This window comes from Lactobacillus sp. Sy-1, assembly GCF_019303535.1.
Taxonomy (GTDB): Bacteria; Bacillota; Bacilli; order Lactobacillales; family Lactobacillaceae; genus Nicoliella.
Genome location: NZ_JACCIU010000001.1, coordinates 519,045 through 1,441,790, shown reverse-complemented (window position 1 = coordinate 1,441,790; position 922,746 = coordinate 519,045). Strand labels below are relative to the sequence as shown.

The following is a 922,746-nucleotide window of genomic DNA, read 5'->3' as shown; positions in this document are numbered from 1 at the left end:
TGATTAACAACGCCCGTGCGAACATTACCGTTGATTCGTATGAAACTAGTGTTGTCCACAGTGCAACGGTCATTTCAAGTAGTACCACTAGTTTAAATACGACCACCACTAGTGAAGCGAAGGGGAGCTTAGATTCCATTTATGTAACGGTAAGTAGTAATGCTACTGATAACCAAACCACCTTTAGTCAGGCAAGCGCCCAAGCTAGTCAGGCAATCAGTAATTCTGCCACCCGGATCAGTAGCTATAACTCTAATCAAATGTCAATTGCAGCTAGTGCTTCCAGTGTAAATAGCACGGCAAGTACTGATGCTAGTCAACAAAGTGTGAATGCTTCAACAGCCTTGAGTACTGCTAACTCAGCTTCAATAGTTGCAAGTACTGCTGAATCCAATGCTAGCGTTGCCGCATCTACAGCTGCTTCTTATCTTAGTTCGGCTAACTCGCCATCGATCACTAGTGACGCAGCAATTTCACTAAAGAACAGTGCTAGTTCTTTGATTGCATCTGCGCAAGGTGACCAATCAACGGCTGCGAGTGCCGCTTCTGTCGCTACCAGTGCATTTAGTAGTGCGAGTGCGGCTTCAATTGCGGTTGACACCGATAACCAAACAATTGCGCAAGCAAAAACATCTCTCAACAGCGCAAGCGTTGCAATTAGTAACGCCATCGTTGCAAATAGCTATGCTAATGCTGCTTCGAATACAGCATCTACTGCTAATGCTAACGTGGTTCAGGCTCAATCTGCTGCGAGTGCCATCCATTCGAAATCCGCAACTGCAAGTATTGAATCTAACGCTATCAATAACGCGTCTGCTGCAGTGCAAAGTCAATCCGCATCGGTTTCAAATGCGGTATCGGTAATTGCCACTTTAAATTCCGATAATAGTAGTTACGCTTCAGTTTCGACTGCGTTTAGTGTAACTAGCAGTGCAAATGCCGCTTATATTAACGATGTAAGTACCGCTAATTCAGTAGTTAGCCTAGCTAGTTCAATTGCTAACCAGATTGCAAAACTTTCTGCCGCTACTGATACTAACGTTACCAGCGCAGAGTCGTACAATAGTAGCGTTCAGTCTGACGCAATTGTGGCATCTTCTGCTGCCGCGGTAAATGGTGATTCTAATGCTGCCTCTAGTGCAAGTAGTGCTGCCGTTGAACCAGCTAGTGGGGTTAGTGCTCAAACCAATAGCGCCAGTTCAAATGCAGCGGTTGTGCAATCGTTAATGAATCAGTTAGCAGCTGCTCAATCAGCCGCTCAGGCTGAAATTAGTGATGCTAGTAATCAAGCCAGCAGCGCTAGCTCTGCAGCTAGTTTTGCTACTAGCTACGTTAGCTCAGTGGTTTCTGCAGCTAGTTCTACTGCTAATTCTGCCAACTCAGCTGCATCATCAAGCACATCCAGTGCTGATTCAGATGCAAGCGGAGCCAGCGAAAACGCAAGTGATACTAGTGATGCCCAAGTATCAGCATCATCTTCTGCTAGTTTAGCTGCTAGTCGGGCTAATAATGCGGTTGATACTAACAGCCATGCCCAGACCATTTCCGCCGGAAGTAATTCCGAAATTGCTAGTGCTAAGGCTAGTGCATTTTCATACGCTTCGGATGCCGTCTCAAAAGCAACTGAAGCTAGCTCTGCAGCAAGTAATGCGAACAACTTTGTAAGCAGTGCCAATAGTAACGCTACTGCTGCAAGTTCTTACGCCGCCCAAGCTGCAGCGGAAGCATCCCTAGCCACCTCCTACTTAAATAATACCAGCAGTGCGGTTGCCGATAAGAGTGATGGCCCAACTGCGCAAACCAATGCTAGTTTAGCATCCGCTGCTGCAGTATCCGCCGCTTCATTTGTAGCTCAGGCTAGCGCTCACTCGAGTGCGGCAGCTGAGAATCTAAAGTCAGCAAACAGTCTATCCTCATTAGCCAGCTCTGATGCACAAATCACCAGTGCTGATGCTGATGGAGCGACAATTGCTTCTGCTCATGCTGCCATTACTTCAGATTCGATTGCCATTAGCCAGGCGAGTGCTTCTGCCGCAAACAATTCACAGGCTGCAAGTAACGCTACCGGCACGGTTGATTCGGTTGTCGCTGCATCTAATAACGAATTTGTATCAAATCAATCGGCAGTAATTAGTTCTGCTAATTCAGTAATTGCATCGATTACCGCCTCAATTAACGCAGATCAAAGTTCAATTGCCTCCGCTAAGGCGGTAACAAGTAGTGCAACTAACAGTAGTTCTGCCGATGCATCACGGGCAAGTAGCGCTCAGAGTCAAACTGTTAGCTTAAATCCTGATGTTGCTAGCATGGCTATTCAGATTGCTAGCGCCGCTTCTGTTGCAGCTAGTGCTGCTAGTGCAGCAATTTCATACAACGATAGCAACGCCAGCTCACGGGCTAGTGTAGCCGCTACTAGTGCAACCAGCGATGCTAATTCAGCCAGTGCCGCAGCTACTGTGGCTAGTGCAGATGTTCCAGTGAATACTGCATCTAGTTCATCTGTCACTAAGGACACTAATAATACCAGCGCGATTGCTAGTGAAACTGCTGAGACCGCTAAGAATGATCCAAATAGCTCATTGCTTAGCAGCGCCGCTTCAGATGCTAGTTCGGCAGCAGCCTACAACCAAACATTGTCGGATGAGGTAACTACTGCTTCCACCGTTGCTTCCAATGCTGCTACGTCGCTTAACTCCGCTAGTCAATTGATGAGCAGCTATGCGAGTCTTGCCGCTAGTGAAAGTGCGGCTGCAGCATCAGCTTCCGCTGCTCAAAATGTTTCAGCAGCGGTTAGTGCAGCATCAGCTGCTGAATCGTACGCCCGTTCCGCAAGTAGCGAAGCGTCATTAGTTTCATCTGCATCGATTACTGCTAGTTCAGCATCCGCAGCAATTTCATCGCTATCGAATGAAATTAAATCGGCTAGTTCAATTGCTGCTGCTGCAAGTAGTGCTGCTTCATCTGCGGTTGTTTCTTCAGCATCCACAATCATTGCGTCAATTATTATTAACATGAACAGTTATCATGCTGATCAGGCAAGCGATGCGGTTGCTAAAGCTGACAGTGCTGCAGTCGATGCAATGCACTCAGCAATGGCTGTTCCTGGATCCATTGCATCGTCAGCTAATGCAGATACGGGTTCAATTGCTAGTCAGTATGCAAGGAATGATACAATTGCCAATTCACTTGCCAGCTTGGCAGCCGTAACTAGTTCGGATAACAGCAGCGCAGCTTCTGCTTTATCTGATGCTGGGACGCAAAGTTCCGTGGCATCCAGTGCCTACTCAGTCGCAGCTAGTGCGGTGATTACAACCCAAAGTAATTCAGCCGAAATTGAAACTGCAAAGGCTAAATTCTCATCTGCATCTTCAGCAATCGATAGTGCCTTGAAGGTTCCTGGAGCACCAAGTGTTGCTCAGTATCTTTCTGAAGCTATTGCTGCGTCATCAGCAGCATCCGCCGCTGTTGTTAATGCAGCCCAAAATAGTAATGCCGCTTTGGTTGCCACTTCCAGTGCCAACAGTGCCAGTCAAAAAGCTGTTAGTGAATCATCAGTTGCTAACGCTATGGCTACCGATGCCGTTGTTAACAACGATCGCGCCCATACGGTAGTTCACTCATACGATGCTAGCGTTGCCCAAAGTGCTGCTAATAGTAATGCGACCGTAACCAGCTCGAACACGACTGCGACGAACGATGATAATGCTAGCGTTGTTACAACAGCTAGTTCCGCAGCAGTGACGTCAGCATCGAATAGTGATACGAATAGTGCTGCTAATAAACAGGCTAATAGCTATGTCAATACTAGAATTAGTAGTTATAACGCTAACCAAATTTCGGCCGCAAGTGTTGCACTTTCAGCTGCTACTTCAGCAACAACGGTGATGAATGCTGCTAGTGCAGATGCCTCAGCTGCCCAAAGTGCCGCCAATAGTGCGTCATCTGCAGTACTGATCCAATCATCAATCGCTATTTCCGCATCTGCAAAGGCTAGTGCTGACCTGAGTCAGGCTGATCAATCTAATGATATTGCCGCAACTGCTTCATTGCGAAGTGATGCTAGTTCGATGGCTGTCATTGCTCAATCCGCTAGTTCCGCAATTGTTCCACAATCTTCAATCGCTGCTAGTGCTGCTGCTAAGGCATCTTCAGCTAAGAACACCGCTGCATCAGCAGCCGGGGTCATTGCTAGTGCCGCCATGACGATTAGTAGCGCGAGCGTTGCCATTAGGACTGCTGCAATTGCCAATAGTGATGCTGATTCAGCTGCTAGTGTGGCGAAGGAAACTAGTGCTAATGCTAATTCTGCTGAATTGGCTAGTGCTAGTGCCAGTGCAACCTCAGTCGTTGCTGGTACAGTTACTGGTCAAATCAAACGGTCCTCAGCTGCTATTAGTAGTCAGAATTCAGAAATTAGTGCTGCTAATTCGTTGGTCAATAGCCTTAGTGGGTTCAACAGCGTTTACATTAGTGGACAGATGAGTTCAATGAGTAGTGCAAAAGCTGCATTTGATACGGCTAGTTCAATCGCTAGTTCAGCCGTATCCGCAGCAAGCACAATTGAAAGTCAGCTTGCATCCCTTGCTACTGTCGCCAGTCAAAACGCATCGAATGCGGCTGTCAACGGTAGTGCTGCCAACGCAGCTTACAGTTCTGCATCTAGTTATGCATCAACGGCAGGGGATGCCAGTGATGCTGCTAACGAATTAAAGGCGGCCCAATCAGCATCAAATGCCGCTGTAAGTGAGAATGCAGCTGCCCAATCAGCATCGAATGCAATTGCAGCCCTTAAGGCGCAACTGGATAGCTTGAATGACTCAACCACTAGTGCATCACAAACCGCCAGTGCGAATGTAGTCGCAGCTTCCACAGCTGCTAGTCATGCAGCTAGTATCGTTGCTTCCGTGATTGCCAGTGCCGAAGCAGTTGCTAATTCCGCTAGTTCCGTAACGTCAGGTGCTGAAAAGATTGCTGCGCCAGCCGCTAGTGCTAACGCTTCGATTGCGACTGCCGCTCAAAGGAATGCGGTATCATACGCTAACGTTACATCTGCGAAGGCTTTAGAAGCGGGTTCAGCTAATGACCATGCCCAAACGATTCACACTAGTAACTCAGAAATTGATAGTGCTAAAGCTAGGGCGGCTTTAGATGCTGCCGACGCAGTTGCTAAGTCATCCGATGTAATCATAGCTGCTAGTGAAGCAACTAGCATCATAAATAACGCCGTTAGTGATGCTGCCGCTGCTAATTCTTTCTCTAATAATGCGTCTGCTGACGCATCCACTGCTAACTCTGCATCTAGTGCTGCGAGTTCGTACGCTGCAATTAGTAATGCTCCAGCAGCAGTTTCTGCAGCCCAAGCGGCTGCTTCAGCTGCCGCGGGTGCCAGTGCTGCTGCATCGAATGCGGCTGTTCATTCGAACGCCGTTCAATCTGAAAATGCTTTGGCATCCTCAGCTGAGAGCCGTGCTAAGAGCGACGCAGATATTGCTAGTGCTGATGCTAATGATGCTCAGGTTCAATATGATCGGGCGAAGGTCATTTCTGATTCGATTGCAATCAGTCAAGCTAGTTCGGCTACTAATGACGCCGCTAGTTCTGCTGATTCTGCAACTTCGGCTGCTAATTCAGCAAATTCGGCATCTACCAATAGTGTCGTTTCTAGTTACGCTAGTTTTGCTAGTTCAGCTAACAGTGCGGTTAATTCGTATTCTGCAATAATTAGCTCTGCCAATAGCGCCATCAGTAGTGCAAAGGTCGTTGTTTCAAGCGCATCGTCAGCTAGGGTTGCGGATAACGCTCAATCTGCAACCAATCGCTTAACTAGTACGGTTGCTAGTGCAGAAACCGCTGCTTCAATCGCTGCTTCTGAAGGCAGTATCGCAGCTAGTCAGGCCATCTCATACAACGATAGTCAGGCCAGCGTGCGGGCTAGTTCCGCTTCTGCAAACGTACACAGTGGTTCTGCAATCGTTAGTTCTCAAGCCAGCGAAGCTAGTACCGCGGTTAATACCAACTCGGCAACGATTAGTTCTGCTAACTCAGAAATTAATAATACCGATAAGGTTGCTAGTGAAACGGCTTCAACCGCTCGCAACGATTCAGGCGATCCAGCCATTTCCAAGGCTGCTACTGATGCCAGTTCTGCAGCTGCTTACAACCACTCCCTTGCCAGTGACATGAGCAGCACGGCACAGGTTGCCAAGGGTGCATCAAGCGTTCTTAGTTCCGCAACCCAAGCAATGAGTAGTTACGCACAACTAGTTTCTAGCGCTAGTGCTGCTGCTTCAAGTGCCTCAGCCGCTAATAACGTTTCTGGAGCAGTTAGCGCTGCATCAGTTGCCGAATCGATTGCCAGTGAGGCAAGTAGTACCGCTGCAGTGGCTTCGTCCGCTGCCGTAGTTGCTAGTGCTGCTTCTGCCACAATTTCGTCATTAGCTAAATTAGTTAAATCCGCTAGTTCAGTTGCTGATAGTGCAAGTAGTCAGGCTTCAAGTGCATCAACTGCGGATTCACAATCAGCCTCCGCCAGTGCGAGTGCATCAGCCTCAGCTAGTGCATCCGCTAGTGCGAGCGCCTCGGCTTCAGCTTCGGCAAGTGCATCCGCTTCAACTAGTGCCTCAGCGTCGATTTCTCATAGTGCCTCGGCTTCAGCGAGTGCCAGTGCTTCTGCCTCCGCCAGTGCGAGTGCTTCTAATTCAGCCAGCGCTTCAGAATCCGCTGTCCAATCATCGGCTGCGGATAGTGCCTCGGCAAGTTCTGCGGCGCCTTCTGCTTCTGCTAGCTTCTCTTCAGCAGTTATCTCGTCTGCTGTTTCTAATAGCCATAGTAGTCATAGCAGTCATGCTAGTCACTCTTCGTCATCATCAGCTACGTCTCACCAGAATGGGAAGCATAGTACCGGATATGATACTGATAATCACACCGGAAAAGATGGTCAAAAGACTGATAATGGCAAGCACAATCATACCGGAGGGAATCCTTCTAAGAAACGTCCTCAGCGGCGTGGCTACTCCACGATTAATAACCGGCAAAACTACATCAAGCAACACCGTGCTGATGTAAGGGGAACCCGCAATAATAACAGTATTAAGGGCAAGCTACCACAGACTGGTGAAAATCAATCTGATGAGTACAACCTACTAGGATTAGTTACGTTAGGATTATCTGGAATGTTCCTATCCGCATACAAGCGTAAGAAACGGAGGTAGTTAACTCCGAATCACAATTAAAAGGATGACCATTTACAAGTTGGTCATCCTTTTAATTTGGCCTGATATTAATCGTAAATCAATAGCAGCCCTAGGATCAATGTTGACCCTGGGGCTGCTATTTTGATTGTTATTAAGTTAATTGATTTGATGGATTAATATGTGATTAAGACTATGTGAAGGTGAAGCTATGATATGGGATGGTGCTTGAAGCTATGTGGTGAAACTATGTCGTGAATTTATGTGATGAACCTGATTGAGCGAAGCGCTAATTAATCATTAGCTAGGGCAGAAACGCCTCGTCTAACCCGCACAAGATGCCATACAACTCCGATAACGGCACCGACTAGTGCTGGAACCACCCAGTCCATTCCAACGTTGGCAAATGGTAACACACTGTGTTGGAACTTTGCAACCGCAAGGGCAAACCCACTTTGACTAACGACTGGTGGGAATGCAGCTAACATATCGAATATGGCGGGAACAACGGTGAACAATACGACCATTCCGTAAACAACGGGGTCGCGCTTGAAGAGTGGTGAAGTAACGGAAAGTAAGATTAGGACCATTGAGAATGGGTATAGGAACATTAACATTGGAGTGGACCAAAGGATGATTTGATCTAACCCTAAGTTAGCGGTTAAGAACGATACTAAACAGATAAATGTTAACCAAGTATGGTAACTAAACTTTGGAAAATGCTTGTGGAAATCTTGAGCAAACGCTGCGACTAGTCCAACGGCAGTGGTTAAACAAGTTAGGGTGATTAATGCTGCTAATGCGGCTTGACCAGCACTCCCAAAGTAGTGGTGCATGATTTGGGCGAACGTTCCACCACCATCGGGGCCGAGCTTGTAGTCGTTAAGACTAGTTGCTCCTAACCAGATGAGGACTACGTAGATGAGTCCTTCAACGGCAACGGATAACACCCCAGCATTAGCAGTGACCTTGGCATTGCTACCAGGCTTGGTCTTACCCAGTTGCCGAACGGCTTGAACAACGGTAACCCCAAACGCTAATCCGGCGAGGGCGTCCATCGTGTTGTAACCTTCCAAGAACCCGTTTAAAAATCCGTTTTGCTTGTAGGGCGTGGTAACTGCTTGTAATCCGGCATTTCCCATCGGCGTTAAGAAGGCCACAAAGAAGATTGCAAATAACATTAACAAGAAGAGTGGATTTAAAACCTTCCCAACCTTATCCATGATTGATGATTCGCGGTATGAAATGAAGAACGCAAGGCCAAAGAATGCGGCGGAGAATACTAGTAGCCCCACTGTTTCGTACTTAGCTGGGAGAAATGGTGCAACCCCAACTGTGAATGGAACGGATGCAGTTCTGGGGGTTCCAAAGAGCGGCCCGATGGTAGCATGGATCAAAACCATGAAGGTAACCGCAAAAGCGGGACCAAGGGGACGGCCAATGTCGTAAACCCCCTCTGAGCGAGTAATGCTGATTGCTAAAACTGATAGTAATGGTAGCACAACCCCGGTACATAAGAACCCGAGGGTGGCAACCACCCAATTAGCTCCTGACATCTGGCCCAAATGAATTGGGAAAATCAGGTTTCCGGCTCCAAAGAAAAGTGCGAACAGTAGCGAACTGACGGTTAAGTATTGTTTCCGCGTTAGCGGATTCGGATTTAAATCTGTTTCTTGCATATTTACATTCCTCCAAAAGTGTTTTAACGTAAGCAATTAATAATTTACTAATCTGAATCTGACTAATGTCACTTTCCAATTGAACCACCCCCTTAAATTACAATAAAAAAACACCCCTATTCAAAAGAATAAGGGTGCTCACACACGGTACCACCTTAATTACAAGCCGCCTTAAAAAGACGGACTTGTCGCTAACTACGTACTAACATACGCTAACGCTGTAATGGGCGTACCCAATGTAGATTACTAAATCTTCGTCACATTGCTCGAAAGTGATTTTTCATCGTGAATATGAATGCTCCCTTTCACCTAACGGAGCTCGCTGCTTTCGCCATCACGATTACTTTTCTTTCTCAAAGCATCTCGTTTATTTGTAATTATCTTAGCTGGAATCAAATTAAAAGTCAATCCTTTTTTGAGAAAAAATTAAAAATTAGATTAAAAAAGGCTGAGGATAAATCCTCAACCTTACCAACTTATCTAATAAAACTGGTCATAATGCCACCAATTAACACCATTGCAACTCCACTGACGGTGTATAAAAGTGATTTACCAGTCTTATGTTCATGTAAAATGACCAGTCCCCCAAATGTTGAAACCACAACACACATTTGAGAAAGGGTAAACCCGGTGGAAACCCCATTAAGGGTAATTGAAATTAAGTATCCCGCAGTCCCAATTCCAGAATTAAACCCGGTAAGAACGTTCCTGAAGGTTTCTTTTTTAAATAGTGGCTTTTGATCCCGGTAGTCTTTGATTAATAGTGAGAAGATGATTGCGCCCGCAAACATCCCTAATGATTGGGGCGGGAAGGTGGTCCAACCATCAGCTCCGGTGATTTTAGGGAAGGTGGAACAAGCGGTGTAACCAATTCCAGAACCAACGATTAACTCGATGAGGCTCTTAGTGAACTCCCGCTTGCTAATCGAATTGCCACCAGTTTCACCGTTACCAGTTCTGGTGGTTAATACGACTCCAATGACCACTAGAATAACGGCTGAAAAACCAATTCCCTTGGCAACGCTGCTTTCCCAACTGCCAAAAAACAATACCCCAATGATGTTGACTCCGACTAATTGAAGGCCGGTAACGATTGGGGTGGTGGTGGAAACCCCTAACTTACGAAATGCATTGTACTGGGTTAGTTGGCCCAACGACCAACAGGCTCCACCGATGAAACACCAAAAGAAGTCTTCAAAAGTAACATTTGGCTTTTTAACTAGCCAGATTAAGATTCCAACGATTAAGGCACCGTAAGTTGTCCCCAATAATTGTTGGATTGGCTTGCCACCCATAAAGTGAACCCACAGGGGGGTAATTCCCCATAATAATGCGGGAATTAATCCAATTAGAATATCCAAAATATTTCCTTCTATCTATAAAAAATTAGTTGCGCCGTTTATTATACTCCAACATTGCCTGGCCGGTAACTGATTTTCTGGATTTAATCGAATCAATTGGGCGGCCTGAATATAGGATTTCCCCGCCATAGCGACCAGCCTTTGGTCCCACGTCAATTAACCAGTCTGCAGAACTGATGACTTCGATGTTGTGTTCAACAATGATAAGGGTATTATTAGCTGCGACTAATTCCTTAAATAGCTTAATGATGGTGCCTACGTTAAACATGTGGAGTCCAGCGGTTGGTTCATCTAGGAGGTAGATTTGGCCGGTCTGGTTTAATTGTAGGGCGAGCTTCAACCGTTGAAGCTCCCCACCCGACAAGGTATCCAGGGATTGGCCGAGGGAAAGGTAGTCTAACCCGACCCGTTGCATATTGATCAGTGGTTTTTCAATCTTTGGGGTGGCCTTAAAGAATGGAATTGCTTTTGCAATTGAAAGGTTTAGGACCTGACTAATGTCTAAGTCTTGATACTTATATTGCAGGGCTTCGTCATTGTAACGCTTACCACCACAGGCCTCACAGGTCTGGATGACCGGATCCATGAAGGCCATGTTGGTAATTACAACGCCCTTTCCCTTACAAACGGGGCACTTCCCCTTTCCGTTATAGCTAAAGAGGGTCCTCGAAACGTGGTTCGCGTCCCCAAATAATTTCCGAATTTCATTTAAAATATCCAGGTAGGTAGCAGGGGTGGCCCGAATGTTAGCCCCAACCGCATCTTGAGATAAATCGATGTATGGTTCGGTTAACTTGTCTTTGACCGCCTGCATCAAAGAACTTTTACCAGAACCAGCAACTCCTGAAATAACGGTTTCAACGCCCAGTGGAATTTTGACGCTAACGTCCTTAAGGTTATGGATTGAAACGTGGTTCAAATCAAGGGTCTTTTGGAATTCTCGCGGATGTTCGTTAAACTGTAACTTAGCCCGGAGGCATTTACCGGTCAGGGTATCTGACTTTAGAAGTTCATCGAACGAACCGTCAAAAGTGATGTGACCACCATCTGCCCCAGCCTTTGGACCAATTTCAACCACATATTGAGCAATCGGAATTAACTCAGGATTGTGTTCAACGATCAGGACTGTATTGCCATTATCCCGTAGCTTGGTAAGGGCCCGTTTGATCAATTGAATATCCTTTGGATGTAAACCAACACTGGGTTCATCTAAAATGTAGACCATGTCCACTAGGGAGCTATTCATGAACTTAGCAATTTTGATTCGTTGCGTTTCACCACCCGATAGGGTCTCGGTATTTCGGTCTAACGTTAAGTAGCCGAGCCCGAGGTCAATTAACGATGAAATTTTAGTTGCTAGTTCCCGAATGATTCCTTGAACTAACGGAGTTTGAATTGACTTTAAGAATTCCAAACCGTGAATTAAATCCATCTGTAAGACATCGGCGATGTTTTTATCGTTAATCTTACACTCCAAAACTGGCTTTCTCAGTTTAGTTCCATGACAAACTGGACATGCGTGGTGGTCGACCACTTCTTGGATGGCCTTTTGGTGGTGCTTACCCTCAGCACTGTTAATGATTGAACGCTTGATTCTAGGAATCAATCCCTCATAGAGAATGCTGTTGCGCCAAATCTTGGGGGCGTCCTTGAGCTTTTGTTGGGGCGCGTACAATAATAAGTCTAACTCTTTCTTTGAGTAATCTTTGATTGGTTTATCATTATCAAATAACCCGGTGTGCGCATAGCGGTTCCATCGCCACGTGTGGGGACCAAAGCTAACAAAGGTAATTGCTCCTTCGTTCAGCGACTTATCGTAGTCCAAAATTTTATCGGGGTTAATGTCGTCTACGTACCCCAAGCCCTGACAGTTGGGACACATTCCTTGGGGGAGGTTAAACGAAAAGGTATCCGAATACCCAACCCATGGTTTGCCGGCTCTGGAAAAGAGCAGCCGCATTAACGAGTAGATTCCCGTGTATGTAGCAAGCGTGGAGCGGGGATTCTTCCCAATCTTTTTTTGTTGAATGACAATCGCAACGGGAAGATTATCAATTCGATCAACGTGGGGTTGACCATATTTAGGCAGGTACTGCTGGGTAAAACTAGGGAACGTTTCGTTCAACTCCCGTCTGGAGTTAGCGGCGATCGTATCGAACACTAGTGATGATTTTCCAGCTCCTGATAGTCCGGTAAAAACGGTAATGGCGTGCTTATGAATCTTTAAACTAATGTCCTTAAGGTTATTCTGATGGGCATTATGAACAATGATGTATTGACTTTCAGCCATGATGGATCCTCCTAATTTAATTGATGGTTTAATCTTATAATTAATCATGGGTTCGGGGCAAAGATAATGAACTAAAAGCTAATTCAGCGTAAAATAGGTTATCCAAGGGGGAAAACGAGATGGAAACTGATATTCGACAAGACGTCCGCAATAAGATTCAATCTGGGAACTTTGACTGCGCTAAGGAGCTCACGCTTTCGATGTTTAGCGGTAAGCATAAAATGTACATCCTATGGGAACTACGGAATGGAGATGAGATTCACTTTAACCAATTCACCCGAATCATTCCCAACGTGAGTCGCAAGGTTTTAACCAATCAATTAAACGAGTTAATTCAAGATAGCATCATCGAAAAACGTGACTATAGTGAGGGCAAGGTGAAACGGGCGAGTTATAAACTCACTGCAATCGGGGCTAGTTTAATTCCAATTCTAACCATGATGTATGATTGGGGCGAAAAAAGAATTGACCAACTAAGGATTGACCCGGTTTATCAAACCAAGAATTTTCACCCAGACGTCTAGGTGGTTACCTAAAAGTAACTAATTGTTAGTAAGTAATTCATCTGATATTCTAATGTTAAATCAAAATTAATGGAGGAATTAATCAAATGAAATTACAACTAGCAATTGACTTAGAAGACGTGGATGGCGCAATTGAATTAATCAAAAAGACTAAGGATAGTGTCGACGTATTTGAATACGGGACCCCGTTAGTGATTAACTTTGGTCTTGAAGGCCTCAAGAAGATTCGTGCAACCTTCCCAGATATCACATTACTAGCTGATGTTAAGATCATGGATGTGGCATCTTATGAAGTGAGCCAAGCCTTTAAGTACGGTGCTGATATTACCACCATTTTAGCCGCTGCTGAAGACCAATCCATCAAGGATGCCGTTGAAGAAGCCCACAAGGATGGCAAGGAATTACTTGTTGATATGATTGGAATTCAAGACGTTGCTAAGCGGGCCCGTGAAATCGATGCCATGGGCGCTGATTACATTGCTACCCATACTGGTTATGATTTACAAGCATTGGGTCAAACCCCATTCGAAACGTTCCGGACGATTAAGGAAAACGTTAAGAACACAAAGACTGCTGTTGCTGGTGGAATTAAGATTGATACTGCTGAACAAATTATTGCAGAAAAGCCAGACCTATTAATCGTTGGTGGTGGGATTGCTACCGTTGATGATCCAACCCAGGCCGCTCGTGAAATCAAGGCCATGATTGAAAAGGGTGCGTAAAATTGGCAACTAGTTCATGGCAAACGGTAGTGGGCGAATTATCATCCGCTGACGTGTCCGTTAGTCCAGCTGCCCTAGCGTTAGTTCATTCCGCAAACCGGGTTTTCGTAGCCGGAGCAGGTCGCTCTGGGCTGGCGATTCAAGCGTTTGCAATGCGGCTTGGTCAACTGGGCAAGCCGGTCACCGTTGTGGGTGAGACCACGGCGCCCGCATTTACCGCTGCTGATTTATTGATTGTCGCATCGGGATCCGCTAGTACGCCCTCGATTGTGGCACTGGTCGAAAAGGCAACCAAACTGGGTGGACAGGGTTGGCTACTAACCGCCACTGCTGATAGCGATTTAGCCCGACTAGTGAATCACACGACCCTGCTACCAGGGAAGGGAAAGTTCACGAACCGGACCAACACGGTTCAGCCGATGGGATCGCTATTTGAACAGGCGGTGTGGCTGTTTGGGGATGCCTTTACCCTAGCTTACATGCACCAATATCAAATTACTGAATCTGAAATGCAAAAAAACCATGCTAATTTAGAATAACTACTGAATCCGTTGATTGTGAAATTGACGGATTTTATTATTAAAGGGTTAAGGATAAGCATATTTAAGCACCTCACAATCATTCCTTGTTATAATATATTTATAAGTAAAGGAATGATTATTAATGTACAAAGAAAAGGTAATTGAAAAAGTAGAAGAAGATTTTATGGACAAGCTCTACAACCAACAAAAGCCAAACACTGATAGTAGAATCGCCGTGACCCTGGCAAATGAAGAGTTTATTAATTTAGCAAAGGGAATTCATGCTGAATACGAAGATGATATTAGTCGTGAGGACTACGTTGCAGAGCTCGTTAAATTAGACTGTAACCATCCTAAGGGAATTTTTAACTTCGCAATTAACGTCGAAGAATACGGATATGTAGTGCCGGACTTTAAACAAAGTGCTGATAACACCAATTTGATGTTAACGCAATTTGGGGAAGCCCGTTACGGAACCCTTAAATTTGATAAGGGTGAATAATTAAAGCTAGCTTGATCTTAAATGGTCATTGGTTAGGACAAGGGCCGCATTCGCGGTCCTTTTTTATTACAACGATAGGGGGACTAGTGATGAAATCAATCGATTGGAATGGGGTTCAGATTCCAGCAATTGGGATGGGAACCTGGCACATGGGTAGTGATCAAAAGACCTACGCCCAGCAAAAGGCCACTCTTCAATATGGAATTGAACATGGAGCAACGGTGATTGATACTGCTGAACAATATGGTGAGGGAGATTCAGAACGCTTAGTGGGGGATGCGATTAGTGATTTTGACCGAAATCAATTATTCGTGATTTCTAAGTTTTATCCGTTTCACGCCGAACGTCAGCAGATGGAAAAAGCACTTGATAACAGTTTGCAACGCTTAGGGACTGATTATCTGGATCTTTATTTATACCATTGGCCGGGCAGGACTCCACTTGCTGAAGTGGTTGCGAACATGGAAGCAATGCAGCAAAGTGGCAAAATTAAGCACTGGGGCGTTTCAAACTTTGACCTCAGTGATATGCAATCGCTCTGGTCAGTCCCAGAGGGACAGAATGTGGCTGCTAACGAAGACTTGTACAACATTGGTTCGCGGGGGATTGATTATGACTTATTACCATGGCAACGGGATCACCAGATTCCGTTGATTGCTTATGCTCCAGTCGATGAAGCTGATAGTCGGGGACTCGACATCACTAAGCAACGGGCCTTGGTTGAAGTTGCTAATCGGCATTCTGCAACGCCCTTTCAAATTATGCTAGCGTGGTCAATTCGTGATGGCCAAACGATTGCGATTCCCCAAACCAGCAGCGAACAACACATGCAGGAAAATATTGATGCTGCTAAAATTGGGTTGACTAATGATGATTTGCAGTTGCTTGATTCAGCATTTCCCAAGCCCACTAGCAAACAATCACTTGATATCATTTAGGGGGAATTAAATGTTTAATATTGACCATGTGGATCACTTTGTTTTGACGGTTCAAGATATTGAAAAGAGTTGTCAATTTTACCATGAAGTTCTGGGAATGGAAGTGGTTGAATTTGCAAACGGTAATCGAAGGGCACTACGGTTCGGGTCAATGAAGATTAACCTTCATCAGACTGACCATGAGTTTGAACCAAAGGCGGCCGTTCCGACACCGGGGTCGGGCGACTTCTGTTTGATTACCAAAACAGCAATCAAGGATGTTATTGCGACTTTGAAGCAAAAACAAATTCCAATTATTGAAGGCCCAGAAACCAAGCATGGCGCCATGGGACCGATTGAATCAATCTATTTAAGGGATCCGGATAATAACTTAGTTGAAATTGCAAATTACAAACAATAATAAATTAAAATAACAGTCCTTACTTTTGTGAGGACTGTTGTTTTTTTTGAATGATTTATTTTGACGAATCAATTTTACATATAAAACATATATTTTTTACAATAAAAAGATTTACTTTTTTATTTTTATTGATTATACTTTAGCCAAACTAAAAAAGGATGTGACTGTCAATGTTAGTTAATAAGAATAAATATCGGAAGACTCAAGCGAAAAAAGTTTTACATAAGGTAAAGAAGCAGTGGATGATTATGGGCACGACTGCGTTAGCATTCTTAGCGGCCGGGGCAGCACCAGAGGTATTGGATAACCACAGCGTTAGCTTTGGGGTGGTGGCGAAGGCGGATACGGCTTCGCCAGCAACTAATGCGCCAGCAGCTACTACCTCAAGTAGTACCCCAACATCTGTCTCTACTAATGATGCTGGAAAGTTGCCAGCAACTAATAACGTTTCAGTTACTACTTCTGTTCCAACGGTGGCAACTAGCGTTACATCAAGCGTGAGTGTTAGTTCAGCTGAAGTTTCTACGACTACTACCACTGTAACTTCAAATGGAACCAAAACCACTAGTACCAGTACTACCACTACCACTTATGATTCTAAGGGGAGTAGCACCTCAACAACTAGTTCCAGTTCTAGTGCTACCTCTGATCCTTCATCAGATTCCAAATCAGTATCAACCACTAATTTAAGTTCTTACGATGCAACTGTATCTTTTGGTGAAACCGGCTCAGCTGGATCCAGTGCTAGTTACACCTATCATGCGGTGGCAAGCGCACCTTCATCAACTTATTCATATTCAGTTCCTACTTCTAATGGAGGAAGTTCCAATTCAAGCTTTAACTACGCGGTTGCTGTAACCTACGCAAACGATAGTAATGGTAATTCACCATTAACGTCTTCAGCAGCTAGCGAAGTGACAAGCTTGGTTTACTACTATAATGATTCAGTTAATAACCAAGTGACTTCATATAGTGTTCCAAGTGGCTCTGTAAGTAGCTTTGTGCTCTTTGCTAACGGCTTTTCAGTTGCTGCTTCTGATGGTAAATCTAGTGCAGCATCTGCATTACTATTTAGCTTACCATCTGACTTTCAAAGTTATAACTTTAAGAAGGGCGATGTGCTAAGGGTATCGTATGAACTTCCAAGTACAAGTTCAGCATTTAACGCTAGTTACTTAAACTCTGTAGATGATGCTACTACTCAATCATCCGTTAACTCATATTCAGTATCCACATCAGTAGCCCCATATTCAGCTACTGCATTTAGTGTTCCAGTTCAAGTTAGTTTTGCAACGACAAGTGGTAGCTCAGTTAGTGGTGCTACTAATGGTTACTTAACTGGTTCTAACTTCTACCCTGGAAACTCATTCGTACTTAGCCCTAGTTCGTTTGCTGGATATACCTATAGCGGTGCCAGTGCAGTCAGCGGAAACGTTGCAACTTCGGCCGGACAATTATTTGGAACATTGCCAGATAGTAGTTCAAAGAATAATACGGGTGTTAGTGGTCTTGTTCTTTATTACAAATCGGACACACCAACTAATGCTGGAACTAGCACTAGCACCAGCACTAGTACTTCAAATGAAACCTATGCTGCATCTACCTATGTAACTACGCCAGCTTCATCTACAACTACTACCTATGTAGTGGTTAGTTCCTCTGTATCAAATAGTGCAACCGCATCAAGTAGTGCATCCGCATCTTCGACGGCTTCTTCCGCAGCAAGTAGTGCATCTGCATCAAGCACTGCTGAAAGTAGTTCTAGCGCATCAGTAGTTTCTAGCTCTGATAGTAGTAGTGACTCATCGGCTGCTTCAGATGACAATGATACCGATACTGATAATGACACTGACAGCAGTGCAGACAGTAGTGCCGATGATGACACTAGTGATACTGATACTAATGATACCGATACTAATGATACCGGAGACACCACTGATACTGATGACAATGGAACTGGAAGTACTGCTACTACAAAGTCTGAAAGTAGCGATAAAGCAGGGGTTGCTACAACCACTCAAAAGAGTCAAAAAGCTTCATTTAAAAATGATGAATCTAAATTACCACAAACTGGTGAAAATAATTTCGCTAAGGGGGCCGCACTAGTTGGCCTAGCAGCAATCGCAGTTTCTGGATTACTATTTGGCCTTTATAAACGGCAAAAGTAAACTAATCTAAAGTTAATAAAAGTGGCCTTCTGATTTAATTCGGAAGGCCATTTTTATTTGGACTCATTATCTAAATATATGATTTGTTAATCCAATAAATGTTAATTTATGAAACTTTGGTGGCACATATCGATCGTTAATTTGATTAGATTGCGGTTCATAAAGTTTTACTTTTTTTTAAAAATAATTACAATTAATTGTGTAAAGGACGTGATATAAAATGATGGTTAATAAGTTCAAATATCGGAAAACAAAAGAAAGAAAAGTGTTACATAAGGTCAAAAAACAGTGGGTGGTTTTAGGTACTGCTGCACTAACGTTCTTAGCTGCTGAGACGGCACCGCAAGTGCTAGCAAACCACAGCTTAGTGGGGACTGAAGTGGTAGCAAAGGCCGCCACGAATGAACCCGAAAGTGCGACACCTTCTGTTTCAGACACTAATGCTATGCAAAACACTGCTAACTCTGGGACAGCTAGTGCTGCTAATGATTCTTCAACTACTACGGATTCAAAGTCGACAACTTCTAGTACTAATAGTTCAAGTGATACAACTTCTGCAAGTGCTAGTAATGATTCAAATACTTCAGGCGCGAATTCCAATGCTTCGGGATCAGATTCAAAGACTGATGCTGCCTCAAGTGGTGATAACTCCACCACGTCAAGTAGCGCTAATTCAACTGATTCCAGTTCAACCACTAGTGCGAACGATAGCAAGAGTGGGGATGAATCTACAACGAGTTCTACTTCCACGAATGCAAATGCTGACACCCAAAGTAGTGCGGCCACTCAGTTAGGCGCAACTGAGGATGGATTAGATTATCGGATGGGGCTAGATAGTACTCCAAACTCGAATGAAGCGACGAATGTGTCGTTGGTTGATAGTGCTCCTGCTGTTCTTTTTGGTGGTTCTACTTCTACTTCTACTTCTACTAGCGTAAATGATGATGATGGCTATACGAAATATAATGCTTCCTTTGTTTCGACAAACCAATATAAAAGTAGTGCTTATAACGCATATTTGACGATTAAAACTCAAACTATTAATTCAAATGGTTCAAGTTACTCATTTACAAATGCAATTGCATTCTCTAATAATAGTAGTTCATATTTTGAAGGTGACGTTTTAAGTAATATTTCTAACCTAACAATCAACTATGATGCAAATAACGGTAATAAAAATAGTCTCTCTATTTCTAATGATCAGTTAAGTAATTATGTTAGTTATATTAGTTCTACTTCTGATAGTAGTTTACAGTATCCAGTTAATAGTTCTAGTCTTTTTACAAGCAATGTATCAGCGATTCTCTTTAATTTACCTAGTGAATATTTAGATAATTTGGCAGTCGGGGGAACTTTATCTTTATCATTTGATGTTAATAATAAAGCACTTAATCCAAAATATATATCATCTTCAAACGAATCCGGTATGAGTTCACTTTTGATTAAAACTAGTTATAATACATTAAATGCTCCAATAAAGTTTAACTATCAGTATAATGGTGGTTCATTAACTAATAATCTTCCTACCTCTCAGTATCTAACTGGGGATAATATTTATCCAGGGAATACTTTTTCCGTTGCTGTACCATCTGTTGCTGGATATAAATTTGCTAGTGCTTCAGCTAATAATAATAACTTTGATAATATTAGTACTTCGACGACAGATTCTGGATCTTCTTATATTAACGGAACCTTTAATGCTTCATATAATGATTCTGGTGCTTACTATGCTCAGGGGGTAACGCTTACTTATGACCTTGATTCTTCTGTAACCGACACGTTTACCTACTACGATGCAGATAACAACAACTCGCAAGTATCTTCTGCCACCGTCAGTGGTTCTCCAGCATCTTCCTACAGCGTCGCAGTCCCTGCTGGTTATGAATTCGCAGATAGTAAATTCTCTAACTTCTCGTTTGGGACTTCAAACGCTAGTTACAATGTTTACCTTAAGCACCAAATCTTGCCATACTCTGATGGGACAAGTGGGGTTGATAGTGCCACTGAATCACAAACTTACACCAGAACGGTCAACTTTGTTGATGAAAAGGGTAGTACCGTAAGTGCGGCCTCATCATCAGCAGTGAACTTCACCAGAACGGCAACTTCATATGATGCGGTAACCCATAGCGTAACTAGCTATGGTAATTGGACTCCAGACAGTGCCAATTTCTCAGCAGCGCCAACTTCAATTGAGGGGTATACTTTGTCATCTGCAGATACATCCAGTGCTGATGCAACCACTGTCACTCCTGATGCTAACGGAAGTTCAACTTCTGTCTCAGTGACATTACACTACGTTAAGAATGCCACTCCTGCAGCCAGTAGCGTAACTGATACATTTACCTACTACGATGCCTCAACTGGCTCACAAGTGGGTTCAGCCTACTCAACTTCAGGTGAACCAAATAGCAATGTTGACACCAGTACCGTTAAATTAAACGTACCAAGCGGCTATGAATATGACTCAAGCAACGCTTCCAATGCATATCTAAATACATCGTTAGCATTTGGTAGCAGTGATAACAGTGGCTACAAGGTATACGTCACTGCTGAAGCTAAATCGACTACTGATACCTTCGTTTACGTTGATTCAGCAACTAAGGCAACCGTTGGATCATTTACTGCAACCGGAACCCAGGGAAGCTCGCTGGCTTCATCCGCAGTATCCGCTGCCGTGCCAGCTGGCTATGAACTAACCAGTGGGGCACTATCCAGTTCATACACATTGGGATCATCTAATGCAACCTACACTGTTTACGTTACCAAGCCAAGTGCTGCCCCTTCATCATCAACTAGCAGTTCCTCGTCATCAACCAGCAGTTCCTCAACTTCAACTGCTACGAGTAGTGTAGCCACTCCTACTTACGTAGTCAGCTATGTGCCTAGTTCGACAACGGTATTGGTTAGTTTGGTGAGTGCTAGCTCAGTTGCTAGTTCCAGTGCCTCAGTTGTAACTAGCTCTGCTTCTTCATCTTCATCAGTGGTTTCATCTTCTACTGCTCCATCATCATCTGCTTCCCGGAGCGTGGTTGCTAGTTACGCTCCTGTGACGATTCTCGTAACCAGTGATGATTCAGACAAGGGAACTACAACTAGTTCCAAGTCCAATAAGAAGACTACCACCAGCAAAAAGAAACCAGGTGGTACCACTTCAATTAAGGGTGCAAGGGATAAGTTTGCTAAGGAACAAGCTAAGAAGAAAAAGGCTAAACAGGAAGTTCAAGAAAAGAAGACTGCCAAGAAATACAGTGGCTATAAGGATGCTAATAAGCATGGTAAGCACGTTCAGGGTGCTAAAGCTAAATTTGGTCACCACTTCAAGGCTGTAAACAAATCTAAGCATTACCGTGTTAATGCTAGATACAATAAGGCTAAGTTACCACAAACTAGTGAAAATAGCGTTGCAAAACAAGCTTCATTAGTTGGGTTAACTGCACTTGCATTTTCTGGATTACTATTCGGATTATACAAGCGTCAAAAATAATTAACTAATTTAAAAGCACATCCATTCAATATTAATTTACTGAATGGGTGTTTTTTTGTGCCTTTTGGTGTCATTTGTTTTACAAATATTATAAAATCATATATAACAAAGTATGAAAGGATTGTGAATTAATTATGGCTAATAAAATGAGATATCGTAAAGTAAATGAAAAGAAAATATTACATAAAGTAAAGAAACAATGGGTTGTAATGGGAACTGCCGCTTTAGCATTACTAGCAGCTGGAGTTGCTCCAGAAGCTGCTCATGCTGATTCTAACAATTCTAGTTCTAATGGAGTCACAACTAATAGTGATAGCAACGCTACGATTGAGTCCACGAATCCGTCAAATGATGAGACTCCTCAATCAACGACTGCAAGTAGTGATGCAAGTGTACAATCTACTGCATCCAGTAGTGACACGCAAAGTGGTAGCGATTCCGCACAATCTACTGCCTCAAGTAGTGATACGCAAAGCAGTAGCGTTTCTGCTCAATCTGTTAGTGCTGATAGCGATACGCAAAGCAGTAATGACACCCAATCATTAACCACTGACAGTAGTGATACTCAAGCCAGTGATGATGATGGACTTTCCTACAAATTAGGGGCTGTTGAAACTACTGCTAGTGCTAGTTCTAGACCAACTGCTTCTACGGCAAGTAATATTTCACTAGTTGCAAGTAAACCCGCTAGCGCTAATACCTTGAGTGCGGTTCCATATATGTCAACTGATAGCAGTAATAACGTTAAGATTGGTTTCTCAGTTAGTGGTGATAATTCAGCTACTTACCATGCAACCGTTCAAACTTTTAATGACGGTCGTTTTAACGTTCCCACTGTAATTGAATATGCCTTAAGCAATGGGGTTGCACCAATTACAGGCATTAAAAACTTAGTTCAATACCGTGAAGTAGATGGATCGATTACGTCTTCTGCCGTAGATTCCGCTAGCTATGCCACCTTTGTTGCTAGTGCTTCATCAACTTCAAGTACCCCAGCATTGTTAGCAAGTAATGGTTCAGCAGTTACATCATTTGCAATTTTAACACTAAAGAATGGACCTTTATCAACCAGTAACAACGCTTACTATGGTGGCGACGATTTATGGTGGTCATTTGATCTAGTTACTAATTCAGCATTTAATGGGACTTCAACTCCCGGATACTTGGTTGCTGCTGGAACGACTTCATTGGTTCCAACTCAAATTAACTATCTTGACAATAATGGTAGTTCAGTCGCCAGTGCCCAGTACGTTACTGGTGATAATATTTATTCTGGAAACTCATATTCAGTTGCGATTGCAGCGCCTAGTGGATACACCCCTTACAGTGCTAGCAACAATGTTGGTGGTTCTGTTTCGATCTCAGGAGACACCACAAATAACACGTCACTTTCATTTTTAGCTACTGGTAGCAGCGTTCCAACAATCAATGTTTATTATAGTGCAAATCCTACCTCATCCAGTAGCTCTAGTAATAGTTCAGCAAGTTCTACTAACAGTTCTACTTCAACAAGCACTAGTACTTCTAGTAGTTCTACCAGCAGTTCTACTTCAACAAGTACCAGTACTTCCAGTAGCTCTACCAGTAGCACTTCGTCCTCATCCACAAGTTCGTCATCCAGTAGCTCATCCACGAGTTCTGCTACGACTTCTAGTTCGAGCTCATCAGCTAGTTCTAGTGCCAGCTCGTCATCTGCCAGCACTAATTCTTATGCTGTTTACACTTACAACTCATCCAGTTTACCAAGTGGTTTAAATGCTTCTGATTTGACCCGGGTATTCTACAAGTCATTTAGCTTGTACAATAACTCTGGTCAGGTTCTTAAGCAGGTTTCAGTCCCAGTTACTTACTATCGTTCCGCCGTTTATGAAAATGGATCGTTCAAGGGGTATGCACTCGACCGGAGTACTACCGCTACTGATAACACTCCAGTTGATTCAACGGGGAGTAACGATGCTGAATGGTTCACTAATGCTACTTCAGTTACGCAAAGTGACTTAATTAACAGATTTGGGAGTAATTATCAATTTGATATTCTAAGTAATTGGCAAGCAATTGTTAATGATTTAACTAATAACACAAATTCACTATTTGCTTACAAATCGGTAACTTATGCTAATGATAGTGCTTCAAGCAGCAGTGCCACATCAGCTAGCTCCTCAGCAACTTCTAGTGCCACTAGTTCATCAAGTACTACCAGCAGCTCCACTAGTTCATCAGATGCTTCAAGTACCACTAGTGATGCAACCGCTGCTACTAGTTCATCCGATGCAACTAGCACTTCAGATGACGCTAGTTCAGATAGTGCCACTGATACTACTAGTACGAGTGATGATGACACCACCGGTTCATCATCTGCCGATGATAGTACTACCACTAGTGATGATGATGCATCTGATTCTACCAATTCTAATGGCTCCACAAAGGTATTAGGAGCTAATAGTAAGCTTAAGAATGGTGATAGCTCTGATGACTCAGGTACTAATTCAAGCTCCACTAGTTCCAAGACTAGCTCAACAGATGGTACAGGAACCAGTGCTACCTCTAAGAATGGTAGTAGCAAAGACGCCAGTGCTTCTAAATCTAACAAGAAGAGTAAGTTACCACAAACCGGTGAAAATAATGACGTTCAAGCAGAAATTTTACTTGGGATGATCATGCTTTCATTCGCTGGAATCTTTGGTGGCCTTTACAGACGGAAAAGAAACTAATTAACATTCATTTTTAAAGGGTCGGCTCGATTTAATTCGGGGCGGCTTTTTATTTTGAGAACATTCTAGTTGCGATTTAACAGAAGCTATAATATACTTATTTTAAAGTTGAATAGCATATTCTTCGGGGCAGGGTGAAATTCCCGACCGACGGTGATAGGCAGTGAATGTCTAAAGTCCGTGACCTAGTTAGGGTTCCTAGCTAGTTGACTCAGTGCAAATCTGAGACCGACAGTGATAGTCTGGATGGGAGAAGAATTTAATCGGACACAATGAGTGGATGCTTTTTGTGTCATTAAAATTGGATTTAAAGGCCCTGTAGAATACTTTCTACAGGGCTTTTTTTGGGTCTAAAGGGGGAATAAAGAGCTTGAACGATGAACAAATAATGCGCTTAGCGATTACAGAAGCCGAAAAGGGCCGTTACCACACCTATCGCAATCCGTTGGTGGGGGCTGTAATCGTTAACGATAATCAAATCATAGCGACTGGCTATCACAGACGTTATGGTGATAAGCATGCTGAACGAATGGCAATTGATAACTGTAAAACCCCCGAAAAACTAAAAAATTCAACTTTATACGTCACTCTTGAACCGTGTGCGCACTTTGGTAAACAGCCACCGTGTGTAAATGCAGTGATTGAAAGTGGCATTCAAAAAGTGGTCGTGGGTCAGTTCGATCCGAACCCACTTGTGCATGGAAAGGGAATTCAAATTCTTAAGGACCATGGGATTGAAGTGGTCGGACCTGTCTTGGAATCAGCAAGCCGGGCGTTAAATGAACACTACAATTTCTTTTATCAACACCACCGGCCGTTCGTTACATTAAAGCAGGCAATTAGCATGAACGGCCAGATCACCGCTGCTCCTGACCAACGGACAGCGGTGACCGCAAACGAAGTGAATCAATTAGTTCATCACGAACGAATGGATTACCAAGCAATTTTAGTGGGAGCGCAGACCGTGATGGTTGATGACCCATTATTGTTACCAAGTGGTGAGGTTGATTTCCCACCCACCAGAATCATTCTAGATCGTGGTGGACGATTAAAAAATTATTTAGAGAATCAAATTTTTAAAACGGCCGGGCCAGTAGTGATTTTTTCAGATCAGCTGGCTGACGTTACGCTACCTGAACACGTGCAGGTGGTTAAACCAGCCGATTTTGAAATTAAAACAATTACTAAGACAATTGGTGAATTAGGCATCCAATCGATCTACGTTGAAGGGGGCCAACACGTTAACTCTCAGTTTTTAAATGCTGGTGAATACGATGAAATGATTACCTACGTTGCGCCGAAGTTATTTCCAAAAGCGGGATTACCAATGGTGCATTTAGATCATTCCGTTGCCCTCCGGTTTAAAAGCGTTGAGCAGGTAGGACCTGATTTACGAATTGTTAGCGAGCAGGTGAAATAATGTTTACTGGATTAATTCATGGAACTGGGACGGTACAAAGGTTTAACCGAACTGGCGATAGCGTTAAATTAACGATTAGAGTTAATGATTCACAAATATTAGATGGGTACCGAATTGGCGACAGCCTGGCGGTGGATGGCATTTGTCTAACCGCAACCAATGTGGTAGCAGACCAGTTTGACTTAGATGTAATGCCCGCAACCTTTAATAAAACAACGATGAATAATTGGCGAATCGGGAAAGTCGTCAATTTAGAACGGGCGTTGCTAGTGAGCGAACGCTTTGAGGGCCACATTGTATCTGGGCATGTCGATGGAGTGGGGCGCCTCTTAAAAAGAATGCCGCTGGGAAATGCAATTCTTTACCAATTTACGTTTCCAGCTGAATTAGCATACGGAATCGTTGCACAGGGTTCGATTGCTATTAACGGCATTAGCCTGACGATTCAAAAGTGCACTCCGGCCACTTTTACGGTATCACTAATTCCACATACGGCTGATAATACCAATCTTGCAACGGTGTTAAATGGTGAATTTGTAAATCTGGAAACTGATATTTTAAGTAAGTATGTTAACCGAATCATGGGATAGAAGGGTTGGTTGTAATAATGACAAATGTAAAACAAGCAATTGAGGACCTCAAGAACGGTAAGTTAATTGTGCTGATTGATGATGATGACCGTGAGGCTGAGGGGGATTTGGTCGGACTGGCTAAAGATGCCACTCCTGAAAACATCAACTTCGTGATTAAAAACGCACGGGGATTGATTTGTGTGCCAGTTACTGGTGATAAGGCTGACCGTTTAAACTTTAAACCAATGGCTGCTGATGGCAGTGAAGATGCTTTTGGCACCGCCTTCTTAACCGGGGTTGACCATAAACAAACCACGACCGGCATTTCTGCCTATGATCGAAGCATTACAATCCAAGCAATTGGTAGTGACACCGCCCAGCCGAATGATTTTTACAAGCCCGGACACGTTTTTCCGCTTCGGGCCCGGCAAAACGGTTTAGCGGAACGACAGGGCCATACTGAAGCATCGATTGAGTTAGCGCAACTAGCAGGAACCGACGCTGCATACATCTGTGAAATTGTTGATGATGATGGACACATGGCTAGAAAACACCGGTTGTTCCAGAAGGCAACTGAATGGGGGTTAACCGCAATTACGATTGCTGACTTAATTAGCTACCTGCACCAAGACGTAGTTGAACCAACCGTGACGGTTAATTTACCCAATCAGTATGGCGATTTTAAGCTAAGCCTATTCAATAAGTATGATGGCAAGGACCACCTCGCATTAACTTACGGTGATTTAAGTCAACCTAGCGATAAGGTTCCGTTGATCCGGGTTCATTCTGAATGTTTAACTGGAGATGTCTTGGGTTCACACCGGTGTGATTGTGGGGAACAGTTAGATCAAGCGATGAAGGAAATTGCTGACTACGGTTACGGTGCGGTGATTTATCTGCGGCAGGAAGGGCGTGGAATTGGGTTAGCCAATAAGTTAATGGCTTACCAATTACAAGAAGCCGGCCTGGATACGGTGGATGCGAACCTCGAACTTGGATTTGAGGCGGACGAACGGAATTACGACGTTGCGGCAAAAATCTTAAAATTCTTTGGATGGGACCAAGTTAAGTTATTAACCAATAATCCAGAAAAGGACTCCCAATTGGAAGCCGACGGGATTCAAATTGTGGAACGACTCCCGCTAATCGTTAACGTCTATCCAGAAAATAAAAACTACTTAAAAACAAAGCGGGAACGCTTTAACCACGCACTATAAAGGAGATTAAACAATGAATATTCATGAAGGACAATTTGAAGGTAAAAACAAGAAGGTCGCAATTGTAATCGCTCGGTTTAATGACGCGATTACTTCGAATCTATTGGGTGGGGCCCGCGATAACCTATTACGACATGGCGTTGCCGACCAAGATATTTATGTTTACTGGGTTCCAGGAGCATTTGAAATTCCATTTGCAACCAAAAAGGTGGTCAGCTTAGGTCAATACGACGGAATAATTACGCTCGGGGCGGTTATTAGGGGGGCAACCAGCCACTACGAATTGGTAAGCGGTGAAGTGGCCAAGGGCGTTGCTCAAATTGAGTTAAACTCACCAATTCCAGTGATGTTTGGAGTCTTAACCACTGAAAACATTGAACAAGCAGTTGAAAGATCTGGAACTAAGGCTGGGAATAAGGGGTACGATGCAGCTCAAGGATTGTTAGAAATGATTTCATTGAATGAAAATAGTTTTAAGGCCTAAAAATATTTCCAATTGGGGTTATTTAGTATCAATTCATTTCACTTTTGGATTATAATAAAATTAAAATTTAATTTAAGAAGTGATTAATTATCAAATTTTATTCGTATCAATACTTAACCCAAAATTCACACCTATTGGATTACTTATTCATTGGAGTTGGATTATTAATTAGTGCCATTATTATTATAATTGGAATTAAATATTCTAAGGATCGCACTAACCTTAAATTTCGCAACATTTTAATTGTGATGTTTGCCTTTGCGGCAGCCGTGATCTGCCTAGAGATTGGTAAACTACAAAATCAGGCATCTACACAAAGTGATGCAACCCAAATTGCACGAATCATGCAAAAAATTAGTAAGGAAAAAGATGTTCCGCTCTCTGAGATTTATTCTAGTTCGCCAACGATTAGTAAGCAGCTAGTCTTAAAGGTGCATGATAAGTACTACGAAGTGGATATTAATTCAACTACGGACGTTTATTCAACGAAGAAGGTACATCCATTTGCGAATAAAATTGAGTATGTCCAGCGGGGCGGATTGAACCTCAGCATTAGCGGAAGCCAGTATATTAATATTGCTGGAAAGCTTCTGATTGGTTTCTTAATGTTGGTATTTCAAATTAACCTGTCTGGAAAGGGCAATCTGGACCCTTCAAATGCTGTCGATGAACTCCAAAACTATGTATTAGGGGGAATTGTCGGTGGGACCGTCTTTAACCTCAGTATTTCAATTCTAGAGTTCATCGTTATTGTGCTGATTTGGACGATGATTATCTTTAGCAGTAAGGTTTTGATTAATTCGAGTGATTTCTTCAAGAACCTGATGAACGGAAGTCCGAAGGTCTTGATCAACAAGGGCCGGATTGACGTTGCGACCGCATTGCGGAGTGGCGTTTCAGCTAGTGATTTGGTATTTAAGCTCAATAATTCCGGGGTTACTGACCTCCAGCAGGTTAGTAAGGTCACCTTGGAACAAAACGGTGAGTTAAACATTAATAACTACCATGATACGACCACTAATCTACCAGTGATCACTGATGGGAACGTTAATGACGATGTCTTGGAACACATCAATAAGAGTCAGGAATGGTTAATGAACCTGTTAAAGCAACAACATCATGACATTAAAGATGTTTACCTAGGGCAAATTTTAAATGGCGATTTAGTGCTAACTTTGTATCCGAAGCAAAGCGCTACGTTGACTCAGTTCCTGCCAAATGAAATTATTCATTTGAAGGATGTGCTAACGGGGCATAAACAATAATTTGAAATGATGGTTATCCACATGTGGATAACCATCATTTTTAGTTATTACCAAAAAAATACATTCATTTTACTTTATTTATAAGTAAGAATGATAATCTTTTAGTGTGATAAACTTTTCTACTAAAAGAAGGAAGCGTGGATAAATTGCCATATAAAATAATTCAAATTAGCGATTCGCACCTCCATAATAGCAATGGTGTGAAGGAAATGCTCCAACAATTTAGTCCGAATGATAAATTACAGTTAGTATTTGATGATATTTATAAGCACCGCCTAGACTATAATGCATCACTGATTGTCATAACAGGTGATTTAATTCATGAAGGAAATAAACTAGATTACAAGCGTTTACGGAAGTATTTAAATAAGCAACGGGATCGGATTGGGGTGCCCATCTTTGTTACATTAGGAAATCATGACCGCACGGATGCATTTTTTACTGGCTATTTGAATGAACCGGCCCAAAACCATTATTACTATAAAGTGGGCTTGGCAGATTACGATATCTACTGCTTAGATACAACGTTTAAGGATTTACCACAGGGCTACTTAGACCGGCAGCAATTGGACTGGGTGAAAAAAGAACTCGCTGCTTCTGACAAACCGGCATTGATGTTTATGCACCATCCATCTGCGGGGGTGGTGTTGGACAACATGAACTTTAGTATCCTGCAAAATAGTGAGGAGCTCTATGATGTAATTCGCGGTCACCGAATTTTAGGGATATTTAGCGGACACGTTCATTTTCCAGCTTCATTCGTTAGGGATGGCGTTTTAAACGTAGTTTGCGATTCTACGGCTTACCACATTGACTGTCGAAATGACCATGATCATCTATACAAGGATTCTACTAGTTATAACATTATTAATATCGATCATGATAATGTAGGGGTTAGCAGCGTGTCATTAGTTAGTGATAATCGTTTTTCTGATAATGTGAATGGGCACATGAAGATTGCCAATACCAACTTTGTAGATCGGAAAATGTTTTCGAAGGCTTAAAAAAAGGATTCCATCGCGGAATCCCTTTTTAGTTATGATTCAATTTCTGTTTGTTGCTTTAGCTTTTGGTTCCATACATACCAACCAAAGAATGAGTTCACGTTGCAGGCAATAAATAGCATAATCATGATGGGGTTGAAACTAACCGTCCATAAAATAATCTCAAGGGTGTTACCGATAATCCAAAGGATGAACTGGCTACTACTGAACCGGCAAATTAACAGGATTTGGGCGATGACTTGAACAACCGTGCTGAGGGCATCAATCCATGGATGCGGATCCAAAGTCGGCGTGATTAGAGGGACCCGTTGTAAAAACATTGCTAGGATGACCCAACTAATTAGTACCGCAATCGTTAGTAACACCCAGCCCCGAGCCGAAAGTTCCTTGACTTGGACTTCGTTTTTATCACCAATCGGATGTTCAATATTTCGTTTATTCCAGGAATAAATGCCAATGAACTGGGAGATAAAGAAGTATGTATAGAGATAGACTTCACCATACAAGTGAGCGTTGAATGAAACGTAAACGTAGGTGATGTTGTTTAACATTCCCCAAAAGAAGTTCGTCATGTTCCCGTCTGAATCCAACACCACGCTCATGATGTTGGTGACCCCCGAAAATAAACTGACGATTCCAATGATGGTGAGGTCTGGGGCAATTGAAATCCGGTGATTATTGAAAATCAAAAACCATGAACAAACTTGCAGGATGAGCAGCACTACTAATTCAATTAACAGTGGTTTACGCATGTTTTTAATTGCCGAAACTAACTGATTTGGATGACTAGCTAACTGCCAACCAGACTTAAAAATATCCCATTTAGAACTTGTTACCATTACCAACACTTCCAATTTATGATGAATTTTTATGAATTTAAATAAGTGTATTCCTGATGTGGTAGGGTTGTCAATGAAATAATATACAGTATAAATGAACGGAAAGTCTGAATTGGAAGCAAAAACTGCTAATTAATTGTGAAAACAATGATTCAGATTAGTTAATATTACCATTGTATGGTCTGAATAATCCCCGGTAGTCCTGCTTACCAGTCGTTTTATTTTCATATGACCATATTGAAATTTGCTTGCTATTATGAACTTTGATTAAAACAGTTTCACCATCATCATGATTAAGAGTACTGTGTAATTCGTAGGATAGGCTCTTCTTATTATTATGGCTCTCTCCACCAGCGGTAACTTTGTAATAACCATGACCTATTGATTGATAGTGTGGGTAAATTGAAGCATCAACACCAGCATTTCCACCATTACCAACAAATTTTTTACTCTTGGTGTAGATAGCAGTAACAGGGTTAAAACCAGCTGTTTTGGACAACGGAGTGAATACTCGCGTGTAGTAATATTTGTTGGTCCGATACTTGGCAGGGGCCTTTATAAAGTCACTCCGCCAGGACGTAGATTTGCTAATTACCGGTGGAACACCAGTCTTCCAAGTTGCAGCATTAGCCTTAGTGGTGGTTAATAACGATAGGGTGCTAGCCATTAATAATAGAGTAGCAATTGATAAAGTAAGGTTTCTGAATTTCATATTGATTCCTCCTGAAATAATTTAAATACATTTTAAATGTAGAATCTGATTATGAAAATGTCAACCACCATTTGTTAAACAATGATAAAATAAATATATTAATAATTTTACATATAATGATAAGCATATATTCAAACTAAGGATTAGCTTGGCTACCGATTATACTTTATGTGGAGGAGATTAAATGAGTGACTATCCAATTATTAAACGGGTTAGGTATAATAAAAATGGACTATCCGAATTAAATCAGGAACTTATTAATGATCCAGACGCTTACCGGGTTATTTTTAGGTTTCCTACGGTCTACATCATTATTGACAAGGTAAATTCTGGCTACCATGCGTACGTTGGAGAAACTAATGATATTGATAGAAGAACGAACCAGCATTTGGTTGAACAACGGGATGATTTTATTGAACTGAATCAGGATAATACTAATTTACTTGTAATTGGTCATAATCATTTTAATAAGTCGCTAACTTTAGATATTGAAAATAGAATGATGATGTATTTACTGAGTTCGAATCAAATTAAACGCCTAAATAACCGAAGAACTAATGATCAAGATGAGTACTATACATCTAATGAATTAAATCCAATTTTTTCCAAAATTTGGCGTCAGCTTCACCGTATGGATGGGGATATCTTTCCAGCTGAAGAAACGATTAAACTATCAGCCCTATTTAAATCCTCTCCATTTCATAAACTAAAGCCTGGACAATATTTAGCGGCTACTCGGATTGAAAAGCAAATCAATGATAGATTGACTCAATTCAATGATAAGCAAGATTCCGGGACCCTCATTTTAGTTGAAGGGGCTGCAGGAACTGGAAAGACTGTTTTATTAAGTCAAATTTTTAATAACTTAAATAAAACCCAACAAGAAAGTAACCATGATCATCCTAAGGCGTACCTGTTAGTAAATCACAAGGAACAGCAGCATGTTTATCGTCGAATTGCCGAGAAATTAGGGTTAAACAAATTAGATCCTGATATTGCTAATAATCCGTCTAATTTTATTAATAAACATCCGTTAGGAAGCCCTAAGGTAGATGTGGTATTAGTAGATGAGGCCCACTTATTGTGGACGCAAAGCATTCAAGCGTACCGGGGAAATAACCAATTAAATGAACTATTGCAGCGTGCAAAGGTAGTGGTTGCGGTTTTTGATCCACACCAAATTTTGACCACCACTGGTTACGTTAGTAACGAAACCATTCAAAAAATAGAGACAAAAGCTCTTGCTAATAACAATTTAATCAAGTTAAGTAGTCAAATTAGGATGCAGGCATCAAACGATACCATCAAATGGATTGATGATTTAATTTTTAACCGAGAAGTGAACCCAATCCCCGAAGATAGTAGCTATGACTTAGAAATTGCTGCTGATGCTAAAAGCGTATATAGAGCAATTAAAAGCCATAATTCTAAGGATGAAAATGAGAACAATGGCTTGTCTAGAATGATTGCAACTTTTGATTGGGACTATAAACAAAAGAAAAAACCAGATGGGAGTAACTGGCTAGTCAGAGCTGGAAATCTATCACTACCCTGGAATTTACAATTATCTAAGAAACGGAGGGTGTCTAAACTACCATGGGTTGAACAACCACAGACGATTGATGAAATTGGTTCTACATTTACGATTCAAGGATTTGATCTTAACTATGCCGGATTGATTATTGGGCCCTCCGTTAAATACCGCAATGGTAAAATTATTTTTGATTCAAAGAGTAGTAAGAATTCTAAAGCAACAAATCGACGTTCAATTAACGGTAAAAAAGTCGATGTATCTGAAGAGCTGTTACAAAACGAATTAAACGTTTTGATGAAACGTGGGGTTCATGGTCTTTACATCTATGCGGTGGATGAAGAATTAAGGGCAGCGTTATTAAGGGCATCTGCTGGTAAGCATATTTTGAAATAATTATTTTAGGTGAATGAAATGAGGAGAAATTTTGTAGCAAAAGAATTTAAGATAAAAAAGGGTGATGGGAAGCTAATTCCCTACCATGATAAAATTACTAATCGCGATGAGCTTAAATTGGTTACTGGGGATATTATCTATGTTTATCATGGGAATAAAAACATTTATGTTGGCCAAACTAAACACTTTAAGGCTCGGCATGCTGAACATTTAAAGGAACCTAATCATAGGTATGTTGATGGTAAATACCTAGAGGTAATGATTGATTTTGGGAAACTTATTAATCAGCAGTCACTAGATGATATTGAAAAGCAATTAATTACTTATGTTACATCCGACTATGATGGGGCCAATATGATAATTGATAATAACACTAGTGGAAACACTTCAGAATCATATTCAGGCAAGGACGACGTGTTTTTTAACATTGTAAAGCCGTTTTGGCAAATTCTATACGAACGAGGATATGTTCGACATCAGTCATTAACTGATGTACAGAAATCCATCTTATTTAAGTATTCACCATTTAACTCTTTGCCCAAAGATAAAGTTAGTATCATTAATAGGATTGCTAATGATCCTGGAAATTACTTAATTCAAGGGCTTGCTGGTACTGGAAAGACAGTTATTTTAACTAACTTAGCTGCTTTAATTAATAAAAAATTTCCCGATTCCAAAATTGGGATTGTCGTTAAAAGTAATTGGATAGATACTGGACAAAAAATATTTAAATCGTATAACGTGAATAACATTGAAGTATTAAGTGCCTTGACATTGATTCGTTCTCAGCGGCATTATGATTTTATAATTGTTGATGAATCCCATCGTTTGCGAAGGTATTATTCTAAGGGACAACACATGACGATGGATATTTTTAAGGATGCTAATGGGAACTATGATAAAGATACGAATGAATTAAAATTATTAGGTGAATTAACTAATAATTTAATTTTGATGTATGATCCTTCCCAACAAATTAGGCCAAATGATATTCCCAAGTTAGATTATGATAAGTACACTAGAACCCATCATTTTAAAAAGATTACTCTTAAAACAGAATATCGAATTAATGTTTCTAATCAATCTTGTAATCAATATACTAGTGAAGACTTTATGAATGGAATTTTAACATTTTTACAAATTGATAGTTTACCCTTTAATAAGGGGATTTTTACTGAATATTTAAAGGGTGATCAACCTAATTATGATTGTTACTTTGGAGTGGTTAACTCCATTTCTGAATTGTTCGAATATTTAGATTACAATGAAAACTATGAACCGGGGACTCAAAATAGAGTGATGGCAGGTTACACTAGAAAATGGATTAGTAAGAAGGATAAGACTCAATATGACTGGGTTGAATCTGACAATTCAAAATGGCGTTGGAATTCAGGAAATAAGAATTGGCTAAACAAGAAAAACTCTAGAAATGAAATAGGTTCGATTCATGCTGTTCAGGGAATTGATTTAAACTATGCTGGAGTGATTATTTCTAATGATATTACTGTTACTAATAATGGGAAGATCATTGCTTTAAAAGATAATTATTTGGATACTAATGGAAAATTCAAGAAGGATGATTTTGATGAAACTGGTTTTAATAGTTTTATCAAGAATATTTATTATGTACTATTAACGAGGGGAATTAACGGAGTTAGAATTTATTTTGAAGATGAAAAATTAAGAGATTATTTTGAGCGATTCATGGGGATTAAGTAATTTACACACAAAAGGGTTAACTCCAAAATTAGTTGGAATTAACCCTTTTTAATATCTCTACTGCAACTTCAATCCCATCGTCAAAATCAACGACCGCGCGCCCAGAAGTTCATTAATTCCATACAGAAGTGAATTTAAATAGTTTTCTGACTTCAAGTTCAACGTCTCAAACGTTTCGTTAAAATAAAAGCGGTCATCTAACGCTAAGGGGAGCGATTCCTTAAAGGCCTGCATGTCGAAAAAGGTGTTTTTATACTCCCGCAATGATTTTAGAAATTGAACCGTAGTGGGAGCATCATCGTGAACCGCAATTTCTGAAATGATAAAGTTGCTTCCGTGGAAGTAAATGGCGATTTCAGTATTCGTGACGTTATCCTTGCGAACATCATTAAAATACGGGAACATCCGTTGCGAGAATTTAAAAATGGTGGCGTCAATCTTTGTATATTCATCAACTTGAAGATTAAACATGCCACATCCATCGTATGTGTATCCAATGATGGTGTCTTCTTGAAGGCGGTTATTAATAAAGCTTAATTGTTCTGGTTTTAAAAACAATTGGCATCATTTCCTTCCATTTAATTTTATAGTACCGATGCCATTAGTGCGATTCGCAAACTTAAAATGGCGTTGATGCCATCAACCAGGCTGGCGTTATCCACCAGTGACTTTTGGGTGATTAGGTTACCGTTATCATCGACAGAATAGCTATGATTAACAATTGGTTCAATTGCATTACACATCGTTTTAAATTCTTCCACACTAACCGTCCGATTGAGCATCTTGCAGATGGTTTCGTATGTACTATCAAATTGGTAATAATCGGAGCTAGCATCTAGCACGATTACATGGCTTTTATCCATCTGAATCAAGAATACAGCCGTATGTGCATAATGATCCTTTTGAGAATTGAACGGGAATGTCTTTTGCTCCATTTCAACCAAGTAGGCTGGCAGTGATGTGTTTTTATATTCGTAGGTGGTTTCAGAACAAAATAGGTACTCATAACCAGGGACGAGGTGTTTCTTAAGCTCACTGAGGGCGTTTGAAATACTTTCATCATTTAAATCCATTTTAGCGATTACCCCCTTGTTAAAAAATAGTAAAAAACAGCTTTATTATATTAATTGGTGGCAGTTGTGTCAATTAATGTATTCGGGATGCAATATAAAAAACCCAGAAAGGAGGGCGATTCCTTTCTGGGGCTTGATTATTTTTTAGTTCCCTAAATGGTTTACAGCATAGGTAGCTTCACTTTCCGTAAACTTTTCACCATAGCTAGACATTAATTGATCTTTGATTGCTTCTTTAGACATCTTCATATCTTTTTGGTATGATTGCGCCTTGGCAAGTGCGTTTTGATTCCAATTAGCATTTATGTTTTCAATTGCGTAATTGGCAGCCTTTGCACTAAACTTTTCACCGTATTTTGAAGTGAGTTGGTCGTATAGACCGGCTTTGGATAGGTGCATATCCTCTGAATAATCTTCGGCCCGGTCTAAAGCATTCTGGTATTCAACTGGAACACTACTCTTGGTACTACTGCTGTTGGAAGCAGAATTGCCATCGTCATTAACGGCATCTGAATCATCATCCGATTCATCGTCTAAATCATCAGTAACGTCGTCATCACTATCATCGCTTGAATCAACATCCGCATCTGATACCGAATCCTCGTCAGAACGATCTTCATCGGTGCTGTCATCATCATCATCGTGATCCACCTGGGAACTAGCTGCTTCTTGAGAACTGCTAGCTTCATTATCCCGATCGCGACCACCAACAATTGCGCCAATGCTGAACATTGAGATTGAGACTACTACCAGCCATAACCACCATGCCTGGTACCATTTTTTTCTTTTCATTATTTTCCTCCAAAATATGATTAACAATACTATTAATCATACTATACTTTAAGTTCAAAAGTAAATAGGGGAATGATATCATAAATGGGCCTATCAATATTAAATGCTACTATTAATATAATTTAATGATTTGAAGCAAACTAAAAGGATGCAAAGGGGGAACGATGCATCCTGCTAGTGGGTTGTAGATAAAGTAAAGGGTGATTTTAATTTATAAATGAGTGTGATTTCTATGAATTTAAATTATTGTCCTGAATTAATCTAAATTTGACTTCGCTGAATCATTTATTAGCAGATGGAACATATCTAATCATTAATCTCCACCATTATTGGCATTGGCCTGATGGAATGATTGACTAGCAAACTCACCAACTGTAGCAACTGAAGCAGTGACGACCATTGAGGATAGTAACTTACTTAGTTGTTTCCAAAAAGATTCACTATGATGATTTTCTTTCATAATAAAACCTCCAATTCGTTCAGTACCAAAAGCAACATATAATTAAAATCTAATTATAAAATGATTATAACACAGTCTTGTAATTTTAATGTAAATTAAACGTTTTCTTTTTGTAAAAATATTTGACTCTGAGTTAACTCCAACCAATATAATATTAAAAAGATAACAGAGAGGTGGTTATTTGAATTTAACAATTACGCAGTTAAGTAATCGGTTGAACGTACCGATGGATACAATTAGATACTATGAGCGAATCGGGATTTTAACCAATGTCCCCCGTAGCGCAAATGGCAATCGTTACTATGATGATCGTTTGCAGGATCGAATTGAGATGATTTTATGTCTACGGAATGCTGGAATTAGCATTAAATCGTTAAAGCGATACATTGAGTTATTCCAAAACGGGAGTGACACTTTGGAACAGCGAGAACAGTTACTGAAGGATCAACGCCAAACGTTATTGAAAAAGCAGCGTGATATCAATGAATCGCTTCGTGAAATTAACAAAACGATTAGACTCTATCAAAGTGGTTTTATCAGGGAAAATGAAGCGGATTTAAGCGACAGAAAGAAGAGGAAATTATTAATGAATACAATCGACGCAATTTTACAACGGAAATCAATCCGTAAATTTAATGACCGACCAGTTTCAGATGATGATCTTAAGCGCATTATTGATGTAGCTAAGCATGCACCATCTTGGATCAATGCCCAATCAGTACGGGTAACGGTTGTTAGAGGAGCGCGCCTTGAAGAAATTAGAAAGCAACATGCAGAATTGAATAATGACGAAAATGTTCACACAAGTTCGGTAATTAGTTATGACGGAATGGATAAGTGGGATGAACGCTCCCAGAAGAACATGATGGGCTGGGTAGCAAATGCTCAAAAACAGTTGGGTGAGAGCTGGATGAAGACGGCTGGTCAGCAGTCAAACCGTTTATTTGACGCTCAAGCAATTGTCTACCTCTCACTACCAGTGAACTACTCAGAGTGGTCATTGATTGACATGGGGTTATTGGCCCAAAGCATTATGTTAGCCGCTTTTGACCTCGGCATTGATTCAATTCCAGCGTTTGAATTTATTAAGTATCCAGCTCAACTAGCTAAGCATTTGGAACTGCCTGAAGGGGAGTTACCAATCTTTGCGGTTGGATTGGGATATCGAGATGCTGAGTTTGAATTAAATCAATTAAGTGCTGATCGAATGAAGTCAGAAGACACTTTTAGGTTACTATAAAATAAAAAATTGCCCCTGGAATTAATTTCCGGGGGCAATTTTTATTATTTATGATGGTGTGTAGCTGCATCGCTGTATTTATAATTTTTGGTGCCGCTATTATCATTTTAAAATATTTTGGATATTATTTTAGGTAGTTTTTAATGTCTAAGAACGTCTTTGGAACGTACTTACGATAGTTCACTAATGATGAACTCCCCTTTAGGCCAAAATATTTATCAAAAAATTTATGATGGCTTACATAGTAGCTAATTGGCTTAACTTCGTGATTTTTAAAGTACCGAACTAGTAGTTTTTGTTCGCCAGGGGCCCGCTTCTTAACTCGCTGGTAAGTTTTAGCTGTGTATGGCGGATTACCATAGTCACGATTTGAAAGGGCCTCTAGAATGACAGTTGGAACTGCAATGGTTGGGTAGTACTTACCTGGATTCTTTGTTTCCCGTGGATCAGCAACCCCACCAAGATTAACCCTAAGTGAATCAGGAATAAATTTCACTAGTTTCCGATTAGCAGAAATGTATCGGTAGTTACGGGTGGAAAATGGGCTTTCATTACGGACCTTAAAACGGTATTTTCCATTGTTAACGATAACCTTATTAACTATGAATGTATCACCATATGGAGCAGGGTAAATTGGTAATCCATTTATTTTTTTAGATTCACCAATGATAGCATTTTTTCTAACCATCAAGAAGTGGTATCCCTTTGGAACCTTAGTATAGTAATCACTTGAATTTTTAGCATCAAAGTAGTTTGGATTTTTAGCATTTTTAATAACATTAGAAAAATCAGTGTAACCACCGTCAATATATGTAGCTAGGATGCTATTGTCTGCACGTGCTTCATGGTTAGTAAAATGATAGCTAACAAAAATCGTAAAAACAACTAAGAATATCCAATTATAATTTTTCACAAAATCACTCCAAACGAATTTAGTTTGTGGGAATAATTTTTATTTAAACCATTTCTTTTGACTTTGATCGAATACAAAGTAGAAGGTCTTACTAGTTGGCTTCCAATGATACTTACCAGTAACCACGTACCCGCCACCGGTACTCATGACCCAGTCACTCACTGATAAATGGGTGCCCTTTTTAATCTTGCCAGCCTTGGTGAAGTGATTATCAGCTTCATCCTTACCCACCCGTACTTTATAGACACTTACGGTTTTAGTAGTTTTCACCTGGTGGTTAGCTGTACTAGCGTAACCATAGCCAGTGGCTGCTCTTGCAACGCTCGGATATGTAAGACTACCAAATAACAATGCAGCAATAATTACTGCGCTAGTCCTTATTTTCATATTATTCACCTCCCTTAAAAATTATAACATGTTATCAAAAAAAAGTGTTGAATCCCAAATAATTATGGCATTCAACACTTTTAATTAGACCTTCACAACGATCTTACCAACGTTTTTCTTATCTAGCATGAACTGTTGGGCCGCTTTAGCATCCTGTAAATCGAACACTTCACTTACTACTGGCTTAATTTTTCCAGCAGTAAAGAGGGGGCTGGTTTTATCAATGAAGTCGGCAATTAACTTTTCCTTATACTCGGTAGAACGGGGAGCAAGCAGTGTGCCTGTAATGCTGACCCGCTTGATCATGATGTAACGGAGGTTAACGTGGTCGACGATACTACCACTTAAGTCACCAATTAAAACGATGTGACCATCGGTAGCCACTGCATTGAGGTTACCTTGGAAATAATCCGCACCGATAAAGTCGAGGATTAAGTCTACTCCTTTGTGATCGGTAATTTGATCCACTTCAGTTTCAAAATCCTCATTTTCATAATCAATTGCGTAGTCCGCACCGTTTTGCTTGCAGACCGCGGTTTTAGCCTTACTAGAAGTCGTGATCACGGTGGCATTCTTTAACGCCTTAGCCAGTTGGATGGCTGCGGTTCCCACTCCACTAGCCCCGGCATGAATCAACACCGTTTGGTGATCTTGTAAGTTCCCAATCCAAAAGAGGGTTTGATAAGCAGTGATGTAGCTTTCAGGGAGGCTAGCACCTTGCGAATAACTAAAGTCGTCAGGCAGTGGAATTACCCGGCCGGCCGGAACAGAAACGAATTCGGCGTAACCACCTTCGTCAACCAGTGCAGCTACCCGTTGACCAACTTTGAGATTGGAGTTAGATTCAATCACTTCACCAGCAACCTCTAGTCCAAAAATGGTGTCATCAGCTTTGCGTTTCCCATTTGCCCATGCCAAATCAACGTGGTTTACGCCGGTGGCATGGACCTTAATCAACACGTTGCCCTCTGGAACGGCTGGATTTGGAACATCAACGATTGGATTAGCTTGTTTTAAACTGTGAATAGTAACTGCTTTCATGGTGTTAACTCCTTTACTAAATAATATTTTACTTTTAAAATACATTAGCTTTTTGCAGGGGGATTGTCAAATCATTAGTATAAAAAAAGCTAGTTAAAAATATCCATGTTTTTAATTTTAGTGAGCGTGGTGATAAATTGTTCTGCTTCGGATTTCGATAGTTCTGCCATAATTGCACTAATTTTAGCTTGGATTTGTTTTCGTAATTTTATTTGAACCTTTGCAATTTCAAGGCCGCTCGGGGTCAGTTCCAGGATAATATCCTTGGTGTTTTGTGGCGTAGAGTAGCGCTTGATGACTGCACGTTCGTTTAATTTTTTAATTGCGCGTGAAATCGTTGGCTGTGAAAGATGCAGGAGTTCTGGCAACTGTTTGGCATAGATGCGATGCGACTTGTTAACTGCCGCAATGACGTTCATATCCCGCGTGGTAAGGCTATTGATGTGTTCCGCAATTGCTGGATTAGGAGCGTGTTGTTTCAGCCATTGCTTTTCGTTGTCGTCCTTTGAATCCTGAGTAATTAGTTGGCCGATAATTTTCATTACCTGTTCTGAGTTATTCATAAGTAATCCTTTCTTTTTATTCATGTGAATAAAAACTTGCTTTTTGATAATCTAATGATATACTGAAAATATATTCATGTGAATATAAAACTAATAACGAAATCAATTTAATTATTAGAAGCATGCAACTATAAGCATAATTTAGCATTTAAAATGACTATTTAATTCAAATTAGTGGAGGAATTAATATGACTAAAATCAACGTTATTCTGGGGAGTTCCCGAAATGTATCCCTGGGAAAGAATTTATTGAACTATTTAAAGGCCCATCAAGGTGAATATGAACAAGCAACCGGCGCCCAATTTAACTTTCTAGAAGTGGGGAGCTACGATTTACCATTTTTCTATGAAGATTTTGCACCGCTAAATAACCCTGATCGCCATTTAAAGCCAAATGAACAAAAGTGGTTGGATGATATGAATGCCGCTGATGGATATGTTTTCTTAACGCCTGAATATAACCATTCGTTTCCAGCGGTATTGAAGAATGCGGTTGACTACATTGCTGGTGAAGTTAATGGCAAGCCAGCCGTAATTGTTTCTTATTCTAGTAACGGTCGTGGAGGCCAGTTCGGGGGCCTTGAATTAGGACCGGTATTAACGCGACTGGGGGTATTTATATTGCCACCCCAAGTGTTAATTGGTAGCGTGCAAGATAACTTTGCAGCAGACGGGGCCGTTCTGCCAGACGCACCATCGGGAGCATACTATGGAAAGAAACTCTTGCAAACTGCTAAACGAATTGTCTTTTACACTAATTTATTCAAAGACCACCCGTTTGATGCAAATAAATAATGAGACTAAAAAGTGATCCGTAATTAACCAATTACGGATCACTTTTTGATTAGAATAGTTTTATAATTACGACTCCACAAAACATGACCACAATCCCAGCATATTGAATTATCGTGATGTGCTTCTTAGTTGCTCCCATGATTCCAAAACGGTCAAAAACGACCCCACCGAATAGGTTACCCAGAAGGGTTAAGATGACGGCAGTGCCAGCACCAATGACGGGACTGAGGTAGGCGTTGGACATTACGTAGATGGCTCCTAGGGCGCCACCAATCCAGATCCACCAGGGATGACCACTTCCGAAGGCATTTTTAACTTTAAAGTAACCGTGGTCGGTAATTCCAGCGATAATGAATAAGATTACAGTACCAACCAAAAATGAAATTAAGGCGGCATGACCAGACGACCCCAAGATTACGCCTAAATGACCGTTAATTGGGGTTTGAGAAGCTTGAAACATTCCCGCTAGCAACCCAACAAGTTGCCAAATATGCTTTCCCCGTTGGGATTCTGTTTGTTCGTGTTTCTTGATTACAATCATAAAGATGCCGGCGAGGAGAACGATGATCCCCAATAGCCGCATTAGGGTAAATGGTTGAACCGGGGCTTTAAATAACCCAAAGTTATCAATGATCATCCCCATCAAGATCTGACCTAAAATGGGCATCACAACGGTTTGTACCGCCCCTAGATATGGGAAAATCACGATGTTAGCGGTCAATCCAATGACTCCTAAAGCACCACCCAACCAAATCCACGCTGGTTGGGTGGTAAATACGTTAGGTGCAATTAAGATTGAATTTCCTTGGACCAGGTTAGCAATTAATAAGGCGACGGTTCCGATCGTGAACGACACCATGGACGCTAGAAATGGTGATCCCTGCATGGTGTTTTTGAGCTTAGTATTAATGGAAGTTTGGACCGGCAGAACCAGTCCCGCAATGATTCCAATTAAAAATGGCAATTGTAAAATCTCCTTAATATTATGAACTAACTATTATCTTACCCCATTTCCTTTAAACTTACTTAACATTAGGGACGTTATTTTTGAATTATAATCCCCCGTGCTTTAATATAATTATGAATTAAATCTAAAAGTTAAAAATATAAAAACGAGAGGATTTGGTGTTATGCGTTTAAACGAAGTTTATATTGATCGAGTTAAGGGGCGGGAAGTATTTGATTCCCGTGGAAATCCAACGGTTGAAGCAGACGTGATTTTAACTGATGGAACGGTAGGAAGAGCTGAAGTTCCATCCGGAGCTTCTACTGGTGAAAACGAAGCAATTGAACTACGTGATGGTGGAAAACGGTTATTAGGAAAGGGTGTCACTAAGGCCGTTGCCCACGTTAATAATGAAATCAATAACGCATTGCATGGCGTGAGTCCATTTGACCAACGTCAAGTTGACCAAATCATGATTGAATTAGATGGGACGCCTAATAAAGCGAAGTTAGGGGCCAATGCAATTCTAGGAGTGTCAATGGCGACCGCACGGGCTGCTGCTGAATACTTCAACGAACCATTATTCCGCTACCTGGGTGGAGTTGACATTGAGTTACCACAATCATTTCATAATGTAATTAACGGTGGTGAACATGCTGATAATGATATCGATGCTCAAGAATTCATGATTACTCCACTTAAGAAGAGTTCTTTCCGTGATGGAATCAATAAGATTGCTGATGTTTACCATATCTTAAAGAAAGTTTTGGAAAGCGAAGGCTTTGAAACTGGGGTTGGTGATGAAGGTGGTTTTGCACCTAACATGAAGCATACCGAAGAAGCTGTTGAAGCGCTATATAAGGCAATTAAGGAAGCTGGATACGTACCAGGCGAAGACATTGGAATTGCAATGGACTTTGCAGCATCATACTTCTACGATAAGGACAGCGGTAACTACAACTTTGAAGGCAAGACGTATACCCCTGAACAATTTATTGATTACGTAAGCGACTTGATTGATAAGTACCCCGCAATTATGTCGGTGGAAGACCCAATGGATGAAAATTCATGGGATGATTTCGTAACCGCTACGAAACGTTTGGGAGACCGGGTTCAAATCGTTGATGACGACTTAATCGTTACGAACCCTAAATTCATTCGGAAAGCCATTAAGATGGGTGCTGGAAATACGTTCTTAATTAAGTTGAACCAAATCGGAACGGTTTCAGAAACCCTTGAAGCAGTTCGGCTCGCCCGAAAGAACGGTTTTAGAACCATGATTAGCCACCGCTCCGGTGAAACTGGTGATACGTTTGTTGCTGATTTTGCAGTTGCTGTTGATGGTGGGGAATTAAAGGCTGGTGCAATGGCGCGTTCAGAACGGGTTGAAAAGTACAACGACATTTTGAGAATTGAAGAAGAAATGCATAACTTAACACCAGTTGCTCACTATCCAAATAACGTTGATTTAGATTAATCATTAAATCGTTTTAAAACCTCAGAATGATGATTCTGGGGTTTTTTATTGTGTTTTAAGGCTGAACCCACTAAAATAGTAGAACAACACTTTTTTAGGGAGGGGTTGAAATGGATAATCAGTCGGGACTAGCGTTGTCTGATAAAGAATCTAACTTACAAATTCTTAAGGCAATTGCTAGTAATGGATTAGGAGCGTTTAGCTTCGGGATTTTTGAATACGGGATTAGTTTTATGTTGTTACACGCAACTAAATCACCGCTCAGTTTTGGAATGGGACTGATCGTAGCACCGTTAATGAGTTTACTATTCTTCATCCCAATCGGTAATTTCGTTGATACGCACAATCACAAGCGAATTATCTTTTGGGGTTTTTTACTACGGTTGATTGGGTTTGCGTTACTAGCCATTGCATTACCGCATTTTCACGGAATTGGGTTGTTGATTCCGGTCGGAATCTTCATTGCGGTCGATTCACTATTGGTAAACATTCGCAATACTGCCTACATGGCGTCAATTAAGCAGTTGGTTAATACCAGCCAGGTTGCCAAGTTGACTTCGTTGAATACGGCTTGCTCTTCAGCATCGCGAATCTTGTCGCCCATTTTCGGGGTAATTCTATATTCATTGATTAGTGTGGAAGGCCTGATTGTTGTTGAAATGGTGGCAACAATGATTGCACTAGCGATTATGATGTCGTTACAGTTCTACGATAACGAACCGATTGAAAAAACAGCGCAAAATGCTTCACAGCTAGAGCAGTTTAAAGAAACCATTCACTATATGAAGAAGCGGCCGTTCATTCGGGACACGATTATCGCTGAAATCGTGGTGAACTTCTTCTTTACCGCAATCGTTACCGGGAGTCCGTTTATCATCGTAAATGAACTGCACATGAGTAACCAAACGGTCGCGTTCGTTGAAACCGGCTATTCGATTGGTTATTTATTGGGGAGCCTAGTGACCAGCTTATTGAAGCGGCAACGCCACTTTGCTGCCAAGGTATTGGTGTCAATGGTTACCGTCGGCTTTGCGTTATTTGGGTTGGGGGTCTTATTTGCATCCCACCCCAGTTCATTGATGGTTTGTATCTTTGGACTCTTGTTAGCGTTGCTAATGGACTTTGCATTTGCTATTTTTGACTTGGCAATTGAAATTCGATTGCAAAGTACCGTTCACACCAGAATTTTAGGGCGGGTGAGTTCCACCCTCTATACTGCTAGTTTTGCGATTATGCCGGTGGGGACGTTAGTTTATACGTTCCTGTTTGACGTTTTTAAAAACGGGAGTTACGTCATGGTCGTTAGTGGAGTTTTAATGATCATTTATGCCTGTGTTAGTATCCCAATGTTTGTGCGTGATATTAAAAGAGACGATCAATTTCTCACCAAACGCGCCAAATAATGATATTATATAGGTATTATTTAATAGGAGTGAAAAGCTGTGAAAAAATTAGTTATGCCATTTTTAATGTGTCTAAGACGCGAAAAATTCAAGCCCGACGAAGTGTTTACCGGAACTGATGACTTAGAAGGTCTCACAATTGAACTTGCTGGGGTGAATAAGACGAACGAAGAACTGATTAAGGATCCTGCTGATGATGACGAATTAAGATTTGAAATCACTGCTGGTGACGATGAAGTTAGTTCGACCGTTTTCTACATGAGTCAGGTGTTTGAAACTAAGATTAACTTTGAATGGGCCGATAAGAAATTTGAAATTAGCTTTAAATAATAAAAACGGGTGTCCATCGGACAGCCGTTTTTATTATTTATACGGAGGAATGAAATGAAACTAAAAAAGATCACTAACTCGGCACGGTCAGCTTATTTGGCGGACCTGCACCGGTTCGATGGTTTAAATCTCACACCATCCACCCGGGTTGCGGACCTATTATCAGCAATTTTTTATCAAGGGTTAGCTAGCTTTTACGTTGGGAGAACCTACACCCATGATGACGTAGTCAACCAATCATTTACTGCTGATCGGGAATTGTTCGGGGTTGCTACAAACACTGCAATTACCCCAATTGCGAATCAGTTTGTGAACCATTATGATATCTACTTAACTAATTCCGTGAATGATAATTTTGTGATTGCGGGTGGGAAAAGAAACTATTTTATTGTGCGGGCTAAGTAATTAGAGCACTTTAAAAATCTGCGCAATATTTTCCGTAAGGAGTTCCTCGTAATCGGGCTTGTAAAATTGGGGATTGGTATTCTGCATTAGTGCAACGTGGTTACCATCATCGTGAGTAACCGGATAAATAGCGGCCATCATGGTAAGCAGTGAATATTTAATGCGTTCAATTTCACTGTGCTTCATGGTGGTGGTTACCAATTTAATTTGTGTTTCGATGATATTCATAAAGCGAAAAATTTGTTGCTTGAATGCTAAAAATGGTTCCTCACGAATGTTATCTTCGATGATGGAAAAGTTGATGGCCAAAAGCTTCATCATTAAATCCCGCTTTAAGATGTTACTTACTAATGCGGTTTGTAATTCAGCCAGTGTGGTGGGCTTTAGGGCCGCTAATTCATCATTGAACGCTGAAAATTCTATTTCCAAGATGTTAGAAAGAATTTCTTCTGGAAATTGATAATACTTATAAATTGAGGGTCTGGATAGTTTAGTAAGCTTTGCGATATTCGAAAAGGTTACTGATTTGAAGGACTCTTTTTCAATGATTTGTTTAGCCGAATTCATAATATTTAACTGGCGGCTATTAACTTGGGCTGCTGATCTGGCACGTTGAAATGAAATAGTAAAAACCTCGCTTTTTAGCTGACAATATGTTTATTAATAATTGACAACTTGTCAGTTAATGATATAATTTAGCTTGTGATTAAGGATGGTGATTAATATTAATCGAAAGTTGAAGTTATCAAACATAATTATTTATCTGATTGGATTAAATATCCTAGCGATTGGAACGGTCCTGTTTAAATCCGGACGACTAGGGGTGAGTGCCTTAGTATCAGTTCCGCAGATTATATCGTTACTCCTGCCAATTACTTTAGGGCAGGCAACCACTTATTTTTTTATTATTCTCATTATAATCGAATTACTACTAATTCGAAAAATAAAGTTACAAATTCTTTTACAACTAGTTCTGGCATTTATTTTCGGAAGTTTAGTTGATTTTTACGGAATTACATTGGGAATGGAGCGGCTGTTGCCAGTTAATTTTACCCTAAAAGCACTGGTGACGTTGGCGGCAATTGTATGCACGTCGGTGGGGATTTTTATGATGGTTAAAATGGATCTAATCTTAATTCCACCTGATGGACTGGTGCACGTTATTAGTGGACTGTCTAAACGTCAATTTGGGATGATTAAATTTTGCTTTGACCTATCAACGATTGTAATTTCACTGGTGTTAAGCTTTGTGTTCTTTGATCACATTGAAGCAATTGGCATCGGCACGGTTGCGGCGGTCCTACTAGTGGGGCAGTTGATTAACGTTTGGGAAAGATTAGTTCGAAGGGTGAACTTAAATTTCCGTTCTTAATTGGATGTGTTAATATAAATGCTAAGAATGGATTCAATCTTTGATTTAATTGACTAACTATTCTAAAATAATTAACCAGTTCATTTAGTAATCTTATTAACTGAACTGATTAAGGGAGTTGATTTAAATGAAAATCAAACGGATGGTTGTTGCTGCGCTATCATCAGCATTGATACTGGGCGGATTTGGCGTTACAGCTTTAACGGTGCCTACTAGTACTACTGCTAATGCAGCCAGTACCAAAAAGTACGTTAAGACATTCCCAAAAACAATGAGATCATCTTGGTACACTTATAGTAAGAAGACTGGTTATACCCAAATCAAGATTACTAGTAATAAATTGACGGTGACTAAGAATGGGAAGCAAAAAGCTAATCTGACCTTAAACGAATATCAGGCCCACAATGCTAAGAACATCACTAAGGCCCAAGAAAATTGGCTTTATGCATGGAATAGCGCCGGCTGGCTAGAAACTTATGGCTGGGGTCAAGAATACGGAGCCGGGAGTTACTTCCAGGTGAAGCAGGTTAAGAAGAATAACCAGTTAACAGTGCGCTCCACTCAAGAAAACGTTAATAGTGGAGAATACTACCAAACTAAGCAATTAGCTAAGCAAAATCAAACTAAAAACTCGAGTGGTTCTAAAATCAATCTTTTGACGTAGCTACAAAAGCATGGACGAATTATTTTCAGTCCATGCTTTTACTTACCATTTATAGGAGAGCGAATTATTATGAATACAGTCACATTTCGAGATGTGAAAACCAATGATTTAAATGCATTAATGGAAATTGAACGTGCGGGATTCAGTCCGGCAGAAGCCTCTACGGTTGAAGCAATGCAGAGTCGTATCGCAAACGTTCCGGATACGTTTATTGTGGCTCAACGGGCTGATCAAATTGTCGGCTTCGTAGTTGGGGCAGCTTATAATCAACGCTACTTAAACGATTCACTATATGAGAAGTCGATTCCTAATCAACCGGACGACCAGTATCAAACCATCTTGAGCATTGCAGTGGCACCTAGTGAACGTGGCAACGGAATTGCTAGTGAGCTGTTGAATCAAATTCAGTTGGTTGCTGAACGTGCCGGGCGCAAAGCAATTACTTTGACCTGTTTGGAACGGTTAATTCCGTTTTACGAACGGAACGGGTACGTGAATGAGGGAGAGTCTAGTTCATCACACGCTAATGAAGTTTGGTACAACATGGTCAAGACAATTTAATCATTCCGAAATGGGTAGGTACAATTCCGTTTCCCTTGCAAAATTATAATCGAAATCAATTAATATTTGATGCGCAGATTGCTTCCACGCCAGTTCATTAACGGGGTGGATTTTTTTAACGGATTCAACGTATTTTTTAACGGGACTCTCAATGATTTTTCTGATGATTCTCATCGAGTTCATATCTGCTTCATCGAGCATGAAATTGTTGATGGAGTAATTCTGACCCAATTCCGCCATTAATTCAATCTCGCCCTGAGTGCCAAAGAACTTTGAACGGTAGCTCTTTTTATATTCTTCATCGGTTAGGACCACCACGTAAGAATTAGTCGACTCATTATCTTTATGGTAATAATTTGGAATTAAGTAGATATTATCGTAAGTCTCAAAACGCTTCTCTTTGGTGCGAATCGTTGTTTTTAGGGTTGCTAGATATTCACCAGCTTTATATTCGTCACAGCGTTTCTTTTCCGCTGGAATTTGGCTAACGTTAAATCGAATGTCATCTGGTGAATACATTAAAAACCGATTTAGATCCACTTCTAAAAACATGCAAAGGGCACTTAAATCTTGAAAGCTAACAGCAGCGTTAATGTCACAGCTCAATAGCTTATTAATGGTGGAATTGGGTAAGCCAGTTCCTTCTGTGACATCCTTAGTTGATAGGTGCTGTGCTTTCATTAATTGTTTTAATCGATTTGATATCAAAATAATCCCCCACTTGATTTATTAACTTAATTTTACTCCAAATTGTTGGCCATTCAATTTGGAATAATAACTTAGAAATTAAAAATCCCGCTGGCATCAAATTCCAGTGGGATTTTTAAATATATACTAATTCTGTTTATCCAATCGTTGCGCGCTTCGTTTCTGGTCCAAAGAGGCCCACTACTAGGGCAGCAATTAAAGCGATTGCTGCAATTACGGTGAAGAGGGTCGTTTGACCAAATGACGTCATCAACCAAAGTACGATGTAGGGCGAGAGGGTTGTTAATAACTTGGCAACTCCATTTGCGTAACCAGTTCCCCTGAACCTAAAGCTAGTGGGGAATAATTCTGGGGCGTAAACTGAAATCGTACTAGCCATTGATAGATACATAATCATGGTTAGAATGAAACCATTAATTAAGATTCCAGCGTTGGTGCTTTGGAAAGCATAGCAGATGCCGGCAATGGCGGTAAGGATAAATCCAGGAACGATTGTCCGCTTGCGGCCGATTTTATCAACCAATAGCATTCCAATCATTGCGCCTAGTGGAGCCCCGGTCATCATGAGGGTTGCGAACCACATGGAGTGAACGATGTTTAAGCCCTTTCCTAAGAGCAGGGTTGGGACCCATGAAGTAAACATGTATTGGCAAAGTAAGGTTGCTGAAACGGCAATGATGGCAATGAATAGTCCCCGACTACGGCTTGCTTTGGCAGAATCATCAGTTTTAATTGCTTGGTGATCATAGTAGCCATTTTGTTCTAGTTTTTGAATGATGGCCTTTGCTTCTGCTTCTCGATTATGTATCATTAACCATCTTGGTGATTCTGGGAGGTGTCTACGTAAGAATGACAACAGGATTGCAAATGTCCCTAATGCGATGAACATTGAGCGCCAACCGAAGTTAGTGATTAAAATGGTGGAGAGGAGGAAGCCAAATGGAGCGCCTAGGTTCGCAAATACGGATGCGGACCCACTCCAACGGCCACGGTTCTTAACCGGTGCGAATTCACTGATCATGGCAAAACCAGTAACAACTTCTGCGCCCAATCCAATTGCGGAGATGAAGCGCATTGCAATTAGAAAGTAAATGTTGGGTGAGAATGCGGCAAGGAAGGTTGCTGCCCCAAACAATAGCAGGTTCCATTGAAATGTTTTGCGCCGACCAAGGTAGTCACCTAGGTATCCGGAAATAATTGATCCGATAAATAAGCCTAAAAATCCGGATGAGAGGAAGAGCGAACCCTGTGAAATGGTCGCAAACTTGTTAGCAACAATGGTTGAGTTGATATTACTCGCCATGTAAACATCAGAGCTATCTAATAGTAGCCCGGCACCAACGAGCATGAAAACTTTGAAGAACAGTGGTGATTCCTTAGCGGTGTTCATTCGTTGGTTTAAGGTTAATTCTTTGCTACTCATCATAATAAATCATCCTTTCGTGGTTACAATCCAATTTCGTTAATCATTGCCGCCATTGGTTGAGCGGAGTATCGTTTCTCGAGGTCATTAAGGGAATCCAGCCCCACTAGTTGATTGAAGTCGTTGAACGTTACCATGTGCTGCTTAGTTTTATCGGTCCGCCCAAGGTCGTGGAGCTCCTTTAAAACGGCTTTGTCCGCGTATGCATTTGCGTAGGTAAGGGCAGTGGGATGGACAACGAAGCTGTAGCCCATGGCTTCTAGCTCTTCAATTGGTAGCATCGGGGTAGCACCATCCTCAATCATGTTGGCCATTAACGGGGTATCGGGAAATTCAGCGGCAATGGTTGCTAATTCCGCCTTACTTTGGGGCGCTTCAATGAATACCATGTCGGCTCCCGAATGTTGATAAAGTTTGCTGCGGTCAATTGCGTTCTGTAATCCGTTCATTTGGCGTGCATCCGTTCGAGACATAATTAGGAAGTCGTCATGGCGACGGGCAGCGGAAGCCATTTTAATTTTGGCAGCTAATTCGGCTGCGGGGACCACGCTCTTGCCGGCCATGTGTCCACAACGCTTCGGCCAGACTTGGTCTTCCAAGAAGATCCCGGCAGCACCAGCGGCTTCATAGCAGCGGACCGTTCGAGCAACGTTTTCAATGTCGCCGTATCCGGTATCGCCATCAACGAAGACGGGGATGTTAACCGCATCGATGATTTCCTTGAGCTTTTGGAGCATTTGACCGAAGTCTAAGATGCCCCGGTCTGGCAAGCCCAGGGTGCTAGCTGACGTTGCATAACCAGCAACAAAGACGGCTTTGAAACCAGTCTGTTCAGCAATCTTAGCTGCCAGAGCATCGGGGGCGACTGCCATGCTCAATATTTTGGAATCGTAAATTAAATGTTTGAATGCTGCTCGTTTTTCACTGTAGTCACGCATGTTGATCACTCCTTGTCGATTAGTCTAAGATGGATTGGTTTTGATAATCAAAGTGGTGGAATTTGATTCCTTCATATGTCGGGAAGTCGGCACTTTGATCAATTAATATGTCGTGAATTCCTAATGCTTGCGCTAGTTGAATTCGTTGTTTTGCTTCGGTGGTGCGATATTCGGCTAAGCAGTCAAGTTTGAGCCAAATGGCAGAATATTTGGAACTATGTGAGTCGAGAGCGGCTTTTAATTTACCGGCTAGCTCGGGAAGGGTTTCATGAATTTGTTTGTTGGTGGAGCTATGTGATGGATGTTTTTGGTCGTTGATTAAAATTATGTCGGCACCGTGGTTTTCCATTGCTTTAACTGAATAGAAGGTATTAAGTGGATTGCCAAATCCAGCTTGCCCATCGATGATGAATGGTTTATCCGTTAAAATTCTTAGATAGTCGAAGTATCTGAGCATTTCGGAAAGGGATAGTAACCCCTCGTTATGTTCACCCAGTAATTGATATGATAGGGCGCTTCCCGATAATAAGAAGGCTTCGCTATCTTCGTTGTTTAAGACTTCGGGTGCTGATAAAACTGACTTTGCCTTTGCAATTGCTAACACTGATTTTGATTTCATAATCACCACGTCCTTTAGAATTAATAATTTTTAGCAAACAAAAAATCCGTACAGGCTATTAAGTAGCTGTACGGATTATAAATTCCCTTAAAACGATCGATTTTCAGAATTTATCCACACAGCTCTTATTACATGACCTGTGCGGATTTTGATTTTGACTATGCTAAAATAGTCCTCATCTTCGGCTTGCTCAGATCATGATCGTTAACGACTGACACGACGACTTGAACTGAGACGACGACTGAAGCTGCGGAGGCATTCATTTTTGAAATTGATTTATGAATTTGATTTAACATAGTAAAAACCTCTTTTCTGATTTGTTGAAATTGATTATATTCCAGTTAGAAAATAATTGCAATATAATTATAAATAAATAATAAAAATATTTTTTGAAAATAATTGACTTAGGGTGGTGGCTGGTTGAAAATAAGCTTATGAATTAATAATTTACATAGATTGGAATGGTTTAGATGTTAGTATCAACTACTGAAAATATTGGCAAGAAGTACGAAGTAATTGGTGAAGTCTTTGGTATGACAACGCAATCGCGGAACATCGGAAGTAACATGGCCGCTGGCGTTAAGAATTTATTTGGTGGTGAAATTAAGGGATACACTAAGATGTTAGAAGATGCTCGGGACGAATCGGTTCAACGATTGAAGGATAATGCTGAAAAGATGGGTGCGGATGCAGTCGTAGTGATGCGGTTTGATTCTGGATCGATTGGAAATGATATGCAGACGGTGGCGGCGTATGGGACGGCGGTTAAGTTTGTGGAATAGCGATTTATTAATTTGATTATTTTCAGCTATTTAATTTGGATTGTGATTGCTAATTTAAGTGTAGCTATTTATGCGCTAAAAGTCCTTTCGTCTTTTTGATAAGGGACTTTTTTGTTTAAGGAGTTAACTCGAAAACATGTCCAAGTAACTAATTAACACTTTGGATTGATTAAGGGTCTTGAATTATTTTTTTACTTTGAACGCGATTTTATTTTGAGGGTAGTTTCTTATTCATTGGAGGATAGAAATGGGAATGACTGGTAAAAGACGTGGTTTAATTAGTACCTGGCAATTATTGTTAACTACTATGGCTGTAACGATATTGATTTTATTTACTGGTTACACAAAAGCGGAATCAAGTCCTAACCTAGTTAGGGGCGTTTTAATTGATGTCTCAAGAATGCAACTTACACCCAAAACGGTAGAAGCAAATCTAAATGAAATTAAGCATCAGGGAGGTAATCTAGTAATTCTGCATTTAAGTGATAATCAAAAAATTATGGTTGAAAATCATTTTTTAGGTTTAAAGGCAGACGACAAACGATGGTCATTACAACAATTGAAGCAGGTAATTAGCTTTGGGAAACGTCAGGGCGTGCAAGTGGTGCCAGAAATTGATTTACCAGGGCATAGTCAAGAGTGGATTAAATTAATAAAGCGGCACACAACGGTTTCGCAACAAAAGAAATTACTTTACGATGATACACAGTTTAATATCAATAATTCGGAAACGGTTGAATACTTAATGCGTTTAACGGATGAATATTTGAAGTTAACCCCCAAAAGAAACTATTTTAGTTTTGGTGGAGATGAATATGCAATTGGTAATAGTGAATATAATCAAATGCAGGCGGTTAATTTTGATAATCAGTTGAATCAGTTTGTAAAACAAAATGGATTGAAATTAATGCTTTATAACGATTCATTTAACAGTAGTTTATTGAGTCACTATGATAAAGATATTACAATTAATTATTGGTCATATTATGATCCGTGGTCGCCCACGCAACGCCAGTTAGAAGATAAAAATAATCATGCCACCATGCCACAGTTAACTAATAATGATTTTAATGTTATAAATATGAATGGCGAAAGTAATTATGTTAGTGGTAGTAAGAAGGGGATGAATAATTTTTCATTGAATTATTTTAGGAACCGCTTAAATTCTTGGTCGGTTCAAACATGGAATCCCACTCTTGATCAAAATGATAATAGTAAGAACTTGATTGGTTCCACAATGGCATTTTGGGGTAATCCTAATTTATCGATGAATGTCAGTAACGCTCAATTTTTGCAGCGAGCTGAATTGTTTGAAAAGGTGTTTTTGCATAAATTGAGGGAATCTAACCATTGAGATAGGTTAGATAGAAAACCGTAACTATTTGGTTGGAGCTATCGTTGCGTAATTATGAAGCACTTAAAATATTGTTAAGAGGTTTGAATCAGTTGGTAACGGTATTAATATGGTGAATTTGGTTGAGTTCATTTGCATGAATCCATTTAGATAGGAAAAGGAGTTAGTTGCTCACTATTAAGTGAACAGCTAACTCCTTTTTAATTGTAATTATCTTTGTTTAATTAGATTTTGAATCTTTTGGGTAATCTTGATCAATTGGGCGTTAATCTTTTTTGATTGTTGCTTACCCTTGGCCTTCTTAAGTTGTTGTTTTAACTTATTAAGTTGACCTTGGAACTTTTTAATTTGACTGTTAATAGCATTCTGTTTCGACTTTGCTTGTTGCTTAGCTTTTGTCTGCTGCTTAGCTTTAGATTTGTTAACATCTTTAATTATCTGTTTACGATTTCCAGAACTATGGGTATCAACGCTAGCTTTGCTATTAACTTGACTTGTACTTGAATGTTGGGTTGCAGAATTAGATGGCTGCGGAGTTAATGAATGATTATCTGATTGGGCTTCGTTATTTGATGGAGCTGGATTGGTAACGTTTGTTTGATTTTGGTTATTTGTAGAATCATTAGGATTTGGTTGGTTTGTAGTATTCATGAAGTTGTTATTTAGTTGATATTGGTTGTTCATGAAATTATCAGGATTGGAGTGATTTTGTAACGAAGTAGCTGGATTGCTGTGAGAAGTCCATTCGTTACTAGTATTTTGGTAAACATAAGATGCAGGGGCTGAGGAACTTTGATAGTCGAAATCATCATACTCTGAATATGAACTAACAGCGGATCTAGGTTGGTAATTGAATTCGGAATGGTTTGTAGATGAGTTATTCTCTACACTACTACTTTGACTATTGACTTTAGACTCACTTTGTAATTTATTTTTGATTTGATCGAGTTGGTTAGTGATTTCTACCTCTTCAGCTTTTCTACCATCTGAATAGACCTCGACAGCACTATGAGGAATAAAGCTGTATATACCACCACGTTCTAGATAAAATCTATTAGCATCAATCCCACCCGCTTCATTTAGATTTTGGATCGTTTGTGAATCTCTGTTATAAAGATTTTCTAAAATTTTTAATTTGAAAAGAGCAGTATAAGCTGCGGAGTATTTCTCACTATCACTAGCGCCTGGATTATTAGCTCTTTCGGCAGCGCTTTGCGCCTCTTCATTAAACTTCATTGCATCAGATAAATCTCCACTTAGCATATAAGGGAAATCACTAAGGCCGTGAATTTTACTATTATAGCTATCGGCAGCACTAGCCGCACTATTAGCAACATTACCATAGCCATTATTATTAATATCAATCGTGTTTGCTGATGAAATGACGGGATGTTCAAAAGACCACGCTGTAGTTGTGTAAATTGAAGAGATTGCAATTATGGCAAACGTAATTTTTTTGCTTTTCTTAAAGAATTGTTTTCTAATTGGATTCATATAAGGATACCACCTAATAATTATTTTTTGATATTTTAAACAGATAGTACTATTATATCAAATTATACTTGTAGTTTTTATTATAAAATTGAATCAAAAGATGTAATTGAACCATAAATTAACTTTTGTAATGATATTTTTACATTAAAAAGCCTTAAATCCAGGTGTTTATAATCCTTATTTGCAAAGTTAATAATTTTAAAAATTACATTGATGTTACAAAAGTATAATTTTTAAATAAGAACAATCAGCAAAAAAACAAACTTTTTTGATGCTAAAATTAATATTTATTAGTTTTAAATTGAAAAATAGTGAATAAAAAGCATTAATTAAGTAATGTTATTCATTTTTTGCATTGAAACAAGTTATTACCATTAATTTTTATACCTTTTGAATATTTGATGATAAATTTACAAGCCAATGATAATATTGTTTTTGGCTATGAAAAGTGATTTAAATTTGATTCGATACTCATATCTAAAAATAAATTATTTTAGGAGTGTCAATGACATGTTCAAACATAAAGTTTTAACTTTGGTCTCAGGACTTTCTATCGCTATGACTCTTGCAGGTTGTTCCAGTAGTAGTTCTCAAGGAGGTAAAACTTCTAATAATGAACAAACAATTATTTCGGAATGCATCTAATTTAGATTTAGGGTTTCTACACATTCCGCTTCCAGAGTACAAACTTGCGGCTCAAAAATATTATTTCTGGAGTCAATGATGAAGCAGTATGCTCGTCTGAAATAAACTCTGGCTTTTTATATAGTGTCTTAAGAAAGGGAAACGTTAAGGCACTATTTACTGGTCATGATCATGATAATAACTTTACTGCTCAATATAATGGGGTTTACCTGGATTATGGTAATGTAACCGGGTATAACTGTTACGGATCGCTTGATCGTGGAGTTAGAGTGATTGAATTAAGTGAGCATGATTTTCAGACTAGAATATTGAAGTTTGATGATTAAATTGATTCTAGTAAAATAAAGCCCTCATTCTTTGAACTTTACGTTCGTTGAATGAGGGTTTTGTGGTTAAAGACTTAGTAGTGAACAAATTGGACGTTATCAGTTTTTAATTCTAAAACAGACCTTTCCTATACCTCTGATTCTTGGTAATCTGATCACTAATTGGTTGCCAAATTTGGACCTGGTACTTATTATTTTGGGAACTCATTATTCGCTGAGCCCGTTTGGCGTAACCCACCATTGAGTATTTTTCGCCATACCGCCTGTGGGTGAGGTACATTTTAGTGGCAATCCTTTTTTGTGGAATGTTATGGGATAGGATTTGCCGATCCTTATTGATGCGGGTCTTAACTAGCAGCTGCTTAAATTCCGAATTTTCACAATCCACAATTGCGTTTTTAAACCAGACCTTGTGAAAGTGAACGTTCCAATCGAAACTTTTTTGGTTTTCGAACTTGAACCGATCGACTTGTGATTTGCGGATGTGGCGCAACATTTTCTTACTTTTATAGTGGAACTTATAAATTGATTTAGGACGCATTCTAACAACTTTGCCGTTGAATAAGAAACCCAGGTAGTCAAACCATGCGGGGTGGAACTGGTGATCGAACTTGCGGTTAATCCCGTCAACTGAACGGTAGCTAAACACCTTAGTTTTATGCGTTTCAATCGTCAACTTGGTCGCGGTGCTACAAACTGTCTTAACGGTAGTGATAAAATCATCTAGTGCGGCTTCTGTTTGATGGGCGGCCTTAGGAATAACGATCACGAAGTCATCGGAGTAGCGGCGGTAGATTCCGCCAGCTGCGGCAACTAGTTGGTTAATCTTGGCATCTAATTCAACCATGTAGATGTTTGCGAGGACGGCGCTGATGGCGGTACCTTGGGGGATGCCTAGTTGGTTTGGACCGTACAATTTTACCTGTCCAGAATGCAGCAAGGTGCCTAGCTCCTGGTGACTTTTGGTGTAGTAATCACTTTTGTTACGCTCAGGAAAAACTACCTTCATAGCGGGTTCTAGCTCGGTTTTTTTGACATACCGGTACTTGGTCAATGATTTAAAAATTGCCGCCCAATCGGCTGGTAATTTCGTGACGTTTAGAACCTTACAAAGGTTCTTGCGTAAAATTGAATGCCTAATGTTGTCGAAAAAATGCTTGAAGTCGCCCTTGATGATCCAACAGTCATCCAGGTTCACGATTGCATCAAAAATTTCCTTGGCGGCGGTGATGTTAGACCCCTTAAGTCGTTTCCGGTAGGCGGTTGGAACTTTGAAGAGGTGGTTTCGGTCAAGATAATCTTCGTAGCTGTCGTTTAACGTAGCTGAATAGTGCGAATAAACTAACTCATCGTGGTGAGCAACCAATGAAATCGGGCGCTTTTTATAATCAACGTAAGAACGGTGATTCCGCTGGGCCCGATGGTAAATCTTGCTTTCTTGATAACGTAAAATGAACGGGTGAAATCGGTACTTAACTACTTTATCCGCATCTAGTACAACGGATTCGTAAAACTGGTTAGCGGTTTTGTCACTTAAAATCCGATCAAAATGCTTATACCACTTTTGACCGATGTTTGGCTTCGACTTTGTTTTATCCATATTATTCACCCCTAGAAAATAAAAAAAGGCCCACAAAATGCAGGCCCATCGGAAATCATCTGTCAACATACGACGGATAGAATCGCAAAAAGTAGCTGACAGTGTCTAATGCTATGGCACAATTATTAATCAAAATAATTCCAGCCCGTGGAGCTCCGATAATCAATTTCGCTATCCGGGTACGAAAGCTTTTCGCACCTTCTAAATTTAATATCATTAAGATCGACATAATGACTTACTAAAATTAAAGTAGTTCAACGCTTCATTCCCGAAGGAAAACTAGTACCGCTGGAAGTACTATTGCATTAAGTATATCTAATATACAGAGAATCGAGTTTGAAATCAAGAAACTGCCATCAGCAAAAAATGATAGCAAAATGGCCATCTGATGTTCATCTGACGGGTTGCAGTTCCATTTTCCATAATTTAATTTTTAACAGCATTTTGAATTTCATTTATTTTACATAGTACGAATTCTCTTATTTCCAAAGTGCTTTAGAATATGATTTCTAAACATTACGTATGTTCTGACATAAGTAGATTCACGAACAGTATTAATGTAAGCCTGATACCATTGTTTATATACTTTTTCAAATGTGATGTTATTATCGCTATCAGATTCTCCACTAGATATTTTAGCTGTTAACCTAGAAACTCCTAATGAGGCTTCCTTTTTTGTTTTGAAACCTCTTCTGGTTGTTTGCTTTTGCTTACCAGTTTGTTGATCGATTCCTGTATATATTTGAAACTTATATCTTTTCCCCCACTTTTAGCGAAGTATGAAGTGATACATGCCATAATTATTTCCTCCTTGATATCCACTGGATTTGGTATGTAAGAAGGATAATAAATTTATTTTTCGGCTTTATTGTTTCGTAATAAATTAGGGAGAGTGAAAAGTCGTTTTGTACGTCTATGAATGGTTTTCTAACTTGTACAATTGTTTTTTAGCTTGCTTCAATGCGCGCTCAGCCTTAGCTAGCTTTTTACCGCCATCTTTTTTAGCTTTTTTGACGTTTTTTTGAGTATTCTTAACCTTCTGCTTAGCTTGCTTGACTTTACTTCGTTGAGCCTTTTTATCCTTGGTTTTGTTATTACTATTATCACTATTAGCATTGTTTGAAGAACTATTACTTGCTGAAGTGCTAGGAGCCGTTGATGGGGTATCGTTAGTATCAACGTTTTCATTTAGGTAGTTCTTTAAAATAATATTCAATTCATTTACAAATTTATTACGGTCCTCAGACTGTGAGTCAGGCGTTCCAGTTCCAAATCCAACTTGTGAATATGAACTAGCATCCATGTTCAAAACATCGGTCTTTAAATCTTTGATCGAATAGGTGTTTGGACTTTGGACATACTTACTATAAAAGTCGTTTACTCCATTAGCATCGGCACCGAAAGCAATAAAGGATACTGTGATTGGCTGCATCGTGCTAGCGTATTCCGGCTTAGGGATAAATGTAAATTGATAGAGGGTGTCTAAGAAATCTTTATCATTGGCTTCGCTAGCCTCGGTGTAGTTGTCATTATTAACTGGCTCACTGGGGCTAGAACTATCATAGACCTTTAAAACATAGGGTGCGGTACTACGAATGGCATAACGGACTAAAGTCCCGTTGCCACCAATCACATCTTGGTAGTAGTTTGAACCTTCATCCGTTAGTTCAGGACTACCGTCTTGGCCGTTATAAAACGTAACGTATTTAGCATCGTTATCAGAAATTGGTGCAACTAACATTGAGCGATTAGGAACGCCAGCGTGTGCAACGTAGCTAAAAGTAAAATTAGAGTTAACCGTGTGAACAATTGCACTGCTCCCCACTACTAAAGTAGAAAGGGTTGCTAAATAAATAATTGATTTTTTCATATGTAATCACCTGCTGTTTATTTTGTTGGCAAAACTTGATTGTAAATACAAAATATATATTTAATATTTAAGATAATTTTAACAAATTTTTATTGATTTAGCACTTATGTTAACTTGACGAAAGAACAAGCGAGGATTTTTAAGTAAATCAACACTTTAAGAGCTTCAGTGGGGGCATGCCCATTGGTGGAAGATCCAACGATAGATAAAATCGCTGGTGAACAAGGTTGCTAAAAACATGTCCCGCAGTGCAAAACGTTAGCATTTTTTATTTATTCATGTGTAAATATATTAATACTTAATGAGAACGCCATGGATACTTTCGATGAACTAATCGATCAAATCGATAATAGTAATATTAATAACCAACGTGACAGAGGAGGATCATGATTGTTGTACTTTTTTACTGACATAAAATGAATTACTGCAATTACATTTAATTCCATAAAAATGGTAAAATAAAAACACAAGCAGTAATTAACCAATTGTGTCCTTATTCTTAACTACCTATTAGTGAATTAAAAAATTTAGGATTAATCCGCTTATGACAGTGCACACTATTGTTAACACTACTTTAGTCAAAATGTTTAATAAAATGATTTCATAATATGATAGTTTTTACTAAAAATGATGCGAACGCCAAGATTACAATTTACATTCTTCATATTTTTGATGATTACTGATATATCAATGTTTTAATATGATGGATAAATTACTATTATTATAATCTATGCTCAAAATTTAAAGGGTAGTGATTGGACTCCTCTTTAATTAGTCAAAATGAAAAGGCTACTCAATTAAGAGTAACCCTACATCCCACTACACCCACGATATTATTTTAAATTGCTTACTATTTTTGAATACGGTTTTGACTACGGTTGGCTACGGAAATGACTACGTTTTAATATTTGATTTTATTTATATATACCTATCAAAGTAAAGAAAAGGCCCGCTACATCAACGATTTAACCATTGAATAATAGCAGGCACTTTCGTAGCAATGGAGTCGGCGGGAGTCGAACCCGCGTCCGAGCATATTGCCACCCGAATATCTACGTTCATAGGGATACTATTTGCGCATTCACTAGCCAAAACGCCGTATTCCAGGGCATGCATGGCTAGCTAACCTGATTAGTCTCTTCTAGTCACTTCAGGTGTGAGCAACTAGCGTAAGTCCACTTAATTTAGGACCCGGCACTAACCCATGGACGAGGCTAGACGGATCACGCTGAGCATACTGTTTAGGCAGCTACGGCGTAGTTGTTTGTATTATTGTTTGCAGTTATAATAGAAAACTGAGCGTTTTTAACGTGGTCGATGCCACGGAGCGCAATTCAGGCTCAACCTATACCCGTCGAATCCATAACGACCCCGATATAGTACTAATATATATTAGCATAATTGAAACCAATGTCAAAATGATAAGCTTTTATTAGTAAGCCACAAATTTCACCATTTGAGTGGTGATTTAAGATATAATAGAAATATTAAGCATCTAATTTTTAATGGGGTGAAATAAGTGAAATCGACTACGATTGCCAGCGAGGAGACCCGCTCATTTTACGTTAAGTTAAAGCGGTCACCAATGGCAGACTGGTTCGTTCCCGAGTTAGAACACCAAGTTAAAATCCGTAAAATTAAAATTCCACGTCAGGTCGCTAAGGGTGAATTTAAAATTTCTAGGTTCGGTTATTTCAATAAGCACGCTTGGTACTTCTTTAATGATGATCCAGTTACCGGCTGGTTGCCGCTTAAGAGTGTCCGGAATAACTACCGCCGTCTGGCAGTTAGTGCCGTTAAGCAGCCTGCTGACGACGCCCAAAGTAGTTACGCGACGACAGCGTTAATGCTATTGCGGTATGCCGGTAGTGATGTCACCATTGCTACGCTAAGTTCATTATTTAATAATTCACAAATGGAAATCCCATTGCCTGCAGATTTCTTTACAATTATTGTTCAACAGGCGGGCTCCTTTAAAAACCTATCGAATAAAAAGTTACGTCGATTGCGGAAGCACTTGCGCCGTGAACGACCAATTATGATGTGGGTGGGGGGCCTTCATGGGAGCCTTGGGACTTCGATCTTATTGACGGGTTTTAATAAGAAGTTATTTTTCTATATTGATCCCCAAACTGGAACTGTTAATACGATTGCTAAAAAACAACTGTTAAAACGTTGGAAAGCAGCTAACTTTCTTGCAATTAGCTATTAAAAAAACGAGCTCTTAGAGCCCGTTTTTTTTAGTACTTACCGATTGCAATTGTGACGGTACTCAAGCGACTAGGATTATCCTTAGTCGTTAGTCCGTTTAAATTATTTTTCTTGGCAATTCTAGTCAATCCATTAATTGCGAAAGTGGCTTTATCGCCGACTTTAAAGCCATTGAATGTTTTAGTGCCACTGGTTACTGAAGCGTAGGTCAATTTCGTCTTAAGGTCCTTGATTACGTAAGTGGCACTTCCCTGGAACTTCTTACCGACCTTCACCACTTCGCCCTTGATGGAGTATTTTTTATGAAAATACTTGGTGTTATTAGGTTTTAATTGCTTTAATTTTTTAGTTGAAATGCTTTCGTTAATTGGTTTATATTCAGCAGTATTAATTTGTGAATACTTTGGCTGATTAGTTGCTGATTTATTGGTTGTAGACGAGCTACATGCGGATAACAAGAGGGCTAGTGAACTAACACTGAGCAGTAATATTTTTTTCATTATTAAAAACTCCCATATATAAGGTTACAATATCTGTTTTTCAGAATATTGTTTTTACTAGGGAATGTCAATTCTAATAATTATGATTTAATAAAATCACAATAAAAGGCCGTTCCATAATAATGGAACGACCTCTATCATCTGATATCGCCCGCACGGGGATCGAACCCGTAGCTCCGCCTTGAGAGGGCGACGTCTTAAACCAGTTTGACCAGCGGGCAAAAACTAGAACAACAATCAGTATAGTTTAAAAACTAGCTGTTTGTCAATTCTGATGGTTAATTTATATTTTTGTTTGACAGATTTTTTTAAAAACGTTATCATAATTAGGTAATTATTTTTGGGTATTCGCCAAATGGTAAGGCAGAGGACTCTGAATCCTTAATTTACTGGTTCGAGCCCAGTATACCCAATCAATAGATAAGCCGCTGTATTTAAAAATGCAGTGGCTTATTTTTTGGCTTTTAGTTGGTCTTTTTGATTGACCCTGAGTTCACTCCAACTGCTATACTAAATGTTGAGTGTGTTTATTAAACGTCAATTTACTTTGTTTTCATAAGAAAAAGCACTATAATTATTAGATTATTGTTTTGACATGAATTATTAGAAAGTGGTGATTAAATGATAAAACTTGCAAAGCGATTTTTAAATAAGTGGGCCGCCTTAGGGGCGGTTTTATTTATGGTAATTCAAGTAATTGCCTTCCTATACGTACCTACTTTGACCGCTGGCATTATCAACCAGGGGATTGCTAAGCATGATATGCACTACATCATTGTTCAAGGGACATTGATGTTTTTCCTTTCCATTTTATCGGTTATTGCTGCGGGTGGGAACATCTACTTTGCAGCGACCCAGTCGCAGTTAATGGGAAAGAAAATTCGTTCGGCAATTTATCGAAAGGTAATTTACTTCTCCGAACAAGATATTGATAAATTTGGCGATTCTTCATTAATTACGCGGGCAACTAACGATGTTGTCCAGATTCAAAACGTAATGGTTAATATGCTGCGGATGATGATTATGTCACCGATCATGTTGGTAACAGCGATTGTGCTAGCGTTTACAATGAGTCCAAAGTTAACAACGATCTTTTTAATTTCATTAATTGTTTTAGTGGTTATTATTTATTTTATTATGCGCCGCGCCATTCCGTTATTTAAGAGTATTCAGACTAAGACTGATGATTTAAATCTGACTTTTCGGGAGGGATTGACCGGAGTTCGGGTAATTCGGGCGTTTAACCGGGATCAATACGAACAAAAACGATTCGACCATTATAACCGTAATTACATGAACACTGGGCTCAAGGTTTACCGCCTCACCGCGATGTTATTTCCATCACTGACCGTAATTCTTAACTTTACAAACATTGCAATTGTTTGGTTTGGAAGTCAGTTAATTGCTGGCCAAACCTTCGCAGTCGGGAACTTAGTCGCATTTATGAGCTATTCTACGCAAATTTTGATTAGTTTTACCATGCTTTCATTTATCTTTGTATTTCTACCACGTGCTTCAGCCTCTGCTGCTAGAATTAACGAAGTGCTAGAAAGCGAGGACACAATTAATGATCCTGCCAAACCAGTACAACCCAATGAAAGTGCCCAGGCTACCTTAGCATTTGACGACGTTAGCTACCGTTACGAACATGCTGAAGAATGTGCGCTTTCAAACGTTTCATTCCAAGTTCACTCGGGACAAACGCTGGCGATTATTGGCGGAACTGGATCTGGGAAGTCGACACTGGTTAACCTCATTCCACGTTTAATCGAACCTGAAAAGGGTGTGGTTAAGATTGATGGATTAGCGGTTAATCAAATGAGTCAACGGGAACTACACAAATTAGTTTCCATTACCCAACAAAAAGCGGTCCTCTTCCAAGGAACGGTTAGAAGCAACATGCAGTTTGGAAACGAACACGCTAGTGACGATGAAATTTGGCGAGCGTTGGAAATTGCCCAAGCCGCTGATTTCATCAGGGCTGAATCCGGTTTGGATACCAAGGTTGAACAAAATGGCGAGAACTTCTCTGGGGGCCAAAAGCAACGGTTAGCGATTGCTAGAACAATCGTTAAGGATGCTCAGATTTACGTCTTTGACGATTCGTTTTCTGCTCTTGATTTTAAAACCGATGCTAAGTTACGAGCTGATTTACAGGCTGATGATAAAATTAGTAAGGCGATTTCAGTAATTGTTGCGCAACGGGTTTCCACAATTGCCAATGCTGATCAAATTATCGTATTAGATGATGGAAAAGTGGTTGGTCAAGGAAACCATAAAGAATTATTGGCAACCAACCCGACATACCAATCCATCGTTAGTTCCCAAATTAAATCAGGGGGTGAATTAAATGCCAAAGAATAATTTCAAGAAGGGCCAACGAGCTGACAATTTTTGGCAATCGACCTTTCGACTGGTGCGTTATTTAAAGCCATGGCGAATTAGCCTGATTAGTGTTTTTATAATGGTCTTCTTTTCAGTTGCACTTGATATCGTGACCCCTAAGATGTTAGGGGAGGCGACAACAATTGTTTTTGAAGGGGTCTCAAAGGGAATTAAGAATTCAAGCGGCCTTTACGCAATTGACTTTAGTGCCGTCGTTAGGATCTTAATTTTTACCGGAAGTTTGTTTTTGATTTCTGGTGGATTAAACATTGGGGTTCAACGCATTATGGCGACCCTTTCTCAAAAAGTGGTTTATAGACTCAGAAAAGATTTAAAAGCTAAGATGGAACGCCTTCCGGTATCGTTTTACGACCAACATTCAAAGGGAGACATCATGTCCAGAGCGGTAAACGATATGGATAATATTTCTACCATGCTCCAGTCCAACCTTAGTCAGTTAATCAATAGTATTGTGTTATTCCTAGGGGTAATCGTGATGATGCTGACGATTAGTTGGCAACTAACCTTAGGGGCATTTGTGACAGTCCCACTTAGCTTGTTAGCGGTTGGCTTTTTAGCGCCCCGCTCCCAACGCTACTTCACTGCTCAACAGAAACACTTAGGGCAGGTTAATGGACAGGTTGAAGAAAACTTTGCTGGTCATAATGTTGTAAAGACTTTTAATCGCGAACAAGACGTAATTGAGGACTTCGAAAAACAAAATGAAGCCTACTATAATTCTGCTTGGAAGGCCCAGTTCATTTCTAGTTTTATGTTTCCAATGATGAACTTCATTAAGAACTTGGACTACGTTTTCGTTGCAATTATTGGGGCCGTTCAGGTGATTTCCGGGAGCGTTACAATTGGGAATGTGCAAGCATTTCTTCAATATACTGATATGTTCTCCCAGCCAATTACTTCCCTAGCTAATATTACGAACACGATTCAATCAACAATTGCATCTGCAGAACGGATTTTTGAAGTGCTAGATGAACCTGAGATGAAGCCTTCCGATACCAGTAATCAAAACCGGGTTGAAAATGGTGACAAAATTCAATTTTCAAACGTTGATTTTAGATATGATCCTAAGATTCCGCTGATTGATGGTTTTAACCTTGATGTTCCAAAGGGGTCGAGTGTTGCCATTGTTGGTCCAACTGGTGCTGGGAAGACGACCATCATTAACCTACTAGAACGGTTTTACGATGTGGACGGGGGTTCAGTTCGCCTAGACGGACTAGACACTCAGCATATGACGCGGCCTGAACTTCGTTCGCACATTGCAATGGTGCTTCAAGATACTTGGTTATTTACAGGAACCATCTTTGACAACATTAAATACGGGAATGCGAATGCTTCCGATGCCGATGTTTATAAGGCATCCAAAGAAGCGCATGCCGATGAGTTTATTCGCAAACTCCCTGATGGATATGACACAATTCTAAACGAAAGTGCTTCCAATATTTCACAAGGCCAACGGCAATTGCTAACAATTGCCCGAGCTTTCATTGCAAATCCGGAAATTTTAATTTTGGATGAGGCTACCAGTTCGGTTGATACGCGGACCGAAATGTTGATTCAACACGCAATGGATAGCTTGATTAAGGGGCGGACTAGTTTTGTGGTGGCCCACCGGCTTTCAACGATTCAAAATTCGGATAAAATCGTGGTTATGAACCAGGGACACATTATTGAAACTGGGAATCATAATCAACTATTGGCTAAAAATGGTTTCTATGCCGATCTTTATAACGCTCAATTTGCTGGTAACGACTTAAAAGCTCAATAATTTATTAAAAAAGAACGACTTATGGTCGTTCTTTTTTATTTATTTTGGCAAAATCGTTATAATAATAGAAAAGGGATGGTGGATTACATAATGAAATATCAATTGCCTGCAGGAGCTAAAGTTAAATTATTAGCACTCCGTGTAAACGATCTTGATTCAATGATTGATTTTTACACTCAAATCGTTGGGATGACGTCTGTAAAGCGGACCGAAAATATATCATACTTAGGGACTAATGACCATGAAGTTTCCTTAACCCTGCGAAAAGTGAACCAGCCGGTGAAAGAAACTGGCACTGCAAATGTAAACCGCTTTGCATTCAAATTTCCTTCTAGTAGAACTCTAAAGCAATTATTGTTGCATGTTAAAAACCTTGGAGTTAAATTATCTGAAATTCAATATAATCATAATTTTGAGTGGATTGAACTTGTCGACCCCGAAGAGAATCACATTGTGTTATATGCTGAAATTAACGGGGTAACCTTAGTGGATGATCATTCAATTCAATGGCACCACGAAGAAGGTGATGTAATTACCGTTAACCGATTCCTTCGGGATGAGGAGGTCCGGTTGAAGCGGATCCCAAAAGATGCCAAACTATCCTGGATTGAAGTGGGGGTAAGTGACATTAATAAATCACTGGCGTTTTACCACGACACGATTGGGCTGGATATTTTACCAACTGACCGTAAAGATACTAAGACACTGGTGTTACCCGAAGATCACTCGCAACAAGTCGTTTTGACCGAGGAGTCAGAGGATAATGACCATGATTACGAAGGATTGGGGGTTGATTACATTAGTTTCAAAATGATTCGGGACCGGGATGTAGATGACTTGTACGGTCAAATTGACCCTAATGACGATGGCGTGCACTACGACCAAATTGACCACCTCCTGTTTGTTACTGACCCGAACCAAATTAACCTAACGTTTTCAGTTTGGTAGAAGGTGGCTCGCTGATGTTTAATAATTCGATTCAACTAATTAACCAACTAGTTGATGAGCATGTGGTCCCTGGGGCAGCCGCTGCTTTTTGTGTCGGAACTCGGTGGACAAATTACGTTGTTGGTGACCGCCAGTGGCTTCCAAAACCAGTGCCGCTTACCAGTGGATTAACCTATGATGTCGCTTCATTGACTAAGGTGGTTGTGACCCTGCCAATAATCTTACAACTATTTGAGGTGGGCCGGATTAACCTAACTGATTCAATCGTAAAATACCTTCCTGAATGCAATTATCCGGAGGTAACGGTGACTAATTTACTTACTCATACCTCTGGGATCGAGGGCTACATTCCTAATCGTAACCAGCTTAATCACGATCAACTCAAGGATGCCTTGTTGCATCAATTGCATGTGGGGCCGAATTTAAACCGGCGGATGGTGTATGCGGATGTTAACTTCATATTATTGGGCTGGATTGCGCAACGAATTTTGGGGGCGCCAATTCAAACCCTTGCTTTTGAGCGGGTATTTCAACCGCTTCAGATGAACCATGCGACCTTTACGCCGCGGCCAGAAGATTGTGTTGCAACGGAGCAGCTTGCCAATGGTGAGATCTTGCAAGGTCAAGTTGACGACCCTAAGGCCCAGGTTTTGGGCCGTGAGTGTGGCTCGGCCGGCCTATTTGCAACCATGGATGATTTAATCAAATTTACTGATGAGATGCTCCATCCCAACGACCGGATTTTACAACCAGCCACGATTGCTAACCTTTTTCACGATCACACAATTAATGGGCACTTGGGTCGTTCTTATGGATGGGCGTTTGATCACCTCAAAGATGATTATCTTTGGCAGACGGGATATACTGGAACTGCGATTGTGTTAGATCGCGCTGCTGATCGGGCAATGATTTTACTAACGAATCGGATTCATCCAAAGGCGCCGAACGAAACTTTTATTCCGCGACGCAATCAAATCATTGCATCGTTTTTAAAGGATGCCTAAAATTAAAATAACTTAATGCAGGCGATTTTCCATTGACTGATGATGGGAAACCGCCTTTAAATATGCAGTTGATTTGCAAAAAGGACCGTTACCAATATTAATTGGCAACGGTCCTTATAGTAACTTTAGTATGATTCAGGAACTTCGATTGCAGCCTGTTTGCTGAAATCTTGGTCTGGATATTTATTGTGTAATGCGGTCAGAAGCATCCGCTTTGCTAGTTGGCCGTTTCTAGCAAGAATTGGGCCGTGGAAGTAGGTGCAATAGACGTTTTTGTAAATAGCACCTTCTGATTGATCCTTACCATTGTTACCATATCCCTTAATGATCGTGCCAAGTGGTTTTTCGCCTTCACCCAGGTAGGTAACCCCCTGGTGATTTTCAAATCCCTTGTAGGTATCGCCAGTGTCACCATTCTTGATCGAAATGTTCCCGATAAATCGGTTATCGTGTTGTTGTTCGGTATGGTGATTCAACGCTCCAATTCCAGGCATCTTATCACCATTGGCATCGATATAGTATTTCCCTAGCATTTGGAAGCCACCGCAGATGGCTACCATTGGTTTGCCTTCCTCAATGTACTTAATTAATTCGGGCTTTTTCTTCTGGAGGTCCTTAGAAACGATGGATTGTTCGAAATCCTGACCACCACCGAAAACGGCAAGGTCGTAATCATCAGCCTTAAAATCAGTATCGAGACTAACAACGGTGGAATCCACTTGAACCCCCATTTGTTTGCCATAATACTTAAGTGCTAAAATATTGCCGTAGTCACCATAGGTATTCATTAAATCACCATAGAGGTGGGCAATTCGTAATTCATAATTTGCCATTATTCAATCCCCTTTTTAATGTATCCCTTGTTTGCAAAATCATTTCTAATTTGAATCATTGCAGTGTAGGTTGCTAAAATATAAACCTTTTTAGTTGGAAGCTTTGGGATTTCATCGACGATTTTTTCCAAACTGGGTTGGACTTCATGGATTGAATCTGGTACGCCAGCAATTTTAAGCCGGAACGTGATGTCCTTGTAGCGTTCTCCACCGGTGATGAATTTTTTAATATTCATCTTAGGAAGGCGCTCAAAGTCACCATCCCAGATCCAACTAGTATCAATTCCGTCAGCGTAATTAGCGTTTAATAACCCGATAAATGAGAAGGGATGCTGATCGGTTGAAATCATATCGATCACTTGGTTCAATCCAACTGGATTTTTAACCAGGATGAGGGTAACGTCCTTATCGCCAACCTTGATGATTTCCTGGCGACCAAAAATGTGTTCATTACTATGGAATGCTTCTGCAACTTGAGTTGGATTAACTCCCATGATGCGACCGACAGAATAAGCTGCTAGGGCGTTATAGATGTTATAGACCCCACCAATGTCGATTTGAAAGGGATTTCCATCAATGTCAAACTTAGAAGATGTTGGCAGTAATTCAGTCACCCTAGTAAGGGCAAAGTCCAGGTGGGGACGGTGGTATCCACAATTAGGACAGAAGTAATCACCCAAGTTACTGTAGGTAATCGAGTGGTAGTGAAGAATACTCTCACACTTTGGGCATAGGATGCCGTCGGTATTTGGCTTAGCTTTAATGTCATTATTAACTAGTTCGGGGTGGTCGTTAAAGCCGTAGAACAAGCGCTTGTTCTTTAGGTCGTCAGAGTGAAAAATGGGGGCATCGCCGTTGGCAACAATCGTTGCATTGGGGGCGAGCTTAGCTCCGTCTAAAATCTTTTTGTACGTCGTATAAATCTCTCCGTAACGATCCATTTGATCGCGAAAGATATTGGTAAAGACCATTATCTTGGGTTTGATGTACTTAGTGACTTTAATGACATTGGCCTCGTCCACTTCTAAGACCGCAATTGGCTTTTCATTACTGTGCTTGGGAGCCTTTAAAAAGGTGGTCACAATTCCCTGTTCCATATTGGATCCGGAGGGATTGGTTAGTACGTTTTGGTACTTTTGTTTGAGGACCTGGACGGTTAGGGCGGTGGTCAACGTTTTTCCGTTGGTTCCCGTAATGATGATTACGTCATAGTCTTGGCCCATTGATTTTAGGACTTCCGGGTCGATTTTAGTGGTAAGCTTTCCTGGTAGTGAGCTCCCACCCTTTAAAAAGGTGTGTAAGAACCAATACGATGACTTACCAACTAAGGTAGCAATTTCACTTCTTAATGACATTTACGCCACTCCTCCAATTGAGTTTATCAAATGATAATTCTAACATATTTTAAAACTAAACCAATTAAAAACGAATTAATTTTACAGAAAATCAAAAATACATAGCTATCGAAATTCAACTATAAATCAGCTATAATAGGATAGTACTTTATTTACGAGAGAGGGATTTTTAAGATGGCCCAGCTTTATTTCCGCTATGGGGCAATGAATAGTGGTAAGACGATTGAAATTATTAAGGTGGCCCATAATTATGAAGAAGAGGGTAAGTCCGTCATAATTATGACGAGTGGTTTAGATACTCGTGATGGCTTTGGAATGGTCGCATCCCGGATTGGGTTGAAACGCAAAGCAACCCCAATCATGAATGACACGAACGTTTTTGAATACGTCAAGACGACCAATCCGAACGCTAACTGTGTATTAGTGGATGAAGCCCAGTTTTTACAACGGCACCACGTTTTAGAACTGGCCAAAATTGTTGATGAGTTAAATATTCCAGTAATGGCATTTGGCCTTAAGAACGACTTCCAAAATCACCTATTTGAAGGTTCCGAAGCATTGTTGATTTTTGCGGATAAGATTGAGGAAATGAAGACGGTTTGTTGGTTCTGTGATCGTAAGGCAACGATGCCACTGCGGTTTCAGGATCACAATCCAGTTTATGAAGGTGAACAAATTCAAGTTGGTGGAAACGAATCATACTATCCGGTTTGCCGGAAACACTACTTTAATCCACCGTTAGATAGAATATAGAAAGTGAGGCTGAACGCCAATGAGTAGCGATTTTGATAAAATTTTTGATAGACTTCAAGCCGCCGTTGACCGTTACGACGAGCTAAACGAATTAATTAGTGATCCGGAAGTAATTGCTGACACTCCCCGATTCATGAAGCTCTCTAAAGAAGAGGGGAGCCTGCGTGATTTAGTGGCTGCGTACAATAAGTACAAGCAGATTACCGACGCAATTGAAGAAGATAAGGCCATGCTCGAAGACAAGCTAGATGATGAAATGGCTGCAATGGTTAAAGATGAATTAAGTGATTTAACTCAGCAGGACGAAGCGATTGAAGAGAAAATCAAGATTATGTTGCTTCCGAAGGATCCTAATGATGATAAGAATATCATTATGGAAATTCATGGAGCAGCCGGTGGGGATGAAGGAAGCCTCTTTGCCGCTGATCTATTTAGCATGTACTCCAAGTATGCTGAAAAACAGGGTTGGAAAATCGAAGTGATTGATAAGAACGATACCGAAGTGGGTGGTTTTAAGGAAATTACCCTTATGATTACCGGAAACAAGGTTTATTCTAAGCTGAAGTATGAAAATGGGGCGCATCGGGTGCAAAGAATCCCAACGACTGAATCAGCAGGCCGGATCCATACCTCTACCGCTACGGTTGGGGTAATGCCAGAAGCTGAAGACGTTGATATTGATATTGATCCAAAGGACATTCGGGTGGATGTTTACCGTTCTTCTGGAGCTGGTGGTCAACACATTAATAAAACTTCCTCAGCCGTTCGGATGACCCACTTACCTACTGGAATCGTGGTAACAATGCAAGATCAACGTTCACAACAACAAAACCGGGCCAAAGCGATGCAAATCCTTCGGGCACGGGTTTATGATTACTACCAACAAAAAGAAACCGCTGCATACGACGAACAACGTAAGAATGCGGTGGGAACTGGTGATCGTTCAGAACGAATTCGGACTTACAACTACCCACAAAATCGGGTGACCGACCATCGAATCGGTTTGACCCTTAATAAATTGGATCGCATCATGAATGGTGACTTAGAAGAAATTATCGACGCGTTGATTATTTCAGACCAAGCCCATAAATTGGAGCAATTAAGCAATGGCTAATCCAATTACTTTTTTTGAAGCCCAAAAACGGGCTTCTTTGTGTATTAAGGACCATGGAATGGATCCGACCGTGGCTCACTACCTGTTGATTCACCGGTTAAACTGGTCTGACACAGACCTATTACTTCATTACCGTGATTTAATGACCACCCCCCAATTAGCACAGTATCGTTCGGATATTGAATGCTACCTAGATGGTCAGCCACCCCAATACATTATCGGGACGGCTGAATTTTACGGTCACGTTTTAAAGGTTTCCCCGGATGTATTAATCCCGCGTCCAGAAACCGAAGAATTGGTGGACTGGATCTTAGAAACCCACCCTGATGATTTGCAGACGGTTTTAGACCTGGGGACTGGGAGTGGGGCGATTGCAATTGCCCTTCAATCCGAACGCCCTAAGTGGGACATAACTGGTTCGGATGTTTCGGCGGCGGCATTAAATATTGCTCGTGAAAACATTAATGTTCGTAATTTACCAACCAAATTGGTGTTGAGCGACTTATTTTCTTCAATTTTTCATAAAAAATACGATTTAATTGTCAGTAACCCTCCATATATTTCGGAAAATGAGGTAAAATATATGGATGAGAGCGTTATTAATTTCGAACCACACTTAGCACTATTTGCTGAGGATAACGGTCTTGCGCTTTATCAAGGAATTGCTGATCATTTTAGATCCGTCGCCAAGCCGCATGGTGAAATCTTTTTGGAAATTGGTTTTCATCAGGAGTCCGCAGTTGTTGATATTTTTCAACGGGCGGTCCCCGATGCCAAAATCGAGACCCGTAAGGATTTTAATGGAAATCAAAGGATGGTTAGAATCAAATATTGAGGAGGGATTCGAGTTTGGAAACTCACATTTATCAGCCAAGTGAAGTTCAATTGGCTGCTGAAGATATTAAGCGCGGTGACCTGGTGGCATTCCCAACCGAAACCGTTTATGGATTGGGTGCGGATGCTACCAACGAAACCGCCGTTAAAAAAGTTTATGCGGCAAAGGGGCGGCCTAGTGATAATCCGCTGATTGTCCATGTATCTGGAATTGAAGCCGTTGAAAAATACGCCCAACCACTTTCAGATACTGCCAAGCAGTTGATTAATACGTTTTGGCCCGGTCCTTTAACAATAATCTTTAAATTAAAGCCAGGCAGTCTTTCTAAGGCGGTTACTGGTGGGCTAGATACTGCAGCATTTCGGAATCCGAAAAATCAAGTTACGATCGATTTGATCAAGGCTGCTGGGGTTCCACTGGTTGGCCCGTCTGCGAATACTTCTGGCAAGCCTAGTCCGACTGTTGCTGAGCATGTTTATCATGATTTAAAGGGAAAGATTGCCGGGGTGATTGATGATGGCCCAACTGACATTGGGGTTGAATCAACCGTATTAGATATGTCCACTGACGTTCCCGCAATTCTACGCCCAGGCGGGGTAACTGCCGATCAACTGCGGGCGGTTCTGGGCACCGTTAATGATGAAAAACACAGCGTTTCTGGCAGTGAAGCTCCCAAAGCCCCCGGAATGAAGTACAAGCACTATGCGCCCAATGCACAGGTCTACATCGTTGACCATGATTCAGATTGGCAACAAGCCAGCCACTGGGCAGCCGAACAACCCACTAAGGTGGGCGTGATGACTACCGATTCAGTGCTGAACAGTGCGAATTGGCCCGCAAACGTTGAATTGTTTAGCCTGGGGGCAGATGTTAAATCAGCTAGTCACTTGTTATTTAAGGGCTTGCGGCATTTTGACGATGAACCCGACGTCAAATCAATTTTAACAGAAGGCTTTCGAACGGATGGATTAGGTGAAGCATACATGAACCGGTTGAATAAATCAGCTGGTCAGATGCATTTTGAGATTAAAAAATAACTGGTTGTTGACAGCGTCGTTTTAGAATATCAAAACATGAGGGGTTTATAAATAATGATTAAATATGATTATCGCGAAGCAGATCCAGAATTATGGGCAGCAATTGACAATGAACGAGACCGGCAACAAGATAACATCGAATTGATTGCCTCTGAAAATATTACTTCAGACGCCGTAATGGCTGCACAAGGAAGTGTCCTTACTAATAAGTATGCTGAAGGACTTCCTGGCAAGCGTTACTATGGTGGTTGTGAATTTATTGATGTTGTTGAACAATTAGCGATTGACCGTGCTAAGAAGTTGTTCGGGGCTGAATTTGCTAACGTTCAACCACATTCAGGATCACAAGCTAACCAAGCTGCTTACGCTGCGTTCTTAAAGCCTGGTGACCGGATTCTAGGAATGGACCTAAATGCTGGTGGTCACTTGAGCCACGGTGCTAAATTTAACTTCTCTGGAAAGATTTATGATACCTTTACCTACGGACTGGATCCAAATAGTGAAGAATTAGATTATGATGCAATCATGGAAGCTGCTAAGGAAGTTCAACCTAAGATGATTGTTGCAGGAGCTTCTGCTTACAGCCGAATCATTGATTGGAAGAAGTTTAGAGAAATTGCTGATGCCGTTGGTGCATATTTAATGGTTGATATGGCTCATATTGCCGGATTAGTTGCTACTGGTTTACACCCAAGTCCAGTTGGCATTGCTGATGTTGTAACTACTACTACCCATAAGACCCTTCGTGGCCCTCGTGGGGGACTTATTTTATCCCAAGAAAAATACGCTAAGAAAATTAACTCTGCTGTGTTTCCAGGTACCCAAGGGGGTCCACTAGAACACGTGATTGCTGCCAAGGCAGAAACATTCAGAGAAGATTTACAACCAGAATACAAGACTTATTGTGAACAAATTATCAAGAATGCTAAGGCAATGGCTAAGGTATTTAATGATTCTGAAAACGTAAGCGTTGTTTCTGGTGGAACTGACAATCACTTATTAAACCTAGACCTCAGTAAGACTGATATCTCTGGTCGTGAACTTCAAGAAATGTTAGAATCAGTTATGATTACTACTAATAAAGAAATGCTTCCAAATGATAAGCGCAAGCCAACAGAAACCAGTGGAATCAGAATCGGAACTCCTGCAATCACTACCCGTGGATTTAAGGAAGCCGATGCTACCCGTGTTGCTGAATTAATTATGGATGTAATTAATGGCCATAACGACGATGAAGTAATGAAAGAAGTTCGTGCTGGAGTTCAAGGATTGACTGACGCTCACCCAATCGAATGGTAAGCTAAAGGAGATTTATAATGGGTAAACTTGAAGTGATGAATCATCCATTGATTCAACATAAATTAACGATTATTAGGGATAAACACTGCGGAACCCGTGAATTTCGTGAAGTTACTAACGAAATTGCACGACTCCTGGCTTTTGAAGCATCTCGTGACTTACCGGTTGAAGATGTTGAAATTGAAACCCCAATGGGGAAGACAACTTCAAAACAATTGGCCGGTAAAAAGTTAGCCGTGGTTCCAATTTTAAGGGCTGGACTCGGCATGGTCGATGGAATGCTTGATTTAATTCCAGCAGCTAAGGTTGGCCACATTGGAATGTTTCGGGATGAAGAAACTTTTGAACCACATGAATACTTTGTGAAATTACCATCAGATATTGATCAACGCCAGATTTTTATGGTTGATCCAATGCTTGCTACTGGTGGTTCTGCAATCATGGCAATTGATGCGATTAAAAAGCGAGGTGCAAACCCTAAAAATATTAAATTTATTTGTTTAGTGGCTGCCCCAGAAGGGGTGAAATCACTTCAGGATGCCCATCCAGATGTTGATATTATTGCAGCGGCGCTTGATGATCATTTAGATGATGGGTATATTTTCCCAGGTCTAGGTGATGCCGGAGACCGCTTATTTGGCACGAAATAGTTAAAATGTCGTCTATTATTTAGGCGGCATTTTTATTTATAAGTTTTCATAGGTGATTGTAAAGTAAATTAACTAAAAATGGTAAATTGCTTTGAAATATATGTTAAACAGTGGTAAGATTTTGAATGTATTTATTAAGATAAATACAAATTCACTTTTGAATAAATAATCTTAATCAATTTATTACATTCAAAGTGTAATAGGTGTATCATGGTTGGATAGGTTACATGAAAAGAGGTGAAATTCTTGAATGATAAAATTTCAACTTTCTTCCTTGGTGGATTAACATTTAATATCGGTAATATGGTAGCTGCGACTGTAGCTGCAGCCATCGTGTTAGTGATTGTAGTTTGGTTGTCACGCAATTTGCAAGTTCGACCCACAAGTAAGAAACAAGCGGTATTAGAGTCAATTATTGACTTTTCCAATACAACTACTCGTGGATCAATGAGTGATAGTGACGCTGCTAGCTTTAAACTATATGGATTTGTTTTATTTGTCTTAATTTTTGTATCAAATCAGCTAGGTTTAATGCTTCAAGTAGATGTTAATGGTGTTACTTACGTTAAGAGTCCGACTGCGGACCCAATGTTTACGATGACATTAGCATTATTCACAATTGCGCTATCTCACTACGCAGGTGTTAAGAAGCTCGGGTTTGGGGGCTATTTTAAGAATACGTACCTAGAACCATTTGTATTCTGGTTCCCGCTCGCATTATTTGAAGAATTTTCGAATTTCCTAACCTTAGGACTTCGTTTATTCGGGGTTATTTATGCCGGTGAAATTCTGTTGAAACTTGTCGGAGGTTTGGCATTTTCAAATGGAATTGTCACCATTATCGGATTAGCTCCAATTGAGTTAATCTGGCAGGCTTTCTCGATTTTCTTAGGTGCGATCCAAGCCTATGTGTTTGTAACCTTAACTTCAGTATATATTAATGGAAAAATATCTGCTGAATAACATTTAAAAACTGTCTATAAATTAAGGAGGACTATTGTTATGGGATTAATCGGAGCTGGTATTGCTTTAGCAGGTGCTGCCATTGGTGGTGGTATCGGTGATGGTATCGTTGCTTCTAAGTTACTAGAAGGAATGGTTCGTCAACCAGAAATGCAAGGTAAGTTATTTACTAACATGTTTATTGGTGTTGGTTTAGTTGAAGCTATGCCTATCTTAGCTGTCGTTGTTGGTTTCATTCTTATGAACAAGTAATTAAATTTAAAATTACAAATATTACATTGACGTAAGGAGGTGTCAATAGATGCTTTCACAGTTGGTATTCGGAGCTGAATTAGCTTACGGAACAATGCTTTATTACTTAGTCTTATTCCTAGTTTTGGTACTCTTGATTAAGGTTTTCGCTTGGAAACCAATCAACAAAATGTTGAATGAAAGAACTCAACAAATTGTCAGTGATATTGATTCTGCTAAGCAGAAACATCAAGAAGCTGATAGTTTAGCTAAACAACGTCAAGATGAACTTAATAAGTCGCATGATGAAGCAAGTACAATCATTACTAATGCTAAGCAAGCTGGTCAAAAGCAACAAGAACAAATTGTCTCTGACGCTCAAAGTGATGCGCAAACCATTAAGGACAATGCTCATAAGAGTATTGAACAAGAACGTCAAGATGTATTAGCAAATACCAAAAATGATGTGGCAAACTTATCTATTGAAATCGCTTCTAAGATCATTCAAAAAGAATTAAAGGCAAACGACCAGAAGGCGCTAATTGATTCTTACATCGAAGGGTTGGGGAAGCAAAATGAGTCTAGATAAAGTTACATTTTCAAAACGTTACGCGAAAGCGTTATTTGATTTACTAAAAGCTGATAAAGAATTAGATTCTGGTTACGAAGACCTAGAATCAATTAAGGCCATCTTTGAAGATAACCCTAGTTTTGCTCCAGTGTTGAGCAACGTTACCTTCCCTGAATCTGACAAGGCTAAATTAGTAAAGTCAATGATCGACAATGCTAGTTCAAAATACATCCAAAACTTGGTAAGGGTATTATCAGGTAGTGATAACATGGACAAGATGGTTCCCACCATCGATGCCTTTGAAGACATTTATGATGAATATAACCACATTGTTAAGGCTGATTTAATCAGCGCTGTTTCACTCGATAATGATCAACAAGCTAAGCTAAAGGATGCCTTTGCTAAGCGCATTGGTGCTAAGAAGGTTGTTTTGAGTAGTAAGGTTGATCCAAGTATTATTGGTGGTTTAATTATTAAATCAGCAGATGTTACTTTTGATGGGAGCGTTAAGTCTAAACTTAACCGCATCAAGCAACTCCTATTAAAGTAAACGATATCTAAATCGAAGAGGTGAAAACTTTTATGAGCATTAAGGCTGAGGAAATTAGTGCTTTAATCAAGCAACAATTAGCCGGATATAAGGACGAGCTCTCAGTTGAAGAAACTGGAACTGTTACCTACGTTGGTGATGGGATTGCTCGTGCTCACGGTCTAAATAATGCACTATCTGGTGAATTACTAGAATTCTCAGATGGCGTTTACGGAATGGTTCAAAACCTCGAAAGCAATGATGTTGGTATCGTTGTTTTAGGAGATTTCGACGGTATTCGTGAAGGCGATACTGTAAAACGAACTGGCCGGATCATGGAAGTTCCAGTTGGGCAAGGAATGGTTGGACGGGTTGTTAACGCCCTAGGTCAACCAATTGATGGTAAGGGTGACATCAAAAATGATGGTACTTTACCAATCGAACGAAAAGCTCCTGGAATCATGGACCGTCAAAGTGTTGATGAACCATTACAAACAGGGATTAAAGCCATTGATGCATTAGTTCCAATTGGTCGTGGTCAACGTGAGTTAATTATCGGTGACCGTAAAACTGGGAAGACTTCAATCGCCATCGATTCAATCTTGAACCAAAAGGATCAAGACATGATTTGTATTTACGTTGCGATTGGTCAAAAGGATTCCACTGTGCGGAGTCAGGTAAACACACTTGAAAAGTTTGGGGCAATGGACTACACGATCGTTGTTTCAGCTGGTCCATCCGAACCAGCACCATTACTTTACATCGCACCTTACGCTGGGACTGCAATGGGTGAATACTTCATGAACAAGGGTAAGCATGTTTTGATTATCTACGATGATCTTACTAAGCAAGCCAATGCATATCGTGAATTATCATTGATTCTACGTCGGCCTCCTGGTCGTGAAGCTTATCCTGGTGATATCTTCTACACCCACTCCCGTTTGCTAGAACGTTGTGCTAAGTTAAATGATAAGTTAGGCGGCGGTTCAATTACCGGTCTTCCAATCGTTGAAACTCAAGCAGGGGATGTTTCTGCATATATCCCAACTAACGTTATTTCCATTACTGATGGTCAAATCTTCTTAAATTCCGATTCATTCTACTCCGGAATTCGTCCAGCCATTGATGCCGGAACTTCAGTTTCCCGTGTTGGTGGGGATGCCCAAATTAAGGCAATGAAGAAGGTTGGTGGGACCCTTCGTTTGGATCTTGCTTCATATCGTGAATTGGAATCATTTGCACAATTTGGTTCTGATCTTGATTCAGCAACACAAGCCAAATTGAATCGTGGTGCTAGAACCGTTGAAGTTCTTAAGCAACCACTTCATGATCCAATGCCAGTTGAACAACAAGTGCTGGTTCTCTTCTGTTTAACTCGTGGATTCTTAGATAAGATTCAATTAGACGATATCCAACGCTATCAAGAAGAAGTAATTGACTTCTTCAAGTCTAACCATCAAGATATCTTGGACAGTATTGTTAAGACTGGTAATTTACCAGATGAAGATAAGTTTAGCAGTGCTGTTAAAGAATTTGCTTCAAATTTCCAACCAAGTCAATCTCAAGAAGACGAAAAACAAACTAATTAGCTTGAAGGGATGGTGAAACAATGTCTTTGAATGATGTTAAACATCGCATTCAATCAACCAAGAAAACACATCAAATTACCACTGCGATGGAAATGGTGCAAACTGCAAAGTTAACCCAAATCCAAAAGCACTCGGTTAATTATGACGAATACGTCTCCCGTGTTAAGGCGGTTGTATTGCATTTAGCTAAGACTCATTTATTAGATAACTTTAATTCCTCAAGCAAGTCTAACTCTAAGGGTAAGACTGCCTATTTAGTTATTACGTCTGATCGTGGAATGGTTGGAAGTTATAACAGTAATGTTATTCGCGGTGCGAATGAATTTATTCAAGAGCATACACCAAATACCGATGATTACTTATTATTAGCAGTTGGTGGAAACGGTGCTGATTTTTATAAAAAGCGTGGTGCAAACGTTGCTTATGAATACCGCGGCGTTTCTGATATTCCTACTTTTAGGGAAGTAAAAGAAATTGTTGATACTGTTACATCGATGTATAATGATGGTGTCTTTAGCGAACTTTACGTTTGTTATAGTCATTTTGTTAACCGAATGACTTCAAACTTTCGGGCTGAAAAAATGTTGCCATTAGATGACGAAACAATTAATACTGGGAAGAGTGGAGATGTGAAAGCATCTGAAATTGGTCCCACTTATGACGTTGAACCAGATGAAGGTTCCGTATTGCGGGTAGTGATTCCTCAATACACTGAAGGATTAATCTTTGGAGCAATTCTAGATGCTAAGACTTCAGAGCATGCTTCTAGTTCAACTGCCATGAGCGCTGCATCTGATAATGCAGAAGATTTAATTGGTAAGTTACAACTACAATATAATAGAGCTCGTCAGGCTGCAATTACCACTGAAATTACTGAAATTACAGGTGGTCAAGAAGCCTTGAAGCATTAATATGGGAGGAATTAACGAATAATGAGTACTGGAAAAATTATCCAAGTAATCGGACCAGTTATTGACGTTGAATTCCCTGCGGATGTTAAATTACCTGATATCAATACTGCTCTTAAAGTTAAGAGGGGTAAGGATACCAAAGATTTAGTTACCGAAGTTATGTTGGAATTAGGAAATGGAGTTGTTCGGACCATTGCCATGGACGGAACTGATGGTTTACGTCGTGGAATGGATGTCGAAGATACTGAAGCTCCAATTTCAGTTCCAGTTGGTGACGACACCTTAGGTCGGGTCTTTAACGTTCTCGGTGATACAATCGATAACGGCCCTGAATTCGGTCCAGACGCTGAACGTTGGCCAATTCATAGAGACGCACCAGCATACGACGAACTAAGTACTTCTACTGAAGTGCTTGAAACCGGAATTAAGGTTATTGACTTATTAGCACCATACATTCGTGGTGGTAAAGTTGGACTTTTCGGTGGTGCCGGTGTTGGTAAGACTGTTTTAATTCAAGAATTAATCCATAATATTGCTCAAGGACACAACGGAATTTCTGTTTTCACCGGTGTTGGTGAACGGACTCGTGAAGGTAACGATATGTACTTCGAAATGAAGGGTTCCGGTGTTCTTAAGCAAACTGCCATGGTGTATGGACAAATGAACGAGCCACCTGGTGCCCGGATGCGGGTTGCCTTGACTGGTTTAACAATTGCCGAATACTTCCGTGATGCTAAGGGTTCTGACGTGCTATTGTTTATCGATAACATCTTCAGATTTACCCAAGCCGGAATGGAAGTTTCAGCCTTGTTAGGACGAATTCCATCAGCCGTTGGTTACCAACCAACGTTAGCTACTGAAATGGGTCAATTACAAGAACGGATCACATCAACTAAGAAGGGTGCTATTACATCCATCCAAGCTGTTTATGTTCCTGCCGATGATTATACCGACCCTGCTCCAGCAACTACTTTCGCTCACTTGGATGCTACTACTAACTTGACTCGTTCCTTAACTCAACAAGGGATTTACCCAGCCGTGGATCCATTGGCTTCTACTTCATCTGCCCTTGACCCTGCAATTATTGGTCAAAAGCATTATGAAGTTGCCAATGAAGTTCAACAAGTACTTCAAAGATACCGTGAACTACAAGACATTATCTCTATTTTAGGGATGGATGAATTGTCAGATGAAGAAAAGACGATTGTTAATCGTGCTCGTCGAATTCAATTCTTCTTATCACAAAGCTTTAGTGTTGCTGAACAATTTACTGGTCTTCCTGGTAAGTATGTTCCTGTCGAAAAGACTGTTGACAGTTTCAAAGCGATCTTAGATGGTAAGTACGATGACGTTCCAGAAGACGCATTTAGAAACTGTGGTCCAATCGAAGACGTTGAAGAAAACGCTAAAAAGCTAAAGGCAAACGCTAATAACTAAGGAGGGTTCTAATTGGCTGATAACTCAGTATTAACCATTAGTATCGTTACTCCTGATGGAATGGTCTACCAAAATGACCAAGCTTACCTAGTAATTGTTAAAACCAAAACTGGTGAACTTGGGATTATGCACGACCATCTTCCTGTTATTGCTTCTCTCGAAGTAGATGAAGCACGAGTTAAATACGATAATGGTAAAGAAGATGAAATTGCCGTTAACGGTGGTTTCGTTGAATTCTCCAATAACGTTTTAACCATTATTGCCGACAGTGCTGAAAAGCAAGGCGATATTGATGTCGAACGTGCTGAACGGGCACGTGATCGGGCTCAACAAAGACTCCAAGAAGCACAAAGTAAGCATGATAACAAGACGATCACTCGTGATCAAATTGCTTTACAACGTGCGATTAACCGGATTCACGTTGCTCGTCATTAATAATTTCAATCAAAGGGATTGTAAAAGTGAAAACTTTTGCGGTCCCTTTTTTTGCTATGTTACAATTAACAAATATAGCGGATATTTATATTAAAATGTGATATAGTAAAGAAATAGGGAAGGTATGGTTATGATACATTCGAATTGGATTGTTTCAATAATGACGATTGTTAGTCATTTATTTTTCATTTCAATCGCTTTTTGGTGGATTCAAGATATCCACATTGAGCGTTATATTAGGATGCATGAATCGCAAGCGAAAGTAATGATTGTGATGTTATCAGTTGTGTTTGGTTTCATTTGCAGTTCATTCTTTATTGACGTTGTTAATGCGATTTTAGGCCTTACTACCTTCACTAAATCACTCTAGGAGGTTTATTGTTTTGGATAAGATTGTTGTGCAGGGTGGCAATCGCTTAGTAGGTGAAGTACATATTGAGGGTGCCAAAAACGCTGTATTACCCTTATTAGCTGCTTCAATCCTAGCAAGTTCAGATAAAGTAACCCTAGATAACGTTCCGTTGTTATCAGATGTATATACGATGAACGAAGTCCTTCGTTTTTTAAACATTAAAATTAAATTCAATAAAAATAAAAACCAAATTATTTTAGATGCTTCAAAGGATATTTCTTCAGAGGCACCTTTTGAATACGTATCAAAAATGAGAGCTTCAATCGTCGTAATGGGTCCACTTCTGGCTCGGCTAGGACATGCTAAGATTGCTTTGCCTGGTGGTTGTGCAATTGGCTCACGCCCCATTGACTTGCATTTAAAAGGATTTGAAAAATTAGGGGCTAAGATCGAACAGCATGATGGATACGTGGAAGCCTTTGCAGAGGATGGGTTAGTCGGCAGCGACGTTTACCTTGACTTTCCAAGTGTGGGGGCGACCCAAAACATCATGATGGCAGCGACTTTAGCTCAAGGTAAAACCACGATTAGAAACGTTGCGCGGGAACCAGAAATTGTTGACCTCGCAATGTTGTTAAACTTGATGGGTGCCAAGGTAAGCGGTGCCGGAACTGAAACCATTAAAATTGAAGGGGTTTCCGCGCTTCATGGTGCTGAACACACTGTGGTTCAAGATCGAATTGAAGCTGGGACCTTTATGGTAGCAGCAGCTGCTACCCATGGGGATGTATTAGTTCGGGACGCGATTGCTGAACATAATAAGCCATTGATTGCTAAAATGCGTGAAATGGGAGTTCAAGTAATTGAAAAGGATAATGGAATTGAAGTAATTGGTCCTGAATCCTTGAAACCAACTGACGTAAAAACAATGCCATATCCTGGTTTTCCAACTGACATGCAACCTCAAATGACCATTTTACAATTGTTAGCTAACGGAACTAGTACGATGACTGAAACGGTATTTGAAAACCGGTTTATGCATCTAGAAGAATTACGTCGGATGAATGCCCACTTTACCATTAGTGGACGGACCGTTGTAATGCAAGGGCCTACTGATTTCAACGGTGCTGAAGTTTCTGCAACTGACTTAAGAGCGGGAGCGGCACTGGTTATTGCTGGATTAGTTGCTAAGGGGATTACGACGGTTGGGCACCTACAGTACCTAGACCGTGGTTACTATGATTTCCATAAAAAGCTAGCGCGGTTGGGTGCTAAAATCAATCGGATCAATGTTAGTGAAGATGGTAAAATTATTTTAAAGCACAGTGTTAATAAATCTAAATAGTTTAAAATTGTAAAGGAGTTCTTTAGAACTCCTTTTTGTGTATGTTAAGTAATATAAATTATGCTATAATTAATTAGTTGTATTAAAAGTTTTTTTCAGGAGGAAGTTGCGAGATGGCAAAAGACATCGGCATTGATTTAGGGACTGCCAACGTTTTAATTTATGTGGTTGGTAAGGGCATTGTGTTAAATGAACCTGCAGTAGTTGCTGTGGATGTAAAAACAGAAAAAGTATTATCAGTTGGAAGTGAAGCTTACCGAATGGTTGGTCGGACGCCTAGTAATATCCGTGCCATCCGGCCTCTACGGGACGGAGTTATCTCTGACTTTGATGTTACTGAAAAAATGCTTTCTTACTTTATTAATAAATTAAATGTAAAGGGCGTTATGTCCAAACCAAAAATTATGATTTGTGCACCGACTAACATCACTAATATCGAAAGAAAGGCAATTATCCAAGCTGCCGAAAAATCTGGCGGTGGGAAGGTATACCTTGAAGAAGAACCAAAGGTAGCTGCAATTGGTGCGGGACTCGATATTTTCCAACCCCGTGGAAACATGGTAATTGATATGGGGGGTGGAACCAGTGATATTGCTGTTCTTTCACTTGGCGATATTGTTGCTAGTAATTCAATTCGGGTTGCTGGAGACAAGATGAATAACATGATTGTTAGCTACATTAAGGATAAGCATGGCCTAATTATCGGGGATCATACTTCAGAACGGATTAAAATTGAAATTGGAACCGCCGTTAAGGATGATAAGGATAGCATTCGAACAAAGGAAGTGCGGGGGCGCGATGCTTTAAGTGGAATGCCACGTTCGATTACCGTTGATAGTAACGAAATTTGTGATGCTCTTTCTGATGCTGTTGACACCATCGTTAGTGGAGCTAAGGATGTATTGGAAGTAATTCCACCAGAATTAGCTTCGGATATTGTCGACCGGGGAGTTATGTTAACCGGTGGGGGAGCGCTACTTCGCAAAATTGATCAACGGATTTCAGATGCACTAACCGTCCCAGTTTTAATCTCTGAAAAACCACTTGATAATGTTGCTAAGGGTGCTGGAGCCCTGCTTGAACATATCGATAAGACTGAAAGCAAATAATAATATTTGAGGGTAGGTGGTTACTTGCGTTGGCTATTAATTAAATTAGTGCGGGGATATCAAAAGGGAATCTCGCCGTTATTCCCGCCCAGTTGTCGCTATTCACCAACCTGCTCTGCATATACAATTACTGCAATCGGAAAACATGGTGCATTGAAGGGAATCTTAATGGGAATTGCCAGAATTATTAGGTGTAATCCACTTATTAAGGGTGGCTATGACCCGGTTCCAGACCATTTTACAATTTTTAGGAATAAACGGGCCCGGGATGAATACCGGCATTCAATGAATCTAAAGTAGTCGCTCACGTGATCCGACTGCTTTTCTTTTTAGGAGGAAATAATGAGTAAAAAGAAACAAAACGTTGACGTTAGTTTAGATGAAAAAAAGAACGCTAAGGGAAACCTAGTTCAGACTTTGAAAGTTGGCACCGATGTAATTGGTGAAATTACAACAACTGATGATGGCATTATTGCTGATTACCGTCATAAGAAGACCGTCAATGTTAAATCGGTTGATGAAGGAATCGAAATGTTGATTAGTGAGTATCATTTACATCATTAATCAGGAACTCTAAGATATATCCGAGGAGGCTTGATTTCATTGGATCGTACTAATGATGAAAATAGCAAAAATGATAAAGATAATCGAATTGATTGGGGAATTATTTTCAGCGTAATGCTTTTGGCCGTGATTGGGATTGCTTCCATCTACGTTGCCGTCTCACACGATACGAATACCACCAGCGTGGTTAGTAAATTAGTGCCCCAAATCTTATGGTATGCGATTGGTGCGGTAGCAGTGGTCGTTATCATGCAATTTGATTCTGAGCAACTTTGGAAGCTAGCACCACTAGCGTATTGGTTCGGGATTGCGCTGCTGATATTAGTCCTATTCTTCTATAGTCGAGCGTACGCGGCTCAAACGGGAGCTAAGAACTGGTTTGCGATTGGTCCGTTTACATTCCAACCCTCTGAAGTGATGAAGCCAGCTTATATTTTGATGCTGGCTAAGGTTACCGTGGAGCATAATGATAAGTACACCCATACCCCACGAAATGACATGATTTTACTGTGGCACATGGTGCTATGGACGTTGCCAATCGTGATTTTAATGAAACTCCAAAATGACTTCGGGACCATTTTGGTGTTCGTTGCCATTTTCGTAGGATTCATGGTGGTTTCTGAAATGACTTGGAAACTATTGGGACCATTATTTGGTGTCGGTGCGTTAGTCGGGATTTTTACCTTATGGTTAGTTACATCAACGCCCGGGCGAAATATTTTGACCCATTTAGGGTTTCAACTCTATCAATTTCAACGAATCGATAGCTGGTTAAATCCATCTGCTGATACCACTAATCAAGGTTATCAACTCTGGCAAAGTATCAAGGCAGTTGGTTCTGGTGGAATCACTGGGACCGGATTCAACGTTTCAAAGGTCTACGTTCCAGTTCGGGAATCTGATATGATTTTTTCAGTGATTGGTGAAAACTTTGGTTTCTTAGGAGGGTGTATTTTAATTTTTATTTACTTCCTCTTAATCTATCAAATGATTCGCGTTACCTTTGACACCCGCAACGTCTTTTACGCCTACATTTCGACCGGGGTTATCATGATGATTTTATTCCATGTGTTTGAAAATATTGGGATGAGCATTGGGTTGTTACCATTGACTGGGATTCCATTGCCATTTATCAGTCAAGGGGGTTCCTCTTTGATTGGTAACATGATGGGAATTGGATTGATTATGTCGATGCAATACCATAACCGTAGTTACATGTTCAGTCGGCGGCCAAAGAACTTCTCTTAATTAATTTGACATTAGAAAAATTAGTTTGTATACTATATATCATGATTTAAAGATGAGTAAATGATTAATAAGTTATCAGAAAGCTTTCGGTTGATGTGAGGAAGTAGCTACGGTCATTGAAGATGGTCTTTAAGAAAAATATTTGCTAGTGAGTCTTTGATTAGCTAGTAATGGGTAACGACCATTATATCGTTAAGTAAATTTACTTATTAAGGTTACTGTTGTGAGACAGTAGCAAATAAAAGGTGGTACCACGAAACTCTTCGTCCTTTCTTTAGGATGAAGAGTTTTTTAGTTTAGGAGGGAATTAATTTGATTAAGTTTAAAGATGTTTCAAAAGTCTTCCAACTTAAGGGCAGCCAACTCAAAGCTGTTAACGACGTTAATTTAACGATTGACGATGGCGACATTTTTGGGATTATTGGTTACTCTGGAGCTGGAAAGAGTACGTTAGTAAGAATGCTAAATGGGTTGGAAACACCAACCACTGGTTCCGTTGAAGTTCACGGGCATGATATTGCCAAATTAAGTGGACGCGAATTACGTGACCAACAAAAGCAAATTGGGATGATCTTTCAGCATTTTAATTTATTATGGTCCCGTTCGATCATTGATAATGTGATGTTACCATTAGAACTAGCACACGTTGATAAGGCCAGCCGGGTCGCAAAAGCTAAGAAGTTAATTGAGTTAGTTGGGCTAAAGGGCCGGGAAAACGACTACCCATCCGAACTCTCTGGTGGGCAGAAGCAACGGGTCGGCATTGCACGAGCGCTAGCCAACGACCCCAAGCTATTGATTTCCGATGAAGCAACTAGTGCGTTGGATCCCCAAACGACCGATGAAATTTTAGAGTTACTGCTTAAAATTAATCGTGAATTAGGGATTACGATTGTTTTAATCACCCATGAAATGCACGCAATCAGAAAGGTTGCCAAGAACGTTGCCGTAATGCAAGATGGTCAAGTGGTTGAACAGGGGTCGGTTTCCGAAATCTTTAACCACCCCCAACAAGCGATTACGAAACGCTTCGTTAGTGAAAATGACACTCCTGATAGTAACGATACAATGATGGCGCTAGATGAACTAGTGGAACGGTATCCAAATGGTTCGATCATCAAACTAACGTTCAGTGGGGAACGCTCACAATCACCAGTGGTTTCACAGGTTGCTAAGCAACGGCCAAACCTTGAAATCAACATCATTGAGGGTTCGTTACACCCTACTCAAACTGGTACGATTGGGGTATTGGTAATCCAATTGCTGGGGGATGCAGACGAACAAAAGAAGGCTTTACAAGACTTTAAAACATTAAAAGTAGAAACGGAGGTAATCAGCCGTGGATAATCAAGGGTTAAGTTCTTATTTTCAGTTTAAAAATGTTAATTGGCCTAATATGTGGTCAGCAACTTGGGAAACGATTTGGATGACGCTAGTTGCAATGATTCTAGTGGCAGTAATCGGAATTGCCCTGGGGTTAATCTTATTCGAAACGCGGAATAAAAATGGCTTTTGGTATCGGTTATTGAACCTAGTGGTTTCAGTCCTAGTTAACATCTTTAGATCGATTCCATACATTATTTTAATTGTGTTATTACTACCAATTACCAAGAATATCGTTGGGACCATCATTGGACCAACCGCAGCCATTCCATCATTAGTAATTTCCGCCGCTCCATTCTATGCGCGGATGGTTGAATCTAACTTCCATGAAATTGATAACGGGGTGATTGAAGCCGTTAAGTCAATGGGTGCAACAAATTGGGAAATCATTTGGAAGGTGTTAATTCCAGAAAGTACGCCTGCATTGATTGCTGGAGCAACGGTAACCACCATTTCATTGATTTCATACACTGCAATGGCTGGAGCAATTGGTGCCGGTGGGTTAGGGAATCTTGCTTATCTCGATGGATTCCAATCCAATAACAACAGTATCACGTTAGTCGCAACCGTGATTATCCTAATCTTTGTGTTCATTGTGCAATACATTGGTGATGCATTTGTTAAGGGTACTGATAAACGGGGACTATAATTAAGGAGGTTTAAAAATGAAAAAAATTGGTTTCTTTCTCTCCTTAATTGTCGCATTCGTTGCACTACTAGTGATTGGTCCTGGTGAGGCTCACTCCAAGAACTCGCTTACGATTGGGGCTTCTAATGTTCCCCATGCTCAAATTCTAAACCACATTAAACCGGAACTGGAAAAAGAGGGCATTCATTTGAATATTCGGGTGTTCCAAGACTACGTGTTGCCTAATAAAGCCCTGGCTTCGGGTGAATTAGATGCTAACTACTTCCAGACGATTCCGTTCTTAAATCAGTGGAATAAGCAGAATAACGGCCACTTAGTTGACGTGGGGGCCGTTCACTTGGAACCAATGGGGATTTATTCCAAGAAGGTCAAACGCCTCCAAGATTTGAAGGATAACGCCACCATCTTGGTCAGCAACAATGCTCCGGATTACGGGAGAATCTTGCAACTTTTCCAACAAGCTGGATTAATTAAGATTAAGAAGGGCGTTAGCATCGAACAGGCTAATTTCTCTGACATTGTAAGTAACCCTAAGCACTTGAAGTTTAAGACTGGTTATGAACCGAAATTACTGCCAGAAATTTATGAAAACGGTGAAGGAGATGCAGTTGCCATTAACGCCAACTACGCGGTCCAAAGTGGCTTGAATCCGAAGAAGCAAGCGATTGCTTTGCAAAAGAGTGATCCGCATTCACCATACAATAATATTGTAGCGGTTAGAAAAGAAGATCGGAATAATCCACAAATTAAGAAGTTAATGAAGATTCTAGAATCCAAACCAGTTCAAAAATGGATTTATGATCATTACAAGGGTGGGGTGGTTCCCGCTCACAAATATTAATGACTAAAAGAGATTGGAAAATATTTTCCAGTCTCTTTTTTAATTGACTTTTTTTAACATCATATGTATAGTTAGTTACATAAGTAATTAACTGAATGATGAATGAGATATTTGAAGGATGTGAGCATTAATGCAGTTTGACTTTGATAGTGCGGAGCCGATTTATCTACAGGTTGCCAGCCAGATCGAAGATGCAATCTTTACGGGAGCGTTTCCCGAGAATGAACAGATTCCATCGACGACTGAAATATCAAAACAGTTTCACATTAATCCAGCGACGGTATTAAAGGGGATGAACATATTGGTTAGTGAAGGATTATTAGAAAAGCGGCGTGGAATGGGGACGTTCGTTACCATTGACGGGCAAAAAAAGGTAGTCGAAAAGCGGCGTTCTAAATTCTATGACGATTTTATCTTAGACCTAATTAACGAGGCCGATAAGTTAAAGCTAAATCAAGCTGATGTTTTGAAATTAATTCAACGGGGGTATCAGAATGACCACAATTAAAATTGAGCATTTAAATAAGCATTTTCACAAGCAAAGCGGATTGAATGATATTAACTTAACGTTTGAATCGAATCAAATTTACGGATTATTGGGGCGCAACGGAGCCGGGAAGAGCACCCTTTTGAACATCATTACCGACCGAATCTTTGCCAATTCGGGGCAAGTAAAACTGGATGGCGCCGTGATGCACGATAACGGTGATGCATTGTCCAAGGTCTTTATGATGAGCCAGGATAATTTGTATCAGGAGTCAACGAAGGTCCAAAACATCATCAAGACGACTGCCGCGGTTTACGATGGCTTTGACCAACATTTAGCTAATGAGTTAATCCAAAAGTTCGATGTGAACGTTAAAACCAAGTTCGGGAAACTATCGACCGGGTACCATTCAATCGTGAAGTTGATCATTGCACTTTGTGTGCCTGCAGAAGTGGTCATCTTTGATGAGCCCACTTTAGGCCTTGATGCTAACCACCGTGAGTTATTTTATTCTGAATTGATTCAATCCTATAGTGATAATCCACGGACGTTCATTATCTCGACGCATTTGATCGATGAGGTTGCCAACATCGTTAGTGACGTTGCCATTATTGACCATGGGGCAGTTATCGTCAGTGGGGACAACGAATCGGTCTTAAAGAACGCCCACACGATTACGGGACCGGAAAGGGAACTGGATCAATACTGTGCCGGATTGAACGTGATTGGCAGTAAGCATTTGGGGAATTTAAAGACGAACTACGTTTACGGACCACTCAATGATGATCAACGGATTCCAGACACAGTTTCGGTCGAAAGCCTGGATTTGCAAACGCTGTTCATCTACTTAACCAAACGGAAGGGGGAGTTAGAAAATGATGAATAATCGAATGAAAGATTTACTCGTGGTAAGCATCAAGTACTATCTAAAGGTTTTTGGATTCATGGCCTTGTTATTTATCGCTTTTTTAGCTGTCCTTTTAATCTTTGGTAATTTATTTGACGGTGGTGATACCCCTTCAATCCGCTCGATGCTAACTGGGTTTAATTTTCCGCTCCTCTTTTCAGCAGTATTGATTTTTAGTCAATTTGATCAAGGGTTCCTGCTGAAGCTCCAAAATGGTTTTGCTAGGGGCCAGATTTTTAAGAATGATTTCTGGATGATTACATTAGTTACGGTTTTCGTTACCGTTTTAAACCGCATTTTGCACCTGAGCTGGCTGGGTTCTAATCCTACTTACAATGGCTTTTTTACGAATCCACTGGTGAACTTCTTCGCCCTGTTTATCATATCGTTTTTAGGGAACTACTTATTATTCATTGTAGCCGAATCTTTAGGGGCGTTTTTGAATCTATTTTCGAAGAAGATCCGGAATTGGATAGCAATATTAATTGTAGCTGGCTTTTTGTTCGTTAGTATCTCTTTATTCAGTGGAGCGGCGTTTGGAGTGGGAATGTTGGTCTCGAATCACGTTATTGATATTCAGATGGTTGAAACCATCTTGAACTTAACGATGAGCGTATTATTTGGGTTTAACGAACACGGTGCCTGGAATCCACTTAACATGATTGTGACGATGCTGGTGGGAAGCGGTTTGTTGACTTGGTTGGCTCGGTTTATTATCATGCGGGTCCAGATTCACAGAATTTAGGGTGCTAGCAAGGGGGGATTAATAATGGATAGTCGATTAAAGGCTAGTCTTAAAATCGATTTAAAGACGAATTTAAAAATTATAGGTTACGTTATCTTAGTGCTGGTATCGTTAAATTTAATTATCCCAGGGGGATTTAGTTTAGCTATTGGTCATGGCTTGGGCTGGTCCAAAGAAGATTTTGCTTCAATTCCTGGTTCAATTTCAATAGCGATAGTAGTTTTTACTTGGTTGAACTTTGATTTTTCATTTAAAAGTAAAATGCAAAACGGCTTTTCTAGAACCCAACTATTTAAGAATGATGTGCTATTGATTGCGCTGTTATCAGTTGTGATTGCATTTCTAAACCGGGTCTTTAAGTTTAGCTTAGTTGGCAACTCCAATAGCACGTATGACGGCTTCTTTTCAATTGGTTTTTTGAACGTCCTGGCCATTTTCGTTATTAGCATTCTGGGGAATTACTTTTTTATTTCAATCGGTGAGTTTCTAGGGGCGTTCTTTAGCCTCTTTTCGAAGCGAATCAGAAAGTGGATAATGGTAGTATTCTTTGTTGGCTGGGTGTTTGGGAGCTTTTCATTGTTTACAATTACTGCAATTGGGATTGGAACGTTCGCTGATAAGTTTGGAGTTGATACTAATACGGTAGTTACAACGATTTTTAATGTATTATTCGGCTACCATATACATGGACCATATAATCCCATTAATTTCGTTATTACTTTGTTGGTATTAGATGGCATGTTAACTTTAGTCAATCGATTTATTATCCATCATCTACAACTCCACCGGAACTAAAATTATTCTGAAACGCAACTATTTTAGCAATTAATATGCTATAATGAAGTTTCTGAGAATTATAGATAGGACGGTAAAAAAATGACAAAGAAAATGCACGTTGCACTCCTTTTCGGGGGTAACTCTTCAGAACACGATGTTTCGAAGCGTTCAGCTCATAACATCTATGATGCAATGGACAAGGATAAGTACGAAGTAAGCCTATTCTTGATGACTAAGGAAGGTTACATCCTTAGTGATACTGACTCGCACCGGGTTTTTGCTGGTGAAGATGAAGATGCAGTAGTTGCATCCGTAATGCCACACGTCGATGAATCAGACCCGTTAGCTAACGTTGCGAACCTAGGTAAGATTAAGGATGTTGACGTTTTCTTCCCAGTGATCCATGGGAACTTAGGGGAAGATGGTACCATTCAAGGGCTCTTTAGACTATTGCAAAAGCCTTGGGTCGGCAGTGGAATTTTGGAATCCGCAATGGCTTATGATAAGGACATCACTAAAAAGATGCTAAACCTTTACGGCGTTCAAAATACCAAGTATGTTTTGTTGACTCCTGATAACGCTCAGGATTATTCATACGAAAAGCTTGCCCAAGAATTAGGTGCTAAGCTCTTCTTAAAGCCTGCTAATCAAGGTTCGTCAGTTGGAATTCACGAAGTTAATAATGCTGAAGAATACAAGGCTAGTTTAGCGGACGCATTTAGATACGACTACAAGGTCTTAGCTGAAGAAGCAATTGAAGGCCCAGAAGAACTAGAAATTTCCATCTTAGGAAATGAAAAGCCAATTGCATCTAAATTAGGAGCCATTCGGGTTCCTGAGAACGACGAGTTCTATACTTATGAAAACAAATTCGTGGATGCGAGTGAAGTTAAGTTTGATATTCCAGTCCAGGTTTCTGAAAAGTTGGCAAACCGGATTACTGAAATGGCATTAACAGCTTATAAAGCCCTTGGCTTAAAGGGAATGGCTCGGATTGATTTCTTAGTTTCTAAGGATGAAGAACCTTACTTGGGTGAAGTAAATACATTACCAGGGTTTACTAACATTAGTTTATATCCTCAACTATGGGATGCTTCTGGAATTTCTTATACCGAATTAATTGATCGTTTAATTGAACTAGCATTTGCTGAATACGATCGGCGGAAGAAGCTTCACCATGACTTTACGCCCCTTGGCAAAGAAAAATTATCCAAATAATCATAAAAACATCCATTCTTTGGATGTTTTTTTATTTATTATCGTATTTACTATTAACTAGTTATTTAGAAGGGAGAATTAGAATGGTTTATCGCTGTGAATGGGCTCAAAAGGATCCCCGATTAATGAGTTATCATGACCATGAATGGGGCGTTCCTGAACATGATAACCAGAAGTTATTTGAATTAATGTCGTTGGAAGAATTTCAGGCGGGACTGAGTTGGTTAACGGTATTGAAAAAGCGGGATGCGCTTCGGAGGGCGTTTGCTAACTTTGATGTTTCAATTGTGAGTAACTACGGAGAACAACAATTTGAGCAATTGATTCATGATGCATCGATCATTAGAAATCGCGCTAAGGTTCAAGCTACGATTGATAATGCCACCGGATTAGTTGGATTGGCGGAGCAAGGGATTACTTTAGATGGGTTACTTTGGTCCAATACTAACCAGCAACCGTTAAATCATTTTCGGAAATCAGGTGAGGACCTAGATGTTAGTAAATTTGTGATGCCGTATGTGAATAAGTTTAAGCACTTGGGCTTTAAACGACTTGGACCGACGACGATGTATTCATTTTTACAGGCAGCGGGGGTAGTAAATGACCACGAGTTAAAGTGTTTTCGATACAATGAAATTATTAATTTTGATTAAATAATATTGTTAACTTTTATGTAAATACATTATAATAAGATTATTATATAACAAGGGAGAAATTAATGGGAGTATTTATCAATAATGGTGATAACCATTGTTCAATTAGGATTATTGGTAGTCGGATTAAGAAGCAACGCAAACATTTCAAAATTTCCCAGAAACAATTAGCTGTCGGGGTTTGCACCCAGGGGTTAATCAGTCAGATTGAAAATAGTAATATTACTACTAATATTGACGTTATTTATAAAATTTGTGATCGCTTAAATTTAAATATTAATGATATTATAGTTAACGGAATTGCTAATAAAACGTTAGATCAAATTGAGGATTCCATTTTCAACCGGCAGTTCCAACAAGCCCAGCAATTGATTATTAAGGTGAAACCCAATAATCTTGATACTCGCGAATTAAAGGGCCGTTACTATTGTTACCTAGGAGTATTGTCCCTAAAATTAAAATTTGATTATCAAAGTGCAATCGAGGCGTTTAAAGAGGTCCTAATTAAGTATAGTGGCTTGGATAAGCAAAACATCTATACGACGTGGGCCCATATCGGAATTGCGAAGGCCCACTTAATGCTTAAGGACCGCAACCAGGCTGATCAGTTCAATGAATTGGCGATTGCATACCTAAAATTACACCAATTTAGCCCCAAGAATGATTTTAGATTATTAGTTAATATCTATTTAGAATCAATTGCTTTGCACCAGGAGCTATTAAAATATGATGAGGCAATGATTCTTAACAAAACTGCCTGTCGATTTTTACGTTCTGTTGATTCAATGTACCAACTAGCAACGCTCAACCTAATGATGGCTAGGAGTTTAATTGCTTCCAACTCCCATCAACAAGCCGTGAGCTACCTAGATCGTGCCCATCACTTAGGTGAGTTTTATAATGATTACCAGATTGTTGAACAAGTTAGTAAATTAAGAAATCTAGTTCAATAAAAATAACCTCCGCTACTAATGGCTAGTAGGGAGGTTATTTCTTTATTCCTTCGGTTGTTTAACCGGTTGATTGTTAGTATCAGTTCTTACAATTAATACGTCACAACTAGCAGCCTTACTGACGTAATCAGAAACGGAGCCCATCATTAAACGTTCAAATGCGTTTAATCCCGTGGCCCCCATCATAATTAAATCGGTATGGTAACGCTGAGGGGTTTCCTTAGCAATCACAAACTTAGGCGCCCCATATTCAATTGAATAATCGATGTTTTTAATACCGGCATCATTAGCTTGACTTAGGTAGTCATCCAAAGTCTTTTTAACGTTATCGGTAGCTTCTTCAATCATGGAACTATCGAAACTAGAGATGTTTTGAAATGATCTGGTATCGATTACGTGTACCATATGGATGCTAGCGTTAGTATCCTTAGCAACCGCAACCGCTTTATCAAAGGCTAACTTTGCCTCCTTTGAACCATCAACAGGGACCAAGATATTCTTATAGTTATTTTGCATAATGCCCACCTCCATCTTTATTTTAAAGGGCGAGTCGCTAAATTCAAACTAAAACGGTCCCTATTTTTTACCAAAGTACTGGGCCATTGCAATTTGAAACCCAATTACTAGGAAACATGCGATAATTAGCATCCAAAAGAGGAGCTGCTCGTTATTTAAAAATAATGGAATCAAAAAGAGCAACCCACAAATAATAAAAATAATTCCGAAGACCTTCATTAATAAACTCAATGCGGGAATGCTTTCGGGATGGAAAACCAGGAATGATTTTTTTTGGTGGGTAAAAACAAAGACACCAATTCCAAACATAATTACAGCAAAGATAATCGTTAATACATTGACTAGCATTATGAAACTCCATTTCTATTTTTGATTGCCACGTTGGGCACCTTGAATTTTTTGATATTGATTAGCAAATGCGGTTTCGTACTTTCCGTTGGTCTTGGGATGGTAGTAGTTAGCATTTTTAATTTTATCTGGTAGGTATTGTTGTTTGACCCAATCATTTGGGAAATCATGGGGGTATTGATAATTAATTCCATGGCCTAATTTTTTAGCACCCTGATAGTGAGCATCTTTTAAATAAGCAGGAATCTCGCCAAAGTTACCACGTTTAACGTCACTAATGGCGGCATCAATTGCTGAAATTCCCGAATTTGATTTGGGTGAGATGCAAAGTTCGATGATGATATCAGCCAGTGGAATGCGGCCCTCTGGGAACCCCAACTTATCTACCGCTTGAACCGCAGTAACGGTACGCGCACATAATGACGGATTAGCTAACCCAATGTCTTCATACGCAATCACCATTAATCTTCGCGTTAATGAGTTAACGTCCCCAGCTTCGATCAATCTAGCAGCATAGTGCAATGCAGCGTTAGCATCAGATCCACGAATTGATTTTTGAAATGCTGAAATAACGTCATAGTGAGCATCACCATTTTTATCAGCACCAAGGAGTTTTTTTTGCAAACATTCCTCAACATCATTTAAACGAATGTGAATGGTTCCGGTATCATCTGGATCGGTAGAATTAGCTGCTAATTCCAGTGCATTGAGGGCGCTTCTGAGGTCGCCGTTAGTGCCGGTAGTCAGTAAGTTAAGTGCGGTTTGATCTAACTGAATGGAGAGCTTACCCAACCCGTTTTCAGAGTCGGTTAACGCCCGATCAATTGCCCCCTTGATATCATCTGGACTGAGGGGGTGGACTTGAAAAATCGCCGTCCGACTTCTGATGGCTGGATTAATATTGATATAAGGGTTTTCAGTGGTTGCACCGATTAAAATAATGCGGCCACTTTCCAGCAGGGGGAGAAGGAAATCCTGCTTAGTTTTATCTAACCGGTGAATTTCATCCAATAGTAAAACTACGGTACCACTCATTTTCGCCTCTTCAGCAACAACTTGGAGGTCCTTTTTTGAATCGGTGGCAGCATTTAACTTTCTAAATGCATACTTTGTAGAACCTGCAATCGCACTGGCAATGCTGGTTTTACCGGTTCCAGGCGGGCCGTATAGGATCATCGAAGAGAGGGTCTTAGCTTTTACCATTCGATTGATAATTTTCCCTGGGCCCACCAAGTCCTGTTGCCCAACAACGTCTTGAATTTTTTGAGGGCGCATTCGATATGCTAATGGTTGTTGCAAATAATTACCTCCTACTTAAATAGGTTTTTAACTTTATCCCAAAATGAAGTTGGTTGATTGGGCTTAGAATTATTATCGCTCCCGTTGGATTGAAAGAGATTAGCGTATTTTTGCCGAAGGTCAATTGGGTTTTGATTAATGGCTGAATCGGCAGCGTAAATGACTCCATAACTATCTGGTTTGTTGAAGTAAAATGAGTCGGTTCTAATCGTGAATTTAACATTATTTTGCGAAGCAATTCGCATGAACGGGCCAATCGCATCCTGGCCGGCTTGACCGTTAACCAATAATTGATAGTTAGGGTGGGCTTTGATTTCACTTTCAAATGCTGCTTGGGCTTGGCTAGTACCCAGGTCTTGAATTGTAATGGCGAGCGAAACCCGTTCTCTAAAGGTGCCAAGGTATTTTCTTTGTTCATCAGGGTTTAACTTAGGGGTACCCACTGATGATTGTTCCAATCGATTATTTACTGAGTTATCATTATCTGACATTTTAAATTCCTCATTTCTTTGGGTTGATGTTTAAATTGTATAACAAAAAAAGTGTTTCGCGAAAGCGAAACACTTTTGGAATCGAAATCCATATTATAGCTTGTTGTAGTATTCAACGATAAGTGATGGATCGATATCAGCATTCAGTTCATCACGTTGTGGTAAACGGTTTAATGAACCTTCAAGCTTATCTGCATCAAAGGTAACGTATGCTGGACGACCAACAACGGCTTCAACGGCATCCTTGATGATTTGTAAGTCTTTTGACTTTTCACGAACGGCAACCACTTGGTTAGGTTCTACTTCGTATGATGGAATATCAACGCGTTTGCCATCAACAGTAATGTGACCGTGGTTAACTAATTGACGTGCTTGACGACGAGTAGTTGCTAAACCTAAACGGTAAACAACGTTATCTAAACGACGTTCTAGCAATACCAAGAAGTTATCCCCATGCTTACCTTCACGTAACTTACCAGCACGCACAAATAAGTTTGAGAATTGACGTTCAGTCATACCGTACATGTAACGAAGCTTTTGCTTTTCACGTAATTGAGTACCATATTCTGAAAGTTTTTGACGACGACCTTGACCATGATCACCAGGTGCGTAAGGACGACGAGCTAATTCTTTACCAGTACCTGATAAAGATACACCAAGACGGCGAGAAATTCTCCAACTTGGACCTGTATATCTTGACATAATAAAATTCCTCCAATTGTTTTTTGGAGTAAAATAATCCGTATATACACTTAGTATTCGTGCATATTGCTTTGCAATGTTCACCTCAGCAGCCGGAGGGTTACTTATTAAACCAATGTGGCAACAATATGTTGACGAGCTTACCGTGTACTGCTGCATTATTTTACACAATTACCTATTCTATCTGGATTTTACTACTTTGTCAAATGGGGAACTAAAGTTGCTACGAACTGCTTGAGTTCTTCCTCGTCTGCTGATGAGAAACGGTTTTCAACGGGAGCATCGATGTCTAATACCCCAATTTGCTTACCATCTGCTAGCGTTATCGGGAGTACGATTTCAGACTTACTATCAGCATCACATGCGATGTGGCCCGGGAACTTATGGACGTCGGCAATTCTGAGAACCTGATTGTTTTGAAATGCGGTCCCACAAACTCCGTTACCATTAGGAATATGGACACAGGCAACCTTTCCTTGAAAGGGGCCTAGTATCAATTCGTCTGCTTTCTCAACGTAGCGATAAAAGCCAGCCCAGTTAATATCTGGGAGGGATTGAAACAGTAGGGCGGAAGCGTTAGCCATGTTAGCAACCGCATCAGTTTCATTTTCCAGCAGGGCGGCTAGTTGTTGTACCAGGATTGATTTTGAATTGTTCAATATTAATTCCTCCAAACTAAGATTAAAAAAATATCATATGTTATAATTTTAAATGGTTAGTGATTTTTATCCAAATATTAGCTATAATAAAATGAATAGTATCAATTTACGATCGATTAAAATTAAGATGTTTATTTATGTTTAAAAAGGTGTGGGAGCGTTTATGGGAAATTCAGCTGTAGGAATATTAGTTACAATTGTGGTGTTAGTGTTAGTCTTTTACCTAGCAATTGTAGCCTATCAACATTACATATTAAAACAAATGAAAGTGCTACAGGCTAAGTTAGAACAAATTCAAGCCATTCCAATTCAATCTGAATTAGATGAAGCAAATAAGATGAACTTATCTGGGGAAACCCTTGAGCAATTGAAGGGCTACCAAGAGGGCTACAAGGAAATTTTAGGGGAAGACTTTGTTGAGATTACTAACAACCTTAACAACGCCATTAAAATCAGTAAAACACTTAACTTTTTACGGACTAACCAGATTTACCATTCAATTAATAAGCTCCTTGGTGATGTTACTCAGCGGATTCAAATGATTCAAGCCGGGCTTGCTCAGATTAAGGATTTAAATAAGCAGCACAAGTCTATAATCCAGGATTTAACTGAAAAGTTTAAGCAAATGCATTCGACTTTGTTAACCAAAAACTATGTTTACGGTCCAACCACTGATAATTTAGAATTACGGCTAACTAAAACTGAGGAAAAATTTGATCAGTTCAAAAATCTGACTGAATCCGGTGATCATGAGGCAGCTGAAAAAATATTGCCAGAATTAATGGGTCAGACAGATCAAATGCAGGCCCTTTTAGATGATATTCCTAAGTTGTATAAGAACTTAATTAAGGAATATCCAGAACAGGTCGAAGAAATCAAAAATGGCCATCAAGAAATGCTGGCGGCAGGTTATCATTTTCCGGAAGACAATATTAATGGGGCAATCGAATTTGTTAATCGACAAATCGAAAAGAACTTTGATAACTTACGGCGCTTAGAAATTTCCCAAACTAGAAGTGGTAATCACCAAATTGATAAGATGATTGATCAACTATACGATGCAATGGAATTAGAAATTACTTCCAAGAAGCGGGTTCAAAAACAAATTGATGTTATTTCTGCCTTCATTTCACATTCACAAAAGCAAAACATTGCATTGATGAGTGAGCTAAAACAACTAGATAAAAATTATGACTTAGATCATCAAGAAATTGAAACGACCCGTGAGTTAGCGGAGCAAATTAAAACGATCGATATTACCCACCAAAATGACCTTCAGTCCATCGCTGATGGCCTTCCTATCTACTCCAAGATTTCCGAACACATTAGCGATGCTAAGAAGGCGCTTAGCCAAATTGAAGCTCAGCAACGTGAAATCAACGCCTCCGTTTCCAATTTGAATGAAGAAGAGGAGGCTGCTGTTAGTGCCATTCAAAAATTCGAGTTGCAAATGCATACGATGAAGCGACGCATTGAGAACCTTAATTTACCAGGAATTCCTGATGATTATGGGGATGCCTACTCACTAGTTAACTCCGAAATTCAGCGACTCTCACAGGCGATGAATCAGACCCGGATTAGCATGGATGACATTAACGAACAGATCACGGTAATCAAATCAGATGTTGATAACCTCCTTGAACGGACTAACACCATGCTAGATAGTGCGGTCCTTTCGGAACAAATGATGCAGTATGCTAATCGTTATCGAAACAACCATGCTGACATCTTGGATGCCAGCAATCGCGCTCACTATCTGTTTGATCGGGAATACCAATACGAAGAGAGTTTGAATGTAATTGTGGATGCGTTAAACAAGATTGACCCAGCCATTTACGAACGAATTCAAACTGCATATTATCGCCGTCAAAAATAGCTAACTAAAAGTAACCATTTGTGTTAATCTAATAACATAAATGGTTTTTTTCTGTTATAATATAAAGTTAGAATTTTAAATGGCCGGACTAATAATTTAAAAGAGGGTTTACTATGATTTATTTTGATAACAGTGCGACTACTAAGGTCGACCCAGCGGTTTTAGATACTTACAACCAGGTAAGTGAACGGATTTGGGGCAATCCTTCTAGTCTGCATCGCTTTGGTGAAGAAGCGTTCAACTTATTGAACCAATCCAGAAAACAAATTGCTGATTTACTAGGGGTTCAACCAAATGAAATCTTTTTTACCAGTGGTGGAACCGAAGGTGATAACTGGGTTTTAAAGGGAACTGCAATTGAAAAACGGAAGTTTGGTAAGCACATCATTACGACTGCCGTTGAGCATCCCGCAATTCATGAGACCTGCGAACAACTTAAAAAGCTGGGCTACGATGTTACCTACTTACCAGTAGATAAAGAAGGTCGGATTTCCATTGAAGATCTAAAGAACGCCATTCGTAAGGACACTATTTTGGTTTCGATTATGGCGGTTAATAACGAAATTGGAACAATTCAACCAATTAAAGAAGCGGCGGAAGTTTTGAAGGATTATCCGAATGTGCACTACCACATCGATGCGGTTCAAGGAATCGGGAAGGGCATTGGCGAACTAATTATGAACGACCGGGTGGACTTCATTACATTCTCAGGGCATAAGTTCCATGCCCCCCGTGGAATCGGCTTTATCTACAAGCGGGCTGGCAAGAAGATTGCGCCACTAATGACTGGTGGGGGCCAAGAGCACAATTTGAGAAGTGGGACTGAAAACCTCCCGGCAATTGCAGCGATGGCAAAGGCAGTTCGAATCCTGTTGACTAACGAACAGGCTAAGGCCCAAAAGCAAGCTGATATCAAATCCACGATTTACAACCACATCAAGGATTTTGATAAGGTAACCATCTTTTCTAAGAACCAAGCTAACTTTGCACCGCACATCCTTTGTTTTTCAATTCTAGGGGTGCGTGGTGAAACCATCGTGCATGCGTTTGAAGATCACGATATTTACATCTCCACCACGAGTGCTTGCTCTTCTAAGGACCACGTTCCATCTGCTACGTTGACCGCAATGCAAGAACCAACCGAGCTATGTACCAGTGCGGTCCGGGTATCTTTAGATGCTAATAATACGATTGAAGAGGCCGAAGAATTTAACCGGGTCTTCGATCAACTATACCAAAAATTCAGTAAATTAAGTTAAGGAGGCAATAATGCAATATAGTGAAATTATGGTCAGATACGGTGAACTATCCACTAAGGGTAAGAACCGGAAAGACTTCATCAAACAACTAGGCAAAAACATTCGCCACGTGTTACACGATTTCCATGACATTCACGTTAATCCCCAACAAGACCGGCTACACGTTGACCTGCATGGTGAAGACTATGACAAGGTCATTGAGCGGCTCGCAGGGGTGTTTGGAATTGAAACCCTTTCACCAGCAATTAAGTTAGACAAAGACATTGATAACGCTAAGCAAGTAGCACTTCAAATGGTTAAGGATCAATACCAACCTGGCATGACGTTTAAAATTAATACAATTAGACAGGATAAGCAGTATCCATTAGACACCTATGATATTAACGATAAGTTGGGTGGCTACATCATCGATAACGTTGATGGAATCAAGGCGCAGATGAAGCATCCAGACATTGAAATCCGGGTCGAAATTCGGATGAATGGAATCTTTTTATCGAGTGAAACGATTAAGGGAGCCGGCGGACTACCAGTTGGAACTGGTGGCCGGGCAACAATGATGCTTTCTGGTGGAATCGATTCCCCAGTTGCAACCTACCTTGCAATGAAGCGGGGGGTAAAGGTGGATATGATTCATTTCTTTAGTCCACCATACACTAGCCCCCAAGCCCTCGCTAAGGCCAAGGAATTAACTGCTCAGGTGGCTAAGTTTGGTGGGAACATTCAATTTATTGAAGTGCCGTTTACCGAAGTCCAAGAAACGGTGAAGGAAAAGGTTCCGGAAGGCTACCTAATGACGATTCAACGGCGGATGATGTTGCGCATTGCGTCTGCAATTACCCGTAATCGTCACTGTAAGGGGGTCTTTACCGGTGAATCACTGGGCCAAGTTGCTTCACAGACATTGGAAAGTATGATGGCAATTAACGATGTTACTAACTTACCAGTGTTGCGGCCGTTGGTATCAATGGATAAGACCGAAATTATTCGAATTGCTGAAAAGATTGGGACCTACGACCTTTCAATCATGCCATTCGAAGACTGTTGTACGATTTTTACGCCCCCTTCTCCTAAGACCAAGCCAGACTTGGAAAAAACGCGGCACTATGAAACCTATATTGATGTTGATGCATTGACCAAGAAAGCCATTGACGGAATTAAGGTTACCGATATTAAACCGGGCGAAGAATTCCTAAATCAAAATCAGGATGTATTTTCAGAATTATTATAAAATTAGTTGACGATTAACCGTCGATTGATTTATGATAGTTAACAAGAAATAAATACTGTGAACAAGAGAGTAATCATAGCTGGTGTTCAGAAAGAAATCCATTTTGTTGAGAGGATTTTCGTCGGTTATGATGAAGGTACCTTGGGAGTAGGTCGACTGAATTGAGTAGGTCGGCCCGGCTGACCCCGTTAATCCGTCGCATGAGAGAAATCGATTTTTCGGTTTAATTTAGGTGGTACCGCGAGCACTTCGTCCTATATGGCGAGGTGCTCTTTTTGTTTACAAATGAATTTAAGTTGAGGTGTTTTTATGACTAAGGATATTAAAATGCCACCCAAGTACGACCATGCTGCAGTTGAAGATGGTCGTTACCAGGAATGGCTTGATGAAGGTGTTTTCAAGCCAAGTGGCGATCAAAAAGCAAAACCATATTCAATTGTTATTCCACCGCCAAATGTTACTGGAAAGTTGCATTTAGGCCACGCTTGGGATACAACGTTACAAGATATTTTAATTCGGCAAAAGCGCATGTTAGGTTATGACACCCTCTGGTTACCAGGGATGGACCATGCCGGAATTGCAACTCAAGCGAAAGTGGAAGCTAAGTTGAACAAGGAAGGGATTACCCGTTATGACCTTGGTCGCGAAAAGTTTGTGGAAAAAGTTTGGGAATGGAAGGACGATTACGCCGCTACGATTAAGAAGCAATGGGGTAAGTTAGGCCTCTCCCTCGATTACAGTCGTGAACGATTCACGTTAGATGATGGGCTCTCCGCTGCGGTGCGGAAGGTATTCGTGACCCTTTACAAGAAGGGCTTAATTTATCGTGGTGAATACATCATTAACTGGGATCCAAAGGCGCGGACTGCATTATCCGATATTGAAGTTATCCATAAGGATGACAAGGGTGCGTTCTACCACGTTAAATACCCATTTACGGATGGCACTAAGTTTAACGGGAAGGATTACATCGAAATTGCAACCACCCGTCCGGAAACCATGTTCGGTGACGTTGCGGTTGCCGTTAACCCTACCGATGAACGTTATAAGGACATTGTTGGCAAGAAGATTCGGGTGCCATTAGTTGACCGTGAAATTCCGATTATTGCGGATGCTTACGTTGATAAGGAATTTGGAACGGGGATGGTTAAGATTACACCAGCTCATGATCCAAATGACTTTAACGTTGGAAACCGGCATGACTTGAAGCGGATTAACACCATGAATGAAGATGCTACGATGAACGAAAATGCCGGTAAGTACAAGGGCATGGATCGTTTCGAAGCACGGAAGGCCATGACCGACGACTTGGAAGCCGGTGGCTACATGCTAAAGGTGGATCCGATTGTTCATGCGGTTGGGCATTCCGAAAGAACCGGGGTTCAAGTTGAATCGCGGCTTTCGACCCAATGGTTCGTTAAGATGAAGCCCCTTGCTGAGAAAGCATTGGCTAACCAAAAAACTGATGACCGGGTGAACTTCGTTCCAGAACGGTTCGAACACACCTTCGAACAATGGATGGATAACATCCATGACTGGGTTATTTCCCGTCAATTATGGTGGGGCCACCGAATTCCAGCTTGGTACAACAAGCAAACTGGTGAAACTTACGTTGGGGAAGAGGCCCCCAAAGATATTGAAAATTGGGAACAAGATAAGGACGTCTTGGATACCTGGTTCTCATCTGCTCTTTGGCCATTTTCAACCATGGGTTGGCCAAACACAGATGATCCAGACTTTAAGCGTTACTTCCCAACCAATACGTTAGTTACTGGTTACGATATCATCTTCTTCTGGGTTTCCCGGATGATTTTCCAAAGTCTTGAATTTACTGGTCGGCGACCATTCAAGGATGTTTTACTCCACGGTTTGATTCGTGATGAACAGGGCCGGAAAATGAGTAAGTCACTTGGTAATGGGATTGACCCAATGGACGTTATCGACAAGTACGGTGCCGATGCATTACGGTGGTTCCTATCCAATGGTTCCACCGCCGGTCAAGACGTGCGGTTTAGTTACGCTAAGATTGAATCCGCTTGGAACTTCATTAACAAGATTTGGAACGCTAGTCGTTACGTTATTATGAATCTAGGGGCCATGGAAAAACCTGAGCTACCTGATCCTGCTAAGTGGAATTTAGCTGACCGGTGGATCTTAAGCAAGTTGAACACCCTAGTTAACCAAGTTACTGATCAATTTGATAAGTACAACTTTGGTGAAGCTGGCCGGGCGCTTTACAATTTCATTTGGGATGATTTCTGTGACTGGTACATTGAAATGAGTAAGGAGACCCTTACTGGCGATGATGAAGAGGCTAAACACAATACTAGAAACGTCTTAGCATACGTGCTTGACCAAACCCTTCGTTTATTGCAACCAATCATGCCATTCGTTACCGAAAACATTTGGCAAACAATGCCTCACCAAGGGAAGTCACTAGTGGTTGCTGATTATCCAGTTGACCATCCCGAGTTTAATGATTCAAAGTCTGAAAATGATATGGACAGTTTAATTGATCTAATCAAGGCGGTTAGAAATATTCGTTCCGAGGCAAACGCAAAGATGTCCAGTGCGGTTGATATCTTAATTAAGACTGACAACCAAAACCTTAAGGATATTTTTGAGGGGAACCAAGGATACATTCAACGGTTCTGTCATCCAAAGACGCTTGAAGTCGGTAGTAATGTTCAAGTACCTAAGTTAGCAATGACTAGTGTGATGACCGATGCTGAAGTAAGTATTCCATTGGCTGAATTAGTTGACTTAGATGAAGAAATTAAGCGGTTGGATAAGGAAATTGAACAGTTCAATTTCGAAGTTCAACGGGCCGAAAAGAAACTATCTAACGACCGATTCGTTCAAAATGCGCCGGATGCAGTTGTAAATGCAGAACGCGAAAAATTAAACGATAATAAGGCTAAGTTAGCGGCTACGAAGCAACGTCAAGCTGACTTAAAGGCTCAATAATAATCATGATTTATCAATTTAGTCCCGGGCAGATAATGTTACGGGGCTTTTTTGTAGGGAGGCAGCGATGAGAGATTATCAAGAAGCACTAGCGTACATTCACGGCCGGGTTAAGTCACACAAGGACGCAACGATGCAACGAATGCAGCTATTAATGACTAAGTTAGGGCATCCGGAACGGCAAATTAATGCAATTCATGTGGCGGGAACCAATGGGAAGGGCTCGGTGGTAGCGTTTTTGAGAAACATGCTCCAAGCGGCTGGATTAACGGTTGGAACGTTTACCTCGCCGTTTTTAGTGCGCTTCAACGAGCGAATTAGCGTGAACGGCATTCCAATTAGCGATGCCGAAATCGTCCGGTTAGTGAACCTGGTAGCCCCCATTGTTGCAGAAATTGATGCGGCGATGCCAAACGAGGGCCCAACTGAGTTTGAAGTTTTGACTGCGATGATGTTTGCATACTTTGCCGAAGGACATGCGGATGTCGTAATTGTTGAAGTGGGGATTGGTGGCGATAATGATTCAACGAACGTTGTGATTCCACAACTATCGGTAATTACGACGATTGGTTATGACCACATGCAGTTTTTGGGCAATACCCTGGAGTCAATTGCCGGCCATAAGGCTGGAATTATTAAACCGAATACTCCGGTCGTAATTGGACGGATTGAAGACGGGCCCAGGGCGGTAATTGAACAGCGGGCTGAGCAGGAATCAGCCCCATTAAGTGCATTAACGATTGATTTTAACGTCCAGGCAAAGCCCATTGCTGGTTGGCACGAGCAATTTCAATTTAGTGATGTTGACGGTCAAATTAAGGATGTTAAGCTCAACATGATGGGTGACTTTCAAATTGACAATGCAGCGGTAGCGATTGAAGCTTTTAAACAATTTATGGATCAACGGAGGATCCCGTTTGACAATGCAGTCATTAAGCAGGGCCTCTTGAGTACCCAGTGGGCAGGACGGTTTGAAAAGTTAAATGATCAACCCCTGGTGATTATTGATGGGGCTCATAACATGCCAGCAATAAAAGAAATTGAAAAAAATATTAAAAATTATTTTTCAGATCGTGAAATTTATATTATACTTGCTATATTAGCAGATAAACAATACTTGCCAATGATTGAAGTGCTGGCACAACTGAATAACGTTCACTTAATTTTAACTGAGTTTAAGGGACCGATTAAACGAGCTGCAGCTGATTTATCAGCTACTGCTAACTCCGTTGCTTCCGCAAACCAGATTGAATTTATTGATAATTGGAAGGAAGCAATTGTTAGCGTCTCTAATCAAATGACGCAAGACGATGTCCTTTTAATTACCGGTTCACTGTACTTTATTTCGGATGTGCGAGCCTTGTTTATGGATTAATGTAGAATTCTTTAACTAAAGATTAAGTTATTTTAAAATCCTTTCATTATTGGGTTTAATTTAGTTAAAATTATTATTGAGTGATTTAATTCAAGGTTAAAAAAATATGATATACTAACAATGATAAATTCATATTATTTAAGTATGAATACGAAGGGATGAACGTTGTGTTTGGATTTGGAACAAAAAACATTGGGATTGATTTAGGGACAGCTAATACCATTGTGTATGTTGAAGGAAAGGGAATCGTTTTAAGAGAACCTTCCGTTGTCGCTAAAAACACCAAAACTGGGGCAATTGTTGCCGTTGGTGAAGAAGCCCGGAACATGATTGGTAGAACGCCTGCAAGTATCAGAGCAATTCGGCCAATGAAGGATGGGGTAATCGCTGATTATGACACTACGGTTGCCATGTTAAAATATTACATTGCAAAGACTTTAGGCCACTCAAGTGGAAAGCCATACGTTATGGTTTGTGTTCCTAGTGGAATTACTGAAGTTGAAAAGCGTGCGGTTATCGATGCTACTCGGGTTGCTGGGGCTCGTGACGCCTACGTAATTGAAGAACCATTTGCTGCCGCAATTGGTGCTGGGTTACCAATCATGGACCCAACTGGTAGCATGGTAGTTGATATTGGTGGTGGGACTACCGATGTTGCTACAATTTCACTTGGTGGGATTGTTTCAAGCCGTTCAGTGCGGGTTGCTGGTGATAAGTTAAACGAAGCAATTGCTACTTACGTTCGTAAGAAGCACAACTTATTGATTGGTGAAAGAACTGCCGAACGCCTTAAATGGGAAATCGGTTCGGCATCGTTAGAAGATGCTAAGAATATTGAAGGGACTACCGTTCGTGGTCGTTACCTACTAACCGGATTACCAAAGGCCGTTGAAATTTCAGCTGAAGATATTTCAACAGCAATTCATGAGCCGATCTTAGAAATTATCGGAACTGTTAAGGAAACGCTTGAAGAGACTTCTCCAGAAATTGCTGCCGACGTTATCGATCATGGGATCGTATTAACTGGTGGTGGAGCATTACTTAAAAATCTTGCTGAAGTTATTTCAGATGAAACTCAGGTTCCAGTATCAATTGCTAAAGACCCGCTTGATTGTGTTGCAATCGGAACTGGTGAATCACTAAAGAGTATTGACGTAATGAAGAAAAAATAAAAAACAATCACTGCGGGATGGCTGAAGCTTCCCGCTTTTGTTTTTATAAACTAAAGTTTATGGAGGGGCAACTATGCACAAATTTTTCTCCAATCGAAAATTGGTAATTGTCATGGTGTGCGTTGTGATTAGTATTGGACTAATGACGTTCTCAGTTGCGGTGCGGAATCGAAAAGCCACTCCGCCATTAATTCAGCAATTTGGAAATGATGTTGCAGGATTCACTAATACCATTGTTTCAACTCCCGTTAACCTCATTAGTAATGGATTTGGTTCGCTTGGTAGCCTATTGAATACCTACCAGCAAAATCAAATTTTGAGTAAGCGGGTTAGCCAAATCACTTCGACCCAGGTTCGGGATGAAGCATTACAACGAGAAAATGCGAAATTGAAGAGTCAGTTAAAATTAAATGATACTTTGACTAGCTACAAGGCAATTAACGCCGCTGTAATTACTAGGACACCGTCATCATGGCAAAATCAAATTATTATTAACCGTGGTGAAAATGCTGGAGTTAAAAAGAACATGCCAGTGTTAGTTGATACTGGACTGGCTGGTCGGGTTTCTGAGGTTAATAAGACCAACAGTAAAGTAGAATTAATTACTAATAATAATGCCGCTACGAACCGGTTTGCCGTTCAAGTTAATGCCACTAATGGAAAGGTCATTAACGGAATTATTTCTGGATACAATAAAACCACGGGACTAGTTGAAATGGGTAATATTACTGCTAAGGCCAAGATTAAGGTGGGCCAAAAAGCTTACACGAGTGGGTTAGGTGGAATTACACCAAAGGGCCTCTATATTGGGAAGGTTGCTAAGGTTTCTACTGATGACTATGGCCTATCATATAAGATTTACATCAGTCCAGCGGCTGACTTAAATGATATCGAAGCAGTGACCGTAGCTAGTCGTGCTCAGTAGGGGGTTGTAAAATGCTAAGGAATTCACCATTGAGGTTCGTATTTCCAATTGGATTGTACATTGCCTTTTGCCTGGATGGGTCAGTTAGTCAAATCTTTAGTAAGCAGTTATTCGGGAGCCAGTCGTTTGTCCCATGTATCACCTTGATGTGGTTGGTATTTGGATTGCTATTTGAAAATGAAATTAACCTCCATATTGGATTATGGGCAGCGCTAATTGGTTTTATAATGGACATGTTTTACTTTGGGACCCTTGGAGTATATCTATTCATCCTGCCGCTCACGGTTTATGTCTGCCGGTTTTTATACCGCTACCTTTCCGCGACGTTCATTTCAGGATTTTTAATGTACTTCATTGGGTTGACCATTTCGATGTCCTTTTCGTTTCTAGCAAATCGATTCGTTGACTTGGCTAACATTACCGCAACTAATTTTTTGGTGTCCGTATTGGGACCAACACTGGCACTTAATCTGGTTCTATTTATCATTACTTATTACCCGGTTTCGCTACTTTTTAACCGTTATCGGGAAAAGTCATAGGGAGGAATTGATTTGAAAGCAGTCAGTTTAAAGGGAACCAAAAACGGGTATGAGCTAGTATTAGATGAAGCCGCTTCATTTACCGATTCGATCGCTGAATTAACCGATTTGCTAGCTAAATTAGATCATGATTATCCAACTAAGCGGATGCACTTAGATATTATAACTGGAAATCGATTATTGAACGATGCGCAAAGGGATGAAATTCATCGGCTATTTGCTAATTACAAGCACCTTTTGATTAACGGAATTAGTAGTAACGTAATTACGATTGCCGAAGCAAAACGCATTCGGGAATCCGAAAACGTGCATGTTATTTACCAGACCATTAGAAATGGTCAGGAATTTACGGTCACCGGGGATGTGTTATTTTTGGGAACCATCCATGAAGGTGGTAAATTAGTTACCAGCGGGAATATCTACGTATTAGGAAGCGTTCACGGAGTCATTCAAGCTGGCGCTCCTAATTCTGAGGATAAGTTTATCGTTGGGGACTTACATACCGCACAGCAAATTAGAATTGGGGAACAGTTTGATATTGTTGCTGATAAGCAAATTAAAGGTTCTTTTCAAAATGTTGCATATGTAAATAATTTGCACATATTAGATTATGGTAAAATAGGTGAGTTAAAACAAATTAACCCTAAATTTTACAATCGAATTGGAGGAGTTCAGTAATGGGGAGAGCAATCGTTGTTACTTCTGGTAAGGGTGGAGTCGGTAAGACAACCACTACAGCTAACCTAGGGGTTTCATTAGCCTTAATGGGCAAAAAAGTTTGTCTAATGGATCTGGATATTGGCTTAAGAAACTTGGATGTTATTTTGGGGTTAGATAACCGGATTATTTATGATATTGTTGATGTTGCTAGCGGCGAGGCGAAACTCCGCCAAGCGTTAGTAAAAGATAAGCGTTTTGATAGCTTATACGTATTACCTGCTGCTCAAACGACTAATAAGGACTCCCTAACACCGGAACAGGTTAAGACCATTGTTGATGAGCTACAACAAGAATTTGATTACGTCTTCATCGATTGTCCAGCTGGGATTGAACAGGGATTCTTAAACGCAATTGCTGGAGCTGATGGAGCAATTGTGGTTACGACCCCTGAAATTTCAGCGGTTCGTGATGCCGACCGGGTAATTGGACTATTAGAACAACACCCACTTGATGACCAACCTAAGTTAGTCATTAACCGAATTCGAAAGAACATGATGGATAATGGTGACACCATGGATATCGATGAGATTACCCAACACCTAGGAATTGAATTATTAGGAATTGTCGTTGACGATGATGCGGTGATTAGAACTTCTAACCATGGTGAACCAATCGTGATGGACCCTGATAATCAAGCTTCACAGGGGTACCGGAACATCGCTAGAAGAATTAATGGTGAAACGGTTCCATTGATGCAAATTGATGATACTAAGGAATCCAAACAATCTTTTTGGAGTAAATTAGGGAATCTCTTTTCAAAAAAAGATTAAAATATCTTGACGGAAATTAAAAAATGCATTAAGATTATATTAATTAAATTAAAGACTTTGATCAGGAATTGATTCAAACCATTGCTACAGAAAGCTTACGATGATGGAATGTAGGTGCATTGATTGGATTATTCACGCCTGTGAGTCGTTGTTTCTGAAAATTAGTAGGAAATTACCGTTTTAACGCGTTATTGTTGTAGTTTAGTAAATAAACTCATTGAGTTTCATTGTGCGAGCAATGAAAGAATCTGAGGTGGCACCGCGATTGAATCGTCCTCTTAAGTCATTGACTTAAGGGGATTTTTTATTTGCTAGACTCACTAAGGTAGCTTGCTTGAGCAAGCTATAAATTGAGGTGGAACCACGTTGATACGTCCTCTTAGATTAATTTCTAAGGGGACGTTTTTATTTTAGAAGGGAGCTAGTCAAATGCTTAATTATATTTTTGAGATTTTACCATCATTACTATCCGGGGTTACTACAACCCTCCAAATTTTCTTTTTGACCTTGATATTCTCAATTCCGCTGGGAATTATTGCAGGGGTGGGGTTGATTTCGAAATTCAAACCGCTTAAGGCGGTCCTAGAGTTTTACGTTTGGATCATGCGAGGGAGTCCGCTCCTACTCCAATTAATCTTTGTGTTTTACGGACTACCAATGATGCCCGGGATTCAAATCGTTTTTCCCCGGTTTGATGCAGCACTGTTTGCATTCATCTTGAACTACACCGCATACTTTGCTGAAATCTTTAGAGGGGGGTTACAATCGATTCCAAACGGTCAATACGAAAGTGCCCGAGTCCTTCGGTTATCTTATTGGCAAACGTTTAGAAAAATTATTGTTCCACAAGTGGTTAAAATTGTGATTCCTTCAATCGGAAACGAAGTGATTAACCTAGTTAAGGATTCATCATTAGTTTACGTAATTGGAATTGGAGACCTACTTAGAGCCGGAAACGTTGCCTCAGCCAGAGATGTAACGCTATTGCCGCTGGTATTAGTTGCAATTATTTACTTAGCATTAACCGCAATTTTGACCTTCATCTTGAGACGGGTTGAAAAACACTTCAGTTACTGGAAATAATTCTAAAGGGGGAATCACAATGCTTGAATTAAAAAATATTACTAAGAAATACGGGAACCGGACGATTATTAATGACTTAACCGCAAACATTAAGGATAACGAAATCATGTGTATTGTTGGACCATCAGGGGCCGGGAAAACCACCTTACTCCGTTGTATCAGCGGATTGGAAAAAATTGATGGAGGGCAATTTATCCTGGACGGAAAGCAATTCGATCCCACCACCAGTGAAAATAACGTGGTCGGAGTGGTGTTCCAAGACTTCCAACTTTTCCCTAACCTAACCGTGATGCAAAACATCACCTTAGCTCCAGAATTAGTATTGAAGCAAGATAAGCAAACTGCTCAACGAAAGGCCCAAGAACTAATCAATCAGTTGAATTTAGATGGGAAGGAATCCCTATATCCCTACCAACTATCCGGTGGACAAAAGCAACGGGTTGCAATCGTCCGAGCGCTAGCAATGAATCCTAAAATTATTTGTTATGATGAACCAACTTCAGCTTTGGACCCAAACTTACGGGATGAAGTGGCTAGAATCATTATTGACCTTAAAAAAACTAAGGTCACCCAAATCGTGATTACTCATGACATGGACTTTGCTAAAAAGGTTGCTGATAACATGCTGCAAGTTCAACCGATTAAGTAGGGAGGACTAATATGAAAAAACTTTATAAATGGCTGGCAATGGCCCTAATATTAGTGACGGGACTGAGTTTGAGTGGCTGTCAGTCAGTTACTCAACGGGCTAACACCGAAAACACTTGGAATAAGATTAAGCAGAAAAAAGAAATTGTAATTGGGTTGGACGATAGTTTTGTCCCGTTTGGATTTGAAACGAAGGCGGGTAAAATTACTGGTTATGATATTGACTTAGCCCGGGCCGTCTTTAAACAATACGGAATTAAGGTTAGTTTTCAGCCCATTGATTGGTCGATGAACGTGACTGAATTAAGAAACGGAACGATTGACTTGATTTGGAACGGGTTAACAGTGACATCTGAACGGGCTAAAAACATTGCCTTTTCAACCCCATACTTATATAATGACCAAGAACTAGTAACTTTAAAGAGTTCTAAAATTAAGTCATTTAACGACATGCAGGGCAAGGAACTGGGAACCCAAACTGGTTCTGCCGAAATCATTAGTTTGGAACAGCAACCCAAACTACTCAAGGATAAAATTAAGAATAAACAGCCCATCCTTTATGATTCATTTACGGATGCATTTATTGACCTGAATGCTAAGCGGGTAAGTGGTTTATTGATCGATAGTACCTATGCGAACTACTACATCAGCCACGAGGCAAAGCCTGGCAAGTACAATACTTACGTAGGGGCGTTTCCAAAATCAAAGCTTGCCGTTGGGGTTAGAAAGGGCGATACGACCCTTAAGAATAAGATTAATGAAAGTTTGATTCGGATGGCTAAGAGTGGCCAGTTAAAGCAGATTACTAAAAAGTGGTTCGGAAACCAATATGATTCACCATTAATTGATAAATATGATAAATAAGCGGGCAGCGGCTCGCTTTTTTGTTTGATATTTTAGGTGCCATAACTTAAGATTAACATTATGAGTTTTTAAAAGGAGCGAAATGATTTGAGATTAATGAACGGTGTTAATTTAAACGTGATTCCAACCACTAAGTTCAAGAACACTTCAATCACGGTTGACTTTATTGAGCCAGTTAACCATGATCGATTTGCTGACCTGTCGATTGTGGCTGAAATGATGGAAAGTAGTAACCAAAAATACCCCCAACAGTCCTTACTGGCAAAGCAACTTTCCCGTCTTTACGGGGCTGGATTTGGGACTGATGTATTGCGCTATGGTCAGTTACACATTTTAAGATTGGTAATTAGCTTTCCAAATGAGCAGTACTTGCCTACTAATGAGTCAACTTTCAAAATGGCGATTGACTTCTTAAGGGCGGTCATCTTTCAACCGTTGGCCGAAGCTGGTGCGTTTAATGCGATGACGTTTGAATTGCAAAAACAAAATACAATTAACTACGTGAAGTCGATTCCAGATGATAAGCAGTTTTACTCTGTGCTTCAGCTGCGTAAGTTGTACTACCATGATGATCCTAACTACTCTGGATTAGTTTACGGGACTCTTGACCAGTTACAAGCGGTCACGCCCCAAAGTGCTTATCAAGCATATCAGGAAATGTTAAACCATTCCCAAATTCAAATTTCAGTCCTAGGAAACGTTAATGAAGCCACTGTCAAGGATGAAATTAATCAAATTGGTTTTACCTCGCGAGCAGAACATGAATACCCGGTTAAGGTTCCGGTTAAAGTGGAATCAGAAGTTGCCAGAAGGGTTGAACACCAGGACTTAAACCAAAGTAAGCTGGATTTGGCATATTCACTACCCATCTTTTACGATAGCGACCAACGGTTTGCGGCCCTTTTATTTAATGCGATTTTTGGAGGGACGCCCCAATCCAAGTTATTTCGGAACGTGCGTGAAAAAAACAGCTTAGCATACTATGCGGATAGTGTTTTTTCTTCGATTACCGGAATGTTGATGGTTCAAACCGGGATTAGTTCAGAAGACCATGCGAAGGTGGTCCAGATTGTTAACGATCAACTTACCGCCATTCAAAACGGTGACTTTGATGCGGACACGATTGAAAATATTAAGGCGGACATTGTTAATAGTAAGCTAGCGGGATTAGACAGCCAACGGCAACTATTGAATGAACAACTAGTTAACAACCTCTTAAACCAACACTTTACGACTGATGAATGGTGTGCAAAGGTAAAGGCAGTTTCCAAGCAGGCGATTGTCGACGTCGCAAAGCAAGTGCGCTTAAGAGCAATTTATTTCTTAGATGGGCGGGATGAAGATGACAGTGAATAAGAAACAGTACCCGATTTATGGTGATAGTGTTGTTTCTAAGCAACTAGCCAACGGTCTGCGGGTAATGGTGGTGGCCAAGCCTGAATACTACAAAACTTACGCGACGCTTTCGGTTGAATACGGCTCAATCGATAATCAATTTATTGACCCTGAGACGAATCAATTGGTTACGCTGCCCGCTGGAATAGCCCATTTCTTAGAGCATAAAATGTTTGATAAGAACGGCTACGATGCGTTTGACCTCTTCACTAAGTACGGTAGTAACGCCAATGCATACACTAGTTTTACTAATACGAACTACTTATTTTCCACCACGAACCACGTGAACGAGAACTTAAAGATTCTATTGGACTTTGTGCAAGAACCCTACTTTACGCCTGAAAAAGTGGAGAAGGAAAAGGGCATTATCGGCCAAGAAATTCAAATGTACGATGATGATCCTGACTCACGACTGTACTTTCAAACTATCCGTAATTTATACCCCCACTTCCCGCTAAATAAGGACATTGCTGGCTCAGTGGATTCGATTCAAAAGATTACGGCTGCTGATTTGAATTTAGCTTACCGCGTCTTCTACCAACCTGCTAACATGGTGTTAAAGGTGGTTGGAAATGTTAATCCAGATGAGGTGTTTAGCTTTGTTGAGGAGAACCAAAACCAAAAGCAATTTGCGACTCCGGTAAAAATCGAACGTCGTTTTCCATCCCAGCGTCCGTATGATTTTGAACGGGACCACCACGAGACAATGAATTTAGCACGCCCTAAAGCAGCCGTTGCAATCAAGGGTATTCAACCCCTAGCTAGTGGCGTTGCCGAAACCAAGCAGGAAATGGCAATGTTATTACTCCTTGCACTGCTATTCTCTGAAAATTCACAGGTGTATTCTGAACTCTATGATTCCGGGGTATTGGATGACTCGTTTACCTTTGAATTAGATTGTGAACGGGAATATTATTTTGCGATGCTATTGGGAGATACCGATGAACCGCAACGATTTATTGATAGCTTAATTAGTGTAATGCGCACCGCTGTTGATAAAATTGATGGGTTAACCGCTGATTTTGAACTAATTAAAAAGGAAAAAATTGGGCAACGCGTGTCGATGATGAATTCACTAGAAGCAATTGCAACGCGGCTAGGGGACAAAGAAAACCACTTCACGAACCTATACGATGAAGTGGCAATTATTGATCAAATGCAGCTAAGTGATCTGAAGGCAGCTGCGGTTCAATTGTTTGATTTAAAGGCAGTTACGACTAATATTTTTGATTAAGAAATCATTCAATCCATAATCTAATGTTATCTAGGAACTATTGTTATGATATACTTATTAATGTAAAAATTTTAAAATAATTGAGGTAATTTTGATGAGCGAAGATAAAAAGAATACAGCATCAATTGGAAAGACCTTACACGATGCCCGTGTGGAAAAGGGATTAACAATTGATGATCTTCAAAATAATACTAAAATTCAAAAACGTTACTTAATTGCAATCGATGATGATAAGTTTGATGAACTACCAGGTGAATTTTACGTCCGTGCATTCGTCAAGCAATACGCCGATGCGGTTGGGTTAGACGGAACTGAATTACTTAAGCAATTTGATGCATCATTACCAGAAACTCAAAATCCAGAATATGTGGATAAGGTAAGTGAAGATAAAATTGCATCACGGACTGCCCAACGCAAAGTTGACGACCGAAACATGACGATCAGACGCTACATTCCAGTAACGATTATTTCTGTTGCTGCAGTGTTGGTCGTTCTAGTGATTTGGTTTGCAGCTGCCAAGAGTTCAAAGAATTCTCAGCAAACCAACATCAGTAGTAGTAGTTCGATTTCAGTATCTGGTTCTTCCAGTTCTAGTAGTGATTCCAGTAGTAGTGCCAAGAAGGAATCTAAGAAGAAGACCAAGAAAACCACTACGAATACGACTAAGATTGCCTCTGAAAGTACGTCTACTGATGGTGGCACTTACAAGGTAACTACCAAGACGGCGGCTAGTTCAATTAAAATTTCAACATCTGCTAAGGCATGGGTAAGCATTAATGCTAACAGTAGCAATGTTTATCAAGCTTCTCAAGATGCTAATACTAACCACACCGTTAAGTTACCAAGTAACACTACTTCTGCAACCCTTAACTTAGGGAATGCAACTGCTACTAAGTTGTACATTAATGGCAAAGCAGTTAAGTTAACTAGTAATTCACAAGTTCAAAACATTACATTTAACTTTAGTAAATAAGATGATGAAAAGCGGGGTGTTTTTGCCCGGCTTTTTATTTGGAGGTTTTTAGATGAATTTACCTAATAAATTAACAGTGTTACGAATCTTTTTAATTCCAGTTTTCATTTTAATTCTAGTGCTTCCGATTAGCTGGGGAACCGTTAGCATTCTGGGCAGTCAGGTCCCTATCAATAGTATGCTTGGGGCAATTATATTTGCGGCCGCTTCCATTACCGATTTCTTGGATGGGCAGATTGCTCGACGGGGGCACCTAGTTACGAACTTTGGTAAGTTTGCCGATCCGCTAGCTGATAAGATGCTCGTGATGACCGCCTTCATTATTCTTGTTTCATATGGAAAGGTTCCGGCATGGGTAGCTGCAATCATTGTTTGTCGGGAGCTAGCCGTCACTGGACTGCGGTTAATCGTAGTGGAAAATGATGGGAAAGTGATTGCAGCAGCGTGGCCCGGTAAAATTAAGACGGCTTCTCAGATGTTCTCAATCATCTTTTTATTCATGAATAACTTTATTTTTAGTTTAATTAACGTTCCAATTGGCGAAATTTTACTATACATCTGTTTGTTCTTTACGGTTTACTCTGGAGCCGAGTACTTTATTAAAAGTGGCTCTGTTTTTAAAGATTCGATTTAAAAACGCATTGTTTACGTATTTAAATATTGAAGGTGATAAAAATGGCGAATGAATTCCAAACCCAAATAGTTAAAAAAATGATTAAAGCACGATTATCAATTACGGCGGCCGAAAGTTTAACTGCTGGAATGTTTCAAAGCACCCTTGGTGATGTTGCTGGGGTTTCTGCAATTTTCCCCGGCGGATTTGTTACCTATGCAGACGAAGTTAAACACCAATTAGTGGGGGTTTCTGATGATACAATTGCTCAGTTTGGGGTTGTGTCTGAACAAACTGCATTGGAAATGGCAAGTGGCGCTAGTCAGGTTTTAAACACCAAGGTTGCCGTTTCGTTCACTGGGGTTGCTGGTCCTGATCCACTAGAGGGCCATCCGGCTGGCACTGTATGGATTGGATTATCATTTGTGGGCCACCACTCAATTGCCAGGGTTTATCACTTTCAAGGTGATCGAGATGCAGTCAGAAGACAGGCGGTAGCAAAGGGATTTGAAATGATTGCTGATTGCTTAGTAGAATAAAAAACGAACTTTTGTTTGCATTTTTGATAATTGATTAGTATAGTATAGAAAGATGATTTTTTGGAAACGACAAGGAGGAAAATGAATGGCTGACGAACGAAAAGCGGCACTTGACGGTGCGCTAAAGCGAATTGTTAAAGAGTTCGGAAAGGGCTCCATTATGAGAATGGGCGACCGTGGTGACACGCGGATCTCTACCGTTCCTTCTGGGTCATTAGTTTTAGACAATGCTCTTGGGGTGGGTGGCTACCCACGGGGAAGAATTGTTGAAATCTATGGACCAGAAAGTTCAGGGAAAACTACGATTGCCTTACAAGCCGTTGCAGAAGTTCAAAAGCAAGGTGGGACTGCTGCTTATATTGATGCTGAAAATGCATTGGACCCTGAATATGCGACTAATTTAGGGGTTAATATCGATGACCTATTACTATCACAGCCAGATACTGGTGAACAGGGGCTCCAAATTGCGGATGCGCTAGTTTCTAGTGGTGCGATTGACATTGTAGTTATTGACTCTGTAGCTGCATTGGTTCCGCGGGCTGAAATTGAAGGTGAAATGGGTGATACCCACGTTGGGCTTCAAGCCCGGTTAATGTCACAGGCCCTTAGAAAGCTTTCCGGAACCATTAATAAGACTAAGACCATTGCCCTATTCATTAATCAGATTCGTGAAAAAGTGGGGGTAATGTTTGGAAATCCAGAAACCACTCCTGGTGGCCGAGCTCTTAAGTTTTACTCTACGATCCGACTTGAGATTCGTCGTGGCGAACAGATCAAGGATGGAACTGATATTATCGGAAGTCGTGCTAAGATTAAGGTTGCTAAAAATAAGGTTGCTCCTCCGTTCAAGCGTTGTGAAGTTGACATCATGTACGGGAAGGGAGTTTCCCAAGATGGTGAATTAATTGATATGGCTGCTGATAAGGATATCATCAATAAGGCTGGTTCTTGGTACTCATACGGTGCCGATCGAATTGGTCAGGGGCGTGAAAATGCTAAGCAATACCTAGTTGAACATCCAGATGTGAAGGCCGAAATTTACAATAAGGTCCGTTCTGCCTACAATATGGGGGGCGCTAGTGAAGAAGCAACTGCAGATTCTGCAGCTGATGATGGTAACGATGCTCCTTCAGCATCCACTAGTGATTCCAAATCAAAAACTGATAAGTAAATATGGAGCAAATTGAGGCGACTTGATTTGCTTTTTATTTTGAAACGGTTATAAGTTAGTTGACACTGAGCACTGTAAAATTTAAAATGGATAAGTGTGATAGTAATTTAATAACATCTAAAATACTGATTAATTAATCATTGTTTGATGATGCGGAGGTGTTATAGTGCCATTTATTTATTTAATCCTCGTCGCAATCATCGCTATTATCGTTGGTTTTTTTGTTGGAAAAGCAGTTCACCAAAGTGCAACTGAAAAGCGGCTTAATGCTGCCCACCAAAATGTCGATGACATTTTATCTGAAGCAAAGCGTCAGGCTGAGACCAATAAAAAGGAATCAATCCTGGAAGCACGTGAAGAGAGTAATGATTATCGATCCAAGATTGAAAAAGAATTGAAGGACCGCCGTTCTGAAATTCAAAAGCAAGAGGATCGATTATTACAACGTGAGGATTCACTAGACCGAAAGGAATCTTCATTAGAAAAGCGTGACAATTGGTTTAGTAAGAAAGAGGCTAAGCTAAGTGCAGATGAAAAACAAATTGCCAAACGACAAAAAGAAGCAGAATCACTCGTTGAGAAACGTCAACTTGAGGTCGAACGGGTTTCATCTCTGTCACAAGATGAAGCACGCGACTTAATTATTAAGGAGACTAATGATCAATTAGCTGACGAGCGAGCTAAGATGATTAAATCTAGTTATGATCAGGCGCATCGTGATGCCAATGAAAATGCTAAGAATTTAATCGTTCAAGCAATTCAACAAAGTGCTGCTGATACGGTTTCTGAAACGACCGTATCAGTTGTTAACTTACCAAATGATGACATGAAGGGACGGATTATCGGTCGTGAAGGTCGGAATATTAGGACTTTTGAGACGTTAACTGGAATTGATTTAGTGATTGATGATACTCCAGAAGCCGTTATTCTAAGTGGTTTTGACCCCATTCGGCGGGAAGTTGCCAAAATTGCCTTAGAAAAGTTGATTAAGGACGGACGAATTCACCCCGCTCGAATTGAAGAGATGGTGGAAAAGAGTCGTCGTGAACTAGATCAACACATCCAAGAAATTGGTGAAAATGTGATCTTTGACTTGGGAATTCATTCAATGAATCATGAATTAATTAAGTTAATTGGTAAATTAAAGTATAAAATGTACTTTGGACAAAATGCTTTAAGTCGGTCAATTGAGGTAGCTAAACTCACTGGAGTGTTAGCTGCTGAATTGGGTGAGGATGTTACGTTAGCAAAACGCGCAGGATTATTACACGAAATTGGACTTGCTGTTGATCACGAAGCAGATGGTTCGCACATTAAAATCGGTGCCGACCTTGCTAAGAAGTATCACGAAAGCCCAGTGGTTATTGATTCAATCTTGGCCAATGATGGGGCAACTGCTACTCAACCACGTTACGTGATCTCAGAGTTAGTTGCCGTTGCCGAGAAGATTTCAATTTCTAGACCAGGAGCAAAGAGTAAGTCGCTAGAAAGCTTTGTTCACCGGCTAGATAGTTTAGAAAAAATTAGTAATAGTTTTAAAGAAGTTAAACAGAGCTACGCCATTCAAGCAGGACGTGAAATTCGGGTGATTGTTAATCCTGAACGAGTTTCAGATACCCAAGCGGTGGTGTTAGCTCGCAATATTAAACGTAAGATTGAATCTGACATGGAATATCCAGGTCACATTAAAGTTACAATCATTCGTGAAGTTCGATCAGTTGAATATGCGAAGTAAAAAAGACCCAGTGGTGGTCTTTTTTATTTTCTTTCTTCCGTGGTAAAATTAAATAAACTGCTTTCAGAAAAAGAATCGAGGACCCGAATTAGATGAGATTACTATTTATTGGGGACACCGTTGGTAATATTGGTGTTGCCATGTTACAAGAATACCTCCCCCAGTTAAAACGGGATTTGAAACCACAGGTAACCGTTGTTAACGGCGAAAATGCCACTTCTGTCGGTCGAGGGATTAGCCAGAAGGTTTATAAGCAAATTATGAATGCGGGGGCCGATGTGATTACCCTTGGAAACCATGCTTGGAATAATGCTGAAATTTTGGACTTTATTGATGACACGAATAAGTTAGTTCGTCCCGCCAATTATCCTGGACCGGATGTTCCAGGTCGGGGGTATACGGTGATTAATGTAAACGGTAAACAGATGGCAATCATTAATCTGCAGGGGTTAGTTTTAATGGATAACTTGAACAACCCATTTGATACGATTGATGGTTTATTGAAGACGCTTCAATCTGAAGTTGACTACTCATTTGTTGATTTTCATGCAGAGACCACAAGTGAAAAAATGGCAATTGCCAGGTACCTGGATGGCCGGATTTCAGCGTTAGTTGGGACCCATACCCACGTTCAAACCAGTGATTACCGGATTTTACCCGGTGGAACGGCGTTCATGACCGATGCTGGAATGACTGGCCCGTACGATAGCGTCCTGGGGATGCAGACCGATTTAATCTTAAAACGGTTTATTACCCAACGGCCAGTTCACTTTAAGGTGGCAGAAACTGGAGCGGGGATTCTTTCGGGTTGTGTAATTGACATTAGCGATCGAACCGGATTAGCCACTAAAATTCGCCCAATTTTAATTAACCCTGACCATCCGTATGTAAATTAAGAATCACATAATGAAAGGAACTTTTGAATGGGAAACGTAACTAAATTAACGCCAATGATGCAACAATATCAAGCGGTTAAGGATAAGTATCCGGATGCTTTCTTGATGTATCGCCTTGGTGATTTTTATGAATTATTCAATGAAGATGCGGTAAAGGGCTCCCAAATCCTTGAATTGACGTTAACTAGTCGGAACCGGAACTCTAAGGATCCGATTCCAATGTGTGGAGTTCCCCACCGGGCAATTCAGAACTACGTTGATATTCTAGTTGACCGGGGTTATAAGGTCGCCATTTGTGAGCAATTGGAGGACCCTAAGCTTGCCAAGGGCATGGTGAAGCGGGCAGTGACTCAATTAATTACGCCCGGAACCAGAACTGAATCGGGAGTCGCCAACGCCAAGAATAATAACTACTTAACGGCCCTCTCGTATGATGCTAAGAACAATCAATACGGGTTTGCATACGCCGAACTATCTACCGGAGAATTAAAAAGTAGCCAACTCCGGGATCAAGATGCGATTGTGAACGAGGTCTTGAGCCTACAGACTAAGGAAATCGTCGTCGATGAAATGGCGGGCGCTGATTTAATTCAAACGTTTGAAAAGCTGGGGATTCTAGTTTCCCACCAGGACCAAACTAAGCAGATGGCTGAAACTAGTTACCTGACCCAAGATTTGCCAACTGAAATCCAAAAGCATAGTGTTGCAATTTTATTAACTTACATTACCGAAACGCAAAAACGGGACCTAGCACATTTGCAACGGGCAGTGGCCTACGAACCATCCTACTTTTTAAAGTTGGATCATAATTCACAGTATAACCTGGAACTCTCCCAAAACATCCGGACCAAAAAGAAGTCTGGAACGCTTTTATGGTTGTTAGATAACACTAAAACAGCAATGGGGGGGCGGAAGTTAAAGCGGTGGCTCGCACGTCCGTTAATTAAAGCAGCTGCGATTGAAAAGCGCCAAAATGCGGTCCAAGAACTATTAGATAACTATTTTGAACGAAGCCAGCTGCAAGAAGCATTGGTAAAGGTCTATGATTTAGAACGCCTGGCCGGCAGGGTTGCGTTCGGAAACGTTAACGGCCGGGATTTAATTCAACTAAAAACATCGTTGGAACAAATCCCTCAAATTAAAAATAGCCTGGAATCCTTAAACCCGAAGGTCTTAGGGCCACTCTATAAAAAGTTGGAACCAGTGGATGACGTTGCCCAGCTAATTGATGCGGCCATCATTTCCGATCCCCCAATCTCAGTTACTGACGGTGGGGTGATTAAGGCTGGTTACAGTGATCAATTAGATCAATACCGCGATGCAATGCAGAACGGAAAGCAGTGGTTAGCCGAATTAGAGGCTCGTGAACGCAAGGCGACTGGCATTAATAACCTAAAGATTGGCTATAACCATGTCTTTGGTTATTACATTGAAGTTACCAAGGTCAACTTAAGTAAACTACCGCGCGAGCGTTACGAACGTAAACAAACGTTGACCAATGCGGAACGCTTTTCCACCCCTGAACTAAAGGAAAAAGAAGCGCTCATCTTGGAAGCCCAGGAGAAGTCCAAGCGGTTAGAATATGATTTATTTACCGAAGTGCGTGAACAGGTTAAAAAATCAATTCAGCGCCTTCAAAAGTTAGCGGATGCGATTGCGACTTTAGATGTGTTACAAAGCTTTGCGAGCGTCAGTGAGGAATACCGGCTGGTTCGGCCCCAGTTAAACGATAACCATGATTTAGAGATTATCGATGGCCGCCATCCAGTGGTTGAAAAGGTACTGGGCCGGCAGTCGTACGTGCCCAATGATGTAAAAATGGATCCTAAGACCAACGTTCTTTTGATCACCGGTCCGAACATGTCTGGAAAAAGTACCTACATGCGACAATTAGCGTTGACCGTTGTAATGGCCCAAATGGGATGCTTTGTGCCCGCTAAGTCGGCGCAGATGCCAATTTTTGATCAAATTTTTACCAGAATTGGGGCGGCCGATGACTTAATCAGTGGCGAAAGCACCTTCATGGTGGAAATGAAGGAATCTAACCAGGCGCTTCAAGGAGCTACTCCGAATAGCTTGATTCTATTTGATGAACTGGGGCGGGGAACGGCCACCTATGATGGAATGGCGCTAGCCCAATCCATCATCGAATACGTTCATAATCACATTCACGCAAAGACGTTATTCTCAACTCATTACCACGAACTAACCGCGTTAGACCACGAATTGAGTCACCTCAAAAACGTTCACGTGGGTGCTAGCGAACAAAATGGGGAGCTAGTCTTTTTGCATAAGGTGGAACCAGGGGCGGCTGATAAGTCATATGGGATTCACGTTGCTAAAATTGCGGGACTGCCAACCCCACTATTAAAGCGGGCTGATGTGATTTTAAAGCACCTGGAAGCAGATGCGAAACCCGCAGCTGGGATTACCGAACAACCAGCAACGCTAAATGCTGAGCCAGCCAGTGCTGAAGTTAGTGCTGAACCTGATCAACAGTTGGCACTCTTTGCGGAACCCGTTGAATCGCACCCGCACCCAAAGCAATCTACTGGCGAACAACGGGTCCTCAAAGATCTAACCAAACTGGATTTAATGGGGATGACCCCAATGGACATCATGAATCGGGTTTATCAATGGAAACAGGATTTAAATAAGTAATTTAAGAAGGGAAGGTTCGTCATGGGAGCAATTCATAAGCTATCACCAATTCTCTCCAACCAAATTGCGGCTGGAGAAGTGGTGGAACGACCTGCATCGGTGGTAAAAGAATTAGTTGAAAATGCGATTGATGCTGAAAGCAACCAGGTGGATATTAACATTACTGATGCTGGATTCACTAAAATTCAAGTGATCGATGACGGGAATGGGATTGCTCCGGCGGATCTGCCACTGGCGTTTACACGCCATGCAACTAGTAAAATCAAGGACCGCCGGGACCTCTTTAACGTTCATTCGTTGGGGTTTCGCGGTGAAGCGCTGCCCAGTATTGCTTCGGTGTCAGACGTCGTGGTCAAGAGTTCCAATGGCACCCAGGGTGCTGAGTACCATGTTCATGGCGGGAAGGTAGTTGGTAGTCAACCGGCTGAACTCCGGCGGGGGACAACGGTGACCGTTACCAACCTCTTTTTTAACACCCCAGCACGGTTAAAGTACATGAAGACCCCCGCAACCGAGCTAGCTAAGATTACGGAGATGGTTAACCGGATTGCATTGGGCCATCCTGAGATTTCCTTTTCGGTGGTTCATAACGACCGGGAACTGATTCGAACCGCCGGCCGCAATAATCAACTGCAGGTAATTGGTGGCATCTACGGAGCCCCTAAGGCCCGTAAAATGGTTCACTTTGCACACCACGATTTGGATTTTAAAATTGATGGTTACTTCAGTTTGCCCGAATTAACCCGGGCAAATCGGAATTACGTGGTCGTAATTTTAAACGGGCGGTTTGTTAAGAACTACGAAATTGTGAAGGCCTTAGTAGCTGGTTATGGCTCTAAATTAATGGTGGGGCGCTATCCAATTGCGGTGCTCAACATTCAAGTTGATCCAACGTTAGTGGATGTGAACGTTCATCCAACCAAACAAACGGTCCGGATTAGCAAGGAAGCGGAGCTTTGTAATTTAATTACAACCACGGTTGCTAACCAGTTCCGGAAGCAAAATCTAATTCCCAACGTCTTGGACCGCGAACACGCCGTCAAGCCCAAGTACCAAAGTGACCAACTAGCCTTTGAACTGAACCAAAACTCAACCCACTACCATGCGAATGTGCAGCAGTCCGGGACTACGGATAAGCAACCGCTTGCTGCGAATCCAACGCAAGCAGTTAGGACGAGCCAGCCCGTTGCCCAACCGACGCCACCTAAGGTAGTGGTGGTGAAAACTAAGGGGGATTTAAATGGTCCGGCCGTAACCCAGTTTGTTGATTATTACCAAACTGAAGCGGTGGTTCCGCCATTTGATTCGATTAGTGCGCCGGAAGAAACGGCAATTGAACCGGCTGAATCGGTTGCCCAACCAACGCAGGCGCAGCCTACCTTCCCAGATTTAACTTACATTGGGCAGTTACATGGCAGCTACCTACTTGCTGAGGCTGACGATGGAATGTATATCGTTGACCAGCACGCTGCCCAGGAGCGAATTAACTACGAACGGTTTCGGGAATCGATTGGCGAGGTGGCAAAGGACCAACAGGATTTACTAGTGCCAATTGTGTTGGAATATTCAACCGCAGAATCACTGGTGCTGACCGAACGATTACCCCTCTTGCAAGGGATTGGGATCTTTTTAGAACCCTTCGGTAAAAATAGTTTTATCATTCGCAAGCACCCGACCTGGTTTGCCGCTGGGCAGGAAGAATCGACGATTCGAGAAATCGTCGACCGGGTCTTAAAGGATGGCAAAATTACGGTCGCTCAATTCCGGGCGAAGACCGCCATTATGATGAGTTGCAAACGGGCGATTAAAGCCAACCACCATTTAGATCGTAAGCAGGCCGTCGAACTGTTGGCCCATTTAAAGCAAGTTGAGGATCCGTTTAACTGTCCACACGGCCGCCCCGTATTGGTGCACTTTACCAACTATGATTTACAGAAAATGTTTAAGCGAATTCAAGATCCGCATCAGAGTCAAACCAAGCGGGATTAAGGAAGGTAAATAAAATGTATGAATATTTTGAGGGTTACGTAACTGCAGTTACCCCCAGTTACATCGTATTGGAGGTTAACGGGATTGGCTACCTTCTGTTTACAGCTGATCCGTATAGCTACCAGGTGGATGCCAACCAAAAAATCCGGGTTTATATCCATCAGGTGATTGCCGATTCATTTCAATCACTATACGCATTTCATGCCTTAAAGGATAAGGCATTATTTGAAAAGTTAATCAATGTTTCCGGAATTGGGCCAAAGAGTGCAAATGCAATTATGGCGGGAAACCAGAACCAGGGGTTACTTAAGGCTATTAATGAAGAAAACATTACCTTTTTGACTAAGTTTCCGGGCGTAGGGAAGAAGACGGCCAAACAAATTGTCTTAGATTTGAAGGGGAAAATTGACGACCTATTTGAAGGTGAACTATTGGTTCCAGAACCTAGTGTTGCCGATGACGGAGACGCTGCGAAGGAACTAAGGGATGCATTAGATGCATTGAACGCATTGGGGTATTCAGCCCGTGACGTTAAAAAAGTGGAGAAGCAGTTACTTGCGATTGATGCTCCAATGGATACCAATCAATATTTAAGTGAGGGATTGAAGCTACTCACTCAGTATTAGAAGAAGGGAGGAATTGGGATGGCTGACGATCATCGAATTGTTTCTGGCTCAGCTGAGGATAACGATGAAACGGTGGTTGAAAAATCACTACGGCCGCAGAAGCTAAGCCAATACATTGGGCAAGACCAACTTAAACATGAGCTTTCGATTTACATTCAAGCCGCGCGGCAACGCGCAGAATCGCTAGACCACGTCTTACTGTACGGCCCCCCTGGATTAGGGAAAACGACCCTGGCAATGATTATCGCTAGGGAAATGGGGGTTAACATTAAAACCACCAGTGGGCCTGCGATTGAAAAGCCTGGTGACCTGGTGGCGCTGTTAAATGAGCTCCGTCCGGGCGACGTTTTGTTCATTGATGAAATTCACCGCTTACCAAAGGTGGTTGAAGAAATGCTATATTCAGCAATGGAAGATTTTTATATCGATATTGTTGTCGGACAGGGACCAACCGCCCATCCGGTGCATTTCCCACTCCCACCGTTTACGCTGATTGGGGCAACTACGCGGGCCGGAAACTTAGCCGCCCCACTGCGTGATCGTTTTGGAATCGTAGAGCACATGAACTACTATCAAGTGGCTGATTTACAGGAAATTGTAAAGCGGACGGCTGATATTTTTCACACCACGATTCAGGAGCAGGCAGCCCATGAAATTGCCCGTCGGTCGCGGGGGACGCCCCGAATTGCCAACCGCATTTTAAAACGGGTGCGGGACTTCGCCCAGGTTTCTGGTCGGTCCGCAATTGAACTACCGATTGTGGCGCATGCATTAGAGTTGCTCAAGGTCGATGACATGGGCCTTGATGAAACCGATAAAAAGTTATTAACTACCATGATTGAAATTTATAACGGGGGCCCGGTTGGCTTAAACACGATTGCGGCCAACATTGGGGAGGAATCTGAAACGATTGAATCAATGTATGAACCCTACCTGTTGCAAATCGGCTTTTTAAAGCGAACGGCCCGCGGGAGAACCGTTACTAATAAGGCGTATGAGCATTTTAATTTAAAATCAGTAGACTAATTGATTAGTTTTTGTTAAAGTAGTATATAAATAAGGGGTGTAATAATTATGCAATACCAAACATTAATTTTCGTTGTGCTAATTATCGTTGTGATGTACTTCACCATGATTAGACCACAAAAGAAGCGTCAACAAGAACATCAAAAAACCATTAACAACCTTTCAAAGGGCGACCACGTGGTTACAATCGGTCGGCTTCACGGGGTCGTTGATACTATCGATAAGTCAAATAATACCGTGACCTTAGACTGTGACGGGATTTACCTTGAATTTGATTTAAACGCCATTGCTAGTGTTAAGGCCGCTACTACTGCAGCTGCAAGCACGAGTGAAGATAATGACGATGCTAAATCAGCTACATCTGATTCAGCAGATGCTAAGCCAGCTGATGAAGAAGCAACTAAATAAAAATTTAAATCGACCTTTAGAAAGCCTGAAGTTACTCAGGCTTTTTTTAATGTTATAATTTAGACACCAAACAAAAAAAGGATGGCATCATGAATATTCAAGAAGAAATCGTTAAAACAATTAAACAATTTGATACAATTATTATCCACCGACACCAACACCCTGATCCAGACGCCATTGGTTCGCAAATGGGCCTTGCGAACATCATTAAGGAATCATTCCCGGCAAAGCACGTTTATTGCGTTGGAAAGCAATACGCCGGCTTTAACTGGCTTGGGACGGTTGATGAAATTGCCGACGACGTTTACAAAGACGCATTGGTAATGGTATTGGATACCGCTAATCAACCCCGGGTGGATGATGCCCGTTATACCACCGGTAAGAAGATGATCAAAATTGACCACCATCCTAATGACGATCAATTTGGGGATCTAATGTGGGTAAAACCAGAAGCTTCTAGTACTAGTGAATTAATTTATGACCTATACGCCAATAGTGATGATCTTAAAATCAATGCTGAAGCCGGACGCCTACTGTACGCCGGAATCGTTGGCGATACAGGGCGCTTCAAGTACCCATCTACTTCCGCACACACATTTGCGGTTGCTGCTGGTTTGGCGCAGTTGGACTTCTCGACTAGTGACGTTAATCAAATTGAAGATGAAATCGACCTACCATTAGCACGGCTATCGGCCTACGTTTACCAAAACCTACAAATTTTAGAAACCGGGGCAGGATATATCGTATTGACGAACCAAATTTTGAAGGACCTCGACCTAGGGGATGAAAGTACCTCAGCGGTGGTTCCATTGCCTGGCAAACTTAAGGAAATCAAGGACTGGGCTATCTTCGTTCAACAAAAGGACGAAAGTTATCGGGTCCGGCTTCGTTCAAAGGGGCCCGTAATCAACGAAATTGCAAAGCAATTCGGTGGTGGTGGCCATCCACTAGCTAGTGGTGCGGTTGCTAAGGATGATGCTGAAATCAAGCAGGTAGTTGCAGCGATTAGTGATGCTGCAAAGAATTATAAAGGAGTAATCGCCTAATGAGGACCACTTTTAAACAGTTTAACTTAAAGCCATTCATTAATGACGCCTTGGCGGAACTTAAATTTGTTGAACCCACTCCGGTTCAAGCAAAGTTAATTCCAGTTATTCGGAAGGGAAAAGACGTGATTGGCCAATCCGCCACCGGGAGTGGAAAGACCCATGCGTTCTTGCTACCCATTTTTGATCAAATTGATCCCGCTAACCAAGCGGTTCAGGCAGTTATTACTACTCCCAGTCGGGAACTAGCCTACCAAATTTACGAGAATGCCAAACAGCTAGCCAGTCATAGTGACCAGATCATTCACATCGCTAACTACGTGGGGGGGACCGACAAGCAACGCCAAATTGAAAAGTTGGCCAATGAACAACCCCAAATTGTAATTGGGACGCCAGGACGAATCTTAGACCTCGTTCAAACCCAGGCGCTGGACCTCCACACTGCGAACCGGTTAGTTGTCGACGAAGCTGATATGACGCTTGACCTTGGTTTCTTAGGCGAAGTGGATAAGATTGCCGCTAGCTTTGGTGAAGATCTGCAAATGATGGTCTTTTCAGCTACGATTCCCCAAAAATTAGAACCATTTTTGAAGAAGTACATGAACCAGCCAGTTTCAGAAGAAATCCCGGTTGAATCAGTAATTAGCCCAACGGTCAAGAACCTTTTGATTTCTACCAAGGGGCAGGACAAAAATGATTTGATTTACCAACTCCTAACGATTGGAGAACCCTACCTGGTGTTAATTTTTGCTAATACTCGGTCCCGGGTAAAGGAAATTCATGACTACCTACTCGGTCAGGGGCTCAAAGTTGGAATGATTCAAGGGGGAATGAAACCGCGGGAACGGAAGCGAATCATGAAGCAGGTTCAACGACTTGAATTCCAGTTCGTGGTGGCGACGGATTTAGCTGCCCGGGGAATTGATATTGACGGAGTATCTGACGTGATTAACGATGATATTCCAGAGGACCTCGATTACTTTATCCATCGGGTTGGCCGGACCGGGCGCAATGGAATGTCCGGAACGGCGATCACACTCTACCAGCCGGGGGAAGAAGACCGGGTGGCCGAATTAGAAAAAATGGGCATCAAGTTTTTACCAAAGGCCATCAAGAATCATGAAGTTGTTGATTCATATGACCGAAACCGGCGGAAGACCCACCGCAATAAGGCTAAAAAGCTAGAACCAACTATGATTGGAATGGTTAAAAAGAATAAGCGGAAAGTCAAGCCTGGTTATAAACGGCGGATCAAGAACGCCATCAAACGCAATGATGAAATGAACCGGAAAATCGAGCAACGAAATGAAGCCCGTCAACAACGGAAGCAAAAGAAGCAAAGTTCCCAACGTTACCGGTGATTTTTAGGCATAAAGATTGGCTCAAGAATAAAAATATTGTATAATGAGAATGATTAAAAATTAAAATTAACAACTTGGAACATACGAGTGCTAAATGGCAAGCAGAGATGGGTTGGTCAGTGCAAAGCCCACAAGTTTATCGCTCGTGCTATCCAGATTAAAGTTACGCTGCTCAGCGTTATTGAGAATTAAAGAGGTAAACGAAAACATCGTTGCAAGTAAAGTGGTACCGCGTTAAAAGCGTCTTTACTAGCAACGGTGTTTTTGTGCTTTTGGAGGGATTTATTGAGATGAAAAAATTAAGTAGTAGTGAAATTCGCCAAATGTATTTGGATTTCTTTGCAGAACGTGGTCACACGATCATGCCAAGTGCATCGTTGATTCCAGTGGACGATCTATCATTGCTTTGGATTAATTCCGGGGTTGCAACCATGAAGAAGTACTTTGAAGGCCGTGTGGTTCCTAAGAACCGTAGAATGACTAGCTCCCAAAAGAGTATTCGGACGAACGATATTGAAAACGTTGGGAAGACTGCTCGGCACCAAACGTTATTTGAAATGCTAGGGAACTTCTCCGTTGGGGATTACTTTAAAAAGGAAGCCATTCACTGGGCCTTTGAACTGTTAACTTCAGAGAAGTACTTCGGCTGGGATAAGGATAAGTTATACATGACCATTTATCCTGAAGACGAAGACGCGCGCAACTTCTGGATTGAAGCCGGGGTGGATCCAAGCCACCTAATCGACATGGAAGATAACTTCTGGGATGTTGGTCAGGGGCCTTCAGGTCCAGATTCAGAAATCTTCTACGACCGTGGCGAAAAGTTTAACGACTTAGCACCCGACGATCCAGAAAACTATCCTGGTGGGGAAAACGAACGTTACCTCGAAGTCTGGAACATCGTGTTCTCCCAGTTCAACCATAAACCAGATGATACCTACGAACCACTTCCAAGAAAGAACATTGATACGGGGATGGGACTCGAACGGGTCGTTTCAATTTTCCAAGACGCCCCAACTAACTTTGAAACCGATCTCTTCCTACCAATTATCCATAAGACCCAAGAACTAAGTGATGGTCGGAAGTATGGCAAAGTAGAAGCCGATGATGTTTCATTCAAGATCATTGCCGATCATGCCCGGGCCATTACGTTTGCAATTAACGATGGGGCCATTCCATCCAACGTTGGTCGTGGTTACGTGATCAGACGTTTGATTCGGCGGGCCATCGTTGCTGGTCGGGACCTAGGAATTCAAGAAAACTTCCTCTACAAGTTGGTACCAGTGGTGGGTGAGATCATGAAGTCCCACTACCCAGACGTATTGAAGAATGCAGACTACATTGAAAAGGTGGTTAAATCAGAAGAAAACCGTTTTAACGACACCCTTTCAGATGGATTGGACCTCTTGAACGACTTGATGGATAAGGTTCGGGCATCCAACGAAAAACAAATGAGTGGGGCCGATGCATTTAAGCTCTACGATACCTATGGTTTTCCATTCGAATTAACGCAAGAATACCTGACTGATGCTGGGATGAGCGTTGATGCAGAAGGTTTCAAAAATGAAATGCAAAAGCAAAAGGACCGGGCTAGAAACGCCAGAGACGATGGCAATGCAATGGCCATTCAACGGGATCTCTTGGTTGATATCAAGACCCCAAGTAAGTACGTTGGATACACCCAATTAACGGTGGATAAGGCAAAACTAGAAGACATCGTCTTTGATGAAAAGCTAGTGGACTCTGTTAAGGCTGGCAAGGCAGAATTGATCTTTGATCAAACACCATTCTACGCTGAAATGGGGGGCCAAGTTGCTGACCAAGGGGTTATTGAAGACCAAGCTGGTAACTTAGTGGCTAAAGTAATTGACGTACAACATGCCCCTAATAACCAAAACCTTCATACCGTTGAACTAGTGGAGCCAATGAAGAAGGGCGAATTATACAAATTAGTAGTGGACCGTAGTTTCCACAGTAAGGTTGAAAAGAACCATACCGCAACCCACTTGTTGGATCAATCGCTTCGGAACATTTTGGGTGGCCACACCCAACAAGCTGGTTCACTAGTGGAACCCACTTATTTACGGTTTGACTTTAACCACTTCGGCTCCGTAACTGACGACGACCTTAAGAAGGTGGAACAATTAGTGAACGACCAAATCTTTGCAGCCCTACCAGTGACAACGATTGAAACCGATCCAAAGACTGGTAAGGAAATGGGTGCGGTAGCCGTATTTAGTTCTAAGTACGGTAAGAAGGTCAGAGTGGTTAGCGCTGGGGACTTCTCAGTTGAATTTTGTGGTGGTGACCACGTTAAGAACACCAGTGAAATCGGCCTCTTCAAGATTGTTTCTGAATCAGGAGTTGGGGCTGGAGTGCGGAGAATTGAAGCCGTTACTTCTAAGGAAGCCTTCGAATTCTTAAACGACCGGGAAGCACTATTGAAGCAGGTTGCTGATGAACTCAAGACGAAGCAAATTAAGGACGTGCCAAATAAGGTAACGCAAATGCAATCAGAAGTAAAAGCCCTTCAACAAAAGCAAGAATCATTAGAAGCTAAGATTGCTGGTCAACAAGCTAACGACGTGTTTGAAAACGTTCAGGATGCTAATGGGGTCAAGATCATTACCGGAATTATTAAGGATTCTGGAATGAACCAACTCCGTCAATTAGCAGATACTTGGCGGACCAAGGGGCTTTCTGACGTGTTAGTGCTGGGAACTAACAGTAAGGATAAGGCCAACTTAATTGCTGCTGTCAGTGATGAAAAGGTTAAGGCCGGCTTTAAGGCTGGTGATTTGATCAAGGCCATTGCTGGAAATATTAACGGTGGTGGTGGTGGTCGCCCTAACATGGCTCAAGCTGGTGGAACGAATCCCGCTGGTTTGAACGATGCAATGAGTGCGGCTGTTGATTTTGTTAAATCTCAAAAATAGTTAAAGCAAATTGTCCTAACGGGTGAAAATAATTCAACCGTTAGGGCTTTTTTTAGATTATGATATAATAAGACAACTGACGATAAATGAACGGATTTATTAATAATCTGGACCAATTTGAGATTCTGATGTTTTTTTAGTAGAATGAAACTAATCGGAATAATAGTGAGGTGTTGTAAATGGCTTCTTTAGATAAAACGATGTACTTCGATTTTAATAAAGCACCGAAGGATGTACATGATACACTTTTAATTGTTTATAAAACCCTGGAAGAAAAGGGGTATAATCCTTATAATCAAATCGTAGGATACTTAATTTCTGGGGATCCGGCTTATATCCCCCGTTTTAACGATGCTCGTAATTTGATTCGACGCCATGAACGCGACGAAATTATTGAGGAACTAGTACGATTCTACCTTGATAAAAATAAGAAGGATGAGGACGCAAAATAATGAGGTTAATGGGCTTAGACGTTGGGACTAAAACCGTGGGGATTGCAGTAAGTGATCCCCTCGGGTGGACGGCTCAAGGCGTCGAAATTATACCGATTGATGAAGAACAAAAGGAATTTGGTTGGGACCGCCTCAAACAACTAGTTGACCAATATGAAGTGACTGGGTTTGTGGTCGGCCTGCCCAAGAACATGAATAATACTTCAGGCCCCCGGGTGGAAGCTTGCCGCAAGTACGCCTGGATGGCTAATCAACACTTTGGCATTCCATTTGACTTTCAAGATGAACGACTAACGACCGTAGAAGCCGAGCGAATGTTAGTTGAAGAAGCTGACACTTCCAGAAAAAAACGTAAACAAGTAATCGATAAAGTCGCTGCAGAGTTGATTTTGCAGGGCTACTTAGACCGGAAGGGTAAATTAACCCAACAATAAAAGGAGCAATTATAATGACTGAAACGACTAGTGAAGATGGCAAACAACAAATTACCTTGGTTGATGACCAAGGCAACGAAGAATTATACACAATTTTATTTACCTTCGAATCTGAAGATATGGGAAAATCATACATTTTGGTGTACCCCGCTGGTAAGGAAGACGACGATGAAGTGGATATCGAAGCCTACGCCCTTCCTAAGGGTGAGGATCCTAGTGATCCCCAGGGTGGCAGCTTAATGCCGATTGAATCTGAAAAGGAATGGGACATTGTAGAATCCGTTCTAAACACATTCTTAGATAACGATTCTGATGAATAGCACCACTGACTTCCAGCTGTCCGTTGGAAGTTTTTTTGTGAAATACTAACTGCGCTAATATTTCGTGCTAAAATAATAGATGGAATATTTGGAGGGAATTTGTTAATGAGTGAAACTAAAAAGCGCTTTAAGGCTAAAATCGGTAACCGAACGTACACGTTCGTTGGGAAAAGTTCAATGGAACACATGCATGCGGTTACCGACTTAATGAATAAGCAATTAAGTCAGTTAAACCAACTATCAGCAAGCATTAGTTATGAAGATGCAATGGTGTTATTGGCGTTTAACGCCATTTCTGATCAACTGAAACTCCAGGGCCAGTTGGATCAAATTGAAGCCAATCAAAAAGACGAGTAGCTGACCATGTTAACGATTATAATATTAATATTTCTATTTTTAAGTGCGCTAATTGGCTACCGTAGGGGCTTAATTGCCAGTTTGGTGACCATTGGGGGCTATTTGGTTTCCTTTTGGGTGGCCTGGCGGTTTGCCGCTTACCCTCGGCAATGGTTATTGAATCTCTTTAGCACTGCTGACCGGTCGCTAATTAATGGGGTTGCCTTTTTTGGGACGTTTTTAGTTTGTTACCTAGTGGTAATCAGGGTAGGCCGGATTTTAAAAACGATGGTTCAACTACCAATTTTGAAACAGCTCAACAGTTTATTAGGAGCGGTAGCTGGTTTTTTAATGTGCTATGGAATTATTTTAGTGGCATTGAACATCATGATGGTTGCGAATGATTCGTGGTTTACAACCCAGTATGTTAATTCGGGGCTAGCGCAAATAATTGTGAACCAAACACCGCTTATTACCCACGACGCAGTTAACCAATGGTTAAATTCTAATTAAGGGGGATTAGATTATGAATTCAAAGGTACTTCATACCCTTGAGTATAATAAAATTAAGGAAGCAATTTATGGATTTTTATCAACTAGTACTGGTCGCAGTGAACTAAGAAAGTTGAACCCCAGCAACGATCGTAAATTAATTCAAGTGGCACTGTTAGAAACGGATGATGGTGCCCATATTTTACGGCTCCAAAAGGCGATGCCACTAGTAACGTTAAGTGATATTCGTCCATATATGAAGCGATTGACGATTAACGCTAGTTTGAACGGGACTGAACTGGCCCAAATTATGCAGGTTTTGACCACCGTTAACCAGTTGATCACCTTTTTTGATAACTTACAGGCAAATAAGGTGGAACTGCACCGGCTCTACGATTTAATACAAACCTTTGCATTGGTGCCAGAAATTACCCAACGACTCCAAAGTGCGTTAAACCCAGATGGGCGGCTATTAGACACGGCTTCTGAAGAATTATACGGATTAAGAAAACGAATTGGGCGTACCGAAACGACAATTAGAAATCGGATGGGCAAGTATCTCCGTGGTAATCAGGCTAAGTTCCTTAGTGAGGCCATCATTACAATTCGTGATGAACGCTATGTAATTCCAGTTAAGGCTGAAGCTAAGAACAAGTTCGGGGGAATCGTTCACGACCAGAGTGCCTCTGGACAGACTCTCTACATTGAACCGGCAGCCGTAGTGGACTTAAATAACCAGCTGCGCCGCGACCAACTCGCTGCCCGGCACGAAGAAGTTAAAATTTTAGCCGAGCTATCCGCAATGGTGGCACCGTACCAGGATGAAATCATTGCTAATGCCCGCATCATTGGCCATTTAGATCTAATTAATGCCAAGGCGCGCTACGCTAAGCAAATTAAGGGGACCCTGCCCAAGCTATCCGCTGCCAACGTGGTGCATTTAAAGCAGGCTCGCCATCCGTTGATCGATCCAAAAAAGGTGGTCGGCAATACGATTACGCTGGGCGATCAATACCGGGCGATTGTGGTTACCGGACCTAATACTGGTGGGAAAACGATTACGATCAAAACGGTGGGGCTTCTTCAGTTGATGGCTCAATCTGGGTTATTCATTCCAGTAATGGAAGGAAGCCAGGTCGCTGTTTTTGACGATGTTTTTGCGGACATTGGGGATGCGCAATCGATTGAAAACAACCTGAGTACCTTTTCATCCCATATGGATAACATCATTAAAATTTTAAAACACATTACTAAGAACAGCTTGGTCTTACTTGATGAAGTCGGGGCCGGGACCGATCCGAAGGAAGGGGCCGCCTTAGCAATTGCCATTCTAGATAAAATTGGGGCGGTTAATAGCGAGGTGATTGCTACGACCCACTACCCTGAACTGAAGGCCTATGCCTACAATCGTCCTCAGACAATTAATGCTTCCATGGAGTTTGACATTAACACCTTAAAACCCACTTACCACCTATTGATTGGGGTGCCTGGGCAAAGTAACGGGTTAAACATTGCGGAACGCCTGGGCTTAGAACCCAGTGTGATTCAAGAGGCCCGTTCATTTACCGACACCAGTAGTCAAGAAATCAATAACATGATTAAGCAGTTAGCAGACCAAACGAAGCGGGCCCGTGAAGATGCTGATTATTTGAAGGAACAACTGGATGCGGCAACCGACTTACATTCTGAATTAAGTAGTAAGTTTAACCAGTATCAAAAGCAGCGCGAACGCCTTAATCAATCCGCAAAGGAACGCGCAAATGAAATTGTTGCTAAGGCTAAACGCCAGGCTGATAAAATCATTGCTGATCTCCATGAAAAGCAAAAGCATCTTTCTGAACAGGCGGTTAAGGAAAACGAATTAATGGATGCAAAGGGGCAGTTGAATGCGCTGCACAATGATTTAAACCTTACTAACAACCGGGTTTTGAAGCGTGAAAAAGCAAAGCATGACTTTCATAAGGGTGACGACGTAATGGTGAAGTCTTACGGACAACCAGGAGTGTTGGTCGATAAAAAGGGTAACCATAGTTGGGAAGTTCAAATGGGAATTCTGAAAATGAAGATTGACGAAAGCGACCTCGAAAAGATGAACCAGCCGAAAAAAGAACCAAAGCGGCAGTACAATTCAGTACGGCGAACCAACTCTTCTGGGATGTCTTCAACCCTTGACCTTAGGGGGCACCGATATGATGAAGCCATGCATGAAGTTGATCGATACATCGATGCTGCATTGTTAGCTGGCTACCCTTCGGTTACCATTATCCATGGGAAGGGGACCGGTGCGTTACGGAAGGGGGTTACTAACTACCTCAAAAATAACCGTCGGATTAAGTCATTCGGCTACTCTCCAGCTAATGCTGGTGGTGATGGTTCAACGGTTGTTAAATTTAAATAGTGTACAAAGCTTTTTGATTGCATTTCTGTTGAAGCATGGTAAACTAATTAAAACTAGGTCATTATAGGAGGTATTTAAATGGTTACTGAAACTACTGATAAGACATTTGAAAATGATACTGCTAAAGGTGTTACTTTGACTGACTTCTGGGCAACATGGTGTGGTCCATGCCGGATGCAATCACCAGTTGTTGACCAACTTTCAGAAGAAATGGGCGACAAGGTGACATTTAACAAGATGGATGTTGACCAAAATCAAGAAACACCCCAAAAATTTGGAATTATGAGTATTCCAACCCTATTGGTTAAGAAGGATGGTAAGGTTGTTGATAGTATTGTGGGTTACCACAGTAAAGAACAACTTGCTAAGATTCTTGATCAATACGTTGACTAATTAAATGTTAACTCAAAATAAAAAAATCATGGCCGCGGCCATGATTTTTTTATTTTGAATTTTTCGATTTTTTAGCTTTTTGATTCCGCTTCGCTTTCTTTTCTACTGGAGCTTCCGTTTCAGCTTCAGCTTCTCCAGAAGCTGGTTGCTCTGGAGCTTCTTCTTCCTCAGTGATTTGATCTGAGATGACTGAGAACGGCTTAACGGTTTCAAATTCATCTGTGGGGTTCTTAGGATCAATATGAACGGATACTAGGACTTGTCCCTTCTTGAGCTTTTTTTTATCTAATTCAGCTTCGGTCACTAGTCCACGTTGTTGTTCGATCGATTGAGCAAGCAACCCGGCTTCGAACATGAAATCAGCATCTGGATTAGCTTCGAATCGTGCATCAACAATGGGTCCGTCAACTGTAATTTCAACGGTTGATTCGGTTTCTTTATTAATCGTAATGTTCCCCAGTCCGCTTTGTTCAAAGAAAATTGTTAATTCGGATTGGTTGGCAGTTGCGTATTTACGAGCCATCCGTTTTCCAGCCCAGTAAAGAATGCTGTGAATATCAGCACCCAATAGGTCGGTAATAACGTCTTCACGAAGGAAGGCTGCTGGCCAGTTATTTTTTATTTTCGGATTGGTAATGAATTTTTGATATAATTCTTTAGTCATATCCGTTCTCAACCTCAATTCTTTTTCGTTTGTCAAAATCCATTATACACTCACTAAAACGATTTTTGCGAACCTTTTAAACTATCTTATATCTTGAAGGTTGGTGGAAAATGTTAGATAATATAGTTTCAGAATATTCGAAAGAGGGATCAACAATGAATTCACAACCGATTGGATTCATGGATTCTGGAGTTGGTGGCTTAACGGTTGCCAAAGAGGTTATTACCAAGCTGCCGAACGAGTCAATTGTTTATTTCGGTGACGAAGCCAGATTACCATACGGCGAAAAAAGCCAAGCACAAATTCAAACATTTGCAACTCAAATTGCACACTTTTTAATCCAAAAGCAAATTAAGCTATTGGTGGTAGCCTGTAATACGGCGACTGCACAGGCCCTCCCATTATTAGAACGGGAGTTGCCGATTCCAGTGATTGGCGTAATTGATCCCGGAAGCCAATTAGCGATTCAAACCACTAAAAACAACCGGATTGGCGTAATTGCAACTAATGGGACCGTTAATAGTCACGCGTACGACCGGGAACTGAAGCGTTTAGATCGTGATGCAGCCGTCTTTAGTTTGGGATGCCCGCGGTTTATTCCGATGGTGGAGGATGGAAAGTATCACAGTCGCTCCGATCAAGAAGTGGTTAGTGCTGACGTCCAACCGGTATTTGGACATGGAATTGATACGTTGATTTTAGGCTGTACCCACTACCCGATTATGCGCTCGCTAATTCAACGGGCGGTTGGCGACCATATCCAATTAGTCGATCCGGGAGCGGCAGTTTGTGAGCAGGTAGTTACCACCCTGAAGCAAACGAACCTAATTGCACCTGCGGAGCACCATGCTACCTACCAGTTTTTTACGACCGGGAACGCTGATAAGTTCATCCAGATTGCTGAGGACTGGCTACAAAGAAAGATTACTGCGACGCACGTTGATGTAACAGAATTGGAGAATAAATAATATGACGGACTTAATTATCGCAACTAACAACCCGAATAAGGCACGTGAATTTAAGGAAATGCTTGCTCCGCACGGGTTTGAAATTAAAACCCTGGCTGACTTTCCAGCGATTGGTGAAATTGATGAAAACGGAACCACATTTGAACAAAACGCTACGATTAAGGCGCAAACGGTTGCTAATATTACTGGCAAACCCGTTTTAGCTGATGATTCTGGGCTTCAAGTGGCGGTGCTTAACAACCAGCCGGGCGTTTACTCTGCACGGTATGCGGGTGATCACGATGATGAGGCTAATAACCGTAAGCTATTGGCTAATTTGGTTGGCAAACAGGACCGTTCAGCCATCTTTAGAACCTGCCTAGTTCTTATTAAGCCCAGTGGAGCAAAGCTAGTTGTAAACGGCGATATTCATGGTGAAATCTTGGATGCACCGCGTGGGACGAGTGGCTTTGGCTACGACCCGTTATTCTATGTTCCTGAAATGAAGATGACGATGGGTGAAATGAGCGATGATCAAAAAAATTCAATTAGTCACCGCGGGCGAGCAACCCGTCAATTAGTTTCACAAATTGATGAGTGGTGGCAAAATAACCAATAAAAAAAGTCGAACTGAGGTTCGACTTTTTTGGTTTCGTTTATTGATTAGTTAAGCACTAATGGGCTCTTTGGTAGTTGAATGCCAGCGTCTGAAATGGCATCTAGGTATAATCCTAGGAATTGGTGTTGAATGTAGAGTTGTTGACCATTCTTAGTTTCAATATTCACTTGAATGGCAACGTTACCATCAGGCGTATTGGTTGCGCCCCATACGTCTGGTGCGGCAATAATATCAGGGTACTTCTTAACGTTTTCGTCGTTAATGCGGTTAATAATATCAATTGTCTTTTCAACGGGGGTGTTTCCATCAATTCTAATTTGAATGATTGCTCTGGTTTCACTCCGGTTCCGGTTAGTGATGGCGGCAATTTGCCGGTTTGGAATGTAGTTAACATACCCAGTAAAACTGGTTAATTCGGTTGTCCGTAGTGCGACTCCAGTAACGGTCCCTTCGATACTACCACCATTTGTTAACGTAAGGGTGACGTATTCACCAACGTCAATTTGCTTTTCAAATAGGATTAAAAATCCGGTCACGATATCGGTAACCAGGCCTTGAGCCCCAATCCCGATTGCCACACTGAAGATACTAGCACTGGCTAGTAACGTCCCAATTGGAACCCCAACCTCTGATAGTACTGAGTAAACCCAGAAGAATACTAATCCGTATTGAAATGAGTTTTTGGCAACCACGTGTAAAGTCGTGATTCGCTTGCTCGAATTCTTGGTGTTATTACTTTTACCATATTGCTTAAAGCCCTTGTTGATAAAAAATTTACCCACTCGACTAATGATAATAAAGAAGATTGAGATGACAACAACCGAAAAGATGGTATTAGTTAGATTATTTAATATCTTATCCCACTTAAATGTTGCTAGGTATTTTTGAATAAACGAGCTATTCTTTGTAATCACAGATTCTGCGACAATCATTAATAATTCCCCCTTAATAGAATAACCGTATTTTAACACAAATTCTTAATGATAATTACTAATTAACTTTAATTGTCAAACATTGGTTAAAATGATATTCTTAATTATAGGTTTAATAATTATTTGGGAGGGGGAAATTTATATGACTGCAGGTATTATTGCTGCCCTAGCTTTTCTATTATTAGTAATTTTTATTGGGGTCTTTTTGTTAAAGTTGGTTTCTACTTTAAACGAGGTTAACCAAAGCCTTAAATCAATTACTAATGATATTGACGTTCTTTCTAGTCAGACTGAAAAGGTATTGGCAAGTTCTAACTCAATGCTTAAAGATTTGAATGATAAGGTTAATACGATTGATCCAGTATTCCAAGCAGCAGCAGACTTGGGAGTTAGTGTTTCAGAATTAAACGACTCCACTAAAAACCTTACTAGTCGGGTAAAAAACGGCGGTAAAATGGGTATCGGTGCAAAAGTATTGAGTTTTGTTGGCAAGTCCGCTTTTGGAAATAAGAAGAAAAAAAGTAAAAAATAATCAATTTTAGAGGTGTTTATTATGAGTAAAAAAGCAGGATTCGGATTTGGTTTATTTTTAGGATTAACTGGTGCAGCCGCTTATTTTGCATTTAAGCGCTTAGACCCAGCCAAGCAAAAGGAATTAGTTACTAAGGCAAACAATGCCGCTCACGATTTAAAGGATCGTGCTGTTGATTACGCATTTTACGCTAATGATGCTCTTTCAGATGCCAGAGAATCATTAGGCAAGAAAACCAGTGAAGTTACTGATAATGCTAAGCAAGCCTTTAATTCTGCAACTGATAAGATTAACGATCGATTTAATGAAGCAACTGATGATGATAACGATGAAAGCAACACGACTCAATTTCACACGGCTGCTGATCGACTTAGAGACGAGTTGCATAATACATCAGAAGATGCTCAAGACGACATCGTTGTTAATGCTGATGATGTGTTTAAAAATGATAAAAAGGTTGAAACCTTTTATCCAAATGGAACATCCAAATAGTGTTACTATACTTAACCTTTTTGAAAGCATCCCAGTTGAAGTGGGGTGCTTTTTTACGTATATAAATTGCTTGCAGTAGTGATATTTGTTATATTAAAATATATTAACTTATATGTAAGCGCTATTATAAAGTAAAGGAAGGCTATTTCATGGAAAAACAAACGGTTACCATATATGATGTTGCTCGCGAAGCGCATGTTTCAATGGCAACGGTCTCCAGGGTGGTAAATGGAAATAGTAACGTACGCAAGAACACGCGCGATAAGGTGTTGAGCGTAATTAAAAAATTAAATTACCATCCGAATGCGGTAGCAAGGGGTTTGGCTAGTAAGAGGACAACTACGGTCGGGGTAATTATCCCTGATGTTACCAATGTCTATTTTTCTGAATTAGCTCGTGGAATTGATGACATTGCAGCAATGTATAAATATAACATTATTCTGGCTAGTTCTGATGGAAATAAGGATCGGGAACGCCAGGTCTTTAACACCTTAATGACGAAGCAGGTGGATGGGATTGTTTTTATGGGTCGCGATGTTACTGTCGAACTTAGAAAAGCATTTAATAATGCTTCGATTCCGGTGGTGCTAGCAGGAACAATCAGTAAGGATCAAACCGAAGCAAGTGTCAATATCGACTATCAATCTGCGGTTGTGGAGGCCATTGACTTGCTTGCAAAGGCTGGTTGTGACCAAATTGGGTTAGTATGTGGCTCCCTTAAATATTCGATTAACCGTGATTACCGATTGGTTGGGTACCAAAAGGGGTTAGCTCAAAATAATTTATCCTTTGATGACCAACGAATCTTTGAAACTGATGAAAGTTACCAGTCTGGATATGATCTAGCTGTTAAATTGGTTGATAAGGGAGTTCAAGCTGTTTTTGTCAGTGATGATGAGCTGGCAGCTGGAATTTTAAATGGATTGACCGATGCTGCGGTTCAGGTGCCTGCTGATTTTCAAATTATTACCGGCAACGACACGAAGTTTACAAGGGTCGTTCGTCCTCAATTATCGTCAATTACCCAGCCGCTCTATGACATTGGAGCCGTGGCAATGCGACTATTGACGAAGTTAATGGACCACGATGATGTAAACCGCAAGAACGTGGTGCTTGCCCATCGGATTACGAATCGGAACTCAACTAAGTAAGCAAACGAGCTAACTTGATACTTCTAAAATAAGATTGGATTGATAAACCATGAAAACAAATGAAGCACTACTGATTATTGATTATACCAATGACTTTGTTGCTGATAACGGAGCGTTGACCTGTGGGGCGCCTGCCCAGGCTCTATCTGATTCGATTGCTAGTTTAGCAACTACGATGCATGAACAAGGATCCTGGATTTACTTCCCAACGGATGTTCATAAGCCGAATGACCCTTACCACCCAGAAGCCAAGTTATACCCACCCCATAACGTTCGTGGAACGTGGGGCAGTGAATTATTCGGGAGCGTTAACGATTGGTACCAACAAAACCAATCGGCTGAAAGGGTTCTTCGATTTGATAAGACCCGCTATAGTTCGTTTGCGGGGACAGATTTAGACCTGCGGTTACGGGAACGCCGTGTTGATACCCTGCACTTAACCGGGGTATGTACCGATATTTGTGTTCTCCATACGGCCGTTGATGCTTACAATAAGTGTTATAATTTAGTTGTTCACCGTGATTGTGTTGCTACTTTATCAAAGGCAGCGCAGGATTGGGCTTTAAATCACTTTCAAAATTGTTTGGGAGCAAAAGTAGTTGATTAGGTTCACTACCTTGATTAGCTTTTTAGATATTGATATAATTATAATTGTTTAATTTTAGGACTATAAGAGAGGAGTGCTTAATTTATGTCAGGACATTCAAAATGGCATAACATCCAGGGACGTAAAGGTGCTCAAGATGCTAAGCGTGGAAAGATTTTCCAAAAAATATCACGTAACTTATACCAAGCTGCTAAAGCTGGTGGGGTTGATCCAGACGGTAACCCTCAATTACGATTAGAAATGGACAAGGCTAAGGCTGCTAATATGCCAAAGGCTAACGTTCAACGTGCTTTGGACAAGGCTTCCGGTGTTGGTGGAGCTAAGTTCGAAGAAATTACTTACGAAGGTTATGGACCTGGTGGAACTGCTGTAATGGTTTCCGCCTTGACTGATAACAAGAACCGGACTGCTTCTGCAATTCGGTCTGCATTTACTCACCATGGTGGTTCATTGGGTGCTTCTGGTTCTGTTTCATACCTATTCGATCGGAAGGGTTACATTGTCATTCTTCGCGATGGTTTAGATGTGGATGAAGATACGATGCTAATGGACGCCTTAGATGCTGGTGCTGATGATATGAAGGCTAGTGACGACCGCTTTGAAGTTTTCACTGACCCATCAAGCATGCAAGCAGTTAGGGATGCGCTTCAAGATAAGTACGATTTGGACACCGCTGAAGTAAAGATGATTCCAAATACGACGACTGAAGTTCCAGAAGCTAAGTTATCTCAATACACTGGCTTAATCGATGAACTCTCTGAAAACGATGACGTTCAAGATGTTTACGAAGCCGCTGAATTACCAGATAACGTTGAATAATTAATTTAAATCGAATTTCCAAAGGTTCAATCAACTAATTAGTTGGTTGGACCTTTTTTATTTTGAAAAAAATAATTGAACGCCCTTACGTAATTATTGATTAAGGAGGGTGATAGATTGGATATTCAAACCTTAATGAATGATATTTTAACGGAAGCTTACGATACCCGTTCTGCTGATGTTTATATCATTCCTAAGCATACACACTACGTGGTGGAAAGACATCATCACAATCAAATGATTGCGATTAAGTCGCTTTCTAAATCAATTGGCTTGAAAGTGATTAATTACTTTAAATATAACGGGAACATGTTAATTAGCGAACACCGTAGACCCCAGGTAGGAGCGATGGAATGGACCCAATCCGAACGGCAATGTTACTTACGATTCTCAACAGTTGGGGACTTTAAGGGGCGCGAAGCATTGGTAATCAGGCTGATTTATCCGCTTTCTAACCACACCACACGGTTTTTTAAGCCGGCTCAATACGAGGCCCTAAAGGCCCGGGCTAACCAGCGCGGTTTGATTGTTTTTGCCGGTCCCACTGGTTCCGGGAAAACCACTACGATTTACCATCTAGCTCGTGAATATAGTGAAGAGCAAATGGTCATGACGATTGAAGATCCGGTTGAAGTTTATGAACCAAGCTTTTTGCAGTTGCAGGTAAATCAAGAGGCATTGATGAGCTACCAAGACCTTTTGAAGGTGGGGTTGCGAAACCGGCCGGATATTTTTATCATTGGTGAAATTCGGGACTGCGACACCGCCCAAGCAGCGGTTCAGGCAGCCTTGAGTGGGCACTTAGTTTTAACGACGTTGCACGCTAAGACACCGCTAGGGGTGGTGGAGCGGCTTACTAACTTGGGGGTCAAGAAGGATTATTTAGTTCAAGCGCTGAATGTGATTGCTTACCAGCGGTTATTGAGGGATAAAAATGGAAATATTCAGGCCCTGTTAAATTCGGTAACGGCAACCGATATTTTTGACCAACGGATTGATGCTGAACAGTCAATTCAAGCCTGGCAATCTGATCTGAATCAATTAGTGGCTGAAAATCAAATCAGTGCCACGGAAAGAACGCGGGTGTGGTATGGCTAAGTCAATTTCAATTTCAAAGCAGCTCCGCTTCTTAGAATCGTTGAATTCCTTGTTACAAAATGGTTTTTCAATTGGGGAATCGATGCAACTAATTAACGATTTAGATACCCAAACGGTGTTTACGGAGCAGATTTTAAAGCAGCTACAAAATGGTGAAACATTTGCAGATGCGGTTCAGGAGGTATTTTCGACTGACATTATTAATCAAATTCAAATTGCGGAACAACATGGTCAACTAGTCGAAACCATGCGCGGAATTCAAGGGTTCATTAACGAACGAAATAAACAGCAGGGCAAGCTTCGAGCGCTATTAGTCTATCCTTTTTTCCTAATCGGGTTATTAATGGTCATCCTAGTTGGAATCAAGCTATTTGTTACCCCTCAGTTAAGTATGATTGGCGATCAAGCTCCTGCAAGTAATTCGTTTAATTGGGGCTGGTTTTTATTGCCGCCCCTTATGCTAGTAGTCGCAGCGCTTGGTTGGTGGCTAAAACAACAGCCTCGCATCAAAAAAGCGGAGCTATTTGCACGGGTTCCATTAATTGGACCGATTATTAGGGCCTACTATGCCTACTTTTTTGCAAGCAACGTGTCGTTACTGTTAGCAAGTGGTTTAGAAGCCAGATCGATTGCGGAGTTAATGAAACGATTTCCACCAAATTCAATCTTTTATGAAGTGGGATTAGAGTTGCAAGAAACAATTGAGGCGGGGGTGCCAGTTAGCCAAATTATCAAACAACATGCTTTTTTGCCGGATGAAGCTGCACTATTCTTCGATCACGGTGATCGGATTCAAGTATTGGCAAAGAAGTTAACCGCATACGCCAAGCTATCTTTCGATCGAATGTGGACCCAGTCGCAACGGCTGATTTCAATTGTCCAACCAATTATCTTTGTTTTAATTGGGGGCTTGATTGTGATCACCTATTTAAATATGTTGTTACCAATGTACGATACGTTAAGTGAGGTTTATAACTAATGAAAATTAAATTTAAAGGCCACCGAAGTGCGTTTACCCTAATTGAAATGACAATTGTTTTATTCATCATCTCATTGTTGATTTTAATCGTCATTCCCAATTTAACCAACCAACGCAATAACGCTAAAACCATTCACGGCACTGCAATGGAGTCGGTGATTCAAACCCAAATTGATAGCTACTTGAACGAAAATACTGATGATAATAACGTTACGTACGGGCTACTCGTCAATAAGGGATACCTCAGTGAGAAGCAAGCTCGGCAAGCACAGAAAAATGGCATTAGAATCGTTAATAATAATGCCGAAAAGTAGGAGTGCATTTACGGTCTTAGAATCGTTGATCGTATTAGTGATTGCAGGATTGGTGCTAGCGATGGGGGTGTTTGCAGTTCGGAGTTACAACGTGGGGCGGGTCCAGGAACGGTACTTTTGGCAATCGTTTCAAAAACATTGGCAGTTTTCAGAACGGTTTGCGGTTGAAAATAATTCGGAGGTAACGGTCACGTTTTTTACCCGGTCGGTCCAATTTATTTACCATGATCACGATTATCAAGCAGCTCAAATTAACTACCCCAAGGGATTACTAGCCGTTCAAAATAAATCCACAGTACGAATTAGAAAAGCTGGCCACGTTAGTCCCAAAACGGTTTATTTCAAGTCTGATAACTACCAAAAAACGATTAAACAAACGTTTCAGTTGGGATGGGGGGTATATAGAATTAAATATGAAGAATAGAAGGGGCTTTATGTTAGCTGATTCATTACTGGCTTTAATGATTATTAGTGGTGGGATTGGGCTTTACAGTTCGGTATTGCGGACGTTTAATACCCAATTAGCTGTAAGTCGGGTCAGAATGGAGCAGAGTCGGGAGAAATATGAGCAAATTATTTTGGAAAAGGCACGCACTGAGGACCGGGTTCACAATCGTTGAGGGCGTGATCACACTGATGGTTGCGGCAATCGTTATCTCGCTTTGTGGACTCGTTATTAAAATGGCCCTAGCCCAACGGCAGTCAGAAAATAACCTCACGGCATTTCATCTATACTTGCGCATGGTGGAATCTAAGGAATACCAGTTCCAATTCGTGGATATCGATGATGACCACCTGGTACTCAAGGCCAATGGGAAACGATACCTCATTTCCCTAGCGAAAAATAGCATTAAAATGACCACTAACCACGGGGGGTACGTTCCACTGATGGATGGCGTGCAGAATGTCAAGTGGCGCTACCATAAGGAAATTTTAACCACTACTATTGAAATGCAAAATGGGGCAGTCTTTAGTGCACAATCAAGATTAAAAACGGGGTGATTAATCATGAGACCAGCTTCAATGACTTTAATTGCAATGGTTTGTTTACTGCTACTAACAACCATCCTTCACTTTCAAACGACATCGATCGCTTCTGAAATTAGAACGAATAATTCGATTGCTCGCGACTATCGTGAACGGGGAAGCGATGATTTAGCGCTCCGAAAATAAATTAATGGTTATCAATCTTGAATTTATTGATAATTTTCTGGTAATATTGATATTGGTTATTGTCTAATCAATTCACCAGGGGAGGTTGAGAATACTGGCAAAAAAGGATACAGAGACTCTTTTTAAGGTATTGGATCAATCGACTGAATTATTGCAAACGGCATTGAACTTATCTTATCTAGATGCATTTATTGAAAATGGGAATAACATGTTAGATAATAATGACGTGCATGTTGAAAATGGTCAGCCGGACGCAGCACTTGCCCAGCAGTTAAAGGACTTGTATGCGCAGGTTGATTATCACAATATGGCAGCCGAAGATATTCGGAAGGCGATTCAAATGATTCTGATTAAGGCAATTACGAAGGATCAAATTCAGGCTAATCACCAGTTAACTCCTGATACAATTGCCTTTATCATTGGTTATTTACTCACCAGGATCTTTAAATCCCAGTCTAAGATTACAATTTTAGACTTAGCAGTCGGTAGTGGGAATTTATTAATGGCGGTAATGCACCAGCTAGCTACCGAATTACATGCCGAAGTGCAGGGAGTCGGCATTGATAATGATGATTCCCTACTTTCAATTGCCGGGATAAGTGCCGAAATGCAAAAATTACCAGTAGAATTAGTCCACCAGGATTCCATCAATAATATTTTGGTTAATAACGTTGATTTAGTGCTTGCTGATTTACCAGTTGGCTACTATCCAATTGATGAGAACGTTACCAGCTATGAAACCCACGCTGAAAGTGGGCATTCATTTGCGCATCATCTCTTAATTGAACAGGGGATGAACCACGTTAAACCAGGTGGCTTTGGTGTTTTCTTGGTTCCTAGTAATTTATTTCAAACTGAAGAGTCAAAAACGCTATTGAAGTGGATGCAAGATCATGCATACCTCCAGGGAATGCTTAATTTGCCACGGGAGTTATTTTCAAACCCAAATGCCCAAAAGGCAATCATGATCCTGCAACGGCATGGAAATGGGGTCAAGCAAGTTAATAAAATCATGATTGGTGAATTTCCTTCTTTCAAGGATCAAGCTGCATTTCAAAAGTTCATTGCAGAGATTGTTGATTGGGAACAAAAGGATTTATTAGCTAATTCATAATAATATTTTTAAGGAGAATAATTATGGGAAAATCAATTGCAATTAACGCTGGTAGTTCAACTTTAAAGTACAAATTGTTCGAAATGCCATCAGAAACATTAATTTCTAGTGGGGATATCGCAAGAATTGGGATGCCTGATTCTACTGTATCCATTAAGTACGGTGATGGTAAGAAGTACAAGGATACACTAGACGTTAAGAACCACGAAGAAGCAATTAAGTTAGTTCTAGACAAGTTATTAAGCCTTGATATCATTGCTGATTACAATGAAATTACTGGTGTTGGCCACCGGGTCGTTGCTGGTGGGGAAGAATTTAAGGACTCCGTAGTAATTGACGATGATGTTCTACAAAAACTAGAAAGTTTATCAGAATTAGCACCACTTCACGAACCAGCTAATATCTTAGGAATTAAAGCGTTCAAGAAGATTTTACCAGACGTTATTAGCGTTGCCGTATTTGATACTTCATTCCATACTTCAATTCCTGAAAAGAACTATACTTATGGAATTCCTTATGAATATTATGAAAAGTACGGTGCTCGTAAGTATGGAGCACACGGAACTAGTTACCGTTACGTAACCCAACGGGCTGCTGATATGCTTGGTAAGCCTGCTGAAGACCTTAAGTTAATCATTATGCACATCGGGGCCGGGGCTTCAATGTGTGCGGTTAAGGGTGGTAAGTCTTTTGATACTTCAATGGGCTTCACACCACTAACTGGAGTTATGATGGCTACTCGTTCTGGTGATGTTGACCCTTCCGTTCTTTCATACGTAATGGAAAAGGAAGGAATCGATAAGCTTAGTGACATGATTACCATCTTGAACAACAAGTCCGGACTACTTGGGGTTTCTGGAGTTTCCGCAGACATGCGTGAAATTGAAGGGGTGCAGGCTAAGAACCACCGGGCATACCTTTCAAGAGAAATGTACAAGAATCGGATCATTCGCTACATTGGTCAATACATTGCTGAAATGAACGGTGTTGATGCAATCGTATTTACCGCTGGGGTTGGTGAAAACGATATTATGATTAGACAAGAAGTTACTGACGAATTAGGTTACTTTGGAATCGCAGTTGATCCAAAGAAGAATGATATTCGTGGTGAAGAACGTGATATTAGTACGGACGATGCAAAGGTAAAGACTCTGTTGATTCCTACTAATGAAGAATTAATGATTGTTCGTGATGTTGAAAGATTAAAGGATCATAAATAATGACTTGAGGACCGCGCTTTGGCAGCGGCCCTTTTTATTTCAACTAAAAATGAATTATTTTCATTTAATAATTTATAAGGTGAATAATTGTTGATATAACAATTATTAGACGGCCATGATGATTCTAACCGAATTTTAAATTAGCTGACGTCCCTAGTAGGATATGTGTATACTAATTGATATTAAAAGGGGTGTATAAAATGGGACAAAACGATGAACAGATGTCCAAAGAACTTAAAGAACGACACGTACAGTTAATTGCGCTGGGGGGGACGATTGGAACCGGTTTATTTTTAGGAGCTGGACAATCGATTCACTTTGCTGGACCATCAATCTTACTGGCATACATAGTTGCGGGGATTGCTTGTTTCTTCTTAATGCGTTCTCTCGGGGAACTATTGATGTCCAACCCAGATAGTACTTCTTACATTGACTTTATTGCTAAGTACCTGGGTCCCAAATGGGGGTTTATTGCTGGATGGACATACTGGATTTCATGGATTGCAATTGCGATGGCGGAAGTAACGGCCGCTGGTTTATACATGAAATTTTGGTTCCCGGCAATGCCACAATGGCTTCCAGCACTGGTAATTTTGATTATTCTATTCTTCTTGAATTCAATTACCGTTTCTGCATTTGGTGAAACTGAGTTTTGGTTCGCAATCATTAAAGTGGTTGCCATCATTGCATTGATTTTAGTCGGGGTGGTATTATTACTGACCCATTATAAAACATCGGTCGGAACAGTTAGCATCAGTAATTTGACCCACGGTAAGTTTTTTGCCAACGGGGCGTCTGGATTCTTCCTTTCGTTCCAAATGGTAATCTTTAGTTTTGTGGGGATTGAAATGATTGGGATGACTGCTTCAGAAACTAAGGATCCTGAAAAAGTAATTCCAAAGAGCATTAACTCCGTGCCAACTAGAATTTTACTATTCTACATCGGTTCACTATTGGCTTTAATGGTGATCTATCCATGGAATGACATTAGTCAAAATTCAAGTCCGTTCGTTCAAGTGTTCGAAAATATCGGAATTACTTCCGCAGCGGCAATTATTAACTTTGTGGTGTTAACCGCAGCTGCCTCGGCATGTAATAGTGCTATCTTTACAACCGGGAGAATGCTATACTCGTTAACTGGAAATGAATCCAACACGTTTAGCAAGAAGGTTCACCGTCTTTCAAAGAACAAAGTGCCTAGTAACGCAATTTTAGTGTCCACTTTGATTATTGCCATTGCGGTGGTCTTAAACATTGTGATTCCAGAAGGGGTCTTCACCTTTATCTCTAGTGTTGCAACGACCTGCTTTATCTTTATCTGGGGTGCAATTGTGGTTACCCACATTAAATACAGAAAGATTGTTAAGGATGCCAATAAAGAGGATCAATTAAAATTCAAGACGCCACTATTCCCAGCTTCAGATTACTTTGTGTTAGCCTTTTTAGGAATGGTTGCAATCGTATTACTATTTAAATTTGATACGTTGATCGCCTTGGTTGGTTCGATTATTTGGTTAATCGTTATTTACTTGGTTTATCAATTCGGTGGTAAACGGGTTAGAGCGAAGCAAACGGATTAACGGTTAAAAACTACTTTCCAATTGGAAGGTAGTTTTTTTGTAGCTTCTTTTTGAAAAAACTAAAAATGATGTAATATAATAATTAATATGAAGGTGATTGAAGATGAATTATTTTACAGCTGATACCCACTTTTTCCATCAGGATATCTTAGGAATGGATAATTTTGCACCACGCCCGTTCAAAAGCATTGATGAAATGAACCAGACCATCATTGAGAACTGGAATGCCAGGGTGCAACCAACCGATGTGGTTTATCACCTTGGTGACATCGCACTGTACTTTATTAAGCCAGCTAAGGAAGCGTATCGCCAAATTTTGGCAATTTTAAATCAATTAAATGGCAATTTGATTCTAATCAAGGGGAACCATGATAGTCGGGAATTTTTTAAGTACTTAGCCAAGCATAACTTCATGGTTAATGGGAAGCCTAAGTTTCAATTCCAAGACGTTGGGGCTTTGATTAAGTTTAATCATCGGCAGTATTACTTGACTCACTATCCGATGATGTTGGGAATTGTCCACCAGATTATTAATTTACACGGTCATATTCACCATTATTCAGTTCCCATTAAGGAAAATATTAACGTTGGAATTGATAGTCCTGAATTGGATTACCTGGATGATAAATTACCATTTGGAACGCCGTTATCCGAAGAAGAAATTGAAACAATAATCGACCGAAAAGCAATTGACCTTGCTAAACGGGGTTAGAAGGGATGGTTCTTGTGACAGAAAAATTAGCAATTTTACACACTAATGATATGCACTCGCACTTAGAAAATTGGCCCAAGATTAGACGCTACATTAATAATCAACGGGCAAAATTAGAAGCAGATGGGTATCAAGTATTAGTTTTCGATATCGGAGACGCTCTTGATCGGGCCCATCCATTAACAGAGGCTACGGACGGTCAGGCAAACGTTAAGATTATGAACGAGGTCCACTATGATGCGGCTACGATTGGAAATAACGAAGGCCTCACAAATACGCACTCGCAAATGGACCACCTATATGACCACGCTAATTTTGATGTTATTTTAGGTAATCTTAAAGATTTAAAGACCGGTGAGCAGCCCCATTGGGCCAAACCAGTTAAACGAATAGTGACTAACCAGGGGACACGGATAATGATAATGGGTTTCACGGCTCCATACATATTGACGTATCCACTAGTAGGATGGAATCCAATTGATGACCAAGTGGCGATTCCAGAAATGTTAAAGCAACATACGGGAGAATATGATGTATTGTTCATGCTTTCCCACCTGGGAATCGGAAGTGACCGCGCCAACGCCGCTAAGTACCCAGAATTCGACGTTATTTTTGGTTCTCATACTCACCACTTGTTAGCAAACGGAGAGTTGGATAATGAAACGCTATTGACGGGGTGTCAAAAATGGGGGCACTACGTTGGAACCGTTAAGATGGAACTTGATGACGAGCACCATGTTATTAGCAAGCAGGCTTCGGTGGTAAAGACTGCTGATCTACCAGCGTTAGCTAGTGATCAAGCTGAAATTGATGGCTATGAACAGGAGGGCGAACAGCTACTCGCTAGTCGTAAGGTCGCCAAAATTGATCATTCAATGAAAAAGGATTGGATCAATGGCGGTGAGCTAAGCCAAATTGGGCTTGCTGCAATGAAGCAAAAGGCAAATACCAAGGCAGCAATGATCAATGCGGGACTGTTCATCACGGACTTGCCGGCAGGAGTGGTTGATAAAAACCAAATTCACCAGCTATTACCCCATTCGATGCACGTAATGAAAACGACTTTGAATGGTTATAACTTGTGGCGATTGGTTAGGGAAATTGAAAAAAACAAACGCTTCTTGAGTCGCTTCCCGCAAAAAGGAATGGGTTTTCGAGGTGAAATATTTGGTAAAATAGAATTATCTGGAATTGAATACGATCCTAAAAATGATTTAGTGAAATTTGATGGTCAGGTCATTAGCAATGAAAAACGATATGAAATCGCATTGTTAGATCATTACTTGTTCGTGCCATTCTTCCCAACTGTATCTATTGCTGGGGATAATTATATGTACTATGATCAACCGCTACGAGATGTTTTTAGTGATTATTTGTCAGTTCAATTTCCACTAACTAGTAAATAGAACGGGGGATGAATTTTGGATCGAAATCAAATTGAAGATTTATTTGATGAACAAAAGGGAAATAGAAAGCCACTAGCCCAGATTAATCAGACTGGTGAAACGGACCTTTCGATTAATGGCTACCAGTATCAGTTAGTTGCTAACGAAGGGGATGCATTCGACCTGGAAGTACTCCGGGTTACCTATAATACTTTTTTTAGTAAATATGATTATATTCTGGGTGATGTTGGATATGGTCAATTAAGGCTAACCGGGTTTTATACTGATGAGCGAAACGTAAATCCAGCCAGTAAAATCAGCGCAGTTAGTGATTTCCTAGTTGAGTACTGTAACTTTGGGGCCCCTTATTTTATTCTCCATAACTTGGAAGCTAAAAAAGTGAAACCAGCTAGAAAACGACAAAATTTGAATAATAAACCCAATTCAAGCGGCCGGAATCGCAACCGCAGGAGCAATGCCAAGCATTCGTTCATTGAGGAAAAGATAACCAAACGGAAACCACCGATTGAAAAACGAAAGTCTACAATCGTTTCCGAATCTGGAGAAAAGGGCCGACGACATTTTAAAATTAGGCAACGCCAAAAATAAAGGGGAATTTAATTTATGAAACGCTACCAGGGATACTTTATTGATTTAGATGGAACCATTTATGCCGGAAAAAAACGAATTCCAGCGGCAAAAAGATTTATAGAACGGCTTCAAAAAGCGGAGATTCCATTTCTATTTGTTACCAACAATACGACTAAGTTACCTAAGGACGTGGTTGCAAACCTTGCTGATAATCATGACATTCACGTTCAAGAATCCAATGTTTATACTGCCGGATTAGCGACTGCTGATTTCATGAATGGGGATGCTGATGAGGACCACCGGAAGGCATATGTAATTGGGGAAGCCGGTTTAGTGGATGCATTGGAAGCCCGTGGATTTGAAATTACTGCTGATAATCCCGATTATGTTGTCGTGGGGCTAGATACCGCTGTTACCTATGAGAAATTCTGTGTTGCAACGCTTGCAATTCAGCACGGGGCTAAGTTCATCGGGACGAATCCAGATACTAACATTCCAAATGAACGGGGGATGTTACCGGGAGCCGGTTCGCTTGTGGATTTAGTTCGTTATGCAACGCAAACCAATCCGGTCTTAATTGGGAAACCAAAGGCGATCATTTTAGAAAACGCGCTTCGGATTATTGGACTCCAAAAGGATCAAGTGATCATGGTTGGTGATAATTATATGACGGATATTTCTGCTGGAATTAATTTTGGCATTGATACTCTATTGGTATACACTGGAGTATCCACCAAGCAACAAATTGCTACTAAAACTGTAAAACCAACATGGGAAATTGACTCGCTAGATGAATGGCAATTAGGAAATGATTAGCAGTTGGCGGGACTATCTGGTTACGTTGTTGTTCGAATTATTCTTTTTGACCCTATCTATTTTTGTGGTCATTAATTTAACTCCACTGTATTGGCTTGACATTCATTTCATGCAATTAACTCATGCAACTGGGTTGCCTGCTAATTTCATCATTAGTGATTATTTACGAGTGGTTAATTACATTCAAAACCCGTTTGATTCTGGATTACACTTTAATCATTTTAAGGCGTCATCAGAAGGAATGCAGCATTTTCAAGATGTAAAAAAATTAATCCTATTGAATAACGGGGTTATGATAATTACCGGTTTGATTAGCGTCCGTAAAATGATCAGCCTAGTTAGATTCAATCAGATTTGGCGCATCATGGTTCCAATTAGAGTAATTTTGGTGTTGATGGCAGCTGTGATAACACTAGTGTTAGTTAACTTTGACCGGGCATTTATTTTCTTTCACGAAGTTGTGTTTAGAAATAAGGATTGGGTCTTTAATCCTGAACACGATCCAATTATCAATGCCCTCCCGTTGCCATTTTTTATCCAGTCGTTTATGATTGTGGCCATTTTAATATTAATTTTAAATGGGATTGGATACTTTTTGGGCAAGTTGAGTTTAAATAACAGCAAATAAAAAAATCGCCAATTGGCGATTTTTTATTTACTGAACTTTTCCTTAGCAACCCCGATGATTGCTGGGAGCAATGAAACAGCGATGATTCCAAGGATTACCGCTGAAAAGTGTTCTTGAATAAATGGAATGTTACCGAAGAAATAACCAGCTCCACAACAGATGAGAACCCATGCAAAACAGGCTGGAACGTTATGGGTAACGAATTGTTTATACTTCATTTTACCAGTTGCGGCAACGAACGGAATTAACGTTCTAATGATGGGCATAAAGCGTGCTAGAAAAATTGCTGCTGCGCCATGTTTTTCAAAGAAGTGATGGGTTTTATCAATATGCTCGGGCTTGATGATTTTTTGAACCCATCGATTATCCAATAGGCGGGTTCCCACCTTTTTCCCCAGCAGGAAATTAATGGAGTCCCCAGCAATTGATGCCAATAAGAAAAGGCCAATGAACACCCAAATATTTAACGAGTAGCTAGCGTTAGCCGACAGTGCTGCTGCCGCAAATAACAATGAGTCACCCGGTAAGAACGGCAGGACTACCGCTCCAGTTTCAATTAGGATCACTGCAAATAAGATTAAGTAAGTCCAGTTTCCAAAGTTATTAACGATATTGATAATGTGTTTATCAATATTTAATGTAAAATCAATTAAATTTCCCACAACGGTCGCTCCTCATAAATTCATCTTAAAATTAACAAAGTATATTCTAGCAGAAATAGAATTAACTCCCGTTGTTTTTAATGTCAATTTATAAAAAAATAAAGGATAGGATTTGATTTTATTTATTAAACCATGGATAATGTTTATTGTTTGGCTGATCAATTTGCTTAAATCAATAGGAGGATTAGTATGACTGAATACCCACAATTACACACCGATAGTGAAAACGGACCATATGCAACGATTGAGACTAATCAGGGCGATATTAAGATTCAACTCTTTCCTAAAGAAGCTCCTAATACGGTTAAAAATTTTGTAGAGTTAGCCCGCGCTAATTACTATGATCATTGTAGTTTTCACCGGGTTATTAATGACTTTATGGTCCAAACTGGTGATCCGACTGGGACTGGAAATGGTGGCGAGAGTATTTGGCATCGTCCATTTGAAGATGAGTTTTCTGATCAGCTTTATAATATTCGGGGGGCTGTCTCGATGGCAAATGCTGGCCCTAATACTAATGGTAGTCAGTTCTTTATTGTTCAAAACAAAGAACCGAATGCCGAAATCATTAGTCAATTGCGAGATGCTAATTTTCCAGATGAGATTATTGAAGCCTACCAAAAGAATGGTGGGACTCCTTGGCTTGATTTTAGACATACTGTTTTTGGTCAGGTAGTTAGTGGGATGGACGTTGTTGATCGAATTGCGCAGACTGAAGTTGATGATGTTGACAAACCACTCAATGAAATTTTAATCAATCGAATTAAAATTTCTGAATAAAAGGGTTGACGTTGTTTATTAATCCTGGTAAAATATTTTTTGTTGTCGTCGCAGCGGATTTCAAATATTTATTTCTTTAAAAAAGTTATTGACATTCTCTGCTTGCTTATGATAATATTAAATAGTTAATTTCAAGCTTTGGCTTGTGATTAATTGGTAGATCTTTGAAAACTGAACAAAATTATGACAAAAATGTGTAAGGAACTTCATACTTGATATGAAGTACAAAAATCTTATGCGAAGTCAATTCGCTTAAAAGTAACAATATTTAAAGAAGAGCTAACGTTGAGCTTTTCATCTTAAGATGAGAGTTTGATCCTGGCTCAGGACGAACGTTGGCGGCGTGCCTAATACATGCAAGTCGAACGAACTTCCGTTAATGATAGTTGATGCTTGCATTAACTTGACTTAACATCGAAGTGAGTGGCGAACTGGTGAGTAACACGTAGGTAACTTGCCCTAAAGCGGGGGATAACATTTGGAAACAAGTGCTAATACCGCATAACAACAAAAACCGCATGGTTTTTGTTTGAAAGATGCGTTTGCATCACTTTAGGATGGACCTGCGGCGTATTAGCTTGTTGGTGGGGTAATGGCCTACCAAGGCAATGATACGTAGCCGACCTGAGAGGGTAATCGGCCACAATGGGACTGAGACACGGCCCATACTCCTACGGGAGGCAGCAGTAGGGAATCTTCCACAATGGACGAAAGTCTGATGGAGCAACGCCGCGTGAGTGAAGAAGGGTTTCGGCTCGTAAAACTCTGTTGTTAAAGAAGAACGGGTGTGATAGGAAATGATTACATCGTGACGGTATTTAACCAGAAAGTCACGGCTAACTACGTGCCAGCAGCCGCGGTAATACGTAGGTGGCAAACGTTGTCCGGATTTATTGGGCGTAAAGCGAGCGCAGGCGGTTTTTTAAGTCTGATGTGAAAGCCTTCGGCTTAACCGGAGAAGTGCATCGGAAACTGAGAAACTTGAGTGCAGAAGAGGACAGTGGAACTCCATGTGTAGCGGTGAAATGCGTAGATATATGGAAGAACACCAGTGGCGAAGGCGGCTGTCTGGTCTGTAACTGACGCTGAGGCTCGAAAGCATGGGTAGCAAACAGGATTAGATACCCTGGTAGTCCATGCCGTAAACGATGAATGCTAGGTGTTAGAGGGTTTCCGCCCTTTAGTGCCGCAGCTAACGCATTAAGCATTCCGCCTGGGGAGTACGACCGCAAGGTTGAAACTCAAAGGAATTGACGGGGACCCGCACAAGTGGTGGAGCATGTGGTTTAATTCGATGCTACGCGAAGAACCTTACCAGGCCTTGACATCTCCTGCAAAGCTAAGAGATTAGCCGTTCCCTTCGGGGACAGGATGACAGGTGGTGCATGGTTGTCGTCAGCTCGTGTCGTGAGATGTTGGGTTAAGTCCCGCAACGAGCGCAACCCCTATTATTAGTTGCCAGCATTCAGTTGGGCACTCTAGTGAGACTGCCGGTGACAAACCGGAGGAAGGTGGGGACGACGTCAAATCATCATGCCCCTTATGGCCTGGGCTACACACGTGCTACAATGGACGGTACAACGAGTCGCAAAACCGCGAGGTTAAGCTAATCTCTTAAAGCCGTTCTCAGTTCGGATTGCAGGCTGCAACTCGCCTGCATGAAGTTGGAATCACTAGTAATCGTGGATCAGCATGCCACGGTGAATACGTTCCCGGGTCTTGTACACACCGCCCGTCACACCATGAGAGTTAGTAATACCCAAAGTCGGTGTAGTAACCTCTTTTGAGGAGCAAACCGCCTAAGGTAGGACTGATGATTAGGGTGAAGTCGTAACAAGGTAGCCGTAGGAGAACCTGCGGCTGGATCACCTCCTTTCTAAGGAATAATTCGGAACCTTATGCAGTCATAGTTTTGTTTAGTTTTGAGAGGTCTACTCTCAAACTTGGTTCTTTGAAAACTAGATAATATTTTAATTTTTCCAAATTATTGAATTGTATTAAATACAATTTCAACCGAGAACACCGCGTTATTTTGAGTTTTTTATATTAGTTTATTCGTATTTACTCAATTAACCAAATACCACTTCGTGGTAATAGGTTAAGTTATTAAGGGCGCATGGTGGATGCCTTGGTACTAGGAGCCGATGAAGGACGGGACTAACGCCGATATGCTTCGGGGAGCTGTACGTAAGCTTTGATCCGGAGATTTCCGAATGGGGAAACCCAATAAACTTTATCGTTTATTATTCAATGACGAATTCATACTCATTGAAAGGCAGACGTGGGGAACTGAAACATCTAAGTACCCACAGGAAGAGAAAGAAAATTCGATTCCCTCAGTAGCGGCGAGCGAACGGGGAACAGCCCAAACCATTGAGTTTACTCAGTGGGGTTGTAGGACTGAACATTTGAGTTACCAAAGAATTAGATAGTCGAAAGATCTGGGAAGTTCTGCGACACAAGGTGATAGCCCTGTAGACGAAATCTAATTCCCTCAGTTCAGGATCCTGAGTACGGCAATACACGTGAAACATTGCCGGAATCCGGGAGGACCATCTCCCAAGGCTAAATACTCCCTAGTGACCGATAGTGAACCAGTACCGTGAGGGAAAGGTGAAAAGCACCCCGGAAGGGGAGTGAAATAGTTCCTGAAACCATGTGCCTACAAGCAGTTAGAGCCCGTTAATGGGTGATAGCGTGCCTCTTGCAGAATGAACCGGCGAGTTATGATAACATGCAAGGTTAAGATGAGAAGTCGGAGCCGTAGCGAAAGCGAGTCTGAATAGGGCGTTTGAGTATGTTGTGATAGACCCGAAACCAGGTGATCTACCCATGTCCAGGCTGAAAGTGTGGTAAAACACACCGGAGGGCCGAACCCGTGTACGTTGAAAAGTGCTGGGATGAGGTGTGGGTAGCGGTGAAATTCCAAACGAACTTGGAGATAGCTGGTTCTCTCCGAAATAGCTTTAGGGTTAGCCTTGGAGTCGAGAATCATGGAGGTAGAGCACTGTTTGGGTGAGGGGCCCGTCTTGGGTTACTAAATTCAGATAAACTCCGAATGCCATTGATTTATATCCAGGAGTCAGACGATGAGTGATAAGATCCACCGTCGAAAGGGGAACAGCCCAGACCACCAATTAAGGTCCCTAAATATATGCTGAGTGGAAAAGGATGTGGAGTTGCATAGACAACTAGGATGTTGGCTCAGAAGCAGCCACCATTTAAAGAGTGCGTAATAGCTCACTAGTCGAGTGATCCTGCGCCGAAAATTTACCGGGGCTAAGCATATTACCGAGATTGTGGACGTAACTTTGTTACGTGATAGGAGAGCGTTCTAAGGGCGATGAAGTCAGACCGTAAGGACTGGTGGAGCGCTTAGAAGTGAGAATGCCGGTATGAGTAGCGAAAGATCAGTGAGAATCTGATCCACCGAATGACTAAGGTTTCCTGGGGAAGGCTCGTCCTCCCAGGGTTAGTCGGGACCTAAGCCGAGGCCGAGAGGCGTAGGCGATGGATAACAGGTTGAGATTCCTGTACTAGTTAACTATGTTTGAACGATGGAAGGACGTAGGAGGCTAAACGTAGCATCCTGTTGGATATGGATGTTCAAGCACTAAGTCAGGTATTGAGTCAAATGCTTAATACCGGGTTGACAAGGTGTGATGAGGACCGAAATTTAGTAGGGAAGTCGTTGATGTCACACTACCGAGAAAAGTTTCTAGTTAGTAGTTAACTACCCGTACCGCAAACCGACACAGGTAGTCGAGGAGAGAATCCTAAGGTGAGCGAGTGAACTCTCGTTAAGGAACTCGGCAAAATGACCCCGTAACTTCGGGAGAAGGGGTGCTGCACTATGTGCAGCCGCAGTGAAAAAGCTCAGGCGACTGTTTATCAAAAACACAGGTTTCTGCAAAATCGTAAGATGAAGTATAGGGGCTGACGCCTGCCCGGTGCTGGAAGGTTAAGTGGATGAGTTAGCTTCGGCGAAGCCCAGAAACGAAGCCCCAGTAAACGGCGGCCGTAACTATAACGGTCCTAAGGTAGCGAAATTCCTTGTCGGGTAAGTTCCGACCCGCACGAAAGGCGTAACGATCTGAGCACTGTCTCAACGAGAGACTCGGTGAAATTGAGATACCTGTGAAGAAGCAGGTTACCCGCGACAGGACGGAAAGACCCCATGGAGCTTTACTGTAACTTGATATTGGGTGTTTGTATAGCTTGTACAGGATAGGTAGGAGCCATAGAAGTCGGAACGCTAGTTTCGATGGAGGCAATGGTGGGATACTACCCTCGCTGTATGAACACTCTAACCCGCACCACTGATCGTGGTGGGAGACAGTGTCTGGTTGGCAGTTTGACTGGGGCGGTCGCCTCCTAAACAGTAACGGAGGCGCCCAAAGGTTCCCTCAGAATGGTTGGAAATCATTCGACGAGTGTAAAGGCAGAAGGGAGCTTGACTGCGAGACATACAGGTCGAGCAGGGACGAAAGTCGGGCTTAGTGATCCGGTGGTACCGTATGGAAGGGCCATCGCTCAACGGATAAAAGCTACCCTGGGGATAACAGGCTTATCTCCCCCAAGAGTTCACATCGACGGGGAGGTTTGGCACCTCGATGTCGGCTCATCGCATCCTGGGGCTGTAGTTGGTCCCAAGGGTTGGGCTGTTCGCCCATTAAAGCGGTACGCGAGCTGGGTTCAGAACGTCGTGAGACAGTTCGGTCCCTATCCGTCGCGGGCGTAGGAAATTTGAGAGGAGCTGCTCTTAGTACGAGAGGACCGGAGTGGACATACCGCTGGTGTACCAGTTGTGCCGCCAGGCGCATCGCTGGGTAGCTATGTATGGATGAGATAAACGCTGAAAGCATCTAAGTGTGAAACCCACCTCGAGATGAGATTTCCCATTCCTTTATGGAAGTAAGACCCCTGAAAGATGATCAGGTAGATAGGCTGGAAGTGGAAGTGCAGTGATGCATGGAGCGGACCAGTACTAATTGGTCGAGGACTTAACCAAGTAAGGTAGTTCTCACGGAAGAATAAAATATTATCTAGTTTTGAGAGAACGAAGTTCTCGCAGTTAAATAGTGTGGTGATGATGGCCAAAAGGATACACCTGTTCCCATGTCGAACACAGTAGTTAAGCTTTTGAACGCCGAAAGTAGTTGGGGGATCGCCCCCTGCAAGGATAGGACGTTGCCACGCAAATTATTCCGGCATAGCTCAGTTGGTAGAGCACCTGACTGTTAATCAGGTTGTCGACGGTTCGAGCCCGCCTGCCGGAGTTTTGGAGAGTTGTCCGAGAGGCCGAAGGAGCATCATTGGAAATGATGTAAACGGGTTAAAGCCTGTTTCGAGGGTTCGAATCCCTCACTCTCCATATTATTTTATGACCCGTTGGTCAAGTGGTTAAGACACTGCCCTTTCACGGCAGTAACATGGGTTCGAATCCCGTACGGGTCATTAGTAATAAAATTACTAATGATGTAAATTGCAAAAAATGGTCCGTTGGTCCAGTTGGTTATGACGCCGCCCTGTCACGGCGGAGATCACGAGTTCGAGTCTCGTACGGACCGTTTTTGATAAATTCAAAAAATTTAATATTCACCCTAGCAATTTTTTGGCTCGGTAGCTCAGTTGGTAGAGCAACGGATTGAAGCTCCGTGTGTCGGCAGTTCGATTCTGTCCCGCGCCATTTACGGAGGGGTAGCGAAGTCTGGCTAAACGCGGCGGACTGTAAATCCGCTCCTTCGGGTTCGGTGGTTCGAATCCACTCCCCTCCATAATTTAGGGATATAGTTCAAAGGCAGAATACCGGTCTCCAAAACCGTTGATGTGGGTTCGATTCCTACTATCCCTGTTGTAATGCTATGGCGGTATTGGTGAAGTGGTTAACACATCGGTTTGTGGATCCGACACGCGTGGGTTCGATTCCCACATACCGCCCTTTAAATCAGACCAATGCGTTTGATTAGTTGGCTTATCCCATGTTAATAAGTTTTATTAGTTGATTTGAAATGGCGGTATAGCCAAGTGGTAAGGCAGAGGTCTGCAAAACCTTTATCACCGGTTCAAATCCGGTTACCGCCTTTTTTATTTTTTGCCGGAGTGGCGGAATTGGCAGACGCGCTGGACTCAAAATCCAGTGACCGTTTAGGTCGTGTGGGTTCGAACCCCACCTCCGGTATCGATAAAAGGACATCGTTTTAATGATGTCCTTTTTTTGCGCATTAAAATTGCCTTGCACTATTTACGGGTGCCGAATCTTTTAATTAGACTATTTTTGTGATACTCTATTATAGTTATGAGTCTATTCCCGATAGGATTCACGTTGTGTGAAGCTGCCTTGTAACCAAAATATTTAGGGGGAATTATTTTATTATGAGAGAAAAACATTTATTTACTTCAGAATCAGTTTCTGAAGGCCATCCAGATAAGATTGCTGATCAGATTAGTGATGCAATTTTGGATGCATTATTAGCCAAGGATCCTAATGCCCGGGTCGCATGTGAAACGTCAGTTACGACTGGGTTAGTCCTTGTCTTTGGGGAAATTTCAACTACCGCATACGTTAATATCCAAAAGGTAGTTAGGGATACAATTAGAAGGATTGGATACACTAATAGTGCGTTAGGGTTTGATGCTGATACTTGTGCGGTGATGGTTGCAATTGATGAACAATCATCAGATATTGCACAGGGGGTTGATGATGCCCTTGAAAGTCGTGAAGGCTCAGACGACGATATCTTAAACAAAATTGGTGCTGGTGACCAGGGAATTATGTTTGGTTATGCCATTGATGAAACTCCTGAGTTAATGCCACTCCCAATTTCACTTAGTCATAAATTAATGCGTAAAATTGCTGAACTTAGAAAAGATGGCACGATTCCATTTCTAAGACCAGATGCTAAGGCTGAAGTTACGGTTGAATATGATGATGATAATAAGCCATTCAGAGTGGATACGGTTGTTATTAGTACCCAACACAGTCCGGAAGCTAGCTTAGATCAAATCAGAGAAGACGTCATTAACCAAGTCATCAAACAGGTAATTCCTAGTGAACTACTTGATGACAAGACTAAGTACTTCATTAACCCAACTGGCCGGTTTGTAATTGGTGGTCCACAGGGAGACGCCGGTTTAACTGGAAGAAAAATTATCGTTGATACTTATGGAGGTGCTGCCCATCATGGTGGAGGGGCATTCTCAGGTAAGGATGCGACTAAGGTTGACCGTTCAGCAAGTTATGCTGCGCGCTACATTGCCAAAAACATCGTTGCTGCTGGATTAGCACGTAAGTTAGAGATTCAATTGGCATATGCAATTGGAGTTGCTGAGCCAGTATCCATTTCAATTGATACTTATGATACTAGTGATGTTTCGGAAGAAGATTTAACTGCGGCAGTGCGCAAGATTTTTGATTTAAGACCTGCTGGAATCATTAAAATGCTTGATTTACAGCGCCCAATCTACGAACCAACTGCTGCTTATGGTCACTTTGGTCGGACTGATGTGGACCTTCCATGGGAACACACCGATAAAGTTGCTGAATTAAAAGCATTATTCAATAAATAGTAATATAAAGACCACCTATTAATTAGGTTGGTTTTTTATTATTCAAGATGGGTGAAGATATGAACAACGTGAAAAAAAGTGAGACAAATACTTTAATCGTAACAATTGCATTATTTGTCGGAACGTTTTTGAGTGCAATTGAGGGAACAATCGTTGCAACTGCAATGCCGACGATTGTTGGAGAACTGCATGGAGTTTCTTTGATGAACTGGGTCTTCTCAATCTATCTACTAACTAGTTCGGTTGCCACTCCGATTTATGGGAAACTATCCGATCAAATTGGTCGCAAGCGGGTTTTAATTGCTGGATTAGTGGTATTTATCATTGGATCGCTATTGTCTGGATTAGCTAATAGCATGCAAACGTTAATTATCTGGCGGGCGATTCAAGGAATTGGCGCAGGGGTGATTCTACCGGTTTCATACGCTGTAATTGCTGACATTTATCCGTTTGCAAAACGTTCTAAAATTATTGGCTTGAACGGTGCTGGTTGGGGGATTTCGGCGGTAATTGCCCCACTTTTGGGTGGATTCATTGTTGATACGTTTAACTGGCGCTGGATTTTTATGCTAAACATTCCACTGGGCATTATTATCATCATTTTAATCACCGCCTATTTGCAAGATGACCCTGTTGAACGAAAACGGGTTGCTAGTATTGACTACCTGGGGACCGCTTATCTGGCGATAATCTTACTATCCATCATGTTAATGATTCAATTAATTGGTGATCGCAACGTTAATTTAGGTCGATTATCATCGCTGTTCGTGGTGTTATTCGTTAGTTTTATCTTGTTCATTAGAAGGGAGCATTCCTGTGTAGAACCGATTATTCCAATGGGAATGTTCAGACACCGTTCCTTTGTTGCCCAAAACATCGTGACCTTTTTTATTAGCGGGTTTGTGATGTGTATTGAAGTTTACGTTCCTAACTGGATTCAAGGTTTAATGGGTCTGCGGGCATCACTAGCGGGCCTGGCAATCACGCCCAGTTCGATTCTTTGGATTGTTGGAGCAGTGATCTCGGGGTGGTTAATTACCCGTTTGCATTCTAGAGACGTTACTACAATTGGAATTATTTTGGTGTTGATTGGTTCAATCAGCCTGGTCTTAGCTCCCCAAACAATGTCGTTTAACCTCTTCATTCTGGTTACCTCGGTTTGCGGATTGGGATTTGGGGTTGCGACTACAAACCCAACGGTTGTAATTCAAAATAAGGTTTCTGATGAAAACGTTGGGGCTGCGACTTCGTTTAACGTATTGTGTCGGACCATAGGGCAAACGTTGTTCATTACAATTTTTGGAATCTTTATGAGTACTTCGCTGCGGGTTGGAACCCTCCAGGTTTCTGGGACCTCCGTTAAAATGATTAATAAGTTAATGGATCCTGACACAGCGGCAACTTTGCCGGCAAAGTTAGTTCCAAATTTAAAAACGATTCTTTATAATTCACTTCACGATGTTTTCATAGTGGGAGTGGTGATTGTTACCCTCGCGCTAATTATTAACATCGTTTCACGTAAAAAAGGTGCCTGATGATTACATATCATCGCACCTTTTTTGAATTGCAATTAAAATGGGGGGCTCGTTTACTTGATTTACGAACTGGTATTTTAACACTGTGAATTGCCTTTGGTTTAGATGTTCAACAAAATTAAGGACGGCGTTTTTTTCCTGGCGACCGCCTGGATGTCCATAATAGAGAACTACGGTAACAATCCCATTTTGACTTAGCCTAGTTAAGCAGGCCTTGAGTGCCGGAATGGTGGTAGTTGCGGTCGTAATTTGGGCATGATTTCCGCCGGGAAGGTAGCCTAAGTTAAAGGTAGCGGCTTGAATTTTTTGGTCAACGGGAAGGAGTTGATCAATTCGTTCGTGGCCGTAATTATATAGTTGTACTGGTTTTAAAAGCCCTGCGTTTGTCAACTTGGTAGTCGTGTTGTCGATGGCTATTTTTTGAATGTCAAAGCCGTAAACATGACCTGATTCACCAACTAATTGCGCTAAAAATTCGGTATCATGACCATTGCCGACGGTAGCGTCAATGACTACATCACCAGGTTGAACCACTGTTTTTAGCAGGGTGTGACTATACGATAAAGCGGGTTTTATTTTCATTATCTTAGCTTCCTTTTCCAAAAAAATACTAGTGTACTTGCTTTTACGGGTTAACTTTGCTATTATAACATTAAATTAAATAATAAAAATTAGACGAACTATTAGCTGCTTTAATTTTTTCAGAGACTAAATGGGTAGTGTGAATTTAGATAATTAACCAGTGAACTCATCGTTATTCTTTTTAATTGAAATCGATTATTAATTAGTAGATTAAAACGTTTTCCGCGTTAAGGACTAAAGTGCTTTGCTTTTGAAGTAAAGAATTTAGGTGGTACCGCGGAATAATCGTCCTATAGAATTTTTTTCTATGGGACTTTTTTGTTATTTAGATAAAGGGAGGAAATTTAAATGCCTTACGATCACACAGATATTGAAAAGAAGTGGCAACGTTATTGGGATAAACACAATACATTTGCGACTGGTAATGATAAAGATAAAGAAAAATACTATGTTTTAGATATGTTCCCTTATCCATCAGGGAAGGGCCTCCACGTTGGCCATCCAGAAGGATACACAGCGACTGATATCATGGCGCGGTTCCAGCGAATGAATGGGAAGAACGTTTTACATCCAATGGGCTGGGATGCGTTCGGACTACCAGCTGAACAATACGCTTTGAAGACTGGTCATCATCCTGGTAAGTTTACCGAAGAAAATATCGCAACGTTCAAAAAACAAATTAAGTCGCTTGGTTTTTCATACGACTGGGACCGTGAAGTTAACACCACTGATCCTAAGTACTACAAGTGGACCCAGTGGATTTTCGAACAACTCTACAAGAAGGGCCTCGCCTACGAAGATAAAATTGAAGTTAACTGGGCTCCTGATTTAATGGGTGGGACCGTGGTTGCTAACGAAGAAGTAATTAACGGAAAGACTGAACGGGGCGGGTTCCCGGTTTACCGGGTTCCAATGCGCCAATGGGTATTAAAAATCACCGCCTATGCCGATCGGCTAATTGATGACCTCGATGACTTAGACTGGCCTGAAAGCATTAAAGAACAACAACGCAATTGGATTGGTCGTTCTGTAGGGGCGAGTGTTGACTTTAAGGTGAAGGGGCACGAAGGGAAGTCAGTCGAAGTATTTACGACCCGCCCAGATACGTTATTTGGAGCTACTTACATGGTGTTAGCACCAGAACACGAATTAGTAGATCAAATTACCACCCCCGAACAAAAGGATGCTGTTGAAGCATACCGGAAGGAAGTGGCCACTAAGTCCGACCTCGAAAGAACCGACTTGAACAAGAATAAGAGTGGGGTCTTTACGGGGGCTTACGGAATTGATCCAATTAATGGTGTGGAAGTTCCAATTTGGATTGGTGATTACGTTCTTTCATCATACGGAACTGGTGCCATCATGGCGGTTCCTGCTCACGATGATCGGGATTACGAATTTGCTAAGAAGTTTGATTTACCAATTAAGCCCGTCATCGAAGGTGGCAATACCACCAAGGAAGCTTACACTGGTGATGGTAAGCACATCAACTCCGGCTTCTTAGATGGCATGGACAAACAAACGGCCATCAAAGCTGCCATCGACTGGTTAACTGAACACAAGGCCGGCCATAAGAAGGTTAACTACCGGCTTCGTGATTGGATCTTCTCCCGGCAAAGATACTGGGGTGAACCAATTCCAGTGATCCACTGGGAAGATGGCGAAACCACTCTGGTTCCAGAAGATGAATTGCCACTTAAGTTACCAAATGTTGATGACTTGAAGCCATCTGGAACTGGCGAAAGTCCATTAGCTAACGTTTCTGACTGGGTCAACGTCGTTGATAAAAACGGTCGGAAGGGGAAGCGTGAGACCAACACAATGCCACAGTGGGCCGGAAGTTCATGGTACTATATTCGCTATATCGATCCGCATAATGACAAGCAAATTGCGGACCCTGAAAAGTTGAAATACTGGCTCCCAGTTGACCTCTACGTTGGGGGAGCAGAACATGCCGTATTGCACTTACTCTATGCACGGTTCTGGCACAAGGTATTGTACGACCTCGGGGTAGTGCCTACAAAGGAACCATTCCAAAAGCTAGTTAACCAGGGAATGATTTTGGGAACTAACCACGAAAAGATGTCTAAGTCTAAGGGGAACGTTATTAATCCAGATGACATCGTCAATGAATACGGTGCTGATACGCTTCGACTATACGAAATGTTTATGGGGCCATTGACTGAAGCGAAGCCATGGAGTACTGAAGGAATTCAAGGTTCGTACCGTTGGCTTAAGCGGGTTTGGCGCTTATTCATGGATGATAACAACCACCTTCGGGACCGGGTTACCACGATTGATGACGGAAAGCTTGATAAAATTTATAACCAAACCGTAAAAATCGTTACCAACGATATCAAACGGATGCGCTTTAACGTTGCCATCTCCCAAATGATGGTCTTCGTTAACGAAGCCTACAAGGCTGACAGTTTACCATTCAAGTATGTGGAAGGCTTCATTAAGTTACTTTCCCCAATCGCTCCTCACATTGCGGAAGAACTATGGAGCAAGTGTGGTCACGATGAATCCATCGCATACGAACCATGGCCAACTTATGATGAAAGTAAGTTAGCAGAATCAACGGTACAAATCGTGGTTCAGGTCAATGGAAAAGTCCGGGCGCACATTAAAGCCGCTAAGGATGCTGACAAGGATACGGTTGAAAAACAAGCATTAGCCGATGAAAAAGTGAAGGAGTTTACCGATGGTAAAACGATTCGCAAGGTAATCGTAGTGCCAGGTAAAATCGTTAACATCGTTGCCAATTAATTTACATTTAAAAGGGTGTCGCATGGTGATTATGAATAATCAACCACCGTTGCGGCGCTTTTTTTAGTTAAGCTTTTGCTATGAATTGATGAATATGTATTGATATCAATTAATATTTTGATTAAAATTAATAGGTTATGTAATTTTATCCAAGAAATCGGGAAGAAAGTAGGCGTTTAAATGCAAGAGAGTCGACGCGAAGCTGAAGTCGAGCTAGCTGCTGATGGAAAAGAATCCAGAGATACGATGTTAAAGGGGTCTGCCTGGATGACAGGGGGGAGTATCCTCTCCCGAATTTTAGGAGCGGTTTACATCATTCCGTGGCGAATTTGGTTTGCAGGATTCTTCTTCCAAGCGAATGCACTATATGTTCAGGGATATAATGTTTATTCCATCCTATTAATTGCCGCAATTGCCGGAATTCCATCGGCCGTTGCTAAACAAGTAGCCCATTATAATACCTTGAACGAGTACGGCGTGGGCTTTAAGCTGTATAAACGGGGGCTGTTGTTGTCAATCAGCACTGGAATCTTAGTCGCTTTGATCCTCTACTTTTCAGCTCCGTTCCTGGATAACGGAGATGGCAATGTAATCCCGGTAATGCGGGCGCTTTCCTGGGCCATTTTAATTATCCCCACAATGAGTTTGACCCGCGGGTTCTTCCAGGGGTATCAGGACATGGCACCATCTGCCATCTCCCAGTTTGTAGAGCAGTTAGTGCGAGTAGCCTATATGCTAATTACCGCGCTATTGATTATGCATCTAAAGGTAATCAAGGGGGATTGGATTACCGCGGTTTCACAGTCCACGTTCGCAGCGTTCATGGGGTCCGCAGCAGGCTTATTAGTCCTTGGCTACTATTACTTTAAACGCCGTAATTACTATCGGGACCTGGTTGCCAAGAGTGATAATCGCCTTCAAGTTAACACCATGCAACTATACAAGGAAATTATTCAACAGGCGGTGCCGTTTATTATTTTAGGGGCTGGCATCCTAATCTTCCAATTAATTGACCAGTTTACGTTCTTCGACCTAATGCGGGTCTTCCGAGGCTATCCAGAAGTGGTTTTGCAACAACTATTTGCAATCTACGCCGGAAACGCTAACAAACTGGTAATGATTACCATCTCCCTTGCCTCCGCATTAGCCATTACGGTGGTGCCACTACTATCCAAGGCATACACGAATAACGATAAAGAAGGCATTCGTCGTGAAATCATTAGTGGGTTGATTCTATTTGAATTCATCATGATTCCATCAGCCTTGGGAATGGCTGCAATTGCGGGGCCATTGAACCGGCTCTTTAATGGGACCGGTTACGGCCACCTATCAGCAAACGTGTTGTCATTTTACTCGGTCGTTTCTATCGTTTTGGGGCTGTTCACGGTTATTTCTGCCATGATGCAGGGGATTTATCAAAATAAACTAGCTGTTAAGTACTTTATTATTGGGACGATTGTTAAGATTATTTTACAGGTGCCGGCGGTTGCGCTATTTGGAACCTTTGGACCGTTGGTATCCACTGCAATTGGGTTTGTGGTTACGAACTTTTTAATTCTCCATTCCTTGACGCGCCAATTTCACATTAGTTATCGACTGGTGGTTAAACGAACCAATCAAATTCTACTCTTTTCGATTTTAACGTACGCGACCGCCTTAGGATCCGTCTTCTTATTTAACTGGATTTTGGGGCACTTCATGGACATTAGTGCCACGGTCCCTAGCGGAATTGTGACGTTCATTGCCATGTTTGTCGGCGGATTCGTCTATCTGTATTCAGTGCTTAAGACCCGCCTTGCCGATCAAATTGTTGGCAGCCGAATCAGCCGTTTGAGAACAGTGCTGCACATTAAATAAATTGTTACCATAATAAAAACCGAACCATTAGGTATGCAACCTAGGGTTCGGTTTTTTTAAGCTTCGTTTTGTTTCATGAACTGCGGAATGTGGTGAATAATTTGATGTGGTAAGACCACGTATTGATTTTGGGCTAGTTGGTCTGCAATCGCGCTGTGGGCGTAAACGGCAGCAACAACGGCGTGGTCTTTGTTTTTAAACTGAGCCACGAAACCGCCCACCATTCCAGCAAGCGTGTCACCCATCCCGCCGGTAGCTTGGGCTGGCGTACCGACCGTATTTTCGTAAACCTCATTTGCAGTGTAAACCTGGGTTCGATGTGATTTTAAGACGACCGTTGCGTTCAACCGGTCTCTGACGGCTTGGTTCTTAACAACGTCCTTTTGAGCAGCTAAATCAATTCCAGAAAGGCGCTGCCATTCCACTTGGTGGGGCGTAAAGATAATGTTTGCGGCTGGTAATTTTAAATGGTGGGTTGCCACCATGGTGATTGCGGAACCGTCAATCACCAGGAATTGGTTTGGCGTTACGTTGGCAAAGACATCCTTTAAGATGGCAAGCGCATCGGCATCGGTGCCTAATCCACACCCAATCACCACCACGTCTGCACCAGCGATGCTGTTCTTTAGCACGGCCTGGTCGTGGTAGTCGGCCACCATTGCCTCTGGGAGTTGGGCATGAATACTATTCCGGTTGACGGGGTCGGTAAGCGTGGTTACTAACCCGGCTCCAGAATAGACGGCGGCCATCGTGGCCATGATAATTGCACCACCAAAACTGGCGTTGCCCCCGACTAGGGTAATATGTCCATAAGTCCCCTTAAAACTATCGTCAGGCCTGATTCGAATCGTTTCTCTTACAATCGCTTGGTCAATTTTTTTCATCGTTTCCACCTCTTCATTTCATTATATCATTCTAAAAACGCATCTTTAAACATGTTAACTTTTTTAAGTTATGCTAAAATGAAAATAGTTACATAAATTAAGGAGGGTGCTTTTTATGACTGTTGATTGGAAACAAAAAGCAAAAGCATATCAAGAAGATTATTTGAAAGACTTACGGGCGTTAGTCTCGATTGATAGCGAACGTGATGACGCGCACGCTACCGATGAATTCCCACTCGGCCCCGGGCCAGCGGCTGCTTTAGCCAAGTATTTGGAAATTGGGAAGCGGGATGGTTTCAAGACTAAGAACTACGATAACCTTGCTGGATACATTGAATACGGTGATGGTGATCAAACCCTAGGGGTAATTGTCCATGCCGATGTAATGCCCGCTGGTGAAGGTTGGAATACCGACCCGTTTGAGCTCACGATTAAGGATAACGTTGCTTATGGTCGGGGCACTTCTGATGACAAGGGACCTGGACTAGCTGCATACTACGGGTTAAGAATGCTCAAGGATGCTGGCATCAAACCCAAGTTCAAGATTCGTTTCTTAATTGGAACCGATGAAGAAAGCAACTGGACGGGAATTAAGCACTATCTTGATTTAGAACCAGCTCCTGATTTTGGCTTTTCACCAGATGCTGAATTTCCGGTCATCAACGGTGAAAAGGGGAATACCACCTTTGTTACCACCTTTACGGGGGAACAAAACGGTGAAGAAGATACTGAATTCACGCTCCGCAGCTTCAAGGCGGGGTTACGTGATAACATGGTTCCACGGGATGCCTTTGCAGTCTTAGAATCAGATGACAACGAACGGGTGTCCGATGATTTTACCAAGTTCTTGGATACCTATCCCGTTAGTGGGGACTCTCAAGTGACCGATGGGGGCCTTCAAATTCACGTAATTGGAAAGTCCGCCCATGGAATGGAACCAGACGATGGAATCAATGCGGGAACCTACTTAGCATTGTTTTTAAGCCAATATCGCTTTACTGGTGACGCTAAGCATTTCATCTCATTTATCGTTGACAAGTTACACGATGATTCTAGAGGCCACCACCTCGGAATTAACCTAACTGACGATGTAATGGGCGATTTAACCATGAATATTGGAATTATGCGCTATGATATCAAGGATGGTGGTTTAGTAAACACTAACTTTAGATATCCGAAGGGCATGGGTCCTGCCGACATCATGAAGGGCCTTACCGCTGGTGCAACCGGTGGGCAGGTCAGCCAAGAAGACGACATGGGTCCCCACTACGTAGACGCTAGTGACCCGGTTGTTCAAAAGTTAATCGCTGTTTACAAGGACTTAAGCGGTGAAACCGAAGCGAAGCCCCACGTTGTTGGTGGAGGTTCATTTGCCCGTTTAATGGAACGTGGCGTGGCGTTCGGGGCACTATTCCCATGGACGAAGAATACCATGCACCAAGCGAACGAATTTCAACCAATTGACGACTTAATGCTCGCAATGGCAATTTACGGAAAGGCGTTAGCAACCCTAAACGAATAATCAATTGAAAACGAAACCCCCGTTGGCATTCAGCCAAGCGGGGGTTTTACTATACGTTGTATTTGTTAACGGCTTCATCAATTTGTGCTAAAACAATTGGCAAGTTTTGATGGGCTGATAAGTCGTATTTTTGTAAGTCTAACTTAATCTTAGGACTATCATCGTAATCAGCGAACCACTGCTGATAGGCTTGCCACAGCCGGTAATAGTAGTCCTTTAATGCGGGATCGTTATCAAACTGTTCATAATCACGGCCCCGCTTTTTAATTCGCTTTAAAATGGTTTCGAAGTCTGCGTACACGTAAACCATTAGGTCGGGATGGGAGCGGGGAATTGAGTTTAAGTCACTGCGCATGTTGTTAAATAGTTCCGTGTAGATAGCCAGTTCGGTATCCGAGATGTTCCCATCGATGTTATTTTGCCTAGTGAATAGGTTATCTTCATAAATGGAGCGGTCCAACACGTTGTGATTACTCTTTAGCGCTCGCTTGATCATCTTGAAGCGTTTGTTTAAGAAGAAAATCTGGAGTAAAAAGCCGTAGCGTTTCGGATCACTGTAGTAGAGTGGTAAAACGGGATTATCCCCCACCGGTTCGTAGTAGGGGCGGCTGTTAAAATGCTTAGCAATTTTGCCAGTGAGGGTCGTTTTACCAACGCCAATCATTCCTGATGTAATTATCACGGGATAAACTTCCTTTATTTATATTTAAGGGGATAAAACAGATGGCACTTAACCAAATAATTAGTTAAATGCCATTGGAATTGGAGCTTATTTTTTAGTGCTTTGACTTGCGGATGATGGGTCAGCTGCTTCAGCAGTTGCTGATTCTGCATTTGAATTAGCAGGAGCATCCGGAGTGGTTTGCCCATCTTGAATCAATCCCTTAATATCAGTAAGTAATTGATCAGTGGTACTAATTTTAGAACTAGTGTCACGATTAGTAACCCGATTAACGAACTTAACGATCAAGAAGACCACAAAGGCGATAATCAAGAAGTTAATTACGGAATTAAGGAATTCACCCAATTTAAATTGGGCACTCCCCACCTTAAATACAATTCCGGATAAATCGATTTTACCCAAGAAAATCCCAATTAATGGGTTGATCAAATTAGTAGTAAGGGATTTAACGATTGCTGTAAAAGCAGAACCAATAATTACACCGACTGCTAAATCAATGACATTCCCACGGGAAATAAAAGCTTTAAAATCTTTAAGCATAGTGACTCTCCTTTGTTTAGTAAGGATATTTAATATATAATGTACTTATATTTTACACTTTAACGGATGCTTTGCCAATCTTATAATAAAAATTAGAAATGGTGGTTGTGTGAGTAAAAAAGACTATATTTGGCTAACCGGGTTTATTTTGGCAGTGGTAATCACCACCTTTGTAATCACGATGAACCTAAATATCAGTGAAACGCAAATAATTACGGTTTGGATTATCGTCTGTGTGGCCTTACAAATTACACTGACGTCGGTAATTATTTTTAAAACAAAACAAAAAATCAAGCGTCAACAAGCTGAAGAGCGGAAGGAATGATCAACATTAAAAAGGAGCGTTCAAAAATATTCAAATCAATCGTTAAGGTTGGGGTTGGTATCACGATTGCCGCTACCATGGTGACGGTGACTACGGACCAGATTGTAAACGCCGCCAGTACTAAAAAAACCGTCACGGCGGTTAAGGCAACTAAGGCTCAAACCGTTAACTTAATTCTAAAACCACGAGCCACTAGTCAATTGAGTAACTACATCGAACAGACCGTAACTCCCGGAAATGCTAATTACCGTAAGTACCTGACTCCCAAGCAATTTGCGGCTAAGTATGGGCAAACAAATGGGACTGTCAGCACGATTTCTAAGTACTTCAAGAAGTATAAAATTAAAACCAGTGCTTATTCCGGAAACGTGGTTTTAAAGTTGACTGGGCAAACCAAGAACATTGAAAAGGCGTTTAACGTTAAGTTAAATAACGTTAAGGTGACTGGTGATAGTTACCAAAAAGCAAACCGCACCCCCAAACTGCCACAGCGCATTAATTCAAAGGTTCTGGGCATTTTTGGCCTGAACAATAATACCTATACTAATCCTGGTAAATCGCTTTCAGCAAGGCTCTCCAAAGAACAAAGCGACATTAATACTTATCAAGGGGCTCCTCAGAAGTTCATGGATACTTATAATGCGGGGGCCTTATATAAGGATAACCACGTTGGAACTGGTCAGACAATCGGCATTATTTCGTTTGCAAAGTTTAAACCTAGTGATGCCACTAAGTTCTGGAAGTCAGAAGGGATTCCAGCAAAGGCGAACCGCATTAAGACCTATCAGATTGGTAGCAGTTCTTATAGTGGAGAAGACGAGACCGCAATGGACGTTGAACAAGCTGGCGCAGTTGCACCAAAGGCTAACATCAACGTATACGTAAGTAATCCATCCGCATCTGGAATGATCAACTCCCTTTCGACGGCGGTTGCCCAAAATAAGGTCAGCACCCTTTCAATTAGTTGGGGGCAAAGTGAAAACCAAGTTAAGAATCAAATTAAAAAGGGCATGTTACCTGCTAACTATAATCAAATTGTTAACCTCTTGTTCCAGCAAGCCGCTGCTCAGGGAATTAGTATCTTTGCTTCTACCGGTGATAACGGAGCCTACGATGGGATGGGGGAAAATCGCTACCCCCAATTAACCGTGGACACGCCTGCTAATTCACCATACGTTACTGCGGTGGGGGGCACGACCCTTCCTAGAAACTACACGATCAACGGAAAGAGTTACTCCGTTACTACTGAACGGGCCTGGAGTAGTGATTTCTTATATCCGAAGTTTGATAACCAGCCTTCACTAAGTCCCTCCAAAAACCCAGTTGGCTGGGTCAATAGTTACTTTGCCGGCAGCGGTGGGGGCTTTAGTACCTTGAATGCTGTCCCTAGCTATCAGGCTGGCTTTAGTGGGGTCGGGACCTTTCGGGCTAGCAAGATCTGGGAATATGGTGGCGGCTATTTAAACCGGCTCAACAATGCTCAAACCGTTACTGGAACTGCTACCGGGCGCAACCTTCCGGATGTATCTGCGAATGCAGATCCCAACACGGGGTATAGTTCATATCACAATGGAAAGTGGTACGTAACTGGTGGGACCAGTGTGGTTGCCCCCCAAATTGCGGGGATGGCCGCGGTAATTAATAGTGCGCAGGGCAAACGAATGGGCTTTTGGAACCCGCAGATTTATAGGTTTGCAAAGGCGAGCGATTCGCCATTTACCCCCTTAAATAGCGCTACTAATAATAATAATCTCTATTATACTGGCCAACCAGGAAAGCTTTATAACCAAGCAACTGGGTTGGGAACGATTAACTTTGGAAAATTGAATACTGCTTTTAGTGATCAAAAATAAAGAATCACGCCTTTGATGGTGTGATTCTTTATTTTTTTACATTTATTTTACAATAAGCCGAACTTTAAAAGAATGTTTAATTATTATCGTTCGTGTTTTTGTTGACGAAATTAAGCTTAGTTGTTATTATAAAGATACCAAATTAGTAAAGGAGACTTTTCGATGGAAGTTGCACTCGTAATGGGATCAATCTCAGATTGGCCAGTAGTAAAGCAAACTGCTGAAATGCTTGATAGACTAGGGGTTAGCTATGATAAGCATGTTATTTCAGCCCACCGGATGCCAGAACAATTACAGGAGTTTGGTTCCAAGTCAAAAAGCGAACATTACCAGTTGATTATTGCTGCTGCTGGTGGGGCAGCCCACTTACCAGGAATGATGGCTGCTAATACCACGCTGCCAGTGATTGGGATTCCAGTTCAAACAAAGGCCTTGAACGGGGTTGATTCACTATTGTCAATGGTCCAGATGCCTTCGGGCGTGCCAGTCGCAACGGTTGCAATTGGGAATGCCGGAGCTAAGAACGCTGCTATTTTGGCAGCACAAATTATTGCATTACAAAATCCGGATGTAAATCAAAAGTTAGTTCAATTTAGAACCGAACAAACTGAGGAGGCTATCAAGAGTAATGACCAACTCGATTAAGACGATCTTACCACCAGCAACAATTGGGATTTTAGGTGGTGGGCAATTAGGCCAGATGATGGTCCTATCCGCTAAGGCAATGGGTTATAAGGTTGGTATTTTAGACCCGACTAAGGGAGCGCCTGCCGCTCAAGTTGCTGATTTTCAAGTCGTTGCTGATTACGATGATCAAGCAGCGCTCGAAGAGTTAGCTCGCAAGTCCGACGTATTGACTTACGAATTTGAGAACGTTGACCAAAAGGCCCTGGCAAAGGTCACCGGCCTAGTCGACGTTCCCCAGGCCATTGATGAATTAACAATTACGAGTCATCGGCTCCACGAAAAGAACTTCTTAAAGTCAAATCAAATCCCCGTAACTGATTTTGCTGCAGTAAACACCGCTGCAGACTTAAAGCAGGCGGTAGCAGAAATCGGTTTTCCGGGCATTCTTAAAACCTGTGAGGGTGGTTATGACGGCCATGATCAAATTGACATTAATGACGAATCAGACGTTGCCAAAGCCGCTGGTCAATTGAACGATCGGGAATGGATTTTTGAAAAGAAACAACCATTTGTGATGGAAGTCTCGATCATGGTGACTAGAGATGTTAATGGTAAGAACATTCCGTTTCCGTTGAGCGAAAACATTCATAAACACCACATTTTACACACTAGCATCGTTCCCGCCCGCGTTGACGATGCCGTTCACAACCAAGCGAGTGAAATTGCCACTAAGATTGCTGATCGTTTAGGGTTAGTCGGGGTATTAGGAATTGAATTCTTCCTAATGGCAGACGGCCAGTTACTGGTAAATGAACTAGCACCGCGGCCCCATAATTCAGGCCACTATTCAATCGAAGCATGTAATATTTCACAGTTTGAAGCCCACATCAGAAGTATTTGCGGCCTCGCAATTCCAACGATTGAACAGGACCATAAGGCAGTCATGGTTAACCTGCTCGGCGATGATTTGACCACGGCCCGTCAAGCCCTCCCCAATACGCCAGAGTGGCACTTCCATGACTATGGCAAGGCTGAAATTAGACCCGGCCGGAAGATGGGCCACATCACCGTGATTGGTGATTCATTCGAAACGTTATTAAAACAAGTTGATCAATTTAAATAAGGAGTTCATTCAAATGGCATTAGTTGCTTCAGGGAAAACCAAAGAATTGTACACGACAGATGATCCAAACGTATTACGGGTTCACTACACTAACCACACCACTGCTGGTGACGGTGAACGAAACGAATTAATTGAAGACAAGGGGTCCGTTAACAACCAAATTTCCAGTTTGATTTTTGGCTACTTAAACCAACAGGGCGTTGCGACCCATTTTGTTAAGCAATTAGACGCTACCGACCAATTGAATAAGCGTGTCCACATGATTCCGCTAGAAGTTGTAATTAGAAACCGTGCTTCTGGTCACTTCCAAAAGCGGTTTGGCACTAAGTACCTCCAAGAATTAAAGAAGCCGGTGGTTGAATACTTCTTTAAGAGTGACGAATTACACGACCCCCTCGTTAACGATTCCGATGCAGAAGCTTTGGATATCGCAACTGAAGACCAACTAGTGACCATGCGAACGACCGCTTTAAAGGTTAACCAATTAATGCAACAACTATTCCAGTCAATGAACATTATCCTAGTGGACTTTAAGGTTGAATTCGGGATTACCGATGACGGTCAGATCATCTTAGCCGATGAAATTTCACCAGATTCCTGCCGGCTATTAGATGCTGACACTAAGCAATCGCTAGACAAGGATGTCTTCAGAAAACAAACCGGTGATATGATGACTGGTTACCGCGCAATTCTCTCAAAACTACAAGCAGCTTTAAAATAGGAAGGACCTCAAATATGTATTTAGCTAAGATTTACGTTACCCACAAACCATCAATTCTAGATCCCCAAGGGGAAGCGGTTAAAAACGCTTTGCACCGGTTGAACTACACTTCAATTGATTCGATTTCACAAGGCAAGTTCTTCGAAGTCAAGCTTAATGCTGATAGTAAGGATGCAGCGGTTAAGACGGTTGAATCAATTTGTAAGGACCTATTAGTTAACCAAAACATGGAAACCTACCGTTATGAAGTAGAGGAAGGATAGATACCAATGAAATTCGCTGTAATTAGTTTTCCTGGTTCCAACTGTGATTGGGATATGTATTACGCAATTAACGACGCCCTCGGTGAAGAGGCTGACATGGTTAGTTCTGAATCAACTGACTTGGATCAATACGACGGCGTATTGATTCCTGGGGGGTTCTCCTATGGTGACTACTTAAGAAGCGGGGCGATTGCTCGTTTTGCGCCAGTCATGAAGGCGGTTAAAAAGCTTGCTGATGCTGGGAAGCCCGTCTTAGGAGTTTGTAACGGCTTTCAAATCTTAGTCGAAGCGGGACTATTACCCGGTTCACTTCAAAACAACACTAGTATGGAATTCATTTCAGATTGGGCGCCCCTAAAGGTGGTTAATAATCGTACCATGTTTACCAACGGGTATTCCAAGGACCAAGTCATTAAGGTGCCAATCGCCCACGGTGAAGGAAACTACTACTGTGACGATGCTACCCTTCAAGAACTGAAGGATAATGATCAAATCGTCTTTACCTACGAAGAAAACCCTAACGGGAGTTGCGATAACATCGCCGGCATCACGAACCGAGCTGGAAACGTCTTAGGAATGATGCCCCATCCAGAACGGGCGGTCGAATCCATCCTGGGTGGGACCGACGGATTAACACTATTCAAATCAATCTTAAATCAAGTTAGGAGCTAATAGCATTGCAAAAACAAGTGGAACTTTCCCCAGAACAAATTAGAGATCAAAAGGTTTACCGGGACTGGGGATTAACCGATGGCGAATACGATTTAATTTCAGAAAAGCTTTTAAAACGGCTCCCTAACTTTACTGAAACTGGTTTGTACTCCGGAATGTGGAGTGAACACTGTTCTTACAAGAATTCTAAGCCGATTTTACGGAAGTTCTGGACCAAGGGCTCACGGGTAATTCAAGGGCCTGGTGAAGGGGCCGGGGTATTGGACATCAACGATGGGCAAGCCGTCGTGTTCAAGGCCGAAAGCCACAATCACCCTAGTTTTGTTGAACCATACGAAGGAGCTGCTACCGGAGTCGGGGGAATCATTAGGGATATCTTCTCAATGGGGGCCAAGCCAATTGCTTCGCTTGATAGCCTCCGCTTTGGCGAATTAAGTAACCCTAAGAACCGCTTCTTATTGGACAAGGTCGTTGCCGGAATCGCAGGGTACGGGAACTGTATCGGAATTCCAACCGTTGGTGGTGAAATCGGGTTTGATAAGTGTTACGATGGGAACCCACTTGTGAACGTAATGTGTGTCGGAATCATGGATCAAGCCGATATTGAAGCGGGGCGGGCCCATGGAACCGGGAACTCCATCATCTACGTTGGTGCTAAGACCGGCCGGGATGGAATTAACGGGGCAACCTTTGCTTCCAGTCAATTCAGTAAGGAAGAAGAATCCGATCGGTCCGCTGTTCAAGTTGGGGATCCGTTCATGGAAAAACTATTGGTGGATGCTTGTTTAGAAATCACCCACAAGCACAGCGACATCCTAGTCGGAATTCAGGACATGGGGGCTGCCGGGCTGGTTTCCTCGTCTGCTGAAATGGCAGCGAAGGCTAACAGCGGGGTTGATTTGAACCTAGACTTAGTTCCCCAAAGAGAACCGGGAATGACCCCATACGAAATTATGCTTTCCGAATCCCAAGAAAGAATGCTGCTCTGTGTTAAAAAGGGCCATGAACAAACCGTCTTGGACGTGTTTGAACGCTACGGACTAGATGCCGTGGTAATCGGCAGCGTTAATGATGACGGCCAATACCGGCTTTCCCAACACGGTGAACTAGTCTGTGATATTCCAACCAAGACGTTGGTGGATGACGTGCCAGAATACACCCACCCGCTTGTAGAACCAGCCCGTTTGAAGCAACCCGCTCCCCACTTCACCCCTGAATTTGACGATTTGGGCACAATGGTCAAGCAAATGTTAGGCCAAGCAACGATTGCATCTAAGCAGTCAGTTTACCAACAATACGATAGTCGGGTTCAAGCGAACACCGTTCTAGCACCCGGAAGCGATTCCGCTGTGGTGCGGATTCGGGGCACTAAGAAGGCGCTTGCGATGACGACCGACTGTAATTCCCGTTACATCTACTTGGATCCATTCCAGGGGGGGCAAATTGCGGTTGCCGAAGCTGCCCGGAATATCGTTGCTAGTGGAGCCCTCCCAATTGGCATTACCGATTGTTTGAACTTCGGGAACCCTGATGATCCAGAAAGCTACTTCGAAATGAGCAAGTCTGCCGAAGGAATTGCTAAGGCCTGTGAACAATTCGACGCGCCCGTTATTGGTGGAAACGTTTCACTTTATAACGAAACCGATAATGCCGCCATTTACCCCACGCCATTGATCGGAATGGTGGGGTTAATCGAATCTAACGATCAAATCACGAAGGCGAGTGCTAAGGCTGCTGATGAATTGGTGTACGTGGTTGGGAAAACCTTTGACGACTACAGCGGTTCCGAAATTCAAAAGATGTTGGCTGATCAGATTAGTGGTCGGATTGAACACTTTGATTTAGCAACCGAAGCAAAGAACCAAAAACTAGTCCACACGGCAATCGTTGATAAGTTAGTTGATAGTGTGCACGACATTAGTGAAGGGGGCTTAATCGTCACCCTATTAGAAACCCTGTTCGAAAACGAATTAGGCTTCACCGGTAAGACCGCTTTGACCCGTGAACAATTATTTTCCGAGACCCAATCCCGGTTCGTAATCACGGTCCCAAAGCAAAACCAAGCAGCATTTGAAAAATTAGCGGGCGATCAGGCCACGTTAATTGGAACCACCACTGCTGATCACGAATTACATTTAGAACTAAGTAACGATAATTTAAACCTTGATGTGAATGAAATGAATCAAATTTGGAAAGAGGGACTCTCATGGCTAATGAAGTCAAAAGCTTAAATGATGAATGTGGTGTCTTTGGAATCTGGGGTACGCCCGACGCAACGCGTTTGACCTACGATGGATTGCATGCATTACAACACCGGGGACAAGAAGGTGCTGGGATTGCATCGAACGACCATAACCAACTCCATCGATACCGTGGTTTAGGTTTATTAGCCCAAGTGTTTGAAGACCCACAAACGTTGGAAATCTTAAACGGGAACTCCGCAATTGGTCACATTCGGTACGCCACCGCAGGGAGCCACAGTATTAATAATATTCAGCCATTCATGTTTGAAAACACCAGTACCCACTTCGCCATTTCCCATAACGGAAACTTAACGAATGCGGATACGCTAAAGAAGGAACTAAAAGCAAAGGGCGTTCAATTCCAATCCGATTCCGATAGTGAACTCTTTGGGGACTTGATCGAAGTTAGTGAAATGGATAGCTTCACCGATAAGATTAAGGACGCTGCGAACCGCATGCACGGGGGCTTTGCCTACGTCTTAATGTCGACCGATGCAATGTATGCCATCAGTGATCCGAACGGGTTACGCCCACTAGTAATGGGGAAGCGTGCCGACGGCAGTGTCGTGATCTGTAGTGAAACCTGTGCCTTAGACCAAGTTAAGGCGGAGTTCATTCGCGACTTGGAACCAGGCGAATTGATCAAAGTCGACAAGAATGGGATTAAGATTGACCACTACACTACCGATACCGAGCTCACCGTTTGTTCAATGGAATACATCTACTTTGCCCGTCCTGACTCAGTAATTCACGGGGTCAGCGTACATGAAGCTAGAAAGAAGATGGGGGCGCAAGTAGCCCGTGAACATCCGGTTAAGGCCGACGTTGTGATTGGGGTGCCCAACTCCTCACTATCCGCTGCAATTGGGTATGCCAACGAAAGCGGGATTCCTTATGATATGGGAATGATCAAGAACCAATACGTTGCGAGAACCTTCATCGAACCCACCCAAAAGAAGCGCGAACGCGGCGTGTCAATGAAGTTATCAGTTGTTAAGTCCGTCATCGAAGGTAAGGACATCATCTTGGTTGATGATTCGATCGTGCGGGGAACCACCAGTCGCTACATCGTTCAACTCCTCCGGGATGCTGGGGCCAAATCAATTCACGTTCGGATTGCTTCACCAGACTTGAAGTTCCCATGTTTCTATGGAATTGACATTCAAAAACCAAGCGAATTGATTGGAGCCAACTATAGTGTTGATGGGATTCGCGACCAAATCGGGGCCGACTCCCTTGGCTACCTCAGCGTTGATGGTTTAATTGATTCAATCGGTCTAAAGTGTGATAACCAATACCATGGTTTATGTACGGCTTACTTTGACGGGAAGTACCCAACCCCACTTTATGATTACGAAGCAATGTACGAACGTGAAGCAAAACGTTTACACCTATATGAAGGGATGAATTAGATGGCTGACCAATATAAGAAAGCAGGCGTTGACATTGAAAGTGGCGCGCAGGCGGTTAACCAAATTAAGTCAATCGTTAAGGCGACTCAAGATGCCAATGTGATTGGTGGAATTGGGGGCTTCGGCGCTGAATATAGCTTAAAGGATAGCTTTGCCAAGTTCAAAAACCCGGTTTTAATTTCCGGGACCGACGGGGTTGGGACCAAGTTGCTCCTTGCGATTCAGGCCAACCTCCACAATACGATTGGGATTGATTTAGTGGCCATGTGTGCTAACGATATCCTAGCGCAGGGGGCCGAACCACTTTTCTTCTTAGACTACGTCGGGGTGGGCAAACTAGACCCCAGTCAAATGAAGGAAATCGTTTCCGGAATTGCTGACGGTTGTCAGCAGGCCGGCTTATCACTAATCGGTGGGGAAATGGCTGAAATGCCCGGCATCTACACCAATGGCGACTACGATTTAAGTGGTTTTGCCGTTGGAATTGGTGATAAGGATGAACTCCTTGGTGCTGCTAACGTTCAAGCGGGTGACGTGTTGATTGGCCTCGCTTCCAGTGGGGTTCATTCAAACGGATTCTCACTCGTTAGAAAGATCATCAAGGATGCCGACTTAGACGTTCATCAGACCTACCCCGGTTTTGACGAACCGCTGATCAACGCGTTGTTAGCCCCCACCAAGCTTTATTACCATGCGGTCAACCCGTCGATTCAAGCAGACTTGATTCACTCGATTGCCCACATTACTGGTGGTGGAATTGCCGATAACCTGTCCCGGAGTATTCCGGAACACTTAACGGCTCAGATCGACCGTAGTAGTTGGGAAGTGCCAACGCTCTTTAAGGCGCTCCAAAAGTGGGGCCACCTGGACACTAACGACATGGATCAAGTCTTTAACCAGGGAATTGGCATGGTCCTAGTTGTCCCTAAGGAAAACGTTGCCGCGGTGGAAGCCAACCTAACGGCGCAAAAACAAGCATACTATCAAATTGGTAAGGTGGTGAAGCGCAATGCAGCAGCAGTCGAACTCAGCTAATGATCCGCGCTTATCCGTAGCGATTTTCGCTTCTGGCAACGGAACTAACTTCGAGGCCATTGCCACTGCGGACCTCCCAATTGACATTAAATTACTAGTCTGTGACCACCATGACGCCTATGTTTTAAAGCGGGCGGCTAAGTTTGGGGTCCCAGCATTGGTGATTGAAGCCAAGAAGGGCATTTCCAAGCAACACCGGGAACAAACCATCCTCCGCCACTTACGAGCTGAGGGCGTGGAAGCCATCTTCTTAGCTGGCTACATGCGCATCATTGGTCCAACGCTACTGGACGCCTTTGCCAAACGAATCATTAACATCCATCCGGCATTGCTCCCTAACTTTCCGGGGCTACACGGCATTGAGGATGCTTACGCAGCCAACGTTAAAGAAACCGGGGTTACGATTCACTACATCGATTCCGGAGTTGACACTGGACAGATCATTGCCCAGCAAAGCGTTCCCCGGTATCCAGATGATAGCGTCACAGATTTAGCAACTAGAATTCATGATGTTGAGCATCAATTATATCCAAATACGATTCTTGATCTAATAAAAAAAGGAGTTCTCTAAATTGAAAAAGTTAGCATTGTTAAGCGTTTCTGATAAAACTGGAATTGTTGATTTCGCCAAGCAACTCGAAGAACGGGACTACGAGGTAGTTTCCACTGGTGGAACCTTGAAGGCCCTTTTGGATGGTGGAGTTGACGCCATCTCAGTTGAAAAAATTACTAATTTTGATGAAATGCTTGACGGTCGGGTAAAGACCTTACACCCCCGCATTCATGCCGGAATTTTAGCTCGTCGTGACAACGAGACCCATATGAAACAAATCGCAGCTCAGGGCATCGACCCAATTGACCTTGTTTGTGTGAACCTCTACCCATTCAAGGAAACGATTGAAAAGCCAGATGTAACTGACGAAGAAGCAATCGAAAACATCGATATTGGTGGCCCATCAATGTTAAGAGCCGCTGCTAAGAACAGCCAAGACGTCATCGTGATTACCGACGTTAATGACTATTCAGAATTCATCAAGCGTTACGACGCTAACGAATTAGATGCCGCTTACCACCGGCACTTAGCTGCCAAGGTGTTCAGACACACCGCTGCTTACGATGCCCTAATTGCACAATACTTAACCAAGGAAGAATTCCCAGAAAAGCTAACTTTAACCTACGAAAAGGTTCAAGACATGCGTTATGGTGAAAACAGTCACCAAAAGGCTGCTTATTACAGTGAACCCATTCCAGAAAAGTACTCACTTGCTAACGCTAAGCAACTGCACGGAAAGGAATTATCATACAATAACGTTCGGGATGCGGATGCCGCCCTTAGAATTATTGCTGAATTCCCAGACCAACCAGCTGTCGTAGCCCTAAAGCACATGAACCCTTGTGGAATCGGGACTGCCGATGACCTATTAACGGCTTGGAACCTTGCTTATGAATCCGATCCGATTTCAATCTTTGGGGGAATCATTGCATTGAACCGTGAAGTTGATTTAGCAACTGCCGAAAAGATGCACGCAATTTTCTTGGAAATCGTTATTGCCCCATCGTTTACCGATGAAGCCTACGATGTATTAGCTAAGAAGAAGAACATCCGGCTATTAACGTTACCATTTGGCCCAATCGACAAAACTGGTAAGGATGAAGTTAGCGTACTCGGTGGAATGCTCGTTCAAGACCGGGACTTACTCCACGAAGCAAGTGCGAACTTTAAGGTGGTTTCTAAGGTGCAACCAACTGCTGAACAACTAAAGGCCCTTGCATTCGGGCAAAACGCTGTTAAGCACGTTAAGAGTAACGCCATCGTGGTTACCACCGCTAACCAAACCCTAGGGGTCGGGGCTGGCCAACCAAATCGGATCGATTCCACTAAGATTGCGGTTGAAAAGGCTGAATCTAAGCCGAACTTTGCTAACGCAGTTTTAGCTTCCGATGCGTTCTTCCCAATGGACGATTGTGTTGAATTTGCTGCTAAGCATGGCATTAAGGCCATTGTTGAACCAGGTGGTAGTATTAAGGATCAGGATTCAATTGCTAAGGCGGACGAATTAGGCATCGCGTTAGTATTCAGTGGCGCTCGTCACTTTAAGCACTAATATAACTGGGAGAGATTAGGATGGAAAATTGGCTTTTGGTCGGTTCTGGTGGCCGTGAATATTCAATTGCAAAGAAGTTAGTTGAAAATGGTGATCGTAACGTTTACGTTGCACCAGGGAACCCAATGATGGATCAAATTCAAAACGTGGGAACCGTCGACATTGATGAAATGGATTTTCAAGGACTCGTTGAATTTGCAAAACAAAATCACATTGATTGGACAATTGTGGGCCCTGAAGCCCCGTTATCGATGGGGATTGTGGATGCGTTTCGAAAACAGGGCTTGAACATCTTTGGCCCAACGAAGGTTGCCGCTCAACTAGAAAGTTCCAAGGCGTACGCAAAGCAAATCATGCAAAAGCGTGGCGTTGCGACCGCAGCGTACCAAGAATTTCAATCGGCTTCAGAAGCGATTGAATCCGTGAAAGCAGGCTCGTTTCCAGTCGTGATCAAAGCGAACGGCTTAGCCGCTGGAAAGGGGGTTATCATTGCCCCCGATGAAACCACCGCGGTTGATTCCATTAATAAACTCTTTACCGATAAGCCCGATTCCGAAGTTCTGATCGAAGAATTTATGGCCGGACAAGAATTTTCGTTCATCGTAATGGCCAACGGGACCAACGTGGTGCCAATGCAAATTGCTCAGGACCACAAGCGCCTGTTGAACGACGATCAGGGACCGAACACCGGTGGAATGGGGGCTTACAGTCCCGTCCCTCAATTTAGCCAGGCGGTAGTTGACGGGGCAATGCACGATGTGATCATGCCCGTCCTAGCAGAAATGAAGGCCCAGGGGCATCCGTTCACCGGGTTTCTATACGCCGGGTTGATTCAAACCAAGACCGGCACCAAGGTCGTTGAATTCAACGTTCGGATGGGCGACCCCGAAACACAGGTCATCCTCCCCCAATTAGAAGATGACTTTGGGACCGTCATTGAACAACTGATGGCTGGTCAAACGGTTACGCCGAAGTGGCAACACGGCAAGTACTACCTCGGGGCCGTCATCGCTGCTGCTGGCTATCCCGGAGCCCATCCAGACCATCTCCCCCTGCCTAAGTTTACTGACGACCAGATCAGCGTTAGTTATGCCGGGGTTCAGGAAGTGGATAATCAACTGGTTAGCCACGGTGGCCGGGTGTTGATGGTAATTGCCAGTGACGCTGATTTAAAGCAGGCCCAAACGAAAGTGAATAGTGCGCTAGCTCGGTTTGTTAATTCTAATGACTATGAATACCGAACTGATATTGGAAGTAAGGCGTTTAAATAGCGACTGAAATGGAGCTGGATTCAAATCTAGCTCTATTTTTGTTGTCTTTTCACTTCCTTTTTGGCATGATAGACTGTATACAAACAAAATGGAGTGGGTAAAAAATGGAAACAATTCGGTTAAATAACATGCAGTTTCATTCCCATATTGGGGTCCTCCCGGAAGAACGGGTCGTGGGCCAAGACATTCAAATTGATGTGGAAATGAAGACGAACTTTAAGCAGCTGGTGACTTCTGATGATGTGAAGGACACCTTAAACTACGGGTTGGTCTTCGATGAAGTGGCCGAGGTGGTAGCGAATAGTCGCGATGAACTAATTGAAACCCTGGGGGCCAAGATTATCGCAACGATTAAGCGCCACCATGGCGAACAATTGGACCGGTTGATCGTTAGAATTAGAAAGTTAGGCCTGCCAATTGACGGGATCCTAGCTAACGTTGAAATTGAATTGGAAGGATAGAAAATTGACAGTTGCATATTTAAGTTTAGGGAGTAACCTGGGGGATAAGTTAAGCGAATTACAACAGGCGGTTACGTTATTGAATGCTGATGAGAACGTTACCGTTACCAAGGTCTCCGATGTATACCAGACCTCACCGGTCGGTGGCGTCAAGCAGGATGATTTTTATAACATTGCGGTGCAGGTGACCACCAACTTAGCGGCGGAATCGCTGCTGAATTTAATTCACGTGATCGAACAAAAGCTCCACCGGGTCAGAAAGATTCACTGGGGTCCCCGGACGCTAGACATTGACATTATTTTATTTGGGACCGCTCACATCCAAAGCGCTTCATTGACCGTCCCCCATCCAGAAATGAATAATCGGAAGTTCGTTTTACAACCATTAATGCAGATTTACGATAATGACGCTAGTGCTTTGCAGGCGGCGTTTGCTAAAATTGATGGGCAGGAAATTGAAAGTATCGGGAGTTTGATTAAAATATGAACGAAGAAAACCAAAAAATAATTGAATCAGCAGTGCGCGCCATTTTGAAAGCGGTTGGTGACGACCCCGCTCGCGAGGGGTTAGTTGAAACGCCAAAGCGGGTGGCAAAGATGTACGCCGAAGTTTTTTCATCACTCAATCAAGAATTTACGAATTACAAGGTCTTTAATTCCGACGTTGAGGATAACGGGACGGTGATTGTCCGCGACATTCCGTTTTATTCGATGTGTGAACACCACCTGTTGCCATTTTTCGGCAAGGTAACCGTTGCCTACGTTCCAAACGACGGGAAAATCATCGGCCTAAGTAAGATTCCCCGGTTGGTCGATTTTGTTGCGAGCCGGCCAAGCGTCCAGGAAAACATCACCCACCAAATCGGTGTGCAATTGGATGCCATTTTGCACCCCAAGGGCGTGGCCGTGATTGCCGATGCTAGACACATGTGTATGGAAATGCGCGGGGTGAAAAAACAAGCCGGCAGCACCCGGACGACCTACTACCGCGGCGTCTTCAAGGATTCCACGACCAAACGTGAACTCCTTGATGAAATCAGGTTAAGTTAATTGGCTTCGGACAAGCACCAATTCCAAGCCGGTTTAAATCACATCAATCAAACCATGAAGTACGACGGCCTCGGCCGGATTCAACTGTTAAACCAAATCGTTACCCGGCTGGTTGCTGGCCACCCCCGCCAAACCGTGATTCGCGTCTGTGGGACCAATGGCAAGGGGTCGACCAGTACCATGATCAGTAACGTTTTAAATGCAGCCGGGCGCTCAGTCGGGATCTTCACCAGCCCGTATTTGATCGATCCCTTAGAACAGATTCAAATTAACGGGGACGTGATTACCGAACAGCAGTTCCTAGCGGCCGAACAAGCAGTGCAAGCAACTGTGAAAGCATTAGGCTATGGCTTTCAAACTGACATTTCAGAGTTTGAAAGCTGGTTTTTAATCGCGGTGCAGGCCTTCCTCACCGCTCAGACCTCCGTGATGGTTCTGGAATGTGGAATGGGGGGGCAACTAGACGCCACGAACGCCATTGACCACTCCGATTTCAGCATTTTCACCCTGATTGGGCTGGACCACTTTAAATTCCTGGGCGATACGTTAGCCCAAATTGCAACGACCAAGGGAAAGATGATTCGTGACCACGAACAAGTCATTAGTTACTTTCACCAACGTCCCGAAGTCGCCACGATTCTCAAAACAATCGCCGCTGCGCACCATGCACCACTCACCGTCGCAGACCAAGTTACCATCCAAGCCGTTCGTTTTGACGCTGCCACGCTTCAGACCACCTTTAGCGCGACCACGGGTGATGCAACAATCCCGTTGACCCTGCATCTCAGCGGGGCGTTTCAACTGGCCAACGTTAAGACTGTCATCACGTGGTGGCAGGTTTATAATGCGCAGCATCCGGCCGCCCCCATCCCACTTACAGCCCTGCAGGCGGGAATTGCCAAGACCCAAATCGGGGGCCGCTTTAGTCGGCTGGCGAATGGCTGGATCGTTGACGGTGCCCATAACCGTGACGCCATTAACGCCTTTGTAAAGACCGTGAACCAATACTTTGGCGCTGCGCCAAAACTCATCATGGTCGGTTTTTTAGCCGATAAGGAGGTGCGGCGGTGCGTACACGAACTCCAAGGGATTCAAAACGCTACCTTTCTGACCGTTACGCCTGATAACCATGACCGGCGGCTCCCGGCTGATGCGTTGTTCCAAATTTTTGAATCTGAATCCGCGGTCCAAAACGGGACCAACCGGGTGATCAACGCCCAAACCTTTGCGCAGGCCGCGCAACTGTTTCACCAGGCAAATCCGAATGACCAGCTATTGGTAGTGGGTTCCTTTTACACCGTGAAGGGGATTATCGAACTACTTAATCGAAAGGACGCTGAACATGACAATTAAAGAAGTTCCAATGCACAACCAAAATGATTTGATCAACATTGAGATTGAAAATGGCGCTACCGATGAAAGGCTCAGCAATCTATTGGCAGCGCTTCACGTGAACACTTGGCAGACCGATTCACTGCACGCCATCATCAGCAAGGTGCAGTTACACCAATTAATCGAACTTGCCACCGAACATCACTTTCCAGCGGTGCTAGTGAATGATTTGACCGCCATTTACCGCCGTCATCAGATTATGCTGCGGGGGGCGCACTTTGAACTCGACTTAACGATTGATCCGGCCGTGATGGCAATCTTGAACACGAGTCCGGATTCCTTTTTTGATGGGGATGCAACCCTAAACGATCAAAAGATCCTTCAAAAAGTGGAGTCGTTTATGGCTAACAACACTAAAATCATCGACTTAGGGGGCCAATCCACTCGCCCCGGGTACCAAGAAATTACCCCCGAAGTGGAAATTGAACGGACCGTTCCGTACATTCAAATGATCAAACGCGAATTTCCGGATGCCATCATCTCCGTTGATTCATACAAACCGAAAGTGATCGAGGCCGTTTTAGATGCCGGCGCCGACATCATTAACGACGTCAACGGCTTTGAAGATAATCCTGCGAAGCTGGACCTAGTTGCTAAATACCATCCTGCACTCATTGCGATGTACAACAACCGGATCAGTAAGTGGGGGCCCACTGAGCTTGCGGCGTTCTTTGCTGACCGGAAGAAGACGTTTGAAGCCCGCGGGATTCACGCTGATAACTGGGTAATCGATCCCGGAGTGGGCTTCCTAGCGCAGGATAGTACCGTTACCGACATTGATTTAATCAAAACGATTCGGCAGTTAAGTGAGATGAACATCCCAACCCTAATCGCAATTTCCCGGAAGAGCATGTTCAAAAAGTTATTCGGCATCGACGCCGCTAAGAACGTCTGGTCAACTCTGGTGGCCGAATTAATGATGGTCCACATGGGCGGCCAAATCATTCGGGTGCACGATTACGCGGAAACCAACCTAATGTTGCAAATGAGAAAGCAACTCGAGTTTCCCCGGGCGACGAACTAACGATGGATGCTAGTGCAGTGAAGGAGTTGCTGGATAACCTCCACCAATCCCACTTTAAAATTGATGAAGCGGCGTACCAAAAGGCCCTGGCATTCATTGACCAGCATCCGGACCGCATGTTCGATAGAAAGAACATGCACGGCCACTTCAGCGCTAGTGCGTACGCCTTTCAAAACGGCAGGCTCTGGTTCATTCAGCACCCGTACTTACACACGATTCTGCTGCCAGCCGGGCACGTGGAACCGGGGGAGCAGCCACTAATGACTGCCCAACGCGAATTTAGGGAGGAAACCGGCTTTGCGACCCACCCGGTGGCTGATGCGCTACACGGCCTGCGCGACTTGAACATTATCAATATTCCAGCCAATCCCATTAAAAATGAGGGGGCCCACTTTCACGTTGACCTGCGCTATGCGTTAACGATTAGTCCTCAGCAACGAAGTGAAGCGGAGCTGCCGAGTTTTTTGATTGACCGCAGCAACGCCCCCGGAGAATTTCATAAGTACTTTGACCAATAAAAAAAGAGGAAGACGACTGTCTTCCTCTTTTTCAGATGCCCCAAGCAGGATTCGAACCTGTACTTGATAAATCAAACAGCGACCTGAACGCTGCGCGTCTGCCAATTCCGCCATTGGGGCAAATCAATCTCTATTTTACTATAGATTGCCACTAAAAGAAAGCGGCTCGATTAAATTTAGTGCTAAAATATGGGGGCGCATTCCGCACTTAATTGAAGGTGAAAATATTAAAACTATTTTTCAACTTTTGTTAAGAAATAGCAACGTTAGTAGTCTATAAAAAATTTTTTTGATACAATTAGTATTTGAAGATTATTTAAAATTTACTGTAAAAATACTTTAAGAATTGATAATAACAAAGGGGAAAATTAATATGTGTGGATTCACTGGTTATGTAAATCAAAAAGACGTCCCTAGTAATACGATCGTTAATATGGCTAATCGGATTAGACACCGGGGCCCAGACGATGAGCAATACTTCCAAGACGATAATATTTCAATGGGCTTTAGAAGATTATCCTTCCTTGATTTAGCGCACGGGGGCCAACCCATGTTTAGTGAAGATAATACGAAGGTCCTCACGTTTAATGGTGAAATTTATAACTACGAATCAATCAGAGAAGAACTAAAGCAATTGGGGTACAAGTTCTACACCGACGTTGACTCCGAAGTCTTGATCCGGGGATACGAAGCCTGGGGTCCAGACCTACTTAAAAAACTCCGGGGAATGTACGCCTTTGTCATCTACGATAGTAAAAAACAAGAAATCTTTGGGGTGCGGGACCACTTCGGAATCAAGCCACTTTACTACTACGATGATGGGGATGCCTTCATGTGGGGCTCAGAAATCAAGGCGTTCTTAGACAACCCTAAGTTCAACAAACAACTTAATATTGACATGCTACCAATTCACCTGAGCTTTGAATTTATCCCATCCCGCGATACGATGTTCAAGAACGTCTACAAGGTCTTGCCAGGTCAATACTTCATTCATAAAATCGGTGGCGACACTGAATTACACCGCTACTTCCGATTTAACTACGACCACGTTGATGAAAACCAAACCATTGATGGCGATGCTAAGCAAATCAGCAAGATCGTTAAGGAATCCGTTGAAAAGCACATGATTTCAGACGTTCCAGTCGGTAGTTTTCTTTCTAGTGGGGTTGACTCCAGCTACGTCTTGAATGAAGCTGCTAAATTAAAGCCAATTCAATCCTTCTCACTGGGGTTCAAGAACTCCAAATACAGTGAACTATCCTGGTCCACTGAATTTGCCAAGGAAATTGGCCAAAAGAATACGCCGGTTTACATTAACGGGGATGACTACTTCGACTTCCTGCCAACGATGATGTACTACATGGATGAACCACTTTCCAACCCATCCGCCGTTCAACTCTACTACCTTTCCAAGCGGACCCGGCAAGACGTTAAGGCGGCGCTATCTGGGGAAGGGGCCGATGAATTCTTTGGTGGTTACAATACCTACCTGGAAGCCTTCCCATTTGAACGGTACCAAAAGTGGGTGCCAAAGCCAGTTCGGAAGGGCTTGGCAGCGGTTGCTGAAAAAATGCCGCGTTTCCACGGCCGGCGCTTCTTAATTCGGGGGGCGCAACCATTGAGTGAACGGTACTACCGGGTCAATTACGTCTTTAACTTTGATGATCGAAACAAGGTTTTAAAGGATTCTTCAATCAATAAGGATTCCGGCCAATTCACTAAGCACATCTTTGACGATGTGAGCGGCAAGGATGAAATGACCCAAATGCAATACTTCGATATCAACACCTGGTTACCATTTGATATCTTGCATAAGGCCGACCGGATGAGTATGTGTAACTCACTCGAAGTTAGAACCCCATTAGTTGATAAGAAGGTTGCTGACTTTGCTGCAACAATGCCAATTAAGACCCGGATTCACAAGGGTGAAACCAAGGTTTCACTTCGGCGGGCGGCAATGGCGGCCCTGCCTGAAAAGGTTGCAAATAAGGAAAAATTAGGCTTTCCATCCCCAATTGCTTCTTGGATGAACATGCCTAAGTTCCACCAACGGATTGAAGAGGCCTTTACTTCAGACGTTGCCCAACGCTTCTTTAACGTCGACGAACTCCAACGGATTGTGCATGAACACGCTAGTGGAAAATCAAACATGCAAAAGATTTTCACGATCTATACCTTCATTCTTTGGTACCAAGTATTCTTCCCAGAAAACACCTCTGCCAAGACCGTCGAATTAGTTCATAAGACAAAATAATTTTGTTTTAGGAAGGATGAATCGCGATGGCTTTAAAAATCGAAGCAATTATCACCCTGCTAAAGGAACATGACTTATTGAAGAAGGTCAGTGGGGCCACGACTGCCGTTTCATTTACCAATATCGAATACGATTCACGGCAGGTGCAGGATTCCGGCCTGTTCTGCTGTAAGGGGAATTTCAAACCAGAATACCTAACGAAAGCCGCCCAAAACGGCGCTAGCGGGTACCTGGCAGAACGGGAGTTTACGGATTCCGCCTTGCTGGGCATCATTGTTACCGACGTCCAAAAGGCAATGGCGCTTCTAGGCGCAGCGTTTTATGGCTACCCCCAAAATGATTTGTTCATCATTGCCTACACCGGAACGAAGGGTAAGACGACCTCTGCTTACTTTACCCACGCCACATTGGCTGATTCGACTAGCCACCGAACAGCGTTATTTTCGACGATTGATACGGTGGTGGGCCCCGATCCAGAGCAACGGTTCAAGTCCCACTTAACCACGCCGGAGTCCTTGGACGTATTTAAAAACATGCGGGCGGCCGTTGATAACGGAATGACCCATCTGGTGATGGAAGTGTCATCCCAGGCGTACAAGAAGAACCGGGTCTACGGACTCCACTTTGACGTCGGCATCTTTTTGAACATCTCACCGGATCACATCGGTGCTAATGAACACCCCACCTTTGCGGACTACCTCCATTGCAAGGAGCAGTTGTTGGTCAATTCAACGGTTTGCATCATTAACGCCGAGACCGACCATTTAACCGATGTTTACCAGACCGCCAAGGCGACCTCGCAACCAGAGGCAATCTATCTATTTGCGCGTCAGGGGGCTCAATTAGCACGACCATTGACCGTTGATTTTAGCTACGTCAGCACGGCTGATACACTAGAACACAACGCCATTCGTCTAACGGCTGAAACTGCCCGGGCTAACGACCTTGCAGTTGCTGGGGATTACCAGTTATCCATTGCTGGTGACTACAATGAGTCCAATGCGACGGCTTCAATCATTGCGGCGGGCTTAGCCGGTGCCACTGCGGACCAAATCGCTAGGGGCCTGAGGACCGTTTTAATTCCCGGACGAATGGAAAGCTACCGTAGTGCCCACCATGGAACCATCTACGTTGATTACGCCCATAACTATGCTAGTATGCACGCGCTATTAGGCTTCTTGAAACGGGAGAATCCAGCTGGCCGGGTGATCGTAGTGGTCGGTAGTCCCGGCAATAAGGGTGAAGACCGCCGCGAGGGGTTCGGCAAGGCGCTGAGCGAAAGTGCGGACGCAGCCTTTTTAACCACTGACGACCCCGCATTTGAAGACCCTGAGACAATTGCTAGGGAAATTGATTCATATGTTGATCATGACCGCGTGCAGATTCATTTTGAAATGGACCGCAAGCAAGCGATTGTCCGGGCAATCGAATCTGCTGGACCAGCTGATATGGTCGTCGTGGCCGGCAAGGGGCGTGACCCCTACCAAAAGGTTAACGGAGTGGATGTTCCCTACGAAACCGACTCAGTGGTCGTTAAAAATATCTTGAAGGGATTCAAAAATAATGAGTAAGACAGCGTTTACCCCCATTTTATTGGGGAGTGATTTTAATTGTTATGGAATGGCGCGTTCACTTTACGAAAAGTATGGGCAACCAGTTAAGGCCTATGCCGAAGTGCAGTTAGCACCGACCCGCTTCACCAAGATCGTTGACCTGGAGTTGATTCCAGGCTTTAGCGAGGATCCGGAGTGGATTCAAGCGATGCGGAAACTAAAGCAAAAGTACGCTAGCCACCATGAACCAGTGATTTTGATTGGTTGTGGGGATGGGTATGCGGAGTTAATTTCCAAGCACAAATCTGAATTAGAGGACGTCTTCGTGTGTCCATACGTTGACTACAGTCTTATTCGTCAATTAAACAGCAAGGAAAACTTCTATCAGACCTGTGATCAATACAACTTACCATATCCAAAGACCCAAATTATCAGTCGGGAGATGTACGAATCCGGCGAACCGCTCACCCAACCATTTGGCTATCCGGTGGCGTTAAAACCGACCAACAGTGTAGAATGGTTAGATGTGCACTTTGAAGGCCGTAAGAAGGCGTTTGTGATCAAGTCAGCCGCAGAGTTTAAGGACATCGTTGGTAAAATCTACGATAATGGCTATCATTCGGATCTAATCTTACAGGACTTTATCCCGGGTGATGACAGCAACATGCGGGTGTTGAACGCCTACGTTGATAAGCACCACCACGTTAAGATGATGTGCCTCGGCCATCCGCTCTTGGAAGATTGTGCCCCGTCTGCAATCGGCAATTACGTGGCGATTTTACCAGAGTATAACCAGACCATTTACGATCAAATTCAAACCTTTTTGGAGGAGATTAAATTTACTGGTTACGCCAATTTTGATATGAAGTATGACGTTCGTGACGGTTCGTTCAAGCTCTTTGAAATCAACCTAAGGCAGGGCCGGAGTAGTTTCTTTGTAACCCTAAACGGTTATAATCTTGCTGATTGGGTGGTCCAAGACTACGCCTTCGATGTGCTTAAGGACCGCACCACCGTCTATGCGAACCAAGACACTAGCAAGTACTACCTCTGGTTAGGGGTCAGCGTCAGTGTGTTCAAGCAATACGCTAAGGACAATGCCGATAAGCAAACCGCTTTAAAATTAATTGACCGCCACCAGTATGGGACGACCTTCTGGTATGCTAAGGACCGCAATTTAAAGCGCTGGGCATTGATGAAGTGGATGTTCCATAATTATAGTAAGAACTTTGCGAAATACTTTGTAATGAATAAGGAGTAGGTTCATATGAAGAACTTTTTCTCAATCATTGGGGGAATGGGCACCACGGCAACCGAAAGTTATATCCACCTCTTGAATCAACGGACGCCGGCGCATCGCGACCAGGACTACTTAAACTATCTGCTGGTCAACCATGCTACCGTCCCGGATCGGACTGATTACATTTTGGACCACCAAAAGCCTAGTCCGCTTCCGGATTTAATTGAGGATATTCAACAACAGTCACAGCTTCACCCGGACTTCTTTACCTTACCTTGTAATACCGCCCATTACTTTTATGATCAACTCCAATCCCAAACTAACGTCCCAATCCTGCACATGCCCCGCGAAGCGGTTGCGTCAATTAAGCACCGTTATCCCACTGCTAAGCGGGTGGGGTTAATTGCTACTAACGGGACGCTTCACGATGGGGTGTACGACCATGAAATTGAGGCGGCCGGTTTTGAAGTTGTCAAGCCAACGTCTGCAATCAAGAATGAGACGATGAATCTAATTTATCACGACATTAAAGAACGGGACGTGGTGGATGAAGCTCGTTATCACCACATCTTGGATCAAATGGTTACTGAATTAAAAAGTGACGTAGTGATTCTGGGATGTACGGAGCTATCGGTGGCTGAAGAACGGGCCGGCAACCATGCTTATCCAATCGTTGATGCCCAGTCGGTATTGGTTGATCGAACGATTGAAATGGCAGAAACGTTAAAAAGAAATCGAAATAATAATTAAAAATGATACGTGTGTATGAATTCAAATATTATGCATACGTATTTTTGAAACGATGGTTAATTAATCGAAAAATAATTGGGTAAAATGGTTATAATACACTTAGTAAAGGTTTATAATAGTTTTTAGAATATATAGACGTAGGTTGTTTTAAAAGTCTGGATAAAAATGGCTTTTAAAACAACCATTTACATATTGTTAAGGAGGAAAACAGAATGTTTTATAACAAGTATCGGTTTAATAAAGTTAAAGACAAGAAGGTACTTAGAAAGGTAAAGAAACAATGGGTTGTGGTTTCTTTATCAATGCTTGCTGTTATCGGTGGTGGTTCTGCACTGGGCCAAAAGACCGTTCATGCGGATACCGACAGTGACGCTAATTATACTTCTGATGGCTCAAATGCTGATCAAAACGAATATAATAACAATAGTTCGACTAGCACTTCCAGTAGCGAAGTTCCAACCGTTAATGGTAATAACGCTAGCTCAAATATTCCCACTGTAAATGCATCGAGTAGCAGTAGCGATTCCACCACTGCTAGTGCCAGTGCTGATAGCTCTGCAAGTGACTCCACTGCCAAGAGTGCTAGTAGTACCACTGAAAGTGGCAATAACACTAGTTCTTCTAAGACAAGTACGACCACTGAAAAGAGCAGTAGTGCTAGTGACACTACCAGTAGCGCCTCCGATGGGACTGCTGCAAGTTCCACTGACCAGTCCAGTGGTGACAGCAGTAGTAGCGATAGCAGTACCACTAGTAGTGCTAGTGGGGAATCGACTAACGTTAGTTTAGCAACCGTTAGTGATAATAATTCCACTGATGCTTCCGTAGCTAGTGAGTCGCATGACGCTGGCCTCGATGCGGACGCTTCTTTAGTTGCGAGTCTTGCAGCGACGGTGGATGTTAATTCATCAAACAGTAGCGAAAGCTATGTAGCGGCTTCAAATGCAAGTGCCAATGACTCTGCTGACGTCCGATCCAGCGATAGCTCCAGTAGCGTTGAGCAATCAGGCGTTAACTTTGCGAGTGCGGTCAACGCCGCTGCTAATAACTCGGGGGTTGTTAGTGAATCTAGTAATTCCAGTGACTCGTCAACTGGTAGCTCCGTAGCAAATGGGTCTAATGCGATTGACGTTAGTAATCTATCAGATTCAGATGCAGCCAACGTTGAATTATTGTATCGGGACGCAGATGACGGGGTTGGAAGTACCGTTACCAATTTAAGTGATGCGATTGCAAGTGTTAACTCTGCGATTGCATCTGCAAAGTCAGTTGCGAATGATTTCACCACTGGAAGTAATGAAATCGTTGCAATTTCGAGTGCGGCAAACGTAGCTAATATTCTCTCTACTCGGTATGCTGACTCGACAACTAACTCCAGTAGTCAAGCTGCGAGCCAAGGAGCGGTCTCTGCCTACTCTGCTTATAATAGTTTAGCGTCTTACGTTACAACGATGACTTTGCAAAGTGTTTTCGCTCAAAATGCTTTGGTAACGCTTAATTCGTTATCAGCTGCATTATCATCGGCTTCGAGTGCTTCGGCTGCAGGGAGTACCTTAAATCAAATTGAAATGACTAGTTTGTATGGAGCTGTGACATCTCAATATAGCAATGCAAATAGCTACTACGCTACTAATAGCAATGCCCTATCCAGCATCAATGCTGGTTCATTAACCGTTAGTGGCTATGTTAGCCAGGTTTCAAGTGCAACCAGCACCACAGCCTCGCAAGCTTCTGCCAATGCCAATAATGCCGGGAATGCAAGTGGGTTCATTAACGTCACGACAGCAACCCAGTTTGATGCAGCAATGCTCAATAGTAAAATTACGCATATTAACGTGGATGGGAACTTTGGCTTGTGGAGTAAGTACTACGCCAATAATGACTCAGTTACTAATAGCCATAACGGAACGTTCACGGTGAACGGTTTACGAATGGACGGAACGACTTCCACGATTGATTTTGCCGGAGCTTCTTATAATGTTACTACTGCCTCCACTGTGATTATGCAAAATTTAACGGCATATGGGACTGATTATTATGGACCAATTACTGCTCGTTACACTTCAGGGCAGAGTTTGTACTATGACAATGTTACCTATACGGGAAGTCAATTAGCCTATGCCACTACTACCAATCTATATTTGGGTAACCCGAATAATATTGCTGATACGACGGCAACCAAAAACGGTGGCTCAATTAACGTTAATGATAATCCAATTAAGAGTACCGTTATTATTAACGGAGGACAAAACTACGATGCGTTTGCGGTCGCAAGTCAATATGGGATGACACCACCTTCTTCAAAGGGGCTTGGAGTCTTAACCAATGGAATTGCCCAAGCAGAAGGATACCCAATGGGTGGCAATTCTGTTAATGGTGGTTCCAACCAACAAAACTTCCAAGTTGCTTCCGTTGAATTCTTACCTGGGGTGACTTTTAGTGGTTCTACCTATAATGGGAATGTTTTGGAAATTACCGCTGGTGGGAGTGCCACCATTGATCATGGAGCGAACGTTACCTTAATTCCTAGAGGCTGGGGTGCAGAAGATCCCGTTGCCAATGCTGCGAATGCTGGGATCTACTTAATGGGTTCTGGGAACGTGAACGTAAACGCTGGTGCTGTTTTGAACGTTAATCCAACTGTTAATCCATATACTAATTATGGTAATGGTAAAAATATTTTACCAGTTGCAATTTATTCAGCTAATGGTGGAAACATTAACGTTGTTAATGGGGCTCAGTTAAATGTTAATGCTGATGGGAGTAATGCAGCAAGTGGCAGTGCTACCAATGCTGGTGGTCAAAACTCATCTGGATTAATTTATTTAAATGGATCTTCTAGCATTAACGTTTCTAACCAAGGGCAACTGAATATTACCGGGACGAACCTAGGAGGCGTTTCTACTGCTGGAATTTTAATTTCTGGGAGTAGTACCATGAATTTATCTAGTAAATCTATTTTTACTGAAAAGGTCGACGGATCTGGAGCAATTACATTAATTAATGCCCAAGGAAGCGTTCTCATTAATGATCCACAATCAATTAAGTTAGATGCTAGAAGCAATTCCAATAGTGGAACTGTGATGATGACCAGTGGGGTTACCATTCAAGGACAGGCGGTTTCATTTACTGACTCTAATGGTGCTAAATTTGGTCCATATAGTGGAATCCAGCTTACTGAATCTAATAGTACTAGTGGCGTTAAAATTGTTTATATAGATCCAACTACAGGACAAACATCTACTAGTCCAACTGGGTATGTTTTAAATGGGACTTCGTTTAATCAAGACTTAAATAGTACGGCTTCTACTTTAAATAGCTACATCCAAATGAATCACGTTAATGATGTCCAGTTGGGTGGAATTAATTATGATACTAGTACTGGAACAATTTCTGGATGGGCTACGCCGGGTTCTTATATCAAGATTCCGTACTTTCAGGATCAGTCTGCTTATAATAATGGCGCTGCTCTTTACCTTGGGTCTAATTTTGAAAAATCCGATGATCCTTCCGATGATTCTGCTAATTATGTCACTAAGGCAGATGCAAATGGGAACTGGAGCTACACAATCCCAAGTACTCAGTTAAATAAGGCAAATACGGCTTACAATAATTACTTCTTACAAGTAACTGCGCACTTGAACACTGTTAAGACTACTAAGGAAGCTACTGTCAATGTAATGGCATATAGTGACGGTAAGTCAAATAAAACTGCTAATAGCAATGAAACCACTGGCCAAGGGCTCTATAATGACTACACCGCTGGGGCAAACTACATTAGTGGTTACAACCAAGGTCAAAATGATATTAACTTTAATAGTGCAATCTATAACAATGGGATTGACTATCAGTTAGGGTATCAAAATGGGTATGCTTCGAAGCCAGATACGCTTGCTAAGCAATATTACACGATTGCTAGTAGTGCGGTTTCAGCTAACCAGAGTCTCTTTGTTCCGGCAGGAAGTAACGAAGCATCACTAGCAACTAGCGCATCTTCATACGCTAGTTCTGCTTACTCAGTTGCATCAGCCGGGTTAAGTTATGCTAATAGTGCTTCTGGTACCTATTCAGACTATCAATTTATTGCTAGATATTCATCGCTACAATCGATTCAAGCTAGTAAAATTGCATCTGCGCAAGCTGTAATCGCTTCTAACTATTCTAGTACGGTATCCTTATTGTCGCTTGCTGCTAGTGCCTATGCCGATGGTAATCTTCAGTTTTATGGAGCCACTAGTGCGCAAAGTATTGCTTCCGGGTATTTAAGTAACGCGCAAGCCAATATTACAAAGGCCAAATCACTCGCATCTAACTCTGCAACTGTAATTAATGCTGGTGCTTACGTTACACTGGCTTCCTCATATGCGAATGATTTGTTGAGCGTTGCTGGATCAACTACTAATGACTCCTCCATAACATCATCTGCGTTGTCTGCGGCTAGTTTTGGTTATAGTCAATTATCACTAGCAGTTAGTGCTGCCAGTGTCGCTGCATATGTTGCTAGTTCTAATTCGGTGGTAATTAACCAACTGGTTAGTGAAGCTAGTAGTGGAATTGCTGCTGGTAATGCAGCTGCTGGTAAAGCAGCTAATGCATCTACCTTCGCATCAGCTGCCTCGGTAGCTGCTGCAAGTGATAAAGCAGCAGCCAGTGGTCAGGCAGCTAGTGCCGGGACTTCAACTAGTAATGCTAATAATGCATACAATAGTGCCTCGACAACTGCATCCTCCGCACTTAGCACGGCTGCTAGTGCCGCCAGCGTTGCTAGTCAAAATGCGAATGCATCTAACACTACTACCATTAATAGCATTATTAGTGGAATTAACTCGGCAGCAGCAGCTGTCAGCTCAGCCACCGCTACTGCTGCTTCTGCTTCGACTGCTGCATCTTCACAGGCGATTGCTGCATCTTCTGCCGCTAGCTCAGTTAGTAGCGCTGCCATTGCGGTATCTACGAACGCATCAATTGCAACATCAGCAGCTTCTGTCGCCGAATCGATTTATAAGTCTGATCCTACTAACGCAAGTGCCGCTTCAGCCTTAAGTAGTGCAAATACTTATGCATCTAGTGCTGCCGCTGCCAGTTCAGCAATTAGTCTTGCCAAGGACAGTGCTGATGCTGCCTCTGCTTCGGCAGATAGTGCTGCAAAGCAAGCCGCTTCTGCTGCCGCTGCTGCTTCCGACGCTGCCGCTGCTTTGGATAGTTTAGCTGGTAATTTAAGTGCTTTCGCTTATGATCCAACTGCCGATAAATCTAACGCTAGTGTTTTAATGAGTTTGGCTTCTATTGCAGGAAGTAGTTATGCTAGTTTTGCTAGTCTAGTGCCGAATGTCTCTTCTGCTGCTTCAGCTAAAGATTCCACTGCCCAAGTTGCACTTAGCAGTGCTAGTGCGGTTAAAAGTTCGGCTAATAATTTAGTAGGTTCATTATCAAGTGCATCTAGTTTTGCTAGTTCTAATAATAATGCGGTGATTACATCCTATGTTAACCAAGGAGTATCAGCCGAAAGTAGCTTAGCATCATATGCTGCTGAAGCTGATTCCCTTAGTGTGGCAATTTCAGAGCAAAATTCAGTTGCCATCCTAGCTAACAGTAGTATGGCATCGTTAAATTCTGTTAATCCTAGCCCGTTGAGTAATGCAAGTTCTGCATATAGCAATGGTAGTTCCGCATATAGTGCAGCTAATGGTGGTAACAGTGTCGCTGCCAGTGCTTTCCTAACTACTGGATCTGGCCAATTATATCCAGCTCAAGCTGGTGCCACCGATGCTAGTAAGGCGTATGCTACGTTATCAAATGCTGCCAGTTCACTTGCAGATCTCACTAGTTCGTTAAATGACTTAAAGAATAGTATGGCTGCTCAAGAGTTGATTATCTCTAATGCTGCTGCCAGTGCTGCTTCTGTTGCTACAGATGTTGTTAACATGTCTAAAGCCGTTACCTCTGCTCAAAGTTATGCTAGCAATGCGACTTCTTCGCAAGCTAATAGTGCATTTAGCTATAGCAGTCAAGCTAATAGTGCTTCGGCTTCAGCTAGTGCTGCTGCTGGTGTGGCTTCTAATGACGTTCAATCGATTAGTGCCCAAAGCAGTGCAGTTAGTTCCATGGCCAGCTTGTATCCAGTAAGCTCAGCGAATAATAGTAATATATCTAGTGTTGCTTCGGTCGTTGCTAGTGCTGCGACGACAATCGCGAGTGCTTCAGCTACTGCGACATCTGCAAGTACCGATGCTAGTGGTGCTTCTGCTGATGCTAATAATGCTAGTGCTTCGGCAAGCAATGCTTATTCAATTGCGGCTAGTTACGCTAGTGCAGCCGCCAGTGCTGCTAGTGCAGCCGTTGCAAATGCTGCTTCAGCAAGCAGTGCCTATTCTAATGGTGATAGTAATGGGGCTTCCCAATTTAGTGCCCAAGTTGTTGCTAACTCTAATAATGCACAAGCTGCATATAATTCAGCTTCATCTGCCAACAGTGTTGCGCAAAGTTATGCTGCTTCAGCAACCAGTGCTTCAACTAGGGCATCAATCGCTTCGTCGATTGCTAACTCAGCTGCTAGTGCTGCCAATGTTGCTTATATTGCAGCATCAAATGCTGTTAATGGTGCCAATTCTGGGACTTCAAGTTCTGCTAGTGCTGGTAGCTCCGCAATCATTAATGGTTCAGCTCAGGCAGCTGCCATTACTAGCGGTGCTAATGCTCAATATAGTGCCGCAATTGCGGCTTCAACTGCAGCTAGCTCCGCTTCTGTAGTTGTAAGTGGTTATTCTGCAGCTGGTATCAGTAGTGCTAACATAGTAAGCAGTTACGCTAATGATTCCGTAAATTCTGGAAACCCAGTCATTAGTTCTGCGGTGAGTGCCATTAACTCGATGAATACCCAGTTATCCGCACTTAGTTCAAATGCAACAATTCAATCAAGGGCAGCAAGTACAGCGGCCTCAAATGCCGTGAGAGCATCTAGTGGCCTGAGAGTTTATAATGATCAAATTGCTTCTTCTGCCACTGCCGCTTCTTCATACTATAGTTTAGCTCAGTCTGCCGCCGCTGCGGGTGATAATGCAGCGGTGAATAGCTATAACGCTGACATTGTAAGTGTTGCTGCTGATGCAGTTAACTATGTACCGGTTACAACTGGTTTTGCTGCTGCGATTTCAAAGGCTAATTCTGAAGCACAGTCAGCAGCGGCACAAGCAATTTCAGATGCTAATACAGCTGCTAGTCTAAATGCATCGATCACAGCTGCAACGAATAGTGCCGCTTCCGCTAGTGCTGCTGACAGTGATGCCAGTGCCGCCGGGAGCTACTCCAGTGCAGCTGGCAGCTACTCTAGTAATGCAAGTAGTTCTAGTTCGATGGCTAGCTCCGCATCGAGTGTAGCATCGAGTGCCGCTTCAACTGCAACAAATTCTGCTAATAGTGCTGCTAATAGTGCTTCTGATGCTAGTGTGATTGCTTCATCAATGGCGAGTGCTGCCGCTGCTCAATCTGGCAATTCAGCACTGAGCTCGTATGCCTCTCAGGCAGCTTCGCAGGCGAATGCTGCTAGTACCGCTGCTTCGCAGGCATCTACAGCTGCTAGTCGTGCTAATAAGGATAGTTCTACGGCTTCTTCACAAAGTGCGATTGCTTCAAGTGCTTCCGCTGGGGCAAGCTCTGCGTCAGCCGTTGCTTCAGCTGCTGCGTCAGCTGCCGCATCTGCTGCAAATAATGGTGACAGCGCCACGGCTAGTTCCGCACGGAGCGCTGCTAGTTCTGCTGCTGTCGTTGCAAGTAATCAAGCAAGCATTGCTAGTGCTGCAGCTGCAGCCGCATCAAATGCTGCTACTGATGCTAGCAACGCTGCTAATGATGCATCTAGTGCATCATCTGCTGCTAGTTCCGCCGATAGTGCTGCCCAAAGTATTGCTAGCGCTGCATCCGGAAATAGTTCTGCTGCAAGTAATGGCTCTTCATCTGCAAATGCAATTAACAGTTCTGCATCAATCGCAAATGCTTCAATTGCTAATGATGGACACATCATCAGTGGCTACACTAGTGATGCTAATAGTTTTGCTTCTGCAGCTAGATCTGCTGCGATTGCCACTAGTGGGTTAAACAGTTCGGTTGGGAGCGTTGCAAATCAAATTGCGATCTTGAATACTGCTAACTCTGGAAACACAGTTATTTCTACTGCTAATTCAGTTGCCGTTTCTGCCGCCAGTGTTGCATCTTCTGCCTATAATGATGCAACGATACAATCATCAATTGCTAATTCCGCTGCTGCCGATGCCAGTGCGGCTTCTAATCAAGCAAATCGGGACGTTACCGCTGCTTCTTCTAACTATGTGAAGGTTTCCAATGCGGTTGCTTCCGCTAATAGTGCGTATGCCGTTGGGAACGTTAGTCTAGGGGACTCGTATGCAATGAACGCTTCGAATGCTTCTGCTGCAATTTCCGATCAAGCCACTGACATTAGTTATCAATCATCAGTCGCATCATCAGCCAGAATCGCTGCTTCGAATGCGGCTAGTCAAGCAATTATTGATCAAGGGAATGCGAAACAAGCATTGTCAGCAATTTCTAACGCCTATCAGTCTGCTGCTGCTGCTAATTCGACTGCATCTTCAGCATCGACGAATTCTTCTACTAACTCTAGTACTACCAATAGTGCTAGTTCCGTAGCTAACAGTGTAAATGGCGCTGATAGCACGAATGCTAGCCTTGCTAGTTCATATGCTAGCATTGCAGTTTCATACGCTAGCCAAGCTAGTAGTAACTTTGCCAGTGTTTCTGCTGCAAATAGTACGATTGCAAGTATTTTCTCTTCCAATAGTACTAATTCTGTACTATCTGGTTATGCATCAGCTGCTAATTCCGCTCAAATTGCCATCAGCGGATATAATAGTGATGCAAGTCTTCAATCTAGTATTGCCCTTAGTGCTGCTAGTGCGGCATCTTCACTCCATGGCTCAGATGCAAGCTTATTAGCATCCGTTAACAGTTATTCGGTAGCGGTTAGTTCATATGATGCTAGTGCCAATGCCGCATACTTGGCCGGCAATGTCTCTGCCGGGGATACGGCAGCCAGTTCTGCTAAAAGTGCTGTAAATAGCGCTAGTTCAATTGCTCAAACGATGCTTAATAATTCAACTGCAATTCAAAAATTAACTAATTCAGCCAGTGATGCTGCATCAAGAGCAGCTTCGGATGCAAGTGGCATTGCGACTCAAATTGGTTCATTTAATAGTGCTTCCTCCGCGTTCTCTAGCGCTAGTGCTGCGATGAGCGGGGGTGCTAGTTCAGCTAACTCGGCTTCGACTGCAATTTCAAGCATGGCTTCTTTAATTAATAGTACAATTGATAGTACCGCTTCTGCATATGTAAATAAGGTTAGAAATTATCAGTCGATTGTAAGTAGCGTTGCTAGTTCAATTTCAAGCGCTTACCCAACCGAAAGTAGTCAAACTTCATACGTTAATTCCTACTATGCTAAGGATCCTAATAACTCAACGTTTAGTTCTGCTAATTCAATTGCTAATAGTGGTTTTTCTGACGTAACTGGTGCAAAGAAAGATATGGTTACCCAGGGAGTTGTTGTCGATAGTTTAGCAGCTAACGTTGAATCCCTCCAAGATCAATTATTGCAATTAAGTAGTGCTATTAGTGGTTATGCATCTGGAATTGCTCAATATTCAACTGCGGCTAGTCAAGCCTATTCAGCTGGCGATATCTCAGCAGCTAATGGATACATTGCTTCTGTTAATTCTCTAGTTACTGCTGCTAGTACAACGACAAATAGTTTGCAAATTGCTACGTATACAATGCCTAGATTAACTAGCTTTGCATACGTACCGGTAGAATCTGCTTATGCTAATTCCACCATTGCTTCAACTGGTTCATCTGCAATTAGTGCCGCATATGGAATGGTATCTGAAACGGCATCGTCTGCTACGAATGGTGGGAATAGCTCTGCAAACTCAGCTCAAAACTCTGCAAACTCAGCCAGCAGTGCTGCTAGCACGGCTGCCAGTGGTGCGAATGCTGATGCATCCAAAGCTTCTCAATACAATCAAGCTGCTTCATCTGCTGATTCAGTCGTTACTAGTTACTCTAATAACGCGACTCAACAGGGGACCATCATGAGTTCGATTGTTAGCCAGTTTAGTGGTTCCAGTAACGCTGCGTTAAGTGCCGCCAGTTCTGCATACAATGTCGCCAGTTCTGCATTAGGAAGTGTTAAGACTAGTGCTGATTCTTATGCTGCTACCGCTAGTTCGCAATACATTGTTGCTAGCAACGCTGCCAGTTTAACTAATAGCGCTAGCGTTGCTGCTAGTGTGAATGCTAGTTTAGCCAATCAAGCTGCTTCACAGGCAATTGCAGCTAACAGTGCTCAAAACTACACGCAGGCAGCTTCCTTGAATGCAAATGCATCTAGCTATGCATCTACGGCTGCCGCTGCTGCTGCCGCTGCGCAAACAAATAGCCAAGCTACTGCTACCGCAACCCAAGCCGCTTCCACTGCTGCTTCACAAGCAGAAGCTGCGCAAAGCACTGCATCTGGATATAATAATTCAATCAGTGCCGCAATCTCTAACGCCCAAGCTGCTAACTCGGCTGCCAGTGATGCTAGTGCTGCATCTAGTTATGCTAGTGCCGCATCTAGTTACAATAGTAATGCGCAAAGTGATAGTGCTGCGGTTCAAAAGGATGCTAGTGCGGCAAGTAACAACGCTACTTCAGCATCTAATAATGCTGCGAGTGCCAGTGCTGCTGCTAGCACGGCTGCTGATAGTGCTACTGCTGCCCAATCGACCGCCAATGCTAACAAGAGCAACTCTGCAATTCAATCGTTAGCATCCAGTGCGTCTGCTGCTGCCTCAACTGCTGCATCTGCCGCTTCCGTTGCTAGCTCTGCCAATAGTAAGGCTGCTTCTGATTCATCCAATGCGATTGTCCAAAGCAATAGTGCTACTTCAGCTGCCACTGCTGCCTCAACGGCTAATAGCATTGCATCTAGTGCTGCTAGTGCTGCCTCCACGGCTGCGCAATCCGGAAACAGTTCTGCTGCAAGTACTGCTCGCTCAATCGCTAGTTCTGCCGCTAATGATGCATCTAACGCTGCCAGTGCTGCTGCCGCTGCTAAGTCGGCTGCGGATTCATACGCTAATGATGCCAGTTCTGCTAATAGTACGGCATCAAGTGCTAATAGTACTGCCAGTTCCGCATCTAGCATTGCGTCCAGTGCTAATAGTACCGCTAGTTCCAACGCTTCTGCCGGAAGTGGCGCATCTAGTGCCACTTCTGGAACTTCTAGTGAAGCAAGTAATATGAATTCTGCCACTAGCCTTAGCACCAGTACCGCGAAATCATACGCTAACTCAGCATCGTTCTACGCTTCTCAAGCTAGTTCCGCTGCTGTTGCCACGAGTAACTTCAATACGCAAGTAACAAGCAATGCGACCGCTGCCAATAGCTTGGCTTCTGCTAACGGTCAGAACCAAATTATCCAAGCTCAAGTTAAGTTAGTTAATTCCGCTTCAGTTGCTGCATCAAATGCGCTTGTTGACGCTAATAATCAATCTGCTGCTGCCAATAGTGCCTACGTAAATGCATCCAGTGCTGCTGCCAGTGCGATTGCTGCCTCGACTGCTGCGAGTGTGGCCGTAAGTAACGTTAATAGCTTAGTCAGTGTTGCTAATAGCTACTACACTGCTGGTGATGTTACTAACGGGTCTATCTTTGCTTCGCAGGCATCTGCCACTGCTTCTGGCATGGCTGCATTATCGACAGCTGCTTCAAATGCCGTTACTGCTGCATCTAGTGCAACTTCAATTGCCTCCATAGCTGCTTCGTTAGCAATCTCTGATCAAGCCGTTGCTTCATCGGCTGCGAGTGTTGTCGCTAGTGCCACTAGCGCTGCTAGTTCAGCTGCTAGTCAAGCATCTGGTGCGAACTCGAATGGTAGTAACAATAGTAGTACCGCCACTTCTGCTAATTCAGTTGCCGGAAGTGTTGCTTCTGCAGACGGAACCAACGCTAGTTTGGCGAACTCATATGCATCCAATGCATCATCATCCGCTAGTTTAGCTTCTTCCAATGCAGATAGTGTTACTACGGTTAATAACAGTATTGCTTCCTTAGTGAGTGCCAATGCATCCAATGCTTCGCTTGCTAGTTACGCTGTTTCAGCTAGTTCCGCCAGTGTTGCAATTGCATCCCTCAATACCGATGCACAATCGCAAAAGAGTGCCGCATCCAGTGCCGCCAGTGTTGCCAACTCAATTCACAGTGCTTCTGACGGTTCCTTGAGTGCTGTAATTTCCTCGGCTTCCGTTGCCGTTTCCAATAACGTAGCTTCGGCTAACTCTGCTTACCTCGCTGGTAGTACCAACGATGGAGATCGATTTGCTGCTACTGCAAGTACGGCTGCCTCAACCGCCAGTGCTGCCGCTCAATCAATGCTCAACAACTCCAGTGCTATTCTTAGTTACACTAATCTTGCAAGTACTGCGGCTTCAAAGGCGGCCCAAGATGTGCAACAAATGGGCGTTCAGATCAATGCCTTCAATAGTGCTGCTAGTGCAGCTAGTACCGCAAACTCAGCTGCTAAGAGTGGGGGGAGTGCCGGCTCGAGTGCAAGTAGTCAGGCTTCCTCTGCTGCATCTGCTACTAGTATTGCTGGATCAACTGCTTCTGCAAACGATGGCGTAATTAATTCTGCTTACAGTGTCACTAGCTCCGTCGTTGGTACCATGTCCACGAATGTTTCGACTGCCAACTCAATTGCAACCTCAATCAGCACTTATCTTAACAATGATCCAAGTGATTCTACCTTTAAGAGTGCTGCCTCAGTAGCATCCAGTGCCGTCACTGCTATCAATGGCTTTAATGCCGATGCATCGTTGCAAAATAGTATTGCTGCTAGTGCATCATCTGCCGGGAGCTCACAAGTGGCCTTGATTGCTTCTGCTAGTTCAACTGTTAGTGGGGCCGTAAGTAATGCTAATAGTTACTATGTTCAAGCAACCAGTGCATTTAACGGTGGCGATACGATTAACGGGTCGATATATACTAGTCTAGCTGTTAGTGCCGCTAATGCTGCATCTGCTACTGCTAGCCTTGCAACCAGTGCTGCTACTAATACTGGGAGTCTCGCTTCAACGGCATCTATTGCTGCTGATAATGCTAGAAAGGACTTAGCAAGTGCGTCTGACGTTATGCTTTCAATGACTTCAGCTGCATCTGGCGCCTCTTCCGCTGCTTCCAATGCTGGTTCAGGCACAACTTCCGCTACTTCTAGTGCAAGTAGTGAAGCTGCATCTGCAAGCAGTGCTGCAAGTAGTGCTGCATCTGGTGCTAATGCTGATGCCAAGACCGCATCGAGTGCTAATGCAGTGGCTTCATCTGCTGATTCAGTTGTTACTAGTTACTCTAATAATGCAAATGGCATGAGCTCTGCCATGAGTGCAATTGTGAATAACGCTACTAACGCAAGCAATGCTGCAATTAGTGCTGCCAGTTCAGCCTTTAGTAGTGCTAGTTCTGGACTAACCAGTGCGAAGTCAGCTGCTGATAGTTACTCTGCAACTGCTAGTTCTGCTTACAGTGTAGTTAGTTCTGCCGCTTCCGTTGCTAATAGTGCCAATACAATGGCAAGCATTAATGCAAGTATTGCCAGTGCCAATGCTAGTGCTGCTGCCGCTGCTACTAAGGCTGGAAATTATTCGCAAGCTAATTCATTGAACTCCAATGCTTCTGCAGCAGCTTCTGCAGCTTCCCAAAATGCTGCTGATGCGATTACGGCTAGTTCTACTGCTGCTTCAGTAACTCCTGCTGCGGTCAGTGCCGGGAACTCAGCTAGTGCCGAAGCTTCTGTAGCTGCTGGATTGAATAGTGCTGCATCTGCTGCATATCAAAGTGCCGAAAATGCTAGTTCTGCCGTAAGTTATGCCAGTCAAGCATCTAGTTATGCGAGCCAAGCATCTAGTTACAATGACAATGCGCAAAGCGATAGTGCCGCAGTTCAAAAGGATGCTAGTGCTGCAAGTAATAATGCTTCTGCAGCATCTAATAATGCGGGTAGTGCGGCTAATAATGCTGCTAGTGCTTCTGCTCAAGCTTCATCTGCCAACTCCGTTGCGAGTGCCAACCCAAGCAACTCTGCAGTTCAATCGTTAGCATCGAGTGCTACCGCTGCTGCATCGACGGCTTCCTCTGCCGCTGTAGTTGCTAGTTCTGCCAATAAGCAGGCTGCTTCTGACTCATCGAATGCAATCGTCCAAAGCTCGATCGCTAGTGCTGCAGCTGCTGCTGGATCAGCTGCTAATTCAACTGCTACTTCTGCTAAGGCAGCTGCGTCTGCTGCTGCCCAAAGCGGTGATAGTAGTACTGCATCGACGCAAGCCTCTATTGCTAGTTCTGCTGCTAACGATGCATCTAAAGCAGCTTCTAATGCTGCTGCTGCTAAGTCATCTGCTGATTCATACGCAAGCGATGCCAGTGCTCAAAATAGCATTGCATCGAGTGCAAGTAATGATGCAAGTTCTGCCAATAGTGTTGCATCTAGTGCTAATAGTGCCGCTAATTCCAATGCTGCTGCCGGAAGTGGCGCATCCAGTGCTACTTCAGGAACATCTAGTGAAGCAAGTAGTTACAACTCAGCGATTGGAATTAGTACTAGCACCGCTAAGTCATATGCGGGCGATGCATCTACTTATGCTTCTCAAGCTAGTTCTGCTGCCGTTGCCACGAGTAACTTCAATACGCAAGTTACTAGCAATGCAACTGTTGCAAATAGCATTGCTTCTGCTAACCCTAAGAACACGATTGTTTCACAACAAGTTTCAATAGTTAACTCAGTAGCGTCTGTTGCATCTAGTGCACTTGCTGACGCGAATAAACAATCTTCTGCAGCTAATAGTGCTTATGCCAATGCATCCAGTTCTGCTGCTAGTGCGATTGCCGCTTCTACAGCTGCCAGTGTCGCTACTAGTAACGTTAATAGCTTAGTAAGTGTTGCTAACAGCTATTACAAGGCTGGAGATGTGACTAATGGTTCTATCTTTGCTGCTCAAGCATCTGCAACTGCTTCTGGAATGGCTACATTATCGACAGCTGCTTCAAATGCTGTTATCGCTGCATCCAATGCAACTATCATCGCATCAGAGGCTGCTAGTGCCGCTATTTCTGATCAAGTTGTTGCTTCATCCGCTGCCAGCGTGGCCTCTAGTGCTACTAATGCCGCTAGTTCAGCTGCTAGTCAAGCAGCTGGTGCCAACTCGAATGGTAGTAGCGAAAATAGTACTGCCAGCTCTGCTAATTCAGTTGCTGGAAGTGTCTACAATGGTGAAGCTGGTAACGTTAGTTTGGCAAACTCATATGCTACGAATGCATCATCATCCGCTAGCCTAGCTTCATCGAATGCTGATAGTGTTAGCGTTGTTAATAGTAGTATTGCTAATTTAGCTAACAGTAATCCAGCTAATCAGGTAATCTTGGCTGCTTCTAAGGCTGCTGATTCTGCTAATTCCATGATTGCATCACTTAATACCGATGCACAATCACAAAAGAGTACGGCATCCAGTGCTGCTAGTGTTGCTAATGCTATTCATGGATCTAATTCTGCACTTAGCGTTGCCATTGCTAGTGCTTCTACTGCCGTTTCTGACAACGTTGCTTCCGCTAATTCAGCTTACCTTGCTGGCAGTACCAGTGCTGGGGATAACTTTGCATCCGCTGCAAGTACCGCTGCCTCAACTGCTAGTGCCAATGCTCAAACAATGCTTAATAATTCAAGCGCGATTGCATCGTTAACTTCAGTTGCAAGTACTGCTGCATCTAACGCTGCTAATGATGTGCAACAAATGGGCGTTCAGATTAGCAACTTCAATAGTGCCGCTAGTGCCGCTAATAGTGCTGCTAATGCTGCAACAAGTGGTAATGCTGCCGGAAGTGGGGCTTCATCTGAAGCTAGTTCCGCATCTGCTTCGACTTCAACTGCCTCAGCAACTGCCAGTGCCAATAGTGCTGCTACTAGTTCCGCTTATAGTATCGCCAGTTCCGCCGCTAGCGTAGTTAGTGGGAATGTTCAATCAGCAAATGTCATTGCTAATTCAATCAATTCCTACTTCAACAGTAACTCTAGTGATGCGATCTTTAGTAGCGCTGCTTCATATGCCTCCAGCGCTGTAACTGCAATTAGTAGCTACAATTCGGACGCTGCTACCCAAAGAAGCATTGCTGGGAGTGCATCAACTGCCGTTACTTCACAAATTGCTGTGATTACGAATGCCAGTTCAGCAATCTCAAGCGCTATTTCAGCAATTAGTAGTGCTAACACGCAAGCTAGTGTTGCTTACATGACTGGGAAGAATGCAGATGGCTCTAACTACACCTCAATCGCCGTATCCGCTGCCGCAGTTGCTAGTCAACAAGCTGCCAGCGCCGCTAGCGCTGCCGCTGTAACGACTAGCTTAACAACAGTTGCCCAAAGTGCAGCTAGTCAAGCCGTTAATGATGAAAGTGCTGCCTCAGGCGTAATGCTTTCACTAGTTGCTGCTAAGGCTGGTGCTGATTCAGAAGCTACTGCGATCGCTTCTGCAGGGACTTCTGGAGATAATTCTAAGGCTGGGAGTGCTGCCAACAGTGCTGCTTCTGATGCATCATCTGCTAAGGCATCTGCTAGTGCTACTGGTTCAGATGCATCTTCTGCAAGTAAGGCTGCCTCAGCTGCCAACTCAACCGCTTCTGCTAACCCAAGCAATGCCGTAATGAGTTCTGCTGCTTCAGCTGCTACGTCTGCTGCCTCAGCTGCCAGCTCAGCCGCTAGCGATGCAAGTAATCAAGCATCCACTGCCGCTAGCGCTGCAAATGCTGCTTCTAGTGATGCAAGTAATGCCAGTGCTGCTAATAGTGCTGCTTCAGCTGCTAACAGTGCCGCAAGTAGTGCCGCTTCCGCCGCAAATTCGGCTGCCTCAAAGGGTGATAGTAGTGCCGCATCGACGCAAGCATCCATTGCCAGTTCTGCTGCCAGTGCTGCTAAGAGTGCCAGTGATGCTGCATCCAGTGCTGCTAGTGCCGCTAGTTCCCACGCTGCAATTGCTAGTTCTGCTTCCAGCCAGGCAGCCAACGACAGTGCTGCTGCTTCTGCTGCTAACTCAACAGCCACTAGTGCATCTAACGCCATTAGTTCTGCTGCTAATGAAGGAAGTAGTGGTGCAAATTCGGCTAATGCTGCAAGTAGCATGGCCTCATCTGCTAGTTCTGCCGCAGCTAGTTACGCTAGTGGAGCTGATACGAACGCCTCCGCTGCTAAGGTGGCCAGTGCAACTGCCTCATCAGCTGATAGTGTGGTTACTAGTTACTCCAACAATGCTGGTCAACAATCATCAGCAATGAGTAATTACGTTTCCAACAATCCAAGTAATGCTGCCATTTCTGCTGCTAACTCTGCATATCAAAGTGCTAGTTCCGCCCTTGCCAGTGATAAGGCCGCTACGAGCGGGTACTCCAGTACCGCTAGTTCAGCTTATATTGCTGCTAGTACGGCTGCCTCAACTGCTGATAGTGAAGCTAACAATGCAAAGAATAACGCTAGTTTAGCAAGTACTAATGCTAGTCAAGCTATTTCCGCCAACACGGCCGGCAATTACTCGCAAGCTAGCGCTTATAATTCCGCTGCTGCTAGCTTTGCATCCGCTGCATCTACGAATGCTGATAATGCTAAGACTGCGAGTCAAAATGCTTCAACTGCCACTTCAGCTGGTCAGAATGCTGCTAATTCAGCCGCTGCAATTGCTAGTGCTGCCGCAGCTCAAAACAGTGCCGTTAACTCCGCCATTGTTGCTGCTTCGACTGCCAGTGCTGCTGCTAGTGACGCGAGCGCTGCTAAGAGCTATGCGAGTCAAGCATCTGAATACAACAGTAGCGCCCAAAGTGATAGTCAGGCGGTTAACAGTGCATCTGCAAGTGCAAATTCTGCTGCAAATTCCGCTGCAACGGCTTCTACAGCTGCTTCCTCCAACGCATCCCTTGCTAGTTCCGCAAGTATTGCCGCATCCATTATCGCTTCACTACACCCAAGTAATGCTGCGATTAAGTCCGATGCATCAGTGGCTAGCGCTGCCAACAGTACTGCGCAGAGTGCTAACTCGGTAGCTAGTTCGGCCGCATCTAAGGCTGCCAGTGATAGTTCTTACATTGCCGGGCAATCATCAACTGCTAGTTCCGCTGCTAGCCAAGCTTCAAGTGCTAACGACGATGCTAGTTCAGCTGCCTCAGCTGCCGCTAGTTACGCGAGTGCCGGTAACGATAGTTCTGCGTCTGCTGCTAAGGTAATTGCTAGTTCCGCTGCAACGGTGGCTTCAAGCGCTGCTGCTGCCGCTTCCACTGCTAGATCGAATGCTGAATCGGCCGCTAGTGATGCCTCAGCTGCCAATAGTACTGCCCAGAGTGCCAGTTCAGTAGCTAGTTCGGCTGCTAGCCAGGCTACAAGTGCTAATAATGACGCTAGCAACAATGCCAGTGCTGCTAGCGCTGCTACTGGTAATAACAGCGGGACTAACGCAACTGCTTCTATTTACGCTAGTGCTACCGAAAGTTACGCTGCCTCCGCTGATGCAAATGCTAAATCTGCTGCATCATATGCATCTACTGCTAGCCTAGCGTCATCAGTTGCTGGGAGTGATAGTGCAGCTATCGCTAGTGCTTCAGGAGCAATTAACAGTATTGCTGCTAACAATAGTGGCAATAGTTATATTGCTTCTCAAGTTGCAACTGCAACTTCTGCTTCGAGCGTTGCAAATGCTGCATCAATTGATGCGGCTAGTCAATCTAGTATTGCTAGTTCCGCTGCTGCTGTAGCATCGGCTGCCGCTAGTCAAGCTAACTTAGATTCTTACAACGCTAGTTTAACTTCAAACAATGTTAAGAGCCTGATTGATTCCGCTAATAGTGCATATACCAACGGTGACATTAGTGCCGGAAGCAACTTTGCTAGCCAGGCTTCCCAAGCAGCTGCTGGGATGAGTGCCCAGGCAAATGATGCAGCAACGCAATCATCGATTGCGGCTTCTGCTACTACAATTGCATCCACTGCTGCTTCTAAGGCCCAAGTTGATTCATCGAATGCGAATGCTGCTTCTTCCGCTGCTGCTAATGCGCTATCAAATGCCACCCAGGCCAGTGCTGCTGCTAACGATGCTCAATCAGCATCTAGTTATGCGAGTCAAGCATCTAGTTATTCCGGGAATGCTTCTGCTGACAGTAGTGCCGTATCATCAGATTCTGCAGTTGCTTCTGCTGCAAGTTCAAATGCATCCAGTGCATCCAGTGCTGCTGCTAGCCATGCAAATGATGCCAGCAACGCTGCTAGTTCTGCGGCTTCGACTGCCAATGCTAACCCAAGTAACGCTACGGTTAAGTCATTAGCTTCATCAGCGAGTGCCGCTGCGAGTGCCGCTGCGAGTGAGGCTTCAGCTGCCAATTCCGCATCCAGTGCTGCCAATTCCGCATCATCAGTTGCTAGTGCGCAAAATTCAGCTGCAAACTCCGCATCAACAGCTGCTTCCAAAGCTTCATCAATTGCTTCCAGTGCTGCCTCCGCTGCTTCCAGTGCTGCTAATGCTGGAAATAGTAGTGCTGCTTCAGCTGCTAAGTCAATTGCCAGTTCTGCTGCGAGTGACGCATCCAATGCTGCGATTGCTGCTGCTTCAGCTAAGTCCGCTGCTGATTCTGCTGCGAGTGCTGCGAACTCCGCTAATAGTGCAGCTCAAAGTGCAAATAGTGCTGCAAACTCCGATGCCAGTGCTGCGCAAAGTGATAACAACGCTGCCAGCTCTGCCGCTACCGCTGGAAACAATGGATCAGCCAGTGCGAGTGCTGCTAGTTCTGAAGCTTCAAGTGCCAGTGCTGCCATCAATTCGTACGCGAGTGCTGCTTCTGCCGATGCTTCAGCTGCTGGTAGTTACGCTAGTGTTGCTTCTTCAGCTGCCAGCGTGGTAACAAGTGATTCCAATACCGCTAACCAACAAAGTGCTGTGATGAGCGGGTACGTCTCAGGGAACCCAAGCAATGCTGCCATTAGTTCGGCTTCTGCTGCGATGAGTGTTGCTAGTTCTGCGCTAGGTAGTGTTAAGTCCGATGCTGATAGCCAAAAGGCGAAGGCATCCAGTGCCGCTAGTGTTGCTAGTGCTGCTGCTAGCGTAGCTAACAGCATTAGTGCTGTTGCTAGTTCCAATGCCAACATGGCAAGCGTTTACGCTAGCCAAGCTATTTCTGCTAATAATGCTGGTGATTACTCTGGCGCATCTGCATTGAATTCCAGCGCTGCCACTGCTGCTAACTCTGCAAGTGCATTGGTTGCTAGTGCTTCATCTGCATCTGCTACTGCCGCAAGTGCGAAGAATGATGCAGCCAATGCTGCGTCTGCTGCTCAAACTGATGAATCTTCTGCTAATAGCTACGTTGCAACAATCAGTAGTGCCGTTAGTGCCGCTTCGACTGCCAGTGCTGCTGCTAGCTATGCAAGTAATGCTTCCAACTCATCTAAGGAAGCCAGTGCTGCTACTAGTGGGGCTGTAATTAGTAACAGTTCCGCTAGTTCATACGCCAGTGCTGCTAATAGTAATAATAGCGTTGCAAGTAAAGCGGCTTCGGATGCTCAAGCTAGCTCATCTGCTGCCAATGATGCTGCTAATTCAGCAGCAACTCAAAAGGCATTGCACCCAAGTAACGCTACGATTAGCTCAGCTGCCTCTACTGCTGCCAGTGCTGCTAGTGTTGCTAAATCTGCCGCTTCCGACGCTAATAGTAATAGTATTATTGCCTCGAATGCTGCCTCAGCTGCTGGTAGTTATAGTGGTCAAGCATCCACTGCAACCTCTACTGCTAAATCAGCAAGTAGTGATGCAGCTAGTTATTCAGCGGCTGCCTCGAATGCTGCCCAAAGTGGTGACAGTACTGCCGCTTCTTCCTATGCTTCACTAGCTTCCAACGCTGCCAATTCTGCTGATAGTGCTAGCAATGCCGCTGCTTCAGCTGCCGCTGCTGCTAGTTCACAGGCCTCAACTGCCAGCGCTGCTGCTAGTCAAGCTATGACAGATAGCACCAATGCAAGTATTGCCAATTCAACGGCTGCCAGTGCTAATACAGACGCTGCTAATGCTGCTAATGCTGCTAGTGCAGGTGCTTCCGGAGCAGCGAATGCTTCAAGCACGGCTTCCGCTGTTTCTAGTGCGGTAAGTAGTTATGCCAGTGGGGCTAATAGCGATGCTTCTGCTGCATCTAGTTACGCTAGTCAAGCTGATTCAGCTGCTTCCGCAACTAATAGCATCAGTAGTAGCGCAAATAGCGATGCTGCTAACGCTGCCTCCGCTGCTAGCGCTAATTCAGGGAACCCTGTAATTAGTTCTGCTGCATCGATTGCTTCTAGTGCCGCTACGATTGCATCGAATGCTAAATCAGATGCTGATAAGCAATCCAGTATTGCTGATAGTGCCGCTAGTGCTGCGAGTGCTGCTGCATCCAAGGCTAATGAGGACTCTAAGGCTGCCAGTTCTGCTGCAAGTACGGTCAATAGCCTTAGCTCCGCTGCTAGTTCTGCCTTTGCTGGTGGGGATACTTCTGCCGGAAGTATCTACATTAGTCAAGCTTCAGCCGCTGCAAGTGGCATGAGCAGTCTACAAAGTGATGCAAGTAACCAGGCCTCAATTGCTAGTTCTGCTAAGAATGTTGCCAGCTCCGCTGCTGCTGCAGCAATTAGTGATCAAAGCGTTGCTTCATCCGCTGCTTCAGTTGCCAGTTCTGCTAATTCAACTGCTACTTCTGCTGCCGCAAGTAATGCTAATAACAACGGTAATTCTGCTTCAAATGCATTTAGTAGTACCACTAGTTACGCTAGTGCCGTTGCTAATGACCTCGCTAATACCAGTGCGAATGCCTCGATTGCTGCTTCTGCATCCGTTGCCGTTGCAAGTGATTCAGCACAAGCATTGAATTCGGCTAGCTTGGTTCAATCAATTGTTGCTGCTAATCCTAGCAATGCAGCCATTAGTGGTGCTGCTCAGGTAATTAGCGCAGCGGAACCAAAACTAACCAGCCTTAATGCGGATGCTTCAGTTCAAAAGAACTTGGCATATTCAGCAACTGCTCAAGTTAGTTCTGCTGCCGTTGTCATCAATAGTGCTAACGCGGCTGCGAAGGAAAATAACCGGGTTGCAAACATTTATGCTTCATTAGCTGCGAGTGCAATTAGTGCTCATGACTATGGAAACGCAGGCAACTACAACACATCTGCCTCTGAAAATGCAGCAAACGCATCCACGATGGCATCAATTGCTGCATCCGCATTTGCGGTTGCTGAAGCTAACTCAAAGGTAGCTACCTCTGCGGCTAGTTCAGCAATAGCTGATGAATCTGCTGCAAATTCAGTATTAGCTGACGTTAACTCCGCAACTAGTTCTGCGGTTCAAGCTAGCTTAGCTGCTAGTGATGCTGTTCGGGCATCAAATGCTGCTAACAGCGGACAAAACGACGTTAACAATATCATTGCTGATTCTAAGGTCACTAGCTCGGTTAGTGCCCAAGTTCAAAGCAATAGTGCGGTTGCTTCACAACAAGCAAGTAGTGCTACTAGTGCTGCGCAAGCCGCAACGTTTACTGCAAATGTTGCTAATTCAGCAGCGGCTTCATATCCTAAGGACCAAGTCGTTAGCTCCGCTGCTGTTGTGATTGCTTCTGCTGCTTCACTTGCTAACAGGTTAGCTTCCCAGGCTAATTCAGCTGCTGTGATTGCTAGTTCTGCATCCGTTCAAGCGCAAAGTGCTAGTCAAACTGCAAATTCAGCATTGAGTGCCGCTAATAGTGCTAACGCTTCTGCCCAAAGTGCTCAATCAGTTGCAAGCTCGGCTGCTCAAGGTGGAAATAGTGTTATCGCTAGTTCTGCTCGTTCAGCTGCTGAATCAGCTTCTGCTACGATTGCAATTTACAGAAGTCAGGCTGATGCTGCTGCTAGCGTTGCTAATTCATTATCAACGGCTGGATCTTCTGCCGCATCGTATGCAATCTCCGCTAATAGCTTAGCTCAGTCAGCTAATTCAATTGTTAGTGCAAAGAGCTCAGAAATTACTAAGGAAATTGCTGCTGCTAATACGGGAATCAACAATGCCGATCAACTCACTAGTGCCGCTTCTGCCAACGCTAGTGCCGGAAGTGTTACCGCGGGATCCGTTAGCGTTGCTAATGATCAAACAAATAGTTACGCAAGTGTTGCCAGTTCCGTTTCAGTGGTTGTTTCATCAGTTGCTAACTCAATTAGTTCAGATGCCTCCGTTGCTAACAGTTTGAATAGCCAGTTTGCAACGAACCCAGTGCTTAGTTCCCAAACTAAGTTGATTAGTTCGGCAAACATCACGATGGCATCGCTTAATAGTGACGCTAAGACTCAATCAAGCATTGCGAACGCAGCTAAGTCAGTTGCTAACTCGGCTAGTGTAATTGCTAGCTCAGCAAGCGTTGACTTACAAAAGTCGGCTGAATTTGCTAGCTCCACTGCATCACAAGCTAAGTCCTACTACACGGTTGGAAACGTTAGTGCCGGGGACATTTACAATAGCCTTGCTAGTTCAGCAGTGAGTGCTGAATCAGTTAAGAATTCATTGATTAGCTTGGCTAACTCTGTAATTAGTGTGAAGAATAGCGTTGCTAGTGTTGCTGCCTCGGCTGCGCTTTCTGATAGCGCCTCTGCAAATCAATTAAGTGTTCAGGCTTCATCAGCATTTGTTTCTGCAAAGGAAGCTTACGCTGCTGCTTCAAACGCTAGTGTTGCTGCTAGTGACTCCACTGCCACTAGTTCAGCAAACGTTTCAACCAGTAGTGCTGCTAGCGTAACTAGTTACGCTACTAGCGTGAACTCACTAATTAACTCCCAAGCAGTGAGTGTAACGCCACTAATTAACTCAAACACTAGTGCAGTTATTGGTGGTGCGAACCAAATTGCTGCAATTGCAAGTGCTTATCCAAATGATACTAGCCTAGCTTCACTTGCTTCATTAGCAAGCAGTGCAGCTTCACTATCGATCATCACGACCAACTTTGCTAACTCTGCATCAGCTACGATTAGCTCTGCTAACAGTGTTACGCTTTCTGCTAATAGTGTTGCGCAAAGCGCTAGTTCTGCTGCTAGCAGCGATAATGCAGCTGCATCAAACGCTGCATCTGCCGCTAGTTCCGCTGCTTTGCTTGGGGATAACAGCGTTGCTAGTTCATCCCGTTCAGTTGCCGACCTTGCTTCCAGTAATGCAGTCGTTCAAAACAGCATTGCTAAGAGTGCTGAGTCAGCTGCAATAATCGCTAATTCGATTGCCGTTTCACTTGCTGGAACGATCAGTATGAATAATCAATTGGTAGCTAGCTCCAGTATCTTAGTATCATCTGCTGCTAGCGCGGCGCTTAGTGAGAGTGCTCTTAACAGCTCTGCTAGTTCCGCTAGCTCAGCTAGTTCAAGTGCCAGCGCTAGCGCCAGTGCTAGTGCCAGCGCATCAAACTCAGCTGCTTCATCAAGCGCGGCGAATAGTTTAGATGCAAACTACTACAGTCTGGGACTATCTGATGCCATTGCTAAGGTTGCTAAGAATGCGTCATACAATAGTCAAGCCACTTACCAAGGAGCTTATGATGGTTACGTTGCTGGTTCTAACAATGCATCATCAGTTGTTGCTTCTGGTGAGACATCGACTTACGCTAGTGACTTTGCCCGGGCTTATGCTGTTGGTCACTCAGTATATACTAGTGAATATGCGGTTGGTAAAGCTAAGGCGAAGACCGATACAATTGCCACTGCATCGCTTCGAAACCAGGCAAAGGGGTATGTTGATGGTTATGTAGCTGAATTCAACTCCAAGTTAGCTAAACATGCATCCTATGTTTACAACAAGAAGAAGATTTACTTCTACAAGAACGCAACGTTCGCTGTTAACGAACGGATTGCTAAGGCCAACAAGATGGCCGGTTCTAACATCGATAAGTTCAAGATTAGTAAGATTGCAGTTTCCTCAAGTGGACTCGTTCGTTACTATATCAAGAACGTCATCTCTGGATACAAGGGGGCTTACATTACTGCCAACCACGGTTACGTAGTAAGTGCTTACTATCAAGAGTCAGACTTAAAGAATACTGGTAGTACCACCGTTAAGGTTCTTAACCCTAAGGGTGCCATTGTCCATGGTGAAAAAGGATTTACGACCAGAAAGAAGTTCTATAAGACTGGTTCTAAGATTAAGGTTAAGAGAGTAGTTAACTACAAAGGAATTACCCGTTTCTACGTTGGTAAGGGTAAATACATTACCAGTAACAAGAAACTCGTTAAATTCTTATAATATTTAATCATGAACTAAATAAAGAGAAGGCTCAAATGAGCCTTCTCTTTATTTTTTTACATATTTAATTTAGTGCAATGAGTTGTGCAATAATTGCGGCGGTAATAATGATTATCATAATGACAGAATCTAATCGTTTAAAACTCTGGCTTTCTAGCTTTTGATATCCCCGTTCAATTGCTGCAATTGATGCAATGCAGAGGATATCACTAATGATGACCGTAACTGCGTCGTGGTGAAAAATTCGAATACTAATTACGAACTGACTACTGATAATTAAGAAGTAAAAAAGACGTGACCAGATTAAAGATTGAATGATGCGCTTGGCATAATCACGGGTAAATCCAGTGACTAACGAAATAATTAACAGGCCCCAGAGAATAAAATTAAATGTGACCCACATTGGAGTCCACCTCCTTTTAGAATAAGTGGTTACGCTTATTTTAGCATATCTGAAGTAAGCAGGATTAGCTATGGCGTGCAAAAAAATGCCAAAGGTGGTATATTAAAATTGTTTTAATAACTGAAAATTTATTTGAGGTGATAATTATGAGTAGAAAAATTGGGGTTATTGGCAGCGGGCACGTTGGATCAACAGTTGCCCATTACATAGTTTCAGCTGGCTTTGCTGATGAATTGGTCATGATTGATACTAATGAAGCTAAGGTTGTCTCAGACGCCGTTGACTTACGAGATGCGATGCCGAATTTACCATTTCACACTAACATTACGGTAAATGATTATTCAGCATTGAAGGACGCTGATGTTGTTATTTCAGCCATGGGGAATATTCATTTACAAAGTAGTGAAACTTCCGATCGCTTTGCTGAGCTTCCATTTACCAGTGCCCAGGTTAAGTCCATTTCAGCCAAGATTAAGGAATCTGGGTTTAACGGGGTGTTAGTTGACATTAGTAATCCGTGTGATGTAATCACATCTTTCTATCAACAATATACTGGACTCCCAAAGAATCAGGTCATTGGGACCGGGACGCTTTTGGATTCAGCTAGAATGCTGCGTGAAGTCAGTGAACAGCTCCATGTGGATCCGACTTCCGTTCATGGGTATAACCTGGGTGAACACGGTAATTCTCAATTTACAGCATGGTCGACTGTAACGGTATTTGATAAACCAATTACCGAGTTAGCTGCTACTAGCGGTTTGGATCTGGATGCATTGGATGATGGAGCACGTAAGGGTGGCTTTAACGTCTTTAAGGGGAAACAATACACTAACTATGGGGTTGCTACGGCAGCGGTTCGATTAGCGAACGTGGTTCTATCTAATTCCTTAACGGTGTTACCAGTTTCTAACTACCAAGCGGATTTAGACGTTTATCTGTCCTACCCAGCGATTGTTGGCCGCAAGGGGATTGTAAAGCGGGTTGCGCTGGACTTAACACCAGAAGAACAAGCTAAGTTACAAAAATCGGCTGATTTTATCAAGGCGAATGTAAAAAAATATAGCTAAAAATTGCAAGTCATTCTCGTTTAGGGGATGACTTTTTTTGAATGCTATGCTATAATATTTTAAGTAATGCGGGTATAGTTTAGTGGTAAAATATGAGCTTCCCAAGCTTAGGTCGCGGGTCCGATTCCCGTTACCCGCTTTATCGAATGATTCGATAAACCAGTTGATGATAAAAGAGTAGTAGGTCCTTTAGAATGGGAGTAGCGATTCCGGGGCGGTGAAAGCCGGAACTTTCGGGGACTGAAGGCGTGCTTTTTAGACGATTAAATTGTAAATATAAAGCGGATAATCATATCAATTAGAGTGGTACCGCGGATCATAAAACCATCCGTCTCTTGCAAATCTTATTTGCAAGGGACTTTTTTAATTTATATGGAGGAATACACATGGATAAGTACAAACAACAAGTGGCGACGCTCATTAGCGCTGCATTAGATGCCGATGCTGGATTAGACCAAGCGGCGGTATTCCAAAAAATTGAACGCCCTAAGGATTCTAAAATGGGGGACCTAGCTTTTCCTACCTTTACGTTGGCGAAGGCCCTCCATAAGGCTCCCCAGATGATTGCCCAGGACCTGGTTGCTAAAATTGATGACACTGGATTTGAAAAAGTGGTTGCGATGGGTCCATACGTTAACTTCTTTTTAAGTAAGCCTGAATTTAGTAAGGCCGTTTTAAAAACTGTATTAAGTGAAAAGGCGGACTACGGTCAAAACCAAGATGGGAAGAATGGGAACGTCCCAATTGATATGTCATCCCCTAACATCGCAAAACCCATTTCAATGGGCCACCTCCGGTCAACCGTAATTGGGAATGCGGTTGCTAACATCCTTGCTAAAAATGGCTACCACCCAATTAAGGATAACCACTTGGGTGACTGGGGAACCCAATTTGGAAAGTTGATTACGGCCTACCTTAAGTGGGGGAATGAAGAAGACGTTAAGCGCGATCCGATTAACTATCTGGTAAAATACTACGTTAAATTCCATAAGGAAGACGTTGAACATCCAGAATTAGATGATGAAGCACGGGAATGGTTCAGTAAGCTCGAACACGGCGATAAGCAAGCCACTGACCTATGGAAGTGGTTCCGTTCTGTTTCACTATCAGCATTTAACCAAATCTATGATAAGCTGGGCATCAAGTTCGATACCTACAATGGGGAAGCTTTTTATAACGATAAGATGCCCGAAGTAATCCAAATGTTAAAGGATAAGCATCTGTTAAAGGAATCCCAAGGGGCCCAAATTGTGGACTTAAGTAAGTACAACTTAAACCCTGCATTAATCTTAAAGAGTGATGGGGCTTCGTTATACATTACTAGAGATATTACGACAGCGATTTACCGGGACCGCGAATACCATCCCGCAATGAACCTCTATGTCGTGGGCTCAGAGCAGACTTACTACTTCAAGCAATTGAAGGCGGTCCTAGAAGAAATGGGGGTTCCTTCTGCTAAGGACCTCCATCACATTCCATTCGGGTTGATTACCGTAAATGGAAAGAAGCTCTCCACTCGTTCCGGGCGGATCATCTTGTTGGATGAGGTGTTGAACGATTCAATCGCTCTTGCTAAGAAGCAAATTGAAGAAAAGAATCCAGACCTTGCGAACAAGCAACAAGTAGCCCAAGAAGTCGGGGTGGGGGCGATTATTTTCGGTGATTTAAAGAATGATAAGATGGATAGCATCGACTTTGTCTTGGAAGACCAATTGAAGTTTGAAGGCGAAACTGGTCCATACGTGCAATACTCACGGGTACGGGCTGAAAGTATCCTTAGACGGGTTCCAGACTTTAATCCTGATGCTAGCAGCCGGGATCTAAACGATCCTGAATCATGGGAAATTATTAAATTACTAAATGACTTCCCAATGATTGTGAAGGATGCCTGTGCTGAATTTGAACCATCCGTGATTGCGAAATACGCCCTTCGGTTAGCAAAGGCCTTCAATAAGTACTATGCTCACACCAGAATTCTTGATGACCAGGATCAACTAGACGCTCGGTTGTCATTGGTTAAGAGTGTTTCAATCGTGTTGAAAGAATCATTAAGATTACTAGGGGTTAAATCACCTGATGAAATGTAATTAATACCACTAAATCTGGCGTTTCCAGCAAATGGAATCGGCAGATTTTTTGACTTTAAAGGTTAAAATTACGGTCAAAATCATACCGGATATCTGAATTATGGTACAATTATACTTAATATTTGAAGGGGGCGAAATGCCTTTAATGAAACAGCAACCAGCTCGCCAATCAGGATTAGCTTCTGCTTGGCATAAATTTAGAACAGTGCAAAAGCGGATTTGGCAGCGTTACCATATTAATCGATGGATCATTATGGTGGTAATGGGGATTGTGTTTACCATGAGTACCTATTTGACGTTCGTGGCTAAGACCATGGACGTTCAAAATTTAAACTCATCCCTGAAACGCTCGACCGTGATTTACGACGTCAGTAATAAGAAAGCAGGGGAGCTTTACTCCCAGAAGGGAACGTACGTTGGGATGAAGGATATTTCCCAAAACGTTCCGGACGCCATTTTATCGACTGAAGATCGTAATTTTTACAACGAACATGGTTTTTCTTTTAAGGGCTTCGGCCGGGCCGGACTCCTCTGGTTAAAGAATAAGATTTTACACCGGGATTACATTAGCGGTGGGGGAAGTACGATTACCCAACAACTAGTTAAGAACGCCTATCTTTCGCAGGAACAGACCTTTTCTAGAAAGCTCAAGGAACTATTCATTTCGATTCAAGTGGAAAATGTTTACTCTAAAAATGAAATTCTCACCATGTACATGAACAACGCCTACTTTGGTAATGGGGTGTATGGGGTTAGTGATGCTTCCGAGCGGTACTTTGGAACGTCGGTTAAAAACCTGCCGGTCCAAGATGCCGCCGTGTTGGCCGGGATGTTGACCAACCCAAGTGGCTATAATCCGGTTGACCATCCTCGCCTCGCACTCGAACGCCGGAATACCGTTTTAGACCTAATGGTGGCTAATGGTAAAATTACAAAGGCGCAGGCGGCTAAGTACAAAGCTCAGCCGATTGAAGTTCGGGATAATTATAGTTACAAGGATAGTTATCGGTATCCGTACTATTTTGATGCCGTTATTGACGAAGCGATTAACCGCTACGGACTATCAGAAGCTGACATCATGAATCGGGGCTATAAGATTTACACTAATTTAGACCAAAGTCAACAACAGACAATGCAAAGTAACTTCAATGATCCGAACATGTTCCCCCAAAATGCTGCGGACGGGACTAAGGTCCAAGCCGCATCGATCTCTGTTAACCCGCAAACTGGTGGGGTGAATGCAGTGGTTGGGGGCCGTGGTAAGCACGTCTTTCGGGGGTATAACCGGGCAACGCAGATGAAACGCCAGCCTGGTTCGACCATGAAGCCACTAGCGGTGTACACTCCAGCAATTGAAAGTGGCTATAATTTCGATTCTGAATTGGTGAATGAAAAGAAGTCCTATGGGAAGAATAAGTACACCCCCCAAAACTATAATGATCAATACACCGGGAAGGTCCCGATGTATGAGGCTTTAGCTCAGAGTATGAATGCGCCTGCGGTCTGGCTATTAAACAAGATTGGGGTGCAGAGTGGGTATAGCTCGGTCAAGAAGTTTGGAATTCCAATTACAAATAGTGATAAGAACCTCTCATTAGCACTGGGGGGCCTCTCCACCGGGGTCTCACCACAGCAAATGGCCGGGGCCTATACCGCATTTGCAAACAATGGAGTTGCCAATAAGCCGTATTACATCAGAAAAATTGTTGACGCCTCTGGGAACGTAATCATCGATAATACAGACCAGCAAAAGGGAACCCGGGTCATGTCAGCGGCCACCGCAAAGACAATGACCAGTATGATGCTAGGGGTATTTGACAACGGAACCGGGGTCGACGCTAAACCGTACGGCTACCAGGTGGCAGGAAAGACGGGAAGTACTGAGGCTGATTCCACCACGGATGCAGATGCAACCCGTGATAAATGGATCATCGGCTACACACCAAATGTTGTGGTAGCAACCTGGGAAGGATTCGATGACACCAATAGCAATCACCATTTGGAAAACCTCAGTGGGACCGGAATTGGACCGTTATTCAAGAGTGAAATGACGTCGATTATTCCAACCACGAAGCAGACCCAGTTTGATACGAAGGATGCCCAATCAATTATTGACGAACGAAATAGTGCCAATAATAGTGGCAGCAGTAGTAGTTCCAATCTTTGGAATAACGTTAAAGATAGTGGTAATAGTATTGGGAAGAATATCGAAAATGGTTTTGACGCCGTTAAGAAACAGACTAGCAAGTGGTTCAACGATGCTAAGAGTTTCTTAGGTGGGAATTAATTTTAAATCCAAATTAAAAACACCGCTCCGAATTGTTAATCGGGGTGGTGTTTTTGATTGCAAAATAAAAAGCCGCATAATGCGACTTTTTAGATGATAATTATTTACTTGAAGTGGAGCTTTCAGTGGTGATGTAACTAGCAAGAATATCCTTCAATTGGTTATCCTTGATGTCAACGTCACCCTTCCGTAATACCTTAGCAACGATGTTGTGTAAAGTAGTACTATCTGACATTTCTGAAGTAACGATTTGGTCCTTCAATTCACTAGTGTGATCCTTGTAGTTACCCTTGGCTGGATGGTTAACCATTTGAATAATTTGGTAACCGTATTGGGTCTTAACAGGGGTCATAGTGTAGTCACCCTTCTTTTCAAGCTTGTAGGCAGCCTTCTTGAATGCTGAATCAACAGAGGATGAAGTATTATCGAAGGCTGGCAAACGACCACCCTTGTTCTTAGTAGAAGTATCAGTAGAGTACTTCTTAGCTAAACTAGAGAAGCTCTTGCCGCTCTTTAATTGACTGATAACAGTTTCAGCAGTCGCCTTCTTGGAAACTAAGATTGCATTAACCGTAATCTTAGGTTGGTAACTCTTGAATTGCTTCTTCAAAGCTGCATCAGAGAAGTTAGTGTTTTCCCGAACGGCTTGTTCAAGAAGTAAATTATCTCTAATTTGACTCTTGAAGGTGGAATTAGTCAAACCTTGTTGTTGGAGAACGGCACTAAATTGTGATCCGTATTGGGATTTGTATTGGTTAAATAGCTTGTTCACTTGTGAATCCTTAACCTTACTTCCGTAGTTCTTTTCTAAGACCTTGTTTAAAATCATTTGTTGAAGGATTTGTTTACCATTAGAGGTTTCCTTCATACTACTGTAGTATTGACTTTGAGTAATCTTACCACCGTTAGTAGTTGCAACTGCGGAACTACCACAGGCTGCTAAGGTTAAACTCAAAAATACTCCGGCTACTCCGACTAGCCATTTTTTCATAAAAAAAACACATCCATTCGTACAAATTTAATAAGTATATATTTAACATGTTCCAATATAACATAATTCAGATTATATCGGCAGGGGTTAAATTGACCTTAACTAAAAATTAAATGAACAGACTACTTCATTTTACTGATGGTTGCATTGATTTTATCCAGGTGGGGTTGGATTTCGAACGTGTATTCACTAATGCGTGTTTGAACATCGCGAATTGTTTTTTGGCTAGTGGTCAACTCGGTCTTGAGCTTATTAAGGGCGTCTTTGACCCGAGCCTGGTCCCGATTAAACTTTTGAAATTGGTCAGCCTTGATCATGACAAAATTACGGGTCCGGTTAAAAAATTGGGTCGGGGTTTCCCGATTGGCAGCCAGGTAAACCGCGAGGGCCCCAGCTGAAATACCAGCGAATTTTAGTAATTCCTTCATTGACTATTCCTCCATTTGTTCTTTGATTGCGTGGGCGATGGTTGCATATTTAGTGTCGTCGTACTTACCTGAATTATCAGTGAATTGCATGCTAAACCCGTCTTGATTAGTATACCGTGGAATTAAATGGAAATGGGAATGAAATACTGATTGGTATGCTAACTCACCATTGTTGTTTACGATGTTCATCCCCTTGATATCAGGACTGAACTTCCGAATGGCCCGGGCAATCTTTGGAATTCGCGCAAAGACCTGACTGGCAAACTCAGCGTCGTATTCGTAGATGTTGGGAACGTGTTTTTTGGGAATCACTAGCGTGTGACCAGGAGTAGCCTGTGAAATATCCAAGAAGGCCTTAATAACGTCGTCTTCATAAACAGTGTAGCTGGGGATGTCCCCGTTGATAATCTTACAAAAGATACAATCAGTCATAGTAATTACCTACCTTATTATTTATTAAGTTAATTATACACTATCCAAAAATGCTTTTGAAAACGAAATGGATATCTGCGCATTATGCTATAATATAAGTAAATTAAAGATAGAGGAGGAATTGAATTGTCCTTAGATGTTAAGAACGTAGTGGGGGGCTATTCGCAAGTTCCCGTTTTAAAGGATATTTCATTTGACGTCCATGATGGTGAGTTAGTGGGGCTAATTGGGCTCAATGGGGCTGGGAAGTCGACCACCATTAACCACATCATTGGATTATTGACCCCATTTTCCGGTTCGATTGAAATCAACGGGTTTCAAATTGCCACTAATAATAAAGAGTATAAAAAACAAATTGCATACATTCCTGAAATTCCGGTGTTATATACCGAATTGACCCTACGGGAACACATTGAGATGACGATTATGGCTTATGGCCTCGACCACGAACAAGCATGGACAAAGGCCCACGCGCTCCTTAAAACATTCCGATTAGATAATAAACTGGAATGGTTCCCGGTTGATTTTTCAAAGGGAATGAAACAAAAGGTAATGATTGTCTGTGCCTTTATGACCAACGCCCAGTTGTTTGTGATTGATGAACCATTCTTGGGGTTAGATCCACTGGCGGTTAACGACCTCTTGGATCTCATCAACGACCGGAAGAAGCAGGGCGCTAGTATTTTAATGTCGACCCACGTGTTAGACACTGCCGAGCGGTTCTGTGACCGGTTCGTGCTGATTAACGACGGGAAAATTAAAATTGAAGGGGACCTAGCTGAAATTAAGGGCGCATTCCCAAATGCAGGGGATTCCTTAAATAATATCTACCTTGCGCTGGCCAAGGGTGAAGCCCAATGAAAGACCTCTTTAAACAACGAATGACCCGGCACCTGGCTGAGATGACCAAGTACTTAAAGTATGTATTCAACGACTTCTTCGTGATTGCGTTGCTTTTCTTGATTGGGGGCTTAGGGTTGTCATATTCGAACCTGCTAAAGCAGCTTCATCAGGGGCTCTGGTGGCCAGGAATCGTTATTTTTGCGGTAACTTTGATTGCCCAGGGCTTTAGTCACCTAGCGACCCTAATTGAACCGGCCGACCGGGTCTTTTTAATTCCTCGAGAAGCTGAAATGGTCGATTATTTAAAATCAGCCCGTCGGTATAGCGTTTGGATGGCCCTGATTCCCCAAATCGTGATTTGGTTTGTCTTGCTGCCATTCATGCGGGTGACGATGAACTGGAATGTAATCGATTTACTAGGGGTTTTATTAGCAATGATTTTCTTGAAGGGGGCTGGCATTGATACCGCCTTGAACCAAGCCTATGACCACCGCTCAACGAATCGGGTTAAGTGGTTAGTGAATGTGGTGGCACTAGCGACCGCAATCATAGCGCCATCGCTGGGCATGATGATCAGTGCGGTGTACCTGGTTCGGCAGTCAATCCAAAAACGCCACTTTGCAAATAAGTCGCTTGATTGGCGCTACCTAATCGAAATCGAAGACGCTCGGATGCTTGCGGTCTACAAGTTCTTTAATTTGTTTACCGACGTGCCAAATATTCAAGCGACCAACAAGCGGCGGCGCTACTTGGACTTCCTAGTTAACCGGATTAAGTCGACCCCCCAAAACGTGTACCTATCCCTATACGGTCGCTCAATCGTGCGAAACGGTGAGTATAGTGGACTACACTTACGGCTAACGTTAATTGGGGCCATCTTGTTAGTGGGGGTCGGGGGCACCTACCTACCGATTTTAATCGGGTTATTATTTATCTACTTGATTGGGTTTCAACTGATTCCGTTTTACTTCCACTTCTCGGGCAATGTGTTTACCCATATTTATCCAGTGGACCAACAACTACAAATTGCTAGCTTTAGACGGGTCATTTCAGTGATGTTGACCATTTCAGCCGTCATTTTCGCAATTACGGCCTTAATTGGTAGCCGTTCGATTATGGTTGGGGGCCTCAGCCTCTTATTGAACCTAATCGAAAGTTGGCTGCTTACGAACCGTTTTATTACCACTAAGATCAAACAGAAATTAAATTAAAAGGAGTTTCACATGCGAGTAAGACATAAATCATGGGCCAAGCCCTATATCGAATCAAAGCCAGAGTTAATTGTGACCGACGCTGAAAAATGGGTCGGCAAATGGGGCCAACGGTTTCCAAAGCACCAACCACTTCATTTAGAAATCGGAATTGGCAAGGGCCAATTCATCATTGAAATGGCAAAACGCCATCCTGAAATTAATTACATTGGGATTGAATTGCAGGAATCAGTAATTGCCGTTGCCCTTCGTAAGTTAGTGGAAACCGAACTCTCTAACGTTCAATTGGTAGAAACGGATGGGGCGTTAGTAAACACGTTGTTTAAGCCCGGTGAGATCGATAAAATGTACCTGAACTTCTCAGATCCATGGCCTAAGAAGCGCCATGCCAAGCGCCGGCTGACTTCTGATACCTTCCTAGCTAGTTATCGCGAGGTACTAAAAGACGGTCACCAGCTTGAATTCAAGACTGATAACCGTGGATTGTTTGAATATTCATTGATTTCATTTAACCAGTTTGGGACGAACTTCGAGTATGTTTCACTAGACCTGCATAACAGTCCTGAACAGGCTGAAAATGTAGAAACTGAATACGAAGCTAAGTTTAGCCAAAACGGCCCCATCTATAAAATCGTCATCAACTTTAAAATTGAATAGCCGGGGTGGTACCCGTTTTCGCGAGGTCAATGATTCTACCCCAGCGATTAGCGGTGAACTGATATTCAATAATGGTGTTGTCTGCAAGAATATTGACACCGCCTAGGTAGTAGTCTTCCGCTAGGAGTTGATATTCGGGTCTTAACCAGGTCCCATAAACCGTTTGGTTAGCAAATTGCTGTTTGATTTGTTGGTAGATGCGTGCCTCCGCTTTGACGTGGAAGCGTCTGCATCCCACGATTGCAATTGCGCCAGCGACTACTCCACCACAGAGGACAAGTTTCGTTTTAAATTGCAAAATTTCACCTGATTTCATTTGAATTTAACGCTATACTATTATTATAATCAAAAATAACCGTTTTGGTGATAATTTACGTTATAATTATTGGCATGCATTTATTTTAAGGAGGAAGATTAACCAATGGAACAACTACAACCGACGAATTTAGCCGACCTAAAGCAAAAAATTGCGAATGGTAAGTACATGCTTTTTTTCTCTGCTGACTGGTGCCCAGACTGTACTGTAATTAAGCCAGCTCTGCCAGAAATTGTTGCGAACCATCCTGAATACACTTTCTTAGCTGTTGATCGGGATGATAACATTGACTTAGCCGCAGAATTAAACATTTTCGGGATTCCTAGTTTCGTGGCCTTTGAAAATGGCGAAGAAATTGGCCGTTACGTTGATAAGGAACGAAAGACCCAGGCACAAGTTGAAAACTTTATTGATTCATTAAACTAATATTTAGAAGGAATGATACAAAATTGATAGCAAGTTATAATCCATCCCAATTGGGTGATGTCTTAATCCTAGTATTGAATCCAGACGTTGAGGATCAAGTTGTGGAATCAAAGGGCGCCGTTGTGAAAATTGCGGCTGCTGATGGCCACCTACTAGGGTTTAACTTCTTTAACGCTAGTCAAATCCTCCCCGCTTTAAAGGGGCAAAACGGCCAGGTGACTTTAGATGCGGATGCCGTTGCAAAATTAAATGCCGTTCTTAAGGATAATGGGTTCGCCGATCAACTAACGGTCGATGAAACCCCTAAATTTGTGGTCGGGTACGTTAAGTCAGTTGAAGACCATCCTAAATCTGATCACTTAAAGATTACCAAGACCGAAGTTCAAGATGGTAAGACCCTTCAAATCGTGAGTGGTTCTCCTAATATGCAGGCTGACATCAAAGTGGTGGTTGCTGAAGTGGGGACCATGATGCCAAGCGGCCTAATTATTTGGCCCGGTGAATTAAAGGGCGTGGAAAGTGATGGGATGATCTGTTCCGGACGGGAACTAAAGATTCCAAACGCTCCGCAAAAGCCCGGGGCCTTAATCCTACCTAATGACTACCAAGTTGGGACTAAGTTTGATTTTGCCAAGGCGCAAAACCTATTTTCATAAGGAGTCGGTCACTCCTTATTTTTACATATACTAATAATTAATGTTAATTAAGGGTGAATAAAATGAACCACTATGATGGACCGGCGTTCTATAGACGCTTTTTACAAAAACCAAAATCAGCGGATAATAGCCAGGATAGCTATTCCAATAATAAAATGACCAGTAGTGGCCAGGTAGATTCTGTTAACGGCGTTCAAACTAACCGGGGGAATTTTAGGACTAATGGGGAACCACTAATCCCTGAACGGGAAAATAAGATTGCCGAAATGACCAAGGCGTTCACCCCCAAGGGTAATTATGCCCGTCGGATTACCGGGGATGAATACCTGCATGAATCGAAGCTTGGCCGCTACTACTTAAAATTAATCACAGAACTGGATAAACCTGATTCAGACTGCATCCTATTTGACGATGGCATCGATACCCGGGCCAGTTCAGATGTGATCCAATTCGGCTCCGTTGATGAGGCTAGCGAAAGTGCAGCTGCAAACGATGCGGACGACCTGACAACACCTAGCTACGTTGACGAACGGGTACGTAATTTCGAGTCGGCAGTTACCAGTCACTACGCTAAACCAACAAGCGATGAGACTTACTATCAGCAATTAAAGACCGCGCAGACGAATCAATCCGCTGAACAACCACCAGTGGAACCATCACCTGAGCAGCCTGAAGAGCCCCCAGTTACACCGCAACCACAATCAAAAGAAACCGCGCCTAGCTCAGAAACTGTAATTCCTGAATCGACTGCCGCTGTGCCGATTGAATCTGAACTGGTTAAACCAGTGTCATCAACGGCTGATGATTTAGATGTTGATGAAGATAGTGCAACTAATTCGAAGGGCTCTGAATCACAAACAGAAGTTACTGAATCACCCACTTCTCAAGAACCTGCTACCAAGCCAAAACGGGGATTGGGGCATTCACTATCTTCAATCTTAAATAACGAACATGATGCGCAAAAGGACGTGGAATTCTTTAAGGACGAACTATCGCTGGCAAAGCAATCGGATGCGGATAATGATTCTGGGGCTGCTGATGACGCTCCGGCAACACCAATTGCTAATTCAGATGATGTTGAGTCCCTTCCTGATGGTGATGATGCTGATTCAAATGCTGCTTCTGAAGTAATTGACACCCCATCAGGGACCGCCGATGCTGAAGCGGACCATGATGATGAGCACGAGCCGCTAAGAAGTGGGACCGAATACGAAAAGGGATACCAATTCCCCCGGTTTAGCATGTTAAACGAACCGCAACGCCAAGACGATGACGATTTAGATGACTGGATCATCAAACAATCCGAGATTTTAGACCGGACCCTCCATGCGTTTCACGTTAATGCGGAAGTGGTGGACTGGACGAACGGGCCAACCGTTACCCAGTTCCAAGTGAAGTTAGCCTTAGGGGTAAAGGTCAGCAAGATCACTAATTTAAATGATGATTTAAAGCTGGCGTTAGCTGCGAAGGATATTCGAATCGAAGCCCCAATTCCTGGTCGGACCACGGTCGGGGTTGAAATCCCGAATCCAAAGCCCCGGCCGGTAATGCTCTCTGAAGTCCTGGATGCACCAGCATTTCAGGATGCTAAGTCACCGCTAACGATTGCGCTAGGGGTCGATTTAACCGGTAAACCCCAGGTTACTGATATTACCAAGATGCCCCACGGCTTGATTGCGGGAGCCACTGGATCTGGAAAGAGTGTGTTCATCAATAGTTTATTAATTTCACTATTATACAAGGCGACTCCTGCCCAGTTACGATTACTATTGATTGATCCGAAGGCGGTTGAATTAGCGCCTTATAATAATATTCCCCATCTGCTAGCACCGGTAATTTCGGAACCGAACGAAGCTTCGGCTGCTTTAAAGTGGGCGGTCAAGGAAATGGATGAACGGTATGAAAAACTGGCTGCTGCGGGGGCCCGGAATATTGAACAGTTCAATCAAAAGGCTGTTGAAAGCGACCAACCGCAAATGCAAATTCCATATATCGTGATTATTATTGATGAGTTAGCTGACTTGATGATGGTGGCCTCGACCGAAGTCCAGGACTACATTGTTCGAATCACCCAAAAGGCGCGGGCAGCCGGGATTCACCTCATCGTTGCAACCCAACGACCAAGTGTTGATATTGTTACGGGAACGATTAAAAATAACATTCCGACTAGAATTGCGTTCATGGTTTCTAGCCAGGTTGATTCTAGAACGATTATCGATACTGCTGGGGCAGAACGACTACTGGGCCGTGGAGACATGCTCTACCTTGGCAATGGGAAGAGCCAGCCGCTGCGGATTCAAGGGACGTTCGTTACCAATGAAGAAATCGAACGAATCACGGCCGCGGTAAGGACCCAGGGGACGCCTCAGTATGCGTTCAATCCAAAGTCATTACTCAAAAAAGTCAATATGGTACAACAACAAGATGAACTGATGCCAGAAGTCCTCGCTTATATTGCGAAGGAAAAAACGGTTTCAACTTCTAAGTTGCAACGGGTCTTTTCAATTGGGTATAATCGAGCGGCTAGCTTGATCGATGATTTAGAACAGCAAAATTACATTTCTGGTCAGCATGGCTCCAAGCCACGTGAGGTATACCTTACCGAAGACGATTATAAAAAGTTAAATCTTTAAAAAGTTAGCTCACTAGTATACTAGTTTTTGATATTATTAGGGAGCATAATAGGGGGAAGAAAAAATGGATAAGAACACAATTTATCATTTTGTTGGAATTAAGGGAACGGGGATGAGTGCAATGGCATTGATTCTCCACGACCAGGGCTACAAAGTTCAGGGATCAGACATTGACCAATACACGTTTACCCAGCTGGGGTTGGAACAAGCAGGAATTAAGATTTTGCCGTTTAGCCCCGATAACATTCATGCAGGCTTGACGATTGTTGCTGGAAACGCATTTAACGATGACCATCCAGAAATTGCAAAGGCCCGTGAAATGGGGTTAAAAATCTATCGTTACCATGAATTACTCGGTAAGATGATTGAAGGCTACACCAGTATTGGAATTGCTGGTGCCCACGGGAAGACTAGTACGACCGGACTATTAGCCCACGTCCTAAGCGGGATTTCTGCTACCGATTACTTGATTGGGGATGGAACTGGTAAGGGGGTTCCGGACGCACGCTTCTTTGTTTACGAAGCCGATGAATACCGCCGCCATTTCTTAGCTACTAGTCCAGACTACGCAATTATGACCAACATCGATTTTGACCACCCTGATTATTACACTGGCATTGACGACGTTTTTGACGCCTTTCAAACCTTTGCTAATCAAGTGAAAAAGGGGATCTTCATCTGGGGGGACGACCAAAATCTAAAGAAATTAACCGCAAATGTCCCAATTTATTCGTACGGAACCAGTGAAGATGATGACTTCAGAGCTGTGGACATCAAGCGGACTACTGAAGGCTCTAAATTTGACGTTGTCCATAACGGTAAGAATCTGGGTAGCTTCAAGATTCCATTATTTGGTGAACATAATATCTTGAATTCACTTGCGGTAATTGCAGTTTCCTACTTTGAAGACGTTAATTTAGATGAAATTAGAGCCGAATTACTCACTTTCAAGGGGGTTAAGCGGAGGTTCGCCCAACGGAAAGTGGCTGACATGATTATTATTGATGACTATGCGCACCATCCTTCCGAAATTAATGCCACTTTGGATGCCGCGCGCCAGGAATATCCGAATAAAGAAATCGTTGCGGTGTTCCAGCCCCACACGTTCAGTCGGACGATTGCATACCTTGATGACTTTGCCAAGAGTTTGAGCAAGGCGGATCGGGTGTACGTCACTAAAATCTACGGTTCCCCCCGTGAGAAATCAGGAAATATTTCTAGTCAAGACCTAGTTGATAAGATCACGAAGGACGGGGGCTTGATTGAAGCTGAGAATGTCTCCCCACTTTTGAAGTATCAAGATGCGGTTATTATCTTTATGGGGGCCGGCGATATTCAAAAGTACGAAAAGATTTATGAAAACCTACTAAATGATTTACGGCCAAACGTAAATTAAAGGTTAAAATGATTTAGCATTCCTGATTTATTTGGTATAATTGTATAAATAGATAAATATGTTTTGAAAGAAAAGAGGGATTTTCTTGAATAATTTTGATCAACCAACAGAAAGAAGAAGCGTAAATAATGCCGTTGGCGTTAATTCCTTCTTCGCGCGGGTTTATGGTTGGATGGGCGCCTCCATTTTAATTTCAGCATTGGTAGCATTCTTTGTAATCCAAAATGGAATTTCAATGTCAGGTGGTTCAGCCATTGTATTAATGATTGTATGGGCAGTGATTCCATTCTTTGTTCAAGGCGCTGCAATGCGTTCAGCTGGTTTAGGACTAGCGTTGTTGTTCGTCTACTCGGCGTTGACCGGCTTCGTGTTCTCCAATATTTTAATGGTTTACACGAACACTTCCATCGTGGCAGCGTTTGTATCAAGCGCTAGCCTCTTCGTTACAATGAGTGTTTATGGATTCTTAACGAAGAAGAGTTTAGCTAAGATGGGAACGATTTTAACCGCTGCATTGATTGCGATTATCATCGCTTCATTAATTAACATCTTCTTACACGTTGGGATGTTATCATTAATCATTTCCATTGTTTCAGTGGTCATCTTTACTGGATTGACTGCTTATGACACTCAGATGCTAAAGCAATTCTATAACCAAAATGGTGATAGCAGTTCTGCTACTGGAATCGCCATTGGTGGAGCTTTAATGCTTTACCTTAATTTCATTAACTTGTTCTTGAGTTTATTACAAATTTTTGGAGCAGGAAACAACCGGAACTAATCTGGGACTGGTTACTAAAGAGACTTTCGATAATTTAAATTATCGGCGGTCTCTTTTTTAAATTCATCCAAATTGTTATATAATATTAACTGGAATATTACGAAATAAAAAGAACTAAGGAGATTACCCATGGCTGATAAGAGATTACTGTTAATTGATGGGAATAGCATCGCGTTCAAAGCATTTTACGCCCTCTATCAATCTGTCGATCGATTTACAAATCAAGATGGACTGCATACCAGTGCCATTTACGGGTTTAACACCATGTTGGATAACATGTTATCCGTGGTAAAACCAACGGCGGCGTTAGCTGCTTTTGATGCGGGGAAAACCACTTTCCGAACCAAAATGTTCAAGGATTATAAGAGTGGGCGGAAGCAAACCCCAATGGAACTGCGGGAACAGTTTCCCTATATTAAGCAGTTATTAGCTGCCCGGGGGATTGAAAGCTACGAACTGGCTAATTACGAAGCAGATGATATTATCGGAACGCTAGCTAAGCAGGCCGAAGCTGCTGGTTATGAAGTTACGATTGTAACTGGAGACCGCGATTTGACCCAGTTATGTTCAGATAAAACGACCGTTAGCATTTCAAAGACCGGGGTAAGTCAAACTGATCACTACACGGCTGATTACGTTAAGCAAACCATGGGGATTACCCCAGCTCAAATCGTTGATGTGAAGGGTCTGCAGGGGGATACTTCTGATAACTATCCTGGGGTTAATAAGGTCGGCCCGAAGACCGCTGATAAATTGATTAAGCAGTACGGAACAATTGAGAACCTCTATGACCATATTGATGAAATTACCGCTAAGAAGCTTAAAGAACACCTAGTTGAGGACCACGAGCAGGCGTTATTATCAAAGCGGCTCGCTACGATTGACCGGGATGCACCAATTCAGATCAAGGTGGCTGACTTATCATATCAGGGCGATCAAATTGAAACGTTAACCGCCTTTTATCAAAAAATGGGTTTTCGTAAATTTTTGAGTCAGATGGGTAGTGCCGCTGCTGAACAGGCCCCTACAATTAAGTTCACGACATTAACTGAGTCTAATTTAGATTCACTTGCTAAGTTAGGCCAAGCAATTACATTCTATTTGGCAATGGATGGCGATAACTATCATGAAGCTCCATTTGTGGGGTTTGTAATTGGAGAACCTGATAATTGGTTCGCTTCCAGAGATGTTAATTTATTAAAGCATCCAAAGCTAAAGGCGTTATTGGACGATGAAGACCACCAAATCAATGTGTTTGATGCCAAGCGTGCCTACGTGGGCTTACACCGCTTAGGAATCCAGTTGAACCACGTTGATTTTGATATGTTATTGGTTTCATACCTACTGAACACCAATGATAATAGCAACGATTTAAGTAAGGTTGCTAGTAAGCATGGCTATTACAACGTCCAAAGTGATGAGGCGGTTTACGGTAAGGGTGCCAAGCGGGCGATTCCAGAGGATGACGAAGTGCTATTTAACCACCTGACCGCCAAGGCTTTCGCAATTGCTAAGCTCAAGGAGCCCATGTTCAAGGACCTGACGGAGCATGATCAAACGAAGCTCTACCAGCAAATCGAATTACCAGTGGCGTTTGTGTTGGCCCGCATGGAAATTGCTGGAATTACCGTTAATCAAGATCAATTGACCGAGATGGGGAGCAAATTATCAGAACGCATTGCCGAAGTGGAACAGGCGATTTACACTGCGGCGGGAGTTGAGTTTAACATTGGCTCTCCTAAGCAATTGGGGCAGGTACTGTTTGAAAAATTGAACCTGCCAGTAATTAAAAAAACGAAGACCGGCTATTCAACCTCGGTCGATGTTTTAGAAAAATTAGCGCCACAAGCGCCAATCGTTGATAACATTTTAAAGTACCGCCAACTATCAAAAATTTCATCAACATACGTTGACGGATTGCTAAAGGTGATATATCCTTCTGATAATAAGGTGCATACTCGCTACCTCCAGACGTTGACTCAAACGGGTCGATTATCATCAGTTGATCCCAATCTCCAAAACATTCCAATCCGAACTGATGAGGGGCGCCAAATCAGACGGGCGTTTGTGCCTAGTCATCCGGGATGGCAGATTTTCGCTTCAGACTATTCCCAAATTGAGTTGCGGGTGTTAGCGTCAATTAGTGGCGATACTAACATGCAGGATGAATTTTTGCATAACGATGATATTCATGCTTCCACGGCTCGCCGAATTTTCGGTCTGGAATCTAATGATGAAGTTACTCCAGAACTACGCCGGCAAGCAAAGGCGGTTAATTTTGGAATCGTTTATGGAATCAGTGACTTTGGGTTAGCTAAAAACACGGGGATTACCCGTAAATCCGCACAGCAATTTATTGATAAGTACTTTGCTGAATACCCGAAGGTTCACCAATACATGCAGGATTCAGTTAAACAGGCCCATGAAAAGGGCTATGTTGAGACGTTAACTAACCGCCGGCGTTATTTGCCAGACATTAATTCGCGCAATTTCCACTTGCGTTCATTTGCTGAAAGAACGGCAATGAACTCGCCAATTCAAGGCAGCGCTGCTGATATTATTAAAATTGCCATGATTAACATGGAAAAAGCAATTGCTGGAATGGAAGCTAAAATGCTACTACAAATTCATGATGAATTGGTATTTGAAGCACCTGAATCAGAAATTCCAGTGCTGCAAAAGTTAGTTCCTAAAATCATGGATTCAGCTGTTAAATTACACGTACCACTAAAAGTGGCCAGTCACTACGGAGCCACTTGGTACGATGCCAAGTAAACGAAAAGGGGTTTAAACAATGCCAGAATTACCAGAAGTAGAAACGGTCCGAAAGGGCTTGACTGAGCTTGTTCAGGGGGCCACCATTAACCGGGTCGACGTGATTTATCCTAAGATGATCAACGTTACTCCTGATGAATTTATTAAATGCCTTAAGGGCAGTACCATTGACCGGATCGACCGGCGGGGCAAATACCTATTATTTAGATTGAACAATGGCTATACCGTAGTTTCGCACTTGCGAATGGAAGGAAAGTATGACGTTGAAAAAGAGGGCGTGGCACCTGGAAAACATACCCATATCATCATGCATTTGAATGATGGTCGCGAACTTCGGTATAATGATAGTAGAAAGTTCGGTCGGATGTACTTAATTAAAAACGGGGCGGAAAACACCCTCTCTGGGCTGGGCACGATTGGACCAGAACCCACCGAATCTGATCTAACCTTTGATTACATGAAAAAAATCATGAACAAGAGTCGCGGGAAGATCAAACCATTCCTATTGAATCAGGATCACATATCTGGACTAGGGAATATTTATACCGATGAGGTACTTTGGATGAGTAAAATTCATCCCGAACAACAAACGAATTTAATTTCAGATGCTCAAATTAAAGAACTCCGTAAAAATATCATTCATGAAATTGCGCTGGCCATTAAGGGTCACGGAACGACTGTTCATTCATATTCCAATGCGTTTGGTGAAGCTGGTCAGTTCCAAAGCCAATTGCATGTTTATGGGAAGAAGGGGCAACCTTGCGAACGCTGTGGGACCCCCATTGAAAAAATTAAAGTTGCACAACGGGGAACTAGTTTTTGCCCGAACTGCCAAAGGATAGTGACTGCTAATGACTAAAATAATTGGATTGACTGGAAGCGTTGGAACCGGTAAATCAACCGCTAGTAAGCAATTTAATGCCTCTGGGTTTCCGGTGGTGGATGCCGATGCAATCGCACACGAACAACAACAACGGGGAACCGAATGCTACTATGATATTGTCGACTTATTTGGAATGGACGTAGTAGGCCCCACTTCAATTGACCGTAAGAAACTAGCTGAAATTGTATTTTCAGATAAATCAAAGTTACGTCAATTAAACCGGACGATGGATCTCTACATTCGAAGAGAAGTTTTGAGACAGTTAAAGGATTACATTGCTCAATCACCAGATTTTGTGATATTAGATGCACCGTTACTGTTTGAATTGGGATATGAAGCATACGTCGATGTATCTGCGATGGTGGTTTGTGAACCCGAAATTCAAATTGACCGGATCAAAAAGCGGAATCAAATTGACACCGCAGCGGCCGTTAATTTAATTGGTCAACAGTGGAGTCAATCGATGAAGCGTGACTTAGCGGATGCAGTCATTGATAACTCGGGCTCAATCATGCAAACTAGTAAACAAGTGTTAGAATTACTGGAAAGTTTACTGTAAACAAACGACGAGGTGATCAAAATGAAGTGTCCCCATTGTCATAAGAATAGCACCCGGGTGGTAGATTCCAGACCCACTAACGATGGGACTGTAATTAGAAGGCGTCGTGAGTGTGAAAACTGTGGTTATCGTTACACCACCTTTGAACGGGTAGAATCAGCACCATTATTGGTAATTAAACACAACGGTAATCGTGAAGAATTCAGTCGCGACAAAATGTTACGGGGAATTATTCGCTCTGCTGAAAAGCGCCCAGTCTCGATGGACGCAATGACTAAAATTGTTGATGACGTCGAAGCAAAGGTGCGTTCAATGGGTGAAACCGAGGTCTCTAGTCAATTAATTGGGGAGTATGTGATGAAGGATCTTTCGGACGTTGACGAAATTGCATACATTCGTTTTGCCAGCGTTTACAGGCAGTTTAAGGACATGACGGTTTTTTATAACGAAATGAAGGAAGTCATGAACCGCGACCGAAGCAAAGAAACTGAGGATAATGGTAAAAAATGAGCGAACAATTAGCACAAAATGACCCTAAAGTTGGCTTTATTGTGGTGAAAAATGAACGGCTATCAGACTTAGCAAGCGAATCAATTGATTTGTTGTACCAACCCATCATTGGGAGTGCTGCAACAGCTTTGGTTCGCTTGCTTTGGCGCTACAGTGATGAACGACGAATTGATCATGAGCAGCGTTCGCACTACGATTTATTTGCTTTTCTACAGATTGATTTTCGTAGATTCAAGGAGCTACGCATTAAGTTAGAAGGCGCCGGATTGCTACGCACTTTGGTTCAAAGGACCGATTCACAACCGGTAATGATTTATCAACTAGTGCCACCGCTTTCGAACCGCCAGTTTTTTAACGACGACCTATTAAGCCTTGCTCTGTTGGAAAACGTCGGTGAAAAAATGTACCAACAATTAGCCCACCGGCTATTAATTAAGCCGTTTGAAATGACTAACACCGAAGAAATTACCCAAGACTTCTTAGACTCATTTCAAATCGATGCGGACCAAATTACTGATCAACCCAATTCAATTGGCCAACTTAAACATGAATACCACCTTCAACAACAGTCACTGCCATCAAAAGCGACCACGTCTGAACCAATTGTCGATGGCCGCGAATTTAACTTTCAATTGGTGTTGGACTGTTTGGCTAAGTCATATGTAAACATTGACCAGGTCAAAAAAGCCTATCAATTAATTATGAATGAACACCGTTTGTACGGGATTGATGAGGTGTCGCTTGCTAACCTGATCATCCGGGCAACCAACGTTCGGAATAACGTTTTTGACCCCCAAAAATTAAAAATTCTGGTAAATCGGATGTATCAGCCAGCTCCAAAGTTAAATCCGCAACCATCTCAACAAGTTCAGCAACCTGAATCTGCTGCTGATAAAGAATTTAGTGCTGAGGAACGATCTTTGATTAAGGGAGCCAATTACTACCCGCCAATTACGTTTTTAAACAAGTTAAAGCACCGTAACCATGGGTTTCCCGTTAATTCCGAAAATCAGTTAATTCAAGAGATGTTGGAGCGCAATATTATGTCGACTGGGGCTTTGAATATGTTGGTATACCACGTTTTAGTTGACCAGGGCAAGCCCCAAATCCCCAAGTCATTATTTAACTACGTTGCTAATGACTGGGTTCAAAACTACCACGTGCAATCTGCTAGTGATGCGATGCGGGCGATTAAGGCCTATAACCAAAAAAATGAGCAGGCACCAGCTCGTTCAGGTGGTGGTTACCGAAGTCAAAAGCCGATCCAACAATTTGAGCCGGATTGGATGAAGAAGGATTACCAGGAGAATAGTGATGAAATTTCAGAAGAAGAACGGCGCAAGACTGAGGAAATGATTAAAAACTTTAATAAGAAAAAATAACTGGGAGGGGTAATTATCAAGCACTTAGATGAAGAAATTAAAAATGTTGTGAATTCTAAAACAGGCATTCGTTCAAACTATAATCAATTAATGCGTGCTGCTTTTAACGACCCCGACGTTCAAAATTTTATTCAACAACACCATATTAGTAACGATGCAATTCGGCATTCTGCATCCCGAATTTATGAATTCGTGCAACAAAAAAAGAAGCGCACCGCTGGAAACGGGAGCTTAATTCCAGGTTATCAACCCGAGTTGGTCTTTAATGGCCATTTGATCGACGTTAGTTACTCACCAACTCCTGAAACGATTGAAAAGCAACGTAGCCAAGCAATTAAAAACCGAATTAAGTCGATTGCGATGCCTAAACAAGCGAGAAACGCTAATTTTGTCGACTTTAAGCTTGGAGGAAAGGCCTCTCGTGATACGATTATTAAGGCGGCGATGAAATTCGTTGATGACTACGTGAACCATCCCAATCAATTTGTGCAGGGGATGTATTTAAGCGGTTCGTTCGGGGTCGGCAAGACGTTTACCCTCGGCGCAATCGCTAATGAACTAGCTGAAAAAAATGTTTCCACCACAATGGTGCACTTCCCAAGCTTTGCCGTCGAGATGAAGAACTCGATCGAAGACCATACGAATGCGACTAAGATTGACTCGATTAAAAAAGCCCAGATTCTGATGCTAGATGACATTGGTGCTGACGTGATTTCTGATTGGATTCGGGATGAGGTGCTAGGCGTCATTCTTGAATATCGGATGCAAAATGAGTTACCAACGTTCTTTAGCTCGAATTTTTCAATGGACCAACTAGAAGAACAGCACCTGCCATATGATAAGAAAAACCGGAAGGATACGGTGCGGGCAAGTCGAATTATGCAACGAGTCCGCTTTTTAGCTAAGGAGTATCAGATGACGGGTGAAAATTTACGGTTGCAATAACTTAGGGCTTTTACTTGACATTAACTCTAAATAATAGTTTAATGATAATTGAAAATCATTACTAGATTAAATGGCATTGAAGACATGATTAGCGATTACGAATTTATAAGGGAAGAGGGGCATTTGCTGGAAGTCCTTCTAATTCGTCCGTTGGTTACCACTTCATTTGACTGCCCAGTGGAAATACTGGGTCGTTTGGTTAACGTTAGATACCAAATTAAGGGTTCATAGACTGATTACTATGGATATTTGGGTGGAACCGCGCTTATGTTACGACGTCCCATGGATACTATTTTTTAGTATCCATGGGACGTTTTTTAGTCTAGTAATGATAATTAATATTAAAGGGGATCACAATTATGGCTCAACTTTCATTTGAATTTCCAGACGGTAGCGTAAAAGAATTCGACGCTGGCGTTACTACTGAAGATATCGCAAAGTCAATTTCAATCAGCCTCGCTAAGAAATCAGTTGCTGGTAAGGTTGACGGTCAAACCTTTGGATTAACTACCCCCCTTGAAAAGGGTGGTAAGATTGAAATTATTACTAAGGACGATGCAGAAGGCCTTACTGTTTTACGCCGGACGGCTGCACAATTATTAAAGGCAGTCCTAGCAGACTCCTTCGTAGACATTCGGTTCGGAGAAAGTACTTCTGATGAAGATGGTTTCTTTGTTGATACTGACAAGCAAGACCGTCAAGTTAGTGCTGATGAATTAGATGGATTAGCTGACAAGATTGCTGAATTAGTAAAGCAAAACGTGAAGTTAGAACGGAAGGTCCTTTCCGTAGCCGACGCTTTAAAGCAAGTTGATGGCGACCCATACCAAGCTGTATTGGTACGTAAGTTAGCTAAGGATGACCAAGTGGTCTTCTACCAAATTGGCGACTACCTAAGCTTAGGCGAAGGCGTTGTTCTTCCAGAAGCAAAGGCTTTGAAGTTCTTCAAGCTCCTTTCAGTAGCTGGGGCATACTGGGAAGGAAAGTCATCCAACCCAATGCTACAAAGAATTTACGCTACGGCTTTCTTCAAGAAGGATGATTTAGAAGCCGACTTAAAGCAACGTCAAGAAGCTAAGGAACGTGACCATCGGGTGATCGGAAACCAATTGGACCTCTTCTTTGTTGATCCTAAAGTTGGGGCTGGACTTGCTTACTGGATGCCAAATGGTGCTACGGTTCGTCGGGTCATCGAACGCTACATTGTGGATAAGGAAGTTAACAACGGCTACGAACACGTGGTTACGCCAGTATTGATGAACCTAGACGTTTACAAGACCTCTGGTCACTGGGCTCACTACCGTGAAGACATGTTCCCACCAATGGACATGGGTGATGGTGAAGAACTTGAATTACGGCCAATGAACTGTCCTAGTCATATTCAAATTTACAACCACCATATTCGTTCATACCGTGACCTTCCAATGCGAATCGCTGAACTTGGGATGATGCACCGGTTTGAAAAATCAGGAGCCCTTAGCGGTTTACAACGGGTTCGTGAAATGACGTTAAACGATGGGCACACATTCGTTGCGCCAGACCAAATTCAAGAAGAATTCAAGAAGATCTTGCACTTGATGATGGACGTTTATAATGACTTTGATATCAAGGAATACCACTTTAGATTAAGTTACCGGGATCCTAAGAATACTGAAAAGTACTTCGCAAACGATGAAATGTGGAACAAGTCTCAATCAATGCTTAAGGGTGCCATGGATGAACTTGGTTTGGACTACGTTGAAGCTGAAGGGGAAGCGGCTTTCTACGGTCCTAAGTTGGACGTGCAAACTTACACGGCCCTTGGCAATGAAGAAACCCTTTCTACGATTCAATTGGACTTCATGTTACCAGAACGGTTTGACCTTCACTATGTTGGTGAAGACGGTAAGGAACACAGACCAGTTATGATTCACCGTGGAATCGTTTCTACGATGGAAAGATTCGTTGCCTACTTGATCGAACAATACAAGGGTGCCTTCCCAACTTGGTTAGCTCCTAAGCAAGTTAAGATCATCCCAGTTAGTGAAGAAAAGCATGGTGACTACGCTCGTAAGGTAAACGAAAAGCTTCGTAAGGAAGGGATTCGTTCTGAAGTTGACGAACGGGCTGAAAAGATGGGTTACTTGATTCGGGATGCCCAAACGCATAAGATTCCATACACGATCGTGGTTGGAGACGAAGAAGTTAAGAACGAAAACGTTTCAGTACGGCGTTATGGCCACGAAGAAAGCGATACTGAATCATTTGATGATTTTGAATCACAAATTAAGAACGATATTAACAACTACTCCCGTGAAGACTAATTCGTCCTTGACGGATTCGATTCTTCCTGGTATAGTATTATGTAGATAAAAAGCAGAAGCATCCCGCTTCTCGCCTTAGTGACCAGAGTCGCTGGGCAAATGTACGGTAAAAAATCTGATTTTATTTCGGATTAAAAAGCGGGTGCCTTCGTGCGTCCGCTTTTTCTGCTTTTTGAAAATATTTGGAGGTGGATTACCATAGCAAATGATATGATGGTCAATGAAGGAATTCGTTCTCGCGATGTCCGTTTAATTGACGCTCAAGGCGAACAACTTGGTGTTAAAACTAAGGCTGAAGCATTAAAGTTGGCAGAAGATGCTAATTTAGATCTTGTTTTAGTTGCCCCAAAGGCAAAGCCACCAGTTGCGAAGATTTTAGATTACGGAAAATACCGTTTCGAACAACAAAAGAAGGCTCGTAAGTCTCGCCAAAGTCAAAAGACAATTAGCGTTAAGGAAATTCGTTTGAGTCCCACCATCGATACCAATGACTTTAACACTAAGTTAAAGCGGGTACAGACATTCTTAAGTAAGGGTGCCAAAGTACGGGTTTCGATTCGTTTCAAGGGGCGTGCAATCACCCATAAAGAAATCGGTCGGGACGTCTTAAATAAGATGGCCGACGCAACTAAGGATGTTGCGGTCGTTACCCAAAGAGCTAAAATGGAAGGGCGGAGCATGTTCTTAATGCTTGCCCCAAACGATACTGAAAAGAAATAATTATTAAAATTATAATTATTATTATTTTTGAAGGAGGATATTCACAATGCCTAAGATCAAAACTAACCGCGCCGTAGCAAAGCGTTTCAAGAAAACTGCTAAGGGTGGTTTAAAGAGTGCTCATGCTTTTACTAGTCACCGTTTCCATGGTAAGACTAAGAAGCAACGTCGTCACTTGCGCGGTACTCATGTAATTTCAGCTTCAAACACTAAGAAGTACCTTAAGTTATTAAAATAATTTAATCTAAGAACCATTATTTAGGAGGAATTCAATATGCCACGAGTTAAAGGTGGAACCGTTACACACGCACGCCGTAAGCGCATGCTAAAAGCAGCTAAGGGATACCGCGGTGCTAAGAGCCGTTTATTCAAGACTGCTAAAGACCAAGTTATGAAGTCACGTACTTATGCTTTCCGTGACCGTCGTAACAACAAAATCAACTTCAGAAAGCTTTGGATCGCTCGGATCAATGCTGCTGCAAGAATCAATGGTTTAAGTTACAGCAAGCTTATGCACGGTTTGAAGTTAGCTAATATTGAAGTTAACCGTAAAATGTTAGCTGATTTAGCTGTTAACGATGCTGATGCATTTAAGGCATTCGCAGAAGCTGCTAAAAAAGCTTTAGCATAACAGAAATGAAGACTTTCACCAGACATTTTAATTGGTGAAAGTTTTTTTCTTAATATCACTTCTAGGTTGCCAGTCGGCCTAGTTACATAATCTTTAAATATGGGGAGCAATTATGATTGAAAAATTTAAACCAACTTGGATGATTTCAGCAATTTACGATTTGAAGCCCGTCCAGCTCAATGCAATGGGAATCAAGGCGGTGTTTACCGATTTAGATAATACTTTGATTCCCTGGAATAATCCAGATGGGACTCCCCAATTACGAACTTGGCTAGCAACACTAGCGGAGTTCAATATCAAACTGGTCGTCATTTCAAATAATAAACATTCGCGGGTAAAGCGTGCGGTCAGTAATTTAGATCTCGATTTTATTTCTAGGGCGATGAAGCCGCTCCCGGCGGGAATTAACCGGGCGTTACGGAAATACCAGTTAAATCGTGACCAAGTCATTATGGTTGGTGATCAATTGATGACCGACGTATGGGCATCGAATAATGCCGGGGTACGCAGTGTATTAGTCAAACCGATTCTTAATAGCGATGCTTGGATTACAAGTGTTAATCGGCGGATTGAAGGACGGGTAATGAAGCGACTCCAAAAAAGCTACCCGAACCTTACATGGCAGGAGGATATTAAATAATGGAAGATGAAGAATTACGGTGTGTTGGATGTGGAGCGCAGATTCAAACTACTGATCCGGATGGATTGGGCTACGTTCCCGCCTCGGCACTTAAAAATGCAATTGATAACGATGAAGATGTATACTGTAAGCGGTGCTTTAGACTCCGTCATTATAATGAAATTTCACCAGTAAGCCTCACCGACGACGACTTTCGGATGTTGTTAAGTCAAATTCAAGATACCGATGCATTGATCGTATATGTTGTTGATATTTTTGACTTTAATGGGAGCTTAATTCCTGGACTCCACCGGTTCGTTGGTGATAATCCAATTCTAATGGTCGGAAATAAATCTGATTTATTACCTAGCTCGTTCAAGCGCAGCAAGTTAACCGATTGGATCAGACAACAAGCGAACAAAAACGGGATTCGGCCAATTGACGTTGAACTAGTGTCCGCCAAGACCAATGACTCTGTCGACCACCTATTAGAAGTGATTGATAAGAAGCGCAAGGGGCGTGACGTTTACGTGGTGGGAGTGACCAACGTTGGGAAGTCGACACTGATTAACCAAATCATTCGCCAGAGTACCGGAATTAAGGAACTCATTACGACGTCTCGCTTCCCTGGGACGACCTTAGATAAGATTGAAATTCCATTGGCGGATGGCAAGCAAATTATTGATACACCAGGAATTATTCACGCTCAACAAATGGCGCACTACCTGAACGGTCGCGACTTGAAAATTGTTGCTCCGCAAAAGAAAATCAAGCCCCGTTCATACCAGTTGAACCCAGAACAAACGCTATTTTTCGGTGGCGTAGCTCGCTTTGATTACGTCTCAGGAGCGAAGAAGTATGGGTTTACGGCCTACGTTGAAAATAACCTGTTTGTTCACCGAACTAAGTTGACCAATGCGGATGCGTTTTATGAAAAGCACCTGGGGGACTTACTAACGCCGCCTAGTGGCGCTGACTTAAAGACCTTCCCTGAGCTAGTCAGGCATGAATTTAAAACAACTGAAAAAAGTGATTTAGTAATTGAAGGGTTAGGTTGGATTACCGTGCCAGCTGGTGTGGTTGTCGCTGGTTGGGCCCCTAAGCAAGTGGCCGTATTGATTCGGCGCTCGATGATATAGGAGGATATATATGAACTTACGTGGGAAACAAAAACGTTTTTTAAGAGCGCAGGCAAACCGGATGCGCCCGTTATTTTCGATTGGCAAGGAAGGGCTTAGTGACCAGTGGTTGACCCAGGTCAATGCTGCTTTGAACAATCGGGAATTAATGAAGGTGAACATCCTCCAAAATTCCGCCGTGGAACCAGAAGATGTTCGTGAATTTGTTGAAAATAATAGTGAGATTCAAGTCGTTCAAACGATTGGGCGGACGGTTTTACTGTTTAAAATCGCTGATCAAGCTAAGAATCGGCACATCTCTGAGGATGTTAAACAAATTTAGGTGAATTAATTATGAACAAAGTCGAATATCAAGCGAATGTTAAAACCCTGACCCAAATCATTGGGCATCGAGACAAGGGGCGCAATATTGGAATCTTAGGTGGAACCTTCAATCCGGTGCATACCGGTCATTTAATCATTGCTGATCAGGTCAGAAGTCAATTAGGCCTAGACCAAGTCTTATTAATGCCAGATTCAATTCCACCGCACGTTGATCCGAAGCACGCAATTGATGCTGGCCACCGGGTCAACATGCTTCGGCTAGCTACTGAAGACAATCCCAAGCTCGGAATTGAACTAGCCGAAGTCCTCCGGGGCGGGAAGAGTTTTAGTTACGATACGATTAAGGAACTAACCAGTCGCTTCCCCAATAATAATTACTACTTTATTGTGGGTGGTGACATGGTCGAATACTTGCCGAAGTGGTATCGAATTAACGACCTCCTTAAGATGGTGCAATTTGTGGGGGTCAAGCGTAGTGGCTATCCAATCACTTCTAAGTACCCAATCGTGTGGGTGGACGTTCCAATGATGGATGTTTCATCGACTTTAATCAGAAGGAAGCTGCACCAGGGTCAGTCAATTCGCTACCTGGTCCCGTCTGCAGTGGCGAATTATATAAAGGAGAACCAACTCTATGAGTGATGTAATTTTAGACTATCATGAACACATTGTTTCATACGACCGTGCTGAATTAGTAAAGCGGCTTGACGCTGCGTTACGGCCTAAACGGTTTGCCCACGTTCAACGGGTGGAACAAATGGCAATCAAGCTGGCGCGTTTGAACGGCGTCGATGAAGAAAAGGCTAGTATTGCAGGACTAGTGCATGACTATGCTAAACAACGTCCCGATGAAGACTTCATTAAAACGATTCAAGATTATAAATTAGATCCTGAACTTTTGAACTATGGGAACGCCGTTTGGCACGGTTATGTTGGTTGGATCTTAATTAAAAATGAACTCGGAATTCAAGACTTTGATATCCTAGATGCGGTTAAGTACCATACGATTGGGGCTCCGTACATGAGTAAGTTAGCGCAGGTAGTCTACATGGCAGATTATATTGAAGTCGGCCGTGACTTTCCAGGGGTAGATAAGGCCCGTGAAATCACCTTTGCGAATCTCGCAGAAGGGGTGGCTTATCAGACCTTCCACACCCTTGATTTCTTAATTAACCGGCATGCAGCGGTATTCCCTAAGACCATTGATACCTTTAACGCCTGGGTTCCGACCTCTGAATTGTATAGAAAGGATAGATAATTAAATATGGATAGTAAAGAAAAAGTAGAAGTAGTGGTAAAAGCTGCTGATGACAAGCGGGCTCACGATATCGTGGCGCTTAACGTAGAACAAATTAGTTTAATGGCTGATTACTTTGTAATTATGGATGCTTCATCATCCAGACAGGTAAAGGCCATTGCCGAAGCCGTTGTTGATGAATCAGAAAAGGCGGGCATTAACATCAAGCAAGTGGAAGGGAAGAATGAATCTAACTGGATCTTGATTGACCTTGGTGACGTAATCGTTCACGTATTCCAAAAGGAACAACGGGAATTCTATGACATTGAAAAGTTATGGTCCGATGCTGCTGAATTAGACATCAGCAACTGGGTTGTGGAATAATGATTTACAGTGAATTCGCCGCCCTCTATGACGAATTATTCGATCCTGAAATGTATGCAAAGTGGGTGCAATTTGTCCGTCAAAATGCCCAACCGGGTTCGCTATTGGACCTTGCCTGTGGGAACGGACGCCTAGCGATTGAGCTTGCCCAGCACGGTTTCCAACCGGCTGGCCTAGACCTCTCAGCAGACATGTTAGCGATTGCCAGTCAAAAAGCTGTCGAACATGCCGTTGACTTACCGCTCTTTAACGGGGATATGATCGACTTAGTCGGGCTCCCCGTTTATCAAACGGTGACTTGCTTTGATGATTCAATCTGCTATTTAGCCGATGAAAATGCATTAGGACAATTATTTGAACAGGTTGCGAACCACTTGGCTGTGGATGGCACGTTCCTATTCGACGTTATCACCCCGTATCAGACCGATGAAGTCTACCCGGGGTATATGTATAACTATCACGATGAAGATCGGGCGTTCATGTGGCGTTCGTATGAGGGGGATGCTCCGCATTCAGTTGAACATGATCTCTCGTTTTTCAACTATAATCCAGCTAAGGACGCCTACGATGAAATTTCTGAATTACATCGGGAGCGGACCTATCCACTGGATACCTACCTAAGTCAATTGCAGGCAGCCGGCTTCACTAACGTGGAGGTAAGTGCCGACTTTGGGACTCAAGCTCCCAAAGCCGATACGACCAGGTGGTTCTTTATCGCTAAAAGGGGGTAACACCATGCTATCAGCCGTTGGCATCATTGCTGAATACAATCCCTTCCATAACGGTCATCAATACCAGCTAAAAGTTGCAAAGCAGCGCTCGAATGCTGACGTTGTGGTGGCGGTAATGAGCGGGAATTGGGTCCAACGGGGAGCGCCCGCGATCGTTGATAAATGGCAACGGACTGAAATGGCGTTAGCTGGGGGAGTTGACCTAGTAGTTGAACTGCCGGTCTTTAGTGCTGTGCAACCGGCTGACCGTTTCGCGATGGGCGCCGTTGCAATTATTAATCAGCTCAGGTGTCAATCGTTGGCGTTCGGGTGTGAGCATCCCGAATGGGATTTTGCCAAACTAGCAGTGGGACAACTCACTAGTGATAACGAACACTTCCGTGATTACCACCGTCCGTATCCGGATTTGATACAAGCGGCGCTGAAAAATCAACTGGGGGTTTCAATCGACCAACCCAATGATATTTTAGCCTGGAACTATGCTCGGGCTCGCCACGCAATTAACGGCTCATTTAGCCTAATTCCGATTCAACGGATTGGTAGCCAGCACCATGATCACTTTGCAACGAACGCATTTGCCAGTGCCAGCTCAATTAGAGCGGCTTTGTTTGCTCAACATTGGGCACAAGTTCGCGAAATGCTGCCGCCCACTTCATATCAATTGCTCCAGAATCCAATGGAGTGGTTAGATTGGGACTGCTTTTGGCCCCAGCTGCGGTACCAGTTAATTACTACTCCGCTAACAGTTTTGCGGGAACGATATCAAATGACCGAGGGAATTGAGCATCGCCTAAAGGCAGCCGCAATTAAAGCGAATAGTTTTGATCAATTCATCAATATTGTCAAAACGAAACGGTATACTTTTGCCCGAATTCAGCGGTTGTTAGTAGTTACGCTCCTTCAATTTAATTCGAATGTGATGGTGGATCATTCACCATATATTCGGATTTTAGGGTTTAATAATGTGGGGCGTCAGTATTTAAAACAGGTCAAAAAGCAAATTCAGTGGCCAATCATTTCAAAGATTGACCAATCAATGCTAAAATCACAGTTGCAAGCGGAATTTAATGCGGGAATGTTGATTCAGATGCAAACCGGTCATTTTGAAGATTTATATCGGCACCCAATCATTAAAAAGTAACGCTATCAAGGAAATTACCTTGACATTAAAATTGCGAATATGTATAATTAATCACGTTGCATTAGGAGGAACTGTTATGAAATGGTATTTGAGTGATTTAAAAGATTACAAAGCTGTACCACTTTCTGAAAAAAACCACCTCGATTTAAAGGCTGACCTTTTATCCAGGTATTCTGATCAGATCATTGATGTTCAGCCAGTTGATGTTGAATCACATGTATTTTATGATCAAGGAAACGCAATTGTAAATGCACAGGTGAAGGGCGAGATTACGGTTCCGTCTTCTCGTTCCCTAACGCCCGTTAAGTTGCCCTTAGATTTCAGCATTAATGAAGTCTACGTTCCAGATGAAGCTGCTTTAAAGCGCTTCGAAAATGATGAAAGCAATTCCGGTGAAATTGGCCTCGTTGCTGATGAAGACGGTGCGATTGATTTCGATAAGGCCGTTGCTGATAATATCATTTTACAAATTCCAATGCACATTCTGTCTGATAAAGAAGCCAAGCTCAATATCATGCCCGAGGGGAATGATTGGCAGGTTATTTCTGAAGATGATTTTAATAATCCAAAGACAGATGATAAACCAGTTGATCCACGTCTTACTAAGTTAAAGGACTTCTTTGACCAAAATCAGTAAGACTTAAAAATTTCACTAGTGGATATTTTAAAAAAGAAGGAGGGGTTTATATTGGCTGTACCAGCAAGAAAAACTTCTAAAGCTAAGAAGCGTATGCGTCGGGGTCACATTAAGTTGAATGTCCCTGGTTTAACTCCATGTCCAAACTGTGGTGAACTACGTAAGTCACACTTTGTTTGCCCAAGTTGTGGATACTACGATGGTAAAGATGTTATTAGTAACACTAATAACTAATTATCAGATTAAAAAAGCTTTCAGAACACCATGGGTTCTGAAAGCTTTTTATTTTGGAGTAATTAGATTAGACTAGGCTTAAAAATATCTAATCTATGTTAAAATGGAATTATATGAAAAATGAAGGTGGATAAATTATGACCAAGGTATTAATTGTCGAAGATGAAAAGAGTCTTTCACGCTTCGTTGAACTAGAACTAAAACACGAAGGCTATGAAGTCACCGTTGCCGGAAACGGCCGGGATGGACTAGAAGAAGCCGTTAATGACGACTTCGATGTGATTTTACTGGATTTAATGCTTCCCAAGTTAAATGGAATGGAAGTTGCCCGGCGCTTACGGGAAAAGAAGGACACCCCGATTATTATGATGACCGCTCGGGATTCAGTAATCGATCGGGTTTCTGGATTTGACCACGGGGCTGATGACTACATCGTAAAACCATTCGCAATTGAAGAATTACTTGCGCGGATTCGGGCCCTCCTGCGGAGAATTAAGATTGAAGGCCACCAAAAAGCGCAAGCGCAAAAAGTGGTTCATTTTAAAGACTTGACGATTGAAAAGGAAAGTCGCATTGTTCGGCGGGGCGACGAAGTGATCGACCTCACTAAGCGAGAATACGAACTACTATTGACCCTAATGGAGAACGTTAACGTTGTATTGGCCAGAGACGTTCTCTTAAACAAAGTCTGGGGATACGATTCCGATGCTGAAACCAACGTTGTGGATGTTTACATCCGATACCTCAGAAATAAAATTGATCGCGAGGGTGAAAAGAGTTACATCCAGACTGTTCGGGGAACTGGATACGTGATGCGTTCATGATTCACAGACAAGATAAGCAACAATCACAAAACGGGTCCCCTGATGAAGTTAGTAACGGTAAGCGGTGGATTTCACTTAAGTGGAAGTGGTCGTTCGGGACGTCGGTAGTTGTTTTTCTAGTTGTATCAGTTTTTTCATTCTTAATCTATAATCGATTTTCGGACGTGCTGTTAAATCAGGAACGTGCGCACGTGCGGACGACCCTAAACGGCGTTACCAATCGGTTAAATTCATTGGATCATTTTAACCAATCCAACGTCTACAATGTGTTATCACCACGATTAAAACCTAGTGATTTAAATGATCAATCCTCTCCCGATACGGTGTTTAACGACCTATCACGTAATAATACATCGGTAATTGTTTCAGGTAAAAATAGGCAGCCACTATTTATGTTAGGTAGCTTTGGGGTCAGTGATGAACTTGGTAAACCAATTGTCAATAAACAGGTTTACGATGATTATTTTAACCACTCGTTAGTATTAGTTGGTGATTCACCAGTCTATGCTAAGGGAACCCGTCAAGTGGTTGGGACCGTTAGGATCGTTGACCAGTTAAATGATTATCACGCAACCATTAATAAGTTGGTGGCCATCCTAATCTTACTTTTGATCATTTCAACGGTGGTCTCGACCTTACTAGCCTATGCGCTTGCAGCCTACCTCCTACGTCCAATTAACAAAATTCGCCGTACGATTAACGTTGTAAATGAGTCTCCAAAGACTAATAAACGGGTTCCTAAATTAAACCAAAACGATGAGTTAACTGACCTCGGAACCCTCTTCAATGATATGTTAGACACCATGCAACGCTACATCAAACAGCAGCAGCGCTTTGTTGAAGACGTTTCACACGAATTGAGGACTCCGGTAGCGGTAATTCAAGGGCACATGGACCTGTTGAAACGGTGGGGGAAGGACGATCCTGAGGTACTCGAAGAATCGATTAATTCCTCGATCAGTGAAATTAACCGAATGAAGAGCCTAATTAATGAAATGCTAGACCTTTCTCGAGTTGAGCAGGCAAGTCTAAACTATCGCGATCGGATTACTAATGTTGAAGAAGTGGTTGAACAGCAGTTTAATGACTTTAAAATGCTGCATCCGGACTTTCACTTTACGTTTGATAACGATGTTCGCAAGCCAGTTTACGCTCAGATTTACCAGAATCACTTAGACCAAATTTTAGTGATTTTGATGGATAACGCAGTTAAGTACTCCACTGATCGTAAAATCATTCATGTCTCCTTATCCCGGAACATGCGCAGTGTTGAGCTATCTGTGCAGGACTTTGGGGAAGGAATCAGTCAGGAAAACGTGCGAAACGTGTTCGATCGGTTTTACCGGGTTGATAAGTCCCGTAGCCGTGACCAAGGCGGCAACGGACTGGGCCTTTCAATTGCCAAGCGGCTGGTGGAAGCTTATCACGGAAATATTGCAGTGGAAAGCTCGGTTGGTTCTGGCTCAATCTTTAGTGTTTCGCTCCCAATTTTAAGTAAGGACCAGCGCTTGAAATTAGAAGCAAAGGAAAAACAACTTGAACCATCTGACTTAGATAAATAAAAAGCGAACCGATAAATTAAATATCGATTCGCTTTTTATTTTGAGTTATTTTCGATTTTGTTTTCCGGCATTGCGATTACGGTTCTTTTTCGTTACTGTTGATTCTTTAACATCAGCAGCTGGTTTAGGACTGGCACTTGCGATACTAGTTAAATCAACCTTCTTAGGTGGATTTTTCTTAGCGGCTTCTGCGACTTCTTTTCGAATCTTAGGCCGATAGAGATTAATGATGAACGTTTGGATACATGCAAAAATCCCCCCGATAAAGAAGTAAATGCCCAGTCCAGCGGGAGCCTGGAATGCAATTAGCAGAATGAAGATTGGACTGATGAACAGCATCATCTGCATCTGCTTTTGCTGTTCCTTGGGCAACCCATTTCTGGAAAGCAGGGCTTGAATTACATACGCCACGAACGATAGAATTGCGAGGGCAATATTCTTATCGCCTAACTTAATTCCAAAGAAAATCGTTTTGGATAGCTCAGGGGAGAACCGGATTGCCTCGTATAGGGCGGCAAAGACGGGGAGTTGGATTAACATTGGTAAACACCCAATTCCACCGGTCATGCTAACACCATTTTCCCGGTAGAGTGACATCATGGCCTGACTAGCGGCCACCTGTTCCTCTTGGGTTTTGGCATTCTTTTGATGCTTTTTAATTTCATCCATCTGGGGTTTCAACAGGCTCATTTTTTCCTGTTGGGTGGTGGACTTACGCATCTGGTTGACCATCAATGGAAGGAGGACTAATCGAACCAAGACGGTCAATACGATTAGGGCCCACCCATATCCGCCAACGAACTTAGCGATGAAGTTCAGAATGCTTTCACCGGTCTTACCAAAGAGATCGTAATACCACCCGTATGGCTTTCCGTTTTTATCGGTCTGCACACAACCACTTAACAATAAAACTAGTGAGCCAGTCATTGCTAGCGCACCGAGTCGTTTTAACTTTTTCATTTAAATCTAAAATCCTTCCTAATCCTTTAAATTCATTTGCTTAAAACATCGTAAATTAATCCCCACCGATTTGCAAATTAAATCGTGGTGAATTGGTGAAAAGCCTCGTGCTTAACGAAACGCAGGCTAAGGTCGGTCACTTCGGCGGCACTGCTTGGCGCCTTGCGAATTTGATCTACGAATTTATCTAATTGGTGGTGTTCACCCTGGGCTAAGACCCTAACGGTCCCATCGGGTAGGTTTTCGACACTCCCATTAATGCCTAAGTGCTCTGCGACTTGCTTAGTGGCCCATCTGAAGCCGACTCCCTGGACGGTTCCAGAAACGATTAGTTCTAAAGTTGGTTTCATTTAATTACCTCTTACTTAAAAATTAGTTAACAATAAAAGTATATCACAATAAGTATGTTAGAATATTAATTACGGATTATATAGGAGCAAAAATCATGGAAAAAATTACATCGAACCAAAATCGCCAGGTCAAAGCCTGGACCAAATTAAAAACGAAACACGGCCGTGAAAAGGCAGGCCAGTTCATATTAGAGGGCTGGCACTTAGTATCCGAGGCCATTCACTACGACCAACCGATTATGACAATCATTACCACCCAGGAGCGCTTAGATTCGGATGGGGATGCATTCGTTGACCAGTACGAATGCGTTTTGGTCAGTGATGAGGTTGCCAAGCACATTGGTGACACCAAGACGCCCCAGGGCATCTTTGCGATCGTTGAAATTACTGATCCTAAGCAGACCGCCGCTAACTATGCTCGCGGTGGTTGGTTACTATTGGATCAGATTCAAGACCCTGGAAACATCGGGACGATGGTTAGAACGGCTGATGCAATGGGGCTAAGTGGGGTTGTTTTTGGGCGGGGAACTGCTAGTCAGTACTCGCCGAAGGTTTCCCGGGCAATGCAGGGCAGTCAGTTTCACATCCAGATTGCTGAAGCCGACCTAGTAGGCTGGGTCAATGAATACCACGAACAAGGATTCCCAGTTTATGGGACTGAGTTGAACCCAGCTGCGGTTTCATTGGATCAGGTTGCTCCTCAATCCGATTTTGCATTAATTATGGGCAACGAGGGCAATGGGATGCAAGCAACGCTACTTGCGATGACCGATGCTAACCTCTTCATTCCAATGAAGGGAAATGCCGAATCCTTGAACGTAGCAATTGCCGCTAGCATTGTGATGTTTCACCTACAAAAATAGGAGGGGTTTTTCGTGGATGCATCTAACTGGAAACAAGATTCAGAGTACGTCGCGATTGTTTCGGATCTACTAGAACAACCGCTAGTTAAGAAGATGGCGACGATCGTCCAACACCACCACTCCACGCGCCTTAACCATTCGATTTACGTATCTTACGTTAGCTATTGGATCGCAAAGAAACTTCACTTGAATTATCGTTCTATTGCTCGAGCGGGCCTATTACATGATTTTTTCTTTTATGACTGGCGGGTAACCAAGTTCAACTTGGGCTCCCATGCCTTTATTCATCCGCGAGTGGCGTTAAAGAATGCGGAAAAAATCACAGAACTATCGCCAATGGAACGCGACATTATCCTAAAGCATATGTGGGGATTCACATTGGCACGGCCAAAGTATCGGGAGAGCGTGATTGTTTCGTTAGTGGACGATTATGCTGCAATTCATGAGTTTTTATTACCTTTTCGACAAAAGATAAAGCAAATGTTTGAAAAAATCTGAAATATCGATAGAATGAATATTATATTAACTTACTTTATGACAGGGGAGGGATATCCAATGGACGTACTAAAAGACGAGCAATGTGCTCCTGATTTTCATCTATGTCCTAAGTTTGAAAAAACATTTTCAATTTTAGGTAAGAAGTGGAACGGGTTGATTATCGAAACACTACTGAATGAGGGGCCCCTCAGATTTAAGAATCTTTCGAAGGCGGTTAACCACTGTAGTGATCGGGTCCTAGTCGAGCGACTTAAGGAATTAGAAGCCGAGGGCATCATTATTAGAAATACATTTCCAGACTCATCATTAATTCAGTATGAATTAACTACCAAGGGTGCTGAATTAGCACCAATCATGAATTCAGTTCATACTTGGGCTGATAAGTGGTTTGCTTAAGAATAAGCTTGATTAATTGAGCTTAATAGGTTAATATCAAATTAGATATGTTACGATGAAAAAGTAGTAGGTTAACCGCCATGCAGAGAGGTTACAAATGCTGAGAGTAATCAATAGGTTGGCCGAATTCATTTTCTGAACAGGTATTGGGCGTTTTAAATAACAAAAAATATCCGGCGGTCACCGTTATTGACTTTGAGAGTAGTTGGACTTGGGTGTCCAGCTAAAGTAGGGTGGTACCGCGCAGCTTCGTCCCTTTTTAGGGATGGAGCTTTTTTTGTGGACTGAAGGAGGAAAACGATGAGTTTAAAAGATGAATTAAGTCGAATTCATGACGATGGCCTAAAAGCCATTCAGAATGCAACCGACATCAAAACAATTAGAGAAAATATTAAAGTAAAGTTATTAGGTAAAAAGGGGCCAATTACCAAGGCTCTGCGGGGAATCAAGGATCTTTCAGTTGACGAACGGCCTAAGGTCGGCAGTTACGCAAATAAGATCAGAGATGACATTCAAACGGCATTGGATGCTAAAATCAGTGAATTGGAAGCTAAAAAGTTAAACAAACAACTAGCGGCTGAAAAAATTGACGTTACCCTACCAGGAACGCCGGTTGCTAAGGGTCACCCTCACGTTATCCAATCCATTATTGATGAAATTACCGACCTCTTCTTAGGAATGGGTTACGAGGTATTGAGCGGTCCAGAAGTTGAAGAGGACAAGTACAACTTCGAAATGATGAACCTACCTAAGAACCATCCCGCTCGTGATATGCAAGACACTTTCTATATTACCGATGAAATCTTAATGCGGACTCAGACCTCACCAATGCAGGCCCGAACGTTAGAAAAGCACGACTTTAGCCAAGGCCCCCTTAAGATGATTTCACCGGGGGTCGTATACAGACGGGATACTGATGATCAGACCCACTCACATCAATTCCACCAAGTAGAAGGAATGGTGGTGGCCGAAAACATCACCATGAGTGATCTAAAGGGAACCTTGGAGCTATTGACCCACGAACTATTCGGCCAAAAGTTCAACGTTCGGCTTCGGCCAAGTTACTTCCCATTCACCGAACCATCGGTTGAAGCTGACATTACCTGTTTTAACTGTATGGGCAAGGGTTGTAACGTATGTAAAGGGAGCGGCTGGATCGAAGTCTTAGGGGCTGGAATGATTCACCCGAACGTATTGAGAAATGCCGGCGTTGACCCTGAAAAATACACTGGATTTGCATTCGGATTAGGACCAGATCGATTAGCAATGCTTAAGTATGGAGTAACTGATATTCGGGACTTCTACTTGAACGACGTTCGGTTCCTATCTCAATTTAACTAAGGAGGGTTCAATAATGCTTGTTTCTTATAAATGGCTAAAGGAATACTTGGACTTAAGTGTCCCAGTAGACCAGTTAGCAGAAAAAATCGAAAGAACTGCCGTTGAAGTGGACGGAGTTGTGAGACCAGATGCTGGACTCAAAAAAATCGTGGTTGGTAAAATCCTTTCAATGGAAAACCATCCTGATTCAGATCATTTGCATGTTTGCCAAGTTGACATTGGTGAAGATGAACCGGCTCAAATCGTCTGTGGGGCGCCTAACGTTGCGGTGGGCAAGAAGGTGATCGTTGCTGAACACGGGGCCCGAATTGCCAACAATGAAAAAATCAAGCGCAGCAAGATGCGTGGCGTTGTGTCCAATGGGATGCTCTGTGGACTCGATGAAATTGGAATCGACAAGAATGTGGTTCCAAAGGAATGGTCAAATGGCATCTACTTCCTCCCGGATGATGCTAAGGTGGGTGATGATGTTTACTCATACATTGGGATGGACGATGAATTGATCGACCTAGACGTTACCCCTAACCGTGGGGACATGCTCAGCATGTATGGGACGGCCCACGAATTGGCGGCCATTTATGACCTGCCATTAAATCTAGACCATCCGGACTTAACTGAAAACGGTACTAAGCGAACCAGTGAACTCATTAACGCTACCGTTGATGATCAAATCGCACCTAACTTTAACGTGCGGGTGTTAACAAACGTTAAGGTGCAAAGCAGCCCTCTTTGGTTACAAATTCGGCTTTGGAATGCTGGTATCAAGCCTATCAATAACGTGGTGGATGCCACTAATTACATCATGTTGAAGTACGGCCAACCAATGCATGCATACGACTACGATAAGCTATCCGGCCATCAACTCGTGGTAAGACAGGCTAAGGCCGGTGAACAACTAAAGACGTTGAACGAAAACGACAATGAATTAGTTGCTGATGATATTGTGGTTGCTGATGCTGATAAGCCGGTTGCATTAGCCGGGGTAATGGGCGGTTTTGACAGCCAGGTGACGAATGATACGACGACCATCGTATTGGAAAGTGCTACCTTTGACTCTGTCAAGGTAAGAAAGACCGCTCAACGCCACTTAATTCACACTGACGCCTCTCAACGGTTTGAACGGGGCGTTGACCATGCTAGTGTTCGTGAAGCGTTGGACGCAGCCGCTGAAATCATTGCAAAGGATGGCAATGCAGAAGTCCAATCCGAGATTGTGACTGCTAGTGACGATCATCTGGAACCAACAGTGGTAAGGACTTCTGCTTCACGGATCAACCAAGTTTTAGGAACCAGTCTCACTACTGATGAAATTAGTTCTATTTTCGAACGCCTCGGCTTTAAGGTAGCTGAATTTAACGGCGACTATACGGTTACGGTTCCGGTTAGACGTTGGGATATTCATATTCCAGCCGATCTCTTCGAAGAAGTGGCACGGATTTATGGATATGATAACATCCCAAGTACGCTTCCATTGAGTCGGACCACCGTTGGGCGGTTAACTGAAAAGCAATCCTTGATCAGAAAGACGCGCGCCGTTTTAGAAGGGGCCGGGCTAACCCATGCGATCTCTTATTCACTGACGTCAGCTGACAAGGCAGCATCGTTTATGATGCGCGATAGCGTAGCAACCGAACTTAGTTTCCCAATGAGTAGCGACCACACCACTTTAAGAATGAACCTATTGAGCGGGTTATTAACCGACGTTGCTTACAACCAAGCACGAAGTGTGAATAACGTTGCGTTGTACGAACAGGGCCGGGTTTTCTACAAGGATGCTGATGATCAAGTTCGGCCAACTGAAGTGGAACACGTTGCTGGAACCATTACCGGTTCACTAACTGCTGATGCGTGGGATCACCGGGCAACCGAACCTGATTTCTACCAGGTGAAGGGAATTGCCGACCTCCTATTAGCAGAGTTGAACGTGGCTGGGGATGTTGAATATCAAGCTACCGATCAATATCCTGACATGCATCCGGGCCGGACTGCTAACGTTTACGTTCACGGCCACTTAGTTGGTTTCGTGGGGCAAATCCACCCGAACATAGCTAAGCAATACAAAATCAAGCCAACATACGGGTTTGAATTTGACCTTCAAAAACTAATTGACATGCCAAAACAAGATCAACAAGCTAAGGTGATCTCGAAGTATCCTTCAGTCAGTCGAGACATTGCAATGCTAGTTGATAAGACCGTTACGAACCACCAAATTGTTGAAGTAATTAAGAAGCGTGGTGGAGCGTTCTTAACCAATGTGCACCTTTTTGATATTTTCGAAGGAAAGGGCATTCCAGCGGGGAAAAAATCAGTTGCTTATTCACTCACCTATCAAAACAAGCATGATACAATGGTGGATGATGACGTTAATAAAGCTTTTGAAAAGGTTACCAAGGCATTACAAGATGAATTTAACGTTACCATTCGCTAATAAGAATCGACAGGTGCTAAAGACTGGGGGGCGAGGCAATTGAGTGATCATCATTCTGGTTCCAAACAGGACACTCAAGCTTCTGCAAAGTTTGGCAAAAAGATTATCCTTTGGATCATCTCGATTTTAATCATTTTGTTTATCTTTATTTTATTTTTGGGGCACAACTACATTAAGACATCTTTAAAACCGTTGAACCCCAAGGACCACCAAACCACTGAGGTGAACATCCCAATGGGAGCGTCCGATAAAAAGATTGGTTCGATTTTACAAGACCAGGGAATTGTGAAGAGTGGAATTGTCTTTAACTACTATGTTAAGGCCCATAACATCAATAATTTCCGCTCTGGTTACTACGAATTTTCACCATCAATGAGTTTGAATAAGATTGCGAAACTCCTTAAACAGGGTGGAGCAGCTGAATCAATTCGGGCCCTACGGGGAAAGGTCGTGATCAGGGAGGGTGATAATATCTCAACAATTGCAGATACCGTTGCCCAACGGACTAACTACACGCGCAATGAATTCTTAAGTTTAATGAATGATAAAGACTTCGTTAAAACCCTTGCTAAACGTTATCCGCAGTTGTTAAAATCGGAAACAAAGAGCAAGTCTGTTCGCTACCAACTGGAGGGGTATTTATACCCGGCCACTTACAGTGCGAATGGGACCAAGAATTTAAAGCAGTTAGTTGAACAGATGGTGGATAAGACCAACGATGAATTAAAGCCATACTATAAGCAAATTAAAAAGAAAAATCTTACCGTCCAAGAGCTATTAACAATCGCATCATTGATTGAGGGCGAAAATGTTAATACCAAAAACGGTGCAATTATTGCAGGAGTTTTATATAATAAACTCAACGCTGGATTACCACTTAATTCTGCAGTTGCGGTTGCGTACGCATCTAATGACTACGTGCATAAGTTAACTAAAAAGGACTATCAGGTAAAATCAGCTTATAATCTTTCGACCAATTTAGGATTTGGTCCGGGGCCGGTTAATAACCCTAGTTTAGAATTTATCCTAGCGGCTTTAAACCCAAAGGAACAATCGAAGGGTTATTTGTACTACCTAAATGACATGAGTAACAAGCGTGTTTTTTATTCACAAAATAAGATTAGTTCGCTAAAGAGCATTACTAAAGACACCACGAAGCAAGATGACTAGGGGAGATTTATAATTATGACAGAAAAAAGAAAACGGCCGGTTGTAATTGGGGTAACTGGTGGTTCCGGAAGTGGTAAGACGACGGTTAGTCGGGCAATTTTTAACCACTTACTTGGTAATTCACTAATGATTCTCCAACAGGATGCTTACTACAAGGATCAATCGCATAAGACGATGGCTCAACGGGAATTGACCAATTACGACCACCCATTAGCTTTTGATACTGACCTTTTGATTGAACAAATCAATCAACTATTGGATTATAAGCCAATTGAAAAGCCAGTCTATGATTACACCCACCTAACGCGTAGTTCCGAGACGGTGCACCAAGATCCAATGGATGTAATTATTCTAGAGGGAATCCTGGTCTTAGATGATAAGCGGCTGCGCGACCTAATGGACATCAAGGTGTTCGTGGATACTGATGATGATATCAGACTAATCAGAAGAATTCGGCGTGATACTCAAGAGCGGGGGAGAACCGTTGACGAAGTAATTCAACAATACCTCGATACAGTTCGGCCAATGTACCACGAATTCATTGAACCCACGAAGCGGAATGCAGACATTATCATTCCAGAAGGTGGAAAGAATGAAGTCGCAATTGACCTCCTGACCACTAAGATTAAATCAATTTTAATTCAACACGGTGATCACCGGGTTGAAAATAACATTGATACATCAATTTAAAATTTGAAAGGATGATTTAAATGCCAGCAGATGAAAAATTTCCAATGACTGCCGAAGGAAAAGTCAACCTAGAAAAGGAATTAGACAACCTTCGCTTAAATGAACGGCCTAAGATTATTGAAAGAATTAAGATTGCCCGAAGCTACGGGGACCTTTCTGAAAACTCTGAATATGAATCCGCTAAGAATGAACAAAGTATGCTAGAGGGTCGAATTTCAACCATTGAGCACATGCTACAGTATGCTGAAGTGGTTGATAACGCTGCTACCGATTCCGACTTAGTCAACGTTGGAAAGAAGGTTACCTTCGAAGAACAACCCGATGGTGAACCAGAAACTTATCAAATCGTGGGGGCTGCTGAAGCAGATCCAATGGAAGGTAAGATTTCAAACGACTCACCAATCGCCAAGGGCCTCCTTGGCAACAAGGTCAACGACGTGGTGACCATTAAGATTCCAGCTGGTGACATGATCGTTAAGATCACCAAGGTTGAATAATTAATTAAACTCAAAAATCCGCACCCAGTTAATGTTGCTGAGTGCGGATTTTTTAGTTGGTAATGAATGTGAATTAATTTTGTTTTCGTTTGCGGTTGAGTCCGTAAAGAAAGCCAATTAAGCCAATGGAACCACCGGTAATAATCAATCCGGGGGTTAGCAGTGGTGGCCAGTAATAGAGTTCAAAATCATATCGACCGGGTTTTAAATTAGCCCCGATAAACATGTTCGACCACTTCTTAATTGGATGGGATTTGCCGTTGATCATTAGATGCCATCCCTTTGAATATGGAATCGTGGTCGTTAGGGCTTGGGATTGCTTATTAATGGTAATCGAACCCTTAAACGAATTGCTACTGTGGCTCTTAATGGTGGCAGCTTGTTTTTGCAACTGCTTCACGTGCGTCTCAAAGTCATGGTTATTAAACTGATAGAGGGTGAAATTTTGCAACAGGAGGCTAGACTTAGTTAATTCAACGTTAATTGTAATTGGTTTGCCCTTATCCTTGGAGGCTACGTTAACCACCACTGTATTCCGATAGGTGGGGTACTGATTCAGTAGCAGGCCGTTGCGGTAAAGCTTGACGTTTTGACTGTCCTGGGAACTACCAAGGTTGATCGAATTACCTAGCGTGAGGTAGTAAGAATCATTGGTCTTAGGGGTAAACGTCAACATCATATTGGCCGGCTTGAGCAGGTTCTTCTTCTGTAGGAACGCACCGGTCAAATTTGATTGCCGTGGAACGTTTTTAAAGGTTGAGCTATCAAAGTTGATTGCGGTGAATAAGCGGTTGTTACTGTTACGTCCAATTAGATCGTTAAAGATATTGGATTGGTAACGGGTCGGATCATTTGCCAAATTCTTGTTAAAGACCTGGTTACTACTGCTAAAGATGACCGGCAGAGTGAATGGATTTTGGTAGGTCTGGACGTGATTGCGTTCGCCTAGCAACGAGTAACGGTTCAAGTCCGGTTTAGTAGTTAGCGGTTCTAAGTACTGACTTGAATCGGGGTTATTTGCGTTTAACCAGTACTTCATATCTAAGAACGAGTCGGTCAACATGGTTCCGTTCGAATATTCGGTGAAGCCATCCCCATCTGGTTGGCCAATGTTTTCCATGAATTGAGGCGTAGCGGTTTCAAAGGTCGATGAGAAGTGATCACCACCGTTATAACTGGCTTGAAACGGATCATCCTTAGTCCGATAGAACGTCTTCCCAATGCGATAAAATGATGAATCGGCAGCTTTAATTCGGTCGACGGGTTGCTTCAAATTGGTGGTGTAGTCAACGTAGTTAGGGTTGGTAACGTATGAGATGTTATTTAACGAACTAAATACGTTATATCCCATTTCACCGCAGGTTAGGATTAAGATGGCCACCGTAAAGTAGCTATTGTGCCGGACCCAGAATAAGAGGAGGATGGCTGCAATCATCAGAATAATACCGATTGAAACGTTCTCGACGGTCAAGAAGTTAGTGAATCGTTTGAAGTTCAGCGTTACGGATAGGATTCCGGCCGCAATGATTGCAATTACGACCGCCTTGGCCCATTCATGAAGGAAATCGAACTGGTTTAAGGCCTGGCAACCAACCCAAATTAACCAGAAACAAAAGATGAATGAAAACCGGTATGGATACCAAATTGGAAATTGCATTGCATGCCAGAAGAGATCCAGTGGTTTTAACATCATTGAAACCACTAAAAAGGCGGTTAGTAAAAACGCCGCAATGCGTTGACGAATTGGAAACTTACCAATGAAGAAAAATGCAATAAAGCAGATAATGGCAAGGCTACCGACGAACACGTTCGGGGTCCCATTTGGCATTTGATCGAAGTTAAAGGCCCCATTAAAAAACTTGGCAAGCATTTTGAACGGGGCGTATTCAAATTGCCACTTAACCTTGGTCACTGTGTAGGTTGCCTTACTAACCAATAGTGCAGCAAAGGTGGGTAATAAGATAAAGGCTGCTAGCCCCCCAGCAACAATCGAGCTTAGGGCGTAGCGAATCCCAGTCGTTAAAAACCACTTTGGTGATTGCCACCTAGTGACTACGTAATAAGCAAAGTAACCAACTGAAAAAATGCAAATCATGTAGGCCATATAGTAGTTAATCATCAGCATTGCTGCTAAACTAAACAAGTATGTCTGCCAGCGTTGGTCATCAACTAAGCGTTCGATTCCCAATACGATTAACGGCAGCATTATCATTGCATCCAACCAGATTAAGTTCAATTGGTTAGCGATGATCCAGCCATTTAAGGCATACACCGTTGCCCAGACTGGAATGAGGGCTTTTGGCGTCCGGGATCGCTTGGTAAGCAGGTAGCCCATGCTCAGCCCTGCCAATCCGTACTTGAGGAGGGTTACAACTAGGATACCACTAGCAAGGCTTTTCAGTGGGAAGCAGAGTAGAATTAAATTAATCGGACTGGTAAGGTAGTAAGCCCATAGTCCGACCATTTCACCACCGAGGGCCTTGGAAAAGGAGTATAGGATACTACTGGGGTCGCTAGTCAATGCATGTTTAAAATAAGCAAAAAAGTCGACGTATTGTTGACCCATGTCCACCGTTAGAATGCTTTGGCTACCGAACGGTGCCATGTTGCGATAAGCGAAGTAACATGCCATAATAATAAATGGAATTAAAAAACTGAGCCATAGGAACCAGTTTAATTTAAAAAAACGTTTCATTAATTTTCGCACCTCAAATATAAAATAAGTTAAAAAAGCAATAATTTTATTGTACATTCATTCAGAAGTAAATAAAATATCATTATAGGAATAATTATGAAATGTGTAAGGGGATTTAATTATTTTGGATAATTTTTTTAAGCGCCTTTTTAGCCGCCAGAAAAACAATGGCGGATCTAAGATTTCATTTCGATTGAATTTTATATTCGTAATCGTGGGAATCTTATTTGCAGCGTTAATTGCTAAGTTAGCTTACTTACAAGTGATTGACGGAAATCAATATAAGGCTGAAGTGAATCGCTCTGATACGACGATTAAGACTGATAACGTTCAACGGGGAATGATTTATGATTCGACCGGGAAGTTATTGGTCGGCAATAGCACGCACCGAGCGATTACATACACCAAGGGAATTAACGTGTTACCAGCTAAGATGTATGAAATTGCAAATGAACTGAGTCAATACATCACGGTTCCGACGGACACCTTGACCAAACGGCAAATGGCTAATTACTACATTGCTAGTCCTACCAATGCTGAAAACATCAAGAAGAAGTTAAATGGGAACTACACGAGCGATAATTTGACCGAAAAAGAGGTTGATTATGTTCTCAAAAACGTTGACTTAAATAATGGGATGAAGAATCCGGCCACCATCTATACTAAGATGAACGGGGCTTATCAACTTTCCACAACCTACATTAAGACCACAAACGTAAGTAATCGAGAAGTGGCCCAAGTCGGTGAACATCTTTCAGAGATGCCGGGGATTCAAATTGGGACGAGTTGGTCACGGGAATACCCACAGGGGAATGCAATCCAAAGTATCATTGGGACCGTTTCTTCAGAAAAAATTGGGCTCCCTAGCGACCGCTTGAACGAGCTACTAGCACAAGGGTACTCCCGAAATGATAGTGTGGGCCAAAGTTACTTGGAACAACTTTACGAACCAACCCTAAAGGGAACTAAGGCGCAGACTCAAGTGGAAGTAACTCGCGGAACCAGTGTTGCTAAGGAAATTAAGAAGTACGGTGGGCAAAAGGGTGATAACCTCCAGTTGACAATTAACGATAAGTTCCAAAATAAACTCCAAAGCTTAGTGCGGGACTCAGTCAGCGGGAGCGTCGGTGATTCTACCGGAGCATATGCAGTGGTTATGAATCCCCATACGGGTGCGATTATCGGGATGGCTGGAGTGAACCGGAATCCAAAGACCGGAAAGGTTACTTCCAATGAATTAGGGGCCATTAATAATTCGATCGTTATGGGGTCCGTTGTTAAGGGTGCCACTGTTTCCGGGGCCTTAATGGATGGGGTCATCACCCCAACCAATAACGTCCTAACTGAAAAACCAATCATTACCGGAGGAACCAAAAAGACTTCCTGGTTCAATAAGAATGGGGAAGCCAATATGAACATCGATGCCTCGACTGCCCTTGAAGTTTCATCTAACTCCTACATGATGCAATTGGCAATGAAGGAAGGGAAGTTTAAGTACGTCGAAGGGGGTCCGTTGACCATGAATCCAGACGTCTTCAACATTATGCGTGGGTACTTTAACCAATTTGGATTAGGGGTTAAGACCGGTGTTGACATTCCTGGGGAATCAGCTGGGATTCAAGGGCTTGGTGGCTATGCTAATATCGGACATGCCTTGGACCTTTCCTTCGGGAACTACGATGCCTACACCACCCTGCAAGTGGCTCAATACATTTCAACGATTGCTAATGGTGGGTATCGGCTTCAACCACACATCGTGCAATCAATTCGGGGCACAACTGCTAACGGTAAGTTGGGACGGGTTAAATATTCATTTGAACCAAACGTGTTGAATGAAATTAATATGACCCAAGCCCAAAAGAAAGTCGTTACCGACGGTTTCTATGACGTGGTTCACGGAACGAACCAGTACAAAACCGGGATTAACTTGAATACGATTAAGCCATCGGTTTCAGCAAAGACGGGGACTGCACAAACTTACTATGGTGGAAAGCATGGGACCGAAACGGTTACGCTTAGTTTAGGTTCATACGCTCCATCATCAGATCCGCAGGTGGTAGTGGCATTAGCAATTCCAAACTTGCCAACTGATGCTGAAGATAACAACACCAACTTGGCAAAGGAAATCTATGCTGCCTACTGGAAGTACGTTCAATCGACTTCAACGCTTAGTAATTCGAATTAGCTGTTAAGTAATTTTCCTTAACATTCTTTCTTAAATTACTAGCAAAGTTGCTCAAAAAATGATAGAATGGTTTAGTCAATAGCTATTAAGCTCAATTAAAAAACTAATTAATGTTTGGGGGGATAATAATGCGCGTACACATTACCTTAGAATGTACTGAATGTCACGAACGTAACTACTTATCTAGCAAGAACCGTCGGAACAACCCCGATCGTCTAGAACTAAAGAAGTATTGTCCACGTGACCGTAAAGTTACTTTACACCGTGAAACAAAATAAGGCTTGGGGGTTTAACCCAAACCTTTTTTATTATCTAGGATAATTATAATGAATAAAAAAGCACTTAGAAATCAAATTATTGATGCTTTAAAACAAACACAGCATGTGGATCATAATTTATATCAGCAGTTATTTGCACATCCTGATTGGCAGTCAGCTAAGACGGTGGCAGTGACTTTAAGTTCAGCCATTGAGTTGGATACTAATCCCATCATTCGCCAGGCATTAAGTGAGGGAAAGCGCATTGTGATTCCACGAACGCTGCCCGGCTTTCAGATGGAATTCGTTACCTATGATGACCAAACGCAGTTGTTTAAGACGCGGTTTGGCATCATGGAACCAGCAAATGGAAGCGGGCTTGCAAAGGCCTTAATTGACCTAATAATCGTGCCTGGGCTAGCGTTTGCTAGTCAGACCCATGATCGATTGGGATTTGGTGGTGGTTTTTACGACCGCTACCTAGCTGACTATCAGGGCGCTACGGTTAGCTTAGCATTGCCCGCACAGCTTTTTGATCAGCCGAATTGGGACGTTGACCGTTATGATATAAAGGTACAAACAATCATTAGCTAATGGGGTGCATTTTTGAAAAATAAAGTGGTTCAGATTGATTCGAAGCCTTTCGTGACCTATACCTTATTGACCATCATGGTCGTGGTGTTTGTCATCATGAGTTTATTCGGCGGGACGTCTGACGTTGCTAATCTGGTTCGCTTTGGTGCCAAATACAATCCATTGATTGTTGACGGCCAAATTTGGCGGCTAGTGACACCGTTATTCATCCACTTGAGTATTACCCATATTCTATTTAACGGAATTACGTTATACTATATGGGGACTCAATTAGAAGCCCTGTTCGGACATCTCCGGTTTGGATTAATTTTCTTTATCTCAGGAATTGTTGGCAATTTAGCTAGTTTTGCGTTTAATGATGGGCTTTCAGCCGGTGCCAGTACCGCAATCTTCGGATTATTCGGCGCATTTTTGATGATTGGTGAGGTCTTTTGGGAAAATCCCTACGTAAAGCAGATGACGAAGACATTTGTGTTCTTCATCCTCTTGAACTTAGGGTTTGACCTCTTCTCAACCAATATCGACATTGCAGGGCACATCGGTGGCTTAGTAGGTGGGTTCCTATCCGCCTATTTTGTTGGGTTACCAAGAAAGCGCTTTATTTCATTACCTAAGCAGATCTTGGCTACAATTACACTAGTGATCATCGCACTGGCCTTATTCTATATCGGACATGTTGGAAAGTACTAAATTATTTAGTGCATTTTACTTTAGGATGTGGGACAATGAAAACGTTGTATGATGTTCAACAATTACTAAAAAAATTTGGAATTTACGTTTATGTTGGGAAACGACTGTGGGACATTGAAGTAATGGCCTTAGAACTCGACCATCTCCATGACGCTCACGTTGTTTCTGACAAAGCTTTTATAAGTGCAAAGTTAGTTCTTAATCATGAGCATAAGATTGAAGAACGAAAAGAAGCAAAGAAACACGATTTAGGAGGAATTTAGTAATGGCAGCAAATAAATTAATTGGAATTGATTTAGGTGGGACGACTACCAAGATGGCTTTTTTGACCACTGATGGTCAAATTTTAGACAAATGGCAGATTGATACTGATATTAGCGAAAACGGTAGTCATATCGTTCCTAATATCATCAAATCAATCAATGAAACCATGGATAACGCTAACCACGTTAAAAGTGATTTCATTGGAATTGGGATGGGTACACCAGGAACTGTTAACCGTGAAAAGGGAACTGTTACTGGTGCATACAATCTTAATTGGACCACTCCTCAACCAATTAAAGAACAAATTGAAAAAGGTATTGGACTACCATTCGTTGCTGATAACGATGCCAATGCCGCTTCACTAGGTGAATCATGGCGTGGTGCCGGGAGTAAGGAAAGCGATGTTGTGTTCGTTACCCTTGGAACCGGTGTCGGTGGTGGAGTAATCGTTGATGGTGAATTAGTTCACGGAATTAACGGAGCCGCTGGTGAAATTGGTCACATTACCGTTGTTCAAAACGGATACCTATGTACTTGTGGAAAGCGGGGGTGTCTAGAACAATACGCATCCGCTACTGGAATCGTTCACGTTGCTAAGGACTTAGCAGCGACCTTTACTGGGACTTCCCGTCTAAAGGAACTAGAAGATGCTCGTGAAGAAATTACTTCTAAGATTATTTTCTACCTAGCTGATAATGGTGACATTTTAGCTAATCAAGTGGTTGATCGGGTATGTTCATACTTAGGATTAGCACTCGGAAACATTGGAAACATCTTTAACCCTGGTAGCATCGTAATTGGTGGGGGAGTTTCTAATGCCGGAAACACATTGTTACAACCTACCACTAGATACTTCCAAGAAAACGCATTTAAGCCTGTTCGTGACTCCACTCGGATCCGGTTGGCCCAATTAGGAAACGATGCTGGGGTAATGGGGGCTGCTGAATTAGCTGAAAAGGCGTTTGGAAGCAATAAATAATTTCTATCATGAGGGGACTTGTTAAACCTTGTCGTTTTTAATTACAGTTGTTGTTATTTTAATCGTTTGGGGAGCATGGTTTCTTATCAACCGCTACCGGCTCAAGCAGGTTGCAAATGTAATTGATGAAAGCCAATTTACCCAGTTAAAACGGCGGGCGCAGATTATTGACCTGCGTGAAAAACGTGATTTTGACGCGGGGCATATTTTAGGGGCCCGTAACGTTCCATACTCGACCATTCGCCAGTTATACGGCGATATTAGAGCTGATTTACCAGTGATTTTATATGATCAGGGCCAATCGATCAGTACCAGAGCCGCGCTCTTTTTGCATAAGAAGGGATACCGGAAACTCTATGTATTGAAGAACGGTTATCGAAATTGGAATGGGAAAACTAAAAAAAGAGATGCTTAATTTTAGTTAAGCATCTCTTTTTTAGTGGGTTTTAAATTAGCCTTGGTGAGCAGAACGGCTCTTTCTTAATGAACGCTTTCTGTTTTCTTCATACTTAGCTTCTTGATCCTCGATTGGATCGACAACTGCTTTTTTGAATGAAAAGAGTACGCCTGCAGCGCAACCAACAGTTGCAAATACACCGGCTAAAAATCCTTTACCGAAATTATGCATAGTAGTGCCTCCCTTTCATAATGATTTCACTTATTATTATGCTTTATTTATGGTAAATTATCCAGTAAGAACGATAATCTTTTTGTAAATTCAATTAAAGGATGCTGTTAAATATGAAAACGAAAATTTTTGCGCACCGTGGAGATAAGCGAGATGCTCCCGAGAACACCTTAATTGCGTTTCAAAAAGCCCTCGAATTGGGGGTGGATGGAATTGAGACCGACGTCCATTTAACTAAGGATCGTCAACTAGTCATTATCCATGATGAAAGCGTTGAAAGAACGACGGGACATGTTGGGTTGGTTAATGATCTTACGTTAGCGGAGTTAAAACAATTAAATGCTAACCTGACCCATCCAGAATTAGGGATTCAATCAATCCCAACCCTCTTAGAATTAGTGGAGTGCTTAAATCAGGGTGGGTTTACCGGCGACCTAAACTTAGAAATTAAGACTGATCACATTCACTACCAGGGAATTGAAGAAATGGTGGTTAAATTTTTCGAAAGCCACGCCCACGGGTTTCGTTTGATTTATTCCAGTTTTAATTTAGCCACTACTGAGCGAATGATTGAGCTAGCACCGCAAGTTGAAACGGCTGGGCTAATGATTTATCATTATGGGGCAATGCGCCGGTTGTTTAATCAGCGTCAAATCAGAACATTTCATCCCGAAGTGCGAATTTTAATGGCGCACCCGCTGTTTAGCTTTCATCGTTATTTTAGACCATGGACGGTCAATCAAAAATTTGAAATCGCGTTTTGTCTGCGCCGGCACTACCGGGGATTGATTACCGATCACCCGCAGCTAGCGTTGCAAATGCGCGATAGAATCCAAGGAGCAGATAGTTAATTGCAAAAAGTATTAGGAATTGTCGGGCCAACTGCGGTTGGAAAGACGACATTATCAATTCAATTAGCCCACCAGTTCAATGGTGAGATTATTTCAGGGGATTCAATGCAGGTGTATCGCCACCTAGACATTGGAACCGCTAAGGTGACGCCGACTGAGATGGATGGCATCGTCCACCATCTGATTAATATCAAAGATGTTACTGAGCGCTACTCGGCGGCTGATTTTGTGGCCGATGCACGCCAATTGATTAATGAAATTACCAATCGGGGCCGCCTGCCCATTATTGCTGGTGGAACTGGTTTTTATCTCCAAGCCCTTTTGGATAATTTAGTATTAGGTGGCGACTCTGATGCAGATCAGTCGATTCGAGCTGAATTGCACGCCCACGCTGAAAATGTAGGGAACGAGGCCATCTGGACGGAATTAAAGCAAATTGATCCGCAGGCTGCAGCGCAGATTCCGGTGAATAACGTTCGCCGGGTAATTCGGGCTTTGGAAGTGTACCAGAAGACGGGCCATCGCTTTTCAGATCAGCCCCAACTAATGGCTGGGCAGTACGATACCTTGTTAATTGGGTTAAATGCCGATCGGAAGTTAGTTTATGACCGCATTAACCAACGAGTTGATTTAATGTTCCAAGCAGGACTATTGGATGAAGCCCGTTGGCTTTTAGAGCAGGGGGGTCCAACGGTAGCAGCCGGAAAGGGAATTGGTTATCGGGAACTCTATCCGTACTTATCAGGGGCAATAGATTTACCAACGGCAACCGCCAAAATCAAACAGGACTCTAGACACTATGCTAAACGCCAGTTAACGTGGTTTCGCAATAAAATGAATGTTAGATGGTTTAACGTAATTGAGCATCCAGAAGCTAGAAAACAAATTCAACAAACCGTTTCCGCCTGGTTGACAAAATAAATTTTAAAACTTATGTTATAAAAAGTAACATAAACGCTTGACGAATTTAAAATACATGATATGATATTAGATGTTGGAGGGTTACATTATGAGTGAAAAAGAACTACGTCGTTCATTATCGGTATTACCAATCGGGACCGTGATGAAATTAACTGACTTGACTGCTAGACAAATTCGATACTATGAAGAACAAGGGTTGGTGCTCCCGAAGCGCAATGAGGGCAATCGCCGGATGTATTCATTAAATGATATCGACCGGATCTTAGAGATCAAGGACTTCTTAGGGGAAGGGTTAAACATTGCGGCAATCCAAGCGGTATTTGCTAAGCGTGAGGCGAAAAGAAAGCAGGAGCAGGAATCGCTGGCTAAGTCGATTTCAGATGACGAAGCCCGCGAGCTGCTCCATAAGGAATTTCTAAACCTCGGTGGACTAGCTGATAATAATAACCCCTTTAACAATCCGATGTAAAAATTTGATTTCCAACGTGAGGAGCGGTTTATTTATGGCAACTAAGCATGATTACACAAAAGACGACATCAAACAAATGGTTAAGGAAGATAATGTTAATTTCTTACGATTAATGTTTACTGACCTATTTGGAACTGTTAAGAACGTAGAATTACCAATTAGTCAGTTAGATGAACTATTGGATAATAAGATTATGTTTGATGGTTCTTCAATCGAAGGGTTTGTTCGGATTGAAGAAAGTGATATGTATCTATTCCCAGATCTTTCCACTTGGATGACATTCCCATGGAGTGAAGAACACGGTAAGATTGCTGGTGTGATTTGTTCCGTTAGAAAGCCTAATGGTGAATACTTTGAAGGTGATCCTAGAAACAACCTTATTCGGGTCTTAGAAGACATGAATAAGGCCGGCTTCTCGTCCTTCAACATTGGGCCAGAACCAGAATTCTTCTTATTCAAGATGGATGAAAATGGCAATCCTACTACTAAGCTTAATGACTCCGGTAGTTACTTTGACCGTGCCCCAATGGACCAAGGAGAAGATTGCCGTCGTGAAATTGTTCTTACATTGGAAAAGATGGGCTTTGATGTAGAAGCTGCCCATCACGAAGTTGCCCCAGGTCAACACGAAATTGACTTTAAATACGCAAATGCGCTAGAAACTGCTGATAACATTCAAAACTTTAAGATTGTGGTTAAGACGATTGCTAAGAAACATGGTCTATACGCAACCTTTATGCCAAAGCCACTTAGTGGAATTAACGGTTCAGGAATGCATATGAACATGTCACTTTTCCATGATAAAGGAAACGCATTCTTCGATAAGGATGATAAGTTAGAATTATCAGAAGATGCTTACCATTTCTTAGGCGGATTGTTAAAGCATGCTAAGGCAATCACCGCAATTGGTGATCCTACTGTTAACTCATACAAGCGACTAGTTCCTGGTTACGAAGCTCCGGTATACATTGCATGGTCAGCATCAAATCGTTCACCACTAGTTCGAATTCCCGCTTCTCGTGGTTTATCAACCCGTTTGGAACTTCGGAGTGGTGATCCTACTGCTAACCCTTACATGTTTATCGCAGTCTTACTTGAAGCTGGTCTTGACGGATTAAAGAACAAGATCAAGCCAATGGCTGAAACTAGTCGGAACATCTACAAGATGGACTCTGAAGAACGAAACGAAAATGATATTGAAAGTCTTCCAGAAACGCTAAAGGATGCTTTGAATGAATTAGCTAAGGATGACGTTATTAAAAATGCCCTTGGTGAACGTTTAATTAAGGGATTCACAACTGCTAAGCATCTTGAATACGATGCTTACAAGATTCAAGTTTCAGAATGGGAACGTAAGCAATACATGGAACATTATTAAGATTTAATTACAATTATAAATAAGTAAACCGCCCCGGTAGAATTAGCGTGCTGATTCTTTGGGACGGTTTCTTTTTGAGTTTCCAAAATAATTTACATGTTTAATAACATACGTTATTATTATATGTACGGTTGTTTTAATTCAAAAAGGATAATATGGAAGTTGATAAAATGAATAGTTTAGCAAGTTTAATTAGTAGCACTGCTAGTCAAGCTAGTGAACTCAATAACTCGATTAGTTCTAATGCGCAAATGGTCTTCCATAGCAATGAACAAATCGATCGAATTATTGGCGAAATCAGTAGTTTTACGAGTGATTTTCCAGAAAATAATGAATTAAAATCTAAATATTTGATTGCTAGCTCTATTTATGATGAAACCAATTTGATTAGTAGTCAAGTTACTGATAAAAATTCGCTTGCTGCTGATGGGCTGTTGCAGACTAAAATGGTCGGAAGAGCAGCGAATATTATTCAATCGAAGACTGATGAGAGCAATCTATCTGCTAATTCCTATCGCGCCTTAGCTAGTAGCTATGAAGCTGAATTAAACATGGATGTTGCTAGAGTATACGATAGTCTGGCTAATTCGGCCTTTAATGATGCCGGGCAAGTGACTTATAATGATTCTTTGACTAATTTATTATCGGTTGCCGAGGGAATTAATAGTGACCTGGATGGATTTAATTCAGCAATTGTTAGTGAATCTGCTTCAGCGAATTCACTGCTAGCCGAACTAAACTCAATCCATGAAGATGTAACTACACTCGCAACTAAGCTATCCAGTGATCGCAAGGTTAAAATTGCTGCTATAAATACTAGTACTCATGCTAGTGAATTTATTAATTCGATAAACCAGACTGCTGCTAAAATTAATTCTGAATCCAAAACAGCGAGTTTAATTATCAGTGGAATGCGGGATCATATCAGAATAAATAAATCCCAGTTGGGGATAATTAAGGCTACACTAGACCAAATTCAAGTTATAAATGATCAAATTCATCGGTTTGCGTTTATTTCTAATGATGACTTGTCGGCTGATATTTCAAAACAAGTGCGTTCACATTCAGTGCAAGCGCATTCGGTATATGCTGATATTGTATCGTTAAGCAGTACTAATGATGATCTGGGTCAATCTGCTTATTCACTTAGTAGCGATAATTACAACGTTAGTCAAGTTACTTCATTAGCAGTTGATAATGCGGATGCATTTGGTTCTGAAATCACAGTAGCCTTCTCAAGTGCTGATTATGCTGGAATTAATTCAATGGCCCAGCGGTTTGCTCGTGCTGCTAGTATTAGTGATAGTGGAGCTAGTAAAATCGGTAGTAACGTTGATCGAATTAGGTCACTTAGTACAGATTTTGACGTGAATGATGAAGATATCAGTGATGGTAGTGACTATATTAGTTCTGTTAAGGCAGCGGTGGTTGAACTGGGCAGTCAATTAGCATCTGCTAACGCTGCCGATAACCTAGTGCAATTGTCTGATTTAGTAGCCAGAGTTGCTGGTTCGAATCAGAAGTTACCGCATACCAGCGGACAGATTCCGTTTGAACAACGCTATCATGATGAAAATGACAACTATGATAGCGATTATCAGACAGGCTCGTTACAGGCGCGTGATGATCAAAACGTAGATAGCAATCTTGAAAACCACTCAGACGGGTTCATTAAGGGGTACATTAAGGTATTTAACAATAAAATTATTACGCATCCTAACCATGCTTATTCTCGAAAGACGATTTATCAATATGGACAAATGAATCGTAAAAGTAATCGTTCTAGAATTACTTTTTTTGACGTTCGATTGAAGAAACTAGGATTGTATCGTGATCATGTTTTGTATTATTATACAAGAAAACTAAATTTTAATTCGCTTAATAGTTTTAAATGGACTGAGATTACTTATAAAAATTCATTTACTGTTGGTTACTAAATAATTAAATATAGGAGATTACCAATTTAAATTAATGGGGATCTCCTTTTTATTTTTCAATTTTATTTTATTTGATAAAACAATTGTTTAATATAAATAATGCTAATGTTTTTTCAGCCATTACTGTACAATGAAAATTAAATTGGTGGTATACTTAGTCTATAAATGTATCTAATTAGATAGTAATTTAGTTACTCGAGGAAAACGGTACATACTAATGTTAAATAATCGTTTGATTATTTGTAAATTAGTCGTGATAAAAAGCTAAGATTAATTTTAAAATGTTAGATGATTTTTTGAATTAAGGGGGACTTTAATTTGCTCTACAATAAATTTCAGTACAATAAAGTAAATGATAAAAAAGTACTTAAAAAAGTAAAGAAACAATGGGTTGTAGTTTCTTTATCAATGTTAGCAGTCCTTGGGGGTGGATCATTCCTAACTCAAAAGACGGTTCATGCGGATGTAGATGGTGACGCTAACTACACTTCCAACGGATCCAATGCTGACCAAGATGAATATAATAATAGTAGTTCTACTGATGCAAATAGTGGGGCTTCTTCTAGCAGCGTTGATTCTACCAATAGTAGTGACAAAACTAGTGATAGTCTTGCTAGTTCTGCTACCAGTAGTGACGATGCATCAAGTACTAGTTTGACGAGTGGATCTTCTAACGGTAGTTCTGTTAGCGATTCCAGTACTAGTAGTTCAAGTGCATCTGGTAATAACACCAGCACATCCAAGACCAGTAGCGAAAGTAGCGTGGGCAGTTCATCTGCTGATGCTTCTTCTGCATCGAATGGTTCACTTTCCAGTGATACTAGCAGTAGTGAAAGCGCTAATTTAACTGTTTCAGACGCTAATTTAAATACCGCTAGTTTAGCTAGTGCTTCTGTGAACGCTTCTTTAAGTGTGGATGCATCCCTTAGTTCCAATGCTTCGCTCACTTCCGGAGTAGACAGTAGTGCATCGGCTAACGATAGTTCTGCTAATGCAGCGCAGTCAAGTGACTCCACTAGTTCTGAATCCAGTACTGGATCAAGTAGTGCTCAGCAGTCAGGAGTTAATTTTGCAAGCGCAGTCAGCGTCAGTGCCACTAGTTTTTCGTACAATAGTTTGGCTAATTTAGATTTGCAAACAATTTTTAATACTTCGGATGGTAGCAATGCGATTGATTCTAATAAGTTATCATCATCAGATGCTGAGAACGTTGAGTTGTTATATCGGGATGCTAATTTAGGCGCAGTTGATAATAGCAGTTCTCAAGCAGCGGTTAATAGCTACATTGCAAAGCTAAATAGTTTGAATGCTTCCTTTGCTGCCATTTCAAATGCAGTGGTTAGTGCTACATCTAATGTTGCATCGGCTTCTAATCTGGCTAGTTCAGCTAATATTCTATCAATTCGTTATGCTGATAATACCAGTAACACCACTAGTTCATTGGCTAGTTCAGCTGCTCTTGCCACCCAAAGTGCGTATTCATTAGCAAAGAGTTATTCGACGGATTTATTGGTCCAAAGTATCTATGCTTCGATTGCTGCTACAAACGTATCATCACTTTCAGCAACACTATCATCAGCTTCGGTTGCATTGAGCAACGGGCAAAGTGTTGCCTACTTAGACACCACACTATCAAATGTTGATTCACAGGTGGTCTCAGTTAATGGTTACCTATCTAGTGCTAACACGACTTCTTCTGGGATTTATAGTGACTACAGAATGGCTAGTGCTAACTATAGTTTAACTAGCTCATATACATCATTGACCGCTTCGCAAGCTTCAGCCAATGCAAGTAATCCAGGAACTGCAAGTGGATTTATTAATGTTACTACGGCTAGTCAATTTGATGCGGCAATGAGTAACACTAACATTTCACATATTAATGTCGATGCTAACTTTAATTTATGGTCGATGTATAGTGGATATAGTGATGGGACTGCTTATGGTCACCCACAAACCTTTACTGTGAACGGACTACGGATGGATGGAACCACATCCACGGTTGATTTTGCAGGAAAGTCATATAATGTTTCGGGTAGTTCTGGGCAAAATGTAATTGTTCAAAACATCACAATGTTTGGACAGGATTTTTATGGTCCAATTACTGCTAGAGGAACTGGTCAAAACCTCTATTACGATAATATTACCTATACCGGGAGCCAGTTAGCTTATGCAACAAACACCAATGTTTATTTAGGGAACCCAAACGTAACTCCTGATACGCTTAACTCAGGTTTTGACCCCACTTCTACTGGGACCGCTAGTTCGGTAATCATTAATGCTGGGCAAAATTATTCTCCTTCTGCTGTGGCTAAGCAATATGGAACGGATCAAAACTCTCCTACTACTACAATGATTACCAATACATCTAGTGTTGCCCAAGCTCAAGGAACTGCGATTAATTATGGTAAAGCTAATGGTGGTTCTGATCAGCAGATCTTCCAAGTTAACAGTATTGAATTTCTATCGGGGGTTAACTTCTATGGATCAACTTATAATGGGAATGCCCTTGATCTTGGTGGAACTGCAACTTTTGACCATAATTCCAATACGACCTTGGTTCCCCAAGGATACTATCCTGAAGCTGGGGTTGGTAGTTATGAATCCCAAGGGATTATTATTAGAGGGAATGGATCAGTTAACTTAAATGCCGGGTCTGTCCTTAATATTAATCCAGCGATTAATCAGAATAATCTTAGTGGTGGCCTTGGTAGTGGATATATGGGAGCTGCAATTTACAGTACCGGGAGTGGTAATGTAAATATTAAAGATGGTGCCACTCTAAGTGTTAATGCTACAGGAAGTGGAAATAGCACTGGTTGGAGATCAGGTGCTGATTTAATTTATTTAAGTAGTGGTGCTAATATCAATGTCTCTAATCAAGGACAACTTAAAATTAACACTAATAACATTGGTAATTTAGGTGGACAGTCAATGAATGCAATTGAAATTGCTGGTTCTGGTGGACTAAATCTAACCGGAACTTCGATTTTTAAGGCTGCTGCTGACGGAAGCGCACCTGTTAATTTAATTAAATCTAGTGGTAATCTTAACATTAATGATCCCCAGCAAATTATTTTAGATTTGACTAATAACACTAACACGAATAGTAACCTCTTTACTGGTGGAATTACGGTTAGTGGGACTTCTACCACTGCTAAGGATAATCAAGGTGGGGTATATGGACCATACGGTAATATTACGGTTAAAAGAAGTGGGACTGGGACTGGAGCTAACACTGTCGTTTATAGTGTTACTTCTCCATTAACTAATGCGGTTGCTAATCCTAGTAATGCAGCTAATAAGGGAACTTATCTCGAATTAGACCACGTTCAAGATGTTCAAATCGCTGGAGTTCAATATAATTCAACGACCGGTGCAATTTCTGGATATGCAACTCCTGGTGCATATATTAAGTTGCAATACTACACCTCTGATCCTGGAACGAGTGATTTTGCAAATGAAAACTATGCAGGGTTGAATAATGGCCCATCTGATGATCCAAGTGATTCAGGTGATGTTAATTACATTACAAAGGCAGATTCTAATGGGAACTGGAGTGCTGTGGTTCCATCTTCTCAATTAAGTGATGTTAATACTGCTATGGCGGCATACAAGTTTAATGCGATTGCCCATTTAAATACGGTTAAGCAGATTAAAGAAGCAAGTATAAACGTTCAAGCATATCTGGATGGTGAAAATGGTAACACCTCAAGCTCCCAAGCTGGTTCAACTAGTTATCAACAAGGAAATGATTATGAAACTGGTTATAACCAAGGGAAACTAGATATTTATAAAAATGCTGGGATTAATGCTAAGTCTAAGGATTATGCACTTGGTTATAATAATGGTTTCTTGAATAAGCCAGATGTCCTAGCTAATTCATATTACAGTGCCGCAAGTTCCGCTGCTTCTAGTAACGTCTCAGCATTTGCTTCAGGGAGCACATTAGTAACATCTGCTTCTTCAGCGCTTTCTTCTGTCAATGCGCAAAGTTCAGCGATTGCTAGTGAAAATAGTTATGCTTCATCTGCTGCAGCAGATCCCAAATATAGCTCATACGCCTTCATTGGGTATATTGCATCCGATCAAAATTCAAGAGCGGTTTTAATTAGTGCTGAATTATCAGCAGCTGCGAGTTTGAGTACTGCAATTGGTTCCTATATGACGATTGCTTCTTCTGCAACGTCAGGTTTAAATAGTAGCTTTTATGGGGGGCCAAGTAGCTCTGCTTCAGCTTCCGCTTATGCTTATTCCGTTTTAAGTAATGTAAATTACAATATGTCCGTTGCCACTTCGTATGCGGCCAATTCATCAAATGCCGTTCAAGCTGGGGCATACATTGAAATTGCTGCATCTGGAGCAAGTCAATTAAGTGGGATTGCAAGTGGGGCCACGTTAAACTCATCCATTGCTTCTTCTGCAATTAGTGTCGCTAGGTCCTTGGTGGCATCAGCTTCAGTTGCGCTGAGTACTGCTAGTGCGGCATCGGCTGCAATGTCATCCACTCAAGATGTTATGAGTAATATGATTTCAATTGCTGATGCTGGAGTTAGTGCCACAAACTCAGTTGCAGCAATGGCTAGTGCTGCCAGTCTGTATGCTTCTTCCGCAAGTGTTAGTGCGCAGAGTACTTTATCCGATGCTGGGACTCAAAATGTTAGCGCTAGTACCGCTAATTCTGGGGCTAAAAGTGCTGCTTCAGCTGCAATGTCATATGCTAGTGTAGCTAATAGCACGGCAGCTAGTGCATCTACTAAGGCAAGTGAATTTAGTGATGCTGATTTATCTGGATCAATTACGAGTGTTGTAGCTATCATTAATAGTGCATCTACCAACGCCAGCACCGCTGGTAGTGCAGCGTATTCAGCAGCAACAGTGGCAAGTAGTGCTTATATAGCAGCAAGTATAGCTACTGATTCATTATCTAGTGCAGCGGCAACTACTTCTGCAAAAGCTTCTGAAGCGATTTCATATGCTAGCGCAGCAGCAAGTTACTATAATAGTAACCCTTATGATTCATCAGCTTCAGCTAATTTAAGTAGTGCAATTAGTGCTGCTAATGCTGCCCAATCACAGCGTGCATCAATTTCCGTTGCGTCCGCAAGTGTTGCGTCACAACGGAGTTCAGCTGTTTCACTTGCATCAGCCGCTACTGACGCTGAAAAAAGTGCTGAAGACGCTGCTAATGTGCTTTCCAACGCTATCAATAGTTTGAATGATTTAACAGCTTATAATTCTAGCTCAGATATGAGCATTGCTAATTCAATCAAGGCGGCGGCATCAAGTCAGGGATCAATCTTTAATTCTGCTTCAAGCGCTACTCCAATAACTTACAATAGTGCTCAATCTGACTTTGCGAATGTTTCTAGTCAGGTTAGTTCTGCTAGCGTGGCTAACTCCACTGCTAATAGTAATTCTGGGGTTCTTTCTAGTGCAGTGTCAAGTACACCTAATAATTCATTTATTAGCTCTTACAGTGCAATTGGTTCTAGTGCTTATTCATTATTATCGAACTATTTCTCCAGTGCAGATTCGATTAGTTATGCAGCCTCTGGTGCAATTGCTGACGCTTCGAATGCAATTTCTAATGCTAAAAGTATTTATTCTACAGCTTCAAACGGAGCTTATTACGCCAGCTTAGCATATAGTTCAGCAGCTTCTGCTTACTCATTAGCTAGTGTAGGAAATCGGATTTCAGCGGAAGCAAACCTTAGTTCAGCTAGTTTTGCATTAAATTCTGCAATTACTGCTGCTACTCAAGCTTCTAATAACTACCTTACGATTACTAGTGCTAATAGTGCACTAGCTGGTCAATATGGTGATTTACAAACTCTTCAAACCCAAATTGATTCTGAAAATGCAATCCTTTCATCAGCTGCTTCAGCAGCATCTTCAGTAGCTAGTGATGTTGCAAAAATTTCAAATGAAGTTCAGTCTGCAAGTAGTTCTGCACAGAGCGCATCTTCAATAGCATCAAGTGCGGTTAGTGCTTCAAGTATTGCCAACCAAAACTCGACTGGGGCTTCTAGTGCATCTTCCATAACTAGTAGTTATACATCGAAAATTGCATCTTCATCGAGTGCGATTGCTTCGATGTCAGCTGCTTATTCTGCTGTGTCCTCATTTACTTCTTTATCATCAATTGCAAAATCTGAATATGGAATTGCAACTTCGGCATCTAGTGATGCAACCATTGCTTTAAGTAGTGCAAGCGTTGCCAGCTACAATGCAAGCTCTGCAAGTTCTGCAGCAAGTTCATTTGCTAGTGCAGCTTCTGCAGCAGCAGCATCTGCATCTAGTGCCTCTGCAGCTGCTAGTTCAGCATATACCGCTGGAAATCAAGATGATGTTAATACTTATAGTAGTGCTGTTGCTAGCTATTCTAATGCGGCTGACTCGTATCTGCAAAGTGCTATTCAACAAAGTAATAGTGCTAATGATTTTGCTTCATCTGCAGTTAGTGCATATTCTAGAGCTAATAGTGATGCTAGTGTAGCTAGTTCTGCTTATTCAGTAGTCAATTCAGCATATTCACAAGCGATTGTTGATAGTCAAAATGCATCTTCAACTGCGAATAATAGTACTGCTAGTTCCCAAAACAATTCAATTGCAGTTGCTTCTGCGAATGCTTCTGATATTAATAATGGGATTATTAATCAAAATAATTCTATTATTAACTACTATAGTGTGGCTAGTTCAGCTTCTACTGCGGTATCTAATTACTCAAATGCTGGGGTTAGTTCAGCTGCATTAGCTAGTAGTTATGCAAGCAATTCAAATAATAGCAGTAATTCAGTAATTAATTCTGCTTCTACTGCAATTAATTCTCTAAATTCACAATTAGCTTCGCTTAGTACAGATGCTTCTAATCAAGTTACTTTAGCAAGCCAAGCGGTAGCAACTGCTTCTGGATATGTTTCTGGAGCATCATCTAGAGTTGCTATGATTTCTAATTATGCTTCTTATGCTAGTTCATACTACGCACTAGCCCAAAGTGCAGCTTCAGTTGGTAATATTCCACAGGTAACTAGCTATAATTCTTTGGTGGCATCAATTGCTTCTGCCACAGCTAATTTCTTAGATCCATTAAGAAATTCTAATACCGCTATTAACAGGGTTGCTTCATCTGCGTCTGGATATGCATCTGCCGCAATTAATGATCAGAATTCCGCTTCTGTAATTGCTGGTTCCATTACGTCTGAACTTAACATTATTAGTGCGGCCAGTGCTGCCATTAGTGATGCAATCTTAGCATCATCTTATGCTAACAACGCATCTAGTTATTCAAATAATGCTCATTCTGCTAGTAGTTTAGCTAATAGTGTTTCTAGCGCTACTAGTGGATACTATAATGCTGCTTCCAGTACTGCTGTATCTGCTAACAATAGTGCAGCCGATGCTTCTGCAATTGCTAATTCGTTGAATAATTCTGCAATGGCTCAACCTAATAATTCAACATTGGTATCTTATGCAAATGTTGCAAGTAGTGCTGCTTCTGTTGCAAGTAGTGCCGCATCTGTTGCTAATTCAGCTCGGAATAAGGCCTATCAAGATAGTTCAATTGCGAACTCACAAAGTGGGGTGGCACTTAATGCATCATCAAATGCAAGTAGTGCTACTTCTGTTGCTACCTCTGCAGCCTCTGTTGCATCTAGCGTTGCAAGTAGTGGCGATAGTGCGACTGCAAGTTCTGCACGGAGTGTTGCTAGTGTTGCTGCTTCTGAGGCATCCAACTTTGCAAGTATTGCTAGTTTTGCCTTTTCAATTGCATCCAATGCTGCTAATGATGCAAGCTCTGCCAATAGTGTTGCATCCAATGCTTCTGGAACTGCCAGTTCAGCTGATAGTACAGCACAAAGCGCTAGTTCTGCCGCTAATGGTAACAGTAGTGCTGCAAGTAATGGGCAAAATTCAGCTAATTCAACTAACAGCTCTGCTTCCACTGAAAATAATTCTATTTCCAATACCGCTACAAGTGTCACTAATAATGCAAATGATGCTGCTAATTTTGCGGCTTCAGCTAGTTCAGCTGCGGTTGCTACTAGCGGATTGAATCAATCTGTAATGAGCATTTCGAATGCAGTTGCATCATTAGCAAATTCTAATTCAAGTAATGCCATTATTAGTGCTGCTAGTTCAACTGCTACCTCTGCATCCAGTGTTGCATCTTCGGCATCCTCAGATGCAGTTATCCAGTCCTCGACTGCTAACAGTGCTGCAGTAGTTGCTTCAGCAGCAGCTGCACAAGCAAGTCGTGATGCTTCAGCCGCTTCCTCTAATTATGTCAAGGTTTCAAATGCGGTTGCTTCTGCCAACAGTGCATATCAGGCAGGAAACGTTAGTTTAGGGAATTCATATGCTACAACAGCATCTAATACGTCATTAGCGATGTCCGACCAAGCAAATGATGTTGTTGCTCAATCATCAATTGCTAGTTCTGCGAGAACTGTTGCATCCAATGCTGCTAAGCAGGCAATCGCTGACCAAAGTAATGCTAATCAAGCATTATCAGCAGTCTCCGCAGCACTTATTTCTGCACAGGCTGCTAGTGATGCTACTGCTGCTTCTAGTTATGCTAGCCAAGCATCTAGTTATAATGGCAATGCGCAAAGTGATAGTGCTGCAGTTCAAAAGGATGCTAGTGCAGCAAGTAACAACGCTACTTCAGCATCTAATAATGCCGCAAGCGCTAGTGCTACTGCTAGCACAGCTGCTGCCAGTGCTGCCGCTGCACAATCAACCGCTAATGCTAATAAGAGCAATTCTGCAGTTCAATCATTAGCATCTAGTGCCGCTACTGCAGCATCGATGGCTTCTTCTGCTGCTTCCGTTGCTAGTTCTGCCAATCAGCAGGCGGCTTCTGATTCATCGAATGCCATTGTGCAAAGCAACAGTGCTACCTCAGCAGCTGCTGCTGGATCAACAGCTAATAGCATTGCATCTAGTGCTGCTAGCGCTGCCTCCACGGCTGCGCAATCCGGAAACAGCTCTGCTGCAAGTACTGCTCGCTCAATCGCTAGTTCTGCCGCTAATGATGCCTCTAACGCTGCCAGTGCTGCCGCCGCTGCTAAGTCGGCTGCGGATTCATACGCTAATGATGCCAGTTCTGCTAACAGTACGGCATCCAGTGCTAATAGTGCCGCTAGTTCTGCATCTAGCATTGCATCCAGTGCTAATAGTGCCGCTAGTTCAAATGCTTCTGCTGGAAGTGGTGCATCTAGTGCCACTTCTGGAACCTCTAGTGAAGCAAGTAGTTATAACTCTGCAACGAGCCTTAGTACCAGTACCGCGAAATCATACGCAAACTCAGCATCGTTCTACGCTTCTCAAGCTAGTTCCGCTGCTGTTGCCACAAGTAACTTTAATACGCAAGTAACTAGCAATGCGACCGCTGCCAAAAGCTTGGCTTCTGCTAATGGGCAGAACCAAATCGTGCAAGCTCAAGCTAAGTTAGTGAACGCTGCTTCTGTTGCCGCATCCAATGCGCTGGTTGATGCTAATAATCAATCAGCTGCCGCTAATAGTGCCTACGTAAATGCATCTAGTGCTGCCGCCAGTGCGATTGCTGCTTCAACAGCTGCGAGTGTGGCTACCAGTAACGTTAATAGTTTGGTAAGTGTTGCTAATAGCTACTACACTATTGGTGATGTTAATAATGGATCAATCTTTGCTTCGCAGGCATCTGCAACTGCTTCTGGGATGGCCGCATTATCTACGGCCGCTTCGAATGCCGTGATTGCTGCCTCCAGTGCAACTATCATTGCATCCAGTGCTGCTAGTGCTGCTATTTCTGATCAAGCCGTAGCTTCTTCAGCTGCGAGTGTTGCTGCTAGTGCTATTAGTGCTGCTAATTCAGCTGCTAACCAAGCATCTGGTGCAAATTCGAATGGTAGTAACAATAATAGTACCGCTAGTAATGCTAATTCAGTTGCTGGGAGTGTGGTTTCTGCAAACGGGACGAATGCTAGTTTAGCAAATTCTTATGCTTCGAATGCATCTTCATCAGCCAGTTTAGCTGCTTCTAACAATAGTAGTGTTGCAACGGTCAATGGAAGTATCGCAGCCCTAGTAAGTGCGAACACTTCAAATGCTTCGCTTGCTAGCTATGCTGTTTCTGCCAGTTCAGCTAGTTCTGCAATTGCATCGCTTAATACCGATGCGCAATTACAAAAGAGTGCCGCATCCAGTGCCGCTAGTGTTGCCAACTCAATTCACAGTGCTTCTGACGGTTCCTTGAGTACTGTAATTTCTTCGGCTTCCATTGCCGTTTCCAATAACGTTGCTTCGGCTAACTCTGCTTACCTTGCTGGTAGTACCAGCGATGGGGATAACTTTGCTTCCGCTGCCAGTACTGCTGCATCGACTGCAAGTGCGACTGCCCAATTAATGCTCAATAATTCCAGTGCCATCCTTAGTTACACTAATCTTGCAAGTACCGCAGCTTCAAAGGCGGCTCAAGATGTGCAACAAATGGGCGTTCAGATCAATGCCTTCAATAGTGCTGCTAGTGCTGCTAGTTCCACAAACTCCGCTGCACAAAGTGGGGGGAGTGCCGGATCGAGTGCAAGTAGTCAGGCTTCCTCTGCTTCATCTGCTACTAGTATCGCTGCATCAACCGCAACTACTAATGACAGTATTATCAACTCTGCTTACAGCGTCACAAGTTCAGTATCCGGAGCAATGACAACCAATGCTGCTTCTGCTAGTTCTATTGCTAATTCCATTAACAGTTACTTTAATAATGACCCAACTAATTCAACATTTAAGAGCGCTGCATCAGTTGCTTCTAGTGCCATTACTGCTGTTAATAGTTTTAGTGCTGATGCTTCATTACAAAATAGCATTGCATCTGCTGCTTCTGCTGCAGGGACTTCACAAGTAGTATTAATTACCTCTGCGAGCGCAACTGTTAATGGAGCTGTAGCTAGTGCTAATAGTTACTACAGTGAAGCTATTAATGCATATAATACTGGTGATACCATTGGTGGATCCATCTATACCAGTAATGCAGTTAGTTATGCTAATACTGCTAGTTCCGTTGCTGTGATTGCTACTAGTGCTGCAAGTAACGTTGCTAGCTGGGCTTCAACAGCTTCCATTGCTGCGTCGAATGCTAAGAACGATTTAGCTAGTGCATCCAATGTCCTTGTTTCAATGAACTCAGCTGCATCTGGGGCTTCATCGGCTGCATCGAATGCTGGTTCAGGGACTGCCTCAGCTGCATCTAGTGCAAGTAGTACGGCTTCATCCGCAAGTAGTACTGCCAGCAGTGCTGCTAGTGGTGCCAATGCTAATGCCAAGGTTGCATCGAGTGCTAATTCAGTGGCTTCATCCGCTGATGCTGCTGTTACTAGCTATTCTAACAATGCGAGTGGCATGAGCTCTGCCATGAGTGCATTCGTAAGCAATAACGCTAGTAATTCTGCAATCAGTACTGCTAACTCGGTTTATAACAGTGCCAGCGCTGGTTTAACCAGTGCCAAGACTGCTACTGATAGCTACTCTGCAACTGCTAGTTCTGCTTACAGTGTAGTTAGTTCTGCCGCTTCCGTTGCTAATAGTGAAAACACATTGGCAAGTTTTAACGCCAGTGTTGCTAGTTCGAACGCTAGTGCTGCTGCTAGTGCTACTTCAGCTGGTAACTTTGCACAAGCAACTGCTTTGAATTCCACTGCATCATCAGCTGCATCACTTGCTGTACAAAACGCTTCTAATGCAGTTAACGCTAGCTCTGTTGCTGCTTCAGTAACTGCATCTGCAGTCAGTGCCGGTAATTCCGCAAGTTCAGAAGCCGTTGTTGCTTCTGGATTAGCGAGTGCTGCGAACTCTGCATACCAGAGTGCTGCAAATGCCAGTGCCGCTGCTAGTTATGCTAGTCAAGCTAGTGGTTATTCAAGCGTTGCTTCCTCCGCTGATAGTGGGGCTAACACTAGTAGCTCTGCTGCGGGTTCATCATCATCACAAGCTGCTTCGGCTGCTACTTCAGCAAGTAATGATGCTAGTTCCGCTGGGCAATCAGCTGCTTCGGCATCTACTGCTGCTGCGAGTGCTGCTGCGACCGCTTCTGCTAACCCAAGCAATGCAGTGATCAGTTCCGCTGCATCCACTGCTAAGTCGGCTGCCAGTGCTGCTAGTTCCGCTGCCAATGACGCTAGTTCACAAGCATCGACTGCCTCGAGTGCGGCCTCTGCTGCTGCTAATGATAGTAAGAACGCTAGTTCTGCTACCAGTAATGCTAATAGTGCGAGTGTGATTGCCTCAAGTGCTTCTGCCGCAGCTTCTGCTGCTGCTCAAAGTGGGGATAGTTCCGCGGCTTCGACGCAAGCTTCAATCGCCTCGAGTGCGGCCAGTGCTGCGCAAAGTGCGAGTGCAATCGCCTCGAGTGCGGCCAGTGCTGCGAGCTCCCATGCATCAATCGCTAGCTCCGCTGCTAACCAGGCTTCTGCAGACAGTAGTAATGCTGCTTCGGCTAGTGCTGTTGCATCCAGTGCTAATAGTGCTGCCAATTCAGCAGCAGCTGGTTCTGCAGCTGGATCCAGTAGTGCTTCTAACACGAACAGTTCTGCATCTAGTTATGCTAGTGCAACCTCAATTATGGCTAGTCAAACTAACACGAATGCACAGTCTGCTAGCTCATATGCGTCAATCGCTAGTTCTGCGGCTTCATTAACTAGTAATTACAATAGTCAAGCAGTTGCCCAAGCTGCCTCGACGGCCGCAATTGCTTCGGCTAATCCAACCAACACGCTAGTTTCTAGTGCAAATTCGGTGGCCACTTCAGCTGCTGCAGTGGTTGCTTCTGCAAACGTAGTTGCTGCTAGTGCAAATACAGTTGCCTCAAGTGCTGCCAGTGCTGCGAGTGCTGCTGCCGCTAAGGCAGCAAGTGACAATATTGCCGTCAGCAATGGGGTAATTACCGTTAACTCGCTTACTAGTCAAGCCGTTTCTGAATATAACACTGGGAATGCTACTGCTGGAGCTGTTTATAACGCTCAGGCATCAAGTGCCGCTGCTAATTTAGCTGCTTACCAAAGCGATGCGGCAGTGCAATCTGGAATTGCATCCACTGCAGTTATTACTGCCAGTTCAGCTGCTTCAGTTGCAGTTGCTGCTGAAAAGGATGCTTCATCTGCCTATGTAGTATTATCAGGGGCCTCAACGGCCGCTAGTTCGGCTGCTAGTCAAGCTTCTGGGGCCAACTCTAATGGGAGTGCGAATAATAGTAAGGCTAGTTCAGCTAATTCAGTTGCCGGGAGCGTCGTGGCTGGGAACAATGCGAATATTAGCTTAGCTAACTCCTATGCTAGTTTAGCTTCTAGCTATGCTTCAATTGCTGATTCTGATGCTACAAGCATCAATACGATCAATACGAGTGTTGCTAGTTTGGCGCAAAGCAATTCTAACAACCCAATCATTACTGGCGCTGCCAGTGCTGCTAGTTCGGCTAACAATGCAATTAGCGCTCTCAACTCTGATGCACAAGATCAAAAGTCCATCGCCTCGAGTGCTGCTTCAGTTGCAAATAGTATCCATGGATCAGATGGAGTTCTTAGTTCCGCAATTTCAAGTGCGTCCGTTGCGGTTGCAACGAACGTTGCCTCTGCGAACTCTGCATACCTAGCAGGAAGTACTACTGCTGGGGATAGTTACGCTGCTACTGCTAGTACTGCGGCTTCAACTGCCAGTGCTAATGCTCAGGTAATGATCAATAACTCTAGTGCAATCCTTAGCTACACTAACATTGCTAGTACCGCTGCATCTAAGGCTGCTAATGATGTTAGTCAGATTGGGGTTCAAATCAGCAACTTTAGTAGTGCAGTAAGTACCGCTAATAGTGCTGCTGCTGCTGCAACTAGCGGGAATAATGCCGGAAGCGGCGCTTCATCGACTGCTAGTTCCGCATCTGGGGCCACCTCTACGGCGGCAAATACTGCTACTGCTAATAGTGCTGCTGCTAGTTCGGCTTACAGTATTGCCAGTTCCGCTGCTTCGGTAGTGAGTGGAAACGCTATTAATGCTAGTGCAATTGCTAACTCAATCAATGCTTACTTGAATAATGATCCAAGTAATTCTACGTTCAAGAGTGCTGATAATTATGCCTCTAATGCCGTCATTGCAATCAATAGTTACAATTCCGATGCCGCTAGCCAAAGAAGCATTGCCGGAAGTGCATCCGCTGCGGTTACTTCACAAATTGGGGTAATTACGAATGCGAGTGCAACGATCTCCAGTGCAATCGTTGCAATTAGCAATGCGAACACTCAAGCCAGCTTTGCTTATAAGACTGGGAGTATGGCCAGTGCCGCTGTTTACGTTAGTGCAGCTGTTGCTGCTGCTTCAACCGCTAGTCTACAGGCCTCAATTGCGCAAAGTGCTGCTTCAGATACCAATACTTTGACTTCAATTGCACAAAGTGCTGCTAGTCAAGCGGTAAATGACATGAATTCTGCTTCTAACGTCATGCTTTCATTGAACTCAGCAAGTGCAGACGCTAGTTCAGCTGCATCGAATGCCGGTTCAGGAGCCTCATCAGCTGCATCTAGTGCAAGTAGTATGGCTTCATCCGCAAGTAGTACTGCCAGCAGTGCTGCTAGTGGTGCCAATGCTAATGCCAAGGTTGCATCGAGTGCTAATTCAGTGGCTTCATCCGCTGATGCTGCCGTTACTAGCTACTCTAACAATGCGAGTGGCATGAACTCTACCATGAGTGCATTCGTAAGCAATAACGCTAGTAATTCTGCAATCAGTACTGCTAACTCGGTTTATAACAGTGCCAGCGCTGGTTTAACCAGTGCCAAGACTGCTACTGATAGCTACTCTGCAACTGCTAGTTCTGCTTACAGTGTAGTTAGTTCTGCCGCTTCCGTTGCTAATAGTGAAAACACATTGGCAAGTTTCAACGCCAGTGTTGCTAACTCGAATGCGAGTGCTGCTACTAGCGCTAATTTAGCTGGTAACTACTCACAGGCGAGTGCTTTGAACTCCACTGCAGCAGCATATGCTTCTGCAGCTTCTCAGAATGCTAATAATGCAGTTAACGCTAGCTCTGTTGCTGCTTCAGTAACGGCATCTGCAGTCAGTGCCGGTAATTCCGCAAGTTCAGAAGCCGTTGTTGCTTCTGGATTAGCGAGTGCTGCGAACTCTGCATACCAGAGTGCTGCAAATGCCAGTGCCGCTGCTAGTTATGCTAGTCAAGCTAGTGGTTATTCAAGTGTTGCTTCCTCCGCTGATAGTGGGGCTAATACTAGTAGCTCTGCTGCGGGTTCATCATCATCACAAGCTGCTTCGGCTGCTACTTCAGCAAGTAATGATGCCAGTTCCGCTGGGCAATCTGCTGCTTCGGCATCTACTGCTGCTGCGAGTGCTGCTGCGACCGCTTCTGCTAACCCAAGCAATGCAGTGATCAGTTCCGCTGCATCCACTGCTAAGTCGGCTGCCAGTGCTGCTAGTTCCGCTGCCAATGACGCTAGTTCACAAGCATCGACTGCCTCAAGTGCAGCCTCTGATGCTGCTAATGATAGTAAGAACGCTAGTTCTGCTACCAGTAATGCTAATAGTGCGAGTGTGATTGCCTCAAGTGCTTCTGCCGCAGCTTCTACTGCTGCTCAAAGTGGGGATAGTTCCGCGGCTTCGACGCAAGCTTCAATCGCCTCGAGTGCGGCCAGTGCTGCGCAAAGTGCGAGTGCAATCGCCTCGAGTGCTGCCAGTGCTGCGAGTTCCCATGCATCAATCGCTAGCTCCGCTGCTAACCAGGCTTCTGCAGACAGTAGTAATGCTGCTTCGGCTAGTGCTGTTGCATCCAGTGCTAATAGTGCTGCCAATTCAGCAGCAGCTGGTTCTGCAGCTGGATCCAGTAGTGCTTCTAACACGAACAGTTCTGCATCTAGTTATGCTAGTGCAACCTCAATTATGGCTAGTCAAACTAACACGAATGCACAGTCTGCTAGCTCATATGCGTCAATCGCTAGTTCTGCGGCTTCATTAACTAGTAATTACAATAGTCAAGCAGTTGCCCAAGCTGCCTCGACGGCCGCAATTGCTTCGGCTAATCCAACTAACACGCTAGTTTCTAGTGCAAATTCGGTGGCCACTTCAGCTGCTGCAGTGGTTGCTTCTGCAAATGTAGTTGCTGCTAGTGCAAATACAGTTGCCTCAAGTGCTGCCAGTGCTGCGAGTGCTGCTGCCGCTAAGGCAGCGAGTGACAATGTTGCCGTCAGCAATGGGGTAATTACCGTTAACTCGCTTACTAGTCAAGCCGTTTCTGAATATAACACTGGGAATGCTACTGCTGGAGCTGTTTATAACGCTCAGGCATCAAGTGCCGCTGCTAATTTAGCTGCTTACCAAAGCGATGCGGCAGTGCAATCTGGAATTGCATCCACTGCAGTTATTACTGCCAGTTCAGCTGCTTCAGTTGCAGTTGCTGCTGAAAAGGATGCTTCATCTGCCTATGTAGTATTATCAGGGGCCTCAACGGCCGCTAGTTCGGCTGCTAGTCAAGCATCTGGAGCCAACTCTAATGGGAGTGCGAATAATAGTAAGGCTAGTTCAGCTAATTCAGTTGCCGGAAGTGTCGTGGCTGGGAACAATGCGAATATTAGTTCAGCTAACTCCTATGCTAGTTTAGCTTCTAGCTATGCTTCAATTGCTGATTCTGATGCTACAAGCATCAATACGATCAATACGAGTGTTGCTAGTTTAGCGCAAAGCAATTCTAACAATCCAATCATTACTGGTGCTGCCAGTGTTGCTAGTTCGGCTAACAATGCAATTAGCGCTCTCAACTCTGATGCACAAGATCAAAAGTCCATCGCCTCAAGTGCTGCTTCAGTTGCGAATAGTATCCATGGTTCAGATGGATCCCTTAGCTCTGCAATTTCAAGTGCGTCCGTTGCGGTTGCAACGAACGTTGCCTCTGCGAACTCTGCATACCTAGCAGGAAGTACTACTGCTGGGGATAGTTACGCTGCTACTGCTAGTACTGCAGCTTCAACTGCCAGTGCTAATGCTCAGGTAATGATCAATAACTCTAGTGCAATCCTTAGCTACACTAACATTGCTAGTACCGCTGCATCTAAGGCTGCTAATGATGTTAGTCAGATTGGGGTTCAAATCAGCAACTTTAGTAGTGCAGTAAGTACCGCTAATAGTGCTGCTGCTGCTGCAACTAGCGGGAATAATGCCGGAAGCGGCGCTTCATCGACTGCTAGTTCCGCATCTGGAGCCACCTCTACGGCGGCAAATACTGCTACTGCTAATAGTGCTGCTGCTAGTTCGGCTTACAGTATTGCCAGTTCCGCTGCTTCGGTAGTGAGTGGAAACGCTATTAATGCCAGTGCAATTGCTAACTCAATCAATGCTTACTTGAATAATGATCCAAGCAATTCTACGTTCAAGAGTGCTGCTAATTATGCCTCTAGCGCCGTTACTGCAATCAATAGTTACAGTTCCGATGCCGCTAACCAAAGAAGCATTGCCGGAAGTGCATCCGCTGCGGTTACTTCACAAATTGGAGTAATTACGAATGCGAGTGCAACGATCTCCAGTGCAATCGTTGCAATTAGCAATGCGAACACTCAAGCCAGCTTTGCTTATAAGACTGGAAGTATGGCCAGTGCCGCTGTTTACGTTAGTGTAGCTGTTGCTGCTGCTTCAACCGCTAGTCTACAGGCCTCAATTGCGCAAAGTGCTGCTTCGGATACCAATACTTTGACTTCAATTGCACAAAGTGCTGCCAGTCAAGCGGTAAATGACATGAATTCTGCTTCTAACGTCATGCTGTCATTAAACTCAGCAAGTGCAGACGCTAGCTCAGCTGCATCGAATGCCGGTTCAGGAGCCTCATCAGCTGCATCTAGTGCAAGTAGTATGGCTTCATCCGCAAGTAGTACTGCCAGCAGTGCTGCTAGTGGTGCCAATGCTAATGCCAAGGTTGCATCGAGTGCTAATTCAGTGGCTTCATCCGCTGATGCTGCTGTTACTAGCTATTCTAACAATGCGAGTGGCATGAGCTCTGCCATGAGTGCATTCGTAAGCAATAACGCTAGTAATTCTGCAATCAGTACTGCTAACTCGGTTTATAACAGTGCCAGCGCTGGTTTAACCAGTGCCAAGACTGCTACTGATAGCTACTCTGCAACTGCTAGTTCTGCTTACAGTGTAGTTAGTTCTGCCGCTTCCGTTGCTAATAGTGAAAACACATTGGCAAGTTTCAACGCCAGTGTTGCTAATTCGAATGCGAGTGCTGCTACTAGCGCTAATTTAGCTGGTAACTACTCACAGGCGAGTGCTTTGAACTCCACTGCAGCAGCATATGCTTCTGCAGCTTCTCAGAATGCTAATAATGCAGTTAACGCTAGCTCTGTTGCTGCTTCAGTAACTGCATCTGCAGTTAGTGCCGGTAATTCCGCAAGTTCAGAAGCCGTTGTTGCTTCTGGATTAGCGAGTGCTGCGAACTCTGCATACCAGAGTGCTGCAAATGCCAGTGCCGCTGCTAGTTATGCTAGTCAAGCTAGTGGTTATTCAAGTGTTGCTTCCTCCGCTGATAGTGGGGCTAATACTAGTAGCTCTGCTGCGGGTTCATCATCATCACAAGCTGCTTCGGCTGCTACTTCAGCAAGTAATGATGCCAGTTCCGCTGGGCAATCAGCTGCTTCGGCATCTACTGCTGCTGCGAGTGCTGCTGCGACCGCTTCTGCTAACCCAAGCAATGCAGTGATCAGTTCCGCTGCATCCACTGCTAAGTCGGCTGCCAGTGCTGCTAGTTCTGCTGCCAATGACGCTAGTTCACAAGCATCGACTGCCTCGAGTGCGGCCTCTGATGCTGCTAATGATAGTAAGAACGCTAGTTCTGCTACCAGTAATGCTAATAGTGCGAGTGTGATTGCCTCAAGTGCTTCTGCCGCAGCTTCTGCTGCTGCTCAAAGTGGGGATAGTTCCACGGCTTCGATGCAAGCTTCAATCGCCTCGAGTGCTGCCAGTGCTGCGCAAAGTGCGAGTGCAATCGCCTCGAGTGCTGCCAGTGCTGCGAGCTCCCATGCATCAATCGCTAGCTCCGCTGCTAACCAGGCTTCTGCAGACAGTAGTAATGCTGCTTCGGCTAGTGCTGTTGCATCCAGTGCTAATAGTGCTGCCAATTCAGCAGCAGCTGGTTCTGCAGCTGGATCCAGTAGTGCTTCTAACACGAACAGTTCTGCATCTAGTTATGCTAGTGCAACCTCAATTATGGCTAGTCAAACTAACACGAATGCACAGTCTGCTAGCTCATATGCTTCAATCGCTAGTTCTGCGGCTTCATTAACTAGTAATTACAATAGTCAAGCAGTTGCCCAAGCTGCCTCGACGGCCGCAATTGCTTCGGCTAATCCAACTAACACGCTAGTTTCTAGTGCAAATTCGGTGGCCACTTCAGCTGCTGCAGTGGTTGCTTCTGCAAACGTAGTTGCTGCTAGTGCAAATACAGTTGCCTCAAGTGCTGCCAGTGCTGCGAGTGCTGCTGCCGCTAAGGCAGCGAGTGACAATGTTGCCGTCAGCAATGGGGTAATTACCGTTAACTCGCTTACTAGTCAAGCCGTTTCTGAATATAACACTGGGAATGCTACTGCTGGAGCTGTTTATAACGCTCAGGCATCAAGTGCCGCTGCTAATTTAGCTGCTTACCAAAGCGATGCGGCAGTGCAATCTGGAATTGCATCCACTGCAGTTATTACTGCCAGTTCAGCTGCTTCAGTTGCAGTTGCTGCTGAAAAGGATGCTTCATCTGCCTATGTAGTATTATCAGGGGCCTCAACGGCCGCTAGTTCGGCTGCTAGTCAAGCATCTGGAGCCAACTCTAATGGGAGTGCGAATAATAGTAAGGCTAGTTCAGCTAATTCAGTTGCCGGAAGTGTCGTGGCTGGGAACAATGCGAATATTAGCTCAGCTAACTCCTATGCTAGTTTAGCTTCTAGCTATGCTTCAATTGCTGATTCTGATGCTACAAGCATCAATACGATCAATACGAGTGTTGCTAGTTTGGCGCAAAGCAATTCTAACAACCCAATCATTACTGGTGCTGCGAGTGCTGCTAGTTCGGCTAACAATGCAATTAGCGCTCTCAACTCTGATGCACAAGATCAAAAGTCCATCGCCTCGAGTGCTGCTTCAGTTGCAAATAGTATCCATGGATCAGATGGATCCCTTAGCTCTGCAATTTCAAGTGCGTCCGTTGCGGTTGCAACGAACGTTGCCTCTGCGAACTCTGCGTACCTAGCAGGAAGTACCACTGCTGGGGATAGTTACGCTGCTACTGCTAGTACTGCGGCTTCAACTGCCAGTGCTAATGCTCAGGTAATGATCAATAACTCTAGTGCAATCCTTAGCTACACTAACATTGCTAGTACCGCTGCATCTAAGGCTGCTAATGATGTTAGTCAGATTGGGGTTCAAATCAGCAACTTTAGTAGTGCAGTAAGTACCGCTAATAGTGCTGCTGCTGCTGCAACTAGTGGGAATAATGCCGGAAGCGGCGCTTCATCGACTGCTAGTTCCGCATCTGGGGCCACCTCTACGGCGGCAAATACTGCTACTGCTAATAGTGCTGCTGCTAGTTCGGCTTACAGTATTGCCAGTTCCGCTGCTTCGGTAGTGAGTGGAAACGCTATTAATGCCAGTGCAATTGCTAACTCAATCAATGCTTACTTGAATAATGATCCAAGTAATTCTACGTTCAAGAGTGCTGCTAATTATGCCTCTAATGCCGTTATTGCAATCAATAGCTACAATTCCGATGCCGCTAGCCAAAGAAGCATTGCCGGAAGTGCATCCGCTGCGGTTACTTCACAAATTGGAGTAATTACGAATGCGAGTGCAACGATCTCTAGTGCAATCGTTGCAATTAGCAATGCGAACACTCAAGCCAGCTTTGCTTATAAGACTGGAAGCATGGCCAGTGCCGCTGTTTACGTTAGTACAGCTGTTGCTGCTGCTTCAACCGCTAGTCTACAAGCTTCAATTGCGCAAAGTGCTGCTTCGGATACCAATACTTTGACTTCAATTGCACAAAGTGCTGCCAGTCAAGCGATAAATGACATGAATTCTGCTTCTAACGTCATGCTCTCATTGAACTCAGCAAGTGCAGACGCTAGCTCAGCTGCATCGAATGCCAACGCTGGAACTTCAAGTGCTACGTCAAGTGCCACTAGTGCAGCCAGTGCAGCTAGTGCAGCTGCTTCCTATGCTGCGAGTGGGGCGAATGCCAATGCTAATCGGGCATCTAATGCTAATTCTATGGCAGCCTCTGCCGACGCAGTCGTTACTAGCTACTCTAACAATGCGAACTCCCAGAGTTCAGTAATGAACAATTACGTTAGTGCTAATCCAAGTAATGCTGCAATTAGCGTTGCTAACTCTGCATTAAGTTCTGCAAGCACTGGTTTATCAAGTGCTAAGGCCGCTACTGATGGATTCTCTTCAACTGCTAGTTCTGCTTATAGCGTTGCTAGTGTTGCAGCTTCAACTGCAAATACTGAATCCATCAATGCAAGCACCAATGCTAGTCTTGCTAATTCGAATGCTGTTCAAGCTGCTTCTGCAGCTAACGCTGGAAACTTCTCACAAGCGAGTGCATTTAATTCTACTGCTGCTAGTTATGTATCGTTAGCTAGTCAAAACGCAACTAATGCTCAAAACGCAAGTTCAACTGCGAAGAATGCTGCTAACTCCGCTATTGCTGCTGCTAATTCCGCTGTTTCTGAAGAATCAGTTGCCTCAGGGCTCAATAGTTCCGTTAACTCTGCCATTGCTGCTGCATCAGTTGCAAATGCCGCTGTTAGTTATGCATCCAATGCATCGAACGCTGCAAGTGCTGCTTCTAGTTACAACGGTAACGCTCAAAGTGACAGCGCAGCTGTTACTTCTGATGCTTCGACTGCTAATAGCGCTAATTCAGCTGCTTCAATCACTGCTAATAGTGCGGCTGCTTCCGCATCTGCTGCTGCTAGCCAGGCTGCATCTGCTAACTCGACTGCATCTGCTAACCCAAGTAACGCAGCAATTAAGTCATTGGCTTCTAGTGCTACTAGTGCTGCTGCTGCTGCTTCAACTGCTGCTTCAACTGCTGCTTCAGCAAGCAGTAGGGCTAGTGCAGACGCATCAAATGCTGCCAATCAGAATTCAATTGCAGGTTCCGCTGCTATTCAGGGATCAATTGCTAATAATAACGCCACTAGTGCAGCAGCAGCAGCATCTAGCGCTGCTCAAAATGGTGATAGTTCAACTGCTAGTTCTGCCGCTTCGGTTGCTAGTTCTGCTGCAATTGTGGCATCGAACGCTGCGAGTGCCGCTGCTGCCGCTAAGTCATCTGCAGACTCATATGCTAATGATGCTATTTCTGCTAACAGCATTGCATCAAGTGCAAGTAACAATGCAAGTGCCGCTAACAGTATTGCATCAAGTGCAAATAGTGCTGCTAACTCGACTGCGAGTGCCGCTACTTCCGCTGCTGGAAACAATTCTGGAACTTCTTCGTCTGCAAGTAGCTATAACACGGTTGTTGGGACTAATACCTCTAATGCTGTAGCTGCTGCTGGTCAAGCATCAGTTTACGCATCGCAAGCCAGTTCTGCTGCTGTTGCTACTGGTGGTTACAATAGTGGGGCCCAGAGTAATGCTGCTGCTGCTAAGGTTCTTGATGCTGCTAATAGTAAGAATAGCGTAGTAGCAAGTCAAACTGTCATTGTGGAATCTGCCGCTTCAGTTACCGCAAGTGCATTATCAGACGCAAATAACCAATCAAGCGTTGCTAATAGTGCATACGCAGTTGCTTCTAGTGCTGTGGTAAGTGCAACTAGTATTTCTGCAGCTGCTAGTTCCGCTGTTACCATGGTTAACAGCTTAATTGCTGTTGCTAATAGTGCCTATGCTAATGGTGATGCAATTACCGGTTCGATTTACGCTGCTCAGGCATCTGCCGCATTACCTGGCCTTAGTTCACAAGCAAGTATGGCTTCTAATGCTGCTTCTGTTGCTTCCGTTGCAACTCAAAAGGCTTCAATTGCAGCTTCCCAAGCAATTGTCGATCAATCAATTGCTAGTTCTGCATACAATGCAGGATCAGTTGCAATGAATACTGCTAATTCAGCTGCCAGTGCCGCTAATAACGCTGCTAATAGTGGAAATAGTAATAATAGTACTGCTAGTTCTGCAGCAAGTGTTGCTGGAAGTGTTAATGGTGCTGACAGTAATAATGTTAGTGCTGCTAATTCATATGCAGTAAATGCTTCATCTTCAGCTAGTTTAGCTTCATCAGATGCCACAAGTATCAACGCTATTAATAGTGGGGTTGCTAGTCTTGCTTCAGCAAACTCTGCTAATGCATCCGTTGCCAGTGCCGCATTGGCCGCTAGTTTAGCTAACAGCACCATTGCTTCACTAAATAGTGATGCACAAAATCAAAAGAGCATTGCTGCTAGTGCAGCTAGCGTTGCAACTTCAATTCACAGCAATGGTGATAGTTCAGTAACTGCTGTTATTAGTAGTGCTTCGATTGCTGTCTCTAACAATGTTTCACTTGCTAATTCAGCATACCTAGCAGGGAATACTAGTACTGGTGATAGCTACGCAGCTACTGCTAGTACCGCCGCTTCGACAGCAAGTGTTAATGCGCAGGTAATGTTAAGCAATTCTACTACTATTCTTTCATTAACAAATGTTGCTAGTGCTGCTGCTGCTAGTGCAGCTCAGGATGTCCAAAACATCGGGATTCAAATCAATAGCTTTAATAGTGCTTCAGCAGCTGCTGCCAGTGCTGCTGCTGCTAATCAAGGGGGAAGTAGTGCTGCTAGTTCGGCATCCAGTGCCTACAGTTCTGCTGCTTCTCAAATTAACAATAACTTTAATACCGCTGGTGTGAATGTAACTTCAGCTAACGCTTACAATTCAGTTGCATCCAGTGCTGCTAGTGTTGTAAGTGGGGTTAATAGTTCTGCAAATGCTGTTAACGGAACCGTTAACAGCTACTTGAATAATGATCCAACCAATTCAGCATTCAAGAGTTATGCTTCGACTGCTAATAGCATTACTGCAACCATCAATGGTCTCAATAGTGATGCTCAGACGCAAAAGAGTACGGCTGCTACTGCTGATTCAGCCGTTAATTCTTATTACGTATTGATCAGCAACGCATCTGTTGCTGTTTCTAATGCATCCGTTGCTGCTAGCGTTGCAAATAGTCAAGCAGTTTCAGCTTACAATGCCGGGAATACTTCCGCAGGAAGTAGCGCAATGGTTAGTGCAGCATCATACGCTAATTTTGCCAGTTCAACAGCGGTATCAACCAGTAACTATGCTTCCTTATCAACAAGTTTGACTGCCGTTGCAAGTACAGCTGCTAGTCAGGCTGTTCAAGATGAAAAGTCTGCTAATGCAGCCTTTGGTTCACTGAATAGTGTTGCTTCAGCTGCTAGTTCAACCGCTGCTAACGAAGGCAGTGGCGCTGCTTCATCAGCAAATAGTGCTAGTTCTGCTGCTAGCATAGCTAGTTCCAATGCAGTTTCATATGCAAGCGGTGCAAATGCAAATGCCAGTGCTGCTAAGTCAGCTAGTTCGGTTGCATCATCTGCAGATAGCGTGGTAGCTAGTTACTCCAACAATGCTACTCAACAATCATCTGCAATGAGTAACTACGTTTCGAACAACCCTAGCAATGCTGCCATTAGTTCTGCTAACTCAGCATATCAAAGTGCTAGTTCTGCACTTGCCAGTGATAAGGCTGCTACAAGTGGTTACGCCAGTGTAGCTAGTTCCGCATATATTGCTGCAAGTACTGCTGCTAGTGCTGCTAATAGTGAAGCAAACAATGCGAAATCAAATGCTAGTCTTGCTAGCGTAAATGCTAGCCAAGCAATTTCTGCAAATAATGCCGGAAACTATTCTCAAGCTAGTGCCTTTAACTCATCTGCAGCTAGTTTTGCTTCCGCTGCTGCTACCAATGCTTCGAACGCTTCTAATGATAGCGTTTCTGCTCAATCAGCAACGATTGCTGGACAATCAGCAGCTACTTCCGCCAGTGCGATTGCTAGTGCTGCTGCAGCTCAAAATAGTGCAGTTAATTCAGCGGTTTCTGCTGCATCAACTGCAAGTACTGCAGCATCAAATGCTTCCGCCGCATCGAACGCTGCTAACTCAGCATCTAGCTACAATAGTAATGCCCAAAGCGATAGCGCAGCCGTAACTTCTGATAATTCAACTGCTAATAGCGCTAATTCCGCTGCTTCAAGCACCGCTAATAGTGCCGCTGCTTCTGCCTCCGCTGCTGCTAGTCAAGCTGCCTCTGCTAACTCAACGGCCTCTGCTAACCCAAGTAACGCAGCCATTAAGTCATTGGCTTCTAGTGCCACCAGCGCCGCTGCCGCTGCAAGTACGGCCGCTTCAACCGCTGCTTCAGCAAGCAGCAAGGCGAGTGCTGATGCTTCTAATACGGCTTCTCAAAACTCAATTGCTAGTTCCGCTGCTGCTGCTGGATCAAAGGCTAACTCCATCGCAGCCAGTGCTGCGAGTGTCGCTTCCAACGCCGCTCAAAGTGGTGACAACAGTACGGCCAGCTCAGCTCGGTCAACTGCTGAATCAGCTGCTAGTGATGCATCTAACGCAGCCAGTGCTGCCGCTGCTGCTAAGTCAGCTGCAGACTCATATGCTAGTGATGCCACTTCCGCTAACAGTACCGCTGCTGCTGCAAGCAACAATGCCAGTGCTGCCAACAGTACCGCATCTAGTGCCAATAGTGCGGCTAACTCAACGGCAAGTGCAGCCAGTGCTGCTGCTAATAACAACGCTGGGACTTCTAGCATGGCTAGTTCCTATGCTGTAGCAACGAGTGTAAGCACCAGTAATGCAATTTCCAATGCGAACCAAGCATCCGTTTATGCATCACAAGCTAGTTCCGCTGCCGTTGTAACTAGTGGTTACAATAGTGGGGCCCAAAATAACGCTGCCGCTGCTCAAAAGCTTGCTTCTGCTAATAGCACCAATAGCGTAGTTGCTAGTGCCACTGCCGTTGCCAGTTCTGCTGCTTCTGTTACCGCAAGTGCCTTGTCCGATGCTAACGTTCAATCCAGCGTTGCTAACAGTGCCTATGCCGTTGCTTCCGCTGCTGCTAGTCAGGCTAAGTTGGACTCTAACAACGCCAGCTTAACCGCCGCTAGTGTTAACAGTTTAGTTGCTTCCGCTAACACGGCTTACACGAATGGTGATGCCGTAACTGGAAGTACGCTTGCTGCCCAAGCGTCTAGTGCCGCCGTTGGTATGAGTGCCCAAGCTAACGATGCTTCTAAGCAAGCATCAATCGCAGCTTCCGCTACTACGATTGGATCAATTGCAGCTTCTAAGGCCATTGCTGATCAGGCTGTTGCTAGTGCTGCATCTGTAAGTGCAGCAACTGCTGAAGCAGCTGCTCAATCAGCTGCTAACCAAGCCTCAAATGCTGCTAGTGGTGGAAGTGCTAATAATAGCACTGCTTCCTCAGCGAATTCAGTAGCTATCAACGTTAATAGTGCAAATAGTACTAACGCTAGTTTAGCTAACTCCTATGCTTCAAATGCATCTTCATCGGCCAAATTAGCATCTTCGAATGCTACTAGCATCAATGCAGTTAACGATAGTATTGCTAGTCTTGCAAAGAACAACTCCTTGAACCAATCAATCGCTAGCGCTGCTACTGCTGCAAGTACTGCTAACTCCATGATTAATTCTTATGCTAACGATGCTAGTTCCCAAGCATCAATCGCTGCGAGTGCCGCATCTGCTGCAAACAGCATTCATGCTTCCGATGGTTCACTTACCACTGCAATCTCGAGTGCATCTAATGTAGTAACCACTACGGTTTCTGCTGCGAACTCAGCTTACCTTGCTGGAAATACCAGTGCCGGTGATATCTACTCATCCACTGCTAGTTCCGCTGCCTCAGTTGCAAGTGTTAACGCACAGGTAATGATTAGTAATTCAAGTGCAATTCTTAGTTACACGAACATTGCCAGTCTTGCTGCGGCTAGTGCTTCTAATGACGTTACTCAAATTGGGGTCCAAATTAGTAACTTTAATAGTGCTGCCAGTGCTGCTAATAGTGCTAATTCAGCCGCTAATAGTGGAAACAATGCTGGAAGTGGGGCTTCATCCACCGCTAGTTCTGCATCCGCTACAAATTCTACGGCTGCTTCAATCGCCAATGCGAATAGTGCTGCTGCTAGTTCCGCTTACAGTATTGCCAGTTCTGCTGCTTCAGTAGTGAGTGGAAATTCTATCAATGCAAGTGCAATTGCTAGTTCAATTAATGCTTACCTTAGCAATGATCCAAGTGATTCCACGTTCAAGAGTGCCGCTAGTTATGCATCCAGTGCCGTTACTGCAATCAACGGTTATAATTCTGATGCCGCTAACCAAAGAAGCATTGCCGGAAGTGCTTCCGCTGCAGTTACTTCACAAATTGGGGTAATTACGAATGCGAGTGCAACTATCTCTAGCGCAATCGTTGCAATCAGTAATGCAAATACTCAAGCCAGTTTTGCTTATGCAACTGGAAATACTACGGGGGGCTCAAGCTACACTGCGACTGCCGTTACTGCGGCATCCGTTGCGAGTCAACAAGCTTCAATTGCAACCAATGCTGCAATTGAAACCGCTACTTTAACATCGGTTGCCCAAAGTGCTGCTAGTCAAGCAGTAAACGATATGCAATCTGCTTCTAACGTAATGCTTTCATTGAACTCCGCAAACGCAGCTGCTAGTTCTGCTGCATCTAATGCCAACTCCGGCACTTCAAGTGCTATGTCAAGTGCCACTAGTGCTGCCAATTCCGCAAGTACAGCTGCGTCTTACGCTGCAAGTGGAGCTAATGCCAACGCTACGAGTGCATCTGTTGCTAACTCCGTTACTGCTTCTGCTGATGTAGTTGTTACTAGTTACTCTAACAATGCAAACACGCAAAGCTCAGTAATGAGTAGTTACGTTAGTGCAAATCCAAGCAATTCAGCAATCAGTGCTGCTAGTTCGGCATTGAGTTCAGCAAGTAATGGATTATCCAGTGCTAAGGCTGCTACAGATGGATTCTCTTCAACCGCTAGTTCTGCTTATAGTGTTGCTAGTTCTGCCGCTGTAGTTGCAAATAGTGCCAACTCAAATGCGGTTATCAATACTAGTCTTGCTAATTCAAATGCTGCTCAAGCTGCTTCAGCTGCTAGTGCTGGAAACTATTCACAAGCAGGGGCATTTAACTCTGCCGCTGCTAGCTATGCTTCATTAGCTAGTCAAAATGCAAGTACCGCTCAAAATGCAAGTGCTGCTGCATCAAATGCTAATACAACGGCTCAAACAGCCGCTAGCTCAGCTGTTTCCGAAGAAGCAGTTGCTTCAGGGCTTAACAATACTGTTAACTCTGCCGTTGCTGCTGCATCAGTTGCGAATACTGCTGCATCGAATGCTTCCGCCGCATCGAACGCTGCTAACTCAGCATCTAGCTACAATAGTAATGCCCAAAGCGATAGCGCAGCCGTAACTTCTGATAATTCAACTGCTAATAGCGCTAATTCCGCTGCTTCAAGCACCGCTAATAGTGCCGCTGCTTCTGCCTCCGCTGCTGCTAGTCAAGCTGCCTCTGCTAACTCAACGGCCTCTGCTAACCCAAGTAACGCAGCCATTAAGTCATTGGCTTCTAGTGCCACCAGCGCTGCTGCCGCTGCAAGTACGGCCGCTTCAACCGCCGCTTCAGCAAGCAGTAAGGCGAGTGCTGATGCTTCCAATACGGCTTCTCAAAACTCAATTGCTAGTTCCGCTGCTGCTGCTGGATCAAAGGCTAACTCCATCGCAGCCAGTGCTGCGAGTGTCGCTTCCAACGCCGCTCAAAATGGTGACAATAGTACGGCCAGCTCCGCTCGGTCAACTGCTGAATCAGCTGCTAGTGATGCATCTAACGCAGCCAGTGCTGCCGCTGCCGCTAAGTCAGCTGCAGACTCATATGCTAGTGATGCCACTTCCGCTAACAGTACCGCTGCTGCTGCAAGCAACAATGCCAGTGCTGCCAACAGTACCGCATCTAGTGCCAATAGTGCGGCTAACTCAACGGCAAGTGCAGCCAGTGCTGCTGCTAATAACAACGCTGGGACTTCTAGCGTGGCTAGTTCCTATGCTGTAGCAACGAGTGTAAGCACCAGTAATGCAATTTCCAATGCGAACCAAGCATCCGTTTATGCATCACAAGCTAGTTCCGCTGCCGTTGTAACTAGTGGTTACAATAGTGGGGCCCAAAATAACGCTGCTGCTGCTCAAAAGATTGCTTCTGCTAATAGCACCAATAGCGTAGTTGCTAGTGCCACTGCCGTTGCCAGTTCTGCTGCTTCGGTTACCGCAAGTGCCTTGTCCGATGCTAACATTCAATCCAGCGTTGCCAACAGTGCCTATGCGGTTGCTTCCGCTGCTGCTAGTCAGGCTAAGTTGGACTCTAACAACGCCAGCTTAACCGCCGCTAGTGTTAACAGTTTAGTTGCTTCCGCTAACACGGCTTACACGAATGGTGATGCCGTAACTGGAAGTACGCTTGCTGCCCAAGCGTCTAGTGCCGCCGTTGGTATGAGTGCCCAAGCTAACGATGCTTCTAAGCAAGCATCAATCGCAGCTTCCGCTACTACGATTGGATCAATTGCAGCTTCTAAGGCCATTGCTGATCAAGCTGCCGCTAGAGCCGCTTCAGTAAGTGCTTCGAATGCTGTAAGTAATGCTCAATCAGCTGCTACCCAAGCTTCGAATGCTGCTAATGGAGGAAGTACCAACAACAGCATCGCTTCTTCAGCTAACTCAGTTGCCGGCAGTGTGTTTGCTGGTGATAGCGCCAATGCTAGTTTAGCTAATTCCTATGCTTCAAATGCATCTTCATCAGCAAGCTTGGCTTCTTCCAATGCCACTAGTATCAATGCAGCTAACAACAGTATTGCAAGTCTTGCATCCGCAAACTCAGCCAATGCAGCAATTGCTAGTGCTGCTACTGCTGCAAGTACTGCTAACACTTTAATTTCTTCCTACTCTGCAGACGCAAGTAGTCAAGCATCCATCGCAGCTAGTGCTGCCGCTGCCGCAAATAGCGTTCACGGTTCTGATGGTTCATTAAGTAATGCCATTGTTAGTGCATCTAACACGGTTGCTCAATATGTTTCATCTGCTAACTCCGCTTACTTGGCTGGGAACTCATCAGCAGGAAGCTTTAACGCTAGTGTTGCTAGTTCTGCTGCCAGTGATGCATCGACTGCTGCTCAAACGTTAGTGGCTAACTCCAGTGCAATTCTTAGTTACACGAACATTGCTAGTCTTGCTGCTTCTAAGGCCGCAAGTGATGTTGCACAAATTGGCGTTCAAATTGGATCGTTTAATAGTGCCTCTGCTGCTGCATCCAGTGCTTCTACAGCCAATAATAATGGGAATAGTGCTGCTAGTTCTGCTTCTGCTGCTTATAGTTCTGCAGCTAGTGCAATTAATGCCAACTTTAATACTGCTGGGGCTAACGTTTCATCTGCTAATTCCTACAATTCAATCGCAGCTAGTGCCGCCGGAGTCGTTAGTGGCGTTAATAGCTCCGCAACTGCTGTTAATAGCACGATTAATAGCTACTTGGCTAATGATCCTGCTAACTCAGCATTTAAGACCTATGCCTCTGCTGCTAACAGCTTAACTGCCGTTGTTAATAATATTAATAGCGATGCCCAATCTCAAAAGAGTATGGCATCCAGTGCTACTTCTGCTGTCAACTCATACTACGCATTGATCAGCAATGCTAGTGTCACTGTTTCTAATGCTACCCTTGCTGTAAGTATCGCAAATAGTTTGGCTGTTTCTGCTTACAATGCTGGGAATGTTTCTGCCGGAAGCAGTGCAATGGTTAGTGCTGAATCATATGCTAGTTTTGCTAGCTCAACTGCTGTTAATACCAGCAACTATGCATCATTGACTACTAGTCTAACTGCTGTTGCAAGTACCGCTGCTAGTCAAGCCGTTTCCGATGAAAGTGCTGCTAACGTTGCCTTTAGTTCATTGAACAGCATTGCATCTGCTACTAGTTCTACTGCTTCTAACGAGGGCAGTGGCGCTACATCATCAGCAAATAGTGCTAGTTCTGCCGCATCTTCAGCAAGCAATGCCGCTTCAAACGCTGCAAGTGGTGCTAATGAAAATGCAAGTGCTGCTAAGTCAGCTAGTGTAGTTGCATCATCTGCAGATAGTGTAGTAGCAAGTTACTCTAACAATGCTACTCAACAATCATCTGCAATGAGTAACTACGTTTCGAACAACCCTAGCAATGCTGCCATTAGTTCTGCTAACTCAGCATATCAAAGTGCTAGTTCTGCACTTACCAGTGATAAGGCCGCTACGAGTGGTTACTCCAGTGTTGCTAGTTCCGCATATATCGCTGCAAGTACGGCTGCTTCAGTTGCAAATAATGAAAACTCAAAGGCTTCCACGAATGCTAGCCTTGCAAGTACGGCTGCTAGTCAAGCAATTTCTGCTAATAGTGCTGGAAATTACTCACAAGCCAGCGTTTATAATTCAACTGCCGCTAGCTTTGCTTCCGCTGCCGCTACGAATGCTACGAATGCTAACAACGCTAGTGCCACTGCTCAAAGTGCGACGGATGCTGGTAAGTCAGCTGCTAGTTCTGCTAGTGCGATTGCTAGTGCTGCGGCTGCTCAAAATGATGCAGTTAATTCAGCAATTGCTTCCGCAAGCATTGCCAGTGCTGCTGCTAATGATGCTAAATCGGCTTCAAACTCTGCTAGTCAAGCAGGTAGTTACTCCGGAAACGCATCCAGTGCCAGTGCCGCAGTTAAGTCTGATACTTCAACTGCTACTTCCGCTGCTTCCGCTGCATCTAACACTGCTAGCTCCGCTGCAAGCACTGCGAGTGCAGCTACTTCCGCTGCCTCAGCAGCTGCTTCTACTGCTTCAGCCAACGCAAGTAACTCAACCGTTCAATCTTATGCGTCATCAGCCAACAAGGCCGCTTCGACTGCTGCCAGTGATGCTTCCAATGCTAGTTCCGCGGCTTCAATTGCTAGCTCTGCTGCTTCAGTTGCTAGTGTTCAAAGTAGCGCTGCAAATTCAGCATCCAATGCAGCATCAACTGCTGCTTCGATTGCATCTAGTGCTGCCAGTGATGCCTCAGCAGCTGCTAACTCTGGAAACAGTAGTGCAGCATCAACTGCCAAATCCATTGCTAGTTCTGCTGCTTCAGATGCATCAAATGCTGCCTCAGCAGCTGCGTCAGCTAAATCCGCTGCAGATTCTGCCGCCAGTGCTGCTACTTCTGCTAATAATGCTGCATCCAGTGCAAGTAACGCAGCAGCTAGTGCTGCCAGTGATGCTTCAAACGCTAATAGCAATGCTAGTTCTGCAGCTAGTGCTGGAAATAACGGAAGTGCTAGTGCCAGTTCTGCTAGTGCAGAAGCAGCAAATGCAAGTGCTACGACTAGTAGCTTTGCGAGTGCTGCCAATGCAGATGCATCCGCAGCAGGTAGCTATGCCAGCGTTGCATCTTCTGCTGATAGCGTGGTTAATAAAGATGCCGCCAGTGCTGCTGTACAAAGTGCAACGATGAGCGGTTACGTAGCCGGTAATTCTGGGAATGCTGCAATTAGTAGTGCCGCGATTGTAATGAACTCAGCTAGTGCGGCGCTTAACAGCGTTAAGAGTGATGCTGATAGTCAAAATGCAAAGGCGTCCACTGCTGCTAGCGTAGCCAGTGCGGCTGCAAACTCAGCTAACAATGCTAGTGTAATAGCTAGTTCGAATGCCAACATGGCTAGTGTCTACGCTAGTCAGGCTATTTCTGCTAATAATGCTGGTAATTACTCACAAGCTTCCGTGTTAAACGTTAGTGCTGCGAGTGCTGCTGATGCGGCGAATGCACAAATTTCATTTGCACAAAGTGCCGCCAATGCCGCTGCTAGTGCCAAGAACGATGCATCTAGTGCCGCTAGCGCTGCAGTCAATGATCAAAACGCTGCAGCTGGTTATCTCAACACGATTAACAGTGCTGTAAATGCTGCTAGCGTAGCCAGTGCTGCTACAAGTACCGCTAGTTCTGCTTCAAATGCTGCTAATAAGACATCCATGGCATCCAGTGCTGCCAGTGTTAACTCAAGTGCAGCTAGTTCCGCTGCATCAATGGCTAGCTCGTCTACATCGACCGCTAGTTCTGCTGCCAATAGCGCTTCTAGTAACTCTGCCGCTGCAAGTAAGGCTGCGAGTGCTGCTAATTCCGCTGCGGGGGCTAACCCAAGCAATGCGGTAATCAGTTCTGCTGCTTCAACTGCAAACTCTGCTTCTGCTGCTGCTAGTTCCGCTACTTCGGATGCTAGTTCCGCTGCATCTACGGCATCGAGTGCTGCATCAATTGCATCGAGCGCATCGAATGATGCATCATCAGCTTCTAACGATGCAAGTAATGCCGCTTCAATTGCTAGTTCTGCATCTGCCGCTGCTAGTTCTGCTGCCAATAATGGTGATAGTTCCGCTGCATCTAGTGCTGCATCAATTGCATCTAGTGCATCGAGTGCGGCATCGAGTGCCAGCGCTGCTGCAAGTAAGGCCGCTTCAATTGCTAGTTCTGCTGCATCAACTGCTAGTTCTGCTGCTGATCGGACTGGTTCTGATAATAGTATTGCTTCCTCAGCGAACTCAGTTGCAAGCAGTGCCAATAGTGCCGCTAGTGATGCTGTTAAGAGTTCTAACGCTGGTTCAGGAAGTGCTTCTACCGCAAACAGTACTGCTTCAAGTTACGCTAGTGCTACTTCAGTAATTGCTGGACAAACGAGTGTTAACGTTTCACTTGCTGGATCATACTCCAAGAATGCTAGTTCAGCTGCAGTTGTAACCAGTGGTTACAATAGTCAAGCAGTTGCCCAAGCTGCCTCAGTTGCTAGTTTAGCTTCTGCTAATCCAAACAATGCGGTTGTATCGAGTGCTAACGTGGTTGCTAGTTCTGCTGCCTCAGTGGTTGCTTCTGCTAACAACGTTGCACAAACCCAAGCTAGCGTGGCTTCTGTTGCTGCTAGCGTTGCGAGTGCCGCATCAATGCAAGTTAGTTCCGATAATAGGGCTGCTAGTTCTGGAGTGGTAGTCGTAAATAACTTTGCAAGTCAAGCTGTTTCAGAATTTACTGCTGGAAACTTCTCGGCCGGAAGCATCTTGAATTCCCAAGCTGCTAGTGCTGCTGCTAGTTTATCTGCTTACCAAAGTGATGCTACTGTTCAATCCAGTGTTGCTAGTTCAGCGGTAGTTGCAGCTAGTGTCGCAGCTTCAATTGCTGAAGCTGCTGAACAAACTGCTTCATCTGCAAACGTAGTAATTGCCAGTGCTGGTCAAACTGCTAGTTCAGCTGCTAGTGAAGCTGGTAGTGCTGCAGGAACTGCTACTAACAATAGCAATGCTGTTTCATCGGCTGGTTCGGTTGCCAATAGCGCTGCTAGTGGAGCTAACGTCAATGCTAAGCTAGCTAGTTCGTATGCTTCTGAAGCCGTTTCGTATGCTAATACGGCAAATAGTAATGCGACATCCGTTAACTCTGCCAATGCTAGTGTTCAAAGTTTAGCTAGTGCTAACTCACTGAACAGCACGATTGCTAGTTACGCATCAGCTGCTAGTTCTGCTAACTCTGCAGCTCAATCGTATGCTAGTGATGCTGACATTCAATCCAGCACTGCCGTTAGTGCTGCCAGTGCTGCAAGTAGTGTAAGTACTGATAACGTTGGACTTCTAAACATGCTTTCTGGATATTCAGCTCAAGTATCTAATTATGATTCATTTGCAAACGTTGCTTACTTGAATGGTAATAATGCTGCAGCATCGTTATTTGCTGGTTCCGCTGCAAATGCGGTTACCTACGCTAGTTCGATTGCTCAACAAGTGCTTACAAACTCCACGGCTGTTCAAAGCTACACTAACATTGCTAGTGCTGCTGCTGCTCAAGCTTCCAATGACGTAAGAAATATTAACGTTCAATCCGCAATCGTTAATAGTGCCGAAAGTGGTGCCAACAGTACCGCTAATGGTGCTTCTAGTGGAACTAGTGCTGCTAGCTTAGCATCTAGCACCGTTAGTTCAGCTGCTAGTGCAGTAACCGTTGATTACAATACTGCAACTGCTAATCAATCTGCTGCATCTTCATACGCTGCTATTGCTAGTTCTGCTGCCAGTGTGGTAAGTTCTAATGCGGTTCTAGATAGTCAAGCTAATAGCGTTATCAATAGTTACTACAATAACGATCCACGGAATAGTGCTTTCCAATCAGCCGTTAGTGTTGCAACTAGTGCAATGAACGTTATTAATAGTGCTAATTCAGATGCTAAATCCCAAAGTGGAATTGCAGCTAGTGCCTACAGTGCGGTTAGTGCAAACGTAAACATTGTTAGTTCTGCAAGTAACACGGTTGCAAATGCACAATCATTTGCGAATACCTTCTACAGTCAAGCTGTTTCAGCTTATGCTGCCGGAAACAACGTTCTTGGTTCACAAATGACGGTTCAAGCCCAATCTGCTGCTAGTGCCGCAAGTAATGCGGTGGTGGTTGCCAATAGCGCTACGGCTGCTACTGATAGTTTGACTAAGGTGGCCCAAAGTGCCGCTAGTCAAGCCGCTTCAGATGAAAGTAAAGCTAATGATGCTGGACTTTCATTAGCCTCAGCCCAATCTGCTGCTTCCGCTGCCGCTGCTTCAGCAGCCCAAAATGGGACTAATAGTGCTAGTGCGGCTAGTTCAGAAGCTGCAAGTGCTAGTGCCGCAACTTCTAGTTTTGCTAGTGCCGCAAATGCTAATGCTTCAGCTGCAGTTAACTATGCTAGTCAAGCATCATCAGCTGACAGTGCAGTTGCTAGTGACTCTGCAAAGGCAGATGGTCAAAGTGCTACGATGAGCTCATATGTTTCAGCTAACCCAAGTAACGCTGCAATTAGTTCTGCCGCAGCAGTTGTAAGTAGTGCTAGTTCCGCAATTAATAGTGTTAAGGCTGATGCTGATAAGCAAAATAGCGTAGCTTCCAGCGCTGCTAGCGTTGCTAAATCCGCTGCTAGTGATGCAAATAACGCAAGTGTTACTGCTAGTTCAGCAGCTGCAATGGCCAGTGTTTACGCTAGTCAAGCAGCTTCCGCTAATAGTGCTGGTAACTACACGCAGGCTTCAGCATTAAACGTTAGTGCTGCCAGTGCTGCAGATAGTGCTAGTGCTCAAGTTGCAATTGCATCTAGTGCAGCTTCGATCACTGCTTCTGCTGCCAGCGTAGCCAGTTCTGCTGCCTCAGCCGCAATTAATGATCGCTCTGCTGCTAATAGTTATGAAAATACGATTACTAGTGCCGTTGATGCTGCTAAGCAAGCTAATTCAGCTGCCTCGAGTGCCGCATCGGCTTCTTCTAATAATAGTGCTGCCTCTGCTGCTAGTTCTGCTGCATCATCAGCTACTAGTGCAACATCATCAGCTGCTTCAACTGCAAATAGTGCTGCAAGTGATACTAGTTCTAACAACAGTGATACTTCATCTGCCACTAGTCAGGCCAACAATGCTGCCAGTGCTGCTGCTAGTCAAGCCGCTGCACAACCAGGTAACAGTACGATGAGCTCCGCTGCTTCAATTGCATCGAGTGCCGCATCAACTGCTAACTCAGCTTCCAATGATGCTTCAAGTGCTAACTCAACTGCGTCGAGTGCTGCTAGTGCTGCAAATAGCAACAATTCAACTGCTAGTTCAGCATCGACTGCTGCCTCCACTGCTAGTTCAATTGCATCGAGTGCCGCCAGTGCTGCTAATTCTGCCGCTCAAAATGGTGATAGTTCTGCCGCATCAAATGCTGCATCTATTGCATCGAGTGCTGCTAGCGCTGCTAATAGTGCAAGCAGTGTTGCAAGTAGCGCTGCCAGTGCTGCGAGTTCAAATGCCTCCACTGCTAGTTCCGCTGCTTCTAAGGCTGCTAGTGATAGCAGTACTGCAAGTAGTGCTAATTCAGTTGCATCATCTGCTAATTCAGTTGCATCAAGTGCTTCCAATGCTGCTAAGTCAGGGAGTCAAAGTGGGGTTTCTGCTGCTAGCACCGCAAGTAGCTACGCTAATGACATTAATAGCGCTGCTAATAAAGCAGACAATGATGCTGCATCAGCATCAAGTTACGCTAGTCAAGCTGTTTCCGCTGCTTCTGCAACGAACAACTTTAACGGCAATGCTCAAAGTGATGCATCTGCAGCCAGTGCCGCTGCTTCTGCTAACCCAACGAATAGTTTCATTGCTTCACAGGCTTCAATTGCCAATAGTGCAGCCAGCACGACTGCCGCTAAGCAATCTGATGCTGACTATCAATCTAGTGTTGCAACCAGTGCCGCTAGTGCTGCTAGCGTCGCTGCCTCGGTTGCTAACTCGGCTTCAGCTAATGCGAGTGCAGCGGTTGTAAACGTTAATAGTCTTAACTCTGCTGCTAGCTCTGCTTATGCGAAGGGTGATACTTCTGCCGGAAGTGTCTACAATAGTCAAGCAGCTTCCACTGCTAACAGTATGGCTAGTTTACAAAGTGCTGCTTCATCTGCAGCTGCTACCGCAAGTTCGGCTAAGAGTGTTGCTAGTGTTGCTGCTTCCAAGGCCATCTCTGATCAAAGTGCAGCTGCTTCAGCCGCCGCCATTGCTAGTTCAGCAAATGATGCTGCAACATCGAATGCCGAAAGTAACACGGCCAACAACAGTAGCGCTGCAGCTAGTGCCTTTAGTAACACCACTAGTTACGCTAGTGAAACTAATGGTGATTTGAATACCACTAGTACAAATGCTTCAATTGCTGCCTCTGCTTCAGTTGCTGTTGCTAGCGATTCTGCTAAGGGCCAAAATTCAGCAAGCTTGGTTAACTCAATTGCCGCTACCAATTCAGGGAACGCTACCGTTAGTGCTGCCGTTCAGGTAGTTAACTCTGGGGTTGCTCAATTGACTAGCTTGAATAATGATGCTGGAATGCAAAAGAGTTTGGCATACTCAGCTACTGCTAAGGTTAGCTCTGCAGCGATTGTCGTTAATAGTGTGAACGCAGTTGCTAGTGAAAACTCACGAATTGCTGGAATTTACGCTTCGCTAGCTGCGAGCGCAACCAGTGCCCATGATTATGCCAATGCTAGTCAATACAACTCGTTCGCATCTGCAAATGCTTCGAATGCGGTTACTATGGAAAGCGTTGCTGCATCAGCTTATAACGATGCTTCAGCAAGCTCATCCGTTGCAGCCAGTGCTGCTAGTGCCGCACTAACCGATGAGTCAGCTGCTAACTCAGTATCTACGATCATCAGTGATGCAACGAATAGCGCTGTTCAAGCAAGTCTCGCAGATAGTGATGCTGCGCGGGCATCCGTTGCTAATAGTAATGCTCAAAATGACATTGCTAAGATTATTGTTGATTCACAAGTTACTAGTTCAGTTAACGTTCAAACTGCTGGTAATAGCTTAGTTGCTTCTCAACAAGCTGCTAGTGCTGTATCCGCTGCTCAAGGGGCAACTTCGAACGCAAATGCTGCTGCATCAGTTGCTTCTGCATATCCACGGGATCAATTTGTTCAATCCAATGCTCAGCTTGCTGCATCAGTTGCTACGGTTGCAACTAACGCTGCCAACGCAGCTTCATCAGCCGCATTGGTTGCTAGTTCTGCTTATGTTGAGGCTAAGAGCGCCAGTCAAACTGCTAACTCAGCATTAAGCGCTGCAACTAGTGCGAACGCCTCTGCCGAAAGTGCTAATAGTGCTGCTAGTTCTTATGCTCAACTAGGAAACAGTGCAAGTACTAGTTCGGCTCGCTCACTCGCTGAATCAGCTGCCAACACGATTTCACTCTACAGAAGTCAAGCTGATTCTGCATCTGATGCTGCTGCTTCATTAGCTTCGATTGGATCATCTGCACAATCAGTTGCCACTTCAGGTAACAGCGTTGCCCAAAGTGCTAGCGCAATTGCCAGTTCAGCTAATTCAGTTGTTAACTCCGAAGTAGCTGCTGCAAATGTCGGAATTAGCGTTGCTAACTCCACTACCAACGAAACTAATTCAATTGCTAGTGTTGCCGGGGAAGTTAGCGGTTCTGCCAGTGCTGATGATAGCCAAGCAATTAGCTATGCGAAGGCTGCTAGTTCTGCTGCTACGGTTACGAATACAGATAGTCAATCAATTGCTTCAAGTGCTATTGCCATTGCAAGTATGAATAGCAAGTACCCATCTAATGGAGTGCTTAATTCACAGAATTCAATTGTTGCTTCTGCTGCTAAGGCTGCAACAGCATTGAATAGTGATGCTACAGTTCAAAACAGTATTGCTAATAGTGCCAGAGTGATTGCTGAATCGGCTAGCTCATTGGTAAATACGACTAACATTATCGTTCAAGCTTCTGCTGCATTTGCTAGTTCTGCTGCACAACAAGCTAACTCCTACTTTGTTGAAGGAAACGTTAGCGCTGGAAACACCTACAATAGTTTGGCAGCATCTGCAACTAGCGCTGCGAAGTCAAACAGTGTAACCTTACAATCAGCCAACGCACTGGTTAGTGTTAACACATCAATCGCTGGTTCCGCTGCTTCGACTGCAATTGCTGAACAGGGATCTGCTAGTTCACTAAATGCACAAGCTTCGAGTGCATACGGACTTGCTTCTAACGCATATCTAGCTGCTTCCAACGCGGTGGTTGCTAGTGCGGACTCAGTTTCAACTAGTTCTGCTAACTCAGGAGCTAACAGTGCTGCTGCAATTGCAAGTTCTGCGGCAAGTAATAATGCGCAAGTAAGTATCCATGCAAATAGTGTTGTCTATCAAGTGGCTTCGAATGCTAGTGCGACTGCTTCCATCGCCACTGCAATTGCTTCAATTGCTAGCAATAATTCTGGTGATGCCTCCATTGCATCATTAGCAACGCTTGCTAATAGCGCTGCAGTTGCTGCAAGTGTTAACGCAACATTTGTAAGTTCTGCTGCAATCACAATTGGTTCAGCAAACAGTGTTGCTAGTTCAGCAAATAGTGTTGCAAATGCTGCTAAGGTAGTTGCTAACAATGACAATACCCTTGCATCCAGTGCTGCTTCTGCTGCTAAATCCGCAGCTTCCGTTGGTGACAATGGCATTGCCAGTTACTCACGTTCCGTTGCAGATTCTGCGGCTAGCCAAGCAAACGTTCAAAACAGCATTGCTCAAAGTGCGGCCTCAGTTGCTTCAGTTGCAAATTCAATTGCAGCATCGCTTGAACCACAGATTCTTGCTAATAGTCAAAGTGCTGCTAATGCTAATAGCATTGCTTCATCTGCTATGAGTGCTGCTCAAGTACAAAGTACAGCTAATAGCGCTGCTAAGAGTGCTTCAGCTGCTAGTTCAGAAAATGCTAGCGTTTCCAGTGCAATTCAAAGTGCTGAATCCAGTGCTCTAAGTAGTGCCAGTGCTAGTGCCACTTCGGCTGCTAGTCTAGCTGAGAACTACTTTGAAATTGGGGTAAGAGATGCTGAAAGTGGTAAGGCTAAAGATACTTCGTATGCTAGCCAAGTAACTTATCAAGGTGCATACGATGGATATGTTGCTGGATCCAATAACGCATCCTCACTAACTCCATCTGGAGCAAGTTCATCCTATGCTAGTGACTTTGCAAGGGCATATACAATCGGGCATGCTGTATACACGAGTCAATATGCAATTGGAAAAGCTCAAGCTAACTCCGATACGATTGCTGCTGCTTCACTTAGTGGTGAAACTACCGGATACAAGGACGGATACATTGCTGGCTTTAATGCTAAGTTAACTAAGCATGCTAGCTATGTTTACAACAAGAAGAAGATCTACTTCTACAAGAATCCAACCTTCTCGGTCAAAGAACGGGTTGCTAAGTCTTCGAAGATGTCTGGAACAAACATTGATAAGTTTAGAATTAGCAAGATTGCAATTTCTTCAAGTGGATTAGTTCGTTACTATGTTAAGGATGTCTCATCCAATGGAAAGGGCACCTACATTACTGCTAACCACAACTATGTTGTAAGTGCTTACTATCAACAATCAGACTTGAAGGGTAGAAATACCGTTAAGGTTATCAATCCTAAGGGTGCATTGATCCATGGTGAAAAACAATTTACAACTAGAAACAAGTTCTACAAGACCGGCTCTAAGGTCAAGATTCAAAAGGTTGTTAAATACAAGGGAATTACCAGATTCTATATTGGAAATGGTAAGTACCTAACCAGTAACAAGAAATTCGTTAAGTTTATCTAATTACTGATTAAAAATTTTAAAAAGAGTTGTCGATTTAATCGGCAACTCTTTTTTATTTGTGATTGTCTTATGCTGGATTCAATGCTATAATACAAACAACATATGAATATTGATATCCTTTAAGAGTGGACCAGAGAGTCGCCAAGGTTTGAGATAGTATGGGGTGTGGACCGTTTACACTGAATACATACTGTAAGACCAAACCAAAGGGCTTTCTGATTAAATGAATCAGGAGGCTCTTTTATTATGATTGATATCAAATTCGTTTAATTTGTCAATAATGTCCCCAGTGAGGGTAGTTGATGTTGGAAATTCTAAAAACAAGACTACCCAAATGTTACTGGATAGTCTTGTTTTTTAAGGAGGAAGCACATTGATGCAATTAGCGAGTGACCACGATTTCTTAAATATTAACGATTTATCAGAACCTGAGATTAACGATTTAATTGAACTAGGGGAGCAATTCAAACATGCTCAAAAGACGGTTCACCTTAGTCGTCCGGTGTATGCTGCGAACCTATTCTTTGAGAACAGCACCCGAACGCATAGCTCGTTTCAAATGGCTGAAAAGAAGCTAGGAATTGAGTTGATTGGAATTGACCCGGCCACTAGTTCGGTTAAGAAGGGTGAATCACTGGGGGATACGATCAAGACCCTCCAAGCAATTGGAATCGATATTGCGGTAATTCGCCATGCTCAAACCGGTTGGTATCAACAGTTAACGAAGGATCCTAACATCTCGTTGTCACTAGTTAATGCAGGGGATGGGAGTGGCCAACACCCATCGCAAACGCTGCTTGATCTAATGACGATTCACGACGAATTTGGGTCATTTGCGGGTTTGCACATTGGAATCATTGGTGACTTAGCGCATTCACGAGTGGCTCGATCCGATGCGGAATTATTGCATCGCATGGGCGTAAACGTTTCGTTTAGCGGCCCCCGAGAATGGTATCCAGCTGATTTTGACCAATTTGGAACTTACTATCCCGACGTTGATCAAATGCTGCCTAACTTAGACGTTGTGATGTTGTTACGGGTTCAATTAGAACGATTAACCGAAAATGCGGTCGCTTCGTTTACACCAAGTGATTATTACCACACCTACGGGCTTTCTGAAGAACGCGCATCATTAATGAAACCAAACGCCATCATCATGCATCCAGCTCCCGTTAACCGTGGAGTAGAAATTGCCTCATCACTGGTTGAAGCTCCCCAATCACGAATCTTTACCCAGATGCATAATGGGGTGTTTGCTCGAATGGCAATTCTAGCAACCATCTTAGACCAACGCGGACTACTGGAGGACTAAAAATGACAACCTTAATTAAAAACGCACGTTTGAACGACCAAACTATTTCCATATTAATCAAGGATGGCAAAATTACCGCCATTGATTCTTCAATCAATACGGATGCAGAGAATGTTTTTGACGCCCATAATCATCAAGTCATTCCTGGATTAGTGGATGTTCACGTTCACTTTCGTGATCCGGGTTTGACCTATAAGGAAACCATCGAAACAGGGAGTAAGGCTTCCGCACACGGTGGTTTTACAACCGTTTTTGCAATGCCCAATGTAAAGCCAGTGGTTGACAATCCAACTGACTTTGCCAAGATGGTTGCCAAAAATCAAGCAGATGGCGTAATCAAGATTAAACAATACGCTGCCATTTCTGGAGATTTAACTGCGAATCAAGTAACCGATATTAAGGATATGGCTGACCTTGGCGCCATCGGGTTTACTAACGACGGTCACGGAGTGCAAACTGCCGATACGATGTATCAGGCAATGAAACTAGCTAAATCTGTGAACCGGCCAATTGTTGCCCACGTTGAAGATGATAGCCTAATTCATGGTGGGGTTATGAATGCTGGACTTGCTGCCGACCGATTAGGACTTCCTGGAATGAGTAGCTTAAGTGAATCAGCCCAGCTAGCTCGTGACTTAGTATTGGCAAACGCCACTGGCGTTCATTATCACGTAGCACATATTTCAACCAAGGAATCAGTTGAACTACTCCGGATTGCGAAAGCACGGGGGATGAATGTGACTGCTGAAGTATCACCACATCACTTACTATTGGATGACTCAATGATTACGATGGATAATCCAATGATGAAGATGAATCCACCATTGCGGAGTCCGGAAGACCGAGCGGCTTTAATTAGTGGGTTATTGGATGGCACCATTGACATGGTTGCTACTGACCATGCGCCCCATAGTGTTGAAGAAAAACAGGGTTCCATGCGGTCAGCATCTTTTGGAATTGTCGGGATTGAAACGGCGTTCAGTTTGATTTACACTCATTTTGTGAAGAGTGGGCTGGTTGATTTACAAACGGCGCTTGACTGGATGGTTACCAATCCGATTAAGGCGTTTGGCCTCCATGATGCTGGCCAACTACGGGTTGGTGATGCTGCTGACTTAGTAATTATGGACTTAGACCACGAGTTTAACATTGATGCCGCTGACTTTTTATCCAAGGGCAAGAATTCACCATTTATTGGTGATCAGGTTTACGGTAAGACAATTGCAACGTTCGTTTCCGGGAAACAAGTTTATTAATCACATTCGAGGGGGATTACAATGAAGCGTTACTTAGTATTGAAAAATGGATCTGTTTATTCTGGAGAAGGGTTTGGATCAACTAAAGATGTCTTTACCGAAGTCGTATTTAGTACTGGAATGACGGGTTATCAAGAAACGATTACCGATCCTAGTTATTACGGGCAATCAATGGTGTTTACATACCCATTGATTGGAAATTACGGGATTAATAGTGATGATTTTGAAAGTTTTAAACCGGCCGTGGATGCAATTATTATTCACGAGTTGGCGCGTCGGCCCAGTAATTTCCGCTCAGTGATGAGTTTAGCAGAATACGCTGAACAAGAAGATCTTCCTGGTTTGACCGGGGTTGATACTAGAAAGCTAGCTAAGGAAATCAGAAATGAAGGGTCAATGCCCGCTGTGATCGTTAGTGAACTAAATCAAGCTAAGATCGATAAGATGTTTGAACGTGATTACCAATCAGAATTGATTGCTAAGGCAAAGCAAGTGGCAACTAAGAACATCTACCAAGCACCTAGTGATGGGGTGCGGATCGCTCTTCTGGACTTTGGACTAAAGGAATCAATTGTGAAGGCCTTAACCAAGCGCAACGCCAACGTAATTGTTTTCCCAGGGAACACGCCTGCTAAGGAAATTATGGAATCCCACCCAGCCGGCATTTTACTTTCCAACGGACCAGGTGACCCCACCCAATACCCATACGCATTGGAAACAATTCGCGAATTGCAGGAACACTACCCATTGATGGGGATTTGTTTAGGACACCAACTCTTTGCCCTTGCCAATGGTGCACAGACTTATAAGATGAAGTTTGGGCATCGGGGCTTTAACCATGCGGTTAGCGACATTGATTGCACCCGGCGGAACTTTACTTCCCAAAACCACGGGTATGCCGTTGATCGAGATTCCCTAAAGGATACCGACCTCGTAATCACCCATGAAGAAATCAACGACGGGACCGTTGAAGGGGTTAAATTAAAGGGTCACAAAGCATTTTCCGTTCAATTCCATCCAGACGCTTGTCCTGGACCACATGATTCCGAATACATGTTTGACAAATTTATTAACCTAATTAACGAAAATAATGGAGGTCAAAACTAATGCCAAAGAGAACCGATATTCACAAGATTTTAGTAATTGGATCAGGACCCATCGTGATTGGGCAAGCCGCTGAATTTGATTACTCTGGTTCGCAAGCCTGCTTGTCATTACGAGAAGAGGGTTATGAAGTGATTTTGATCAACTCGAACCCTGCAACCATCATGACCGATAAGGAAATTGCTGATAAGGTGTTCATCGAACCAATTACGTTAGAATTCGTTTCTAAGATTATTCGGCAAGAACTTCCAGACGCCATTTTACCTACCCTTGGGGGCCAGACCGGTTTAAACATGGCTAAGCAATTAGCTGATTCAGGAATTCTAAAGGAATTAGATATCGAACTACTGGGAACTAAGCTTCATGCGATCGAAGAAGCTGAAGATCGAGAACTGTTCAAGGATTTAATGGAACGTCTTGACGAACCAGTTCCTGAATCCAGAATTGCCACTACGTTAAAAGAGGCGCAAGATTTTGTGGCTGAAGTTGGCTATCCAGTTGTAATCCGACCGGCATATACGTTAGGGGGAACTGGTGGTGGATTCGCATACAATGACGACCAACTCCATGAAATTACCACTAACGGACTGGAACTATCACCGGTGACCCAGGTATTGGTGGAACGTTCAATCGCTGGTTACAAGGAAATTGAATTTGAAGTGATGCGGGATGCTTCAGATAACGCGTTGATCGTAGCTTCAATGGAAAACGTGGACCCAGTTGGAATTCATACCGGGGATTCAATTGTGGTATCACCAACCCAAACCCTTTCTGACCGTGATTATCAAATGATGCGGGATGTGGCATTAAAGATTATCCGAGCCCTAAAGATTGAGGGTGGCGTGAACATCCAAATGGCGTTAGACCCAAACAGTTTCAAATACTACATCATTGAAGTAAACCCCCGGGTATCACGTTCATCCGCTCTTGCATCTAAGGCTACTGGGTACCCAATTGCTAAGATGGCCGCTAAAATTGCGGTTGGTTTACACCTCGATGAAATTACGAACCCAATTACTGGAACCACGCTTGCTGAATTCGAACCCGCTTTGGATTACGTGGTTACTAAGATTCCAAGATGGCCCTTTGATAAGTTTCCCGCTGCGAGTCGGCAGCTTGGAACTCAAATGAAGGCCACGGGTGAGGTAATGGCAATTGGGAGGAACTTTGAAGAATCCATCTTAAAAGCGGTTCGTTCACTTGAAATTGACGATAAGTACGTCTTTGATAGTCGGCTTGCTGAAGTTGATACCCAAGCCCTATTGGATCAACTAGTGCCAGCTCAAGATGACCGGCTATTTGTAATTTGTGAACTATTGAGAAGACACGTTCCATTGGAAAAAATTCATGAAATCACCAAGATCAATGAATTCTACTTGGATAAATTCTTACACATTATCGAAATTGAAGAACAACTCAAAAAAGACCAAAGTAACGAAGCGCTCCGGTTGGCCAAGCAAAATGGTTTTACCGATGACGAAATTGGTCTGCTCTGGTCTAAGACTGGTGATCAAATTCGTGAAACTAGAAAGCAAAATGACATCTTACCAGTCTACAAGATGGTTGATACCGTCGCTGGTGAATTTGAATCCAAGACCCCATATTACTACGGTACCTACGAAGAATCCGATGAATCTGTGGTTACTGATAGACCATCAATCCTAGTAATTGGTTCTGGACCAATCAGAATTGGGCAGGGGGTTGAATTTGACTACGCAACCGTTCATAGTGTTAGAGCAATTCAAAAGGCCGGCTACGAAGCAATTATCATGAATTCTAATCCAGAAACGGTTTCAACCGATTTCTCCATCTCTGATAAGCTTTACTTTGAACCATTGACCCTTGAGGACGTTTTAAACGTAATTGACCACGAAAAACCACTGGGGGTCGTTGTCCAATTTGGTGGGCAAACTGCAATCAACCTTGCAGAACCACTTCATGAACGGGGAATCAAAATCCTTGGGACTACGGTTGAAGACATTAACCGTGGTGAAGATCGGGAACTATTTGGGGAAGTAATTGACCGACTTCAGTTACCACAACCAAAGGGAGCTACCGCCACGACTGTTGATGGCGCCGTTAAGGTTGCGAATGAAATTGGATACCCAATTTTAATTCGGCCATCATACGTTTTAGGTGGTCGGGCAATGGAAATCATTACCTCAGACGACGCTCTCCGTGAATATATGAACCGGGCGGTCAAGGTTTCAAATGAACATCCAGTATTGATTGATTCTTACCTCGTGGGTTCAGAAGCAGAAGTAGATGTAATTGCTGACGGGACTAACGTTGTTATTCCAGGAATTTTGGAACACATTGAACGGGCTGGAATCCATTCTGGAGACTCAATGGGGGTTTACCCACCACAAAACATGCTCCCAAGTATCAAGGAACAAATTATTGAAGACTCCATTAAGCTAGCCAAGGACTTAAAGACGGTGGGGTTAATGAACATTCAATTTGTAATTCATGATAATAAAGCCTACGTGATTGAAGTGAATCCCCGGGCATCTAGAACGGTTCCATTCCTCTCCAAGGTGACCCACATTTCAATGGCCCAAGTGGCAACCCAAGTGATGTTAGGAAAGACACTACCAGAATTAGGGTTAAAGGAAGGGCTAGTACCAGAACCAAAGACCGTCCATGTTAAGGCACCGGTATTTAGTTTTAGTAAGCTGCCAGCCGTTAATAGTACTTTAGGTCCTGAAATGAAGTCGACCGGTGAAGTAATGGGTTCAGACGTTACCTATCCTAAGGCGCTTTACAAGGCGTTCGTTGCTTCTGGGGTTAAGGTCCCTGATCACGGAAACGTTCTCTTTACGGTTGCCGATGCTGACAAACAAGAATCATTAGACTTGGCACTTCGTTTCAAAGCTCTTGGGTTCCAAATTCAAGGCACCGAACAAACTGCGAAGTTCTTTGAAAAGCACGGCCTGACTGCTAATAAGATCGATAAGTTAGAAGAATCAGAAAACAATGCGATTACGGAATTACAAGAAGACCAACTCCAAGTCGTAGTCAATACGGTTGATAATACTAAGCGGGCTGCGAATGATGAAAGTCAAATTAGAGCGACTGCAATTGAAAATGAAGTCCCACTATTCACTGCTCTGGATACGGTCGCTGTCTTCTTGGACGTATTAGAAGCGCGTTCATTTGAAATTAAGCCATTATAATTAGGAGGAAGCAATGAGTAAGCTGGATTTAACTGGTCAGATCAATGGACTGACTTTCAACCAATTATTTTTAAACGCATCTGGTGTTCACTGCCAAAGTACTGAGGAGTTAGACGACCTCTTAAACGATCCGTATATGGGAGGAATTGTAACGAAGAGTGCAACTTTAGCAAAACGGGATGGCAATCCTGCACCGCGCTACTACGAGTTACAAAATGGCTCAATCAATTCAATGGGCCTACCGAACTACGGATTTGATTACTACATTAAGTACGTTTTAAGTGACCATGCAAAGCCAACGATTTTATCAGTAGCTGGCCTTTCAGCTGCCGATGATGTTAAATTGCTCCACCAAATTCAAGACTCAGATTATGATGGATTAACAGAGCTGAATTTGTCATGTCCAAACGTAATTGGTAAGCCCCAAATGGCTTACGATGTTGATGGAACCAGGGCCCTCTTAGATGAAATTTTCGCGTTTTATAAGAAACCACTAGGGGTTAAGTTACCACCATACTTTGATTTAGTTCATTTTGATCAAATTGCGGCGGTCTTGAATAAATACCCATTGACCCACGTTAATACCATTAATTCGGTTGGAAACGGCCTTTGGGTCGACGTTGCTAGTGAATCAGTGGTAATTAAACCGAAGGGTGGTTTTGGTGGCCTAGGCGGGAAAATGGTTCTACCAACCGCACTCGCAAACGTGCGGGCACTTCGGCAACGCTTAAACGCTTCAATTAAGATTATTGGAACCGGTGGGGTACAAACCGGAGCGGATGTCTTTGCTCACATTCTGTGTGGGGCTGAGTTAGTATCAGTTGGGACCCAGTTGCAATCAGAAGGGCTAGGGGTTTATAAACGCTTAACCACTGAATTAGAACGAATCATGACTGATAAGGGTTACCAATCACTTTCTGATTTTCGGGGAAACCTTAAAACAATTTAAAATAAAATTATTTATCCCAAAATTTAAATTATGATATTATAGAATGTAGTTAACTATGTCTAGTTGACTGCATTTTTGTTTACGACACATAGATGTAGTTTTAAAACATGAAATAGAGCGAGGGTAAACAATGAATAATGACAGAGACAATCGGGCTACCGAACTAAGTGTTAGTTTAAACGCTAAGATTGATCACCTAAATGCACTACGAGATGCGTTGAACCATGGTGACGATTTAGCGATTTACAAGTTAATTAATGCAAAGCACTTCAATGAAATTATGCAACCAGCAGAACCAGTTGATGATAAGTACGATGTATCACTACTAGTAAAAGATTTACAATCTGAATTAAGCCACTACTTAAGTGAAGGATTGATTAACTACTTGGGCCAAAATTATCCATTTTTCTACTATAATGAGTATCAATTTGGTCATTTTCGGATTTTCTTTGGGAACTGGTGGGATCATAAGCTATTTGGCGAATTAGACGTATTAAACGTTAAATTTGAATTTAACGAGGTCGAACTAGATAAATTAGGGCGTTCCTTTGAATTAGAGGCTGAAAATAAGACCTTCTATTCTGATGAAATTATGTCAATTACCGACAAGAGTCAGGAAATTCAATCCTTGATTGATGAAAAAGATGAACGGGATGCAATGAAGGCTGACTTGAAGGTTGCGATTCGTGAAAACGAATCCGGAATCACGATGCCATGGGATGCTGCAAGGGTGAAGGCCGAACACACCCAGTTGACCAACCAATATAAGCACTTAGTTGCAGAAGATGAGGCGGCTTCTGAAGGGGCTAAGCAAATTAAGCAAAATGAAGCTAGAATCTTGGAGCTAAATAAGGAAGACACAATTATTAGCTACGAAAAGCAAAGCATTCGTGATTGCTTCCAGAACTTTAATAACTTCATGGATACCCAATCAGGGCTTTATGCTGATTATATGCAAAGTTTAGGAGGCGATAATCATGAAGGATAGCGATCGAAAAATGGGAATTGCGCTTTTTGAATATAACCGGAATCTAAAAGCGGGATTGGACCGGGGAACTAAATATTCTGAACTGTTAGATAAGATGACCTATACTAATGATTTAGAAGAATTATTCAACTCAATTCAAGAATTAATTCATTTTCAAATGGACACTGAATTCGTGCAGTTTCCAATTAGATACTCAACGGCTGATTTATACTTAGTCTTTATGGCCCGCTTATTAGAAGAACATAATATTTCATCAATGATTCAAATGCAAATGAATGGAACAGCGGGGAATGTGGTTCAACACTTGACCCAATTAGAAGCAGCTGATTCATTTAAGTTCGTTGTTGATCGAAATCGAATTGCCTATACTGACGTAAATCGGGGTGAACACATTTTTTACCTTGATTTTGATGCTAAACAAGCTGGTTTCGATAGCAATGCGCTATTGAATCTATTTGTGGTGGATTTAAACCCAACGGTGGGTCCGACCCCAATTATCATTGCAGTTAACACGCTAATTGCGTTTACTAAGTTCATGGGAACTGATTATGGATACGAGGTTGATTACAGCATTTTGGATACGACTAATGCTAGTTTTCATGCCTTTAGAAACCGAAACTTGCCTTCTCGCTTTATTGATGAACTCTTTATTAAGGCTTCTGAAAATAAGTATCCACTAATGTCATACCAACTATCTGGGGCCCAGTTAAACCTTGACGGGGTTCAACTAAATATTTTCAACAACCAGGATGAAGCTAACCCTAATTGGGGGCTTCAAGTTGTCGATAGTGGGGAGAACGTTTCATGGTTCCAACTACTATTAAGATACGACTTTTTGAAGGATTGGTATCTAACCAACCTCGCAGATTTGGAAATTGATGCTGATTAATTAAGAAGGGAGAATGTGTACTTGGACTTTCAAGTAATGCTGGTTAATGCGGTGAATTATTACCGTCAATTTGAACAACAAAACCAGTTACAGTACCTACCAGAAACCCGGTTTAAAAACGCGTTTGTTGAATTGGACGTTTCATTTGCTGAACTAGCGAAAATGATTGGATGGTATATTCCTAAGGCAGATCGAAAATCATTTAGCTCAGTAGAATTACTCGCCCAGTACGCACGGGTGTTACGGTCCTTTTTACTGGTTGCAAACCTGAGAAATTGGAACCGGAACGTGTTAGTTGATGCAGATGAATTAGATAAGTTGAGCCGGCAATTTACTAAAACGGACTTTAGTAAACTATACCTAGCGACTAAAAACATGTTATTTGCAGCCTACTTCAAGCATAGCCAAACTGACTTTAACCATGCCTGGAAACTATTTTTGAAATTAGGGTTAGCTGATTTGCACTTTAGCGCTGATGATATCAATGCTGAATTCAATCGCCAGATTAATTTAAACCCGATTGATCCGAAATAATTTTAGATATGGATTGACACATTTAAATTCATCTCGTATAATCATTAATGTTGTTTGAATGTCGCAGTAGCCCAGTTGGATAGAGCAACGGTCTTCTAAACCGTAGGTCGAGAGTTCGAGTCTCTCCTGCGACACTAAAGATAGCATTAAAAAACATTAACCTTTTTGGGTTAATGTTTTTTTGTTGCTTGACTTAGGTTCTTTAAGTGGGTTATACTAATCACTGTTGTATTTGTGGACTTCCACAGCTACAACCGCACGATTTAAGTATTAAGTTCGCTTAATGTGACGCTTAATTTCGGCGAGTCTAAGCAAATTATTTAAGGAGGTGCACATAGATGTACGCAATTATTATTACAGGTGGTAAGCAATACAAGGTTGCTGAAGGTGAATCAATCTTCGTTGAAAAGTTAAACGCTAACGAAGGTGACAAGGTTACCTTTGACAAGGTTGTATTTGTTGGTGGTGACTCAGCTAAGGTTGGGGCTCCACTAGTTGATGGTGCTTCAGTTTCAGGAACTGTTGAAAAGCAAGGTCGTGAAAAGAAGATTACTATCTTCAGATACAAGCCAAAGAAGGGTTCCCAATCCAAGAAGGGTCATAGACAACCTTATACTAAGGTTAAGATTGACTCCATTAAGGCTTAATTAAGGGAGCTATTAATGATACAAGCAATGATTCATTATCATGGTGATTTGATTACCGCCTTTGAATTAACAGGTCATGCTGATTCGGGTGAATATGGTCAAGATATTGTTTGTTCAGCGGTTTCCGCTTTGTCGATTACAACGACGAATGCGTTGCAGACTGTTGCTGGAGTTATCCCGGATGTCCAAAGCGACTCCGTGAATGGCGGTTTATTGATCGTCAAGCTCCCAGCCATTAATAATCATGAACAGTCATTGAAGGCTCAGACGTTGCTTGCAGCGTTTGAATTGGGGATGGCTGACATTGCGAAAATTTATTCGCAATACGTTAATTTAAAAATAAATCAATAAATTCCATCCGTGGAGGTGTAATCAAATGTTAGAAATGAACTTACAATTCTTCTCTCACCATAAAGGGGGAGGTTCAACTGCTAATGGTCGTGACTCAGCTGGTCGTCGTCTAGGAACTAAGATTCCTGATGGTGGTTTAGCTACCAAGGGCGCAATCATCTACCGTCAACGTGGTACTCACATCTACCCAGGTGTAAACGTTAAGCGTGGTGGCGATGACACTTTATTTGCTCTTGCTGACGGGATCGTTAAGTTTGAACGTTTAGGCCGTAACCGTCGTCAAGTTTCAGTATACCCAGTATCTGAAGCTGTCGCTAAATAATACGGACAAAAGATACCTAAGGAGCCTTATGGGCTCCTTTTTATTTTGTTATTGGGACTTAGTAATCAAACTAAGACTAAGTATGTTATAATATTTAAGATAATCAAGATAGGGATATCATTGTTTTTTACTATAGGAGGAATAACAATGGCTACAATTTCGACTGCACAATTTAAGAACGGTTTAACAATTGAGGTGGATAACGCAATTTGGAAAATCATCAGTTTCCAACACGTTAAGCCTGGTAAAGGAGGCGCTTTTGTTCGTTCAAAATTAAAGAACTTAAGAACTGGTGCCGTTCAAGATAAGACTTTCCGGGCTGGTGCTAAGATGGAACAAGCACCAATTACCACTAGAAAGATGCAATACCTTTACGGAGACCCAACCGGTTGCGTATTTATGGATATGGACACTTACGAACAAATTACCATTCCAGAAAACCAAATTGAACAAGAAATGAATTACCTTCAAGAAAATATGGAAGTTAACGTTGTTCAATACGGAAGCGAAACTCTCGGAGTTGAACTACCAAATACGGTTGTTTTAGAAGTTGCTGATACTGAACCAAGTATTAAGGGAAACACTGCTTCTGGTGGTTCCAAGCCTGCTACGATGACAACTGGATTAGTTGTTCAAGTTCCATTTTTCGTGAACTCAGGAGACAAGTTAACAATTAACACCACTGATGGGACTTATATCTCCAGAGCTTAATTACAATATCAATACCGGCATTTAATGAAAGGGTGATATTTATGGCAGAGAGTAATACTTTATTAAAGGGCAACAAGCAAAGTGCGGGTTCGATTCATATTGCCCCACGGGTACTGGAAATCATTGCCAGCATTGCCGCTGTTAAGGTCCCTGGAGTTGAACGGATGCAAGGTTCATTTGCCACCGGGGTAAACGAACTATTCGGTCACAAGGATTTTGGAAAGGGGATTAAACTTTCCTTTAATGATCAGGACCAAGTTAGCGTTGATATCTATGTCTATGTTGACTACGGAGTTTCAGTTCCCAAGGTAGCGTTAGAAATCCAAGATAAGGTCAAACAACAACTCTTGTTTATGACCGAATTGGATGTTTTAGATGTAAACGTTCATATTGAAGGGATTGTTCATGCTCATTCTGAAAGCAAAATTGATCCTGATGATTTATTTGCGGATAACGATAACAGTAAGGGTGAGTAAAAGTGAGTTTAAATCGACATCAAATTAGAGAGCTTGCTTTTCAGACTTTGTTTGCAATCAATGCAAATCAAGAAACTGACAAGGAAAGTTTTTTCCATGCAATCGTTAAGGATGACGAGGCTGAATATCCTGAATTTCTCCGTCAGTTAGTTGATGGAGTTATTGAACACCAATCAGAATTAGATTCACAAATTAGTGAATACCTAGGTCAGAAGTGGTCGATTGGTAGAATTGCAAAGGTGGATTTAATCGTCCTACGCATTGCATTCTACGAACATGATTACGTTGACGATATTCCTGATAAAGTAGCTGTTAATGAAGCAATCGAATTAACCAAAAAGTATAGTGATGATCGCTCTCGTCGCTTTGTTAGTGGCGTGCTTTCACACATTGTTGAGGGTTAACGATATTACTAAATTAATAATAATTTAATTTTGTTATAAAGGATTCGTACTGGGTACGAATCCTTTTTTAAAATAATCATTGGTATGCTAAAATAAAAAGAGATTGTAAAATTTAAATTGTTCATAAAAAACAAGGGGTTGAATTGAAGCATGGCACAAATTATTGATGGAAGAGCGTTGGCAAAAAAGACTAATGATGAAACTAAACAAATGGTGACCGAATTACATAGTTTAGGGATTAAACCATGTTTAGCGGTAATTTTAGTTGGGGATGACCAGGCCAGTGCTCGGTACGTACGAAACAAGCATAAGAAGGCCGAACAATTAGGAATTGAATCCATTGTGAACCACCTTCCGGCTGAAACAACGCAAACTGAACTCCTAAAGGTGGTTAATCAATATAACGAAGACCCCACAGTTGATGGGATTTTGGTTCAATCACCACTTCCTAAGCACATTGATGAACAACTAATTACTAGAACGATTAAACCTGAGAAAGACGTTGATGGTTTCCACCCCGTTAATGTCGGAAACTTGTTTTTAAATGAACCCAAACACTACCCCGTTGCATGTACTCCTAAGGGGGTCATGGCCATGTTTGAAGAATACCAAATTGACCTGACCGGTAAAAAGGCAGTTGTAATTGGAAGAAGTTCAATTGTGGGGCGGCCAATGGCAGCACTATTGATTAACGCTAATGCTACTGTAACCGTATTGAATCACTACTCAGAAGATTCCAAAAGCTTCATTAAGCAAGCAGACATTGTGATTGCTGCAACTGGGAAGTTACACATGGTATCTGGGGACGACTTAAAGGTGGGGGCCACTGTGATTGATGTGGGCCAAAACTTAAACGAAGCCGGTAAGTTAGTTGGGGATGTTGACTATGATTCCGCTGAAAAAGTAGCTGGCTACATCACCCCAGTTCCCGGTGGGGTTGGTCCAATGACGATTGCAATTTTAATGCGGCAAACCGTTGAATTAGCAACTTGGAGTGCTAAGGATGACCACTAATCCTGAATATCTGTCAGTTTCTGCGTTTACTGGCTACATTAAGCGCAAATTTGACGTTGATCCATACCTAGAGCACGTTTATATTACCGGTGAAATCTCTAATTTTCGCCGGCGCCCGAAGCATCAATACTTTTCACTCAAGGATGATAAAACCAAGATTAATGTTATGATGTGGAAATCAGATTTTGATAAGGTTCCTTTTGAATTAGAAGAGGGCATGAAGGTCAATGCATCTGGACGGATTTCAGTGTACGAAGTTGGTGGGAATTACCAGCTCTACATTAAAAGAATTGAGCCAGATGGGATTGGTGCGCTTTATCAGGCGTTTGAGCAACTAAAAAAACGCTTAGCGAGTGAGGGCTTGTTTGACCCGGCCCATAAGCAACCAATTCCTAATTATCCAAAACGAATTGCGGTTGTAACATCCGAAAGCGGAGCCGTGATTAAGGATATTATCACGACCGTTAGAAGGCGCTATCCCATTGCCCAAATTGTCCTATTTCCAGCCGTTGTACAGGGAGATAAAGCAGCTGATGATATTGTTACCCAGATTGAACGGGTTAATGCGTTGGGGAATTACGATACGTTAATTATTGGTCGTGGGGGTGGCTCCATCGAAGATTTGTGGCCATTTAACGAAGAACGGGTGGCGCGGGCTATTTATAATAGCCAAATTCCAATCATTTCTTCAGTGGGACATGAGACCGATACGACCATTGCCGACTACGTTGCTGATATGCGGGCTGCGACTCCGACTGCAGCGGCCGAGGAAGCAGTGCCAAAGCTTTCCCAGGTATTGATTAATTTAAATCAGCTCCATGATCGCACCCTGGTGGCGTTTCGCAACCTCTTATTTAATTACCAACAACGCCTTGCGAATGTGCAAGCGTCCTATGTCTTTAAACAACCAGAGAGACTATATGAGGCTTACGTTCAACACCTTGATAATCTTAATCAACGCTTGAACGCCGCCTTTAAGGGCCTATTAAATGACGAGCAAAACATCCTGCAAAAATTAAATTATGACCTTCGGGCGCAAAGCCCAATGGGGCTAATTCAAAACCAAGGCAACCAGTTAAAATGGTTGGATGAACGGTTGCGCAGTGCCATTATCAATCAATTGAATGATAAGCAAAACCACTTTAAACGCGTTGTGAACGCTTTGGACCACCTCAGCCCACTGCAGATTATGGGTCGTGGTTATTCATACGTTTCCAAGGATGACCACGTGATTAAAACCGCAAGTGAACTACGGGTTGATGATCAAATTACCCTCGGGTTTATCGACGGAAACGCGAAGGCCCAAATTAAGCAGATTGAAGTTAAGGAGCGAAAAAATAATGACTGATCAACCATCATTTGAGCAAAATATGCAAAAACTAGAACAAATTGTTCAACAACTAGAACAGGGGAACGTCCCACTGGAACAGGCTTTAAAACAGTTCCAAGCTGGCGTCCAACTCAGCAGCGAACTACAAGCAACCTTAAACAATGCAGAAAACAAGTTAACTAAGGTTATGAATGCCAATAACCAAGAAGAACCATTTGACCGCGACCAGGGGAATTAAAAATGGGGATTGATAATCAATTAGCAACGTTTGAAAATCAGTTTAAGCCGTTGATTAACACCCTTTTGGTTGAACAGCTTCCAAATGACGTTGACCAACCAGAGTTGGCTGATTCAATGCTGTATTCAGTTGCTGCGGGTGGCAAACGGCTGCGACCATTACTGACGATTGCGGTGATTCAAACGCTAAGTGGTCAGGTTGCACCATCACAGATGAAAGCCGCCTGTGCAGTTGAACTATTGCATACGTATTCGTTAATTCATGACGACTTACCCGCAATGGATAATGATGACTTAAGGCGGGGCAAACCCACCAACCACGTTAAATTTGGTGCTGGAATGGCCACTTTAGCTGGGGATGGACTATTGACGCTTGCGTTTCAATGGTTGGTTGACAATTCACTGCCAGCTCAAACCAAGGTCAATTTAGTAACCGCATTAAGCCGCCTGGCTGGACCGGCTGGAATGGTAGCTGGCCAAGCAGATGATATTAACTTTGAAAACCATCAGTTGGGGTTAGCAGAGTTAAAGCGTCTGCACCGTCACAAGACGGGGGACTTAATTTTATACGCGGTGACTGCCGGGATGCTTATTACCGACAACCTTGCGTATAAAGCTGAATTAACCCAGTTTGCGGATGCATTCGGCCTCGCATTTCAAATTTACGATGATATCTTGGATGTTACCAGTAGTGCTGAACACCTTGGCAAGCCGGTCCATCAAGATGCAGTCAAAAACACCTATCCGAATTTAATGGGTCTAGACCGCTCCTATCAGGAACTGGAAACCACGATTCAGAATGGTCAGGCGGCCCTGGCCCGGATGCAAGATGAAAACCAAGTTGATGTTAGCTTATTATCGGCCTTCTTTTCATATTTTCAATTTTAATGGAGCATAGAAATAAATGGAAAAACAGAGAGTAGATATTTTACTAGTTGCGCAGGGACTATTTGATTCCCGCGAAAAAGCAAAACGGGCCATTATGGCTGGCGAAGTTCTAGGTAAAAATGAAGAACGCTTGGATAAGCCGGGGGAACGGATCCCGGTTGATACTAAGTTACATTTAAAGGGCAAGGCATTACCCTACGTTAGCCGGGGGGGCTTGAAGTTAGAAAAGGCCCTGCGGGTGTTTAAAATTGACGTTAGTGGCCTTAAGGTGTTAGATATTGGTTCGTCGACCGGTGGATTTACGGACGTGATGCTACAATCCGGCGCAAGCCAAAGCTATGCGCTGGATGTGGGGAGCAACCAACTAGTTTGGAAATTGCGCAACGACCCACGGGTAATCGTAATGGAACACACCAACTTCCGTTATAGTAAGCTAGCTGATTTTGCCGCTGGCCAACCAGAATTCGCATCGATTGATGTATCATTCATTTCGCTTCACCTAATCTTGCCCCCACTAAAGCAAATTATTAAGCTGAATGGAGAAGTGGTTGCCCTAGTGAAACCTCAGTTTGAAGCGGGCCGGGAAAACGTTGGCAAACATGGAATTGTCCGTGACCATCAAGTGCACGTTGACGTTTTAAATGACATTGTGCAGTTTTCAGTTGCAAGTGGCTATTCGGTATTAGGACTAGACTTTTCACCAATTAAGGGTGGCGAAGGGAATATTGAATTTTTGATTCACTTACGCTCGGTCACTGAACCAACGATTTCACCAGATGTTTCTGTCGATCAAGTTCTAAAAAATGCGGATGAAGCACTAAATATTAAAAAATAACGGTAAAGGGGGGTTCTTAGATGAAAAAAAGAGATCGACAACACATGATCAAACAGTTAATTAGTAAGGAAGCAATTCGAAATCAAGCTGAGTTTGTAAAGATGCTTGATGAAGTCGGGGTTAAGGTAACCCAGGCAACGGTCTCTCGAGACATTAAGGAAATGCGGTTAGTAAAAGTACCCTCCCGTTCTGGTGGCTACAAGTATAGCCTTCCGCAAGAAAAAAAGATTAACATCGAAAAGAAACTGCAACAAGCAGTTGCGGATTCTTTAATTTCAATTGCGGTTCAGGATAAAAACGTTTTGATTAAGGTTTCACCAGGAAGTGGGGCCGTGATTAGTTCGTTGGTCGAAAAAATGAACTACGATGAAATTTTTGGAACGCTGTGTGATGACAACACAATTTTAATTATTTGCGTATCTGACCAGGCAGCCATTCAATTAAAAGACAAAATGAATCAACTAGTGGTAAAATGAAAAGACTTAGTGACAAGTCTTTTTTTAGTATAGGGGGATTTCTCCATTGCTACAGGAATTAAACATTAAAAATTTAGCGATTATTGACCACATTGAGGTCAATTTTGAAAATCATATGACCGTCTTAACTGGTGAAACCGGGGCCGGGAAATCAATTGTGATGGATGCCATTGGATTACTGGCTGGTGGTCGGGGCTCTAAGTCCTTAATCAGAACCGGAGCGGATAAGTTAGTTTTGCAGGGGCAGTTCGTTTTTCCTGCCGGAGGGCTGACCTATCGCTTATTAGATGAAATTGGCGTCGACCATGAGGACGGGAGTGTGATTTTACAACGTGAAATCACCCAGAATGGGCGGAACCTTTGTCGAATCAACGGCATGTTAGTAAATACAAACACCTTAAAACGGGTGGGCCAAACAATCGTTGATATCGAAGGTCAACACGACCATCAAGAGTTACTGCGCCCAGAACGCCACCTTCATTTGTTAGATGAATTCATTGGGAGCCCCATCAAGCAGGTCTTGGAACATTATCAAGAACGCTACCGGCGCTTCAAAAAGTTAAAACGCCTGGTTGAAGATAAAAATAGTAATCAACAACAATGGGCCCAGCATATCGACATGCTTCAGTTTCAAGTTAATGAAATTGCAGCTGCAAATTTACAGTTAACCGAAGAGGATGAATTGGTCCGGGAACGGGACCAGTTATTAAACCACCAAAAAATTAGCGATGCGTTAAAGGGGAGTTTTATTCACATCAATGGTGACGATACCTTGAGTCCAATCGACATGATTGGTGATGCAATGAACTCGATGCAATCAATTGAACAGTATGATGAAAGTTACCACGCAATCAGTGCAGATATTCAAAATGCATACTACGCACTTCAAGATGCTTCTAATCAAATTTCACACCAATCAGATTTACAGGAATTTGACGAAAACCGGTTAGCTGAAATTGAGGAACGCCTGGATTTAATTTACCAACTAAAGCGCAAGTACGGAGATTCAATTGAAAAAATCTTTCAGTACTACGATCAAATTAGTCGGGAATTAAAACAAACGGAAGCGGACCAAAGTGATAGTAACGACTTGGATAATCAATTGGCTACCGTTGAAAATGAACTAAAGCAGCTGGGCGAACAACTTAGTCGAATTCGGCATCAAGCTGCGATTAAACTGGAAAAGGCAATTCACCAGCAATTAGCAGATCTTTACATGGCGCAGACCCGTTTTGAGGTTAATTTCAAACCGTTGCCGGCGCATCACTACACTAGCAATGGGATTGAAACGGTTGAGTTTTACATTCAAACCAACCCCGGAGAAGGATTTCACGAGCTAGCCAAGATTGCTTCTGGGGGGGAACTTTCCCGGATCATGTTAGCGCTTAAAACCATTTTTGTTAGTTCCCAGGGCATTACCTCCATTATTTTTGATGAAGTGGATACTGGAGTCAGTGGACGGGTGGCTCAGGCAATGGCTGAAAAAATCAGTGCAATTGCTGAAACCGAACAGGTTTTGTGCATCACCCACTTGCCCCAGGTAGCCGCAATTGGTGATCACCATTATTTTATTGGTAAGCAGGTGGTTAAGGACCGAACGAAGACCACGATTAAAAAACTAGACCATGATCAACAGGTAACCGAATTATCCAGAATGCTAGCCGGGAAGAAGGTCACAAAATTGACCCTGGAACACGCTAGTGAAATGTTGAAGATGGCTTCCGAAAAGAAACACGGTTAATCGAAATTAATGGGTTGATAAATTACTTAAAAAAAGTGATAATATAAGTAATAGCTTATTTTGAGGGGACATTTAAAAATGGTTAAAAGAGGAATGTTGATTGTTTTATCAGGGCCTTCTGGTGTTGGTAAGGGAACTGTTAGAAAGGCACTTTTTAATGAACCTGACGTTGATTTTCAGTACTCAATTTCAATGACGACTAGAAAACCACGTGAAGGGGAACAAAATGGGGTGGATTATTTCTTCGTATCGAAGGAAGAATTCGAAGAAAAAATCAAGAATGGTGAGATGTTGGAATATGCTAAGTACGTTGATAACTACTATGGCACACCACTAGAATACGTTAATAAAACCCTCGAATCAGGAAGAGATGTTTTTCTTGAAATCGAAGTGAACGGTGCGATGCAGGTGCGTGCTAATTCACCTGAAGGGGTGTTTGTCTTCTTGACGCCACCTGATTTGCTAGAATTAAAGAACCGCTTAATTGGTCGTGGCACTGATGAAATGGACGTGATTAATAAGCGAATTCACACTGCCGTGAGCGAAATTAAGATGATGCGCAACTACGATTACGCCGTTTTAAACGACGAGGTAGCAAACGCCGTTGCAAGCATCAAAAACATCGTTAGAAGTGAACGACTTAAGGTAACCCGGGTAATGCCCGATTACCTTTCAATGTTAGGAGATGAAAATTAATGTTACTATACCCATCTGTTGATAAATTATTGACCCAAGTTAATTCTCGTTACTCATTAATCATGTTGGCAAGTAAGCGTGCGCACGAATTAGATGCCGGTGCTAAGCCACTATTGTCAGAATACAAGTCCCAAAAATCAATCGGAAAGGCGTTCGAAGAAATTGCTGCGGGCGTTGTTCAAATTGACCGTTAGACTGATTGTTTTACTCTAAAAACCCTTTGTGAAATTCACAAGGGCTTTTTTAATATTTGGAGGTCAAAATGATTAAAAATTTAAACGTAGCACTATACGTAACAGGGAGCATCGCAGCTTACAAGAGCTTAGTGATGACTAGGTTATTGGTTAAAGCTGGGGCTAATGTACGGGTCTTGATGACGGATGGAGCGTTAGAATTCATTCAACCGCTTAGTTTTCAGGCCTTATCCAAGCATTCGGTGATAACCAACCATTCGGCTGGGATGGATGCTGATCAAATTACTCACATCGAAGTTGCGCAGTGGACCGATTTAGCCGTAGTAATGCCTGCCGATGCCAATACGATTGCTAAGCTTGCGAACGGAATTGCTGACGATGTGATCAGCACCACGCTCCTCGCTACTGATTCCCAAAAGCTGGTTGTTCCGGCAATGAATGACCACATGTTAGCGAACCCAGCAACACAACGCAACTTAGCTACGATCAAACAGGACGGGATTGCAATTATCGCCCCCACCATTGGCTTTTTAGCCGAAGGTTACGCTGCGCCGGGTCGGATGGTGGAACCAGAGTTAGTAATGGAGCGGATTCAAACATTAGTTAAATTAAAGCAGACGCCACCAACCCATAGTCTTCGCGGCCGCCGGGTCCTAGTGACAGCAGGGGCCACCCGACAGCCGATTGATCCGGTCAGGTTCATTACCAACGCCTCTTCCGGAAAGATGGGGGTCTCAGTTGCAAAGGCAGCTGCAGACTTAGGCGCTGAAGTTACCTTAATTTGTGCGGACGTCCGGGTTTCAATTCCAGCCGGCATCAAGGTGGTCAACGTGGTAACTAGTTCGGAATTACAAGCGGCTGTGCTACAATTAATGAAGACAAATGACGTATTAATAATGACTGCTGCCGTTGCTGATTTTCAATCCGTACGGGTGCAACCCCAAAAAATTAAAAAAGCCGCTCAGTCTGATACCTTTACCCTCCATTTTAGGGAAGCTGATGATATTTTAAAGGCGGTGGCTAAGATTAAACGTTCGGACCAATATACGGTAGGCTTTGCTGCTGAGACTAACGATTTGCGTGAAAACGCTCTGAAAAAATTACGGTCGAAGGGACTAGATTTACTGGTCGCCAACGATGTTTCGAACCCGCAAATTGGGTTCAGTAGTGACGACAACCAGGTAACCTTCTTGCGGACCGACCATGCGCCGATTCAAACAAAGGTGTTGCCTAAGCCGGCAATTGCGGAACAATTGGTGGACTTGGTTGCTCAGGATTTAAACCAAAAATAAGAAGGGATTCGATTGACCGTGAAATTTGCACAAGTATTAGTTGACGTGCCAACAATGCAGACAAATAAGCCCTATACTTATAAGATTCCGGATGCACTGGCGAACGACTTACGGCTTGGCATTCGGGTCATTGTTCCGTTTGGGCGCGGCAAACGCAAGGTCCAGGGGTTTATCGTTGGCTTTACCGACCACGTTGAATACGCTGGAAAAATGAAGGCGATTGATTCCATTATTGATTTAACACCGGTGGTTAACGATGAGTTATTGAGCCTTTCCAAATGGCTGGCCCAAACGACCTTCGCCTTTCGAATTAGTTGTGTTCTTACCATGTTGCCTAGCGTAATGCGCGCAAAGTCGACTAAGATTTTGAAAACCAATGGACAGCCACTCCCCGATGCGTTAGTCGATTTATTTGGTGACCATTCCGAATTAGAGTATGATGAAGCCCGCTTCAATTCAGACCAGTTGGCAGCAATCATTAAGGCGGTGCAAAATGGCGAACTAGTGGTCGACTACGTGGTTAAAAATCAAGCGCGTGTAAAGCAGGTTTTAAAAATTAGCGCTACCCAATCACCGAACGAATTGCAAACCGTTCTTGCGGGGGTGCCCAAAAACGCTGTGGCGCAGCAAAAACTATTAAATTGGTTAATTGAAAACCCCACTGCCGAAGTGGCTCAGCCGAACTTGGTAAACCAACTTGGCATTCCAATTGCAACCGTTAATACGGCGGCCCAGCGGGGATGGTTAAAAAAGCAAAAGGTTGCGGTACTACGCGATCCTTCCAAACAACCGGTTGCAAGGAACTATCCGCTAGCACTTAATGGTGATCAACAAACGGCGGTTGATCAAATTGCCACTTCGATTACTAATTCTAATGACGACGTGTACCTACTGGAAGGGGTTACTGGCTCCGGGAAAACGGAAGTGTACCTCCAGGCAATTCAAAAGGCGCTGGTGGCTGGCAAAACGGCCTTAATGTTGGTGCCAGAAATTGCGTTGACCCCCCAAATGGTTAACCGGGTAAAGGGCCGTTTCGGTAACTTGGTAGCAATGCTACACAGTGGCCTTTCAATTGGCGAAAAGTATGATGAATGGCGGCGGATTAATTCCGGGCAGGCCCAGGTTGTGGTGGGGGCTCGTTCTGCGGTGTTTGCCCCGTTGGAAAATATCGGGGTCATTATCATGGACGAAGAACATGATAGTAGTTATAAACAAGAAGATACCCCTAGGTATAGTACCCGTGAAGTTGCTAAATGGCGGGGGAAATATAATCATTGTCCAGTTGTGTTGGGGAGTGCCACTCCTTCGTTAGAGTCGCGGGCGCGGGCTGGCAAGGGCGTTTATAAGCTTTTGATGATGCCCCATCGAATCAATAATCAATCCCTGCCAGCAGTTAAGGTTGTCGATATGCGCAACGTGATCGTAAACGACGGGCAAACTGATTTTTCTAAACCGTTGTTAGATGCAATTCAAGACCGTTTAAACAAGCACGAGCAGACTGTTTTGATGTTGAATCGGCGCGGATATTCTTCGTTCCTGATGTGTCGGGAGTGCGGATTCGTATTAAAATGCCCGAACTGCGACATTTCACTGACCATGCACTTGAAGGGGCGCAAGATGCAGTGTCACTACTGTGGCTTTGAACAACCAATCCCAAATGAGTGCCCCAATTGTCATGGACACCAGCTTCGCTCGTTTGGCACTGGAACTGAGAAGGTGGAACAGGCGCTCAACCGCTTGTTACCATCTGCCAGGGTGATCAGAATGGATGTTGATACCACTAAACGAAAGGGTGCCCACGAAAAGCTGTTAGCCCGTTTCGGCAGTGGCCAAGCGGATATCCTGCTCGGCACCCAAATGATTGCCAAGGGCCTGGACTTTCCGAACGTTACTTTGGTGGGGGTATTAAATGCCGATACCTCGTTAGAACTCCCTGATTTTCGGGCGAATGAGAAGACGTTTCAGTTATTGACTCAGGTTAGCGGGCGGGCTGGCCGTGCTGAAAAGAAGGGGGAGGTCTATATCCAAACTTATAATCCTGATAATAAGGCGATTCAATTTGCGAAGGACCAAGATTACGAGGCCTTTTACCGTTGGGAAATGCGGATGCGACACTTGGCTAATTATCCGCCATACTTCTTTACGGTCAGGGTAACCGCTAGTGCAAACTACGAAAATCAATCCGCCAGCGTGATTTATGAAGTGGACCGGTTCTTAAGGCAACACTTGACCAACCGGAATATTATCTTGGGGCCAACCCCCGCAGCGATTTCGAAAATTAACAATAAGTATTACTATCAATTAATTATTAAGTATAAGCACGAACCAAACCTACAATCGGCGTTAGAATCAATCTTGGATCAATATCAAGCTGCCACTCGGCACGGCGTTTACATTTCCATTGATTCGGAACCGGTTAGTTTTATGTAAGGAGTTGTTTTGAATGACATCAATCGTATTTATGGGTACCCCAGCGTTTAGCGTTCCCATTTTAAAGGGGTTAGTGGAAAATGATTACGACGTAAAGGCCGTCGTTACGCAACCAGATCGACCAGTGGGACGCAAGCGAATCTTGACCGCCTCACCAGTGAAAGAGGCGGCAGTTGAGTTATCGATTCCGGTCTTTCAACCAGAAAAGATTAGTGGCAGTCCTGAAATGGCCGAAGTCGTTTCATTAAAGCCAGACTTTATTGTCACCGCCGCATTTGGGCAGTTTCTTCCGGACGCGCTCCTTGCTGCTGCTAAGGTGGCTGCGATCAACGTGCATGGCTCATTACTTCCTAAGTACCGGGGTGGAGCACCGGTTCAATACTCGATTATGAACGGGGACGCCGAAACCGGCATTTCCATTATCTACATGGTTAAACAAATGGATGCCGGGGATGTGATTGAGCAATCAGCCCTTCCAATCGGCCCCACCGATGACACCGCCTCCATGTTTGAAAAGTTAAGCTTATTAGGCCGGCAAATGCTATTAGCCGTGTTGCCTAAGCTGATTGCTGGGACCGCTACTAGAACCCCTCAGGATCCTGATAAGGTGGTATTTTCCCCTACGATTAAGCGGGATGAAGAACGCCTTGACTTTACACAGTCTGCCCGCTTAGTGGATGCTAAGGTCCGGGCGTTACGGCCAGATCCAACCGCTTTTACAACCCTGAAGGGCAAGCGGACCAAGGTTTGGCAGACAACCCCGCTTACCGATGCCACTGATGCGGCACCGGGCGTGGTTGTTGAAAAGACTAAAAAACGGTTGGTGGTTGCTGCTGGAGACGGCACCACCATTCAATTAGATGTAATTCAACCAGCCGGCAAGCCCAAGCAAAAAATTAACGATTATTTGAATGGAGCGGGCCAAAGTATTCAAGTTGGGGAGCAGATTATAACCAATGACTAAGACAGACAATCCACGACAACTAGCTGTGAGCACCCTTACTAAGATCGAACAGGGGGCCTACTCTAGTTTACAATTGAACCAAATCATTCAAAACAGTAACATTGAGGAACGCGACGTGAATCTGTTGACCAACATTGTTTACGGCGTGCTCCAACATAAATTGACCCTGGAATATCAAATCGCACCGTTCATTAAAAATCCTAAGAAGGTGCAACCATGGGTATTGGTGCTGTTAAAGACGGCCCTATACCAAATGGAATACTTAGACCGGATTCCAACCCGGGCGATTTTTAACGAATCGATTAACATTGCAAAAGTCATGGGTCACGACGGAATTCGCAAGATGGTAACTGGGGTATTGCATCAAATTGACCGGAGTGGCCTGCCGTCAATCGATAAAATTAAGGACCCTTTAGAAAGAATGCAAGTTCAATTTAGCGTTCCATCATGGATCATTAAACAATTAGTGGACCAGGTGGGAACCACTAAAACGACCCACATTTTAGCATCGCTTAACCAACCGGCGAAGCAATCGGTCCGCATTAATACTGCTGAGGTTAGCAGAGACCAACTTGTTAGCCAGCTAAATCAAGCGGGCTTTACGGTTCATGATAGTCAATTAGCTACCGATGGACTCATCCTAACCGAGCGCTCCGCCAATTCTGCAGCTGAGTTTAAAAATGGCGAGTTAACAATCCAAGATGAAAGTGCGATGCTTCCGGTTGAAACAATGCCCATTCAGCCGCACCAATTAATTTTGGATGCTTGTTCTGCCCCAGGGGGTAAGACCACCCAAATCGCGGAAAAACTAGCTCAATTGGGGAGCGGACAGGTAATTGCCCTTGATTTGCATGAAAGCCGTTTAAAACAAGTGGTTAAAAACGCAAAACGGATGCACTTGAATGATTACGTTCAAACTAAGGCGCTAGATGCTAGAAAGTTAGCGACAGTCTACGCAGATGCGACCTTTGATCAGGTTTTAGTTGATGCTCCATGTTCAGGATTAGGCCTAATGCGGCGTAAGCCTGAAATCAGGTATGAAAAATCAATTCAAGATATTCAACACTTAGCCCAGATTCAGTTGGCGATTTTAGATTCGATTGCTCCCAAGATTAAGACTGGCGGACAGCTGACCTACAGTACTTGTACGATCATTGACCAGGAGAATCACGACGTGTTAGTTCAATTTTTAACGGCCCATCCAGAATTTAAGATGCAACCAATTGAACTGGGGAGTGTGGGTTCCAAAGCAGGTGAGGTTCGAATTTACCCCGATGATTTTGATTCAGATGGATTCTTTGTTGCTAATTTAGTAAAAACAGGTGATTAAATTAATGAATTTAAAAATCGCATACGAAACTGCCATTGGCAAAGTCCGGGCTAAAAATGAAGATGATGCCTCCTTTTTTTACGACCAAAATAATAATGCCTTGGCGATTGTTGCTGACGGAATTGGCGGGAACCGAGCCGGTGAAGTTGCTTCTAAAATGGCGGTCGAAGGGATTGGCAAGCGTTTTGAAAATGAACGAATCCAATCTGTGAAGCAGGCTTATAATTGGATTGCACAACAAATTAGTTTTGAAAACCATGAAATCCTATCAATTTCAATTAAAAACCAGCAGCTAAAGGGCATGGGGACCACCTTCGTTGGCTTTTTGAACATCGGTAACCAATATCTCATCTGTAACATTGGTGATAGCAGGGGGTATCTCTTGCGTAATAATCAACTAACTCAGTTGACTGAGGATCATTCATACGTAAATGAATTGATTAAGGCTGGTAAAATTAGTAAACAAGATGCCGCTAACTATCCCTATAAAAACGTAATCGTAAGGAGCCTAGGGATTTCTAGCAACGCGGAACCCGCCATTTCCGATGGCTCGATTAATCCTGCTGATCAGTTCCTACTTTGTAGCGATGGATTGACCGACTTAGTTTCTGAATCTGTAATTCAATTAATTATGCAATCGAGTCGGTCCACCCAGGAAAAATGTCAGCAGTTAGTTACATTGGCGAATCAAAACGGTGGCTCTGATAATATTACGGTCCTAATCATTGAAGCGCAGTTTGATCAAGGAGTTGATAATCATGAATAAGGGGCAATTACTGAATGCTCGTTATCGAGTTATCGGCCAAATTGGGCAAGGTGGAATGTCAGATGTTTACCTGGCAAGAGATCTTAAGACGGATCGCTTAGTAGCGATTAAATTTTTGCGGGTCGACTTTCGTGATAATCCACATACCAAGAGTCAATTCAAGCGTGAAGCCATGGCAATCAGTCGTTTAAATAGTGCGAATATTGTTAAAGTGTATGGATTTGAAGAGGCTGATGGAGTTCAATATTCAATCATGGAGTACGTTAAGGGAACGAACCTAAAGAACTACATTAAGATGCATGCCCCCATTTCTGTACCGAACGTAATTAAAATTATGAACCAGATTTTAGATGCAGTTTCCGTTGCGCACCAAAATAACATCGTTCACCGTGATTTAAAGCCTGAAAATGTTTTGATTGATGCTAACCAAAACGTTAAGATTACCGACTTTGGAATTGCCATTTTTTCATCTGAAAAAACGATGACGCAGACAAACTCAATTATTGGTTCGATTCACTACTTATCACCAGAACAGGTTCGTGGTGAAGTTGCCACGAAGCGCTCCGATATTTATTCGCTCGGGATCATTATGTACGAACTCCTAACGGGCCGGGTTCCATTTGACGGGGAAAATCCGGTTTCAATTGCATTAAAGCACTCTAGAGAACCACTCCCCCCATTAAATAATGATCAGATCAAAATTCCGGTAGCAATTGAAAACGTGGTTTTACAGGCGACTGCTAAGAACCCCAACGACCGATTCAATTCGATTCATGAAATGAAATTTGCCCTGGATGAAGCGCCCAAGTTAAAGAACGTGAAGCATTTTGTTAGTAGCCATTCATTGGATGCCGAAGATGAAACCAAAATTATGGACTTTAATGAGCTGAATGCGCTAGACAATACCGCTAGTGGTGAACAGCTACCAAGGATCAAAAAACACTCTGGTTGGGTGTTTTGGACGACTTGGATTAGCGTAGTATTCGGGGTTTTAATGGTTTTTTTACTCATTATTCACTTCTGCTTTGTTCAAGTCCCGTCCTTGAATGGGTTATCCAAGAACCAGGCAATTAAAGAGCTGCAAAAAAGTGGGTTAAAGGTTGATCATATCAAATATCAATATGCTGATAACGTTCCAATTAACCACGCCTTTGTGACCAATCCACCGACCAAAAGCTGGTTGTTGCGCAATAAGGCAGTTACGTTAGTCCTTAGCAATGGGGTCAGTAAAATTGATTTGAGCAACTACATCGGTCAAGATTATGATATTACCGCCAAAGAACTGGGCAATCAGGGTTTTACCGTTCAACGAGAATTTGCTAGTTCTGATACCTTTAGTAGTGGTAAAATTTTAAAACAAAATTTCGTTCCTGGGAATTCTTACAGTCCACGGGATAAAACGATTAAGTTTGTCGTATCTGACGGAATTAAAGAGTTCACGATGCGGCGCTTGATTGGCCTCAGTAAGGAAGAAGCGGCTAGTTACGTTGAAATGATGGGGCTTAACCCGACCTTTGATTACCAGTATAATGATGACTACCCAGCGGGGATGGTGTTCAATCAAAACCCTGATTCTGGATTGACCGTTTTTAACGGCGATAACGTCATTATTTCAGTCTCCAAGGGAGAAAAGACTAATAGTAACCAAAATGGTCCGCACACATTGAATGTAAATGTTAACTTACCGTACCAATCAAACGATAATAAATCCAACGTTATTGATATTTACGTAAAGGATAAGAATAATTCAATTGACCATCTTTACCGTAGAATTACAATTTATCAAGATACCAAGTTTATCATTCCATTCAAGTTAGACGGGAAGACGGCGGGTGAATATAAAATTGTCCGGGATGGGAAAACAATTAGTAACGTTAAAAACATTAACTAGTCATCTTTATAGTATAATAAATAAAAAAGGGGTGTTCAGTTGGCTAAGGGAAGAATTTATCAGTCATTAAGTGGTTTTTTTGATGTTCATTCAGACGGTAAGACATACCGGACGAGGGCACGGGGGAACTTTAGAAAACATGGTATTAAACCCGTCGTAGGCGACATTGTTGAATTTGAAAATGATTATATTTTAAGCGTTGATGAACGAAAAAATTCATTGGTGAGACCACCACTGGCAAATATCGACCAGGCAGTCGTGGTCACAGCTTCAACTGCGGCTGAATTTAGCATAAACCTTTTGAACCGGCAGTTAGTAGCGTTAGGCATTAGTCATATTAAGCCGATTATTTACTTTACTAAGGTCGATTTAATCGATGCAGAACGCTTTACTAAAATTAAGCAACTAGCGGCTGACTATCAACAAATTGGTTACACCGTGATTTATCCTACTGGTCAGGATGATAACGACTCCGTTACGGAGTTAAAGCGTCATTTTGCGGACGTAGTGACCGTTTTTATGGGGCAGACCGGGGCTGGAAAATCAACGCTTTTGAATAAAATCCTCCCTAGTTTGAATTTAGCGACTGGTGAAATTTCCCAGGCCTTAAACCGGGGTCGGCATACCACTAGAATGGTAACGCTGATTCCGATTGCCGGCGGATTAGTAGCTGATACCCCCGGGTTTTCTTCCTACGATACGTTTGATATCGATTACCGGGAAGTAAAAGATTATTTTCCAGAGTTTGTTCGAAACGCTCCCGATTGCAAGTTCAGAGGGTGTTTACATGTGAATGAACCTGGTTGTAAAATTAAAGCAATGGTGGCCGATGGTGAAATTTTAAAGAGCCGCTATGAGGATTACCTCCAGCTCTTTACCATGATCAAGAATCGCAAGCCAGTTTATAATAAAAAGAAATGAGGAAATTCAAATGATTAAAGTAGCTCCATCAATTTTAAGTGCTGATTACGTTAACCTTCAACGCGACATCGAAAAGGTTGAAAAAGGGGGGGCGGAATACCTACACATCGATATTATGGATGGCATGTTCGTTCCCGCTATTTCATACGGCCCAAACTGGGTAAAAGCAATCAGACCCATCTCAAAGATGATTTTAGACGTTCACATGATGGTTGAAAACCCAGAACGGTACATTGATACCTTTGCTGATGCTGGGGCCGACTTAATCGGGGTGCATGTTGAATCCACGCCCCACATTCACCGGGCCCTACAAATGATTAAGAACCGGGACGTAAAGGCTGAAGTGGTAATTAATCCTGGCACCCCAGTCGAAGCCATTAAACCAGTGCTATATATGGTGGACCAAGTACTAGTAATGACTGTGAACCCTGGTTTTGGGGGCCAAAAGTTCATTCCAGAAACGGTAAAGAAAATTAAGCAACTTAATGAAATCAAGCAACAAGCAGGCTATGACTTCGATATCGAAATCGATGGTGGGGTCAATGACCAGACCGTTAAGGGCGCTTATGAAGCGGGCGCAACGGTTGCCGTTGCTGGTTCGTATGTATTTGGTGCTAAGGATCCTGCAAGCAAGGTGCAAGCAATTAAGGATGCGACTAAGTAATGGTTAAACACCTGAATCTAATGAGTGGGGGTCCGGTTGATAATTGGCCGGATACCATTAAAAAACATCAGGTGGCAGGTGATTGGATTGGAATCGACCGGGGAACACTGCGGTTGATTGATTTAGGAATCGACCCCATTTATGCGATTGGTGATTTTGATTCAATGGCTCCTGATGAATTAGCGGTTGTTAAACAGCATGTCGCAAACATCCACCAGTCAAATCCTGAAAAGGATGATACTGATACCCAGTTGGGCTTGAAAATCGCTTTGCAACGCTACGCGGCGCAAACGATTGATATTTATGGGGTGACTGGGGGGCGGATTGACCACTTCTTGGCAAACTTTTTGATGGTTTTGGAGATGCGCTTTCGGATGTTTGCCCCCCGCATTCGATTGATTGATAATCAAAACACGATTAGCTACTTTCTGCCTGGTAAGCACCAGCTTCAAAAGGAAGCTGATAAGAAGTACTTAGCGTTTGTTCCGCTCAATCAAATGACCTTAACGTTATTTGATGAACGCTACCGGTTAGATCAATACCCAATTCAAAATCCAGTTTCACTTGCTAGTAATGAATTTATTGGCGATACTGGCAGTTTTGAATTTGATCAGGGCGTTATCGCCGTTATTCAAAGTAAGGACAAATAAAAAAAGACCAGTGAGAACTGGTCTTTTTTTATTAAAAAGTGATTATACACGAGTAACCTTACCTGATTTTAAGGTCCGGGCACTAACCCACACTTTTTTGGGTTTGCCATCAACTAAAATCCGAACTTTTTGCAAGTTTGGCTTCCAGCTACGACGTGAAGAATTTAAGGCGTGAGAACGCTTGTTACCGAAATGGGTTCTCTTACCGCTGATAAAGTCTTTAGCCATGATAATGCCTCCTTACTTTTATTTTTATACATTGCTTTTAATACACTACAATAATTTAGCATATTATCGCTATTATTGCAATACTTTTCTTTCAAGTATATTTACTTGACAGCTTTGAATCTCAAATTCAACTTCAACTCTTTTGATTAGTTGGTTCTTGTGGTAGTATTAATAGTTGATTATAGTGTATTTCGAATCTTTTAAGGAGGCTATTGCATTGGCCGTTAAAATTAAGACAAAGTACGGAATTGTAGACATTAGTAGCGACGTTATTTCTTCTGTTGTCGGAAGTGCAACCACCGATAATTATGGAGTGGTTGGAATGGCTAGTAAAAAACAACTCCGTGATAATATGAACAGTATTTTAAGAAACGATAACTACTCTAAGGGAGTCGTCGTTAAACAGGAAAAAAATGGAATTGCGATTGAAGTTAACATCATCGTTAGCTACGGAACTAAAATTTCTGAAGTGTGTCGAAACGTTCAATCCAAGGTAAAGTATAATTTAGAAACCATGCTTGGCATTACCGCCAACGCCGTAAATGTTGTAGTCCAAGGGGTTCAGGTTTTAAACGATTAAATCTAAACTGACCGCTTGTCTAGGGGGCAAACAATTGAGAGTAACAGAAATTGACAGTAATCAATTTAGAAGAATGATTAAAGCGGCATCAGTAACGCTAAAAAATAATGCTGATTTTATTAATTCGTTAAACGTATTCCCAGTTCCAGATGGGGACACCGGAACGAATATGAACCTATCGTTGGCTAGCGGTGCTAAGTACGTTGCCAATTCCACTAGTGAGTCAGTTGGCACCCTTGCAGAAGCATTTGCAAAGGGGCTTTTAATGGGTGCGCGTGGTAATTCAGGCGTGATCTTATCCCAAATTTTCCGGGGGTTTGCTAAATCCGTTAGTCAAAAGCCCCAATTGGACGCTAGTGATTTGAATGCGGCATTAGTAGAGGCGACTAAGACGGCCTATAGTTCGGTTATGAAGCCCACTGAGGGGACCATCTTAACGGTCATCCACGGGGCTGCTGAAAAGAGTCGGCAAAGCTATTCCAAAATGGACGTTGCCGAATTAATGGACGCTGTGAGCGCAGCTGCTGATGTAGCGTTAAAGAAGACAACGGACCTGCTACCGGTATTAAAACAAGTTGGCGTAGTTGATTCAGGTGGTCAGGGACTAGCGTTTGTCTTTAAGGCCTTTGCAGACTCATTAAACGGCCGCGAAGTTAAGGTTGAAAAAAACGAACCTGATAGTGAAGAAATGGACGAAATGATTGATGCTAAGCATCATAAGAGCGTTCAGGGTGAAATTGATCCAGCAGATATCAAGTATGGCTATTGTACTCAAATCATGGTCAGAATTGGGCATGGTAAAGAAGTTGAACGCCAATTTGATTACCAGCCATTTTACGATTACCTTGCTAAGCTGGGGGATTCACTCTTAGTCATTAACGATGATGAAATCGTGAAGGTCCACGTTCACACCGAACACCCTGGAAAGGTATTAGCCTGGGGTCAACAGTTTGGTGATTTAGCGACCGTTAAGGTTGATAACATGCGTCTCCAACAAGAAGATATCATTAATAATGATGCCGATGACGAACCAACCAAAGAAGAGGTCGACCGGCCTAACGATACGGCAGTCATTGCAGTTACCAGTGGTGATGGAATCGGAACGCTTTTTAATAGCCTGGGGGTTACTGATTTGATCAGTGGGGGGCAAACAATGAACCCTAGTACCCAGGATATTTTGGATGCAATTAATAATTCACACGCCAGTCGGGCGGTAATTCTACCTAATAACAGCAACATCTTTTTAGCTGCGGAACAAGCTGCTAAGGTTGCTTCCATTCCAACTGTGATCGTCCACACCAAGACGGTTCCACAGGGAATGACGGCCATGCTGGAATACGATCCATCAGCTGATTTAGCGGACTTAAAATCAGCAATGGAATCGAACCTCGAATTCGTTAAGAGTGGCGAAGTCACCCAGGCCGTTCGGGATACCGAATTAGATAACGTTCACATTAAAAAGAATCAATACATGGGAATTGTTGATGGTAAGATTACGGTTACCAGTTCAAACATGATTGATGCTGCTACCCAGATGGTAAAGGCAATGCTAGATGAAGATAGTGAAGCAATTACCATTATTTATGGTCAGGGTGCTAACGAACGGGAATCCCAAAAATTAAAGGATAACATCATGAAAATTGATGAAGACTTAGAAGTCGAAATTCATGAGGGGGACCAACCGGTCTATCCATTCCTAGTGTCTGTTGAATAAGCATGGTTAATCGGATTTGATTCCGATTTTTTTGTTCGGAGGTGATTTGTGATCAGCACTTTAAACGATTCAGTTGCAACGCTAAATGGGATTGGGCCCAAGAAACAATTAGTATTGAACAGCTTAGGAATTAAAACGATTGCTGATTTATTAAATTACTTTCCGTTTCGTTACGATAATTTTAAGGCCCAATCATTAGCAGATCTGCCGGCACAAGCTCAGGTTACGCTAAGGGGGGTAGTATTGGATTCCCCGAATCTATTTCGCTATGGTTATAAAAAAACCCGCTTAACATTTACGATGCGAGTCGAAAATGCAGCGGTTCGGGTAACCTTTTTTAACCAACCATGGCTAAAAAAACAAATTACCCCGAACCAACCGCTGGTCGTCTACGGACGCTTTGATCACCAGCAATTATCGATGGCTGGGATGCGGATTATCAGTAATACGACCAACAAAATGGACCCGATTTACTCCGTAAATAAGCAGATTCGTCAGGCAACGCTTCGCAAGTTGATTCAAGAAACTTACGAGCAATACCATGATCAAATCGCAGAAATCATTCCTGAATCGCTGCGGAAACGCTACCGGTTGGAGTCGCATCAGCAGGTAGTCCACGACATGCACTTTCCAAAAACGCTGGCTGATTCGAAGCGGGCGCTGCGGACCGCTAAATTTGAGGAATTTTTTATTTTTCAAATGCGGATGCAGCTACTGCGAATTCGTGATCATCAGTTTGCGGGGGTGCAAATTAATTACGACCATGCTGCCGTTGCCGCCTTCATTGCTGGGTTGCCATTTCAACTAACGAATGCCCAACAACGCGTTGTGAATGAAATTTTAGCGAACTTGGGTGATGATTCCCAGATGAACCGGCTCTTACAGGGAGATGTCGGCAGTGGGAAAACGATCGTTGCTGCAATTGCAATTTATGCTACGATTACTTCTGGTTACCAAGCAGCACTGATGGTTCCAACCGAAATTTTAGCTGAACAGCACGCCAATGGATTGGCTAAGATATTCGCAGACGTTCCCGTATCCATCGCATTGCTAACTGGTGATACTAAACCAGCGGTTCGAAAAGAAATCTTGCCACGGATTGAAAGTGGCGAACTTAACCTATTGATTGGCACGCACGCCTTAATTCAAGATGAGGTGGCCTTTCATAATTTAGGGTTAGCAATCATTGATGAGCAACACCGCTTTGGGGTCAATCAACGCGGGGCGCTGCGGAAAAAGGGTGATTCACCAAACGTCTTGACCATGACGGCGACCCCAATTCCCCGGACGATGACGTTAACCGCTTACGGTGAAATGGATGTTTCGGTAATTAATGAATTACCAGCGGGGCGCAAACCAGTCGTTACCCGCTGGATTCAAGAAAACCAATTATCGAACGTGCTACCATTTATTTTGCAACGGTTAACCCAACGGGATCAAATGTATGTGATTGCCCCGTTGATTGAAGATTCTGACCAATCTGAGATGCAAAGTGCTGAGGCGACCTTCGAAATGTTTAAACGTTCGTTTCCCGGCTTTCAAGTCGGGTTATTACATGGGCGGATGAAGGATGCCGAAAAAAATGCCATTATGACGGCGTTTAAGAACCAGGAAATTCAAATTTTGGTCTCAACGACCGTTATTGAAGTTGGGGTGGACGTCCCCAATGCCTCTTTAATGATGATCTTCAATGCGGACCACTTTGGGTTAGCGCAACTGCATCAGTTACGTGGCCGGGTCGGCCGGGGGCAAAAGCAGTCATACTGTATTTTAGTGGCTAATCCCAAAACCGAAGTGGGTAAGAAGCGGATGAACGTAATGGTTGAGACCAACGATGGATTTGTGGTGGCCCAAAAGGATTTGGAACTACGGGGAGCCGGCGACGTAATGGGCCGGCAACAATCAGGACAGATTCAATTTAAGATTGGCGACCCGGTTGCAGACCTTGTGATGCTTTCCTATGCCCAACAGGAAGCCAGGGGCATCATTAATGACCCGCATTGGACTGAAAAAACTGAAAATTTACCACTAGTTAAATATTTAAATGATGAATCACTAAATGATTCACTAGATTAGGAGCGATACGAAATGAAAATTGCAGTTGATGCAATGGGTGGCGATTACGCCCCCACCGAAGTTGTTAAAGGAGTCGAAATGGCACGGGACCTTCACCCCGACATGGAGTTTTTACTATTTGGCCCCAAAGACCAAGTCGAACCATTGGTTGCCAATACTGAACGCATCACCTTAGTGCATACCGAACAGGTAATTGAAATGGGTGAAGAACCAGTTAAGGCAATTAAAGCCAAAAAGGATTCTAGTATGGTAAAGGCTGCCGAAGCCGTTCATAATGGCGAAGCTGACGCATTTTTATCTGGTGGGAATACCGGAGCCCTACTGGCTGCGGGACTCTTTATTGTGGGTCGAATCAAGGGAATCGAACGCCCAGCGCTTACGACCACCCTGCCAATGGTGGAAGGCCCAAATGATAAGTTCGTAATGTTGGATGTGGGCGCCAATGCTGATTCCAGAGCCTTTCACCTCTACCAATATGCCTTTATGGGCGCCTACTATGCTGATGCCGTATTGGGCATTCAAAAACCCCGGGTCGGCCTATTAAATAACGGGACTGAAGCTGATAAGGGTGATAAACTCCACAAGGCAGTTCATGAACTATTGGCCGCTAACCATGATTTAAACTTCATCGGTAACGTTGAATCTCGAGAATTGTTAAATGGTGCCGCAGACGTTGTGGTTACCGATGGATTCACTGGAAATGCTGCGTTAAAGAGTACTGAAGGAACAGCACTAACCATGCTAAACTTAATTAAAAGGAGTATAATTAATGGTGGTTTAAAGGATAAACTAGGTGCTTACCTGCTTAAGGATACCTTTAATGACATTAATACCAAGTTAGATTACTCTAAGTATGGTGGTGCAGTGTTGATCGGGGTCAAGGCTCCCGTAGTTAAAATGCATGGTAGCAGTAAGGCCACGACCGTTAGAAACACACTGGGACAAATTCACACGATGGTTAAGTCTAATACGGTCGGGAAAATCGTTGATTACTTTAACACCCATGCTGATGCAATGAAGGCCATTAAGCAGGAAGCCAAGAATAATTAATTAGTAGGAGTAAATAATGACAAAAGATGAAGTTTTTAATAGGGTAGCTGATATGATTTCTGATCAATTTGAAGTTGATCGAAGTAAGATTACTGGCGATTTAAACTTTAAAAGTGATTTAGATGCTGATTCAATCGATTTTGTTGAATTCGTGTTAAACCTAGAAAGCGAATTTGGAGCAACGATTGATGATGAAGATGCTGAAAAATTAAATACGGTGAACGAAGCCGTGGATTACATCGTTAGTCATTCTTAAAAATAAAACATACATTAATGAAGGGGCGATTACATTTTGTAATCGCTTTTATTGAAATTAGGGGTGGAATAAAAATGGATGCAGCTTTTGATAAAGAATTAGCGGATAACTTTGGAATTAAATTTCATAATGAATCGCTACTGGACGAGGCGTTTACCCAGGCATCATACGTCAATGAACATCCAGGCCATAAGTTAAAGTTTTACGAACGGATTGAGTTTCTTGGGGATGCTGTTTATGAATTAGTGGTTTCAGAATATATTTTTAAACGGTATCCCGATTTACCTCAAGGCCAACTAACCCGGTTGCGAGCAGCAATGGTTAATGAACAAAGTTTCAGTAGCTTTGCGCGGGAATGCCACTTTGATAAGTACATTCGCTTGGGACACGGTGAGGAAAAGGCCAACGCCAGAAATCGGGATTCATTGCTTTGTGATATTTTTGAGTCGTTTATTGGAGCCGTTTATTTAGACCAGGGAATGAAACCGGTTGTCCGCTTTTGCGAAAAGGTAATTTTTCCAAAGCTCGATGCGGGATGGTTTGATGAGTTCTTTGACCATAAGACCGAACTACAAGAACGGGCTCAAGTAAATGGACCGGTGGCAATTGAATACCACCTGCTTGATGAAAATGGGCCCGAAAATCACCGCCGCTTTAAGGTGGCGGTCACAATTGATGGGCAGGAATACGGAATCGGCAGTGGCCATTCCAAAAAGAATGCGGAACAGGGGGCTGCTAAGCAAGCCCTGAAACATTTTGATTAATCTTGACAGAATTGGGGAATTAATTTGAAACTAAAATCAATGCAGCTAGTTGGTTTTAAATCATTTGCTGAAAAGACGACCATTGACTTTCAAAATGGGTTAACCGCCATTGTGGGACCGAATGGAAGTGGGAAAAGTAATGTAATTGAAGCAATTCGATGGGTGTTGGGGGAACAATCTGCTAAGCATCTGCGAAGTACAAAGATGGCTGATGTTATTTTTTCTGGTTCCAAAAACCGCCGGGCGTTAAATCGAGCGGAAGTCATCCTTACGTTTGATAATTCTGACCACTATTTAAAACCGGACTACACTGAAATCACTGTGACCCGAAAATTATTTCGAAACGGGGACAGCTACTACTACTTGAATCAACGGGAATGTCGTTTAAAAGACATTAACGACCTCTTGATGGATAGTGGAATTGGCCAGGGGTCGTTTTCGATTATTTCACAGGGAAACGTTGAAGCCATTTTTAATAGCAAACCACAAGATCGGCGGAACATCGTGGAGACGACTGCTGGGATTTATAAGTACCGGCAGCGCAAGCAGGTTGCTGACCATCGCCTATCTGAAACGAACGACAACTTGACCCGGGTGAACGACATCATAGCAGAGCTCAAAACGCAGGTGGTGACCCTGCGTGCTCAAAGTCAAGCGGCCGAACGGTTTCAGGAGTTAAACACCCAATTGAAGGATTGGCACCAAGCCAAGTTAACCGTCGATGCAAAGCGGCTCTTAGCTAGCTATACTGACGCTGAAAAGCAACTGGCTACCCAACAGGCGCAAGAAACCGATTTGACAGCTCAAATTGAGCAAATGCGGACTCAAAAACAGGATTTGCAACGCCAGATCGATCAGTTGAACCACCAACAAGACCAGGCTCAAGCCAAGTTACTCAAGCGGACCAATCAAATTGAACAGTATAGAAGCCAACTCAAATTGGATGACCAGCAGTCTAGTTTTAAGGCGGAACAATTATCCCGGGCTAAGGCGGATTTAGCGACCCTAGTTAACAAATATTCAGTGATTGAAGATCAGATTGGGACGGTTGAGCATTCCGTAGCCGAGCAACAACATATCATTGACCAGTTGAATGCCACCGTTGATTCGAATCCGCTTCCCGCCATTGAATCCAAAGTGACGAATCATAATCAAACGTTAACGGAGTTACGAAACCAATATTTAGACCTTTTACAACGGTCCAGTAGCTTGAAGAACCAAATTAACTTCGCTAGTAAGGATAACGCCCAATTTAGTCAACAGGAGCGTATCATTCACGACCGTCTCGCCGCCCATAAGCAGGCGGTGGCGGAGTTAGAAACTAAGCAGGCAGCGCTAACGACTAAGTTAACTGCTGCTCAAGCGCACCTTAAGGCTGATCATGAAAGGGTTACCCAGGCAGCTGCACAACGAAAGCAATTACGACTTGAACTCGAAAAAGAGCAGGGACAGTGGTACACCGAACTTAAAACCAAGCAGCAATTAACCGCACGTCTAAACGGGCTGGTTGAGTTTCAAAATCAACACGGCGGCTATTTTCAAGGCAGTCGGAATTTATTGAACCACCGGGACCAATTAACCGGCATCATCGGGGCAGTCGGTGAGTTCATCGAAGTGAATCGCGACTACATTAAGTCCATTGAGACAGCATTAGGGAACCGAATTCAACAAATCATGGTAACCGATAACGCTGCTGCGCGAGCGGCCGTTCAATTAATGACCCAACGCAAATTAGGCCGGGTGACCCTGTTACCGTTGAACAGCTTAACCAAACACCACCTTTCCCAAACGGTGGTGAATTCAATTCAAAGCCACCCCGGATATGTTGCGGTCGCCAGTCAGTTAGTAACGGTGGCGGATCAATATCAAGTGGTGATTGAGCACCTACTGGGCAACGTTGTTATTGCTAAGGATCTTCGCTCAGCAACGCAAATTGGCACTATTTTGAACCACCGCTATCGGATCGTGACCCTTGATGGGCAGGTCGTGAATGCTGGGGGTTCAATTACAGGTGGGGCAACCCAGAAACAATTTGATGGGATGCTGGTCCAACGTGAAAAGCAGGCGGAATTAAAGCAATCCGTCGATCAAGCTGCGCAGCGGGTTGCTGATTTAGAGACCCAGGTCAAAAATAAGCAGGCGCAATTACGCACCTTAGAACAGCAAAATGCTGAGCACGACCAATCACAACTAGCTTTAAAGCAGTCCGTTCAAATGTTAACTAGTCAGTTGGAACAGGTTCAATCAGAGATTGAACAAAAGCAACGGGAGGCTGCCACCCAGCGGATTAACCTGCAAAACCTCAGTGCTAATTTTGCGCAGTCTTCGGCGACTGATTTAGAGGCCGAATTGGATCAAATTAACGGGCAAATCGAACACAATCAAGCCCAGGTGAAACAAACTAATCAGCAACTAGCTGAACTAGATGCCAAGCGGCAACGGGCCACTGCTGACCACCAGGCCAGTCGGGAAAAATTAATTTTAGCCCAGGCCGAATTGGACCATCTGAACCAACGAATTGCTGATTTGAATCAGACCCTGGCGGAAAATCAAGCGGCCCAAATTGAAATTAACCAAACGATTAGTGGTTTAAACCAGCAAAGTACTGGAAAATTGACCAATGCGGATTTAAACCATAAAGTTAACTTGCTGCAACAGGCAGTGGTTGACTTGAAAGCCCAGATTACCACCAGGAAAACCACCCTGCAAAACTTGCATCAAACGGTTACCCCCCTCGATACAAAAATTGATCAAGCCCAAGATACGCTCTTGAACCATCGGACGACGATTGAACGCATAGAGCAGGGGCTACAATCCATTACCCAGCAGCTGCAGTCAATTAAGCTGGATGCTAGCCAAAAGTACGGACTTAGTTTTCAAGCCGTGGTGGATAATGACGTTGATGCTGATTTAGCAACGATTGAAGGGCACCTCACGGACTTAAAGAAGCAGGTTCAAGGATTGGGGCCGGTTAGCATTGATTCGATCACCCAGTTTGCGGAGGTGAACGATCGCTACCAATTTTTAAAGCAGCAAGCCGATGACTTAATTCAGTCGAAACAACAGTTAGAAGCGACTATGAATAAGATGGATGCCACCGTCAAGGACCGCTTTAAGAAGACGTTCGACCAATTGCAGCGGGCTTTTAAGGCCACCTTTAAGGAAATCTTTGGGGGTGGAGATGCAAAACTAAAATTAACGGATCCCCACCACCTGTTAACCACCGGGATTGAAATCATGGCTCAACCACCGGGCAAACGGTTCCGCAGTATGACCCTCCTTTCTGGGGGGGAACGCTCATTAACGGCAATTGCACTGCTATTTGCGGTGTTAAAGCTGCAACCAGTGCCGTTTGTAATTTTGGACGAAGCGGAATCAGCATTGGATCCAGCTAACGTTGACCGCTTTGCCCGCTATATTCAAAAACTAAAGGCGCAGACCCAATTCATTGTGATTACGCACCGCAAAGAAACGATGGTCTATGCTGATAACCTCTACGGAGTTACAATGCAAGACTCCGGAATTTCAAAGGTGTTAGCGGTGGACCTAAAGAAAGCGCAAACGACGAAAGGATGATTTTAAATGGGATTATTTGATATTTTTAAACGGCGTAGCAAAAAGAAGGAACAAGCAGCTGCTCAATCCGCTGAGCAAACTGAACAGCAATCTACGAACGCAGAATCATCTGAAACAGCGGCTGAAACGAGGAGTGGGATTCAATCGGCTTCCAGCCAAAGTAGTGAATCCGTTAATTCAGATTCAGCCACAGTGGGAAGTGAATCCAGTTCACAATCAACTGATGCAAGTGCTGAATCGGCAGAAGCAACGGAAAGCAGCAGTAACGCTAGTTCCGAATCCGCCTCATCAGTAGAAGCATCCAGTAAAGCAAGTGCTGAATCAGCAGAAGCAACTGAATCCAGTAGTAATACCAGTTCTGAATCCGCCTCATCAGTAGAAGCATCCAGTAAAGCGAGTGCTGAATCAGACGAAGCAACGTCAACTAGCAGTAACGCTAGCTCCGAATCCGCCTCATCGGCAGAAGCATCCAGTGAAGCGAGCGCTGAATCAGACGAAGCAACGGCAACCAGCAGCAACGCCAGCTCCGAATCCGCCTCCTCAGCAGAAGCGTCTAGTGAAGCGAGCGCTGAATCCGATTCCGCAAGTGCTAATTCAGCCACCGAAGACCAACCAGCAGTTCCTGAAGAAGCTGCTGAGGAAAGCGAAAAGTACGAACACGGGTTGGCAAAGTCCCGCTCATCATTCGGACAACGGCTCAATAAGTTGTTTGCCAACTTTAGATCGGTTGACGAAGATTTCTTTGACGACCTAGAGGATACGTTAATTGAATCAGACGTTGGATTCGACATGGCAGTTAACTTGACCGACCAGCTGCGTGATGAAGTAAAGCTTAGAAACGTTAAGTCTAGAAGTGAAGTTCAAAACGTGGTGGTGCAAAAATTAATCGAGTTATACGACGAAAATGGGAACGGTGAAAAGAACACGATTAACTTTGCAAAGGAAGGGCCGACCGTAATCCTCTTTGTGGGGGTTAACGGGGTCGGCAAAACGACAACCATTGGTAAAATGGCCAAGCTCTATCACGACCAGGGAAAGAAGGTCTTGCTGGCAGCTGCCGATACATTTAGAGCCGGGGCCATCCAACAACTGGACGTCTGGGCTAAACGAGACGAAGTCGACATCGTTAAAAAACCGGAAAAAAGTGATCCAGCATCAGTTGTATTCGATGCCGTTCAAAGGGCTAAGAAGGGTCAATATGACGTGTTATTCGTTGATACCGCTGGCCGACTACAAAATAAGGTTAATTTAATGAACGAGCTTTCCAAGATGAAGAAGATTTTGACCCGTGAAATTCCAATGGCGCCCCACGAAGTGATGTTGGTATTGGATGCAACGACCGGCCAAAATGCATTGAACCAAGCTAAGCTGTTTAAACAGGTTACCGATGTAACGGGAATTACGTTGACTAAGCTAGATGGGACCGCTAAGGGTGGAATCGTTCTTGCAATCAGAAACGAACTTCACACCCCGGTTAAGTACGTTGGATTGGGTGAAAAAGTCGGCGATCTACAACCATTCAACGCTAGTGACTTTGTCTATGGATTGTTCAACGGTTTGTTAAAATAATTGACGAAACTCCTTTAAATTATGTATTCTATAGGATAAAGGGTTGCAATGAGACGGAGGAATGACCTTGGAATTAGCAAAGAATTACCGGATCAATTCACTATTGTCGTTTTATCGGCCCCTGTTGACCAAAAAGCAGAATAGCTACATGCAACGCTACTACGTTGATGACTATTCACTAGGTGAAATTTCTGAGGAATTTTCGATTAGTCGACAAGCAGTTTACGATAACATTCGGCGGACTGAATTAATATTGGAAAAATATGAATCCCAACTCCATCTTTACCATGACTTTGTGTCACGAAATCAAAAGACGGATCGGATTAAGGAATATGTAAGCGCAAATTACGCGACTGACGCCGAATTGGTCGGCTTAGTGGCTGATTTAGAAAAAATAGAAGAAGAATGAAAGTGGTGAAATAATGGCATTTGAAGGTTTAACTGAACGACTCCAAAAGGCCATGCGGAATCTTCGTGGAAAGGGTCGGGTCAGTGAGTCCGACCTAAGAGCCACCATGCGTGAAATTAGACTGGCGTTATTAGAAGCCGACGTTAATTTCGGGGTGGTTAGAAAGTTTGTTAAGCAGGTCCAAGAACGGGCCAAGGGTGCTGACGTTTTAGAAGGATTGAATCCAGCTCAACAAATCGTTAAAATTGTTGATGAAGAATTAACCAAGATGATGGGGGAATCAGCAGTTCCCCTTAATAAGTCCGATAAGATTCCAACCGTTATTATGATGGCTGGGCTCCAAGGGGCGGGGAAAACGACTACTGCTGGAAAGTTAGCCCTAAAGTTAAAGAATGACCAAAAGGCGCGGCCACTGCTGATCGCAGCCGATATCTATCGGCCGGCTGCCATCGATCAACTTCAACAAGTTGGTCAACAGGTAGACGTGCCCGTCTTTTCAATGGGGACTGACGTCGACCCCCGCGAAATTGTCGAAAAGGGAATGGCGCAGGCAAAGGAAAACCATAATGACTACGTGATTATTGATACGGCCGGGCGGCTCCAAATCGATGAAAAATTGATGGATGAGTTAAAGGATATCAAGGAAATGGTTCACCCCGACGAAATTCTGTTGGTCGTAGATGCAATGACCGGACAAAATGCGGTTGAAACTGCCGAAGGATTTAACGATGCCCTGGGCGTTACCGGGGTGGTATTGACCAAGTTAGATGGTGATACCCGTGGTGGGGCCGCCCTCTCGATTCGGGCCGTGACCGATAAACCAATTAAGTTTGTTGGGCAGGGTGAAAAGTTAACCGACTTAGACGTCTTTCATCCGGACCGGATGGCTTCTAGAATCCTTGGAATGGGGGACATCCTTTCATTAATTGAAAAGACCCAAAAGGATTATGATCAAAAGCAAGCCGAAGAAATGGCCGAAAAGATGCGGGAAAACACCTTTGATTTTAACGACTTTTTGGATCAAATGAAGCAAATTCAAAAGATGGGGCCACTAGAAGACATCATGAAAATGATTCCGGGAATGGCTAATAATCCGGCTTTAAAGAACGTTAATATGGACCCGAAGGACATCGCACACATTGAAGCGGTAATTTATTCCATGACCGCCAAGGAACGGGAGGATCCAGACCTCTTGAACCCTTCCAGACGGCGGCGGATTGCCCGTGGTTCTGGACGTCCAATTCAAGAAGTGAATCGGATGATCAAGCAGTTTAATTCGATGAAAAAAATGATGAATAAGATGTCTAATGGAAACATATCCGGCATGGAAAACATGATGAACGGACTCGGTGGCAACACTCCTGGAATGGGTGGTGGCATCGGTGGGAAACTATCGAACCTTGCCATGAAGCGGATGGCTCGGAAAATGAAAAAGAATAAGAAACGCCGCATTAAGAAGCGGAAGAAGTAATTTAAAGTCATTGCCGCTGGTCGCGCAATGACTTTTTCAGTTTTAGGAGGTGGGTACAATGGCGTTAAGTTATCAACAACTAATGCTAGCTGCAAACGTGGTCATTCAAGGGGGCAACGTTCCTAATATCGTTGGGGAAGCGGGCATTGGGAAATCAGCGCTGGTGGCCGACTTAGCGCGTCAAAACGGAGCCGAACTATTTACAACGGTGGTCAGTTTGTCCGAAAAGGGTGATCTGGCAATTCCGGTTCCCCCATTGACTAGCGATTCGTTTGTTAACACTAAGGACTATGGCAAGTTGGCCGATGTCCAATTTGGTTATTCGCACCAGTTGATTGAAATCATTCAATTTGCGCAACAACATCCAAACCAGCCAATCTATTGGTTCTTGGATGAATTTAACCGGGGGAGTCAGGGTGTACAGAGTGAGTTAATGAACCTGGTCCTCCAACGTTCGATCAACAGTCTGCGACTTCCAACTGAGGTACGCATCATCATCGCTGAAAATCCTGATGCAACCATGAGTGGGTTTACCAATAGCGACTACCATGTGGTGGGAGGCGATGATGCAATTAAGGATCGGACGGTGAGGTTAGTCTTAAAGACCGATATTCACGATTGGTTGAAGTGGGCTCAGGAACGGGCGACAATTCACCCCGCAGTTATCGATTACCTTACACAACATCCTGACATGCTGAGCACCCAGTTGAGTGGGGATGACTTGTTCCCCACCCCGCGGGCCTGGGAGCGACTTTCTAATAACTACCAGGAGTTATTAAAACTACCATTGGAGCAGCGAAAAGCGATTCAATTAGACGTGTTTGCTGGTGACATTGGCAACCAAGCCGCCGTGGCCTTTCAAACGTTTTTAGACCGGGCCGAGCAATCCAATTTAGTTGAGCAATTATTTAGTGGCGATTTTCAGGATGCCCTGACAACCTTTGCAAAATTAGACCAGGTGGACCGGGTTGCAATTATTAAGGCGGGAATCGCAAAGCAGGCTGATTTATCAGCTGATTTTGCGCTGCGTCTGGGGCAGTTATTAAAACTAATTAACCCCGATGGCCAGTACACTTGTTGTTTGGCGTTGATCGATAATCCAACCCAGTTACAACGAATTTATGAATTAGCCGAGGCCGCTCAACCGACGTTCGTCGATTTATATCGGCAGATTGAACAAATTGGATTTGATACCCTTTAACGGGAGGTGGCTGGATGCAAGTTGAAAATAATTTAGCCCGGTTGCAATCCCAATCGGGCGTAAACGTGGCCCTAATTGATGGCATTATTAGCGGACAGTTAATTCAGATTCTCAAAGCCGATCGGTTTAGCGGCGAGCTTTTAATGCAACTGCCCCGCCACTTTGCAAATCAATTTGATGGGAACATTGGGTTAAGCTGGATTAACCACCAGATTAGCATCGTAATTAATCCACAGCGGTTTAAAGCCGCTGATTTAACGGCGAGTCAGTTGGATGGAATTTTGAAGCAACTCGCCCTCCACGTTGCGTTTTGCCATCCACTGATGTATTCACACGCCACCGCATTGAACCAATTAGCTTGTGACATTGTTGTTGATCAATACCTGGGGGCGCAGAGTACCCACACGTTAGATCAACTAAATTTCCAAATGGGGGGCAATCTAGCTGAACAGATGGGCTCACATTACTACCTAGCTGCATTAAAACGAATGCAAGCTAGCGGGACCGATTCGGTGGAACGAAACGCTGAGCAATTAATTAACGGTAATCAAAATAATCACGATGACCACACGGGTTGGCAACGGTTTAGCGAACAAGAACGGACCTTGCAGACGGGGGAATTAAAACACATCGTGACCAGGGCGGTCCAGCAGACGCCGGAAAAACAGCGTGGCACCGTTCCCGGAAATGTTTTACAGCAAATTGAATCGATGAGAGCGGCGCCGCATATTCGCAACTGGCGGACGCTAATCCGATTGGGCTTAGGGACGATGCCAATTGGCAGTCAGGAATCACGGGCCAGATTCAACCGCCGGCAAGCATATCGAATGGAACTGAGCGGCCGAATTAGCAATACGGTTAGGAGCATCAACATCTTCGTTGATAATTCTGGCTCGATGGGGGATGCTGAAATCAGTTCACTCCTCAACGAAATCAATCACTTTTTGAGGCAACTAGCGGTTCCGGTTACCATCTATAGCTTCGATGCCCAAGTGCATGCAAAAACGAGCTACCGAGCTAATAACGGGAATCAAATTCAGTTTCGACGGTTAGGCGGCGGGGGAACCAGTTTTCAGGCCGTCTTTGATTATTTGAATCAGCATCGTAATCAGTTAGTTGATACTTTAACCATCATTTTAACGGATGGTCACGGTGAAAAAATAATTAACGACCATGGATTCAAAAATATCCTCTGGATTCTAAGCACGCCCGTGCAAGCATTTTCGCTATTAGGATCCGGTTATCCTGGTAACTTGGTTTCGATCAACACCGTTCACTAAGAGGAGGAATTGATATGCAACGGTTAAATCCAGAAACACTGACAATGCTGTTTAAGGGTGCCCCCAAGATAAAACGGGCAATGGCGCTGCTTCATGACCAGTGGCAAAACTTAGACGACGATAATCCATTCATGCCACAAAAAATGACCCCCGAAATGATTGGGTTAGCGAAACAACTACTAGCAACCGGACTGGTGACGGCAAAAATCGATTTTAATGATTACCAGTCGGTCCAAGCGTTTATCATGCACAATAATAGTTATATTGATGCGGGGGCCAAGGCGGTATTATTAGCGCCATTCCAATAGTTAGTTTAAAAAATTGCATGGTGTAAAGAAAAAAACCTTTACATCTCGTTGAAATCCTGATATATTATTATTTGTTAAAAGAAATATAGGAGGTGTTTGAATGTCAGTTAAAATTCGTTTAAGAAGAATGGGTTCAAAGAAGCGTCCTTTCTACCGTGTCGTTGTCGCAGACTCAAGAAGTCCTCGTGATGGTCGTTTCATCCAAATCGTTGGTACTTATAACCCACTTACTAAGCCATCACAAGTTAAGCTTGAAGAAGACGATATCTTGAGTTGGTTAGGTAAGGGTGCACAACCTTCAGATACTGTTCGGAACTTATTGTCCAACGCAGGAATCATGAAGAAATACCACGAATCAAAATCCACTAAGAAATAAGTGATTAGTAATGACGACTAATTTTGACAAGTTAATTAAAACAATCGTTAAACCTCTGGTGGAATACCCAGATGATATTACTATTCAGCATAATGAGACTGACCGGTTTTATGAATATCATTTAAAAACCAACCCTAAGGACGTGGGTAGAATCATCGGTAAAAAGGGCCACATCGCCCAGACGATTCGGACCATTGTCTACAGTGTCCGTGTTAATGGTAGTAAACGGGTTAGATTGATTATTGAAGATGGTCAAAAATAAAACTCTTAGATAAAACCACTGGTTTTATTTAAGAGTTTTTTTAGTCGAATACAGAAGGTAGGTAATCATCATTTCATACTATAATATTGGTAAAATCGTTAATACGCAGGGCATCCATGGTGAGGTCCGAGTGATTTCAATCACGGACTTTCCAGAAAATCGGTTTGTGGTGGGCAATCAGGTAACTGCTTTCTTACCAAATGGGACTCAGGTTGAATTAACAATTGATAAGGTGCGAACCCAAAAGAGCTTTGTGATCCTACACTTTAAGGGCCACGACTCCATTAATGACATTGAGTTTTTAAAACCATCGACCCTCAAAATTACGGATGAACAGCTATCCGCTGATGACTTAGCAGCGGGTGAGTACTACTACCACCAAATTTTAGGATTAGCCGTTTATGATTTAGCAAATAATTACCTCGGGAAGATTACTGATATCATGGATACCGCCGCTAATGACGTTTGGATCGTTACCCGTGAAAATGGTAAAGAGTTACTTTTACCAAAAATCGAACAAGTAATTAAAAAAGTTGATTTAACTAACCAGCGGGTTACCATTGATTTATTGGAGGGGCTTGAATAATGAGGATTGATGTTCTTAGTATTTTCCCGCATATGTTTGATGGTCCGATGCGTGAATCAATCGTTGGTAAAGCAATTGAAAAGGGCATTTTAGACGTGGCTGTGACTGACTTTCGGGATTATTCAACCAATAAGCACCATAACGTAGATGACTATCCATTCGGTGGTGGAGCGGGAATGTTACTCCAAGCTCAGCCCATATTGGATGCGTTTACAGCTACTCAGGAAGCGGCAAAACAACAAGGGCATTCTAGCGGACGGGTAATTCTATTGGATCCAGCCGGTAAGCAGTTCGATCAAACGGTGGCAGGGGACTTGGCTAAAGAAGACCATCTCACCTTTATTTGTGGTCATTATGAAGGATACGATGAGCGGATTAAGTCGGTGGTGACCGATGAATATTCGATGGGCGATTTTATCCTAACTGGTGGTGAGTTACCAGCAATGACAATTATCGATGCCACCGCTCGCTTGTTGCCGGACGTGCTTGGTAACCAAGCGTCTGCACCGGGCGATTCCTTTTCCACCGGACTACTTGAGTATCCTCAATACACCAGACCGGCTGATTTTAGGGGGATGAAGGTTCCCGACGTCTTGATTAGTGGGAACCACCAAAAGATTGCTGAATGGAAGCAAAAGGAGTCATTACGCAAGACACTATTACGGCGTCCGGATTTGATTGATTACCAAAAGCTAACCGCCGAGCAGAAACGGCTCCTGGCCGAGGTAAAGATGGAAGAATATCCAGACCCAGATTATGATTAATCACCTTTACATTCAGTTGTGACTGTGATAACATTATTTTTGTTGTATTGAACACCAATTAAAACGGTATTCCGCTGCTAGAGACTTTGGCATGAATGCTAGTTGAAAGGAAGATATATTTATGCGTCAAAATAGTTTAATCGAAAAGATCAATGCTGATCAATTAAAATCTGATGTACCAGATTTTCGTGCCGGGGACACTGTTCGTGTTCACGTTAAGGTTGTCGAAGGTGACCGTGAAAGAATCCAATTATTCACTGGAGTTGTAATCAAACGCCGTGGATCTGGAATTCAAGCTACTTACACTGTTCGTAAGACTTCTAGTGGTGTTGGTGTGGAAAGAATTTTCCCATTACACTCACCACGGGTTGACAAGATCGAAGTGCTTAGATTAGGTCGGGTTCGTCGTGCTAAGCTTTACTACTTACGTGAACTTAGTGGTAAGTCCGCTCGGATCCCTGCTACTCGTCGCAAACGTTAATTTTAAAATTAAAATTAAACAAAATAACCATCAGTCCGCTTGGATTGATGGTTATTTTTGTCTAAAGATTTAAATCTTGTTTGTAGTTAAGTGGCGACAAGTCGGTTGACTGGGTAATTAACTGCGCGGTGAGTTTCCGATACGCATTTAGGGCTAGTTGAGCAGCTTGGTTACTAACGTCGTTAGCCACCGCGATTGCTTCTGATTTAGAGAGCCCAACTGCTTGCCGATCGGCACTTAAAATTAATTGCCGGTACTTAATGGAAAGGGTTTCCTTTGTTTCCATTAGTAAATCACCAAATGCAAGGTAGTGTGGATCAACTAACACTCCGGCGAGCTTAAAAATCCAGTAGGCCGAGTGAGCATCATATTCAGCCGCACCAATTTGGTACTCATCTGGAACGGTGGTGATACCACTCAAAAATGGAACGTAGGTGCTTTGGGCAGCGACGCCCATTGCTAACCAGTGAATGTTCCCAATGGCTTTTGGTAAATTAGGCCGTAATTGGAGCACGTGGGACTCCTGCGTCTTAGCAAGGCTAATTGGACGGAATCTCTTTTTATCGGCTTCAGAGCCGCTACCAATTGGATCGTAGGGGGTTTCTTGGAAGTGGGATGATAGAAATGCCTGGGCATCATCAATTGAAATCTTTTGAGCGGGTTTTCTTAACATCGGCATCTCTTGGCTCGTGGGTGATTGCTCAACTTCTGGGTTGAACATTCTTTGCCCGTACCAGACCCGCGGGGTATTGTAATAGGTATCAGATTGACTATGGGTCCCAAAGATTTGCCGAAAGTTAAAGCGGCCGTCAATTGATGGATTTAAATGGTGTTGGGCAACAAATTCGCGAATCCCGCTAGACCACATGAAATCAGCCGGGTTATCAAAATCGATTTCTTGGACTGCCATTTGATTAGAAACCACCGCATAGCAATCGTCTGGAATTTTAATTGCGACCCAGTGATGACCGGAACCAGTGTCCATATACCACGCTTCGTCATTGTCAGCAAATAGAATCCCGTTGCTTTCACAGGTCCCGTATTTTTCGATGATGGTGCCTAACCGCCGGACCGCCTGTCGAGCGGTTTTTACATATGGCAAGATCACCGTTACCATTGCCTCTTCACCAATTCCATCGCTAACCAGTGGATCGTAGCCCAATACGGTCGCATTAGCGTAGGTACTTTCGGTCGCACTCATTGCGACGCCGTATTCATTAAAACCGTCCTCTTCAAAGCGGCCGTATTGGTCCGTCCATTCCGGAGTGGATTCGTATTGGAAGCGGGTTTTAGGAAGCGGCAACTTAAATCCGTTATCGTTTGACTTAAACAGCTGCGGAGTTTCAAATTGACGACGTTCAAAGACCTTGAGGTGCTTAGGCCATGCTGCTTTAGCGTCTTCGTTACGGCCAATCATAATGGAACCGTCGAGACTAGCATTTTTACCAACTAAAATACTGGTACATGCTGAATAATATGGAGCTGAACTCATTTTAGAACCATCCTTTCTGTAATCATAATAAATTATAACGATTATTCATTATTGAAACCAGCGTTTAAAATCATGATATAATAATAGGCATTAAAGACCTTACGAATGGAGTCATTTCATTGAAGAATCAACAATACATTATGTCCATTGACGCTGGAACCACTAGCGTTCGGGCGATTATCTTTGATCACCATGGACACATCTTACAAAAAGCACAACGCGAGTTTAAACAGTACTTCCCCAATTCAGGATGGGTTGAACACGACGCCAATGAAATTTGGAGTGCCGTTCAAACCGTTATTTCTGATGCATTGATTTCAGCTGAAATTCCACCATATAAGATTCAGGGAATTGGGATTACGAACCAACGAGAAACGACCGTGATTTGGGACCGGCATACCGGAAAGCCAATCTATAATGCGATTGTATGGCAGTCCAAACAGACCAGCCAAATCGCTGATGATTTAAAAGCGGCTGGTAAAACCGATATGATTCACCAAAAAACGGGGTTAGTAATTGATTCATATTTCTCGGCTACCAAAATCAAGTGGATTTTAGACAACGTCGCGGGAGCCCGGCAAAAGGCTGAAAATGGCGACTTATATTTTGGCACGATCGATACCTGGTTGCTTTGGAAGTTAACCAGTGGGCATGTTCATGCGACTGACTACACGAATGCCAGTCGCACGATGCTGTATAACATTCACGACTTACAATGGGATTCAGAAATATTGCAGTTATTGGACATCCCCGCATCAATGCTACCGGAGGTGAAGCCCTCTTCGCATAATTTTGGGTACACCTCTAACTTCACGTTTTCCGGAGTGCAGGTTCCCATTACCGGGATTGCGGGTGATCAACAAGCCGCTTTATTTGGTCAGTTAGCACTAGAACCAGGGATGGTCAAAAATACTTACGGGACCGGGGCGTTCATTGTAATGAACACGGGTTTGGAACCCACCATTTCAGATAAGGGGTTATTGACCACCATTGCCTATGGAATCGATGGGCAGGTGCATTACGCCCTTGAAGGAAGTATCTTCGTAGCCGGTTCCGCAATTCAGTGGTTGCGGGATGGAATGCGGATTATTCAGCATGCTTCTGAGACCGAAAAAATGGCTGAACAAGCCGCTGATAGTGGGGTTTATGTAGTACCAGCGTTCACTGGCTTAGGGGCTCCATACTGGAATCAAAATACCCGTGGAGCGGTGTTTGGGCTTACCCGTGGCACGAGTCGGGAACAATTTGTCCGCGCAACGCTAGATTCGTTGGCTTACCAAACCAAGGACGTCGTGAACACCATGGTTTCAGATACGCAATTAGCGTTAAAAACGCTTCGGGTCGATGGGGGCGCCGCTAATAATGATTATTTGATGCAATTTCAAGCTGATATTTTAGACATCCCAATCGAACGGTCCGCCATTTCTGAAACGACAGCCCTGGGAGTTGCCTACCTAGCGGGCCTTTGTGTTAACTATTGGCATGATATCGATGAAATTAAGGCGACGGTTGGTCAGTTTGCGGACTTTGAGCCGGCAATGAGTAGTGCCACCCGTGATAAATGCTATGCGGGTTGGCAACGGGCGGTCAAGGCCGCGCAAATTTTTGGGGATGTAAAACCAGACTAACTAAAGGTCTCGTTAAGGTATTTAGCAACCCCGTTTTGTTCGTTATTGTATTTAGTAACAACGTTCGAAACGGCCTTAATGGAATCAACCGCATTCTTCATCGCAACCTTGGTGCCGGCTGCGCTTAGTAGTGGGAGGTCGTTAACTTGGTCGCCAATTGCGATGATGTCTTTTTTAGCAATGTTGAAGTTTTGAGCGAGTTGTTTGACGCCGTAAGCCTTATCAACGCCGCTGCGTTTGATTTCAAAGATGGAAAGTGGCCCGCCCCAATGGGCAATTTCGACTTGATTCCCGTAGTGATCGGCCACGAATTCCTCTAATTGAGGTAACTTAGCGGCATCATAGTCAATTGCTAAGTCAATTGGATTATGGGTCAGGTTGGTGGCGTTTAAGACTTGGTCTGGTGCCACATGGTTAGGGAAAAACCCACATGACACCTTAAATAACTCATCGCTGGCTGGTTTACTTGCTAAGATTGAATGCTTATCTTCGGCTACTATGATGTTAATGCCGAGGGCTTCTTTATGATCAAGGAGGTCCAATACAATTTCGCGGTCAACGGAAAATTCATACTGCCCACTCCAAGCGTATTCTGGGACGATACCTAAGCTACCGTTAAAGTTGATCATCGGGGTTTTTAAACCGAGCTTTTGGTAGGCAGGTAACGCTAGTCTAGTCGAGCGGCCGGTCACAATACATACGATGTGGCCCATTGAGATAACCTTTTGAACTGCTTGAACGGTAGCGTCAGTGACTTCTGAATTTTCGTTTAGGGTGGTGCCATCTAAATCGAGGGCAATTAATTTTGGGGTCATTTACGGTCTTCCATTTCTAATTAGATTTAAATAAATTATCACTGATTGTTTAACACTTTGTCAATCATTGTGCCCGTGGTTACCATCTCATTTTACATTTTCAGCATGATGTATTAGTGCTTTGTTACTCATTAAATAAGGAGAGAATCATTATTTTAAAGCTACCTGAACAATTTAAATTAAAATATGAAAAGTTGTTGGGGGATCAGGCGGAGGCCTTCTTCCAGAGTTTTGAACAACCGGTGAACCACGCCTTTCGGATTAACCCTTTAAAACAACACCTACCAAATGAAGAATCATTATCGGATCCGGTTCCCCACTGTCAATGGGGGTACTATGGAAAGGTTAACGGGAAGTCCGTTGACCACCAAAGTGGCGCCGTGTATAGCCAAGAACCCAGCGCAATGTATGTGGGGGAAGTAGCCGCTCCTAAACCCGGGATGAAGGTCTTAGACCTGTGTGCAGCTCCTGGTGGGAAATCCACCCACCTGGCGAGTTTTTTGGATAACACCGGGTTGTTAGTTTCAAATGAAATTAATTACAAGCGAGCCAAAATTCTGGTGGAAAATCTAGAACGGTTCGGAGCGCAAAATACGGTTATTTTAAACGAAGATCCACAGACGCTTCGCAAGCACTTTCCAGCTTACTTTGATCAAATCCTAGTTGATGCCCCCTGTTCTGGGGAGGGGATGTTTCATAAGGATCCGGATGCGACCCAGTACTGGAATTCAGATTACCCCAGTGAATGTGCAGTCCGCCAACAAGCGATTTTAAGTGATGCTGTTCAAATGCTTAAACCGGGTGGCGAATTAGTTTATTCTACCTGTACCTTCGCGCCGGAAGAAGATGAACAGATCATTGCCTGGTTACTAACTAAGTATCCATTTGAGATGGTGCCAATCAACAAGGATGCGGGGATGGTGGATGCTAAGCCTGAATGGGCAGATGGTAATCCTGAAATTGCGAAGGCGGTCCGGTTATTTCCCCACCTGTTTAGGGGGGAAGGCCACTTTATTGCTAAACTAAGGCTTAAAGAGGCGGTAAATAACCCCAAACCGATTAAAAAGTTTGAACGGGGCAATTTAAACCGGGAACAAAAACAACTCTGGGCTGATTTTATGGCTGACAACATCGATCAGTTACCAATTAACGACTTAATTTGTTTTGGGGATCAGCTCTATACGTTACAAGCGAACATCCCCGAACTAAAGGGATTGAAGGTCATGCGGCCCGGACTATTATTTGGAACGTTTAAAAAGAAACGCTTCGAACCTAGTTATGCACTGGCGTTAGCGGTTCAACCCGCGTCAATGAAGAAAACGGTGGTAATTGACCATGCCCAGTGGGCTAAATATGTGCATGGCGATACGTTTAAGCTAGTCGATGATGCACAACTAACTAAGGGTTGGTATCAGTTAATCTGCGATGATCAAGCAATCGGCTTTGGGAAAAACGTGAATGGCACGATCAAAAACTTCTTCCCCAAGGGGTTACGGTTCGCTGCTAAATAAAAAATGGCTTCATCACTTCAAATGAAATGATGGAGCCATTTTTTAATATTTAATGTTTCTTTGGTGGATGTAGTTCATTAAGTCACTTGAAAGCAGCAACCGTTCCGATTGAAGCTCAGCAATGTTGCGACACCCCAGCATCGTCATGATCGTAACAATGCCAGTTTGCCAATCCTGAATCATTTCCACCGTCTGTTCTGGACCGTGTTTAATTAACTGGTTCAAAATCGTCCCAGCAACCCCAACGGCATCGGCACCCAGGGCGATGGCCTTGGTAATGTCTAGCGGGGTCCGAATGCCACCGGAGGCAATGATGCTAACTTGCTTTTTAAGGGTCTGGGCTTCCAATAACGACTCAACGGTCGTTTGGCCCCATGCTGCCAGGTAATCTAAATCCTTATGCTTTCGCCGGAAGTTTTCAATTAACGCAAAGTTAGTGCCGCCACGACCACTGATGTTGATGGCCTGGGCCCCAACTTGTTCAACTAGGGTTTGAATCGTTTTTTGATCCATTCCAAAGCCGACTTCCTTTATGATGACCGGCTTAGAAGCGTGGTTGACAATGGACCTTAAGTCTGTTTGCCAGTTAAAGTCCCGGTCGCCTTCAGGCATAATCATTTCTTGGGCAACGTTAATGTGGACTTCTAGGGCGTCTGCGTCCAAGAGTTGAATCACTTCTTCCGCATCCGCGAGGGGGTGACCAGCGCCAATGTTTGCAAACACGTTGCCAGATTTAAGGTGGTCCCTAATGACGGTAAAACTCTTCTGGGTCGTTGGATCCTTTAAGGCAACGCTAGCCGAGCCACTAGCCATCGCAAGGCCGGTTTGTTCGGCAATCATTGCTAGTTGTTGGTTTAGCTTTCCCGTTTCGGGGCTCCCACCGGTCATTGCTTCGATGTAAAAGGGCCACTGCATTTTAATGTGTCCATTGAAGAGGGTGGAATTAGTCACTACTTGATGGGCACTAATTTCCGGTAGTCCGTGATGGATGAAGCGAACTTGATCAAAGCCCGCGGTTGCGGTTGACTGGAAGAATTTTTCCGCCAGCGAAACGTGTTCGTTCTTACGATGTGAATGACGGCTGATCATGGGATTCCTCCTGTTGGTTGTAACTCACCCGTAGTGGTAATTTATCAATGGCAAATTGGTGCCACCGGGCAATAATTTGCTTTAGGTCCGTTTGATGGTTAACAATCGCAATTCCACAATCACCACCACCAGCTCCGGAAGACTTAGCGGCTCCACCTAGCTGATTAACAATGTCACACATTTGTTTTAGCTGGGGGGTCTCGATATTTACGTTAGTGTGGTTAGCGAGGGCAACCAATAATTGGCGGTTATGATGAATTTGTTCTTGAATCGATTGCAGGTCGTGGTTTCTAAAGGCCTGAATCATTTTATTAACGCATTCATTACTAGCGGTCAAAAAGTGGTTATAAAACGTTGATTCGTCAACCCGTTTATTAGCCACCTTACCAACTAAATGGGCGGTTGAAGCCGGCCGCCCCGTCCAGCCGATCAATACTTGTAATTCAGCGGGGGGGTTAAGGGCCTCAATTTTTAAGTGGGGCCATTCAATCGCTACCGTATCGGCGATTGTGTGGTGGGCAAGGTGATTTAAGAGCCACTTACGGTCAAATGATTGGTAGGCAATCCATCCTTGGTAAACACTAGCGGCGACGTCACCGAGGGAGCCGTTTCCCTGAACGGATAGGTGAGCGATGGCAGCGAGTTTAAAAATGGTGATTAAATCCACATGGTATCCAACGACCTTGCAGATGGCTTTGACCACTGCCACCGTCACGGCTGCTGAAGAACCTAATCCGTATTTTTGACCGTTATCACTATCTAGTTCACTGGTGATCTTTAAGTGGTAATTCCTAATTGGCACCGCTTGGGCCCGAAGGTATTCCTCAGTGGTTTGAATTGCTGAGGCAACGTAGCTGAACCGGCGGTCAAATGGACTAAATTCCACTTGGTTCCCATTATGGTGCCACTCCAGTTCACCTGCGGGGCTTTGGTCTGACCAAGCGGAGCTAAAGTGGGACTGAAGGTGAGCTTGGACTTGAATAAATTGATCGACCGCAATTAAGATTGCAGGGTGCCCAGGTTCGACAACGGCGTATTCACCGGCAATATAAAGTTTTCCAGGAGCTTTAACGGTTATCAAAAAATCATTTCCCTTCTTTATCTGGGGTCTTTAATAATTGTAACACCTGGCCCCGGTTTACATACGACAATTTTATCTTCAGTAAAGTGGCGATACAAGGCGTTGATGATGGTAGCTTCATCCTTAGATTGACAGATGATTTTGACGTTGGGGCCGGCATCCATGGTGAAATAACAGTTAGTGCCGTTTTCCCGTAAGGATTTGACGATATGCATGGCTTCCAAGCTATCCGCATTAAAATAGGTAAAGCTTGGATCAGCACTAAGCGTTAGGGCGTGCATGCGCATCGCATTGGTTTCTGCGATATGTCCGACCATATTGAAATTAGCTTGTAAAATGGCCGCCTTAATATTCACGAGGTCCTTAGCGGCTTGTTGCTTCCAGGCTGCATAGTAGGGGGATGTATTTACGGATGACTGCATCCCCATGCGACTGCTAATTTTTTTGGGGTGCCGATTCAAAACCACGGTAATCATTTTAATATCCATTTGCACGGGATCTTCAATTGGCTGGGCAAATGAGGTTGTGTCTGAATCACCAGCATGCCATTCCACGAATCCACCGAAGATGGAGCGGGTTGCAGAACCAGACCCTCGTCTGGCAACCATTGATAACTCGGCTTTGGATAGCGTTAACCCAGCCGCTTTACAAGCGGCCGTCGCCAGCGCGGCAAACGCCGATGCCGATGATGCTAATCCAGCGGCGTTGGGAACGTGGTTGTAGGAGCGAATCAATGCGTGGGTTTTGATTCCGGCTAATTGACGGACGACCGCTAGACAGTTAGCGACCTTTTCATCAACGGGCGCTAATACGTCGTCGATAAAGAGTTGGTCTGCGGATAGTTGGCTGTCAAATTGGACTCCGGTATCGGTGTAGAAATGGTCTAGCGTCAATGAGAGACTGCTATTTTGGGGGATGATTAGTTTCGCGTCCGCTTTCCCCCAGTATTTAACTAGTGCGATGTTAGTATGAGCCCGCGCCCATACAAGCTGATCAGACATGTAATTCACTCCTAAAAAGTTTCGATCCAGGTGTTAACGGCGCCCGCATTTGAAAGGGCGTTTGCAATCTTGAGGGCAGCAGCGTGGTCATCAGCTAGGGCGATGATGCAACCACCCAGTCCGCTCCCGGTAATCTTAGTGCCAAGTGAACCATTTTGGTTAGCCACTTGAATTAGATGTTCAGTCCGGGGGATGTTGATGCCAAGATAGTCTAGCTGACGTTGGGCTTGGTTAAGGAGGCTGCCCAGGTGGGTAATGTCATCTTGTTCTAAGGTGACCTTAGTTTGTTCCGTTAGTTTGCCAAGGTTAACGATGGCATCCTTCGCATTTTGATCCCGGTTGACCATTTGCCGAACGGAGTTGACGGCAACGTCGGTTTGCCCCCGAATGCCACTATCGGCAATGATCATGTAGCCATTGAGGTTCATTGTAATTGAATCGGGGGTTTGCTTATGAATGAACCACACTGGTGACTCAGAACTAACGGTTGCGGTATCGATGCCACTAGGGTTACCGTGGGTAATCGTTTCTTCAATGTCGCTCAACTCAAACATTTCGCGTTTAGTAAGGGGGGCATCAAAGTAGTTGTAGAGACTCTTGATCAGTGCAATTGAAACCGCAGCGGATGAGCCCATCCCCCGTTCAGAAGGAATTTCGCTGGTAAAGTTAATTTGGAAGTGGGCTGGTTGGTTTGCAAATTGATTGCAGATGGCCTCAATCAGCCGCTTAATGCCTAATAAATTGACGGGGGCTTCCTTCAAGCTCCCCTTATAAAATTCACTATTAATTCGAATTCCATCGTGAATTGATTTAGTAGTTACCGTCATTGGAATGCTGTCAATGGGGAACGCAATTGCGGGGTGGCCATAGACCACGCTGTGTTCACCAATCAAAATAATCTTAGCATGACTACTTCCGGTCGCTTCTTTTTTCAATGTTATCGCTCGCTTTCTAAAATCAGTCTTCATAATAGCATAATTTATTTGCTAACAACATGAAAAACAAGCAGGTTAGTTAATAATTAATTGGTTCTTTAAACTTAGAATTAATCTTTTAAATGTAGTATCATAATGTTAGTTTAAAATTTGAACGAATAAGATTGGTGAATTTGATGAATTCTAATACTGTCTTTTCGGTCGTCGACTTGGAAACGACCGGAAATAGTACCCACGATGACAACCGAATTATCCAATTCAGTTGTACCCTCGTACAAAATAATAAAATCATTCGGGTATATTCGACCGATGTTAATTCCGAGACCAAGGTACCCACTAGGATTACGAAGCTTACTGGGATCACGAACGATGAACTTAAGTCGGCCCCTACGTTTGCGCAACTGGCTGATAAGATATATAAGTTGCTTTCCGGGACCGTCTTTGTTGCCCATAATGTGAACTTCGACTTTCCGTTTTTGAACCGTGAATTCGAACGGGTGGGGCACGCTAAATTACAAATCAAGGCGGTAGATACAGTAACACTAAGCCAGTTATTATTGCCAATGGTGCCGAGCTATCGACTCCGGGATTTGACAAGCTACTTTAACATCGTCCACGATCATCCCCATGCCGCCAGCAGTGACGCAATTGCCACTGCCCACTTGTTTTTAGTGTTGATTAAAATGCTTAAGACCCTCCCACTTCAGACCCTTAAGTCAATCATGGGCCTAAATCTCCAGTTGCCGCTAAACACTAGTCAATTAATTCAAGCTGTTTATCAGTCGCAAGTCCACCAAAAAAAGATTCTACCCAGTTACTTAATGTCTAACCACGGGTTAGTGTTAAGAAGATTTAACCGCCACCATAAGCAATTGGATAAGCACCAATATTCATTTCCGTTTAATGATCACCAAAAACTAGCTGAGTTTGACCACCAAATTAAATTCATTCCAGAACAAGTGCGGTTAATGAACTTAATCTACGATAACTATCAGGGCGCAGCCCCCGATAACCTCTTTATTGCGACCAATAAAGGAATCGGAAAGAAATTCGGGTACGGATTACCGTTAACGTACTTGAGCCATAACCAAAATCAAAAGGTCATTGTCAGTCTGGGAAGTCAGGAAAGCGAAGTGGACTTCGTAAATAAAACCATTCCAGTCATTAAGCAGTTAGCACCGTTTGAAGTCAGCTATTCGATTCTAAAGTCAGCCAATAACTACATTGACTTGAACCGCTTCTTTGTTACGCTGAAGGTCGTGGACCAATCAACCCAGTTTCAATTCATGAAGGCACAGTTATTGGTCTGGTTAACGATCACGCAAACGGGGGATTTGAGCGAGTTACTATCGATTCAAGATTCACCATTTGCAAATGAGATTAACCACCAGGGAATCAAATCCATTCGGCCTAGCCAACCATTTTACCGGGTGGACTTTTTAAGGCGAGCTAGAAATTACAATAAATACTCCAACCTATTAATTACTACCCACGACTACCTATTGCGCCACGCTAAGCAGATTAGTCAGCAGAATCAAAAGCCGTTATTGGTAATTGATAACGCTTTGGAATTGAACAACAGTTTTTTAAAAGCAAATAAGATTACGATTGCTTTGAACCACATTAACGTCTTAATCAGAAAAATTCAGGGAACAATCAAAACCACCCATACGCTAAGCGTAACTGACATCGTTGGCAATCAAAAGGATTTTAAGAGGTCGCTAAAGCACATTAGTAGTGATCTGAACACGATGACCGATACGTTGGGGGCAATTCAAAAGCGAATTTCGACCCGATTTTTAGGGCGAGAATTCATGAGTAGTAATGATAACCACCTTCATGGAACCCTGGATAGTGGCAAACTACGGGATGAGTACAATTTTGAGACCCAACGACTTACTAGTATTAAAAAGGCGTGGAAGGCCTGCTTTGAAAATGCGAACCGAATTATTGCGGGCCCCCAGCATGGTTATTCACTAGTTGAGCAATCGGTGATTGACCATTTTCAATCACTGGTGTTAGAGATGACCCGTGAAATTAAAAAGTACCACGAATTTTTGGACCATCTGAAAGAACATAGCGACCAACTCTTGATTACAGTCTACGCTAATCAGGTTCATGATGTTAACAATGCCTTTTTTACGGAGGAACTTTTGACCCCTGAAAATGATTTGGATGAATTGCTGTATAAGTATTTTCCACCGGTATTGTTGGTTGATAACTTAAACGTTGATCGGCGAATCACGGACTTTACGTTTGCTAAGTTGGGGATGGTGAGCCCCAATAAACGGTTGATTCAATTAGGGCACCAACAGCCTAAGTACCCCTTGACGTTAGTTAATGATTCACCAGTGTTGACCGGTAGTTATGATCGACCAACCGTTGATTACTATGTGAATTTGATTTTAAAGTTGCTAAGTGACGGCCCGAAGAAAACCTACCTGTTGTTCAATTCGGGATCACTTTTAAGGCGGGTTTACTTTGCATTGACTGAACATCACGTTAACGAACGCTTCAACATTATGGCGGAATCGATTAGTGGCAATCAGGCAAAGTTAATCAAAAATATATTAAATGATGGTCAGTTAATGGTATTAGGTTCGATTGAACCGCTCAAGAGCAGCCATTTGGTGGTTGAGCAATTTGATGCAGTGATGATTGCGGATTTGCCGTTGATTCAAGCTGATTCCGCACGCAACCGCTTTATATTAAATCAAATTGGACAGGCAAATAACGATCCGTTCAATCAATTTATCTTGCCGAACGCCATTTTGAAGCTCAACCAAGAATTAGCGTTGCCCGTTGCTGGTCAGTTCATAGCAATTCTAGATTCACGGATTGTGAATCGCCCGTTCGGCAAGGTTATTTTGAATAGCTTAGCAACCCAATTTGACTTTCAATCGCTCAGGAGCCGCCGGTTGCTATTTGCGATGGCTAATTTCTTTAAAAATTTTGTTAAAAAATAAATCAATTTTATTTTGGATTTGATATAATGTTATTGTTAATGTAAACGGAAAAAGGAAGTTCGCCATGCAAAGAGAATTGTTACGACACCAGCATCGCCGGAAGGTTAGAAAGATTAGCCTGGGGGTGTTGGCCCTACTACTTGTGATTCTTTGTATTCTACTATTTCGGGCTCAGCGACCACTGAGCCGGGCTAAGAGTCAGTCAATCGCACTTGCTGAAAAGACTGCTGGAATTCAAAGGGTTGATAAGTTCTACACGTCCGAATTGAATCGGACTTATTACACAGTTCAAGGAACCAACAACCGCAATGCTAGCCTTTATGTTATTATTAGTAAGGATGACGGGAAGACGACCGTTTTAAAGGCTAATCAAGGCATTGCTCAAGCGGACGCTATTAACCGGGTCAAGTCCGCAGGGAATCCTAAGAAGATCCTGAATGCAGCACCATCACTATTTAATAATCAGCCGGTATGGATTGTTAGTTATCTAAACCAATCTGATAAACTATGCTACTACACTTTGAATTATAGTAATGGAAAGGTAATTCAAACGATTACGAACGTATAGGATATTAACTAATAAAGACGGGGGAGTTTCAAATGCAACAAATTAATATTATCGATGCGAAAAAGCATGTCGATGAAAAGGTTAAAATTGGGGTTTGGCTAACCAATAAACGTTCTAGTGGGAAGATTGCATTCTTGCAATTGCGGGATGGAACCGCATTTTTCCAAGGGGTCGTTTTGAAAAAGAACGTCTCAGAAGAACTATTTGAAGAGGCTAAAAAATTACGCCAAGAAACTAGCATGTACGTAATTGGAATTATCCATAAGGATGAACGTTCCAAGTTCGGCTATGAAATGGAAATTGAAGATATTCAAGTGATTTCAGAAACTGAAGATTACCCGATTACTCCTAAGGAACACGGAATTGAGTTTTTGCTTGACCACAGACACCTTTGGTTACGTTCTAAGCGTCCATTTGCGGTCCTAAGAATTCGGGATGAGGTAATCAGAGCAACCTACGAATTCTTCGGAAAGGAAGGGTTCGTTAAGTTCGACGCCCCCATTTTGACCGGGAGCGCACCTGAAGGGACCACTGAGCTATTCCATATCGACTACTTTGATACGAACGCATATCTTTCCCAAAGTGGTCAATTATACGAAGAAGCCGGTGCCGAAGCCTTTGGTAAGGTTTACTCATTCGGACCTACTTTCCGGGCTGAAAAGTCCAAGACGAGACGGCACTTAACTGAATTTTGGATGATTGAACCAGAAATGGCATTTATGCATCAAGAGGAAAGTCTAGACATCCAAGAACGTTACATTGCTTACTTAGTGCAAAGCGTTCTGGATCATTGTCAATACGAACTGTCAATCTTGGATCGTGACGTTGAAACTCTAAAGCGTTACACGAAGGTTCCATACCCACGGATTAGTTACGATGAAGCAATTGAACTATTGCAAAAGGCTGACTTTGATATCAAGTGGGGGGCTGACTTTGGTTCGCCAGAAGAAACCTACCTTGCTGATCACTTCGATCAACCAGTATTTGTACTAAACTATCCTAAGGCATTGAAACCATTTTACATGAAGCCCCATCCAACTCGGGATGACGTGGTAATCTGTGCGGACTTATTAGCGCCCGAAGGTTATGGTGAAATCATTGGTGGTTCTGAAAGAGCGACCGATTATAATTACCTGCTTGAAAAAATCAAGGCTGCGGGATTAGATCCAAAGGAATACTCATGGTACCTCGACTTAAGAAAGTACGGAAGTGTTCCCCATTCTGGATTTGGGTTAGGACTCGAACGGATTCTAACTTGGTTGACCCTTGAAGACCACGTTCGTGAAACGATTCCATTCCCAAGATTATTGAACCGGCTTCACCCATAATCATAAAAAAAGTAGCCACTAAGTGAGGCTACTTTTTTAATTCAATTTAACGAGGAGGGATTAAATGTCCATTGATAAATTTGCCCAACGGTTGATTAACGGTGGTCAGACAACGATTGCTAACTATCTGCTTGATAACTACGCCAAAATCGGCTTGAATTCAGATGAACTAGTCCTCTACCTGCAGTTTAAGCGGTTCTTTGATCGCGGAATTAACGCCCCAGATATTGAACAGATTAGTGCGGCCACTAACATTGCTGCGAATGAAATTTACCAAATTTTGCATAATCTGATTCAAAAAAAGCTAATGACGATTAAAACTGGTCAGGATCAAAACGGCAAGGACTTCGACCAGTATAACTTCGATCTAATGTACGCTAAATTGGCCGAATTAAGTACCGAGAACGATGTTTATCAACCCGTTACGGATAGTAGTCAGTCCGATGATCAAAGTCACGGAACGAATAGCATGACCGTTAATAACCGAGCTCACGTTTACGCAAGTATCGAACGAGAGTTTGGCCGGGAGCTATCACCAATTGAATTGGAAACCATTAGCGGCTGGCTGGACCAAAGTCATTATTCTCCGGAACTAATTGAGTTAGCCCTGCGAGAAGCGGTGTTGAATCAGGTTTATAATTTAAAATACATTGACCGCATTTTGATCAACTGGGAAAAACGCCACGTGAAAACGGCTGCCGACGTTGAAAAAGAGCTCAATCGCTACCAGGGGAAACGTAATCCCCAACCACCTAGTGGTGATGACGATGACGGCCCTGAAATTCCCATATTTAAAATTAAATAGAATCAAAAAAGGATGCTCGATTTTGAATTCGAGCATCCTTTTTGGAACCAACCTTAATTATTATTATTATTGTTGTTATTATCGTTGGTTGCATTGGTCTGGTTATTATTGTTATTATTATCGTTTTGATTATTATCATTATTTTGGTTGCTAGAGCTAGAACTTGAACTAGAGCTATCAGAACTACTGGATGACGATGACTTGGTGCTGTCATCACTCGGTTTACTTTCAATATCGCTAGAGGCTCTTCCAGAGGAGTTATTAGTCCGGTTAGAACTATCCTTATCACTGGATTCACTAGTGCTACTTGAATTAGTTCTGATCGATGAGGAGGAACTACTAGAGGCGCTACTACTGTTCATCACCCCGTTACTGTAGCCCGCAACATAGTATTCGGTCTTTCCATCCCGGCTAACTTCACCCACGTCATTTGGTTTCGTCCAGTCAACGTTCGGCTTGTTTTGCGAAGCATAGGCCATTTCATACTTATATATTTGTTGGGCAATCTGGGACTGCTGCTCCGAGACGTAGTGATTAGGCTCTAGGGGCTTATCATACCCGGTCCAAATCGAAAGGGAGAAGTTCTTGGTGTAACCAGTGAACCAAGAATCCATCGATGAATAGCTAGGCACGGAACTAAGGTAGTTATCTGGATACTGGGTCGTCCCAGTCTTTCCGGCTTCATAAAGCCCATCGACCTTAGCTGCGGTTCCTGAACCATTTGAATCCGTCATAACGCCTTTTAACATGTCGGTGATCATAAAGGCAGTTGCTGAAGACATTGCCTTGGTACCCTTACTGGAGTAATTATGAACGTCACCATTAGCTTCTACAATTTTATTAATGTAGTAAGGTTTGTAGTAGGTTCCACCATTAGCAAAGGCAGCATAAGCGGCGGCTTCTTGTTCAGATGAAATGTAGGCGCCGATTCCGTTTTGCAGTTGATACTGAGATTTTTGGCTAATGCCAAGGCCCTTTAAGAATTCAGTCGCCCGATCGATTCCAACTTCTTGCAGGGTTCGAATGGCAGGGATGTTTCTGGATTCAACCAGAGCCCGCCGCATCGAAATGTCACCTTCATAACGATCATCGAAGTCCATTAGCTTAGTTGTAGTTCCAGGATAGGTGAATGGGGTATCCTGAACGGTTTGATAGGTGGGATAGTGCAAGTATTCAATTGCTGGACCGTAATCCATTAGTGGTTTCATGGTGGAACCACTAGAACGATCGGTTTGCACCGCCCGGTTCAAACCAAATGAAACTTTGGTCTTTCGATTTCCAAGCATGGCCACAACTTTCCCATTATTAGAATTCATCATGGTAGCTCCCACTTGGAACTGATTATTTGGAAAGGCAATTGATGAATTGTGGTTAGCTAGGTTATAGAGATACTTTTGATTGGAAAGGTTTAAGTTCGTGTAAACCTTTAATCCAGAATTAGTGTTGTAGCCGCGGGCCTTTAATTCCTGTAGGGTTTGCTTTAGGTAAGCATCGATGTACTTTTCATTAACTGATGTAACGTCGGTATTTCGATGCGTCTTAGCTAGCCCGTGTTTGATGCTAACGGCCTTTGCCTTATCAGCAGTTGCTTGGGAAATTTCCTTATTCCGTACCATTGCTTGGAGAACTTGATTCCGGCGTTCCTTAGCGTACTTAGGGTATTGGTAAGGATTGTAGTTAGTAGGGGACTGTGGCATCCCAGCTAGCAACGCAAATTCTGGGAGCGAGAGCTTACTTAACTTCTTACCATAGTAATATTCCGCAGCCGTTTGCATCCCGTAAACGTTATTCCCCATGTAAACTTTATTAATGTAGAATTCTAAGATTTGATCCTTAGAATATTGTTGATTAACCTTAATTGCTAGGTAGGCTTCTTGGGCTTTACGTTTTAGGGTTCGATCAGTTGCAGCCGTGGAGAAGACTGATAGTTTAACCAATTGTTGAGTTAACGTACTGCCTCCTTGAAGCCCTAATGATGAATCAGTTAGGTTACCAAACGCTGCTCCAATGATCCGGAGGGGATCGACACCGCCTTCCTTATAGAACCGGCGATCTTCAATGGAAACGACGGCTTCTTTAAGTTGGGTCGGGATGTTCTTAGATTTAACGTATTCGCGATTTTGGATTCCTAGTCGGGAAATGACCTTTCCACTGGAATCATAAATCTTGGTTGAATTATCACTAGAAAGAGCGTTATAAGTTATTTGCGGAGCACTAGATGCATAGTAGAAAAATAGTCCGGTTCCTAATGCAAAAACTACCACAAAAAACGCAAGCACCCCTAGGATAATTTTCCGAATGAGGTGGCGTTTCCCGCCTCGGTACTTAGAATGGTTCCGATTCACTCGGGATCCTTGATTATTGTCTGACATGAAAAAAACTCCTTCATTAATCAATTATCTGATCAACAGCATCTAAATATGGAATCAATGGCTGTAATCGATATTTAATATTGTACCCAAGCTCTTGAATTTTCAACTTGGGAATTGACTTTCTTCCACCATTGAACTGGGCATCCCAAAATTGAAACAAATCAGTTGCTTTGAATAAAAAAATTTCATCCGTTTTAACGAATTTAATAATTGCAAAACAAATGCCCCCTAGTTGATTGCATTTCCGCATATGTTCAACTTGGTGTTCATGGAAGTTACTTAAGGGAAAGGCCGTCGTGTTTTTAGTTTCCTTAGCATCAAAGTCAATGTAACGACCCTTATAAACCCCATTGTAATCGGTGGTCGACGCCTTACTAAAGTAGGCTTCTTTAATCACAGCAGCAGTCCGTTTTTGGTAATCGACATTTACGATTTGAATCGGGGTTGGCTTTTTATGAATGACGGCAATGTCATTAGCAAGGTAATATTGGTTACTCTTATTAAGTTCAGCTTCAAGCGTCATTCCCCGATCACCATATGAATTAATACCGGATCCTGTTCGAATGTTACCACTGGAATGGTGATTAGGACGAATTCCACCGGGATAGTTAATGGTCATATAACCACCTTTCAATCTTTTATTTTAACAAATTTAATGTGTTAAAATATAAATAATAGCTCACTAGCTTTTATTATACCAATTACGGTGGCGTTTTGAAATTGTTTTTAGAGGAGGTGGTGCTTTGAAGCGACTTTGGATAACTGGATACCGCAGCTATGAACTGGGGGTGTTTGATGATAATGACCCCAAGCTAACCGTTATCAAGGTGGTTTTAAGGGACTTGATTACATCGGCAATTGAATCCGGTTATAATTGGATCATTACCGGCGGACAGATGGGAATTGAGCAGTGGACGATTGAAGTCGCCAGTGAGTTAAAGGCTCAATATCCCAGCGAATTTCAAATTGCATTGATGACTCCGTTTACTGAATTCGGGAATCAGTGGAATGAAAGGAATCAGTTAAAATTAAAAGCGGTTCAAGCAAAGGCTGACTTTGCAGCAACGGTTAGTAACCAGCCCTATCGCACCCCGCAACAATTAAGAAATTATCAAGAATTTATGTTAAAGCATACAGATGGGGCAGCAATGATTTATGATGTAGAGAAACAGGGCAAGGGGCAGTATGATTATCAAGCCATTCATAATTATATGCAGGACCATGATTATCAGTTGAGAATGATTGACTTTGATGATTTACAAGAAGCTGCCAATGAATATCAGGAAAATCAAAATAATAGTTTTCAATAATTTAATTATTTGGTATAATGTTATTCGTGCTTGATAAATTCGTGAGGTGTAACAAAAGATGGAACAAATTCATTTTACTCCTAATCAGATTTTGAATAAGGAATTTAGACAAAAAATGCGTGGTTATGATCCTAACGACGTTGATAGCTTTTTAGATGATGTGATCAAAGATTATGATACGTTTGATAAAGAGACCCAACAACTCCAGGATGAAAATAACCGCTTAAGAAGTCAAGTTGACGAGCTCAATCGTCAGTTGGCAATGAGTCAAGAAACGACTTCGTCAAATGGACCGGTGAGTCCCGATAATAGTTTTCAAGGGACACCACAGCCTAGTCCAGCACCATCAATGAACAACGCAACAACCATTGATATTCTGAAACGTTTATCAAACCTAGAACGGCGGGTTTTTGGAACTCAAATGGGTAATGGTAGTTCTGACTCCCATCGTTTCTAATTAATAACCTGGTGTAAATCCTGAGTAATCGCGGCTGGTTCGTATCAGCTGAGGAAAGTCCACTCTCGCACAGACTGCGATGTCTGTAGTGTTCGTGCTCGGCGAAAAAATAAGCCGAGGAATTACCATTTGGTAATTATGGCGGAGAAACGAGCTAATGCTTCGGCGATGCTTTAATACTCTGTAAAGTGCCACAGTGACGAAACAATTAGAGAAATCTAATTGGTGGAACGCGGTAAACCCCTCGAGCGGGAAACCCAAACTACGGTAGGGGAGCTTCATGTACGGAAATTGAACCAAGCATGGGGGAGAAATTTTATTTCTCAGATAGATGATTACTACTCAATTGATTTGTCCTGAAATTTTAATTGAGCACAAAACATGGCTTACAGGGATTTGCACCATCAGGAAGGGGTGAGAGTTTAACTCTCACCCCTTTTTTATACCGATTTTTTAAAGGAGACTAACATGCAAAAATTTAACCTAATCGCTACTTGCGCAGCTGGAATTGAGGCACTAGTAGGAAGAGAACTACGGGACTTGGGTTATGAGACCCAGGTCGAAAATGGCCGGGTCCGTTTTCAAGGGGCTGTAAAGGATATTTTGAACGCAAACCTTTGGTTACGGACGGCAGATCGAATTAAAATCGTTGTTGGTGAATTTAAGGCGTTTACATTCGAAGAATTATTTGAAAAGACCAAGGCGTTAGACTGGGGTACCCTGTTACCAATGGATGCTGAATTCCCAATGGAAGGCCGCTCCAAAAACTCGAAACTCCACAGTGTTCCAGATGCCCAATCAATCGCTAAAAAGGCGGTGGTTAGCAAGTTAGCCGATGTATACCATCGGCGGACTCGGTTCCCAGAAACCGGAGCTAAGTTTCCACTAGAAGTGGTGATTAACAAGGACCGTGTAATGTTGACCCTTGATACGACTGGCTCTAGCTTATTTAAGCGCGGGTACCGAATCGAAAAGGGAATCGCCCCGTTAAAGGAAAACATGGCGGCCGCGTTGATTATGCTAACTAGCTGGAAACCAGACATGCCATTTTGGGACCCAATGTGTGGTTCCGGGACCCTCCCAATTGAAGCTGCTTTGATTGGCCGAAATATCGCCCCTGGTTTTAACCGTGATTTCCAATGTGAAAGTTGGGACTGGGTGCCAGATGAATTAGCGGAACAGGTTCGAAATGAAGCCGACGAGAAGGCTGATTATGATACAGAACTACAAATTTATGCTTCCGATATTGATGGGAACATGGTCGAAGCAACTAAACACAACGCTCAAGAAGCGGGACTAGCTTATGATATTCACACCAAACAACTAGCGGTTCAAGACTTTAAGACCAATCTCTTGAACGGGGTAATCGTTGCTAATCCCCCATATGGGGAACGGATGAGTGATAAGGAAAGTATCATTCGTTTGTACCAACAAATGGGCCGGGTATTTAAACCAATGAAGACGTGGTCGAAGTACTTCTTAACTAGCGACTTAGAATTTGAACAGCACTATGGTGAAAAAGCGACTAAGAAACGGAAGTTATATAATGGTTCGCTAAGAACGGATTACTTCCAATACTGGGGGCATCCCGACTTTAGAAAGCGACATCAAGATGCCTAAATCACAAGTGGCAATTATCGGTGGGGGGATCATGGGCAGTACGGTTGCGTACTACTTAGCGACCACCCCGGGATGGCGCGATTTTTCTGTGACCCTGTTTGACGATGGCATTGGACAAGCAACTAAGGCTGCTGCTGGAATTATTTCACCGTGGTTATCCAAGCGTCGGAATAAGAAATGGTACCGTTTGGCACGAAGTGGGGCAGCGGTTGTAAATCAAATTGCGACTGAGACCCAGATGGATGCAATGACCTATTGTCAATCCGGGACCATCATTACTAGAAACACGGATGAACGGGTTGCCGAGCTACTGGAGTTGGGGCGGCAGCGAATTACGGACGCACCAATGATGGGAACGTTAAAGAAGTTAACTGCTGAGCAAGTCAATGAAATGATTCCAATGCTCGATAATGCCTTGCCGGGACTATTGATTACCGGGGGGGCACGGATTGATGGGGCGCGCTATGCGGAGCATTTATTAAAAATTGCCGCTGGACGGAACCTTTCTAGCAAAAAGCAAAAAGTTACTTTAACTAAAAACAAAAATAAAATCAACATCAATAATCAAGAATTCGACCGCGTTATCATCTGTACTGGGGCCTGGATGCAATCCACAATCGCCCCGCTTGGTTTCAACTTAAAGGTCCGCCCCCAAAAGGGCCAATTAATTCGACTCCATTTGAACCACCCAGTTGCTTTTGATCAAATGCCGGTTCTAATGCCAGAGGGAGAACGGGACCTAATTCCCATTAACCACAACCAAGTGATCATTGGTGCGACCCATGAAAATGATATGGGATTTGACCTTGCTCCTAGTGAAGTGGTAATTGAGGATCTATTAGCCAGTGCTCAACGGTTAATTCCTGAAGTGGACCGTTCCAATATTGACGAAGTAAGGGTGGGGACCCGGGCATACACTGATGACTTCGCACCTTACTTAGGGTCGCTTCCCAGATTTGAGCAGATACTAATAGGGGGTGGACTCGGTTCATCCGGGTTAACAACGGGGCCCATGATTGCTAAACTGTTAGCCACGGCCGTAATTAACCAAACGCATCCCGATTGGTCTGAGTATACTAAGCCACTAACGGACTATTTACTCTGATGGAGTGCTTGTTGGGCTAATTCATGAGCCCCCATATTTGCTGATTCTGGAATCCATTGGTTCATTACTAGCTGAAAGTTGGCTTCTAGTTGTAAAATTGTATCAACAAAAGACTGGTAGTGCTTAGCATATTGTTTATCTAAACTATCCGCTAAAATTTTGCTATCAGTGTAGTAAAAAACAATGGTTTTACTTAAATCATCATCCGGAACTCTTTCAATCAAAGCCCTCAATCCTGCAATACAGGTTGAAAATTCAGCGGTATGATTATCATGAGCATCCGCTAGCGGCACCTTGAGCTGTGTTTGGTGGCCCTGATTTAAAATCAAAATGCCACCGGCACTTTGATCATGTTCTTGATCACCATGGTTTAATGTTGCTGCATCGGTATATAGTTTATACATTGGTTTAACACTCCATTCGAAAGGATCTAAATTTAATGATAACGCCAAAGAGAACGTTTTTTTACCAGCCAAACCCGCTAACGTCCACCATTTGCTGGAGTTGGACGTTTGTATTATTACTATTAGGGGTTATTTTTTGGCTAGAAGTTACCCAATTTTCTTGGATTACCCTATTCTTTTTTGTTTTATTTGGGTTTATTAGCACGTTTCAAATTATATTTCGAAAAATCACAATTGAAAACAGTCATTTTAAGGTCGGGCACGTTATGAACCCGAATTGGTTAGATATTGACATGCACGAAATTAATAACCTGCGAGCGCATAAATTTACGTTAAGCTTTGATTATCAACAACGCCACTGTATTTTTATGCTTCCAGCCAATTCCGTAATTGAAATCAATGGTATAATAAACGCATATCAATAAGTGGGGTGGAAAATTTTGAAAACAGATATTGAAATTTCTCAAGAAAGCCAATTATTACCAATTGGTAAAATTGCTAGTAAGTTAAATTTAACCGACCAACAAATCGAGCCTTACGGACACTACAAGGCCAAGATTACGTTACCGGTCGCTGATCAATCAACCAAGGGAAAGTTAGTTTTAGTAACTTCCATTAACCCAACTGCGGCTGGGGAAGGAAAAACAACCATGGCAGTTGGGCTAGGGGACGCCTTAAGCGAATTAAATTATAAGACGGCCCTTGCGTTGAGAGAACCATCCCTAGGTCCCGTAATGGGCATGAAGGGGGGCGCTACCGGTGGGGGATACTCACAAGTAATTCCAATGGAAGACATCAATCTACACTTTACTGGTGACTTCCATGCCCTTACCGAAGCCCATGATACCCTTTCAGCATTAATTGATAATCACATTCACCACGGAAACCAATTAAACATTGACCCTCGGCAGATCACATGGAAACGGGTCTTAGACATTAACGACCGTGAACTACGGCACACCGTAATCGGATTAGGGGGCCGGACTTCCGGTGTCCCACGTGAAGATGGCTTTGACATTACGGTTGCTAGTGAATTGATGGCCATTCTGTGCCTGAGTCGCAATATTCAAGACCTCAAGGAACGAATCAGTAAGATTTTAATTGGGTACACTTATGATCGTAAACCCGTTTACGTTCGTGATTTAAAGGTTCAAGGAGCATTAACGTTGCTATTAAAGGATGCCATCAAACCCAACCTAGTGCAAACGATTGAACACACCCCTGCATACATCCACGGTGGCCCGTTCGCCAACATCGCCCATGGTTGTAATAGTATTATTGCGACTAAGGCGGGCCTTAATACTGCTGATTATACCGTTACCGAATCAGGATTTGGTTCTGACTTAGGGGGCGAAAAGTTCATGGACATCGTTGCCCCACGGTTAGGCAAAGCCCCTGATGTAGTAGTAATCGTTGCAACAATTCGGGCATTAAAGCTTAACGGTGGAGCTGATAAGAACGATTTAGCAACCGAGGATCTAGCTGCATTGGCAAAGGGTTCTGCTAACTTAGGCCGCCACATTAAGGCAATGAGTCGTTACGGTAAAAAAGTAATTGTTGCCATTAATAACTTTGCTAGTGATACCGAAGCAGAAATCAACCAATTAAAGCAGTACGTTGATGATAACTTTGCAATCCCTAGCGTTACTTGTTATGAATGGGCACAAGGTGGTAAGGGCGCAGTTGACCTAGCAAAGTTAGTAGTGCTTGCTGCTGATCAGGAAACTCAGTTTAACCCGCTTTACTCTGTTGAAGATTCAATTGAAACTAAAATCAATAAAATTGTGACTGAAATTTACGGGGGCAATGGAATTGAGCTTTCCAGTAAAGCCCAAAAACAACTCAAACAAATTGTCCAAAATGGTTGGGATAAGCTCCCAGTATGTATGGCTAAGACTCAGTATTCACTTACTGATGACGCCTCCATTCATGGAGCACCAACCAACTTTAAGATCCACATTCGTGAATTTCAAGTGAAACTAGGGGCTGGGTTTATCGTTGCCTTAACTGGAAACGTATTAACAATGCCAGGGCTACCTAGTCATCCAGCAGCACTGGATATGGATATCAAGGATAACGGTGAAATTACCGGATTATTCTAAACGAAGGGACGTTTCGAATGCCTTTTATATACATGATAGGCCTCTTGATCGTATTAATCGGTGCCGATCAAGGAATTAAGGCCTGGGTCTCAGCGACAATGACGCAGGGCCAAAGTGACACACTGATTCCAGGAGTATTATCGTTGACCAACCTCCATAACCATGGTGCAGCATGGAGTATGCTGCAGGGCAAGATGAACTTCTTTTTAATCATCTCAGTAGCTGCCGTGTTAGTAATGGGGTATTACCTGATTAAATTCAGAAAAAGCCGGGGCTACTCATTTACAATTGTATTCTTACTTGCGGGAACAATCGGTAACTTTATTGATCGAGGAATCCATGGCTACGTTGTTGACATGTTTCAAGTTGATTTGAACCTCCCGTTTTTAAACTTCGTGTTTAACTTTGCGGACGCATGTTTAACGTTTGGGGTCATCATGTTGTTGATCATGCTCTGGCGAAGCGAAAAGTTAGAAAGTGCTAAATCATAATGGATAGTCAGTTTCAAATTACTAACCAGTCCGGTCGGATCGACAAAGTCTGCGCAGAACTAGAACCCCAGATCAGTCGTTCGCGGGCCAAGGAGTTAATTAAGGAGTCCCAAATCTTAGTTAATGATGCGCCCGTCAAACCCAAATATGAAGTCAAACCGGGCGATCGAATTCAAATTACGATTCCAGAGCCTAAAAAATTAGACCTAGTGGCTGAAGCCATCCCACTAGCCATCGTCTATGAAGATGATGACGTGTTAGTGGTGAATAAGCCCCAGGGGATGGTCGTTCATCCCGCTCCGGGCCACCCAGACCACACGTTAGTCAACGCATTGTTGTACCATACGCCGTTGTCCAACATTAACGGGACGCTTCGTCCGGGAATCGTCCACCGAATTGATAAGGATACTTCCGGGCTCTTAATGGTTGCGAAAAATAACTTAGCACATGAATCACTTTCTAAACAGCTCAAGGATAAGACCAACGTTCGCAAGTATATCGCATTGGTGCACGGAGTGATCAAGGATGACCGCGGGACGGTGGATGCGCCAATTGGGCGCGATAAAAAGGATCGAAAGAAACAGGCGATTGTTGCTGATGGTCGGCATGCGGTAACTCACTACCGGGTGTTGGAAAGGTTTGCGAACTACACGCTAGTGGAATGCCAATTAGAAACCGGTCGGACCCACCAAATTCGAGTTCACATGAAATCGATTGGGCACCCGCTAGTGGGGGATCCACTGTACGGCCCCCGAAAGACAATTGCCGGAAACGGTCAATTTCTCCATGCGGCTGTATTAGGCTTTAAGCACCCTAGAAGTGGGGAACAATTGTTATTTTCAGCTCCACTGCCCACAATCTTTGAAAAAACGCTTACTCAATTGCGTCATCGTCAGCATTAACATTGACAAACCAGGCAATTTAAAATATTCTGATATTATATTAACCACTGGAAAAATGGTTGCTGTTCGAGTAATCGAATTAGCAGCCTTTTTTAATAAAAGGAAGGACGATAAAATGGCAAAAGTAATTATCGATAAAATGGCAATGCAACGTGCATTAACAAGAATAACCTATGAAATCATTGAAAAGAATAAGGGCATCGAAGACCTTGTGATCGTCGGAATCAAGACCCGCGGAATCTACCTAGCAAAGCGAATTGCCAATCGACTCCAACAACTAGAAAACGTTGAAGTTCCGGTGGGGGCGTTAGATATCACTAAGTATCGTGATGATATTGAACATGATAGTGCAAAGGAGACTCCGACTGTGGTTGCTAGCGGCGATCGGGTCTCAGTTGAAGGCAAAAACGTCATCTTAGTGGACGACGTATTGTATACTGGCCGGACCATTAAAGCGGCCCTAAGCGCCATTTCAGAACTGGGCCGTCCTAATAGTATTCGTTTGGCAGTCCTAGTTGACCGGGGCCATCGGGAGTTACCAATTCGAGCTGACTTCGTTGGCAAGAACATCCCCAGTGCCCAGAACGAAAAAATTCAAGTTTCAGTTCAAGAAATCGATAAGCGTGACGCTGTTGAAATCGTCAACAAATAGGGCTGAAATTGGATGGGAGCATTAAAATGACAAAACGTTATTTAATATTAGAGGATGGCTCATCATATCCCGGCGAAGCATTTGGTGCATTGGCCACCACCACCGGTGAAATAATCATTAATTCAAATATGATGGGGTACCAAGAATCCATTACTAATCCAATTTATCATAATCAAATCATTGTGTTTACCCAACCCACCATCGGAAACGTAGGGATTAACCATAAAAGCTATGAATCAATCGTTACCAGTATCAAGGGGGTCATCACCCGTGAATACTCTGATACCACCCTCAATCATCAACACAAGCAATCATTGGATACATTCTTAAAACAACACGAAATCCCGGGAATTGAGGGGATCGATACTAGAGAACTAGCCCATCGGATCACGAAAAAGGGAACCATGAAGGCCAGCATCGTAGACGTTGATGATGAGCATGCGTTTGACCAGTTGAACGCCACCGTTTTAACCAACCAGCAGGTATCACAGGTCGCCACTCCCAAGCCATACCCTAATCCGGGCAATGGCTTTAATATCATCGTAATTGACTTTGGCTTAAAGCAGGGGATCTTAAGGCGCCTAGATGAACGTGATTGCAATGTAGTGGTGGTGCCTTGGGATACTTCGGTAGAACGCATCTTAAGTTTGGATCCGGATGGAATTGTGATTTCAACCGGTCCCGGGAACCCTGCCGACCTGCCTAAGTCGATCATTAAAACGATTCAATCATTGCAGACCCAGTTCCCACTACTAGCAATTGGTCTTGGCCACGAGTTATTCGCAATCGCGAACAACGCGAAGGTTTATAAATTAGAGACCGAACACCACGGAAGCAACCATCCTGTAAGAAAGATCATTACGAACCAGGTAATTTATGTTTCCCAGGCACAGGGGTATGCCGTTGATTACGATTCAATCGACCGCAACACGTTGATTACGACCTATATTGATCTTTACAACGGGACCGTTCAAGGATTACGGCACCGTGATTATCCCGCCTTTTCAGTTCAATTTTCGCCAGATGGTGAGCCGGGACCCACAATTGCATCCGATATCTTTGATGAATTTTTAGAAAATATTGGCTCACAAAGGAGGTAACCACAACGTGATTAATCAAAACATCAATAAAGTCCTAATAATCGGCGGTGGTCCTTCCAAAGTGGGGCAGGAAAACGAGTTAGATGCCGCTGTTTTCCAGACCATCGTTAGTTTTAAACGGGTCGGGGTGAAGAGTATTGTGATCGATGATAATCCATATTCGATTGCGACGACCGAAATTCAACCAGCTAGTGCTTATATTGAAGCGGTAACCTTAGATAACGTAGTTGCAATTATTCAAAATGAGGGGCCCGATGCGATTCTGCCTACCCTTGGAGGCCCGAATGCGATTAAAATTTGCCAAAAGCTAGTTGAAATGAAGATCCTTGCTAAGTACTCCGTTGAGCTCTTAGGACTCTCCAAGGCGGCCCTGAAGTTAATTGGCAATCCATTGCGTTTCAGCCAACTAATGAAGGAAGTCCAAGAACCAATCATCTCATCGACGATCGTTCATTCAAATGCTGAAGCCTTTGACCTGGTCAGACAGGTCGGCTTTCCAATCATCGTAAAGCCGGTCTTATCATCAATCAATAGCCGGCGGACGATTTGTAATAGTTTTGATGACTTGGAAATCGCGCTTAGTGAATCTTTTACTGATTCCACGTTGAATCGCTGTGTGATTGAAAAAAGCATTGTGGGGTACAAAGAGTTAAGTATCATTGGCATTAGGGATCCGAACGGAACTAAGTTGATTATTAATGGGGTTGAAGATATTGATGCCATTGGAATTCACTCTGGAGACTCAATTGCGGTTTCCCCAATTCAAACCATCACCGATTCGGTTTACCAGCGGCTTAGAAAGGCAACGCTCAACATCATGGAACAATTAGAGATCATCGGAGCTTGTGAGGTTAGTTTCGCGTTGAATCCGGATAACAATGATTACTTTGTTACTAAGGTCACTCCAAACTATAACCGCGGTTTCGCGCTAGCAACCCTGGCTACTGGGTACCCACTCAACTACGTTACGGCTCAATTAGTCCTTGGTAATGGTTTTGCCGATATTCACTTACCCCATGCCTATGCTAAGCTGACTACCTTTATGGAACCGTTGATGGACCGCATCTTAATTCGGATTCCTCTCTGGCCGTTCGACAGCCTCAAAACCGTTGATCAGCATTTAGACCAATCAATGAAATCGATTGGTTCGGCGGTAGGAATTGGGCGGACCGTTGAAGAGGCCATTTTAAAAGCAATGCGTAGTTCACAGTTCAATCCACGGGATGTCTTACCGAACATGGAAGAACTCAGCGATGATGAAATGATCAGCCAGTTGATTCATCCCAAGGCTAGCCGAATTTTAGTATTGATTGAGGCCTTACGGCGTAACTATCCGGTCGAAGACCTTTCCGAACTAACCAAAATCGATCCGTTTTACTTTAAACGGTTGCAAAAATTACTGGCCGTTGAAAACCTCGTTGTAAAAGAGCCGCTAACCGAAGAATCCCTTCGAACGGCCCACCGGAGGGGGTTTGGGGATGGTATGTTAGCAGCCGCTTGGCAAACCGATTTAGACAAGGTGCGCTACTTAGGCAAGTTGAAAAACAGCGTGCCAACCTATAAAATGATTGAACCATCGGCAGGGGAAGAAGCCCATTCAATTCGTTCGTTTTATAGTAGTTTTGAACGGGAAAATGAATCCCACCAGTTGTCAGACCGTTCGGCATTAGTGATTGGGCGAGGCGGTAACCGGTTAGGCCCAAATTCGGCTGCTGATTACTACACTTCGGAGGTCCTAATTCAAATGCACCGGTTGGGGTACAAAACGATTATCATGAATAATAACCCCAATTCAGTATCGCTCAGTCCGCAGTTGAGTGACAAACAGTATATTGAACCAATTCAGATTGGGGCCATTTTAAACATTGCTGAAATTGAAAAACCAGCTATCGTTGTGGTGCCGGGAAATCGGCACTACCTAGTTCGGCAGTTACGGCAGTATCCAGACCTAAAGGTGGTGGTGCTGCCACCTGATCAAGAAACCGGGGTCACGTTGCCGCAAAAAACAAGTTTTGCGATGAACTTTTTTGTCACTAAGGATGAAAGTCGGTTTATTAATACCGTCAAGCTAGCGTCTGGGAAGAACCACGAACTAAAGGACATTTCCCACCTGGCTTTTCCATATGCGATTGATGATGATAAGTTAGCCGGGCTAATTACAGATGCTAAGGAATTGATCAGCAGCTCCTATTGGAAAGGACTAGTACAAATCCTAGTGTTAGAAGACCAGGGCCTGTTCAAGGTCGTGGGGATTCGACCGATTCGAATTATTGAAACGATTTTTTTGAACCGGATTTCGAACGTTAATTGGATCAAAATGCTAGTTAAGTTGTACACCAATCAACTAACGACCGAAGACTTGAACAAAACCTTCAAGAATCTTTCGTTCATCCCGTTCGCAGAGATGAAACCTAAATTTCCATTTATCGACTTAAAGGTGGACCAAGAAGTCGGGTCCACGAATCAAGAGGTGGGGGCAGAAATCAACCTAGATCCCCCTGAAGATGAATAAAAGAGTGACGACTATGAAGAATATTTCATAGCTGCCACTCTTTTATTTATTGATTATTATTCGCCCTTAGTTGATCCACAACTTGTTTATTTGGGGTTACATACATGGTATTTTGCCCTTCATAGATAACAAATCCTGGCTTAGTTCCGTTCGGCTTTTTAACGTGCCGGACTTGAACGTAATCAACCGGCACGTTCGCAGAGTCACGACCTTTAGAGAAGTAAGCCGCTAGCATGGCGGCTTCTTCAATCGTTTGTTCACTGGGGGCAAACGAGCGAATGATAACGTGGGATCCGTGGATTTTTTGGGTGTGCAACCAGGTATCACGCTTATCAGCCATTTTAGTGGTCAAACGGTCATTTTGCAGGTTGTTTTTCCCAACTAGGATAACAGTGCCATCACTAGCCTTAAACTGTTCTGGTTGGCTAATTTGGCGTCTACTTGGTTTCTTTTTACTTTGGTGTTCGTGATCCCTTAGATAGCCGCCTTGTTGTAATTCAGCCTTAATATCAGCAAGGTTGCTAGGGTCTGCTAATTCAATCTGCGATAAAACCCCCTCAAAGTATTCTACCTCCGCGTTCGTAAGTTCAATTTGATGACTAACGAATTGAATCGCATTCTTCTTTTTTTGGTACTGCTTGAAGTACCACTGGGCGTTTTGAGAAGGGGTCTTGTCCGGTAATAAGCTGATTTTAAGCGGGTGGTTATCATCATAGAAGTTAGGGAGTTCGACTTGTTTAGCTCCGTGTTGGACTTGATTCAAATAGGTCGTTAAAATTTCCCCCTTAATGCGATAGTCATCCGCAAACTTAGTATCATCAAGTGTTTTAGTTAGCTTTTTTAACTTGGTCCGGTTTTTCTTGAGCTCGTTTCTAGTAACCTTAATCAAAACGCCCCCTTGTTCGCGGACCCGATCCCTTTGCGCCTTGGTTTGGTAGTAATCGTCCAATAGCGCACTTAGCGAATCATAGTGCTTTAATGAATCGGTAATTCCAATTGGATCAAAGGGTAAAAAGATCGGCTTATCACGGTCAATCAAGGTCGGCGTGGGGGTGTTAAATTGTTCAAAGAACTGCTTAAATAACTCCATTGATGAGCCCGATTGGTGCAAAAAGCGGGCTAATTGAGTAGCGGTATCCTTACCCAATCCTTGAAAGGTTTGGCGGAGTTTTTCCGAGAGGACATCCTGATTCGGAAACTCCCGGATGATTTGTGCTAACCGGGCTTCATCGGTAAATGTAAACGGATCCACTAAGTCCTGCTTCGGTGGATTAATGTATTCCGTTCCGGGAAGAACCGTCCGGTATCTACTTTTATCGGGGCCAATACGTTTAATGGCATCGATAATTCTGCGGTCGGAACCGTCCACTAAGATCACGTTACTATGGCGCGCCATGATTTCAATGATTAAGACCATTGATTTTAAATCGCCAATTTCATTGCGGACCGTAAAGTGAAACTGCATTACCCGGTCGTTGTCAGACTGAGTGATGGAATTCAATACACTTCCGCTGAGGTACTTTCGAAGCGTCATGGTGAAATTAGTGGGGACCGGGGGATTGACGTAGGGGATGTTGGTTACCTGTGCCCGCGCATAACTAGGGTTGGCTGATAACAATACCGGATAGCTGTTCCGGTTCGATCTGATTGTGATGATAATTTCATTTGGATAGGGTTGGTTAATCTTAGCAATTCGGCCACCCTTAAGCCAATCACTTAGTTCTTTTACCATTGAGTGGGTAAAACTTCCGTCAAAAGACACTTTTCAATCACTTACTTTCGGTATAGATGTATATTTCTATTATAACAAAAAACCGTTAGAATGATTATTTGAAAGGCCATTAATGGTATAATGAAAGTTAAAGTGTAATAATTTAAAGGATTGATGAAGACATGAAAATTGCAATTGTAACGGATAGTACCGCTTATCTTTCAAATGATGAGTTGGCAAAGTATAAAATTCATATCCTCCCAATTTCAGTTATTATTGATGGTCAAACCTATGAAGAGGGTGTCGACATTGATACGGCTGAATTCTATGAAAAATTACAATCTGCAAAGAACTTCCCCAGTACTGCTCAACCAGCAGCGGGGAAAATTATCGAATTATACGACCAATTAGCGCGGGATGGATACGATACCGTAATTAGTATTCACCTCGCTAGTACCATCTCAGGACTATACAACCAGTTAGTTGCCCTGGCCCCTACCATTAAGAACATTAAAGTAATTCCATATGATTCCAAGATCACCGTTAAATTAATGGGATACTTAGCTATCGCAGCCGCCCAGATGGTTACCGATGGCAATTCAGTTGATGAGATATTAACTGAATTAGACGCATTGCGGGCTACGATTGATGAAATTTTTGTGGTTGATGACTTAATGAACCTTGTAAAGGGGGGCCGGCTGTCAAATGCGGCGGGGATGGTTGGAAGCTTACTGCATATCAAACCGCTCCTTACCTTTGATGATCAAACCGATAAAATCGTGGCCTTTGACAAGGTCCGGACTAGAAAGCGGGCTTTGAAACGCGCCGAGGAGATTTTTAACCAACGGACCAGTAACCTGGACTATCCGGTGCGGGTCTTGATTATTAACGGTAATGATCAAGAACACGGTCAAATTTGGGCGGATAAAATTAAAGCATTAAGACCCGATGTGAAGGTTACGCAAAGCTACTTTGGCCCCGTAATTGGTGCTCACCTGGGGAATAAGTCACTAGCATTAGCCTGGATGCGTGACTTTGAGTTAAAATAATGATTATTGCTTAATTTATTTTAATCATGTATCATAATGATATTATGATATTCTTAAGATTATCATAAAATATTCGGAGTAGGGATTAACGCGTCAAGTGCCATTGGAACGGAATGTGAACTTTGGACGAAAAACGATGCGTTTGCGATGTTAGTCCCGCATTCGCCACCATTGATAGTGGCAGCTCTATTTAGGAGATGTCTCTTTTGCATACACAAAAGAAAGTTTTTGCTCAACCTAATGCTAGTGGGATTGCTATTTTAGGATTACTCACTGCCATTAGACTGATTTTAGGAAGTAGCTTATTTACGTTCTATTTGGTTCCTAATAAGATCCAATTTAGTTTCGCGTTTATTGCAACCTTTCTAATTGCGATGTGGTTCGGGCCGTTTTGGGCTGGTGCCATTGCCGGATTTGCTGATATCTTTTTAACGTTAATTTCAGGCCAAATTTACTTTCCTGGATTCACGTTATCAGCCGTCCTAGGCGGGGTCATTTTTGGATTATTTTTCTTTAATCATAAACCAACCCTTAAGACCATCATTATTTCACAGGTAATTGTGGTGGTGGTTATTAATTTAATTTTGAATACGACCTGGGTGGTGATTTTAAATCACGTCCCGTTTGAAGTTATTTTTCTTTCCCGTTTCATTAAGGAAATCTTTACGGTTGTAATTCAGATTATTATTATGTACTTAATTTCGAAAAATCAAACGATTATTTCCTTAGGAAATCGACTTAGAAAATAATTTAGTTAACCAGCAATCAATTTGATTGCTGGTTTTTTAGTTGGAATTGAAAGGGGAATGGTCAATTTGGAAAACTGAGTTATTACTTTACATAACATTTATTATCCGAAGAATATCAATTAGGGGATATGTCAAATCCAAATGCAACAACTTAATGTAATCTTAGCAAAGTTTGTTGGATTCATGTTTAAATTTATAATTCGCATTTTTCCATTTTAAAGTTCGTCTAGGACGCTCATTAATTTCATTTACAGCATCAATATAAATTTATATTGATTATTTTAATAAATGTGCTATATTAATTTTAAGAGAAGATATACCAATTAACTTAGATATAAAGAAACACCCAGTTAATCATCGTTTAACTGGGTGTTTCTAATTTGAAAATCAAAAAGCTCGTGCGTTAGTTAGGTCAATAATTGAACGCACGGGCTTTTAATTATTATAAGTAATGCATCCCGCCATCAACCATAATCGATTGACCCGTAATGTATTCGGTTTTGGGTGATACCAGCCATGACACTACGTTAGCAACGTCTGCTGGGGTTGCTTCACGCCCCCGGTCAATTTCATCAATTACACCGGCTTTTTGTTGATCGATTGAAATGTTTTTAAGCGCAGCTGTTTTTTTATCAATAGCATCCCGCATTGGCGTTCTTACCACGCCAGGATTATAAGCATTTACGGTAATGTTATCCTTCGCTAACTCCTTAGCTGCCGATTGGGTTAACCCACGAATGCCAAACTTAGATGCCGAATAAGCACTCTGTAATGCAGATGCTTCCACCCCCGCTAGTGATGCAGCGTTTACAATGCGCCCGCCATCACCCTGCTTTAAAAATTGCTTGGCAGCGGCTTGAATTCCCCAGTAAGTTCCCTTTAAGTTAACATCAATTAACCGTTCAAATTGGTCCGGATCTGAATCCACGAATGAATCAATAAATGCAATTCCAGCGTTATTAACCCATACCGCAAGTTCACCTAAGTCATTAACTGCAGACTGGGCAAGATTGAAAACCTGGTTTCGATCAGCCACGTCGACGACGTACGCCTTGGCTGAATACCCCTCCGCATTTAAATCGTGTGCAACCTGATTAGCGGTTGCTTCATTAATATCAGCAACGGCAATTGCAAATCCATCGTTTGCAAGTTGATGCGCAATCCCTTCACCAATTCCCTGTCCTGCACCAGTAATAACTGCGACTTTAGCCATTATGAAACTCCTCCTTTAAATTAAAAAGAGCGCCACCATCCTTAATTAAAGGACGAAAGCGCTCTATTTCCGCGGTACCACCTTGATTTGATAGCCAAAGGGGCTACCACACTTTAACTCGTTAACGGGAGGCTCCGAAACTACCTTATCAAGTGACTCAGTAACTTACATGCTCTAAAGACCATCTTCAATCAACCATAATTAGTGCTTTCACCATCCACACCTCTCTGATAATTACAGTTAACATACTCATCTTTAAGTTTCGAACTATTTAATAATTAATTACATTATAATCATATTATAATTCAAGTCAAATCTTTTCACCGGTTTCTCATTAAGAAGCAGGGGTTAACTTCCCGCCACCAGATAATTTGTAAGTCTGCCCATCTAACCAGGAGTTTGAGGAACTGTTCTTGTCGTAGTAAATGGTATGGCCGTTGGACTTAATATTTTTCAGAGAGGTCTTACTTGCAATTAACGTGGTCAAATGGGAATCTTTGGTAACGGTCCAAGTACTATTAGATCCTAAGGTCAGCTTAGTGGTTCCCTTGGTGTTGGCAGAATTAATGCTTCCAGTCAAACTAGAGCCATCCTTTAACGTTAGGTTAACGGAACTACCACTAGCGACCTCTACGTTTCCAGCAAGGGTTTGTTTAGTCGCAGTAAAGGTTAATTTTCCACCGTTACTACCACTAGTCCCCCACCGATCACCAGCAGCCCTAATTAATGTATCAGAAGTGTTGGTTAATTTAACGTTATTCAAGTTAACGTTAGCCTTAGTATTGGTAACATAGAACAACGCCCCGGTATGGTTAGTGGTCCCCTTCGAACCATCAGTCACCTTGGAAGTTAGTGAACCACCCTTCATGGTAAATGAGGCGGTCCCCTCTTCTGAATCCCCGGACATACTCTGGTATAGCATTACCCCGTTGTTCTTATTTGCAGTTAAGTGGGAATCAACGGCGTTAATGTTGTTGGCCCCTTCAATTACGGCAGCCTCTGCGCCACTGGCATTCCCCTGTACGTTTTTAACGTTGATTTTTCCGGTGGAATAGATGATTGGCGAACCGTCACCCGTAGTCTTTAGATTTCCAGTATTTAAAGTAACGGTCCCACCCCCACGGTCAGTAGCAAGGGTTGCCGAATGACTGCCATTAGTGGAGATATTCGTATTTGTTGCGGTAATGGTTCCCTTTTGGGTCGCATCTAGTCCCCGCGATGAATTCTTGGTCGTGTTGATTTTAGCGTTATTCAATTTAATTGTAGAGTTGGAGCCGGTTGCAAAGACAGCGTTGGCTCCGTTGCCACTTGTGGTTTCAGTTAAATTATTAACGTTCGCAGTTCCACCATTAGTTACTAGTAACCCTGCGTTTTGCCCAAAAAAATTACTGTTGTCCTCGCTAGTCGTTTCACCAGTTTTAGCAATGACGGAATTATTAAGCGTCAAACTACCACCCCGTTTTACCAAGAACGCAGAATGGTTTGCTTTGTCAGAGCTAGCTTTATCATCACTAACGGTTGTTTTGCTAGTAACTGTTTTATCCCCCTGCAAATTAGTAGAACTAGATGATGAACCACTTGGCTTAGCTGGCACATTTTGTTTGACCATTGCAGCGTGAACCATTGGTGAATGAAGTTCATTTAATGGGTTAGCGGTAAAACCTAATAATGAGGCACTTAGTAAGATTGAGATTAAGGTGTTTCGACGATTTTTTTTCATTGTTAAAACTTCCTTTGTTTTTAAATTTGATTTTTTGATGGGACATAAATGCTAATGTAAACGTCTATCTTTGCTTAAAGTCGGATTTAATTGAAACCAAATGTTGGGGCTGATAGACATGCTTGATGGCTAGTGGAGCAACCATTGCAATTGAGAGGAGACTAATAATGATCTTCTTTTTAATTTTTAATTCCTTCTTTCCTCTTGAATTGATACTAGTATATTTGATTTTGTAACCAGTGAAAACTAGATTGAGCCTAACTCAATAAAAGCTTAGTTAACATAATAAAATGGCAAACATCCTTAAACCAACCTTAAAACACAAAAAAGCCCTGAAAGATTATTTTCAAGGGCTTTTTGCGTTATCCAAAGTCAATTGTATCAAAAATATTCCGCTTAGTAATTTCATCTAATCCAAGGTAGTGAAGGGTCATTGCTTCACTGGAATGGTTCAATGATTGCATCACCAATGCGATGTTATGATTTGTCTGTTCATAAAGTCGGTATGCACCGGTTTTTCGCATCGTATGGGTCCCTAAGTAGTCAATCCCTAGTAATTCACCCGTCCGTTGCATGATTTTATAGAACTGGTTAACCGTAATGTGACGCTCTGGGTACATAATCGAAGGAAACAGCCATTCGGAAGTTTGGTGCCGGCTCCGCAGCATTTTTTGACGCCATTGCTGGTAACGCAATAAATCATTTGCCACCGGCTTTAAATAAAGTCGATTTTGCTTCCCGGTCTTTTGGTCATGAATATAACTACTGTCCTTTAAGATGCCGTCATCGTCAAATGCATCTAAGTACTTTAATTTCATAACGTCGCTACAACGAAGTAGGGTCGCTTTCCCTAGCTGAAAAATCATATAATTTCTATGGCCACTCTTTGCAAAGTTGTGCATCAGTGTATCCTCAACGTCAATGAGGGTTTGATCATCTTTAATTGGATAAACTTTTTCTTCGGCCATCATTATCACCACCTTATTTAATTATATCATTGTTTTTTGCTTATTTAATAAAACAGTGATATAAATTTTGATATTATTTTATAGCGTTGATTTAACAGTCTTTTCATATCATTATTAGGTACTAACAATGATATAGAATTAAAATCATTTCTTAACAAATTCGCGCTCAGCCATCGACTTCGTTGTTTTAGGTGCCCCATTTATCGAACTCCACTAAAAAAGCAATCCGCCCTAATTGCGAATTGCTCTTAACGATTTATTTTGATTTGCTTTTTCCCAAGTAGAAGACGCTGACTAGTAAGCCCAATAATACGACGCTTCCAATTACAACGTAAATCCAAACCGGGGGAGAACCCTTAGTTTTAGATTGCTTAGCAGTTGCATCCGCTAACTTAGCATTGATGGAAAAAGAATGCTTAAAATTCCAATGGGCCTTCCCGGAACTAACGGCCAGTTTCAACGTATAATCACCGGCAGCTAGCTTTTTATTGATTACAACGGGATAACTCATTCTGGTTAATGGAGCCATGTTCATGTTTGTTTGGATTTGCTTAAAGACGACCTGATTATTTGATTGATCGATAATGTGGGTCTTGATCTTCATTTGGCCGAACATGGTTGGCGTTAAATTATCAATTTTAGCAATGACGGTTGGATACCCATAGTGCATTTTAGCTAAAACCTGATTTAAAGCTAACTTAGTGTTAATGGACCGGTTGTTTTCTCTAAGGACAATCGGAATCGCATATGAAATCACGTTCTTAAAATTAACGCCCGATTGTTGGTTGCTCTGGTTTGATCCATCAGCCTGTGCAATATAAAAGCCCCCAGCAATCACCCCACTAAAGGATTGCTTAGGAACTTTAATCGTGTATTCCTGAATCACCTTCGCCTTAGCTGCTAACTTAATGGTTTTAGGACCACTAATCAGCTTACTGAAGTTTACCCTTCCAAAATAACGGTCAGTTAGGTCCGTAAAATTATATTGGATCACTCCGTTATCACCAGTTACAGCGGTATTGAAATTCACCCTTAAGGTTTGGACCTGATTGCTATTATTAGCAAAGACCAGTTTAACATTTAACTGCTGGCCCGGTTTAACCGTTTGTTGGATTGCAGAAGTATTCTTTGAATCGTCAACTTCAACGGAGTATTGATATTGTGAATTAGCGTTATCAGCATGGACCTGCTGACTGAATAATTGAAATCCCAAAATCATTCCTAGCAGAATACTAACTAAAGAACAGCTGCGTTTAAATAACTTCATTTAAACGCTTAATTATTACCAGATGCGCTGTTAGCTGCAGAATTAGTGGTGCTTCCATTAATTGTCCAGTTAATGGATGCTGAATAAGAAGTTGCAACAACGCTGGTGTTTTGATTCAAGTTCAAAACGGGATTTAAATTCGTAATGGTGTGTCCTTCATTAGTTCCTTGCACTACTTGAACTGTTGAGGTATCACCAATTTTAGCGGTTGCATTGGTAGTAACGTTTGCGCCATTATCTGCTGATGCGGGTCCAAAGTTAATATCCCCAGTTAGTGAATTTTTGTTACTACTATCGTTTAATGAATTAACTGACACCGTAACGTTCCAACCAACTGCCCCTAATCCCCGGTTATCATCAGTTGCTAATGAAGCTGATGATGCCTTTGCAGACGTGTTACTATTCGCAATGTCTGAAACAGCAACACTGGTAAACGTAATGTTAGATGCGGAGGCTGCTAAACTCCCTGGGGTAACGGCAACGTTTGCTGATTGTTGAGTAGCTGCAGAATCTGCATGGGCCAATAATCCCGTTGTTCCAGCAATTGCTAAAAAGCCTAGGGTTGAAGAAACTAACAGTGTTTTCTTTGTATTTTTGTGCATAATGATTACTTCCTTCTGTATTATAATGGATAGCAGACGACTTTTTTATACATTATATGTGTAAAGAAACATTTGTATATAATGGGTCGTTTGTTACAAATGATATTATAGCACCATTTTATATTAATGGGTACATAAATTAAATTGCTCTAAAATACTATCATGTAGGGGATGAATGGAAATTTGAATGGTTCGCAATTTTATGGGTTAATTCTAAAGATTATGTTTCTTAATCATTAGAATTTAAAATTTTAAATTAATCGTTATGTATAATTATTCATCAGTAAAAATAAAAAGAGCGTTGGATAAATTCCAACGCTCTTGCATGAGATTAAGTTAACTATTTTTCATTCCAATGTTGCTTCTTAAAGGCTTCTCGACCGCCACTTTCTTCAATGACGTAACGAAGTGGATCCTTCTTGTAGAAGTCTTGGTGGTAATCCTCAGCTGGGTAGAATGGCTTAGCATCTTCAATTTGAGTTACGATTGGTTGATCAAACATCCCACTCTTTTGAAGATCTGCCTTGGATTCTTCAGCGATTTTCCGTTGTTCTGGACTATTTACGAAGATAACGGGACGGTAACTATCACCCCGGTCTTGGAATTGACCAGAAGCATCGGTTGGATCAGTTTGGTGCCAGTAAATTTCAACTAGCTTCTTGTATGAAATCTTGCTAGGATCAAACGTGATTTTAACAGCTTCAGTATGCCCAGTAGTATGGCTACATACCTGTTCGTAAGTTGGATTTGGAACGTGACCACCAGTATATCCTGAGACCACCTTTTCAATTCCAGGAATCGTATCAAATGGTTTTACCATGCACCAGAAACAACCACCAGCAAAAATTGCAGTTTCCATTCAAAAATCACTCTTTTCATTTTAAATTGATTAAAAACTTGGGTCGAATTATTTAAAATCTTTAAGGTATTCGCCGTATCCTTCTTCTTGTAGCTTATCAACCGGGATAAACTTAAGGGCTGCTGAGTTAATACAGTATCTTAGCCCACCGCGATCCTTAGGTCCATCAGGGAAAACGTGACCTAAATGAGAGTTCGCATCCTTACTCCGAACTTCATTTCTGACCATGCCATATGAAGTATCCAAGTTAGATTTAATATTTTGGTTATCAACTGGCTTGGTAAATGCAGGCCAACCACAACCAGAATCGTACTTATCCTTTGAAGTAAATAGTGGTTGTCCACTAACAACATCAACGTATAATCCGTCTTCAAAGAAGTTATCGTACTTTCCACTGTATGGGGCTTCGGTCCCCGCATTTTGGGTTACGTCATATTGTTCCCTAGTCAATTTACTCTTATCATAATCAGTCATTCAAAAATCCCCCCGTTAATTTTTTATGTCTTACACTATATATTAATAGTTTAAATAATTTAGGCTGAATTGCAACTGATATGCTTACAATCGAAATTAATTTTATTTTAGGGACAAATTAACCAGTCCCAACGATCAATCTGACGGTCAGAACTGGTTAATGGCATCTATTAATTTTTATTCGAAAGCTTCAGTTAAAGGTGGAACTACTTGCTTCTTACGGGAAACAACCCCTGGTAAGTTCATAACATCGGCATCGTTTAATTTACCATTGAATGCTTTTTCAACGGCTGATTTTGGATCTCCAGTAACAATTAATGCGGAGTTACTGTCTAATACGTTGGTAACCAATACTAAGTAAAGGTCAAAACTATTTGCTGCACTGGCTTTTTCCATTGCAGCCTTGATTTCATCGGTCCGCTTCAAGATATCTTGAAGGTCAACAACGTTAATTTGATCGATCCGAACGTTTTTACCACCCATTGTGAATGACTTGGCATCTTGGTCCACTAATTCATCAGCAGAACTAGCATCAACGTTAGTTCCGGCCTTTAGCATCTTGATTCCGTAGTCCTTGTAATCAACGTCCGCAATCTTAGCTAAATCTTCAACCGCCTTACGGTCAGTATCAGTAGTAGTTGGTGATTGTAATAGTAAGGTATCTGAAATGATGGCAGATAACATTAAACCAGCAACCTTAGCAGGAACTTCAACGTTATTTTCCTTGAAGAGCTTGTAGATAATGGTACTAGTACATCCAAGGGGTTCTTCACGCATGTAAAGTGGTTTTTCAGTTTCAAAGTTACCAACCTTGTGATGATCAACCACGTGGGTAATGGTAACATCCTTAATGTCACTAACACTTTGTTGAAATTCATTATGGTCAACTAACATTACTGAATCAACTTCTGGCTTAGCAGCAGTAATTACCCGTGGTGCAGGTTCGTCAAAGTAGTCTAAGACAAACTTCGTTTCATCGTTGATTTCGCCTAACGCAACGGCTTCAACATCGTAACCTAGCCTATTTTGTAGGTATGCGTATGCTTTCGCAGCGTTAATTGCATCTGTATCTGGATTTTGGTGTCCAAAAACTAATTCTTTACTCATTATGATTGCCCCAATTCTATTAGATAATTAGTATGATGACGCTTCAATTCTATTTTAGCACTTTTTACAAATTAATTTAAAGCCTTTTGAATGGAAATTGGTTGGCCTTCCGACTTAACATCCACCACGAAGCTTCCGTTTGAATACCGTTCCCCCATTGGGTGGTCAATCGGCACAACATCATGCACCCGTCTGTGGTCAGTATAGATATGCAATGGTTGCTCCAGGTCAATTGGTTTAACGGTCACAAAGCCAACAATTGCATGTGGTTGGGCCTTTAAGGCCTTGAGGATGATAACACCCCGCCGGCCCCTTCCGGCTAGCGGAATTTCGTTTACAGGAAGATTCTTGTAAGAACCCCGTTGAGTTATGATCGCCATGATTGAATCTTCAGTTGCTAATTGACAACTAGCGACCTCGTCACCATCCTTAAGCGCAATGGAACGCACTCCAGTACTCTTAGCTCCACTAAACGATACTTCAGTGAGTTGATATCGAGTGGCCATCCCCTGCTGACTAGCAACCACGACTTGATACCCATCAACGTTGCCGGATAGGTACTCAATCGTAATCACGTTCGCATCTGGCTGCTTCAACTTTTCATAAACGCTTGCATGACTCTTGTAGGTCCGACCAGGGAGGAACTTATTAAACTCAGTTAATTTAACGTACCCATCACTAGTGGCAATTAAAAAGCTTCCGGTTGCCTTAAGGTCCTTGAACGCAAACGTTTTAATGATTTTTTCATCGTCGGCAAGCCCAATCGTTTGTGAAATATGCTCGCCAGTGTCTTTCCACCGGGTATCAGTGATTTCAAATACCGGCCGATAGATCAGGTGCCCCTTATTCGTAAACATCATTAAGTGGTCCCGCGTGTTTAATTCCTTCAAGAAGATGGGGTGATCGTCTGACTTAAGGCCATTTTCATTTGCTTCTGAGGCCCGGTACGAACGAACACTACTCCGTTTCAAGTAACCATCGTCACTGACTAATACCACTACGTCTTCATCCGGAACCGTTACCTTTGTACTAATCTTGAGGTTTTCGATTTCAGCTTCAATTTCACTGAGCCGTGGGGATGCGTACGCCTTCTTAATGGCGCGTAACTCATTTCTCAATACCAGATCCAGTTGTTTAGGGTCTGCTAAAATGGCCTTGAACTTTTCAATCCGTTCTGCAAGGGCTTCAGCCTCAGCATTTAACTGGGTCACATCGGTATTGGTCAAGCGGTACAGTTGCAAGTTAACGATTGACTCAGCCTGGGCGTTCGTAAAATCAAACGCCTCAATTAAGTTATTTCGCGCAGAGGCCTTATCCTTACTTCCTCGAATGGTCTTAATTACTTGATCCAAAATGGATAGCGCCTTGATCAGTCCTTGAACGATTTCTTGGCGGTCTAAAGCCTTATCTAAATCGAACTGGGTCCGTTTTTTAACCACTAGCCTTTGAAATTCTAAGTAGGAACTAAGTGCCCGCTTGAGGGTTAGTCTTTCCGGACGCATGTTATCAATCGCAACCATATTAAAATTATATGAAATTTGCAGGTCGGTATTCTTAAAGAGGTAGTTTAAAATCCCTTTAGAATCAACATCCCGTTTTAATTCGATCGCAATTGAAAGCCCATTACGGTCACTTTCATCCCGGACTTCAGCAATTCCATCGATCTTTTTAGCAATTCTAATTTCATCAATTTGCTTAACGAGTTGAAGCTTGTTCACTTCGTACGGAATTTCGGTGACCCGAATCAACTGCTTATTCCCCCGTAAGGTTTCAATTGCTGTTTTAGAACGAACAGCGATTCTTCCCTTACCGGTTTCATAAGCCTTCTTAATTTCATCAATTCCTTGAATGATCCCGCCAGTTGGAAAGTCAGGCCCGTGAACGTACTTCATTAAATCAGCCAGAGTAGCATCAGGCTTCTTTTGAAGTGCAATCACAGCGTCGATCACTTCTCCTAAGTTGTGCGGTGGAATATCAGTCGCATAACCAGCCGATATTCCAGTGGCTCCATTCACCAATAGGTTCGGGAACCTAGCTGGAAGGACAACCGGTTCGTATTCAGTATCATCAAAGTTCAATACCCAATCAACAGTGTCGCGATCAATATCCCTAAGCATTTCACCAGCAATCTTGCTAAGGCGGGCTTCAGTATACCGCATTGCAGCAGGTGGATCCCCATCCATTGATCCGTTATTCCCGTGCATTTCGATTAGTGGTTCACGTAGTTTCCACCCCTGACTCATTCTGACAAGGGCTTCATAAATGGAACTATCCCCATGGGGATGGTAGTTCCCCATTACGTTTCCGACGGATTTAGCAGCCTTACGGAATCCCTTGTTGTAAGTATTCCCATCTTTATTCATGGCATAGAGGATTCTTCTTTGGACCGGCTTCAATCCATCCCGCACGTCTGGTAACGCTCTTTCTTGAATGATTGACTTAGAATAACGACTAAATCGTTCACTCATGATATCTTCAAGCGTTAGCCGTTCAATTGTTTGTCCATTCTTCAATTAAGTGGGCCTCCCTTGATTAACTATTTAGCGGTATTATCTAAAATACTGCCATCTTCTTCTAGGTTAAATTGGACGTTATTTTCAATCCAATCCCGTCGTGGTGCTACCTTATCACCCATTAGGGTCGTTACCCGACGGTCAGCTAATTTAGCATCATCAATGTGCACTTGAATTAGTGTTCTGGATTCAGGGTCCATCGTGGTTTCCCATAGTTGATCGGCGTTCATTTCACCCAACCCCTTAAAGCGTTGGAGGGTATACGGTTTCTTGAATTCCTTGGTCAACCGTTCCATTTCACCATTGGTCCAAGCATATGCGACCCGGTCTTTTTTACCAACCTTCTTTTGCACCTTGTATAGGGGTGGTAATGCAATGTACACCCGACCGGCTTCAATCATCGGCCGCATGTACTTATAAAAGAACGTTAACAATAGGATCTGAATGTGGGCCCCATCATCATCGGCATCGGTCATGATGATAATTTTGTCGTAATTAGCATCTTTAATGTTAAAGTCAGATCCGACCCCGGCTCCAACGGTATAGATCATTGTACTGATTTCTTCGTTTTTCATAATGTCAGGGAGCTTTGCCCGTTCGGTATTCAATACCTTCCCCCGTAATGGTAGGATGGCTTGATGCTTCCGGTCACGGCCCTGTTTAGCAGAACCACCAGCTGAATCCCCTTCAACTAGGAATAATTCATTTTTAGCGGCGTCCTTTGACTGGGCAGGGGTCAACTTTCCTGATAGGAGCCGTTCTTTTTTGCGCTTCTTATTCCCGCCACGGCTTTCATCCCGAGCTTTACGCGCCGCATCCCGGGCCTGTTGAGCCCGAATTGCTTTTTGAACTAACTGCTGAGCAAAGTCGCCATTTTCCATTAGGAAGTAAACCAGCTGGTCACTAATAATGCTATCCACGATTGAACGGGCTTCAGGGGTCCCAAGTTTCCCCTTGGTTTGGCCTTCGAATTGAAGGAGCTCTTCTGGAATCTTTAGGGCAATAATGGCTGAAAGGCCTTCACGAACATCGGTCCCGTCTAGCTTCTTATCCTTCCCCTTTAGTAAGCCCACTTTTTTGGCGTATTCGTTGAACGCCTTGGTCCAAGCACTACGGAATCCTGATTCATGGGTCCCACCGTCCTTGGTCCGCACGTTATTAACGAATGATAATGTATTTTCAGTGTACCCATCGTTATATTGAGCAGCTACTTCAACTTCGATGCCTTCCTTAGTACCGTCAAAATACATCACAGGTCCTAAGGTGTGCTTACCTTCATTTAGGTATTCAACGAATTCTTCAATTCCCTTTTCAAAGTGGAATTGATCGTGTTTTTCAGGGGTTGTCCGCTCATCAGTCAACGTAATTTTGATCCCCTTTAGTAAGAAGGCGGATTCACGTAACCGTTCCTTTAACACGTCGTAGTTAAACACGGTCGTAGTAAAGATTGCGGGATCGGGCTTAAAGGTCACTGTTGTTCCACTGTGCTCCTTAGTCTTACCCAGGTCATTCAAGGTGCCAATCGGCTTCCCACCGTTTTCAAACTGTTCTTGGTACTTATGACCATCCCTAACGATCGTAACCATCAAACTAGTCGAAAGGGCGTTCACAACACTGGAACCAACTCCGTGAAGGCCTCCAGAGGTCTTATAACCACCATTTTCGGAAAATTTCCCACCGGCATGCAGAACCGTTAAAATCACTTCGGGGGTTGGTTTTCCTGACGAATGCATTCCAACTGGCATTCCCCGTCCATGGTCGACAACGGTCAAACTATTATCCTTATGAATTGTAACGTTAATTTCATCACCATATCCGGCTAACGCTTCATCAACGGCGTTATCAACGATTTCGTAGACCAGGTGGTGGAGTCCATTACCATTGGTAGAACCAATATACATCCCTGGCCGTTTTCGAACGGCTTCTAGCCCCTCCAGGACTTGAATGGAGGAATCATCATATTCTTGTTTTGATTTAGCCATTATGAGAAAACTCCTTTATCTTAGAAAATACAATCTATATAATCATAACTTATTTACGCGACTTTGCAAATTTTAATTCGAACAAATGTTCTATGGTATAATAATTTAGTACGTTTAATTTATAAATGCAAGTGGTGATGATTTAAAGTCACCATCGTTATTAAACGATTTATTGGGGGCATCATTTTGAAAATCGCAGTATTATTAATCATAGCATATTTATTAGGTTCAATTCCGAGTGGAATTTGGATTGGGAAAACTTTTTTTAAGGTTGACGTTAGACAACATGGTTCCGGAAACATCGGCACTACAAATACCTTTCGGGTCCTAGGTCCCGTTGCTGGATCAGTTGTATTATTCATGGACATTGCCAAGGGATCGCTTTCAGCAGCATTGCCACTGCTATTTGGCATCAACTTCGGTTCAATTCACCTGACCGAGCTAATCTTTGGGTTGTGCGCCATTATTGGTCACACGTTCTCAATCTTCGATGGATTTAAGGGTGGGAAGGCCGTTGCTACTAGTGCAGGGATGTTATTAACGTATAATCCCGTTTTGTTCATCATGGCAACCTTAGTGTTGATTTTTGTGCTCTACCTGAGCAGCATGGTCAGCCTGGCTAGCCTATGCACATTCATATTTGTTTCAATCGTTGCGTTAACAATTCATGACTACCTGTTAGCAACAATTGCAATCATCCTGACCATCTTCGTATTTTACCGCCATCGAAAGAATATCCGACGAATTTTGAACGGGACTGAGAACCTCGTTCACTTTGGTATTAAATACAAGCATCAACAACACTAAATAATTAAAGACGCTTACCATGTGGTGAGCGTCTTTTTTATTTCCTAACTAATACACCGTGATGTCAAAACAGGCATCAAAACGATCTCCAGAAGCTAGTTGTTCGATTCCCTTTTTGTGAATTAAGAGGCCGTCTGCATCAACGTCATCAGCGATTCCCCACCATGGTTCAATGCAAACAAATTGGGCATCTGATGGGTACTGTGACCAAAGCCCCATGTACTTAGCATTATCAGTATGCAAAGATACCCCGTGTTGATTAAGCGTATGTTTAGATTCTAGCATTACGTCAATTGGTTGCTGTTGTAAGTCTAAAATTACGGCATCGTTTTTAAACAATTCTCTGGAAACTGGGAGTGGGTTTTTAAAATCTAATTCAGACCCATCCTTAGCGGCACTAAGTGAGTTTTCCAAGGGGATTTGGTTAAAAATTTCCCGTGGCGCCACTTTAACTTGGTAATCGTCAAAGTGCTGGTCAGCATTCAGTGGAACGTTAAATGCGGGATGGGCGCCCACTGAAAAGTACATCTCATTAGTTCCCTGGTTAACTACGGTTAAATCAACCTTCACCGTTGTCTTATCCAATGTATACTTAACGAATAGCAAAAAATCAAATGGGTACACCGGCTTAGTTTCGGCATTGGCCTTTAAAACCATCGTAATTGAATCAGCCGTGCGATCACTCAGTTCAAATTCCATGTCCCGCGCAAACCCATGCTGACCTAGTGAATACTTCTTGCCTTCATATTCATACTGGTCATTCTTAAGTCGACCAACGATTGGAAATAATACCGGTGCATGTCGACCCCAAAAGTTAGAATCAGCCTGCCAAAGGTATTCAATTCCATTGTCACCCTTAATACTATTTAATTCAGCACCCTTAGAATTAACTTCAATTGTTAAACTGTCATTTGATAAAGTGAATTCCATGCGATCATCCTCATCTATCTTTAAGTTATAAATTAATTTTAGCAAAAAAACTAGTGTAAATCACTAAATTAATCGTTTAAAGAATAAACTGGGATAGATTTTGGTCCTTAGCAAGGTGGCCGACCTTATCTTCAACGTAGTGTTCAGTGATTGTGATGTCACCCATTTCCATATCTGGACCTTCAAACAATAGGTCTTCCAAAAGTTTTTCTAGAATGGTATGCAATCTCCGAGCCCCAATATTTTGAATATCGCGGTTAACATTATATGCAATTTCAGCAATCTTTTGAATTGATTCGATCGTAAACGTTACCTGGATGTTATCGGTCCCAATCAACGCAACGTATTGCTTGATCAACGCATTATTTGGCTTCGTCAAAATGTTCACAAAATCTTCCTTGCTCAATGAATCCAATTCCACCCGGATTGGGAACCGTCCTTGTAATTCAGCAATTAAATCACTAGGCTTACTTTCCGCAAACGCCCCAGAAGCAATGAAAAGGATGTGGCTAGTATCCACCAAACCATACTTAGTATTGATGTTGGAACCTTCTACGATTGGGAGGATGTCTCTTTGAACTCCTTCTCTTGAGACTTCCCCCTTGTTTTGGGATTGACCGCCCACGATCTTATCAATTTCGTCAATAAAGATAATCCCGGTATTTTGGGCCCGGTTAATTGCTTCGCGGTATAGGTCAGCATCGTTAACTAGCTTTTCTGATTCTTCCCGAATCAAAATTTCGCGGGCTTCAGAGACCTTGAGGTGGGCCTTGATCTGCCGCTTAGGGAGCATACTACCTAGGGTGTCATTTAAATTGATTCCCATTTGACCCAGCATATTATTTTGTTGCGCTACTGATTGCTTAGGGTCATCCATTTCAATTTCAACCATCCGGTCTTCTAATTGGCCTAGTTCTAGTTGCTTTAGAAGCTGTTCACGCTTGGCTTTCACTTCATCACTAACTGGTTGGTGCTTAGGGGCTTCTTGGTTGTTAGGCATTTGCCCCTTTTGGAGTTGGTTAAGCATGTCCATCATGCTCTTCATATCCGCATTTTGGTTCGCTTGCTGGTTGTCATCAGGGACCATCAACTCTGCTAGGCGTTCATTTGCTCTTTGTTCAGCTTGACCAGCAACACTACTGAACCGTTCTTCTTTGACCGTTTTAACGGCATTTTCCACCAGGTCCCGCACCATTGACTCTACGTCACCACCGACGTAACCAACTTCGGTAAACTTAGTTGCTTCCACCTTCACAAATGGAGCGTTAACAATTTTAGCAAGGCGTCTTGCAATTTCAGTTTTTCCCACCCCAGTTGGTCCAATCATTAAGATGTTTTTAGGGGTAATGTCTTCTTGCATTGACTTAGAAAGGTGCATTCTTCTGTATCGATTTCTCAATGCCACGGCAACCGCCTTCTTAGCAGCGTCTTGGCCAATGATGTATTCATTTAGTTCTTTAACGATTTGTTTTGGGGTCTTATCGATTGCTTTCATCAAAATCCTCCTGAAATTATAGTTCTTCTGAAATAATGTTTTGGTTAGTAAAAATATCAATGCTTCCGGCAATATAGATTGATGCCTCAGCAATTTCCTTGGCACTCATGTCCTTAGCATGGTGCTTCATTCCTAGTGCAGCCGCTAGGGCAAAGTTCCCGCCAGAACCAATTGCTAGGATATCATCATCTGGTTCGATTACTTCCCCAGATCCAGAAACCAAGAGCAAGTCCTTCTTATCGGCAACGATCAATAGTGCTTCCAGCTTTTGCAGTGATTGATCACCACGCCATTGTTGAGCGAGCTTTACGGCTGCTTGCTTTAAGTTTCCGCTATATTCCTTAAGCTTGGCTTCAAACTTTGATTCCAAGTTAAAGGCATCGGCAACGCTTCCGGCAAATCCAACGGCAACCTTTCCATCATAAATTTTACGCACCTTGTGCGCGGTCCCCTTCATGATTACCTTTTCACCCATGGTTACTTGACCATCTCCGGCCATTGCAATATGACCGTTGTGTCTAACTGCACAGATCGTGGTTGCTTCAAATTTTACTGTCATTATTCATACTCCTTCTTAGTCCTTCGAGCGTGGGAAGAACTGATTATAATTTTTTAGTAGGTTTTCTTTAGTAACGTGCGTATATATTTGTGTCGTAGAGAGGCTACTATGCCCTAACAACTCCTGAACACTTCTTAGATCGGCCCCGTTATTTAACATGTCGGTAGCAAACGTATGCCGAAACATATGGGGGTAAATATTACTGTCCAGCGAACTATTCTTTAGAATGGAATCTAAAATATATTCAATTCCACGGGATGTCAATGGTGCCCCATGGTTATTTACAAATAACGTATCATGGTCTTGATGGTACTTCTGCATTAGCGTGGGCCGAGTAGTTCTAAGATAGTTTTTCAATGCCTGCCTAGTTTCCGGACTAAACGGGACGTAGCGTTGTTTGCTGCCCTTCCCTAAAATATCCATAATGCGATTATCAAAATCTAACTTTGCAAGGGTCAATCCTGCGCACTCACTTACTCGTAATCCAGTGCTAAACAGTAATTCTAGTATAGCAACATTTCGCGGAATTAAGGTCTCATTTGTTCCATTATGGGCGGATTTAAACAATTCTTTAATCTCATTCGGGTACAAAAACTTAGGTAGTCGGTTTTGCTTCTTCTTTAAGTGGACGTATTCGAACGGCTGATTTTTAGTTACGTCCGTTTTAATTAGGTAGTTATAAAATGACCTCACCGCAGATATCTTGCGTAGAATTGTATTCCTTTCGTCGCCCTTCCGATTTAAGTAGTTCAAGTAGTTTTCAACATCGATTTCAGTCGCTTCTAATAAGGAGCGATTTTCCTTCCCAGCCGCAATTTTAGTAAATTCGTTTAAGTCATTTAAGTATGCACGAATGGTTTGAATTGAATACTGTTTTTCAACTTGAATATGGGCAATAAAAATGTTAATTAAATCTTTGTTTTCTTTCATTTTTCACCTTGGTTAAAGTAAAATAGTACATTTTACTACAAATCTTCAAAAAATAAGGTATTATCCATTTAGATAATACCTTATTTTTGAACGGGTTCTTCGTAGTCGCCGTTAGGACAAACCACCTGAACGCCACCCTTAATCTTCTTTTCAACCAGGAAGTGCCCATCCCGTGGACAATCCCGGCCAACTGGTTTATCCCAGCTAACAAAGTCACATTCTGGATAACGCGAGCAACCGTAGAAAATCCGGTTCTTCTTCGATTTCCGTTCGATCACTTGCCCCTGCTTACATTTTGGACAGCTAACCCCGATTTCCTTTACAATTGCCTGGGTATTCCGGCAATCAGGGAAGCGTGAGCAAGCATAAAATTTACCATACCGGCCCATCTTAATGACCATCGGAGCTCCACAGATGTCACAGTTAAAGCCCGCTGGTTCGTCCTTAATCTGGATACTTTCCATTGTCTTTTCGGCGTGGCTAACCTCTTTTGAAAATGGTTCGTAGAACTGATCAACAACGTTGACCCAGTTTTGCTTATCCTCTTCGATTTCATCTAGTTTTGATTCTAAATCGGCGGTAAAGTCAATGTTAATGACGTCTGGAAAGTACTCTTCAATAATGTCATTAACAATTTCACCGAGCTCGGTTGGTTCAAACCGCCGGCCCACGAACTTAACGTAGTAACGCTTTTGAATCGTTCCTAACGTAGGGGCGTACGTGGAAGGCCGCCCCACCCCGTTTTCTTCAAGGGCCTTGATCAAGTTCGCTTCACTATACCGTGCCGGAGGCTGGGTGAAATGTTGATCAGGATTATTCTTGACCAACTTAGTGGCATCCCCTTCAGCCAAGTCTGGAAGGTCGTTATCCTTTTCACGAGTCCCATAAACCTTCAAGAATCCAGGGAATTTCAATTTAGAGCCGTTCGCTCTAAAGTTGACCCCGTTTTGTTCGAGGTCGACCGTCATCGTATCCATGACCGCTGGCGTCATCTGGCTGGCTAAAAATCGTGACCAAATGAGCTGGTAGAGTCTGAATTGATCCTTGTTCAAGTATTCCTTAACGCTATCAGGGGTTCTCATTACCGAAGTTGGTCGAATCGCCTCATGGGCATCTTGGGCACCTTCGGGTAGTTTCCCCTTGAGCGGTTTATTTGCAGCGTATTCAGCTCCGTAGTTTTCGTGGAGGAAGGTCGCTGCTTCATGCTTTGCAATTGCGGAAATTCTGGTGGAATCGGTTCGCATATAGGTAATTAACCCTTGGTTACCTTCCTTGCCCAGGTGAATTCCTTCATACAATTGTTGGGCAGCCATCATGGTCTTTCCAGTTCTAAATTTCAACTGGCGGTTGGCCACCTGTTGCATCGTACTGGTAGTAAATGGCTGTTGGGGTTGGCGCTTTCTTTCGCGGCGCTTTACACTTTGAATCGTAAAGTCGGCATTCTTATCTAACTTTCCTAAAACGGATTGGACGTCGTCATTATTATGCAATTCTGCCTTTTTACCGTCTAGGCCGTAGAAACTAGCTTCGAACTTAGCCCGCCCCTTCTTAAATTCACTATCGATCGTCCAGTACTCTTCTGGTACGAACTTTCGAATTGCTCGTTCCCGATCAATAATCAACCAAAGAGCAATGGATTGAACCCGTCCAGCACTTAACCCCTTTTTAACCTTTTTCCATAGCAATGGCGAGATTGAATATCCCACCAGCCGGTCTAAGACCCGACGCGCTTGTTGGGCGTCGACTAGGTTCATGTCAATGCTTCTAGGGTTCTTAAAAGCGTCCTTGACGGCATCCTTAGTAATTTCATGAAAAGCAACTCGGTTATTATCGTTAATATCTAACCCTAACAGGTGTGATAGATGCCAAGCAATCGACTCCCCTTCTCGATCGGGGTCAGATGCGAGGTAAATGGCCTTGGCCTTTTTAGCCTCAGAGCGCAACATCTTAATCGTGTCACCCTTTCCTCGAATGGAAATGTAGTGGGGTTCGAAGTGGTTTTCAATATCAACCCCCATCTTACTCTTGGGCAAATCTCTAATGTGACCCTTACTGGCAATTACGCGATAGGTGCGACCTAAGTACTTTTCAATTGTTTTTGCTTTTGCTGGTGATTCAACAATCACTAGCTTTTTCTTAACGGTTCTCTTACGTTTCGATGTGGAAGTTTTTGTTTTTGTGGTCATTAAATAATCCCTCAATCAAATTATTCATTTCTATACATTAAATCTCTCACATAATATTGCAGTTAGTTGATTGTGTCAAATTAAAAATCTTCCAAAATATCTTCAGCCGTCAAAATTGGCTTCGCTCCTTCAACAATCAACTGGTTACACCCCACAGACAACGGATGGCCGATGGGGCCGGGGATTGCAGTCACATTTCGATTGTTGTTCAACGCTAAATTTGCGGTGATTAAGCTTCCTGATTTTTGGGCTGCTTCGACAATAATAATATTTTTGATCAACCCCGCAATGATCCGATTTCGTTCTAAAAAATGGTGTTTTCGTACGCTGACCCCCAGCGGATATTCAGACAGTAATAAGTGGTCGTGAGCAATGATGGACTGAAGTCGCACATTACTCCGCGGATAACAGTAATCCAGTCCCGTCCCAATTACAGCAATCGTCTTGCCACCATTTGCGATCGTTAGCTTGTGGCACAGGCCATCCACTCCGGTTGCTAATCCCGAAACGGTTACAATCCCATGTTCAACCAGTTTTGGCATCAGAGTGCGAATGACTTCCACCGCATATTGGGAGTTCTTACGACTCCCCACCATCCCCAAAAGCGGGCGGTGCGCTAATTGAATATCGCCCTGATAGAACAATACTAAGGGCGGAAAAGCGGCCTCCCGCAAGGCTTGCGGGTAGTCTGAATCAAAAATGGTTGTATATTCACACATCCGCTCGTTAAGGGCCATGTCGGATTCAATCTGTTCACTTAAAAAACTAGCCTTGAATTGGGCGTGATAGTTGCGCCTAATCGTAGCAACTTGAATTAAATCATCAACGGATAGCTTCACTTCCTGGGTTCCATCAAGAACCCCTAACTGCGAAACTAGCCACTGGTAGACTCGGTACTCACCTCGAAAGCTAATTCCCCGACAAATCCTCAGTTTTAATAATAATTTTCTTGCTTGCATACGTATCAATCCCTTCATTATTAGAAAAGATACGCAAAAAAATTATTTTTGGATGGATTTTTTTACGGGGGCAAAACTAATACGGTGAATCGGGGTCGCACCGAACTGCTTTAACGCCACTAAATGCTTAGCGGTCCCGTACCCTGCATTGTGCACGAAATCATATTCTGGATACAAACTAGCGTAATCATCCATTAACCGGTCCCGATGCACCTTTGCCAGGATACTGGCAGCTGAGACTGAAATACTCTTTGCATCCCCCTTGATCAAACGCAACTGCTCAATCGGTACTGGCACCTGCATTGCATCTACGATTAAACGTTCCGGTTGAACGGCTAAGTTATTGACGGCCGTTTGCATCGCTAGTCTAGTGGCCTCGTAGATGTTAAGCTTGTCAATCATGTGATTATCCACCACCCCTAAGCCAGTAGCGATTGCAGCATCGTCAATCAACGGTGCTAATTCAGCGCGCTTTGCGGGAGTGAGTTGTTTGGAATCGTTTACCAACTCCAAATCAAAATCAGCTGGGATGATTACTGCCCCAGCCACCACGGGGCCGGCAAGGGGACCCCTGCCTACTTCGTCGACTCCGGCAACGTAGGTAATTCCCTGGTGCCAGAATAACTTTTCATAGCGAAACCGCGCCAAAAAAGCGGCGTGTTGTTCAGCCTGCTTTTGCAATTGTTGTCTGCGCCGGGCCAGTGCGGTTAAGACCCCCTTACGTGAATCATGCGCCCACTTCGTTAGTAGTGGATCGGAGGGGTCGGTAATGGCCGCTAAGCGTTGCTTGATTTCATTAACCGTCTCATTCTTCATCTGGATTCACTAGTTCCATGGAGTCGAGGGTAAAGCGCCCTAACTTAGCCTTCCGAGCGTCTTGAATCAAACGCACGGAAGCGCGTTCATAATCGTCGCGCATCCCGACATTTTGGGTAATTTTAAGCAGTAAATCAACGTTGCTTAACTGCATGTCCGCATCGGTCAAGCGGTAGCGTTGCATCAGCTCCTTAGGCCGGTTGTTCCGAAAGAAGTCCAACGCAAATAACGCAACGTCATCACTAGCGTATAGGTTATCCTTAATTGCCCCCGTTAACGCTAGCTTATTTGCGATCGATTGATTTTGAAACTTTGGCCATAGGATTCCTGGGGTATCTAATAACTCTAGGTCCTTACTGGATCGGAGCCATTGTTGACCCTTGGTAACTCCCGGGCGATTACCTACCTGGGCAGCACGTTTTTGAACTAAGCGGTTCAAAAGCGTCGATTTTCCAACGTTAGGGACCCCCACACAAATTGCTTTGATGGGCCGTTGCTTCATCCCCCGTTTTACTTCCGCCGCCAGCTTTGGTTGTAAGATTTTAAGGGCCGTCTGAGTTACTAGTTTATTGGCCCCGTTTTGTTTGGAATCCACTGCAATTGCCGTATACCCGTGGGTATCAAAGTAGTGGATCCATTGGTTAGTCCGGTTAGGGTCTGCTAAGTCCGCCTTGGTTAAAATCAAGAGGTGCGGTTTATCGACCCCGATTCTAGCAACTTCCGGATTCATTGAACTAAATGGTGCCCGCGCATCAACTAGTTCAAAGATAATATCCACTAAGTGAACGTTCTCTTCAAACTGACGGATTGCTTTAGCCATATGGCCTGGAAACCATTGAATATTTACACCCATTTTTTCACCTCATTATTTAATCTTTGTAGTCTAAAAAGTGGCTCCATGCGTCATCAAAGATGGTCATTGACGGTAGATAGGAACCATTTTCTTCTAGGTACTGCGAAATTTCGTCGAAATCAGCGGTATTTTTAGGAAACGAGTGGTCGTAAAACGCGTTATTCGCGAATTCAGCAAGCGGCTCGTAACTCTTCGGGTTGCGTTCAGTCATTAAATACTGATAAAAACTCTGTGCGATTGTAATCACCCCCGCATTATTTTAACTTTCGGTACGTTTCAAAGCGGTATGGAAACTGATTTTTTTCATCAGCGGGAAACGACTGCGCATCCACCAACTTAAAGCGTGAATAATCCACTGGTGGCATCTTAGTGTCACCATCAATCACCGCATTAATGACGGTCCGGTATAATACGTCAACGACGTCCATTAACTCATTGAAAATCATTGCTCCACCAACTACGTAAACGTCATCTGATTGTTCACGATAGGCAGTTAAAAATTCAGCAACGCTATTGAAAACCACCACTGAAGGGGGAAATTCAGCCTTAGAATGACTGGTCAACACCATGTTAGTCCGGTTGGGCAGCGGTCGGCCGAACGACAAAAAAGTTGGTCGCCCCGCCAAAATTGGATGGCCAGTCGTAGTGGTCTTGAAGCGGTGCATATCGGCTGGCATCTTCCACGGCAATCCGCCGTTGTTTCCAATCGTTGCGTTCTTAGATTCAGCCCACACAAATGCAATCATTTTAATTCCTCCTCAACTAAACGGCTACTGGAGCCTTAATTGCTGGATAGCTATCGTAGTCAACCACCTTAATGTCATCCATTTGGTAGTCGAAAATACTCTTTTTCGCTGGATTTAGCCAGAGGGTGGGCGCTTTTTTAGGCATTCTGGATAGTTGTTGTTTAACCTGTTCAACGTGATTGGAGTAGATGTGCGCATCCCCCAGTGTATGGATGAACTCACCGGGTTGATACCCCGTCTCCTTTGCAATTAAGCACGTCAATAGAGCATAACTAGCAATGTTGAACGGCACCCCCAAGAAGATGTCACCACTTCTTTGGTATAGCTGACAGCTTAACTTGCCATCATTAACGTAGAATTGAAACATCGTGTGGCAGGGAGGCAGCGCCATTGATGGCACGTCTTCCGGATTCCAAGCTGAAACGATCATCCGTCTGGAATCGGGATGCGTTTTGATGGTTTCAATTACATTTTTGATCTGGTCAATCGTCTCGCCACTCCGGGTCTTCCAATGACGCCATTGGCTGCCATAAACATCCCCTAGATTGCCGTACTTTTCAGCAAAAACATTGTCATTAAGGATGCGGTCACAAAATAGTTGCTTTTGGGCTTGGTATTCCTGATCAAATGTGGGATCAGAAAGGTGCCGACGGCCAAAATCAGTCATGTCTGGACCGTTATAATCGCTTGATTTTACGTAGTTGGCAAACGCCCATTCGTCCCAGATGTGATTATTGTGTTCCAAGAGGTACTTGATGTTGGTATCCCCATGCAGAAACCACAGTAGTTCACTTTTGATCAACCCAAAGGGAACTTTCTTGGTGGTAAGTAGTGGAAACCCAGCGCTTAAATCAAAGCGCATCTGATAACCAAAGGTACTAATGGTCCCCGTTCCCGTTCGGTCTTGTTTTCGGTGACCGTGTTCCAATACGTAACGCTCTAAGTTTAAATATGCATCTTCTAACATTTTTTGGCTCCTATTCATCAGCATATTGACTGAGGTATTCCCAGCGGTCCATTTTAGCGTCTGACTCCGCTTGAACCTGGTTCAATTGCTTTTGTAACTTCGCAAGTTTTTCAAAATTATCACTATTATCGGCCATTGCCTGCTCGATTGATTCTCTTTGCTCGTCTAATTTTTCAATCTCAGTTTCAATTTTACCGTACTCGATTTTTTCAGCATAGGTCAACTTTACCTTTGCGGCCTTAGTGGGCTTAGCTTCAGCAGCGGCTGCTTTAGTGGCCTGATCAGAACGCTTATTGCTTTGCTTAGTAGCCGCATTCCGTTGGGCTAAGTAGTCGGTAAAGCGTCCAAAGTGCTCTTCAATGCGTCCGTTGCCATCAAAGAACAATAAGCGTGTAGCTGTTTTATCTAGGAAGTAACGGTCATGTGAGACCGTAATTACGGTCCCGTTAAAGTGTTCGATGTAATCTTCCAGCACCGTTAACGTTCCGATATCCAAGTCGTTGGTCGGTTCGTCCAACAATAAGACGTTCGGTTGTTGCATCAGCAGCTTTAAGAGGTATAACCGGCGTTTTTCACCCCCGGACAGTTTTCTGATCAACGTTCCGTGCATGAAGCGAGGAAATAAAAATTGTTCTAATAGTTCAGTAATACTTAGATCGTTCCCCTGGTTATCGGTTACGTGTTGGCCAACGTCACTAAGGTAGTTAATGACCCGCTTGTCCCCTGGAATTGGTTCCGTTTGTTGGGTATAGTAGGCTAGTTTAACGGTCTCTCCAATCGTAACGGTTCCGGAATCAAGGGGCACTCGTCCGGCGATCACGTTCAAAAGGGTGGACTTTCCGGCACCGTTTTCACCACTAATTCCGATCCGTTCATTCCCCTGCACTAACATGTTGAAATCATTCAAAATTAACTTATCACCTAATTTGAGATCGGCGTGTTCAATGTTGATTACTTTCTTTCCCAGTCGTTGTTGACCGAGTGAGATATCAACGTCTTGATCTAATTGGAGGTGGTTAATGTTACTTTTAATGTCGTTAAAGCGATTGATCCGGGCTTGTTGCTTTGTAGAACGGGCCTTAGCACCCTTTTTCATCCAGGCTAATTCCTGTTTGTAGAGGCGCTGTTGTTTATGTTCGGCGTTGACCGCTTGATCAACCCTAGCCGCCTTTTGTTGAACGTAGTCTTGGTAGTTTCCCTGATAGGAGTATAGCTTGCCGAAAGATAGTTCCCAAATGTTGTTTACAACCCGATCTAAAAAGTACCGGTCATGAGTAACCAATAGTAACGATCCCTTATACTTAGCTAGGTATTCCTGGAGCCATTCAATTGAATCAAAATCCAAATGGTTCGTTGGTTCGTCTAATAACAACAAGTCTGGTGATTGAATCAGGACTTGCGCCAATGCGACCCGTCGTTTTTGCCCTCCTGATAAGCTGGCAATTGTTTGTTGCATGTCGGTAATCTTAAGCTGGGTTAAAATCGTCTTAACGTCGCTTTCGGCATTCCAGGCATCCTCTTCATTCATCTTAGCCTCTGCATCCATATATTGCTTTTGAACCTTCGGATCTTCAGGATTAAATGAGTACCGATCCAAAACCTCTTCATAGTGCCGAATGGTCTCAAAAACGGCCTGACTACCGCTGAAAACCGCGTCTAAAACGGTTCGGTCTTCGTCTAGTTCTGGATGTTGGCGCAAGTAGCCAATCGTATACGACTTGGAAGTAATAATTTCACCACTGGAGTCGGTATCAACTCCAGAAAGCACGTTCAAAAGCGACGTTTTGCCACTTCCGTTGGTCCCAATCAATCCAATCCGGTCGTGTTCGTTAATAATAAAGTTAAGGGATTTAAAAAGGGTCTTTTCACCGTAGGTTTTTGTTAAATTTTCCGCTCTAAGCGTTTGCATTAAATATCACCCTTTCATTAAATTAAGCTTGTAAAAGTACCTTTGCGTGTTGTAACAACGTTGGTTGATCGTTTGGTAATTCACCATTGATCACCACCGCCTGAAGTTGCTTTAAGATTCGTCCTAGGTCCGGGCCGGGCTTTAAAATTCCCGCTTTGATCAATACCCCACCGTTAATTGCTAGTTCATGGCCATTTTTAATTGGTAGTTGCTCGTATTGACTGAGCACCCGTTCACTGTCAACCGGGATTTCAAGGGCTTGGGCAACCTGAATTGCGTCCATTAGCAATGGCTGGCCGATTTGAAACAGCGTCATTGCATCTAAATTATCGTTTTGGAAGGCCAACACCGCCTTAGTAATCTTTTGAACCGCAGTAATTGTTTGGTTCGCAGCCTTCCACTGTTTCAAAAAGCTGCTAATTTGGTTGGAATGCAGAGCAAAGCCACTGCTCAACAATCCCCAGACCTGATTATCATTTGCTAGTTTAAAATTCGGGAGGGCGATGATCGATTCGATGGCTGGTAAGTAATTATTGAGGACCGGCACATAATCAACCATGTTAGTGTTGAGCATGTCCCTAAGTCCCAGCTGCGGCTGATAACCCATCATCATTTTCACAAATTCGGTGTAAATGCGTTCCACTGCAATCTTTTCCAATAAGTAGCTATGTTTAGTGATTGCCCGCATTGTATCCGGATCAATGGAAAAATTAAGTTTACTTGCAAACCGGACTGCGCGCATCATTCGAAGGGCGTCCTCATTGAACCGGACATTGGCATCCCCTACCGCACGGATTAAGTGGTTTTTTAAATCGGTTACCCCATCGAAGAGGTCAATTACTTTCCCATCTTCCTTCATCGCCAATGCATTAATCGTGAAGTCACGTCGTTTTAAGTCTTCTGTAAGCGACCGAATGAACGTAACCTTGTCTGGCCTGCGGTAGTCTTGATAGCCAGATTCGGTTCGAAAAGTAGTGACTTCGTAGCCGTTCCCATGGTCTAAAACCATTACCGTTCCATGCTCAATGCCAGTGTCAACAGTTCGTTCAAACAAGGCCTTGATTTCAGCTGGATAGGCACTTGATGCGATATCCACGTCGTGAATCGGCAGGCCTAAAATGGTATCACGAACGCTCCCCCCGACAAAGTAAGCTTCGAATCCGGCGGCCTCAATCGTCTGTAAAACTGGCCGCGCGGCTTCGAATTCTGCTGGTAATTTTTGAATCTTCATTGTATCCGCCCCATTCTAAATTGCTAATATCAATGTTACCAAAATATTGGGGAGGTAGGGGTGATTTTGTTAATATTTATTGATTAATTTTGATTTTGTGTTATTCTTTTATTTAAGTTAATGTAAAAATGTACAAGTAGGGAGGACATCACCCATGACCGTAAACAACTATCCGTACCAAAAAAATTTTGAAGCCTACCTTCACCAGGTTGCACTCGCTCAAATTACAATTGATGAATACTCAGCGACGTTAGTCGACCTCTTTGAATACCTATCTAACTTTAACGCTGGATATCAAAAGGACCACCGGGTCAGTGAATTATTCGACCGTGATATTCAACAATACATGAATATGTTAGTGGACGAACGTAACATCACAAACACCACTTATAACAAGGTCCTTTCCCACTTAAATATCTATTTTAAGTACCTATTTACCCAGGAGCTGACCCAAAAACTGCCTACTCTAAATTTAAAGGGAAAGGAACGCAAAACCCCGGCATCAGTTTCGGTCAAGTGGCTCCAGGAATTACCAGTCATCTTGGCAGATGATCAGGTTCACATCTATACCCGCTTGGTCCTATTATTGATCAGTAAGGGGTATAACCTAAAGGAATTCCTCCAACCTGGGTTTTATCGGGCCTTCGAACAAATCAAATGGACCCCTGATGAACAGGCGTTTATCGACCAATTTCAAACCTTTATCGCTCCCATTAGGGTCCGCCAAAATAGTCCGGACATCTTCTTAAAGCAACGGTTCGCGGGTGATCCCCACATCACGCTCCAGGGGATCCATAAATATTTAAAACCGGATGAACAAAAAATTGGGATGCAATTAAAGCCATCCCAATTATTTCAAAGCTATGTGGTTGATTACATCCTAAAGCATCCCCGTCTATCAGATACTGACTTATCGGAAACCCTGCGGTTAGATATGGTTTCAATTCTGTACTACCGGAAATTAATCCATAATTTAGACTAATCACTAGTGGTACTCACTTAAAATTTGGGCCATTTCACCATCGGTTGGTTCCAACTCAATATAGCGCTTGAGTAGTGGTAACATCGCGTCTGTTTTCCCCACCGAACGGTAAAACAACGCCGCCTCCTTTAAGAAATCTGGATTATCACCAAATGACTTCGCAGCCAATTGGTAGTAATTGGTGGCTTGGTCCAAGGATTCCATTTCAGAATAAGATGTTGCTAAATTCCATGCTAATTGAGGATCCACAGCATGGGTTTCTAAATACTGTTTTAAGAAATTAACGTTCCCCTCGTAATCCTCTTCTTGAACCAGTAGATTCGAGAGTTTAATGGTTAAGTTTAAGTCATCCGGTGCAACTTGGTGTCCCTGCCGATAATAATGCTCAGCTTGGTCGGTTTCGCCCAATTTAAGGGCTAAATCACCCGCTTTTTGCCAGAGCACTTCATTATACTCATCAACCCCTAATCCCTCTTGAAAGACGCGTAATGCGTCTTTTTCTTTGTGCAATTTTTCAAGGGCTTCCCCTAAATAGGGGTAGAGGGTCGGATAATCATGGTCGCTGTCCCGCAGGTCTTCAAAAACGTTGACCGCTTGTTGGTACTCACCTAGTTGTAAATAGGTAAAGGCCGTTTCAAACTTAACGTCTGAGGTCATATCAATTAATTTGATCTGTTTTAAATACCCGATTGCATGACCAAACCGACCAGCGTTTGCATAAGCAACCCCAATTCGCTCCACGAGGTTGACTGCGGATAGTTCAGTGATCCCCTTTTTGATCAGGTGCAGATACAACGGAATTGCCTTATCAAATTCACGGGTTGAAAAGTATAGCTCCGCAAGTGCAAACGTAATCACATCTTCATCGGGAGCAGCTTGCTTTGCGGCTAATAACTTTTGTTTACTGACCTCAAATAAGCCCTGGGTTTGATAGAGATCAGCCGCAATCATCAACGATTGGACGTAACTATCGGAATCCGGTTTAATTTCACTCAGATAGGAAAGAGCCAGGTCATTTTGGTCTTCACTGATTGCAATTTCCGCCAGGTTAGCACGGAGTTCATCAGCATCTGGATATTTAGTTAATAATTGGTGGTAAATTTGCTTTGCCTGGGGTAAAAAGCCTAGCGAATATAATTCCTCGGCGAATGAGAACAACAGGTCGTCATCGTCGTTTTTTAGGGCCAATTTGAACTGTTCATCAAATTCGGTTAGTTTGCCTGCTTCTAAGAAGTCAAGGGCCCTTTGTGAGTAGCTATTCATCCAACGTCCTCCTCAATTGAAATTGGGAAATAAAAAAAGCCAGCTCGACATTCGTCGCACTGGCTCGTTTTAAAACATACAATTATTTAACTGCATCCTTTAAAGCCTTACCTGGTTTGAAAGCTGGAACCTTACTTGCAGGAATTTGAATTTCTGCACCAGTTTGTGGGTTGCGGCCCTTACGAGCGGCACGTTCACGAACTTCAAAGTTACCGAAACCGATCAATTGAACTTTTTCACCCTTTGATAAGTGGTTTTCAATTGAGTTGAATACTGCATCTACAGCTGCAGTAGCATCTTTTTTAGTTAAACCAGTCTTTTCTGCGACATCGCCAACTAATTCTGCCTTGTTTGCCATTGAGATTCACCTCCTAAAAAATTAGGAACTTTTGGTCAGCATCAAAATACTGAACTTAATCATTATACCATGAAGATGACCTAAAGTTCTAGGCACACCAAGGGGCGCCTTTACTTTATCCAAAATATCACAAACCCCTGGTAAGTGCAATCATTTTGTATAGATAAATGCCGATTTTTAGCCATTTATCCCAATTTTACTTCCGGTGGCGACTCAAAATTTTAATTGGGGTGCCCTTAAAGTCAAAATGAGCCCGAATTTGATTTTCCAGGTACCGTTGGTATGAGAAATGCATTAGTTCAGGATCATTAACAAAGACCACGATTGTAGGCGGTGCAATTGCCACTTGAGTCGCATAGTAAATCCGCAGTCTTCTGGACTTCACGGTTGGGGTGGGAGTCATTGCAATTGCATCAGAAATAACCTGATTCAACGCAGATGAACTAATCCGTTGCTTATGGTTCGCATTGACCTCTTCAATTAGGGTTGGAATTTGGTTCAACCGTTGGTGGGTCAAAGCAGAAACGAAGATGATGGGGGCGTAACTGAGGTATCTAAACTCAGTCCGGAACGCAATTTCAAAGTCGTGTTGACTATGGGTGTTTTTCTTAATCGTATCCCACTTGTTAACGACTACAATAATTGCCCGACCGGCATCATGGGCATATCCAGCAATGCGCTTATCCTGTTCGCGAATGCCCTCTTCGGCATTAATCACCATCAAAACAACATCACTATCATCAATGGCCTTCATTGCCCGCATTACACTATAACGTTCGGTATTTTCGTATACCTTCCCCCGTTTTCTCAATCCAGCGGTATCAACCATCGTAAATAGTTGCTCGTTAAATTCAAACGTGGTGTTAATGGCATCCCGTGTAGTTCCAGCAACATCCGATACGATCACCCGGTTCTCACCCAAAATGGAGTTAACCAACGATGATTTTCCAACGTTAGGTCGGCCGATTAGACTAAAGCGAATTGAATCCACTTCTTCGGTGTCACTTTCGGATGGAAAGTGAGCCACTACTTGGTCCAATAGGTCCCCTAATCCAATTCCATGGGCCCCAGAAATTGCGTAGGGTTCGCCAAAGCCAAGGGAGTAGAAATCATAAATGTTTAGCCGTAATTCTTGGTTATCCACCTTGTTAACGGCGAGGACTACCGGCTTTTTAGAACGGTATAGAATCTTGGCAACCCGTTCATCAGCGCTAGTAACCCCCTGTTTACCATCAACCATGAAGATGATTACATCGGCTTCATCGATCGCCACTTCGGCCTGGGCAGTAATTTGTTTTAAGAATGGTTCATCTCCAATATCAATTCCACCAGTATCAATGATGTTAAAGTACTGGTTCAACCATTCGGCATGGGCATAGATTCGATCTCGAGTAACCCCGGGGGTGTCTTCAACAATTGAAATGCGATCCCCGGCAATCCGGTTAAAAATGGTTGATTTACCCACATTGGGGCGTCCAACGATTGCGACTGTTGGTTGTTGTGCCATCTTTTAAACCTCCTTTAAATGAATAGTTATAGACAAAAAATTATCCTTCAAATAAATTGAAGGATAATTTTAATAATATCAAAATTAATATAATCAGTTATTGATTACTTATCGTCTTCATCCTTGTTTAAAGCCTTACCAACGATGTCACCTAAAGTGAAACCACTTTCTTCTTCAGGAGCATCCTTGATGGAGTTATCATTAACTGGCTTGCGACTTGGACGACGCTTGTTTTCACCTTCTGAGTGTTCTGGTTCTGGTTCAAGAGCACGCATTGATAAAGCAAGCCGGTGGTTTTCTGGTTGAACGTCTAAGACCTTAACTTCAACCTTTTGACCAACCTTCAAAACGTCACCTGGAGTAGCAACGTGCTTGTGTGAAATTTGTGAAATGTGAACTAATCCTTCAACTCCTGGGAATACTTCAACAAACGCACCAAAATCAACTAAGCGCTTAACAGTTCCTTCAAGAACACTGCCCTTAGGAGCTTTAGATTCAATATCATCCCATGGTTGTGGTTGAGTTTGCTTGATTGAAAGGGCAATTCTGTCACGATCTTCGTCAACAGAAAGAACCTTAACCTTAACTTCTTCGCCCACTTTAAGAACGTCACTAGGCTTTGCAACCCGTTCGTATGAAATTTCAGAAACGTGAACTAATCCATCAATTCCACCAAGGTCAACAAAGGCACCAAAATCAGTTAAACGAGCAACCTTACCTTCAACAACTTCGCCAACGGTAAGCTTGTCCATAATTTTTTCACGAGCTTCTTTTCTTTCTGATTCAACAATTTCACGGTGAGAAAGAATTAGACGGTTTTCGGATGGGATTACTTCAACAATCTTACATTCGAATTCTTGGCCCTTGAATTGGTTTAACTTTTCAACAAAGTGATCAGTAATCATGGAAGCTGGAATAAAGCCACGTACACCATCAGCATCAACAACTAACCCACCACGAACGGCACGGCTAACAGTAACGTTAACGGTTTCACCCTTATCGGCTTTTTCCTTGATTTCATCCCAAACTTTGAGATCTTCAAGCTTCTTGATTGATAAGAGGTAGCTTCCGCCTTCCTTATCGTCACCAATCCGCTTAACAACGTAAACCTTAACCTTGTCTCCAACTTTAAATTCATCTTTAACATTTTCGATTGGTTTTACAGAAAGTTCGTGGCGAGGGATTACTCCTTCAACACCTGAATTTTCGATTCCGACGAATACTTGATCACTATCGTCGACATCCAAAACTTCACCACTGACAACTTCGCCAACTTTTACTTCTTGTACGCTATTCAAAGCGTTTAATAAATCCTTATTTGTATTTTCGTTAGTTTCACTCATAAAAATACTTCCTCCTTGCGACAACAACTAACTGTAGTTTAACCTACTTTTTCGATAATTGCTAGTAATTAGTTATTATTAAGTTTATTTTTCATTAATTTACTAATTTCGTCAACCACATCTTGGATTGACATCTTAGTAGTATTAATTTCAATTGCATCTGCAGCCTTGACTAACGGGGAAACTTTCCGGTGTGAATCCTTATAGTCTCTAGTTTCGATTTCGGCTTCTAATTCCTTTAATGGCGTATGAATTCCCTTTTCAGCATTATCTTTAAACCGGCGTTGCGCCCGTTCACTAACGCTGGCCACCAAGAAAATTTTCACGTCCGCATCGACTAAGACGGTCGTTCCAATATCCCGACCATCCATAACGACCCCACCGTTTTTAGCAATCGCCCGTTGTTGATCAACTAAGTTCTTGCGCACCCCCGGCAATGCAGCTACCGTTGAAACGGAGTTCGTGACCCGTTCTGAACGAATCTCGTTGGTAACGTCTTGATGATCTAAAAACACCAATTGATGGGGCTGGCCCGGCTTAAAATCAATGGCGGTATCATTCAATAGGGCCACGATCTTCGGTTCATCATCAAGGGCGATTCCCGCTTGAATTACCTTTAAGGTAATCGAACGATACATCGCTCCAGTATCACAGTAAATGTATCCAAATTGTTTTGCAATTAACTTAGCAACAGTACTCTTTCCAGCGGAAGCCGGCCCGTCAATTGCAACCTGTAGCTTTTTTTCACTCAATGAAATCAATTCCCCAATCAATATTATTTAACCCGTAGTTTTTGTCCCGGATGAATTTGTGAAGCACTAGTTAATCCGTTCAACTGTAGCAATTGTTGTTCTGAAATCCCAGCATTAGTAGCAACCCGGTAGAGTCCTTGACCAGCTTGGACGGTAACGTAATCGCCACTCTCACTGCTAGCAGAGCTGCTCTCTTTTTTACTACTTTCGGATGATTTCTTAGCCATACTACTGGATTCTGAACTGCTCTTAGCACTGGCGCTTTTGGAACTTGCCGCACTGCTGTGTTTCTTGCTAGTGCTATCCTTTTTAGCTGATTTTTCCTTACTGGTACTAATCGATTGAACCTTAGTACTAGCAACGCTAGAGCTATCTCCATTTCCAGTTCCGCTAGTGCTCTTCATTACTCCAAATAGCAATGCAATTGCTGCAATTAAAATAATTGCGCTAATTAAAATAATTGAGATTAGGCTATTACTTTTGTTTTGTTTTCGCAACTTAGTGCGAGATAAGTTCCCCTCGTCATCAGTAACATCGTCAAATGTTTGATTCCAGGGTTCTTTATCATTTTCATTTTTATCCTTCATAGCGACCTCCTCTAAAATAATCATTTATTATTGTAACATTTACTTATTCATTTTAATCATCATTTTTAAATAATTTTTTGATAACTCTTCGCCAGTCCAAATTAGGCTCCGAATTTGGTTCCACAACCGTATTCATAAGCCCCAATCCTTCAATTGGCAGGGCCGGTGTGTGCAAGTTACAACACCGCTTGGTATGTGGCGGCGCAGTTTGATCAAAATACTCCAATAACACCTTTCTACGGCACTGTTTTGCATGCACATAGTTCATCATCGTAGCGATATTGCTCCGCTGTTGCTGAACCCGTAAGCTAAAAATCCGATTAACCTGGTCAGCAGAATAAGCATGCCGCCAATAAAAACTTAAAATGCGAATTTGATCGTCTTGATCAGCTAATTTAGCCATTTCTTGGGGATTCCGGAAGAATGCATTGACAATCGATTCATCTGGGATGTTATTCACCGTTAGATGAGCTGGTAACGATTCGTCTCCATCTTGATACAATAAAACCGCAATACTTTGCTTTCCATCCCGTCCGGCACGGCCAATCTCTTGCATGTAGGCTTCCAAATCGGCTGGCAGGTGGTAGTGAATCACAAAGCGAATATTATTCTTGTCAATTCCCATCCCAAAGGCACTAGTAGCGCAGATGATGTCCAGTTGGTCGTTCATGAACTGGTGTTGGATTTTAAACCGTTCTTCATCCGAAAGCCCAGAATGGTAGGCCGCAACCCGTAATCCGGTTTTTTCCATGAGCCACAGCGCCATTTGATTCGCCCGCTTGCGACTTAAAAAGTACACTACTCCCGGTGCAACGATCGTATTAACCAACCTTAAGAGCGCCGCTTGCTTATCTTTATCATCCGACACTGTAGTTACCGCTAGGTAAATGTTAGGACGGTCAATCGATTCTACCACCCGTGTGACCGGCTGCGTTAGGCCTAATTTAGCAATAATATCCGCCTGAATTTTGCGCGAAGCAGTTGCGGTTAGCATTAACGTTAAAGGAGGACCTAGCTGGTCTAAAACCCCCTTTAGATTTAAGTATTCGGGGCGAAAATCGGGCCCCCACTGCGATAAACAATGAGCCTCATCAATCACTACCAATCCAGGATGAATCGCTCGAACCTGGTTCAACACCTCCGAATTAGCCAACATCTCAGGGGAAATATAGATATACTGGTAGTTCCCCAGGTGGGCCAGAGCCACTTGCTTTTGTTGCCAATCAAGCATTGAATTAATTGCAACGACCCGTTTTACCCCAAGGTATTGTAGCCTCGCCACTTGATCTTGCATCAACGATAGCAGGGGCGAAACAATTAAAATCGGGGCGCGTTGAATCAAACCAAACATTTGATAGATTAACGTTTTTCCCGCTCCGGTGGGCAATACCGCAAGCGTATTGTGATTATTGATCAATGACTGCAACACCGCTAATTGCCCTGGGCGAAAGGATGTAAACCCGAAGTGTTGCTTTAAAATTGCCACTAGCTTCTGCTCATTCATCAACATGACTCCTTAAAATTTGATACATTCGAAAATAAAAATAATCGAAGTTGCTGAACTGGTTCTTAATCGTACTAAATTGCCAATCATCAATGTTGCCATGGTAAGTTGACTCAAGGTACTGCCAGATGGAATGATCAAACTGCCTTTGAAAGTAAGCATTTGTTCGCGGAATTAAAATCGCAACCTCTAGTAGATGCTCCCTTACGGTTGACAGTTTAATTCGCCTAGCTCGGGCAATCCAATCGATTTGGGGCCGATTTAAAAACATCTGATAGGTTTGCTGGGCACTATTGCTAACCAACGAGCGTTGGGTACCATTCAATAGGCTTACTAAGCTAGGATAATCATTCTGATGAATAGTTATAAATTTCACCAAGCAGCTAAATAATTGCCATTCATCAACTAATCGTGGTGCCACCGGCGACTTAAATTTAGCTGCCTGTTGAAAAATGGTCATTCCAGTAGTGGAGTGACCGTTTAAAATGGTGCTAAATTGATATGCTAATTGGTCGGACATCCCCGATAAAAAGGCATTTAACAGCGATGTTAGTTCATTGACCAAGGCCTTGGATTTAAAATGATGAAACCACTGCTTAATGAACTGATCTTCACGGTCATTGATCAACATCGGGTAATAGTGTGAATTCTGGTAACTAAATTCAGAGACAATTTGAACCGCCAATAAAAACCGGCTTCTAAACTGCCGCAGGTTAAACCGTGCATTCATTTTGACTCCCTCATGATAATCAAATTGATGGAAAGCTTTATGTACCCAGGCGGCTCCAGCAGCCGTTAGTAAGTAGTGACTAGCATCTGACTGAACAACCAACCCAGCGTTAATTAGGCGTTTTAACTCACCCGTTGTGGTATTAGAATCAAGCTTCGGAAGCAAGCCCATAAAATCATTAATTCCATAACGCATCCCCCAAAACAATGTCGAAACCGTCCGTCGCTGAGTGAGGGTGTTTTCAATCACCCGAATGCGCCGTGGCTGTTTCGCACTTAGAAAAAACATTATCAAATCATAATTCATCAAAAGCTTCCTCTCAAAGATTATTTATGTGAACTGATCCATTTGGATAGGCGACCCTGAACCAACACGAACAACGTCCCAATCACAATCCCCTTAATCAAATTAAACGGAATCACTTGAATTAAGATGTACTTCGCCATGTCCGGAATCTTAAAACCGATTAAATTTGCATATAGTGGCGTGATTACCAACCAGTTCAACACTGATAGAACAACCACTAGGCTAATCGTTTCAATCGCCACCGTGGCAATACTACCCGTTAACCGGCTGCGGTTCTTAAATCCTCTTTGGGTCCAAACAATTGAAAATAACATCACGATCGATGCTGATAGTGAAGCGATGATTCCAATTAAACTGGCAATCGAAGCTCCACCAGTGACCCAATACAAGAGCGATTTAATTACCGCAATGATAACTCCACCAGCAGGGCCAAATAATAATGTCCCAATTAAAATTGGGATATCACCAAAGTCTAACTTAAAGAACGCAAACATCGGAATCGTCGGGAAAAACATTAAGATGTATGATAATGCCGCCAACAATGACATCTGGACCAACTGAACAACGCTAAATTTCTTCTTATTTGTTTCCATAAAAAAAAGCCCCTTAGTTAGGCCATCTTCACTGGATTAAAAAATCCCAAAAGAACCGTTTCCAAAAACGGTCTTTAAAAAGCAATCTTCTTCATACCAGACTATACTGTCGGCCTTGGAATTTCACCAAATCAACTATCAAGAGATAGGTAGCGGGCTATACCGCCGGTTGGGAATTGAACCCTGCCCTGAAGATAAACCAAAAATTTATTTACATGTCTATTTTACATAATTTAATTCGGAAAAGTCAAATAAATTACTTTTCCGTCATTTCACGAAGGCGATCCACTTCCACCTTCTTTAGGGGTCTGTACTCCCCAGGTTTTAAATTCCCTAACGTCAAAAAGCCGTATTGAACCCGACTTAATTTTTTAACCGGGTTGCCAATTGCTTCGAACATTTTTTTAACTTCATGGTTCCGGCCTTCGTGAATCGTCAATTGAATGACTGCGTTTTTCACCTGGTAACCATTAGCAGCTTCTAATACCTTTGTCTTAGCAGGAGCAGTCTTCTTACCATCAATCACCACTCCTAAACGAAGACGTTTTAATCCCTCGTTAGTAGGCATCCCGGTCACCTTAGCAACGTAGACCTTATTAATTTCATACTTGGGGTGGGTTAATCGATTATCTAAATCCCCATCGTTAGTCATTAGTAATAGTCCGGCTGTATCATAATCCAGCCGTCCCACCGGATAAATCCGTTCACTGATTTCTGGGAAGTAGTCCATCACGGTTTTCCGATTTTTATCGTCACTAACCGTTGAGACCACCTGGCGCGGCTTATAAAGCAAGTAGTAAACGGGTTGTTCCCGACTGATTGGGACCTCATCGACCTTAACTTCATCGCTACTTTTCACCTTAGTTCCCAGTTCGGTTACGACCTTGCCGTTCACTTTGACCCGCCCCGCTTGAATGATGGCCTCAGACTTCCGGCGGGATGCCACCCCTGCCTTTGCCATTATCTTCTGTAATCGTTCTGCCATTTTTAGTCTCCTTTACTATCCGTGTCTAAATCCATCGGTGGTAAATCCGTCAGGCTATTTAAGCCAAACAGGTTTAAAAATAATTCGGTAGTCTGGTATAAAACCGGACTGCCTGGGACGTTTTTCTTCCCCGCACTTTCAACCAACCCCTGTTTCACCAACTTTTGAATGATAGCTGAACTATTGACCCCACGAATTTCATCAACTTCGATTCTAGTTACCGGTTGGTTATAAGCAATGATCGTCAATCCTTCCAAACTGGCCTGGGTCAACCCATTATGATCATCATTCGCATATAGTTTCTTCAAATCCGTATTTAACGCCGGTTTAGTCGTGAGTTGATAGCGGTGGTCATAACTAATGATTTGCAGCGCGGATTCAGCATCGCTTTGGTACTTAAAAATCAGGGCTTGAATCAACGATTGAACCTCTTTGGTGGTCAGATCTAAAACCGTACTGATTTGTTCAACTGAGATCCCGGTATCCCCGGTAACGTAAATCAGGGCTTCGACCCGGGCTAAATTACTGTTCATCATAATCACCTAACCGTTTCAAAATCACCCCGTTAGAATTGGTCTCTTGCACCATCGCTTGGTGTTGCTTTACCATTTCTAAAAGCGCTAGAAAGGTCGTGATCAACGCCTCTAAATTAGCCTGCTGATTGAAAATGTCGCTCAGCGCTAGTTGCTTAGCATGGTCGAGGCGGTCCAGTAACCATTCCGTTTGTTCCGCTACTGAATACTGCCACTCATTAACCGTAACGGAATCATCAAACTCAATCTGGCGGTTACGGACGATTTTTTGAAAGGCATTGGTCAGCAATTCCGTGTCCAACGGGGCGCTGGTGTCAATTAGCCCGTTTGCGTAGTTGGGAATCAATTCAGCTCGCGAATGGAGTTTCGCACGGTCGACGTAGCGCCGTTTTAAATCCCCCGCGTGTTGCTTATACACCTGGTATACGATTAGTTGGTTGACCAATTCGTTTCGGGGATCAACGTCTTCGTCGTCGGGATCGACAACGGTTGGTAACAATAACTTCGACTTAATTGCCATTAAGTTAGATGCCATTACAAAGTACTCCCCCACCAAGTCGATATTGAGCGCCTTCATTTGATCTAAATAGTCAACGTATTGTTTCGTAATCGCCTCAATTTGAATGTCGTAAATGCTCATTTTGGACTGCTTGATCAGATGCAATAACAACTCTAAGGGCCCGTCAAATTGATTAACATGGACTGCAAAAGCTCCTTGATCACTCATCTTTAGATTGCTCCCAAGCTTCACAGACCTTGGCAGTTTCTAGTGAACCAACAATCTTTTTATCTAAATAAATCTTTTCTAACTCGTTTAACATCTTAAAACAATTATCCATTGTAAATAATTCTGGAACCAACACTAACCTTCTAATCAAGAGGTTTTGCTCCTTATCCTCCACCCCTAATAATCCAGACCAATTATCGTTTTGATCCTTCCACAGGTAAAAATTACGCGTATCAGAATCAGCATACCAGTCCATTTCTTCGGTAATTCGGTCCATCTTATTCATATTGGGGGTTAATGATAATAAATCGTAAACAATTTTTTGATAATCATCTTTGTATTTCAATAACATTTTAATAAATCCTCTTTACTAAATTACTTTCTAGGGTGGTATTTATCGTAGACCGCACTTAGGTGGCGGTGCGAAATGTGGGTATAAAACTGGGTCGTAGCAATATCCGAATGGCCTAATAGCTCCTGGATAATTCGCAAGTCCGCCCCGTTTTCCAAAATATGGGTCGCAAATGAATGCCGCAGCGTATGCGGGGTAACGTTTTTCTGAATATCAGTCTGGGCAACGTAATGCTTAATCTTTTGCCAGATACTTTGGCGGCTCATCCCACCACCACGGGCATTTAAAAATAGGTGGTTAGAACGATGATTGCCCAGCAATCGGGGCCGACTAAGCTGTAAATAACGTTGAATCCATTCAATCGCAACCGTGCCAATCGGGATAATCCGTTCCTTATCCCCCTTCCCAATCGTTTGGATTAACTGCATGTCTAAGTGCAAATCGGATAGCTTTAAACCAATTAACTCACTAACCCGCAGCCCAGTGGCATACATCACCTCTAGGATGGTCCGATCCCGCAACCCAATCTTAGTGGTTGGATCTGGTTGCATTAATAGCTGATTAATTTCTTGTTCGGTCAGCACCGCTGGTAAATGATGGTCCGGTTTGGGAAGGTCAATTTTTAGCATTGGATTCGTATCAACATAGTGAAACTGCATTAAAAACAGGTAGAACTCCCGCATTGCAGAGATAAACCGGGTAATTGAACTCTTCGCCTTGCCAGCAGCCTTCAGTTGAGCCATGTATTGCAAAATCACTTGTTGATCAACACGTTGCCAATCGGAAATCCCCAACTGCTTTAAAAACGCAACGAATTCAACAATATCTTGTTTATAGCTAGTAATGCTATTATTAGCTAACCCGCGTTCTACTAACATGTAACGAACGTATTCATTTACTAATTGATCCATTTGATCACTCCACGTCCTTACTAATTCCCTTTTCAGTCAGCTTTAAGAACTGGTCATCTTCAGTTACTAGCCGTTGTTTTAAGAGGGCTCCCACGGCGCGTTTAAACTGCCCCTTACTGATGCCAAAGAACTTTTTAATGTCCTTCGGATCGCTCTTATCGGTGTATGGTAACTGTCCTGATTCATCGTGCTTCAAAACGGCAAATATCATGGCAGCATCTCCACTAATGGCCTCGTAGGCCCTGGGTTTTAATGAAAGGTTCAATGTCCCATCGGGATGCACCCCAATGACCCGTCCTGAAACGTGTTGGCCTAGTCTGGGTTCCACTTCCCGTTCGTTCGGGTGGACAAAGCCTAGGTGGTAATCATCAGTAATTACCTTTGTTCCCGCTAATTTATCACGATAAACGGTTGCTTGAACGTTCTTGTTCATCATTTTATTATTGGCCGGCTTAGCAATTGCGTTAAAAATTTCTTCATCGGCTAGTTGACCCCAAATCCGACCCTTCTTATCCACCTTGAGGGCAATCATTAAGTGGTCCCCAACGCTAGGCCAAATCGACCGAATCGTTGGTAAATCATCTAATGAAACTGCAACATCCTTATTAGGTAATCCAATATTTACAAAAATTCCTAAGTCGTGTTTAAAACCAACCACTTCACCAAAGGCATAGTGATCAATTTGTGTCTTTGGAGCGGTTCTAGTAATTTGCATTTTATGGGCTTCATTTTCGTAGGTAAAGCCCTTAAAATTACTTCCTAACTTAAGTGGTTTTTGAATTTCTTTTTTATCTAGTTGGAAAGTTGCGCCTTCAATTTGAACAAAATAAAAATGATCATTTTCGTCCGTAACTTTTCCTGCAGCAATCTTACCAATAATTTGATCCATAATGATCCTCACTTCACTTTTTAACGTTATCTAATGAATTATACACTTTTTAACTCAGCATTTCACTTTAATTATAATCGTTATTGGCCTTAATGGTCAAAAGAAGCCACTAAAAAAGTCCGTCCCGGCAAAAACCAGAACAGACTTTTAATTTAAGATGATTTAATCATTAAATGGAGCTTGAAGCACCATGGTAAACGATTCCCCGACGAGCATCAACAGTAATTAATTCACCGTCAGAAATCTTTTCAGTGGCGTTACCAGCACCAACAATTACAGGAATTCCCATTGAAATTCCAACAACTGCGGCGTGTGAAGTTAATCCACCGTTTTCAACAACGATTGCGCTAGCCTTGTTAATTGCTGGCATGTAATCCTTGTTAGTGTTCTTAGCAACTAAGACACCACCATCAGTAGCCTTGCTGTTTGCTTCATCAGCATTGTTAGCAACAAAAGCCTTTCCAATAACAGTCTTGTCACCGACACCTTGACCTTGAGTTAACTTGGATCCAATTAATTGAACCTTCATTAAGTTAGTCGTACCACGGTCACCAACTGGAACTCCAGCAGTGATTAAGATCAAGTCGCCTTCCTTAGCTAAACCAGTTTCAACAGCCTTGTTAGCTGCTAAGTCAAACATTGCATCAGTACTTGATGGTTGTTCAACTACGATTGGGTGAACACCCCAGTTAACAGTTAAACCACGACGAGTCCGGTCGTCGAAAGTTAATGCAAGGATGTTAGCATCTGGATGGTACTTTGAAATCATCCGAGCAGTGTAACCAGTTGAAGTAGTGGTTACAACGGTCTTGATTCCAAGGTCCTTAACCATTTGAGCAACGTTGTGGCCTAATGCTTCAGTAACATCACCGTTCTTGAAGTCAGGACGCTTGCGACCGTAAAGGTTAAATACGTTTTCAGCCTTAACGTCAATCTTGCTCATTGCTTGAACAGACTTAACTGGGTAGTCACCATTAGCACTTTCACCTGAAAGCATGGTAGCGTCAGTACCGTCCCAAACAGCGTTAGCAACGTCAGAAACTTCAGCCCGTGATGGACGTGGGTTTTCTTGCATTGAGTCTAACATTTGAGTAGCAGTGATAACTGGCTTACCCATTTCATTACATCTGTCAATTAAGTGCTTTTGAACCAAAGGAACGTTTTCGAATGGAATTTCAACGGCCATGTCACCACGGGCAATCATTAAACCATCAGAAACCTTCATGATATCTTCAAAGTTGTCGATACCTTCTTGTGATTCAATCTTAGGGAAGATTTGAACGTCTTCCATATTTTCTTCTTCGAGTAACTTACGGATGTCAAGAACATCTTCTGGCTTACGCACGAAGGAAGCAGCGATGAAGTTGATTCCGTGTTGACAACCAAAACGAATGTCACTAGTATCCTTGTCAGTAATACCAGGTAAGTTGATTGATACACCAGGTGCATCAACAGTCTTACGTGAACCTAATACGGCATTGTTTTGTGCAGTTACAACTAATTCTTTATTAGCTGCATCCTTTTCATCAACAACAGCATCCAAGATTCCATCATCAAATAAGACGTGGCCACCTTCGTGAACGTCGTCAAATAAACCAGGGTAAGTAACGGCAATCTTGTCCTTAGTTCCTTCAATAGAAGCATCCATTGAAATTCTAAATTGATCACCAGTATGGAAATCTAACTTGCCACCTTGTTGAACGGTAGTCCGAATTTCGGCACCCTTAGTGTCAAGCATAATTCCCATTGTCTTTCCAGTTTGCTTTTCAGCTTCGTGAACAGTGTTCATCCGACCAAGATGTTCTTCATGGTCACCATGTGAAAAGTTAAAACGGAAAACGTTAGCTCCAGCCTTCATTAACTTAATAATGGTATCTAGATCAGTACTAGCAGGACCTAATGTACTTACGATTTTAGTCTTCTTCATAAGTTAAACTCTCTCCTTTGATTTTGCGCAAATTAATCAACTAATTAAAAACTAGCGAACTAATTTCCACATATTGGATTACAAAGTAATTGTATCACTTTTAATGGTTAATGTCTGCTTTTAACATTGTTTTTTATCGGCCTTTGATTATTTTTAACGTTTTTGATAGACCACGTTTTGAGCCCCCAATAATTTTGCAAGGGTCGCACGGACTGCAGGGGCATCACTAATGGCACTCTGCCGATTCAAAAGTTGTTTAGTATCACGTTCAGCCCAGTATAACAGTACCCGGTAACCCCCTGGGTGAGATTGGATCAATTGATTGAGTTGGTTGAGCTGATTTTGATCACTATTAGCCGCCGTCAACTTTAAAAAGCAGATTCCCACTAACTTAGGTTGGGCCCGTAACCCGTTTTGCAGGTTGGCTGCCGCTTGAATCTGGTTAGCCACTAATTGAATTTTATTAGCACCGCGTTGTTCAACCTTTCCACTAATCATTAATACCCGTTTCGTCTGCAAGAGCGGCTGAATCCGTTTGTAGACGTTAGGGAACACGACGATATCCACGTCCCCAATTGGATCGCTTCCATCCACGAACGCCATTTGGTCGCCCTTCTTGGTCCGAATGGACTTAATCCGATTAATGTAGACCACCATATTGACTTGCTGATTAATTAATCCTGCCATTTCGTCAACACTGCGGGCGTTAAAAGCACCAATAACGTCATCAAATTGTTCGGTCGGATAACTAGAAAGATACACCCCGAGCGATTGTTGCTCATTTTCAAGTAGCGTGCTCAATTCAAACTCATCTTGATACTTCATCTTGGGTTGCAAAGATTTTAACAACTCAATTGAACCACCACTAAGGTTAATTGACTCTAAAAATTCTGGCAGCGAAGCAATCAGCTCCGAACGGTGAAATCCGAAGCAATCCAGTGCGCCAGAGTAAATAAGGGGGGTAATCACTTCGACCTTTCTGAACTTTGCATCAATTCTCAATAACAGGTTTTCCAAGCTCTTAAAGGGACCGGATTGCTTGCGATTAGCTAACAGATCGGTAATTAAGTCGCTGCGGACTCCCCGAATTGCAGCTAACCCAAAGACCAGGGTCTGATCTTGGAGTGTAAATTGGCGTAGACTCTTATTCACATCTGGGGCTAACACCTTAATTCCACGCCGCTTGGCTTCCAATAGGAACGTCCGCATCTTCTCACGATTCCCTAGTTCAGCATTAAAAATTGCAACGAAAAACTGGCGGGGATAGTGGGTTTTTAAATACGCTAATTGAAACGCCATCTTGCTATAGGCAACCGCATGGGACTTGTTAAACCCATAACTAGCGAAGCGGTCAATATAATCAAAAGTCGTCGTTGCCACCTGGGGTGAAAATCCCTTCTGCTTAGCCCCGGCAATAAACTTTACCCGCATTGAATCCATTACGGACTGCTTTTTCTTACTCATTGCCCGCCGTAAAACGTCTGATTGGCCAAGTGTGAAGCCCCCCATTACTGAAGCTACCTGCATTACCTGTTCTTGGTAGACAATAATGCCATAAGTGGGCGCAAGAATTGGTGCTAGGGCTGCATCAGGATATGAGACCTTTTGTTGGCCGTTCTTGCGGGCAATAAATTCATCAATGTTTTGCATTGGACCGGGACGATAGAGCGCATCAACGACGGCCACCAGATTAAAATCATCTGGATGAACGCGGCGTAAGACGGCCTTGATTCCATTAGACTCGAACTGGAAAATTCCGTTGGTGTCCCCCCGTTGAAACATTTGCAAGGTTTTAGGATCGTTAATGTTAATTTGATGGATGTTAAAATCTGGATCAACCGTTTTATGAACCCCATCAATAATGGCCGCCAGCAACGAAAGGTTCCGTAATCCCAAGAAATCAATCTTCAACAGCCCAACTTCTTCAGCATAGTTTTTCGAATACTGGGTCATTAATAAATGATCCTTCCCATTTTGCAGGGGCGTCATATTCACCAGGGGTTGGTTACTTAGGATGATTCCAGCAGCATGAGTTGAAAAATGACGGGGCAGTCCTTCTAACTTTAAAGCGGTCTCATAAATCAACTTACTTAACGAATCCGTATTAACAATGTTCCGGAGCCCCGGCGATTGATCGTAGGCAGCTGATAGTGAAACGTTGAGCCCATCCGGAATAGCCTTACTCCACTGGTTCGCCCGTTCGTTATTGACCCCAAAGGTCCGGTTAATATCACGGAGGGCCTGCTTAGCTCCCAACGTATCAAAGGTAATAATTTGGGCGACTCGGTCATGGCCATATTTATCATGAACGTATTGTAAGACCTCATCCCGCCGGTTATCTGGAATATCAAGGTCAATATCAGGCATTTGCGCCCGTTCCTCATTCAAGAACCGTTCGAACAAAAGGTCGTATGCAATCGGGTCCACGTCTGTGATTGCCAGAACGTAGGCAACGAGTGAACCGGCCGCAGAGCCCCGGCCAGGCCCGGTTGTAATCCCGACCGAATGGGCGTGGTTGATCACATCCCAAACAATCAAAAAGTAATCAGCAAACCCCATGTTCACGATTACTTTTAGTTCGGACTGCAACCGATTTTGGTAGCGCTCAACAGCATCTTCAGGGATGTGATTTTGCTCCAAGCGCTGCGTCAATCCCGCTGAACAAAGTTGGGTCAAGTATTCCGCTGATGTTTGCCCATCTGGCGTCTGATATTCAGGTAACTGGGTCGGATGTTTCTTAATTTCAACGTTACACTGGTCTGCAATATCGCCACTTGCCAACATGGAAGCAATCAAACCCTTTCGCTGATATTCTCTTTCCACCATTTCCAATGGCTTTAACCAATTCCGCCCCAGCTGGTTGCGCTTTGCTTCCGAAAAGTTAAGCTGCTTGCTCCCTTCAATTGAACTCAGCACCTGATTTGCAAAGTAGTCCTCCGAGTCAATGTATTCAACTGGATCGACTCCCACTAAAGTAAGGGCATGATTATCACTAAGGGTCCGAAATGCAGCGAGTGTTGATTGGTCAAAGCCAGGTGACACCGCGATTTTTAAATCAGCTGCGTCCACATACTTTAATAGTAATTTCATGTACTCGGCAGCCGTCGTTAAGTCATCAGGTAGTAACGGCCGCAATTCGCCATTCGTGGGCAAAATAACGAATAAATTTTTTAACCACGGCTGAATTTGATCAATGCTTAGCCGTTCATCAGTCCCTAAGGTTTGCTTAGCAGTTGCAATCCGCATTAGGTGATGGTAACCAACTTGATCCTTGGCTAATAAAACCATCGGAAAGTCAACCAACGGGTTCAAAACCCCCGCCATCGAAATGGTCATCCCAATGATGGGTTTAACACCAGCCGTTCGACAGGCATTATAAAATTCGACCGCTCCGTACATTACATTATTATCAGTCAACGATAACTGCTGATAACCCCGCTTTTGAGCCGTTTGAACAAGTTCCCGGATGGAAATAGTACTCTGTAATAAACTGTAACTACTAATTATTTGGAGTGGTGCAAATCCCATGGCAAACATCCTTTCTCTTCAACCATATTAATTGGCAGTCACCAAAATTTCAACAATTATCACTAGTTTTAAATTGTTTTTTTATCGATTTGTGATAAAATTCTAGTTAATGCGAGGTGGAAAATATGCGTACTGTAATTGCAAATCTTACTGTTATTTTCTGGGCATTCATTTTTGGGGATGTCCTCGGATACATTAATTCCGCATTATCAAGCGTTACTGTTAACTACGTTGGCGTAGGAGTCGTTGCCGCTATAGTTGCTTTAATTGCAGTCAATGGAATTAATTTACTATCAGATAAACAAATTTAATAAAATAAAAGCTGCTGGTCAAATTGGCCAGCAGCTTTTATTTTATTATTGTTCTGCAGTGGTGGTAAATCGCAACTGATCATTAGCTAAGTCAATTTGAACCCGACTGTGGGGTTTAATTTGATTTCCAATAATTTGCTTAGCAAGTGGGGTTTCAACCTGATTCGTAATAAATCTTTGTAATGGGCGAGCCCCATATTGTGGTTCGTAACCCTGCTTTGCAATCCATCGCTTAGCAGATTCGGTAATCGAGAGTTGAATTGATTGTTCTGCTAATCGTTTGGATAGTCCGTTAACAATCTTAACCACGATTTGTTCAACGTCCGCGAGTGATAATGGCGTGAACATAATTTCAGCATCAATTCGGTTCAAGAATTCTGGTCTAAAGCGACTCTTCAATAATTGTTGAACCTGTTGTTTAGCATCACTACTGATCTTGCCGTTTTCATCGGTACCGTTCAATAGGATGTCAGACCCTAAATTAGAGGTCATAATCAAAATTGTGTTCTTAAAATCAACCGTCCGGCCTTGACTATCGGTAAGCCGACCATCATCTAAGACCTGTAAGAGGATGTTGAAAACGTCTGGATGGGCCTTTTCAATTTCATCGAATAAAACGATCGTGTAGGGGTTTCTTCTAACCGCTTCGGTCAGTTGACCCCCTTCTTCATATCCTACATACCCGGGAGCCGCTCCCACTAATCTAGAAACGGATTCCTTTTCCATGTATTCAGACATGTCAATTCTGACCATGTGATCTTCGGAATCAAAAAGGTCTTCCGCTAACGCCTTTGCTAATTCGGTTTTCCCAACTCCGGTGGGGCCTAGGAACAAGAATGAACCTAGCGGCTTACTAGGATCCTGTAATCCCGCTCTAGAACGAATGACCGCATCGGCAACTGCATCGACAGCAGCGTCTTGACCAATGACCCGTTTGTGAAGGTTATCAGCCAGGTGTAATAACTTTTCTCGTTCTCCCTGCACTAATTTGTTCACTGGAATTCCAGTTTGCCGACTCAAAACATCCGCAATTTCGTTACTGGTAACTGATTCTTCGACCAACCAATCTTTGGAATGGTCTTCTGATTCCATTTGCTTTAATTCAGCTTCTAGCTTAGGAATCGTACCATTCTTTAATTCGGCACTCTTGTTATAATCGTAGTTACTTTCCGCTTGCTTTAGTTCATTCTTAGCTTGGTCTAACTGACGCTTCTTTTCCCCTAGTTTGTTAATGGAGTCCTTTTCACGTTGCCACCGGGCATTTAAGCCATTAACTTTTTCACGGGTGTTCTCAATTTGGGGCTTTAACTCGGCTAGGCGCTTTTTAGAAGCCTCGTCGGTTTCATTCTTAAGGGCCGCTAGTTCAACTTCTTCACGCATTAATTGCCGGTTGGATTGGTCCAATTCAGTTGGACTGGAGTTCATTTCAACTTCAATCGTGGATGAAGCTTCATCCACCAAGTCAATCGCCTTGTCAGGCAAGAACCGGTCGGTAATGTAGCGGTCTGATAACTTTGCAGCAGCTACTAACGCATTATCGTGAATTCTAACCCCATGGTGAATTTCAAGGCGTTCCTTAATGCCCCGCAGAATCGTAATCGTGTCCGCCACGCTAGGTTCCTTAACTAATACCCGTTGGAAACGCCGTTCTAGGGCCTTATCCTTTTCCATGTATTGACGATATTCATCTAGGGTCGTTGCCCCAATCAAGTGGAGTTCCCCCCGGGCTAACATTGGCTTTAAGATGTTTCCAGCATCCATGCTGCCCTCTGATTTACCGGCCCCCACGATGTTATGAATTTCATCAATGAACATGATGATTTGGCCTTCGGACTTCTTAACTTCTTTCAAGACCGCCTTAAGCCGTTCTTCGAACTGCCCCCGGTACTTAGCACCAGCAATCAGGGAACTCATGTCCAATTCAAACACGGTCTTATTCTTTAAGTTTTCAGGAACGTCATTAACCGCAATTCGCTTTGCTAAACCTTCCACGATTGCTGTTTTTCCGACCCCTGGGTCCCCAATTAAAATTGGGTTATTCTTGGTCATTCTAGAAAGAATTCTAATTACGTCTAAGATTTCACCATCCCGCCCAATAATTGGGCCTAGCTTTCCAGCTCTGGCTTCGGCAACCAAGTCAACTCCGTACTTCTTTAATGCTTGGAAATTATCTTCTTGGTCCTTCGATGTCACTTTTTCACCCCCACGAATTTTATCCACTTCGTTTTTAACATTTTGTTCCGTAATGCCTTGTTGTTTGAGGTAATCGGATAGCTTTTCGCCATTTAATTGCATTAACGCAATCGTAAGCGTATCAATCGCTACGTAGTCATCCCCCAACTCAGTTTTAACTTGATCTGCTTTTTGCAAGAGGTCGTATAGTTCACTGCTGACCCCCTGGCCATATTGAACATCGCCTTCGACAGTGGCAATTTGATCAATTTCAGTGTCAATTTCTTGTTCTAGTTTTTTAACATCCAACCCTAGGTCAGCATAGATTTGCCGGCCTAATTCGCCGGGTTGAATTAAAAATTTAAATAATTGGGGAATCCCAATTTGTTGTTGTTTTCTGGTAACGGTAATTTTTTGTGCCTGTGCCAATGCTTGTGACACGGCATCAGTTAAATTATCTGGATTCAAAATATCACTCGTTTCTGTCTGAAATAAAAATACTTATGAACCCGCCTTACGGGTTCATAAGTATCATATCAAAATTATTTTTAAATTTGAAATATTTTGACCAACCTTGACCAACTATTATTTAGTAACCAGTTGGGCAATTTCAATAATCACGTCAACAGCCTTATCCATTGTCTGTTCTGAAATATATTCAAATCGACCGTGCATGTTTTCGCCACCCGCAAATAGGTTCGGGGTCGGCAGCCCCATGAATGAAATCTTGGAGCCGTCAGTTCCCCCCCGCACTGGGAAAATTAATGGTTTGACCCCCTGATTATTCATTGCTTGCTTGGCAATATCCACTGCCGTCATATCCTTCTTCAATACGTCGGCCATGTTATAGTACTGGTCCTTAACGACTGCCGTTATCCGTGGGGTATCGAAACGCTCGTTAATTTTAGCAGCGATTTGTTCAAACAACTGCTTACGTTGTTCAAATTTTTCATGATCATGATCTCTAATGATGTAATCTAACGTTGCTGAGTCTGGGGTTCCATCCATTTTTTGGAGGAAGAAGAAGCCTTCCCGACCGTCAGTTAATTCGGGCCGGTCGTGGGCTGGTAAAGCATTGTTGAACTCGATTCCGAGTTGTAGTGCGTTCACCATTACGCCCTTTGCGGATCCCGGATGGACGTCGGTTCCAGAAATTTTGACCACGCCAGATGCCGCATTAAAGGTTTCGTACTGCAAATCTCCTAATTGACCACCGTCGACGGTATAAGCAATATCAGCTCCAAAGTCAGCAACGTCAAAGTGGTCAGCACCGGTTCCAATTTCTTCGTCCGGACCAAAACCCACTTCGATTTCACCGTGCTTAACTTCAGGATGGGCAATCAAAAATTCCATTGCGGTAATAATTTCACTGACTCCGGACTTATCATCAGCCCCTAGTAGCGTAGAGCCGTCGGTTGTAATTAACGTTTGCCCGGCGTACTTCTTTAAGCTACTAAACACCTTCGGGTCCAAAGTGTATTCACCCTTAGGATCTAACTTGATAACCGACTTTCCATCGTAATCTTCAATAATTTGGGGCCGGATATTTTCAGAATTAAAATCCGCCGTATCAACGTGTGAAATAAACCCAACCTTAGTGGTCGGGTGCTCTACATTCGATGGTAACGTTGCAAAGACATAACTACTCTGGTCGTTAGTACGAACGTTGCTCAATCCAATCTTTGTTAATTCGGCCTTTAGTTGGTTCAAGAAATCAACCTGATTGGTGGTCGATGGTGAAGTCGTAGCTTTCTCATCAGACCGGGTATTAAATTGAACGTATTTTAAAAATCGTGGTACCAGTGATGCATACTTATTTGATGCCATAATGATTCCTCCTAATATTAAATAAACGTATATGGATCGGTATTTACTTTTGATTCTAGCACTTCAATTGACCAGTCATTTTCGGTCGCCCAAGCGTTGAATAACTTCGCTAGTTTAGGAATGCAAATCTTTTCAATATTGTGGCCTGGATCAATTACGTTTAATCCAGCCGATAGCATATCGTGACCGGTATGGTAGTAGACATCTCCAGTGATGTACACCTGGGCGCCCTTAGTCTGGGCAACAGGAAAGAACTTCCCACCGTCACCCCCTAAGATGGCAACCCGTTGAACAACTTGGTCAGGTTGATTAGAAACCAACCGTAACCCATCAATATCAAAAATTTGCTTACACTTTTCAGCCAGCTCCATTACGGTAGTCGGTGCACTTAAGTCACCAATTCGACCCATGCTAAATGGATTTTCAGTGGTGCCCAAATCAACTAGCCCCACTGGATTTTGAATCCCAACTGCATCCGCTAACCAGTCATTCATTCCACCATCTGCATCGTCTAAATTGGTGTGTGCCGCATACACCGTAATATCATGCTTAATGATTTGCGCATACATTTCGTTTTGTGGAATCGTCAAATCCAGGTTCTTTGCCGGTCTAAACATTACCGGATGGTGTGCAAAGATAAAATCAACGTGGTTATCAATCGCCTCTACTACCACTTCAGGACGCACGTCCAAGGTTGTCATTACCCGATGGACGGGCCGGTTTAAGTCCCCAATCTGAAGTCCAATTGGGTCATGTTCGACTGCAATTTGTTTTGGTGCAAACTTTTCAAAACGCTCTACTAAATCAATTCCGCGCATTTTTTAAAACCCCCTGAATTTGTTCAATTTCAGCATTTAATCGTTGCATTCGTGCTACTGGTGGGACCTTTGCTGATTGCATCTGGTGAAGCGCTGACTGCAATCTGGTGATTTTATCGTTCCACTTTTCAACGAAAGCCGCATTTTGGTTATTGATCAAAAATGGACCAAACCGTAGTTCAACTGCTGAATAGTGAACCGGCTGGTCAGCCTTTACCGCATCAATCACCTCATAGATATGTTGATCTTCCTTTAAGATCTCTTCATGCATAATCTGGTAATGATTATCCACTAACCAACGCCGGACATCCTCTTCATCCACGTTGGGTTGTAAGATGAGCTCCGGAAAATGGGCTAATTTTGCCTTCCCCTGTTCCAAGATTTTAGCAATTAAGGCTCCGCCCATCCCAGCAATTGTAATTGTATCAATTTCATCGGTTGGTTTGATAGCCGCCAATCCATCAGCCAATCTAGGCATGATTTGATTGGATAGCCCCGCTAGTTTAATTTCATGTTCTGCATTGCTCAAAGGGCCCATTGCCACTTCACCAGCAATCGCAAACGATGCCTTTTCAACGCTTACTAGGTAGATTGGTAGGTACCCGTGATCAGAGCCAATATCTGCGACCCGGCGATTGTTTTTTACATACTTAGCAACGGTCTTTAACCGTTGTGATAAATTATTTCCGTCCAAGGTGTTTCCTCCGCTAAAGTTTATTTATACCCCTTAAATTATAGCAAACCCAAAAAAGAAGAACAAAAATGAATTCCAATCTAATATCATTTTTAAATTTGATTTGCCGTAAAGACCTGCTAGACTCATGCCATAAGCGCTAAATAACCATTAATACTAGTCTTATCCATCGTTTTATAATTATTTTGAAGGCGATAATTTAGTTCATAAAAAAGCACCTCATAATCATTAGACTGTATCTAATAACTATCAGGCACCTTATTGCTATTATTTATTTTTTCTATTCTTACGCTTGTAAATGCCAAACATAATTCCAGATAATGCAATCATAATTGCACCCAATTCAAAAAGACGCGTTTGTTTTTCGCTAGTTTGAGGCAATCGATGACTAGCTTTAAATTGATGGTTTTTGCCATTATCAACATGGTTAATAACTGCTGAACTGGATTTAAGTGAAGTTGCTGCCGCAGAATGCGATAAAACAGATTCATGCAAACCAGCCGAATTATCACTATTCCCCTTATTCGCTAAAATTGACACTTCATTAGCATGATTCCCATCATTCGAACTACTTCCTGCACTTGAAGAACTAGCTACCGCAGTAGAAGTAACGCTATCACTCGAGGAACTAGTGCTTGATGATGAACTAGCATTGCTAGAACTACTACTCGTTGAACTAGCCGAAGGCGTAACACTATTGCTAGCGCTTGAAGAACTAGTACTTGATGATGAACTAGCACTGCTAGAACTGCTACTCGTTGAACTAGCCGAAGGCGTAACACTATTGCTAGCACTTGAAGAACTAGTGCTTGATGATGAACTAGCATTGCTAGAACTGCTACTCGTTGAACTAGATGCTGGTGTAACATTGCTGCTAGCACTGGAAGAACTAGTACTTGATGATGAACTAGCATTGCTAGAACTGCTGCTCGTTGAACTAGATGATGGCGTAACACTATTACTAGCACTTGAAGAACTAGTACTTGATGCCGAGCTTGAACTAGAACTGCCACTTGAATTAGAGTCAGAACTAGATCCTGGAACCGAATTACTATCAGCAGCACTGGAAGTTAGCGAACTAGCTGCCGAAGCAATTGAATCTAATTGAGCACCTGCGATTGACATTGGTTGGATATAGCTAATAGCTAAGCTAGCCGCACTCTGAGCAATTGAAGTGTAATAATCAACTGCTGTACTATCTGATAATGCTGCTTGATGCGCACTATCAGCGGCAGCTGAAAAGCTAGTTGCACTGGATAACGTTTCATAATATGAAGATAATGACTTATTATCGCTCACGTTGTAACTATTAGCGGCGGTACTAATGGCGTTACTAAATGAATTATGATTAGAAACTGCCGCTTGATTATCCGAACTTAGTTTATTGATTGCGCTAACTGCAGCTAAGTAGGCACTTGCAGCCGTACTATTAGCATCTGAAGCAGCCTGATTCAATGAAGTCATCGTTGATTCAATTAAAGTTGCTTCACTAACTAGCGAATTCATCGTCGAGTTCCCACTGTGTTGAACTGCCAAGCTGGCAATTGCATCTGACTGTCCCTGAGCGCTAGCATAATTAGAACTAACCACATTGGTTGCTGAACTAGCTTGATTGGCGGCTGTACTAGCAGCACTGCTAGATTGAGCTTCTACAGGATTGGGGAATGAACTAAGGCTGCTTGCATCAATCCAATTAATATCGTAGGTAAACGTACTATTATTAAATCCAATGAAGCTATAAAGATTATTATAAACCCCGATATAAAGTTGAAATTGATAGCTAACCGTTTTGGGAAGATTATCAGCACTAGCAGTGAAAGCATACGTTTTAACTGCTGGGTAGAACCCTGCATCTTCCAAGTATTGTTCAGGGTAATAATTGCTCTTATCAATTTTAGATTCCGGATTTTCAACTGTATATGAATTAACAGTTAACCCATCACTCGGCTTAGTATAGTTAGTTAATTGATCATCACTTAATTTACCAAAAGCAAAGTAAGCATTCTTTCGATTACTAGGATCAGTCTGACTATCATCTGCATCCCCAATATAAGTTGCATCAAATGGTGCGCCATCAGTTTGGGCATCCAAACTAATGTAACTATTAGGAACGACGTAGGTAGTTTGCTGGTTGTCAGTTGGCTTGATTAAAGTAATCGTCTTAGTAAAGTTTTGATTATTAGCATGGTATAAATTAGTAATAACCGTTCCTGCCATCCCAGAAAAATCAGAAATCTGATTATAATTAATGGAAATTCGATAGTTAACCCCATTACTACCAGTATTATCAGTTTTCCAATTAGAAATATTCGGGAACTTCGGTGTGTTTGCTACCCACTGATTGTTTGAATTCTCTGTCCATGAATTAACAACCCTTTTAAGAATTGAAATGTCAGTAATCTCATTATGATCTAGATTAATGTTCCATAAATTGGGCATCGTAATATTTTCAAACGGATTAACATCCACAATGTTATTGTAGCTTAAATCAAGACTAGCTAACTTTGCTAAATTCCAGTTAGTAATTACACTTAAATCCGAAATATTATTGCCACTCAAATTCAAAGTAGTTAGATTGGGCACATACTGTGTTCCTGAATCCTTTAAAAATGTCAGTTGATTACTTTGGATATTATCATTGGTTAACGCTAACGAAGTTAAATTGGTTAGTTTAAAAATCGGTGTGAGGTCACTTACCTTAGATAAGTCAAAACCACTAATGGTCAGCTGCTGCAACCCGCTTAAGTTTGCCAAATCACTTAACGTACTAATGGAGCCATTAGCACCCGCGCTGATTGACAATGAAGTAATCCCACTAACGTTATCCATGGTGGCAACACTTCCATTAAGGGCTGTACTAACCGCATTAGAAACTACTGAATCTGAAAATGAAAGCGACCCTGAATCATCAGCTAACCGATTTTCAAGAGCTAAATCGCTAGCGCTACTGGGATTAGTACTGACTGAATTAGAATCATTGGTAGCACTAGCATCTAAAGCAGCACTGGATGAACTGGAACCATTGGTCACACTGGTATCCGAAGCAGCACTACTAGTTGTACTAGCACTGCTGGTAACACTACTATCTGAAGTCGCACTAGATGAACTAGAATTATCGGTCACATCAGCATTCGAAGCCGTACTACTGGTTGTGCTGCTACCCGTAGCTGATCCATCATCAATTTTACTATCACTCGATGTGCTTATAACGCTTGGGGAAGCGGAAATAGTTGAATTAACAGTGTCAACGTTGCTACCTGAGGAGCTCACAGACAAATTATTATTGTCAGATTCAACTCCACTACTATCTTCTCCAGACTGACTAGTCGCATGGCTAGTAGTTGCAAGACTATCAGCATGAGCCGAATGATGTCCCGAAACCTGAAATCCAATTGCAACAATTCCAGTAGTAATTGCTGTAAAGACCCACCGTTTTTTCGATTTATACATCCGGTAGTTAATTTTTATTTTATTGTTCATTAATATCTCCATTATCTAAATTATCAAAAAATCATTTAACATTAATATAAAATTTATTATTTATTTCATAGTATAACGTTTAATCTATTAAAACAATATTTCCAAGGATAAAATTGAAAGCGATTTATTATTAATCAAAATCATTAGTGTAAAATCTAATAGTACAAAATCATAAATTTTATACTAATTATAGCAAAATAAAAAAAGAAGAACAACGCGTTCTTCTTTTACGTAATTAAACTATAGGAAGTCTTTTAGTTGCTTACTTCTTGATGGGTGGCGTAACTTTCTTAACGCCTTTGCTTCAATTTGTCTAATCCGTTCTCTAGTAACCCCAAAAACCTTACCAACTTCTTCTAGGGTTCTAGTACGACCATCGTCAAGCCCAAATCTTAGTCGTAAGACGTTTTCTTCCCGATCAGTAAGGGTATCTAAGACCCCTTCTAGCTGTTCCTTTAGTAGTTCATAGGCAGCGTGATCAGCTGGACTAGTTGCATCTTGGTCCTTAATAAAGTCACCAAGATGGGAATCATCCTCTTCCCCAATTGGCGTTTCAAGCGAAACTGGTTCTTGAGAAATCTTTAAGATTCCACGAACCTTTGAAGTTGGCATGTCCATTTCAGCACCAATTTCTTCTGGCGTTGGTTCTCTACCAAGGTCTTGAAGGAGTTGTCTTTGAATCCGAATTAACTTATTAATCGTTTCAACCATGTGCACTGGAATCCGAATCGTCCGAGCTTGATCAGCAATCGCACGCGTAATTGCCTGTCTAATCCACCAAGTTGCATAGGTCGAGAATTTGAATCCCTTCCGATAATCAAACTTTTCAACGGCTTTCATTAGCCCCATGTTTCCTTCTTGAATCAAGTCTAGAAACTGCATTCCACGACCAACGTAGCGCTTAGCAATTGAAACCACTAGTCGTAAGTTAGCTTCTGCTAACTCTTGCTTGGCTTCCTCATCACCATTTTCAATTCGCTTAGCAAGTTCAATTTCCTGTTCGCCCTTTAAAAGCGGAACCCGACCAATTTCCTTTAGGTACATTCTAACCGGATCATTAATTTTAACCCCGGTAGGTGCAGATGCACTGTTATTTAATTCTTTTTTAGTAACGTCATTAGCTGCCTTTAAGGCTCTTGGGTCTGGATCCCCATTCTTATCAACGACACTGATTCCGACATCTTCAATTTTACTTAGTAATTTGTTAGAAGCTGATTCAGTTAACTTAAATGGCACGATAATCGTATCATTTAATTCGTCGTAGGTAATGTGACCCACTTTTTTATACTTTTTAACTAATGATTTTAATGATTCTTTGTATTCTTCTGTTTTTTTGTCAGCCATTTAAAAGCCCCCCATTTAAGATTGATTCTTATCAGCTTGTTTTTGCTTAAGTTGTTGAAGTTCAATCAATTCCATTCCAACCTTAATTTGCTCTTTTAAATTCCCAGTTCTGGTCGCCTCTGCCAATTGATCCTGCTTAGCTTTAATTCGATTTTCAAGCGGCGCTTCATTCATAATTATATTAACATAATCATCAATTTCACCATCATAACTTTGCTCAGAAACTGGTAAATCCTCTAGCTCAATTACGATGCGCTTAAGTGGCTCCTCCTTAATTGTGTCAACAAAATCAGCAACCTCATATTGATCATGGGTATTAAAATAACCCTCAGCAAGCATGTATAGCATTTGATATTCATCAGTCGCAAAACAAAAGCCATCAATGCTAGTCACTTGCAACCAAACATCATGACTATGAAGCATTCGATACAACAAGAACTGTTCAGCACTCTCAATTTTAGTAATTTTACGAGTGGTTGGCTGATCTTGAATCAAGGCAATCTGTGAATCATCAATCTGCTTGTGCTCGTGGTATTGCTGATAGTCACGTCTTTGGCGATTCTGAGTGGCTATGATTGCACTAAGTTGATCCAATAACGCTTGCTTATCAACATTGAACTGTTCCACCAACTGATTCACGTAAACATCACGTCCAACCGGAGTATCAATTTTAGCAATTGCAGCCAACGCATCGTTCAAATACGCTACCCGATCTTCATCGCGCTTTAAGTTCCGGTGTAACTTTAAAAACCGTAACTTAAACGTAACCGGACTTTCTCGGGCTGACTGGACTAAGTTTTGGAATTGTTCATCACCGTTTTGCTTGCGGTATTCGTCTGGATCGACTCCCGCAGGCATTTGAATCACGCCCAATTTTAACCGTGACTGAGACAACGCATCGATTGCCCGATTAATTGCTTTTTGTCCCGGCTCATCCCCATCATAACAAACGTAGAGTTGATCAGTCATTCGTTCAATTTGGTGAATTTGTTGGTTGGTAAAACTAGTTCCCATCGAAGCAATTCCATTTTTAACCCCAGCTTGAAAGGCGGAAATTACATCCATAAAACCTTCAAAAAGAATCACGTCCTTAGTCATTCGAACGGCAGCCTTAGCTTTATCCAAATTAAACAAAACATCCCGCTTACTAAAGATCTTGGTCTCAGGACTGTTCAAATACTTAGCTTGACTAGCCGCCTTATCCAACACCCTTCCGGAAAAAGCAATTGTCTTTCCTGATTGGTTACGAATGGGATACATCACCCGGTTGAAAAATCGATCAGAAAGCGCCCCTTGATCATTTTCAATAAACAATCCGGACTGCAAAAGCAACTGCTGGTCAATCTGTTTTTGCTTTAAAAACGGCTGTAACAGATTTTCCTGTGGTGCAAAGCCTAATTGAAATTCATTGATGGTTTCATCACTTAATCCACGCGAATGTAAATACTTCAGGGATGGTTCCCCTAACTTAGTGTTAACCAAAATATGATGATATAGCCGGGCAACCTGATCATAAATTGAAATCAACTGGCTCTGGGTCTGGTCTTGATGTTGACTCTGGTTACTAAGTGACTGAGTATACTGATCTGGAATCTCAATGTTTTGCATTCTAGCAACTTCCATAACCGCTTCTGGAAATGAAATGTTCTTAATTTCGGTCAGAAACTTAAAAACATTTCCCCCCCGACCACAACTAAAGCAATGAAAAATCTGTTTATCTTCAGACACTGAAAATGAAGGTGTCCGTTCTTCGTGAAACGGACACCGACCAAATAGATTTTTACCAGCCTTCTTAAGTTGAACATATTGACTGACCACGTCCGTAATATTAACGCTATTTCTAACGTCTTCAATTACTGCTTCTGGGATTCTTGCCATTTCAACACCCCATTAAAAATCAATCTAATTCTTAAAAGTCGCACCTTGAATACATAAGATGCGACTTTTAATCCGATACAATAAACACTTATTAATATAGTATCATATTCATTTTTAAATCAAAAGCAAATTGATTTTTATTTTACAATTAGTTGATCAATGGCACTGAACCAGTTAATTAGGTTGGAGATTAATACCATTTGCTTTAAGTGGTTATTTTTAACTGCTTCATCCTTGTCCATAACCATGGTTTGGTCGAAGTAGTCATCAATTGGTGCTGCTAACCCGGCAAGTTGTTCATATGCAGTTAATGGTTTTTCACTAACAAAATGATCTTTAATGTTATTAACAACATCGTACAATGCTTTTTCTGAATCGTTAGTGAATAGGAATGGATCGATTTGAAGATCTTCGTCTGCAAAGTCAGCTTTAACGGAAATCTTAACCACCCGTCCTAACGCTTCAACGATGGCCTTAAAATGATCACCATGGGCTTTTTCTGATAATACCTTTGCACTATCTAGCATGTACAAGACATCGTTATTAGTAGCGTTTACGGTTGCATCGATAATATCATGCCGCACGGATTCGTCTTGAAGGACATTTACGACCCGGTCCTTAATAAAATCAATTACCGCATTGATCTGAGCATTTTGATCTAAATCAGGCGCCTTATCCGCTCTTTGTTCATCAATGATGAAACTTTCCATTGTATCAGCAAGTGGTAGTGACCAACCGTATTCATTTAAAATTCTAACAATTCCAATTGCCTGTCTTCTCAATGCGTATGGATCATTGGACCCAGATGGAACCATGCCTGCGGCAAAGAACGTCATAATGCTATCGAACTTATCAGCTAGCGCTAATGCTGCCCCAACAGCAGTTTCTGGTAGCGCCCCATTAGAAGAAGCTGGTAGATAGTGTTCTCTAATTGCAGTTGCAACGGCCGGTTTTTCACCCTTCAATAGGGCGTACTTTTCACCCATTACCCCTTGTAATTCAGAAAATTCGCCGACCATTTCAGTAACTAAGTCAAACTTGTAAATTTGAGCCGCCCGCTTAGCATCAGCAGTTTGTTCTGCGGTTAAGCCCACCTGCTTAGCAATTTGTTCCACAATAATTTGGACCCGTTCCATTTTTTCATAAACGGTGGAAATTTTATCATGGAAACTGACCTTCTTCAAACGGTTCACAAAGAAATCAATTGAGTGCTTTTGATCTTCATTGTAGAAGAACATTGCATCTTCCAAACGAGCGGTAAGCACCTTTTCATTTCCACTAATCACGTTTTGAATATCATAGTCGTTCCCATTTCTAACCGCAACAAAGTGGGGCAATAGTTCCCCTGATTGGTTTACAACGTAGAAGAACCGTTGATTATCACGCATCGAAGTGATTAGTACCTCAGCAGGAATTGAAAGGTACTTCTTGGCGAAGTTCCCAGCAAACACCGTTGGCCATTCCACTAAGTTATTAACTTCTTCTAGTAAAGAAGGGCTTACCTTTACGTCCCAATCCTTATCAGCAGCTAGTTTAGCGATTTGGGATTTAATGTTATCCTTTCGCTTATCAGCATCAACGATTACAAATTCCTTTTCCAGGTCAGCTTCGTAATCAGTAGCGTTTTTGATTTCAACATCATGGCCTAAGAAACGGTGACCACGGCTAGTCCGTCCAGCATCAACGTCTAAGATGGAAAATGGCACCACTTCACTGTCTAAAACGGAAACTAGCCAACGAATGGGCCGAATGTATTCAAGATGATAAACGTTCCACTTCATTCTAGTTGGGAAGGTCATACTAGTGATAACATCTTTGATTTCAGGAAGTACTTCTGCCACTGGTTTTCCAGCAATATGTTTTTCGATATATACATACTCAGTTCCCTTCACCGTCTTGAACTCGATGTCATCTGGATTAGCACCCTGCCCCTTTGAAAATCCGATTGCAGCCTTGGTCCAATTTCCATCAGCATCTTGAGCAATTTTCTTGGCAGGCCCCTTTACTGATTCATCAATATCGGTCTGCTTATCTGCTAAACCACTAATTTGTAAGGTTAGTCGTCTGGGGGTAGAAAATGGTTTGATTTGATCAAACGTAATTCGTTGTTCTTTCAAAAAAGCACTGGCCCGTTTTACTAACTGCTTGATGCTAGGTGTAACAACGTGAGCAGGCATTTCTTCTAATCCAACTTCTAATAAATAAGTATGTGCCATCTTATTTGTCCTCCTTGTCATCTTTTAGTAATTCTTGGCGTTTCTTTTCATCCTTGATCAATGGAAAGCCTAGTTTACGACGTTCTTCAATGAAGGCCTTGGCAACTGACCGCGCCATTTTTCTAATTCGGGAAAGGTAACCCGCCCGTTCAGTTACTGATACTGCACCACGAGCATCCAAGAGGTTAAAGGTATGGCTACACTTAAGAATGTAATCGTAAGCAGGATGCACCAATCCATTTGCAATTTGCTTATGGGCTTCCTTTTCGTAGGTGTTAAATAAAGTCAATAGCATGTCTTGGTCGCTTTCTTCAAAGCTGTATTTGGAGTGTTCAAATTCTGGTTCCTTGAAGATATCGCCGTACTTTACTCCGTAACCCCAATCCAATTCAAATACGTTATTAACATCTTGAATATATGATGATAATCTTTCAAGTCCATAGGTAATTTCAGCGGCAACGGGATCCATTTCTTGGCCCCCCACGACTTGGAAGTAAGTAAATTGAGTAACTTCCATTCCGTCGAGCCAGATTTCCCAACCAACACCGGCACACCCCATGGATGGGTTTTCCCAGTTATCTTCGACGAAGCGGATGTCATGTTCAACCGGGTTAATCCCCAGTTCCTTTAAACTGTCTAAGTATAGTTCTTGAATATTTTCAGGAGATGGTTTCATCAACACTTGAAATTGGTGGTGTTGGTAGAGTCGGTTAGGGTTTTCACCATACCGACCATCAGCTGGTCTTCTAGATGGTTCTACATATGCGGCGTTCCATGGTTCAGGCCCAATTGCCCGTAAGAACGTGTATGGGCTCATGGTCCCAGCACCCTTTTCGGTGTCGTAAGCTTGCATTAATAAACAACCTTGGTTTGACCAATATTGCTGAAGTTTTAAAATAATTTCTTGCATTGACAATTTCTTAGTCATTGAATACTCCTCCTAAATAATGACGGCATAAAAAAAGCCTATGTAAATAACATTCCGTTATTTACATAGGGACGATTTGTTCGCGGTTCCACCCTACTTCTAATCCATTTAGATTAGCTACTTTCAATGGTTTCAGTTCCAAAAGCGCCAAATTATAATTATCCCCCAACTAGTTCTCACTAAGCCTAGCCTCACTGTAAAGCGATTAATCATAACCCTCTTTTTTCATCACCGATATATATTTATCCTAATCATAATTTACGATTCTTAAAAAGTCAATTGTTTAGAACCCCATTTGACTGATTTCATCCAAAAACTTTTTACTCTTCAAATGAATTCCAACCGTATCTTCATAAATACTATCTAATAGGTTCCTTAACTCGTTTTTGGTTCCTTTGCCAACCTTAATTGAGCGAATTTGTTTAAGGTTAACCACCGAAAACTTCTGGAGGTAAAAGACAGCTCGTCGCCCTAATCCAAACCTTCTAGGATCTAAGTGCCAATGGCGTTGACACAATAACCCATTGTAGGGTGCTGAATAATCTAGTGGCAGATTGGTTTCATGGCAAACCACGCAGTCCTTTAACCATGGTTGAACTCCAAATAGCTCCAACAATTGAATCTCAACAATATTGGTAATAATTGCTGGATCCACCCTCTGATCAATAAGGGCGAGGGCGTAATAGAGTTGGTTAAACCAATGGTGGTTAACCTCGCCCTCCGGCAACGCGGTATCAATTAAACTCATCACGTAGGTAGCATAGGCATTCAAAACGATGTCGGCACTAATTTGAGTGTAGTGGTGCGTAGTTAGTGGCTCACGAATGTATGAAAGGCCCTGATCTGAAATCGTCCCCTCATACTTCCCGTAAGTGAACGGTAGGATATCAGCGCTCATTTTAAAGCCCTGCTTTCGGCCCCGCCGAATTAGAAACATCTTGGTCCCAAATTCATTGGTAAAGAACTTAACGAGCATGTCATTTTCACGGTAATTCTTTCGGTATAATAAAATTCCGTTAAACGGAACGTTTTTCCTAGTGGCCAAATTCACCACATCCTAATTAATAATCCTTCTTTTTGTAACCGAGTTCTTTCAAAACGGAACCCTTGTCACGCCAACCTGGTTGAACCTTCACCCAAAGTTCCAAGAAAACCTTGCTCCCTAGAAGATCTTCGATGTCCTTACGAGCCAGGGTCCCAATTTTCTTTAACATGGCACCCTTTTTACCAATTACAATTCCCTTTTGACTATCATGATCCAAAATAATGGATGCTTGAATCGTAACCTTTCCATCATCATTAGCCCTGATTTTCTCCACGTCAATCGCAACTGAGTATGGAATTTCCTGTCTAGTTAATTGAAAAATCTTTTCCCGGATTAACTCAGCAACGATAAAGCGTTCAGGATGGTCAGTTACCTGATCGGCTGGGTAGTACTGAGGCCCGGTTGGTAAATGATACGTTAAGTCGGTTAGTAATTCGTCAACGTTATTGCCCTGCAAAGCGGAGATTGGAAATACCCCGGCCCAGTCCAGGGCCCGTTTATAGGTATCCATAATTGGTAATAGATCGTTCGGATTAACCTTATCAATCTTATTAATCACCAGATAAACCGGTTGCTTAACTTCTTTTAGTCGGTTAATGATGAAGTTATCCCCGGCCCCCCGTTTTTCAATGGCACTGACCATAAATAACACTGCATCGATGTCTTTTAATGCTGACATGGCAGATTCTTCCATAAAGCTCCCTAATTGACTCTTAGGTTTTTGAACCCCGGGAGTATCCAAGAAGACAATTTGGGATTCATCAGTGGTATAAACCCCCTGAATCTTATTTCTAGTTGTTTGTGCTTTATCACTCATAATGGCAATTTTTTGGCCAATCACCCGGTTTAAAAAGGTTGATTTTCCAACGTTAGGCCGTCCAACAATGGCAACAAAGCCAGATTTAAAGTTAGGATTATCCATTTACTTACCTCCAGGGCATTAATTTTAATAAAAGCGGAACAAATACAATTAAACCAATTACAGAAGCTAAAAAAGCGGTCAGCAAAACCCCACCAGCAGCAATATCCTTAGCTTCCTTTGCCAGTTCACTATATCTATCACCAACTAACATATCCACCACCCGTTCAACGATTGAATTAATCGTTTCTGCGAATAACACGATAAAAATTGATAGGACTAACCATAAATAGTCATTCAGTGAAGCCCGCAAAAGAAACGCCCCTAGTAAGACTGCCAGCGCACTAACCGAGTGGGCCCGAAAGTTTCGCTCCGAAACTAATAGAACCCGTAAACCATTTAGTGCGTGAAAAAGGGACTGGTAAAAATGGTGGTTTTTGCCAACCTGCTTGTTATCTTTTAAGCCCATATGAATCCATAATCTTTCTTTGAAGTGGGAACATTACCGCCTCATCCTCAGGTTGCATGTGATCATAGCCATTTAAATGTAAAAAGCCGTGGACAACTAAAAAGCCTAGCTCACGGTCGTATGAATGTTCTAAGAAATCAGCCTGTTCAGCAACTTTATCTACCGATACAAAGATATCACCTAAATTTTCGGGAATTTCAGCTGCCATTTCGGGACTCATTTTAATATCATCGTCGCCATCTTCAATCGCAAAGCTAATTACATCGGTCGCTCGGTCAACGCCACGATACTCACGGTTAATTTCTTTGATACGGTCGTTGTTTACCAAAGTCACTGACATTTCAGTATCTTCACGTAGTTTTAGGTACTTTCCAGCATATTCTAAAACATCCTTGATTAACTGGACGTCCTTTGGGTCCGCCCCATCTTTGGTATCATCATAAATTTCTAAATCCATTTAATCTATCCTCTATTTTTTGGTGTCATCGAAACTTTCATATGCGTTAATAATTCTAGCAACCACTGGATGTCTCACCACATCGTCAGCTGAAAACGCAACGAAGCGAATGCTTTTAACGTTTTGTAGAATTTTTTGGGCTTCAACCAGTCCACTAGTGGTGTGTCTAGGTAAATCGATTTGCGAAATATCTCCATTAACAATCATCTTTGATTCAAAACCTAGCCGCGTCAAGAACATTTTCATTTGAGCACTAGTTGTATTTTGGGCTTCATCCAAAATAACAAAGGCATTGTCAAGGGTCCGTCCCCGCATATAAGCAAGCGGTGCAACTTCAATAATCCCCTTTTCTAGCATTCGATTGGTATGCTCAGCCCCTAAAATAGAATAGAGGGCATCGTAAATTGGTCGCAAATATGGATCAATTTTTTCCTTCAAATCACCGGGTAAGAAACCTAAACTCTCCCCAGCTTCCACTGCGGGCCGGGTCAAGATAATTTTTTCAACGGTTCCCCGTTTGAGGGCTGCAACCGCCATTACCACGGCTAAGTAAGTTTTCCCGGTCCCAGCGGGTCCAATCCCAAAGGTAACATCATTTCTTTGAACCGATTGAACGTATTGACGTTGGCCAAAGTTCTTAATTCTAACTGGATTGCCCTTGATGTCCTTGATCAATACTTGGTTGTATAAGTCTTTAAAATATTCTAGCGTGCCATTATTAGCCATCTTCATGGCACTAACAAAGTCGCTGTCATTCAACCCAATTCCACTGTGAATGAGATCAACCATGTTTTTAAAAATAGCGAGTGTATTCTTCACTTTTTCGGAATCGCCTGAGACCTTAATCTTAGTCCCAAAAGCGTTAATTGATACGTCCATTCCTTCTTCTAATAAAGTGACAAATTTATTTTGTGATCCTAATAATGCAGGTTCATCGTCTAAATTACTTAAAACGAAACTATCAGTTATAACATTATCATCAATCAAATTATAATGCTCCCTTACTTTACTATTATATTAAATGATACCCAAATATTAGCATAAAAAACGCAATTACAAAAGAAGATACCCCTGTTGATTATGTATGACTGGGTGAATTAACACCCAATTAAGATCGATATTACTGAAGCAGCGTCTTAACCGCCTTATTCACTAACGTCCCGTCTGCCTTCCCCTTTACCTTTGGCATTACGGCACCCATGACCTTACCAAAATCACCCTTGCCAGTAGCACCAACTGCAGCGATGGTGTCCTTAACAACTTGGTTAATCTCAGCTTCTGACATTTGTTCTGGAACGTATTTATCCAAAACCTTTAGTTGTGATTCTTGTTCTGCAACTAAGTCGTCTCTGTTCCCCTTCTTAAATTCTTCGATGGATTCTTTACGTTGTTTATATTCCTTCATTACAACGTTACTTTCTTCATCGGGGGTTAAGTCATGACCTAACTTAACCCGTTCATTGGTTAGGGCCGACTTTAGTAATCTAATTACTCCGAGGCTTTCCTTATCGTGAGCCTTCATTGCAGCCTTTAAATCAGTGGTTAATTCATCGTTTAAACTCATGTCCGTCATCCTTTTCAAATATATTTAAGCACTAAAAAACGCTCCTGAAACAACAGGAACGTTTTTATAGATTAGAAGCTACGACGCTTTTTGCTGTTGCGTTTTCTTGCTGCTTCGGATTTTAATTTACGTTTTACGCTAGGTTTTTCGTAGAATTCACGTTTACGGTATTCACGCAATGTACCACTCTTTGAAACGGTACGCTTGAAACGACGAAGAGCATCATCAAGAGATTCGTTTTTACGAACGACTGTTTTTGACATATGAAAATCCCTCCCTCCGAGCTCAAAATACAACTACTTTGATATCATGAAATAAAAACATAATATAATAGTTCTTAATAATTATACCTAACAATTAATTTACAGTCAATAACTCTGAAAAAAAATTCAAATATGCTAGAATAAATTTATATCAATAGGAGGATTCCCATGAAAAATATAAACGTATTTATTATCTCAGATTCAAGTGGTGAAACGGCCTTTTCAGTTGCTAGGATTGCCGTCTCCCAGTTTCCAGACGTTAAAGTCAATTACCAACGGTTTCCATTTATCCAAACTAAATCAATTCTAACCGGCATTTTAAAAATGGCGTTGGAAAATAATGCCATCATTTTTCACACCCTGGTTAACGAAGAATTGAGCAGTATGATTCGTACCTTTGCAGCCCAAAATAACCTCTACAACTCAGATTGTCTCCAGAACGCTTTATCAGTTGTTAGTGAACGAACTGGGGACACTCCCGTCCGAGTTCCAGGACTAGTGCATGATTTAAACGATAAGTATTTCGACCGAATTGCCGCCATGGAATTTGCAGTTGCGAATGATGACGGTAAAAACCCTAGTGACTTGACCAAAGCAGACATAGTTATTTTAGGGGTTTCTAGAACTTCTAAGACCCCCCTCTCATTGTACTTAGCCAATAAGAACCTCAAAGTTGCAAACATTCCAATTGCGCCTAATACCCAGCTACCAGATCAAATTTGGGACGTGGATCCGAACCGAATCTTTGGCCTCACTAATACCCCGAAAGCATTGAAAAAGATTCGTCGAGCTAGAATGATTGCATATGGATTGAGCCCAGATACACCATATTCCGATCCAGAAAACATTAAGGCCGAACTACAATATGCTAAGGACTTGTACAAAAAACTAGGTTGTTTAGTAATCAACGTTTTTAATAAATCAATTGAAGAAACGGCAACCATTATCATGGAAAGTTTAAACCTAGATACAAATAATCGCCATTAAAAAAATGCAGACCAGTAAACCTGGTTTGCATTTTTAATTTAGAATGGTTTTTGGTTCAAAATGTCATCAATTAAATTAGGATCAAACTTTTGTTCAGTTAACATCTTCACTTCATATCCATGTGGTGAAAATTTATGCTTACCATCTTCCGATTTTACCATTGGGGTTTCCATAATCTTAGGCACAGTCGTTAATTGGGGATGATGAGCAATGTAATCCAGTGCATCGAAGCCAATCGTTCCTAACCCAATAATTTCATGACGATCCTTATGACTCCCCATTTCATTTTTAGAATCATTAAGGTGCACCACCCTTAGCCGTTCGATTCCAATGACCTTATCAAAGTGGTCTAACACCCCATCAAAGTCATTTTTAACATCGTAGCCAGCGTCGTTAGTATGGCAAGTATCAAAAGTTACCGACAGCTTTTCGTTTAAATGCACTCCATCGATAATTTGTGCTAGTTCTTCAAACGTCCGCCCAACTTCAGTTCCCTTGCCAGCCATTGTTTCTAAGGCAATCTGGGCTTTTTGATCTGGTTCGATCACTTCGTTTAACCCCTTAACAATGTTTTGAATCCCAGTCGCTGCTCCAGCACCTACGTGGGATCCCGGGTGTAAAACAATTTGTTGTGCTCCAATGGCTTCTGAACGTTTGATTTCCTGTTTTAAGAACTGAATCGCAAATTCAAAGTTATGGGCCTTCGCCGCATTAGCTAGATTAATGATGTATGGTGCGTGAACCACGGTTGATAAAATGCCGTGGTCCTTCATAAATTGTTTTCCTTCGTCCGCCCTTAATTCGTCAATTGGTTTGCGCTTCGTATTTTGTGGTGCTCCGGTATAAACCATAAACGTATTTTCACCGTAGCTAAATGCTTCTTCAGCTGAACCTAAAAACATCTTTGGACTCTTCATACTTACGTGTGAACCGATTAAAAATTGATCATTCATAAACTTCGCCCCTTATTATTTTGACAACTTGTTCTGAAGAATCTGCTGATTCCCAGCTGCAAAATTTTTCTCTAAACAGTTTCATTTTATCATATTCATTTTTAAAAGTGCCATCAACTGTATAACGAGCTAACTGATCAAAGAATTGATCCTGGTTAGTAGTTAGTGGCCCGGGTAATTCAGTTTGGTAGTTAAAATAAAAGCCCCGGAGTTGATCACGATAGTGCTCCAAATCATAACTATAAAATAGCATCGGTCGATTTAAGTTTGCAAAGTCAAACATTACTGAAGAGTAATCAGTGATTAATAAATCGGTAATTAAATAAATCGAGCTGATGTCTTCATCCGCTAAAATCCGAACTCGGTCTTCAAACCCGGTGATGTTAATGTGGTCCTTAATCAAATAGTGGGGACGAATAATTAAGATCGTATCATCAGCCACTACCTCAAAAAAGCGTTTTAAATCGAACGGTAACTCAAATTTGTACTGACCCCTGGTAATGTATTGATCATCCCGCCAAGTCGGAGCATACGTAATTACATGAGCAGTGGAATTGCCGAGCAGTTCTCTTTTCAAGCTTTGAATCGCTATTTTATTATTATCAGAATACAAAACGTCATTTCTAGGATAACCAATATCCAAGAACTGGTTATGAAATTGAAAGGCCCGTTTAAAAATCACCTTTGAGTACTGGTTTGGGGCAATCAAGTAGTCCCAACGCCTAGTTTCGGCAACAAAGCGGCGGTGGTACTTAGTCGTATCAGTCCCAGGCATCTCAACGTTATCAATATCGACCCCTAATTTCTTAAGGGGCGTCCCATGCCAGGTCTGAATATAGGTAGTCCTACGATTCTTGCGCCACCAAGCCGGCATCCGTGAGTTAAACACCCAAAACTCAGCCCGCGCCATGTACCAGACCCAACTGGGCATAAACCTTTTTAGGAGTTTAATTTCTGGGTACTGTGCATGTAATTCGTTATATTTATCCGGCTTGACCGCAAAAAATGTGGTTTGGGCAAATTTAGGATCATCCCGAACTAGCTGCCGATAAATCGCAGCTGGATTATCATTAATGTCACGGCCATTAAAGCTATCAAAAATGACTACCCCTTTTTTTACCGGTAAACAAATAAACCCATCGTTAATAACGATGAGTCCATAACGAATCACAATCTTAACCATTTTAATCATCTTATTAATGAATGAATTAAGCATTTGATTCCTCCAAATTAAATTAAGTCAACGAAGTGGGATCTAAACTTGTAATGTAAGTGGGCCCCAACCAACAAGAAGAATGCAACGAATAGCCAGAAGATAATCGTTAGGGTTGGGTGTTGCCAAAACCAGGCTTCTGAAAACATCGATTCTCTAAACCCATTAACAATGTAGAAAAATGGATTTAGTTGTAAGATCCGTGCGAATGCTGGCGGAAATGCATCGGTCTGAAAGTTAAATAGCACTCCAGACATGTAGAAGAGCATTCTCATTACTGATTGTAGTAAAATGCGGTAATCCCGGACCAAAATCGAGACGGTCGAATTAAAGATTCCAAAGGCCACTAGCCACATGATCATTGCAAAGAAGTAGTAAATCCACTGGAACCAATAGATATTAGGGGTAATTCCACCCTTGAAAAATCCGATGACAATTGAAAATACCAGCATCGTCCAAAATGAACTGAGGTTACTTATGATCTTAATGGAGGGCAAGATACTAACCGGAAACTTCATCTTGGAAACCATTCCAACCTGTTGGTAAATACTCTTCGATGAATCCAAGGTAACACTGTTCATAAAGAACCAGGGAGTAATTCCGATCACCATCCAAGAAAGGTAATCAACACCTTCGGAAGCCCCCTTCTTAAGTCCAATCCCAAACACCATCCAATAAATGGCGATTTGAATTAGAGGGTAGAGGTATTCCCAAACTAGCCCTAGATAATGGCTTTGATAATCCGATTTATCTTGGTACCTAGAAATTCTAAACATAATTCCCAGATTGCCTAATTGCTCTTTAATTAACGTTCCAACTTCTTTCAAGTCGTTGACACTTCCTTATCTATTTTCAATATATCTATCAATGACCCGCTTAGTAGCCTGGCCATCATTATAAGTATTCCAATGCTGATTAAAATTAGTAAAATCGGTTTTAGCATTTTGCTTAATTGCAGCTGCTAATTCAGCCGATGTTAAAATTGGTTTTGATGGTAACCAGTTCAATAAGTCGGACTGAATTCCCGGATTTTTTTGGTACTCTGCTAAGTCAAACATAAAGAATAGCATCGAGTGGGCATTAGGTAACAAGCTGTAATCAAACGCAACTGATGAGTAGTCTGTAATCAAAGTATTAGTAACCGATAGTAAGTCGGAAGTGGATAGCTGGTTATAAAAGTGAATCCGATTACTACCAGACTTAAGATTTTCAGCGGCCAATTCAGCTTCCTTATTTTTTAACAATGGATGGAGCTTGACCACTACTTCCGCAGCTGGATCAACCGTAATCGCCTCTAGTAAATCAGCCGGAGGGGTAAAAGCCAGCCCATCCCGGTAGGTCGGCGCGTACAGAATCACCCGTTTATCTTTTAACTCAGGTGCCACTACGTACACCCGACTTTGCGCATGGGTTTGCCAATCCGCTTTAAAGAACCGATCCGAACGCGGATAACCCAGCATTTGCATCCGTTCAAAGGGAACGTGGTAACTATTTTCAAATACCCGGCCCATCGTTTTGGATGCGACAACATATTCATCAAATTGGTTATACACGGACTGAAAGCGGTGCTGGTCTGATTTACTTCGCTTCGCTGTCATTGGATCAGCCCAACCAAATTTTTTAATCGCCCCATTCGCATGCCATAATTGGATAATCTTCAGCCCACTAGAGTGGACTAAGCCCCCTAAGAATGGGTAGTAGTTATCACAAAAGACCAGTCGTGACGACATGATGATTGGCAACAACTTGAAGGCGAAGGACAACCCCTCTTCGAACTGATAGGTAGTGATCCCAAACGCCTCTAAATCGGTCGCACCCGCTTCCGTATCAGGTTCATACAGCACAATTAATGATTGACCACTAGGCAGTTCTGATGCCATCCGCTTGATCAAGCGAAGGTTGTTATCAAAACTCATTATGTAGACGACATTATTTTTTTGCTTAAAATAAAGACATAACGAAATCATCCTAATCAACCATAAATACAATACCTTCACAACTAAGTCACCATCATTCCCTCAAAATAAAAGTCCTAGATAATACAATTGGATATTATAACATAATTAAAATTAACAAACATTAAAATTTAAAGAAATCTAAGCATTCAACTCTAGTTCAATTACTTCAACTTGGGCTCCCAGAACCGCCCGATAATTTTAACGATTGGTGAGATGGTCGTGAATGCAGCCGGATCGGATTCATTCATTGCCTCTTCAAATTCTGCCATTTCATATCTTGAAACCACGGTGAATAGAATCGTTTTAGTATCGTGATTATAGGCCCCTTCAGCATGGTGGACAATTGTGATTCCACGACGAAGGTGATTTTGAACACTATCGGTTACACTCTTGGGACGTTCTGTAACAATCATTACCTGCAACAATTGCTGTCTGGTATAAGTCAAATCAATTATCTTAGCATTAACCACTAGTCCAATCGCAGAGTAAAATGCGTACGGCCACCCATACGCTAATCCGGCCGCTACCACGATAAACACGTTGAACGTGATGTTAACATTTCCAATCGTTTTACCAGTTTTGCGCCGGATGACAATCCCTAAAATATCCAACCCACCGGTTGAAATGCCGTTTTTAAGTGAAATTCCGGTTCCAAAACCATTTACGATCCCCCCAAAAATGGCACAAATAATTGGGTCATTAGTTAAGTAAACCGGGTGTAAAGTCTTAATCATAAAACTGGCGAGGAAAACCGCCACCACTGTAAAAATGGTAAATTGATGACCAATTTGCTTCCAGGCCAAGACAAACGTTGGAATGTTCAATAAAAACAGTCCGATCGCAGTTGGAATCGTAAACGGAAGGTAGCGGCTCGACATGGTATCAATCAATTGGGATAACCCCGTATATCCAGACGAGTAAATGTGTCCGGGAGTCCAAAAAAAGTTCATGGCAACCGAAACGGTAATTGCATAAAAAAACGCCATTGAGGCTTTTGCTAAGTACTCGTGTCGTTCAAATAGCAATCGCATATCATCCATCTTGTAGTCCCTCCTTATAAAAACATGCAATAAGTATACCACCAAAAAATAAATTTAAAACACTAAAAAGGGAAGAATCAATGATTCTCCCCTTTTAGCTTAATTCAATTATTCTCTAGAATCGTTATCATCGTGTTCAGTAACTTCAATTCCAAGGTCAAGGAGTTGCTTTGGTGCCACTTCAGCCGGAGCGCCAGTCAATGGCTCAACAGCCTTAGAGTTCTTAGGGAACGCAATTACGTCACGAATGTTACCCCGTTGAGCTAACAATCTAGTAAACCGGTCTAATCCGATTGCTAACCCACCATGAGGTGGAAAACCATATTCAAGCGCATCTAAGAAGTAGCCAAACCGTGCTTGAGCTCGTTCCTTACTAAAGCCCAGGGCAGCTAGCATTTTTTCTTGTAGCTCACGGGTGTGAATCCGGATTGAACCACCACCTAATTCGAGCCCGTTTAGGATAATATCGTAACTTTGGGCGTGGGCTTTGTGAGGATCTTCACCTTCGTTTAGGTAGTGTTCATCCCCTTCATTTGGCATTGTGAATGGGTGGTGAGCAGGAACCCAACGGTTGATTCCTTCATCGTATTCAAAGAGTGGCCAGTCAACAACCCAGAGGTAGTCAAAGACGTCCTTTGGAATCATGTTTTGTTCTTCAGCAATTGCAGTTCTTAGATAGCCTAAGGTATCTGCAACCACCTTGCTTCTATCAGCAGCAAATAGTAGTAAATCACCAGGCTTTGCGCCGGTTGCTGCTAGGATTTGCTTAAAGATTGTTTCATCCTTAAAGAACTTAGCAATTGGACCGCTAAAGCCATCGTCAGTAACCTTTAGCCATGCTAATCCTTGGGCACCGAATCGTTTTACGTAGTCCGTGTACTTGTCAATATCCTTTCTTGAATATGCGTCAGCACCACCGGGAACGGCGATTGCCTTTACTTGATCGCCATTTGCAACCACGTTTGTAAAGACCTTGAATTCAGAATCCTTAACAACATCTGAAAGATCCTTTAATTCCATTCCAAACCGAACGTCTGGTTGGTCAGTTCCAAAGCGATCCATTGATTCTTGCCAAGTAATCCGTTTAAATGGTGTCTTAACATCGATATCTAAAGTATCCTTCATTACCTTCTTAATCAACCCTTCGGTAATGGCTTGGATTTCTTCAGCTGATTGGAATGAAGTTTCCATATCAATTTGGGTAAATTCTGGTTGGCGATCACCACGTAAATCTTCATCCCGAAAACAACGAGCGATTTGGTAATACTTATCCATTCCAGCCCCCATCAACAATTGCTTAAATAATTGTGGTGATTGTGGAAGGGCGTAAAATGATCCCTTATGAACTCGGGAAGGGACAAGGTAGTCCCGCGCCCCTTCTGGCGTTGAAATCGTAAGGTCTGGGGTTTCAATGTTTAAGAAGTCTTGGCTATCAAAGTAGCTATGAACGGATTGTAAAATCCGGTTCCGAACCAACATTCCCTTTAACATTTCTGGTCTTCTAAGATCTAAATAACGATACTTCAACTTTAGTTCTTCAGACACGTTAATGTCATCTTGAATGTAAAATGGAGGGGTCTTAGCCTTATTCAATAGTGTTACTGAACTAACTTCAACTTCCACTTTTCCAGTCTTCATATCAGGGTTAATTTCATTTTCAGAACGCGCTACTACGGTCCCTTCAACTTGAATTACGTATTCGCTTCTGAGGTCTTCAGCAACGGATAAAGCTTCCTTACTATTATCTTCACTAAACACTAATTGAACGATTCCTTCACGGTCTCTTAAATCAATAAAAATTAACTTTCCAAGGTCCCGTCGCTTTTGAACCCATCCATCTAAAATTACCTTTTGGCCTAATAAGTCTTCATTTACTAGTCCAGCATAAGTAGTTCTGTCTTTCATTACTTTTCCACCATCCTATTTTAATTAAAATGCTTATCAATCACTTTGCCAAAGTCGTTCTTAACGTCATCAACTGGAATCGTTTCTTCTTTACCAGTTTGCATTTGCTTGACGTGAATTGTATGGTCAGCTAATTCTTGATCCCCAATGGTTAGCGTATATTCAGCTCCCAATTTATCGGCAGACTTAAACTGTGCCTTGGGCTTACGGTCCAAGTAGTCGCGGTCTACTGAAAAGCCATCCGCACGGAGCGCTTGAACAACTTGAAGGGAAGCTACATCGGTATCATCCCCGATCCCCACTACGTAAGCATCCAATTGATTCAAATCTGGGAACTGAACCCCTTCTGATTCCATTAATAGCAAGAGCCTCTCCAAACCTAAACCAAATCCGATTCCGGAAACTTCAGGACCACCAAGTTCTTCGACCAGTCCGTTGTAACGGCCTCCAGCACAAATGGTAGTGTAACCACTCCCTAGTGCCTTGGAATTTGCCATAATTTCAAAAATCGTATGGTTATAGTAGTCAAGGCCCCGCACGATTTCAGTATCAACTTCATACTTGATTCCTAAGCTGTCCAACAAAGTCTTGACCTTATCAAAGTGTTCTTGGGAAGTTGGCGTTAGGTAATCTAAAATCCGTGGCGCATCAGCCACCAGCTTTTGATCATTGGCATCCTTACTATCAAGAACCCTAAGCGGGTTTTTGTGAAGTCGCTGTTTAGAATCATCGCTTAGTTCATCAAAGTGAGGTTCTAAGTAATCAATTAAGGCTTTCCGATAGGCATCCCGACTTTCAGTATCCCCTAAGGTGTTTAGAGCCACCTTCAAGTCACTGATTCCAAAATGATTTAGGAGGTCTAGCGCCATTGCAATTACTTCGGCATCTAGGCTAGGCGAATCACTGCCAAATGCTTCGACCCCGATTTGATTAAATTGGCGTTGCCGACCTGATTGAGGCCGTTCATAACGAAACATTGGTCCCATGTAAAAGACCTTGACTGGTTTTTGGTGTTCGGGTCCATATAATTTATTTTCAATGAACGCCCTAACTACCCCGGCAGTTCCTTCTGGACGCAGAGTAATGTGACGATCACCCTTATCCTTAAAATCATACATTTCCTTGGTAACAATATCTGAAGTATCCCCGGAAGTTCTAGAGAATACTTCGTAGCTTTCAAACATGGGCGTTCTAATTTCCTGGTAACGATAATCAGCAAACAGCATCCGAGCAGTATCTTCAATGAATTGCCATTTTTGTGATTCCCCTGGTAAAATGTCCGCAGTTCCTTTTGGTTTTTGGTATCTCATACGGAGTCCTCCTACAATAATCAATCAGGCCAATAAAAAAAGCCCCTGTCAAAATAATTGACAAGGGCGCAAAGAGCGCGGTACCACCTTTTTTATTGCTAATAGGTAACGTCTATGCAACGAATAGCTAAGCTATTAACCTCTAAAGTGTCCTTCCGTTTTAATGATGGCATTTTTCCACCCATCAAATGCTCTCTAAGCATCACCAAAACGTACTCTTCTTTTTCACCGGTCTAATTTTTAATTCAAGTTAAGATTAATCGAATTAGGTTCAAAAGTCAAGGTAATTCACCTCGAATTTAAAATCGACTATAATTAAAGATACGTTTTATAAAAGGATGGTGTTTAAAATGTTTAAACTTACTTCGAATTGGCTCGCCCAACTGCCAATCAAAAATGTTCAATCCTACCAACCAGTCAGTGGTGGTGATATCAATGAATCATTTGCAATTTCAGATGGTCAAACCAAGTTCTTTATGAAGGTCCAACCCAACCGCGGCGCTGAGTTCTTTGCACATGAAGTGGAGGGAATTAAATTATTGGGGCAAGCCGCTAACGTTCCAACCATAGTAGATTTTGGTGAAATTAACGGGGATGGCTTTTTAATTTTAAAGTGGATCGAACAAAGTAGTGGCAGCCAGTTTGAACTTGGTCAAATGGTGGCTAAGGTCCATCAAATCCATGCTAATCAATTTGGTTTAGACCATGATTTCATGGCAGGTCGGGTTCCCAAAAACAATCACTGGCAATCAGATTGGCAAACATTTTACGTTAATCAACGCCTATTGCCACTTGCTAACGTTGCTAAGCAAAAGGGCCGTTGGAACTCATTTCGCGAACAACACTTTAATGCAATGATCGAACAAATTAACACTTACTTCGCAAAGCATCCGACCATCCCCAGCCTACTGCACGGCGATTTGTGGTCTGGTAATTTCACTTTTTCCGGTGGTCAACCATATTTAATTGACCCAGATGTTTACTATGGTGATCGTGAATTCGATATTGGGGTTACAACCGTCTTTGGTGGTTTTAACCAGGATTTCTACGCCGGTTATAATTCAGTGTATCCACTAAAAAAAGGCGTTGAAGAACGCCTTCCTTGGTATCGAGCATATTACTTATTATTTCATCTAGTCCTATTTGGTGAAACATACGGAGCCGGATTTGACAATTGTCTAAAGCCGTTTTAAAGCTGGCATTAGTTCAGATAATGCAGCTACCTTAACCTCTGGATTACCAGTGGAATGAATAATGCCATCTGGATCAAATAAGAATCCGTCGATGTTAGCATTATGGCCCGCATCAATATCTAGTTTCCGATCGCCAATCATTGCAGCGTGACTACGGTCAACTGAGTATTTATCAATTAAATAGTTCAAAGAATCCGGATTCGGTTTCCGCGGAAATGATTGTTCACTGGTGACGAAATCAGTGAACAATTTTTTGATGCCAACCCGCTCCAGCATCGCCAGTGAAATTTGATCCCGATGAGTTAGCAGGAAATTTTGGCCGCCATGATCAACGTTCCACTTTAGAATTTCCACTGCTCCTGAAAACGGCTTACTATTTACCACTAGGTGATCCTGGCGCTTCTTGAACGGAGGCAAAATTGCAGATTGCGAAAGGTTGAACTCAGCCGCAAACCGATTAATGGCACTTCCTGCAGAATGTCGCCGCATTTCTTCATAGTAGGCGTTATCATCCATTTCAATTTCATCGATTCCTAATTGTTGAAGGGTTTGGTCAAAGGCAGCCACCATCATTGGATAGGTATCAAAAAGGGTCCCATCAAAATCCCAAAATAAGCTTCGCAAATCCATTCCCCCTACTTATTATCAGTATCAAATAATATGGTTACCGGACCATCATTATCAATTTCAACCTGCATATCCGCGCCAAATACCCCGGTTTGAACGTCAAAACCTAGGCTAACTAACTTAGCGTTAAACTGTTGATAAACCTGGTTAGCATGTTCTGGTTTCCCGGCATCAAAGAATGATGGCCGGTTGCCCTTGGCAGTGTTGGCATAGAGGGTAAATTGAGAAATCGATAAAATTGACCCGTTAACAGCGGCCAGGTTTAAGTTCATCTTCCCAGCTTCATCTGCAAACAGCCGAATTTTAGCAATCTTATTAGCAAGGTATTCCACTTCTGTTTCTGTATCTGAATCAGAAACCCCTACTAATAGTACGAACCCGGTCCCAATTTCACCGTGAACTGCTCCGTCAATTGAAACCCGTCCCTTAGTTACCCGTTGTAAAACAACTCTCATGAAAATCCCCCTCTAAATAAAAGCTACTTGAATGGTCGCTTAACCACGTAAACATCTGAAATGTTTTTAATGTGATCAATAATTAGGTTCAATTGGTTGAGGTTCTTAACCCCCACCCCAATTGAAACGGTAACGTTCTTTTCATCATGAATCTTTCCCTGAACGGAAGTTAGATGTTTAGAAATGCTGTTAACTGACTTAATGATATCATTTAATAATCCATTTCGATTGTATCCCTGAATGGAGAGGTTCGTGATGTATTCCTCCCGTTGGTTCAACTCATCGGCCCAATGGACGTTAATTAACCGTTCACCAGTTTGCATGGCCTTTTTTACATTTGGACAATCCACACGATGGACTGAAATTCCATTTCCTTGGGTAATGTAGCCAACAATATCATCACCTGGAATCGGGGCACAACAATGGCTTAACCGCACTAATAGGTTCGAAACCCCTTCTACCACGACCCCGTCAATGGAGGTTGTTTTTTTCTTGGGTTTTTTATCGTCATTTTGGATTGTTTGGTGTTCCTCTAAGATGCCCCGTTGTTCAGCTTCTTGCCGTTCTAACTCCTGGGCTTGCCGGATGTGGCTAGTGAGCCGGTGAACAATCGTATTTACCTGAAGGTCACCAAACCCAACCGCTGCGTACAAATCAGAAGTGGTCTTGTAGTCCAGGCGTTTTGCAGACTTCGCCACGTTAGATTCTTCTAGCACCTCATTAACGTTAAAGCCGGCTTCCTTAATTCCAGAAGCAAGCATTTCACGACCAGATTCAACCATCTTATCGTGATCGCGTTTCCGGAAGTACTGCTTGATCTTATGCCGCGCCTTACTGGTAGACACCAGTTTAATCCAATCCCGACTGGGCCCAGTCGAAGCTGGTGAAGTCATAATTTCCACTAAATCGCTATTTTTGATGCGATAGTCTAGGGGCACAATTTTACCGTTTACCCGTGCACCCGTGGTGTGGTTCCCAATATCAGTATGGATCGTATAAGCCATGTCTAATGGTCCGGCACCCTTTGGTAGTTCCAAAACATCCCCGTTAGGAGTAAATGCATAAACGTGATCACCGAATAATTCACCCTTAACGCTTTGCATGAAGTCAGAGGCATCATCAGTGTCTTCTTGGAGTTCGATGATCTTTTTGAACCAATTCAACTTGGTATTATCGGTGCTGCTCTTAACCTCACTCTTAATTCCTTCTTTGTAGGCCCAGTGAGCAGCAACCCCGTATTCAGCAACCCGATGCATTTCGGCCGTCCGAATCTGGATTTCCAATAGTTTCCCTTCAGGTCCAATTAGAGTCGTATGCAGGGATTGGTACATATTCGCCTTAGGCATTGCAATGTAGTCCTTGAACCGGCCTGGCATTGGCTTCCACTTAGTATGCACGGCCCCTAAAACAGCATAACAATCCTTCACTGACTCCACAATTACCCGAATCGCAAAGAGGTCATAGATTTCCTCAAATTTTTTATGCTTATTGTGCATTTTTTTGTAAATCGAGTAGAGATGCTTTGGCCGCCCATAAATTTCATCGACCTGAATGTCCATTCCCTTCAGTGAGTCCTTTACTTCTGCTAACGCTTCGTTAATATAATCAACCCGTTGCTTACGTTTCGAATTCATTGAGTTAACAATTTGGTAGTACTGGCCCGGATTAATGTAGCGGAGGGATAGGTCCTCTAGCTCCCATTTAATTGTTCCAATCCCGAGCCGGTCAGCAAGGGGGGCGTAAATTTCAATTGTTTCATCAGCAATCCGCCGTTGTTTTTCCGGATTTAAATGGTTTAACGTTCGCATATTGTGCAAGCGATCAGCTAGTTTAACAATCATCACCCGAATATCCTTACACATTGCGAGCAGTAACTTCCGATGGTTTTCCGCCAACTGTTCACGGTGTGATTTATACTTGATCTTACTTAACTTAGTAACTCCATCAACGATTAAAGCAATGTCACTGCCAAATAGTTCCTGAATGTCACTTAGTTCAGCCCCAGTATCTTCAACCACGTCGTGTAAGAAACCAGCGCTAACCGTTTCGGCATCCATCTTTAGATCGGCTAGAATTCCGGCAACTTGAACCGGATGGACAATGTATTCCTCTCCCGATTGCCGCTTTTGGCCAGAATGCGCAATGGTGGCAAATTTAAGGGCCTTTTTAACTAGTGCAACGTCTTCTGGTTGCATGTAAGTATCAACCTTCTTAATCACATCGTTTGATTCCAAAACTTTAAATTGCGACATTTAAATCCCCCCTTAACTTAATTCAGAAAATGCTGAAATGGCTGCCAATAAGTACAGTGGTGCCGTTTCAGTTCTTAGGATTCTAGGTCCTAATCCCGCTTTTTTAACGCCCTTACTTTCCATCAACTCAATTTCTTGTGGTGAAATTCCACCTTCCGGGCCAAAAACCGCCAGAATTGAATCGTTGGGATGCATCTGGGCTACCGTTTGGTGTAACATCGATTCTTCGCCGGCCTTAGCGGATTCTTCATAGGCCACGATTTTTTGCTGATAATCACCAGCAATAATTAACGCTAATTTAGCTTGGTATTCAATTGTCGGCACCTTATTGCGATGTGACTGTTCAGCTGCACTTAGCGCAATCGTTGATAATCGGTCGATCTTTTTACCAACCCGGTTCGGCTGCCATTTCGCAATTGACCAATCACCAGCAAAGAAAATGACCCGATCAACCCCCATTTCAGTTGCCTTTCGAACCATCCAATCAGCCTTATCATTCTTGGCCACTCCACACGCAATTGTAACTGAAAATGGTAACTCCGCATTCAATTGCTTTTGGTCAATAATTTTAATCTGTGGCTGGGCATCCGACTGCACTAATTCACCAATAAAAACATGTTCAGCATTATCAACAAACTCTGCCCGGTTCCCAACGCTTGCTCGCATTACCCGTAGCCAATGTTTTTGAACAGCGGCTGGTAAGCCAATCGTTTGTCCAATTTGAATTGATTGATTTAAAAAATAGTGTTGCATGGCATTAATCCTCTTCTAATCTTCTAGTGGCAATGATGCCGCGCCAATCATCCATTGCCAGCGTTTCACTAATTGTAAACCCATTTTGAACTAAAGTATCAATAATTAGGTCGAACTTATCGTTAATAATTCCAGAAATCACCATTTTACCACCCGGTTTTAAGCAGTTAAACGCCTGGGGAATTAACGGCTGAATTACATCGCTAAGCATGTTAGCAGCAATGATATCGACCACGTCATCAATTCCATTCAACATGTCATTGGCACTAACTTCAACGTCCTTAGCAACTGGGTTTAAATTGATGTTTTCTAATGCTGAACTGACAGCAACTTCATCTAAATCGAACGCTTTGATGTGCTCGACACCCATTAATTTAGCGGCAATGCTTAACACCCCTGAACCAGTTCCGACGTCTAGCATCGATTCACCGCCCCGAATCACGGTTTCCAACCCCTGAAGGGTCAAAATCGTTGTTGGGTGGGTACCAGTTCCAAATGCGCGACCGGGATTTAATTTAATAATTAACTCGTTTTGACTAGTGGGCTGGTATTCTTCCCAATCTGGCACCACTGTCAAAAAGCGGGTCAACCTAGTCGGATGGTAGTATTTTTCCCATGTTAATGCCCATGAGTCATCGTTAACCGGCTTTAAACTAATTTCAGCTGGACTAGGATCGAGCCCGAAGTCAGCTAACTGATCAATCCGCACTTGTAGCTCCGGAATTAATTCGTTGATTTTGACTCGCTCATTAAAATAAGCGTTGATTACAACTACTGCACTGTGATCATCAACCTGAATTCCACTCGCGCCAGCTTCCATCAACATATTATTAATGGCTTCGATTGACTCATTATTAGTCTTTACAGTTAATTCTTGCCATTCCATCTAGATTCCTCATTTCCATCATGCTCAAGGTAGTTTAAGAAGTGGAGCGTTTCGCTCCCCATTAATCTAAAAAATCGACTATCAGCCATTTTACATGATCGTATATATTTAATATTAATGATAATCAAATTTTAATTAAAAGGCAAACAGATATTGAGGTATGCTAATATATATAATAGCAAAATTAAGCAGGGGGAATCCAAATGGATAAGCGCATCACAATTCAAGATATTGCAAACTTAACTGGGCTTGCCAAGTCCACTATTTCACGGGCCTTAAATAATGATTCCAAAATTTCAGAAACCACCCGCGCGCTCGTTAAAAAAGTTGCAAAAGATAATCATTACCATCCCAACTTAGTGGCCCGCAGTATTGCCACCCACCAAAGTCGATTAATTGGAATTATCATCCCTGCATTCGAAAACCAATTTTTTTCACGAATTTTAGATGCCATCCAAAGTTGTGCAGCTAATCAACACTATCAACTAATTATTGCCACCACCAACGAGCAACCCCATCGTGAAATCCAAGCGGTAAAGGCGATGCGGAACCAAATGGTGGCGGGAATCATTATCGCAAGTACCGGGAAGATTCAAAATTATCACCAGTTGATTGGATCCCTTCCAGTCGTTTTTATTGATCGGGTGGTAAATGCTAGGGAAAGCAATCACTTTAATAGCATCTTAGTGGATAACATTAACGGAAGTTATAACGTTGTCAATCAAATGTTAGCCAACGGTGCCGAACGGATTGGGGTAATTGCTAACAACCTCTTTCAAAAGAAGTCTAATCGTTTAATTGGCTATCAAAAAGCACTGGTTGACCATAACATCCCCTTCGACTCAGATATCGTAAAGTATGCCAGTCAAGATGGTAAGGATGCCGCACCGCTAGCTAGTCAACTATTGATTAACCAAGCCTGCGACGGAATCTTTGCAACTGACAACACAATTTTAAAGGCCATTTTAAGGCAATTGACCACCCAACAAGTGGCCAATCTACAAGTCGGTACCTTCGATGATAATTCTTACTTGTCATTGATTGGGATGCCCATCATCGCTAACCAGCAACCAGCTACGGAAATGGGGATTGAGGCATTTAAAATCCTAAGTAATCAAATTAGCCACCCGCACCAACCGGTCAAACATATCAAGTTAAAAACCACCATTAAAAACTACACGTAAAAAGGAGTTGCCCGGCTAGGACAACTCCTTTTGAATTAAACTAATCTTCTGATTCACCGACAGTTCCAACATCGATTGCTTGGTGCTTAAGTGATGGAAATACCTTTTTATCTGAGATTCCAGTAATACTTCCTTGGAATAAGAATGCAAAGACAGTTCCGAGACCAAAGTTAGCAAACTTGATCATTAATGGTCCTGGCGTAATTAATGCGGCAATCAATGCCATAATGGTAGGTGGAATGTAAGATAACCACATCGCCTTAGTAGCACTACCGTTACAGAACTTGAAACGAAGGATTTGCATTAAATCATCAGCGGGATGCAATGCGATGTTAACCCGTTGGTAAATTGAAATTGCAAGTCCGATGAATGCTACCCCCAAGAAGTTAAGGAAGATGTAGAAAATCGTCATCCCTAACCCATGAGCAACTGGGAACACCTTAGTAAAGATGTTTGAGAATAATTGAATCAAGAGTGAGAAAGGTCCCAAGAAACAAATGTTTCCAATCAACCGGTTCCAACTCCACTTTCCCACTAATACCATGTTTAAGAAAGTAATAATCAAACCTAATCCAAAGAATGCCCAGAATAAAGCAGTTGGGTTATCAGGACCCAAGAGGGCCTTTCCTAAATTACTTTCAGCAGCGGTCCAGTAAGCTGAACCTAAAAACGATGGACTAACCTTAGCACTTGATACCAAGGTCAAAACGTTTCCTGCTGAATTAATGATCAATGAGATAACGAAGTACACAATTGCGCTAGTCATTGAAATCGTCCGAGTAGAACGTCCAGAAGCCATAATTTAATCACCTATCCTAAATTTGTGAATGTTTAATCTAATTAGCACTTACATATTTACTAACAGTAACTGAAGTAAATACTAAATTCCAACAATCATTGTGAAATTCATAACAAAATAAATTATATAACATTTAATTAAAAAATCAAGCCTTTTGAGAGACTTTTTTTAATTAAGTAACCGTTTCCATTATTTATTTATCAGAATCGTTCAACAATACATTCACAACTTTTTCGGATGCATTTCCATTTTCCCATGCATCAAAGCGACGGTCGAATTCCTGGTAGCGTTCCGCATACTTAGCCTTAATCGTGTCGATATTCTTAATTGCATCGACAATTTCATCGTTCGTTTTAAGCAGTGGGCCTGGTAAATCCTTTTGCATATCCAAATAAAAGCCATGCAGGACCTTAGCATAGTTATCATAATCATATACAAAGTATAGAATTGGCCGCTTTAAAATTGAGTAATCAAAGAAGACACTCGAATAATCGGTAATCAAAATATCAGAAACTAAGTATAGTTCGGAAACATCTTGATAGTTAGATTCATTAAAAACAAAGTCGCCGAAAGTAGAAGTATCAATTCGATCGGTAATGAAGTAGTGGGTCCGTAAAATCATTACATAATCGTCCCCGAAGTTTTCCCGAAGCTTTGCAACATTCAACTTTAATTGGAACTTATATTCATTTCCACTAGCCCGTTCGTCATCCCGCCAGGTTGGTGCGTATAGGATTACCTTTTTATCTAATGGAATCCCCAGCCGTTTTTTAATTTCAACCGCCCGCTGGTCGCGATCAGGAGCATTTAAAATATCGTTCCGTGGGTACCCAGAATCAATCATCTTATCCTTAGGATACATAAATGCATGGTTAAATACATCCGCTGAAAATTGGTTCGGCGCAATTAAATAATCCCATTGACGGGATTGTTCGTAGAAGTTCCGTTTGTACATTGGGGTCGCATTCACAACGTTATCAATGTCAAACACTAACCGCTTTAGTGGAGTTCCATGCCAAGTCGATAATAGTTTAGTCCCGGGGCGTTTAACGAACCAGCGGGGTTGGCGAAGGTTAAATACCTGGTATTTAGAAGTTGCTAAATAGTACATGTATTTAAATCCGAACCGCTTCACGACGGTGGTGTTAGCTTGACCTGCTAATGATTCACGAACTTGGGGATCGGATGCACTCCAAACGTGTTCATACTTTCCAGGATAGTGCTTTTGAATATACTCATAGATGTACTTAGGGTTATCAGAATAATTCCGACCCAGAAATGATTCGTAAAAAATAACGTTCGATTTAACTGGCATTTTAGTAAAAACGTTTTGGTAGAGCAATTTGGTGATTCCCCGTCCCCTGCGTTTTAGGAGTCGGTGGGCGTTTCGACCGAACACCAATGATACGATCAATTTCTTAGCTAGTCCGTAGTTTCGATCAATTAGCGAATTAATGATCCGGCGACTTAATATGTTAACGCTCTTTAAAGCTTGTTGATCGATTAAGTTAAGGTAATCACTAACTAACTGGAGCGTTTGATCAACATCCCCCATTGAATCTCGTTCATCTAAAACAGCCTTATACAGAGTCCGGTTCAATCTTCGAACCGTGTATTCTGAAAACGCCAGCTTAAATTCAGGATTCGTAAGTTGTTGGTAACCGTCAATCCATGATTTGACCATTAATTGCCAACGGTCATCACGAGCTAACTGCGCATTGGAGGGATCGTTAATTGGATCGTTATGATAGACCAAAATGTATTGGTAATTATTAACTAATACCAACCGCTTACTGAAGTTTAAGACCCCCATCATAAACTCAATGTCAGAATATAACTCATTATTAGCATTAAAGCGGAGGTGGTGATCCAGTAGAAACTGACGCTTAATTGCCTTCCCAGCCACTACTAACTGTGCACCCAGTTGATTGTAATGATTTTCCTTTGAATAAATATTGTATTTATTGGTAATCCAGTGGGCAGCACGTTTGTTTAAATTCAGGTGCTTTAAGTCAGCGGGAGTTAAGTTTAAACTTTTGGTTCTTGGTTTCCGTTTCTTACGACCGCCCCAATCAGGAAGAACGTCTTTTTCACGATGGTTGATCTTAAGGTCCTTCAGAAAAGCTTCTTGGGTTTCATAGGTTTTATAGTGGTTCAAACCAATAATGGTATCATCATTCCGAGGGGTCATGTGGTTCAAGCGTTTGAAGGCATCCTTTAATAGAAAGTCGTCCGCATCAACGAAAACAACGTAATCACCAATTGCAGCGTCCAAAGCAGCGTTTCTAGCTGCCCCAATTGTTTGCGGTGCGTATGAGACAATCTGTAATGGGAATTTCCCCTCTTGAAAGCGGTTATCAAAGTCGTTACATGCAATAATCCATTCAAATTTAGTAAAGGATTGGGATTCTAAATTAGCTTTTAACTCAACTAGTCGATCTAAATCCTCAGCCTTACAAGGTGTAATGATACTAAATTTCATAATTTCATTTCCCCCCTAAAATATTTGTTTAACGGAGTTTAAAACGCCCCGTTTAGCTTTCCTAGCCTTTAGTTGGACTTGATTTTCTGCTGGTAAATCACTAACAGCATCGTTCAACAGCTTAAGCCAATGATTTCGATCTGGCTCACTATGATCATCCGCATGAACTGATTCATATATAGTTGCTAAACGGTTCGCTAATGCACTTAAGTAGTAATTTTTAATTTTTTCATCGAAAATGAAGGCGCCGTTTTGAATCAACAACAAACCTTGCTTTACCTGTTCGGCAGTCGAATTAGCGCTAAGGACCATGGTTGGCATGTTCAATCGGACAAAATCATCATTATCAATTAAATCGTAGAGCAACTTTGCTAGGTAGTTCTTATCACTGTGTAAGCGCTCAGAATTAACCCGGTATAAAACGTTTCGACCAGTTAGGTCAACGTTATTAAAGAACGTCCGGTAACGATAATTCCGGTCATTTAAGTAGTAACTTTGGAGTCCTAGTAACAAATCAAGTTTTTTTGATAAAGGTAGGTCAAATAATGATTCCCTTGGATCCACTTCAAAAATATGACGAATCGTGGTTTCCTTGACCTCGCCTAAATTTTCAAAAATGGGGTCGAGTTGATCTGAAATTCGTTGGTCATTATTAACATAATTTAGCATTAATAAGTCCGTGGCATGATTGGTTAACGTGTTTTCCCATTGCATTATCGCATTGGGAAGTAGAGCATCGTCAACGTGTAGATTTAACCAGTAAGTATCTCCGGAATCAGCTAGTGTGACATCCGTGAGTGAATCAATTACCGTGATTGGCAGCTCATGGCGGTCAATATATTCAAATAAGCCCGTCTGCAACTGACTAGTTTGCTTAATTATAATTTGAAGTTCACTGGAATGGTATTGGCTAGTTATGTTATTCACAAAACTACTTAAATTGGGTTCATCTAATAATTGGTTCGGTAAAATATTAATTATAAACTTCATATAATCCTCCTAGGCGCTATGAAATTTGGTTGATTAGCCTTAATTATAAAGGAATATAAAAATAACCGCAATTCTGGTCAATTAAAAAGGCCCATTTATCCGGGCCCATTGATGATTATTTATTTTCTTTTGGTAGGAATAGGTTTAGAAAAATTCCGATTACGGTGGCTAATGCTAAGCCAGTAAATTGAAATTGATTTCCAATTTGGAGGTAGGCGTTTCCCACCCCAATTACCAAGATAATGGATGAAATCATTAGGTTGCGCTTGCTATTTAAGTCCACCTTTTTTTCAACCATTAACTTAATTCCACTAGCTGCAATTGTGCCAAATAATAAGAAACTAATGCCCCCGATGACGGGTGCAGGCATCTGCATAATCAAAACATTTAACTTGTTAACGAACGCAAAGAGGATTGCAAAGATGGCCGCCCCAATTAAAACGTAGACGCTGTGCACCTTAGTAATTGCCATTACCCCGATGTTCTCACCATAACTGGTAACTGCTGGTCCCCCTAGCAATCCAGCGGCAATTGAGGCCGCTCCATCACCAGCGAGTGTCCGGTTGAGGCCGGGATTTTTAAAGTAGTCCCGGTGCGTCAGTTCATCTAAAACCATAATATGTCCAATGTGTTCCGTCATCGTTACGAACGCAATTGGGGCAATCGCAATGATGGCCCCCACGTTCAAATGGAACGAATAGTTCACGAACGGGATTTCAAACGGTGGCATTTCAAACCAGGGCGCCTTTGCAATTACGCTCACATCAACCAATCCGGCTAGAATTGATACTCCATACCCACACACAATTGCGAGGAGGATCGGAATCAAGCCCAAGAATCCCTTCAAATATATATTAAAGAATACGGCTAAAAAGAGGGTCAAAAGGGCAATCATAAAGAACTTAATATCATAGTGGTTGTTATTCATCATCGCGTCCTTAGCAGCGCTTCCCGCAAGCGATAACCCAATTACAATGATAATCGGCCCCACGACAATTGGTGGTAGTAAGTGGTCAACCCAGTCCTTGCCAATCATCGCAATGATTGCTGCCACAATTAGATACACAATTCCTACGGTTACGACCCCTTGGGCAATTCCAGGGTAACCAGTGGTCTTCATTAACGCTGCCATCGGCACAATGAACGCAAAGCTAGACCCCATGTAGGCTGGGATTTGCCGTTTGGTAATCAAAATATGAAGCAACGTTCCCACCCCGGATGAAAACAGGGCAATGCTGGGGCTTAAGCCCACCAGTAGTGGTACGATTACCGTACTGCCAAACATTGAGAACATATGTTGTAGAGATAACCCAATCCAAGGGAGTAACTTGGGTTTATCGTTAACATCTAAAATGGCGTCATTGTCATGGTAATTATTATTCATTTGAAAAATTCCTTTCAAAAAAAGCCCCCACTAAGCGACTAGTTAATGGGGGCTTTCAATGCAGCCAAAATCGGATTATTAATTCGAACCATCTTCTAGCCTCTCTGGACTAATTAAAGATATTATATTATTAACATGTTACTGAAATTGAAACCAAATGTCAATCCTACTTGGTTCCACCATCGGTTTCATCTTCATCGGTCTTTAGAACCGCCATGAAGGCTTCTTGTGGAATATCCACCTTTCCAACCGCCTTCATCCGTTTCTTACCGGCCTTTTGCTTTTCAAGTAACTTCATCCGTCTAGTCCGATCACCACCATAAAGCTTAGCAGTAACGTCCTTCCGATATGCCTTTACGTTGGTTCTAGCAATTACCTTAGCCCCAATGGCAGCTTGAATCGGAATTTCAAAGTTTTGCCGGGGGATAATCGTCTTTAACTTGCCAACAATATCACGAGCCCGACTGGCAGCAAATGAACGGTGGGAGATAAAGCTAAGTGCATCAACCCGGTCTCCGTTCAAGAGAATGTCAATCTTCACCAAATCACTTGGTTGATAATCATCTACTTCGTAGTCCAAAGAGGCATAGCCATGGGTCCCAGACTTCAGTTTGTCAAAGAAATCAAAGATGATTTCAGATAGTGGCATATGATAAATCACATTGACCCGGGTATCATCTAGGTAATCCATGGTTTCGAATTGTCCCCGGCGTTTTTGACAAAGCTCCATTACCGCTCCAACGTAGTCGTTGGGCACCATAATGGTTGCCTTCACAAATGGTTCCTCAATTTTTTTAATGGCGGAAGCATCTGGCATTTCGAATGGGTTATGAACATCCACTTCATTTCCATCGTTAGTAAAGGCATGGTAGGTAACGGAGGGCGCCGTTGTAATTAGATCCAGGTTAAACTCCCGTTCTAGTCGTTCTTGAACCACGTCCATATGCAATAGTCCTAAGAATCCACACCGGAACCCAAACCCTAACGCTTGGGAATTTTCAGGTTCAAATTCCAAGGAAGCATCGTTTAACTTCAACTTTTCTAGGGCTTCACGGAGGTCCCCAAATTTAGCGTTATCAGTAGGGTATAGCCCGGCATACACCATGGGGTTCATTTCACGATAACCAGGAAGGGCCTTTTCTGCCGGCCGACTAGCCAGGGTAACGGTATCCCCGACCCGGGTCTGCGTAATATCCTTGATACTAGCGGTAATGTATCCAACATCCCCCGCCATTAAATAGTCACGCTTAACCGGATGGGGAGAATTGACCCCCACTTCGGTAACATCGTACTTGGTCCCACTATTCATCAATAGAATTTGGTCGCCTGGTTTTACGACCCCTTCTTCCAACCTAACGCTCAATACCACTCCACGATAGTCATCGTATACTGAATCAAAAACCAACGCCTTTAATGGCGCATCGATGTCACCACTGGGGGCGGGGATTTCGTGGACAATTTTTTCTAGTAAATCGGGAACCCCCAGCCCCGTTTTAGCACTGGTCAGGGCCGCATCATCGGTATCTAAACCAATCATATTTGAGATTTCGGCCTTCACATCATCTACCTGTGCTGAAGGCAAATCCACCTTATTGATCACGGGAATAATTTCTAAGTCGTCATCTAGTGCTAAATAAACGTTCGCTAGCGTTTGAGCTTCCACTCCCTGGGTAGCATCCACGACTAGCAATGCCCCTTCACACGCCGCTAAACTCCGTGAAACTTCATACGAAAAATCGACGTGTCCGGGGGTGTCAATTAGATGAAATTCATAGTCATGACCATCCTTAGCGTGGTAAGTCAACTTAACCGCATTCAACTTGATTGTAATTCCACGTTCACGTTCCAATTCCATATTGTCCAATAGTTGATTCCGCATATCCCGCTTGGCAACCGTATCGGTTAATTCCAAGATTCGATCAGCAAGCGTTGATTTTCCGTGATCAATATGTGCGACAATGGAAAAGTTCCGAATATATTTTTGGTGTTCCTTCATTTCATTAAGATCCATTTTTAGTCCTGCCTTTTCCTTTTCGTTTCGATAATCATTTCCTTTAATTATAACAATCACAACGCAGGATAACAAATTAGAACCAATAAAAGCCAGCGATAGGCTGGCTTTTATTAATTATTTCTTATCAAATTTATCACGCATTTTATCAAAGAATGATTGGTTCTTAGTGATGTTAATATCTTCACCACTAGCATCAGCAAATTCCTTTAACGCTTCACGTTGCCGCTTATTTAATCCCCGAGGGGTGATAATGTTAACGTTAACCACCTCATCGCCACGGCCAGAACCATTTACGTTTGGAATTCCCTTCCCCTTTAAGCGGAAGTTAGTACCAGTTTGGGTTCCAGCGGGAATTTTCAGACTAACTTGACCATCTTCGGTCTTACTATCGTCATTTAACGCCCGCACTTTAATTTCACACCCGAGTGCAGCTTGGGCAAATGAAATTGGTTGGTTGTAAATAATCCGGTTTCCATCGCGTTTAAAGTACTTACTTGGTTTAACAGAGAATAGAATGTATAAATCCCCGTAAGGACCCCCATTACTACCGGCATCCCCCTGTTGAGCTAGACGCATTTGTTGACCATCATCAACTCCAGCCGGAACCGTAACCGCAATTTCATGGGCTTGTTCAGTTTGACCAGCGCCATGACAAGTTGGGCATTTTTCTTTGATTTCCTTCCCAGTTCCATGACAAACTGGACATTCTTGTTGGCTTCTCATCCGACCAAGGGGCGTGTTTTGTTCAACAGTAACATAACCATTTCCGTGACAGTGTTGACAAGTTTGTGGTTTAGTTCCTGGTTTAGCACCATTTCCGCCACAGGTTTGACAAGTTGCTTCCCGATTGTACTTAATCGTCGTTTGTTTCCCAAATACGGCTTCATCAAAGCTCAATCCCATTTGGTATTGCAGGTCACGACCTTGAGTAGGCGCATTTGGATCATGGGCTTGGCCACCGCCGCCACCAAAGAATTGACTAAAGATGTCTTCAAAGCCACCGCCGCCAAAGCCTTGGCCGCCACTAAAGCCACCAAATCCGCCGGCGCCACCAGCACCGCCACCACCGAATCCCTGTGGACCATCAGCAGAACCATATTGATCGTAATTAGCCTTTTTATCTTTATCACTTAAAACTTCGTACGCTTCGGTAATTTGCTTGAATTTGGCCTCAGCATCCGGTGCCTTATTAATATCTGGATGGTACTTAGCCGCAAGTTTCCGGTAAGCACGTTTAATGTCATTTTCACTGGCATTATGATCAAGGCCCAACACCTTGTAATAATCTTCTCCAGCCATTGTTTGCCTCCTATTTCAAATTAATTTCATTTTAAAGGATTAAAACCCCTTAGACAATAAAAAGCCAAAGCCTAATCAGCGACTTTGACTTTTTATGACAACGAATTAATGACAATTATTTGTTATTGTCCTTCTTATCATCATCGTTAACTTCGTGGAAGTCACCGTTAACTGTGTTGTCATCACCCTTAGCAGCGTCTGCACCAGCATTTGCACCGGTATCAGCACCACCTTGAGCTTGTTGGTTTTGTTGATATAACTTAGTAGCTAATTCTTGAACTTGCTTTTGTAGTTCGTCCTTCTTAGCCTTCATATCATCAAGGTTGTTTTCTTCCTTAGCCTTCTTCAAAGCATCTTCAGCATCCTTAGTACCCTTGATTTCATCTTCAGATACCTTGCCTTCAACATCCTTCAAAGTCTTGTCAGTTTGGAAAATCAATTGGTCAACTTCATTCTTTAAGTCAACTTCTTCTTTGCGCTTTTCATCAGCATCAGCATTAGCCTTAGCTTCATCCATCATCTTGTTGATTTCGTCATCTGAAAGACCGTTAGAATCCTTAATGGTAATCTTTTGTGACTTACCAGTTCCCTTATCCTTAGCAGAAACGTTAACGATTCCGTTCTTATCAATATCAAAAGTAACTTCGATTTGAGGGATTCCACGAGGGGCAGCTGGAATGTCAGTTAATTGGAATTGACCAAGCGTCTTGTCATCAGCAGCCATTGGCCGTTCACCTTGTAAGACGTGGATATCAACGGCTGGTTGGTTATCAGCAGCAGTTGAAAAGACTTGACTCTTTGAAGTTGGGATGGTTGTGTTTCTGTCGATTAACTTAGTGAAGACCCCACCCATTGTTTCAATTCCAAGTGAAAGTGGTGTAACATCAAGTAAAACAACGTCCTTAACGTCACCGGTTAACACTCCACCTTGAACAGCAGCACCATCAGCAACGGCTTCGTCAGGGTTGATTGAGTGGTTAGGTTCCTTCCCAGTCCATTCCTTTACGGCTTCTTGAACGGCAGGAATTCTAGTTGAACCACCATTTAAAATAACGTTATCAATGTCGGAAGTGGATAATCCAGCATCCTTTAAAGCGTTATCGAAAGGCTTCTTAGTTTTTTCAACTAGATCGGCAGTTAATTCATTGAACTTAGAACGGCTTAACTTAGCAGTTAAGTGGAGAGGCCCTTCATCGCCAGAAGCGATAAATGGAAGGCTAATTTCAGTTTCAGAAACTCCTGAAAGATCCTTCTTAGCCTTTTCAGCGGCATCCTTTAACCGTTGTAATGCCATCTTATCCTTTGATAAGTCAACGCCGTGTTCCTTCTTAAAGCCATCGATCAACCAGTCCATAATCTTCTTATCGAAGTCATCCCCACCTAAGTGAGTATCACCATTAGTTGAAAGTACTTGGAACACACCGTCCCCTAATTCAAGAACAGAAACATCAAAGGTCCCACCACCAAGGTCATATACCAATACCTTTTGGTCGTTATCCTTCTTGTTTAATCCGTATGCTAAAGCAGCTGCAGTAGGTTCGTTGATAATCCGCTTAACGTCTAGTCCAGCAATCTTACCAGCATCCTTAGTTGCTTGTCTTTGAGCATCATCGAAGTATGCAGGCACGGTAATAACTGCCTTGTCAACAGTGTCGCCAATGTAGTCTTCAGCAAACTTCTTGATGTATTGTAAAATCATTGCTGAAATTTGTTGAGGAGTGTAACTCTTGCCATCAATATCAACCTTGTAGTTACTATCACCCATGTGACTCTTGATTGAAACAACGGTGTTAGGGTTAGTGATCATTTGCCGTTTAGCAACTTCACCAACTTGGATTTCACCATCTTTAAATGCAACTACTGAAGGGGTTGTTCTGGAACCTTCTGGGTTTGGAATAATCTTTGGTTCGTTACCTTCAAGAACGGCAACTGCTGAATTAGTAGTTCCTAAATCAATTCCAATAATTTTGTTACTAGCCATAATTTAATTTACCTCACTTTTTATTTTTGATTCATTTAATTTAATTTTATTTTGCAACAACAACCATCGCAGGTCTAATTACTCGATCAGCTAATTTGTAGCCGTTTTGTAATACCTTGACAACGTGGTCAGTTGGATGATCATCATCAGCCGGCACCGTTTGAACGGCTTGACAGAAGTTCGGATCGAATTCCCTTCCTTCGACGTCCAAGCGTTCCACCTTACTATCGCTAAGAGCCTTTTCAAGGTGTTTTGCCACCATTTCAACCCCTTGCTTTAGTTGTTGACCGCCCTTGTCGTCGACCTTAACTTCTAAAGCCCGGTTCAAGTTATCAACAATTGGCAGGATATTAGTAGCTAACTTCTGTCCATCATACTTGAGGATGGTTGCTTGTTCCTTTTTAGCCCTGTTTTGTACGTTTTGTAGTTCTGCTGCAGCCCGGAGATACTTATTTTCCATATCATCCAATTGGCGTTTTAAGTCGATAATTTCCTTATCATCGTGCTTTTCTTCAGTAGCGGCTTGTTCTTCAGCAGCCGTTACCTTTTCTGTTTCAGTTGCTTCCGCAGAATTTTGCTTTTCTTCATCATGCTTCTTATTAGATGCCAAACAAAACCCTCCTTTAGATTTATTTATTTTCTTTATAGTAACCTAACAAACGATTGGCAAGCTCTTCTCTAAATGCACTTACTAAGGTAATCACCTTAGAATACGGCATCCGAGTTGGGCCCAATACAGCGATAACACCCTTGCCATACTGGCCAACATCGTAAGTCCCGGTAATAACACTATAGTTTTTCAATAGTTCATTACTCATTTCAGAACCAATCTTGACCGACACCCCGTCACCAGGGCTATCGATAAATTTTGCAATTTCACCAGATTGATTTAGCATGGAATACAGTGGCTTTAAATAGCTAACGTCACTTTGTTCCGTGAAACTTAACAGGTTCATTTCTCCGCCAACGTACAGCCGGTCTCTGGCTGCTTTCATCAAAACCTCATCCAAGATACTGATAAAAACATCCGGTGAATGCAAGTACTGATTGACTTCGCTTGGAATCACCGATTTAAGTTGTGCTAGCACCACCGATAATGGCTGTCCAACTAAACGATCGTTAATTAAATTAACCACCGCTTCTAGTTGTTCTCCAGTAACCCCAGCGGGGATTCGAAACATTTGCGTTTCAGCATCACCGTTATCAGTTACTAGGATCGCCATTACTCGCTGATCACCGAGCGCAACCAACCTAAATCCCTGTAAGTGCCTGCTAGTTGCCTGTTCAGGCTGTAGCGTCAAAGCAGTGTAGTTAGTCAAATCAGAAAGAATATTAGCAGATTGCTGAACTAACTCATCGATTTCTTGGTAATTAGTATCCAATGCCTTATGAATAACCGCTAAGTCACTCGACGTATTAACCCTTGAAAGTGTTAAATGGTCGACATAGTACCGATAGCCATTAATCGATGGAATTCGTCCGGATGAAAGGTGGGTCTTTTCAATCAACCCCGCTTTTTCCAATACTACCATTTCATTTCTAATCGTAGCTGAACTAACATGGAACGGAAGCTGATTAGCTAATGCCTTAGAGCCAACTGGGACTCCAAACTGGGTATAGTCCTGAACGATTCCAGATAAAATTCGTTCTTGTCGTTCTGTAAGCATTAATAATCACTCCTTTTTAGCACTCGTATGTATCAAGTGCTAAGCTACATATATAATGTACCAAAGTGAGAATTATAAGTCAAGAAAGACACTCACAAATCACTTAAAAATTTTTCAGCCTCTTTTTGATCGGCCTGAAGTTGCTTAATTAAGGCATCTACGCCGTTAAATTTCACTTCTCCCCGGGTCCAATGCAACCATTCAATTTGGACATCTTCACCGTAAATATTTTGGTTAAAATTAAATAAGTTAATTTCAACGGTAATTGGGTGGGCATCACCAAAAGTAACATTTCTTCCAATCGAAGCCATTCCGCCATACCACTGATCACCAATTTGCATTCGGACAATGTAAATACCAATTGCTGGTAACCATTGGTATTCACTGTGTTCAACGTTTGCGGTGGGGTACCCTAACTCGCGGCCACGGGCAAAACCATGCACGATGGTCCCACTAGTAACGAAAGGACGGCCTAATAAGCGGTTCACCGTATCAATGTGGCCAGCATCTAAATTGCGCCGAATTCGAGTCGAGCTAACTTTTTTATTATCAATATCAAATGATGCTACTTCAACCACTTCAAAGCGATCCTTTACGTACTCAGGCAGTAGGTGCATGGTTGCTTTCTTTTCACCATAGGTGTGATCAAAACCAGCTACGACTACTAACGCGTTCAATCGACACAGATAGTTATCAACGAACTGCTGGGGTGATTGTGCTTGGAATGCATTGGTATAACTAACTTGAAATACCACCTGCACCCCCATTTGTTCCAATAAATCCATTTTGTAATCATTTAAAGTTAAGTAACGCTTATCATGTGCACTTAACCGTTGATAGACAATTGACGGGTGATGATCATAGGTTAAAACTGCTAGCTTAACGCCCTTTTGATCCGCAATTTGCTTTGCACGTTCAATTACCCGCTGGTGCCCTAGGTGAAGGCCATCAAAGAAGCCCATTGCTAAGACCACCGGTTCGTTAAATTGTAAATTCCCCATCGGGTGGTGAATTTTAAAGATTTCCATTATCAAAACTCCTACTTTACACTAAACATTTTTAGCGGTTTATAAACCCCTTGGTCATGATTAAAATAGTACAGTGCTTTGATTTGCTGATTAAACCTTACAGCAATCTGATCACTATTCATCTTAATATCTTGGGGGGCTAAAAATCCACCATTTTGCACTACTTTCCATTGCTTTAACGTTAAATTAACATTTGGAAACCCACTTAAGGCATGGTCAATTGGGAAACAGATGGTCTCAAGTTGATTGGTTTGGACTGCCGTTTCAACTTGACTAAGGGTTACCGCTTGGTTAAGGGTGAACCCCCCGCTCTTAATTCTAGTTAGGTCGGACATTACTGCCGGAACCCCTAAAATTTGGCCAACCATAAATGATAGGGTGCGCACGTAAGTCCCCTTCCCACAACCAACCTCAAATTTAATTTTTTGAACGTGATTTTCCGCATCAAAAGTAACGGGAGCGGTGATTTTAAAGTAATCAATCCGGACATGGCGTTCTGGACGTTCAACGGTTTCTCCAGCCCGAGCGTACTCGTATAATTTGCGGCCGTTTACTTTGACTGCTGAATACATTGGCGGGATTTGTAGAAGTTCCGGTTGAACTAATTCTTGCATTGCCTGATTGATGGTTGATTGCTCGAATGGGGTCGTAATTGGCTTTTGGTCAATTACCTCCCCGTCTAAATCCTCAGTCGTCGTGGCAAAGCCCAGCGTTATCTCACCGCGGTAAACCTTCCCAGAATTCATTAGAAAGTCCACCACCTTAGTGGCACTGCCCACACAGATTGGCAAAACCCCATCCACGTTCGGGTCTAAGGTTCCACTATGGCCAATCTTTTTTGTTTTTAGGATTCCTCGCAGCTTTCGTACGCAATCGAAGCTGGTCATTCCCCGCTCCTTATTTAATGGAATAATTCCGTCCACAATGAACGCCTCCTCATTTCTATCTTCATTGAAACTCAAAAAGAGTAGATAATAAACGTTCATTACCTACTCTTTTTAAATTATTTATCTTCGCGTTGTAGTTTATTGATCAATTGATCAATCTTACTTCCATATTGAATTGAATCATCCAATTCAAAATGAATCTCAGGGGTTTTATAAACGTTTCTTAAGCGGGCTCCTAAGCCACTGCGAATCATCCCAGTTGCTTTATCCAACCCTTTTTGAGTGCTCTCTTCGTCACTCTTCTTATCAGAAAGGATACTGTAGAAAATGGTGGCTTGTTGAAGATCACCAGTTACATCCACACCCGTAATCGTAACCCCCTTAACCCGGGGATCACGAACTTCCTTTAATAACAGGTCGTTTACTTCCCTTTGAATTTCTTGTTGTAGTCTACCTACTCGGTATTGTGCCATCGGTATCACTCCTTGATCAAGATTATTCGACTGGAACTTCCTTCATTACGTAAGCTTCAATGACATCGTTAACCTTGATATCATTGTAATTTTCAATGGTTAACCCACATTCAAATCCTTGCTTAACACTCTTCGCGTCGTCTTTGAACCGCTTCAAACTACCTAGTTCACCATCATAAACCACGACGTTATCTCTAATTAACCGCACCTTACTATCACGGCTAATGTAACCAGAAATTACCATTCCACCGGCAATCGTTCCAACCTTAGAAGCTTTGTAGATTTCTCTAACTTCAACCTGTCCAGTAACTTCTTCCTTGTAGGTTGGTTCCAAAAGCCCCTTCATTGCTGATTCAACTTCATCAATCGCATCGTAAATAACTTGGTGGAGTCGAATATCAACGCTGTCACTTTCCGCTTGCGCCTTTGCTTGCGGTGTAGGGCGAACGTTAAATCCAATGATAATGGCGTTACTTGCTTCTGCTAGGGCAACGTCACTTTCGTTGATGGCCCCAACTCCAGTATGAATGATGTTGACCTTAACGCCTTCAACTTCAATCTTTTGAAGACTGGATGAAAGTGCTTCTACGGATCCTTGCACGTCAGCCTTAATGATAATATCAACTTGCTTCATTTCACCTTCCTTAAGGGAATCAAACAGGTTATCAAGCGTAACGTGGTTAGTTTGCCGACGGTCGTTTTCCTTCGCTTCTTCGGCCCGCTTTTCACCAACCGTTCTAGCGGTCTTTTCATCGTCAAAGACAATGAAACGGTCCCCAGCTTCAGGAACGTCATTCAATCCAGTAATTCCAACCGGCGTAGAAGGCGTTGCTTCCTTCATTTCTTGGTTGTGTTCATTAACCATCGTCCGAACCCGGCCAAAGGTATCACCAACTACGATCGGATCCCCAACGTGCATGGTCCCTTGTTGAACCAAGAGGGTTGCAACAGTTCCCTTGCCACGGTCTAAGCGGGCTTCAATTACTGATCCAGCAGCATTTTGCTTCGGATTAGCCTTTAATTCCATCACTTCAGCTTGTAATAGGATCATGTCCAATAGTTCATCCACGTTATTCCCAAACTTAGCTGAAATCTTAACGAAAATGGTATCCCCACCCCAGTCTTCTGGGATTAAACCGTAGTTACTAAGCTGTTCAGTAACGTGGTCAGGGTTGGCACCCGGTTTATCAATTTTATTAATGGCCACGATAATTGGTGTCTTTGCGGCCTTGGCATGGTTAATCGCTTCAACCGTTTGTGGCATTACCCCATCATCTGCAGCAACCACCAAAATGGTAATATCAGTAATGTCAGCACCGCGGGCCCGCATTGCAGTAAAGGCCGCATGTCCTGGTGTATCCAAGAATGTAATCGTCTTGTGATCGTGTTGAACTTGGTAGGCCCCAATTCCCTGGGTAATCCCACCAGCTTCACCAGAAGTAATGTGGGAGTGTCTCAGATAATCCAATAGCGTTGTCTTCCCGTGGTCAACGTGTCCCATAATGGTAACCACTGGCGGCCGATTTTCTTGGTAGGCGGTATTGTGTTCTTCTTCGTCAAAGAGCTTATCAAGGTCAGAAACGTTAACTTCTTCTTTTTCCTTAGCTCCAATCCCGTAATCAGCTGCCAAGAGTTCGATGGTTTCCTTATCAAGTGATTTGTTTTGGTTAACCATTACACCCAACATAAACAACTTTTTAACGATTTCAGCTGGTTCACGGTGCAGAACCTTACCAATTTCTTGAGCATTCATTCCATCAGTGTATTCTAACACTTCTGGAAGCGGATGATCCTTTCGCTTAGGAGCATCGTTATGCTTATGAATTTGGCGAATTCGTTGGTTCTTAGTGTACTTATTGCCGAAGTTATTATTTCGCTTGTTAAACTTCTTTTTGTTTTTACGGTTATTCTTATGGAACCCGTTCGAATTACCATTGCCACCGTTATTATTGGTGTTAGTATTCCGGTTATTGGAATGACTGTTGTTATTGTTGTTGTTCGCACCGCTAGCGTTAATGCGGTGGTTATTAGAATGGCTATTACTATGACTAGCATTGCTCCGATTATTACCAGCTTGTCCCTGGTGGTTTTTGGCAGCATTACTATTCGACTTGTTAGAGTTAGTTCTTTCACCTTGCTTATGGTCATTCTTAGCAGTCCGCTTTTCACTATTCCGGTTTTGGGAATTAGTATGGTGTTGACCACCATTTGACTGTGACTTTGCATTAGCATGACTGGCTGGTTGGTTAGAACTCCCTTTTAAAGCTGCTCTGATCTGTTTTTCTTGGCTATCATCAATCGTAGACATATGGTTATGAACCGAAATACCCTTACTATTAGCGCTACTAATTAGTTGCTTACTAGTAACATTGAGTTCTTTAGCTAATTCATAAATACGCTTTTTACCCATATAATCACTATCCTTTAACTATTTTTTATTTCGTTTAGTTTGCTAGCAAAGCCCCGATCAGTAATCCCCACCATCGTGCGCGGAGCACCAATCGCATCACTTAACTGCTGTTTGGTAATTAGGTGATGGTACGCCACTTGGTATGAACCAGCTTTGTCAATAAACTTTTTGGTAGTTGATTGTCCGGTATCACTTGCAATAATCAAAAGCGCAACCTGATGTTTTCTAATCGCACTTAAGATAATTGCTTCGCCAGTCACTACCTTTCCGGCTCGTTTAGCAATTCCGATTAAATTTAAATACTTCTGACTATTCATTTTCAAACAATTTTTTTCTGGCTTGTTCATGGTCAGTATATGCGATTAAATCATCATAAAATTGATCATCAACCTTGATTTCAAAAACCTTATCAAATGTTTTCTTAGCCTTAGCTTGCTTAGCAATTTCTACATCCATTGAAATATACGCACCGCGACCGGCTTTTTTGCCAGTCTTATCAATGCTAACGTTGCCTTCCTTGTCACGAACGATTCTAATTAACTCTTTTTTGGGAGCCATTTCGCCAGTAACAATATCCTTACGCATTGGAACTTTTCGACGTCGCATTTAAAAACCCTCCATTAGTAATTAATCAGCGTTTTCGTTGTCATCAGGGTCTTCAGCAGCAATGTTATTATCATAGATATTCTCGTCTGCTTCAGATTCCGATTTAATATCGATTTTAAACCCAGTTAACTTAGCAGCTAATCTAGCGTTTTGACCGCGTTTCCCAATTGCAAGTGATAATTGGTAATCAGGAACAATTACGGTACATGCCTGGTCATTTTCAGGATCAAAAATAACATCCACTACTTCAGATGGGTTTAAGGCGTTTGCAATAAATTTCGCCTTATCATCGGTCCATTCAACGATGTCCATGTTTTCGCCACCGAGTTCATTAACGATTGTTTGGACCCGTTGTCCCTTTGGCCCAACGGTGGTTCCAACTGGATCAATATCTGGGTTATTAGAACGAACGGCCACCTTAGCCCGATCGCCAGCTTCCCGGGCAATTGAAACAATTTCAACTGTTCCATCATAGATTTCAGGAACTTCTTGTTCAAATAACCGTTTCAATAGTCCAGGGGCGGTCCGGCTAACGAATACTTGAGGTCCCTTGGAAGCATTTTCAACCTTAGTAACGTAAACCTTGATTTTTTCCTGGGGCCGGTATTCTTCATTTGGCATTTGGTTACTAGTTGGCATAACCGCTTCAACCTTACCTAAGTTAATATAAACAAAGCGGTTATCAGCCCGTTCCACTTCACCAGTAATTAATTCATCTTGGTACTGGCTAAATTGGTTATAAACCATTTCCCGTTCGGCTTCTCGAACCCGTTGCATAATTACTTGCTTAGCAGTTTGGGCGGCAATTCGACCGAAGTTTTTAGGAGTTACCTCAATTTTAATATCGTCTCCAACTTCATAACCATGGCTAATTTGAAGAGCATCCTTAATGCTATATTCAGTTTGGGGATCTTCAACCACATCCACAATCTTCTTAACAGCATAAACGTGAATATCGCCCTTCCTATCATCAAATTCTACATCTACATTTTGTGATTGGCCATAATTACGCTTATAAGCAGATGTTAAAGCTGCCTCTAAGGCATCGATGATGGTTTCCTTCTTGATACCCTTTTCTTTTTCTAGGGCATCAAAAGCACCCAATAATTCTTTACTCATTATAATTCTCCTTTGAACTAAAACTTAATTGCAAGTCGGACTTTAGCAATTGCCTTTGAGGGAATCGTGAGTTCTCTGAATACACTCATATCATTATACTCAATTACTAAATCATTATCTTCGGTAACCGCTTTTAAAGTTCCTTCGTACACCTTGTTTTGCTTGACTGGGTAGTACAGCGAAACGTTAATGTAGTTACCAATTGCTTCTCTAATTTCTTTTTCGTTTCTCAAGGGCCGTTCTGCACCTGGAGATGATACTTCTAAATAATAAGCTTGTGGGATTGGATCAGGATCCATTGCATCTAATTCTTCACCTAATTGATCGCTAATGATAGCACAATCCTCAATGGTAATTCCAGCAGGTTTATCAATATAAACCCGCAGATACCAATTTTGGCTTTCTTTAACGTATTCAATGTCGAACAACTCAAAGTGATGTTCATTTAAAATTGGTGTTAAGACATCTTTCACAATCTCGGGAACGTTACTCAATTTGTATGCATACCTCCTATTAAATCCAATAAAAAGAGTGAGCATCCCTGCTCACTCCCTTAACCGAGTATTAATTACTTAACTAAATATACCATAAATAAGTGATAAACTCAAATCATAGCATATCGAATAAACTTAACTGGTTTTCATCTGGTAACCCTTTTAAGACTCCATTTTCATCCATAAAATCAACAATCTTCTTCGAAACCTTTCCCCGTTTAGCAAGATCTTCCTTTGAAATAAAGGCCTTGTCTTCACGTGCAGCAACGATTTGCTTTGCAACGTTCAATCCTAATCCTGGAATGGCACGGAATGGCGCTAAAAGTTGGTTCCCTTCGATTAACCACTTATCAGCATCAGACCGTTTTAAATCAATCATTTCAAATTCAAAGCCACGTTCTAGCATTTCATTTGCTAGTTCCAAAACGGTTAGCAGATTTTTATCCTTTGCGGACGCATCGTTACCCTGGTCTTGAATTGCCTTCATCGATTCTTTGACAGATTCCTTGCCGCTGGCCATCGCAACCACGTCAAAGTCATCAGCACGAATGGAGAAGTAAGCAGCGTAGTAGACCAATGGGAAGTACACTTTGAAGTAAGCAACCCGCAGGGCCATTAAAACGTAAGCCGCCGCATGGGCCCGTGGGAACATGTACTTAATTTTGAGACAGGACTGGATGTACCAATCGGGAATATTGGCTTCGTTCATGGCCTTTCGCCACTCATCCTTGATTCCACGCCCCTTCCGCACTGATTCCATAATTTGGAAGGATGTTTCTGAATCCAAACCCCAGTTGATCAAATCGGTCATAATATTATCACGACACCCAATTACGTTTGCAATCGTAGCGGTCCCGTTCTTAATGATTTCATCAGCATTTCCTAACCAAACGTCAGTTCCATGTGATAAACCTGAAATTTGTAGTAGCTGAGAATAATTTTTAGGGTGGGTTTGTTCCAACATTCCCCGGACGAACTTAGTTCCAAACTCTGGCACCCCGAGGGTTCCGGTCTTGGACTGAATCTGTTCGGGAGTAACCCCTAAAATTTCAGTCCCTGAGAAAATTGACATCACCCCTTGATCATCCATCGGAATGGTTTGTGGATCAATTCCAGATAGATCTTGGAGGGTCCGAATCATCGTTGGATCATCATGTCCTAAGATATCCATTTTCAAAATATTATCATGGATCGAATGGAAATCAAAGTGAGTCGTTTCCCATTCTGCTTGTTGATCATTAGCTGGGTATTGAATTGGGGTAAAGTCATAAATATCCATGTCGCTCGGCACAATGATAATTCCAGCTGGATGTTGGCCAGTGGTTCGCTTAACGCCAACGTCGCCTTGAGCTAGACGGTCGACTTCTGCCGAACGAATATTTTGTTCGGTATCCCGTTCGTAGGCCTTAACATAACCGTAGGCCGTTTTATCAGCAACCGTTCCAATCGTTCCCGCTCGATAAACGTTGTCCTCGCCAAACAAGACCTTCATGTAGTTATGGGCAATTGGCTGATAGTCACCAGAGAAGTTCAAATCAATATCTGGGACCTTGTTTCCCTTGAATCCTAGGAAAGTTTCAAATGGAATGTTTTGGCCATCTCCAATCATTTCAGTTCCACACTTAGGACACTGCTTTCTCGGCAAATCGTATCCAGATGAATACTCTCCCTTGGTATAGAAGTGTGAGTACTTACACTTTGGACATCGGTAATGTGGTGGCAGTGGATTCACCTCAGTAATCCCAGCCATGGTAGCAACTAGACTGGACCCCACTGACCCCCGGGAACCAACCAGATACCCATCCTTATTACTCTTAAAAACTAATTTTTGCGCAATTAAATAGATAACCGAGAATCCATTTCCAATAATACTTTTTAATTCTCGATCAACCCGTTTTTTAACTAGGTCGGGAAGCGGATCTCCGTAGTAGTCGTAAGCCTTAGTATACGTAAGGGTCTTTATTTCATCCTCCGCCCCATCAATGTGGGGAGTATATAGCTTATCCTTAACCGGTCGAATATCATCATCAACCATATCAGCCACCACGTTGGTGTTGGTTATAACGATCTGCTTAGCCCGTTGCTCACCCAGGTAACTGAAGTCAGCTAGCATTTCATCGGTAGTGTGGAACTGAACTTCCGGTAGTTTTTGCCGGCTAAGCGGGTTAGCACCCCCCTGGGAATGAATCAAAATTTTGCGATAGATGTACTCATGGGGGTCAACATAATGGGCGTCCCCAGTGGCCACCACCGGTTTATCTAGCTCTTCGCCCAATTGAACCATGTTATTAATAATTTCATGGAGATGCTTTCGATCGTGAATGAATTGCGAGTCAATCAATGGCTGGTAATTGGCTTGCGGTTGCACTTCTAAATAGTCGTAAAACTTAGCCTTTTCCCGTGCTTCATCAATTCCCTTTTGAACCATTGCCGTGAAAACTTCCCCGGATGCACACGCAGACCCGACTAATATTCCATCACGATACTTTACTAACTGACTCCGGGGAATTCTAGGCACCCGGTAAAAATACTCAACGTTAGAAAGCGAAACTAACTTAAAGAGGTTCTTTAAGCCCGCTTGGGTTTGTGCTAGTAGTGTCACGTGAAACGGCCGCGCGTGTTTGTATGCGCTGTGTTCCGTCATGTGATCATTTAGTTGATCTTGGTATTGAATCCCGTAACGGTCCTCGGCCTCCTTCAAAAAGAGGTAGTTCAAATGACCGGTACTTTCAGCATCGTAAACTGCCCGGTGGTGGTGTTCCAGGTTGACCCCAAATTTCTTAGCAAGGGTGTTTAACCGGTAACTCTTTAGGTTCGGGTATAAGAAGCGGGCCAGCGGTAGCGTATCAATAATGGGGTTTTCAATCTTACTCATCCCATAGCGTTCATAACCAACGTTCATAAAGCCAACGTCAAATGTAACGTTATGGCCAACTACAATTGCATCGCCGCAAAATTCACGGAATAACTTTAGGACGGTTTCTTCGGACTTAGAACCCCGTACCATATCATCGGTAATCGAAGTTAGGTTGGTAGTAAATTCACTTAAATGAAATCCAGGATCAATAAATTCTTCAAATTGATCAACAACGTTATCGTGCACCATCTTAACAGCAGAAACTTCAATAATTTTATCGTAAATGGCTGACAGTCCGGTCGTTTCGATATCAAAAACCACGTAGGTTGCATTCTTTAAATCCACGTGTTGATTATTGAACCCAATTTCCATCCCATCATCGACAACGTTTGCTTCTACACCGTAAATCATCTTTAACCCGTTCTTTTGCCCCGCACTATAGGCAGCTGGAAATCCCTGCAATGCAGAATGGTCAGTAATCGCAATTGCGCGATGGCCCCAGTCTTTAGCCCGTTTCGCAAACGCATCGATTCCATCAATTGCATCCATTTGACTCATATTCGTGTGAAGGTGTAGTTCGACCCGTTTTTCATCTGCGGTATCTTTTCGTTCAGCATGGGTAGTCGTATTAATATCAAAGGCATTCATGGTCAGTTCATGGGTGTAATTGTCCTCTTGCACACTTCCCCGTAGCTTTAACCAAGCCCCCTTTTGAATTGCTTCAAATTGGGCCTCATCCTGTTCGTTTCTGGAGAATTTTTTAACCACAATAGAGGAACTAAAATCGGTCACCTTAAAGATTAATAACTGCCGGCCAGACCTAAGGGCCCGGACTTCCTTATCGAAAACAAATCCGTTTAACACTACTGAACGTTCCTCTTGGGTAACGTCAATTAGCTTGGTAACATCTGCATCGTCACTAATTGCCTTCCCAAAAATAACCGGACCGTTGGTTTTAGGGGCCGCACTGCTCTTGGTAGCCCGTTTTTCATTTGCCTGTTTAATTGCTGCAACCGCCTTTTTAGCGATTTCAGCATCGGTTTGTTCCTTATTATCCTTGAATTCCTTAATCTTAGCCTGAGTTTCACTTTGGTCGACGAAGGTATGAATTGAAAACCGAGGAAACCCACAGGCTTGAAAACGTTCTTCAATTCGACCAAGAGCGGTATTTACCAAAAAGTCCTTAATGATTTCATTTTCAGCAACTAGGTTCACCCGGTGGTCTTCAACCGAAGGAACACTAGCATCACAAATTTGCTTAGCCATCATTGAATTTAAACCACTATTGTTTACCACCCAGTCCCAATAAGCCCTAACCAAGTGACTATCTAATTTTGGCTGAGCAACTTCAATTTCAAAGCTAACCCTTGCAAATGGCCCAAAAGTCGTAATCAAGCGGTGCACAAAATCATTAAATACGTTAAACGGCAGCTGTTTTAAAAAGTAAAATTTAAAATGCCAGCCCTTAGTTTGGGTGTGAACTTCTAACTGTTTAATTTCAGCATTTTTAAAGCAATCCGCATCCTGATAATCAGCTAACTCCAATTGATTTAATAATTTTTCAAAAAGCTCGTGTTTATTCAAGTGGCTAAGCTCCCTTCATGATTTGATTTAAAAAGGGACTGATCAAAACCAGCCCCTTTTTAAATCTAATTCAATTCTTTTTGTAAAATTCCAATGGTATTGGTAAGTTCGGCTTGCTTAACTTCCAATGTCTCACCAGTTTTTCTAATTTTAATTTCAACAATACCATCACTGGCTTTTTTTCCAACTGTAATTCGAATTGGGATTCCAATTAAATCAGAATCAGCAAATTTAACCCCTGCCCGTTCCTTACGGTCGTCATTTAAAACATCATAACCAGCAGCTGTCAAATCGGTTTCAATTTCATTTGCTAAATCCATCTGATCAGCTTTTTTAGCGTTTACTGGAATCACATGGATATCGAACGGTGCAATTGATGTTGGCCATACTAAACCATTCTCATCAGATTGTTGTTCTGAAACGGCAGATAAGAGTCGACTAACCCCTATTCCGTATGAACCCATGATGATTGGCTTTTTACGACCATTTTCGTCAAGCACATCTGCTCCTAAAATTTTAGAATAGCGGGTTCCTAATTTGAAGACGTGTCCAATCTCGATTCCCTTAGTAAACTGAAGTTTTTCAGAGCCATCAGGTGATAAATCACCCTTTTGCACTACCCGAAAATCATCGTAGGCATCAACCTTAAAATCACGATCTGGATTAACATTAACGTAATCGTAACCATCTTCATTCGCACCTACAACGGTGTTTACCATATCCTTAACATATTGGTCTGCAAAAACCTTTACTTTATCAGAGTGATTAATTGGACCAACGTAACCAGCTGGAGCTCCCATAAACTTCAGGACTTGTTCTTCACTAGCTACATCTAAGAAGTCAGCACTAAGGTAGTTCTTAAGTTTAACGTCGTTTACTTCGTGGTCTCCACGAACCATGACCAATACTGGTTGTTCATCAGCAATGAATAACACACTCTTAATAATTTGGCTAGGCTTAACATCTAGAAATTGGGCTAACTTTTCAATTGTTTTAGTATCTGGAGTAGCCTTCTTTTCTAGCTCTAATGGTTGCTCGTCCGACTTACTTGGAATGTAAGCGCACTTAGCCATTTCGATATTTGCAGCGTAGTCACCATTATCCGAGTATACGATGGTATCCTCACCAACTGCTGCCGGAGCAGAAAATTCAATTGAATCAGAGCCACCCATTGCGCCCCCATCACCAATAATCATTCTGTAATCAAGACCAATTTCATCAAAAATTTTGCAGTAGGCTTTTTCCATATCGTGGTAAACCTTATCCAATCCAGCGTCATCAACGGTAAAGGAATAGGCATCCTTCATAATGAATTCTCGACCTCGTAATAATCCGTATCTTGGGCGATCTTCATCCCGATATTTAGATTGAATTTGGTAAAGGACCAACGGTAATTTCTTATAAGAATCCACTGAATTCTTCAATAATTCGGTAAACGTTTCCTCGTGGGTGGGTCCTAAGATAAAGTCGGTATCATGCCGATTCTTAAATTTAAAAAGCTCAGGGCCGTAGGTATCATAACGACCAGAGTCCTTCCATAGCTTTGCCGGTAATACATCTGGCATCAACATTTCATTTGCGTTGGTAGCATCCATGTACTTCCGAATAATCGTTTCGATTTTCGTAATTACCCGGTAGGCAAGTGGTAAATAGGCATACATTCCAGCAGAGACCTGGCGAATATACCCAGCTCTAAGCATCATTTGATGGCTAAGCGCCTCAGCTCCGTTAGGAACTTCCTTTAGCGTTGGAATTAGCATCGCAGATTGTTTCATTTAAAACACCTCTAAATAAGATTTAATGGATAAAGAATCTTTCAATATCGTTCCATGTAACTAAAATCATTAAAATAATCATAAACGCAAACCCAATCAGTGTAACCGTAGTCTCTACTTTTTCAGAGAGCGGTTTCCGACGAATCACCTCAATAATATTCATAATAATTTTACCACCATCTAAGGCTGGAATTGGTAATAAATTCATAATTGCTAAATTAATTGATAACCAGGCGATAAAGTAAATCACTCCGCTAACGCCCAGCTGCGTTGCTTGGGACGTATTAGCAAAAATGGCAACCGGACCACCCAAATCATTTAATGAAAAATGTCCACTAATCATTATCCAAATCGAAGTTAGTAACGATTTAGCAGATTCATAAGTTTGGGTAAAACCAGATAATAGCATCGCTCCAAAGTTAGAATTAGTACTTCTCATAATTCCAATTTCAGCACCCTTTTTACCATCTGAAGTCACCACCCGTGGTTTAAGTGAGATGTTCTTAGTTTGGTTTCCCCGTTCGACAGTTAGGTTAATTTCCTTCCCATCGGTCTTACTTGAAATTGCAGTTGCAAGTGATTGCCAATTATTGGTACTGACCCCATTCACTTTAGTAATGCGGTCATTGTTCTTGATTCCCGCATTCCGTGCGACGTTAACGTTATTAGCCAGTTCCACTTGGTTAGAGTTATTTAACACGCCACCCTGAGCGAATGAAAAAATAGTGTAAGCAACAATTGCCAATAAGATGTTACAAATAACCCCCGCAAAGTTGGTTGCCATTCGTCTCCATACGGAAGCGGATTGAATTTGGACATCAATTGGGGCAATTTGCAATTCGGTACCGTCAGATTCAATTACCACAGCATCATGATCAACCGGATAGCGCTTGATTTCTGATTCATTACCATTTTCATAACCTTGAATAAAAAGATCCCGTTCTAAATCAGACTCAGTTACCACAAGGGGAATTCCATTGAAAAGGGTATTTTTATTGCTTGTGTTAATTTTATCAACAACCCCGTGATCATTTAACTTTAGCGCTACAGTCATTCCAGGACGTAAATTTTCATCATCATCATACCCACCAGCCATTCGAACGTATCCACCAAGCGGTAAAATCCGAATCGTATAGGTAGTTCCATTATAGCGATGTGCAAAGATTTTAGGACCCATTCCAATTGAAAATTCTCTAACCATGATACCGCACTTCTTAGCAACGATAAAGTGACCGAATTCATGAACTGAAACTAAAATCCCAAAAACAATAATGAATGCAATTATAGTTGTAAACATCGTTGTTCCCCTTTTCTTTTAAAAAATATTAAATAGGTGCAGGATTGGTAACACAAACAGTAAACTATCGAACCGGTCTAAAATTCCACCGTGGCCGGGCAAAATTTTGCCAGAATCTTTAACTCCATAGTGACGCTTCAATGCAGATTCAACCAAGTCCCCAAACTGACCACCAATTGAAGCAATGATGGTAATCACGATCATTGGTAATAGCGAGTAGAAGTTTTGGGGGAAAAATACAACAATTAAGGTTCCAACGACGGTCGCAAGTAGCGAACCACCAATTGAACCCTCCCAAGTCTTATTAGGACTAATGTGGGGGGCTAATTTATGCTTACCGAAGTGCTTTCCAAAAATATAGGCCCCACTATCAGTAGTCCAAACAATTAGTAATGCATATAATACGACGTTCAATCCGGTCGCCCGTGCAACAATTAGATAATGAAACCCAATTCCGACGTATAGCATTGCCATGGTAGCAATCCCAACATCATCAAAATTAAACCGGTTCTTGGTAAACACCATTCTCAATAATAACAACATTACAAATATGTAAATAATAAATGTAGGTGTTAAGTAGTTGGGCATGATATCAATCATTTTACTGGGCGCAATCAAGAATATGCCCCCCAAAAATGTAATTGTAGATTCTGGTGAAACGATAATCATTTTTTTCATCAGTAAGATTTCACCAATCGCTACTAACCCCATTGCAAAGGTTAAAATATCAAATGGAATCCCACCCCATAGTAGGAGGGGGATAAAAATACATAGTGCAACAACTGCGGTAATAACTCTTTGTTTCATAATGAACTCCTTACTTATTGGTTTTAATTCCACCAAATCGTCGATCACGATTTTGGAATTGGTAAATTGCCTGCTTTAAGGAATCAGCACTAAAGTCTGGCCATAGCTCATCGGTAAAAGATAGTTCACTATAGGCAATTTGCCATAATAAGAAATTAGAAATTCGTTGTTCACCACTAGTCCGAATCAAAAGTTCTGGGTCGGCGTTTGCACCAAACTTACCAGTCATCAATGATTTAGAAAATAGGTCAGCATCAATTTCATCAATTTCTACTTTACCACTTTGGACTGCTTTTGCAATTTTACGGGTAGCGAGGACCATTTCACGACGGGATCCGTAGTTTAAAGCAAAGTTTAAAACCATCCCATCACAATCAGCAGTATCTTGAATTGCCTGGTTCACAACTTCTTGAGTTGCTTTGGGAAGTCGATCGATTTCCCCCATTACATTTACCTGAACGTTATTGGCAATTAACTCTGGAACGAAGCTATTGAAAAATTTACCAGGCAAGCTCATTAGATAACTAACCTCTTCTTCCGGTCGTTTCCAATTTTCAGTCGAAAAGGCGTATAGACTAAGCACCTTTACACCTAGCTGACTAGCGGCCTTCGTGATGGTCTTAACGGTCTCCATGCCTCGTTTGTGCCCAGCAATTCTAGGGAGGTGTCGTTTTTGAGCCCATCTTCCATTCCCATCCATAATAATTGCAATGTGTTTGGGAATTCTGTTCATATCAAGTTCTTGATGATTATTACTTTCTTTTTTTCTGAACATCTAATTACTCCATTTAAATTAAAATAAAGGATGAGTAATTACCCATCCTTTATATAATACATTATTTAATTAAAATTGACCACCGAATTAAATTCAGTAAATTTAATTATTCAGCGTCTGGACGTTGAATTAATCTCCATTCACCACGGTTGTTTTCGATTAAGTTGTTAAAGTATTGTAATAAACTGTTAGCTTCTTCAGGTTGACGTTCGCCAAGCATGTTAAGCCCCTCACCAGTTGGAATTGGTTCTGATAAATCAGTAATTTCGTTTCCGTTTTCAATCTTAGCCTTTGAGAAAGCAATGATCCAGTCATTTGCAATTAACTTAGAAACAACGATGAATAAGTTAAAATCATCGTTAACAAATGCAGGCATTACATAAATATCATCTTGAAGTGGTTCTAGTGCGTTTCCAGCATAATTTAAAAATTCAGTGTTACCATTAACGACTGGGTCGTTAAGTCTAAAAACCATGTTATTAAATTCTTTTGATCCTGGTGTAATTTCTACGCTATCTTCTGCCATAAAGCATTTCCCCTTTTAATTAATATTATTTAGAATTAGTTATTAGTGATTTCTCTTTCCTTATCACTAACGATTTTTTCAACGCCACTGATTGCATCATCAGTAACTTTTTGAACCTTATTTTCTAGCCCATGGGCTTCGTCATCAGTAAAGTCTTCATTCTTATTGCCTTTCTTAACGGCATCCATTGCTTCACGACGCACGTTTCGAACAGCAACCTTACTTTCTTCACCAACAGCTTTCACTTGCTTAGCAAGCTCCTGTCTTCTTTCTTCGGTTAGTTGAGGAATTACCAATCTAATCACGTTTCCATCATTAGCTGGGTTAAGTCCAAGGTCAGCCTCTAAAATGCCTTTTTCGACATCATCAAGTGAGCTTTTATCATAAGGAGTAACCATAATTACCCGTGGCTCTGGAACTGAAATGGAAGCCACTTGGTTCACTGGAACTTCACTCCCGTAATAACTAACCTTCACTCGGTTTAAAATACTAGCATTCGCACGACCAGCTCGAATGCTTGATAATTCACGTTCAAGCACTTCTTGAGCTTTTTTCATCTTGCTCTTTGCATTATCCAAAATGTCATTTGAATTAGCCATTAATCAATTCTCCTTTACTGTTGTCCCAATCTGTTGACCGAGCACAACCTTTTTAATATTTCCTGGCTTATTTAAATTAAATACCACCAACGGAATTTGATTGTCCATCGCCAAGGAACTAGCCGTGGTATCCATAACGCTAAGTCCCTCATTAATGATGTCCATATAAGTAAGTGTATCATACTTAACGGCATCTGGATTAACTTTTGGATCGTCAGAATAAATTCCATCGACCCCGTTCTTAGCCATTAAAATTGCATCAGCATGAATTTCAGCAGCTCTTAAAACGGAAGTCGTGTCAGTTGAGAAGTAAGGATTCCCAGTTCCACCAGCAAAAATCACAACGCGATTTTTTTCTAGGTGACGAACTGCCTTTCGTCTGATGTATGGTTCTGCAATTTGACGCATTTCAATTGCAGTTTGAACGCGCGTTGGCACGCCAACCGCTTCCAAATTATCCTGAAGTGATAAACCATTCATAATGGTTGCAAGCATTCCGATATAATCAGCTTGCGCTCTTTCCATTCCCATTTTTGATCCAGCTTCACCACGCCACATGTTCCCGCCACCAACAACAATTGCAATTTGGATACCAAGATCATAAATTTGTTTGATTTCCTTAGCCATTGACCGCATTACTGGTAAGTTAATTCCAAAACCCTGTTCTCCTGCAAGAGCCTCACCACTAAGCTTTAAGATAATTCGCTTATATTTTAGGTCTGCCATCTTTTTTCCTCCCCAAACTTTTATATCAAGATAATTCTATCATAATATTTAACATAGTGATAGCTTATATCGTCTATCAATAGTTGTTCTTAAACTGAATATAAACTTTTTCACAAAAAAAGCGCTCCCAAAATGGCGCGCTCTTTTAAAAATGATTTAATTATTTGATTTGTCCATTTACTTCATCGGCAAAATTAGTTTCTTCAACTTCGATTCCTTCACCAACTTCGTATCTAGCAAAGCCCTTTAATTCGGCACCCTTGCTTTGAACGAACTTACCGACAGTTTGGTCACTATCCATAATGAATTCTTGGTCTGCTAAACTAATTCCAGCAAGGAACTTGTTCAAACGACCTTCAACCATTTTTTCAACGATATTTTCAGGCTTACCTTCGTTTAAAGCTTCCTTCTTAAGAACTTCACGTTCATGATCCAAACGATCCTTAGGAACATCGTTTCTACTCATAAATTCTGGGTTAGCAGCGGCAACGTGCATTGCAACTTGCTTGGCAGTAGCATCATCACTACCTTCAAGAAGAACTAAAGCAGCAATTAAACCACCATTGTGAAGATAAGCACCGAAGTGTCCATTGGCATCCTTTTCGAATACTTGGAAACGACGAAGTGAAACCTTTTCACCAGTAATTTGAGTAGTATGAATAATGCTTTCATTAATACTACCTTCTGGAGTAGATAATGCTAAAGCATCATCCATGTTAGCTGGCTTGTTAGCAGCAATTGTATTAGCAATTAGGTCAACTAGCTTCTTAAAGTCATCGTTAGTAGCTACAAAGTCAGTTTCAGCATTAACTTCAACGATTGCAGCAGTATTGCCATCAATCGCGATTTGTGCTAGACCATTAGCGGCAACGTTACCACTCTTCTTTTCAGCCTTTGCGATTCCCTTTTCACGTAGGTAGTCAAGGGCCTTCTTTTCGTCACCATCTGAAGCAACTAGTGCCTTTTTGGCATCCATCATCCCTACACTAGTCTTTTCACGTAATTGTTTAACTTGAGCAGCAGTAATTTTAGCAGCCATATTTATTTCTCCTTTTAGTTCATAATAAAAGCTGACCCAAACCTAGGCCTTAGCGGTCCAAAATTGAGTCAGCCCAAGTGCTTATTAATTATTCGTTATCATCTTTTGCTTCATCAGCATTGTCTTCAGAAGTCTTTGCAAAGTCGTTTTCGCTAACGCCTTCTTCACCTTGGTTACCTTCAATGATAGCATCAGCCATCTTAGCAGTAATCAAACGAACGGCACGAATAGCATCGTCATTTGAAGGGATAACAACGTCAACAACATCTGGATCTGAGTTAGTATCAACCATTGCAACGATTGGGATGTTTAAAATGTGAGCTTCGTGGACAGCAATTGCTTCCTTACGAGGATCAACAACAAATAAAACATCAGGAATCTTAGGCATGTCTTCAATTCCGCCTAAGAAGTATTCTAACTTAGCCATCTTCTTGTTGAGAAGGGAAACTTCCTTCTTTGGAAGAAGATCAAAAGTACCATCTGTAGACATCTTCTTTAACTTCTTAAGGTAAGCAATCCGCTTTTGGATTGTGTCCCAGTTAGTTAAGGTTCCACCTAACCAACGGTGGTTAACAAAGAATTGACCCGCACGGGTAGCTTCTTCTTCAATTGAGTTTTGAGCTTGCTTCTTAGTCCCAACAAAAAGAACAGTAGCACCCTTTGATGCTTCATCCTTCATGAAATTGTAAGCAGCATCTACTAACTTAACAGTCTTTTGTAAGTCAATGATGTAAATACCGTTTCTTTCAGTAAAGATGTATTCTTTCATCTTTGGGTTCCAGCGACGAGTTTGGTGTCCAAAATGAACACCGGCTTCTAATAATTGTTTCATTGAAATAACAGCCATGATATTTCCTCCATAATAAATAAGTTTTTTCCTCCCCGCTGCTCGACTGACTTTACAACCCATAAAATAGGCACTGGCAAAGCCATCACAGCGAGTGTGAAATAATTAACTATATAATTATACAAAATATAATTATATAATGCAATCATGATTTTACTTTTTTACAATTTTATCTGAGTCTCCAGTTGCAATCACATCCCGATTAGCATCAAGGGATGTATTTACCATGCTCTTAACAGCCGTTTTAGTATAAAATGCAATGTGTGGCGTAACTAATACGTTATCACGTTTTAGTAGGTTCTTAACCCGTTCATCAGGAATGGCATCAAAGCTACCGAAATCTTCATTGAAAACCCCGACTTCATCTTCATAAACATCAAGAGCAGCTCCACCGACCTTACCACTATCAAGGGCTTTAATTAGGGCATCAGTATCGATTAAAGTTCCCCGAGCAGGGTTTAAAATAATTACCCCATCTTTCATTTGAGCGAAGGTTTGGTCGTTCAACATGTGTTCATTTTCCTCAACAGCAGGTGCGTGCAAAGAAATTACGTCTGACTGACGGTATAATTCTTCAGGAGTATCAACGTAAATTCCTTCTTTATCAAGTTCAGGGTTTTTAAAGATGTCATATGCAATCACCTTGGCCCCAAATCCCTTGTAAATTTGAATTGCAGCCCGACCAATTCGACCGGTTGCAAATACCCCAACCGTTAATTGGTTTAATTCAGTTGCGATATCTGGAGCCCATCTTAAGTCTCCATTTGCGATTTTATGGTTAAAGACCTTAGTGTTTCTTAATAGTTGCATTAATTGAGTAACTGTGAATTCGGCAATTGCCTGTGGTGAGTATGCTGGAACGTTCGTTACCTTGATGTTATTACGGTTAGCAGCTGGAAAGTCAACATTATCAACCCCAACGTTTCGCAGTGACAATACCTTAACACCAAAAGCGCCTAATCGATCCAATACTTCAGCCGTATATGGAGCTTGTTGGAATGCAACCACTCCGTCAAAGCCCTCTGCCTTACTAACTGAAACTACATCTAAAAGGACGCTTTCAATTTGAACGTCGACATCCTGATTATTTGATTCCCATTCCTCCAAGAATGGTTTTTCATCATCACGAACTCCATAAACAATAATCTTCATAGTTAAAGCAACCTCCTAATATTTAATACCATTAAATATTATACCATTTAAACCAATCTGCACCCATTAATTCAGACTAACGTTGTGTTTTTTTAAGTATTGTTCCTTTGCAGACCGACTTTGATGCTTAAATGCATACTCGGCTTTTAATGCCTCACTTTTGGTATTAAATTCCTCATTATAAATCAATTCAACTGGCTGATGACTCTTAGTGTATTTGGCCCCGCGACCACTTTGGTGTTGTTCAATCCGGTGCTTTAAATTAGTTGTATAGCCACCGTAAAAAGAGCCATCTCCACACCTTAAAACGTACATATAAAAGTGCTTAACGTTACTTGCCATAAAGTACCCTACTAATCGTTTCAGTGTATTCATCAGAATTGCGCTTGTAAACCGTAATTGGGGCCTTAATTTTCAATCCCCCAGGTCTACCATCCTTAATCCCAGAAACTAACATCATATTGGAATCGCGGCCCTCACGAGGATAAATAAATTGAATTTCCTTTGGAACGAGCCGGTGTTCCCGCATTTTATCCAAAAATTCAACCATCCGATCAGGACGATAAACGAAGTAACAGCGGCCATTCGTTTTTAAAAGCGAACTGGTAACTGCTAATACCATGTTTAAGTTGGTTTTGATTTCGTGTCTAGCGATTGCTAAATACTGATTAGGATTCTTATGGCTGGTCTTAGTATTCTCAAAGTAAGGTGGATTACAAGTCACTACATCCACGGAATCACGTTTAATTTGTTGATCAATATCTTTAATATCAGCATTATAAACTGTGAACTGATCGTCTAAATCATTCAATTTGACACTCCTTTCAGCCATATCAGCTAATTTGGGCTGAATTTCAACTTCGGCAAATTGGCCATTAGTTTTATGGGCAGCGAACAACCCCACGGCCCCATTGCCAGCACACAAATCTACCACCCGTGTCTTAGCTGACTTAGAAATAAGTGCAAAATCAGCCAGCAAAATTGCATCGAGTGAAAATGAAAAAACGTGCGGGTTTTGAATCACCCTAATTTCATGACTTTCAAGGTGATCAATTCGTTCATCTGGTTTTAATTCAACATCCAATTTTTTCAACTCCGGTTTAAAAATTTCTTGCAATTAAATATAATAATAGAATAATATTGAAATGATAAATGTTTAGGAGGCTAACGTTTCATGTATTCATTTTTAAGGGTAATAGCGAGAATCGTCATCAAACTAGTTAACGGAAACTTCAACGTCATAAATAAAGATAAACTTCCGGAAGGGAACTATATTTTAGTCGGCCCCCATCGAGCATGGTTCGATATGCTTTACTTTGCACTGGCTGCTAGTCCCAAAAAATTTACCTTTTTAGCAAAAAAAGAACTTTTTAATAATTTTATTCTAAGGTATATTTTAAATCAAGTAAACGCAGTCCCAGTGGATCGTGAGAATCCGGGACCTTCTGTAATCAAGGAGCCAGTAAAAATTCTCCGGAATACCGACTTATCAATTGTAATTTTCCCATCGGGGAGTCGGCACTCAGAAGACTTAAAAGCTGGGGCAGCACTAATTGCTAAATTAGCGGGAGTCCCAATTGTTCCGGTTGTTTACCAAGGTCCATTGTCGTTTAAAGGGTTGTTTAGTCGCAAGTCTGTCTCAATTGCATTTGGGGATCCCATCACTATTGATCGGAGGCTAAAAATGAATGACGAGCAACAAGCTAAACTTGAAGCTAAAATGCAAGCTAGTTTTGACCATTTAGATCAAGAAATTGACCCTAATTTCAAATATGTTGACATCTCTAAAAAATAAAAAACAGGCAGTAACAACTAAGTTGTCGCTGCCTATTTTTTAACCACGATTCTTCATCGTGTTCATCATTTGTCTTAACTTCTTTTGTGAAGGCTTTTGACCCATCTGTTGCATCATTGCGCTCAATTGATCTTCGCTAATTGGTGGATTGCTCTTTAAGTAAGATTCCATATACTTCCGAGCACCAAAGAAACCAATTGCAACTCCTGCTACTAATGCAACAATTACGATCAAAATCCAAAGTCCAGTTCCCATTTAATTACACCCCCTGATTTTGAACCTAATCATATTAATTTTACACAATTCAGGATCATTTTAAAAGGGGCTAAATCACTAATCGTCGCGGAGTCCCTTTCCTCTTTGGATATCACGAACTTTTTTCGGAGTTACTTCTTTTCCGTCTTTATTATAGACCTTCATCATTTCAACTTGGGATCTAAAGTTTTCTTTGAAGCGTTTTAAATATTGCTTTCTTAATTTACCTTGTTCAACTTTTTCTAATTCAGATAATCCCTCTTCCTTAGCCTTATGGGCTAATTCATTAATCCGGGGGATGATTTTCATTAATTCTTTATCTTCAGCCATTAAAAATGCCTCCTAATAATTAGATTGCTTTAAGTATAGATTACTCGTTTTTAACACGATACTCAACTAAAAGCAACCGAACATTTGTTTTACACTCCATCTGTTTTATGCTAGTATATCGATATAACTAAGTTCTGAGGAGGTGAATAATTATTACAAAAGTGGAGTCAAGACAAACTGCCATTCTTCGATTTATTTGGAATAATATCAAGGAGCAAGGTTATCCCCCCACCGTTCGCGAAATTTGTGAGGGGGTGAAGTTATCATCTACCTCAACCGTCTATGGTCACATTACCAGGCTTCAAAAAAAAGGACTCCTTAAAAAGAATCCTTCTAAGACGAGGGCACTAGAAATTACTCCCTTGGGGCTCCAAGAACTGGACGTTAATCCCCGTGGTAATGAAATGCCATTACTTGGTCAAGTGGCAGCCGGTGAACCCATTCTAGCAGTAGAAAATGCAACTAGCTATTTTCCAATTCCACCAGAATTTGAATCAATCTCAGATTCACTATTCATGCTAACTATTAAGGGAACCAGTATGATTAACGTTGGGATTTTGAACCACGATCAAGTAATCGTTAAAAAACAATCCACCGCTGAAAATGGTGAAATTGTAATTGCAATGAATGAAGATAATGAGGCTACTTGTAAGCGTTTTTATAAGGAAGATGGGCATTACCGCCTTCAACCAGAAAACGATAGCATGCGACCAATTATTTTAGACCAAGTCACTATTTTGGGAAAGGTAATTAGTCTTTACCGGCCCACAATTAAATAGTTCACAGTCCTAAATTAACGGTCCCTCGTATGGGATCGTTTTTAATTTATCAAAATCATATTGAAGAATATCATCAGCACTCTTTACATACGCAACAATACTGTTTGAAATCATTAGGTTGACAATCCCTTCATTTTCATGAAGAACAATAATGTCCTTCCCAAGGTTAGTGGCGTACCCAATTTCAAAGGCGGTCCCACTATCTACATAACCGTCCTTAAAGTCTAAGACAGCAACTACTAAGTCACTAGCTTCTAGCTCATCGACGTCTTTTCTGTAAACCTTCTTGGCCCAATCAACAGTCCCCTCTTTTTCATCGGGAAAATTAGCAGTTCTGGGACTAAAGAAACTGCCAACAGTTGGATTGTTAGTGAGGGCTTCTTCTACCCGTTCAATTCTAGCAACTTGGTTATCGTCGAAGAAGGGTCCTGCTAAATAAATTTGCTTCATTTTCGATTCCTACTTTCGGTTTAAATATTGACGTTGGTCATCCTTAACACCAGCAAAAACAAACTTAGCATCATCATCAGAAACGGAGAGTATTAAGTCACCCGCTTTAATTTTAGGCCATGAGTTAAAAATGGATTCATATTCTGGAACTGAAAGCTGCCTTCTGGAATTCAACATTGTCTGCATCCGTTGTTTCCGGTTCGCATCAAAAAAGCCAGCTTCAACTTGTCCAGTAAAAAATTCTCCCTGAGCTCCCGATCCGTAACTAAAAAGTCCGACGGTATCGCCAACCTTCAAGTGATCATCATTATCAATTAACGATAATAAACTAAGGTATAAAGAGCCAGTGTAAAGATTCCCCACCCTTTTATTATACATACTTCCAAAACTAAATGCCGTTTTTAGTTCCGCTTGTTTATCAGGAGTTGCTTCCGGTAGTACCGCCCGTAGCCCCTTAATCCCCATTTTCGGATATGGTAAGTGAAAAATCATTGCGCTCAAGTCTGCAATTGAAAGGTCTGTAATCTGTTGATACTGATTCCAAGTCTCCTTAAAAAAGTTAACGTAAACGTCATTGGAATAATGACCATCAACAATCGCTTCAGTTGTATGCAATGGTCGCCAGAAATCCATGATGTCCTTTGAATAAAAGGCACTGTTACCATCAAATGAAATAATTCGTGGATTCGCACTAACGATCATTGCAACGGCTCCACCACCCTGAGTAACTTCTCCAGGGGTGTTTAAACCATACCTTGCCACATCGGCACCAATTACCAACGCCTGCTTATCTGGATGTAATTGAACATAATCACGAGCCATTTGTAACCCAGCAGTAGCACCATAACAGGCCTGTTTAGTTTCAAATGCTCGGGTCCGTGGACTTAATTCGAGAAGGGTTTGTAAATAAATTGCCGCTGATTTGGAATTATCAATTCCAGATTCGGTTCCAAAAATTACTAAATCAATTTTAGCGCGATTATCATCATTAATAATTTGTTCAGCCGCATTCGCTGCCATCGTAACAACGTCTTGGGTGTTTGGAACCACGGATTGTTCCTGCTGCCCAATTCCAATTAAATACTTATTAGGATCTTCATTTCGCGCCTTCGCCAGCTGCTCCATCGACAAGTACATGGCAGGGGTGTAAAAACTAATTGCATCAATTCCGACTTTCAAGTTAAAACCTCATTCCATAATTTTAAATATCCATATTCGTTATCTTAAAGCAATTTCAAATTAAAGTACAACTGAAAGCAGATTAATTAACGAAGGTTAAAATAATTAATTACAAATAAAAAACATGCCCATCACTTCGATGGACATGTTTTTGATAAGGAGAGTACAGGAGTCGAACCTGCCCGCCGAGATTAATCGGTTCGTCGGATTTCGAGTCCGATGCATTACCGCTCTGCCAACTCTCCAAAAGCGCATAATGATATTATAGCAATTTGTAAAAAAATTGTAAACACCATTGACGCCATTAATTAATATTTCATTAGGCTTAACATGTCATAACCCTTGATTTTATCGCGACCGTGTAAGTCCGCAAGTTCAATTAAAAATGCGGTCCCAACTACAATTCCGCCGAGGTCTTCCACTAACTCAATTGTAGCACTAATTGTTCCCCCAGTGGCTAATAAATCATCGGTAACCAAGACCCGTTGGCCAGGCTTAACCGCCCCTTCATGAAGGTATAATGATGATTCACCATACTCAAGGCCATAAGATGCTTTAACGGTCTTACCAGGGAGTTTGCCCTTTTTTCTAGCTGGCGCAAATCCAATTCCTAAGTCGTATGCAACTGGACAGCCCACAATAAAACCGCGAGCTTCAGGTCCAACCACCATATCAACCTTTTTATCACGTGCGTAACTAACGATTTCATCAGTTGCTTGCTTATAAGCTTGGCCATCTTCAAGCAGTGGTGAAATATCACGGAACATAATTCCCTTTTCCGGGAAGTCCTTATAAGAAGCAATGTAATCATTTAAATCTAATGCCATTATTATCTCCCTTTCGGTCATTTTAAACGATCAAGTTGTTGAACAGCGTAACTAGACTAGCAGAATTTGGCAACAATAATTGTTTTTCAGACTCTAGTTGAACCTTTCGTTTATGATAGGAGTCAGAGGCCAATAAATCTTGCTTAGAAGGGTGCGGAGTCATTTCCAATATGCCATTTGTAATTGAAACAAATCTAAGCTCTTGAAACACCTTAATCATAAAGATAACTAAACTGCGGTCTAGTTTAAGCTGCGTCGCAATTTGATTCAATGCTTGGTTGATATTGAAAGCCGAACGGCTACTCAATAGCTTAAAAAGCATTCCAAATTGCTGACGGCTCGGTAAACCACTTGCATATATGAAACTAGGCTTAAAGAGGTATAAAATCACCTTACTATCACCAATTAAATTAGCAACTTTCTTTAAATCATCAATTGTATCTGGACAATCAACGATTGTAACTACGTCGGAAACCATTTCTTTCGACAAGTCATTATACCAAATTACACTATTATTTTCACTAATGTAGGGGGCTAGTTTATCCATCAACTTATGATTAAAAAATACGTACGTAGCGTTAACGGTAAACATCCGCTTATTTAATTGGTCCGTCCGTCGATCAATTACCTCGATTCCAGCAGCCTGAATATCTTTAACCATGAATTGAATAGAACTACGATTATTCCAAGTATTCATTTCAACCGTTCCGGCTAGTTCAATTGAATTAGGCAATGCTTGGATGGCATCAACTAAATTCGCTTTCCCAAATGCAACCGCATTAATCCGATTTTGATTTCCGCTAATTGAAAAGCGCAGGTGGCTATTCCGGCTCCCCATCGTCTGAACATTTGCAACCATTGTGGGCTTCACTTCAAACACTGGCTCCTGATTATCGGTACCGTAAGGGGCCATTTTAGCTAACGACTCAACTAAGGATTCATCAATTTGATCAACACTAATGTTGTCGTCAATCACTAGCCGTGGTTTTGATTGTTCATGGCGAGTGGGTTGCTTAAAATTAGACTCAAAAACATCAGCAACCTTATTAATCGCATCTTGCTCAACAGATAATCCGACCGCCATCGCATGGCCACCAAATTTAAGCATCAACTGCCGTGCTGGTTCTAGGGCTGCAAAAAGGTTGAAGCCCTCAATGCTTCGGCCAGACCCCTTTGCAATCCCCGTTTTCGAATCTAGATTTAAAACCACCGCTGGCCGATTATATTTATCTACTAATCGACTTGCGACAATTCCAACGACCCCTTCGTGCCAGTTATCGCCTGCGACCAGGATGGTTTTCTTATCCTTATTTTGGGGTTGCTCAACTTGCTCGCAGGCCTCTTTAAAGATATCAGTAACTAATTTTCGCCGTTTGGTATTAAGCGTTTCAATTTGTTCGGCTAATTCATTCGCCCTAGCATCATCTACAGTGGTTAATAGTTCAACCCCGGCGTTTGCATCCCCCATTCTTCCCAACGCATTCAAGCGCGGAGCAATGCCAAATCCAATGCTACGTTCGGTAATTGGTTTGGCAGTGAGGTTGGCTAATTCTAAAATTTTTAATAGCCCTGGACGTTGGGTATTCTGGATTGCTTGAAAGCCAAACTTAGTTAAAATTCGATTTTCACCGGTTAATGAAACTAGGTCAGCAATCGTCCCGATTGTAACTAAATCTAAGCATTCCTGTGGAATTTCATCCAGAAGTGCGGTAGCCACCTTAAATGCAATGCCCGCTCCCGAAAAGAAGTGAAATGGGTACTCGGCACCAGGGTAACGTGCGTGAATTACGGCATAGGCATCCGGAACTCCCTGTTCAGGAATCTCATGGTGATCAGTAATGATTACATCACAATGATGTTGATTAGCAAAGTCAACCGGTTCAAATCCAGTTACTCCATTATCAACCGTGATAATTAGGGTCGTTCCTGATTCAATCATTTTATTAAACGCATCAACGTTCGGACCATACCCATCACTAAACCGATTGGGAATGTAATAATTGACATTGGCACCAATTTCAGTAAGGGTTTCATACATGATTGCAGTACTAGTCAAGCCGTCAGCATCATAATCACCGTAGATTGTAATTTGCTCTTCAGCCTCAATTGCAGCCGTAATCCGTGAAATTCCCTTTTCCATGTCATGCAATAAGAATGGGTCCCCCAAATCATTAGGATCCGGGTTTAAAAAGCGGTGAATTGCAGCCTGATCTTGATAGCCTCGTTGAAAAAGAATTTCGACCGCCACTGGATTAAGTCCCAACTCACTAGCGGTTGCTTGCACTTTTTCAGCATTTACATTTTCACTATTCAATTGCCATTCATATTTTGAATCAATCATTTAATCCCTCTTTATTTTTCAGGCTTTTCATTTCTTAATTGGGCTGCTTTTTTAGCACTTGCGTTGGCATTCTTTAATTCAGCTTTTAAATTATTAATCTCAGATTGCAGTTGGCTAACCTTAGCATCCTTTTCTTGATTAAGTTTTTTAATATCAAGGCTCTTCGTAACCGATGAGGTCGTCGACATTAAGAAACTGATCAATGCTCCAATCAAAATCAATAGAATTAACATCACAATCATTGGTAACTTAAGGGTATTCCCAAACCCAAAGTTAATTGATACTGATTGGGTATTAATTAGGGCAAATACAACCACTAGTAAAACTAAAATTCCTATAAAAATCAGCTTAGCTTGTTTTTTCATCTTTATCATCATCCTTAAACAGTTTGGTTTTTATCAAATGGAACGTCAACCACATCAAAATCACGAACTACAAACGTATTTTTAAAAATTGAGCGGGCTTGCTTTTGAAGCATGTTTGCCAATTTACCAGTATATCGTGATGAAATATGAGTTAATAAAAGTTTGTTTACATTAGCATTCTTAGCCAAAATGGCTGCCTGCACGTTCGTAGAGTGATAGTAGTTTCGGGCTAAACTAGCCTCATCCTTGGAAAAAGTACTTTCATGGACTAACACATCAGCATTTTTAGCCAGGCCGAGTGAATTGGGGTTCTTTCTTGTATCCCCTAGAATTGTAACAATCCGCCCCTTTTGTGCCCGTCCTATGAAGTCCTTACCACTAATCATCCGGCCATCAGGAAGTTCAACATCTTGACCCGCCTTAATCCTACCATAAATTGGTCCTGAAGGAATCTCTGCCGCCTTTAATTTATCCACCAATAATTCACCTGGGTGATCGTGTTCTTCAACCCGATACCCGAACGATTCAATTTGATGGTCAAGGGTATTCATATAAACAGTAAACTTATCATCTTCAAATATTTTACCCGGCGTGGTTAATTCTTCATAAATAATTTTATAAGATAACTTCGTTTTGGAAACCCCAAGGCTAACTTGAACAAAGTCCCTAATCCCCTTTGGTCCATAAATGGTTAATGGGGTATCGCCACCCTGAAATGAGCGACTACTAAGTAATCCAGGTAATCCAAAAATATGATCACCATGTAAATGGGTAATAAAAATCTTATTAATTTTACGCGGCTTTAAGTTTGAGCGTAATATTTGTTGTTGAGTTCCTTCACCAACGTCAAATAACCATACCGAATTACACTCATCAAGTAAACGTAACGCTGTACAAGAAACGTTTCTAAACTTCCCTGGAACCCCTGAACCAGTTCCTAAAAATTCAATCTGCATAATATTTCCTCTTATCTATTAAAAATTACAATAATATTATTGTAGCATATGATTATGAGATTGAAATCACAATCAAGGCAAAAAGAGCTTAGGAATAACCTAAGCACTTTTATTTAAAAATGGTTTTGGCAATTAAACTAACGTATTTCAAGTTGCCAGTCGGATTTGGGTGAACGTGATCATCCCAGAACCACGATGTTTGGTTCCTACTTGCTTGGTACCAATCAATAACATGGAAATTAGGGTGGTTTTTCGCAGCCCCCTGAATTACATTATTGACCTGTCCCTCCCAATACCTGGTTGGGACATGGACATTGATCCAATAAATCTGGTGACCAGGACCAATTTCTTTAATTACCCGTTCCATTTGATCAGGATTCATTGGACTGTTGGTTCCCAAGTTAAGAATTACATTTGGAGCTAGTGCATTTGACCCCTTGAGCTGATTAACTACCCCTGGTGTTTGCCATATCTGACGTCCGACCTGAGCTGAGACATAGGCATTTGGAAAGACCTTCTGTAAGTCAGCTGAAGCATCAGCCATAATCGAGTCTCCAACCGCTGTAAGTTGAAATTGCTTTGCCCTTGTGACCTGGTTGGAATTAAGATCATAGTCCTTCGCAATTTTAGCATCAGCACCCGTTAACTTTACAGTATTTTTGGGCACTGAAGAATTTGCAGCATTATTTTTAGCTGCCCGTTGCTTAGCTAAAAGACGGTTCTTCTTTTGGACTGCCTTTTGATTATTTTGAATATCTCGTTTCAAATCCCCTGCATCGGCCTGCTCACTACTGGGGTGGGAGGCTCCATATCCGCAAATTACAATTAAAACCACCACGGGAACCACAATTAAGCGCTTTAAGCCAAATTGAGAATGAAGCTTAAAGAACTCTGTAATGTGAACCCTGAGACTTTTAAAATTAAAGTGGCGAATTGGTTCCTCGATAAATCGATACGATAATTCACTAATCGTTAAGATAATTGCAATTTCGACCAGTGCATTCATAAACGGATGCTCACCAATCGAAATTCCCCTTATCTCATAAAAAATCATTACCGGAAATTGATATAGGTAAATTCCATAGCTTCGGGTTCCAATCCATCTAAATACAGGATTAGTTAGCATTTGATTGATACTGCCACCTGGATGAACACAGGTGGCAATTAAGAGGGTGGTGAAGATGGTAATAAGGAGCATCCCCCAGGTATAAGTAGCCGCACTTTGCCCTGATAGCGTGAACAGTAACCAAATAATACCAGTCAAAGCACTTAACCCTAAGCAATTAACAAGTGTCTTTAGCATTGGGGTTAGGTTATGCTTTAATTGATTCGATGGCCAAAGTGCCGCTAATGCCACCCCAAAAAGAATTGAAAACATCCTTGTGTCAGTTCCGTAGTACACCCGGTTAATATTATCGGTATGCGCGTACACATACGTCATCCAGGCTGCGCCTGAGAAAGAAGCTAACGTTAAAAAGAAAAAAATTCTAATCCTCAATTTCAAAATCAGCAGTAAGAGAATCAATAAAATGGGCCAAACTAGGTAGTACTGCGCTTCGATTGAAAGTGACCACAGATGGGTAAACGGTGATTCTCCTTGAAAACGGTCAAAGTAGCTTTGTCCATTGTCGATTTCCCACCAGTTATAAACGTAAAGTAAATTAGTCCAAATTGACACCCCTAAGTTTTTTAGGAGCCCCCGTTGAAAAAGGGTAATATAGGCCCCCGTTCCAATCACCATCGTAAATAGTGCCGGATAGAGTCGTCTTACCCGCCGATAATAGAATGATTTGAGATTAATGGTTCCAGTTCGTTCCCATTCCTGCATTAGTAAATCAGTAATCAAATACCCTGAAACAGTAAAAAAGATTGATACCCCGAGGTATCCACCCTTAATACTGAATGGCAATAAGTGATAGATAATTACCGCAATTACCGCAATTGCTCTAATTCCATCCAGCCCGGTGATATATCTCCGGTTGTCATTTTTAGTGCTTTTGCTTTGCATCTAGCCCCCCATTAATCTTCATAGGTAAATGAAAAGTCCAAAATATTAACCGTGTCGCCGTCCTGTGCACCATGATCACGGAGGGCCTCATCGACTCCCATGCCACGTAATTGACGTGCGAACCTAAGCATTGATTGTTCATGGTCCGTGTTCGTCATTTGGAATAACTTTTCAAGGCGATTTCCGGATAGGGTCCAACTGCCATCTTCTTCATGGGTAATTGTAAATGGTGCCTCTTCAACTCCATCTTCAATCGTTACCTCTTCTTCTACATCGGTAATTGGGAACTTAGGCGTTTCATCAAGTAAATCAGCGGTAGCGCCAATTAACTTGGTTAGTCCACTGTGGGTAACCGATGAAATGGCAATGATTTCATGCTTCGTTCCCTCTGCATTTACCTTAGCAGTAAAGGTTTTTAGATTTTCTTCAGAATCAGGCATGTCCATCTTAGTTGCAACGATAATTTGGGGTCTTAAGAGTAGGTTTTCATCGTATTTCGCCAATTCTTGATTAATTTTTTGATAATCAACGAATGGATCGCGGCCTTCTAGCCCGCTCATGTCAACCAAGTGTAAAATGACCCGTGTCCGTTCAACGTGGCGTAAAAATTGGAACCCTAATCCAGTCCCAGTGGAAGCCCCTTCAATCAGTCCTGGTAAATCGGCAATTACGAAGTCCCGGCCATCGTTCAACCGCACCATCCCTAAGTTGGGGACTAAGGTTGTAAAGTGATAATCGGCAACCTTAGGCTTAGAACTGGTCACAGCAGATAGGAGGGTCGACTTCCCAACTGATGGGAAGCCAACTAATCCAACATCGGCTAACAACTTTAATTCTAAGCGCACCCCGAATCCTTCACCTGGTTCACCGTTTTCAGCAATTTCAGGAGCCGAATTTTTAGCAGACGCAAAATGAACGTTTCCACGACCACCACGACCACCATTTGCAACCACGAACTGATCACCAGGATTGACTAGGTCACAAACCAACCGGTTAGTGTCGTCATTATAAATACTGGTTCCTTCAGGAACGTTAATCACCAAGTCATCCCCACTTTTACCAGTCATTTTCTTATTTCCACCGTTATTTCCATTGGCTGCTTTAAACTTTTGGCTATAGTGAAAATCCATCAAAGTACTCATTCCACTATCCACTTGGAAGACAACGTTTCCACCATGGCCACCATCACCACCAGCAGGTCCTCCATTGGGAACGTATTTTTCACGCCGCCAACCAACAACGCCGTCCCCGCCCTTACCGGCTTGAACTTTAATTTTAACTTGATCTACAAACAATTTTATTCTCCTAACCCTAATTAATTATATTATTAATTATATTATAACTTTATGTCGATAGCTAACTTTTCTTGGATTCTGAAGGGGTCTTATTCAAGCTAAACTTAATCGTTTGGGCAACCGTACTGGATATTCCAATTGACTCGATTTCACTAATGCTAGCATCTTCAATGTGTTTCATTGATCCAAAGTGGCGGAGTAATTTATTCCGGGTCTTTGGACCAACCCCCTTAATTCCGTCCAGGCGGGAACTTAACGAGTGTTTAGTATGCACCTGCCGGTGAAAACTAATCGCAAATCGATGGACCTCATCTTGGACTCGTTGAACCAGGTAAAAAGCCTGGCTCTTGGGATTCAAATTTAATGGTTGATCAGAGTTCCCAAATAGTAAATCAGCTGTCTTATGCTTATCGTTTTTAACCATTCCAGCAACTGGGATCGAGAGACCTAATTCGTTGATGAGAACGTCCTTGACCGCATTCATTTGGATTTCTCCACCATCCATTAAAATTAGATCTGGAAGCTCAGCATGCTCTTTTAACAGCCTGGAATACCGACGCCTAATTACTTCCTTTGTACTGGCTGTTTCATCAGCATGGTCAACGGTCGTTAGTTTATACTTCCGATACAGTTTGCGATTGGGTTGGCCGTCTTCAAACACGACCATGGCGGAAACTAAGTCGGTTCCTTGAATATGGGAATGATCGAACGCCTCGATTCGATGACCATGGGGTAGTCCTAAGACATCGGTCAATTCATTCATTGCTCCCGTTGTTTTCAGCTGATCCAATTCAATCAGACGGAATTTTTCATCCAGTACCAGCTTAGCATTTTTACCAGCCATTTCTAACAGGTCGCGTTTTTGACCCCGTTGTGGGGTTCTGACTGCAACATCTAACACCTTGCTCAAAACATCCTTAGGAAGTTCTGATGGAACTAAGATTTCCTTGGGAATGGGCTGATCACGTTGTTGATAAAATTGAACAATAAAACTGGTCATTTCTTCATTAGCGGAATTAACAACTGGGAACACCCGCTTGATTCGTTTCATTAAACGTGCTTGCCGAATGAAAAAGACCTGAATGGAAATCCACCCCTTGTTAAAGTAAAAATTAAAAATATCACGGGGGGTGGTGTCTTGTGAAATGATCTTTTGCTTCTCAACGGTGACTTCAATGTATTTCAACTGGTCCCGAAGGTCCGCTGCCCGCTCGAATTCCAAGTTATTAGCCGCTTCATGCATTTTTTGGGATAACGTTTTCTTGGCAACCGTAACGTTTCCGTTTAAAAAGGACTTAATTTTTTTAATTTGTTTTTCGTATTCAGCCTTCGGAACGGTCTTAAAGCACGCCCCTAAACACTGCCCCATGTGGTAGTACAAACACGGCCGATGTTGGAACCCATTACAGCGTCTTAGTGGATACATCTTTTGTAAAAAATTTAGCGTCTCATCAGCAGCATAGACATTGGGATATGGGCCAAAGTAATAACCCCCATCATTTTTAACTGCATTCACGATCAACAACCGTGGATCACGTTCATTAGTGATTTTAATATATGGATACCCATTATTTCCCTGTTTTAATTGGATATTAAAATATGGGCGATGCTTTTGAATTAACGTAATTTCGAGAAGAAAGGCCTCCTTATCGGTTGAGGTAATGATCGTTTCGAAATCACGGATTGTTGAAACTAGTTTAGCCGTTTTCCCAGTATGACTACTCTTAAAATACGAGCGAACCCGGTTTTTTAAATTTTTGGCTTTACCGACGTAGATAATATGCCCGTTCTGATCCTTCATTAAGTAACAACCAGGTAAATCGGGCAATAATTTTAATTTATTTTCAATGTGTTCAGTTGCCAAATTATCACTTCCTTATATGACAAACAAAGCAGTTTCTGCTATTATAAAATAAAATAAAGTCAGGAGATGTAATTATGGGATTAAAAATTAATATGCAAAATGACTTAGACAAAATGCTTGGCAAGTTTGCTCAAATCGATCCAAAGGATAACGATCGTGATAAGTTCATGAAAAAAGCTGAAAAGAAGAGCAAGGATAAGGGAAATAATAAAAATAAGATTCTTTCCCAAGATCGAACAGATAAATAAGAACACTAATAGCTCTCGGAATGAGAGCTATTTTTTAGTTGATTTGGTTTTCAATCCATTCCCAAACCTGATCTTTGCCACGCTTAGTCTTAGCTGAAAACATCACTAGGTCATCATCATCGACTTGAATCGCCTTATGAATCATACTAGCCTGTTTATTCCACTTTCCACCGGCAATTTTATCCATTTTAGTAGCAACCACTAACCGTGGAACATCGAAGTAATCTAACCATTCAGCCATTTGACGATCATCTTGTGTCAGATCATGCCGTCCATCAACTAGCAAAATAACCCCCTTTAATTGGGGCCGTTGGGTGAGGTAGGTTTCAATCATGGTCCCCCATTTTTCACGTTCCGCCTTTGATACTCTGGCATATCCATAACCAGGAACATCGACAAAGTAAAGCGCGTCCTCAACTTCATAAAAGTTAAGGGTCTGGGTCTTCCCAGGTTGATTAGAAGTATGAGCGTAGTTTTTCCGATTGATTAGCGTATTCGTTAGTGAAGACTTTCCAACGTTAGAACGCCCCACCAATGCAATTTCAGGATACCCAGTTTTAGGGTATTGACTCGGACTCACGGCACTAATTAATAAGTTAACATTATGAACATCCATATTTTTCTCCTTAAAAAAAGCAGGTAGCCACCTGCTTTTTAGTTTTATTTAGATTCAGTTTTTAAAACCAGCTTGGGTTCTGTATGTTCCGTAACAGAATCCTTAGTAACGACAACCTTATCAACGTCAGTTCGACTAGGAACTTCATACATAATGTTTTCCATTACGTTTTCAATAATTGAACGTAGTCCCCGAGCACCGGTATCACGGTCAATCGCTAACTTCGCCATTGCTTTCAACGCATCTTCACTGAATTCCAAGTCCACGCCATCTAGTTCTAGTAGCTTTTGATACTGCTTAACTAGCGCATTCTTTGGTTCAGTTAACACCCGAACTAAGTCAGATTCAGTTAACTTGTTCAAAGCAGTTAGGATTGGTAACCGCCCAATAAATTCTGGAATTAAACCGAATTTAAGCAGGTCTTCAGTAATAACATGTTGCATGATGTCATTATCATCCATGTCTGCTAATTCATCGTTATCAGTCCCGAATCCAATCGTCTTCTTACCGAGCCGATCCTTAACAATGGTTTCGATTCCATCAAAGGCTCCACCAACGATAAATAAGATGTTAGTAGTATCTACTTGAATAAACTTTTGTTGCGGATTCTTGCGACCACCTTCAGGTGGAACATTAGCAATGGTTCCTTCAAGGATCTTCAACAGTGATTGTTGAACCCCTTCACCAGAAACATCACGGGTAATTGAAACGTTTTCAGACTTCTTAGCAATCTTATCGATTTCATCAATGTAGATGATTCCCTTTTGGGCTCTTTCTACATCAAAATCTGCATTTTGTAACAACTTCAAGATGATGTTTTCAACATCTTCCCCTACGTACCCAGCCTGAGTAAGGGTGGTTGCATCAGCAATTGCAAATGGAACGTTTAAAATTCGCGCAAGCGTCTGTGCCAAGTAAGTTTTCCCAGAACCAGTTGGTCCAATCATGGCAATATTACTCTTTTGTAATTCAGTATCCCCTGGCTTTACCGTTTCCATACTCTTGATCCGCTTGTAATGGTTATAAACAGCAACCGCAAGCGTCTTCTTAGCTTCACTTTGGCCAATTACATATTGATTTAATTTATCAACGATTTCAGCAGGTGTTAGTGACTTAATGTCAACACTCTTATTATCTTGCGCTAATTCCTCGTCAACAATCTGTTTACATAAATCGATACATTCATTACAAATATAAACACCAGGTCCAGCAACAATCTTTTGAACTTGATCTTGAGATTTGCCACAAAATGAGCAAATTACTGGCCCCTTATCATCATCATCAAACAAATGTATGCACCTCACAGTTTGGTTTTATAAATATCAGTTTCAACACTATAGCATAATTTAGAACGGAGTTAAAATAATTAGCTTGCAATAAAAAAACCAGTTAGCGAAAACCGCCAACTGGTTTTAATCAAGAAATATTATTCTTCGCTATCTTCATTCTTGCTAGCAGGCTTATCTTGCTTTGCACTATCAGTAATTAACTTAACAGCACTTTGAATTGCAATATCATGCTTAAGCATGTCTTCGGATAAAGCACTCTTAATTGCTTCTTCCTTCATTCCATATTGTTTAGCAAGGGTCGCAATTTCTTCTTTTACTTCTTCTTCTGTTGGCTTAATGTTTTCAGCTTCAACGATTGCTTCAAGAACAAGGTTAGTCTTTACACGACGACTTGCACCATCAGCAAATTGCTTCTTAAGGTCTTCCTTACTAGTTCCAGTAAGTTGGAAGTACATTTGAGCATTAATTCCTTGTTGTTGCATGTTAGCAAGGTATTGATCCATTTGACGTTCAGTGTCTTCATCAATCATTGCTTGAGGAATTTCTTTAACTTCAGCGTTATCAACGGCTCCGCTAATTGCTTCGTCTTCAATGTTATTCTTAGCTTCAGTTTCCTTTTCGCTCTTAAGTTGTTCCTTAACCTTGTCTTTTAATTCGTCTAGGCTGTCAACATCTTCGTCAACATCCTTAGCAAATTCATCGTCAAGTTTTGGTAATTGCTTTTCCTTTACTTCGTGAATCTTAACCTTGAAAGTAGCCTTCTTACCTTCCAATTCCTTTGCTTGGTAATCGTCAGGGAAGGTAACATCAACATCAACTTCGTCCCCAGCCTTGTGGCCTACTAATTGATCTTCAAAGTTATCAATAAATGAGTGTGAACCTAATTCTAATGAGTAGTTATTAGCTTGACCACCATCGAATTGCTTGCCATCAACGTAACCGTCGAAGTCAATAATTACAGTATCGCCTTCTTCAGCTGGCTTGTCTTCCTTCAATACTAATTCAGCTTGTGATTGACGTTTCTTTTCAATTGCTTCATCAATATCCTTCTTGTATACCCGAGTATTTTGCTTTTCAACAGAAATTCCCTTGTATTCGCCAAGCTTAACTTCTGGCTTAACAGTAACAACTGCCTTTAAGACCCAAGGCTTCCCTTTTTCAAGTGATTCCACATCAACTTCTGGTTGGGCAACTGGATCGATTCCAGTTTCCTTAACAGCATCGCTGTAAGCTTCTGGAAGTAAGATGTTTAAAGCATCTTGGTATAGTGATTCTTCACCATACATTTCGTTAAAGATTTGACGTGAAACCTTTCCCTTACGGAATCCAGGGATATTCACATTCTTTTTGTTCTTTTGGAAAGCCTTATCTAAACCTTCCTTAATTTTATCTGTACCGATTTCAAAAGTTAATTCTCCATCATTGGTACCTTTCTTTTCCCATTTTGCAGACATTTTATTCCCTCCGAGATGAAAAATATTATTATTAATTTTAATTTATTTAATCAGGAAAGTGATTAAATAACTTCGTTAAACTACTAATCAAATTAGATTAATTAGTCCTTAATAACTACATATAAAAGTATACCATCTTAGCTAAAATCAAGCAATCAAAGCAACTAAATGTGATTAATATTAATCAATTTTTTGCAAAATAAAAAGGATTTGAAGCAAAAGCTTCAAACCCTTTTAAATGTTATTATCTAAAAATTAGTCATCAATTTCAGAAACAACACCGGCACCGACAGTATGACCACCTTCACGGATGGTAAACTTAGTACCTTGTTCGATGGCAACTGGCTTAGTTAAGTCCACGTGGAAAGTAACGTTATCACCAGGCATAACCATTTCAACACCGTCTTCTAGTTCGATAACACCAGTAACATCGGTAGTATGGAAGTAGAATTGTGGACGGTAGTTTGAGAAGAATGGAGTATGACGTCCACCTTCTTCTTTACTCAAGATATAAACTTGACCAGTAAACTTCTTGTGAGTCTTGATTGAACCTGGAGCAGCAAGAACTTGTCCACGAACAACTTGGTCACGGTCAACACCACGAAGTAATACCCCAACGTTATCTCCGGCTTCCCCTTCGTCAAGAGTCTTACGGAACATTTCAAGTCCAGTAACAGTAGACTTCAATGCTTCGTCAGTAAGACCAACGATTTCAACTGGGTCACCAACACCGATCTTACCACGGTCGATACGACCAGAAGCAACAGTACCACGACCAGTGATTGAGAATACGTCTTCAACAGGCATTAAGAATGGCTTGCTGTCATCACGTTCTGGAGTTGGGATGTATTCATCAACGATGTCCATTAACTTCAAGATAACTTTTTCTTGTTCTTCGTCACCTTGTAAAGCCTTAAGAGCTGAACCACGAACAACAGGAATATCATCACCAGGGTAATCGTATTCTGAAAGTAATTCACGAACTTCCATTTCAACCAAGTCAACTAATTCGTCATCATCAACTAAATCAGTCTTGTTTAAGAATACAACGATGTATTCAACACCAACTTGGCGAGCAAGAAGGATGTGTTCACGAGTTTGTGGCATAGGACCATCAGTTGCGGCAACAACTAAGATAGCACCATCCATTTGAGCAGCACCAGTGATCATGTTCTTAATGTAATCAGCATGTCCTGGAGCATCAACGTGAGCATAGTGACGCTTTTCAGTTTCGTATTCAACGTGCGCAGTGTTGATCGTGATACCACGTTCACGTTCTTCTGGAGCAGCATCGATATCAGCGTAGTCTTCGGCCTTAGCCAAACCTCTATCAGCTAATACCTTAGTAATTGCTGCAGTTAAAGTAGTCTTACCATGATCAATATGGCCAATAGTACCAATATTTACATGGGGTTTTGTTCTTTCATAATGTTCTTTTGCCATTAATGAAACCTCCTGTGATTTTCGAAAGACTAGTATCGCGAGATTGCGATACATCTTTTAGTATTATTATACTACATCTTCTCAAAAATACAAAGTTGTATCGCTCTCAAGAAGAATATCCTCTAATATTATATCTAGTGTATTCCTATTTGTAAACACAAAAAAAACACAAAAATAAATATTTTCGATAGTTTAGATTAAATCAATTTTTCAATTGATTGTCAAGTTATTTTATCGATTCAATTATCTTTAATAACCTGAATTGCCAATCATAGACAGCTTTAGCATCGTCATCTAACTGGTTTAAGTCCAAATGGTTCCCCTTTTGCATTTGATAGGCAACCGATACCCATAGTGAATAATCAGTAACAATTTCATCGCCAAATGGGTACAAATAGGCTAAAAATAAGTTAAAGGTTTTAACCATATTTTGAAAAATGGTTGGTGAAGTTTGCCCGAACCGCCGTTCTAAAACATTAAAAATCCCAACGGCACTCATCGTTTCTGAAAGCGGAACTAGCTTGAATAAATTCACCCGGTGAACCTTTTTATCAAGCCAATTAATGTCAATGAATTGGGTAAATTGAAGCTCTCTTAAGACATCTAAAAGACTAAATCTAATCGCAGGATACAAGAACGGATCAGATAAAGCACCCTTGGCACCGTCTACGTAATTAGGGACTGGCAGGTTCATTGATTCAGTAATAATTTGTTGTTGAATGGGAAGTTGAGCTCCACCAATGTGATATAGATTCATTTCCATTTTATTAATTTCATCAGGATGACTATTAATAAATTCACGCTGCAGCCGATTAAAATCGTTCTGTAATTCTGATTGAAAGACACCATTTTTTACTGAACGAATCATAATCTGAGCTTGAATAAAGTTATGGTTAAGTCCAAAAATTTTAACCATCAATTTAAAATTAGCCTCAGAATCTTGATAATCATTAATTTTTTCTAACATATATTCCTTAGCAGCTAAATAATCCTGATTATCAACCAACGCTTTCACAAGTAATAAGTTAGCTTTTTTAGACGGGTCATTTTCATAAATTTTCTTTAAATCTGCAATTGCCATGGAATAATGGTGAATAGCTAAATTTTGATAAATGGAATTCCATAATTCATCATAGTTCAAATTCGACTCCACTTCCTAGTTTTCACCCTTTGAATTAGCTGCTTTTTTATTGTTCTTGTGCCCTTTATGATGTTGGTGAACTTCCATAATTACTGGTAGAATCACAGGACGCCGTTTAGTTTGGTCAAACAGGAATGAGCTTAACTTATCCCGAACGTCTTGCTTTAAATGGCCCCAGTCAAATTCTTTATTATCAAGATTGTATTGAACAGCATCATAAACAATTTTAGAGGCTTCGTTCATCAGCGACTTATTAGCTTTAACATAGATGAAACCACGGGATGTAATCTTAGGCTGAGCAATAACCGTCTTTTTCTTCCGGTTAATGGTAACAACCACGACGAAAATGCCGTCTTCAGAAAGGACCTTTCTATCACGTAAGACGATATTCCCAATATCACCAACACCGATTCCATCAATCATTATATCACCAGCGTCCACGCTACTTGCCCGCAACATTTTATTTCCATCGTATTCTAAAACGTCACCCTTAGCTGGAATAAAGATATTATCAGCTGGAAAGCCAATTTCTTCAGCAACATTGGCATGGGCTTCTAACATCCGATATTCCCCTTGAACTGGGACTAAGTACTTAGGCTTTAGGATGTTTAACATGAATTGAAGGTCTTCTTGGCTAGCATCACCAGATGATTTAATATCATCTGAAATCATTTTAACCTCTGCATTTGCCCGGTAAATCATATCACGAGTTCTAGCAACGTTTGTTTCCATCGCTGGTGCAGGAGTGGTGGCAATTAAAACCATGTCCCCTTCCTTAACGCTAATTGGATTATCAACGGATTGCTTACTAGTCATTCTTTGAAGGGCCTTAATTGGTTCGCCCATCTTTCCAGTTTGGAGAATAACCGTTTCAGATGGATCTAACTTATCTAATTCTGCAATCTTAGAAATTAATAGATCCTTCTTTGGTAGGTTCAACTTATGCAATTTAATTGCAGTATTTACAATTTTTTCTAAGTTTTGGTTCGTAAGGAATACTTTTCGTTCGCTCTTGGCTGCGGCGTTAAATACCTGCTGAATTCTAAGAATATTGTATGCAGCACAAGCAACAATAATGCGATTTTCATGATATTCAAACGTATCATCAATGTAGTTAGCAATTTTACGTTCATTAGTTCCCTGGTTTGGGTTTTCAGCATTTGAAGAATCACTAAGCAATGCTAAGACCCCACTACGACCAATATCACCTAATGCTGCATAGTCAGTTTGATAGCCTTCGGATGCAGTCTGGTCAAATTTAAAGTCACCAGTATAAACAATCTTGCCAAATTTAGTATCTAAAACAATTCCCATCGATTCTGGAATTGAGTGGGTAGTCTTAAAGAAGGTAACTGTGACATCATCAAAAATAATTTCACTATCCTCATTAATAACGTTAAAATTATCGAACTTACGGCTACCTTTATTGTCTTTAACTAATAACTTAGCCAGCGCAATTGTTAATTCAGATCCAAAAACAGGAACATTAAATTCAGATAGAAAATATGGTAATGCGCCAATTGCATCTGCATGTCCATGGGTTAAAAAGACTCCCACGATTCGATCACGATTTTCCCGTAAATATGTCATATCAGGAATCACAAAATCAATTCCTAACATTTCATTTTCAGGATATTTTAATCCACAATCTAAAACATAAATTCCATCATTAATATCTACGGCGTATAGGTTTTCGCCATCTTCTCTTACCCCACCAAGTGGAATAATCTTCACTTTTTCCTTCATAATTCACCTCAGAAATTTTTTCTTTTTAATTACGTTCATAATATCTATGAGTTATTTTATCATATTTTAAAACCGAACGTATTATTATGTACAAAAAAAGGGTGTAGCTGCTAATTGCAGCCCACCCCTTTTAACAGTATTAACGACGTAGGCCAAGACTGTTAATTAGTTCACGGTAACGTTGAACGTCCTTGTTACGTAAGTAAGCAAGAAGGTTACGACGGTGACCAATCTTCTTCATTAATCCACGTTGTGAATGGAAATCTTTCTTGTGTTCCTTCATGTGGTTATTAATTTCATTAATATCAGCAGTTAAAACAGCGATTTGAACTTCTGCTGATCCAGTGTCACCTTCGTGACGAGCGTATTTTTTGATAATTTCATTCTTATGTTCTTGTGTAAGAGCCATAAAAAATCCCACCTTTCTTGTATAAGCACCCGTAACTGAGTAATCACCAGTGAGACAGTGGAGAACTAAGTCAGGGTTAAAATGTTTTACTAATCAATCATACTAGATAATTGCATCTTTAACAACCCCTAATTAATAATTAGTATGATTGTTAATATTGATTTGATGAATTCTATTGCAATTAAGATAGCGAGTCTGTATAATTAAAAAGTGTTGAATTATGGACATTACTTCGTATTTGGAGGTGAAATCATGCCAGTAATTAAGTCCGCTATCAAGCGTGTAAAGACGAATGAAAAAGCAGAAAAACAAAACATTGTACAAAAGAGTGCAATGAGAAATGCTATCAAGAAATTTGAAAAAGCTCAAGCAGCTGGTTCTGATAATCTTGAAGAAACATTCAAGGATGCAATTAGCAAGATTGACCATGTTAAGTCAAAAGGTTTAATCAAAGCTAACAAGGCTAGTCGTGACAAGTCACGTCTTACTAGACTTTTTAACAAGTAATCAAAACCTCAGCTCATGACTGAGGTTTTTTACTTTCAAAAAATCCCACTAATCAAAATTGGTTAGTGGGATTTTTTTATGCAAACTTGAGCATAAACATTTCAAAGAGCAATTCCGGAGATTCATTGGTGCTCTTTAATTGCCTTTCAATATCGGTTAACCCTAAAAAAGCCCGTTTTAAATCCTTAAACTGGTAGTGCCGACTAGTTTGAAGCGCCAGTTTAACCCGGTATGGATGTACTTTTAATGAGCTTGCCAGTTTTCCCTGACTATATCCATAGTTTTTAAGCACCATTACCTGTAATAACAATCTAAACTGACCTAATAAAACCGCATTAATTTGAATTGATGACTGACCATCCATTAACAGTTCTTGGTATAGGCTTACTGCGCTAGTGGTTTGCTTTTTCAAGACTAAATCCACGAGTGTAAAAATATTTTGATTTAAGGTCTTAGTAACCAAGTTGGCCACGGAATCCCTGGTAATTTGTTTCTCTTTTTGACAATAAATCATTAGCTTTGGTAAATCATTCATAATTGCCGAGAGTTGACCATCGGTCCTTTGAATCAGGCTCTCCATTACAGACTGATCAATTTGATACCCACGATGGTTTAAATATTGTCCTACATATTTTTTAGTTTCATTTTCATTCACTTCTTGTAAATCAACCCACACTGCCTGTTTTTTTAGCATTTTCACGATTTTCTTCCGAGCATCCAATTTTTCATAAGGTGCCATCACAACCAAGATGGTTGATGGAAGCGGATTTTGTACATAGTTAATTAACTCATCAGTTGCATGGTCAATTTTCCCCTTGCCCTTTTCACCGGTTAAAAAAAGCGGATTATTGATTATAACTAGTCGGTGCTCACCAAAAAACGGTGCGGACATTGCATCATTCATTGCCTCGGATAATGGCGTGCTATCCATGTCATAACTAGCAAGATTCATAGTTTGATCTGCCTCTGGAATCATTTTAACGAACTGCTTTTTCAGCTGTTCCATTAAATAAGTTTGTTTCCCTGTAACTAGGTAAATGGGTGCCAGTTCACCCTTTTTTAGCTGAGTTGTTACCTCGTAAAAATTCAATGTTTCACCTACTCATATAAGTTTTAAAATGTGCGCTATTAAACATCCCATAACGATATGCAATCATGCCATTCGTTTGGGTATTATAAACCTTGATTTGTCTCCGATTTAATTCATTCATCACATCTGAATTCGGATGACCATAACGATTATTGCGTCCAGCAGAAATAATTGCAATCTGAGGATGAAGCTGGTCTAGTAGTTCAGGGGCAGTCGAAGTCTTGCTCCCGTGATGACCAACCTTTAATACGCTGGCTTTTAAGTGCGGATACTGTTTAATAACGGCTCGTTCACCGGCTTGATCCAAATCACCAGTAAATAACCAGTTTAATTTGTTAATCGTCGTCCCAATCACTAGCGAATCCTCATTAGCCCCAATCCCCGGTTCGACTGGATGGTAAATATTAATTTGGCGATTCGAAAAGCGCATTCCACTCTTTGCCAATAATAAATTCGTATGGTTCATTTTACCACTAATTTTAGCCATAAAATTCTGATTATTCTGCATTCCCTCAGGAATGATTAAGTTTACCACTCTCATTTGGGTTAAAAAGGCTGGTAAATCACCACTATGGTCAGCATCCTGATGGGTTATAAATAAATTATCAATCCGATTAATTCCAATACTCTTTAAATAATTAATGGAGGTTTTTTCAGCATTAAATTTGGTTTGCACCTGGTTTTTACCAAACAGAACTCGCCCCCCAGTATCAATTAAATTCACCGATCGATTAAACGGGGTCCGAATTAAAAAGCTATCCCCCTGCCCAACGTCAAAGTAAGTTACCTCACCGTTCACTGGAAAATGAATCAACATAAATGTAATTAGGTACATGCCAAAAAGTATTAGCCACCGCCTTATTTTGGGCTTATCAACTAAAAGCAGGGTCATAATAAATAGCCCAGTTGCAACCAAAACTGGTGGCCGTCCGAATAAAATATTTCCAGGTAATGCACCGAACCAATTAATCGTTCCATCAAAAATGGTTAAAAAATTGGCAATCAAAACTGAAATCAAAGGAATTACTGTAAAGCTAATCATCCCAACGATAACCATCGGAAAAATAAGGATTGAAAATAACGGTAAAATCAATAAATTAGCTAAAAACGTTAAAAAATGCCACTCATATACGTGAAAAATAATAAACGGAATCCCGATCACATTCATCAACATTGTTTGCTTAATAAAGCCTAATTTATTCGTGAAGATCAGCCCGAAAGAAAGGGCATAACTTAATTGACTCCCGAATTGGATTAATGTACGGGGAGCTAAAATTAAATTAATAATCAATGCAATGCTCCAGATATCAATCCCCCGCACCCTAAGCTTAAAAGTTCTGGCCAGCATGCCTGCTTCAACCATTAAAATCGCCCTTAATAAACCTACTGAAGAGCCCGAAAAAATAAAATATAACGGCAGAATCAGAATAATTAAAATCTGGTAATGCTCGCGACGCATCCGGAGATAAATAAAAATTCGTTCAATAATACTAATAAAATAGTAAACATGGAGACCTGAAATACTAAATAAGTGAATCAAACCCAGTTGCTTAATTCCCGTTATCTCATCATAAGCCTCATCCGTCATTTCACCAATAATCAGACTAAGTACATATATATTCAAAGGTTTTGGCAACTGATTAGCATAGTTAATTAGGCCCATTCGAAAGCTATGGATCATATCAACTAAATTCAAGTGGTGTGATTCAGACAGATTAACAATTGATTTAATTTTAACTGAGTTGGTGATCGACTGAGTAGCGTAGTATTGCTTAGCATTGAACTGGTTTTGATTGGTTGAAGCTTCAATAGGCTTTACTTCTGCACGGACAACCAGCAAAAGCGGTTTGGTAAAATCATTCCCGGCTTGGAGCGGAGAATCTGGCCGAATCGATCCAGAAAATAGCACCTGCTGCTTTTCATTTAGCAACGTTGCCTTCCCGTAGTAGTAGTCTGGTCGCATTTTAATTTGATCTGGTTGGACCTTAATGGTAATCAATTGATTAGAATCCAGATTGAGTTCATTATTTTGAACCGCCCTGCAGTTTACAAAACAAACAATTGAAAATCCAATTCCACAAAGAATTAAAACCATTAAAAGTCCACGTTGTTTTAAAAATAGAATCCGCAGTCCTGTATAAACCAGTAGGCAACTCCCAAGCATTAAATTACCAAAAAACATCGTGTTGATTGCAACCATTAGCAACGCAATAAATATTAGATTATTCTTTAAAATTTATTTATCAGATAAATAGGTATTAAATGGTAGTTGTTCTAGCGTATCCTTATCCAACTTAACCTGGTGTAATCCAATCTGCTTCAGTTTTAAAAGGTGGAGGGCATAATCATCGTTATTATAATTACGCAGGTAATTAATTTTAACAATTCCTGCCTGTAATAACATTTTGGTACATTGAAGGCATGGAAAATCAGTAACGTAAATTTCGGCCCCGTCCGTAGATTCCCCGAACTTAGCACACTGTAAAATGGCGTTCATTTCTGCATGAATTGTTCTTAAACAGTGACCATCAACCATGTAGCAACCTTCATCAGTACAATGGGCATCCCCAGCAACGGAACCATTATAGCCTCCCGCAATAATACGCTTATCGCGTACTAAACTAGCCCCCACTGAAAGGCGATTGCAAGTACTCCTAGTCGAAAGCAATACGGCTTGTAACATAAAATATTGATCCCATGGAATTCGTTTCTTATTCATTTTAAAAACTCCCCTTGCCTCTAAAGAAAATCAGACGGTAATACTGTCCTTCATATTTTCAAACATCTTATCACCAATTCCGTCTGCGTTTTTAATATCTTCAATCGATTTAAAAGCACCCTTTTGTTCACGATAACTAATGATATTTTCTGCTTTTTTCTCACCGATGCCAGTTATTGTTTGTAATTTTTCTTTATCAGCAGTATTTATGTTAATTTTACCATTATCATCACCAGAATTACTAATTGAATCGCTGCTGGTCGTTTGCGATGGCTGAGAATTGCTTAGATGGACATTGCCCTTCACCTCCCCCTTCAGTGGAATATAAACTACTTGTTGGTCATTCAATCGTTGGGCTAGGTTAACGTTTTTATGGTCAGCAGCTTTCGTAAATCCGCCTGCCAATTCCACTAAATCTGAAACCCGGGTATCAGTACCGACCTTATAAATTCCTGGATCCTTTACTGCTCCTTTAATATCGACCACCATTTTACCATCAGGACTGGAGGACGATCCACTACTGGTAAGCGTTGTAACACTCGAAGATTCGCTCATGCTACCAGAATTTGCGACCCCGCTTTCCGCCAACTGATTAACATTGTCATTGGGGGCCGAATGATTCCCACCAAATAAAAGAACTCCTGCTAAAATGAGCATAACGGCTAACGCCCCGCCAATGATGTAATATCGATAAGTATCAATTAATTCCTTAATCCTATTCATCTGCTACCCTCCTATCTTTAAATACATACGTAAAAAGAGTTAATCCCAACGATTGGATTAACTCTTTTGTGTAATTATTTTAATTTATTCAGTGCATCCTTAAATGACGTTACCGGAATAACCTTCATATTTGGGGCATACCGTTTAGCCGTTTTAACTGCTAATTCATAATTCGTTAAGTGACCGGGTTCAACAGCCTTAACTGCCTTTGTCGGTTTAATATACGGTGCTAAAAAGATCGTTGCTCCATTCCGTTTCGCAGCAATAATTTTTTTATCAATTCCACCAATTTCACCCACCGATCCATCTGAATTAATGGTCCCGGTCCCAGCAATGTTTCTACCCTTCCGGATGTTATCGCCAGTTAATTGACTGTAAATTTGTAGTGAAAACATTAACCCACCCGAAGGCCCACCAATCTGACCGGGATCCACTTTAATCGGAATCTTAGTTGTAACCTTTAAATCATCAGTTAAAGTGATTCCAATCCCAGCTTGGTTAGTGTTTGGCAACTTGGTTAGAGGCTTAGTAACCTCATGGTACTTAGCATTATGGTAATAACCAATTTTAAGGGGGGCCCCTACCTTTTGCTTTCGAATGTAGTTTTGGTACCCCAACGCTGAATTAAAGTGATGTCCATTCACTTTGACAATCGTATCTCCAACGTGAATTAATCCCTTAAACTTAGATGTTTTCAAAACATCAATAATGTAAATCCCCTTGTAATCCTTAGTTACAGACTGTCCAGCTGCCCGATAGGCAGTATAAATTGCTTCATTAATCGCACTTTGCATATAAAAGGTTTGCAGGCGATCGTAAGTGGCACTATTCTGGCCCCCGGTCACGCTCTCAACACTTTCAATCGAGTAGTATGGATTTAACTTGGCATAAAGATAGGAAGCCGGAGTCGCCTGCATGATTCCGACCGAGGTTAACATGAACTTTCCCTTTTGATTATCAGGATGATTCTTAATATTAACGATGTTGCTCAATTTATCAGCCCCACCAGGGCCTTCAATATACTTAGGTAACGGTAACAAAAAACTAACCGCAACTAAGATGACTACCAAAACTGGTAAGCCAATTTTAAAAAAACGATGCTTCCCTTTATTTTTCATTTAATTCCCACTTTTCCTTGATAAAATCAGCAACCGGTTTTGAAACATAGTCGTCAACTGGTTTGCCAAAATGGCATAGTTCACGCACTCGTGAAGACGATAATGATTCAAAACGAGGGCTAGTGGGCATCAAAAACGTGTCAATAGATGGGTTTAACTGGTGGTTAAAAGTTGCTAATGACTTCTCAGCATCAAAATCACCAGTGTTTCTAACCCCGCGAACAATAACATTGGCACCGATTGCGGTCATTAAATCAATAATTAATCCATCGGTTAATTGAACCGACACGTTTTTTAAATCCGTAGTGGATTGTTCAATCAATGCCACCCGCTCTGTAGGATTAATCCAGCCACTTTTCTTGCTATTATTACCAACAACCACTACTAATTCATCAAAAAGGCGACTAGCCCGTTTGATAATATCAAGGTGTCCATTAGTCACCGGATCAAAACTGCCGGGAAAAACAGCCTTAGTCATTGCTATGACGCCTCCATTTCATACTTATAAATTGAAATTACGGTTAATCCGTATTCCTTTTGCCGAACTAATTGATACCCATCAACATTATCAGATAATTTAGCCTGGTTATCAGTTTCACAAATTACCATGGCGCCACTAGTCAATAGCTTTAACTCCCGTAAGGTAGCCAAATCGGCAAGCATCTGTTCTTGCTTATAGGGTGGATCTAAAAACACCATTTCAAATTTTTTTCCAGCAGAAGCAAGCCGTTGCAAAGCTAAATCGGCATTTGTTTTGATAACAGTAAACCGGTCGGCTTCATTCGTCATTTGTACGTTTTGCTGGATAGTCTTAATTGCTGCATACTGCTTATCAACCAATGTCGCATCATTAAAACCCCTTGAAACCGCCTCAATTGCGACACCGCCAGAACCAGCAAATAAATCTAAAAAGGAGCCCCCGTTAAAATAGGGGCCAATGATATTAAATAAGGATTCCTTTACTTTATCAGTTGTTGGTCGCGTTAGTCGCCCTGGAACCGCCCTTAATGGTCGCTTCCCAAATTTACCTGAAATTACTCGCACTGTTCATTCACCCTATTCATCATCATCATCTAAACTCTGGTTATTAGCAAAACTAGCAGAAAGTTCCACTAGCGGCGATTTTTCAACCGTCCTTACAATTTTTTGCTTTTTTAATAATGTTACTATTTTTTCGGCATCATCAGCATCAACGTATAGGACCGCATAGTGCATCCGCTTAGATACGTAGTCTAAGATGCCATACTTCTTTAAAAAGCGGGTCTGCTTAACAGAATGGACATAAACAATCAATCCAATTCGATTTTTAATATTCAAATTTAATAGTCACCTTTCACAGCTTGCTGTTCTCGCCTTGCAATTTTTTGTTTGTAACTAATTTTTAAAACTAACCCCAAACACAGGCACAGGGTAATCATGCTAGAACCTCCGTAACTAATAAACGGAAAGGTCACTCCGGTAATCGGGAGGATTCCAGTTACTCCACCAACATTAAAATAAGTTTGAACTACTAAGTAGGTAGCGGTTCCGTAGCAAATTAATGAACTATAGCCATCGTTAGAACGCACACCAATCGTGATAATTCTAAGAATCATGAAGCAAAGTAGACCCATAATTATTAACACCCCAATAAGTCCCAATTCTTCGGAGATAATCGCCATGATAAAATCAGTGTTCGGTTCTGGAAGGTACCCTGTTTTTTGGATACTATTACCAATTCCCTTCCCAAAGATTCCACCGTTACTAATCGCATAGTAAGAATTAACTAGTTGTTGCCCAATCCCATTGGCGTGAACGAACGGATTAGCAAAAGCTACCACCCGCTGGAACATATAGCTATGCTTCAAAAAGCCTAGCGACTTAAGGGGTCCAAAAGCTAGTAGGTAGAGTAGTAAATACGCCAGCGCAAGTGAACCGGCTAAGATTCTAAATGATCGTTTATAACTAACCCCAGAAGCGAGAATCATGACGATTACGATCGTAAAGTTAATCAATGTCCCCCCTAAATCGGGAAGAAATAGAATTAAAACTAAAATGATGATGGTAGTGATCATCGTCTTAATATGCGCTTTAAGAAAAGATTTCCAACTAGTGAACACTTCCATTTTCTTTTCATCACGACTAAGTACCCGGGCGTATAACAAAATAAAGTATAGCTTCACAAATTCAGCTGGCTGAACCCCAAACCCACCGAAGTTTAGCCATCCAGCAGACCCATTAATGGATTTTCCAAAGACCATTAAATAAACAAAAAGGATTATAAAAAAAACACCGGTAGCACTAATAAACATCGCATTACGTAGCTGTTTTTGATTAATTCTGAATATCCCAGCTAGCATCAAAAGCCCTACAACAACGTACATTAACTGCTTGATGAGGTAACTAATTGCCGTCCCACCATTTTGCATTTCAATATTCGAACTCGCGGAAAACACCATAATAATTCCAATTACACAAAGGATTGCATATGGAACTAACAAAAAGTAATCCAAGTCCTTAGTTATTCTCTTTAACTTCATTTTTAATCAGACTCCAACAGTATCGATAATTACATTAATTATATCATATATCGTAATTAGCCCTAAATTTTGAATAAAAAAAGAACGAAGAAGTAACTTCTTCGTTCTTTTAAAAGCAGCTTTTATCCGTGACGGGACATCTTAGCTTCCTTTTCACGTTGCTTAGTGTTTAAGGTCTTCTTACGAAGGCGAACAAAGTGAGGAGTTACTTCACAAAGTTCATCGTCGTTTAAGAATTCCAATGATTCTTCAAGGGTTAAATGTTCTGGTTCCTTAATCTTAGCCATATCATCAGAACCGGAAGCACGAACGTTGGTTAACTTCTTTCCCTTAGTAATGTTAACGGAAATATCGTTATCACGGCTGTTCTTACCAACAATCATTCCTTCATATACTTCAGTTCCGGGATCGATAAAGATTGTTCCACGACTTTCGATTCCCATGATTGCGTAAGTGGTAGTCTTTCCTTGGTTAATTGAAACTAAGGCACCGTTCTTACGACCTGGATTCCACTTCTTAATTACTGGAAGGTACTTGGAGAAACTGTGGTTCATAATTCCGTATCCACGAGTAATTGAAAGGAATTCAGTTGGGTAACCAATCAAACCACGAGATGGCACTAGGAATGTCAAACGTTGTTGACCATTTCCAGTGTTTTCCATGTTTTCCATCGTTCCCTTACGTTGCGATAAGGTATCGATAATTGAACCAGCGTATTCTTCTGGAGTATCGATTTGAACAGATTCAAATGGTTCACACATTTCGCCATCAACTTCACGAAGGATAACCTTTGGACGAGATACTTGTAATTCATATCCTTCACGTCTAAGAGTTTCCACTAGGATTGATAAATGAAGTTCCCCACGACCAGATACAGTCCATGAACCTGGTTCGCCAGTGTCTTCAACCCGAAGTGAAACGTCGGTGTGTAATTCACGTTGTAGTCGTTCAAATAATTGACGAGCGGTAACAAAGTCCCCATCCTTACCAACAAATGGTGAAGTGTTTGAACCAAATGTCATTTGAAGGGTTGGTTCATCAATTCTCAATACTGGAAGTGGTTCTTGCTTAGCTGGGTCAACAACGGTCTCACCAACGTTAATATCTTCCATCCCAGAAACGGCAATCAAGTCACCAGCTTCTGCTTCATCAATGTCAACCTTAGCTAGCCCAAGGAATCCCATTAACTTAGTAACCCGGAAGTTTTGAGTAGTTCCGTCAAGCTTCATAACGGTAACGTTATCTCCAACCTTAATCTTACCACGGAAGACCCGACCAATTCCGATCCGACCCAAGAAATCATCATAATCAAGCATTGCAACTTGGAATTGTAATGGTTCGTCTGAGTTATCGATTGGAGCTGGGATTGTCTTAATGATAGTATCAAAAACTGGCTTCATAGTGTGTTCTTGAGAGTCAAGATCATCACTGTAGCTTGAAGTTCCGTTCATAGCTGAAGCATATAGAACTGGGAATTCAAGTTGGTCTTCATCAGCACCTAATTCGATAAACAAATCAAGAACTTCGTCAACCACTTCAGCAGGACGAGCTCCTTCACGGTCAACCTTGTTAATAACAACGATTGGCGTCAAGTGTTGTTCGAGGGCCTTTTTCAATACGAACCGAGTTTGTGGCATTGTTCCTTCAAATGCATCAACAACTAAAAGAACACCATCAACCATTCGCATGATACGTTCAACTTCCCCACCGAAATCGGCATGTCCTGGGGTATCCAAGATATTGATTTGCTTATCGCCATATTTAACAGCGGTATTCTTTGAAAGAATCGTGATTCCACGTTCCTTTTCAATATCATTGGTATCCATGGCACGGTCACCAATTTCTGTGTGTTGGTCCAATGTATCAGACTGTTTTAGTAGTTCGTTAACTAAAGTTGTTTTACCGTGGTCAACGTGGGCAATAATGGCAATATTGCGGATGTTGTCTCTTGTTTTCAAGTTATTCCTTCCCTTCACACTAATCAAAATTAGTATTATACAAGATATACGTAATCCTATTTTTGTAAGAATTAACCGGTCACTTTTTAATAAGCGATTGGAGGTCCATAACAAAAGCTGCAACAAACTTCGTCACAGCGTAATAGCATTATCTTAAATTATCATTATTTATAGTAACTTAAAATCATAAACTAGTCAAAGACTAGTCACTCATTTTAAACATTTTTTTGTTTGATGCGCGGGCGGCCTTTAAACATTTAAAAATATTATACCCAGAATTATGCTCAAATTCTCGTTCAATTGTTCGTTGTTCGCCCTTAGCAGGAACAATTTTTTGAAAATCAACGTATGCATCAATCACGGCTTGTCGATTGGCCCCCTGATTTAATTCATAGGCATCTTCTACCAATTGATATAGTTTAAACACCCGAGTTAATTCATCTCGGTTCCAGTCTTCAAATAGTGGATATTGATAGTTAGGTTTCATTAGTTTACTAACTCCTTATTTTTATATTACTAAAAACAAAATTGTGCTAAAATTAGATGTAAAGAATTTGGAGGGATGATATTGTTTTTAATGAAGGACATTGTAAGAGACGGTGATCCCGTCCTAAGAAAGCAGGCTCAAAAGGTTAGTTTTCCCTTAAGCGATAAGGATAAGCAGTTAGCCAAAGACTTAATGGAATACCTAGAAGTGAGCCAAAACGAAGAACTCTGTAAAAAATACCATCTGCGGGCCGGAGTCGGCTTAGCCGCACCACAGGTTGGAGTCAGTGAAATGATGGCATCTGTGTTGGTTCCTAACGAAGAGGATCCTGATAACCCCATTTTTAAGGACGTTATCATTAATCCAGTGATTGTTTCTAACGCCGTCCAAAGATGTGCATTAACTGAAGGAGAAGGCTGCTTATCAGTTGATAAAGACGTTCCCGGGTACGTTCCTCGTTCAGCTAGAATTACACTCAAATACCAAGATGTAAATGGTGAGGAACACCAAGTAAGACTTAAGAACTATCCTGCAATTGTTTGTCAACACGAGATTGACCACCTCCACGGGACCTTATTTTACGATCATATCGATAGTAAGGATCCATTTTCCCGGTCAGAAGATGAAATCTTCATTGGCTAATATTTTAGACGCTGCGTTGCTGCGTCTTTTTTATTTGGCAGCAGCGGTATTACTCAGTCAATCGTTCAATGTCATTAATGTATTCTTCAGTGGACTGATTGGCAAGGTACGCCATCTCAATGTGTACTGAACGCCGATAGCGCCATAAGTCTGTGATTTTGATTTGGTTATCATCAACGGCTGGATTTTGATTTCTTTCATTAAATAGCTGGTTCAAATGTTCCTTTAAATAGTTCAATTTATTAGCTGGATTCTGATCATCAATCGCTAATCGATATTCAAATACTTGAATCCCCCGTCCCCAAACATCAGAAAGCACTTTGGAATTAACAATTTTTAAATTATAACCATCAGCTGGGAGTTTCTTTAAAAATGAATTTAAAATGGCCTGACAATGTTGCTCTGAAGCCAGCTGGGTTTTCTTAGTAGGGTTAACAACAAAAATGCGGTGAATTAAATTATAAATAATAATTGCAATAATGATTCCTAAAAAAGCTTCCCAAAACAATCAACTCTCATCCCTTTCAAATCAATTAATTAATTTATTTTAACATGCATTCAATTATATGTAGCTATACTATACTTATTATTTTGAATATGCTAGAATTAGATTAAATTAGTGTATTTTACACGCGATCGATACAAAAGAATTACATAAAACTATAAAAGGAGCATAATTGAGTATGATTTTTAAAGTGTTATATCAAGATTCTATGAAGCGTACTCCACGAAGAGAAACTACTAAGAGTATGTACGTTGAGGCTAATACGGAAGTTGAAGCTAGATCCATGGTTGAATCTGTTCCAGATTACAACATTGAATATGTAGAGCCACTAGAGGGTAATCATCTTGAATACGAAAAGAAGAGCCCAGATTTTGAAATTACGGAGTTTAAATAATCATGAAAAAACTAAACGTCAAAAATAACGAAACAGCTATTTATGGCGTTGGTGGTTTAGGAGAAATTGGTAAGAACACCTACGGAATCCAATTTCAAGATGAAATTATTTTAATAGATGCCGGAATTAAGTTCCCTGAAGATGACCTTTTGGGGGTTGATTACGTTATTCCAGATTATAGTTACTTAATCGAAAACCGGGATAAGATCAAAGCCCTAGTCATTACCCACGGACACGAAGACCACATTGGTGGGGTTCCATACCTGTTAAGAGATTTAAATGTGCCTATTTATGCCGGACCACTAGCGCTTGCTTTAATTAAAAATAAACTAGAAGAACATGGGTTATTAAGAAGTGCTGAGATGCACCGAATTGATGAAACTTCAGTACTGAAGTTCAGAAAAACCAGTGTCTCGTTCTTTAGAACTACCCATTCAATTCCAGATACACTGGGAATTGCTGTTCATACCCCATCCGGAGTAATTGTCCAAACTGGTGATTATAAGTTCGACCTTACCCCAGTTACTAACCAGCCGCCTGGTCTTCATGAAATGGCCCGGCTTGGTGAAGAAGGCGTACTATGCTTAATGTCAGATAGTACGAATGCCGAGCGCCCGGTATGGACTAAATCTGAACGATGGGTTGGAAAATCAGTTCGCCACATTTTTGATGCGGTTGAAGGACGCATTATTTTTGCTACCTTCGCTTCTAATATTTCACGAATCAAGACTGCTTGTGATACTGCATTAGCTCATAATCGTAAGATTGCTGTTTTTGGAAGAAGTATGGAAGCTGCAATTGTCAATGGTCGGGAACTAGGTTACTTGGATATTCCAGACGACGCTTTTGTTGATGCATCTGATTTATCTTCCCTGCCCGCTAACAAAACGTTAATTCTATGTACTGGTTCACAGGGTGAACCGATGGCGGCTCTTTCTAGAATCGCCAATGGAACCCACCGTCAAATCTCCATCCAGCCAAACGATACGGTTGTATTTTCAAGTAATCCAATTCCTGGAAATACAGTTAGTGTTAATAAGGTAATCAATGAACTTGAAGAAGCTGGTGCAAAGGTAATTCATGGTAAGGTAAATAACATTCATACTTCTGGCCATGGGGGCCAAGAAGAACAAAAGTTGATGCTTCGTTTGATGAAACCTAAGTTCTTTATGCCGATTCATGGTGAGTATCGAATGCTTAAAATTCATACTGAATTAGCTGAACAATGTGGAGTTCCACTTAAAAATAGTTTCATCATGGCAAATGGGGATGTTTTAGCACTAACTAAGGATACAGCTAGAATTGCTGGACATTTCACTGCTGGTGATGTATACATTGACGGTAATGGAATTGGCGATATTGGAAATGTCGTCCTTCATGATCGTCAAATCCTTTCAGAAGAAGGACTAGTTGTTGTTGTTGCTACCATTAATTTAAATAAACAAGAAATTCAATCTGGTCCAGACTTGCTATCTCGTGGTTTTGTTTATATGCGCGAATCTGGTAAGCTATTGGATGAAGGTCGGAAATTAGTATTTAGAACCATTCGTAGAGCGATGCATAATAAGCATGCGACCGAAGCAACCATTCGGAGTGCCATTATTAATGATCTGCAAAGATTCTTATTTAATAAGACCGAACGTCACCCATTAATTTTACCAATGCTAATTATGAACAAACACTAATCCATAATGAAAAAGCGAATTCAAAGATTGAATTCGCTTTTTTAAATCACTTAGTAAAGGAGTGTCCCCCCGCTTGCAAGCCAGATACCTGATAATTATTAATCCAACTGCCGACCGCGGTAAAAGTAAACAAAAGTGGCAATCAATAAAAGAAACTTTAGATGCTGGAAAAATTAATTATCAATATAGAATAACTGAATATCATAACCATGCTCGGTTAATCACAGAACAGTATACTAAGGATTATTCAAATAATCATCAGTTCAATAATGTTTTGTTGGTAATTGGTGGCGATGGGACGCTCAATCAAGTTATTAGTGGTCAAAAAAATGCCATTCTTCAAAATCATCAACTAGAGGAGTTTCCAATTGCCCTAGTTCCAACTGGCAGAAATAATAATTTTGCCCTTGAAATGGGAATTGATCGAGATTGGCAACGATCTTTAAACCACGCCCTAAGTTCATCTAACGTTTTAGATGTTAACATTGGCTTTTATCTAAATAATTTTAATAAACGTTACCATTTCTTTTTAAACAATATGGGAATTGGATTTGAATCTAATCTACTTAGTAGTAAGTCTAAACATCGCTGGAAATGGATTCAAAACCATTTTAAAAGAATCAGGCGTTTTTGGCGAATCTTAGTCAATCTATATGCAATTAAGGAGTTTCCCTTATACATGTCTGTAAACGGCAAGAGAGACCAATTTGCAAGGGTTGTGTGGGTTTGTATTTACAATACCCCCTATTTCGATAATAATAAGAAGTTAATGCCTAATGCGAACGTTAAAAGTCCGTCGTTAGCAGTACTAATCATGGAAAATAAAAACATTCTATTAGTGACTTGGGCCATTTTACTAATGTTTATTGGTAAGCGCCCCCACCTAAAATCAGTGCATCAGTTTGAATGCAACAGTTTAAAGATCAGTATTCCATCCATTGAATATGGGAATATCGATAATGAAGAACTAGGTGGTCATTTTTATAATGCTAATTATGGAATAACAACGTTTAAGTTTATCAACTAAAAAAGATCTGTCGATAATATAAATTATCAGCAGATCTTTTTTAGTCTTCAGAAGCATCCATTGCTTCTAAAATCATCTTTAGGGTATTACATTTCTTAGTTAGTGTTTTCATCTTACTGCCGTATTCTGGCTCAATGGTAATAGTATTATTACTCTTTGCTAGGATACTAGAATTAGCAGCCTCACTATTTTTAAGGTGCTCTAATTCCTTAGCCGCCTGTCTATATTCTACTAAAAGTTCAAATCTATTACTCATTGTAAACACTCCTAACAATTATTTAATTTATCATTATTTTGTTCGTTATTTAATGTAAAGCGTAAGAGTAATATAACACTAATTAATAAGTTTGTTAATAGTTTTGATTAATTTTTCTTAAAGGTCAGGATTTAAATGTTCGATAAACATCTGGTTAACCGTTTTAGCATAGTCATTACTAGATGAAAAAATTACGATGGTATCGTGGCCCGCAAGTGTCCCAGAAATACTAGTTAAACTTAGGTCATCAATGATGGCTGCTAAGTTATTAGCATAATTCGGCAGCGTGTGGATTACATTAATAAATTGAATTTGTTCAGCAGACGTCACAGAATCATTAATCATCTCATACAGATGACTTAATTCATTTGGATTATCGTTTTTATAGACTGTATAACGCCAATTATCACCATCTTGTTGCTTGATAATGTTCATTTCACGAATATCCCTAGAAATTGTGGCCTGGGTAGCGTCAATTCCAGCTTCCTTAAGCTTATGCATTAGCTGTTCTTGCTTTGAAATGGGGAATTGGTTAATAATTCTTTCAATCGCCGCTTGACGAACTTCTTTTTTCATTCAAAATCACTCCTTAATATGAAAAACTATCGTATCCTAAAAACATTCCTAGTAATGCATAGATACCAAAAATTAAAATTAACAATGCAATCAATTTCTCATACCGATTAAAAATAAACTGCTGATGATTGTCGTACTTCTGGAGGTAGTAAAAGACCGGAATTCCGCACATAAATAAGATTGTGGTTAATAGAATAAAATGAACCCCAGCTGCATATAACAACCAACAAGTATAGATACTTGCTACGCTACCAATCACGATATTTTTAACCCGTGCATTACTATGATCAGATTGGAGCGAGTATTTTAGCTGATAAAACGCTGAAAAAGCATATGGAATCAAAATTGCAGAACTAGCAATTGAGTAAAAGAGGTTATATGCACTGTTAGTAAATAAAAATGTAAACATAAATAACTGAACAACAATATTCGTTACAATTAATGAATGGACAGGCGCCCCATTTTTATTTTCACGCCTAAAGAACTTGGGAAACGTCCCCACTTTTGAGGCTTCATACGGTAGCTGTCCAGCAAACATGGTAAATGATAACCATGCTCCAGCAACGGATACGATTAATCCTAAGTTAACGATTACTGCACCCCACTTACCAACAACCCTTTCTAACAATGCCGCCATTGCCGGTTGTCCCAAATTGGCTAGTCCCGATTGTCTCATAACTCCGAAAGACAGCAATGTAATGAGCATATAGATTAAAATCACGATACTTAGCCCCAATATGGTCGCTTTTCCAACATCATTACGGTGATTAGCCCGGCCGGAAAAAACGACTGCGCCTTCAATTCCAATAAAAACCCAAACGGTTACTAGCATCGTACTTTTTACCTGGGCTAAAACATCGCTAAATGCAAAATGTCCATTGCTAGTAAACCAAAAATCAGTCGTGAAAATGTTTAAACGGAATGCAATTATCATTACAATGATGAATAATAAAATCGGGATTAACTTCGCAATCGTAATCATCACATTAATAAACGATGCTGATTCAACCCCGTGTAGGATCATGAAATGGCATCCCCACAATACTCCAGAAGCAACGATAATCGACCAAATATTTTGTCCATTGCCAAATATTGGTAAGAAATACGCAACTGCACTCATCAGTAAGGTGGCATACCCAACGGTCCCTAACAGCGTTGATAGCCAATATCCCCAGGCTGAATTAAATCCCATGTACTTACCAAACCCAGCTTCAGCATAGCTAAACACCCCTGCATCTAGGTCTGAACGGCGACGGGTTAAATTTTGAAAGGTAAATGCTAATGATAACATTCCGACTGCAGTGATAATCCAACCGATAATAACAGCTCCAGCTCCGGCTCCGCTTGCAATATCATGCATAATGTTAAAAACACCACCACCAATGATTGCACCGATTACTAGTCCCACTAACTCCAGTAGGCTTAACTTACGCCTTCCATTAGGCATTATACCATCTCTCCTTAATTCTATCTTATATTTATACGATTTTATGAATATAATAGACACATTTATCAATTATAACGCAATTATTAGTAAAATGCTGAATTTTTTATAAAAAAAAGAGCTGGCAGATTGCCAACCCCTTTTGGTGATTAAAGTGTTAAATTGCTACTTAGTAACATTGTCAATTGCTGATAATTCATCAGCAGTAAAATCAGTGTTATCAAGTGCTTTAAGATTAGATTCCAAGTGATTAACCTTTGATGCTCCAGTAATTACACTGGTAACACTTGGGTTATTTAATAACCAGGCTAAACTCATTTGTGCTAATGATTGATTCCGATTCTTAGCAATTTCATTTAGAGCGTTAATCCGCTTTACAGCGTTATCAGTCCCGTTCTTGACCAGAAAGTCATTCGTACTGTGAAGATGAATGGATTCTGGAATACCACCTAAATACTTATCGGTTAATAGTCCTTCTGCAAGAGGACCATAAGCTACTAGTCCCTTATTGGCGTTCGCTAATGAATCAATAGTCCCATCATCTTCAATTTTACGGTTGAGGAGGTTATATGACATTTGATTAACCACAAATGGGGTGTGTAATTCCTTAAAGTACTTCATGATTTCCTGTTCTTCTTGATTGTAATAATTAGAAATTCCGATGTACAAAGCCTTTCCTGATTTAACGATTCCGTCCAACGCTTCGGCGGTTTCTTCAAGACTAGTATTAGGGTCAAAACGGTGGCTGTAGTAAATATCAACGTAGTCCAAGCCCATCCGCTTCAAACTACGGTCTAGAGCTGCTACCAACGTCTTTTTGGATGAAAATGATCCATACACCCCTGGCCACATGTGATAACCAGCCTTGGTAGTAATAATTAATTCATCCCGGTATGGCTTTAAATCAGCCCGGTAAACCTGTCCGAACATTCTTTCAGCGGCTCCGGAACCAGGTCCGTAGTTATTAGCCAAATCAAAACTAAAGATTCCCCGGTCAAATGCAGCTAAAATTGCGGCTTCGCTATCCTTAAAATTAGCATCATCACCAAAACTATGCCACATTCCAAATGACAAGGCTGGTAACTGTAAACCAGAGTTGCCAGCACGACGTACCTTTACATTATCATATCGATTATCGCTTGCTTTATACATTTAAACTCACTCCTAATCTTATTGAACCATCTAATTTAAATAATAAATTGGTTTATAAATTCAGTCAAGAAATTGAAACTAAAAAAGATAAACAATTGAGTTTATCTTTTTAATAACTATTTAATGGAAATTTCCTTCCAGTTTCTACTCATCCCGGTAGGACTCCATACATAACCATGAACGTTAGTATTCCATAGTTCAGTAGTAGCTGGTTCATATACCGGAATTACTCCTTGATCCTTCATCAAAATCTTTTCAGCATTGGCCATATCTAAAGCCCGTTGTTTAGGGTTATTAGCGTCTTGATTATTCGCCCGATTAACTAGCCGGTCGTATTCTGAATTGCTCCACTTACCAAAGTTAAAGGTACTGTTTGAAGTCATCAAGTCTAAGAAGTTCGTTGGGTCGTTAAAGTCTGCCCCCCACTTAGTAAGCACAATGTCAAAGTTACCACTATCTTGACGGCTCATTCTAACCTTATTTGGAATGTTAGTCAGGTTCACCTTTAAGTTAGGTAGTTTTTGTAACTGGGATTGAATAAATTCAGCTACCTGTTTAGTGGTGTAATCATCATCAGTCATTAAGTTAACCGTCAAACTCTTTTGGCCACTCTTTGCAAGCGCCTGCTTCCAAAGTTGCTTAGCCTTAGGTAGGTTATAAGCAACCCCCTGCGAATATGCGGAAGCCTGCTTAAAGTTTTCGTTCGTTCCCTGAATCTTGAAATTATCCAACACGGTTGGAATAAAGCCATCTGGTGTAACGGATCCATCCCTCAATACGTCAGAAACTAGGTTCTTACGGTTAAGCGCCAATGATAGTGCTTGCCTAGCCTCTGCATTTTGAAAGATTTTCAACCGTTTTTCGTTGGTTAACATGTAAACGGTCGAACCACCAATATATGATTTAAATGACTTACTCTTTCGATAGTTAGCAACCTGAGTTCCGTTCAACGGAGTGGAATCCAATTTGTTTTGTTGGAATAGTTTCAATGTTGTTGAAGGATCTGAACTAACTTGAATGTCAATCTTCTTCAAGTGAACATTCTTCTTGTCCCAATAGTTATTGTTCTTAACTAACTGCCAAGTATCACCAGTCCCGTTCCAATTCTTTAGCACAAATGGTCCATCGGAAGTAATCGTGGAACTGTTCGTTCCATACTTCTTACCGTACTTTTCAACCACCTTTTGTTCCTGCGGGAAGAATACGGGGAATGCCAATAACTTTGTAAAGTAAGGCACTGGTTTATCTAATTTAACCACTAGTTTATAATCCCCAATGGCCTTTACCCCTAGTGAACTGGGACTCAATTTACCGCTTTGAATGGCTGAGTAATTATGAATCTGTTTGTATAAGTACCCGTACTGGGCTGCCAACTTAGGGTTAGCAGTTCTCCGCCAAGCATAAACAAAGTCCTTGGCGGTTACCTTAGAGCCATCGCTCCACTTCACATTCTTTCTAATATCGAAAGTGTAGGTTAACCCGTTCTTGGAAACCGTTTGTTTAGTGGCCAACGCTGGAATCGATTCACCATTTTTACCATTTCGGTAAAGCCCATCACCAGTATGGTTTAACATCGTTAAACTAGCAGCATCGTTAGCCTTTGAGTTATCCATTGTTGAAATGGGGGTCGGGTAACTAAGGTTTAACGTAGTTCTAGTATTATTAGTCGCGTTATTCTGCCCACAAGCAGCTAATAGTACCGCTGTCATTGGAATCGTTAAGCTGACCGCAATTAATTTGATTTTACTACTTAATTTATTCACGCATCTTCATCCCTTGCTAACTTATTGTAAACAATGTATCAATATTATGATATAACAGGCAAAATTATTTTTCAATCATTACCTAAATTGATCTGGGCGAACGTTTTCCATCCCAATCATGGGATCAATTGCATGGGTTGCCAATAGTTCAGCGGTTAAAAATTTTATTTTATTTGCTGATTTATCATTAGAATCGGGATTAGAATTACTTTTCAAATCAGTTTCAACGAGATTATCAGCAGCTGACTTAGTAACTGGTTGCCCAGCCGTTTCTTGCTCCATTACAGCTAGTAGTCGCTCCCTTAAACTAGTCCGTCGCCGAAGTGGTTGGTCTTGAACACAACGCTTGAAGGAGTTCAAGTCACCAGCTAACACCAATAATTTAGATGCCCGGGTAATCGCTGTATACAATAAATTTCGCCTTAACATCCTAGTGTACTGGGGAACAATTGGTAACAGGACCATCTTAAATTCGCTCCCCTGAGCCTTATGAATGGTTGTACAATAAGCTAATGTAATTTGATTCCAATCTTTTCTTTGGTAGGTCACTTCCGCATCGTCAAACGCAATTACCAACTTGTCATTACTACTGTTCTTTTCATTTGTAACGATGCTTACAATTTGGCCAATATCTCCGTTAAAAACATTGTCTTCTGGACTATTAACTAACTGAAGGACCTTATCTCCAATCCGGTAGTTATTATCACGATAGACAACTTCCTTTTGATCCGGCGTTTTTTTAGGGTTCATGATTTCTTGAACAATTTTATTTAAATTATTCACCCCAATCGGGCCCCTGTACATTGGTGCTAACACCTGAATTTCAGCCGCTGTGAACCCCTTCGTATGAGCGCGTCCCACCACCTGTTGAATTACCGATTGGACCTGTCTAGCCGTACATTCAATGAAGCTTCTATCAGATTGATTCATAGTAAAGTCATCTGGTAGCCGACCATTTTTTATATCGTGCGCCAATTCAATTATCGTGGATTTATCATCCTGTCGATGAATCGTATTTAATTCCAGACTGGTCAAGGTTTGTGATTCAAGCAGGTCACTAAATACTTGTCCTGGACCAACCGAAGGTAACTGGTCACGATCCCCCACTAAAATCACCTTCATGTGGTCTGGAATCGCCTTTACCAACGTCCTAAATAACGTTGTATCAACCATTGACATTTCATCAATAATTAAAATTTTACCGTCAATTTCCCGACTGCCAAAATCATCATCTTCGGTATCTTCATTGATATTAAGCCCTAACAGCTTATGAATCGTACTAGCTTCTGCTCCAGTGGTTTCACGCATCCGCTTCGCAGCCCGTCCAGTAGGAGCCGCTAATAAAAAGGGATATGGTTGATCGTCATAATCCTTAATTGATAACGAAAGGTCATTGATTTTAGCATACAGCGATAAAATGCCCTTAATAATCGTCGTTTTACCGGTTCCAGGGCCCCCGGTCAGTAGGAATACGGAGGACTTCATAGCCATTTTTAATGCGTTCACCTGTGACTCATCATAATCGATTCGATTATCAAATCCAATTTTGTTAATTAACTGGGTTAGTTTTTGATCATCAAGTTCTTGGGTGTCATCACCAGCAGTATTGATTCGCTTTAGGTGTTCTGCGATTTCCCATTCAGCATCATAAAGCGTCTTTAAATAGACCCGGTCTCCTTCGCCTACGATCTTATTTTCACGCGCCAGCGCAATAATCTGATTCCCAATTTCATCTTCAGTGATCGAATCACTTCTACTTCCGTTAAGAATGTCCATCGCTTCAGTAACTAGTGACCGCAAATCAGTGTAGGTCCCACCGTTACTAATTGCTAACTTGTCCAGGGCCGTCATAATGCCAGCTCGGAGCCGGCCATCTGAATTATTAGCAAAGCCCATTTCACTTGCAATCCGGTCCGCTTTCTTAAAGCTAATTCCGTTAATATCTTCAACTAATTGGTATGGATTTTCCCGAATTATCGTCAGGGTTCGTTCCTTATACCGGTTGTAAATCTTAGCAGCTAGGTTACTCCCAAACCCAAATCCATTTAGGCCAATAATTATTTGTTCGACCCCATTATGGCTTTGAATTCCGTTCAACAGCGCATCGCGTTGCTTATCAGAAAGCCCGAGTGGTTCCAATATCTTCGGATCGTTTAAAACCTTGGGAATTAAATCAGTCCCCAGTGAGTCGACTACTTTTTCAGCCGTTTTAGCACCGATCCCTGGGAAGTCGTCACTAGCAAGATACGCAACTAATCCCTTGCTGGTCGTGGGGGTTGCCCCTGAATATTGCTCAACACTAAACTGCTCGCCGTATTTATAATGATCAACTAGTTTTCCTTCGAAACGATATTCAGTATCCGAATCCAAATCGCCAAAGGTCCCGACAGCTATGATGTCATCCCCATCCCAATCAAAATTCGTCTCTTTGATTTGAACTGATAGCACTTTATAAAAATTATCTGGATTTTCAAAAAAGACCGCCCGAACGGTCCCAATTACAAATAATTGATTATCATCCTTAGGATTAGCTGAACTGCCGTCGTTAAATAAATCCATTGATTGGTCCAAACTAAATTCCTCCTGAATTCATTATTAGTTAATCACGCTTGGTTTTTTGAATTTGAATGAATTTTTCAATATCCTTCAAGCGACTTTGCCCCTTGTCAAAATAAGCTCGATCGTACTTTTTAGCCTTAGCAAAATATTCGTCAAATGGTTCGCCTAATACCATTGCAACGATTCCCCGGTCAAAGTTAGCCTTCCCATCGTTCGAATCATTTTTTAACACCACATCGAAGAATTGGGCCGCTTCCTTGAAATTACCAAGGGCTAATAAGCTAGCTCCTAAAATTTGGTTAACTGTAGGATCCTGCCGACGTAAGCCTTGTGCTGTCAATGCAAATACTACCGCACGCTTATAATTTTTTTTAGACATGTAACTCTGGGCTACCATAATATACGAATCAAACTTTAATTTTTGATCATCAATCTGGTTAAATTGTTGAATCGCCTTATCATACTCACCAGCTGCATAATAAACGTTACCTAGCCCATAGGTCAAAGTGTTTTTCGCCTTCTTGCTCCGGTCTGCGAATAACCCCATTGCCTTCATTAATAACTCTTCAGCTTGATTATAGTTTCGCAGTTGAACTAAAAAAGCCCCTAAGTCGTAGTAAGTGCGGTAATCGTGGGGATGTTCATCAATATCTTGAACGAGCCGGTGCAATGTTTCATCAGCCTTTTTTTGTTTGGCTTCCCTTTGCTTAGCCACTTCTGCTTGGTGTCTTTGATTCTGTAAATCTTTATCGTCTGTCATTATTATCACTTCCAATTAAATTGTATCGGTTGAGTCTAACTTTCTAGCTAGGTATTCAGTATCATTCCACTTTAATAACTGGAATGTTTTTCCCTGATCAGTAGTTTCTAAAATCGTCGTACTAGTGTTGGAAAGGCCGCCTCGTTTCCGTAAATCAGCTAACTTTTCACCCAAGAGGGAATTAATTAGGGCGTTCAAAGCAGCCCCATGGCTAACGATCATTATGTTTTGATCATCATTTGGATAGTCTTCAGCAATCATGCGAATGGCTGGCATCATTCTAGCCACCACTTCTTGAAAGTTTTCGCCCCCAATTTCGTGATTATCATACCGCTCTGGGTGTTCTCTAAAATTAGTAAATTGCTCTGGAAATGCCTTTTTAACATCCGTAAATTTTTGGCCTTCCATCTTACCCAAATGGAATTCTTCTAACCGGTTCCACAAACTAATTTGTGGGACTGTATTTAGCTGTTTGCGAATTCTTTCTGCTGTAACGCGGGCCCGTTTAATCGGACTCGCAAACACGTGCTCAAACTGAACGTCCTTAAAAAAAGCCGCTAGTTGATCCATTTCTTGATAACTAGTTTTTAAGAGTGGTGAGTCTCCCCCAGCTCCCTGATAACGACTTTCTAGGTTCCATTCTGTTTTACCATGCCGAATAAAATAAAATTTCATTTTTGTACCCCGTTATTTCTAATAGAATTAATATCTGCTATTCATTATAAACTGGATTCATAAAAAATTAAAACACCATACTATTTAGCATGGTGTTTTAACCGTCAATTGACGTAATTTAAATATATTGTAATTCAGCTTCATTTTGGTAAGCAGCATCGATAATGGCGGAACCTAAACATTCCTTCCCATCATATAGCACCACTGCTTGTCCTGGCGTAACGGCACGAGCAGGATCATCAAAGATCACCCGAATCTTTTTATGATCAGCACTAACCTTTACGGTAACCCCACAATCCTTTTGCCGATATCTAAACTTAGCGGTACAGTGGAATTCACTTCCCCGTTCAGAAATATCATTAACCCAAAAGGCATCTGAAGCATCTAGGTAGTCTGCGTATAGGTGTTCATTTTCATAACCTTTACCAACGTAGAGGATGTTTTTAGAAAGGTCCTTCCCAACAACAAACCATGGCCGATTATCCTTACCATCACCACCGATGCCAAGGCCCCGTCGTTGACCGATCGTATAGTACATCAAGCCATCATGGTTACCCTTTTCCTCACCATCAAAAGTCATCATCTTTCCGGGAGTGGCAGGAAGGTATTGGCCCAAGAAGTTTTTAAAGTTCTTTTCACCAATAAAACAAATTCCAACTGAATCCTTCTTATTAGCAACTACTAAATTAGCTTCCCGCGCAATCTTACGAACTTGGGGCTTAATCATCCCCCCAAGTGGAAACATTACCCGGTCAAGTTGATCAGCAGATAGCTGGCTTAAAAAGTAAGTTTGGTCCTTGTTTGAATCCGTTGCCCGTAATAAGTGGTTATGGCCAGCCTCATCACGATATAATTGGGCGTAGTGCCCAGTTGCAATGTAGTCGGCCCCTAGTTCCAAAGCGTAGTCTAAAAAGGCTTTGAACTTAATTTCCTTATTACAGATAACATCAGGATCAGGAGTCCGACCCTTTTTGTATTCTTCTAGGAAGTAGGTAAAAACCCGGTCCCAATATTCCTTTTCAAAATTAACGGAGTAGTATGGAATCCCAATTTGAGAAGCAACCTTAGCTACGTCTTTATAGTCTTCGGTTGCCGTACAAACTCCATTTTCGTCGGTATCATCCCAATTTTTCATGAAGACCCCAACAACATCATATCCTTGTTGCTTTAGAACGTAGGCGGTAACTGAAGAATCAACGCCACCACTCATTCCTACAACAACCCGAATTTTACTATTATCGGTCATTTATTTATCACCATCATTTCTTTAGATTTCTGAGAATCCACGATTTGAAGGTCGCAATTTCCAGTATTTAATATCTTACTAACTTAAAGGAAGAAATGCAAATTAATTCGTAATTGCCAATACCTTTCTTAAAATTAGGTTTTGGATTTGAAAATTCAATTGTTCAACATCTTCCGGATGCTTATCATCAAAGAGATTGACCTTTCTCAAACCCTTCGCATCTGTTACGACTAACTTGAGCTGCTTTAAATCCTTACTAATCCCAACTTTTAAAGTGAATCCAATGGCAGGATTAACCCCACTTAGTGGTTGTTTTAAAACAAAGCTGCCGTTATTTAACTTCTTAAATCCCATGTCTAATAGGGTAAATTGTTTAATTTCTGGACTGACCGTAAATTTACGATCGTCACCCGCTAGTTGATCGACAGTTGCAAATGCCATTCAACCACCTCCTAGTTATTTTTACTTAAGCGTTTAATAATTTTGGTAATTTCATCAATAAAGGTATTAATTTCAGTTTCGGTGGTGTAGGTCCCAAAACTAACTCGAATCGACTCGCCAATGCGCGGACTTTGTTTCCCGAACATTGCCACTAGGACATGAGAAGGTGAAATACTACCAGCAGTACATGCGGAACCCCCTGAAACAGCAATTCCTGCTAAATCTAGGTTAGTTTGTAATACATAGGTTGAAATCCCCTTAATCCAAAGGTTTAGCACGTGGTTTAAATTATCGGGCGCAATTTGGCCATTGACTGCGAAATTAACCCCGTTTTCTTGCAATCCATTAACGATCATTTCCTTAAAATGATAGTACTTTGCCTGCCGCTGCTTTTTTGCATCTGCATCAATCAACGAGACCGCTGTTGCAAACCCGGAAATGCCTGGAACGTTTTCGGTCCCCGCACGGCGCTTCATTTCCTGATCGCCACCCTTAATAAAACTAGGGAAACTAATATTTTTTTGTCGGTATAAAAAGCCCATCATCTTAGGACCATTAATCTTGTGAGCGGAAGTCGATAACATGTCAATATGATCCGCCTTAACATCGATATCCAATAATCCATAGGCTTGGACAGCATCAGTATGAAACCAAGCTTGATGATTCTTTAGTAATTCCCCGATTTCATGAATCGGCATTCTGCTCCCTACCTCGTTATTACCACTCATAATCGTAACTAAAATCGTTTCATCATCTAACGCATCCTTTAAGTCCTGAAGCGCAATGTTACCATTCTCATCAACTGGTAAATACGTCACTTTAAACCCCTTGGCCTCTAGATATTGCAGTGGCTTTAAAACCGCTTCATGTTCGATTGCAGTCGTGATGATGTGCTTACCCAACGACTGTCTAGATTCAGCAGTCTGGAGAATTGCGGTATTGTCACTTTCAGAACCACCACTGGTGAAAACAATTTCATTATCATCAGCATTAATGCTTTGGGCAATCAAGTGGCGACTATCCTCTAAAATCGTATGTGATTGCCGTCCTAGTCCGTATAGGGTGGATGCATTTCCAAATACGTTTTTAAATTTATCGTTCATATCGGCCAATACTTCGGCAGCAATCGGTGTCGTTGCCGCATTATCTAAATAAATCTCGTTCAAAGTTAGCCCGCTTTCTTTAATTTAATCTTGGTTTTGTAAAAAGTTTAACATCATCTTAGCTGATCGTTTCCCAGCTTCAACCACGAATTCATTAAAGCTCATGTCCGCATTTTCATCCCCAACATCAGACATTGCTCTAATTACAACGTATGGAATGTGGAATTGATTAGCAACTTGACCCACTGCGGCACCTTCCATTTCACTTGAAAGGGCATCTGGGAAGTGGTCTAGGATAGTGTCAATTTGTTTTTGACTGGCAATGAATTGATCCCCTGAAACAATCAAACCAGTTTTTGCTTCTAGCCCAACTGATTCAGCAGCTGCCATTACCTTATCAACAAACGAACGGTCAGCTTTAAAGCGCGCTGGTTGGTCAGGAACCTGTCCAAACTCATATCCAGCGGCAGTAGCATCTGCATCATGGTAAGCCGTTTCAGTTGAAATCACGACATCCCCAACTGATAATCCCTTCCCAATTCCAGCAGCTGATCCAGTATTAATAATAATATCAACGTCAAATTCAGTCACTAGGAGAACGGAAGTAATTCCAGCTTCAACCTTCCCAATTCCAGACTTCACTAATACTACTGATTCACCATTAATGGTTCCGGCAAAAAAGTCAATTCCCTTGATGTTTTTAGTAGTTTCATTTGCCAAACTGTCATGAAGGCTCTTAATTTCTTCATCCATCGCACATAAAATTCCGTATTTCATTTAATAACGCTCCTTAATTTACAAAAAATAAGACTAATAAAACAATTATGATTCCAACCGTGAAGAATAAAATTAATAAATCCAATCGCTTTGCAAGTCGCTTCGACTTATTTTCTGCAATTTGACGCTTGGTTTCTTTATCTTCCCAAATTTTATCCTCACGTATTTTTTTACGACTCAGTGGCTGTTCAGGAACTGGATCAGGATTATCAAAATTAGCTGATTCATTTGGATCCGTTTGCTGTTGTTCCTTCATTGCCCGGTATTGTTGGCGGGTTACAAATTCTGAATCAGAGTCAAAACGGTTCTTATCACCGATAAAATCCACCTACTTACTTAATAATTCCCAGTATAAAATGGCCATTGTCGTTTTAGCATCCTTAATTTGACCACTATCCAATAGTTGCTTAGCTTCACTTAATGAATATTCCTTGATGCCTAAATATTCACCTTGATCACGGGGTAATTCATCAGTCACGGGTTCTAAATCAGTCGCTAAATATAAATCCATGTACTCATCAGAAAACCCAACTGAGGTATAAAAACCAGTTAAGTGCTTCAAAGTCTTAGCATGGTAGCGAACCTCCTCGTTTAATTCCCGTACCATTGCCTCTTCAGAAGAACCGGTGTCCCTAGAATCAACCTTTCCAGCTGGAATTTCTAAGGTCACTTCTTGAACTGGGGCCCGCCACTGCGTTTCCATTAGCATCTTGTTATCCTTAGTAATTACCAGTGCCGCAACTGCTTTAGAGTGATAAACAATATCACGGCTCGCTTGCTTTCCATTCGGTAATTGAACGGTTTGTTTTTCAACATCAATAATGGAACCATGGTATTTAGGTTCCTTTTTAATTACCTTTTCTTCTAAATCCACTAATATCACCCACTTTACTGATTACTATAATTTTAGCGATAATTATTTCACTTTGCAATCTAATTAGCTTCGATTGGTTGTACCTTGGCTGCTTGCGGACCCTTTTGGCCTTCAACCACCACATATTGAACCTTTTCTCCTGGGGTCAGGGTCTTAAATCCTTCACCAATGATGGCTGAAAAATGAACAAATAACTGGTGCTTATCAGCCTCTTGAATGTAGCCAAAACCGCGTTTTTGATCGTATTCCTTTACAGTTCCAATTAACATCTTATCATTTCCTTTCCAATAAAAAAGCTGGGAATTATCCCAGCTTTTCTGATTATTCAGTGAATCCTTCTTTAGCAGTTTCAGGGAATTCTTGTCTAACGATTGCAGCACAACGTTGACAGAATTCTGGATAGTCAGGGTCAGAACCAACATCCTTAGTAGTTAAACGACACCGTTCACAAACCTTACCCTCCGCTTTTTCAACGGTAATGGCAACGTCATCACCATATTTATCAGCATCGGCTGGGGCTTCTTGATATTCTTTAACATCTAATTGTGAAACCAATAGAACTTGTTTAACGTTAGTATCTAATTCTTGGAGTAGTTGTTGATCCTTTTCGCTTAGATAAAGGGTTAACTTAGCTTCTGAAGCCTTCCCGATTAACTTTTGATCCCGAACTTTTTCAAGGGACTTCAAAACGTCTTCACGTAAATCCATAAATTTATTCCAGCGTGATAAGAGGGCATCCTCATTCGCAACCTGTTCTGGAACCGGCATTTCAGATAATTGAGCAAATTCTTCTGGTTCCTTCAAGAATTGCCAAACTTCTTCAGTCGTATGTGGCATTACTGGAGTAAGGAGCTTAGTCAAAGCAACGACCGCCTTATAAATAACGGTTTGCATTGAACGTCTAGAAACACTATCCTTTGCATCAATGTATAAAATATCCTTTGCAATATCCAAGTAGAATGCCGATAAATCAGTATTAACAAACTTTAAGACCGCCTTGTAGATATTTAAGAAGTCATAGTGGTCATAATAATCCTTAATTTCAGCAATAAACCGATTTAATTTAACGAACATAAATTGATCCAATGCACTCATTTTGTCAAATGGAACCGTATTTTCCTTTGAGTCAAAGTCGCTAGTGTTAGCTAGCATGTATCTAATCGTATTTCTAATCTTCTTGTAACTATCAGATACCTTAACAAAGTTTTCCATTGAAACCCGCACATCAGCTGAGGTATCAACAGAAGTCACCCAGGTTCTAACGATGTCGGCTCCCATCTTTTCAATTACTTCAGCAGGCGCAATTGTATTGCCAAGGGACTTACTCATCTTGTGCCCCTCACCATCAAGGGTAAACCCTTGTGAAACTAATTGTTTGTATGGCGCATGACCAGAAACCGCAACACTGGTAATTAAACTAGAGTTGAACCAGCCCCGATATTGGTCAGATCCTTCAAGATACATATCAGCTGGATAAGTAAGGTATGAACGTTCTGCAAGCACCCCTTGGTGAGATGAACCGGAATCAAACCAAACATCCATGATGTCATTTTCCTTGGTAAATTTACCATTTGGTGAATGTTCATTCTTATATCCTTCAGGCAGCAAGTCCTTCGCTTCACGTTCGAACCAAACGTCCGAACCATACTTGCTAAACAAATCAGCAACGTGATCGATGGTTTGTTTATCTAAAATTGGGGTCCCATCTTCAGCGTAAAAAATTGGAAGGGGAACTCCCCAAACCCGTTGTCTAGAGATTACCCAGTCACTACGATTAGCAATCATATTATGAAGTCGTTTTTGACCCCAATCTGGCTTGAATTTAACTTCATCAATCGCTGCTAAAATTTGATCCTTAATCTTATCGACCGAAGCAAACCATTGAGTAGTTGCCCGATAAATAATCGGCTTTTTAGTCCGCCAATCAAATGGATAACTATGTTCAATTGGCATGTACTTCAACATTAAGTTCAATTCTTTTAACTTATCTAATGAAATCTTGTTTGCATCTTCATAAAATACCCCTTCGAAGTCCTTTCCGGCTTCCTTGGTTAGGTATCCTTTAGAATCAACATCCACGAAAACATCCAATCCGTACTTTTTACCAACTTGGTAATCATCATCCCCAAAACCAGGAGCAGTATGAACTAATCCAGTCCCGGCGTCTAAAGTAACGAAGTCCCCTAACATGGTTAATAAGCGTCGGCTGTGATCAAATGGATGCTCTGCTTCAACGTATTCAAGATCCTTCCCTTTAAGGGTCTTAACCACTTCGTAGTCTTCCCAACCAAACATTTCAGCATCCTTCGCTAATAAGTCGGTTGCAACCACAAACTTACGATCGTCTCCAGCTGGTTTAACAACTGAATAATCGAAGTTAGCGGAAACGGTAATTCCCATGGAAGCTGGAATGGTCCATGGAGTAGTAGTCCAGACAGCAAGGTAGGTATTATCATCTAAGACGCCCTTGCCATCAACCACCTTTTCACCATAAAAAGCAGATGGCGAAGTAACATCATGATATTCAACTTCAGCTTCAGCGAGGGCTGATTCTGATGACCATGACCAGATAACCGGCTTTAATCCACGATAAATCAATCCATTTTCTGCCATCTTGCCGAAGACCCTAATTTCAGCAGCTTCAAATTCTGGTGCTAATGTAAGATATGGGTTATCCCATTCTCCACCAACCCCTAACCGCTTAAATTCAGCCTTTTGGCGTTCAACTTGTTTTAATGCGTAGTCATGACATAACTTTCTGAACTCGTTAGTGTTCATCTTTTTACGATCATAACCAGCTTGGGTTAATTTTTGTTCAATTGGTAGTCCGTGGGTATCCCAACCAGGAACGTATGGTGATCTAAAACCATTCATTGATTTATAACGAACAATAAAGTCTTTTGAGATTTTGTTCATCGCATGTCCCATATGAATATCACCATTTGCATATGGAGGTCCATCATGAAGGACAAATGTTGGCTTACCTTCGTTTAATTTTTGACGTTGTTCATAAACTTTATTTTCAGCCCATACATTTTGGCGTTCAACTTCCTTAACAGGTAAGTTTCCACGCATTTTAAACTTGGTCTTTCCTAAGTTAAGTGTGTCCTTTACTCGCATTTAAATCCGCTCCTTTAGAATTTATATACAAAAAAAGACTTCATCCAAGGGACGAAATCTTCCGTGGTACCACCCAATTTTAGAATACATAAATTCTCTTATTTGATAATTGAATTGACTATGTATAATAGCCAGGATTGATGGAAAATAATAAAATCACACTGCCGAACTCTCACCACACTTCGACTCGCTTAAGGCATTTTATATTTTCACTATCCCATTCAACTTAATATTAAATTTGTCTAGTAGATCCATCTGGAAAATAAACAATTGTCGGATGCTTACCGTCCGAAGGCTGATAAGCAGGCTGTGAATTAAAGTTTAATGGTTGTTCATTAACATTAATTTGGTTGTTATTAACATTTGAATCTTGATTTGATTTTACACTCTCGGTTTGTATTTTGTCAAGATTATTAATTACTTCATTAGCATAACTATCCGGACTACTTTCTAAAACCTTATCCCAGTTAGTATTTTGAACTAATTCTAGTTGACCTTGAATGAGGTTATTTAACTTTTGCCTAAAGTCTTGAGTAGATTTCTTTAGGGTATTAATTTCTGAAGTAAGTGCTGATGCTTGATTAGCTGATTCAGAAACGATTTGGTTTGAGTGCTGATTAGCATTATTAAGAATTGCGTTAGCCTGTTGGTTAGCATTATTAGTAATATCATTCGCTTTTTGATTAGCATTGTTGATGATTATACTTGCCTGTTGATTGGCGTTATTAATAACAGTTTGTGCTTCACCATTAGCATTATTTTTAACGTTATCAGCAGCTTGTTGAGCAACTAAAATCGATTGATTAAGTGAATTTTGCATTTCATTGAATTGCTTCAATTGAGCCTGAGTATCGCTTAAAGCGGATCTCAAATCCTCGTTTTGCTTAATCGTAATTTGGTAGTCTTTAATAATTTGATCTAAGAAGTCATTCACTTGATCAATGTTATATCCGCGCATTTTGATTGAAAACTCTTTATTATGAATATCTTGTGGACTTAAAACCATTTCGATTCCCCCAAATCATTTTTTTAGTATTGACAGGTTAACCCTTAATTTATTGCGACGACTTATTCCCAATACTTCTGAAACCTTCAAGCGTCCATAACCCCGCACTGATAGGACATCATTAATTTCCAACTCATAATCAGGACGATTAAATTCGCCCCAGTTTAAATGTATTTTACCATGGACGACTAGTTCTTTGGCAACGTTTCGCGAAATATTAAATCCTTTTGCAATTACGTTATCAATTCGAAGCGAAGTGATTGTTGTATTAACTGTTTTCCACTCATTTACAGGTTCAATTATTTTGTTGATTGGTAGCTGTTTAAGGTTAACCTTAATCTTTCCAATCCGATCAATTTGGTCACGTAAATACGTCTCCATTTCAGACTCTGTAACAAATTGCCACCGGATGCCGTCAAATAAAATATCTCCAATTACATTGCGCTCAATCCCAGAACCAATTAAAGTTCCTAAAATTTGACTATGGTGTAAGTTAGCAAACTTAGTCGGATAGTTTATTTCAAATAGGCATAGCTTAAAATCATCTTGGGTGGGCTCAAAATAACTGGGATATATTAGTGCTCGTTGCATCTCAGAATTATGTAGACCCCCAAAGCTAGATAGGTTAACATCATCAAAACCATTCACTATGATTTGTAGTAAGTATACCTGCCTGGGGTTCAAAAAACTGGTTAAAAACGGACGATACTCATTAATTGATTGTGAAACTAAATCATCCATTGATTCTAAAAATGGAATTTCATCTTTTCTAAAATGTTGTTCTATATTTTCATTCATAGTAAATTCAATACCAGGAGTTCAATTTTTACTAAAATTGATTGCAAAACTTGTAGTAAAATTAATGCAATTATTGGTGATACGTCCACCATTCCAATTCTAGCAAAGCTAAATAATCTTAAAAATGGGGTAACAAATCGACTAATGAATTGACCAAATTTAGAGTACGCAGCATTCGGTAACCAGTTTAATAAACAATAAATCGCTATCATAATCATATAAAGCGATATTAATCGATTTAATACGAAAAAGATTAAATCAATAATGGTCCCCAGCATATTTATCAGTCCAACTCCTTATCTAAAACGATCGCTGAGCCCCTTCTTTTCATCTCCACCAATTTCAAATTTATGGGGAGTGAATAAAAAGACCCGACTACCAATTCTCTCAACACTGCCATCCAGTGTAAAAACAGCACCGCTTAAAAAATCAATGATTCTAGTGATGGCATTGCTATCAGTATGCGCAAAATTAACAATTGCGGCATTGTTATCAATTAAGCTACTAGCAATTTTTTTAGCATCTGAATAGATACGGGGTTCAAAAATTGATATTTTACTACTTTGACTTTGTTTTTGTTGAATTGAGATAATTTTCTTTTCAGGATGGGTATCTGACGGCTTTGGGGTTGACTGCTCAGGATGAATTTGTGAAGTTGGTCGACGGTTAGATTTATCTTCCCGTTGATCAAAATCATTTTCATCATCACCATCAAGGCCGAAAAACTTGCTAAACTTGAACTTGTCAGACAAAAAAGCCACTCCCCTCACTTAATGCGTTATTTATTACGACGACGGAATTTAAAGAATGGTGGTAAGTCATCATCTGAATCGTCACTGTTGTTATTGTTAGAACTCGTATCAATGTTATTAGCATCAAATGGATCAAAACTAGAATGATCATTTCCTTGACTAGGGCTATCATTCCCAGTTTGAGGTTGATTATTAATATCCCAATTATCAACTGGATCGTTTTGGACCGTTTGTCTTGGCTTAGTAACGTTACCATTGTTAATGTCATTATTAATTCTTGGGTTTGAACCATTAACCGGTTGGTTGATGGTTCGATTTGGTTGTTGGTGATTGTTGTCGTTACCCTTATCAATTCCAGTTGCAATAACAGTCACCCGTACTTCATCACCAAGGTCCTTGTCAATGGAAGTCCCAAAGATGATATTAACGTCACTACTTGTTGATTGAGCAACAATTGAGGAAGCATCTTGTGCTTCAAATAATGATAGGTCCGGACCACCAGTAATATTCAATAATACTTGTTGCGCACCATCAATGGAAGCTTCCAATAGTGGTGAAGAAATCGCTTTCTTAGTTGCTTCAGCAGTTCTATTTTCACCAGATGCAGATCCGACTCCCATTAATGCAGAACCTTGGTTTTGCATAACGGTTTTAACATCGGCAAAGTCCAAGTTAACATATCCAGGATTAGTAATTAAATCTGAAATTCCTTGAACCCCTTGACGTAAAACATTATCGGCTTCTTTGAAGGCTTCCATCATTGGCGTTTTTTTGTCAACCATTTCCAATAAGCGGTTATTAGCAATCACAATCAAGGTATCAACGTTTTCCTTCAGCGCAGCAACCCCTTCAGCAGCATAACGAGAACGCTTAGGTCCTTCAAAACTAAATGGTCGTGTAACAACCCCCACCGTTAATGCACCTTGGTCCTTAGCAATTTTAGCTGCAATTGGGGCAGCACCATTACCAGTTCCACCACCCATTCCAGCAGTAACAAAAACCATGTCAGCACCTTCTAAGGCTTCACCAATGGCTTCTTCGCTTTCTTCAGCAGCCTTACTACCAACTTCTGGATTAGAACCAGCACCAAGTCCACGAGTCAATTTAGGACCTAATTGAATTTTAGTTTGTGCTTGGGAAGTATCTAATGCCTGAACATCGGTATTTGCAACGATGAATTCAACACCCTTTACGTCATCCGCAATCATTCGATTAACAGCGTTACTACCTCCGCCACCAATCCCAATTACTTTTATTTTCGCACCCTTATTTTCAGATGCATCTAGTGAAAATTCCATTGTAAATTCCTCCGTTTACTTAGTCATCGATTAACTTATGGAAAAATCCTTGAATCGATTGGCCTATCTTTTTCTTATTTTTAGAACGTCCCTTAGGTTCGCTCACTGATTCATTTTGCTCGAGTTGGCTTTGTTCAGTTTCGTAATTTTCAGCATAATCATTTTCACGTTGACTATCAAGATTATTAGCTTTAAAATCAGCCCCATTCTTCAGGACCGAACGAACCAATACCTCAATTTCGCTCATATTAGCACGATAAGAAACTAACGCTAGTGCTAATGCGTATGATGGATGTCTTAGCCCCATTTGGTCAGGAACAAATACTTGAACATTATTATTGAAAGTATCAGCTGCTAATGTAGCAATTCCAGGTAATGCAGAAACCCCACCAGTAAGCATAATCCCACCGGGCAAACCTAAGGCAGAAATACTGCTTAATCCCTGCTTTAAGCGTCCAAAAATTTGTTCTAATCGAGCTTGAATAATTTCAGAAAGAATCTTTTCAGAAATTTGAGCTGGTTGGCTTTGTCCCACAACTTCAATCGGAAGCTTGTTTTCATCGGAAGCATCCACTGAATCAGCATATCCATAGTCTAACTTAAGTTTTTCAGCACTTTGCATTGAGGTGTTTAAAACGACAGAAATATCCTTAGTGATGAATTCGCCACCCTCTTTATCAACGGTGGTGTACTTTAATTGACGATCATGAATCACAGAGGCAGTTGATTGGCCACCACCTAAATCAATTAAAATGGTTCCAAAGTCTTGTTCACCGTCGTTAAGAACGTACTTCCCCAAAGCAAGGGGGCTAACAATCGTGGATTCAATTGTTAATCCTGCCTTTTGAACTGCCCGCTCAACATTATGAATAATTGTCTTAGGGCCAGTAATTATATGCCCACGCATTTCTAGCCGAACCCCGACCATCCCACGGGGATCCTTAATTCCATCAAACCCATCAACAATGAATTGGTCGGGAATTGCGTCAATTACTTGTCTTTCTGGTGGTAAATTTTTCACCATTGCAGAAATTGTGACTTGTTGTACATCTGTATCTCTAATTTCTCGTGATTGATCAGAAATCGCAACCATTCCACTACAAGGTTCAATCTTAATTAAGTTCGCAGGAATTCCAACCACAACATCACTGATTTGAATACTTGCCTTTTCTTCAGCTTGACTTACTGCCTGCTTAATCGATTGAGCTGCTTTGTCAATGTCAACAATGATTCCCCTGTCAACACCTTCAGAACTGGAATTTCCAACCCCTAAGACGTTCATTTGTCCCTTAACTTCTTCAGCAACAATAACCTTGATAGAGGTAGTTCCAATATCCAGTCCAACATACATTCCTGAATTATCCATATTAGCTAGGAAACCTCCAATTGATTAGATTATTTTTAATAATTAATATTAAAATTGAATTTATTTTATTTTTATAAACAATAATAAATCGGTTAAAATCAAGATAATTTTAACACAAACAGCACCATTACAAAAGATTAACTAAAAATAATTAAGATTATTTTTTATTCTTAATTGGATAAGAATACGCTCCCACTTCTAAATTAATAATGGAGGGTTTTTTAATTTTTGAAACAATTGACGGGTAATAGCTCATCTTTGATGCAAACGTTTCACTCTTTGCGTACACAATATTTTTATCGTGCATCGTAATCTTAATTCGATTTGGATCATAACTCGTCGGATCTTTTTGAATTTTAATAATATTATTCTTAATTGTTTTGGATAGCTTATTATATTGAATTGCAATTGATTTTAGATTGCTATTTGGCTTGAAATTAACAAAAATTGGTAAGTCAGACGATGGTGATAACAAATAGCGGTTAATAATCTCACCATTGTCAACCACAATGTAATACTTATCCTTACTGTATAAATATCCAGCCGTTCCATATTCAACCACCTTAAAGTTAACATTGTTAAAATTATTAATTGTTAAGGTCGCACTTTTAACCTGTGGATTCTGTTTTAAGAATTGCTTCTCCAATTGACTCCGGTGGTTAAAAGTATGAATTACTGAGTCGCCTTTTTTAATTGGAATCGTAGTTACTAAATGATTAGCGCTTAACTTGCTATTTCCACTAACCGATCGATTAGCAACCCGACTCAGTGGTGAAACTAAGTATATAAGAAAGACCAAGATTAATAATAAGCAAATAATCGTCAAGCAGAATTTTAGAATGGTCGCATTCCACTTAACTGCCAAGCCCTTCTTGAATCGGTTCTTTTTTACGTCTGGTTCATTTTGATAACGATTCTGATATTTCTCCCAGGGAGTCTGACTGGCGGAACTTTGTTGATTTGTTTGATTGGTTTTTCTAGCCATTTGACAAACTCCCCTTCCAAATTTTAGTCGTTAATAACGGAACGCATTACTTGATACAACCTAGTAGCAGCATCAGGAACCCCAATTGCCTTAGATTGTTTAGCCATTGATTCTCGCTTATCTTTATCATGCATTAGTTGATCAATATTTTCAACTAGGGTTTTAGCATTTAAATCATCTTCAGTAATCATTAGTGCGGCCCCATTATCAACCAAGCTCTTTGCATTCTTAGTTTGATGATCAGCAGTAACGTATGGGCTAGGGATTAGAATCGATGGAATTCCAATTGCCGTAATTTCAGCTAAACTAGTGGCTCCCGCACGACCAACAATTAAAGCAACCTTTGGCAGCATTTCTGGCATGTTAGCAATATAGGGTTTAATCACAATGTTTGAACCCAACTGAAGTTTTCCAAGCTCTTGTTTTACATCAACGTACCGATTTTGTCCGGTTACGAATAAAACCTGATATCTTCGTTTACTAAAGGTCTGCATTGCCTGAATGGTCGATTCGTTAATCTTAAGTGCCCCTTGACTTCCACCGAAAATGAGGACGGTTGGAACATCATCCTTTAATCCATATTCTGACCATTTAAAATGACTTACTACACTAGCCGCTTGTTGAGCCCTTGGATTACCAACAAAGACGACCTTGGACTGAGGAAATTGCTCAGCAGCAGCTTTAAAGGCAATTCCAATTTTATCAACGTAACGCGATAAAAAACGATTCGTCAATCCAACGATACTATTTTGTTCATGAATCATCGTTTTAATGTGCAATTTATGAGCTGCATACACCACCGCCCCAGATACGTATCCACCGGTCCCAATTACAATATCTGGTTTAAATTGCTTGATGATTTTCTTAGAATCCCGAACACTCTTCAAAAACAGGCCAATGGTCTTAAAGTTTTCAAATGATAATGAACGCTTAAACCCTTGAATCTTTAGTTCTTTAAATGGAATTCCACGTTGGGGCACAATATTTTTCTCTAATCCCCTAGTGGAACCAATGTATAGAACTTCTGAATCCGGTTCTTGCTTTTTCACTTCTTCAATTAAAGCTAGTGCTGGGTAGATATGCCCCCCAGTTCCACCACCAGATACAATCAAGCGCATTATTTTTCCTCCTGTTTTCCAGTTAACTTTTCAACATCCTTTATGAATTCATCCCCACGCACTTCAAACGTCTTAAACTGATCCCAGCTAGCATTTGCTGGCGATAGTAATATAATATCACCAGCAGAACTCATGTCGTATGCAACCGGAACTGCTTCATCCAAAGTGTTAACTAACTTGATTTGGGGAACATTTGCCTTTTTAGCCGCATCTTCTAGCAGGTGCTTCGTTTCTCCAAATAACACAATTCCCTTTACATGCTTAGCAAAATCAGGAACTAGTTTATCAAATTTATAGCCCCGGTCTAATCCACCTGCAAGTAAAATGATAGGTTGATTAAAACCACGTAGCGCCATTTGAGTTGCTTCAATATCGGTTGCCTTAGAGTCATTATAGTACTTCCGGCCATCAGCGGTTAAAACATACTGGACCCGATGTCTAACCCCGCCAAAAGTAGTTAAAACGTGCTTAATTGCCCGATTTGATTTCCCCATTACCTTAGCAACTGCAATTGCTGCCAATGCATTTTCAACGTTTTGCTCTCCAGGAATCCGAATTTCGTCTGCGTCCATGATGTAATCATCTTTGAAATATAATTGCCCATTTAATTCATAGGCCCCGTCCCTAGACTTTGCTAACCTAGAAAATGGAACAATCTGGGCCTTACTTTGTTGACTTAGTACTTGGAGTTCTTCTGAATCAAAATTAACCACAAAATAATCATTTGCATCCTGATTCATCGTGATTCTCATTTTAGCCTTAACATAATTTTCACGAGTTTTATGGTAATCTAAGTGGTTAGCAAAAATATTGGTTAGGACTGCAATATGCGGGTGTAAATTAGTAATTCCTAATAGCATAAAACTAGAAATTTCCATTACCACGGTGTCATCCTTAGTGGTGGTTTCAGCGATCTTAGATGCAGAAACACCAATATTACCGACCGCATAAGCATTTCCAGCTGGTCGTTCTTGGTTTAACATCTTGGTAATCATTGTAGTCGTGGTCGTTTTTCCATTACTACCAGTTACACAAATCAGGTCCCCTTCATTAATTTCACTAGCTAACTCTACCTCAGTAATAATTGGTAATCTAAGTGCCATTGCCTTTTTGACAACCACGTTATCATATGAAATCCCAGGATTTTTAACCATTAAATCAAACTGCGCATCTAGTAAATTATCGGGGTGCCCACCTGTAATGACCTTAACTGATGAATCTAGTTCAGATAATCCGCTCAACTTAGATTCTGGCTGTGAATCATTAACGGTAACCTGCGCCCCTAATTTAACCAGTAAATTAGCTGCATTAATCCCACTTTTACCAGCACCTAATACAAGGACCTTCTTATTTTGATAGTTACTAATTGATTTCATTGTTATGCCTCCAAGTTAAACCAGTTTTTTAAATAATGAACAATACTCCAGTGACTGCAGCAAATAAGCCTACTAACCAGAATACGATATCAACTTTCCATTCTGACCATCCACTCATTTCAAAGTGGTGATGAATTGGTGACATTTTAAAAATCCGATTCCCAGTTAATTTAAAAGAGGCTACTTGTAAGATAACACTTAGGGTTTCAATCACAAAAACAATTCCAATCCAAACTAATGACAATTCATGATGTAAAAGGATGGACACCGCTGCCAATGCACCTCCTAGGGATAATGATCCCATGTCCCCCATAAAGATTCTAGCTGGCTTATGGTTAAAGAACATAAATGCAATCATAGCCCCTACAACCGATGCACAAAAAATTAAGATTTCAAATTGCCCTTGAACGTAAGCAACTACTCCGTAGGCACTGAATGCAATGATTGACAATCCGGAAACTAATCCATCTAGACCATCGGTTAAGTTCACTGCATTTGAAAACCCAGTTAACCAAATAATAATGAAGATAGCGTATAACCAGCCTAAATGAATATCACCAATGAACGGAATTCTTAATGATAGTGGGAAATAGTAACTAAATACCCAGGTGAACACAATTCCACCAACAATTTGGCCTAAAAATTTTTGCCACGCCTTTAGGCCTTCATTTTGTCTTTTGAATAGCTTAATACTGTCATCCCACATGCCTAAAAGTCCATATAGTAACAATATGAACAGTAAAATTAAAAGCGTGGGCTTTAATTGGCCGACAAACAAAGCGTATAAAATGCTAGTAATTATGATTGCAATAATAAACCAGAGGCCTCCCATTGTGGGGGTGCCTGATTTTTTTTCATGCCACTTAGGGCCCTCTTCCCTAATCATTTGGCCTTCGTGCTTAGATACAAAATACTTAATTAACTTTGGCATTCCAGCTAATGTAATCACAAAACTAATTAGTATTGGGATAATCCAATTCATAATTTTATCAATCCTTAATTTTTATTAAATTTAACCTTCAAAGTCTGGTTATTACTAATAATCGTTCCCGAACCAATGCTTTGGGTGGCAGCAACTCCCTCACCACTTGCAGATAATTTCAGACCCGTTAATTGGCAATAAACGGCAACATCTGATTCACTCCATCCCTTTAGATTAATCATTCTTTGGGTGCCACTTGTAAGTAAAATCACCTTTCGATTTTTAAATACTGTTTCACCACTAGAAATGGACTGCTTAGTAATTGTATTTCCAGTTCCAACAATCGTAGCTTGTAATCCAGCCGCCTTTAATTTATCACTAGCTGTTGAACTACTTACTCCAATTAGATTCGGGACCTTTACTGAATTACTATTCGAAGTAGCCCGAGCACTGTCCTCAGATAGAGCCCGCTTTAATACTGGATTAAAAATTTGGGCTAAGTATTGCGAAGCCGTCATTTTACCATTCAAGTTTGGTTGCTTCATCGTTACATACATAACGTACTTAGGATCACTAGCGGGGGCCATTCCTGCAACTGAATATAGATAGCTATCATCTCCAGATGCATAGCCACCACTACCGTTACTTACCTGTGCGGTCCCTGTTTTAGCAGCAATTCGATATCCTGGGATTTTGTAGTCAGAACCGATTCCATAGGGCTTATAAACAACGTCTTCCATGTGTTCGCGAACCTGTTTAGCGGTGTCTGCACTAATTGGAGTTCCAACGACCTTCTTAGGATAAGATTTGACCACCTTATTATTATTTGGATTAACAATCTTGGTGATAAAGCGTGGTTGTAACATTTTTCCGTTATTAGAAACGGCTGACAAAGCTCTCATTACCTGCATTGCAGTAACTTGAATCCCCTGTCCAAATGCAGTATTGGCCTGTTCAATTGGGTAGTTAAATTGGATACTACCGCTTTGTTCGCCATCTAATCCAGTATTTGTACTCTTCAAGAATTGGAAGCGTTTGATGTAGTTCAACCAAGTCTTAGGACCCATATTCTGTTCTAGATGGGCCATCGCAACATTACTTGAAAGTGCAAATCCCTTATTATAGGTAATTGTTCCCCAACCGTTTGGATTCCAGTCCGGAACAACATTGCCATCAACATTATACTTTCCTGATTGGTAATAAGCATTTCCATTATAATTTTTACTATTGATTGCAGCAGCCATTGTGAAGACTTTCATGGTAGAACCAGGTTCGTATTGATCTTCAACCAATGTATCCCGCCAGATGCTTCCAATTCCTTCTTTATTCGTAGCATTAAAGGTTGGTCGTTGAGTCGCAGCTAAAATTTCTCCAGTCTTAGCGTTCATTAAAATTGCGTTCATTGATGAAGGATGTACTTGAGCGTAAACATTAGACATCTCAGTCTCTAATAAAGTCTGTAAGCGATAGTCGATGGTGGTATAGATATTATCACCATCCCTGGCTGGTTTATCCTTCTTCACCCCGTTTGGCAGTTGGTATCCATAAACATCGTTTTGGACCTTCTTAATTCCATCGGTTCCAGTTAAGTAGTTATTAAACGCCTTTTCAATTCCCATTTGACCAACTAAACTAGTGCTATCAGTCTTAGTATTAGTAACGGGAGAGGCAATTCCAATCAAGTGAGAAGCAAAAATCCCGTTTGGATAAAGCCGTGACTGCTGTTGAATGAAGTTAATCCCCCGTAGGTGTTGGGCGTCAATTTTTTGCTTAGTGGTAAGTGAAATATTCTGACCAGCACTCCCAAATTCTACTTGGAATGCGTTTTTATCAGCTGGATTTAAGTCTTTCAATGCTCGCTTATATGAAATTGGTAAAATCTTAGAAAGTGCTCTGGCAACCCGCTTTTTATCATCAACATAAATGGGTTTCCCATTAACGCTCTTTTGGTTTTTATCTAACACCGCATACATTGAATAGGTGCTAGTATCTTCAGCAATCGGTTGATTATTGGCATCATAGATGGTTCCCCGCTTAGATTTTAAAACGCTGGTTTGTGTATACAGATTTTGCGCTTTTTTAATTAAGTTGACGTCACTAACGTTATTAAACAGTCCGATATAGGAAAACCGTAATGCCAATACAACAAAAACGAAAAGGGATAAACCCAAGAGGCCTACCCCGTACTTTTTACGATTTGAGTTGATTGTCCTTTTTCCAATTAAAGATTTTTTACTCATTTCCTAACATTCCTTATATTATTATTAGAAAGCGATAAACCCTTTTCTTGAGCAATTTTTTGAAGCCGACTACTACTCTGTAGCTCACTCACTTCTTGCTTAAGATTTCCATTATCGTTATGTATTTTATCAACAGTTTGGTTAACGTTTTGAAGATTTTGTTGAGCAGTACTGAGCCCACCTTTAACTCCAATTGAAAGCAAAGTAAGAATAATTAATCCTGCTAAAAAAGAGCAGTACAAAAATTTCTCCCCAGTAGAAATACCATGTTTCTTTTGGGGTTGGGGGGTTCTCGTCTGGCGGAAATTGCCACGTTGCTTTCCGTCAGGAATCATTCCCTCGTCTGGTGTTTGCACGTACAAACTTTTTTCCATCATAAGCATCATCAACTCCTATCTAAATTATTTTAATCTTTCAATTACCCTTAATTTTGCACTGTGTGAGCGATGGTTAACTTCAACTTCGCCCTTAGTTGGTAAAATTGGCTTGCGACTAACCAATTTAAAGCTTGGTTTTAAATCATCCGGAATTACCGGTAATCCCTGTGGCAAGTCCTGAATCGTAGTTTTTTCTTTAAACATGGTCTTAACTAACCGGTCTTCTAGCGATTGAAAAGTAATTACACTTACCCGACCACCAACTGAAATTAATTCAATTGCTTGTTCTAGTGAATCCTCAAGCGCCCCTAATTCATCATTAACAGCGATTCGAATCGCTTGAAAGACCTTCTTAGCTGGATGACCACCATGCCGTCTAGCTGCTGCTGGAATACCATCCTTAATAACCGCCACTAAATCATCAGTGGTGTCAATTGGATGTTCTAGCCGGGTTTTCTCGATTCCACGTGCAATTTGCTTAGCAAATTTTTCTTCACCATATCGGAAAAAAATCCGAACTAACTGGTCATAAGACCACTCATTAACAACTTTCCATGCATCGAGTGGGTTTCTTTGATCCATTCGCATATCCAAACGAGCATTTTTGCGGTAGCTAAACCCTCGTTCAGCATCGTCAAACTGTGGAGACGATACCCCTAAATCATATAAGACGCCATTAACTGATTGGATGTTTAATTTGTTTAAATCCGTCTTTAGGTTTCTAAAATTATCGTGGATGAAGGTAACTTCATTTTTACTAATAAATTGGGCAAGGTGTTCATGATTATAATCAATTGCAACTTGATCCTGATCAAAGGCATATAAATGCCCGCTAGATAGCGATTGAAGGATTTTTGAACTATGCCCACCACCACCTAGAGTACAATCAACGTAATTGCCATTAGGTTGAATATTTAATTCTTTTACAGCTTCATTTAATAAGACTGTTTGGTGGTCAAACTTAATCACAGTTAAAAAATCTCCTTAATCTCAAATAAATTTTAGTAATCATTTAGTATTGTTTCTACATAATTACCCCATCGTATGTATAAATTTTACCACGATAGTTATCTTTATACTATACATTCACTAGATTTAATAAAATATAAAGGGATTCTTATCTTCTATTAAAACATGACTATTTTAGAAAAATAGAAATAATCCATAGTAAGGGAAATGATATGTCACCAATTCGCCAAATCAATTTTAACGATTTTCTAATCAAGACATTTCCAGTTCTAAAAAATTCAGTTATTAAAATAATAATTAGTAGTAAAACGAACGGAATCAAAATCCATGGTAAAAAGGAGTAAGATGCGGTACTAACGGTATTGGAGTAGATAAATAAAAACCAAAATGGTAATAGTACGTCAATTGGCTTAATTCCCTTTAGGAATGAAAATTTAAAGCTACTTTTAATTAAAATAGTAATAATCGCAACTATTATTATTACTAGTGCTTGCAAAATAACCTTTAACAAAATACCAGATCCTAACATAAATTAATATTCGAATGGTTGCAAAACCAGTTATCTAAATGTAAACTTGTACATAGTTCACTAACTTACCGAAAGCGAGGGATACAATTGGCAAAAAAGAAAAAGAGTACCTTCCAAAAAGTTGTTAACACTGTTGTGTGGTTGATGATTATCTTTTTAGGACTGGGTGTTCTACTACCCGTTATTAGCCAATTATACAACAATTAAGATTATTTAATTTTGAATAATAAAAATGGAACTCATTAATGGGTTCCATTTTTATTTTAGCTTATCGTGTTCGTAAGTATGCGTTCTTTCTAGTGAATTAAAGCTTTGTTGTCGTAAAGCTTCATAAATTACGATGGCACAAGAATTCGATAAGTTCAAAGCCCGAATATGAGTATCATCTTGCGGAATCCGAATTGCCTTTTCAGCATTTTTACGCATAAACATTTCTGGTAATCCAGTGGTTTCTTTTCCAAATAAAAAGTAGATATCACCATCAATTTGCTCAGCATAGTCAGGCTGAGTATAGTCACGTTCAGCAAATTTTGACACTAAAAATAGCTTTGAACCAGGGATAATCCCCTTCATAAAAGCTGGTAAATTAGGATGATAATTAATATTAACTTTATCCCAGTAATCCAAACCAGCTCTTTTTAAATGCTTGTCGTCAACCGAAAAGCCAAGCGGTTCAATTAAATCTAAAACTGTATCTGTACCGGCACAGGTTCTAGCGATATTCCCAGTATTTGCTGGCATTAGTGGCTCAAATAAAACAATGTGGTTTGCCAATTTAAAATCCCCCAAAATTATTATTATTAACAGTATAATTTAATTTATAATTTTTGCCAAATTAGATTTTGCATATCATCAGGCAACGGTGCACGGCAAATAATCGACTTTTTTTCAAATGGATTATAAAACTGTAAATAATAGCAGTGAAGTGCCTGCCTTTTCATTTCATGATTATTTGGATTATACAACCAATCACCAATTAACGGATGCTCAATTGCTGCAAAATGAACCCGAATTTGATGGGTTCTTCCGGTATGTAGCTTGATCCGTAGTAATGAAAGTCCCGCTTGACTATACAGTTGCCAGAATTCCGTTTTTGATGGTTTGCCATCATCTTTTACCTGTCGTTTAACAAACGAGTCCTCATCCCGGCCAATCGGCAAATCAATTTCGCCGTGATTATAATCAAATCGGTTCTCAACAATTGCATTATACATTTTCACAATCAGGTGTTGCTTTAATTGTTTATCTAAAACGGAATGGGCAAGGTGATGCTTAGCAAAAATCACTAACCCACTGGTGTCCTTATCCAACCTAGTAACAACATGAATCTTTAAGTTAGCGTAGTGATGTTTTAAGTAGTAGCCCTTTACCCGATTAACTAACGTATTTCCCGCATAGTTATGATTAGGAACCGTTGCTAAAAACGGTGGTTTATTGACGACTAAAAAATGTTCATCCTCATAAACAACGTTAATTGGTAAAAAAGATGCTGGGACACTATCATTATTTGGCTCTGGCGGGAGCGTTAACTCAACTACATCCCCGTGATCAAGCATGTAATTAGCCCGTTGATCAGTTCCATTGACTAGAATGGTTCCACCATGGAATTTGATCTTCTTCAATAGGGTCCTGGTAACCCCATGTTCCATTAATAAGGTTCGCACCCGCTTTGAACCATTCCCATCATAAGTCCAATTAAAGCTAGTCATTTGTATTTACACCAATAAATGAATTACCAACTCGCTTCCAAAAATGGGTATGTCGATACTGCGCAAATGAAATTCTTTGGTCTGAAATTTGGTATCGAATTGATTCAATAGGACGATCTTTAACTAACATTTGGTCGCAAGTTAAGATGTTATTTTCTTTATTGTCGGGGATTAGGGTAATCCATTCATTAGGCGGAATAATAATTGGTGAACCCATCGTTCTAAATACCCGATTGTTAATTGATGCCATTTCAGAAACTTGAATTGCGTTTAACTGGGGATTAATAATTGCGCCACCAACAGCTTTATTATATGCGGTAGAACCCGTTGGTGTGGAAATACATAGTCCATCCCCCCTAAATTTTTCAAAGAACTCGTCTTTAATGTAAACATCGGTCACCATAGTACTGCTAACCCGCTTAAATGTAGATTCATTGAGCGCTAACAAGTCATCAGAAACCCCGCCATCTGAGTAATTAACTTTAATTAACAATAATGGATAGGAAACACTTTGCCGATTATCATCTTCTAAACTACTAATTAATTGATCAACTTCGTAGTCCCGCCAATCAGTATAAAAGCCTAAATGTCCGGTATGAATCCCAACAAACCTAATTTTATCTAGTGCATCATTATAGTGATGAAAAGCTGATAATAAAGTGCCGTCACCACCAACAGAAATTACAATTTCAGGATTTAGTCCATCAATCTCTAACTTGGGAGAATCGTTTATTTTATTTTTTAATTTTAAGGCAACTTCATTAGAAGTGCCTCCGTTATTACTAAAAATTGCAACCTTCATTTTAATCTTCCTTATTATTTTGATATTCTGCAAGTTCTTTTCTAATTGATGACATTTCTTCATCTAGCTTATAGGTAGTCTCTGCAACGTGTTGAAGTCGCTTTTCTAATATTTCTGGGAAGTTTCCTTGATGTTTATAGTTAATTGAATGTTCAACAGTTGCCCAGAAATTCATGGCAAGGGTTCTAACTTGAATTTCAGCTAATAATACGGTTGGTCCATCAGTGCTTTGCACCGTGTATTCAAATGCAATGTGATATGAACGATAACCACTAGCTTTTTCATTATGAACGTAATCACGTTCCTCTAAAATGTTTAAATCAGAGCGCTGTCTAAGTAAATTGACCACCGTGTAAATATCCTCAATAAATGGGCAAATAATTCTAAGCCCTGCAATATCTTCCATGTCCTGTCTTAAACGGGATTCTTCAATATAGCGCCGACTCATTTTTTCTTTGATACTATCTACTGGTTTAACTCGTCCAGTGACAAATTCAATTGGCGATCTACGGTGTGAATTAGTATATTCCGCTCTTATTCCACGAAGTTTAATTTTTAGTTCATCCACAATTTGGCGATAAGGAAATAAAAATTGATTCCAATCTTCCATTCAAGCCACCTCCTTTGAATCAGTAACTTTATTAATTTTACCACAATCATATTCATACAAGAACTTGAAAGCGCTTTTTAAAAATAAATTTGATTTTTCCAAGCAAATATTTTGTTTTTTTATTTAAATTTGTTATTCTAGACTTTGAGTTAATAAATGCTTGTCAATTTATTATCGATCTTTGAAAGGAGGAATTGTTATGCTCGAAGCTTATCTGTTTGTTGATCCGTTATGCAATGATTGTTTCAAAGCCGAGCATGTGATCTTAAAATTAGCTGATACTTTAGATAAAAATTTTTCGTTCCAGTTCATTCCAATGTTGAATATGCAAATTATTCGAAATCGATATTTAAATTGTGACAAGCAAACGATGAATGAAAATAAAAGTTTTAAAATTGATTACAATACGGTGCTAGACTATAAAGCGTCACTTTTTCAAGGCCGTAAATGTGGACGGAAGTTTTTAATCGGATTACAGGAAGAATTAATTCATAAAAAACAAACTTACTCTAAAGCGGTTGCCTTTAAAGTTGCTGAAAAAGCTGGATTAGATTTGGAAATGTTTGAAGAAGATCGACGTTCTGACCTAGCAATTAGCGCATTTAAAGCTGATCAAAAACTAGCTAATGAGATGAAAATTACAACTCCAGCTTCTGCAGTTATTTTTGATTGTGACTCGTTTGATTCTGGAATTTTAATGAATAAGGTTACTTATAATGATTTACTAGATGTTTGTAAAAATAAGGGCATCCTTGATAATGACCCTATTTTAATTCAAAAAAGTGGAGAAAAATCTCCAAATTTACACATTATTTAGTAGGACTAACTAAAAGGGTTAGTCCTTTTTTATTAGGTTCATTAATAAATCAATTGAGTTTAATTTTTCATGGTAAGTTGAATACCATTGTGGATTTTTAATCAGTTTAATCATTCTCCCATTAATTTTGACCATTTCTAATTTTTGCCAAGTTTGATAAATATGGCTCATTCCCCTAATTACTAAGTTTCGCTCTAGCATTAAAAATTGCTGATCAATCTGCATTAGATCATTCGTCATTTGAATTAAGGCATCAATTTCAATGGTATTATATCGTTTTAATAAAATTAGACTAATAACTTTAAAACGGATTAAATGGGGCCCAAGAAGTGGAATTTCATAGTAAGGGTAGTCTAGTTCTAGTGGATAACCCACTAGGCTATACCCGTATTGATAACACAGGTTTTGGACCGGATCATTTTTAAATCGTCCATAAATCAAATCCATTTGAACCTTACTGATTTGTTTTATTATTGTTGATTTAATTAATTGCAATGAGCGTGGTTTTTCGTTCCTTAATCCTCTTTTTATTACTTGATCTAACTCCGTTTGATTTTGGACGATTATTATCTGATAGGTTATTTTTCCCCCATTAAATCGAAAGTGGTGGTGAATTTGCATCTGTTGATTATCAACATCCCAATACAATAAGTAAAATCCAAGCTGGTGGTTATACATAAGAAATTGTTTAATCTTCTTTAAGCCGTTCTTCTTTTTAAGGTATGGACGCCCTAAAATCCAAATTGATTGATAGCCAATTCTTTCATACCCAGCTAGACGTTCTGATAAGCGTCTGTTGGTTATCGGGCTGCATTGAAATTCAATTACATGTTGATTAGATAGTAAAATATCAGGCCGTTGTTTAATTGATTTAAAGTAAAATTCTAAAATTGGATTGTTTTGATTAAAGAATTTAGATAGTTGCTTTTTACCTAATAAATGTTCGGTAGTCTCCCCCTCACTAAACGTACTGCATTTACTATTCTTTCGGTGTGCAAAGTGAGCAATCTTAATTGATCCCCTTCTAAGGGTTACCGGTTCTTTACAACTTGGACAAAAAAATTCTCCATGTTGATTTGATTGGTCAGCTAAGATTATTTTTTGATTCTTATCATATGCAACCAACAATGATTTATCGCCCCCCTATTAAAATAAGGTACGAAAAAAGCCCTGAGATTTTCCTCAGGGCTCTTAAATTGCTTAGCCTAATCTTTAAAGTAGTATCTAGCTAACTCTAAAGCACTAGTATCCATAATTTTTTTGCCATATTCATTCAAAATTTCAGTCGTAACGCTAGTCTTGTTACCAAACTCTAATGCTAATGCCTTGTTATTTTCAATTAAATCATCAGTAGATCCGTCTAAATTGCGGAAAAACATTATTTCCAAATAGTACTTCCCATCATATAGGTACAGGTTGGAAGAACCACTTTCAATTCTCAAACGTTTGGAAAGGGATATGAAATCTTCAAATGAATTAAATTCAACAATCAAATCGTCATAAGCAGTATTATTAGTACCTTGAACTACAGAGTCACCTTGGTTATGGTTATCTCCTGTAGATTCATCGTCATCATTTTCAAAAATATTAGGAATATCACTAACATCGATATCCTTATTCTTAAGTTGATTTTTAATGTAATCAGTAACAGTATCATTAGTTTGTTGGGTTTTCTCTGGGTCATCAGGATCGGCCTTACTAATAAATAGTTCGAGTCCGTTCTTGTTTGGCAATACCTGGAACGTTAGTGCCTCATTATCACCTTGAAATTGATGATCAGTATCGATTTCATCTAGAATGCTATAGAAAAATTCCTCAATTTGCTTATGGTCACCTAATAAGTCTAAAACAGTAATTCCATGAGCACTTAAATCATCATTGTTAATTAAAACTCTGATGGTATTATCATTAATTCTATCCATCTCCATAGATGAGCACCTCCTTAACGTAGTAATATTATAACCTATTATCTCACATTGAACTTAAATTAAAAGCCATTAGCCTAGTTTATTTATAAAATAATAACTTGATTTTGCATTGCGCAATCAACTTGACAATTAGAGTCTACCTGCAATTTTGCTTCCACTATTAATTGATCTAAATCGCCCTTTTGTGGTAGATGACTCAGTAACAATTTTTTAACGTGGGCCTCTTTTGCTAGCTGCCCAGATTCTTCAGATGTCATATGCCACTTCAATCCCTTCTTATCGGCAAAGAAGTTTGTATCTGTAATTAGTAGGTCAGCATTCTTTGAAAATGGAATTAATTGGTCGAAATAACTAGTATCAGCTGTAAACACTAGTACCTTACCATTTTCATCAGTAATCCGCATTGCAAATGCTGGGACCGGATGGTGCGTCCGCATAAATTCAATCCTAAATGGCCCAATTTCAAGCGGTTGCAAATCACTATAGGGTTTTCCAACAGTTGCGTTTGGCCAATTTAAAGTAGCAAAATTAATCGGATCCTCAGTATTCCCATAAATCGGTAGTAATGGTTCTTTTCGTCCCTCTGGATTTAATTGCCAGTAATACTGTAACACCCCAACATCAGCCGTATGATCATGATGGTAGTGAGAAAGAATTACAGCATTTAATTCAAGCGGATCAATGGTTTCCTGAAGTTCGTTTAAAGCGTTGCTTCCACAGTCTAGTAGTAAATTAAAATCACCACTTTGGATTAAATAACTACTAGTTCCAATTCCATTGCTTGGGTAACCACCATAAAATCCTAATACTTTAACCTTCATAATTATGATACCCCTTTGCTTATGTTTTTTTATTTACTCATTTACTAGTATAATATATGAAAAGGAGGAGTTAAAATGATATCTAATATTTATGTTACTTTTGGTAGTGAGTCATACCTATCTAAAATAATTGAAAAGCATCCTGAAAGGAAATTATACTTATATAACTCAGTTACTAATTCTGATAGTTTTGAAATCGTTGATTTGTCTGATAAACCAACAATTTTTGAAAGCCCAATCGGATATTCAGTTCTAAATCACTTTGGAACTGACCAATGGGGAAAAAGCATTAGTTATATTACGTTAGATTTAGATAGCAATCAACAAAAGGTTTTAGATGCTAAAATTAATAGTATCATCAGTAATGAGTCTCTTCCTGATGGAATGAGTTCAATTTATTCTCTTAACATTGCAAATAAGCTTTCTAAACGTGTAATTTTGACTACTTGGAATGATAACGTTAAGATTGCGGATTGGTATCGTAGTAAGTCAGCAAATAATCTGTTTGATTTAAATGATCAAATCGAAACTAATTACTTTGAAACAATCTACAAATTCTTTAAATAGTATAATAAAAGAGGATGTCAATTGAGACATCCTCTTTTATTATACTATGACGGTCCGTACGAGACTCGAACTCGTGATCTCCGCCGTGACAGGGCGGCGTCATAACCAACTGGACCAACGGACCATAATTGCGGGAGCTGGATTTGAACCAACGACCTTCGGGTTATGAGCCCGACGAGCTACCGAACTGCTCCATCCCGCGATAATATGTTATTATTAATTCGAAATTAGTATGACCCGTACGGGATTCGAACCCATGTTACTGCCGTGAAAGGGCAGTGTCTTAACCACTTGACCAACGGGTCATATAAAAATGGAGAAGGAGAGATTCGAACTCTCGCGCCGCTTGCGCGACCTATACCCTTAGCAGGGGCACCTCTTCAGCCACTTGAGTACTTCTCCATATGGGCCTAAATGGACTCGAACCATCGACCTCACGCTTATCAGGCGTGCGCTCTCACCAACTGAGCTATAGGCCCATATAAAGCGGGTAACGAGAATCGAACTCGCGACAATAGCTTGGAAGGCTATGGTTTTACCACTAAACTATACCCGCATAATATGGTATTAAATTGTAAATGGCGCGGGACAGAATCGAACTGCCGACACACGGAGCTTCAATCCGTTGCTCTACCAACTGAGCTACCGAGCCATATGGAACGGTCCGTACGAGACTCGAACTCGTGATCTCCGCCGTGACAGGGCGGCGTCATAACCAACTGGACCAACGGACCATAATTGCGGGAGCTGGATTTGAACCAACGACCTTCGGGTTATGAGCCCGACGAGCTACCGAACTGCTCCATCCCGCGATAATTAAAAGGAGGATGAGGGATTCGAACCCTCGCGCGCTTTGACACGCCTAGCGGTTTTCAAGACCGCCCCCTTCAGCCACTTGGGTAATCCTCCATATTAAAATAAATTAAAGGTCTTTAATGGACCTTGTAGGACTCGAACCTACGACCAGACGGTTATGAGCCGTCGGCTCTAACCAACTGAGCTAAAGGTCCAAGTCACTATCGCGGCAGGGGGAATCGAACCCTCGACCTCCCGGGTATGAACCGGACGCTCTAGCCAGCTGAGCTACACCGCGATCTATAAATAAAACTATTGAATTTTATTTAATCGGGAAGACAGGATTCGAACCTGCGACCCCTTGGTCCCAAACCAAGTGCTCTACCAAGCTGAGCTACTTCCCGAAAATATGCACCCAGTAGGAGTCGAACCTACAACCTTCTGATTCGTAGTCAGACACTCTATCCAGTTGCGCTATGGGTGCAAAAGTGCCGAGGACCGGGATCGAACCGGTACGGTTATCACTAACCGCAGGATTTTAAGTCCTGTGCGTCTGCCAATTCCGCCACCCCGGCATAATAATGAATTGGCAAAGCGGAAGACGGGATTCGAACCCGCGACCCCCACCATGGCAAGGTGATGTTCTACCACTGAACTACTTCCGCAGCAATGCCGACTAGAGGATTCGAACCTCCGACCCCCTGTTTACAAGACAGATGCTCTGCCAACTGAGCTAAGTCGGCATAAAAGCCATTAAAAATATTTAAAAAACTAAAAACCAAACATGATAATTTTCATGAATGGAGGATACAGGGCTCGAACCTGTGACCTCCTGCTTGTAAGGCAGATGCTCTCCCAACTGAGCTAATCCTCCATAATGCGTGGCAACGTCCTATCCTTGCAGGGGGCGATCCCCCAACTACTTTCGACGTTCAAAAGCTTAACTTCTGTGTTCGACATGGGAACAGGTGTATCCTTTTGGCCATCATCACCACACTATTTAACTGTGAGAACTTCGTTCTCTCAAAACTAGATAATATTTTATTCTTCCGTGAGAACTACCTTACTTGGTTAAGTCCTCGACCAATTAGTACTGGTCCGCTCCATGCATCACTGCACTTCCACTTCCAGCCTATCTACCTGATCATCTTTCAGGGGTCTTACTTCCATAAAGGAATGGGAAATCTCATCTCGAGGTGGGTTTCACACTTAGATGCTTTCAGCGTTTATCTCATCCATACATAGCTACCCAGCGATGCGCCTGGCGGCACAACTGGTACACCAGCGGTATGTCCACTCCGGTCCTCTCGTACTAAGAGCAGCTCCTCTCAAATTTCCTACGCCCGCGACGGATAGGGACCGAACTGTCTCACGACGTTCTGAACCCAGCTCGCGTACCGCTTTAATGGGCGAACAGCCCAACCCTTGGGACCAACTACAGCCCCAGGATGCGATGAGCCGACATCGAGGTGCCAAACCTCCCCGTCGATGTGAACTCTTGGGGGAGATAAGCCTGTTATCCCCAGGGTAGCTTTTATCCGTTGAGCGATGGCCCTTCCATACGGTACCACCGGATCACTAAGCCCGACTTTCGTCCCTGCTCGACCTGTATGTCTCGCAGTCAAGCTCCCTTCTGCCTTTACACTCGTCGAATGATTTCCAACCATTCTGAGGGAACCTTTGGGCGCCTCCGTTACTGTTTAGGAGGCGACCGCCCCAGTCAAACTGCCAACCAGACACTGTCTCCCACCACGATTAGTGGTGCGGGTTAGAGTGTTCATACAGCGAGGGTAGTATCCCACCATTGCCTCCATCGAAACTAGCGTTCCGACTTCTATGGCTCCTACCTATCCTGTACAAGCTATACAAACACCCAATATCAAGTTACAGTAAAGCTCCATGGGGTCTTTCCGTCCTGTCGCGGGTAACCTGCTTCTTCACAGGTATCTCAATTTCACCGAGTCTCTCGTTGAGACAGTGCTCAGATCGTTACGCCTTTCGTGCGGGTCGGAACTTACCCGACAAGGAATTTCGCTACCTTAGGACCGTTATAGTTACGGCCGCCGTTTACTGGGGCTTCGTTTCTGGGCTTCGCCGAAGCTAACTCATCCACTTAACCTTCCAGCACCGGGCAGGCGTCAGCCCCTATACTTCATCTTACGATTTTGCAGAAACCTGTGTTTTTGATAAACAGTCGCCTGAGCTTTTTCACTGCGGCTGCACATAGTGCAGCACCCCTTCTCCCGAAGTTACGGGGTCATTTTGCCGAGTTCCTTAACGAGAGTTCACTCGCTCACCTTAGGATTCTCTCCTCGACTACCTGTGTCGGTTTGCGGTACGGGTAGTTAACTACTAACTAGAAACTTTTCTCGGTAGTGTGACATCAACGACTTCCCTACTAAATTTCGGTCCTCATCACACCTTGTCAACCCGGTATTAAGCATTTAACTCAATACCTGACTTAGTGCTTGAACATCCATATCCAACAGGATGCTACGTTTAGCCTCCTACGTCCTTCCATCGGTCAAACATAGTTAACTAGTACAGGAATCTCAACCTGTTATCCATCGCCTACGCCTCTCGGCCTCGGCTTAGGTCCCGACTAACCCTGGGAGGACGAGCCTTCCCCAGGAAACCTTAGTCATTCGGTGGATCAGATTCTCACTGATCTTTCGCTACTCATACCGGCATTCTCACTTCTAAGCGCTCCACCAGTCCTTACGGTCTGACTTCATCGCCCTTAGAACGCTCTCCTATCACGTAACAAAGTTACGTCCACAATCTCGGTAATATGCTTAGCCCCAGTAAATTTTCGGCGCAGGATCACTCGACTAGTGAGCTATTACGCACTCTTTAAATGGTGGCTGCTTCTGAGCCAACATCCTAGTTGTCTATGCAACTCCACATCCTTTTCCACTCAGCATATATTTAGGGACCTTAATTGGTGGTCTGGGCTGTTCCCCTTTCGACGGTGGATCTTATCACTCATCGTCTGACTCCTGGATATAAATCAATGGCATTCGGAGTTTATCTGAATTTAGTAACCCAAGACGGGCCCCTCACCCAAACAGTGCTCTACCTCCATGATTCTCGACTCCAAGGCTAACCCTAAAGCTATTTCGGAGAGAACCAGCTATCTCCAAGTTCGTTTGGAATTTCACCGCTACCCACACCTCATCCCAGCACTTTTCAACGTACACGGGTTCGGCCCTCCGGTGTGTTTTACCACACTTTCAGCCTGGACATGGGTAGATCACCTGGTTTCGGGTCTATCACAACATACTCAAACGCCCTATTCAGACTCGCTTTCGCTACGGCTCCGACTTCTCATCTTAACCTTGCATGTTATCATAACTCGCCGGTTCATTCTGCAAGAGGCACGCTATCACCCATTAACGGGCTCTAACTGCTTGTAGGCACATGGTTTCAGGAACTATTTCACTCCCCTTCCGGGGTGCTTTTCACCTTTCCCTCACGGTACTGGTTCACTATCGGTCACTAGGGAGTATTTAGCCTTGGGAGATGGTCCTCCCGGATTCCGGCAATGTTTCACGTGTATTGCCGTACTCAGGATCCTGAACTGAGGGAATTAGATTTCGTCTACAGGGCTATCACCTTGTGTCGCAGAACTTCCCAGATCTTTCGACTATCTAATTCTTTGGTAACTCAAATGTTCAGTCCTACAACCCCACTGAGTAAACTCAATGGTTTGGGCTGTTCCCCGTTCGCTCGCCGCTACTGAGGGAATCGAATTTTCTTTCTCTTCCTGTGGGTACTTAGATGTTTCAGTTCCCCACGTCTGCCTTTCAATGAGTATGAATTCGTCATTGAATAATAAACGATAAAGTTTATTGGGTTTCCCCATTCGGAAATCTCCGGATCAAAGCTTACGTACAGCTCCCCGAAGCATATCGGCGTTAGTCCCGTCCTTCATCGGCTCCTAGTACCAAGGCATCCACCATGCGCCCTTAATAACTTAACCTATTACCACGAAGTGGTATTTGGTTAATTGAGTAAATACGAATAAACTAATATAAAAAACTCAAAATAACGCGGTGTTCTCGGTTGAAATTGTATTTAATACAATTCAATAATTTGGAAAAATTAAAATATTATCTAGTTTTCAAAGAACCAAGTTTGACACGAATGTGCCAATGGAGAATAGCGGGATCGAACCGCTGACCTCCTGCTTGCAAAGCAGGTGCTCTCCCAGCTGAGCTAATTCCCCATACCATTTAAACTAACCAATAATTTGATTAATAATGGGCCTAAATGGACTCGAACCATCGACCTCACGCTTATCAGGCGTGCGCTCTCACCAACTGAGCTATAGGCCCAAAAGAAGCGTGGTTCCAATAGTTTGAGAGTAGACCTCTCAAAACTAAACAAAACTATGACTGCATAAGGTTCCGAATTATTCCTTAGAAAGGAGGTGATCCAGCCGCAGGTTCTCCTACGGCTACCTTGTTACGACTTCACCCTAATCATCAGTCCTACCTTAGGCGGTTTGCTCCTCAAAAGAGGTTACTACACCGACTTTGGGTATTACTAACTCTCATGGTGTGACGGGCGGTGTGTACAAGACCCGGGAACGTATTCACCGTGGCATGCTGATCCACGATTACTAGTGATTCCAACTTCATGCAGGCGAGTTGCAGCCTGCAATCCGAACTGAGAACGGCTTTAAGAGATTAGCTTAACCTCGCGGTTTTGCGACTCGTTGTACCGTCCATTGTAGCACGTGTGTAGCCCAGGCCATAAGGGGCATGATGATTTGACGTCGTCCCCACCTTCCTCCGGTTTGTCACCGGCAGTCTCACTAGAGTGCCCAACTTAATGCTGGCAACTAATAATAGGGGTTGCGCTCGTTGCGGGACTTAACCCAACATCTCACGACACGAGCTGACGACAACCATGCACCACCTGTCATCCTGTCCCCGAAGGGAACGGCTAATCTCTTAGCTTTGCAGGAGATGTCAAGGCCTGGTAAGGTTCTTCGCGTAGCATCGAATTAAACCACATGCTCCACCACTTGTGCGGGTCCCCGTCAATTCCTTTGAGTTTCAACCTTGCGGTCGTACTCCCCAGGCGGAATGCTTAATGCGTTAGCTGCGGCACTAAAGGGCGGAAACCCTCTAACACCTAGCATTCATCGTTTACGGCATGGACTACCAGGGTATCTAATCCTGTTTGCTACCCATGCTTTCGAGCCTCAGCGTCAGTTACAGACCAGACAGCCGCCTTCGCCACTGGTGTTCTTCCATATATCTACGCATTTCACCGCTACACATGGAGTTCCACTGTCCTCTTCTGCACTCAAGTTTCTCAGTTTCCGATGCACTTCTCCGGTTAAGCCGAAGGCTTTCACATCAGACTTAAAAACCGCCTGCGCTCGCTTTACGCCCAATAAATCCGGACAACGTTTGCCACCTACGTATTACCGCGGCTGCTGGCACGTAGTTAGCCGTGACTTTCTGGTTAAATACCGTCACGATGTGATCATTTCCTATCACACCCGTTCTTCTTTAACAACAGAGTTTTACGAGCCGAAACCCTTCTTCACTCACGCGGCGTTGCTCCATCAGACTTTCGTCCATTGTGGAAGATTCCCTACTGCTGCCTCCCGTAGGAGTATGGGCCGTGTCTCAGTCCCATTGTGGCCGATTACCCTCTCAGGTCGGCTACGTATCATTGCCTTGGTAGGCCATTACCCCACCAACAAGCTAATACGCCGCAGGTCCATCCTAAAGTGATGCAAACGCATCTTTCAAACAAAAACCATGCGGTTTTTGTTGTTATGCGGTATTAGCACTTGTTTCCAAATGTTATCCCCCGCTTTAGGGCAAGTTACCTACGTGTTACTCACCAGTTCGCCACTCACTTCGATGTTAAGTCAAGTTAATGCAAGCATCAACTATCATTAACGGAAGTTCGTTCGACTTGCATGTATTAGGCACGCCGCCAACGTTCGTCCTGAGCCAGGATCAAACTCTCATCTTAAGATGAAAAGCTCAACGTTAGCTCTTCTTTAAATATTGTTACTTTTAAGCGAATTGACTTCGCATAAGATTTTTGTACTTCATATTAATTATGAAGTTCCTTACACATTTTTGTCATAATTTTGTTCAGTTTTCAAAGATCTACTTGAATGCGTCGTTCATAACAACAACCTCTTAATTATATCAGGCTGATTTTATTTGTCAAGTCTTTTTTAAGAAATTTTTTCAATCAGCTGAAGAGCTGATGAGTTGTTTATTTGACAACGTTTAATATAATATCAAACGATCAAATCTTTGTCAACAACTTTTTTAAATTAATTAAGTTGTTAAACAAAATAAGAACCACCGAATTGATAACTTATCAAAACGATGATTCTTATATTACACTAATATATTTAAAATGACAACTACTTTTTTAAATTTTTTTGCTATTTTAGTTCTGGAGCATCAGTGACATAGTCATTCATTGTTGATTTACCGCCATTTTCATCCATTAAACTAGTATGTTCTTTATTGTTTCTTTCCTTCAAACTAGTTAATCCAGAACTTGGTTTGTAGTTATAATCACTCCGATCAACCTTCTTAAAGTTCTTTAAGGTATAGAACCGTAATAGGTCTCCTTGAATAACCCGATCAGATAATGATAACTCAGTATTAACATGTTTTTGCTCAGCATTAATTTTCTTTTGTTGTTTTGCATTTGGGGTAATCTTCTTACCAGTCTTAGTAAGGTAAACAGACCCACCCACAACGGTATAAGTTGGCGTAACAAAATCACCATCCCTAAAAGCAACAATTTGTTTGCGTTTATTAGATAATAAGTCCTGCCCAAATTGAATCGTATTGTTATCTTTAATTCCTAACAAGTGCAGAATTGTTGGCAATACGTCTATTTCCCCACCATAGGTATGATCAATTTTACCAGTCAGATTATCTCCATAGATCATGAATGGTACCTTTTGGAATTGAGCCAAATCATAGCTATTGACACTCTTCTTGTGTAATAGTTGTGCGATTGCTGGCCGGTGGTTGTTAGAGATTCCATAATGATCACCATATGCAACCACAATACTATTCTTTAATAATCCAGTTTTCTGTAAATAATTCATAAACTCACCAAATGCTTGGTCTAAGTAATGAGCAGTCTGAACATATGGGTCAACGGTATTATCGCCAGTTTTAGTAGCTGGGAAACTTTGATTTTGCTTATCTAGAATGTATGGGTAGTGGTTAGTTAAGGTAATTAACTTTGCATAGAATGGTTGTGGTAACTGCTGAATATAATTAGCAGCATCCTTAAAGAAAATCTTATCCTTTAACCCATAGCCTACGCTATAAGATGGTTTTTCCTTAAAGTAATTGGAGTCAAAGAAGTACTGATAACCCCACGACTTATAAGTGTTTTCACGATTCCAAAAACTTGGAACATCCCCGTGCATTGCAGCAGTTGTATAGCCACGTTGAGCTAATATTGCAGGAGCTGCTTGGAACGTATTTTGGGTCCCATAGGTTACCATTGCAGAACCCTGTGGTAGTCCAAACAAAGAGTTTTCTAGCATCATTTCAGCATCAGAAGTCTTTCCCTGTGCAACTTGATGATAGAAATTATCAAATGAAATTGTATGATCACCATGGTAGAACTTATTTAGGTTCGGCGTAACTTCCTTACCATCAACCTTATAATCAATCAAGAACTGTTGGAAACTCTCTAGGTGAATAATGAATACATTCTTCCCCTTTTCCTTCCCAAAGTAATTAATATTAGCCTTAGCCCGGTTATGCTTTAGGTACCTCAACACACTATCTAAGTCGCTCGGCTTGGCTTTAGAACGGGTTTGGCTTTCCTTATGAGTCTGGTAAGCGTTAAAAGCTGCGTACTCATTCATCCCTAAATACTTCACAATGTAATTATTATCAAACGAACGGGTTAATAAGCCCGAACGATCAGCATTAGCAATGCTGTATTCACCAAACATTAATAAAAAGGAAAGCACCGTAATTGCAAATGCATTCCGAATCTTAAACGGCCGTTTATCAATTTTAATAATTTTAAATGATAGTAAAATTATTAAAACAATCACATCTAAAAAAACCACAAAGTCGATTGGATGAATAATTTCAGCTAAACTTTTTCCCAGGTTATTTTGAACATCTCCGGAACCCTTAATAATCCCAAACGTCAAAAAATCTGAAAATTCACGGTAGTAAACGATATTGGCAAACAACCAAATGGATTGAATTAAATCCATAATCAGCATCAGCCAATAGGCTAACCTTCCCCTAAAGTATAATGCAATTCCAAACAATAGAATCCCGGCAGGTAGTGGATTTACCACTAATAAAAATTGTTGAAGGGCGCCCTTTGCACCCAGAGTAAATTCTGCCTGGTATGCAAAATAAGTCTTTGCCCAGAATAAAAACAATACCAGGATAAAGAAACCTATTCGTGAGTTTAGGAATCGATTCCCGTTTCTAACCTTCTTAATATGACTCGCCATTATATAGTGCCCCCACTAAATTGTTATTGTAACTACTAAATATTCCTTTTAACATCACTATCAACCCGGTCCGGTTTAATGAACAACGCAATTGCACCTAAGACCAATCCTAAGTAGTAAGTAAGAATCCGCCATAAAATAAGTGCAAGTACCAACTTACTGCTGTTAAAGATGTAACTCTTAAATAGCATTTCAAAACTATATTCGGCACCGCCAGCACCACCAGGAATCGGGAATAGTGAGATAATCATTACGATTAGCACATGGAGACTAACAATCATAACAATGTTTGCTTGATCGTATCCCAAAGCGAGCATAATGAAGTATGGAACTAGATAGTAAAGTAGTAACTGAAAAAATGTAATTACAGCAACTTTAAACAGTAATTTCCAATGGTGTGCGATTCTCACGCTCTCGTTGTAAAAATTATCAATTTTTTCATTTAAAGTTACCTGCCATTTTTCGTAACGCTCAGCGCTAACAAAAAATTTCAATGGTTTCATAATGGCATGAACAAACCGTTTCGTAAACCCATGCCAATACATTATCATCAATAAAATAATGATTACTACCAAATGAATTATAAACCCAAACAAGACAAATAACGATAAGTAATGTAACTTTTCAGAAATGTAATGGAATCCAATAAACAGACTAAAAAGGAAATTAATTACAATCATCGCTTGATAGACCACGAACTTCATTAAAAGAACCGAACTAGCCCTTCCCCCATCCACACCAGTTTGAAGCATTACAACCAGTTGAGCCGGTTGTCCTCCAGAAGAAAATGGCGTAATTCCATTAAATAACTGTTCAACTAACGGGACTCTAATTGCGTCTTTAAAAGTAAAATGATTCTCACCTTGATCCTTAACTAGTGCATGGGTAATCCACGACTCCAGACCAAAATAGGCAAACATACAAAAAGTAGCAACCAGCATCCAAGACCAGTTAATATTAAAAAAGTCCGCAACTAATAAGTTTAAATTAACGTCACGAATAAAGTACCAAAAGATTATAAATCCAATCAGAAACATACCTAGTAAAGATAATAAATTTCTTTTTGTCATATCCTACCCCTTTTTTGCCTGATCAATATAAAATGAGTGCCAAATTTTTGCTAAATGGTCCTCAGAATAGTATGCCGAAGCTTCCAAAGCCTTCTTACTCATTGCAGCCAATTCATCCGGGTTGTTAACTAGTTGATTCAATTGAGTATTCAACTGATTGAAGTTATCGAAAGAGTGATAGTAACCATCAATAATTACTTTATACAAGTCCAGATTTCTCAATAGTACTGGTTTCCCACATGAAAAAGCTTCCAATACCGACATTGGAAAAAGTTCATTAAAAGAAGGTAATAAAAATAGGTCGCACAAGTTATAAAAATCAACTAACTTTTGGCGATCAACAATTCCTGGGAACGATAAATTAGCAGGCGGATTATCAACAATTTGTTTTAACTCTTTATAGCCATCCGTAATTTGACCAAACGAAAAACCACCGGCCCATATAAATTGAATTGAAGGATTGTTTTGGGCTAACTTAGCAAAGTCCAAAATTCCCTTCCTAGTTTGAACCTGACCAGTTCCTAAAACAATGAACTGATTGGGACTATAACCATATTGGCGCTTTAATTCCATTTGCTTAGAATGGTCGACCGGATAAAATTCATCCTTACTAACAAAATTAGGAATGTAGGTGATTTTTTCTTTATCAATTCCATAATGGGCTAATTTATCAATAAACATTGGATTCACAACTACAATATGGTCCATTCGTTTATAAAATGCAATTACGTACTTATAAAATACATTTCGAATCGGCTGTGGCATCTTAAGGCTGCCCTCCAGTGTTTCTGGAAGAAAGTGCACGTAGCCAATCTTGCGGCCGCGCTTTTTAGAAAACGTCGATAGATAAAAGGTCGGATTAATTGTGTGGTAGTGACTAATGTCTGATCGGTTCCATTTATTAATTCGAATATCAAATTCACTTGAAAAGTAAGCCCTTAACATTCCAATTAATTCATCATAGGCACTTCCAACCCCCTGACCCTTTACCTTATCGGCAGTTGAAAACATATTAATTTTTAACATTCATTCCATTCCTTAATAATCAATTTCTGCAGAATCATCAAAGTTTTCCTCGTACTCCAGCTGTGAGCTACGATAAAATTGAACGATTTGTTTCTCAAAATTTCCAGCAGAGATGCTATCTAACTTTTGTTGGCGTAATGTATTCGATACCACCTTATATTTATTTGGGTGGCTTAAGTACTCATGAACATCAGCAACAAATTCATCTTCACTGGAAAAGGTCATCCCTAACGACTTATCATTCAATAGGTCATCAGTATAGGCGCTTTTAACAACGATTACTTTGACTCCGGCAGCCATTGCTTCAATGTAAGTCAGTCCCTGTGATTCAGAATTAGAGGTCGAAACAAAAATGTTTGCCATATGGTAATAGTGACTAACTTCATCATTATTAATTTCACCAGTAAACGTTACGTGAGTGGTTAAATTTTTGGAATTAACCTGTTCTTCTAAGGATTCCTTAGCCGGCCCATCCCCAACAATCACTAATTGAACTGCAGGATTAGCTTTAATAATTTTTGGCATTGCATCAATCAATTCATTGATATTCTTTTCAAACGCTAACCGACTCACTGAGAGCAAAACCGGTGTGTCATCAGTAAAACCAAACTGAGCTCGTAGGTTTTGTGGGTCGAACTGGTCATACTTAGCAACGTCAATTCCAGTCGGAATTACCCGAATCGGACTCTTAACCCCGTATGAAGTTAAGGTATCTAATACCCGTTTGCTAGGAGCAACCACTCCGGTCATCTTATGACAAAAAGCTAGCGTTGCCTCCTTAACATGAACCGGCTTTAGTAACTTTCCATTTGCAACATAGTGTAAATAGTCCTCGTACATCGTGTGGTAAGTATGGATACAAGGGATTTTCAAGTTTTTAGCAACGAATTTCCCAATGATTCCCATCGAAAATTCAGTCTGGGTGTGAATAATGTCTAAATTCAGTTTTTTAGCAATTTGGTAGGCTTGGAACAATCCCCGAATTGCAATTCGCCGATCTGAAAACGAAATAAATGGAATACTAGAAAATCTAAAGATATTCCGCTCATAGGTATTCTTATCAACATGCGGATCAGTAGTTGTGAATATGTAGACCTGATGGCCACTATTCTCTAGCTGATTTTTAAGGGTCTTAATAGAAGTAGCAACCCCACTCACCTGTGGAAAATAGGTGTCTGTAAATATCCCTATGTTAATTTTATCCACTTCCTCTCGATTATAATGAATGCGCTTTCTAAAACCGCTATATCAATAGTATTATATTGTGTTGAACAATAGTTTGCAAACAACCAGCGATTTATAAAAAAGCGCTATTGCCATTATTAAAGGCAATAACGCTCTCCCATCATCAATGATGTTAAATTTTATCTAAGAAATTATTTAACTGTTTCACCACATCATCCGAAGTAGCTGCATTTCGAACAATCTGGTCGACAATTTTTTTTGCGTACTTAGAATCAATTTTACTAATCAATTTCCGAACTTTAAGAATTGATTCACTATTCATTGAAAAGCTATCGACACCTAAACCAATCAATAGTGGAATTGCAATTCGCATCGAGGCTAATTCACCGCAAATTGAAACTGATTTACCTTCGGTATGGAATGAATCAACAATATATTTTAAGGTCCTAATTACAGCTGGATTAAGTTGCTGATATAAACCAGCAACTTTCCCGTCCATTCGATCAGCAGCCATTAAATATTGAACCAAATCATTAGTCCCAACGCTAACAACATCAACTTCCTTAGCAAACTCATCAGCCAACAATGCTGCAGATGGTACCTCAATCATTACTCCTAAGTTAACGGTTCCCATATTTTGACCATCCTTTTTCATGGCCGCCCGTTCCTCATCGTATATCGAACGGGCGCGTCTATACTCATCAATTGTGGATACCATCGGAAAAATAATTGAAATTTCACCATAACTAGAAGCGCGGATTAAAGCCCGGAGTTGAGTTCGAAAGAGTTCTTCAGAACCTAAGCTAAGCCGCAACCCCCTAATGCCAAGGGCCGGATTAGGTTCATTAGTTAGCTTTAGCCCGTTAATCTGCTTGTCATTACCAATATCAAGGGTCCGAAAAACAATGGGACGGCCTTTCATGTGAAAAACAGCCTTCCGATAGCTTTCGAATTGCTCTTGTTCAGATGGAATGTGATTTTGGCCTAAAAATAAAAATTCGGTCCGATATAGACCGATTCCCTCTGCCGATGAATCAGTAACTGACTTTAAATCATTGTCATTACCGATATTTGCTTCTACACTAACGTGCCGATTATCCTCAGTGGTAGTTAGTTTTTCCTTAAAGCCCTGTAACTTCTTCATTTCAACATTAAATGCTTTAATCCGCTGATGGTAATCAATTACCTGCAGGCGCGTTGGGTTAATCACAATCGTCCCAGATAAGCCATCGACAATTAATTCATCATCATTACGAATCTCTTTGATCGCATCTTTAGCCCTAAGAATCATTGGCAGCTTTAAAGTTCTTGCCATAATTGAAGAGTGGGAGGTTTGCGCACCAAATTCAGCAACAATCCCCTTAACATACTTACCATTTAGCTGAGCAATATCACTTGGGGTAATATCCTTAGCAACCACAATCACTGGTTTATCAACCAATGATAAATCTGGTAATTTAATGTTTAGGAGATGTCCCAAAACCCGCCGCTTGATATCAATAACGTCGCTAGTTCGCTCTCTAATTTGGGCCTTCATCCAAACGTTAGTAACGTTAGACTTAAATAGATGAATAAAATTATTTGAGGTAACATCCAACGCTTTTTCAGCACAGAAGTTCTTATCCAATATTAATTGTTCAATCGAACTAATAAACTCCGGATCAGAAAGCATTTGAATATGCGATTGAAAAACTAACCCCTCTTTTTCACCAAGGTTATCAACAATATTCGCCTTAATAGTGGTTAACTCTTCAATCGACGCAGTCAAAGCCTCATGTAATCGACCAATCTCTTTATCTTTATCACTAGCTGGATGATCTTTAAATGATAAATCTGGCTCAACAATTTTATAGGCCTTAGCAATTGCTATTCCTTCGCTTGCAGAGATCCCTTCTATTTTGTGCATCGTTAGTCAGATAATCCCTCTTTTTTTAGGGTTGCAGCAATATCATCTAATGCTGCACTTTCATCATCACCATCAGCAGAAATCTTAATCTCTGCGTTCTGACCAACCCCAAGGGACATTACCCCCATAATTGATTTTAGATTAACTTTCTTTCCATCGTATTCTAAGTTAATATCAGAAGAATATTTACTAGCTGATTGAACCAATAATGTAGCTGGTCTTGCATGGATCCCGGTTTCAGCAATAATCTTAAATTGGCGTTGTTCCATTATTCATCCTCCTTAATTTAAATTACTATTTGATTAAAAATAAATAAGTAATTTTCTTCATTTTAATTATAACATATCTGAACTACTTTAACTTAAAAGCTTCTTGCATGAGATAAAACATTAATCTTTCGCAAAATGATAGACTACCTTTCCATCTAGTGAAGCAGTTCCAACAACTCGCTTACGACTTTCAAATTCCATAAAAGCATTCTGAAATGCCATAAATGATTTCGGAGCCACTTCAATTTTATCAATATCACCATTTTTTAATTTTGTTAATAACTCTGAATAATTAGTTTCCAATGAACTCTCCCTCCTTAAACAATACGTTCATTATATTAAATCTAGTCGTTTTTTGCCAAAAAAGAAAAAAATTGGTTTCAAAAATCAAATTTCTTGAATCCAAATGGTTAAGTTGTATAATGATTCTACATGGTCAGTAATGGTCAAAGTAATTGACTAACTAAGCAAAAGGAGGGATAGCAATATGTTATGTCAAAACTGTAGTAAAAATGAAGCAACCATTCATTTATACGTTAGTCAAAATGGTTATAGACAGCGAATTGACCTATGTCAAAATTGCTATCAACTTTTACAAAACAATGGAAATGGAGGTGCTAATATGGCACAAGATCCATTTGGATTCGGAGATTTAAACGATATTTTCCGTTCAATGCAAAATGGTAACCAGGGTAATCAAAGCCAAAACCAAAGCCAACCCCAGTCACCTAAAGTTGCTAAGGGTGGAAATAATAGTAACACCGTTTTGGGTAAGTATGGAATTAACATGACCCAACTTGCTAAAGATGGCAAAATCGATCCCGTTATTGGACGGGACAAAGAAATTAAACGTGTAATTGAAATTTTAAACCGGCGAACTAAAAATAACCCCGTTTTAATCGGGGAAGCTGGGGTTGGTAAAACAGCCGTAGTTGAAGGGCTAGCATTAGAAATTGCAGCCGGCAATGTTCCCGTTAAGTTAAGGGACAAACAAGTAATCAGACTGGATGTGGTTTCACTAGTTCAAGGAACTGGTGTCCGGGGCCAATTTGAAGAAAGAATGCAGTCACTAGTTAAGGAAGTTCAAGCTAATCCAAACATCATCCTATTTATTGATGAAATTCATGAAATTATGGGTGCTGGAAATGCCGAAGGTGGCATGGATGCCGGAAATGTTTTAAAACCAGCGTTAGCTCGTGGTGAATTTCAGTTGATTGGGGCTACCACCCTAAATGAATACCGTAATATTGAAAAGGACGCAGCCCTTGCACGGCGTTTCCAAACCGTAATGGTGCAAGAACCAGAACCAAAGGAAGCCGTTAAAATTCTGAAGGGAATTCAAGGAAAGTATGAATCCTACCATCAGGTGAAGTACTCAGCTGAAGCCATTAAAGCGGCTGTTAAACTTTCTGATCGATATATTCAAGGTCGGTTCCTCCCAGATAAGGCGATTGACTTAATCGATGAGGCTGGCTCTAGAAAGAACCTTACTATTGACGTAGTTGATCCTGCTGAAATCGAACGAAAGATCAAGGCGGCTAAGGAGCAAAAAGAAATTGCTTCTAAAGAAGAAGACTACGAAAAAGCAGCCTATTACCGTGATCAAATCAATAAACTACAGGATGCCAAGGATAAAAATAACGTTACCAATGAAAAAACACCTGAGGTTAACGTTCGGGACATTCAAAAAATTGTTGAGGAAATTACAAACATTCCGGTCGGTGATTTACAGACCAAGGAGCAGCAACAACTTAAGAACTTAGGTGCAGACTTGAAAGCTAAGATCATTGGTCAAGACTCGGCTGTAGATACCGTTGCTAAGGCAATCAAGAGAAATCGGGTCGGCTTTAACGGAACTGGGCGGCCAATTGGATCGTTCTTATTCGTTGGAACAACTGGAGTTGGTAAAACTGAACTAGCTAAACAATTGGCTAATGAGTTATTCGGCTCCGAAGATGCAATGATTAGATTCGACATGTCTGAATACAGAGAACCACATTCAATTTCTAAATTAATTGGTTCCCCTCCTGGCTACGTAGGCTATGATGAAGCTGGTCAACTAACTGAAAAAGTTCGGAGAAATCCATACAGTTTGATTTTATTCGATGAAATCGAAAAGGCAAATCCGGACGTTCTTCACGCATTCCTTCAGATTCTTGATGATGGACGGCTGACTGATTCACAAGGTCGGACAATTTCATTTAAAGATACTGTCATCATCATGACCAGTAACGCTGGGACCGGTAAGGTTGAAGCTAGCGTTGGTTTTGGTGCAAGTGCAGCTGGTAAGTCGCATTCCGCTTTAAACCACCTTGGTGACTACTTCAAGCCTGAATTTTTAAACCGGTTTGACGATATTGTTGAATTTAACTCCCTTTCAAAGGCCAGTTTAAAACAAATCGTTACACTCATGTTTGCTAACATGAACAAGATGCTTTCTCAACAAGGAGTGCATGTTGACATTAGTGACGGAGTCGTTGATCGGATTGTGGAACTAGGATATAACCCTGCAATGGGTGCCCGGCCACTTAGAAGGTTAATTCAAGAAACCGTTGAAGATCAAGTTGCTGATTTCTACTTGGATCACCAAGATGTCCGCGCTCTAACCGCAACCATTGATGATAAAAATGAAATTACAGTTAAACAAGCTTCCAAATAAAAAATAGGCGCTCTCCAGTGGGAACGCCTATTTTTACATATTTTATAGTTTTGACATTAATTCAACGTCCGGATACTTATCATGGAACCACCGTTCCGCAAAATCATTTTCAAACAGGAATAGTGGTTGGTCGTGGGTGTCCTTAACCAAAATGTTTCTAGATGATGACATATTTTCATCTAATTGGTCGGGCTTAATCCACCGGGCCGTTTTGTGGCCAAGCGGTTCCATTACCACTTCAGAATTATATTCATTTTGCATTCTAAATTGGAAAACTTCAAATTGAAGTTGCCCAACCGCACCTAGAATATAATCACCAGTGGAATACGTCGTATAGAGTTGAACTGCCCCTTCTTGAACTAGTTGATGAATTCCCTTGTGGAATGATTTTTGCTTCATCACGTTTTTAGCCGATACCCGCATGAATAGTTCCGGCGTAAACTGTGGCAACGGTGGAAACTTAATTGCCTGTTTCCCGGTAAAAATTGTATCACCAATTTGGAAATTACCAGTATCGTAGAGTCCGATAATATCGCCAGCAACTGCCTTATCGACATTTTCACGGGTGTTAGCAACAAATTCAGTCACGTTCGAAAGTCGGAGTTTCTTATCAGTTCGTTGTAAAACAACGTCCATTCCCCGATCAAACTCACCGGAACAAACCCGGACAAATGCAATCCGATCCCGGTGTCTAGGATTCATATTAGCTTGAATCTTAAAAATAAACCCAGAAAATTCGTTACTATCTGGTTCAACTTCTTGATCATCAATTGTATTTTCATGTTCACCAGGCTTTGGAGCAAAGTCTAAATAAGCATTTAAAAAGGTTTCCACCCCGAAGTTAGCTAAAGCAGAACCAAAGAATACTGGCGTTTGGTCACCATTTTTGATCTTATCAATATCAAATTGATTGCCGGCTTCTTGAATTAAATCCATGTTTGCCTTTGCATCCTGATAAACTTCATCGTCTGGAAGATCGCTGTCAACAGTTAACTCACCGTTTTCATCCAATGGTAAGTACTTCTCTGATCCCGCTTCTGGCCGATAAAGTGCAACCCGGTTGTTATAGCGGTCGTACAATCCCCGTAACACCTTTCCGGAACCAATTGGCCAATTCATTGGGTAACCTTCAATTCCAAGAACCGCTTCCAATTGACTGATCAATTCCATTGGGTCTCGACTATCACGATCCATCTTATTCATAAATGTAAAAATGGGAATTCCCCGCATTTTACAAATTTTAAATAGCTTCTTGGTTTGAGCTTCAATCCCCTTAGCGGCATCAATTACCATGACCGCAGAGTCAACTGCCATCAAGGTCCGGTAGGTATCTTCAGAGAAATCCTCATGTCCTGGCGTATCCAAGATATTAATTCGTTTGCCCTGATAGTCAAACTGCATTACGGAACTTGTTACCGAAATCCCCCGCTTTTGTTCAATTTCCATCCAGTCAGACTTTGCAAAATTGCCACTCTTTTTTCCCTTAACGGTCCCTGCTTCACGAACGATTCCTCCATACAACAAGAGTTGTTCGGTAATCGTTGTTTTCCCAGCATCCGGGTGAGAAATAATTGCGAACGTTCTTCGTTTGGAAACGTTCTTATCCAATGCATTTACCATGTATTTTTCCTTTCCCTTTCAATTCTTAACATTAATTCTATCATACTTTTTAAATTTTCAGCACAACTAAAAAGCCTATCTAGATAATCAAGATAGGCTTTCGATAATTAAGCTTTCCAATTATCAGAATCTTTAATTCCAAGATCCTTTTTAATTTTAGAGGTTGAAATTCCTTCGGTTCTTGGGAGATAAACCACTTCACAGTAGTCCTTTAAGAAGTCAAACTTGCCCTTCCAGTCATCCCCCATTACGAATACATCGATGTTGTTTTCTTGAACATCCTTAATCTTTTGGTCCCAACCACTTTCTGGAACCACCTTATCAACATAACGAATTGCTTCCAAAACGTACTTGCGATCTTCAAACGAGGTGTAAGCTTTCTTTCCCTTTTCAGCATTAAATTCATCGCTGGAAAGTCCCACCATTAGGTAGTCACCTAATTCACGAGCCCGTTTTAAAAGCCGAACGTGACCCTTGTGTAGCAAATCAAAAGTTCCATACGTAATTACTTTTTTCATATTAATCGAACGCTCCTAAACATAGTTAATGTCATATTGTAACATAATCAAATTATGGTTACCGTTTAGTTTCTTTATTAATCTCATAGTTATGCTGTAGTAACCAAATATTATATACATATTGTACAACTACTTTTACAACAGCGTACAGTGGAATCGCTAATATCATCCCAATTAGTCCTGAAATATTTCCCGCAGCAAGTAGAATAACGATAATCGTTAGTGGATGGATCTGCAAGCTTTTCCCAATTACATTTGGATAAACTAAATTTCCATCTAATTGTTGAACAATTAAGACAACGATAATAACGTAAACCACTTGTGAAACATCATTGGAAAACGCAACTAGTAACGACGGCAGAATCCCAATATATGGTCCCACATAGGGAATGATGTTACAAACACCAGCAAACACCCCTAATAATAACGCATATTTTTGCCCAATCAAAACATATCCTAAGGATGTAAATACTCCAACAAAGATACACTCAATCATCTGGCCACCAATGTAGCGGGCAATCGTTTCGTTCATCCTACTAAGTAAAACAACCGTTTGTTTTTGATGGTCAATTGGAATTAATTTTTCAATTGTCGGCATCAATTTATGCCCGTCCTTTAACATGTAAAATAAAATTACCGGTACCGTGATCACCACAATTACAACGCTAGTTGCCATTGAAATAATATTGCCTAGGCTAGTGGTCACGCTACTAAGCACATTTTGGGTGTAGGTGGTTAAGTAGCCCTGAATTTGATTAATATAATCAGTAACATCAACATTCTTTAACCAGCCATGGTTGGTAAGGCCCTCCACTGTTTTTTCAGTTGAGTTAGCAACGTCTGGCAAATGGTAGAACAGGTTCGTTACTTGGGTAAAAATCCGCGGAATAAAGGAAACCCCTAGGTATACTAACGCCCCCAAAAATGCTAAGAAGATGACCGCTACCGCAGTCGTTCGTCCCACCCGAAATCGTTTATAGTGAATTTTCATTAATAATTCAACGACTGGATTTAACATGTAGAACAAGGCTCCAGCAACTAAAATTGGAACAAAAACCGTTGAAATAAAAATTCCAATCGGTGAAAAAATAAAACTAATTTTATTACAGAAGTAAATGATTGCCACCACAATCAATACCTCTAATGACCAAAACAAAATTTTTGATCGTTTAAAGCGGTCATCCATATTTAAATTCTCCTTTTAAAACGATTGTTCATTAATCAACCGTTCGATGTCATCAATTTGAAATCCCTTGCGATAAAGAAACTGTTTCGTCTTAAATTGGCGATTTCGATTATCTAACTCCCGATAGCGATGCCAAGCCTTGTCGAATTGCTTTTTTAATACTTGGCGTTGGGCTTGCTCATCGACGTGGAAGTCAGCCTGTTCGATAATCGTGTTAATCAAATCAAATGCGTAGCCCTTCCTAGCCAAACCGTTTTTAACTTTATTAACTACCTGACTAAACGAATCGTTTCGATAACGTTTAAACATTTTTTGCGCTTGGTGCAAGCCATTGGCTAGGCGGTCGTCTTGTGCATAGTAATCAGCAAGAGCGGTTTGAATTTCAACATCACCAACCCCCTTTTGTTTTAGGTGTTGGGTAATTGCAACGGGACCCTTATCCATAATTCGGACCTCACTACGCACGTAACTATTGGCATAACTTTGATCATCTAGCAGGTGGTTATCATGTAATTTCTGGATAACTACCCCTATTATATCCGAATCATCAGTTTCAGTCTCTAATTTTGTAGTAACCTCTTTTTCTGTTCGCAGCTGTGACGCAATATAATTAATCGCTTTTTGGTAAATTTTATCAATCTGTTCCGCAGCTAAAAGCTGCTTTTCTAGTTGTTCATCAATTTCCATATCCTTAACCAGTTGAAATTGAATCAATACGTTCTCGCTAACTGGAAATGCATAGTGGTCATCGATAAAAATATTAAAGCGTCCTTTACGCTTTTGGGCGGTAATTTTAGTGATTTTTGACTGCATTTAAAACAGCTCCTATTGTTTTTAATATTAATATACGCTAATATTCTAATTAGGATTTGACGGAAAGGAACGATGATTAACAATGAAAGCTCACGTTGTTTTTGCTACAATTACTGGAAATAATGAGGACGTTGCAGATATCGTAACCGAGGGATTAGAAGACCTCGGGGTAGAAGTAATTGAAACTGAAATTTCTCAAACTGACGCTACTGAATTTTTAGATGCTGATATTTGTGTAGTATGCCCATACACATACGATGAAGGTCACCTTCCAGAAGAAGGATTAGACTTTTTCGAAGATCTCAAAAAACTCGACCTAAGTGGTAAGGTATACGGGGTTGCCGGTTCAGGGGATGAATACTATGAAGAATTCTACAACATCGCAGTTGACTCATTTAGTGATGCCTTCAAGCAGGCCCACGCAACTCAAGGTGCGGATAACGTAAAAATCAACCTTGAACCAGAGGATGAAGATATCGAAACTCTCGATCACTTCGCAGACCAGTTGGTTAAATCAGCAAGTAAGTAAAATTATCAAGGTCATTAGGCTATTACTGCTTAGTGGCCTTTTTAATTTGATCTTTTATTGACTTTGCTTTAATTGTCCCACCGATAATTTCTTGAATAGAGGCGTTAATTACCGCCCCAAATAGAATCATCATTCCAACAAAGTATAGCCAAAACATTAAAATAATAAAAGTTCCTAAAGCCTTATAAGTGGAAAATCCCTTTGCGAAGTAAGTTAAATAAAATGAAAAGCCTTGCGAAAGTATTAACATCCCAATTGTAACCGTGAGGGCTCCCACCCAGACATACTTAAACTTGGTTGCGGCAGCTGGAATAATGTAATACATGAACATTAACACTAGGAATAAGATTCCTAATGAAACTGGAATTCTAATTGCATCGATAAATTCATAGATAAACTGTGGAACATTAAATAAAGATAAAATAAATTTGTTTCCGAAACTAAAAAATACTAAAGTGGCAGTAATTGCAATAAAAAACAAAATCATCCACATGAATGAGAAGACCCTGGTCAGTAACGCCCCATGATTATTTCCGACTCCATATGCACTATCAACGGTTCGTTTTAAGGCTGCGGTTAATCGACTTGCAGACCAAATCGTAATCACGATTCCAATTGACAGTTGTTTCCCACCACCACTAAGGGCAGTACTAATGATTGGTCCAATGGTTTGATTAATTTGCGGTGGTAATAGTGGATGGAGATAATTCAAAATTGAGGTACTATTAATCCCAGAAAAACTCAAAACACTTCCAATAATAATTAAAAGTGGGAAAATGGAAAGCAGGAGATAGTATGCGATGACCACTGCAGAATCTGAAACATTCGCAGCTTGATAATGGTTAATAAAGGTTGTTACAACCCTTTTAACTCGAGGTGGCAATTTATTAATCATTTAACACTCACCCGCCCTAAGTTATCTTTAATTGCTTCCAAAATTCTAGCAGATGCCTTTCCATCGCCATATGGATTTTGAGCTAGTGCCATTTTTTGGTATTCTGATTGATTATCCAAAAGCATCTCCATCCCCTGTTTAATTAATTTTGGATCGGTGCCAACCAATTTAAGCGTTCCCGCATCGACTCCTTCTGGTCGCTCGGTTTCATCCCGCAAAACCAACACGGGTTTCCCCAATGAAGGCGCTTCTTCTTGGACCCCCCCTGAGTCGGTCATGATGAAGTAACTGCGGGCGGCCATGTTATGAAAATCAACTACCCCTAATGGTTCAATTAAATGGACCCTTGAATCATCATCAAAGCATTCGTGAGCAACCTTTTGTACCACCGGGCTTAAATGAACTGGATAAACTACTTCAACGTCAGGATGGGCATCTAATTCAGCCTTAATGGCCTTAAACGTTCTGCGCATTGGTTCACCATGATTTTCACGACGGTGCATCGTTAGTAAGATAATGCGGTGCTCTGGATTAACTTCGTCTAGAACCGAGTGTTGATATTCATCATCTACTGTCTGTTCTAGAGCGTCAATTGCCGTATTTCCAGTAATAAAAATGTTCTTAGCAGAATGATTTTCCTTTAATAGGTTTTCCCGGCTAAGCGTAGTGGGTGCAAAGTATAGGTCCGCTAATACATCGGTCATTTGCCGGTTCATTTCTTCCGGATAGGGAGAGTATTTATCCCACGTTCGAAGCCCTGCTTCCACATGGCCTAATGGAATTTGGTGGTAAAAGCTACTAACAGAAGCCGCAAATGTAGTAGTGGTATCACCATGCACTAAAATGATGTCTGGATTGGTTTCATTAATAATTGGATCCATTCCGTTAATAACGGCAGTCGTAATCCCACCTAAGGTTTGATTGGGTTTCATTACGTTTAAATCGTAATCTGGTTGAATGCCAAACACCTGTAAGACTTGGTCTAACATTTCACGATGTTGAGCTGAAACGACGGTAATTGGTTTAAATTGATCTGGTTGCTGATTCATTGCTAAAATAATGGGCGCCATTTTAATTGCTTCCGGACGAGTCCCAAAAATTGTCATTACTTTGATTGGGGTATTCATATTTTAACCTCCATTAAATTTTGTTATATCTTTAATTATAACAAAATATTTAATCATTGTAGATTTTGTAAAATATTCATGATTTATAATTTTTTAACTAGTGATTATGATAGAATTAAAATTATGAAAATTGATACATTTAAGGGAGTAATTGCAATGGAGCAAATCGGGTTAATCGTGCCCTGTTATAACGAAGAAGAATCAATTAATTTATTCTTTCAAACAACTGACAAAGTTTTCCAGTCAATGAATCAAGCGGGACCAAAGTATGAACCCTACTACTTATTTATTGACGACGGATCATCGGATCACACCCTTAGTGAAATCAAAAAATTGCAAGTTGCTCATCCAGATGTCGTTCACTACCTTTCCTTTTCCAGAAACTTTGGTAAGGAGTCCGCAATGGCAGCCGGCTTAAAAAACGTTCACGGAAAGTACATTGCAATCATGGATGTCGACTTACAGGATCCCCCATCGTTACTACCGAAAATGCTTCAGATTATTAATACTGAGGATTATGACTGTGTTGGTTGTGTTCAAACCGCTCGGAAGCAAAATCCACTTAGAGCATTCCTCTCTACGAGTTTTTACCGGGTTATCAACTGGATTTCAGCTGTTCACATTAAACCTAACGTTCGTGATTATCGGCTAATGACCCGCCAGTATGTTGATAGTGTCTTAGAGCTTACCGAATACAATCGCTTTACCAAGGGAATCTTTAGCTGGGTGGGTTTTAAAACCAAGTATATTGAATATCAAGGCGTCCCTAGAGCAGCTGGAAAGACCCACTGGTCAATGTATCAGTTAATCAACTACTCGCTAGAGGGCATTGTTGATTTTTCGGATGCGCCACTTAAGTTATCGACCTTTGTCGGTTTATTTTCGTGTTTTGTATCAATTATTGGATTGTTGTTCGTCATCATTCGGGCACTTTTTTTTGGTGGCTCAGTGGCTGGATGGCCTTCGATGGTATCCGTTATTCTTTTAATTGGCGGAATTCAGTTATTCTGTCTAGGCTTAGTCGGCAACTACATTGGTAAAATTTACCTTGAAACTAAGGATCGACCAAAATACATTGTGAAAGAAAAGAAGTAATTATGTTAAAAAAAATATACATTAAAAATCGCGAAGCAATTGACTACTTATTCTGGGGTGTTTTAACTACGGTGCTTAATTACATCCTCTTTTTTATTCTATCTAAATCGCCAATTACCGGGGAACAAATTAATAACTCCGGATTCTGGCTTAATTTTTACAACACCCTCGTTGGAATCATCTGTACCCTATTTGCGTTCGTTACTAATCGTAAATTCGTTTTCCATTCTCAAAACACAGGCGTAAAAAACTACCTCAAGGAATTAGGAATCTTTATTCCCGGACGGTTTGGATCCATTATAATGGAAGACGTCATTATGTCAATTGGGCATGTCTACCTTGGAATTTCCACCCTAATTATGAAACTAATTGGTGAAGTTTTTGTGATTGTATTCAACTATGTCTGGTCTAAATTCGCTGTTTTTAGAAAAAGATAGCATAATTAATTAAATTAATGTAAACTAGATTAGTTAAATAATTTGTTTCTTAGGAGGAATGAATGTGAATACAGTTGCATTATTAATTGGATTAGGACCATTGTTCGGGTGGGGATTGTTTCCGACAATCGCTTCCAAAATCGGTGGAAAACCTAATAATCAAATTCTAGGAACCACGATTGGAACATTACTTTTAGCAATCTTGTTTGCAGTTGTTAGGCAATTGCAAATTCCGACCGGGTGGACATTTATTCTGGCAATGCTATCTGGAATTGGTTGGGATTTTGGACAAATTCTAGCCTTTAAATCCTACCAATTAATTGGATCATCAAGAACGATGCCAATTACCACTGCGTTACAGCTAATTGTAACCTCCCTATGGGGGGTCTTTGCACTAGGTAATTGGAATACCACCAATAAAAAAATAATTGGAATTGCCGCCCTTGTCATTATTATTATTGGAGCCATTATGACTTCATGGCAAGAAAATAAGGACAAAACCAGTTCTTCACAGCTAAGCAAAGCCACCATTTTATTGGTAATTGGGGTCTTTGGCTACTGGTCTTACTCTGCTGCACCCCAAGCTGCTCATATTGATGGGGTTCACGCCTTCTTACCACAAGCGATTGGCATGGTAGTTGGAGCAGTCATCTATAATCTATTCACAATTAAAAAGGAAAATGTTTTTAAAGAAAAGGTTTCATACATGCAGATATTTGCAGGCTTTTTCTTTGGATTTGCAGCTCTCACTTACTTAGTATCTGCACAACCCGACATGAATGGTTTAGCAACTGGATTCGTTCTTTCACAAACATCAGTGATCGTTGCAACAATCACCGGAATCTTCTTCTTAAACCAACGGAAAACCAATAAGGAAATGTTAGTTACAATTATCGGATTGGTCTTAATTCTAATCTCAGCGACTGTTACAGCATTCCTATAATTATATTGATAAAAGAGATGGTTACTTAACGGTAGCCATCTCTTTTTAGTTTACAATCACAAAAATAGGGATCACACTAGCAAATTTAAGTGCAATCCCTATCATTCATTATTATTCAAACTGATATCCAAACCCACGAATGGTCTTAATTTTAGCTTCATCATTAGCAAGCGTTTTTAATTTATCACGTAGATGACTGACGTGCATATCAACGATCCGAGATGAAATGTATGAGAATTCATCTTGCTCAGAGCCCCATACTCCGTTATAAATCTTTTCACGGCTTAACACCATGCCACTATGGCGAATTAAATAGTTCATCAAATAAAATTCCTTGGGGGTTAGCTTCATATTATCATCATTATACTTAACCTGAAAATGCTTTAAATCAACAGTAAAATTCTTATACTTCATTAAACTATCATGCTTATTGACCTTCGTATCATCAGAATCACTATTAACTTGATTATAAACCCAATTCCGCTGCTCGATTCTTAGAATAATCCCCAATCCATCATTGGGATCAATAATATAATCATCGAGATGTGCTTCAAAAATAGCTTGTTCATGTTCAGAATGGTGCTTCTTCTCAATGGTAATAATTGGTCCATGAAAATTTTCACGAACTGATTTTAGTTCCTTCAAAGAATCTTTAAACGTTTTAGTAACCTCTAAGTCCCAAACAATCCCAACTATTTTAGAACTACTAAGGTAACTATCAATATCAGAAATATTGGTAAAGTTATTGATAAAGAAACCACGGTTATTTCCAGCCGCATTAATCTTCATCGCTAATTTCAAATGATTTGTCACTAACAGAATCGTGTTCATGCTTCCACCCCAACGTTATAATAATTAAATCAATCTAAATCACCTTTAATTATTATTTTGATGGACTATCTACACTATTAGGATTTTCTACGGCATTATCATCAACTTCTTCTTTTTCTGTCTTTAGTTCGTTCTTAATTAAATCTGGTTCAATTTTACCAGGATTCAATTCAACCAACTTGCCAGAGTGGTTATATACAACCCATTCGTCCAAGTTAACAATATGGTCACCAATCCGTTCCAGAAGCCGAACTACCAATAGGTAACTAGCAGCTGAAGGAATCTTCTTAGTATCCTTTTCAATTTCGGCAATAATTAAGTTTCGACATTCAACAAAGTACTTGTCAATTGTTAAGTCATCTTGAGCAATCAACTTAGCAGCTGATTCGTTTTCGTGAAGGTATGCATCAAGAGTAGCTTCAAGCATTTCACGAATTTTTAAAGTCATCTTAGAAATAATTGCATCAACATCAGGCAATTTTTGCTTTTTCTTCATTCGGAGCGTTTCTTGCGCAATGGAACTAGCGTGGTCTCCGATTCGTTCCAAATCAGAACTAGCTTTTAAAATACAAATAATTTGTCTAAAGTATGCAGCAACTGGTTGTTGCAAAGCAATTAAGTTTAAAGCTTCTTTTTCTAGATCAACTTCTTCAGTATTAACTTGCGAGTCATCACTCACAATTAACTTTGCTTGAGATTTATCATGGTTCATAAACGTACTGGAAGCTTGGTAAATTTGTTCACTAACGTTAATCCCCATATTCATAAAAGTAGATTGTAAATTTTTTAATTGGTCTAAAAATTCATCATGCATGTTGTTTTCCCCCTATCCAAATTTACCATTAAGGTAATCATTGGTTTCCTTTTCTTTTGGATTAATAAAGATTTCTTTAGTCGGACCCGCCTCAACTAGCTTTCCGTCTAGCAAGAACGCAGTTTGATCAGAAATTCGGGAAGCTTGTTGCATATTATGCGTAACAATAATAATAGTATAATCTTTCTTGATTGAAAGTAAAGTGTTTTCAATTGCGTAGCTAGAAATTGGGTCCAATGCACTGGTTGGTTCATCCAATAAAATGATTTCTGGTTTAACCGCTAGCACCCGGGCAATACAAATTCTTTGTTGTTGCCCTCCGGAAAATGAAAGGGCACTGTCATTTAGGTTGTCCTTTACTTCATCCCAAACAGCCGCTTTCTTTAAACTATCCTCAACAATTTTATCCATTTCAGCCTTAGAAACCTTACTCCGGCCGGCTAACTTAACCCCGTAAGCAACGTTTTCGTACACAGAAAATGGGAATGGATTTGGTTGTTGGAACACCATTCCCACCCGCTTCCGTAGTTCAGTAATATCAACATTCGGAGCGTAAATATCCTGCTTATCCATCTTGATACTACCAGTCACGGTAACTTCTGGAATTAAATCATTAATTCGATTAAGACATCTTAAATAAGTGGACTTTCCAGAACCAGAAGGTCCAATCAACGCAGTAATTTCGTTCTTCTTAAAGTCTAGATTAACCCCATGTAAAGCCTCTTTTTCTCCGTAATAGAGGCGAACGTTCTCTGATGTGATAACTTTATCTGTCATTAATATTCTACCTCCATTTTAACCGAAGTTCCCAGAAATATAATCTTCAGTTGCTTTAACATGCGGATTAGTAAAAATCCGTTCAGTCCGATCAAACTCAAGCGCATGCCCTAAGTGAAAGAAAGAAGTGTAATCACTAATTCTAGATGCTTGTTGCATATTATGCGTAACAATAATAATTGTGTAATCCTTCTTTAGTTGGTTCAAAGTGTTTTCAATATTCTTAGTAGAAATTGGGTCCAAGGCACTGGCTGGTTCATCCATCAATAGGATGTCAGGTTTCATTGCAATTGCCCGAGCGATACAGAGTCTTTGCGCTTGCCCACCAGATAGTGAGAGAGCACTCTTATCAAGCCGGTCTTTAACTTCGTCCCATAAGGATGCTCCCCTTAGACTTTCTTCAACTCGCTTATCTAACTCTGATTTATTCTTTAAACCATGTTGCTTAAGAGCGAACGTGATGTTTTCACGAATCGACTTCGCAAATGGATTGGGTCTTTGAAACACCATTCCAATGTGGCTCCGCACCTCATAAACGTTAACATCAGAAGAGTTAATATTCATTCCACGATACATAATTTGTCCAGTCACCCGGGCAACATCATCGTTCATCCGGTTCAAACATCTTAAGTAAGTTGATTTTCCAGATCCGGATGCACCAATTAACGCCGTAATTTTATTTCTTGAAAAGGATAAGTTTCCATCATGAAAGGCGTGATTATCGCCGTAATATACCTGAATGTCCTTTGTTACTAATGCCTTTTCATCATCAAAAGTCGCAAAGTAGGTATCATTAAAATCATAGTCTTTAAATGCCAAAGTAATTTCTCCTTCACTAGCTACTACTTACTAGCAGTCATTTTATCATAGAGATGCTTCCCAAGGTAATGAGCTCCTAGGTTAAAGATCAAGATAACGATAATTAAGACCGCTGAAGAACCACTTGAGATTTGAGAAGCATCGGGAGTAACCCCTTCTGTGTTAACCTTCCAAATGTGAACCGCTAATGTTTCAGCTGGCCGCATTGGGTTTAAAAAGCTAGCCGGATTAAAGGGATTAAAGTTTGAATAGCTAATGGCCGGAGCACTTTCACCAGCAGTATAAATCAAAGCAGCGGCTTCACCAAATACCCGTCCAGCACTAAGAATAATTCCAGTAATAATTCCAGGGATGGCAATTGGAAAAATAATTCCAGTGATGGTCTTCCATCTGGAAAGCCCTAATGATGCACCAGCTTGTCTTTGCAAGTCGGGAACCGATTCCAATGATTCTTGAATACTTCTAGTTAGTAATGGTAAGTTAAAGAAAGTTAATGCAATGGCTCCGGAAAGGATTGAAAATCCTAATTGAAATTCAATAACGAAAAGTAGGTAACAGAACAAACCAACAATGATTGAAGGTAGTGAACTCAAAACTTCAATTGCAGTTTGAATTAAACTGGTAAACCAGTTCTTAGGAGCGTATTCAGCTAGGTAAATTCCTGAACCCAAGGCAATTGGGAATGAGATAATTAAAGTTAGAATTAAAAGATAAATGGAGTTAAATAGTTGATCTCGAATCCCCCCACCAGCAGAAAACGATTGTGAAACAGATGTTAAGAAATGCCAGGAAATGTGTGGAATCCCGGTAATTAAAATAAAGCCGATTAATAATGCTAAGATGATAACAACGATTGCTACCAAAATATAGATGACAGCATCGGCAATTTTATTGGCAATTTTTGGATTCATTATTTATTCAGGTCTCCCTTCGAACCAACGAACTTAACAGCGATGTTAAATACAAGTGACATCAATAATAGAATTAATGCAAGTGACCAAAGTGCGTTATTTGGAAGTGATCCCATAACGGTATTTCCAATTCCAGTTGTCAATTGACTAGTCAATGTTGCAGCAGGAGTTAACAAACTCTTTGGCATTAGGGTTGCGTTCCCAATTACCATTTGAACAGCTAGGGCCTCACCAAAGGCTCTGGCCATCCCAAAGATAATTGCAGTTAAAATTCCAGGCGTTGCTGCCCTTAAGATTACCTTGTAGATTGTTTGCCAACGAGTTGCCCCAAGTGCTAATGAAGCTTCGAGGTAGTAACGAGGCACTGCTTTCAAGCTATCAACAGTTAGGGATGTAATTGTAGGAAGCACCATTACGAATAACACGATTGTCCCGGATAAAATCCCAAATCCAGTTCCACCATAAAGGTGCCGAATAAAGGGTACCACTAGGGTTAGACCAATGTAACCATAAACAACTGATGGAATCCCGACCAATAATTCGATAATGGCTTGTAGGAATCCCTTCCCGTGCTTAGGAGCAATAATTGTCATAAATAGTGATACTGCAATTGCAAATGGAGTTGCAACTAGTGCGGATAAAATTGTAACCGCAAATGAAGTGACGATCATTGGTAATGCCCCTACTTCAGGGTTACCGTGAGCATCCACTTGTCCTGGACTCCAGTTGGTTCCAGAAAGGAATGACCATAAATTAACGTTGTTCTTAGTGAACGTGGACATCCCGAATGAAATAATGAAGTATAAAACTAGTAAAACTAACAGCATAATTGCAACGATACAAGTATAACTGATGATTTTACCAACTGTTTCTTGTTTGGTTTCTTTTGAAGGTTTCATCAATTTTGCTTTGATTTGATCCATTTAACTTAATCCCCCATAAAATAGAAAGAACTGGATAGGGTACTAAATGTACGTCCTCCAGTCCCACTATTAATAAATTGTTTTTAATTACTTGTTAGTAACTTTGTTGTTAGCATCCTTAGTAACCTTCATGTTAGAAATGCTGATGTAACCAAGTTTCTTAACTAAACCATTTTGAACCTTGCTAGATTGAATGTACTTGATGAACTTTTCAGCTTCCTTGTTTGGAGTAGCTGGAGTGTACATGTGTTCGTATGACCAAATCTTCCACTTGTTAGTTTCAACGTTTGCGTCAGTTGGCTTAACATTGTCAATTGAAAGTGCTTGAAGCTTGTTGTTCAAGAATGAGAATGCAAGGTAACTAACAGCACCTGGAGTTGATGAAACAATCTTTTGAACAGTCCCATTTGAGTCTTGTTCTTGAGCCTTAACAGCAGTTGCGCCACCTAGAACAGCTTGTTCAAACGTAGCCCGGGTACCACTACCCTTAGCACGGTTAACAACGCTAATCTTTTCATCCTTACCACCAACTTGCTTCCAGTTAGTGATCTTACCAGTAAAGATCTTCTTTAATTGATCCATGGTAACGTTCTTAACACCGGCATCTTTGTTAACAACTGGTGCCATCCCAACAACGGCAACTTGGTGATCCTTCAATTCGCTAGCTTTGATTCCTGATTGCTTTTCAGCAAAGATATCAGAGTTACCAATTTGAACAGCCTTTTGTTGTACTTGGCTTAAACCAGTTCCTGAACCACCACCTTGAACGGTGATGCTTGCACCTGAATTAGCATTTTGGTAATCAGTAGCTGCTTGTTCAACTAATGGTTGTAAAGCTGTTGAACCAACAGCAGTAATCTTGGTACTTGAACTGGATGAACTTGAACCAGATTTGGAACTGTTTCCACAACCTGCGAGTAATACACCAGATACACCTAAAATTGTTACAAATGATAACGCCTTTTTCATACTAAGCATTAAAAGAGCCTCCCTGAAAGTCCTTTATTTATTTAACAAGTACATTCTAACAAGGCAATGTAAATATAATATCTGATTATTGTAAATTTTGTGTAAATTTTTACGCTCGTTTGTTACAAAATGACCCCACCCGGACTCGAACCGGGATCATCCGCTTAGGAGGCGGGTGCCCTATCCTGTTGTGCTATGGGGCCACAACACCCTTAATTTTCTCATCTTTACATCATATTGTAAAGGTGTTTATTTATCAGCATTCCGCCACTTTTTCCGCATCCCCTTATTTTTAAGGTGTTTTTTATTACGGTGTTTAATTTGCTTTTTGGTCGGTTTAGCCGAATGCTGCTTATTAGTTAACTGTTTGGCCTTAACTTTCCGAACTGGATTAGCACCACTTGGTTCCTTAGGAGTATCAGCAAGTGATTTTTTCGGAGATTCATCATCATTGGAAATCTTGGTGGACTTTTGCTTAGGGGTGCTACTAGCCTCGGGTTGGTTAGAAACCACCTTATCAACTAAGTTATTTTTATAGAAGAACGTAGGTTTTAAATCGTAACCATTGTCCAAGACCAACCGCTTTAAGTCCCTAAAATCATGGTCATTTCCAAAGTTAACCACCAATCCCGGTTCTCCCATTCGACCGGTTCTTCCAACCCGGTGAACATATTGATTTGCTTCGGCTGGTAAGTCGAAGTTAACCACCGCTGGTAGCTTGGCAATATCAAGTCCCCGTGCTGCAACATCCGTGGTTAATAATAGCTTGTAATGGCCCTTTCGAAATCCAGAAATTGCCTTTTGTCTTTGCATTTGATTCATATTACTGGTTAATGAGGCTACATTGGTAACGTGATTGTGACGGAAGTAACTATAAGCCTTGTTCAGATCTAACAGTTGGTCAAAAAACACCAGCGCCTTAAATCCATTAATGTGAATTAAGCGATTCAACATTTGATTACGTTTTCCACGGGAGACGGTTAACAAACGATGCTTTACAGCCCCCGCACTTTTATCAATCGCACGCACATCAATTAAATCTGGTTCGACGTTGAACCACTTCTTCAGTTCATGCAAAATCGGCGTATCGGTAGCTGAGAAGAACGTTAATTGAACGTCAGACGGCCCTTGGTTAATAATTTCGCGAACCGAGGTCAGGGTCGTGTCCTGAAGTAAATCATCAGCTTCATCGACGACTACCGTTTTAAGTTGATGGAGTTTCAACTTATGGTCATCTAATAGGTTCAATACCCGACCGGGGGTCCCAACCACCACTTCTGGACGCTTTTTTAGCTTTTCAATCTGTCGCTTTACGTTAGCACCACCCGTCAATGCTAGTACCTTTGTATCATTTAATTTTGCCCAGTCACGCATTACGGAAGTCGTTTGCATTGCTAATTCTTGGGAAGGTTCTAACACTAATACCTGGGTTCCATCGCCTGGAGCTAATTTTTCAATAATCGGAATTGTAAATGCTACCGTCTTTCCTGATCCAGTGGGTGATAACCCCAGAACCGACTGGCCATCTAAGATTGGTTGGTAGCCCTGTTCTTGAATGGGGGTTTGTTGATCAAACCCTAGTTTTTGAAAATGTTCTGCAAAATTAGTTTTCACTTGTTGTTCCTCCGTTTTCCGATAGGTTCGGTCTAATATATGATTTCCACTGTGCATTACTACCAGCAAATACCGCTTGAATAAACTGCTGATTTTGGCCATCATTTTTGATGTTTTGACTAGCGTTATAAGTTTTCAAGACCCCCGATTGACCGTGATTTAAACTATTATTAAGCGACCAAAAAAGACATAGTTGTTTGCCAAATCGGACCTGATCATAGATTTTGGGGGTCGACCAAATCACGACCCTACGGTCATATCGTTGCTGAATTTGATTAATAAAAGAACGCACACTCCTGACCTGGCTAGAACTCAAACTAGCTTCATTTACATTAATTTGAATCGCAATTGGCAAAATTCCAATGTCATTGCCCACCTCACTACTGAAGTTAGCAAACTGATCAGCTGCACTACTATTAAAGCTAAATGAGTGATAAACCCCAATTTTTAAATTTGATCCCTGAGAACGTTGGTAATTATCGGCAAAGTCATTGTCAGTATAAATGGAGCCTTGGCTAGCCCGAATGTAAATAAATTTTTCGCCAGCATTAGCAAGTGAGATAAAATCAACGTAACTATTCTGTTGGCTTACTGTCACCCCACGAATTGGATAGCGATTTAATTTTTGGGTCTGATAATTCTGATATCCATTAAACCCCATCATTAATAAATAACCGATTCCAATCATTAATATCAGATTGAAGCAGCCCATTAATCGGTGGTACCGTCTATTACGGGCTAATCGGCTTCGTCTAGTAATCCTACTATCAGTCATATTAACCATTCCAATTTTATTAATAAATCAATTATACATTACTAATATATGATAATCGAATTTAATCAGGATATTGCTTGAAGGTGTATAATTGATTTCATATAATATAAGCGACATTATTCATTATTTTCAGAAATAACACTTAAGAGATGAGGTAACTAAAATGAATTATATTATTGGTGTAGATATTGGAACCACTAGTGCTAAGGTGATTTTATATGACCAAAATGGTCAAATTATCGGAGTTCAAAATAATGGGTATCCAATGTATCAAGATACGCCCGATATGTCAGAAGAAGATCCTGACGAAATTCTAGAAGCCACGGTTAAGGGAATTCGGCGATTGGCCGATAAGGTTAACCAAGAAACTGACACCATCAAGGGGGTCTCCTTTTCATGTGCCATGCATAGCTTAATTGTCCTTGATGAGAATTACAAACCTTTGACCCGTGCCATTACATGGGGTGATAACCGGGCATATAAATATGCTCATGAACTAAAGGAAAGTGAATTAGGTAAAAAGCTATATGAAGCTACTGGAACCCCAATTCACCCGATGACCCCACTATCAAAAATCCTCTGGCTTAAAAACGACCATAAGGATATTTACGATAAAGCCCGGTGGTACATTGGAATTAAGGAATACATTCTCCACCGCTTCTTCGGGGTTTTGAAGGAAGACTACTCAATTGCCAATGCTACTGGAATGTTCAATATTTACAATATGGACTGGGATGAAGATGCCCTTAAGTTGACCGGCGTTCGGCGGGATCAATTACCAGAACTAGTTGACACAACCTATCAACTAAGGGGCCTTCATGATCACACAGCCAAGTTCCTTCACCTAGACCCAGCTACCCCATTCGTAATTGGATCATCTGATGGTCCATTAGCTAACCTTGGGGTTAATGCAATTCAACCAGGAGTTGAAGCCGTTACAATTGGAACTTCTGGTGCAGTGCGGATTATGTCAGATAAGCCTAAAACCGATAAAAAGGGCCGCGTCTTTTGTTACTACCTGACTAAGGGGATGTGGGTTATTGGTGGCCCAGTTAATAATGGTGGAAGCGTCTTCAAGTGGGTGAAGGATCAACTCTGTGCCCCTGAAAAGGTTACTGCTGAACAAATGGGCGTTAGTCCATACGAAATTTTAACTAAGATTGCCGCTCACATCCACGCTGGTTCCGATGGGTTAATTTTCCATCCCTACCTGGGTGGTGAAAGAGCACCAATTTGGAACGCTAACGCACGGGGATCGTTCTTCGGGCTCACTCGAATTCATACCAGAGCCCACATGATCAGAGCGGCGCTCGAAGGAATTGTTTACAACCTCTATACCGTTTCCCTAGCATTAAAGGAAGTTGTTGGTGATCCAAAGTCAATTCAAGTGACTGGTGGATTTGCACAATCCGCTATCTGTCGGCAAATCATTTCAGACATCTTCGAACAAGAAGTCCACATTCCAGAAAGCGTTGAAGGAACTGCCCTGGGAGCTGCTACGCTGGGAATGTACAGTCTGGGAATGATCAGTGATCTCTCAGAGGTTAAGAACTTCGTTGGCAAGAGCTTTGCGCTTGAACCCAACCAAGAAAATTACGAAATCTATCGGGAATTATTACCAATTTACATTCGCCTAACCCGTGAATTTGAATCAGAATACAAAAACATTGCTGATTTCCAAAGAAAACACGATGTTGACTTAAGTAACTAGCAGCTAAAAAAATAACCATCCACTTCATATAGTGATGGTTATTTTTTTAGTAAAAATGACTAGTTATTAAAAAAGTGTTAAAATAGTTTCATTACTTTTATGGAGGAATTGAAAGTGAAAAATGATATTAATAAGAGTGGAATTGGTCCCTTCGCTGCGTTTGCAACCGTAATGGGTACCGTTATCGGTGGGGGAGTCTTCTTTAAGACCGCCAGTGTTGTGGCCAATACATACTCATTTAGCTTGACCATCTTAGTATGGATTGTTTCGGGAATTTTAACCATTTGTGCAGGACTGACCGTTTCTGAATTGGCCGCTGCCCTTCCCGAAACTGGGGGGCCGGTTAAGTTCTTGGAATTAGGTTATGGTAAGTTAACTGGATTTTTATTCGGATGGGCCCAGTCCTTGGTGTATACGCCAGGAAATGTTGCTGGTCTTTGTCTAGTGTTTGGAACCCAGTTTGTTAATTTATTCCACCTCTCCACTAGCATGAGTCTCCTCATTGCAATTGCTTGTGGATTAACCATTTTAATCATTAACCTACTGGGAAGTCAATTGGCTGGTCAAGTTCAATCAATTGCGCTGATCATTAAGTTAATTCCAATTTTAATTATTGCGCTAATCGGTTTATTCATTCCTGGCCAAGTTCATGTTCAGTTATGGCCATTTACGCCAATTAACCACACTAATGTATGGTCTGCGTTTGGCCAAGGGCTACTTGCTACTATGTTTGCTTATGATGGGTGGATTGGAATCAGTAACATTGCTGGTGAGTTAAAGAATCCTAAAAAGGATCTTCCTAAGGCCATTATCATTGGTTTAAGTTTAATTACGATTATTTACACGTTGATCAACTTCGTGTTCTTAAAAAACATGCCCATTAATGAAATTGCTGGAAACCAAAACACTGCTTCCCAAGTTGCTAGTCAAATTTTTGGGGCCTACGGTGGAAAGTTAGTAACCATCGGAATTCTAGTGTCAGTGTACGGGGCCATCAATGGCTACCTCTTCACTGGGATTCAAATTCCACGGGTTCTCGGGAACGAAAACATGGTGCCATTTAGTCAACACTTTGCTAAGGTTAGCAAAAATGGCGCTCCATACGTTGCTGCTATCTTCCAATTTATCGTTGCAGTATTGATGATGTGTTCAGGTAGTTTTGATATTTTAACTGATATGTCAATGTTCATTGTCTGGTCATTCTTCTGCTTGTTATTCGTTGAAGTAATTATGCTGCGAAGAAAACGGCCCGATTTAAACCGACCATATAAGGTCCCTGGTTATCCAATCGTACCAATCATCGCATTGGTGGGGGCACTATTCGTTTTGATCATCACTATCTTTACACAAACCGGATTAGTAATTGCTGGAGTGATTTTAACTGCAATTGGAATTCCAGTATATTACTTCCACCAAAGACAAATTAATAAGTAAAATGGAAAAGAAGCCGCAATCGGCTTCTTTTTTTGTGGGATTATTTTGATTGGATCTTAAGCATAAATAGTTAGCTATTTACTATTAATCGCAACTAAATTATTAATTTGATCAACTAATTCTCTAGGATTATCAACCCCAATTACCAACTGATTATAGTTTTCATTAGTTAGTTCAATTACAACTGCGGTACTAGATTTCTTAACATTAAAAAAAGATTTACGATTACTTTTAATAAAAGTTCCTGCATAATATCCTGAAATATTAGTGCCACCATCTTTAATTCCCTTTGATTCGTTTAGAATTTCGTTATCAATTGTTGCCCCTAATACATTATTTAATTGAAACGTTAATGATTTTTTCAAACTTAATAACTTATCAATTCCTTGTGGAATCACAACTAAGTTTTTTGAATTAATTTTAACTTTGTTTTCCATCATCAATTCCTCCTAATAATCCACTTTTATTTAGCAACGCCCTCCCCAAAGTTAGTTCAATATCAGCTTGGGGTTTAGTATGATACCAATTTAAAACAATTTGCTTTACCTCCACATTGGTACTAACTAATTCCATCATTGCAATAATCACTAAATAAGTTGTTCCAAACGAATCCTTTCTATGATTAATATTTTCTTTCAAAGCTGCAATGAACATACCTAACTTACTGCCAAAAGCAGCATAAAGGCTTCCTCTGAGCAATCCGGTAGCATTAACTAATAAATCTAGTGAAGTTCCTTCAAATCCATATTGGATAAAAACCATACTCATTTTATTTAATACTTCTGACTCATTAAAACTTTTTCTTCTTCCCATAATTCCATTATATGTTTTTTGACTTAATAGTCAATAATAAAATAACAAAAAGAGTTATCCACAGTGGATAACTCTTCATCATTTACCTAATCTCTTTCAAAAATGGTTACACTTTCAACATGCACCGTTTGTGGAAATTGGTCAACCGGTTGAATTGGGCGTGAAATGTGATAGCCCTTCTCCATCAAGCGCTTTGCATCCCGAACCAACGTCGATGGTCCACAGGATACATAAATCAGCTTCTTCGGTTGCATTTCCACTGCACTATCAATAAACGAAGCAGCTAGCCCCTTGCGTGGTGGATCAACGATGATGGCATCTGGCTTCAAGCCCTGTTCTTGCCACTTGGCCATTTGATCTTCAGCCTTTGCAGCCACGAATTTAACGTTGTTAATGTGGTTCTTTTGGGCGTTAATCTTTGCGTCTTCAATCGCTTGCGGAATAATTTCAACTCCGTAGACCTGCTTAACGTGCTTAGCCACCGCTAATGAAATGGTCCCAATTCCACAGTAAGCATCAATTACAGTGTCATCAGGTCCCAAATCAGCGTGGTCGATTTCAAGTGAGTATAACTTCTCAGTTTGCACTGGGTTGACCTGATAGAATGAATTCAATGAAATTGCAAACTTCAGCCCTAACAACTCATCGGTAATGTATTGTTTCCCGTACAAAACATTGTTTTTCTTACCAAGGAGAACGTTATTATCCTTAAGGTTAACGTTTTGTACGATGCTCTTTACTTCAGGGAGGGCATCCACAATTTCATTTACGATTGGTTCGGCTAACTGTAGCTTCTTAGTCCGTGTGATCAACCCAATCATCATTTCATGACTGTAGTACCCACGTCGCACCATAATGTTTCTAATCACACCACTGTGGTTCTTTTCATCATATGGCCGAACATGGTACTTCCGTAAAATATTACGAACCACTATGATGGCATGGTCAATTTCAGGTTGTTGGATGTAAAAATCTTCGATGGGCACGAGGTCATGTGAATGGTTCTTATAAAAACCAGTCGTTAGTTCCCCATTAACCATCTTTACCGGAATTAACGCTTTGTTCCGGTAATGGTCTGGATGTTCCATCCCCATTGTTGGTAGGACATCCACCTTGATTTTTTGCTTATCAAATAATTCTTCAATTTGGTGTTGTTTAAAGCGTAATTGGCCTTCATAACTAAGGTGCTGTAATGGCGCAATTCCGGTCTGGAGATAGTCCCAATTAACGTTTTCCACCCGTTCTGGACTCTTAGTGGTTAGTTCCACTAATGAACCAAAGGCGAAATTCTTTTTAATATCCTTCACTTTAATTACTGCGGTTTCACCAGGAAGGGTGTTATTAACAAAGATTGGAAAATCTTCAACCTTTGCAACCCCGAGTCCCTGATAAGTTAAATCAACGATTTTAACGTTATAGGTCTTGCCTGCTTGTACTGGCGTTTTCAAATTTAGTCCCCTATTCTATAAATAAAAAAATTTTGCTATATGTTCATCATACAGCAAAATTTTTCTTTTTGAAAATATGTGCTAATCTAATTTATCAACATTTTGCACAAATTTTTGTTCAGCTTCAATTGTTCCCCAGTCACTAACTGCCGTATCTGGTAAATTATCAACATCAACAACTGTATCAAGGTGTTGCTTAAGATTGTTAAATACCATGGGAGCATCACCACCATATTCACCATCCAGATTAATCTGCATCCTGTTATTAACTGGTTTAGCAGTCAACTTAGTCGTCTTTTTATAGATAATCTTGGGATCATCAATATGGCGGCCGCCATTAATGACCTTGGCCAATAACCGTGCAATTTGAACTAGGTTACTAGTTTTTACAATAATCAAAGTGAACTGACCGTCGTCTAATGATGCATCAGGAACGATTCTTTCTAACCCACCGATTGAATTAGTCATTGCTAGTAAAAACATTGACGCTTTCCCTTTAAAATGGCCTCCGTCGTACTTTAAATCCATTTGAATCGGTCTAATACGAGGCAACATTTCGGCACCCTTAACCAGGTAAGCTAAGTAGCCAAAAATTGTTTTTAAGTCTGAAGGAACATCGTAAGTTAGCTCGGTGAGTAATCCCCCACCTGCAATATTAATAAAATAATTGTCACCAGCTTTACCGACATCCATTTTCAAAGACTGGTTCTTTAAGATTACCTTTGCCGCAGCAACTGGGTCTTCACGCGGAATATGAAGTGCCCGTGCATAATCGTTAGTTGTCCCAGCCGGAATGATTGCTAATTTAGGGCGATGTGGTAATGGTGCTAAACCATTTACCACTTCATTCAACGTTCCATCACCGCCAGCGGCAACCACTAATTCAAAACCCTCTTTCGCGACCCGAGTTGCCTCATTCTTAGCAGAATTTGGTTCGGGTGTTGTCGCAAAAACACTGGTTTCATAACCAGCTTTTTCATAAACACTTAAAATGTCAATCATTTTTTGCTTAAGAGCTTCACGTCCGGCAGTCGGGTTATAAATAATTCGTGCCCGCTTTCGCATTCTTACACAACTCTCCTATTTGTTCAAAGCTTTCATTAACAGTTCGTTAACGACTTGTGGATTAGCCTTTCCACGTGTTTGCTTCATGATTTGGCCCACTAAGAATCCCTTTGCCCGATCCTTACCATTATTAAAGTCTTCAATGGATTGTGGATTGGCAGCTAGGATTTCATCGATAATTGGTTGTAATTTAGCAGGGTCAGATAATTGTACTAAGCCCTTCTTTTCAACGAATTCCTTAGGTTCTTCACCTTCAGTAACCGCCTTAAAGACCTTCTTAGCCATCTTACTCGAAATCGTACCATCACTAATTAACTTAATCATGGAAGCTAAGTTTTCTGGTGTGATCTTAGTATCAGCTAGGTCAACTTGTTCTTCGTTCAAATAACCATTAACGTTTACTTGGAGGTAGTTAGATGCAATTTTAGGGTCAGCACCTAATTCAACTAACTTATCAAAGAAATCTGACATTTCCTTAGTTTGGGTAAGCACCATTGCATCGTAGTCAGTCAAACCTAATTTTTCAACGTAACGTTGTTTCCGTTCATTTGGCATTTCTGGAAGTGATTCACGAAGTTCGTTAATCCATTCATCAGAAACATCCAATGCTGGAAGGTCTGGTTCTGGGAAGTAACGATAATCATCGGCACCTTCCTTAACCCGCATCAAAATTGTGGTGTTATTCTTTTCGTCAAAACGACGGGTTTCTTGTTGAATTTTACCACCTGACATTAATACTTGTCTTTGCCGTTGTTGTTCGTATGCCAATGCTTTACGGACGTAGTTGAAGGAGTTCATGTTCTTAATTTCGACCTTTTGACCAAATTCCTTTTGACCAACCGGACGAATTGAAATATTAACGTCAGCCCGCATGGAACCTTCTTCCATCTTAACGTCAGAAATTCCAGTAAACTGGATTCGTTGTCTTAACGTTTCAAGGTAAGCGTAAGCTTCATCTGGCGTTGAAATTTCTGGTTTAGAAACAATTTCGATCAAAGGAGTTCCTTGACGGTTCAAGTCAACGTATGAATAGTTTCTTCCGTGACTGTTCTTCCCAGCATCTTCTTCAATATGCATTTCTGCAATCCCGATTTTTTTCTTCTTGCCATCAACTTCAATTTCTAACCAGCCATCATGAGCATCTGGCTTATCATTTTGGGTAATTTGGTAAGCCTTTGGATTATCAGGATAGAAGTAGTTTTTACGATCAAAGTGTGGGTGTCTTTCAATTTCAGCATTTAATGCTAGCGCAGCGGTAATTCCGTTTGCGACTACCTGCTTATTAGTGGATGGTAATACCCCTGGGTATCCCCAATCAATAACGTTTGTATTTGCGTTAGGCTCATCACCATAATCAACTGGTGAAGGACTAAAAATTTTAGAGTTGGTTTTTAATTCAATATGAACTTCCAAACCAATGGTCGTTTCAAAATTCATTATTTGTCCCCTCCCACTTTTGGTGTTTCCTTATGGAAATCAGTATTTTGTTCGAATGCGTAACCAGCCTTGTAAATTGTAGCTTCATCAAATGGGCGACCAATCAATTGCATTCCGATTGGTAATCCATCGCTGAACCCAGCTGGAATTGACATTGCAGGAAGCCCTGCTAGGTTAACTGGGATGGTCATTGCATCGTTCAAGTACATTGTAACTGGGTCAGAAATATCTTCACCAATTCCAAAAGCAGTGGTTGGTGCGGTTGGTCCTAAGATAAGATCATAATCTTTAAAGACGTTCTTAAAGTCGTTAAGCATAAGGGTTCTTACCTTAGCGGCTTTTTGGAAGTAAGCGTCAAAAGCCCCTGCTGAAAGGGAGAATGTTCCTAACATGATCCGGCGCTTAACTTCATCACCAAATCCTTCCGAACGACTCTTAACGTAAACTTCTTCTAGGTTCTTAGCTTCTGGTGAGCGGTATCCGTAACGAATTCCATCGAACCGTTGTAAGTTTGATGAAGCTTCTGAAGAAGCCAAAATGTAGTATGCAGCAACCCCATACTTAGTATGTGGTAGTGATACTTCTTCAACGGTAGCGCCCAGTTGTTTGTAAGTTTCAGCAGCCTTTAAAATGGCATCCTTAACGGATTGATCAATTCCTTCCGCAAGGTATTCCTTAGGTAAGGCAATTTTCAAGCCCTTTACCCCATCCTTAATGGTAGCGGTGTAATCAGGAACTTCTTTGTCTGAACTAGTTAAATCGTGTTCATCATGACCAGCAATTGCGTTTAATACCAATGCGTTATCTAACACATTTCTAGTCAACGGACCAATTTGGTCTAAACTAGAACCGAAAGCGATTAATCCCCACCGAGAAACCCGGCCGTAAGTTGGTTTTAAACCTACGATTCCATTATAGGCCGCTGGTTGACGAATTGAACCACCAGTATCAGAACCAAGGGCAAAAATAATTTGACCAGCGGCAACTGAAGCAGCTGACCCACCGGAAGAACCACCAGGAACCTTACTTAGGTTCCAAGGATTATGGGTTTTCTTAAATGCTGAGTTTTCAGTGGAACCACCCATTGCAAATTCATCCATGTTCGTTTTTCCAACGGTAATGGTTTGCTTTGCATTTAACTTCTTCATTACAGTCGCATCAAAAATGGGCTTGAAGTTTTCAAGCATTTTAGAAGCCGCAGTGGTAGTAAATCCATTCGTTAGGATATTATCCTTAATTGCTACTGGAATCCCTGATAAGACGTTATCAGGGTCAATTCCGTTCTTATCAATTGCTTGGGCAGTTTTAATCGCACCATCTTCATCTAAATTAATGAAGGCATTGATGTCTGAATCTGAAGCTTTGATATTATCAAGGGTTTGCTTAGTTAACGCTTCGGCAGTAATGTCACCATTAACTAAGGCTTGGTGAATGCTGGTAATATCTTTATCAAAATAATTCATCATTAATCCTCGCTTTCGTCAATGATCGTTGGTACCCGAATTAAGCCGTCTGCTACTTCAGGTGCATTATTTAGCAATGCATCACGTTCACCCCAGTTTTGGGCAACATCTTCGCGCATTACATTAATTTGGTCGGTAACACTGTAGGTTGGTTCTACTCCATCAGTATCAACCTCACTTAATGTATCAACTAAATCCATAATACTATCTAATTGACCAGTGAAGTAAGGTAATTGATCTTCGGTTAAAGATAACTTTGCTAGTTCAGCAACGTGATTAACCGTTTCTTTGTCAATTCTGTCAGCCATCAATTGTCCTTCTTTCTGAATTTAATTTTGATCTCAACACATATTTTAACACTAATTATTATTAATAGCTGTTAAATATATGGAATGTGAAGTTCTTCGCATTGGTACTCCTCGAAAGGAAACTTTGAACTCCTGTGGTTGATGAAACCGTAATATCAATCGGGACCCCGGTTGGTAAATATTTAGAGGCAGTCGATTGAAGGTATTGGGTAAAACTAATAATTTCAGTTTGGCTATAAAATTGGGTCGTGATATTTACGTTCATTCCAGTCAACGAACCATTCATGTACTGAGCCTGAGCGGTAACCCCACTCAAGTTCGGGAAGAAGTTTTGAATTTGAGTCTTAAAGTTAGAAAAATCATTTTCATCACTATTGTTAGAAGGTCCCTTTTGACCAGAAGCAACCGGGAAGACGTAGTTCTTTTCATTCACAGCAGTCCAGTTAGAAACGGAGGTGGAAGAGCCATTATTTACGGAATATGCAAAGAAGTTCCCACCAACTAAGCTATCATCTGGAGCCTGCTTATATAAGGCAATTACGATTGGAATGTTCTTTAAAGCCTTTGTCTTACGAAGTCGTGCTAATACTTCATTCGCCATTTTCTTTCCCTGTGCCTTAATTTCAGCATCACTTAGGTTCATCTGATAAGTCGCACCGTAAGCTTGCTTTTGGTAGTAGTACACCGAGTTAATTCCTAACCCAATTGTCATCCCACTCATCTTAAGTGAATTTCCATCTTGGGTTAAGAAATCTTGTTCATCCATTTGTTGTAAGTATAGTGGAACCTTCGTGTTCTTCCCAGCTGGGTTTAATCCCTCTGGATTACTCTTCGTCTTTCTGCCAAGCCAATTCTCAGCAGTATCAGTAGATACGTATTGGCCTTCTTGGAAAACATACTTTCCAGTTGAGAATTGTTTTTTAGAAATATTCATTAAACCAGCTTCGAAACTCTTTAAATTAAGTTGATTTCCATTTTGCTGTACGTTAACCCCACGGGATTTACTGGTCAAGTAGTGACCATTTTTAATTACACTTTGATAGTAACTTCCATCAGATTGCCCAGTTAATTGAGTATCGTTGGTTTTACTACTTTTGCTACTGCTGGTGCTAGAATTGCTACTTCCACAAGCAGCTAATAAAATCACTGACGCTAATGCAGCAATAATTACGCTAAAACGTTTCAAACTAATTCCTCCTAATGCACTAACCATTAATTTCTGAAATAAAACGCTGTTCATCCCAAACCGGGATGTCTAAATCATTTGCTTTAGTTAATTTACTTCCGGCATCTTGACCAGCAATTACCAAATCGGTATTTTTAGAAACGCTACTGGTAACGTTTGCTCCGTGGTCTTGCAACCAAGCAGTTGCTGCCGGTCTGGTCATTTGTTCCAGCTTTCCAGTTAGTACGATTCGTTTTTGATTAAAGAATGAATTATCCTCACCAGACTCATCAGATCTGGTATATTCCATATTGACCCCAACTGATTTAAGCTGGTTAATTAAATTTTGAGCAGGCTCACTGCTGAAGTAAGTAGTAACACTGTCAGCAATTACCGTCCCCATTGAATTAATTGCGGCAATGGCTTCTAAATCAGCAGCCATTAAAGCATCAACGGTCTTAAAGTGCTCTGAAATTAGTCGCGCTGCTTTAGCTCCAACGTGGCGAATTCCCAATCCAAATAATAGCCTTTCCATGGAATTACTACGACTATTATTAATTGAATTTAATAAATTTGCAGCAGATTTTTCACCAAATTTATCTAAATTTAATAAATCATCAAATTGGAGTTGATATAACCCTGCAACATCATTAACTAGGTGGTGATCAAATAGTTGTTGGACAATCCGGGGGCCCAGTCCAGTGATATCCATTGCGTTTCTGGATGCGAAATGCGTCATTTGTTCGGTGAGCTGTGCTGGACAAGCTGGGTTAATGCACCGGAGCGCAACCTCATCATCCAAGTGCACTAACTTAGCTCCACAAGATGGACAAGTAGTTGGAATTTGATATGGTTTCGAATTAGATGGCCGTTTATCAGTAATAAATTGAGAAATTTCAGGAATGATATCACCAGCTTTATGTAGCTTGACTGTATCACCAATTCGGATCCCCTTTTCTGCTAAGTAATCCGGATTGTGTAGCGACGCCCTGGAAACTACCGTTCCAGCTAATTTAACTGGCTCCATAACTGCAGTGGGAGTCACTACCCCAGTTCGGCCAACCGTCCATTCAATATCCAATACCTTTGTTTCCTCTTCTTCAGGCGGAAACTTGTAAGCAATCGCCCACTTCGGTACCTTAACGGTCGCACCAATTTCTTTTTGTAGGCTTAACTCATTAACCTTAACTACAATTCCATCAATTCCATACTCAAGATGGTCCCGCTTTTCTTGATATTCATCAATGTATGAATTAATTTGATCTAAATTATCTGCAACCCGATAACTAGGGTTAATCCTAAATCCGAGGTCTGATAATTCAGCTAGCAAGCCACTCTGCGTATTGGTTTTAAGATCATCATAATCAGCAACGTTATACATAAAGGTACTTAAATGGCGACTAGCAGTAATTCTAGAATCTAATTGGCGAAGACTCCCCGCAGCAGCATTTCTAGGGTTAGCAAATACATTTTCACCGTTTCGCTCACGTTCAGCATTAAGGTTAGCAAATGATTCTTTTGGCATATAACACTCGCCACGAACCTCAATCGTCACTGGGCGACTTAATTGCTGGGGAATCGAGGGAATTGTTTTTAGATTCCTGGTGATATCTTCACCAATCTGTCCGTTTCCACGGGTCGATCCTTCAACAAAAGTTCCATTCTCATATCGCAATGAAATCGAAAGACCATCGATTTTAAGTTCACAATTAAATTGCTTTACTGCTGGATAATTTTTTTCTACTCGAACTGTAAAATCATCCAATTCTTGTTTTGAAAAAACATCCCCTAATGATAATAACGGAATATTATGATTAACCTTAGAAAATTGCGGTAAAACCCTCCCACCCACGTTTTGAGTTGGTGAATCAGAAGTCACTAGGTTTGGATACAGTTTTTCTAAATCAACTAATTGTTGGTAGGTCGAATCATATACGTCATCCTCTACGCTAGGCTGATCTTGGACATAGTATTCCTTACTCCACTGCTTTAGCTTCGGCTTAATTTCATCAATTTTTTGTTTAGCTGCTTGCTCTGAAATTTTAGAACTCAAAACCATTCCTCCTCAAAAGCGTTACTGCTTATTAATTGGTGCAAAAGCCGCTAATAGGCGCTTGATTCCGGTTGGTTCTGGAAAGGCAATGTCTAGTTCCGTATTTTCACCAGAGCCTTCAACCTTAACCACCGTTCCAATTCCCCAAGCCTTATGGGATACTTTATCACCAACAACCCAGGATTGTTTATTTGCACCAGTTTGCTTAGGTCCACCGATATGGTGACTGGTTGGTGCTTGATACGGAGATGAGTTAGCAAAGCGGGCTCGTCGACCATTTGAACTATCAAATGGGGTTTTCGGTCCTTCCATGGTTGTAGCTTGACCGTTTGAATTCACAGCATCTATCAGTTCTGGACTAATTTCTTCGATAAACTGTGAAGCAGGATTATTCTGCCGTCTCCCGTAAAGCATTCTGGAGAAGGTGTTAGTTAGGTACAATTTCTTTTGCGCCCTGGTAATCCCAACGTATGCTAATCGACGCTCTTCTTCTAATTCCTTTGATTCACCCATCGCTTTTGATAGCGGGAAGATGTTATCTTCCATACCAATCATAAACACTACCGGAAACTCCAATCCCTTTGCGGCATGCAGGGTCATTAAAGTCACTTCTGGTGTATTTTCAGCAATGTCATCTTGAGCTGAAACCAGTGATAAATCGGACAGGAAATCAACTAACGATTCTCCGTCCTCAGCATCTTGATGTGAATCATCAAACTGCTTAGTAACGGATAAAAATTCCTCAATATTTTCAATTCGAGCCTTTGATTCTAGTGTTTTGGAAGCCTTTAACGTAGCTAAGTAGCCGGTCTTCTCTAAAATAGCGTTGGTTAATTCAGTTACGCTTAATTGAGCGCCTTTCGATTGTAAATCAGTCATTACAGCTCCAAAGTTATCAATTGCATTTCGCGCCCGACTGCCAATTTCATTATTTAATTCGATATTTTGGCAGGCTTCAAAGACACTCCATCCATTGTCATTGGCAAAGTTAATTAGTTTTTCGACACTAGCTGCCCCAATCCCACGCTTAGGTTCATTAATAATTCGTTGTAAGCTAATTGAATCGCTCGGGTTAGCAAGGAGGGTTAAGTAAGCTAAGATGTCTTGAATTTCCTTTCGATCGTAGAACTTGTGCCCACCTACGATGGTGTATGGAATGTTTGACTTAAGCAGTGTTTCTTCAATCACCCGAGACTGAGCATTCGTTCTATAGAGAACCGCAAAATCGCCATATGAATAGTTATTTTGCTCCATTTCAGACTTAATGTTAGTAACCACGAATCGTGATTCATCATTTTCACTCTGGGCACGGTAGTAAGTAATCTTTTCTCCAACTGCATTTTCAGTCCAGAGATTTTTATCTTTTCGTTCTTCATTATTTTTAATTACCGCATTAGCAGCATCCAATATAGTTTTAGTAGAACGGTAATTCTGTTCCAATAGGGTAACGTGTGCGCTTGGATAATCATCTTGGAAGTCCAAAATGTTATTCATATTGGCACCCCGCCAACCATAAATACTTTGGTCAGCATCCCCAACTACACAGACGTTTTCGTATCTTTCACCAAGCATGTGAACTAATTGATACTGAGCTTCATTGGTATCTTGATATTCATCAACGTGAATGTATTTAAATTTATCTTGGTAGTATTGTAGGACCTCCGGTGCCTGTTCAAATAATTGAATTGTCATCATAATTAAATCATCAAAATCAACTGATTGGTTGCGGTGTAGTTCCTTTTGATAGCGATCATAAACTTCTCCGATTACCTTAATAAATGGATTTCCAGCAGTTTCATTTTTGGCAATAAACTCGGCTGGGGTTTGTAAATCGTTCTTTGCATTTGAAATTGCAGATAAAATTGAACGGGGATTGTAAGTTTTAGGATCGTAATTTAAGTCCTTTAAGATGTTCTTTACCAGGGTCTGTTGTTCACTAGTACCAGCAATTGTAAAGGCCTTATCGTACCCTAATTTATCAATATTCCGTCTTAAAATCCTAACGCAAAGGGCATGGAAAGTAGAGACCCAGACTTCATTTCCACTTGGGCCCAGTAGGTTCACTACCCGTTCCTTCATCTCACGAGCAGCTTTGTTAGTAAACGTAATCGCTAAAATATTCCATGGTAAAACCTGCTTATCCTGAATTAAGTAAGCAATTCGGTGGGTTAATACCCTGGTCTTACCACTTCCGGCACCAGCCATGATTAAAAGCGGGCCTTCAGTATTTAAAACGGCTTCACTTTGCTTATCGTTCATCCCGCTCAATAGTTCATTTTTGGACAACGTTATTCAATCCTCTCTCAATTTCTTATCTTTATTATTATAGCATAGCCATTTTTTAATAACTAATAACACAAAAGCGCCGGTATAATTAATATACCGCCACTTATTAAAACCAAATATCAGAATTATCTACCTGTTCAATGGCTTGGTAGAGCGAGGTCGTCGGGACCAGTATATGTCCAATCACCCCATGCTCATTTTCACCCTTGGTATAAAATACGAATTGCCAGTTCGGTTTCAGTGCCCATTGTCGTTTTATTTCAGAAAGTTGATTTTGGGTAAACGTCCTTAAGTAAAATGTTTTTTCATCAACCTCTGGGAAAGTAGGGAGTCCACAAATCGCTCTTAAATGTCCCTGAGTAACGCTTTCAAATGACCGATCAAAAATCATTGCATCAATATCTAGTTTACACTCAATCGATTGGATATAAATCGTATCACTACTGTTAACGAGAAATTTAATTTTAAAAGCCCCAAAGTAATTGAGATTTTTAGATACCAATCTACCAATTCGATTCATTTCATTCGTAACGATTGGTGATAGATTAGTAATATTAGTCGCGCTAAACAGCTGCTTGCCCTTGTATCCGCATTGTACCAGGGGCAATAACTTAGGATCGTCCTTCATCCCGTTAATGATGCTTAAGTCATACTCAAATTCGTGTTCGATGTAGGGTTCTAAAATATAAGTTCCCCGATCCAGCATAATTGAAGCCTTAGCGATATCAACCTGGTTATGAATAATCAACCGTTGGTCATTAAAAAAGGTCTTTTGGATTGGTCTTAGCATCGCTGGATAGCCAATCGAATCAATTGATTTATAAAGGTCGGCAAGTTCAACGATTGTAACATACGGTAATGTGTTAACATTTAATCCATCTAAAAAAGCCTGTTCAATTAAACGATCGTTCATAATTTCCAAAATATCAGTTCCCTGTGGGACCCGTGTAAATTGAGCGATAAAGTTAATCAACTCTGCATCCGTCCGAAGTGAGTTATAGGTAACAACGTCACATTTTTCAGCAAATTCCTTTAACTGCTTTTTATCTTTTAAAGATGCATTAATGACAAAGTCAGCAATAGAATCAAACTGATTGTCAGCATTATCGGTATACATCCCCACTTTGAGCCCATTCTTCTTGGCTTCAGTAATTAAATTAAATGAATTAACATCGTTATTAATGATTCCAATTGTATCTCCTGGGTATATAAAATTATTAGCCAACTAAATCAATCCCTACTTTCAACTAAATTATTCAATAAACGTAACTTGGTTATTATCAAGTGATTTTATCCGTGCTAGTGATTCTAATTTAATTCCCTTATCAGTAATTAAACGATGACCATCCTGAAAACTCTTTTCAATTACAATTCCCACTCCACCAATTTTTGCCTCAGCAGCATTAATAATGTCCAATAATCCAGCAACTGCTTGCCCATTAGCCAAAAAGTCATCAATAATTAAAACATTATCAGCTGCGCTAATAAAACGTTTATCAATACTAATATGATTAGTAACCTGCTTAGTATAAGAATAAACTTCTGCAGCATAAGTATTAGAATTATGCGTTAAACTTTTGTGTTTTCGGGCAAATACTACTGGAACGTTTAAGTGAAGACCTGCAAACACCGCTGGCGCAATTCCAGATGATTCTACCGTTAAGATTCTAGTGATGTGGTCATTTTTAAATAACTTAGCAAATTCGGCCCCTAATTGATCCATAAAAGCTGGGTCAATTTGATGGTTCAAAAAACGATCAACCTTTAGAATGTTACCAGGTAATACGGTGCCCTCAGATTTGATTCGATCTTCAAGTAATTTCATTTCTATTTCTCCTATCAGTAGTCTCTATTTAAGGTTTATTTTAACTAGATTTAAAATTAAAAACAATCTTATTTGAAGGATATGTGTAAATTTTTAATAAAATAAATTGACATTTCATTCTTTTTTAGTTATATTGCATAGGATAAACTGTTTTTAGGAGATGAGATTTTTGGCTAAAAATACTGAAATTAGTCCCGAACAAGCAAAGTACAATGTTGGAGACCAAGTAGCTTTTACATTAGAAAAACAAAAATTTGCTGGAATTATTGAAAAGGGATATACAAACTCATTCCTCATTTCCTTTAATTCCGATGATCCAACAATTGTTGATAAGTACCATAACAAAGTGGTTATTAACAATAAGAAATTAAAGATGATTAAAGCTGCTCCACGTAAAAAAGAAGCGCCTAAAACAGATGAATAATTAAAAAATAAACAGATTCCTGCAACAAGCGGAAATCTGTTTATTTTTATTTGCTAGTAAATTTTATAAGTGGAACTGCAATCAATGGAGTTAACACGACTGCAATTAAAGCCTCCAACAACCCATTGGTTGAGAATACGGTTAATAAGTAAGGTAATAACGCCTTCGTATCAATTTGATATAGTTCATGGGCGTACCCATTGTAAAATACATATACCATTCCAAGCAATAGCACGGTATTGGTCAATGACCCAACTGCTCCGATAATTGATAGCCATATTTTTTGGTGGTTAGTTTTGCTAGTCCATTTATAAGTAATTCCTGCAACTAAGCCGATTAAAATGCGTGGCAAAACGGATACTAATGGATTGATAAAAACGTACTGTGCTAATGGACTGGTAGGCCAAAAGAACGCCCTAATAAACGTGATTAACCCCCAAATTCCACCAATTAACATTCCATCGGTGGTGCCTAGTGTAATTGAAGCAATAATCACAGTTACTGGAATAATCGTTAGGCTAAGTGGGCCAATTGGTAGGTAACCCAATCCGGGAACCGTAGTCTGAATTAAAATAATGGCAATAAATAATGCGCGAGCCACTAATTTAAAATTATTTTTCATTACAAATTGCTCCTCCAATAAAAAAACTCTGCATCCAAAAGGGAGCAGAGCCAAAATGTATAAAAGTAAATTTTAACGTTTTGAGAATTGACCAGCCTTACGGGCCTTCTTCAAACCTGGTTTCTTACGTTCCTTCATACGAGGGTCACGAGTTAATAAACCAGCGCGCTTCAATGGACCACGGAAATCAGGGTCAACATCTAATAATGCACGTGAAATTCCATGACGAACTGCTCCAGATTGACCAGAGTAACCGCCACCACTTACGTTAGCAAGAACATCGTAGTTACCGAGAGTTTCAGTAACGTTGAATGGTTGCATAATAACTTCACGTAAGTTTGCGAATGGAATGTATTCTTCAACTGGCTTGTCGTTAATAACGACCTTACCAGTACCGGGTACTAAGCGTACTCGTGCAGTTGAATCTTTACGACGGCCAGTGCCGCGATATTGTACTTGAGCCAAATTAGTCCCCTCCTTAAATTAATTTAGTAATATCTAACTTTTCTGGATTTTGAGCTTCATGCTTGTGATCTTCACCAGCGTATACGTGTAACTTCAAGAATACTTGGTGACCCAAAGTACCATGAGGTAGCATACCCTTAACTGAAGTTTCGATAAGCTTTTCAGGTGTATTTTCACGCATTTGGCCTGCCGTCTTTGACTTCAAACCACCAATGTAACTGGAGTGGTGGTAGTAAATCTTGTTAGCAGCCTTACGACCTGATAAAGCAATCTTTGATGCATTAATAACAATAACATTATCACCAGTGTCAACGTTTGGTGTAAATGTTGGTTTATTTTTTCCTCTTAAGATGGAAGCAACAACGGTTGATAGACGTCCTAATTCGATGCCATCTGCATCAACGACGTACCATTTGCGTTCTACTTCACCTGGTTTTGCCATATATGTTGTACGCAATTTGAATTCCTCCATGTTTCTGTGTTTGTTCGACACCAACTAAAAGTTTCCGGGGCTTTATTGTGGGGCAAACAATACCAACTACCATAATACAAACATTTGTTAATAAAGTCAATAAAAAATTATCTTTGTTTGACTGGTAATTTGGTTGGATGTTTTGGATCGTCACCCTCGTAGTAAACCCGCTTTAAGTATAAGCCACTAGCCGGCGCAGTTAGCCTAGCTTGGTTCCGATTTTTGACTTTAAAAAGCCGCTTAATATCATCAACCGGTCGCCGTCCAGATCCAATTTCAATCAAAACTCCTGACATGATCCTTACCATGTTGTATAAGAACCCGTTTCCATAGAATTCTAAAACAACTTCATTTTGTTCTTCATTCAAATAACAAGTCGCTTCATAAATTGTTCTAACGTTAGTTTTAGCCGTTGATCCGGAAGCAACAAAGCTTGAAAAGTCATGTTCTCCTACTAAATCAGGAATCGCTTGTTTAATTTTATCAATATCAACTGGAAACCGCCAATGCCCAGTGTAAAACCTTTTAAATGGATTAATAAATTCACTCAGGTCAAAACGATATTGATATCTTTTTCCGGAGACGTCATAACGGGCGTGAAAGTCATCAGGCACAATCTTAACATCCGTAACTTCCATGTCTAACGGTAGCATGCTATTAATTCCCTTTAACATTCCCACTTCATTAATTTGAAACGGAAAATCGAAGTGAACAACTTGTCCTAGTGCATGGACGCCAGCATCAGTTCGCCCAGAACCATAAACTGCAATGGCTGGATCAGGATTTTTGGCCATTTTGTTAACCACCTGGGTTAACACTCCCTCCACAGTTCTTTGGTTTGGTTGCTTTTGAAACCCAGCAAATTTAGTTCCATCATAAGCTAATCCAATTTTAAATCGTGCCACCATTTCACCCCCTAAGTACAAAAATTAATATTCCTGATATGATAAATACCGCCCAGGTACAAAAATCAATTTTACTTGCTTTATAAACGTGGTATTGACTTCGATTATCACCGTCTTTATATCCACGAGCTTCCATTGCCCTACCGAGACCCTCAGCATGCTTAAAAGAACTAATAAACAACGGAATTAAAATCGGAATCATTTTCTTTGACCGGGCAAGAATATTCCCCTCTTTAAATTTTACCCCCCGCGAACTCTGTGCCTTAATAATCGTCTCTGTCTCATCCATTAACGTCGGAACGAAGCGAAGTGAAATTGAAATCATTAGCGACATTGTGTAAACGGGAAACTTAATTTTTTTCAACGGCATCAGCAGTTTTTCGATTCCTGAAGCAATTGCTAACGGATCGGTAGTCAACGTTAGTACGGTGGAGAAAAAGATAATTAGCAAAAATCTTATAAAGATAAAACCAGCTGTCTTTAATCCATTATCAGTTACTGTTAGAAAGTAAAATTTAAAGAGTTGATGGCCAGTGTTATCAAATAGAATTTGAATAATTACCGTAAAAATAATCACCCATAGTAAGGGCCTAATTCCCCTAATAAAGAACCTAAGCGATGTTCTAGATGCGACTACCGATACTAATGCTAATAACGTCATTAACCCGTAAGTAACTAAATTATTAGCAAAGAAAATAATAAACACAAAGAAAATCGATAGTAATATTTTAGAAGCTGGATCCATTCGATGAACGATTGAGTTTCCTGGAATATAGCGACCCAGTAGTAATTTATTCATTATCATCACTCATTTTAAAATTTATTTTATTAAGTAATTCAGCAGTAAGCTCAGCAGGAGTCAATGGAAAACCACCTAGATTAATTCCCGTAGCCTTAAGTTGATCGTTAAATTGTACCGTTTCGGGAGCAGTTAAACTCATTTTAGTTAGCAGGTCTTGATTTTTGAATAATTCACGTGGAGTTCCTTTAAAAGCTAACTGTCCGTGATTAAGGACCACTACCTGCTTTGCAAACTTAGCAACAATTTCCATTTGGTGAGTAACTAAAACTACGGTTACGTTATCCTTTTGATTCAAGCTCTTCACCAAATTCATAATGTCTAGTTGCCCCTTGGGATCTAAACCAGCAGTTGGCTCATCTAGAACTAAAACATCGGGTTTGGAAGCCAACACTCCGGCAATTGCAACCCGTCTCATTTGGCCTCCAGATAAGTCAAAGGGCGAACGATTGAGTAACTTAGCATCTAACCCAACCTGTTTAATACTATTAATCGCCAGTTGATGAAGCTCTGCTGCTGGAACCCCAAAATTACGGGGTCCAAAAACGATATCTTTTTCAACCGTCTCTTCAAATAACTGGGTTTCCGGTTGTTGAAATACAATTCCGACCCGCTTCCGTAATTCGTAAACTTGCTTGATTGCGGTTTTAGCATTAAGAATTATATCATTTATCTTTGCAAAACCAGAAGTGGGTAATAATAATCCGTTAATTTGTTGAATCAAAGTTGATTTGCCACTCCCAGTATGGCCAACTAAAGCAATGAAATCACCATTATCGACATCAAAACTAACTTGATCTAATGCCTTGGATTCAAATGGCGTATCGGGTTGGTATAAATAGCTTACTTCTTTAAAGGAAATTGCTTGATCCATTCTATAAATGCTCCTTCATTCATGTAATGTTCAGGAATATCAACTCCAAAACGACTTAATTCCCACTTAATTTGTTCTGAATATGGTAATTCTAAGCCTAATTTGAGTAGCTTTTGAGGTTGATTGAATATCTCTTCCGGACGATTTTCAGCAACCACGATTCCATCATTTAATACTAATATCCGATCTGCTAACTTAAGTTCATTAACATCATGGGTAATTGAAATAACCGTTAGGCTATAACGTTGTTTTAGTTCCCTAATCACGGACAGTACTTGTTTTTTACCAACTGGATCTAGCATATTTGTTGCTTCATCCAAGATAATAATCTTAGGCGTTAAAGCAATGATTCCAGCTAATGCAATTCTTTGTTTTTGACCACCAGATAAATCTGAGGGAGATTTATATTTAAATTTCATCATATTCACTAATTCAAGTGCTTGGTCGACAATTTGATGCATTTTATCATGATCAATTTTACGGTTTTGAAGACCAAAAGCAATGTCATCCTCGACAGTGGCACCAACAAACTGATCATCGGGATTTTGAAAAACTAGCCCAATTTGCTCTCTTATATCCCATACGGTTGCTGGAGTTAAACGAACTGAGTCAACTTCAATTGAACCACCATTGATTTCAATTAGTCCATCTAGAGCACTAATTAGGGTACTTTTCCCACTTCCGTTATGACCAATAATGGATAACCATTCGCCCCGTTTAACGTTAAAGGAAACATCTTGAAGTGAATATTCATTGGCATCCGAATATTTATATTTTAGATGGTTAACCTTAATAATGAAATCGTTGATAATAATCCCTCAATTCTATTTTAATATAAATTTATGTATAAAAAAATCACTAACAGGTTAGTAATGCATAGATAGCGATCTACATTCGAACTAGACTCGGGACTCCCATCATCATAACGTTCTATATTACTAACCCTAGTGATTTCATTTAATTATGAAATTATAAACAATTAGTCAACTAATTGTAAAATAACCATTGATGCACCATCACCACGACGAGGCATGGTCTTGTACATACGAGTGTATCCACCGTTACGGTCGGAATACTTAGGTGCAACATCATCAAAAAGCTTTTGTAAAGCAGTTTGAACGGTTACAGTGTCGCCATCTTGCTTAGCATCTGCAATTACGTTTTGTAAGAATGCAGCAGCCTTACGACGAGCACTAAGATCACCACGCTTACCAAGAGTAATCATCTTGTCAGTGGTTGAGCGAACTTCTTTAGCACGTGCTTCAGTAGTCTTAATTTGACCATTGATTAGTAGTTCAGTGGTTAAATTACGAAGTAATGAACGACGATGAGCACTTGTGCGTTGTAATTTACGGTAACTCATATCTGGATATCCTCCTTTTAATCTTCTTTACGTAGGGAAAGGCCTAAATTATTTAACTTAACCTTTACTTCATCAAGTGACTTGCGACCCAGGTTACGAACCTTCATCATATCAGCTTCGCTCTTATCAGTAAGTTCTTGAACAGTATTAATCCCAGCGCGTTTCAAACAATTATAAGAACGAACTGAAAGGTCAAGTTCTTCAATTGTCATTTCTAACATTTTTTCCTTATGTGTTTCTTCTTTTTCAACCATTACCTTAGTATTCTTAGCTTCATCGGTAAGGTTAACAAACATATTAAGGTGATCAGTTAGAATCTTAGCAGCTAAACTAACAGCTTCACTAGGCGTCATGGAACCATTGGTCCAAACATCTAGAGTAAGCTTATCATAATCAGCTTTGTGACCAACCCGTGCATTTTCAACTTGGTAGTTTACACGTTCGATTGGGGTATAAATGGAATCAACTGGTAAAACACCGATTGGCATTCCTTCATTACGTTCTTTATTTTCATCAGCAGAAACGTAACCACGACCCTTATTCGCTGTTAAACGCATATGGAAAGTGGTTCCTTCTGCAACCGTAGCAATGTGCAAATCTTTATTTAAGATCGTAACATCTGAATCAGCTTCGATATCACCAGCAGTAACATTAGCCGGACCAGTAACGTTGATTTCAAAAGACTTTTCAACATCGTCTGAACCTTCAATTTTCAAATCAATCTTCTTAACATTAAGAATAATTTGAGTAACGTCTTCAACAACACCCTTAATAGTAGAGAATTCGTGTAAGACATCATCAATTTGAACACTAGTAATCGCAGCACCAGGTAAAGATGAAAGTAAAATTCTTCTCAAAGAATTACCAAGGGTTGTCCCATAACCACGTTCTAATGGTTCTACAACAACTTCACCATAGTTATCGGTTTCATCAATTTTATGAATATCAGGCTTTTCAAATTCAATCATTCTTATCTTCTACCCCTTTCAAAGCGTTACGAGTCAATAAAAGTTTATTCCCGTTAACCAAATAACGGACAAATAACCTTAAACCCGACGACGCTTTGGAGGACGAGATCCGTTATGAGGAACTGGAGTTACATCACGAATAGCGGAAACTTCCAATCCAGTAGATTGAAGTGCACGAATAGCTGATTCACGACCTGAACCAGGACCCTTAACAGCTACTTCGACAGTCTTCATACCATGTTCCATTGAAGTCTTAGCAGCAGCTTCTGCAGCCATTTGAGCAGCAAAAGGAGTTGACTTACGACTACCACGGAAACCTAATGCACCGGCAGAAGACCAAGCAATAGCATTTCCTTGAACATCAGTGATCATTACTAAAGTGTTATTGAAAGTGGAGTGAATGTGAGCAACACCAGATTCAATATTTTTCTTTACACGACGCTTACGTGTATTTCTTTTCTTAGTTGCCATGAGAATTATTTACCTCCTTTATAGAAATATTTTACTTACTACCCTTTTTACCCTTACGAGTACGGGCATTGTTCTTAGTGTGTTGACCTCTAACAGGTAAACCACGACGATGACGCATTCCACGGTATGAACCGATTTCTTGTAATAACTTAATGTTCATACTTACTTCACGACGTAAGTCACCTTCAATTTTGTAATTGTCAACAACTTCACGAATTTTATCTTCTTGGTCAGGAGTTAAGTCACGAACACGAACATCTTCAGAAACGTTAGCTTTTGAAAGGATTTCTTGTGATCTTGACTTACCAATACCAAAAATGTAAGTTAAACCGATTACGATACGCTTGTCACGTGGTAAATCAACTCCAGCGATACGAGCCATTAAATTGCACCTCCTATATTAATAATATAATTACTTGCCTTGACGTTGTTTGTGCTTAGGGTTAGTACAAATAACCATAACACGGCCTTTACGTCTAATAACTTTACAATTTTCACACATTGGTTTTACTGATGGACGTACTTTCATTCTAATTGCCTCCTAAACAAAAGTTCTACTTGAAACGGTATGTGATTCGACCCTTTGTTAAGTCATATGGAGATAATTCCACAGTAACTTTATCACCAGGTAATATCCGGATGTAATGCATCCGAATCTTACCTGAAACATGGGCCAAGATATCATGTCCGTTTTCTAATTCAACACGAAACATTGCATTAGGTAAAGTTTCTAGTACTTTACCCTCAACTTCAATGACATTATCTTTAGACAAAGAAAAATCCTCCCAAAAATCATATATTTTATTAATACATAATTAAATGCACTAATTTCTCAATCCTACATACATAGGATAGTTTAGCACACAAAGCGCGACTGAACAATTATATCAACAATAAATTGATATAATAGAGAAATTAATCTTGAAATTTATCAAGGATTTTGGTAATCGCCTTAGTAACGTCTTCAATGGATTGATTCCCATCAACAGTAAACAGAACATTCTTATTTTTATAAAAATCAATCAAAGGTGTATTCATTTTAATGTTAACATCTAAACGATTTTTAACTGTTTCAGGTTTGTCATCACTACGTTGATAAAATTCATGTCCGCCACAAACATCACAAGTATCTTTAACCTTTGGCATTTTGAATAATTTATGGTAAGTAGCACCACAATTTTTACAAATAAACCGTCCGGATAAACGATCAACCAAAGTCTTAGGATCAACATCAATGTTAATTACCGCATCGATTGGCTTATCAAGATCACTTGCAATTTTTTCTAAATCATTAGCTTGTTGTAAAGTTCTAGGAAAACCATCTAACATGTATCCCTTATTAGTGTCATCTTGTGATAAACGATCCTTAACAATTCCAGAAGTAACTTCATCTGGAACTAATTCACCCTTATCAATGTACTTTTTAGCTTCCACTCCCATTGGAGTTTCATTTTTAATTGCAGCACGGAAGATATCACCAGTTGAGATATGAGGAATTCCATATTTTTCAACAATATATTCTGCTTGAGTACCCTTACCAGCACCTGGTAGTCCCATTAAAATAAGATTCATTGACATAATATTACCCCTTTATTCTATAAATCTGTTGGTCTAGGGTTCTTAATAAATCCAACGTATTCACGCTTCATCATTAATCCCTTAATCTGTCTAATTGCTTCAATTGCAACCCCGACAACGATTAATAAACTAGTACCACCCAAACCAACTGATTCGCTCAAGTTCCAAACGTTTTGAGCAATAAGTGGAATTAAAGCAACGATTCCTAAGAAAATAGCACCGACAACACTCAAACGCATTAATAATTTAGAAATATAAGTTTGAGTTTCATTACCTGGCCAAACTCCCGGAATATAACTTCCTTGTTTGGTTAAATTCTCAGAAAGTTTTTCTGGATTGACCTGAACGAAAGCATAGAAGAAAGTAAATACAACAATCAAAAGTGTATATAATATGGAACCATAAACTGATTGCATATTAAATATTTGTGACATTATCTGATACCAAGTATCGTTTTGGTGATTATTCGCAAAATAAATTAAAATTGTTTGCGGAGTTGAAATAAACGAACTGGCAAAGATAACTGGGATAACCCCAGCAACGTTAACCTTTAATGGTAGATAACTACTATCATTTGAACTGGAAACCCGTCTCGTATATTGAATTGGGATTCTTCGTTCAGCTTGTTGAACCCAGGTAACAAAAGTAACAATAATTAAAACAGCAATAAGAATTACAGCTAAGAATGCAATTCCTTGCCATAAACCAGATCCACTTTCACCCACAATATAATCAGTATATAGTTGTTGGATTCCAACTGGAATTCTTGCAACAATACCTGCAAAGATAATCATGGAAACACCCTGACCGATTCCTCGATCAGTAATCATGTCTCCCATCCAGGTTGTTAACATTGAACCACCGGTTAGAATAATACCAATACTTACGTAAGTTGCAATTCCAGGATTTTTAACTAGATTCAAACTACTTAAAGTATTAAAACCAGCTGTAATCCCAACGGATTGGACGAACGCAAGAATAACGGTCATAATTCTAGTAACCTGATTTAATTTACGTCGACCAACTTCCCCTTGTTTACCCCACTCCACAAACTTAGGAACGATATCCATTTGGAGAAGTTGAACAACAATTTGAGCAGTAATATACGGTGAAACACCCATAGCGAAGATGGAGTAGTTTGTTAACCCACCACCACTAAAGGTGTTTAAAATGCTAACCAATCCAGAAGAAGAAACGCTTTGAAGTGCTTTAGCGTTTATACCAGGAACCGTAATAAATGAACCAAGTCTAAAAACAATTAGTACTCCTAAAGTAAAGAGGATCTTATTTCTAATATCCTTTATCTTAAAAGCGCTCGTTATGGTTGATAGCATTAGATCACCTCAATTTTACCGCCGGCATTTTCAATTGCTGATTGGGCTGACTTAGAAAACTTGTTAGCCTTAACAGTTAATTTCTTAGTTAAATCGCCTTCGCCAAGAATCTTAATTCCAAACTTAACGTTTTTAACTAAACCAGCTTCTGCAAGGCTTTCAGGAGTTACATCCGCACCATCATCAAATTGGTTTAATGATGCTAAGTTAACAACTGCATATTCCTTGCGGTTAATGTTAGAGAATCCACGTTTTGGCATTTGACGGTAAAGAGGCATTTGCCCACCTTCAAAACCTAAACGAGTCTTGCTACGAGCTTTTTGACCTTTTTGTCCACGACCAGCGGTCTTACCTTTACTTCCGCGACCACGACCAATTCTTGATCTTGATGAACGTGAACCTTCAGCAGCTTTTAATTCATTTAACTTCATTAAAAGTACACCTCCTTATTAAATAGTAAATTACTTAACTTGTTCAACTTTAACTAAATGTGCGATCTTAAATAAGGCACCACGAACAGCTTCGTTATCTTGCTTTACAACAGTGCTGTTAACACGGTGTAAACCAAGTGCTTCAACGATTTTACGTTGCTTAGGGAGACGGTGCGCTGCACTATGAGCTAAAGTAATTTTTAATTGAGCCATCTCTAAACTCCTCCTTATTCTGCTAAGTGTTGAGCAGAAACACCACGTAAAGCAGAAACTTCTTCTGCACTCTTCAATGAAATTAAACCTTCGAAAGTTGCACGAACAGAGTTGATTGGTGTGTCTGAACCCAGACGCTTACTAGTAACATCATCGATACCAGCTAATTCCATAACGGCACGAACAGCACCACCAGCAGCAACTCCAGAACCTTCAACGGCTGGCTTCAACATGATCTTTCCACCACCGAAGATACCAACAACTTCGTGAGGGATAGTAGTTCCAACAATTGGTACTTCAATTAAGTTCTTACGAGCATCTTCAACTGCTTTACGGATAGCTTCTGGAACTTCTTGAGCTTTACCAGTACCGAAACCAACATGTCCATTCTTGTCACCAACAACTACTAAAGCAGCAAAACGTAGACGACGTCCACCTTTAACAACCTTGGTAATCCGATTAATAGCAACAACATTATCTTCAAGTTCTAATTTACTTGCGTCAATTTGGTTCGGACGAATTTTTTTAGCCATGTGTTGTCAATTCCTCCTTTTTTAGAATTCTAGTCCATTTTCACGAGCGGCTTCTGCCAAGGCTTGAACACGGCCATGGTAAAGGTAACCCCCACGATCAAATACAACATTTTTAACGTTTTTAGCAGCTGCTCTTTCAGCAACTAACTTACCCACGATTTTAGCTTGGTCAGTCTTGTTTCCTTCACTAACTTCACTATCGAGAGTTGAGGCACTAGCAAGCGTCACACCCTCTACATCATCAATAATTTGAGCGTAGATGTTTTTGTTAGAACGGAAAACGTTCAAGCGTGGGCACTCGGCAGTACCAGAAATCTTGTTACGGACACGTAAATGACGACGTTGGCGTGTCTTGTTCTTATCTGGTTTTGTAATCAAAATAGTCACCTCTAATTTAATATAGTAGCAAAATAATAAGTAATAATAATATTACTTACCAGTTTTACCTTCCTTACGACGTACATATTCATCTTCGTAACGAATACCCTTACCTTTGTATGGTTCAGGTGAACGCACGGCACGAACCTTAGCAGCAAAGTCACCAACGTGTTGCTTGTTGATTCCACTGATGTTAATAGTTGTGTTATCTGGAACTTCTAGTTCAAGATCTGCAGGAACTTCAATTTCAACGGGGTTTGAGTAACCAACGTTAAGAATTAAAGTCTTACCCTTTAATTGAGTACGGTATCCAACCCCGATAAGCTTAAGGGTTTTCTTGAAACCGTTAGTAACACCTTCAACGATGTTGTTGAAGTTAGCACGCATAGTTCCGTGCATTGCACGAACTTTGTTAGTGTAACGAACGCTAGGTTCAAAACTAACAACGTTATCTTCAACCTTAACAGCAATTTCAGGTGAAAGCGTAGTTGATAATGTACCCTTAGGTCCCTTAACAGTTAACTTGTCATCTTCTTGACTGAATTCAACCTTTTCAGGTAATTCAACCTTTTTATAACCAATACGACTCAAAATTACACCTCCAATACTTTTAAAATTTTACCAAACGTAAGCTAATACTTCGCCACCAATTTTCTTGGCGCGAGCTTCCTTATCAGTAATAACACCTTCAGAAGTTGAAATAATCGCAATTCCTAAACCATTTAAAACCTTAGGAACTGATTGTGAATCAACGTATGAACGTAAACCTGGCTTTGAAATACGCTTTAAACCAGAGATAACACGACGGTTACTTCTACCGTCGTTATCCTTACCGTACTTTAAGAATACGCGGATAACGCCTTGCTTGTCGTCTTCGATGTATTCAACATCGCGAACGAATCCTTCGTTTTTAAGGATCTCAGCAATGGCACGTTTAATTTTTGATGCAGGTGCTTCAACTGATTCGTGACGAGCCATGTTGGCATTCCGAATCCGAGTTAAGAAATCTGCAATTGGATCTGTCATAGACATAAACGATAAGCCTCCCTTTATTTTTTATATTTTACCAGCTGGCCTTCTTCATACCAGGAATTTGACCCTTGTGGGCTAAATCACGAATACAAAGACGGCATAGATGGAATTTTCTGTAAACAGAGTGAGGACGTCCACAGCGTTCACATCTTGTGTAGTTTTGAGTTGAGAACTTTGCAGGACGATTTGCTTTTAAAACTAATGCTTTTCTAGCCAATATAAAGCCTCCCTATAGATTCACTACTTAGTGAATGGCATTCCGAATTGTGCTAATAATTCTTTTGATTCTTCATCACTATTAGCAGTAGTAACAATAACAATATCTAATCCACGAACACGATTAACGTTATCGTAGTTGATTTCTGGGAAAATTAATTGTTCACGAACACCTAAAGTGTAGTTACCACGACCGTCGAATGATTTCTTGCTAACACCATGAAAATCACGGACACGTGGAAGTGAAACGTTAATCAATTTATCTAAAAATTCGTACATACGTTGGCCACGTAAAGTAACCTTAGCACCGATTGACATACCTTCACGTAGTCTAAAACCGGCAATTGACTTCTTAGCCTTTGTAACTAATGGCTTTTGACCAGAAATTAAAGCTAATTCAGCAACTGCTTCATCTAAATTCTTAGCGTTGGTAACAGCGTCACCAACACCCATGTTCAAAACAATCTTATCAAGCTTTGGAGCTTGCATGATTGATGAGTAGTTAAATTTTTCAACTAATGATTTTGAAATTTCATTAGTGTATTTGTCTTGTAAGCGACTTGGCATAAATGAGATATCCTCCCTTCATCAAAAATTAATCGAGTGATGTATTTGTCTTCTTTGAGAAGCGAACTTTCTTTCCGTTATCTTCTCTAATTCCAATCTTAGTTGGTTCGTTGTTAGAAGGGTCAATAATCATAACGTTAGAAACATGAATAGGTGCTTCTACATCATTAATTCCACCCTGTGGGTTACTTTGAGAAGCTTTTTGATGCTTCTTAACGATGTTAACACCTTCAACTACTACGCGATCTGTTGAGGCAATAGTCTTTGTAACAGTTCCTTCTTTACCCTTGTCTTTACCACTGATTACACGAACTTTGTCACCAGTTTTAATTAACATTTTACGGCACCTCCTTGGCGTTTAGTAGTTATTATAGTGTTTCAGGAGCTAGTGAAACGATCTTCATGAAGTTGTTGTCACGTAATTCACGTGCAACCGGTCCAAAGATACGAGTTCCACGGGGGCTCTTGTCATCATTAACGATAACAGCAGCATTTTCGTCAAAACGAATGTATGAACCGTCCTTACGACGAGATACAGACTTAGTTCTAACGATAACAGCCTTAACAACGTCACCCTTTTTGACAACGCCACCTGGTGTTGCTTGTTTTACAGTAGCAACAATGATGTCACCGATACCTGCATAACGTCTACTTGATCCACCTAAAACCTTAATGGTTAAAATTTCACGAGCACCTGAGTTATCAGCAACTTTTAAACGACTTTCTTGTTGAATCACGGTAAAATCCTCCCTTCATAGTTGGATCATTAGAATACGATAAAATGACTAGATAATAACAGCTTTCTTAACAATGTTAACTAAACGGAAATGTTTAGTAGCTGATAATGGCCGAGTTTCCATGATTTCAACAATGTCGCCATTTTTAGCTTCATTCTTTTCATCATGCGCCTTGTATTTCTTTGAATACTTAACCCGCTTACCGTAAGTTGGATGAGTCTTAGTGGTTTCAACAATTACAGAAATAGTCTTATCCATCTTGTCAGAAACAACGCGACCACGGTATACCTTGCGTTCATTACGTTCTTCGCTCATGTATAAACCTCCTTTTATCGTATTCTTACTTGTTTAATTCTTTTTGACGAAGTGCAGTCTTAATACGTGCAATGTTCTTACGAACTTGTTTTAATCTTGCAGTATTTTCCAATTGTCCAGTAGCCAATTGAAAACGAAGGTTAAACAATTCTTCTTTGTAACCTTGTTCTTTTTCGTGCATTTGATCAGTGGTTAATTCATTAATTTCTTTAGCCTTCATTTGATTCGCCACCTACTTCCTTTTTAACAATCTTAGTACGTACAGGAAGCTTCATTGCAGCTAAACGTAAAGCTTCTTTAGCAATTTCATCAGTAGTGTCTCCTACTTCGAATAACACCTTACCACGTTTAACGGGGGCAACCCATCCAGCTGGGGCACCCTTACCATTACCCATACGAACTCCGACACCTTTTTCAGTATATGATTTGTGAGGGAAAATCTTAATCCAAACTTTCCCACCACGCTTCATGTAACGTGTGATAGCAACACGACAAGCTTCGATTTGTCTATTGGTAATCCAATGTGAATCTAATGATTGTAAACCATAACTACCGAAAGTAACTGACTTACCACCCTTTGCTTGACCACGTAACTTACCACGATGTTCACGACGATGTTTTACACGTTTTGGTACTAGCATGCTTATTCCCCTCCTTTACGATTATTGTTCCGCCGGTTGTTGTTTCGACGATTATTGTTATTAGCTGGGATATCGTTGTTAACAGCAGCTTGGCCTGGTAAAATTTCACCACGATAAATCCAAGTCTTAACACCAATAGCACCGTAAGTAGTATGTGCTTCTTCCCATGAGTAATCGATATCAGCACGTAAAGTATGCAATGGAACAGTACCTTCAGCGTATGATTCGATACGAGCCATATCAGCACCATTCAAACGACCAGCTACTTGAGTCTTAATACCCTTAGCACCTGAACGAACACTACGTTGCATTGCTTGACGCATTGCACGACGGAAAGCCACACGACCTTCTAGTTGAGCAGCAATGTTTTCACCAACAAGAATAGCATCTAAATCAGGTTTCTTGATTTCGATAATGTTAATGTGAACACGCTTACCAGTTAATGAGTTTAATTGTTTACGAAGACTTTCAACTTCGGATCCACCCTTACCAATAACCATTCCTGGCTTAGCAGTGTGAATAGAAACGTTGACACGCTTTGCAGCACGTTCGATTTCTACAGTAGAAACAGAAGCGTCAGAAAGTCTTTCTGCGATATATTTACGGATTTGAAGGTCTTCCTTAAGATTAGCAGCAAAATCTTTTTCAGCATACCATTTTGCTTCCCAATCGCGGATGATTCCTACACGAAATCCGTTTGGATTTACTTTTTGACCCACGCGTTATACCTCCTACTTTTCAGAAACTACGACAGTGATGTGACTAGTTCTCTTGTTAATTGGTGAAGCTGAACCCTTTGCACGAGGACGGAACCGCTTTAAAGTTGGTCCTTCATTTACATATGCTTCACTTACAACTAAGTCTTCACGATCTAAATCAAAATTATTTTCTGCATTAGCTACAGCTGACATAAGAACCTTTGATACAACTGGAGAAGCACCCCGAGGAGTGAATTTCAAGATTGCACTGGCTTCTGCCACGCTTTTACCTCTAATAAGATCAACTACAAGGCGGACCTTACGAGCGGCAATACGAACAGTTCTTGCAGTAGCTTTTGCTGATGTAACTTGTTCAGCCATTTATTAATCCTCCTTGTTTAGACAGTTTTCTTATCGTCACCCTTAGCGTGACCATGGAAAGTACGGGTTGGTACGAATTCACCAAGCTTGTGTCCTACCATGTCTTCTTGAACGTAAACGGGAACGTGTCTTCTCCCGTTATAAACAGCGATAGTGTATCCAATGAAGCTTGGAAAAATAGTTGATCGACGAGACCAGGTCTTAATTACTGACTTCTTTTCAGAATCCTTTTGAGCATCAATCTTCTTTAAAAGACTGGCATCAGCAAATGGTCCCTTCTTTAAACTACGACTCATTATAAAACCTCCCTTTCAAATTCATCTTTTAGTGATGAATTAAATTACATCTTTGAACCTTTACGACGACGAACAATCATCTTGTTAGAACGAGCACTCTTAGAACGAGTCTTCTTACCAACAGTCTTCTTGTGCCATGGTGATAATGGAGATGGGTAACCAACTGGAGCTTTACCTTCCCCACCACCATGTGGATGGTCGTTAGGGTTCATTACAGAACCACGAACATGTGGACGTTGACCTTTGTAACGAGTACGACCGGCCTTACCAACATTAACTAATCCGTGTTCTTCATTTCCAACACTACCGATAGTAGCACGGTTTACTGAAAGAATCATACGAACTTCACCAGATGATAACTTAACTAGTGCGTATTTACCTTCATTACCTAATAATTGAGCTGAAGTACCAGCAGAACGAACTAATTGACCACCCTTACCAGGCTTCAATTCGATGTTATGAATGATACTACCAACTGGGATCTTGTTCAATGGTAATGCATTACCAACTTTAATATCAGCATTTGCACCTGATTCAACTTTATCCCCAACCTTTAGTCCCTTAGGGGCAAGGATGTATGATTTAACACCATCAGCATATACTAATAATGCGATATTAGCAGTCCGATTTGGGTCATATTGGATTGATTGAACAGTAGCCATAACATCATCTTTGTTACGCTTAAAATCAATAATCCGGTATTGGTTTTTGTTACCACCACCACGATGACGAACAGTCATGCGGCCTGAGTTGTTACGACCAGCTTGGTGCTTCTTAGCAGCCAATAAAGACTTTTCAGGCTTTTGAGTCGTAATAACTTCCTTATAGTTAAGGCTAGTCATGTTACGACGACCATTACTGGTTGGTTTGTACTTTTTAAGTGCCAAAGTATTCCCCTCCTATTTTAATATTTTATTTTTCGCTAAATAATTGAATTTCATTTGAATCTGAAGATAGAGTAACGATTGCCTTACGGCGCTTCTTAGTGTAACCAACGAATGATCCTTGGCGCTTCTTCTTACCCTTAAGATTCATAATGTTTACTTTAACAACCTTAACATCAAAGATATCTTCGATTGCTTTTTTAACTTGTGTCTTAGTTGCCCGTACGTCTACATCAAATGTGTAACGTTTGTCATCCATTAAAGCAGTGGTTGCTTCAGTGATAACTGGACGTAAAATGATATCGCGTGATTCCATTATGCGAGCACCTCCTCTACTTGAGAAAGAGCAGCCTTAGTAATAACAACCTTGTCACTGTGAACAACGTCAAGAGTGTTAACACTCTTAGCACTAATAACAGTAACGTTCTTTAAGTTACGTGCTGATAAAGCAACGTTATCGTTGTCATCTTCTAAGACAACTAAAGTCTTAGTAGTAGCATCCAAATTCTTTAATACGTTGTTAAATTCCTTAGTCTTAGGAGCACTAAATGCTAGTGAATCAACAACAACAAAGGCATCGTTAGCAACCTTTTCTGAAAGAACAGACTTAACAGCTAAACGAGTAACCTTCTTTGGAAGGTGGTATGCGTATGAGCGAGGAGTTGGTCCGAAGACAACACCACCGCCACGCCATTGTGGTGAACGGATGGAACCTTGACGAGCACGACCAGTTCCCTTTTGACGCCATGGCTTCTTACCACCACCGCGAACGGCACTTCTGTTTTTAACAGCATGGGTACCTTGACGTTGTGATGCGCGTTGCATAGTGATTGTATCAAATACAACACTATCGTTTGGTTCGATGTTGAAAATGGCGTCATTTAAGTCGACGTTGCCATTTGTACTACCATCTTGTTTGTATAATGCTACGCTTGTCATTTATTGTTCCTCCTTTCTTATTTTTGAGATCCGCGAGCTGCAGATCTAACTACTAATAGTGATTTGTTGGCACCTGGAACGTTACCTTTAACAAGAAGAACGTTGTTTTCAGTGTCAGCCTTTACGATTTCAAGGTTTTGAATAGTAACAGTCTTGTTACCCATCCGACCTGGAAGCTTCATACCCTTAACAACACGGTTAATGATTGAACCTAATGAACCAGGACGACGGTGGTATCTTGAACCATGAGTTTCTGGTCCACGTGATTGACCATCCTTGTGGATGTTACCTTGATATCCATGACCCTTCGAGATACCTGTAACATCAACGATGTCACCTGCTTCGAAGACATCTGCCTTTACTTCGTCTGCTACGTTATAATCGCCAAGCTCAACATCTCGAATTTCTTTAATGAAGCGCTTAGGATTAGTCTTTGCTTTTGCTGCATGACCTTTTTCTGGTTTGTTTGAACGAACAGCTCTCTTGTCGTCAAAACCAACTTGAATTGCTTCGTAACCGTCATTTTCAACGGTCTTCTTTTGCAAAACAACGTTAGGAGTAACATCAATAACAGTAACTGGAGTTAATTCTCCATTTTCACTGAATACTTGAGTCATTCCTACTTTTTTACCTAAGATTCCTTTTTTGGTCATGAGTACACCTCCGATATGATTGTATTTCTAAAAATTATAGTTTGATTTCGATATCTACACCACTTGGTAGATCAAGTTTCATCAATGAATCAACAGTTTTTGGTGTTGGATTCAAGATGTCAATTAAACGCTTGTGAGTTAACATTTCGAATTGTTCACGTGACTTCTTAAACTTATGTGGTGAAGCTAAAAGAGTGTAAACAGTCCGATCAGTAGGCAATGGAATTGGACCAGAAATTTTGGCACCAGTTCTTTGAGCCGTTGCGACAATCTTTTCAGCAGATTGATCTAAAATGCGGTGTTCATAAGCCTTTAATCGAATACGAATTTTTTGTTTTGCCATTGTATTCCCTCCTTCGTCTATTTTAAAAATAAGACTAACTCCGTGAAAGTTCCCGACCATCCTTCATGGCAATGCAACCGGGTGTGCCGCAATCTCTCACATCAATGCTATCATCTGTCCTGTTTAGGGTATAACAACCCCTCAAAAATCAGTACTTAACTATAATACCCGATTTAAAGCCTAGTTGCAAGGGTTTATAAAAAATAATTTGCCGTTTTAAAATTATTTTACTTTCAATTTATTGGAGACTGAAAAAGGAGACTGAAAAATTCAGTCTCCTTTAATAATAAAATTAATTGATTTTATTATTCAGCGTTTCCACCGTTCTTCTTGATAATTTCTTCTTGAATAGCCTTTGGAACTGGAGCGTAGTGATCAAAACTCATTGAGAATGTACCACGACCTTGAGTAGCTGAACGCAATGTAGTTGCGTAACCAAACATTTCAGAAAGTGGAACATAAGCATGAATTAATTGAGCCTTTGAACGAGTTTCCATTCCATCAACATTCCCACGACGTGAAGTTACTTGACCCATAACATCACCCATGTTTTCTTCAGGAACAACAATATCAACCTTCATGATTGGTTCTAGAATAACTGGATCAGCAGTCTTAGCAGCATTTCTCAATGCAATTGAAGCAGCAATCTTAAATGCAGCTTCACTAGAATCGACATCATGGTAACTACCATCGTATAACTTAGCCTTAACGTCAATCAATGGGTATCCTGCAAGAACACCATTAGCCATTGATTCCTTCAAACCTTGTTCTACTGAAGGGATAAATTCACGAGGAACAACCCCACCAACGATAGCATCTTCGAATTCGAATCCTTTACCGGCTTCGTTTGGAGTAAATTCAATCCAAACATCCCCGTATTGACCCTTACCACCAGATTGACGAATGAACTTACCTTGAGCCTTAGTAGCCTTAGTAAATGCTTCACGGTAAGCAACTTGTGGAGCACCAATCGTTGCTTCAACCTTGAATTCACGCTTCATACGATCAACAATGATGTTCAAGTGAAGTTCACCCATTCCGGAGATAATAGTTTCACCAGTTTCAGGGTTAGTTTCAGCCTTGAAGGTAGGATCTTCTTCAGCAAGCTTTTGTAAAGCGTTGTTCATCTTATCTTGATCAGCCTTAGTCTTAGGTTCAACGGAAACACTAATAACTGGGTCAGGGAATTCCATTGATTCAAGGTGTAATGGGTGCTTAGGATCAGTTAATGAATCACCAGTAGTGGTATTCTTTAAACCAATAGCAGCAGCGATATCACCAGAGAACACTTCTGGAATTTCTTTCCGGTGGTTAGAGTGCATTTGTAGTAAACGACCAACACGTTCACGCTTGTCCTTAGTAGCATTCAATACGTATGAACCTGATTCCAAACTACCACGGTAAACACGAATAAATGTTAAACGTCCAACGAATGGATCAGTCATGATCTTAAATGCTAAGGCAGCAAATGGCTTGTTGTCGTCAGCCTTTAATTCAACTTCTTCACCAGTATCAGGATCAGTAGCCTTGTATGGGCGAACATCAAGTGGTGATGGAAGGTAATCAATAACTGCATCAAGCATCATTTGAACACCCTTGTTCTTAAATGCTGAACCAGCTAATACAGGGTAGAATTCAAGGTTTAAAGTAGCCTTACGGATAGCAGCCTTTAATTCATCCTTAGTGATTTCTTCACCTTCAAGGTACTTGTTCATGATATCTTCATCAACATCAGCAACAGCTTCAACTAATTCATCATGACGCTTTTGTGATTCTTCCTTTAAGTTATCAGGAATTTCAACAGTATCCCATTCGGAACCTAACTTGTCTTCGTCGTAAAGGTATGCTTTCATTTCAATTAAGTCAACCATACCTTCGAAGTCATCTTCGGCACCAATTGGCATTTGAATTGCATGTGCATTTGCATCCAAACGTTCGTGAAGTGACTTAACTGACATATCAAAGTCAGCACCCAACTTATCCATCTTGTTAGCGAAAACAATTCTTGGAACGTTGTATTCAGAAGCTTGACGCCAAACAGTTTCAGTTTGAGGTTCAACCCCAGCGGCAGCATCTAAAACAGTAATTGAACCATCAAGAACACGTAGTGAACGTTCAACTTCAGCAGTGAAGTCCACGTGTCCTGGGGTATCAATAATGTTTACTCGGTAACCCTTCCATTGCGCAGTAGTAGCAGCGGAAGTGATAGTAATACCACGTTCTTGTTCTTGTTCCATCCAGTCCATTTGTGAAGCACCATCATGGGTTTCACCAATTTTGTGGGTAATTCCAGTGTAGTACAAGATCCGTTCAGTAGCGGTAGTCTTACCAGCATCAATATGGGCAGTAATACCGATATTACGAGTCTTTTCTAGTGGGAATTCACGTTTGTTAGCCATGTGTAATTGTTTCTCCTCTCAAAACAGTTCAGTTTCAAATAAAAGTGGCTATTGAACACCAATTAGCCACTTATTATTATAACAAATTATAAGAATAACTAAACGCTAATTACCAACGGTAATGTGCAAATGCACGGTTAGCTTCAGCCATCTTATGAGTGTCTTCACGCTTCTTAACGGAAGCACCAGTGTTGTTAGCAGCATCCATGATTTCACGACCTAAGCGTTCAGTCATAGTATGTTCACCACGTAAACGTGAGTAGTTAGTGATCCAACGAAGACCTAAAGTAGTCCGACGACCTGGACGAACTTCGATTGGAACTTGGTAGTTAGCCCCACCAACACGACGAGCCTTAACTTCAAGTACTGGCATAACGTTCTTCATTGCTTCTTCGAATACTTCTACTGGATCGTTACCAGTTTCTTCTTTAATCATGTCGAATGCACCGTATAAAATCTTTGATGCAGTCCCTCTCTTACCATCTAACATTAAATGGTTAATTAAGCTGGTAACCAACTTTGAGTTGTAAATTGGATCAGGAAGTACTTCGCGATCCGCAACATGTCCTTTTCTTGGCATTTAAATATCCTCCTCGTTTTTAAGTTTAATCGATTATTCCTTAGGCTTCTTAGTACCGTACTTAGAACGACCTTGACGACGATCATCAACACCGGCAGTATCTAAAGCACCACGAATAATGTGGTAACGAACCCCAGGTAAATCCTTAACACGTCCACCACGAATTAAAACAACACTATGTTCTTGAAGGTTGTGTCCAATTCCTGGAATGTAAGCAGTAACTTCGATTAAGTTGGATAATCTAACACGGGCATACTTACGTAATGCAGAGTTAGGCTTCTTAGGAGTCATAGTACCAACACGGGTAGCAACTCCACGTTTTTGAGGAGCTGGGTTGTTGGTTTGTACTTTCTTGTAACTGTTGTACCCATGGTTTAAAGCAGGGGATTTTGATTTAGAACTTTTAGATTTACGTCCGTTACGAACTAATTGGTTAATAGTAGGCATCTAAAAATTCCTCCTTTCATAATTTTTAAAATATAATATATAAGTCCACACATCCAGGTGGTTCATTTTTATTCTTAAAAAAAGAACCGCCGTTTACGTACGAAATTGTACATAGTGCAAAGAACATACTTCCTTGCATCAGCAAGCACTTTATTATCTTATCACTACCAATATGGCGTGTCAATGGATTTAAAAAATAGTATTTATCATTTCTTACGTATGTTAATTTCCGAGGTGGTAAATATGAATTCAATTATTTTATTTGTTATTGGGACAGCATTGGGATCGTTCATATCATTAGTAATTCAAAGAGCTAACCGAAGTGAATCAATCATTTTCCCTAGATCACATTGTGATCAATGTCGGACCCCCCTGAAACCAGTAGATCTAATTCCAATCGTTAGTTATTTATCTTTAAAGGGCCGTTGTCGCTATTGCAAGTCCGTAATCAACCGCGAATTAATTACTAACGAGTTTATCTTTGGTGGCGCATTCATCCTTCAATCCTATTTTAACTTTAACTGGTTAATTTTCATTTCCATTTTAATTTTAATCACCCTATCGATCATTGACAACCAAAAATTAACCGTCCCCACTATTTTAATTATTATTCTATTAATCATTAACGTAACCCATTATTTAATTTTTAATGGTGGTAATCTTATTTTATTAATCATTTTGCTAGGGGCATACTTAGTGGTTCAATCACTAAACTATTTCACCATCAAAATTGGTTGTGGAGACATTGATGTTCTTTTCATTGTTGGGTTAATTATTGGATTTAGTGGCATTCTAACGTTATTAATGCTCGCCACCACTACTGCTTTAATTTATGCCTGGCTGTTTGCAAAGCAAAAGCGGATTGCCTTCATCCCATTTATTACAATTGGCTACCTATTTAATTTAATTTTTATGTAAAAAAATAAAGATTACCAATTAAATGGCAATCCTTACTTTAAACGGTTAATTAATTTTTAGCGTCTTCTTCTTTTTTAATCTTTTCTTCTAATTGACTAATTGAGTAAACGCCATCGGTACTAGATGCACCGATTTCCTTTGGTTTGATATCACCATAAGTGTGCATACCAGTACCAGCAGGAATTAACTTACCAATAATAACATTTTCTTTCAATCCGACTAATGGATCATTCTTACCACGAATGGCAGCATCTGTTAACACCCGAGTAGTTTCTTGGAAGGAGGCAGCTGATAAGAAACTGTTCGTTTCAAGGGCAGCCTTAGTAATTCCAAGCAATACTGGACGGGATGTAGCAGGAATCTTACCAGTGATAACGGCTTCACGGTTACTTTCCTTAAAGTCATTAATATCCATTAATGTTCCAGGAAGTAACTCAGTGTCACCAGGGTCCATGATTCGAACCTTCCGAAGCATTTGTCTAATCATGATTTCGGCGTGCTTATCACTTAAGTCCACCCCTTGACCACGGTAAACCTTTTGAACTTCACTAAGCAAGTAAACTTCAGTTGAGATCGTATCTCTAACCTTAATTAATTCCTTAGGATCAATTGAACCATCGTTTAACTTACTGCCTCGTCTAATGAAGTCGCCTTCAGCAACTTGAAGTTGTGAATTAATTGGAACACTGTAAGTTCTGGTATCTGTATCACCCTTGATGGTAATCTCTTGGGTTCTTTCCGCAGGATTTTCTTCAATTGTTTCAACAGTTCCAGTAACTTCAGTAATTTCAGCTTTCCCCTTAGGGTTTCTGGCTTCAACAATTTCTTGAATCCGTGGAAGTCCTTGGGTAATATCTGAGTTTCCGGCAACCCCACCAGTATGGAAGTTCCGCATAGTCAATTGAGTACCAGGTTCCCCAATGGCTTGGGCAGCAACCGTACCGACTGCTTCTCCAACTTCAACTGGGTCCCCAGTAGCAAGGTTTCGTCCGTAACACTTAGAACAAACCCCATGAACACTGTTACAAGTAAATGCAGAACGGATTTCAACTTCCTTAATTCCAGCATCCACAATTGCTTGGGCTTCAGGTTCATTAATGATTTGGTTCTTCTTAACGATTACTTCGCCGGTCTTAGGATCAACAATACTCTTCATTGCGTTCCGTCCAATAATTCGGTCGTATAGCGGTTCAATCGTTTCATTCCCGTTTGTAAGGGCTTGAACAATCAATCCACGGTCAGTTCCACAGTCATCTTCACGAATAATAACATCTTGGGCCACATCAACAAGCCGTCTAGTTAAGTAACCAGAGTTGGCAGTCTTCAAGGCCGTATCGGTCATCCCTTTACGAGCCCCATGGGTAGAAATAAACATTTCCAAGACGGTTAATCCTTCACGGAAGTTAGAAGTAATTGGCAATTCCATGATGTCTCCACTTGGAGAAGCCATCAATCCACGCATCCCAGCTAATTGAGTAAAGTTTGAGATGTTACCACGAGCTCCAGAATCACTCATCATAAAGATTGGGTTTTGAGGGTCGAAGTTGTTCATCAGCAATTCTTGGATTTCATCCTTAGCGTCAGTCCAGATTTGAATAACTCTTTCGTAACGTTCTTGATCAGTAATCAAACCACGCCGGAACTGCTTAGTAACCATGTCAACCTTCTTGTGAGCCTTTTCAAGAACGGCAGGCTTTTCCTTTAAATCAGTAACATCGGTAATTCCAACGGTTAATCCAGATTTAGTAGACTTGTCATAACCAATATCCTTGATTCGATCAAGTAACTTCGAAGTGATGGTAACCTTGTATTGGTTATATACTTCAGCAATCACGTCACTTAAGAAGCCCTTCTTAAATGGTGGCACGATTGGTGCATCCTTCAAGTGTTCAAAAATATCTTCACCAGGTTCAAGGAAGTACTTATCTGGAATGTGACCATGCACGTTAGTGTCAGTTGGTTCATTCAAGTAAGTAAATGCCTTAGGTAAAATATGGTTAAAGATAATCTTACCAGTTGTGGTAATTAAAATCTTATCCTTTTGGTCATCGGTAAATGGCTTATCAGGCATTGATGATGCTCGAATTCCTACTCTAGTGTGCCAGTGAGTAGTCCCATTTTGGTAGGAAAGAAGTGCTTCATCATAGTCATTAAAGATCATTCCTTCACCTTCACGACCAGCTTCTTCCATGGTTAGGTAGTAATTACCAATAACCATATCTTGTGATGGTGTAACAATTGGCTTCCCATCACGAGGGGCAAGGATATGACTGGCAGCAAGCATTAGAATTCTTGATTCAGCTTGTGCTTCATCTGAAAGTGGAACGTGAATGGCCATTTGATCACCATCGAAATCGGCATTGTAAGCTTCACAGGCCAATGGATGTAAACGCATGGACTTCCCACTTACTAATACTGGTTCGAAGGCTTGAATTCCCAAACGGTGAAGCGTAGGGGCCCGGTTAAGTAGCACTGGGTGTTCTTTAATAACATCTTCTAAGACGTCAAACACTTCGTCTTCTTGACGATCAATTTGGCGCTTAGCGTTCTTAATGTTAGATGCAATTCCACGCTTAACCAATTCCTTCATAATGAAAGGCTTGAAAAGTTCCATTGCCATTGGCACTGGCAGTCCCATTTGGTTGAACTTAAGGAATGGACCAACATCAATAACTGAACGTCCGGAGTAATCAACCCGCTTTCCAAGTAAGTTTTGTCTAAACCGACCTTGCTTACCCTTAAGCATGTGTGACAATGACTTCAATGGACGGTTACCTGGACCGGCAACTGGACGACCACGCCGACCATTATCAATTAAAGCATCAACGGCTTCTTGAAGCATCCGCTTTTCGTTTTGAACAATGATTCCAGGAGCATGTAGATCTAATAGTCGCTTAAGCCGGTTATTACGGTTAATTACCCGCCGGTATAGGTCATTTAAATCTGAAGTGGCAAAACGGCCACCTTCCAATTGAACCATTGGACGAAGGTCAGGTGGAATAACAGGAATGGCGTCCATTACCATCCAATCTAAATCATTTTCAGAAGTTAAGAATGCTTCCAAAATATCTAATCGACGAACCGCACGGGTTCTCTTTTGACCAGTAGCCTTCTTTAACTCTTGTTTAAGTTCATTCGTTTCCTTTTGAACATCAACATTTTCAAGCAAAGTCTTGATTGCTTCGGCACCAATACCAGCCTTGAAGCGACTTCCGTATTCTAGTTTCTTTTCACGGTAATCTTGTTCTGATAGTAGTTGCTTGTTTTCAAGTGGCGTATCACCCGGGTCAGTAACAACGTAGGAAGCAAAGTAAATTACTTCTTCCAATGCCCGTGGACTCATGTCTAAGACAAGTCCCATCCGACTAGGAATTCCCTTGAAGTACCAAATATGAGTAACCGGTGCAGCCAATTCAATGTGGCCCATCCGTTCTCTTCTAACCTTGGAGCGGGTAACTTCAACTCCACATCGGTCACAGACAATTCCGCGGTAACGAATCCGCTTGTATTTACCACAAGCACATTCCCAGTCCTTAGTAGGCCCAAAGATTCGTTCATCGAACAAACCTTCTTTTTCAGGCTTCAAGGTCCGGTAGTTAATGGTTTCTGGTTTTTGAACTTCACCATATGACCAACTACGGATTTTATCAGAAGATGCTAGGCCAATTTGCATGCTTTCGAATTTATTAACATCGACCAATTGAGCGGCCTCCTTATTTAATCATTAGAATTTGTGTTAGTAGTGTTTGACTTTTCAGATTCACTGTCTGATTGTTCATCCTTTTCAGCGTTCTTCTTAGCTTCTTGTTCCTTAGCTAACTTGCTTAAAGCATCAACATTCACAACATCATCATCTTCATTGTCCATATCTCTTAGTTCAACTTCTTCGTGATCCTTGTTAAGCACCTTCATATCAAGTCCTAAGGCTTGTAGTTCCTTAACAAGTACTCGGAATGATTCAGGAACCCCTGGCTTTGGAATTGGTTCGCCCTTAACGATGGCTTCGTAAGTCTTAACCCGACCAACAACGTCATCAGACTTGTAAGTAAGGATTTCTTGAAGGGTATATGCAGCACCATAAGCTTCAAGCGCCCAAACTTCCATTTCACCAAACCGTTGGCCCCCAAATTGAGCTTTCCCACCAAGTGGTTGTTGGGTAACTAATGAGTAAGGTCCAATTGCACGAGCATGAATCTTATCGTCAACCATGTGAGCAAGTTTCAAGTAGTGCATAACTCCCACTGCAATCCGCTTATCAAATGGTTCACCAGTCCGACCATCGTAGACAACTGACTTAGTATCAGGAGCCATTCCAGCTTCCTTAACAATGTCATCAATATCATCATCACTAGCTCCATCGAAAACTGGCGTAGTAACGTGAATTCCTAACTTACGAGCAGCCATTCCTAAATGCAATTCAAGTAGTTGTCCGATGTTCATCCGTGAAGGCACACCCATTGGGCTCAACATAATGTCGATTGGAGTTCCATCTGGCAAGTATGGCATATCTTCTTCAGGGATTACGATTGAAACAGTTCCCTTGTTGCCATGACGTCCGGACATCTTGTCTCCAACTTGAATCTTCCGCTTTTGAGCAATGTAAACTCGTACCATTTGGTTAACCCCTGGAGCAAGTTCATCACCATTCTCACGGCTAAAGACCTTAATGTCTTGGATAATTCCACCAGCACCATGAGGAACCTTAAGGGAAGTATCCCGTACTTCACGAGCCTTTTCACCAAAGATAGCGTGAAGTAAACGTTCTTCAGCTGATAATTCAGTCACACCCTTAGGAGTAACCTTACCAACTAAAATATCACCATCGTGAACTTCAGCACCAATTCTGACAACCCCGTTTTCATCAAGGTTTCTAAGTGCATCTTCCCCAACGTTAGGGATTTCACGAGTCATTTCTTCAGGTCCTAACTTAGTATCACGCGCTTCTGATTCATATTCTTCAATATGAATGGAAGTGTAGACGTCATCACGAACGAGGCGTTCGTTAATGGCGATCGCATCTTCGAAGTTGTACCCTTGCCAAGTCATGAAGGCAACCACTGGGTTTTGTCCCAATGCTAATTCACCGTTTTCCATTGATGGCCCATCAGCTAAAACTTCGTTAGCGTCAACGTGGTCGTTAACCTTAACGATTGGCCGTTGGTTGTAGTTCTTACCACCATTGGAACGTTGGAACTTCATTAACTTGTAAGTGTCTAGTGCACCATCGTCACGACGAACGCGTACTTCGCGTGAATCAACGTATTCAACGTTTCCTTCGTGCTTACAGATCAAAGCAACTCCGGAATCATGAGCAGCCCGGTATTCCATCCCAGTTCCAACTAGTGGAGCATGTGGGTTTACCAATGGAACCGCTTGCCGTTGCATGTTAGCACCCATCAAGGCCCGGTTGGAGTCATCATTTTCCAAGAAAGGAATACATGCAGTCGCAACTGAAACTACTTGCTTAGGTGAAACGTCCATGTAATCAACATTTTCAATGTTAGCAACAATGTTATCTGAACGGTGACGAGCCAAAACAGTCGGTTCTGCAAATGAACCGTCATCATTAAGTTTAGAGTTAGCTTGCGCAACAACATACTTATCTTCTTCGTCAGCACTCAAGTAATCAATTTTATCAGTAACCTTGTGGTCCTTCCATGACACACGCCGGTATGGAGTTTCAACAAAACCATACTTATTAACCCGTGCATAACTAGAAAGACTATTGATCAACCCGATATTTGGACCTTCGGGAGTTTCAATTGGACAAATCCGACCGTAGTGGGTGTAGTGAACGTCCCGAACTTCGTATCCAGCCCGATCACGAGTTAAACCACCAGGTCCCAAGGCAGAAAGACGCCGTTTGTGGGTCAATTCACCAAGGGGGTTGGTTTGATCCATGAATTGAGAAAGTTGGGAGGACCCAAAGAATTCCTTCACGGAAGCAACCACTGGTCTAATATTGATCAATTGTTGTGGAGTAACAGTAGCAGCATCTTGGATTGACATCCGTTCTCTAACTACTCTTTCCATCCGTGCTAATCCAATTCTAAATTGGTTTTGAAGTAATTCACCAACTGAACGAATCCGCCGGTTACCCAAGTGATCAATATCATCTGGTTCGCCGATTCCTTCTTGAAGGTTAAAGAAGTAATTAACTGAAGCAATAATATCGGCTGGGGTAATGTGTTTGAAGTCCAATGGAATGTTATCGTTACCAATTACTGGAACAATCCGATCTGGGTCGTTCTTAGAGTATACCTTGATAACTTGAATTGTCATTGGTTCAGTAACAACAGCTTGATCAGATGGTTCAAAGGTATATGCCTTAAAGTCTTGACGATCAAGGTATGGTTTTAATTTTTCTAATAGTTCACGACTAATAACGTCATCCTTATTAGCAATAATTTCACCAGTATCAGGATCAGCCAAAGTTTCAGCTAGAGTTAACCCTAATAAACGGTTTTTAAGTTTTAATTTGTTGTTAGTCTTAAACCGACCAACAGGTGCCATATCGTAACGCTTTGGATCGAAGAAACGGGCTGTCAAAAGACTTCTAGATGAATCAGCAGTCTTTGGTTCACCTGGCCGTAGTCGTTCGTAAATATCCTTTAATGCTTCTTCAACTCGGGAGTCGTCAGCATTCTTGTGAACATCCTTTTCAAGGGTTAATGATAAACTATCATTAGAACCAAGAATTTCACTAATTTCGCTATCATCACCAAAACCAAGTGCACGCACTAATTCGGTAATTGGTAGTTTCCGGGTCCGGTCAATTCTTACGTAGGAAACGTTCTTAGCATCAGTTTCAAATTCCATCCAAGCCCCACGGTTAGGGATAATGGTGGAACCAAATACAGTCCGGCCGTTCTTATTAACGTCCTTGTGGAAGAACACTCCAGGAGAACGAACTAATTGAGAAACGATAACCCGTTCGGCACCATTAATAATGAAGGTCCCTTGGTCAGTCATCAATGGAAAATCGCCAAAGAAAACATCTTGGGTCTTAATTTCACCAGTATCATGGTTCGTCAGCTTAAGAGTAACATGCAATGGAGCTGAATAATTTGCCTCATGCGCACGTGCTTCTTCTACTGTATACTTTGGTTCTAATAATTGATAATCAACGAACTCTAAAGATAAATTACCCTTAAAGTCATCAATTGGCATAATGTCATTAAACATTTCCCGTAATCCGTCATCCAAGAACCATTGATATGAATTAGTTTGGATTTCAATCAAGTTAGGTAAATCAAGAACTTCCTTGATTCGAGCGTAACTTCTACGAATACGGTGCTTTCCATATTTAACTAAATGTCCTGCCAAGTTATTCACCTCTCCTAATTATTTCTACGAAAAGAAATGTTACAATTTGATTACAAATTGTATTTTTCCTACTTTTTCACTCATTTAGGGCAAAAAAAATCCCCAAAACAGATTCAATAATCTCAACTTTGGGGGATATAGGAGCTCTTCCGGACAATAGATCGCAAGAACTCATTTCAATTCGTAGTTATATAATGCTATATTACTCATATTAATAGTAAATGTCAATATATAAAGCTCAAAAAAAGAGGAATTACTTCCTCTTTTTTTGATTAGTTCATTTTACTTATTTGTAGATTTTTGATTCCCACTTTTGACACTAATTTTAATTTTACCATGACTAGCACCAATCGTTAGTGAGTCACCAGTTGCAACTTGTCCTGATAGCATCGTTTCACTTAGCTGATCTTCAACTTTGGTTTGCAATGCCCGTCTGATTGGTCGAGCCCCATATTGAGGATCAAACCCGGCTTCAGCAACCACATCGATGGCAGCTGATGTAAGCTTAACCTTAATCCCTTGTTCAGAAATTCTTTCAAGGAGATCTTGAGCCATCAACTTCACAATATCATGGAGTTGTTGCTTGTTAAGGGAGTGGAAGATTACCACTTCATCAATTCGGTTCAAGAATTCAGGTCTGAAATACTTCTTTAATTGTTCTTTGATGGTTGCGGACATCGCTTTGTAATCATCAGCATCAGCCTTTTCAGCTCCAAATCCAACGGTCTTCTTGTACTTAAGCGTAGTAGCACCCAAGTTCGAAGTCATAATAATAACCGTGTTTCTGAAATCAACCTTCCGACCCTTCGAATCAGTAAGGTAACCATCATCTAACACTTGTAATAGTAGATTGAAAACATCTGGATGGGCTTTTTCAACTTCATCGAGAAGAACCACCGAATAAGGATGCTGTCTAACCTTTTCAGTTAGTTGGCCCCCCTCTTCATAACCCACATAACCAGGGGCAGAACCAATCAACCGACTAGTAGAGTACTTTTCCATGTATTCAGACATATCAACTCTAATCATGTCGTTTTCAGAACCAAACATTGCTTCTGCTAAATCCTTAGCCAATTCGGTCTTCCCGACCCCAGTAGGACCAAGGAACATAAAGGAACCAATTGGCTTATTAGGATCTTTAAGGCCACTGCGTGCTCTTCTAATTGCACGGGCCACTGCAGACACAGCTTCATCTTGACCTACAACCCGTTTGTGCAACACGTCTTCTAGGTTAATTAGTCTGTCAGCATCAGTCTTCTTGAGTTGGGTTACTGGAATTCCAGTCCATTGAGCAACTACTTCAGCGATGTCTTGACCAGTTTCCTTCAATGAATATTCATTGTCTTCGTGAGCTTGCTTTCGCTTAGCTTCTTCAGCTTCCACCTTCACAGCAACGGCCTTAGCCTGTTGTCTAATTTTAACGGCCCGATCAAAGTCCTGGGCTTCAATTGCCTGTTCCTTTTCAGTATCTAGCTGGTTCAATTTTGCTCGGTTTGCAGACAACTTAGCAGGTTGTTCGTTAATTCTAACCTTAGCAGCAGCTTCATCCATTAAATCAATCGCCTTGTCAGGGAGGAAACGACTTTGGATGTAGCGGTTAGAAAGTTCAACTGCCTTTTCAATTGCGTCGTCAGTAATTTGAACGTGGTGATGTTCTTCATACTTAGGCCGAATCCCCTTCAAAATTTGTACCGTTTCTTCTGGTGATGGTTCATCAACTTGAACCGTTGCAAATCTTCTTTCTAATGCTGTATCTGATTCGATATATTTTTGGTATTCATTTAATGTTGTAGCACCAATCATTTGGAGCTCACCACGAGCTAATGAAGGCTTCAAGATGTTGGAAGCATCAATTGCGCCTTCAGCACCACCTGCACCAACTAGAGTATGCAATTCATCAACAAATAGAATGATGTTGCCACTATCCTTAATTTCCTTAATGACCTTCTTAAGGCGACTTTCGAACTCACCACGATATTTAGTTCCAGCAACCAACGAGCCCATATCAAGCATCATTAACCGCTTGTCAGTCATATCTTCTGGAACGCTACCGTTAATAATCTTTTGAGCCAATCCTTCGGCAATGGCAGTTTTTCCAACCCCAGGTTCACCAATTAAGACAGGGTTATTCTTCGTCCGCCGACTAAGGATTTGAACCACTCTTTTAACTTCCTTTTCACGACCAACAGTTGGGTCTAGTCGATCCTCACGAGCTACCTCAGTCAAATCGGTCGCTAGTGAATCTAGGGTTGGTGTATTGCCCTTAGGAGCATTCCGGTTCTTTTTATTGCCGAATGAACCGTTCTTCCCAGAAATGGAGCTAACCCCCATCTTTCTAAGGGTTGACATTCTAATTGCCTTTGGTGCAGCACCAAGGGTGATGAAGATTCTAGCGGATAGAATTGCTTCATCACTTACTAGTGCTAGTAGTAGGTGTTCGGTCCCAACCTTATTGGAACCATATTTTCTAGCAATCGTCCCGGCTAGGGCTAAGATGTCCTTAGCCTTTGGTGAATAAGGAAGATATGAAGAACTATCCAGTCCTTCAACGTTACCAAAGCCAGTCACCCGTTCGATTTCAGTCCGAATGTCCTCATCGTGAATTTGAAATTGGGTTAATACACTATAAGCAATTCCATTTGGTTCTAAGGTCAATGCTAACAGAAGGTGTTCAGTGCCAACTGCTTGATGTCTAAAGTTTTTAGCTTGTTCTTGTGCAATTACTAATACGTTACGCGCGCTTGGAGTAAATAGGTTATCCATAAAATGTGCCTCGCTTTCCGTTTCCTAATCTTCGAATCTTAAATGATTCAACACTGAAGATAGAATCTGTGACCTTAAACGATTCGCTGTTTCGATATCATTATTAATCATCAGACTATCCTTATCAATTGCTGCTAGGATAATCCTAGCTTCCTTACTAGTAAGCAATTGACTGTGATACAACGTTTTAACAATCGAACCACCGTCCCTTTCGGAAATACTAGTCCCAATTATATCTAGTAATGAGTCTAACACTTCTATATTATCTAGTAACTTTACCTTCTCGATCCTAATGTATCCACCACCGCCACGCTTACTTTCAACTACGTAGCCGTTTTGGATGGTAAACCGAGTCTTAATAACGTAGTTAATCTGTGAGGGGACAACATGAAAAAGATCCGCAACCTCTGAGCGCCGAATTTCGACATGGCTAGCCTCAGCTAAAATCTGCTTTAAATATTTTTCGATAATATCTGAAACATTTTTTGACTGCATTATCCTCATCTCATCTCTGACTAATCTTGACTAATATTATAAGAAATTAACTAGTGAAATAAAAGTATTTTGTTCGTTAAATTTAGAGACAAAAAAATCGGGAAAACAAGATTCGAACTTGCGACCTCTGCGTCCCGAACGCAGCGCTCTACCAAGCTGAGCTATTTCCCGATGTTTCTGAACTATTTAACTGTGAGACTCGATCGGGAAGACAGGATTCGAACCTGCGACCCCTTGGTCCCAAACCAAGTGCTCTACCAAGCTGAGCTACTTCCCGAAATGATTTCATCTCTCTACTCATTATAGTAGAAGAAACAAAAAAATGCACCCAGTAGGAGTCGAACCTACAACCTTCTGATTCGTAGTCAGACACTCTATCCAGTTGCGCTATGGGTGCAAAATGTTATTAAAAATAAAAAATGCCGAGGACCGGGATCGAACCGGTACGGTTATCACTAACCGCAGGATTTTAAGTCCTGTGCGTCTGCCAATTCCGCCACCCCGGCAGGCTATGATTTATTTAATATAAAATAAAAAGCGGAAGACGGGATTCGAACCCGCGACCCCCACCATGGCAAGGTGATGTTCTACCACTGAACTACTTCCGCACAAAAATGCCGACTAGACGATTCGAACGCCCGACCTCATCATTACTAGTGATGCGCTCTAACCAACTGAGCTAAGTCGGCAAATTGGTAAGTGCGGGCGAAGGGACTCGAACCCCCATGTCCAAAGGACACTAGAACCTAAATCTAGCGCGTCTGCCAGTTCCGCCACGCCCGCATATTATTAAAATGTTAATGAGCCGTGGGAGGTTCGAACTCCCGACCCTCTGATTAAAAGTCAGATGCTCTACCGGCTGAGCTAACGGCTCGTGAAAATAAAAAATGGAGGATACAGGGCTCGAACCTGTGACCTCCTGCTTGTAAGGCAGATGCTCTCCCAACTGAGCTAATCCTCCGAGGTCTTAAACGCTTATTGACTTAAGCAACTATTTAATAATATCACTTAGTAGAAACAATGTCAACAACTTTTTTTATTTTCGCCTTTCATCTGAAAAGCAATCAGTAAAAATCAACAAAAACTAGTATATAATAGATTATCTAAAAAAGCTACCCTTTTTTGCAAAAAAAATAAGGATTAGGAACACAATCCCTAATCCTCACCTTCAAAACGCTATTACATCAACGTTTTAGAATAAATCTTGTTTCTCAATTTTTTTCATGCCATGCATGTATGGTTGAAGCACTTCTGGAATGTTAACCGTTCCATCTTCATTTTGGAAGTTTTCCAAAATTGCAGCAACGGTCCGACCAACAGCTAATCCTGAACCATTTAAAGTGTGGACAAACTGTAGCTTACCACTTTCATCCCGGTATTGAATTTTAGCCCGCCGTGCTTGGAAGTCAGTAGTGTTAGAACAACTTGAGATTTCACGATAACAGTTTTGAGCGGGCATCCAAACTTCAATGTCGTGAGTCATTGCAGCAGTAAAACTCATATCACCAGTTGTTAGCGTAATTACATGGTATGGAATCTTTAATAACTTAAGAAGACTTTCAGCTTGGTGAGTAAGCTCTTCTAATGCAGCCCAAGATTCCTCTGGCTTGGTAAATTGAACCATTTCCACCTTATTAAATTGGTGTAAACGAATCAAACCACGGGTATCACGACCAGCACTCCCAGCTTCGGAACGGAAAGCTGGACTTAATGCTGTAAATTTAACGGGAAGCTTATCTTCTGGAATTACTTCGCCCCGGTAGTAGTTAACCAATGGTACTTCAGCAGTTGGAATCATGGTTAGATCACTATCTGCAATTTCAAACCCAGCCTTCTTTTCCAAGAACTTAGGGAATTGCCCCGTTCCAAACATTGATTCTGAATTAACCATGTATGGAGGAATAATTTCTTCATATCCAGCATTGGTATTTTGGTCCAAGAAGAAATTGTAAATTGCCCGTTCAAGCAATGAACCAGCTCCAACGTAGTAAACAAAACGGCTTCCAGCTACCTTTGCGCTCCGTTCAAAGTTCAAGATTCCAAGGCTTTCACCAATTTCCCAGTGGTTTTTAGGCTTAAAATCAGTGAATTCACGAGGAGTACCAACTTTGCGGAGTTCTTTTGCCCCCTCTTCAGTTAGCCCAACTGGATCGTCGTCATTTGGGATGTTAGGAAGGTGCGCAGCTAAATCACTTTGCTTAGCTGATACTTCTTGTTCTTGTTCATCTAATTCCTTGATTTCAGCACCGACTTCTTTCATTCGGTTAATTGGTCCGCTAGCATCTTCTTTAGCACGCTTCATCTTAGCAATATCATCTGAAACCTTATTTCTTTCGGCCTTTAAACTTTCAACCTTAACTAAAATGTCACGGCGATTTTGATCAAGTGCCAGTAGTTCATCAATTTGCTTTTCATCAATGCCCCGTGTTGCCATCTTTTCCTTAAACCATTGTTCGTTGTTTCTAATCAACTTCATGTCTAACATTGGAAAATCCCTCCTAAAAATATAAAAAAGCAGGCTTCGTCATTGGGACGAAAGCCTGCTTTTCGCGGTACCACCCAAGTTCCCGAAATCAATCGGACAACTCATCTGTGATAACGGCCACCAACCGTGCAGCATTACCTGCCCACTCATTAATATGTCGGAATTTTCGACCTGTAGTTTACACCAACCACTACATCTCTTAGACGTCTACTTAATAAACATACATTGTGTTTTAATCTAGTATTTAATCACTATTATCATATTATATCCGTCCTTAATTAGCAATATTTTTGCACAAAAAAAGTTATCCTGAAAATAGGATAACTTTTGAGATTATTTTTCACTATCGATTGTCGCTTTGGAAACCGGACTAACATCCACCTTATCTAGCGGAATCAACTTAGTATGATGCCTAACTTTATAGAAGATGTATAGAATTAATACTAGCGGAACACTAATGTAAGTAATTCCAATTTCCTTCCAGTTAAAGTTCGAAAACGCCGACAAGTCTTGACCAATAATGATTAAGATACAAAGGACTAAAGTCAAAACTGGCCCAACAGGGAATAGCTTAGCGTGGTAGGCAAGTTCACTCACAGAATGGCCTTGTTTTACAAATGCCCGTCTGAATCTAAAGTGAGAAATGGCAATTCCAACCCAAGCAATAAAACCAGTTAACCCTGAAGCAGCAACTAACCAGAGGTAAATTTCAGGACCAGCAAAACTAGTAATGAAGGTGGCTAATGCAATTACTGTGGTAATTACAAGCGCAGAAACTGGAATTCCACGGCGATCGGTCTTACCGAACATTTTAGGGGCAAAAGTTCCGTCTGACATTGAGTACAGCATCCGAGTTGATGCATACATTCCTGAATTAGCGGATGAAATCACTGAAATTAAAATAACTGCATTCATCACTCCTGCAGCAGCAGCAAGTCCAGCCCGTTTGAATACTAATGTAAATGGACTAATTGCAATGTCACTAGCACTTGATCCTAACAGATTTGGGCTAGTGTATGGAATCAATGCTGCAATCACAAAGATTGCTAGGATGTAGAATAAAATAATTCTCCAAAAAACTTCGCTAATGGCCTTTGGTACACTGTGCTTTGGATCGTCAGATTCACCAGCAGTAATCCCAACCAATTCAGTTCCTTGGAATGAGAATCCGGCAACAACGAATACGGAAAGCATCGCTGGAATTCCACCTACGAATGGAGCTTGCTTATAAGTAAAGTTACTAAGCCCAACGGCACTACCGCCACCCATAATTCCAACAATCGTCAATAATCCAACAATCAAGAAGATAATAATGGTTGCAACTTTAATTAGGGATAACCAATACTCAATTTCACCAAACGCCCCTACTGAAGCAGCATTAATAAGGAAAATTAAAATCAAAACACCACCACTAAAAATCCAACTCGGTACGTTTGGCATCCAAAACTTCATAACCAAAGCTGCGGTGCTAATGTCAACGGCAACAGTAATTGCCCAGTTAAACCAATAGTTCCACCCCATCGCAAACCCAAGGGCTGGATCAACATACTTTCCGGCATATTCAGCAAACGAACCACTAACCGGGGTATTGGTAGCCATCTCTCCTAAACTAGTCATCAGAAAATAAACCATTAAACCCATTAAAATATATGCAACTAAAGCACCACCAGGCCCTGCCTGTGAAACAGTGGAGCCACTAGTAACAAATAACCCGGTTCCAATTGAACCACCTAGTGAGATCATTGAAACATGACGGGTTTTTAATTTTCTTTTGACCCCACCATCTTGTTCCTTTTTATCCATATCAAATTCCTCCAAAAATCATTATTTAAGAAGTTCAGGATTTTAAAAAATGCCCACTTCTAACCAAGAAGTGAACACCACAATTGTACTTATAGCCATTACAACTATCGAAAGCACTCCGTGAAAAATTCACGACAGTTCTTAGCTTATTAAACTAAGCCCCAGTCTAAAGTAGAAAAAGCCGCTTTAGACTTCGGCAGACCCCCCTTTCACTATCGATCAACGTTGCTTTTTCAACTCCCAATAGATACTGATGAGGTCCGCACCTCTTCTTAGATAATTTGATTAGTAATTATTATATCTTTTTTAAGATTCGTTTACAAACTTTGTTTTCAATTGGATTATTTTTTGTCCTAAAAAGTCATTAAAAACGCCGTTAATTTTAAAATTGTTCCGTTTTAAAAGATGCAGCGAAATGATATTAGAACTTTTAACGTTAGCGGTGATTGTTTTTAAATTATGTTGGCGACTAACTTCAGCTAATATCATTTTCAGAGCTGTTCCCATAATTCCACGCCCCTGATAATCATAATTCATCATTAAACCAATTTCACGATTCGCTTGATCAGGAAATCCAGTGGCCCCTATCTGAGGATATAAAAAACAACATCCCACCATTTCTCCATTAACAACTACCGCAATTCCAATCCCAGTTGCTAGTTCCATTTTCAATATTTGTCGGGCTGCCTTAACGTCTTCAACTGCATGCATTCCCAACATGTCAGTCACATGCGGATTTGATACAATGGCAGCAAAGAACTTCACATCCGCCATCGTTAGCGGCCTAATTTTGATTCGTTCCATATTAACCGTTCCCTTCAAATGAGTTACAATATAGTCAATTCTAATAATAGGGGGTTCCCCATGAAAATCATTCAACAATCACTTTTACCACAATCAAACGCCTATTTAAAGGGCTATGTTAGAGAATCAGATGCTGATTCCCAACACTTTAAGTTTCCAGCCGTAATTATCGTTCCCGGGGGGTCATTTACCCACATTTCTGATCAACAGGCGGAAAGCTTCGCCCTAAGCTTTGCAGCCCAGGGGTACCAAAGCTTTTATCTCCGCTATAGTTTTGAGTCTGAAAAGCACCCGTTAATGCCACAACCATTAGTAGAACTTGCTAAATCGGTCGACTTTTTGAAACAAAACGCCACCAAGTTGAGCATTGATCCAGATAACATCGTAATCTGTGGATTTTCAATTGGTGGGTTCGTAGTTAGTGCCTTCAATAACCGCTACGATGATCCACAGTTTTTAGAAATGGTCCATCCCCAAAATAATTTAAAACCACGAGCCGTAATCCTAAGTTATCCGGTGATTGACTTAAACTTGGGATTCCCAAAGGATTCCGCTAAAATTGCTGACTGGGAAGCTAATCAACAACTAACCGCAGCGGAAGATGGCGTAACCACCACTAACGTTCCAACGTTCATCTGGCATACTGCTGATGATCCGTTCGTCCCATCCATGAATGCCATCAAATACGCTGAGGCGCTTGCAAATAAACACGTTGATTATGAACTGCACATCTTCCACCATGGCCGCCACGGTTTAGCAATGGCTAACCAATTAACCGCCTGGAACGATGAAAGTAACGATCCCCATGTTGCCCACTGGTTCAAATTAGCAATTGAATGGCTAACCGAACTTTAATCCAAAAAAAGCATTGCTGAAGAATATTCAGCAATGCTTTTAATTTTAATAAACGGATTTTTGGAACGGATGGTACTTTTTTAATCGACCGGCATAGTGATAGTAAAGCCACTCGCAAAATTGGAACCAGGTATAACCAACTAAAAAGGCTCCAATCGTATCGGTTGGGTAGTGGGCGTTTAAAAAGACCCGCGACAGCATTACCAATGCCACATAGATAACCGCTACCGTCTTAGCAATTATCTGAGCCCGCCGACTCTTCAGCAATGGAATCACAATTACCCATACCACGCTAATTACCAACACCGTCCCTAAAACGTGCCCGCTGGGATAACTAAATCCGGTGTCAGAAGCAGAGTGTAACAAGGGGCGTTGTCTTTGAACAATGTGTTTTAAAATTACTCCTAAAATATTACCACTTATCAAAGTTGCAATCGCCCAGACGGCTGGAATTCGATAGCGAATCGTCCAAAGGAAAAACGCAATAATCAAAATCCAGAGAATGTCCATCTTTGGACTTCCCAAGAACGTCACAAACCCATAAATAACCTGCTTATAAGATTGCTCTTGGCCCTGAATACCACTAGCAACCATAGAATCCAGAAACGATAGGTAACTAGAACCAGAATTATTATTGAGCATTACTCCACCGGTCAAAACGATCGATAGGCCCAATGATAAAATAAACCGGTACATTCGGTTAATATCCTTATTAATTAACAACTTAAATTAAGCCTCCCAGAAATATAACAATTTCATTGTAATTATACCATAGCAATAACTTCGTTGGGCCTTTAAAAATTTACAATTATTTAAAAATAAGCATATAATTAACGATGTATCAAAATGTCTATATTTTAGGAGGATGATCATGATTGAGACTGCACTCATTATGATTGCACTAGGGGTTTTTGCCGGAATCGCTGGTGCTATTTTAGGACTGGGGGGTGGAATCATCGTTACCCCAATTTTAACGCTTGCTTTTGGCTTAAACATTAAATATGCGATTGGGGCAAGTATCATTGTGGTGATTGCCACTAGCTCTGGATCTACGATCGCTTACTTAAAGGACGAGGTTCTAAACCTTCGCGTGGCGATGTTCTTAGAAATTGCCACCACCATTGGTGCAGTAGCAGGTTCGCTACTCACCGGGGTTTTAGACCCAAAGTACCTCTATGTTTTATTTGGACTACTACTTATCTTTTCCGGTTTCAATATGTTCAGAAAGCTACGCATGAAACCTGATGATTATCGAAGCGGCAAAGAAGATGCCATTGCTAAAAAATTAGAGTTAAACGGCAGCTACTACGATAAGAATTTAAAGAAAACCATTGACTACCAAGTGACCAACGTTCCCAGTGGAATGTCCGTTATGTTTGGAGCTGGCCTCGCTAGTGGACTGCTTGGAATTGGTTCCGGAGCATTTAAAGTGATTGCAATGGATACATTTATGAAGATGCCATTAAAACCATCTAGTGCCACTAGTAACCTAATGATGGGGGTAACCGCTGCAGCTAGTGCCACGGTCTACTTCTTTAATGGAACCATCTTACCTAACATTGCTGTTCCATTAGCAATTGGGATTTTAGGTGGTGCCGTAGTGGGATCCAGGGTTATGCAAATTCTCCCCACTAAGCTAATCCGAATTGTATTCATCCCCATCTTGCTATATATCGGTGCTAACATGCTATTCCAAGGATTTGGGGTGAAACTATAATGAAAGACCAACCTAGTAAACAATTAAATCAAGAAATGAACAGTATCGAGTTAATAATTGGTAAGATTCTGCGGATTGGGGTAATCATTTCAGCTACCATCATGATTATTGGGTGGCTGCTGTTGGTAATTACGGGAAAGTCTGGTTACGTTGGTAACTTCCACCCCACTTCTTTTCGGGCCATCTTTGCTGGAGTGGCCACTTTAAAGCCATATGCAATCATGATGCTTGGGATTTACTGCTTAATTCTTACCCCCGTATTAAGAGTCATCGTTTCAATTTATTCGTTTTATAAGGAACGTGACATGCTCTATGTGTACATCACCATGTTCGTTCTCATTGTCTTAATCGTTAGTTTTTTCATTGGATTATCACAAGCATAGCAAAAAAACGGTATCGCTGCTCCCTAGCGATGCCGTTTTTTTTCAATTTTTTCTAATTTATCACGGTGATAATGCCGCGGCGAACGGTAATGACGAGCCTTAAATAACAGTTGATTTACCACTTCTGCAACTAAGAACCCAGCTGAAATTGAACCCGCAATGAATGCTACCTGCAAGAGGTTGTACTTAGCCAATCCATATTCATTCAATGCCATATCTCGCATGACTTGATACGCTTGCCCACCAGGAACTAGTGGTACTAATCCTGGAATGTTGAATATAATCACTGGTAATTTCTTATATCGGGACGCTAACACTCCAGCAATCCCAATCGTAAACGTGCCAAAAAAGTTACCACCAATGTAGCCGCCAAAGTGATTAACATAGAGGTAGTAAACTAACCATCCTAAAACGCCGACGATTCCATCTAAATTCAATGCGCGATGAGGAACGTTAACTAAAATTCCAAAACAAACCGTCGCAATGTATACGAAGAAGATATTTAAAATAAACATTAGTAAGCTCCCTATTTAAAGATTGTCAACGCCAGTGCAACCCCAAACCCAAGGGCACAAGCAATCATAAAGGCCTCTAGCCCCCGTGCTGGACCACTAACCAGGTTCCCAGAAAGCGCATCCCTGACGGCGTTCGTTATTGGCACCCCAGGCACTAGCGGCATAATCCCACCAATAATCAAGTCATCAGTACTATTCGCTAGGTGTAGTTTAATTGCAATTACCGAGGCCACCGCCACAACAAATGCAGCTAGAAACTCACTAATGAATTGAACCGCAATGTACTTACTAATCATATAATAAGCAATCCAGCCCAACATTCCAACCACACAGGCGGCCCATAAATCAGGGAGGTTATTTCTAAATACTACTTCTAGAGTTCCACTAATGATTGCCGCAGAGAGGGTTTGTAACCAGAATGGAAAGTCTTTCACGTTTTTCTCAATTAACGCTAAGCGACTATGGAATTCTTGAAGCGTAATCTTATGTTCGGCAAACTGTCGTGAGTAATCATTTACTAACGACACCTTTTCTAGATTAAACGTTCGCTTTTCAATTACCGCAATCTGCGCCCCAATCTTACTGCTGGGCGACATCATAATCCCAGTCAATGTAACGTAAGCTCGAGCCTGATATGCCTGTGCATTTTCTGCAATTCGATAAATTGTATCAGTAACTCGACTCATTTCAGACCCGTTTTCAATCATAATCTTACCGGCTAACAAACAAGTTTCAACAACGAGGACATCCTTTTTAGTCCGTGGTTTCGGCAATTTAAACACCACCCTTAATTTTTAATCAATATGTATTAAAAGAGCTCCCAGTGTGGGCGCCCTTTTATTAATCATCTATTCAACTGGTCTAACAAAGACATAGTGAGAGGCCTTATAACTAATTGAAATCTCCTGATTATCAGTGATATTAATCACTCTCATTGGACCCTCAAATGGAGCATGATCAATGACCTTTAACTTATCACCAATATCCAATTGAATATCACCTAGATACGTTAGTAAGTCGTGATTATCAATAAAGCGATCAACCACCACCGTCGAACCATCTTCCGCATCGTTCAATAAAGTATGGCTATCCTCAGAGTACTTTCCAGTGGCAGTCGGGATTACCCCGCCGTGTGGACAGTGGGTCGGATTACCCAGCTTATCATCCAACGCATTCAAGAGCCGCGGACTAGTAACATGCTCTAATTGTTCAGCCTCATTATGAACGTCTGGCAAGTCGTAATTTAGCTCCTTCACTAAAAAAGTCTCCCAAATTCGGTGCTTACGAACTAACCCCTCAGCTAGTTTTACTCCAGCTGGGGTTAAAGAAACTCCTGAATAAGGTTCATGCGAAACTAACCCTTCTTCAACGAGTTTATTAACCATTTCAGTAACGGAACCAGCGGCGATATTTAGCCCAATCGAGATTCTTTTGTTGGAGACCTTTTTAGTCGTTCCACCAAGTTCGAAAATGATTTTAAGATAGTCTTCCTTCATTGGACTCATTAATTTCACCTATTTTCATATCATTTCGCAAAAAACGGAATAAAAGATTCCGTTTTATTTTACGAAAATAACAATACAATATATAATGTAAATTATACAGCAAATTAATACCTAAATAAATGGTTAGGTTTTGTTAGTTAGGAGAGTTATTATATGAGTGATAAATTGTTTGATTTTAAAGAGCTGAATGATTCAGCTAAACACACAGCAGTAAAGGAATTTGCAATTTTTTATGTGCACCAATATGCTAATAATAATATGGAATTAATCGCTAACTACGATGTCGATGGAGTGGTTCAAGATATTAATCGGGACCTCTACATTAACCGGTTTAACCTCGAATCAACAATCATTAGCGATTCAGTTTCTGAAAGATTCTCCAAATACGCTCACCTATTAGAAAACATTGATCAAAAATACTTTGATAATGGGCATCCTGAAAAGAACTGGGATACCTGGTATGAAGATAAATACGCAAGTGTTCAACGTGGCCTTTAATTAAAATGGTTTTCAATCAAATAATGATTGAAAACCATTTTTTATTTAATGTCTTTCCCCTGGTCGAAGAAGAAGTCTTCTTGCTTGCCCCGCTCTACTTCAGCTTGAATCGTAACATGGTCAATGTTGTATTTTTGCTTCAGCATGTCACCGATTGGCTCGTAAATTTGCTCAGCATCACTAATTAGCATATCGTCCATATTAACGTGGGCCGAAAAAATAACGCTATTTTCATCAATTGACCAAATATGAACGTGATGAACATTCGTAACCCCATTGATATCCATAATATCTTTCCTTAAATGCTGACAATCAATCTGAGGAGCTCCCTGCATCAAAATATAAATCGTCTTTTTAATAATTGGCCACGTCTCAATAATAATGTAAACGGCCACAATCATTGTAACTAGGGGGTCGGTAAAGTACCACCCAAAGACCTTAATCAAAATTCCAGCAATAATGATTCCAACGGAGGATAGTGAATCACTCAAGAAGTGTAAATAAGTAGCACGCACATTCAGGTTGCCCCTTGCACCCCGACTTAACATCACCGCTGAAATAAAGTTAGCAATCATTCCAATAACGGCCACGATGAACATTAAGTCCCCGTCAACTTTTTCAGGATGCATCAATTTTTGCACTGCTTCAATGATCAAAAATCCAGAGACAACGATTAAAAAGACGGAGTTAATAAATGCTGCAATAATCTGCGCCCGTTTAAAACCGTATGTATTCCGACTGGTCTGTTGCCGACCACTAATGCGGTGGGCATAGTAACTCAAAACTACCGATAGCGAATCGCCCAAGTTATGAAACCCATCTGAAATTAAGGATAAACTACCAGCAAAAATCCCCCCTATAAATTCAACGACCGTAATTAGAGCATTTAAAACGGTAACAAACAAAAACTTCCCACCGCTGAGTGCATCCGCATGGTCATGGTTGTGATTATGTTCAGCCATTCAATCAGCCTCCTTTCATATTCACTTATAATTATACGTGCATGTTTGAAAATGTAAACACCAAAAACTAAAAAAAGATGCTCACGATTCGTAAGCATCTAATCACTACTCAACCATCCGCCAGTTTCCTTCAGCGGCCTTTGAAATTTGGTTTAGAAAATGTAAAATTCGACCAGCAGTTTCGGAATCGTGGGCTACCAAGTGGTTCAACCCTTCTCCAGAAACTAGTGGGGTGCCCAAGCTAAACTGACTTCCATCTAATTGACCCTCTGAAAATGCCACCACCGTTTCACCAGATTCAATCTGCGTGAAAATAAAGAATAAACTATAGTCATCGTTTTCCTTCATATAGGCGGGCATTGACCACACCCCAGTGGCAATTTCTTGCATCTCTTCATTATCAAACTTATAGTACTTATGGTTTTTCTTAGTAATTGGCTTTTCTAGGACGAATAGCATTTTGTTAAACACCGGATCACCTAATTTAATATTATCTTCCATTACTATGATTCCTCCTTACTTTGATTTAAACGTTCGTGCTCTTGACGCAGTCGCTCAATTTCAGCTCTAATTTCACCCAGCATTTCCAACTGGAGCCGCGAAACTTCTAACGCATGGGGCAGTTGGCTTTGGTTTAAGTGATCTAGTTTGGCATGTAAAATTCTTAGTTCATGTTCAGACTTTAAGTTAACATGAAAGTCATTTTCCGCATCCATCCGATCCCGATCAGCAGAACGATTTTGACTCATCATGATGATGGGAGCTTGAATGGCCGCGATACAACTTAAAAATAGATTTAATAGGATAAACGGGTACGGATCGAATTTAACCCCAAATAAGTGGGTTACGTTCAAGAACATCCAAACAACTAAAATTGCAACGAAAATTAAAATAAAGGTCCAACTACCACCAAAACGAGCCACAGCATCGGAAACCCGTTCACCAAAAGTTTGCGTATCTCTTAAAATTTTGTTGACATCGGTCACTTCATAGTTATCATCCTGCAACGCCTTGGTCAAACGGCGGTTAATCCGTTGATTATGTAAGTCGTCTGAATGAATCATCTGATCAATTCTACCAATCCGGTAATCCAGTAGATGGTGGTCACAAATAAAACTTTTCGGGGTTGCAGAATGGTGTTCATTTTTAATTTGATTGTAGAGTGGTTTCTCAAGCTCATACAAAAACATCCCCGCTTCAATCGGGTAACTTCGGTCATCAACAATGCAGGTGGCCAATTTTGGTTCAGCCATGGACTATTCCTCCCTATTAATTAAAGCTGCCATATCAGTGGGTAGTGGGGCTTGGTACTCAACAAATTGACTTCGGAATGGATCGTAAAACTTAATATCTAATGCATGCAATGCCTGGCGCTTAATCCCCTCATCGAGTGGTCCAGCATATAATTGATCACCCAATAACGGGTGCCCAATTTCACTAAGGTGAACCCGAATCTGATGTGTCCGACCGGTGTGCAACTGGATTCGCACCTCACTATACTTAGGGAACGATTTAACGACCCAATATTCCGTGCGGGCAGATTGCCCCCCTGTCATTCGGTGACGCCGAACTTCATCAGCTACCTTGCCAATTGGAAAGTTGATTGTATCATGTGGCGTTGCTAACTGCCCACTGACTAACGCTAGGTAGTGCTTATCAATTGCGTGATTCATTGATTGTTGGCTAGCAAAACTATTCGCAATTCGGTGCTTAGCAACTAACACCACTCCACTGGTGAACCGGTCCAGACGGGTAATCAAGTGGGGCCTTAAATCAGAACTTCCCTGATTCACTAAGTGCCCCTTAATGCGATTTACTAGCGTATCATGCCGATTGCTAGGCCCAGGTACAGAAGTCAACCCAGCTGGTTTATTAATCACTAACCAGTTGGAATCCTCATAAATCACTTCAATGGGCTGATTACTGGTGGCCACAGCGGGATCGCTAGTTTCAGGTGGTAAGGTGACCTGCACTACGTCATTGGTACGTAGTGCAACATTCTTGGTAATCGGCTGGTCATTTACTTTAAACTCACCGTCGTTACGGAGGGCCAAAAACATGCGGTGGCTAATGCCATGTTGCTTTAAAAAACTCTTTAAGGTATTCCCAGTTTGGTTTTGGTACCGCCATTTTAGTTCGATTGTGCTCCGCTCCCTTTGTTTAGTATCAACTAATATGATAGCAAAAAAAGACTGCTAATTGCAGTCTTTTATCATTAACTATTTTACAATGACCCCTTGTTTTACAAAGTGGGTTTTAATATACCTAGCAATTGCATCAAAATCGGCTGCCCCAAATGGGTGCCATTCGGATTGATTATCCTTTGCCATTAATTTATTATCTTGTTCTTGAACGTGAATCCCAGCTAATTTAGCGTAATCCACCCTTGCCTCCGGATGATAACTTTTTAACCAGCCAATCAAACGACGGTAACTAGTATCATAAATGAAACTAGCTTTCTCTAACCCGCGGTCCAAGCGATTTTGCACGTCGGTACAGACATTATTAAATGCACTGTCTTCAGCAGTTCGATACATGCATGAACTCATTTAATCAACCCTTTCATGATGATGATTTACTCATTATAACATCTTACAAAACTCAATTAAAATATAAGTCTTGATTTCTTAACATTTCCTAACGGATAAATACGTAAAAAATATCTAATTTTGTTTATGTGGCACCAACTAAATTATTACCATTAACAATATCAACCCGCAAAACGCAAAATAACCACCGTGATTTTTAAAGCAGCTAATAAGCTCTTTTGAAATAATAATGACCATTATAACACATCTAATTTATTTCTAATTTAATGATTGTTAGTTCTGACAAATTAAAGTAAACTAAGTTTAAAGAATGAAGGGATACAGATTATGCCAAATAAATATCACAGAATTGTTATTAAAATTGGAACTAGTTCAATCATTAATGCTGATAGTGACGTTAAACTGTCGGTAATTGAATCATTAACCCGCGTCCTCAGTGAACTTAACAAAGCACACGAAGTCTTGTTAGTGACCTCCGGAGCCGTTGGGGTGGGAATGCACACGGTCGGGATTAAAACGCGGCCCAGTGAAATTGGTGAATTACAAGCCCTCTCAGCAATCGGGCAAAGTGAGCTCATGGATATTTATTCCGACCACTTTAAAGCAACTGGCCAAACGGTGGCTCAATTGTTGCTAACCCGCGACGTTGTCGACTATCCTAAGAGCCGGCGCAACGTGTTACAGACAATTAATACGCTTCTTAAAAATAACGTCATTCCAATCATTAATGAGAACGATGCTGTCTCAGTTGATGAATTTGACCACCGGACTACGTTTGGTGAAAATGACCAGTTAGCTGCAATCGTCACTAATTTTGTTGCAGCTGATTTATTGGTGATCCTATCGGACATTAACGGACTCTACAATGCGAATCCTAAAAAGGATCCTACTGCTAAACTCTTGGAGTGGGTGCCAAAAATTGATGCTAAGCTGATGAAGGTTGCTGGTGGCCACGGTTCACAGTTTGGAACTGGTGGAATGGCTACTAAACTCAATGCAGCTAAGCTCATTTTAGATCACCATCGAGAAATGGCAATTTTAAACGGTGAGGATCCTGAAGTTATCAAGCAATTAATTAACGGTGCTAACGTAGGAACCTACTTTAGTGCTACTCAGCCGGAGGGACGAACAAATGAATAAAGACGATTTAATTCAATTGGGCAAACAAGCCCAGCAAGCTAGTTTTACCATTAGTAACCTGGGGACTAAGCAAAAAAATGACATCCTCTTGGCGTTTGCAGATGCCCTAGAACAACAAACCGCCGCCGTTTTAGCAGCCAATGAAAAAGACCTTGCAAATTCAGCAGTTGAAGCCCGCTTCATCGACCGGCTAACGTTAGATGAAGGCCGCATTGAAGGGATGGCTACCGGACTGCGCAAGTTAGTCGGCTTAAAGGATCCGATTGCCGAAATCGACGGTGGTTGGGAAACCGAAAGTGGCCTGCGGGTAATTAAGCAACGGGTGCCTCTCGGGGTGGTGGGGATGATTTATGAAGCCCGGCCCAACGTAACCATCGATGCTGCGGGCCTTTGTTTTAAGGCCGGTAACGCCGTTATTTTACGGGGTGGACGGGAATCCCTGCACTCCAATCTACAATTAGCAATGATTCTAAGAACGGTTCTTGAACAACATCACTTGGATCCGAATATCATCCAAATTATTGATGACCCATCCCACGAATTAGCCCAACAGTTTATGGAACTTACCGAGTACGTAGACGTTTTAATTCCCCGGGGGAGTGCTCGCCTAATTCAAACAGTCGTTAAGCACGCCAGCGTTCCAGTGATTGAAACCGGTGCTGGTAACTGTCACATCTATGTTGATCAAGCTGCTGAGGAACAAATGGCCACCGATATTATTATCAATGGGAAGGTGCAGAGACCATCCGTATGTAATTCGACCGAAAAGGTGTTAATTCACCAGGCCGTTGCCAAGCATATGTTGCCGGGAATCATTGCGACGCTCCGTGATAACGGAGTTGAGGTCCGTGGGGATGATGCAACTCGGCAAATTGTTAGTGATGTAATCCCTGCCAATCCTGAAGATTGGGATACTGAATATAACGCCCTAGTCATTGCAATTAAGGTTGTTGATTCTGAGGAAGCAGCAATTCGACACATTAATCAACACGGAACCCACCATTCGGAAGTAATCGTTTCTGATAATTACCAAGCGGGGGTCCAATTTCAAAAACAGGTTGATGCAGCGTGTGTGTACGTTAATGCATCTTCACGCTTTACCGACGGATTTGAATTCGGCTTTGGGGCTGAAATTGGGATTTCCACCCAAAAACTCCATGCGCGTGGTCCAATGGGCCTAAGAGCACTAACGTCGTATAAGTACGTGATTAATGGCAATGGTCAAGTCCGTAAATAATTGGGTTTGAAGAATGGAATGTAAAAAGGCGACTAAATGAATTTAAATCATTTAGCCGCCTTTTTGTATTGAAATGAAACCATCTTTTAAGTCGGGGGTTCAGTATATTAATTTATTCTTTATTCCCATTCAATTGTCGAAGGTGGCTTACTCGTAATATCATACACAATCCGATTAATCCCCTTCACGCTATTAACCATGCGCGTCGAAATCTTGGATAGGACATCCCATGGAATTTGTGAAAAGTCAGCCGTCATCCCATCAATTGATGAAACGGCTCGAATCGCAATCGTGTATTCGTAAGTCCGGCCATCACCCATTACCCCAACACTCTTGAAACCAGGAAGAACGGTAAAGTACTGCCAAACTTCACGTTGTAAACCGGCCTTCGCAATTTCATCACGTAGGATCGCGTCGGTTTCACGAACCAAATGGAGTTTTTCCTCTGTAATTGCACCAATCACCCGAATTCCAAGTCCAGGTCCTGGGAATGGTTGCCGCCAAACAAGGTCATCGGCAATTCCTAACTTCTTTCCAAGGACCCGCACTTCATCCTTGAAGAGTGAGCGAAGTGGTTCAATCAACTTAAATTGCATGTCTTCAGGAAGTCCCCCCACGTTATGGTGAGACTTGATGGTTTGAGCAGTGTCAGTCCCACTTTCAATCACATCAGTGTATAGAGTCCCTTGAGCTAAGAACTTGATATCCTTAAGCTTTGCGGCTTCATCATTAAATACTTGAATAAATTCATTGCCAATGATTTTCCGCTTCTTTTCAGGATCAGAAACGCCGGCTAACTTATCTAAGAACCGTTTTTGAGCATCCACCTTAATGATGTTAACCCCTAAATCTTCATTTAAGGCCTTCATCACTTCTTCAGGTTCATTCTTACGCATTAGCCCGTGGTCAACGAAGATACAAGTCAATTGATCACCAATTGCCCGGTTCAAAAGTGCGGCTACAACACTGGAATCAACCCCACCAGAAAGAGCAAGGATTACCTTTTGGTCCCCTACTTCTTGGCGGATTGATTTTACTTGTAGGTCAATGAAGTCATCCATTGTCCAGTTAGCTTTCGCCCCACAAACATTGAAGGCGAAGTTCTTAAGAATGTCAGTCCCGTACTTAGTGTTCCGCACTTCAGCATGGAATTGAACCCCGTAAAACTTCCGAGCAGTATCTTGCATTGCAGTGATTGGGCATTCTTCAGTCGTTGCAACGCTTTCGAATCCATCAGGAACCTTGGTAACTAAATCACCATGGCTCATCCATACTGGTTGCTTTTCTGGAAGGCCAGTAAAGAGGGTCGGTTCATCTTGTTCCGTAACGTCAATTTCGGCGTGGCCATATTGACCATTGGAAGACTTAACTTCCCCACCACCAAGGGTGTATGCCATCAATTGCATCCCGTAACAAATTCCCAAGATTGGAATCCCTAATTCAAAAATCTTAGGATCAACACTGAGTGAATCCTTGTCATAAACACTATTAGGACCACCAGAGAAGATAATTCCCTTAGGCCCCCATTCCTTAACTTCTTCAGCAGTCATCGTATGGGGTTTTAATTCTGAGTAAACGCCCAAATCACGGATTCGACGGGTAATCAATTGATTGTATTGACTACCAAAGTCTAATACCAAGATCTTATCGAATGCAGATAAATCAATATTAGCCAAGCCGTTACACCCTTTCACATAATTCAAACAATTTCTGTATTTAGTAATAATGATAATCGATAAACTAGGTTGAGGTCAAATTAAATTCTAGTATTTCCGTAACAATAGTTCATCAATCATGTGGTGGGTTGATTTATGAATGATCATATTGGCCCGACTCCTGGTTGGGAGGATGTTATCACTTAAATTTGGCAGATCAATATCCCGCCAGACCCGCTTGGCCATTTGGATTGCTTCTTTCCGGTCACCAGTAGCGTAATCGTAGTAATAATTGGATGGATTCATAAACGCCGTATCCATTAATTTTTCGAAACGATCCAAATACCAGCTCTCAATCAGCTTCGGGTCGGCATCAATGTAAATTGAAAAATCAGTGTAGTCACTGACGTAGATTTGCTGGTTACTGGGCAGCTGCAGCGTATTAATCCCCTCAATGATCAAAATATCCGGACGGTCAATAATATCATAGCGATTCGGGATAATATCATAGACATCGTGCGAATAGACAGGTGCTTTAACGTCTTTCTGCCCGTCCTTGACTTGATCCAAAAAATAAATCAACCGGGCCATGTCGTAGCTTTCCGGAAACCCCTTGCGATCCATTAAACCACGCCGTTTTAACTCTGCAGTGGGGTATAAAAACCCATCAGTCGTAATCAGTTGAATCTTTTTGTCCTTCAAAAAGTAGGTTAACAATAACTCTAACAGCCGGGCAGTAGTGGATTTTCCTACCGCAACACTTCCAGAAATTCCAATAATGAACGGAATCTTTCGGTGGGGCTGCTGTAAAAAATCAGCCCGCGTCGCCTGCCAACTATCAAAGCTATTGGTCCGCAACCTAAGAAGATGCACTAAGGGAATATATACGTCTCGAACATCCTTTAACGAGATTTCATCATTAAAAGCCTTAACTCGTTTTAACCCCTTCTTTGTCACTGGCAATGACCGGGCAGAATAAAACTGACGCCACTTTTCCTTCGTAAATGAATAGTAATTAATTGGTTTACTCATAACGACCACCTACTTTAACTGGTACCGTTCAGCAGGAACCGCACTGAATAAAGGTGATAGCTCCTTTTCAGCAATTACAGTTAAATCATGCATTGCCCGGGTACAAATCGTGTAAACGAGTTGCCGGTCATCTTCACCTGGGTACTGCTTTTTGGAAGCATCCCACATAACTACTGAATCAAATTCAAGCCCCTTAGCTAGGTAGGATGGAATTACTAACACCCCATTGGTTAGCCGTTGATTTTCGGTCCGTAGTAAATTATTTTTGATTCCCCGGTCGTTCAACTGGCTACTCAACTGAATACAATCAGCCAGGGTTTTGCCAATCACCGCAATCGTTTCGCCGGATTCAGATTCAATTACCCCTTGCAATACATCTAACGCCGCTGGTTGATCCTTGGTAACGTTAATTACCGGTAATGCTCCCTGTCTAGCAAATGATTCAATCTTTGAATCGCTCCCCAATAGGTACTTACTAAAGTCGGTGATTTGTTCAGTTGAGCGATAAGACTTATTCAATTCGATCACCCGCGTTTTTTCAGGATCAAACATGGTTGCTAAATCGCGCATCATACTATGGCTATTTTCATGGGTAAAAATGGCCTGATTCAAGTCCCCTAGCAACGTAAATTTCGCTCGTGGAAAACTATACTTTAAAAAGGCCAATTGGAATGGCGTGTAGTCCTGCACTTCATCAATGAATAAATAGCGAATATCACGATTAACATGACGACCAGTCATTCGATCATAGAGGTAGAGATAAGCAGAGACGTCAGCCATTGAAATTTGGCCGTTCTTAAGGCCCTTAACCGTTGAATTAATCCCCGCTTGCCATTCTACCGCTGTAATCTGATGATTGCTTAAATCAATTAATTGGGGCATTTGCTTTAGCATTGTCACAACTTGATTATTAATGCTCAAGAAACGGTTATGGATGATTTGCCGGTGCACCTTCTTAAAGGCTCCAATTACAATATGCTTAGCTAAGAACCGGTATTCAGCATCAGGATCCGCAAATTCTTCCGGATGCCCCATTCGAATCGTCCGTAACTGCTCATCACTTAAATCTTGAATTGCACTTTCAACCCACTTGGATTTCATTTCGGATTTGATTCGCCGGTTCAACCGTTTCACTAGTGATTCACGGGTCCCATCAATTCGGTTCCGCAGGTTATAGTTGTCGTTAAATCCATAGTAAATATCGCGGATCATTTCCTTGCTGAACAAGATGGAACCCTGGAATTTGATGTTTCTAAAGTGCATCCCAGCGTGATTTAGGCTATCAGCATAATTCGTAACGGCTTTAAAGTAGGCCAAACTACTCTTAAAGTCATTGATTTTCCGTTTGTGTGTTGCCCCTGAATTATCTTCTAAGAACCGCTGGGAAAGGTTTTCAACTTCAAGGTTGGGCAACCGATGACTAGCGTATTGATAGTACGTCATCTGGACCATGTTTTGTTCACCCAACTCTGGGAGCACCTGATTAATGTAATCGTTAAATAACTGGTTTGGTGAAAATAAAATCACTTGGGATGAATTTAAATTCCCCCGGTATCTGTAAAGTAAAAACGCAACCCGTTGTAAAACGGCCGCGGTCTTTCCGGAACCAGCGGCCCCTTGAACGAAAAGGAGGTCCGATTTAGTGTCCCGAATGATTTGGTTTTGTTCGCGTTGAATGGTGGTTACGATGCTCTTCATCTTGGTGCTAGACTGGTTACTGAGGTTCTTGAGCAGTAATTGATCACCAATCGCAGCATCGGTATCAAAAATCGTTTGAATCTTCCCATTTTCAATTTGGAATTGGCGCTTTAGCTTTACGTCAACCGTTTGTTCACCATCGGGGGTTGCATACTTAACCTCCCCCAACTTATTTTCATAGTAAATACTGGAAATTGGCGCCCGCCAATCGTAAATCAAATAGTGATCTGGTGAATCTGCTAACGATGCTAGTCCAATATAGATTTTTTCATCGCGGTTTTCACCGTGCTCATGAATATCAATCCTAGCAAAGTATGGGCGCTCCTGCAGGCGGGTGAGCTTTTCAACCTGTGCCGTAGCACTATTCCAACTATTTTGACGTTCATCTAACAACTGTTGTTGTTGTCGAATCGATACGGAGGTATCCATCAGGCCGCTGTAAGTGCCCGAGTTCAAGCGCACATCGTTATAAAAGTTATCTTGAATTGCTGATTCATCACGCTCAGCCTTTTTCACACTTAATTCAAACTTATGTTTCTGAGTTCTAATTTCATCTTCTACCACGTCTAAATGGTGTTGTTCATATTCTTTAATCGAGTCAGCCATTTTTTTCTCCCCTAACTTCGAAACTTGACTAAATATTTTAGCATATATTCGCTCAATAAAAAACTATCAAGCCATAAAATAGCAATTAATTCCCTTAATTTATAAATATGATAAAATTAGGGTAACAAATAATGATGCCTAGGAGGATTTTTATGACAACCGTAAATATTTATTTTGTTCGTCATGGTCAAACCTATCTCAATTTTTATAACCGAATTCAAGGAATCATCGATGCCCCCCTTACTAAAAAGGGAATTGCTGATGCTGACAATGCTGGTGAGCGTCTTAAAGCTGTCGTATTCGATGCCGCATACTCAAGTGATTTACCACGAGCTGCTAACACTGGTCGCCACATCCTAGCTAAAAACCAATCCAGCATTAAAGAACCCACCTTAGACAAAGCGTTTCGTGAGGAAAACTTTGGTTACTTTGAAGGAAATGATAGCGGCCAAGCTTGGCACTTCATCGGTGGCCCCGAAGGCCTATATGACTTTAGCGAAATGCTTAAAAAACACGGAATGGGCGGCACCGCCACTCTAATTCGCAGTGCCGACCCTTACAAACAAGCTGAGGATGATGACATGATCAGAGCTCGTTTCCAACCCGGTTTAAAGCGAATTTTAGATAATGCTAAGGACGGCGATAACGTCTTAGTTACCGCTCATGGTAGCATCATTCGTTGGATCACCGAACAATACAGTGACTTTGACATCTCAAAGCCAATTCGTAATGGCAGCATAACTAAAATGGTGGTTACGGATAATAAACCAGCAATTGAATACTATAATCGCATTGACTAATCAGCAAATAAAAAAGATTCGGATTTTAAAATCCGAATCTTTTTTATTTAGTAACGATTATTTTTCGTCATCAAACTTTACGAACCGCTTATTAGTAGTTAGGTAGTGACCATCACTAGTCTTAAATCTAGTAATTGACTTATATGGAACAACCTTAGCTACCTTGTAAGTGGAACTATCACTCTTCTTTAAGAATTTAATCCGCGCATCATTGGTGTACTTAAGGGTCTTATAAGTGTAAATCCCCTTAGAATTAATAACCTTAACCCGCGCACTCTTAGAATTCTTTAAATCAGCAGCTTGGTAGTAAGCATTCATTACAAAATTCTTATTAGCAGTTACATAACCGCCCTTAACAATGTAACGAACCCGACCAGCCTTAGAAAGAGTAATTCCAAGTACCTTGTATTGTTGCTGCTTATCACGAACTTTTTTGGTCAACTTCTGTTTCCGACCGTCCTTAGTAAACGTAGCCTTATCGTACTTGTAGATAGTCTTAATAACTTGGATGTGTAATGGCTTTTTAGCTAAGCGTCTGTTAAATCCTTCAACATACCCCTTCCGGTATTCTTCAGACTTACCACGGAGATTACTCCGTGAAAGTGAAGTGGTTGCATATCCAGATTCAAGTCCAGCATTGTAATCTGAGGTAGCCTTATCAGTAGAAGTCGTTGTAGAACCAGCCGAACCAGTTTGCGCTTGCTTAGCATAGCTTACAGCATCACTAGCATAACTGTTTGCTAATGATTCCAATGCAACCGCTTGAGATTCAGCTGAGCTAGCAACCGCACTATAGTAACCAGCAGCACTTGAATTTCCGTTTGCCATCTGTGAACTAGCTGCACTCTGAGCACTACTTGCAATACTTGCAGCTGAACTAGCTGCACTAGCTGCACTTGAGGCTTTACTTGCTGCACTTGAGGCTGCACTAGCTGCAGATGGATTCTTTGGATTAACATTTCCACTAGTAGCAGCATTAGATGCAGTACTTGCTGCACTAGATGCGGTACTTGCAGCGCTAGATGCAGTACTTGCTGGTGAAGAACTAGCAGGAGTGCCTGAATTGGAGCTGCTACCGGAGCTAGAAGCACTTCCACTTGTTGAAGTGGAACTAGACCCAGAAGTGGAACTAGATCCATTTGAAGCTGATGAGCTAGGTGCATAAGGATTTGATGGCGTAGGTCCAGGAACATATGGATTACTTGAAGGTGTGTACCCACCATTTCCTGAACTTGGGGTTGGAATCGAGCTCGAACTTGATGGAGTGGAGCTGCTTCCTGATCCGGAGTTTGAACCAGAGCTGGATGGGTTAGCGCTACTTCCTGAACCAGAGTTTGAACCAGAGCTGGATGGGTTGACACTGCTACCTGAACCAGAGTTTGAACCGGAACTGGATGGGTTGACACTGCTACCTGAACCAGAGTTTGAGCCGGAACTGGATGGGGTTGCACTGCTACCTGAGCCGGAGCTCGATCCAGAGCTGGATGGGTTAGAACCACTTCCTGAACCGGAGTTAGCAGAACTTGCCAATGCTGATGCTGCACTATATGCAGAACCAGCAACTTGTTCTGCGCTTTGCGCAATTGAATTTTGCTGGCTAGCTTCAGAAGCGAAATCCTTTGCATTTTGAGCCGTTTTACTAGCCTGTAGAGCTGAATTTTGAGCCTGAGAAAGAGCCGAACTTGCAGCAACCATATCATGGGCAGAAACTGCGCTATAAGCTTCTGATTGATAAACAGATGCATCAACTGCAAAGCTACTTGAAGTGTTAATTAAATTATGAGCCAAATTATTAGCGGAACTAGCTTCAAAAGCAGCACTATCAGCTAATGAAGATGCGGTAGATGCAACAGATGCATATGAAGACATTGAAACTGATGGATACTTACTATTCAAGGAGAGCGTTTGATTATTATAAGAACCAGCACTACTTGCAGCAACACTTGCAGCAACAGCTTCACTATTAGTAACAGAGGCAGCACTAGATGCAGTTGAAGCAGCAATTGCAGCTCTACTTGCTGGATTATCATTAAATGAACCACTATATGCAGCATTAGCAACTGATTCAGCAGCTGAAACCGCACTATTCATTTCACTAACCGCACTGGAAACTCCCGATTCATTATTAGCACTAGATGCGGCCATCGCATTAGATTCGGCAATGGAAAGCGCAACCGATGCAGAACTCATGCCACTCGCAATTGATGAGGCTGAACTAGACCCAAATGGATCGTTAGAAGTGGCTGAACTAGCAACACTGGAAGCACTGCTAAATGCTGAATTAGCAGAAGCAATTGCAGATGATAAGCTAGCAGAGTACGCAGAACTAGCAGTAGAACTAGCTTGGCTAGCAGTAGAACTCATTGCACTAGTTGCAGAACTTAATGCGCTAGATGCACTAGCTGCAGTACTAGTAGCACTGGATAAGTCATTAGAAGCTTGACTAGCAGTTGAAGAAGCTTGACTAGCAGTCGAAGCAGCGGAGCTAGCTACAGAGGCATCACTAGCAGCAGCCGATGGGTTACCAGCATTAGCAGCACTAGATGCAGCTTCACTAGCGGAGTGAGCAACAGATGCAGCAGAACTAGCAACTGAGTTAGCACTAGAAACAACAGAAGCATCACTCGAGGCTTGGCTATTAGCTGATTGCATTGCCGAGTTAGCAGATGAAGCAGCACTAGCAGTTGAAGCAGCGGCAGAAGCTTCAGATTGCATAGAAGAATTATCTGGATACTTACTTGCTTCAGAGGCAATTGAACTGGCTACCGAACTAGCTGAAGCATTATCGCTAGCCGCACTGGATGCTTCAGAAGCAATTGAACTAGCTTTAGATTGAACAGAACTATTTTCACTAGCAGTTGAAGCAGCAGCACTAGATGCAGCACTGGAGGCACTGGATGCTTCAGAATTAGCACTAGATGCCGCATCAGCGATTGATGCTGCGGCACTTGCATCATTGTTTGCTCTGGTATCAGCTTTAGATGCGACAATTGCAGCTGAGTCTGCAATAGCAGCTGCAGATACTGCAGAATCTGCAGCGTAGCTAGCTACACTAAGTGCAGAAGATGCTTTTGATGCTGCTGAGCTTGCAGCGTTAGCGGCACTAGAAGCAACGGCAGATAAAGAGTCAGCAATTGACTTGGCAGAACTATTAGACTTATCTGCATTATAAGCTGACCATGCAGAATTTGCTAGACTAACTGTCCCACTCGCTACGGAGGCTGCACTGTTCGCTTCACTAACCGCAGCACTGGCATCATCAGAAGCACTATCAGTAATTGATTTAGCCAAACTCGCTTGATTTGATGCAGCTGATGCAATTGAATTAGCAGATTGAGCTGTTGAAGCAGCAGCACTAGCATCAGATGCAAGGCTACTTATAGCACCATTTGAAGAATTAGACTTGGCAATTGCTGCTGCAACTGAAGCAGCGCTATTCGCATTGATAGTCGATGCACTTGCTTCACTACTCTTAACCGAAGCATCTAAGCTGGCAATTGAAGCTTTCTTTGCGTCGGCACTAGCACTAAGGGAGTTAGCAACCGCAACACTGGCAGCGTCAGAAGCACGTGATGGATTCAATGATGTGTTCGAAGGTACTAAACTAGCTGCAGTTGATTGAGCATCAGAGGCAGCAGAACTGGCGATTGAAGCGGCACTCGAAGCGGTTGAAGCAGCACTTGAGGCAATTGAAGCATCAGAACTAGCAGCATTTGATGCTGAACTGGCTTCGCTATTTGCAGAACTAGCGGTTGAGGCAGCTGAACTAGCAGTGGAAGCAGCACTGGAGGCAATACTATTTTCTGAAGATGCTGTGGAACTGTCACCCTTAGAAGCAGCACTCGCTGCAGCACTAGCAGCACTGGAGGCAATACTTGCAGCACTAGAGGCAGTACTATTTGCAGAACCGGCAGTGGAAGCAGCACTGGAGGCCTTAGAAGCATCAGAACTAGCAGCGCTATTTGCAGAACTGGCGGTTGAGGAAGCAGAGTTAGCTGTTGAAGCAGCTGAACTAGCTGTTGAAGCAGCACTACTGGTATCAGAATTATCAGATGCGATTGAGTTAGCGGAACTAGCTTCGCTAGCTGCCTTACTTGCATTACTACTACTACTTGAAGCATTAGAATTAGCGCTTGAAGCACCGGAGGTACTGCTACCTGTGGCACTGGCAGTACTAGAAGCAGCACTGGCATCACTTGATGCTGCTGAAGATGCACTCGAAGCCTCACTTGAAGCACTAGATGCAGAATTTGCAGCACTATTCCCAGTAGAAGCAGCACTACTTGCGTTGCTAAATACAGAAGTAATCTTATCATTAGCACTAGCTGCAACAGCTTCTACGGACTTTGCAACACTGGCAGCTGATGATGCATTATTAGCGGTTGAAGCAGCAACTTGTGATGCTGACTGAGCTCTAGATTCTGCTAAACTAGCATCCGCAGCAGCTTGCGAAGCCTGCGTAGCAAATATATTACCAGATTTATAATTACCAGCAGCATAAGCAGATGAAGCTGAATTTGAGGCTGATCTAGCGGTACTTACAGCTGATTGAGCAATCGAATTTTGAGTTGAAGTTTCATTTGAGGCGGATGATGCACCTGATCTGTCAATTTGAGCAACATCATTTGCAGATGCAGCAACTGAAGATGCAGATTGAGCAATTGCATTATAAGAAGTAGCCGAAGCCAAGCTATTTGCAATTTCTGAATTTTGTGAATATTGAGATGCCAAACTACCAATTGCACTGGTCTTACTACTTGCTTGACTAGCATAGCTAGAAGTTTGAGCATTCGCAGCACTAGCATCATTCGCAGCACTGTTTGCATTGGAAGCCACAACGCTCATTGCATTTGAAATTGATGTTGTTTCTGAAGCATCACTAGAAGTGGCACTTGATGCTGATGATGCCTGGCTGTTACCAGAATTTGCAGTTGATGCTGGATCAACCGGTTGATAACTATCCATGCTATTAGCTTGGCTAGCAGCATCGCTTGCAACTGATCCTGCAGAACTAGCTACACTGGCGGCACTCGAGGCCTTGTTAGCAGCGCTGGAACCAATTGAATTTGCGGAACTTGCGGTTGAAGCAGCGGAACTAGCTACGCTAGCATCTGAGCTTGCTTGGGAAGCAGCTGAAGAAGCTACGCTAGCAGCACTGGCAGCAGCTGAACTATTTTGAGCGCTAGCAGCGGAACTAAATGCTGAAGCGGCACTCGATGCAATCGAAGATGCTGAACTAGCAGCACTGGCAGCACTCGATGCAACTGAATTAGCACTTGATACGGTATCAGAAGCACTCGATACTACTGCTGAAGCAGAACTAGCAACGGAATTTGCTGAACTTGCTACACTAGCAGCACTAGCTGCTTTACTTGCTTCTGATGAAATTGCCGCGTTACCAGGATTATTTGAGGCAGCATTAGAAGCAGTGTTAGATGCTAAATTAGCTGCACTAGCTGCAGAGCTGGCAACAGAACTATTAGATGAAGCGTTAGTAGAATTAGTGTTTGCAGATGAGCTATCTGCACTAGCGTTAGATGATGCAATCGATGCAGTATTAGAAGCTGATGAAGCTACACTACTTGCTGAGCTAACTGTCGAGCCATCACTAGCAATTGCGTTACTAATGGCAGCGGAAGCAGAGTTAACAGCATTATTAGCAGTAGTTGCTGCGCTAGATGCAACTGCTGAATCGCTTTGAGCCCGTTGTTCAGCACTAGTTGCTGCTTGAGCTGCTGAATTTGCAGCGTTAGAAGCAGAACGTGCCGTACTATCAGCACTAGATGCAACGCTTGCAGCACTTTGTGCTTGACTAGCATAACTGGCAGCTTCAGAACCAGATTGAGCAGAATTAGCCTGTGAAGCATAAGAATTGGCTTCTGACGCAGCACTGGATGCTGCTGTAGCGGCAGATTTAGCAGCATCGTTTGCTGAATCAGCAGTTGATTTAGCGCTAGAAGCATCGCTAGAAGCAATTGTTGCATCAGACGCTGCAGATGAAGCAACTGAATTTGCTGAATTAACAATGGAAGCTGCACTGGACACGGCTGGATTATCACTGTTATTACTATTTAAACTGGCAACTGCTGATGATGCTGAATTAGCGGTGGATGCTGCACTAGCTGTTCCCTGTGATGCAGAGCTAGTAGCAGTGGATGCTGAATCGGCAACACTAGCTGCACTAGAAGCTCCACTTGCAGCTGAGGAAGCATCAGTATTGTAGCTACTTGCGCTATTATTAGCGGAGTTAGCATCGTCACGGTTCCCTGCTTGTGATGCTGCTGAGGCAGCACTGGATGCTTGTGATGCTGCTGAACTGGCATCTGCTGATGCTGAACTGGCATCTGCTGAATCTGAAGCTGCCTTTGATGCGGCTGAAGCTGCCTTTGATGCGGCTGAACTTGCATCTGCTGATGCTGAACTTGCATCCGCAGATGCTGAGCTAGCTGCTGATGATGCTGAACTTGCTGCCGAAGAATCACCCTTTGCTGCTGCTGAAGAAGCAGCACTAGCCTCAGACTTAGCTGTTGAGGCAGCGCTAGATGCTTTTGATGCTGCTGAGCTTGCTGTTGATGATGCAGCACTTGCATCTGATGAAGCTGAACTTGCAGCTGAAGCTGCTGAACTTGCTGTTGAGGCAGCACTAGATGCCGTTGATGCTGCTGAGTTTGCTGTTGAGGCAGCTGAAGAAGCTGATGGATCATTAGGGTGGTTACTTGCTGTTGATGATGCAGCACTAGCTGCAGAGTTAGCTGCTGAAGCATTACTAGATGCTTTTGAAGCATCACTATTTGCACCACTCGCTGCTGAATTTGCTGATGCAGAGTTAGAGCCAGCTTTATTACTATCAGTTGATGCTGAAGAAGCACTAGCTGAAGCACTAGCTGCTGCTGAAGAGGCACCAGATGCGGCACTATTACCGCCACTTGTATTATTAATCGCAATTTGAGCTGCACTAGAAGCAGTGGAAGCTGCTTGTGAAATCACAGCAGCTTGACTATCTGCTGCTGTTTTAGCGCTAGCTGCAACACTAGCTTCTAAAGCTGCAGATGCATTTGCGTTTGCAGCTGCACTACCAGCAGAAATCATAGCTGATTGATTATCATTTGCCGTAGTCATTGCAGAACTAGCAGCTGAACTATTTCCAGCACTAGCAAATGCATTAACAGCACTAATTGCTGAATTAACAGCATTACCAAATGATGCCACTTCTGAAGAAGCACTCGATGCCTGGGCAGCGTAAGATGATGCACTAACGTATGCTAATGAAGCATCATTATTATTACTACTTAATGCTGTTGCTGCAACACTTGCAACTGAGCTTGCATTGGCAATTGTTGAAGCAGCTGTAGAAACAACTGTATTACTTGGGTAGGCGCTAGCCAGTGAACTAACCTTACCAGATGCGGAATTAATTGAGCTAGTAATTGAGTTCTGTCCAGCTAGACTTGTAGAAGAAACCACAGCTGAATTGGCAATAGTGCTAGTAACAGCTGAACTTGCTTCACCAGAGTTAGCGGAAGCAGTGGAATTTGCTGAACCCACTGCACCAGCGTAACTACTTGCAACTGAATTTACTAAGCTACCAAGTTCAGTTGAATAATTACTGATAAGAGAATTGTTTCCAGTAAAACTTGAAGCAGGCTGAACGAACTTATAAAAAGCAGAAGTTGCAGAACTAATTTTCGATAAAAGTGAGTTACCTTGATCTGCATAAATATTAAGTTGCGTTACAGCTGAATAAGCTGTAGCTGCAGTAGAACTCACATTAGGATTTTCCACATTAAAATCTGATTGAATACTATTAGCATAGGAATTAACCGTATTTTGTAATTCAACCGCAGAAGAGTAGATCGATGAAACAAAATTAGAAGAACCAGACCCTACAAAACTTGAAAGAGTACTAAAATAAGAAATTTGACTATTATTAACAGTTGATGAGGAGCTATTAGCATTAATTGCACTTTCAGCAGCACTAACAGACGCAGCCATACTAGCAAAGTTAAAGTTGGAATAAACACTACTATAAATAGCGTATACTGAGCTAATAGAGTTTAACTGAGCGGTATCACTAGTAATTAAATTTACATTATTTGAAGCTACTGTTTCAAGGGAGGAAAAATATGATGCCTTAGCTGAATATGCAGAGTCACCACTATTACTACTAGTAGCAATAGCATCTCTGGCAACACTAAGTGCAGAAGAAACATTTACAAAGCTATTAGGAGAAGTATAGTTTATAGCTCTCAATACTGTATCAAGGTTACTAGCGTTAGAAGTTGTTTGACTATAATAATTATCACCATTTGATGAAATTGTATTGTAGATGTTCCCATAAGAACTAATGGCCGTATTAAAATCAGATGCAGCAGTACTTACATCAGAATCAGAAGAACTACGAGTCGTCCATGAAAGGACAACTTCATTAGCAGAGCTCATAAATGCACTATAAGCAGTATAAAGTGATGACATTGAATTAGCATTTAGTTTAATATCGGCAACCGAGGAAGCCACTAAAGAAGCTAGTGATAGTGCAAATTTATTTGGATTGGTAGCATTAGCACTACTTGCTTTAGATGAAGTTGTTGAACTTATAGCATCAGCTCCAGAAAAATAAGCAGGATCACTATAACTAGAATTAGCTCGAGAAATCAGTGCATTCAAACTACTTAATGCAATTGATAATGAAGCCTGAACACTAGCAACACTACTAGCATAGCTATCTTCACTGTTACCCATCCGATCATCCACCGATAGGTTCCCTAATAAAGCTGCGCTACTCAAATCAGCACTATTATCTGAGGATTGACTACCATCAGATGAGCCACTGGAAGCCCCAACTACTGATTGAGTGTAGAGTGATTGAGTGTTTAAGTCACTAGAGTCATTAGAACTAACCGATGGGGTAACTGAATTACCACTTTGGACACTATTAACACTTGAACTAGCTGAATCAACGTAATTACTACTTTGAACACTGCTTGAGTTAGCGTTATCTGAAACAACCTGATTGCTGTTTTGAACACTACTAGAGGAACTGTTTCCCGTGTTATTACCATTTAATAATGAAGTAGAATAAAGCGAAGTCGTACTCCCTGAAGTGGTGTTACTACTAGTCACGTAAGTATTAGTTTGACCACTAGTTGCAGATTGGTAGCTATTAACGGATGATTGGGTTAGATAAGTATTGTTACTTGATGTTGTCACGCTGTTATTATTTGAACTATTCTGATACCCATTCCCATAGTTATTAGTGGATTGAGCATTAACATCAGCATGAACGTTTTCTTGATAAGCAAAACCAGTACTCAAAATCCCAAGAACTGAGAAGGAAACTACGACCCAGTTCTTTTTGACTTTTTTCATGATTTTTTTATCATTTATTTTTTCATACTCAAACTTATTGTATTTCATTTAACTTGTCTCCTTTTTTATGTAAGTTTAAAAAACGAGTTTTTTTATAAACAGTCACATATTCATTGTTTCATACTAAATATTATACATCTAATCACACTCTTTTTTAACCATTATGGATAATTTAATTTATAATAAAAATTTCTATTTGTTAAATTAATATCATTTTAAAGTGTTTATTTACTAAAAATAAGCATCATCAGGAAATATCCTAATGGTGCTTATTTTTTAAACTTCTTTAAAAAGTGGTGTTTCGCTTAGGCGTTTCTTATACTCTGGCACTTCATCTTCGCTTGCACGAACAAAGTGTCCCGGAGCGACTTCGACCATTGAACGTTCCTTACCATCATTTTCTTCAGCAGCATCATAATCGATGACTTTCCGATTCCGTTCATATTCTGGATCAGGGAATGGAACTGATGATAATAAACTTCTAGTATAATTATGAAGTGGATGGGCATATAATTCATCCGCATCGGCGATTTCTAACATCTTTCCATAGTGCATAACCCCGATTCGATCACTGATGTATTTCACCATTGATAAATCATGGGCAATGAATAGGAATGTTAAATCCCGTTCATTCTGTAACTTCTTTAGTAGGTTCACAACTTGGGCTTGGATGGAAACATCCAATGCGGAGATTGGTTCATCAGCAATGATAAACTTGGGTTTCACGGCTAACGCCCTAGCAATCCCAATCCGTTGCCGTTGCCCACCTGAAAATTCATGCGGATAACGGGTCGCATGTTCCTTACTTAATCCAACGGTTTCCAGGAGTTCATCAACCTGTTGGTTACGATCATTTTCATCCTTTGCAAGATGGTTAATGTCGATTCCTTCAGCAATGATATCCCGAACCTTCATCCGTGGGTTCAAGGAAGCGTATGGATCTTGGAAAATCATTTGAATATCCCGTCTAAACTTCTGGAGTTGTTGCTTCCCCTTTAACTTGGAAACATCTTCATCTTCAAAGGTAATCTTTCCGGCAGTTGGTTCGTATAAACGAATAATCGCCCGACCGGTCGTGGTCTTTCCAGAACCAGATTCACCAACTAACCCAAAGGTTTCCCCCTTAAAGATGTGGAAGCTAATGTCATCGACGGCTTTAACCGCATCCTTACGGGTAATATTAAAATACTGTTTTAAATGTTCAACATTTAAAATTACTGGTGCATTCTTTTTTTCCATCTTCCTATTCACCCCCATTCTGGACTTGTTCTAAGGACACGCCCTTTAATTTAGCATACGTCTTTTGCCGTTCAACGATTTGTGCTGGTGGCGTTACCTTAGGAGCCCGCTTATCTAGCAACCAGGTCGCAGCATAGTGCGTATTTGATACCTTAAAGAAAGGTGGTTGTTCTAACGTATCAATTTTCAATACGTATGGGTTCCGGGGTGCAAACGCATCCCCCTTTGGTGGATCCAACAAATCAGGTGGCGTTCCTGGAATTGATGGTAACGAATTCCCCTTAGTACTAATGGTAGGCATTGAATTCAAAAGTCCCCAAGTATATGGGTGTTTTGGATTGTAGAAAATTTCATCAACCGTTCCATATTCAACAATCTTACCAGCGTACATAACAGCAACCCGATCGGCCATTCCGGCAACCACCCCTAAATCATGGGTAATAAAGATAATTGAAGTATCAATTTTTGTCTTTAACTCATTCATGAGGTCCAAAATCTTAGCTTGAATCGTAACATCCAAGGCCGTGGTTGGTTCATCAGCAATGATAATTTCAGGATTATTAACCAACGCAATCGCAATCACGATCCGTTGCCGCATCCCACCTGAGAATTGGTGTGGAAAATCGTTAATTCTAGCTTCAGCATTGGTAATTCCAACTAACTTCAGCATTTTTAACGCCTTATCCATGGCGGTCTTTTTGTCTAACCCCTGGTGAATCATTAGTGGTTCAGCAACTTGACGCCCAATTTTCATCGTGGGATCAAGGGAAGTCATTGGATCTTGGAAGATCTCGGCAATGTCGTTTCCCCGTAATCCACTAAGTTCCTTGTCACTCATTTTAAGGAGTTCCTTATCCTTATACTTAATACTTCCGCCAGCAATCTTAGCATTATTGGCCATTAATCCCATGATCGTCCGGGTGGTAACCGTTTTACCAGAACCAGATTCCCCAACGATGGCAAGGGTTTCACCCTTTTTCAAATCGAAGCTAACGTCACGAATTGCCTTGACCTCTCCAGCGTAAGTATCAAAATTTACTTTTAAATCACGAACTTCTAGAATATCATTTTGGTTTTCCATCGTAAATTAGCACCTACTTTCTAGATTTTGGATCGAAGGCATCACGCATTCCATCACCCAAGATATTGAAGGCGAGCATTAAAATGATCAAGACAATCGCAGGTCCCCACATTTGATATGGTAAGAACTGGAAGTTTTGTTGACCATTATTAATCAACGTCCCCAATGAAGCCTTTGGTGCGGAAATCCCAATCCCAATGTAGGAAAGGAATGCTTCGAAGAAGATTGCGTTTGGAATCGTAAACATGGTGTTGATGATGATCACACTGGATAAGTTCGGTAAGAGGTGCTTAACCGCAATCTTAAACTGACTTTCACCCAGGGTTCTAGCAGCCAACACGAATTCTTGATCCTTTAGTTCCAACGTCTGAGCCCGAATTAGCCGCGCCATATTGATCCAACTGGTAAAGGCAATTGCGATAATGATGGCAGGCATTCCTGGCTTCAAAATCAAAATTAACAACACCATAACAATCAAGTTTGGAATTGAAAGCATGATTTCAATGATCCGTTGCATAACGTTATCAACGGCACCACCCTTAAGCCCTGAGAACATCCCGTATGCAATCCCGATTGTTAAATCAAAGAACGTTGCAACTAAGGCAATGGTTAGTGAAATCCGGGTCCCATATAAAATCCGGGAAAGTAAATCCCGACCAAGGTAGTCGGTTCCTAACCAGTAGTTAACCCCGTTTGCAATGTGAGCTTGAGCATAAGCATCAACCCGTGTCCCGCTTTGGACTAACGTTCCATTCAACCCTGGAATAAATTCAAGGAATGGAATCCGTGGTGGTAAGTTAGCGTGACTAGGATTGGTAGCATTTGGATTGGCTGGTGACCAAATCATGGAACCAAATGCCAATACGAATAAAATAACTAAAATCCAAAGTGAAATCATTGCAGCTTTGTTTTGCTTTAATCGCCGCCAAGAATCTTGCAGGAAGGTCAATGATGGCGCAGCAATTTTTTCACTATCAAGATGCGCACCGTCAGGAAGACGGTCAAATGCATCAGCTGGTAATTGTTGAGTTTCTTTATCTGCCATCGACTAATCCTTCTTTCCTGTAATTCTAATTCTTGGGTCGATAATTCCATAAACGATGTCGGTAAGTAACAATACCACACAAAGCATGAAACTATACATAATCGTCAACCCCATGATAGTTGGGTAATCATTCGTCAAGATTGACTTAACGAATTGTTCACCAATTCCTGGAATTGAGAAGATGTTTTCAACAACCATTGAACCAGTCATAATATTAACGGCCAATGGACCCACAATTGTAATGATTGGGATCAAACTGTTTCTTAAAGCATGGTGATAAATAATTCCAGTTTGGTGTAGCCCCTTTGCTTTCGCCAATTCAATGTAGTCAGAATTTAAAACATCGATCATTTCAGTCCGCATGAATCGGGCCGTTTCGGCAAATGGCAGTGCTGCTAGTGCTAACGTTGGTAAAACGGTGTAATTGATACCACCCCATTCAGCGATTGGGAACCACCGAAGTTGGAGTCCAAACCAGTTTTGTAATAGTACGGCTAAAACGAATGATGGTACAGATACCCCTAAGATCGAAATAATCGTGGTGGTAGTATCAACCCAAGTATTTCGCTTAATGGCACCAATTGCACCAACCACAATTCCGGCCAAGACCCCGATGATCATTGCTTGAATCCCTAATTGAAGGGAAGCGCCAATCCGGCTAAAAATTAAATATGAAACTGGTTGGTCACTGAATTGGAAGGATGTTCCAAAATTACCAGTAACCGCACCACCTAGGTAATTCAAGTATTGCTGCCAAACAGGTTTATCTAACCCGTATTGTTGGTAAATAGTGTGAATTTCAGAAGGTGATAATTTTTCTTGATTCGTTAGCGGTGTTCCAGGCATTAACTTCATCATAAAGAACGTAATCGTAGTCACGATGAACAGTGTTAACACCAAGTAGAACACGCGCTTACTCAGATACTTTACCATTAGATCTCCTCACAATCTGGCCCAATAATTGAGCTTTAAAATAGTAAAAGTAATACCAATCGAATGATGGATATTACTTTTTACTAATGTTAATAATTAATGTTATTTAAGATATAAGTCACGGAAGTTATAACTAGCACCTGTATTAGAGTATTGAAGCCCCTTAACCTTATCCTTCCGAACTTGTGGTGTAACTGATTGGTAAAGTGGTACAACTCCTGCGTCATCCATTAATACCTTTTCAGCACTAACCATATCGTTCCAACGCTTGTTTACGTTATTAGCATCTTTACCTTCAGCAGCAGTCATCAATTCATCGTACTTAGCATTTGACCAGTGACCATTGTTGTAAGCGTTGTTTGATTCCATTAATTGCATAAACGTAACTGGGTCAGGATAATCACCAATCCATGCACTAACAACTAAGTCAAACTTACCACTTTGTGAGTTAGCCAAGCGGGTCTTAAATGGAAGGTTTTGGTTAGTAATCTTCAAACCAGGTAACTTAGTAAGGTTACTTTGAATAGCTTCAGTGGACTTGGTTCCATTTGGAGTGTCATCAGCAAGAAGGGTCCAGCTTACACTCTTCTTACCAACTTCCTTAAGTCCCTTTGCCCAGTATTTCTTAGCTTCTGCAAGGTTGTATGAAACATCATTTGTAGTTTCATTGCTATCTTCAGCAGCATCAGCAAAATCTTTACCATCATGTGAAGCTAACTTAGTAGGAACAAAGCCCTTAGCAGGAATTGATCCATCACCTAGGACATCATTAGTAAGTGATTTACGATCAATTGCTAATGAAATTGCTTTTCTGATGTTAACATTTTTAAGAACTGGATCTTTCTTTTGATTCATTTCAAGATAGAAAGTTGAAGCTTGAGGTAATTTGTGCAATTCAGGAGAGTTCTTGAAGTTATTAACTTGTTGCTTACCAGTAAGGGTAGCAACGTCAAGCTTGCCAGCTTGATATTGATTCAATGTTGTCCCAGCATCCTTAGAAACAATAAAGTTAATCTTGTCAACCTTAGTCTTACTATTGTTGTAGTATTCCTTGTTTCGAGTTAAGGTCCACTTATCGTTAGTTCCAGTCCAACCAGTAACCTTATATGGTCCGTTATAAACTTGGTCAGCACTCTTAGTCCCGTAGGCAGAACCGTACTTCTTAACTGCCTTTTCTGATTGTGGGAATAATGGGTTCATAGCAACAATGTACTTAAAGTAACTTTGTGGCTTGGAAAGGGTAACTACTAACTTGTAATTACCTTCAGCTTTAACCCCTAGTGATGAAACTGGCATTTTATTTTTAGAAATTGCTTCATAATTCTTAACATGATCTAACAAATAAGAATACTGTGAAGCTGTCTTAGGATTAGCAGTTCTTTGAATCCCATAAACAAAGTCCTTAGCGGTTACTTCAGAACCGTCACTCCACTTGGATTTCCGAAGGTTGAAAGTATAAGTCTTCCCATCCTTAGAAACGGAATAGCTCTTGGCAACCCCTGGTTCCAACTTGTTATCACTACCAACCATTAGTAATCCTTCATTACTGTTGTTAAGCGTTTCAGCACTAACATGATCAGTTGCTTTAGATGGATCTAACGTAGGTAAATTGGCAGATTCCTGCCAATTTAACGTCTTAGTACTTCCGGATTCAGAACTGCTGTTACTGCTTCCACAGGCAGCTAATCCGAGGGCGGTAACTAATGTAACACTACCGACCTTAGCCAATGTCTTTAACTTCATAAATGAAACTCCCCCTTACACCACCGTATGTAATTAAAAATAGATGGTGTTTATTGAAAACTTTAAGTGTTTATAATCATAAATTAATTTTAGGCAAAAATCAATACTTTTTCACATTTAATTTTAATCTAAGTGACATGAACCACTCAAATCGGTTGTACAAAACCATTTAAAAGGTTGATTTAACAACAGTTGCTAGCTAAATTGGGCTTTAATAAAAAATTGAAAAATTAAAATCCCTCATCACATCATAATTAATTAAGGATTCTTAAACTGATTTAATCACAATTAAATCTCGATTGCTATGGGTCAATAATTCAAAACTACTTCCCTTAACCAACACGTCATCTTCGATTCGAATGCCACCCTTTCCTGGTAAATAAATTCCAGGTTCTGCGGTCATAACGTAGCCGTCGAAGACCTTTTGTTTCCTGGTTGGTCCCATTAATGGTCCTTCGTGAATATCTAATCCAATTCCATGACCACTGCCATGACCAAATAATTCTCCATAGCCCTGTTCTGTAATATAGTCACGAGCGGCAGCATCAATTTCATCAGCTTCAGCCCCACTGTGCATTGCTTGAATCATCCTGGACTGAGCCTCTTGAACCACTGCATAGGCCTTTCTTAATTCGTTTCCTGGTTCCCCCACTGCAAACGTTCTTGTCATGTCGAATGTGTAGTCATGGTAGTAGAAACCAAAATCAACCGTTACCAATTCCCCATCTTGAATTACCTTATCGGAAGCTACCCCGTGCGGTAGCGCTGAACGATAGCCACTAACGACAATGGTATCAAAACTAGGCTTACTTGCTCCGTGTTCGGTAAGCCAATCATATAAGAAGCGTTCCACATCCCGTTCCGTGAGCCCAGCATGGACATAGTGCAGCATGGCTGAATAGGCTTCATCAGCTAGTTGACAGCTCTTCTTAACTGCTGCAACTTCATCTGCGTCCTTAACAAAGCGGAGCTTCTCAATTAAATTATCAACAGCAACTAAGCGATTGCCGAACAGTTCTTTTAGGGTCTCGTATGTAGCAAAACTTAACGAACTTTCAAAGCCTACCTTACCAGATTGATCCGCTAGTTCAGCAGCGGCAGTATCGTAGTAACTTCTTGTAATTTCTAATTCCACACTAGAATCAGCTAACTTTTCCGCCATTTCCGTTTCGTAGCGGCTATCGGTAATCAAAACCGCCTTATCTGGCGTAATCACAAGGCATCCGTCCCCTGGCAAACTATGGAACCCAGCTAGGTAAATCAAGTTAAAAACATTGGTAACAATTAAACTATCCACTCCCGCAGCCTTCATCGCGGCCCGGGTAGCGTTAATGCGGTCACTCATATTCAAACGCCCCATTTCAATTATTTTGTAACCCAATCTTAAAGTAATTTTACTTTAAAAGCAATTCTGACTAATTAGGGCTAAATAGTTGGGAATTTCAGCGTTCCTAGCTTAGAATAGAGTTAATAATATTAATTTTTAGGAGTCTTTGAATGAACGAAGAAAAAACGTTAACCCCAGTAATTACAATTGGCCTGAACATCAAGGATCAGCACTTTGATTACTCAATGGCCGAATTAAATAACCTCGCCGTTGCAAACAACATGCAGGTCGTCGAAAGTTTAGTGCAAAAAACAGACCATAAGGATGCTGCTACTTACTTTGGTAAGGGCAAAGTTGCTGAACTAGCGGCGGCATTAGCCGATGACGGTGTCGAAACCGTCGTGGTAAACGATGAACTTAGCCCTAGTCAAATCAGAAACTTAGAAAAACAAACTAGTTCTAAGATCATTGACCGAACTGGTTTGATTCTAGAAATTTTTGCCAACCGAGCCCGCACCCACGAAGCAAAGCTTCAGGTCCAATTAGCCAAACTCCAATACCAGCTTCCCCGTCTGCACACCAGTGCTAGTCAACGGCTGGATCAACAAACCGGAGCCGGTGGCGGTGGCTTTACCAGTCGGGGGGCTGGTGAATCACAATACGAATTAAACCGGCGAACCATCCAGGACAAGATCTCGCACATCAAGCACGAATTAAAGCAAATTCAAAAATCCGACCAGACCCAACGAAAGCAACGTGAAACTAATCAAATTCCTACGATTGCCCTAGTTGGATACACTAACGCTGGTAAGTCTACCATTATGAACCAGCTTCTGACTCGCTTTGGTGACGAAAATAAGCAGGTAATGGTTAAAAACATGCTCTTCGCCACCTTGGATACCAACGTGCGGCGCTTGGTGTTCCCGGACAATAAAAAATTACTAGCTAGTGATACGGTTGGTTTCGTCAGTAAGTTACCCCACCAACTAGTTAGCGCCTTTCGTTCCACCCTAGCAGAAGCAGCTAACGCTGATCTGCTAGTTCAAGTCGTGGACTTTTCCGATGCGGACCGCCAATTAATGATGGATACCACCGAACAGACCCTAAAGGAAATCGGCGTTCCAGAGATTCCTATGATTACAATCATGAACAAGGCTGACCTTACCGATAGTCGCTATCCTTTTCGGGAAGGAAATAATTTAATCATGTCTGCTACGGATGATCAGTCCATCGATGCCCTGGTCGAATTAATTAAAGAGACCGTCTTCAAGAACTACGTTACCCAGGACCTATTGATTCCATTCAAAGATGGGCAAGTGGTTTCAGAGCTCAATGAACAAGCCACCGTGTTAAACACCGAATACCTAGATGATGGTACCAAATTAACCGTCGAGATGCCGGCTGATGATTTAAAGCGCTTTAATCAATACGTTTTAGAATAATTATTTAGTAACGCAAAAAAGCTTGCAATCCGTAATTGGACTGCAAGCTTTTTATTCGTTTTTAAATGCAATGCGCATTTGGATTCGGTATTCTTGTTGTTGGTCAACGGTTCCAGCTCGTCCGTTAATTTTAAAGTTCCCACCAACCATAATTGCTGAAGCTGCGAATAGTTCGACCCGGTTAGGATTAATGTTATTAACCGACTGTAATCCCACTCGTTGTACGACGCCCACCCGCAATAAGTGGGCCTGATTAATTCCGGCATAGGCCACGTATTGGCCAGCCTCCAACTTTAAACTAAAGTGAGGGATTAATGCTCCCGCACAAATCGCGTATGCTGGTTTACGGCTTTGGCTAAGGTAATTCAGAAGTTCTTTCTCACTCAATCCAGCATAGTTATCGGTCATCAAGGCATTTGTCAGCATATCATGGGCAATTATGTCAATATTTTTAAGCTCACCTTGATTACTAACCACCTTAGCAGGTAACACGTGCTTCGGATCGTAAAAACCATCCATTGGAATCTTCCGCGGATTTTGCAGGTCGTCAATGACCGGTTTAATTGAAGCCGTCGTTTGCGGTTCACGTGGCTTGATTCGCAGTAGTTTTTCAACCTTCGGCGAAATATCAAAAGGTGCCCGATGCCCCGTAAAATAGTAAACAACGTTCAAAAATAGAAAGTACAATAAGAATAACGACACCGCTAAAAAGAGCGCTCCTTGTAAAACCACTCCGTTAATTATAAAACGCGTCCCAGCGTAAAATAGATAGGCTGTGGCGACCCCACCAACTAAAGTATAGATGCGATTTTTTAATTTGGGGCTAAAATTAATGTAACCCAGATATTGATTAACTGCGTCTAAGAATGTAAACATTAATTACCCCTCCTTAATTAGTATTGGTTTCATCGCTACTGCTTGATGACTGGGTATTATCAGTTTCATTACTACTACTGGAAGCTGTTTTTTGACTATCAGCACTGGAGCTATCACTATTTTCATTGCTACTAGCGGTCTTATCAGAGCTTTCGTTCTTACTTCCAGAAGTTGTATTATCAGTACTAGATTGGCTATTACGACTTGAGTCTTTACTACTGGAGCTTTCATCACTACTACTACTGGAATCCTTACTACTATCGCTATTGCTAGCAGAACTACTGGATGAATCTCGTTTCTTTGATTCATCCTTACTGTTGCTATTGCTACTAGTACTATTTTTATTAAAGCCACTGACTGCAGAACTACGCACCGGAGCTCCCTCAGTAGTATTGGTAACCTTATTATTTACGATATTGACCGCACTCATCGCCAGCGCAATCGATAAAATTGCAAAGGGCGTAATTAGTGGCGGAGTTCGTTTATCCATTTTAAATCATCCCGATCATGTTTCATGTTAGTAAGTAACATCCTACCAAATATTTATAAAGGATTTGTTAAGTAAGCATTAAAGATTGCTAACTTTTCAATTGAACTCGTAATTGGTCCATAAACGTATCTACCTGTTGCTTAGCTACCGTTAAATCATCATTCTTGATTACCACCGCATGATTCTTAAGTTCAGCGGGCAATTGTTGATCCCGTTGATTTTCAGCACTTTGCATTCGCTTAGCAATCTTTTCAGGATCGTCACCGCGTTCTTCCATTCGTTTTCGTAAACACGCCGCACTATTTTTACCGTTATCTACGGTTAAGTATATGGTAATCACTTGTGATCCTAACTGTCGTTGGTATTCAATCGCACCCTTGGTATCTAATACAATGCAAGCCAATGATGCCGTTTTCCATGCGGCTTCTAAACCCTCAAGTGAGGAGCCATACTGCGCCCCTGCATAATCAACGGATTCCAAAAAATGCCGCTTGGCAAAACTATCATCAGTTTCAAAGTAGTAGTCGACCCCATTTTGTTCCCCGGTCCGTGGAGCCCGCGTGGTATGCGTAACTACCTTTGGTAAGTGGAACTTATTACAAATGTATTTACAAAGGGTTGTCTTACCACTCCCGGCTGCCCCGGTAATTACTAACACCATCTTTTTCATTTGCGCCACCTACGATTTAGTTAAATATTTTTCTGCTGCGTCAAGTAATTCCCTTAAATTATCATATGTTAATCGATCCCGGGCGGCTTGATAAGCAAACCAGCCGTAGTTACTAATTTCAACTTCCTGTCTGGTGATTGCTGAATCATCTGGCACCTCGGCGACGAAGAATTTAACCGTCTTATGGTTTCCGTTATTCATATCGTAATCCAAGTTATGGTTAAATCCCGTATCCAACTGGATGGTTAAGTTGGTTTCTTCCTTTGCCTCGCGGACCGCAGCTTCCTCGTAGCTCTCAGTCCCTTCGATGTGACCTTTGGGAAAGCCCCAAAAGTCACTAGTGGCACTCTTTAATAGTAGGTATTCTGGTTGACCATTCACGACTCGGTATATAATGGCCCCACCATCTAATTCAGTTTTCATAAATTATCCACCCTTTCTGTTGTCATTTTATCATTTTTATTTCATAATTCTTGTTAATATCTATTTTAATTATAACAAATCATAGGAGGTTTTTAGATGAAAAACCATCAATTTGCTTTCGTCCCAACCAAACTCACCGATATCAAATCAGAATTACATACAATTCGGTTCTTAGATCAAGAAAACCAATCCCTGGCTGCTAATGAATTACTCCACGATCTCGTTAATCGTGCACTGGTTAACTACCGCACTGCCCAGAGTAAAGAAATCGCATTGACTGATTTCATGGTTGACGCTGATACCGATGCCCACGAGTTCTTCGCAAGTCAGGCGCCTGTGAGCAAGCAGCAGTTTTACAACCTCGCCTTCCAACTCCTTCAATTTCAAACTAATGAGGATTTTTCACTGGCTGATCCACTAACTAAGTGGGCTGAATTTAACCTGCCAATCTTACTGGACGCTCCCGATGAATTTGACTCTACCACGGTATTAAAAGCATGGTACCTTCTTTTAAATACCCATACTAAGTTTGGCCAGACGTTATTAGACGCCCTGGCTGCGGATGGCTACTTTGCTCAATTTAATGACTTAGCAACGCCCCTCATTTTTAATGGTAAGACCCAACCCGTATTCGACACCACCGCTTTAATTCGTGAAGTTGTCTACGTTGAATCCGATCTGGATACTGACCATGATGGAAAACGCGACCTGCTAATGGCTCACGTTATCCGCCCGGCTGAAACCGAATCTGGTCTGAAGGTCCCCACCCTATTTACCGCTAGTCCATACGACCAGGGGACAAATGACATCGCAGGTGAAAAGCTGACCCATAACGTTGACCAGCCAATCGCCCATAAGGACCCGAACCAACTAGAGTACTCGGATATTGAAGCGGTTGCCGATCAACAAGCCCTGCCCGCCAAGCGAATTGGCAACGGTAAAACCGCCCGCCATGCTGAAGAACACTTCCAAAACGGGTGGGGATACACCCTCAATAACTACTTTTTAGCCCGTGGCTTTGCGGTCGTGTACGCTGCTGGAATTGGCACTAAGGACTCAGATGGACTCCGCACCACTGGTGACCGGGCGGAGACGCTCTCCACTACCGCCATTATCGAATGGCTCGATGGCAAGCGAAACGCCTTCACGAACCGCAATGGTGAAATCAAAATAAAGGCCTGGTGGTCCAACCATAACATCGGAATGACCGGGCGGTCGTACCTTGGAACCCTTCAAACTGCAGCCGCCACCACTGGTGTCGCAGGTCTTAAGACCTGCATCTCAGAAGCAGCCATTTCTAGTTGGTACGACTACTACCGGGAAAATGGTTTAGTCGTTGCACCCGGTGGTTTTCAAGGTGAGGATGCAGACGTTTTAGCAGAGGAAACCTTTAGTCGTGAACAACGGGCTGGTGATTACCATCGCATCAAGGCAAAGTGGGAACAGCAATTGGCCGACATTACCCGCGACCAAGACCGGCTCACCGGCAACTATAACCAATTTTGGGATGCCAGAAACTACCTTAAGGACGTTGGCAATATTAAAGCCGACATGGTACTAGTCCATGGACTGAACGATTGGAACGTCAAACCCCGTAACGTTGAAAATCTATACCAGGCCCTCAAGGACGTCCCAGTGGAGACAAAGCTATTTCTCCACCAGGGCCAACACATCTACATCAATAACTTTCGCTCGCTTGATTTCACTGATATGATGAACCTCTGGTTGACCAATAAACTCCTTGCGGTTGATAACCACGCGAACGATTTGATTCCACCAGTAACGATTCAAGATAATGTCACTCCAGAAACCTGGCACTCTCTTGATAATTGGGCGACCGATCAGACCATCAAGACGCTCAACTTAAACGACCAAAGCGAAATCGAACATCCCTACGACCACGTTACCCCAGCGTTTTTTGATCAGTTAACAAAGGAACAACTGACTGAATACACCAAGCATGAATCAAGCGGACAGTACGACGAATGGCTGAACGACTTGGTAAACAACCCTGATTCGCCAATCGATCAGACCCGCCTGATCTTTAAAACCAAGCCCCTTGCCCATGACATCACCATTGATGGTAAGGTTGGGGTCCACCTAACACTCGCAAGTGACCACAACGTCGGGTTAGTCAGCGCCATGTTAATCGATTATGGTGAAGCCACCCGATTGAACGTCAGTCCTTCAACCATCGGCCTTAATGCGATCAACGCTGGTTTCCAGTGGACCCAGGATAGCTTAAGGGAATTTACTAAGCAGGCCCACCCTAGTCCGTTCAAGATGATTTCCATTGGCCACCTCAACATGCAAAATCGGCAAAATAGCTACCGGGTCAACGAATTAACGCCCAATCAATACTACGACCTATCATTTGAGCTACAGCCAACCTTCTACCACCTTCCCGCAGGCCGACAACTGGGGCTGGTGATCTATGCAACCGACCTTTCAATGACGGTTCGGGGCACGATGGGGGTTACCTACCACTTAAACACCAACCAATCATCGTTGACGGTTCCCCTGTTCAACAAAAAAGCCTAAAAAGTGGTAAGATAATAAACAAATAATTAGAAATGGGGTTTTGCAATGAAACCAGGAACCAAGATTATTACCTTAGATAACGGATATCACCTTTGGACCCATACCTCAGGCACCGGGCCCATCCACCTACTCGCCCTTCACGGTGGCCCCGGTGGTAACCATGAATATTGGGAAGACACTGCCGAACAGTTGAAGAAGCAGGGATTGGACGTTCAAGTGCATATGTACGACCAACTCGGCTCGTGGTACTCCGACTCCCCTGACTTTGACGACCCTGAAGTTGCTAAGCAGGTCTTAACCTACGACTACTTCTTAAACGAGGTGGATGAAGTGCGCCAAAAATTAGGCATTGATAAGTTCTACTTAATCGGTCAATCGTGGGGCGGTCTGTTAGTCCAACTCTACGCCCAAAACTTTGGTCAACACCTTAAGGGTGCCATCATCTCATCGATGGTTGATGAAATTGATGATTACACCACCCACCTAAACCAAATTCGGGAACGTGAATTTTCAGCCGATGAATTAGCCTTCATGAAGGAATGTGAAGCTAATAACGACTACGATAATGACCGTTACCAAGCCGATGTTGATAAGTTGAACCGGGACTACATTGATAGAAAGCAGCCCCCTGCCATTGCCCATTTGACCAGTACCGCCAACACCACCATTTACAACGCCTTCCAAGGTGATAATGAATTTGTGATCACTGGTAAACTAGGTGAATGGCATAATACCGATAATCTAAAGGATATCCACGTTCCAACCCTAGTAACGTTCGGTGAACATGAATCAATGCCAATTGAAACTGGAAAACGAATGGCCAAGATGATTCCAAATGCTCAATTTGTCTCTACGCCAGAAGGTGGTCATCACCACATGATTGATAACGCACCGGTTTACTACAAACACCTTGCTGATTTTATTCGCTCAGTTGAAAATGACACCTTTAATAAATAAAAAAGTCGCCGATTGGCGACTTTTTTTATTTTTGGATATAACCAATTTGATTGTTAATTTTCACTTGATACCAGATTTGACCATTGCTATTAACGACTTTATTCACAGCGACTTTATTTGTTCGCTTAGTTGCTTGGTTATATTTATCACCATTCAAATCGGTATAAATCTTCGTGTTCTTCTTAATCGTGATGGTTTTCACGGTGCTAGCCACCTGGGTTGATAATTTATTCAACCAGGTATTAAAGCTATTTTCAGCCTTAATCAAAGCGTTCATGGTGCTAGCTGACTTCAGGGCACTAAGGGCTGCTTTAGACTGCTTTTGAATGGATTGCACGGCCTGCTTATAATCAGCTCGGCTCATTTGTTGCTTCCAGTCACCCTTAAATTCGCTTACCGAATCACTAACCCGCTTTTGCGACTGTTGCTTAGCGGTCGCCAAGGTCGTTTTAATGTTTTCAGCGGTAACGGTTTGCGTATTAAAATTAAAGGTTGAGTAGCTGACCGTGGCCCGATTAGCTAACGTCATGTTGTAACCACTATTTTGTTTGTAGCTAAACGTTAGTAACGTATACATCTTATGAACTTCTGGAAGGTATAGCTCAATCGAACTATTATCAACGTAGAGAATGGCCTGCTTAGTAGCTTTTCCAACATTGATAGTGGTGGTCTTGTTCATGGAGCTATTCATGTTCCACGAACGAGTAATCGTTAGTGTGTTCCCGGCGGTTTTAATGGTAACGTTGTTATTTGTTCCATCCTGCCTAGTTAACTTAACCGTTTGATCTCCATTGAAGTTCAACGCAACCTTATTATCAGTTCCAACCGCAAACGTACTCTTTGCTTTTAAGTTATAGTTACCAACTAATTTGGAAGTGGGTTCAATTGGATCTACCAAGAAATTCCCGTTTTTATAGGTAATGGTTCTAGCTAACGTGTAACTACCAAAGTGGTTTATATCATTGTAGTTAAAGAGGTTCGGTGAGTAGGTCCAGTTCCCTAGCCAAGCCATTGAAACTAACTTATTCGCACTGAGACTAGCGTAGTTTGCAGCGAAATTATCAAAACCATCATCCATCTTCGTAACCTTTGATTCAGGGGTTTTGGTAAACACCCCGTCGGTATTAAATGAACCGGTAATCACATAACTCCCACTTTGGTTCCCAGTATAGTCCTTACTTCCAGCAATGAAGAACATCATTGGCTGACCATTCAATGTTTTCACTACTGGCATTTCTGAAACATGGTACCCAGTTAAATCAATCGTATATTGGGGTTGATAAGTCCAGTTAACCCCATCAATACTGGTTAATACGTACATCCGGTCGTCCAAGCCCCCGGCAACATAGGCAACAAACCCCCCCGCCTTAGTCTGCATTACGTACGGATCCCGAAAGTCGGTCTTATCCTCTAAGCCACTAATCGTCTTGGGATTCATCACTGGTTTCATGCTGTATGGATGAAATTGACCGTCTTTATTACTATATGCTAGGTAGATGCTCTGACCATTGGTAAAGTTAGTAAAGTATGCTAACTTTGCATCTGAATCAATGGCGTTTCCAAATTGATCAACCTTCAACAAACCATTGTTATTAATAACGGTCCCTGATGCGGCAGCTCCCCACGGAATTCCAGTCTTATTAGTATCGGAGACCTGAAATGGGGAGTTATCAATACTATTAACGTAGTACTTATCCGGAATTGCCACGTTATTGATGCTAAATCTGTTTGAGGTATCAAAATCTTGGAAGGTTTTAAAATCAGTCGTTACCATGTGCTTCCATTCGTATTGCACTCCCTGATGCTTTGCAAGTGGTTGAGCTAAGTAGTAAATATCCCAATACTTGATCGAGCCATCATTAGCGTAATGGGGCATCATTGATTGAATATCATTTGAATAGCCGTCGGAAGTATTAAAATGAAAATTTTGATTAAAAGTGGGATCTACGATGTCTGGATACTTAGCAGCAAAACTTTCCATTGTACTGATGGTTTGACTATTCACATTAACACTAGCACTGGAGTAACTAGTATTCTTCCCAACGATGGGACTAACGACACTCGTTGTAGAAACGTCAGCAGATGCGGAACTCGCTACGCTAGCCCTACTCGTACTCTGGACAACTGAACTGCTTTTATTAGTGGCTATCGCTTCAGCCGACTTTGTTGATTTAGCAGTTTGTACTAAGGTAGTAGCGTCCTTGGTAGCGGTAGTAGCAGTTAAATCAGTTGTCACTGTGGCATTTGCAGCAGTCGGCTGATTATTAGTGGATGTGGTTTGCGTTGTTGCAGTTGCGGCACTGGTGACATCGGCATTGGCAATCCGACTAAATGCCCCCGTGGCTGCAAGGGTTGCTAATACCGTTGTCGTATATAAATATGGTTTTAGTTTCATTGTGATTATTATTAACTCCTTATAAAATAACAAGTGCCGCAATGGATAATCCATTTCGGCACGTTGAACTACTTTGGTTGCGCTCTCAAACTTAGTTTTTCAACATCAATCACCTTATCAATTAGGTGGTCGTAAAATGACGATTCGTGACTAACGATAATTGCATTTCCCGGGAACTTATTAATGGCACGTTTGAGCGAATCTTTGGTCTCATCATCCAAGTGATTCGTAGGTTCATCCATAATTAAGAAGTTACTAGGAACAAATTCCATCATCGCTAACTTGACCTTGGTTTGTTCCCCACCAGATAAATCGTTCATCGGCTTAGTGACATTATCAGGCCCAATTCCACACTTCGCGAGCTTGGTCCGAATTTCACGTTGGTCGAGCTTTGGAAAGCGGTCTTGAACAATTTGCATCGGGGTCATTTGCGGATTACTCCATACCAAATCCTGGCTAAAGTAATTGACCTTTGCAGATGGTGAAAATTCAGCTTCGCCACCCAAGGGCTTGATTTTCCCTAGAATACTCTTAATCAACGTCGACTTTCCAACCCCATTGAATCCTTGAAGACCAATCTTTTGATCGGTAGTAACGGTAAATGTAACCGGTTCTAGCAGGGGTTTGGTGTAGCCAACTGATAAGTGGTCAACCGATAATGCATTTTGCGAACCAGTATCCAAGTATGGAAAATCAAACTTCGCATGTTCATTAGCCGAAGGCGGATCCACAATATCCATATGGGAAAGTTGCTTTTCACGGGACTTCGCCATTTTAGACTTGCTCCCAGCCTTATTCTTTCGAATGAAGGCCTTTGCCTTTTCAATTTCAACCTGTTGTTTCTCATAGGCCTTTTCCTGAGCTTTCTCACGTTCATCCTTTTGTCGCATCGCCTGTTTAAAGCTGCCCCGGTACTTATGAATCTGCCCAAAGGCAACGTTTAAAATACAGTTAGTTACCCGTTCCAAGAAGTCGTAATCATGTGAGATTACAATGAAGGATCCGGAGAAATGATTTAAGTAGTCAACTAACCAGTCAATATGAGCAGTATCGAGGTAGTTAGTTGGTTCATCCAATAGGATTACCTCTGGACTTTCCAGAATTAACTTCGCAAGAATAATCTTAGAACGTTGTCCACCACTCATCTTAGCGACTGGTTGGTCCCTACCAACGTCGTCAAGACCCAGTCCAGTAATTACCTGCTCAATTTTAGTCTGGATATCATAAAAGCCGTGGGATTCCAGCTGTTCTTGAATTCGTCCTGCTTTTTCCAGTAGCTTATCATCCATCTTAGTAGCGTATTCCTCATATAATTCGGCCATCCGACTATCCATGTCGTAAAGGTCCTTATATGCAGTATGGAGGAACTGAATTAAAGTCATCCCGTCTGGAATGTCAGCGTATTGATCTAAATAACCAATGCTAACCCCCTTTTGCCACTTAATTGAGCCCGTCAATGGGAGTTCTACGCCGGTAATAATCTTAATCAGTGTACTCTTTCCCACTCCGTTTTGACCAACAATTCCCATGTGCTCTCCCTTATTGAGTTGGAAGTTAGCATCTTCATAGAGGGTTTTGTCAGCAAAACTCATGCTCAAATCCTGAACATCAAGTAATGCCAAAACTTTTCACTCCTTATTTATTTTCGCACAACACGTCTTATTATATTGTATACGTTTGAGCGACCTATTACCACCAATTTAAGATTTTTCACTATGTTATAATGTTTTTGTTAATCTAATTAAATATGAAGGGAAATTAAAATGAAAATCAAAGATATTGACCATCTAACAATTGTCGTTACTAACTTAGAACAAACCATGCGTTTTTACCACGAGGTGTTTGATCTCCCCATCATCAGTATGGATGCTGATCACCTTGCAATTCAAATTAGCCATCAAAAAGTAATCTTTGTAACCGAAACTATAGCTACCAAAGAGGGAATTCATGCCCCAACGCCAGGAGCTAGTAGTATCTCCCTAATTGTGAAGGACTCCCTCGACTACGTTATTAACCACCTAGCGAATTACGGTGTCGACGTCGTAGTCGGTCCGGTAGAAATTCACGGGAGTAATGGTCAAATGAATGCCGTTTCAGTATATGATCCGGACCATAATCTGATTCAACTATGTGAAACTAAGTAGGAGTATTAATATGAAAAAAGGATTTGAATACCTCAAAATCAAGCTTCGTGATATTCTAAAATGGGTTGGGTTCCTCGTTATTTATCAAATTTCGTTGGGACTGATTTTATTAATGCCTAGTGGACTATCAAAAATTGCCGCTACAGAATGGTTATTTGTCGGCATTGTGGTAACTGCTTTTGTGCTCAGTTTTACAATTTGGCGATACCGTAAGCAACTGCAGGCCCATAATCCATTTCACTTTGCGCGCCATAAGTTCAACGGTAAAGCAGCTGGCCAATTACTTTTATTAATCGGTGCCCTCGTGTTAATTCAAGGCCTCTGGCAAGTGCTATTAAACGCTAAGGTCATCTCCGAGCCGAATAACCAGAAGCTAGTGGAAGCTAGCATTAAGAAACTGTTTTTAGTGAACTACCTCTACGCTGGAATCATTGCCCCCATCTTTGAAGAGGTTATTTTTAGGGGAATTTTCTTTAACTACTTCTTTAAGCTCACCAATGGCCGCCTATCTAAAACGATTGGGGTGTTGGTCTGTGGAGGAATATTTGGTTACATGCACACTACCGAATTTGACTTAAACTGGATCTTTTACTCAGCAATTGGGTGGGTCCTAAGCATTACCTACCTGCACTTTAAAGATATCCGTTATAATATCGCAATTCATATGCTCAATAATTTAATTTAGCTTTTTTTAAGATTGTGAAATCAGTATTGGTTAACCCGATGAAAACGCTTAACATCCCGCCAATGCTGATTTTTTGCATTTGCAATTATTATTATATTTGATAAAATACTTAAAGACCGTGAAAGGAGAACTATGTCAAAAGAAAATAGTAAAAGAAAAATTGGTTTATTTCAGATTGTAATGTTAGGTTTAAGTTCCATTATTGGTTCAGGATGGTTGTTTGGTTCTTGGGAGGCTTCTCGAGTTGCCGGTCCAGCAGCCATTATTTCCTGGGTAATTGGGGCAATCGTGATTGGTTCAATCGCATTTAACTACGTTGAATTAGGTACGATGTTCCCAGAAAGTGGTGGAATGAGTAAGTATGCTCAATACTCACATGGATCCTTGCTAGGGTTCATTGCAGCATGGGCAAACTGGGTATCCCTTGTTACTTTAATTCCAATTGAAGCCGTTGCCGCGGTTCAATACATGAGTTCATGGCCTTGGTCATGGGCAAACTGGACCAGAGGGTTTTTAAGCAATGGAGAAATTACTAATGAAGGACTATTAATCGTCTTCTTATTCATCTTGGTATTTACCCTCTTGAATTATTGGTCTGTTAATTTATTAGCGAACTTTACTAGTTTTATTTCAATTTTTAAGCTAGGGGTTCCAATTATTACCATTATTATGTTATTAGTCTCTGGGTTTACCCCCCAAGACTTCAATAACCCTGCGTTAGGTGGCTTCATGCCATACGGAAGTGCTTCCATTTTTGCAGCTACGACTGCTTCTGGGATCATCTTCTCCTATAACGCCTTTCAAGTGGTTATCAATATGGGACGTGAAATTGAAAATCCTAAGAAGAACATTTCACGGGGAATCGTAATTTCACTCGGAATTAGTACTATTATTTATGTATTACTTCAATTTACATTTATTGGTTCAATTGAACCATCTAACCTTGCCCATGGTTGGCACGGTGTTAACTTCAATTCGCCTTTCGCAGATATTGCAATGGGGCTTAACCTATACTGGTTAACTGTGATGCTATATGCTGATGCATTCGTATCACCATTCGGAACTGGAGTTTCATTCGTTGCTCAAACCAGTCGGACATTAGCCGCAATGGTTACCAACGAACATATGCCTAAATTCTTAGGTAAGATTAATAAGCGTTGGGGGGTTCCACGAGTTGCGATGGTTGCCAATTTAATCATCTCTGTCTTGTTAGTGGCATCCTTTAGAAGTTGGGCTACCCTTGCTAGTGTTATTTCAACTTCTACGTTAATTGCTTACCTTACTGGGCCCGTTACCGTTTCAACCCTAAGAAGAATTGCGCCGAACTTTACTCGACCAATTCGGTTGAAACTATTAAACTTCATGGCACCATTTGCATTCGTAATGGCTAGTTTAGCTACTTACTGGGCAAAGTGGCCTACTACTGTTCAAGTTATCTTAGTAATTCTATTGGGACTTCCATTCTACTTCTACTTTGAATGGAAAAACCAATGGAAGGAAACTAGAAAGCAGTTTATCTCTGCACTCTGGATGATTGTCTACTTGGTATTCTTATCATTAGTATCATACCTAGGTAGTCACGACTTCAATGGGATTGGATTCCTTCCTTACCCACTAGACTTCATCGTGATTATTGTAGTTGCATTGGTCTTCTACTACTGGGGAATTTCCAGTTACAGTTTCCAAACTGATGATGATTTAGATAAAGCAAAAGAAGTAAATGATACGGTCGATGGTGATTTAAAATAATTTAACATCAACAAAAAAACGGTTAGCTGATTGCTAATCGTTTTTTTGTGCTTGACAAGTAATTAATGGATATATTAAAATAAAATTAATCTTAAACGTAGAAAGGAGAAAGAACCAATGAATAACCATAAGTTACTTGCTATCTCAATTCGTTGGCAAAACCGGTCATAAGTCGTTATCTTTGATCAGATACGGCTTTCTTTAACATCCAAAGGCGTATCTGGACCGGCTCTTTCTTCTAAAAGGAAACAATCAGCTTGTTCGGACAATACTTAACCGGCCAAAGCTGAACCAATTAAGGCGAAATGCTTAGGACTGTCTAAGTGTTTCGCCTTTTTGTTTGCCAATTACTAGCGTTTAATTTAATTTAAGGAGATTGATTATGAAACGAATGTACGCACTAATCGCGATTCTGGTTGTATTCTTAGGGTTCGCCTTCTTTCAAGAAAAGAACGCTACTAACACCGCCAACAATTCAAAGGTCCCCACTTTAGGAATCTTACAATTAATGACCCACCCTTCTCTTGATGCTATCCATCACGGGATTATCCAGGGGCTTAAAGATAGCGGTTATCATCCTGGTAAAAACATTAAGATTGACTATCAAAATGCGCAAAATGACCAGAGTAACCTAAAGACAATGAGTACTAAGTTTGCGAACGAAAACGCCACCGCTTCAATTGGGATTACCACCCCATCTGCACAGGCATTAGCTAGTACGATTCACAATAACCCCGTTATTTTGGGGGCCATTACCGATCCAGTCGGAGCGGGATTGGTGTCAAACCTAAAGCACCCTGGTGGTCATATTACCGGGGTTTCCAATGGATCCCCCCTTCAAAAGCAATTGAACGTCATCAAGGCCTTCATGCCCAAACTAAAGACGCTTGGGATCATTTATACATCCAGCGATCCATCCTCGACTTCCCAAGCTAAGCAGTTTGCCAAGCTATGTAAAAAAGAGGGCATTAATTTAAAAACATATACGATTGCTAATTCAAACGATTTAAATCAGGTTTCTAGCCAAATGGTAACCCAGGTCCAGGCCGTATACGTGCCTAATGATAATACGATTGCCGCTGCCATGGATACCTTAGTTGCAAACGCCGATAAGGCTAACGTTCCAGTCTTCCCATCGGTTGACTTCATGGTTAAATCCGGTGGAATCGCTACTTATGGGGTTGATCAATTCCAGATGGGAGTCACAATTGGTAAGATGACTGCCAAAATTTTACGGGGTGAAAATCCTGCTACCACTCCAGTTAAGAAGTTCCAACAGGGTAAGATGATTGTTAACGTTAAACAAGCTAAGAAACTCAACATTAAGATTCCAGCCGCCATTATGAAGGAAGCTGAAACGAAGGGAGAGGTTATCAAATGAGTTTAATTGTATCTGCTATCGGGCAAGGGCTCCTCTGGGGAGTGCTTGGAATCGGATTGTTTCTAACCTTTAGAATTTTAGATTTCCCTGATATGACGGTCGAAGGAACCTTCCCTATGGGAGCAGCCATTGCTGCTGCCATGATTACCCATGGTTACTCTCCAATCGTAGCCACCCTCTGCGCATTTGTCGGAGGTGCAATCGCAGGGTTAATTACTGGACTTCTCTACACTAAGGCTAAGATTCCAGTCCTGCTGTCAGGAATTCTAGTGATGACCGCTGCTTATTCAGTTAACCTCCGCATCATGGGGGCAGCGAACCTATCGCTATTGGGTAAGGGCAACCTATTGAATGCTAAGATTTTCCAAGGCCTTCCTAACTACTTTAACAGTGTTTTTTTGGGACTGATTGTGATTACAATCGTTACCGTTGCCGTGATTTACTTCCTCCAGACCGACTTAGGACAAGCCTTCATTGCTACTGGTGATAACGAAAACATGGCACAATCACTTGGTATCAATACCGATACAATGAAGTGCCTGGGCGTAAGCGTATCGAATGGTGTAATTGCTTTAGGTGGTGCCCTCGTTGCCCAAAATAACGGGTATTCCGACGTAAATATGGGAATCGGAATTATCGTTGTTGCCCTAGCTTCAATCATTATTGGTGAAGTTGTGTTTGGTAACCTAACTATGAACCAACGGTTAGTAGCGGTTACGCTAGGTAGTATTCTCTATCGCTTCGTACTACTAATTGTGCTTCAACTCGGCTTTAATGCAAACGACTTGAACTTAATTTCATCCATTATTCTAGCACTATGCATGAGCCTGCCTGCCTTTAAGGATAAGTTCAACCTTATGCACATTTTGAAACGGGGGTTAGATCGAAATGAATAAACCACTCTTCCAACTAAAAGACGTTGTTAAAACGGTTCATCCAAACGGGGGCCAGCCTTTAAACATCCTGGACCACGTTTCAATAGATATTTACCCAGGCGACTTCATTACGATTCTAGGTTCTAATGGAGCTGGAAAATCCACCTTTTTCAACGTGATTGGTGGTAATTTACCAATTACTTCTGGTCAATTGCTGTTGAACGGTAAGGACATTACCAAAACATCTGTTGAAAAGCGGACCCAATTCCTCAGTCGGGTCTTCCAGGATCCGAAATTAGGAACAGCACCTAGAATGACAGTCGCTGAAAACCTGCTCCTCGCTGAAAAACGAGGTGAAAAACGGTTCTTAAAGCCCCGTCACCTCCGCCGCGAAATGGGTAAGTATAAACAAATCACCAGTCAGTTGCATAATCACCTTAGCGACCGTTTAGACACTCCTACGGGGAATCTATCGGGTGGTCAGCGTCAAACCCTCAGCTTTTTGATGGCAACGATCAAGCGACCTGAAATGCTTCTGTTAGATGAGCATACGGCCGCTCTTGATCCAAATACATCCAGTGAGCTAATGACGCTAACTAATCGCACGATTAAGGAACAACAGCTAACCTGCCTGATGATTACCCACCACTTAGATGACGCTTTAAAATACGGAAACCGATTGCTCGTATTGAACCAGGGGCAAATCGAAGCGGATGTGCGGGGAGCAGAAAAGCAAGCTCTCACTAAACAGGACCTCTACCATTTCTTTGATCCCACAAATTAATTAATAATCCAAAAGCCAGCCCAAATGTCAAAAATATGCATTGGGGCTGGCTTTTTGGTATAATGTTAATTAATGCTAAAGGTAGCATTAACTTTTGGAGGGATTCTATTTGAACAATCAAGATCCGCAGTCACGAGTAAAACGCTATGACTTTAATAAGGGGGCTAAACAACCCAATCCAAATCCAGACCCCAAAAACTTTAAGGTATGGCCTTGGATTCTTGGACTAGTAATCGTAATCGGCCTGCTCGTTGGTGGGATTAAACTCCTAACTTCCGGTCACAGTAGTGGCAATCAAGCCGCTCAATCATCGCTAGTTAGTTCGAGCAGTAAGGCTAGTAGCAGCAGTTCCAGTACTAAAAACAGCAGTAGCTCAAATAAAAAAGCTAACCAATCTAGCGCAACCAGTAACCATCAAAAAACCAATGCTAATCAAAATAGCAATGAACCACCTAAACAACCCGTAAACGGAAACTCATTCAGTTCTCCACGGCAGTTTAGTTCGGTTGCTGATGCCACTAGTTGGGCTAAAGCTACTCAATCCAGTTGGATTCAAGCCGGTTACAGTAACTACACAATTACATCAGATGGACAAGGTTACTACGTTCTTAACTTTGTTAAATAAAAAAATCCTGTGAATTATAAAATTCACAGGATTTTTTGTAGAATCAATTATTTATCAATTTGATCCCATTGCTTATTAACATTTTCAGAACTGAATTCCTTAGCCTTAACTAGTGAACCATTACTTAATTTCTTAAATAACTTGTTATCTAATAAAATGTCATCAATATGACTAGCAGCTTCACGAACGTTACCAGCAGGAATTAGATAACCATTAACATCATTATCAATGATATTTCTAGGACCGTAGTTAACATCGTATGCTACTTCAGCAAGACCATATTCTAGACCGTTTACTAATGACATACTCAAACCTTCACCAAATGAAGTTTGAACCATTACCTTAGCTTGGCTTAAAACAGCTTCCTTGTCCTTACCAACAAGGTAACCCTTGAAGTCAACGTTAGTTTCAAGCCCTAACTTTTTAGCTAATTCCAATAGTTCTTGACGGTATTCTTCTGATTCGAAGTAACCAACAACATCCAAGTGGATGTTTGGAACTCTGTTTTTAGCAAAACTAACGATTTGTAGTAATTGATCAATGTGTTTATCGTGGAAAATCCGACCAACATAAACAACGTTGTTGTCACGATCATCACTAAGTGATTCACGAATCTTCTCTTCTTGATCATTAAATAATGCAGTATCAAAGATTGCATAAGTCTTGATTTCTGGGAAGAGACGGCTTAAGTCGTCCCGTTGTTGTGGAGTTGAGACGATTAAACCATCGTAATCAGGTAAGTGCTTGTGGAATAAAGTTTCCAAGATTGGGTATAACTTACCCTTAGCACTACCAGCTAAGTTAGCATCAGTTGTTTGTTCATTGTGTAAGAATTGGTATCTAGCAGCCACATTCTTAACCCGTGCAACAACTTCAGTTAATGTAGGACGATCGTTAATTAATACGGTCGTCTTAGGATCAGAAATTTCATTTAAGAAGAATTCGAATAATTCATCTTCAGTGTTAAAACGACGATTGTGACCCTTGTAGTTTAATAACTTGAACATCGTTGGGTGCACTTGGCCGTTGATGTTCATATGAGTGATTTCCATCACTGCATTTCCTTTGTAATCAAATAGAATTTCGTGTCCTACTTGACCATCTGGATGAAGGTATTGGGTCTTGGAACGGAATCCGCGACCATCCCAAACATCCCGACTACTAGTGTTACCAAAACGGTCGTAGTAATCAACCGTTCCGATTTCACCAACAGTAAGTGGGAAGATGTTTACTTGTGCAACAACCTTACCCTTTTGTTCGATGTATGACTTGTTATTGTCAACCCCATCAATCTTGTATTCGTTCTTGTCAACCATGTCAGAGTAACGTAAGAAGGCATGCTTGTGGGGAACATCAGTAACGTTTTGGAAGTAATCATACATGTTTAGTACGTCATCGCTATCCAAACCGTACTTTTCAATTTCTTGATGAAGTCCTTGGTTGTAGTTACGAGTAACAATCTTTGAACTTCGCTTGTTTTCCTTAAATAATTTTTGACGATTCATTGCGGAAAATTCAGTTCCGGAATTGAATGTAAAAATGTTTTCGTTTACAAATAAAAACGTTTTAGTCATATCTATTCAGCCGCTCCTTAATCTAGTTTTTCAAGACCCTTTTCAATATCAGGGTTCCATACTGCCATCTTGTGCTTCCACTTCTTAGCAGCATCGTCTAATAATTCCTTCCATGCCTTCCAAACGTTAGTTTCTGAGTAACGCTTTGAAAGTTCATAGGCTTCATCAGACATCTTTTGTAATTGATCAGGATTGGTAAATAGGTCAGTCATGTATTGACCCATCTTCTTGTAGTCACCATAATCAACAATGTAACCATTTTCATTGTCCACAACTAATTCGTTAGGACCATAGTTAACATCGTAAGTGATACCAACATCACCTTCGGATTGAGCTTCCATCATGGCCAAGTTAAATCCTTCCATGACTGATGCTAATCCGTAGATTTGAGCGTTCTTTTGAACGATGGATACGTTGTTAACGTAACTGTGAATGTGAACGGCATCTTCCATGTGGTAGTCCTTAATGGCTTCATTAATCCGCTTCATAGCAATATCATCGTTTGAGTGGTCAATGTATCCATAAAGGTCAACTGTAACTTCCGGAACCGTCTTACGAGCAATTCCGGCAGCCCGAATCACCTTGTCCAATTGCTTTTCAGGAGCGATCCGGGCAGTGGCAATCACACTACCGAACTTACGGTCCTTCATTGGAACCCGTGGTTCATCAAAGTGCTTATCAGGAATAACCCCAACTGGAATCGTGAACATTGCGGCCTTAGGTGCAAACCGGTATTCAACGTCTTCAGTTTGTTTATGAGTAGCAGAAATGATGGCATCATATCTGTTAGCGTCAGTTAAACTGTATTCGTAGTTGTTGTTCATGATGGAAGTGTTTGGTTTTTGAGCATCCCCAGCATGTGAGTTATGAAGATGCAATACAGTGTATGCAGGTTCACGTAATTCAGGTAATAATTCTTCGTATAAGTCAGAACGGTCCATGATAAAGATGTTTGGCTTAGTCTTACGAAGGTACTTGTGGTTATTAGCATTCAAGAATTCCAAGAGTACGCCGTCAATTGTATCATATTGACGAACAGTCCCCTTTCTGTCGATGGTCTTCCAACCAGACTTGTCCATCTTACCTTGTGCGTTTAAACGGTAGTAGTCTTCAACAACTGGACGGCCGTCAACACTGTACCAAGTTTCAGTAGCAATCTTGTTATCTGGAGTATACCATTGAACCATTGACTTGAATCCACGGTAATCGTAGAAATCAACCCGGTATAAGTTAGCAAATCCATCAAAAAGTTCTACTGATTGAACCCGCTTGTCATCGGTAATGTCCTTACCAAAGCAGTTAACACGAGCAATGATTAATTTGTCCTTAAATACAATTACCCGGTTGTGTTCATCATCATTTTGGTAAGTTAAATCAGAAACCCCAAAGTCGAGATCTTCTGGTCTAACTGCCTTTTCCTTAACATCTTCAGCTTCCTGGAAGAAATCAAAAAGATTTAAGATTTCATCATCATGAATTCCCACGTTATTTAAGTGGAAATGGAGAAGTGGATTCCATTCACGGAAGACTAGCTTGTAAGCTTCCTTATTCTTACGGAAAAGAAAAGCTCTTTTTAATTGAGCATGTTCGATTCCTGAATTTTTAGCGTTAAAGCTTGAGTTCATAAAAAAGTTCATAAATTTAATTACCTACCTTATGTAACGCTTATTTTCAGTATCATTAGTACTGTCTGACTAGTATTATATAATAAAACTCTGAATTAAAACAGGGATAAATAGCATTTTATTGTTATCGTTAAGAAAGACTTTAATATTTAACATTTAAATGGGAGCGTATAATAATTAATTAAGAAAGGAGATGTCTATTATGAATATTAACGTTCCACTAACCAACGGCCACTTGGGGGATCAATATACCAAACATGCCGCCCCCGACCAAAAGATTGGTAACGTGCCATTTATTTCATTTCCAATTGAAATTAATAACGTTCCCGAAAATACTCAATCACTATCATTAGTGATGCTAGATTGGGATTCAATTCCAGTCTGTGGATTTGCGTACATTCATTGGGTCGCTTGTAACATCGACCCTAAAACAACCTTAATTCCGGAAAACGCTAGCCATAACGACTCAATCGGGTTAGTGCACGGAAATAATAGTACCGCCGGTCCGCTAGCTGGACCACTAGATCCAGTAATCAGTCAACGTTATTTGGGGCCAACCCCACCTAATTGTGACCATGATTACACCCTTACCATCTATGCCCTAGACACCAAACTTCCATTACAAGATGGATTTTGGTTAAACGAGCTGCGACATCAAATGAAGGGCCATGTAATTGAACAAGCCAGTGTTGAATTACCCGTCTTAAAGTAAAAAGGTTGGTGGAAATTCCACCAACCTTTTTACTGGGCCGCAACATCGTAGGCGACGTCCCCTAGGTGCATCAATAACTTTTCCGAATCATTCTTGAAATCGTCCACAAAGCTGGCAGCAGTTGAACGTTCTTCATGAATCACCTGATTTGATAAATCGAACACTTGAAATAAGTCCGGTTGAACTAGTCTTGCAGTATCGTAATGCCCTTCTTCAGCTTCATCTAAATACACTTGAAATAAACTTTCAACCGTTTTAGCAATGAACTGATCGGGATCCACCTGCTTGCCCTCATCTTCAAAGTCAATTAACGCGTGTTTAACTTCGCGCATGTTTTCTGGAATGTATTCGCTCATTAAATCAACCTTCCAACTTTCATTATTATTAAAATTATAACACGAGTCGCTTTATTTAATTTTTAATTTGTTTAATAATATTAATAAAGTATTAAGTGATAAAGGATGTGTAATTTTGAAAACAATTTCCGTTAGTGAGGCCAAAGCATTTGACTTATACACAATGCGTGAAGTTGGTATTCCGTCATTAGTATTGATGGAACGAGCTGCCCTCAAAAGTGTCGATAATCTAGTGCGGTTAAACTGGAATTTAAGCCGCGTATTAGTCGTTGCTGGATCTGGAAATAACGGTGGTGATGGATTAGCTATTTCCCGATTACTTCAAGTTCGGGGAGCTCAAGTAGATGTACTATTAGTGGGTGATCCTAACCATGCAACAATTGAAAGAACCCAACAGCTCGAGTTTGCCAAGCACTACGGCGTAAACATTATTCAAGGTGGCATTTCTGATTGGGACTCATACACGGTCATCATCGATGCCATTTTTGGAATTGGTCTTTCCCGGTTCGTAACTGGTAACTACCAGCAAATCATTAAAAGCATTAATGGTAGTAACGCAAAGATATTATCAATCGACGTGCCATCGGGACTAAACGCCGAGAGTGGGACGGAAATGGGGATTGCTGTCCATGCCAATGCGACCGCAACCTTTGCATATGCTAAGATTGGAATGAGTTCAACTACCGGTCAAGCATTCTGCGGTCAATTATTCATCGATGATATCGGCGTATACGATCCTAAGGCCATTAAAAATTAGGAGGCATTATTTATGAAAGTTGGAATTATTGGTGGTGGACCACGGGGGTTGATCACCCTCTCCCATCTAGTTCATAACTTTAATCAAAGCAATCAAGATTCATTATCAATTCACTTATTTGATCCGTTTTTACCTGGCGGTCAGGTATGGCGAACTGATCAATCCACCAATTTAATCATGAACACAATCGCGGTAGATCTTTCATTAACCGCCGGAACTAAACTGGCGGACTTGAATCTCTACCAGTGGTCTCAGACACAGGCTCCAGATTTTATCAAAACACACCACTATCCAGCAAAGTTCATTGAGCTTGCTAAGGCACTAACCCCCAATAGCTACTCACCACGAGTGTTACTAGGGGTTTATGCCCAGTGGTTCTATCAACAAATAAGGGAGACCCTTCCCGCTAACGTAACCGTTGAATACCACCAAGTGGCGGTTAAAAAAGTTACCGCTACCAAGCCGGGGTGGAAAATCACTTCAAATAATGGAACCATCCCGGTTGATCAAATCGTAATGACGATTAACACTAGCGTTAATCAACTGACGCAAACCGAACAGTCATTAGCCGATTATGCTGAGCAAAACGGACTTTATTACCAGGCGCCTGCTTACCCTGGAGATGTAAAAAGTAACTCAATCAGTGAAGAACAAACCGTTATCATTCGGGGACTTGGGATGAGTTTCTTTGATGAGCTAGTTAAACTCACAATTGACCGCGGTGGTAAGTTTAGTTCGAATCCAGACGGCAGTCTCACCTACCATCCTTCCGGAAATGAACCGCACATCTACGCTGGTTCGAGACGGGGAGTCACCTATTATCCAAAGGCCGTGGTTGGTAATAACGATGACTATCAATTTACCGCCCACTTTGTTACAAGGGCTAAAATTAATCAGGCGAAGATCAATGGAAAGTTACCAGTTGCCACGTTTAGCCGGTTAATGCGCCATGAAATTGAGCTAGTGTACTACCAATTAACTTTAAAGCGCAGTTACCCAACGGTCGACATTACTGAATTTACAAACCAATTCGTTTCAAATCCGGAGGCAGCCATTCAAGCGGGACCGTTCAAACCTGCTGACATTCTACGGTGGGAATTTCTATTGAATCCGGTTGCAGGAACGCCAATTACCACCACTGCTGATTATCAGCAGACGTTGATCAACTGGTTACGTGCTACCGCTGCCGACGCTGAAGCTGGCCTAGGGGTGGGACCACTATCATCTGCATTGACCGTCTATAAGGAAGTGCGGAAAACGCTTCGTGAAACGATTGAAGAGGATGACTTCGCAGAATCTGACTATCTAAGCCAGTTCTTGACCACCTTTAAATCCAATAGTCAATTACTGTCGAATGGAGCTCCAGCCCTACGGTTCAGACAGCTTATTGCCCTCATGAACACTGGAATCGTTACCATCTTGGGCCCCGGGATGAACGTAATTGGTGCAAACAAGCACTTCGTCGCCCTTTCAAAGTATTATCCAAAGGAACCGGTAGTTGCCGACGCCCTAATTGAAGCGCGCATTCCACGACTAAACTTCGCCACTACCAAGAGTGAATTAATTAACGGGATGCTCAAAAATCACATTATTGAGCCGGCTGCTTTTAAGGATGCTAATGATAAATCGGTACCAATCAACGCCATTAATATTGACCCTGATACTGATCAAGCCATTTCGGGGGCCAACCAGATAACTCCTGGTCTATTCGTTTTCGGTACGTTAACAGAAGGAATTCGCTGGTTAACGACCGTCTTTCCAATGAATGGGGACGATGATAACCACCATACCGCTGAACAAATCAGTCACCAAATTTTAAAACTATCCGAGCAATCAGATGAATTAATGTAAAAAAACAGTGCCGAAATTCGGCACTGTTTTTTAATCCCTTAATGGTAGTAAATAAACGACTGGTTAGGAACCCTAATTAACACGTAGTAACTAGCTTGCCGTCCCACTTTTAATCCTAATCCATTAAGAACAGAAGGCTTATACTTAGCTGAGATTGTTTCAACCCACGCTTTTTGATATTTATGATCTAACTGTTTCATTCGATTAACATCCGAATGATAAGTAGCAATTGGCAACGAAACGTTGACGCCACTACTTATAATCATTGAACTGCCACTCGCAATTCGGTAGTGCTTCCCCCTAGTCAAGTAGGTATAGTACTGCCTAGTCGGTTGGCGCTTATCATTATAGACGTTAACATAGTATGACTTGCGTCCGTTTGTATCCAAAGCAATTGGTCGATAGCTCCTGACTACCGAAACGTTACTTGTAGACTTATCGTTAAGCAGGGTAACCGTTACCATTAGAATGATGGCAACCGCTAATCCAAGTCCCTGAAATATTGAGATTATTAAATTCTGTTTTGCTAATTTGTTATCCTGTTGACGCATTGCCTGTCGTTTACGGTTTCTGATTGCAAAAATCAGGTAGATTAAATAACCCCCGATGATTGCCCACACAGAAAGGCCAATCAGATTCCAGGCTGATATCATATGCAAACTCCTTTAAAATAATATTACTGACCACCGTACTATTGTACCTGGTTAGTAGGGAGATAACAAATTCTAGTCGTCTGCAATGATTTTATCAATGGCTGCGTAGCCATCTTGATCATCCGGAGTGCCCATCACACTAGCAATCGGGTCATCTTCCGCAGGTGCATTAATTACAGTTACGGAATCTAGTGGCGTATCTAAATCATCAGTTAGGTTATTAATCGCGGTTTGGTATGAAGCATCAAACGCCGTAATCCAGATATCAGGCCCACTCGCATGGGCCACTAACTTACCATTAAAGTTACTGTTAAACGTTTGGACCCGATTTTGTAAGTCCGTCGAATCAAAATGAAGCCGAATTTGATAAACTAAATCGGATACTAATGACAGCGAGTGCATTTTATAAAGCGAGGGGTAACTTGCTTGAAAAGCCTTGAAGGCATCACTGTCTTCGCTAGCATCGGTATAAGCATTCATTTTCCCTGATAACACGATGTAGGCCGTGTTAAAGTCACGCTCACCCTGAAGCCACTTTAGGGCCGCATTCCAAATATCATAGTCAATCGCCGTTTCATCACGGACAACCCGATTGATGACTGTTTCAGCACCACCCTCACAGATTAGATTCAGCGAAGTTGGCCCACCCCTAAAGATTTGAATCAACTTAGCATATGGTAATTCGGTCATAAACCCTAATTGGGTATCCTGCTTTGCTAATGCAGCGGCCTGGTTAGTTAATCGTGCGTTATCAACGCGGCCGTCGTCAGCTAAAAAACCTTGGTTTAAGTTCGCCATAATTAGCTTAGTCATGCAAATTCCTCCCGAAAATAAAAAACTCACGATTAAATCGTGAGTTTCCTTTAATATTAGCTATTATATCATTTTTAAATTACTGGTTAAACACCGATGAATTCTTATAGATGTATCTCATCAGATCCCGTTGATCACTGAATTCGTATGGATCGTTAATGGTAACCGTAATCAACCGGTGCTTGCCAACCAATTGGCCAGTTCCAACAAAGCAGAGTCCAGCTGCTGGAGTGTAACCGGTCTTTAAACCGTCTACGCGCAGGCTAGCATCGTAAAATGCCCGCCCCTTCAATAAATTATTGTAGTTATAGAGGTTTTGCCCATCCACCTTAGCAGTCCGCTTTTTAGCGTCGTTGACAACTTGGGGGTAGTAGGTCAACATGTGTTGGGCAATCACAGCTAACGCCTTTGCGCTTACCATATTTCCAGCAGTTGCACCCCCGGAATACTTGTAACCGTAGCTAACTAAATCGTTATTTTCCAGTCCGGAAGGTGAATTAAAGGTTGCGGAAATTCCCCATGCCTTTGCCTGTTTATTCATCATGTCAATGAATTTACCGTTTGAACCAGCTACCCATTGGCCTAACGCAATTGCAGCATTATTAGATGACTGAATTAACGCTGCTTGATAAAGCTGTCTAACCGTGTACTTATGCCCGGCAATAAACTTAAAGCCCCCACCAATGTTATTATTGTAACTCATTGAACGCAATCCAGCATTAGAAGTATCCACTACCTGGTTCCAACCGTTTGTTTCCTGGGCTTTTCTAACTACTAGGTAGAGTGTCATTAACTTGGCAGTCGATGCCACCTTCATTTTTTGATTGATGTTTTTAGCGTAGATTATCTGGCCGTTATTAGCGTCAATCGCAATCGCAGCCGCTGCGTTCTTCATCTTATAGTTACCAGGAACAATGTTATTCGTGGTAATTCCAGAAGCACCATCATCATAATTATAATTGTAGTTATAAGCGGCACTTACATTAACTGTTTTTGTTGAAAGGACATCAAACATTGGACTAATTGTCGATGCTGATGTAATTCCAACAACAGCAGTTAAAACAATTGCAAGCTTTCTGAATTTCTTTTTGAACCTCATTTTATCAACCCTTCTTTGTCACAATAATTCCTTTAAATAATAATTTAACACCTTATCAATTTATTAACAATTGATTCAATGAAAATGTAAAATAAGTGTTACTTAAGCTTTAGATTTGTAATATTTGAACTTGCAATTAATTTTAGATTACGTTAAACTAATCAAGTTAATTAAATAGTTAATGTTTGGGGTGCCGCAAGGCTGAGATAATACCCATTGAACCTGATCCAGTTAGCACTGGTGGAGGGAAACTGACGTGCTTTATCAATGGTGTACATATCCGAAGGGGATCCCAATTTTTGGGGTCCCCTTTTTCCGTGCTATTTAGTTAATCAATAACTAGTCTAATTTATTCGAAGGGAAGGATTTTCCATGTCCAAAAGATGGAGTCTTAGAAACATTATTTTAATTGCTTTAATTGCAATTGTCTGTGGAGTTATTTTCTGGTTGACCAGTTTTATCTACAACGCCCTTACGTTAATTCTAACCCCAATTGGGTTAGCACCAGCTGCCAATGACATTTCACTCGGGCTATGGATCGTTGCTGGACCCCTCGCTGGAGCAATTTTCAAGATGCCCGGGGTTGCCATTTTTTCAGAAGTTGCTGGGGCCGTCGTTGAAATGTTTCTCGGTGACCAATGGGGAGTCATGAACGTTGTTTCCGGTTTAATTCAAGGGGCCGGAGCAGAACTTGGTTTCGCAGTAACCGGATACAAGAAATACGGTCACTTCCAACTACTAATGGGGGCCATCTTCACCACCCTAATCACATTCACTTGGGACTGGTTCAAAAACGGTTACAGTTCATACGGAGCTGGTTTACTAATCTTCTTGTTCATTGTTCGTTTCATTTCCGTTTGGATCTTCAGTGACCCAATTCCAATGGCCATCAACAAGTTACTTAAGCGCAGTCGGGCAATTGCATAATCGCTAGTAACTAAGCTACAATTAAAAATAATTCAAAGCACTTATAAAGCCATGCTTGTAAGTGCTTTATTTGTAAATTATCAGGAGGAATTACTATGACCACCGTTTCCGTTAGTCATTTTACATTTACCTACCAGCACCGTGATCAGCCGGTCTTAAAAGACGTTAACCTCACGTTTCCGGACGGTAAGATCAGCATCATTGCCGGCCCATCTGGAACCGGTAAATCAACGCTGCTAAAGTCAATTGCTGGATTGTACCCGGAGTTTGCTAACGGCGATTATACCGGCGCAATCACAATTGGGAACCAAAACATTAAGCAGATTCCCGCCACTGACTTCAGTGGACTAATCTCAATGATGTTCCAAAATCCCAACCAACAGTTCACCATGACCAACGTCTATGACGAAATCCAATTTGCTTTGGAAAATCGCCAACTAGACCCGGCCATCATTCCAGAACGAATTGACGATGCGTTAAAGTTCGTTAACATTACCAAGTTAAAACACCGTGACCTAGCCGCCCTTTCCGGTGGCGAAAAGCAAAAGGTCGCCCTGGCGATCATCATCGCAATGGATTCTGACATTATCCTCTTGGACGAACCATTCGCCAGTCTTGACCGCCAATCCAGAGCCGATTTGCTCCACCAATTGACCAGGTTGCGAGATCAAAAGCAAAAGACCATCATCTTAGTTGACCATGATCTTTCTGGTTATGAAAAAGTGGTGGATACGTTTTTCTACCTGGCCCCGGGACAATATCAAATCAAACAGTTAACCCCTAAGGAAGTGGCTGCATTGTTAGTTCCGTTTGATAACGCCGAACTTAAGGCCGTTAGCTTCCCCCTACCAAACGCAGGTGACGCTGCTGACTTAGTGTTAGACCACTGTGAACTTAAGCAAAATGACACAACGCTGTTAACCGCGAACCAATTTAAGTTCTTGAACAACAAGGTAACCCTGATCACTGGTGAGAATGGGATCGGTAAATCAACGCTGTTCAAGGCCCTCACCCGCCTGTTCAAATACCAGGGAGTGATTACCTATCAGCAAAAAGACATTCAAAAAATCAAGAAGAAAAAGTACCTGTCCCACGTCGCACTGGTGTTTCAAGATGCCGAAATGCAATTTGTTAATATCACCGTAGAAGAAGAACTGGCCCTTTCGATGCAAAATGCCGTTCACAATCACTATTCTAAGGATGAAATTAATGCAATGCTAAAGGCCCTTCAAATTGATGGACGGGAAAAGCAGGTTGTCTACACCTTAAGTGAGGGGCAAAAGAAAAAGCTCCAAATCATTGAAATGTTAATCATGGGGACTGATATTTTATTAATGGATGAACCCTTTAAGGGATTGGACATTAATTCGTTAGCGACGGTAGTTGAAATGCTTCGGACTGCTAGCCAGAAATTTGGACAAACCATCATCATCATTAGCCACCAACTCAGTGGGTTAGAAACCCTATTTGACTACCACATTCAATTCAAAAATCGCCAATTAGCTTATAAGGAGCAATTACTATGAACGCTGCAATTAAATTATTCATGGTCATCGTAATTGGAGTGGAAATTTCCTTTATCCAAAGCGTCCCGTTAAACCTGTGCATCTTAGCCGTTAGCTGCTGCTATCTGCTCATTAAGCGGGTTAGCATCAAATCACTCCTATACCTGATTATTTATCCCATCATCCCCGCTACTGGGCTGCTAGTCTCACAGCTATTTTATGGAATCCAGGGGCCAATCATTGGCTGGGTCCTATTCACCCGGTTGTTCGCCTACGTTTGGCTAGGGGCAACCTTTACGATGACAACCAACATCAAGGACCTTGCGTTTACACTCGAACAAAACTTTCGGCTACCGTCCAAGTTTGCCTACGGGGTGTTAACCGCGTTTAACCTGGTCCCTAGGATCATCACAGAAGTCCAAACGATTCGCCACGCCAGTTTAATGCGGGGGGTTACCATGCAACTGTGGTCCCCAAAACTTTATTTTAAGGCGATTCTAGCGGCGATTAACTGGTCTAGTGACCTCTCTCAAGCAATGATTTCCCATGGGTTCGTTGAAGATGCACCCAGAACCCATGTTGAAAAAACCACCATCCGTTGGAGTGATTTTGCCATCTTTGCCTTTTGGTTAATCCTGGTTCAAGTGCCCATCTTTGTTTTTTAAACCAATCCTTGAACCTTTTAGTTAATTATTTGTTATAATGGAATTAGATTAATAAATCATCTCAGGAGGCTTACTATGACTAACGGAATTAGTACTATTTCAAAGGAAATTATTGATTTCCAAAAGCGGACTGCATGGCCTGATACTCAATTAGCTTTCAACCTACACATTAGTGTTGAAAGACTTCATGATATCAAATCAATGGAAAAGCAACCCACTAACGAAGAAAAAGAATTAATTGAAAACTTCATTGAAAACAACCAAAATAACTTCTAAATTAAAAAGACTAGCCGCAGGGCTAGTCTTTTTTTATATTTCACGTTGATTTTTTAAACCGTCATCAGTTAAAAATGCCTCGAGGTAGTCAAATGCTAATTCACCAATTTGACTAAGCGGCATTGCGACCGGCTTCTCAAGGCCCTCCCTAGTATCATCAACTTCTTGGAAGTGCACCTGCTTGGTAATCGGGGTAATGTCTAGCGGATAGCCTAACAGCCCCATCGACTTAGGTGCAGCAACTCGCACCAAGCGGTTCAGATTAATTGCCTGTTCCAGGAGCGTAGCCAACGGATCGGATTTCATATCGAATACCCGTTCATCGTTTAAAACTGGCTCAAGGAACGTATCCGCCGCCTTGTTTTCACTGGTAAACTGATTAATTAACCGAAGGTAGTCTGAATCCGTGTATATGTGGGTCACCATCGATGTCCGTAGTAACACGTACCCACCGAACTGCCCACTCATGGTTACCAGATTAAAGATTACGAACTCTTCGTTGTAATTTACCACGTAACCAATGTAATAGTAACCATTATCAGCAGCCGATTCAATTTCGAACAGTTGGTGTTTAGCCCGGGAGTGTTCAAAAATAGTTGGAATTTGGGGCGCATCGCCATGAACTTCAACCGTCTCAATCGAAGGGCCGAACAACAACTCCTTATTCTTGGTCAACATCGTGAGCTCCTTCCCCAAAAATTCAATCGTCATAATTGCGGATAGGTCTAACGTATGCTTAGTGTGATCGCTAAAGTTAGTCTTATTAACGACCGTAATTTCGACCTTTTCAGCATCCACACTATCAATTAAACCCTTATAAGTATTATCGATTCCCTCTGGGTTATCGATTGTGATCATCACAATTTGGCCATCCACGTATGAGCGACCTAGAATTTCTAACCGGAGACTGGCTAACTTATCCAATGGCATTAACTTATTTTCCGCAATTTCTTTAAAGTGGTAGTCCTTAGCTAGCTGAATTCGCCGTTTCATGTGGCGGAGATCAGCACTATTATCCACTTCAACATCATAGACCATTGATAGATCTAGGTAGACCATCCCATCAGGCATTCCCCATTCATCATAGGTCCGCATGACTAATTCTTCACTATCTTCATCTAGTAGGTATACATATCCCGTAAAAAAGATCTCATCTAAACGATAAACGTTTACAATTGCGTTTTTATTATATGCAGCCTTTAAATTACTTAAAACAATTCCCATTCAATCCCTCCATTATCTTAAGAGATTGCAGTACTCATGTACTGAGCTAGGCGGGACCCCTTAAGTCCGTTACTAATTCCAACGATCAACTTAATGCGCGCCTTAGGCCCATTCAATCCCCGGCAGAGGCTTACGCCCATTTGCTCTAGTTCAATTCCACCACCTTGATAATCGTAAATATCCTGTGCCATTCCGTTATAACAACGCGACACTAAAATAACCGGAATATCACGGTCTAAAATTCGCTTGAGCGCTGGGAGCGTTGCGGGTGGTAAGTTGCCAGAACCTAATCCTTCCACCACTAAGCCCTTGGTAGCTCCATTATTTAACGCATCAAATAACGTCCCATCCATTCCAGCAAACGCCTTTAATAAAAAGACCCCTGGTTCAACGTGGTCAATATTAAAAGCTTCACTTTTGATTAATTCCTGGAAGAAGTATGGCTGATGCTTACTAATAATTCCCAGTGGACCAAATGTGGGGGTCTTGAAAGTCGCCAAATTCGTCGTGTGAGTCTTAGTAACATAACGGGCGGTATGAATTTCATCGTTCATTACGACCAATACTCCCTTGCCAATCGCATCATCAGAAGCTGCAACTGCGACCGAACTTTGGAGGTTATAGAGTCCATCTGAACCGATTTCATTTGAAGAACGCATTGCCCCCGTTAATACCACTGGCAAGCGGTTCGGGAGCGTTAAATCTAAAAAGTACGCGGTTTCTTCCAGCGTATCAGTTCCATGGGTAATTACCACCCCGTCAATGCCGTCTTTTTCAGCTTTTAAGACGCGGTCGCGCAACTGTAGCATGACTTCAGGGGTTACATGGGGAGATGGTAAATTAAACATTGGATCATTAATTAACTTCACTTGACCATCCAGGGTCACATCGTGGCTGGCAATTGGGTTTTCTTGATTGGGGATAACTTCCCCGTTTTCATCAGCAGACATTGAGATTGTCCCACCGGTATGAATTGCTAAAATCGTCTTCAATTCAATTCCTCCTAAATCACCGTTAGTTTGTAACACCAATATTAACAATTATAAACGTTATTCTAAAAATCTTCATTGTTTTTTAACAAAAAAAATGCTAGAGTAATCTATATTAATAAACGTGCCTATATAATACCAAAATAAGGTTGGTTAGTTTCTACCCACACCCGTAAAGTGTGGACTATAGCAAAAACCAGGCCTGCTTTATTCTTTTCAAAGCGGGCCTTTTGCATGCCACCGAATTGGCCATTATTTCCAGACACTTGGAAGGATGATTAATGTGCAAGAGATTCGTTCTGAATCTAATAAATTCAAAAATGCGTTACTAGGGTTTCAACACCTGCTAACGATGTATTCTGGAGACGTTATCGTGCCGCTCTTGATCGGGACGGCGCTTCACTTTAGCGCTACCGACATGACGTACTTAATTTCCACTGATATTTTCATGTGTGGGATTGCTACGTTGCTCCAGTTAAAACGGACCCCGTTGACTGGGATTGCATTACCAGTCGTATTAGGATGTGCCGTGCAATATATCGCACCGTTAAAGGCAATTGGGAGTCAGTTTGGGATTGGCGCCATGTATGGTTCCGTTATTGGCGCTGGGATCTTTATCTTCCTGATTGCAGGTTGGTTCGCTAGACTGCGGAAGTTCTTTCCGCCAGTAGTTACCGGTTCGCTAATTACCGTAATTGGGTTTTCATTGATTCCGGTCGCGGTTCAAGACATCGGTGGTGGTGATCCAACCGCTGCTAGTTTTGGGAACGGGACCCACCTTTTAATCGGGTTAGTGACTCTTTTAATTATCATCCTCTTAAATGCCTTTGCGAAGGGCTTCTTCAAGGCGATTTCAGTGCTAATTGGAATGCTCGCCGGGACTGCCATTGCCGGAGCAATGGGCTTAGTTTCGCTCAGTGCGATTGGTGAAGCTAGTTGGTTCAGACTACCAATTCCATTTTACTTCGGAGCCCCCCACTTTGAATGGTCTTCAATCGTCACCGTTAGTTTGGTTGCGTTGACCACGATGGTTGAATCGACCGGGGTTTTCTTCGCCCTCGGTGACATTGTTGAACGTAAAATCAGTAGTGATGATTTAAAACGGGGTTACCGGGCTGAAGGATTAGCCGCCATCCTCGGGGGGATTTTTAATACCTTCCCATACTCCACCTTCTCTGAAAACGTGGGGGTCGTTCAAATCTCCGGGATTAAGAGTCGCAAGCCAATCTACTACTCCGCATTCTTCCTGCTACTTTTGGGATTACTTCCAAAGGTCGCTGCGCTAGTCCTCATCATGCCTAACTACGTGTTAGGTGGTGCAATGGTCGCAATGTTTGGTTTAGTTGGGGTCCAAGGAATTCGGGTCCTCCAAAAGGTGGACTTTGAAGATAACGATAACCTCTTGATCGTCGCCGTTTCAGTTGGATTAGGACTTGGGATTACGTTCTATCCTCAAATCCTAAATTCATTGCCAGACTCAATTAAGATCATCTTAGATAACGGGGTTGTAATTACCAGTTTATCAGCCGTGATTTTAAACGTCCTATTTAACTTTCGAAAACCAGCTCCACAACAATAGTCATCATTAAATTAAAAAATGGATATCCCGCCGTGGGGTATCCATTTTTATTAACAATCGATTTAAATTAAAGTGATTGACGGGTGGGTCGTACGATAACTTCACTAACTGACATGTTTGACTTGGTGCCGATTGCGAATTCAACCGCGGAGGCAACCTGTTCAGGTTGAAGCCCATCAATTTGTTCAAAGAAGTCTTCGGCAAACTTCTTTTGGTCAACATCGTTAATTGAATTAAATAGTTCAGTTCCGGTACTTCCTGGTGAGATGATTGTCGTCTTAATGTTATTTTCGGCCTGTTCCATTCTGAGCCCGTCCATAATTGCCCGAACTGCGTACTTAGTTCCGGAGTAAACTGCACTTCCTGGAGCCACCACATGACCAGCAACTGAATCGGTGGTAATAATGTGGCCGAACTTAGCCTTTACCATTTCAGGAAGGGCAGCTGCAATTCCATTCAAGACGCCCATTACATTAATGTCTAACATGTTCTGCCATTCATTCCGTCGGCCTTCAACTAAGGGGGCCGTTGGCATAATCCCAGCATTATTGTAAAGAACATCAATTCTGCCATATTCACTCACTGCAAAATCAATTACCTTTTTAACTTCATTAAAGTTAGTTACATCCGCTTCGAACGGATGAATGTTTTGGTTTGGAAATTCATTCTTAATTTCCGTTAACCGATCAATTCTTCTGGCTGCAATGATCAACGTTGCGTTGTCCTTGGCCAATTGCCGACTAGTTGCAGCTCCAATTCCAGATGATGCGCCCATGATTACTACTACTTTATTTGATAAGTCCATTATGATTCCTCTTTTCATTTATTAGGTTATAATGAATGATAATGGATTCGAGTGACTCGAAGGCAATCCCTTTATCTCGAAAGGAGCAAATTAAATGAAATATTCAGTTAAAGAGGCGGCTGAAAAGCTGGGCATGTCCCAACACACCGTCCGCTACTACACCGATCAGGGTCTGGTTCCAAGTCTACAACGTGACCAGCATAATAACCGGCAATTTAGTCAAAACGCATTAGATTGGTTGACTGCTTGTCACTACCTGCGTCAGACCGGCATGTCAGTGAAGGCCGTTAAGCACTATGTCGACCTGTGCCTACAGGGCCACCAAACGATTCAAGAGCGGTATCAATTAATTACCGCTCAACAGGCAATTGCACAACAGCAGTTGATTACCGCCCAAAAACGACTAGCATTCTTAAACGCCAAGGAAAAAATTTACCATGAGGAAATGCAAGGAGAACAAAATGATCCGATGAATCCTAATACCTGGCAGCAAAATGATGACACTAAGCACAAATGTTAAACCCAAAAATGGTAAGCAGCACTCAAATGCTACTTACCATTTTTATTTTGGTCTTAAATTACCTTTGATAAAAAGTCCTTGGCCCGATCAGTCTTAGGGTGGTTAAAGAACGCTTCTGGTTCGTTCTTTTCAACAATTTGACCATCATCCATAAACCAAATCTGGTTGGCCACGTTCTTAGCAAAGTCCATTTCGTGGGTTACCACTAGCATTGTCATCCCCTGTTGAGCTAGGTCTTGCATTACTGATAATACTTCCCCCACCTTTTCAGGATCCAACGCACTAGTTGGTTCATCAAAGAGCATTACTTCAGGATGCATTGCTAACGCTCTCGCGATTGCAACCCGTTGAGCTTGCCCCCCGGAGAGGCTACTAGGATAAACCGTAGCCTTATTATCCAAACCAACCTGCTTCAATAGCTGATGGGCAATCTCAGTTGCCTTTGCATCAGCCATTTTCTTAACTTTAATTGGGGCCACTTTAACATTATCTAACACGGTCATGTTATTAAAGAGGTTAAAGCTTTGGAACACCATCCCCATCTTGGTTCTGAGGCTATCTAGCTGTTTATCCTTGAGCTTCATTAAGTCCTGACCATCAAAGTAAACCGCCCCTGAAGTGGGCTTACCAAGCATGTTCAAGCATCTTAAAAAGGTACTCTTTCCAGCTCCGGAAGGCCCAATTAATGCAATCACTTGTCCAGGCTTAACTTCCGCGTCAATTCCCTTTAGCACCAAGTTATTTTTAAATTCTTTTTTAACGTTTTCAACTTTTAAAATATCACTATTCTTCATGTTTCAATCTCCCCTCAAGTAACCCGAGCAATCTGGAAATTCCGAACGTAAGGATGAAGTAAATTACCATAACGATGAAAATTGGTACAACCCCTTGATAGGTATCAGCTTGCACAATTCTTAGTTGGTAAATTAAGTCGGTTACCCCAATGATGGAGACGATTGAACTTTCCTTAATCAATGAAACAAATTCATTTCCTAATGCTGGTAAGATGTTCTTAATGGCTTGTGGTAGCACCACGATCTGCATTGTTTGGTGGCTAGAGAAACCAAGTGATCTAGCGGCTTCACTTTGCCCATCATCAATGGATTCAATCCCACTTCTGATAATTTCAGCAACGTAGGCTCCGGAGTTAATGAACACGGCAATAATCCCGGAAGTCAGTGCTGGAACGTTAACGATGGTTCCCAGACCGAAGTAGACGAACATGATTTGAACCATTAGCGGAGTCCCTCTGATGAATTCAATGTATGCCACCGCAATGGCATGGAATAACTTATTCTTGGATAGTCTCATTAGGGCAAGCAGAATTCCTAATAGTAACCCTAAAATGGTCCCGATAATTGAAATCAAGATTGTGTATTCGGTCCCTTTAATGAAGTAATCCTTGTAATTATACATTTGTTGCCATACTGAAATCTTTTGTTTCTTAGCGCTGGTTCCCATTTGCTTGGATGCTTCTGGGATAAACTTTTTTTCAAATTCTTGGCTAGCGTTAGCAGCCTTAATCGTCTTGTTTGCGGCGTTCACTAATGAAGTCGCACCCTTATGAAAGGCCACTACGTTTTGGGCCTTAGCAGTATTAAATTTAGCATCAATGGCCTTGATTCCTGGCGTGTTCGATGCATAGGCTTCCCCGGTCGCACTTTCCACGGCAACTGCCTTCACCTTATTGGTCTTAAGGGCTAATACTAAGTCGTTAACACTTTCCATTCCCTTTAATGAAGCGTTCTTAACCTGTTGTTTCACCAAGTTATACTGAGTACTTCCAGTTTGAACCCCAACTGATTGATTATTCAAGTCCTTGTAAGACTTAATGGAATTATCATTGGAATTAACCAGGAGGCTTTGGCCACCATTATAGTATGGAATCGTAAAGTCAACGCTCTTGGCTCTTTCAGGAGTCTTAGTCAACCCGGCAATTACCATGTCGACCTTTCCAGTCTGAAGGGCAACCAATAGTGAATCAAAACTCATGGACTTAATTTTAAGTTTAACGCCCATGTTCTTAGCGATTTGCTTTGCTAATTCAATATCGGCCCCTAAGATCTTAGCTTGGCCCCCCTCATTCTTAGTAAATTCATATGGTGGGTAGTCAGGGGCGGTCCCCATTACGATAGTCCCCTTTTTCTTAATGTTGGATAGGTAACTATCACTTGCACTCGCATTTACCTGAGTGTATGTATTTTTATTCATGAATCCAGTGAAGATACTGAATGTCATGATAAAAACCATTAATAATTTTACAACTTTGCCCTTCATGAAAATCAAAACCTCTCTTGTTTATTTATGCTTATATCATAACACTAAGTGTAAAAATATGCAATATAATTCTTAATAAGACTATAATTATACATGTTTTGCATTTAAAACTCCTGCAATTAATTCGTAATCAAATGGATTTTATTTCAGTTGAGAAGTAACTAGACGGTGCTGTAAAATGGACATCAAGGAGTGATCACATGAATCGATACTACCAGCCACAAGATGCTAAAGATGCGATGCGCTACATTGAAAAGCTATTCAATAGTTATAAGGATGAACCGTTGACCCAACCACTGCTTGAATACCATCAAAAGTTAATTACCCAAATTGCAACTAACGTGATTCCAATCGCCAAGCAGGAAAATAACCCCAAGCGGGTGGAATCCGCTCAGGGAATGGAAACGGTGATGCAGCAGTGGATACGGCTGAAATTAATGGGCAAACCATTTAACGGCCGGATGCATCATTTTAAGTTCGAAGCTAATAACAGTCGGGCCAAATTTAAACGGAACCACATTAAACTAAGTGGCAATTCTAATTTACGTTCCAGTCGTCATTAGCCTTGCAGATTAGCCTGGAATCATTTAGTATTAACATCATGAGGTGATTATGAAATGAAGAGTAAAGTCGAACGTGAAGAACGTAAAAAAGCAATTGTTGATATGAACAGCTTTTTATTAACCTATGCGGTTAACATTCTTCCAAGTGGAACTAAAGACATCGCTGGCACTGTTTACAATGCTACTAAGTATGATTTAAAAAATTTAGACGCATTATTCAAGGATGGTGGAATTGGTCGGACCTTAAAGTTCACTGATATCGCTGCCGGTTGTGCCAGAAATTTATACGATTTAGAACCAGACAAAGCCGAAGAAGAAGGGAAGAAGATTACCGCTGAAGCGATTGAATACCTTGGCGATAACATCGATTCCTTTAATCACTGGTTAGGTGAATAATAAAAAAGTCATCCAAATGGATGACTTTTTTTATGCTTCCAATTCAGCTTTAGCTGCTTGGATCTGCTTTTTAACCTGTTCGAACCCGGTTCCACCAAACGAATTTCTTCTTTTAACAGCGGTTTCTGGCTTTAATTCTTCGTAAATATCAGAATCAATTAATTCTGAATACTTCTTAAAGTCATCGAGCGGTACATCTTGAAGGTTAATATGCTTAACAATGCAATCGTAAACAATTTGACCAACGATTCCATGGGCCTGTCTGAATGGCATCCCCTTGGTTGCTAAGTAGTCAGCCAATTCGGTTGCGTTAGAGAAATCATTCGTGGTTGCGTCATACATATTCTGCTTCTTTACCGAAATACCCTGAAGCATGTGCGTAAATATTTTAATAGATGGGATAATTGTGTTGAATGCATCAAAAACGCCCTCTTTATCTTCTTGTAAATCCTTGTTATAAGCTAATGGTAGTGACTTCATTGTTGATAATAGACCAATCAAATCACCGTAAACCCGGCCAATCTTTCCCCGGATCAATTCTGCCATGTCCGGATTCTTTTTCTGGGGCATGATTGAACTCCCGGTGGTGTAGGCATCACTAATTTCAATGTAGTTAAATTCATAACTAGCCCACATACTGATTTCTTCACAGAATCTGGATAGGTGCATCATCAAAATTGAGGCGTTGCTCAGAAATTCAAGTGCAAAATCCCGGTCGGAAACAGCATCCAATGAATTAGCGTACACCTGCCCAAAACCAATTTCCTTCGCGGTCATTTCCCGATCGATGGGGAACGTGGTTCCAGCAAGTGCTGCCGCTCCTAGTGGCGACATATCAGTGTGATGTTCGTTAAATTCAAACCGTTCACAGTCCCGCTTGAACATCTGGTAGTAAGCCATCAGGTAGTGCCCGTATGAGATTGGTTGGGCGTGTTGAAGGTGGGTGTACCCCGGCATAATGGTTTCAACATTTTCTTCCGCCATTGTCACCAACGTCGCCTGCAAGCCCTTCAATAGTTCAATTACCTGTGGTAACCGCCGCTTTACGTAGAGGTGAAAGTCAACTGCTACCTGATCATTTCTGGACCGAGCGGTATGGAGCTTCCCGGCTACGGGGCCAATCCGATCTGTTAAGATCGATTCAATATTCATATGGATATCTTCGTTTTCATAGCTAAAGTGAAGGTTTCCCTTTGCTAAGTCAGCCTTAATATCATTCAATCCAGCTTCAATTTTATCAGCGTCAACTTGGTCAATGATCTTGGTCTTTGCTAGCATGTGAAGGTGCGCGAGTGAACAGGTAATGTCCTCGTCAGCCATGAGCTGGTCGAAGTAAATCGATGCGCCAAACTGGTCAACTTCCTTGCTAGTCGGGGTTTGAAACCGACCACCCCATAACTTCTTATTCGCCATCTTCATCTTCCTCTTTCTTAACCGTTACGTATTCAGCCTGCTTAGCATTTTGCTTGTTAATGCTATCCATCAATGCGTGTTGCTTGTTCTTGATTTGAACTTGGGAGTAAACCTTAGTTGGTAGGCTCCAAAGCTTGATGAATCCAGCTGAAGCTAATTGGTCAAATGAATCTGATGAAGTGTAGGTAGCCAAGTTATCATCGTAGAGGGAGTTGTTTGACTTCCGTCCTAGGATAATGATGTTCCCCTTAAATAGTTTAACCTTAATCGTTCCACTAACTGTCTTTTGGGTGCTATCGATGAAACTCTTCAATGCATCCATTAATGGTGAGAACCAAAGGGCATCGTAGACCATGTTAGCCATCTTTTCTTCAATTGTTGGCTTGAAGTGGGCAACGTCTTTTTCAAGGGTCAAGTCTTCTAATTCCTTGTGGGCCTTTAGTAGCACGAACGCAGCTGGCGTTTCATAAACCTCTCTGGATTTAATTCCTACTAACCGGTTTTCCACGTGGTCAATTCTACCAATTCCATGTTCTCCAGCAACCTTGTTCAAGGCTTCGATAATGTGTTCAAAGGACATTGGCTTGCCATCTAGCGCCACTGGAATTCCCTGCTTAAAGTCGATGTCTACAATGGCAGGAGTATCAGGAGTTTTTTCAATTGGGTTGGTAATTCCAAATGCATCCTCTGGAGCTGGGTTCCAAGGGTTTTCAAGAACCCCACATTCGTTAGCCCGCCCCCAAATGTTAGCATCAATTGAGTATGGTGAGTCTAAGTCAATTGGAATTGGAATATTGTGTTCCTTAGCGTAGTTAATTTCTTCTTCTCTTGACCAGTGCCAATCCCGCACTGGGGTTAATACGTCTAGGTTTGGATCAAGGTTATTAACGGCCGTTTCAAATCTAACCTGATCATTTCCCTTTCCAGTACAACCATGGGCAACTGCGGAAGCGCCTTCCTTATGGGCAATTTCAACCAGCTTCTTACTAATTAATGGTCTGGATAGTGCTGAAACAACTGGGTATGCATTTTCATACATCAAGTTCCCCTTGAGGGCGTATGATAAGTAATCATTAGCAAATTCTTCTAGGCCATCAATCACGTAAACTTCGGAAGCGCCAACCTTGAGGGCTTTTTCCTTTACCTTCTTAAGGTCTTTTCCTTCCCCTACGTTAATACAACAAGCAATTACGTCGTAACCCTTGTTAATCAACCAAGCAACTGCAACTGAAGTATCTAATCCACCAGAATATGCTAAAACAACTTTCTTTTTCATAATTATGCACCGTCTTTCGTTCGATTTGATTTATTATTCATTATAATATCACTTCAAATGAATAAATACAACCTAAAATCGAAATAAATTGTTTAAATATGTATTAATTCAAAAAATAATTGTATATTTAAACAAACATTCAAAATGATTAGATTCATAATTAACTGCTTTAATATTGCTCCTAAATTGGCTATAATAAGGTTATTCGAATTCAATATCCAAAATAAAAAGACCGCCTGCGGCGATCTTTCAATTTATATTAACTGGGAGGAAATCTCCAAATGAATTTAATTATTGGCGAGTTTATTGGTACATACTTAATGCTCACACTCGGTTTCGGAATCAGTGAATTAATTAACTACTTCTTATATCCCAAGCTCCAAACCAGATACATTACTGGTTTATACTGGGGATTAAGCATTTATTTTGCTTCGCTGGTGACTGGACTAATCTTTGGCACTTCAAATTATAACCCGGTCTTTTCAGCGGTTCAGGCAGTTAATGGCCAGATTTCAATTTTAATTATGTTAGGTGAAATGATTGCCCAAATTGCAGCCGCCTGGCTAGCAGCCCAAACCACTTGGACGATTTGGGAACGTTGGCTATACACCCTACCGGTCAACTTGAACTTCTATGCAACCGTTCCAAGCAAGGTAAATCATAACCTCCGTAACTTCTTGTGGGAAGCCGGGGGAACGGCCGTGATTGCAATCAATTCGCAGGTCATCGGATTGTTCAAATTCAATTCCTTTTTAAACATCACGATTTCATCGTTAGTGGTTGCTTGTTGTATTACCGTCATCTGTCCAATTACCGGGGCGGCATTCAATCCGACGCGGGACCTTGTGCCTAGAGCGTTTTTCTCACATAAGTTTAACCCAGCCCTCTCCCAATGGAACTATGCCTGGATTCCAACCCTGGGCCCGATTACCGGAGCAGCAGTCATTATCATCATCAAAAAGATTATCGTGGCCCTTTAATTAGGATTTAAAGATAAATTCCATCCCACATGCATTAATGCCGGCATGAATCGATACGATTGCGCTGGTGTACATAATCCTTACTTCCACATCTGGAAACTCAGCTTGAACCTGTTCCTTAACAAACTGCGGAAATTCTTCACTTCCAGTGTAGCTGAGACCAACAAATTGAAGGTCTTGGCCCTTAATTGACTCTACGTATTCACGGACCCACTTCTTCAACGTTTTGTTTCCGCGACCCTTTGCCTGGACCCCTAATTCTTCATCCGTTAATTGTAAAACCACGTGCAAATTAAATAGCTTCGAAATCATTCCCTTCACCCGGCTGATTCTGCCACCGCGTTCAAGGTTTTTCAGGGTGCTAACCGCAATGTAGAGCTTGCTGTGATCAATGATTTGATTTACCCGGTCTACTACGTCCTGGAGTTTCGTGGCTGGATCTTGGGCGAGCTTGGCAGCTGCTAGTACCTCTTGACCGAGGTTTTGGTCAGTGGTGTGGGAATTAATAACCGTAACCTTGTCTTCACCAATCATCCGTGCTGCCTGCTGAGCAGTGTCAACGGTCCCACTTAAGATGTTGGTCATGTGAATGGAAACCACCTGGCTGCCATCCTTGGTCAAGTCTTCATAAATTTGAATGAAGTCCCCGATTGCAGGCTGACTAGTGGTAGGAAAGGCCTTATCTGGATTATTTTCAATGTAGTTAACTAGTTCTTCTCCAGTAATCGTCACCCCATCCTTATAAACTTCGTCGCCGATTAGTACGTTTAATGGAATCACCGTGATTCCGTATTTGGTTGCCTGTTCTTCTGTAATCAATGATGTTGAGTCAGTAACGATTTTAATCATCTTAATAATCTCCTTCAACTTATTCTATACTTATATTTTAATAGATATTAACTCAAAATGATAACATTAGATTGTTGATTCTACTCAAACTACGTTTCTACATAATTACTAATTAAGCAAAGTGTAACAATTTAAGGAGGGATTTACATGGCAACCATTAAGATTGGGGTCCGTGACCTAATCAAATTCACGCTCAGAAGCGGGGATTTAAACGCCCGGTTGAACAGTCAAAACACCAGTCAACAGGGAGCCAAAATTCACCGCAGGATTCAAAATCAGCACGGCGAAGCTAATTATCAATCCGAGCAAATCCTGGATCAAATGGTGACTATTAATGACCATCCCTACCTCATTAACGGGCGGGCCGATGGAATCATCATGAATCAAACCCCGGTAATTGAGGAAATTAAAACCTCAGACGTCGAATTTGCGGACCTCCCGGACAGCATTTTAAAGCTCTACTGGGGGCAGGTAACCATTTATGCCTACCTCCTAATGGCCACTAAAGCGGATGTGGATGAGGTAACAATGCAACTCACCTACGTCCAAACCCCAGAACAACACATCACCCGTAAACAGCGCACCATTACTAAACAAGCTGCGCAACAGTTCTTCGACCACGTCATCGCTGAGTACCGGGAATGGCTCGTCCTTAGGGAACAACTGACCCAGCAACGCATTGAAAGCGCTAGCCAACTTCAATTCCCGTTCCCTAAGTTTCGAACGGGACAACGCGACCTAGCAGCGGTGGTGTACAAAACGATCGTATTGGAAAAGCACCTCTTTGCGGAGGCGCCAACCGGAACTGGGAAAACGATTTCGACCCTGTTTCCAACAATTAAGGCAATGGGTGAAGAAGTGATCGACCGGTGCTTTTACCTAACTGCCAAACAAAGTACCCGGCGGGTGGCTGAGGATGCCATGGCACTAATGGCCACAAAGGGCCTGCAAGCCAGAAGCATTACGATTACCGCCAAGGAGCAAATTACGTTTGAGGAAGCCCGTGAATTAGCCCCGGAGGATAATCCGTACATGATTGGTTACTACGACCGGTTAAAGCCCGCGTTAAAGGATGTTTTAAACCACCACCATCAAATTACCCGGGCCGTGGTGGAACAATTCGCCAAACAGTACCAAATCGATCCATTCGAATTTTCATTTGACCTAAGCGAGTTTTGTGACGTGATCATCGGAGATTACAACTACCTCTTTGACCCGCAGGTCCAGCTAGCCCGCTACTTTACGGTTCCCGATGACCGCAACTGCTTTTTGGTCGATGAGGCCCATAACCTGGTGAGCCGCTCCCGTGAGATGTACTCAACTGAAATTTCTAACCGGGGGTTAACTGATTTGATTCAGCTACTCAAGAAAGACCCCGCTAAAAACGAGCGCATCATCAAGCGGCTCCAAACAATTAAGAATTCGTTTGCCCACTACTACCGGTTGTTGGGGAAGGAGCAGGTTAAGACAATGGTCTTTGAAGACCCCCTCAATAATATCGTTCAACACCTAAATGACGCCGTTTTAGACATTCACCGGTGGCTGCCTAAGCAGGCTAATGATCAAACGACTGAACAAGTTATCGAATTCTATCTTAAATGCCTTAGCTACTTAAAAATTAACGACCTTTACGATTCACAAATCTATCGAACTAGGTTAATTAGAAGCGGCCTGACAATTACCTTTCGCCAGTTTTGTATGGATCCCAGTCAATTTATTGCTGAAACCCTGGCACTCGGTGGCAGTGCGATTTTCTTTTCCGCCACCCTTTCGCCAGTCAGTTACTATCAGCGGGTGCTTGGCGATGAGGAAGATAGTATCACTTACCGCCTCCCTTCACCGTTTCCTGCCGACCACCAGTTCATCTTAACCACTAGTTCGATTCAAACTACCTACCACCAACGCTCCACTAGCATCCCTAAAATTACCGCTGCAATCATGGCAACCATCAACGCTAAACCAGGTCACTACCTATTCTTCTTTCCATCCTTTAAGTACATGGAGCAGGTGCAAACCTTTTTCACAACTCAGCATCCGGAGGTGCAGTTAGTCTACCAAGCACGCAACATGGATTCGGGCCAACGAAGCCAGTTTCTTGCGCATTTTACTAACGACGATCAATCATTAGTGGTGGGCTTTGCCATTCTAGGTGGCATCTTTGCCGAGGGAATTGACCTAAGTGGCAACCAACTGATTGGCGTTGGCATCATCAGCGTTGGCCTACCCGGGTTGAACGAGGAGACTAACATGGTGCGCGACTACTTTGATGCGGAAACTGGTGATGGCTTTACCTATGCTTACCAACTTCCCGGTTGGAACCACGTCATTCAAGCTGCAGGCCGGTTGATTCGGACCGCTACCGATAAGGGCGTGGTCGTATTAATGGACCGGCGCTTTAACGAGCAACGTTATCGCAGCCTCTTTCCAGCTAGTTGGCAGTTTGTCCAATCGGTGGCCACTCCAGCACAACTCAGCCAACAAATTAAATCTTTTTGGGATTACCACCAACCAAAATAACCTGCCCTAGAAATACTAGGACAGGTTATTTTATTTTAAATCATTTAATTATTTTAAAAATTCATCTTCACGGGCGATACAAACAGCGGCTGGCACTGAAAAGTCCTTTTGAACCACCGTTAACTTACCAGTATCGGCATTCCGTTCGAAAACGGTTCCGTTATCTGATTCTTGGTTAACAACTACTAAGAGGCTTTCATCAGCATTTAAATTAAAGTCACGGGGGAAGTCACCTTCAACTGAGGCGCGTTCTACGAACTTAAGGCTTCCCTTAGCGTCTGATTCGAATACTGCAATCGTGTTATTTCCACGGTTTGAAACGTATACGAAACGGCCATCCTTAGAAACCCGAATTGCAGCACAACCGTTGTGGGCAGTCCAGTCTTCTGGAATCGTAGAGTGAACTTCACGGACGGAGAACTTACCAGCGACAACGTCGTAATCTAAAACAGCCACGTTACTACTTAATTCACCAACTAGGTATGCAACCCCCTTGTCAGCATCAAAACGAATGTGCCGAGGGCCAAAGCCATCTTCCATGTCTAAGTAGCTAACTTCGCTTAACTTGCCGGCATCGCTAACGTCGTAGAGGTAAACCCGGTCTTGCCCAAGGTCAACCACTACTAAGCGGCCATCTGGAGTTAAGTCAGCAAAGTGAGGGTGGGCACCGTCAGCTTGTTCTGGACGGGGACCAATTTCACCTTCGTGCTTTACTTCATCCACCTTTGCTAGCGTCCCATCAGAAGCAATCTTGTAAACGTTGATTACTCCAGTATGGTAGTTAGCAGTGTAAACTAATTGGCGGCCTTCATCAACTGAGATGTAAGCGGGATTAGTTCCCTTATCGTAGTCAGTTTCGATGGTCCCTGCTGGACGTTCCTTACCATCAAGAACCAAAACCCCACCATGAACGTCGTCGCCGTTAACGGTCTTAGCAACGGAGTAAATTACGTTCTTCTTGGATAGTGTTACGTAGGTTGGGTTAGTTGCTTCTGCAAGTAGTTGAAGGTTTTGTAGTTGTTTCTTTTCAGTATCTAATTCAACTTCGTAAAGTCCCTTACTTGCTCGCTTGGTGTATGTTCCGATTAAAAATTTTTCAATCATCATCATTCGTCCTTTTCGTTTTATTTTTAGTGTTGAGTTGCTTACCCCTATATTATCACATATTTTTAATTAAAACCGAAATGATACCGTCACCCAACATTAGAATTTGACAAAAAATTTAATTATAATATAATAACGATTAAATAATAAATTAAGCGTTGATGAGAAAAAGTAATCAGTCGTTCACACCTAGCGAGTCCATGGTTGGTGAAAATGGATTGGAACGAACTGATGAAAGATGGTCTTTGAGCTCTTCATTAGTGAATAGTTAGCTAATGACGATCGCCACCCGATATAGTGGACCGAAATGAATTCGTTTCGGATTGAGGTTGATTCTAAGAATCAACAAACTAAGGTGGTACCACGAGCATTCGTCCTTTTATAGGCGGATGCTTTTTTTATTTGAAAGGATGTTTTTTAATGGCAAAGCAATCATTTACAAAGTCGATGGAGAGTCGACACTTAATTACCCTGAGTCTCGGGGGAGTCATCGGGACCGGGATTTTCATGAGTTCCGGATATCTGATTCAGTCAGCTGGGGCCGTTGGAACAATTATTGCGTACGGAATCGGAGCCCTGCTGGTGTGCCTAGTCATGCTCTGCTTGGGTGAATTGACCGTGCATGATCCCAATACCGGGGCATTTCACCGGTACGCTAGTGAATACATTAGTCCGGGCGTGGGCTTTGTTACCGCCTGGCTATACTGGTTGACCTGGACGATTGCACTGGGGTCAGAGTTCGTTACCCTTGCAATCCTGATTCAAAAGTGGTTCCCGTCGATTCCGACCTGGATTCTAACGATCATCTTTACTGGACTAATTTTTGCAATTAACTCCTTTAACATCACCCTATTTAACCGGGCTGAATTTTGGATGTCGATTGTAAAGGTACTGGCGTTAGTAGCATTTATCGTCATTGGCCTGGGCATGATTTTTAAAATCGTGCCGGTTCACCACGCTAACTTTGCCCCGTTCTTTAAGGAAATCGTCAAACCCGGATTGTTCCCAAATGGCTTTGCCCCTATCTTTTCAGTCATTTTAGCCGCTAACTTTGCATTCTCCGGAACTGAAATGATTAGCGTTGCTGCCGGCGAAACCGACAATCCCAAAAAAGCGATTCCAAAGGCCATCTTTCAAACCCTAGTCATTTTAATTGTTTTATTTATCGGAACGATTGTCGTCATGGGAGCACTCCTTCCCCAAAAATCAGCAGCTTTAACTGATAGTCCATTCATCGCTGTTTTGGATAACTCGGGAATTCCATACGCTAGTGACATCATGAACTTTATCCTGTTCATAACCGTATTATCCGCTGCTAACTCCGGCGTATATGCTGCATCACGGATGATTTGGTCGCTTGCCGATCAAAAGACCCTTCCCAAGCGGCTGGCTAAGTTAAGTAAGCACGGGATCCCGGTGTATGGGTTACTACTCACCATCTTCGGTGGCTTGTTAGCACTCTTTTCCAGTATCTACTCACCAAAGCTAGTCTACCTAGCCCTGACTGCCATTTCATCATTTGCGGTAGTCACGGTCTGGTTAATCATTGGGTGGGCCCAGTTAAACTTCCGAAAGCAATTTCTAGCAACTGGGCATCAAGTCAGTGACCTTAGTTACCGGACTCCAGCCTACCCACTAGTCCCGTGGCTGGTTATCATCATCTGTTTGATTTCATTAGTTGGGATTGCATCCGACCCGAACCAACGAATCGCACTGGAAGTCGGAATTCCATTCTCAATTCTGTGCTACGGGTACTATCAACTAATCTATCGTAAAAAATTAAACCAAACCAATGGAGGAATTCAAAATGAGCAAAATTAAGCAATGGGCAGCTGCCCAACCAACCATCCTAATCGACTGTGCAATGTCATACGGATTAGAACAGCGAAACATTCAATTAAATAACAAACTATGGACCGCAAGCGCCCTCGACAGTCATCCCGACATCGTTAAACAGATTCACAAAGACTACCTCAACGCCGGTTCCAACCTCACCGTTACCGATACCTACCAGGGCAGCGTGCCCGGTTTTGTGGATGCTGGATACACTGAGGAACAGGCAGTGGCATTAATTAAGAAGTCAGTTGAACTGGCCCGTGCGGCACAAGCCGAAGTCAACGTTCCCCAAACCACCTGGGTCGCTGGTGCGATTGGTCCTTACGGTGCCTTTCTAGCTGATGGTTCCGAATACGTTGGTAACTACGGCATCAGTGAAGCGGCCCTAATCACATTCCATGAAAAGCGGCTGGCAACCCTAGTGGATGCTGGAGTGGACATTCTCGCATTCGAAACGATTCCAGACATTACCGAACTAAAAGCCATCAAACACCTCCTCAGTAAATACCCGAATGTCGATGCCTTTATCTCCTGTTCAATTCGCGATGAACACCACATTAGTGATGGTACCGACCTCCTAGCCGTTCAAGAACTCCTGGAAACAATTCCAAACGTAATTGCGTACGGCTTCAACTGTAACCATCCTGAATTTACGGTTCCCGGTCTGAAGTACCTGACTGAACACCAAACTAATCATGATCAATCATTCATTGTATTTCCTAATTCAGGCGCCCACTACGACCCCAAAACTAAGGAATGGTCGCAAGCCACTGCGTTTAGCTTTGGTAAAGCTGCTAAGGAATGGCAGGCCGCTAATGCAAAGTGGATTGGTGGCTGTTGTGAAGTCTCCGTTCAAGATGAAGTTGATATGCGGGATGCTTTATTTCCTAAAACTAGCAATGTATAATCGGGGTAACTTTGATTATGGAGATGTTTTGATTTGAATCACTTTGAAGGACTCCACCCGATCCTAACTGCCAACTACAGGTTAGACTGGCTCACTAAATTTAAACTGCCCGCCGTTACCCAACTCCGGGCAGAATTGAATCAACCCAGCAATCTTGAAGCCACCAGTCGCTGGATTAACGAAACAATGCGCCGGGTGATGGGCGGAAGCGAACTATGTTGGGGACTTGGTGATAAGCAAGGAAAATTGATGGGGATTATCACCATCACCAACTTAGATCATGATGGTGTTGATGTAAGAATTAAGACTATGCACCCATTTAATATGCAGTTTAATGAATCCGAGGTTAGAGATAGTATTGAGAGTCTCCTTCACGGAATCAGCCACCATATTAATTCATGGCAATCATAGACTAATCTTTAAGATTTGTTACAAATTGGATTAAATATTTGATTATTTACTAAACTTCCTCTATATTAGGAAATAAGCAAACCTAATTAATAATTTTTATAAAGTGGCAGGAGGTTATAAATATGAAAAACGAATCCGTTTACGATAAATCTATTGCTATCTTAAAGGAAAACCACGTTCGGATTACTCCTCAACGCCAGATTATCCTGAAATACCTGATTAATCACCATAATCATCCTTCCGTTGAGACCATCTATAAAGCGTTAGAAAAAGATTTTTCAAACCTTAGCATGGCGACCGTCTATAATACCCTTCGGTTATTTGAGGATCTTAATATCATTATTCAGTTACCAAATAAAGATGGCGGGGTTCGGTTCGACTTCTTTGGCACCCCTCACTTTCACGCAATTTGTGAGAACTGTGGCAAAATTATGGATATTAAATATCCCAAATATAATCAGTTAGATCAAGAGTTGCAATCAATTACTAGTGACCAAGAGCCTGACTTTACTCCGACCAAATCTAAAATTGAGGTTTATGGACTTTGCAAAGCCTGCGCGGCAAAATTAAAGCAATAAAAAAATCAGATTGAAATTAATTTTTCAATCTGATTTTTTAGTTGGTGTTAATTATTGAATTAACCTAAGAAACTCCGTAACTTAGCTTGTCTTTCAATTAGCATGGTTCTAGTTTCTTTATCGTTAATCCGGTCTAAGTCAGCTGCTAATTCAGCATGCTTGGATTGATCATCATTAGTGGGGCCAGCTTGAATGTCAAATAGTTCGTCCAATGCTAGAACGTCTTGTTCAACGGCTTCCCATGCAGGGTTATTCTTCTTTAAAGCAGCCATTGCAGCAGGACTGTAGTACTTGGCAACATGTGCGAAGTCGTGACGAATATTTGGATAGTACTTAACTAAAGTTTCGAATTCCTTCTTGCTGAGCCGTTGTAAGACCCGACCAGTTCCAATCAATTCTGGTGGCACCCCTACTGAGTAGAGGGCGCCAGTAAACGTAATTGCCCGTGGCATCTTGTAACCATCAACGTCCCGTGAGTATCCAATGATACCAACGTGTTGGTGACGGTCACGCCGCTTTGGAAAGGCATCAAAAATTGGTTGAAGGTCGTTAATCAATGGGTCAAGCGTTTCGTGATATTGCTTAGCAGTCTTATCAGCAATGCTCAAAAGCACCTTTTGATCTTCATCCTTAATTGGATGGAAATCATTATTTTGTAGTCCTTCCCGTAACTTTTCAATTGCAGGTTTAACAACGTCTAATGGGTAATCGTATCTAAATGCAGATTGAATCGTAGCGGTCTTTAAACCAGGGAATTCTTGGAGGTAACGGTCGATCATTAATGGTGAAAGACCCCCTCTAAAGATGGTGCTCCCAGTTCCGGCAATTGGGTAAACCGGAATGTTAGCTTCATCAGAAAATTCAGCTAACTTAGTCAAAGCAAGCTTATTTCCGATAATACTGTTAATGAACCCATTTGAAAGGGCTGAATCTGAACCAGCTAAAAACACCCGCAGGTACGGTACTTCACGGTTAAAGTGTTCCTTGTAGAGTTCAACAAACTTCTTTAATACCTTAGGAGCATTTAATTGGGCTTCGAAGCTTTCAAACAATGGAATCATTTGAAGAGTATCTGCATTCTTGAATCCTTGACTAAATTCCTTATCCTTAAAGTGAGCTAATCGGGAGAACTTTTCTTCCATTTCAAAAAGTTGATCGGCTGATTGGGTCATTGGTAAGATAGCTTCAAATAATGGACGGTTCTTGAAACCAAGATCCTTGGCAAAATCTTCTGCTAATAACATAGTGGTCATTGCTTGCATTAAGCTATAACCCTTTTCTTCCCAAATATTAGGCAACCGGAATGTTAAGAACTTATCCTCACCAAGTGGGTGCTTTTTGAAATATTCGTAGTGTTCAGTGTAAAGCCGGCTAATTACTGATGCATCAGCATGCTTTCCTTCCCAGTCCCACATGTATTCATCAGCATCTAACTTTGAAAAGTTTTCGTATGCTTCGTCAATTTCACGAGCAGCTGAAACAAATGGACGGGTATGCTTAAAGAATGGAATGTTAGCGTTATCTGGGTGTTGAGTACCCATAATGTTTGGAATCTTTCGACTCAAGATTAAAACCTCCTATTGGCAACGACAATATTTTTATTTAGCTTGGTAATGATCTTCAGGAACATGTACCAGGTCTTGTTCAACCAGGCGTTCAGCATTTTCAACCGTGTTCCATGCTGCTCCCTTTAAGAGGTTGTCAGCAACAACCCACAGGTGGAATGCCCCCTTGTTTTCTTGATCTGGACGAATCCGACCAACAAAGGTTTCACGATGACCTTCAGCAGTTTGTGGTTGTGGATAAACTTGATGATCAGGATCATCTTGGAGGGTTACCCCATCTGCATCACGAATGGCTGCTTTAATATCTTCCACGGAAGCATTCTTGTCATCCACTTCAAAGTATACGGATTCCCCATGTGAGACTGGCACTGGCACCCGTACACAAGTAGCAGTGACCTTAATGTCACTAGCATTCATATCGTTTAACATAATCTTCTTAGTTTCATGGATCATTTTCCATTCTTCATGGGTGTATCCATCTTCTTCAAAGACATCAATTTGTGGTAAAAGGTTAAATGCTAATGGGTAGTGTTTCTTATCACTAGCAGTTGGTAAGATGCTCGATTGCATCTTCTTACCGTCAAGGTAGTCTTGAGCTTGTTGATAAAATTCATTTAATGCTGATTGACCAGCACCAGAAGCAGCTTGATAAGTTGAAACAACGATTTGCTTCAAACCAAACTTTTTAAAGACTGGTTGTAAGGCCACTACCATCTGGATTGTTGAACAGTTAGGGTTAGAAATAATCCCCTTATGGTTCTTTAATTGTTCAACGTTTACTTCTGGCACCACTAATGGAACTTCTGGATCCATCCGATAAGCACTGGTGTTATCAACACACACTGCCCCCCGCTTAACGGCTTCTGGCAGAAACTTCTTAGAAGCAGCTCCACCAGCGGAAGCTAAGACTAAATCAACACCATCAAAGGATTCTGGAGTTGCTTCTTCAACGGTCACTTCTTGACCCTTGAACTTCATTTTTTTACCAGCTGAACGCTTAGAAGCTAGTAACTTAATGCTTTTAACAGGAACCGTTGAATTAGCTAATTGATCGATCATTCGCATTCCAACGGCACCGGTAGCACCTAGAATTGCGACATTGTATTCTTTCATATTAAATCATCCTTTGTTTTAGATTTGTTCAGCAAGGAACTTTTCAATGCGGTCCATTGCCGTCTTAATATCCTCGTCGGACGCAGCGTATGACATCCGAATGTATCCTTCACCACCAGGACCAAATGCACTCCCTGGAATCACGCCGACCTTAGCTTCTTTAGCCAGGGTTAAGCCAAACTTAACGTCGTCTTGTTCCAAATTAGCTGGAATATTAGCAAAAATGTAGAAGGCCCCTTGTGGTAAAGCGGTCTTAAAGTTCATCTTGTCAAGGCGGTTGCTAATGTAATCGCGCCGCCGTTCGTAAATTGCCCGCATTGAAATTGGGTCATCAAGGCCGTTTTGAAGGGCTTCAGTGGCCGCAGCTTGGTCAATGTCAGATGGACAAGTAACCATAAATGCGTGGGTCTTAGTAATCTTTTGAACGATTTCATGGGGGCCAGCCACAAATCCGATTCTCCAACCGGTCATGGCATGCGATTTAGAAACCCCGTTAATGTAAATGGTTTGTTCTGGAATGAATTCAGCGATTGAGTGGTGTTCCACACCGTAAGTTAATTCACAGTAAATTTCATCGGAAAGCACGAAAATATTGTGGGCCTTAATTACGTCAGCTAGCCCCTTGATTAATGATTCTGAGTACTCAACCCCAATTGGGTTACTTGGGTAGTTCAATAACACTGCCTTAACAGAGTCACCTTCCCGGTCCAATACTTCGGAAAGTTTTTCTGGAGTAAGAACGAAGTTATCCTTAGAAGTATCAACATTAATCACTTCGCCACCCAATAGGGTCACGATTGGTTCGTAAAGTGCGAAGGTTGGGGTAGGTAAAATTACCTTATCCCCAGGATTCAAAATGGTTTCAAAGGTCGCATACAGTGCTTCAGTTGCCCCAATGGTAGCAATGATTTCAGATTCAGGATCGTATTCGAGTCCCCGGGAAATTGAAAGGTAGTGGTGAATCGCATTCCGCAATTCAATCGTCCCTGGTTGAGCTGAATAATGGGTATCATTATCCTGAATCGCCTTAATCGCAGCTTCCTTAATGTGTTCAGGGGTATTTAGATCTGGTTCCCCAATCGTAAGCTTTACAATCCCATCAACACTGGAAATTTGCTTATCAAAACTTCTAATTCCTGATGGTTTTACTAAGTCTAGTCGTTGATTGTAAACCCGGCTAAGCTTTGGTGATAAATTAGGCATAATCGCTGATTCCTCCTGAATTGTTTATTCTCTGATAAAAGTTTTTAATTCATATTAATTAGAATTATCTTAATTTTACAAAAGATTCTCTAATCCTACAACTAATTCGGGCAATTTTTTAACATTTTTAACTGCAACTTTAACTCCTTGCATAAAAGACGAACGATCAAAGGAGTCTTGACGAATTGTTAAAGCTTCTCCCGAACCACCAAATAGAACTTGCTCATGAGCAACGTAGCCGGGTAATCGAACCGCATGAATCCGAATCCCATGATAATCTCCACCACGTGAACCAGCAAGGGTTTCCTTTGAATCCCCTTGTTCGTGTGGGGTTCGCACTTCATCAATCATCTTGGCAGTGCTAAGCGCGGTTCCGGAAGGAGCATCCTTTTTATCTTCGTGGTGCATTTCAATTACTTCAACATCTGGGAAGTATTGAGCAGCTTGTTTAGCAAACTTCATCAATAGTACTGCTGACAACCCAAAGTTAGGTGCAATCAATCCTCCCAATTGTTTTTGCTGGGAGAGCTTGATTAATTCTGCTTCCTGATCATCAGTTAATCCGGTAGTCCCCACAACGGGGTGATAGCCGTGTTCGATTGCGAACTTAGTGTCTGCGTAAACTGAGTCGGGAACCGTAAAGTCGATCCAAACATCAGCATCGGAATCGATCGTTGCTAAGTCGTTGAACACCTTTACTGAATCGGATAATCCGTAAGCTGATGCTGGTTGATCAGCGCTGGGGGCGTAAACTGCCACCAATTCGAATTCGGGGGTTTCATTAATCATCGTGATTGCCTTTTGGCCCATTGAACCATTAAATCCGGCTAATAAAATTTTTACCATTATGCTAGTTCTCCTAACTTATGATTTAGTGCATCCTTAGCAAGTCCTAATCTAACTGCCAATTCCTGCTTTTCTTCATTATCAAGTGGCAAGATTGGGAGTCTAGAATCCCCAACTTGATAGCCTTGAGCACTTAAGACCGCCTTAACTGGTGCTGGTGATGGGTACATGAATAATGCACTCATCAATGGCGTTAGGTGTCTTTGGATGGCACCGGCCTTGCGATAGTTGCCACTTTCTAATTCATCGTACATTTCACGCATTTCAGGGCCATAGATGTGTGAAGCCACTGAGATAACGCCGCGGGCCCCAATCACCTTAGCAAATAGTGCTTGCGCATCTTCACCACTGAAGACGGCGAAGTCAGCTGGTGCATTTTGCACTAAGTATTCTAGATCTTCCATTGAGGTACATTGCTTTACCGCAACGATATTGGGGTTCTTTGCTAATTCAAGCACCGTTTCATTGCTCATCGTTACTCCAGTCCGGCCAGGAATGTTGTACATTACCACTGGCATGTTGCCTTGGTCCGCAACCGTCGTAAAGTGGGCCTTCATCCGGCGTTGGTCAGGCTTATTATAGTAAGGAACGACAACTAGGGCCGCATCGATCCCATTGATGTGACTAACTTCTTGGGTAAATTCAACCGTTTCAGCGGTGTTATTGCTCCCGACTCCGGCAATAATTGGGGCGCGGCCATCAACGATTTTGGCAAATTGGGTGTATAGATCGATCTTTTCATCATGGGTCAAGGTTGGCGTTTCCCCGGTGGTTCCACCAATGACGAAGCCACGGTGGCCTTCCTTCAAGTACCGTTCGGTTAATTCTGCCAAGGTATCAAAATCAATCTTGCCGTCAGCACCAAATGGTGTAATAATTGCGGTCATTAAATCTGCGTTCTCAAACATAATAAACTCCTCCTTAATCCTGTTGCATTCGGTATTCTAAGAAATCAGTAATTGCATTGATGCCCGGTACAATCGCTTCTTCATGTGGTGTAAAAGTAGCAGCATGGAGTTGGGAATCATCATCGACACCCAACCAAAACATGGTGCCATGAATCTTGGATAACAGGTACCCAAAGTCTTCACCGGTCATCGCTGGTTCAGTTTCAATAAATTGGACGCGGTCGTCTTGCTTCATAAATTGGATGAAGTTAGCGGTCAACTTTGGATCGTTTTCAACCGGTAGGTACCCCCCCTGGTTCAACTCAACGTTGACCTCACAATTGTAACTTCTGGCAATTCCAGCGGCAACGTCCTTAATTCGTTCGTCAATTGTTTCAATCATCGTCTGGGTCAACCCCCGAATCGTCCCTTCAATCCGGGCCTTTCCGGCAATTACGTTTCTGATTGTCCCGGCCTCGAGCTTTCCAAAGGTAATCACCCCACTTTGAATCGGGTCGATACTCCGTGAGATAATCGTTTGGATTTGGTTAATGAACTGAGCGGCCACTACCACCATATCATTCGCATTTTGGGGATATGCAGCATGTCCACTTTTCCCAATCAAGTCAACATTGACTTCAGTGGTTCCGGCAAATAGGGTTCCCATCCGGCAACCAATCGCACCGGCTGGTAAATCAGGTGTGTCATGGAGTCCGTAAAATTCGTCCGGCCGCCATTGGCCCTCAAACACCCCGTCTTCATAAGCTAGCTTCCCACCATTTTCACTTTCCTCGGCTGGTTGGAAGAAGAAAATTAAGTTATCTTTTGGTTGGTGACTAGCAAAGTAACTAAGGGTCCCCAATGCCACCGTCATGTGAATATCATGACCACAAGCGTGCATTACATTAGCGTGTTGCGAGGCGTATTCTAATCCAGTTTCTTCGGTTACTGGTAGTGCGTCGATATCAGCACGGTAGCCAATTGTTTTCGTGGGAGCGCTGCCCACCACCTTGACTAGGAGGGCCGTAGGGAGTTCATCAATTTCCTTCATTAATAGGTGGCTTTGGTCAAACTTGCTGATGATGGATTTAATGTATGCGTGAGTCTTAGTTTCATGGAGTGCTAATTCTGGAATTTGATGGAGATGTCTACGAATCTGGATTAAATCGGCTTCTTCTAATGCTGGCATTTGATCACAACTTTCTTAAATCGTCTTCTAGGCTGGTCTTGGATTGGGTTTTAGCATCCACGTCTTTGATTTTGCGAGCTGGGGTTCCAGCAACCATTGTATATGGTTCAACATCGTGGGTAACAATGGCCCCAGCTGCAACCACGGCTCCCTCACCAACGTGGACCCCTTCGATGACAACGGCATTGGCACCAATCAAAACGTTATCGGCAATTCGCACTGGTTCGGCAGAGGCTGGTTCAATTACTCCAGCAAGTACGGCTCCCGCACCAATGTGTGAGTGTTCACCCACAATGGCCCGGCCCCCCATTACGACTCCCATGTCGATCATGGAGTTAGCTCCGATTTCACAACCAATGTTAATAATGGCTCCCATCATTACCACTGCATTATCACCAATCAATACTTGGTCCCGGATGATTGCCCCTGGTTCGATTCGGGCGTTGATATTCTTAAGATCCAATAATGGAACCGCTGAATTTCTGGTCCAGTTTTCAATTTCGTAGTCGCTAACTGCTGGGTTCTTTAGTAATGGTGCTACAACCTTCCAGTCCCCGAAGACAGTTGCGGAATCGGTCCCCTTAAATACCTTTACGTCAGCGGGAAAATCAAGCTTTGCTAAGTCCCCTTTTAAGTATACTTTTACCGGGGTTTTCTTTTCTGCAGTTCCGATGTAGTTAATAATTTCACGTGCGTCTAATTGTGCCATTTCAATTTGCTCCTTTAAATTTTTCTACTATTATATATTTATTATTTACCGTCTAAGCCAAAATCAAGCCGTTCTAAATCAGCTGGGGTTTCCCTTCTAGTTACTAACGTGGCCTTGCCGTCCTCAACGAATACGATGGCGGGCTTGGGGTTTAGATTGTAGTTGGAGGCCATTGAGTATCCGTAGGCCCCGGTATCAAACATTACCACCACGTCGCCCGGCTTCGTTTCAGGGAGGGGCAGGTCATCAATTAAGATGTCCCCTGATTCACAGTACTTCCCGGCTAGGTGAACGTGCTCAACGATTTCAGCAGCGGGGCGGTTAGCAACCACGGCTTCGTACTTTGCTTCGTAGAGGGCGGGGCGAATGTTATCACCCATTCCCCCGTCAACCGCAACGTATGACCGAATCCCCTGCACATCCTTACGTGATCCAATCGTGTAAAGATTGTAGCCGGCTGGTCCTACGATTGAACGGCCTGGTTCAATCCAAACTGCAGGAGTGGTAAGCCCATGCTCTTGACTAGCCTGCTTAATTGTTTTGATAATTGCATCCACGAATTGTTCGGGGTGGAGTGGTTGATCTTCTTCGGTGTATCGAATCCCAAATCCACCACCAACGTCAATGACACGGGCTTCGTAGCCAAACCGTTGTTTCCAGTCGGCTGCCAATTGAACTAGCTTATCGGCTGCCATTTCAAATCCATTCAGTTCAAAGATTTGCGAGCCAATGTGGGAATGAATTCCGATCAAATCCATGCGGGGGCGTTTTAAAACTGCTTGTAACGCCCGTTCCGCTTCGCCTGATTCCAGGTCAAACCCAAACTTACTGTCAACCTGGCCGGTTTGGATAAATTCATGGGTGTGCGCCGAAATTCCGGGGGTAATTCTCATCATGACTTGAATCTTGGCATCTGATGATTCTAAGACTTCATTTAATAGGTCGATTTCATGAAAGTTATCTAGTGCAATCACCCCAACGTGCTTATCAACCGCCATTTGTAACTCTTCCTTAGACTTATTATTACCGTGGAAGGTCATGTGCTCAGCCGGAAAACCAGCATTCAGGGCCATGCTCATTTCCCCTGCTGAAACTACGTCCACGTGACAATCCATTGAGTTCACTAGTTGATACATTGCCGTATTTGCAAACGCCTTACTTGCGTAGCAAACGGCATACTCAACGTCGTTATTTTTAAATACTTCTTGGAAGTGTTGAATTTGACTCTTGATCTGTGCCACGTCATAAACCACTAATGGGGTCCCAAATTGATGGGCCAACTCTACTGCGTCACAACCACCAATGGTAAGATGGCCGGCGCTATTGATGTCTGATTGACTAACTTGCTCGTTCATAAAAAATCCCTCCATAATTTAGCGAAGTGGTCGCCCCGATTGCGAGAATAAAAAAGGGATTCCCCTGTATGAATGTGGTAAACGTCCATACAAAAGAATCCCAACGGTCTTAGCCATTTTAATTTTTGGTTTCAATTGTCGAAAGCGCTCCACAAGATTATTCTCGTGACAGTCCGCAGTCTATTAAACTACGTCCCAGCAAGTAACTCCCTGTAATGAGCCGCTAACTTCGGCAACCTTACTTTTCAATCAACGTCTTCGTCATTACAGTGACTCGATCGACTTACTAGTCTTGGTTGCGACCTCTTCGATTAATTAAAATACTAAAGCACTTTTCACCATTCGTCAACCGTTTTTGATAAAAAATCTTTTTTAGCATTTTTATTTCTATATATTGATATAAATAACCGCAGTCTAACGCTACTTATGGTTATTGATTAAATTTTTAATCATGTTAGAATGCAGGGTGAATATTATTATAGGAGTGAATCCAAGTGACCAAGATCATCAAATTTGGGGGCAGTTCATTAGCTAATAGTGCCCAATACCAAAAAGTAATCGACATTATTGAAGCTGACGCCAGTCGCCAAGTCATCGTTGTTTCAGCACCCGGCAAACGCTTTGATGATGACATCAAAGTAACCGATCTGTTAATCAAGTACGCAAACCAAACCATTCAAAACCAAGATTCCAGTGAAGTATTAGCGGCCATCATTGCCCGTTACCAAGAAATTGCTACTGCCTTTTCCGTTCCAGATGATCAATTTCAGATCATTCCGACAACACTAACGGAACTGCCAGACCAAAAGTATCCTAATAATGAATACCTAATGGCTGCATTTAAGGCCCATGGGGAAAAATTAAACGCTGAATTAATGGCGATGGTGTTGAACCAGCTCGGCATTAATTCGCGGTTCGTAGATCCTGGTGAGGCTGGGATTACGGTTAGTGATAACCCCAACAGTGCAACCGTTTTGCCTGAAACTTACCAAAACCTAGGCCACTTTGGCTACGGTGACGAAAAGTTGATTTTTCCTGGTTTCTTCGGGATCACAAAGGCTGGTAACATCGCGACGTTTGCGCGGGGTGGTTCTGACATTACTGGTTCAATCGTTGCCCGCGGATTAAACATCCCCATGTACGAAAACTTTACCGACGTTAGCGCCATCTATGCTGCTAACCCTAAAATCGTTAAAAATCCAATGCCCATTAAGAAAATGACTTACCGTGAAATGCGCGAACTATCATACGCTGGGTTTTCAGTTTTCAACGATGAAGCCATTATTCCAGCCATTGAGGGCCAGATTACCATTAACGTTCGTAACACAAACGAACCGGAAGCTCCAGGCACCCTAATCGTTCCAGAAGGCGCATTTCAATCAGAACACGAAATCACAGGCGTTGCTAGTTCAGGACACTTTTCCGCTCTTTATCTTCACCGCTACCTACTCAATAAGGAGGTTGGTTTTACTTTTAAACTGCTCCAAATCCTCTATAAATATGATATTTCATACGAACACATGCCATCTGGAATTGATGATTTAACCATTATCTTTGAAGATAGCCAGTTAACGGATGAAAAAATGCGTGCGGTGGGCAAGGAAATTCACGAAAGTCTCCACCCCGACCGATTGGATTGGATTCGAGACTATTCGATCATCATGGTCGTAGGAGAAGGGATGGTTAATCAAACTAACGCCCTTAGTAAATCAATTGATCCGCTTGCCACTGATGGCATCAAGGTCAATATGATCAACCAAGGAGCTTCTCAAATCTCAATTATGTTAGGAACCCGTAAGGCTGATGCTAACCGGGCCGTTTTGGATATTTACAACCAATTTTTTAATTCCCAGGAGGACTGATTTTATGCTTACAACCAACCTATTAAAAGTACACGGTTCCGAAAACCAATTTTTCATTCTGGACCAGACTGCACTAGCAACTCCCCTATCGGCAGCTGAATTGACTAAGCTGGCCCAAACCATCTGTAAACCAACCAGCTTGCTAGGTGGCGCAGACGGTGTTTTAGTCGTTGATGAATCCGACCATGAGGACGCGCTCGGCCGCATGGAAGTCGTGAATGCCGATGGTAGCCGTGCTTCCATGTGTGGAAACGGCCTTCGGTGTGTCTCCAGATACCTCTCGGATAAGTTTCATCAAGATTCATTTAGAGTTGAAACTCCCGCTGCGGATTTAATGGTTAACCGCGAACTGGACTTAGCGCCGAACGTGGTGGCATTTGCGGTCGAAATTTCCCCTGTTCGTTATGAAAAACAGGATTTTCCATTTGATAATTTAGGGATGGATAAAATCATTAACCAACCCCTTCCCGAATTAAATGACCACCTCAAATTTACCACCATTGCAGTGCCTAATCCCCATTTAATTAGCTTTGTAAAAACCGATGCTGATTTAAACGACACGCTGGGCACCCTCGGCAAGCAACTAAATGCAAAGAACCCCTACTTTCCAGACGGGGTCAACGTTAACTTTGCTAAGATCATTGGGAAAAACCGTCTCTTCGTTCGGACTTATGAACGGGGAGTTGGGTTTACAAATGCCTGCGGAACTGGGATGTCTGCCACTTCGTTAGCATTTGCACTAAACTATCCAGAAATGGTCGACATTGAAAAGCCAATCGAGGTCACTAACCCCGGTGGAATGGTCAAAACCATTGTGCATCCAAATAACACTAAGCAATGGATTCAATTGATTGGTAACGCTACCTTTACCGCCAAAGTAGAGCTTCCAGAGGAGATGCTACACCAGGGAAGCATCACGCCAGATGAAGCAACCATAACCGATACTGGTGAAGAGTCTGCGTACCAGGCCTTCGTCAATTCATTACCACAAAATTAAATTACATTTAAAGCGATTGAATTGCAATCGCTTTTTTTATTGGCTTAAAATACGTTATCATAAAAAATATATCAAGGTAACCTAACTTTTAATTTTAGTTTAACAAAACCCTTTACATTTTATTTTTCTGGTTCTATAATAAGCGTTGTTAATTAATAATAATTATAAAGTAATAAAAATAATTATTTAAAGGGGTGGATTAAAGTGAAGCAGCAAACATTAGCACAAAGAATCAACGTAATCCGGGCCAGCGTAATGGGAGCCAATGATGGAATTTTATCCGTTGCCGGAATTGTAATTGGGGTTGCGGGAGCCACTACTAACTCCTTCGCCATTTTTATTTCCGGAATTGCTGGAATGATTGCCGGAACTGTTTCAATGGCAATGGGCGAATGGGTATCAGTCAGCACTGAAAAAGATTCCCAACGTAACGCCATTAACTCCCAAAAACACGCCCTCGCCAATAACTACCAGGGAGAATTTGATGCAGTGAAGCAAAAATACATTGCCGATGGCATTGACACTACCCTAGCAACCAAGGCGACTCAAGAAATGATGAGTCGCGATTCATTAGTCACCACGGTCCGTGAGAAGTATGGGTTTAACGTTAATGAATTCACCAATCCATACGCAGCGGCCATCGCTTCCATGATCTCATTTCCCACTGGTTCAATCCTACCATTAGCAGCCATTGGACTGTTTCCGAGCCACCTCAGAGTCGAAATGACATTCATTGCGGTAATCATCGCTTTGGCAATTACCGGATACTCGGCAGCCGTGCTTAGTAAGGCGAACCGGAATCGGTCCATGCTTAGAAACATTATTTCAGGAATGTTAACGATGGTAATTACCTACTTAATTGGTAAAATCATCGGGACTTTATAGGAGGAGGGATTCACATGCAACAAGTTAAGACCAAGCAAAAACAGACCATGGCTGAAAAATTAAACACACTGCGGGCTGGTGTCTTAGGATCAAATGACGGAATTCTGACTGTCGTGGGGGTTTTATTCTCAGTCGCAATCGCTACAACCAACCAGTTTACTATTTTTGTCGCTGGACTATCGGATTTACTCGCCTGTGCATTTTCAATGGCATCGGGTGAATATGCATCGGTGAGTTCCCAGCGAGATGCGGAAAGTGCAGCCGTTCGGGCTGAAGAACACCTCCTGAAAGTCGATTTAGCGGGTGAAATTACGGCCGTTCAAAAATACTATGTTGACCGTGGAATCACCCCCGCAACCGCCAGGGCAATTGCTAAGGAGCTGATTCAAAAAAAGCCTCTTGAAACAATGGTAAACGTGAAGAACGACATTCAGTTAGGCCACTACATGAATCCTTGGAACGCTGCTTTTTCATCCCTTTTCTCAGCTGCCTTAGGTGGAATCCTCCCGCTAGCAGCAATGACCCTTTTGCCAACAAACATCGAATGGCCCGGGACCATCTGTGCCGTAATCATCTCGGTGGCCATTACTGGATTTTTAAGTGCTAAATTAGGAAATGGACTGGTTAAGACCGCCATCATCAGAAATATTATCATTGGGATTCTAACGATGATTATTCACTACACCGTCGGTAAGTTAATGAATCAATTTTAAGCCAATTAGGGGCACTCGTTTACAACGGGAGTCCTTTTTAATTTGATATTAAACTAATTATAAAATATAATGATTGAAAACCTGCTCAATTAAAATATCATCTTATGGAGGACTTTATGGAAAAGGAAACCAAAATTAAAATCTTAAAGGATCTAATCGACATTAAGTCAGTTAACGATAATGAAACGGCGGTTGCCGAATACCTATTGAAGCTCTTCCAAGACCATGGTATTAAGGCCAAGTTAGTTGCTGAGTTCCATAACCGCAGTAATATCGTAGCCGAAATCGGGACCGGTGAGCACCCTAAAATTGCCCTTTCTGGTCACTTGGATACCGTCCACCAGGGAGACGAACGGACGTGGAAGTCCGAACCATTTTCTGGCACCCTTAAAAAGGGCCGGATGTATGGTCGTGGGGCCACCGACATGAAGGCTGGAATGGCAGATTTAGCAATTACCATGATTGAATTAGTCGAATCTGGGGAACCAATCAACGGAACGATTCGCTTTATCGGAACGATTGGTGAAGAACTTTCCGCTGCTGGATCCAAATATTTAACTGATAAGGGCTACGTTGACGACCTGGACGCAATCGTAATTGCCGAACCTAGTGGGGTATCACTCCATGGGCTGCGTTCATACGTTAATAGTGATGGGGTTACCATTGAACCGGAAGTTTTAAAATCACTACTGAAAAAGGCGTTCCTATCAGATGCACTGGAACAACACTTTATCATTAAGGCTCACAAAGGATGGATGGCATACCGAGTTACCGCCCGCGGAAAAGCTGCCCACAGTTCAATGCCTCAAATGGGAATTAACGCCATCGACTCGTTGATTAAGTACTACCTTGCAGAGAAAGAATTTTACGCCAACCTATCCGAATCGGATCCTGAATTGGGGCGGACCGTTTATTCACCGGATATTTTCCACGGGGGTGAGCAAATTAACTCCGTTCCGGACCTGGCATATGAAATCGTCAAGGTCAGAACCATCCCTCAGGTTTCAAACGAAGAGCTAATTCAACGCCTCCAAAATTTAATCACTAAGTTAAACGCGCAACCTGGAATGGAATTAGAATTAACCGTTGAACACAGTGAACTGCCGGTCAAAAGTGATAATCATACCCACTTGATCGATATCTTCCAAAAACACGCTGCTCATACCATGCACGAACCAGACGAACTCCCAACAATTGGGGTGTCACTGGGAACTGATGCTTCCGAGTTTCGGAGACGCAACGAAACAATGGATGTCGTGGTGCTTGGTCCCGGAAACACAACTGCTCATAGTCCAAATGAATACGTGGAAATTTCCACCTATTTGGATATGATTAAGCTGTATAAGGCGACCATCCTCGACTTCATGGCTCATAATCAAGCTTAGGGGGGACCACAATACAGTGTTGAATTTTATCAAAAAACACGGGATGATTATTTACGCGGTTACCGTTGCCGCCACCATCAGTATTGGTGGAATCATCTGGATTATTCTCTCAATTTAAACTAAAAAGATCATTACTAGCGCTGGCTAATAATGATCTTTTTTACTAACTATTTAATTTCGTTTTTAAAATCCGTTGGTTGGTAGGCTTTGAACCACTTAATAAAGGCCCAATTAACTAATCCTCCAACAACAATTGGAAATACCACCCAGGTAATTAAAGCAGGTCCAATCCCAATTAAATGGCTAATGAACTCACGCTCGCCTTCGTCGGCAATCATGGATTGAATTGGTGATCCAAACCCAATCCACCCCAATCCAGCTGACATCGGCGTTCCCTGAACGTTAAATAATACGACTGGGATTGCTGCAAATCCAGCGGTAACCATGAATGCTAGGATCGTGATCGGCTTTTTAAAGACCGTCGTCATCATCCCCATCATGGCCCCCATGAAGATTGCAATGGTCGTCCCCTTCTTATTTACCAAGATCGAATTCAGAAGGAGGACCACCGTCGTGGAAACCACACCGACCCCCGCTGCAGCAGCACTAATGTCGGATAGTGAAATTGCGAGGGCAATCCCCACCGTTGAAATCGGGGTAATCGTCAGGAAGGCAAATGCCATTGCAATTAAGACGCTCATTAGCAACGGTTGTAAGTCAGTAACCGCATTAATAATCTCCCCTAACGTCGTTGTAATTTGACCAACGAATGGTGAGAGGAAGTATCCAATTAAACCAATTAACCCACCAACAATTAGTGGAGTTAAAATTACTGAAATTGAGCCGAATCCATTTGCATATTTTTCAAGCAGTTTAATTGCCACCACTGCTAAGATCGCCACAATAATGGCGTTAATTACATCTCCAGAACCATTCGCCACGTAAAACGTGCTGGAAACTGGATTATCAACGTTCGTAATTGGGTCGGTAAACCCGGGCTGGGTCTTGACCCATTGAATCGAACCGGAGGCGGCGCCCGTAGCAAGCATCACCGCGCCCGTATCTAACGCCTTCATTTTGAATTGGCCCGCCACTGCCATCCCAATTAAAATTGGGATAAAGACGTTAAATAATACTAGAATGGCGTTTAAATGGAGTGCCCATTGGTAGCCCTGATTAATCAGCGGGGCTAGAACATACTTTAGAATTGCCGCAGGTAACACCCCAATTAAAATTCCCTGGGCAGAACCAGTTAGGACCCTGGTAAATAATTTACGGACTAACTTTTTAGGTTTATGACCGGCTGGCTGATCATTTGAATTTTTACTAATACACAACACTCTCCCTTTTGCAAACGGCTCAATCATTTCGAATTATTATACGTTTAGTATACCATATTTTCACTTACAATTCAAAAGGGACCTCCGTCAATAACGGAGATCCCTGATTTTAAATTGGCTCATTTAAATAACGTCGGAACCATTCGGTAATGTCTTCTAATCGTTGTACTCGTAAGTTTGGCAACCCATGTCTAGATAGGCCGTGATAAGACTGTGGATAGCGAATATAATCAACGTCCGTTCCAGTCTGTTTAACTGCAGTGAAAAAAGATTCACTTTGATTCGTGGGGACCCGCATGTCGTATTCACCGTGTTGAATTCTAACTGGGGTCTTAACATTTGCCGCATACTTAAGGGGTGAGCGATCCCAGTAGTAATCATTCGCATCATCAGCATAGAGATCCTTCCCTAGTTCAACGCTGGCATAACGAATTCCAATGTCACCAGTTCCATAAAGCGACTGCCAATCAATGATTGGGCGTTGGATACTGGCAGCGCGGAAACGGTCGGTGTGCCCAACCGCCCAAGCTGCAAAGAATCCCCCGTAAGAACCACCGGCAATAAAGACCTTCTCGGGATCTAAGTCACCGTATTGATCGAGGGCCGCCTGTAATCCAGTCATAATATCATCATAGTCTAACTCACCGTAGTGGCCGATGATGGATTTTTCGAAACGTTGTCCGTAGGTAGTGGAACCGCGGGGGTTTAAGAAGACCACTGCAAACCCACTACTTGCTAAGTATTGAAATTCATGCATAAATGACTCCCCATACGCATCGTGAGGCCCCCCGTGAACGTACAGAATTACGGGAGATTTTTCAGTTGGTTTAAAGTTCAAAGCATGCATGACCCACCCAGAAATCTGGCCGGTCTGATCACTAGTGGGGTACGAAAAGCCCCCGACTTCAGCATATTGATGGGTGGCTTCGTATTCTTCATTGGGATTATACAACTTCTTTTCGTTGAATTGCTTTAGATCAACAATTCGAAGCTCACAGGGGAGCTTTTGAGAAGATGCACTAATCAACACGTGGTGGGCATCAATTGGGACAAAGTCGTAAATTTCACTGTGATTATCGCGCACTAATTCCACCGTTCCATCTAAGTCACCAGTATATAGTTGGCTATAACCATGGTGGTAGCCATGAAAGAGGTAGTGGGAGCTATCTAACCAAAAAACGCCTAGATTGCTACGTTGTTGGGCAAAATCTGTGCTCAATCCACCCGCAAAACCAGCATCAATGTCATCATTTAAATTCAATTGGTATAGGTTCCCATCCTCAATTGGGTATAAATATACATGGTTAACGGTTGCATGGACGTAATGATTATCGCTTCCAATCACGATGATGTTTTCACCATCCGGTGAGAACCGAGCATCAGTAAAGATTCCACTCGGCATCTCACTTGTAACCCAGGTCTTCTTTTTATTCGCAATGTCATAGAGGTACAGAGCACTCGTATCATCTACCGCATCGGTAAGGTTATGCATAGTTGATTGTAAAAATACTAGCTTGGTTAAATCCGGACTAATCCCCTGAAAGTCAAGGTCATAATTACTTTCGAACAGCACCACTTCCTGGTGGGTCTGCAAGTCAAACATCACCAGTGAATAACGTTTGTCGTTTGATAACCAGCCAATCCCGTCGGCACGATTATCGAGCTTGGTAATGTGGCGAATTTGGGGTCGATCGCTAGTAGCAAACTTACTGGAGACGTTGGTATGCATTCTTTTAAATACCAAGACGTTTTCATCTGGTGTCATCCGCATCTGAACGATTGAATCGCCGTGGGTAACTTGAATGGCATCGCCACCATCTAGTGGCATCTGCATTAACTGGTAGCGCCCCTTAGCATCTAAGTGCCGGTAGTATAAATGGGTTTTCGTCCCCAGTGGTTGGATATTGAGGCCTCCTTGAGCCCACACCTGGTAATGACCATTTTCATCAACACTGGCAATCTGGGCCGTATATTTATTAGTCGCTTCGTCAATGCCATTTTCCACAAAGAAGGCCCGTTTCCCGTTTGGATTGGGCTGGGTCAAAGATTTTAAGTGGTACAGATCCTGTGCAGCGACCCCTTGTTTGGTATTAGTCATTTCTATCAACCTTCCCCTTCTGATTTTGTCTACTTTGGTGTTGTTGAGCCATTATCAACGAAGTTACGGGGATTGTGATAATCACCCCAATTAACGAGAATAAAATAATTACAAACTGCCCCGCAAACACCTTGTCATTAACAATGCTGCCCGCAGAATAGTGCAGGCCTGCAAACCAAATGAATAGGGACAATGAACCCCCGAATAATCCAAAAAATAATGTGTTTAACGTAGTTCCAATAATCTGCTTACCGACTAACACCCCGTCCATAAACAGCCGTTTCGCCTGAATATGCGGGTGTTGTTCGATAATTTCATCCAACCCGGAAGCAATTGCCATAGTTGCTTCTGCAATTGCCCCGAGGGTGCTTAAGATGGCGGTCGTAATGGCTACTTGAACGTAATCAATTCCAACCAAAATCGACATTCCTTCTAAGTCGTCACTATCTTCTAGTCCAAATCCCTGGACCTGCGCCCAGTGTTCCACTGGAATGATTAATAGGACTAACAAGCCTAACACCACTAACGACGCCACAAAGGCGATTTGGCTAGTCGAGTCGCTAGTCCCACTGAGAAAGATTGTCAGAGCCAGGATAATCACTCCCGTCACCAAGGTGACGATTAGCGGTGGGAAGTGAAATGCAATCAACACAATTGAAAAGAATAAAAATCCAAAATTTAAAATTAAGCTGATAAACGACTGTAAGCCTTGCTTACCGCCGATAATCACCATCAACACTAATAATATCAAACCCAATCCGGTAATTGTACTCATTTGACTTTTGCCCCCCGTTTACCAATCGTAATGCTTGCTAAGCCACTGGCTAGTGGAATTACCAATACAATTCCAATTGCACTAATTAGACTTTGGACGACCCCTAGCGACATGTTCATTGAAAAGGAATAACCCCAGCTGTTGCCGTTTTTCAAAAAGAGGAGCGCCATTGGAATTGTCTCTCCAATGAAAATAAAGAAGAGGACGTTAATCAACGGGCCCATGATCGAGCGACCAATTTGTTGCCCAGACCGGAAAATTTGTCGGCGGGAGAGGTTGGGGCGCTCCGTTTTTAACGCAAATAGTGATGAAACAATATCGGTCGATTCATCCATCACCGCCCCAAGTGAACCAATCATGGTTTCGGCCAAAAATAACGGGCGCGGCAGTTGGGTCACATACTGCATTGATTCATAGTACACCCCGCGTTCGTGGGTCATGATAAATACAACCAACGCAATTAAAATTGAAGCGCCCGTCCCTAGCAATGTCGAGAGCAACGTTACTAACATCTGCCGGGTCAGACCCAGAATCAAAATCAACGTTAGAACGGAAAAGACGATCGTCAAGACTGAAAATAACATCAAGACCTGGGTGCCTTGACTATGGCCATTCAAAAGCACCGCTACCACGAATAAAATTGTATTAATAATGATGCTTAACAACGCCGTCAGTCCGCTCAACTTCAAGAACACTAACAATAGACAAACCGCTAACAACACTAAGAAGACAATTGGAACATCCCGCTTATAATCCTTGATTGTCGCGCGGTAGTGCTCCGTCGGATGCACCACTACGAATGCTTTTTCACCCACCCGATAGTTATGGTCCATCGTCTCAGAAGTCGAGTATGTATTTTGAACCGTCAGGTGTTGACCCTTATATTTACCATTCAAAACGACCCCGCTCAAGGTTTGATTGGTCTGGGTATCAGAATTGTGAAACTCGTCGGTCGTCGTCGTTGTTTCACCCTGGGTGACGCTTTGAATCTCCATAATCGGTTGTTTATAGAAACCGTCATCATGCATTACCCCCACCATGATCAAAGCACTGGCCACCACCAGTCCCAAAATCAATTTCCATGGAACCTTATCAATCAATTTTTGCATCATTTTCATCTCGATTTAAAAAAATTTATAATTCATTCTAACATACTAATTTAATCACGTTTACCACTAACCATTAGTTAGCTATGTTTACGAATAAATTTGACACAAACTTTAATTTTCTTTAAGGTATTACGTAGCGTTAAATCTAATTAGGACTCCGGGTCCTGCAAAATAAGAAGAGCCCCAATCGGCCCTTTTTTTATTGTCATTAAGTTAGGTAGGGCGGCCGTCCTATCTTTATTTTTATACCTAGGGAGGAATTTTATGACTACCAAAATCGAAGTCAAAGGATTAACTAAAATCTTTGGCAGACACGTTGGTAAAGCTGCAGAAATGATGAAAAACGGCAGTTCCAAAGCAGCCATTTTAAAGGAAACTGGTAGTACCGTTGGGGTTGATCAAGCCTCATTTACGGTCAACGATAACGAAATCTTTGTTATCATGGGCCTTTCCGGAAGTGGAAAATCCACTTTGATTCGAATGTTGAACCGCTTGATTGAACCAACCGAAGGCGAAATCACCCTCGATGGGAGCAGTGTGACCAAGGCTTCCAAGGAGGAGCTCAGACACATTCGGCGGACTAAGATGGACATGGTGTTCCAAAACTTTGCCCTCTTTCCGAACCGTACGATTATCGAAAACACCGCATACGGCCTAGAAATTCAGGGAATGGCCAAGGACGAACGGCTTAAAAAAGCTCACGACGCCCTTGAACTAGTTGGCCTGCATGGATATGATAACGAATTTCCAAGTCAATTATCCGGGGGAATGCAACAACGGGTTGGTTTAGCCCGCGCCCTCGCTAACGACCCCGAAATCTTATTAATGGACGAAGCGTTCTCCGCTTTAGATCCGTTGAACCGCAAGGAAATGCAGGATGAATTAATTGACCTGCAAGAATCCGTGAAGAAGACGATCATCTTCATCAGCCACGACTTAAACGAAGCCCTCCGGATTGGTGATCGCATCATGATCATGAAGGATGGGGAAATCGTTCAAATCGGAACGCCTGAAGATATCCTCCAACACCCTAAGGATGAATACGTAGAAGCATTTATCCAGGGCGTTGACCGGACTAAGATCCTTACCGCTGAAAACGTAATGGTCAGACCAACGACGATCAACATTGAAAAGGACGGTCCTAGAATTGCCCTTCGGCGGATGCGGGATGAGGAAATCTCCAGTATCTTCGCCGTTGACGGTGATCGCAAGTTGATCGGCCTCGCCGATGCGCAAGCCGTTGACACCCTGATTCAAAATAATGACCGTGACATTCAAAAGGCCATTCGGACTAACATCCCAACCACCAGCTTGAACACCCCCATCAAGGAGCTATTCAAGACGATTTCACAAACGGCCGTGCCAATTGCGGTCTTAGACGACCAAAAGCGGCTGCACGGGATTATCATCCGAAGCTCGATTCTCGAATCACTTTCAGGAAGTCAGGGGGCTAAATAATGAATTTTATTTTTGCAAACACACAACCAATTCCAGTTGCTGATTGGATCAACCACTTCGTTAACTGGTTAACTCAATTCGTTGGCTTTTTCAACGGCATTACTAACTTCATCGGTGCCATTATCAACGCATTCCAGTGGGTTTTTGACCTACTTCCAATCTGGTTATTCATCATTTTGGTCCTTGGAATTACGTTCTACGCCCTCCGTGGTGCGAAGTACATTGGCCTGATGGCGTTCGAATTAATCGGCCTACTATTTATTTGGAACCAGGGATTCTGGCGTGACATGACACAAACCCTCTCGCTAGTGCTTACCTCAAGCCTCTTGATTGTGGTCATTGGAGTGCCACTAGGGATTTGGATGGCCAAGAGTAAGACCGTTTCTGCAATCATGAAGCCCATCTTAGACTTCATGCAAACCATGCCGGCCTTCGTTTACTTGATTCCAGCCGTTGCGCTATTTGGAATCGGAATGGTCCCTGGGGTAATCGCATCGTTTATCTTTGCGCTTCCACCAGTGGTCCGGATGACGAACCTAGGGTTGCTCCAAGTTCCTGGCGACTTGATCGAAGCTGCGGATTCATTTGGTTCAACCGGTTGGCAAAAGCTAATCAAGGTGGAACTGCCCCTCGCAAAATCAACGTTAATGTCAGGAGTAAACCAAGGAATGATGCTAACCCTTTCAATGGTGGTAATCGCCTCTATGATTGGGGCCATGGGACTTGGTTCACAAGTTTACTTTGCAGTTGGTCGAAATAACGCTGGGGCTGGGTTTACCGCCGGATTAGCAATCGTAATCTTGGCAATCATCCTAGACCGGATTACCCAAGCGTTCAACCGTTCTAAGCAACCCACTAAGTAAGGAGGCCCAAATGAAACGCAAACATTTAATAATGATCGTGCCCATCCTCTTAGTGACATTCATCTTAACGGCCTGCCAAAGTGTAACCGCTCCCTATAATCCAAAGGAAAAACTCGGCCCCCAAATCAACTACACGATTACGGGAATCGATGCTGGAGCTGGAATCATGGCGTCAACGCAAAAGGCGTTAACTGAATATCCACTCGCTGAAAACAAGTGGCAACTTCAAACTAGCTCCACTGCTGCAATGACCAGTACTTTGGAAAAGGCAATCAAGTACAAGCAGCCCATCGTGGTTACCGGTTGGCAACCCCACTGGATGTTCAAAAAGTATCCAATTAAGTTCTTAAAGGATCCTAAGAACGTTTACGGGAAGTCCGAACAAATTCACACCATCACCAAGAAGAACTTAAAACAGACCAATCCGGGCGCATACAAAATCTTAAGTCAATTCCACTGGACGCCAGCTGAGATGTCTGAGGTGATGCTGCAAACTAACGCCGGGGTCGACCCAGCTAAGGCCGCTAAGGATTGGATCAAGAAGAATCCTAAGAAGGTCGCTGAATGGACTAAGGGCGTTAAAAAGGGAAATGGTAACCCAGTTAAGTTGACCTATGTGGCCTGGGATTCAGAAATTGCATCCACGAATGTGATTGCCCAAGTGCTAGATTCAATGGGTTACAAGACCACCATTCAAGCAATGGAAATGCAACCAATGTGGGTCTCAGTCGCAAGTGGATCCGCTGATGCAACCGTATCAGCATGGCTTCCTAACACCGCAGGGGTCTACTACAAGCAATATAAAAATAAAGTCGATGACGCTGGCGTTAATTTAGATGGCGCCAAGGTTGGATTGGCGGTTCCAAAATACATGAAGAACATCAATTCAATCGATGATTTAATCAATAAATAACTTTTGTTTAAAAGCGGTTTACGTTACTTGTGAGCCGCTTTTTTGTATACTATAATTAATCAAATTTTATAATGGAGGGATTTATCCATGAGTGACACAGTAAATAAAGCATTGATTAAAGATGACATTTACCAAGCGGTTAACGGTGAATGGTTAAAGGACGCCAAGATTCCTGCTGACCATTCCTCAACCGGTGGTTTTATGGACTTGGTTGATGGCATCGAAAAAACCCTAAGAAGTGATTTTAAGGCCCTCAGTGCAGGCGAATGGGAACCAGCTAACGCTGAAATGGCTGAATTTAAGAAGTTCTACCAATTAGTATTTGATTTTAAGCAACGGGAAGCAGCTGGGGCAACCCCCTTAAAGCCAATCCTAAAGCGGATTGAAGATCTAGATTCATACAAGGACCTCGATGATCAACTAACGGACTGGATGCTATCAGGACTGCCCCTCCCATTTAACTTCGATATCGAAGCTGATATGAAGAACGCGAAGGTAAACGCCCTGTTCTCTGGCGCCCCCAGTTTGATTTTGCCAGACAAAACTTACTACCAACCAGATAATAAATCCGCTAAACAACTAATGCAAATCTACACTACCATGGCCCGGCAACTCCTTGAAAAAGTGGGTTACTCCGCAGATGAAGCTGAAGCCATGGTTGAAGAAGCTAAGCATTACGATGCTCAAATCGCACCTAACGTTAAGTCCGCGGAAGAAAATGCCGACATCGCTAAGATTTACAATCCAAAGCAATTTACTGATTTTGCTAAGGCGACCGACAAGGTTGATTTTGTAAAGGCAGTTACCGAATTAGTGGGTGAAACCCCTGATCAAATTATTGATACTGAACCAGAATATTTTGATTTCTTAAAGGACCTAATGGATGATAATAACTTCAACCTGATGAAGAGTTGGATGATCGTTAAGACCGTTATTTCATACAGCAACCTCCTTTCAGAAGAACTCCGGGTATTAGGTGGGACATACCGCCGCGCACTTTCCGGGCAAAAGGAGCCCGCTAGCCAAGATAAGGCTGCTTACCACCTCGCAACCGGCACCTTTAGCCAAGTGGTTGGTGACTACTATGGTAAGAAGTACTTCGGTGAAAAGGCTAAGCAAGACGTTCATAACATGGTCGTAAAGATGATCAACGTTTATAAGAAGCGCTTAACCGATAACGACTGGTTGGGTGAAGAAACCCGCAAGCAAGCCATCGTTAAGTTAAACTCCCTCTTGATTCAAGTTGGTTATCCGGACGCAATTGACCCCATCTTCAAGCAATACAAGGTGGACACTGCTGCCGATGGTGGCACCCTCATCAGTAACCTAGAAAAGTTCGGTAAGATTACCACCAAGGACCAATTCAGCAAGTGGAACAAGCCGGTTGAACGGGCTAAATGGGAAATGAGTGCTGATACGGTAAACGCTTATTACCACCCATTTAAGAACATCATTGTATTCCCAGCTGCCATCTTACAGGCACCATTTTACAGTCTAGACCAATCTTCCAGTGAAAACTTTGGCGGCATCGGTGCCGTTATCGCCCATGAAATTTCCCACGCCTTCGATAATAATGGTTCCCAATTCGATGAATTTGGGAACATGAATAACTGGTGGACAAAGGAAGACCACGAACACTTCGACCAACTCGCCCAAAAGATGATCAAGGAATTTGACGGACTCCCATTTGCTGGTGGCAAGGTAAACGGAAAGCTCACCGTTTCCGAAAACATCGCCGATGCAGGAGGGCTGAGTTGTGCTGAAGAAGCTGCTAAGGCCGAAGCAGATTGCGACTTACAAAAGTTCTTCATTAACTGGGCCCGGATCTGGCGGAACAAGTCAACTGAACAACGCGAACAACTACTCCTATCAATCGACGTGCACGCCCCTGCTGAACTGCGGGCAACCGTTCAGGTTAAAAACTTGGCTGACTTCTACACTACCTTTGATGTTAAACCAGGTGATGGAATGTACATGGATCCAGATGACCGGGTTAATATTTGGTAGTTTCGGCTGCCCATTTGAATGGGTGCTATAATAACAGTAATTGCTGTTATCTTATGAGGAGGAATTAAAATGGCTCAGGGAGTTGCAAATCATGATTTATTTAAACTAAAATCGGTTACTCAACCAACGGTAATTGGCAATCGCTACTTCTTCGTTGAAAACAGTATCGATGAGGAAAGTAATCAGTACCGTAGTAAAATTGCGAGTGTTGACGACGACCAAAATTATACCGTGTGGGCTGAAGATGGTATTAATGTAAATCCAATTGTTTGTGATAACAAACTCTTCTATTTACATCAAGATGCTCAAAAACACTTCCAAATTATGGAAATGCCGCTTACTGGTGGGGCTGCTAAGCAAATCACCAGCGGCAGTAACATTGAACAAGTAAAGAAATCGAGCGATGAACAAACGCTCATTTTAAAGATTTCAAAATCACGGGTTAAGGCAAAGTATGACACGTCTGATTTTCCAGTTCCTAGACACGTTAATAAAATTTTTAACCGATTGGATGGGACTGGGTGGTTACCCAACGATTTAAGCTATAAGTTAGTTTACTTCGATGTGCATACCCACCAAACGATTACCCTTTTTGACGTTAAGCATGATTTTGATTTAAAGACCATCAGTGCTGATAACACTAAGATTGTCTACACCAAGTCTAACCATCCCGATCTAAAGACCGACTTCGATCCCACTAAGGGGGTCTACATGTATGACGTTGATACCAAGAACGAAACCTACATCACTAAGGATGTTGATGGTGGAATCTTCTCCGACGCCCAATTTTCACCAGATGGTAAGCAATTAGCGTTGATTGGTAATACCAATCAACACCCTAACTGTACGGTTAATAACCTCTGGTTATACCGGTTTGAAGATGGGCAATTAACCAACGTAACCAAGGATGACGATGACTACGAATGCGGATTCTCAACTGGCCTCGCTGCTGATTTTGCACAACATCGGGCTGAAAAAGCAATCCAATGGCTCAGCAATGATCAATACGTCTTCCACGCCTTTTATCATGGCCGCAGCTTATTGCTGTTGGGTAACGGAAGCGATTATCAAGTCATTCACGATGGCACCGAAGAAGTTTACGATTTCAGTAAATTTGATGACCACCAGGTTCTTTTAAGCGTTTCTAAGCAGGAAAAACCAAGTGAATTACAAATTCTAACCATTAAAGGTGCTGAATCCGACGTTACCACCGTTTATAACCCGAACGCGAACTACGAAAAGGACCATTCCTATGCTAAGTCCGACCACTTCGTATACGTTTCCAAGGATCAAAAGGTGCAACTAGACGGCTGGACGGTTCATGCTAGCAACCTTGAAGATGGTCAAAAGAGTCCGGTCATCCTCTACATTCATGGTGGTCCCCACGCCGCTTACGGTGAAACGTTCTTCCATGAATTCCAGACCCTCGCTAACCACGGCTACTCGGTCGTCTTTGTTAACCCCCGGGGATCCACTTCTTACGGTCAGGAATTTGAATCTGACGTTATTGGTCACTACGGTGAAAATGATGCTTCAGATGTCCTTACCGGTCTTGAATATGCATTAAATAACTACTCAGATCTAGATGCTGATAAGTTATTCGTTGCTGGTGGTTCTTACGGTGGGTTCCTATCGAGCTGGTTATTAGGTCATGACGACCGCTTTAAGGCCGCTAGTGTACAAAGACCCGTTACCGACTGGCAAGCCCTTTACGGCACCAGTGACATTGGTTTTTGGTTCAACCGGACCGAACTAGGGGTCGACCTCTTTAAGGATGCTAACGCCCATGAAGTTTACTGGGACAAGTCACCACTTAAGTACGCCCACAACGTTAAAACTCCGGTGCGAATTCAACACGGTGAGTACGACATGCGCTGCCCTACGAACCAAAGTGAAGCCTACTTTACAGCTGTTAAGCAAACGGGCACTGATTGTGACTACATCCGTTATCCACAATCATTCCACGGCTTTTCCAGAAACGGCTTACCAAACCTAAGAATTCAACGAATTGACGATATTTTAGAATGGTTCAACCGTTACAAGAGCGATCCGCTTAAATAATCGTAAAAAAAATCCTGGTGAAATTAATCATCAGGATTTTTTATTTGCTTAATTATTTATTTTTTACGGTCGTGCTTTTTAAATGCAGTGTAAACTCCTAGGACCGCTTCAGCGAACATTCCAATTCCCATCATTCGCATTGCAATCATCTGAGCGTTCATATCGTTGTTAAAGGAGAAGTATAATAGCACCGCATAGAAAACTAGGAAAATAACTGACATTAATTTAGAATTACACATCATCATTAGCCCTCTTTTATTTAGTTTGCTTGCCTTGTGAGCGAATCATAAACGCAAATAATAATCCCACAAGTTCAAGCACTGCCATAGTAATAAACACAACATGGTAAGCATTGTGGTTGGCAACCATTTCTGATACTCCCAATGCCTTTTGGTTCCGCGCAACGTTGGTTAAGATTAGCGTTGCTACCGCAACCCCAACCGAACCTAAGATTTGCCGAGCGGTAGTTGTAACAGCAGTTCCGTCTGCAACCACGTCTCTAGGGAGTGAATTAGCCCCTAGGGTAACGGCTGGCATCATTACGAAGGCGTTCCCACCTTCAATTAACATTGCTAGAAGAATCATTACCCAGATGTTGGGTTGGCCTGGGATTACCGTTAATAGTAACCAGCCTAGCACAATCATGCTCATCCCTGATAACATCGTTTTCTTAAACCCAATGCGATCGGCTAGCTTCCCGGTCAACGGATTTAAGAAACTCAAGAACGCTGCTCCAGGAACCAATGCCATTCCAGAAATAAATGGCGAAACCCCTAATACATCTTGGTAGTAAAGTGGGAAGACAATCGTGGTTACGATCAATGCAATGTATGAAATCCCGGTTAAAAGCACGGACAAATCGTAGTTCATCGTCTTCAACACCTTTAACTGTAGTAATGGGTGCTTCATCGTCCATTGACGGTATACGAAAATTGCAACGAAGATCACACTCACGATTAAGATCACAGCTGCTTGGGTAACATTGACGTTGGGTTTGCCAATCATATTGACTACGTATAAGATTCCGGCAAACCCAATTAATAGGAAGGTCGAGACGTAGTCTAAACTGCTCTTCTTGTGGGGCATTACGTCCTTAATGGCGTTAAAGCTTAAGAATAAAATGATGGTGGCTGTCGTGATGAAGAAGACAAATAATCCGTGCCAATCAGTAAACTTAAGTACCACTCCCGAAATAATCGGACCGACTGCAAGGGCGGAACCCATCACTAATCCGGCTAAACCCATCGTGCTCCCCCGCTTTTCCTTCGGGGTAATGTACAGTAGCACGGACTGGTACGATGGGAATAAAATTCCAACTGAAATGGCTTTTAAGATCCGCCCAAACATCATAATTGGGAATGTGGGCGCAAATAGAATAATCGTTGATCCCACGTCAAACAAAACAATCACAAATATAAATAGCGTTCTAAATCCAATATTATTTAATAACCACGGACTCACTGGCATCATAATACACATTACTAACATAAATGCCGTCGTCAACCACTGGACCGTGGTGGCAGAAATATGGAAGTAACGCATGAATGTCGGATAAACCGTTGACAGTGATGACTGGCTAATTGACATCGTAAAACTACCTAATAGTAGGACGAAAATAAACCATTTTCGATTAAATGGCTTGCCGTGTAAGTCGTAGCTTACATTTTCATTAGCACTTTGGCTCATAATTAATCACCTCAAATTATAATCATTACAAATTAATAACTTAATACAGTTTATAACAATTCTAATCAAATGTAAATGATTATCGTTTATCAAAGAGTGCTTTTTCTACTAACCGGTCGACAACGGGATGGTTAAACAAACCATTATGACTAGCATCTGAACCAGTTAACTTAATTGCTTGGTAGTTATCAGTCCGTGATTTAACAAGGTACTTCAGTGACTCCGATGAGACGTTAGTAATCACCCCGTCGTTGTTCGCCTTCCCCGCACTGTTTCCGTAAATGTTCAATACCTTGACGTTCTTTGGTAGGGTCTTCGTACTGGAAATCAGTTCTTTATAGGATGGGTATTCCTTTGTCGCTTTTCGTAAAATAAGTGGTTTATCACTGTTATTTAAGTGGTTAGAGTTTGGCTTATCGTTCGTTTTCATCACACCGTTGTAGCCCGCCCCAATTGAAATCAGCTGGCTCATTTCAGGGATACTGGTGTCCTTGTCACTGGCACTTGATAGTGCTGCAACCGCACCGCCACTAAACCCAACGGCATTGTAATTAGCATAGCCATACTTAGCCTTTAAGTGGGCTAAGACATTATGAATTCCGTGCATTTGTTCAAAAACGGTCGTCTTTGAATTAAAGGTTAATTTGATCATGGGTTGACTGACTTTCTTGGTCAATTTACCCTTATAAATCGGCTTTTCATCACTACCGAAAGTAACCGTGAGCCCAGGGGTCCCACCATCACGATTACCAATCGCCATTAAGTGATTAGCAGCATTCTGGGATGCATTTGCACCAATTATGTACAGGGTAGGAACGGGACGATCTGCTTTTTTACTACTTTTATTCGAATCGTTTTCATTATTACTGACACTAACGAAGATGGCTGCACCTAGTACGATTATTAATGCAACTACTAGCATAATCGTTTGTTTTAAATGTTTACTCACAAAAAATCAGTCTCCTTTATATTTCTAAGTATAAGAATACTAGAAAACTCAATAAATTTCATTAAAAAGTAATGATTTAAACAATTTCATTAGCATGATTGGACTAAAAGTAGTAAATTAGATGGTGAGATATTAATATAAGGGAGCGAATTAGATGATTACATTAAAATCACCTCGTGAAATCGAAAAAATGGCTGAATCCGGCGCAATTTTGGCGGGGGTTCATAAGGGCCTCCAAAAATTAATCAAGCCTGGTTTGGATACTTGGGAAATTGAAGAATTTGCTAATAAATACATTGAAGATCATGGCGCTAAAGCCTCTGAAAAGGGGTTTGATGGCTACAAGTTCGCTACTTGTATCTCCATTAATGATGAAGTGGCCCATGGGATCCCTCGTAAGGGCCTCAAGTTAAAAGACGGTGACATCGTGAAAGTTGATATGTGTGTTAATAAGGATGGCTTTGAAAGTGATTCTTGCTGGAGCTATGCCGTTGGTAACGTTTCCGATGAAATTAAAAAGTTAATGCAAGTTACCCACGATGCCCTTTACTTGGGGATTGACCAAGCGGTAATTGGTAACCGGATTGGTGATATTGGTACTGCGATTCAAAAATACGTTGAAGATCAAAACGGCTTTGGTGACGTTCGGGAACTAATTGGCCACGGCATTCAACCTTCCATCCACGAAGCCCCTAACGTTCCTGGTTATGGTCATGCTGGACAAGGAATGCGCCTTCGTGAAGGAATGACGATTACGATTGAACCAATGGTTAATACCGGAACTTGGCAAATTACCGACCGTTACGATAAGAAGGATGACTGGACTTACTACGTATCAGCTGATGGCACCCCATCTGCACAATACGAACACACCCTAGCAATCACTAAGAACGGTCCTAAGATTTTAACTTCACAGGATCCTGAGGCAGATCAAAAATACATGCTATAAAATTAAAAAGATGATTCCAACCATCCCGGTTAGAATCATCTTTTTTTACTTTGGTAGTACCCCCACATCAAAATACCATTGATAATTGAAAGGCCAATTGAGAGAAAACTAAAAATTTTGAACCCGGTTAATACGCCGAACTGCGATTGCATCAATGCTCCAACGGTCGTTCCCATTGACCCCATGAACATTTGAAATGTTTGGATAATTGCAGTGGCATCGGCTTGATCTGATTGAACCTGGTCGTCAATGGCGGCTGTCTGCGCTCCAAAATAAGCCATGTTCCGTCCGATAATGTAAATGACGTATGAAATAATTAGAGTCCATAACCCCAGTTGATTGGTGAACACCGCCATGCCCACTACGGCCGTCATAAAGATGGCATTTCCTAAATACATTGGTAACTTGCCACCATGGGCGTCGTACATTCGCCCAAAGTAAGGATTTAGCAGCGCTCCAGTCAACGCCCCCGGCAATAATGAAAATCCCGCAATAAAACTAGACGTATGCAGAGCGTTCTCAGCAACGGTGGGAATAATCAAATCTAGCCCAAGCATTGAAAACATGTAGAGTGCAACGGGAGTAAAGAGTACCAAGAACTGCCCCTTCTTAAACAGGTTCAGGTTTAAAAGCGACCGCTTGGACTGTTGGCTGTGCCAAACAAACGCGACAATTGTGATTACAAGTACAGTAAAGTAAATCCAGTTGAATCCATTGCTAGCTAGTTGGTTCACTAACATCAAGCTTAACATTAGAATCACCGTGAGCAGTGCAAACGCAATAAAATCAAATCCATTCGTCTTCGACTGGTTATTAATATTTCTAATCGTTGTCCAGCCGGTAAGCAGTGATAGTGCCGGGGCAATCAATAAAATTAGGAAAATGGCCCGCCAGTTCAAGAGGTCTAAAATAAAGCCACCGTAAGTTGGTCCAAACGATGGCGCTAGGCTCACCACTAACGATGACACCCCCAGCCAAGTCCCAATTTTAGCCCGCGGAACCGTGTAAATCACGATGTTAAACGATAACGGCATTGCGATTCCAGACGAGATTCCCTCTAAGATTCGGCCGAAAATTAGGATTCAGAGGTTCGGCGCAAAGGCCCCCACTAAAGAACCAACGATAAACAGGCCAATGCTAAATAACCAGACCGCCCGAATACTGAACCGCTTGGCCGTGTAAGCACTAGTGGTAATTGCAACCGTCACTGCCAGTAAATAGGCTGCCGTCACCCACTGAATTGTGTTTAAATTACTATCAAACACTTTCGCTAGCGTAGTAAACGTAACGTTCATTGAAGTTTCCGCCATGATTCCAGAAAACGACAGTAACGCCACCGAAATAATGGCCAAGATGGTCTTGATTGATACTTTATTGGCATCCATTGAATCACCCCTTCCAAAATAAAAAGCCAAGTTATTAACCTGGCTTCCAATTTAAAACTACTTGTAAATCCCAATCTTTTGTTTCATTTCCAGGATTCTACGGACCGATGCGTCCACCTGCTTGATTGAAATTTGCTTATTTTTAATTGCCCGTTTCAAGGCTGGAATTCCGCTCCGGTAGTTACTAGACATCAACATGTCGTTCCCAGCCTTAAATGCCAACACATCGGCATTAATGTGATGGGCCCGGGCATATTGCGTGACCGCACCCATCTGGAGACTATCGGTAACGATTACCCCGCGATAACCAAGGTCGGAACGAAGGAGTTTAACCACCTTCTTGGATAGTGAAGCTGGTCTGTGGCTATCAATTCGTTTTAATACAATGTGGGTAACCATGATTGAATCAGCACCGGCAGTAATTCCGGCTTTGAAAGGAAGGAAGTCAACCCGCTTTAAGTTCGCAAGCGAGCGGTTGGTAGTGGCCCCGCCAACATGGGTGTCAGCGGCAGACCCGTAACCAGGGAAGTGCTTAAGAGTGGCGGCAACCCCTTGGCCTTGAATGGCAGGTACTACTGCCTTAACGTAACTAGCGGTCTTTCCTGCACTCTTCCCAAATGTCCGAGCGTAAATAAAACTACTCTTATTTGCTGAAACATCGACGTCGGGCGCATAGTTCCAGTTAATCCCAAGCGCCTTTAAATCACGAGCAGCGCGCTTGGCCTGGGCAACAACGTTTTTCATCCCACCACTGTGGTAGGCCGCTTGGGGAGATGGATAGTAGGTCGAACCAGAAATCGCCCGGCTAATGCTTAAGCGGGAGACAGTCCCGCCCTCTTGGTCGGTTCCGATCATTAACGGCACCTTAGCACTCTTTTGCATTCCCTTGATGTGGTTTTTAAACGAACTGCGGCTTCCAGTAAAGTCCTCACTTCCTAGAATTACCCCACCTAAGTGGTAATTTTTAACTGCTGAATTGGCTGCAGCGTCGCCCCTAGCAACATCAGCAACGTAAAGTTGCCCTAGTTTTTCAGAAAGCGACATTTTATCAATTGTCTTTTGAATCTTATCTTCAGAATGGTGATTAGGCTTAGCATTACTGGTGGCCTTAGTCGGCTTATTAGACTGCTTGGGATTGATAAGCGTAATCGCAGCGGTAACAGAACGAACTGGTTCAAATTTTGTAGCAACTAACCCCAGTCCAGCGACAATTAGCCCCCCAGTAATTAATCTAACTAAGTATTTCTTCATCATTTCAACCTCCAACGGCAATTATTTTTATGTAGCAATATTAGTATATATTAATTTTTTATTAAGTACAAAAAAACATCGGAAATTTTTCCGATGTTTAAAATATATTGATATTAATTATTGATCATCATGATGATCATCTGGCGACAGAATCAGATCACCATCAACAGCATTCCGCCGTTCTACGGTGATTTTCTTCCGCCGAATCCGGTTTTGGCGCCGAACCTCACGCCATTCAGACCGTTTTACCTTGATTGTTTTAATCGATTCATCATTTCTGAGCATCTTCCAAATTGAGTATAGAATGAATGGAACCACAAACATTAGTGGGAACCCAGCTAACGTACAGAAGGTTTGAATCGTTTCAAAACCACCCACCATTACTAAACTGAACGAGAAGATAATGAAGATAACCACCCAGGTCATCCGATTGGCCCGGCTTGGTTGTTCCCCCCGCGCTAATGGTAGACTGGTGAACGAAGAGAGCACGTAGGCCGACGATGAAATCGTGGTTGCCAGGAAGATAAAACATGAAATACAGTAAAGGGCGAACATGACAAATTTCAGTGGTAAAGTTGAAAGAACCGCTGCAATCACGGCTGATTGACCCTGGGTACTGAGGATGTGAATTAGATCAACGGTCCCCGTCTTTTGCAGCCACAGTGAGTAGCCCCCCAAGATGGCGTAAAAACTCATACAACCCAGCGCCCCGTAGGTCAGCATTCCAATCACGATTTGGCGAATCGTCCGTCCCCGTGAAATCCGAGCAATGAACAAGCCCATAAATGGCATGTAGGATAACCACCAACCCCAATAGAAAATCGTTTCTTGTTGGGTGGTATCCGCCCGGCCGTTCGGAATCGTATTGGTACTTAGCGGAATAAATTTTTGAATTAGGAGTCCAATACTATTCGTTTCCGAATTCAAAATATACACCGTTGGCCCAATTGCTAATACAATTGCTAAGAAAATCAGTGCGGTCCAAATATGCATGTTACTAAGTTTATCAATTCCACCCTTTAGGCCCTTAAAGACCGTAAAGGTAAAAATCATAAATAAAATAATGAACAAAACTAACTTAAGTAGCAGGTTATCAGGAATTCCAGTTAATGAGCTTAACACCTTGGAAATAATTGGAATTTCTAGTCCCACTGAAGCACCAACTCCACCCATGATTCCTAGGACCACTAAGATGTTAACAACCGTCTTCAAGACGCTTTGCCAGGGCTTATCCCCGTTTAACATCACGATTGAATCACTTAATGACTGCACCTTTAACTTCTTAACGTATAGAATATAGCCAATTGCAATCGTTGGCGCAGCGAACATCATCCATGCCATTGGACCCCAATTATACTGCCCTAACATATGGGCCAGTCCATACGCCTCTTCGGAATAGGGCTTTGCACCAAATGGCGGGTCCTGTAAGTACCGCAGTGGATCGACCATACTAAGCATTAGGATACTGGCATCAATGGCGGTAGCAAAGACCATTGCGCCCCACTGAAAATTACCGTAGGCCGGCTTTTCATCCTTGTCACCGAGTTTGATGCCCCCGTACTTACTTAGAATAATGAAGACAAAAAAGACGAAATTAATTACATAAATCCACATGTAGCCCCAGCCCATTTCACCAGAAACCCATGCTAAGATTGAATTTAATACGCCCCGAATCGAAGATCCACCAATCATTAATAATGCTGAAACGCAGATAAATAAAATGACCGTCGGAATAAAAATAACCTTATTGATCTTTTTATTTTTAAAAATAAAAAATCCTCCTCAAAAATTAAAAATGCAGCCCCATTAAAGGGTCAACATAGTAAAATTTGAAACTAAACAGCTCGCCACAAGCGATATGTAAATATTCGTAACCGTCAATGGTGGGTTGAAAATGACTATCAAATTTTAGGTTTTCATTTTCTATAATTTATTATAGAACAATTGTGAATGAATATAAAATATATACGCATCCCCATTTAGTCGTTCAAAAATTAATTTATCGTTTTTGCTTGCCTTGGTGTGCACCCGAAGGCATATCATTTAATCATTCAATAAAGGAGTGGTTATTTTGCAAACAAACCCAAAGACAATCGTCATTACTGGAGCATCATCTGGAATTGGTGCCGCAACTGCTAAACAGTTAGTTAGCCAGGGCAACCGCATCGTTCTAGCAGCCCGGAACAACCAAAAACTGACCGCAATTAGCAACCAATTTACGGAAGAACAACAAAACAACACGCTTGTCGTTGCAACCGACGTTGTCAATGCAGACGCAGTTGCCAAACTGGCTGCCCAAACAATTGAGCGGTTCGGCCGCATCGACGTTTGGATCAACGGGGCTGGAATCATGCCTCAATCCACCTTCATCGAGGGTCGCATCGATGATTGGAACCACATGATCGACGTCAACATTCGCGGGACGCTAAACGGAATCCATAGCGCCCTTCCAATCATGCGCGACCAAAAGGCCGGTCAGTTCATCAACATTGCATCGGTAGCTGCCCATGATACCCATCCCGGTGGCGGAGTTTACAGTGCCACCAAAGCAGCCGTCTGGATGATTAGCGAAGCCCTGCGACAAGAAGAGGCGGTTGCTAAAAGTAACGTCCGCGTTACCGTTGTGTCACCGGGGGCCGTTAATACCGGATTATTGAATAGCGTCACCGACGCCAACACTAAAAAGGCCATGGAGTCATACTACGATAACTACGCAATCGCACCGGAAAGAATTGCCCAGGCAATTACCGACACGATCAATTTACCAGCTGATTCTGCCATTAACGAAGTGGTAATCAGACCCACTAGTCAGGTTTAATCGTACTTTTTGATAATTTGATTATAGTTATCGATTTTATAGTTTAAATACTGGAGCGCCGTTTCCATCTCATTCATTTTATTTATAATCAGCTGTTGCTGTTCAACTAAGATGTCCCGTTTATTTTCATTCGTGGCATCTTTTTGATTGAATAGCGCGACGTATTTGACCAGGTGGTTGATATCCATCCCCGCATTCCGCATACACTTTATAAATTTAATCCAATTTTGGGCCCGTTCGTTATACACTCGATAGCCGTGTTGATCCCGCTCAACATACCGAAGGAGCTTAATTTGCTCCCAATAGCGCAGGGCATCGGCGGATACGCCGTATTTATTACTAGCTTCTGAAATATTCATTGTTTAAGTCCCCCCTGTTAATAAACTACATTACATCAATCAAATGCTGCCCAATCGCTTGAGCAATCGATCGCATTTCATTTGGCGATTGCTTTGCATCGTTTTGGAGCCAGTCCAATAGCAAATTCCCAATCCCACCAATTGAAAATGAATAAACATACTTGCGTTGCTTTAAATTAAATTGCGAAAGTAGACTTTCACCCATGTGACTTCTCAAATTGGCCAATAGTAGGTAAGTCAATTGATTGCGATATAAAGCTAGTAAAAACTGCTTATGCTGTTCGCTGTATTCAAAAAAGATTGTCACCATCTCGGGAAAACTAACGGGGCGGTCATCCCGGAGCGTTTTCAACAATCCCAAGTTATAATGATCTAATTGAATCTTCAATACATCATCAATACTAGTAAAGTGCCGATAAAACGTTCTAGTGGATAGTCCCGCTCGTTCAGCAAGGCCCTTGATTGTAATTTGTTGGTATTGCTTTCGTTCTAAAAGTTGAACCAAACTCTCCACAAACCAATCTATTGTTTGATTAACTTGGCGTTGTCTTTTAATCGATTTATCTGTCATATTATCGCTTTCTTTGTGCCACATACGTCCATCCCTATTCATTTTTAAATTAATGATTAGTATAATAGATTTGATTAAAAGTCACAAATATGACATTTAGGGAGTGAAATTAATGTTCGTTAAAAATTGGCACCGCTTTGGGGCCGTTTTACTAATTTTAATCGGTGGGTACTTATTGCTTGCTAAGCCAGCTATTAATCAGGTTCAATTCCTATTAATATTAAACCTTCTAGCGTTGTTCGCCCATCAAGTTGAGGAATATGAGCTTCCAGGGGGCGCACCACTAATTATTAATCGAGTCGTATATAATGAAACCAATCTTGCGGATCACTATCCGGGAAATAGCCTTTCGATTATGGTGGTAAACGTAAGCGCATGGTTTATCTATTTAATTGCCATCATGCTTCCTAGTTGGCACTGGCTCGGATTGGGAGTAATCCTCTTTAGCCTCTTCCAAATTCTGGGACACGTTTTCCAAATGAATATCAAGCTTAAGACTTGGTATAATCCAGGAATGTTCACCACGATTGTACTATTTCTACCACTTGGCATTGTTTTCATCCATCAGTTAGCACAAATGAACGCCTTGAACTGGTCAACATGGTTGTTCAGTGTGTTAACACTATTAGGATGCATTATTACCAGCATCATTTTGCCAGTCCAGTCAATGAAAAATAAGGATACGAAGTATGTTATCAGTCCTTGGCAGGTAAATCGATACCATCAAGTAGTTAACTTTTGTAAGATTAAAAAATAATGGATGAGGGATCAATAATTAAATGAAAGCATGGTGCGATTAATTAGCACTTGCTTTTTTTGCTTTATTGTAAATAAATCAAAAAGACACCCATCTTCTGGATGTCTTTGGTAATTAATCTACAAATGGATTGTCTGATTTTTATTGATGAATCGTGTATTTATTTCTTTTATTTGAAACGTTTGGCGTGTGACTAATAATTTGGAAAATGATCAGGATAATCATTAGCGCAATAATCAGCGCCCCAAATAGTCCAATTCCGGGCATTTCACCCTTAAATGGCGAAACACTGCCCAGCGCCGAAATCACGGTTGGTGAAACGGCAGTTCCAATGTTACACCCCACCAACAAAACTGAGTTGGCGAGGGCATTGGAGCCCTTAGGAGCGGCCACTTCCATTAAGTTGAAGAGGTAGTTACCAGCCAATGGAAAGGCACACCCGATTACCATTACCGAAACGATGAGCATTGGAAAAGTGTGAGCGCCATTCATTAGTAACATCCCAATTGATAAGAACAACATTCCGGCTGAAAAGACGAACCGCTTGATCAATTTAAAAATTTTACCGAACAAAAAGCCCATCACCATGCTGGTTAACGTGAAAATTGTAATCACAAAACTAGCATCGGTGGCGGTTCCCATCTTAGCGTTAACGACGATTGAAGGAGTCAAAATGCTGACGGCCGCCATCCCCATGGTTAGTAAACAACAAATCACTCCGGCAGCAATCACCTTAAAGTTAACCCGCTGCTTTGCGCTATCCTGGGGGTTCGCTTGATTAACTTGAACGTTTGAATTATCAGTAAACGGTGGAACGATAAACCAAAACAACGCTAGAACGGCAAAGATAACGATGTATGCCAAAAATGAAAATTGCCAACTAATGTTCAGCAATAGTCCAATTGCTATGTTCATGATACAAAGGCCGACTTGTTCGAACGAACTCCGGTTCCCTAGCATTTGGGAACGGTCCGCACCATCATAAAATAAGTTCACCATCGTGATTGCTAACGAATTCAAAAGTCCAATTCCAATCCCAAAAACGGCCCGTGAAACTAAAATGACCCATAGATTCGGGATAAACGCTGGAATCACACCAGAAATTCCCATAATCAACAATCCCAAGCCAATGCAATTCTTCATCCCTAACTTTCTCGAAATGGACGCTGAAAACAAAAGCACAATGAATGCTGGGACTTGTTGAATCGTGGCAACGGTGTTTACTAACGAAACTGGATAATTAGAAAACGTTTTTGCCATTGCCGGCAACGCCGGTGAGATTGCGGTCCCAATGGTAATTACCAGTGATACTGCTAAAATTGAAAAACGGTGGAACAGGGTTTTAGAATCCCAACTATTTGAATTACTGCTCATATACAATCACCTTCCAATTTGATTCATAAAGGATGTTAATGTGTATTATACGCCCATTTTGTGAAGTATGATTTAATTAAATCGCACCATGCCCTCCGCTAATGTTATACTGTTAGTATCATATTAACATTAGAGGAGGCATTTCAAATGAAGAAGCTTACTAAATTAATTTGCCCATTCATCGCTGTAATCTTGCTGGGAAGTGCCAGTGCTAAAAGCACTAGCATCAAGGGTGCGCCCCAAGTGCTTAAAGGAACCTGGGTAACCAAGGCCGTTAAGGCAGAACCGATAGTCGAAGATGCGATTTATCAAAAAAACATCCTGTTTGTTACTAATCGTTCAATTGATGAAGCCGGTTTATTTTACAAGACGAAAACTAAGCCTGCTAAACCATTCAACAGTGCTGGTGGCGCAATCAATAGCGGTTTAAAGTACACTAAGCATGGTAAGACTTACTACCTTAGCACCCGTGAAGGTAAAATTCGCTACCACTACAAAGTAAAAATGATCAACCAGAAACAAATGAAGGTTTACTTCGGTAACAGCTACACCAAGAAGCAGCCTAAGAAGTGGGAATCCAGCGGTAAGTATTATAAGCAATCAACCAAGATCGTTACCTTCACGACTAAGTATCAATTTAAATATTAAAAATAAAGCGGCAGAATGTTCATTAATGGTAAACGTTCTGCCACTTTTTGTTTATTTTAACAAAAAAGAGCCGTCCGCAGACGACTCTTTTTACATCCTATTCCTTTGTCGATGCAACCACTACGAATTGAATCACACTAATCAACAACAAGAAGAGCAACGCGAACGTATACCCCAGGATTCCGTTACCAGAACCCAATGCTGAGACCTTAGTGATAATCGTTGCTACGATTACCGTTCCAATCGCTCCCGCAAATTGTTGAACGGTCGTAATAATTGCATTACCATCGGCCTGTAGTTCACCCGATAGGTAACTTAGGCCCTTGGTCATGATGTTTCCGTAGGCTAAGCCCACCCCAAGCATGATCAGAGTGTAGAAAATGGTAATCAACAGGTTGCCTAAGTGGCTAGCAAAAATACTCAAAATCAACAATGAGCCGGCCATGATTGCAATCCCGCTTAGGATTGGCTTCTTCGCCCCGAAGCGATCCAGTAACGCACCGGAGAATGGCGAGACGATTGCCCCTAAGACGGCCCCCGGCAATAGCAATAACCCAGCCACACTGGAACTACTGTGGTTAATTAGTTGGACGTAATTTGGAATTACAAATGCTAGTCCTAAGATGATGAGCTGGTTAATGAAAAATGCTCCCACATATTTAGCATAGGCGGTGTTCTTTAAGATATGCACCCGCAGTAGTGGTTGGTCAGAATGATTTTGCACCCGTACGAATGTAAATAGTGCGACCAACCCAATTAGAATCGGAATAATCACCATTGGATTCCAGAAGCTACTGGTACTAATGGTGTCAATCCCAATGATTAACCCTGCGAAAGTGGCTACGATTAGCAAGAAACTCTTTAGATCAAAGCGTTCCGCAACGAGCTCGTTCTTCCGTAAGTGGGGAATTGAGAAAATCCCCATCAATAATGAAATCAATAGTACTGGCATTAAAATAATAAAAATAAACCGCCAGCCAAGCGTATTAACAATAATTCCACCAAAGGTTGGGCCGACCGCAGAAGCAGCCGCGGTAATCAAGGAGCCAAAGCCCATCATCACCCCCAATCTTTCTTGCGGCACGTTTTCCAGAATAATGTTGAACATTAGTGGCAACGCAATTCCAGTCCCAAGACCTTGAATCACCCGCCCCAATAGCAGGAAGATAAACGATGGTGCAAACGCATCCACCACTAATCCCACTAGGAACAATAAGTTGGCGACAATAAACAGCGAACTCATTTTAAAGCGCGCCTTCAAGAACCGCGAAAGTGGAATGATGCTCGATAGGACCAGTAGGTAAATCGTGGTCATCCACTGCACGACACTGAGGCCGATACCAAATTCCTTGATCAACGTGGGGAACGTAATGTTCATCGATGTCTCCACCGTAACCCCACTAAACGTCATAACTCCTGATGCAATAATTGCTAATAAAACACTTGATGATATTTTCTTTTCCATTAAATAATCATTGTATTTCGTCTCCTTATAAATTTTACTTAACTAAAAGTAAGTACTTTTAAAAGTATATAAAAAACTTTGACCCGCTGTCAACCAAAAAATGATTTTAACCATTCTGGCTAAAATCATTTTAAATTAGAATCTAATCAACGGTCTTAATCACGTGCGCTGGATTCCCAACGATGACCACGTTATCGCCAAACGATTTAGTCACTACCGAGCCAGCGCCAACAACGACGTTATTGCCTAACGTCACTCCGGGCAAGATGGTCACGTGGCCACCAAGCCACACGTTATTGCCAATCGTAATCGGAGCCCCCATTTCAACGTCGTTTTTACGTTGCACTGGATCAATTGGGTGCACTGGTGTGTACAACCCACAGTCAGGGCCAAAGTAACAATTATCACCAATCGTAATTGGGCAGGTATCCAACAGCGTTAAGTGGTAATTAGCGTAGAAGTCATTGCCGACATGGATGTTAAAGCCATAGTCAAACGCAATGCCATTTTCTACGAATAAATGATCGCCGCTATCGCCCAAAAGTGGTTTTAGCTGCTTGTTAAATTCCTGATTGTCATAAATCTGGTTCAAAGCACCCAATGCCTTGCGCATCTTTGTTCGTTGAGCCTGTAATTCTGGATCGAACTGGTCATAATTTTCTCCAGCCGTCATTTTTTCACGTTCAGTTGTCATGATTCCACCATCCTTATCATCCCCATGATAGCACTTCTATTCATCAGTATCATCAAAGAGGTTCAACTGTTTGAGTGAATTCTTGATGTTATCAACGGATTCGTTAGTTGAAACGGAATGGTCAGGAGCGGGATGCCCGTCTGGTTGCTTGTTTTGGTCCTCATGTGCACTACTACCGTTCAAGATTCCGTCAATATTGGATAGCGCTTGCTTTTTAACATTTTCGTCAGCTGGGGTGACTGGTCGTTCGGGAACCGGCTTAGCGATTCTAATCGTGCCAGATTGACCCATCCTATCCATTGCCTTATTTAATTGATGATCAACGAACTCGTTTCCCTGATTATCGGCATGGCCCTTCGTCCAATGGAACCGCAGGTCGGTAAAGCGGCCTAGCAGTTGGTCAACCTGCTTCCATAGTGCATCATTTTTTACTGGTTGCCCGTTACTGGTTTTCCAACCCCGTCGTTTCCAACCAGCCAACCAGTGCTTTGTAATCGTATCTAAAACGTACTTGGAGTCAGCCACCACGTCGATTGCATCCCCATTCAAACCATGCTGATCAAGGTAGGTCAACCCGTTTAACAGCGCCATAATCTCCATTCGGTTATTGGTCGCTCCCAACTCACCGTCCGCGGCACTCTGCTTAGTCCCATCAGGCCTGATGATCAAGTAAGCCCAGGCAGCCTTGTCAGTGGTTTGCACGTGCTTACCCTTTTTGTTCCCGTGATTTCTAGATCCTCCATCGGTGTACATCACGATGGCATCGTTACGGAGGGGCTGAGTCGGGGGCGCTTGTCGAGTGGAACCAGGATTCGCCCCATTTACAAATGCGACCGCGTCTGCTCGGTTGATGAAACTCTTGAAGCGAGCATTCGGATAACTGGCAATTTGTTTTTGACATTCTGGCCAGCTATCATAAATTCCCGGTTTCCGTCCAATTCGAACTGCGTAGTATTTATGAGCCATAATATCGCCTCCAATAAGGGTTTCGACTTTGATTTTAAGCCATTTTGTGAGAAAATAAAATTAAAAGGAGATTTTGTGATGACTAAGTTAAATACAACATTAATCACCGTTCAAGATGCCTGGGCAATGCTTAAGGATAAAAAAAGTCAGCGAAATGAACGTTTTCCCCAATTTGAAAAAAATGGTAAATTCATCCTTCCTGACTACAAGCTTACCCGGAAGCGTGAAGCATTTAAAATCCGAAAGCGGACGTTCCTTAAGCGGCATGCCCGTTCGTATGTTGCTTTTGATTCAGATAATGGCCAAACCTTATGGTTACATAACTTTCCTAGCCTATCAGAAGCATTGTTCTGGTTAGACACTGGTCTTAAGACAAATGACATGGATAGTCATTCATCGTACCACCAATGGAAGAGCAACCATTTGGATGATATTAACGAATTTAAGGATGCCCTACGGAAAAAATCAAAGCACAAGCACATCCCTCAAGACCCAGCACCCGCTGAATAATCAATAACAAAAAAGCCCAGTATTTAATTATACTGGGCATTGTTATTATTTAGCAGGACTTTGCTTTAAGAATTTTTGTAATGCTGAAATTTCTTTGTTCTTCTTCTTGTCCTTCTTTTGGTTAACTGGACGACGGCCTTGAACACCGTTTGGATGACAAATACGCATAACTTTATCGCTCCTTTACTTTGTCTGTCTTATTCTTGAAATATACCATTTAATTATAATACAAAGTCGCCCCCAAAATCAAATCCAAAATTAAAAGCCAATTCGGCCGTTTTTGAATTTGTGATTTACCACTTATTGGGGCTCCAGACCCGCCCGTCTAGTTCATCATTTGCCTGTTGAATTCGCTTTGATTGTTCCGCTACGATTCGTTGGGCGCCTTCAAAGAGGCACCGGGTAGCAAAGTCACCCTCTACTTCCGCCAACTTTTGTAGTTGGTCAAAAAGCCATTCTTGATTATCCATTACTCATCATCCCCCCGCTTAATCATCGCAATTTGCTCCTTCAAACTAGCTAATTCAGATTGGTTATTTTCAATTTGATCGATCGTGAGGTTCAACAATAACTGCTGTTGCTCATCAATAGTCGCTGCCGCACGGGCGCGCAGCCTTTGAATCAACCACTCCTGTTGGCCTGTAAACGAGTCTGGCTGGGGATTATCAACGTAGTTTTGATAGTCAAATAACAGCCGCGCCTTTTGTTCGGGCGTCATGTAGTTAAACTGGTCGACCACGAACGGCGGCAAAAAACGCATCCCCGCCTGCTCGGCCAGGGCTTGAAACGGCTTCATTAATTCCGAAATGGTGAAGTGTTCCGAGCCCCCAGCCACGTAGTTCTTGGCGGCGGTGCCAAGCGTCGTAACAATGCCTAGCTGCTTTCCAGCAAGCATGCCATCTTGATCGTGGTAGGTGAAGTTACGGGTCAAAACGTCGTCTTCCCACTTCTTCAACAGCGCTGGAGAACTATACCAGTACAGCGGAAATTGAAAAATGATGCGCTCTACTTGCTTCAGGCGGTGCTGTTCTGCAGCCACGTCAATTTGATAGTTAGGATACACCAGGTCTAGTGGATGCCATTCAACGTTCGGCAGTGGCTTTGTTGCCGCCCGCAAAAACGACTGGGTTCCAGAGTCTTTCAGCTCTGGATGCGAAATAATTATTAGCGTCTTCAATTGATTGACGGCCCCCTTATGAAATCAATTAATATTCATATTTTACCCCAAAAAAGATGTGAGTTCATTGATTGACAATTATAAATAATTCTGCTATTATAATACCAATGTGTTACGTAGTTTCGAGTTTTTAAGGTTCTTGTTTTTCATAAAAAACTTCCTTAATCTGATTCAAGCTTAATGATACATGAAATTTTTTGATAAATGGAGGTTCTATTATTATGGAACAAGGTACTGTAAAATGGTTTAACGCTGACAAGGGATACGGATTTATTACTACTGACAATGGTGACGTTTTTGTTCACTACTCAGCAATCAACAAGGATGGCTTCAAGACCTTAGACGAAGGCGAAAAAGTTACTCTTGATGTTGAACAAGGTGACCGTGGCCCACAAGCTGCTAATGTTACTCCAGTTGAAGGCTAATCTTCAACCCAACTTAATTTAAAAACGGTGTGGATTTTATCCACACCGTTTTTTTGTGCTATTTTTTAAAATGCATGTACTTTGAAGCAAAGATCACTAATGACTCCACTGGTTCTTGCATTCCATCGTTAGTCCAAGTCACTAAAATTTCCGTTAAGCCTCCTGAAATCATCGACACCAAAAGTTTTGATGAATTTTCCCGAAATGATAGTACTCGCTGATCAATTAGTCCTCCGATGTAATAACGGAGGCGTTCCCTAATAATCACCGTTAGGTCGTTTTGGATTAAAAGCTCCATCACGTGCTGATCTTCCCTAATCAAGTTAAAGAAAATTGTTGCAATGTCGTAAAACGTTCGTGAATGACTAGAGGAAACTCGTTGAATGAACGTGGTAAATAAACCATCAAAGTGGTAGATTAATAGGTCCTTTTTATCGTGAAAGTTACGGTAATACGTCATCCGTGAAACCCCGGTTTCACTGCAAATTTCCTTCACGGTAATGTCTTGGTATTTCATACTATCCATTAATTTAATCATTCCAGCGACAATTTTGCGTTTCGTCGCTAACTTATCTCTCATCTTTATTAATCCACCACTTTTCCTTCTTCTGCAATATTATATTACAATTGGCTAAATTTCAAATTTTTGATTTTAATGAGCATTTGATAACCCTTTTTTGGAATAATGAATTATAATAATAGTTGAGTTTATATTGAAAGGGAGATTTTATTATGGCATTTGAAGAAGATACTACTTTAGATAGAAAAATGAGTGAAGTTTATGACTGGAGCGATTCTGATACCCCAGTTAGAGATGCATTGTGGGACTACTTTATGGAACACAATAACCATGACACTATCAAGACTTCTGATGAAATGGATAAGTATGAAGCCATGTCAGATGATGAAGTTAAGGCTAATGCTGAAAAGGTATTGAAGAAATAGTCATTCCTCCAACAACCCAATATTTTAACTCGTTGAAGCGCTTGGTTCTTATGAACCAAGTGCTTTTTTTGCGCTCTGCACTAGGTCGTCTGAAACAACTTCTGAAGTGAAGCGCTGGAGTGGTGTATATTCGTGCCGGTGATTAAAAGCCACTGGTTCATAGTCAATTACGGCCACCTTAAGATTGTTTTCCGTTAGGAAGATTTGGCCGATCTGTCTAAATTTACCATTCGTGTGTTTTCCAGTCCGCCAGTCATGCAGTTTAAAACTACCATCAGCATCCCGCTTGATTTGATAGTTACCGGAGTTATCAGTTTCTACTGGCACCCCTACATACCGATTTACTTTATATTTCCCCTTCATCTCGTCACCTCGTTTTCCTATATCATACCATGGACAAAACAGAAATAAAAAACGCTGGGCGGTTGCACCCCAACGTTTTCAATTTTAATTATCTTTTGAATTTTCGATAGATCAACGTCCCAATCAAACCGACGTAGGTTAATCCTTGAAGGGCTACTAACGCCTTGAACCAACGGCTTACTCGATAGCCAATCGTTAAGTGGTTCTTTCCCGGATGCGATTTCACAATTAACGCCCCAATCTTAGAAGTGCGGTAATCGGTGAACGTCTTCCCGTTTCTAGCTACCGTGGTGTGAGCATATTTAAAGACTGGGATCCGAATGTTTTGATCGTGATTCTTTGGATTAATCCAGGTCACCTTCAACCCATTCTTAGTAACGTGCTTCTTCACATGGTAGTGATTCTTCTTGATTGCCGTAATAGTATATGCATGGTACGGATGGAACGGAAAGTACTCATCAGGAGCCAGAGCCTTCTTAATTGGCAGGTAATCCGGCGTGGACTTAGTAACGTACTTCAACGTCGTCTTAAGATTTGTCGATTTAAGCGAATTCCGGAGCTTTTGCGTGCTCTTGGTGTGAAGCTTGAGGTTCGTCGGGTTATCAATTACCCGTTCGGCATGGTACGAAATCGTCCCCAAAATCACGGTTCCTTCAGCAATCCCAAAAATGCCCAGAAAGGCAAGGGTTGCTAGCGTCCAGCGGGCAACCTGCATTCCATGGCTCACTTCATGTGACAGGATAATTCCCACCATCAAGAAGAGCAGCGCAAACGATACCACGTAAAACCGTGCTGGCATCTGGATGTAATATGCAACTCCTGGCACGAACTTAGCAATCCAATTCCATGGGAAGAAGTATGATGACAGCCATAGAAATAGCATTGCATTCCCAAAAATCACCTTTGTATAAAGGCTGAGCTGCTTCCACTTAGCAATTACATAAATGGTCACTAGTAAGTACAGAATCGTATAAACCGGTAATAATACGTATGAATTCGTGTTAATTACGTTAAAAGCGTTTTCACTCATCACTAATTGTGGTGCGACTGGCAGCAAGGTATTAGACTTAAATAACTCTAGCATTGCGCCCCATACATTGGCAGTTAGTAATAGCGTTAGCCCAACGGCCTTAAATAAATCTACAACCAATGTTACACGGTGCTTGCTGTAGATAAAGGCAACTACAAAGAACGGAATCAACGCCGCCGCACAAATGATGCTGGTCATCAAATGCATTTGAATTACCAACGTCATTGCAATCGACAGCGGAATGACAGCGATTTTATCTTCGCGCATCATGCGGGTTCCCGCCAACATTACCAACGGAGTGAACATTGCCCCCAGACCCGTGAACTGCGTCCCGGAAACCCAAGAAAGCATTGGGGAGGACATTAGATACATTGCGCTAACTACCACTGCTGGCCAGGTAGTCACTCGATTGGCAACGGCAAGCCGATACATTAACCATCCAGCAATGGATAGGTATAACCAACTGGTCAGTAGTTGGAACTTAAACCAAGTCCCAGCAATCAGCAGTAACAGACCGTTAAAATAGGCAAATACTGGACCGTACAAGGCGTTAATGACCCGTCCCGTTTGTTGGTAACCAAAGAAGGATTGAAAGTAGTTATAATCCCCAGTTTTAATCTGCATCGCAGCATCATAGAAGCGGTTCATGTGGAAAATCGAGTCAATCCCAACGATGAACGATTTAGTAAGAATCTGTGGCAAAATTTCAACCAGTGCAACGATTGCAATGATCAAATACGGCCAAAGCCGGCGCCATTTTTGGTTAGCCATCTCAATAAAACTCCTTTAAATTTATAATTATACAAAAAAGGATTCGCACAGAATGCGAATATCCTTATTATAACTTAAAAATTGGTTTTAGAATTAAGATTGTGATAATTTTAATTTTTTCCAGCGGGCTGCCGATGGAAATATTGCAGAAGGTAAATCGCAATGATTACCAACCCGGCCCCAATTATTTCCATCAACTTAGGATGCAAACTAAAGAAGATGATACTTAGGATGAACGTCACCACCGGCTGCGTTGCATCTACTAAACTGACCACTTCAGATGTCGCGAATTTGGACGCGTGCAAAAGCGACAGGAACGGAAAAACGGTCCCCAGTAAAACGACTCCGGCAATTGCAATCAACGCCACGTTAATTCCGAATACGCTCATATTGGGTAATTTCGGGGCAGCGGCCCAAAACGGTGCATGGTTGCGGATGATAAAATCAGCGTTAAAGATGAGCCCCGCAATCAAGGTCCCCCAGCCCAGGACCACGATTGGTGGATTATCCTTTAATACCGGGCGTGGTAACACCACGTAAAAGGCAGCAGTGATTCCAGAGCCAATTCCCCACAGAAGCGAACTCAACGAAATCGATAGCTTTGAAAAATCACCCTGAGTAATTGCTAGAAACACCCCCACCAATGCAATTCCAAACACTAATAAATCGCTATTTAGTGGCCGTTTCCGCTGAAAGCAAATGCTCCCAATCACGATAAAAATTGGTGCCAGGTACTGCAAGATAGTTGATGCTGCGGCATTCCCTTCCTGGACACTAATGTAAAAGGTCAACAGGTTTGCCCCTAACCCAAAAATTCCGTAAGCCAGAAGCCACAAGAAGACCCTGCCGTTCCTAAATACGTTAAAAATTGCGCCCCGGTACATAATGGCCGCAAGAAATAACAAAATCACCCCAGAAGACAGCGTCCGCACGGAAAGAAACCATGGCGCCGGCATTGAAAATCCGGTCTTGGGATTGGAGATCAGCTGTAAGATGGTTCCCGAAACGCCCCATAGTGCTGATGCAAAAATCGCCCATAAAATTCCCTTCATTGGCGCTACTGTGCCTTCAGAGTGAGTTGATTGACTGTTCATTAATTTCACCCCAAAAATTGAATTTGACTAGTAAATAACATTCTAATTTTAGTGCAATCCCCGTAAATGTCAATCTATTTTGGATTTTCCGGAATCCGCCACACTAAAAAACGCCTTGAACCATAAGATTCAAAGCGTTTCGTTTTAAGGTTATTCCATTGGTGGTAAGTCTTCCACGTGGCGTCTGTGAATTTTTTGCAGCAGGTAAATCGAATAGATAACCAATGCCGCTCCAATACATTCAACTAAATCAAAAGGTACCCCTAATGATTGAATTAACGCGATTGGGATAATCGTACATAGCAAGCTTAGGATAAATGTCATTGCTGGTTCAACAGCATCAACGATACTAAGCACTTCTGATGAAGCAAACTTGAGACTGTAAATCATTGAAGAGAACGCCCCAATGGTCCCGACTAAGATTACTCCACCCAGCCCAACTAACACCATTGGACTTGCAGTCACTTGCTTTGGTGCCGCAATAAAGAATGGTGCGTGGTGAACTGCAATGTAGAAGATGTTGAATGGGATGCTGGCGATTAAAGTTCCCCAGCCCAGGACAACAAATGGTGAGTTTTCCCGCGAAAGTGGTTGGGGAACGGAGTAGTAGATGGCAGCTGAAACGGCTGAACCTAGTCCCCACAGAATTGAAACCAGCGGGATAGAAAGTTCGTTCAAGTCTCCCTTAGTCACCGAAAGCACGATTCCAACTAATGCGATAAAGAATACTAACACGTCGGATTTCAATGGCCGATGGCCCCGGAAGACGAATTTGTACAACACAATAAAAATTGGTGCCAAATACTGTAACAACGTCGCAGTCGGCGCATTTCCAGTCTGAATCGCCATGTAGAACGTCGACATATTAACGGCTAGCCCGAACAAACTGTAAATCAAAAGCAACATAATTGAACGCTTGTCCTTAAAGACCTTGAAGACGTCCTTTTTAACGTGGAACGCCCCGATGATCAATAACAATACTCCCGCAACGGAGGTTCTAGCGGAAATGAACCAGTCGACTGGGATGGCCCCGTTTTTTGCAACCATCTGCATTAGAATTCCAGAAAATGCCCAGAGCGTTGAAGCCATCGCTGACCAAAAAATCCCCCGGACCACATTCTCCTTCAACTGTGTCTTGTCTTGCATTTATTACACCTCAAATAGTAATTATATTAATCTCATTTGTGTATTGTACACGATAAAAATTAAATTTAAATGTGATAATTACTAATCTTTATTCAGGATACTGTGCCGAATTCCGTATGCGAAGTAAATGACCAACCCAATCACGAACCAAATCAATGCCGTATAGAAGGTATCCTTAGGTAGCTGGGTAGCAACTAAAATACTTAAGATTGCTGACAGGATTGGTAGGTATGGGTACAATGGCACCTTGAAGCCTTGGTTTGGAATGTCCTTACGTTTCCGCAATGGTAGGATTCCTAATGAAATCACGATAAAGGCAATCAACGTCCCGATGTTAACTAAACTAGCGAGCTTATCAAGGGAGATAAAGCCACTCATGAAGGCAATCACAACCGTTACGATTAACACACTATGGTGGGGAACGTTTTTGTTATTAACCTTGTGCAAGTGCTTTGGTAATAGTCCATCCCGGCCCATTGAGTAGAGCAATCTGGATCCACCGTAGATCATGGTAAGCATCATGGTAAACATCCCGGCTAACGCACCAACGGCGATGATTCCGGCCACAAAGTTTTGGTGCACCATTTGTAATGCAAATGAAACTGGATCCGCAACGTTTAGATCCTTGTAATGTACCATTCCAGTAAGGACTAGTGACACTAATACGTATAGAATCGTACAAATGAATAACGTTCCTAAAATCCCAATTGGCATGTTGCGCTTTGGATTCTTCACTTCGGAAGCTGCTGACGATACACAGTCAAACCCGAGGTAGGCAAAGAAGACTGCAGCGGCTCCATGAAAGACCCCGAAGGTTCCGAATGGCAGTAATGGGTTCCAATTGGCTGGCTTAACGAAGAAGGCCCCTACCACTAGGAATAGGACAATGATTAACACCTTGATGGCAACGATGATGTTATTGATTCGTGTCGAGGACTGGGTCCCCTTCGTTAAAATAAAGGCAATCAACAATACAATTAAAATCGCAAAGATATTTACATAGGTCCCCTTACTAGGGTCGTAAAATCCGCTCAACGCCTTTGGAATGTGAATTCCAAACCCGCCTAAAAAGGTCTGGAAGTACGCTGACCAACCGGTCGCAACGGCCGCCACCGACAGCGTGTATTCCAATACTAACGCCCAGCCTAATACCCAGCCAATGATTTCTCCGAAAACAACGTTTCCGTAGGAGTAAGCACTTCCGGCAACTGGGAGTGAGGATGAAAACTCAGCATAACACATGGCACTGAGTGAACAGACCAATGTGGCAATGATAAACGAAAAGATGATTCCTGGTCCGGCAGTAGTGGCCGCAACCGTCCCGGGTAGGATGAAAATCCCAGCTCCGATAACGGTTCCGACTCCCATCCCAATTAAGTCCCAGGATCCAAGGGTCCGCTTTAAATTACTATCCTTATCGATGTAATTATCGAGCGTTTCCTTTCTAAACATATTCGATAATAAACTCATGGTATTCCTCCTTAATAATAAACCTCGATAAAAAAAGCCATACTATTTCTAGTATGGCTTCTTCCCAACTAGAAAATCAGTTCGTTATTCTAGCTAGTGAAGATTGCGTGTCTAAGCAGGCTCTTCCCTCCTAACGAATAACATTAGCAGAACGAGAAGAACTTTCGATTAAATGAATTAACATTTAAAACTAATAAACACATAATACAATCTCCCAATCTGAATTTTAATTAGTATTATTTTAACCTATTTTTAATATAATTACAATTAATTTTTGGATTGTTTTGGATTGGGTAACGCCAAAACAAAGACGGTACTTAGGATCAACACCCCACCAATCATTTCTGGAAAATTAAAACTAGTGTTTAAAAATGCAATCGAACCAATCGTGGCTGACAGCGGCTCAAACGTATCTAACATCCCCGCCACCGTTGGTGAAACATACTTCAAACTAGTGGTGAAGCAGATGAAGGACACCATCGTTCCAAAGATGACGATGAACGCCACCCCAATGACCCCACCAACTGTAAAGCGGGGTGGGTCCACCCAAAACGGGTGCACGATTGTAAAAATAACGCCTCCAATCACCATTGCCCAACCGACAATCACCATCACATCGTAGCGCTTTAAGAGCCTCACCGGTAACATCGTTTGCAATGCTCCCGCTAAGGCTAGTAATAACCCCAACGTTAGTGCCCGGTCACTAATTGCCAGGTGGAATAAATCGCCCTTCGTTACCAATAGCCAGGTCCCGAGTAACGCTAAGATAACTGCCAACCATTCGTTCCTTGATGGCAGGTGGTGGTAAATCAGGGCGGTTAGAATCACGATCATAATCGTTCCCAGGCTTTGTAAAATGGTTGCCGTTCCAGAATTACTAGCACTCACCGTTACCAAGTAGAAGTATTGAACGGCAGCCAGCCCAAATAGTGCGTACACAATCAGTAAACTGGCGTCCTTGGGCGTTTTCCAGACCGTTAATAACGGTAGCTTTTTAACCCCCTTGGTAAATAACAGAATCAACACTCCGGCAATCGACATTTTAATCCCCATTAACCACTCCGGTGAGTAATTAGCATCCTGAAATAAAAATTGTGAAACTGGTCCTTGAATCCCCCAGCAAATCGCACCGATGATTGCTAGGATGGCACCAATCCCCTCACGTTTCACTTGCAACAAAATCGCTCCTTAATAAAATTCGTTAGTGTTTATTCAACCCACAAAAAAACGGGAAATAAATTCCCGTTTTTTGATTAAGCGTTTCAAAATGAATTAGTTATTTCATCTTATCATTCATTGAAATTGATTCCTTAACAATGTTATTAATATCACCACTGGTCCGATTAGTAATCTCAGTGACCTTATCGACAGTCAATGCCACGTCAATATCCTTGTAAGCCCGTTCAATCAAGTCATCAATCGTTTCCTCTGCGGTATCGACAATCATCTCACTAAGGTTAGCCACCTTAGTGTATGCATTTCTGGAATTTTCCTTCAACACTTGCTTAGCAGCTTGTCTAGAGAGTTCCATCTCACGAGAGTTAACCATTGTAATCTTGGATTCAAACTTAGGCTTAGAAGAATCAACGACGTTCTTAATCTCAACTGCGGTATGGGACTTATTAATGCGGGAGTAGAGACTATTAACTTCTTCGTTAATCGCTTTTGTAATCGTTTGCTTTGAAATTGCACTCATTGAGCCCAATGAGCCAATTACTGACTGGGCATTTTCGCTCACCTTAGTCTTAGCAGCTGCCCGGTTACCATCTAATTGACTGTAATTATTTTCATCAATTAACTTGTTCAAGTTATCAACGGTTAAACTAATCAATTGGTTTGCCCGGTCCGCATCGCTAGCTCCCCGTAATTCGAACTTAGTCCCATCGGCAATTTGAGCGATGGCACGGTTCATCGAGTAACGGGTCGCCTCGTTAAAGGCGTCGGTCAACATAAATGCTGAGTTAGCCGCAGAATCAACCATTGATTCTGCACTGGTCCGGAGGGATGAAACGTAAATGCCAGCAGCAGAGTTAGTTGCACTTTGTAATGCAGCAACTCCGGAACGAGCAATTTCGTTCACTTCCTCTTCGTTTTCAGCAGCAATGATTTGCCGATCAGCAATACTTGCCGTTCTGGTAACGTATTCGTTTACCGCACTGGCAGCACTACTGTCTAAGCTAGCTGTGGAAGCATAAGCGGCGTTCGCAGCACTCTTAACTTGGAGTCTAATCGAATCCCGTTCGTTTTGGGCTGCCAAGTTATTAGCCATGGCCATGGCACTGTTGATAACACTGGCAATTGTAGAATCAATTGCGGAAGCAATCGCTGCAGCACCAGAGGTAATTGCAACGGAAGCTTCTTCAACGTTAGCAGCGGTGTTCAAGTCCATGTTAGCAACACTAGCCAATGAAGTAATGATGCTAGTTGCAGTAGACTTATCAACTGGTGATAAGGTTGCGGTCCGTCCGGTAGCTGAGTTAGCAGCACTGGCAATTAGTGAATTCCCGCTCGCCTTCACGTTACTTACTGCCACACTGGATGCTTCATTAATGGAAGCAATTCCGGCGCTGGTAAGCATTTGAATTTCAGCCAACTGGTTGGTTTGATCGATATTAGCATTGGCATCACTAGCCGCCATACTAATTGCAGCATTCGTCAATGATTGAGCATTAGAATCAAGCCCATTGACGTCTTGGTACGCAGTGGTTGCGGCGTTCAAGATTTGAGTCTTGTAACTATCCTTAATATTCCGCAGGTTAGCAGACAATGCAGATGTAACCATTTCATGAACTTGATTAACCAGTGACTGGGTTTCGTTGACAATTTCCACCGTATTGTTGGCAATTGTAATCCGCCCTTGCACTCCGGACATCAAAGCATCAATCGAAGCGGTAACCGCTTGTTTAGCACTTGGTTCCATTGAGTTCAATGATTGATCAGCATCATGCAATACGTTTGCTAATTCTGCACGTGCGGTATCACGAGCAAAGTTAATTGCAACACTAGCAACACTCCCAATTAATGCATTCGCACTGTGGAAAGTTGAAGCAACGTTACTAATCGTTGTTGCCCCACTAACGCTAGCACTAGCAGAGTTCGCAACGGAACCAGTCAAACTATTAATTTGACCACGGTTATTGATACTCAATACCCGGGCTTGACTGTATACGTCACCAGCAAGGCTATCCATATCAGCAGCAAATGATTGCTTAGCTTCAACCACAGCGTTACTGTTTTTAGCAATGTAGTTAGCAACCAAGAATTTCATGTTATCAGCAGCACTTTGCACGTTGTCGAAGATTGCCCGAGGGTCATCTTCATTTACAGAAAATGCTTGCTTAGCATTATCAACTTCCATTGCCACTTCATGGTTAGCAAGTTGCTTGAATTCATCATCCATCAAGTCAATTTGAGCGTATGCTGAAGCAGCGTAACTAGTAGTGGCTTCGTTCGCAGCAGCAGCTTCATACATGTTAACGAAACTGTTCATTGAACTAGCAGCATCGCTAGCTAATTGTGAATCCAACAAAGAGTTAGCTGGGTTCATTGCAATCAACGTATTTGCCTGGGTAGCGGCACTTGAAATTGAAGTACTCATATCAGCCAAGTAACTATCATTCAAGTTGGCAGCCTTAACGTTAGCAGATGATGCAGCACTGGCAACAATTGAGTGGGCAGATGCCACTGGATCCTTAACCACGTATTCGTTGATTAAGCTGTCCATTGCCCTAGCAGCTGAATTAACATCCGATAGGGTTGCTTGGGCTTGCCCAAAGTGGAGATTAACGGCACTATGAGCAGCACTGGCATGCAAGCTAATTCCGTTTACCGCAACTGGTCTGAGGGCGTCATTCAAGACGTCAGCAAGTGAATTGGCGTAACTAGCTTGTGAATCAATTGCAGAGTGCGCGTAACTATTTTCGTTCGTCTTAACTAATTGATCGATTGCACTAGAAGCATTGTAAGCATCCAATGAAACGGTCGCAAAGTTACTACTATCACTATTAACAGCCACGATTGCTTGGTTCACAACGCTGGCAACTGAACTGTAAACGTTGGCAGATGAGTTTGCAAACATTGAATCCAACAGGTGGGTAGCAGCACTGGCCGCCCCGTTTACAACCGCCTTAGCAGACGTTACCACGAATTCACGGGCAACACTATCCAACTGCGTAAGCGTTTGGTCAGTGATATTGGAGATTGCACTCGCATCACTGGCAGCACTAGCAAACTGAACGTTCGCAGACACCACAACTGAAAGCACAGCCGAACTAAAGGCATTGCGGTCGCTCGTCTTCATCCCGGACAACGTATCGGCAGTAGATGCAATTTGTTTTGAAATCGTAGCATTTGCAGATGCACTTGGGTCGGCATTGATTGCCTGAGCGGTCAAACTAGTAATTGCAGATGAAGCGTTAGTGGCATCCAATGAAGCGTATGCAATGTTACTAGCATCACTATCGATGGCTGAACTAGCAGAGTCAACCAACAATGAAATGAACTGACTGGTTTCATTTCTAGATTCAGTATCATCCAACCCTTCAATTTGAATGGTTGCGGAATCACTGGCAGCAGTAACGATGGAGTTAGCAGATTCAGCAACATAACTGCTTGCGATTGAGTTAAAGGCTGATTCGGCAGCCGTTGCATGTGAGCTAACTGCTGCTGAGTCTTCAGCATTAACGTTAATTGAACGGTTCGTTTGGTCAACGATGTTCAATAAGCGGTTATTCAATCTGAACTCTTCGTTTTCGTCAATCAATGGCCGTAACTTCTTTACGACCCGATCAGCAGCTCGGGAGGTAGATAGAATGGCAGTTGCAATCGTATCTGAACCAACTGCAGCGCTGGTAATCGTAGCAATCTTAGCAGCGGCATTTTGCGCATCTAGATAGGCAAAGAACGGATTATTAGCGTGTTCCTTGATTAATTGCCGGGCGTGACTTACTTGCGCCCCGATTGCAGAAATCGTCTTATTCCGGTTATGGATGTCATAGATTTCAACGGCCTGGTTATTAGCAATATCAAGCGCCTTATTCACGATTTCATTTGCAGTTTCAACCACAAAGCGGTTAGCAGCCTGCTTGAGCGTTTGTTTAGCATTATTAATCGTATTGATAATGTTGCTTTGGCCAAGCAAGTCGTAACTAGCTGAACTAGCAGTACTTGCGGTAACGGAAGCAAATGATGCTTGCGCATGGCCAGTCAATTCGGCGTCACTCATTAATGAATCAGCAATTTGATAAATCGTGTTCATTGCAGAAGCGGTCCGATCTGAACTAATTGCGTTGTCAACCAAGTATTGTGCATGACTCCGCATATCAGCAACCCGGAGGGAAACCACTGCCGAATCATTACTATCATTAATGATGGCAGCACTCGTTTCAGTTGCGGCACTGTTAATTGCATTTTCAACGATTACGTAGTTATCAACGGTTGCAATTTTAACGTTCGCAGAATCAACGATTGAATTCAACGAAGTCATTGCAGAGTTCAGAATGTAGCCGTTAGCAAGGCTATTCATCGCACTAGCAGCACTAGCAACTACCGCATCCGATTGACCAAAGGTATTGGCCTGGTTGATTGCGTTGTTGGCAATTCGACTAGCAGCACTGCTGAAGTTAGCAGCACTGTGTGAGTTCATGGTTCCCACCTTTTCACTAGCAGAACTAGCCTGACTAGTTAATTGATGGTGGAACAATAGTGATTGATTTGAAGCCACCAAGTTATCAAATTGTTTTTGAATTGCATTAACTGCATTAACAGCATCGAGCGTTGCTAGCTTGACGTCGTAGCTATCGTTGCGAATCGTTTGTTCTGAAATGCTCTTCACAAATGCCAATTGGTTATTGAATTCAGTTCCTAGTGATGCGGTTGCATTCAATGAAGCAATCTTATCTTCAATCATTTGAATTGACGATCTAGTAACGTAATCCGCAGCAATGCTTGCAAATAATGACGTTGCTGAATCAATTGATTCGTAATCGAGTTCCGCTCCAGATTGGTGTTCAGCCCGAATCGATTTATTCGCGCTATTAACTGCACTATCGTAATTTTCAGCCAAACTCCCACTTAGTTCTGATGCTTGCGAATTAGCACTATCGAAAGCACTAGTAATGTAGTTATTGAAAGTAATCTGAGCATCATGTTCAGTTGCGCTATTAGCAACCGAGCCAATCGAAATAATGGCATTATCAAGGTCCAATGATACTAGAGAATCATTATTAACATCCGTTGCGATCAATTCACTTGCAACACTGGCTTGATTATTAATCCAATTAATTGCTTGTGAACGTTCAACGTTGTTGGTAATTTCATTTACCACTGAAGCAGCAGAGCTAGTTGCAGAACTCAATACCACGCCGGCAGAATCCATAACGTAACTATTGGCAACTGAAGTAATCGCAATTTCGGCCTGATTAGCTAATGAATTCAGCTCTGAATCATTCGTTGCAGCAGCACTAAATTGTTCTGTTGCGTACTTACTTTGCTTAGCAACCGCACTCAAGAAGTTCATGTCAGCTAAGCTGTCGCTCATCAAGACATCGTGAGTGGCAGAGTCAACCAACTGGTTCACCCGGTCAATTGCAGAAGCAAATGGATGTTCAGCAATCAAACTATCAGCAAGTGAATTTGCTGCAATCACACCATCGTGTGCGTATAGTGACGTTGCAAGTGGATTACTAGAGTAAGCAATCACCGCACTATTAGCACTAGCGGCAGCGCTACTCATTACCACGTTGGCAGCATCATTATGCAATAAAGCAACCCTTTGACTAGCACTGGTGGTAGCAACATCGATTTCACTCATCGCTGTTTTACCAATGAAGTAGTTTGCAACCGAGTGCATTTGTTGACTGGCACTCGTAACCACTTGATTCAAGTGGCGTTCATCAACCAATCGAACCATTCCAGCAGCACTAACAACACTCGCAATCGCACTACTAAACCGGACTTGATCATCACTAGCAAACTGAGCTGCAGCAGATGCCATCGTATTTGCTGCGGAGTTAACTTGGTAGTTAAGCTCAGCTTGTGATGACTTACTGATGGTTTGCTTAGCAAATGAAGCTAACGCTAAGGAACCATTATCAGCATCCAACGAAGCAAACGCGCTATTGGCACTATCTTGGTTGACCATTTCTGTGTATGCATTCGCAACCGAAGTTAACTGGTCAGCAACATCGAATTGACTAACTAATGCACTCGCACTAGATTGAGCTTGGGCCACCTTATTCTTTGCAGAATCAACAACATAACTGTTTGCAAGGTTTTGAAGGGCTGTATTAGCAGCGGTTACTTCTTGATTGACTTGCGACTCATCATCATGACCATTATCGATTGCAACGTTAGCAGATGTAACCAATGAATTCATTGCACTACTGAAGTTAGCAGCGGAACTAGCATTGCTGATGGTTCCTAGACTATTCACAATGGAGTCCGCACCACTTTGTACCTGCCACTTAGAATAAGCGTTTAAGTCATCAGCAGCAATGTCCTCAATTAAACGACTCATTTCCAAACTGGCATTATGACAATCGAGTAACACGGTTGATTGCTTAGCAGCGTCACTATCCACCATACTGTTGTACTCACGAGCAAAGTCTTGTAGTGGTCCCTCGAATTGGTCTTCATTTAATCCAAATTGATAGAATACATCATAAGCCGAACTAGTAATTGTATCCAATGCGGTATAACCGCCATCCGCCACGTACTTACGAGCAACCTGGTCGAACGCATCAGCAACCGAGTTGGTTAACTTCTCAGCCGTTTCAGAATCATCAACGATACTACCGTTCATTTCATCAGCGCTTCTAGCGGTCATTGCTACTTCGCTATTGAAGTTAGCTTGACTAGAGCCACTAATGCTAGCCACTGCGCTGGTTGCAGAGCTGGCAAATCCGGCCACTGCGTAACTTGCGGATGCTTGTGGTTCTTGATGGACCAAAGTATCCACGTAGTTAGCTAGTGACTTTTGACCGTTTTTAGTCATTAACTTTCTAGCATTTTCATCACTTGCGTAGCGTTCAATTTGATTATTAACTTGTGCAGCTAATGAGTTCACTCCCACGGCAACTCTAGCCCGGTAGTCATCATTACTGCTGAACCAACTAAGCGCGCTGTTAGCACTATCAACGTATGAACTAACTTGATTTCTAGCCGCCTTAACGGTAAAGCTTTGGGCAATACTACTCATTAATGAAGAAGTCGAGTCAACAGTAACGTGAATCAAGTCATTGTTCATCCCCGCCCCACTAATATCGGTCTTTGCCTTCTTAGCAGCGCTATTGATTTCCAGTTTCAACCGTGCTACTTCAACGGGATCTTCAACTTGATTAGCAGCAATCAATGAGCTAGAAACCGATTGAACATGGTAGTTTGCAGATGCGTAGACATCATTATTAACTGCCTTGGCAACGGCAGCGGAAATTCTTGCTTCCACATTGCGAACGTCCAACGCCAACAAATCATCATCAGCAGAATCGCGTTCGATGGTTGTATAACCGGCTGATTGAAGTTCTTGAATCCGACTAAGAATCATTTGACGTACGTCGGCATTGGCAAATAGGTTCAATGAATGGTCCTTAGTAGTGGCCACGATTGAATCAATTGCAGACGTAGCAGAACTAGCCATGTAGCTGTCAGCTAAGCTGAGCAACGTCGTTGTTGTAGAACTAGTAGCAGCTGAAACTAGGTTTACGTCACTATTAGCGTATGAAATAATTCCATTCGTTTGAGAAGTAACCTTCTGCGCAGCACTAGTGAAGTTAGCACTTACACTTGAGCTTAACGATGATAGTCTGAAACTAGCTTGATCAGCTGTTGAAGCTAGCTGTAAGCGAATTTTAACTGCGGTATCAAAGTCAGCAGAACTATCAACTGTCCGATTAATTTTACTAATCCCGTTTTCAAGGTCTAAGTCAACATAATCAGCACTGTAAGCATCAGCGCTAATTAAAGAACTGAAGTATTCGTTTGCAGAATTGATTTCCGCCATGACACTATTTCTAGTCTGTTCATTGCTAAAGTAATCAACGGTGGCGCTAGCTGAGGTAAAGACGCTACTCAAACTAGCCTGGGCAAGTGAGTTCCGGTAGTTAACGGCTAACCGGTTCATCTTGTTGGTGGATGAAGTAGCAGCCCGATTAACTAATCCGAGGTTCTTACTAACCAGGCTCACTGATAAACTAGCCTGGGCAGCCACACTATTAATGGCACTGGTGAAGTTAGCTTCATCCAAGGCATTGCCACTAGCCATCCCATCAAATGCTGAACTAGCAGCACTAGCGATGATGTATTGACCAGCAGCAGTTGGATCATTTCTAACCATTGAGTCTGCCAGACTGTTAATCATATTGATCCCATTTTGGACATCAATATTAACCAGATCTTGACTGGCAGTATCGGATGCAATCGTGTTCGTAATTTCACGAACCACGTTTTTAATCGTGCCTACGTAGGTTGATTTAGCTTCGGAATCAGATATGTTCCGAAGGTCTGCAATTGCTTTACTAGCAGTATCACTAATGGATGAGTTGGCATAACTAGCAACGTAGCTATTGGCAAGGCTCCGAACAAAACTTTCGGTCGCCACTTCTAGTGATGCATTATTAGCATCCGTCCCAAAGGAGGTCTTAGCATCTTGACTAGCAATCGCCATACTAAACTCAACCGAGTCATTCCAACTTAAGCGGGTCGCAAAACTGGCAGCTTCTGAGTAAACCGAACTAACGTTGCGCTTAGCAGCTGCGATTGAGTCGTTGGAAACGGCACTGGCAAGGATTGCATTTGCAGAACTAATTGCATTATCTGCGTCTAATGAAACCGCACCAAAGTCAGCATTATCACTCCGGATGTTAATTACTGCTTGACTAGCAATTTCATGAATTGCACTGTAAGCAGACGATTGAGTAACAAAGTTACTGAGGTCGCGAACCTGCGTATCTAAATTACTAATTTGAACTGATAGGAAGTTAACGGCCTGACTAGCCGCATATGATTGTGAAAGACTATCAATTTGGCTAAAGGCATTATTAGTTTCCACTTGATCATCATCAGCATCAAAGTCCCGCACAACTGAGTTCACAGCACTACTAAAGTTCAAGTAGTGATCATCAGCAGTTGATAGATATGGGTTATTAACGGCTGCACTCGCATGATTATCAACTGCATTTAAAGCAGTTGCCAGGCGGTTTTCACTAATGATCTTATTTTCTAATGCACTCAATTCACGTTCAATGTTTACTAGGTCAAGGGTGATTAACTCTCCACTGTAAGCATCCTTTTGAATTGTTTTTCTAGCGTTATTAGTGAATTCCTTAATTCGATCAACAGCAAAGTTATATTCAGTGCCATCTAGGAGCCGTCCTAAACGGGTCTGTGCTTCACCAATTAATTGAGTTAACTTGATTTCAGCAGTGGTATTAACAAACTCACTAACGTACTTGTTGATGTCACGATTGGCATTTTTAACAACCATATCAACGTCTTCGCCATTAGCAAAGCGCCCGGTAGTGTCCGCAATGACGGTTTTAATTTGTTTATTTAATTGAGTTGGGCGCCCTAATCCAGCGGTTGCTGAATATGCAGAGTCAGCAGCACTCCGAACTGAAACGTTTCCAGAAATTACTTCGTCGGTAGTCGTAATGAATTGAGCGGCAGAACGAATTGAATCAATTGCATTTGCAGCATCCAATGCCATCAATGAAGCATTATTACTGTCCTTAGCAAAGTTATCCGCAACGGTATTAAGCGTATTATCAATGGTTTCATTAGCAGTAGAAGTAGCTTCTGAGTTATTAAATTGATTAATAACGTTATAAGCAGAGTCAGTTGCATGGGTAATTAATTCAGAAGCAGAACTAGCAACGTAGCTATTGGCCACATCGTTAATTGATTCCACAAATTCATTTTGAACCGAGTCAATTGCAGCTTCGTCAGCACCGAATGAAGTCATGCTTGCGTGGGCTTCATTCTTAAAGCGGTTCATGGCACTACTGAGGTTTGCGGAGGCGAATGAACTTAAGCTTCCCACCCTTTGCATAGCAACACTAGCGGTGTGGGCAACTACTGAATGGGCACTCGCAAATGGTTGACTCGCAACCACTGAGTTAGTGATGGAAGTAATCGCTTGGATTCCCTCTTTAACGTCTAGACTAATCAGTTGGTCATCGGTGGAATCCCCGTGGATTAACTGAGCAGCGGAGTTAGCCACTGAATTAACCGCCTTATTCGCATCCATCTTAGTTTGACCATCAACATAGTTCATGGCAGCACTAGCTTCACTAGTAACCGTTGAGAGCTTAGCATACGCTGAAGCCACTAGGTAGTTCCCAACCGTCGAACTAACTTCTTTATCAGTAGCAGAAATGATGGTATCTAACGTCCGATAATCACTAACCCCACTAGCAGCGTGAGTTGCCTGTCTAGACACACTATTAATGGCACTACTGAAGTTATCAGCAGCGCTTCCTGATAAGTGCTGAGCCCGACTATTAGCAGCCGTAATCAGCCCTTGAATATCATAAGCGGCACTGGCAATCACATCTCTTTGAACGTTGCTATCGGCAAAACTATTCATGTATGAATTAGCATTCCGCAAGTCTAGGTCAACAAACGCCTTAGAGTGGGCATCCTTTGCGACCTGACTAGCAACGCTACTCTGGAATGCGTTCAAGTGGGTGTTGATTTCATTAGCAACTGAAGCAACTTGAATATCCCCAATGCGGTGTTTCAATTGGGCACGCATGGAATCCAATTCTGAAACTGCTGAATCAGTAACATAGCTATTAAAGAGCTGATTGATTTTTTGTTCAGCAGATTCTTGAACGCCCTTAATTGCAGCGGGGTCGTTCTTAACGGAAACCATGTCGTTAACCGCCGTGCTGGTCAAGTCATTCACAGCACTACTTAAGTTAGCACTGGCTAGTGAACTAAAGTTAGCGGCACCTGAAGCAACGGTGTTGGCGTGGCTGTCAAGATCAGCAAGCGCCTTAGCAACCTCATCAGCCTTAATGGCATTATTAGCTACGTTTGCTAATTCATTTTGGCCATTAATAACATCCAAGTTAATTAACTTAAGATTATCGGTATCATTTTGAATTCTAAGCCGGTATTCATCAATTGTGTTAGCAATATCAGTTAATGCCGTGTTCCGCTTATCATCATCAGCCATCCGATTAATTTTAGTTTCAGCAGCACTCGCAGCATCCATGATCTGACCAAGAGCCCCCTTGGCAGCATGGAAGTTAGAGATGTTTCTCATCAATTGAGCAGCGCTTTGCAATGCCTGTTGGTTAGCAGTCGCATCGTCGGCAGTGAAACTATCAATTGCTTGAACGTTAACGCTCGCAATTGCACTACTGAAGTTAGCAGCATTGCGCCCACTTAATGAACTAGCAATTACAGTCGCACTACTTCGAACGGAGGCTAAACTGTGCTTAGCTGCTGCCATTGGTGAATTATTAACCGCAGCACTGGCAAGGTTTTCCACCGTATTATTAGCATCATTAACCGCATCGGCAATCAATGAATCAGAAGCACTGTGGGCACTAATTTGTGAGTCGGCAGAGCTTAACGCACTGTCAATATAAGTCTTTACACTTAACGAATCATTAACTGAAAGGTCAGCGGTTTGAACGCTCGCTGAAGAAGCCAACTCATCAACTGCGCTATAGGCAGAACTTAATAAGTAAGCATTTGCAAGGTTTTCAATCTGGGTGCTGGCCTGGCTAATTACATTATTTTTATCAGCGAATGGGCCAATCAACGAAGTATTGGCATTGCTAGTAATCCCATCAACCTGCTTGTTAAAGCGGATTTGTTGGTCACTAGCCAATGAACCCATCCGGGCAATCACTGAATCGGCAGCCTTTTGAATCATGACGCTAGCTGAGGCAACTGAATCTCGTTCAATGGCTTCATTTACCATTGAAGAGATGGTACTCGTAGCATTATTTGCATCTAGGGAAGCAAATTTAGCGTTTTGAGCATCAATTTGAATTGCCATACTTGCCTGTTCAGCTCGCTGAGTAATTGCTTGAATTAAATTATTTTTACTGGTGGTATCACTAACTACGTTTGCACGCACACTAGCGCTAGCCAGGGTCGTGTTCAACTTGGTTTCAGCAGAATCCTTAATGAATTCACTCGCGATTGAGTCTAATTCACGTTGGTATTCAGCTGGTTTACTGGTATTTAAATCAGCAATTTGACTATCAAACGTAACTGATTGGAGACCGCTTAGTGAACCAATCTTAGCGTGTGCTGAATAAAGCGCACTGCGGTTAGCTAGTGACTGAGCAGCGGTAGAGTCAGCCCGAAATGCTGAACTAGCAATGGAGTTGATAGAAACGCCTGTGTTATAAGCATCTAGGCTCGCTAATTGATAATCAAAAGCATCACTCTTGATCATGAATTGAGCCTTGGTCAAGTGTTCGTCAACTTCACTGGTAACACTGCTTCTGAGTTCTTCATCCGCAATCGTTGGTAACTGTTCCTTAATCAACGCAGCTTCACTATCAACAGACGCATTTGCGGAATCCGCAATGGCATTTTGAATCAGCTTTTTGATTGCCTTTCCGGCGTACTTAATTTCTGACTCCACCCGCTTGGGGCTGTTAAATTGATCAGCCAAATAAGCATTCGTCCGCCGACTAATGCTACCAACAGCACTACTGAAGTTCGCACTTGCGAAGGAATCCAAATCCCCGACTTGAGTTGCAGCTGAAGAAGCTAATGATTGCAAAGCAATTTCAGCGCTTGCCGAACGGTTTTGTTTGAATTCTTCAAACATACTGTCGGCGAGGGAATGCATTCCACTCTCAGCAGCCATGGAAACTGAAACTGGGTAGTTAGAATGGGCATCAATCGTGTTATCAAGCGTATCAACGGTGTTCTTAACCGAACTAATTAAGGTGGATTGCTTATCTCCATCGGTTAATTCAACCGCCCGCACCATTAGTGAATCGGCAACGCTGCCCACTGCTGAATGTGCAGAACTAACGATTACAAAGTTTGCGATGTCATTCATTGCTCCGGAAGCAGAGTTAATTACCATCATTACAGCATTCAAGTTACTGTAAACGGAGCCTAGTTTTTCGTTCGCCTGGTTGGCAACACTATCCATTTGCATGTCAGCGGTGCTATCAGTATGGCCGTTCAATTGGGTCAACACGGAATTAGCACTACTGATTTGGTCACTAATTGCAGCGTTTGCAAACGCAATCGAGTCGTTATAAGCGGCTTCGGAAGCAGCTGAATTAATCGACTTAACCGCATTTTGAGCATCTAAGACGATCAAATCAGCATCGCTGTAATCACGTTCAAACTGGCTACTGAACTCGGATTGATACTTGGTAGCTAGTGAAGCAGCTTCACTAGCAACATCGCCATTGTAGTGACCAGCAGCTGTAAATAAATCATCGGCAGCTTGGCTCACTGCACTAGTAGCCCACTGACCATAATATTGGTTAGCAACAGAAGATAGTCCACTCATTACGGAGTCAACGAGGCTCCCTAATCCAGAACTAGCCTGGCTATTGATGCTATCAATTGGTGCAACCACCTTAGCCATTGCACTTTCATAGTTATCGCTTTGGCTACGCGTCATTAAAGTAGCGTTACTGAATGCAGCACTAACTGCACTGCTTACAGCATACTTAGTGGAAGCAACCGGACTATCATCAACCGCTTGTGAAGCGATGCGGTTAATTTCTAGAACAGCATTATCAGCATCCAATGAAGCTAGGCTGGAGCTAATTGCATCACTACTTACTAGCTGCTTAAAGCTTTCAGCCACCCCACTAAATTGGGCGTTGATTCGGTCTAGATTATTAGGATCAGCAATTACGGCAGCGTGTGACTTGGCACTAACAACGGCGCTTTCGATCGTGTTATTTGCTGAACTCGCAAAGTAGGAACGCCGAATGTCGTCAAATTGGTTAGCAGCGGAATTGGTAAACGCAGCCACAGCATTAGAGTCAGAAATAACGTTTGCGATATTCTTAGCTGCAATCCGCGCAACACTGGCAGCAGCACTGCTGATGTTGGTCTTAGCCAATTCATCAGCCGTAACAATTTGGTTCAAATCACTAGCTGAAGAGTTGATTTCAGCACTGATAGCAGCAACCTTATCGTCTTGGAATTCAGCGACTAAGCCGTTCAATGCAGCTATTCCATTATCGATATCTAGTGAAAGATAAGCCGGATTTTCAACATCCACCCGTACTTTTTGATTGGTGTCATCAACAATCTTTTTAATTTCACTAATGATGGTTGAACGATCAGAATTGGTTTTTAATTGGTCCCGAACTGAATCAGCAGCTGCACTTACCGCACTGGTAGCGGATTGAATTAGATATTCATTTGCTACTTGGTTAATTTCATGAGCTAGTGAACGGGGAGCTTGGTTGTTACTAGCGGCCCGATCAACAATTTGTTGAATTTGATTGGAAGCAACTAGTGACGTGTGCGAATCTAATGAGCCTAAACGGTTAAAAGCCGCACTAGTGGCACTGGCAGCAAAACTATTGGTTGAAGCCCGGAAGTCATCAGCAATTGCGGAATCCAGAATCTTGTTGATGGCAACAATTCCATCCTTAGCATCCAAGCTGGTAAACTTCGCTTCTTGAACATCAGCGTTGATTTCAGAGCTAGTTGAAGCCACCACGTTATTAATGGCAGCAGAAGTACTAATTTTGGTAACGTTACTGAGTTGGAGAACCTGACGGTGAGCAGCCGTTGCTGCGGCAACCACCTCAGATTGCGCGTTAGAAGCATGGTAGGCGTTCACAACGCTACTCATTTGAGCGCTGGCCACGTTAGAATGGCCACTGGCAGCAATTGCAGTGCTGTTTAACGCACTGGCCATGTTAGCAGCCGTAAAACTATCCATTGATCCAGCAGCAGCAACTGCAGAACGCTTCAAATTATTAAGGGTGTATTGATATTTAGATTCACCATTAGCAGTAACAACATCCCTAAATTCATTGTATAGAGCATTGATTGCGTTTTTGGCATCCAATACGGCAAGTGAAATATCGCTACTATCACTTTGAATCGTATTAGTAGCCTTCTCTAAGATGGTATTAAAGTTATTTTCAAGCGCCGTCCGATTAATTCCTTGGTACGTGCGTGCACTAGCAAAGAGCTTTGCAGCAGCGTTATTAATCATTTCATTAGCATAGGTCGCAACGTAGTTATTAACGGTCGTTCCAAGCGCATTGACTGCTGAACTAGCAGCTGATTGAACATTGTCATCATCAGCAAAACTCAGCTGCTCAGAAAATTCATGGTCGGCACTAGCGATGTCACTATTTAAGTTGGCAGCGATGCTTCCGGATAACTTTGCAGCAGTACTATCAGCAGATGATAATGCTGAGTTTAAGTCGTACTTAGCGGTTGCAAAGCGATTATTGGAAATCGTCGCATCAACAAATTCACGCAGACTAAATAAAACGTTATTAATGTCGGTCTTTAAGGCTGCTGGGGAGTTTAAATCGGTCTTGAATAATTCTTCAGAACCGTCAACCAGCGCATCCAGCTGACTAATTAACGTGAGTTTATCGGCGCCACGAAGCATGTCAAATTGAAGCTTGGCATTATCTGCAGCGTCAGTAATTTTAGCGTTAACAGAATCAAGCTTAAATCGGTCTGCTAACTGGTCTAAATCCTGCTTAAGCGTGGTTAATTCAGGCGCAATTAATGATTCACCCTTGTCGCTAGTAATCACATTAGTCGATTGATTAACTAACTTTGCAACGGAGCTATCAAAATTAAGCGCAGCCGAACTATTTTCAAGTGAAACGCTGGACTTAGCACTATTAGCCATGGAATGAACTTGGCTAAGGGCAGCGGCGGTAGAGTCATCACCGATTGCGGCCTGGGCCATGGAGTTCAAATTATTAATGGTATTTCTAACGTCGGTATTTACAACGGTTGGCTTGGCTTCATCAGCCCGGATTAAGTCAAACCCATCTTGCGCCATCGAATGAATTTCATTTTGCGCATCGATTAACTTACCGGAGTTCTTAATGTCGGCAACATCATCGATGGAAACCATCGTAGCAGATTCGATTGTTTCTAATGCACTAGCTGCGATATGCGAATTAACGATTGAATTAATCGTGTTATTTGCATCATCAGCAGCGTTCGATACTTGAAGGTCGTTATCAGCACTATTGATTGTTAACTTAGCACTGCTTGCCGCCCGGTAAAGGTCCCGACTCAATGCTACGTCTGCTGAATCAGAAATGTAGTTTACTGCCATTGAATTGGCAGAACTAACTAATGAATCGATTCGATAAACTTGGGCCACCTTTGGGTGATCGTTAACGGTGGTTGCGAATAATCGCTTAAGCGCACGAATCCCGTTCTTACTATCAAGATCGGCAAACTTAGACTCTTCAGCGTCCTTTTTAATTAAGGTAACGTACTTATCCACCAATTGATTAATCGTGGAATCAGCAGTCAAACTAGCCTGGGTCAGCTTAGTCCGCACATCATCGGCAACTAAGGACACCGCAGTAATTGCGGAATCAGCCACGTTGCTCTTGAAATGTTCCGTATTTTCAGTCCCGGTAACGTCCACTAATTGATCAATGGTTGCTTTATCTTCGACCGCCCGAATGGTTGAGCAATTAGTCGCAGTGGTCTTGGTAACAGCACTACTAAAGTTAGCAAAATCAAAATTAGCAGCTGAGCGATCAGCTACTAATTCGGTTGCATAACTTTCAACCGCTCTAATTGCAGATGCATTGGAATTACTACTGATTAAGTGATTAACATATGAATCAACCGCGGAAAGTCCATTTCTAAGGTCTAATAAAACGACGTCAGAAAGGCGCGCATCCTTCTTGATGTTTTCAGATGCAGACTGAATGTATTGATGGATTTGATTAGTAGCATCACCGTCTAAGACGCCATAGGAGTCTAGCTCGGACTGGGCAGAACTGGTAGCGCTACTAAATGCAACGCTAGTGTATGATAACGTGTAACGATTCAATACCGAGTAGATGGTTTGGCTAGCTTGTGAAGCCACTCCATTATGATCACGAGTGGTGGCTAATTCCTTGTAGGTACTATCGAGTTGTTTGGCAACCTCGCTATCAGCATTGCCCTGGTTGCTTTCATCAAATTCAGCGGCCGCAGAAGTGGCAGCAGCGACAACTGAATCCACCTTGGAATAAGCAGCTGCAGCGATATCAGCCCCCACGTAACGAGCGGTGATACTATCGATGGATGAGTTAGCAGAACTCATCGCTAAAGAAATGGTAGAAAGTCGGTCTGAAGCCCGGTTAAGGGTTGCAGTTAATGATACCCGAATTGAAGTAACCGCACTGGAAGCTTGGAATGAAACCGTATCGTCAGCAATATTGCGCATATCGTGCTTAGCACTACTTGCTAGTTCGTTCATTGCAGACTGAGCTGAATTAACGTTATAGCGGTTAATAATTTCATCCGCAGCTAAAGAAGCCTGGTCAACATCCTTGCTTAAGGCGTTCGCATTCCCAATGTCTTCATTGATGGCGGAACTAGCAGAATTGGCCACACGAGTAACTTCACTTGTAGCGTTATCGTGACTAAATTGGTCGAGATAAACTCCCTTGGCAGCAGCAGAACTAAGCGTATTTTGCACCGCATAGTATGCAGAAACCGTTGGGTCAGTGCTGATCAAGTCAGCAGCCACGGATTCAATCGTGCTAACCCCTGACTTAGCAGTCAAGTGGATATTAGGGGCAACTTCTACCGCCCGTTTAGCGTCATCATGAATCTGGCTCAAGCGATCTGCGGCACTCTTTTGATCAGCAACGTTACTGAGTTGTTCAATCATGGAATTGGCTGCTGCGGAAGCACCAGCTAGTTGAGAAAAGGCTGCCGAAGTTGCATAGCTATGGATAACCTGGGAAACGGTACTGTAGATTTTCTCACCAATTTGATTCAATTGGGCTTGGTCATTGCGATTAGCATCAGCAGCAAGATACGCATCCTTAATTGCCACGTTTACGGCACTGGAAGCGTTCCAAATTGCGTCTGATGATAGTAAGTTTAACTGGTCATTAGCTTCAGAATAAGCGGTATCCACGGAAGCACACGCAGAAGCGTATGGGTCGGAAGCAATTGCTGAATTAGCCATTGCATCAATTTCATTACTTGCTGAATAAAGCGTGTTTTGCAGCATGTCAGGACGACTAGCTAGTCCCCGCACCTGGCTTTGTACCTGATCAGTATAAGAACTAACGGCACTGGCAAACGTGGATTTTAAGTCAGTTGATACTTGATGCACCCGGACCCCAGCATTTGCAGATTCAGTACTTAATGCAGATGCAGCATAATGGATGTTAACTTCATCGGCAATCGACTTAATTGATTGTGATGCATATGGAATCAATCCATAAAAACGATTTACTGCATCAGCAGCACTGGTGTTAATGCTATCAGCACTAGATAAAACATCGTCCGCAACACTAGAAATCATGCTATTGGCAGTCAACAAATCATCATCGTTCAAGTAGCCCACCGTGGCGTAAGCCGAACTAGTGTATTCCTTAACCCCAGCTGAAACTAAATTGTTCCCATAGCTGGTAAAAATCCGGCTCATTGAACTAATCGCATTACTTGCGTCCGCACTCGCACTAAGTGGTTCGGCAACGTTAGATTCAATTTGATCGTAAACTGGTGCTAACACGTCTTCAATTGCGGCTAAGGCGTCCTTAGCCACTGCATCGGACACTTGCACTAAATCATTCTTAAAGCGGTGGTAAGCGTCTTCTACGGCCGCATTTGCGGAAGTTAAAACGGATTCGCTAGCTAATGATTCAAGTTGTTCGACCCCACTTTGGGCTAATGAATCCGCAGCGTTAATGTCCGCAGCCTGGGTCTTAATTGCATTAATAACTTGATTAGCAGTCGTTTCGATAGCTTGACTGGCTTTTTCAGCGGCAGTACTTTGCATTAAATTAGTCTTTGAAGTAAGTGATTCAGCGGCTTTGGTAACCACGACGTTAGCAGATGAGAAGTTTGCATTATTAATGGCACTATTAATAGCAGCAGTGAACGCATTCACTCCTGAAGTTGCTTCCGATGGAGTAGCATAATTAGATGCTTCTCCATATGCGGAACCTGCAAAGTAAGAAATTGCAACCGTTGCACTACTTTTAGCAACGTCGTCCAATTCTTGGGCCCGATTGTTGGCAATTTTAACTGAGTTTGAAATTGCTGCTTTAGCGTATTCTAAAACAACTTGTTGTGCTGCTGAATTAATTAATGAAACCGATTTTGAAGTAAGTGACTCAACGATCGGAGTTTGAGAAACATCGGTATTTTGGATATCAACAGCCATCGATTTAACGATTGCGTCAATTGAATTTTTAGCAGCCACTCCATATTGGCTATCAACACCACTAAAACCAGCCAGCGCTGCACTGGAAGCGGCTGAAAGTGTGTTGTTAGCTGACGAATTTATTTGATTGGCTTCAGATCCCATAAGTATTGCACCTTCCTGTTAACGTTATTGATAATTGATTCGATAAGTTTAGTAATATGACGTATCACGGTTTATTGTTTGAACTGGTTTTCAAACTTTTCGTATAGCTGATCGGCTTCTTGAATGGACGTAACTTTTTCAATCTGCGATTTCATGAGATTACTTTGTTTGGCTAAATCCTCTTGCATAACCTTGCGGCTCCTAGCATCTGGAGAAATCCGGTCGATGAGCGCTTGTAACTGAATATCAGAAAGCGACACGAACTTGCGGAGCTCTGCTTGTTTGTCAGCTAGAGTCATTGATTTAGAAGAGTCAGCTTGATGGCGACTATTAACGTGAGCACTACTATTATTTAATTCTTCCGTCATAATTACCACTTCCTTTATCGACATAAATTATTTTTTAAGGTAAATATCCCATTAAACACTTTTAATAAATACTCCCTTATATCATAACACTAATGAAAGGTGGTTTGAAACATTATATTTAATCTAAAATTAATAATTTATTAACAAAGGGCGCCTTCTTTTGAAAGCCCCCCTGCCCTAATCTATTCTGACTCCCACAACTTTCTTACTTCTTCAGCTGCACGCTCAGGGTCGTCTGGATATTGATCGTTAATGCGCTTTAAATCAGCCTTTAGTAATTCCACATCTTGAAAAAAGCCATGCGTATCAGGATGTGCAGATTTGTTTTTATGTTCCATGTTAGTTCCTCCCTTCTACTATACTATTAATTACGAAAAAAAAGACCAGTAAATTTAAATTACCGATCTTTTTGATTCGATTCTTAATTAATCTTTGTAGTTGACAGGAGAGTCATCCCACTTATCAACGTCATCCGGAGCACCATCAGGGTTGTGCCACTGGAACATGTTGTAAGTCAAAGAACGCTTGTCCTGATCTAATTTATTAATTGTTTCCACGTCTTCAGCAGAAAGTTCGAAGTCGAAAATGTCACTATTTTGAACGATTCGCTTTTCGTGACTAGACTTTGGAATTGTCACAATCCCGCGTTGCCAGTCCCAACGAAGGATAACTTGTGCTGCAGACTTCCCGTACTTTTCAGCGAGCTTATTAATTTCAGGGTTATTTAATGATTCCCCGCCACCAAGTGGTGACCAGGCTTCCACTTGGATTCCCAAGTGATTATCATGCTTAATAATGTCTACATCTTGGCAAACGGGATTAAATTCCATTTGGTTAACGGCTGGGGTAACGGTCGCATGGGCTAATAAATCGTCCATTCTTTCGTTATTGAAGTTCGAAACCCCAATCGCACGAACCTTGCCATCATGGTAAAGCTTTTCCATGGCCTGCCAAGTATCAATGTACTTGCCGTCAACTGGCCAGTGGATTAACAATAGATCCACGTAAGTCAACTGGAGACGCTTTAATTGACCTTCAAAAGCGTGGAGCACTGAATCGTAACCTTGGTCCCCATTGAAAATCTTGGTAGTCACAAAGAGGTCCTTGCGGTTCATCCCAAGGGCTTCCAATCCTTCCTTAATTCCTTCTCCAGTCCCGGCTTCATTTCCATATTGCTTAGCAACATCAATCATCCGGTAGCCATGCTTTAAAGCTTCGATCACAGAATGCTTAGCAGTCGTGTTATCACTCTTCCAAACACCCATTCCGAGTCGTGGCATTTCAACTCCATTGTTTAACTTAGTAGTTGTGGTTAATCCTTCCATGATGGTCCCTCCTAATAATATTATTTACAATATCATCGTAAAGGAATCATGGGTAAACTGCAATTAAATTGCTTATTGTTTCCGCTTTTCATAACCGTGCGGGTGGGCCTGCTTAAATCGCCAAGCGTCACTAATGATCGATTCAATATCGTCAAATTGGGGGTGCCAACCTAATTCGGTCCGCGCCCGTGTCGAATCGGCCACTAGTTCGTCTGGATCACCCGGTCGCCGGGGCGCTTTTTCAGTCTCAATTGGATCACCAGTTACCTTTCTGGCCGCCTGCAAAATCTGCGAATTAGAAAAACCGTGCGAAGACCCAATATTAAAGGCAGTGGAATCGCCGCCGTTCAAGAGGCGCTTCATTGCCAGCACATGGGCATTAGCAAGGTCAACAACGTGAACGTAGTCGCGGATATTGGTCCCATCAGGGGTCTGGTAATCATCCCCAAACATCTTAAAGACATCGCGTTGACCATTAGCAACCTGCAAAATGATTGGAATCAAGTGCGTTTCAGGATTATGATCCTCACCTAGCACACCATCGCGACTGGCACCACCAACATTAAAGTAACGCAGCGCCGTAAACTTAATCCCATAGGCAACGTCTGCCCAGTGGGCCATTTGCTCCATGATCCACTTACTTTGGCCGTACGCATTCGTGGGGTGCTTAGGCGCATCCTCCTTGATTGGCATTTCATCTGGTTGGCCGTAAACGGCTGCCGTCGATGAAAAGACGAGCTTCTTAACCCCATGATCGCGCATTGCTTCCAGCAATGAAATTGTCCCACCATCGTTATTATCAAAATATTTGAGCGGATCCTTCATCGAGTCCGCCACGATTGAATCAGAAGCAAAATGAATGACCGCATCAATTGATTCGTGGGCAAAAACGTAGTCTAGAAACTCACGGTCCCGAACGTCCCCCTCGTAAAATTCTGCTGCAGGGTCAATGGCTTTGACGTGCCCTGTTGATAGATTATCAACGACGATGGTTTCGTAACCGTCCTTAATCAATGTTGCGACGGTCTCTGAACCAATGTATCCAGCACCACCTGTAACCAAAATTGCCATACTTACATCTCACTTTCTCTTGTTCTCTTAAAATCGATAATCCAATTATCTTATATTCCACCGGCGTCTGCAATTAGGCTTAAGCATTACTAAACAAAATAAAGGAAATCTTGACTTTTGTAATTAAAATTGTATGATAATGGTAACTAATATCTAAGGAGTTTTTAATAATGATCAAAAACGACATTCAGTTAAATATTAGTGCTCGATTTTGGCGTTTCACACGCTTGCGTTCATTTCTGTGTGATGCCAAAATCACTTTAAGTTGATTTTAAACCACCCACGCAGTTATATCGCAAGCGCGGGTGGGCATAACAAATGCCACCCATGGATAATCTAGGGGTGGCTTTTTATTTTAGGAGGATTTACTAATGAAAATTTTGATGTTTGGAACCAGACCAGATGAACAACCAGCAACTAAGGAATGGGCGGACGCTAACAACGTAACCGTCGATGCCACTCCAGAACAACTTAGCCTGGATAACGTTGACAAGGTAGCAGGGTACGACGGAATCTCCGTTCTACAACTAGAACCACTGGAAGACCCTAAGGTGTACGAAGCACTTGCTAAGCACGGCATTAAGAACCTCGCCGTACGGAGTACTGGTTATGAAATCTACAATCTAAAGGCCGCCCGCGACAATGGCATCACGGTCACCAACGTTCCAGCATACTCCCCCCGTTCGGTAGCAGAACACACGCTCGCCCTCACAATGACGATGCTCAGAAAGATTCACATGATCGAAGTCAACGAACACCATAACGACTTCAGCTGGGCTGGAGTAGAAGCCCCAGAAATCCATAACCTCACCGTCGGCATCATCGGAGCTGGTAAAATCGGGAGCACCGTTGCCAGAATCTTCAAGGCCCTCGGTTCAACCGTAATCGCAACCGATCCGATTCACCGGCCCGAACTAGCTGACACGCTCGACTACGTGGACTACGACACCCTACTTGCTAAAGCGGACATTGTAACCATGCATACGCCATTAACTGATGATATGTTCCACTTCATGGATGCTAAGCGCTTTAAGCAGATGAAGAAGAGCGCCATCTTTATCAACGCTTCACGGGGGAAAGTGGTCAACACTCCCGACTTAATCGACGCCCTTAAGAACGGCGAAATCCAATCCGCTGGACTCGATACGGTCGAAGACGAAGACGCCTACTTCTCCCACAAGGTGCCTGGTGATAAAACTGGCAACCCATATATTGATACCCTACTACCAATGAAGAACGTGGTTTTAACTCCCCACATTGCCTTTTACACCGACATGGCAGTTAAAAACATGGTCCAAATTTCATTGAACAACGCCAAGCAAATCATTGATGGGGAAACCCCATTCAGTCCCGTTAACTAGTCATAATCCTTGACTATCTTAGTTAATGTGATAAATTAGTGGTATATTATTCAAATCTTAAATAAAGAGGGACTTACTTATGAGTGATAAGCAAAACAAACATTTAGAAACCAGAGAAGTAGAACACCGTTTAAACGACGTTAAGAAGAGTGCAAAGGAAGATACCATTACCCCTACTGATGGTTGGAATACCCTTTTGAACCTTTCAGAAACCATCGACCGTAGCGACTCCAAGGCTGAAGACTACCGTAAGACTTTAGCTGACTTACTATTCAAGAAGGATTCCCGCGGATTCTTATTATACGGTACCGGTAAGGAAATTAAGAAGGCCGTTAACGATAGTAAGGACTACAAGGACATCGACGTTGAAGGTTTAAACGATGTTGAAGCCTACGAATTAGATGAAAAGAAGAACGAATACAAGCCACTTGCTAAGGACTCTGTTGAAGGAGTCGTAGACAAGGTGCTTAAGTAATTTACTACTTAAAATACCGATTAATGATTATGTACGTAATGATTAGTCGGTATTTTTTATTTACATATGAAAGGATCGATTAAATTGAACAAAGGCCTTGGATATTCAATCTTACTAACCGCCCTATTAGGAAGTAGCTTATTAAGTAGTCAAAATCAAGTTGCTAACGCGGCAACTTGGCACAAGGGCTTACCAAGCATAGTAACTAGTAGCAAAACCTGGGTTACTGATAAAAAGGAGCATAGCGGATACACCATTAAGGGTGCTTACCGGAGATATCTAATTTTCACTACTAAGAAGTCAATGATATATTCCACAATGGGGTTTTATAAAAATGGTAGCTCGCTGAAGAGTGCCGCTGCAAGAGGTGATGCTGAGGGACAGATTTTAACTCCACAGTATCAAAAGCTTTCCAAAAACACTTACCTGATTAAAAATCGAAAAACCATCCTAGGAGAACACGTATCTTATAAGGTTACTAAACATGGTAAAAAGATTAACGTAACTATCAAAGATAACTATGGCTACCATATGAAACATGGGAAGAACTTTGGATTAATGTCTCCAGATAAAAATTTTAAAGAAAGTGCGAATGAGGATCCACTTAAATACTGACTATTAAAAAGGAAGATAGCTTTTAGCTACCTTCCTTTTTTTAGCACCGGATAATTAGACGTCAATTATCGCGACTAGTGATCGGATATAAGGCCTCCGTCAGGCAACATCACGTGCTCCAATAATGTTATTAACGGAAACACTATCAACGGCAATAATAACAAATGTTTCCTCAACTAATACCTTAACAGGTTTTCAAGTTTTTTCAATTTTTAAATCCCAACATTAATTCATCGGATTCTCCGACTTCATCACTTCCGGATCCCACAACGTCAGCAAGTATCCATACCCCTGATCATCAAACGTCAAGTCCTCAAACTCCCGATTGATATCAAACGACATGTAATTCACATCTGACGGTTGCAGGGTCCCCGCATTCAACTTATCCAGCGGCACGGACGTAATAATATTATCCGAAATAATGTACATCCGGTTATTAAAGGCATCGTAAGCGAGGTTCTGGTTACTATAACCACCCCAATTAATGCTCTGCGGGACCGGCGCAAAATTAGCCGCCCCGGTCGTTTCATCCAGCGTCCCCTTGTAGATCTGGTAGGTCGAATAACTCTTCTGCCCGGATTCCACCACCGATTCCTTACGGCCAAAGTAAGCATTCCCGGCGCTATCGAAGGTCAGTGTATTAATGCTGTAATTATTATTGCCGTGGATCAACGGGAAGTTGAACTGCTTAATCGGCTGCAGCGTCGTCGGGTCCAACTCGGTAATCGTATTCTCGCCGCCAGCAGGCAGGTTCCCCAAATCATCATCCTGCACTAGGTAGAGGTTCTTGGTCACCGGATTATACGACAACGTCTGGCCGTGGCCAATGTTCAACATTGGCGTTACCTGAGCCGCTGCAACGATAGCTGCGTACTTTTCATACTCAGCATGTTGGGCTTCCAAAATCTGCACATTATTGGTTACGTTCTGCTTAGCGGTCGTAACCGCATCCAAGTCGCCATTAACCAAGTCCTGCGCATCACTGACGTTTTGCAACGCCGTCTGGTAGCTTTGCCCCACCCCAGCGTTAAACTGCTTCAAAGCAGCGGTTGCCGCCTTTAAGCGTGCGCCTAGCTGCTGGCCCTGTTGGCCAAGTTTCTTGAGCCTAGCCGTCAATTTCACACGTTGCTTGCCCTTCGCCGTATGTAACTGCTGCTTCAGGCGCTTTTGCTTCACTTCAATCTGGTTGGCAGCCTTCGTCCCCTGCTGATTAACGGTGTTAAAGTACGCCACGTAGTTACTAGCGGTGAGCTTTTTAGCCACCCGCTGATCGTACTGCCGCTGCTTCGCTAACGTCGCTTGGACCTTGCTAGCGAATTGATCCGCCACCTTGGTCGCCGTGGTCAACTGCTTTTGGTATTCCGCAGCTAGCTGCTGGTCGCTGACCACCTGGGCGTTCGCATTCGTAACCGCATTTTGGGAGTCCTGATCACTGTATCCCGCATCCGTCAGCAACGACTGGTAGTTAGCAGCCGCCTTAATATTGGCCTGTCCCTCAGTCGTGTAAGGCGACGTGTAGGTATAGGCCTTCCAAATCAAGTCCCGACCGTCGCCATTACCACCAAGCACGCCTAAATTAGTAAGGTCGGTTAGGTTATACTTCGCAATGACCCCCTGCTTAACATTGTCGCCCAACGATTCAACATAGTACATATTATCATTGACCTTAACGCTACTCTGGTAATTTCCGTATTCCCGATAATCAGCATGAAAGCCGTTCGGTAAATAGTAGTAGGTATTAAAGGTGTTCGTCCCCTGCTGATCTTGATAACTATGGCTGGGGTTTTGCTGATCCATCTGGTAATCAGTGTGGCTAAACTTACCATTATAGACCACGGTCGGTGGAACGCTTGCCACGGTCGTAATACTACTCTTAGCGTAGCTACTCATCCCATTACTGGCCTGAAGCTGTTGAATATTACTAGCTGAGTTTTGATCGGGATCAACGTAGTATTGTTCATCAGCATGGACACGCTGGGGATGGTCATTAACCACCACAAAGCAACCCAGGGCAATTACCGAAAGCGTCCCTAGCCGGACCCATTTATTCATTTGATGCACCGCCATTCTCTAAATTGATATTCATATTATAGGCTAATCAACCCGGCGATTCCAGTAAATCAAAATCAGACTAACCATATAAAACAGACCATTAGTATAACTGATTTTTAAACCAAAAATAAAGCAGTTGATCCAAATGATCAACTGCTTTATCAGAATGAGAGATATGTGTAAATTATGTGAATGATAGAAAAAGAGAACTTTTTCTTAGCCGCGACTGCTTGGTGTCGGTAAAAGCGCTTTATTTAAAGGAGTTACTAATGGTCAGTTAGTAGTTAATTTGTTCAAGTCTAATTAACAATAAAAACTTTTACACGACGATGTCGCTTAATATGTAACACCATCTTACCCAATTATTAAGTTCTTAACAAGTTTTTAAAAATTGGACTCAAGTTCTAAAACCAATCGTGATACAATATTAAAGTACTTAGTCTGCGGGGTTAATTAGACCAGCGGTTGAACGATTGTAAAGCTAATGTAATATTTAAGTAATAGTTTGGTAACAATAGCAAATAAAAACATTCAAATGACTTACTAAACAATAGTGAAACGCCCAGCTAATGCAGAATCATAGCGTTATCATTATACTCAAGGTGAAATATATGTTATAATACTGTAACATTACTGTTAAAAATGTAATAAGGATGAAAACACATGAATAAAACTAAGAATAAAATTGCGAACGCCTTTCTAATCTTACTAGATAGTAAGGGTGACGATCAGATTACTAATAATGAAATCATCGAAAATGCTGGAATTTCAAAGGGAACGTTCTACAACAACTTCGATAGTCAACAAGCGATTGCCCACTTCATTTTTCATGAAATTGACAGTAAAATCATCCATGCCATTATCGAACAACGAACGACCCTGATGGTTTCTAATTCGGCTGACCTCCTATTAAAGTGTGTCGCTGACGCAACCATTCCAGCGATTTATAACCAACGCGAAAAAATTCGAATTCTATATAAGTCCTCAATCAATGGGGAATGGAAACACTACCTAGAAGGAAAGTACTTAAAAACGATCAATCGGTTTACCGAAGTTTTGAATTTGAATCAGCAGTCGCTCCCGCTAATTTTAAAGTTTGGACTGGACATTATCGAATTGTGGATCACGAGCCCACTTCCGACCCCTCCGGAAGAATTCATTGATCAATTTTGCCACCTATTTAAGATCCCGTTAATTAGTATTTTATAACCAAAAATAGCCACCGTAGTTGAACTAATCAACTATGGTGGTTATTTATTTAGCATTATGCCTTATTAACCGGGGTTAAAACACCCTTCTTATTCGCTTTATACGTGACCCCATTAATTACCTGGGTCTGATTTTGCAATAAGTAACCATCAACTCCAGCGTAGTATTGTTTCCCACCAGCCGTAAATAAATAGTTCTTATAGATATTACCATGTTCATCGGCATACCGAATTCGACCGTCTTGATAGAACAGGAACTGGTTCATTGCCAGAATGCCATTGGGATGGAAGTACTGCTCAATCCCATTAACAGTGTAGCCACCGCTAACGGCCTTACCATTGGCATCAAAGAAGTAGTACGAATCCTGCTTGCCAAATGCTAATACATATTGGTACTTAATTAGGTTCCCGTACTTGTCGTAGTAGCGAGTCACCTTATTCTTCGAATTTACCACAAAGGTTCCGTAAACGGCATTCCCCTGCTTACTAAAATTATAGATTACCCGACCGACCTGTTTTACGCCATGGTAGGCTTCGGACTTTCCATTCAGGTAGTAGGTCTTCGGCTGCTTAGTAATGTAATCGTTAAATTGGATCAACTTATTCTTACTAGTAATCTGACCATTCGCTTTAATCGTCAGTGCGTGGCCATTAATTATTCCAGATTTGGTAACTAGGACTCCACTCCGGTTATAGTAACGAAATTTCCCAGCCTTCCCCTTCACAAATTGATTCCGCACTTGAATCCCACTGCTATCAAATAGATATTCCTTATGGTTAATTATCTGCTTACCAGTCAGGGCCTGGCCCTTTTGATTAAAGTAGTAGTAATAATCCGTATTTGGGACGGCCTTAAAGAAGCGGTTTTTCACCATGTTACCATTCTTATCAAAGTAGTAATACTTCCCATCTTGCATGTAGAAAGTATTCCGCATCTCGACTCCAGTAATCGAATCGTAGTAATGGGGGTTCCCCTTTTGATCCGTAACCACCTTGCCGCTGCGCTTAGCTACCGCCGCCACCGATTTAAATGTGCTTGGGGCTACGGCGGTCATTAACTGATTAGCGTTTAATACCGCTTGACTAGCACTCGTAGCATCCGTGGAAGCCTTAGCATACGCTGAACTAGCCAGCGTCAAGTAGACGTTTTCGCGCGCGTCACCAGATAGCGCGACAGCTTGAGAGGCATAGCCACTCGCTAATGAAACTGCTGATTGGGCGGCACTTAATTGCTGCGTTGCCGTTTGGGCAGCGGCACTAGCGGTCGCGTAATCGTCTCCCTTGATGTTCGTCTGGTAATAACGATTTAGGGATTGGGTTAACTGGCGGACCGCCGTTTGACTAGTCTTCATCGCTGTCCCCAATTTAGCAATTACCGTATTAATTGCCGCAGGAGTTAGCCCTGGGTACTTATTATTAAACTGATAATTATCAATCGTGGCACTACTATTCGTCGCCAGTAAGTACGGATCATTTTGATTACTGGTAAAGTTAATCACATTATAAAGCAGGTTTTGTTCCGGCAGGTATAATTCTAATGTCGTATTATCTAGGTACAACGTCATTTTAGTCGTGTTTAAATTCGGTAATTGAATCGTTACCTTTTTAGCCAGCTGTTGATTAATGACATTCTTACGGCTTAGCGTTAACTTACCATTCTTAATCGTAATGGTAACCTTCGATTCACCCCGGGAGAGTTTAATCGAGTGCGTTTGAGCCGGGTGATCAAACGTGAAGTCGAGTTTATTATTCGTTCCAATAATAAATTGGTGTTTTAAATCAGCCTGGGTCGTTTTGATGGTTCCCACAAGTTGATTATTAGGCTCGATTGGTGTCGACCACAGAACCCCATTCAGATTCTGCATTACCCGGGGAAGTAAGAAACTCCCGCTGTGCTTGGAATAGGTATAGGTAAGGGTATTCCCAACCAAAGAATATTGCCAGCTTCCAGACCAATTAATGTTAATTAGGGTATCTGGATCGATATTCACAAAGTTCCCCGCATAGGTATCGCCCTTATAAGCTGAACCATCTAAGTTAGTAATCTGACTACTGGAATTAAGTTTAAAAATCCCTTGACTATCAATTTCCCCACTAATCGCATTGATGCCCTTTTCATTTGCATTATCTCCGGTCGACCAACTATAAAATAAATACGGCTGCCCGCTAATCGTCTTCACAATCGGCGTTTCGACTTCCATTGCTTGGCCCTGGTCTAGATTAATATTATTTGCTGAGTTATAGTGCCAATGAACCCCGTCGGTACTGGTCAAGACATACATCTGTTTCGACCAGCCCCCCGACACGTAGGCAACAAATCCGTTCTGGGTTCGAACCACTGACGGATCTCTAAAGTCCTGGAGGTCAATGCCAAACTGTTGGCGTTTCATCACTGGTTGATCTTGATACGGATGAAATTGCTGATCATTATTACTATAAGCTAGGAAGGTCATTTGATCCCCGTCACTAGTGAAGGAAGTAAAGTAAGCTAGCTTCGCATTAAAATCGATTGGATGATTCCACTGATCGGTCTTTAGGAGCCCGTCATTATAAATGACCGACCCCGTCGCAACGTAGTTCCACGGAATTCCATTCTTATTATTACTAGCAACTTCCAACCCAGTATTGCCATTGGAGTCAACGTAATCTGGATCGGGAATGGCAACGTTATTTAACCCAGTTGGATTGGCACTATCAAATGGCTGGAAGGTTTTAAAATCAGTCGTTGTCGCATGGTACCATTCGTCGGCAAACTGCATTTGACTAGGATAGGCATTATAGAGGTAATAAACATCGTAATAATCAATTTTACCATTGGCATCACTGTGGGGCAGGATCGTCTGCACATCATTGGAATACCCCCGCGGCACATTATAATGGAAGTTTTGGTCTAAAATGGTATTAGTCATTAGGGCTTCGGAGGTACTAGTATCGGATGAAACTGCAGATTCATTTTTTAAGACTGGTCCCTCGGCAGCATTTAACTTAGTCGCATTGTAACTAGCGGTGGAAGCCGCAGAATCAACAATTGATCCCTTAGTTGCACTACTAACTACGGCAGCGCTAACACTACTGGCACTGGTAGCAGAACTAACACTGACACTATCAGCTACAATTGAACTACTACTAGCTGCACTGGTCGCTACCGACTGATTTACATCAGCATGAACAACTGCCTGGTTCGATAAGTCAATTCCCACAAATGCGGCTGCGGTAATCCCAGTCACTAACCATAACTTTCCTGATTTATACATTTTATAACGCACTTGGCGATTATCTTGATTTGCCATTTTATAACTCCCTAAGCTTTCTTTGATCATAATCTTATCCTATTATACCGTTATTTAACACCAATTAAAAATGGATAAAAAAAAGGCCCCGACCGAAGTCGGAACCTTAGAGATATGAAATTAATGATTAAGCATTAATTTACTTGGTATACAACTGAGTAATTAAGAATTACTTAGTGTATGAGTAGTTACCGTTAGTGTAGAAACTAACGTTGTATGGTGCGAATAAATCAGCAGCAACTGATTCAGCAGCAGTAACGTTGCTGAAACCAGTGTTTAAGTTAGCAACAGCTGAAGCGATTGCTGACTTAGCAACTGAATCTGGAGCAGCCCAGTATGAGTTAGCAGCGTCAACCTTAGCGTTTGAAGCTGAAGTCATTGAATTCTTAGCATTTGATGCAGCATTTGAGTATGCAGCAGATGCTGAAGAGTTAGCTGAGTTTTGAGTAGCTAATGAACTGTAGTAGTTGTAGTTATTAGCAGCGGAACTCCATGCACCATCAGCAGTACTAAAGGCAACCTTAGCAGCGTATTGAGCTGAGTTAACTGCTGAAGATAATTGTGGCAAGTAGTTTGCAAGCGCAGCACTTGAACCAGTCAATTGAGCAGCAACTGAACCGAAGTTGTAGTTAGAAGCTTGAGTAGCAGCAGTGTTAGTGCTTGAAGTAACAGTACCGTTAGCATAACTAGTAATAGTAGTAGTAGTTACGTTAACACCATCAGCAGTTACATAGTTAGTACCAACAGTGTTAGGAGCAGTTGGTAGGTAAACAGTGTGGGTAACACCGTCATCAGTAGTAACAGTTTGAATTGCAGTAGCGCCAGTAGTTGGTGCAGTAACAGCAGCAAATACACTAGCAGCTGAAACATATGCTGAGTTAGCACTGTTTTCGGCAACTGAAGCAACACTGTAGTTGTTGTTAGCACTTGCACTAGCTGAATCAGCTAATGAGTTAACTAATGAGTGAGCATATGCTTCACTAGTAGTTCCAACTGGTACAGTAGTAACTACACCGTTAGCAGTTGCGTATAATGGAGTGTTTACGGCAGTAAACATTTCACTGTAAACATCAGCAACGTTGTAAGTCTTACCAAAGGCAGTAAATTGAGTACCTCTGTAGTTGTTAATTGCAGTAGCAAGGGTAGCATAGTTGTTGTTTACGTTAGCAGCAACAACTGATGATAAACCACTAGCAACTAATGACTTTTGAACTGCATCGATTGAGTCATTGTAAGCACCATTTACATTAGCAGCTGATGCTGAAGATGCAACAGATGAAGCTAATGAAGTAGCTGAAGCAGCTAAACTCTTGTAAGCACTGTAAGCACTAGAGCTTGTAACATTTCCAGCCTTAGAAGCAACAGTATTATTAGCATTATTAAGTGATGCAGTTGCAGCAGCGAATGAATTAGATGAACTAAGAGCTGATGCAGATACAAAATTAGATGCATAGCTAAATACATATGCTGATAAAGCATTACTATTTGAAGCTGAAGTATATCCAGAAGCGTTACTAGAAGCTTCATAGATAGCATTAGAAACAGTGCTTAGAGCAGCAGATACAGCTGAAGAAGTAGCATTAGTAACTGTACCAACAGCAGTAGATACAGCAGATAAATATTCAGATGAATTAGTATAAGCTACATTAGACTTGGCGTTAACAGCTGAAGATACAGCAGCATATGCATTAGATACTGCAATACTATCAGTATTTACTTGACCACTAACTTGAGCAAAAGCACTATTGTTAGCTTCCTTAGCAGCAGAAGCTAAAACTGAGTTAGCAACTACGGCACTTGAAACTGCTGAACTATTATTGGCAGTAGTACCAAAAGAAGTGAAGTCAGCTAGAGTACCACTAAATGCTGAATCTAAAACAGCCTTGTTTTGACTGTAGAAACTATAAATGCTAGTTGAAACATTTTCATTAACAGAAGTATTATCACCGTATGAGTTACCACTAAGTGAGTTTACTAAGTTAGCAAAGTTAGATACAACCGCATACTTACTTGCGTAGTATGCTGAGTTAGCATTAACAGATTGAGTGTTACCATATTGAGCAACAGCAGCTGAACTGTAAGCAGTTGAAGCAGCTGAGAATGCCTTCAATGCAACGTACTTGTCGTTTGATAATGGAGCACTTGCAGCAACTGAACTACCGTTTTGGTTCACAAGAACGCCAGCTGAGTTGAAGTGAGCAGTAACCTTGCTACCATTAAGATCAGTGTATTGAACAGTTGCAACATTACTGTTAGCAGTGTCAACGTAAACACCAGTGTTATCAAAGTTAACAAAAGCTGAACCAGCTAATGAAGAAACTAATGAAACAGTGTTTGAGTTAGCAGCACTTGCGTTAGCAATGTAAAGTGAGTCACTAGCTACACCTTGGTATACAGTCCGGTCGTAGCTTAAAGTAGCCCAACGGTTGTTAACGTTTGAAGTTGCTGAGTAAAGAGCAGCAGCACTAGCAGTGTTTGAAACACCGACTGATGAAGCTAAGCTTGAACCAGTAGATGCGAATACACTAGCAACGTCTGAACCTAGGTGGTATACACCATCATCAAAGTTTGCAACGGATGCATTTGAAGTAGTGGTGTTATCGTATGGAGTAGCTGAGAAGTTACCTTGTTGGTAAGCCCAGATTTGGTTAGCGTATGCCCGTGCTGAGCTCCAGTTAGTAGCGCTAACAGCAGCTGATAGGTTAGTAGCAGCAACTGAGTAAAGGCTACCAGCGTTAGTAACTAAGTTAGTAAGGTATTGACCATCGTTACCGGACTTAGCACCAAGGTAAACAACCTTTGATACACCGTCAACAGTAACAGATGCAGATGAACCAGTAGCAGCAGCGTAGTTACTGATTGCGCTAGCAACAGATGACTTAACAGCAACATCTGATGAACTAACAATGGCAGCACTAGCTGAAGCAGCGTAACTCATAGTTTGACTTGCGTATGCTGAAGTTAAAGCAGCATCGTTTGAAGTTGCTGATAAAGCATCAGTGTTAGCTAATTGGTCAAGAAGACGAGCAAACTTAACAGCTGCAGGAGTGTTAATATATGCTGAACTAGTAGTCTTAACGTTGTTAGGATATACGTTACCGTATAAGTTCTTGTCAACTTCTGAAGCTAATGAGTTAGCAGTGTAACGGAAGTTGTAACCACTTTGAGCTAGCTTGTATGCGTTAACAAAAGCATTTGATAATGCTTCAGTATCAGTCAATGAAGCAGCTGATGAAGTAGTTGATGCTGATGAGTTAGCAGAAGCAGCTGATGAAACAGCACTTGATGAGCTGTTAGGAACAACTGGAACGTCAAAAGTAACGTTTAAGTCGTATGAACCAGCCTTGTTAAATGCCTTCCGTAACTTATCAACCTTAGCGTAGTTTTCCTTGAAAGTCTTTAAGTTAGCCTTAGCAGTAGCCAATGCCTTCTTAGCAGACTTCTTAGCAGCAGCAGTCTTAGCCTTTGAAAGCTTAAGATCAGCAGCAGCAACCTTGTAGTTACCAGCAGCTAAGATCCGGTTGTAGTTATAAGTTAAAACATTAGCACCATCGTACTTTTGTGCGTATAGGTACTTAACGTTATCAACGGCAGCACGTGCCTTCAAGTAAGCAGCCTTGTTAGCCTTAGTAGCGCTAGTAGTGTAAACACTCTTAGCTGATGCGTAAGTAGCACGGTATGCGCTTAACTTAGCGTCATCGTAAGCCTTAACTTGTGCTGGGGAGTCAGAAGCTACTGAACTAGTAGCTGATGAACTAGTAGCACTTGAGTCTGAGCTAGCTGATGAACTAGTAGCTGATGAGCTAGTAGCACTTGAGTCTGAGCTAGCTGATGAACTAGTAGCTGATGAACTAGTAGCACTTGAATCTGAACTAGTAGCACTTGAAGTAGCTGAACTAGCAGCTGAAGTAGCTGAGCTAGTAGCACTTGAAGTAGCTGAACTAGTAGCACTTGATGTGCTTGAAACGTTTGCAGAAGTAGTAGTGTCAGCGTTAACTGAAGTTGCTTCTACTGCGGAGAAAGTTAATAAGGAGAACGCAACAGTGGATAATACAACCCATTGTTTGTGTCTCTTATGCATAACCTTTTTATCGTTTGCAACACGATATTGGTTCTTATTGAACTTCATAAAAGATCACCTCATAAATAATTTTTGCAAGGCAGGATGCCTTACTTCTAATATGCTAATACAGGACAAAACAAAATGCCTTTACGGCATTATGTAACCGCCATGCAACAATTACATAACAACTGGTATTATAGCATAAAATATTATGATTTGTACAATATCATACATACTTTAATATAGCTGTAATTTTCGTAACCAGCGTGTAAGAAATAAAATAAAAATAGCGGTTACCGCAATGTTTATCCTTAAACATTGTGATTGTATTATAACACAACCCCCCCTCAATTCAGAAGAAAAAGTTAAAAAAATCACATGTTTTTCAAAATAAAAAGCCAAATTGTCTGCTTCGAACAATTTAGCTTTTTATTAATTTGGGGTTCATTTTTACTTGCGAACACTCTTAAAGGCTAGGACGGCGTTATGGCCACCGAATCCAAGTGAGTTACTTAACGCAAAGTTAACTGGTGAATTTTTGTTTTCATCGGTCACAATGGTTGTCTTCACTTCTGGATCGAGGTCAAACATCCCGACATTGACCGGCATCACATTGCGTTGGAGGGCGCCAATCATGATTACGGCTTCAAGCGAACCAGCTGCCCCAAGGGCGTGACCAGTTTGGCCCTTCGTACTACTTACCTTAAGGTGGTCATTGACTCCGTCAAAGAGCTTGGCGATTCCTTCTGATTCAGCGGAGTCGTTTGCTTGAGTGGCCGTTCCGTGGGCGTTGATGTAATCAACGTCCCCTTCGGTCATGCCACTTTCCTTGATGGCTTCCTTCATCGCTTTGATGGCCCCACTTCCGTCTGGGCGGGGAGCAGTTAGATGGTAGGCATCCCCCGTCGCACCATAACCAGTGATTTCAGCGAGGATGTTAGCCCCCCGTTGCTTAGCATGGTCGTAATCTTCAAGGACCAATGTTCCAGCCCCTTCACCCATTACGAACCCGGAACGGTTCTTATCAAATGGCATTGAAGCACGGAGTGGATCGGTCGAATCTGATAGTGCAGTCAAAGCAGCGAATCCAGAAATGCCCAGTTCGTTAATTGATGCTTCAGATCCACCGGTTATCATATAGGTAGCTTTGCCACTCTTAATTCGTTCGAAGGCGTCACCAATTGCATTGGTTCCAGAAGCACAGGCGGTAACGACCGCTTCATTAATGTTCCGGGTATCCAAATTAATTGAGATGTTCCCAGCCGCCATATTAATAATCGAATTAGGAACGAAAAATGGAGAAACCCGCTTAGGTCCCTTATCGTGCATCTTAATGGCTTGTTCTTGAATCGTCGTTAAGCCCCCGATTCCAGAACCGTAGATTACCCCGATGTCATCAGGGTCGTAGCTCCCCTTTTCAAGGCCGGCCATTTCCATGGCTTCAAAGGCGGAGTAAACAGCGTAACGGGAGAAGTCGTCCATTCGCTTGGAGATCTTCTTTGGAATCCGCTTCAAAGGATCAAAGTCCTTTACTTCAGCAGCGACCGTAATCCCAGTTTCGGTAGCATCAAAATGGGTAATCGGTGCAATTCCGGTCTTATTAGCAAAAATATTATCTAAGAAGGTCTTGGAATCGTTACCTAGTGGGGTAACAGCCCCAATCCCTACGACAGCGACACGATGTTCCATAATGCTCCTCCTTATTCTGCTTCTGGACGTTTCTTGTCCGGTACGATGAATGATAGTTCAGCTTGACAAGCCTTTTTATCACCGACGTAAGCAATACAATCAACGGTTCCCATATTACTGTGTTGCTTCTTCATGGTAATTTCAAATCTGATCACGTCACCAGGGCGGACCATCTTTCTGAACTTCGCATTCTTGATGGAACCCATGTAAGCAGTCTTATCCTTATACTTTTCACTCTTTAAGATTAAGATTGATGCAGCTTGCGCCATTGATTCAATGATCAATACCCCAGGCATTACGGGGTTCCCAGGGAAGTGTCCTTGGAAGTAGTTTTCGTTGATCGTCACGTTCTTAGTAGCCACGATCTTTTCATCAGGTACTAGTTCGTCTACCCGGTCAATGTATAAGATGGGGTAACGATTGGGAATTAAATCCATGATTTCGGTAATGTCTAAAACAGCCATTATAATCCTCCTAATAAACTCTAATTTTCAAATTGAGCGATGGTGCCGACGTAGTCAGTCCCAACGTACAATGGTTCTAAACGAATTGATTGACCATAGCGATTCGCATGGGCAAAGGTGGTTAGGTCAATTTGCATGCTTCTGATGCCCCCCGGAATCCCCATTCCGACTAGCTTTAACACGGCCTCTTTAATTGTCCAGATCTTAAAGGTTGCCCAGATTTGTTGCTCGCCAGTAAGCTGAGCTAGGTAGGCGAGTTCCTCACTGCGAAACGCCCGGTGAATGCGGTGGTAATCGTAGGGCCGTAGCTTTTCTAGGTCCACGCCAACTGGCTGGTCCGAGATGGCTAAGACTACTTTATCATAGGAGTTCGCAATATTATACTCAGACGCCCCACTCTTTAACCGTGGCTTCCCATGCGGTCCGGATTCAAAAAGGCTGCCATCCGCAACCTTAGCGGGGGTTACCCGCAGCCAGTCGGCAAGCATGTACTTGCCAACAATTGATTGGCGCTTATTATACATTTGCCCGACATTGTAACGTTCGAAGGCAGATTGGTAACGGGGATTCTGGATTGAATCAATTATTAACTTAGTCATGATTTAGACGATTAGGTGCACTCCATTATCGACGTAGATGATATCCCCGGTTACCCCAGAGGCTAAATCACTCATCAAGAAAGCAGCAGACTTACCAACGTCCATTGGCGTTACACTCTTTCCGTTAACGGTAAAGCCTTCTGACATCTTAAGGAGGTCCCCATGGTGCTTAATTCCAGTTACGGCAAGCGTCTTAATCGCACCGGCTGAGATAGCATTAACCCGAATATCGCTTTCCTTCCCTAATTCAGCGGCTAGGTAGCGAACTTCGGCTTCAAGAGCAGCCTTAGCCACTCCCATCATATTATAGTTTGGAATTGCGCGAACAGCGCCAATGTAAGTTAAGGTCGTAATGCTCCCACCCCTATTCATAATGGCACTGGCGTAGCGTGAAACGCTGATGAAGGAGTAGGCACTAATATCTTGCGCGAGGTTAAAGCCGTCCTTCTTTACGTTTTTAACGCCACCTTCAAGCGTGTCCTTATCAGCAAATGCAATTGCATGAATCAATCCATCAATGTTTCCAACCGCATTGTGAATTTCATTGAACGTTTTTTCAACATTAGCGTCTTCGGCTACGTCACATTCAAACATCTTAACGTCGACGTCAGCTAACATCTTATCTAATGAACGTTTCATCCGTTCGTTTTGGTAGGTCAAGATGATTTCAGCACCTTGATCCATTAATGCTTGGGCACAACCCCAGGCGATACTCTTTTTATTTGCAACTCCCATGATAACGATTTTTTTACCGTCTAAAATTCCTGCCATGAGTTTATTTCCTCCATTCAATTAGTTAAACTTTCGATAGCGGGCGTGGCGATCAGCAATTAGTTGATCAACCGGTTTCTGTGATAATGCTTTTAGTTTTGTGTCCAGGTCGGCTTTGAATTGAGCTAAATCAGAATCGGTTTTCACCTCTGGAACCACACGGTCAATAATGTGGTTGGCGAGGAGTTCCTCTGGGGTTAAGCCCATCTGTTCAGCCGCTTCCTTAGCTCGGCTTGAATCCTTCCAGAGAATCGTCGCAAAGCCCTCTGGTGATAGTACAGAGTACGCACTATCTTCAAAGGCCCAGACTTCATCCCCGACTGCTAGGGCTAACGCACCCCCACTGCCCCCTTCACCAACGATAACGCTGATGTATGGAACAGTAAGGTTGAGCCCCTGCATAATTGATTGGGCAATCATGTATCCCTGCCCATGGTATTCGGCGTCCATCCCTGGATATGCTCCGGGAGTGTTCACCAGGGTAATAACGGGCCGCTTAAATTTTTCGGCTTGCTTCATTAAGCGCAGCGCCTTGCGGTAACCATCGGGTTCGGCAGAACCAAAGTGGCGCGCAAGGTTTTCTTCATTATTAAGCCCCTTTTGAATCCCGATTATTGTAACTGGCTGACCGTTCAAGGTGCCGATTCCAGCATAGACTGCTGGGTCATCACCGTATGCCCGGTCGCCGTGGAGTTCGACAAAGTCCTCCGTAATCCCAGCAACTAATTTTTGGATGCTAATTTTAGCGCTACTGCGTGCAGCTAGGACCCGGTCGTAAGCCGGTTTATCTGTCATCATCAGTCCTCCTTAATTAGTGCCAAGCTAACAGCTTTGCAAGTAATCCCTTTAAATCTGGTCGCCGGACGATTTGATCCAGGAAGCCATTCTTCAAGAGCGTTTCCGCCCGTTGAAAATCTTTCGGTGGCACCTGTTGAATCGTCTTTTCGATGACCCGCCGACCAGCAAACCCAATTAACGTATGCGGCTCGCTAATCATAATATCGCCTTCCATGGCGAAACTAGCGGTTACTCCCCCAGTTGTGGGGTCGGTGAGGACGCTGATGTATAACAGCCCCTTCTCACCGTGGTCAGCAACGGCTGCAGAAACCTTCGCCATTTGCATCAGCGAATTGATTCCCTCTTGCATCCGAGCTCCTCCAGAAGCCGTGAACATAATCACTGGCAGCCCCGCTTCCGTACACTTTTCAAAGAGGCGGGTAATCTTTTCACCGGTCGCAGTCCCTAGACTCCCCATGATGAAGCGGGAGTCCATGACCCCGATGCCGACTTCGTGACCGTCAATTTTCCCAATTCCAGTCATGACACTTTCGTCCATTTGGGTGACCTGTCGTGACTTCGCAAGCTTCCCCATGTACTTAGTATCATCTTTAAACCGGTCTGGCGCCTTCACGTGTGCGTCAATTTCGGTAAAGCTATCTGGATCACAAATCATTGCAATCCGTTTTTGCGCTCCAATCCGAAAACCGTAGTGGCAGTTCGGACATTCATTAAAGGGACCCAGCTTTTTGGAGTAAAAATTAGCGCCACAGACGGGACACTTCACAAAGAGGTGGTCTGGAATCCGATCCATTAATTCCTGGTAATGATTGGTGGATTCGTTATTTGGCTGTGTCATTTTTCTTCAACCACGCTTTCAAGAATGAATTCTCAATGTACATATTATTAAAGTCACTGGCTTTAAAGTGCTCATCATCAAGGAGGTCGTAGAGGAAGGCCTGGTTCGTCTGCACGCCCTCAATCTTAAATTCCTTGATGACCCGGCGCATCTTATTGACCGCCTGAGCCTTGGTTGGCATGTGCACAATGATTTTAGCAATCATTGAATCGTAGAATGGCGAAATCGTGTCGCCCGCTTCCACGCCGGCATCGATGCGAACGCCCTTGGTCCCGAATGGGAAGCGGAGCGCCTTAATCTTACCTGGCGAAGGGGTAAACCCAGTTGCTGGGTTTTCGGCATTGATTCGACATTCGATTGCAAAGCCCTTTGGTGCACAGTCAGCCTGGGTGTATGGCAGGGCTTCGCCTTCTGCCACCTGTACTTGGGACTTGATAAGTTCCACGCCAGCGACTTCTTCGGTGACGGTATGTTCGACTTGTAGCCGGGTATTCATTTCCATGAAGTAGAACTGCATGTTCTTTTCATCCAGTAGAAATTCAATCGTCCCGGTGTTCTCATAGCCGATTTCCTTCATTGCGGTAACCACTAGTGAACCGAGGTAGTCCCGTTGGTCTTGGTTGACCAGCATACATGGACTCTCTTCGATAATTTTTTGGTGACCGCGTTGAAGCGAACAGTCCCGTTCGGGGAAGTAAACGACGTGCCCCTGTTGATCTGCAATTGCTTGCATTTCAATGTGCTTGGCGTCGCTTAAATCCTTTTCTAAGTATAGCGTATCATCGTCAAACGATAATTTAATTTCGCGCTGGGTCGTGGGGTAGATTTCGCGCATTGCATTGTCATCGACGATCTTGCGAATTCCCTTACCACCCCCACCAGCAGCAGCTTTTAGCATTACCGGATACCCAATTTGATTGGCAGCGGTAATTGCTTGTTCAACGGTCTTGACGGCACCATCACTCCCGGGAATGGTCGGCACGCCAGCTTTTTTCATGGTGGCCTTAGCGTGGGCCTTATTCCCCATTAGGTCAATCACACTCGCGCTGGGGCCGATGAACTTAATGTGGCATTGTTCACAGAGCTCTGCAAACTCAGCGTTTTCAGATAGAAAGCCGTAGCCGGGGTGAATCGCGTCACTGCCGGTCAGCACTGCAGTGTCAATAATTGCTTCCATATTCAGGTATGATTCCCCCGGCTGGGGGCCCCCAATACAGATTGCTTCATCGGCCAGTTTGGTAAAGAGGCTCTCCTTATCAGCAGTGGAGTACACCGCTACCGATTGAATCCCCATTTCCCGCAGGGCGCGGATGATTTGAACCGCAATTTCGCCCCGGTTGGCAATCAATACTTTCTTAAACATCAAACCATCCTTTACTATTCAATCGCAAAGACTAAGTCAGCCGTACAGATTACTTCACCATCTCGGGTAACGGTCCCATGACCAACCCCGATCTGCCGCTTTAGCTTTGTCATCTCAACTGATAATGATAGTTTATCACCAGGGCGAAAGTCGTCTTGGTATTCGGCATCTTTAATCCCACCAAAGAAGACGTTGCGGCCCTCATATTCTGGCATTGATAACAGCGATACCACGCCCGTTTGCGCTAAACATTCTAGCACGATCGGCCGTGGCATGACGGGATTATTTTGACCTTGGAAAAACCATTCATTAATCGTTAAGTACTTAGTTGCTTTTGATCCTTCGCCGGGACGCACTTCGTCGATCTGGTCAATCATCTGAAATGGGTAGCGTTGGGGGATATACTTATCAACTTCGAAACTCACGATTTAGTCCTCCTCGATTGCGAAGATGGGTTGGTCGTATTCGACCATTTCCCCATCAGATACTAACTGCTTGGTAATGGTTCCAGAAACCGGGCTCTTAACGTCGTTAATGACCTTCATTGCTTCGATCACACAGACGGTTTCGCCCTTCTTAACGTGGTCGCCAACTGATTTGAAGACCGGCTTTTCTGGACTGGGTGCAAAGTAGACGATCCCCACTAGCGGTGCTTTAATCTTAGCTCCTTCGTTATTGGCAGTCGCTGCCTTTTGCGGTGCGGGGGCTCCAGCAGGAGCCGCTGCATTCGCAGCTGGTTGGGCAACTACTTGTTGGGGGTGGTCCAACTTGCTAAAGTATAATTGACCATCAATTCTTAACTCAGTAAGGTTCGATTGGTCAAACTTATCGATTAACTTCTCGACGTCTTGTTCATCCATTTTCAAAAACTCTCCTACGTTCCTTAAATTGTCAAACCACCATCAAGGGTGATTACTTGACCGGTAATATAGCTATTGTTCATTAGGAACTTGATGGCATCAGCGATGTCTTCAGGGGTTCCAAATCGACCGAGTGGAATTTGCTTTTCCCATTTTTCAATATTACGGTCGCTTAATTTGGCAGTCATATCAGACTTAACCATTCCAGGAGCAACGGCGTTACAACGAATTCCCCGGAGGGCCCCTTCTTGAGCGGTCGTCTTAGTCAAACCAATTAAACCAGCCTTACTTGCGGAGTAGTTGGCTTGTCCGATGTTCCCATGTAAACCAGCAATACTAGAGAGGTTCACGATGTTTCCGGAACGCTTCTTTTGCATGATCTTCATTGCAAACTTCGTCATGTTAAAAGCCCCAACTAGGTTGGTCTTAAGAACCGCTTCAAATGAGTCCGTCCCCATTCTAGTCAATAGCTTATCCTGAGTGATTCCAGCGTTATTAACTAGGCCGTCAATCGTACCGTGGCGGTCAACGACTTCGTCAACCATACGTTTAGCGTCTTCTTCCTTTGCAACGTCACCGATTACAACGTCGATGTCGTTGGCAAACTGCTGCTTTAATTCAGCAGTCTTGTCAGCACCAAGGGCGCGGTGGGCATTTACCACCACGAAGTTAGCAGGATCTGCAGCTAATAACTGCGCAGCTGCTAACCCAATTCCCTTGGTTCCACCAGTAACTAGAATTACGCGCTTGTCTGTCATATTAGAATTCCTCCAATTTGGCTCTAAAATCATTCAGTGTCTCAACACTTTCAATATTGAAAGTGGGTTGTTTAGCGGTCTTCTTAGCTAATTTGCTAAGGGTGTTTCCGGGACCAATTTCCACAAAGGCGTCGATGCCTAATGGTGCGACTGCTTCAACGTCACCCATGAAATGAGTGGGGCTGACCAACTGCTTTACCAGGGTGGACTTTAAATTATCCTGGGTAAAGGGGGCAACCAAAGTGTTACTCATCACGGTGGTGGCTGGTTGAGCGAAGTCGACCGATTCTAGCCGAATTGCTAGCTGTTCACTAGCGGGCGCCATCAACGGGGTGTGTGATGCAACGGCGACCTTGATTGGCACGACGCGCTTAGCACCCTTTTCCTTCATCACGGCACTGGCCTTTTCAACTGCATCCGCTTGACCGCCGATTACGGTCTGCTTAACCGTATTGAAATTAGCTGGATAGACGCCGTCAATCCGGTCACAAACCGCTTCCACAACGTCAGGAGCAAGGTTCAACACTGCTGCCATTGCACCAGGATTTGCCCGCCCCGCTTCATCCATGTACCTAGACCGATCCCGGACTAATTTTAGTCCAGATTGAAAAGAAAGTGCTTTAGCAGATACCAAAGCACTATACTCTCCCAGACTGAGTCCAAACATTGCCTTTGGCATTGGTAATTGAGCGTCTAAAATACGCGCAATCCCCGTACTCATTGTCAAAATGGCAATCTGAACATTTGCTGGATCATCAAAATTTTGTGGATCAGCTAGGTTTAAATTCAATACATCTGATGCTTCATCAACCGTCTGTTTATACAGCGGTTCGGCCTGGTACAAGTCTTGACCCATGTTTGCAAACTGACTTCCCTGACCACTAAATAAATAACAGAGATTCAAAATTAAACCCTCCTAATTGAAGAAAGCTAATTAGTTAGCGTCAACTTGACTAGCAACGTAGTCAACTAATTGTTGAACAGTTGACATGTCATTGTCACTATCAATTTCAATATCGTATTCATCTTCTAATTCGTCGATGATTTCGAAGATATCTAAACTATCTAAGTCAAGGTCTTCCTTGAAGTTAGTGTCTAACTTGATGTCATCAGCCTTTACATCATCAGTTTGGTCTTCTACGATTGATTTGATTTTGTCGAAAATTGCGTTCTTGTCTGCCATTTTTAATTCACTCTCCATAAAGTTTTAAATTCTAGTATTTAATTACAACAGTTCCGGTCGTTAAACCGCCACCAAAGCCGGTCATCACAAGGATATCCCCGCGTTTAATTTTACCATCTTCCACTAACTCAGCAAGTAATATTGCCTCACTAGCTGCGGAAGTATTTCCGTATTCGTCGATATTAATCGGGAACCGGTCATCAAATGGTAATTTTAGTTTGCGGGCAACGCTCTTAACGATGCGTTGGTTAGCCTGGTGTAAAATAAAAAAGTCCACATCGGATAACTTAAGGTTTGCTTGAGCTACCGCTTCTCGAATCGATTCTGGCACCCGGCGAATGGCGAAGTCAAAAACCCGGTGACCGTCCATGTGCAATGGAAGGTCTGACTTAGCATCCCCACTCACGAATGGCGAGTGGTTAGCAATCTTTCCCATCGTTAATGAATCACCATCAGCGCCGTAGGTACTGAGCTTGCCACTCAGAAATTGACCGTCGTAATCAGCAGACTGCTTATTGGTAACCAGCAGCCCACCAGCCCCGTCGCCGAATAGTACGGCGGTCGTCCGGTCTTGCCAGTCGATTAGCTTGCTTAACGCCTCGCTCCCGATTAACATCCCGGTCGAATCAGGATGGGTCGCAAGGAGTGAATGCAGCAGGTCTAATCCATACGAGAATCCAGAACAAGCAGCACTGATATCAAAAGCCATCGCGTTATCGGCTTGAATCAACCCCTGAACAGCAGCAGCAGTCGATGGCATCAACTGGTCGCCAGACATTGTCGCTACAATAATGAAGTCAATCTCCTCTGGGCTAACGTGGGTCTTCGCTAATAGCTGCTTAGCTACGTTTGTCGCGAGCGAGGTATTGGTCTCAGTAGTAACAACATGCCGGCGGCGAATTCCAGTCCGTCGACTGATCCATTCGTCGGAAGTGTCCATTATTTGAGCAAGATCATCATTAGTGACCACTTTATCTGGAATCGACTTAGCAGTAGCCATAATTGAAAAAGTACTCATACTATCTCCTTAATATCCCTTTGTCATGGTGGCCAAAATGTCACCATGGGTGTCTGATGTTTCAATATCTATAATATCTCAATCAGAAAAATTGAGCCAATAAAAATTGCTAATTTAATTGACAACGACATATTATAACATGAAACCCCCTAATTAATACAATCTTTCAGGGGCCGAACAGTAATTTACTTAATGTGATACATAATAAATTATGTAACATCATGATTCATTGATAATTATAAATCGTTTAAATTAACGTATATTTGGTTAAGTTGACCACCCCTGAATTGACTTGAATTCGCGCTTTGAATTATAATTTTAAGTGTCAAATCAGATACTGCTACATATCGATACATTCCACCAAAGAAAGAGGAATTACACTATGGATGAAAAGATTAAATCAATTTACGAGCAATGGCGGGCCGAAGAAGACATGCCTGCCGGTTTAAAACGTGAACTAGCCGCAATGGCTGACGATGAAGATCAAATTAACGATGCATTTGGCGCAACCCTATCATTTGGGACCGCTGGAATGCGGGGCATCATTGGAGCTGGTTTAAATCGGATGAACATCTATACCGTTCGCCAAGCTGCCGAAGGTTTGGCAATGCTAATGGATCAACTGGATTCCGCAGATAAGGCCCGCGGGGTCGCAATTAGTTTTGACCCCCGGTATGGTTCCCGTGAATTCGCTTATAACTCCGCACAGGTCTTAGGCGCCCACGGCATTAAGTCGTTTATCGTTGACGACATCCGCCCGGTTCCCGAACTATCATTTGCGGTTCGCCACCTCCACACCTACGCTGGAATCATGATTACCGCGTCCCATAATCCTAAGCAATACAACGGCTTTAAGATCTACGGTGAGGATGGTGGTCAGATGCCACCTAAGGAATCAGCAATCATTACTGAATCAGCCCATCAGGCGAGCGACCTCTTCGCCATTAAAGTCGCTGACATTCATGACCTGCGGAAACAGCACCTCCTGACCATTGTTGGCGAGGATATCGACCAGGCCTACCTTGATGAAGCTAAGAAGGTTAATATTAATGAAGAATTAATTCAAAACGTCGGGAAGGATTTGAAGTTCGTCTACTCCCCACTCCATGGCGCTGGGAAGAACATCGGCCGGCGTGCCCTTTCGACCGCTGGATTTAAGAACTTTGAAATGGTAACCGAACAAACAATTGCTGACCCAGAATTCCCCACAACGCCCCACCCTAACCCGGAATACCGGGAAGCATTTGACCTGGCCATTCAGCAGGGAAAGCAAGTCGGGGCCGACATCCTGATCGAAACCGATCCAGATGCTGACCGACTTGGAGCAGCCGTTCGGCAACCAGATGGCGAATACAAACTGATGACTGGGAATCAAATTGCCAGTGTGATGTTGAACTACATTCTCCAAGCTAAAAAGGCTAAGGGAATCCTGCCTGACAATGGCATCATTGTAAAATCAATCGTATCGACCGAACTGGCTACCAAGATTGCTAACCATTATAATGTAGATACTAAAAACGTATTGACTGGTTTCAAGTACATCGCCGAACAAATTAAGAACTTTGAAGAAAGCCACCAACACACCTTCCAGTTTGGCTTTGAAGAAAGCTACGGCTACCTAATTCGGCCATTCGTTCGTGATAAGGATGCCATCCAATCCACGATGATGCTCGCCGAAGTGGCTGCTTACTACAAGGACCGGGGAATGACCCTTTACGATGGGTTGCAGGAAATGTATCAGCAATACGGCTACTTTGAAGAAGAAACGATTTCGAAGCTCTTTGAAGGCCTGGACGGCAAGCAAAAAATGGCCGCAATTATGGACAGCCTTCGTAACGACCCGATGAATGAGTTTGCAGACACTAAGGTAGTTTCCGTTGAAGATTTTGAAACCGCCACTAGAACCCTTGAAAATGGACAAAATGAATCCATTGACATGCCTCAGTCCAACGTCCTAAAGTACTGGCTGGCTGATGGCTCCTGGATTACGATTCGCCCTTCTGGAACCGAACCAAAGGTGAAGTTCTACGTTGGCGTTGAAGATCAATCAAAGGATAAATCAATCGCACGACTAGATAAATACGTTAAGGCTATTTATGAATTAATCGCTAAGTTAACCGAATAGTTAAACGCAAAAAAATACGAAGTTGGAATTTCATCCAGCTTCGTATTTTGTGTTTATGAACCAAAGATGTAGGCAATCAAAATCATTCCGTTTTTAGAGTTAATTCCAATCCCAATCTTAGTATCACTAGCATCTAGAATGTTGTCACGGTGGCCCCATTTGGAATCCCCACCGTCTTCAAACATCATGGCGTTCAAGTTCTGAAGAACCCCCTGCTTAACGCTCCGTCCTGCGTAGTCAGGAGTTTTAGCAACGTTCTCACCAGTGTTGTTTACAAGGTCTTGATACCCTAAATTGCTGGCAATTACGTTTCGGTACCGAACCCCACTGGCATTAAAGTGATCTGCTGAGGCTGGTAGTTGTGGCACCCGAGCAGCTGCAATTTGATTTAAGCGGTAGTCAAACTTTAACTTGCCGAGGTGGTGCTTACTCCGGAGGTAATTAATGTAGTCTAAAGCATCCTGTTCAACTGACTTATAATTATGATGCTTCCGATTAATGGTATGGGCCAGGTAGTTTAGTGGGTGCAGATCTTGATTTTGGACCCACCCCTGCTCACCATTTTGGAACCGCACTAGGTAGTAACGAACCCCCCAAGAAACATCACGTTGCTTTAAGAGTTTGACGTAGGGATTTGAACCATCGGTAATGGTGATATTAGAAATCAAGCTAGAATCATCAGTATCCTTAGTAGGGAAATTCTTTAAGACGTAACGATTATTATCACTATTATATTGGTAGCTATGCCCGTTTTTAAGGACGGGGAGGTAGCTCATTAGCTTAGCCGGATTAAAGGCGTTCGGATCAACCGACTGCGTCTTTTTTGGCTGCTGCTTTTGCTTCCGTTTAGTCTTAGTTGATTTCTTTTTAGTCCGTTTCTTTTTGGTGCTCTTCTTCTTAGTCGTTTTGCGCTTAGTGGCTTTCTTTTTAGAGTGCCGTTTTTTCTTGACCGCTTTTTTCTTAAACGTTTTTTTAGCATGGCGCTGCTTTTGCTTAGCGCGTGTTTTCTTCACCGTCCGTTTTGGCTTGGCCTTTTTAGCCTTTGCCTTTCGGGTAGATTTAACTTTTTTACGGTGGGTCGTGGACTTCTTACGCACCTGCTTTTGCCGATGCTTAGTTGACGTTTTTTTCTTATGGGTAACCCGCTTCTTCTGGTTCGCCTGAACGGTTACCGGTTGATTGAATTCACTGGCTGGAAACTCGACTAGTGAAACCGTCAAAATGGCTAGCACTAGAATCGTAATCATTTTTTTCATATGTAAGCATCATCCTTGCATTTTTTAATCGACTTTAAATCATTCTACTAATTATAACAGTAAATTGATTATTAAGACCCCCAGTTTAATAATTTATTAAGGATAATTATGATTAATAGTTTGATGAAAAAGACTGTAAATGATATTTTGATTTAAGAATAATTATTGAGATGTACATACTATGAAAATCAAGCAGGATAATATTACCCAAAATGTAGTCGATGATAATCGTAACAATATTAAGGTAACTAATCAGTGGAATATCCTAGAGCCATTCTTTACTGAAATAGCTAAGGCAGTTAAGACGTTGTAAATGGAATAAAATCAAATAGAGATCAAAAACAAGTTAATAATAAGCTATTTTGAATTTTGAATTAAAATAAAAAACGAAGACATACCTAATTTTTGGTATGTTTTCGTTTGTAAAAAATAATATTTAATTTAAATTATTTAGCTAACTTATTAGCAGCCTTTACAGCCTTATTGTAGGCCTTAGTAGCAGCTTTATATTTCTTAGTAGCTGCCTTACGCTTCTTAGTAGCTGCCTTGTACTTCTTTAAAGCAACTTTATATTTCTTAGTAGCAGATTTCTTAGCCTTATTAGTCTTAGCTTTTGATACTGCTTTCTTTGCCTTTGATACAGAAGTTTTAGCCTTCTTTTCATTAGCTTTGGCTTTCTTTTCAGATGCCTTGGCCTTCTTTTCTGCTGCCTTAGCTTTCTTTTCTGCAGAAGTAGCCTTAGACTTCTTTAAAACAGTAGAAGCATATGAGGCAGTAGCTTTGTGAGAACTATTACTAGAAGCAGATGAAGTAGCTGATGAACTTGCACTTGATGATGCTGAGGAAGCGCTGCTAGTAGTGGCAGAAGCAGAAGTCGTTACGTAAGTTACGGAGCTGCTTGATGCAACAGTTGATGTTGAAACAACAGTGTTAGTAGTAGCTGTGTTAGCACTGACTGATGAGCTGTTTGTTGATGATTTAGTAGCTGATGAACTTGCACTTGACGAAGCTGAGGATGCCTTAGCAGCTGAAGAGCTTACACTTGATGATGCGGCAGATTCATTAACCCCAGTGGCTGATCCAGTTCCGTCTGCTGTAGTCGTTCCATTTGCAGTAACGGGGGCAGCATCAGGAGTTGCAGCTGATGCAACAGTAGGAGCTGCAACAAAAGCAGTTGCTACCCCGGCGGCCATAACTAATGCAGCTACCCAGTTCTTACCTGACTTGTATAGACGATAGTGTTCCTTGTTAGATTTTTTCATAAGAAAAACCTCCTAAATTGTTAAGTACTTTTATGTAAATAAATTAACTAATGTGTTAATATTATCACTTTATTTAAGATAAGTACATAAAAAAGATGATCATTTCGAAACAACAATTTTAAATAAATCCGTAGTTAATAGTAAGCAAAAAAAATCCTATGTTAGATAAAATGATCTAACATAGGATAAACAGAAAAGTATATATTTAATTATATTATTAAATTAAAGGATTACTTGTTAGCCTTGTATTCCTTGTTTAACTTAGTGTAAGCCTTTTGAGCTGCCTTGTATTTCTTTTCAGCAGCCTTCTTAGCCTTGTTAGTCTTAGCCTTAGCAACCTTTGCCTTAGCCTTAGTAGCTGCAGCCTTAGCCTTGTTAACTTCAGCCTTAGTTACAGTAGAAACCTTAGTACCCTTAAGTACTGGAGTTTCTGAAAGAGTGTCTTCCTTGATTGGCTTCATGAATTGTGGGAAGTCAGTTGAAGGAACGTAAGTAGTAGCTGAACTTGAAGGAGTAGTTGAACTAGATGCTGATGAAGTAGCACTTGATGATGATGCACTTGAAGTTACAGTTACAACAACACTGCTGTATCCTTCATCACCAACGTATGCTGATGATGCTACTGATGAAGTTGGTACTGGAGCAAATGGACCAGCGTAGTTAGCAGCAAAAGCATTGTATGCAGAGTTTACAGATGCGTAAACACTAGCAGCATTAGCATTTGAAGCGTTAGCACTTGATAATGCGGCGCTAGCAGCTTCTAAATTACTTTTAGCAGTAGCTAAGCTGTCTTCAGCTTTAGCTAAGTTAACTCCAGCTTGAACAGAAGTCGAACTTGCATTTGAAGAATCTTGAGCATCAAATGCATAGTTGTTAGCTGTTGATTGTGCTACAGATGCAGCATTTGAAAAAGAAGCTACTTTAGCATTATCAACTGGAGTCTGGTTTTCTGCTGCAACTTGAGATGCTGAATTATTAACGAAAGCTTGGTGGTAATAAGCAGAATTAGATGACTTTGCACTGTATGAAGATGAAACGCTAGAAGCAACTACACTACTGTTGTATGCATCTGAATATGCACTATTAGCCGAACTGTATGACTTTGCTGCATCGTCATATGAAGTTTGTGCTTTACTTACAGCAACTGAAGTTACTGCGTATGAATTAGATGCACTATAAACACTAGTATTGTAATAGCTAGTTACTGCATCTTTTGCAGCAACAGAGCTTGAAAAACTAGCCGCAGCTGGATTAGCACTAGTAACAACAGCATCAGAAACTGGAGTAGCAGCATGTGCAGTTCCGTTATTTACAGTAACAAAACCAAATGTAACGGCAGCAGCAGCTACAACCATTGATGCAACCCAGTTCTTACCGGATTTGTATAGACGATAATGTTCTTTTTGATTGTCTTTTTTCATAATAAAGAGCCTCCTAAAATATTACAAAAACTTAATCTATGTAACTAAGTTTTAATTTACTATTTAATAATAACACTTATCTTTTACAATGTATATGAAAATGAAATGTTATCACTAGGATAAATTTAGTTACATTAGATAACAAAAAAGGGATAGAAATAAAACTTAAACGTCCCTTAATTTAAATGATTATTTACCAGCTTTGTAAGCCTTGTTTAACTTGTTGTACTTCTTTTCAGCAGCCTTATATTTCTTTTCAGCAGCCTTCTTAGCCTTTGAAGTCTTAGCCTTTGAAACTTCCTTCTTTGCCTTGTTAGCAGCCTTCTTAGCCTTGTTAACTTCAGCCTTAGTAGTCTTCTTAGCAGTAGTCTTTGATGAATGACCAGCTACAAGCTTAGTATCAGCTGCACTACTTACAGTAACAGCACGTGAGCTTAAACTAGTTGCAGATGAACTAGCTGAAGTCGTAGAAGCACTAGATGCTGACGAAGTAGCAGCACTAGAACTAGCACTTGAAGTTGCTGAACTAGATGAAGTAGTTACATATGAACTAGCAACGTATCCTTGATCACCAACGGGGGTTGATGAAGAAGCAGATTGAACTGGAGCAAATGAGTTGTTGTATGCGTAAGCATATGAATTTTGTGCTGCAAATGCTGATGAGTAAGCTGAGGAAGCAGAACTCTTAGCACTATTTGCAACTGATAGTGCTGAACTTGCATTTTGTGCTGTTGATGAAGCGCTAGCTACTGCTGAATTAGCTGATGAAACTGAAGCTGAATATGAACTAGCTACTGATGCATATGAACTAGCTGATACTGCATATGAACTAGCTGCTGCTGCATATGAACTAGCTGATGAGCTAGCAGCAGATGCGGATGCAGAATTAGATGCTGCTGAGTATGAACTAGCTAAAGTTGCATATGAACTAGCTGCTGTGCTATCTGCTGATGCGGATGCGGATGCATTATTAGCAACTGCAGTTGCTGAATTGTATGCTGATTGAACATTTTGAGCATTTACAGTAGCTGCATTATATGCTGATTCCGCTGCATTGTATGCTGATTGTGCATTATTAGCGGATGCAGTTGCATTATTATAAGCAGAAGCAGTTGATACCACTTTAGCATTAAGATCTGAAACAACATCCGCATGTGCAGTAGCTGCTGGTGCGTTATTTACAGTTACAAAACCTACTGATACAACTGCTGCAGTCATAACCATTGCTGCAACCCAGTTCTTACCAGATTTATATAGACGATAGTGTTCCTTTGGATTCTTGTTTTTCATAGAAAAAACCTCCTGAAGTTTTAAAAAGAATTTCAAAAATCAATTATGTAATCAATTTTTAATTGTGTCCTTATATTACCACTCTTGTAATTAAAAGTACATATTAAGCTTTTGCAAAGTTACTTGCATTTATCATTTTATCATTGTAACTAAAGCATTGTATAATATTCATAATTAATTAATTTTGGAGGCTTTTAGATGGATAATTCAACCGTTAATAAATTACTTGCTAATCACCATCATTTAACTGACGAGCAGGATCAAATGATCAATGGCATTGAGCAGTTTGCCATTAAGCATCTTCACGATGATCAAAAATCCGTCTACGTCATTTATGGCGATGCTGGCACTGGCAAGAGCGTCATCTTAAGCCAACTCTTTTATGACTTTCAGCAAATGGCGGCGCAAAAAAACGGCCCGCTGGCTGAGACTAAGAACTATTTCTTAGTTAACCATCCCGAAATCCTCAAAGTCTACAAACAAATCGCCGGGGCGGAATCACACGTCTTAAAAAAGAACTTTAACCGGCCGACTTCCTTCATTAATCAAATGACCAAAAATGATACCCAAGCTGACATTACAGTCATCGACGAAGCCCACCTCTTATTATCACGTCGTGACGCCTACAATAATTTTTACCAGGATAATCAATTGACCGAAATCATCAAACGTTCCCAAATCACAATCTTAGTCTTTGACCACCGCCAAGTCCTAAGGACCAAGAGCTTTTGGACGACGAATCGGTTGAAGAAGCTAATTGCTCCATATACTGTGGGAGAATATCACTTAACCCACCAGTTTCGAATGAACGCCAGTGATCAATTGGTCAAATGGATCAACACCCTAACTGATGGGACCTTAACGTCGTTACCAAACGACCTTGGCGCTGGTTATGATTTTCGAATTTTTGATGACGCCGAAAAGATGCGGCAGTTAGTGGTCAAACGCAATCAGGAAGTCGGCCTGTCCCGAATCGTTTCGACCTCCGGCTACCCTTCCACCCTGGATGGTGGCAAGCACTACATTGTTGAGGGCAATTTTAAAATGCCGTGGGACCAGTATAATTACACCCAGACGCCGTGGGCTGAACTTCCGGAAACAATTAATGAAGTCGGCTCAATGTTTACCTGCCAGGGCTTTGATTTGAACTACGTCGGGGTTATTTTAGGGCCGCCGATTAAAATTGATGATCAAAACCACTTATACGTTGATTTAAGTAAGTTTACGGATGTTGAATCCTTAAAGAAACGTAAGGATATCTCTGATCCCAAGGAATTTGCGCAAATCAAACAGACGTTGGTGTTGAATTCGGTCAATGTCTTGATGAAACGGGGCGTTAAGGGTCTGTATGTTTTTGCCCACGATGAAAAGTTGCGCAATCGTTTGGAACAAATTTGGCATCAACACCAAGATGCTTAAATTCATGTATAATAAAGGTAATTATGATTGAACGGGTAGGTGAATGAATTGGGTAAGCTTAATTTTTTAAGAGTTTCACTGGTGGTCATTGCGGTAATCATGTTAATCCACTACGTCTTTATCACTAAATACTTCCCAGATGGTGTGAATACGGTGATTGAAATCGTGCTGTCAATTGTGGAAATCATTTTAATTTATGCGTATGTGAAGATGTTGAGAAATTCCAGAAAATAGAATTGTAAACAATGTTGATAAAAAGGTGCATTAATAATTACTAGATTAAGTTTAGTAATTATTAATGCACCTTTTTTGACGTTATTTAGTTATCTCATAAATTTATTTAAGCTTTCCTGTTGTTTAATGACTGGTGGTAAATAGTTCGGCTTCTCTTAGACACATTAATTCCCTTTTTAAGTTGCATTAGCTTTTGAGTATCATGCTCAGCCCACTTACGCTTAAACATTGTTAACAGTCCAATAACTCTAATCCAAAATACTAATACCATGTATGTGTAATGATGAATCATAATTAAAAACGGATTTTTCTTTTTTATAAATATCAGATAGTAATTATCCATTATCATCGCAACCAAATCATATCCAATAATAACCAAAAGCGCTGAGATAGTAATCCCAATATGACTACTAAATACAAATGTTAATAAAGCTGATAAACTAATTAACCAATAAAGCACTTCTTGAGTCTGAAGTAAGAAGTAAACCGGCATTTTAAAAAATAAACCAATGCCCTCTAAGTAATTAAAATACGCATCCCTAATCCAACGTAGTTGTTGGGTAAAGAAGTCACTAAGTGAGGTTGGAACGTTCGTATAACAAATCGCGTTTTCAACGTAAATTGTTCTTAGTGCCCTTCTTAAAACAATTCCGGTCATTGTAATATCATCACCCGTATAGCGATCCTTAGAAGAAAATCTAGAAGTTAATAGCTCTGAAGTTGAATTTGCAATAATTTCGCGTCGATACATACTAAGGGTTCCTGAACATACGATTACTTTATTAAAGAAACTCTGATACTGTCTACCATAATTGTAAGAGTTTTCATATAATACGGATTGCATCCGAGTTAAAAAGTTATCGCCACTGTTATTAGGAACTACATGGCCACATGTAGCACCCACTTTAGGATTGTGATATAGCGGAAAAAGCAACTCTTGAATTGCATTTTTAGAAACATATCCATCAGAATCAATAAATAATAGATAGTCACCAGTTGCTGTTATTATTCCCCTATAAATCGCTTTGAGCTTTCCTTGATTTTCAGATTGAGACCTAATAAGGATGTTGATTTTAGATCTTTTAGCATATTTTCTGGCAAATCTGTAAGCAATTCTATTAGTACTAGCATCATCAATAAAAATTACTTCTTTTGGCAGAATAGTTTGACTTTCCAAACTTTTAAATAGCTTTTTAATACTATCAGCTGTTTCGTTATAGCACGGAATAATAACTGAAACAGATCCAGATACCTCATCAATAGAGTGCCTCTTTCGAAATCGACTCACCCTCACCCTATAAATAAAAGAAAATATAAATTTACCGTACATAATCAAAACATTCATTACAAATATTACTTCTAAGTAGACTGGATAGGAATTCCTAAAAAAATAGTCACAAAAGATAATAAAAATAAGCGAAAGAATCGAAATGGTAGTGATTTGCAGGAATTGTTTTTTTAAATTAATACTTGAAATAATAACATCCCCTAAAAATTACATCCAGACAAAAAGACTATTATAAAGCAACAGTCATAAATACAATTATCATTGTATACAAATAATAGAAACTAATTAATATTATACAATAAAAACAATTAGATTAAAAAATTAATAAGATTTAAGATCAAAAAGCTTATCCAAAAATGATACAAAAATATATATTAGATGATTTTACTTATCCACAAAAAAACCAGCCTCGATTCAAAATCGAAACTAGCCTTAATTAATTATAAAATCCTAAACGAACTTCACGAACTGTTTATTGGTGGTAATGTAAACCCCATCCGCAATCAAGAAGCGTGTCAATCCATTATGATCAAAGACCCGTTGAACTTTGATTTCAGCACCCTTTTGGTAGTGCCGACCACTTCTAGAAACGGAACCGTTGGTGTAATGCACATTGATTCCCTTATCGTTGATTACCTTAATCGTCTTGGATTTCGTCATATCCGATTTGCTGTAGTAAGTATTTTGAACGTACTTGCGGTTGGCAGTTACATAGCCTTTGATTTTGCTATCGGAGCGTGATTTAACGGAGTAACGAATTAGGTCACTCTTAGAAAGTGCCACCCCGGTAATGGTAAATTCATTTGCTGTTGCTGGGGATTGCTTATAGTATTTCTGAATCCGATTATCATAGGTAAAGTCAGCACTCTTGTAAAGGTAGAGGTTTTTTACGTTATAGATGTACTTATGATTCTGCTTTAGGCGCGCATTGAATTCTTTCAAGTAGCCGTCCTTGTACCCAGTTGATTTACCAGCCAGGGATTCCTTCGCGTAGAATGAAGTCTGCTTAGCTGCATTCTTGCCAGAATCCACGTCTTTGAGGTAGGCTTTTCGCCCGGATTGATATGCATTTAGATAGTCCGCCTGGTAGGTTGAGGAACTCCCAGTAAAGTGTTCAGCAGACTTGCCGTTGTATCCATCACTGTAACCATTGTGGGCCACCTGATAGGCAGTTTGGCTTGTCGCAGCCACGGAACTATCGTTAGCGAAACTAACAGCATTAGTTGAATTAGATTCAACTGCTGAGCTGGTGGACGTTGAAAAAGCAGAGCTGTTCACATTAAAGATAACATTCGTTGCTAAGCCGACCGTCTGATAATCACTATCAAGCCGCGCTTGGGCAGAACTAGTCACAGCATTGGCAGAATAAATCACCACGTTCGCTGAAGCTGCCAAGGAGACCGCACTTTGGGCGGTGGCAGCAGCGGACCAGGCCGCACTGGCATAGCTGTTTCCCGTTAGTGCATCCCCCCGTGAGTAGGCCACTGCGGCAGCCGAATTTCCAGCATTGGCCACGGCAGCTGCACTATTCGCAGTGCTAGTGGCTGAATTAGCAACCATCACCGCTGCATTAGCTACGAACATCGCGGAGTTAGCCTGACTATTGGCAATTAAGACATCGGCAGAAGCCGAAGCAATGGTGTTTAACGCCGTACTGGCAGCAAAGGCATAACTACTTAGTCCTGAGCTAGTCGGAATTTGACTGGAAAGAATAAATATCTGCGTTGCTGCGGACTGGGCACTGCTGTTCAACCGTTGAACTTTATTGGACAAGTCACTAATCGAACTAGCGACGGATGAAAGCGCGGAAGTCGTCGTTTCGGGAGCTAGGTAGCTATAACTGATGCTAGCAAACGAGGTATTCGGGTTGGACGAAATGCTAGTGACGCTGGTTTCAGCGGAAGTAACGCTACTGGCAATAGATGATGCAATGGCAGAACTGTTGCTTGCACTTGAAGTTATGCTAGCAGTGCTGCTATTGGTGCTAGTAGCTGAACTAGAAGCACTACTGCTGGCACTCGAACTCGCACTTGAGGAGCTTTCATGGGTGCTAGCGGACAAACTAGGCGCGCTGCTACTGCTGCTAGCACTAGCGGAGCTGGTACTGGAGAATGAGCCTGAAGCATTGTTGCTAGTGCTAGATGACGAGCCCGAAACTCCGTTACTAGCATTAGATGACGAACCAGAGGCACTGCCACTGGCGTTCGATGTTGAACCAGAGGTGTTGCCAATTGGGGTTAAGACCCCGTTTGCATCTGCGTGATAAGAAAGCCCATTTATCGTCACGTCTTGGTTCGTCACTAACCGACCCTGACTAGGATCATAGTAGTTGAAATCACCATTCGAGTTCCTGTTAATTACCCCCTTTAATTGAATCCCATCCGGGCTGAATAGTAGTTGGTATCCATCCACCATTTGAGGTCCGGTCAATGCTTGGCCATTTTGGTCAAAGTAGTAGAACTCACTCGGGTTGGACGGGTTGCTCATAAAGCCATTGGTAAATAAATTTCCGCTGGCGGTAAAGTAACTTAATTTGCCGTTGTTAAGGAAGAAGGCATTGCTTAACCCCTGCCCATTTGGAAGGGCTTCGTACTGAACCCCATTGTTGCTGTAGCCACCGGTAATTAAATTGCCAGCTTGATCAAACGAGTATGGCACCCCGTCAACGTCAACGACGGAGTTAGTTGCTTTCTGTCCACTCAATGTATAGTACGATACCTTTCCGTTATCATTGCTTATTCCAACTTGGACGCTAGTTCCTAATAACTGGTTTGGTAAATTAATTCCCTGACTGCCCAATGTAAAGTACCCCGAGTTACCTGAGTTTCTTAGGACGTAATCTGAACCACGCCCTTGGATGTTAGTTCCGTTTAGGTACTTGGCAGACCACTGTTTAATTTTAACGCTTGGGTCGATTGGCTTGCCAGTTGAAACTTGAACTGCGCTAAATAGTTCTGGATATTCCTGTTCCAGCTGGGCTAGGAATTCACCACCATATTGTTGTTGGTAAGTCCCACCCCCAGTGGTGTTAGCGTAGTATAAGTCATTATAGATGGTGGTGTTGCCGCTATCTTGCCCGTATTGATTCTGTCTGGTTGCGGAAACGACTTCCGGAGTGGCAAGGTCATAAAGCTGGTTCGGCACGATATCTGCAATTGCTTGAATGTCCTGGCCATGGAGGGCCTTAATGGCGTTGGTTAGTTGGTCGATGGTTCCATACTTAGTAGGCGTTCCATACCCTAAGTCGTAACGATCGGTAAATGCGTACCCGTTTTGCACCGTGGCATCCACAAATTCATTTCCACTCACGGAACGGTACTGCGGTGGCAGTTGAACCGAGGTAATCCCCCACTGTTTCAGCATTGGGGCCACGTTAGCTAAGACGACGTTTTGGTACTGGTCAGTAGTTTGGGGCATCGATTGAAAGTTAGAGAAACTCTCGAAAATAACGTTGGAATCCAGGGCGTCGTTCGAGTGGAGCGTGTTGCCATCAGTAGCCGGAGTGGCGCTCGCCGCCGTTCTAACGTCTTGGTTATCACTGGCCCCGACGGGAACCCACATTGAGAGGTATCCAGAAACTTGCGGATTGCTGTACCCCTTCACTTGATCCGCGCTGAGGGTTAAGTTCCCGTTCGCATCGGTATAGATAACGTTATTTGCGGCATCTGCATCGGTCGCGTATTCCTGGAGGCCAGTATCGGTTGTAAGAATCAATGGCCGGTAGGCTTGGTTCTTATGGGCTGCCCCCATGTTGATGGTTACCTGGGTGTTTGGAAGGTTCGGGTCGTTACCTTCCACCACGGCAATTCCAGAATTTCTGGTTTCGCTATCACCAGTATCGGTTGCGGTTTCGGCACCCTTCCCATAACGGACCGAGGTGATCAGGTTACTATTAACCGCGTTCATGGACTGGCCACCAGCGACGTACTTAATTCTAGCGGTTAGCATTGCTTGGATGGCGTCAAAGTAAAGCGACTTATTAGCCATGTACTGACCGTCGTCGGTGTATAAATCACCATAGTAGATGCGGGGAACCGTGTCCTTATTGGTCAAAATCAGCGCGTAAGATGATGGAATATTGTAGTAGTTATACTGCTTATTAGTGGAGGCCATATCCTGATCGTAGATGCTCAGGGCTTGATTTAACTGATCCTGCGTGGCGTTATAACCAGTCGAATTCGGATCGATCTTATCCTTAATGATTCTGAATAGTAGTTCTTGAACCCCACTGTCATGGGCCCGCACGAAAGTATAGTTTGGAATGGCGGTGTTTTCAGTTGAGTCGTTGGTCCGGTCAAACAAACTTCCGTTGATCAAATTACTGATTGCGGTCCGACCGCCTGGCTTAGCATTCAGCGCACTATTCAAATTAAAGTGCAGGTAATCATCAATTGTTAGTTGGTTTTGCCCGTTGTTCTGGAGGTAGTATGCATCGTTTTTACTCCAGTCTTCTAGAATTGATAACCGACTATCCGCATTCGCATCATTAGCATTGGTCTTATATGCCGCCTTGAAGTAATCAGAGATGATTTGAATTAAATCGGCATCCATGTTGTCAACGGCATCCAGTCTGATTCCGTCGAAGTTAGCGCTAGGATCGTTTTGAGAAATGGTCCCAATGTTCATCATGTAGTAGAGCCAGTTCAATGTTTCGGCTTGAACGACGGGATTGGAGTTATCAACATCGTTTGCCAGGAGGTATTCAGAGCCATTCCAGGAGTCATAGTTGTACTCGGGCTGCCCGGTCTGATTGGCTGGAGCCCGGTTGACTAACCGGTAGTCGGAGTTGGCGTTGGGCGTAAGGATGTTGTTCCCAAACGCCAGCGTCCCACCCTGGAAGCCGTCGGTGGAACTACTGTTTTCACTCGAAATGTTCCAAATCGTCTGCGTATTGACGAAGTTGTTCATTAGGGTCTTCAACCAATCTGTCGAGCCGTTATCAGCGGTGATTTGGTGTTCGATGTTTGCTTGAACTGCTTGCGCCCCTGCCGCTAAGTCGTCAAGGCTGGCATCATTGGTATATGCCGTGGCACTCAAATGATTAGCGTACATGTAGTTTAGGTAGTTCGTTTGCACTTGCTTGTTCGGCCACCAAACCATTAGTAGTGGTCTGAAGTCGTTGGCAGTAGATGCGACCCACGTGGTCCCGTTTTGAAGGATGTCCTTTGGCCGATACCAGCTGCCGGCGGTTAGAAAGCCGTCAGTGGTGGTGATGTTATTACTATCGACACTGTAAATTGCATTATGGGTGGCGTAGCTATTGTTGATCGTTATGAGGTTGGTCTGTGGCAGAGTAGTATTTAGGGCAACGTAGTTTCCGTTCGCATCAAAATAGGCTAGTTCCCCATTGTTATTAACTAACAGATTGCGTTGCATCTCGCCATTGTTATTGTAATAGTGATATGTACCATCAACCATTTTAATGTTTGGGCTAACGCTGGTGGGATCGGATGGAACCTGCGCTTGGGCAAAACGACTGTCTTCAGAATCAGAAGTGATTCCGTCACTGCTGGATGATGTGGTGGAAGAATCGCTAGAAGCACCACTGGTGGCGCTATTGCTAGTTGCGGAGCTAGTTGAACTACCGGACGCACTAGGACTAGGGGTGGTACTGGATGAGCCACTGGTAACGCTGGTGGCAGAAGTGGAGCTAGGCGCACTGCTGTTGGCTGATGTAGAGCTGGCTACGCTGCTAGCGGTGCTTGTTTTCGAGTTAGCACTGGCAACAAAGCTGCTGGTAACATCGGTGTCTGCAGTAGCGCTGGCACTGTTCGTGGTAGTGGAACTGGATTCGCTACTAGTGGCACTAGGCGCCGAAGAATTACTGGAATTACTAGTGGCACTGGCCACGGTAGCATTGCTGGTAGCCCCACTGTTCGTATCTTGAGGGAGCGTCGAATTAGTTTGATTCGAATTTACATCGGCGTGGGCATTAACTTCCCCAATCCCAATTAGAACCAGTGGAGTAACGATTCCAGCAATGATCCAATTTTTTCCGGACTTATACATTCTATAATGAATCTTTATATTGTTATTGTTTAAATTCATAATATCCCCCCAAAATAAACGTTGGCGCGAATACCAACCACGGTTCAAAGGCAACGGTGTTATAAGATAATTTCAAACTGTCGATCACTAGGTTATAAATCGTTAACATATTTTAAAATTTCATTATTAATTATATCAAATATTTGATTTTTTTTAACGTTTTTTAATGGTTAGCTAAAATATTTATAAGTCAAGTTCGTTAGTGCGGCCCATTTACTAGCTAGAATCTGATCTAATTTAACATCCAATGGGTAGTTGTAATAATGCTAAGTTGACAAAAATAAGGATAAATCAATTCGATATCATTTTTAATTTGATATAATATGATAATAGTATGGTTTGAATTTTAATATAAATTGGAGGAATATATATGAAAAACGATCATCCAAAAGAACACTACCGGCTTTATAAGGCTGGTAAACGGTGGATCACAGTGATGGTAATGACGGGCGCATTTGCAATAACAGGAGCGGTCAGTGCACATTATGAATACGCTAATGCGGATACGACTAGTAGTTATGCGACTGCATCAGTAGTTAATTCTGGGAATACATACGAACAGAAATCATCAGCATATGTAGCGGCACAGTCGATGGCATCATCGGCGGATGCGGCAAGTGTGAGTGCGAGCTTAGCGTTTTCTTCGGCTACGGTTAAAGATAGCGAAGCTAGGGATAATTTAAAATATGCTGGTCAAATTTCTGACAGTGCGATTGCTGATATGTATAAATACTCTAATGCGATGAATTCAAGTGGCATTTCTTCATCTCAAGCAAGTGCTTATTCAGTTGCATACGATAGTGCAAAGTCAGTTGCTAACTCTGCATCTAACGCTACATCTAATGCATGGTTACTTCTTCAGTCAGCTGAGGTAAGCTATAGTTCCTATGGTGTCGCTAGTGTAGCTGCATCAGCGATATACAGCAGTGCCCAGGTTCTTCTGTCAAATACTAGATCAGAATACGCAGCTGCTTCCCTATCAGCTGCATCAACTACCAGTAGTAGTGCCACCACTAGTTCCGCAGCCAGTTCCACTGCCAGCAGTGCCACTTCTAGTTCAGCTAGTAGTGGTGCCGTAAGTAGCGCATCCAGTAGTAGTAGCGCTACCACTAGTAGTGCCAGTTCAGCGACTAGCAGTGTTGCTTCTTCGGCAAGTAGTGAGGCGACCCCTTCTGCTACGCCATACAGTAGTGCAAGTGCGCAATCTGATTCTAAAAAGAACAAGGCGAAACTAAAGGCTAAGGAAAAAGCAGCTAAGGCGAAATTAAAGGCTGCTAAGGAAGCGTACAAGAAGGCCAAGGCGGAAGCAAAAAAAGCCAAGCAAGTTTATAAGAAAGCCAAGTCAGCAGCTAAGAAACGGCATGCTAAGCAAAAGCAAGCCAAGGCAAATAAGCAGTTAAAAAAGGCTCAGTACAAATACGATACGCTAAGTGGCTTGGAATATAGATAAAGTTATTACTCCATCAAAAAAAGAATCCCATCGCTGGAACGAAAATGTTCAGCAGGTGGGATTCTTTTTTGGTACCACGCATTATGATTATTTTTGCGTATTTATATTAACGGGCTTATTTAGTTTTGGTATTAGTATGCTTTACCTTTGCAAGGTACGCCTTGTAAGCCTTCAAAATCTTCTTGTAGTTTCGCTTAGCCATGAGGAGGTTAAAGCGAGTCGTTAATTTCTTTACGATGGACTTAGCGTTGGTAACCTTCTTCTTGGCATCCCGCACTAATTCCTTCGCCATTTCTACGTCTTGCTTCGTTACATGGGTATTCTTGGTCTTCTTTTGACTCTTTTGATCAGACTTAGCAGTGGTATTCTTATCGGCTTGCTTGTCGTTATTCTTGCTAACGACGGTTGGCTTATCAGCAAGGGTATCCTTCTTGATTGGTTTCTCGAATTGTGGGAAGTAAGTTGATGGAACAAACTTAGGCCCAGCTGAAGATGCCGGTGCTGATGAAGCTACCGATGACTCAACTACTACCGTATTCGATGCAGCCGTTGAGCTAGCTGTAAGACTTCCTGCTGATACATATACCAATGATACCAACTGGGTAGAAGAACTTGGTGCCACGTAAGCAGATGAAACCGGTGCGGCAGCTGAAGAAGCTGGAGCCGGCTTTGGTAAGTTTGCTAGGAGCGAACTAAGTTGCTTTTGGGCGGTGCTATTAGCACTGGATACAGCAGCAGCAGAGGTTGCTACCGTTGACAGAGTCTGGGCAGCGGCGCTCAAGACCGCCTCGGCACTGCTCTTGTCAGGAAGATTAGTAGCGTTGTCCGCAAAGCGCTTGGCAGCACTGTAAGCCCCATTGGCGTTGCTGAGGGTAGCACTAGCAAGGACGGCGGCACTGGATGCAACGCTCCCGGCTAGTTGCGCGGTGCTTAAGGCGGTCCCGTCAGCACGGTGGCCATTCTGATCGAATTGGGAAGCAACACTGGAAATGGCTGCGCTAGCACTATTGACCACGCTAGCGGAGTTCTTTTCAGCAGCATTAGCAGAGTTAACCACTGCGGAGGCGCTGGTTGCGGAACTAGTTGCCGACGAAGTATCTTGATAACCCAAAATTGACTTCAACGTCGCTTGGATTGTTCCATTCACGCTATTTAATGCGGCTGCGGTGCTTGTTACTGACGTTAGGGTTGCGGCTGCAGAATTCAAACGACTTTCAGCAGCGGAACGATCGGGATTATCTGAAGCTTGGGCAGCGGCAAAAGCACTCGCAGCAGCGTATGCGCTGGATGCTGAAGATACCCTGTTGGCCACTGATTGATAAGCGGAAGTGAAATAGTTCGCAGATCTAGCATCCATACTGGCTTCGTCAACTGCGGAAGCATTTGCCTGCTTACCATAGGCGTTCACTAATTCTGCCACACTGTTGACCAATTCATCAACAAAGTTAAGGGATGATAAAGCATTATCCGGTGCACCCAATACGGCTTCACTGGTTACAGCAGATGCGTTGGTAGCAGACTCAGTTGCGGGGGCGTCTGGTGCTGATTCAAGCGCAGCGAATTTGCTTTGCACAGCACTGTTAGTGGCCCTTGCTTCTGAATCAGCGGTAGTAGCACTACCGAGCAACTTAAATGCAGCGGCGGTAACGGAAGTGGCACTCGCTTGGTCATTCCCATCGTGAGCTGAACCAAGGGCAGCCATTGCTGAATTGTACGCACCACTGGCAGCGATCAACGCTGCACTTGCTGAGTCAACAGCTTGAGAAGCAGTAGCTACGGCTTGAGAAGCAGTAGTTACATTCGCCTTTTCGTACGCCTTTCCTTCGCGGGCAACGGCGGTTGCAACGCTGCTGACTAATGCGCTGGCACTGTTGACTGCACTCGCCTGGTTCGCAACGAACGCACTGGATGAACTAATTTCAGTTGCATCGCTAGTTGCAGAATAAGTTGCTGGTTGGTAAGGCAAGGCCAACAGTGAACTAAGCGTGCTTTGGGCGGAACTATTGGTTGCTAATACCTTGGCTGCGGTCTCTTTAACCGTGGTTAAAGCTGCGGAAACACTGGCTAAGGTCTGTTCAGCACTTTGGCGATCTGGATTATTCGATGCTTGAGCAGCAGCAAAGGCACTCGCAGATTCGTACGCACTGGTTGCGGTATTAAAGGCTAAACTGACTGCACTAGCGGCAGAAGCATAACTATCGACGTACCAACCAGCAGATGCTGCTGATAAGACCTTATCATTTTCAACGGTCCGGCCGAATGAAGTGGTGTTAACCAATGAAGCAACGCTATCGACTTGGGTTGCAAAGCTTTCAACCGCACTTAATGCGGAACTTGGAACTTCTACAGTAGCAATATTTGCAGCTGTGGAGGCATCATTTGCGGAGTCACTAGCAGGCTTATCCTGGGCAGACTCAACTGCGGCTAACAGGCTTTGGATAGTGTCGTTTTCATGCGATAGTGCCGTTTGGGCAGCACTAGCACTGTTAAATTCATGGAATGCACTTTCTAAAATTATGTTAGCACTACTACTATCGTTTGAATCGTAAGCGGAAGCGGCAGTAGCGGAAGCATAAGCTGCAGATGCGCTCGCTAATGTGCTACTTGCCTCGTCAAGTACCGACTTAGCTGCACTGGCAACTTGATTTGCGGTAGCAACGTTGGAAACTTCAAATACCTTTCCTTCCCGTTCAACAGTAGCATAAATACTGCTCAATGCAGAATTAAAGCTGGTAACTACCCCCGCCTGACTAGTAATGGCCGCACTGGAAGCGCTAATTTCAGTTGCATAACTATTTGCTGAGTAGGTTGCCGGTTCGTAGGCCAAGTTAAGCAGTGACTTAAGCACCGCTTGAGCAGAACTATTGGTGGCTGAAAGTTGAGCGGCGGTAGATGAAGCGGCAGTTAAAGCTGCATAGGCACTAGCTAATGATTGTTCAGCATCCTTACGATCTGGGTTATCTGATGATTGCGCAGCGGCAAAGGCACTGGCGGATGTGTAAGCATCGGAAGCCGCAGCTAAGGTGGTGTTCGCAGCGCTAACGAATTCGGCATAGCTATTTGCGGCCCTTCCGGCTTCTGCAGCGGCGTTAACTTGATCATTTTCAACGGTGCGACCAAAGGAAGTTGCGTCGACTAGTGAAGCAACGCTAGCCACTTGGGTCGCAAAGCTATTAACCGCACTGGCTGCACTGCTGGATACTGAGTCAACAGCGGTGCTAACCTTAGTAGCAACGCTAGAAGCGGAAGCCGTTGCTGGGGTTGCTTGAGCAGCTTTAATTGAGGCCAATAGGGTTTGAACGTTGTTATTTCCATTGGATACTGCCGTTTGCGTGTCTGATAAGCTGCTGTATTCTTTTTTAGCGTTTGCAACAATTGAACTGGCGCTATTACTATCGTTAGCATCATTGGCAGAACTAACTGCATTTGATGCTGATTCGTACGCAGTTGAAGCATCAGCAAGATCCTTTGCAAAGGAATCCGCAGCTGATTGAGCAGCGCTAGCATCCTGAGTTGCAGAACTAATGGCAGCACTTTCGTATGCGGTTCCTTCCCGGTTAACGGTAGCATAGACACTAGCTAGTATGGAATTTGCATTGTTAACCGTGGACAAATAACTAGCAGTTGCGGAACCCGCAGTGCTAATGGAAGCCGCATAGCTATTGGCAGAATAAGTCGCTGGTTCGTACGCCAATGCTAAAATGGAGTTTAATGTTGACTGCGCTGATTGATTAGTAGCACTCACCTGGTCAGCAACGGCAGCAAAGGAAGTAAGGGCTGCAGAAACACTGCTTAGGGCTACTTCCGCATTACTGTGATCAGGATTGTCTGAAGCTTGGGAAGCCGCAAAGGCACTGGCGGATTCATATGCACTGGTTGCGGAAACAAGCGCTGCACTCGCTGCGCTAACGGCAGCAGCATAATTGCTAGCGATGGGAGCCTCGGATGATACACCCTTGACCAAGTCGTTTTCAACGGTCCGACCATATGAAGTCTTGTTGACCAATGAAGCAACAAAATAAACTTCAGCTGCAAAGCTAGATACGGCACTAGCTGCCTCACTAGGGACGTTGGAAATGGTAACGCTAACTGCTGATGATGCACTGGTTGCGGAATTATTAGCTGGCGTTGCTTGAGCTAAATTAATGGAAACCATTAAGGCTTGGACTGAATCGTTGGCCGTTGATAATGTGGCGTAACTTCCTGACGCACTCGCATATGCACTGGCAATGGAATTCAAGATTGTGGCAGCGCTATTTTTATCGTTACTATCGTAAGCTGAGGCCCCCGAAGCCGAAGCGAATGCTGCAGAGGCACTGGCTAGCTCGCTATTAGCTTGGGCAGCCACTGAACTAGCACTGACAGCGGCTTGGGAAGCGGAGGTGACGTTAGAACTTTCAAAAGTCGTTCCCTCACGTTTAACGGCAACATATACACTGCTTGCAACCGTGTTCGCACTATTGACCACACTGTCGTAGTTAGCAACAGCAGAACTGGCCAAACTCACTACGGATGCGTAACTAGCTGCAGAGTACGTTGCTGGTTGGTAAGGCAAGGCTAATAGTGACTTAAGGGTTCCCTGGGCAGAGGTGTTTAAAGTTGCAATCGTTGAGGCAGCACTTTCGGCCGATGCCAATTCAATGGCAACGCTACCTAAAGTAGCTTCCGCACCTTGTCTGTCAGGATTATCAGAGGCTTGAGCGGACGCAAAGGCGCTGGCGGAAGCGTATGCACTGGAGGCAGCAGTTAATGATGCCCCCGCTGCACTGACGGTAGCGGCATAGCTGTCAGCACTCGCTCCGGATTCCGAAGCAGCAAGGACTGCGTCGTTGTTGATGGTCCGACCGTATGAAGTGGAATCCACTTTGGCGGCAACGCTACTAACGTAGGATGCGAAGTTGCTTACGGGAGCCAGGGCATTGTTTGGAATGCTAATGGCACTGTTGGCAACTGAGGCGGCACTGTTAGCGGAGCTGGTGGCTGAATAATCCTGAGCATTGTTGAAAGAACCTAACACTCCAGTGAGGGTATTATTCATTCCCGTTGCTGCAGCGCTATCACTTGCCGTTGATTTGTAATAATTACTATACAGCGAATTCAGAATTGCATAGGCAGATGCTTGATCAGCTCCAGAAGCAGAGTTACTTGTATAAGCAAACGCTGTTTGGTAAGCATTAAAGGTGTCATTAGCCAACGAACTCAGTGATTTTAACATTGGCGCTACTGAATAATAAGATGTCCATGCCGCAGTAATATTGGCACTCTCGTAGGCCTTCCCTTCTCGGTCAACGTTGGTAGCCACGCTACTAGCAAACAAACTGGCGTTTTGAACGTAAGCAGCATAACTAGAAGCTACCACATTTTCGGAAACTGCCAGTGACATTGCGCTATTAGCAGAATAAGTCGCTGGTTCATATGCTAATGCTAAGATTGATTTTAGAGCGTCTTGAGCACTACTGTTAGTTGCTGAAATACTTGCTGCCGTTTTAGCAGCAGCTGTTAGGGATGCTTGGGCACTACTCAAAATTGCCTCAGCACTAGTTCGATCTGGATTATTTGATGCCTGTGAAGCAGCAAAATCACTTGCGGCATTATATGCACTTGAAGCCGCATTGAACGATGCACTTGCGGCACTAACGGCCGCCGCATAACTATTAGCACTAGTGGCAGCCATAGAGGCTGCTACTACCTTATCATTTTCGACCGTTCTGCCGTATGAAGTGGCATTCACTAATGATGCAAGATCACTAACCTGGGTTGCAAAGCTAGCTACCGCACTAGAAGCATCACTAGATACATCTGAAACGGCGGTATCTGCAACTGAAGAAGCACTATTGGCAGAGCTGGTGGCTGAATAATCCTGAGCATTATTGAAAGAACCTAACACTCCAGTGAGGGTATTATTCATTCCCGTGGCTGCAGCGCTATCACTTGCCGTTGATTTGTAATAATTACTATACAGCGAACTCAAAATTGCATAGGCAGATGCTTGATCAGCTCCAGAAGCAGAGTTACTTGTGTAAGCAAACGCTGTTTGATAAGCACTAAAAGTGTCATTAGCCAACGAACTCAGTGATTTTAACATTGGTGCTACTGAATAATAAGATGTCCATGCCGCAGTAACATTGGCACTCTCGTAGGCCTTCCCTTCTCGGTCAACGTTGGTAGCCACGCTACTAGCAAACAAACTGGCGTTTTGAACGTAAGCAGCATAACTAGAAGCTACCACATTTTCGGAAACTGCCAGTGACATTGCGCTATTAGCAGAATAAGTCGCTGGTTCATATGCTAATGCTAAGATTGATTTTAGAGCGTCTTGAGCACTACTGTTAGTTGCTGAAATACTTGCTACCGTTTTAGCAGCAGCTGTTAGTGATGCTTGGGCACTACTCAAAATTGCCTCAGCACTAGTTCGATCTGGATTATTTGATGCCTGTGAAGCAGCAAAATCACTTGCGGCATTATATGCACTTGAAGCTGTATTGAACGATGCACTTGCGGCACTAACGGCCGCCGCATAACTATTAGCACTAGTGGCAGCCATAGAGGCTGCTACTACCTTATCATTTTCAATCGTTCTACCGTATGAAGTGGCATTCACTAATGATGCAAGATCACTAACCTGGGTTGCAAAGCTAGCTACCGCACTAGAGGCATCACTAGATACATCTGAAACAGCAGTATCTGCAACTGAAGAAGCACTATTGGCGGAGCTGGTGGCTGAATAATCCTGAGCATTGTTGAAAGAACCTAACACTCCAGTGAGGGTATTATTCATTCCCGTTGCTGCAGCGCTATCACTTGCCGTTGATTTGTAATAATTACTATACAGCGAATTCAGAATTGCATAGGCAGATGCTTGATCAGATCCAGAAGCAGAGTTACTTGTGTAAGCAAACGCTGTTTGATAAGCATTAAAGGTGTCATTAGCCAACGAACTCAGTGATTTTAACATTGGTGCTACTGAATAATAAGATGTCCATGCCGCAGTAACATTGGCACTCTCGTAGGCCTTCCCTTCTCGGTCAACGTTGGTAGCCACGCTACTAGCAAACAAACTGGCGTTTTGAACGTAAGCAGCATAACTAGAAGCTACCACATTTTCGGAAACTGCCAGTGACATTGCGCTATTAGCAGAACTAGTGGCTGGTCCTACTTCCGACTCACCCACTCTAAACGAAACCGAATCAGCCGATGACGTTGAAACCATTGAGCTAATTAGGCTAGATTGACTATCCAACGAGGTATGTAAAACATTATTGATAAACGATCCTAGCGCTGCATCATAGACCAATGCGGAACTCATTAAACTCTGAGCGGTACTTTTATCATCGCTTGTGGCAGCGGAATAGGTATTTACATATGAATTCTCACTGTCATAAGTATCTTGTGCACTGGTTACGGTGTTCAAAGCTAGTTTGTAATAAAGTAACGCCTGCACATTGTATGCAGACTTAGCCGCACTAATTGCAGATGAAGCCGAATCTGCACCGTTTTCGTCAATCGCCGTACTTGCTGACAAAATTAAGACGTAAGTCGAACTTAAAGCGGCACTAGCAACGCTGGTAGCAGAGCTAGCAACTGAATATGCAGTACTAGTTACACTCACTGCATTGTTTAAATTAGCATCAGAAATCGCCCCACTAACTTCCTCTTGCCGGTAAGTTACGTCTACTGCAGAAGAAGTTTTACTATTAACATCATTAGCTGCCACTTCGGATGCACTCCCATTTGATTGCGCAGTTGAACTAACGTTACTAGAACCTTGGCTGGTCGAATTAGCGGCACTCTTATCCGTAGTTGAAGTAGCATTGCTTGATTCCTGACTAGTTGCAGTAGCACTACTTTGAGCCGACTTAGATTCAGTACTGCTCTGGTTCAGGCTGGTTGCATCAGCATTGCTACTGGTCGTGGATTCAGAACTACTTTGGCTTTGACTGGTGCTGCTACTGCTTTCAGTACTAGCTGCACTAGCTTCCTTTTGACTAGTGGAATTAGCACTTTCATTTGTTTGCGTAGTAGTCGTACTACTAACTCCCTGACTGGCTTGGTCAGCACTGCTTGTGGATCCCGTTGAACCAACATTGTCACTAGTGTTAGTTTCATCAGCGTTCGCAACAGTTGTCCCAAATTTATCTGACACGTTTCTATAGCCCTCTGAAGAGTAACCGACTGAAACAACGGCTGCAGTCACAATCATGGCTGATATCCAGCGTTTTCCAGACTTATATAAACGATAGTGCTCTTTATTAGAATTTTTGTTCATAGATAAAGCCCCCCAATGTTTTATAATTATTATAGTATACTATTAGTGAATTACACCTATAATATTCAAATATTTTTAAATATCCGATTTCAAATTAGTATCCAAATAAAAAATAAGCTTCCACTAATTAAAGTGAAAACTTATTTGAAATGAATTCCAATGTTATCTGATGCTTGTAAAAAGGGTAGCTTTAGAAGCGTCCCCTACTTTTCTGGTAAATCTAACACATCATTATTAATTAAATTCATAAATTTACGTTGAAAATCTTCTTGATCCATCGGAATTAAATTGGAAATCCAAAATGCCACGACTAAATTAACGTACTTAATAAAGAGGCGGATGTTAAAATTATTATCCTCTGGAAAGAGCTTTTTCATAATTCTAAAGTAGTGAACTTCCAGGTAATGCCGCCAAACTTCATGCACGTCGCTACCATGGAGGATTCGAATTTGGTCACGATATTCGTAAACCAATGGGATTGCGGTCTCGCAGAAAATCTTCACAAAGACTTCTGGAGTCACTGGGGGTAAATTTTCATCCCGATACTTCTGGACGAAACTATGCACTAATTCACGATCAATTTTCATTTCAGAATACTTGATAATATCATCCTTACTATGGAAATTATGGTAAAACGTTCCCTTAGCAACGCCAGATTCGTTAATAATATCGATATTTGTAATTTCTAGCACTGATTTTTGATTAATTAATGACAAAAATGCATTTAGAATTTTCTGCTTGGACTTGTTCATATACTGGTCCCTCTAATTTTTAAAGTAGTTGGGTAATTGATTGCTTTGATAATTGATATAAGATTGCTTTAAATGCCTCTGGATCGGTCGGATTGTCCTCTGTAATCCAGGATTCAATAATTAGATTAATGTAGTTTAACATGATTCGATCATTTTTGATTGATCCGCGGTTGTTCTTTAGAACTGGAGCCATGTACTCAGTCATTACATCTAGAAGCAAATCTTCCCATATGTGATTAAGCTCGCAATCATTCAAAAGCTTAATCATTTCACGATGATGGTATAAGGTTGGAATCAAAGAGTCTGAAATGTCTAATACCGCTTGATGAATATCATTAGTGTTGATTTCCCTAGTATCTAAATCATCTTTAATTGGTGTAATAATATCATTAGCTATCTTTTCCTGGATGTAATCTTGAATTGACTTTTGTCCATTAAAGTTATTATAAAATGTTCCTCTAGAAACATCTGAATGGTTAATAATATCATCATTTGTTACATTTAAAAGTGAATGTTCTTTCACTAACTCTAAGTATGTTTGTGCAATATTCCATTTGGTTTTTAGCAAATAAATCACCTCACATTATTAAATCATAAAAACAAATGCATATTTTTACAATTTAGTTATTTTAAATAAGTCTTATTATATCAGTTTTATTTAATATAATCGACCTCAAAAGATAACAAACTAAATTAAACTATTACCCTCCTACTTTAGCTTTTCTTTAATGAATAATTCATTCATAGTCAAACTGTTTAGAATGTGGTATAAATATCGTGTATGGTCAGAAGGGGGATTTTAATTATGAAAAATCGTAAGGACCGCAAAATTATGCATAAAGTTAAAAAACAATGGGTCGTTTTATCATCAGTGGTCCTGTTAGGAATCGCTGGTGCCGGAGCTCTGACCCCAGCTCAATCAACGGTTAAGGCTGATACCACCTCGACTGCGGTTAGCACCTCCAGTGCTAATGCTAGTTCATCGTCAACGGTCGCAGCCACTACCCAGCAAGCCCAGTCAGCAGAAGCGGCCAACACCACGTTTGGTTACTCCAATGCTACTGCCACCTATGGCTCATCCACTAACTTCGCTGTTTCAAGAATTAATAACGACGTCTCATTAGTTAATAGTTTTGCTAGTGTGGCTTCATCCGCCGCTAGTGTTGCTAACAGCGCTGCTAGGTACAATGCCTCCGCTAGCTCTGAAGCCCTATCAGCAGCCAGTGCCTATTTAGCAACGACCTCAATCGTAAGTGTTGCCAATAGCCTAGCCAGTGCCGGTCAACTAATGACCTACCAGGTTAGCGCTGCAAATGTAATTGCAAGTACCGCCAACACCCCTGGTGGAACGATTCAAGAGGGCTCTAATGCAGCCAGTCAAGCATCATCCGCATTTACAATGGCCATGGCAGCATTGACCAGTGCCGACGGATTAGTCTATACAATGAGCCAGGCGACTAACAGTGTCTTAGCGTTTGCATCCAAAGCGATTTCATATGCCCCAGTTAAAAGTAGCGTTGCATCAGCAAGTGCTAAATCAACTTCGACCACTTCCAGTTCGGCCTCGAGCGCAACTTCTAAGTCCAAGAACATGAGTTCCAGTGCTGATCAGAGTTCGGCTAACGCTAGTAGCTCCAGCAGTGATAGTAGTGCTAGTAGCGATGACACCCAATCAGCAGATGTATCCAGAGCTCAAGCCCGGGTTAAAAGTGCCCAGAAAGCCTTGAGCAACGCTAAAACGAAGCAGGCCATTAAAGCAGCTACTAATCGTTTGAACTCCGCTGAGCGAGGTGTCTTAATCGCCCAAAATAATTATAATGAAGATTATTACTACTCATTCGATGGTTCATTTAAGACCATTACAACTAAAAAAGCGTTATATACTTACAGCAACGAACACTTGATAAAGAAATACCGGGTTAAAAAAATTGCAAAGGGAACCACCATTACCGTGAATAAAATCATTGTTTCTGATAATTCATCAGTATTTGCGGTGCCGGGTAATCAGTTTATTACTGGTAAAAAGAGTTTTATTAAATAATTTACGGAATTAAAAAAGCGGGTTAATGAAGATAATGTTCATTAATCCGCTTTTCATTTTAAATTTAGTTTGAAGAGTATTTGCTAAACGCATTACTTAATGAGCTTAGGAAGTTAGTAATATTAGTCCATTGAAGATTGACGGTTGAATTATTACTACTACTATTGATCCATTGTTGTTGAACCTTATTGTAGTTTTCCTTTAAGACGTTATTATCATCAGCTGTAAAACGAGTTTGGAAAGCTTGGTACAAATGGTTAACTTGTTGTTGGAAAACCATTACGGCTTTATTGCCAAAGAGTTGATTATCGTATGAATCAGTATTCCCCATGTCGGTAGTCATGGCATTCAATGAATTCTTGATGTCAACACTCGCTCCACCGGGATAACTAGTGCCAGGGCCAACGGTGTAATTACTAATGCTACCAGCCTTAGCATATGAACCTAATGAATTAACAGCGTTATTGTAAGCCGTGGCATCACTACTTAGACTAGGCGTGCTTGGCTGAGTAGTAGTAGTTTCGCTAGGGGTTGGCGTTGGATTTGGAGTTGGCGTCGTGGTATTCGTGTTTTGGACGGATGTCTTTGGTGCCGCTACCTTTTTCTTTTTATTCGTCTTCTTAGCTTTTTTGCCCTTCTTAGCCTTGTGCTTCTTGGCCTTATGTTTAGCAGCATTTACCGTAACTGGGGCTTCACTGCTAAATGCTTCTAAAACCGTAGGGGCAACTAACGTTACTGATAAAGCGGTCATTAATAGTGTCTTCTTGAATTTCATTATGTACATCTCCTTAAGATTAATCATATTAAATATAGCATTTTCTTAAGGAAATTACAAAATGATTATTACTTTTAATATCCAGCTAATACGTTATAATTATTTGTCTTTTGGTGCATCATTTTAACTACTGATGCCGGTGCATCATTGATATCAGTGGTTTTAATCAACTTACCACGCAATAAGAGTCGCTTACTTCCACTATCATTACAAGTAATTAAAGTCAGTAACTTTTGCTTAGTATTATTAACCACGCTCACAGCATAGGGGCTAATGATTTTGCGCTTAGTGATTTGATATTCATACACCTTGTGCATATCAGTTAGGTAGACCTTCATCCCCACCGTCCCCTTATTATAAAACGGCGAGAACAACGCCTGCTTATTAATCATATGGTGGCCTGCCAGAGCATAATTGCCCTGCCCCATTTTTTGATCGGCCCGCATGGTACCGGCCGCTAGCATCAAAGTTTCGTTATCAACCCCTAATGCAATCGGCAAATGGACGCCAATCGATGGCGCAATGATTTGGCCCACCGGTTTGACGTTCTTGGAATGCAACCGGGCACTGATGACCTGATTCATCGTCACTGCCTTAACTTGATTCATATTATAATTGGCCTTTGCAGCGTCCTTTTGATTCACCTGGGCTTCCTGCTTAGTGACCGTTGGCCGATAACCTGCAACTAAGGCAGTTTTAATTGGTTCTAGGCTTAATAGCACCACGCCCCCGATAAGGAGCAAGATGGCTACCCAGAGTTGCCATTTATTCTTCATCATCATCACTCCATTGAACCCATTATAGTGCAAAACGGGGTTAGCACCAACTGCCAACCCCGTCTTAATTAGTAAATTTTTGCAACTTGTTTTTGAATGTCTGAGTTATCTAAGAAGTCGTCGTACTTAGTTTCAGCCCGTTCAACAATCCCCTTATCGGAAACTTCAATAATGTGATCAGCAATCGTTTGAATGAATTGGTGGTCATGGGAAGTAAAGATAATTGAGCTTGGGTATGAAATCAAACTGTCGTTCAATGCAGTAATCGATTCCATATCCAAATGGTTAGTCGGATCATCGAACAAGAGGACGTTGGCCTTTTGTAGCATCATCTTGGATAACATACAACGAACCTTTTCACCCCCGGATAACACATCGACCTTCTTGTCAACGGCATCCCCTGAAAACAGCATCCGGCCTAAGAAGCCTCGAATGAATGTGTTATCACTTTCATCCTTAGCAGCGTACTGACGCAACCAGTCCATAATCGAAAGGTTACTACCATCAAATTCAGCGTTAAAGTTCTTTGGCAAGTAGGAGCGCTTAGTCGTTTGGCCCCATGTAACGGAACCGCTATCTGGTTGGACTTCTCCCGCAATAATTTGCATTAAAGTCGTGGCAGCCAAATCATTTCGACTAATAATGGCGGTCTTTTCACCAGGACGAAGGGTAAAAGTAACGTTATCAAGGATTTTGACCCCATCAATCGTCTTAGACACCTTGTCAACACGGAGCAAGTCGTTCCCTAGGTCCCGTTCCTTTTCAAAACTAATGAATGGATACTTCCGTGAAGATGGTTTGATATCATCCAATGTGATCTTGTCCAATTGCTTCTTCCGTGAAGTTGCTTGCTTAGACTTGGAAGCGTTCGCACTAAACCGAGCGATAAATTCCTTCAATTCCTTGATTTGATCTTCCTTCTTGGCGTTGGAGTCAGCCTTTAACTTATTAGCTAATTCGCTGGACTTCAGCCAGAAATCGTAGTTCCCAACGTACATTTGAATCTTTTGGAAGTCCACATCACACATCATGGTACAAACTTGGTTTAAGAAGTACCGGTCATGGGAGACCACGATCACGATGTTAGGGTAATCCGCTAAGAAGTTTTGGAGCCATTCCACCGTATGATTATCTAACCCGTTGGTTGGTTCGTCCAAGAGAAGAATGTCAGGTTTGCCGAAGAGGGCTTGAGCTAATAATACCTTCACCTTTTCCCCCTCAGTCAATTCACTCATCTTGAGATCATGCATTGATTCCGGGATTCCCATGCTTTGGAGCAATTGAGAAGCTTCGGAGTCAGCATTCCAACCATCCATTTCGGCAAATTCGCCTTCTAATTCAGCCGCCCGGACCCCGTCTTCATCAGAGAAATCAGGCTTAGCGTAGAGGGCATCTTTTTCCTTCATAATGTCATAAAGCTTTTTATAACCCTGGATCACAGTATCTAAAACGGTGAATTCTTCGAATGCGTAGTGATCTTGGTTCAAGCTAGACATCCGTTCGTGCTCACCAATTGAGATGCTGCCACTAGTGGGCTCAATTTTTCCTTCAAGCAGCTTCAAAAAGGTTGATTTACCGGCTCCGTTGGCCCCAATCACTCCGTAACAATTCCCCGGGGTGAACTTTAAATTAACGTTTTCATAAAGCTTCTTACCAGAAAAATGAAGTCCCATGTTACTAACTGTTATCATATTTTTACCTCCATCAATGGCGTTTACATAACAAAGCGCCCTGGTCACCATCGGCTGGACTAGGACGTCGTTTCGTTGTAGCTATCTTTATTATTACTTTACCATAACTGCAGGGACTACTCAACTTGAAAAGCACTGCTAATGGGGTCGTCACCGCTAGTAATTTGGTAAATTTGGCGCTTCGTATTCGGGTTAGCAATTACCGCCACTACCGTTGAAGCAACGTCGTCACGGGGAATCTTGCCACCAAGGCGGTCGCCATTAACGGAAACCTTGCCAGTGCCAGCGTCGTTAGTCAATGCGGTTGGTCGAACGATCGTGTAGTCAAGGTCGCTTTCCTTTAAGAAGCGGTCCGCATAGTGCTTAGCAACATAATATGGATGCAATCCGGACTTAGGCCAAAAGCTCCGGTCGTCAGCACCAGCGGCACTTACCATAATGTAACGCTTAACACCGGCTTGCTTAGCAGCATCCATGGTCTTAACCGCACCATCAAGGTCGATTAGAATCGTCATGTCGTCACCAGTAGCACCACCAGAACCAGCACTAAAAACAATCGTGTCGACTTGGTAGGTAGAAAAGAGCTTTGCCATCGCAGCTGAATCCGCATTCAAGTCAAATTGAACCGGGGTGACGTTGGCTAAATTAGTCACCGTCGTGAATTGACTAGCATCTCGAAAACCAGCATAAACTTTATCACCAGCTTGTGATAACTTAGAAACTATCAATTTACCAACGTTTCCATGAGCACCAACAACAAAAATATTTGCCATTAAAAAAGCCTCCTTTAGAATTAATCAATGCACTTATTGTAACAATGATTCATCGTTAATTACACTAACCCGACTCGCAATCAAAAAAAGAACTGGTTCAATCATCCCCAGTCCTTAATCTTTAACTATTTTTGAACCCCTTGCTTATCTAAGATTGCAACTCCGGAGTCAATTAAACCACTATCGTTTTTAAGCACTAGTTGGTTAAATTGAACCGTTAGCGTTAATCCAGGATCATCAATGTATTGGCCAGAATAACCCTTGTAATAAACGGGACCCATATTACTATCAATGGTTTTATCAAAATCTGGGGTTGCTAGGTCAGCATCAACAACCACTAAGTCAAATGAGGTGTCCACGGCGCATGAACCAACGTCTGAGAATGGACCCACCCCATCGTCTAAGCTCAAGAGGAGCTTTGCATTTTTACCAGCGACTTGTTCAATTTTTGCTTTTGCTTCATCAGTAATTACCATCTTCATAAGAAGGCAACCCCCTTTATTTTTATTCTATCTACTATCTTAAAGCTCAACTCAAATATGTCAATTATTTTGCACACAAACTAATTAACGGTGGCGGAACGTTCGATAGTGGGGTTGATAGGTGCGGTGAGTGCGGTAGGTCCGCTGACTGTGATAACTAGATTCTGTCTTCCGCTTTTGGTAATGCTGGTAGGTCTTGTAAGCTCCATAAGCCCCCAGGATTGCCCCAACACTTGAGTGGTGACGTTGATTGCCGTTGTAGTACGAAACACTAGCTGGCGCGGGAACATTCATCGAGTTATCAACCTTCGAACGACCAGATGCGTAGTCAAATTGAATCCCCGGTTGAACGTTAAATAGATAGACATTGAAGTTTAACTTTTTATCAGTGGAAATTGCCTGCAGGTGCACCCCACGGGCCATTAGGTCGCTACCCTTGAACACGGGCTGCACCTGATAGATGACCCGCTTGTTTTCCTTTAGAGCGTTTCGGACCAGCGTCTCGTAAATGGTCTGTAGTTTCTGATTACTAAATGCAGATTGGGTAAAGAGGTTCTTCAAGTTATTTTGATCCCCTGATTTAAGGTTAGCTTCGTACTGCCCGTCGGTGTTAATTCCCTTTGAGAGACTGTATGCAATCAAGTGGCCGCGGTTAATAATGGCATCGTTATTTACGAATTTTTGGTGCCAACCAGTCGGGTAGACGGTTTGGCGGGTCCGCAGTGCTCCGTCCGCTACGTTACGCTTCTCCAAATATGCAGTGTTCGCCGCGGACGTCCGATTATGTGAATCTAAGTCAGCGTATTGAATCCGGTTTTGCTTCCAGCTATCCGGATTTAACGTGCTCTTGCCACCATTTACTTCTACGTAGGCCTGTTTGCCAACCGTATAGGTGAGATCCGGTAACTGAGTAGCCGTAATTTGCTGGCTAGTGGATTGACTTTGACCGTGGTTAGTATTGGTGCTACAGCCGGCTAACGTCACCGCCACCACCGCAGTCGTCATTAATGCCCATAGTTTTTTCATGTATTAAGGACTCCTATTCGATATCGTCTAATCCATTCATTGCTTCCATCTCCAGTAACTGGGAACGCATTGCCGCGCCGCCCCGAACCGGAAACAACATGTCTGGTTCGTAAATCACCCGGTGAACCGGAATAATCATTGGCAGCGGGGTAGCTGATAATGCGTGAATGACGGTCTGATCATCCACCCCACAGTGCTGGGCAACGTCTTGGACGGTCATGATTGAACCATACGGAATCGTTTTGATCAACTGCCAAATTTTTTGGAAGGTCGAATTACCCGCTCCGCTAATATCGAACGGCAGCGTCAATTGCTTGCGTTCCCCTAAGATGAAATCATCAAACTGTTCCACATAGATTCTGGTAATATTACGTTGATTGCGGAACTCAAAGCGTCCCTTGGGATAGAAGTCATAGATTTGCGATAGCCTTTGGTCTGAATCTGAAATAAAATTCAGCCCATTATTATTTACGGTAAAATACAATTTCTTATCGTTAAAGTTAATTGTATCCCAATATAGTTTTTCCATTTCGACGCTCCTAGCTTTCTTATATGAGTATTTTAACATATTGGGTCCTAATTCAAAACGCAACTTTACGAGCACTAAAAAAGCATCTCGCCCTTACAGCAAGATGCTTAATTAATTATTTTAATCAACATTGCGATGGTTAGTTTCCTCACCGAAGAACCAGACCATGGCACCGGCAAATACGGAGATAATTCCCATCAAGATGAAAATTACCGTTGGTGATGAAACCATCAATAGCCAGGTAACCACGATTGGCATTGCCACCGTACAGAGCTTGGAAATTCCGTTAGCAATTCCCACACATCTGAAGCGAACCTTAGTGGTAAATAGTTCTGAAACGTAAACCGCAACCACACTAGCCATTAGAACGTAGAGGCTAAAGTTCAATACGAACCCGATTATTTCAACCCCGGTAATCGTAGTTTGGAAAGCGTAAATAATTCCCAAAATTGCGGACATAAAGAACGCAGGAACAATCACCTTTTTACGACCAATCTTATCAATCATAAATGACCCAAAGGCACAGCCTATTGGCGCCCCCATCAACATGATGGCAGATGCAAAAAGGGAGTTGTGAACATCAATGCCCCGTTTTACCAATAGCGTTGGAACCCATGAAGTAAAGGTGTATTGACAGATAATCACTGCTGAAACCGCAATCGTGGCCACCACCAGGTTGATCCACATTGGGCGGTGCTTAAAGTTCGTTTGAATCCGTTCGTTCTTTGGTTGGTCATCATCTGAATGAATATTCATTTGGTTAATTACTGCCTTTGCTTCATCGATTCGGTTATGGTTAATCAACCATCTTGGTGACTCTGGAATGTCTCGACGCAAGAACCAGATGATAACGGCAAAAATGCCAATTGTAATGAATAACACTCGCCAGCCAAACGCTGGAATGATAAAACTAGAGATCATAATCGTTACTGGAGCCCCCATGTTTGCAACCGTAGATACAATTGCACACCACTTGCCACGACTATGGATCGGTGCGAACTCGTTGACCATTGAATAACCAGTCACAATTTCGGACCCAAGCCCGATGCTGGCGATCAAGCGGCAGATAATCAGCATGTCAACGTTGACGGCGAAGGCCCCCAGGAAGGTGAAGAGCCCGAATAATAACAAATTAATTTGGTATGCTATCTTCCGCCCCCGGATATCACCAATAATTCCAGCCATGATTGAACCAATGAAGAGTCCCAAGAATCCGCTGGAGAGGAAGTATGCATTTTGTTGTGCATCCGCCCAGTGTGAGTTTACGATGGAACTAGAAACCGCACTGGCTAAGTATACGTCGACGGCATCCAAAAACATGCCAGCCGACACTAGGGAAATAATTTTATAAAATAATTTGGATTCGTGAGCATGATTCATCTGATCAACTAGGGTTGCCTTGCTAGTACTAATATCCATAAACATAACCTCAATTCATAAATTTAATTTGAAAACAAAAAACGCCCCTTTCGAACCAACCCCTTGCAATGGATTGATTCGAAAAGGACGTCGCTGACGTGTTACCACCTTTATTCGCTGATTCCTCATGGTAATCAGCCTCTATCAGTACGCCTCTGAACACTCAGGATGATACTGAGACCTGCATAAAGGTGGTCAAACCTGGGCTCCTCGAGAAAAGCCCACCGATAAACCCCTTTTTCACCTAAGATTACATGTCATTCCACCAAACTGACACTCGCTAAGCTAATCTATGGGCAATACTTATGATTTATCGTACATATGTATCTAATCAATTGCTTGATTGAATTCATTATACAACAATCGTCCATAGATTCAATAGTTAAATTAAAAAAAATGATGTTAAACTGAACTTAAATTAAAAAAACCAATGGAAGTTTCCATCGGCCGTAGTTACAATTAAATTAATTATGGACGGGAGTAGCCAACTGAGTGCCACCATGGTGAAGAAACGTTTTCAACGATTACCCCTCTATTTTGGGCGTTGATCATCTTACCATTTCCAATGTAGATTCCAACGTGTGAAATACTCCGCTTACTGTAACCAAAATAGACTAGGTCTCCCTTTTGACGGTTTGCTTTGGATACCTTTTTAGTGGTATTGTATTGGGCTTGGGCAGTTCGGGCAATGTTTTTATTGCCAGCCCGGTATACGTATTGGGTAAAGCCGGAACAGTCGAAACTGGAAGGACCGGTTGAACCGTAAGCGTAAGGCGTTCCTAGCTTGGACTTGGCAACACTGTACATCTTATCGTAGTTCTCACTTTGCCCTGCAGAGTCGGCGTTAGCAATCTTGCCGCCAGCAAAAATGCCGGTAACGATAGTTAATGTCGCGATGGTTAAAATTACGAATAAGCGTTTGGTTAAATAATTAATCATTGTGAGTATAAGTCCCCTTCAGTTTTAAAGTTAATTTTAATTTCGGATTTATTAATTGAATAAGTTCATTATAAAGAATCAATACTACAGGCAGAATTCAATCAAGTTGCAATTCGATTAAGAAAAATTACATAAATCGACTAATTTTGTAATAAAAGTCCAGCCAGTGATGATAGAAAAATCAATTTGATTCGATTATAATAAACGTTGATACTAAATTTTTTAAGTTAGAAGTGAATTGAATTGAATCTATACTCATATCATTACTTAACCCAAAACTTCAGTAACCTGGGGCTATGGTTATCGATTGTTACCGCTGCTTTCGTGGTAGCATTCATTATCTTAGGGATTTTATACTTAAGAAATCGAACTAATTTAAAATACCGTGATTTCTTTGTAGTCCTTAGCTTTTTAGCCATTCTGTTCGCGAGTTTGCAGGTCAGTAACTTCATGAGCATGCAGTCTAGCTCTAGTCAGTCTGGTCAAACAGCGACTGTGCTGAAAAATATCAGTAAGCAAAAAAACGTCCCCCTTTCGCAAGTGTACTCTAATTCAACGACATTACAGAATGGGATGACGATTAAGGCTGGTAAGCAATATTACCAAGTCACGTTCAATAACGACCAAAGCGGTTACAGTTTGACCCCTACTAACCTGGTTTATAATCAGCCTACATATGTAAAGGCAAACCGGTTTAACTTCAACTTCTTAAACAACGTCTACGTGGAACTAGCGTTGAAGTTATTAATCGGGTTCATTATGTTAGTAATTCAAATTAACCTTTCTGGTAAGGGAAACTTGATGCCGTCGAATGCCATTGATCAACTCCAGAACTATGTTTTAGGGGGGATTATTGGTGGAATGATTTATAATGACGCGATTACAATCTTGCAATTCTTCATCGTGCTATTGATCTGGTCGTTAATTATCTTCGGCAGCAAGTTGTTAGTCCGGCAGTCAGACTTCTTCAAACGAATGCTGACCGGGAATCCGCAAAAGATTATTTCCAATGGGAACATCATTGTTGATAACGCTTTGAAGAACGGGATGTCTGGTTCAGACCTCGCATTTAAGCTCCGGTTGGAAAACATCGGTAGTTTCCAAGATGTGAAGAGTGCCGTTCTCGAACAAAATGGTCAGATGACGATTACCAGTTATGGTGATGAATCAATTAAGTATCCATTGATTACCGATGGGAAGGTTGATGAATCCGTTCTGAAGCGAATCGATAAGGATGATCAATGGGTTGAAGATCAAGTTAACAAGCAAAATCTCACAGTTGAACAGGTATACTTGGGACAATTAATCGGTGGTAAGTTTGTGTTAGTTCCATATCCACAGCATAAGCACCGGTTCGGTGATAGTATCTTTAAGTTAAGAAAATCAGCAAATAAATAAGTAAAAACCCGTTTCGTTGGGACTGCCAGCGAAACGGGTTTTTATTTATAAAAAAGCAGCACTACAAACTGAGCTACAGCACTGCTTTATCCTATTAAAATTAAATCATTTTACTGATAACTGCGCCCATCGTCTTAATTCCGGCTTCAATTTCAGCTACAGAGCGATTAGAAAAGTTCATCCGCATCGTATTCGTTTCCGGATGATTAGGGAAGAATGGCGCTCCTGGAACAAACGCAACGTTATTCTGAATACATTCATCAAAGATCTGGTCAATATCAGGATTTCCAGGTAACTTCACCCAAAGAAACATCCCACCTTCTGGATGGGTCAATTCAGTCCCGGCTGGGAAGTACTTTTGAATTGCAGCATGCATTGCTTCACCGCGTTTTTCATATTCAGCGGTAATGTGATCAATGTGG

At 41.9% G+C, this 922,746-nt stretch carries 785 protein-coding genes, 46 tRNA genes, 6 rRNA genes, 2 other RNA genes, 8 riboswitches and 10 other annotated features (2 of these 857 running past the window's edge); of the genes, 383 read left to right on the top strand and 456 right to left on the bottom strand.

Going from position 1 to position 922,746, the window contains the following annotated elements; translation table 11 throughout:
• Positions 1-7,211, top strand: the final stretch of a protein-coding gene (locus HZL42_RS06095) for an LPXTG cell wall anchor domain-containing protein (protein WP_219282698.1). Its footprint begins 9,139 nt before the window's first position; 7,211 of the gene's 16,350 nt are visible here — the last part of the coding sequence; its start codon lies off the left edge, out of view; its stop codon occupies positions 7,209-7,211.
• 272 nt (positions 7,212-7,483) lie between these two features.
• Here the strand turns inward: HZL42_RS06095 and brnQ are convergent, their stop codons facing one another.
• The 3 genes from brnQ to HZL42_RS06080 all read right to left on the bottom strand — a co-directional run bounded on the left by brnQ (position 7,484) and on the right by HZL42_RS06080 (position 12,520).
• The gene (brnQ, locus tag HZL42_RS06090) at positions 7,484-8,869 is read right to left on the bottom strand and encodes a branched-chain amino acid transport system II carrier protein (RefSeq protein WP_219282697.1); all 1,386 of its coding nucleotides are present in this window, start codon (positions 8,867-8,869) and stop codon (positions 7,484-7,486) included.
• 127 nt (positions 8,870-8,996) lie between these two features.
• Positions 8,997-9,235 (bottom strand) — a binding site (T-box leader).
• Positions 9,236-9,345: 110 nt separating this feature from the next.
• Positions 9,346-10,230 carry a GRP family sugar transporter gene (locus tag HZL42_RS06085; protein ID WP_219282696.1) on the bottom strand — a complete coding sequence of 295 codons (885 nt, stop codon included), beginning with the start codon at positions 10,228-10,230 and terminating at the stop codon, positions 9,346-9,348.
• A 25-nt stretch (positions 10,231-10,255) separates the two neighbouring features.
• Positions 10,256-12,520, bottom strand: a complete 2,265-nt coding sequence (locus HZL42_RS06080) for an excinuclease ABC subunit UvrA (protein WP_219282695.1) — start codon at positions 12,518-12,520, stop codon at positions 10,256-10,258.
• 119 nt (positions 12,521-12,639) lie between these two features.
• On the opposite strand from HZL42_RS06080, the gene HZL42_RS06075 reads away from it, so the two are divergent.
• The 15 genes from HZL42_RS06075 (at position 12,640) to HZL42_RS06005 (ending at position 30,455) form a co-directional block, all read left to right on the top strand.
• Positions 12,640-13,044, top strand: a complete 405-nt coding sequence (locus HZL42_RS06075; RefSeq protein ID WP_219282694.1) for a helix-turn-helix domain-containing protein — start codon at positions 12,640-12,642, stop codon at positions 13,042-13,044.
• An 86-nt stretch (positions 13,045-13,130) separates the two neighbouring features.
• Positions 13,131-13,766, top strand: coding sequence for a 3-hexulose-6-phosphate synthase (gene hxlA, locus HZL42_RS06070; protein ID WP_219282693.1), 636 nt, complete (start codon positions 13,131-13,133; stop codon positions 13,764-13,766).
• Between the two features lie 2 nt (positions 13,767-13,768).
• A complete protein-coding gene (gene hxlB, locus HZL42_RS06065; protein ID WP_219282692.1) occupies positions 13,769-14,305 on the top strand; it encodes a 6-phospho-3-hexuloisomerase in 537 nt (178 codons plus the stop codon).
• Between the two features lie 124 nt (positions 14,306-14,429).
• On the top strand, positions 14,430-14,789 hold the full coding sequence (locus HZL42_RS06060; RefSeq protein ID WP_219282691.1) for a hypothetical protein: 360 nt from the start codon (positions 14,430-14,432) through the stop codon (positions 14,787-14,789).
• An 89-nt stretch (positions 14,790-14,878) separates the two neighbouring features.
• Positions 14,879-15,727 carry an aldo/keto reductase gene (locus HZL42_RS06055; protein WP_219282690.1) on the top strand — a complete coding sequence of 283 codons (849 nt, stop codon included), beginning with the start codon at positions 14,879-14,881 and terminating at the stop codon, positions 15,725-15,727.
• A 10-nt stretch (positions 15,728-15,737) separates the two neighbouring features.
• Positions 15,738-16,127 (top strand): VOC family protein, encoded by a 390-nt coding sequence (locus HZL42_RS06050; RefSeq protein ID WP_219282689.1) that lies wholly within the window; start codon positions 15,738-15,740, stop codon positions 16,125-16,127.
• Positions 16,128-16,297: 170 nt separating this feature from the next.
• Entirely contained in the window at positions 16,298-18,295 is a 1,998-nt protein-coding gene (locus HZL42_RS06045; RefSeq protein ID WP_219282688.1) for an LPXTG cell wall anchor domain-containing protein, read from the top strand.
• A gap of 220 nt (positions 18,296-18,515) precedes the next feature.
• Positions 18,516-21,782, top strand: a complete 3,267-nt coding sequence (locus HZL42_RS06040) for a hypothetical protein (protein WP_219282687.1) — start codon at positions 18,516-18,518, stop codon at positions 21,780-21,782.
• A gap of 146 nt (positions 21,783-21,928) precedes the next feature.
• Positions 21,929-24,493 carry an LPXTG cell wall anchor domain-containing protein gene (locus HZL42_RS06035; RefSeq protein ID WP_219282686.1) on the top strand — a complete coding sequence of 855 codons (2,565 nt, stop codon included), beginning with the start codon at positions 21,929-21,931 and terminating at the stop codon, positions 24,491-24,493.
• 116 nt (positions 24,494-24,609) lie between these two features.
• Positions 24,610-24,755, top strand: a riboswitch (FMN riboswitch).
• 108 nt (positions 24,756-24,863) lie between these two features.
• A complete protein-coding gene (gene ribD, locus HZL42_RS06030; protein WP_255552571.1) occupies positions 24,864-25,913 on the top strand; it encodes a bifunctional diaminohydroxyphosphoribosylaminopyrimidine deaminase/5-amino-6-(5-phosphoribosylamino)uracil reductase RibD in 1,050 nt (349 codons plus the stop codon).
• The gene (locus HZL42_RS06025) at positions 25,913-26,503 is read left to right on the top strand and encodes a riboflavin synthase (RefSeq protein ID WP_219282685.1); all 591 of its coding nucleotides are present in this window, start codon (positions 25,913-25,915) and stop codon (positions 26,501-26,503) included. Before ribD ends, HZL42_RS06025 begins: the two co-directional genes overlap by 1 nt.
• A 14-nt stretch (positions 26,504-26,517) precedes the next feature.
• On the top strand, positions 26,518-27,702 hold the full coding sequence (gene ribA / locus HZL42_RS06020) for a GTP cyclohydrolase II (RefSeq protein ID WP_219282872.1): 1,185 nt from the start codon (positions 26,518-26,520) through the stop codon (positions 27,700-27,702).
• A gap of 13 nt (positions 27,703-27,715) precedes the next feature.
• Positions 27,716-28,186 (top strand): 6,7-dimethyl-8-ribityllumazine synthase, encoded by a 471-nt coding sequence (gene ribE / locus HZL42_RS06015; protein WP_219282684.1) that lies wholly within the window; start codon positions 27,716-27,718, stop codon positions 28,184-28,186.
• An 86-nt stretch (positions 28,187-28,272) separates the two neighbouring features.
• Positions 28,273-29,451 (top strand): DUF3290 family protein, encoded by a 1,179-nt coding sequence (locus HZL42_RS09075; RefSeq protein WP_370629299.1) that lies wholly within the window; start codon positions 28,273-28,275, stop codon positions 29,449-29,451.
• Between the two features lie 146 nt (positions 29,452-29,597).
• Entirely contained in the window at positions 29,598-30,455 is an 858-nt protein-coding gene (locus HZL42_RS06005; protein ID WP_219282682.1) for a metallophosphoesterase, read from the top strand.
• Positions 30,456-30,487: 32 nt separating this feature from the next.
• Here the strand turns inward: HZL42_RS06005 and pnuC are convergent, their stop codons facing one another.
• A complete protein-coding gene (gene pnuC, locus HZL42_RS06000; RefSeq protein ID WP_255552569.1) occupies positions 30,488-31,294 on the bottom strand; it encodes a nicotinamide riboside transporter PnuC in 807 nt (268 codons plus the stop codon).
• Between the two features lie 157 nt (positions 31,295-31,451).
• Positions 31,452-32,006, bottom strand: a complete 555-nt coding sequence (locus tag HZL42_RS05995; RefSeq protein WP_219282681.1) for a hypothetical protein — start codon at positions 32,004-32,006, stop codon at positions 31,452-31,454.
• A gap of 184 nt (positions 32,007-32,190) precedes the next feature.
• Here HZL42_RS05995 and HZL42_RS05990 point away from each other — a divergent pair, with 184 nt between their 5' ends.
• Together HZL42_RS05990 and HZL42_RS05985 are read left to right on the top strand one after the other, a co-directional pair.
• Positions 32,191-33,933, top strand: a complete 1,743-nt coding sequence (locus HZL42_RS05990; protein ID WP_219282680.1) for a DUF2075 domain-containing protein — start codon at positions 32,191-32,193, stop codon at positions 33,931-33,933.
• A gap of 18 nt (positions 33,934-33,951) precedes the next feature.
• Positions 33,952-35,652 carry a DNA/RNA helicase domain-containing protein gene (locus HZL42_RS05985; RefSeq protein WP_219282679.1) on the top strand — a complete coding sequence of 567 codons (1,701 nt, stop codon included), beginning with the start codon at positions 33,952-33,954 and terminating at the stop codon, positions 35,650-35,652.
• A 57-nt stretch (positions 35,653-35,709) separates the two neighbouring features.
• Here HZL42_RS05985 and HZL42_RS05980 read toward each other — a convergent pair whose 3' ends face one another.
• The 4 genes from HZL42_RS05980 to HZL42_RS05965 all read right to left on the bottom strand — a co-directional run bounded on the left by HZL42_RS05980 (position 35,710) and on the right by HZL42_RS05965 (position 37,977).
• A complete protein-coding gene (locus HZL42_RS05980; RefSeq protein ID WP_219282678.1) occupies positions 35,710-36,210 on the bottom strand; it encodes a hypothetical protein in 501 nt (166 codons plus the stop codon).
• Positions 36,211-36,236: 26 nt separating this feature from the next.
• Positions 36,237-36,725, bottom strand: coding sequence for a hypothetical protein (locus HZL42_RS05975; protein ID WP_219282677.1), 489 nt, complete (start codon positions 36,723-36,725; stop codon positions 36,237-36,239).
• Positions 36,726-36,869: 144 nt separating this feature from the next.
• Positions 36,870-37,517, bottom strand: coding sequence for an Ltp family lipoprotein (locus tag HZL42_RS05970; RefSeq protein ID WP_219282676.1), 648 nt, complete (start codon positions 37,515-37,517; stop codon positions 36,870-36,872).
• A 313-nt stretch (positions 37,518-37,830) separates the two neighbouring features.
• Positions 37,831-37,977, bottom strand: coding sequence for a hypothetical protein (locus HZL42_RS05965; RefSeq protein WP_219282675.1), 147 nt, complete (start codon positions 37,975-37,977; stop codon positions 37,831-37,833).
• Positions 37,978-38,158: 181 nt separating this feature from the next.
• Here HZL42_RS05965 and HZL42_RS05960 point away from each other — a divergent pair, with 181 nt between their 5' ends.
• The gene (locus HZL42_RS05960) at positions 38,159-39,217 is read left to right on the top strand and encodes a nitroreductase family protein (RefSeq protein ID WP_219282674.1); all 1,059 of its coding nucleotides are present in this window, start codon (positions 38,159-38,161) and stop codon (positions 39,215-39,217) included.
• Between the two features lie 124 nt (positions 39,218-39,341).
• On the opposite strand, the gene HZL42_RS05955 is transcribed toward HZL42_RS05960, so the two are convergent.
• From HZL42_RS05955 to HZL42_RS05940, 4 genes are all read right to left on the bottom strand, one after another.
• Complete coding sequence (locus tag HZL42_RS05955) at positions 39,342-40,130, bottom strand: hypothetical protein (protein WP_219282673.1); 789 nt, start codon at positions 40,128-40,130, stop codon at positions 39,342-39,344.
• 39 nt (positions 40,131-40,169) lie between these two features.
• On the bottom strand, positions 40,170-40,517 hold the full coding sequence (locus HZL42_RS05950) for a hypothetical protein (protein WP_219282672.1): 348 nt from the start codon (positions 40,515-40,517) through the stop codon (positions 40,170-40,172).
• Positions 40,518-40,601: 84 nt separating this feature from the next.
• A complete protein-coding gene (locus HZL42_RS05945; protein WP_219282671.1) occupies positions 40,602-41,558 on the bottom strand; it encodes an NAD(P)H-quinone oxidoreductase in 957 nt (318 codons plus the stop codon).
• Positions 41,559-41,647: 89 nt separating this feature from the next.
• Positions 41,648-42,121 carry a MarR family winged helix-turn-helix transcriptional regulator gene (locus HZL42_RS05940; RefSeq protein ID WP_219282670.1) on the bottom strand — a complete coding sequence of 158 codons (474 nt, stop codon included), beginning with the start codon at positions 42,119-42,121 and terminating at the stop codon, positions 41,648-41,650.
• Positions 42,122-42,309: 188 nt separating this feature from the next.
• On the opposite strand from HZL42_RS05940, the gene HZL42_RS05935 reads away from it, so the two are divergent.
• A complete protein-coding gene (locus HZL42_RS05935) occupies positions 42,310-42,915 on the top strand; it encodes an NADPH-dependent FMN reductase (protein ID WP_219282669.1) in 606 nt (201 codons plus the stop codon).
• Positions 42,916-42,964: 49 nt separating this feature from the next.
• On the opposite strand, the gene HZL42_RS05930 is transcribed toward HZL42_RS05935, so the two are convergent.
• Positions 42,965-43,879 (bottom strand): DMT family transporter, encoded by a 915-nt coding sequence (locus HZL42_RS05930; RefSeq protein WP_219282668.1) that lies wholly within the window; start codon positions 43,877-43,879, stop codon positions 42,965-42,967.
• Between the two features lie 166 nt (positions 43,880-44,045).
• Here HZL42_RS05930 and eno point away from each other — a divergent pair, with 166 nt between their 5' ends.
• The 4 genes from eno (at position 44,046) to HZL42_RS05910 (ending at position 47,476) form a co-directional block, all read left to right on the top strand.
• Positions 44,046-45,338 (top strand): phosphopyruvate hydratase, encoded by a 1,293-nt coding sequence (gene eno / locus HZL42_RS05925; RefSeq protein ID WP_219282667.1) that lies wholly within the window; start codon positions 44,046-44,048, stop codon positions 45,336-45,338.
• 110 nt (positions 45,339-45,448) lie between these two features.
• Entirely contained in the window at positions 45,449-46,741 is a 1,293-nt protein-coding gene (locus HZL42_RS05920; RefSeq protein ID WP_219282666.1) for an MFS transporter, read from the top strand.
• Positions 46,742-46,780: 39 nt separating this feature from the next.
• The gene (locus HZL42_RS05915; protein ID WP_219282665.1) at positions 46,781-47,071 is read left to right on the top strand and encodes a hypothetical protein; all 291 of its coding nucleotides are present in this window, start codon (positions 46,781-46,783) and stop codon (positions 47,069-47,071) included.
• Between the two features lie 54 nt (positions 47,072-47,125).
• Positions 47,126-47,476 carry a hypothetical protein gene (locus HZL42_RS05910; RefSeq protein WP_219282664.1) on the top strand — a complete coding sequence of 117 codons (351 nt, stop codon included), beginning with the start codon at positions 47,126-47,128 and terminating at the stop codon, positions 47,474-47,476.
• Here the strand turns inward: HZL42_RS05910 and HZL42_RS05905 are convergent, their stop codons facing one another.
• The gene (locus HZL42_RS05905; protein ID WP_219282663.1) at positions 47,477-48,043 is read right to left on the bottom strand and encodes a TetR/AcrR family transcriptional regulator; all 567 of its coding nucleotides are present in this window, start codon (positions 48,041-48,043) and stop codon (positions 47,477-47,479) included. It lies immediately after the preceding gene.
• 169 nt (positions 48,044-48,212) lie between these two features.
• On the opposite strand from HZL42_RS05905, the gene HZL42_RS05900 reads away from it, so the two are divergent.
• The 3 genes from HZL42_RS05900 to HZL42_RS05890 all read left to right on the top strand — a co-directional run bounded on the left by HZL42_RS05900 (position 48,213) and on the right by HZL42_RS05890 (position 50,073).
• Positions 48,213-48,848, top strand: coding sequence for a DUF6198 family protein (locus tag HZL42_RS05900; protein WP_219282662.1), 636 nt, complete (start codon positions 48,213-48,215; stop codon positions 48,846-48,848).
• A 127-nt stretch (positions 48,849-48,975) separates the two neighbouring features.
• Positions 48,976-49,512, top strand: coding sequence for a hypothetical protein (locus tag HZL42_RS05895; RefSeq protein WP_219282661.1), 537 nt, complete (start codon positions 48,976-48,978; stop codon positions 49,510-49,512).
• A 69-nt stretch (positions 49,513-49,581) separates the two neighbouring features.
• Entirely contained in the window at positions 49,582-50,073 is a 492-nt protein-coding gene (locus HZL42_RS05890) for a GNAT family N-acetyltransferase (RefSeq protein WP_219282660.1), read from the top strand.
• Here HZL42_RS05890 and HZL42_RS05885 read toward each other — a convergent pair whose 3' ends face one another.
• From HZL42_RS05885 to HZL42_RS05865, 5 genes are all read right to left on the bottom strand, one after another.
• On the bottom strand, positions 50,074-50,781 hold the full coding sequence (locus tag HZL42_RS05885; protein ID WP_255552568.1) for a helix-turn-helix transcriptional regulator: 708 nt from the start codon (positions 50,779-50,781) through the stop codon (positions 50,074-50,076). It abuts the gene before it with no gap.
• 136 nt (positions 50,782-50,917) lie between these two features.
• Entirely contained in the window at positions 50,918-52,207 is a 1,290-nt protein-coding gene (locus tag HZL42_RS05880; protein WP_370629285.1) for an MFS transporter, read from the bottom strand.
• Positions 52,208-52,227: 20 nt separating this feature from the next.
• Positions 52,228-53,142, bottom strand: coding sequence for an oxaloacetate decarboxylase (locus HZL42_RS05875; RefSeq protein WP_219282657.1), 915 nt, complete (start codon positions 53,140-53,142; stop codon positions 52,228-52,230).
• Between the two features lie 19 nt (positions 53,143-53,161).
• Positions 53,162-53,761, bottom strand: a complete 600-nt coding sequence (locus HZL42_RS05870) for an isocitrate lyase/phosphoenolpyruvate mutase family protein (RefSeq protein ID WP_219282656.1) — start codon at positions 53,759-53,761, stop codon at positions 53,162-53,164.
• A 158-nt stretch (positions 53,762-53,919) separates the two neighbouring features.
• A complete protein-coding gene (locus HZL42_RS05865) occupies positions 53,920-54,057 on the bottom strand; it encodes a hypothetical protein (protein ID WP_219282655.1) in 138 nt (45 codons plus the stop codon).
• Positions 54,058-54,231: 174 nt separating this feature from the next.
• On the opposite strand from HZL42_RS05865, the gene HZL42_RS05860 reads away from it, so the two are divergent.
• Both HZL42_RS05860 and HZL42_RS05855 read left to right on the top strand, forming a co-directional pair.
• Positions 54,232-54,543, top strand: a complete 312-nt coding sequence (locus tag HZL42_RS05860) for a heavy metal-binding domain-containing protein (RefSeq protein ID WP_219282654.1) — start codon at positions 54,232-54,234, stop codon at positions 54,541-54,543.
• 247 nt (positions 54,544-54,790) lie between these two features.
• A complete protein-coding gene (locus tag HZL42_RS05855; protein ID WP_219282653.1) occupies positions 54,791-55,897 on the top strand; it encodes a family 20 glycosylhydrolase in 1,107 nt (368 codons plus the stop codon).
• 210 nt (positions 55,898-56,107) lie between these two features.
• Here the strand turns inward: HZL42_RS05855 and HZL42_RS05850 are convergent, their stop codons facing one another.
• The gene (locus HZL42_RS05850) at positions 56,108-57,391 is read right to left on the bottom strand and encodes a hypothetical protein (RefSeq protein ID WP_219282652.1); all 1,284 of its coding nucleotides are present in this window, start codon (positions 57,389-57,391) and stop codon (positions 56,108-56,110) included.
• A 689-nt stretch (positions 57,392-58,080) separates the two neighbouring features.
• Between HZL42_RS05850 and HZL42_RS05845 the strand changes: the two genes are divergently transcribed.
• On the top strand, positions 58,081-58,362 hold the full coding sequence (locus HZL42_RS05845) for a hypothetical protein (protein ID WP_219282651.1): 282 nt from the start codon (positions 58,081-58,083) through the stop codon (positions 58,360-58,362).
• 112 nt (positions 58,363-58,474) lie between these two features.
• On the opposite strand, the gene HZL42_RS05840 is transcribed toward HZL42_RS05845, so the two are convergent.
• The 4 genes from HZL42_RS05840 to ssrA all read right to left on the bottom strand — a co-directional run bounded on the left by HZL42_RS05840 (position 58,475) and on the right by ssrA (position 63,205).
• A complete protein-coding gene (locus tag HZL42_RS05840; RefSeq protein ID WP_219282650.1) occupies positions 58,475-59,962 on the bottom strand; it encodes a reverse transcriptase/maturase family protein in 1,488 nt (495 codons plus the stop codon).
• A 460-nt stretch (positions 59,963-60,422) separates the two neighbouring features.
• A complete protein-coding gene (locus tag HZL42_RS09070; protein ID WP_370629298.1) occupies positions 60,423-60,692 on the bottom strand; it encodes an Arm DNA-binding domain-containing protein in 270 nt (89 codons plus the stop codon).
• 183 nt (positions 60,693-60,875) lie between these two features.
• Positions 60,876-61,832, bottom strand: coding sequence for a hypothetical protein (locus tag HZL42_RS05830; RefSeq protein ID WP_219282649.1), 957 nt, complete (start codon positions 61,830-61,832; stop codon positions 60,876-60,878).
• Positions 61,833-62,830: 998 nt separating this feature from the next.
• Positions 62,831-63,205: a transfer-messenger RNA gene (ssrA, locus tag HZL42_RS05825) on the bottom strand.
• Between the two features lie 146 nt (positions 63,206-63,351).
• On the opposite strand from ssrA, the gene HZL42_RS05820 reads away from it, so the two are divergent.
• The gene (locus HZL42_RS05820) at positions 63,352-64,044 is read left to right on the top strand and encodes a hypothetical protein (protein ID WP_219282648.1); all 693 of its coding nucleotides are present in this window, start codon (positions 63,352-63,354) and stop codon (positions 64,042-64,044) included.
• Between the two features lie 28 nt (positions 64,045-64,072).
• Here the strand turns inward: HZL42_RS05820 and HZL42_RS05815 are convergent, their stop codons facing one another.
• Positions 64,073-64,543 (bottom strand): hypothetical protein, encoded by a 471-nt coding sequence (locus tag HZL42_RS05815; RefSeq protein WP_219282647.1) that lies wholly within the window; start codon positions 64,541-64,543, stop codon positions 64,073-64,075.
• Positions 64,544-64,690: 147 nt separating this feature from the next.
• Positions 64,691-64,764, bottom strand: a tRNA-Glu gene (locus tag HZL42_RS05810).
• Positions 64,765-64,884: 120 nt separating this feature from the next.
• Between HZL42_RS05810 and HZL42_RS05805 the strand changes: the two genes are divergently transcribed.
• From HZL42_RS05805 to HZL42_RS05785, 5 genes are all read left to right on the top strand, one after another.
• Positions 64,885-64,956, top strand: a tRNA-Gln gene (locus HZL42_RS05805).
• A 208-nt stretch (positions 64,957-65,164) separates the two neighbouring features.
• Positions 65,165-66,907: an ABC transporter ATP-binding protein gene (locus HZL42_RS05800; protein ID WP_219282646.1), complete on the top strand. Its 1,743-nt coding sequence runs from the start codon at positions 65,165-65,167 to the stop codon at positions 66,905-66,907.
• The gene (locus HZL42_RS05795) at positions 66,894-68,717 is read left to right on the top strand and encodes an ABC transporter ATP-binding protein (protein WP_219282645.1); all 1,824 of its coding nucleotides are present in this window, start codon (positions 66,894-66,896) and stop codon (positions 68,715-68,717) included. The genes HZL42_RS05800 and HZL42_RS05795 overlap by 14 nt, the downstream gene beginning before the upstream one ends.
• 90 nt (positions 68,718-68,807) lie before the next feature.
• On the top strand, positions 68,808-69,665 hold the full coding sequence (locus HZL42_RS05790) for a VOC family protein (protein WP_219282644.1): 858 nt from the start codon (positions 68,808-68,810) through the stop codon (positions 69,663-69,665).
• A 14-nt stretch (positions 69,666-69,679) separates the two neighbouring features.
• Positions 69,680-70,669, top strand: a complete 990-nt coding sequence (locus HZL42_RS05785; RefSeq protein WP_219282643.1) for a serine hydrolase — start codon at positions 69,680-69,682, stop codon at positions 70,667-70,669.
• A gap of 125 nt (positions 70,670-70,794) precedes the next feature.
• On the opposite strand, the gene HZL42_RS05780 is transcribed toward HZL42_RS05785, so the two are convergent.
• A complete protein-coding gene (locus HZL42_RS05780) occupies positions 70,795-71,502 on the bottom strand; it encodes a type 1 glutamine amidotransferase (RefSeq protein ID WP_219282642.1) in 708 nt (235 codons plus the stop codon).
• Positions 71,502-72,857 carry a Mur ligase family protein gene (locus HZL42_RS05775; RefSeq protein ID WP_219282641.1) on the bottom strand — a complete coding sequence of 452 codons (1,356 nt, stop codon included), beginning with the start codon at positions 72,855-72,857 and terminating at the stop codon, positions 71,502-71,504. Before HZL42_RS05775 ends, HZL42_RS05780 begins: the two co-directional genes overlap by 1 nt.
• Positions 72,858-73,031: 174 nt before the next feature.
• On the opposite strand from HZL42_RS05775, the gene HZL42_RS05770 reads away from it, so the two are divergent.
• From HZL42_RS05770 to HZL42_RS05625, 30 genes are all read left to right on the top strand, one after another.
• On the top strand, positions 73,032-73,610 hold the full coding sequence (locus HZL42_RS05770) for a thymidine kinase (RefSeq protein WP_219282640.1): 579 nt from the start codon (positions 73,032-73,034) through the stop codon (positions 73,608-73,610).
• 19 nt (positions 73,611-73,629) lie between these two features.
• Positions 73,630-74,724, top strand: a complete 1,095-nt coding sequence (gene prfA, locus HZL42_RS05765) for a peptide chain release factor 1 (RefSeq protein ID WP_219282639.1) — start codon at positions 73,630-73,632, stop codon at positions 74,722-74,724.
• Positions 74,717-75,559 (top strand): peptide chain release factor N(5)-glutamine methyltransferase, encoded by an 843-nt coding sequence (gene prmC / locus HZL42_RS05760; protein ID WP_219282638.1) that lies wholly within the window; start codon positions 74,717-74,719, stop codon positions 75,557-75,559. Before prfA ends, prmC begins: the two co-directional genes overlap by 8 nt.
• A 14-nt stretch (positions 75,560-75,573) precedes the next feature.
• Positions 75,574-76,596, top strand: coding sequence for an L-threonylcarbamoyladenylate synthase (locus tag HZL42_RS05755; RefSeq protein ID WP_219282637.1), 1,023 nt, complete (start codon positions 75,574-75,576; stop codon positions 76,594-76,596).
• Between the two features lie 54 nt (positions 76,597-76,650).
• Positions 76,651-77,895, top strand: a complete 1,245-nt coding sequence (gene glyA, locus HZL42_RS05750; RefSeq protein ID WP_219282636.1) for a serine hydroxymethyltransferase — start codon at positions 76,651-76,653, stop codon at positions 77,893-77,895.
• Positions 77,896-77,912: 17 nt separating this feature from the next.
• Positions 77,913-78,545: a uracil phosphoribosyltransferase gene (gene upp / locus HZL42_RS05745; protein ID WP_219282635.1), complete on the top strand. Its 633-nt coding sequence runs from the start codon at positions 77,913-77,915 to the stop codon at positions 78,543-78,545.
• 246 nt (positions 78,546-78,791) lie between these two features.
• Positions 78,792-79,508: a F0F1 ATP synthase subunit A gene (gene atpB, locus HZL42_RS05740; protein WP_219282634.1), complete on the top strand. Its 717-nt coding sequence runs from the start codon at positions 78,792-78,794 to the stop codon at positions 79,506-79,508.
• A 39-nt stretch (positions 79,509-79,547) separates the two neighbouring features.
• Positions 79,548-79,760 (top strand): F0F1 ATP synthase subunit C, encoded by a 213-nt coding sequence (atpE, locus tag HZL42_RS05735; protein WP_219282633.1) that lies wholly within the window; start codon positions 79,548-79,550, stop codon positions 79,758-79,760.
• 49 nt (positions 79,761-79,809) lie between these two features.
• Positions 79,810-80,328: a F0F1 ATP synthase subunit B gene (gene atpF / locus HZL42_RS05730; protein WP_219282632.1), complete on the top strand. Its 519-nt coding sequence runs from the start codon at positions 79,810-79,812 to the stop codon at positions 80,326-80,328.
• A complete protein-coding gene (gene atpH, locus HZL42_RS05725) occupies positions 80,315-80,860 on the top strand; it encodes an ATP synthase F1 subunit delta (RefSeq protein ID WP_219282631.1) in 546 nt (181 codons plus the stop codon). The genes atpF and atpH overlap by 14 nt, the downstream gene beginning before the upstream one ends.
• Before the next feature lie 32 nt (positions 80,861-80,892).
• On the top strand, positions 80,893-82,428 hold the full coding sequence (atpA, locus tag HZL42_RS05720) for a F0F1 ATP synthase subunit alpha (RefSeq protein ID WP_219282630.1): 1,536 nt from the start codon (positions 80,893-80,895) through the stop codon (positions 82,426-82,428).
• Between the two features lie 20 nt (positions 82,429-82,448).
• Positions 82,449-83,339, top strand: a complete 891-nt coding sequence (locus tag HZL42_RS05715) for a F0F1 ATP synthase subunit gamma (RefSeq protein ID WP_219282629.1) — start codon at positions 82,449-82,451, stop codon at positions 83,337-83,339.
• A gap of 21 nt (positions 83,340-83,360) precedes the next feature.
• Positions 83,361-84,776 (top strand): F0F1 ATP synthase subunit beta, encoded by a 1,416-nt coding sequence (atpD, locus tag HZL42_RS05710; protein WP_219282628.1) that lies wholly within the window; start codon positions 83,361-83,363, stop codon positions 84,774-84,776.
• A gap of 12 nt (positions 84,777-84,788) precedes the next feature.
• Entirely contained in the window at positions 84,789-85,211 is a 423-nt protein-coding gene (locus HZL42_RS05705) for a F0F1 ATP synthase subunit epsilon (protein ID WP_219282627.1), read from the top strand.
• A gap of 130 nt (positions 85,212-85,341) precedes the next feature.
• On the top strand, positions 85,342-85,581 hold the full coding sequence (locus tag HZL42_RS05700) for a DUF1146 family protein (RefSeq protein ID WP_219282626.1): 240 nt from the start codon (positions 85,342-85,344) through the stop codon (positions 85,579-85,581).
• Between the two features lie 13 nt (positions 85,582-85,594).
• On the top strand, positions 85,595-86,908 hold the full coding sequence (murA, locus tag HZL42_RS05695; RefSeq protein WP_219282625.1) for a UDP-N-acetylglucosamine 1-carboxyvinyltransferase: 1,314 nt from the start codon (positions 85,595-85,597) through the stop codon (positions 86,906-86,908).
• 113 nt (positions 86,909-87,021) lie between these two features.
• Positions 87,022-88,017 carry a rod shape-determining protein gene (locus tag HZL42_RS05690; RefSeq protein ID WP_219282624.1) on the top strand — a complete coding sequence of 332 codons (996 nt, stop codon included), beginning with the start codon at positions 87,022-87,024 and terminating at the stop codon, positions 88,015-88,017.
• Between the two features lie 24 nt (positions 88,018-88,041).
• Positions 88,042-88,317 (top strand): membrane protein insertion efficiency factor YidD, encoded by a 276-nt coding sequence (yidD, locus tag HZL42_RS05685; RefSeq protein ID WP_219282623.1) that lies wholly within the window; start codon positions 88,042-88,044, stop codon positions 88,315-88,317.
• Positions 88,318-88,359: 42 nt separating this feature from the next.
• Positions 88,360-88,581 carry a DUF2969 family protein gene (locus HZL42_RS05680; protein ID WP_219282622.1) on the top strand — a complete coding sequence of 74 codons (222 nt, stop codon included), beginning with the start codon at positions 88,360-88,362 and terminating at the stop codon, positions 88,579-88,581.
• A 114-nt stretch (positions 88,582-88,695) separates the two neighbouring features.
• Positions 88,696-89,829 carry an FtsW/RodA/SpoVE family cell cycle protein gene (locus HZL42_RS05675; RefSeq protein WP_219282869.1) on the top strand — a complete coding sequence of 378 codons (1,134 nt, stop codon included), beginning with the start codon at positions 88,696-88,698 and terminating at the stop codon, positions 89,827-89,829.
• A 35-nt stretch (positions 89,830-89,864) separates the two neighbouring features.
• Positions 89,865-90,103: a binding site (T-box leader), on the top strand.
• Positions 90,104-90,141: 38 nt separating this feature from the next.
• Positions 90,142-91,176 (top strand): methionine ABC transporter ATP-binding protein, encoded by a 1,035-nt coding sequence (locus HZL42_RS05670; protein WP_219282621.1) that lies wholly within the window; start codon positions 90,142-90,144, stop codon positions 91,174-91,176.
• Positions 91,169-91,861, top strand: a complete 693-nt coding sequence (locus HZL42_RS05665) for a methionine ABC transporter permease (RefSeq protein WP_370629284.1) — start codon at positions 91,169-91,171, stop codon at positions 91,859-91,861. Before HZL42_RS05670 ends, HZL42_RS05665 begins: the two co-directional genes overlap by 8 nt.
• Before the next feature lie 16 nt (positions 91,862-91,877).
• Positions 91,878-92,702: a MetQ/NlpA family ABC transporter substrate-binding protein gene (locus HZL42_RS05660; protein ID WP_219282620.1), complete on the top strand. Its 825-nt coding sequence runs from the start codon at positions 91,878-91,880 to the stop codon at positions 92,700-92,702.
• A 130-nt stretch (positions 92,703-92,832) separates the two neighbouring features.
• The gene (locus HZL42_RS05655; RefSeq protein WP_219282619.1) at positions 92,833-93,210 is read left to right on the top strand and encodes a GntR family transcriptional regulator; all 378 of its coding nucleotides are present in this window, start codon (positions 92,833-92,835) and stop codon (positions 93,208-93,210) included.
• Positions 93,197-94,075 carry an ABC transporter ATP-binding protein gene (locus HZL42_RS05650; protein ID WP_219282618.1) on the top strand — a complete coding sequence of 293 codons (879 nt, stop codon included), beginning with the start codon at positions 93,197-93,199 and terminating at the stop codon, positions 94,073-94,075. Before HZL42_RS05655 ends, HZL42_RS05650 begins: the two co-directional genes overlap by 14 nt.
• On the top strand, positions 94,065-94,841 hold the full coding sequence (locus HZL42_RS05645) for a hypothetical protein (RefSeq protein ID WP_219054680.1): 777 nt from the start codon (positions 94,065-94,067) through the stop codon (positions 94,839-94,841). The genes HZL42_RS05650 and HZL42_RS05645 overlap by 11 nt, the downstream gene beginning before the upstream one ends.
• A 24-nt stretch (positions 94,842-94,865) precedes the next feature.
• On the top strand, positions 94,866-95,636 hold the full coding sequence (locus HZL42_RS05640) for a hypothetical protein (RefSeq protein ID WP_219054679.1): 771 nt from the start codon (positions 94,866-94,868) through the stop codon (positions 95,634-95,636).
• Between the two features lie 81 nt (positions 95,637-95,717).
• Complete coding sequence (locus HZL42_RS05635; protein ID WP_219054678.1) at positions 95,718-96,836, top strand: D-alanine--D-alanine ligase family protein; 1,119 nt, start codon at positions 95,718-95,720, stop codon at positions 96,834-96,836.
• Between the two features lie 83 nt (positions 96,837-96,919).
• Positions 96,920-97,489 carry a DNA-3-methyladenine glycosylase I gene (locus HZL42_RS05630; RefSeq protein WP_219054677.1) on the top strand — a complete coding sequence of 190 codons (570 nt, stop codon included), beginning with the start codon at positions 96,920-96,922 and terminating at the stop codon, positions 97,487-97,489.
• 65 nt (positions 97,490-97,554) lie between these two features.
• Entirely contained in the window at positions 97,555-98,442 is an 888-nt protein-coding gene (locus HZL42_RS05625; RefSeq protein WP_219054676.1) for a helix-turn-helix transcriptional regulator, read from the top strand.
• A 42-nt stretch (positions 98,443-98,484) separates the two neighbouring features.
• Here HZL42_RS05625 and HZL42_RS05620 read toward each other — a convergent pair whose 3' ends face one another.
• The 6 genes from HZL42_RS05620 to HZL42_RS05595 form a co-directional block, all read right to left on the bottom strand.
• Positions 98,485-98,958 (bottom strand): universal stress protein, encoded by a 474-nt coding sequence (locus tag HZL42_RS05620; protein ID WP_219054675.1) that lies wholly within the window; start codon positions 98,956-98,958, stop codon positions 98,485-98,487.
• Positions 98,959-99,018: 60 nt separating this feature from the next.
• A complete protein-coding gene (locus tag HZL42_RS05615) occupies positions 99,019-99,306 on the bottom strand; it encodes a hypothetical protein (protein ID WP_219054674.1) in 288 nt (95 codons plus the stop codon).
• Between the two features lie 15 nt (positions 99,307-99,321).
• Positions 99,322-100,605, bottom strand: coding sequence for a replication-associated recombination protein A (locus HZL42_RS05610; RefSeq protein ID WP_219054673.1), 1,284 nt, complete (start codon positions 100,603-100,605; stop codon positions 99,322-99,324).
• 11 nt (positions 100,606-100,616) lie between these two features.
• Positions 100,617-101,096 (bottom strand): YueI family protein, encoded by a 480-nt coding sequence (locus HZL42_RS05605; protein WP_219054672.1) that lies wholly within the window; start codon positions 101,094-101,096, stop codon positions 100,617-100,619.
• A 93-nt stretch (positions 101,097-101,189) separates the two neighbouring features.
• Positions 101,190-101,798 carry a 30S ribosomal protein S4 gene (gene rpsD, locus HZL42_RS05600; protein ID WP_219054671.1) on the bottom strand — a complete coding sequence of 203 codons (609 nt, stop codon included), beginning with the start codon at positions 101,796-101,798 and terminating at the stop codon, positions 101,190-101,192.
• Positions 101,799-101,992: 194 nt separating this feature from the next.
• Complete coding sequence (locus HZL42_RS05595; protein ID WP_255552566.1) at positions 101,993-102,457, bottom strand: GAF domain-containing protein; 465 nt, start codon at positions 102,455-102,457, stop codon at positions 101,993-101,995.
• Positions 102,458-102,620: 163 nt separating this feature from the next.
• Between HZL42_RS05595 and ezrA the strand changes: the two genes are divergently transcribed.
• From ezrA to trxA, 36 genes are all read left to right on the top strand, one after another.
• The gene (ezrA, locus tag HZL42_RS05590; RefSeq protein ID WP_219054670.1) at positions 102,621-104,333 is read left to right on the top strand and encodes a septation ring formation regulator EzrA; all 1,713 of its coding nucleotides are present in this window, start codon (positions 102,621-102,623) and stop codon (positions 104,331-104,333) included.
• Between the two features lie 113 nt (positions 104,334-104,446).
• Positions 104,447-105,592, top strand: a complete 1,146-nt coding sequence (locus HZL42_RS05585) for a cysteine desulfurase family protein (RefSeq protein WP_219054669.1) — start codon at positions 104,447-104,449, stop codon at positions 105,590-105,592.
• A gap of 10 nt (positions 105,593-105,602) precedes the next feature.
• Positions 105,603-106,820 carry a tRNA uracil 4-sulfurtransferase ThiI gene (thiI, locus tag HZL42_RS05580; RefSeq protein WP_219054668.1) on the top strand — a complete coding sequence of 406 codons (1,218 nt, stop codon included), beginning with the start codon at positions 105,603-105,605 and terminating at the stop codon, positions 106,818-106,820.
• 48 nt (positions 106,821-106,868) lie between these two features.
• Positions 106,869-107,080, top strand: a binding site (T-box leader).
• A gap of 49 nt (positions 107,081-107,129) precedes the next feature.
• Positions 107,130-109,787 (top strand): valine--tRNA ligase, encoded by a 2,658-nt coding sequence (locus HZL42_RS05575; RefSeq protein WP_219054667.1) that lies wholly within the window; start codon positions 107,130-107,132, stop codon positions 109,785-109,787.
• Between the two features lie 67 nt (positions 109,788-109,854).
• Positions 109,855-111,162: a folylpolyglutamate synthase/dihydrofolate synthase family protein gene (locus tag HZL42_RS05570; protein WP_219054666.1), complete on the top strand. Its 1,308-nt coding sequence runs from the start codon at positions 109,855-109,857 to the stop codon at positions 111,160-111,162.
• A gap of 167 nt (positions 111,163-111,329) precedes the next feature.
• Entirely contained in the window at positions 111,330-112,334 is a 1,005-nt protein-coding gene (locus HZL42_RS05565; protein WP_370629297.1) for a rod shape-determining protein, read from the top strand.
• A gap of 73 nt (positions 112,335-112,407) precedes the next feature.
• Positions 112,408-113,259, top strand: a complete 852-nt coding sequence (gene mreC, locus HZL42_RS05560; RefSeq protein ID WP_219054664.1) for a rod shape-determining protein MreC — start codon at positions 112,408-112,410, stop codon at positions 113,257-113,259.
• An 11-nt stretch (positions 113,260-113,270) separates the two neighbouring features.
• Entirely contained in the window at positions 113,271-113,798 is a 528-nt protein-coding gene (gene mreD, locus HZL42_RS05555) for a rod shape-determining protein MreD (protein ID WP_219054663.1), read from the top strand.
• Positions 113,799-113,810: 12 nt separating this feature from the next.
• Entirely contained in the window at positions 113,811-114,476 is a 666-nt protein-coding gene (locus tag HZL42_RS05550) for a septum site-determining protein MinC (RefSeq protein ID WP_219054662.1), read from the top strand.
• Positions 114,476-115,288 (top strand): septum site-determining protein MinD, encoded by an 813-nt coding sequence (gene minD / locus HZL42_RS05545; protein ID WP_219054661.1) that lies wholly within the window; start codon positions 114,476-114,478, stop codon positions 115,286-115,288. Before HZL42_RS05550 ends, minD begins: the two co-directional genes overlap by 1 nt.
• 48 nt (positions 115,289-115,336) lie before the next feature.
• Positions 115,337-115,569, top strand: a binding site (T-box leader).
• 148 nt (positions 115,570-115,717) lie between these two features.
• Positions 115,718-116,371: an amino acid ABC transporter permease gene (locus HZL42_RS05540; RefSeq protein WP_219054660.1), complete on the top strand. Its 654-nt coding sequence runs from the start codon at positions 115,718-115,720 to the stop codon at positions 116,369-116,371.
• A gap of 19 nt (positions 116,372-116,390) precedes the next feature.
• Positions 116,391-117,020 (top strand): amino acid ABC transporter ATP-binding protein, encoded by a 630-nt coding sequence (locus HZL42_RS05535; RefSeq protein ID WP_219054659.1) that lies wholly within the window; start codon positions 116,391-116,393, stop codon positions 117,018-117,020.
• Positions 117,021-117,031: 11 nt separating this feature from the next.
• Positions 117,032-117,883, top strand: a complete 852-nt coding sequence (locus tag HZL42_RS05530; protein WP_219054658.1) for an amino acid ABC transporter substrate-binding protein — start codon at positions 117,032-117,034, stop codon at positions 117,881-117,883.
• Positions 117,884-117,979: 96 nt separating this feature from the next.
• A complete protein-coding gene (yfmF, locus tag HZL42_RS05525) occupies positions 117,980-119,239 on the top strand; it encodes an EF-P 5-aminopentanol modification-associated protein YfmF (protein ID WP_255552591.1) in 1,260 nt (419 codons plus the stop codon).
• The gene (gene yfmH, locus HZL42_RS05520) at positions 119,220-120,512 is read left to right on the top strand and encodes an EF-P 5-aminopentanol modification-associated protein YfmH (protein ID WP_219054656.1); all 1,293 of its coding nucleotides are present in this window, start codon (positions 119,220-119,222) and stop codon (positions 120,510-120,512) included. The genes yfmF and yfmH overlap by 20 nt, the downstream gene beginning before the upstream one ends.
• 94 nt (positions 120,513-120,606) lie before the next feature.
• Positions 120,607-121,485, top strand: coding sequence for a RodZ domain-containing protein (locus HZL42_RS05515; protein ID WP_219054655.1), 879 nt, complete (start codon positions 120,607-120,609; stop codon positions 121,483-121,485).
• 52 nt (positions 121,486-121,537) lie between these two features.
• Entirely contained in the window at positions 121,538-122,119 is a 582-nt protein-coding gene (gene pgsA, locus HZL42_RS05510) for a CDP-diacylglycerol--glycerol-3-phosphate 3-phosphatidyltransferase (protein WP_219054654.1), read from the top strand.
• 41 nt (positions 122,120-122,160) lie between these two features.
• On the top strand, positions 122,161-122,637 hold the full coding sequence (locus tag HZL42_RS05505) for a nicotinamide-nucleotide amidohydrolase family protein (protein ID WP_219054653.1): 477 nt from the start codon (positions 122,161-122,163) through the stop codon (positions 122,635-122,637).
• Positions 122,638-122,722: 85 nt separating this feature from the next.
• Entirely contained in the window at positions 122,723-123,808 is a 1,086-nt protein-coding gene (gene recA / locus HZL42_RS05500; RefSeq protein ID WP_219054652.1) for a recombinase RecA, read from the top strand.
• Between the two features lie 175 nt (positions 123,809-123,983).
• Positions 123,984-125,543: a ribonuclease Y gene (rny, locus tag HZL42_RS05495; protein WP_219282866.1), complete on the top strand. Its 1,560-nt coding sequence runs from the start codon at positions 123,984-123,986 to the stop codon at positions 125,541-125,543.
• Positions 125,544-125,635: 92 nt separating this feature from the next.
• Positions 125,636-126,439: a TIGR00282 family metallophosphoesterase gene (locus HZL42_RS05490; RefSeq protein ID WP_219054651.1), complete on the top strand. Its 804-nt coding sequence runs from the start codon at positions 125,636-125,638 to the stop codon at positions 126,437-126,439.
• A gap of 27 nt (positions 126,440-126,466) precedes the next feature.
• Positions 126,467-129,100 (top strand): DNA mismatch repair protein MutS, encoded by a 2,634-nt coding sequence (gene mutS / locus HZL42_RS05485; protein WP_219054650.1) that lies wholly within the window; start codon positions 126,467-126,469, stop codon positions 129,098-129,100.
• Between the two features lie 21 nt (positions 129,101-129,121).
• Positions 129,122-131,089 carry a DNA mismatch repair endonuclease MutL gene (gene mutL, locus HZL42_RS05480; RefSeq protein WP_219054649.1) on the top strand — a complete coding sequence of 656 codons (1,968 nt, stop codon included), beginning with the start codon at positions 129,122-129,124 and terminating at the stop codon, positions 131,087-131,089.
• Positions 131,090-131,103: 14 nt separating this feature from the next.
• Positions 131,104-131,715 (top strand): Holliday junction branch migration protein RuvA, encoded by a 612-nt coding sequence (gene ruvA / locus HZL42_RS05475; RefSeq protein WP_219054648.1) that lies wholly within the window; start codon positions 131,104-131,106, stop codon positions 131,713-131,715.
• Positions 131,716-131,733: 18 nt separating this feature from the next.
• Complete coding sequence (gene ruvB / locus HZL42_RS05470; RefSeq protein ID WP_219054647.1) at positions 131,734-132,741, top strand: Holliday junction branch migration DNA helicase RuvB; 1,008 nt, start codon at positions 131,734-131,736, stop codon at positions 132,739-132,741.
• Positions 132,742-132,789: 48 nt separating this feature from the next.
• Complete coding sequence (gene yajC, locus HZL42_RS05465; protein ID WP_219054646.1) at positions 132,790-133,149, top strand: preprotein translocase subunit YajC; 360 nt, start codon at positions 132,790-132,792, stop codon at positions 133,147-133,149.
• An 89-nt stretch (positions 133,150-133,238) separates the two neighbouring features.
• Entirely contained in the window at positions 133,239-134,195 is a 957-nt protein-coding gene (locus HZL42_RS05460; protein WP_219054645.1) for a bifunctional oligoribonuclease/PAP phosphatase NrnA, read from the top strand.
• Positions 134,195-135,556: a DEAD/DEAH box helicase gene (locus tag HZL42_RS05455; RefSeq protein WP_219054644.1), complete on the top strand. Its 1,362-nt coding sequence runs from the start codon at positions 134,195-134,197 to the stop codon at positions 135,554-135,556. Before HZL42_RS05460 ends, HZL42_RS05455 begins: the two co-directional genes overlap by 1 nt.
• 290 nt (positions 135,557-135,846) lie before the next feature.
• A complete protein-coding gene (gene alaS / locus HZL42_RS05450) occupies positions 135,847-138,492 on the top strand; it encodes an alanine--tRNA ligase (protein WP_219054643.1) in 2,646 nt (881 codons plus the stop codon).
• A gap of 179 nt (positions 138,493-138,671) precedes the next feature.
• Positions 138,672-138,944 (top strand): IreB family regulatory phosphoprotein, encoded by a 273-nt coding sequence (locus HZL42_RS05445; RefSeq protein ID WP_219054642.1) that lies wholly within the window; start codon positions 138,672-138,674, stop codon positions 138,942-138,944.
• On the top strand, positions 138,944-139,378 hold the full coding sequence (ruvX, locus tag HZL42_RS05440) for a Holliday junction resolvase RuvX (protein ID WP_219054641.1): 435 nt from the start codon (positions 138,944-138,946) through the stop codon (positions 139,376-139,378). Before HZL42_RS05445 ends, ruvX begins: the two co-directional genes overlap by 1 nt.
• A 14-nt stretch (positions 139,379-139,392) precedes the next feature.
• Positions 139,393-139,698 carry a DUF1292 domain-containing protein gene (locus HZL42_RS05435; RefSeq protein ID WP_219054640.1) on the top strand — a complete coding sequence of 102 codons (306 nt, stop codon included), beginning with the start codon at positions 139,393-139,395 and terminating at the stop codon, positions 139,696-139,698.
• 105 nt (positions 139,699-139,803) lie between these two features.
• A complete protein-coding gene (locus HZL42_RS05430) occupies positions 139,804-140,055 on the top strand; it encodes a cell division protein ZapA (protein WP_219054639.1) in 252 nt (83 codons plus the stop codon).
• A gap of 6 nt (positions 140,056-140,061) precedes the next feature.
• Positions 140,062-140,547 (top strand): CvpA family protein, encoded by a 486-nt coding sequence (locus HZL42_RS05425; RefSeq protein WP_219054638.1) that lies wholly within the window; start codon positions 140,062-140,064, stop codon positions 140,545-140,547.
• 13 nt (positions 140,548-140,560) lie between these two features.
• Positions 140,561-142,924: an endonuclease MutS2 gene (locus HZL42_RS05420; protein ID WP_219054637.1), complete on the top strand. Its 2,364-nt coding sequence runs from the start codon at positions 140,561-140,563 to the stop codon at positions 142,922-142,924.
• A 78-nt stretch (positions 142,925-143,002) separates the two neighbouring features.
• Positions 143,003-143,317, top strand: a complete 315-nt coding sequence (gene trxA, locus HZL42_RS05415; protein WP_219054636.1) for a thioredoxin — start codon at positions 143,003-143,005, stop codon at positions 143,315-143,317.
• A gap of 49 nt (positions 143,318-143,366) precedes the next feature.
• Here the strand turns inward: trxA and HZL42_RS05410 are convergent, their stop codons facing one another.
• Complete coding sequence (locus tag HZL42_RS05410; protein WP_219054635.1) at positions 143,367-143,981, bottom strand: DUF2507 domain-containing protein; 615 nt, start codon at positions 143,979-143,981, stop codon at positions 143,367-143,369.
• A gap of 155 nt (positions 143,982-144,136) precedes the next feature.
• On the opposite strand from HZL42_RS05410, the gene murI reads away from it, so the two are divergent.
• Both murI and HZL42_RS05400 read left to right on the top strand, forming a co-directional pair.
• A complete protein-coding gene (gene murI, locus HZL42_RS05405; protein ID WP_219054634.1) occupies positions 144,137-144,949 on the top strand; it encodes a glutamate racemase in 813 nt (270 codons plus the stop codon).
• 1 nt (position 144,950) lies between these two features.
• On the top strand, positions 144,951-145,547 hold the full coding sequence (locus HZL42_RS05400; RefSeq protein ID WP_219054633.1) for an XTP/dITP diphosphatase: 597 nt from the start codon (positions 144,951-144,953) through the stop codon (positions 145,545-145,547).
• Positions 145,548-145,591: 44 nt separating this feature from the next.
• On the opposite strand, the gene HZL42_RS05395 is transcribed toward HZL42_RS05400, so the two are convergent.
• Entirely contained in the window at positions 145,592-146,479 is an 888-nt protein-coding gene (locus HZL42_RS05395) for a mechanosensitive ion channel family protein (protein WP_219054632.1), read from the bottom strand.
• Positions 146,480-146,621: 142 nt separating this feature from the next.
• On the opposite strand from HZL42_RS05395, the gene HZL42_RS05390 reads away from it, so the two are divergent.
• From HZL42_RS05390 to HZL42_RS05295, 20 genes are all read left to right on the top strand, one after another.
• Positions 146,622-147,011 carry a DUF948 domain-containing protein gene (locus HZL42_RS05390; protein WP_219054631.1) on the top strand — a complete coding sequence of 130 codons (390 nt, stop codon included), beginning with the start codon at positions 146,622-146,624 and terminating at the stop codon, positions 147,009-147,011.
• 21 nt (positions 147,012-147,032) lie between these two features.
• Positions 147,033-147,503, top strand: coding sequence for a YtxH domain-containing protein (locus tag HZL42_RS05385; protein ID WP_219054630.1), 471 nt, complete (start codon positions 147,033-147,035; stop codon positions 147,501-147,503).
• Positions 147,504-147,652: 149 nt separating this feature from the next.
• The gene (gene ccpA, locus HZL42_RS05380) at positions 147,653-148,654 is read left to right on the top strand and encodes a catabolite control protein A (RefSeq protein ID WP_219054629.1); all 1,002 of its coding nucleotides are present in this window, start codon (positions 147,653-147,655) and stop codon (positions 148,652-148,654) included.
• Between the two features lie 49 nt (positions 148,655-148,703).
• Positions 148,704-149,261 carry a cysteine hydrolase family protein gene (locus HZL42_RS05375; protein ID WP_219054628.1) on the top strand — a complete coding sequence of 186 codons (558 nt, stop codon included), beginning with the start codon at positions 148,704-148,706 and terminating at the stop codon, positions 149,259-149,261.
• Positions 149,262-149,345: 84 nt separating this feature from the next.
• The gene (locus tag HZL42_RS05370) at positions 149,346-150,080 is read left to right on the top strand and encodes a YebC/PmpR family DNA-binding transcriptional regulator (RefSeq protein ID WP_219054627.1); all 735 of its coding nucleotides are present in this window, start codon (positions 149,346-149,348) and stop codon (positions 150,078-150,080) included.
• Positions 150,081-150,197: 117 nt separating this feature from the next.
• Positions 150,198-151,178, top strand: coding sequence for a competence type IV pilus ATPase ComGA (gene comGA, locus HZL42_RS05365; protein WP_219054626.1), 981 nt, complete (start codon positions 150,198-150,200; stop codon positions 151,176-151,178).
• The gene (comGB, locus tag HZL42_RS05360) at positions 151,171-152,157 is read left to right on the top strand and encodes a competence type IV pilus assembly protein ComGB (RefSeq protein ID WP_219054625.1); all 987 of its coding nucleotides are present in this window, start codon (positions 151,171-151,173) and stop codon (positions 152,155-152,157) included. The genes comGA and comGB overlap by 8 nt, the downstream gene beginning before the upstream one ends.
• Positions 152,157-152,471 (top strand): prepilin-type N-terminal cleavage/methylation domain-containing protein, encoded by a 315-nt coding sequence (locus HZL42_RS05355; RefSeq protein ID WP_219054624.1) that lies wholly within the window; start codon positions 152,157-152,159, stop codon positions 152,469-152,471. The genes comGB and HZL42_RS05355 overlap by 1 nt, the downstream gene beginning before the upstream one ends.
• Positions 152,458-152,895 carry a type II secretion system protein gene (locus HZL42_RS05350; protein WP_219054623.1) on the top strand — a complete coding sequence of 146 codons (438 nt, stop codon included), beginning with the start codon at positions 152,458-152,460 and terminating at the stop codon, positions 152,893-152,895. The genes HZL42_RS05355 and HZL42_RS05350 overlap by 14 nt, the downstream gene beginning before the upstream one ends.
• Positions 152,885-153,091 carry a hypothetical protein gene (locus HZL42_RS05345; protein WP_219054622.1) on the top strand — a complete coding sequence of 69 codons (207 nt, stop codon included), beginning with the start codon at positions 152,885-152,887 and terminating at the stop codon, positions 153,089-153,091. Before HZL42_RS05350 ends, HZL42_RS05345 begins: the two co-directional genes overlap by 11 nt.
• A 4-nt stretch (positions 153,092-153,095) precedes the next feature.
• Positions 153,096-153,473 carry a ComGF family competence protein gene (locus HZL42_RS05340; protein ID WP_219054621.1) on the top strand — a complete coding sequence of 126 codons (378 nt, stop codon included), beginning with the start codon at positions 153,096-153,098 and terminating at the stop codon, positions 153,471-153,473.
• A 6-nt stretch (positions 153,474-153,479) separates the two neighbouring features.
• On the top strand, positions 153,480-153,644 hold the full coding sequence (locus tag HZL42_RS05335) for a hypothetical protein (protein ID WP_219054620.1): 165 nt from the start codon (positions 153,480-153,482) through the stop codon (positions 153,642-153,644).
• A gap of 85 nt (positions 153,645-153,729) precedes the next feature.
• Positions 153,730-154,758, top strand: coding sequence for a class I SAM-dependent methyltransferase (locus HZL42_RS05330; RefSeq protein WP_219054619.1), 1,029 nt, complete (start codon positions 153,730-153,732; stop codon positions 154,756-154,758).
• A 23-nt stretch (positions 154,759-154,781) separates the two neighbouring features.
• On the top strand, positions 154,782-155,978 hold the full coding sequence (locus HZL42_RS05325) for an acetate/propionate family kinase (protein ID WP_219054618.1): 1,197 nt from the start codon (positions 154,782-154,784) through the stop codon (positions 155,976-155,978).
• 200 nt (positions 155,979-156,178) lie between these two features.
• Complete coding sequence (locus tag HZL42_RS05320; protein WP_219054617.1) at positions 156,179-157,558, top strand: amino acid permease; 1,380 nt, start codon at positions 156,179-156,181, stop codon at positions 157,556-157,558.
• 103 nt (positions 157,559-157,661) lie between these two features.
• The gene (locus tag HZL42_RS05315) at positions 157,662-158,270 is read left to right on the top strand and encodes a metallophosphoesterase (RefSeq protein ID WP_219054616.1); all 609 of its coding nucleotides are present in this window, start codon (positions 157,662-157,664) and stop codon (positions 158,268-158,270) included.
• A gap of 5 nt (positions 158,271-158,275) precedes the next feature.
• Positions 158,276-159,676, top strand: a complete 1,401-nt coding sequence (locus HZL42_RS05310; RefSeq protein ID WP_219054615.1) for a bifunctional UDP-sugar hydrolase/5'-nucleotidase — start codon at positions 158,276-158,278, stop codon at positions 159,674-159,676.
• A gap of 15 nt (positions 159,677-159,691) precedes the next feature.
• Positions 159,692-160,264 (top strand): YutD family protein, encoded by a 573-nt coding sequence (locus tag HZL42_RS05305; RefSeq protein WP_219054614.1) that lies wholly within the window; start codon positions 159,692-159,694, stop codon positions 160,262-160,264.
• Between the two features lie 15 nt (positions 160,265-160,279).
• On the top strand, positions 160,280-161,062 hold the full coding sequence (locus tag HZL42_RS05300; protein WP_219054613.1) for a TIGR01457 family HAD-type hydrolase: 783 nt from the start codon (positions 160,280-160,282) through the stop codon (positions 161,060-161,062).
• The gene (locus HZL42_RS05295) at positions 161,055-161,690 is read left to right on the top strand and encodes a TIGR01906 family membrane protein (protein ID WP_219054612.1); all 636 of its coding nucleotides are present in this window, start codon (positions 161,055-161,057) and stop codon (positions 161,688-161,690) included. Before HZL42_RS05300 ends, HZL42_RS05295 begins: the two co-directional genes overlap by 8 nt.
• A 23-nt stretch (positions 161,691-161,713) precedes the next feature.
• Here the strand turns inward: HZL42_RS05295 and HZL42_RS05290 are convergent, their stop codons facing one another.
• The gene (locus tag HZL42_RS05290) at positions 161,714-162,352 is read right to left on the bottom strand and encodes a VTT domain-containing protein (RefSeq protein WP_219054611.1); all 639 of its coding nucleotides are present in this window, start codon (positions 162,350-162,352) and stop codon (positions 161,714-161,716) included.
• A gap of 189 nt (positions 162,353-162,541) precedes the next feature.
• On the opposite strand from HZL42_RS05290, the gene HZL42_RS05285 reads away from it, so the two are divergent.
• From HZL42_RS05285 to HZL42_RS05210, 16 genes are all read left to right on the top strand, one after another.
• A complete protein-coding gene (locus HZL42_RS05285; protein WP_219054610.1) occupies positions 162,542-163,132 on the top strand; it encodes a peptidylprolyl isomerase in 591 nt (196 codons plus the stop codon).
• A gap of 300 nt (positions 163,133-163,432) precedes the next feature.
• Positions 163,433-165,008 (top strand): 16S ribosomal RNA (locus tag HZL42_RS05280).
• 220 nt (positions 165,009-165,228) lie between these two features.
• Positions 165,229-168,143: ribosomal RNA gene (locus HZL42_RS05275) — 23S ribosomal RNA — on the top strand.
• Between the two features lie 71 nt (positions 168,144-168,214).
• Positions 168,215-168,331, top strand: a 5S ribosomal RNA gene (gene rrf, locus HZL42_RS05270).
• Between the two features lie 7 nt (positions 168,332-168,338).
• Positions 168,339-168,411 (top strand) — tRNA-Asn (locus HZL42_RS05265).
• A gap of 4 nt (positions 168,412-168,415) precedes the next feature.
• Positions 168,416-168,506 (top strand) — tRNA-Ser (locus HZL42_RS05260).
• Between the two features lie 11 nt (positions 168,507-168,517).
• Positions 168,518-168,589: transfer RNA gene (locus HZL42_RS05255), tRNA-Glu, on the top strand.
• 39 nt (positions 168,590-168,628) lie between these two features.
• Positions 168,629-168,702: transfer RNA gene (locus tag HZL42_RS05250), tRNA-Asp, on the top strand.
• A 46-nt stretch (positions 168,703-168,748) separates the two neighbouring features.
• Positions 168,749-168,821: transfer RNA gene (locus tag HZL42_RS05245), tRNA-Phe, on the top strand.
• Between the two features lie 5 nt (positions 168,822-168,826).
• Positions 168,827-168,909, top strand: a tRNA-Tyr gene (locus HZL42_RS05240).
• A 6-nt stretch (positions 168,910-168,915) separates the two neighbouring features.
• Positions 168,916-168,986 (top strand) — tRNA-Trp (locus HZL42_RS05235).
• A 13-nt stretch (positions 168,987-168,999) separates the two neighbouring features.
• A tRNA-His gene (locus HZL42_RS05230) sits at positions 169,000-169,072 on the top strand.
• A 73-nt stretch (positions 169,073-169,145) separates the two neighbouring features.
• A tRNA-Cys gene (locus HZL42_RS05225) sits at positions 169,146-169,216 on the top strand.
• Positions 169,217-169,228: 12 nt separating this feature from the next.
• A tRNA-Leu gene (locus HZL42_RS05220) sits at positions 169,229-169,313 on the top strand.
• 110 nt (positions 169,314-169,423) lie between these two features.
• A riboswitch (SMK box riboswitch) is annotated at positions 169,424-169,507 on the top strand.
• Positions 169,508-170,701 (top strand): methionine adenosyltransferase, encoded by a 1,194-nt coding sequence (gene metK / locus HZL42_RS05215; RefSeq protein ID WP_219054609.1) that lies wholly within the window; start codon positions 169,508-169,510, stop codon positions 170,699-170,701.
• 59 nt (positions 170,702-170,760) lie between these two features.
• Entirely contained in the window at positions 170,761-172,236 is a 1,476-nt protein-coding gene (locus HZL42_RS05210) for an MDR family MFS transporter (protein ID WP_219054608.1), read from the top strand.
• 3 nt (positions 172,237-172,239) lie between these two features.
• On the opposite strand, the gene HZL42_RS05205 is transcribed toward HZL42_RS05210, so the two are convergent.
• Positions 172,240-172,818 (bottom strand): class I SAM-dependent methyltransferase, encoded by a 579-nt coding sequence (locus HZL42_RS05205; protein WP_219054607.1) that lies wholly within the window; start codon positions 172,816-172,818, stop codon positions 172,240-172,242.
• A gap of 79 nt (positions 172,819-172,897) precedes the next feature.
• Positions 172,898-173,114: a binding site (T-box leader), on the top strand.
• Between the two features lie 52 nt (positions 173,115-173,166).
• Between HZL42_RS05205 and leuS the strand changes: the two genes are divergently transcribed.
• The gene (leuS, locus tag HZL42_RS05200) at positions 173,167-175,587 is read left to right on the top strand and encodes a leucine--tRNA ligase (RefSeq protein ID WP_219054606.1); all 2,421 of its coding nucleotides are present in this window, start codon (positions 173,167-173,169) and stop codon (positions 175,585-175,587) included.
• 180 nt (positions 175,588-175,767) lie between these two features.
• Positions 175,768-177,444 (top strand): polysaccharide biosynthesis protein, encoded by a 1,677-nt coding sequence (locus HZL42_RS05195; RefSeq protein ID WP_219054605.1) that lies wholly within the window; start codon positions 175,768-175,770, stop codon positions 177,442-177,444.
• A gap of 56 nt (positions 177,445-177,500) precedes the next feature.
• Here the strand turns inward: HZL42_RS05195 and HZL42_RS05190 are convergent, their stop codons facing one another.
• Positions 177,501-178,328, bottom strand: coding sequence for an NAD(P)H-hydrate dehydratase (locus HZL42_RS05190; RefSeq protein ID WP_219054604.1), 828 nt, complete (start codon positions 178,326-178,328; stop codon positions 177,501-177,503).
• Positions 178,329-178,443: 115 nt separating this feature from the next.
• Here HZL42_RS05190 and pepV point away from each other — a divergent pair, with 115 nt between their 5' ends.
• Complete coding sequence (pepV, locus tag HZL42_RS05185) at positions 178,444-179,850, top strand: dipeptidase PepV (protein ID WP_219054603.1); 1,407 nt, start codon at positions 178,444-178,446, stop codon at positions 179,848-179,850.
• A 49-nt stretch (positions 179,851-179,899) separates the two neighbouring features.
• Here pepV and HZL42_RS05180 read toward each other — a convergent pair whose 3' ends face one another.
• Positions 179,900-180,514 carry a deoxynucleoside kinase gene (locus HZL42_RS05180; RefSeq protein WP_219282865.1) on the bottom strand — a complete coding sequence of 205 codons (615 nt, stop codon included), beginning with the start codon at positions 180,512-180,514 and terminating at the stop codon, positions 179,900-179,902.
• A 105-nt stretch (positions 180,515-180,619) separates the two neighbouring features.
• Entirely contained in the window at positions 180,620-181,072 is a 453-nt protein-coding gene (gene mscL / locus HZL42_RS05175; RefSeq protein ID WP_219054602.1) for a large-conductance mechanosensitive channel protein MscL, read from the bottom strand.
• 109 nt (positions 181,073-181,181) lie between these two features.
• Between mscL and HZL42_RS05170 the strand changes: the two genes are divergently transcribed.
• The 19 genes from HZL42_RS05170 (at position 181,182) to HZL42_RS05085 (ending at position 199,167) form a co-directional block, all read left to right on the top strand.
• A complete protein-coding gene (locus HZL42_RS05170; RefSeq protein ID WP_219054601.1) occupies positions 181,182-181,397 on the top strand; it encodes a hypothetical protein in 216 nt (71 codons plus the stop codon).
• Entirely contained in the window at positions 181,394-183,250 is a 1,857-nt protein-coding gene (locus HZL42_RS05165; protein ID WP_219054600.1) for a protease pro-enzyme activation domain-containing protein, read from the top strand. The genes HZL42_RS05170 and HZL42_RS05165 overlap by 4 nt, the downstream gene beginning before the upstream one ends.
• Positions 183,251-183,412: 162 nt before the next feature.
• The gene (gene purE, locus HZL42_RS05160; RefSeq protein ID WP_219054599.1) at positions 183,413-183,895 is read left to right on the top strand and encodes a 5-(carboxyamino)imidazole ribonucleotide mutase; all 483 of its coding nucleotides are present in this window, start codon (positions 183,413-183,415) and stop codon (positions 183,893-183,895) included.
• Positions 183,879-185,000, top strand: a complete 1,122-nt coding sequence (gene purK, locus HZL42_RS05155) for a 5-(carboxyamino)imidazole ribonucleotide synthase (RefSeq protein ID WP_219054598.1) — start codon at positions 183,879-183,881, stop codon at positions 184,998-185,000. Before purE ends, purK begins: the two co-directional genes overlap by 17 nt.
• A 13-nt stretch (positions 185,001-185,013) precedes the next feature.
• Positions 185,014-185,721, top strand: coding sequence for a phosphoribosylaminoimidazolesuccinocarboxamide synthase (gene purC, locus HZL42_RS05150; RefSeq protein ID WP_219054597.1), 708 nt, complete (start codon positions 185,014-185,016; stop codon positions 185,719-185,721).
• A 14-nt stretch (positions 185,722-185,735) separates the two neighbouring features.
• Positions 185,736-185,984 (top strand): phosphoribosylformylglycinamidine synthase subunit PurS, encoded by a 249-nt coding sequence (gene purS, locus HZL42_RS05145; protein ID WP_219054596.1) that lies wholly within the window; start codon positions 185,736-185,738, stop codon positions 185,982-185,984.
• Positions 185,985-185,990: 6 nt separating this feature from the next.
• Complete coding sequence (purQ, locus tag HZL42_RS05140; RefSeq protein ID WP_219054595.1) at positions 185,991-186,656, top strand: phosphoribosylformylglycinamidine synthase subunit PurQ; 666 nt, start codon at positions 185,991-185,993, stop codon at positions 186,654-186,656.
• A 5-nt stretch (positions 186,657-186,661) separates the two neighbouring features.
• On the top strand, positions 186,662-188,887 hold the full coding sequence (purL, locus tag HZL42_RS05135) for a phosphoribosylformylglycinamidine synthase subunit PurL (protein WP_219054594.1): 2,226 nt from the start codon (positions 186,662-186,664) through the stop codon (positions 188,885-188,887).
• Positions 188,863-190,311 (top strand): amidophosphoribosyltransferase, encoded by a 1,449-nt coding sequence (gene purF / locus HZL42_RS05130; protein WP_219054593.1) that lies wholly within the window; start codon positions 188,863-188,865, stop codon positions 190,309-190,311. The genes purL and purF overlap by 25 nt, the downstream gene beginning before the upstream one ends.
• Positions 190,312-191,346 (top strand): phosphoribosylformylglycinamidine cyclo-ligase, encoded by a 1,035-nt coding sequence (purM, locus tag HZL42_RS05125; protein ID WP_219054592.1) that lies wholly within the window; start codon positions 190,312-190,314, stop codon positions 191,344-191,346. It abuts the gene before it with no gap.
• Positions 191,321-191,917, top strand: a complete 597-nt coding sequence (purN, locus tag HZL42_RS05120; protein ID WP_219054591.1) for a phosphoribosylglycinamide formyltransferase — start codon at positions 191,321-191,323, stop codon at positions 191,915-191,917. The genes purM and purN overlap by 26 nt, the downstream gene beginning before the upstream one ends.
• Position 191,918: 1 nt before the next feature.
• Positions 191,919-193,451 carry a bifunctional phosphoribosylaminoimidazolecarboxamide formyltransferase/IMP cyclohydrolase gene (purH, locus tag HZL42_RS05115; RefSeq protein ID WP_219054590.1) on the top strand — a complete coding sequence of 511 codons (1,533 nt, stop codon included), beginning with the start codon at positions 191,919-191,921 and terminating at the stop codon, positions 193,449-193,451.
• Positions 193,452-193,471: 20 nt separating this feature from the next.
• Entirely contained in the window at positions 193,472-194,722 is a 1,251-nt protein-coding gene (gene purD / locus HZL42_RS05110) for a phosphoribosylamine--glycine ligase (RefSeq protein WP_219054589.1), read from the top strand.
• 104 nt (positions 194,723-194,826) lie between these two features.
• Positions 194,827-195,183: a dihydroneopterin aldolase gene (folB, locus tag HZL42_RS05105; RefSeq protein ID WP_219054588.1), complete on the top strand. Its 357-nt coding sequence runs from the start codon at positions 194,827-194,829 to the stop codon at positions 195,181-195,183.
• A 4-nt stretch (positions 195,184-195,187) separates the two neighbouring features.
• The gene (folK, locus tag HZL42_RS08975) at positions 195,188-195,670 is read left to right on the top strand and encodes a 2-amino-4-hydroxy-6-hydroxymethyldihydropteridine diphosphokinase (RefSeq protein ID WP_255552564.1); all 483 of its coding nucleotides are present in this window, start codon (positions 195,188-195,190) and stop codon (positions 195,668-195,670) included.
• Positions 195,667-196,233 carry a GTP cyclohydrolase I FolE gene (gene folE / locus HZL42_RS08970; RefSeq protein WP_255552563.1) on the top strand — a complete coding sequence of 189 codons (567 nt, stop codon included), beginning with the start codon at positions 195,667-195,669 and terminating at the stop codon, positions 196,231-196,233. Before folK ends, folE begins: the two co-directional genes overlap by 4 nt.
• The gene (locus tag HZL42_RS05095) at positions 196,234-197,586 is read left to right on the top strand and encodes a folylpolyglutamate synthase/dihydrofolate synthase family protein (RefSeq protein ID WP_219054587.1); all 1,353 of its coding nucleotides are present in this window, start codon (positions 196,234-196,236) and stop codon (positions 197,584-197,586) included. It abuts the gene before it with no gap.
• Positions 197,576-198,649 (top strand): dihydropteroate synthase, encoded by a 1,074-nt coding sequence (gene folP, locus HZL42_RS05090; protein WP_219054586.1) that lies wholly within the window; start codon positions 197,576-197,578, stop codon positions 198,647-198,649. Before HZL42_RS05095 ends, folP begins: the two co-directional genes overlap by 11 nt.
• Before the next feature lie 2 nt (positions 198,650-198,651).
• Positions 198,652-199,167 carry an NUDIX domain-containing protein gene (locus HZL42_RS05085; RefSeq protein WP_255552562.1) on the top strand — a complete coding sequence of 172 codons (516 nt, stop codon included), beginning with the start codon at positions 198,652-198,654 and terminating at the stop codon, positions 199,165-199,167.
• A gap of 36 nt (positions 199,168-199,203) precedes the next feature.
• Here HZL42_RS05085 and HZL42_RS05080 read toward each other — a convergent pair.
• Positions 199,204-199,287 (bottom strand) — tRNA-Leu (locus HZL42_RS05080).
• 253 nt (positions 199,288-199,540) lie between these two features.
• Between HZL42_RS05080 and asnB the strand changes: the two genes are divergently transcribed.
• The 5 genes from asnB (at position 199,541) to HZL42_RS05055 (ending at position 230,319) form a co-directional block, all read left to right on the top strand.
• Positions 199,541-201,421 (top strand): asparagine synthase (glutamine-hydrolyzing), encoded by a 1,881-nt coding sequence (gene asnB, locus HZL42_RS05075; RefSeq protein ID WP_219054585.1) that lies wholly within the window; start codon positions 199,541-199,543, stop codon positions 201,419-201,421.
• A gap of 26 nt (positions 201,422-201,447) precedes the next feature.
• Positions 201,448-202,992 carry a UDP-N-acetylmuramoyl-L-alanyl-D-glutamate--2,6-diaminopimelate ligase gene (locus HZL42_RS05070; RefSeq protein WP_219054584.1) on the top strand — a complete coding sequence of 515 codons (1,545 nt, stop codon included), beginning with the start codon at positions 201,448-201,450 and terminating at the stop codon, positions 202,990-202,992.
• A complete protein-coding gene (locus HZL42_RS05065) occupies positions 202,985-204,235 on the top strand; it encodes a carboxylate--amine ligase (RefSeq protein WP_219054583.1) in 1,251 nt (416 codons plus the stop codon). The genes HZL42_RS05070 and HZL42_RS05065 overlap by 8 nt, the downstream gene beginning before the upstream one ends.
• Before the next feature lie 6 nt (positions 204,236-204,241).
• Positions 204,242-204,964 carry an aspartate/glutamate racemase family protein gene (locus tag HZL42_RS05060; protein ID WP_219054582.1) on the top strand — a complete coding sequence of 241 codons (723 nt, stop codon included), beginning with the start codon at positions 204,242-204,244 and terminating at the stop codon, positions 204,962-204,964.
• Positions 204,965-205,176: 212 nt separating this feature from the next.
• Complete coding sequence (locus HZL42_RS05055) at positions 205,177-230,319, top strand: DUF5776 domain-containing protein (protein WP_219054581.1); 25,143 nt, start codon at positions 205,177-205,179, stop codon at positions 230,317-230,319.
• A 64-nt stretch (positions 230,320-230,383) separates the two neighbouring features.
• On the opposite strand, the gene HZL42_RS05050 is transcribed toward HZL42_RS05055, so the two are convergent.
• Complete coding sequence (locus tag HZL42_RS05050; RefSeq protein ID WP_219054580.1) at positions 230,384-230,722, bottom strand: DUF1516 family protein; 339 nt, start codon at positions 230,720-230,722, stop codon at positions 230,384-230,386.
• Between the two features lie 146 nt (positions 230,723-230,868).
• On the opposite strand from HZL42_RS05050, the gene HZL42_RS05045 reads away from it, so the two are divergent.
• From HZL42_RS05045 to HZL42_RS05030, 4 genes are all read left to right on the top strand, one after another.
• Entirely contained in the window at positions 230,869-231,789 is a 921-nt protein-coding gene (locus HZL42_RS05045; RefSeq protein ID WP_219054579.1) for an L-lactate dehydrogenase, read from the top strand.
• A gap of 68 nt (positions 231,790-231,857) precedes the next feature.
• Positions 231,858-231,928 (top strand) — tRNA-Gly (locus HZL42_RS05040).
• Positions 231,929-232,175: 247 nt separating this feature from the next.
• Complete coding sequence (argS, locus tag HZL42_RS05035; protein WP_219054578.1) at positions 232,176-233,876, top strand: arginine--tRNA ligase; 1,701 nt, start codon at positions 232,176-232,178, stop codon at positions 233,874-233,876.
• Positions 233,877-234,021: 145 nt separating this feature from the next.
• Entirely contained in the window at positions 234,022-236,163 is a 2,142-nt protein-coding gene (locus HZL42_RS05030) for a transglycosylase domain-containing protein (RefSeq protein WP_219054577.1), read from the top strand.
• A gap of 100 nt (positions 236,164-236,263) precedes the next feature.
• On the opposite strand, the gene HZL42_RS05025 is transcribed toward HZL42_RS05030, so the two are convergent.
• The 3 genes from HZL42_RS05025 to HZL42_RS05015 all read right to left on the bottom strand — a co-directional run bounded on the left by HZL42_RS05025 (position 236,264) and on the right by HZL42_RS05015 (position 238,014).
• Positions 236,264-237,154 carry a peptidylprolyl isomerase PrsA gene (locus tag HZL42_RS05025; protein ID WP_219054576.1) on the bottom strand — a complete coding sequence of 297 codons (891 nt, stop codon included), beginning with the start codon at positions 237,152-237,154 and terminating at the stop codon, positions 236,264-236,266.
• A 122-nt stretch (positions 237,155-237,276) separates the two neighbouring features.
• The gene (locus tag HZL42_RS05020) at positions 237,277-237,582 is read right to left on the bottom strand and encodes a hypothetical protein (RefSeq protein ID WP_219054575.1); all 306 of its coding nucleotides are present in this window, start codon (positions 237,580-237,582) and stop codon (positions 237,277-237,279) included.
• A 3-nt stretch (positions 237,583-237,585) separates the two neighbouring features.
• The gene (locus HZL42_RS05015; protein ID WP_219054574.1) at positions 237,586-238,014 is read right to left on the bottom strand and encodes an HIT family protein; all 429 of its coding nucleotides are present in this window, start codon (positions 238,012-238,014) and stop codon (positions 237,586-237,588) included.
• A gap of 126 nt (positions 238,015-238,140) precedes the next feature.
• Between HZL42_RS05015 and HZL42_RS05010 the strand changes: the two genes are divergently transcribed.
• Genes HZL42_RS05010 through trmB form a run of 3 tightly spaced genes read left to right on the top strand, consistent with a single transcriptional unit; the run spans position 238,141 to position 240,725 of the window.
• Positions 238,141-238,875 (top strand): ABC transporter ATP-binding protein, encoded by a 735-nt coding sequence (locus HZL42_RS05010; RefSeq protein ID WP_219054573.1) that lies wholly within the window; start codon positions 238,141-238,143, stop codon positions 238,873-238,875.
• On the top strand, positions 238,872-240,068 hold the full coding sequence (locus HZL42_RS05005) for an ABC transporter permease (RefSeq protein ID WP_219054572.1): 1,197 nt from the start codon (positions 238,872-238,874) through the stop codon (positions 240,066-240,068). Before HZL42_RS05010 ends, HZL42_RS05005 begins: the two co-directional genes overlap by 4 nt.
• Positions 240,069-240,080: 12 nt before the next feature.
• Positions 240,081-240,725: a tRNA (guanosine(46)-N7)-methyltransferase TrmB gene (gene trmB, locus HZL42_RS05000; protein WP_219054571.1), complete on the top strand. Its 645-nt coding sequence runs from the start codon at positions 240,081-240,083 to the stop codon at positions 240,723-240,725.
• Here the strand turns inward: trmB and HZL42_RS04995 are convergent.
• Positions 240,712-241,041 carry a hypothetical protein gene (locus HZL42_RS04995; RefSeq protein WP_219054570.1) on the bottom strand — a complete coding sequence of 110 codons (330 nt, stop codon included), beginning with the start codon at positions 241,039-241,041 and terminating at the stop codon, positions 240,712-240,714. The two genes, trmB and HZL42_RS04995, sit on opposite strands and share 14 nt — an antisense overlap.
• Positions 241,042-241,146: 105 nt before the next feature.
• Here HZL42_RS04995 and HZL42_RS04990 point away from each other — a divergent pair, with 105 nt between their 5' ends.
• From HZL42_RS04990 to HZL42_RS04855, 28 genes are all read left to right on the top strand, one after another.
• Positions 241,147-241,467: a thioredoxin family protein gene (locus tag HZL42_RS04990; RefSeq protein WP_219054569.1), complete on the top strand. Its 321-nt coding sequence runs from the start codon at positions 241,147-241,149 to the stop codon at positions 241,465-241,467.
• A 23-nt stretch (positions 241,468-241,490) separates the two neighbouring features.
• Positions 241,491-242,123, top strand: a complete 633-nt coding sequence (gene ytpR, locus HZL42_RS04985; protein WP_219054568.1) for a YtpR family tRNA-binding protein — start codon at positions 241,491-241,493, stop codon at positions 242,121-242,123.
• A gap of 62 nt (positions 242,124-242,185) precedes the next feature.
• On the top strand, positions 242,186-244,756 hold the full coding sequence (locus tag HZL42_RS04980; protein WP_219054567.1) for a DNA translocase FtsK: 2,571 nt from the start codon (positions 242,186-242,188) through the stop codon (positions 244,754-244,756).
• A 64-nt stretch (positions 244,757-244,820) separates the two neighbouring features.
• Complete coding sequence (gene murC / locus HZL42_RS04975) at positions 244,821-246,152, top strand: UDP-N-acetylmuramate--L-alanine ligase (RefSeq protein ID WP_219054566.1); 1,332 nt, start codon at positions 244,821-244,823, stop codon at positions 246,150-246,152.
• An 85-nt stretch (positions 246,153-246,237) separates the two neighbouring features.
• Positions 246,238-246,933 carry a Bax inhibitor-1/YccA family protein gene (locus HZL42_RS04970; protein ID WP_219054565.1) on the top strand — a complete coding sequence of 232 codons (696 nt, stop codon included), beginning with the start codon at positions 246,238-246,240 and terminating at the stop codon, positions 246,931-246,933.
• Positions 246,934-247,062: 129 nt separating this feature from the next.
• Complete coding sequence (gene polA / locus HZL42_RS04965) at positions 247,063-249,708, top strand: DNA polymerase I (RefSeq protein ID WP_219054564.1); 2,646 nt, start codon at positions 247,063-247,065, stop codon at positions 249,706-249,708.
• Between the two features lie 19 nt (positions 249,709-249,727).
• Positions 249,728-250,567, top strand: a complete 840-nt coding sequence (mutM, locus tag HZL42_RS04960; RefSeq protein WP_219054563.1) for a bifunctional DNA-formamidopyrimidine glycosylase/DNA-(apurinic or apyrimidinic site) lyase — start codon at positions 249,728-249,730, stop codon at positions 250,565-250,567.
• Complete coding sequence (coaE, locus tag HZL42_RS04955; RefSeq protein ID WP_219054562.1) at positions 250,560-251,150, top strand: dephospho-CoA kinase; 591 nt, start codon at positions 250,560-250,562, stop codon at positions 251,148-251,150. The genes mutM and coaE overlap by 8 nt, the downstream gene beginning before the upstream one ends.
• A 21-nt stretch (positions 251,151-251,171) precedes the next feature.
• Complete coding sequence (gene nrdR, locus HZL42_RS04950) at positions 251,172-251,660, top strand: transcriptional regulator NrdR (protein WP_219282863.1); 489 nt, start codon at positions 251,172-251,174, stop codon at positions 251,658-251,660.
• The gene (locus tag HZL42_RS04945) at positions 251,657-253,042 is read left to right on the top strand and encodes a hypothetical protein (RefSeq protein ID WP_219054561.1); all 1,386 of its coding nucleotides are present in this window, start codon (positions 251,657-251,659) and stop codon (positions 253,040-253,042) included. Before nrdR ends, HZL42_RS04945 begins: the two co-directional genes overlap by 4 nt.
• Positions 253,043-253,987, top strand: a complete 945-nt coding sequence (gene dnaI / locus HZL42_RS04940) for a primosomal protein DnaI (protein WP_255552589.1) — start codon at positions 253,043-253,045, stop codon at positions 253,985-253,987. It abuts the gene before it with no gap.
• Positions 253,988-254,071: 84 nt separating this feature from the next.
• The gene (locus HZL42_RS04935) at positions 254,072-254,218 is read left to right on the top strand and encodes a hypothetical protein (RefSeq protein WP_219054560.1); all 147 of its coding nucleotides are present in this window, start codon (positions 254,072-254,074) and stop codon (positions 254,216-254,218) included.
• Between the two features lie 128 nt (positions 254,219-254,346).
• Complete coding sequence (thrS, locus tag HZL42_RS04930; RefSeq protein ID WP_219054559.1) at positions 254,347-256,290, top strand: threonine--tRNA ligase; 1,944 nt, start codon at positions 254,347-254,349, stop codon at positions 256,288-256,290.
• 44 nt (positions 256,291-256,334) lie between these two features.
• Positions 256,335-256,464: a sequence feature (ribosomal protein L20 leader region), on the top strand.
• Positions 256,465-256,500: 36 nt separating this feature from the next.
• Positions 256,501-257,010 (top strand): translation initiation factor IF-3, encoded by a 510-nt coding sequence (gene infC, locus HZL42_RS04925; RefSeq protein WP_219054558.1) that lies wholly within the window; start codon positions 256,501-256,503, stop codon positions 257,008-257,010.
• A gap of 46 nt (positions 257,011-257,056) precedes the next feature.
• The gene (gene rpmI, locus HZL42_RS04920; protein WP_219054557.1) at positions 257,057-257,248 is read left to right on the top strand and encodes a 50S ribosomal protein L35; all 192 of its coding nucleotides are present in this window, start codon (positions 257,057-257,059) and stop codon (positions 257,246-257,248) included.
• A gap of 36 nt (positions 257,249-257,284) precedes the next feature.
• Positions 257,285-257,641, top strand: coding sequence for a 50S ribosomal protein L20 (rplT, locus tag HZL42_RS04915; RefSeq protein ID WP_219054556.1), 357 nt, complete (start codon positions 257,285-257,287; stop codon positions 257,639-257,641).
• A 112-nt stretch (positions 257,642-257,753) separates the two neighbouring features.
• Positions 257,754-258,281, top strand: coding sequence for a YqeG family HAD IIIA-type phosphatase (locus HZL42_RS04910; protein ID WP_219054555.1), 528 nt, complete (start codon positions 257,754-257,756; stop codon positions 258,279-258,281).
• Positions 258,281-259,399: a ribosome biogenesis GTPase YqeH gene (gene yqeH / locus HZL42_RS04905; protein WP_219054554.1), complete on the top strand. Its 1,119-nt coding sequence runs from the start codon at positions 258,281-258,283 to the stop codon at positions 259,397-259,399. The genes HZL42_RS04910 and yqeH overlap by 1 nt, the downstream gene beginning before the upstream one ends.
• A 10-nt stretch (positions 259,400-259,409) precedes the next feature.
• Positions 259,410-259,721, top strand: a complete 312-nt coding sequence (gene yhbY, locus HZL42_RS04900) for a ribosome assembly RNA-binding protein YhbY (RefSeq protein ID WP_219054553.1) — start codon at positions 259,410-259,412, stop codon at positions 259,719-259,721.
• A gap of 11 nt (positions 259,722-259,732) precedes the next feature.
• Positions 259,733-260,365, top strand: a complete 633-nt coding sequence (locus tag HZL42_RS04895; RefSeq protein WP_219054552.1) for a nicotinate-nucleotide adenylyltransferase — start codon at positions 259,733-259,735, stop codon at positions 260,363-260,365.
• Entirely contained in the window at positions 260,358-260,981 is a 624-nt protein-coding gene (gene yqeK, locus HZL42_RS04890; protein WP_219054551.1) for a bis(5'-nucleosyl)-tetraphosphatase (symmetrical) YqeK, read from the top strand. Before HZL42_RS04895 ends, yqeK begins: the two co-directional genes overlap by 8 nt.
• 6 nt (positions 260,982-260,987) lie before the next feature.
• On the top strand, positions 260,988-261,344 hold the full coding sequence (gene rsfS, locus HZL42_RS04885) for a ribosome silencing factor (RefSeq protein WP_219054550.1): 357 nt from the start codon (positions 260,988-260,990) through the stop codon (positions 261,342-261,344).
• The gene (locus HZL42_RS04880; protein ID WP_219054549.1) at positions 261,344-262,075 is read left to right on the top strand and encodes a class I SAM-dependent methyltransferase; all 732 of its coding nucleotides are present in this window, start codon (positions 261,344-261,346) and stop codon (positions 262,073-262,075) included. Before rsfS ends, HZL42_RS04880 begins: the two co-directional genes overlap by 1 nt.
• A gap of 4 nt (positions 262,076-262,079) precedes the next feature.
• Positions 262,080-263,216, top strand: coding sequence for a nucleotidyltransferase (locus HZL42_RS04875; RefSeq protein WP_219054548.1), 1,137 nt, complete (start codon positions 262,080-262,082; stop codon positions 263,214-263,216).
• Positions 263,217-263,292: 76 nt separating this feature from the next.
• On the top strand, positions 263,293-263,853 hold the full coding sequence (locus HZL42_RS04870) for a DUF177 domain-containing protein (RefSeq protein ID WP_219054547.1): 561 nt from the start codon (positions 263,293-263,295) through the stop codon (positions 263,851-263,853).
• Positions 263,854-263,904: 51 nt separating this feature from the next.
• On the top strand, positions 263,905-264,087 hold the full coding sequence (gene rpmF / locus HZL42_RS04865; protein WP_219054546.1) for a 50S ribosomal protein L32: 183 nt from the start codon (positions 263,905-263,907) through the stop codon (positions 264,085-264,087).
• Between the two features lie 137 nt (positions 264,088-264,224).
• A complete protein-coding gene (locus tag HZL42_RS04860) occupies positions 264,225-264,911 on the top strand; it encodes a response regulator transcription factor (protein ID WP_219054545.1) in 687 nt (228 codons plus the stop codon).
• A complete protein-coding gene (locus HZL42_RS04855) occupies positions 264,908-266,473 on the top strand; it encodes a HAMP domain-containing histidine kinase (RefSeq protein ID WP_219054544.1) in 1,566 nt (521 codons plus the stop codon). Before HZL42_RS04860 ends, HZL42_RS04855 begins: the two co-directional genes overlap by 4 nt.
• 45 nt (positions 266,474-266,518) lie before the next feature.
• Here HZL42_RS04855 and yidC read toward each other — a convergent pair whose 3' ends face one another.
• Entirely contained in the window at positions 266,519-267,433 is a 915-nt protein-coding gene (gene yidC / locus HZL42_RS04850; protein ID WP_219054543.1) for a membrane protein insertase YidC, read from the bottom strand.
• A 77-nt stretch (positions 267,434-267,510) separates the two neighbouring features.
• Positions 267,511-267,783 (bottom strand): acylphosphatase, encoded by a 273-nt coding sequence (locus tag HZL42_RS04845; RefSeq protein WP_219054542.1) that lies wholly within the window; start codon positions 267,781-267,783, stop codon positions 267,511-267,513.
• A 95-nt stretch (positions 267,784-267,878) separates the two neighbouring features.
• On the opposite strand from HZL42_RS04845, the gene HZL42_RS04840 reads away from it, so the two are divergent.
• The 8 genes from HZL42_RS04840 (at position 267,879) to greA (ending at position 275,666) form a co-directional block, all read left to right on the top strand.
• Complete coding sequence (locus tag HZL42_RS04840; protein WP_219054541.1) at positions 267,879-268,646, top strand: RNA methyltransferase; 768 nt, start codon at positions 267,879-267,881, stop codon at positions 268,644-268,646.
• A 12-nt stretch (positions 268,647-268,658) separates the two neighbouring features.
• The gene (locus HZL42_RS04835; protein ID WP_219054540.1) at positions 268,659-269,144 is read left to right on the top strand and encodes an HD domain-containing protein; all 486 of its coding nucleotides are present in this window, start codon (positions 268,659-268,661) and stop codon (positions 269,142-269,144) included.
• 57 nt (positions 269,145-269,201) lie between these two features.
• On the top strand, positions 269,202-269,540 hold the full coding sequence (locus HZL42_RS04830; RefSeq protein ID WP_219054539.1) for a helix-turn-helix domain-containing protein: 339 nt from the start codon (positions 269,202-269,204) through the stop codon (positions 269,538-269,540).
• Positions 269,541-269,840: 300 nt separating this feature from the next.
• Positions 269,841-270,881, top strand: a complete 1,041-nt coding sequence (pheS, locus tag HZL42_RS04825; RefSeq protein WP_219054538.1) for a phenylalanine--tRNA ligase subunit alpha — start codon at positions 269,841-269,843, stop codon at positions 270,879-270,881.
• Positions 270,882-270,894: 13 nt separating this feature from the next.
• Positions 270,895-273,309 (top strand): phenylalanine--tRNA ligase subunit beta, encoded by a 2,415-nt coding sequence (gene pheT / locus HZL42_RS04820; RefSeq protein ID WP_219054537.1) that lies wholly within the window; start codon positions 270,895-270,897, stop codon positions 273,307-273,309.
• A gap of 39 nt (positions 273,310-273,348) precedes the next feature.
• Positions 273,349-274,479, top strand: coding sequence for an endolytic transglycosylase MltG (gene mltG / locus HZL42_RS04815; RefSeq protein WP_219054536.1), 1,131 nt, complete (start codon positions 273,349-273,351; stop codon positions 274,477-274,479).
• Between the two features lie 15 nt (positions 274,480-274,494).
• On the top strand, positions 274,495-275,169 hold the full coding sequence (udk, locus tag HZL42_RS04810; protein WP_219054535.1) for a uridine kinase: 675 nt from the start codon (positions 274,495-274,497) through the stop codon (positions 275,167-275,169).
• Positions 275,170-275,189: 20 nt separating this feature from the next.
• Entirely contained in the window at positions 275,190-275,666 is a 477-nt protein-coding gene (greA, locus tag HZL42_RS04805) for a transcription elongation factor GreA (RefSeq protein WP_219054534.1), read from the top strand.
• Between the two features lie 73 nt (positions 275,667-275,739).
• On the opposite strand, the gene HZL42_RS04800 is transcribed toward greA, so the two are convergent.
• The gene (locus tag HZL42_RS04800; RefSeq protein WP_219054533.1) at positions 275,740-278,361 is read right to left on the bottom strand and encodes a YfhO family protein; all 2,622 of its coding nucleotides are present in this window, start codon (positions 278,359-278,361) and stop codon (positions 275,740-275,742) included.
• A 124-nt stretch (positions 278,362-278,485) separates the two neighbouring features.
• On the opposite strand from HZL42_RS04800, the gene HZL42_RS04795 reads away from it, so the two are divergent.
• The 7 genes from HZL42_RS04795 to HZL42_RS04765 all read left to right on the top strand — a co-directional run bounded on the left by HZL42_RS04795 (position 278,486) and on the right by HZL42_RS04765 (position 283,745).
• Positions 278,486-280,546 (top strand): penicillin-binding protein 2, encoded by a 2,061-nt coding sequence (locus HZL42_RS04795; protein ID WP_219054532.1) that lies wholly within the window; start codon positions 278,486-278,488, stop codon positions 280,544-280,546.
• Between the two features lie 128 nt (positions 280,547-280,674).
• Positions 280,675-280,824, top strand: a complete 150-nt coding sequence (gene rpmG, locus HZL42_RS04790; protein WP_219054531.1) for a 50S ribosomal protein L33 — start codon at positions 280,675-280,677, stop codon at positions 280,822-280,824.
• Between the two features lie 48 nt (positions 280,825-280,872).
• A complete protein-coding gene (locus tag HZL42_RS04785) occupies positions 280,873-281,397 on the top strand; it encodes a 5-formyltetrahydrofolate cyclo-ligase (protein ID WP_219054530.1) in 525 nt (174 codons plus the stop codon).
• Between the two features lie 75 nt (positions 281,398-281,472).
• The gene (locus tag HZL42_RS04780; RefSeq protein ID WP_219282861.1) at positions 281,473-282,087 is read left to right on the top strand and encodes a rhomboid family intramembrane serine protease; all 615 of its coding nucleotides are present in this window, start codon (positions 281,473-281,475) and stop codon (positions 282,085-282,087) included.
• A 35-nt stretch (positions 282,088-282,122) separates the two neighbouring features.
• Positions 282,123-282,350, top strand: coding sequence for a YqgQ family protein (locus HZL42_RS04775; protein ID WP_219054529.1), 228 nt, complete (start codon positions 282,123-282,125; stop codon positions 282,348-282,350).
• A gap of 2 nt (positions 282,351-282,352) precedes the next feature.
• Positions 282,353-283,330: an ROK family glucokinase gene (locus tag HZL42_RS04770; RefSeq protein WP_219054528.1), complete on the top strand. Its 978-nt coding sequence runs from the start codon at positions 282,353-282,355 to the stop codon at positions 283,328-283,330.
• A gap of 28 nt (positions 283,331-283,358) precedes the next feature.
• Positions 283,359-283,745 (top strand): rhodanese-like domain-containing protein, encoded by a 387-nt coding sequence (locus HZL42_RS04765; RefSeq protein ID WP_219054527.1) that lies wholly within the window; start codon positions 283,359-283,361, stop codon positions 283,743-283,745.
• Positions 283,746-283,781: 36 nt separating this feature from the next.
• Here the strand turns inward: HZL42_RS04765 and HZL42_RS04760 are convergent, their stop codons facing one another.
• Positions 283,782-283,958, bottom strand: coding sequence for a DUF3042 family protein (locus tag HZL42_RS04760; RefSeq protein WP_219054526.1), 177 nt, complete (start codon positions 283,956-283,958; stop codon positions 283,782-283,784).
• A 113-nt stretch (positions 283,959-284,071) separates the two neighbouring features.
• On the opposite strand from HZL42_RS04760, the gene HZL42_RS04755 reads away from it, so the two are divergent.
• From HZL42_RS04755 to HZL42_RS04565, 39 genes are all read left to right on the top strand, one after another.
• A complete protein-coding gene (locus HZL42_RS04755) occupies positions 284,072-284,809 on the top strand; it encodes a glycerophosphodiester phosphodiesterase family protein (RefSeq protein ID WP_219054525.1) in 738 nt (245 codons plus the stop codon).
• The gene (gene miaA / locus HZL42_RS04750; RefSeq protein ID WP_219054524.1) at positions 284,810-285,730 is read left to right on the top strand and encodes a tRNA (adenosine(37)-N6)-dimethylallyltransferase MiaA; all 921 of its coding nucleotides are present in this window, start codon (positions 284,810-284,812) and stop codon (positions 285,728-285,730) included.
• An 88-nt stretch (positions 285,731-285,818) separates the two neighbouring features.
• Positions 285,819-286,199, top strand: a complete 381-nt coding sequence (locus tag HZL42_RS04745) for a MerR family transcriptional regulator (protein WP_219054523.1) — start codon at positions 285,819-285,821, stop codon at positions 286,197-286,199.
• Between the two features lie 34 nt (positions 286,200-286,233).
• Complete coding sequence (gene glnA, locus HZL42_RS04740; RefSeq protein ID WP_219054522.1) at positions 286,234-287,577, top strand: type I glutamate--ammonia ligase; 1,344 nt, start codon at positions 286,234-286,236, stop codon at positions 287,575-287,577.
• Between the two features lie 170 nt (positions 287,578-287,747).
• Positions 287,748-289,514, top strand: a complete 1,767-nt coding sequence (locus HZL42_RS04735; protein WP_219054521.1) for a hypothetical protein — start codon at positions 287,748-287,750, stop codon at positions 289,512-289,514.
• Positions 289,515-289,832: 318 nt separating this feature from the next.
• The gene (locus tag HZL42_RS04730; RefSeq protein ID WP_219054520.1) at positions 289,833-330,779 is read left to right on the top strand and encodes a DUF5776 domain-containing protein; all 40,947 of its coding nucleotides are present in this window, start codon (positions 289,833-289,835) and stop codon (positions 330,777-330,779) included.
• A gap of 376 nt (positions 330,780-331,155) precedes the next feature.
• On the top strand, positions 331,156-332,091 hold the full coding sequence (locus HZL42_RS04725) for an aspartate carbamoyltransferase catalytic subunit (RefSeq protein ID WP_219054519.1): 936 nt from the start codon (positions 331,156-331,158) through the stop codon (positions 332,089-332,091).
• 2 nt (positions 332,092-332,093) lie between these two features.
• Positions 332,094-333,347, top strand: a complete 1,254-nt coding sequence (locus HZL42_RS04720) for a dihydroorotase (RefSeq protein WP_219054518.1) — start codon at positions 332,094-332,096, stop codon at positions 333,345-333,347.
• Between the two features lie 21 nt (positions 333,348-333,368).
• On the top strand, positions 333,369-334,454 hold the full coding sequence (locus tag HZL42_RS04715) for a carbamoyl phosphate synthase small subunit (protein ID WP_219054517.1): 1,086 nt from the start codon (positions 333,369-333,371) through the stop codon (positions 334,452-334,454).
• On the top strand, positions 334,454-337,627 hold the full coding sequence (gene carB / locus HZL42_RS04710) for a carbamoyl-phosphate synthase large subunit (RefSeq protein WP_219054516.1): 3,174 nt from the start codon (positions 334,454-334,456) through the stop codon (positions 337,625-337,627). Before HZL42_RS04715 ends, carB begins: the two co-directional genes overlap by 1 nt.
• Positions 337,628-337,640: 13 nt before the next feature.
• A complete protein-coding gene (locus tag HZL42_RS04705; protein ID WP_219054515.1) occupies positions 337,641-338,576 on the top strand; it encodes a dihydroorotate oxidase in 936 nt (311 codons plus the stop codon).
• A gap of 130 nt (positions 338,577-338,706) precedes the next feature.
• Entirely contained in the window at positions 338,707-339,564 is an 858-nt protein-coding gene (locus tag HZL42_RS04700; protein WP_219054514.1) for an exonuclease SbcC, read from the top strand.
• Entirely contained in the window at positions 339,554-340,453 is a 900-nt protein-coding gene (locus HZL42_RS04695) for a hypothetical protein (protein WP_219054513.1), read from the top strand. Before HZL42_RS04700 ends, HZL42_RS04695 begins: the two co-directional genes overlap by 11 nt.
• Before the next feature lie 21 nt (positions 340,454-340,474).
• Positions 340,475-340,987, top strand: coding sequence for a 2-deoxyuridine 5-triphosphate nucleotidohydrolase (locus HZL42_RS04690; RefSeq protein ID WP_219054512.1), 513 nt, complete (start codon positions 340,475-340,477; stop codon positions 340,985-340,987).
• 60 nt (positions 340,988-341,047) lie between these two features.
• Positions 341,048-341,121, top strand: a tRNA-Arg gene (locus HZL42_RS04685).
• Positions 341,122-341,229: 108 nt separating this feature from the next.
• Positions 341,230-341,306, top strand: a sequence feature (ribosomal protein L21 leader region).
• A 19-nt stretch (positions 341,307-341,325) separates the two neighbouring features.
• Positions 341,326-341,634 carry a 50S ribosomal protein L21 gene (gene rplU, locus HZL42_RS04680; protein ID WP_219054511.1) on the top strand — a complete coding sequence of 103 codons (309 nt, stop codon included), beginning with the start codon at positions 341,326-341,328 and terminating at the stop codon, positions 341,632-341,634.
• A 15-nt stretch (positions 341,635-341,649) separates the two neighbouring features.
• The gene (locus HZL42_RS04675) at positions 341,650-341,985 is read left to right on the top strand and encodes a ribosomal-processing cysteine protease Prp (RefSeq protein ID WP_219054510.1); all 336 of its coding nucleotides are present in this window, start codon (positions 341,650-341,652) and stop codon (positions 341,983-341,985) included.
• A gap of 25 nt (positions 341,986-342,010) precedes the next feature.
• The gene (gene rpmA, locus HZL42_RS04670; protein WP_219054509.1) at positions 342,011-342,307 is read left to right on the top strand and encodes a 50S ribosomal protein L27; all 297 of its coding nucleotides are present in this window, start codon (positions 342,011-342,013) and stop codon (positions 342,305-342,307) included.
• A 147-nt stretch (positions 342,308-342,454) separates the two neighbouring features.
• Positions 342,455-343,018 (top strand): elongation factor P, encoded by a 564-nt coding sequence (gene efp, locus HZL42_RS04665; protein ID WP_219054508.1) that lies wholly within the window; start codon positions 342,455-342,457, stop codon positions 343,016-343,018.
• 41 nt (positions 343,019-343,059) lie between these two features.
• Positions 343,060-343,494 (top strand): Asp23/Gls24 family envelope stress response protein, encoded by a 435-nt coding sequence (locus tag HZL42_RS04660; protein ID WP_219054507.1) that lies wholly within the window; start codon positions 343,060-343,062, stop codon positions 343,492-343,494.
• Between the two features lie 2 nt (positions 343,495-343,496).
• The gene (gene nusB / locus HZL42_RS04655; RefSeq protein ID WP_219054506.1) at positions 343,497-343,898 is read left to right on the top strand and encodes a transcription antitermination factor NusB; all 402 of its coding nucleotides are present in this window, start codon (positions 343,497-343,499) and stop codon (positions 343,896-343,898) included.
• Between the two features lie 150 nt (positions 343,899-344,048).
• The gene (locus HZL42_RS04650) at positions 344,049-344,912 is read left to right on the top strand and encodes a bifunctional 5,10-methylenetetrahydrofolate dehydrogenase/5,10-methenyltetrahydrofolate cyclohydrolase (RefSeq protein ID WP_219054505.1); all 864 of its coding nucleotides are present in this window, start codon (positions 344,049-344,051) and stop codon (positions 344,910-344,912) included.
• Positions 344,902-346,260, top strand: coding sequence for an exodeoxyribonuclease VII large subunit (gene xseA / locus HZL42_RS04645; RefSeq protein ID WP_219054504.1), 1,359 nt, complete (start codon positions 344,902-344,904; stop codon positions 346,258-346,260). The genes HZL42_RS04650 and xseA overlap by 11 nt, the downstream gene beginning before the upstream one ends.
• Entirely contained in the window at positions 346,253-346,480 is a 228-nt protein-coding gene (locus HZL42_RS04640; RefSeq protein WP_219054503.1) for an exodeoxyribonuclease VII small subunit, read from the top strand. The genes xseA and HZL42_RS04640 overlap by 8 nt, the downstream gene beginning before the upstream one ends.
• 2 nt (positions 346,481-346,482) lie before the next feature.
• Positions 346,483-347,367 carry a polyprenyl synthetase family protein gene (locus HZL42_RS04635; RefSeq protein ID WP_219054502.1) on the top strand — a complete coding sequence of 295 codons (885 nt, stop codon included), beginning with the start codon at positions 346,483-346,485 and terminating at the stop codon, positions 347,365-347,367.
• A gap of 16 nt (positions 347,368-347,383) precedes the next feature.
• Positions 347,384-348,202, top strand: a complete 819-nt coding sequence (locus HZL42_RS04630) for a TlyA family RNA methyltransferase (protein WP_219054501.1) — start codon at positions 347,384-347,386, stop codon at positions 348,200-348,202.
• Positions 348,203-348,222: 20 nt separating this feature from the next.
• Positions 348,223-348,678: an arginine repressor gene (argR, locus tag HZL42_RS04625; protein ID WP_219054500.1), complete on the top strand. Its 456-nt coding sequence runs from the start codon at positions 348,223-348,225 to the stop codon at positions 348,676-348,678.
• Between the two features lie 46 nt (positions 348,679-348,724).
• Positions 348,725-350,419: a DNA repair protein RecN gene (gene recN, locus HZL42_RS04620; protein ID WP_219054499.1), complete on the top strand. Its 1,695-nt coding sequence runs from the start codon at positions 348,725-348,727 to the stop codon at positions 350,417-350,419.
• A 78-nt stretch (positions 350,420-350,497) separates the two neighbouring features.
• Positions 350,498-351,115: a guanylate kinase gene (gene gmk, locus HZL42_RS04615; protein WP_219054498.1), complete on the top strand. Its 618-nt coding sequence runs from the start codon at positions 350,498-350,500 to the stop codon at positions 351,113-351,115.
• Positions 351,115-351,309, top strand: coding sequence for a DNA-directed RNA polymerase subunit omega (gene rpoZ / locus HZL42_RS04610; protein WP_219054497.1), 195 nt, complete (start codon positions 351,115-351,117; stop codon positions 351,307-351,309). The genes gmk and rpoZ overlap by 1 nt, the downstream gene beginning before the upstream one ends.
• 68 nt (positions 351,310-351,377) lie before the next feature.
• Positions 351,378-352,601 carry a bifunctional phosphopantothenoylcysteine decarboxylase/phosphopantothenate--cysteine ligase CoaBC gene (gene coaBC / locus HZL42_RS04605; RefSeq protein ID WP_219054496.1) on the top strand — a complete coding sequence of 408 codons (1,224 nt, stop codon included), beginning with the start codon at positions 351,378-351,380 and terminating at the stop codon, positions 352,599-352,601.
• Positions 352,602-352,619: 18 nt separating this feature from the next.
• Entirely contained in the window at positions 352,620-355,031 is a 2,412-nt protein-coding gene (priA, locus tag HZL42_RS04600) for a primosomal protein N' (protein ID WP_219282860.1), read from the top strand.
• Between the two features lie 13 nt (positions 355,032-355,044).
• Entirely contained in the window at positions 355,045-355,995 is a 951-nt protein-coding gene (fmt, locus tag HZL42_RS04595) for a methionyl-tRNA formyltransferase (RefSeq protein WP_219054495.1), read from the top strand.
• Positions 355,988-357,325, top strand: coding sequence for a 16S rRNA (cytosine(967)-C(5))-methyltransferase RsmB (gene rsmB, locus HZL42_RS04590; protein ID WP_219054494.1), 1,338 nt, complete (start codon positions 355,988-355,990; stop codon positions 357,323-357,325). The genes fmt and rsmB overlap by 8 nt, the downstream gene beginning before the upstream one ends.
• Positions 357,326-357,329: 4 nt before the next feature.
• Positions 357,330-358,091 (top strand): Stp1/IreP family PP2C-type Ser/Thr phosphatase, encoded by a 762-nt coding sequence (locus HZL42_RS04585; RefSeq protein ID WP_219054493.1) that lies wholly within the window; start codon positions 357,330-357,332, stop codon positions 358,089-358,091.
• Positions 358,084-359,982 carry a Stk1 family PASTA domain-containing Ser/Thr kinase gene (pknB, locus tag HZL42_RS04580; RefSeq protein ID WP_219054492.1) on the top strand — a complete coding sequence of 633 codons (1,899 nt, stop codon included), beginning with the start codon at positions 358,084-358,086 and terminating at the stop codon, positions 359,980-359,982. The genes HZL42_RS04585 and pknB overlap by 8 nt, the downstream gene beginning before the upstream one ends.
• A gap of 39 nt (positions 359,983-360,021) precedes the next feature.
• Positions 360,022-360,903, top strand: coding sequence for a ribosome small subunit-dependent GTPase A (gene rsgA, locus HZL42_RS04575; RefSeq protein WP_219054491.1), 882 nt, complete (start codon positions 360,022-360,024; stop codon positions 360,901-360,903).
• 10 nt (positions 360,904-360,913) lie between these two features.
• A complete protein-coding gene (gene rpe / locus HZL42_RS04570; RefSeq protein WP_219054490.1) occupies positions 360,914-361,567 on the top strand; it encodes a ribulose-phosphate 3-epimerase in 654 nt (217 codons plus the stop codon).
• A complete protein-coding gene (locus tag HZL42_RS04565; RefSeq protein WP_219054489.1) occupies positions 361,567-362,217 on the top strand; it encodes a thiamine diphosphokinase in 651 nt (216 codons plus the stop codon). Before rpe ends, HZL42_RS04565 begins: the two co-directional genes overlap by 1 nt.
• 42 nt (positions 362,218-362,259) lie before the next feature.
• Here HZL42_RS04565 and rpmB read toward each other — a convergent pair whose 3' ends face one another.
• Entirely contained in the window at positions 362,260-362,445 is a 186-nt protein-coding gene (gene rpmB, locus HZL42_RS04560) for a 50S ribosomal protein L28 (protein WP_219054488.1), read from the bottom strand.
• Positions 362,446-362,662: 217 nt separating this feature from the next.
• On the opposite strand from rpmB, the gene HZL42_RS04555 reads away from it, so the two are divergent.
• The 18 genes from HZL42_RS04555 to rplS all read left to right on the top strand — a co-directional run bounded on the left by HZL42_RS04555 (position 362,663) and on the right by rplS (position 381,168).
• The gene (locus tag HZL42_RS04555; RefSeq protein ID WP_219054487.1) at positions 362,663-363,025 is read left to right on the top strand and encodes an Asp23/Gls24 family envelope stress response protein; all 363 of its coding nucleotides are present in this window, start codon (positions 362,663-362,665) and stop codon (positions 363,023-363,025) included.
• Between the two features lie 34 nt (positions 363,026-363,059).
• Positions 363,060-364,739: a DAK2 domain-containing protein gene (locus tag HZL42_RS04550; RefSeq protein WP_219054486.1), complete on the top strand. Its 1,680-nt coding sequence runs from the start codon at positions 363,060-363,062 to the stop codon at positions 364,737-364,739.
• A 48-nt stretch (positions 364,740-364,787) separates the two neighbouring features.
• Entirely contained in the window at positions 364,788-366,815 is a 2,028-nt protein-coding gene (gene recG / locus HZL42_RS04545; RefSeq protein WP_370629283.1) for an ATP-dependent DNA helicase RecG, read from the top strand.
• Positions 366,816-366,827: 12 nt separating this feature from the next.
• On the top strand, positions 366,828-367,865 hold the full coding sequence (gene plsX, locus HZL42_RS04540; protein ID WP_219054485.1) for a phosphate acyltransferase PlsX: 1,038 nt from the start codon (positions 366,828-366,830) through the stop codon (positions 367,863-367,865).
• 16 nt (positions 367,866-367,881) lie between these two features.
• Positions 367,882-368,121, top strand: a complete 240-nt coding sequence (gene acpP / locus HZL42_RS04535) for an acyl carrier protein (protein WP_219054484.1) — start codon at positions 367,882-367,884, stop codon at positions 368,119-368,121.
• 74 nt (positions 368,122-368,195) lie between these two features.
• Complete coding sequence (gene rnc / locus HZL42_RS04530; RefSeq protein WP_219054483.1) at positions 368,196-368,885, top strand: ribonuclease III; 690 nt, start codon at positions 368,196-368,198, stop codon at positions 368,883-368,885.
• A 24-nt stretch (positions 368,886-368,909) separates the two neighbouring features.
• A complete protein-coding gene (gene smc / locus HZL42_RS04525; protein ID WP_219054482.1) occupies positions 368,910-372,461 on the top strand; it encodes a chromosome segregation protein SMC in 3,552 nt (1,183 codons plus the stop codon).
• A gap of 6 nt (positions 372,462-372,467) precedes the next feature.
• Positions 372,468-374,030, top strand: a complete 1,563-nt coding sequence (gene ftsY, locus HZL42_RS04520; RefSeq protein ID WP_219054481.1) for a signal recognition particle-docking protein FtsY — start codon at positions 372,468-372,470, stop codon at positions 374,028-374,030.
• A 67-nt stretch (positions 374,031-374,097) separates the two neighbouring features.
• Positions 374,098-374,439, top strand: coding sequence for a putative DNA-binding protein (locus HZL42_RS04515; protein WP_219054480.1), 342 nt, complete (start codon positions 374,098-374,100; stop codon positions 374,437-374,439).
• Between the two features lie 13 nt (positions 374,440-374,452).
• Positions 374,453-375,910: a signal recognition particle protein gene (gene ffh, locus HZL42_RS04510; RefSeq protein ID WP_219054479.1), complete on the top strand. Its 1,458-nt coding sequence runs from the start codon at positions 374,453-374,455 to the stop codon at positions 375,908-375,910.
• 58 nt (positions 375,911-375,968) lie between these two features.
• Positions 375,969-377,111 (top strand): ATP-binding protein, encoded by a 1,143-nt coding sequence (locus HZL42_RS04505; protein ID WP_219054478.1) that lies wholly within the window; start codon positions 375,969-375,971, stop codon positions 377,109-377,111.
• A 14-nt stretch (positions 377,112-377,125) separates the two neighbouring features.
• Positions 377,126-378,391 carry a VWA-like domain-containing protein gene (locus HZL42_RS04500; RefSeq protein WP_219054477.1) on the top strand — a complete coding sequence of 422 codons (1,266 nt, stop codon included), beginning with the start codon at positions 377,126-377,128 and terminating at the stop codon, positions 378,389-378,391.
• 14 nt (positions 378,392-378,405) lie between these two features.
• The gene (locus tag HZL42_RS04495) at positions 378,406-378,699 is read left to right on the top strand and encodes a hypothetical protein (protein ID WP_219054476.1); all 294 of its coding nucleotides are present in this window, start codon (positions 378,406-378,408) and stop codon (positions 378,697-378,699) included.
• Positions 378,700-378,799: 100 nt separating this feature from the next.
• Entirely contained in the window at positions 378,800-379,075 is a 276-nt protein-coding gene (gene rpsP / locus HZL42_RS04490; protein WP_219054475.1) for a 30S ribosomal protein S16, read from the top strand.
• Positions 379,076-379,085: 10 nt separating this feature from the next.
• Positions 379,086-379,337 carry a KH domain-containing protein gene (locus HZL42_RS04485; protein ID WP_219054474.1) on the top strand — a complete coding sequence of 84 codons (252 nt, stop codon included), beginning with the start codon at positions 379,086-379,088 and terminating at the stop codon, positions 379,335-379,337.
• 70 nt (positions 379,338-379,407) lie between these two features.
• Positions 379,408-379,923 carry a ribosome maturation factor RimM gene (rimM, locus tag HZL42_RS04480; RefSeq protein WP_219282858.1) on the top strand — a complete coding sequence of 172 codons (516 nt, stop codon included), beginning with the start codon at positions 379,408-379,410 and terminating at the stop codon, positions 379,921-379,923.
• A complete protein-coding gene (trmD, locus tag HZL42_RS04475) occupies positions 379,923-380,687 on the top strand; it encodes a tRNA (guanosine(37)-N1)-methyltransferase TrmD (RefSeq protein WP_219054473.1) in 765 nt (254 codons plus the stop codon). The genes rimM and trmD overlap by 1 nt, the downstream gene beginning before the upstream one ends.
• A 121-nt stretch (positions 380,688-380,808) precedes the next feature.
• Positions 380,809-381,168, top strand: a complete 360-nt coding sequence (gene rplS / locus HZL42_RS04470; RefSeq protein WP_219054472.1) for a 50S ribosomal protein L19 — start codon at positions 380,809-380,811, stop codon at positions 381,166-381,168.
• Positions 381,169-381,229: 61 nt separating this feature from the next.
• Here the strand turns inward: rplS and HZL42_RS04465 are convergent, their stop codons facing one another.
• Entirely contained in the window at positions 381,230-382,660 is a 1,431-nt protein-coding gene (locus HZL42_RS04465; protein ID WP_219054471.1) for a C69 family dipeptidase, read from the bottom strand.
• A gap of 119 nt (positions 382,661-382,779) precedes the next feature.
• On the opposite strand from HZL42_RS04465, the gene glpK reads away from it, so the two are divergent.
• On the top strand, positions 382,780-384,288 hold the full coding sequence (gene glpK, locus HZL42_RS04460) for a glycerol kinase GlpK (protein WP_219054470.1): 1,509 nt from the start codon (positions 382,780-382,782) through the stop codon (positions 384,286-384,288).
• On the opposite strand, the gene HZL42_RS04455 is transcribed toward glpK, so the two are convergent.
• Positions 384,285-385,103, bottom strand: a complete 819-nt coding sequence (locus tag HZL42_RS04455) for a Cof-type HAD-IIB family hydrolase (RefSeq protein WP_219054469.1) — start codon at positions 385,101-385,103, stop codon at positions 384,285-384,287. The two genes, glpK and HZL42_RS04455, sit on opposite strands and share 4 nt — an antisense overlap.
• Positions 385,104-385,255: 152 nt before the next feature.
• Here HZL42_RS04455 and HZL42_RS04450 point away from each other — a divergent pair, with 152 nt between their 5' ends.
• A complete protein-coding gene (locus HZL42_RS04450; protein WP_370629296.1) occupies positions 385,256-386,614 on the top strand; it encodes an RsmB/NOP family class I SAM-dependent RNA methyltransferase in 1,359 nt (452 codons plus the stop codon).
• Between the two features lie 42 nt (positions 386,615-386,656).
• On the opposite strand, the gene fni is transcribed toward HZL42_RS04450, so the two are convergent.
• Genes fni through mvk form a run of 4 tightly spaced genes read right to left on the bottom strand, consistent with a single transcriptional unit; the run spans position 386,657 to position 390,720 of the window.
• Positions 386,657-387,703 (bottom strand): type 2 isopentenyl-diphosphate Delta-isomerase, encoded by a 1,047-nt coding sequence (gene fni, locus HZL42_RS04445; protein WP_219054468.1) that lies wholly within the window; start codon positions 387,701-387,703, stop codon positions 386,657-386,659.
• Positions 387,678-388,784 (bottom strand): phosphomevalonate kinase, encoded by a 1,107-nt coding sequence (locus tag HZL42_RS04440; protein ID WP_219054467.1) that lies wholly within the window; start codon positions 388,782-388,784, stop codon positions 387,678-387,680. The genes fni and HZL42_RS04440 overlap by 26 nt, the downstream gene beginning before the upstream one ends.
• A 17-nt stretch (positions 388,785-388,801) precedes the next feature.
• Complete coding sequence (mvaD, locus tag HZL42_RS04435; RefSeq protein WP_219054466.1) at positions 388,802-389,785, bottom strand: diphosphomevalonate decarboxylase; 984 nt, start codon at positions 389,783-389,785, stop codon at positions 388,802-388,804.
• Positions 389,786-389,796: 11 nt separating this feature from the next.
• Positions 389,797-390,720 (bottom strand): mevalonate kinase, encoded by a 924-nt coding sequence (gene mvk, locus HZL42_RS04430; RefSeq protein WP_219054465.1) that lies wholly within the window; start codon positions 390,718-390,720, stop codon positions 389,797-389,799.
• A 176-nt stretch (positions 390,721-390,896) separates the two neighbouring features.
• On the opposite strand from mvk, the gene HZL42_RS04425 reads away from it, so the two are divergent.
• The 4 genes from HZL42_RS04425 (at position 390,897) to HZL42_RS04410 (ending at position 396,387) form a co-directional block, all read left to right on the top strand.
• Positions 390,897-393,686, top strand: coding sequence for an exonuclease domain-containing protein (locus tag HZL42_RS04425; protein WP_219054464.1), 2,790 nt, complete (start codon positions 390,897-390,899; stop codon positions 393,684-393,686).
• Between the two features lie 64 nt (positions 393,687-393,750).
• Positions 393,751-394,254, top strand: coding sequence for a DUF5590 domain-containing protein (locus HZL42_RS04420; protein ID WP_219054463.1), 504 nt, complete (start codon positions 393,751-393,753; stop codon positions 394,252-394,254).
• A gap of 32 nt (positions 394,255-394,286) precedes the next feature.
• A complete protein-coding gene (gene asnS / locus HZL42_RS04415; RefSeq protein WP_219054462.1) occupies positions 394,287-395,582 on the top strand; it encodes an asparagine--tRNA ligase in 1,296 nt (431 codons plus the stop codon).
• Between the two features lie 64 nt (positions 395,583-395,646).
• Complete coding sequence (locus HZL42_RS04410; RefSeq protein WP_219054461.1) at positions 395,647-396,387, top strand: DnaD domain-containing protein; 741 nt, start codon at positions 395,647-395,649, stop codon at positions 396,385-396,387.
• Between the two features lie 53 nt (positions 396,388-396,440).
• On the opposite strand, the gene HZL42_RS04405 is transcribed toward HZL42_RS04410, so the two are convergent.
• Positions 396,441-398,759: a PBP1A family penicillin-binding protein gene (locus HZL42_RS04405; protein WP_219054460.1), complete on the bottom strand. Its 2,319-nt coding sequence runs from the start codon at positions 398,757-398,759 to the stop codon at positions 396,441-396,443.
• A gap of 16 nt (positions 398,760-398,775) precedes the next feature.
• Positions 398,776-399,378, bottom strand: coding sequence for a Holliday junction resolvase RecU (recU, locus tag HZL42_RS04400; RefSeq protein WP_219054459.1), 603 nt, complete (start codon positions 399,376-399,378; stop codon positions 398,776-398,778).
• Between the two features lie 124 nt (positions 399,379-399,502).
• Between recU and HZL42_RS04395 the strand changes: the two genes are divergently transcribed.
• From HZL42_RS04395 to HZL42_RS04375, 5 genes are all read left to right on the top strand, one after another.
• Positions 399,503-400,069, top strand: a complete 567-nt coding sequence (locus HZL42_RS04395; RefSeq protein ID WP_219054458.1) for a DUF1273 domain-containing protein — start codon at positions 399,503-399,505, stop codon at positions 400,067-400,069.
• A 58-nt stretch (positions 400,070-400,127) separates the two neighbouring features.
• Positions 400,128-400,526, top strand: a complete 399-nt coding sequence (gene gpsB, locus HZL42_RS04390) for a cell division regulator GpsB (RefSeq protein ID WP_219054457.1) — start codon at positions 400,128-400,130, stop codon at positions 400,524-400,526.
• Positions 400,527-400,542: 16 nt separating this feature from the next.
• An RNA gene (gene rnpB, locus HZL42_RS04385) (RNase P RNA component class B) lies at positions 400,543-400,920 on the top strand.
• Positions 400,921-400,994: 74 nt separating this feature from the next.
• Positions 400,995-402,146: a class I SAM-dependent RNA methyltransferase gene (locus HZL42_RS04380; RefSeq protein ID WP_219054456.1), complete on the top strand. Its 1,152-nt coding sequence runs from the start codon at positions 400,995-400,997 to the stop codon at positions 402,144-402,146.
• A complete protein-coding gene (locus HZL42_RS04375) occupies positions 402,139-403,251 on the top strand; it encodes an FAD-binding oxidoreductase (protein ID WP_219054455.1) in 1,113 nt (370 codons plus the stop codon). Before HZL42_RS04380 ends, HZL42_RS04375 begins: the two co-directional genes overlap by 8 nt.
• On the opposite strand, the gene HZL42_RS04370 is transcribed toward HZL42_RS04375, so the two are convergent.
• Positions 403,239-403,655: a ribonuclease HI family protein gene (locus HZL42_RS04370; RefSeq protein ID WP_219054454.1), complete on the bottom strand. Its 417-nt coding sequence runs from the start codon at positions 403,653-403,655 to the stop codon at positions 403,239-403,241. The genes HZL42_RS04375 and HZL42_RS04370 overlap by 13 nt on opposite strands.
• Positions 403,656-403,690: 35 nt before the next feature.
• Here HZL42_RS04370 and HZL42_RS04365 point away from each other — a divergent pair, with 35 nt between their 5' ends.
• The 7 genes from HZL42_RS04365 to HZL42_RS04335 all read left to right on the top strand — a co-directional run bounded on the left by HZL42_RS04365 (position 403,691) and on the right by HZL42_RS04335 (position 411,414).
• On the top strand, positions 403,691-404,080 hold the full coding sequence (locus HZL42_RS04365; protein WP_219054453.1) for an EbsA family protein: 390 nt from the start codon (positions 403,691-403,693) through the stop codon (positions 404,078-404,080).
• A gap of 15 nt (positions 404,081-404,095) precedes the next feature.
• Entirely contained in the window at positions 404,096-405,757 is a 1,662-nt protein-coding gene (locus tag HZL42_RS04360; protein ID WP_219054452.1) for a formate--tetrahydrofolate ligase, read from the top strand.
• A gap of 17 nt (positions 405,758-405,774) precedes the next feature.
• Complete coding sequence (gene lspA, locus HZL42_RS04355) at positions 405,775-406,248, top strand: signal peptidase II (RefSeq protein ID WP_219054451.1); 474 nt, start codon at positions 405,775-405,777, stop codon at positions 406,246-406,248.
• Complete coding sequence (locus HZL42_RS04350) at positions 406,248-407,150, top strand: RluA family pseudouridine synthase (RefSeq protein WP_219054450.1); 903 nt, start codon at positions 406,248-406,250, stop codon at positions 407,148-407,150. Before lspA ends, HZL42_RS04350 begins: the two co-directional genes overlap by 1 nt.
• Positions 407,151-407,265: 115 nt before the next feature.
• Positions 407,266-407,802, top strand: a complete 537-nt coding sequence (gene pyrR, locus HZL42_RS04345) for a bifunctional pyr operon transcriptional regulator/uracil phosphoribosyltransferase PyrR (RefSeq protein WP_219054449.1) — start codon at positions 407,266-407,268, stop codon at positions 407,800-407,802.
• A gap of 26 nt (positions 407,803-407,828) precedes the next feature.
• Positions 407,829-408,902, top strand: coding sequence for a carbamoyl phosphate synthase small subunit (locus HZL42_RS04340; protein WP_219054448.1), 1,074 nt, complete (start codon positions 407,829-407,831; stop codon positions 408,900-408,902).
• Positions 408,903-408,909: 7 nt separating this feature from the next.
• On the top strand, positions 408,910-411,414 hold the full coding sequence (locus tag HZL42_RS04335; RefSeq protein WP_219054447.1) for an ATP-grasp domain-containing protein: 2,505 nt from the start codon (positions 408,910-408,912) through the stop codon (positions 411,412-411,414).
• A 46-nt stretch (positions 411,415-411,460) separates the two neighbouring features.
• On the opposite strand, the gene HZL42_RS04330 is transcribed toward HZL42_RS04335, so the two are convergent.
• Positions 411,461-413,176, bottom strand: coding sequence for an NFACT RNA binding domain-containing protein (locus HZL42_RS04330; RefSeq protein ID WP_219054446.1), 1,716 nt, complete (start codon positions 413,174-413,176; stop codon positions 411,461-411,463).
• Positions 413,177-413,307: 131 nt separating this feature from the next.
• On the opposite strand from HZL42_RS04330, the gene HZL42_RS04325 reads away from it, so the two are divergent.
• Entirely contained in the window at positions 413,308-414,174 is an 867-nt protein-coding gene (locus HZL42_RS04325; protein ID WP_219054445.1) for a DegV family protein, read from the top strand.
• A 72-nt stretch (positions 414,175-414,246) separates the two neighbouring features.
• Positions 414,247-414,344: riboswitch (THF riboswitch) on the top strand.
• 36 nt (positions 414,345-414,380) lie between these two features.
• The gene (locus HZL42_RS04320) at positions 414,381-414,923 is read left to right on the top strand and encodes a folate family ECF transporter S component (protein WP_219054444.1); all 543 of its coding nucleotides are present in this window, start codon (positions 414,381-414,383) and stop codon (positions 414,921-414,923) included.
• A 442-nt stretch (positions 414,924-415,365) separates the two neighbouring features.
• On the opposite strand, the gene HZL42_RS04315 is transcribed toward HZL42_RS04320, so the two are convergent.
• The 10 genes from HZL42_RS04315 to parE all read right to left on the bottom strand — a co-directional run bounded on the left by HZL42_RS04315 (position 415,366) and on the right by parE (position 427,628).
• Positions 415,366-416,136 (bottom strand): acetoin reductase, encoded by a 771-nt coding sequence (locus HZL42_RS04315; protein ID WP_219054443.1) that lies wholly within the window; start codon positions 416,134-416,136, stop codon positions 415,366-415,368.
• 45 nt (positions 416,137-416,181) lie between these two features.
• Positions 416,182-416,410 (bottom strand) — a binding site (T-box leader).
• A gap of 60 nt (positions 416,411-416,470) precedes the next feature.
• Positions 416,471-417,856, bottom strand: coding sequence for a hypothetical protein (locus HZL42_RS04310; RefSeq protein ID WP_219054442.1), 1,386 nt, complete (start codon positions 417,854-417,856; stop codon positions 416,471-416,473).
• A gap of 362 nt (positions 417,857-418,218) precedes the next feature.
• Positions 418,219-418,824, bottom strand: coding sequence for a tyrosine-type recombinase/integrase (locus HZL42_RS04305; protein WP_219054441.1), 606 nt, complete (start codon positions 418,822-418,824; stop codon positions 418,219-418,221).
• 256 nt (positions 418,825-419,080) lie between these two features.
• Entirely contained in the window at positions 419,081-420,037 is a 957-nt protein-coding gene (locus tag HZL42_RS04300; RefSeq protein ID WP_219054440.1) for a DUF3324 domain-containing protein, read from the bottom strand.
• A 62-nt stretch (positions 420,038-420,099) separates the two neighbouring features.
• On the bottom strand, positions 420,100-420,693 hold the full coding sequence (locus HZL42_RS04295; RefSeq protein ID WP_219054439.1) for a hypothetical protein: 594 nt from the start codon (positions 420,691-420,693) through the stop codon (positions 420,100-420,102).
• A 340-nt stretch (positions 420,694-421,033) separates the two neighbouring features.
• Positions 421,034-421,552 (bottom strand): peptide-methionine (S)-S-oxide reductase MsrA, encoded by a 519-nt coding sequence (gene msrA, locus HZL42_RS04290; RefSeq protein ID WP_219054438.1) that lies wholly within the window; start codon positions 421,550-421,552, stop codon positions 421,034-421,036.
• Between the two features lie 48 nt (positions 421,553-421,600).
• Positions 421,601-422,026, bottom strand: coding sequence for a peptide-methionine (R)-S-oxide reductase MsrB (gene msrB, locus HZL42_RS04285; RefSeq protein WP_219054437.1), 426 nt, complete (start codon positions 422,024-422,026; stop codon positions 421,601-421,603).
• A gap of 177 nt (positions 422,027-422,203) precedes the next feature.
• On the bottom strand, positions 422,204-423,133 hold the full coding sequence (locus HZL42_RS04280) for a manganese-dependent inorganic pyrophosphatase (protein WP_219054436.1): 930 nt from the start codon (positions 423,131-423,133) through the stop codon (positions 422,204-422,206).
• A 71-nt stretch (positions 423,134-423,204) separates the two neighbouring features.
• Entirely contained in the window at positions 423,205-425,646 is a 2,442-nt protein-coding gene (gene parC / locus HZL42_RS04275; protein WP_219054435.1) for a DNA topoisomerase IV subunit A, read from the bottom strand.
• A 23-nt stretch (positions 425,647-425,669) separates the two neighbouring features.
• Complete coding sequence (gene parE, locus HZL42_RS04270) at positions 425,670-427,628, bottom strand: DNA topoisomerase IV subunit B (protein WP_219054434.1); 1,959 nt, start codon at positions 427,626-427,628, stop codon at positions 425,670-425,672.
• 180 nt (positions 427,629-427,808) lie between these two features.
• Between parE and plsY the strand changes: the two genes are divergently transcribed.
• The gene (gene plsY / locus HZL42_RS04265; protein ID WP_370629295.1) at positions 427,809-428,435 is read left to right on the top strand and encodes a glycerol-3-phosphate 1-O-acyltransferase PlsY; all 627 of its coding nucleotides are present in this window, start codon (positions 427,809-427,811) and stop codon (positions 428,433-428,435) included.
• Between the two features lie 48 nt (positions 428,436-428,483).
• Here the strand turns inward: plsY and HZL42_RS04260 are convergent, their stop codons facing one another.
• From HZL42_RS04260 to HZL42_RS04200, 13 genes are all read right to left on the bottom strand, one after another.
• Positions 428,484-429,365, bottom strand: coding sequence for an aldose 1-epimerase family protein (locus HZL42_RS04260; protein ID WP_219054432.1), 882 nt, complete (start codon positions 429,363-429,365; stop codon positions 428,484-428,486).
• A 76-nt stretch (positions 429,366-429,441) separates the two neighbouring features.
• A complete protein-coding gene (gene hslU / locus HZL42_RS04255) occupies positions 429,442-430,860 on the bottom strand; it encodes an ATP-dependent protease ATPase subunit HslU (protein WP_219054431.1) in 1,419 nt (472 codons plus the stop codon).
• Positions 430,861-430,876: 16 nt separating this feature from the next.
• Entirely contained in the window at positions 430,877-431,419 is a 543-nt protein-coding gene (gene hslV / locus HZL42_RS04250) for an HslVU peptidase proteolytic subunit (RefSeq protein WP_219054430.1), read from the bottom strand.
• A 15-nt stretch (positions 431,420-431,434) separates the two neighbouring features.
• The gene (xerC, locus tag HZL42_RS04245) at positions 431,435-432,349 is read right to left on the bottom strand and encodes a tyrosine recombinase XerC (protein WP_219054429.1); all 915 of its coding nucleotides are present in this window, start codon (positions 432,347-432,349) and stop codon (positions 431,435-431,437) included.
• Positions 432,350-432,429: 80 nt separating this feature from the next.
• Positions 432,430-434,535 (bottom strand): type I DNA topoisomerase, encoded by a 2,106-nt coding sequence (gene topA, locus HZL42_RS04240; protein WP_219054428.1) that lies wholly within the window; start codon positions 434,533-434,535, stop codon positions 432,430-432,432.
• Positions 434,536-434,615: 80 nt separating this feature from the next.
• Positions 434,616-435,494 carry a DNA-processing protein DprA gene (gene dprA / locus HZL42_RS04235; RefSeq protein ID WP_219054427.1) on the bottom strand — a complete coding sequence of 293 codons (879 nt, stop codon included), beginning with the start codon at positions 435,492-435,494 and terminating at the stop codon, positions 434,616-434,618.
• 42 nt (positions 435,495-435,536) lie between these two features.
• A complete protein-coding gene (locus tag HZL42_RS04230; protein WP_219054426.1) occupies positions 435,537-436,310 on the bottom strand; it encodes a ribonuclease HII in 774 nt (257 codons plus the stop codon).
• Positions 436,300-437,163, bottom strand: coding sequence for a ribosome biogenesis GTPase YlqF (gene ylqF / locus HZL42_RS04225; RefSeq protein WP_219054425.1), 864 nt, complete (start codon positions 437,161-437,163; stop codon positions 436,300-436,302). The genes HZL42_RS04230 and ylqF overlap by 11 nt, the downstream gene beginning before the upstream one ends.
• Before the next feature lie 16 nt (positions 437,164-437,179).
• Entirely contained in the window at positions 437,180-437,407 is a 228-nt protein-coding gene (locus HZL42_RS04220) for a YozE family protein (RefSeq protein ID WP_219282856.1), read from the bottom strand.
• 10 nt (positions 437,408-437,417) lie between these two features.
• The gene (locus HZL42_RS04215; RefSeq protein ID WP_219054424.1) at positions 437,418-437,909 is read right to left on the bottom strand and encodes a dihydrofolate reductase; all 492 of its coding nucleotides are present in this window, start codon (positions 437,907-437,909) and stop codon (positions 437,418-437,420) included.
• Between the two features lie 16 nt (positions 437,910-437,925).
• Positions 437,926-438,876 (bottom strand): thymidylate synthase, encoded by a 951-nt coding sequence (locus tag HZL42_RS04210; protein WP_219054423.1) that lies wholly within the window; start codon positions 438,874-438,876, stop codon positions 437,926-437,928.
• 10 nt (positions 438,877-438,886) lie between these two features.
• A complete protein-coding gene (locus HZL42_RS04205) occupies positions 438,887-440,785 on the bottom strand; it encodes an ABC-F family ATP-binding cassette domain-containing protein (protein ID WP_219054422.1) in 1,899 nt (632 codons plus the stop codon).
• 22 nt (positions 440,786-440,807) lie between these two features.
• Positions 440,808-442,016 (bottom strand): CCA tRNA nucleotidyltransferase, encoded by a 1,209-nt coding sequence (locus tag HZL42_RS04200; protein ID WP_219054421.1) that lies wholly within the window; start codon positions 442,014-442,016, stop codon positions 440,808-440,810.
• A gap of 154 nt (positions 442,017-442,170) precedes the next feature.
• On the opposite strand from HZL42_RS04200, the gene HZL42_RS04195 reads away from it, so the two are divergent.
• The gene (locus HZL42_RS04195) at positions 442,171-442,998 is read left to right on the top strand and encodes a phage integrase N-terminal SAM-like domain-containing protein (RefSeq protein ID WP_219054420.1); all 828 of its coding nucleotides are present in this window, start codon (positions 442,171-442,173) and stop codon (positions 442,996-442,998) included.
• A 3-nt stretch (positions 442,999-443,001) separates the two neighbouring features.
• On the opposite strand, the gene HZL42_RS04190 is transcribed toward HZL42_RS04195, so the two are convergent.
• The 17 genes from HZL42_RS04190 to dnaE form a co-directional block, all read right to left on the bottom strand.
• Entirely contained in the window at positions 443,002-444,261 is a 1,260-nt protein-coding gene (locus tag HZL42_RS04190; protein WP_219054419.1) for a lipopolysaccharide assembly protein LapB, read from the bottom strand.
• Positions 444,262-444,343: 82 nt separating this feature from the next.
• Positions 444,344-444,619 (bottom strand): HU family DNA-binding protein, encoded by a 276-nt coding sequence (locus HZL42_RS04185; RefSeq protein ID WP_219054418.1) that lies wholly within the window; start codon positions 444,617-444,619, stop codon positions 444,344-444,346.
• 196 nt (positions 444,620-444,815) lie between these two features.
• On the bottom strand, positions 444,816-446,126 hold the full coding sequence (der, locus tag HZL42_RS04180) for a ribosome biogenesis GTPase Der (RefSeq protein ID WP_219054417.1): 1,311 nt from the start codon (positions 446,124-446,126) through the stop codon (positions 444,816-444,818).
• A gap of 104 nt (positions 446,127-446,230) precedes the next feature.
• Positions 446,231-447,469: a 30S ribosomal protein S1 gene (gene rpsA / locus HZL42_RS04175; RefSeq protein ID WP_219054416.1), complete on the bottom strand. Its 1,239-nt coding sequence runs from the start codon at positions 447,467-447,469 to the stop codon at positions 446,231-446,233.
• 68 nt (positions 447,470-447,537) lie between these two features.
• A complete protein-coding gene (gene cmk / locus HZL42_RS04170; protein WP_219054415.1) occupies positions 447,538-448,221 on the bottom strand; it encodes a (d)CMP kinase in 684 nt (227 codons plus the stop codon).
• A gap of 23 nt (positions 448,222-448,244) precedes the next feature.
• The gene (locus tag HZL42_RS04165) at positions 448,245-448,808 is read right to left on the bottom strand and encodes an SAG1386/EF1546 family surface-associated protein (RefSeq protein ID WP_219054414.1); all 564 of its coding nucleotides are present in this window, start codon (positions 448,806-448,808) and stop codon (positions 448,245-448,247) included.
• A gap of 52 nt (positions 448,809-448,860) precedes the next feature.
• The gene (locus HZL42_RS04160; RefSeq protein ID WP_219054413.1) at positions 448,861-450,312 is read right to left on the bottom strand and encodes an ATP-dependent DNA helicase RecQ; all 1,452 of its coding nucleotides are present in this window, start codon (positions 450,310-450,312) and stop codon (positions 448,861-448,863) included.
• A complete protein-coding gene (locus tag HZL42_RS04155) occupies positions 450,305-451,330 on the bottom strand; it encodes a helix-turn-helix domain-containing protein (protein ID WP_219054412.1) in 1,026 nt (341 codons plus the stop codon). The genes HZL42_RS04160 and HZL42_RS04155 overlap by 8 nt, the downstream gene beginning before the upstream one ends.
• 38 nt (positions 451,331-451,368) lie before the next feature.
• Positions 451,369-451,941, bottom strand: a complete 573-nt coding sequence (locus HZL42_RS04150) for an ECF transporter S component (protein WP_219054411.1) — start codon at positions 451,939-451,941, stop codon at positions 451,369-451,371.
• Positions 451,942-452,021: 80 nt separating this feature from the next.
• Positions 452,022-452,141: riboswitch (FMN riboswitch) on the bottom strand.
• Positions 452,142-452,197: 56 nt separating this feature from the next.
• A complete protein-coding gene (locus HZL42_RS04145) occupies positions 452,198-452,926 on the bottom strand; it encodes a pseudouridine synthase (protein WP_219054410.1) in 729 nt (242 codons plus the stop codon).
• A gap of 2 nt (positions 452,927-452,928) precedes the next feature.
• Positions 452,929-453,459 carry an SMC-Scp complex subunit ScpB gene (gene scpB, locus HZL42_RS04140; RefSeq protein WP_219054409.1) on the bottom strand — a complete coding sequence of 177 codons (531 nt, stop codon included), beginning with the start codon at positions 453,457-453,459 and terminating at the stop codon, positions 452,929-452,931.
• A complete protein-coding gene (locus HZL42_RS04135; RefSeq protein WP_219054408.1) occupies positions 453,449-454,186 on the bottom strand; it encodes a ScpA family protein in 738 nt (245 codons plus the stop codon). The genes scpB and HZL42_RS04135 overlap by 11 nt, the downstream gene beginning before the upstream one ends.
• A complete protein-coding gene (locus tag HZL42_RS04130; RefSeq protein ID WP_219054407.1) occupies positions 454,179-454,532 on the bottom strand; it encodes a reductase in 354 nt (117 codons plus the stop codon). Before HZL42_RS04130 ends, HZL42_RS04135 begins: the two co-directional genes overlap by 8 nt.
• 29 nt (positions 454,533-454,561) lie before the next feature.
• Positions 454,562-455,449, bottom strand: a complete 888-nt coding sequence (xerD, locus tag HZL42_RS04125; RefSeq protein ID WP_219054406.1) for a site-specific tyrosine recombinase XerD — start codon at positions 455,447-455,449, stop codon at positions 454,562-454,564.
• A gap of 4 nt (positions 455,450-455,453) precedes the next feature.
• Entirely contained in the window at positions 455,454-456,338 is an 885-nt protein-coding gene (locus HZL42_RS04120) for a S1 RNA-binding domain-containing protein (RefSeq protein ID WP_219054405.1), read from the bottom strand.
• Between the two features lie 169 nt (positions 456,339-456,507).
• Entirely contained in the window at positions 456,508-458,265 is a 1,758-nt protein-coding gene (gene pyk, locus HZL42_RS04115; RefSeq protein ID WP_219054404.1) for a pyruvate kinase, read from the bottom strand.
• 153 nt (positions 458,266-458,418) lie between these two features.
• Positions 458,419-461,793 (bottom strand): DNA polymerase III subunit alpha, encoded by a 3,375-nt coding sequence (dnaE, locus tag HZL42_RS04110; protein WP_219054403.1) that lies wholly within the window; start codon positions 461,791-461,793, stop codon positions 458,419-458,421.
• Positions 461,794-461,918: 125 nt separating this feature from the next.
• Here dnaE and HZL42_RS04105 point away from each other — a divergent pair, with 125 nt between their 5' ends.
• Complete coding sequence (locus HZL42_RS04105) at positions 461,919-462,104, top strand: DUF2929 family protein (protein WP_219054402.1); 186 nt, start codon at positions 461,919-461,921, stop codon at positions 462,102-462,104.
• A 45-nt stretch (positions 462,105-462,149) separates the two neighbouring features.
• Here HZL42_RS04105 and HZL42_RS04100 read toward each other — a convergent pair whose 3' ends face one another.
• The 16 genes from HZL42_RS04100 to rpsU all read right to left on the bottom strand — a co-directional run bounded on the left by HZL42_RS04100 (position 462,150) and on the right by rpsU (position 482,118).
• Positions 462,150-464,744: an ATP-dependent Clp protease ATP-binding subunit gene (locus HZL42_RS04100; RefSeq protein WP_219054401.1), complete on the bottom strand. Its 2,595-nt coding sequence runs from the start codon at positions 464,742-464,744 to the stop codon at positions 462,150-462,152.
• Between the two features lie 117 nt (positions 464,745-464,861).
• The gene (gene pepT / locus HZL42_RS04095; protein ID WP_219054400.1) at positions 464,862-466,103 is read right to left on the bottom strand and encodes a peptidase T; all 1,242 of its coding nucleotides are present in this window, start codon (positions 466,101-466,103) and stop codon (positions 464,862-464,864) included.
• Between the two features lie 17 nt (positions 466,104-466,120).
• Positions 466,121-466,921: a Nif3-like dinuclear metal center hexameric protein gene (locus tag HZL42_RS04090; protein ID WP_219054399.1), complete on the bottom strand. Its 801-nt coding sequence runs from the start codon at positions 466,919-466,921 to the stop codon at positions 466,121-466,123.
• Positions 466,908-467,615, bottom strand: a complete 708-nt coding sequence (locus HZL42_RS04085) for a tRNA (adenine(22)-N(1))-methyltransferase TrmK (protein ID WP_219054398.1) — start codon at positions 467,613-467,615, stop codon at positions 466,908-466,910. The genes HZL42_RS04090 and HZL42_RS04085 overlap by 14 nt, the downstream gene beginning before the upstream one ends.
• A gap of 267 nt (positions 467,616-467,882) precedes the next feature.
• Entirely contained in the window at positions 467,883-471,095 is a 3,213-nt protein-coding gene (locus HZL42_RS04080; RefSeq protein WP_219054397.1) for a KxYKxGKxW signal peptide domain-containing protein, read from the bottom strand.
• Positions 471,096-471,335: 240 nt separating this feature from the next.
• Complete coding sequence (gene rpoD / locus HZL42_RS04075) at positions 471,336-472,439, bottom strand: RNA polymerase sigma factor RpoD (protein ID WP_219054396.1); 1,104 nt, start codon at positions 472,437-472,439, stop codon at positions 471,336-471,338.
• Positions 472,440-472,454: 15 nt separating this feature from the next.
• On the bottom strand, positions 472,455-474,317 hold the full coding sequence (dnaG, locus tag HZL42_RS04070; protein ID WP_219054395.1) for a DNA primase: 1,863 nt from the start codon (positions 474,315-474,317) through the stop codon (positions 472,455-472,457).
• A gap of 137 nt (positions 474,318-474,454) precedes the next feature.
• Positions 474,455-476,533 carry a glycine--tRNA ligase subunit beta gene (gene glyS / locus HZL42_RS04065; RefSeq protein WP_219054394.1) on the bottom strand — a complete coding sequence of 693 codons (2,079 nt, stop codon included), beginning with the start codon at positions 476,531-476,533 and terminating at the stop codon, positions 474,455-474,457.
• A 1-nt stretch (position 476,534) separates the two neighbouring features.
• Positions 476,535-477,461 (bottom strand): glycine--tRNA ligase subunit alpha, encoded by a 927-nt coding sequence (gene glyQ / locus HZL42_RS04060; RefSeq protein WP_219054393.1) that lies wholly within the window; start codon positions 477,459-477,461, stop codon positions 476,535-476,537.
• A gap of 283 nt (positions 477,462-477,744) precedes the next feature.
• Positions 477,745-478,506 carry a DNA repair protein RecO gene (gene recO / locus HZL42_RS04055; RefSeq protein ID WP_219054392.1) on the bottom strand — a complete coding sequence of 254 codons (762 nt, stop codon included), beginning with the start codon at positions 478,504-478,506 and terminating at the stop codon, positions 477,745-477,747.
• 16 nt (positions 478,507-478,522) lie between these two features.
• Positions 478,523-479,428 (bottom strand): GTPase Era, encoded by a 906-nt coding sequence (era, locus tag HZL42_RS04050; RefSeq protein WP_219054391.1) that lies wholly within the window; start codon positions 479,426-479,428, stop codon positions 478,523-478,525.
• A gap of 4 nt (positions 479,429-479,432) precedes the next feature.
• Complete coding sequence (locus HZL42_RS04045) at positions 479,433-479,834, bottom strand: diacylglycerol kinase family protein (protein ID WP_219054390.1); 402 nt, start codon at positions 479,832-479,834, stop codon at positions 479,433-479,435.
• On the bottom strand, positions 479,818-480,291 hold the full coding sequence (gene ybeY, locus HZL42_RS04040) for an rRNA maturation RNase YbeY (RefSeq protein ID WP_219054389.1): 474 nt from the start codon (positions 480,289-480,291) through the stop codon (positions 479,818-479,820). Before ybeY ends, HZL42_RS04045 begins: the two co-directional genes overlap by 17 nt.
• Before the next feature lie 12 nt (positions 480,292-480,303).
• Positions 480,304-481,278, bottom strand: coding sequence for a PhoH family protein (locus tag HZL42_RS04035; RefSeq protein ID WP_255552559.1), 975 nt, complete (start codon positions 481,276-481,278; stop codon positions 480,304-480,306).
• A 133-nt stretch (positions 481,279-481,411) separates the two neighbouring features.
• Complete coding sequence (locus HZL42_RS04030) at positions 481,412-481,855, bottom strand: GatB/YqeY domain-containing protein (protein WP_219054388.1); 444 nt, start codon at positions 481,853-481,855, stop codon at positions 481,412-481,414.
• 71 nt (positions 481,856-481,926) lie between these two features.
• Positions 481,927-482,118 carry a 30S ribosomal protein S21 gene (gene rpsU / locus HZL42_RS04025; RefSeq protein WP_219054387.1) on the bottom strand — a complete coding sequence of 64 codons (192 nt, stop codon included), beginning with the start codon at positions 482,116-482,118 and terminating at the stop codon, positions 481,927-481,929.
• Positions 482,119-482,286: 168 nt separating this feature from the next.
• Here rpsU and HZL42_RS04020 point away from each other — a divergent pair, with 168 nt between their 5' ends.
• Positions 482,287-483,105 carry a pyruvate, water dikinase regulatory protein gene (locus tag HZL42_RS04020; protein WP_219054386.1) on the top strand — a complete coding sequence of 273 codons (819 nt, stop codon included), beginning with the start codon at positions 482,287-482,289 and terminating at the stop codon, positions 483,103-483,105.
• Between the two features lie 38 nt (positions 483,106-483,143).
• On the opposite strand, the gene HZL42_RS04015 is transcribed toward HZL42_RS04020, so the two are convergent.
• The 7 genes from HZL42_RS04015 to hisS all read right to left on the bottom strand — a co-directional run bounded on the left by HZL42_RS04015 (position 483,144) and on the right by hisS (position 491,484).
• Positions 483,144-484,058, bottom strand: a complete 915-nt coding sequence (locus HZL42_RS04015; RefSeq protein WP_219054385.1) for a deoxyribonuclease IV — start codon at positions 484,056-484,058, stop codon at positions 483,144-483,146.
• Positions 484,051-485,274 (bottom strand): CDP-glycerol glycerophosphotransferase family protein, encoded by a 1,224-nt coding sequence (locus HZL42_RS04010; RefSeq protein ID WP_219054384.1) that lies wholly within the window; start codon positions 485,272-485,274, stop codon positions 484,051-484,053. The genes HZL42_RS04015 and HZL42_RS04010 overlap by 8 nt, the downstream gene beginning before the upstream one ends.
• Before the next feature lie 14 nt (positions 485,275-485,288).
• Positions 485,289-486,098, bottom strand: coding sequence for an ABC transporter permease (locus HZL42_RS04005; protein ID WP_219054383.1), 810 nt, complete (start codon positions 486,096-486,098; stop codon positions 485,289-485,291).
• Between the two features lie 15 nt (positions 486,099-486,113).
• Complete coding sequence (locus HZL42_RS04000; RefSeq protein WP_255552558.1) at positions 486,114-487,238, bottom strand: CDP-glycerol glycerophosphotransferase family protein; 1,125 nt, start codon at positions 487,236-487,238, stop codon at positions 486,114-486,116.
• Positions 487,239-487,390: 152 nt separating this feature from the next.
• Positions 487,391-488,269 (bottom strand): YitT family protein, encoded by an 879-nt coding sequence (locus HZL42_RS03995; protein WP_219054381.1) that lies wholly within the window; start codon positions 488,267-488,269, stop codon positions 487,391-487,393.
• A gap of 108 nt (positions 488,270-488,377) precedes the next feature.
• Positions 488,378-490,174 (bottom strand): aspartate--tRNA ligase, encoded by a 1,797-nt coding sequence (gene aspS, locus HZL42_RS03990; RefSeq protein WP_219054380.1) that lies wholly within the window; start codon positions 490,172-490,174, stop codon positions 488,378-488,380.
• 20 nt (positions 490,175-490,194) lie between these two features.
• Positions 490,195-491,484, bottom strand: coding sequence for a histidine--tRNA ligase (hisS, locus tag HZL42_RS03985; RefSeq protein WP_219054379.1), 1,290 nt, complete (start codon positions 491,482-491,484; stop codon positions 490,195-490,197).
• Positions 491,485-491,543: 59 nt separating this feature from the next.
• Positions 491,544-491,722 (bottom strand) — a binding site (T-box leader).
• 112 nt (positions 491,723-491,834) lie between these two features.
• Between hisS and HZL42_RS03980 the strand changes: the two genes are divergently transcribed.
• Complete coding sequence (locus tag HZL42_RS03980) at positions 491,835-492,677, top strand: fructosamine kinase family protein (protein ID WP_219054378.1); 843 nt, start codon at positions 491,835-491,837, stop codon at positions 492,675-492,677.
• On the opposite strand, the gene HZL42_RS03975 is transcribed toward HZL42_RS03980, so the two are convergent.
• From HZL42_RS03975 to prmA, 5 genes are read right to left on the bottom strand one after another with little or no spacing between them, the layout of a single operon-like run.
• On the bottom strand, positions 492,663-493,301 hold the full coding sequence (locus HZL42_RS03975) for an HAD-IA family hydrolase (protein ID WP_255552557.1): 639 nt from the start codon (positions 493,299-493,301) through the stop codon (positions 492,663-492,665). The two genes, HZL42_RS03980 and HZL42_RS03975, sit on opposite strands and share 15 nt — an antisense overlap.
• Before the next feature lie 11 nt (positions 493,302-493,312).
• Positions 493,313-493,759, bottom strand: coding sequence for a D-aminoacyl-tRNA deacylase (gene dtd / locus HZL42_RS03970; RefSeq protein WP_219054376.1), 447 nt, complete (start codon positions 493,757-493,759; stop codon positions 493,313-493,315).
• Positions 493,760-493,782: 23 nt separating this feature from the next.
• Complete coding sequence (locus tag HZL42_RS03965; protein ID WP_219054375.1) at positions 493,783-496,011, bottom strand: bifunctional (p)ppGpp synthetase/guanosine-3',5'-bis(diphosphate) 3'-pyrophosphohydrolase; 2,229 nt, start codon at positions 496,009-496,011, stop codon at positions 493,783-493,785.
• Between the two features lie 12 nt (positions 496,012-496,023).
• Positions 496,024-496,764, bottom strand: coding sequence for a 16S rRNA (uracil(1498)-N(3))-methyltransferase (locus HZL42_RS03960; protein ID WP_219054374.1), 741 nt, complete (start codon positions 496,762-496,764; stop codon positions 496,024-496,026).
• A 4-nt stretch (positions 496,765-496,768) separates the two neighbouring features.
• On the bottom strand, positions 496,769-497,650 hold the full coding sequence (gene prmA, locus HZL42_RS03955; RefSeq protein ID WP_219054373.1) for a 50S ribosomal protein L11 methyltransferase: 882 nt from the start codon (positions 497,648-497,650) through the stop codon (positions 496,769-496,771).
• 203 nt (positions 497,651-497,853) lie between these two features.
• Between prmA and HZL42_RS03950 the strand changes: the two genes are divergently transcribed.
• On the top strand, positions 497,854-498,834 hold the full coding sequence (locus tag HZL42_RS03950) for a LacI family DNA-binding transcriptional regulator (protein WP_219054372.1): 981 nt from the start codon (positions 497,854-497,856) through the stop codon (positions 498,832-498,834).
• A gap of 40 nt (positions 498,835-498,874) precedes the next feature.
• On the opposite strand, the gene HZL42_RS03945 is transcribed toward HZL42_RS03950, so the two are convergent.
• The 30 genes from HZL42_RS03945 to HZL42_RS03800 form a co-directional block, all read right to left on the bottom strand.
• Entirely contained in the window at positions 498,875-499,633 is a 759-nt protein-coding gene (locus HZL42_RS03945) for a fructose permease (RefSeq protein ID WP_219054371.1), read from the bottom strand.
• Between the two features lie 193 nt (positions 499,634-499,826).
• Positions 499,827-502,115 carry a bifunctional glycosyltransferase family 2 protein/CDP-glycerol:glycerophosphate glycerophosphotransferase gene (locus HZL42_RS03940; RefSeq protein WP_219054370.1) on the bottom strand — a complete coding sequence of 763 codons (2,289 nt, stop codon included), beginning with the start codon at positions 502,113-502,115 and terminating at the stop codon, positions 499,827-499,829.
• A gap of 15 nt (positions 502,116-502,130) precedes the next feature.
• Positions 502,131-503,105, bottom strand: coding sequence for a hypothetical protein (locus tag HZL42_RS03935; protein ID WP_219054369.1), 975 nt, complete (start codon positions 503,103-503,105; stop codon positions 502,131-502,133).
• A gap of 115 nt (positions 503,106-503,220) precedes the next feature.
• Complete coding sequence (locus HZL42_RS03930) at positions 503,221-504,489, bottom strand: solute carrier family 23 protein (RefSeq protein WP_219282854.1); 1,269 nt, start codon at positions 504,487-504,489, stop codon at positions 503,221-503,223.
• Between the two features lie 166 nt (positions 504,490-504,655).
• Positions 504,656-506,500: a translation elongation factor 4 gene (gene lepA / locus HZL42_RS03925; RefSeq protein WP_219054368.1), complete on the bottom strand. Its 1,845-nt coding sequence runs from the start codon at positions 506,498-506,500 to the stop codon at positions 504,656-504,658.
• A 117-nt stretch (positions 506,501-506,617) separates the two neighbouring features.
• Positions 506,618-507,802, bottom strand: a complete 1,185-nt coding sequence (gene dnaJ, locus HZL42_RS03920; protein WP_219054367.1) for a molecular chaperone DnaJ — start codon at positions 507,800-507,802, stop codon at positions 506,618-506,620.
• 115 nt (positions 507,803-507,917) lie between these two features.
• Positions 507,918-509,783 (bottom strand): molecular chaperone DnaK, encoded by a 1,866-nt coding sequence (gene dnaK, locus HZL42_RS03915; RefSeq protein WP_219054366.1) that lies wholly within the window; start codon positions 509,781-509,783, stop codon positions 507,918-507,920.
• A gap of 46 nt (positions 509,784-509,829) precedes the next feature.
• Positions 509,830-510,393 (bottom strand): nucleotide exchange factor GrpE, encoded by a 564-nt coding sequence (gene grpE / locus HZL42_RS03910; protein ID WP_219054365.1) that lies wholly within the window; start codon positions 510,391-510,393, stop codon positions 509,830-509,832.
• Positions 510,394-510,412: 19 nt separating this feature from the next.
• Positions 510,413-511,450, bottom strand: coding sequence for a heat-inducible transcriptional repressor HrcA (gene hrcA, locus HZL42_RS03905; RefSeq protein ID WP_219054364.1), 1,038 nt, complete (start codon positions 511,448-511,450; stop codon positions 510,413-510,415).
• 92 nt (positions 511,451-511,542) lie between these two features.
• Positions 511,543-512,478 (bottom strand): riboflavin biosynthesis protein RibF, encoded by a 936-nt coding sequence (gene ribF / locus HZL42_RS03900; protein WP_219054363.1) that lies wholly within the window; start codon positions 512,476-512,478, stop codon positions 511,543-511,545.
• 11 nt (positions 512,479-512,489) lie between these two features.
• The gene (gene truB / locus HZL42_RS03895; protein ID WP_219054362.1) at positions 512,490-513,401 is read right to left on the bottom strand and encodes a tRNA pseudouridine(55) synthase TruB; all 912 of its coding nucleotides are present in this window, start codon (positions 513,399-513,401) and stop codon (positions 512,490-512,492) included.
• 80 nt (positions 513,402-513,481) lie between these two features.
• Complete coding sequence (gene rbfA, locus HZL42_RS03890) at positions 513,482-513,838, bottom strand: 30S ribosome-binding factor RbfA (RefSeq protein ID WP_219054361.1); 357 nt, start codon at positions 513,836-513,838, stop codon at positions 513,482-513,484.
• Positions 513,839-513,860: 22 nt separating this feature from the next.
• Complete coding sequence (infB, locus tag HZL42_RS03885) at positions 513,861-516,248, bottom strand: translation initiation factor IF-2 (protein WP_219054360.1); 2,388 nt, start codon at positions 516,246-516,248, stop codon at positions 513,861-513,863.
• A gap of 14 nt (positions 516,249-516,262) precedes the next feature.
• Positions 516,263-516,565 carry a ribosomal L7Ae/L30e/S12e/Gadd45 family protein gene (locus tag HZL42_RS03880; protein WP_219054359.1) on the bottom strand — a complete coding sequence of 101 codons (303 nt, stop codon included), beginning with the start codon at positions 516,563-516,565 and terminating at the stop codon, positions 516,263-516,265.
• The gene (gene rnpM, locus HZL42_RS03875) at positions 516,558-516,854 is read right to left on the bottom strand and encodes an RNase P modulator RnpM (RefSeq protein WP_219054358.1); all 297 of its coding nucleotides are present in this window, start codon (positions 516,852-516,854) and stop codon (positions 516,558-516,560) included. Before rnpM ends, HZL42_RS03880 begins: the two co-directional genes overlap by 8 nt.
• Before the next feature lie 21 nt (positions 516,855-516,875).
• Positions 516,876-517,973, bottom strand: coding sequence for a transcription termination factor NusA (nusA, locus tag HZL42_RS03870; protein WP_219054357.1), 1,098 nt, complete (start codon positions 517,971-517,973; stop codon positions 516,876-516,878).
• Between the two features lie 17 nt (positions 517,974-517,990).
• The gene (rimP, locus tag HZL42_RS03865) at positions 517,991-518,467 is read right to left on the bottom strand and encodes a ribosome maturation factor RimP (RefSeq protein ID WP_219282853.1); all 477 of its coding nucleotides are present in this window, start codon (positions 518,465-518,467) and stop codon (positions 517,991-517,993) included.
• A gap of 115 nt (positions 518,468-518,582) precedes the next feature.
• The gene (locus HZL42_RS03860; protein ID WP_219054356.1) at positions 518,583-522,908 is read right to left on the bottom strand and encodes a PolC-type DNA polymerase III; all 4,326 of its coding nucleotides are present in this window, start codon (positions 522,906-522,908) and stop codon (positions 518,583-518,585) included.
• A gap of 65 nt (positions 522,909-522,973) precedes the next feature.
• Positions 522,974-524,683: a proline--tRNA ligase gene (locus tag HZL42_RS03855; RefSeq protein ID WP_219054355.1), complete on the bottom strand. Its 1,710-nt coding sequence runs from the start codon at positions 524,681-524,683 to the stop codon at positions 522,974-522,976.
• Between the two features lie 22 nt (positions 524,684-524,705).
• Positions 524,706-525,980: an RIP metalloprotease RseP gene (rseP, locus tag HZL42_RS03850; RefSeq protein WP_219054354.1), complete on the bottom strand. Its 1,275-nt coding sequence runs from the start codon at positions 525,978-525,980 to the stop codon at positions 524,706-524,708.
• An 18-nt stretch (positions 525,981-525,998) separates the two neighbouring features.
• On the bottom strand, positions 525,999-526,787 hold the full coding sequence (locus tag HZL42_RS03845; protein ID WP_219054353.1) for a phosphatidate cytidylyltransferase: 789 nt from the start codon (positions 526,785-526,787) through the stop codon (positions 525,999-526,001).
• Between the two features lie 10 nt (positions 526,788-526,797).
• Complete coding sequence (locus HZL42_RS03840) at positions 526,798-527,562, bottom strand: isoprenyl transferase (RefSeq protein WP_219054352.1); 765 nt, start codon at positions 527,560-527,562, stop codon at positions 526,798-526,800.
• 106 nt (positions 527,563-527,668) lie between these two features.
• On the bottom strand, positions 527,669-528,088 hold the full coding sequence (locus tag HZL42_RS03835) for a hypothetical protein (RefSeq protein ID WP_219054351.1): 420 nt from the start codon (positions 528,086-528,088) through the stop codon (positions 527,669-527,671).
• Between the two features lie 35 nt (positions 528,089-528,123).
• The gene (frr, locus tag HZL42_RS03830; RefSeq protein WP_219054350.1) at positions 528,124-528,687 is read right to left on the bottom strand and encodes a ribosome recycling factor; all 564 of its coding nucleotides are present in this window, start codon (positions 528,685-528,687) and stop codon (positions 528,124-528,126) included.
• Positions 528,688-528,690: 3 nt separating this feature from the next.
• Positions 528,691-529,413 (bottom strand): UMP kinase, encoded by a 723-nt coding sequence (gene pyrH, locus HZL42_RS03825; protein WP_219054349.1) that lies wholly within the window; start codon positions 529,411-529,413, stop codon positions 528,691-528,693.
• A 160-nt stretch (positions 529,414-529,573) separates the two neighbouring features.
• Positions 529,574-530,452: a translation elongation factor Ts gene (tsf, locus tag HZL42_RS03820; RefSeq protein WP_219054348.1), complete on the bottom strand. Its 879-nt coding sequence runs from the start codon at positions 530,450-530,452 to the stop codon at positions 529,574-529,576.
• Positions 530,453-530,540: 88 nt separating this feature from the next.
• Complete coding sequence (gene rpsB, locus HZL42_RS03815) at positions 530,541-531,299, bottom strand: 30S ribosomal protein S2 (RefSeq protein WP_219054347.1); 759 nt, start codon at positions 531,297-531,299, stop codon at positions 530,541-530,543.
• A gap of 153 nt (positions 531,300-531,452) precedes the next feature.
• Positions 531,453-532,451 carry a D-2-hydroxyacid dehydrogenase gene (locus HZL42_RS03810; protein WP_219054346.1) on the bottom strand — a complete coding sequence of 333 codons (999 nt, stop codon included), beginning with the start codon at positions 532,449-532,451 and terminating at the stop codon, positions 531,453-531,455.
• Positions 532,452-532,517: 66 nt separating this feature from the next.
• On the bottom strand, positions 532,518-532,793 hold the full coding sequence (locus HZL42_RS03805) for a GIY-YIG nuclease family protein (protein WP_219054345.1): 276 nt from the start codon (positions 532,791-532,793) through the stop codon (positions 532,518-532,520).
• A complete protein-coding gene (locus tag HZL42_RS03800) occupies positions 532,783-533,535 on the bottom strand; it encodes a tRNA1(Val) (adenine(37)-N6)-methyltransferase (protein ID WP_219054344.1) in 753 nt (250 codons plus the stop codon). The genes HZL42_RS03805 and HZL42_RS03800 overlap by 11 nt, the downstream gene beginning before the upstream one ends.
• 90 nt (positions 533,536-533,625) lie before the next feature.
• Between HZL42_RS03800 and HZL42_RS03795 the strand changes: the two genes are divergently transcribed.
• Entirely contained in the window at positions 533,626-534,246 is a 621-nt protein-coding gene (locus HZL42_RS03795; RefSeq protein WP_219054343.1) for a 1-acyl-sn-glycerol-3-phosphate acyltransferase, read from the top strand.
• A gap of 39 nt (positions 534,247-534,285) precedes the next feature.
• Here HZL42_RS03795 and HZL42_RS03790 read toward each other — a convergent pair whose 3' ends face one another.
• The gene (locus tag HZL42_RS03790; protein WP_219054342.1) at positions 534,286-534,501 is read right to left on the bottom strand and encodes a YneF family protein; all 216 of its coding nucleotides are present in this window, start codon (positions 534,499-534,501) and stop codon (positions 534,286-534,288) included.
• A 78-nt stretch (positions 534,502-534,579) separates the two neighbouring features.
• Positions 534,580-534,831, bottom strand: a complete 252-nt coding sequence (locus HZL42_RS03785; protein ID WP_219054341.1) for a DUF896 domain-containing protein — start codon at positions 534,829-534,831, stop codon at positions 534,580-534,582.
• Between the two features lie 152 nt (positions 534,832-534,983).
• On the opposite strand from HZL42_RS03785, the gene lexA reads away from it, so the two are divergent.
• Entirely contained in the window at positions 534,984-535,610 is a 627-nt protein-coding gene (lexA, locus tag HZL42_RS03780) for a transcriptional repressor LexA (protein WP_219282852.1), read from the top strand.
• A gap of 9 nt (positions 535,611-535,619) precedes the next feature.
• Here the strand turns inward: lexA and HZL42_RS03775 are convergent, their stop codons facing one another.
• The 10 genes from HZL42_RS03775 to uvrC form a co-directional block, all read right to left on the bottom strand.
• Positions 535,620-536,060 (bottom strand): nucleoside 2-deoxyribosyltransferase, encoded by a 441-nt coding sequence (locus tag HZL42_RS03775; RefSeq protein WP_219054340.1) that lies wholly within the window; start codon positions 536,058-536,060, stop codon positions 535,620-535,622.
• 9 nt (positions 536,061-536,069) lie between these two features.
• Positions 536,070-537,239 carry a hydroxymethylglutaryl-CoA synthase gene (locus HZL42_RS03770; RefSeq protein ID WP_219054339.1) on the bottom strand — a complete coding sequence of 390 codons (1,170 nt, stop codon included), beginning with the start codon at positions 537,237-537,239 and terminating at the stop codon, positions 536,070-536,072.
• Positions 537,240-537,396: 157 nt separating this feature from the next.
• Positions 537,397-537,484 (bottom strand) — tRNA-Ser (locus HZL42_RS03765).
• Between the two features lie 63 nt (positions 537,485-537,547).
• On the bottom strand, positions 537,548-538,066 hold the full coding sequence (locus HZL42_RS03760) for an adenine phosphoribosyltransferase (RefSeq protein ID WP_219054338.1): 519 nt from the start codon (positions 538,064-538,066) through the stop codon (positions 537,548-537,550).
• 22 nt (positions 538,067-538,088) lie between these two features.
• Positions 538,089-540,407, bottom strand: coding sequence for a single-stranded-DNA-specific exonuclease RecJ (gene recJ, locus HZL42_RS03755; RefSeq protein WP_219054337.1), 2,319 nt, complete (start codon positions 540,405-540,407; stop codon positions 538,089-538,091).
• Between the two features lie 11 nt (positions 540,408-540,418).
• Entirely contained in the window at positions 540,419-540,772 is a 354-nt protein-coding gene (locus HZL42_RS03750; protein ID WP_219054336.1) for a lipopolysaccharide assembly protein LapA domain-containing protein, read from the bottom strand.
• Positions 540,773-540,786: 14 nt separating this feature from the next.
• Positions 540,787-541,728, bottom strand: a complete 942-nt coding sequence (rnz, locus tag HZL42_RS03745) for a ribonuclease Z (protein ID WP_219054335.1) — start codon at positions 541,726-541,728, stop codon at positions 540,787-540,789.
• 109 nt (positions 541,729-541,837) lie between these two features.
• Positions 541,838-543,736: an acyltransferase family protein gene (locus HZL42_RS03740; RefSeq protein WP_219054334.1), complete on the bottom strand. Its 1,899-nt coding sequence runs from the start codon at positions 543,734-543,736 to the stop codon at positions 541,838-541,840.
• 11 nt (positions 543,737-543,747) lie between these two features.
• Entirely contained in the window at positions 543,748-545,031 is a 1,284-nt protein-coding gene (gene obgE, locus HZL42_RS03735) for a GTPase ObgE (RefSeq protein WP_219054333.1), read from the bottom strand.
• Between the two features lie 61 nt (positions 545,032-545,092).
• Positions 545,093-546,895, bottom strand: coding sequence for an excinuclease ABC subunit UvrC (uvrC, locus tag HZL42_RS03730; protein WP_219054332.1), 1,803 nt, complete (start codon positions 546,893-546,895; stop codon positions 545,093-545,095).
• A 74-nt stretch (positions 546,896-546,969) separates the two neighbouring features.
• On the opposite strand from uvrC, the gene HZL42_RS03725 reads away from it, so the two are divergent.
• Positions 546,970-547,143: an SPJ_0845 family protein gene (locus HZL42_RS03725; RefSeq protein ID WP_219054331.1), complete on the top strand. Its 174-nt coding sequence runs from the start codon at positions 546,970-546,972 to the stop codon at positions 547,141-547,143.
• A 34-nt stretch (positions 547,144-547,177) separates the two neighbouring features.
• Here the strand turns inward: HZL42_RS03725 and yihA are convergent, their stop codons facing one another.
• The 7 genes from yihA to rpsO form a co-directional block, all read right to left on the bottom strand.
• A complete protein-coding gene (gene yihA, locus HZL42_RS03720) occupies positions 547,178-547,759 on the bottom strand; it encodes a ribosome biogenesis GTP-binding protein YihA/YsxC (protein ID WP_219054330.1) in 582 nt (193 codons plus the stop codon).
• A 44-nt stretch (positions 547,760-547,803) separates the two neighbouring features.
• Positions 547,804-549,048 carry an ATP-dependent Clp protease ATP-binding subunit ClpX gene (gene clpX, locus HZL42_RS03715; protein ID WP_219054329.1) on the bottom strand — a complete coding sequence of 415 codons (1,245 nt, stop codon included), beginning with the start codon at positions 549,046-549,048 and terminating at the stop codon, positions 547,804-547,806.
• Between the two features lie 137 nt (positions 549,049-549,185).
• The gene (gene tig / locus HZL42_RS03710; protein ID WP_219054328.1) at positions 549,186-550,502 is read right to left on the bottom strand and encodes a trigger factor; all 1,317 of its coding nucleotides are present in this window, start codon (positions 550,500-550,502) and stop codon (positions 549,186-549,188) included.
• A gap of 255 nt (positions 550,503-550,757) precedes the next feature.
• On the bottom strand, positions 550,758-551,945 hold the full coding sequence (gene tuf / locus HZL42_RS03705) for an elongation factor Tu (protein ID WP_219054327.1): 1,188 nt from the start codon (positions 551,943-551,945) through the stop codon (positions 550,758-550,760).
• A 226-nt stretch (positions 551,946-552,171) separates the two neighbouring features.
• Positions 552,172-553,026 (bottom strand): hypothetical protein, encoded by an 855-nt coding sequence (locus tag HZL42_RS03700; protein WP_219054326.1) that lies wholly within the window; start codon positions 553,024-553,026, stop codon positions 552,172-552,174.
• A gap of 75 nt (positions 553,027-553,101) precedes the next feature.
• Positions 553,102-554,832, bottom strand: coding sequence for a ribonuclease J (locus tag HZL42_RS03695; protein ID WP_219054325.1), 1,731 nt, complete (start codon positions 554,830-554,832; stop codon positions 553,102-553,104).
• 139 nt (positions 554,833-554,971) lie between these two features.
• Positions 554,972-555,241 (bottom strand): 30S ribosomal protein S15, encoded by a 270-nt coding sequence (gene rpsO, locus HZL42_RS03690; protein ID WP_219054324.1) that lies wholly within the window; start codon positions 555,239-555,241, stop codon positions 554,972-554,974.
• 252 nt (positions 555,242-555,493) lie between these two features.
• Between rpsO and rpsT the strand changes: the two genes are divergently transcribed.
• On the top strand, positions 555,494-555,748 hold the full coding sequence (gene rpsT / locus HZL42_RS03685; RefSeq protein ID WP_219054323.1) for a 30S ribosomal protein S20: 255 nt from the start codon (positions 555,494-555,496) through the stop codon (positions 555,746-555,748).
• Positions 555,749-555,824: 76 nt separating this feature from the next.
• Here the strand turns inward: rpsT and holA are convergent, their stop codons facing one another.
• The 11 genes from holA to HZL42_RS03630 form a co-directional block, all read right to left on the bottom strand.
• On the bottom strand, positions 555,825-556,838 hold the full coding sequence (holA, locus tag HZL42_RS03680; protein ID WP_219054322.1) for a DNA polymerase III subunit delta: 1,014 nt from the start codon (positions 556,836-556,838) through the stop codon (positions 555,825-555,827).
• Between the two features lie 4 nt (positions 556,839-556,842).
• Positions 556,843-559,020 carry a DNA internalization-related competence protein ComEC/Rec2 gene (locus tag HZL42_RS03675; RefSeq protein ID WP_219054321.1) on the bottom strand — a complete coding sequence of 726 codons (2,178 nt, stop codon included), beginning with the start codon at positions 559,018-559,020 and terminating at the stop codon, positions 556,843-556,845.
• Positions 559,021-559,074: 54 nt separating this feature from the next.
• Positions 559,075-559,557: a ComE operon protein 2 gene (locus tag HZL42_RS03670; RefSeq protein ID WP_219054320.1), complete on the bottom strand. Its 483-nt coding sequence runs from the start codon at positions 559,555-559,557 to the stop codon at positions 559,075-559,077.
• A gap of 30 nt (positions 559,558-559,587) precedes the next feature.
• Positions 559,588-560,280 (bottom strand): helix-hairpin-helix domain-containing protein, encoded by a 693-nt coding sequence (locus HZL42_RS03665; protein ID WP_219054319.1) that lies wholly within the window; start codon positions 560,278-560,280, stop codon positions 559,588-559,590.
• Positions 560,281-560,354: 74 nt separating this feature from the next.
• Positions 560,355-561,398 carry a SepM family pheromone-processing serine protease gene (locus HZL42_RS03660; protein WP_219054318.1) on the bottom strand — a complete coding sequence of 348 codons (1,044 nt, stop codon included), beginning with the start codon at positions 561,396-561,398 and terminating at the stop codon, positions 560,355-560,357.
• On the bottom strand, positions 561,388-561,876 hold the full coding sequence (gene coaD / locus HZL42_RS03655) for a pantetheine-phosphate adenylyltransferase (RefSeq protein WP_219054317.1): 489 nt from the start codon (positions 561,874-561,876) through the stop codon (positions 561,388-561,390). Before coaD ends, HZL42_RS03660 begins: the two co-directional genes overlap by 11 nt.
• A gap of 2 nt (positions 561,877-561,878) precedes the next feature.
• A complete protein-coding gene (gene rsmD, locus HZL42_RS03650) occupies positions 561,879-562,442 on the bottom strand; it encodes a 16S rRNA (guanine(966)-N(2))-methyltransferase RsmD (protein WP_219054316.1) in 564 nt (187 codons plus the stop codon).
• A 12-nt stretch (positions 562,443-562,454) separates the two neighbouring features.
• A complete protein-coding gene (locus HZL42_RS03645; protein ID WP_219054315.1) occupies positions 562,455-562,715 on the bottom strand; it encodes a YlbG family protein in 261 nt (86 codons plus the stop codon).
• A gap of 2 nt (positions 562,716-562,717) precedes the next feature.
• Positions 562,718-563,917 carry an FtsW/RodA/SpoVE family cell cycle protein gene (locus HZL42_RS03640; protein ID WP_219054314.1) on the bottom strand — a complete coding sequence of 400 codons (1,200 nt, stop codon included), beginning with the start codon at positions 563,915-563,917 and terminating at the stop codon, positions 562,718-562,720.
• Between the two features lie 122 nt (positions 563,918-564,039).
• On the bottom strand, positions 564,040-565,875 hold the full coding sequence (gene typA, locus HZL42_RS03635; protein ID WP_219054313.1) for a translational GTPase TypA: 1,836 nt from the start codon (positions 565,873-565,875) through the stop codon (positions 564,040-564,042).
• 202 nt (positions 565,876-566,077) lie between these two features.
• Entirely contained in the window at positions 566,078-566,362 is a 285-nt protein-coding gene (locus tag HZL42_RS03630) for a UPF0223 family protein (protein WP_219054312.1), read from the bottom strand.
• An 81-nt stretch (positions 566,363-566,443) separates the two neighbouring features.
• Here HZL42_RS03630 and def point away from each other — a divergent pair, with 81 nt between their 5' ends.
• Entirely contained in the window at positions 566,444-567,004 is a 561-nt protein-coding gene (def, locus tag HZL42_RS03625) for a peptide deformylase (RefSeq protein ID WP_219054311.1), read from the top strand.
• A gap of 49 nt (positions 567,005-567,053) precedes the next feature.
• Here def and HZL42_RS03620 read toward each other — a convergent pair whose 3' ends face one another.
• Entirely contained in the window at positions 567,054-567,512 is a 459-nt protein-coding gene (locus HZL42_RS03620) for a hypothetical protein (RefSeq protein ID WP_219054310.1), read from the bottom strand.
• 175 nt (positions 567,513-567,687) lie between these two features.
• On the opposite strand from HZL42_RS03620, the gene HZL42_RS03615 reads away from it, so the two are divergent.
• From HZL42_RS03615 to HZL42_RS03605, 3 genes are all read left to right on the top strand, one after another.
• Positions 567,688-567,903, top strand: coding sequence for a DNA-directed RNA polymerase subunit epsilon (locus HZL42_RS03615; protein WP_219054309.1), 216 nt, complete (start codon positions 567,688-567,690; stop codon positions 567,901-567,903).
• 2 nt (positions 567,904-567,905) lie between these two features.
• Complete coding sequence (rnjA, locus tag HZL42_RS03610; RefSeq protein WP_219054308.1) at positions 567,906-569,588, top strand: ribonuclease J1; 1,683 nt, start codon at positions 567,906-567,908, stop codon at positions 569,586-569,588.
• A 73-nt stretch (positions 569,589-569,661) separates the two neighbouring features.
• Entirely contained in the window at positions 569,662-570,615 is a 954-nt protein-coding gene (locus HZL42_RS03605; RefSeq protein ID WP_219054307.1) for a diacylglycerol kinase family protein, read from the top strand.
• A 40-nt stretch (positions 570,616-570,655) separates the two neighbouring features.
• Here the strand turns inward: HZL42_RS03605 and HZL42_RS03600 are convergent, their stop codons facing one another.
• The 30 genes from HZL42_RS03600 to HZL42_RS09065 form a co-directional block, all read right to left on the bottom strand.
• Positions 570,656-570,871 carry a hypothetical protein gene (locus HZL42_RS03600; RefSeq protein ID WP_219054306.1) on the bottom strand — a complete coding sequence of 72 codons (216 nt, stop codon included), beginning with the start codon at positions 570,869-570,871 and terminating at the stop codon, positions 570,656-570,658.
• A gap of 117 nt (positions 570,872-570,988) precedes the next feature.
• A complete protein-coding gene (locus tag HZL42_RS03595; protein ID WP_219054305.1) occupies positions 570,989-571,447 on the bottom strand; it encodes an arginine repressor in 459 nt (152 codons plus the stop codon).
• Between the two features lie 13 nt (positions 571,448-571,460).
• Positions 571,461-572,894 (bottom strand): arginine-ornithine antiporter, encoded by a 1,434-nt coding sequence (gene arcD, locus HZL42_RS03590; protein WP_219054304.1) that lies wholly within the window; start codon positions 572,892-572,894, stop codon positions 571,461-571,463.
• Positions 572,895-573,056: 162 nt separating this feature from the next.
• On the bottom strand, positions 573,057-574,043 hold the full coding sequence (locus tag HZL42_RS03585; protein ID WP_219054303.1) for an aldo/keto reductase: 987 nt from the start codon (positions 574,041-574,043) through the stop codon (positions 573,057-573,059).
• A gap of 116 nt (positions 574,044-574,159) precedes the next feature.
• On the bottom strand, positions 574,160-575,806 hold the full coding sequence (locus tag HZL42_RS03580; RefSeq protein ID WP_370629282.1) for a peptide ABC transporter substrate-binding protein: 1,647 nt from the start codon (positions 575,804-575,806) through the stop codon (positions 574,160-574,162).
• A gap of 78 nt (positions 575,807-575,884) precedes the next feature.
• Positions 575,885-578,365, bottom strand: coding sequence for an ATP-dependent RecD-like DNA helicase (locus tag HZL42_RS03575; RefSeq protein WP_219282850.1), 2,481 nt, complete (start codon positions 578,363-578,365; stop codon positions 575,885-575,887).
• Positions 578,366-578,405: 40 nt separating this feature from the next.
• Positions 578,406-579,125: a tetratricopeptide repeat protein gene (locus HZL42_RS03570; RefSeq protein ID WP_219054302.1), complete on the bottom strand. Its 720-nt coding sequence runs from the start codon at positions 579,123-579,125 to the stop codon at positions 578,406-578,408.
• A gap of 15 nt (positions 579,126-579,140) precedes the next feature.
• Positions 579,141-579,800 (bottom strand): histidine phosphatase family protein, encoded by a 660-nt coding sequence (locus HZL42_RS03565; RefSeq protein ID WP_219054301.1) that lies wholly within the window; start codon positions 579,798-579,800, stop codon positions 579,141-579,143.
• Between the two features lie 118 nt (positions 579,801-579,918).
• Positions 579,919-581,046: a tRNA 2-thiouridine(34) synthase MnmA gene (gene mnmA / locus HZL42_RS03560; protein ID WP_219054300.1), complete on the bottom strand. Its 1,128-nt coding sequence runs from the start codon at positions 581,044-581,046 to the stop codon at positions 579,919-579,921.
• A gap of 102 nt (positions 581,047-581,148) precedes the next feature.
• Positions 581,149-581,487 (bottom strand): cysteine desulfurase, encoded by a 339-nt coding sequence (locus tag HZL42_RS03555; RefSeq protein WP_219054299.1) that lies wholly within the window; start codon positions 581,485-581,487, stop codon positions 581,149-581,151.
• Positions 581,488-581,498: 11 nt separating this feature from the next.
• Positions 581,499-582,653 (bottom strand): cysteine desulfurase family protein, encoded by a 1,155-nt coding sequence (locus HZL42_RS03550; RefSeq protein ID WP_219054298.1) that lies wholly within the window; start codon positions 582,651-582,653, stop codon positions 581,499-581,501.
• 21 nt (positions 582,654-582,674) lie between these two features.
• Complete coding sequence (locus HZL42_RS03545) at positions 582,675-583,367, bottom strand: 5'-methylthioadenosine/adenosylhomocysteine nucleosidase (RefSeq protein ID WP_219054297.1); 693 nt, start codon at positions 583,365-583,367, stop codon at positions 582,675-582,677.
• A 13-nt stretch (positions 583,368-583,380) separates the two neighbouring features.
• Positions 583,381-583,695: a hypothetical protein gene (locus tag HZL42_RS03540; protein WP_219054296.1), complete on the bottom strand. Its 315-nt coding sequence runs from the start codon at positions 583,693-583,695 to the stop codon at positions 583,381-583,383.
• Positions 583,696-584,241 carry an NUDIX hydrolase gene (locus HZL42_RS03535; RefSeq protein WP_219054295.1) on the bottom strand — a complete coding sequence of 182 codons (546 nt, stop codon included), beginning with the start codon at positions 584,239-584,241 and terminating at the stop codon, positions 583,696-583,698.
• Between the two features lie 59 nt (positions 584,242-584,300).
• The gene (locus tag HZL42_RS03530; RefSeq protein ID WP_219054294.1) at positions 584,301-584,510 is read right to left on the bottom strand and encodes a cold-shock protein; all 210 of its coding nucleotides are present in this window, start codon (positions 584,508-584,510) and stop codon (positions 584,301-584,303) included.
• Between the two features lie 52 nt (positions 584,511-584,562).
• On the bottom strand, positions 584,563-587,361 hold the full coding sequence (gene ileS, locus HZL42_RS03525; RefSeq protein ID WP_219054293.1) for an isoleucine--tRNA ligase: 2,799 nt from the start codon (positions 587,359-587,361) through the stop codon (positions 584,563-584,565).
• A 232-nt stretch (positions 587,362-587,593) separates the two neighbouring features.
• Positions 587,594-588,367: a DivIVA domain-containing protein gene (locus HZL42_RS03520; protein ID WP_219054292.1), complete on the bottom strand. Its 774-nt coding sequence runs from the start codon at positions 588,365-588,367 to the stop codon at positions 587,594-587,596.
• Positions 588,368-588,382: 15 nt separating this feature from the next.
• The gene (locus tag HZL42_RS03515) at positions 588,383-589,165 is read right to left on the bottom strand and encodes an RNA-binding protein (protein ID WP_219054291.1); all 783 of its coding nucleotides are present in this window, start codon (positions 589,163-589,165) and stop codon (positions 588,383-588,385) included.
• Positions 589,162-589,443 carry a YggT family protein gene (locus HZL42_RS03510; RefSeq protein WP_219054290.1) on the bottom strand — a complete coding sequence of 94 codons (282 nt, stop codon included), beginning with the start codon at positions 589,441-589,443 and terminating at the stop codon, positions 589,162-589,164. Before HZL42_RS03510 ends, HZL42_RS03515 begins: the two co-directional genes overlap by 4 nt.
• Before the next feature lie 18 nt (positions 589,444-589,461).
• Positions 589,462-589,917: a cell division protein SepF gene (locus HZL42_RS03505; RefSeq protein WP_219054289.1), complete on the bottom strand. Its 456-nt coding sequence runs from the start codon at positions 589,915-589,917 to the stop codon at positions 589,462-589,464.
• A 26-nt stretch (positions 589,918-589,943) separates the two neighbouring features.
• On the bottom strand, positions 589,944-591,215 hold the full coding sequence (ftsZ, locus tag HZL42_RS03500) for a cell division protein FtsZ (protein WP_219054288.1): 1,272 nt from the start codon (positions 591,213-591,215) through the stop codon (positions 589,944-589,946).
• Between the two features lie 19 nt (positions 591,216-591,234).
• On the bottom strand, positions 591,235-592,581 hold the full coding sequence (ftsA, locus tag HZL42_RS03495) for a cell division protein FtsA (protein WP_219054287.1): 1,347 nt from the start codon (positions 592,579-592,581) through the stop codon (positions 591,235-591,237).
• A gap of 157 nt (positions 592,582-592,738) precedes the next feature.
• Positions 592,739-593,566, bottom strand: coding sequence for a cell division protein FtsQ/DivIB (locus HZL42_RS03490; RefSeq protein WP_219054286.1), 828 nt, complete (start codon positions 593,564-593,566; stop codon positions 592,739-592,741).
• Between the two features lie 23 nt (positions 593,567-593,589).
• Positions 593,590-594,684 carry an undecaprenyldiphospho-muramoylpentapeptide beta-N-acetylglucosaminyltransferase gene (gene murG / locus HZL42_RS03485; protein ID WP_219054285.1) on the bottom strand — a complete coding sequence of 365 codons (1,095 nt, stop codon included), beginning with the start codon at positions 594,682-594,684 and terminating at the stop codon, positions 593,590-593,592.
• On the bottom strand, positions 594,684-596,060 hold the full coding sequence (murD, locus tag HZL42_RS03480) for a UDP-N-acetylmuramoyl-L-alanine--D-glutamate ligase (protein ID WP_219054284.1): 1,377 nt from the start codon (positions 596,058-596,060) through the stop codon (positions 594,684-594,686). The genes murG and murD overlap by 1 nt, the downstream gene beginning before the upstream one ends.
• 28 nt (positions 596,061-596,088) lie before the next feature.
• Positions 596,089-597,042, bottom strand: coding sequence for a phospho-N-acetylmuramoyl-pentapeptide-transferase (gene mraY, locus HZL42_RS03475; protein ID WP_219054283.1), 954 nt, complete (start codon positions 597,040-597,042; stop codon positions 596,089-596,091).
• Between the two features lie 14 nt (positions 597,043-597,056).
• A complete protein-coding gene (locus tag HZL42_RS03470) occupies positions 597,057-599,222 on the bottom strand; it encodes a penicillin-binding transpeptidase domain-containing protein (protein WP_219054282.1) in 2,166 nt (721 codons plus the stop codon).
• A complete protein-coding gene (gene ftsL, locus HZL42_RS03465) occupies positions 599,219-599,599 on the bottom strand; it encodes a cell division protein FtsL (RefSeq protein ID WP_219054281.1) in 381 nt (126 codons plus the stop codon). The genes HZL42_RS03470 and ftsL overlap by 4 nt, the downstream gene beginning before the upstream one ends.
• 24 nt (positions 599,600-599,623) lie before the next feature.
• On the bottom strand, positions 599,624-600,568 hold the full coding sequence (gene rsmH, locus HZL42_RS03460; RefSeq protein ID WP_219054280.1) for a 16S rRNA (cytosine(1402)-N(4))-methyltransferase RsmH: 945 nt from the start codon (positions 600,566-600,568) through the stop codon (positions 599,624-599,626).
• 169 nt (positions 600,569-600,737) lie between these two features.
• Positions 600,738-601,097 (bottom strand): DUF3397 family protein, encoded by a 360-nt coding sequence (locus HZL42_RS09065; protein ID WP_370629281.1) that lies wholly within the window; start codon positions 601,095-601,097, stop codon positions 600,738-600,740.
• Between the two features lie 87 nt (positions 601,098-601,184).
• Between HZL42_RS09065 and HZL42_RS03450 the strand changes: the two genes are divergently transcribed.
• The gene (locus HZL42_RS03450) at positions 601,185-601,304 is read left to right on the top strand and encodes a DUF4044 domain-containing protein (protein ID WP_219054278.1); all 120 of its coding nucleotides are present in this window, start codon (positions 601,185-601,187) and stop codon (positions 601,302-601,304) included.
• A gap of 51 nt (positions 601,305-601,355) precedes the next feature.
• Here HZL42_RS03450 and HZL42_RS03445 read toward each other — a convergent pair whose 3' ends face one another.
• The 4 genes from HZL42_RS03445 to HZL42_RS03430 are packed head-to-tail and all read right to left on the bottom strand — an operon-like array spanning position 601,356 to position 604,218.
• Positions 601,356-601,871, bottom strand: coding sequence for a tRNA (cytidine(34)-2'-O)-methyltransferase (locus tag HZL42_RS03445; RefSeq protein ID WP_219054277.1), 516 nt, complete (start codon positions 601,869-601,871; stop codon positions 601,356-601,358).
• 44 nt (positions 601,872-601,915) lie between these two features.
• On the bottom strand, positions 601,916-602,806 hold the full coding sequence (locus HZL42_RS03440; RefSeq protein WP_219054276.1) for an RluA family pseudouridine synthase: 891 nt from the start codon (positions 602,804-602,806) through the stop codon (positions 601,916-601,918).
• Positions 602,799-603,608 carry an NAD kinase gene (locus HZL42_RS03435; RefSeq protein WP_219054275.1) on the bottom strand — a complete coding sequence of 270 codons (810 nt, stop codon included), beginning with the start codon at positions 603,606-603,608 and terminating at the stop codon, positions 602,799-602,801. The genes HZL42_RS03440 and HZL42_RS03435 overlap by 8 nt, the downstream gene beginning before the upstream one ends.
• 1 nt (position 603,609) lies before the next feature.
• Positions 603,610-604,218 (bottom strand): GTP pyrophosphokinase family protein, encoded by a 609-nt coding sequence (locus tag HZL42_RS03430; protein WP_219054274.1) that lies wholly within the window; start codon positions 604,216-604,218, stop codon positions 603,610-603,612.
• A gap of 199 nt (positions 604,219-604,417) precedes the next feature.
• On the opposite strand from HZL42_RS03430, the gene HZL42_RS03425 reads away from it, so the two are divergent.
• Entirely contained in the window at positions 604,418-605,035 is a 618-nt protein-coding gene (locus HZL42_RS03425; protein ID WP_219054273.1) for a DsbA family protein, read from the top strand.
• 18 nt (positions 605,036-605,053) lie between these two features.
• On the opposite strand, the gene HZL42_RS03420 is transcribed toward HZL42_RS03425, so the two are convergent.
• The 3 genes from HZL42_RS03420 to HZL42_RS03410 form a co-directional block, all read right to left on the bottom strand.
• A complete protein-coding gene (locus tag HZL42_RS03420; protein WP_219054272.1) occupies positions 605,054-606,163 on the bottom strand; it encodes a competence protein CoiA in 1,110 nt (369 codons plus the stop codon).
• 77 nt (positions 606,164-606,240) lie between these two features.
• Entirely contained in the window at positions 606,241-606,963 is a 723-nt protein-coding gene (locus HZL42_RS03415; RefSeq protein ID WP_219054271.1) for an adaptor protein MecA, read from the bottom strand.
• Positions 606,964-607,046: 83 nt separating this feature from the next.
• Entirely contained in the window at positions 607,047-607,784 is a 738-nt protein-coding gene (locus HZL42_RS03410) for an MBL fold metallo-hydrolase (protein ID WP_219054270.1), read from the bottom strand.
• A gap of 75 nt (positions 607,785-607,859) precedes the next feature.
• Here HZL42_RS03410 and HZL42_RS03405 point away from each other — a divergent pair, with 75 nt between their 5' ends.
• Positions 607,860-608,351 carry a monooxygenase gene (locus tag HZL42_RS03405; RefSeq protein ID WP_219054269.1) on the top strand — a complete coding sequence of 164 codons (492 nt, stop codon included), beginning with the start codon at positions 607,860-607,862 and terminating at the stop codon, positions 608,349-608,351.
• A 50-nt stretch (positions 608,352-608,401) separates the two neighbouring features.
• Here HZL42_RS03405 and HZL42_RS03400 read toward each other — a convergent pair.
• From HZL42_RS03400 to HZL42_RS03255, 30 genes are all read right to left on the bottom strand, one after another.
• Positions 608,402-608,475 (bottom strand) — tRNA-Asp (locus HZL42_RS03400).
• Between the two features lie 4 nt (positions 608,476-608,479).
• Positions 608,480-608,553 (bottom strand) — tRNA-Met (locus tag HZL42_RS03395).
• 31 nt (positions 608,554-608,584) lie between these two features.
• Positions 608,585-608,656, bottom strand: a tRNA-Glu gene (locus HZL42_RS03390).
• 9 nt (positions 608,657-608,665) lie between these two features.
• Positions 608,666-608,753, bottom strand: a tRNA-Ser gene (locus HZL42_RS03385).
• A 3-nt stretch (positions 608,754-608,756) separates the two neighbouring features.
• A tRNA-Ile gene (locus HZL42_RS03380) sits at positions 608,757-608,830 on the bottom strand.
• A 6-nt stretch (positions 608,831-608,836) separates the two neighbouring features.
• Positions 608,837-608,907 (bottom strand) — tRNA-Gly (locus HZL42_RS03375).
• Positions 608,908-608,930: 23 nt separating this feature from the next.
• Positions 608,931-609,003, bottom strand: a tRNA-Phe gene (locus HZL42_RS03370).
• Between the two features lie 8 nt (positions 609,004-609,011).
• Positions 609,012-609,085, bottom strand: a tRNA-Asp gene (locus tag HZL42_RS03365).
• A 4-nt stretch (positions 609,086-609,089) separates the two neighbouring features.
• Positions 609,090-609,163: transfer RNA gene (locus tag HZL42_RS03360), tRNA-Met, on the bottom strand.
• Positions 609,164-609,172: 9 nt separating this feature from the next.
• Positions 609,173-609,260, bottom strand: a tRNA-Ser gene (locus HZL42_RS03355).
• A gap of 27 nt (positions 609,261-609,287) precedes the next feature.
• Positions 609,288-609,361: transfer RNA gene (locus HZL42_RS03350), tRNA-Ile, on the bottom strand.
• A 9-nt stretch (positions 609,362-609,370) separates the two neighbouring features.
• Positions 609,371-609,444, bottom strand: a tRNA-Met gene (locus tag HZL42_RS03345).
• A 32-nt stretch (positions 609,445-609,476) separates the two neighbouring features.
• Positions 609,477-609,550: transfer RNA gene (locus tag HZL42_RS03340), tRNA-Pro, on the bottom strand.
• Between the two features lie 6 nt (positions 609,551-609,556).
• A tRNA-Arg gene (locus tag HZL42_RS03335) sits at positions 609,557-609,630 on the bottom strand.
• Between the two features lie 5 nt (positions 609,631-609,635).
• Positions 609,636-609,721 (bottom strand) — tRNA-Leu (locus HZL42_RS03330).
• Between the two features lie 18 nt (positions 609,722-609,739).
• Positions 609,740-609,811 (bottom strand) — tRNA-Gly (locus tag HZL42_RS03325).
• 5 nt (positions 609,812-609,816) lie between these two features.
• Positions 609,817-609,889 (bottom strand) — tRNA-Thr (locus HZL42_RS03320).
• A gap of 58 nt (positions 609,890-609,947) precedes the next feature.
• Positions 609,948-610,020: transfer RNA gene (locus HZL42_RS03315), tRNA-Val, on the bottom strand.
• 5 nt (positions 610,021-610,025) lie between these two features.
• Positions 610,026-610,142 (bottom strand): 5S ribosomal RNA (gene rrf, locus HZL42_RS03310).
• 71 nt (positions 610,143-610,213) lie between these two features.
• Positions 610,214-613,128: ribosomal RNA gene (locus HZL42_RS03305) — 23S ribosomal RNA — on the bottom strand.
• A gap of 173 nt (positions 613,129-613,301) precedes the next feature.
• Positions 613,302-613,374: transfer RNA gene (locus HZL42_RS03300), tRNA-Ala, on the bottom strand.
• Positions 613,375-613,409: 35 nt separating this feature from the next.
• Positions 613,410-613,483, bottom strand: a tRNA-Ile gene (locus HZL42_RS03295).
• An 88-nt stretch (positions 613,484-613,571) separates the two neighbouring features.
• Positions 613,572-615,146 (bottom strand): 16S ribosomal RNA (locus HZL42_RS03290).
• Positions 615,147-615,573: 427 nt separating this feature from the next.
• Positions 615,574-617,643, bottom strand: coding sequence for an LTA synthase family protein (locus HZL42_RS03285; protein ID WP_219054268.1), 2,070 nt, complete (start codon positions 617,641-617,643; stop codon positions 615,574-615,576).
• Positions 617,644-617,678: 35 nt separating this feature from the next.
• A complete protein-coding gene (locus HZL42_RS03280) occupies positions 617,679-618,713 on the bottom strand; it encodes a lysylphosphatidylglycerol synthase transmembrane domain-containing protein (RefSeq protein WP_219054267.1) in 1,035 nt (344 codons plus the stop codon).
• A 3-nt stretch (positions 618,714-618,716) separates the two neighbouring features.
• Complete coding sequence (locus HZL42_RS03275; RefSeq protein ID WP_219054266.1) at positions 618,717-619,739, bottom strand: glycosyltransferase family 4 protein; 1,023 nt, start codon at positions 619,737-619,739, stop codon at positions 618,717-618,719.
• Between the two features lie 12 nt (positions 619,740-619,751).
• Positions 619,752-620,936, bottom strand: a complete 1,185-nt coding sequence (locus HZL42_RS03270; protein ID WP_219282849.1) for a glycosyltransferase family 4 protein — start codon at positions 620,934-620,936, stop codon at positions 619,752-619,754.
• A gap of 160 nt (positions 620,937-621,096) precedes the next feature.
• Positions 621,097-622,830, bottom strand: a complete 1,734-nt coding sequence (ptsP, locus tag HZL42_RS03265; protein ID WP_219054265.1) for a phosphoenolpyruvate--protein phosphotransferase — start codon at positions 622,828-622,830, stop codon at positions 621,097-621,099.
• 2 nt (positions 622,831-622,832) lie between these two features.
• Positions 622,833-623,099 carry a phosphocarrier protein HPr gene (locus HZL42_RS03260; RefSeq protein ID WP_219054264.1) on the bottom strand — a complete coding sequence of 89 codons (267 nt, stop codon included), beginning with the start codon at positions 623,097-623,099 and terminating at the stop codon, positions 622,833-622,835.
• A gap of 120 nt (positions 623,100-623,219) precedes the next feature.
• Positions 623,220-623,402, bottom strand: coding sequence for a hypothetical protein (locus tag HZL42_RS03255; protein ID WP_219054263.1), 183 nt, complete (start codon positions 623,400-623,402; stop codon positions 623,220-623,222).
• Positions 623,403-623,586: 184 nt separating this feature from the next.
• Here HZL42_RS03255 and HZL42_RS03250 point away from each other — a divergent pair, with 184 nt between their 5' ends.
• Complete coding sequence (locus HZL42_RS03250; protein ID WP_219054262.1) at positions 623,587-625,758, top strand: ATP-dependent Clp protease ATP-binding subunit; 2,172 nt, start codon at positions 623,587-623,589, stop codon at positions 625,756-625,758.
• A 42-nt stretch (positions 625,759-625,800) separates the two neighbouring features.
• Here the strand turns inward: HZL42_RS03250 and HZL42_RS03245 are convergent, their stop codons facing one another.
• From HZL42_RS03245 to recX, 4 genes are all read right to left on the bottom strand, one after another.
• On the bottom strand, positions 625,801-627,378 hold the full coding sequence (locus tag HZL42_RS03245; RefSeq protein ID WP_219054261.1) for a peptide chain release factor 3: 1,578 nt from the start codon (positions 627,376-627,378) through the stop codon (positions 625,801-625,803).
• Positions 627,379-627,485: 107 nt separating this feature from the next.
• Positions 627,486-627,896: a glycerol-3-phosphate cytidylyltransferase gene (tagD, locus tag HZL42_RS03240; RefSeq protein ID WP_219054260.1), complete on the bottom strand. Its 411-nt coding sequence runs from the start codon at positions 627,894-627,896 to the stop codon at positions 627,486-627,488.
• A 58-nt stretch (positions 627,897-627,954) separates the two neighbouring features.
• Positions 627,955-629,082, bottom strand: a complete 1,128-nt coding sequence (locus HZL42_RS03235) for an AI-2E family transporter (RefSeq protein WP_219054259.1) — start codon at positions 629,080-629,082, stop codon at positions 627,955-627,957.
• Positions 629,083-629,097: 15 nt separating this feature from the next.
• The gene (recX, locus tag HZL42_RS03230; protein WP_219054258.1) at positions 629,098-629,895 is read right to left on the bottom strand and encodes a recombination regulator RecX; all 798 of its coding nucleotides are present in this window, start codon (positions 629,893-629,895) and stop codon (positions 629,098-629,100) included.
• A gap of 82 nt (positions 629,896-629,977) precedes the next feature.
• Here recX and HZL42_RS03225 point away from each other — a divergent pair, with 82 nt between their 5' ends.
• Positions 629,978-630,424 carry a flavodoxin gene (locus HZL42_RS03225; RefSeq protein ID WP_219054257.1) on the top strand — a complete coding sequence of 149 codons (447 nt, stop codon included), beginning with the start codon at positions 629,978-629,980 and terminating at the stop codon, positions 630,422-630,424.
• A gap of 22 nt (positions 630,425-630,446) precedes the next feature.
• On the opposite strand, the gene HZL42_RS03220 is transcribed toward HZL42_RS03225, so the two are convergent.
• Positions 630,447-631,319 carry a YihY/virulence factor BrkB family protein gene (locus HZL42_RS03220; protein WP_219054256.1) on the bottom strand — a complete coding sequence of 291 codons (873 nt, stop codon included), beginning with the start codon at positions 631,317-631,319 and terminating at the stop codon, positions 630,447-630,449.
• A complete protein-coding gene (gene wecB / locus HZL42_RS03215; RefSeq protein WP_219054255.1) occupies positions 631,316-632,446 on the bottom strand; it encodes a non-hydrolyzing UDP-N-acetylglucosamine 2-epimerase in 1,131 nt (376 codons plus the stop codon). Before wecB ends, HZL42_RS03220 begins: the two co-directional genes overlap by 4 nt.
• A gap of 156 nt (positions 632,447-632,602) precedes the next feature.
• Here wecB and HZL42_RS03210 point away from each other — a divergent pair, with 156 nt between their 5' ends.
• The 3 genes from HZL42_RS03210 (at position 632,603) to rbsU (ending at position 634,921) form a co-directional block, all read left to right on the top strand.
• A complete protein-coding gene (locus HZL42_RS03210) occupies positions 632,603-633,541 on the top strand; it encodes a glycosyltransferase family 2 protein (protein ID WP_219282848.1) in 939 nt (312 codons plus the stop codon).
• A gap of 2 nt (positions 633,542-633,543) precedes the next feature.
• On the top strand, positions 633,544-633,978 hold the full coding sequence (locus HZL42_RS03205; RefSeq protein ID WP_219054254.1) for a GtrA family protein: 435 nt from the start codon (positions 633,544-633,546) through the stop codon (positions 633,976-633,978).
• Between the two features lie 64 nt (positions 633,979-634,042).
• On the top strand, positions 634,043-634,921 hold the full coding sequence (rbsU, locus tag HZL42_RS03200) for a ribose/proton symporter RbsU (RefSeq protein WP_219054253.1): 879 nt from the start codon (positions 634,043-634,045) through the stop codon (positions 634,919-634,921).
• A gap of 111 nt (positions 634,922-635,032) precedes the next feature.
• Here the strand turns inward: rbsU and HZL42_RS03195 are convergent, their stop codons facing one another.
• From HZL42_RS03195 to HZL42_RS03150, 10 genes are all read right to left on the bottom strand, one after another.
• The gene (locus HZL42_RS03195) at positions 635,033-635,752 is read right to left on the bottom strand and encodes a winged helix-turn-helix domain-containing protein (RefSeq protein WP_219054252.1); all 720 of its coding nucleotides are present in this window, start codon (positions 635,750-635,752) and stop codon (positions 635,033-635,035) included.
• Positions 635,753-635,804: 52 nt separating this feature from the next.
• Positions 635,805-636,566 (bottom strand): phosphate signaling complex protein PhoU, encoded by a 762-nt coding sequence (gene phoU / locus HZL42_RS03190; protein ID WP_219054251.1) that lies wholly within the window; start codon positions 636,564-636,566, stop codon positions 635,805-635,807.
• Between the two features lie 12 nt (positions 636,567-636,578).
• Positions 636,579-637,343 (bottom strand): phosphate ABC transporter ATP-binding protein PstB, encoded by a 765-nt coding sequence (gene pstB, locus HZL42_RS03185; RefSeq protein ID WP_219054250.1) that lies wholly within the window; start codon positions 637,341-637,343, stop codon positions 636,579-636,581.
• Between the two features lie 18 nt (positions 637,344-637,361).
• Positions 637,362-638,162 carry a phosphate ABC transporter ATP-binding protein PstB gene (gene pstB, locus HZL42_RS03180; protein ID WP_219054249.1) on the bottom strand — a complete coding sequence of 267 codons (801 nt, stop codon included), beginning with the start codon at positions 638,160-638,162 and terminating at the stop codon, positions 637,362-637,364.
• A 23-nt stretch (positions 638,163-638,185) separates the two neighbouring features.
• Complete coding sequence (gene pstA, locus HZL42_RS03175) at positions 638,186-639,073, bottom strand: phosphate ABC transporter permease PstA (RefSeq protein ID WP_219054248.1); 888 nt, start codon at positions 639,071-639,073, stop codon at positions 638,186-638,188.
• Positions 639,073-639,996, bottom strand: coding sequence for a phosphate ABC transporter permease subunit PstC (gene pstC, locus HZL42_RS03170; RefSeq protein ID WP_219054247.1), 924 nt, complete (start codon positions 639,994-639,996; stop codon positions 639,073-639,075). Before pstC ends, pstA begins: the two co-directional genes overlap by 1 nt.
• Before the next feature lie 87 nt (positions 639,997-640,083).
• Positions 640,084-640,965, bottom strand: coding sequence for a phosphate ABC transporter substrate-binding protein PstS family protein (locus tag HZL42_RS03165; protein ID WP_219282847.1), 882 nt, complete (start codon positions 640,963-640,965; stop codon positions 640,084-640,086).
• Between the two features lie 130 nt (positions 640,966-641,095).
• Positions 641,096-641,168: transfer RNA gene (locus HZL42_RS03160), tRNA-Arg, on the bottom strand.
• 46 nt (positions 641,169-641,214) lie between these two features.
• The gene (locus HZL42_RS03155) at positions 641,215-642,579 is read right to left on the bottom strand and encodes a DEAD/DEAH box helicase (RefSeq protein WP_219054246.1); all 1,365 of its coding nucleotides are present in this window, start codon (positions 642,577-642,579) and stop codon (positions 641,215-641,217) included.
• Positions 642,569-643,354 (bottom strand): GH25 family lysozyme, encoded by a 786-nt coding sequence (locus HZL42_RS03150; RefSeq protein WP_219054245.1) that lies wholly within the window; start codon positions 643,352-643,354, stop codon positions 642,569-642,571. Before HZL42_RS03150 ends, HZL42_RS03155 begins: the two co-directional genes overlap by 11 nt.
• Positions 643,355-643,517: 163 nt before the next feature.
• Between HZL42_RS03150 and gntK the strand changes: the two genes are divergently transcribed.
• Positions 643,518-645,065 (top strand): gluconokinase, encoded by a 1,548-nt coding sequence (gntK, locus tag HZL42_RS03145; RefSeq protein WP_219054244.1) that lies wholly within the window; start codon positions 643,518-643,520, stop codon positions 645,063-645,065.
• 114 nt (positions 645,066-645,179) lie between these two features.
• Positions 645,180-646,499: an APC family permease gene (locus tag HZL42_RS03140; RefSeq protein WP_370629280.1), complete on the top strand. Its 1,320-nt coding sequence runs from the start codon at positions 645,180-645,182 to the stop codon at positions 646,497-646,499.
• Between the two features lie 74 nt (positions 646,500-646,573).
• On the opposite strand, the gene HZL42_RS03135 is transcribed toward HZL42_RS03140, so the two are convergent.
• From HZL42_RS03135 to HZL42_RS03080, 12 genes are all read right to left on the bottom strand, one after another.
• The gene (locus HZL42_RS03135; RefSeq protein WP_219054242.1) at positions 646,574-646,936 is read right to left on the bottom strand and encodes a hypothetical protein; all 363 of its coding nucleotides are present in this window, start codon (positions 646,934-646,936) and stop codon (positions 646,574-646,576) included.
• The gene (locus HZL42_RS03130; protein WP_219054241.1) at positions 646,920-647,312 is read right to left on the bottom strand and encodes a TetR/AcrR family transcriptional regulator; all 393 of its coding nucleotides are present in this window, start codon (positions 647,310-647,312) and stop codon (positions 646,920-646,922) included. Before HZL42_RS03130 ends, HZL42_RS03135 begins: the two co-directional genes overlap by 17 nt.
• A gap of 86 nt (positions 647,313-647,398) precedes the next feature.
• Positions 647,399-648,760, bottom strand: coding sequence for a 23S rRNA (uracil(1939)-C(5))-methyltransferase RlmD (gene rlmD / locus HZL42_RS03125; RefSeq protein WP_219054240.1), 1,362 nt, complete (start codon positions 648,758-648,760; stop codon positions 647,399-647,401).
• Positions 648,761-648,841: 81 nt separating this feature from the next.
• Positions 648,842-649,825, bottom strand: a complete 984-nt coding sequence (locus tag HZL42_RS03120; RefSeq protein WP_219054239.1) for a diacylglycerol kinase — start codon at positions 649,823-649,825, stop codon at positions 648,842-648,844.
• A gap of 15 nt (positions 649,826-649,840) precedes the next feature.
• Positions 649,841-651,262, bottom strand: coding sequence for an Asp-tRNA(Asn)/Glu-tRNA(Gln) amidotransferase subunit GatB (gene gatB, locus HZL42_RS03115; protein ID WP_219054238.1), 1,422 nt, complete (start codon positions 651,260-651,262; stop codon positions 649,841-649,843).
• Positions 651,262-652,725, bottom strand: a complete 1,464-nt coding sequence (gatA, locus tag HZL42_RS03110) for an Asp-tRNA(Asn)/Glu-tRNA(Gln) amidotransferase subunit GatA (RefSeq protein ID WP_219054237.1) — start codon at positions 652,723-652,725, stop codon at positions 651,262-651,264. Before gatA ends, gatB begins: the two co-directional genes overlap by 1 nt.
• A gap of 2 nt (positions 652,726-652,727) precedes the next feature.
• The gene (gatC, locus tag HZL42_RS03105; RefSeq protein WP_219054236.1) at positions 652,728-653,033 is read right to left on the bottom strand and encodes an Asp-tRNA(Asn)/Glu-tRNA(Gln) amidotransferase subunit GatC; all 306 of its coding nucleotides are present in this window, start codon (positions 653,031-653,033) and stop codon (positions 652,728-652,730) included.
• Positions 653,034-653,094: 61 nt separating this feature from the next.
• Complete coding sequence (locus tag HZL42_RS03100; protein ID WP_370629294.1) at positions 653,095-654,225, bottom strand: CamS family sex pheromone protein; 1,131 nt, start codon at positions 654,223-654,225, stop codon at positions 653,095-653,097.
• A gap of 13 nt (positions 654,226-654,238) precedes the next feature.
• Positions 654,239-656,251 (bottom strand): NAD-dependent DNA ligase LigA, encoded by a 2,013-nt coding sequence (gene ligA / locus HZL42_RS03095; RefSeq protein ID WP_255552550.1) that lies wholly within the window; start codon positions 656,249-656,251, stop codon positions 654,239-654,241.
• A 21-nt stretch (positions 656,252-656,272) separates the two neighbouring features.
• Entirely contained in the window at positions 656,273-658,537 is a 2,265-nt protein-coding gene (gene pcrA, locus HZL42_RS03090) for a DNA helicase PcrA (RefSeq protein WP_219054234.1), read from the bottom strand.
• Between the two features lie 106 nt (positions 658,538-658,643).
• The gene (locus tag HZL42_RS03085; protein ID WP_219054233.1) at positions 658,644-659,762 is read right to left on the bottom strand and encodes an ATP-grasp domain-containing protein; all 1,119 of its coding nucleotides are present in this window, start codon (positions 659,760-659,762) and stop codon (positions 658,644-658,646) included.
• A gap of 27 nt (positions 659,763-659,789) precedes the next feature.
• A complete protein-coding gene (locus tag HZL42_RS03080; RefSeq protein WP_219054232.1) occupies positions 659,790-660,362 on the bottom strand; it encodes a xanthine phosphoribosyltransferase in 573 nt (190 codons plus the stop codon).
• Positions 660,363-660,531: 169 nt separating this feature from the next.
• Here HZL42_RS03080 and HZL42_RS03075 point away from each other — a divergent pair, with 169 nt between their 5' ends.
• Complete coding sequence (locus HZL42_RS03075) at positions 660,532-660,786, top strand: DUF2187 domain-containing protein (protein WP_219054231.1); 255 nt, start codon at positions 660,532-660,534, stop codon at positions 660,784-660,786.
• Between the two features lie 46 nt (positions 660,787-660,832).
• On the opposite strand, the gene HZL42_RS03070 is transcribed toward HZL42_RS03075, so the two are convergent.
• The 39 genes from HZL42_RS03070 to rpsL form a co-directional block, all read right to left on the bottom strand.
• The gene (locus HZL42_RS03070; RefSeq protein ID WP_219054230.1) at positions 660,833-661,408 is read right to left on the bottom strand and encodes an ECF transporter S component; all 576 of its coding nucleotides are present in this window, start codon (positions 661,406-661,408) and stop codon (positions 660,833-660,835) included.
• 72 nt (positions 661,409-661,480) lie between these two features.
• Positions 661,481-661,873: a 30S ribosomal protein S9 gene (rpsI, locus tag HZL42_RS03065; protein ID WP_219054229.1), complete on the bottom strand. Its 393-nt coding sequence runs from the start codon at positions 661,871-661,873 to the stop codon at positions 661,481-661,483.
• Between the two features lie 13 nt (positions 661,874-661,886).
• Entirely contained in the window at positions 661,887-662,330 is a 444-nt protein-coding gene (gene rplM / locus HZL42_RS03060) for a 50S ribosomal protein L13 (RefSeq protein WP_219054228.1), read from the bottom strand.
• Between the two features lie 122 nt (positions 662,331-662,452).
• Positions 662,453-663,253: a tRNA pseudouridine(38-40) synthase TruA gene (gene truA, locus HZL42_RS03055; RefSeq protein ID WP_255552548.1), complete on the bottom strand. Its 801-nt coding sequence runs from the start codon at positions 663,251-663,253 to the stop codon at positions 662,453-662,455.
• A 1-nt stretch (position 663,254) separates the two neighbouring features.
• The gene (locus HZL42_RS03050; RefSeq protein ID WP_370629293.1) at positions 663,255-664,052 is read right to left on the bottom strand and encodes an energy-coupling factor transporter transmembrane protein EcfT; all 798 of its coding nucleotides are present in this window, start codon (positions 664,050-664,052) and stop codon (positions 663,255-663,257) included.
• Positions 664,042-664,923, bottom strand: coding sequence for an energy-coupling factor transporter ATPase (locus HZL42_RS03045; protein ID WP_219054225.1), 882 nt, complete (start codon positions 664,921-664,923; stop codon positions 664,042-664,044). Before HZL42_RS03045 ends, HZL42_RS03050 begins: the two co-directional genes overlap by 11 nt.
• Positions 664,893-665,732, bottom strand: coding sequence for an energy-coupling factor transporter ATPase (locus HZL42_RS03040; RefSeq protein ID WP_219282845.1), 840 nt, complete (start codon positions 665,730-665,732; stop codon positions 664,893-664,895). Before HZL42_RS03040 ends, HZL42_RS03045 begins: the two co-directional genes overlap by 31 nt.
• A gap of 170 nt (positions 665,733-665,902) precedes the next feature.
• The gene (gene rplQ / locus HZL42_RS03035) at positions 665,903-666,286 is read right to left on the bottom strand and encodes a 50S ribosomal protein L17 (RefSeq protein ID WP_219054224.1); all 384 of its coding nucleotides are present in this window, start codon (positions 666,284-666,286) and stop codon (positions 665,903-665,905) included.
• Between the two features lie 17 nt (positions 666,287-666,303).
• Positions 666,304-667,254: a DNA-directed RNA polymerase subunit alpha gene (locus tag HZL42_RS03030; RefSeq protein ID WP_219054223.1), complete on the bottom strand. Its 951-nt coding sequence runs from the start codon at positions 667,252-667,254 to the stop codon at positions 666,304-666,306.
• A gap of 78 nt (positions 667,255-667,332) precedes the next feature.
• Entirely contained in the window at positions 667,333-667,725 is a 393-nt protein-coding gene (gene rpsK, locus HZL42_RS03025) for a 30S ribosomal protein S11 (protein WP_219054222.1), read from the bottom strand.
• 31 nt (positions 667,726-667,756) lie between these two features.
• Positions 667,757-668,107, bottom strand: coding sequence for a 30S ribosomal protein S13 (gene rpsM, locus HZL42_RS03020; protein ID WP_219054221.1), 351 nt, complete (start codon positions 668,105-668,107; stop codon positions 667,757-667,759).
• 30 nt (positions 668,108-668,137) lie between these two features.
• Positions 668,138-668,254, bottom strand: coding sequence for a 50S ribosomal protein L36 (rpmJ, locus tag HZL42_RS03015; RefSeq protein WP_219054220.1), 117 nt, complete (start codon positions 668,252-668,254; stop codon positions 668,138-668,140).
• A gap of 25 nt (positions 668,255-668,279) precedes the next feature.
• On the bottom strand, positions 668,280-668,498 hold the full coding sequence (gene infA, locus HZL42_RS03010) for a translation initiation factor IF-1 (protein WP_219054219.1): 219 nt from the start codon (positions 668,496-668,498) through the stop codon (positions 668,280-668,282).
• A 142-nt stretch (positions 668,499-668,640) separates the two neighbouring features.
• On the bottom strand, positions 668,641-669,297 hold the full coding sequence (locus HZL42_RS03005) for an adenylate kinase (RefSeq protein ID WP_305067547.1): 657 nt from the start codon (positions 669,295-669,297) through the stop codon (positions 668,641-668,643).
• Between the two features lie 23 nt (positions 669,298-669,320).
• Positions 669,321-670,637, bottom strand: coding sequence for a preprotein translocase subunit SecY (secY, locus tag HZL42_RS03000; protein WP_219054217.1), 1,317 nt, complete (start codon positions 670,635-670,637; stop codon positions 669,321-669,323).
• Complete coding sequence (rplO, locus tag HZL42_RS02995; RefSeq protein WP_219054216.1) at positions 670,637-671,068, bottom strand: 50S ribosomal protein L15; 432 nt, start codon at positions 671,066-671,068, stop codon at positions 670,637-670,639. Before rplO ends, secY begins: the two co-directional genes overlap by 1 nt.
• Before the next feature lie 30 nt (positions 671,069-671,098).
• Positions 671,099-671,281 (bottom strand): 50S ribosomal protein L30, encoded by a 183-nt coding sequence (gene rpmD, locus HZL42_RS02990; RefSeq protein WP_219054215.1) that lies wholly within the window; start codon positions 671,279-671,281, stop codon positions 671,099-671,101.
• Positions 671,282-671,295: 14 nt separating this feature from the next.
• A complete protein-coding gene (gene rpsE / locus HZL42_RS02985; protein ID WP_219054214.1) occupies positions 671,296-671,814 on the bottom strand; it encodes a 30S ribosomal protein S5 in 519 nt (172 codons plus the stop codon).
• Positions 671,815-671,835: 21 nt separating this feature from the next.
• Positions 671,836-672,192 carry a 50S ribosomal protein L18 gene (gene rplR, locus HZL42_RS02980; RefSeq protein WP_219054213.1) on the bottom strand — a complete coding sequence of 119 codons (357 nt, stop codon included), beginning with the start codon at positions 672,190-672,192 and terminating at the stop codon, positions 671,836-671,838.
• 51 nt (positions 672,193-672,243) lie between these two features.
• Complete coding sequence (rplF, locus tag HZL42_RS02975) at positions 672,244-672,783, bottom strand: 50S ribosomal protein L6 (protein ID WP_219054212.1); 540 nt, start codon at positions 672,781-672,783, stop codon at positions 672,244-672,246.
• Positions 672,784-672,810: 27 nt separating this feature from the next.
• Positions 672,811-673,224 carry a 30S ribosomal protein S8 gene (rpsH, locus tag HZL42_RS02970; RefSeq protein WP_219054211.1) on the bottom strand — a complete coding sequence of 138 codons (414 nt, stop codon included), beginning with the start codon at positions 673,222-673,224 and terminating at the stop codon, positions 672,811-672,813.
• Between the two features lie 31 nt (positions 673,225-673,255).
• Positions 673,256-673,441 carry a type Z 30S ribosomal protein S14 gene (locus tag HZL42_RS02965; RefSeq protein WP_219054210.1) on the bottom strand — a complete coding sequence of 62 codons (186 nt, stop codon included), beginning with the start codon at positions 673,439-673,441 and terminating at the stop codon, positions 673,256-673,258.
• 23 nt (positions 673,442-673,464) lie between these two features.
• Positions 673,465-674,007 carry a 50S ribosomal protein L5 gene (gene rplE / locus HZL42_RS02960; RefSeq protein WP_219054209.1) on the bottom strand — a complete coding sequence of 181 codons (543 nt, stop codon included), beginning with the start codon at positions 674,005-674,007 and terminating at the stop codon, positions 673,465-673,467.
• A 28-nt stretch (positions 674,008-674,035) separates the two neighbouring features.
• Positions 674,036-674,344: a 50S ribosomal protein L24 gene (gene rplX / locus HZL42_RS02955; protein WP_219054208.1), complete on the bottom strand. Its 309-nt coding sequence runs from the start codon at positions 674,342-674,344 to the stop codon at positions 674,036-674,038.
• Between the two features lie 31 nt (positions 674,345-674,375).
• Positions 674,376-674,744 carry a 50S ribosomal protein L14 gene (gene rplN / locus HZL42_RS02950; RefSeq protein ID WP_219054207.1) on the bottom strand — a complete coding sequence of 123 codons (369 nt, stop codon included), beginning with the start codon at positions 674,742-674,744 and terminating at the stop codon, positions 674,376-674,378.
• Positions 674,745-674,792: 48 nt separating this feature from the next.
• Positions 674,793-675,059: a 30S ribosomal protein S17 gene (gene rpsQ, locus HZL42_RS02945; protein WP_219054206.1), complete on the bottom strand. Its 267-nt coding sequence runs from the start codon at positions 675,057-675,059 to the stop codon at positions 674,793-674,795.
• Positions 675,060-675,084: 25 nt separating this feature from the next.
• A complete protein-coding gene (rpmC, locus tag HZL42_RS02940; RefSeq protein WP_219054205.1) occupies positions 675,085-675,279 on the bottom strand; it encodes a 50S ribosomal protein L29 in 195 nt (64 codons plus the stop codon).
• Complete coding sequence (gene rplP / locus HZL42_RS02935) at positions 675,269-675,700, bottom strand: 50S ribosomal protein L16 (protein WP_219054204.1); 432 nt, start codon at positions 675,698-675,700, stop codon at positions 675,269-675,271. Before rplP ends, rpmC begins: the two co-directional genes overlap by 11 nt.
• A 2-nt stretch (positions 675,701-675,702) precedes the next feature.
• Entirely contained in the window at positions 675,703-676,419 is a 717-nt protein-coding gene (gene rpsC / locus HZL42_RS02930; RefSeq protein ID WP_219054203.1) for a 30S ribosomal protein S3, read from the bottom strand.
• A 12-nt stretch (positions 676,420-676,431) separates the two neighbouring features.
• Entirely contained in the window at positions 676,432-676,779 is a 348-nt protein-coding gene (rplV, locus tag HZL42_RS02925) for a 50S ribosomal protein L22 (protein WP_219054202.1), read from the bottom strand.
• 17 nt (positions 676,780-676,796) lie between these two features.
• Complete coding sequence (gene rpsS / locus HZL42_RS02920) at positions 676,797-677,075, bottom strand: 30S ribosomal protein S19 (RefSeq protein ID WP_219054201.1); 279 nt, start codon at positions 677,073-677,075, stop codon at positions 676,797-676,799.
• Between the two features lie 44 nt (positions 677,076-677,119).
• Positions 677,120-677,962 (bottom strand): 50S ribosomal protein L2, encoded by an 843-nt coding sequence (rplB, locus tag HZL42_RS02915; RefSeq protein WP_219054200.1) that lies wholly within the window; start codon positions 677,960-677,962, stop codon positions 677,120-677,122.
• Between the two features lie 25 nt (positions 677,963-677,987).
• Entirely contained in the window at positions 677,988-678,275 is a 288-nt protein-coding gene (rplW, locus tag HZL42_RS02910) for a 50S ribosomal protein L23 (protein ID WP_219054199.1), read from the bottom strand.
• Complete coding sequence (gene rplD / locus HZL42_RS02905) at positions 678,275-678,898, bottom strand: 50S ribosomal protein L4 (RefSeq protein WP_219054198.1); 624 nt, start codon at positions 678,896-678,898, stop codon at positions 678,275-678,277. Before rplD ends, rplW begins: the two co-directional genes overlap by 1 nt.
• Positions 678,899-678,915: 17 nt before the next feature.
• A complete protein-coding gene (rplC, locus tag HZL42_RS02900) occupies positions 678,916-679,551 on the bottom strand; it encodes a 50S ribosomal protein L3 (RefSeq protein WP_219054197.1) in 636 nt (211 codons plus the stop codon).
• A 34-nt stretch (positions 679,552-679,585) separates the two neighbouring features.
• The gene (gene rpsJ, locus HZL42_RS02895) at positions 679,586-679,894 is read right to left on the bottom strand and encodes a 30S ribosomal protein S10 (protein WP_219054196.1); all 309 of its coding nucleotides are present in this window, start codon (positions 679,892-679,894) and stop codon (positions 679,586-679,588) included.
• A gap of 305 nt (positions 679,895-680,199) precedes the next feature.
• On the bottom strand, positions 680,200-682,293 hold the full coding sequence (gene fusA / locus HZL42_RS02890) for an elongation factor G (protein WP_219054195.1): 2,094 nt from the start codon (positions 682,291-682,293) through the stop codon (positions 680,200-680,202).
• A 109-nt stretch (positions 682,294-682,402) separates the two neighbouring features.
• Entirely contained in the window at positions 682,403-682,873 is a 471-nt protein-coding gene (gene rpsG / locus HZL42_RS02885; protein WP_219054194.1) for a 30S ribosomal protein S7, read from the bottom strand.
• Between the two features lie 33 nt (positions 682,874-682,906).
• A complete protein-coding gene (rpsL, locus tag HZL42_RS02880; RefSeq protein ID WP_219054193.1) occupies positions 682,907-683,320 on the bottom strand; it encodes a 30S ribosomal protein S12 in 414 nt (137 codons plus the stop codon).
• A 243-nt stretch (positions 683,321-683,563) separates the two neighbouring features.
• On the opposite strand from rpsL, the gene HZL42_RS02875 reads away from it, so the two are divergent.
• Positions 683,564-684,238 (top strand): A24 family peptidase, encoded by a 675-nt coding sequence (locus tag HZL42_RS02875; protein ID WP_219054192.1) that lies wholly within the window; start codon positions 683,564-683,566, stop codon positions 684,236-684,238.
• Between the two features lie 49 nt (positions 684,239-684,287).
• Here the strand turns inward: HZL42_RS02875 and rpoC are convergent, their stop codons facing one another.
• From rpoC to HZL42_RS02795, 16 genes are all read right to left on the bottom strand, one after another.
• Entirely contained in the window at positions 684,288-687,938 is a 3,651-nt protein-coding gene (gene rpoC, locus HZL42_RS02870; protein ID WP_219054191.1) for a DNA-directed RNA polymerase subunit beta', read from the bottom strand.
• A gap of 17 nt (positions 687,939-687,955) precedes the next feature.
• Positions 687,956-691,573: a DNA-directed RNA polymerase subunit beta gene (locus HZL42_RS02865; protein ID WP_219054190.1), complete on the bottom strand. Its 3,618-nt coding sequence runs from the start codon at positions 691,571-691,573 to the stop codon at positions 687,956-687,958.
• A gap of 273 nt (positions 691,574-691,846) precedes the next feature.
• Positions 691,847-694,327 (bottom strand): ATP-dependent Clp protease ATP-binding subunit, encoded by a 2,481-nt coding sequence (locus tag HZL42_RS02860; protein WP_219054189.1) that lies wholly within the window; start codon positions 694,325-694,327, stop codon positions 691,847-691,849.
• A gap of 24 nt (positions 694,328-694,351) precedes the next feature.
• Entirely contained in the window at positions 694,352-694,822 is a 471-nt protein-coding gene (locus HZL42_RS02855) for a CtsR family transcriptional regulator (RefSeq protein ID WP_219054188.1), read from the bottom strand.
• Positions 694,823-694,919: 97 nt separating this feature from the next.
• Positions 694,920-694,993, bottom strand: a tRNA-Pro gene (locus tag HZL42_RS02850).
• A gap of 32 nt (positions 694,994-695,025) precedes the next feature.
• A tRNA-Pro gene (locus HZL42_RS02845) sits at positions 695,026-695,099 on the bottom strand.
• Positions 695,100-695,145: 46 nt separating this feature from the next.
• Positions 695,146-695,219, bottom strand: a tRNA-Arg gene (locus HZL42_RS02840).
• 23 nt (positions 695,220-695,242) lie between these two features.
• Positions 695,243-695,328 (bottom strand) — tRNA-Leu (locus tag HZL42_RS02835).
• Between the two features lie 30 nt (positions 695,329-695,358).
• Positions 695,359-695,430, bottom strand: a tRNA-Gly gene (locus tag HZL42_RS02830).
• Between the two features lie 7 nt (positions 695,431-695,437).
• Positions 695,438-695,511, bottom strand: a tRNA-Thr gene (locus HZL42_RS02825).
• Positions 695,512-695,522: 11 nt separating this feature from the next.
• Positions 695,523-695,605, bottom strand: a tRNA-Leu gene (locus tag HZL42_RS02820).
• An 18-nt stretch (positions 695,606-695,623) separates the two neighbouring features.
• A tRNA-Lys gene (locus tag HZL42_RS02815) sits at positions 695,624-695,696 on the bottom strand.
• Between the two features lie 14 nt (positions 695,697-695,710).
• Positions 695,711-695,783 (bottom strand) — tRNA-Val (locus HZL42_RS02810).
• A gap of 231 nt (positions 695,784-696,014) precedes the next feature.
• A complete protein-coding gene (serS, locus tag HZL42_RS02805; RefSeq protein ID WP_219054187.1) occupies positions 696,015-697,307 on the bottom strand; it encodes a serine--tRNA ligase in 1,293 nt (430 codons plus the stop codon).
• 333 nt (positions 697,308-697,640) lie between these two features.
• Positions 697,641-699,110, bottom strand: coding sequence for an amino acid permease (locus HZL42_RS02800; protein ID WP_219054186.1), 1,470 nt, complete (start codon positions 699,108-699,110; stop codon positions 697,641-697,643).
• 103 nt (positions 699,111-699,213) lie between these two features.
• Positions 699,214-699,389, bottom strand: a riboswitch (Lysine riboswitch).
• Between the two features lie 27 nt (positions 699,390-699,416).
• The gene (locus tag HZL42_RS02795; RefSeq protein ID WP_219054185.1) at positions 699,417-699,914 is read right to left on the bottom strand and encodes a GNAT family N-acetyltransferase; all 498 of its coding nucleotides are present in this window, start codon (positions 699,912-699,914) and stop codon (positions 699,417-699,419) included.
• 60 nt (positions 699,915-699,974) lie between these two features.
• Here HZL42_RS02795 and HZL42_RS02790 point away from each other — a divergent pair, with 60 nt between their 5' ends.
• Positions 699,975-700,769 (top strand): alpha/beta hydrolase, encoded by a 795-nt coding sequence (locus tag HZL42_RS02790; protein ID WP_219054184.1) that lies wholly within the window; start codon positions 699,975-699,977, stop codon positions 700,767-700,769.
• A 45-nt stretch (positions 700,770-700,814) separates the two neighbouring features.
• Here the strand turns inward: HZL42_RS02790 and HZL42_RS02785 are convergent, their stop codons facing one another.
• A complete protein-coding gene (locus HZL42_RS02785; protein WP_219054183.1) occupies positions 700,815-701,492 on the bottom strand; it encodes a phosphatase PAP2 family protein in 678 nt (225 codons plus the stop codon).
• 148 nt (positions 701,493-701,640) lie between these two features.
• Here HZL42_RS02785 and HZL42_RS02780 point away from each other — a divergent pair, with 148 nt between their 5' ends.
• The gene (locus tag HZL42_RS02780; protein ID WP_219054182.1) at positions 701,641-702,486 is read left to right on the top strand and encodes a sulfite exporter TauE/SafE family protein; all 846 of its coding nucleotides are present in this window, start codon (positions 701,641-701,643) and stop codon (positions 702,484-702,486) included.
• Positions 702,486-702,869 carry a DUF1634 domain-containing protein gene (locus tag HZL42_RS02775; protein ID WP_219054181.1) on the top strand — a complete coding sequence of 128 codons (384 nt, stop codon included), beginning with the start codon at positions 702,486-702,488 and terminating at the stop codon, positions 702,867-702,869. Before HZL42_RS02780 ends, HZL42_RS02775 begins: the two co-directional genes overlap by 1 nt.
• Positions 702,870-702,892: 23 nt before the next feature.
• On the opposite strand, the gene HZL42_RS02770 is transcribed toward HZL42_RS02775, so the two are convergent.
• The 3 genes from HZL42_RS02770 to HZL42_RS02760 all read right to left on the bottom strand — a co-directional run bounded on the left by HZL42_RS02770 (position 702,893) and on the right by HZL42_RS02760 (position 704,889).
• Entirely contained in the window at positions 702,893-703,384 is a 492-nt protein-coding gene (locus tag HZL42_RS02770) for a threonine/serine exporter family protein (RefSeq protein WP_219054180.1), read from the bottom strand.
• A gap of 11 nt (positions 703,385-703,395) precedes the next feature.
• Complete coding sequence (locus HZL42_RS02765) at positions 703,396-704,166, bottom strand: threonine/serine exporter family protein (RefSeq protein ID WP_370629292.1); 771 nt, start codon at positions 704,164-704,166, stop codon at positions 703,396-703,398.
• A 66-nt stretch (positions 704,167-704,232) separates the two neighbouring features.
• Entirely contained in the window at positions 704,233-704,889 is a 657-nt protein-coding gene (locus HZL42_RS02760) for a metal-dependent transcriptional regulator (protein WP_219054179.1), read from the bottom strand.
• A gap of 153 nt (positions 704,890-705,042) precedes the next feature.
• On the opposite strand from HZL42_RS02760, the gene HZL42_RS02755 reads away from it, so the two are divergent.
• Complete coding sequence (locus tag HZL42_RS02755; RefSeq protein WP_219054178.1) at positions 705,043-705,387, top strand: hypothetical protein; 345 nt, start codon at positions 705,043-705,045, stop codon at positions 705,385-705,387.
• A 41-nt stretch (positions 705,388-705,428) separates the two neighbouring features.
• Here the strand turns inward: HZL42_RS02755 and HZL42_RS02750 are convergent, their stop codons facing one another.
• From HZL42_RS02750 to HZL42_RS02730, 5 genes are all read right to left on the bottom strand, one after another.
• Positions 705,429-706,349 carry a cation diffusion facilitator family transporter gene (locus HZL42_RS02750; protein ID WP_219054177.1) on the bottom strand — a complete coding sequence of 307 codons (921 nt, stop codon included), beginning with the start codon at positions 706,347-706,349 and terminating at the stop codon, positions 705,429-705,431.
• Between the two features lie 105 nt (positions 706,350-706,454).
• Positions 706,455-706,850, bottom strand: coding sequence for a hypothetical protein (locus tag HZL42_RS02745; RefSeq protein ID WP_219054176.1), 396 nt, complete (start codon positions 706,848-706,850; stop codon positions 706,455-706,457).
• Positions 706,851-706,852: 2 nt separating this feature from the next.
• Positions 706,853-707,602, bottom strand: coding sequence for a DUF1003 domain-containing protein (locus tag HZL42_RS02740; protein ID WP_219054175.1), 750 nt, complete (start codon positions 707,600-707,602; stop codon positions 706,853-706,855).
• A 3-nt stretch (positions 707,603-707,605) separates the two neighbouring features.
• Positions 707,606-708,490, bottom strand: a complete 885-nt coding sequence (locus tag HZL42_RS02735; protein WP_219282843.1) for an RluA family pseudouridine synthase — start codon at positions 708,488-708,490, stop codon at positions 707,606-707,608.
• Between the two features lie 78 nt (positions 708,491-708,568).
• Complete coding sequence (locus HZL42_RS02730) at positions 708,569-708,898, bottom strand: hypothetical protein (RefSeq protein WP_219054174.1); 330 nt, start codon at positions 708,896-708,898, stop codon at positions 708,569-708,571.
• A gap of 327 nt (positions 708,899-709,225) precedes the next feature.
• Here HZL42_RS02730 and proB point away from each other — a divergent pair, with 327 nt between their 5' ends.
• Together proB and HZL42_RS02720 are read left to right on the top strand one after the other, a co-directional pair.
• Positions 709,226-710,038, top strand: a complete 813-nt coding sequence (gene proB / locus HZL42_RS02725) for a glutamate 5-kinase (protein WP_219054173.1) — start codon at positions 709,226-709,228, stop codon at positions 710,036-710,038.
• Positions 710,031-711,275 carry a glutamate-5-semialdehyde dehydrogenase gene (locus HZL42_RS02720; RefSeq protein ID WP_219054172.1) on the top strand — a complete coding sequence of 415 codons (1,245 nt, stop codon included), beginning with the start codon at positions 710,031-710,033 and terminating at the stop codon, positions 711,273-711,275. Before proB ends, HZL42_RS02720 begins: the two co-directional genes overlap by 8 nt.
• A gap of 119 nt (positions 711,276-711,394) precedes the next feature.
• On the opposite strand, the gene guaA is transcribed toward HZL42_RS02720, so the two are convergent.
• From guaA to helD, 3 genes are all read right to left on the bottom strand, one after another.
• Positions 711,395-712,951, bottom strand: a complete 1,557-nt coding sequence (gene guaA / locus HZL42_RS02715; protein ID WP_219054171.1) for a glutamine-hydrolyzing GMP synthase — start codon at positions 712,949-712,951, stop codon at positions 711,395-711,397.
• Positions 712,952-713,038: 87 nt separating this feature from the next.
• Positions 713,039-713,962, bottom strand: coding sequence for a type I pantothenate kinase (gene coaA, locus HZL42_RS02710; RefSeq protein WP_219054170.1), 924 nt, complete (start codon positions 713,960-713,962; stop codon positions 713,039-713,041).
• A 9-nt stretch (positions 713,963-713,971) separates the two neighbouring features.
• Positions 713,972-716,266: an RNA polymerase recycling motor HelD gene (helD, locus tag HZL42_RS02705; RefSeq protein WP_219054169.1), complete on the bottom strand. Its 2,295-nt coding sequence runs from the start codon at positions 716,264-716,266 to the stop codon at positions 713,972-713,974.
• A 152-nt stretch (positions 716,267-716,418) separates the two neighbouring features.
• Here helD and HZL42_RS02700 point away from each other — a divergent pair, with 152 nt between their 5' ends.
• Positions 716,419-717,066, top strand: a complete 648-nt coding sequence (locus HZL42_RS02700) for a histidine phosphatase family protein (protein WP_219054168.1) — start codon at positions 716,419-716,421, stop codon at positions 717,064-717,066.
• Between the two features lie 57 nt (positions 717,067-717,123).
• Here HZL42_RS02700 and HZL42_RS02695 read toward each other — a convergent pair whose 3' ends face one another.
• The 7 genes from HZL42_RS02695 to HZL42_RS02665 form a co-directional block, all read right to left on the bottom strand.
• The gene (locus tag HZL42_RS02695) at positions 717,124-726,480 is read right to left on the bottom strand and encodes a DUF5776 domain-containing protein (protein WP_219054167.1); all 9,357 of its coding nucleotides are present in this window, start codon (positions 726,478-726,480) and stop codon (positions 717,124-717,126) included.
• Positions 726,481-726,708: 228 nt separating this feature from the next.
• A complete protein-coding gene (locus HZL42_RS02690) occupies positions 726,709-727,671 on the bottom strand; it encodes an ABC transporter ATP-binding protein (RefSeq protein ID WP_219054166.1) in 963 nt (320 codons plus the stop codon).
• Between the two features lie 4 nt (positions 727,672-727,675).
• Positions 727,676-728,752 carry an ABC transporter ATP-binding protein gene (locus HZL42_RS02685; protein ID WP_219054165.1) on the bottom strand — a complete coding sequence of 359 codons (1,077 nt, stop codon included), beginning with the start codon at positions 728,750-728,752 and terminating at the stop codon, positions 727,676-727,678.
• Between the two features lie 13 nt (positions 728,753-728,765).
• Complete coding sequence (locus HZL42_RS02680) at positions 728,766-729,797, bottom strand: ABC transporter permease (RefSeq protein ID WP_219054164.1); 1,032 nt, start codon at positions 729,795-729,797, stop codon at positions 728,766-728,768.
• A gap of 3 nt (positions 729,798-729,800) precedes the next feature.
• The gene (gene opp3b / locus HZL42_RS02675; protein WP_219054163.1) at positions 729,801-730,730 is read right to left on the bottom strand and encodes an oligopeptide ABC transporter permease; all 930 of its coding nucleotides are present in this window, start codon (positions 730,728-730,730) and stop codon (positions 729,801-729,803) included.
• A gap of 102 nt (positions 730,731-730,832) precedes the next feature.
• Entirely contained in the window at positions 730,833-732,473 is a 1,641-nt protein-coding gene (locus tag HZL42_RS02670) for a peptide ABC transporter substrate-binding protein (RefSeq protein ID WP_219054162.1), read from the bottom strand.
• Between the two features lie 268 nt (positions 732,474-732,741).
• Positions 732,742-733,818 (bottom strand): Xaa-Pro peptidase family protein, encoded by a 1,077-nt coding sequence (locus tag HZL42_RS02665; RefSeq protein WP_219054161.1) that lies wholly within the window; start codon positions 733,816-733,818, stop codon positions 732,742-732,744.
• Between the two features lie 152 nt (positions 733,819-733,970).
• On the opposite strand from HZL42_RS02665, the gene hflX reads away from it, so the two are divergent.
• Positions 733,971-735,242 carry a GTPase HflX gene (hflX, locus tag HZL42_RS02660; RefSeq protein WP_219054160.1) on the top strand — a complete coding sequence of 424 codons (1,272 nt, stop codon included), beginning with the start codon at positions 733,971-733,973 and terminating at the stop codon, positions 735,240-735,242.
• A gap of 51 nt (positions 735,243-735,293) precedes the next feature.
• Here hflX and HZL42_RS02655 read toward each other — a convergent pair whose 3' ends face one another.
• From HZL42_RS02655 to HZL42_RS02640, 4 genes are all read right to left on the bottom strand, one after another.
• Entirely contained in the window at positions 735,294-736,118 is an 825-nt protein-coding gene (locus HZL42_RS02655; RefSeq protein WP_219054159.1) for a DUF6681 family protein, read from the bottom strand.
• A gap of 13 nt (positions 736,119-736,131) precedes the next feature.
• The gene (locus tag HZL42_RS02650; protein ID WP_219054158.1) at positions 736,132-736,608 is read right to left on the bottom strand and encodes a hypothetical protein; all 477 of its coding nucleotides are present in this window, start codon (positions 736,606-736,608) and stop codon (positions 736,132-736,134) included.
• A gap of 88 nt (positions 736,609-736,696) precedes the next feature.
• Complete coding sequence (locus HZL42_RS02645) at positions 736,697-737,278, bottom strand: guanylate kinase (protein ID WP_219054157.1); 582 nt, start codon at positions 737,276-737,278, stop codon at positions 736,697-736,699.
• Positions 737,279-737,287: 9 nt separating this feature from the next.
• A complete protein-coding gene (locus HZL42_RS02640; protein WP_219054156.1) occupies positions 737,288-737,701 on the bottom strand; it encodes a bis(5'-nucleosyl)-tetraphosphatase in 414 nt (137 codons plus the stop codon).
• A 96-nt stretch (positions 737,702-737,797) separates the two neighbouring features.
• Between HZL42_RS02640 and HZL42_RS02635 the strand changes: the two genes are divergently transcribed.
• Complete coding sequence (locus HZL42_RS02635; protein WP_219054155.1) at positions 737,798-740,242, top strand: Xaa-Pro dipeptidyl-peptidase; 2,445 nt, start codon at positions 737,798-737,800, stop codon at positions 740,240-740,242.
• A gap of 45 nt (positions 740,243-740,287) precedes the next feature.
• A complete protein-coding gene (locus tag HZL42_RS02630; RefSeq protein ID WP_219054154.1) occupies positions 740,288-741,199 on the top strand; it encodes a proline iminopeptidase-family hydrolase in 912 nt (303 codons plus the stop codon).
• A 25-nt stretch (positions 741,200-741,224) separates the two neighbouring features.
• On the opposite strand, the gene HZL42_RS02625 is transcribed toward HZL42_RS02630, so the two are convergent.
• Complete coding sequence (locus tag HZL42_RS02625) at positions 741,225-743,594, bottom strand: hypothetical protein (RefSeq protein ID WP_219054153.1); 2,370 nt, start codon at positions 743,592-743,594, stop codon at positions 741,225-741,227.
• 68 nt (positions 743,595-743,662) lie between these two features.
• Positions 743,663-745,216, bottom strand: coding sequence for a ribosomal protection-like ABC-F family protein (gene abc-f / locus HZL42_RS02620; RefSeq protein WP_219054152.1), 1,554 nt, complete (start codon positions 745,214-745,216; stop codon positions 743,663-743,665).
• A 141-nt stretch (positions 745,217-745,357) separates the two neighbouring features.
• Between abc-f and HZL42_RS02615 the strand changes: the two genes are divergently transcribed.
• The 7 genes from HZL42_RS02615 (at position 745,358) to HZL42_RS02585 (ending at position 751,837) form a co-directional block, all read left to right on the top strand.
• Positions 745,358-745,738: a VOC family protein gene (locus tag HZL42_RS02615; RefSeq protein ID WP_219054151.1), complete on the top strand. Its 381-nt coding sequence runs from the start codon at positions 745,358-745,360 to the stop codon at positions 745,736-745,738.
• 10 nt (positions 745,739-745,748) lie between these two features.
• Positions 745,749-746,423 (top strand): CPBP family intramembrane glutamic endopeptidase, encoded by a 675-nt coding sequence (locus HZL42_RS02610; protein ID WP_219054150.1) that lies wholly within the window; start codon positions 745,749-745,751, stop codon positions 746,421-746,423.
• A gap of 132 nt (positions 746,424-746,555) precedes the next feature.
• Entirely contained in the window at positions 746,556-748,172 is a 1,617-nt protein-coding gene (locus HZL42_RS02605) for an APC family permease (RefSeq protein WP_219054149.1), read from the top strand.
• Between the two features lie 382 nt (positions 748,173-748,554).
• Positions 748,555-749,553, top strand: coding sequence for a tryptophan ABC transporter substrate-binding protein (gene trpX / locus HZL42_RS02600; RefSeq protein ID WP_219054148.1), 999 nt, complete (start codon positions 748,555-748,557; stop codon positions 749,551-749,553).
• Entirely contained in the window at positions 749,550-750,449 is a 900-nt protein-coding gene (locus HZL42_RS02595) for an ABC transporter permease (protein WP_219054147.1), read from the top strand. Before trpX ends, HZL42_RS02595 begins: the two co-directional genes overlap by 4 nt.
• Positions 750,442-751,212, top strand: a complete 771-nt coding sequence (locus HZL42_RS02590; protein WP_219054146.1) for an ABC transporter ATP-binding protein — start codon at positions 750,442-750,444, stop codon at positions 751,210-751,212. The genes HZL42_RS02595 and HZL42_RS02590 overlap by 8 nt, the downstream gene beginning before the upstream one ends.
• 109 nt (positions 751,213-751,321) lie before the next feature.
• Positions 751,322-751,837 (top strand): hypothetical protein, encoded by a 516-nt coding sequence (locus HZL42_RS02585; RefSeq protein ID WP_219054145.1) that lies wholly within the window; start codon positions 751,322-751,324, stop codon positions 751,835-751,837.
• A gap of 47 nt (positions 751,838-751,884) precedes the next feature.
• Here the strand turns inward: HZL42_RS02585 and HZL42_RS02580 are convergent, their stop codons facing one another.
• The gene (locus HZL42_RS02580) at positions 751,885-753,411 is read right to left on the bottom strand and encodes a glycosyltransferase (RefSeq protein ID WP_219054144.1); all 1,527 of its coding nucleotides are present in this window, start codon (positions 753,409-753,411) and stop codon (positions 751,885-751,887) included.
• 17 nt (positions 753,412-753,428) lie between these two features.
• Positions 753,429-755,048, bottom strand: a complete 1,620-nt coding sequence (locus HZL42_RS02575) for a glycosyltransferase (protein WP_219054143.1) — start codon at positions 755,046-755,048, stop codon at positions 753,429-753,431.
• A gap of 190 nt (positions 755,049-755,238) precedes the next feature.
• On the opposite strand from HZL42_RS02575, the gene HZL42_RS02570 reads away from it, so the two are divergent.
• A complete protein-coding gene (locus HZL42_RS02570) occupies positions 755,239-755,748 on the top strand; it encodes a YbhB/YbcL family Raf kinase inhibitor-like protein (RefSeq protein ID WP_219054142.1) in 510 nt (169 codons plus the stop codon).
• A 29-nt stretch (positions 755,749-755,777) separates the two neighbouring features.
• Here the strand turns inward: HZL42_RS02570 and HZL42_RS02565 are convergent, their stop codons facing one another.
• Entirely contained in the window at positions 755,778-756,104 is a 327-nt protein-coding gene (locus HZL42_RS02565) for a hypothetical protein (RefSeq protein ID WP_219054141.1), read from the bottom strand.
• A 115-nt stretch (positions 756,105-756,219) separates the two neighbouring features.
• Between HZL42_RS02565 and HZL42_RS02560 the strand changes: the two genes are divergently transcribed.
• Together HZL42_RS02560 and HZL42_RS02555 are read left to right on the top strand one after the other, a co-directional pair.
• On the top strand, positions 756,220-756,861 hold the full coding sequence (locus tag HZL42_RS02560; protein WP_219054140.1) for an NAD(P)H-hydrate epimerase: 642 nt from the start codon (positions 756,220-756,222) through the stop codon (positions 756,859-756,861).
• A gap of 12 nt (positions 756,862-756,873) precedes the next feature.
• Complete coding sequence (locus HZL42_RS02555) at positions 756,874-758,712, top strand: FAD/NAD(P)-binding protein (protein ID WP_219054139.1); 1,839 nt, start codon at positions 756,874-756,876, stop codon at positions 758,710-758,712.
• A 38-nt stretch (positions 758,713-758,750) separates the two neighbouring features.
• Here HZL42_RS02555 and HZL42_RS02550 read toward each other — a convergent pair whose 3' ends face one another.
• The 3 genes from HZL42_RS02550 to HZL42_RS02540 all read right to left on the bottom strand — a co-directional run bounded on the left by HZL42_RS02550 (position 758,751) and on the right by HZL42_RS02540 (position 761,277).
• Positions 758,751-759,365, bottom strand: a complete 615-nt coding sequence (locus HZL42_RS02550; protein WP_219054138.1) for an LVIS_2131 family protein — start codon at positions 759,363-759,365, stop codon at positions 758,751-758,753.
• Between the two features lie 72 nt (positions 759,366-759,437).
• Positions 759,438-760,178 (bottom strand): HAD hydrolase family protein, encoded by a 741-nt coding sequence (locus HZL42_RS02545; protein ID WP_219054137.1) that lies wholly within the window; start codon positions 760,176-760,178, stop codon positions 759,438-759,440.
• A 79-nt stretch (positions 760,179-760,257) separates the two neighbouring features.
• On the bottom strand, positions 760,258-761,277 hold the full coding sequence (locus HZL42_RS02540) for a D-alanyl-D-alanine carboxypeptidase family protein (RefSeq protein WP_219054136.1): 1,020 nt from the start codon (positions 761,275-761,277) through the stop codon (positions 760,258-760,260).
• Positions 761,278-761,453: 176 nt separating this feature from the next.
• A riboswitch (TPP riboswitch) is annotated at positions 761,454-761,543 on the top strand.
• Between the two features lie 106 nt (positions 761,544-761,649).
• Here HZL42_RS02540 and HZL42_RS02535 point away from each other — a divergent pair.
• From HZL42_RS02535 to HZL42_RS02520, 4 genes are all read left to right on the top strand, one after another.
• Positions 761,650-762,204 (top strand): ECF transporter S component, encoded by a 555-nt coding sequence (locus HZL42_RS02535; RefSeq protein WP_219054135.1) that lies wholly within the window; start codon positions 761,650-761,652, stop codon positions 762,202-762,204.
• 95 nt (positions 762,205-762,299) lie between these two features.
• Positions 762,300-763,730 (top strand): ABC transporter ATP-binding protein, encoded by a 1,431-nt coding sequence (locus tag HZL42_RS02530; protein ID WP_219054134.1) that lies wholly within the window; start codon positions 762,300-762,302, stop codon positions 763,728-763,730.
• Complete coding sequence (locus HZL42_RS02525; RefSeq protein ID WP_219054133.1) at positions 763,727-764,374, top strand: energy-coupling factor transporter transmembrane protein EcfT; 648 nt, start codon at positions 763,727-763,729, stop codon at positions 764,372-764,374. Before HZL42_RS02530 ends, HZL42_RS02525 begins: the two co-directional genes overlap by 4 nt.
• A gap of 75 nt (positions 764,375-764,449) precedes the next feature.
• Positions 764,450-764,650 carry an LBP_cg2779 family protein gene (locus HZL42_RS02520; RefSeq protein ID WP_219054132.1) on the top strand — a complete coding sequence of 67 codons (201 nt, stop codon included), beginning with the start codon at positions 764,450-764,452 and terminating at the stop codon, positions 764,648-764,650.
• Between the two features lie 33 nt (positions 764,651-764,683).
• Here HZL42_RS02520 and HZL42_RS02515 read toward each other — a convergent pair whose 3' ends face one another.
• A complete protein-coding gene (locus tag HZL42_RS02515) occupies positions 764,684-765,874 on the bottom strand; it encodes a hypothetical protein (RefSeq protein WP_219054131.1) in 1,191 nt (396 codons plus the stop codon).
• Between the two features lie 17 nt (positions 765,875-765,891).
• On the bottom strand, positions 765,892-766,866 hold the full coding sequence (locus HZL42_RS02510) for an asparaginase (protein WP_219054130.1): 975 nt from the start codon (positions 766,864-766,866) through the stop codon (positions 765,892-765,894).
• A 105-nt stretch (positions 766,867-766,971) separates the two neighbouring features.
• Positions 766,972-767,070: riboswitch (purine riboswitch) on the top strand.
• A gap of 67 nt (positions 767,071-767,137) precedes the next feature.
• On the opposite strand from HZL42_RS02510, the gene HZL42_RS02505 reads away from it, so the two are divergent.
• Complete coding sequence (locus tag HZL42_RS02505) at positions 767,138-768,442, top strand: nucleobase:cation symporter-2 family protein (RefSeq protein ID WP_219054129.1); 1,305 nt, start codon at positions 767,138-767,140, stop codon at positions 768,440-768,442.
• Positions 768,443-768,509: 67 nt separating this feature from the next.
• On the opposite strand, the gene HZL42_RS02500 is transcribed toward HZL42_RS02505, so the two are convergent.
• Complete coding sequence (locus tag HZL42_RS02500) at positions 768,510-769,250, bottom strand: SDR family oxidoreductase (RefSeq protein ID WP_219282842.1); 741 nt, start codon at positions 769,248-769,250, stop codon at positions 768,510-768,512.
• A gap of 91 nt (positions 769,251-769,341) precedes the next feature.
• Between HZL42_RS02500 and HZL42_RS02495 the strand changes: the two genes are divergently transcribed.
• Positions 769,342-769,767 (top strand): MerR family transcriptional regulator, encoded by a 426-nt coding sequence (locus HZL42_RS02495; protein ID WP_219054128.1) that lies wholly within the window; start codon positions 769,342-769,344, stop codon positions 769,765-769,767.
• Between the two features lie 53 nt (positions 769,768-769,820).
• Here the strand turns inward: HZL42_RS02495 and HZL42_RS02490 are convergent, their stop codons facing one another.
• Together HZL42_RS02490 and HZL42_RS02485 are read right to left on the bottom strand one after the other, a co-directional pair.
• The gene (locus tag HZL42_RS02490) at positions 769,821-770,561 is read right to left on the bottom strand and encodes an amino acid ABC transporter ATP-binding protein (protein WP_255552542.1); all 741 of its coding nucleotides are present in this window, start codon (positions 770,559-770,561) and stop codon (positions 769,821-769,823) included.
• Positions 770,551-772,044 (bottom strand): ABC transporter substrate-binding protein/permease, encoded by a 1,494-nt coding sequence (locus HZL42_RS02485; RefSeq protein WP_219054127.1) that lies wholly within the window; start codon positions 772,042-772,044, stop codon positions 770,551-770,553. The genes HZL42_RS02490 and HZL42_RS02485 overlap by 11 nt, the downstream gene beginning before the upstream one ends.
• Positions 772,045-772,244: 200 nt before the next feature.
• Here HZL42_RS02485 and HZL42_RS02480 point away from each other — a divergent pair, with 200 nt between their 5' ends.
• Both HZL42_RS02480 and HZL42_RS02475 read left to right on the top strand, forming a co-directional pair.
• A complete protein-coding gene (locus tag HZL42_RS02480; RefSeq protein WP_219054126.1) occupies positions 772,245-772,607 on the top strand; it encodes a hypothetical protein in 363 nt (120 codons plus the stop codon).
• A gap of 54 nt (positions 772,608-772,661) precedes the next feature.
• Positions 772,662-773,003 carry a hypothetical protein gene (locus tag HZL42_RS02475; RefSeq protein ID WP_219054125.1) on the top strand — a complete coding sequence of 114 codons (342 nt, stop codon included), beginning with the start codon at positions 772,662-772,664 and terminating at the stop codon, positions 773,001-773,003.
• 30 nt (positions 773,004-773,033) lie between these two features.
• Here HZL42_RS02475 and argH read toward each other — a convergent pair whose 3' ends face one another.
• On the bottom strand, positions 773,034-774,416 hold the full coding sequence (gene argH / locus HZL42_RS02470; protein WP_219054124.1) for an argininosuccinate lyase: 1,383 nt from the start codon (positions 774,414-774,416) through the stop codon (positions 773,034-773,036).
• A complete protein-coding gene (locus tag HZL42_RS02465; RefSeq protein WP_255552541.1) occupies positions 774,406-775,692 on the bottom strand; it encodes an argininosuccinate synthase in 1,287 nt (428 codons plus the stop codon). Before HZL42_RS02465 ends, argH begins: the two co-directional genes overlap by 11 nt.
• A gap of 281 nt (positions 775,693-775,973) precedes the next feature.
• Here HZL42_RS02465 and HZL42_RS02460 point away from each other — a divergent pair, with 281 nt between their 5' ends.
• Positions 775,974-776,672, top strand: coding sequence for an aquaporin (locus HZL42_RS02460; protein ID WP_219054123.1), 699 nt, complete (start codon positions 775,974-775,976; stop codon positions 776,670-776,672).
• Here HZL42_RS02460 and HZL42_RS02455 read toward each other — a convergent pair whose 3' ends face one another.
• Positions 776,673-777,521 carry a DegV family protein gene (locus tag HZL42_RS02455; RefSeq protein WP_219054122.1) on the bottom strand — a complete coding sequence of 283 codons (849 nt, stop codon included), beginning with the start codon at positions 777,519-777,521 and terminating at the stop codon, positions 776,673-776,675.
• 147 nt (positions 777,522-777,668) lie between these two features.
• Between HZL42_RS02455 and HZL42_RS02450 the strand changes: the two genes are divergently transcribed.
• Positions 777,669-780,038, top strand: coding sequence for an ATP-dependent DNA helicase (locus HZL42_RS02450; RefSeq protein WP_219054121.1), 2,370 nt, complete (start codon positions 777,669-777,671; stop codon positions 780,036-780,038).
• Between the two features lie 48 nt (positions 780,039-780,086).
• On the opposite strand, the gene HZL42_RS02445 is transcribed toward HZL42_RS02450, so the two are convergent.
• On the bottom strand, positions 780,087-781,142 hold the full coding sequence (locus HZL42_RS02445) for a lactonase family protein (protein ID WP_219054120.1): 1,056 nt from the start codon (positions 781,140-781,142) through the stop codon (positions 780,087-780,089).
• 149 nt (positions 781,143-781,291) lie between these two features.
• Positions 781,292-781,524, top strand: a binding site (T-box leader).
• A gap of 38 nt (positions 781,525-781,562) precedes the next feature.
• Here HZL42_RS02445 and HZL42_RS02440 point away from each other — a divergent pair.
• The 4 genes from HZL42_RS02440 (at position 781,563) to HZL42_RS02425 (ending at position 784,874) form a co-directional block, all read left to right on the top strand.
• Positions 781,563-782,963, top strand: coding sequence for an amino acid permease (locus HZL42_RS02440; protein ID WP_219054119.1), 1,401 nt, complete (start codon positions 781,563-781,565; stop codon positions 782,961-782,963).
• On the top strand, positions 782,950-783,885 hold the full coding sequence (mmuM, locus tag HZL42_RS02435) for a homocysteine S-methyltransferase (protein ID WP_219054118.1): 936 nt from the start codon (positions 782,950-782,952) through the stop codon (positions 783,883-783,885). Before HZL42_RS02440 ends, mmuM begins: the two co-directional genes overlap by 14 nt.
• Before the next feature lie 33 nt (positions 783,886-783,918).
• A complete protein-coding gene (locus HZL42_RS02430) occupies positions 783,919-784,296 on the top strand; it encodes a hypothetical protein (protein ID WP_219054117.1) in 378 nt (125 codons plus the stop codon).
• 122 nt (positions 784,297-784,418) lie between these two features.
• Positions 784,419-784,874, top strand: a complete 456-nt coding sequence (locus HZL42_RS02425) for a Fur family transcriptional regulator (protein WP_219054116.1) — start codon at positions 784,419-784,421, stop codon at positions 784,872-784,874.
• 59 nt (positions 784,875-784,933) lie between these two features.
• Here HZL42_RS02425 and ppcA read toward each other — a convergent pair whose 3' ends face one another.
• From ppcA to lysA, 8 genes are all read right to left on the bottom strand, one after another.
• Positions 784,934-786,415, bottom strand: a complete 1,482-nt coding sequence (gene ppcA / locus HZL42_RS02420; RefSeq protein WP_219282839.1) for a phosphoenolpyruvate carboxylase — start codon at positions 786,413-786,415, stop codon at positions 784,934-784,936.
• Positions 786,416-786,472: 57 nt separating this feature from the next.
• Positions 786,473-787,552 carry an aspartate-semialdehyde dehydrogenase gene (locus tag HZL42_RS02415; protein ID WP_219054115.1) on the bottom strand — a complete coding sequence of 360 codons (1,080 nt, stop codon included), beginning with the start codon at positions 787,550-787,552 and terminating at the stop codon, positions 786,473-786,475.
• 18 nt (positions 787,553-787,570) lie between these two features.
• On the bottom strand, positions 787,571-788,755 hold the full coding sequence (locus HZL42_RS02410) for an aminotransferase class I/II-fold pyridoxal phosphate-dependent enzyme (RefSeq protein ID WP_219054114.1): 1,185 nt from the start codon (positions 788,753-788,755) through the stop codon (positions 787,571-787,573).
• 75 nt (positions 788,756-788,830) lie between these two features.
• A complete protein-coding gene (gene dapB / locus HZL42_RS02405; protein WP_219054113.1) occupies positions 788,831-789,601 on the bottom strand; it encodes a 4-hydroxy-tetrahydrodipicolinate reductase in 771 nt (256 codons plus the stop codon).
• A complete protein-coding gene (gene dapA, locus HZL42_RS02400) occupies positions 789,601-790,509 on the bottom strand; it encodes a 4-hydroxy-tetrahydrodipicolinate synthase (protein WP_219054112.1) in 909 nt (302 codons plus the stop codon). Before dapA ends, dapB begins: the two co-directional genes overlap by 1 nt.
• Positions 790,510-790,522: 13 nt before the next feature.
• On the bottom strand, positions 790,523-791,677 hold the full coding sequence (locus tag HZL42_RS02395; protein WP_219054111.1) for an N-acetyldiaminopimelate deacetylase: 1,155 nt from the start codon (positions 791,675-791,677) through the stop codon (positions 790,523-790,525).
• Positions 791,678-791,681: 4 nt separating this feature from the next.
• Positions 791,682-792,386, bottom strand: coding sequence for a 2,3,4,5-tetrahydropyridine-2,6-dicarboxylate N-acetyltransferase (gene dapD / locus HZL42_RS02390; RefSeq protein ID WP_219054110.1), 705 nt, complete (start codon positions 792,384-792,386; stop codon positions 791,682-791,684).
• A gap of 41 nt (positions 792,387-792,427) precedes the next feature.
• On the bottom strand, positions 792,428-793,741 hold the full coding sequence (gene lysA / locus HZL42_RS02385) for a diaminopimelate decarboxylase (RefSeq protein ID WP_219054109.1): 1,314 nt from the start codon (positions 793,739-793,741) through the stop codon (positions 792,428-792,430).
• Between the two features lie 133 nt (positions 793,742-793,874).
• Positions 793,875-794,057, bottom strand: a riboswitch (Lysine riboswitch).
• Between the two features lie 178 nt (positions 794,058-794,235).
• On the opposite strand from lysA, the gene HZL42_RS02380 reads away from it, so the two are divergent.
• From HZL42_RS02380 to HZL42_RS02360, 5 genes are all read left to right on the top strand, one after another.
• A complete protein-coding gene (locus HZL42_RS02380; RefSeq protein WP_370629279.1) occupies positions 794,236-795,603 on the top strand; it encodes an aspartate kinase in 1,368 nt (455 codons plus the stop codon).
• Positions 795,604-795,607: 4 nt separating this feature from the next.
• Positions 795,608-796,600 carry a diaminopimelate epimerase gene (dapF, locus tag HZL42_RS02375; protein ID WP_219054108.1) on the top strand — a complete coding sequence of 331 codons (993 nt, stop codon included), beginning with the start codon at positions 795,608-795,610 and terminating at the stop codon, positions 796,598-796,600.
• A gap of 198 nt (positions 796,601-796,798) precedes the next feature.
• Positions 796,799-797,485, top strand: a complete 687-nt coding sequence (locus tag HZL42_RS02370) for a VIT family protein (protein ID WP_370629291.1) — start codon at positions 796,799-796,801, stop codon at positions 797,483-797,485.
• Positions 797,486-797,499: 14 nt separating this feature from the next.
• Positions 797,500-798,198: a VIT family protein gene (locus tag HZL42_RS02365; RefSeq protein WP_219054107.1), complete on the top strand. Its 699-nt coding sequence runs from the start codon at positions 797,500-797,502 to the stop codon at positions 798,196-798,198.
• A 116-nt stretch (positions 798,199-798,314) separates the two neighbouring features.
• Positions 798,315-799,583, top strand: a complete 1,269-nt coding sequence (locus HZL42_RS02360) for a M20/M25/M40 family metallo-hydrolase (protein WP_219054106.1) — start codon at positions 798,315-798,317, stop codon at positions 799,581-799,583.
• Between the two features lie 167 nt (positions 799,584-799,750).
• Here HZL42_RS02360 and HZL42_RS02355 read toward each other — a convergent pair whose 3' ends face one another.
• From HZL42_RS02355 to HZL42_RS02340, 4 genes are all read right to left on the bottom strand, one after another.
• Positions 799,751-800,920, bottom strand: a complete 1,170-nt coding sequence (locus tag HZL42_RS02355; RefSeq protein WP_255552540.1) for a PTS sugar transporter subunit IIC — start codon at positions 800,918-800,920, stop codon at positions 799,751-799,753.
• 112 nt (positions 800,921-801,032) lie between these two features.
• Positions 801,033-803,021, bottom strand: a complete 1,989-nt coding sequence (locus tag HZL42_RS02350; protein WP_219054104.1) for a S9 family peptidase — start codon at positions 803,019-803,021, stop codon at positions 801,033-801,035.
• Positions 803,014-803,796, bottom strand: a complete 783-nt coding sequence (locus tag HZL42_RS02345; protein ID WP_219054103.1) for a YibE/F family protein — start codon at positions 803,794-803,796, stop codon at positions 803,014-803,016. Before HZL42_RS02345 ends, HZL42_RS02350 begins: the two co-directional genes overlap by 8 nt.
• Positions 803,793-804,905 carry a YibE/F family protein gene (locus HZL42_RS02340; protein WP_370629278.1) on the bottom strand — a complete coding sequence of 371 codons (1,113 nt, stop codon included), beginning with the start codon at positions 804,903-804,905 and terminating at the stop codon, positions 803,793-803,795. The genes HZL42_RS02345 and HZL42_RS02340 overlap by 4 nt, the downstream gene beginning before the upstream one ends.
• A gap of 264 nt (positions 804,906-805,169) precedes the next feature.
• Here HZL42_RS02340 and HZL42_RS02335 point away from each other — a divergent pair, with 264 nt between their 5' ends.
• From HZL42_RS02335 to HZL42_RS02315, 5 genes are all read left to right on the top strand, one after another.
• Positions 805,170-806,363, top strand: coding sequence for a glycine betaine/L-proline ABC transporter ATP-binding protein (locus HZL42_RS02335; RefSeq protein ID WP_219054102.1), 1,194 nt, complete (start codon positions 805,170-805,172; stop codon positions 806,361-806,363).
• Positions 806,363-807,226 carry a proline/glycine betaine ABC transporter permease gene (locus HZL42_RS02330; RefSeq protein WP_219054101.1) on the top strand — a complete coding sequence of 288 codons (864 nt, stop codon included), beginning with the start codon at positions 806,363-806,365 and terminating at the stop codon, positions 807,224-807,226. Before HZL42_RS02335 ends, HZL42_RS02330 begins: the two co-directional genes overlap by 1 nt.
• A 10-nt stretch (positions 807,227-807,236) precedes the next feature.
• A complete protein-coding gene (locus HZL42_RS02325; RefSeq protein ID WP_219054100.1) occupies positions 807,237-808,139 on the top strand; it encodes a glycine betaine ABC transporter substrate-binding protein in 903 nt (300 codons plus the stop codon).
• Between the two features lie 87 nt (positions 808,140-808,226).
• On the top strand, positions 808,227-810,146 hold the full coding sequence (locus HZL42_RS02320) for a M13 family metallopeptidase (protein WP_219054099.1): 1,920 nt from the start codon (positions 808,227-808,229) through the stop codon (positions 810,144-810,146).
• Between the two features lie 69 nt (positions 810,147-810,215).
• A complete protein-coding gene (locus tag HZL42_RS02315) occupies positions 810,216-812,207 on the top strand; it encodes a S9 family peptidase (RefSeq protein ID WP_219054098.1) in 1,992 nt (663 codons plus the stop codon).
• A gap of 56 nt (positions 812,208-812,263) precedes the next feature.
• Here HZL42_RS02315 and HZL42_RS02310 read toward each other — a convergent pair whose 3' ends face one another.
• The 3 genes from HZL42_RS02310 to HZL42_RS02300 form a co-directional block, all read right to left on the bottom strand.
• Positions 812,264-812,428, bottom strand: a complete 165-nt coding sequence (locus HZL42_RS02310) for a hypothetical protein (protein WP_255552539.1) — start codon at positions 812,426-812,428, stop codon at positions 812,264-812,266.
• A 34-nt stretch (positions 812,429-812,462) separates the two neighbouring features.
• Positions 812,463-813,893, bottom strand: coding sequence for an MDR family MFS transporter (locus HZL42_RS02305; RefSeq protein ID WP_219054096.1), 1,431 nt, complete (start codon positions 813,891-813,893; stop codon positions 812,463-812,465).
• Between the two features lie 79 nt (positions 813,894-813,972).
• Positions 813,973-814,842 (bottom strand): alpha/beta hydrolase, encoded by an 870-nt coding sequence (locus tag HZL42_RS02300; protein WP_219054095.1) that lies wholly within the window; start codon positions 814,840-814,842, stop codon positions 813,973-813,975.
• Between the two features lie 154 nt (positions 814,843-814,996).
• Between HZL42_RS02300 and map the strand changes: the two genes are divergently transcribed.
• Positions 814,997-815,791, top strand: coding sequence for a type I methionyl aminopeptidase (gene map, locus HZL42_RS02295; RefSeq protein ID WP_219054094.1), 795 nt, complete (start codon positions 814,997-814,999; stop codon positions 815,789-815,791).
• A gap of 35 nt (positions 815,792-815,826) precedes the next feature.
• Here the strand turns inward: map and HZL42_RS02290 are convergent, their stop codons facing one another.
• The 4 genes from HZL42_RS02290 to HZL42_RS02280 form a co-directional block, all read right to left on the bottom strand.
• Positions 815,827-816,867 (bottom strand): MFS transporter, encoded by a 1,041-nt coding sequence (locus tag HZL42_RS02290; RefSeq protein ID WP_370629290.1) that lies wholly within the window; start codon positions 816,865-816,867, stop codon positions 815,827-815,829.
• Positions 816,868-816,873: 6 nt separating this feature from the next.
• Positions 816,874-817,176: a hypothetical protein gene (locus HZL42_RS08965; protein WP_255552538.1), complete on the bottom strand. Its 303-nt coding sequence runs from the start codon at positions 817,174-817,176 to the stop codon at positions 816,874-816,876.
• Positions 817,177-817,233: 57 nt separating this feature from the next.
• A complete protein-coding gene (locus HZL42_RS02285; RefSeq protein ID WP_219054093.1) occupies positions 817,234-818,427 on the bottom strand; it encodes a glycoside hydrolase family 3 protein in 1,194 nt (397 codons plus the stop codon).
• A 117-nt stretch (positions 818,428-818,544) separates the two neighbouring features.
• On the bottom strand, positions 818,545-820,161 hold the full coding sequence (locus HZL42_RS02280) for a BCCT family transporter (protein WP_219282835.1): 1,617 nt from the start codon (positions 820,159-820,161) through the stop codon (positions 818,545-818,547).
• Positions 820,162-820,498: 337 nt separating this feature from the next.
• Here HZL42_RS02280 and HZL42_RS02275 point away from each other — a divergent pair, with 337 nt between their 5' ends.
• Positions 820,499-821,245, top strand: a complete 747-nt coding sequence (locus HZL42_RS02275; RefSeq protein ID WP_219054092.1) for an SDR family oxidoreductase — start codon at positions 820,499-820,501, stop codon at positions 821,243-821,245.
• Here the strand turns inward: HZL42_RS02275 and HZL42_RS02270 are convergent.
• A complete protein-coding gene (locus HZL42_RS02270) occupies positions 821,242-821,604 on the bottom strand; it encodes a MerR family transcriptional regulator (RefSeq protein ID WP_219054091.1) in 363 nt (120 codons plus the stop codon). The genes HZL42_RS02275 and HZL42_RS02270 overlap by 4 nt on opposite strands.
• A gap of 25 nt (positions 821,605-821,629) precedes the next feature.
• Positions 821,630-822,175 carry a TetR/AcrR family transcriptional regulator gene (locus tag HZL42_RS02265; protein WP_219054090.1) on the bottom strand — a complete coding sequence of 182 codons (546 nt, stop codon included), beginning with the start codon at positions 822,173-822,175 and terminating at the stop codon, positions 821,630-821,632.
• 112 nt (positions 822,176-822,287) lie between these two features.
• Here HZL42_RS02265 and HZL42_RS02260 point away from each other — a divergent pair, with 112 nt between their 5' ends.
• Positions 822,288-822,932, top strand: coding sequence for an HXXEE domain-containing protein (locus tag HZL42_RS02260; protein ID WP_219054089.1), 645 nt, complete (start codon positions 822,288-822,290; stop codon positions 822,930-822,932).
• Positions 822,933-823,073: 141 nt separating this feature from the next.
• Here HZL42_RS02260 and HZL42_RS02255 read toward each other — a convergent pair whose 3' ends face one another.
• Positions 823,074-824,306 (bottom strand): MFS transporter, encoded by a 1,233-nt coding sequence (locus HZL42_RS02255; protein WP_219054088.1) that lies wholly within the window; start codon positions 824,304-824,306, stop codon positions 823,074-823,076.
• A gap of 147 nt (positions 824,307-824,453) precedes the next feature.
• On the opposite strand from HZL42_RS02255, the gene HZL42_RS02250 reads away from it, so the two are divergent.
• Positions 824,454-824,954, top strand: a complete 501-nt coding sequence (locus HZL42_RS02250; RefSeq protein WP_219054087.1) for a hypothetical protein — start codon at positions 824,454-824,456, stop codon at positions 824,952-824,954.
• Between the two features lie 97 nt (positions 824,955-825,051).
• Here the strand turns inward: HZL42_RS02250 and HZL42_RS02245 are convergent, their stop codons facing one another.
• The 3 genes from HZL42_RS02245 to HZL42_RS02235 all read right to left on the bottom strand — a co-directional run bounded on the left by HZL42_RS02245 (position 825,052) and on the right by HZL42_RS02235 (position 828,079).
• Complete coding sequence (locus tag HZL42_RS02245) at positions 825,052-826,419, bottom strand: MFS transporter (RefSeq protein WP_219054086.1); 1,368 nt, start codon at positions 826,417-826,419, stop codon at positions 825,052-825,054.
• Between the two features lie 142 nt (positions 826,420-826,561).
• A complete protein-coding gene (locus tag HZL42_RS02240; protein WP_370629289.1) occupies positions 826,562-827,116 on the bottom strand; it encodes a sugar O-acetyltransferase in 555 nt (184 codons plus the stop codon).
• 33 nt (positions 827,117-827,149) lie between these two features.
• On the bottom strand, positions 827,150-828,079 hold the full coding sequence (locus tag HZL42_RS02235; protein WP_219054084.1) for a ribonuclease H family protein: 930 nt from the start codon (positions 828,077-828,079) through the stop codon (positions 827,150-827,152).
• Between the two features lie 78 nt (positions 828,080-828,157).
• Here HZL42_RS02235 and HZL42_RS02230 point away from each other — a divergent pair, with 78 nt between their 5' ends.
• A complete protein-coding gene (locus tag HZL42_RS02230; protein WP_219054083.1) occupies positions 828,158-828,589 on the top strand; it encodes a hypothetical protein in 432 nt (143 codons plus the stop codon).
• 45 nt (positions 828,590-828,634) lie between these two features.
• Here the strand turns inward: HZL42_RS02230 and HZL42_RS08960 are convergent, their stop codons facing one another.
• The 3 genes from HZL42_RS08960 to HZL42_RS02220 all read right to left on the bottom strand — a co-directional run bounded on the left by HZL42_RS08960 (position 828,635) and on the right by HZL42_RS02220 (position 829,766).
• Positions 828,635-828,757: a hypothetical protein gene (locus HZL42_RS08960; RefSeq protein ID WP_255552537.1), complete on the bottom strand. Its 123-nt coding sequence runs from the start codon at positions 828,755-828,757 to the stop codon at positions 828,635-828,637.
• A gap of 125 nt (positions 828,758-828,882) precedes the next feature.
• Entirely contained in the window at positions 828,883-829,059 is a 177-nt protein-coding gene (locus HZL42_RS02225) for a hypothetical protein (protein WP_219054082.1), read from the bottom strand.
• The gene (locus HZL42_RS02220; RefSeq protein WP_219054081.1) at positions 829,059-829,766 is read right to left on the bottom strand and encodes an NAD(P)H-dependent oxidoreductase; all 708 of its coding nucleotides are present in this window, start codon (positions 829,764-829,766) and stop codon (positions 829,059-829,061) included. The genes HZL42_RS02225 and HZL42_RS02220 overlap by 1 nt, the downstream gene beginning before the upstream one ends.
• Positions 829,767-829,987: 221 nt before the next feature.
• Here HZL42_RS02220 and HZL42_RS02215 point away from each other — a divergent pair, with 221 nt between their 5' ends.
• On the top strand, positions 829,988-830,191 hold the full coding sequence (locus HZL42_RS02215) for a cold-shock protein (protein ID WP_219054080.1): 204 nt from the start codon (positions 829,988-829,990) through the stop codon (positions 830,189-830,191).
• A gap of 58 nt (positions 830,192-830,249) precedes the next feature.
• Here the strand turns inward: HZL42_RS02215 and HZL42_RS02210 are convergent, their stop codons facing one another.
• Positions 830,250-830,771: a TetR/AcrR family transcriptional regulator gene (locus HZL42_RS02210; RefSeq protein WP_219054079.1), complete on the bottom strand. Its 522-nt coding sequence runs from the start codon at positions 830,769-830,771 to the stop codon at positions 830,250-830,252.
• Positions 830,772-830,923: 152 nt separating this feature from the next.
• Here HZL42_RS02210 and HZL42_RS02205 point away from each other — a divergent pair, with 152 nt between their 5' ends.
• Complete coding sequence (locus tag HZL42_RS02205) at positions 830,924-831,136, top strand: hypothetical protein (RefSeq protein ID WP_219054078.1); 213 nt, start codon at positions 830,924-830,926, stop codon at positions 831,134-831,136.
• 48 nt (positions 831,137-831,184) lie between these two features.
• Here the strand turns inward: HZL42_RS02205 and HZL42_RS02200 are convergent, their stop codons facing one another.
• Entirely contained in the window at positions 831,185-831,499 is a 315-nt protein-coding gene (locus tag HZL42_RS02200) for a hypothetical protein (RefSeq protein WP_219054077.1), read from the bottom strand.
• A gap of 99 nt (positions 831,500-831,598) precedes the next feature.
• Here HZL42_RS02200 and HZL42_RS09060 point away from each other — a divergent pair, with 99 nt between their 5' ends.
• Complete coding sequence (locus HZL42_RS09060) at positions 831,599-831,667, top strand: hypothetical protein (protein WP_219282834.1); 69 nt, start codon at positions 831,599-831,601, stop codon at positions 831,665-831,667.
• Between the two features lie 1,743 nt (positions 831,668-833,410).
• Here HZL42_RS09060 and HZL42_RS02190 read toward each other — a convergent pair.
• The 9 genes from HZL42_RS02190 to galE form a co-directional block, all read right to left on the bottom strand.
• Complete coding sequence (locus tag HZL42_RS02190) at positions 833,411-834,394, bottom strand: DMT family transporter (protein WP_219054076.1); 984 nt, start codon at positions 834,392-834,394, stop codon at positions 833,411-833,413.
• A 150-nt stretch (positions 834,395-834,544) separates the two neighbouring features.
• Complete coding sequence (locus HZL42_RS02185) at positions 834,545-835,540, bottom strand: DMT family transporter (RefSeq protein WP_219054075.1); 996 nt, start codon at positions 835,538-835,540, stop codon at positions 834,545-834,547.
• Positions 835,541-835,621: 81 nt separating this feature from the next.
• Positions 835,622-837,010 carry an APC family permease gene (locus HZL42_RS02180; RefSeq protein ID WP_219054074.1) on the bottom strand — a complete coding sequence of 463 codons (1,389 nt, stop codon included), beginning with the start codon at positions 837,008-837,010 and terminating at the stop codon, positions 835,622-835,624.
• A gap of 267 nt (positions 837,011-837,277) precedes the next feature.
• Positions 837,278-838,180 (bottom strand): DMT family transporter, encoded by a 903-nt coding sequence (locus tag HZL42_RS02175; RefSeq protein WP_219282833.1) that lies wholly within the window; start codon positions 838,178-838,180, stop codon positions 837,278-837,280.
• Between the two features lie 106 nt (positions 838,181-838,286).
• Positions 838,287-857,495, bottom strand: a complete 19,209-nt coding sequence (locus HZL42_RS02170; RefSeq protein WP_219054073.1) for a hypothetical protein — start codon at positions 857,493-857,495, stop codon at positions 838,287-838,289.
• Between the two features lie 71 nt (positions 857,496-857,566).
• On the bottom strand, positions 857,567-857,863 hold the full coding sequence (locus HZL42_RS02165; protein WP_219054072.1) for a hypothetical protein: 297 nt from the start codon (positions 857,861-857,863) through the stop codon (positions 857,567-857,569).
• A 182-nt stretch (positions 857,864-858,045) separates the two neighbouring features.
• Positions 858,046-858,201 carry a hypothetical protein gene (locus HZL42_RS02160; RefSeq protein WP_219054071.1) on the bottom strand — a complete coding sequence of 52 codons (156 nt, stop codon included), beginning with the start codon at positions 858,199-858,201 and terminating at the stop codon, positions 858,046-858,048.
• Between the two features lie 87 nt (positions 858,202-858,288).
• Positions 858,289-859,188 (bottom strand): aldo/keto reductase, encoded by a 900-nt coding sequence (locus HZL42_RS02155; protein ID WP_219054070.1) that lies wholly within the window; start codon positions 859,186-859,188, stop codon positions 858,289-858,291.
• A 72-nt stretch (positions 859,189-859,260) separates the two neighbouring features.
• Complete coding sequence (gene galE / locus HZL42_RS02150; protein WP_219054069.1) at positions 859,261-860,259, bottom strand: UDP-glucose 4-epimerase GalE; 999 nt, start codon at positions 860,257-860,259, stop codon at positions 859,261-859,263.
• Between the two features lie 371 nt (positions 860,260-860,630).
• Here galE and HZL42_RS02145 point away from each other — a divergent pair, with 371 nt between their 5' ends.
• The 3 genes from HZL42_RS02145 to HZL42_RS02135 all read left to right on the top strand — a co-directional run bounded on the left by HZL42_RS02145 (position 860,631) and on the right by HZL42_RS02135 (position 862,710).
• Positions 860,631-861,620: a D-2-hydroxyacid dehydrogenase gene (locus tag HZL42_RS02145; RefSeq protein ID WP_219054068.1), complete on the top strand. Its 990-nt coding sequence runs from the start codon at positions 860,631-860,633 to the stop codon at positions 861,618-861,620.
• A gap of 79 nt (positions 861,621-861,699) precedes the next feature.
• Entirely contained in the window at positions 861,700-862,095 is a 396-nt protein-coding gene (locus HZL42_RS02140; RefSeq protein WP_219054067.1) for a hypothetical protein, read from the top strand.
• 84 nt (positions 862,096-862,179) lie between these two features.
• Complete coding sequence (locus HZL42_RS02135) at positions 862,180-862,710, top strand: hypothetical protein (protein WP_219054066.1); 531 nt, start codon at positions 862,180-862,182, stop codon at positions 862,708-862,710.
• Positions 862,711-862,935: 225 nt separating this feature from the next.
• Here HZL42_RS02135 and HZL42_RS02130 read toward each other — a convergent pair whose 3' ends face one another.
• Positions 862,936-864,762 carry a hypothetical protein gene (locus tag HZL42_RS02130; protein WP_219054065.1) on the bottom strand — a complete coding sequence of 609 codons (1,827 nt, stop codon included), beginning with the start codon at positions 864,760-864,762 and terminating at the stop codon, positions 862,936-862,938.
• Positions 864,763-865,425: 663 nt separating this feature from the next.
• On the opposite strand from HZL42_RS02130, the gene HZL42_RS02125 reads away from it, so the two are divergent.
• A complete protein-coding gene (locus tag HZL42_RS02125; RefSeq protein ID WP_219054064.1) occupies positions 865,426-865,971 on the top strand; it encodes a TetR/AcrR family transcriptional regulator in 546 nt (181 codons plus the stop codon).
• Positions 865,972-866,026: 55 nt separating this feature from the next.
• On the opposite strand, the gene HZL42_RS02120 is transcribed toward HZL42_RS02125, so the two are convergent.
• The 15 genes from HZL42_RS02120 to HZL42_RS02050 form a co-directional block, all read right to left on the bottom strand.
• Positions 866,027-869,260 carry a KxYKxGKxW signal peptide domain-containing protein gene (locus HZL42_RS02120; RefSeq protein WP_219054063.1) on the bottom strand — a complete coding sequence of 1,078 codons (3,234 nt, stop codon included), beginning with the start codon at positions 869,258-869,260 and terminating at the stop codon, positions 866,027-866,029.
• Positions 869,261-869,429: 169 nt separating this feature from the next.
• On the bottom strand, positions 869,430-873,389 hold the full coding sequence (locus HZL42_RS02115; protein ID WP_219054062.1) for a hypothetical protein: 3,960 nt from the start codon (positions 873,387-873,389) through the stop codon (positions 869,430-869,432).
• A 384-nt stretch (positions 873,390-873,773) separates the two neighbouring features.
• Positions 873,774-875,012: a beta-ketoacyl-ACP synthase II gene (fabF, locus tag HZL42_RS02110; protein WP_219054061.1), complete on the bottom strand. Its 1,239-nt coding sequence runs from the start codon at positions 875,010-875,012 to the stop codon at positions 873,774-873,776.
• Positions 875,013-875,023: 11 nt separating this feature from the next.
• Positions 875,024-875,476, bottom strand: coding sequence for a 3-hydroxyacyl-ACP dehydratase FabZ (fabZ, locus tag HZL42_RS02105; protein WP_219054060.1), 453 nt, complete (start codon positions 875,474-875,476; stop codon positions 875,024-875,026).
• A gap of 20 nt (positions 875,477-875,496) precedes the next feature.
• Entirely contained in the window at positions 875,497-876,075 is a 579-nt protein-coding gene (locus HZL42_RS02100) for a 4'-phosphopantetheinyl transferase superfamily protein (RefSeq protein ID WP_219054059.1), read from the bottom strand.
• A gap of 3 nt (positions 876,076-876,078) precedes the next feature.
• Positions 876,079-876,846, bottom strand: coding sequence for an enoyl-ACP reductase FabI (fabI, locus tag HZL42_RS02095; protein WP_219054058.1), 768 nt, complete (start codon positions 876,844-876,846; stop codon positions 876,079-876,081).
• A gap of 21 nt (positions 876,847-876,867) precedes the next feature.
• A complete protein-coding gene (gene accA, locus HZL42_RS02090) occupies positions 876,868-877,641 on the bottom strand; it encodes a carboxyltransferase subunit alpha (protein WP_219054057.1) in 774 nt (257 codons plus the stop codon).
• A 16-nt stretch (positions 877,642-877,657) separates the two neighbouring features.
• The gene (gene accD / locus HZL42_RS02085) at positions 877,658-878,482 is read right to left on the bottom strand and encodes an acetyl-CoA carboxylase, carboxyltransferase subunit beta (protein WP_219054056.1); all 825 of its coding nucleotides are present in this window, start codon (positions 878,480-878,482) and stop codon (positions 877,658-877,660) included.
• Positions 878,466-879,845, bottom strand: coding sequence for an acetyl/propionyl/methylcrotonyl-CoA carboxylase subunit alpha (locus HZL42_RS02080; protein WP_219054055.1), 1,380 nt, complete (start codon positions 879,843-879,845; stop codon positions 878,466-878,468). The genes accD and HZL42_RS02080 overlap by 17 nt, the downstream gene beginning before the upstream one ends.
• Positions 879,846-879,859: 14 nt before the next feature.
• Positions 879,860-880,270, bottom strand: coding sequence for a 3-hydroxyacyl-ACP dehydratase FabZ family protein (locus tag HZL42_RS02075; protein ID WP_219054054.1), 411 nt, complete (start codon positions 880,268-880,270; stop codon positions 879,860-879,862).
• A 3-nt stretch (positions 880,271-880,273) separates the two neighbouring features.
• Positions 880,274-880,705: an acetyl-CoA carboxylase biotin carboxyl carrier protein subunit gene (locus HZL42_RS02070; RefSeq protein ID WP_219054053.1), complete on the bottom strand. Its 432-nt coding sequence runs from the start codon at positions 880,703-880,705 to the stop codon at positions 880,274-880,276.
• A gap of 23 nt (positions 880,706-880,728) precedes the next feature.
• The gene (fabG, locus tag HZL42_RS02065) at positions 880,729-881,463 is read right to left on the bottom strand and encodes a 3-oxoacyl-ACP reductase FabG (RefSeq protein WP_219054052.1); all 735 of its coding nucleotides are present in this window, start codon (positions 881,461-881,463) and stop codon (positions 880,729-880,731) included.
• A 1-nt stretch (position 881,464) separates the two neighbouring features.
• The gene (locus tag HZL42_RS02060) at positions 881,465-882,367 is read right to left on the bottom strand and encodes an ACP S-malonyltransferase (RefSeq protein ID WP_219054051.1); all 903 of its coding nucleotides are present in this window, start codon (positions 882,365-882,367) and stop codon (positions 881,465-881,467) included.
• Positions 882,368-882,397: 30 nt separating this feature from the next.
• Positions 882,398-882,646, bottom strand: coding sequence for an acyl carrier protein (locus HZL42_RS02055; RefSeq protein WP_219054050.1), 249 nt, complete (start codon positions 882,644-882,646; stop codon positions 882,398-882,400).
• A gap of 31 nt (positions 882,647-882,677) precedes the next feature.
• A complete protein-coding gene (locus HZL42_RS02050) occupies positions 882,678-883,664 on the bottom strand; it encodes a beta-ketoacyl-ACP synthase III (protein ID WP_219054049.1) in 987 nt (328 codons plus the stop codon).
• 382 nt (positions 883,665-884,046) lie between these two features.
• Here HZL42_RS02050 and HZL42_RS02045 point away from each other — a divergent pair, with 382 nt between their 5' ends.
• Positions 884,047-885,789, top strand: a complete 1,743-nt coding sequence (locus HZL42_RS02045) for a phospho-sugar mutase (RefSeq protein ID WP_219054048.1) — start codon at positions 884,047-884,049, stop codon at positions 885,787-885,789.
• 53 nt (positions 885,790-885,842) lie between these two features.
• On the opposite strand, the gene HZL42_RS02040 is transcribed toward HZL42_RS02045, so the two are convergent.
• Complete coding sequence (locus HZL42_RS02040) at positions 885,843-887,045, bottom strand: CAP domain-containing protein (protein ID WP_219054047.1); 1,203 nt, start codon at positions 887,043-887,045, stop codon at positions 885,843-885,845.
• A 181-nt stretch (positions 887,046-887,226) separates the two neighbouring features.
• On the opposite strand from HZL42_RS02040, the gene HZL42_RS08950 reads away from it, so the two are divergent.
• The gene (locus HZL42_RS08950; RefSeq protein WP_255552532.1) at positions 887,227-887,358 is read left to right on the top strand and encodes a hypothetical protein; all 132 of its coding nucleotides are present in this window, start codon (positions 887,227-887,229) and stop codon (positions 887,356-887,358) included.
• 133 nt (positions 887,359-887,491) lie between these two features.
• Here HZL42_RS08950 and HZL42_RS02035 read toward each other — a convergent pair whose 3' ends face one another.
• The 3 genes from HZL42_RS02035 to HZL42_RS02025 form a co-directional block, all read right to left on the bottom strand.
• The gene (locus HZL42_RS02035) at positions 887,492-888,307 is read right to left on the bottom strand and encodes a KxYKxGKxW signal peptide domain-containing protein (protein ID WP_219054046.1); all 816 of its coding nucleotides are present in this window, start codon (positions 888,305-888,307) and stop codon (positions 887,492-887,494) included.
• Positions 888,308-888,537: 230 nt separating this feature from the next.
• The gene (locus HZL42_RS02030; RefSeq protein WP_219054045.1) at positions 888,538-889,728 is read right to left on the bottom strand and encodes a KxYKxGKxW signal peptide domain-containing protein; all 1,191 of its coding nucleotides are present in this window, start codon (positions 889,726-889,728) and stop codon (positions 888,538-888,540) included.
• Positions 889,729-889,917: 189 nt separating this feature from the next.
• Positions 889,918-891,018 (bottom strand): KxYKxGKxW signal peptide domain-containing protein, encoded by a 1,101-nt coding sequence (locus HZL42_RS02025; protein WP_219054044.1) that lies wholly within the window; start codon positions 891,016-891,018, stop codon positions 889,918-889,920.
• 198 nt (positions 891,019-891,216) lie between these two features.
• Between HZL42_RS02025 and HZL42_RS02020 the strand changes: the two genes are divergently transcribed.
• Both HZL42_RS02020 and HZL42_RS02015 read left to right on the top strand, forming a co-directional pair.
• Positions 891,217-892,437: a DUF2075 domain-containing protein gene (locus HZL42_RS02020; protein ID WP_219054043.1), complete on the top strand. Its 1,221-nt coding sequence runs from the start codon at positions 891,217-891,219 to the stop codon at positions 892,435-892,437.
• Between the two features lie 48 nt (positions 892,438-892,485).
• Positions 892,486-892,671 carry a hypothetical protein gene (locus HZL42_RS02015; RefSeq protein WP_219054042.1) on the top strand — a complete coding sequence of 62 codons (186 nt, stop codon included), beginning with the start codon at positions 892,486-892,488 and terminating at the stop codon, positions 892,669-892,671.
• A gap of 106 nt (positions 892,672-892,777) precedes the next feature.
• Here HZL42_RS02015 and HZL42_RS02010 read toward each other — a convergent pair whose 3' ends face one another.
• Together HZL42_RS02010 and HZL42_RS02005 are read right to left on the bottom strand one after the other, a co-directional pair.
• Entirely contained in the window at positions 892,778-894,001 is a 1,224-nt protein-coding gene (locus HZL42_RS02010; RefSeq protein ID WP_255552530.1) for a glycosyltransferase, read from the bottom strand.
• A 408-nt stretch (positions 894,002-894,409) separates the two neighbouring features.
• Positions 894,410-900,007, bottom strand: a complete 5,598-nt coding sequence (locus tag HZL42_RS02005; protein ID WP_219054040.1) for a glycoside hydrolase family 70 protein — start codon at positions 900,005-900,007, stop codon at positions 894,410-894,412.
• Positions 900,008-900,377: 370 nt separating this feature from the next.
• Here HZL42_RS02005 and HZL42_RS02000 point away from each other — a divergent pair, with 370 nt between their 5' ends.
• Positions 900,378-901,457, top strand: a complete 1,080-nt coding sequence (locus HZL42_RS02000; RefSeq protein WP_219054039.1) for a KxYKxGKxW signal peptide domain-containing protein — start codon at positions 900,378-900,380, stop codon at positions 901,455-901,457.
• A 115-nt stretch (positions 901,458-901,572) separates the two neighbouring features.
• Here HZL42_RS02000 and HZL42_RS01995 read toward each other — a convergent pair whose 3' ends face one another.
• The 3 genes from HZL42_RS01995 to HZL42_RS01985 form a co-directional block, all read right to left on the bottom strand.
• Positions 901,573-909,723 (bottom strand): KxYKxGKxW signal peptide domain-containing protein, encoded by an 8,151-nt coding sequence (locus HZL42_RS01995; protein WP_219054038.1) that lies wholly within the window; start codon positions 909,721-909,723, stop codon positions 901,573-901,575.
• A 203-nt stretch (positions 909,724-909,926) separates the two neighbouring features.
• Positions 909,927-910,475 (bottom strand): TetR/AcrR family transcriptional regulator, encoded by a 549-nt coding sequence (locus tag HZL42_RS01990; RefSeq protein ID WP_219054037.1) that lies wholly within the window; start codon positions 910,473-910,475, stop codon positions 909,927-909,929.
• A 19-nt stretch (positions 910,476-910,494) separates the two neighbouring features.
• Positions 910,495-911,043, bottom strand: coding sequence for a TetR/AcrR family transcriptional regulator (locus tag HZL42_RS01985; protein ID WP_219054036.1), 549 nt, complete (start codon positions 911,041-911,043; stop codon positions 910,495-910,497).
• A 237-nt stretch (positions 911,044-911,280) separates the two neighbouring features.
• Between HZL42_RS01985 and HZL42_RS01980 the strand changes: the two genes are divergently transcribed.
• Entirely contained in the window at positions 911,281-912,516 is a 1,236-nt protein-coding gene (locus tag HZL42_RS01980) for a DUF5776 domain-containing protein (protein WP_219054035.1), read from the top strand.
• A 64-nt stretch (positions 912,517-912,580) separates the two neighbouring features.
• Here HZL42_RS01980 and HZL42_RS01975 read toward each other — a convergent pair whose 3' ends face one another.
• The 9 genes from HZL42_RS01975 to HZL42_RS01935 form a co-directional block, all read right to left on the bottom strand.
• Complete coding sequence (locus HZL42_RS01975) at positions 912,581-913,291, bottom strand: hypothetical protein (protein WP_219054034.1); 711 nt, start codon at positions 913,289-913,291, stop codon at positions 912,581-912,583.
• A gap of 74 nt (positions 913,292-913,365) precedes the next feature.
• Positions 913,366-914,067 (bottom strand): class A sortase, encoded by a 702-nt coding sequence (locus HZL42_RS01970; protein ID WP_219054033.1) that lies wholly within the window; start codon positions 914,065-914,067, stop codon positions 913,366-913,368.
• Between the two features lie 68 nt (positions 914,068-914,135).
• Positions 914,136-915,758: an ABC-F family ATP-binding cassette domain-containing protein gene (locus HZL42_RS01965; protein WP_219054032.1), complete on the bottom strand. Its 1,623-nt coding sequence runs from the start codon at positions 915,756-915,758 to the stop codon at positions 914,136-914,138.
• A 116-nt stretch (positions 915,759-915,874) separates the two neighbouring features.
• A complete protein-coding gene (locus tag HZL42_RS01960; RefSeq protein ID WP_219054031.1) occupies positions 915,875-916,531 on the bottom strand; it encodes an SDR family oxidoreductase in 657 nt (218 codons plus the stop codon).
• Positions 916,532-916,656: 125 nt separating this feature from the next.
• Positions 916,657-917,013: an iron-sulfur cluster biosynthesis family protein gene (locus HZL42_RS01955; protein ID WP_219054030.1), complete on the bottom strand. Its 357-nt coding sequence runs from the start codon at positions 917,011-917,013 to the stop codon at positions 916,657-916,659.
• A gap of 84 nt (positions 917,014-917,097) precedes the next feature.
• A complete protein-coding gene (locus HZL42_RS01950; RefSeq protein ID WP_219054029.1) occupies positions 917,098-918,039 on the bottom strand; it encodes a DNA/RNA non-specific endonuclease in 942 nt (313 codons plus the stop codon).
• 13 nt (positions 918,040-918,052) lie between these two features.
• Positions 918,053-918,568 carry a methylated-DNA--[protein]-cysteine S-methyltransferase gene (locus HZL42_RS01945; protein WP_219054028.1) on the bottom strand — a complete coding sequence of 172 codons (516 nt, stop codon included), beginning with the start codon at positions 918,566-918,568 and terminating at the stop codon, positions 918,053-918,055.
• 120 nt (positions 918,569-918,688) lie between these two features.
• Positions 918,689-919,987, bottom strand: coding sequence for an MFS transporter (locus HZL42_RS01940; RefSeq protein ID WP_219054027.1), 1,299 nt, complete (start codon positions 919,985-919,987; stop codon positions 918,689-918,691).
• A gap of 468 nt (positions 919,988-920,455) precedes the next feature.
• The gene (locus HZL42_RS01935) at positions 920,456-920,926 is read right to left on the bottom strand and encodes a C40 family peptidase (protein WP_219054026.1); all 471 of its coding nucleotides are present in this window, start codon (positions 920,924-920,926) and stop codon (positions 920,456-920,458) included.
• 243 nt (positions 920,927-921,169) lie between these two features.
• Between HZL42_RS01935 and HZL42_RS01930 the strand changes: the two genes are divergently transcribed.
• The gene (locus tag HZL42_RS01930; RefSeq protein WP_219054025.1) at positions 921,170-922,324 is read left to right on the top strand and encodes a DUF3290 family protein; all 1,155 of its coding nucleotides are present in this window, start codon (positions 921,170-921,172) and stop codon (positions 922,322-922,324) included.
• Positions 922,325-922,424: 100 nt separating this feature from the next.
• On the opposite strand, the gene HZL42_RS01925 is transcribed toward HZL42_RS01930, so the two are convergent.
• Positions 922,425-922,746: the 3' portion of a PLP-dependent aminotransferase family protein gene (locus HZL42_RS01925; RefSeq protein ID WP_219054024.1), read on the bottom strand. 863 nt of this gene lie beyond the right edge of the window; only the last 322 of its 1,185 coding nucleotides appear in the window; its start codon lies off the right edge, out of view; its stop codon occupies positions 922,425-922,427.

Excerpts from the sequence above, each read along its gene's own strand:
- upp (WP_219282635.1), top strand. The coding sequence starts at position 77,913 with ATGGGTAAACTTGAAGTGATGAATCATCCATTGATTCAACATAAATTA.
- HZL42_RS03725 (WP_219054331.1), top strand. The coding sequence starts at position 546,970 with ATGGGATTAAAAATTAATATGCAAAATGACTTAGACAAAATGCTTGGC.
- HZL42_RS04215 (WP_219054424.1), bottom strand. The coding sequence starts at position 437,909 with ATGATTGCATTTGTGTGGGCTGAATCTAAGAACGCAACGATTGGAAAC.
- HZL42_RS05880 (WP_370629285.1), bottom strand. The coding sequence starts at position 52,207 with ATGATGAGTAGCAAAGAATTAACCTTAAACCAACGAATGAACACCGCT.
- HZL42_RS04015 (WP_219054385.1), bottom strand. The coding sequence starts at position 484,058 with ATGAATGATCAATTTTTAATCGGTTCACACGTAAGTATGAAGAGTCCA.
- HZL42_RS03045 (WP_219054225.1), bottom strand. The coding sequence starts at position 664,923 with ATGGATCAAGCAATTTCCTTTAAAGAAGTAAGCTATTTATACCAACCC.
- HZL42_RS02305 (WP_219054096.1), bottom strand. The coding sequence starts at position 813,893 with ATGAGCCAAAGTGCTAATGAAAATGTAAGCTACGACTTACACGGCAAG.
- udk (WP_219054535.1), top strand. The coding sequence starts at position 274,495 with ATGACAGAAAAAAGAAAACGGCCGGTTGTAATTGGGGTAACTGGTGGT.
- HZL42_RS05065 (WP_219054583.1), top strand. The coding sequence starts at position 202,985 with ATGAGTAAGACAGCGTTTACCCCCATTTTATTGGGGAGTGATTTTAAT.
- HZL42_RS05655 (WP_219282619.1), top strand. The coding sequence starts at position 92,833 with ATGCAGTTTGACTTTGATAGTGCGGAGCCGATTTATCTACAGGTTGCC.
- HZL42_RS03005 (WP_305067547.1), bottom strand. The coding sequence starts at position 669,297 with ATGAATCTTATTTTAATGGGACTACCAGGTGCTGGTAAGGGTACTCAA.
- HZL42_RS02325 (WP_219054100.1), top strand. The coding sequence starts at position 807,237 with ATGAAACGCAAACATTTAATAATGATCGTGCCCATCCTCTTAGTGACA.
- rnz (WP_219054335.1), bottom strand. The coding sequence starts at position 541,728 with ATGCAGATTGAATTTTTAGGAACTGGTTCAGGGGTTCCAGGGAAGTTT.
- HZL42_RS04855 (WP_219054544.1), top strand. The coding sequence starts at position 264,908 with ATGATTCACAGACAAGATAAGCAACAATCACAAAACGGGTCCCCTGAT.
- HZL42_RS04780 (WP_219282861.1), top strand. The coding sequence starts at position 281,473 with ATGGTCGTGGTGTTTGTCATCATGAGTTTATTCGGCGGGACGTCTGAC.
- dapF (WP_219054108.1), top strand. The coding sequence starts at position 795,608 with ATGCTTACAACCAACCTATTAAAAGTACACGGTTCCGAAAACCAATTT.
- pstB (WP_219054250.1), bottom strand. The coding sequence starts at position 637,343 with ATGACAGATAAAGTTATCACATCAGAGAACGTTCGCCTCTATTACGGA.
- HZL42_RS05860 (WP_219282654.1), top strand. The coding sequence starts at position 54,232 with ATGTTAGTATCAACTACTGAAAATATTGGCAAGAAGTACGAAGTAATT.
- yihA (WP_219054330.1), bottom strand. The coding sequence starts at position 547,759 with ATGGATGTTCATAATGTTAACTTATTAATTAGTGCCGTGAGTCCGAGT.
- HZL42_RS02745 (WP_219054176.1), bottom strand. The coding sequence starts at position 706,850 with ATGGAAGATAATATTAAATTAGGTGATCCGGTGTTTAACAAAATGCTA.
- HZL42_RS04630 (WP_219054501.1), top strand. The coding sequence starts at position 347,384 with ATGGAAAAACAGAGAGTAGATATTTTACTAGTTGCGCAGGGACTATTT.
- HZL42_RS02720 (WP_219054172.1), top strand. The coding sequence starts at position 710,031 with ATGAATAAAGACGATTTAATTCAATTGGGCAAACAAGCCCAGCAAGCT.
- HZL42_RS02350 (WP_219054104.1), bottom strand. The coding sequence starts at position 803,021 with ATGACTAATACCAAACAAGGGGTCGCTGCACAGGATCTGTACCACTTA.
- glyQ (WP_219054393.1), bottom strand. The coding sequence starts at position 477,461 with ATGACTAAGAAATTGTCAATGCAAGAAATTATTTTAAAACTTCAGCAA.
- pnuC (WP_255552569.1), bottom strand. The coding sequence starts at position 31,294 with ATGGTAACAAGTTCTAAATGGGATATTTTTAAGTCTGGTTGGCAGTTA.
- HZL42_RS02335 (WP_219054102.1), top strand. The coding sequence starts at position 805,170 with ATGACTACCAAAATCGAAGTCAAAGGATTAACTAAAATCTTTGGCAGA.
- msrB (WP_219054437.1), bottom strand. The coding sequence starts at position 422,026 with ATGACTGATTATGATAAGAGTAAATTGACTAGGGAACAATATGACGTA.
- HZL42_RS02650 (WP_219054158.1), bottom strand. The coding sequence starts at position 736,608 with ATGGATAAACGAACTCCGCCACTAATTACGCCCTTTGCAATTTTATCG.
- HZL42_RS02605 (WP_219054149.1), top strand. The coding sequence starts at position 746,556 with ATGTCAAAAGAAAATAGTAAAAGAAAAATTGGTTTATTTCAGATTGTA.
- HZL42_RS04045 (WP_219054390.1), bottom strand. The coding sequence starts at position 479,834 with ATGGGCTTAAAAGATAACAAGCAGGTTGGCAAAAACCACCATTTTTAC.
- HZL42_RS02615 (WP_219054151.1), top strand. The coding sequence starts at position 745,358 with ATGAAAATCAAAGATATTGACCATCTAACAATTGTCGTTACTAACTTA.
- rnjA (WP_219054308.1), top strand. The coding sequence starts at position 567,906 with ATGAAAAAACTAAACGTCAAAAATAACGAAACAGCTATTTATGGCGTT.
- HZL42_RS05920 (WP_219282666.1), top strand. The coding sequence starts at position 45,449 with ATGGATAATCAGTCGGGACTAGCGTTGTCTGATAAAGAATCTAACTTA.
- HZL42_RS04465 (WP_219054471.1), bottom strand. The coding sequence starts at position 382,660 with ATGAGTTCAGCTCCATATTATTCAGCATGTACCAGTATTTTAGTTGGT.
- ftsY (WP_219054481.1), top strand. The coding sequence starts at position 372,468 with ATGGGATTATTTGATATTTTTAAACGGCGTAGCAAAAAGAAGGAACAA.
- HZL42_RS02640 (WP_219054156.1), bottom strand. The coding sequence starts at position 737,701 with ATGAAAACTGAATTAGATGGTGGGGCCATTATATACCGAGTCGTGAAT.
- HZL42_RS03030 (WP_219054223.1), bottom strand. The coding sequence starts at position 667,254 with ATGATTGAATTTGAAAAGCCTGATATTCATAAAATTGATGAAACCGAT.
- HZL42_RS04455 (WP_219054469.1), bottom strand. The coding sequence starts at position 385,103 with ATGACCCCAAAATTAATTGCCCTCGATTTAGATGGCACCACCCTAAAC.
- HZL42_RS02760 (WP_219054179.1), bottom strand. The coding sequence starts at position 704,889 with ATGAGTCCAATGAAGGAAGACTATCTTAAAATCATTTTCGAACTTGGT.
- HZL42_RS02160 (WP_219054071.1), bottom strand. The coding sequence starts at position 858,201 with ATGGAACATAAAAACAAATCTGCACATCCTGATACGCATGGCTTTTTT.
- folP (WP_219054586.1), top strand. The coding sequence starts at position 197,576 with ATGACAATTAAAGAAGTTCCAATGCACAACCAAAATGATTTGATCAAC.
- HZL42_RS02685 (WP_219054165.1), bottom strand. The coding sequence starts at position 728,752 with ATGGAAAACCAAAATGATATTCTAGAAGTTCGTGATTTAAAAGTAAAT.
- HZL42_RS04150 (WP_219054411.1), bottom strand. The coding sequence starts at position 451,941 with ATGGAAACAAATAAGAAGAAATTTAGCGTTGTTCAGTTGGTCCAGATG.
- HZL42_RS01970 (WP_219054033.1), bottom strand. The coding sequence starts at position 914,067 with ATGAAGAATAAATGGCAACTCTGGGTAGCCATCTTGCTCCTTATCGGG.
- mutS (WP_219054650.1), top strand. The coding sequence starts at position 126,467 with ATGGGAAACGTAACTAAATTAACGCCAATGATGCAACAATATCAAGCG.
- purC (WP_219054597.1), top strand. The coding sequence starts at position 185,014 with ATGGCATTAGTTGCTTCAGGGAAAACCAAAGAATTGTACACGACAGAT.
- pheS (WP_219054538.1), top strand. The coding sequence starts at position 269,841 with ATGAGTTTAAAAGATGAATTAAGTCGAATTCATGACGATGGCCTAAAA.
- minD (WP_219054661.1), top strand. The coding sequence starts at position 114,476 with ATGGGGAGAGCAATCGTTGTTACTTCTGGTAAGGGTGGAGTCGGTAAG.
- HZL42_RS05460 (WP_219054645.1), top strand. The coding sequence starts at position 133,239 with ATGAATATTCAAGAAGAAATCGTTAAAACAATTAAACAATTTGATACA.
- HZL42_RS05050 (WP_219054580.1), bottom strand. The coding sequence starts at position 230,722 with ATGTGGGTCACATTTAATTTTATTCTCTGGGGCCTGTTAATTATTTCG.
- HZL42_RS03235 (WP_219054259.1), bottom strand. The coding sequence starts at position 629,082 with ATGGATGACCGCTTTAAACGATCAAAAATTTTGTTTTGGTCATTAGAG.
- HZL42_RS02230 (WP_219054083.1), top strand. The coding sequence starts at position 828,158 with ATGACTAAGTTAAATACAACATTAATCACCGTTCAAGATGCCTGGGCA.
- HZL42_RS04405 (WP_219054460.1), bottom strand. The coding sequence starts at position 398,759 with ATGTCAGACAATAATCAAGGATCCCGAGTGAATCGGAACCATTCTAAG.
- HZL42_RS04195 (WP_219054420.1), top strand. The coding sequence starts at position 442,171 with ATGACCGTAAACAACTATCCGTACCAAAAAAATTTTGAAGCCTACCTT.
- HZL42_RS03405 (WP_219054269.1), top strand. The coding sequence starts at position 607,860 with ATGATATCTAATATTTATGTTACTTTTGGTAGTGAGTCATACCTATCT.
- HZL42_RS01940 (WP_219054027.1), bottom strand. The coding sequence starts at position 919,987 with ATGGATATTAGTACTAGCAAGGCAACCCTAGTTGATCAGATGAATCAT.
- metK (WP_219054609.1), top strand. The coding sequence starts at position 169,508 with ATGAGAGAAAAACATTTATTTACTTCAGAATCAGTTTCTGAAGGCCAT.
- HZL42_RS05800 (WP_219282646.1), top strand. The coding sequence starts at position 65,165 with ATGATAAAACTTGCAAAGCGATTTTTAAATAAGTGGGCCGCCTTAGGG.
- HZL42_RS05530 (WP_219054658.1), top strand. The coding sequence starts at position 117,032 with ATGAAAAAACTTTATAAATGGCTGGCAATGGCCCTAATATTAGTGACG.
- HZL42_RS03280 (WP_219054267.1), bottom strand. The coding sequence starts at position 618,713 with ATGACAAAAAGAAATTTATTATCTTTACTAGGTATGTTTCTGATTGGA.
- HZL42_RS02055 (WP_219054050.1), bottom strand. The coding sequence starts at position 882,646 with ATGGCAGACAAGAACGCAATTTTCGACAAAATCAAATCAATCGTAGAA.
- ruvB (WP_219054647.1), top strand. The coding sequence starts at position 131,734 with ATGGCTGACGATCATCGAATTGTTTCTGGCTCAGCTGAGGATAACGAT.
- rplT (WP_219054556.1), top strand. The coding sequence starts at position 257,285 with ATGCCACGAGTTAAAGGTGGAACCGTTACACACGCACGCCGTAAGCGC.
- HZL42_RS04870 (WP_219054547.1), top strand. The coding sequence starts at position 263,293 with ATGAAATGGTATTTGAGTGATTTAAAAGATTACAAAGCTGTACCACTT.
- HZL42_RS03260 (WP_219054264.1), bottom strand. The coding sequence starts at position 623,099 with ATGGAACAACGCCAATTTAAGATTATTGCTGAAACCGGGATCCATGCA.
- HZL42_RS03120 (WP_219054239.1), bottom strand. The coding sequence starts at position 649,825 with ATGCGAAAGCGGGCACGAATTATTTATAACCCGACTGCCGGACGTGAA.
- HZL42_RS02180 (WP_219054074.1), bottom strand. The coding sequence starts at position 837,010 with ATGAGTTTATTATCGAATATGTTTAGAAAGGAAACGCTCGATAATTAC.
- HZL42_RS01975 (WP_219054034.1), bottom strand. The coding sequence starts at position 913,291 with ATGAAATTCAAGAAGACACTATTAATGACCGCTTTATCAGTAACGTTA.
- HZL42_RS05640 (WP_219054679.1), top strand. The coding sequence starts at position 94,866 with ATGGATAGTCGATTAAAGGCTAGTCTTAAAATCGATTTAAAGACGAAT.
- HZL42_RS02265 (WP_219054090.1), bottom strand. The coding sequence starts at position 822,175 with ATGACAGATAAATCGATTAAAAGACAACGCCAAGTTAATCAAACAATA.
- HZL42_RS02045 (WP_219054048.1), top strand. The coding sequence starts at position 884,047 with ATGGATGAAAAGATTAAATCAATTTACGAGCAATGGCGGGCCGAAGAA.
- HZL42_RS03490 (WP_219054286.1), bottom strand. The coding sequence starts at position 593,566 with ATGGCTAGAAAAACCAATCAAACAAATCAACAAAGTTCCGCCAGTCAG.
- HZL42_RS02315 (WP_219054098.1), top strand. The coding sequence starts at position 810,216 with ATGGCTCAGGGAGTTGCAAATCATGATTTATTTAAACTAAAATCGGTT.
- HZL42_RS05165 (WP_219054600.1), top strand. The coding sequence starts at position 181,394 with ATGATCAACATTAAAAAGGAGCGTTCAAAAATATTCAAATCAATCGTT.
- HZL42_RS05950 (WP_219282672.1), bottom strand. The coding sequence starts at position 40,517 with ATGAAAATAAGGACTAGCGCAGTAATTATTGCTGCATTGTTATTTGGT.
- phoU (WP_219054251.1), bottom strand. The coding sequence starts at position 636,566 with ATGCATGATGAATTTTTAGACCAATTAAAAAATTTACAATCTACTTTT.
- pyrR (WP_219054449.1), top strand. The coding sequence starts at position 407,266 with ATGGCAAAAGTAATTATCGATAAAATGGCAATGCAACGTGCATTAACA.
- HZL42_RS02505 (WP_219054129.1), top strand. The coding sequence starts at position 767,138 with ATGATTAATGTGCAAGAGATTCGTTCTGAATCTAATAAATTCAAAAAT.
- HZL42_RS05505 (WP_219054653.1), top strand. The coding sequence starts at position 122,161 with ATGGCGAATGAATTCCAAACCCAAATAGTTAAAAAAATGATTAAAGCA.
- rpmA (WP_219054509.1), top strand. The coding sequence starts at position 342,011 with ATGTTAGAAATGAACTTACAATTCTTCTCTCACCATAAAGGGGGAGGT.
- HZL42_RS04720 (WP_219054518.1), top strand. The coding sequence starts at position 332,094 with ATGACAACCTTAATTAAAAACGCACGTTTGAACGACCAAACTATTTCC.
- HZL42_RS03210 (WP_219282848.1), top strand. The coding sequence starts at position 632,603 with ATGGAGCAAATCGGGTTAATCGTGCCCTGTTATAACGAAGAAGAATCA.
- HZL42_RS04760 (WP_219054526.1), bottom strand. The coding sequence starts at position 283,958 with ATGCATAATTTCGGTAAAGGATTTTTAGCCGGTGTATTTGCAACTGTT.
- HZL42_RS03130 (WP_219054241.1), bottom strand. The coding sequence starts at position 647,312 with ATGGGAAGAAGAAAAAGTTTTAATGAGTCAGAAGTATTAAATAAAATG.
- HZL42_RS02255 (WP_219054088.1), bottom strand. The coding sequence starts at position 824,306 with ATGAGCAGTAATTCAAATAGTTGGGATTCTAAAACCCTGTTCCACCGT.
- HZL42_RS06025 (WP_219282685.1), top strand. The coding sequence starts at position 25,913 with ATGTTTACTGGATTAATTCATGGAACTGGGACGGTACAAAGGTTTAAC.
- HZL42_RS02415 (WP_219054115.1), bottom strand. The coding sequence starts at position 787,552 with ATGAAAGAATACAATGTCGCAATTCTAGGTGCTACCGGTGCCGTTGGA.
- HZL42_RS04830 (WP_219054539.1), top strand. The coding sequence starts at position 269,202 with ATGGACGTACTAAAAGACGAGCAATGTGCTCCTGATTTTCATCTATGT.
- HZL42_RS02235 (WP_219054084.1), bottom strand. The coding sequence starts at position 828,079 with ATGGCTCATAAATACTACGCAGTTCGAATTGGACGGAAACCGGGAATT.
- HZL42_RS02475 (WP_219054125.1), top strand. The coding sequence starts at position 772,662 with ATGAAGAGTAAAGTCGAACGTGAAGAACGTAAAAAAGCAATTGTTGAT.
- pstC (WP_219054247.1), bottom strand. The coding sequence starts at position 639,996 with ATGGATCAAATCAAAGCAAAATTGATGAAACCTTCAAAAGAAACCAAA.
- accD (WP_219054056.1), bottom strand. The coding sequence starts at position 878,482 with ATGACACAGCCAAATAACGAATCCACCAATCATTACCAGGAATTAATG.
- HZL42_RS03415 (WP_219054271.1), bottom strand. The coding sequence starts at position 606,963 with ATGGAGATGGATAGAATTAATGATAATACCATCAGAGTTTTAATTAAC.
- rpsG (WP_219054194.1), bottom strand. The coding sequence starts at position 682,873 with ATGCCAAGAAAAGGACATGTTGCGGATCGCGAAGTACTTCCTGATCCA.
- hxlA (WP_219282693.1), top strand. The coding sequence starts at position 13,131 with ATGAAATTACAACTAGCAATTGACTTAGAAGACGTGGATGGCGCAATT.
- HZL42_RS04310 (WP_219054442.1), bottom strand. The coding sequence starts at position 417,856 with ATGAAAAAAAATCGTCGAAACACCTTAATCTCAATCTTACTAAGTGCC.
- HZL42_RS05455 (WP_219054644.1), top strand. The coding sequence starts at position 134,195 with ATGAGGACCACTTTTAAACAGTTTAACTTAAAGCCATTCATTAATGAC.
- gpsB (WP_219054457.1), top strand. The coding sequence starts at position 400,128 with ATGGAACAAATTCATTTTACTCCTAATCAGATTTTGAATAAGGAATTT.
- HZL42_RS04935 (WP_219054560.1), top strand. The coding sequence starts at position 254,072 with ATGATTAGCGATTACGAATTTATAAGGGAAGAGGGGCATTTGCTGGAA.
- leuS (WP_219054606.1), top strand. The coding sequence starts at position 173,167 with ATGCCTTACGATCACACAGATATTGAAAAGAAGTGGCAACGTTATTGG.
- HZL42_RS04565 (WP_219054489.1), top strand. The coding sequence starts at position 361,567 with ATGGTTAAACACCTGAATCTAATGAGTGGGGGTCCGGTTGATAATTGG.
- HZL42_RS02515 (WP_219054131.1), bottom strand. The coding sequence starts at position 765,874 with ATGGGAATTGTTTTAAGTAATTTAAAGGCTGCATATAATAAAAACGCA.
- HZL42_RS04755 (WP_219054525.1), top strand. The coding sequence starts at position 284,072 with ATGAAAACGAAAATTTTTGCGCACCGTGGAGATAAGCGAGATGCTCCC.
- HZL42_RS02190 (WP_219054076.1), bottom strand. The coding sequence starts at position 834,394 with ATGAACAGTCAATCAACTCACTCTGAAGGCACAGTAGCGCCAATGAAG.
- HZL42_RS02625 (WP_219054153.1), bottom strand. The coding sequence starts at position 743,594 with ATGAAACTAAAACCATATTTATATACGACAACGGTATTAGCAACCCTT.
- HZL42_RS04705 (WP_219054515.1), top strand. The coding sequence starts at position 337,641 with ATGAGTAAGCTGGATTTAACTGGTCAGATCAATGGACTGACTTTCAAC.
- HZL42_RS02155 (WP_219054070.1), bottom strand. The coding sequence starts at position 859,188 with ATGGAAGGATTAACCACAACTACTAAGTTAAACAATGGAGTTGAAATG.
- HZL42_RS05865 (WP_219282655.1), bottom strand. The coding sequence starts at position 54,057 with ATGTTAAATCAAATTCATAAATCAATTTCAAAAATGAATGCCTCCGCA.
- HZL42_RS04010 (WP_219054384.1), bottom strand. The coding sequence starts at position 485,274 with ATGCTTAATTCATTCATTAATAAGATGATTAAAATGGTTAAGATTGTG.
- HZL42_RS02120 (WP_219054063.1), bottom strand. The coding sequence starts at position 869,260 with ATGGCAAATCAAGATAATCGCCAAGTGCGTTATAAAATGTATAAATCA.
- HZL42_RS04185 (WP_219054418.1), bottom strand. The coding sequence starts at position 444,619 with ATGGCAAACAAGGCAGAATTAGTTGGCGATGTCGCAGAAAAGACTGGT.
- HZL42_RS05410 (WP_219054635.1), bottom strand. The coding sequence starts at position 143,981 with ATGACTAAAGAATTATATCAAAAATTCATTACCAATCCGAAAATAAAA.
- yqeK (WP_219054551.1), top strand. The coding sequence starts at position 260,358 with ATGAGTGATGTAATTTTAGACTATCATGAACACATTGTTTCATACGAC.
- argR (WP_219054500.1), top strand. The coding sequence starts at position 348,223 with ATGAAAAAAAGAGATCGACAACACATGATCAAACAGTTAATTAGTAAG.
- dnaJ (WP_219054367.1), bottom strand. The coding sequence starts at position 507,802 with ATGGCTGGAGAAGATTATTACAAGGTGTTGGGCCTTGATCATAATGCC.
- HZL42_RS05890 (WP_219282660.1), top strand. The coding sequence starts at position 49,582 with ATGAATACAGTCACATTTCGAGATGTGAAAACCAATGATTTAAATGCA.
- pepT (WP_219054400.1), bottom strand. The coding sequence starts at position 466,103 with ATGGCATCAAATAAGTATGCATCACTGGTACCACGATTTTTAAAATAC.
- HZL42_RS03845 (WP_219054353.1), bottom strand. The coding sequence starts at position 526,787 with ATGAAACAAAGAGTTATTACCGCAGTTGTTGCACTATGTATTTTTATC.
- infC (WP_219054558.1), top strand. The coding sequence starts at position 256,501 with ATGATGGTCAATGAAGGAATTCGTTCTCGCGATGTCCGTTTAATTGAC.
- brnQ (WP_219282697.1), bottom strand. The coding sequence starts at position 8,869 with ATGCAAGAAACAGATTTAAATCCGAATCCGCTAACGCGGAAACAATAC.
- HZL42_RS02490 (WP_255552542.1), bottom strand. The coding sequence starts at position 770,561 with ATGAAGAATAGTGATATTTTAAAAGTTGAAAACGTTAAAAAAGAATTT.
- HZL42_RS02450 (WP_219054121.1), top strand. The coding sequence starts at position 777,669 with ATGGCAACCATTAAGATTGGGGTCCGTGACCTAATCAAATTCACGCTC.
- HZL42_RS05650 (WP_219282618.1), top strand. The coding sequence starts at position 93,197 with ATGACCACAATTAAAATTGAGCATTTAAATAAGCATTTTCACAAGCAA.
- mreC (WP_219054664.1), top strand. The coding sequence starts at position 112,408 with ATGCACAAATTTTTCTCCAATCGAAAATTGGTAATTGTCATGGTGTGC.
- rpsP (WP_219054475.1), top strand. The coding sequence starts at position 378,800 with ATGTCAGTTAAAATTCGTTTAAGAAGAATGGGTTCAAAGAAGCGTCCT.
- HZL42_RS05370 (WP_219054627.1), top strand. The coding sequence starts at position 149,346 with ATGTCAGGACATTCAAAATGGCATAACATCCAGGGACGTAAAGGTGCT.
- HZL42_RS05715 (WP_219282629.1), top strand. The coding sequence starts at position 82,449 with ATGTCTTTGAATGATGTTAAACATCGCATTCAATCAACCAAGAAAACA.
- arcD (WP_219054304.1), bottom strand. The coding sequence starts at position 572,894 with ATGCCTAATGGAAGGCGTAAGTTAAGCCTACTGGAGTTAGTGGGACTA.
- HZL42_RS02125 (WP_219054064.1), top strand. The coding sequence starts at position 865,426 with ATGAATAAAACTAAGAATAAAATTGCGAACGCCTTTCTAATCTTACTA.
- HZL42_RS02005 (WP_219054040.1), bottom strand. The coding sequence starts at position 900,007 with ATGAATTTAAACAATAACAATATAAAGATTCATTATAGAATGTATAAG.
- HZL42_RS05575 (WP_219054667.1), top strand. The coding sequence starts at position 107,130 with ATGACTAAGGATATTAAAATGCCACCCAAGTACGACCATGCTGCAGTT.
- HZL42_RS06045 (WP_219282688.1), top strand. The coding sequence starts at position 16,298 with ATGTTAGTTAATAAGAATAAATATCGGAAGACTCAAGCGAAAAAAGTT.
- HZL42_RS02025 (WP_219054044.1), bottom strand. The coding sequence starts at position 891,018 with ATGAAAAACAAGAATCCAAAGGAACACTATCGTCTATATAAATCTGGT.
- tig (WP_219054328.1), bottom strand. The coding sequence starts at position 550,502 with ATGTCTGCAAAATGGGAAAAGAAAGGTACCAATGATGGAGAATTAACT.
- HZL42_RS04845 (WP_219054542.1), bottom strand. The coding sequence starts at position 267,783 with ATGAAACCAACTTTAGAACTAATCGTTTCTGGAACCGTCCAGGGAGTC.
- HZL42_RS02740 (WP_219054175.1), bottom strand. The coding sequence starts at position 707,602 with ATGGCTGAACCAAAATTGGCCACCTGCATTGTTGATGACCGAAGTTAC.
- ruvX (WP_219054641.1), top strand. The coding sequence starts at position 138,944 with ATGAGGTTAATGGGCTTAGACGTTGGGACTAAAACCGTGGGGATTGCA.
- HZL42_RS04635 (WP_219054502.1), top strand. The coding sequence starts at position 346,483 with ATGGGGATTGATAATCAATTAGCAACGTTTGAAAATCAGTTTAAGCCG.
- scpB (WP_219054409.1), bottom strand. The coding sequence starts at position 453,459 with ATGAACAGTAATTTAGCCCGGGTCGAAGCCCTGATTTACGTTACCGGG.
- HZL42_RS03470 (WP_219054282.1), bottom strand. The coding sequence starts at position 599,222 with ATGAGTAAAAAATCTTTAATTGGAAAAAGGACAATCAACTCAAATCGT.
- HZL42_RS03510 (WP_219054290.1), bottom strand. The coding sequence starts at position 589,443 with ATGCTGGGGACCATTATTGATTTAATCTTTTTCGTATTAAATCGATTA.
- HZL42_RS02655 (WP_219054159.1), bottom strand. The coding sequence starts at position 736,118 with ATGTTTACATTCTTAGACGCAGTTAATCAATATCTGGGTTACATTAAT.
- dnaG (WP_219054395.1), bottom strand. The coding sequence starts at position 474,317 with ATGGCAAGAATCCCAGAAGCAGTAATTGAAGACGTTAGAAATAGCGTT.
- rseP (WP_219054354.1), bottom strand. The coding sequence starts at position 525,980 with ATGTTTACAACTATAATTGCATTCATTATTGTTTTTGGGATTTTAGTT.
- HZL42_RS05630 (WP_219054677.1), top strand. The coding sequence starts at position 96,920 with ATGGTTTATCGCTGTGAATGGGCTCAAAAGGATCCCCGATTAATGAGT.
- HZL42_RS04260 (WP_219054432.1), bottom strand. The coding sequence starts at position 429,365 with ATGGAATTCACTTTATCAAATGACAGTTTAACAATTGAAGTTAATTCT.
- prmC (WP_219282638.1), top strand. The coding sequence starts at position 74,717 with ATGGCTAATCCAATTACTTTTTTTGAAGCCCAAAAACGGGCTTCTTTG.
- argH (WP_219054124.1), bottom strand. The coding sequence starts at position 774,416 with ATGGCGAATAAGAAGTTATGGGGTGGTCGGTTTCAAACCCCGACTAGC.
- fmt (WP_219054495.1), top strand. The coding sequence starts at position 355,045 with ATGACATCAATCGTATTTATGGGTACCCCAGCGTTTAGCGTTCCCATT.
- HZL42_RS02875 (WP_219054192.1), top strand. The coding sequence starts at position 683,564 with ATGAATTCAATTATTTTATTTGTTATTGGGACAGCATTGGGATCGTTC.
- HZL42_RS03165 (WP_219282847.1), bottom strand. The coding sequence starts at position 640,965 with ATGAAAAAGGCGTTATCATTTGTAACAATTTTAGGTGTATCTGGTGTA.
- HZL42_RS03810 (WP_219054346.1), bottom strand. The coding sequence starts at position 532,451 with ATGAAGATTATTGTTTATGGAGTTCGTGATGATGAAAAACCATTCTTG.
- HZL42_RS02630 (WP_219054154.1), top strand. The coding sequence starts at position 740,288 with ATGAAACCAGGAACCAAGATTATTACCTTAGATAACGGATATCACCTT.
- opp3b (WP_219054163.1), bottom strand. The coding sequence starts at position 730,730 with ATGGTAAAGTATCTGAGTAAGCGCGTGTTCTACTTGGTGTTAACACTG.
- HZL42_RS05940 (WP_219282670.1), bottom strand. The coding sequence starts at position 42,121 with ATGAATAACTCAGAACAGGTAATGAAAATTATCGGCCAACTAATTACT.
- pstA (WP_219054248.1), bottom strand. The coding sequence starts at position 639,073 with ATGAATCCAAAAATTGCCAATAAAATTGCCGATGCTGTCATCTATATT.
- HZL42_RS02525 (WP_219054133.1), top strand. The coding sequence starts at position 763,727 with ATGAACGCTGCAATTAAATTATTCATGGTCATCGTAATTGGAGTGGAA.
- rplE (WP_219054209.1), bottom strand. The coding sequence starts at position 674,007 with ATGCCAAGTCGCTTACAAGACAAATACACTAATGAAATTTCAAAATCA.
- HZL42_RS06060 (WP_219282691.1), top strand. The coding sequence starts at position 14,430 with ATGTACAAAGAAAAGGTAATTGAAAAAGTAGAAGAAGATTTTATGGAC.
- mraY (WP_219054283.1), bottom strand. The coding sequence starts at position 597,042 with ATGAATTGGATTATCCCAATACTAATTAGTTTTGTGATTACATTAGCT.
- rpoZ (WP_219054497.1), top strand. The coding sequence starts at position 351,115 with ATGTTACTATACCCATCTGTTGATAAATTATTGACCCAAGTTAATTCT.
- HZL42_RS02485 (WP_219054127.1), bottom strand. The coding sequence starts at position 772,044 with ATGAAGGGCAAAGTTGTAAAATTATTAATGGTTTTTATCATGACATTC.
- rpmB (WP_219054488.1), bottom strand. The coding sequence starts at position 362,445 with ATGGCTAAAGACTTTATCAGCGGTAAGAGAACCCATTTCGGTAACAAG.
- HZL42_RS02635 (WP_219054155.1), top strand. The coding sequence starts at position 737,798 with ATGAAAAACCATCAATTTGCTTTCGTCCCAACCAAACTCACCGATATC.
- HZL42_RS03630 (WP_219054312.1), bottom strand. The coding sequence starts at position 566,362 with ATGAAACCTAACTATCAATATCCACTATTTGAAGACTGGAACCGAGAT.
- HZL42_RS05315 (WP_219054616.1), top strand. The coding sequence starts at position 157,662 with ATGAATTATTTTACAGCTGATACCCACTTTTTCCATCAGGATATCTTA.
- rbfA (WP_219054361.1), bottom strand. The coding sequence starts at position 513,838 with ATGGCACAATACCGAGTAGGTAGACTACAACAAGAAATTCAAAGGGAA.
- lepA (WP_219054368.1), bottom strand. The coding sequence starts at position 506,500 with ATGGATCTTAATGAAATGAAGGAACACCAAAAATATATTCGGAACTTT.
- murG (WP_219054285.1), bottom strand. The coding sequence starts at position 594,684 with ATGCGCTTGATTGTATCTGGTGGTGGAACTGGGGGGCATATCTACCCA.
- HZL42_RS03980 (WP_219054378.1), top strand. The coding sequence starts at position 491,835 with ATGTTTAAACTTACTTCGAATTGGCTCGCCCAACTGCCAATCAAAAAT.
- HZL42_RS01960 (WP_219054031.1), bottom strand. The coding sequence starts at position 916,531 with ATGGCAAATATTTTTGTTGTTGGTGCTCATGGAAACGTTGGTAAATTG.
- HZL42_RS05620 (WP_219054675.1), bottom strand. The coding sequence starts at position 98,958 with ATGCAAAATAACTATAAGAATATCTTGGTCCCTGTTGATGGTTCAAAG.
- accA (WP_219054057.1), bottom strand. The coding sequence starts at position 877,641 with ATGACAGATAAACCGGCTTACGACCGGGTCCTAGCTGCACGCAGTAGC.
- HZL42_RS05785 (WP_219282643.1), top strand. The coding sequence starts at position 69,680 with ATGTTTAATAATTCGATTCAACTAATTAACCAACTAGTTGATGAGCAT.
- HZL42_RS04840 (WP_219054541.1), top strand. The coding sequence starts at position 267,879 with ATGGAAAAAATTACATCGAACCAAAATCGCCAGGTCAAAGCCTGGACC.
- HZL42_RS04120 (WP_219054405.1), bottom strand. The coding sequence starts at position 456,338 with ATGGATCAAATTATTGGTAAGATTGCTGCAGGAAAAGTTACGGACGAA.
- HZL42_RS03750 (WP_219054336.1), bottom strand. The coding sequence starts at position 540,772 with ATGAAAAAACAAGCTAAGCTGATTTTTATAGGAATTTTAGTTTTACTA.
- hslU (WP_219054431.1), bottom strand. The coding sequence starts at position 430,860 with ATGAAAGCAATCGATAAGACCCCAAAACAAATCGTTAAAGAACTAAAT.
- HZL42_RS01990 (WP_219054037.1), bottom strand. The coding sequence starts at position 910,475 with ATGAACAAGTCCAAGCAGAAAATTCTAAATGCATTTTTGTCATTAATT.
- rpsA (WP_219054416.1), bottom strand. The coding sequence starts at position 447,469 with ATGAGTGAAACTAACGAAAATACAAATAAGGATTTATTAAACGCTTTG.
- HZL42_RS04080 (WP_219054397.1), bottom strand. The coding sequence starts at position 471,095 with ATGAACAATAAAATAAAAATTAACTACCGGATGTATAAATCGAAAAAA.
- trxA (WP_219054636.1), top strand. The coding sequence starts at position 143,003 with ATGGTTACTGAAACTACTGATAAGACATTTGAAAATGATACTGCTAAA.
- parE (WP_219054434.1), bottom strand. The coding sequence starts at position 427,628 with ATGGCTAAATCAAAACAAGAATATGATGATTCCTCCATTCAAGTCCTG.
- rpmG (WP_219054531.1), top strand. The coding sequence starts at position 280,675 with ATGCGCGTACACATTACCTTAGAATGTACTGAATGTCACGAACGTAAC.
- HZL42_RS03600 (WP_219054306.1), bottom strand. The coding sequence starts at position 570,871 with ATGAGTAATAGATTTGAACTTTTAGTAGAATATAGACAGGCGGCTAAG.
- HZL42_RS03805 (WP_219054345.1), bottom strand. The coding sequence starts at position 532,793 with ATGGCAAGTAACGTTAAGCACTTTTATATGTACGTTTTAAGGTGTGGA.
- tsf (WP_219054348.1), bottom strand. The coding sequence starts at position 530,452 with ATGGCTGCTAAAATTACTGCTGCTCAAGTTAAACAATTACGTGAAAAG.
- truA (WP_255552548.1), bottom strand. The coding sequence starts at position 663,253 with ATGGTGGCACGATTTAAAATTGGATTAGCTTATGATGGAACTAAATTT.
- HZL42_RS02215 (WP_219054080.1), top strand. The coding sequence starts at position 829,988 with ATGGAACAAGGTACTGTAAAATGGTTTAACGCTGACAAGGGATACGGA.
- HZL42_RS05540 (WP_219054660.1), top strand. The coding sequence starts at position 115,718 with ATGCTTAATTATATTTTTGAGATTTTACCATCATTACTATCCGGGGTT.
- hisS (WP_219054379.1), bottom strand. The coding sequence starts at position 491,484 with ATGAGATACCAAAAACCAAAAGGAACTGCGGACATTTTACCAGGGGAA.
- HZL42_RS03150 (WP_219054245.1), bottom strand. The coding sequence starts at position 643,354 with ATGACTGATAGTAGGATTACTAGACGAAGCCGATTAGCCCGTAATAGA.
- mvaD (WP_219054466.1), bottom strand. The coding sequence starts at position 389,785 with ATGTCTGATCAGCTTGTATGGGCGCGGGCTCATACTAACATCGCACTA.
- HZL42_RS02780 (WP_219054182.1), top strand. The coding sequence starts at position 701,641 with ATGATTGAGACTGCACTCATTATGATTGCACTAGGGGTTTTTGCCGGA.
- ylqF (WP_219054425.1), bottom strand. The coding sequence starts at position 437,163 with ATGGGTGTAAATATTCAATGGTTTCCAGGCCATATGGCTAAAGCAATC.
- purE (WP_219054599.1), top strand. The coding sequence starts at position 183,413 with ATGGAAGTTGCACTCGTAATGGGATCAATCTCAGATTGGCCAGTAGTA.
- HZL42_RS05570 (WP_219054666.1), top strand. The coding sequence starts at position 109,855 with ATGAGAGATTATCAAGAAGCACTAGCGTACATTCACGGCCGGGTTAAG.
- HZL42_RS02395 (WP_219054111.1), bottom strand. The coding sequence starts at position 791,677 with ATGCCAGCATTAGAAGAAGCCGATTTAATCCAGATTCGTAGACATCTC.
- rpoD (WP_219054396.1), bottom strand. The coding sequence starts at position 472,439 with ATGGCTGACAAAAAAACAGAAGAATACAAAGAATCATTAAAATCATTA.
- HZL42_RS06050 (WP_219282689.1), top strand. The coding sequence starts at position 15,738 with ATGTTTAATATTGACCATGTGGATCACTTTGTTTTGACGGTTCAAGAT.
- HZL42_RS03555 (WP_219054299.1), bottom strand. The coding sequence starts at position 581,487 with ATGGCATTTGCAACTGTCGATCAACTAGCGGGTGACGATCGTAAATTT.
- HZL42_RS05605 (WP_219054672.1), bottom strand. The coding sequence starts at position 101,096 with ATGTCAGATAATGATAACTCAGTAAATAATCGATTGGAACAATCATCA.
- HZL42_RS02000 (WP_219054039.1), top strand. The coding sequence starts at position 900,378 with ATGAAAAACGATCATCCAAAAGAACACTACCGGCTTTATAAGGCTGGT.
- HZL42_RS02790 (WP_219054184.1), top strand. The coding sequence starts at position 699,975 with ATGAAAATCATTCAACAATCACTTTTACCACAATCAAACGCCTATTTA.
- HZL42_RS03615 (WP_219054309.1), top strand. The coding sequence starts at position 567,688 with ATGATTTTTAAAGTGTTATATCAAGATTCTATGAAGCGTACTCCACGA.
- HZL42_RS05030 (WP_219054577.1), top strand. The coding sequence starts at position 234,022 with ATGAAACAGCAACCAGCTCGCCAATCAGGATTAGCTTCTGCTTGGCAT.
- HZL42_RS02750 (WP_219054177.1), bottom strand. The coding sequence starts at position 706,349 with ATGGCTGAACATAATCACAACCATGACCATGCGGATGCACTCAGCGGT.
- recX (WP_219054258.1), bottom strand. The coding sequence starts at position 629,895 with ATGCAGTCAAAAATCACTAAAATTACCGCCCAAAAGCGTAAAGGACGC.
- HZL42_RS04030 (WP_219054388.1), bottom strand. The coding sequence starts at position 481,855 with ATGAGTTTAAACGATGAATTAACCACTGATTTAAAGGCTGCAATGAAG.
- rplS (WP_219054472.1), top strand. The coding sequence starts at position 380,809 with ATGCGTCAAAATAGTTTAATCGAAAAGATCAATGCTGATCAATTAAAA.
- HZL42_RS02205 (WP_219054078.1), top strand. The coding sequence starts at position 830,924 with ATGGCATTTGAAGAAGATACTACTTTAGATAGAAAAATGAGTGAAGTT.
- HZL42_RS05025 (WP_219054576.1), bottom strand. The coding sequence starts at position 237,154 with ATGAAAAAATGGCTAGTCGGAGTAGCCGGAGTATTTTTGAGTTTAACC.
- ffh (WP_219054479.1), top strand. The coding sequence starts at position 374,453 with ATGGCATTTGAAGGTTTAACTGAACGACTCCAAAAGGCCATGCGGAAT.
- HZL42_RS05660 (WP_219282620.1), top strand. The coding sequence starts at position 91,878 with ATGAAAAAAATTGGTTTCTTTCTCTCCTTAATTGTCGCATTCGTTGCA.
- HZL42_RS05320 (WP_219054617.1), top strand. The coding sequence starts at position 156,179 with ATGGGACAAAACGATGAACAGATGTCCAAAGAACTTAAAGAACGACAC.
- HZL42_RS05180 (WP_219282865.1), bottom strand. The coding sequence starts at position 180,514 with ATGATTGGCGTTGGTAAAACGACCCTCACTGGCAAAATTGCTAAGCAT.
- HZL42_RS02690 (WP_219054166.1), bottom strand. The coding sequence starts at position 727,671 with ATGGAAAAAAAGAATGCACCAGTAATTTTAAATGTTGAACATTTAAAA.
- HZL42_RS03740 (WP_219054334.1), bottom strand. The coding sequence starts at position 543,736 with ATGCAAAGCAAAAGCACTAAAAATGACAACCGGAGATATATCACCGGG.
- HZL42_RS03565 (WP_219054301.1), bottom strand. The coding sequence starts at position 579,800 with ATGAAATTTTATTTTATTCGGCATGGTAAAACAGAATGGAACCTAGAA.
- HZL42_RS02285 (WP_219054093.1), bottom strand. The coding sequence starts at position 818,427 with ATGAAGAAATACTTAGTTAGATTAATTACTGGGGGGCTAATTGTCGCT.
- HZL42_RS03425 (WP_219054273.1), top strand. The coding sequence starts at position 604,418 with ATGCTCGAAGCTTATCTGTTTGTTGATCCGTTATGCAATGATTGTTTC.
- ftsA (WP_219054287.1), bottom strand. The coding sequence starts at position 592,581 with ATGGATAATTCAGGAATGTATGTTGGACTGGATATTGGAACTACCTCT.
- msrA (WP_219054438.1), bottom strand. The coding sequence starts at position 421,552 with ATGGAAACTGCAATTTTTGCTGGTGGTTGTTTCTGGTGCATGGTAAAA.
- rplD (WP_219054198.1), bottom strand. The coding sequence starts at position 678,898 with ATGACAAGCGTAGCATTATACAAACAAGATGGTAGTACAAATGGCAAC.
- proB (WP_219054173.1), top strand. The coding sequence starts at position 709,226 with ATGCCAAATAAATATCACAGAATTGTTATTAAAATTGGAACTAGTTCA.
- aspS (WP_219054380.1), bottom strand. The coding sequence starts at position 490,174 with ATGAAAGACAGAACTACTTATGCTGGACTAGTAAATGAAGACTTATTA.
- HZL42_RS04210 (WP_219054423.1), bottom strand. The coding sequence starts at position 438,876 with ATGTTAGAAGATGCATATTTAAACTTAGAGCGTTACGTATTGGAACAC.
- hslV (WP_219054430.1), bottom strand. The coding sequence starts at position 431,419 with ATGACAGTAAAATTTGAAGCAACCACGATCTGTGCAGTTAGACACAAC.
- HZL42_RS02080 (WP_219054055.1), bottom strand. The coding sequence starts at position 879,845 with ATGTTTAAGAAAGTATTGATTGCCAACCGGGGCGAAATTGCGGTTCAA.
- HZL42_RS02495 (WP_219054128.1), top strand. The coding sequence starts at position 769,342 with ATGAAATATTCAGTTAAAGAGGCGGCTGAAAAGCTGGGCATGTCCCAA.
- trmD (WP_219054473.1), top strand. The coding sequence starts at position 379,923 with ATGAGGATTGATGTTCTTAGTATTTTCCCGCATATGTTTGATGGTCCG.
- rplU (WP_219054511.1), top strand. The coding sequence starts at position 341,326 with ATGTACGCAATTATTATTACAGGTGGTAAGCAATACAAGGTTGCTGAA.
- HZL42_RS01965 (WP_219054032.1), bottom strand. The coding sequence starts at position 915,758 with ATGATAACAGTTAGTAACATGGGACTTCATTTTTCTGGTAAGAAGCTT.
- HZL42_RS03205 (WP_219054254.1), top strand. The coding sequence starts at position 633,544 with ATGTTAAAAAAAATATACATTAAAAATCGCGAAGCAATTGACTACTTA.
- comGB (WP_219054625.1), top strand. The coding sequence starts at position 151,171 with ATGGCTAAGTCAATTTCAATTTCAAAGCAGCTCCGCTTCTTAGAATCG.
- HZL42_RS04425 (WP_219054464.1), top strand. The coding sequence starts at position 390,897 with ATGAATTCTAATACTGTCTTTTCGGTCGTCGACTTGGAAACGACCGGA.
- pknB (WP_219054492.1), top strand. The coding sequence starts at position 358,084 with ATGAATAAGGGGCAATTACTGAATGCTCGTTATCGAGTTATCGGCCAA.
- rpsH (WP_219054211.1), bottom strand. The coding sequence starts at position 673,224 with ATGTCTATGACAGATCCAATTGCAGATTTCTTAACTCGGATTCGGAAT.
- coaE (WP_219054562.1), top strand. The coding sequence starts at position 250,560 with ATGACTAAAATAATTGGATTGACTGGAAGCGTTGGAACCGGTAAATCA.
- HZL42_RS05390 (WP_219054631.1), top strand. The coding sequence starts at position 146,622 with ATGACTGCAGGTATTATTGCTGCCCTAGCTTTTCTATTATTAGTAATT.
- HZL42_RS05645 (WP_219054680.1), top strand. The coding sequence starts at position 94,065 with ATGATGAATAATCGAATGAAAGATTTACTCGTGGTAAGCATCAAGTAC.
- HZL42_RS03775 (WP_219054340.1), bottom strand. The coding sequence starts at position 536,060 with ATGAAGCAAATTTATTTAGCAGGACCCTTCTTCGACGATAACCAAGTT.
- HZL42_RS05400 (WP_219054633.1), top strand. The coding sequence starts at position 144,951 with ATGACGGACTTAATTATCGCAACTAACAACCCGAATAAGGCACGTGAA.
- HZL42_RS04505 (WP_219054478.1), top strand. The coding sequence starts at position 375,969 with ATGGCGTTAAGTTATCAACAACTAATGCTAGCTGCAAACGTGGTCATT.
- HZL42_RS04725 (WP_219054519.1), top strand. The coding sequence starts at position 331,156 with ATGCAATTAGCGAGTGACCACGATTTCTTAAATATTAACGATTTATCA.
- HZL42_RS02540 (WP_219054136.1), bottom strand. The coding sequence starts at position 761,277 with ATGAGGTTCAAAAAGAAATTCAGAAAGCTTGCAATTGTTTTAACTGCT.
- HZL42_RS05945 (WP_219282671.1), bottom strand. The coding sequence starts at position 41,558 with ATGAAAGCAGTTACTATTCACAGTTTAAAACAAGCTAATCCAATCGTT.
- HZL42_RS05675 (WP_219282869.1), top strand. The coding sequence starts at position 88,696 with ATGCTTTTGGCCGTGATTGGGATTGCTTCCATCTACGTTGCCGTCTCA.
- HZL42_RS02040 (WP_219054047.1), bottom strand. The coding sequence starts at position 887,045 with ATGAAAAAAATGATTACGATTCTAGTGCTAGCCATTTTGACGGTTTCA.
- HZL42_RS04370 (WP_219054454.1), bottom strand. The coding sequence starts at position 403,655 with ATGTATAAACTATATACCGATGCAGCAACATTAAACCATGGTGATCAA.
- HZL42_RS05625 (WP_219054676.1), top strand. The coding sequence starts at position 97,555 with ATGGGAGTATTTATCAATAATGGTGATAACCATTGTTCAATTAGGATT.
- infB (WP_219054360.1), bottom strand. The coding sequence starts at position 516,248 with ATGGGTAAAAAGCGTATTTATGAATTAGCTAAAGAACTCAATGTTACT.
- HZL42_RS03530 (WP_219054294.1), bottom strand. The coding sequence starts at position 584,510 with ATGTTAATTGGAACTGTAAAGGAATACGATCAAAAACGCGGTTTTGGC.
- recA (WP_219054652.1), top strand. The coding sequence starts at position 122,723 with ATGGCTGACGAACGAAAAGCGGCACTTGACGGTGCGCTAAAGCGAATT.
- mmuM (WP_219054118.1), top strand. The coding sequence starts at position 782,950 with ATGAGCAAAATTAAGCAATGGGCAGCTGCCCAACCAACCATCCTAATC.
- HZL42_RS05790 (WP_219282644.1), top strand. The coding sequence starts at position 68,808 with ATGAAATATCAATTGCCTGCAGGAGCTAAAGTTAAATTATTAGCACTC.
- HZL42_RS05325 (WP_219054618.1), top strand. The coding sequence starts at position 154,782 with ATGGGAAAATCAATTGCAATTAACGCTGGTAGTTCAACTTTAAAGTAC.
- carB (WP_219054516.1), top strand. The coding sequence starts at position 334,454 with ATGCCAAAGAGAACCGATATTCACAAGATTTTAGTAATTGGATCAGGA.
- HZL42_RS03965 (WP_219054375.1), bottom strand. The coding sequence starts at position 496,011 with ATGTCGCAATTTAAAGTTTTGGAATCAAACGATGTGATTAAGAAGGTT.
- HZL42_RS03855 (WP_219054355.1), bottom strand. The coding sequence starts at position 524,683 with ATGAAACAATCTGCGATGCTAATTCCAACGCTAAAGGAAGTTCCTAAC.
- pyk (WP_219054404.1), bottom strand. The coding sequence starts at position 458,265 with ATGAAGAAGACTAAAATCGTAAGTACATTAGGTCCTGCTAGTACTGAT.
- fabG (WP_219054052.1), bottom strand. The coding sequence starts at position 881,463 with ATGACAGACAAGCGCGTAATTCTAGTTACTGGTGGAACCAAGGGAATT.
- rplC (WP_219054197.1), bottom strand. The coding sequence starts at position 679,551 with ATGACCAAAAAAGGAATCTTAGGTAAAAAAGTAGGAATGACTCAAGTA.
- HZL42_RS06055 (WP_219282690.1), top strand. The coding sequence starts at position 14,879 with ATGAAATCAATCGATTGGAATGGGGTTCAGATTCCAGCAATTGGGATG.
- gmk (WP_219054498.1), top strand. The coding sequence starts at position 350,498 with ATGGTTAAAAGAGGAATGTTGATTGTTTTATCAGGGCCTTCTGGTGTT.
- recU (WP_219054459.1), bottom strand. The coding sequence starts at position 399,378 with ATGACCATTAACTATCCCGGTGGAATTCGTCCTAATCACCATTCCAGT.
- HZL42_RS02550 (WP_219054138.1), bottom strand. The coding sequence starts at position 759,365 with ATGATATCAGCCTGGAATCTGATTGGCCTTTCTGTGTGGGCAATCATC.
- HZL42_RS02595 (WP_219054147.1), top strand. The coding sequence starts at position 749,550 with ATGAGTTTAATTGTATCTGCTATCGGGCAAGGGCTCCTCTGGGGAGTG.
- HZL42_RS04880 (WP_219054549.1), top strand. The coding sequence starts at position 261,344 with ATGATTTACAGTGAATTCGCCGCCCTCTATGACGAATTATTCGATCCT.
- murD (WP_219054284.1), bottom strand. The coding sequence starts at position 596,060 with ATGAAATCAATTAGTAACTATCAAAATAAGAAGGTCCTTGTATTAGGT.
- glyA (WP_219282636.1), top strand. The coding sequence starts at position 76,651 with ATGATTAAATATGATTATCGCGAAGCAGATCCAGAATTATGGGCAGCA.
- HZL42_RS05285 (WP_219054610.1), top strand. The coding sequence starts at position 162,542 with ATGACTGAATACCCACAATTACACACCGATAGTGAAAACGGACCATAT.
- HZL42_RS01995 (WP_219054038.1), bottom strand. The coding sequence starts at position 909,723 with ATGAACAAAAATTCTAATAAAGAGCACTATCGTTTATATAAGTCTGGA.
- HZL42_RS04660 (WP_219054507.1), top strand. The coding sequence starts at position 343,060 with ATGGCAGAGAGTAATACTTTATTAAAGGGCAACAAGCAAAGTGCGGGT.
- rplV (WP_219054202.1), bottom strand. The coding sequence starts at position 676,779 with ATGGCTGAACAAGTTACATCAGCAAAAGCTACTGCAAGAACTGTTCGT.
- ppcA (WP_219282839.1), bottom strand. The coding sequence starts at position 786,415 with ATGGGTACTCAACACCCAGATAACGCTAACATTCCATTCTTTAAGCAT.
- rnc (WP_219054483.1), top strand. The coding sequence starts at position 368,196 with ATGGATGCAGCTTTTGATAAAGAATTAGCGGATAACTTTGGAATTAAA.
- purM (WP_219054592.1), top strand. The coding sequence starts at position 190,312 with ATGGCTGACCAATATAAGAAAGCAGGCGTTGACATTGAAAGTGGCGCG.
- nrdR (WP_219282863.1), top strand. The coding sequence starts at position 251,172 with ATGAAGTGTCCCCATTGTCATAAGAATAGCACCCGGGTGGTAGATTCC.
- HZL42_RS02480 (WP_219054126.1), top strand. The coding sequence starts at position 772,245 with ATGAATCGATACTACCAGCCACAAGATGCTAAAGATGCGATGCGCTAC.
- HZL42_RS02245 (WP_219054086.1), bottom strand. The coding sequence starts at position 826,419 with ATGGAAAAGAAAATATCATCAAGTGTTTTATTAGCAATTATTGCATCA.
- hflX (WP_219054160.1), top strand. The coding sequence starts at position 733,971 with ATGAACGAAGAAAAAACGTTAACCCCAGTAATTACAATTGGCCTGAAC.
- folB (WP_219054588.1), top strand. The coding sequence starts at position 194,827 with ATGGAAACAATTCGGTTAAATAACATGCAGTTTCATTCCCATATTGGG.
- mnmA (WP_219054300.1), bottom strand. The coding sequence starts at position 581,046 with ATGACCGATAATAGTAAAATTCGGGTTGTTGTAGGAATGAGTGGTGGC.
- HZL42_RS05060 (WP_219054582.1), top strand. The coding sequence starts at position 204,242 with ATGAAGAACTTTTTCTCAATCATTGGGGGAATGGGCACCACGGCAACC.
- HZL42_RS05975 (WP_219282677.1), bottom strand. The coding sequence starts at position 36,725 with ATGGATTTAAATGATGAAAGTATTTCAAACGCCCTCAGTGAGCTTAAG.
- yqeH (WP_219054554.1), top strand. The coding sequence starts at position 258,281 with ATGGAAGATGAAGAATTACGGTGTGTTGGATGTGGAGCGCAGATTCAA.
- HZL42_RS05905 (WP_219282663.1), bottom strand. The coding sequence starts at position 48,043 with ATGAATTCGGCTAAACAAATCATTGAAAAAGAGTCCTTCAAATCAGTA.
- fabZ (WP_219054060.1), bottom strand. The coding sequence starts at position 875,476 with ATGGCTGTTTTAGACATTACCGAAATCATGGATTTAATTCCCAATCGT.
- HZL42_RS03700 (WP_219054326.1), bottom strand. The coding sequence starts at position 553,026 with ATGGCAATTGCAGATTTAAAGAAAATTTATGAAAATGACCCGTCTAAA.
- HZL42_RS05195 (WP_219054605.1), top strand. The coding sequence starts at position 175,768 with ATGCAAGAGAGTCGACGCGAAGCTGAAGTCGAGCTAGCTGCTGATGGA.
- HZL42_RS03950 (WP_219054372.1), top strand. The coding sequence starts at position 497,854 with ATGGATAAGCGCATCACAATTCAAGATATTGCAAACTTAACTGGGCTT.
- HZL42_RS05965 (WP_219282675.1), bottom strand. The coding sequence starts at position 37,977 with ATGAAAGAAAATCATCATAGTGAATCTTTTTGGAAACAACTAAGTAAG.
- HZL42_RS04365 (WP_219054453.1), top strand. The coding sequence starts at position 403,691 with ATGATAACGCCAAAGAGAACGTTTTTTTACCAGCCAAACCCGCTAACG.
- asnB (WP_219054585.1), top strand. The coding sequence starts at position 199,541 with ATGTGTGGATTCACTGGTTATGTAAATCAAAAAGACGTCCCTAGTAAT.
- HZL42_RS02340 (WP_370629278.1), bottom strand. The coding sequence starts at position 804,905 with ATGCAAAAATTGATTGATAAGGTTCCATGGAAATTGATTTTGGGACTG.
- HZL42_RS04410 (WP_219054461.1), top strand. The coding sequence starts at position 395,647 with ATGTCCATTGATAAATTTGCCCAACGGTTGATTAACGGTGGTCAGACA.
- rsmB (WP_219054494.1), top strand. The coding sequence starts at position 355,988 with ATGACTAAGACAGACAATCCACGACAACTAGCTGTGAGCACCCTTACT.
- HZL42_RS03225 (WP_219054257.1), top strand. The coding sequence starts at position 629,978 with ATGAAAGCTCACGTTGTTTTTGCTACAATTACTGGAAATAATGAGGAC.
- HZL42_RS04350 (WP_219054450.1), top strand. The coding sequence starts at position 406,248 with ATGGATAGTCAGTTTCAAATTACTAACCAGTCCGGTCGGATCGACAAA.
- HZL42_RS05355 (WP_219054624.1), top strand. The coding sequence starts at position 152,157 with ATGAAAATTAAATTTAAAGGCCACCGAAGTGCGTTTACCCTAATTGAA.
- HZL42_RS05430 (WP_219054639.1), top strand. The coding sequence starts at position 139,804 with ATGAGTGAAACTAAAAAGCGCTTTAAGGCTAAAATCGGTAACCGAACG.
- HZL42_RS05830 (WP_219282649.1), bottom strand. The coding sequence starts at position 61,832 with ATGAAAAAATCAATTATTTATTTAGCAACCCTTTCTACTTTAGTAGTG.
- HZL42_RS04165 (WP_219054414.1), bottom strand. The coding sequence starts at position 448,808 with ATGAAGGATAAAAATGAAAATGATAAAGAACCCTGGAATCAAACATTT.
- dnaK (WP_219054366.1), bottom strand. The coding sequence starts at position 509,783 with ATGGCTAGTAACAAAATTATTGGAATTGATTTAGGAACTACTAATTCA.
- helD (WP_219054169.1), bottom strand. The coding sequence starts at position 716,266 with ATGGCTGACTCGATTAAAGAATATGAACAACACCATTTAGACGTGGTA.
- gatB (WP_219054238.1), bottom strand. The coding sequence starts at position 651,262 with ATGAATTTTGAAACGACCATTGGTTTGGAAGTTCATATTGAATTAAAA.
- HZL42_RS03960 (WP_219054374.1), bottom strand. The coding sequence starts at position 496,764 with ATGCAACACTATTTTTTAAATCAATCAATTCAAATTGGACAAACGATT.
- tagD (WP_219054260.1), bottom strand. The coding sequence starts at position 627,896 with ATGAAAAAAGTAATTACGTATGGAACTTTTGATTTGCTACACAAGGGT.
- greA (WP_219054534.1), top strand. The coding sequence starts at position 275,190 with ATGCCAGCAGATGAAAAATTTCCAATGACTGCCGAAGGAAAAGTCAAC.
- HZL42_RS02410 (WP_219054114.1), bottom strand. The coding sequence starts at position 788,755 with ATGCCTAATTTATCACCAAAGCTTAGCCGGGTTTACAATCAACGACTA.
- HZL42_RS05995 (WP_219282681.1), bottom strand. The coding sequence starts at position 32,006 with ATGAAATTCAGAAACCTTACTTTATCAATTGCTACTCTATTATTAATG.
- rsfS (WP_219054550.1), top strand. The coding sequence starts at position 260,988 with ATGGATAGTAAAGAAAAAGTAGAAGTAGTGGTAAAAGCTGCTGATGAC.
- trpX (WP_219054148.1), top strand. The coding sequence starts at position 748,555 with ATGAAACGAATGTACGCACTAATCGCGATTCTGGTTGTATTCTTAGGG.
- thiI (WP_219054668.1), top strand. The coding sequence starts at position 105,603 with ATGCAATATAGTGAAATTATGGTCAGATACGGTGAACTATCCACTAAG.
- HZL42_RS05795 (WP_219282645.1), top strand. The coding sequence starts at position 66,894 with ATGCCAAAGAATAATTTCAAGAAGGGCCAACGAGCTGACAATTTTTGG.
- HZL42_RS04145 (WP_219054410.1), bottom strand. The coding sequence starts at position 452,926 with ATGGCAGAACGATTACAGAAGATAATGGCAAAGGCAGGGGTGGCATCC.
- hrcA (WP_219054364.1), bottom strand. The coding sequence starts at position 511,450 with ATGCTTACAGAACGACAAGAACGAATTTTATCTGGAATCGTTCAGGAC.
- HZL42_RS03945 (WP_219054371.1), bottom strand. The coding sequence starts at position 499,633 with ATGGCTTCTGGACGTTCTACTCGGACGATTTCAATGACTAGCGCAATT.
- HZL42_RS04675 (WP_219054510.1), top strand. The coding sequence starts at position 341,650 with ATGATACAAGCAATGATTCATTATCATGGTGATTTGATTACCGCCTTT.
- HZL42_RS04230 (WP_219054426.1), bottom strand. The coding sequence starts at position 436,310 with ATGAAGAATGAGACGGTTAATGAAATCAAGCAACGCTTAGCGGCCATT.
- topA (WP_219054428.1), bottom strand. The coding sequence starts at position 434,535 with ATGACCACAAAAACAAAAACTTCCACATCGAAACGTAAGAGAACCGTT.
- rpmI (WP_219054557.1), top strand. The coding sequence starts at position 257,057 with ATGCCTAAGATCAAAACTAACCGCGCCGTAGCAAAGCGTTTCAAGAAA.
- rpsE (WP_219054214.1), bottom strand. The coding sequence starts at position 671,814 with ATGGCTAAAAAAATTCGTCCGAACCAAATTGACGCAAGTAAATTAGAA.
- yfmH (WP_219054656.1), top strand. The coding sequence starts at position 119,220 with ATGAAGATGACAGTGAATAAGAAACAGTACCCGATTTATGGTGATAGT.
- yfmF (WP_255552591.1), top strand. The coding sequence starts at position 117,980 with ATGAACGGTGTTAATTTAAACGTGATTCCAACCACTAAGTTCAAGAAC.
- HZL42_RS02535 (WP_219054135.1), top strand. The coding sequence starts at position 761,650 with ATGTCCAAAAGATGGAGTCTTAGAAACATTATTTTAATTGCTTTAATT.
- rpsT (WP_219054323.1), top strand. The coding sequence starts at position 555,494 with ATGCCAGTAATTAAGTCCGCTATCAAGCGTGTAAAGACGAATGAAAAA.
- HZL42_RS02800 (WP_219054186.1), bottom strand. The coding sequence starts at position 699,110 with ATGGATAAAAAGGAACAAGATGGTGGGGTCAAAAGAAAATTAAAAACC.
- wecB (WP_219054255.1), bottom strand. The coding sequence starts at position 632,446 with ATGAATACCCCAATCAAAGTAATGACAATTTTTGGGACTCGTCCGGAA.
- HZL42_RS02665 (WP_219054161.1), bottom strand. The coding sequence starts at position 733,818 with ATGAGTGACCGCATTAACGCTACCCGGGCCGCGATGAAGGCTGCGGGA.
- ileS (WP_219054293.1), bottom strand. The coding sequence starts at position 587,361 with ATGCGAGTAAAGGACACACTTAACTTAGGAAAGACCAAGTTTAAAATG.
- HZL42_RS04650 (WP_219054505.1), top strand. The coding sequence starts at position 344,049 with ATGGCACAAATTATTGATGGAAGAGCGTTGGCAAAAAAGACTAATGAT.
- HZL42_RS03695 (WP_219054325.1), bottom strand. The coding sequence starts at position 554,832 with ATGAAGGAAAAAGTGAAGATTATTCCACTTGGTGGGGTAAGAGAAGAT.
- HZL42_RS03250 (WP_219054262.1), top strand. The coding sequence starts at position 623,587 with ATGTTATGTCAAAACTGTAGTAAAAATGAAGCAACCATTCATTTATAC.
- HZL42_RS03410 (WP_219054270.1), bottom strand. The coding sequence starts at position 607,784 with ATGAAGGTTAAAGTATTAGGATTTTATGGTGGTTACCCAAGCAATGGA.
- ftsL (WP_219054281.1), bottom strand. The coding sequence starts at position 599,599 with ATGATGGAAAAAAGTTTGTACGTGCAAACACCAGACGAGGGAATGATT.
- glyS (WP_219054394.1), bottom strand. The coding sequence starts at position 476,533 with ATGGCACATACTTATTTATTAGAAGTTGGATTAGAAGAAATGCCTGCT.
- HZL42_RS03245 (WP_219054261.1), bottom strand. The coding sequence starts at position 627,378 with ATGGTAAATGCATTGGATAAGAACGTTTCCAAACGAAGAACGTTCGCA.
- HZL42_RS05435 (WP_219054640.1), top strand. The coding sequence starts at position 139,393 with ATGACTGAAACGACTAGTGAAGATGGCAAACAACAAATTACCTTGGTT.
- HZL42_RS04325 (WP_219054445.1), top strand. The coding sequence starts at position 413,308 with ATGAAAATTGCAATTGTAACGGATAGTACCGCTTATCTTTCAAATGAT.
- HZL42_RS01945 (WP_219054028.1), bottom strand. The coding sequence starts at position 918,568 with ATGGAAAAACTATATTGGGATACAATTAACTTTAACGATAAGAAATTG.
- HZL42_RS02445 (WP_219054120.1), bottom strand. The coding sequence starts at position 781,142 with ATGATTGAAAAATTTTTAATCGGAACATACACCAAGCGAGCAAGTAAG.
- rpmD (WP_219054215.1), bottom strand. The coding sequence starts at position 671,281 with ATGGCTCAATTAAAAATTACTTTAGCTCATAGTGCAGCGCACCGTCTC.
- HZL42_RS06035 (WP_219282686.1), top strand. The coding sequence starts at position 21,929 with ATGAGATATCGTAAAGTAAATGAAAAGAAAATATTACATAAAGTAAAG.
- HZL42_RS04775 (WP_219054529.1), top strand. The coding sequence starts at position 282,123 with ATGAAAACGTTGTATGATGTTCAACAATTACTAAAAAAATTTGGAATT.
- HZL42_RS03195 (WP_219054252.1), bottom strand. The coding sequence starts at position 635,752 with ATGAACACGATTCTGTTAGTGACAAATCATTTGAAATTAGCGATGAAG.
- HZL42_RS05990 (WP_219282680.1), top strand. The coding sequence starts at position 32,191 with ATGAGTGACTATCCAATTATTAAACGGGTTAGGTATAATAAAAATGGA.
- HZL42_RS02020 (WP_219054043.1), top strand. The coding sequence starts at position 891,217 with ATGGATAATTCAACCGTTAATAAATTACTTGCTAATCACCATCATTTA.
- glnA (WP_219054522.1), top strand. The coding sequence starts at position 286,234 with ATGGCAACTAAGCATGATTACACAAAAGACGACATCAAACAAATGGTT.
- HZL42_RS05005 (WP_219054572.1), top strand. The coding sequence starts at position 238,872 with ATGAAAGACCTCTTTAAACAACGAATGACCCGGCACCTGGCTGAGATG.
- dapB (WP_219054113.1), bottom strand. The coding sequence starts at position 789,601 with ATGGTAAAAATTTTATTAGCCGGATTTAATGGTTCAATGGGCCAAAAG.
- HZL42_RS02730 (WP_219054174.1), bottom strand. The coding sequence starts at position 708,898 with ATGAGTTCATGCATGTATCGAACTGCTGAAGACAGTGCATTTAATAAT.
- purN (WP_219054591.1), top strand. The coding sequence starts at position 191,321 with ATGCAGCAGCAGTCGAACTCAGCTAATGATCCGCGCTTATCCGTAGCG.
- HZL42_RS03935 (WP_219054369.1), bottom strand. The coding sequence starts at position 503,105 with ATGAAGTTTATAATTAATATTTTACCGAACCAATTATTAGATGAACCC.
- rpsK (WP_219054222.1), bottom strand. The coding sequence starts at position 667,725 with ATGGCAACTAAGAAAAGAAATACACGTAAGCGTCGTGTAAAGAAAAAT.
- der (WP_219054417.1), bottom strand. The coding sequence starts at position 446,126 with ATGGCACAACAACCAACAGTCGCAATCGTTGGACGCCCCAATGTGGGT.
- HZL42_RS04305 (WP_219054441.1), bottom strand. The coding sequence starts at position 418,824 with ATGGCCGAAGAAAAAGTTTATCCAATTAAAGATGATCAAACCCTCATT.
- recJ (WP_219054337.1), bottom strand. The coding sequence starts at position 540,407 with ATGATTGATTCAAAATATGAATGGCAATTGAATAGTGAAAATGTAAAT.
- HZL42_RS03515 (WP_219054291.1), bottom strand. The coding sequence starts at position 589,165 with ATGAATGAAAATATAGAACAACATTTTAGAAAAGATGAAATTCCATTT.
- HZL42_RS04695 (WP_219054513.1), top strand. The coding sequence starts at position 339,554 with ATGAAGGATAGCGATCGAAAAATGGGAATTGCGCTTTTTGAATATAAC.
- HZL42_RS02330 (WP_219054101.1), top strand. The coding sequence starts at position 806,363 with ATGAATTTTATTTTTGCAAACACACAACCAATTCCAGTTGCTGATTGG.
- ribF (WP_219054363.1), bottom strand. The coding sequence starts at position 512,478 with ATGGAAATCTTTAAAATTCACCACCCGATGGGGAATTTACAATTTAAC.
- HZL42_RS02570 (WP_219054142.1), top strand. The coding sequence starts at position 755,239 with ATGAATATTAACGTTCCACTAACCAACGGCCACTTGGGGGATCAATAT.
- HZL42_RS02200 (WP_219054077.1), bottom strand. The coding sequence starts at position 831,499 with ATGAAGGGGAAATATAAAGTAAATCGGTATGTAGGGGTGCCAGTAGAA.
- rplO (WP_219054216.1), bottom strand. The coding sequence starts at position 671,068 with ATGAAGTTAAATGAATTAAAAGCTGCTGAAGGTTCACGTTCATCAAGA.
- HZL42_RS01935 (WP_219054026.1), bottom strand. The coding sequence starts at position 920,926 with ATGATTAATTATTTAACCAAACGCTTATTCGTAATTTTAACCATCGCG.
- rpsL (WP_219054193.1), bottom strand. The coding sequence starts at position 683,320 with ATGCCTACTATTAACCAATTAGTTCGTAACGGACGTAAATCTAAAAGT.
- yhbY (WP_219054553.1), top strand. The coding sequence starts at position 259,410 with ATGAACTTACGTGGGAAACAAAAACGTTTTTTAAGAGCGCAGGCAAAC.
- dnaE (WP_219054403.1), bottom strand. The coding sequence starts at position 461,793 with ATGGGATTTGCACCACTCCAAATAATTAGTAGTTACAGTTTATTACAG.
- HZL42_RS02575 (WP_219054143.1), bottom strand. The coding sequence starts at position 755,048 with ATGAACTTTTTTATGAACTCAAGCTTTAACGCTAAAAATTCAGGAATC.
- HZL42_RS04715 (WP_219054517.1), top strand. The coding sequence starts at position 333,369 with ATGAAGCGTTACTTAGTATTGAAAAATGGATCTGTTTATTCTGGAGAA.
- HZL42_RS02270 (WP_219054091.1), bottom strand. The coding sequence starts at position 821,604 with ATGAATATTTCAGAAGCTAGTAATAAATACGGCGTATCCGCCGATGCC.
- trmB (WP_219054571.1), top strand. The coding sequence starts at position 240,081 with ATGCGAGTAAGACATAAATCATGGGCCAAGCCCTATATCGAATCAAAG.
- purD (WP_219054589.1), top strand. The coding sequence starts at position 193,472 with ATGGAAAATTGGCTTTTGGTCGGTTCTGGTGGCCGTGAATATTCAATT.
- dapA (WP_219054112.1), bottom strand. The coding sequence starts at position 790,509 with ATGTTTGAGAACGCAGATTTAATGACCGCAATTATTACACCATTTGGT.
- HZL42_RS05970 (WP_219282676.1), bottom strand. The coding sequence starts at position 37,517 with ATGAAAAGAAAAAAATGGTACCAGGCATGGTGGTTATGGCTGGTAGTA.
- gatA (WP_219054237.1), bottom strand. The coding sequence starts at position 652,725 with ATGAATTATTTTGATAAAGATATTACCAGCATTCACCAAGCCTTAGTT.
- secY (WP_219054217.1), bottom strand. The coding sequence starts at position 670,637 with ATGCTATCAACCATAACGAGCGCTTTTAAGATAAAGGATATTAGAAAT.
- lspA (WP_219054451.1), top strand. The coding sequence starts at position 405,775 with ATGCCTTTTATATACATGATAGGCCTCTTGATCGTATTAATCGGTGCC.
- HZL42_RS05425 (WP_219054638.1), top strand. The coding sequence starts at position 140,062 with ATGTTAACGATTATAATATTAATATTTCTATTTTTAAGTGCGCTAATT.
- HZL42_RS05770 (WP_219282640.1), top strand. The coding sequence starts at position 73,032 with ATGGCCCAGCTTTATTTCCGCTATGGGGCAATGAATAGTGGTAAGACG.
- asnS (WP_219054462.1), top strand. The coding sequence starts at position 394,287 with ATGCAACAAATTAATATTATCGATGCGAAAAAGCATGTCGATGAAAAG.
- HZL42_RS02030 (WP_219054045.1), bottom strand. The coding sequence starts at position 889,728 with ATGAAAAAAGACAATCAAAAAGAACATTATCGTCTATACAAATCCGGT.
- HZL42_RS03595 (WP_219054305.1), bottom strand. The coding sequence starts at position 571,447 with ATGAAAAAAGAAGTTCGTCAAGCGGCGATTGAAAGAATTATTAACCAA.
- HZL42_RS03670 (WP_219054320.1), bottom strand. The coding sequence starts at position 559,557 with ATGAATAAGAAACGAATTCCATGGGATCAATATTTTATGTTACAAGCC.
- dprA (WP_219054427.1), bottom strand. The coding sequence starts at position 435,494 with ATGCAAGCAAGAAAATTATTATTAAAACTGAGGATTTGTCGGGGAATT.
- pepV (WP_219054603.1), top strand. The coding sequence starts at position 178,444 with ATGACTGTTGATTGGAAACAAAAAGCAAAAGCATATCAAGAAGATTAT.
- HZL42_RS05585 (WP_219054669.1), top strand. The coding sequence starts at position 104,447 with ATGATTTATTTTGATAACAGTGCGACTACTAAGGTCGACCCAGCGGTT.
- yajC (WP_219054646.1), top strand. The coding sequence starts at position 132,790 with ATGCAATACCAAACATTAATTTTCGTTGTGCTAATTATCGTTGTGATG.
- HZL42_RS05385 (WP_219054630.1), top strand. The coding sequence starts at position 147,033 with ATGAGTAAAAAAGCAGGATTCGGATTTGGTTTATTTTTAGGATTAACT.
- ruvA (WP_219054648.1), top strand. The coding sequence starts at position 131,104 with ATGTATGAATATTTTGAGGGTTACGTAACTGCAGTTACCCCCAGTTAC.
- HZL42_RS03135 (WP_219054242.1), bottom strand. The coding sequence starts at position 646,936 with ATGGAAAACAAAGTTAAAATTAATTCAAAAAACTTAGTTGTGATTCCA.
- xerD (WP_219054406.1), bottom strand. The coding sequence starts at position 455,449 with ATGGATCAATTAGTAAATGAATACGTTCGTTACATGTTAGTAGAACGC.
- HZL42_RS04990 (WP_219054569.1), top strand. The coding sequence starts at position 241,147 with ATGGAACAACTACAACCGACGAATTTAGCCGACCTAAAGCAAAAAATT.
- HZL42_RS04895 (WP_219054552.1), top strand. The coding sequence starts at position 259,733 with ATGAACAAAGTCGAATATCAAGCGAATGTTAAAACCCTGACCCAAATC.
- purS (WP_219054596.1), top strand. The coding sequence starts at position 185,736 with ATGTATTTAGCTAAGATTTACGTTACCCACAAACCATCAATTCTAGAT.
- HZL42_RS04315 (WP_219054443.1), bottom strand. The coding sequence starts at position 416,136 with ATGGCTAAAGTCGCAGTTATTACTGGTGCAGGACAGGGAATTGGTGAA.
- HZL42_RS04800 (WP_219054533.1), bottom strand. The coding sequence starts at position 278,361 with ATGAAACGTTTTTTTAAATTAAACTGGTTCCTATGGCTCAGTTTTTTA.
- HZL42_RS05335 (WP_219054620.1), top strand. The coding sequence starts at position 153,480 with ATGAGACCAGCTTCAATGACTTTAATTGCAATGGTTTGTTTACTGCTA.
- HZL42_RS02590 (WP_219054146.1), top strand. The coding sequence starts at position 750,442 with ATGAATAAACCACTCTTCCAACTAAAAGACGTTGTTAAAACGGTTCAT.
- HZL42_RS05345 (WP_219054622.1), top strand. The coding sequence starts at position 152,885 with ATGAAGAATAGAAGGGGCTTTATGTTAGCTGATTCATTACTGGCTTTA.
- map (WP_219054094.1), top strand. The coding sequence starts at position 814,997 with ATGATTACATTAAAATCACCTCGTGAAATCGAAAAAATGGCTGAATCC.
- HZL42_RS04745 (WP_219054523.1), top strand. The coding sequence starts at position 285,819 with ATGAGTGAAAAAGAACTACGTCGTTCATTATCGGTATTACCAATCGGG.
- HZL42_RS05535 (WP_219054659.1), top strand. The coding sequence starts at position 116,391 with ATGCTTGAATTAAAAAATATTACTAAGAAATACGGGAACCGGACGATT.
- HZL42_RS02440 (WP_219054119.1), top strand. The coding sequence starts at position 781,563 with ATGGCAAAGCAATCATTTACAAAGTCGATGGAGAGTCGACACTTAATT.
- HZL42_RS05935 (WP_219282669.1), top strand. The coding sequence starts at position 42,310 with ATGACTAAAATCAACGTTATTCTGGGGAGTTCCCGAAATGTATCCCTG.
- xseA (WP_219054504.1), top strand. The coding sequence starts at position 344,902 with ATGACCACTAATCCTGAATATCTGTCAGTTTCTGCGTTTACTGGCTAC.
- HZL42_RS02165 (WP_219054072.1), bottom strand. The coding sequence starts at position 857,863 with ATGACGGAAGAATTAAATAATAGTAGTGCTCACGTTAATAGTCGCCAT.
- HZL42_RS02365 (WP_219054107.1), top strand. The coding sequence starts at position 797,500 with ATGCAACAAGTTAAGACCAAGCAAAAACAGACCATGGCTGAAAAATTA.
- HZL42_RS05085 (WP_255552562.1), top strand. The coding sequence starts at position 198,652 with ATGGATGCTAGTGCAGTGAAGGAGTTGCTGGATAACCTCCACCAATCC.
- HZL42_RS04280 (WP_219054436.1), bottom strand. The coding sequence starts at position 423,133 with ATGAGTAAAGAATTAGTTTTTGGACACCAAAATCCAGATACAGATGCA.
- HZL42_RS02145 (WP_219054068.1), top strand. The coding sequence starts at position 860,631 with ATGAAAATTTTGATGTTTGGAACCAGACCAGATGAACAACCAGCAACT.
- HZL42_RS02755 (WP_219054178.1), top strand. The coding sequence starts at position 705,043 with ATGAGTGATAAATTGTTTGATTTTAAAGAGCTGAATGATTCAGCTAAA.
- HZL42_RS02260 (WP_219054089.1), top strand. The coding sequence starts at position 822,288 with ATGTTCGTTAAAAATTGGCACCGCTTTGGGGCCGTTTTACTAATTTTA.
- HZL42_RS02555 (WP_219054139.1), top strand. The coding sequence starts at position 756,874 with ATGAAAGTTGGAATTATTGGTGGTGGACCACGGGGGTTGATCACCCTC.
- HZL42_RS03785 (WP_219054341.1), bottom strand. The coding sequence starts at position 534,831 with ATGGCTGAAGATAAAGAATTAATGAAAATCATCCCCCGGATTAATGAA.
- HZL42_RS02700 (WP_219054168.1), top strand. The coding sequence starts at position 716,419 with ATGACAACCGTAAATATTTATTTTGTTCGTCATGGTCAAACCTATCTC.
- HZL42_RS02465 (WP_255552541.1), bottom strand. The coding sequence starts at position 775,692 with ATGAAAAAGAAAGTTGTTTTAGCATATTCTGGTGGATTAGATACTTCA.
- HZL42_RS05310 (WP_219054615.1), top strand. The coding sequence starts at position 158,276 with ATGGTTCTTGTGACAGAAAAATTAGCAATTTTACACACTAATGATATG.
- prmA (WP_219054373.1), bottom strand. The coding sequence starts at position 497,650 with ATGGAATGGCAAGAATTAACTGTAAAGACTAATAATGAGTCAATCGAA.
- acpP (WP_219054484.1), top strand. The coding sequence starts at position 367,882 with ATGACAAAAGATGAAGTTTTTAATAGGGTAGCTGATATGATTTCTGAT.
- HZL42_RS04585 (WP_219054493.1), top strand. The coding sequence starts at position 357,330 with ATGAATTTAAAAATCGCATACGAAACTGCCATTGGCAAAGTCCGGGCT.
- HZL42_RS05375 (WP_219054628.1), top strand. The coding sequence starts at position 148,704 with ATGAAAACAAATGAAGCACTACTGATTATTGATTATACCAATGACTTT.
- HZL42_RS02185 (WP_219054075.1), bottom strand. The coding sequence starts at position 835,540 with ATGCAAGACAAGACACAGTTGAAGGAGAATGTGGTCCGGGGGATTTTT.
- HZL42_RS03570 (WP_219054302.1), bottom strand. The coding sequence starts at position 579,125 with ATGACAGACGATAAAGATTTACAGAATCAAAGACACCAAGCAGAAGTG.
- HZL42_RS05615 (WP_219054674.1), bottom strand. The coding sequence starts at position 99,306 with ATGCTAGTCAATGTATTAACGATTATCTTTGCTGTAATTATGTTTGGA.
- gntK (WP_219054244.1), top strand. The coding sequence starts at position 643,518 with ATGAATTATATTATTGGTGTAGATATTGGAACCACTAGTGCTAAGGTG.
- HZL42_RS03835 (WP_219054351.1), bottom strand. The coding sequence starts at position 528,088 with ATGGCAGAAGATAGCGTAGAAATTACACCAGGATCAAAAGAATTTAAT.
- coaD (WP_219054317.1), bottom strand. The coding sequence starts at position 561,876 with ATGACTAAGGCTGTTTTTCCCGGCAGTTTTGATCCGGTGACTAATGGA.
- frr (WP_219054350.1), bottom strand. The coding sequence starts at position 528,687 with ATGGCTAATTCAAATGACATTTTGGATAATGCAAAGAGCAAGATGAAA.
- dtd (WP_219054376.1), bottom strand. The coding sequence starts at position 493,759 with ATGAGAGTTGTTTTACAACGGGTAACTAAGGGACGGGTTTCAATTGAC.
- rpe (WP_219054490.1), top strand. The coding sequence starts at position 360,914 with ATGATTAAAGTAGCTCCATCAATTTTAAGTGCTGATTACGTTAACCTT.
- HZL42_RS02695 (WP_219054167.1), bottom strand. The coding sequence starts at position 726,480 with ATGAAATACAATAAGTTTGAGTATGAAAAAATAAATGATAAAAAAATC.
- HZL42_RS02115 (WP_219054062.1), bottom strand. The coding sequence starts at position 873,389 with ATGAAGTTCAATAAGAACCAATATCGTGTTGCAAACGATAAAAAGGTT.
- HZL42_RS05045 (WP_219054579.1), top strand. The coding sequence starts at position 230,869 with ATGAGTAGAAAAATTGGGGTTATTGGCAGCGGGCACGTTGGATCAACA.
- HZL42_RS05295 (WP_219054612.1), top strand. The coding sequence starts at position 161,055 with ATGATTAGCAGTTGGCGGGACTATCTGGTTACGTTGTTGTTCGAATTA.
- dapD (WP_219054110.1), bottom strand. The coding sequence starts at position 792,386 with ATGGCACAATTAGACGCACGTGAAATTATTAACTACATCGGAACTGCA.
- mutM (WP_219054563.1), top strand. The coding sequence starts at position 249,728 with ATGCCAGAATTACCAGAAGTAGAAACGGTCCGAAAGGGCTTGACTGAG.
- ribE (WP_219282684.1), top strand. The coding sequence starts at position 27,716 with ATGAATATTCATGAAGGACAATTTGAAGGTAAAAACAAGAAGGTCGCA.
- HZL42_RS03285 (WP_219054268.1), bottom strand. The coding sequence starts at position 617,643 with ATGGCGAGTCATATTAAGAAGGTTAGAAACGGGAATCGATTCCTAAAC.
- HZL42_RS02565 (WP_219054141.1), bottom strand. The coding sequence starts at position 756,104 with ATGAGCGAATACATTCCAGAAAACATGCGCGAAGTTAAACACGCGTTA.
- era (WP_219054391.1), bottom strand. The coding sequence starts at position 479,428 with ATGGATAATCCTAACTTTAAATCTGGCTTTGTTGCCATTGTTGGACGG.
- HZL42_RS05840 (WP_219282650.1), bottom strand. The coding sequence starts at position 59,962 with ATGGATAAAACAAAGTCGAAGCCAAACATCGGTCAAAAGTGGTATAAG.
- argS (WP_219054578.1), top strand. The coding sequence starts at position 232,176 with ATGGATAAGTACAAACAACAAGTGGCGACGCTCATTAGCGCTGCATTA.
- HZL42_RS02035 (WP_219054046.1), bottom strand. The coding sequence starts at position 888,307 with ATGAAAAAATCTAACAAGGAACACTATCGTCTATACAAGTCAGGTAAG.
- HZL42_RS05875 (WP_219282657.1), bottom strand. The coding sequence starts at position 53,142 with ATGCGTGACTACAGTGAAAAACGAGCAGCATTCAAACATTTAATTTAC.
- HZL42_RS08965 (WP_255552538.1), bottom strand. The coding sequence starts at position 817,176 with ATGGATGCCAATAAAGTATCAATCAAGACCATCTTGGCCATTATTTCG.
- alaS (WP_219054643.1), top strand. The coding sequence starts at position 135,847 with ATGAAAAAATTAAGTAGTAGTGAAATTCGCCAAATGTATTTGGATTTC.
- HZL42_RS08950 (WP_255552532.1), top strand. The coding sequence starts at position 887,227 with ATGAAAATCAAGCAGGATAATATTACCCAAAATGTAGTCGATGATAAT.
- rpsQ (WP_219054206.1), bottom strand. The coding sequence starts at position 675,059 with ATGAGCGAAGAACGTAATGAACGCAAGGTATACCGTGGTCGCGTTGTT.
- HZL42_RS02530 (WP_219054134.1), top strand. The coding sequence starts at position 762,300 with ATGACCACCGTTTCCGTTAGTCATTTTACATTTACCTACCAGCACCGT.
- HZL42_RS05055 (WP_219054581.1), top strand. The coding sequence starts at position 205,177 with ATGTTTTATAACAAGTATCGGTTTAATAAAGTTAAAGACAAGAAGGTA.
- HZL42_RS02520 (WP_219054132.1), top strand. The coding sequence starts at position 764,450 with ATGACTAACGGAATTAGTACTATTTCAAAGGAAATTATTGATTTCCAA.
- HZL42_RS04000 (WP_255552558.1), bottom strand. The coding sequence starts at position 487,238 with ATGATTTCGTTATGTCTTTATTTTAAGCAAAAAAATAATGTCGTCTAC.
- ezrA (WP_219054670.1), top strand. The coding sequence starts at position 102,621 with ATGGGAAATTCAGCTGTAGGAATATTAGTTACAATTGTGGTGTTAGTG.
- HZL42_RS02320 (WP_219054099.1), top strand. The coding sequence starts at position 808,227 with ATGAGTGACACAGTAAATAAAGCATTGATTAAAGATGACATTTACCAA.
- HZL42_RS04380 (WP_219054456.1), top strand. The coding sequence starts at position 400,995 with ATGCAAAAATTTAACCTAATCGCTACTTGCGCAGCTGGAATTGAGGCA.
- HZL42_RS02140 (WP_219054067.1), top strand. The coding sequence starts at position 861,700 with ATGAGTGATAAGCAAAACAAACATTTAGAAACCAGAGAAGTAGAACAC.
- HZL42_RS02455 (WP_219054122.1), bottom strand. The coding sequence starts at position 777,521 with ATGATTAAAATCGTTACTGACTCAACATCATTGATTACAGAAGAACAG.
- HZL42_RS03840 (WP_219054352.1), bottom strand. The coding sequence starts at position 527,562 with ATGTTCAGAAAAAAAGAAAGTAATAATCATCAAGAACTTGATATGAAC.
- atpE (WP_219282633.1), top strand. The coding sequence starts at position 79,548 with ATGGGATTAATCGGAGCTGGTATTGCTTTAGCAGGTGCTGCCATTGGT.
- HZL42_RS02580 (WP_219054144.1), bottom strand. The coding sequence starts at position 753,411 with ATGACTAAAACGTTTTTATTTGTAAACGAAAACATTTTTACATTCAAT.
- HZL42_RS03940 (WP_219054370.1), bottom strand. The coding sequence starts at position 502,115 with ATGAAATTTAGTATCATTACACCTTGTAAGGCTGAGGATTTAGATCGA.
- HZL42_RS03995 (WP_219054381.1), bottom strand. The coding sequence starts at position 488,269 with ATGGATGATATGCGATTGCTATTTGAACGACACGAGTACTTAGCAAAA.
- HZL42_RS02860 (WP_219054189.1), bottom strand. The coding sequence starts at position 694,327 with ATGGATAACCTATTTACTCCAAGCGCGCGTAACGTATTAGTAATTGCA.
- lysA (WP_219054109.1), bottom strand. The coding sequence starts at position 793,741 with ATGAACGAGCAAGTTAGTCAATCAGACATCAATAGCGCCGGCCATCTT.
- HZL42_RS03585 (WP_219054303.1), bottom strand. The coding sequence starts at position 574,043 with ATGTATAAAGCAAGCGATAATCGATATGATAATGTAAAGGTACGTCGT.
- HZL42_RS05515 (WP_219054655.1), top strand. The coding sequence starts at position 120,607 with ATGAGCGAAGATAAAAAGAATACAGCATCAATTGGAAAGACCTTACAC.
- HZL42_RS03520 (WP_219054292.1), bottom strand. The coding sequence starts at position 588,367 with ATGGTTTTAAGTCCACAAGATATTCATAATAAAGAGTTTTCAATCAAA.
- HZL42_RS05690 (WP_219282624.1), top strand. The coding sequence starts at position 87,022 with ATGGCAAAAGACATCGGCATTGATTTAGGGACTGCCAACGTTTTAATT.
- HZL42_RS05775 (WP_219282641.1), bottom strand. The coding sequence starts at position 72,857 with ATGTCATTAAGAAGTGAAATTGCTACCTTAGTTGGTAAGTCATCGTAT.
- ccpA (WP_219054629.1), top strand. The coding sequence starts at position 147,653 with ATGGAAAAACAAACGGTTACCATATATGATGTTGCTCGCGAAGCGCAT.
- HZL42_RS05815 (WP_219282647.1), bottom strand. The coding sequence starts at position 64,543 with ATGAAAAAAATATTACTGCTCAGTGTTAGTTCACTAGCCCTCTTGTTA.
- HZL42_RS04420 (WP_219054463.1), top strand. The coding sequence starts at position 393,751 with ATGCAAAGAGAATTGTTACGACACCAGCATCGCCGGAAGGTTAGAAAG.
- HZL42_RS02645 (WP_219054157.1), bottom strand. The coding sequence starts at position 737,278 with ATGAAAAAGATGGTGTTAGTAATTACCGGGGCAGCCGGGAGTGGTAAG.
- mreD (WP_219054663.1), top strand. The coding sequence starts at position 113,271 with ATGCTAAGGAATTCACCATTGAGGTTCGTATTTCCAATTGGATTGTAC.
- HZL42_RS04860 (WP_219054545.1), top strand. The coding sequence starts at position 264,225 with ATGACCAAGGTATTAATTGTCGAAGATGAAAAGAGTCTTTCACGCTTC.
- HZL42_RS04375 (WP_219054455.1), top strand. The coding sequence starts at position 402,139 with ATGCCTAAATCACAAGTGGCAATTATCGGTGGGGGGATCATGGGCAGT.
- HZL42_RS04735 (WP_219054521.1), top strand. The coding sequence starts at position 287,748 with ATGAATAGTTTAGCAAGTTTAATTAGTAGCACTGCTAGTCAAGCTAGT.
- HZL42_RS02170 (WP_219054073.1), bottom strand. The coding sequence starts at position 857,495 with ATGGGATCTGAAGCCAATCAAATAAATTCGTCAGCTAACAACACACTT.
- rplX (WP_219054208.1), bottom strand. The coding sequence starts at position 674,344 with ATGTTAATTAAAACTGGTGACAAAGTTCGTGTAATCAGTGGTAAAGAC.
- rplW (WP_219054199.1), bottom strand. The coding sequence starts at position 678,275 with ATGGAATCACGCGATATCATTTTACGTCCAGTTATCACTGAAGCAACC.
- ftsZ (WP_219054288.1), bottom strand. The coding sequence starts at position 591,215 with ATGGAATTTTCACTAGATGCATCTGAAAATAAGGGTGCGAAAATAAAA.
- pheT (WP_219054537.1), top strand. The coding sequence starts at position 270,895 with ATGCTTGTTTCTTATAAATGGCTAAAGGAATACTTGGACTTAAGTGTC.
- HZL42_RS04200 (WP_219054421.1), bottom strand. The coding sequence starts at position 442,016 with ATGAAGATTCAAAAATTACCAGCAGAATTCGAAGCCGCGCGGCCAGTT.
- HZL42_RS02225 (WP_219054082.1), bottom strand. The coding sequence starts at position 829,059 with ATGGATAATCAAGAATGGCTTTTTGACCAACTACAAAAGTTGGCGGAA.
- rnpM (WP_219054358.1), bottom strand. The coding sequence starts at position 516,854 with ATGCGACGTCGAAAAGTTCCAATGCGTAAGGATATTGTTACTGGCGAA.
- HZL42_RS05985 (WP_219282679.1), top strand. The coding sequence starts at position 33,952 with ATGAGGAGAAATTTTGTAGCAAAAGAATTTAAGATAAAAAAGGGTGAT.
- murI (WP_219054634.1), top strand. The coding sequence starts at position 144,137 with ATGAATTCACAACCGATTGGATTCATGGATTCTGGAGTTGGTGGCTTA.
- HZL42_RS04640 (WP_219054503.1), top strand. The coding sequence starts at position 346,253 with ATGACTGATCAACCATCATTTGAGCAAAATATGCAAAAACTAGAACAA.
- pgsA (WP_219054654.1), top strand. The coding sequence starts at position 121,538 with ATGAATTTACCTAATAAATTAACAGTGTTACGAATCTTTTTAATTCCA.
- HZL42_RS03790 (WP_219054342.1), bottom strand. The coding sequence starts at position 534,501 with ATGGGAACTGGACTTTGGATTTTGATCGTAATTGTTGCATTAGTAGCA.
- purK (WP_219054598.1), top strand. The coding sequence starts at position 183,879 with ATGACCAACTCGATTAAGACGATCTTACCACCAGCAACAATTGGGATT.
- HZL42_RS05490 (WP_219054651.1), top strand. The coding sequence starts at position 125,636 with ATGAGATTACTATTTATTGGGGACACCGTTGGTAATATTGGTGTTGCC.
- mscL (WP_219054602.1), bottom strand. The coding sequence starts at position 181,072 with ATGCTTAAAGATTTTAAAGCTTTTATTTCCCGTGGGAATGTCATTGAT.
- folE (WP_255552563.1), top strand. The coding sequence starts at position 195,667 with ATGAACGAAGAAAACCAAAAAATAATTGAATCAGCAGTGCGCGCCATT.
- HZL42_RS04135 (WP_219054408.1), bottom strand. The coding sequence starts at position 454,186 with ATGAGTGATCAAGGAGCTTTTGCAGTCCATGTTAATCAATTTGACGGG.
- HZL42_RS02545 (WP_219054137.1), bottom strand. The coding sequence starts at position 760,178 with ATGACTAAGCTAATTATGGCGAACTTAAACCAAGGTTTTTTAGCTGAC.
- coaA (WP_219054170.1), bottom strand. The coding sequence starts at position 713,962 with ATGAGTAAACCAATTAATTACTATTCATTTACGAAGGAAAAGTGGCGT.
- HZL42_RS04980 (WP_219054567.1), top strand. The coding sequence starts at position 242,186 with ATGAACCACTATGATGGACCGGCGTTCTATAGACGCTTTTTACAAAAA.
- HZL42_RS04090 (WP_219054399.1), bottom strand. The coding sequence starts at position 466,921 with ATGCGCGGAATTGATTTAGTAGAGCGTTTTGAAAAGTTTGCACCAAAA.
- HZL42_RS02610 (WP_219054150.1), top strand. The coding sequence starts at position 745,749 with ATGAAAAAAGGATTTGAATACCTCAAAATCAAGCTTCGTGATATTCTA.
- HZL42_RS03070 (WP_219054230.1), bottom strand. The coding sequence starts at position 661,408 with ATGAAAAATAATTTTAAATTAGTGGCTCGCGCATTATTTATTGCCATT.
- HZL42_RS03080 (WP_219054232.1), bottom strand. The coding sequence starts at position 660,362 with ATGAAATTACTTGAAGATCGAATCAAATCTGAGGGCACCGTATTACCT.
- HZL42_RS05850 (WP_219282652.1), bottom strand. The coding sequence starts at position 57,391 with ATGAATCCAATTAGAAAACAATTCTTTAAGAAAAGCAAAAAAATTACG.
- atpD (WP_219282628.1), top strand. The coding sequence starts at position 83,361 with ATGAGTACTGGAAAAATTATCCAAGTAATCGGACCAGTTATTGACGTT.
- atpF (WP_219282632.1), top strand. The coding sequence starts at position 79,810 with ATGCTTTCACAGTTGGTATTCGGAGCTGAATTAGCTTACGGAACAATG.
- rplQ (WP_219054224.1), bottom strand. The coding sequence starts at position 666,286 with ATGAGTTACCGTAAATTACAACGCACAAGTGCTCATCGTCGTTCATTA.
- ptsP (WP_219054265.1), bottom strand. The coding sequence starts at position 622,830 with ATGCACAAAATAGAAGGGATCTCTGCAAGCGAAGGAATAGCAATTGCT.
- HZL42_RS05210 (WP_219054608.1), top strand. The coding sequence starts at position 170,761 with ATGAACAACGTGAAAAAAAGTGAGACAAATACTTTAATCGTAACAATT.
- HZL42_RS04020 (WP_219054386.1), top strand. The coding sequence starts at position 482,287 with ATGAAAAATATAAACGTATTTATTATCTCAGATTCAAGTGGTGAAACG.
- HZL42_RS05070 (WP_219054584.1), top strand. The coding sequence starts at position 201,448 with ATGGCTTTAAAAATCGAAGCAATTATCACCCTGCTAAAGGAACATGAC.
- gatC (WP_219054236.1), bottom strand. The coding sequence starts at position 653,033 with ATGGCTGACAGAATTGACAAAGAAACGGTTAATCACGTTGCTGAACTA.
- HZL42_RS02360 (WP_219054106.1), top strand. The coding sequence starts at position 798,315 with ATGGAAAAGGAAACCAAAATTAAAATCTTAAAGGATCTAATCGACATT.
- HZL42_RS05350 (WP_219054623.1), top strand. The coding sequence starts at position 152,458 with ATGCCGAAAAGTAGGAGTGCATTTACGGTCTTAGAATCGTTGATCGTA.
- rpmJ (WP_219054220.1), bottom strand. The coding sequence starts at position 668,254 with ATGAAAGTACGTCCATCAGTAAAACCAATGTGTGAAAATTGTAAAGTT.
- rpsS (WP_219054201.1), bottom strand. The coding sequence starts at position 677,075 with ATGAGTCGTAGTTTAAAGAAGGGACCATTTGCTGATGCCAGTCTTTTA.
- HZL42_RS02130 (WP_219054065.1), bottom strand. The coding sequence starts at position 864,762 with ATGAATAAATGGGTCCGGCTAGGGACGCTTTCGGTAATTGCCCTGGGT.
- HZL42_RS03675 (WP_219054321.1), bottom strand. The coding sequence starts at position 559,020 with ATGTTTTTTGGTAATTTAATGCTTGGGAGTTGCCTACTGGTTTATACA.
- tuf (WP_219054327.1), bottom strand. The coding sequence starts at position 551,945 with ATGGCAAAAGAACATTATGAAAGAACAAAACCCCATGTAAATATTGGT.
- nusA (WP_219054357.1), bottom strand. The coding sequence starts at position 517,973 with ATGAGTAAAGAATTATTGGGTGCTTTTGATGCCCTAGAAAAAGAAAAG.
- HZL42_RS04875 (WP_219054548.1), top strand. The coding sequence starts at position 262,080 with ATGCTATCAGCCGTTGGCATCATTGCTGAATACAATCCCTTCCATAAC.
- HZL42_RS01980 (WP_219054035.1), top strand. The coding sequence starts at position 911,281 with ATGAAAAATCGTAAGGACCGCAAAATTATGCATAAAGTTAAAAAACAA.
- HZL42_RS02010 (WP_255552530.1), bottom strand. The coding sequence starts at position 894,001 with ATGTACGGTAAATTTATATTTTCTTTTATTTATAGGGTGAGGGTGAGT.
- murC (WP_219054566.1), top strand. The coding sequence starts at position 244,821 with ATGGATAAGAACACAATTTATCATTTTGTTGGAATTAAGGGAACGGGG.
- atpH (WP_219282631.1), top strand. The coding sequence starts at position 80,315 with ATGAGTCTAGATAAAGTTACATTTTCAAAACGTTACGCGAAAGCGTTA.
- HZL42_RS02050 (WP_219054049.1), bottom strand. The coding sequence starts at position 883,664 with ATGAGTACTTTTTCAATTATGGCTACTGCTAAGTCGATTCCAGATAAA.
- HZL42_RS02795 (WP_219054185.1), bottom strand. The coding sequence starts at position 699,914 with ATGGAACGAATCAAAATTAGGCCGCTAACGATGGCGGATGTGAAGTTC.
- rpsU (WP_219054387.1), bottom strand. The coding sequence starts at position 482,118 with ATGTCAAAAACAGTCGTTCGTAAAAACGAATCTCTTGATGATGCTCTT.
- plsX (WP_219054485.1), top strand. The coding sequence starts at position 366,828 with ATGAAAATTGCAGTTGATGCAATGGGTGGCGATTACGCCCCCACCGAA.
- HZL42_RS06075 (WP_219282694.1), top strand. The coding sequence starts at position 12,640 with ATGGAAACTGATATTCGACAAGACGTCCGCAATAAGATTCAATCTGGG.
- HZL42_RS05635 (WP_219054678.1), top strand. The coding sequence starts at position 95,718 with ATGACAAAGAAAATGCACGTTGCACTCCTTTTCGGGGGTAACTCTTCA.
- HZL42_RS03880 (WP_219054359.1), bottom strand. The coding sequence starts at position 516,565 with ATGAATAGTCAGAAGTATTTAAATTTAATCGGAATTGCTAAACGAGCC.
- rpmC (WP_219054205.1), bottom strand. The coding sequence starts at position 675,279 with ATGAAGGCTAAAGAAATTAATGAATTAACCACTGATCAAATGCACGAA.
- HZL42_RS03760 (WP_219054338.1), bottom strand. The coding sequence starts at position 538,066 with ATGGCATTAGATTTAAATGATTACATTGCTTCTTATAAGGACTTCCCG.
- HZL42_RS04190 (WP_219054419.1), bottom strand. The coding sequence starts at position 444,261 with ATGAATAGCTACTCACAAAGGGCCCTTGACTTCTTAGAAGCAGGCAAA.
- HZL42_RS04945 (WP_219054561.1), top strand. The coding sequence starts at position 251,657 with ATGAGCGAACAATTAGCACAAAATGACCCTAAAGTTGGCTTTATTGTG.
- rpsB (WP_219054347.1), bottom strand. The coding sequence starts at position 531,299 with ATGGCTGTTATTTCAATGAAACAATTATTAGAAGCCGGTGTTCATTTT.
- purQ (WP_219054595.1), top strand. The coding sequence starts at position 185,991 with ATGAAATTCGCTGTAATTAGTTTTCCTGGTTCCAACTGTGATTGGGAT.
- galE (WP_219054069.1), bottom strand. The coding sequence starts at position 860,259 with ATGGCAATTTTGGTTACAGGTGGTGCTGGATACATTGGTTCAGAGACC.
- mutL (WP_219054649.1), top strand. The coding sequence starts at position 129,122 with ATGGGAGCAATTCATAAGCTATCACCAATTCTCTCCAACCAAATTGCG.
- fni (WP_219054468.1), bottom strand. The coding sequence starts at position 387,703 with ATGATCAGCCGTCATTCACATCGTAAGAACGAACACGTTTCGCTGGCG.
- HZL42_RS05700 (WP_219282626.1), top strand. The coding sequence starts at position 85,342 with ATGATACATTCGAATTGGATTGTTTCAATAATGACGATTGTTAGTCAT.
- HZL42_RS04340 (WP_219054448.1), top strand. The coding sequence starts at position 407,829 with ATGACAAAACGTTATTTAATATTAGAGGATGGCTCATCATATCCCGGC.
- HZL42_RS04995 (WP_219054570.1), bottom strand. The coding sequence starts at position 241,041 with ATGAAATCAGGTGAAATTTTGCAATTTAAAACGAAACTTGTCCTCTGT.
- HZL42_RS05190 (WP_219054604.1), bottom strand. The coding sequence starts at position 178,328 with ATGAAAAAAATTGACCAAGCGATTGTAAGAGAAACGATTCGAATCAGG.
- HZL42_RS05680 (WP_219282622.1), top strand. The coding sequence starts at position 88,360 with ATGAGTAAAAAGAAACAAAACGTTGACGTTAGTTTAGATGAAAAAAAG.
- HZL42_RS04205 (WP_219054422.1), bottom strand. The coding sequence starts at position 440,785 with ATGCAAACGCTTAGAGCGGAAAATTTAACAAAAACCTACGGTGAAAAG.
- HZL42_RS02855 (WP_219054188.1), bottom strand. The coding sequence starts at position 694,822 with ATGCAGTCAAAAAATGTTTCAGATATTATCGAAAAATATTTAAAGCAG.
- HZL42_RS01950 (WP_219054029.1), bottom strand. The coding sequence starts at position 918,039 with ATGAAAAAACTATGGGCATTAATGACGACTGCGGTGGTGGCGGTGACG.
- HZL42_RS04160 (WP_219054413.1), bottom strand. The coding sequence starts at position 450,312 with ATGAATGAGCAGAAGCTAGTGGCAATTTTAAAGCAACACTTCGGGTTT.
- HZL42_RS05855 (WP_219282653.1), top strand. The coding sequence starts at position 54,791 with ATGGGAATGACTGGTAAAAGACGTGGTTTAATTAGTACCTGGCAATTA.
- yidC (WP_219054543.1), bottom strand. The coding sequence starts at position 267,433 with ATGAAAAAGTTAAAACGACTCGGTGCGCTAGCAATGACTGGCTCACTA.
- HZL42_RS02250 (WP_219054087.1), top strand. The coding sequence starts at position 824,454 with ATGAAGAAGCTTACTAAATTAATTTGCCCATTCATCGCTGTAATCTTG.
- HZL42_RS02460 (WP_219054123.1), top strand. The coding sequence starts at position 775,974 with ATGAATTTAATTATTGGCGAGTTTATTGGTACATACTTAATGCTCACA.
- HZL42_RS04910 (WP_219054555.1), top strand. The coding sequence starts at position 257,754 with ATGATTGAAAAATTTAAACCAACTTGGATGATTTCAGCAATTTACGAT.
- HZL42_RS03275 (WP_219054266.1), bottom strand. The coding sequence starts at position 619,739 with ATGTTAAAAATTAATATGTTTTCAACTGCCGATAAGGTAAAGGGTCAG.
- HZL42_RS04155 (WP_219054412.1), bottom strand. The coding sequence starts at position 451,330 with ATGTTTTTTCTAAGTGCGAAACAGCCACGGCGCATTCGGGTGATTGAA.
- HZL42_RS05205 (WP_219054607.1), bottom strand. The coding sequence starts at position 172,818 with ATGAAAATAAAACCCGCTTTATCGTATAGTCACACCCTGCTAAAAACA.
- fusA (WP_219054195.1), bottom strand. The coding sequence starts at position 682,293 with ATGGCTAACAAACGTGAATTCCCACTAGAAAAGACTCGTAATATCGGT.
- HZL42_RS03640 (WP_219054314.1), bottom strand. The coding sequence starts at position 563,917 with ATGAAGTTAAAGAGAATAACTAAGGACTTGGATTACTTTTTGTTAGTT.
- HZL42_RS05300 (WP_219054613.1), top strand. The coding sequence starts at position 160,280 with ATGAAACGCTACCAGGGATACTTTATTGATTTAGATGGAACCATTTAT.
- HZL42_RS02345 (WP_219054103.1), bottom strand. The coding sequence starts at position 803,796 with ATGAGTACAATTACCGGATTGGGTTTGATATTATTAGTGTTGATGGTG.
- HZL42_RS03435 (WP_219054275.1), bottom strand. The coding sequence starts at position 603,608 with ATGAAGGTTGCAATTTTTAGTAATAACGGAGGCACTTCTAATGAAGTT.
- HZL42_RS04485 (WP_219054474.1), top strand. The coding sequence starts at position 379,086 with ATGACGACTAATTTTGACAAGTTAATTAAAACAATCGTTAAACCTCTG.
- polA (WP_219054564.1), top strand. The coding sequence starts at position 247,063 with ATGGCTGATAAGAGATTACTGTTAATTGATGGGAATAGCATCGCGTTC.
- HZL42_RS05895 (WP_219282661.1), top strand. The coding sequence starts at position 48,976 with ATGAAAATCAAACGGATGGTTGTTGCTGCGCTATCATCAGCATTGATA.
- HZL42_RS02070 (WP_219054053.1), bottom strand. The coding sequence starts at position 880,705 with ATGGATGAACAAGACGTCGAGAAGTTAATCGATAAGTTTGACCAATCG.
- HZL42_RS05020 (WP_219054575.1), bottom strand. The coding sequence starts at position 237,582 with ATGAAGGAATTACTAAAATTCGCTGGTATTTCAGCTGGGGCCCTCGCG.
- thrS (WP_219054559.1), top strand. The coding sequence starts at position 254,347 with ATGGCTCAACTTTCATTTGAATTTCCAGACGGTAGCGTAAAAGAATTC.
- serS (WP_219054187.1), bottom strand. The coding sequence starts at position 697,307 with ATGTTAGACATGAAGTTGATTAGAAACAACGAACAATGGTTTAAGGAA.
- HZL42_RS03665 (WP_219054319.1), bottom strand. The coding sequence starts at position 560,280 with ATGAATAGGATTAAGGAATTAATTGATACTTATCGATATTACATCATT.
- HZL42_RS02210 (WP_219054079.1), bottom strand. The coding sequence starts at position 830,771 with ATGAGAGATAAGTTAGCGACGAAACGCAAAATTGTCGCTGGAATGATT.
- HZL42_RS05870 (WP_219282656.1), bottom strand. The coding sequence starts at position 53,761 with ATGAAATCAAAATCAGTGTTAGCAATTGCAAAGGCAAAGTCAGTTTTA.
- HZL42_RS05910 (WP_219282664.1), top strand. The coding sequence starts at position 47,126 with ATGAAACTAAAAAAGATCACTAACTCGGCACGGTCAGCTTATTTGGCG.
- HZL42_RS03545 (WP_219054297.1), bottom strand. The coding sequence starts at position 583,367 with ATGAAATACGGAATTTTATGTGCGATGGATGAAGAAATTAAGAGCCTT.
- purF (WP_219054593.1), top strand. The coding sequence starts at position 188,863 with ATGGCTAATGAAGTCAAAAGCTTAAATGATGAATGTGGTGTCTTTGGA.
- HZL42_RS03795 (WP_219054343.1), top strand. The coding sequence starts at position 533,626 with ATGTATTCATTTTTAAGGGTAATAGCGAGAATCGTCATCAAACTAGTT.
- HZL42_RS04770 (WP_219054528.1), top strand. The coding sequence starts at position 282,353 with ATGGCAGCAAATAAATTAATTGGAATTGATTTAGGTGGGACGACTACC.
- HZL42_RS03930 (WP_219282854.1), bottom strand. The coding sequence starts at position 504,489 with ATGAATAATAATTACCATGACAATGACGCCATTTTAGATGTTAACGAT.
- HZL42_RS03660 (WP_219054318.1), bottom strand. The coding sequence starts at position 561,398 with ATGAAAAATAAAGGGAAGCATCGTTTTTTTAAAATTGGCTTACCAGTT.
- fabI (WP_219054058.1), bottom strand. The coding sequence starts at position 876,846 with ATGGCAGGAATTTTAGACGGTAAAAAAATCGTTATCATGGGAGTTGCA.
- rplP (WP_219054204.1), bottom strand. The coding sequence starts at position 675,700 with ATGCTAGTACCAAAACGTGTAAAACATCGTCGTGAACATCGTGGTAAG.
- atpA (WP_219282630.1), top strand. The coding sequence starts at position 80,893 with ATGAGCATTAAGGCTGAGGAAATTAGTGCTTTAATCAAGCAACAATTA.
- prfA (WP_219282639.1), top strand. The coding sequence starts at position 73,630 with ATGAGTAGCGATTTTGATAAAATTTTTGATAGACTTCAAGCCGCCGTT.
- HZL42_RS02770 (WP_219054180.1), bottom strand. The coding sequence starts at position 703,384 with ATGTTTATTTTAAATATCTTCTTCGTATACATTGCGACGGTTTGTTTT.
- eno (WP_219282667.1), top strand. The coding sequence starts at position 44,046 with ATGCGTTTAAACGAAGTTTATATTGATCGAGTTAAGGGGCGGGAAGTA.
- ybeY (WP_219054389.1), bottom strand. The coding sequence starts at position 480,291 with ATGGATTTAGAAATTTATGATGATACCAAAGATGGGGCGGACCCAAAG.
- HZL42_RS03430 (WP_219054274.1), bottom strand. The coding sequence starts at position 604,218 with ATGGAAGATTGGAATCAATTTTTATTTCCTTATCGCCAAATTGTGGAT.
- xerC (WP_219054429.1), bottom strand. The coding sequence starts at position 432,349 with ATGAAAGAAAACAAAGATTTAATTAACATTTTTATTGCCCATATTCAA.
- HZL42_RS03440 (WP_219054276.1), bottom strand. The coding sequence starts at position 602,806 with ATGACTAGCTTTAATTGGACTTATGATGGGAATGGTTCAAAGCGGGTG.
- rpsM (WP_219054221.1), bottom strand. The coding sequence starts at position 668,107 with ATGGCTCGTATCGCTGGAGTTGATTTACCACGTGACAAGCGTATCGTA.
- HZL42_RS05780 (WP_219282642.1), bottom strand. The coding sequence starts at position 71,502 with ATGGCAAATTATGAATTACGAATTGCCCACCTCTATGGTGATTTAATG.
- HZL42_RS04295 (WP_219054439.1), bottom strand. The coding sequence starts at position 420,693 with ATGCACAAAAATACAAAGAAAACACTGTTAGTTTCTTCAACCCTAGGC.
- efp (WP_219054508.1), top strand. The coding sequence starts at position 342,455 with ATGGCTACAATTTCGACTGCACAATTTAAGAACGGTTTAACAATTGAG.
- HZL42_RS02100 (WP_219054059.1), bottom strand. The coding sequence starts at position 876,075 with ATGACTAAGTTAATAATTGATTCAATCCAGAATCCCCGTTACCAATCT.
- HZL42_RS04105 (WP_219054402.1), top strand. The coding sequence starts at position 461,919 with ATGCGTACTGTAATTGCAAATCTTACTGTTATTTTCTGGGCATTCATT.
- rpsD (WP_219054671.1), bottom strand. The coding sequence starts at position 101,798 with ATGTCAAGATATACAGGTCCAAGTTGGAGAATTTCTCGCCGTCTTGGT.
- HZL42_RS03220 (WP_219054256.1), bottom strand. The coding sequence starts at position 631,319 with ATGATTAATAAATTGCCACCTCGAGTTAAAAGGGTTGTAACAACCTTT.
- HZL42_RS05445 (WP_219054642.1), top strand. The coding sequence starts at position 138,672 with ATGGCTTCTTTAGATAAAACGATGTACTTCGATTTTAATAAAGCACCG.
- rpsJ (WP_219054196.1), bottom strand. The coding sequence starts at position 679,894 with ATGGCAAAACAAAAAATTCGTATTCGATTAAAGGCTTATGAACACCGC.
- HZL42_RS05420 (WP_219054637.1), top strand. The coding sequence starts at position 140,561 with ATGAATTCAAAGGTACTTCATACCCTTGAGTATAATAAAATTAAGGAA.
- HZL42_RS04785 (WP_219054530.1), top strand. The coding sequence starts at position 280,873 with ATGAATAAAAAAGCACTTAGAAATCAAATTATTGATGCTTTAAAACAA.
- HZL42_RS04500 (WP_219054477.1), top strand. The coding sequence starts at position 377,126 with ATGCAAGTTGAAAATAATTTAGCCCGGTTGCAATCCCAATCGGGCGTA.
- HZL42_RS04495 (WP_219054476.1), top strand. The coding sequence starts at position 378,406 with ATGCAACGGTTAAATCCAGAAACACTGACAATGCTGTTTAAGGGTGCC.
- HZL42_RS02310 (WP_255552539.1), bottom strand. The coding sequence starts at position 812,428 with ATGTCAGTTATTTTCCTAGTTTTCTATGCGGTGCTATTATACTTCTCC.
- HZL42_RS03575 (WP_219282850.1), bottom strand. The coding sequence starts at position 578,365 with ATGGATTTATTTAACGACGGCAGTTCAGCTAATCCTAAGGATGATAAT.
- rpsO (WP_219054324.1), bottom strand. The coding sequence starts at position 555,241 with ATGGCTCTTACACAAGAACATAAGAATGAAATTATCAAAAAATACGCT.
- HZL42_RS06080 (WP_219282695.1), bottom strand. The coding sequence starts at position 12,520 with ATGGCTGAAAGTCAATACATCATTGTTCATAATGCCCATCAGAATAAC.
- HZL42_RS05015 (WP_219054574.1), bottom strand. The coding sequence starts at position 238,014 with ATGACTGATTGTATCTTTTGTAAGATTATCAACGGGGACATCCCCAGC.
- HZL42_RS09065 (WP_370629281.1), bottom strand. The coding sequence starts at position 601,097 with ATGTTAGGATCTGGTATTTTGTTAAAGGTTATTTTGCAAGCACTAGTA.
- HZL42_RS05395 (WP_219054632.1), bottom strand. The coding sequence starts at position 146,479 with ATGATTGTCGCAGAATCTGTGATTACAAAGAATAGCTCGTTTATTCAA.
- fabF (WP_219054061.1), bottom strand. The coding sequence starts at position 875,012 with ATGGAACATCGTGTCGCTGTCGTAGGGATTGGGGCTGTTACCCCACTA.
- HZL42_RS02775 (WP_219054181.1), top strand. The coding sequence starts at position 702,486 with ATGAAAGACCAACCTAGTAAACAATTAAATCAAGAAATGAACAGTATC.
- HZL42_RS04700 (WP_219054514.1), top strand. The coding sequence starts at position 338,707 with ATGAATAATGACAGAGACAATCGGGCTACCGAACTAAGTGTTAGTTTA.
- HZL42_RS02425 (WP_219054116.1), top strand. The coding sequence starts at position 784,419 with ATGAAAAACGAATCCGTTTACGATAAATCTATTGCTATCTTAAAGGAA.
- pyrH (WP_219054349.1), bottom strand. The coding sequence starts at position 529,413 with ATGGCAGACCTAAAATATAAGCGAATTATCTTAAAGCTTAGTGGTGAG.
- HZL42_RS02680 (WP_219054164.1), bottom strand. The coding sequence starts at position 729,797 with ATGGCAGATAAAGAAACTCAACAATTACCAGCTGATGCATTTGACCGT.
- HZL42_RS08960 (WP_255552537.1), bottom strand. The coding sequence starts at position 828,757 with ATGCGTATTTGTCATCCAAACGGTGTTCAAGGCCGTCGTCCAGTTAAC.
- HZL42_RS01955 (WP_219054030.1), bottom strand. The coding sequence starts at position 917,013 with ATGAAGATGGTAATTACTGATGAAGCAAAAGCAAAAATTGAACAAGTC.
- HZL42_RS02670 (WP_219054162.1), bottom strand. The coding sequence starts at position 732,473 with ATGAAGTTAAAGACATTGGCTAAGGTCGGTAGTGTTACATTAGTTACC.
- coaBC (WP_219054496.1), top strand. The coding sequence starts at position 351,378 with ATGATTAAAAATTTAAACGTAGCACTATACGTAACAGGGAGCATCGCA.
- HZL42_RS06040 (WP_219282687.1), top strand. The coding sequence starts at position 18,516 with ATGATGGTTAATAAGTTCAAATATCGGAAAACAAAAGAAAGAAAAGTG.